A 732390-nucleotide genomic window follows, 5' to 3' on the forward strand; every position below is an offset into this window, starting at 1 on the left:
CCTTCCAAAATACCAAACCAACCTTGATTATGAGTCGGCTGTTATCATGCCGTATTACGACAATAAGTATGCCAAAAGCTCAAAATACATAACCGATTTTAAATGCAATGTTGACTTAGCTGAAAACAGCTACAAAGCAGTTGTGTATAAAGTTGAAAATAGTTTTGAAGATTTAGGATTCCACTTATACCAAGTAAAAATAAAAGGCCTTTTAGACAGAGAAAATGTTTATGGTTATGGAGATGATACTGAAAGATTTATTGCTTTTCAAAAAGTAGTATTAGATTGGATTCTTCAATTTATAAAAGCTCCGGAAGTTATTCACTGCCACGACCACCACACGGGGTTAATCCCTTTTATGCTTACTCAATGTACTAAGTATAAATCGATGCGTGGTATTCCTACAGTTTTTACCATTCACAATGCTGAATACCAAGGAGAGTTTTCATTTGAAAAACTATCATACTTACCAGAATACGATTTAGAATATTCTGGAATTTTAGAATGGGATTATGCCATTAACCCAATGGCAGCAGCCATTAAAGCATGTTGGAGATACACCACAGTTTCTCCAAACTACATGAACGAACTTCCACACGCCTCTACTGGATTAGATTGGTTGTTTGACACTGAAAGAGAAAAATCTGTAGGAATTTTAAATGGAATTGATGCAGATGTTTGGAACTCTTCTACAGATACCATGATTGCTAAAAACTATTCTGTTACTACTGTTGAAGCAGGAAAAAAAGCGAACAAATTAGCCCTTTGTGAAAAATTTGGTTTGAATCCAGACAAACCTTTAGTTGCTTTTATTGGACGATTGGTTTATCAAAAAGGAGCCGATATTATGGCTGGAATTTTTGATAGAGCTTTAGACGCTAATGATATCAATGGACTGGTACTTGGTTCTGGAGATCCTCATGCAGAATTTTTATTAAACGAACTAAAAGAAAAATACCCTGGTAGATATAATACCTTTATAGGTTATGACGAAGAACTATCTCATTTAATCTATGCTGGTGCAGACTTTTTAATCATGCCTTCACGTTTTGAACCTTGTGGTTTAAATCAATTATATGCATTACGCTATGGAACCATTCCTGTAGTAAGAACTACCGGAGGTTTAAAAGACACCGTAAAAGACATTGGGGAAAAAGGTGGATTTGGAATTCGTCATGAACACGTTACTGTTGATGATGTTGCCCTAGCTATTACTCGTGCTAACAAACTATATAATGACACTGATGAATTTAAGAGAATTCGAAAAGAAATTATGAAGATTGATAACTCGTGGGAGAATTCAGCAAAAGAGTACATTGAATTATATAACCTTATAGCAAAATAAAATTTTATGAAAAAAAAAGTCTTAGGAATTATTTTAGGAGGAGGACAAGGATCTAGATTAAAACCCCTAACATCTACCAGATCTAAACCAGCGGTTCCAATTGCAGGAAAATATAGATTGGTTGATATTCCTATTTCAAATTGTTTGCATTCAGGTATAGACAGAATATTTGTTCTTACACAATTTAATTCTGCCTCCTTAAACAAACACATCAAAAACACTTATTCTTTCGGTAATTTCTCTGGAGCATTTGTAGACATATTAGCAGCTGAACAAACTCCAGAAAACGACGGCTGGTTTCAAGGTACGGCTGATGCAGTAAGACAATCTATGCAACATTTTGTAGCTTATGACTGGGATTATGCTTTGATATTATCTGGAGACCAATTATATCAAATGGACTTTAACAAAATGGTTAAAGCCCATGAAAAAAGCAAAGCAGATATTTCTATTGCTACTTTACCCGTATGCGCAAAAGATGCTACTGGTTTTGGAATTCTTAAGACAAACGAAAATGAAGAAATTACTTCTTTTATAGAAAAACCCTCTTCAGATCAACTACCAGAATGGACTTCTGATGTGACGGATGAAATGAAATCACAAGGAAGAGAATATTTGGCTTCTATGGGTATTTACATTTTCAACAGAGAACTACTTGTTGAATTAATGAAAGACAAAGAAACTATGGATTTTGGAGGTGAAATCATTCCTCAGGCCATTAAAACCAATAAAGTAGCTAGTTATCAATACGAAGGTTATTGGACTGATATTGGAACTATTGGATCTTTCTTTGAAGCCAATTTAGGATTGACAGATGACATTCCTCAATTTGATTTATTTGGTAATGACACAAATGTATTAACAAGACCACGTTTTTTACCTCCAACCAAAATCTCTGGAACTACCTTAGAAAAAACATTGATTGCCGAAGGTGGAATAATCAATGCTAGCAGAATAGAAAGAACCATTATTGGTATTCGTGCAAGAATTGGAATTGGTACAACTATTTCTAATTGCTATGTAATGGGGAATGACAAATACGAAGGTGCTGCAGAAATTGAAGAAAAAAGAAACTCAAATACTCCTTTAAAAGGAATTGGTGATCGTTGTTATATTAATAATTGTATTATTGATAAAAACTCATCTATTGGAAACGATGTAAAAATTAACGGTGGAGACCACTTAAAAGACACCGAAACAGATTTATACACTGTTCGAAACGGTATAGTAGTCATTAAAAATGGGGTTACCGTACCTAGTGGAACTGTAATTATATAAATTACAAAACAACAAATCTACACGCCCAAGTAAATTTACTTGGGCGTGTTACTTAACAACATAATCATTCAGCTTATGAATCATGTACAAGTATTCAGTCTGTTTACAGACTTTGATATATATCTTTTTAAATCTGGGAAACACTTTAGACTTTACGAAAAGTTTGGAGCGCATCCAGCTACTGTAGATGGCGTAAATGGAATGTATTTTTCTGTATGGGCACCAACAGCCAACAGAGTATCTGTGGTTGGAGACTTTAATTTTTGGAACGATAGTGAACATGTTTTAAATGTTAGATGGGACAGTTCTGGTATTTGGGAAGGATTTATTCCACATGTAAAAGTTGGTGAAGTTTATAAATATAAAATACACTCAAACAACAACGGAATTGTTACTGAAAAATGTGATCCTTACGGATATCATACCGAACATCCTCCTAAAACAGCTTCTGTAACTTATGATATAGAAGGTTACGAATGGCAGGATAAAGATTGGATGACTTACCGTAAAGACAAAAATGATTTAGACAAACCTTATGCTGTTTACGAAGTACATTTTGAATCTTGGATGAAAAATGTAGATGAAAACAGACCTTTAAGTTATTGGGAAGCTTCTAAAAAACTTGTACAATATGTAAAAGAAATGAATTTTACACATGTAGAATTTATGCCTATTATGGAATATCCTTTTGATCAATCATGGGGATATCAATTAACAGGATATTTTGCTCCAAGTTGCCGCTTTGGTCATCCCAAAGAATTTATGAATTTGGTTGATGAATTCCATAAAAATGACATTGGTGTTATTTTAGACTGGGTTCCTTCTCACTTTCCTTCAGACGATCACGGTTTAGGATTCTTTGACGGTTCTCACTTATATGAACATCCTGATAAAAGAAGAGGTTATCACAAAGATTGGAAAAGTTTAATTTTTAACTATGGTAGAAACGAAGTTCGTTCTTTCTTAATTTCAAATGCATGTTTTTGGTTAGATAAATATCACATCGATGGATTAAGAGTAGATGCTGTTGCTTCTATGCTTTACTTAGATTATTCTAGAGAAGAAGGAGAATGGGAACCTAACAAATTTGGTGGAAATGAAAACTTAGAAGCTATAGAGTTCTTAAAAGATTTTAATACCGAAGTATATCATAGTTTTCCAGGAGTACAAACCATTGCTGAAGAATCTACAGCTTTTTCTGGGGTAACCAGAGATGTTGAACACGGTGGTTTAGGATTTGGAATGAAATGGATGATGGGTTGGATGCACGACACTTTAGGTTACTTTAAAAAAGACCCTATTCATAGAAGATATCATCACAATGAAATTACTTTTAGTATGGCTTATGCATTTACTGAAAGATACATGTTGCCTTTATCTCATGACGAGGTAGTATATGGTAAAGGATCTATTATAGGAAGAATGCCTGGAGATAAATGGCAAAAATTAGCCAATTTACGTTTGTTATACGGATATATGTATTCACACCCAGGAGGAAACTTATTGTTTATGGGAGCTGAATTTGGACAGGAAAACGAGTGGAACTATGCCAATAGTTTAGATTGGCATTTACTAGAGAATCCTGAACACAAAGCCATTCAAACTTACATGAAAGATTTAAATCAGTTCTTAAAAGTAACTCCTGCTTTATACGAAAAAGGATTCTCACAAGAAGGGTTCGAATGGATCAATCATGAAGATGGAGAAAAATCTGTTTTAAGTTATATTAGAAAAGGACACGAAGATAAAAATGATATTATTGTACTTTGTAATGCAACACCAATAGTTCAAGAAAATTATCTAATTGGAGTTCATAAAAAAGGAAAATTAAAGGAAATTTTCAACTCAGATTTGAAAAAATATGGAGGTAGTGGAGTCAAAAACAGCAAACAAATTGAAGTTTCTGACAAACCTTGGAACTGGAAAGACTACTCTGCAGAAGTTACCATTCCTCCGTTAGGAATTGTCATCTTTCAGGTAAAATAAAATTATATTTTTAAAATAGACTCAAATGCACTCTTTATTATGTAAAATAAAGAGTGTTTTTTTATTAAAAACTCAATTTATCAGCATTCATCACACAATATAAAAGCCCAGTGTTTATAAGGGTTTGTTAACAAACTGATTCATGATAAAAAACAGTTTATTAACGTATATTTCTTAACATTTTTTACTAAATTGGAATACTTACAATCAACAAAGAACTGTATACTATGATTTTAAACGAACGAATCGAACATAAAGGGAATGCTTTTCCTGCCAAAGTGATAGATTTCAAAAAAGACGTAGACACCCTTTACTTTCATTCTGAAAATGGTGTGATTCTACAAATGACTGTACTAAGAGATAGTATGTTACGTTTTAGATTTACAACTGATGCTAAATTTGAACCTGATTTTTCATACGCTATTTCTAAAGAAGCGGTTAAAGGATATAATAAATTAGAAATAACAGAAGACATAGAGAAATATATTGTCACCACCTCTAAATTGGTTTGTTATATTTCTAAAGAAGATTTAAGAACTCGTATTTATGATGCTGTAGACGAAACTTTAATTTCTGAAGATGAATTAGGTTTTCACTGGGAAGAAAGTTATGAACTTGGAGGAAACATCGTAAAAATGACTAAAAATTCTCCTACTGGAGAAAGTTTCTATGGATTAGGTGACAAACCAGAACACACAAACCTAAAAGGAAAACGTTTCCAAAATTGGGCTACTGATTCTTATGCTTTTGGTCGTCATACCGATCCTATTTATAAAGCAATTCCTTTTTACACCGCCATTCAAAACAAAAAAGCTTACGGAATTTTCTTTGACAACTCCTTTAGATCGCATTTTGATTTCTGTTCTGAAAGAAGAAATGTAACCAGTTTTTGGGCCGAAGGTGGAGAAATGAACTACTATTTTATTTACGGACCAAACATGCAAGATGTTGTGGCAAGCTACACCAATTTAACAGGAGCACCAGAGTTACCTCCTTTATGGGCCTTAGGTTACCACCAATGTAAATGGAGTTATTACCCTGAATCTAACGTAAAAGAAATCACTCAAAAATTTAGGGATTTACAAATTCCTTGTGATGCTATTTATTTAGACATCGATTATATGGAGGGTTTCCGTTGTTTTACTTGGAGTAAAGATTACTTTCCAGAACCTAAAAGAATGGTAAAAGAATTGTCTGATGACGGATTTAAAACCGTTGTTATTATTGATCCAGGAATTAAAATTGACATGGAATATGATGTTTTCCGTGAAGGTTTAGAAAAAGATTATTTCTGTAGAAGAGCCGATGGTCCATATATGAAAGGAAAAGTTTGGCCTGGAGAATGTTATTTTCCAGACTTTACTAGAAAAGAAGTAAGAGATTGGTGGGCTGGATTGTTTCAAGAATTAATAGAAGACATAGGCGTAAAAGGGGTGTGGAATGATATGAACGAACCTGCAGTTATGGATGTCCCTGGTAAATCTTTCCCAGATGATGTTCGTCATGATTATGATGGGAACCCTTGTTCTCACCGTAAAGCACACAATATTTACGGAATGCAAATGGCAAAAGCTACTTACAAAGGATTAAAAAAATACAATTATCCTTTAAGACCTTTTGTAATTACTCGTTCTGCATATTCTGGCACACAACGTTATACTTCAACTTGGTTAGGAGACAATGTGGCTTCATGGGAACATTTATGGATTGCCAATGTGCAAGCACAAAGAATGGCCATGTCTGGATTCTCTTTTGTAGGATCTGATATTGGTGGATTTGCACAACAACCTAATGGAGAATTATATGCCAGATGGATACAATTAGGTATTTTTCACCCATTCTGTAGAACACACTCTTCTGGAGACCATGGAGATCAAGAACCTTGGACTTTTGGCCAAGAAATTACAGATGTGGTTCGTAAATTCATCGAAATCCGTTACCAATTATTACCTTATTTATACACTACTTTTTACAAGTATATTGAGGAAGGAATTCCAATGTTAAAATCTTTAGTGTTGTTTGATCAAGAAGATGCACAAACTCACCACAGAACAGATGAATTTTTAGCTGGTGAACATATTTTGGCTTGTCCTATTGGAGAACCAAACGCCAAAGGAAGAAGAATGTACATTCCTAGAGGAAATTGGTACAACTTCTGGACACATGAAGTTATTGAAGGTGGTAAAGAAATGTGGGTAGATGCTGATATTGATAGTATGCCTATTTTTATCAAAGAAGGAGCTATTATTCCTAAATATCCTATTCAACAATATGTGGGAGAGAAAAAAATTGAGCAATTAACTCTTGATGTATATTTTAAACAAGGAAAAGAAGAATCTAGTGTTTATGAAGATGCTAATGATGGATACGATTACACCAAAGGACGTTTTAGTTTAAGACAATTTACCACAACTGGTAAGAAAACTAGTCTAACCATTAAACAACATAAAACAGGAACTTTTATTACTGAGTATGAGAATTTCAAGATTCACTTAATGGGATTGCCATTCCAAATTAAAACTGTTAGAGTTGATAACGAAGATATCAACCTAGATGATGTAGAAGTTGGACACAGAGTTTTAGAAATTACTAAAAACTTTAGTCAGTTAGAAATTTTAGCATAGTCCGCTTATCTTCATTATAAAAAAGTAAAGCCTCTCTAAATTATTTAGAGAGGCTTTACTTTTTTATATGCACCTCTCAACTCTTATTAAAAACCTAATAGTTTTTATATTCAGGCAAAGTCGAGAACTAATGATCAATTTATTTTTTCCATTTAATACCACAACCAACACTTGGTATTCCTCTATGCGTATAACGTTTGTTGTTGATCAAGTCTTCAAAAGCAGTTTTTATATCTTCTCCCGTAGGTGGAATTTTATTTCCTGGTCTAGAACCATCTAATTGACCATGATAGTACAACTTTAAATTAGCATCAAATAAATAAATATCTGGCGTACAAGCTGCATTGTATTCTTTTGCTACTTCCTGAGTTTCATCATATAAATAAGGAAAAGGATACTTATTTTCTATCGCATGTTTTTTCATTAAGTCTGGACTGTCTTGCGGATAATTTTCTACATCATTACTACTAATCGCTATAAAATTGATTCCCTGCGATTGATATTGATTGGCCAATTTGACCAATAATTTATTGATATGGATCACATAAGGACAATGGTTACAAATAAACAAGACCAATGTTCCTATTTCTCCCTGAATGGCTTCCAAAGGAATTTGAACTCCTGAAACGGTATCAGGCAACATAAAATCTGGAGCGAAGGTTCCAACTCGCATTACATTTGAAGGGGTTAATGCCATAATTTTCTTTTTTAACAAAGATAAAAAACTAATAAACTCTTGGACTAAAATCTGTAGATCGTTCTTGTTTTTTCAATATTACTCTTCTATCCACCTTTTTCTAGGATTGTATTTCAGTTTTATTTTTATATCAATATTTACATTTAAAATTTCCCACTCTGATTTTATAAAATCAGAATTAGGCTCGTCAATCTCAACTTTCCTAACAGCTATTCCATCCATATATTCCCAATCAGAACCAGTTCCGTCATTACTCGCATTTCCGTACACATCAATTAAAGCCCCGAAAGGATCTAGCAATTCATAAGCATCATCTCCATTCCCATCTAAGTTAGACGATTCTATATCTGCTGTTACCTCAAAATAAGTCGAAAATGCTGCTTTATCTCTCGTTACAATCACAAATCCTTTTGCTGGAATGGTCACATTTGTTAAAGAAATTGGTAAAGCAGCTAACTCTTTTGTGTTTTTAAAACTTGTGTAATTGTACCTAACCAAAATCCAATCTTTTAAACTTACCTCTTTATTCGTTGGATTGTATATTTCTACAAATCTAGCTTTGGTTACCTCTTTAGGATCGGCGACCTCTGTTATCATAATATTTGGTGTTACAATTTCTGGGCAATTGTCATAAGTTCCTATTTCAACTAAATCTTCTATTTGATTCAGCACCAAAATAGGTTCATTATTAAAACTGATATTATAAATAGCAGTTATATCTACTTGTGCATTTGGAATAAGATTGTCAGAAAAATCAGCAAAATTACTAGTCTCCAAAAGAATGGTGTCTCTTCTTTTTGTATTGCAAAATTCTAAAATTCTAAGACCATCATATTCATCAGTAGGCAAACTAGAAAAAGGCATTCCTATTTGATTTATATTAAAATGTAAATCTTCGATTTTTACCAAAGTATTTAAATCATGATTAGTCAAATCAGATAATTTTAAAATTTTTGGTATTACAATTCCTACTTCATCTGTCTTCAAAATATAATCACCCAATTCAAACTCCAAAATATCTTTGATGTATGTACCACTCGGTTTTCCTAATGTTATCAAGTCATCACTAGTGGTCCTTTTTAAACCTTCTAGATTGATGATTACTTTTCTTCCTTTGGCATATTTTGTACTAGTGTTGGTTAACCCCACACGAATTCTCATTCCCATTCTAGGATTATCTACTCCTAAATCTGCTATCCCTAAAGTATTTTGAACAAAAATTTCTTTGTAAAAATTCCCCTGCTGATCTGAAGAAACCACATACCCCGTAACAATAGTATCCTTTCCTATTTCATTATTATGTAAATTATAAAGTTGTTTAAACGTAATTTCTGTTTTTTGACTAATATCTGGATTGACAATTGTAGTATCAATAGTCTTGTGGTTTATATCTTCTACACAAGAAACTAGCAATATTATAAGAGAGAATAAAGTATGTTTTTTCATGAGTTTTTTTTTAGAATGAATAGTATAAACCTGTAAAAAAGGTTCTGCCATTTCCTACAAAATATCTACTTCCAAACAACGGTAATTCTCGGTTATATTCATTCAGTTGTTCGCTATAATTAGCAGCTCTACTATTTGAAAAACCACCTGTTCTATAATCAATATCTAGTATATTTTGAACATTCCAATAGACACTTAAATAACCCGTATTTAACCTCCATGATTTCCCTCCAGATAAATTGATAAGCGTGAAATTATTTAACTGTTCTTGTTGTCTGAACAGATCCAACAAATCTTCATTTACATTAGCTATCGGACTTCCATTAATCTCATTGGTAAAATTACTGATATATCGAATGGGAGCAATGTCTACATAATTGTTTCTAAAATGATTGACACTAACTCTTATTCTCCAATAATTAGGATCATTGTAAGCCAACATGATGGAAAATGCTTGTTGTGGACCCACAGATAGTTTTTTTCCTTGAATATTTGCAGTACCTAAATCTTTAGCTCCTTTTACAAAACCTAAATTTTGTGCACTTGCATCATCTTCGGTGTACAACAACAAATTAGGATTATTATCATAGGTATAATCTCCCACCCCAACAACTCCAGTTAGTTTGATGCTAGAGTTTATATCATAAGAAGTTCCCAACTCCAATCCCACATATTTTTTTTGAATATTATTTAACACTTCCTGAACAAACAAACTGTTTTCATCTAACAAATCATCCCTATTGGGATCATCATCTCCATCGGTTCCAAAACCTTCGGCAAAATAAAAACCTGTTTCAGTTACATTACGCTGCAAATTGTAATATCCTGTTAGTTTTATCTTAGCGTTTAATCCTCTATGAATATAACTCAACGCATTGCTAAATAAATTCTCAGTCTTTAAATTACTCAAAGTAGTATTACTCACCCGTGCATTCGGAAATACTTGTCTTACACTTGGTGATTTTTGTATATAAGCTGTTTTAAAATCGATTAAATTTCTCCCTGAAATTTTTAACAATACATTTGCTTTTGCTTGATGTGCGAATAAATCTATTTTTTTGCTTTTACCTTCTGCATCTGCATAATTTTCATAGTTATACAAACCTTCTCTTTGATGTTTGGTGTATGAAGTTCCTAAAGCTGTGGATCCCTCAATTCTTTTCCCTTTCCAACTTGTTTGTGCAAATCCACTTATACTTGAACTGTAAATGTTATAATTATATTTAAACCTCTCCCCTTCTTTCACTACTCTATTAGGATTGTTTAAATCACTTTGTGCTAAAGTAAAACTTGCCACATCTAAATATCCTGATCCTCCTAATAAATCTAAAACCTCTGCAAAATTCTCAGACTTAATATTTCTGTAATCTATACTTACATTAAAGTCCCAGTTTTCTTTAATCTTTTGTGTGATGTTGGAATTAAACTGAATTCTACGCTCTTCTCTTTTATCATCATATAATACATAAGCTGCATTTTGATTGATGGCTTTCATTTCCGCATTGGCTTGATATAAAAAATCCCAATTTAACTGACCATCCTCAATAAATGCTTGCTCATATCTATATACATTTTCATAGTCAACTGTATTTTTTGACAACCAATAACTCGGTAGTTTTTGATAATAAGCGGCATCGGGATTTGTACCTCCGTTATAATCTATTCTAGAATATCCAATACTACCGTTTTGTAATAACAATGAATTTTCCCAACGTGTTTTATTTTCATTTTCATAAGTATGGGTAAACAATAGCAAAGGCTCTTCTACAGTTCGCACTCTTGCATTTCTTTTATTTCCATTCTGAAAGCCCCAATTTCCATTGTAACTATTTCCTTTTAAACGAAACACCTCATCTGTATAAGCACCTGCAACTCCTCTCCTATTAGGAGTATATAAAAAACTTGTTGTTAAACTATTATGAGTATTGAGAAACTTTTCTACACTTAACATTAAAGAATTGGCATCGTAAAGTGTTCCTGATCGATACCCTTCATTTCCCCAACGTCTGCTGGTAGAAACCATATAATGCCATTGATTTGGCAAACTCCCCACATGACTTATAGAAGCTTTATTTTGATAAGATCTATCAGAACGTGCATAAGCAACTCTTGTTCCTGTTCTGTATTTTGAAGGTCTTGTTGTGAGTGATGTAACCCCCAAAGCTCTCCCAAATGTTTTTTCTGAAGCTCCCAAAGGTTCTGTTACTTCTTGACTTCTATAAATACCATCAACACCTCCCCAATTATTCCATGCAGGTCTATCATCATACAATCTATTCTGCTGTACTCCATTTAACAAAAAAGCTCTTTGATCGGATCCTAATCCTCTAGCACTATAAAATACTCCCTGAAACTCAAATCCGACTGTGTTTAAATAAATATCATCTGAAGCCGAAAATATTCCAGTAATATTAGTAACCTCTCCACTTTCATCCTCTAACTGGTCATCTGTTAAATTCAACAAACTAAATTCATCATGCACTTCATCTAAGGGTTTCAAAAAAACAAGCTTTGAATCTAGCTCCTCAACAGATGTCCATAAATTTTGATATCCTTCCGCAGTGAAGATTACTTGTTTTACCTCTTTAGAGATTTTTAAACTATAACTCCCTTGAGAATCTTTGAACAAATATTTTTGATTGGTATTGGGAATTTCAATCTTAAAAACGGTTAAAGGTTCATTTGTTATAAAATCTTTAACCACTCCTTTAATTTGTTTTTCTTGTTGAGCATACATCATAGCAGAGCATAAACAGCAACAATAAAAGTTGTGAATTGATCGCATTTTTTTCTTTTTCTTTTGTTTCTAATTTAAGTTATTTTTACCTTAAAAAAAACATGCTACTGAAAATCAATCAAATAACACTCATTATTTTATTACTCTCTTGTAATATTTTAAACGCTCAGAAATCCTACATTGTTCAAACCGTTGCTTTTTACAACCTGGAAAACCTATTTGATACCATTAACAATCCTGAAAAAATGGATGAGTTGAGCCCTATGATGGAAATAAAATCTAATCGTAAAGAAATTTACCTAGACAAACTTTCAAAACTTGCTCATGTGCTTTGCGACATTGGTAAAGAACAAAATAAACTACCTCCTACCATTATTGGCATTGCAGAAGTTGAAAACAAAAAAGTTTTAGAAGATTTAATTGCCACCTCACCTTTAAGTGATTACCCATATGGGATTATTCATTATGATTCTCCCGACCAAAGAGGGATTGATACCGCTTTACTTTACAACAAAGATATTTTTAAACCTATTTACAGTGAGGCCATTCCGGCCAACCTTTATAACGACAACGTTAAAATTCACACTCGAGATATTCTTTTAGTATCAGGATTTTTAATGAATGAAAAAATTCACGTGCTTGTAAATCACTGGCCTTCGAGACGAGGAGGAGTCAAAAAAAGCAGTATTTTACGAGAACGTGTCGCTCAAAAAAATTTAGATATTATTGCAAAAATCAGAAAAGAAGAGCCTAACGCTAAAATTATTGGTATGGGAGATTTTAACGACAATCCCAACGATAAAAGCTTTAAAAAAGTGTTAAACACCAAAGCATCAAAAAACAAATTAAAACCAGAAGATTTATACAATCCGTTTGAGAAAATGTTTAAAGAAGGGTTTAACACCTTGACTTATAAAAGCGATTTATTTTTGTTTGATCAGATATTTTTTAGTGATAATTTCATCACTTTAAACAAAGATTATCAACAATTTAAATTCTACAAAGCAGGCATCTTTAACCCTAGTTATATGACATTACAAAAAGGACAGTACAAAGGAAGTCCAAAAAGAAGTTTTTCAGGAAGTATTTATTTAGGTGGATATAGCGATCATTATCCTGTTTATTGCTATCTTTTAAAAGAAAACAAATCAAATTAACATTTAACTTTTAAGAATAGAAAGTATATTTGTTTCCTAAATTAGTAATATGGCATTGATCCTTAATATAGAAACCTCTACCAAAAACTGCTCAGTTGGTTTGGCTAAAGATGGTATATCTATTTATTTAAAAGAAGAAAACAAAGGTGATTATTCACATGCAGAAAAACTACATATTTTTATTGAAGAAGTATTAAAATCTCAAAACCTAAAGGCAAAAGATTTAGATGCAATTGCAGTAGGTAAAGGTCCAGGATCTTATACCGGATTAAGAATTGGTGTTTCTACTGCCAAAGGTTTGGCTTATGCTATTAACAAACCTTTAATAGCTATTGATACTTTAAAAGCTTTGGCTAAAACAATTCAAATTGAAAAAGGTATAATTGTTCCTATGATAGATGCAAGAAGATTAGAAGTTTACAGTGCTATTTTTAACCACAACTACGAATATACTAGAAGCCCGCAAGCAGAAATTATTGATGAGAGCTCTTATCAATCTTTATTGGTAGCGCATCCTGTTTATTTTTTAGGAGATGGTGCTTCTAAGTGTAAAGACATTATTAAACATAAAAATGCTATTTTTATTGAAGACAAATTTCCATCAGCAAATGAAATGGCTTTTTTAGCCGAAGAGAAATACCAAAACAAAAAATTTGAGGACACCGCCTATTTTGAACCTTTTTATTTAAAAGATTTTATGGTAACACCTCAAAAAAAATAAATTTTTAAATCTTTGATTCACCTTCTAAGTAGGGTGATTTCATAACATTTAATTAACATTCAAACTTGCTTTTTTTTTAGTAATTTTGAGCCCTAATTTAAATTTTCCCCATGGAAGACGTGTATTTTTTAATGATCATTGCACTGGCTGTATTAGCCACAATTGATTTGGTTGTGGGTGTTAGTAATGATGCCGTAAACTTTTTAAATTCAGCAATTGGTTCTAAAGCTATTACCCCAAAAAAAATAATGATTATTGCTAGTATAGGAGTTCTTATGGGAGCTGTTACCTCTAGCGGTATGATGGAAGTGGCTAGAAAAGGAATTTTTGTTCCTGGTCAATTTTATTTTGATGAAATCATGTACATTTTTATGGCTGTAATGATTACAGACATTCTATTACTTGACATCTTTAATACCTTGGGAATGCCTACTTCTACTACAGTCTCTATTGTATTTGAGTTGTTAGGAGCTGCAGTTGCGATGGCTTTAATTAAAATATCTGGAGATGACTCAAAAAACATCGCTGATATTTGGCAATACATCAATCATGAAAAAGCCTTGCTTATTATTTTTGGAATTTTGCTCTCTGTGGCTATTTCTTTTACTGTTGGAGCTTTGGTTCAGTTCTTATCTAGAATTGTATACTCTTTTAATTTAAACGATAAAAAACCATATATCAACGCTATCTTTGGAGGTTTGGCAATTACTGCCATTACTTACTTTATTTTTGTAAAAGGAATGAAAGGAACTCCATTTTACTCAAATGCAAAACACTTGATTGAAGGACAAACTTTTAACATTCTTGTTGTAGGGTTTTTAATTTGGACTGTAATTTCTCAATTATTAATAAGCCTATTTAAAATTGACATCTTAAAAGTTATTATTGGGATTGGAACCTTTTCTTTAGCTATGGCTTTCTCTGGAAATGACTTGGTAAACTTTGTTGGTGTACCAATTGCCGCTTGGAACTCATTCCAAGCATGGTCTGTTTCTGGTGTAGCAGCAAATGAATTCTCTATGGGAATTTTAGCTGAAAAAGTACCTTCTAATCCATATTTATTAATGTTGGCTGGTGCAGTAATGGTAGTTACTTTATGGTTTTCTAAAAAAGCTAAAACCGTTATTGAAACAGGAGTTAACTTGTCTAGACAAGGTGATGGTCATGAAAAATTTGAACCAAACCCAGCCTCTAGAGGAATTGTTAGATTGGGAATGTTAATTAACTCTGGATTAAATTTCTTTATTCCTCAAAAAACCAGAAAATATATAGACTCAAGATTTGAAAGACCTTCTATCGTAATTTCAAAGAATAAAAGTTATGAAGTTCCAGCTTTTGATATGGTAAGAGCTTCTATTAACTTAGTTGTTGCGGGTATTTTAATTTCTGTGGGTACTTCTTTAAAACTACCACTATCTACTACATATGTTACTTTTATGGTAGCTATGGGTACTTCTTTGGCAGATAGAGCTTGGGGTAGAGAAAGTGCAGTTTACAGAATAGCAGGAGTTTTAAGTGTTATTGGAGGATGGTTTTTAACAGCTTTGGTTGCCTTTACTTTTTCCGCAATTGTAGCATTCTTAATTTACTTGGGAGGACCTTTAATGGTTGCTATTTTACTTTTAACCGTTTTGTTCTTAATTGGTAGAAACTACTTAAAACATTCTCAAAAAGAAAAAGAAAAAGAAGCTAAAAAAGCCATCAAAAAAGAGACTATTGATACAATTAATGGAGTAATTAACGAAAGTTCTGATCACATTATTCAAGTATTGGGTAGAGTACAAAAACTATACTCTAATGTAGTAAATAACTTAGCCGATCAAAATTTAGACAAGCTGAAGAAAAATGACAAACACGTTAACAAGTTAAATCAAGAAATTGATGAGTTACGTAACGATGTTTTCTATTTTATTAAATCATTAGAAAAAAGTTCTGTAGAAGCTAGTAAGTTTTATATTTCTGTATTAGGATATTTAGAAGACATTTCTCAATCTATTAGTTATATCTCTAAAATTAGTTATAAGCACGTAAACAACAATCACAAACCTTTAAACAAAGAACAAGTAAGTGATTTAAAAGCTATCATGAAAGGATTGGATGCTGTTTTAACAGATATTTCAGTTGTTCTAAAAGAACAAAACTTTAAAGAGCTTTCTACTATTTTAGAAAAGAAACAAGCTTTATTAGAAAATGTTTCTGACTCTTTAGGAAAACAGATTGATAGAATTAGAACAGTAGAAACAAGTCCAAAAAACACCACTTTACACTTTGGTATTATTATGGAATCTAAAGATTTAATTATGGCATTGATTAATTTATCTGAATTAATTAATGAAATACAATCTAACGTGAAAAGATAATTAATCACATTTTCATTTATAAAAAAAGCCGTCTTCACTTTGTGAAGACGGCTTTTTTTATGACCTATTTGCATCAATCATACTACAGGAATAGATATCAATCAATATCTAAGATAAAACAGACACAAATACACTAACATTAAATTAACATAAAATTAACGTACATTTGCAGCTTTAATTATTTTAACAAAATGAACAAAGCTAAATTAAGACTTGTATTACTTATTCTAACTTTATCAATTACAAATCTAAATGCCCAAAAATTAAAACTTGACTCCTTTGGAAAAGGAATTTTTAATTCAGTTGCTAAAGACAGTACTTGGAGCATGAAATTTGGGTTAAGAATGCAATACCTAACCACAATTGGTTTAGATGCTGACGAAAATAGCCATTTTGACTTTGATCCTAATAATTTAAAAACAGATACTAAGGTTAGAAGATATCGTTTAAAATTTGATGGATTTGTACTTTCCCCTAAACTTAAGTACAAAATTGAGTTAGGCATGTCTAACAATGACACAGGCTCTGCAAACGAATACACCAAATTAGGACCTAAGTTAATTTTAGATGCGGTTTTAAAATGGAACTTTTACAAAAACTTAGAATTGTGGGCTGGTCAAACCAAATTACCTGGAAACCGTGAACGTGTTATTTCATCGGCAAACATGCAATTGGTAGACCGATCTTTATTAAACAAAGAATTTACTTTGGACAGAGATATGGGATTCCAATTAAGAAACCATCATACCATTGGTAAACAATTTTTAATTAGAGAAGTATTTGCCATTACTCAAGGAGAAGGACGAAACATTACTACAGGAAATGTAGGCGGACAACAATACACTTCTAGAGTTGAAGTCTTACCCTTTGGAGCATTTACAAGTAAAGGAGATTATTCTGGAGGAGACTTAAAAAGGGAACCTACACAAAAACTATCTATTGGTGCTACCTATAACCACAACGATAGAGCGTCAAGACAAAGGGGTAGTCAAGGAAGCATTATAGAAATTATTATAGATAATGACAAACCCGAAGATGATGTATTTGCTACAACAGATGTAAACACAAGCTTTGTAGACTTTATGTACAAATACAAAGGCTATTCAGCCATGGGAGAATTTGCTTACAGAAATGCAGATGATACTAAATTAGGAAGCAAACCTGTTAAAGTAGGAAAAGGATATAATTTAGCCACAGGTTATTTATTTAAGAACAACTATGAAATTGCTGCGAGATACACTCAAATAGACTATAAAGGAGTAGCAAACACTACTGAGCAATACACCGTTGGAGTTTCTAAATACATTGTTGGACATGCTTTAAAAATACAAACAGATTTAAGTTACACCACAGTTGATTATGCTTCTAAAGGACTACAATACAGAATTCAATTTGAAGTTCATTTTTAATAAACCAAAACATCATAAAAAAACCGCTTTTAAACAAAAGCGGTTTTTTTATTTGATATTAAATGTAATCTATTATGACAATACAGCTTTAATTCTTGCTACCGCTTCTCTTAATTGATCTTCAGATGCTGCATAAGAAATACGAATACAAGTAGGGGCTCCAAAATCTTCACCAGATACTGTTGCAACATTTCCTTCCTCTAACAACAACATTGAAAAATCTGCTGCTGAGTTGATTGCATGTCCTTTAATTGTTTTTCCTATAAAAGCAGATACATCAGGGAAAATATAAAAAGCTCCTTTAGGAACATTTAATTTAAATCCTTCAATTTCTCCTAACAACTCTAACATCATGTCTCTTCTTTTTTCAAACTCAACAACCATGTATTGAATTTTAGAAACAGGTTCTGTTAAAGCGGTAATCGCTGCTCTTTGAGCGATACAGTTAGTTCCAGAAGTAATTTGTCCTTGCATTTTAGTACAAGCCTTTGCAATCCACTCAGGAGCTCCAATATATCCAATTCTCCATCCTGTCATTGCAAAAGCTTTTGCCAATCCGTTTACAGTAATAGTTCTATCGTACATAGATGGAATACAAGCAATACTAAAGTTTGGAGTACCATAGTTAATGTGCTCATAAATTTCATCCGAAACAATGTAAATATCTGGATATTTCTCTAATACTGCAGCCAATGCTCTATAATCTTCCTCTGTGTAAACTGTTCCACTTGGATTGTTTGGAGAGTTAAAGAATATCAATTTGGTTTTAGGAGAAATTGCTTCTTCTAATTGTGCTGGTGTAATTTTAAAATCATTTTCAATGGTAGATGGAATTTCTTTAAAAGTTGCCCCACCTAAAATTCCCAATGCAGAATACGATACCCAATATGGTGCAGGTAATAAAACCTCATCTCCTGGATTTAACAAAACCTGAGTAATGTTAGCCAAAGATTGTTTTGCTCCAGTAGATACAACAATTTGACTTGGTTTGTAGTCTAAATTATTATCTCTTTTAAATTTTAAAGAAATTGCTTCTTTTAAATCAGCATAACCATCAACTGGACTATAAGAATTATAGTTATCGTTAATCGCTTGGATTGCTGCATCTTTAATATAATCTGGCGTATTAAAATCTGGCTCTCCTAAGCTTAAGCTAATGATGTCTTTTCCAGCTGATTTTAATTCTCTTGCCTTTGCAGCCATTGCTAATGTAGCAGATGCTGGTAAACTCGTAATTCTGTCTGATAAAACTTGTTTCATTGTAAAATTTACTTATTATATATTCTTTATCCCATTTGGGGTTGTTTTCCTAAAATAATTAATTGATTGATATGAGCCTTTAAAGCCTCTTTTACCGTTTCATATTCATGATATGGTAATTCAAATTCTTTAGCGGTTTTCTTTACAATTTTAGAAATGTCTTTATAATGAACATGCGATATTGTTGGAAATATATGATGTTCTATTTGATAGTTTAATCCACCTAAAAAGAAAGATACTACTTTGTTTTTCGTTGCAAAATTTGCTGTTTCTTGTAATTGGTGAGCTGCCCAGCTTCTCTTTTCACTTTCTAATTCTTCTGGAGAAATCACTTCTACAGCATCGGTTATATGTGCTAATTGAAATACCACACTTAACACCAAACCAGCTACATAATGCATCACCATAAAACCAATTAACCATTGATACCAAACAACATCAATTACCAATAAAGGCAAAGCCAACCAAAATAAATAATAGACTATTTTGGTCATAATTAACAAGGTCCATTCTTTGGCTGCATTCAACTCCCCTTCCGCACTTAATTTATGTTTGATGTATTTTGGAGTTTGTCTAAAATCTACCACCAAAGCCCATTGTATGGTTAACAAACCATATAAAAAGAAGGCATAAAATCTTTGATACTTATGAAAACGCTTCCATGGTTCGTGTTTAGATAATCTAATCACTCCTTGAATATCAATATCCTCATCAATTCCTTCAACATTTGTATAGGTATGATGTAATAAATTGTGTTGTACTTTCCAGTTATATACATTTCCTGCTAAAATATAAATGCTGTTTCCCATCAATTGGTTTACCCACCATTTGCTAGAAAAAGATCCGTGATTGCTATCATGCATCACATTCATTCCTACTCCTGCCATTCCTAATCCCATAACTACACACATTAATATGCGATATATATTAGCCATTGGAAAAAACATCAAGGCTATGTAAGGAACAAACAATAAAGAAAACATTAATACTGCTTTTAAATAAAGCACCCAATTCCCTGTACGTTTAAGGTTGTTATCCTTAAAGTATTTGTTAACTCTTTGATTAAGAGTTTTAAAAAATTGATTATTGCTTTCTCTCGAAAAACTTACTTGTAACATTTATAATATAATTCAGTCTACAAAAGTAACTAAATTTTATTCACTTTATTTCAATTAAGCACTAAGAAATTTAAGATTTACACATTTTCTTCATAAATGTAAAGAACATTTAACTAACTGTTTACTATTTATTTTCAGTGGAAATCAATTACTTTTGCACTACCATGATAACAGTAGACATAATTTTAAAATACTTTCCGGATTTAACGGAAACACAGATAGCCCAATTTACTCAATTAGAAAGCCTTTATAAGGAGTGGAATGCTCAAATAAATGTAGTCTCTAGAAAAGATATTGATGAGCTATACATTAGACACGTATTACATTCTTTAGGAATTGCTAAAGTTCAACCTTTTAAACCCGGTGCTAAAATTTTAGACGTTGGTACAGGAGGTGGATTCCCTGGAATTCCATTGGCTATTTTATTTCCCGAAACAGAATTTTTATTGGTAGATTCTATTGGTAAAAAAATTAAAGTAGTTAACGGAGTGGCTCAAGGAATTGGTCTGACTAATTTAACAGCCAAGCACATGAGAGCAGAAGAAGTTAAAGGTGAATTTGACTTTGTAGTTTCTAGAGCAGTTACTGCCATGCCTGATTTTGTTAAGTGGGTAAAAAATAAATGTGCTAAAAAAAACAATCACAAGCTTAAAAACGGAATTCTATACTTAAAAGGAGGAGATTTAACCGAAGAACTAAAAGACTTTGCTAGTTGTACGTTGTATGATTTACCTACTTTTTTTGAAGAAGATTTTTTTGAAACAAAAAAAGTGGTTCACTTACCTTTAAAGTTTAAACCCGTTAAATAATGAATTTAAAAGGCTTTATTTTAATGTTTATCATTTCATGTTCTCTTTTTGCTCAGCAAGAAGAAGATGACACTGAAGTTTATGTTGATGATCATTATCTTGAAGACCAATTTTATTTAGGCGTTCAGTATAATTTTCTTACAGGAACAAAAAACGGAATTAAAAATACTGGAGTTCCTTTTAGTATTGAAGCTGGATTTATCAAAGATATTCCCCTTAACAAACAAAGAAACAAAGCCATAGGAGTAGGTGCTGGTTATAATTTTGATGTACTTAGACCCAATATTGCCATCACTAAAAATGGAAATGATTTGATTTTTAATATTGATGACAATTATAACAGATATGATTATACTTCTCACAACTTAGAATTCCCATTAGAATATAGATGGAGAACTTCTACTGCCACCAATAATAGTTTTTGGAGAATTTATTCTGGAGTATCGTTTATTTACAACATACAAAACAGTGCCAGTTTTGATGATAATAATGGAAATACCACAAGTTTTAACAACCTTACTCAGTTAAATAAAACCAACTTTACCTTATACACTTCCATTGGTTTTGGTACATGGAATTTTCATGTAAAATACTACCTAAACTCACCTTTTAAGGATAGTTTAAGAACTGGAAATGGAGAGAAATTATACTTTAACCAATTAAAAATTGGGGTCATGTTTTATATTTTATAAAACAAAATTCAATAAAATAGGCAAAATTAAACCAAGACTGGTACCTATGATAATTTCTTTAAAATTATGAGCTTGTAATTTTAATCTGGCAGTAGCTAACAATCCTGTCATCACAAACAATAATGCAATCACAATTACTGGGTAATAATAGGCTGATCCATAAATAATAGTAAAACCTAACAGCCCCGCCATTCCTAACATATGAAGGCTAATTTTTATTCTTTTATATAAAAACAATATGGCTACTAACAAACCTATAGAAGTTGCATAAGCCAATATCGTCAATTCTCTTAATTGCCAAATACGACCTAACATTTGAGCTAAAAACAGGTAATTAACAATCATTAAAGCTACTGGTAATTTTCTTTCGTGGGCAGTAGTCACCTGAATACTTTTTATTTGTCCCATAAATTTTAGCAAAAAAATAGTTAGTAAAGGCACTAAAAAAGTAGCTCCTGCTACAATAAAAAAGATCAAATATATTTGCATTTTGGAAATAGGCAAAGGCAATACATTTAAATAAACCCAAGATCCAAACATTGGTAAAAATATGGGATGAAAAATAACTGAAATTGCCTTGTAAAATTTTTCCATATTTTATATTTCCTTTCTCAATCTCGCAACAGGAATATCCAATTGTTCTCTATATTTTGCTACGGTTCTACGAGCTATTAGATATCCTTTTGTTTTTAAATGAGCTGATAATTTATCGTCTGTTAATGGTTTCTTTTTATCCTCATCTTCTATTACCGTTTTTAAAATACTCTTAATTTCTCTGGTTGAAATATCTTCTCCTTGATCGTTTTTCATAGATTCTGAGAAAAATTCTTTCACCAACTTGGTTCCATAAGGTGTTGAGCAATATTTACTATTGGCAACCCTAGAAACTGTAGAAATATCCATGTCTATTTTCTCAGCAACATCTTTTAAAATCATGGGTTTTAATTTGCTTTCATCTCCTGTAAGCAAATACTCCTTTTGCATATCCATAATAGTACTCATGGTTACCATTAAAGTTTGCTGACGTTGTTTAATGGCATCGATAAACCACTTGGCAGAATCTAACTTTTGCTTAATAAACTGTACCGCATCTTTTTGAGACTTGGTTTTCACCTTAGCTTCTTGATAACCCTTTAACATGTTGTTATACTCTCTTGACACATGTAATTCTGGAGCATTTCTAGAATTCAATAACAATTCTAACTCACCATCAACAATTTTAATGGTAAAATCTGGCACTACTTGTTCAGCAATTTTAGAATTCCCTACAACGGCACCTCCAGGTTTAGGATTTAATTTTTCAACTTCTTTAATTGCTAATTTTAATTCCTCTTCGGTAATATCAAACTTGGTTAGTAACTTATCGTAATGTTTTTTCACAAAAGCATCAAAAGCAGTTTCTAACATTTTAATGGCTAACTCTACAGATCGAGTGGGTGCTTTGGCTTCTAATTGAATAACTAAACATTCCTTTAAATCTCTAGCTCCTACTCCTGTTGGTTCTAATTTCTGAACCACATCATATAAAACATCATCTACTTTATTTTCGTCTACAAAAATGTTTTGGGTAAATGCTAAGTCATCTACAATATCAATAGTATCTCTTCTTAAATATCCGTTATCATTTATACTTCCTACCAAAAACTCAGCAATGGCATATTCTTCATCATCTAAACTAAAAGTATTTAATTGATTGATTAATGATTGATGAAAACTTAAACCACCTTCATAAGGCACCTCTCTATCTTCATCATCTGCAGAATAATTATTTGCTTGTAATTTGTAACTAGGAATATCATCATCACTTAAATACTCATCAATGTTAATGTCATCTGCTGCAATAGATTCATTTCCTTCATCTGCATAATCATCATAATTTTCCTCGTAAGTTTCTTCTTGTTCTTTCCCAGATTCTAAAGCAGGATTCTCCTCTATCTCTTGTTTTAGTCTCTGCTCAAAAGCCTGTGTTGGCAATTGAATCATCTTCATCAACTGAATTTGTTGTGGAGATAACTTTTGAGATAATTTTAAATTTAAGCTTTGTTTTAACATAATTTTCTAGTCAGTTGAATGGACTGTTAAACTAAGATAGTAAAGTATTTCTTAGAAACAAGCGAATGCCTTATCAAATTTAATACCAAACTTTTAAAATGTATTTTTTTAACATAGTTTAAGAGATTAAAAACATTGCCAACCTATTGTTAAATCCTTATATTTAACTCAATCAACAAAGAAACAAACATCTTTATGAATATTGAAGAAATTGAGAATATTGAATTAAAATACTTAGATATTGAAGACTATCAAGACCTAAAAGAAACCATGATTGAAGCTTACAAAGCTTTAGATGATTCTTATTGGGAAAAATATCAAATACAATCTTTGATAGATAAATTTAAAGAAGGCCAAATAGTAATTAAAGTAAACGGACAATTGGCAGGTTGTGCATTGTCTATTATTGTTGACTACGATAAGTTTTCTGACAATCATACTTACGAAGAAGTCACAGCAAATTACACTTTTAATTCTCACTCAGACCAAGGAGACATGCTTTATGGAATTGATGTTTTTATCAAACCTGAGTTTAGAGGTCTTAGACTAGGAAGACGTTTGTATGATTACCGCAAAGAATTATGTGAAAACTTAAATTTAAAAGGAATTGTGTTTGGAGGTAGAATTCCGAATTATCACAAATACTCCCACAGAATTAAGCCCAAAACATATATTGAAAAAGTTAAACGTAAGGAAATTAACGATCCTGTGTTGAACTTTCAAATTTCTAATGATTTTCACCCTACCAAAATTTTAACCGGCTATTTAGAAGGAGATACTGCTTCTAATGATTTTGCTGTTTTGTTACGTTGGGATAATATTTATTATCAAAAACCAACTAAAATTGCAGCGCAAACTAAAGAAATAGTCCGTTTAGGGTTGGTTCAATGGCAAATGAGACCTTATAAAGACTTAGAAGACTTGTTACAGCAAGTAGAATTTTTTGTAGATGCTGTTTCTGGCTATAGATCAGACTTTGCTTTGTTTCCAGAATTTTTTAATGCTCCTTTAATGGCAGAAAACAATCATTTACCGGTTTCTGAAGCTATTAGAGAATTAGCCAAACACACACAAGATATTGTTCAAAAATTTTCTGAGCTATCTATCTCTTATAACATCAATATTATTGCAGGTAGTATGCCCGAAATGAAAGGAAACAAACTTTACAATGTTGGTTATTTGTGTAGACGTGATGGCTCTATAGAACGTTATGAAAAAATTCATGTAACACCAGACGAAGAAAAAATTTGGGGAATGCAAGGAGGATCAGAAATAAAAACTTTTGATACCGATTGTGGTAAAGTAGGAATTTTAATTTGCTACGATTCTGAATTCCCTGAGTTAAGTAGACTTTTAGCTGATGATGGAATGGACATTTTATTTGTTCCTTTCTTAACCGATACCCAAAACGGATACTCAAGGGTTAGAAATTGTGCACAAGCCAGAGCCATAGAAAATGAATGTTATGTAGCCATTGCGGGAAGTGTAGGAAATTTACCAAAAGTAGAAAACATGGATATTCAATATGCACAATCAATGGTATTTACACCTTGTGATTTCGCCTTTCCAACCAACGGAATTAAAGCCGAAGCTACTCCAAACACCGAGATGATTTTAATTGCTGATGTAGATTTAAGCTTATTAAAAGAATTGAATCAACACGGAAGCGTTAGAAACCTAAAAGACAGAAGAACAGATATATACCAGTTAATAAAAAAATAAGAAACTTCATTTAATTTGATTAATTTTAGATTGCTAAATCAAAAAAAACTTTAAAATGAAAAACAAAATTCTTTTTGTACTGTGCCTATTATTTGGTTTGATGTTTATAAACGCTGGTCTAAACAAATTCTTTAATTACATGCCCATGCCAGAGGAAATGCCTCAGGAATTATTAGATGCCATGACTGCTATGATGAGTTTAAAATGGCTAATGCCACTAATTGCTGTGGTAGAAATAATAGGAGGGGCTTTGTTTATTTTTAACAAAACAAGAGCTTTGGGTGCCATTATTATTTTACCTGTAATGGTGGGAATTGTGCTTTTTCATTTAACTACAGATCACGAAATAATTCTACCAGCTGTTTTTAGTGCTATTTTAATTTGGGCGATGTTTGAAAACAAAGAAAAATACATGCCATTACTTAAATAAATACACATTTTTAAAGTATTTATTTTTTATAAAACACCAAACCTCTCAAACAAAATTGTTTGAGAGGCTTCCTATTTTATTCACAAAAAAAAACGCTCTAACACTAAAAAAACAATTCTAATTTTTGAATTTTAGTTCTAATCAAAAACTACTACATTTGTCATCCATTAATAGTACTTTAAAGTTACTGAGCAACTTCATTAATCATGACGGACCTTTTATTATAAGTCTTTTTACCCTCTTCTTTAGCCATTATTATGTTAGGAATGGGGATGTCATTAACAATTCGTGATTTTACTAGGGTTTTTAGACAACCCAAAGCCATCATTATTGGACTTATAAATCAGATAATTATTTTACCTCTGGTTGCTTTTATTTTAGCTATCCTCTTTCATCTTAACACCACTATGGCTGTAGGTCTTATTATTCTAGCCTCATGTCCAGGAGGACCTACCAGTAATATTATTGCGCAAGTATGTAATGGAAACTTAGCTTTATCAGTTACTTTAACCGCTGTTGGTAGTTTTACTAGTGTTGTATCTACTCAAGTAATCACCTCTCTTGCATTAACTTATTTTCATACGCATACAGAAACTGTTATAGAACTTCCTGTTTTAGACACCATGATGCAAGTGATGATGATCACTATCCTACCAATTTGTATAGGAATGATGATTCATGCTTATAAAGAAGACTTTACACTGCGCATGATAAAACCGATGAAAATAGTCTCTACCATTATTTTCCTTTTAATTTTTATTGGAATTGTGGTCACTAATTTTAGCACCATAGGTCAAGCTTTAGAAAAAGTTGGAATTGTAACACTTATTTTAAACCTTAGTATTATTGGTTCTGGTTTTTTATTAGCTAAAATATTTAAGCTCGGAATTAAAAATGCTATTTCTATCGGTGTAGATGGAGGAGTTCAAAATGCAACCCTTGGAATTGTTGTAGCTACCTCTATTTTAAACAACATAGAAATGGCTGTTCCTACAGCTGCATATACCATTTGGATGTACACTACAGGTGGTTTTTTAATGTGGTACTTCGGAAAAAAAAATAAAAAAAACTCAGCAACCACAAATTAATTACTATACTGAAAAGCAAACAAATACAACCAACAAACCAAAACCTGTTGACTTTTTTCAGTTCTTTTTTTAATTTTTTTTCTCAAAAAACAAAACCGTCTTGATTTCTTTCTCGTAGATATGGGAAACAGAATCAAATGAAATTTTTTTGCTACTTTTTAACCATCTTACTTTGCACCTCATCTTTTGCAAATTCAATTGAATGGAAAGAATTGTCTGCTAAAACTTTTGATCAAGCTAAAAATGAAAACAAAATTATTTTGTTAAACTTAGAAGCTAATTGGTGTCATTGGTGCCATGTTATGGAAGATGAAACTTATGCAAATAAGCAAGTCATCAATTATTTAAACCAACATTTTATTACAGTAAAAGCCGATCAAGATGCCAATCCTGAATTATCTAATCGATACAAAGACTACGGATGGCCTGCCACTATCTTTATTAACAACCAAGGAATTGATATTGTCAAAAGAGCTGGATTTATAGCTCCATATAATTTTTTACGATTGCTAAAAGCCATTGTTAAAGATCCATCACCAGAAGAAAAACCTATTGATTTTACAAAAATCATTAATAGTAATAAAAACAAGAATCAATTAATATCAACCTTAGAAAGCAACTTTATCAATTCTTTAGATTTTGAAAAAGGAGGATTCAACCAATCTCAAAAATATATTGAATACGCCACCTTTGAAAAAGCACTTATTGATCGTAAAAATGCAAATATCAATACATGGATTTTAAAGAGTATTGAGGGAGCAAAAAAATTAAACGATCCTGTTTGGGGTGGAGTTTACCAATATTCTACTCACGGAGATTGGGAACATTTACACTTTGAAAAATTACTAAAAATTCAAGCCAGATACTTACATATTTTCTTGCTGAATTATGAATACAACAATGACAAAAGCTCTCTAAGTTATGCAAAAAAAATATTGGAATATACTGATGAATTTTTAGCCAACAAAAACGGATTGTACAGCAACGCACAAGATGCAGATTTAATTCAAGGTAAACATGCTGCTGATTATTTTAAGCTTAACAATACAGAGAGAAGAAAGCTTGGAATTCCAAAAATTGACACCAATACTTTTACAGATCACAATGCTGCTATGGGAAGTGCGCTATTAAGAATGTATCATGTAACTCAAGAAAAAAAGTATTTAAATAAAGTTGAAACTTTAGAAAACGCTCTATACAAACGCAAAAAAACATCAGGTTTATATGCGCATGGAAGCGAACATAACAACATTACCAGTTTAAGAGATCAAATAGCGATGGCTGATTTTTTAATTAACCTTGTTAAAAGTGACATTGGTAATAACAAAGCAAAACAAGAACTTTCATCACTTTGTAGACTTATTAAAAACAACTATTTGTTACAAAATGGAGCTTTTAAAAGTTTTGAGGGAAACAACGGATTGACTGCTCAACCTTTAAAAGAAGAAAACATTCAAATTGCTAGAATTTTTAACTGGTATGGATACTATTCTAAAGATCATAGCTATGTAGACATTGCTAAAAAAACATATGAGTTTTTAACCTCAAAAGCATTAACAAAAAATTATTATTCAGAAGCATCTTTACTGCTTTTAGCTAACGAATTAAAAGGAGAACCTACACAATATGTGTATTTAAATACAGGAAAAGGAAATCAATTTAATCATGTTTTACAAAGCATGTTGCCTTTTTACAGCATTATCTATAGTGGAAAAATTCATCAACTCCCTAAAGAAAAACAAGAACTCTTTGGAAGTTTTAACGAGAACGTACTTTTTAGCTGTACCTCAACTTATTGCTCAACCCCAATATACTCGGAGGAGACACTCAAAAAAGAATTAAATAAAAATAAATAATAATCATTAAAATCAATTATCATGAAAAATTTCACAAAAAACTCGTTGTTAACAGGATCATTAATCGCTGGAGCTTTAGTATCATCTACTGATGCAACTGCAACAAATTTATCTGTTGATTATTTAGGAACTGGATCACAAGTTCGTACACAATTATTAGCCAACACTACTAACCTTTTATCATCTGCTGTTGATGGATTAAAATCTATTCAAGGAGCATGTGGTGAAAAGAAAACTACTGATGCTAAGTGTGGTGAAGCAAAAGCGAAAGATGCTAAATGCGGTGAAGCGAAAGCGAAAGACGCTAAGTGTGGTGAGGCAAAAGCTAAAGATGCAAAATGTGGTGAAGCGAAAGCTAAGGATGCTAAATGCGGTGAGGCAAAAGCGAAAGATGCAAAATGCGGTGAAGCGAAAACGAAAGACGCTAAGTGTGGTGAGGCGAAAGCTAAGGATGCTAAATGTGGAGAAAAGAAATAATCATTATTTCTAAACAAAAGACGGATCAATCTCATATTTGATCCGTCTATTTTAAACAAAAAATTATGGTAGGAATTGGGTACAGAAAAGACTTTGCAGAAGATTTTGCAGACAACAACATTCTAAAACCTTCTTTTATAGAAGTGGCTCCAGAAAACTGGATGAACGTTGGCGGATATTACAAAAAGCTATTTGATAAAGCTTTGGAAAAACATCCTCTTTTTGCACACGGCCTATCTTTATCTGTTGGAAGTCCCGAAGGAATTAATATTAATTTTGTAAAGCAAGTAAAACAATTTTTAGACGACACCAATACCGTTGAATATTCAGAACACTTGAGTTTTTCTAAATGTAACAACGCTCATTTGTTTGATTTACTACCCATTCCTTTTACACAAGATGCTGTAAAACATGTAGCCAAAAACATTCGTTTGGCTCAAGATATTTTAGAAAGAAAAATAGCTATTGAAATTGTAAGTTATTATTCGCCAATTGCTGCAGAAATGACGGAGCTGGAATTTATTAACAACGTTATTCAAGAAGCTGACTGTAACTTATTGTTAGATGTAAACAACATTTACGTCAACAGTTTTAATCATCAATACAATGCTAAAGAATTTTTAGCAAACTTAGATTTAGACAGAGTAAAATACATACACATGGCAGGTCATACTCAAGTTTCAGATGACTTGATTATTGACACTCATGGAGAAAACATTATAGACCCCGTGTATGATTTGTTTGGTTTTGCCATGCAACAATTACAACGTGATGTACCTGTATTGTTAGAACGAGATTTTAACATTCCAGAATTGGACATTTTGCAATATGAAATGAATCAATTACAAAACATTAAAACCCATAGTTTAAAAAAACAACCTCATGTTATTAACTAAAACACATCATCATCAAAGTAGCTTGGCTACATACTGCCGAACAGGAAATACTGTTGAGATAGAAGGTGCTGTTCAAAAAAACTTAACCCACTACAGACGTTTGGTTTTTAACAATGTATTAGACACTTTAGAAACTGCTTATCCTATTACTAAAAATTTATTAGGAGATGAAAATTGGGAAACCATAGTGAATCGTTTTTTTAGTACTTATAACATACAAAGTCCACAAATCTGGATGATGCCTGAGGAATTTAAAAACTATCTTCTTGAACAAGAAAAAGAACTTTTAAGCACCTACCCTTTATTAGAAAACTTATTAGAGTTTGAATGGCTTGAAGTAGAAATATTTATGATGCCTGACATGCCTCATGAAAAACCAGAGGAAGGATTTTACATACTCAATCCAGAAATAGATATTTTAAAACTATCTTACCCTGTACACATTAAAAGTCCGCTTTTAATTACAAATGAAGATTTAGGAACTTATTTCGTGTCATTACACAGAAACCCTAATACAGGTTCTGTACAATTCACCAATTTATCTATTCCCTTTGTTGATGTTCTAGAACATTTATCTGCAAATCCATTGTCAGAAAAAGACATCAAACAAATTTTAAAAAAATACGCTTCAGAAAAAGAGGTCAATGTTGCTTATGATGAATTCATCAAACAATCTTTGGCAACACAATTATTATTTAAATAATAATCTTTAATACGTTGTTTCATATTTCTTGATTAACATCAACAAAATAAAACTTCTTATGGCATTCTTCTTGTCCCTTTCTTAAGTATAAAGGTTCTTGTTTTATACAAAAAAAAAGAAGCCTATTTTTAACCTTAAAAAGATATTGATGAAAATTTTAGTAATAGGAGCAAGTGGAAGAGTTGGGAAAATTTTAACAAAAAAATTGTTAGAAAAAAATCATGAAGTTATTGGAACCACAAGACAAAACGAATCTCTTTTTGGTAATTACAATTACACACAAATTTCTTTAGACTTGCTTGGAGAAATAGAAGACATGCAAGAAAAAATCCCTAATGATATTGATGCGATCTATTTTGTTTCTGGATCTAGGGCTAAAAATTTACTTGCTTTAGATTTACATGGAGCTATTAAAACCATGAAAATTGCAGAGAATAAAAACATAAAGCAATATATTATGCTTAGCTCTGTATTTTCATTAGAAACCCATAAATGGAAAGATGAAGGGTTTGACGAGTTAAAAGATTATTACATCGCTAAACATTATGCAGACGAATGGTTGGTTAGAAACACCCATTTAAATTATACCATATTACAACCAAGTGCCTTAAAAGAAACAGAGGGTACTGGAAAAATTGAAGTAAACATTAAACACCCTGGTGAAAATGCCATAGAAGATGTAGCAACAACTTTACTTGAAGTTTTAAACAATAAAGCGACCTTTAAAAAAGTAATTTCCATGCATAGCGGAACAACCCCTATTAAAAAAGCTATTGATACCTTAGGACATTAAACCAAAACTTGTCTTAAAATTACGAGTATCTTGAGTTTATAATTTTATTACATTGTAGCTAATTAAAGTTAGCTATGAAAAATATTGATGATTTATACAAAAAACTTGAGGTACTGGAACAGAAACAACTCTATTTCCAAAAAGAAATACAAGTTTTAAAACAGGAAATCCGACATTTTCACAAATCTGTTGAAGAGACTGTTCCTGTTCACCAAACAGACATACCTGTTCAAAAAATCAAAGTAAATAAAAAAGAAAAAACACCTGTATCTTTTAATTTTGAAAAATTAATTGGTGAAAATATTATTAACAAAATAGGAATTATTATCACCATTATAGGAGTTTCTATTGGTGCTAAATATTCTATTGAACACGATTTAATTTCCCCAACCACCAGAATTCTTTTAGGTTATTTAGTTGGATGTATCCTACTTGGTTTAGGATATAAATTAAAAACAAAATATTTAAACTACGCAGCTGTTTTAACTAGTGGAGCATACACAATTCTCTATTTTATTACATTAATCGCGTATAGTTTTTACCACCTATTACCTATGTGGTTTGCCTTTTTAACGATGTGTTCTTTAACTATTCTTACAGTTTTTACCGCTCTAAAACTTAACAAACAAGTTATTGCTCATATAGGTTTGGTTGGTGCTTATGCCGTTCCATTATTACTGAGCAGCAATAGTGGAAACATAAAGACTTTGTTTGTTTATATTGGAATAATCAATATTGGTATTTCATACATCGCCATTAAAAGATATTGGAAACCACTTTGCTATAATGCCTTTAGTGTTACTTGGATACTATTTATTTCTTGGTTTTTTAAAGACTATGAACATGAACAGCATTTTGGAATTGCTTTTGGTTTTTTAAATGTTATTTATCTTACATTCTATAGCATTTCTTTATCCTATAAATTGATTAAAAAAGAAACTTTTTTAGCCAGTGATGTTGTTTTAATTCTCTGCAATACATTCTTGTTTTTCTGTCTTGGCTACCTTGTTTTAAAAAATTATTTACCTACTAAAAACCTTACTGGATTATTCTCCATTTATATTGCTCTTCTGCATGGCTTGGTTGCTATGTTTTTATACAAGCAATCTGTTAAAGACAATAATCTTCAACAACTTATCATAGGTCTTTGTATTCTATTCATCACCTTAACTTTTCCAATACAATTTGACGGAAGTTGGATTTCTATTTTTTGGATTGGAGAAGCAGCTATCTTATTTTGGATTGGTAGAACGCAACAAAAAGGATTTTATGAAAAATTTTCATATCCATTAATTATCTTATCCTTTTACAGCCTACTTATGTATTGGTTTAAATTTTATGATGCTTCAGGTGCTGAAACAAAAATTAACTTGTTTTTAAATCCGTATTTCCTAAGCTCGGTATTGTTTATCTCTTGTATGTCTTTTATGAATTTAATCAACCTAAAACACAAAAATATACTCAATTACGAATCTAATTTGTACCGCATTTTTTCGCGTATTATACCCTCTGTTTTAATAATAAGCATCTATTTAGCTTTTTATTTTGAAATTGCAACCTATTGGGAGCAACTTCACCAAAAATCAATGCTTAAAGACGAGATGATGATAAATAGAAGTATTTTAAAATTTAAAGTTATATGGCTAATTAATTATAGTTTGATTTTTATGGCCATTCTAAACTACATTAATTACATAAAGATAAAAAACAATAGTTTAGCAAAGGTTGCAATGACTTTTTCCTCCTTATTTACTTTTATTTATTTAACCTTTGGACTGTTAAATTTAAGTGTTTTAAGAGACCTGTATCTAAATAATGTTCAACATGCTACTACTTATTTTATTGGCATTAGATACATTTCTCATCTATTTATGGGACTATTATTTTACACTGTATACCTAAATAGAAAAATATTTTCTAATGTTTTTTTTGATTGTTTTTCACACCTTGTTTTATTATGGATACTAAGTAGTGAACTTATCAATATTTTAGATTTATTTACCAACTTGCCTTCTTATAAATTAAGCTTAAGTATTTTATGGGCTCTTTATTCCTTAGGATTGATTTGCTTAGGAATTTGGAAACAAAAGCAATACATAAGGATTGCTGCTATCGTTCTATTTGGTGCTATTTTAGTAAAACTGTTCTTGTACGACATCTCTCATTTAGGAACCATTTCTAAAACCATTGTCTTTATTTCATTAGGAATTATTCTATTGGTTATTTCCTTTTTATATAACAAATACAAAAATATCATCGACAATAAAATTGACTAAAATCAAAACAGCCCGAGCAATTGCTCGGGCTGTTTTTTATATATTAAAACCGAATTACTTTGTAAGAAACTCCGTTACGTTTTTATCAATTCTCTCTAATACATTAGAAATATCTGCTTTCACAAAGTTCTCTCCTGTAATCTGTTCGTACAATTCAATATAACGATTAGAAATTTCTTCTATTTTTTCATCTGTTAATTCAGGAATTTGTTGTCCTTCCTTACCTTGGAATCCATTTTCTATCAACCACTGGCGAACAAACTCTTTAGATAATTGTTTTTGAGCCTCTCCTTTGTTTTGTCTTTCTTGATATCCTTCAGCATAAAAATAACGAGAAGAATCTGGCGTGTGAATTTCATCAATCACTACAATTTTCCCATCCGCTGTTTTTCCAAATTCATACTTGGTATCTACCAAAATCAATCCTCTTTCAGCAGCCAATTCCGTTCCTTTTTTAAACAAAGCCAAGGTATAAGCTTCTAATTGCTCATAATCTTCTTGAGAAACAATTCCTTTTGCTAAAATTTCTTCACGAGAAATATCTTCATCATGATCTCCTAAATCTGCCTTAGTAGTTGGAGTAATGATAGGTGTAAGAAATTTATCATTTTCCTTCAATCCTTCTGGCATGGTAATGCCACACAACACTCTTTCTCCACTTGCATAAGTTCTCCAAGCATGACCTGTACAGTAACCACGTACTACCATTTCTACTTTAAAAGGTTCACAAGCGTACCCAACAGTTACGTTAGGATCTGGCGTTCCCAATACCCAGTTTGGACAAATATCTTTTGTTGCTTCTAACATTTTAGCTGCAATTTGATTCAAAATCTGTCCTTTATAAGGAATTTGTTTTGGCATAATAACATCAAAAGCAGAAAGCCTATCTGATGCTACCATCACTAATTTTTCGTTTACCGTATATACTTCACGAACTTTTCCTTTATAAATAGCCGTTTGACCTGGGAAATTAAAATTGGTATCGTTAATTGTGTTACTCATCTCGGAATTTAATTTGATGCAAAAATAACTAAAGTTTATAAAGTTATCAGGTTACAAAGTTAAAAGTTTTAAAGACCTACCCTCCTATATCTTTACCAACTTTCAACTTGACAATTTTATAATTTATTCCGTTTCTATACTTTTATAAGCCGTAATTATTTCTTTGACCAAACGATGACGAATTACATCTTTTCCATCTAAATACACCTGTGCAATTCCTTTCACATCTTTTAAGGCTAACAACGCTTCTTTTAAACCCGACACTTGTTTTCTTGGTAAATCTATCTGACCTGGATCTCCTGTAATAACAAACTTGGCTCTTTTTCCCATACGGGTTAAGAACATTTTCATTTGACTGTGAGTGGTGTTTTGAGCTTCATCTAAAATCACAAAAGCATTGTCTAAGGTTCTACCACGCATAAACGCCAATGGAGCAATTTGAATGACCCCTTTTTCCATGTGAGATGCCAAGCGTTCTGCCGGAATCATGTCACGCAAAGCATCATATAAAGGCTGCATATAAGGATCTAACTTTTCTTTCATATCTCCGGGTAAAAAACCTAAGTTTTCTCCAGATTCTACAGCAGGTCTTGTTAGAATAATTCTTTTTACCTCTTTTTCTTTTAAAGCTCTTACAGCCATGGCAACAGCTGTATAGGTCTTACCTGTTCCCGCAGGTCCTACAGCAAACAACATATCGTTGGTTGCCATCGCCTTTACCATGTTTCTCTGATTTTCTGTTTGTGCTTTGATAAAAGTTCCTCCTACCCCATGCACCAAGACATCATCGTTTACACGTTTTTTTTGTAATTCTATTTGAGAAGCCAACAATAATTGTTCTATACTGGTTTCATCTAATTTGTTGTATTTGATTAAATAATTAACCAACACCTGAATTCGTTTTTCAAATTCATCTAACAAAATAGGTTCTCCATAGGCTTTGATGACATTTCCTCTAACCACCAACTTTAATTTAGGGTAGTAAGATTTGATCAAATTTAAATGCGAATTGTTAGATCCAAAAAAGTCTATTGGATTGATTTCTTCTAGGGTTATTAAGCGTTCGTTCAAGCTAAAAATCTGTTTATAAATTGCCCTTACAAAGTACACAAATATCATTTACAATTCTGTAAATTTGCTTAGAATAATTATCACAAAAAACTTTATTACCACTCCCTTTGTATGGCATTCATTACCCTAACTACTGATTTTGGAAGAAAAGATCATTTTGTATCTGCAGTAAAAGGAGCCATATACACCTTATTACCAGAGGCTAACATTGTTGATATTTCTCACGAAATCTCTCCTTTTAACATTACAGAAACAGCGTATATTTTAAAAAATGCATATAAAAGTTTCCCTAAAGGAACCATTCATATTATTGGCGTAGATTCTGAAATGACTCCTGAAAACAAGCATATTGCATTGTTATTAGATGGTCATTATTTTGTTTGTCCAGACAACGGAATTATGTCTATGATTGCTTCGGAAATCAATCCAACAAAAGTGGTAGAAATTAACATTCATGACAGAATTGAAACTAGTTTTTCTGTGTTAGATGTGTTTGTGAATGTGGCTTGTCATATTGCCAGAGGCGGAACTTTAGAAGTCATTGGAAAACCATTGCCTGAGATTACTAAAATGGTTGAATTACAACCTCAAATTGTTTCAGAAACTAAGATTATTGGCTCTGTAATTTATATTGATAATTATGGTAATGTCATTTCTAACATTACCAAAGAACTATTTAACCAAGTGGGAAAAGGAAGAAAATTCACTTTATCTGCTGGTAGGTATAACTTTAAAAAAGTACTAAGTAAATACAGTGACATTGTTGATTTTAACTTACCTGTAAACGAACGAAATTCTGCAGGTAGTAAACTCGCTTTGTTCAACTCGGGTTCTTATTTAGAAATTGCCATTTACAAAAGTAACTTACAAACCGTTGGAGGAGCTTCTAGTTTATTAGGATTAGATTACAGAAGCAGCGTAAGTATTGAATTTGAAAAAGAGACTTCTGCCTAATGAAAGCTATTTTTAACAAAGAAATACAGTCGTTTTTTAGCAATACAGTTGGCTATTTATTGGTCGCTTCTTTTCTAATTATTAACGGATTGTTGCTTTGGGTTTTTAAAGGATACAGCAATGTTATTTACAGTGGTTTTGCAAACATCAATGCTTTTTTTAACAACAGTACTTGGGTTTTGGCCTTCTTAATTCCGGCCATAACCATGAAAAGTTTTGCTGATGAATACAACAACGGAACTTTAGAAATTTTAAAAACTTTGCCCATTTCTCATTTCAACATTATTCTTGGAAAGTTTTGGGCTTATATAGGAATTCTTTGCATCACCTTAATTCCTTCGTTCATTTTTGTTTACAGCACTTATCAATTAGGAAATCCTATAGGGAATATAGATTTAGGAAGCACATTTGCTTCTTATTTAGGATTGATTTTACTATCCTCTACTTACATCGCAATTGGGGTTTTTAGCTCCATCATCATGAAAAACAACATCAGTGCTTTTATTTTAAGTATTCTTGTGAATATGGTGTTATATTTTGGATTTTCTGCTTTGGAAAATTTATCAGAAACTTCTACTTACGGTTGGAACAACTTAGGAATCCCATCTCATTTTGATAGTATTAGTCGTGGCGTAATAGACACTACAGATCTTGTTTATTTTACTTCTATCACCATTGCTTTTTTAGCTTTCACTAAATTAAAACTGGACAATGACTAAAAAGAAAAAACATATTCTTTTTATAGTTGTGTTGCTTGTATTGACCAACATTATTGCCAACTACAACCATTATCGATGGGATGTAACAAACGATCAACGTTATTCTATTTCTAACCCAACCCAAACTCTTTTAAAAGATTTAAAAAAAGAAGTCATCTTTTCTGTTTTTTTAACGGGTGATTTGCCTTTTGATTTTGAAAGATTAAGCAAAGAAACCGCTTACTTTTTAGACGAAATTAAATCCAAAAACAGCTTAATTACTTTTAGTTTTATTCCTACCCAAGGAAAAGAAGAAAGTTTGATTAAGCAAGGATTGACTCCAAGTAGGTTAACAGTTCAAGAAGATGGTAAAGTATCAGAAAGTGTTATTTTTCCTTATGCAATTGTGAGTAGTGGAAAGAAAAAAGCACTGGTCAACTTATTAAAAAGTTCTTATTTCGAAAATCAAGATAGTCAAATAGAAAACTCTATTCAGAATTTAGAATTTGCCTTTGCCGATGCCATACAGAAAGTAACGGCTATTAAAAAACAAAAAATTGCAGTTCTTAAAGGAAACGGGGAATTAGAAGATATTTACCAATATGATTGGCTAAAAACTTTAGGAGAAAATTATTACATGGCTCCTTTTACTTTAGATTCTATTGCCAAGAATCCTGAAAAAACACTACAAGAATTACAACAATTCGACTTGGCAATTATTAGCAAACCTACTGAAGCTTTTACTGAAGAAGAAAAATTTGCCTTGGATCAATTTACCGTTCATGGAGGAAAATCTATTTGGTTGTTAGATCTGGTTCACACGCCAAAAGACAGCTTAATGCAAAATGGAAAGGTACTGGCATACCAACGCGATTTAAACTTAACCGATTATTTGTTTAACTACGGAGTTCGTATCAAAAAACATTTGGTAAGAGATTTATATGCAGCTAGTATTCCTTTGGCTACTGGAAAAGTTGGAAACAACACTCAGTTTGATGAATTTTTATGGGATTATTATCCACTCATCAAAAGCAATAATAAACACGTAATCAGCAAAAATATTGGAGAAGTAAAATTAGAATTTGCTAATAGTATAGACACTTTAAATCCAAACATCAAAAAAACACCTTTGCTAGAAAGCTCTAATTTAACCAAAACACTTACCGTTCCTAGTTATGTAGATTTGGCTAGTATTACCGAAAATGCTGATATCAAAACCTATAAAGAAGGATCCAAAATTTTAGGAATTTTATTAGAGGGTGATTTTAAATCAGCCTACAGAAATAGAGTTAAACCTTTTAAAAACAATTTCATCAACCAAGGAACAAAAAATAAAATGATTGTGATTGCAGATGGGGACATCAGTACAAATCATATTAGTAAAGGACAGCCTTTAGAACTTGGATTAGACAAATGGAACAATCAATTTTACAGTAACAAAGAATTTTTAATGAATGCTGTAAACTACTTAATGAATGATAAGGGATTGATTCAACTACGTTCAAAAAAAGTAGTCATCAATACTATTAACAAACCAAAAGCTTATCAAGAAAAATTAAAATGGCAATTGATTAACTTAATTATTCCTATAGCAATTTTAACATTTTTTGGATTTATTAATTTTTATATCAGAAAGCGTAAATATTAATACAAGGTTATTAACACTTTACTGAATTATGTTCAAAACATTTCTTTGAATCAACGGGTTTTCAACCTATATTAGCTACTATATTTAAAGTATTATTCCATACAACATAACCATATGAAATTTATAGTCTCAAGCTCACAATTGTTAAAACAGTTGCAAGTTTTAAGCGGTGTTATTAGCGCAAGCAGCACCTTACCTATTTTAGATAATTTCTTATTTGAATTAAGCGAAAACGAACTAAAAATATCTGCTTCAGATTTAGAGACAACCATGTCTACTACTATCGAGGTACAGTCTGATAGTGAGGGATCTATTGCCGTTCCTTCAAGAATTTTATTAGACACTTTAAAAACACTTCCTAACCAACCATTGACTTTTAAAATTGAAGGAAATAGTGAAGTTGAAATTACTTCTGAACAAGGAAATTACGGAATGCCATTTTTTGAAGGAAGTGATTTTCCAAAAGCGGTTTCTTTAGAAAATCCTAGCACTACAGTTGTACCTGCAAATGTATTAGCAAACGCTATTTCTAAAACTATTTTTGCTGCTGGTAACGATGATTTAAGACCTGTAATGAGTGGAGTATTCTTTCAGTTTGGAACAGAAAACTTAACTTTTGTTGCTACAGATGCTCACAAATTGGTAAAATACACTCGTACAGATGTAAAAGCTGATGAGGTAGCAGAATTTATCATGCCTAAAAAACCTTTGAATATTTTAAAAGGAATTTTAGCGACTTCTGATGCAGAAGTTTCTATTTCATACAACGAATCTAACGCAAAGTTTACTTTTGACAATGTAACTTTAACATGTAGATTGATTGATGGAAAATACCCTAATTACAATGCGGTAATCCCTAAAGAAAACCCAAACAAATTAACCATTTCAAGAGGTTCTTTTTTAAACTCAACCAAACGTGTGTCTATTTTCTCTAGCAAAACAACACATCAAATTCGTTTAAAAATGGCAGGAACAGAATTAAATATTTCTGCAGAAGACATTGATTTTTCTAACAAAGCCAACGAACGTTTAAATTGTGATTATCAAGGAGACGATTTAGAAATTGGTTTCAATTCTCGTTTTTTAACAGAAATGTTAAACAACTTGGCATCAGACAACGTACAATTAGAAATGTCTTTACCAAACAGAGCTGGAATTTTAACTCCTGCTGATGGTACCGAAGAAGGAGAAGAAATTACCATGTTAGTAATGCCTGTAATGTTAAGCAACTAAACTATACTATCTATATTCAAAAGGCGTTTCCCATTCATGTGAAACGCCTTTTTTTATTAACTTCCCTATAAAAAATTTCCTTATGAATTTCCTTGCACATTTGTATTTAGCCAAGACTGATGAAGAAATCATCATCGGTAATTTTATAGCTGATACGATCAAAGGAAACCAATTTCAACACTATTCTGAGAAAATTCAATTTGGTATAAGAATGCATAGAGCCATTGATGTTTTTACCGATGAGCATCCCATTTTTAGACAAAGTAAAAGAAGACTTGATGAAAAATACCGATTGTATAAAGGAGTGATTATCGACATTATTTACGATCATTTTTTAGCCAAAAACTGGCAACAATATTCTACTACTCCACTAGATACTTTTAGTCAAGAAATTTACGCTTTGTTATTTAAAAACTTTGAAATTCTCCCAGACAGAGCCAAACATTTGCTTCCTTATATGTCTAACCAAAATTGGTTGTATAGTTACAGAACCATTCACGGAATTACGAGTATTCTTCATGATATGAATATAAGAACCAAAGGACAATCTAAAATGAATGAAGCCATTGTAGACCTTAAAGAGAATTACACTATTTTTGAGGAAGATTTTACTGCCTTTTTTAAAGAACTGGAAGTATTTTCATTATCATACCTAAAAAAATATGACAGCAAAAATAATTAGTAACGGACTTTTAAGAACCATTGGAATTCTTGCAGGAATAGCTGCTTTAATTTGGTTTTTTATACAAATACAGACCATTATTGTTTACATACTAATTTCAGCTGTATTGGCTTTAATTTCTAGACCTATTATTCGGTTTTTTAGACAAAAGCTAAAATTTAAAAACAGTCTAGCAGTAATTACTACCATTCTAATCTACTGTCTTTTTATTGGAGTTGTCATCAACCTATTTGCTCCGTTAATTAGTAAGCAAAGTGAAAACATTGCCCTATTAAACTCCGACACCTTCAAAAAGAACATCAGTCATATTAGCAACGAAGTCAATGAGTATTTATTAATTCATAATATTGATATTTTAGAAAAAACAAAAAATATTGATATTTTACCAGGAGTAACAAACATTCCTAATATTATTAATGTTGTGTTAGCCAAATTAGGTTCTTTTAGTATGGGCTTATTTTCCGTATTATTTATCACCTTTTTCTTTATGTTAGATGCTAAAATTCTATCAAGAGGAACTTTTATTTTTATCCCTAACAACCACCTAATTCATGCAGTAAGATCAATAGAAACCATTAAAGATTTATTGTCTCGTTACTTCATCGGATTGGTCATTCAAATTAGTGTATTGTTTTGTATATACACCCTGATACTTACTGTTTTTGATATTGAAAACCCTATTATTATTGCGTTTTTATGTGCATTATTTAATCTTATTCCTTACTTAGGACCTTTAATTGGAGCTGTTGTTATGTTTATTTTAGCTACCACAAATAATTTAGATTTAGATTTTCAATCAGAAATTTTACCAAACACGATGTATATTATGATTGGATATGGAATAGCACAATTGATAGACAATTTTATTAGTCAACCTATAATATTTTCAAAAAGTGTAAAATCACATCCTTTAGAAATTTTCTTAATCATTATGATTTTTGGAAGTCTGTTCGGAATTTTAGGAATGGTAATTTCTATTCCTGTTTACACCGCTTTAAAAGTTATTGCCAAAGAATTTTTTAACAAGTATAAAGCAGTAAAATTACTGACCAAAGATTTTTAGTTTGAACAAAGCTATTTTACAAAAAGAGGTTCAAGATTTTATAGCACAGAACCTACATGCAGACATCACTAAATTGGTGTTAAAAGGAAGTCCGTTTAAGGGAGTTTCTACTCCTGAACTTATTGAACAAATTGAGGCTAAAAAAAGATGTGATAAAAAACTACCTAGCTGGTTTAACACAACTAATATTTATTATCCAACCAAAATAAATATAGAACAAACCTCCTCAGAAGCTACTGCAATCTTTAAAAGCTCTTTAATTAAAGGAAGTAGTATTATTGATGTAACAGGTGGTTTTGGTGTTGATTGTTATGCTTTTTCCAAACATTTTAAATCGGTTACTCATTGTGAATTGAACAGTGATTTATCTGCAATTGTGAATCATAATCTTCAGCAACTTAAAGTTCAAAATATTAGTACTGTTGATGGAAATGGAATTGATTACATTATTAACAACAATAAAACTTACGATTGGATTTACATAGACCCTTCTAGAAGAAACGATGTAAAAGGAAAGGTATTTTTACTAGAAGATTGCTTGCCCAACGTTCCTTTGCACTTAAGTGATTTGTTAAAAAAGAGTTCTCAAATTTTAATCAAAAATTCTCCTTTAATGGACATTACAAGTTGTATCCAAGAGTTACAATTTGTAAAAGAAATTCACATCATAGCTTTGTTCAATGAAGTCAAAGAAGTCTTAGTTTTTATAGAAAAAGATTATACAGAAAAAATCACCATCAAAGCATCTAACTTAGGAAGAGAAGAACAAAGTTTTGAATTTATCTATCAACAAGATTACGATTACAAACTTTCTCTGCCATTAAAATATTTATACGAACCAAACAGTGCTATTTTAAAATCAGGCGGATTTTCGGTGGTTGCAAATCAATTTAACCTAGGAAAATTACATCAACATTCTCATTTGTATACTTCTGACGATCTTATTGATTTTCCTGGAAGACAATTTGAAATCTTAGAAGTTTTATCCTACAATAAAAAAGAACTTTTAAAAAAATTGCCTCAAAAAAAAGCAAATATTACCACAAGAAATTTTAAAGAAAGCGTAGCCAATATTCGTAAAAAAACAGGCATTAAAGACGGTGGAGATATTTATCTATTTTTTACTACCAATAAAAAAGAAGAACAAATTGTTCTTTTTTCTAAAAAAATATAAGTTTTATAAAATGTTATGGTTGATTAAATTTAGCTCCTATTTATCTTAAATTTTCAAAGTATAAAATTTCAGAGTAAACATCAACATCACAAGCCTTTGCAAGTCTTAACCACTTCACCTTGCTAATTATAATTATAGTAAAACAAATCTCGTATAATATAAAAACAAAAAACGCTACCTAAGTCTAGGTAGCGTTTTTTTATATTTTGATTAGATAAATTAATCTGCTAGAATGATAACTTTATTATCTTTCATTTCAATTGTTCCACTTTTGATTTGTAAAGTTAAAACTTTATCGTCATCAGCATGTGGCTCAATAATACCAGATAAATTATCTAACTCTAAGTGTTCTTGAGTATGAACGTGAATTTTCACAGTCCCTTTGTTCAATACAGAAACAATTGGTGCGTGATTATTCAACATTTGAAACTCTCCTTGAGTTCCAGGAACTGTTACTGAATCTACTCTTGAAGAGAACAACACAGCTTCTGGTGATACTATTTCTAAATACATATTTTTATAGTTTTCAGTTTACAGTATTCAGTACTCAGTAGCAAACTGCTAACGGCTTACTGGCAACTGATCACTTATTTATGCTTCTGCTAACATTTTCTCTCCAGCATCAATCGCATCTTGGATAGATCCTTTTAAGTTAAATGCTGCTTCAGGATATTTATCTAATTCACCATTCATAATCATGTTGAATCCTTTGATTGTATCTTTAATATCAACCAACACCCCAGGAATACCTGTAAACTGCTCCGCTACGTGGAAAGGCTGAGATAAGAAACGTTGTGCTCTACGAGCTCTGTGAACTACTAATTTATCGTCTTCAGATAATTCTTCCATCCCTAAAATAGCAATGATATCTTGTAATTCTTTATAACGCTGTAATAACTCTTTTACGTTTTGAGCACAGTCATAGTGTTCTTTTCCTAAAATATCTGCTGTTAAAATTCTAGAAGTAGAATCTAACGGGTCAACTGCTGGATAAATACCTAACTCAGCAATTTTACGAGACAATACTGTAGTTGCATCTAAGTGAGCAAACGTTGTTGCTGGTGCAGGGTCAGTTAAATCATCCGCAGGTACGTAAACCGCTTGCACAGATGTAATAGATCCTGTTTTTGTTGATGTAATACGCTCCTGCATAGCTCCCATTTCAGTTGCTAATGTTGGTTGGTATCCTACCGCTGATGGCATACGACCTAATAAGGCAGATACCTCAGAACCCGCTTGAGTAAAACGGAAAATATTATCTACGAAGAATAACACGTCTTTTCCATGTCCTTCACCTTGTCCAGCTCCGTCACGGAAATATTCAGCAATTGTTAAACCAGATAAGGCAACACGAGCACGTGCACCAGGTGGTTCATTCATTTGTCCGAATACAAATGTTACCTTAGATTCTTTCATTTTTTCTTGGTCGATCTTTTCAAGATCCCAACCACCTTGCTCCATTGAATGCTCAAATGCCTCTCCATAAGAGATAATTCCAGCCTCAATCATTTCACGCATTAAATCGTTTCCTTCACGAGTTCTTTCACCAACTCCTGCAAATACAGATAAACCTCCGTGTCCTTTTGCAATGTTGTTAATTAACTCCTGAATCAATACTGTTTTACCTACTCCAGCACCTCCGAATAAACCAATTTTACCTCCTTTTGCATAAGGCTCAATTAAGTCAATTACTTTAATACCTGTAAATAAAACTTCAGTAGAAACTGATAAGTCTTCAAATTTTGGTGCTGCACGGTGAATTGGCAAACCATTATCACCATCAGTTGGCAATGCTGGTAAACCATCAATAGGATCACCACTTACATTAAATAAACGTCCGTAGATGTTATCTCCAACAGGAACTTTAATAGGCACTCCAGTAACTATTACTTCTTGACCTCTTGATAATCCATCAGAAGAATCCATTGCAATACATCTTACAGTACCTTCACCTATGTGTTGTTCAACCTCTAAGACTAACGTACTACCATTAGCTCGATTAATTAATAAAGAATCGTAAATTTTTGGAAGCTCAGTCCCAGTTTCGAAAGCAACATCAATTACTGGTCCAATAATTTGAGCGATTTTTCCTGTTGTTTTAGACATTTTTGTACTATTAAAAGAATTTAATTTCTAGTTTTTCCTCAATTCAATCAGTCTGAATTAAGTGTTTGCAAAGATAATTTTTTTATCAATGCCTACAACTCATTTCATAAAAAAATAGAGCTGTTATTAATTATAATTTAAATTGCTAGAGTAATTTGCATTTTTATTTTAAAAAAGCTAGAAATTATAGGTCCAAGAACCATAAAACTGAGAACCAATTGTTCCTGCTCCTGGTGCAGCCTCATATTCATCTCCTAAAATATTCGCTCCTCCTATTTTTATTGCTGAATTCCACTTTTTGATATCATACGTTAGCTGTGCATCTAATAAAGCTCTAGCATCTATTTGACCATCAACAAAAGTTGACTCCCAATAGAAAGCATCTTGCCAACGTGCATTGATTCCAAATCCTAAACCTTTATATAAATTTGAATTCCCAAACGACACTTTTACTTTATGCTCTGGTGTATTAAAACTAGTTTCAAAATCTGGATCTTGTGATTGATCAAAGTCTTGCTTTGCATAGCTATAGTTAATTCCAAAATCATAATTCCCAAATACTTTTGCTTCAATACCAATATTCGCTCCATAAGAAGCAATATCTGCATCTGTGTTAGTGTATAAAGAAGTGGGTGTATATTCTCCTTCACCTATTGAATTTAGTAATAATTGAGTATTAACATCACCACTTACTTCAGCAGGACCTACAACCGCAGAAACATTCCCATACAAAGGAGAAACTGTAGTTACTATAGAAATAAAGTCTTTATACTTATTATAATATGCACTTAAATCTACCACCACATTCTTACCTAATTTACCTCTATACCCTAATTCATAAGAAGTTACTTGTTCTGGTTTTACATAGTTTACATTTGATTTCTTTAACAAACCTACGTTCTCAGCAGCAGCTTGTTTTTTTGCATCACTTGGAGAAACTGTTCCTCCAGAATTTACCACAATTTCTGTAGCCCTTTGCTGAACCGCTGCTCCAAAAGCTTCAACAGAAGATCTTGTAAAAGAATTATTATACCCCTGTAATCCATTAAAATTAACACTAGCCCCTCCAACAGCAGATTGACCTGCAGGGGAATCAACACTAAAAGTTTTATTGTACCTCATTGGGTTGTCTGGTGCAGAACCGATTAAAATAGTATTTCCTAAATTAAGCCCAACATATTGATCTTGAGTGGTTGGATTTCTAAATCCTGTTTGATAAGAAGCTCTAAAAATATGATTCTTCTCTTCATCTGGACTAAACGAAACAGATAATCTTGGAGAAAAATTACCATCAAAATTTTTGGCTTTGTCATAACGAATAGACCCGGTTAACTTTAATCTATCATCCATTGCCTTTTTTTGCAATTGGGTATAAATACCAAATTCATCATAAGTGATGGTTCCATCTGTTGGATCTGTAAAAATTGTTCCATTAGAATTTAACATGTATCTTCTAGCAGAACCTCCTATTTGCAATTCTGCAAATTCAATCAATTCATGAAAATTATAATTGATATCTGTATGGTATAATCTTGAGCTATCTACAAACTTTGCTCCTTGTGTTAAGTCAGGATTTTTAATTACTGAATTAAAAATAGATCTAAATTCTGCACTATTAGGATCTGTCCTAAAAGAAGCATCTGCCATGTTTCTTGCCGCTATTCTAGCTTCAGATTCCGAAGCTCCTCCTCCTAACGCATTTCCGTATACTTGCCCATAAGTTCCAAACCATAACTCATCAACAGTAAGATTTGTGTTGTTTGCCTGATTATAAGCCCTTGTTGCAGCATTTTCTGATCTAAGAGTATTAATTCCGGCAAAACGGATATCATAAGAATCTCCAGCATTTTCAATAGTTACATAACTGCGCAACATTAAGTGTTTAGATTGTAATTCTAATTTGTGTTGATGCATGATGAAATTACGCAACGCATACCTACTAGCTCCTTGATAAATTGTATTTCCTGTTCCAAACTTACTACTGTAAATAATTTCTGTATCATCATTATTCTTAAAGGGTTTCCAATGCATAGACAAGGCCGCTCTAAAACTATCGGTATCAGGGTTTATAACACTTTGTTCATCATATCCTGTTCTTGATACTTTTCCAAAGCCTAAGTCTGTAGGATTTGTAAATTCATCACCGTATACATTTATTCCATTATAATCATCATTAGTGCTATTGTATCTGGTTCCTTCTATAATCTTACCATCACCATCAATATTCCTTTTATCTGTTGCAAACCAATCTGTTGCTTTTAACAAAGAACTTGTAAACTTAACCGCAAATTGATCTGTTACTTTTTTAGCAACCCTAACTCCTACATCTACATATTCATTTACCCCAGCATTTCCTGAAGAAGTAACTCCAGTTTTTCCATACACACTAGTTCCCTCTTGCTTAAAAGGACTCTTACTACGCATGAATAAAATTCCATTAAAAGCATTTGCTCCGTATAAGGCAGAAGAAGCTCCAGGTAACAATTCAACCGATTGAACATCTAATTCATTTAAACCAATTAAGTTTCCTAAAGGAAAGTTTAATCCTGGAGATGAGTTATCCATTCCATCAACCAATTGCACAAAACGCGTGTTAGAAAAAGTAGCAAAACCACGGGTATTAATAGACTTAAAGGTTAAACTACTTGTATTTACATCAACTCCTTTTAAATTTTCTAATCCATCATAAAAAGTAGCAGATGTGGTATTCTCTATTTCTTTTGTTCCCATACGTTCTATAGAAACGGGAGATTCGAAAACACTTTCCGGTGTTCTTGATGCAGAAAGAACTATAGCATCTAAACTAGTTACTCCTTCTTTTAATTTTATAGTTATGTTTTCTTCTCTTTGAGTAATAATATACTTATAGTCATTAAAACCCAAAGCATTTACAATAATTTCTACAGGAAGTGATTGAGATAGTTCTAAAACAAATCCCCCTTTAGCATCTGTAATCGCTAGTTCGGAAGACCCCATAACCATTATTGTTGCTGTTGTTATTGGTTTTCCATTTTTCTCTTCAACAACCTTTCCTTTTATATGAATGGTCTGCTGAGCATAGAAATTAACACAAAACAACATCATTATAAAAAATAAATATATAGTTCTCATAGCTTTAGTTATAAAATAAAGTTTAACCTAAAATACAAAAAATAAACATATGCAAAGGCCTTAATTATTATCTCATAAAATAGATGTCGTTATTTATCTATTCATCGATATTGATTTTAAAATAGTATTCTTAAATTTGCTGTCAAATATTTTGAATTTGCAAGTAATTCACAACTATCATAATTTTCCAGAGAACATCAATACTGTAGTTACTATAGGAACTTTTGATGGCGTTCATGTAGGTCACAGAAAAATCTTAGACCAGCTTATTTCTGAGTCAAAAAAGAAAGGATTAAAATCTGTTTTACTTACTTTTTTTCCACATCCTAGAATGGTTATTCAGGCTAACAACTCTATAAAACTTATTAACACTATAGAAGAACGTATCGAAATTTTATCAAAAACTGATTTGGATTATTTAGTCATTCATCCTTTTGATAAAGAATTTTCTAACCTTGGTGCTTTTGATTTTGTAAGAGATGTTTTGGTCAATCAATTAAATGTAAAAGAATTGGTCGTTGGTTACGATCATCGTTTTGGAAAAAACAGAGAAGGTGATTTTGAACAGTTAAAAGAATATAGTCACACTTTTGATTTTAACATTAAAGAAATCAAAGCTCAAGATATTAACAATACTGCTGTTAGTTCTACTAAAATTAGAACAGCTTTACAATCTGGCGACATTAAAACCGCAAGCGAATTTTTAACCACTCCATTTTTTATTCATGGAATAGTGGTTAAAGGACAACAATTAGGAAACACCATCGGATTTCCTACAGCCAATATAGAAATTCCACAAGTATATAAGTTAACTCCTAAAAATGGAGCTTATATTGTAAGAGCTACACACAAAGAAAATATTTACTACGGAATGTTAAATATAGGTAATAGACCTACTGTAAGTGGAAAAAACAAAACTATTGAAGCTCATCTTTTTGATTTTAACACAGATATTTATGGTGATGAAATTAAAATTGAATTCTTACAATTCTTAAGAGATGAACAAAACTTTAAGTCTGTTGACGGCCTTAAAGAACAGCTGGAAAAAGACAAAAAAGACAGCTTAGATTACTTACAAACAATTACATCTAGCAACGCATCTTAAACAAAAGATTGTTTCTGTGTTTCAACGGAAAGTTTAACTTTGTTGCAAATATTATTATAGGTATGTTACAAGTCCCTTTTATTAGAGAAAATAAAGAACAGGTATTAATAGGTTTGGCCAAGCGAAATTTTAAAAATGCCGAAGCAATTATTGAAGAAGTAATTGCTACTGACGAATTAAAAAGAAGCACTCAAGCTAAACTTGATACAATTTTAGCAGAATCTAACTCTTTAAACAAAGAGATTGGAATACTATACAAATCTGGCGAAGCACAAAAAGCAAATATTTTAAAAGAAAAATCTGCTCAATTAAAAGTAAGCGCTAAAGAATTACAAGAAGCATTTAATAAAGCCGAGCAAGATTTATTAGACTTATTATATACCATTCCTAACATTCCGAACAGCATTGTTCCAGCAGGATCTTCCGAAGAAGATAACGAAACTGTTTTTGAAGAAGGTGATATTCCTAAACTTCATACCGAAGCATTACCTCATTGGGAATTGGCTAAAAAATACAATTTGATTGATTTTGAATTAGGAAACAAAATCACTGGAGCTGGTTTTCCAGTTTACAGAGGAAAAGGAGCCAGATTACAAAGAGCTTTAATCAACTACTTTTTAGACAAGAATACCGCTGCTGGTTATGAAGAAACTCAAGTTCCTCATTTGGTAAACGAAGCTTCTGGAATAGGAACAGGACAATTGCCAGACAAAGAAGGACAAATGTATCATGCCACCATAGATGATTTATATCTAATTCCTACTGGAGAAGTACCGATGACCAATATCTTTAGAGATGAACTTTTAAAAGAAGATGATTTCCCTATTTGTTTAACAGGTTATACTCCTTGTTTTAGACGTGAAGCTGGTTCTTACGGAGCACATGTACGCGGACTAAATAGATTACATCAATTTGACAAAGTAGAAATTATAAAAATTGAACATCCTGATAACTCTGCTGATGCTTTAAACGGAATGGTAGATCATGTAAAAGGAATTTTAAGAGAATTAAAATTACCTTATAGAATTTTAAATTTATGTGGAGGAGACTTAGGTTTTACCTCAACTTTAACATATGACTTTGAAGTCTTTTCTACAGGTCAAGACAGATGGTTAGAAATTAGTTCTGTTTCTAACTTTGAAACTTTCCAGGCTAACAGATTAAAATTACGTTTTAAAAATAGCGAAGGAAAAAGTCAATTAGCACATACTTTAAATGGTAGTTCTTTAGCATTACCAAGAGTATTGGCTGCTATTTTAGAAAACTATCAAACTCCAAATGGAATAAAAATACCTGAAGTACTGGTTCCTTACACAGGATTTGATTATATTGAGTAAAAAAATATATGTCTAAACAACGCAAAACAAGCCTTTCAAAAATCATAATAATGATAGGAATGGTGTTTTGCGTTGTTTTTGCTTCTACTTTAAAAGCTGCCATAGACAACCTTAACAATCCCAAAAAGACTTGTCAACTTGCGGAAGAAGAACAAGATGATGAGGATACCTGTAACGAAAAAGAACTTTTCTCAAAGTTTTTACACCCTGTAAATGCTATCCTTAATATTGCTTGTATCCCTTCTTTAAAAACCACTTATCAATGTGTATTCCACATTAATAAACCACGATTTAAAATACATACACCCCCTCCAGATTTTTTTGTCGTTTTTAGCTAACAGATTACTTTAACTAAAGCTATACAAACACAACACCCATTCTAAAATTGAGGGGTATTACTTGTTATGCTTAAAAACATAAAAAAATGAAACTATTTAACGTTAATTATTACTTATTTAAAAAAAATATAAAAAAAGACTTCTCTGCTAGTATAGTCGTTTTTTTAGTAGCACTTCCCTTGTGTTTGGGAATTGCACTGGCTTCTGGAGCTCCTTTATACTCAGGGATTATAAGTGGAATTATTGGAGGTATTGTTGTAGGAAGTATTTCCAATTCTGCCTTAGGAGTTAGTGGACCCGCAGCTGGTTTGGCAGTAATTGTACTACATGCTATATCAGATTTAGGAAGTTTTGAAATATTCCTAGTTTCTATCATTATTGCTGGACTTTTACAATTAATTATGGGGCTTTTAAAAGCTGGAATTATTGCTTATTATTTCCCTTCTTCTGTTATCAAAGGAATGCTTGCTGGAATTGGGATTTTAATTTTTTACAAACAAATTCCAAATGCTATAGGAATTACATCTCTTAATGAAATTAGCAATGGTATTCATTTAAATGTTACCATTATCACCTTAATTTCTTTAGGAATTTTATTGTTTTGGCAAACAAGATTCATTCAAAAAATTGGTTTTTTAGCAGCTATCCCTGGAGCTTTATTGGCTGTAATTGTTGGAATTTTACTTCAACTATTCAGCTTACCAATTGAAAACGATTTTTTAGTTAAAATTCCTATTGCTACTTCTCCTGCAGAGTTTTTCAACAACTTTACTTTCCCAGATTTTGGAACAGGATTAACAAACCCAAAAGTATATACTACAGCCATTGTAATTGCCGTGGTAGCAAGTTTAGAGACTTTGTTATGTGTAGAAGCATCAGACAAACAAGATCCTAAAAAAAGAACAACCTCTACCAATAAAGAATTAATTGCCCAAGGAATTGGAAACATGTGTGCTGGAATTGTTGGTGGTTTGCCAGTAACTCAAGTTATTGTTCGTAGTTCTGCTAACCAACAAGCAGGTGGACAAAGTAAAGCCTCTACTATTTTTCATGGAATTTTGTTATTTATTAGTATCCTATTAATTCCAACTCTTTTAAACAAAATACCTTTAGCTACTTTGGCTGCAATTTTACTTATTATAGGTTATAAATTGGCAAGTCCTTCAAATTTTAAAAAAATGTATAACCAAGGATGGGATCAATTTTTACCTTTTATTGTAACTATAGTAGGAATTGTAACTACCGATTTGTTAATAGGAATTGGACTGGGAATTACCGTGGCAATTTGTGTTGTTTTAAGAAATAATTACAAAATTCCATATTTATTAGAAAAAGATACAGATGGTTTAATTCATACATATTTCATTGAACTTTCAGAGGATGTAACCTTTTTAAACAAAGCATCTATCTTAAAAATGTTAGATAAAATTCCAGCAAAAAGCAAAGTAGAAATCAACGCAACCAAAACACAGTTTATCCATAATGATGTTATTGAAATCATTCAAGACTTTGTAATTAAAGCCTCTAACAAAGAAATCCAACTAACAGTAATTGACTTAGATTTACACAAACAAGGGAAGCCATTGCCTCACTATAAAATTATAAAAACCTAATATCTAACCTTATTAAAGAATAGATTTTATTAAATTTAACTTCTAAACATTTACAAATGGATATCAATAAAATATTTGACAACAATAAAGAATGGGTAAAGAATAAATTAGAATTAAACAATGATTATTTCAAAGATTTATCTAAAGGACAAAGCCCAGAGATTTTATATATAGGTTGTGCAGACAGTCGTGTAACTGCTGAAGAATTAATGGGAGTTGGTCCTGGAGAAGCATTTATCCACAGAAATATTGCTAACATGGTTCCTAATACCGATTTAAGTGCCATGTCTGTTATAGATTACGCACTAACTCATTTAAAAGTAAATCATGTTGTGGTTTGTGGTCATTATTATTGTGGTGGGGTAAAAGCTGCTATGCAGTCTGAAGATTTAGGCATTTTAAATCCTTGGTTGCGTAATATTAGAGATGTATACAGAATTCACAGAAAAGAATTAAACGCTATTGAAAACGAAGACGAAAAATACAATAGATTGGTTGAATTAAACGTTCAAGAGCAATGTGTAAATGTGATTAAAACTTCTCAGTACCAAAAAGCTTTTGCTGATAGAAATGTAACAGTTCACGGTTGGGTATTTGATATTCACTCAGGAAAACTAATAGACTTAAAAATTGATTTTGAAGATAAACTTCATGATATTCAAGAAATCTATAGAATTATTTCATAAAACAAAAAAGAGGCTGTTTCCACAGCCTCTTTTTTATCTTTAATATTTAATGTTTATCCAATAATATCTTTTACAAAAGCATCAATATTATCAACTCCATTTGCACCTATATACTTTACAAAAGCAGAACCAATAATAGCCCCGTTTACATGATTACAAACCGTGTCAAAAGTATCTTTACTAGAAATTCCAAAACCAGCAATCAAAGTACTTTTTAAGTTGTATGATTTAATTCTATTAAAATAATCTATCTGAGCATTAGAAATAGTTCCTTTGGCTCCAGTAATTGATGATGACGCCACTACATAAATAAATGCATCTGTCATTTCATCAATTTTACGAATTCGTTCTTCAGAAGTTTGAGGCGTGATTAAAAATACATTAGACAAACCATATTTTGCAAACATCGCTTTGTAAGTGTTCTCATATTCTATCATAGGCATATCTGGCAACACCAAAGTTTCTATACCAACAGATTGACATTTTTGACAAAATCTTTCAGCTCCATATCTCACCACTTGATTAAAATACCCCATGGCAATTAAAGGAATATTTACCTCATCTTTAATCTCTTCTAATTGATTAAAAATCACATCTAAATTAATTCCATTTTTTAAGGCGACAGAACTACTTTCTTGAATAGTAGGTCCGTCTGCCATAGGATCAGAATAAGGCAATCCTACTTCTAAAAAATCTACTCCTGCAGCTTCTAAACCTTTAATTACAGTAGTGGTATCATTTAAATTTGGATACCCAGATGTAAAATAAACAGAACACAATCTGTTAGGCTTTTCTTTAAATAGTTGATTGATCTTACTCATGATTTCTAGCTTCTCTTTTTTCTAATTCGTTGATATAAGTTTCCAAATCCTTATCTCCTCTACCCGATAAATTAATCACAATAACCTGATCTTTTTTCAAGTCCATTTTCCCTAAAACAGCCAAAGCATGAGAACTTTCTAAAGCTGGAATAATCCCTTCTAATTCTGTTAATTCAAAAGCAGCATCCAAAGCTTCTTGATCAGTAGCATTCATAAAAGTTCCTCTACCACTTTCAAACAAATGTGCATGTAAAGGTCCTACTCCAGGATAATCTAACCCTGCAGAAATTGAATATGGCTCCGTAATTTGTCCGTATTCATCTTGCATTAAAATGGTTTTTGATCCATGAATTACTCCTACTTGTCCTAACTGAGAGGTTGCTGCACTTTCTCCTGAATTAATTCCCAATCCAGCAGCTTCTACGGCTACTAAAGCCACTTCTTCATCATCCATATAATGATAAAATGCACCTGCTGCATTAGATCCTCCACCAACACAAGCAATAATTGTATCTGGATTTTCTTTTCCAGTTTGTTCTTTTAACTGCCATTTCATTTCTTCTGAAATAATAGCTTGTAAACGTGCTACCATATCAGGATAAGGATGTGGCCCCACTACAGAACCTATTAAATAATAAGTTTCTTCTGGGTGTTGAATCCAATCACGAATGGCTTCATTAGTAGCATCTTTTAAAGTTTTAGAACCACTAGTTGCCGCCACTACTTTTGCTCCTAACATTTTCATACGAGCCACGTTTGGAGCTTGGCGTTTGATATCCACTTCTCCCATAAACACAATACACTCCAAATTCATCAAAGCACAAACTGTAGCTGTTGCCACACCGTGCTGCCCCGCTCCTGTTTCGGCAATAATTCTTTTTTTACCTAAGTGCTTGGCAATTAAAATCTGTCCTATAGTATTGTTTACCTTGTGCGCTCCTGTATGATTTAAATCTTCTCTTTTTAAATAAATATGAGCTCCATATTTTTTAGACAAGTTAGGTGCCAAATACAAAGGCGTTGGCCTCCCAACATATTGTTTTAATAAATACAAATACTCTTTTTGAAAAGCCTCAGAATTGATAATCTCTAAATAATTATCTTCTAACTCTTTTACGTTTGGATACAACAATTCAGGAATATAAGCCCCTCCAAATTGTCCGTAATAACCATGCTCGTCTACTTGAAATTTTGACATCTCTTTATGTTTATTTGCTGAACTGTTTATTTGTTAAATCGATTTAACGATTACAACTAAAACAAATCAACTTTTTTAATCCTTAATTTCTAAACCGTTCTCGACTACGCTCGAACACCTTTTATTTCTCTAAAAAATTGTTGTAACAAATTCACATCTTTTTCCACTCCTTCAACTTCAAACTTACTGTTGATATCTAAAGCATAAATAGGTAAATCTGTTTTTAAAATTTCTTTTACTTTTTCTATTTCTTCTACTCCAATTCCACCACTTAAGATAAATGGTTTCTTGGATGGATAGTTTTTTAACACCGACCAATCAAAAGTATAACCGTTTCCTCCTTTGTCTTTTCCCTTGGTATCAAACAGAAAGTAATCTACAAAAGATTCGTAAGCTGCTAATACAGAAAAATCGAACTCGTCTTTAATTGAAAAGACTTTAAATAACTCAATATCTAAATCGTAACTATTTAATTCTTGACAATATTCTACAGATTCTGATCCGTGTAATTGCACCGCTTTAAATCCGTATTGATTTACTTTTTGAACCACATCTCCAATAGGAGCATTAACAAACACCCCTGTTTTTTTGATATTTTCATCAATTTCTGGAATCTCTCCTTCAAAATTTCTAGGTGATTTTGGATAAAATATAAAGCCCATGTAGTCTGGTTGTAGTCCAGCTACCGCTTTGATATTCTCCTTGTATTTCATTCCACAAACTTTGGTTTTCATGTTTCTTTAGAAATGAGTACAGAGTATTAAGTATTGAGTACAGTAGCTAGACTAGCTCTGTACTTTGTACTAACTACTTTGTACTAAAATTTACAATTGTCCTACAAACTCTTTACAAGCTTGACCCGGATTATCTGTTTTCATAAAGTTTTCTCCAATTAAAAACCCTTGAAAACCATATTGTTTTAATCCCATAATAATTTTAGGATCACTAATTCCACTCTCAGAAACCTTGATACAACTATCAGGAATTTTAGAAGCCAATTCTATAGAATGTTCTAAATCTACCTTAAACGTATTTAAGTTTCTGTTATTAATTCCTATGATTTTATCGTGAGCATCAATTTTATCCAACTCTTCTTGGGTATGGATTTCATACAATACATCCATTCCTAAATCAGTTGCTAATTGACCGTAGTTTTTTAACTCTTCTTTGGTTAAACAAGCAGCTATTAACAGAATTACATCTGCACCAATAGCTTTTGCTTCTACAATTTGAAAACCATCTACCACAAAATCTTTTCTTAGAATTGGTTTTACTTCGTTAATGCTACGTGCTTTCATCAAATCAACCATGGTCCCTCCAAAAAAGTGAGTATCAGTTAAAATGGATTGTGCTGCAACATTGGCATCTAAATAACCATTGGTTACTTCTAGAATATCAGCCTTATCGTTAATAATTCCTTTAGAAGGAGATTGTCTCTTAAACTCAGCTATAATTCCTGTAGAACCAACTTCTAATAAAGATTTTTTTAAAGAAAATGGCGTTCTTTTAAAATTAGGGCTCTCTACTAATTTTTGAACTGGTACCTCGCTTTTAATTTTGGCAACTTCCTTTTTTTTGTATGCTACTATTTTTTCTAAAATTGTCATGATATAATTAACAATTATGGTTATTGTTCTCGACTACGCTCGAACGCCTTTTTATAATTCAACTAAAGTTTTTAAACTCTGTTTTGCTTTTCCTGATATTAAACTTTCTTTGGCTTTTGCAAAAGATTCTTTAAACGACTTGCTATGATCAAAAGTCATTAAAGCATAAGCGGCATTTGTTAAAACTACATTGTTTTGTGCTTCAGTTCCATTTCCATCTAAAATAGAAGTAAAAATTTGTGCAGCTTCAGGAACACTATTTCCTCCAAAAATATCAGATGGTTTAACAACCTTCATTCCTATTTCATGAGGCTTAATAATTTGCTCTTTTTCTTTGGTATACATTTTAAAATTTCCTGTTAAAGAAATTTCATCATATCCATCTAAAGCATGTACTACTGCAAAATTATCAGACGTTTTGCTTAGCACTTCTTTATACAATCTTCCTACATATAAATTAAAAACTCCCACCATTTGGTTTTGAGGCATACTTGGATTGACCAAAGGCCCTAACATATTAAAAAAGGTTTTCATTCCTAATTCTTTTCTAACAGGCCCTACTGCTGCCATGGCAGGATGAAAAAGAGGTGCATGTAAAAAACAAATACTAGCTTTGTCTATTTGATTTTTTAGAATACTCTCATTATTGGTAAACTTGTATCCTAAATATTCTAACATATTTGAAGAACCCGATGCAGATGACACTCCGTAATTACCATGCTTGGCAACTTTGTGTCCCGTTCCTGCAACAATAAAAGAAGTTAAAGTTGAAATATTAAAAGTATTCTTTCCATCTCCACCCGTTCCACACAAATCAATAGTATTAAAATCTGATAAATTGATTTTCAAAGCCAATTCTAACAAAGCTTCTCTAAATCCAGAAAGTTCTGCTACCGTAATGGGTCTCATTAAAAAAACCGTTACAAATGATGCTATCTGAGAGTGATTACATCCTCCATTGGCAATTTGTATAAAAACTTCTTTGGCTTCTTGTTGAGTTAAATGTTCGTACTCAAATAATCTCGCTAATATTTTCTTCATTTTCTCAGTATTAGGCATCCCTCAATAGTTATCTACAACTACTTATTACTCATTTCTTTTTGTGCATTCTCTATAAACTCTCTCACCATAGCTTCACCATCTGGCGTTAATATAGACTCTGGATGAAATTGCACAGCACTAATATTATACTTTTCATGTTCAATAGCCATCACACCACCATCTTCATCTAAACAAGTAATTTTTAATTCTTTTGGCATGGTTTCCCCATCAGCAATCCAAGAGTGATAACGAGCTGCTGTAAAGAAAGTTGGAACTTGTTTAAAAATTAAAGCATCTTCATCTACTACTTTCATTTCTGTAGCAACTCCATGAAAAACATTGTCCATATTAATGATTTTTCCGCCAAACACTTCTGTAATAGCTTGTAAACCTAAACACACGCCAAAAATAGGTCTCTTTCCTGCATATTCAGCAATCACATCCTTTAAAATTCCTGCTTCATCAGGAACTCCTGGTCCTGGAGACAACATGATTAAATCATAATCTCCCACCACTTCTAACGGAATTTCATCATTTCTAAAAACATCTGGTGTTTCTCCAGTAATTTCCTCTACCATATGAACCAAGTTATAGGTAAAAGAATCGTAGTTATCTAATATTAATATTTTCATACTTTTTTAGCTTTTGGCTCTTGGCTCTTGGCTATTAGCTAATGACTAACAACTAAGGGCTAAAAGCTAATTTATATTTTCTCTGCCAGTACCAAAGCTTTCTTTAGTGCCGCTAACTTATTATTTACTTCTTGTAACTCTCCTTCTTCTGTAGAATCTGTAACAATTCCCGCTCCCGCTTGGTAATACAATGTGTTATTTTTACTCACAAAAGATCTAATGGCAATAGCTAAATTTACCTCTCCAGACAAACCAATTACCCCTACAGCTCCACCGTAAAAACCTCTACTTTGTGCCTCGTAGGTATCAATTAATTGCATGGCTTTATATTTTGGAGCACCACTTAAAGTTCCTGCAGGAAAGGTATCTCCAACAATTTTTAAAGGATTCCCTTTGATTTTACCTTCTACAGTAGAAACCAAGTGAATTACGTGACTAAAATATTGTACTTCTTTAAAAACCTCGACCGTTACATTCTTAGCATGTTTACTTAAGTCATTACGTGCTAAATCTACCAACATTACATGTTCTGCAGTTTCTTTTTTATCGTTCGATAATTTTTCTCCCAACAAATGATCTTCTCTTGCGTTTCCTGTTCTTCTAAACGTTCCTGCAATTGGATTGATGGTTGCAATTCCTTTTTGTACTTTAATTTGTGCTTCTGGTGATGAGCCCATCAAACGGAAACTACCATAATCAAAATAGAATAAATATGGAGATGGATTGATGGAACGTAAGGCTCTATACAAATTAAAATCATCTCCTTGATATTTTTGTTGAAATTGTCTAGACAAAACAATTTGAAAAACATCACCACGCTTACAATGTGCTTTTCCTTTTCTTACATATTCTTTAAACTCTTCATCTGTACAGCTTGATGTTTCGCTATCTGCATCATAAGAAAAACTTTGTGTTTGATAAGTTGGATTGTTAATAATTGAAATAATTTCATCAATATTTGATTCCTCTCCTTCTGGAACATTTTCAATCACAACCATTTCATCATTAAAATGATTGATGGCAATTATGTATCTGTAAAAACTATATTGTAAAAACGGAATGGCTGATTCTGCTTGCTTAGCACTTAACTTAATGTTTTCAAAATATTGAACTGCATCATATGTTGAATATCCATACAAACCATTATAGGCCTTGTGAGCTTCATCACAATCTGTTTGAATAAGATCACTGTAATATTGAAAAATTTCGTGAAAATTTCTCTGCAAAGGAGCACTTGTTAACAACTCTCCTTTATACACTAAATTTAAAGCCTCTTTTTCAACTTTAATATTTACCAAAGGATCTATAGCCATAAAAGAATAACTATCTTCTTTTGAATGATAGTCTGAACCTTCTAATAAAACGGTGTTTGCAAAACGATCTCTAAATCTTAAATAAAGCGACACAGGAGTAACTGTATCGGCCATTTGTTCTTTAATAACGGTCTTAAACTGTAATTTTTTCATACGTTATAAACTATAAAAAAAGGCTTATCGTGAGATAAGCCTTTATATATTTATTTTTTTAAAATACACATTGATACTCACGCTTAATTAATTAAGAGTGTACCACCACCAAGTATTTTTTCTATCTAATTTCATTGACACAAATTTAACATTCATTTTTAATAAACCAAATTATTTGAGTTCTAAATATTTTAAGTGTTTTTAAGAAGGAAAAGTTATTAAAATAACCTCTACACAAACTCTTTTTAAAAGATTTTTGGTACTTTAACTAAAATTATAAAACTATAAAAAAAATGAATTGGTTTATAAAAGTATTAAAACAATACGCAGATTTTAACGGGAGAGCAAGAAGAAAAGAGTATTGGATGTTTACATTGTTCTCCTCATTAATTAGTTATGCTATACAAGGAATATATTACGCTACAGAGATGGAACCTTTTAACTACTTAAACATGGCATTCTCAATAGCCATTTTAATTCCATCTTTAGCAGTGTCTGTAAGAAGACTCCATGACGTTAATAAAAGTGGTTGGTTTTTATTATTATACCTTTTACCAATTGTTGGTTGGATTTGGTTACTTATTCTACTCTGTAAAAACGGAGAGGAAGGTCCAAACCAATATGGTTCTGATCCAAAAAACCCTACTGATGAGTTAGATGAAATTGGTACCGCACAAGCTTAAAAATTATAACAATAAAAAAGCCTCTTTAAAATTAAAGAGGCTTTTTTTATATTACATATTCTGAGTGTAATAATTATAATCTTTAATTACCGTATCTAAAAACTGTTCTGTGGTTTGTTCTGGTAATGGTTCCTTATTCATAACTATCACTACTTTTTCTCTTAACTTTATTAACAAGTCTTGATCTTTTTTTGCTTTCGCTCTGATAAAATTTTCTTTGATAATTCTTACATCATTGTCCGACAACCTTACTACTGAAGGATAAGTAGGTTGATAGTTATTAGTTGAAATGGTTTCGTCTAAAATAGTGTGACTAATATCTACTTTATTTCTTAAACTCACTACGGCTGTTCCAGAAGCCATTCCTCCCAAACGTTGTCCTTTTTTAGAACTCCCTATAAAAATCAACGCAATAATTCCAGAAAACATATTTAAATCTACAATACGCATGATCCACCTGATGAAAAAATCTATAAAACCTGTTTGGTAACCATCAATTTTTAAAACCTTAAGTTTCATCACTTTTTTTCCTACGGTTTGTCCGTTAAAAAAAGCCTCCATAACAAGCGTATAAAAAATAACTGGTATCCCTAAAACAATTACAACCGCCATCATAGACCAGTTGTCTAATCCTTGAAAACTTTTTAAAAGATCTAAAAGCCCAAATAAAACATAGGCTACTATTGATATATAGGCTCCCTTAATTAAGAAATCTATAAACCACGCTAACATACGATGATTGAGCTCTGCAGACTTAAAATCTAAGTTTACATTTTGCGTAGTGGTTATTTGTATTTCTGCCATTTTATCAGGTTATTTGTTTTACTATGAGAGAGATTGCATTTATCAAACAAAATAAGGAAAAATGGTTGCAGTTTGAAAGCGCAATCAAAGAAAAAAACATATCGCATCCAGAAGAGTTATCAAAACTTTATTTACACTTAATTAACGACTTGGCTTTTGCGCAAACTTACTACAAAAAAAGCAAGTTGGTAGTGTACTTAAATCACTTAACTATTCTAGCATTTCAAAAAATTTACAAGTCTAAAAAGGAAGACAAAAACAGAGTTTTACAGTTTTTTTTATTAGATGTTCCCTTGCTTTTTTATACTTATAAAAAATACATTTACTATGCATTTATCATTTTTGGACTTTCAGTGGGAATAGGTTTACTATCTGCTATTTATGATGACAGCTTTGTTAGACTTATTTTGTCTGATGGATATGTCAACCAAACTCTGGAAAACATCAAAGAAGGAAACCCTACAGCCGTTTATAAATCGGGGACTAACTGGGGAAGTTTTATAGGGATTACTTTTAACAATTTATACGTGGGCTTAAAAGCATTTGTCTTTGGAATTACGGGTGGTATTGGTACTGCTTATGTAATGTTGTATAACGGTATAATGCTAGGATCTTTTCAATACTTTTTTGCCAAACACGGAGTTTTATTACAAAGTGTTAAAGGAATTTGGATTCACGGTGCCATGGAAATTTTTGCGATAGTAATGGAAGGAGCTATTGGATTGATGTTGGGGGCCAGTATTATTTTCCCTAAAACTTTTAAAAGATTAGATTCTTTTAAAAGAGGAATGAGAGATGGAATTAAAATGATGATTGCCACTTTTCCTTTTACCATTGCTGCCGGATTTTTAGAAGGATTTGTTTCAAGATACGGAAATGATATGCCAACAGCTCTTGCCTTTTTTATCATACTAAGTACATTGAGTCTGATTTCCTATTATTTTTTAATTTATCCGCATAAAGTGGTGGCTAAAATAACTTCTGATTCTTCTTTGGTATGATAGCAAAAAACTTAAAAAACATTTTTGCGATTGCAATGTTACTCCTCTGTAATATACTGTTGGCTGCGAATGATACCATTCAGAAAGCACAAAGAGCTATTCCCGAAAATTTTAAAGAAGCATATACTTCTAAAGATTACGTATACAATAGTGATCCTACTTTTATGGAATCTTTTAAATTATGGTTAAATCAATTAATCTATAATTTTTTTAAAAACTTTGGTATTACTAACAAAGGTATTTATTACACCAAACTTGGCTTTTATGCTCTAATTGCGGGTGCTGCTATTTATATTATTGCTAGGATGTTTTTTTATAAAGAAGGAGCATGGATTTTTAGAAAAAACAAATCACAAAACAATTTAACCTACCAAAACGAAGTAGAGATTATTGAAATGGCCAATTTTGAAGAGTTGATAAAAAAAGCTACTCAACAAGAAGATTATCGTTTGGCAGTGAAATATGGATATTTTTGGGTGCTTCAAAAATTTGCAGAAAAAGAAATTATTGAATTGAGTAATCTAAAAACAAATGCCGATTATCAATTAGAAACAGAAGACACGCCTTACCACAAAACATTTAAAAGCATTTCTTATTACTACAATTACATTTGGTATGGGGAATTTATCATAGACAAAACGGCTTATGATAAAGTAGAAACTATTTATAAAGAACTATTAAACAACATCAAATCATGAAAAAGAAAGGATTTATTATTCTTGGGATTGTAATTGTTGTAGTTATAGCTATTATTGATAGTATTACGCCCAAAAAAGTAGTTTGGACTCCTACTTATAACGAAAAAGAAACCAGTCCTTTTGATTTAAAAATATTTCACGATCAACTAAATGATATTTTTAAAGAGGAAAAAATCACAACCATCAAAAATACTTTTTACGAGTATTATCAGGAAAAACCTTTTATGGGGTTAACCGCTAACAGTACTTATATTAATATTGATGAACAATACCAACCTGACCCTAGTTCAGAAGAAAACTTGTTAGAATTTATTGGGAAAGGTAACATTGCTTTTATTAGTGCTAATAATTTTTCGACATCCCTTTTAGACAGTTTAAAACTCAATAACACCATTAAAAATCAATCTTTGCTAAATGTTGATCGTTTAAAACTCTCTTTAAAAAATAGTGCCGATGTTTTAAACTATAAAACCAAATTTAAATTTCAACAGTTTTATTTTAAAGACAGCACTAACTATAAAGCTTTGGGAATGGTCTCTTTTAAAGAAAATGACAGCATTACTATTCGTAAAAACAATTTCATCGAAGTAAAATATAAAAGAGGTTTATTTTATTTACATACCCAACCCGAAATTTTCACCAATTATTATTTATTAAAAGCAAATAATACAAAATACATCAATCAACTATTATCTAGCATTCCTAGTAAAATATCTAGCGATTTAGATGTCTATAAAACAAAAGATTTTGTACCTGTTCAACCAATCAAAAGCACCGTTTATTTTGAAAGTAATTTTAAATCAGATGATGCGCTTACCAATTCTCCTTTAAGATTTATCAAAAGTCAAAAGGAATTATATGCTGCTTGGATTCTTTTAATCATCGCCATAGGGATCTTCTTGCTAATTAACGCCAAAAGAAAACAAAGAATTATTCCTATCATTCCAAAGGTGAGAAATACCAGTATAGATTTTGTAGAAACTATTGCCATTCTTTATGAAGAGGCTGATAATTTTCAACCTATCATCCATCATAAAATCAATATTTTTTACAAAAACATCAGGAATGCCTATAATATTGTAACAGACAATACCAATCCAAAATTGGTTGCTCAATTGAGTTTAAAATCGGGATATGATCTTAAGAAAACAAAAGAATTGATTCGTTTTGTAAATGCTCTTAAAGTCAGAGAAACCTCCTCAATTACCCTTTTAAAAAAGCTAAATAAAGAAATAGAAGATTTTAATAAAAATACAAACACATGGAAGAATTAGAGTTTACAAACCGTATAGATTTAACCGAGTTGCACGAAGGAATTAACACCATAAAACAAGAGATATCTAAAGTAATTGTTGGACAAAAGAACATGGTTAATTTATTATTAACCGCTTTGTTGTGCGAAGGTCATGTGTTGATAGAAGGGGTTCCGGGTGTTGCCAAAACGGTGACTGCAAAATTATTGGCCAAGACTTTATCTATTGGTTACCAAAGAATTCAGTTCACCCCAGATTTAATGCCATCGGATGTATTGGGAACTTCTATTTTTGATTTAAAAAAATCAGAATTTGAGTTTAAAAAAGGGCCTATTTTCTCTAATCTTATTTTAATTGATGAGATTAACAGAGCACCTGCCAAAACCCAAGCTGCTTTGTTTGAGGTGATGGAAGAACAACAAATTACCATTGATGGACATCAGTTTAGTTTAGATTCTCCCTACATGGTCGTAGCGACTCAAAACCCAGTAGATCAAGAAGGAACTTATAGATTACCCGAAGCGCAATTAGACCGTTTTCTATTTAAAATTACTGTGGATTATCCAAATTTAATGGACGAGGTAGAAATCATCAACAGAGAACATTTGGCTACACAACCTAAATTAGATTTTGTAACAGCAAGCATTACCAAAGAACAAATATTGGCTTATCAGCAATTGACTAAACAAGTAATTGTTGAGCCTAATTTAATTAAATACATTGCAGATATTGTAGTGAGTACTCGTAGCAATTCGTTTTTATATTTAGGAGCTTCACCAAGAGCTTCTATCGCTTTATTAAAAGCATCAAAAGCGTTTGCAGCCATTAACGGAAGAGACTTTGTTACGCCAGAAGATATTAAGCAAGTAGCCATTCCTGTGCTACAACACAGAGTAATTGTAACGCCTGAAAGAGAAATGGAAGGAATTACAGCAGCACAAATTATTAACGACAGTATTCAATCTACAGAAATTCCTAGTTAAGAATATGTCAGAAACAAACATCTTCACTCCTTTTAAAAAAGCTTACCAAAGTATCTACATCAACAATTTGTTTTTTTACATTTTGTTTGCACACATATTTTTGTTTGTCTTAAGCTTTTTTATCAAAGAATTATTTGTGCTTGGTTTGTTGTTAACCGCAATTTTTACTTGTATTTTTTGTTTTGATCTTTTTGTGGTATTTAGACTTAAAAACGGAATTGAATCTACTAGAATTTTACCCGAAAAATTATCTAACGGAGACCATAATGATATTACTTTAGAAGTTAAAAACAATTATCCTTTAGAAGTTTTTATAGAAATTATTGATGAAATTCCAAGTCAATTTCAAATCAGAGATTTTAGTATCAAAGCCAAACTAAAAGCACAAAACGTTAAAATATTCCCGTATCAATTAAAACCTGCAGAAAGAGGAGAGTATCATTTTGGAAGCACCAATATCTACGTTCATTCAATTTTAAATCTTGTGACCAAAAGATATATTTTAGGAGATGATAAAATGGTAAAAACCTATCCATCTTTCTTAAAACTAAAACAGTTTGATTTAAAAACCATCAATAGTATGACCTCGGCTTACGGGGTAAAAAGAGTCCGTAGAATTGGAAATTCTTTTGAGTTTGAACAAATTAAAGAGTACGTTCAAGGAGATAATATTAGAGACATTAACTGGAAAGCCACTGCTAAGAAAAACCAATTGATGGTAAATCAATTTGTAGATGAAAAGGCTCAAAATGTTTATATGCTAATTGATAGAGGAAGAACCATGAAAATGCCTTTTGATGGATTAAGCTTGTTAGATTATGCCATCAATGCTTCTTTAATTGTGAGTAATGTGGTCATTCAAAAACAAGACAAAGTAGGTTTGTTTTCTTTTTCAAAAAACGTGAATGACTATGTGGCTGCCGAAAGAAGAAATCACCAAATGGGTATGATTCTTGAATCTCTTTACAATGTAAAAACAAATTTTGAGGAAACCGATTTTGGCGTTTTGTACAGTGCAGTAAAACACAACATCAAACAAAGAAGTTTACTATTATTATACACTAATTTTGACAGCATGGATGCGCTTGAAAGACAAATGAATTATCTTAGAGCCATCAATAAAAATCATTTGCTAATTGTCATCTTTTTTAAGAATAGTGAAATTGTAGAACTAGCCAACAAAAGCACCCATTCTGAACAAGAAATCATTAAAAAAACGGTTGCAGAAAAATTTATTTACGACAAAGAACAAATGGTTTTAGAATTAAGCAAATACGGAGTCAATTCTATTTTAACCACTCCAAAAAACTTAACCATAGATGCCATTAATAAGTATATAGAAATAAAATCAAAAGGTTTAATATAAAAAAGTCCCATCATAAAAAGATGGGACTTATATTTTTCAATTTAATTCAAATCTTAATCCTGCAGAAATATTAACTCTATGCAGACTTTGAATATTATCTTCATTTAACTCAACAACTGTAGTCTCTCCATTTTCTTCAACTTCTAACTCTCTTATATTCCCCGTTAAATAAGAAAGTTCTATGCTAAGTAAAATATTTTTATTTAACTTATAATTATATCCAAAGTCATAATTGACACCCAACGTCTCTCCTTTTGAATTTATAAATCTAGTTCCTGCTTGTTCTTTATTTTTATAGTTTACATAACCCAAACCAAGGCCCATAAATAGTTGATGTTTTTCTTTATCACCAAATTTAAACCTATTAGCAAAAGACAAACCAAGATAATTAACATAAATATCATTTTTTAAACCGACCTCTTGTACATTAGGATTATCATTAAATGTAGTAATAATATTTTCTTCTGCATTGCTACTAAAAAAACTGCTGTGCTTTAACCCTAAACCAATTGACTCACTCAAGAAATAATGAAAATCTGTGGTAAAATTTATTCCTGATTTAAGTGCCATATAGTGATCTCTTACGACCTTATCATAATCATTAGAAACTCTTCCAATCATGTAACCATAGCCCGCTTGAATTCCGAAACTGAATGGAGTATAATCTTTTTTAGTTTTTTTTATATATTCTTCGGGAATGTCTGAGGTTTTATAAAAACCTTTTTTTAACTCTTTAATATCGTATTTGGGCAACAATGTACTTCTTACCTCACCATCTTTAACAAATCGGAAATAAGTAAATTCCTTTTTAGTTTTTGTGATTTGTGCATTGATAGAATCATTCTTTTTGGTTACAATTAAATCTTGAGCAGACACATTTGTAAAGCCTATTATACAAATTATCAACAAACCGTTCATCAATCTCTTCTTCATATTAATCTTTTTTAGTCTCATCGTGTTTAGCTTCAAAAGATTCAAACTCACTTATTCCTGTTTTATAATCAACAAACTCCATATCAGGCCTACCTACAAAAGCTCCAACTTTAACAGAACATCTTAAAAAATAATGTTTACCAAATTCAACATCAATAGGCAATTCCTCTTTAGATTCTGTCTTTGCCCATATAGTATTTAAACCTTCTTTTGTGATTTTAATAGTATTCTTATAATTATTTTTTACTCTACAAATAGTAGAATCCCCTAACTTTAAATTATAAGATACCAAAGCACCAGTTCCTTTATATCTATAAATATGTAATAAAGCATAATCTACTCCTTCTAAAACAGGTTCTTTAACTTCTTTATTAGCTATTTTACTGATATCTTCTGTATGATAAAGTTTAATTTTTAAACGATGACATGAACTTCCAAAAGCTGATGGAAATTTATGCTCAGTAATTTTAATGATATTTGCTCCTACTTTTCTAGCTTCTAGCTTCGCTTTTTCCAACATCGTCTCATAATTACATTTAGTCGTAAAACCTGAATCTCCCATGGAAACTTCACCTATTTCTCTCAGTCCATCAGGTACAACCTGTTTTTCTGTAAAAACCAATATTTTAGCATCATAAGAAAGAGCAGATTGATTTGATATTATATCTGTTCTTATTTTTGGACTACAAGCCATTAAAACTCCTAGGCAAGCAATCAGCAAACATTTGTAAATCTTTTTCATCTTTAAATCATATAATTTTTACACAAAAAAACATATTTAAATTCAATTTATTCACTATTCCATCTTAAAAAGTATTGCCTCCCAAAGTTTTCTATTAATTTTGTTGGAACTAATATATTTAGAAAAAACATGAATCCTTTATTACAAGAATTTAACACTCCATATAACACTGCTCCTTTTGAACAAATTAAAAACGAGCATTACCAACCTGCGTTTGAACAAGCTATTAAAGAAGCTAGACAAGAAATTGATGATATTACCAACAATACAGAAGCTCCAACATTTGAAAACACTATTAAAACTTTAGATTTTTCTGGACATAAATTAAGTAGAATTTCTTCTATTTTCTTCAATTTAAATTCAGCAGAAACCAATGATGAAATGCAAAAAATTGCACAAGAAGTTTCTCCTGTTTTAACTGCTTTTTCTAACGATGTAAGTTTAAATGAGGAATTATTTAAACGTGTAAAAGAAGTTTACAACCAACGTGAATCTTTAGATTTAACGGCTGAAGAATTGATGTTGCTTGAAAAAAAATACAAAGGTTTTTCTCGTAACGGAGCCAATTTAAGTGATGACAAAAAAGAAGAACTAAGAAAAATTGATACGGAGTTATCAAAACTATCTTTAACTTTTGGAGAAAATGTTTTGGCTGAAACTCAAAATTATGAGTTACATATAACCAATGAAAAAGATTTGAGCGGATTACCAGAAGGTACTATTGAAGATGCTGCACAAACCGCAAAAGAAAAAAACAAAGAAGGTTGGGTTTTTACCTTAGATTTCCCTAGCTACATTCCGTTTTTAACCTATGCAGACAATAGAGAACTGCGTAAAGAAATGGCAATTGCTGCAGGTAAAAAAGGATTTCAAGACAACAAAAACAACAACGAAGAAATTGTTTTAAGAATTGTTCAACTACGTGCCAAACGTGCTCAATTATTAGGTTATAAAACCCACGCACATTTTGTATTGGAAGAACGCATGGCAGAGTCTGCTGATAAAGTAACAGAATTCTTAGAAGATTTTGTTCAAAAGGCAAAACCTAAAGCAACAGAGCAATTTAACCAACTAAAAGAATTTGCTCGCAAAAAAGATGGAATCACCGAATTACAAAAATGGGATGGTGCTTATTATAGCGAAAAGCTAAAACAAGAATTGTTCGATTTTGATGAGGAAATTCTAAAACCTTATTTTCAATTAGAAAACGTCATCAACGGTTCTTTTGAAATTGCCAAACGTTTATACGATTTGCATTTTGAAGAAGTAAACAATATTGAAAAATATCACAAAGACGTTAAAACATACAAAGTGACCAACGGAAATGGTGATTTTATTGCTGTGTATTACGCCGATTTTCATCCTAGACCAGGAAAAAGAAATGGAGCTTGGAAAACAGGATATAAAAGTCAATGGATTTTAGAGGGTGAGAATTCTAGACCTCATATTTCTATTGTTTGTAACTTTACCAAACCTACCGCTACCAAACCGAGTTTGTTAACGTTTAACGAGGTTACTACTTTGTTTCATGAATTTGGACATGCTTTACATGGAATGTTAGCCAACACAACTTTCCCTAGTTTATCGGGAACTTCGGTTTCTTGGGATTTTGTGGAGTTACCTAGTCAAGTAATGGAAAACTGGTGTTTTGAACAAGAGGCTTTAGAGCTGTTTGCGAAACATTATAAAACTGGTGAAGTCATTCCAAATGAATTGATTCAGAAAATTAAAAAAGCTTCTAACTTTTTAGAAGGTCTTCAAACATTAAGACAGTTAAGTTTCGGAATTCTAGACATGGCTTGGCACAGCCTTGGGCTGTTTAATAATGACAGCAACAATGTAATAAAAAGCGTAAAGGAATTTGAAACGGAAGCTTTTAAAAGTACTCAATTGTATCCTGACGTTTCAGAAAATTGCATGAGTACAGCTTTCTCTCACATTTTCCAAGGTGGATATTCTGCTGGATATTATTCGTACAAATGGGCAGAAGTCTTAGATGCAGATGCGTTTGAATATTTTAAAGAAACTGGAATCTTTAACAAAGAAACCGCAGCAAAATTTAAAGACTTTGTGCTAAGCCAAGGAGGAACTCAAAAACCTATGGAATTGTACAAAAAATTTAGAGGACATGAACCAACCCCTGATGCTTTATTAAAAAGAGCAGGATTGTTGTAAATTCATACAATTTTTCACTACTTATAAAGAGCTGTTTATCAAATGTATATTCAGCTCTTTTTTGTAAATTTAAGTAAACCTTGTTTCTATGAAATCTCTTTTATTAAAAACTTTATTAACCTTTATAGTAGTTGGTTCTATGATTCATTGTAGTTCCTATAAAAATAATGTTGTTGATAAAAACTTACATACAGAAACTGATACCATTAAAATTGTAAATGAAGAGGAAGAATATGAAGTGACTATTATAGATCCCGGATTTAATTCGTGGCTAGCAGGAAGGGCTAGACCAAGAAACTATTATTCATTACAATATTTAGAAAACAAAAACTACATCTATGTGATAGAATGGAATATTAGAGCTAATAATCCTAGCAGATATTCTTCAGAATTATACGGCATGAGAATTGATTATGACCCTAATATTAAATATGGTTATGAAGTCAATTATTTACTCTATAATTATTTTATTTATTTTCAACAAAAATATCATCAACGCTTAACGGGAGGCATTGTTCCTTGGTAATTTATGATTAAAACACTTCCAAAAAACAGTATAGAGTTTATCTTGTTTTTTATTTTGTATCCTATTTTTTTAGCCATTTCTAGTATTCCATTAAATTATAAACTTTACACTGTGCCATTTGTTTTTACTTATGTGGTATATGTTAGTTATTTAGATCGTAAAGCATTATTCTTTAAAAGAAATTTTATCAAACCTCCTTATTTTTGGAAAACAACTGGTTTTAGGCTGTTAATAGTTATCATTTCTTCCTTAACATATATGTTTTTCACCAACAAAGACTTATTGTTTATATCCATTTTAACCCAACCCATTTTATGGATAAAAATGATTTTTGTTTACACTTTATTTTCAGTCATTCCCCAAGAATACATTTATCGCGCACTCTATTTTCATCGTTACAAAGATTTATTTAAATCTTCTGGAACCTTCTTTTTAGTAAATGCACTTGTCTTTTCTTTAGGACATTTAATGTTTAAAAGTTCCTTGGTTTTAATCATCACTTTTATTGGCGGATTTCTTTTTGCTTATACCTATCAAAAAACAAAATCCATCTTTTGGGTAAGCGTGGAGCATGTTATTTATGGAGGATGGTTATTTACTGTAGGAATGGGAAAAATGTTAGGATTTCCTATCTAATTACGTATAAAAAAATCAACAAAAAGTAAAAAAACGTTATTTGGTGTTATTTGATTCAAACACTTGCTAGCTTTTATTTACTTTTGTTATACACAAGAAAAAAAAACTTTCATGAACAAGTACGATGTAACCGTTATCGGTTCTGGACCAGGAGGATATGTAGCAGCCATTCGTTGCGCACAATTAGGATTAAAAACTGCGATTATTGAAAAGTACAGCACTATGGGTGGTACTTGTTTAAATGTAGGATGTATTCCTTCTAAAGCATTGTTAGATTCTTCTCATCATTATCATGATGCCTTATCTCATTTTGAAAAACACGGAATTGGGGTAGAAAACATTACGCTAGATTTTCCTAAAATGATTGAGCGTAAAGCTGAAGTAGTTTCTCAAACTTCTTCTGGAATCAATTTTTTAATGGACAAAAATAAGATTGATGTTTATGAAGGTCGTGGAGAATTTTTTGACACCACTCACATCAACATTCATAAAAATGATGGTTCTGTAGAAAAAATTGAATCTGCAAAAACCATTATTGCCACAGGATCTAAACCAGGATCTTTACCTTTTATCAACATTGATAAGGAAAGAGTGATTACTTCTACCGAAGCTTTAAAATTAAAAGAAGTACCAAAACACTTAATTGTGATTGGTGGTGGAGTGATTGGATTGGAATTAGGACAAGTTTACAAGCGTTTAGGAGCAGAAGTTTCTGTAATTGAATACATGCCTAAAATTGTTCCTGGAATGGATGATATGTTGTCTAAAGAATTACAAAAATCTTTAAAGAAACAAGGTCTTAAATTCTTTGTAAGTCACAAAGTAACTTCTGTAACCAACACTGGTGATGGAGTAAAAGTTACTGCTGACAACAAAAAAGGAGAAGAAGTTATTTTTGAAGGAGATTATACATTAATTTCTGTGGGTCGTATTCCTTATACTACTGGATTAGGGTTGAACAACATAGGAATTAAAACTACTGAAAGAGGACAAATAGAAACTAACGACCACTTACAAACTAACATTGAAAACATTTATGCAATTGGAGATGTGGTAAAAGGTGCGATGTTGGCTCACAAAGCTGAAGAAGAAGGAACCATGGTTGCTGAATTGATTGCTGGTGAAAAACCACATATTAACTATAACTTAATTCCTGGAGTCGTATATACTTGGCCAGAAGTTGCTGCTGTTGGTAAAACAGAAGCACAATTAAAAGAAGAAGGTATTGCTTATAAAGCGGGTTCTTTTAACATGAGAGCTTTGGGTAGAGCAAGAGCAAGTATGGATACTGATGGACAGGTTAAAGTATTAGCAGATGCAACTACTGATGAAATTTTAGGAGTTCATATGATTGGAGCAAGAGCTGCGGATATGATTGCTGAAGCTGTGGTAGCTATGGAATTTAGAGCATCAGCAGAAGATGTTTCTAGAATGTCTCATGCACACCCAACATATACGGAAGCAATTAAAGAAGCTTGTTTGGCTGCTACTGCAGACAGAGCTATTCACGCTTAAAATATCATAATATTTAAATAAAAAACCCTCTTGAGTTTTCAAGAGGGTTTTTTATTTTTTATACTAAATTATCTTTTGTAATAGGCAATAATACTTGCTTTGGCTATAGTGTTGTTCCATAAATAATAACCAACAGTTGCAGGATTGGTATTTGCATCCAAACCTAATTTGTCTGTTTTTAAAGCATGAACCGTAATAATGTATTGATGTAAACCATGTCCTTCTGGTGGACAAGGACCTCCATAACCAGGTACTCCAAAAGTTGTAACGCTTTGAATCGCTTTTTCTGGAGCCAACTTTAAAGATACATTCCCAGCATTGCTAACCAACTCATTTACATCATCAGGAATATCAAATACCATCCAGTGCCACCATCCACTTCCTGTAGGTGCATCAGGATCATACATCGTTACTGCAAAACTTTTAGTTCCTTCCGGAGCGTTCTTCCAAGATAATTGCGGCGATTCGTTTTTACCCGTACATCCAAAACCATTAAATTCTTCGGTAATAGTGGCCTCTCCACCGAGTGTTTTACTTGTTAGTGTAAATGTTTTTTGAGCAAACAACGTAGTTCCTAAAAAGAACAACAGGGCACTCAATCGATAAAATTTAGCTTTCATATAATTTGATTTTTTTTAGTACACTAAAGTTAGTAAGCTTAATTCAATACTCATAAATTTGTACACCAATTTACATTATTTGTAACCAATATTAGTAATGAATAAACCCATTCCAACGCCTAGAGCTTGTTATTTACTTAAAAACAAAGCTTATGCTTACTGCACTTGTAACAATAGCAAGGACAAACCTTATTGTGATGGAACTCACAAAGGAACCGAGCAAAAACCTTTGTTATTTAAAGTTCCTGAAAATGAAAAAGCTTTTTTGTGTACTTGTGGTAGTACTAAAAATGCTCCTTATTGCGATGGGTCTCATTAATTTATATTCTATCTAAAGGGAATTCTAATTAATTTTATTCTTTAACTAAAAAGATAAAACATGCCTGTAATAGAACTAAAGAAAGGAAAAACATATAAATATTGTACTTGTGGACATTCAGAAGTAATGCCATTTTGTGATAGTGCCCATGCAACTAAAGGGGGAGGAAAACCAATTCTTTTTACTGCCGAAAAAGATGGAGATGTTGCACTTTGTGGTTGTGGTAACAGCAATAACAAACCCTATTGTGATGGTTCACATGCCAACTAATATTAGCCCCCAACTTATTTCTAAGTTGGGGGCTAACCTTCTTCCTCTTTTTCAATGAATCACTAATTAATCTTCTCTAAAATCTCTTTTATATTTGCCTTTAAGAAAGCACTACTTGCATTGTATAAACCATCAGCATATTTTTTACTATCTACTTTTATCCATGTGGCATTTTTAGAAAATCTATCTTCTACAGTAACCAAAGTAACTCCCCCTATTTGCTGATAATTATTAGAAAAAGAAGTTGGCACAACGGTTTGTTGTCTTTGGTAAGCTTTTATTTTTTCCTTTTTCATAACTCCGTTAATTTCAATAGATTTTTTTATAGTTCCATTGTATTGACCAATAGCACTTGCCGCTATTTTAGCTTTTCCATAAACAACATCTACAGAAGAGCTTATGTTTTCTGAGGTCATAGCTCCTTTAACACCAATACTTCCTAAGACTCCCAGTTTAGTTGGTTTTTTAGGTGATTGCACCGTATAACTATTAGCCAATCTTAAATTAGTATTTATTTTTACTTTTGCTACCTTATCTAAACTTCCTAAATTAAATCCTTTAGAAGCAATTTCAGAAAACATTATATACACGTTCACATCAATCACCAAAGCATCATCTAATTGTTTAGAAAGAACAGGTGTGTTAAGTCCTTTAAACACTTTATTTAATTTTGCAGCAACTTTAGACCTATCTTTGTACAAAGCGGTAAACCCTTCTGGAACACAAGACAAAACACCCGGTAATTTTTCAGCTTCATTAATAGAAGGACCTGTTACTTTTTTCCAACCTTCAAAAAATTCAACTTTACTCGCTTCTTCTGCAGTAATAATTTCGTATCCATTGGACATAAAATCATTAACAAACTCCTGATATAGTCTATTTGTTTTTTCTTGAATATCTTGAGACTGAACTCCATCTAAACCAACTGCTGCTCTAGCGGTTGCTGATCCTACTTTTTTTCCTCTAGTACCGTTGTAACCGTTTTTATAATCTACGGCTTCTTTATAAACTTCATAATAGATATTAAACGACTTAATAAATACTTTTTTAGGTCCTTTTTTTGCTTTTTTTAAACCAAATTGATTGGTTTTTAGTTTTACTTCTGATATTTGTTGCGCATTCGCTATATAAATAGTTAAGACAGCAGCTATAAAAAATAATTGTTTTTTCATTTTATTAGTTATTTAGTTTTAATTTTTATACACCAATTATTTGACCTGTAAACGTAGTTTCTGTACCGTCTTCTGCTTTCATCACTATATCTTCAAACTTTAGATCTATTTTAGAGGAATCACTAGCATTAACAGTAACCTCAACTGTTCCTGATTGAGCAAACCAATTCTTAGAATCATGACTATAAAACACCATGGTTAATTTTCCTACCCCTGGAACCACATTAATTCCTTCAGAAGCTAAAACATTATAGGTACCTGCATTGATAACTTTCATCAAATCAAAATAAAATGTTAAAGCGGCACTATTAGATTGACATGGATTTGAAATAATATGAACTGTAGAAACCAGTGGTTTTCCTTGTGAAATTGGTGTACACTCTATCTTATCATCTCCAAAAAAGTAATACGAATCTGTTTTATCTCCTCCATTATTACCACCTACAATTACTTCTTTTAGTGAAGCATAAAGAAGATTGGTTGATGTTTTAAGAACATTTATTTTATTGATAAAATTGTCTGCTTTTAAAGATAAAGCATAAGACAAATCGTTTTCTGCATCTTTCCAAACATACTCATCTCCATTGATTGTAAAAACAGGTAATTCTATTTCATCTCCATCATTTTTATCCGGATCTGTATCTATGAATAACATTCCCGAACTAGAAAATGTTAACGTTATTTTTTGATTCTCAACAAATGGTGCTCCCGATATAGCTGTATTAGTATTAAAAGAAACAGTTTGCGTTGGATAGTTAGCTGTAAAAACTGATATAAATTCTTTTTGTTCTGTGGTCAATTCTACCTCTTCTTTTATAGAATCATCACCAGATGAACAAGCATAAAAAAATGCAGTAAATAAAAAACTAACTGCAATAATATAATGTTTCATTTTTAGATAAGTTTAAGTTTAAACCAAAACTACATCTAGTCCTAAAATTAAAACACATATGTATAAAAAACTATGTCTCAAAAACAGCAATTGAGACATTTTTTAAGACAAAACCTACTGAATATATTGGGAAGGGCTAGTCTGTTTGATATTTTTAAAGACTCTATAAAAAGAGCTTCTACTCTTAAAACCTGCTTTTTCTGCAATAGCATCAATTGTTAATTTGTCTTTTTCAGACTTTAAAAGTATAATGGCTTCTTCAACTCGGAATTCATTAATTAACTGAATAAAACTTTTGTTTAATTCAGAGTTAATCACTTTAGAAACTGTTCTTGAAGATTCATTTAAATCTACACCTAACTGATGAATGGTATAATCTTTATTTAAATACGTTTTATTTTCTTGTAAAAAACTTAATATTTTATCAGAATTTAATTCCTCATCTTGTTCTTCTTCTTTTACAATAAACGTTGACTCTGATAATTGAACCTCTTTAGATTTTATTTCTTTTTTATTAAAAACATCTGTATCATATGCCATCTTATTTGCAAAACTCTTGTACACCATTATTGGATAAAAACAAGACGATGCCAAAGGTGTTGCCAAAAGATCGGAATATATTACATAACTTGGAAAAAAACTCATTTGAACCACATATATCAACAGTATTAAAATATTAAGATACAACAGACGAGTTACAAAAAATTTTAACCATTTATAATTGGTTTTATCTACAATAGACAAATAGGTTTTCGTTTTTATCAAATTCACCTTTTTAATACTCCAAGTAATATAAATAGCAAAATGAATTAACTGAGCTATATTAATGATGTTAATCATCAAATCTTCTCCTGAGGCTATTTGCAAGTAGTTTTTATAATTGATCTCATTTGGCTGAAGAGATATATAAATTCCATAAAAAATCACAAAAAAAACAGGAAAAAAATGAAAAAGATCTTTTGTTTTAAACTGATATTTATTGTCTTGAACCAAATGGATGTATAACAACAATAAAGGTCCAAATAAAAATGTGCTTGATAAACCTATAAAAATAAATACCAAATATTCAGAAAAATACTGTAAATAAAATAAAGGATTCATGACCAAAACAATACTTGGAATAAAAACCAATAGCCCTAATACTTTATTACTTTGGTTATTACTTTTCTTAAAAAACAAGATTAAAAAAAGTACCATTAAATTTGCTGCTGCAAGTAATGAGAATATGACCAATAATTTTAATTCTTCAGAACTACTCATAAATTTTAATAATTATTGGGAACTAAAATATTATTTTTTCTGATAAAAACCTTTTTGATACTCACAATAAGCATCATAAAATTAATCTAACTGATTTTAGTACCTAAACAAAAAGCCTCACTATTTCTAGCGAGGCTTTTTATCTTTTTTATAAAAAACTAATTTCCTAAAAATTAGCTTCCATTTTTTCTTTAATCAAATCTAATCTTAAATTTCCTACAGAACCAATATGAGTATGGTTTACATTTAAATCTGGTTTAAATTCTCCATTCTGAATTTTAGCTCCTACAATTTTATAAGCATCTCTAAAAGGCGTTCCTGCTTGTACCAAAGCATTTACTTCTTCTACACTAAAAATGTATTTATACTTATCGTCTTGTACAATATTTTCGGTGATGATGATATTTTCTAAAGAAAAAACCATCATATCCAAACAAGATTTTAAGGTAGATACCGATGGAATCAATCCTTCTTTTACCAATTGTAAGTCTCTGTGATATCCACTTGGTAAATTGTTTGTAATTAGGGTTAATTCGTATGGCAATGCTTGTAATTTGTTACATTTACCACGAATCAATTCAAATACATCTGGATTCTTTTTATGTGGCATAATACTAGAACCTGTAGTTAATTCATCAGGAAAAGTTACAAATCCAAAATTCTGAGACATGTACAAACAAATATCCATACTCATTTTTGCCAAGGTTGCAGACAAACTTGCAATGGCAAAAGAAATAGATTTTTCTAATTTTCCTCGTCCCATTTGAGCTGCTACAGAATTTACTTTTAAAGCAGAAAACCCTAATTCTTTAGTAGTCATTTCTCTATCAATAGGAAAAGAAGATCCATAACCTGCTGCAGAACCTAACGGATTTTGGTCTGCTACTTTGTAAGCAGCATCTAAAAAATATACATCATCAATCAAACTTTCCGCATAGGCAGAAAACCACATACCAAAAGAAGACGGCATGGCTACTTGTAAATGTGTATATCCTGGTAACAAGTGATTTTTATACTTTTCGGCCAATTCAATTAACAAATCAAATAATTTTTTAGCCCAATCTTTTAATTCTAAAATAGCATCTTTAGAATACAAATGCACATCTAACAAAACTTGATCGTTACGAGAACGTGCCGTATGAATTTTCTTTCCCGCATCTCCTAACTTTTCAGTTAACAACCACTCGACTTTAGAATGTACATCTTCAAAAGAATCTTCAATAGTAAAAGTTCCATCTTCAACCGTTTTTAAAATGTTATTTAACTCGGTAACCAAAGCTTCTAATTCTTCATCAGAAATAGTCCCAATAGCATTTAACATTCTCGTCTGAGCAATATTTCCAAGCACATCGTATTTAGCCAATTGCAAGTCTAATTCTCTGTCGTTCCCTACGGTAAAAATGTCAATTTTTTTGTCGGTTGCATAACCTTTGTCCCAAAGTTTCATACGGTTGTTTTTTAATCTGCAGGCAAAGATACTCTTTTTTTAACGTTTCTTATTTCTTACCAAACGTCAATGCAAGCATTTTTTTTATACCTCAACTTTGCAATATCTAAAATTAAAACATCATGAAAAACCAAAAAATTATTGGACTTCTTTATCTCTCTATTGCTATTATTGGAGGATTTAGTATGGGTTATGCTCCTATTGAACTAATTGATATTCATAACTTATCACTAACCTTTCATAACATTCAGGAAAACCTATTACTATTTAAACTTAGTATTCTTGGAGATGGAATTGTGATTGTTCTTGAATTATTCATCACAATTTTATTGTATCATTTTTTTAAACAAACCGATACTTTATGGAGTGAAATCGCAAAATATTCAAGATTAGCTATGGCCTTAATTATGGCAATCAATATTCTTTATTATATTATTCCATTGCATAACATGCGCATAACAAATACTTCTGTTGAATTCTTTAACTTTTGTATACAAGCGCATTTTTACACCGTGTATATTTGGCAGGTTTTCTTTGGAATTCACATGATTGCTTTATCGGTTTTAACTTGTAAACATCCTCAATTTTCTAAAATCTTATCCTTTTTATTATTGCTTGGAGGAATTGGTTATTTGTTAGATTGTATTGTTTATTTTGTTGGAATTGAAAACACTATTTTCACTACATCTGCCAATATTTTATTAGGAGTTGCAGCCGTTTCTGAATTGAGTTTTGCTGTGCTGTTATTGATTAAAAAAAGTAAAATCTAATGAATACACTCTTTTTCAGCAAACAGCAAAAGTTACTAAGTACACTTTGGATTTTTGTTACCTTTAATTACTTGTATTGTGATGTAATAGGCATTATGGATGCTGATTTTTTAAAACAATACTTAACCGGAAATGTAGATGGCTTAGAAATTACAAATAACTTTTTGTTAATGGCGGGTATTTTAATGGAACTACCAATAACTATGATTTTATTGTCAAAAATATTATCACCTTTATACAACTGTTGGACAAACATTGGAGTAGCTAGTATTAAAACTTTAGCGATGGTTACTACCTTATTTATTGGAACTCCCACAAATTATTATCTCTTTTTTGCAACTATAGAAATTTCAACAACCCTTTTTATCATAGGCTATTCATGGTATTGGATACAAAAACTAAAACAACAATATGTCTCTATATAACACTAAAAAATCCAAAGAAGAAATTTTAAATTTGTATGATCAAAAACTAAACTGTCTTCAAATTAATTATCAATACCTAACAGTTTCTACAAATTTTGGAAATACCAACATTATTACCTGTGGAGAAGACACAAATTCTCCTATAATTCTTCTGCATGGTTCTAATGCTTGTGCTCCTCTTGCTCTTGAAACTTATTATGAGTTAATTCCTCATTTTAAAATATATGCTATAGACATACTTGCCCAACCTAATAAAAGTGACGAAACAAGATTGAATATTAAAGATGATTCTTATGGAAAATGGATACATGAAATTATAAATTATCTACAAATTGAAAATGTGACCTTAGCTGGATTTTCATTTGGAGGATTGGTGATATTAAAAACGTTAGAGGTTGATGAAAATAAGATCAACAAAGTTTATCTATCAGCACCTGCATACATTGTTAATGGAAACCCATTTAAAGCTATATTTAAAGTTTTCATCCCCATGAAAAAATATATAAAAACTAAAAAGATTCAGTATCTAGAAAAGTTTTTAAAAGGAGTCTTTAGTGAAAAAGATCCGTTTGCATTAACGTTTTTATCTAAGGTATTACCAAATTTTAAGATGGACTTTACACCAGTACCTACCATAAATAAACAGAAAGCAGATTCCATAAAAACACCTATAGTATTATTTGCTGCTGAGAACGATATTATGTTTCCAGGTAAAAAAATGATACAAAAAGCTAAAAAAATATTCCCCAGTTTAAAAAGTTATCAATTATTTAAAAACTCTAATCACGTTTTCAATAAAATAAACAACAATATTGTTTGTGATATTATTATAAAAGACAAAACAAATCACTAATTCGATGAAAAGAAAATTACTACAAAAAAACACTCTTTACTTTATACTAACAACACTATCACTCCTATCTTGTTCTAATGACATAGATAACCCCGATAACTTAGACAGCAAATATGTTTTTATACCTGACAATTCTTTTGAGGAAATTTTAATTGAACAAAATATAGATTCTGATAATACTGTTGATGGAAAAATTTTGAGAAGTGATGCTGAAAAAGTCTACACACTAGACTTAAACAAAGAGCAACATTTTGGAAATATTAAAAATCTAACAGGTATAGAAGGTTTTAAAAACATAACAAAACTAACTGCCGTAAGTCATGAAATAACATCTATTGATTTAAGTCACAATCAACTTTTAGACACCTTATATTTAATAGGTAATTATCTTAAAGAAATCAACTTTACCCAAAACCCAAACTTGATATATATAGATATCCAATCAAACGAATTAGAAATTATAAAAGGGCTTTCTTCTGCTACAAAACTCAAAAAACTAAATGCTTCGTGGAACAATTTAGAAACTTTTAACATTCAGAACCCCTCTTTAGAAGTACTGCATATTAGTCAAAATTTTTTAACAGAACTAAATATTAATGAAGCTACAAACCTTAAAAACCTACTATTAACCAGCAATAAATTAGCCTCTTTAAATATAAGTTCTAACCATAAATTAGAAACTTTGTTAACCTCAGACAATCGTATCGAAAGTATCAATTTAGAAAACAATCGTAACTTAACACATCTTTACATTACTAGTAACAACCTAAATAGATTAGATGTAAGTAATAACTTAAAATTGATTGAGTTAAAAGTTGATAGAAATCCAAATCTAACATGTATTAAAAAACTATCTAATCAAAATATTCCAAGTATATCACTCTCTACTTATCAAACAATTAGCAGTAACTGTAATTAACTTGCTGCTAATTTTGTTCTTTTATTTTTTCAAAAACTCGTCTTTTAATTCTACTGTAAGATTCTGGAGTCACCCCAATATAACTAGCAATCAATACTTGGGGCACTCTATGAATTAAATTAGGTTGTGTATTTATTAAGGTGATAAAACGTTCTTCGGGAGTAGAAATCATGAAATTTGACATTCTATCTTGCATTTTTCCTGCTTCTTTCTCTACTTCTCTTCGGATAAGTTTTTCCAATCTAGGAACGCGTTCAATCATTTCATCTATTAAAGAATCATTCCCCACAGTTACAATAGAATCTTCTAAGCATTCAAAATATGATTTTGATGGACAACCGGTAACCTCACTAGAAAAAGAATTTACTGGATCACCTTCTACAAAAAAAGAGATTGTTTTTTCTACACCATCTTTTATTATAAATTCACGAATACAACCTTGAACAACTGCATAGCATTCTTTAGAAACCTCTCCTTCTCTTAACAAGTACTCTCCTTTCTTTGATTTTTTTAACACTGTATTATCTACAATGATATCAACTTCTTCAGGAGTAAGAAACTGAAAATTTTCAATAAATTGTTTTAGTGCTTCTTTCATAAAAAAATTGTGCTGTTCACAATTCTAAATTTAAACAATTCCTTTTAATAGCTCTACGTAAAAAGCAACTCCATCATAAACCTCTTGCACATAAATAAATTCATCTGCTGAATGAGAACGTAAAGAATCTCCAGGACCTATTTTTACAGACTGACAAGTCAACCTACATTGATCAGATAACGTTGGAGAACCGTATGTCTTTTTTCCTAAAGCAACTCCAGACTTTACAATATCATGATTTGGATCTATAGAAGATGAATTCAATCTTAAAGAACGAGGAATTACGTCACATTCTGTATTTTCAGCAATAATTTCTGCAATCTCTGCATTGGTGTATTGATCTGTAACCCTACAATCTACCACAAAAGTTAATTCTGAGGGCACTACATTGTGTTGATTTCCTGCATTAATTTGAGAAACCGTCATTTTTACCTCTCCTAAAAAAGGAGATACTTTTGGAAACTTATAAGAATTAATCCACTCTAAATCTTTTAAAGCTTTAAAAATTGGATTTTGATGATTTGGAATATGCGCTGCATGACCAGGAGTTCCGGTTACTTTTCCATCAAACACCACCAAACCTTTTTCTGCAATAGCCAAATCTAACAAAGTAGGTTCTCCCACAATAGCTACATCTATTCTAGGCATAATGTCTTGCATATAAGCAATTCCATTTTCACCCGAAATTTCTTCTTCGGCAGTAGCTGCCAAGACAAAATTGTATTTTAAATCTTTTTGAGGATAGAAATATACAAAAGCAGACATTAAACCTACCAAACAACCTCCAGCATCGTTAGACCCTAAACCATACAATTTATCTCCTTCTATTTTTGCTTCAAAAGGATCACGAGTATAGGCTTGATTTGGCTTTACGGTATCATGATGAGAATTTAATAAAATGGTCGGCTTGCTTTCATCAAAATATTGATTGGTTGCCCAAACATTATTCAAATCACGTTTTACCTCAACACCTCTATCAGTTAACCAATTTGCTAAAATTTCTGCAGTCGGTTCTTCTTCTTTAGAAAAGGATTGGGTTTGAATTAAAGATTGAAGTAATTCTAAAGCTTGTTTTTGTAGTTTTTCTATCATATCTCTTAGTTTGTAAAGTCCAAAAGTTTGTAAAGTTATCAAGTCACTTTAAAAACTAATTACAACGTTAATGTTGTAAACAATTGTTCTTTATTTTTTATCACCGTTGGATTTCCTATAATTACCTCAGAAACTCCTTGTTGCAAAGCATTAAAGCAGTTTTCCATTTTTGGTAACATTCCATCAGCAATAATTCCATCAGCTTTTAACTGACTATATTTTTCAGAATTGATATCTGTAATCACTGAATTGTCATCATCTACAGAAGTCAAAACTCCATTTTTTTCAAAAGTATACACCAAAGAAACATCATATAAATCTGACATTCCTACAGCAATCGTACTCGCAATGGTATCAGCATTGGTATTTAACAACTGTCCTTTTCCATCGTGCGTAATGGCACAAAAAACAGGCGTCATACCTCCTTTAATAAACGTAGCAATATTGGTTGCATTAATTCCATCTACATCACCTGCAAAACCATAATCCACATCTACCACTTTACGTTTGTGAGCTTGAATAGAATTTCCATCAGCACCAGACAAACCTAAAGCATTGCAGTTTTTACTTTGTAACGTAGCCACTATATTTTTGTTTAACAAACCAGCATATACCATGGTTACAATTTCAATCGTCGCTTCATCAGTAACTCTACGACCATTAATCATGGTTGCTTCAATTCCTAAATCGGCTGCCAATTGTGTAGCACGTTTTCCACCTCCGTGAACCAATATTTTATTCCCTTCTAAAACTGCAAAATCGGATAAAAAACTTTCCAATGCTCCTGCATTGTTGATTACATTTCCTCCTACTTTTACAATGGTTAGTTTTTGTTTCATTTTATAAGTACTAAGTAAAAAGTAAAAAGTAAAAAGTATGTGTTCTAAATGTAAATAATCGCATTCCTAAACTCAGTACTTTGTACTCTATACTAGATACTATTTTAAATTCTCTAATATTTTCTTTAACACAATCTGCGCTGAATAAGTTCTGTTATTTGCTTGTTTGATAACGATAGAATTTTCAGAATCTATCACTTCATCCGCTACAATTACATTTCTACGAACAGGTAAACAGTGCATAAATTTTGCATTGTCTGTTACCGCCATTTTATCTGCTGTAATCATCCAAGAACTATCTGTATTTGCTACTTTTCCGTAGTCTTTATACGATGACCAGTTTTTAGTGTAAATAAAATCTGCTCCTTCAAAGGCTTTCTTTTGATCATATTCAATTGTCGCACCTTTAGTTCTTTCAGGACTTAATTCATATCCTTCTGGATGCGTAATAACTACTTCAAAATCATCTTCATGAGCCAAAGCCATCTCTGCAAAAGAATTTCCTACTGCGTGTGGCAAAGCACGTGGATGTGGTGCCCAAGACAAGACTAATTTTAATTTCTTTTTTGCTGGTTTGTGTTCCTCAATGGTAATGGCATCTGCCAAAGCTTGTAAAGGATGTCCTACCGATGATTCCATGTTTAAAATAGGCACAGTGGCATATTTTACAAAAGCAGATAAGACTTCTTCTGCCTCATCTTTTTCTTTGTCTTCTAATCCTGCAAAAGCACGAATAGCAATGATATCACAATATTGAGAAATCACCTCGGCAGCTTCTTTTACATGTTCAGACTTTCCTTGATCCATAATGGTTCCATCTTCAAATTCCAACTGCCATCCTTCTGCACCAAAATTCATTACAATAGGCTCCATTCCTAAGTTCAACGCTGCTTTTTGAGTACTTAAACGCGTACGCAAACTATTGTTAAAAAATAACAAACCAATGATTTTGTTTTTTCCTAAAGCTTGGTCTTTTAATGGATTCTTTTTTAGCTCAATCGCTTCTTTTACCGTGTCTTTAATACTTGGTAAATCGTGAATGGATAAGTAGTGTTTCATATAAATATGGATTCTTTGAATCTTGTTCTAATTTATTTCTTCTTTTTACAAAAAAAGAGTTCTTGATTACTCAAGAACTCTGTAAAATTACTAATAATATTGTAGTTGTAATAACTTTTAAAAAGATGGTTTATTTTAATTAACTATAAAAAAAACGAAAAACCTATACTCGACACAAAACCATCTGTTATTGTTTCTGCATCATACCCTTGATTGTCTATTTTATTTTTAGTTGAACTATATCCTAAGAATAAATCAGTTGAAAAATACTTCGTTAAAAAAAATGAAAAACCACCTCCTAATTGATAAGACACTACGTTATAGACTTGTTCATTATTCTGTTCATTTAGAAAAGATAATTCATATTTTGTTTTTCCAAACCCAACGTCTCCCTCTAAGAACACACCCATATGGTTATTTGAATAAGCGTATATTCTTGTAAATGGTTTTATTTGAAAAGTTGTGTTTTTCTGATAAACCTCTGGAGAATCCTGATCACTTAACTGATTGCTATATGGAATGTTTACCCCTAAAGCTATATTATTAAGAAGAAAATAGGCGACTTTTACAGAAATATTAAAGTTTTTTGTTTCTACCTCTGTCTCTGAATTATTCATACTTACTGACGAATTCAATGAACTAAACCCCAAACTAGAACTGCTTGCTCCAATTAAAAACTTTCCTTTTTCTGTTTGTGCATTTATTTTTAATGTTGCAAATCCTATTAAAACAACTAACAAAACCTTTTTCATATATTTTTTTGGGACAAACTTAATATTAATCCACAAAAAAACCACCTTCTATAAAGGTGGTTTTAATTTTTTAAAATTCTATTTATAAATTATAGTAATTCTTTTAATGCTTTTATAAACACATCAATATCTGCTTTTGTAATATTTAAAGGCGGTAAAATACGCAACAAGTTTTTGTTGTTTGCTCCTCCTGTAAAAATCTTATAGTCATAGATTAATTTCTTGCGTAGCTCTCCTACTTCGTAGTTAAATTCCAACCCAAGCATCAATCCTTCTCCTTTTATTTGTTTTACTCCAGGTAAGTCTTTTACTTGCTCCTTAAAGTATGCATTTACCTCAGCAACATTTTGCATAATGTTTTCTTGCTTCATCACATCTAATACAGCTATTCCTGCAGCACATGCTAAATGAGAACCTCCAAAAGTAGTTCCTAACATTCCGTACCAAGGCTCAATATGATTTGCAATTAAAACTCCACCAATTGGAAAACCATTCCCCATTCCTTTTGCCATCGGAATGATATCTGCTTTTACTCCGTGATGTTGGTGTGCAAAGAACATTCCAGATCTTCCGTAACCAGATTGTACCTCATCGAAAATTAAGCACACGTTATTTTCTTGAGTAATTTTTCTTACTTCTTGTAAAAATTCTGTGGTTGGTTGATCTAATCCTCCAACTCCCTGAATAGGTTCTACAATTACAGAAGAAACATCTCCTTTAGCAATCTCTGTTTTCACCAATTCAATATCATTCAATGGTAAAATAGTTACAGGATTATGTGCGTTGATTGGAGCAATAATTTTTGGATTGTCTGTAATAGAAACGGCTCCAGAAGTACGTCCGTGGAATCCGTTTTTAAAAGCAATCACTCTAGATTTTTGATTGTAGAACGAGGCTACTTTAATAGCGTTTTCGTTTGCCTCAGCTCCTGATGAGCATAAAAACAAAGCATAGTCTTCTCCACATCCAGACAAGTCTCCTAATTTATCAGCCAATTCTTGCTGCAAAGGATTCTGAATCGCATTAGAATAAAATCCAACTTTACTCAATTGATTTTCTAATGCTGCTTTGTAATATGGATGTGTGTGACCAATAGAAATCACTCCGTGACCTCCATATAAGTCTAAATATTTCTCTCCTTTATCGTCCCAAACATAAACTCCTTCTGCTTTTACAGGAGTTACGTTGTATAATGGGTATACGTCAAATAATTTCATTTTAATTTAGTATTAAGTACTGAGTATTGAGTACAGAGTATTCTTACTACTTTGTACTTTATACTTTGTACTATTAAAAAGCACTTCCTTTTAAGTGCAATCCTTCAGTTTCCTCAAAGCCAAACATTAGGTTCATGTTCTGAACTGCCTGCCCTGAAGCCCCTTTTAACAGGTTGTCAATAGCTGAATAAATCAACAAATTGTCTCCGTGTTTAATTAAAGAAATAGCACACTTGTTTGTGTTCACCACTTGTTTCATATTCACAGGGGCATCCGTAACGTGAACAAACGGTGCCTCTGCATAAAACCGTGTAAAAATTTCTTTAGCTTCTTCTAAAGTTCCATCAAACTTGGTATAAATAGAAGCAAAAATTCCACGACTAAAGTTTCCTCTGTTAGGAATAAAAAACAACTCCCCTGTTTTACTTTCTTGTAAACCTTCTAACGTTTCTCCTATTTCTCCTAAATGTTGATGTGTAAAGGGTTTGTAAACAGAAAAATTATTATCTCTCCAAGGAAAATGAGACGTTGATGTTGGTGAAACACCCGCTCCAGTTGCTCCTGTAGTTGCGTTGATATGAATGTCGTTTCCTAATTTTTTAGCTTTTGCTAAAGGCAATAAGGCAAACTGAATACAAGTAGCAAAACATCCTGGATTGGCAATGTAATTTGCTTTTTTAATTTCTTCTCTTCTAACTTCAGGCAATCCGTAAATAAATTCCTTTCCTTCAAAAACCATATCAGCATTTAAACGGAAATCATTACTTAAATCTATAATTTTTGTACTGTCTGAAAACGTATTATTTTGCAAAAATGAAGTCGAATTTCCATGTCCTAAACACAAAAACAATACATCAACATTTTTATTAATAGTATCTGTAAAATCTTGCTCGGTATCTCCTAACAAATCAGCATGTACAGCGTATAGTTTATTTCCAGCATTAGAAGTACTGTACACAAAATCTAATTCCACCTGAGAATGATTTAATATAATTCTAATCAACTCTCCAGCAGTATACCCTGCTCCTCCTACTATTCCTGCTTTTATCATTTTTATTTAGTTTATAAAGTTGTAAAGTTACAGGCTGAAAAGTTGTTTATCTTTATTTAGATAACTTTTAAACTTTAAGAACTTGCAACTTGACAAACTAATTTTTATGCATCTAACAAATCTTTATTTACGTGGTAAAAGATTTTGTTTTGCATTCCGTATATTTTTATAAATCCTTTGGCATCTTGACTAGACCATGCATTATTTTCCTCTCCATAATCTGCAAACCCTGAAGCCATTAAATCATATTTAGAATCAATTCCTGTTACAATAAAGTGATAAGGTCTTAACGTTACATACACATCTCCTGATACTGTTTTTTGAGAATCTTCTAAAAACTTTTCTATGTTACGCATCAAAGGCTCTAAGTACTGACCATCATGGAAAAATGTTCCATAAGTAGTAGCCAAACCTTCTTTGGTAATTTGTTGTGCTTTAGACAATGTATGCTTTTCTAACAAGTGATGCGCTTTAATCGTTACCGTTGCAGCAGCAGCTTCAAATCCAACACGTCCTTTAATTCCAACAATCGTATCTCCTACGTGAATATCTCTACCAATAGCAAAAGCAGAAGCCACTTCTTCTAATTTTAAAATATTGTTTACTGGAGAATCTTGTACACCATTAAAAGCTACAAACTGACCTTTATCAAAAGTCAAAGTTACTTGCTCTTCATCTTCTCTTTTTAATTGACTTGGATATGCTTCACTTGGTAATGCTTTTTGAGATTTTAAGGTCTCTACTCCTCCTACAGAAGTTCCCCAAATTCCTTTATTCACAGAATACTTAGATTTTTCCCAGTTCATGTCTACTCCATGAGATTTTAAATAATCAATTTCTGTTTGACGAGATAATTTTAAATCACGAATTGGTGTAATGATTTCAATTTCTGGTGCTATGGTTTGGAATATCATATCAAAACGAACCTGATCGTTACCAGCTCCTGTAGAACCATGTGCAATATATTTAGCCCCAATAGATTTTGCATATTTAACTACTTCTATAGATTGGAATACACGTTCTGCAGATACAGATAACGGATAAGTATTGTTTTTTAACACATTTCCATACACCATGTATTTGATGGCTTTTTCGTAATAATGTTCTAAAATATCTTTGTTTTCATGAGAAGTCACGCCCATTTCGTAAGCTTTTTTCTCAACAACAGCTAATTCCTCTTTGGTAAAACCACCTGTGTTTACCAAAACAGAATGTACTTCTAATTTTAATTCGTTGATTAAATATTTTACACAATACGAAGTATCTAAACCTCCACTATATGCCAATACTACTTTATCCATGATATTATTTTAGTTTGTAAAGTTTTAAAGTTAAAAGTTCGTAAAGTTTTACTTCTCTTTTTAAACTTTTTTAAAACTTAATTTCCTTATTTCTATTTACTTGCTTCATTCTAAAGTTGATTTTTTTGATTAAAATTTTTACTTTTTAACCTTCAACTTTATAAACTAACAATTACAGTCCGCAAAAATACGGAATGTGAATGAAACATTAAAAATTAACCCATGAAAACACTAATCCTGAACAGAATTAGGTTTTTACACAAAAAATTAGTCTTTTTTATGAAAGAATTTATCCTTCAACTTTGCCAACTTTGCTTTAAACTCCCAACTAGGTTCTTTGGCTGCTTTTTTGCGCTCCACCTCTTTAGGATCGTGTAACATACCTGTACACAAGCACATTTTACGTTCGTTGCGTTCTAAAATATCAAAGTTTTTACAAGACTTACATCCATTCCAAAAAGCTTCATCTCTAGTAAGCTCTGAAAAAGTAACAGGCTTATATCCTAGCTCATAATTTATTTTCATGACAGCCAAACCGGTTGTGATTCCAAATATTTTAGCATCAGGATACTTTTCTTTAGAGTGATTAAATACTTTTGTTTTGATTTGTTTTGCCAATCCTTGATTTCTATAATCAGGATGTACAATTAAACCAGAATGCACTACATAAGATTTATTTTCCCAAGTTTCTATATAACAGAAACCCGCAAATTTTACACCGTCTAAAGCGATGACTGCATCTCCACTTTCTAATTTTTTCTTAATATACTCCGGGGTTCTCTTAGCAATACCTGTTCCTCTTACTCTTGCAGAAGTTTCAATGGTATCGCAGATGACATCGGCGTATTTAAAGTGTGATTTGTTTGCAGTTACAATTTTCATTGTTGATGATATATTTTATAAGTTGTTTTCATATTTTCTGATGTTGTCTATAATTGTGAATAGCACTTTTTAAAGTAACTACTCCCTACATCGTCGCCTACGAAAACATACAACAACAGTTTTGTAGATATACATATCTACAAAGTAAGAAGAAAATAATAATTCACCTGCTAACTGCATGATTTAAAATAAAAAAATAGGTGGCAAAAGTACAATTATAAAATCAAATAAAAGAAAAATATTTTCATTGATTCTGGAGAAACACAATTTCCTTTAACAAGAAATTATTAAGTATTTTATAATGAAGTCATCTGAATAAAACTCTTTATGCTTAAAGACGTAAACAAAAAACGCTGTCAAGTAACCAGCTTGACAGCGAAGAAATAATCAACATGAATATAATTAAATCAATTAATTATGAAACAATAAGTTCAACAAAACATTATTTATATTTATTTCAATATTCTCAAATATAAATATATTTTTTGTTAAAAATTAAAAAATAACAAACAATTTAAACACTACTTGAAATTTTTATCAATATTCTTTATGATATCGTTAATTTTATCTACCTCGGTATTGTAGGTCATATTCATATTTTTTTTCTCTGGAAACTCTTCAATCATCACTGTTTGAGAAGGGAAAGCAAAGTCTACTCCTAATGCTGCTGCCAAATTTAGAATGGCCATGTGCAATCTATGTTTTGAAGATTGTTCTACTCCCCATTCTAAAGACAAAAAATAGGTGTTTACTAAAATCTCTAAAGACGAATCTCCAAAACCTGTAAATTCTACATTATAAGACTTTGTTAAAGTTTCTGGATGAATTTCTATAATTCGTCTAACCCCCATCACAAAAGCCTCAATTAACTCTGGTGGAGTATCGTACCTAATTCCTAGTTTGGTTTGGTATCTTCTATATTGTCTTAATCCTTTATTATTAATGACTATTTCTGACAACTTACTGTTTGGGATTGAATAAATAGAAGTATCAACTGCTCTAATTCTTGTAGATCTAAACCCGACTTCTTCAACAGTTCCTTCAACTCCACCACCTTCAATCCAATCTCCAATTTGGAAAGGCTTGTCTAAAAAAATCATAAAAGTACCAATCAGATTCTTTACCGTGTCCTGTGATGCCAAGGCAACGGCCAAACCTCCAATAGATGCTCCGGCTATTACCGTTGTAGTATTCACTCCAAAAACCGTTAACATTTTTAAGATTCCTGCCAACACAACCAAAACTTTTAATAATCTACTTAAAATAGGAGCCAACTGGTCATCTAACTTACTTTCAGTTCTAGAAGTATAAGACACAAAAACTTCAATAAGCACACTTACAATTTCTAGAAACACATAAATCCATAAAACAATCTGACCAATTTCTAAACCTTTGATTAAAAAAGAATTGATATCAATTTGAAACTGTAACGTAGGAATATAAATTTCTACCAAATAAAACACAATTAATAATGCTGAAGGTCTTGATAACTTATCTAACGTTTTACTTAAAGAATTATGAGAAAACCTCATAAATGAAGATTCCAAGAGTTTTAATACATAGAAAATAATTTTATTGATAACCCATGTTAAAAACACTCCTATTAAAACAAAAATAATGATTCCTAAATATTGCCATAACTCAATACCAAACAATTCTATATGCCCAAAACCAGGTACCATACTTTTGATAAAATCCGTTCCTACAGGAAAAACATTATGGTATAATGCATAAATTTTTTCATTTGTTTCCTCACTATAATACCACTTCCCATTAATTTTTTCTAAATAAATTTCTGGCACCTTAGAAAACAACACATATTGATTTTTAATCTCCACCCCTGAAATAGAATCTTTATAGTTCGCTTCTAAAGGCACATTTTTAAAATCAACCCTTAAACCTTTTCCATCTAAAACTTGTTTTATTTTTAAAGCAATGTCTATAGATTTCTCAGCAGTTTCACCATAAATAGTTTTGGCAGCTTTTTCTTCATTATAGGTCTCTGGTTGCAAAAAGTGTAAATGCGTATAAATAGTTTTATACGGACTGGACAAATCTATCTTGGTCTCATCGGGGGTTTGAGCAAAAAGGCTTACAGAAATTAAACAGAGTAAAATGTATATTTTTTTCATGATGGATACTTTCATTTTTCACATCAAAAATAATGATTTATAACTCCTTTAAGTAAAAAGATGATGATGTTATTAAATAAAAAAAACTCCTAACACAAGGCTAGGAGTTCTTAAACTAACTTAAATACTAACTACGTAATATTACATAAACTAAAAAAATGTCTTTTTACTACTTGTAATCTATAGTATGACATTCTTCTTTTTAAAAGGTTTAATTTACAAAACAAAAAAGCCTTACATTTTTAATGCAAGGCTCTCTTTTTTATCTCTTTCTTCTTTTCGGCTTTCTTTTTCTTTCCGAAAATTTATCTTCTCTAGTTGCTCTATCTTTATCTAAAACGCTCACAAATCCATCTTGATTTCTTTTCCCTCTAGTAGGTTTAGATTTTTGATTGATGATTCCCTTAGGCACATCAACTGTATCATCAAAAGTGTTTTTAGCTTTAAAATCTTTTTTATAACCATTTCCTCCTTTAGGCAATAATTTATTTAACAAATCTTGTCTACCTATTTTGGTTAATGATTTACGAATCCAAGCTTGATTCTCTTTTTTATACCAAAAAAAGAATCGGTGTTGCTCTTCTTTTTCTTGAGCCGTTTTTGGCGTGTCCATTTTTTCTAAAGTATAAGGATGATATCCACTATAGTAAATAACAGTTGCCACGGTCATTGGCGTAGGTGTAAATCCTTGAACTTGCTCTAACTGGAATCCCATATCTTTGGTCTCTGCCGCCATGTTTGCCATGTCTTCTATATCAGACTGTGGGTGACTAGAAATAAAATAAGGAATCAACTGTAAGTTTAACTTCTTTCTTAAATTGATTTTATCAAAAATCTTTTTAAAATCGTGAAAATTAGAAAACGATGGTTTACGCATCAACCTTAATACTTTGTCTGAAGTATGTTCTGGAGCTACTTTTAAACGTCCAGAAACGTGATTGGTAATCACCTCTTCTGTATAAGCCTCTAACTCTTTTGGATCAGCATTTTTATTAAAATCTGGCACCAACATATCGTATCGAATTCCAGACCCAATAAATGATTTTTTGATTTTTGGATGCTTATCTACCGCTTGATACAAGTCCGTCATAGGAGCGTGAGAAGTATCTAAATTTGAACAAATTACAGGGTTGATACAAGAAGGAGCCACACATTTGTCACAAATTTCCTGCACCTTACCTTTCATTTGATACATGTTTGCCGATGGCCCTCCAATATCAGACAAATAGCCTTTAAAATCTGGCATATTTGCTACTTGATCTACTTCTTTTAAAATAGATTCTTTACTTCTACTCGCAATAAACTTTCCTTGATGTGCCGAAATAGTACAAAAACTACATCCTCCAAAACATCCACGATGTGTGTTGATAGAAAATTTAATCATTTCAAAAGCAGGAATAGGTCCTCTTTTGTTGTATTTAGGATGTGGTAAACGAGTATAAGGCAAATCAAAAGAAGCATCAATTTCTTTTTCCAACATGGTTGGATAAGGTGGATTGATGACCAAAACCTCATCACCAATATCTTGTAAAATTCTACCTCCGTATGTTTTATTAGATTCTTGCTCTACAATTTTAAAATTGGCTGCAAATGTCTTTTTATCCGCTAAACAATCTTCATGAGAACTTAATCTTTTATCAACCCAATTTTTATTTTTTTGAATTGCTTCGCTTTTCGGCTGTAAATAAGCTGTTTGCTTAATGGTTCTTAATGATGAAAATGGAACTCCTTTTTGCATTAAAGTCACAATCTCTTTAAGAGGTTGTTCTCCCATTCCATACACCAAAATATCAGCTCCAGATTCTGCCAAAATACTTGGTTTTAACTCATCAGACCAATAATCGTAATGAGTTACACGTCTTAATGAAGCTTCAATTCCCCCAATTAATATAGGCGTATCAGGAAATTTTTCTTTTAGTATTTTACTATAAACCGTAGTTGCATAATCTGGACGTAAACCTTTATCACCATTAGGCGTATAAGCATCTTTATCACGTTTACGCTTGCTAGCAGTGTAATTACTTACCATAGAATCCATCACTCCAGAAGTTACTCCAAAGAACAATCTTGGTTTCCCAAGTTTTTCAAAATCCTGTAAATTATCAGTCACACTAGGTTGTGGAACAATAGCAACTCTTAATCCGTAACTCTCTAACAAACGACCAATTACTGCAGGTCCAAATGATGGATGATCCACATAGGCATCTCCACTAAATAGAATTACATCTAATTCATCCCAACCTCTAATCTTACATTCTTTCTTAGTGGTTGGCAACCAGCTTGATAGTCTTAACTCTTGTTCCATTTTGCAAAGATACATGGAATAACACGAATAACAATATCTACTAATTAAAGATTCTTAACTTATAAGACTTACTAAAAAATTAAAGTCGATTAAATTCTCTATTTGGTAGTGATATTATGGGTATTCGTCTAGTTTTCATATTTCATCTTAAACCTTTTTGGAATTCCCCTGTCTTAACTACATAACCCCCTAAAATATAATATCATGAAAAAAATAAGTTTAGTAGTTGCATTATTTGTAGCAATCGGTGCTTTTGCACAAAAACAACATCCCCAAAAAGAAACCTTTACTGCTGAGCAAAAAACACAGTTAATGGTGAAAAAAATGAGTCTTGAATTAGATTTAAGTAAAAAACAAATTTCAAAAATCACTCCCATTGTAGCCGAAAAAGTAAACAAAATGGAAGCTAAAATAGCTGAATTTAAAGTAAAAAGAGAAGCTAAAACAAAACGAAAAGCCCTTACTAGCGATGAAAAATACAACATGGCTATTGCACAGTTAGACGAAAAAATTGCTTTACAAAACCAAATGAAAAGCATTTTAAACAAAGAGCAATACGCTACTTGGAAACAAATGCACAAAAAACATGAACAAAGAGGAAAAATGATGGCTCATCATAAAACGAAAGAGCGTTTTAAAAAAGACATAAAAAAACGCCATCATAAAGATGGTAGAAAACAAAAATTTGATAAAGCTACCCCTGAAGCATAATCAATAAAAAAGCGATTCTAAGTTTAGAATCGCTTTTTTTATATACAACTAATGATCAAACTCAACTCCTAAAACCTTAAACTGATAAGGAGTAATATCTAAAAGAAACTCTTTTATTACTGATAAATTTTCTAACTCTATTTGTACTATTTTCTTTTGAGAGGGAATTGATACATAAACAAAATTTTCACTAACATCAATATTACTTGTTACCGCACTATGTCCATCAGAAGCTGTATCCATTGTTACATTCAATTGCCCTTCATAAATCACTTGCTTACTATTAACATTTGTAACATTTATTTTTCCTGATTTTGTTACACACATTATATCATCACCATTATTAACAACCATACATTTAAACAAATCAGAAGTCTCATAAATTGGAGTGACTTCATCATTATTTATATTGATAAAATACACCCCTTTACTAGCGGTATACCCAACAAATAAATGATCAACACTAGTTCCTAATAAAGCCCCAAACCAAACATCATCTTCAAAATCTGAAGGATACTCAATAATTCTTTGCTCTCCTGTATTTTGAACTACTAAAATCCCTGTATTAGAACCAAAAATTGCTGTGTTATCATTACCTGCACTCCCATGAATTCCAGAAGTGACAATCTTATTTTCATGATTAGAAATAACCTCTCCTAACTGATTAATTAAATAAACTTCTTCTGGCAAAGAACTACCATTACCTAAATTGGTAACTGCAATGGTTCCATTTTTAAAAATCACCATAGCTCCATGATGAGCCGTTGTTCCTGTAGCTATTGTTCTTACCGGAGAAGATGCATTATGAATACTATTTTCATTAAACAAACTTAATGTTGCATCACCATCATTATAAACAGCTACAAAATTATGCTCTGATTTAAAATGAGTAGGTTTTTGACCATCAAAACTTATAGCCGCGAGTCCTGTTTCTCCTAAGTCATGACTATGATTTCCGTGGGCAATCTCTCCTCCTACATTAAAAGTTTCTGTAAAATTATCATCTCTATGGGTAATCACTCCATACCTCCCTGACTCTGTTGCATATACTGCTCCTTTACTATAACTAGCTTGATATTTTTCTATCACACCACTAAAAGGTTTCAAAAAATTTAAAGTAGTTGAATTTACGTCAGAAATTAATAACGACGTATGCTCATCTTCCTTCATAAATTGATTGTCATCTCCAATTTCATCACTAGTATCTGAACATGATACAAAAAATGAAAAAGCGAATACATAAGGTAAAAACTTAATGTTTTTCATAATCTATTTTTTATTTGTTTTTAAATATTACGCAAATATATAATAAAAACAATCAAACGCAACAATGTTGCATTTAAAAAATAAATAAAATAAAAACCACTTATTTTATTTGTAAAAAAAAGTGGTTTTAATAAAACTATTAGAATGTCTTAATCAACCTTTAATTCTTGACCAATAGACAAATCATTGCTCCTTAAATGATTCATTTTTTTTAACTCATCAACCGTTAAATCATATTTTTTAGCAATAGAATACAAGGTTTCTTTTTTCTCTACAATATGATAATCTTTACGTTCTGAATCACTTCTTAATTTTAATTCCTCTCCTTCGTGAATGATATTATCATGCAAGCCATTTAAAACTTTGATTTCATCAACTGGAATTCCGTATTTTTTAGAAATTGAATACAAGGTATCATCATCTTTTACAACATGAATTCCTTTTCTATTGATATTTCTTCTTCTTTTAGATTCTTCTTTATAATTTTTAATGGTCGATTTAATTTCTTCCTCACTAACAGATACATAATCAAGGCTTTTACCCTTTAAAACCATTTCATCATACTTGTACAACTCGTACTTTTCAATGTAATTTATTAGTTTATCTGGATATTTTGGATCGGTAGCATAACCCGCTTTTTTTAGGCCTTTTGCCCATCGTTTATAATCATCTTTATCTAAACCAAACAAACTCGCATATCTAAAACGAGTGGTTAAAAACAAGGAATGATCTTGATAAGAAGTTGCCGGATATTGATATTTTCTAAAACATTCTCCTTTTTCATCATCATCATGATACACTTTATCTCCTTTCCAACCTGTGTGACATTTGATTCCAAAATGGTTGTTAGATTTTAAAGCCAAATTACTTCTTCCACTTCCCGATTCTAAAATTCCTTGAGCCAAAGTAATACTTGCCGGAATTTTAAATTTTCGCATTTCTTCCATGGCAATCGGTGCATATTGCTCAATGTATGCCAACGTATAATCACTTAAATAAGCTTTAGCATCTTTCTTGGTTTCCTCTACAACTTTCTCTACTTCTTTTAAAGCCTCTTTACTTGCTACCACTTTTACCTCTTGATCGGTAGCTACATTTACAGCTTTGGTTCTTTTTCTGCTTGTTGTTTTTTTGCTAGAACTACAAGAAACAATGATGAATACTGAAAGAAAAACTAAAAATTTATTCATTGATAATTGTTTTATTTTTTTGCTTTAAAAGAAGGTTCATTCCTGCTATTCCTTGCAATCCGCCTGTGTGAATCGCTAAAATTTTACTTCCTTTTTTAAAGTGATTGTTTTTGATTAACTCTAAAATACCAAACAGCATTTTTCCTGTATAAATAGGATCTAATAAAATATTTGTCTGATTTTTAAATTGATTGATAAAAGTAATTAAATCTTCTGATACTTTTCCATAACCTCCAAAGTGATAATCAGCAATTACTTGCCAATTTTGTTTGTTTGGTTTTAGGCTATTAATTTCATCTACAATCCAATTTCCTTTTAACGATGGAAACACTAAAATATTCTGTTTAGCAGCACTACTATTAATAATTCCGGTAACCGTTCCACCAGTTCCCATGGCACAGCAAACATGTGTAAATTCTGTATCTTTTTCTGATAAAATTTCTTCACAGCCTTTGATGGCTAAACTATTAGTTCCTCCTTCTGGAAGGATATAAGTATTAGGATATTTTGTTAAAAGTAAAGTTAAAAAAGTAACATCATTTTTTTGTTGATATGCTGCACGAGAGACAAACAAAAACTCCATACCAAATTGATGAGCTTGTTTTAAAGTCGGATTTTGACTGAATGTTTTTTGCAAGTCGATCCCCAATTCTTCTCCACGAATCACTCCAACAGTTTTAAAACCATATTCTTTTCCAGCAGCAGCAGTTGCCAAAATGTGATTGGAATACGCTCCACCAAAAGTTAACAAACATTCCTTATTTTGACTTTTGGCTTCTTGTAAGTTGTATTTTAATTTTCTGAATTTATTTCCCGAAATAAAAGGATGTAACAAATCTTCTCTTTTTATATAAAGCGACACTTCTTTCTCTTTTAAAATAGGAAGGCTGATTTGTATGTTTTGGGAAATCATCAAAAGTTAATTACGAATTATAAGTGTAGAATTACGAATTGTATTTCCATCAATTTTATTTTAAACCCTAACAAAGTGATCAATACTTTTACCTCATTACAATCAATATTTGTTCAAATAGACAATTAAACAAATCAACGAATAAACATAGAATTATGCTTCTCTAGATGAAATCTCATCATCTAACTCAAAAAGTTCTTCGGTTAACATATCCAATTCATCCTTTTTAGCCTGATATTTCTCAAAGAAAGTTCCGTCAGCAGCATGTTTTTCATAATCTTCTGCCAACTGATCATCCATTTTTTTGATATCTTTTTCTAAGTCAGCAATGGTTCTTTCTATTTTACTAAACTTATTTTTCAACTTTTTAAGTTCTTTTTCTTCTTCTCTGCTTAATTTTCCACTTTTTGGTTCATTAGATTTTTCTGAAGCCACCACCGTTTTCATTTCCGCTTCACGCATATCTTCTAGTTTATGCTCAGCCAAGAAATAATCTAAATCTCCTAAATATTCTTTAATCTCTTTGTCCTTAAAATAAAATACTTTTTCTGTTAAACCTTGTAAAAAATCTCTATCGTGAGACACTAAAATCAATGTTCCTTCAAAATTTTCTAAGGCTTGTTTTAGCACGTTTTTAGAAGCAATATCTAAATGGTTCGTTGGCTCATCCATTACCAACACATTAAACGGATCTAACAACATTTTACACAATGCCAATCGGTTACGTTCTCCTCCAGATAGTACTTTTACTTTTTTCTCAACATCATCTCCACTAAACAAGAAAGAACCTAGCATCGTTCTTACTTTTGCTCGGTTACCATCATTGGCAGCATTCTCCATGGTTTCTAACAATGTAATTTCTCCATTTAAATGTTCTGCTTGGTTTTGAGCAAAATATCCTATTTCTACATTGTGTCCTAGTTTTAATCCTCCTTGATAATCAGTTTCTCCAACCATCATTTTTGCTAAGGTTGATTTTCCTTGTCCGTTTTGACCTACAAACGCAATTTTAGAACCACGTTCTATCATCATATTTACATTGGCCAATACGTGTTTGTCTCCGTAACTTTTAGAAACATTTTCTGCTTCTACCACAATTTTCCCAGGTTCTTTTGATATCGGAAAACGAACATTCATCACCGCATTGTCTTCTCCATCAACCTCAATACGCTGCACTTTATCTAATTGTTTGATTAACGACTGTGCTAAAGATGCTTTGGTTGCTTTGTATCGGAATCTTTCTATCAATTCCTCTTTGGCTTTGATTTCTTTTTCTTGATTTTTTTGAGCTTGGATTTGTTTTTCACGAATTTCATCACGCAACAACATAAACTGAGAATAGGACTTTTTATAATCATAAATCTGACCTAAAGAAATCTCAATAGTTCTGTTGGTTACATTGTCTAAAAACATTTTATCGTGAGATACCAAAACCACAGCTCCTGCATAATTTCTCAAGAAATTTTCTAACCAAATAATAGATTCAATATCTAAGTGGTTGGTAGGCTCATCTAATAATAAAATATCATTTTGTTGTAAAAGCAATTTTGCCAATTCAATACGCATTCTCCAACCACCGGAAAAAGTATCCGTTAGTTTGTTAAAATCTGCTCGTTGAAATCCTAATCCTTGAAGTATTTTTTCTGTTTCCCCTTGGTAATTGTATCCTCCTAAAAGTTCGTAACGAGTGGTATTTTCTTCTAAACTGTGCATCAAGTTCACGTAGTAATCACTTTCGTAATCTGTTCTTTCTGCCAATTCGTTGTTGATTTTTTCTAACTCAACTTCTATTTTTTTGATTTCTTCAAAAGCTTGATAAGCTTCTTCTAAAATAGTTCTACCCGGAATAAAATCAATATCCTGACGTAAAAAACCAATTTGAATGTCTTTATCAAAAGCCATGGTTCCGCCATCGCTTGGTAAATCTTTAGAAAGCACTTTTAATAAGGTAGATTTTCCCGCTCCGTTTTTCCCTACCAATCCTACTCTATCTCCTTTTTCTAACTTAAATGTAATCCCCGAAAAAAGATCTGTACCATTAAATGTAACTGTTAAATTATGTACGTTAACCATATGTAACTTTTGTTGCTTTTATCAAAAAAATAGGAACTATATTTGATGAATATTAAGAACCTCCTACTTTGTATTATGTCTTTTTGAACAATACAAAAGTACCATAATTATACAGACCATGTTTACAAAAGAAAGCAAACTCTACAGCATCTTTAAATCTAAATGCCCACAGTGTCATGAAGGTGATTTTTTTGAGAACAAATTTTCTTTTAACGTGCTAAAAACCACCGAAACAAAAACAAACTGTCCTAACTGTAATTTAAAGTACATGAGAGAACCTTCATTTTTTTACGGAGCCATGTATGTAGGTTATGGACTAAGCGTTGCCATGGCCATTGCCTTATACATTATAAGCGCTGTTTTTTTTGGATTGAGCATGAGACAAAGCTTATTTGTAATAGCTGGGGGACTTGTTTTATTGGCTCCGTGGAGTTTAAGAATTTCTAGAGTTATTTGGATTCACTTATTTATTAAGTATCAAAAAGACCCGGAAAAAAGAGTAAAATAAAAATTACTCTTTTATAATTTTTCCATCTTTCATTTTTACAACAAAAGCATCTTTTATTCCTAAATCAATCATGATTTTAAGGAGTTCCTTTGCTTCTTTTTCATTCGTAAAACTCCCCAATACATAATGACTTAAACCGTCTTTTTTAATATTTTTTATATCCGATGTAAATTCAACATCAAACATTTTGTAAGCTCCAATTTGCACTCCGTAAGAAATTACATTTACCGGCTTTACTATTTCTTGTTTCACTTCTTCCTTTTTTACAGGAGTAACTACTTCTTGTTTTACAGGAGCCTCTTCTTTTTTACCAGAACAAGCAACAAAAACAAACAAACCACAAATAATTAATGCTAGGTTAAATAAAACTTTTTTTCTTTCTAATTTCATATCATTACTTTTTAAAAATTCTTATTTATTTTCAAATCTTTCTATACTGATGTCTTTAGGCAAAGGTTGATTATTTTCTAAATAATCATATAATTGTTTAGAAACCGTTGGAGCAATCATTACCCCACGTGTTCCCATACCATTAAACACAATTAAATTTTGATGCTTTGGGTGTTTTCCAACCAAAGGTCTTCTATCTTTTACCGTTGGTCTTATTCCTCCAAACTGATTTACAATTTCATAAGGAACCTCAATCATAGTGTCTAATTTTTCTAACAATTCTTTCCTCCCTTTTTCTGTAGGATCTAAAGTTTTGTCCGTCCAATTAAATGTAGCACCAACCCAATACACATGACCGCCAGCAGGTAACACAAACAAACTAGATTTTATTTGTTCGGTTAATTGTAAGTCTGGAGCCTTAATAAACAGCATTTCTCCCTTAGTTCCTGTTAAAGGTAAGTAATTAAAAAATGGATTTTCTTTTAGACCATATCCCTCTGCAAAAATAATTCTACTTGCTTTTATGTCTTTATAAGTAACACTATCTTCTTGAATTTCCAATTCGTTATATACAAAAGGAATTTCCAAAAATTGTTCTTTCTCTTTTAAATATTCAATATAATCATCTAACACATTTGTTACCAACACACGTCCTGTTCCATTTACTTTTCCAAAACCTTCATAATGTGTAATTCCGCTCTTTTCTGTTTTGATGATTTTAGGATCCATGTATTTTTCTAACAAGGGATTGTCACAAGCCATAAACCAATTGTTTTGATCTTCTACCGATTTAAAAACTTTTAGTGTATCAAAAAAAGTAAGATAATCTCCTCCTAACCTTTTACTGATGTCTTTATAAAAAGGAAATAAATGCTCCAGTTGTTCATCTGCATTCCACACCGGAGTAAAACGTTTTAAAATAACAGGATTAAAAACGCCAGCCGCCACCCTAGAGGAAACTTGAGATGCATTATCTAACACTACAAAAGAGTGACCATGATCTTCTAACTCTTTGGAAATAGCCATCCCAGCCAACCCAAAACCAACTATTATATATTCTACTTGCATACAGCTAATTTACAATTTTAAGAAATCGTTGTATATTAATTTACAACTTATTAATTATGAGTATATTTGACATTGGAACGGAATAGATTGATTATTTTTTTTCACCAAACATGTAATATGAAAAAAAAGTTAACCATTAAAGACATTGCCAAGGAACTAAACGTTTCTATTTCAACTGTTTCTAAAGCTTTAAACGATAGCCATGAAATTGCTGAAGTAACCAAAAAACGTATCCAGGCTTATGCCAAAGAGTTTAAATACAAACCAAATTTTAATGCCCTTAGTTTAAAGAACAAAAAAACTAAGACCATAGCCGTGTTAATTCCTAACATGCTAAAATATATTTACGCCCAAGTTTTTAATGGCATAGAACAAGTTGCCAACGAAGCTGGTTATAAAATTATTACCTGTGTTTCTAACGAAAAAACAACCAAAGAAATTGAAATCTTAGAAATGCTATCCAATGGTAGTATTGATGGTTTTATTATTTCTCCTGCCTTAGAAACCAGTATTAACAAAGATTATATTCATTTTCAAAACGTCATTGATGAAGGTTTTCCTATTGTGATGTTTGATAGAGTTCCTAAAGAGTTAGAGTGTGACAAAGTGATGATTAAAGATCATAAAGCAACTTTTAATGCGGTGGAACATTTAAAAAACACCGGATGTAAAAACATTGCTTTTATTTCTACTCACCGAAAACTTGGCAGTACTAAAAAAAGAAAAAAAGGATATTTACAAGCTTTAGAAGAATACAAATTTCCTGTAAACGAAGAACTTATTATAGATTTATCTGAGTATAATTACAAAGAATACGAAAAATTACTAACGCCTATTTTAGAAAAAAACAAAATAGATGGAGTCATTACTACCAACGAAGCCACAGCTATTGCTGCTCAAAAAGTAGCTTTAAAATTAGGATATAATATTCCTGGTAATTTTTCTGTCATCGCTTTTTCAAATGGAATTTTAGCAAGACATGCTAGCCCACAAATGACGACTATTAGTCAACATGGAGAGAAAATGGGAGCAAAAGCTGCTAAATTATTAATTGACAGAATTGAATCCGAAGTTGATAACCTTCCTTATGTTACCAAAATCATTAAGACGGATTTGGTCATGAGAAGCTCTACCAAAAACTTTTTAAAGCTTAATTACAATTCATAGTTATTCATTATAACCTTATCAATTTTATCTAACCTACAAAATTGTTATTTCATATTGTGAAATGTACCTTTACACAAACATTTAAAACACATGAGATTTCACACAAGAAAATGGGTAAAACCCGAAGACTTAAACGCTAATGGAACTTTATTTGGAGGGAAATTATTAGCATGGATAGATGAAGAAGCTGCTTTGTATTCTATTATACAACTTGAAAATAGTAAAGTGGTAACTAAATACATGTCTGAAATTAACTTTTTAAGCTCTGCAAGACAAGGAGATATTGTTGAAATAGGAATGGAAGTAGAAAAATTTGGTAAATCTTCTTTAACTTTAAATTGTGAAGTTAGAAACAAAATGACGAGAGAAACTATTATCAAAGTAGACAACATCATTATGGTCAATTTAGGAGATGATGGAAAACCAAAACCACATGGTAAAACAGAAGTGGAATTTGTAAAAGACCGATTAAACAACGATAAATAATCTCATAAAAAAAGCGACTCACCTGAGTCGCTTTTTTTATCTTCTTAAATCTTTTTAAGACAATAACTGTTTAATTACTACAGAAATCGCTTTTCCATCAGCTTTTCCAGCAAATTGTTGAGAAGCAATCCCCATTAATTTTCCCATATCTTTGATTGATGAAGCTCCTGTTTCAGAAATTAATTTGGTCAATGCTGCTTTTAACTCCTCTTCACTCATTTGTTCTGGTAAAAACTGAGATATAATTTCCGCTTGTGCTATTTCTGGTTCAGCCAAATCAGTTCTTCCTTGTTCAGTATATAAAGTAGCGGAATCTTTACGCTGTTTTACCAATTTTTGCAACAATTTAATCTCAGCATCTTCAGTTAATTCTTCCTTAGCTCCATTTTCTGTTTGTGCTAGTAAAATTGCTGATTTTACAGCTCTTAATGCTTCTAATGCTACGGTATCTTTTGCTCTCATAGCATCTTTCATTTTTGCCATGACTTCTGTTGATAAACTCATTTTATTTGGATTTGATGATTGGATTACAAAAGTATTAAAAAAACCCAACCAATGGTCGGGTTTTAAAGCACTTGTTTTTATATATAACTAAGACTAATCTACATTGTCATGTAAAAAAGAATTATTTTTTCTAATCGTTACCTCATTGTCTTTGTCAACATCAATAGAAGTTCTTGATTTATTGTTTACATCTTGTTTACTGTGTAACTCCAAACCTAATCTTTTATAGGCCGGTTCTTTTTCAATATCATCAATTACATCTTCATTAAACGCAGAAGTTTTAAATCTGTGATTGTATTTTTTAAAGGTGTTCTTACGCTTTTCAGCGCTACGCTGTACTTCAGATATAGTTAAATTTAACGGAGAAACTTCTTCATGATCAATCACCTCCATTTGTTTTGGCTCTCTAACCTGAAATCTAATTTCCTCCACATCGTTCACCTCTATTTCTTCAATTTTCTTCTTCATTTCTAAAGAAGATGAATTCTTTATAGTTGGCTGTACATCAAACTGATCTAAAGTATATCTTTTAATTCCTGATAAACTTTCTTCTTGCTTTGCAATTGGTTTTGCAGATATTTCTTTGGCTTCTACAACTTCTATTTCATTTACATCCTCTTCCTCATCTTCTAAAACATAAACTGTTTTTTTAGGAGTTGCTATTTCTTTTCTTTCAAAAACAACTTCCTCAGCATCAATTACTGGTAAATCAAATACATTAAACACTTCTTCTTTGGCTTCGTATTTAATTTCCTCAGCATCTATAACAGGAATATCAAAAATGTTGATAGGCTCCTCTTTTTTAACCTCAACGACTGAATTTACCGGTAAATCAAAAACATTTACTTTGGCAACAGGTTCTTCGTCTAATTCTGAAAATAAATTTGGCGTGATGTCATTAATTACAAAATCATCTTCACTAACAAAATCATAGGATTCTTCTTCTTCAACTATCTCCTCTACTTCCTTTTTAACTTCATCAAAAACAACCTCTATATTTTCAACAGCAGATGTTGTTTCAATCAACTCATTCTCTATTTGTTTTTTGGGTGTAAAAACCACTTCTTCTGGTTCTTCTTCCAATAACTGATGCACAACCTTTTTCTCTTCAATAGGCTCTTCTATAATACGAGTGGTTCTTGGTCTTACTATCGTTTGTTCATCCTCAAAATTATAATGAGCTGTTTGTTCGTTGTTTAAAGTATGATATACTTTTTTAACTTCAGTGTTGGTAATATCTCTTTGTTGATCTATCGCAAAACCAGTAGCAACAACCGTTACTGCAATAGCATCACCTAAAGATTCATCTTCTCCAACCCCCATAATAATGTTGGCTTCGTAACCAGCTTCTTCTTGAATAAAATCGTTAATCTCTCCAATCTCATCCAAAGTAACTTCATCAGCTCCAGAAACAATTAGCAACAATACGTTTTTTGCTCCTCTAATTTTGTTATCATTTAACAATGGAGAATCTAAAGCTTTTTTAATTGCATTCTGAGCTCTGTTCTCTCCTGCTTCTTTTGATGACCCCATGATGGCTGTACCACTATTAGAAAGTACTGTTTTAGCATCATGTAAATCTATGTTTTGTTTGTAGTGATGTGTAATTACTTCTGCAATTCCTCTTGATGCAGTAGACAATACCTCATCTGCTTTTGAGAAACCTGCTTTGAATCCTAAATTACCATACACCTCTCTTAATTTGTTATTGTTAATAACAATTAAAGAATCTACATTTTCTCTAAGCTCGTCAATCCCTTTTTGAGCTTGTTTGGCACGCATTCTACCCTCAAACTGAAACGGCATGGTAACAATCCCAACTGTTAAAATGTCCATTTTTTTAGCAATACCCGCAATAATTGGTGCAGCACCTGTACCTGTACCACCTCCCATACCAGCAGTAATAAATACCATTTTAGTTTGCGAAGTCAACATTTTCTGAATCTCTTCAATGCTTTCTTGCGCTGCTTTTTCACCAACCTCAGGATTTGCACCTGCTCCTAATCCAGAAGTTAAACTAACTCCTAACTGAATTTTATTAGGTACAGGACTATTTTGTAAAGCTTGTGCATCTGTATTACAGATCACAAAATCTACTCCTTTTATGTCTTGGGTAAACATGTGGTTCACGGCATTGCTACCTCCACCACCAACTCCTATAACTTTTATAGAACTTGATTGTGATTTTGGCATATCGAATGCAACGTTGTTAAATGGTGTATCGCTCATAATAAATGGGATTTATGGGTGAATGTTATTCTGCTTCGTTTAAAAAATCTTTTAATCCAGAGGTAAACTTATCTAACCAAGATTTTTTATTTACTTTTTGCTTTGGTTGTTTTACAGTTTTAGGCTCTTCCATTATTTCTGGTTCTTCCTGATGCGCTGCAATTGTTTCTTCTTTTTTCTGTTCTATTTTTTCAAAAACGGGTTCTTCTGGAGCTGCTGGTTGTTGCTTTGGCATTTTTTCCAATCCTTCCATTAACAAACCTACAGCTGTTGCAAACACAGGACTTGATAATGATTCATCTGAACCACCAGCCAAATGCTCGTTAGGATATCCTATTCTGGTATCCATTCCTGTAATATACTCTACCAATTGCTTTAAATGTTTTACTTGTGCACCTCCACCAGTTAATACAATTCCAGCAATTAATTTTCCGTTCTGAGTATCGTGTCCATAGTTTTTAATCTCTAAATACACTTGCTCAATAATTTCTGTAATACGAGCATGGATTACTTGAGACAAACTTTTTAAAGTAATTTCTTTTGGTTCTCTTCCTCTTAATCCTGGAATAGAAACAATTTCATTGTCTTTATTTTCCCCAGGCCAAGCCGATCCAAATTTTACTTTTAGCAACTCTGCTTGTTTTTCTATAATTGAAAAACCTTCTTTAATATCTTCTGTGATGACATTTCCTCCAAAAGGAATGACTGCTGTATGGCGAATAATTCCATCTTTAAAAATAGCCAAATCTGTCGTTCCACCTCCTATATCAATCAATGCAACTCCAGCTTCTTTTTCCTCGTGACTCAATACAGCCTCTGCAGAAGCCAATGGTTCTAAGGTGATGGCTGACAATCCTAAACCTGAATTGGTCACACATCTCCCAATATTTTTTATTTGAGAAACCTGACCTACTACTACGTGAAAATTAGCTTCTAATCTCCCTCCATACATTCCGATAGGCTCAGAAACATCTGCTTGACTATCTACCTTAAATTCTTGAGGTAACACATGTATAATTTCTTCACCCGGCAACATCACCAACTTGTGAACTTGATTGATTAAGTTCTCTATATCTTTTTCATCAATTACCTCCTCGGCATCTTGTCTTGTAATATAATCACTATGGTGAATACTTCTGATATGATGTCCAGCAATCCCCACAGTAACCGTATCAATTTTTAATCCTGATACATTTTCCGCTTCTTCAACAGCTTGTTGAATAGATTGTATGGTTTGTGTAATATTATTTACAACCCCTCTTTTTACTCCTAGGCTTTTTGCTTTTCCTATCCCTAAAACTTCAATTTTACCATACTCGTTTTCACGACCAATCATGGCAACAATTTTAGTTGTTCCAATATCTAATCCAATAGCAATGCGGTTATTTTCCATCCTTACCTTATTTTGAGCACACAACTTGATTGTTGTACTGTAAATCTATTTTTTTGAAAGTGGCAGACAAACTATCTTTTTCCATATAGTTGTAAAACACTTTTAATTTCTTTAATTTATCAGAAGTATTATTCAATCCTCCTAACAATACTTGTTGATGATTGAATCTGGTTTGTAACCAATATCCTTCTTTATCTTTTTTAATAGCCACCACTAACTTGGTAAAAAACTCATCTTGATGAATTTTTTGAATTAATGGAAATACTTCTTCTGACTTTATAAAGCCATTTTTGTTGTTGATTATTGGAACTCTTGCCGAATAACTCTTAGACAAAGGCATTTTTAATCCCTTTGAGTCTATATAAAAAACACCGTTTTGACTGTACTCTCTAGCAAGTGGTTTACGTTGTATTACACTCACTTTCAAATCACCAACTACCCCTACAGATACCTGAGCGGTTTCCACCATAGGGTGTGATTGCACCATCTGTTCCAACTCTTGTAAATTTATCAAGGATTTTGCTTGGTTTCGTACTCCCTTCTTATTTTGTATTAACAAGTTATCAACCATTTGATGTGTTAAAAATAAATTGTCTTCATTGGCAAAAACAATATCTATATTTTCTATTTTACGCATCGAATTTCTTTTGGATGTGAATCCAAAAATAAATCCTATAAACAATAGAAAGAGTACTGTTTTTATGTAGACAAAATATTTTTTCATCTGTTAATATTCGTTACTTAATTATTTAATACCGTTGTTACTTCTTCTACCAAAACACCGATATCTCCGGCACCAATCATCACTACAACGGTAGCATCGGTATTTTTAATACTAATAATTGCGTTTTCTTTTGTTTGCAATGATTTATTTTGATTGTCAATTTTACCCAACAACCAACTTGATGTAACCCCTTCCATTGGTAACTCTCTAGCAGGGTAAATATCTAATAAAATTACTTCGTCAAATTTCGATAAACTTTTGGCAAAATCATCAATAAAATCTCTAGTTCTGCTAAATAAATGTGGCTGAAAAACCGCTAATATTTTTTGATTTGGATACATTTCTCTTACCGCATTTTCAACCGCCTCAATTTCAGTAGGATGATGTGCATAATCATCAATCAGCACAAAATCATCTTGCTTTATTTTATACGAAAATCTTCTTTTTACTCCTCTGTAAGAATTCAATGCTTCTTTTATGCCTTCTAAACTCAATCCATGTTTTTCTGCCATGGCTATAGACACCAAAGCATTGGAAACATTGTGTCTTCCTGGTAAATGAAAAATCACATCTTTCACAAATCCGTTCGGTGTTTTTACATCAAACACAAAAGAACCTTGTTCTATCTTTATATTCTGAGCAATATAATCTGCCTCTTCTTCCACTCCGTAAGTCAAACCCTCAACAGGCAATCCTTTTTTTACAATTAAAGTATCCGACACTTTGTTAGCAAACTCTCTAAACGAAGTTTCTAAAGCTTCTTTCTCTCCATAAATGTCTAGGTGATCTGCATCCATGTTAGTAATGCAAGCCACGTTTGGAGATAGTTGTAAAAACGAACGATCAAACTCATCTGCTTCTACTACTGATATTTTATCTTCTCCTAATATCAAATTAGAATTATAATTCTCTGTAATCCCTCCTAAAAACGAGGTTGCTCCAGTACCACAAACATGCATAATATGTCCTAAAATAGACGAGGTAGTCGTTTTTCCATGGGTTCCTGCCACTGCATAACAAATGGTGTTTTTGGTAATCAACCCTAAAAGTGCTGATCTTTTTAACACCTCAAAACCGTTCTGCTGAAAGTAGTTTAATATTTTACCATCCTTAGGAATGGCAGGCGTATAGACCACCAATGTTTTTTCTGGATTTAAAAATGATTCCTCAATCGTAGTAACTTCATCCACAAAAGAGATTTTAACTCCTTGTTCATTCAATGCTTTGGTCACTACCGATGGGGTTTTATCATAACCAGACACCAATTTTCCATTCGCCACAAAATAGCTAGCAATGGCACTCATTCCAATACCACCAATTCCTACAAAGTAGATGTTATGTATGTTGTTTAATTCCACTTGGCTATTTTTTCGATTTCTTCAACAATTCTTTTGGTTGCCTCTGGTCTTGCCAAAGCTTTCATATTATGACACATTTGATTTACATTGTCTTCATTTTGCAACAAATACTGCACTTTGGTCATCAAATATTCTTTCTCTGTTTCTTTTAACATAATGGCTGCATTTTTATTCACAATGGCCATTGCATTTTTAGTTTGATGGTCTTCTGCCACATTAGGTGATGGCATAAATATCACTGGTTTTCCTACAATACATAATTCAGACACAGAACTAGCTCCTGCTCTGGACACAATAATATCTGCAGCCGCATAAGCCAAATCCATTTTTGACAAATAAGCATGTGTTTGTACCCCCTCCAATTCACCAAACTTTTTATATTCTTTGATATAAAACTTACCCGTTTGCCATATGATTTGAATTTGTTGAGCAAGCAAACCTTTAACATTATTTTCAATCATTTGATTGATGGCTCTAGCTCCTAAACTTCCTCCTAAAACCAACAATGTTTTTTTATTAGGATCTAACTTAAAAAAAACTTGTGCTTCAGCTCTTTTTGAACTCACATTTAACAAATCTTGTCTTACAGGATTTCCGGTAAAGACAATTTTATCACTTGGAAAATAACGTTGCATGTTTTCATAAGCCACACAAACCTTATTTACTTTTTTTGATAATATTTTATTGGTAATTCCTGCATGAGAATTTTGTTCCTGAATTAAACACGGAACTCCTTTTTTACTAGCCACATGCAATACAGGCCCACTAGCAAAACCACCAGTTCCTATCACTACATCTGGTTTAAACTGACGTACAATTTTTTTAGATCTCCAAATACTGTTGATTAACTTTATAGGAAATAGCATGTTTTTAAATGTTAAACTGCGCTGTAAACCCGCAATCCACAATCCTTTAATTGGATAACCTGCATGAGGCACTTTTTCCATTTCCATTTTATCCTGAGCACCTACAAATAAAAACTCAGCATCGGCATAACGAAGTTTTAATTCGTTCGCAATGGCAATGGCAGGATAAATATGTCCTCCTGTACCTCCTCCGCTAATCAATATTTTTTTAATCTTGCTCATAATTATGCCTCCTCAATTTCTTCTGTGTGATATAATTTTTCTAACGGATCTTCACTCTCTGTGGCCAATTGTTCTTCGGTAACATTTGCACTTGCTGTAACACTCAACACCATTCCAACAGCCAAACAAGTCATCCAAATAGACGTTCCACCACTACTTATTAATGGTAAAGTTTGTCCCGTTACAGGTCCTAAATTGGTTGCCACCATCATATTAATTACTGCCTGAAAAACAATGGGGAACCCCACCCCAACAATCAATAATTTTCCAAATACAGTTCCTGCTTTTTTAGCTGCTACGTATAACCTAAAAGTCAATACAAAATAAACCAACAACACCAATCCTGCTCCAAACAATCCATATTCCTCCACAATAATGGCAAAAATAAAATCCGAAGAAGACTGTGGCAAAAAGTTTTTCTGTACACTTTTCCCAGGTCCTTTTCCTGTTAATCCTCCTGTAGCAATGGCTATTTTTGCATTTTCTACTTGATATCCTTCCTTAGAGTCGTCATCAGAAAAAGACTCTATTCTACTCATCCAAGTATCAACACGGTTAGGCATTAATCCCGGAAAAGCTTTTGCAGTTAACACAAATAATAATAAAATCACAATTCCTGCCCCAATAATTCCCGCTAAATATTTTATCGGATATCCTCCTACAAAACACAACATCAACACCATCATGAACACAATTGCTGTGGTAGAAAAATTGGCTGGTAAAATAAACATCAACACCAATGCTATGGGTGTCCAAAGTCTTAATAAGCTTTCTTTAAAATCGATGATATCATCTTTTCTTTTTGCCAAATATCTAGCTGTGTATACCATAATGACCAATCCAGCTAAAGTAGACGTTTGAAATCCTACTCCAATAATTGGAATACGAATCCAACGAGCTGCATTGGCACCACCAATAGTAGTTCCTTGGGCTAGTGTAACGATTAACAAGACAATTACAATTGGGATCATCACCACCGAAACCCCACTAAAATATCGGTACGGTGTTCTATGAATAAAAAACATAATGGTAAACCCCATTAAGAGTAACACCGCATGTTTGATTAAAATTCCAATAGTAGTTCCATTCCCTGCCACATATACCAAATTAGTACTAGCGCTATATACTGGCATAAAAGAAAACAATGCCAATAACGCGACCAGTGCCCAAATAAATAGGTCACCTTTGATGTATGATTTGATATTTTGTAACAGTGAACTCATGTTATAAATTTCTTACTGCATCTTTAAATTTTCTTCCTCTATCCTCGTAGTTTTCAAACAAATCAAAACTTGCACAAGCTGGAGATAACAAAACTGTTTCCCCTTTGTCTGCTAACTTATAAGCAATCTTTACTGCCTCATCAGCACTTGTGGTTTCTTCAATAAAATCAACAATACCACCAAAAGCATTTTTAATTTTAGCATTGTCTAATCCTAAACAAATAATTGCTTTTACTTTTTCTCTTACCAAAGGATATAATTCTGAATAATCATTTCCTTTATCAACTCCACCAACAATCCAAACGGTTTGGTGAGTCATACATTCCAAAGCGTAAAAAGTTGCATTTACATTGGTTGCTTTAGAATCATTAATATATTCTACTCCATTTACTTTTAACACATGTTCTAGCCTGTGTTCTGCTCCTTCAAAGTTTTCTAAAGACTCTAAAATGGTTTGTTTTCTTGCTTTAAGCAATTGTGCCGCTAATGATGCAGCCATGGCATTCTTGGTATTGTGTTTACCTTGTAACGATAATTTTGAAATGCTCATTCTAATTTCTTCTTTGTTAATGTTAATCACTATATCTTTTTGGTCAACATAGGCACCGTATTCCAAATTTTTTTCAATTGAAAAGGGTACTAATTGAGCCTTTGGGTTGTATTTTTTTACGCCCTCTACAACGGTGGCATCATCTGCATCATAAATCAAATAATCTGATGCTTTCTGATTTTTTGTGATACGAAATTTTGAAGCGATGTATTTGTCAAAATCGTAATCATATCTATCTAAATGATCTGGGGTAATATTGGTGATGATTGCAATATGTGGTGCAAACATTTCAATACCATCCAACTGAAAACTACTTAACTCTAAAACGTAATTCTCAAAATCATGATTCGCAACTTGTGCTGCATAACTTTCTCCTATATTCCCAGCAATCCCAACATTAAACCCACATTCTTTTAACAAATGATGCGTTAACATTGTAGTCGTGGTTTTACCATTAGAACCCGTAATTCCTATAATTCTTGCAGGGCTGTGATTGGCCGCAAATTCTATTTCAGAAATGACTGGAATCCCATGTTTTACTATATTCTTTATGAACGGAATATGATCTGGAATTCCTGGACTTTTCACTACTATATCTGCATTTAAAATCAATGCTTCGGTATGTTGTCCAGATTCAAAATCAATATTTTCTTCTTTTAATTGTTGTAAATATTTTTCTTGGATAACCGATTTATCAGACACAAAAACATCCATTCCTAGCTTTTTTGCTAAAATGGCTGCTCCTACTCCGCTTTCGCCTGCTCCTAAAACAACAATTCTTTTCATATTTTTTTAGTATCTGGTATCATGTATCAGGTAGTTAGTATTTTTAGCACAATGTCTTGATACTAACTACTACATACTTGATATTTTTTATCTCATCTTTAAAGTCACAATAGACAATACTGCTAACAGGATACCTACAATTAAAAATCTTGCAACAATTTTACTTTCGTGATATCCTTTCTTTTGATAATGGTGATGTAAAGGAGCCATTAAAAAAACACGCTTTCCTTCACCAAATTTTATTCTTGTGTACTTAAACCAAAAAACCTGAATAACTACCGATAAATTTTCTACCAAGAAAATCCCGGCCAATACTGGAATCAACAATTCTTTACGAACAGCAATGGCAATTACCGCAATGATTCCTCCAATGGTTAAACTCCCTGTATCTCCCATAAATACCTGTGCAGGAAAAGTGTTATACCATAAAAACCCAATCAATCCACCAGCAAAAGCACTGATATAAATGGTCATTTCTCCTGAATTTGGAATGTACATCACGTTTAGGTAATCCGAGAAAACAATGTTCCCTGACACCCAAGCAAAAACTCCTAAAACCGCCACAATAATAGTGGAAGTTCCCGCTGCCAAACCATCAATACCATCTGTTAAATTAGCTCCGTTAGAAACTCCCGTTACAATAAATATGACTACAGGGATAAAAATAAGCCAAGCATAATTCGCAGCATTTTCTCCCATCCAACTAATGACAGATGCATAATCAAACTCATTATTTTTTAAGAATGGAATGGTGGTTTTTACTGATTTTATTTCCTCGCCAAACAAATGTGTATTGGCTATTTTTTGAGAAAAAGGCAATTCTTTTTTCATAGTCACAGCAGGATGAAAATAAAACATGACTCCAACAAACAATCCTAAACCTACTTGACCTAAAACCTTGAATTTTCCTTTTAATCCTTCTTTGTCTTTTTTAAACACTTTGATATAATCATCTAAAAAACCGATGGCTCCCATCCACAAAGTAGTGATGATTAAAATGATTACATAAATATTATCTAATCTTGCGAATAAGAATACTGGAATTAGAGTCGCTAAAATGATAATCAACCCTCCCATAGTAGGAGTTCCTGCTTTTTGCACCTGACCATCCAGTCCTAAATCTCTAACTGTTTCTCCAATTTGTTGTTTACGTAAATAGTCTATCAACCTTTTTCCGTAAATGGTAGACAATAACAATGAAACCATAAATGCCAAAGCCGAACGGAACGTAATAAACTGAAACAAACTCGCTCCAATCAGTTGATATTCTTTTTCTAAAAAATCAAATAAGTAGTATAACATTATTATTTATTTAGTGTTTCAAAAGTTTCTATTAATATCTCTTTATCATCAAAATGAGTTCTTTGCCCATTTACTTCTTGATAGGTTTCGTGTCCTTTACCAGCCACCAAAACTACATCATCTTTTTTAGCCAATTTACAAGCTGTCTTAATCGCTTGTTTTCTATCAGAAATCGTTAATACTTTATGTGCTTTTTCCACTGTAATTCCCGCTTCCATATCTTCTAAAATCGAAGTTGGATCTTCAGTTCGTGGATTGTCAGAAGTTAAAATCACCTGAGTACTCAACTCAGCCGAAATAGCTGCCATTTTAGGTCTTTTGGTTTTATCTCTATCACCTCCGCAACCCACCACAGTAATGATGTTTACTGAAGTACTCACCATTTCTTTAATAGTACTCAATATATTTTTTAAGGCATCTGGCGTGTGTGCATAATCTACCACACTAACAATTCCCGTTTTGGAAACTTGGTATTGAAAACGACCATCTACACTTTTTAACTGACTCAAAGCAGTTAACAATTCCATTTCATCAACCCCTAATTCACAAGCCACTCCGTAAATAGCTCCTAAATTTGAGGCATTAAATCCTCCTACCAATTGCACCCAAACTTCGTGTTGATTGATTTGCAGTAACATTCCAGAAAAACTCTTTTCTAAAATCCTCACCTTATAATCGGCCAATGTTTTTTGAGAATAGCTCTTTTTGGTTGCCTTTGTATTTTGCAACATCACCATTCCGTTTTTATCATCCGTATTGGTTAATGCAAAAGCGGATTTTGATAGATTGTCAAAAAATGATTTTTTAACATCTCTATATTCACTAAAGGTTTTGTGATAATCTAGATGATCGTGGGTAATATTGGTAAACACTCCGCCGTTAAAATCTAACCCAAAAGTTCTTTCTTGATGAATTCCATGAGAACTCACCTCCATAAAACAATAATCAACCCCAGCTTTTACCATTGCTGACATATACATATTAATAGCCAAAGAATCTGGAGTAGTATGTGTCGCTGTAAATTCCTGTTTATCTACCACAACTTTTACGGTAGATAACAATCCTGTTTTATATCCTAACAACTGAAATAATTGATACAACAAACTAGCAACCGTCGTTTTTCCATTGGTACCAGTAACCCCAACTAATTTTAGTTTTTCTGATGGGTGATCATAAAAATTAGCAGCCAACATTGCCAAAGCCTCATTAGCATTTTTAACTTGTAAGTAAACCACTTCATCAACAATACTAGGAGGCATTTCTTCACAAACAATTACGTTCGTTCCTAAATCAATGGCTTTAGAAATGTATTGATGCCCATCTACATGTACCCCTTTTTGAGCTACAAATAAAGTTCCTTGTGTAACTTTTCTAGAATCAAAAGCAATAGCAGTCACCTCAACCTTTTCATTAAAGTTGATTTGATTTAAAACCGCTACTTTTTTTAATAAATCTTTTAATTCCATATTAATACAATACTACTTGTTGACCTCTTTTGATATCTACTCCTTTGGTGATGGATTGTTTTTTTACATACTCCAATCCACCTTGAACATCTACCAATAATCCTTTATTTTCTAAAACAGAAACCGCATCCATTAAAGCCATACCTCTTACATCGGGCATTTTACTTTTTAGATCTAAGTTTTCTTTTTGATATTCTTGATAATCACTTTCTAAGGATGCTAATTTTGGCAAATCCAATGTCACTTCTTTTTCTTGTAAAGAACTAGCATATATTTTTTGAGCAATAGCTTTAAACACAGGAGCTGCAACAGTTGCTCCATAATAACCTTTATGTTTGTTAGGTTTATTTACGACCACAACACAAGTATATTTAGGATTTTCTGCCGGAAAAAAACCAGTAAAAGAAGACACATACTGTGTGTTCCCTGTCCAATATTCTGTTTGACAAGTACCTGTTTTACCCGCCATAGAAAAACTAGGGGAATACAATTTTTCCCCAGTACCTCTTATGACCACATTTTTTAAAATTTCCTGAAGTTTATTGATGGTCTCTTCTGAAGCAATTTTATCATTTAACACTTCTGATTCAAATACTTTTTCCACCTCTCCTTGGTTACGTAATTCTTTGATGAATCTTGGTTTCACCATCACTCCATCATTCGCAATAGCATTGTAAAAAGTCAACAACTGTAATGGTGTTACCTTTACTCCATACCCCCATGCCATCCATGCCAAGGACAAACCATTCCAACTATTTGGATCTCCTCTTTTTACATATTTTGGATTTGGAATAAACGGTTGACCTTCTCCTTTAATAGGTACTCCAATTTTTTCACCAAAACCTAGCTTGTTAATTCCATCAACAAATTGCTGTGGATTGGACTTGTATGATTCCATCACCATTTTAGCAATTCCAACATTAGAAGAAACTTCAATGGCCCTGGCCAAAGATATTTTTCCATATCCACCTCTATGAGAATCTATGATGCTTCTTCCGTAGACTTTCATCACTCCTTTTTCAGTATCTACTACATCACCTGTATCTACTTTTTTATCTTCTAAGCCAACTAATAAGCTAGCCAATTTAAAAGTCGAACCCGGTTCTTGTGCTTCGTAAATAGCATAGTTCCTTTTTTCAAAATAATTACCATTAGGGTATTTCCCTAAATTCACAATCGCTCTTATTTCTCCCGTCTTGGTTTCCATGACCATGGCACAACCATGATCCGCTTCAAAAGTTTCTAACTGTTCTAACAAAGCAGCATGTACTACATCTTGAATATTAACATCAATGGTGGTTATGACATCACTCCCATCTTGAGGTTCTTTTTCGTTTTTATCATTAATAGGCTTCCATTGACCTTTTGCAATTCTTTGCTTTTGTCTCCAACCGTGATGTTCTTTTAAATAGTTGATATAAGCTCCTTCTACCCCAACATTACCTCTATAATCTGAATAACCAACAGTTCTCACTGCCAAATTACCTAAAGGCCTTGCTCTTACATTTCTTTGTTCCGTAATTAAACCACCTCTGTATTGACCTAATTTTAAAATTGGAAAAGTTTTTAACCTAGCATAGTCTATATACCCTAAATCCCTCGCTAGAAATAAGTATCTATTTCTACGTCTTTTTCCTGTTCTTAAGTAATTCCTATAATAAGAAGATGGCTTTTTAAATAAGACCGACAAAGAATCTGACAAAGCATTGATATTTTCTTCAAAAACCTTATTCTCTATCGTAACCATATCTAATCTAACCGTGTATTTAGACATGGTGGTAGCTAAAAGATTTCCTCCTGTAGCATATATATTCCCCCTGTTAGCAAAAATGGTGTCTGTTTTTATAGTTCTTTGAACGGATATCTTTCTATAATACTCTCCTTCAACAGATTGTATAAATCCCACTCGCACAATTAAAACAACAAAAAGCACAGCTAGCACTAACACTAACCAACCTAATTTGTCTACTATGCTTTTTTCCGTGGTACTCAACTTTTTCTATTTTGGTGTTTTAACTACTATTTTTATTGGGGGTTCAACAGATGATTTTAACCCTTCTTGTGCTACTTGATCTTTTACTGTGGATTCTAATTTTAAATGAACCACTTTGGTTGCGCTATCTATATATTCAGCTTTTAGCGCTCTTATTTCTTTATTAAGCACCGATATCTTAATATTTTTTTCATCGGTTTGGTGTGCACAAGTAATCATGATGATTGACATTCCTAAAACCACAAAAATGACTTTCCAGTTTTTTACAGAATCACTCTTTATTAAAAAGTCTCCTTTTAAAACTCCAGAAATAAATTCACCAACTCCTACCATTAGCTTTTTAATTTTGCAATTCTCAACTTGGCACTTCTCGCTCTATTGTTTATTTTGATTTCTTCTTTGCTTGGCAATATCAATCCTCCAACTTTTTGCATTGGTACACTAAAGTTTCCATAAAAGTCTTTTTCAGGCTCTCCTTCAAACATCCCTTTCTGAATGAATCTTTTTACCAATCTATCTTCTAACGAATGATAAGAAATCACACTCAACCTTCCTTCCTCATTTAATATATTTGGAATCTGAGTTAAGAATTCTTTTAAAACCTCTAACTCTTGATTCACCTCAATTCTTAACGCCTGAAAAATTTGTGCTAATATTTTATGCTCTTTTGCTTTTGGTAAAAAGGGAGCCAAGACTTCTTTTAACTGAAAACTAGTTTCTATTTTATTTTCTTCACGAGCTGCTACGATTACTTTCGCCATGGCTCTACCATTTCTCAACTCTCCGTATTGAAATAATATATTTGCGATATCATCTTGAGCATAATAATTGATAATATGTGCAGCACTAACTTCTGCTTTTTGATCCATACGCATATCTAACTGCGCATCAAAACGAGTAGAAAAACCTCTTTCTGCCTGATCAAACTGATGTGAAGAAACGCCAAAATCTCCTAAAACCCCATCTACTTTTCTCGCTCCATAAAACCTTAAAAATCTTTCTATATATCTAAAGTTTTGTGGAATCAAAGTAAAACGTTCATCATCTAAAGCATTTTCATGCGCATCAGGATCTTGGTCAAAAGCAAACAGCTTACCTTCTTCACCCAATCTTGATAGAATTTCTTTTGAATGACCTCCACCACCAAAAGTTACATCCACATAAACACCATCTGGTCTTATGTTTAATGCATCTACACTTTCTTTTAACAACACTGGATTATGATAACTCATCTTCTTCTGTATTTAAACCTCCCATTACTTGTTCTGCCAATTCAGCAAAATCATCCATTGCACCGTCAATTGCTTTTTCATACAATTCTTTATCCCATATTTCTATAATCGACACCGCTGATGACAACACTACTTCTTTTGATATTTTAGAATAAGCCAACAAATCTTTTGGCAACAATAATCTTCCAGAAGCATCTAATTCTATGTTTTTAACGCCAGCTGTGAACAATCTGATGAAATCATTGTTCTTTTTTACAAAGCGATTCAGCTTTCCGACTTGTTCCATTACCTTGTTCCACTCTGCCATTGGATACAATTCTAAACAAGGCTGAAACACAGAACGCTTTAACACAAACCCCTCATGCAGAACACCTTCCAACTGTTTTTTTAATCCAGATGAAAGCATCACACGACCTTTGGTGTCTGTTTTACATTCGTATGTTCCTATTAATGAATCCACTTTATGAGTTTACTTTTCAAAAATATAAAATATTTTACCACTTTCTACCACTTTACCCCACATTGTTGATAAGTTTTACCACAACACCACAAATTGCTTATATTTTAAATATCAATCAGTTAAGAAGTTAGCGTTCAAGCAATAGGCTATATTTATGAATAAGTGGTTTTTTATCAAAAAAAGTTTACATTTGCAGCTAAACCTAAGCCTAGATAATAAGCATGGAATATAACGTTAAAACGGAAGGAGAGTTTAAATACATTGAAGCAGGAGAAGGTAAAACTATTATTGTTTTACATGGTTTGATGGGAACTCTTGATGATTTTTCTGGTGTTGTAGAGCACTTTTCTAAGATTGGATACAAGGTTTTAGTACCTGAGTTACCTATTTACACCCTACCAATAATTAAAACAAACGTTAAGAATTTAGCAAAATTTGTTAAAAAGTTCATGGAATTTAAAAATGTTCCACATGCCACTTTATTAGGGAACTCACTTGGAGGTCACGTATCATTATACATTACCAAAGCATTTCCTTACTTGGTAGATTCTTTAGTTTTAACTGGAAGTTCTGGATTGTACGAAAAAGCCATGGGGGATACTTACCCAAAACGTGGTGATTACGAATACATAAAAACAAAAGCAGAAGCGGTATTTTATGACCCTGCAACGGCTACTAAAAAAATGGTTGACGACTTATTTAAAGTTGTAAACGATCGTAATTGTGCTATTAGAATTTTAGCTTTGGCTAAAAGTGCTATTAGACACAACATGGCTAACGATTTACCCGACATGAAAATTCCTACTTGTTTGGTTTGGGGAAAACAAGATGATGTAACACCTCCTGAAGTTGCTGATGAATTCAACAAACTAATGCCTAACTCTGAATTATTTTGGATTGACAAGTGTGGACATGCTCCTATGATGGAACATCCAAATGAATTTAACGAAGTAGTTGGTGCTTGGTTTGACAAAAACAGTATAAAGTAATGCAGATTAAATCTGCGGAGTTCATCGTAAGTAATTCAGAAGTTTCTAAATGTCCTTCTGAACATATTCCTGAATACGCTTTTATTGGAAGATCTAACGTAGGTAAATCTTCTTTAATCAATATGATTACAGGAAGAAATAAACTTGCAAAAACATCGGGAACTCCTGGAAAAACACAACTAATCAATCACTTTAAAATCAACAAAAATTGGTTTTTGGTTGATTTACCTGGTTATGGATACGCTAGAGTTTCTAAAAGCACCAAAAAGGAATTTCAAAGTTTTATCACCGATTATTTTAAGCAACGTAAAGCATTGGTTTGTACTTTTGTGTTGGTAGACTCTCGTCATACCCCACAAAAAATAGACGTTGAATTCATGGAGTTTTTAGCAGAAAACGAAATACCATTTGTTATTATTTTTACCAAAACAGACAAGCTAAAACCCAAAGCAATTACTCAAAATATTGCCAAGTATGAAGCTGAGATGTTAAAAGAGAAATTTGAATATTTCCCTACTTATTTTACTTCATCATCTGCCAATAAAAATGGGAAAGACGATATTTTAAATTTTATAGACAGCATTAACAAAGATTTTAATTCCCAAAATCTGTAAACTAAGTTTGCAATGCATTCTAACAAAAATAACTTACAAATTCTTTTTGAAGACAATCACATTATTGTGATTAACAAACGTTCTGGAGATATTACCCAAGGAGATAAAACTGGAGATAAACCTCTAAGCGATGTTGTTAAAGAATACATTAAGGATAAAGAGAACAAACCCGGTAATGTTTATTTAGGAGTTGTACACAGATTAGACAGACCTACTTCCGGAATCGTTATTTTTGCTAAAACATCAAAAGCTTTAGAGCGATTAAACAAAGCCTTAAGAGATAAAAAAATTCACAAAACCTATTGGGCCGTTGTGAATAAACAAGATATTCCTAAAAAACAAACATTATCTCATCACTTAGTTAAAAATCCTAAAAATAACAAATCTAACGTTTGCCAACCTACTACTCAAGGAGCAAAACATGCAATACTTCATTATGAATTAATAAAGGTATTAGATAATTTTCAGTTGTTAGAAATTGAACTAGAAACAGGGAGACATCACCAAATTAGGGTTCAACTTTCTACACTAGGCTGTATTATTAAAGGTGATTTAAAATACGGAGCAAAAAGAAGTAATAAAGATGGTAGCATTCATTTACACGCTCGTAAAATAACATTTATCCACCCTGTAAAAAAAGAACCTATTACATTAACAGCTCCGGTTCCTAATGATGTAATTTGGCAGGCTTGTGAAAACATGTAATTAAGGAATTCTCATCATGTTTTGCTGAGCTCTTTGTATCTGTTGTTGCATCACCTGATTTTGATGACTTTGTTGCTGATCAAACATATTTTTTTGAAATTGGCTCTGAAACCAAGAATTATCTTTCTTACTCTTCTTTTTTTTCTTTTTAGATGCTAAATAATCTGTACTCTTTTTTGATTCGGAATACTTTTTCAATTGTGCCGTAATACTATCAATTTTAAACTTTTCTGGTTCTAAAAACTCAATTTTTGAGAAAGCAGAATTTTTAACCACTAAAGAATCCTTTACTAAACTAGCGTTTAATACTGTTTTTTGAGTTCTGTTTTTTTTATGCTTTTTAGACTGACTATAGCCTGATAAGGATAATAAAACAAAAAGTAAGTAAATTATTTCTTTCATATTCTTTTTTCAACAAAAATAAAAAAGCCTGATCAAATCAGGCTTTTTATAAATTCTATTTTAAAAACTTATTAAGAACAATACTCATCATAAGCACCAGACAAGTTTGCTGCAATTGCTTCAGCAGAATGTCCTTCAATATGATGACGCTCTAACATGTGTACCAATTGTCCATCTTTAAACAACGCAACCGCTGGTGATGATGGAGGAAAAGGAATCATAAATTCACGTGCTTTTTGCACCGCTGGTCCATCAACTCCTGCAAACACAGTCCCTAAGCTAGTTGGTAATTTTGCATTTTGTAAAGAAGCAATCACTCCTGGTCTTGCTGTTCCTGCAGCACATCCACAAACTGAATTTACTACTACTAAAGCAGTTCCTTCTTTTGCAATGAATGATTCTACATCAGCTGGAGATTTTAATGCTGCTACTCCTGCCTGTACTAATTGTGCCTCCATTGGAGCCGTTAATTCTTGTGGATACATATGTATATACTTTTAAATTCAATAAATAATAATTCAAATCCTTTGAATCGTTATGCAAATTTAGACAATAAATATTCCAAAACCTTACAAGGTGACATTTTATCGGTATACAAACAAATACATATTATTTCATGAAAATTATACTGACAATTCTTCCGAATCCAATTAAGGCAAGATTCTTGTTTTTATTCTAAACCTAGAATTTGTTGATATCACATCAACCTAAAAGATAAATACATAATGAAGAAATTTGCAAATTGGATTGGAGCCGGAATAGGATGGGCTGCAGGTGGACCTATTGGAGCTGCTTTAGGATATTTAATAGGTTCTGCCCTTAAAGGAGCTACTTCTGATTATTCAGAATTCCAAACAGACAACAGCAGTTACACCAGTAAAACCACACAAGCAGGAGATTTTGAAATTAGTTTGCTGTTTTTATCTGCTGTTGTAATTAAAGCTGATGGTAAAATATTACAAAAAGAACTAGACTACGTTCGCAATTATTTTGTGCAGATGTACGGAAAAGATAGAGCCAATAATGCTTTTAAATTGTTTAAAGGAATTATTAATGATACCTCTTTATCTACCCAAGAAGTTTGTACACAAATTAGAAGTCATATGTCTGCCGAATCTCGTGCTCAACTAATTCATTTCTTGTTTGCCATTGCAAAATCTGACGGGCATGTAGCTGATATTGAAGTACAAACCATTCAGTCTATTTCCAATTATTTATACATCAATCAAGCTAGTTTTGATTCTATCAAAGCGATGTTTTATGACAATAGTGAATCCGCTTATCAAATTTTAGAAGTCTCAAAATCTGATGACAACGACACGATTAAAAAGGCATACAGAAGATTGGTAAAAGAACATCACCCAGACAAATTAGCCCACTTAGGTGAAGAACATTTAAAAGGAGCTCAAGAAAAATTCCAAAAAATTCAGGAAGCATACGAAACGATTAAAAAAGAAAGAGGATTGTAAGACAATCCTCTTTCTTTTTTAATCTTCATTTTTATGACCGAACAACTTTTTTTTAAAAACGCCAAAAGCTCCAACAGCTCCAACGGCAATAATTTTCCAAAATTTAAGCAACAAAGCAAACAGACCTGCTTTAGCCAATATTTTACCTGCTATTAAACCACCAATTCCATAAGCTGCAACTTCATCAATATCGGGGTTAAATTCTTTATATGTGTATCCTTTAGAAAAATGAACGCTGTTTAATATTTTGCTTATATCCTTATTAACAGTTTCTAACTGATCAATATCCCCAATTACATTTAGATTTAGATAACCTTTTCTTCCTAAAACTCTAACATTGTAATTCAACGTATGAATATCACTTCCATCAAATTTTAATTCCTTTGCCCAATGTAATTTTTTATGAACATCATCATAATACGGAGATGTTGCCCATCCTATCAATTCAATACTTGGATAACCATTTTTCAATCTATCCTTGTTCTCCAAATCTGCATCTGACTTCATTTGCTCTAACAAATCATCATAATCAATCTCCTTAGCATCCTCATCACTTACAAACCCATCTTCCGTATAAGTTATTTCAACTGCATATGAAAAAGTATCACTTGTTGCAGAAACACCATTTGGAAACATTAACCCAATAATATCTGAATGAGGATTTCCCCATAATTTTTCTAACACAAACTCTCCTTCTTTTTTATTTAAAAAAGTAAAACCTTCAGGCAAGTTTAAAACAGCTAAATCAGAATTTAACTTAAGTGAGCCTGTTTGATATTTAAAATGAGCCTGAACACTATCTAACATCTTTAAGTACTCTAGCTCTTCAGATGTTAAATCATCGTTTGCAAGGCAAACAATTGTACAGATCATTAACAATAATGTCGTAATTTTTCTCATAGTTTTTTAGTTTTTTGGTGCACAATATATGAATATTCATCAAACATTTCTAAAAACTGCCACTCTATTGTGATTCATCAATTAAAACCGTAATTTCGCAGACCAAATTGAATACCCAATAAAATGAGTGCAAATTTCAAAGAACATAAAGGATTAAGTTTAACCAACATTGCATCAGAAACGCTTAAGTTTTGGCAAGAAAACAACATCTTTCAAAAAAGTATTGATGCTAGAGAAGGAAAGGAGCCATACGTGTTTTTTGAAGGACCACCTTCTGCAAACGGATTGCCAGGAATTCATCACGTTTTAGGAAGAACCATCAAAGATGTTTATCCTCGTTTTAAAACCATGAAAGGTTTTAAAGTTCAGCGTAAAGCAGGATGGGATACGCATGGTTTACCTGTAGAATTGGGTGTTGAAAAAGAATTGGGAATTACCAAAGAAGATATTGGTACTAAAATTTCTATTGAAGAGTACAACATTGCTTGTAAAAAAGCAGTGATGAAATATACAGATATCTGGAACGATTTAACAGAACGTATTGGATATTGGGTAGATATGGAAGATCCATATATTACTTACAAACCAAAATACATGGAAACAGTTTGGTGGTTGTTAGGTCAGATTTACAAAAAGAATTTGATTTACAAAGGATACACCATTCAACCATATTCTCCAAAAGCAGGTACAGGATTAAGTTCTCACGAAATAAATCAACCTGGAGCCTACCAAGATGTAACTGACACAACTATTGTTGCTCAATTCAAAACCATTAAAGAAACACTTCCTGTTAATTTACAAAACTTAGCTGAAGTACATTTATTAGCATGGACTACTACTCCATGGACATTACCAAGTAACACCGCTTTAACCGTAGGTCCAAAAATTGAATATGTAGTTGTAAAATCATACAATCAATATACGTTTGAACCTATCAACGTTATTTTGGCTAAAAACTTAGTTGGAAAACAATTTGGAAAAAAGTTTGTTTCAGTTAACACACAAGACGAATTAGAAGCTTATACACAAGCTGATAAAAAGATTCCTTTCTTAGTTGGAGACACTTTTATTGGAAAAGATTTAGTCGGAATTAAATACGAGCAATTATTACCTTGGGCATTACCTTTTGAAAATGCAGAAAATGCATTTAGAGTAATTGCTGGTGATTTTGTGACTACAGAAGATGGTACTGGTATTGTACACACCGCTCCTACTTTTGGTGCAGATGATGCTTTTGTAGCTAAAAATGCAAGTCCAGAAGTACCACCAATGTTGGTGTTGGATGATAACGAAAATCCAGTTCCTTTGGTAGATTTACAAGGGAAATTCAGAGCACAAGTAGGTCCTCATGCGGGGAAATATGTGAAAAATGAATATTATAACGATGGTGAAGCTCCAGAAAAATCTGTAGATGTAGAAATTGCCATTCAGTTAAAAGAAGAGAACAAAGCCTTTAATGTAGAAAAGTACAAGCACAGTTACCCACATTGTTGGAGAACAGATAAGCCTATTTTGTATTATCCATTAGATTCTTGGTTTATAAAAGTTACGGAAGTAAAAGACCGTATGCACGAACTAAACGAAACCATTAACTGGAAGCCAGAATCTACTGGAACAGGACGTTTTGGAAACTGGTTAAAAAATGCGAACGATTGGAACTTATCTCGTTCTCGTTACTGGGGAATTCCTTTACCTATTTGGAGAACCGAAGACGGAACAGAGGAAATATTGATTAGTTCTGTAGCAGAATTAAAAGTTGAAATTGAAAAAGCTCGTACTGCTGGAATTGAAAACCCTACTAGTTTTGATGCTTTTGAAGTTGGAAACATGTCTGAGGAAAACTATGACACCATCGATTTACATAAAAATGTAGTGGATGCTATTACATTAATTTCTCCAAAAGGACAACCAATGAAACGTGAAGCAGACCTTATTGATGTTTGGTTTGATTCTGGTTCTATGCCATACGCACAACAGCACTATCCTTTTGAAAACAAAGAATTAATTGACAATCGTGAGTTCTATCCTGCTGATTTTATTGCAGAAGGAGTAGATCAAACTCGTGGATGGTTTTATACTTTACATGCGATTAGTACTATGGTTTTTGACAATGTTGCTTATAAGAATGTAGTATCAAACGGATTGGTTTTAGACAAACACGGTAAAAAAATGTCTAAACGTTTAGGAAATGGAATTGATCCTTTTGCAACCATGGATCAATATGGACCAGATGCTACTCGTTGGTACATGATTTCTAATGCAAATCCTTGGGACAACTTAAAGTTTGATTTAGAAGGAGTTGATGAAGTAAGACGTAAATTCTTCGGAACTTTATACAACACTTATTCTTTCTTTACTTTATACGCTAATATTGATGGATTTAAATATGCTGAAGCAGACATTAAATTTGAAGATAGACCAGAAATTGACCGTTGGATTTTATCAGAATTGAATAGCTTAATTCTAAAAACTGATAAATTTTATAACGAATACGAAGCAACCAAAGCAACTCGTGAAATTCAGAATTTTGTAACCGAAAACTTATCAAACTGGTTTGTACGTTTAAGTAGAAGAAGATTCTGGAAAGGCGATTATGGAACTGATAAAATATCAGCATACCAAACTCTTTATACCTGTATGTTAACAGTGGCTAAATTAGGAGCTCCTGTTGCTCCATTCTTTATGGATAATCTTTACAAAGATTTAACCTCAGCAACACATACAGAAGCTTATGAATCAGTACATTTGGCCGAGTTTCCAAAAGCAGATGTTTCTACGATTGACGAAAGCTTAGAACGTAAAATGCAAAAGGCTCAACAAATATCATCTATGGTATTGTCTTTACGTAAAAAGGAAATGATTAAAGTACGTCAACCGTTACAAAAAATCATGATTCCTGTACTAGACAACCAACAAAGAGAGGATATTTTAGCGGTGCAAGATTTAATATTATCAGAAGTAAACGTTAAAGAAATTGATTTATTAGACGATGCTTCAGGAGTGTTGGTAAAGAACATCAAACCTAATTTTAAAGTTTTAGGACCTCGTTTTGGTAAAGACATGAAGTTGGTAGGTGCTGAAATTCAAAAATTTACGCAAGATGACATTGCAAAATTAGAGCGAGAAGGTAAAATTTCTGTTAACATTGGAGAAAATTTAGTAGATTTAACGCAGGAAGAAGTTGAGATTAGCTCACAAGATATTGAAGGTTGGTTAGTAGTAAACCAAGGAGGATTAACAGTTGCTTTAGACGTTACCATTTCTGATGAATTGAAAAACGAAGGAGTCGCTAGAGAATTGGTTAACAGGGTACAAAACTTGAGAAAAGATTCAGGTTTAGAAGTTACAGATAAAATTAAATTATCTATTCTTGTAAACGAAGTTCTAGAGCAAGCAGTAAATACAAACCAGGCATATATCAAGAGCGAAACCTTGACCAATCAATTAGAATTTGTAAACGAACTAAGTGATGGTTTGGATATTGAATTCGACGAAATAAAAAGTAAAATATTCATTCATAAAATCTAAAGATTATGGCAACGGCAGATGAAAAAGTAGTATACAGCGATAAAGATTTAGCTGAATTTAAAGAAATCATCTTAAAGAAGATGGAAAGAGCTAAAGTTGATTTAGAAATCTTACAAAGCTCATATAAAAACGGAAGCTCTAACAATACAGACGACACATCTCCACAGTTTAAAGCTTTTGAAGAAGGTTCTGAAACCATGTCTAAAGAAGCAAACGTACAATTGGCTATTCGTCAAGAAAAGTTTATTCGCGATTTAAAAAACGCTTTGTTACGTATAGAGAATAAAACTTACGGAATTTGTCGTGCAACTGGTAAGTTAATCAGAAAAGAACGTTTAAGATTGGTGCCACATGCTACTTTAAGCATTGATGCTAAAAATGCAGAAAACAAATAATAAAAAGGAATTTTCCTTTTAAATTTGCCATATAAAAAGTTTGTGATTTCGGTTACAAACTTTTCTTTTTACTATTGATATGAATACTAAAAAATCTATTCTACTTATTATTGTTATTTTATTGATTGACCAAATCAGTAAAATATACATCAAAACAAATTTTCAATTACAAGAAGAAATCTATGTTTTTGATTGGTTTAGAATTCACTTTATAGAAAACAACGGAGCTGCTTGGGGAACCGAAATTGGCGGTAAAACAGGAAAGCTAATTTTAACCTTATTCCGTTTATGTGCTATTGTAGGGATTGGTTATTGGTTACGAAAAAGCATTAAAGAGAACGCACATAACTTATTAATTATTTCTATTTCTTTAATTTTTTGTGGAGCATTAGGAAATATTATAGACTCTGTTTTCTATGGAGTTTTATTTACAGACTCCTATGGTCAATTAGCTACTTTTAACCCTTCAGAAGCCACTGGAGCTATTTTTCACGGAAAAGTTGTTGACATGCTTTATTTCCCTATTTGGCAAGGAACACTTCCTGAATGGATTCCAAGTGTAGGAGGAAATTACTTTACTTTTTTCAATGCCATTTTTAATGTTGCCGATAGTGCCATTACTATTGGTGTGATGATTTTATTATTTTTTAATAAAGTAATTTTTCCAAAGAACTAGCCTATATAATTACACTTTTACTTTAAAAAACTCAACTCTATAGTTGTTGACTTAATTATTAATCGTAATATTGCAATATAAAAATATAAGAGATTATGGGATTGGTGAAAACAGAAATATTTACAGATGATCAAAATGAAATTGCTGTATTAGCAAAAGCATTGGGTCATCCTGCTAGAGTAGCCATTTTACAACATTTATTTAAAATTAACTCATGTGTTTGTGGTGACCTAGTCCATGAAATAGGATTGGCACAAGCTACCATTTCTCAACATCTTAAAGAATTAAAAAACTTAGGTTTGATTAAAGGAAATATAGAAGGAACTAGTGTTTGCTATTGTATAGACAATACAAATTGGTCTAAAATGAAAGAAGTTCTATTCTTATTCTTAAATCAAGATCTTTCTAAAGAAAATTGTTGTTAAAAAAATTTGAATCTATTAATCGTAAAATCGCAATATATAAATCATATGAAATTATCACAAATTAAATCAGAATTAGAAAAATTGGAAACTATTGCTTTTCAATTGCCAAATGGAGAATTAGTTCCTAATCATTTTCACGTAACAGAAGTAGGTAAAGTAAGCAAACACTTTATTGATTGTGGTGGAACCGTAAGAAAAGAAGAAGTCGTCAACTTTCAACTTTGGAATGCTAATGATTACGACCACAGATTACATCCTGAAAAATTATTGAACATTATTGAATTATCCGAAAAAGTATTAGGGATTGAGGACTTAGAAATTGAAGTAGAATACCAAGCAGACACCATTGGTAAATTTGGATTGGATTTTAATGGAAAAAACTTTTTATTAACCACAAAAAAAACAGATTGTTTGGCTAAAGATAATTGTGGAATTCCTGAACCAAAAATTGAAACCCCAAACGCTTGTGCACCAGGAAGCGGTTGTTGTTAATGAAAAAAATATAGAAAATGATAGCTATAAAATCTAACATATTTACTAAAATAAAAGAAACCATTAAAGGTTTACAGCCCGAAAACATTACCAATGAACGTAAAGAAACACTACAACCATTGATTGATTTTATTCAATATAAAGTAGAACAAAACCAAGAAATTAGTATCAACTTTATTTGTACTCATAACTCAAGAAGAAGTCACTTATCACAAGTTTGGGCTCAAGCTACCGCCGCTTATTTTAACATTAAAAATGTATTTTGTTACTCTGGAGGAACAGAGAATACGGCCTTATTTCCTAAAGTAGCAGAAACTTTAGAAAACAATGGTTTTCAAATTAAAAAAATATCAGAAACAGACAATCCTATCTATAGTATTAAGTATGCTGCCAATCAGCATCCTATTATTGGGTTTTCAAAAAAGTTAGATGATACTTTTAATCCAGAAGGAGCATTTGCTGCTGTAATGACTTGTTCTCAGGCAGATGGTGGTTGTCCTCTTATTGCTGGAGCAGAAAAACGTATTCCAATTACTTTTGAAGATCCTAAAGCTTTTGATAATACCCCACAGCAAGCAGAAAAGTACAACGAAAGAAGTTTACAAATAGCAACGGAAATGCTTTATGTATTCTCTCAAATAAAATCATCACATGGCACAAAATAAAAAACTAAGCTTTCTAGACAAAAACTTAACAATTTGGATCTTTATTGCCATGGCTATAGGTGTTGGTATTGGAAATTTATTTCCTAGTTTTCCAAACTTTATCAATTCAATGAGTAGCGGAACCACAAACATTCCCATTGCGATTGGTTTAATTTTAATGATGTATCCTCCTTTAGCAAAGGTTGACTATTCACTATTACCTAAAGTCTTTAGAAACACTAAAATACTTTCTATTTCCTTAATTCTAAACTGGATTATTGGACCTGTATTAATGTTTGTACTAGCTATTACTTTTTTACGTGATTATCCCGAATACATGGTAGGATTGATTTTAATAGGATTAGCTAGATGTATTGCCATGGTTTTGGTGTGGAATGATTTGGCTGATGGAAGTAGTGAATATGGAGCTGGATTGGTAGCTCTAAATAGTGTTTTCCAAGTATTTGCTTACAGTTTTTATGCCTGGTTGTTTATTACAGTACTTCCTCCTTATTTTGGTTTTGAGGGAGCTATTGTAGATATTTCTGTAGGAACCATTGCAGAAAGTGTAGCCATCTATTTAGGACTTCCTTTTCTTTTAGGAATTGCTAGTAGATATATTGGTGTAAAGTTAAAAGGAGAAGAGTGGTACACTACTAAATTTATTCCTACTGTTTCTCCACTGACATTAATTGCTTTGTTATTTACCATTATAGTGATGTTTTCTTTAAAAGGAGAGTTAATTGTTGAAATACCTATGGATGTTTTAATTATTGCGGTTCCATTACTAATTTACTTCACTTTAATGTTCATCATTGGTTTCTTTTTTACCAAAGCAACTGGTGCAGAATATGACAAAACAACTTCTGTTGCTTTTACTGCAGCAGGAAACAATTTTGAGTTAGCTATTGCTGTAGCCATTGCTGTATTTGGATTGAATTCAGGACAGGCTTTTGCAGGAGTGATAGGTCCTTTGGTAGAAGTACCTGCATTGATATTATTAGTGAAAGTGTCTTTTTGGTTAAGAAAAAAGTATTATCCAAAAATCACAGACTAAATAAATATGAGAAAGAAGAGAAAATAAAAAAGGTGAGCAAAATGCTCACCTTTTTTGTTAAATATAGTTTTATCTAAACCTATTTTGCTTTGTTTAACCAAATTCCCATGTTTACCTCTGCATCAATAATCGATTTTAAATCAGCAATAGCAACACGTTTTTGTTCCATAGTATCTCTGTGACGAATGGTGACCATATTGTCATCTTTTGTTTCGTAATCTACAGCAATACAGAATGGTGTTCCGTTTGCATCTTGACGACGGTAACGACGACCAATAGCATCTTTTTCATCGTAAGCAACGTTGAAATCAAATTTTAATTGATCAAAAATATCTTTGGCAATTTCTGGCAATCCATCTTTTTTAACCAATGGTAAAATAGCTGCTTTAAACGGTGCTACAACTGCTGGTAATTTTAATACAGTTCTTGTACTTCCATCCTCCAGTGTTTCTTCTTGTAAAGAATTAGAGAATACTGCTAAAAACAATCTATCTAATCCAACAGAAGTTTCTACCACATAAGGAACGTAGCTTTCGTTAATTTCATTATCAAAATACTGTAGCTTTTTACCAGAATATTCTTCGTGCGCTTTTAAATCGAAATCTGTTCTTGAGTGAATTCCTTCTAATTCTTTAAATCCGAATGGGAATTTAAATTCAATATCTGCAGCTGCATCCGCATAGTGAGCTAATTTATCATGATCGTGGAAACGGTAATTATCCATTCCTAATCCTAATGACAAATGCCACTTTAAACGAGATTCTTTCCATGTATCGTACCACTCTTTTTGAGTACCAGGACGCACAAAAAATTGCATTTCCATTTGTTCAAACTCACGTTGACGGAAAATAAACTGACGAGCTACAATCTCATTACGGAAAGCTTTACCTGTTTGTGCAATTCCAAAAGGAATTTTCATTCTTCCTGTTTTTTGCACATTTAAAAAGTTTACAAAAATACCTTGAGCCGTTTCTGGACGTAAGTATAAATCTGTAGAGTGTTCTGCAGAAGCCCCTATCTTGGTTCCAAACATCAAGTTAAATTGCTTTACTTCTGTCCAGTTTTTAGATCCAGACAAAGGACAAGCTATTTCCAATTCTTCTATCAAAGCTTTTACATCAGCCAAATCTTCATTTTCTAAAGATTTACCCATTCTAGCTAAAACAGCGACACCTTTTGCTTTGTAATCTAAAACTCTAGGATTGGTTTCTAGAAATTGAGCTTTATCAAAAGAATCACCAAAACGCTTTGCAGCCTTTTTAACTTCTTTTTCTATTTTATCATCGTACTTAGCAACGTAATCTTCTATTAAAACGTCCGCTCTGTATCTTTTCTTAGAATCTTTGTTATCTATTAAAGGATCATTAAAAGCATCTACATGGCCAGAAGCTTTCCAAGTGGTAGGATGCATAAATATTGCAGCATCTAATCCTACAATATTATCGTGCATTTGTACCATGGCTTTCCACCAGTACTCACGTAAATTTTTCTTTAACTCTACTCCGTTTTGTGCATAGTCATATACTGCACTCAACCCATCATAAATCTCACTAGATTGAAACACGTATCCGTATTCTTTGGCGTGAGAAATTACATTTTTAAATTGATCTTCTTGTTTTGCCATTGCGCAAAAATATAAAAGCTTTTGATATTATAATTATTCTATTCTAAAAACTGTTTGTTTTATTTAAAAAACACCTAAAAAACTGTTTTTTAAGACAAATGATTCACTTGCTAACAAACCGTCTAGACTGTAAAACTCTATGGTGTAAGTTCCTTTAGACAATTCTACATCTTGCAAAGAAATAATATCACTTACAGGCATGGTTTCTCCATTTAAAATCAAACGAGTACCATCTGTAAATTTTTTAAGCGCTCCTTTGTGTAAAAATTCTCCATTTGATGCCACTATTAAATCATCTGAATTTTTTAACACATAAAAAATATCACACTCTGTATTGGTTAATGCCTTGTTGTTTAAAACATTGTATTTAACCTGAATTCCGTTTACGTTTTTGTAACGATTGGTTTCTTTAATTTCTCCTGATTTTTTTTCTTCAATAGCAAAAACCTCCACTTTTGAAATTTGAACTTTCGTTGCCTCAGACAATTTTAAAGACAATTCTTCACTTTGTAGCTTTTCTGCATTTAATTCCGATTTGGTCACTGCAATGGTCACCATTAAACTATCATTTAAGGTTTTGATAGAATCTAAACTTTTAAATAAAAATTGATTATTGATTTTTACCCCTTCTAAAGATGCTCTTAAAGTTTGCAAAGCTTTAAAACTATTTTCTTCCGAGTTACTTAATTTGGTTTTTAACTTCTCTATTTCTTCTTTAGATTTATTTAGTTGATTTCTAATGCCTTTTAATTTCTCGTTGGCATTGTTAAAATCTTTTGTAATGGCAATGTTTTGTTCTTGATTGACATTTAAATCTTTTAAAGTGATGTCTAACTCTTTTGCCAAAGCCTCTTTTTCTTCTAGAATTGATTGTTTGTAGGCACTGTTTTCATTGGTGATTTTATAATTATAAACTATAAAACCAATGATAATGATTGCCAATATTGCAATTAATATATTTTTAGTATTTTTCATTTGATATAAATTTTAGTCAATAAGAAAGTAGTCTAAAAATATTGTTTATTTTTAACATAAAAGCTATGAATCTTCTGAAAGATTTAAGAGACTTATTTGTTCCTAACAGATGTTTACATTGTAAAACCATCATTCCGAAAAACACCTCTTTTTTATGTGTGGATTGTCATCATCAGTTAGAATTCACAGACTTCATCAACTACCAAAACAATCCATTAGAAAAACTATTTCTTGGAAAAGTTGAAATTATCGATGCTGGTGCTTTGTATTTTTATCAAAAAGACAGTCCCATACAAACGCTTTTAAAAGCATTAAAATATCATGGATTACAAGATTTTGGAAAACATTCTGCAGAAGCTATCGTTGATGAATTAAAAACAAGTTCACGATTTAAAAACATCGACATTGTAATTCCAGTTCCTTTACATCCCAAGAAACAAAAAAAGAGAGGTTACAATCAAGTAGATTTATTTGCTAAAAATATTGCAAAAAATATACAAGCCAAATATGTAAAAGATGGCTTGATTAAAACAGAAAACAACAAATCTCAAACCAAACAAAACAAGGAAGAACGTCACAAAAGTGTTCAAAATTTGTTTAAAGCAAATCCTAAATATCATTTTAATCAACAAAATATTTTATTAATTGATGATGTACTAACCACCGGAGCTACCTTAATTTCTTGTGTCAAAGCACTTAAAGAGTTAAACAATGTTAAAATATCAATTATTACCATTGCATGTGTGGTTTAGTTATCACAAAAATTCAGTTTCTTTGTAACATAATTTTATGAAGAATACACTCGCAATTTTAATAGTTATCCTTACTCTTTTTCAAGTAAGTTGTGCCAGAATGGGTAGCCCCACGGGAGGCCCTAAGGACAGTATTCCCCCTGTAATGGCTATTGCTAAGCCTGCAAACAAAACAACCTCTTTTAAAGCAGAAAAAATAGTGATTGTTTTTGATGAATATATCAAGTTTGAAAAGCTAAACTCTCAGCTAATCATTTCTCCTCCTATGGAGAAAAAACCGATTATAAAACCCGAAGTTGGTGTTTCTAAAAAAATTAGTATTGAATTTTTAGAGCCGTTAACGCCCAACACCACCTATACCATCAATTTTGGAAATGGTATTGTTGATAATAATGAAGGAAACAAACTAGGTAAATTTTCTTACGTCTTTAGTACAGGACCTCTTTTAGATTCTCTTAGTATTACAGGAAATGTTATAGATCCTTTAACCGATAAAAAGATTGAGAACATTAGTGTGATGGCTTATAAAAATGCCAATGATACTTTGGTTGGATATTATACTCCAAATTATTTATCAAACACCTTAGACAGCACAAACTATAGTTTAGAAAATTTATCTGAAGCCAATTATAAATTAATTGCTCTTGAAGACAAGAACAACAATTACAAATACGATAAAGGGTTAGAAAAAATAGCTTTTCTAAATCATGACATCGATTTAAAAGCAGCAGATACTATTGATGATTTTATTTTGTTTAAAGAACCAAGAGACAATAAAATTATGAGACCAACCCAAACAAACGGTCACGTAATTATTCTTGGTTATCAAGGAAAAGATATCCCTGAGGTTTCAGCTACAGGAATTGGACAAAATGATTATTTTATAAGTAAACCCTCTAGTAAAGATTCGCTTTATTTTTGGTTTAAAGAGATTCCTAAAGACACGCTTTACTTAAATATTAAACAAGACACCTTAGAACAAAACTTTTCTCTGACTCCTAGAGATTTAAAAATCGATTCTTTAATTGTTAAAAGTACTATTAAGGGAACTTTACACCCTAATGACTCTTTACTACTATCTAGTAATTTTCCAATAGATTTTATTAATAGAGATAGTATTCAGGTGTTAGAACAAGATTCAATTCCTATTGAATATAGTATTATTAACAATCCTTGGAAACAGAATATGTTGGTTGATTTTAAAAGACAACCTAACAAATACTATTCTTTGGTATTAAAAGAATTGGCTTTTACTGATATTTTAAGTCAATACACCGGAAAACAAATTATAAAGCTAAAAACAGTTGACCCGGAAGAATATGGTGAAATTATTTTAGACATTAAAAACCCAAATAGCACAAGATTACTGATAGAAATATCTAGTGATAGTTTTAAAACCAAAACAGTCCAAATTATTGATACCTCTCAAGAAGTCTCATTTAAACAATTACCTCCAGGAGAATATCAAATTAGAATTATACAAGATCTTAACAAAAACAACAAGTTTGACAACGGTAATTTTAAATTGAGAATTCAACCAGAACCCGTTTATAATTTCAATAAAAAAATCACGCTTAGAGCCAATTCTGAAGTCAATGAAATCATCACAATTAAATAACAAATGTTAGGTTTTTTTCATACTTTTGAAGCTAAACTTTTTAATAAAATCAACATGATAAAAAAGTTACTTTTATTTATACTATTCACCTTGTTACTTACAACCAAAAGTAATGCACAAAGGCGATTTATTTATCAACATGAATTTGGTGCTGAAGGTGGTATTTCAAACTTCCAGTCTGATTTTGTAGCCAAAGGACCTGCCGATGGAAAAGCAACTATTAACGGATTTTCTTTAAGTGGAACTCACTATTTACACATTCTTCCTAGAAGATATGGAGCAAGTAAAATATATAGACACACCATTTTAAAAACAAGCTTAGGAATTAACGCCACAACTTTTGATAACACTTCTTATGGGACAGGGACTAAACCTCTTAGCGACCCACCTAAGTACACTTACCAAAGCACTCCTAGTAAAATATTACTTGCAAGATTGAATTCAAAGACAACTATTATTAGTTTGGACAATGAGCTACAATTTTATTTCAAAGATATTATTAGATTTTTACACAAATACAATAGATACCGAAATAAAAGCAAAGTAAACCCATATGTTTCTGTTGGTTTAGGTATACATTACTTTAATGCTACCCCTAGCTATGATCAAGAAGCTATAGACAACCAAGCTGGTTGGAACCAAACACCAGGAGCAAGCAATGGAACAGGAGACCCAGGATATCCTGACAATTACAAAGCTAGTTATATAGCAAAAACAAATACCGTAACGGTTTCAGGAAACCTTGCTTTTGGAGCTAGATACAAAGCAAGTCCATATTACGATCTTGTAGCACAGATAAACGTCAAATACTATTTATCTGACTGGATGGATGGTGTTAACCCAGAATTATCATCAAACATGGCTAATGACTTTAACTCAGTAATTAGCGTAGGTTTTATATACCATGCGTTTTAAGAAAGTTGATTTACACCAACTTTCTTAATGCCAAAACTACTCCTAAATGTATTCCTTCATGATAGTTGTTAAAATCAATCGCTTTTTCAACACTATCCAAAGTAACATTTACACTTGTAGTATATTCGCTATACGATTTAAATAAATTATTATTATAATCTGTTAACAATTTTTCTGGTAACTCTGTAAAAAGTTTTAAAATTAAATCCCACTCTTGTTGGTTAATTACACAACCATTTGGAGCCGTTCCTTTTACATATCTACCTATCATTTCATCAGACAAAGCGGTTTTTAATCCTGAAAACTTATAGCACAATAATTGTTGAGTCACCACCAAATGCGCTACATTCCATCCTATATTATTATTAAAACCTTCTGGCGTTTTATTGATTTGCTCTAAAGAATAATCCCCGATTAATTTTAACATCAAGGCTCTTCCTTTAATTAAAACATCTACTTGTTTTGTAATATCCATCATTTATATTTTTATACTTTTGATGGTTGTAAAGATAGAAGAGACTTAAGACTTATGAAAAAAATATACCATTTAAAAACTTGCGATACTTGTAAAAGAATTCTAAATCAATTAAACCTAACTGGTTTTGAGGTTCAGGAAATAAAAAGCAATCCTGTAAATGCTGAACAACTACAAAAAATGTATGCCTTAACAAATTCTTACGAAGAATTATTTAACAAAAGAGCAAGACTTTATAAAGAGCAAGGTTTAAAAGATAAAAACCTAACTGAAGAAGATTACAAAAATTATATTTTAAGCGAATACACTTTTTTAAAAAGACCGGTAGCTATTATAGACAATGAGATTTTTGTAGGAAATAGCAAAAAAACTGTGGAAGCTTTGATTGCCAAAACACAATAAAAAAACCGAGACAATTGTCTCGGTTTTTTTATGCTTTATTTTTGTTTGTATAACATCGGATTTAATTCATCGTCATTATACATTTTCATTTGTTTGTATACTTTCATGTATTTGTCACCGCTTTCAATATCGGCAATCAAATCATTAATTGCTGTAGACAAATCAACTCTTTGCTCTAGTAAAATATCTAACTTTTTTTGACAAGCTTCTTTATGACTAGCTGAAGCAGATTCACGAGTAACCTCTTCATTCATATGATAAATCTTCAAAGCCAAAATAGACAATCTATCAATAGCCCAAGCTGGACTTTCTGAATTTATTTTTGCAGAAGGCTTGGTTTGTACATCCGCATATTTTTGTAGAAAATAACTATCCACATATTCTACCATATCTGTTCTATCTTGGTTAGATGCATCAATTCTTCTTTTTAAAGCCAAAGCCTCAATAGGATCAATATCTGGTAAACGAATAATATCTTCGTAGTGCCATTGCACGGTATCAATCCAACATTTTCTATATAACAAATGCTCTAAAGTACTAGCATCATATACATTCTCAAAAGGTTGATCTACATCATCAATCACGTGATATTTTGCTATCACAGCATCAAATATTTTGTTAAAATCTTCTACTTTTAAACTCATCTTTAATTAAATTTTCTTTCTATTAACAAAATCAACCTATCTTCATAGATTTCTTTTCCAGCCCAATTATACTCCTTTTTTACCATTTTTAAGAATGATAATGCTTCTTTTTCTGATGACATAGTATTTAGTTGAGAGACAACTCTGTTAAAATCTTCCTGACTATCATCAAACAAATGTTTTACAAAAGCAATTCTATCATTTAAATCAATTTGTAAATTCTTTTGTCCCATAGCCACATCATTCAAAGATTTTTTGGGAGCTACACGCGTTGCATTTTCAAACAAATCAGTAGCCACATCTAAGGAAACAGTACTTCCAAATTCTTTTGCCAAAGACGATTGTAAATTAGTTGATTTATCTTCCTTATTCTCTTCTGCCTTGGTAAACAAATCTAATGATGGTTCTTCTTTTGGTTCCTCAACATTCACAACAACCTCTTCTTTATCTTCTACCACTTCTAAAGTCTCTTCAACCAACTCAACATTTACAACTTTTGTTGGCTCTTCTGTTTCTTCAGTGAATTCTTCAACTTTTTCAACATCTACTTTTGGCGTTTCTTTAATTTCTTCCACTTCTTTTCTAGATTCCGAAAAAGTCTCTTCCACCAATTCTTCAACCGTTTTGGTGTTTTGAGGAGTTTCTTTAACAAAGTCTTCTATATAAGATAGCACTGCAATTTTCTCATATGTTTCATAAGCTTTTTGTTTCAAAGCTTTTAAATCATCTCTATTTTTCATTTGCAAAATGCTGTGAGCAATGCCCATCAATTCTGCCTCTAATTTTTTCTGCATAAATACTTTGATAAATTTAGGTTAGAGCGTAAGACTTTATTTGATAAATTTGTACACTTATCTTTTGCTATAATTAGCAATTTTAGATACATACTAACATCGATAAAAATACAAAATGTTTCTTGAAAACACCGTAAACCATAAAGAACAATTTGGATGGATTGAAGTCATCTGTGGATCTATGTTCTCCGGAAAAACCGAAGAATTGATTCGTAGATTAAGACGTGCCCAAATTGCCAAACAGCGTATCGAGATTTTTAAACCTTCGGTTGATACTCGCTACGATGAAGAAAATGTAGTTTCTCATGATGAAAGATACATTCGCTCTACTCCCGTTCCCGCAGCTGCAAATATTAGATTGTTAGCCAACGACGTAGATGTGGTTGGAATTGATGAAGCTCAGTTTTTTGATGATGAAATTGTAAGTGTTTGTAACGATTTGGCCAACAAAGGAATTAGAGTAATTGTGGCTGGATTGGATATGGATTTTAAAGGAAAACCTTTTGGACCCATGCCTAATTTAATGGCTACAGCAGAATACGTAACCAAAGTACACGCCATTTGTACCAAAACAGGAAATTTAGCACATTACAGTCACAGAAAAAATGACAATGAAAAATTAGTGATGTTAGGCGAAAATGAAAATTACGAACCTCTAAGTAGAGCGGCTTTTTACAAAGCCAATACCAAAAAAAATTAGCATGGAAAACCATCATGTTACAAAGTTAGAAATTAGCTTATCTGCCCTAAAGCACAATTATCACTATTTAAAAAACAAAACCAAGCCAGGGACCAAAACTTTAGCAGTGGTTAAAGCTTTTGCTTATGGTTTAGAACCTGTAAACATTGCTAAAACTTTAGAAAAAGAAGGCGTTGATTATTTTGGAGTTGCCTATGCTGATGAAGGAATTAAACTAAGAGAAAACGGAATTAAAACGCCTATTTTGATTTTACACGCTCAAGTGGAAAACTATTCTCTAATAATTCAACATAACTTAGAACCTAATATTTATTCGCTTTACACTTTAAAAAAATTTATTGCTTTTGCCAAAGAAAATAATTTAGAGGCCTATCCTATTCATTTAAAATTTAATTCAGGCTTAAACAGATTGGGCTTTAATATTGAGGAAGTTGAAAAGTTGATTCAATTAGTTCAACACAATAAAAACATTAAAGTTGTTTCTGCATTTTCTCACATTGCAGCCAGTGAAGATTTGAATGAAAAAGAATTTACAGAAAAACAAATTTCTACTTTTAATAGTATTGTTGCACAGCTACGCTCAAAATTAACCGACCGTTTTACGGTCCATATGAGTAATACTTCTGGCGTGATTAATTATCCAAATGCTCATTTTGATATGGTCAGGTTGGGAATTGGTTTATACGGTTTTGGAAACGATGCCAAAGAAACTGAGAAATTACAAAATGTAGCAAGTCTAAAATCTGTGATTTCTCAAATCAGAACCGTAAAAAAAGGAGATAGCATTAGTTATAATATGGCATTTACTGCTCAAAAAGATGAAAAAATCGCCATTATTCCAATTGGTCATGCAGATGGTTTTTCTAGACCTTTAGGTTGCGGAAATGGATATGTAACCATTCACGGAAAAAAAGCTTATACTTCTGGAAACATTTGCATGGACATGATTTTAGTCAACGTAACCAACATTGATTGTAAAGAAGGAGATGGAGTTGTTATTTTTAACAATCAACAAACTGTTGAAGAGTTTGCTACCATTTGTCACACTATTTCTTATGAAATATTGACCGCTATTTCTCAGCGAATTAAAAAAACATTTATATAAAATGAAAAAATCATTATCTTCCATAGGAATAACTAAAAATACAACTATGGGATTTTTAAAAGATTTTAAAACCTTTTTAATGAAAGGTGACATTGTAAGTCTAGCAACTGCAGTAATTATTGGTGGAGCATTTAAAACCATTGTAAGTTCATTAGCAAAAGACATCATTATGCCTTTTGTTGGTTTGTTTTTAGGTGGCAAAAATGTAAATGATTTATTTTTTGTATTAGGAAAAGGAAGTTACGAAACCTTAGCGGAAGCCAAAGAAGCTGGTGCTCCTATTATGACTTATGGGAATTTTGTACAAGCCATTATTGATTTTGTAATTATTGGATTTGTGATTTTTATGTTTTTAAAAGCATACGAAAAAACAAAGAAAAAAGAAGAACCTAAACCTGAAGCTCCAAAAGGACCGACTCAAGAAGAATTATTAATAGAAATAAGAGATTTATTGGCTAATAAATAAAATGCTACATAAATTAAAAATAAAAATCCACTTAGAATTCATAAGTGGATTTTCTGATTTTAAGGAGGATATACAAAGCTAATTTTACCTTTCAGACATCGAATTAAAAAAGTAACTTTGCACCTTTAAATTCAAGCACAATAACATGTACAGAAGTCACACCAACGGAGAATTAAGAATTGAAAATGCAAACCAAGAGGTTACTTTATCAGGATGGGTTCAAAAATCTAGAGATAAAGGATTTATGGTATGGGTAGATCTACGTGATAGATACGGAATTACTCAACTTATTTTTGATGAAGACAGAACTCCAAAAGAAATTCTAGACAAAGCCAAAAATTTGGGTAGAGAATTTGTGATTCAAGTACAAGGAATTGTTATTGAACGTGAAGCAAAAAACAAGAACATTGCTACCGGAGAAATTGAAGTATTGGTGAAAGAATTAACGCTGTTAAACGAAGCCAAACTTCCTCCTTTTACTATTGAAGATGATACGGATGGTGGAGAAGACATCCGCATGAAATACAGATACTTAGACATCAGAAGAAATCCAGTAAAAAACAACTTAATTTTTAGAAGCAAAGTAGCACAAGAAGTTCGTAACTATTTATCTAATCAAGATTTTATAGAGGTGGAAACGCCTTATTTGATTAAATCTACACCAGAAGGTGCTCGTGATTTTATTGTGCCTTCTAGAATGAACGAAGGGGAGTTTTATGCTTTACCACAATCTCCACAAACCTTTAAACAATTATTGATGGTAGGTGGAATGGATAAATATTTCCAGATTGTTAAATGTTTCCGTGATGAAGATTTACGTGCAGACAGACAACCAGAATTCACACAAATTGACTGTGAAATGGCATTTGTTGAGCAAGAAGATATTTTAAATATTTTTGAAGGAATGACTCGTCATTTACTTAAAAAAGTAAACAATGTGGAAATTGGTGATTTCCCTAGAATGACCTATGAACACGCCATGAAAACTTATGGTAACGACAAACCAGATATTCGTTTTGGAATGGAGTTTGGAGAATTAAACACCGTAGCGCAACACAAAGAATTTAAAGTATTTAACGATGCTGAATTGGTGGTTGGTATTGCTGTTCCGGGAGGAGAAAGTTATACTAGAAAAGAAATTGACAAATTAATCGAATGGGTAAAGCGTCCACAAGTAGGAGCTTTAGGAATGGTTTATGTAAAATGCAACCAAGATGGTACTTTTAAATCATCCGTAGATAAATTTTACAATCAAGAAGATTTAGCAGCTTGGGCAAAAGCAACCAATGCAAAACCAGGAGATTTAATTTGTGTATTATCAGGACCTGCTAACAAAACAAGAGCACAACTATCTGCTTTACGTATGGAATTGGCAGAACGTTTAGGGTTGCGTAAATCCAATGAATTTGCTCCTTTATGGGTGGTAGATTTTCCATTGTTAGAATGGGATGAAGAAACGGAAAGATTCCATGCAATGCACCATCCTTTTACCAGTCCTAAAAAAGAAGACATGTCTTTATTAGACACCGATCCAGGAAAAGTAAGAGCCAATGCCTACGATTTAGTTTTAAACGGAAATGAAATTGGAGGAGGATCTATTAGAATATACGATAGAACAACTCAAGAGTTAATGTTTAAACATTTAGGATTTACTCCTGAAGAAGCCAAAGAACAATTCGGTTTCTTAATGAATGCTTTTGAATATGGAGCACCACCACATGGAGGTTTGGCTTTTGGATTAGATAGATTAGTAGCCATTTTAGGAGGACAAGAAACCATTAGAGATTTTATTGCATTCCCTAAAAACAACTCAGGTAGAGACGTTATGATTAATGCTCCGGCAGCTGTATCTAAAGAAGTTTTATCTGAATTAAATATAAATATTACAGTTCCTAAGGAATAACTTGTAATAAGACTTGGAGTTCATTAAATTTACCATAGCTCTTTAAAAACAAACGGTCTCATCTATTTTTACTTGAGAACTTTATATTGTTTTTAAAGAGTTTTTTAATATCATTTTAAAAAAACGAAATATGTTATCAGAAACAATAGAAAAAGCATTAAATACCCAAATACATTTAGAAGCCAATGCCTCTATGAAATATTTAGCCATGGCTACTTGGGCAGAAGTAATAGGATATAATGGTGTAGCGGGATTCTTTTACAACCAAGCAGATGAAGAAAGAATTCACATGCTTAAATTGGTAAAATTTGTAAACGAACGTGGTGGAAAAGCAAACATTCCTAGCTTAGATGCTCCCAAAGATACTTTTAAAGATTTACACGAACTTTTTACTGTGTTTTTAGAAAGCGAAGAACAAGTTACAGAAAGCATCAATCATTTGGTTTTTCAAACTTTAGAAGAGAAAAACTACACAGTTCATAACTTTTTACAATGGTACGTGGCTGAACAAGCAGAAGAAGAATCTTTAGCTAGAACCATCTTAGATAAATTAAAAATTATTGGTAACGATAAAAGTGGTACTTATTTATTTGATAAAGATATTGAAGGAATTGTTGCTCAAACAGAAATTAATGCCAAAAACGAGTAGTTAATTTAGATTTATTTAAAATAAAGATTATATTTGCACTGATTTTTAGTGACTTAATCAGTGCAAATAATGTTAGAAAGAACCATTGAAGAGATTGTAACCCCAGAATATTCGGGATGTTGCTTTGCATATTTAGCGAAAGATAAAAAGAAAAAGTGCTGTAAAAAGTACAAAAAGAAAGGAAAAGATCATTGTAAAAAATGTCCTATCCAAGCCTAAAGTAGTTTAAGTATATTCTACTAATAAACACTATCTTAGCCATCCGAAAAAATCATAGGCATGCCTCAGAGAAAAAGGAGTTTATTAAATCAGTTTTTGATCTGGAAATACAAACATATTTCAGCAGAAAATTTTCTTTATATTTTAAGTGTACTTATCGGTTTGTTAGCAGGTATTTCTGCTGTAACACTTAAAAACTTAACGCATTATATTTTTATTGCTCTTGAAACTGGGTTTATTAAAGATGTACATAAAGGTTTTTATTTTATTTTTCCAATAATTGGTATCGGTTTAACCCTTTTGGTGATTAAATTTATTGTTAGAAAAAAAATGAGTCACGGAATTCCTTCCGTTTTATACTCTATTTCTAAAAGAGAAGCCATTATTGATAGATATCAAATGTGGGCTTCTTTAATTACCTCACCATTAACAGTAGGTTTTGGAGGTTCTGTTGGACTTGAAGGACCAACGGTAACTACAGGTGCTGCCATTGGATCTAACGTAGCAAGACTTTTTCACTTAGACCAACGATCTAGAACCGTATTGGTTGCTTGTGCAGCTGCAGGAGCAGTGTCTTGTATTTTTAAAGCACCAATAACCGCAATTGTATTTGCCGTAGAAATTTTTAGTTTAGAACTAACCATGATTTCTATGATTCCGTTGTTATTGGCTTCTATTTCTGCCGTATTGACCTCTTATTTCTTTTTAGGGAACGAAGTTCTTTTGCACTTTGAAATTAAAGACAAGTTTGAACTTGCTGATATTACGTTTTACATCATTTTAGGAATTGGGTGTTCTTTTGTTTCTATCTATTTTACCAAAGTCTATTTTTGGATGCAGGATTTTTTCAAAAAAATTGAAAACCCCATTTATAAATTATTACTTGGAGGTACTTTAATTGGTGTTATAGTATACTTTATTCCGCCATTGTTTGGAGAGGGTTTTGATACCATGAACAGTGTTTTAATGGGTGATGCATCTTCCATCTTAGAAAACAATATTTTTAATTCTGAAGCTGAAAATATCTGGATGATTGTTGGACTTCTAGTCGGATTAATTGTCTTTAAAGTAATTGCCATGGCTTTAACTTTTGGTGCTGGTGGTATTGGTGGTGTTTTTGCTCCTTCTTTATTTATTGGTAGTGTATCAGGTTATGTAGTAGCTACGGTTGTAAATCATTTAAAATTGGCATCTAGCAGTCTTTCTTTAAGTAATTTCGCCATGGTGGGAATGGCCGGATTGTTAGCCGGAGTGTTACAAGCACCATTAACGGCTATTTTCTTAATTGCTGAAATTACTGGTGGATATGAGTTGTTTTTACCTTTAATGACTGTTGCTTCTATCTCCTTTTTAATCACTAAACAATTTATTCCTCATAATATTTATACATCAGCATTGGCCAAAAAAGGTCAATTATTAACACACGATAAAGACAAAAGTGTTTTAATGTTGATGAATATTAACAAGGTTATTGAAAAAGATTTTATAGTAATTAAACCAGGAATGACTCTTGGTGAATTGGCTCATAATGTCATCGTAAAATCAAAAAGGAATAACTTTCCTGTGGTAAATAAAGACAAAGAATTGATAGGTTTATTACACATGGATGATATTAGATCTATTATGTTTAATACCGATTTACACGACACTACTTTTGTAAGAGATTTAATGATTGCTCCAGATGATATTATTGACTATACCAATGATTCTATGGAAGTAATTATGGAAAAATTTAAAACTACAGGAGCTTGGAATTTACCCGTAATTAGAGATGGAAAATATTATGGTTTTATTTCCAAATCTAGATTGTTAAATGCATACAGACGAAAACTAATTATGGCAAGTGATTCTATTTCTTAAAATAGCGAACTGCTAAGTCTGGAAAATCGGTAAAAACACCATCTAATTTTAAGTTTTCTTTGGCATTTTTTAACAAGTCATTAAAAGAAGTAAACGTTCCCAAATCATCTGCTCTATAAGTAAATGCATGTACTTTTAAATCTTTCTGATGTGCTAGTGTGACCAAGTTTTCAAAACCTTCAACATGATGATCACCTGCAATCATTTGTTTGTACCAAGGTCCAATTCCGTTAGCATATAATGCAATTTCATCAACCATTTGTCTGGGAGTCATATTTCTAAAAACCTCATCAGCATAACCAACTTCTAAGAGTTGTACCAAAAACAAATCAGATTGATATTCTTGTCTAATTTTTTTGAGTTCTATTGCATCAAAACATTGTAATATACAATTGTCTTTCAAAGTTTTGTATCCATAATTAGTAAGAACCTCCAAAACAATTTTAGCAATATCTTTCCCCTCATTTCTGTGAAATTTTGGTTCTTTAATTTCTACATAAATTCCCATATTTTTATTCATAGACTTATTTAACCCTTGAATCATTTCAATTTCTTGAGACAACGTATGTAGTTTAAAAATCGATTTATGAATTGGAAATCTATCAGCATACATTGCTTTTTGGGTATCAGCATTAAATCTTTCTGTAACATCTAATTGCTCTAACTCATTCCATGTAAAATCAATCACATAATATTTTCCATCAGCTCTTTTCTTATCAGGAAAAATATCAGCAACATTGGTCGTTGTTTCTAAATGGATGTCGTGAATTACCACAGGAACATCATCTTTGGTTAACACTACATCTTGCTCTAAAAAATCCGGATGTATTCCATAAGCCAAAGCTTTGGCTGGCAATGTATGTTCTGGCAAATAACCGGAGGCACCTCTGTGAGCAATCACTAACATTTTTGATTCATTTGATTTAGACTGACATGACATCAGTAAACATAAAAGAACAAAAAAAACAGCGGGAATCCTAATATTAAACTTCATGAGAACTATGATTATATTTCCATCCAAATTAGCTAATTTTGAAAGACTCATTAAAGAATGAATATGAAGATATTATTAAAAATTTTATTGTTACTGGTATTGGTTTTGTGGGCTATTGGAGGATATTTTTACGCTTTAAACGATCCTAAAAGTGCAAAATTCATGGGGTTCGGAGTCATTACCTTAACATTTGTATTGATGCCTTTATTTATATATCACAGATATAAAGGAAAAGATTTGACCAAATACTCTTTAAAACACAATGATCCTAATGTAAGTAAAATTGAGGATTAATTCAAGTCTCTTCTAGATAAAAAGAAATCTTTTAACAACTTACTACACTCCTCTTCTCTTATTCCAGAAATCACAGTTGTTTTTGGATGAAGTAAAGTATTTAGAGCTGAAAAACCTCTCTGATGGTCTGAAGCCCCATAAACAATTTTCCCTATTTGTGTCCAATAACTAGCCCCTGCACACATTTGACAAGGCTCCAAGGTTACATATAAAGTACAATCTTGTAAATATTTTCCTCCTAAAAAGTTAGCAGCAGCAGTAAAAGCTTGCATTTCAGCATGTGCTGTAACATCATTTAATTGCTCGGTTAAATTGTGTCCTCTTGCAATAATTTGATTGTTCATAACAATAACAGCACCCACAGGAACTTCGCCTTTATCAAAAGCTTCATGCGCTTCATCTAAAGCTTTTTTCATGTAATAATCGTCATCAAAAGGATCTATCATTATTCCGTAAATGTTTTAAAAAAACTAAAACTACTTTATTGAACGATAATTTGCAAGGACAAATCTCAAAATCGTAATTTTGTGCCGTGAAAAATATTCTTAATACCATTAACACTCCCAAAGACCTAAAAAATCTTTCCATTGATGAACTACAACAGCTAGCTCATGAATTAAGAGCGTTTATTATTAACATCGTAGCGACCAAAGAAGGTCATTTAGGAGCTAGCCTTGGTGTGGTAGAGTTAACCATTGCCATTCACTATATTTTTAACACGCCTAAAGATAAATTAATTTGGGATGTAGGTCATCAAGCCTACGGACATAAAATTTTAACCGGGAGACGAACTATTTTTGACACCAACAGAAGATTAAACGGAATTTCTGGATTTCCAAATATTTTTGAAAGTGAATATGATGCTTTTGGAACGGGACATTCCTCTACTTCTATTTCTGCAGCCTTAGGAATGGCCATGGCAGCAAAAATTCAAGGAGACACAAAACAGCAACACATTGCTGTTATTGGTGATGCTTCCATTGCCTCTGGGATGGCTTTTGAAGCGTTGAATCATGCTGGAGTAACCAATGCTAATTTACTAGTCATTTTAAACGATAACGCCATTGGAATAGACCCAAGTATTGGAGCGTTAAAAGATTATCTTACTCAAACCAAAAACGGAAAAGAACTTAACCGAGACAATATTTTTGAAGCCTTAAACTTTGATTATTCTGGTCCCATTGATGGACACGATTTACCAAAAGTTATTAGCGAATTAAAAAGATTACAAAACGTTGAAGGCCCTAAGTTTTTACATATTGTAACTACCAAAGGGAAAGGATTAAAAAAAGCAGAAGAAGATCAAATTACTTATCATGCTCCTGGAAAATTTAATGCTGAAACTGGAGATAGAATTAAATCTACAGATCATATTACACCTCCAAAATATCAAGATATTTTTGGACACACTATTATAGAACTTGCTAAAAAGAATCCTAAAATTGTTGGAATTACTCCGGCCATGCCTACAGGGAGTTCTTTAAAATATATGATTGCAGAAATGCCCGAAAGAGCTTTTGATGTAGGCATTGCAGAACAACATGCTGTAACCTTAGCGGCTGGAATGGCCAAACAAGGATTGGTTCCTTTCTGTAATATTTACTCTACCTTTTTACAAAGAGCCTATGATCAGGTTATTCATGATGTTGCCATTCAAAAACTTCCAGTTATTTTTTGTTTAGACAGAGCTGGATTGGTAGGAAACGACGGTGCTACACATCACGGAATATTTGATATTGCTTATTTACGTTGCATTCCAAACATGATTCTTTACGCTCCAATGAACGAGATAGATTTAAGAAACATTATGTACACCGCTCAAAAAGGATTAAGCACTCCTATTGCCATTCGCTATCCTAGAGGACTCAGTGAAAATGTTGATTGGAAACAGCCTTTTAATGATATTCTTATAGGTAAAGGACGTATGTTAAAAGAGGGAAATAGTACTGCGGTTTTAAGTATTGGTACTATAGGGAATATCGTTAACTTTGCCATCTGTCAATTTGATGAAGAAGGAAGAGATAAGGTTGGACATTACAATATGCAGTTTATTAAACCGTTAGATGATAAACTACTGCATAAAATTTTTTCAAGTTACAAAACCATTATTACTTACGAAGATGGAAGTATTCAAGGAGGTTTTGGTTCAGCCATTTTAGAGTTTGCAGCACAACATAATTATCATCAAAAAATAATGATCAAAGGAGTTCCAGACAACTTTATTGAACACGGAAAAACACAAGAATTAAAAGCAATTGTAAATATTGACGAAGCATCAATATTTAATACAATTTTATCAACTTTATAATGGCATATTTTTTGACACATTCATATGATAAAAAAAAATATATGGGTCGTTTATTAATGATTCTAATCTTCTGTATTTATAGTAATTACAGCCATGCTTCGGTAACTCACATGGACACTATTCCTACGCCAGAAAGTATCGCCAAACTAAAAGCTAAAATCAACAGGGTTTTTCATAAAACAGAAAGTGATACTATTTCCTATAAAAGTGCTATTAAAAAGGATAGTATCAATACTATTTTAAAAGAAAGTGTTAAACCTAATTATTGGACTTTTACCAACAAACCTGGACTTTTACTTACTCAAACATCATTTGTAAATTGGACCAAAGGAGGAAATAATAGCGTTGCAGGAATCACTTCTTTTAAAGGAGATTATGATTATAAAAAAGGAAGACTATATTGGTCCAACGATGTAACCCTAAAGTATGGTTTAAGCAAAGAGAACGGAAATGAACACTCTAGAAAAACCGATGATGTAATCGATTTAAAATCCTCATTCAGTTACAAGTCTAGTATTGAATCTAAGTGGTATTACTCAGGAGAATTTAACTTAACTACACAGTTCTTTAGAGGTTATAAAGGAAATGATAGAGAAAATGTAATTTCTAGCTTTTTTGCACCTGCGCGTATGCGTGTTGGGGTTGGGGGACTTTATACGGACAATGATAATCTTTTTAAACTCCACATTTCACCACTAACCAATCAGGTAACTTTTGTACTGAACCAAAAATTAGCTGACAAAGGAGCTTTTGGGGTTACTCCTGCTGTGAAAGATGCCGATGGAAATATTATTAAAAAAGGAGAAAACATATACTCTGAACTTGGTGCTTTGGTTCGTTTAGAATACAAAACCACCATTATGGAGAACATGAATTTTAACCTTAAAAGTTCTTTTTACTCTGATTATATTGATAAGTTTGGAAACGTGGATACTGAAATTGAACTGAATGTTGACATGAAAGTAAACCAATACATTCAAGCCAAAATAGGATCGCATCTTTTATATGATGATGATTCTAAAATCATAGAATCGGACGGAACACAAACAGGTCCAAAAGTACAGCTAAAACAAATTTTAGGAGTTGGGGTAACTTATGTTTTTTAATTAAGACATCATGACTCCGCTTATTTTTTTGTGAACCAAAATGGCATAACTGTCAGACATTCCTGCTACATAAGAACAAACACTCATAATACGTACGTACAAACTTTCTGATTGGTTTTTAAACTCCTGTGGCAACATCATTATAGTTAATTGATCGTAATTAGAAGCTTTTCCTAGGTAAGAATTGTTCACTGCATTGATGAAAACTTCTAACAAATCTGAAATAATTTTATATCCCGCCACTTCTTTTTCTATCACACTTCTGCTGTGATAAATTTTATCAACACTTAATTTGATAATGTCATTAATTTGAGCCTCGTATTTACATCTATCTAACAATGATTTCTCAAAAGTTCCGTTTAAAATACTCTCTTCATTTTCTATAAAAATTTTAACAGCTTCACCAATTAAACTATTTATAGCCAAAGCTCTTAAATAACTTACCCTATCTTTTTTAAGTTGTAAAGAATGATATTTTTTAATATCAATTTTGTCCTGTACCAACTTAATCATGTATTCTAAAGCAAACTCTTCATCAACCAACCCAAGATTAATTCCGTCTTCAAAATCAATAATGGTGTAACAAATATCATCTGCAGCTTCTACCAAATAAGCCAAAGGGTGACGATAATAAGCTACATCATTTCCTGTTCGCATGATTTTTAAACCTAAGGTCTCGGCAACATCCACAAACTTGTCTTTTTCAGACTGAAAGAATCCAAACTTTTTATCTACAATATGCTTGGTGGCTTTTTTAGGCAACGATTCTTTAGGATATTTCATAAAGGCTCCCAAAGTGGCGTATGACAATCTTAATCCGTCTTTTACCCCTAAACCGTCTTGAGTTAAAATTTTAAATCCGTTGGCATTTCCTTCAAAATCAATTAAATCTTGCCATTCTTTCTCTGATAATTCAGCTTTAAACTTTTGTCCGTTCCCTGAATTAAAATATTCTCCAATAGACTTTTCTCCACTGTGTCCAAAAGGCGGATTTCCAATATCGTGAGACAAGGCAGCAGCAGCTACAATGGCTCCAAAATCATTAAAAGTATAACCAAGTTCTTTTAAATACGGATGTTTTTCTAACAATTGTTTCCCTACAATTCTACCCAAAGAACGCCCTACTACAGAAACTTCCATACTGTGTGTTAATCTTGTATGTACAAAATCAGTATCAGACAAAGGAATTACTTGGGTTTTGTCTTGTAAACTTCTAAATGCTGATGAAAAAACAATTCTATCAAAATCTACTTCAAAACCTAATCTGGTTTCATCTTGATCTTTTCTAAAACGTCCATCTTTATCGCCTGCTCTTTTAAGAGATAATAATTGTTCCCAGTGCATATTTAAAATTTATATGAAAGTCCAACTACAGCCTGTACTCCCTGAACTCCATAATTTCTATATAGCTCATATTTATTGCTTAACATGTTATACAAATTAACATGTGCGTTCAATCTTTGGTTGATGATGTACCCCATTTTAAGATTCATATCTAAAAAACCGTCTAGTTTTTTGGGTTGATTTGTGGTAGACAACGAGTATCTTCCATCAACAATATTAATTCCTAACTGAGAGAAAAACTTGTTCTGATGATAGTTTAAATAAGTCTCCATTTCTATTTCAGATAAGTTCCATGCTTTTTCCTCATTTTTAGGATCAAAAGAATTAAAGATTACATTTCCACCTGCTTTTACATATTTAGAGAAATCTACTTCTACATTTGCTTTGGCCGACAAAACATTGATATCATCGTACACTACATTAAAACTGTTCCCCATAGTAAAAGCCTGATCGATAGTAAAAGGTTGATTATTGTGAACAAACAAAGCTTGATTCTTCATTGTTTTATAATTTCCTTCAATACCATATCTAATACTTTTTGACAAAGCTCCATCTAACCCTAAAAACACATCCACAGGAGTGTGACTGGTTTCGATATTTAACGTTGGTGAAACAAATGGATTTTCTGAAGCCAAACTAGCATAAGAATTTTGAGTCATTTTACTTCTAATTCCTCCATGTAAATTCATAATATCTTGGACCAAAATAACATCTGCTTGTACTTTTGGCAAAAACAAAAAGTCTGTTTTAGAAACTTCTTTATTGTTATTAATAAACAATCCTAACGCTGTAGTTAATCTAAAAACATCTGTTTTATAAGTATAAGATGGTGTTACCCCAATATTTAAAAAACTGTAGTTAATGTTATCTACACTTCCATAACTCTGATTAAAACTTCCGTTTAAATACTGAAAATCAACCTTAGCTTTGATGATGTCGCCAAATAAATTTGGATTCAATTCTGTTCCTAATTTTATGTTGACTTCTGAACTACTAAAATCATCAGAAAAAAACTGAAGCGATGGCGTTAAAGTCTTTACAAAGGTATCTTTATAATCAATAGTTCCGGAAAATTTTAAATCTTTATAAGATTGTTGCACATTTTGATCTTGATAAGATGACGATGGAATATTCGCATCTAAACCATACCAATGCACCAAATTGTTTTGATAATCTACATCCGCTCTCCAATCTAACTTTTTCCCTTTTTTGGTTAAAAACAAACCTAAATCTACTTTCCACTGACCGTTATCAACCTTTTTATTATCAATTCCGTTTTGTGAATTATAGCTCGTTAAACTTAAACCATATTCGTAATTCTTTTTGGTTTTTTGAGGTTGAATTAATAACTCAAACTCTCCGTTACCATAAAAACCTGCTGCACCATAAATATAATTGTAATAATTGGTCGGCTTAGAATCATCAATATTTACGTACACTACTTTTTTAGCAATGGGCACAAAATCCGATGGTACTCCTTTTGAATTTATTTGATAAGTTACTTGTTTTTTGGAAAAACTCTCCGCTTCATTTGGAGAAGTTTTTAGCTTAAAAACATCTGAAAGTGTTGGGTTAAATGAAAACTCCACCACTACATCTTCTTTTTTTATGTCTTCTTGTTCTTCTTGTGCATAAGTAGTTAACGCAGTTGCAAACAAGCTTAATAATATTAATTGTTTCTTCATCTTAAAATTCATTTACAGCTTCTAAAATCAATTCGTTTTCTTGTACTTTGTTTTTTTCAACTGCTGTTGTCGGTTCTTTTTCAGTAGCTTCTTCTCCTTTGTATTCTTTTAACAAGGTTTTGGCTTCTTGCAATACATCATTAAATTCTTTGGCGTTTTTAATCACATTGTTTAGAATAAAGTTTGCCTGAAAATCATCATTTAAAGCATGAAAATTTTTAGCCATTAACAACAATCCTTTTACTCCCCAATATTTATATCCTTGGAATTTACTAGCCAACAATTGTACTTGCTCATTAGATTTTACAAAAGATTTATCTTGATGTAACCACAGTGCTTTGTAATAATTTGCTTCTGCTTTTACGTTTCCTTTTCCAATAGTTTCTAATTTTTGGTAATAGGTTTTAGCTGTTGGATATTGTTTTAATTCTACCGAACTTCTTGCTCCGTATACATAAGCATCGGCTACTGCATCTTCAGAACTTTTATTGTTTTTTAAAACGACATCTGTATAAGCCAATGCTTGTTTATAATTTTCTTTTTGATAATAATACTTCATCAAATTACTTTGTGCATACACTTTACTTTGTGCATTTGTAGCCTCTTTTTCTATTCTTAACAACAACTCACTAGCCAAATCCCACTCTTCTTTCTCTAAATAAATTTGAGACAATTTGCTTAAAGCAACTTCGGTATATTCATTGGTATTTACCTTTAATAATTCTTTATATTCTGGAATGGCATTTTCTTTGGCATCGGTATTAAAATAAGCCTGAGCTAAATAAAAATGTGCCGTTAAAGCATGAATTCCATTTGGAAAATTGATTAAATATTTTTTACAACTAGAAATAGCTTCTTTTAATTCGTTGGCAAAATATTTACTCTCTGCAACCTCAAACATAGATTTGTCGATGTCTGCATCAGAAATATTCATAAACTCTAACTGAGTAGCCCATTTTGCATAAACCTCCACTTGATCCATATCTTTATAAACCTGTTCCGCCATCTTTACAGCCTGAACCGCTTCTGCAGTTCCAGGATAATCCGCTACCAATTGTCTTAACACTTTAACAGCTCCTTCGTTGTTGTTAGAGTTGAATAAAATAATTCCAGTTTTTAACTTGGCTTTACTTACTAAAGGACTTTTTGGAAACTTAAAAATTAAATCATCGTAAGCTGTCAAAGCCTCTTTATTCTGAGTCTTATTCGCAAATAAATTCCCTAATTCGTAATACGATTTATCTAAATAAGGAGAGATTTTAAACTGACCTTGTAAGGTCTTTAAGGTTTCTTTTTTCTGATCGTCTTTTCCTAAAAATCCGTAAGACAATGCTTTTTGATACATGGCATAATCCACTTGATTTTTATTCTCTTTAATAATCTTATTATAATTTTCTAAAGCACTCCAATAAGTTTTGTTCACAAAATGACAATCCGCAATACGCAATTCAGCATTTCTTTTCTTTGCATCATCATTGGCAACAGTAAGATATTTTTCAAAGTAGGTTAAAGCATTGTTGTACTTTTTTTGTTGAAATAAACTATAAGCCAAACCATACAATCCATCAGGATATTCTTTTATTGATTCTGATGCGGCATTCTTTACAAACATTTCATATTCATAAGCAGCATCTTTAAAATTGTACATTTCTGATAAACTTTCAGCCATCCAAAACAAAGCTCTTTGCTTGGTTTGTTTGTTGTTATACATATTGGCAGCTTTCCCAAAAACAGATAAAGCTTCTTTGTATTTACGAGCCGTAAACAATTCAAAACCTCTTTGTAACAATATTTCTTGATATTGCCCGTCTTTCACTAAACTTTGAGTATCATAATAATCAAGCGCTCCTTCATAGTCTTTAAACTGTAAATAAGCACTTACAATTAATCCTTCTATCAATTCAGAAGATGGTGCGTTTGGATATTGGTCTACAAACTCTTGTAAAACCTCAGAACTACTTTGATAAGGATTCCCGATTTCATAACTCAACTTGGCATAATTTAAAAAAGCATCTTGTTGAATTTCGGCATCAAATGTCATTTCTGATGCATTTTTAAAAGCATTTAAAGCTTGTGTTTTCTGATTTAATTTTAAATAACAATCTCCTAAATGATAATGTGCATTTTGCGAAACAGCACTTTTTTCATCGGTAATTTTGTTAAAATTTTCAATAGCTGAATGATAATCTTTTAGTTGATAATAAGCATATCCTAAAAAGTAATAATCAGCCTCAGACAATTTTCTATGTCTCCCTCTGTATTTAATTAAATAAGGAATGGCTTGTTTATAATTCTGTAAATAAAAATAACTTTCTCCTATAATTTTAGACAGTTCTGACTGCTCTAACAAACCATTTACTTCAGGATAATAAGCTTCTCCCAAATCAACCACTTGCTGATATTGTTTTTGATGATATAAAATCACCAATTCTTGATAAACAATTTCTTTTTGATATTTAGGACTGTCTTCAATAAAATTAAAATGATACAAAGCTGTGTCATAATCTTTGTTTTCCATGGCAATATTTCCCAAATAATAATGTGCTTCTTTTTGATAAGCCCCACTTTTAGAAATTGGAATTAAATATTGTTTTGCCTTGGTATAATTTTTCTGAGTGTAATTGGCAAACGCTAACTTGTAGTTATAATTATTTTCTTGTTCGTCTGTCAACAATTTAACATCCAATTTCTGAAACCAACCCAAAGCTTTTTGATGGTCTTTTCTTTGGAAATAATAATTAGACAAAGCCAAAATCAAATCTGTTTTCTGACTCGTAAACGGATTAGAAGCCAAATACTTTTCTGTTTCAGTTCCTGCATTAGGCTCATTCAACGCTAAATTGGTTAGCATTTGATATACTTGAACAGAAGATTCTTTATAATCTTCGAACACTACTTTCTGTAAATACTCTTTTGCTAAGGAGTATTCTTCTTTATCAAAAGCTAAGACTGCTTTGGAATACCACTTAACTGATGGGTTTTCTTTATAACTATTTTGAGCCATTAATGTCCCCGAGCTAAAGAGCACAACACTAACGATTCTCACAAATTGTTTCTTCATAAATTCTTTCTATTTATTCAAAGATTAAAATTAAATAATATACTTATCAATTAACGGAATTGAGTCTATTTTATTTGAAATCTTGTTTTTATTCTAGTGATTAACCGAGCCAAAAAACATAAATAAAACAACTAGTACACCCAAGTAAATCTACATTTCATAAACTCAATCAAGTTACTGATTTACAGTTTATTACGACACACTCCCACCTTATGAAAGAACAGGCATTTTAAAATGATGCTTTATAACTCTTAAAACTTATTATTTATGATTGATTTTTTAACAGTAAATACAGAAACAATAACTTATTTAATTAACAGTATCAGAGTAATTTGGGTAGTCATATCACTTGTCAAAAAAATTAAATTACTCATCACAAATAAAAACTTCAATAGATTAATATATGTTCTCATAAAGCATGTGTATATAATTTTAAGATTCATAGAATTTACATATGTTTGTATAAAACATCAACCCTATGTCTCAGCCTGTTTTATACTTAAAAAACGCCAATATTTTTCAAGACAATATTTTAATTCTTAAGAATTTAGACTTTGAAATTAACAAGGGGGAATTCTTCTATTTAATTGGAAAAACAGGAAGTGGAAAAAGTAGCTTGTTAAAAATACTTTATGGAGACTTGCCTTTAATTGACGGAGTTGGTGAAGTAGTTGAGTATGATTTACCTAGCTTAAAAGAAAAACAAATTCCTTTTTTAAGACGTAAAATTGGAATTGTTTTTCAGGATTTTAAATTATTAAATGACAGAAGTATTAACGACAACTTGCTATTTGTTTTAAAAGCCACAGGCTGGAAAGACAAAGACAAAATGCATAGTAAAATAAACGAAGTTTTAACCAAAGTTGGTTTGCAAGACAAAGGTTATAAAATGCCTTTTCAACTTTCTGGAGGAGAACAACAAAGAATTGCCATTGCTAGAGCATTGTTAAACGATCCGGAATTAATTATTGCCGATGAGCCAACAGGGAATTTAGATCCAAAAACTTCTATGGAGGTGATGGAATTGCTAAATCAGATTCACAAAAGTGGAAAAACCATTTTAATGGCAACTCACGATTATTCTTTAATTTTAAAATATCCTCAGCGTACTTTTAAGGTTGAAAACGGAGAAGTTTTTGAAGTAGTGCACCAGCAGTAACTAATCTAATAAATCAATTATTTTCTGAGCATTTAATTTTACATCGAAAGACTTAAGTAATTCTTTTCTCTTACTTCTATCCTCATCTGTAAATAGAGTATTCATTAATTCTTTTAATTGATGTTTAATCTCTTCTGTTGAATTTGCTATCACACATAATTCTTCTAAGCCTGTTCCATCTACCATCATCTCATTCGTTAATACTATACGGCTTTTCACCAAAGTATTGATTAATTTTAACTTGATTCCTGTAGGTTGATATGTAAATAATAAATTTACTTTGGCTTTTGTTAATAGTACTTCTAAATCATTCTCGTTTTCAAGAAAATCTATGGTAACATTCTCATATAACTCACAAGCTTTTATAATTAAATCACATTTATAACTAGCAGCAATAACCAGCCTATAAGCAGTATTTTTCACAACCTCAATAGCCTGTAAAGCTGATTTAACATTATCACTAACTCTTAAATCTCCATGCCAAAGAATAAAATTTTCTTCTGGAAGAAATTCAGTAAATTCCATGTTTGTAAAAACAGGTATATACACAGTTTTACTTCCATATAGCCTATAAAAATAATCTTGTTCTACCGGAGAAATACTTAAAATATAAGTTGTCTTTTTTAAAACAGATTGATATTTCTTTAACTTTAAAGACTCTAATTTAAAAAATGATTTTTTCCAGAAATTGGCTTCAGTCTTGACCAATCCACGATAATATTCATGCTCAATATTATGTGTTCTTACTAGTAAAAATCTATCATTTAGTTTATTGTTATAAATCAACTCAGTAGTATGCAACCCTTCAAAAAGGATAGGAAAATCATCTTGTAACAAACGTTTTTCTAACTGTTCATTACACCTAGTTTTAGTTATAAATGGCAACCTAGAAACCAATGCCCTTTTATGAACCTCTCTCTTATAATAAAATACCTGCTCACAATATTTTTTTAATTCTTCTTGCTCTCCCCTACCATATTCAAATAAGTGTAGAATAATATTTACTCCAATACTATGCAATGCTTTTATTTTATAAAAAACATCAATTACTCCTCCATAGTTTGGCGGATAAGGTACATCAAAAGATACTATGTGAATTTTTTTATGCATGTAATTTTACTCAATTCCTCATTAAAGTTAACATTTCCTCATACACTTTTCGCCAACATTTCCAAATATCTGTTTCTGACAAAGAAGAATTATGCCAAAGCGAAACAAACAAACCGTTAACATTATTTACCTCCTCTATTAAACTTTTTATTTCTTGAATTCCCTCTTTTGGGCTTAACTTTAAATACTGATTTAATGTTCCATCCATCACCTGAAAAGGCACTATCCACAAAGGCCTTTGCTCTTCTTTTTCTAAATTATAAAATGGAAAAACATTACAAACTCCAGCTCTAAAACCAACCTGAGAAGCAAAGCCCATAGTATAATCTACTTTAATTCCATTGTTGATTAAGTTTTCGTAAGTTAATGGAAAACTCATTTTTAAAAAATGTTGACGACTAAGTGTTACTTCATCATCTAGAATTTTCTCTAACCTCTTTATTTCCTTAGCTACTTTTTCTAGTTTTTGATTAGATTGATAAGAAGGATGAATTCCTATTTTGTGTTGTTTACTCAGTTTTAAAATCAACTTTTTTAATCCTTTTTTTGAAGGATGAATATTCTTATCAAATTCAGCATAATCTCCTAGCAAAAAGAAATACTGAGTGTTAATGTTTTCAGATTTTTTTGCAATAAAATCATAAGTATCAAAAGGATCTTTTTTAGAAGTTAAGTAACTCTTTCTCAAGCCTATTTCTTCTTTATTTCTTTGTATAATAGCTTTTGAAAAACCACCTATAAAACGAAAAGAACCTTTTGCCTTATAAGCATATGCAATATCAATATCTAAGGTATTTAAAAAGCTAGTTTTCTTTTTGGGAAAAGATAAATTAGGAGATATTTCTTGTAATTTATTTTGCAAAAAAATTGCCCATAAATTCACTACTGGCTTTTTTAAAAAGCCTTGTTTAAAAGCCAAACTTTTTTCAGCAGAAAAACGTCCATGAGCATCAGGCTTAAAAGACAAATATTCCTCATACCTCACAACCATGTAAAAAGTAGAAGCAAAAATATCATATGGAATCTCTCCATTTGTTTTAAAAAAAAATGGCAGTTCATCTACCCAGTCTACTTGAATGTTTTGCTCTTGAATACTTTTTTCAAACAGCAATTTTGAAGGAGCGATTTGTAAAGCATTATCAATATTTTTTTCAGAGTAATTTACTTTAGACTTGACTGATGCTTCAAAATCATGTTGATTACTTGTCAAATCATAATCAACCCCTATCACATACTTAAACAGTACGTTTAAAGTGTAAATCAATCTAGAAGATATAACTTCTGAATAAATTATCATCATAAAAACTTGCTATAAACCTGCTTAATAACTTCTGATTCTTTTTCCCAATTATATTTTTGAGCTGCTGCTTTTAAATTATTTTTCCAAACTTCATAATCAGGGGAATCCAACATCTCCATTACTTTTTTTGCCATTTTTTTGGGGTTATGATGTGAAATAACTTCTCCTATATTTTCATCATTCACCAACTTAGCTACCACCCTACGATTAGAAACCAACAAAGGTGTCTCTGCTTGAATATAATCAAATACCTTATTAGGCAGACTATACTCGTAATTTAAATTGGTATTTTTATCTAAAGACAAACCAATATCAGCAATTTTAGTATAAGTCATTAACTCATCATAAGGCCTTCTTCCCAGCAAAAAAACTTTGTTTTGTAATTGATATTTATCTACTATTTTTTGAAGTAATGGAAAAACATCTCCACTACCAATAATATACAAAACTGCTCCATCTACATAACGCATCATTTCTACAGCTTCCTCTCCACCTCTATCAATATTAATTCCTGCTCCTTGTAAAATCAGCATTTTAGAATCTCCTTTTACTTTTTGCACAAAATCTTCTTCAATACTTGTAAAATGATATCTTGGGGCAATATTTCTTAAGACCTTTATGGGCACTTTATATTTATTATAATAAATATCTGCAATCAGTTGATTAACCGTAAACACATCTTTTAACTTAGGAAAAATAAATTGTTCTATGGCTAACCAAACCTTTTGAACTTTTGGTCTATGAATTAATTCTGGAACCTCAGTAAACAATTCGTGACTATCATAAACAATAGGCTTGTTGGTTATTTTTGAAACTAAAAAATTAGACAATAATGTATCTAAATCATTCGAAAGCAGCACCTCTTTTTTAGTAAAAAGTAAGAACCAAAACAATCTAAAATTATATTCTGCATAAAACAACGGTCCTCTATTAAATAAAAGTTTTATTCTAGTTGTTCTATAATTTCTATCAATAGGTAAACTATTTTTTAGTTTTCTACCTATTAAATGAATACTAAAACCCATTTCTTGCAACGTGATACAAACTTTATGCACACGTTGATCTATAACTAAATCATTGGTAACAGAAACAACTATTGTTTTCAAAAAAATATTTTAGCGAAATATACTAAAATTAATATACTAGCAATTCAGTTTAAAGAACTAAAGAGATCCTTTTTTATCTTCTAAAATTTCAATCCCCTTTTGCATAATTAAAGAATTAGGAAACGTAATGGTTTCTCCTTTATCTGTCTCAATAAAAAAATAAAAACCAGTTATATCTTTTACCTCCCCTGTTAACTCAAAATCTTTGTCTAAAATTCTAATCCTACTTCCTATTCTTACTGGGTGATTAAAAAACAAAATAACACTAGCTGTTAAATTTGACAATAGAGACCATTGAGCAAAAAAACCAACACCTAAAACAGCTAAAGTAGAAGATACAAAGATGGAAAGTTGGTTAGAATCTACTCCCCAAATAATTGCGAAAATAGCTCCGAAAATCGCATAAATCACTAAATAACTTAAAACGACAATAATTTTTCGTCTGTTAGCATCTATTGATTTCACAAATGTAAATTTATGAATGGCATTTTTTATAAAAAAAATAACCGCCATCATTAAAACACCCGCTATAATACTTAATAATATCTCTTTCTTAAGAATAATATGAGAATCCATTTTTATATTTTTTACTACAGTAAAGATATACCAAAAAAGAAAAATTTAATTAGCTATTTTATAATTAATAAATTAGAGAACTCGATGTAATTTATCAAACAACAATGTCTTTAATTGAGTGTAATTCATCACATCTTGCAAAGCTTCTACTCTCTTTTCTTCATCAGCAACCTCCTGCATTAACTCCTTCACTTTCAACTCAATTAAAACCCTTCTTAAATTTAAAATTGCATCTTGAACCAATTTTTGTAGCACATCTGTTTTCTGGGCAACTTCAATTTCTTTTGATGCCCAATCACTTAATATATAACGCTCATCATCCATTAAAATATTTGTGACTTCACTAGCAATTTCTGAATCTTCGTGACTTGTTAATCGTTCTACTGCTAACTTTTCCTGTTGATTGATTTGATAACTAATTTCTTTATAAATCTTTAAGAATAAAGGATTGGTAAACTCAATTTCATCATCTTGTAACTGTAAATACAATTCATGGGCAACCGTATTGGTATACTCTTCTTTTACCATCACAACTTTTCCTCTGCTATCATGATCTTCAATCCAATCTATAAAATTTACCTCATGATTTCCATATAATAATAAAATCTGAATGATTTCACGTTCATATAAATCCAGAGTATTAATTCCTTTTGGAGCCAACAGAGCTCCTGGTTTAGATTTTCCACTTTGAACAGCATTAGTACTACTCTCTTGAGACATCATCATTTCCTGAAAAGCAGCATCATCTGGCATATCATTTCCAGAAGAAGTATTTTGAACAGGCTTAGCTCTATTCGAAGAAGAAGCAATGGTCATTCTAGGAGTTGTGCTAGGCTTTCTCTCTGTATCTCTAGCCTGCTTGTCTAACATTTGAGCCAACTCATTAAACAAAACCGTTTCTGAAATTTCCATCATTCTGGAACACTCCTGAATATAAACTTCTTGTTTAATACTATCTGGAATCTTAGAAATACTCATCACAATATCACGAATCAATCCTGCTTTTTTAATAGGATCGTTCTGCGCTTCTTCTAATAAAAGAGATACTTTAAAACTGATAAAATCTTGTTGATTGTTTTCTAAATACTCTTTTAATTCCGCCGTTGTTTTTTTCTTAGCAAAAGAATCGGGGTCATCTCCATCAGGAAACGTAACCACTTTTACATTCATTCCTTGCTCAAGAATTAAATCAATACCACGAACCGAAGCTCGTAATCCTGCAGCATCACCATCAAAAAGCACGGTCATATTTGGCGTTAACCTTTTTACCAAACGAATTTGATCTGGTGTTAAAGCGGTTCCTGAAGAAGCCACCACGTTGGTAATTCCACTTTGATACATGGAAATTACATCTGTATATCCTTCTACCAAATAACAATTATCTTCTTTCGATATTGTTTTCTTAGCTTGGTATATTCCATATAAGATTTTACTCTTATGATAAATTTCACTCTCTGGAGAGTTTAAATATTTAGCCGCTTTTTTATCATTGGTTAAAATTCTACCTCCAAACCCCAGCACACGACCACTCATGCTGTGAATTGGAAACATCACACGACCTTTAAATCGATCGAACTGTTTTCCTCCTTCTTTTACAATAGTTAGACCTGTGCTTTCCAAATATTGTAAATCGTATCCATCTTTTAAAGCCGAATCTGTAAAAGCCGTCCATTCATCTAAACAATATCCAAGCTGAAACGTCTCAATCATTTCATTGGTAAAACCACGTTCTTTAAAATAACTCAACCCAATAGCCTTTACTTTTTGGGTATTGAGCATGGTTTTATGAAAATAATCTTGCGCATATTTAGAAACCAAGTACATACTTTCACGTTCATCTGCCGCTTCTTTCTGTTCGTCAGATTGTTCAGTTTCTTCTATAATAATATTATACTTATTCGCTAAATAACGAATGGCTTCTGGATATGAATAATGCTCATGTTCCATAAGGAAGGAAATAGCATTTCCTCCTTTACCTGTACTAAAATCTTTCCAAATTCCTTTTACTGGAGACACCATAAAAGAAGGTGATTTTTCATCTACAAAGGGAGAAAGTCCTTTGTAGCTACTTCCAGATTTTTTTAAAGTCACAAATTCCCCTATCACCTCCTCTACTCGAGCAGTTTCAAAAACACGATCTATGGTTTCTCTTGAAATCAATTTACTTTCATTTTTATACAAATATAGGTATAGAATTCCATCATACACAAAAAACAAAATATGATGATTTGAAAGCATTATCACAGGACTCAAATAAAACAAACAACACACTAAAAACCAACTAACTAAACCCTAAAAAATCAATTGTTTTTGACAATAAAAAACTTATTTTTATCATTTAGTCAAACACTTTAAAAACATAACATACTTATTTCATAAACTTAAAACCTTATAAAATGGCAACAGTAAACACCTATTTAAATTTTAATGGAAATTGTGAAGAAGCTTTTAATTTTTATAAATCCATATTTGGCGGAGAATTCAACTACGTTGGAAGATTTAGCGAAATGCCTGAAGGCGGTGGTTTTGAAGTACCGGAATCTTTTAAAAACAAAATTATGCATATTGGTTTGTCTATTGGAAACACACTTTTAATGGGTAGTGACACTATTGAAGGTGATTGGGCTCCTCCTTTTGTTCAAGGAAATAATTTTTCTATTTCAATTCACACTGAAAGTAAAGAAGAAGCAGACAAATTATTTCAGAGTCTATCTGTTGGAGGTCAAATAACCATGCCTATGGATAATACTTTCTGGGGAGATTATTTTGGAATGTTTACTGATAAATTTGGAATCAATTGGATGGTAAATTTTGCTTTGAAAGAATAATCATCCTTTTAAAATAAAATGCCGTTAAATCAAAAAGCCTGATAAAATAATCTTTATCAGGCTTTTTATAAAATTCGTAATTGTTAATTAACTAAGACGCTTGCTTTAATTGTTTAAGCATCGTGCTACTTAATTTACTTTCAGCATATTCTCTGGTTACCTCAAAAGAAGTTTCATCGGTACTAGGCATGTCAAACATAGCATCAGTAAAAATAGCTTCACATAAAGATCTTAATCCTCTTGCTCCAAGTTTATACTCAATTGCTTTTTCTACAATATAATCTAAAGCTTCATCATCTACCGTAAATTCAATTCCATCCATTTGGAACAACTTCGTGTATTGCTTGATTAACGAGTTTTTAGGCTCTGTTAAAATAGCTCGCAAAGCTGTAGTATCTAATGGATTCATATAACTCAACACTGGCAAACGACCAATAATTTCAGGAATCAATCCAAAGTTTTTTAAATCTGTAGGAATGATGTATTGTAACAGGTTTTTATCATCAACCCTGTCTTCACTTAAAGAAGCACCAAAACCAACTGCTTGTCTATTCAAACGCTTACTAATATTACGTTGAATACCTGCAAAAGCACCACCTGCAATGAATAAAATGTTCTTAGTATCTACCTCAATAAACTTTTGATCTGGGTGTTTACGTCCTCCTTTTGGAGCTACATTCACTACCGTTCCTTCTAACAATTTTAACAAAGCTTGTTGCACTCCTTCACCAGAAACATCGCGAGTAATAGATGGATTGTCTCCTTTGCGAGCAATTTTATCAATTTCATCAATAAAAACAATTCCACGCTCAGCACTTTCTACATCGTAATCTGCTGCCTGCAACAAACGACTTAAAATACTTTCTACATCCTCACCTACATAACCTGCTTGTGTTAACACCGTAGCATCAACAATAGAAAAAGGCACATTTAACATTTTTGCAATGGTTTTTGCAATTAATGTTTTTCCTGTTCCAGTATCTCCTACCAAAACCATGTTACTTTTTTCTATCTCAACTTCTTCGTCTAAAGTATCTGGCTGCGTTAACCTTTTGTAATGATTATACACTGCAACCGCCATGGTTTTTTTAGTTTGATCTTGACCAATGATATATTGATCTAAAAACTCTTTAATTTCTCTTGGTTTTTTTACCACCAAATCGGTGTTTTTACCACCCGACTCATCTTCTATTTCTTCTGATAAAATTCCATAAGCTTGAGACACACAACTATCACAAATATGTGCATCAACCCCTGCAATTAACAGGTTTGTTTCTTCCTTCTTACGCCCACAAAACGAGCACTCCATTCCTTCTTTTGACATTTTTCCTGGTTTTTGGTTAATGGTTTGTAGTTTTTGGTTGCTAGGTTTTAATTACTTTACCAACAACCAACTCCTAAAAACGAATAACCAATTTATTTTCTTGTTAGAATTTCATCTACCATTCCGTAAGCTTTTGCTTCATCAGCTTTCATCCAGTAATCTCTATCAGAATCTTGAGAAACTTTATCAAAAGGTTGTCCCGAATGATTGGCAATAATGGTATATAATTCTTGCTTTAATTTGTTAATCTCTCTAACGGTAATTTCCATATCAGTAGCTTGTCCTTGTGCACCTCCTAATGGTTGGTGAATCATGACACGTGAATGCGGTAATGCAGAACGTTTTCCTGCTGCTCCTGCACACATCAACACAGCTCCCATACTTGCCGCCATACCGGTACAAATAGTTGCTACATCTGGTTTGATGAATTGCATGGTATCATATATACCTAAACCTGCATAAACACCTCCACCTGGAGAATTGATATAAATTGAAATGTCTTTAGAAGCATCTACAGATTCTAAAAACAACAATTGCGCTTGAATGATATTGGCTACCTGATCGTTAATTCCTGTTCCTAAAAAAATAATTCTATCCATCATTAAACGAGAGAAAACATCCATTTGTGTAATGTTTAACTGACGTTCTTCCATAATATATGGGGTTACTGAACTTACTATTTTATCGTAATGTGTACTACTAATACCGTGATGCTTAGTAGCGTATTTTTCAAATTCTTTTCCGAAATCCATATGTTCTTTTCTTAAGGGTTACAAAGGTAAATATACTAAAGTAAAGTTGAATTAAATAGTCTGGAAAATCCTTCATTATTTATTATAAACAATGATTTTAGTACTTTAGCGTTACATTAGCACTTGAATTAATATTTTTATGAAACATATAACTACCCTTTTTCTACTACTTACACTTACCACCAGCTTTGCAAAAGAGTATAAAATAGAGACTATCAGTAAAATAACGCAAACAAACACTCCACAACCTAAAAGCAACAAATTAGAGAATCCTTTTGAGGCAAAAGAAAATATTGGTCTTCAATTTGATTATTTATACAAAAAATCTACTACTTATCAAGAATACAAAGTGATTAGTATTTCTTTATACAATACTTTAAAAAGTAGTGTTTTGGATTCTATTCAGTCTCAAAAAAACATTATTGCTGAAAAAAATGGGGTTATCACAGACAACAAACAACAGATAACATCTTTACAAGAAAAATTAACTGACACTCAAAACAAATTAGAAACAGCAATCTCTCTTAAAGAAAGTAGATCTATTTTAGGAATGCCTACTAGCAAAACCATTTTTTCTACCGTAATTGCTGTTACCTATATTACCTTATTTATTTTACTAGGTTTCTTTATATTTAAATACAAGCAAAACCTTGGAATTACAAACAAAGCTGTTGATGATCTAAACAGTTTGGAAATTGAATTTGAAAAACACAAAAAGAATTCTTTAAAGCGTTTTCAAGAAGTAAGCCGTAAATTGCAAGACGAATTAAACAAAAATTGGAAGAAAGAAAAATAACCTCTTCTTTTTAAGCAATTTCCTTATTCTTGTTTGCCTATCTTTGCAGCTAGAAATTTAGGAATTATGTCTTTTGAAAATTTAAACCTTAACAACCAACTTCGCAACGCTATTAGCGACTTGGGATACACCGAACCTACAAAAATACAGGAAGATGCTTTTCCTTGTATCATGTCTGGTAGAGATGTTGTTGGTATTGCACAAACAGGAACTGGTAAAACTTTTGCTTACCTAATGCCTATTTTGCGCATGTTACCGTATTCTGAACAAAAGCACCCTAGAGTTTTAATTGTAGTTCCTACTCGTGAATTGGTTGTACAGGTAATTGATGCTTTAGATAAATTAACTCCTTACCTAAACGTTCGCTATGGTGGAATTTATGGTGGAGCAAACATCAACAAACAAAAAGAAATGATTCACAACGGCTTAGATATTTTGGTATCTACACCAAGACGTGTGATTGATTTAGGAATGGCTGGAGCTTTAAAACTTAAGTTTATTCAGAAATTAGTGATTGATGAAGTTGATGAAATTTTTAACCTTGGTTTTAGATTGCAATTGATTGATATTATTGATTTGGTTCCTAAAAAGAAACAAGCCATTTTGTTTTCTGCAACTATGACCGATGAAGTTTCTGAATTGATTGAAGATTTTTTTAACAATCCTATTAATGTAGAGTCTGCAGCATCGGGAACTCGTTTAGAAAACATAGATCAAATGGCCTTTGTAGTGCCAAACTTCTATACCAAAATAAATTTATTAAACCATTTATTACAAGATGATGAAGACATGACTCGTGTCTTGGTATTCATCAAACATAAATATTTAGCCGATCTGGTTTTTAACGAAATTCAGGGAATGGCAGAATATCCAGAAGATTCTTTTGCTTTAATTCACTCTAACAAAACACAAAATTATCGTTTGCGTTCTGTAGAAAACTTCAAAGCTGGAAAGCACCGAGTTTTAATTACTACCGATGTATTGTCTAGAGGAATGGACATTCCAGACGTAACACATGTAATCAATTTTGATTTACCAAAAGAACCTGAAGCTTATATGCACCGTATTGGTAGAACTGGTCGTGCTAGTAACGAAGGTTTTGCCTTGTCTTTTATTACTGAAAAAGACAATGAAATGGTTGAAGCTATCGAAGCTTTAATGGATTATGAAATTCCTAAATATAATTTACCCGAAGAGATTTTTATTGAAAGTAAATTATTAGAAGAGGAAGTAGAAATTGAAGACATTACTCCTTATCAAAAATTAGGATCTAAAGAATTTGCTCCTGGACCTGCTTTTCATGAGAAATCAGAAAAAAACAAAAAAGTGAATTTAGGAGGAAGTTACCGTAGAATGATTGCCAAAAAGTATAAAAAACCTCAACGTAGGAGACCTAAGAAATAGGAAATGGTTACTGATTAAAAAATCTATTCAACAATTAAACACATCAACAAGTAAATAGTTTTATTTAAAAACCGAGGTCATCGAGCGGAGTCGAGATGAAAAAACACTATTAAAAAACCTCATCTATTTTTAATTGTTTTCCGTTAAACACAAAACAATCATCTTTTTGTTTTCCTATCAATAATTGACCAATAGGAGAGTTGATGGAAATGACCATAAAGGTTTTTTCTTCATATTTTACTTGTCCAATACTTGAGGCTAAAAAATAATAAAATCCATTGGCTAAAACCAAGCTCCCAATTTGAGCTTTGGTTTTAGGAGATATTTCTATTTTTCGCAACATATTTTTTTGAGACAACACCGTTTGATATTGTTGTCCCAATTTTTCCATTTCTAACTGTAACATTGCCCTACCGGTTTCGTGTTTATCACCTGCAGAGCTTTTGGTTTCTGAATTTAAATCTTGCTGATAACCATTAATTGCTTGTTGAATATTTTCTAATTTATCGTCAATTAACTGAACACATCTCTTCAATAATTCCTCCTTATTCACTTTCATAAATCTAATTTTAGTTGAATGTATTGTTTTACCGTTTTAGGCTCTTCATTATTTAAATTATTGATAGAAATTCCTAACAACCTTACCGATTCTTTTAATTCTTCTTGATATAAAAGTTCTTTCACAACAGGAAAAATATCCGTTTTCAAATGGATAAATTCTTCTAACGTTTTGCTTCTTGTCGTTTGAGTAAAATCACTATATTTTATTTTTAATGTAATTGTCCTTCCTTTTACATTACTTTTTAACAACCTATTTTCTATTTCATTAGCTATAATTTCTAACTTTTCTAAAATAAAAATTTCTGAAGTTAAATTTTCTAAATAAGTATGTTCTGCCCCTACCGATTTTCTTGTTCTTGATGCACGAACAGGACTATTGTGAATACCCCTTACAATATTGTAATAATGCTGAGCAGCACTTTTAAAATGCTGCTCTAAAAACGCTAAACTTTTACTCTTTAAATCTGCTCCAGTAAAAATCCCTAATTGATACATTTTTTGAGTAGTTACTTTTCCTACCCCATAAAACTTACGAATCTGCAAAGTCTCTAAAAAGGGAACTACCTCATCAGGAGTAATGGTTTTTTGTCCATTAGGCTTATTTACATCCGAAGCAATTTTTGCTACAAATTTATTAGGAGCAATTCCTGCTGAGGCACATAAACCTGTTCTCTTAAAAATTTCATCTCTAATTTCTTGTGCAATCATTGTAGCCGATTGCATTCCTTTTTTATTAATGGTCACATCTAAATAAGCTTCATCTAAAGATAAAGGCTCTACCAAATCTGTATACTCATAAAAAATTTCTCTTACTTGATTCGACACCTCCTTATATCTTACAAAATCAGAACGAACAAAAATTAAATCAGGACACATTTTTTTAGCCAATGAACCTGCCATGGCAGATTTTACTCCAAATTTTCTAGCCTCGTAACTCGCAGCTGCAATCACCCCTCTTCTACCATCACCACCAACAGCAATTGCTTTTCCTCGCAACTCAGGATTGTCTAACTGAGCCACTGAAGCAAAAAAAGCATCCATATCCACATGAATAATTTTACGAACGATAAAAACTGATTCTTCCAATATGTACTAAAGTGAGTAAAACAAAAATAAACATCTTAAAACTAAAAAAGCCCTATCAAAAAATGACAGGGCTTTTCATTTTATTTTAAATTATTTAAATAACTCCTTGGGCAAGCATAGCATCTGCTACTTTTACAAACCCTGCAATATTCGCTCCTTTTACATAGTTTATATAACCATCTTCATCTGTCCCATATTGTACGCATGAAGCATGAATATCTTTCATAATATCTTTTAATTTTTCATCAACTTCTGTACGAGTCCATTTGTAACGTAAAGCATTTTGAGTCATTTCTAACCCAGAAGTTGCCACCCCACCAGCATTAGAAGCCTTCCCTGGGGCAAATAATATTTTTGCTTTGTGAAAAACAGCTACAGCCTCTATAGTACATGGCATATTAGCTCCTTCAGTTACACACATACAACCATTGTTTACTAAATTTTTAGCATCTTCTTCATGCAATTCGTTTTGAGTAGCACAAGGAAAAGCGATATCGCATTTTTCTGACCAAGGTGTTTTTCCTTTATAAAATACTGCGGATGGATAAGCATCTATATATTCTGATATCCTTCCTCTTTTTACATTTTTTAAATCTTTGATAAAGTCTAACTTAACCTGATCTATTCCATCTTTATCATAAATATACCCTGAAGAATCGGACATCGTAACCACCTTTCCTCCTAGTTGAATACATTTTTCGGCAGCATACTCTGCCACATTTCCTGAACCTGAGATTAAAATTGTTTTCCCTTTAATAGTTTGATCCTTTGTTTTTAACATAGAATCTGCAAAATAAACCGCTCCATATCCTGTAGCTTCTGGTCTAATTTGTGAACCTCCCCAAGACAATCCTTTACCAGTAAGAACTCCTGTAAATTCGTTTCTTAGTTTTTTATACATTCCAAACAAGAATCCAACTTCACGTGCTCCCACTCCAATATCTCCCGCTGGAACATCGGTATCATGACCAATATGTCTAAACAATTCAGACATAAAAGCGTGACAAAAACGCATAATTTCATCATCTGATTTTCCCTTAGGATCAAAGTCTGAACCTCCTTTACCACCACCCATTGGTAACGTAGTTAAAGAATTTTTAAATACTTGCTCAAACGCTAAAAACTTTAACACACTTTGGTTTACCGTAGGATGAAATCTCAATCCTCCTTTATAGGGTCCAATTGCAGAATTCATTTGCACTCTATATCCTCTATTTATTTGAACTTCTCCATCATCATCAACCCAACAAACTCTGAATGATATCAATCTTTCTGGCTCTACAATTCTTGATAATATTTTTTTCCCAGCATAAATATCATGCTCAGATATATATGGAACAACTGTTTCTGCAACTTCTTGAACTGCTTGCAAAAATTCGGGCTCATGAGCGTTACGAATTTTTATATCGTCCATAAATTCTTTTACTCTTTTATCCATTTTTTTCTTTTAAAATCTAGTTATCTGTTACAATCAAAAACAATAAACATACCAACTCGGTATTTTATTTTTTTGATTTTAAATTAAATATTCGGTTAATATTAAATCCAAAAAAGAAATCTCTTTTAGACCAGTCACCCGCTGCTTGTGTTATAAAAGCATTCTCGTACATTCCTTGAGCATTACTAAAGTGTAGCTGAAAAACATGTCCTCCGGTTTCTATTTCATAACCTATGGAAAAAACATTTTTATACGGACTTGTACTTGCTCTATTTAAATGCAAACCATAATCTACCACAATCCCCATTCTTTTGGTAAATAAATATCGTCCTCCAAAACCTAAAGCATATTGCAAATTATCTTGTTCTTCCAATTCAACCAAACCATCATGTAAAATAGTTGGCACAAATTCAACAGAAAGTTTATCGTTAATTTTACTTGCCATAATTAATTGATGAGTACTTCTTAGTCTGTTTGCAAATCTTATCCCTGGTAATAAATTCTCATCCAAAGAAGTGTCTATCCCTAATAAATGATGACCTGCTATGGTGAACGGAAATCCATTCTTTTTTTGATTGATGATATGATACTTTGCTCCAAAATCATACGTTCTTCTAAATTTACTCCTTGAAAAACTAAGGTTGATTTTATCAGATAAACCATACACAAATTGTAAACGAGTAGAGGCAATATCTAATCCAAATAAATCTTCTATTCCATTTTTAACGCTTCCAAATCTATGAGCTACAATAAAATTTAGATGATTTTTAGGAACTAATTTTGGAGTTTCAAAATTGACTAACTTATAACTTTTAAAAGTTGAACTAACTTCAGTTGATGCTTCATCTGTGTCATCATCAATCATGTCTAACAAATTACTTTGAGAGAATATAGAAACATTACATAATAGTAAAAAGACTAAAAAGAAATACTTATTCATTGAATATAAATTTAATTATGTGTAATTTAAGCTAGTATTAAACTACTAAATCTTAAATTTAAAATAACTAAATCATGAAGAAAATATTTTTAATAGGTTTTTTATCCATCTTTTTTGTCAATTGCGCTAATGATAGTGAATCTGATTTTACAGAAAAAGAAACAGATCCAACTGTAAAACTAACGTACACCAAAGACATCAAACCTATTATTGATAATAATTGTCTACAATGTCACAACAACCCTACAACCAATGCCGCTCCAACAAGCTATAACACTTATGAACTTGTAAGAGACCATGCAAGCTCTATGCAGTCTAGAATGAACAGTGCATCGGCTCCAATGCCGCAATCTGGTTTACTACCTGCAGCTACCAGAGCTAAATTTGACAAATGGATTACTGATGGAAAACTAGAATAATAATGAAAAATACATTTTTATACATATTAACATTTCTGTTAGGTACTACACTTTTTTATGGACAAAAAAATTTATACAAAACAGACATAGCCAACATTAAATTTGATGCAGGTAAAAACAAGATTGAACCCATTAATGCTGAGAATGAAAAGGTAAAAATCATATTAAACAGTGATACAGGTGAAATTGCTTGTAGCATGAACATGTCTGACTTTTCCTTTCCTAATAAATTAATGCAAGAGCATTTTAACGAAAATTATATAGAAAGTGATAAATATCCTAAGGCCACCTTCACCGGTAAAATAGATAATTTTAGCAAGACTGATTTTTCATCAGAAAAAACAGTATGGGTTAAAGGAACTTTTAAAATACATGGCAATACTCAAACCAAAACAACAAAAATCAAGCTTTTAAAGCAAAACAACAACTACGTTATTAAAAGTACTTTTATACTAGAACTTAAAGATTATAAAATAAAGATACCTAGTATTATGTTCTACAAAATTGCCGAAAAAGTGAATGTAAATTTAACGGCCGAATTAAAAGAATTATAATAGTTTTTACAACTTTGTAAAAGTCTTTACAAATATCACATTACTCCAAATAGTTTGTTAAATTTGCAATCTAATTTCTGAATAGCAATTATGTTAGATAAAGTTAAAGAACTGATTGGGGAAGTAAATGATTTTAAGGCCACTACTAAAGAGGAACTTGAAGCATTTAGAATTAAATACATGGGTAAAAAAGGAATATTAAACGACCTTTTTGCCGAATTTAAAAATGTAGCTAACGATCAGAAAAAAGAATTTGGACAAGCATTAAACACATTTAAAAATGCTGCTGAAGGAAAAGTAAATGAATTAAGAGCCAGTTTAGAAGAAGCAAATTTAAACACTAGTAGTTTAAACGATTTAACCAGACCTGCGGAGCCTATGTCTTTGGGTTCTCGTCATCCAATATCTATTGTTAAAAATCAAATTATTGATGTGTTTTCTAGAATTGGTTTTACGGTTTCTGAAGGTCCTGAAATTGAAGATGACTGGCACAACTTTACCGCTTTAAACTTACCAGAATATCATCCGGCAAGAGATATGCAAGACACGTTCTTTATTGAACAAAATCCAGATATTTTATTACGTACTCATACTTCATCTGTACAAACAAGATATATGGAAAATAATGAGCCACCAATTAGAACTTTATCTCCGGGTAGGGTTTTTAGAAATGAAGATATTTCTGCTCGTGCTCACTGTATTTTCCACCAAGTAGAAGGTTTGTATATTGACACTGATGTTTCTTTTGCCGATTTAAAACAAACACTTTTGTACTTTACTCAAGAAATGTTTGGAAAATCTAAAATACGTTTACGCCCTTCTTATTTCCCATTTACAGAGCCAAGTGCCGAAGTAGATATTTACTGGGGATTAGAAACGGAAACCGACTATAAAATTACCAAAGGAACAGGTTGGTTAGAAATTATGGGATGTGGAATGGTTGATCCTAATGTATTAAAAAATGCCAATATAGATCCTACAAAATATAGTGGTTACGCTTTTGGAATGGGTATAGAACGTATTGCGATGCTGTTATATCAAATTCCAGATATTAGAATGTTTTATGAAAACGATGTTCGTTTCTTAGAGCAATTTAAATCTATTAACTAAAATATTATTTTCTAAAAAGTTGTAAAGCTAAATCTTTACAACTTTTTACTTTATACCTTATTTACAACATGAAAAAAGACATCAATATTCCAGAAATCAAGGACGTTTTTATGGCCGTTGTAAAAGAATACAACGATGAGTTTCAATGTGAGGACTGGAACATTTATTTGGTGAACGATAAAGAAGAAGATTTAGAAATGGCCATTATTGTTTCTAAAGGATACGATGAAGACAAAATGATTGAAACTTCTGTAATGCGTAAAACCATTAATAAATTACCGGCCAAATCTTTTGCAAAAGTAGAATTGATACAACCAGATTTATTTAAGTTAACCAACTTTTTTAACACCACATTTTTTATAGGAAACACCATGTATGATAAAAAATATGTATTTGAAAAAAATACTATTAAAGAAGGGGCTTTACGAGTAATTAAGCAACTAAATAAAGAAGGTATTATTGCTAAATAAGCTTTACAAGTAACCTAAATAAAACAAAAACACCATCTTTAAAAAGATGGCGTTTTTGTTTTAGTCTAAATTTTCAGACAATATCTTAAAGTGTTTTCTAGGACTTTTCCCTTCGTAAATAACACTATAAACAGTATCAATGATCGGTGTTTTGGCTCCATTTACCTGATTGATTTCATAAGCAGATTTTACAGCATAATATCCTTCAGCAACCATTTTCATTTCCATCATGGCAGATTTTACGGTATAGCCTTTACCAATCATATTTCCAAACATTCTGTTCCTACTAAATGTTGAATATCCGGTAACCAACAAATCTCCTAAATAAGCAGAGTTATTAATATTACGTTTCATCTTGTGTACCTTTTTAATGTAACGCTTCATTTCTCTAATGGCATTAGACATTAACACTGCTTGGTAATTATCTCCATATCCTAAACCATGAGCAATACCCGCCGCAATGGCATAAATGTTTTTTAACATGGCAGCATATTCGGTTCCAATAATATCATCAGAGGTTTTACAAAAAATATAATCAGACGTTAAACAATCTGCCAAACATTTTGCTTTTTCTTCATCTTGACAAGCAATGGTTAAATAAGACAAGCGTTCTAAAGCAACCTCTTCAGCATGACACGGCCCTGCAATTACTCCTATGTTTTCAAAAGGAATTTCATAAGTCTCATTTAAATGCTCCCCTACAATCATTCCCGTTTCAGGAACAATTCCTTTAATAGCCGAAAACACCATTTTATCTTTTAAAGAAACGGTTAATTTTGAAAGTTCTGTATTTAAAAAAGCAGATGGAATAGCAAAAATGATGATTTCTGCATATTCAACAAGCTCATTAATATCATCAGATAATAAAAGTTGACTCGTTTTAAACTCAACAGAAGTTAAATAGTTAGGATTATGATTATGCTCCTTAATATACTCAATAGCAGCTGTATTACGCATATACCAACCTACCTGATCTACTTTTTCACACAACATTTTAACAATAGCTGTTGCCCAACTACCACCTCCTAAAACAACTACCTTTGTATCTTTCTTCATTAAAACATATCATTTTTAATTCACTCAAAAGTAAGATTTATCTACGTAATTAAAAGGTTAAATGAATATAAATCACAAATCAATCCTTATTTTTATGCTAGTTAAAACAAAATATATTTATGCATATCTCTAAATTACCAAAGCTATCAGAAAGTATTTTTTCTACCATGTCTGCTCTAGCAAATAAGCATAATGCTATTAATTTATCTCAGGGATTTCCTAATTTTAAAACCTCAGAAAAATTACAGCAATTGGTTACAGAGGCCATGCAAAAAGGATACAATCAATATGCTCCTATGCGTGGAGATTTAGAATTAAGAGAAGTGATTGCTCATAAAATATTTAAAAGCTATCAAACCAAATACGACGCTACAAACGAAATTACCATTACCGCCGGAGCTACTGAGGCTTTGTTTAATGCCATTACTGCATTTGTTCACAAAGATGATGAAGTGATTATTTTTAAACCTGCTTTTGATAGTTATGAACCTGTAGTAAGATTAAATGGCGGTGTGCCTATTTTCATTCAACTAAACTACCCTAATTACAAAGTCAATTGGGAAGAAGTAGCCGATAAAATCAGTACTAAAACAAGAATGATTATTATCAATACCCCTCTTAATCCAACAGGAACTCTGTTTGATAAAAGTGATATGCTGGCTTTACAGAACATCATAAAAAATACTGATATTATTGTGATAAGTGATGAGGTTTACGAACACATGACTTATGATGGACTTACACACCAAAGTGCTTGTAAATATCCTATTTTAAAAGAGCAGAGTTTTGTTATTGCCTCTTTTGGAAAAACCTTTCACAATACTGGATGGAAAATGGGCTATGCAGCGGCTCCAAAACATTTAATGGATGAATTTGTAAAAGTACACGAGTTTAATGTATTTAGTATCAATACGCCATATCAAAAAGCATTTGCTATCTTTATACAAGATGAAAATAACTACAATTACCTAAACCAATTTTATCAAAACAAAAGAGATTTGTTTTTAAAAGGAATTGAAAATAGTAATTTTAGCTACACTCCTTGTAAAGGAACTTATTTTCAACTATTAAAATACAATAAAATCACAGAAGAAAATGATGTTGAATTTGCTAAAAGATTGGTAAAAGAATTTAAAATTGCCACCATTCCTATATCCGTATTTAACACCAACCAACTAGACGAAAAAGTATTGCGTTTTTGTTTTGCCAAAACAGACGAAACCATTCACAAAGCAACAGAAATATTATGTCAGATTCATTAAACCTCACACTTGTTCAAACCGATAATATTTGGATGAACAACTTAACCAATCTTGAAAATTTAGACAAACAATTAAACAATATCAAAACTGATATTATTGTTTTACCGGAAATGTTTTCAACTGGTTTTTGCATGGAACCTTCTAAAATAGCAGAAACCATGGATGGCCTTTCAGTATTATGGATGTTAAAAACTTCTAAAAGATTAAATTGTGCTGTTTGTGGATCGTTAAGCATTCAAGAAAAAAACAAATATTACAATCGTTTTTTATTTGTAACTCCCAACGGAATTGAAGCTACTTATGACAAAAAGCACTTATTTACTTTTGGTAAAGAAGATGAAGTTTACACGCCCGGAAAAAAATTAACCACCATCCATTATAAAGGATGGAAAATAAAACCTTTTGTTTGTTACGATTTGCGTTTTCCTGTTTGGTCTCGTAATACTAATCATTATGATTTGGCTTTATATGTTGCCAACTGGCCTGCCAACAGATCCTTTGCATGGAACAGCCTATTAACAGCAAGAGCCATAGAAAACATGAGTTATGTGGTAGCTGTAAACAGAATTGGAGTTGATGGTAATGAAATAAAATACCACGGAGATTCAAAAGTAATAGACCCTTTAGGAGAAACTTTAATTGACTTAAAAGAATCTAAAACGGTTAGACAAATTAGCCTAAAAATAAATCATTTAGAAAAAGTAAGAGACAAGTTTAAATTCTTAGAAGATAAAGATGAGTTTAAGTTTAAAGATTAATCTTGCTCTTTACTTTTTGCTCAACCTCAGCAAACAACTCCTCAAAAGATTTGTCTGCTGCTTTTATGGGCTCGTGCGTTTGTATAGTCATTTTTACCCCAATATTCATGGGAAACTGCCCGTATTCCCATAATTTCCAGGAGTTATTAATACTTACTGGAATGACCACAGCATTTGGAGCAAACTTGGTTAAGATTTTTAACCCATTTTCAGAAAATCTTTTAGGTTGTCCATCTCTACTACGGGTTCCTTCTGGAAAAATAATTCCAGCTCTATTATTGGCTTTTAAATATTTGGCAAATTTCCCTATTTCGGACAATGCTTGTCTTGCATCTTTTCTATCAATTAAAGCAGACCCTCCATGCTTTAAATTAAAAGAAACACTTGGCAAACCTTTACCAAGCTCTTTTTTTGCAACAAATTTGGGATGTAATTTTCTGAAAAAATATCCTAGCGGAGGAATCTCATGCGTACTTTGATGATTAGACACAATGATATTTGGAACCGTATTATCAAAATTATATTGATTAATAAACTTTACCCTTGTCCCTAAAATATATAAAGAGGCTGTTAACAATCCATTTAAGACATCTACCACTTTTTTATGTGCAGTATACCCCCCCACCTTTAATGAAACCCATTGTATTGGATGAAAAACACATAATAAAAGTCCATAAACTAAATAAAACAATACCGATAAAGGATAAGCCAATAGGCTTTTACCTAAAGGCATTTTTTTATGCTTAGCCATAAGATGTAATTATTTAATTAAAACCAATGAGACCAAGGAATTCTAGCTAAAATTAAAATCAATCCTAACCCATAGAAAATAGCAAACGATTTAAATTTAGCTTTGTCATCAGTTAATTTTTTATGACGAGACCATCCAACAGTAATCAATGCAATGGCTATAATCATAGTTAATGGATGTTCAACACTCATCAATCTTAACTCTGCATTTTTCATGGCATTTCCCATACCAACATTTCTTAAAGTTTCATACCAAGGAGAAACATAATAAGTAATTAAACCTACTAAAAACTGTGTATGCGTTAAAATTAAAGCAATCAATCCTAATTTACGATCTCCTGCCTTAAATTTTTCTTCTCTTTTTAAACTCATTACTGCATTAAACACAACCATGGCAATGGCAATCAATGCAAATGCTGCTAAAATTGAATGTACTGTTCTCATCTATTTATTTTTTGATCTGACAAATTTAAGTATTTAGATTTATTATCTACCATTAAATATTCAGCTCTTGAAGGCACCAAACATTTTCTGTTTTCCCACAAACCATAATGTTCTTCTTTCGGAATAATCTGTCCTAAACTATCTATATATTGTCGGTTCTTTGTTTGATAGATCATTTTCATTTTTCCATCAATGACCGCTTGTCTTACTATTTCAATTCGCTCTCTTTTAGACAAGTCTTCTTTTTTATGTTCTTTATACAAAGTCAAACCAACACTGTTATTATATAAATCCATTTCAGAACTTATTTTATCTGGCAGCACTCCATCTTCTAGTTTGTGTTTTTTATAAAACTCATAATTCCCTTTTTCATGTTGTTTTCCTAAACTTCTTGCAGAGCGCCAACCAATTTCTTCAGCCAAACTCCACATCCAAAAAGCATGTTTAAAGGCATCTAACTGATTTCCTACATGATGATTTCCCATCACCCCTATATTTAAAATTGAATCTATGGTTTGTTCTACTTCCTTAGAAACTCTGTAAGCTCTTTTGGCTTTAAAAGGATGAAAAATAACCCAGCATTTTTCTGCAGAACTCAACTTTTTATATCCTTTAGCTGCTTGAGCATTAACAGTGTTAAAAGTATAAGCTCCTATAAAAAAAAGAAACACGAGCACTCGTTTTCTTATAATGATACTTTTCATAGTAATGTTCGGTTAATTATTTCTTTATTGATAGTCTCTTTTATTTACATCTACAAAAATAGAATATATTTGTGCTATATCTTATTTAATTTGAGCACACTTAAATCCTTTTTAAAAAACACCTTTATATACGGACTTGCAGCTGTTTTACCCAAAGCAGTAAATGTTTTTTTACTAGGGCTTCACACCAAAACGCTAGCAAGCACCCAGCAATTTAACGTAAACACAGAGTTTTATGTATGGGCTGCCTATTTTAATGTATTATTAACCTTTGGAATGGAAACTACCTTTTTTAGGTTTTTCAACTCCGAAAAAGACAGAAATAAAGTATTAAGCACTTCTTTTTGTACGGTAGCATTGGTTGCGTTTTTAACATTAATTCCATTATTCTTATTATCAAATCAAATAGCTCCTCTTTTGGGTTTTGAGGAAATCATCCACTTTAAAACACTTGTAGGAATTTTGTTATTTGACACGCTAACGGTAATTCCGTTTGCTTATCTAAGAGTAAAAAACAAAGCCATTAATTACGCATTATTTAGAGTTTTAAACATTTCTATTTATGCCATTCTTAATGTTTTATTTTTATTGATTTTATCACAAGAAAAAATCACAGCTATTTTTGGTTGGTATACAACCTCGTCAAAAGTGGGCTATATCTTTTTAGCCAATTTATTTGCTAGTGGATTTACTTTTTTGATGGTATTACCCATGTTTTTAAATTTTAAACTGAAGTTAGATTTTTCATTACTAAAAAAAATGCTAACCTACGGATGGCCTATCTTAGTTGCAGGTTTGGCTTATGTAACCAACGAAAATTTAGACAAGCTTATTTTACCAAGATTCTTAAACGAAAGCATTGCTGGAGCTTATGCAGGAGCTTATAAATTAGGCGTATTTATGTCTTTATTTATCATGGCATTTAAACTAGGGGCAGAACCTTTTTTCTTTAATGTATCGCACAAAGAAAATGCCCGTGAAACTTATGCTATTGTTTTAAAATGGTTTACCGTATTGGGAGCTTTTATTGTTTTAACCATTGTTGCTTATATCGATTTTTTTGCAAGTCTTTTACTTAAAAAACCTGAATATTTTGAAACTTTAGCCATCGTTCCAATCATATTATTAGCCAATCTTTTATTAGGGATTTACAACAACTTGTCTGTTTGGTATAAAAACACCAATCAAACCAAATACGGAATGTATTTTTCTATTTTAGGAGGAGTGTTAACCATTATAGGATTGCTAATTTTTGTGCCGATTTTTGGATATATGGGAGCTGCATGGGTTACCTTTTTTGTCTACGGTACCATGATGACTACTTCATATATTTACGGACAAAAACATTACAAAACACCTTATGAGGTTTCTAAAATATTAGGTTTATTTTTATTAATTACAGGACTTTGTTTTATATCCTTTTATGCACTCAGAGGACAATTTATTTTAAACTCTCTTTTATTACTAACTACATTGTTATTGGTTATTTTCATTGAACGAGATTTTATCAAACAAAGGTTTTTAAAGTCTAAATAAGGCCGTACTTTTGCCTTAAATTCTATTCTTTATGAAAGTACAAATCATCAACAAGTCTAAACACGACTTACCTCAATATGAAACTAGTGGAGCAGCTGGTTTAGATTTAAAAGCCAACATAGAGGAAAGTATTTTCTTAAAACCATTAGAACGTGCTATCATAAAAACAGGATTATTTATTGCTTTACCACAAGGATACGAAGCACAAGTAAGGCCTAGAAGTGGCTTGGCCGCAAAAAAAGGAATTACTGTATTAAATTCACCTGGAACAGTTGATGCAGATTATCGTGGAGAAATAGGAGTAATTTTAGTCAACTTATCAAATGATGTTTTTGAAGTGACCGATGGAGAGCGTATTGCTCAATTAGTAATTGCAAAACATGAACAAGCTGAATGGGTAGAAGTTGAAGAATTAGACAGTACCCAAAGAGGAACAGGTGGATTTGGTAGTACGGGAACTAAATAATTTAGATGAAAAATCAACTTAAAAACATTCTTGAGTTAAATTTAGCTTTACTAATTATAGCAACTGCTGCACCCTTTGGAAACTACATTTCGTTAGCTCCTGCCATTACTATTTGGTCAAGATGTTTGTTTGCATTTATTGCTCTTTTTATATTCATTAAGTTCAAAAAAATTAGCTTGCATTTTAATGTTGCTAAAGAAGGAGGCATTTTTACTTTATCTGCATTTTTACAAGCTGCCCATTGGATTACTTACTTTTATGCCTTACAATTGGCTGGAGCAGGGTTGGGAATTATTTCATTATTTACCTATCCTATCTTCACAACTTTATTAGAGCCTTTGATCCGAACAACAACCTTTAATCCAAAACATTTATTTTTAGGATTGATTGTTTTATTAGGTTTATACATTTTAACACCTGAATTTAGTATTGAAAACAATACGAGCTTGGGAATTGGCTTTGGTGTTGTTTCTGCCATTTTTTATGCTATCAGAAATATTTTAATGAAATCTTTAGTAGCCAATCACAATGCAACCAAATTGATGTTTTACCAAACAGGATTGATTGTTGTGATGTTATTACCTGTTTTTGCATTTGTTGATTTTAATATCCAAAACTATACTTCTCAATTACCTCATTTATTAATATTGGGAGCTTTTACCACAGCAGTAGGACATACTTACTTGGTAAGTAATTTTAAAAACTTTTCTGCCACCAGTGCCTCTTTGCTAAGCTGTGTACAACCTTTATACGGTAGTTTATTGGCATTTATATTTTTAAATGAAATCCCAACTATTTCAACCGTTACTGGAGGTATTATTATTGTATCAGCAGTAGTTTTAGAAAGTTTTATTACGAGTAAAGACTAAACTCTCTTAATCAGTTTTCCGGGTAATACCTGAATCAAGCCTTTCATTTCTAATTGAAAAATAAAGTTTGATACTTTGTAAATAGGAATATTACTGGTTCTAGCTATTTCATCAGCATGCATGGCATTTACAGCTAACAAATCATAAATTTCTTTTTCGCCCCCTTCCAATTCAACAAACAATTCGGGTTGTACTATTTTAGACTCTTTAATTATCAATTTTTTCCAACCCAACTGTTCAATTAAATCTTCCCCAGAAGTTATCATCGCTGCTTTGTGATTTTTAATCAATTCATTACAACCTTTACTGTAAACATCGGAAGTTCTTCCAGGCAAAGCAAACACATCTTTGTTATAAGAATTAGCAATATCTGCCGTAACCAAAGAACCGCCCTTTTTGGCAGATTCTATCACAATAGTCGCTTGACTCATCCCCGCCACAATTCTATTTCTTTTTAAAAAATTCTCCCTTAAAGGTTGTTCATCATAGGTGAATTCAGACAAAAAACCACCACTTTCTTTCACTTCTTGGTAAAATCTTTTATGTTCATTAGGATACACTTTTCCATAGCCATGTGCTAAAACAGCTGTGGTTGGTAAATTATTTTTTAAAGCTTCTAAATGTGCACAAATATCTACCCCAAAAGCAAATCCACTAACAATTAAAGGTTGATATTCTTTTACAGCAGCAATCAAATCTGTACAAAATCGACGACCATAACTAGACATATTTCTAGTTCCTACTATGCTAATAATTTTATTGTATTGATTAAAGTTACTCCCACCATCTTGAAACAGAATCAAAGGAGCATCGGCACAATGCAACAAATATGCAGGGTAATCTTTTTCTTTAAAATACAAGCATTTTAAACCATTAGAAATAGCCCTATTTAATTCCTTTTCTGCATTTAACAAAGAGGCTTTTGAAAACAACTGATGAAACAATTTTGCATTTACTTCATTTTCAATTCTGTTTTGTTGATGGGCTTCAAATAACTGAACAGCACTTCCATAAATAGTAATTAATTTTTTAGCCGTAACAGCCCCCACTCCTTTGGTTTCTTGCAAAGCCAAAGCATACATGAGTTCCTTAAAATTCATTTTCAATTTTTACAAAAAGATACAAAAATGTTTCTTTTAAAAAAGGCTTGCTAAGTATTGACACTGTTCATTTTTTTAATATTTTTGTTATATGCAGTTATCAAAATACATTAGCGATTTATTATACAGGTACGAATGTGTAATCGTTCCTAACTTTGGAGGGTTTGTAAGCAACACCATTCCTAGTAAGAGAAATATTGAAAATCATCAATTTACACCTCCTACCAAAACAATTTCTTTTAACATAAATCTTCAAAAAAATGATGGTTTATTAATTAATCACATCGCTAAATCATTGAATATTTCTTTTGATAATGCAGCTGCAATGGTGCAAAACACTGTAGAAAATTGGCTAAATAATCTACATGAAAGCCCTTTGTTATTAAACAATATTGGACAATTTACTTTAGATAATGGACAATTGGTTTTTGAACCACTAAACAAAATAAACTATTTAACAAGTTCTTTTGGGTTGAGTGATGTAAACGCTAATTACATTTTAAGAAACAACATTGTTACCCATAAAACCCAAGTAAAAAGATCTTACGGTAAATATTTTGCGACTGCTGCCGTTGTTGCAGGTTTGTTTTTTGCAAGTAGCATATATGTACAACAAAAAATAAATCAACAAGAAATTGTAGATCAACAAGCAGTTACCAATCAAATACAGCAAGCTTCCTTTAATATTTTAAAACCTTTGCCAGCAGTAACTTTAACTATTGAAAAAGAAGCTGCTGAAGAAATTTCTTATAAATACCACATTATAGCAGGAGCTTTTAAAGAACCTATAAATGCTATTAAAAAAGTAGATTTACTTAAAGAAAAAGGATTTAATGCAAGCATTATTGGACTAAACAAATGGGGATTGACACAAGTGAGTTATGCTTCTTTTAACGATAAAAGAGATGCTATTAACACTCTAAATTCTATTCGTAAAAAAGATAACAAACACGCTTGGCTATTTATAAATGAATAAACAATAAACCTTATCTTTAAACATAAGTTTTATTGAAATTTTATGAAAGCTAAAACATCATCGGCTTCTTTAGCCATTACCACTGATATTATTTTACCTAGTGACACCAATGCCCTTCACGGTTTGTTTGGAGGAGAATTATTAGCTCGTGTTGATAGAATTTGCTGTATTGCAGCACAAAGACATGCCAATGCCATTTGTGTAACCGTATCTGTTAACAATGTATCTTTTGGTAAAGTAATCCCTTTAGGAAGTATGATGACCATTGAAGCAAAAGTTTCACGTTCTTTTTCTTCATCTATGGAAGTTATTGCTGATGTTTATTTAGAAAACAGAGACTCAGGAGAAAAAACCAAAGTAAACGAAGCGATATACACTTTTGTAGCTGTAGACAATAACGGAAAACCTATACCTGTCCCAGAAATCATTCCTGAAACAGATTTAGAAAAACAACGCTATCAAAATGCATTACAACGCAGACAATTAAGCTTAGTAGTTGCAGGGAAACTAAAACCTAAAGATGCTACTGAATTAAAATCTTTGTTTGAATAAAACGCTATTTAAAACAATATTTTCTGATTTTTAGAACAATAAATCTTCTATACGCTTAATGGTGTCTTGTTTAGAAATAGAAAGTCTAACAATAGTATCGTTGGTACATAAAAGACCATGAGGAACATTAGCATCTAAAGAAATCATATCTCCTTTTTTCATTTTCACCTTTTCATCTTTTACACTAAACTCTATACTCCCATCAAAAATAGAAACAATAATAGGATGCTCGGTTTTATGTTTTTTAATCTCTTGACCTTTCTTCATTACAATTCTAATTTCTTTAGAAAATTCGGTTTCAAATAAAACCGTTAAAGAAGGTTTTGTCTTGTATTCTATATCTTTTAACAAAGAGATTACTTTCATGTTTTTTAATTTTAAGTTTCCATTAAAATAAAGATATTTTCCGAAAACAAAACATGATCTAGGTCATATTGTTTACATTCTTGCTAACCAATAAATAGGATTTTGTTTTTGAGAATCTTTCCAAATCTGAAATTTAAGCTCTGTATCTCCTGTTACTTTATCTGTAAACACCACACCTAAAGGTTGTTTTAAACTTACTTCTTGTCCTTTACTTACATATACTCTATCTAGGTTATTGTACAATGATATATAATTACCATGTTGCACATAAACAGCATAACGACCACTTACAGACTGTATAGCCAAAACCTTACCTTTAAAAACTGCTCTTGCAGTAGCATTCTTTTTTGTAGTAATATGAATCCCTTTACTATCAATAACAATCCCTTTTAGAGTAGGATGAGGTACTACTCCATAGTTTCTAGTAATAATTCCTTCAGCAACCGGCCAAGGTAACTTTCCTCTATTTTCTTCAAAACGATTTGCCAAAGCTTTTCCTTCTGGCGTTAAAGCAAACCCAGATGTTTTTGCATTGACGTCTACTTTTGTATTCGTCTTATTTTTTCCTGCTCTAGAAGCAGCAATAGCCTCTTTAATAACTCTTTCAATTTCAGCATCAATCTTTTTTTCTTCAGCTTGTTTTCTTCTAATTTCTGCTAGATATAACTTCTCTTTTGTTTTGATTTTTTTCATCAAAGCTACTTGAGCTTCTTTTTCTGATTTAATTTTATCTGCCTCTTGTCTATTACTTTTAGCTAAAGCATCTTTTTGCTTTTTCTGAAATTGAAGTTTTCTTGTTAAAGCTTCCACTTTTTCTGTTTTAGCCACAATAGTATCTCCTTGTTTTCTTCTAAAATCTGCATATTGCTGCATATAACGAAAACGCTTATATCCTTGAAAAAAATCTTCTGAAGACAATAAAAACATCAATTTGCTTTGTTCTGATTTGCTTTTATATGATTTTAAAATCATTTCGGCATAATCTTCTTTTAAAACCTTTAGTTCTTTTTCTAAGGCTTTTTTCTGTTTTTCGTTCTTATTAATTTCTCCTTTTAAAAAATTAGCTTCGGCAGTAATGGCTTTAATTAAATCAGATCGGACTTGAATTTTTTTGTTTAAATCATTCAAATACCCCAAAAGGTTTTCTTCTTTTTTTTGATTTTGAAACAAGAGTTTATTAACCCTAACAATTTCTTGCTGTAGTTCGGTACGTTTTTTTTCTAATTCTTTTTGTTTAGCTGTTTGTCCAAAGGAAACAGTAAACATTAAAAAAAATGCACAAAGAAATAAGAGCGATTTTTTACTCATTGCTTTCACTATTTTCTTTAGGTTTTAAAATCACTGGTTTGTCACAATCTTTTGGAACTTTGTATGGAAAACTTAAATTTTCATTAAATTTTACATCATCATATTTTATACTAATAATAAATTCTCCTCCCTTATTTTTACCTTTAAAATTAAACTCTTTAGGAAACTCAAAACCATCAACCTCTTGATAGTTTTTATAATAAGTTTCAAATTTAGCTCCTGTATATATTTTTTCAATTCGCTGAAATTTTGTTTTAAAATTTGAAGGGTAAATAGCTGATTCTAAATAATAATCTACATCACTACTATCATATATAAAATAAGCGTTATCAACTATTTGTACCTTAAAACGATTTTCTTCAACATCTAATACCAAATCTCCTACAAGTAATTTTTCTAACACTTCGTATGAAATATCTACTCCTACTAATTGTTTTATAAAATCAAAAGAGCCATCAAAATAGGTTTTATCAAATTTATTGTAATAGTGAACACTGTCTTTTTCAATTAACATTTTAACAACTGGAATTCCTAAAAAATCTCCACTAATCCAAATTTTTTCTCCTTTGGCAATTCTAAAATTCAGCCCTAATTTTTGAGAAGAATTCCCAATTTTATAAGACATTTTAGCATCTATTTTTACGGTATTAAAATCCGCCTCTTTAAAAGAGTTGACTTTGTATTCTTTTACAAGTTTTGAGTATTTAATATTTGGAATATTCAAATCAGCAACAATCTTCTTTTTTGAACTACACGAAACCATAAAAAACAGCATAAAAACTGCCAACAACCTAAATTGCATATACCTAAATTTTGATGCAATATACAATTTATTACTAGGAATCACAGTATCAAATCCCTTTAGGGATGGCGTGAATTAGTGCCTTTGTATAAGCTTTTTGAGGTTGATTATAAATGGCATCTGCATCTCCAATTTCCTCTATTTTTCCTTGATTTAATACAATTAGTTGATCGGACATAAACTTTACAATAGACAAATCATGCGAAATAAAAAGATAAGTAAACTCAAATTCCTTTTTAAGTTTATTCAATAAATTCAGTACCTGTGCTTGTACCGAAACATCTAAAGCAGAAACCGATTCATCACAAATAATTAATTTAGGTTGTAAAGCCAACGCTCTAGCAATTCCTATTCTTTGCCTTTGCCCCCCCGAAAACTCATGCGGATATCTATGATAATGTTCTTTTTCTAAGCCTACTTTCTCTAATAGTTGATAGATATATTCTTTACGTTCTTGGTTAGATGTAAACACTCCGTGCTTAATCATGGGCTCTAAAATAGCAGCCCCCACTTTCATACTTGGGTTTAATGAAGAATATGGGTCTTGAAAAATTAATTGAATTTCTTGTCGGTATTTTTTTCTTGCGGAGTTACTAAGTGTTAACAAATTTACACCATTGTACCATATTTCTCCAGCTGTCGCTTTTTCTAATCCTAAAATGGTTCTTCCTATGGTAGATTTCCCACTTCCAGATTCTCCTACCAAACCAACCGTTTCTCCTTCGTAAACCTTAAAAGAAACATCATCTACTCCTTTAACTACATTTGGTTTTTGAAACCAATTGTTTTTTGATGTGTAATATGTCTTAAGATTTTTAACTTCTAAAATAGGTTGTTTGCTATACAATTGTTGATGAAATTGATTTCTTTCAGCTTCATCATAAACCTGTTCAACAAAATCATCTTGTACATAACTTGCCACTGACGGCAATTCTTTTAACCTGATATTTAGTTTAGGTTTGGCATTGATTAATGCTTTGGTATATATTTCTTGTGGATGTAAAAAAACTTGTTCTACCGTTCCTTGTTCTACAATTTTTCCTTTTTGCATCACAATTACTTGTTGTGCTATTTCAGCAATCAAAGCTAAATCATGGGTGATAAACAAAATACTCATCCCTGTTTCTTGTTGTAATTCTTTTAACAACAAAATAATTTCATCTTGTACCCTAACATCTAAAGCCGTTGTAGGTTCATCGGCAATAAGCAATTTAGGTTTACAAGCAATAGCCATGGCAATCATGACTCTTTGTTTTTGACCACCCGACAACTCATGCGGATATTGAGTCATCATTTTTTTTGCTCTTGGTAGTTTTACTTTTTCAAACAGTTCCAAAACAGCTTGGTCTATTTCTTTCTTAGACAAATCGGTATGCAAATCCAACACCTCAGCAACTTGCTCTCCACAAGTTAAACTCGGGTTTAAAGAAGTCATAGGTTCTTGAAAAATCATACTAATTTCTTTTCCAACAATTTTTCTAAGCGCTTTGGGCTCTATATCTGTTAATGAAACATCGTTATACAAAACATGACCTGTAACACTAGAAATATTTTTAGGTAACAAACCCATCATCGCCATAGATATTACAGACTTACCACTTCCAGATTCTCCCACCACACCCACGATTTGATTGGTCATAATTTCAAAACTCACATCGTGAACCACCTTATTCTCTATGTGCTGATTTTGAAAGGAAATATTTAAATTTTGTACGCTAAGGATTGGCTTCATTTTTATGTGGAATTGAATTTTAAAATTAACAAAACTATGTTGATATTAGGTAGGTTTGAAACTTAAAGTTCTATATGGAAGCTCAGATTTATATCCTTGAGAATATTACTGATTGTCGAATAACTAACACTATTTACTTTATTTGTATATATTTGGTTTATTAGTCCTTTAAATTTTATATGAACAAAAAAAATAAATATTTTTTCATTTTTGGAACGCTTACTTTGTTTTACTTTTTCTGTTTAAATGTAGCTACTCGTCAAAAAGAAAGGATTGCTTCACCAAAACCTAAAGTTCCTGTTGAAGTTAAAAAGGAAACAAAACCTTTAAAAAAATCAGCTACTGGATACAGATATCGAAAATATGGTCATGTTGCAAAACTTTATCACCGTTTGGCATTGCCTGTAACAGAATTATGCATTAAACACAAAGTGCCACCAGGAGCCGTATTAAGTATTATTTCTTTAGAATCTGGTTGGGGACAAGGATACATTGGAAGAATTACAGGAAATTTTTTAAGCTTAAATGCTGCTGGTAACGATGCTGAATTGCCAGCTTTAAAAATGCCCAAAGACATTACCACACAAACCACCATTTTAGACAAACGTAAATTGGCTAAAATCCCCAAGGCTAATATTATTTGGGAAAACAGACCTCCATCCTTAAAAAAGGATTATCGACCAGATAGCATTGCTGGAACTACTACTCATTTAGATTTTTTAATCAATCATCCTGATGAAATGACCAAAGCAAACCTTCAAAATGTAGAAGATTTTGTGAGTAGATTTATTTCTCATACCAGCAGTATTAAAGCTTATAATGAAGCAAGAACTTTATTAGATGAACAAGTAGCAAAACATGGAATTGAAATTTTATTTGATGCCAAACTAAATGAAAAATTTATTTATACCATTGGTGGTAGACCTAACTCCTTTAATTTTAGAGAAACTTGGCCTAAAAAAGTGATGAACATTTATAAAAACACAGGAATTAACAAACTAACAAAAGATTTATATCTCAATAAAAAGACTTTTGAACAAGCTTGGTAACCATCTAAGATTTACTACATGGACTTACAAAAATTAAAATTCCCTATTGGGGTATATGAATCTAATAAAAAACCTAGTACTGATCTATTAGACAAATGGATTACTGACATTGAAGAACTTCCATCAAAATTAGAACTTATTACCAAAGATATTGAGCCTGAAAAATTAAATTGGAAATATAGACCTAATGGTTGGAATGTTAAACAGGTCATTCATCATTGTGCAGACAGTCACATGAATTGCATCATTCGTTTTAAACTGGCATTAACCGAAGAAACGCCTACCATCCGTCCATATTATGAAAACCGATGGGCTGAACTTATAGATTCCCAAGACAATAACATAGAAGATTCCATGAAAATACTGATAGGTCTACATAAAAAATGGGGCATTCTTTTAAGGAGTTTAACAAAGGAACAATTGACGTTAGAATTTATACATCCTGAACATAGGCAAACATTCAATTTAGCTGAAACTATTGGGAATTATGCTTGGCATTGCAATCATCATTTCGCTCATGTTAAAAATGGAATTGAATCTGGAGGAAAGTATAACTAAAATGAAGATGACACGTTAGTCGTCTGAATATCTTAAATAACAAATACAACTCTCGATTTAAACACCTACTTTTGCACAAAATATTTTTGTGTGAATTATTTATCTATTGAAAACGTTTCCAAGGCTTTTGGAGAACGTGTATTGTTTGAAAACTTATCATTTGGAATTAACAAAGACCAAAAAATTGCCTTTGTAGCCAAAAACGGAACGGGTAAAACACGTTTGTTAGAAATCATTGCAGGAAATGATGTTCCTGATACTGGGCAAGTAGTAACTCGTAAAGACTTACATGTTTCTTATCTTTCTCAGGAAGATGCTTTTGATGAAAATCAAACCGTAGAAGAAGTTATTTTTGATTCAGACAGTAAGGTCTTAAAAATTGTTCAGGAATACGAAAAAGCCATTGAAAACCCAGAGGATGCCGAAAGATATCAACTTGCGTTTGACATGATGGATCAATACAATGCTTGGGATTTTGAAACTCAATACAAACAAATTCTATCAAAATTAAAGTTAGACAACTTACAATTAAAAGTAAGTGGACTTTCTGGAGGGCAACGTAAACGTTTGGCATTGGCTACCGTTTTAATTAGCAAACCAGACTTGTTAATTTTAGATGAGCCTACCAACCACTTAGATTTAGAAATGATTGAGTGGTTAGAATCATTTTTTGCCAAAGAAAAAATAACCTTGTTCATGGTTACGCACGATCGTTACTTTTTAGAGCGTGTGTGTAACGAAATTATAGAAATGGACAACGGACAGTTGTACAGCTACAAAGGAAACTATTCTTACTATTTAGAAAAAAAAGAAGAACGTATTGAGCTAGAACAAACGGTACAAGCCAAAGCCAAAAACTTATTTAAAAAAGAATTAGATTGGATGAGACGTCAGCCAAAAGCACGTACCACCAAATCTAAATCTAGAATTGATGACTTTTTTGTGATCAAAGAAAAAGCAAGAGCCAGACGTGCCGAACACAAAGTTCAGTTAGAAATAAACATGGAACGTTTAGGAAACAAAATTGTGGAATTTCACAAAGTTTCTAAAGCTTGGGAAGACATGGTGATGTTAGATCAGTTTGATTATAATTTTGGTCGTGGAGAACGTATTGGAATTATCGGTAAAAACGGAACTGGAAAATCATCTTTCTTAAATGTTTTAACCGGAAACACTGAGGTTGATAGCGGAAAAGTAGTGGTTGGAGAAACCATTAAATTTGGATATTATCACCAATCTGGAATTCAAGTAAAAGAAGGACAGAAAGTTATTGAAGTGATTAAAGAATTTGGAGAATTTATTCCATTAGCCAAAGGACATAAAATATCGGCAAGTCAATTGTTAGAACGTTTTTTATTTGATAAAAAGAAACAATACGATTTTGTTGAAAAACTAAGTGGAGGAGAACGTAAACGTTTGTATTTATGTACCGTTTTAATTCAGAATCCTAACTTTTTAATTTTAGATGAGCCTACCAACGATTTAGATATTGTAACGCTAAACGTCTTAGAAAGCTTTATGTTAGATTATCCTGGAAACTTAGTTGTGGTCTCTCACGACCGTTATTTTATGGATAAAATTGTAGATTCTTTATTTGTATTTAGAGGAAATGGAGTCATTGAAAACTTCCCTGGAAACTATTCAGATTTTAGAGCGTACGAAAATTCTGACAACCAAGAAGAGCAAGAAATTGTGCCTACCAAAATAGAAACGGTTAAAGAAAAACAAAAAACGCCTGCCAAGTTAAGTTATGCCGAAAACAAGGAATACATCAACCTTGAAAGTGATATTGCTAAATTAAATCGTAAAAAAGAAGCCATTGAAGCTGAATTTGCAGAAGGCAAAATAGAAGGTGAGGCGATTGACAAAAAATCTATTGAACTTCAAAAAATTATTGATGATATCGAATTCAAAGAAATGCGTTGGTTTGAGTTGAGTGAAAAGTTGGAGGGGTAATCTAAATACAAAGTATATTGCATATCGACTCCGCTCGATGACCTTGAACAGAACTTCTCTCACAGAGCTTCGGGACGATCAATCTCTCTTATAGAAAAGAAAACTATATCTATGTCAGCATTAGGTGTTCGAGCGAAGTCGAGAACTATTATTTTAGACAAAATTCAATAAATTACAATATAAAAACCCCCAAACTGAGAGAATTCAGTTTGGGGGTTTTGTTTATCTAAAATGTAACTTTTTAGCTTACATCTATTACTTCTTGAATTTGAGGAGCGTGTTTTTTAATAGTGGCTTCCACTCCATTTTTTAACGTCATTTGGTTTACGTTACAACCTACACAAGCACCTTCTAATTTTACTTTTACAATATTATCATCAATAGAAATTAAAGAGATATTTCCACCATCAGACTCTAAAAACGGACGAATTTCATCCAAAGCCTTTTCTACATTTATTTGTAACTCTTCTGCGTTCATTTTTCTATATATTTTTTACTTTGCTAAAAATAACATTATTATTTGGTTGAACAACCACTCATGTTGGTAATTTTTACCGCTTCGGTTGGTGGTAAGTCAGTATTACGTTTTACCAACTCCCCAGCCATGTTTTTGGTAATTTCTTTAAAAGCCAATTCTTGTGGTGTTCCTTCTTGTAAAGCTACAGGGTGACCATAGTCTCCTGCTTCACGGATACTTTGTACCAAAGGAATTTCTCCTAAGAAAGCTGTTTCTAAATCTTCTGCTAAGTGTTTTGCACCATCTTGACCAAAAATATAGTATTTATTTTCTGGCAATTCAGCAGGAGTAAAATAACTCATATTCTCTACAATTCCCAAAACGGGTACATTGATGTTTTTTTGTTGGAACATGGCAACTCCTTTTTTGGCATCGGCCAAGGCAATGTTTTGTGGTGTACTTACCACTACTGCTCCTGTAATAGGCAATGCCTGTACTATAGATAAGTGAATATCTCCTGTTCCTGGAGGTAAATCAATTAGTAAAAAATCTAACTCTCCCCAGTCTGCATCAAAAATCATTTGATTTAATGCTTTTGAAGCCATGGGACCTCTCCAAATTACCGCTTCGTTAGGATTGGTAAAAAAACCTAAAGACAATAATTTAATTCCGTAATTTTCAACAGGTTTCATTTTAGAACGCCCATCTACATTTACAGAAATAGGTTTTGCTTTGGCAACATCAAACATAATATGCATAGATGGACCATACACATCGGCATCTAACACTCCGACTTTAAATCCCATTTTTTGTAAAGAAACTGCCATATTAGCCGTTACGGTAGATTTCCCTACACCTCCTTTACCAGAGGCTACAGCGATGATGTTTTGAATGCCAGGAATTTTTTCTCCCTTTATTTCATTTGGATTTGCTTTTGGAACTTCTTTTTTAGCAGCTACTGATAAATTTACCTTTACTTTTGCTGATGCAAATTGAGCAACAATAGCCTTTTCAATTTCAGCTTCCGTTTTCTTTTTGGCTTGTAAAGTAGGATTGCTGATTTGGACATCCACCACTACTTCATCTCCAAAAATATTGATATTGGTTACATTCTTATTTTCTATCAAACTTTTCCCTTCTCCAGGAGCTGTTATCGTCTCTAAAATTGCTGTTATCTCAGATTTTGTAATACTCATTATCGTGTATTTAAATTGGGTTACAAAGATACGTTATTCCATATAAATGTTTAACGTTACAGAACCATAGTCTTAACTAAATTAAAATCTTACACATATTTTTAATTCTTGTTAGTATGATTCACAATTTTATAAAAACAAACTTCCAAAGTTCACTATTTTATTAAGAATCAACATAATCATGTTCTAATTAGCTAAACTGCTTTTTTCTTATTATTTTTCAGCTTCAATTTCAGAATTCAGTTTATGGATGTAGATCATTTGGTTAAAAAATTCCAAGAAGAAAAAGATGTGCTAGCTTATGAAAAATTATACGAAATGTATAATAAAAGTATGCTTGGAGTAATTAATAATATTATTAGAGACGAAGATCTATCTAAAGATATTTTACAAGAAGTATTTCTAAAAGTATGGGACAATATAGAGAGTTATACCCCTAAAAAAGGTAGGTTTTTTACATGGTTGTTAAACATTTCTAGGAATGCAGCCATAGATAAAACAAGATCTAAAGATTATCGTATTCAAAAACAAAACCAAAGCCTAGATATTTTCGTAAATATATCAGAACAAGAGGAAAAAGAAGTAAGTGATGAGGAAAAATCATTATTTGCTAAAATTCAAAAAATGTCTGAAAAGTGTAAAAAAGTAATCGATTTGATCTTTTACAAAGGATATACTCAAAGAGAAACATCGGAAGAATTAGACATTCCTTTAGGTACGGTAAAAACAAGAAGCCGTAGTTGTTTAGAAAATTTAAGATTGAGTATAAATAGATAGGATTATGGAGAATGTACAAGAATATATCGAATCTGGAATACTAGAGCTTTATGTTGCTGGTACACTTAGTAGAGAAGAAAGCTACGAAGTGTATACCATGATACAAAAGCATCCAGAAGTAAAAGCATACATAAAAGAAATAGAACATACTGTTGTTAATATAGCGGAATTAAGTAACAAAAAAGGATTTGTAGCTTATCCGTTTAGCAAACTAATGTCAGCTATTAATGGTAAAGAAACCAAAGTGGTTCCAATTCGTTGGGTTAGTTACATGGGATGGGCAGCAAGTGTTCTGTTAACTGTAGGTATTATTAGTCTTTACACAAACAATAATGAGTTAAAGGAAAACTTAACCAAACAAATTGCATCGAACGAAATTTTAGATGATCAGCGAGCTAATCTACAAGGAGAAGTCATTGCTAAAAACATTGAAATTAACACCAAAAATGAAGTGATTGCTTTTATATCTTCTGAGACAACTGAAAAAGTAAACTTAAATGGACAAACAGTGTCTCCTGAAAGTTATGCATCAATTTATTGGGACAAAGAAACCAATGAAATGTATGTAGACTTGAGTGGTTTACCTGAAGCTCCTGAAGGAAAAGTATATCAATTGTGGTCTTTAACTTTAAATCCGCTGACCCCAACAAGTTTAGGAACTTTAGACGGATATAACAAAGGTGAAACTTTTATAAAAGTTAGCAACAACAACAAATCTGAAGCTTTTGGAATTACACTAGAACCTGCTGGTGGTAGTGCATCGCCAACTTTGGAACAATTATATACTTTAGGATTGACCAAAGTATCATAAACTAATTTTCAATGGGAATGATAATATCTATTATCGTTCCCTTGTTTAGTTTACTGTCCATAGTAAATGTTCCTTTAATTAATTCAACTCTATTCTTAACACTTTGTAATCCAAAAGTGGTTAACTCTAAATCTTTAATTACAAAGCCAATTCCGTTGTCTTTTACTATTAAATTAACCTTATTTCCCTCACTATTTAATTCAATTTCAACAATTGTACACTTTGCGTGTTTAATGCTATTGATGACCAACTCTGTAACTACTTTGTAAATTTCGTTACACACTACTGATGCAATAGGTAGTTTAGCATTTAAAGCACTATGAACATGAATGGTACAATTGCTGTTAATTTTATTTAGGTTGTTACAGTATTTGTGAATGTTCTTTTCTAAATTATTAAAATCGATATTTGGATTATAAAGGTGATTTAACAACATTCTATACTCTGTTCTAAAAGCTTTAATAACCTCTTGAGTATTTAACCTAGTGTTTTTATAATTTAAGCTCATGCTTAAAGTTTCTATATACGACCCAAATGTATCATGAATATCTCCTAATAATTTATTGCGATATTTATTTTCTGTAAGTGTAATGCTTTCTCTTAAATTTAATTTTAATTGTAAGTTTTCGTTTTCTATTTTGTTGAGTTTAAAATCCCTATTAAAAGATTCTTTTACAATAAAAATAACCACCAATACACATTCTATAACTTTAGAAAAATAAACCATATTATACATGGCATATTTATAAAAATTGGGAACATTTAAAGGTCTATAAGTATTGGTGTTAATAAATATAGCAGTAAACGGAAGTAAAAATGCAAACAGCAAATACAAAGGAATAGATCGGTAATAAAACAAGGAAATATGGATAAGTAAACACATCAATACCCCACCAATAATTATGTGTTGTAATATAAATTCAGTATTAAAAAAACTGTTAAAAAATAAATTATAAATGTTTACTACAAGACCAAAGAGAGTGATACAAATAAAAAAACCAATAACTTTTTTCTGATAGTATATTTTCAAAGGAAAATCATAAAAAAAGTAATAAAAACACAACATAGAGATTACCGAAATCATGGGAGCAAAAGCGTGAATATCATACCTTAAAACAAACTCTTTAGGAATACCTACCAAAGAAGTTAAACCCGTTGCTGTAAATATTCTTACAAATAAAAAAACAATGTTAACCCCAAAAAAAGCAACTGCTATATTTCTTTTTTGAAACGCTATAAAAAAAGCAAAAAAACCAAGCAGAACCAAACTGGCAACCAAACAACCAAAAATAAGGTTCTCTATCTGTGTATCTTTAAAAAATTGATTTTCACCTCTGAGTTTTAAATTTAAATACACTTTAAAACCTGCATTTTTTTCTTGAACTTTTAACAAAAAAATTTGTTCATTTCTATGAGATGATAAACTCCAAACAGGATGTCTATACATATAATTCACTCCAAATAACTGAGGCAAAGAATCTTGTATTTTGTACAGTTCTATAACATCAAACAAGGCATTCCCAACTGATAAATACTGAGTTTTTTCAGTCTCAGGAACCTTTATTAAAATCCAATTACATTCCTTTTTTTTAAGCTTTTGAAAGGATGTTTTGGGTAAAGGATAATTAAAACATCCTTTATGGTACATGGAAATTGCTTCTTGAACAGTACTTGCCTCGTAATGCTCATCTAACAAGAAAACATCTTGGTAAACAGCTGTATTTATTGCAAAACTATTACAAAAAAACAAAGTAAAAACGAGTAGCAACCACTTCTTTTTTAAAGTACTAAACAACAATAAGTCCTTTTTGTATGGCATACTTAATTAATTGAATGTTGTTAATACTATCCGATTTTTTATACAAATTTTGTTTATGAGTTTTAAAAGTATTTAGGGATATTTTTAAATATTCAGCAGCTTCATGATCATTGGTAAATTCGTATAAGGCATTTAAAACATCTAACTCTCTATTGGTAAAATCTACATCTTCAGGTCTTAATTTAAGAATCGGAATTTGTTTTCTTTCTTCTAGTAATTCTTTTAAAATTCTTGGAAAATCATCTAACCTATCATTTTTGTCATAAAAGAAATCAATTCCATTTTTAAACGCTTCCTTTTTAATATAAGACTGATTGTAAGAACTTAAACAAACGATTAAAAAGTTTTTATTGCTTTGTTTAATAATATCTAAATATTCAATAGACTTAATTCCGTTAAAATTAATATCCAGAATCAACAAATCAAAAAAAGATTGTTCAATCAAGGTAATTAAACGTTGTAAATTATCACAAGTAGCGACCACTTTAAAATCATCATATTGCTCTATAACAATTTTAAGAGCATCCATAAAAAAAGTGTGATCGTCTGCAATAATAACTTTATAGGTAGATGATTTCATAAAAAGTGTTTCAGCTAATTTATTAAAAATTAAAATTTTAATCTCACACAATTGTATGAACTCCCCAATGTTTACAGTCTTTAATTTTGAAAAAAACTTTAACAATGAAAACAACTATTTTAAAAACTCAGACATTTTTTCAGACAATTTTATTAATGGCTATTGCCATTATTTCCCTAACGGCATGTACATCTCAAGAAGATGATATTCCTGATTCTGAAAGCACAAACAAACTAACAGTAAACACTACAGAATTTAATATTTCTGTAGATGAAAACACAACTACTGACACTACTTTGGAAACCATTACAGCAAGTACAGAAAGTGGAACAATTACTTATACCCTAACATCCGTTACCCCCAATGGAGCTATTAAATTAGGTACAGGTGGAGAAATTTTAGTAGACGATGATACTTTATTTGATTTTGAAACTCATACTACTATATCTGCCTCCATAAATGTTAGCAATGGAACAGAAACCAAAGAAGTGACCATTACCATTAATATTAATGATGTTGATGAAAACACGCAAGTTAACTTAGATAAAAACAGTATTATTTCTATAAATAGTGATGATTTTAATTTAACGGCTACTAAAATTGTATTACAAAAAGTACGTTCATTTAAACCCGAACCTTACTTAGAATACATTTATACAATTAAGTTGATAGATGCCAATAACCACGGCCCATTAATTATGTGGATATCCGATTTACCGACGACTACCAAAACTTATACCCAAGCACAAACTAAATCTGATGCTGAATTGCAGACAGATGAATTTAATATTGAATACATAAGAACTCCTGAAAACAGTTATCTATATGGGCTTGGAGAAAACGCTCCTATTCACAACTTAGAAGCTGTACTAGAGAACAACGTAGTTACTTTTAACATTGCTGCTATTGAACTTTCCGGGAGTTCGGTTTTTGATATGAAAAGACAAAAAGTAAATATTAGTTTTTCCGTAGCCTTGGAAGACATTGAAAATCACCCTGGAATAGCAAGAACTTATGATCTTGTTCCTTAAGAAAAAAATATTTAAATAAACAAAAGTACCGTTTAACGATGTTGTATTTCATACAAACCTAAAAAATGTTAAATAATAAATAATTTCAAAAATGAATTCTTATGAAATCATTATTCAAATACCTAATCACTTTAATTTTCCTTTTTTTAGGAATTTCAAGTCCTATCAATGCACAAAAATCAATACAAGAATTGGCTGAATTGAAAGATAAAAAATGGGACAAATTAGTGAAATCTCATAAATCAGGATTAAATAATGTTTATGCAGTTGAAGGCTTAATAAGTATTGATTTATTAGATAAAGCTAATTTACCAAACCCAAAAACCGCTGGAGTTATTACCTTTCAACTTTGGGATGAATCTGTTACAAAGAGTAGTAAAGCTGGGAATTATACATACTACGAAAAAAACTTTTTAACCCCTTCAGGAAGTAATGTAATTTCAAATAAACTTATCGAAACTATACTACCAGAGATAAAAAATAATTTTAAACAAGCTAATATAAATTTGATGGAGCCTAAGGAATTTGCATCTTCTGAGGACAAGCAAAAAATCTATAACGAGGGAGGTGAAAGAGTTGAATTAAGTGGCCTTCTCAAAGCATTTTCTGGTGGACTTTTAGCTAGACTTCAAGGTAAAAGAGATGGTCAAGGAACATTAAGTGCTGATGGCTATGCATTTTATCCCATTACAGCTAGTATCATAGCGACAGATTTCAAAGCGCCTTCCACAATTGGATTAATAACAGAAGAGTTAGAATTGGATGCTTCATTAATCATAAGTGTAAAAGTTAGTATTGAAAAAGGCGGTAAGTCACTTATGTTTCGAGGAATGGAACTAGCTTTAATTGGCCCTATTAATGATAATAAATCTATAAACTACAGTGGTCGAATAGGAGCAAAGACAATGAATAAGTATAGAGATGGCGTTCTTTACTCAGTTGCCTATTTTGGTGTAGACGATATTCAGATTGCAAAAATTAATAAAAAAAGTGGTGAAATTAAGGAATGGTATTTGGATGGATTTGAAAAAATGTCAGGTAGACTTACTACTGATTTATTGTATGGATTAGAAAAATTTAAAAATCTGGATAAAAAGAAATAAAGTACAAAAACACAACACCATGTATATCAAAAAATTTGGGATGCTATGTATTAAACAATGCATCTAAAATAAAGCAAGGGCAGTTCTTTTGAACTGCCCTTACTTCTTACAACTATAATTAACTATAAATCCTAAAATTTATATGCGATGGTTCCTTTTACAAAAAATGGTGTTCCTGGAGTAAAGTGAATTTCTTCAACAGAGCTACCACTAGGTTCATTTGCTAAACGAGATTCTGTAGCAAACTGTGTTTCGTTCCACTCAACATCAAATAAGTTTTGAATTTGTACTCCCAACTCAAACTTTTCCCAAATGTAACCCATGTTTAAATTGGTTACGGTATATCCTTCTGCCACAATAGAATTGTCCTCATTGGCTGGTCTATCTTTTATATGCAAAGCATTAATTCCTGCATAAAATCCTAAATCTTTTTTATAAGAAACTCCTCCCTTTAAAGTAAAATATGGAGCTAAAGGCACATAATCTTGTCCACTTGGTTCATCTCTAAATCTTGCATGTGTATAATTGGCATCAAAGTTTACAAACAAGGCTTTTATAGGCTGATATCTTGTATTGAAAGAAACTCCTTGTCTTACAGATGCTCCATTAGGCTCTACAATTCCTGCATCTCCTACATATACAAATTCTTGCTCAGACAACATGGCCCATAAATCTAATCCTAATAATAATTTTGGAGTAGTTTTCCATACGAAACCTGCATCTGTACTATATGCCTTTGGAATAGCATTTGCCTGAGAAGTGATAATCAATCTACTATCATTAGTATGAAAACCTTGACCTACCTTAAAGTAAGACTGAAAAGAATTGTTTGGTGTATAACTAACACTTAATCTTGGACTTAGAATGGCTGCTGATTGTTCTTTTAATTTAAAACCTGTTGTATTATTATCTTCTAAAAAATCTTGATATCCAAAAAACACATAATCTAATCTTAATGATGGATTTACCGACCATTTATTAAATTGAAAAGCTGCACTAGCATATCCAAAATAATTGGTTTCGTTAACATCTCCGTATCGAAGTCTTTCTAAAATTTCTGATTTGTTTTTAGTTTCAGACAACTGATTATTTCCTACCATATCAGTTCTTAATCCAACTCCTCCGTTAATTACAACTTCAGTATTTCCCCATATGATTTCTTTTTGATAATCTGAATTGTATCCAAAAATATCTCTTCCTTCAGACTGGTAAATTTGATCTCCATCATCCTCATTATTTAAGAAGAAAGTAAAATTAGAATACAAATCAAAGTTGTATTTAGAGTAATATGCAAAATGTTTCATTTGCGAATTATCATCATATTTCTGGATCATTCTTAAAGAAACATTGGTTCTTGATGTTTCTCCACCTTCAGCATCATCAATAGCTCCAAAACGAGTAATACTTCCATTATCTACAGCTCTTTGTGGAATTTGACCCGAGGCATTCCAACTACTTACAAAATGAGAAAATGAGAATTCTAATTTTGTGTTGTTATAGGTTTTAAAATATTTACTATTGATATTAAATCTTTTAAAATTTTGTGGACTTTCAAAAGGACCATCGGAGTTTAAATTTTCAATAGCCACATAAGCACTCTCATCCGTTTTATCTAAAAAAGTATTCATAAAAAGCAATCGCTTGGTATTAAACTGTCCTCCTTCTAACTTAATTAAGTTATGATCTAAATTTTCTTTACTCTTTAAATTTACCGTCCCAGTTGTGGCAAAGTTTCCTTGACTAAAATGGTAAGGTCCAGCTTTAAAATCTATCTTATCAACCGTTTCTGGAATAACAAAATGTAAATCTGCATATCCTTGTCCGTGTGCATGAGAAACCATGTTTACTGGCATTCCATCAACATTTACTTGTAAATCTGTACCGTGATCAATATCAAAACCTCTATAAAATATTTGTTCTGCTTTTCCTCCTCCAGCGTGTTGACCTATAATTAAACCTGGTACTTTTGTTAATAATTCTTGAGATGATTTTACAGGATTGCGTTCTACATCTATACTTGTAATAATTTTGTCTTCATTTATTTCTGGAGACAACATTATCTGATCTAAATCAATTGTATTCGGCTTTACAGTAATATTTACCTTATTATTTTTATAAATAATTTGCTTTGTTTCAAATCCCATTTTATTAAAAACAAGGGTATCTCCAACTTTTAACCCTTCCATTTCAAAAACACCTTTAAAATTGGTATGTGCATGATTTTGTGTTCTTTGGTTAATCACATACATAAACTCTACAGGTCTGTTTTTTTCATCTGAAACAACACCTTTTAATGTTTGCGAAACCCCTGTTACAGAGATAAATAAAAATAACAACCAACTAAATTTTTTCATTTTTCTATACTTTTATAATTTTTCTATTTCAATAGCCTTTACAGGTCCTAATTCAAATTCAGCACCTAATAATTCTTGTTTCAAAGGTTTAATCAACTCTTTTTTATTATTTAATGCATACACTTTTGCTACTCTTAATAACACTTCTGGTTCATAAGATTTTAACACCTTATTTTTTTCAATAATTTCCATTCCTTTTGATGGATTTTCTACATGTGCTGCTGCTAAAGCTAATAATGAGTATGACTGTGCTGTGGGTCTATTTTGTACTTCTCTCAAAGCCAATTCATAAGCTTGATTATATTCTTTATTGGCCGTTAAAATATCAAAATTATATTTATTGTACATCTGCCCGTATCCTGCTTTAGAAACTTCAGACCAATATTGTTCAAAAGTTTGTTTGATGTAGTTGTTATCATACAAGGCTATTTCATATGCTAGTAAATCTAGATCTGCCCCTGCATAACGTTTCTTTACTTTTGAGATGATATATTTTGCTTGATCTATATTTTTATCGTGAGAAAAAGCAATCCATGCAATTTTTTTTAAGGCATATACATCAGCCGGATTTTTTTCTAATGTTTTTAAATAATATTGATATGATTTTTCAATATCTCCATGATGTCCATAATAATCAGCCAAATTGGTTTCACACCACGTAATCAATCCTTCATAACCTTTTTCTTTGGCTCCTTGTAAAGCTTCTTCCATGTAAGAAATAGTCGCGTCTAGATTTCCTTCATGATCTTGCCATTTTGCTATTCTAATTAAATAATCAAAAGACCTTTTATTTTCTATGTTTGATAAGTATTTCTTCGCTATTTCGTTGTTTCCCAATTCCAAATGAACGTCAAACAACATTTTAATGGTTTCTTGTTTTTTGTCTCCATTTGCTTCTGCGGTTTCTAATAAATCTAAAGCTTTTTTAAACTGGTGTTGTGAAATATAATTTCTGGCCAATGCTCTTAAATAACCCGATTGTTTAGAACCTGATCGTTCCACGGCATTTTTTAACAACATTTCTGCTTTCTTTAAATGTTCAATATTTCCTGTTTTAGAAAACAATTGATTTTCTATTCCTGCAATTTCTGCATTGTATGGAAACTGAGTAGGAGTAGCTGCTAACTTATCCTCCCAAAATTTTAAATTGGTTTGTAATTTTTTAAGCGATACATCTTCAGACAATTCTAAATACGGTTGAATATCTTGTAGTTGTACTACTTGCTTTTTTTCTTGGTTACAAGAAATAAGTAAAACCAGTAAAAGTGTACTACTAGTTATTTTTATTAAGTAATTTATAGTTTTCATAGTGTGAAGATTTTAGATTAAAAAATATTAAATGCTGGCTTAGCCAGCATTTAATAAGCTTATTTGGCTATTACCAAGGAGAAGCTAAATATGGGAAACTTGTTAAGAATTCTTTATCATTTGCATCTACATGGTCATCAGATAATGCTGGGTTTTCAGTAAAGTCTTCCCCACCAAAAATTAATAATAACTCTACAGTAATTACATCATCTGCTAAAGCTCTACCTGTTAACACATTGGTTCCATCGTAAAAAGTAGTTTTACCATCTAAAGAAACATTTAATACATCTGTAGCTAACAAATTAGTAAAAGCTGTTGATGTTTGCATTAATGCATTCTTATCTGTACTTACATTAAAAGCAGGACTTAAAGCCTCTAAATTTGTTTTAAACATACTTGCATAAGCAGCTCCTTGTTGTGAAGGAATGGTAGTGTTAAAATTATCTTTACTATTTGCAGATACAAATACGGTGTTTACTGCTGGTCTACCCATTTGATCTTCCAAAGCATAAGTTGCTGTCATTGGGGTTTCCATTTCTTTATCATCATCATTATTTGAACAGTTAAACGAAACTGCTGCTACTATTAACGATAATCCTATTGTTGTTATTTTGCGTATCATAATTTTTCAGTTTTAAATGTTATTGTTTTCTTTTTGTAGTTACCCAAGTATTGATAGTTCCTGTACCACCAATCATACTTTTTGGTACTTCTACTACTACTGATAATACATTTGTACCAGCAAAAGTATCTGCTCCTGGATTATTAAATCCTCCTGGTGCTGTACCTCCTACAATAGCAGTGTACTGAGCAAAATCCATAAAGAAAGGATCATCTCTTAATCCTGCAAAAGCTTTTACACCTGTAACAGCAGATGCATTTGTAGTTGTTGTGAATGCATCATTCTTGTAAGGCGTAATTTTCACACTACTCATATACATATCATCTAATATTGTACTCATACTACCTGTTTCATTAGGTACTGCTGGCCCATAAATACTCATGTTTGTTCCTGATGGAATAGCCTGAATGACATAATCTTCAATTTTGTCATCATTGGTATCAATGTTAAACTCAATCATTACATTAGGATCAAATTTTGCTGATGATGAATTTTCTGGAGTAATTAATCCTTGGACATTAGCAACAAAAACTAAATTGTCTGTGTTTTCTCCTTGGAAAGCATAAAAATCAGTAATATCGCTAGTACCTCCTTTTACTTCTGGAGCATCAATGTGGTCTGCCGCAATAATAGCTCCCGACACAAGAGCAATTGCTGCTAAGCCTAATAAAATTTTACGTGTTTTCATAATTGTACTTTTTTAGTTATTAAAACGTTTGTACAATTACTTACGAGAGAAAGTTCAATGCGGTTTTAAAAAGATTAACATTTTTTTATAAAAAAGAAAAAAAACGAACACAAACACTTCATTACAAGCATATTAAATAATAAAAAAATATTATTTATAATTCTTGACTGGGGTTCCAAAAAATTTCCTTAAAATTTTGAACCTGATTGTCTTTTACCATCACTCCTTCACTTTCTAAAAGTTGTTGCATCAAGTTGGTTCCATCAAAATGATGTTTACCACTTAACATTCCAATTCTATTGACTACTCTATGTGCAGGAATACTAATATCGCCATGAGAAGCATTCATAGCATAACCAACTATCCTAGCAGATTTTGCAGCTCCCAAGTATTTGGCAATAGCTCCATAGCTAGTAACTCTTCCTTCGGGAATTAACTTTGCAACTTGATGTACTCTTTTAAAAAAATCTTTTTTATCTGTTTTCAATAAATTGTTTTGGTATGTTTTGTGATAGCTCAAATTTAAAAAAATGAAACAGAAATTACTCTTGCTATGTTTATCATTGTCTCCAATAGTATTCTATGCTCAAAAATTAAACAAAGCAAAAAACAACTTGAAAAAAGATTCATCTTATAAAGTATCTTATGATAAGATAGAAATTGAAGATGATCAGAGTGATAAAACTTCTTCTTTTCAACACGATTTGGCTTATGAACTTATTGCAAAACCAATTCTATTTATAACAAGTTACGTTGGCTATGGACTTTTAGTAGAAACCGTCATGGAAAAAGAAGGGAAACATGCCTATATGGAACTTACTCCTTATCCATATATTAATCATTTAAAAGGAGATTATGCTTTTGAAGCAAATGAAGTAACTTTTACAAGATTTGACATTTCAAATCAATTTCTAACAGATCAGAATAATACTTATGGAAATAATTTAAATGTAAAATTTAGATTTTTAAAACGTGCTAGTGTTGAATATAATCAACTGTATTTATTAGAAACTCAAAAATATACCAGCCAATTCTTTACACATGATTTAACGGCTAATTATTACCGAGTAAGAACTCAACATTTAAGTTTACATTACGGTTTAGGGGTTAGCTATGCTTATTCTGGAGTGAATAAAGCCTATTTTACTTACAACACTGGTATCAGTTATTTTATGAATGTTCCATTAAGTATTAGTTTAGAACATAGGGGAACTCCTTTTTCTGTAAATGGTATCTATCAAACAAAATTAAATTTTAATTATCATATACATAACTATGTAATACAAGCAGGTTTTAACTTTTATAATATTGGAAATGTACATTATAAAATGTTTGGTTTAGGAGGGAAAATATATCTATAAAAAAAGCCTCTGTTAAAACAGAGGCTTTTTTTAATATTTTAATTTAAATTTTATGTAGGTAATTGCTTTGCCTACTTCAAGGTATTGGCTTTCGTAATACGTTTGTATCTGAGTTACTTCTTCTGGAGCTCCTTCTTGTATATATACATCATGATTTGCATAAATGACTTCGTGACCTTGTCCGTGTAACAATCCAAGCGTGTATCCATGCATAAACTCACTATCAGTTTTTAAATGCATAATTCCTTCTGAATTTAACACCTTATGGTATCTCTTTAAAAAGGCATCACCCGTCATACGGTGCTTGGTTCTTTTGTATTTTATTTGTGGATCTGGAAAAGTAATCCAAATTTCATTGACTTCATTTTCAGCAAAAATAAAATCAACCAATTCTATTTGAGTACGCACAAACGCAACATTGGATATATTCTCTTCAGTTGCTGTTTTGGCACCACGCCAAAAACGAGCTCCCTTAATATCTATACCAATATAATTTACGTTTGGATTTCTTTGTGCCAAAGCCACTGTATATTCTCCTTTACCACAACCCAATTCTAAAACGATAGGATTGTTGTTTCCAAAGAATTCATTCCACTTACCTTGATACTTAAAACCAGATGTTACTTCTTCTCTAGTTGGCTGTATAACGTTTTCAAACGTTTCGTTTTCATTAAAACGTTTTAACTTATTTTTACTTCCCAATCTAGTCTCTTATTTTGGTAAATCTTCAGTATCTGTATCTTTAAATTTCTTAGATTCTTTCATCCAATAAGCAAAGTATACCAATGCTACTATTACAAATACAAAGTTAATTGCGTTAGAACCCCACCAAGAACCACTAAAACGTAATGCTTTAAATGGTAAGAATAATCCTTTTGTAAATAAATCGTCTATTGCGTGAAAGATATTTAATGCGATCATAATGATAATATTTTTATGCAAAGCAAAAGTAATAAAAGTTATCGTTACTTAATTGCTTAAAAGCTATTTTTAAGAGGTATAAATTTCAATTAATTTCTTCCTTTCTCATTAGGATATAAACTTGGTAGTGGATCACTTTGCCAAAACTCCTTAGTACCAACATCCATAATTGTTAAAGCATTAGTGAAAGCGGCTCCTGTATCAACATTCCAAACATTAGCTGCTTGGAAAGGTATGTTGATATTTATTTTAGATAAAGCAGTATGACCTATAAAAATTTCTTTATATAACTTTAGTCTTTCTGGATAAAATTTATCTTCTAAAGACAAATCTCTACTTGCCAATGCAGTTTCCCATAAAGACCTATCCCAATAAAACATTTTAGTAAAATGTTCATCTTCTACTCCTCTTACATTGGTAAAACCAGCGTGAACAAATAATCTATTTTGATTGTCTAAATAATAGTTTTCTAAATTCTCTAGAAAATGAATATGAATTTTAATAAAATTATAAGGCCTATCCGCATAAGAGTTTATAGTAGCTTGACCACCATGAAATAGCCAATTAGGATTGTCTTTAGATTTTGTTAACCAATCATAAAACAACTCATCATGATTTCCTCTTAAGAAAATACAATCGTGTGAAGACTTAAGAGAGATTAGTTTATTAATTACTTCAAATGATTGTCCCCAACCATCTACATAATCTCCTAAAAAAATTAATAAATCATTAGGTGTTACTTGAGCTCTATCAAGAACCTGCTCTAAAGCTTTTAATCCACCGTGAATATCTCCTATAACTAATGTTCTACTCATAATTATTTTTGTGAATTTAAAGATAGGGATAAAACATAAAAAAACCGATAGTAGTCACTAACGGTTTTTGTGTATAAACTAAATTTTGTGCTTTATAATTCTTTTAAAAACAATATTATTTTTATTGGTTTTTTATTTTGTTATATAAATTAATCTCATCGTTAGACAAACATAATTTTTGTATAAACAAATTGTTTGTTACAAGGTAAAATAGTTTGTTATAAGCTAACGTAAGTTCTCCAAAGGAAGCTCTATATAAGTTTGCATCATAGGGAGATGATCTTAAACCACTTAAAAAAGTTTTGGTTTTATTAGTAACCTCAATCCCCATAAGATCTAAATAAACATCATAATTAGTAACAAACTGTAATATAATTTTATCTAATATGTTTTGGATTTTGTCTAACTCTTGAGACGATATACCTATGTTTTTTGGCGATTGTTTATCACATGAATTAGAAATAAAATTATAATTTTCCTTAGGCAATAAATTTTTGTAAACAGATAATATCATAATAGTAGAATTTACTACAAACTTCTGTTATCTTTTTTAAAATAAGCCTATACCATAGTACAAATCAACCTATACTTAAGTATAGGATGTCTATTTTTCTAGGCTCAGTTTAAATTGTAAAAACATCGGAGTAATTTCTGTTCGCTTTTTTACGTCTAATTTTCTAAAAATATTTGATATATGATATTTAACTGTTACCTCTTGAATAAAAAGTTTTTCAGAAATTTCTTTATTAGTTTTTCCTAAAAGGATATAATTTATAATTTCTTTTTCTCTTAGCGTTAGATCATACTTTTTTACAAAACTTTCAAAAATTTCTTCATTTGATTTTTTTTTGAATGTGTCGCTTTTTTTAATATTCTCAATCAAATTTTCTTTGATTACTCCGTTCCTATAAGAAATTGCGTATAAAAAAACAGTCATTTCAAATAAACTACTCATTTTAAGATACCTATTTGAAAAATCAAAATAATGTATTCCAAAATCAAAAGGAAGTATATACAAAATATTTGAAATAAAAAGAATAAGATATCCTATTACGGAAAACCTAGCATAAACATGTTTATTAAATAATAAAAACCCTATTAACAAGTAAGTTAGCAATATGGTTGTATTTAAAATTTTACCTAAAGAATACCATAACAAGTAACCACTTAAAGTATAAATGACATAGAAAATGGTATTCAAAATGATTAATAAAAAAATAAATTTTATTAACCTAGGATAAAACTTTTTTATACCAATTGCCTCATTTGTAAATAAAGATAAGGAGACAACCAATACTAGTTGTAGAAAAACATCTATAAATTTCACAAAGATTGTATTTGCAAAAAAACCATCTATCTCTGCTAATATTAATATTATGCTTAATAATAAAACACTGTAATACAAATAAAACTTATCTCTTGTATTAACATAAAAAAAGACATTAATTAATAAAATAATAAGAGAAATTCCGTAAAAAAAACCAAGTTCTAATTGATTTTGTATTTTGTAGTCAGAAAATTCATGTTTATCAAAAACTTTTAAGGGAAAATAGGTGCTTTTAGTAAAATCAACTTTAAAATAATACTCTACCAACTCGTTATCAGTTATTGAAGTAGAGATAGCAATATCCTTTTCCTTAAGATCTTTAATAGCATAAATTTCAAGAATTTGATGGTTTTCATGCCTATATATTGTAAGGTTGTTAAAACACTCTGCATTTATTGAAAACACAAGATCTTTTGTTTCCTTAGATACATTTTTAACTTTTAACCTATACCATATACTTAAATTTCTTTGCCCAAAAAAAGATTTTTTATTTATCTTAAATTCTGAATTATTAACTATGTCTTTAGGCTCTATTTTTTTTAAAGTATCTAGAACATAGTACAAGTCATGGGTGCAGACTCTTGATTTAAATGCATCATCAATTATTAACTTATCTTGTGAATAAATTGACTGGAATAATAAACAGAATAGTAAACTATATTTAATAGAAAAATTCAAAATTATTAGCTAATTAAACACAAAAATACAGTAATAATTCTTTACCAATAGTACTTTAACCCATATATAATAACTGCTGGGTTAGTCATGGCAGAAATGGCTATTTTTTTAGACAACCTATATTCCAAAGCAATTCCATAAGTTGGATTTAAATTTCCGGAATATAAAAATGTATTATTTAATGGAATGGCATCTACTTTTTGTAATCTTCCTTTATAACCATATAAAAATCCACCTCCATAATCTATAGAAAATTTTTTGGTGATTTTAATTTTTCTTAAATAAAAGAAAGACATGGAAAAATCATTATAAGAATTGTTAAAAACAGAAACTTCAAAAGACTTATAGTTTATAGCTGTATAAAAAGCCCCATGTATCAAAGGGTTTTCTGATTTCTGAAAATGTGTAGCGAACGGTAAAAATTTAAATCCATTCTCGGGAGATTCTCCCCAAATAGTAGTCCAAAAACCTCGCTTTTCGACTGGTTGTTCTAACATTTGTGCAGATAACAACTGAAAAAACAACAAACAAATAATAGGTAATATTTTCATAGCAATTCGACAAAACTTTTAGCATTAGAGCCTTATATTAAATCGGACGAGAAATTACAAAAACCTATTCATAAACAAAATGATTTTATCAGATTTATGCGTGCTAATTTCAATAGATTTTTAACATTCTTTAAAATGAAAAACCCCATAACTAAAGTTATGGGGTTTTTCATTTTTGTGAGTTATATGTTACTAATTGTTAAGTGCTTCAGCTCCTCCAACAATTTCTAAAATTTCTCCAGTAATTGCTGCCTGACGAGCTTTATTGTATGTTAACAATAAATCATCTCTTAAATCCTTAGCATTGTCAGTTGCTTTATGCATAGCAGTCATACGAGCACCATGTTCAGCAGCAAAAGAATCTCTAATTGCTTTGTATAATTGTGTTTTTAAAGATTTAGGAATCAAAGCCTCTACAATTTCTTCTTTTGATGGTTCAAAAATATAATCAGAAACAGCATTTCCTTCAATTTCTACAGGTTGAATTGGTAAAAATTGTTCTAAAGTAGCAATTTGAGTTGCTGCATTTTTAAACACATTGTATATCACTTCAATTTTATCAAACTTATTATCAGCATACATTTCCATTAATTGCTCAGCAATAACAGTAACGTTGTTAAATGTTAAATCATCAAAAACTTGAGTATTGTTTTCAACTACATTATATCTTTTCGATAAAATATCATTTGCCTTTTTACCAATAGTATATAAAGTAACTTCTTTACCTTGATATTTCTCTTTAATAACTTGCTCTGTTTTTTTAACTATAGAAGAGTTAAAACCACCACACAAACCTCTGTTTGAAGAAACAACAACTAATAAAACTTTAGAAACTTCTCTTTGTTCTGCATAAACACCTCCTGCTTCAGCATCTAAAGTAGCACTTAAATTTTGCAATAATTCAGTTAATTTATTGGCATATGGACGCATGGCAGTAATAGCGTCTTGTGCTTTTTTTAACTTTGCAGCAGATACCATCTTCATTGCGCTCGTAATTTTCATTGTAGAGCCAATAGAGGTAATTCTGTTTCTAATCTCTTTTAAGTTTGCCATTATTTTTAGTATTGAGTAATGAGTATAAAGCACTGAGAAAATGAGTTAACCTCATCTCTCAGTACTCAATGCTAATCACTAATTCATTAATATTTTGCAGATACTTCAGCTGCTACAGCTTCTAAAACGTCTAAAGAAGATTGCTCTAATTTACCAGACTTTAAAGAATCTAATACATCTCTGTGCTTAGTATTTAAGAACTGAATGTAATCAGCCTCAAATTCTTTTACCTTGTTTACTGGAACTGCTTTTAATAGGTTCTTAGATCCTGCATAAATAATTGCAATTTGATCTTCTACAGTATAAGGGTCATTTTGTGCTTGTTTTAAAATTTCTACGTTACGTTGTCCTTTTTCAATAACAGACAATGTAGCTGAATCTAAATCAGAACCAAACTTAGCAAACGCTTCTAATTCACGGAACTGAGCTTGATCTAATTTTAAAGTACCTGATACTTTTTTCATAGATTTAATCTGTGCGTTACCTCCTACACGTGATACAGAAATACCAACGTTAATAGCAGGACGAACTCCAGAGTTAAATAAATCTCCATCTAAGAAAATTTGCCCATCGGTAATAGAAATTACGTTTGTAGGAATATATGCAGAAACGTCTCCTGCTTGCGTTTCAATAATTGGCAATGCAGTTAAAGATCCTCCTCCTTTAATTTTTCCAGTTAAAGAAACTGGTGCATCATTCATTTTAGAAGCAATAGAATCATCATTAATTACTTTTGCGGCACGCTCTAATAATCTTGAGTGTAAGTAAAAAACATCTCCAGGGTAAGCCTCACGTCCTGGTGGTCTTCTTAATAATAAAGAAATTTCACGGTAGGCAACAGCTTGCTTAGATAAATCATCAAAAACAATTAAAGCTGGTCTTCCAGTATCACGGAAGTATTCACCAATAGCAGCACCTGCAAATGGAGCATATACCTGCATTGGAGCAGGATCAGAAGCATTAGCAGCAACAATAGTAGTATAAGCTAAAGCACCTTTTTCTTCTAATAAATTTACGATTCCAGCAACAGTAGACGCTTTTTGACCTACAGCTACATAAATACAGTAAACTGGTTTACCTGCATCGTAAAATTCTTTTTGATTAATAATAGTATCAATAGCAACAGTAGACTTACCTGTTTGACGGTCTCCAATAATTAACTCACGTTGTCCACGTCCAACAGGAATCATTGCATCAACAGACTTAATACCTGTTTGTAATGGTTCAGTTACCGGCTCACGGAAAATAACCCCAGGAGCTTTACGCTCTAATGGCATTTCAAAAGTTTCACCTGCAATTGGTCCTTTACCATCAATAGGATTTCCTAAAGTATCTACAACACGTCCTACAATTCCTTCACCTACATTGATAGAAGCGATTTTTTCAGTTCTTTTTACAGTTGAACCTTCAGATACTTCTGAAGAAGAACCTAATAATACAACACCTGCATTATCTTCTTCCAAGTTCAATACAATTCCTTGTAAACCTGATTCAAACTCTACTAATTCACCATACTGCACATTCGATAATCCGTATACACGTGCAATACCATCTCCAATTTGTAATACAGTACCAACTTCGTTCAAAGATCCTTTAGACTCAAAACTAGTTAGCTGCTCTTTTAAAATTGCTGATACTTCAGCTGGGTTTATTGCTGCCATCTTATTTTTATTATTTGATGTATTTTTTAATTTTTTGATATGAATTGACTGTTGTCAAAACTTCTTTCTAACAATGTTAAACTTCTTGAAACACTTGCATCGTACTGAATGTCTCCAATACGCAAAACAAAACCTCCTATAATTTCAGGGTTGATAATGTTTTCAATAGTTGTTGCACTTCCTGTTAACTGTTTAATTTTCTCAATAACTTTAGCTTCTAAAACTTTTGTTAAAGGAACTGCAGTAGTAACCTGTGCTACTTTAATTGATTTTAAGTGATTGTATATTGCTTGGTAACTTTTTGATACCAATGCCAAAATATCCAAACGTCTTTTCTCTCCTAAAAGCTTAATTAATTCTAAAGTGTAAGTGTTAATTTGAGATCCAAAAATAGCCTCCAAAGCATTCACTTTTTCAGATGTTTTTACAATCGGACTTTTTAACATTACCTCTAAGTCTTGACTTTCAGCAATAGTAGCGGCAATTAATTGCATATCTGCATTTACTGCATCTTCGCTTTTATTGTCTTCTGCAAGATTTAAGATCGCTTTTGCATATCGCAATGCTGCTCTTGTACTCATGCTCTTATTAGTTTAAAATAACTTCGTTCAAAGATTTCTCAACCAAAGCTAATTGGCTTTCTTCAGAAGCTAACTCACTTTTAATTATTTTTTTTGCAATATCTATAGAAATTCCTGCAACTTGAGTTTTTAACTCTGTTAATGCTGCTTGCTTTTCTAACTCAATAGCTGCTTTTGCATTGGTAATAATAGCTTCTGCCTCAGCATTCGCTTCACCTTTTGCTTCAGAAACAATTTTTTCTTTAATCTCACGAGCTTCTTTTAACATTACATCTCTTTCTGCTCTTGCTTCTTTTAAAATTCTTTCATTATCAGCATTTAATGCTTCCAATTCTTTTTTAGCGTTTTCTGCTGCTTTTAATGCATTTGAAATCCCCTCTTCTCTTGAGTTTAATGCCTCTAAAATTGGTTTCCAAGCAAATTTGCGCATCAAAATAATCAATACTACAAATATAATTGATACCCAGACAAATAGACCAAATGAAAAATCGTTAATTAACTTATCCATTGATGTTTGTTTTATATATAGTTTGTTTTAATTCTGTTTAATGTTTAAATACTATCTACAACCAACCGTTGTAGATAGTATTTGCTTTTTTTGGAAAGGAATTATTTCCCTAAGATTAATGCACCAAAAGCCAAACCTTCTAATAAGGCTCCGATGATAATCATTGCTGTTTGAATTTTGTTAGCAGCTTCTGGTTGTCTAGCGATTGCGTCCATTGCTGAACCACCAATTTTACCTAAACCTAAACCTGCACCGATAACGATTAAACCTGCTCCTACTAATCCTGGAATTGTTGTCATAATAATGATCTATAAATAATTAAACAAAAAAATTCTTAATGATGGTCGTGTTCTTCAACAGCCATACCAATAAACAATGATGATAACATTGTAAAAATGTATGCTTGTAAAAACGCAACTAATAATTCAATAACGTTGATAAACAAAGTTAAAAACAACGATACTCCTATACTTCCTCCTGTTCCTAACGTTTCTTTACCAATGTAAATAACTGCTAAGATTCCCATTACAACTGTGTGACCAGCAGTAATGTTAGCAAATAAACGAATTAATAATGAGAAAGGCTTGGTAAACATTCCTAATACCTCTATTGGAGCTAATACAATTTTCATTGGTACTGGTACTCCTGGCATCCAAAAAATATGTTTCCAATAATCTTTATTACCGCTAAACTGCACAATAATAAATGTAAACAATGCCAAACAAATAGTAACGGCAATGTTACCTGTTACGTTAATTCCTAATGGAGTTAACCCTAATAAGTTGGTAATCCATATAAAGAAGAATACCGTTAAAAGGAATCCCATAAATTTACGGTATTTCTTTTCTCCAATATTTGGTCTTGCAATTTCGTCTCTTACAAAAATTACCAAAGGCTCTAATACTCTTGCAAATCCTGTAGGAATTGGTCCATTTTTGTACCCTTTAGCCAAAGATCTAAACAATAAAAGCATGATAATTGAAATTACTAAAATTGAAAACACATTTTTAGTAATAGACAAATCTAAAGGCTTTGCATTGGTTGGATGATGATGTTCATCATACTGAATAGTTCCTTCAGCATCTGTTTTGTATATCTTTCCGTGATACAATCTATAATGTGTATCTCCTTTTTTAACTACTTTATCTCCATGATGAAATTCTGAAGACATAAAAACTTTTAAACCATTATCTACTAAAATAATTGGCAATGGAAAACCATAATGATGTCCTGCTGCTTCGTCAGAAAAGAATATAAAATCGTGTGTATCACCCAAGTGATGTTGAATATATTCTGCTACTTCTTCTTTAGAATTTACACCATCATTATAACCTTCTTCTTCAGAATGAGGAAGAGCTTCATGATCATGTTCATTATTCTCGTGATGTGTTGCTTCTTCGTGATGAGCATCTGATTGATGCTGGTCATCGTTTGCATTCATTGTAAACGACGGTACTAATGTTAGCATTAACACCACCAAAACTTTTAGGTTCAATTTTCCTATCATTCTCTCGTGAATATTGATTGTTTTCAAAATTTGTGCAAATGTAAACAATAATTTAAAAAAACTGTTAGTTTTCAACAGTGAATTGTTGAAAATTCAAAAACTTTATTATTTCTTTAATTCCTTAGCTAAATCACTAATTTTTAACAACTTTACTATAAAAATCTGTTCCATCACCAAATTCAACCCAAATGGAATAAACAAGGCTAAGGCATCAACCTTAGTTACACTCCCCATATCATTGGTAGGATTTATCAAAATAAATAGCAAAATCATTTTAACAACACTTAATCCTAAAAAAACAAAACCTATTTGTTCCTCGTATTTTTTCTTTAAAATTAAAATAGCAACACACAAGCTTAAAGATGCGATTGCATTTACCAAATAAGAAAATTTTATATTTACTACTGGTGTTGACTCTACTTGAATTGCAGGATTTATAAAATATTGATGTAATATAAATGCTAAAATATTTAACACTACTAAAACTGTAATGTTTTTGATATTATTTTTAACCATTAAATCTATTCGTTATTAAGTTTGTTTAACTGCCTCATAAGCACTAACACAAAAACAATTAGTGCAACTACTATAAACAATAATGTAAACCAAGGCTTTTCTAAAGAAAACTTTGTATCTAAATGATCTCCAATTAATGAAGCCAAATACATCATGACTCCCAATTGAACTCCAATTCCAGAAAATCTAAGAAATTTCTGAAATGTTTTGTTTTGTTTCTTTTGTGGTTTCAACTGCTTTTATATTTAATTCTTTAATAGAGCTTAGCATTTTACAATTTGCATTAAAAATTGCTCCTGGCTCAACAGTTAAACTTTCCATATAAACTTCTCCCGAAACCTTAGCACTTGGCTTTAAACACAATGAGTTTTTCACTTCTAAATGTCCATCAAAAAAACCCTCTATATCGGCATTTACACATTTAACTTTTCCAAAAACCCTACCCTCAGGCCCAATAATTACTTTACCTGTTGTTGCTAAATGTCCTTCAACAGTTCCGTCAATCCTAAAATCTCCTTGTGAAATAATATCTCCTTTAAAAGTCGATTTTTTAGAAATTCTATTTCTCTCCATAGCCAAATCATCTTGTTGTCCTGATGTTTTCTTTTTATCTGAATTAAACATAGACTGTTGTATTTAATAGTTATTTCTCAAAGTTACTTATTATTTAAGAACTCTTGTGCTTTTTTTGCTTCATCAGTATTGGGATACCTTAATTTTATTTCTTCCAATAACTTCCTAAAGGCTAATTTTCCTTCTATTTTAGCTACAATATATGCGTGTAATAATGCATATTTTGGAGCCAAATCTGTTTCAGCATACTTAATTTTAGCATCATTAACTTCTTCCAAAGCCGCATCAAATGAATTTAATAGATACAACTCATATATCGTTTCATAACATTTTATGTATTCATTCTCTTCTTCATCAACAGTTACTTCCTCTACATTATTTACCAATTTTGTAAATGATGATTTAGGAAACTCTTCTTGCAATTTTTGTTTGTAATTGTTTGAGTTTTGTTCGTCTCCAGTTTCCTTATAAATTTTATACAATCTATAATAAGCTCCCATTTTTAAATCGTCAGAAGGATTAAAAACTAAAAGTTGTTCTAATTTCTCAACCGCTAATTTTTTTTCTTTTAACTGATTATAATAAGCATTTCCTAACTCGTAATAATTTAAATTTCTGCTTTTGGCAATACTGTCTAAAAACTTAGGATCTCTATTTATTTGCGATGTATAATACGCAACATCATATTTGGTATTATTATTTGTCTGTACGCTATCTTTTATTTTTTCCTCTGTTTTTACACTTCCTACAGAGGTTAATAATGAAGAGACAAACCAATTCCCGTCTTTTCTTGGAGACTTCCACATTTTTTGAAATTCTGCCCTTCCTTCAGTTCTTAGTTTGCTATTATAAAAATACCAACTATTTGCTCCTTCTAAATTTGTAGCTCTATTCTGAGCTGCCAATGCTTTTAACTCTTTAATTCTTTCATTCTTTTCAGCTTGTTTTATTCCATCAATATGGTCTTGAAAAAAAGCATTTAAATCACCTTCACTAAGGCTTGCAACTTTTAACAAACTATCATTTTTATTTGCAGCATCAATAGTCGTTACTATTTTTTCTAGACTGTTAGATTTTCTTTTGATACGAATGACTCTAAGTGATTTTTCATTTTTAGAAACATCAATTAAACTATCATAATAAGATTTTGCTGATTTGTATTTTTTTTCATCGTAAGAAAGATCTCCCAACTGCTCATATGCAATCATTTTTTGATGAATATCTTGTTCTGATTTTTGAATGGATTGAACATAATAACTTTTAGCAAGCTGAATAGAATCAGCTTTTTCATAAATCAACCCTTTTTGAAAAAGCAATTTATTTATATAAGGTCTATTTTTTCTCACAAAAATTAAATGATCAACCTCTTCTAAAAATTCCTCAGTACTATAATCTTCAATATGGTTATTAATTTTTTCTAATTTGGATTGTAATTTATATTTATACAATCCTTTTTTGGTATTAATAACCCTATCAAAAGCTTCATCAGAAGACTCAATATCTCCTTGTTTTCGATACAATTGACCTAGAACAAAAGCAGCTCTTGAAGCCATTACGCCTTTATCAACAACTTCTAAGGAAGCCTCTAAATGTGCTATTCTTTGCTCTATACTATCTGGAGTTTGCTCATAAGCCATAACCACACCTAACTCGGCCTGTTGTCTTACTTTATCTGTTAATCGTGACGATGCTAAAAGTCTTAATAAAGCTTTTTTTCCAAAATTTACATTTCCTGTATGAATATTACTTTTAGCTCTCCAAACCACTGTTTCATATATCAAACTAGCACTTGGATAATTCTTAATAATATACTCAAAAGATTCTAAAGCAGGTGTAAATCTTTTGGTATAATACCTAGATTTACCTAACAGTAAATACGCTTCGTCAATTAGTGTGTTTTTTTCTTCTCCATCAATCAACATGGAGTGTTTTTGAATGGATTTTACTGCTTTTTCTTCAGCTTCTTCAAAATCAGATTGTCCAATAGGTTTTACATCATCATCTACACTTTCTTCTGCATAAAAACTAAAAGGCTCAATAGGTAAAACATTTGTAAAATCATCACTATAAGTGCTTTCTACTTTTTCTAATCCCTTCTCAAAAGCATTTTTACCATTATACAAAACATTGTATTTGGTAACCATTGCATGGAAACTTCTATTTAAAAGCTTATCCTTACGTGTACTACACGAAATTAAAAATAGTGTTGATATGAGTAAAATAAAGTGTTTCACAAAAAAAATCAGATAATTAGTTGCCCGTCTAAACACAAATATAACGTTCTGTGTTTAATAGCATTGTGCTTAAGCTACAAATCTATCTATAATTTTAGAAATAGGCTCTATTTTAGAAGTATACTGAATACTAGGACCTGCTACCCAAACATTTTTATAGGTTACTTTTTGTGCTGAATTCACCACATCTTGTGTCCCTTTAATATATCTTAATAGCTTAATCCACTTTTTTAAGAAAGTATATTTATGTAATTTTTTCTCTAACCACGTTTCATCTAAACCTACTTTTTGCACATAAGGAGTATTAATTACTGTACAGGGAGTTCCAGATATTTTTTTAGTCATTACAATATCATCGGCACCGTAATCTACGCAAGCTTGTTTATACTCTTTAGACACTGTTGATTCTTCAGAAGCAATAAAAGGACTGCCTATTGAAGCTCCTGCTGCTCCGTAGGACAACACCAAATCTAAATCTTCTTTGGTTCCAATTCCACCAGCAGAAATCACAGGTAATTTTGTGTTTTCTACCAATTCTTTAATCAATACTTCAGGAGGATATGCCCCTCTATGACCACCTGCTTTATTATTCACAGCAATTAATGCATCACAACCCAATTTTTCTGCTTTTAAGGCGTGATCTAAATTTACCACATCACAAAAAACTTTGATTCCAGCTCTACGAGCTTTTACAATTACTTCCCTAGGACTTCCTAAAGAAGTAATAATAAAATCTACTCCTTCATCGCAGCAAGTCTTAAGTTGCTCTCTATACTTTAAGTTTGATTGATTGACAATAATATTAATTCCAAAGGCTCCATTTGATGGTTTTACAGCTTTCATTTCTTTTATTGCCGCCTTTAGTTCTGATGTTTTTCTATAATTTAATGCCGGAATACAACCTGCTCCTCCTCTTTTCATGGCTGCAATAACCATTGCTGTATTAGAAACTAAAAACATAGGAGCTACCAAAAATGGTAAATCTATTCCTAGTAACTCTTGTAGTTTTTTAGATTGTGGCATATGTTTTTTTATATAAACCTTTAACGGTTATTGTTGTTTTACCCAAACATTATTTTTTCTATCAATATCCGCAGTATTATTCTGTACATCAATTTCTACTTTCTTCAATCCTTTTGTCACAGGAAATGTATATACAGGATTTGTCCAGCTCCAATCTTTCAACAATGTAGCATTAATTTTTTTCTCTCCTCTCATTCTTGCTAATGGAATGTAAAATAATTCTTGACTATCATCTTCATAAGTAATGGTTACCTCAACAGGCATTTCCATGGTTCCTTTATTATGTAGATTTACCTGATTTGTAATAGATGGAAACACCTCATAATCTATGGTTTTAGTGGTTTCTGTCCAATGATTAAAATACCAATCTAATTCTATACCTGATGCTTTCTCTGCAATTCTAATAAAACCCTCTGGTTTAGGATGTTTAAACACATATTCTTTATAGTAATTTTTTAACGTGTTTTTAAAAGCATCTTCGCCAATAATATATTTTAATTGGTACAAAAACAATGCCCCTTTATTATAAGTAGACACCCCATATCCATAGCTATAATCAAACTCATCTCCATTAGTGGTTAAAGGTTGTTCTATTCCGTAACCTACCAAGTTTTTATATGATTGATAAATATTTTCAAATCCATTTTCATCTTCAAAAATCTTGTTTTCTATCATGGTAGAAATATAAGTAGTAAAACCTTCATCTTGCCATGCGTGCTTGGTTTCGTTACTAGCTAATAAAAACTGGAACCAAGTATGTGCCAATTCGTGAGCAACCACCCCTACCAAACTTCTGTAATCTCTATCTCCAGTAATTAAAGTACACATAGCATATTCCATTCCACCATCACCTCCTTGAATAACACTGTATTGTTTGTATGGATATTCTCCAACATTCTCTTGATAAAAAGCAAACAATTGATCCATAATTTCTGGCAATTTTCTCCAAGATTCTTTTCTGTCATCAGCTAAAGAATTTTTATACAAAAAATGAACATTTGGACCATTTGCAACTTTGTGTTTTAAATGTTTAAAATCTGGATCTGCAGCCCAAGAAAAATCATGAACATTAGGGGCTTTAAATTGCCATGTTAACTTTCCATCTACTACTTTTTGATTTATTTTATCACTAGCATCTTCATATCCATGACCAACTTCATCAATATTTTGAAGATACCCTGTACCTCCAACAGTATAATTTTTATCAATGGTAATATTCACTTCATAATCTCCCCAATCTGCAAAAAATTCTGCTCCAATATATGGGTTTGCATGCCATCCTTCATCATCATAAGCAGCCAATTTAGGATACCACTGAGTCATAGATAAAGCTACTCCTTCTGCATTATCTCTACCAGATCTTCGAACTTGTAACGGAATCTGACCTTCAAATTCCATTTCTAACTCGGTCTTTTTACCAGGCTTTAAAGGTTTAGCCAACTCAACTTCTAAAATAGTTCCTTCAACAATATATTTTAAAATTTCCCCATCTTGCGTTAAAGACTTTACCTTGATATATCCTTGCTCATCTGGTGTTAATAATGAAATTTTACTCTTATTTACAGGAGCCTCTTTTGTTCCTGTATTTACAATCAATCGTCCATTGGGATCAGGAATATTTTGCACTCTCATATCCATTGCACTTCCAGGCTGAAAAGCATTGTTATATAAATGATAATAAACCTTAGTGAGCGTTTCTGGAGAATTGTTTCGGTATTCAATTTCCTGTTTCCCTGTGTATTGATGGGTTTTTACATCCATGTCAATATCCATTTTGTAATCTGTTTTTTGTTGCCAATACTGAGCGTTGGCTGTTAGGGACATTAACCCTAAAAGAATAAAGACCTTTTTCATATTTCTCAAAAAAAAGCCAGTTTGTAATTTATACAAACTGGCTGTGTTAATTATATTTTTATTTATTTTTTCTTGTCTACCATTTCTGCAGCCATCTTAACTGCATTGTATGCATTTACCAATCTACCACTTTTAGACAATTCTGTAAAAGGCACTAATTTACCTTCTCCATTAGGTAACAAAACCTCTAAATTTACCAAAGTACCAGAATTCATAATAATATGTTTTACCTGACTTGCTGATAATTCAGGAAAATAAGAACGAATTAAAGCAGCAACTCCTGCAGTAGCTGGTGACGCCATTGAAGTTCCACTTAAACTTTTATACTTATTATCTGGTACTGTATTGTAAATATCATGTCCAGGAGCAAAAACATCTACATTGCTTTTCCCGTAATTGGTAAAATCTGCTGGTAAATTTTCGTTATAAAAACGAGTAGCCGCCCCAACGGTTAAGAAATTATCAGAAATTTCTTTATTTTCCTCTGCAATATCTTTTGGATAACTTGCCTTTTCATCTATATTTTCTCCATCATTTCCTGCTGCATTAACAATTAATACATCCTTTTTTGCTGCGTATTTAATAGCTTCATACACCCATTCTGCATTAGGAGAATATCCTTTTCCAAAACTAGTATTGATTACTTTTGCCCCATTATCTACAGCATATCTAATTCCCAAAGCAACATCTTTGTCATATTCATCTCCATTAGGAACCACACGAACAGCCATTAACAAAGCATTATCAACCACTCCGTTTACTCCTAAATGATTGTTTCTATCTGCCAAGATAATTCCTGATACATGGGTACCGTGAATTTCATCATCACCTTGGTCTTTTACATTGTTATCTCCATAAACTTTAGTTTTCATAGAGTAACCATCGTCATTTAATTTAGCTCTTCCGTTAAATTCAAGATTGTAATATGAATTTACTTGAGAAGTATAATAATCAACTGCTGGCTCTAATTGCTCTAATTGCTCCTCAACAGAACTACCTGACTCTAAAATTTTAATAGCCATTTGTTTCTGAGAATTCACAAAATCAAAAGTAGAAGTAGCTGCTTTTAAATCTTCCAAAGTATACTCTTCTTTCCCAGTTAAATCTTGCATCGCAGCATCGGTTGCTTTTAACATGTCTTCATATTGCATGTATTGTGCTTGACCTTTTTTAACTCGTTCCAAATTGCTCTTAAAATCTTCTTCTAAAGCTTTAAAGTCTTGAAACTTTTTTAAATCTTTTTCCTTTTTAAAATCAGCTTCGGTCTTTCCTTCATATAAAGGTTTCTGCATACGATACATTCTGGTTAACTCCAAATTCTCATCATATGTTTGCCCCAAAAAGTTCCATCCATGAACATCATCAATAAATCCATTCTTATCATCATCAACTCCATTCCCAGCAATTTCTTTGGGATTGGTCCATACTTTAGACGCTAAATCTTCATGGGTAATATCACTTCCAGAATCCGTAACCGCCACAATAACTGGAACACTTTTTCTATTTTTTAAAAATTCGTAAGCCTCCGCTAAACTAATTCCTGGAATAGAATCTGTTGCCAAATCTGCATGAGACCAGGTTCTCACCTGCTCTTCCGTAAATACTTTTTTACTTGGAATAATTACAGAAGTATCTACTCCTTGCGGAACTGCAATTTTTTTAACAGAATTACAACTTACTAAAAAAGTTCCTATTGCTGTTGCTACTATTATTTTTGAAAATTTCATGAATTAAATATCTGGTTAAATGTATATGTTTCTTTTAATCTTACTCCTTTTTCTGTTTGCTGCACAGTACATAATTCGTTGTGAGCATCGTGTTGCAAAAATAAAATATATTCGTTTTTTGCAGCTTCGTTCAAAAATAGTTCTTTTTCTGATAAGGTCAACAATGGCCTTGTATCAAAACTCATTACATAAGGTAATGGAATATGGCCAATTGTTGGTAACAAATCGGCCATAAAAACAACTGTTTTCCCTTTGTATTGAATCATAGGAATCATTTGTTTTTCGGTGTGACCATCGGCAAAAAAGATGCCAAAACCTAAGTCTTCAACATGTGTTTTAGTATTTGCATTAATCGGAACAAATTTTAACTGTCCACTTTCTTGAATTGGCTGAATGTTTTCTGTTAAAAAAGAAGCTTTTTCTCTTGCGTTGGGTTCAGTAGCCCATTGCCAATGATTTACATTAGACCAAAAAGTAGCATTCTTAAATGCAGGTTCTAAAAAAGTTTTGTCTTTATTCCATTGAATAGCTCCTCCAACGTGATCAAAATGTAAATGTGTTAAGAAAACATCGGTAATATCATCTCTATGAAAACCATGTTTTGCCAAGGACAAATCTGTAGTAAAATCTCCCCAAGGACTAAAATGACTAAAGAATTTATCATCTTGTTTATTTCCCAGACCTGTATCTATTAATATTAACCTACCTCCATCTTCAATTAACAAACAGCGCATTCCAATATCAATTTTATTGGTTGCATCTGCTGGGTTGGTTCTTTGCCAAATAGCTTTAGGCACTACTCCAAACATAGCACCACCATCTAACTTAAAATTTCCAGATTCTATGGGGTATAAAGTCATCTCTAAAGAATTTATTTAAAGATATAAAAGACTTTAGATTGAGCCATTATTTTCTTAAATATTCTTTTTAGATAATAATTTTACAATGTTCCTTTTAACCACATCATTTGATAAGGTTTTAATGTAATAGAAGTACTTAACAAATCTACAACCGTAGAAGAAACCACTAAATCTCGTAAAGGTAATGACACATTTTTAGGTAATTCACAATCAACTTCTTCGTCAGAAAAATTATGAATAGCTATAATTCTCTCTCTATTATTTACACAATGTTGATCAACCGCAAAAAGATGATCTCCTAATTCTAGAAACTCAAACTTCCCAAAGGGATTAAATGCAGGCTCATTAATTCTAATAGAAATTAACCTTTTATAACTTGCCAACATTTTTTTAGGCAACGATCCGTGAATAGAAAGCTCTTTTTCTAACCAATCTATATTGTATTTCTCTCTGTTAATTGTTCTATTAACTCCTGTGTGTTTTACTCCATCTTTATAGTTTCTTGATCCTACCAAAGAATGAAAATAAATTCCTGGAACACCAGGCATTGCTAACACTGTTCCTTGTGCCAAAATCATTCTTTTATACCTAACATCATCTCTTTCATCAGGATGTGTTAAAGCATCAATATAACTACAGTTTAATTCGTAAGGACTTTGAGTTCCATCGGGATCTGTTTTATAAGAAACCAATCCTCCATGAGATTTTACGGTATTTCCTAAACTCTGAACTTCTTCTTCTGTTAAAATTCCTTTGATAGGCCTCAACCCAATTCCATCATGACTTGCAGTGAAATTAAAGAAACAAACTTTATCACTCGGCAAAGTCAATGTTTTTCCCCATGCGGTTAAAGTTTTGGTATTTCCAGTTAAAATGGAATGTACCAACAAAGGGGGCAAAGCAAAGTTATAAACCATTTGGGCTTCATCGTCTCCACTTCCAAAATAAGATACATTTTCGTGATGTGGCACATTGGTTTCTGTAATAATAATGACTTCTGGAGCAACTTCATGCAAGACTTCTCTCATCAACTGGATCAACTCATGGGTTTGTTCTAAATGCACACATTCTGTTCCTATTTCCTTCCAAATAAAAGCAATGGCATCAAGTCTTATTAAAGTAGCTCCTTTTTCTACATAATAAAAAAGAGCATCTAATACATTTCTTAAAACTCGATGACTTTTATAATTTAAATCAACCTGATCTTTACTAAAAGTAGTCCATACATGTCTGGTTCTTCCTGCATCATCTACAAACTCACTTAACAAAGGCAAAGCCCTTGGCCTCACTACTTTACTTAAATCTATAGATGGATCTACTTCAATAAAAAAATCTTGAAAGTAACTATCACCAGACAAATAAGCTTTAAACCAGTCTGAAAACTGAGAAATATGATTGATGACTCCATCAACCATTAATCTATATTCTCCACTAATTTGCTCTATTTCTCTCCATGATCCCATTTTTGGATCTACAGCTCCATAATTTACTACCGAAAATCCATCATCAGAAGAATATGGATAAAATGGTAAAATATGAACCGAATTGATAATTCCTTTTAAATGCTTATCCATAAACCCTTTTAAGGTTTGTAAAGAAGGTTCGTAATCTTTATTAACCTGATCTCCGTAGGTAATTAAAATCACATCTTTTTCACTTAAATGATAAGGTGTTGATTTTATTCTGGACTTGTATTTAAAGATTAAATCAATAATACTATCTACTGCTCTATCTGCTACTTCTGGCGGATACAGCTTATGCAATCTTTTGTTGATTGTGTGTTCTTTATCTGATATATGTCTCATAGCTATTCATTATCTAATTTAACGTATTCCACAAATTTTTCTGAAAATTCCGGCATTACTGATCTTACAGTAATCCATGAAGAAAGAGAATGAGTTCCCATTGGATCTTCGTAAAACTCCGTAGATGCTTCTTCAATCGCATTCTGAAAAGCTTCAACCGCTTTTATTTCTTTTTCTCTAGTATATTCTAAAGCATTTAACTTACTTAATGCATTATATTTAGAAATCTCAAATCTTGATTCTTGAAAATAAGTAGCGAGCAAAGTTTTAAAGGAGGCTCTTGAAAAAACAACTCCTTCTTGAGCCAATACTCTAAACAATGTCTTGGCAATATCTTTAGACATTTTATAAATTCCAGATCCCGAGAGTTGATCGCCCAACATTTGATGCTTGTGCTCATAACTTTCCATGATTTCGGTTTGGCAAATTCTTTTATTAGAAGTGTTTTTATACACTTCACTTAAAGTAGACACCTCTAATCCCCAAGTTGGAGATATTCCAATACCTCTTGCCAACGATCTGATAAAAGAAAATTCTCCAGACAAAGAATACCTAAAACTACCCATGTAATCTAAATACTTACTTTCTCCATACACTTTTGCCAAGGAATTCACCAACGGCGTATATAATAATCTCGTAGCTCTTCCGTGTAATTTATCAGTTACTCTTGAATAAAAACCTTTATTAAATTCAAAATCTAAAGCTGGATGCACAATAGGATAAAACAACCTTGCCGGAATTTCTCTAGTGTAGTTTACAATATCACAATCGTGTAAAGCAAAGGCATAAGCATCTTTATCTGCCAAAGCATAACCAATCATGGTCCAAACATTCCTTCCTTTTCCTGGTGTTTCTAACCCCGGAAAACCTTCAACAGTTAAATCATGATAAAGTTCTTTAATTCTTGGTCCATCATTCCACAATACATCTACTTTACAAGGCAAAACAGACATTAATTTTTTTACTTCTTCAAACTGTTCTTCTGTAGCCTGATCTAATCCTAAAATAACTTTATAAAGATATTTCACATGTTTCAATTCCTCTATAATATTGTGCATTGCTGGGGTCTCAAACTCAGAATAAAGGGCGGGTAACATCAACAACATTCCTCTTCTTTCACTAAACTCTTCTAATTCAGCTTCTAAATCTTCTAAAGATCTATCTCCTAAATTCTGCAACGTTGTAATTACTCCATTTTGAAAAAAATCTGCCATACTCTTCTTATTTTTTTAATACGATTATAAAATCCATCACGTTTGTTCCAGATATCCCCGTAACAAAATCACAACCTAAGGTTTTAAAAAACGTATTGCTATCGCTGTTTTCCAAATAGGTTTTTGGATTTATATTCTTGTTAGTTATTAATTCTTTTATCTGTTTATCTACAAAAGCACCTGTTGCCTCTGATCTTCCATCAATACCATCACTTCCTGCGCTTAGTATCGAAATATTTTCGGTTATACAATCAGTCATCAATAATCTTAAAGCTAATTCTTGATTTCTACCTCCGTAACCATTTCCTTGAACTACCGTAGTAGTTTCACCCCCAAACAACAAACAAAAACTAGAATACTGTTTGTCATATTTTTTAATTTCATCAGAAATAAATTGGGTAGCTTCTTCTGAACTCATTTCTAAAGTAGTGGTCACAATTTTGGCAAACTCAACATTTGGTTTTACATAGGCTTCTGCTTCTTGTAAAGCAATACCATTATTTCCAATAATATGATGTGGGAATTGTCCGTTATTCATAGGTGCAGAACCAATAATATGTAGGTCATCTCCAATCACATCACTTAATACCAAAACTTCTCCTTTGGCTTTTATGTGGTTCGCCAACTTTCCTCCTTTGATTTGAGAAATTGATTTTCTTACCGTATTTAACGCTTTGATATCAATTCCAGAAGTCAATAATGCAGATGATATTTTAGTGAAATCTTCTAATGTTAATCCGTCAATTGGTTTTTCTATCATAGCAGAAGCTCCGCCAGACAACAAAAACACAAACAAATCTTTTTCCGATAATTTAGACACCTCGTCTATTAAAAGACTTGCTGCTTCAACACTTTTTACTGAGACCAATGGATGTGTAGACGTATAATGTTTTGCATATTTTAAATCTCCCTCTGATGTAGAAATCACAAATCCTCCAGAAATTTTATTTCCTAAAATTACTTCACATTCTTTGGCCATGGCGTAAGCAGCTTTCCCAACGCCAAACACAAAAACATTTTCATAATTTTCGAGAGGATAATCCGTTCCAACAATGGTTAACACCTCTTCTTTAACAGAAATATTATCTTTTATTAAAGACGTTGCTTTTACTTTATTTAAAGCTTTGTAGTATATGTTCTCTAGTTCTTTTCTATACATTTTTTAATATCATTTCGTTCCACCCTTTTGCTCCTTTATAACTAGACCTTTGCAGTTTGTCGGTAGGTAGATTTACATAACTTCCTTCGTGATTTTTTATAGCAATAGGAATATCTACACTGGCCAATAAAGGAATGTCGTTTTCCCCATCTCCTAAGCCGATAGCAACCATTTTTTCTTGATACATTTTTTGAAAAAGCTCCACACACTTTTCCACAGCTTTTCCTTTGTCTTGATTTTCTCCTATTAAATGATAAAACCTTCCTCCTTTGGTAATTTTAAGATGGTATTCTTTGGCCAACCTATTCAACTCTTCTAACTTAAATTCATCTTTCATCAGAAAAGGCTCTGTAAAACCTCGTTCTTTAGATCTTTTTGCGCTTTCTAGCGGAAGTCCTGTATGTTCCATCACCTCTTCATTTGTCATATCACTAAAACCAAACATTTCAAACTCACTTTTATAAGCATTATAAAAAAGCATTATCTGGTCATAAGAAACTCCTAATTGAAGTATATAGTAATCTTCATTTTCTTTTAGAAAAGAAAAATCGAACCCTTTGTAATTTTTAGGCACAAAAAGAGCAGCTCCATTTTCTACAATAAAAGGCTCTTTTATTCCTACCTTTTTTTGAAGTAATTCTACCTCAATTTTTGTTTTACTTGTGGTAAAAACCAAAGGGATCTCCTTTTTAAAAATTACCTCTCGAGCTTCCTTTGATGCTTCGAAAGAATAATCATTATGGTTTAAAAAAGTTCCATCTAAATCTGTAAATATGATTGTATTCATACTGATTATTAATACATTAAAAAAAGTACTAGTCTTATAAAAATCAAACGACTAAACTTTACAAAAACAAGAAAATGTTTTTTGATATGACTTAAAGTCTAAAGTTAAGGTTTTATGAAACCATTTGGCCTGCTAAAAAACAGGTGATAAAATGAGATTTGTGTAAACCTTGTAGTACTAACTGATATTTTTAGGAAAAGAATCAACAATAAGAATCTGACTTTTAAACAATTAACTTAAGAAGACAACATTAGCAGCTACTGGATTTATAGACATAAAAAAACCCATCACTAAAAAGTGATGGGTTTGTTTTGGAGGCCTCGAGCGGATTCGAACCGCTGTAGACGGTTTTGCAGACCGCTGCCTAGCCACTCGGCCACAAGGCCAAAACGCGAGTGCAAATTTATATAAAATATTGTGTTTCGCAACAATCTTTTTAAGATTTTACAATTCTCTTCTTTTTTTCGTCATTTCAATCGTAACTGCTTCTACATCTCCACCAATCGGGGGATTTAGTTTAGAAAGTGCAACTTTTGCCTTTTTAATCATTGGAATTTCATCCATCATTCTTACTAAAATCCTCTCTACCACATGCTCTAATAACTCAGAACGCTGTAAAACTTCTTCCTCAACCACTTTGTTAATATGTACATAATCTACTGTATCTGCTAACTTATCAGAAAGAGCCGATTTTTTTAAATCTACCTTTACCTCAACATCTACTCGGTAATGAGAACCAATTCTAGCTTCTTCTTGTAAACATCCATGATTGCTGTAAATTCTAATATTTTGTACTCTAATAATTCCCATCCTTTATTTTGTTTAATCGTTGATTTGTTATCTGCTAATTACCGAAACAAGTTCTGCAAAACGCTGTGACTCATAAATACACATTCGTAACAAAATGCTAAAATAAACCTTTGTATTTAATTCCTAATTCATAACTCATAATTCGTAATTTTTAATTCGTAATTTTGCCGCTTATTATTGCGTGCACACAACTAAAGAACATGGCAGAAGACAAAAAATCATTGAACTTTATAGAACAAATTATTGAAGAAGATTTGGCAAATGGATTAGATCAAAAAAATCTTAGATTCCGTTTTCCTCCAGAACCTAATGGATATTTACACATTGGTCATGCTGCTTCTATTTGTTTAAACTTTGGATTGGGAGAAAAATACAACGCTCCTGTGAACTTGCGTTTTGACGATACCAACCCTGCTAAAGAAGAACAAGAATATGTAGATGCTATTAAGCGTGACGTAGCTTGGCTTGGTTTTAAATGGGACAAAGAGTTGTACTCTTCTGATTATTTTCAACAATTATACGATTGGACTATTGATATTATTAAAGCAGGAAATGCTTATGTTGATTTACAATCTTCTGAAGAAATTGCAGCACAAAAAGGAACTCCTACTTCTCCAGGAACTGATAGTCCTTATAGAAATACTTCTGTTGAGGAAAACTTAGCTTTGTTTGAAAAAATGAAAAACGGAGGATTTGAAGAAGGTGGAGCCATTTTACGTGCAAAAATTGATATGCAACACAATAATATGCACATGCGTGATCCTATTATGTATCGTGTGTTAAAAAAACATCACCACAGAACAGGAAATGATTGGGTAATTTACCCTATGTATGATTGGACTCATGGTGAATCTGATTATTTAGAATCTATCACTCATTCTTTATGTACTTTGGAATTTAAGAGTCATAGAGATTTATATGAATGGTATTTGGCTCAAGTAGCAGACCCAAACAAAATTCAACCAAAACAGCGTGAATTTGCCCGTAGAAACATCAGTTATACAGTTATGAGTAAACGTAAATTGTTGCAATTGGTACAAGAAAACTTGGTTGCTGGTTGGGATGATCCACGTATGCCTACTATTTCTGGTTTAAGACGTAGAGGATACACTCCAAATTCTATCAAAAGATTTAGTGAAATTGCAGGTATTTCTAAAAGAGACAATGTTACTGATGTAGCTTTGTTAGAATTTTGTATTAAGGATGAATTGAACAAAACAGCTCCCCGCGTGATGGCTGTTTTAGACCCTATTAAATTAGTGATTGACAATTATCCTGCTGAGAAAGAAGAAGTTTTAATTGCAGAAAACAATCCAGAAGATGAAGCTGCTGGAGAAAGAGAAGTTCCTTTTACAAAGGAATTATATATAGAAAGAGAAGATTTTAGAGAACAGGCCAACAAAAAATTCTTTAGATTAAAAATTGGTGGAGAAGTTCGTTTAAAAAACGCGTACATCATAAAAGCAGAGTCTGTTGAAAAAGATGAAAACGGAAATATTACAGTAGTGCATTGTACGGCAGACTTAGATTCCCGTTCAGGTTCTGGAACCGAAGCAAGTAAACGTAAAGTTAAAGGAACCATTCACTGGGTAAGTAGCAAACACGCCGTAAAATCTCAGGTAAATTTATACGATCGTTTGTTTAAAGATGAAGCTCCAGACAGTCATAAAGACATCGATTTTAAACAATTTATCAACCCAAATTCTTTAGAAGTTATCACTGCTTTGGTTGAGCCGAGTTTGTTGACTTCTAAACCGGGAGATAGATTCCAATTTCAACGTAAAGGATATTTTTGTGCAGATGTTGATAGTACTTCAAATCAATTAATTTTTAATCGTACGGTTGGACTGACAGATTCTTGGGCAAAAGAAGAAAAGAAAACTGCAGCCCCTGCAAATGATGTTTCTTATGATGCCATTGTTGCGTTGGCTGGTAAATATTTAAAAGCTCGTTCTAACGAAGAAAGAGATGCTTTGTTAACAGAAATTGAACCTTTAGCACAAAAGGTAAACAAAGATAGTTTAAGCGGTAAACTAAACGATGCCATCGCCAATAAAGATGTTTTAGCTGGTTTGTTAACACTTAAATATTTAGGAGTATCATCACCAGAAGAAAAAGCTTTTTTAGCAAAATCTTTAGGAATGAAGAATGCTTCTATTAAGCTTGAAGCCATTAACCTAAGTATTAGTAATACTGAACTACTTATTGAAAATAAAGGATTACTTGAAAACATTTTAGCCGAAGAAAAAAGTCCATTCATTAAAGAAATTATTGAAAAGGCAATTGCATAAACTTATTGATTTTAGTAAGTTTATGACATATTAAGAATCCAAAAGAGAAGTATTCTTTCGAATACTTCTCTTTTTTTTACCATAACCTACCTAGTAAAACTGGCTTATGTAATTTTTGTTACTGCCTTTCGACTCACTAATTAATAATTTTGAAACCATAAAACCTAAAACAACAACAAAATGGTACAAACAATAACCAAACAAGATTTTTTTGACAAAGTATTCAATTTTGAAAAATCTCAAGAATGGGATTTTGCTGGAGAAGTTCCTGCAATTATAGATTTTTATGCTGACTGGTGTGGACCTTGTAAGGCCTTAGCTCCATTATTAGAAGATTTACAAAAAGAATACAACGGAAAAATAAACATTTACAAAGTAGACACACAAGCTGAGCAAGAATTAGCAGGTGCTTTTGGAATTCGTTCTATTCCTTCTTTGTTATTTTGCCCTATTGGAGAAAAACCACAAATGGCCCAAGGAGCTTTACCAAAACAACAATTTGAAGAGTTGATTAGAGATATTTTAAAAGTAGAGAAATAAAATTTACTTTTTCATCTAAACCCTAAACCCTCATAAATATTTATGAGGGTTTTATTTTTTATTTACTTTAGACAATATTACGCAAACTGAAACCTAGCTTAAAACTAACATATGAATAATGAATTGGTTAAATATATTTCAAACCACATGCCTTTGTCTAAAGATCTTGAAGAGATTATTATACAAAGTTCACAAGTTAGAAATTACAAAAAAGGTACAATCATTTTAAACGAAAAAGACATCTCAAACGAAAGCTTCCTGGTTTTAAAAGGGTGTTTAAGAAGTTACATTATAAATGATGGAGAGGAAACAACGCTTGAAATTTATACCGAAGGTCAACCTATCACCCCTAAAAACTACAGCAAAAACATCCCTACTGGTCAATATTTGGAATGTATTGAAGCATGTGTTTTAAATGTTAATACTCCTGAACATGAAGCAGAAATGTTTTTAAAACATCCCCAATTTGAATCTATCTGTAGAATTATTGGAGAAGTTATCATTGCTCAACAAAACGAATCTTTTACAACTTACAAATTGGCAAAACCAGAAGATAGATATCTACATTTAATAAAAAACAGACCTAATTTAATACAAAGAGTTCCTCAATATATCATAGCAAGTTACCTGGGCATAGCTCCACAATCTTTAAGCAGAATTAGAAAAAGACTTTTAGAGAAATCTAAACAATCATAAATTCATCATTTATGAACTTAAGTGAATGAAAAATAAAGCACTCTGTATGTAGTTTTACAACAAAAACTTAATTAAAATGCATACCAAAAAAGTTGTCTTTATTTTTATGATATCCTATGTATTAGCATTTAAAATGCAAGCACAGTACGATAAAACCAATCCAAATTACAAAGAATGTTTTGTTGGGAGTACTTTTGCCATGCTAGGAAACTTGCTACCAACCGAAAAACCTGACTTTATACAATTAAACATTGGATACAGAATTACAGAAAAAGATGTAATTTCAATAGAATTCAAAACATGGAAATACTACAGATCATTAGGAATTCCATATGGAAAAGAATTCACGGCTCCTGAAGAAAAATTCCCAGGTCATATAAAAGAAAAAGGATTTGCCATTGTTTATCAACGTTTTTTCTGGAAAGGTCTATATACTGGTGTGCATGTAATGAGTGCATGGCAATCTTTCATCAATGAAGAAGGGAATAAGATAGATGATGGTTTCCAAGTTTTTAATACCTACAGACTAGGCTATCATTTTAAGCTATTTAAAAAAGCTTTTTTTATTGAACCTTCTATTGCTATAACTCATAGAGCCTACCACACAACAATGCCTGATTCTTTTAGAGTTTTAGACAATGGGCGTTCTAAATTCTTTTTTGGAGAGCCTGGGCTTCATTTTGGATATAATTTTTAAATTTAAAAATATGAATACAAGGGTAAAACTATCTACATTATGGATTGTGGTGATGATGAATATAATATTTGCTGATATTCTATCCATCATGATTGCTTTTACAGATAAAAATATTATTGATATTATAGATGAAGCAACCACAACCATGGCCATTGCAGCTATAATTACCAACATCCCTATACTAATGATTTATTTTTCTAGATTAGAAAATATTAAAACCAATAGAATATTAAACATTGTCTCTGCATTAATTACACTTATATATGTAATTGGCGGTGGTAGCTCTACTCCTCATTATATCATCTGTGCTTTTATAGAAGTAATGGTATTAATTACAATTATTTGGACAGCTTGGAAATGGAAACCGTCCAAATAATTATAACCTAGATTATTTTCCAAACAACCCTTTTAATATTTTTTTACCTGCCTCTTTGGCTTTTTCTCCTGCTGATTCTTGTTGTGTTCCAGTAGTATCTTTTTCAACCCCTAACAATTCATTAATCTTTTTAGAAGCCTCTTCTTTTACTTTATCTTTCACTTTTTCTTTTTGATTATCAACAACCTTCGCTGCCAAAGCACTCACAGCATCTTTCATACCAGGCAACACCGTTGGTTTAGTAACCGTTCCACCTACCTTAACAGACAAAGGAACCGTCGTGTTTTCTTGATCTGCACCACTTAACTTACTCACCAAACTTTGAGCTTCTGAACCTAAATACTTGGCTGGTAAATCAAATTTTAAATTATAATTAATTTCATTATCAAAACCATGGGTCCCACCAATAGTAACTGGAATTCCTTTTACTTTCATAGTAAACGGCTGTACATTTACTTTACTATCTTTAAACGTTACTTTGGTTTGTAAATCTTTTAAATCCATTTTATCAAAATCTAAGAAACTCATTTTACTTTCTGCCAAGCTCAAAAACTTATTCTTACTAGCATCTACTTTATCTACCTGTAAATTGGCAAAAGCATCACCTGTTAACCGAGATAAATCAGGCATAAAATCATTTCCTAAAACTCCTTTAACATCTAACTCGGTATCAAAACGACCATTAAACGCATTAATGATTGGAGCTATTTTTTGCAACATGCCCATACCATTAAAAGCACTTGCAATATCTAATTGCTTTAATTTCATTACAAAATCATATTGAGTAGTACTTGGTTTGGTATCTACAAAACCATCTAAAGCTATTCCACCTTGAAACATATTAGCCGTAGCATTTTTAAAAGTGATTTTCTGATCATTAATCAATGCTCCTCCTTTAAAGTTGGTCAATACAATATTATCATACATTACCTTTTTAGCATTTACTGTTGCGTTCACTTCCATGTTCTCTGGAATTTTAAACTGTTCGCTATTAATGGTATCTGTAGTTGCTACAACAGTAGTATCACTTTCATAAAAATCACCTACTTTAAAAAGGTTAGAAGTTGCCGATATATTTCCTTTTAAAGTTCCGTTTGAAAACGCATATCCATAAATATTATCTAAAGTTCCTTTTACTTGCACATCAGAATCTCCTGTAGTAATAGATGCTTCTTGTAAACTTACATTTTTGGTATTAAACAACATGGCTGCTTTTTTCACAAAAATTGGTTTAGGAGTGTAATCAGAACCTACTGTTACACCCTGCAATTCTACACTACCCTTGCTATCAATTTTATTGTACTGTTCTTTGTCTATGGCTTCCATATCAAAAGCTGTAGAAATATTGGCTTTTACCATTCCTTTTAAATCATACTCTAAAGGTGGAATTGGATACGCATTTTTTAAGTTTCCTAAATCTACTTGACCTTTTACGGCCGCTTTTACCGTTGGATTTGAAATTGGTTTGGTGACCAATGCGTTGGCCGTAAATACATCTTTGGCAATTTTAAATCCAAAGTTTTTTACCTCTACCTCTACATCATCCATAATTCCTGTAGTGTTGGTTACTTTAGCATCTACATTTATATTTTCTATACGGTTTGGTAAATCTGGATATTTTAAACTTGCGTTGTCTGTTTTTAAGACAATTTCCAAAGTAGGAATGGTATTTTCAGAATATTGTCCTTTTACTTTTCCGCTAAAATCTAACGCTCCTGTAGTCTCTACTTTAGGGAAATCAGCTGTGTAAGCATTCGGAATTAAAGACAATAAACTTTTAAATTCTGATTTGTCTGATTTAAACGTAAAATCTAAATCGTATGCTTCTTCTAACATTACAAAAACCCCATCAAAAGCCAAGTTTAAATCGTTGATTTGAGCCATGTTGTTTTTAAACGTCAACTTTAAATCGTTGGCATAATCAACATCTATTATTGCATCATAATTTAATTTTAAATCTTTTAAATAAGCAACATCATCCATCATAAAAGAAATGGCATCTGCTGTGGTGTGGGTATCTAAATCGACTTTGTTTTGCGATAAATCTCCGCTTCCTTTGTGATTAAAATTCACCACTTTTGCACTCATATTGCTCACCTCATCTAAATAATTTAGATTGATATTTTCCATGCTATATTCTTGAATAGCCAAAGAAAAAGGAGGCGATTCTTTAGTTTCCACCTTGATTTCTTCTGAAGGCAAAGCAATATCATAATTGGCAACACTATCTTTATTCACTTTTACATTAATATATGCATCTGCCAACTGAATGCTGTTGATTTGAGGTACATCCCCAAGTAAACTTTTTAAATTAATATTGATGTAGGTATGTCCCACAGCCGCTAAAGTATCTCCAGCAAATGGAGCTTTATTAATTACTGATAAGTTTTGTAAATCCACCGAAACATTTGGGAAACTCCTAATTAACGAAATGGATAAATCTTGAAAATCAACAGTGGCATTTACACTATTATTGATTTGTTCTTTGGCTATTTTGGTGATTTTTCCTTTAAATGCAAAAGGAATGATGAGCAGTAAAATAAAAACTAGCCCAATAAAAATGGCCAATCCTTTTAATATTTTTTTTAACATAATTATCTATTTTTTTTATAACTAAAGATACTCTAATCACACCTACAGGACAAATTAATATGATTGACCTTCATCAATTTTAACATTAATTGATATCAAAAAAAAGCCCTGCTATATAATATAGCAGGGCTTTGAATTATTTTATTATAGAAGTATTACACTTCTTGTAACACTACATTTTTAACATCTCCTTCAACCTCAACTTTAATTAAGTTGTGTTTGCTAAGACCTTTCATTCCTTTGTCCCAACCTTTACCACTTAAACCAGCAGCATTTTTTAATGCTGCAATATCCATTTTAGCTTCTTTTTGTAAAATGTCTAAAATTGCTTTTTCGTTATCGGTTAATTCTACTGCAATTTTCTTTTTCTCTGGTCTCATTTGAGGAAAGAACAATACTTCTTGAATAGATTGGTTGTTGGTTAAATACATGATTAAACGATCCATTCCAATTCCTAAACCAGACGTTGGTGGCATACCATACTCTAATGCACGTAAGAAATCTTCATCTATAAAGTTTGATGCTTCATCATCTCCTCTTTCTGCTAATTTTAATTGTGCTTCAAAACGCTCTCTTTGGTCAATAGGATCATTTAATTCAGAATAAGCATTGGCTACTTCTTTACCACAAATCATCAACTCAAAACGCTCTGTTAATTCAGGATTGTCTCTGTGTTCTTTACACAATGGAGACATTTCTTTAGGATAATCGGTAATAAATGTTGGCTGAATGTAATTTCCTTCACATTTCTCTCCAAACATTTCATCAATTAACTTTCCTTTCCCCATGGTGTCATCAACCTCAATTCCCATATCTTTAGCAGCAGCTCTTAACTCATCTTCATTTTTACCTGTAATATCAAAACCAGTAAAATGTTTGATAGAATCTGCCATGGTTACTCTTGCAAACGGTGCTTTAAAACTTACTTGGTGCTCACCAAAAACAATATCTGTAGTTCCGTTTACCGCCATTGCACAATGCTCTAGCAAGTTTTCGGTAAACGTCATCATCCAGTTGTAATCTTTATAAGCCACATAAATTTCCATGGCTGTAAACTCTGGGTTGTGAGTTCTATCCATTCCTTCGTTACGGAAGTTTTTAGAAAACTCGTACACTCCATCAAAACCACCCACGATTAAACGTTTTAAGTATAATTCATTTGCAATTCTCATATACAACGGAATGTCTAACGAATTGTGATGTGTAATAAATGGTCTTGCTGATGCACCTCCTGCAATAGGTTGTAAAACTGGTGTTTCTACTTCAAAATATCCTGCTTCGTTAAAGAAGTTACGCATGGCATTGAACAATTTTGTTCTTTTTACAAACACTTCTTTTACGTGTGGATTTACCACCAAATCTGCATAACGCTGACGGTAACGCAATTCTGGATCGTTAAACTCATCATAGGTTTTTCCTTCGGCATCCGTTTTTGGTAATGGCAAAGGTTTTAAAGCTTTACTTAACAATTTAAAATCGCGAACCATTACAGAAATTTCTCCAACTTGTGTTTTAAACAACTCTCCTTCAACTCCAATAAAGTCTCCTAAGTCTAATAATTTCTTAAAAACATCATTGTACAAAGTTTTGTCTTCTCCTGTACAAATTTCATCACGGTTAAAGTAAATCTGAATTCTTCCTTCTGCATCTTGTAACTCAGCAAACGAAGCTTTTCCCTGAATCTTCTTTCGCATTAAACGTCCAGCAATGACTACTTTTTTTCCTTCCTCGTAATTTTTCTTAATATCTTTTGAATAGATATCTACTGGAAATAAATCTGCAGGATAAGGGTTAATTCCTAAAGCTCTTAATTTGTCAAGCTTTTCTCTTCTTACAATTTCTTGTTCTGATAATTGCATGCTAGTACTTTTTAATATGTATAATGCGTTAATTCTTAGCTGGCAAAGATAAGTATTTAGTACCGAGTACTGAGTATTGACTCTTAAGAATTTGAGGTAGTGATCTTGAATTTCTCACAATCTCCTAAAAATAAACTACCTGCTATTATGTATAATCCATCAAAAAAACTAACTTTGTCGTGTTGTTGTAGAACTACGCAAGTAGTTTTAGGGTTTAATTACCAATGGAAAGCTTCCCTTTTACGGGTTGCTTTTTTTATTTACAGCAGTTTTTATTAAAAGAAAGCATCTTTGTTTTCTATTACTATTTTAATAAAATACACCAAGAATACAATACCTACTATTAGTTTAATTCCCGTAGAAAAAAAGAATCCGATTACAGAACCTATAGATGCTTTAATTGCCTTTTTCATGTTTTTATGATCGTGTATTAATTCTCCTACTAAAGCTCCTAAAAACAATCCTAGAATCATTCCAATAGGCGGAAAAAGCAAACCGATTATTAATCCAATAGCAGATCCCCAAATTCCATATTTACTTCCTCCGAACTTTTTAGCTCCTAAAGCCGGGATAATATAATCTGCGATGACCACCAAAATGGCCACAGCCAAAGTAATACCTATAAAAGTCCAATCGGTGATTACTTTAGAAGTTAAATTTAACAACAATATACCCAACCATCCTGTTGGTGGACCTGGAATAACGGGCAAAAAAGAACCAATGATACCACCAACCACCAGAAAAAAACCTAAAAACAACAATATATAATCCATAACAGCCTTTCTTTTAAAGCAATATACAGCAATCTTCTTAAAAAAATGTATTTTTGAACCAACTGAGAAGCTACACATGAACAAACTGATTGCCATTATTTTAGCATTGACTCTTTTCTCTTGCGAAAAGATTTGTTCGGTGACCTCTATTTTATGCAAAGGAAATACTAAAAAAGTAGAATATATAGATTTTACGCAAATAGATCAGTTTCCACAATTTAAAGACTGTGATGAGATGTTAAGTTTTGAAGAAAGTAAAACTTGCTTTGAACAAACAATCCACGATGAGATAAGTAATAAGATTCAGAATTTAAAATTAATAAGTAAAGAAACTATTACAGACACTTTACAAATTCAGTTTACCATAGACAAAAATGGTCAGTTTTTATGTAATAAAATTATTGCAAAAGATTCTCTAAATATCAAACTACCCAATTTGTCTTCAGAAATTCAGAAAATTATTCAGGCATTACCAGCTATTAATCCCGCTCAAAAAAGAGGAATTCCAGTAAGCTCTACTTACACCATTCCTTTGGTAATCAACACCAAGTAACTTTTTTCTTTTAAGACAACGTTTATCATTTTCGTGGTTCATAAATACGCAACCATTTGTAAAGTTTTACATCTATCATGTAGATTTTAAAAACAAAACTTTATGATTCGATTAATTTTTATGTTAACCCTCATTCACATTTTGTATTATTTAGATGTTTTTAACGCAACCTTTCACAAACTTAAACATCTAACTACTAATAACCCTAAATAAAAAAATTATGAAACTTATGAAACGTTTATTATTCATTTCAATTTTTGCACTTTTTTTAACATCTTGTTTAAAAGATGATGACAACCCTAATTATCATTTTGATACCATTCCAGTAGAATCTATAGAATTACCTGATTCTTTTGAACTAAATGAAGTTTACGACATCACTATTAACTACAATTTACCCGACAGTTCACATACTTTTTATCAGTTGTATTATGAATACAATGATAAAGAAAGAATTGTAGCCGTAATTACTTATGTAAATGAAGATGTAGCTGCAACAGGACCTGTAATTAACAAAGATCACACCTTTAGATTAACAGCTACCCAAGAAGATGAATATATCTTTAAAGTTTGGAAAGGTAAAGATGAAAACAATGAAGATATTTACGAAACCATTACAGTTCCAGTAGTAGATCCTAGTCAAAATTAAAACTATCTTAGTATAGTAATTTAATGTATGGATATTAAAAAACTCATTAAAGAATGTCAGCAAAACAAAACTCAATCGCAATCAAAGCTATATGAGTTGTTTGCTCCTAAACTTTATGCAGTTTGCTACAAATATTCACGCAATCAAGAAGAAGCTGAAGATACTTTACATGATGGATTTATTACTATTTTAAAAAAAATAGATCAATACCAACATAAAGGATCTTTTGAAGGCTGGATGAAAAGAATTGTAATTAACACCGCTCTTGAAAAATATAGAAAAGAAAAAGTTTTCCCTTTAATTTCTGAGGATATTAAAGATGAAGTAGAGGTTGAAATTGATGAAGAAAACACTAGTATTGATGAACTATTGGCTTGCATTCAAAAACTTCCAAACAGATACAGATTGGTTTTTAACCTTTATGTATTAGATGGATATTCTCATAAAGAAATTGCTAAAATGTTAGAAATTTCTGAAGGAACTTCAAAATCTAACTTGTCAAGAGCCAAAATGGTTTTAAAAAAATCATTAGAAAATAATCAGCAACAGAACTTGAATTCTATATAAATGAAAGAATCCAAAAACATAGAAAGATTATTTCAAGAAAAACTAAAGGATTTGGAAATGACTCCAAACCCTGCCGTTTGGAATAAAATTGAAAAATCTATGGCAACTCCAAAAAAATCTAAAAAAAGATTTATTTGGTGGTTCTCAGGTTCTGTTGCTGCATTATTACTCCTAGGTTTTTTGCTTTTTAATGATAACACTTATAAAACCAACGAAATAGCATCAAAAAAGAAAATTAAAACCTTAAAAAAGAATGATAGCACCTACACCAACAAAGACAATCTAGAAAAAGATTTGACCCCGATTATTACTAAAAATAATAAATCCGAAAAAGAAGAAAACACCAGAAACATTAACACTGTTGTTCCTAAAAAAAAGACCCCTGTTTATGTTGCTAACATAGATAAAAAAACAACAAACAAAAAGCTTAAAACCACCACTCCAAATAAAACCAATACACAACAAACCACTCCTGTAACTACAGATGATTTGGCAAAAAACATAAACCCTAACACCATCAAACAGGAAACAACATTAGATTCTTCAAAAAAACAAGATTTAGCAGTTGCGTTAAAAAACAAGACATCAAATATTAGAAGTCACAAAAAAAGCTGGAGTATTGCTCCTGTAGTTTCAGAGTTATTTTACAACTCACTATCAAATAAATCTCCTGTAGACAGTCGCTTAGACAATGCCACAAAAAGCGGAGAGAGCTCTACCTCTTTTGGATTAAAAATAGCTTATCAAGCTTCTAAAAAATGGAGAATACAAACAGGAATACATCAAATAAATTTAGCACAAACTACAGAAAATGTTGCCGTAGCAAGTATTAGCAAAAACTCTTCATTTGCAAATTCTAGTCAAGCTTTAAGAAGTCCAACAATTAGTAAAAATGATGAAATCACTTTAATTAACGCAACATCAAATAACGAGTTAAGACAAGAAGATAATAACAACAATCAACTAAGACAAAGTTTTGGATATATAGAAATTCCTGTTGAAATCAATTATCAATTGTTTGAGACTAACAAACTACAATTTCACTTAGTAGGAGGTGTAAGTAGCCTTTTCTTAACCACCAATAACTTACAAATTGAAAATCCAAATTATTCTTATTCAGATGGGGAAGCAACCAATTTAAATGATGTTAACTTTAGTTTTAATCTTGGAACTGCTGTAGAATATCATTTTTCTAACAGTTGGTTTTTTAACTTATCACCTATGTTAAAAATGCAAACACAAACTTTTAACAACACCAATAACAAACCTTATTTATTAGGAGTTTCTACAGGTCTTAACTATAAATTTTAGTCCGTCATTTTTTCTATAAAAAAAGGCAGTAACCTTTTTACGAATTTCTCGTAAGCCAAAGCTGACGGATGTAAACCGTCACTAGCCACCAACTCAGGATGCTCTAATCCTTGTTCTGTTATATCTGTAATATTCAAGAACGTAATTTCGTTATCTAAACAATAATCCTTGGCAAATTTATTGTAAACAGCTATTTCATCAGAGGCAGGGAAATTACTTCCATAAGGAGTATAGGTATAATCTGGAATAGACAATACTACTACATGATTCGCATTGTTATTTGCATAACTAATTGCTTTTGTAACCAACTCTGGAAATTCTCTTTCATAAACTTCAAAAGAAGCTCCCTGATATTGATTATTCACTCCAATTAACAGAGTAACAAAATTGTAATCTTCATCCACTTCTTGAGACTCTAAGGAGTTTATTAAACTAGTTGTTCTCCAACCTGTTTTGGCTACAATTTTTAAATCAATGGTTTTTATTTCAAAAAAATCATCAATCAGTTTTTGTTTTAATTGCTCAGGAAAGCTGCAAGTGTTACAAACACTTTGACCAATGGTATAACTATCTCCTAAAGCTAAAATTTTATAGTGACTATTTAAACCTAAACTATCACTTGTTACAACTTCCTCTACCGGGTCATAAACAACTTCATCTGTAATAGATTCACTGCTACACCCAATTACGCAAAACAAAATCCCTAAAAATAAAACCATTAACTTTCTCATACTTTACATACGATGAAAAATTAAAATGGTTTTATTAAGGTAAAGAAAAAGGCTAGTCAAAATTATTGACTAGCCTTTTTTATTGTTATTAAGAAACTATATATTAACTTTTTCTGTTAACTAATTTAGTTTGTCGTAAAGCTCCAAACTGGACCATTAGTCTTACCTCCTTTATCATCCATAACATCAACCTTCCAATAATATGTTGTTGCTGCTACCAATGTAGGTGTATCAACAAAAGTTGCTGCTTTAGCATCTTGTATTTTTTCAAGATTAGAAGCATCTGAACCAAAATAAACATCATAAGTTAAAAGTTCATCATTCGTATCTACATCTTTTCCATTCCACCTTAATCTATATGTTGACCCATCAACCATTGCTTCATCTTTTGGCGTAACAGCCTGTGCTACAAACGGTAAATAATTCGAAGTAGCAACTGCTTCCGTATAAAAACTATTTACTGATGAATATTCACTTGACTCATTGTTATTATCAATAGCCTTTACCCTCCAGTAATACGCAACTCCTTTACTAAGAGTTATTGCTTCACTTAAAGAAGAAGTAGACTCTGACTTCACAATACTAGTGCTCGTAAATTGATTGTCTTTTGCAACTTGTACCTGATAACTAATACCATCTCCTTCAGCATCAGTAGCCCTATTCCATTCAAAAGTTACTGTATTCCCAATGCACAATGTATTATCTGTTGGTGTTTTTAAAACAGGTACACTTGGTGCGGTGTTATCTGGCTCTTCAGGAATAATTTCTTCATTACCTCCACCTCCTCCACAAGAAGATAAAAGTAGACAACTTACAAAACTGAAATATATTATTTTTCTCATGATTATTTTTTTATGATTGTTAAAGTTAATGGGCTCTCTGCAGAAATTCTTGCCATATAAATACCCGGTGTTACTTTTTCAATATCTAGCTGCACTTTTTGGTTTTCAACAGGATAAACCCCTTCTAAAACTTGTTGCCCTTGTGCTGAATATAACTCAACAAACACCTCACTTTGTTTTGTTGGAACTGTTATTTCTGTTCCGTTAGTTGTTGGGTTTGGATAAGCAGAAACATAATCTGAAGGATTCCCTATATTCTCTATAAAAGTACCTTCACATGGCTTTGCAGTTTTAACCTCAACTATATCCCCTTGCTTTACAGACATTGTAAAGTTTTTAGAAGAAGTCTCAAGTTTAGAAACTCCATTAACATATACCTGATAAGGAGCCGTACCTTCCTTAATTTCCATAGCAAGTTCGTTAATAGAAACCTTAGACAAACCTAACAATCTTGTTGCTTCATCAATAGTTACTGTAAAACATTGTTCAAAGTTTTTCCCTTCTATAGTAATACAAACAGGATATGTACCTGGTGCCAAATCTGAAATTGTAAACTCATTGCCATTAAAACTATAATCAGTTTCGTTAATATTTACAACATAACTATGAGATTGAAGAGCATTTATCATCAACATTCCATTATCATGGTCTGCACAAGTTTCAGAAGATGTTCTAATAGTAAAATTATTATATGGTATTGATATTTCTGAAGCAGCTATAGAAACCTTTACTGGTGAACTATATGACATTCCATCAGTAACTCTATATGTAAAACTATCTGTTATGGCATTTGATGATCCATCATGAACATATGTAAATGTTCCATCAGCATTAAGCGTTAAAGTTCCATTAGTTACATCTGTAACCAATTCAGCTGTAAGATTATTTTTTTCAGGATCCGTATCATTTTCTAAAATACTACGAGCACCTCCAACCAAAGATGAAGTAGAACCTCCTTCGGCAACAGTAATTTCATCTGCCACTGCAGTAGGAGCTAGGTTTTCAGCTTTATTAACCTTAATATTATATTCTGGAACTCCTTCCATGTCATACCCTAAATAAAAACTAGGATGTGGTGGTTGATTATAATCATTATTTTGCCAAGCAATAGCTACTCTATATTGAGGATCATGCATTAAGGTTGGAATTCTATGCTCAGTAACATCTTCTGTGGTAAAAATCACTAAAGCTGTATTATTAAATTTTCTAAACATTACTTCTTCCCTCCAATCTCCAAAAAAATCTGCCGATAATGAAGCATTAGATTTACTTCCATTATTTGTTTCTACAGAAGCTTCGAGATACAATGTTTTTAACCTATCAACCCCCTGATTATTAGGATTCCATTTCTCAATCATCGTTCTATCTAATGTTTCACGCCCTAAGTCACCATCCCACCAAACAGCTGAATTAACACCACTGACATTTCCCGTTGGTTTATTGGTTCCTATTTCTCCATCTTGTACATTATAAAAAGTCCCTGAAGAAGACCACATTTCGAATCCTTTATGATTTGGATCTACATCAGCAGCCAAACCACGACCAACATCACCTGTTGTTTCAACTCCAAATATCGTCTCACCCGTAGCAGCATCTAAAAGTCTTATTCCTTGTCCGCCATAACAAGGCTCACATTCTAATGGCATCCATATTTCTTGTCCTGGGCGATCAGGATCCATATCTGACATATGTAAAGCATCTCCATGTCCATTACCATTAGCCCATAAAAGAGTACCATCATCATCAATAGCAGATGAACCATTAAATACTTCATCTTTTCCATCTCCATCAACATCCCCAATAGTCATTTGGTGATTTCCTTGTCCAGTAGCAGCGGAGTTTTCAGCACTACTAGTACTATCAAAAATCCAACGTAATGTAAGGTTTCCATCTCTCCAATCATAAGCAGCACGAACCAACTTTTCATAATATCCTCTACCGGTAACAATACTAGGTCTTTCTCCGTCTAAATATGCAACGGCCATTAACAAACGATCTTGACGGTTACCATAACCTTTTCCTCCTCTTGGTCTTCCCCAATCATCAGGCAAGCCTCTATTTGGTTCATAAGGCACACTTGCCATAGCCGCACCTGTAATACCATTGAAAATAGTTAACCAAGCTGGTCCAGACTGTACCCAACCTGACTCAAGTCGATAATCTGCATTTGGATCACCAATTACGTTTCCAACACCATCTACCGTTCCGTCAGCAGTTCTTAAAGCTACTTCTGCTTTTCCATCTCCATCAAAATCATATACCATAAACTGGTTCATATGAGGTCCTGAATTAACATTATTTCCAAGATTAATTCTCCACAACAATGTTCCATCCAATCTGTAACAATCAAATATTTGTTGACCATTAATCCCTCCTGAATTATGATTTAATAAGGTTGGATCCCATTTTAATACAATTTCATACTCACCATCACCATCCATATCTCCTATACTAGCATCATTTGCAGTATAAGTATAATCCCTCCCATTAGGATAATAATCACCTTCACTATATCCAGGTCCAGTTGTATTTCCTGGTGGAATTTGCAAAGGCACTACCAACTGGTTGTTTCCCCAAACAGATACTTCTTTAGAAGCTTCCCCTTCAACACCATCAACAACAGGTTTTATAGTATAGGTTCCATTTACTGTAGTATTATCTACAAAGTTTGTAGAATTTGTAATAGGGCTCGTATTAACTTTTGTCGATCCTCTATATACATTAAAAGCAATATTAGATGGGTCTAACCCCAATAGACGCCAACTTAAGAACACCTGACTACCAGACTTTCTTATAGCCACAAGTCCCCTATTTAAATACTCCATTTGTTTAGGAGCCGTAACTACCTCATTTGACATAGTGGTCTTAGAAAATTTTCTCCCCGCAGAACCGCCAACCGTCTCTTGAGCAAAAGCTCCTTGCTGTATCAGCATAAAAATTGTCAGTAATACAATTCTTTTTAAAATCATTTGCCCCAAGACAGAATGAATAAAATTAAATAATAGTTTTTTTCTCATCGGAATTATGTAATTGATTTAGATAAACTCTTTTATACAATAAAAAAATGTTTATTCAATTCAAAGTTAATAGACTCCTGCCTAAAAACCATCCTGTTGTTACCTGATGACTATCAACAAGTTATACTTCACTACGGTAAACTAAAAACAAACACAATGCATAAGACTAAAAAACAGACAGTTAATCAAAATTTAAGAATTGTACTTTTATCAAAAAAACATTAAAAAACCAACAATATAACTTAATATAGCCGCTGTTAATTGTTAATTCAAAAGAACTAAATCTTTCAATATAAATAAAGTCAATTTAAAATTTAAACTTTTTAAACAAATCCCAAAGCACTATACCAGTAGTTACAGAAATATTTAAAGAGTGCTTGGTTCCGTATTGAGGAATTTCAATGCAAAAATCAGAATAATTAATGACTTCTTGCTGCACCCCTTTTACCTCATTCCCCATCACAATGGCATATTTCTGATTAGGCAACACTGAAAAATCTTGAAGTTTTACACTATTTTCGGCCTGTTCAATGGCACAAACTTTTACGTTTTCTTTTTTTAATTTTTCAACTAAAGTTAAAGTATCCTCAACATATTCCCAATCCACAGAATCTGTTGCTCCCAAAGCCGTTTTATGAATTTCTTTGTTTGGAGGTGTGGCTGTAATTCCACATAAATAAATTTTTTCAATCACAAATGCATCACTGGTTCTAAATACAGAACCAATATTATTTAAACTTCTAATATTGTCTAAAACTACAATCAAGGGGGTTTTGTCTGTTGCCTTAAAAGCCTCTACATCTAACCTATTTAATTCCTTATTTTTTAGTTTACGCATTTGTATTTAATTTAAGAAGTATCAAAATTAGCGTATTTCTATCAAAACTGATGAAATTGTCAATAGAACCTTGATAACTTTTTGACTTATCTTTCCTCCTTTTCCTTAAAAAATTTAATTTCGCTAAGAATCTAAAAAAACAAACCAGTGGCTAAAACCAAAGCAAAAAAAGAAACTCCTTTAATGAAACAATACAATGGTATTAAGGCAAAGTATCCTGATGCGATGTTGTTGTTTAGAGTGGGAGATTTTTACGAAACTTTTGGTACAGATGCCATAAAAGCGGCTAAAGTTTTAAACATTACTTTAACCAAACGTGGTGCGGGTAGTGATTCTGAAACAGCTTTGGCAGGATTCCCACATCATTCTTTAAATACTTATTTACCTAAATTGGTAAAATCTGGATTACGTGTGGCTATTTGTGATCAGTTAGAAGATCCTAAAATGACCAAAACCATTGTAAAACGTGGTGTTACAGAATTGGTAACTCCTGGAGTTGCTTTAAATGATGAAGTACTACAATCTAAAAACAACAACTTTTTAGCTGCCGTACATTTTGGAAAGAAAAATTTAGGAGTTTCGTTTTTAGACATCTCAACTGGAGAGTTTTTAGCTGCTCAAGGAGATGCAGCTTATATAGATAAATTATTGCAAAACTTTTCACCAAGTGAAATTTTGGTAGAAAAGAAAAATAAGGTTTTGTTTAACGAAACTTTTGGAGAACGTTTCCACACTTTTTATTTAGATGATTGGGTTTTTCAAATAGAATTTGCCAAAGAAAGTTTGTTAAATCACTTTAAAGTAAATTCTTTAAAAGGATATGGAGTAGAAAATTTACCTGAAGGAATCATTTCATCTGGGGCTATTTTATATTATTTATCCGAAACGCAACACAATCAATTAACACATATTACCGCTATTCAACGTGTTCATGAAAATGAATATGTTTGGATGGACAGGTTTACGGTTCGTAACCTAGAACTGTATCATTCTACCAATGAAAATGCAATTACTTTACTAAGTACTATAGATCAAACCAACTCCCCAATGGGAAGTCGTTTGTTAAAACGATGGCTGGCTTTGCCTTTAAAAGAACCTAGCCAAATTATCAAAAGACATGAAGTAGTGAATTACTTTATGAATCATGATGATTTTTACAAAACGACTGAATATCAAATCAAACAAATTAGTGATATTGAGCGTTTGATTTCTAAAGTTGCTACAGGGAAAATAAACCCTAGAGAAGTAGTTTATTTAAAACAATCTTTAGATGCTATTATTCCCATTAAAAAAGCTGCCGAAGAGAGTGATAACATCACCTTAAAAGCCATTGGTGAACAATTGCAAGATTGTGCTTTATTAAGAGAAAAAATTGCTACTATTTTAGTAAGTGATGCTCCTGTAAGCATCAACAAAGGAAATGCAATTGCTTCTGGAGTATCAGAAGAATTAGACGACTTAAGAAATATTTCTAATTCAGGAAAAGAATACTTAGACAATCTTGTAAAAAGAGAAACTGAAAAAACAGGAATTTCTTCTTTAAAAATAGCCTTTAACAATGTTTTTGGATATTATATTGAAGTAAGAAACACTCATAAAGACAAAGTTCCCGAAGACTGGATTCGTAAGCAAACTTTGGTAAATGCAGAACGTTATATTACCGAAGAATTAAAAGAATACGAAACCAAAATTTTAGGTGCCGAAGAAAAAATTGCCTTATTAGAGCAACAAATTTTTAACCAATTAATTCAATTTTTAATTGATTATATACAACCTATTCAGCTAAACGCAAATTTAATTGCTCAACTAGATTGCTTGTGTGGTTTTGCTACTTTGGCTATGCAAAATAGTTACGTAAGACCCACCATTGATGAAAGCACCGAAATTGAAATCAAAAACGGTCGCCATCCTGTGATTGAAAAACAATTGGCTTTTGGTGAAGAATACATAGCCAACGACATCAATCTGAACAGAAATCAACAACAAATTATTATGATTACCGGACCTAACATGTCGGGTAAATCTGCCATTTTAAGACAAACTGCTTTGATTGTTTTATTAGCACAAATGGGTAGTTACGTACCTGCACAACAAGCAAGAATCGGGGTAGTTGATAAAATTTTCACCCGTGTTGGAGCCAGTGATAATATTTCTATGGGAGAATCTACTTTTATGGTAGAAATGAATGAAACCGCAAGTATTCTAAACAACGTATCAGAACGTAGTTTGATTTTATTAGATGAAATTGGTCGTGGAACCAGTACTTATGATGGAATTTCTATTGCTTGGGCCATTGCAGAATATTTACATGAACACCCAAGTCAGGCAAAAACCTTATTTGCTACACATTATCATGAATTGAATGATATGACCAGCACTTTTCCACGTGTTAAAAACTTTAACGTATCGGTAAAAGAGCTAAAAGATAAAGTAATCTTTTTACGCAAACTAACCGCCGGAGGAAGCGAACACAGTTTTGGTATACACGTAGCAAAATTAGCAGGAATGCCACAAGCCGTGATTCACAGAGCCAACAAAATGTTAACGCAGTTAGAAAAAAGTCACGGTTTAGAAAACAACAAAGCCAAAATTGAATCCGTAGGAAAAGAAGACGACTATCAGTTGAGCTTTTTTCAATTAGACGACCCTTTATTAGAAGGAATTAAGGATGAAATTTTAGCGACGAACATCGATAATCTTACTCCAGTAGAAGCGTTGATGAAATTAAATGAAATCAAAAGAATGTTAATGGGTAAATAAAATATGGATACAATTATAGAATACATTAACATTTCTGGTTCTTTTGTTTTTGCAGTTTCTGGTGCTTTAATTGCCATGAAAAAAAGATTAGATCCTTTTGGGGTTTTAATTGTTGCCTTTATTACAGCTGTAGGTGGTGGAACTCTTAGAGATATTTTAATAGATAGACAAGTCTTTTGGCTCTACAATACATCTATTATTTACACCGTACTGATTGGAGCAACCGTAGCAATGATTTTTAAATCTAAAATGAATTTTTTTACCAAACCCATCTTTTTTTATGATGCTTTGGGTCTTGGATTATTTTCCATTACAGGAGTTCAGATAGGATTAGAAGCAGGCTTAAGCTCTTCTATTTGTATCTTACTAGGAACTGTTACAGGTGTTTTTGGAGGAGTTATTAGAGATATTGTTGTGAACAGAATTCCAGTAGTATTTAAAAAAGAAATATATGCCACAGCTAGTATTTTAGGTGGATTTTTGTATTTAATTTTAATAAAGCTGAATGTACCAAATCCTTATTCACAAATTATCCCTATACTTTTTATCATTATTATACGTTTAACTGCTGTATTCTTCAATGTTTCACTACCATCAATTTATAAAAGACAATAATTTTCACTGCTATGAAAAAAATAAAATTGATAATACTTACGCTGCTAATTACTTTAACTGCTCACTCTAACAATGATCCTAGGATGTTTAAAAACCCATCATGGGTAAAAAAGACAACTTTTTCAGACAATTCCGATAAAGAAGTTGGTGGATTCAGATATCTATTATGTGACTCACAAGACAATATTGCAGAAGAAACTTATTACAGACATTATGCTATAAAAATTCTGAACACCGAAGGAATTCAAGAAATGTCTGATATCACAATTGTACATGACCCCTCCTATGAAAGATTAAAACTACACAGTGTTGTTATTATTAGAGAAGGGGAGGAAATTAATAAAATAACCGATTCTAAAATACAAACCCTTCAACGAGAAACAGATTCAGAAAGATCTTTATATGATGGTTCACTTTCAACAATTATAAACTTACACGATGTAAGAGTAGATGACATTATTGAGTATTCTTATTCAATTGTTGGAAACAATCCTGTTAACAAAGGACACTACAGTAATACTTTTTATATAGATTATACTTTTCCCGTTGAGAAGGTCAACTACAGAGTAATTACAGATAAAAAAAGAAAACTTATCTTCAAGACATACTTAAACTGTCCTAAACCAAACATTAAAAAAACTATTTATGGAACTGAATATAGTTTTACCAAAATAAAAGCTGAACAAATAACGTACGACAACAACGTACCTTACTGGTTTGAGGGGCAAAAAAAAGTATTATTTACAACTTTTTCAAACTGGGAAGAAGTCGTAAAATGGGCTATTCCTCTATTTGAATATGATAAAAATAAAAAATTAGATTTCCCAAGTATTCCTGAGAACAAAACAATTGAAGAAAAAATCGTTTATTTAGTTCAATTTATTCAAGACGAAATTAGATATCTAGGTTTTGAAGGTGGAATTAATGGCTTTAAACCTCACTCTCCTCAAAAAGTTTACAATCAAAGATATGGAGATTGTAAAGACAAGTCTCTTTTATTGGTAGCACTATTAAGACAAATTGATATTGAAGCATATCCTTTACTTCTCCACAGTGACAACAAACACATTACGGCAAACAAACCACCTTCTAATATTGTTTTTAACCATTGTGTTGTTAACTTCAAACTGAATGATAAAGATTACTTTATAGACCCAACCATCTCTAACCAAGGAGGTGACTTAAATAATATATCATTCCCAGATTACTGTTACGGCTTATTGGTAAAAAAAGGAGAAAAAGATTTAATCAAAATACCATCTCCGTTAAAGCCAACTGTAGATATTCAAGAAAAAATATACATAGATTCTATTGGTGGCAAATCAAGATTAGAAATCGTTTCAAAATACACTGGATCTAAAGCTGATTACATGAGAAGTTATTTTGACAACTATGCATTAGCAGACATTGAAAAAGAATACTTAGATTATTATAGTAACTTGTATAGCACTATTGAAAAACTTCAAAAAATAGAATTCATTGATACTACAAGAACCAGTGTCAATGAATTTATAGTAAAAGAAAAATACAATATTCCAGATTTTTGGTTAACTGTTGATAATGACTCTTTAAATATATATTGCGAAACATATCCTTTGGTCTTAGAGTCTTTAATAGACTATCCTAAGTCTTCAAAAAGAACAATGCCCTATTACATTAGCAGCCCTTATATTTACTCTCAAACATCTACATTATTCCTTCCTGAAATATGGAATGCAGAAAACTCATACACTGAAATTAAAAATAATATTTTTACTTATAAAAACACCGTAAAATCTCTTTTCAAAACTATTGAAGTTAAACATGAATATGAGGTACTGCAAGAATATATAGAAAAAGAAGAGGTAAATAATTTTTTGAAAAAAAATAGTGAAATTAACACTAATTTCAACTATCAACTTACATACAATCCTCACGAAAATGAATTTAAAATCAGCTGGTTAACTATTTTATTATCTTTAATATCAATTGTTTTTTCCGTAATCTTTTTATTAAAAATTCACAAAAAATTTAATCCGAAACCTATTGAAAATGCTTCAAATTCAAAAATTGGAGGGTGGATGATTTTACCTATCATTGGAATATCAATAACTCCAATAATACTAATTATTGACTTTATAGAACAAGGCTTTTTTAATGCTAATACCTGGAATTCTTTATTAGAATTTAAAAGTAAAAACACCTTTTCTTTAATTACACTTGTAGCATCCGAAATCATATACAATTGTTGTTTCTTTTGTTTTTCTATATTGGTAATCATACATTTGTATACTAAAAGATCTAGCGTTCCTGTTCTGATCTGTTTATTATATACATTATCTTTATTAGTTCCTATTCTTGATTCTTACTTGGCTAGCATATTAATAGACGATCAAACATTTGAACTATTTTCAAAAGAAACTATTATTAAGTTAATATCAATGTTGATTTGGATCCCATATTTCTTTTTATCTGAAAATTCACAAAATACATTTACAAAAATTTATAAAACTGCAAATGGTTAATAATTTAGAACAAGGCTATTTTGGTATTGGTATTTACAACGGAAAAACTCCTGAAAATTTAGGAGTTCTTTGGAGGTCTGCTCAAAACATGGGAGCTAGTTTTATTTACACCATTGGAAATCGATACGCTAAGCAAGCCTGTGACACTCATAAAGCCGTAGGAGCAATGCCCTATTTCCACTATGATAATTTTGAAGAGTTCTATAAACACCTACCTAAAAGCGCTGTATTGGTTGGCGTTGAATTAGATGACAAAGCAATGCCTTTAGAAACTTTTCAACATCCAAAAAGATGTGTATATTTATTAGGAGCAGAAGATCATGGTTTGTCAAATGAAGCTATTGAGAAATCTCACTTTTTAGTAAAATTTAAATCTACCCTAAGTTTAAACGTTGCTGTTGCAGGCAGCATTATTATGTATGATAGAGGTGCTAAAACACCTATAAACTTATAACTAAATGAATTCTATTCTCCGTTTTATTAGGGCTAAACAAATACTACTTTTAATTGCCATCGGGATTGTTAGTATTATTTTATGGAACACCTATCAGTTTTTTAAGGAATTCCAAAGACAAGAAATTGTTAAAATGGAAATTTTAGCAGATGCTTATTTTCAATTTAACAAAGCAAAACCAGAGGATGATATTAGCCTATTGGTAAAAATTATAGAGAACAACACCTCTATTCCGATGATTGTAACAGATGATCAAAAGAACATTCTTTTAGATCAAAACATCTATTACAAAACAGAGGAAAAAAATCAAGTTTTAAGAGAAAAACTGAAGGAGATGAAAGGTTTACATCTTCCTATAGAAATAAACATATCGGAGACTAAAAGTCAATACATTTACTACTCACATTCAGAAATACTAAATAAACTTAGGTTTTACCCATTGGCATTAATCCTTATTTTTATTGTGTTTTTATTTATTATTTATGCAGTTTTTAACGCTTCTTCCATTTCAGAAAAAAACAAATTATGGAGTGGTATGGCTAAGGAAACTGCTCATCAAATAGGAACTCCTTTGTCTTCTTTATTAGGCTGGGTAGAAATTTTACGAACAGAGAATGTTAACCCTAGCTACATTAACGAAATTGAAAAAGATATAGAACATCTAAACATTATTGCCAATCGTTTTTCTAAAATAGGATCAAAACCAATACTTGAGCTCCACAACCCATCAGAGATTATTGAAAAAACCATTGAATATTTTAAAATAAGAACTTCAAAAAGCATTGTGTTTAACTACAACAAACCCTTTGACGAAGTTAAAATAATGCTGAACAAAGATCTATTTGGGTGGGTTCTTGAAAACATTATAAAAAATGCTATTGATGCCATGCAGGGCAAAGGGAATATTGATATCCAACTAATCAATATTAATTCCGGAATTCAAATATTAATTACAGATACTGGTAAAGGAATTCCTAAAAACCTTCATAAAAAAATATTTGAACCTGGTTTTACTACAAAAACTAGAGGCTGGGGACTAGGACTTTCTTTAACAAAAAGAATTATTAACAAATACCACAATGGAAAAGTATTTGTAAAGCAGTCTCAGAAGCATACAGGAAGCACTTTTCAAATTAACATTCCAAAATAACTATTCAAGATTAAACAACTTATATAAACTATCTACAATCATCAGCTCAGTATCCACACAAGGTTCTTTTAAGTCTTTCAACAATCGTCTTAACTCTTTTTTTGAAAAATTTTTCTTCTTATCATTTAAAAAAGAAATTCCATATGTAGCTACTTTAAAAACATTTTGATATTGCTTTTTTAAACTCATCAAATTTGGATTCACCTCTAAATTAGAAAAATTTGCAAATCCTAATTGCCAAGATTTAAACTCCTTTATAATTTTGTTTTTATACCCCTCTGTTGGATTCTTTAAATAATCTTGAACCAAACAATTAAAGTAAACAGCCTTGCTAGCATCAGCTACACAAGCATCTGCAAACAGCATGAAAGGAGAAAAGGTTTTGTATTCTATTCCATCTTTATTTCTTGCATAAATCTTTAAAGGCTCACTTAAATCAGCCAACAGCTTTATTGATGTTATAGATTCACTCTTAGCAATATTTCTTAAAATAACATCTCTGTTTTTAATATGTGTCAATCCTAAATCTTCTAAGCCAACACTAATCTCTGAAAGTCTTTTTAACATAAAATCAACATCATTCACTTCTTTTGAAGACCATAACCTTTCAGCAATAGCGGCTGTTCTTGGCCATATTCTAGAATCTATAGTTGCTGGCGTTACCAATTCTGCCCACATAGTTGCCTCGCCACCTAAAATTCTAGCTCTTTCTTCAGGTGTTAAGACAGCTTTTCCAATGGGTTTAGTTTGATAATGTTTTACCACAGACTCCATTCTATCTATGTAAAAACCTGTAGACAAAACCGTTTGATACCCTGCTTTTGCTGCTTTAATTAATGCTCCTCCTTTTGGCAATCCTTCATTTACACCTCTCCAAGAATGAATCAAAGCAGATTTTGGTATTTGTGGAGTTAAAATCTCATCCCAACCCATTAACTTTTTACCATATTTTTCTAATATTTTTTCTAAACGTATATTAAAATAAGTTTGTAAATCGTGATTGGTTTTTAAATGATTTAACTTTTTAAAAGTTTGGATTTTTTGATTTTCATCCCAATGCTTTCCTTCATTTTCATCTCCACCAATATGAAAATAAACATCTTTAAATAATGGAGCAACTTCACTAATTAAAGTATCTAAAAAAACATAAGTTTGTTCATTTGTAGGATCTAAAGTAGGATCAAAAACTCCTGAAAATCTTTCAATCCTATAATCTTGTTTTTTACTTCCAATTTCAGGATAAGCAGCTAAAATTGAAGAAGCATGGCCAGGCACATCAATTTCTGGCAATACACGAATTCCTAAATCAGAAGCATATTGCACTACTTCTTTAATTTGCTCCTGTGTGTAATACAATCCATCAGAACCTAATTCATTTAATTTTGGTAATTTTTTAGATTCAATTCTAAATCCCTGATCATCGGTTAAATGCCAGTGAAAAACATTCATTTTCACCGCTGCCATAGCTCTTAAATTTCTTTTTAAGACCTCAACGGGCTGAAAATGACGAGCAGTATCAATCAATAAACCCCTCCATTTAAATCTTGGACTATCTTTAATCTCTACCGTAGGGAAATAAAAATACTCATTGTTAAAACTTAACAATTGTATTAAAGTTTCCAATCCATATGAGGCACCAACATCTGTTATAGCATGTATGATTATTTGATCTTCTTTTACCTCTAAAGAATAAGACTCATCATTAGATAACTCCAAATTAGAAATCTTATCAAAATTAACATGCAATTGCGCATCGTTATTATTCACTTCTGCAAAACCTTGCTCTATAAAAACACCCGATTTATTGGTAATTCTTCTAATAAAATTTGTGGTTGACTTTAAGATAATTCCTCTATCACTATTTACAGAAACTTTAAAGTTTTTATCAATAATAAATTTCTGATGTGTTACTTGAATATGTTTAGGCCAAGGCATTAATTTTAAATCTGATCGTTTTTGACTATAACCAGTCAAAAAAACCAAACAAAAAACAATTAATAATATTTTTTTCATCTTAAGTTCTTAATTATCTAATTAAAAATATATTTAACAACTTATCTGACTATTTTTTTTTCGATAAAGAACACCTAAACATGTATAAAAAACAAACCCCTTCTTGATTTTTATCTCAAGAAGGGGTTTATTTTTATATTTAAGTAATTTATTACAAATAACTTGCAATTTTCTTAGCCAAAGTTTTGAATTCTGACTCCGTTAATTTTTCTTTTTTTCCAAAAGTAGCATCAGCCATTTGGTTTAACGGAATTAAATGTACATGTACGTGTGGTACTTCTAAACCAATAACAGACATTCCTACCCTTTTACAAGGCACTGCTTTTTCTATGGCAGCCGCAATGGTTTTTGAATATTGAAACAATTTGGTATACAATTCATCCTCTAGATCAAAAACTTTGTCTACTTCTTTTTTAGGCACTACCAGTGTATGTCCTGCCGCATTAGGATTGATATCTAAAAAAACAAAAAAATCGTCGTTTTCTGCAATCTTATAACTTGGGATTTCTTCTTTAATTATTTTGGTAAAAATGCTCATTTTTAATAGTTAATTGTAAATAATTAATGACCAACTAAAACTCATTACTTTGTACTAGAAAAACTTATCTAGAAATCTCAACAATTTCAAATTTCATCACCCCGTTTGGAGCTTGAATTTCTGCAATTTCTCCTTGTTTATGCCCCAATAATCCTTTTCCTATTGGAGAATTTACAGACAGTTTTCCTTGCCTGATATCTGTTTCCGAATCAGCTACCAAAGTATAATTAAATTCCATTCCATTGGCTATGTTTTTTAATTTAACCTTAGAGTGGATTAATATTTTAGAAGTATCAATTTGTGACTCATCTAAAATACGAGCATTGGCTACAACATTTTTTAATTTTGCTATTTTTAGTTCTAATAAAGATTGTTCCTCCTTTGCAGCATGATATTCTGCATTTTCACTCAAATCTCCCTTATCTCTAGCTTCCGCAATTTCATTAGAAACTCTAGGGCGTTCTGTTTGCTCTAAAAACTCTAATTCTTGTTTTAATTTCTTAAATCCTTCTTCAGAATAGTATGATACTTCACTCATCGTCTTTATATTTTAACAAAAAAATCTCATTACCATTTGGAAATGAGACATACACAAATATATGGAATTAATTGGAAGCTAAAAAATTGCTGTATCTTTACTACATAATTATTTTAAAGATGATGTGCTCAGTTAAAAAAGCAGTTTTATTTGGTTTTTTTCTAATACTCGCCTCTTGTATTAAACAAGAAGACATTACTACATTTGTACCGGAAGACACTAGAGTAGATATTACTATTCCTCCTGCCTTTATACCTCAAGACGGAACTTTTTATGTAACAAACGGGCAAGGTTATAATGCTAATGGCATAGTCCTTTTTAATTATGGTAGAGGAAATTTTAGAGCTTTTGACCTTACTTGCCCTACAGAGTGTCTTGAAGCCATGAGTATTGACAATAGCGGAATTATGGCATGCAACACTTGTGAAAACAAAAAAATTAGTTTTACACAATATCAAATTACAATTAAAGAAAATGGAACAACCTACGGTTTAAGAGAATACTCTACAAAACTTGAAGGTGGGGTGGTGAGAATCACCAATTTTTAAACAGAATTTCCTTCATTATTCGTACTTTTGCCACCAAATATTATTTCATGGAAAATTATTTTTCTTCTGACTTTAAATTAGGAGTTCTTGGCGGAGGTCAATTAGGACGTATGCTTTTAGCAGAAACTCAAAAATTTGATGTTCATACCTGTATTTTAGACAGCTCTAAAGACGCTCCTTGCGCACCTTACTGTAACGAGTTTTTTATTGGTAACCTACTAGATTACAACGATGTGTATCGTTTCGGTAAAAAAGTAGATGTATTAACCATAGAAATAGAACACGTAAACATTCAAGCCTTATACAAACTTGAAGAAGAAGGGGTTAAAGTTTATCCGCAACCAAGCGTGATTGAGACCATTCAACACAAAGGAAAGCAAAAGGACTTTTACAAAGAAAAAAACATTCCTACTTCTCCTCATCAGCGTTTTGATTCTTTAGCAGAATTAAAAGCAGCTAACTTGACTGAATTTCCATTTGTATGGAAATCTGCTCAATTTGGATATGACGGAATGGGGGTTAAAATAGTTCGTTCAGTTGATGACATCAACAATTTACCAGATACAGAATGTATTACCGAAGATCTAATTCCTTTTAAAAATGAATTAGCGGTTATTGTTGCCAGAAATGCAGATGGAAAAGTTAAAACGTATCCTGTGGTAGAAATGGAATTTCATCCAGAAGCCAACCAAGTAGAATATGTTATTTGCCCTGCTCGTATTAGCGATGAAGTAGCCGCTAAAGCACGTAGAGTTGCTATGGATGTTGCCAATGCTTTTAAACACGTAGGCTTATTAGCCGTGGAAATGTTTCAAACAGAAAATGATGACATCATTATTAACGAAGTAGCTCCAAGAACTCACAACAGTGGACATTATAGTATTGAAGCATCACACACCAGTCAATTTGAACAACATTTACGTACCATCTTAAATTTGCCCCTAGGAAACACAGACAGTAAATTAGCCGGAATTATGGTTAACTTGGTAGGTGCTGAAGGTTACGAAGGAAATGTAGTATATGAAAACATTACCGATATTTTAAAAATAGACGGTGTTACACCTCATATTTATGGAAAAAAAATAACCAAACCTTTCCGTAAAATGGGACATGTAACCATTGTAAACAAAGACATCAATATTGCTCGTAAAACAGCAGAATTGGTTAAAAACACTGTAAAAGTAATATCAAAATAAGTAATAAAAGTTAGAAAGTTAAAAGTTTGTAAAGTTGTACAAAACTTACTTTCAGAACAAAATCAGCAATAGTTACTACAAGATTAAAAAGTTTTATATAAACAACTACTTTTTAACTTTATAAACTATTCAACTTTAAAAACTAAAAACAATGAAAGTAGCAATCGTAATGGGGTCTGATTCAGATTTACCAGTAATGCAAGAAGCCATTGATATTTTAAAAGAATTTGAAATAGAAACTGAAGTAGATATTGTTTCTGCACACAGAACTCCAGAAAAATTATTTGACTTTTCTTCCAATGCTCACAAAAGAGGCATTTCTGTAATTATTGCAGGAGCTGGTGGTGCTGCACATTTACCAGGAATGGTAGCTAGTATGAGTCCATTACCTGTGATTGGAGTTCCAGTAAAATCTAGCAATTCTATTGATGGTTGGGATTCTGTATTGTCTATTCTACAAATGCCAGGGGGAGTTCCTGTGGCAACCGTTGCCTTAAACGGAGCAAAAAATGCAGGAATTTTAGCAGCTCAAATTATTGGAGCAAGCAACAGTACTGTTTTAGACAGCATAGTCGCTTACAAAGAAGGACTAAAAACCAAAGTAATTGAAGCTGCTGAAAGAGTAAAATCTTCTCAACAAGAAAAATAAAACTTTTTCATAAGTTTATACCTTAATAACGCCTCCTCACGGAATGAAAATAACAGAACACATTCAACAACCTATTTATAAAGAAATGGCTGCCTTTGAAGATAAATTCAAAGAAGCCATGGCTACCAAAGTACCGTTGTTAAATCGTATTACCCACTACATTGTTCGTAGAAAAGGTAAACAAATGCGACCAATGTTTGTGTTTCTTGTTGCTAAAATGGTTTCTAACGGAAACTTTAACGAAAGAACTTACAGAGGAGCTGCTGTTATTGAATTAATTCACACCGCAACCTTAGTACACGATGATGTGGTTGATGACAGTAATAAACGTAGAGGTTTCTTTTCTATCAACGCTTTGTGGAAAAATAAAATCGCTGTTTTAGTGGGTGATTTTTTGCTCTCTAAAGGATTGTTACTAAGCATAGACAATGATGATTTTGACATTCTAAAACTGATTTCTATCGCGGTGCGAGAAATGAGTGAAGGAGAATTGTTACAAATAGAAAAAGCCAGACGTTTAGATATTACGGAAGATGTTTATTTTGAAATCATCAGACAAAAAACCGCCACTTTAATTGCTGCTTGTTGTGGAATTGGAGCAGCCTCTGTAGGAGCCAACAAAGAAGAGGTTGACAAAATGCGTTTGTTTGGTGAATACATCGGGATTGCTTTTCAAATAAAAGATGATTTGTTTGATTATTCTGAAGAACAAATCGGAAAACCTACTGGAATTGATATTAAAGAGCAAAAAATGACTTTGCCTTTAATTCACACCTTAAATAATTGTAGCGATAAAGACCGTAAATGGTTAATCAACTCTGTTAAAAATCATAATACAAATAAAAAGAGAGTGAAAGAGGTCATTCAATTTGTAAAAGACAATAATGGATTGGCTTACACCACTAAAAAAATGCACGATTATAAAAATAAAGCCTTAGATATTTTAAACACCTATCCAGATTCAGAATACAAAGAATCATTATTAACCATGATAGATTACGTGGTAGAACGTAAAAAATAAGGTGTTTTTTACTCCTTTATTCCTTACCATCGTTTTTTGACAAATAGTTCACTAAATTAGTTCTACAACGGTTTGTTAAATAATGAAAGTATTCAAATTTATTTTCTTCTATTTTATCTGCTATAGTTCTTTTGGACAAATAGTAAACAAAAACCGTGTGACCAAAAATCTTAATACTAGTCAAGACACCATTACACTAGAAAATGTTGCTATTAGCCCTATAAATTTTCAAGTTAAAGATGTTAATGGAAATATAATTTCAGCAGATCAATATTATTTTAATCCGCAAAAAGGACAGCTTTATTTTTATAGTAAAACACCTCAACAAATAACTGTTAGCTATTTTAATTATCCTCCTTTTTTAACACAGACTTACAGTCCGTTTGATAAAAAAATAATTATCCCTAAAGCTACTCCCTCAGCAAACACTTATTCTTTGGAAAAAAGTTATGATAAAAGTGATTTTTTTGGAGACTTAAATACTTACGGAAACATTACCAGAGGAATTACCGTAGGAAACAATCAAGGATCTGTATTAAACTCAGGATTAGATTTACAAATCACAGGAAATTTATCAGAAAACTTAAAAATTAGAGCCAGTATTAAAGATTCTAATTTACCCATTCAAGAAAACGGAGTATCACAAAGTATTAATGAATTTGACCGTGTTTTTATTGAATTATTTACAGACATCTGGAACATTAAAGCTGGAGATGTTGATTTATCAAATAAGGATAGTTACTTTTTAAATTTCACTAAAAAAATTAACGGAGCAAAGGTTGATGTTGTTTTAGATGATGGAGATCAAAAAACGTTTATCACCGCTTCTGGAGCTTTGGTAAAAGGAAAGTTTACGACACAAAACATTAGCGCTATAGAAGGAAATCAAGGAACTTATAAATTGTTTGGAATTAACGGAGAGCAAAATATTGTAGTAATTTCTGGTAGTGAAACCATTTATATAAATGGAATTACCCTAAAAAGAGGTGAACAACACGATTACACCATTGACTATAATACGGCCGAAATTACTTTTACTCCTACCTTCCCCATCAACGCTTCTCAAAGAATTATTATTGATTTTCAATACAGCGATAGAAATTATAATCGTTTTGTTACCCACGATGGAGCTACTTATCAAAATGAAAAATTTACAATTGGAACTTATTTTTACAACGAAAATGATGTTAAAAGCCAACCTGTTCAACAAAACTTAAGTGATGAACAAAAACTAGTTTTACAACAAGCCGGAAACGATCCATCGCAAATGATTGCTAATAGTGCTGTTGAAGCAAGTTTTGATGAAAACAGAATTCAATATATTAAAAACAATGATGGTAATTTTGAGTTTAGCAACGATGAAAATGCTAATTTATTCAACATACAGTTTAGTTATGTAGGGAATAACAATGGAGATTATATCATCAATAAAACCACTGCTACCGGAACTATTTATGAATATGTAGGAACTAATTTGGGTGATTATTCTCCCGTAACTTTACTAATTGCTCCTACTAAACTACAAATGGCAGTGGTAAAAGCAGGTTATCAAGTTAATGACAACTCCTTTATCAATTCAGAAGTTGCTTATAGTAATAACGATCGTAATTTATTTTCTACCATAGATGACAATCAAAATCAAGGGTTGGCCACTACCTTAACTTGGCAGCAACAAATAAGTAACGGTGATTGGAAAATCAATAATTTATTTGATTTGGATTTTGTACAACAACAATTTAATAATGTAGAGGGTTTGTACAATGCTGAATTTAATAGAGACTGGAATATTGATGTAAATTTAACCCCTAACTTTTTAGGAAATCAAACCTATATTAGAAATGCTTTGGTTACTGAAAACAACAATCAACATAAAATTACTTTCAATACTGATTACTTAAAACTAGGAGATATTTTTACAGGGTATAAAGCAGGATTAAACTCTTATGACCATTTTGGAAAAGTTATTTTAAACACACAAACCAGTTATTTAAAAAGTAACAACAATTCTGAAGAAGGATATTTTGCTAGAAACTTTTCTACATTAAAATATCAACTAAAAAAAGCTTGGATAAGTGGTTTGTTCAATTTTGAGGACAATCAACAAGAAAACATACAAACAAATACTTTAAATCTCAATAATCAAAAACTGATAAAAACGGGATTGGTTCTTGGTATTGGAGATTCTACCAAAGTGTATTCTAAATTTGGTTTTGACATTACACAAATAGACAGTGTTCGCAACAATCAATCTGTAAAAGTTCAAAAAGCAAATAATTACTCTATAGAGAGCCAACTAATTAAAACAGAAAAAACTTCATTAAAAACATTTGTCAACTACCGAAGAGTAAAACATTTTTACACTGATGACTTGGATGTTTTTAATGGGAGAGCTCAATACACACAACAATTTTTTAAAAATATTTTACGTTGGGCTACGGTTTACGAAACCACATCGGGAAGTACCCCACAACAAAACTTTACTTATATAGAGGTGGAACCTGGACAAGGATATTATACTTATTTAGGCGATTTAAACAACAACGAAATTAAAGATTTTGATGAGTTTGAAGTAGCACAGTTTTCCGATCAGGCCAATTACTTACGTATAGTATTGCCAAATATCAACAGAGTGGCAACGCAAAAAGCAAAATTAAGTCAATCTGTATTTATCAATTTTATTCAATTTAAGAACAACGCATCAAAATGGTTAAACACCCTTTCTCATTTTTCCAATCAGTCTAGTGTTCTCATCAATAAAGACCAATTAAAAGATGGAAAAAAATTCAACATCAATCCTTTTGACATTAAAAACGACCAAATAATTGGATTGCAACAAAACATAAGAACCAGCTTCTTTTTTAACAGGGGATTACAAAACTACAGCACTACTTATACTTTTCAGAACAACAAAAACACACAAAATATTAGTAGTGATTTTCAAACCTCAACCCAAAGAATGCACGAACTTAATTTTCAACACAATATTTTAAGTTCTTGGATTATTGCCACCACAGCAAATACAGCAATCAACAACAACACAAGTACAGGCTTTAGCAGTAGAAATTTTAATATTCTTTCTAAAGAAATCAACCCCTCTGTTAGCTTCTTAAAAGATGAATTTTCTAACATAGAAACCAAATATACTTATAGAGATGAGTATAATAATTTAGGATTAGAATCGTTAAAAAGTCATGATTTTGGTTTAGAATACAATTATAACAATGCCAATAAAGGATCTATAATAGCCACTGTTAATATCATTGAAAACAATTACAACGGACCTATTAACACCCCTGCATCGTATAGAATTTTAAAAGGATTACAACCCAACAGAAACTATACTTGGTCTTTAATTGTACAAAAAAAACTAACCCAATTGTTAGACCTTAGTATTAGCTACAATGGACGAAAAAATACCGCTAGTAATGCCATAAATACTGGGAGCATACAATTAAGAGCTAACTTTTAAAAGGAATTAGGCGACCTCATAAAAATGACCTATTTTTGAACTATAAAAATTTACCCATGAAAAAAGTATTATTTCTGTTTGTTTTGTTGTGTACACTAAATATTTCTGCACAAAACAGCGAAATTAAAGTTGACCTTTTAGATATTTTAGTCTTAAGAACTTTAGATGTTTCTTATGAGCATCAATTAAATGATGAAGCCTCTATGGGACTTTCTGTATTCATCAACTTTGAGCCTAAAAGTAATGATTTCAGGTATAATGAAGATTTTCAAATCACCCCGTATTTTCGTCAATTTTTAACTGATACAGGAGGGTTTGATGTTTTTGGTGAGCTATTTGGAACCTTTAATTTTGCAGAAACTGAAGAAGATGAATTTGGAGACACTAAAAATTACTCAGATTTTGCATTAGGCCTAGGAGCTGGAGCCAAACATATTTCTAGAAATGGCTATATTTTTGAAATCAATGCTGGAATTGGTAGAAATTTATTTAATTCTAGTGTTTCTAGACAATTTGTTCCAAGATTTGGAATTAGCGTAGGTAAACAATTCTAAAAAAATCATGAACCGATTTCGTAAACAATACACTATTTCTGATTATCCATCTATTACCAAAGAGTTTATCAAATGGTTAGGATTTTCTTTAGTGATTGGTACGTTGGTTGGTATTGCATCAGCAGCTTTATTAGTCTCTTTAAACTGGTCTACTCATTACCGTGAAGCACATAAAACAATTATTTGGCTATTGCCCATTGGAGGATTGTTTGTAGGACTTTTATATCATTATTATGGTCAATCTGTAGCCAAAGGAAATAATCAACTTTTAGAAGAACTTAATAGCCCTAAGGACATCATCCCTTTTAAAATGGCTCCGCTTATTTTTTTAGGAACCGTAGTTTCTCACTTATTGGGAGCCTCTGTAGGTCGAGAAGGTACCGCTGTACAAATTGGTGGGGCTATTGCCGATCAGTTTTCAGGTTGGTTTAAGATGAATAAACATAACAGAAGAATTATAATTCTAATGGGAATTAGTAGTGGTTTTGCTGGATTGTTTGGGACTCCCTTAGCAGGAGCTGTATTTGCCTTAGAGGTTTTATTGATTGGTAAAATAAAATACAATGCTATTCTACCTTGTTTATTAGTCGCTGTGGTTTCTAATTATGTTTCTAGAGAAGTTTCACATTATTTACACGTTCCTCATACCCATTATCATATTGATGTAGTCCCTAAACTAAATACCCTAAACTTTTTTTGGAGCATTTTTGCAGGTATTTTATTCGGAATTGTGAGTACTTTTTTTTCCAAAGGCGTTAAGTTCTTTGGTCAATTTTCAAAGCACATTAAATACCCTCCGCTACGACCTGTTTTGGGAGGAATAGCCATCGCTATTTTGGTTTATTTTATTGGTACAAAATATATTGGTTTGGGAATTCCTACTATTCTAGAAGCTTTTAACACCACGATGAATAGTTACGATTTTGCTATTAAAATTATCTTAACTACTTTTTGTATCGCCTTTGGTTTTAAAGGTGGAGAAGTAACTCCTTTATTTTTTATTGGAGCCACTTTGGGTAGCGCTCTTTCTATGTTTGTTCCTTTGCCTATTGGTTTGTTAGCAGGAATGGGATTTGTTGCTGTTTTTTCTGGAGCCACCAATACACCTATAGCTTGTACGTTAATGGGAATTGAATTGTTTGGAATGGAAGGTGGTGTTTATATAGCTATTGCCTGTGTAACTGCTTATATTTTTTCTGGACATACAGGAATATACACCTCTCAAATAGTTGGGGTTGCCAAAACTGATAAATATTCAAAAGAAGAAGGTGTTAAAATCAATCAAATTGACAGAAAATAACACCTCCACTTATTATATTTTTTCTAATACGATTTGCTCTTTGTTTTTAGCTATCATTTGAGAGTAAAGTTCTTTTAATTCAGGATATTGATTAGGCAAAATCATTCCTGTATTAAATTCTTTTACAGACATTAAAATAATTTTATCGCCCATTTGCTGAATTAAATACTTATAACTTCCTTTGTTATCAGTCATTTTTGCATGTAATCCTTTAGGTAAAGAAACCACTTTATAACCTTTAGGAATGGTTATATTAATAGACCTTGTTTCAGAGTAAGGAGCAACCAAATCAACAGGATATTTTCTAGTTTCTAACGTAAATGGATTTTCTGTTTCTTTGAAGAACAACATAGGATTGATATATTTTTTCCCATTAATGGTTTCACAAAATTCACTCCCCTCTACTTCGGCTTTAAACATAATAGGTTTAGACAAATTATATTTATTCTTAATTTCATACGACACCACATTCATATGATAATCACTTTTTAATTTCTCCTTAAATTTATCATCACTTAATTGATTGTATTTTTTTCTAAAACTAAAAGCTTCTCTATCTGTAATTTTACTTTGTAAACTACATTTTAGATTAAAATCTTCATCAAAAACAGCATTAAGAATAAAGTTTTCTTGAGATTTTTTTGCCTTGGTTAAAGGAACACTAAAAGTTTGGCCTCTTTTATACAAAAGTCTACCTTCCCAGTTCATAGCTCTTGAAGGCACAAAATTAATAGCATGATAGGGATCACTTGCATCTAATAAAATCCTAAATCCTTGCTTACTTTCAACCGCTGCCATTACATAATTTAAACCATCTAATGTAGGATACAATGGTGTTCCATGTCCCTTGGTGCTAGACAAAACAGGATTTGCATTTATTCCTGCCTCTCTTAACATAGCCACCAACATTAAATTAATATCCGCAACACTTCCTGTTCCCTTTTTATAAGCATCTACAACTCCTTCATGTGTAAAAATACCGGTGTATTTATCCCAGGTAACTTTTGATTTTACGAAATTGAAAACAGCAGCTACAATCTCCTGTTCTGTTTCTTTACCAGCTATTACTTTTTCTAAATCTTCTGAGAAATATGAATGCTTTTTTAACTGAGATCCAAAACTACTATAATCGTATAATTTTTCACAAACTGATTCCCAAGAGGTTGAGTAATGCTCTATTACAGAGTTAGGGAAATCTACATAAGAAAGTTCATAACCTATAGTCCCTACATAGTCTTTGTAACTTGCTGTAAAAGGTTCATCATCTTTAAGAGCCAATATATTTTCACCTTTAAAAATTGTTTCCTCTTCATTATAATCTACACTAGATATTTCTGCTCCTTTTCCAAATAAAATTCTATTGTATTTATTTTCAACCGTAGGAGATAATGACATGTATCCTTTAGAACTTTTCTTGAAACCAAAATATTCTGGAATTCTTGTACTATGGTAAATAAACTTAATAGGTATTTCCTCCTGAATTTTAAAATCATCAATATCCCAAAAAACAGATCTTAATTCATATGACAACTCAACAATACTTCCTTTTTTTACATTTGGAAAAGCAATTTTTTTATAATTGTAGTATTCATTGTTTTCATCTGTATACATTTCTTTTTTTTCTACATCAGTCTCTTCAATTTTACCATTCACTAAATTATAAGTAGTAGCTTTAATTCTACTCAATTTATCTTCAGTCCTATTGCTTTTTGCATAAAACCGAATGGATTGATTTCCATAATCAAAACCCTCTTCATTATATATTTTTATAATGTCGTGAACTTTTACAATTTTTTGAAATCCTTTTTCTTTATCATACTCAAAACTTACTTCTTTGGTTTTATACAAATAAGCAGCTTCGGCAATAGAGTCTATAGAACATACTTCTTCTTTTAACTCTTCTTTGGTAATTTTTCCAAATTTGCGGTCTTGAGCCTTCATATTGTTAAGGCCTAAAACCATAATTATTAGTAATACTAGTTTTTTCATTTTTCTCGTTTTAGTACAATTTTTAAATTATCGTGTTTTCTAATAGCTTCTATAAAATCACAATAAGCAGTATACTCTTCTTTGGGGTACCTTCCTTCTTTTAAATAAAAAGATCTTGTGTATTTTAAAGTATGTTCATCAACCTTTACAATAGATACTATATAGTTTCCAAACTTATTTTTAATAGTCTTTCTAGAAGGAATTCCATCTGCTATAAAGTTTTTGGGAAGGTTTACCAATGTGGTGTCAATATCAACAAAACCTGTATTAATTTGAAAAGGCTGTTTTCTGTTTTCATATTTTTTCGTAGTCCTTCTGTACATGTTAAAAATATTCATCCTTAACATCATCTCTTTCCCCATAAAGGGGGCAAATTTTTGAATATTAACCTTTAGTTTTTCAGTAAACTGAAGACTGTCTTTATTATTTAAAAATTCATAATTTTTAAGAGATAGATTGTTGTCATAACTCCACCTTGATGATTTATAATACTTATTTAAATCTCTTTCTGTTTCAGTATCAAAATGGTATTTATCACTATACTGAATTCCCTTAGAAACAATTTTTAAATCGGCATTTATGTTTCCTAAACTATCTAAGTTAACAACAATATTAGACACCTGAGAGTTCTTTTCATCTGCATATTTAGGAGTATGTTTAATTACGCCACCTTCTTTTTCTAACACAAGTACATCTCTATCATCTGTAAAATCACCCAAAAAACCAAAAGGAATGGTTTGACTAGTACATTCTAACCAAACATCTTTGCCATGATTTAATTTAGGGAGATTTAAAATCATATGATTTCCTTGAATACTGGTGAACTCCTCATCAAAATCTCTTTTATTTTTGGCATAAACCAATACCCAATTAGATTCTATTCCCACAACATTCAACAACGCTTTTGTATAGTTTGATAGTCCTTTACAATCTCCATAACCTAATCTATCCACATCACTAGCTGGTGTAGGCTGCCACCCTCCTACACCAATACCCACATAAACATATCTTGTTTTCTTTTGCATATATTCATAAATAAGTCTTGCTTTTTTAAGCGTATCTGGTTCGTTTAAAACTAAATCTTGAACTTCAGTTTTTGTAGCCTCATCTAACTCAATTTGAGAGTTGTATAAATTTTCTCTTAACCATTTTCCAAATTGATTCCAATTATGAATATCAGATGCTGTAAACCCTTTTAAAGAAAACGTTGACAAACCTAATTTTACACTTGGTAAAATTTCCTCTAAACTCAAGGCATAACTCTCCCTTTTGATAGCTTTCACATTTTCTAATAAATAGTGAATAACTCCATCTTCTGATAAATCTTGAACCTGACTATCTATGATGTTTCTTTCTTTTTTATGAAGTTTAAAATTCTCAGGATTATTTAATATAAATTCGCTTCTTTCTACACTTACATTATACCCTTCAATAGGAAACCAATCAGGTATAAATGCTGTTGTCTTGGTTTTAAACTCGTATTGAAACTCTAATGTATATGGATATCTTCTCGGAGTAAAATCTAAAAACTTAACTCTATCATCAGAATAAAATCCTGATACAGCACTTCTATCTTGAAATTGTTTTTTAGAATACTCTCGTGTCTCTATTCCAAAGGCGTTGTATTCCACAGCAGAAATATCAACTATCTTAGAATCATCATTATAAGTTTTATAATAATCTACATGTTTATTCCCATCAGCATTAAGAACGGTAACCACCTTTGTGTATAACACCACCATACTTTTTTCGTCTTTTATAAGAATGTCGTACTTAGAAAGACGTATAATAGCATCGGCATTCTCTTTTAAATCTTTAGGAATTGAAGCAATAGAATAATCTTTTTTTTGACCAAACAAAAGTATTGGCGAACACAATAATAGTGTCGCAAGTTTGCACATCAATTTCATAGCTTAGTTTTTTGCTACAAAATAAAAATTTTTAGGCTAATTAAAAATACAATTGAATTTTATTATCTTTTAAAGAATATTCTTGATTAATTATTCGTCTTTCTTTATTAACTCTAGATCTTTATCAAACGGGCTTTTTAATAAGTTTTTAAAATTATTACATTTTTCTTTATCCATATTAACATCTACTCCGTATACAATTTCAGAAGGTTCTTTTTTCATAAAAGTAGAAAAAATATGATCCCAAATACTTAGCACATCTCCGTAATTACTATCTGTATAAGGCAGTTCATAGTGATGATGTACTTGATGTGTATTAGGCGTAATAAATACTAATGACACTATATTATTCAATTTATTTGGAAGCTTTAAAGTAATGTGTGAAATTAAATTAATTGCACTCTGAATAAATTGCCTTACAATTAAAATAGCAGGAGATACACCAACAACTAAAATCATTAAAATAGTATAAACCAACCTTAAAATACTTTCTCCAGGATGTTCCCTAACTGTGGTTGTAATATCTAAATCTCTATCGCTATGATGTACCTGATGAAATCTCCAAAAAAATGGAACTTTGTGCATCATTCTATGGTACAGGTATTCAAAAAAATCTAGTACAATAAACGCTAAAACAAAGCTCGGAATAAAACTTAATTTAAACGGAAAAAGATGTAAAAGACCCCACCCTGAAACTTCGGTCCACTGGGCTGTCATAAATACTCCTAGAGAGAACACTATTTGTATAGGCAAAACAAACAGTAAAAACTTAATATTTAATAAACTATGTAATAACTTTTCTTTTACTTTTTGTTGACCTAGAACCAGTTCTAAAATCCAAAAACCAATTAATACAGAAGCATAAATTAAAAACTGATTTGAAAATATTTTATTCATAGATTAATTATTATGCAGGATCATCTGTTTGTAAAACAGTCAAAACAGAAGAGCAATACTTTTAAGTATTAAATTACAAAAAAGCTATAAAAGAGGTAAAAAACCTTATAAACATACATTGTTTAATACCTAAATACGTTATCACAAAAACCTTACCTATATTTGTTTTATAATACATTAATTATGATTTTTACAGATACCCATACACACTTAAACAGCGAACAATTTGATGAAGACAGAAATGAAATGATTCAACGTGCCATTAAAGCTGGTGTAAAACGTTTGTTTATTCCTTCTGTTGACTCAAATTACACACAAAGCATGTTTGATGTTGCAGAAGCTTTCCCAGAAAATGTTCATTTAATGATGGGCGTTCACCCCACCCATATTAAAGATAATTACAAAGAAGAATTGGCCATTGCTCGTGAGTGGTTAGAAACCGGAAAGTTTGTGGCTGTAGGAGAAATTGGAATTGATTTGTATTGGGATGATACTTATGTAAACCAGCAAAAAGAAGCCTTTAAAACCCAAATACAATGGGCAAAAGAATTAGAACTTCCAATCAATATTCATTGTAGAAATGCTTTTAAAGAAGTTTTTGAGGTTTTAGAAGAAGAAAAATCTGATAAGCTATTTGGAATCTTTCATTGTTTCACTGGAACACTAGAAGATGCTAAAAAAGCAATTGGATACAATTTAAAATTGGGAATTGGTGGAGTTGCTACCTTTAAAAATGGAAAAATAGATCAATTTTTAGCAGAAATTCCATTGGAGCATATTGTATTAGAAACCGATGCTCCTTATTTAGCTCCCACTCCTTTTAGAGGAAAAAGAAATGAATCTGTATATGTAGTTAATGTTGCTGAGAAGTTAGCTACTATCTATAACAAAAGTTTAGATGAAATTGCAGCCATTACCACACAAAATAGTTTGGATATTTTTGGTGTTTAATTTTACTTTAACACTTTTTCATAAGCTTCTCGTGGACTATTTCTAAAATAGACTTTGCCACAATAAGTATATCCTAATTTTTTAAAAATACTAAGCATAGCAGTATTATCAAAATTGGTATCTGCTTTTATGCTGTAGATATCATTCTCTAAAGCATACTCTTCTATAAATCGCATCATTTTTTTAGCCAAGCCTTTCCCTAAATGATTTTCAGAAATAGCAACTCTATGAAAAACCACATAATCTTTGTTGGTTTTCCAAGTTCCTTCTATATTTTCATATTCAGGTTCATCATTTATTAAAATAGCCACATAACCAGCAATTTCTCCTTGTTCAATTAACACAAAAGCAACCTCTTTTTCAACATCCTTTTTAATCACTTCAGGATTTGGATATCCATCTTGCCATTGATTACTCCCCTCTTGTTTTCTTCTTTCTATAGCTTGTTGTAAAATACTCCATATAGCATTCACATCAGATAACGTCGCTTTTCTAAATTGATTCTTCATTTACAATACAAAAGTTTTAGAGATGGCATTATATTTAGGAATAATAGTATACAAATCTTTCTCAACACAAAAATCTATATTCTCCTGTTTATTTAATTTTTTTAAACGAAAAGCATGTTCACAAGTGTCTAATTTATCTTTATAATTCAATGCATATTTTAAAAAATAACTCTTTGCAATATCTGCACTATCTGTGGAGCAATATTCTTCTGGCAAAGTTGCTATTACCGCTCCTGCAAACATCAAATCTTCGGTACTCATTTTGCCTTTCCAACCTGCGCAAACCATTAAAACATCTAAATCAGATTGAGCAATATATTCACACACAGCTGTAAGATTAGCAAAAGTTCCTATAATTATTTCATTGGCGTCTAATGACGTTTCAACTGCTTTGGTTCCATTCGTAGTAGAAATAGCAAACTTTTTATCGGCATATTTTCCATCTAAAAATGACAAAGGAGAATTGTCTACGTCCATTCCATCAACTTTAACACCATCTCTTTCACCCCCCACCAAATAACCTTGTTTTTTTAAAGCAATAGCCTCATCAACTTCTAAACAAGTTTTCACTTCCTTTACACCATTAGCCATGGCAGTAACAATGGTTGTTGTCGCCCTAAAAACATCAATAATCACTACCAACTTTCCTTTTGCTTGATAACATGATGTAAGTTCTGGAGCAACTACTACTTCTATATTTTTCATATAAATTTTTATCTATCAAAAATAAAAATCCCCTTTGATATTTTTCAAAGGGGATTATATATTTTAGGGTTTTAAATCTTAAATATTTGCTTTAAAGAATTCACGGTTCATGCGAGCAATGTTGTCTAAAGAAATTCCTTTAGGACATTCAACCTCACAAGCTCCAGTGTTTGTACAGTTACCAAAACCTTCAGCATCCATTTGCGCAACCATGTTACGTACACGGTCAGCAGCCTCTACTTGACCTTGAGGCAACAATGCATATTGAGATACTTTAGCTCCTACAAATAACATTGCAGATGAGTTTTTACAAGTAGCCACACAAGCACCACAACCAATACAAGTTGCAGCATCCATCGCTTCATCAGCAGCATGCTTAGAAATTGGTAATGAGTTTGCATCTTGAGTATTTCCTGAAGTATTTACAGAAATAAATCCTCCTTGGTGTTGAATTCTATCAAAAGCAGAACGGTCTACCACTAAATCTTTAATTACTGGAAATGCTTTTGCACGGAAAGGCTCTATATAAATAGTGTCTCCATCTTTAAACTTTCTCATGTGTAACTGACAAGTAGTAATTCCTCTATCTGGTCCATGTGCTTCTCCATTAATAAACAATGAACACATTCCACAAATTCCTTCTCTACAATCGTGATCAAAAGCTACAGGCTCACCACCTTCATTAATGATTTGTTCGTTTAATACATCTAACATTTCTAAGAAAGACATATCTGGTGAAACATCATTAATATTATAATCAACCATTTGACCCTTATCGTTAGCATCTTTTTGACGCCAAATTTTTAAAGTAAGTTTCATATTCTTTCTTATTTGTATGATCTCGTTTTCAACTCGATATCGTTAAACTCTAATTGTTCTTTATGTAACACTGCATCGGCAGGCTCTCCTTTATATTCCCAAGCTGAAACAAATGCAAAGTTTACATCATCACGTTTAGCTTCTCCTTCTTGTGGTCCTTCAGTTTCGGCAGATTCTTCACGGAAGTGACCTCCACATGATTCCTCTCTAACCAAAGCATCTTTTGCAAACAACTCTCCTAATTCTAAGAAATCTGCTACACGTCCAGCTTTTGCTAATTCTTCATTGTAAGTATCTGCAGCACCTGGAACTTTTACTTCTTTCCAGAACTCTTCACGTAAAGCTTTAATTTCAGCCATCGCTTCTGTTAAACCTTTTGCATTACGAGCCATACCTACTTTATCCCACATAATTTTACCTAAACGTTTGTGGAAATGGTCAACAGATTTTGTTCCGTTGTTATTAACAAAGAAGTTAATTTGATCTTTAACTGATTTTTCAGCTTCTTCAAATTCTGGTAAATCTGTTGGAATCTTACCTGTTCTAATATCTTTAGATAAATAATCCCCAATAGTATAAGGCAATACAAAATATCCATCAGCCAATCCTTGCATTAATGCAGATGCTCCTAAACGGTTCGCACCATGATCAGAGAAGTTTGCCTCTCCAATACAGTAACATCCAGGAATTGTGGTCATTAAATTATAATCAACCCATGTTCCACCCATGGTATAATGTACTGCAGGATAAATCATCATAGGAGTTTCGTAAGGATTCTCATCTACAATTTTATCATACATTTGGAATAAGTTACCATACTTAGCTTTTACAACCTCTTTTCCTAATTTGTCTATTTTTTCAGCAGTAGGGTTATGATCTCCATGAATTAAAGCTTGTTCTCTTCCGTAACGCTTAATAGCATCAGCAAAATCTAAATAAACAGCTTCTCCTGTTGCATTTACTCCAAAACCAGCATCACAACGTTCTTTTGCAGCTCTCGATGCAACATCACGTGGTACTAAGTTTCCAAATGCAGGATATCTTCTTTCTAAATAATAATCTCTTTCAGCTTCAGACAAATCAGTAGGTTTTTTCTTTCCTTCTCTAATTGCTTTAGCATCTTCTAATTTTGCAGGAACCCAAATACGTCCATCGTTACGTAAAGATTCAGACATCAATGTTAACTTAGACTGATGATCTCCAGAAACTGGAATACATGTTGGGTGAATTTGTGTGTAACATGGGTTTGCAAAGAAAGCTCCTTTTTTGTGGATTTTCCATGATGCAGAAACGTTAGATCCCATTGCATTTGTAGATAAGAAGAATACATTTCCGTAACCTCCTGATGCAATTACTACAGCGTGTGCCGAATGTCTTTCTATTTCTCCTGTAACCAAGTTACGAGTAATAATTCCTCTTGCTTTTCCATCAACCAAAACAACATCCATCATTTCATGACGGTTGTACATTTTAATTTTTCCACGTCCAATTTGACGGTTCATTGCAGAATAAGCTCCTAATAATAATTGTTGACCTGTTTGTCCTTTTGCGTAAAAAGTACGAGATACTAATACTCCCCCAAAAGAACGGTTGTCTAACAATCCTCCATAATCACGAGCAAAAGGCACTCCTTGAGCCACACATTGGTCAATAATATTTGCCGATACTTCTGCCAAACGATATACGTTTGCCTCACGAGCACGGTAATCTCCTCCTTTTACAGTATCGTAAAACAATCTGTAAGTAGAATCTCCATCTCCTTGATAATTTTTTGCTGCATTAATTCCCCCTTGAGCTGCAATTGAGTGGGCTCTACGAGGTGAATCTTGATAAGCAAATGCTTTTACATTATATCCTAACTCAGCCAAAGTTGCAGCGGCAGAACCTCCTGCCAAACCTGTTCCCACTACTATAACATCAATATTACGTTTGTTTGCTGGGTTTACTAAGTCGATATGATTTTTATAACTAGTCCATTTCTCTGCGATAGGACCTTTAGGTACTTTAGAATCTAAAACTGCCATAGTCTTTATATTTTATTGATTGAAATGGTGAAACAAAGCAATGATGATAAATCCTACAGGAATACCAATTGCATAAATTTTTGAAATCGTTTCTAATTTAGCGGCACGCTTAGCACTCATTCCGCTAGATTGGAATGCAGATTTAAATCCGTGTAATAAGTGTAATGCTAAAAATGCAAATGCTGCTACGTAAGCTCCAGTTCTTATTGGACTGTGAAACTTGTGTACCAACTCACCATAATATCTATTTGGATCTTCTGGTAACATCGCTATGTATTTGTGATTGATTTCAGGAAACCAAAAATCAATAAAGTGCAATACAATAAAAGCCAAAATTGCCAAACCAGAATAAATCATGTTTCTACTTACCCAAGTAGAATTGGCCGCACCATTGTTTTTCACATATTTAACACTACGAGCAGCTTTGTTTCTAGCCTCTAGAACAAACCCCATTACGAAGTGAAAAACAACTCCAAAAATTAAAATTGGTTGTAGCGCAAATTGAACTGCTGGGTTTGTTCCCATAAAATGAGACAACTCATTAAATACATCTGCACTAAAAATTGATGTTAAATTGATTGCAAAGTGTTGCAACAAGAAAAACATTAAAAAGAAAGCAGAAGCAGCCATTGCTACTTTCCTTCCTATCGAAGAAGATAAAACTCCACTCATTAGTTTTAAAATTAATTTGTTAATAACCGAAGACAAATTTAAACGATTTGATTTATTATTAGGTGCTATTCCCTTATTTCATTCTTTATTTAGATAGATTACAATCTAAAATTTAAAGAATTATCAAATCTGTGCTTTTGATTTAAATATTTAACAAGAAAAAAGAATATTTTAAGTATTAAATCTATCTTTTTTGCTCTTTTAAATAATTTGAAGGAGCAGAACCCGTAATTAACTTAAACTGCCTATTAAAGTTAGACAAATTGTTAAATCCGCATTCAAAACAAACATCAATAATGGCATACTTATTATCTAAAATTAATTTACAAGCGTAATTAATTCGTAGTTCATTTACATATTTAATAAAATTTTTTCCATGTGCTTTTTTAAAATATCTACTGAAAGCAGATGGATTCATGCAGGCCACTTCAGCCACTTTTTCCAAAGAAATATCTGTATTAAAATGATTGTAGATATATTCGTAAACAACCTCTAATTTTTTAAGTTTATTATCCGAAAAACTTTGCACAAAATTTTGACTAGATAACAAATCAATAGCCTCCCATTTAGCCAAAAGATTTAATATTTTTAATAGTTCTATAACTCTACTAAATCCTGAAAACTTTTTTAATGACTGAATTCTTTTATTAATGACTGAAGTATCTCCTTTGAAAACAATTCCTCTTCTGGCATTTATAAAAAGTGTTTTAATTTCTGCCATTTCTGGTTGTTTTAAAAACTCTTCTCCTAAAAACTCTTCAGTAAAATGGACCACACAAGCCTCAGCAAACAAATCATTTTCTTCAATAAAATACTCTTCGCTGTTTACCCACATATGTGGTAGGTTTTTTCCCAAAAGAACCAAATTTCCTTCTGAAAATTTTCCGATATAATCTCCTGCAAATAAAGTTCCTGAACTAGAACTAATTAAATCCAACTCTAATTCCTTATGGAAATGCCATACTTTTAAAAAATGGTTTTCTTTTTTTATTTGAACATTAAAACAACTATGTGATGGGGTTCTGTCGAGGTACTTTGGTTTCAAGGGAGTATTTTTTTAATAAATTTAACAAATTAGTTTTAACAAGCAAATAAAATGCAAAAATAGTATTAATAAATAATAAAAACATCAGATCAAAACTACTTACACAAAACTCTACAAAACAAACAGTTAACAATATAATATCGTTTAATTATCACGTGAAAGACTTAAATTAGATAAAAATTTAACAAATCGTGTATATTTTAACCATCGCACTATTTTACAACATACATTTTTATCATATTTGCAGTCTTAAAAATAAAAAAACTAGAAACTTAAAATTAATCATATGAAAGTAGCAGTAGTAGGAGCTACCGGAATGGTAGGTACGGTAATGTTAAAAGTATTAGCAGAAAGAAACTTTCCAGTAACAGAATTAATCCCTGTTGCATCGGCACGCTCTGCTGGTAAACAATTAGAATATAAAGGAAAAAATTACACAGTAGTTACTTTAGAAGATGCTGTAAAAATGGCTCCTGATGTAGCTTTATTTTCTGCAGGTGGAGACACTTCTTTAGAATGGGCTCCTAAATTTGCTGAAGTTGGAACCACTGTAGTTGATAACTCGTCTGCATGGAGAATGGATCCTACTAAAAAATTAGTAGTTCCTGAAATTAATGGTGATGTATTAACTGCTGAAGATAAAATTATTGCCAACCCAAACTGTTCTACCATTCAGTTAGTAATGGCTTTAGCTCCTTTACACAAAAAATATAAAATGAAACGTTTAATCATCTCTACTTACCAATCTGTTTCTGGTACAGGAGTAAAAGCGGTTCAACAGTTAGAAAACGAACAAAACGGAATCACTAACGGAGAAATGGCGTACAACTACCCAATTAACCGTAATGCAATTCCTCATTGTGATGTTTTTCTAGAAAATGGATACACTAAAGAAGAAATGAAATTGGTAAAAGAACCTAAGAAAATTTTAGGTGATGATTCTTTTGCTGTTACAGCAACTGCAGTTCGTATTCCTACAGCAGGTGGACATTCAGAAGCTGTAAATGTTGAGTTTGCTAATGATTTTGACTTGGCTGAAGTTCGCACTATTTTATCTGCAACTCCTGGAGTAATTGTACAAGATGATTTAGACAATAACGTATACCCAATGCCAATGTTTGCAAATGATAAAGATGAAGTTTTTGTTGGACGTATCCGTAGAGATGAATCTTTACCAAACACTTTAAACATGTGGATTGTTGCTGACAACTTACGTAAAGGTGCTGCAACTAACACAGTACAAATTGCCGAGTATTTAGTAGCTCAAGGATTATTAGGATAATCATGAATTTTGGTTAAAACCACCAAATATTTTTACATAAAAAAACCTCATCGACTGATGAGGTTTTTTGTTTTTTATATGATTTTGTATTTAAGCCATCATTTCTTTAATGGTTTTTACCAATTCTATAGAAGCATCAATTTCTGCTTTTCTAATGGCTACAGATTCTATATTAAAACCAATAGGCATATTTTTTTCTTGGGCAAACTTTATCAAATCATTGGCAATGTACTTACAAATTCCAATCGATGCATTTAAAATATCTGGAGATACTTTTAACTCATTTTCTAACCATTTCTGAATATCAATCCCCAACCATTTAGTAAACTCTAATGTTTTTAAAGATCCTATGGGAGTTAAAGTAAAAATAACAGGCATCGGTTTGATTCCTTTTTCTTGCGTGTAGAAGTAATAATCAGACAACATATCTTTAGCATTGTCTAAATTATACACACATTGAGACACAAAAAAAGTACATCCATTCGCTATTTTATTAGTCAAACGAATGTGTTCATCTCCTTTTACAAAGTGTCTTTCAGGAATGGTTACTCCTCCTAATTTTATGGTAGATGCCGATTCTTTTTTAATTCTATATGCATCTTGTAAAGACAAATTAGCTGGTTGATCTTTAGATGGGTTTCCAACAAATACCGTTAAGTCAATTTTATCTTCATTATCAATCAACCATTGTTTTAAAGATTCTTCTGTAAATTTCCCAACACTTTTGTAGATGATTTTAGGAACTTTTAAATCCTTTAAATACGTATTAGCATATTCATCTGGAGCCCAAGTGTACATAAAAGGAAATGGTCTTGGATTGTTATTTCTAGAAGATTCATCTTGTATGTCATACAAAATTAATCCATCAATATCTAATCCCTCTAATCGATCCATTTGTCGTTTAGCAATTCCTTCAATCTTATCTTTATCAGTAGAAGTTTTAGGAGGTGTTAAACCGTAAAATAAATACCCTCCTTCTTTATTCTCTATTTTTTTCTTTAATTCTTGTGAATTCATTGTCTTTCCTTATTATCAGAATTTTGTTCTTAACTATACTGAATTGAACAACTATATTTTTATGGTCATCGAGCGGAGTCGAGATATTATTTATAACTAAATCTTTTACTGTTTTAAACAAGCTCTCGACTCCACTCGAATACCTTTACTATACACCAAATTGTTTAAAATGATGATCTAAATGTTTTTGGAATAAATTGCTCCATTCTTTTGAAGTTAATTTCCCAAAAGATTCTGTAGGTCGTCCTTCAAAAAAAGTTTCTCCTTTGTTAAACACCCACTTCATATTTTCCAACAATTTCTTTTTTTCACCCTCAAAATCTCTTTCATCAACTACTAAAAAATAAGGAGCTGTTCTTCCATTTTTAGGATATGGTTTGTTTCCCACGACTCCTTTTTTAATAAAAGTCTTTAAAAAAAAACGCATCAACGGATTCATTTTAACTTTTGTTTTTCCTTGAGCAACATCATAAGAAACACTTAAGTGAGCTAACATTTGAGCCACATTCATTTTACCCCACAAAGGTTGAGTGTCTTTAGTTAAAGCATCTAAGCGAACCTTATTTTGCTCAAGTGTATCAGCATCAAAAATATATGGATAAGACATAAAAATTATTTTTTACTAAAATATAAACTTCTTTAAGACAACATCATGGTTGCTTTTTCTAACGCAGCTACCAAAACATCAATCTCTTCTTTAGTATTGTAAAAAGCAAAAGAAGCTCTAATGGTTCCAGGAACATTAAAACGAGCCATAATTGGCTGGGTACAATGATGACCTGTTCTTACCGCAATTCCTAATTTATCAACAATAGTTCCTACATCAAAAGGGTGAATTTCTCCTATATTAAAAGAAATAACACTTGCCTTATTTTTAGCAGTACCATAAATTTTAAGTCCTGGTATTTTACTTAATTGCTCTGTTCCATAAACTAACAATTCACGTTCAGCAGCTTCTATATTTTCTATTCCAATAGTATTGATATAATCTACAGCTGTTCCAAAAGCAATTACATCAGCAATGTTTGGGGTTCCCGCTTCAAACTTATGAGGCAATTCTGCATAAGTAGTTTTTTCAAACGTACAATCCTTAATCATTTCTCCTCCTCCATGGTAAGGTGGTAATTCATTTAAAATGGCTTCTTTACCATATAAAAATCCAATTCCTGTAGGTCCAAACATTTTATGAGCAGAACAAGTATAAAAATCACAATCTAGCGCTTGTAAATCTACCTTCATATGCGGAGTAGATTGTGCTCCATCTATCAATACCCATGCACCAACTTTATGTGCTTTTTCAATAATTTCTTCTACAGGATTAATAGTTCCTAAAGCATTCGAAATATGATTAACGGCTACTATTTTTGTGTTTTCAGAAAATAATTCATCATACACATCCATCAACAATTCTCCCTCATCATTCATAGGGATTACTTTTAACGTAGCTCCTGTTCGCTCGCATAACATTTGCCAAGGCACAATATTAGAGTGATGTTCTAAAGCAGAAATAATAATTTCATCTGTACTTTTTATCAATGAAGTTAAAGTAGTTGCTACCAAATTAATAGACTCAGTAGTCCCACGAGTAAATATAATTTCGTGCTCATGCTTAGGATTAAAATGAGCTTTTAATTTACGCCTTGTTGCTTCAAAAGCATCTGTAGCAACCTGACTTAAGGTATGAACTCCTCTGTGAACATTTGCATTTATAGTAGTGTAATAATTTGTAATTGCATCAATCACCACTTGTGGTTTCTGACTTGTGGCTGCATTGTCAAAATACACCAAGGGTTTTCCATTTACTTGTTCATCTAAAATGGGAAAATCTGCTCTTACTTTATCGATATGAATCATAGATATAAATCTTTGTTACAAAGGTACTTCTTTAAGCTTAAAATCTAAAAAGCTTAATCAAACTCTTTTCATTCTTTACAATCAAAAAATTAGTACCTTGTTATAAACAAATTTCACCTCATGAAACTCTTTAAAATGATAAGCTTCTCGCTACTTTTTATCATGATTGTATTGGTTGTTTTAAATGCTCCCAAACTAAAATTAATATCTGGTTTTGCAGCTAAAAACCTTGCCAGCAGCTATTTTATAGCACACAGATCCGTTGAAATGACTAATAAAACGGATAATCATGGTCCATTAACCAAACTTGCTAACAGCAATATTGATGAAAAAAGTAAAACCGCTTTTTCAACTGTTTTTGGTTTTGCCAAGGAAACAGCAGTGTATCGTGAAGGAGTTGGAGCTATTTTAATTAATAAAGATACCATTCTTGGTGATGATTATTTAAGACCCAAAAGAGATTTTACTCCCATTCAAGTTCAATACCCATACGGGAATTTAGCTCCGAAAGATTCGGTTTTTAACAATGTTAATTATCAATCAATAAAAGAAGTAATTAACAACTGTTTTACCGAAAACCACGATCATCATATCAAAAACACTCGTGCTGTTTTAGTACTTTACAAAGGAAAAATCATTGCAGAAAAATATGCAGATGGCTTTAACGAAAACTCACTATTACAAGGTTGGTCTATCACCAAAAGCTTACTAACAACCTGTTTCGGAATTTTAGAGAAAGAAAATAAATTTGATATTTACAAACCCATAAAAGCTTTTCCAGAATGGTTAAAAGATGACAGAAAAAACATCACCACCAATCATTTACTAAGAATGGAAAGTGGATTGGAATGGGAAGAAAACTATTCAACTATTTGCGATGCTACAAGAATGTTGTTTGAAGATAGTGACTTAACAAAAAGACCTTTATCTAAAAAGCAAACTCAACCTGCTGAAACCGAATTCAACTACTCTTCTGGAACTAGTAATATTTTATCAGCCTTGTTAAGAAAACAATTTAATACCCATCAAGAGTATTTAGACTTTCCTTATAGAGAATTTATTGATAAAATTGGAATGCACTCTATGATTATGGAAACTGATATTATGGGAAATTATGTAGCCTCCTCATATAGTTGGGCAACTACAAGAGACTGGGCTAAGTTTGGACAATTAATGCTAGACAACGGAAAATGGAATAACGAACAAATAGTTACTAAAAAATGGATTGACTACATTAAAACTCCTAATAAAACTTCTTTGGGAGAATATGGGGGACATTGGTGGTTAAACCAAGGTAATTATATGCCTAACGTTCCTAAAGATTGTTTTTATGCTGATGGCTTTCAAGGCCAACGAATTTTTGTCATTCCATCCAAAGATTTAGTTGTAGTTCGTTTTGGCGTTACAGAATTACAAAGAATAGGTTTTTATACTATGTTTGATCATTTATTAGGAACCATTTGCAAAAGCATTCAATAAAAATGATTACCTCATTAAACTCAAATACTTCTCTTAAAGAAACAGGCAATAACTTATTAGAAATAGGTTGTTTACTTATGACTTCTGGAGCAAGTACCAATAGAATTAGAGTAACTCTAGAACGCATAAGCGATGGTCTTGGTTATGATACCGAAATATTAATTACCCATAGAACCGTTTTTTTAGTTCTAAAAGACGAAAAGACCCAAGATGTATTTAACAGTTTTAAAAAAACACCCCCACATGGAGCTAATTTTACCTTGGTGTCTGGAATTAGTAAAATGAGCTGGCATGTTATTGAGAACAATTGGACTTTAAATCAAATAAAAGAAGAGGTTAACAGGTTAAAAAAATTACCTAGATATTCACTATTAACAACAATGATTTTTGTAAGTCTTGCTGATGCAGGTTTTTGTAGATTATTTGGAGGAGAATATATTGATATGTCCACCACTTTTGTAGCTACATTTATTGCTTTCTTGGTTAGACATAATGCTATCAAACTACAATTTAATATTTATTTAAGTATTTTATTTGCCTCCTTTACCGCTTGTATTATTGCTTGTTTTGCTAAAATATTCGGAATTGGAAACCACCCTGATTTAGCCCTAGCAACAGCTGTTTTATTTTTAGTTCCTGGAGTTCCGTTAATCAATTCCTTTTCTGATTTAATGGATGGCTATGTAATGAATGGAGTTGTAAGAGGTACGCACGCCATGTTGATTGCCTTTTCAATTGCCTTAGGAATGCTAATCAGTATGTTAATTTGTAATTTTTAAGAGATGAACATCATACACCAAATAGAAATGGCGTTATGGTTGGCAGTTGCAGCCATAGGATTTGCCATTTTATTCAACGTTCCAAAAAGAACACTTTTTACCATTGCCATTCTTGCTGCCTTGGGAGGTTCTTGCAAACTAATACTAATGCAATTTGGAATTCACATTATAGTGGGTTCTTTGGTTGGAGCCACTCTTATTGGATTGTTAAGCATTCCTGCTGCTCACGGAAAACATGCCCCTCCTTTGGTTTTTTCTATCCCAGCAGTTATTCCTATGATTCCTGGAGCTTTTGCCTATAAAGCCATGTTAGGCTTTATAAAACTAACAGGTAATATTTCTACGGAAGCTTATCAACTTGCATTAGAACAAACCGTAAACAATAGCTTAAAAGCAATATTTATTATTCTTGCCTTAACGGCAGGAGTATCATTTCCAATGCTAATGAGTAGAAAAGAATCTGCTAAAGAAATTAAAATATAATCTTATTTTTTAACCAAAAGTACTTGGTCTGCTTCTAGCAATAAATACCCTTCATCGTAGCAATAGTTGTATCTATTTCCTGTTTTGGTTTCATATATGTTTGTATAAAGATTAAAATTAAACCCTTTTTCTTCTAAAATACTTTTAGACACTTTAGTTTTTCCTGTAGTATTTAACTCGCACAAAATTTTATAATTCTTTTTTAAGGCATTATTAATGTTCCTTACCAAACTTTTATTCCCTACTTCTAACTTATTGTTAAAGGCATTTCTACATTGGTCATTACAAAACTTTTTATCAGATCTACCGACTACCTTTTCCCCACACTCTAAACAGAATTTTTCTTCCATAATTATTTTCTTTTCTTTTTCTAAAGATAATAAAAAACCGATTGTAAACGACTACAACCGTTTATATACGAAAGCAAATATTTAGCAACCGAGTAAAACTTTTAAAGTATTACATCTTTGCCTTGTCAAACAACGACAACAAAATAATTAATAAACTTTAAAAATTTACGTTATGAACAATTTAAGAAACAAAGTACAATTAATCGGACATTTAGGAGCAACTCCAATTGTTAAAGGATTTGGGAAAGACAAAAAGGTAGCTAATTTTTCTATTGCCACTACGGACACGTATTACAATAATGAAGGAGAAAAAGTTACAGATACTCAATGGCACAACTTAGTTTGCTGGAACAAGACAGCAGATATTGTAGAAAAATATTTAGACAAAGGAAGTCACATTGCTATTGAAGGAAAGTTAACCAACGATAGTTGGGAAGACAAAGAAGGGAAAAAACGTTACACTACCCGAATTGTAGTCAATGAATTAATGATGTTGGGAAGCAAATAAAACTCAACAATTAATTATAAATAAAAAAGCCTCAACAAATGCTGAGGCTTTTTTTGTATTTATTTTATCAAGTGTGGTTTAAATGCTCCTGTATGTTGACAACAGATTTGCTCCATTACTTGTTGTAATTCTCTTTTCATTAAAGAAATTGTATGATTTCCTCCTTCTTTTCCTAAAGCACCAACACCATACATAAAACTACGTCCCATAAAAGTGAATTCTGCTCCACTTGCCATGGCTCTAGCAATGTCTGGTCCTCCTCTCAATCCAGAGTCTACCATAATTTTAATTTGATCTCCATATTTTTCAGCCAAATTCGTCATTGGAACAATAGAAGATTGTCCCGCATCTAACTGACGACCTCCATGGTTAGATACAATTAATCCATCAACTCCTAGTTTGATTGCTTTTTCAGTATCTTCTTCACTTACCACTCCTTTAATCACCAATTTCCCTTTCCATTGTTCACGAATAGAAGCAATTCTTTCTTCATTTAATCTACCGCTAAAAGTAGCATCCATAAACTGAGCTAATTGCTGTAAATTCATTCCCTTAGGCATGTATTGAGCCATGGTTTCAAAATTTGGCTGACCATATTTTAAAGTTTGTAATGCCCAATGCGGATGTGTTAACACCTCCATGATGTTTTTAAATGTCATCCTAGGCGGCATTCCCAAACCATTACGAGTATCTCTAGGTCTTACTCCAAACGTCGGCACATCGGCCAAAATTACCAATACATCAGCTCCTGCTTTTGCAGCTCTATCAATTACATCTTTCTTAATAGCTTCATCAGATGGATGATATAATTGAAACCAAAAGTTTCCTTCAGTAATTTCAGAAATACGCTCTATACTAGTAGTGGTTACCGTACTTAAAATAAAAGGAATGTTATGATCTTTTGCTGCTTTCGCTAAGATTTCTGGAGCATTTGGCCACATCAATCCTTGTAAACCAACAGGTGCAATACCAAATGGAGCTGCATATGTTTTTCCAAACAACTCAGTTTCCATACTAGATTTATCAAACTTAGACAAATACTGAGGCATCAACTCTATCTTTTGAAGATCTGTTCTGTTTTTATCAAGATTGATATCTTCATTACATCCTCCATCTAAATACTCAAAAGCGAATTTTGGCATTTTTACCATCGCTCTTTTTCTTAAGTCATCCATAGAAGGATATTTGGTATTGATTTTTATTTCCATCTTAAATTAAAATTTTGCGATAAATATAATACTCTTTATTTTTTTGAGTATCCTTTACAAACCTGCTTAGAAGTTCCTAAACCTTCAATACCTAATTCCATTACATCTCCTGGTTTTAAATACTTTGGAGGATTGAATCCTAAACCAACTCCAGACGGTGTTCCTGTAGAGATAACATCTCCTGGCAACAATGTCATAAATTGGCTAATATAAGATACTACTTCTTGTACATTGAAAATAAAATCATTGGTAGATGAATGCTGTAAACGCTCTCCGTTTAACTCTAACCACAATTCTAAATCGTTAGGATTTTTAACTTCATCTTTGGTTGCAATAAAAGGTCCTAACGGAGCAAAAGTATCGCATCCTTTACCTTTACACCACTGTCCTCCTTTTTCTATTTGGAAAGCTCTTTCAGAAATATCGTTATGTAAAGCATATCCTGCAATATGATCATTTGCATCTTCTAACTCCACATAAGAAGCTTTTTTCCCGATGATTATTGCCAATTCTACTTCCCAATCTGTTTTTTCAGAATTTTTAGGAATCATTACTTCGTCATTAGGACCACACAAAGCTGTAGTACTCTTAAAGAATAATATTGGTTCCTCAGGAATAGCAGCTCCTGTTTCTTCGGCATGTTTGGCATAATTTAAACCTACACAAACAATTTTAGAAGGTCTTGTTAATGGTGCTCCTAAACGAACATCATCTCCAATTTCTGGACAAGATGCTTCATTTTTTTCTAACCAAGCTGATAATCTTTCTATTCCATCTCCTCCAAAAAAATCTTCATTATAATCTTGCCCAAAAGCAGACACATCAATCTTTTTTCCTGATGCAGTAATTATACCTGGTTGTTCAGCACCCTCTGCTCCAAATCTTATTAATTTCATCTTTTTATTTTTTAAATATTATCCGTTTAGTTTTATAAATCCTCCATCTATTGGGTAGTCTGTTCCTGTAATAAAAGAAGCCTCATCTGAAACCAGATACAAAGCTAAATTACCAATTTCTTCTGGTTTAGCCATTCTACCAATAGGTTGCGTTGCCGATAATTTCTCGAACATCTCTGCTTCTTTTCCAGGATAGTTTTTTGAAATAAAACCATCAACAAAAGGCGTATGTACTCTTGCAGGCGAAATGCAATTACAACGAATTCCATCTTTTACATAATCTTTTGCAATAGAATAAGTCATGGTTAATACCGCTCCTTTAGTCATGGAGTAAGCAAAACGATCATCAATTCCTACAGAAGAAGCAATAGAAGCCATATTAATAATAGCCCCACCTCCATTTTGTTTCATCAATGGAATGGTTGCATGCAATGCATTGTAAACTCCTTTTACATTAACGTTGTACAACTTATCTAAATCTTCAGGATTACAAGCTTCAATATTTCCTACATGTGCAATTCCTGCATTGTTTACTAAAATATTAATTGGTTGATTATCATTAATCGTTTTGATGGTATTTTTAATCCCTTCATGATCTACAACATTTGCTTGATGTACAATTGCTTTTCCTCCTTTGGCTATAATTTCATCGGCTACTCTTTGAGCACCTTCTACTGTTAAATCCAAAATATTTACCAATGCTCCTGCTCCAGCCAAAGCTTTAGAAATGGCTTCACCAATTCCGCTACCACCACCAGTAACCACAGCACATTTTCCTGTTAAATTAAATAATGACATATTTTTCTGTTTTTATAATGACATTCCTCTTTTCCAAGGAATAAAATCGTTTTGACCTAATTTCATGGCTTTGGTTTTTTCTCCACTAGCCACTTTAATTACATATTCTAATAATTCTTCTCCTTTGGATGATAAAGTATCTCCTTCAATTACTCCACCTGTATTAAAATCAATGATATCATTCATCTTATTAAAAAGCTTTGTATTACTAGATACTTTTATGACTGGAACTACAGGATTTCCTGTTGGAGTTCCCAACCCAGTTGTAAATAAAATAATATTACATCCAGACCCTGCTAATCCTGTGGTAGATTCTACATCATTTCCTGGTGTACACAACAAATTTAATCCTGTTTTGGTAATTTGTTCTGTATAATCTAGCACATCAGTTATAGGAGAACTTCCGCCTTTTTTTGCAGCCCCTGCAGATTTAATAGCATCGGTAATTAATCCATCTTTAATATTTCCTGGTGATGGATTGGCATGAAAACCTCCTCCTAATAATTCTGCCTTAGCATTATAGGTAGACATAATATTAGAAAATTTATTGGCATTTTCCTTAGAATTACATCTATTAATTAACTCTTGCTCCACTCCGTTTAGTTCAGGAAACTCAGCCAACACGGTAGTTCCTCCTAATCCCACAATTAAATCAGACACATAACCCAAAGTAGGGTTAGCAGAAATACCAGAAAATCCATCAGACCCTCCGCATTCTAACCCAATAGTTAGTTTACTTAAAGGAGCTGCTTGCCTTTCAAATTTATTAGCTTTTATTAAACCTACAAAGGTTTTTTTAATGGCTTCCTCTATAAAATCTCTTTCTGAGGTACTGTCTTGTTGAGTTAACACATACAAAGGCTTCTTGTTTTCTTTTGAAAAACTGTTTAAAGCATCTTCTAAAATTTTTGCCTGTGCATGTTGACATCCTAAACTTAATACCGTTGCTCCTGCTACGTTTGGATTGTTAATATACCCTGCTAATAAATGGCATAAAGTAACTGAATCGGGAGTAGATCCTCCACAACCTCCATCGTGTCTCAAGAAATGGATTCCATCTACATTTGGAAACAATTTATTGGTTTTAACTTCTTCTTTGCTTGTTTGGATAGAAGTACTTAAAACTTCTTCTTCAGAAGCTCCTTGTTTATAAACATTTACCAGTTTATCAACAGCAAAGCCTGATTCTTCTTTTTGATTAAAGCCTAATTGATCAACAATGGCTTTTTCTATGACCGTTACATTTCTATTTTCACAAAAAACCAATGGAATTACCAACCAATTGTTTTGTGTTCCCACCTTACCATCAGCTCTATGATAACCTTGAAATGTTTTGTCTTTAAATTTTGAAATATCTGGAGCTTTCCAAATTTCTTTGTCATTTTTTTGAACCGAATACTCCTCCGCTTTATGGATTACATTATGGGTATGAATAAGTTCTCCTTTTACAATGGTTTGTGTAGCCGCTCCAACCAACACTCCGTACATGTAAATTAAATCTCCTTCCTTTAAATCTTCTGAAGCAAACTTATGTTTTGCAGACACATCAGTTTTTAATTTATATTTATCTCCTTCATAATGAACAACATCTCCTTTGTTAAGATCTGTTAGTGCAACAATTACATTGTCTTTTGTGTGTATCCTTAACACTGAATTTTTTTGAGACATATTTAACGATTTAATATCACTACAAATTTAGGATAGCTTAGTAGTCTAAAAGTCAAATATTAAGTCCAAAACTTATACTTTTTTTGCAATAAAGTATCGAAAAAGCAAATATGATCTATTTTATGTATATAATTAAGATGATTCAACTGTACCTACAGAACCATTTTTAGTAGGTGTTAATTGATATACTTTATCAGGATGTAAACCTTGCAACATTCTATGAGAAACGTACAAAATAGCCGTATCTGTTTCTTGGTGAATTTTATTGATGAAGGCTGTTAACATAGAAGTGGCATAATCATCCAATTCATTAGTAGGTTCATCCAAAATAAGTAAAGGCGGGTGTTTTACCATGGCACGAATAATTAACACAATTCGCTGCATTTCTGCAGACAAACGAACAAAATACATTTGTTTTTTTTCTTTTAGACCAACCAAATCTAACCATTTATCAGCTTCGTGAATTTGATGACCTGTAGGATTTTCGTACAAACCAATAGAGTCATAAAAGCCTGACAACACCATGTGTTGCACAGTAAATAACTTCCCAAAAAACTGGGTTAAACTTGGAGAAAAATATCCAATCTTTTTTTTGAGTTCCCAAACCGTTTCACCACTCCCTTTTTTACGACCAAACAACATAATATCTTCTCCAAACGCTTTGGCATTATCACCCGTTATCATGGTTAACAAACTGGTTTTTCCAGCACCATTTGGTCCTTTTAAATGCCAGAATTCTCCTTTATTAATTGTCCAATTAATGTTATTTACAATTTGCCTTGTTTCTTCATAAAAAATATTGACATCCGTAAATTTCACAAGTGGATTCTCAACTTCTATTTTTTGCAAATTATCAGGAAGATTTCCTTTAAACTCATAGGGTTTTAACTGTTGGTAAAAAGCCTTATCATATTCTTCTGGAGTACCCGAAAACTCAATTTTATCATTATTGACCAAATAGATTTTTTTAACCAAAGGCAACACTTCATCTCTTATTTTAAATATTTGAACTAGTGTAATCTTTTTTCCGATCTCCATTAAATCTTTAGCCAAAGATTCTTGTTTTTCTATATCTAAACAATCATATGGCTTGTCTAAAATCAAAAAATCAATCCCTTCTTTTTCATTTTTATGTACCAAAAAATCTAATAACAGTTTTTTTTGCTGGCCACTAGAATAAGAAGTTAAACTTCTGATATTTCCATTTCCATCAATGCAATTTTTTGTTAATGTAAAATCATCATGGTTTAACTCCTCGGTGATATATTTTTCTAATACCGAAGTACTAAACAAGGCACCTTTTTTACCATTAAATTCAGGAAACAAATTGTGTTCATTTCCAGCCAACAAATGATTGATAAAATTATTTTGTGATGTTGATTTATTAAAAATGGCAATGTGATTCATATTAATTTCTTTTAACAAATTCTAAAATAGCCTGTTCTGCACCTTCTCTATCTTCAATCAAACTCATATGTCCGTTTTCTAATTCTACCACTTCTGTATTGGCATCTTTGGTCTGTGCTATTAAATCTTCATAATTTAAAACCGGATCTTTTTTTCCTAAAATCATTAGCGATGGATAAGGTCCAAAATGCAATAACACTTCTCTATCCAATCTAATTTTCATTCCTTCTAAAGCCGCAATAATTCCTTGTCTTGAGGTTTTTAAAGCTTCTTTTTTCACCTTCGCAATTTCATCAGCATATATCTTTCTGCACTTAGAACGGAACAACATAGGAATAGAAGTTCTAATAAAAGATTTATGATTTTCTTTTACTACAGCAATCGCTCGATCTCTTCCTATTTTTTTCTCTTCAGAATCTGGTCTAGCAGTTGAGTTTAGTAAGACCAAGCCTTTAACATTGTCTGGATATAAATCTGCAAAGGCCAAAGCTACATATCCTCCCATGGAATGTCCTACAAAAAAAGATCTACGAATATTTAATGCATCTAAAACTGCTTTTACAGCTTCAGCCATTTCTGTCATAGTATGCACATAGCCTAAACTTTCAGTTTGTCCGTGCCCTAACAAATCAATACAAACCACTCTAAATTTAGAATTTAATACTTTTTCTAAACTTTCCCACATGGTGGTATTTTCTAAAAAACCATGCAACAACACTATGGCAGTTCCTTTTCCAGATTCAGTATAATGAATTGGTGTATTTTTATAAGTAATAAATGCGCTCATGTTGCAAAAATAAGGAGTTGATGGGATGAGAGCAATTTATAATTTATGTTTATTTTATGATAAAATAGTAGCATAATTTTTAGGTTTTATAAAACAACGGATAACCCTACATTTGTAATAAAATATTTCGGTCTTGAAAATTCAATCACTTCTAGAAAAGTATCAAAACGCTAGTGCTACACAACAATTGGTAGCACAAGTTTCTCAAGAAAAAACACACGCTGTTTTAAGCAAATTTAACGGAGCTGCCTTATCCATTATTGTGGTAGAGACCTTTAAACAAACTGATAAAACTTTTTTACTCATTTTTGATGATAAAGAACAAGCTGCTTATCACTTAAACGATTTAGAAAGATTGTTAAATGATAAAGATGTGTTGTTTTACCCTGGTTCTTACCGAAGACCTTATGAAATTGAGGATGTAGACAATGCCAATGTTTTGATGCGTGCCGAGGTTTTAAACCGATTAAATTCAAGAAAAAAACCAGCCATAATTGTTACTTATCCAAACGCTTTATTTGAAAAAGTAGTTACTAAAAAAGACCTAAACAGCAATACTTTAAAAATTACCACAGGTGATGAATTTAGCCTAGATTTTATTAACGAAGTATTGTTTGAATATAAATTTAATCGTGTTGATTTTGTTACAGAACCTGGAGAATTTGCAGTCCGTGGTGGAATTGTAGATGTGTTTTCTTTTGCCAACGATGAACCTTACCGTTTAGAGTTTTTTGGAGATGAAGTAGATAGCATTAGAACTTTTGATGTGGAAACACAACTATCTACAGGAAAGCCTAACAAAATTCATATCATGCCCAATGTGGAAAACAAACAATTTTCCGAAAAAAGAGAATCTTTTTTAAAATTTATTCCCAACAATAGCGTAGTTTTTACCAAAAGCACGGACATTCTTCAAAACGATTTAAACACTTTGTTTGAAAAAGCAACTACTCGTTTTGAAACATTATCCGAAAATTTAAATCATACTTTACCTAGTGAATTGTTTTTAGATGGAATTCAAATCAAAGAGCAATTAAAGGGTTATAGTAGAGTTTCCGTAAACAACAGCACTTCTACAGACAGCATCAACGGAAATACAGAACCTCAACCTTCTTTTAACAAACATTTTGATTTGTTAATAGAAAATCTACAACAGAATTCTAAAAAAGGATATTCCAATTATTTATTCTGTGCTAACGAAAAACAAGCAAAACGCTTTCACGATATTTTTGATGAAAGTGAAGAAGAAATAATATATGAAACCATAGTTTTTCAAATTCACGAAGGATTTGTAGACCATGAACACAAAATTGTTTGTTATACCGATCATCAGATTTTTGAGCGATACAATAAATTTCAGCTAAAAAATGGATTCGCTAAAAAACAGGCCGTTACTTTAAAAGAAATCAACAATTTAGAAATTGGAGATTTTGTAACTCATATAGATCACGGAATTGGGAAATTTGGTGGATTGCAAAAAATTGATGTCAACGGTAAAAAACAAGAAGCCATCAAACTAATTTATGGAGATTCTGATGTGCTTTACATCAGCATTCACTCTTTACATAAAATATCCAAATTCAACGGAAAAGATGGAAAAGTTCCTAAAGTTCACAAACTAGGATCTCCAGCTTGGAAAAAAGCCAAACAAACTGCCAAAGCCAAAGTAAAACAAATTGCTTTTGATTTGATTCAGCTTTACGCAAAACGTAAAAATCAAAAAGGATTTGCTTTCGATCCGGATAGTTATTTACAACATGAGTTGGAAGCTAGTTTTATGTACGAAGATACACCAGACCAAAACACTGCTACACAAGATGTAAAAGCAGATATGGAAAGTGACAAACCTATGGACAGATTGGTTTGTGGGGATGTTGGTTTTGGAAAAACAGAAGTTGCCATTCGTGCTGCTTTTAAAGCCGTAGACAATGGAAAGCAAGTAGCAGTGCTTGTTCCTACTACTATTTTGGCTTTTCAGCATTTTAAATCTTTTAAAAAAAGGTTAGAAGATTTTCCTGTAAACATCAACTATCTTAACCGTTTTAAAACGGCTAAACAAAAGAAAATAGTGATGGATGATTTGGCCGAAGGAAGATTAGATATTGTCATCGGAACCCATCAATTAGTTTCTGATAAAATTAAATACAAAGACTTAGGATTATTAATTATTGATGAGGAACAAAAATTTGGAGTAGCTGCCAAAGACAAGTTAAAAACCATTAAAGAAAATGTAGATACTTTAACTTTAACCGCAACACCTATTCCTAGAACTTTACAATTTAGTTTAATGGCTGCTAGAGATTTGTCGGTCATTGCTACACCTCCACCTAACCGTCATCCTATAGAAAGTAATGTAATTGGTTTTAGCGAAGAAGCCATTAGAGATGCTGTGATGTATGAAATTTCTCGTGGTGGCCAAATATTCTTTATTCACAACCGTGTAGACAATATTAAAGAAGTAGCAGGAATGTTACAGCGTTTGGTTCCTGATGCTAGAATTGGAATTGGTCACGGTCAGCTAGAAGGAAGAAAACTAGAAGAGGTGATGGTGAATTTTATGGAAGGAAACTACGATATTTTAGTAGCCACTACCATTATTGAATCCGGTTTAGATGTACCAAATGCTAACACTATTTTTATCAATCATGCTAATAATTTTGGATTATCCGATTTACACCAGATGCGTGGACGTGTAGGTCGTTCTAACAAAAAAGCCTTCTGTTATTTTATTTGTCCTCCTTACCACATGATGACTGAAGAAGCTCGCAAACGTATTCAAGCACTTGAAATGTTTAGCGAATTGGGTAGCGGAATTAACATTGCCATGAAGGATTTAGAAATTCGTGGAGCGGGAGATTTATTAGGAGGAGAACAAAGCGGATTCATCACCGATATTGGTTTTGATACTTATCAAAAAATATTAGAAGAAGCTGTTAAGGAATTAAAAGAAAAAGAGTTTAAAGATTTATATGATGAGGAAGATGCAGAGAGCAAAGAGTATGTTTCAGACATTCAAATAGATACTGATTTTGAAATTTTATTTCCTGATGACTACATCAACGCCATTGCAGAGCGATTGAATTTATATAAAAAATTAGGAGAGCTAACCGAAGAAAAAGAATTACAAGAATTTGAACAACAATTGGTAGATAGATTTGGGGAATTGCCAACCCAAGTGATTGATTTATTAGATTCAGTCAGAATTAAATGGTTGGCTAAAAAATTAGGATTAGAAAAAATTGTCTTAAAACAAAAACGCATGATTGGTTACTTTGTTTCCGATCAGCAAAGTGGATATTATAACACGCAAGCGTTTACCAATGTTTTAAAATATGTACAACAAAATTCTAAAATGTGTGTAATGAAAGAAAAAGAGACCAAAAACGGATTGCGTTTATTAATCACTTTTATCAGAATTGACAGCATTCAAAAAGCCTTAGAAACATTGAGAAATATTTAAAAAACTGAGTGATGACACAGGCGTGTTTTTTATCTTTTTTAATTATGTTTGCAACTCAACTAAAAACATTATTATGAAAAAAATTGCAATGCTAAGCGGGGTTATAATTGCCTTGTTTTTAACAAGCTGTGCCAGTACTTACAAAAACTTAAATCCTGAAACGGCTAATTTTTCTTCTACAGAAAAAAATGAAAATGGAATTAATGTCTCATACGAGTACTTAACTCTAAAGAAAAAATATGCTAAAAAAGCAAACAAAAAAGATATTAGAACTGTTGCCATAAAAATTGAAAACACTACTGACAAAACAATTACTTATAATTCTGATTTTAAATTAGCAACAACTGGTAATGAATACTTATCAGTATTGCATCCTAATGATACATATGACAACATTAGACAAAAACCAGGAACACATTTTTGGTATTTACTGCTCTCATTTATTCAACTACAAAAAACCTCCACAAATTCTTATGGTTATACTGAAACAGAAAATATTTTCCCAATTGGACTAATAATAGGACCTGGAATTGCTTTAGGTAACTTTTTCACAGCAAAAAGTGCCAATACCAAATTTAAGAATGAAATTGATCAGTACAATATTTATAATACTCCTATTGCTCCTGGAGAAAGTAAAACTTTCCTAATTGCCATAAGACACTCTAACTACCCTAGTATTAAAGCCCAGGTTATTAATTAACTATAAACTAACCTCCTAGAGATTTTACTCCATTTGGAGGAAACATTGTAAAGTATTTTTCAAAAAAAAATAAAATCCAGACAATTTCAATAACCACAAAACCTCTTCCTCACCGAAGAGGTTTTTTTGTGTCTTTTTCATAACTTTATGTCCATGAAATACAACCCAATCAACCCACAATTATTTATAGAAAATAGAAAACGCTTTACCCAACAAATGGAACCAAATTCCATTGCGTTTTTCAATTCCAATGACATTTATTTAACTGGAGCAGACAGCACCTTACCTTTTCATCAGCACCGAGATATTTTTTATTTAAGTGGTGTAGATCAAGAAGAAGCTGTTTTGGTTTTGTTTCCAGATGCCAAAAATCCAAATCATAGAGAAATGTTGTTCACCAAAGAAACCAGTGAATTGATTGCTATTTGGGAAGGAGAAAAATTAAATAAAAAAACAGCAACAGAAACCTCTGGAATTCAAACCATTTATTGGTTAACCGAAATGGAATCCATTTTAAAAGAATTAATTTCTGAAGCCAAAAACATTTATGTAAATCAAAACCCCCACAAAAGAGCAGTTCGAGAAATGGAAACTCGCGAGGATCGTTTTATAAAAAAGCTAAAAGAAAAATATCCCAATCACAATTATTTAAAAGCTTCAGATATTCTTTTTCCACTAAGAGGGATCAAGTCTCAAATTGAAATTGATTTGATTCAAAACGCTTGCGACATCACCAAAAAAGGATTTAACAGAGTCCTAAATTTTGTAAAACCTGATGTATGGGAATATGAAATTGAAGCAGAATTGATGCATGAATTTTTAAGGAATAGATCTAAAGGTTTTGCCTATACCCCTATTGTAGCCTCTGGATATTCTGCTTGTGTGTTACATTATATAGAAAACAACAAACAGTGTAAATCTGGTGATTTAATTTTAATGGATACTGCAGCTGAATATGCTAATTATTCTAGTGATTTAACCAGAACGATTCCTGTAAATGGTAGGTATACCGAAAGACAAAAAGCTGTTTATCAATCTGTTTTACATGTAAAAAAAGAAGCCACCAAAATGCTTAAAGAAGGTACGCTTTGGAAAGAATACAACAAAGAAGTGGGTAAATTAATGACCTCTGAATTACTTTCTTTAAAACTATTAGACAAAGCTGATATTCAGAATGAAACGGAAGAAAAACCCGCTTATAAAAAGTATTTTATGCATGGAACTTCTCACCATTTAGGACTAGACACTCACGATTACGGAGATTTTGAAAATGAAATGAAAGCCAACATGGTATTAACCGTAGAACCTGGTATTTATATTCCAAAAGAAAATTTAGGAATTAGATTAGAAGATGATTTGGTGATTCAAAAAAATGCAGAACCAATCAATCTAATGAGAGATATTCCTATTGAAATAGAAGAAATTGAAAGTATAATGAATGCTTAGATTTATTTAGGTTCTCGACTCCGATGGAACACCAAAATGATCATCGAGGAGGTCGAGATGAAAATTTATCATAATTATACTCAATAAAAAAATCCCAGATTCCATAATTGGAATCTGGGATTTTAAACTTAACAACTAATTGCTACTTTTTCTCTTATCTGTTGTGTGGCATTCACCATCACTTCCAAAGCCTTTTTTGTTTCTGGCCATTTTCTTGTTTTTAAACCACAATCTGGATTGATCCAAATATTTTCTTTTGGAATATATTTTTCTGCTTTTTCAATCAAATCAATTACTTCTTGTGTAGATGGAACTCTAGGGGAATGAATATCATAAACTCCAGGTCCAATTTCATTTGGATAATTAAACTCCGCAAAAACATCTAACAATTCCATTTGAGAACGAGAACATTCAATGGTAATCACATCGGCATCCATATCTGCAATAGATTTGATAATATCATTAAATTCTGAATAGCACATGTGAGTATGAATTTGTGTTTCATCTTTCACACCACTTGCAGACAATTTAAACGCATTTACCGCCCAAGTTAAGTAATCATTCCATTGCTCTTTTTTTAATGGCAATCCTTCTCTAATAGCAGGTTCATCTATCTGAATAATTTTGATTCCCGCTGCTTCTAAATCTACCACCTCATCTCTAATGGCCAAAGCAATTTGATTACAAGTGGTTTTTCTTGGCTGATCATCTCTTACAAATGACCATTGTAAAATAGTTACAGGCCCTGTTAACATTCCTTTTACATATTTATTTGTTAAGGATTGCGCATATTTTATCCACTCTAAAGTCATCGGGTTTAAACGCTCTACATCCCCAAAAATAATAGGTGGCTTTACACAACGAGTTCCGTAACTCTGCACCCATCCAAATTGAGTAAAAGCAAAACCTTCTAACTGCTCACCAAAATATTCAACCATATCATTTCTTTCAAACTCTCCATGCACTAAAACATCCAGTCCCACGTTTTCTTGAAACTCGATAGATTCTTTGGTTTCTTGAGCTAGCAAAGCATTGTATTCCTCGTTGCTAATTAATCCTTTTTTATGCTTGGCTCTCCAACTTCTTACTTCTGGAGTTTGGGGAAAAGAACCTATGGTAGTGGTAGGATACAATGGTAATTGTAATACTGCTGTTTGAATGATTTTTCTTGTTCTAAAAGAACTTTTACGATGTAAATGCTTCTCTTTAATAAAACATTCACGATTTTTCACCTTGAATTTGTGAATTCTACCAGACTCTCTTCTTTCTTGAATGTCTTTTTTATTGTTTTCAAAAGACAATAAATCAGCATGAGTAGGATGGGTACTTAATTTTTGTAACAACACTACTTCTTCTAATTTTTGAGCAGCAAAACTTAACCATGATTTTAATTCCTCATCTAATTTTTCTTCGCTTTCTAAATCAACTGGAACGTGCAATAAAGAACTTGAAGTAGCTACCCAAACTCTATCGGCTCCTAAAACTTCTTTGGCTTTGTTGATTTTTGTAATAGATTTGGTAATATCATTCTTCCAAATATTACGTCCATCTACCAATCCTAAAGACAATATTTTTGATTGATTTTTAAAATCAGATTGTAATATTTTATCCAATTGAGTTTCATTTCCTCTGGTTAAATCAACATGTAATACAGCTCCTGGTAATTGATTAATCAATACTAAATTATCTAAAACATCATCAAAATAAGTAGCAGTAATGAACTTTACCTTGGGAAATTCCTTACTTAAAAACTGATGTGTTTTCTGAATGGTAAATTGTTCCTTATCAGTTAAATTTAATGCTAAAAAAGGTTCATCAATTTGGATATAAGTAGCTCCTAATTGCTCTAATTCAGTAATAACTTCTTTATAAACAACTAACAAGTCATTCAACAAATCCAGCTTATCAAACCCTGCTTCTTTTTCTTTACCCAACAATAAATACGATGCCGGACTAATTAATACTGGCTTTGCATTAATTCCTAGCGCAACGGCTTCTTTATATTCATTAATTATTTTTTTTGATAAAAACTGAAAAGTCTGATTTTTTACAAACTCTGGAACAATATAATGATAATTGGTATCGAACCACTTGGTCATCTCCATAGCCGTTATATCGTAATTTTCTGTTTGTAATCCTCTTGCCATGGCAAAATAGACCTCTAACTCAGAAAAATTTTTGTTATTCAATAATTCTTGATAACGTTCTGGCACCGCACCAACTAACAAGGTGGTATCTAGTACCTGATCGTAAAAAGAAAAATCGTTAACAGGAATTAAATCTATGCCTGCTTCTTGTTGTTTTTTCCAGTTTTCTTTTCTAATTTCATACGCAACAAACTCTAAAGTCTCTTGATTACTGTTTTTAGCCCAATAACTTTCTGTTGCTTTTTTTAATTCTCTTTTTGCTCCTACTCTAGGATATCCTAAAACATGATTTTTCATAGTATTTTAGATTAAAATTCTACCACAAAACTACAACACAACAAAATACATCTAAAAAAACAGTCTAAATACAGATAAAAAACCTTTTAAAAATAATTAAACAGAAAAATACACTATCTTAGTTTTTGAAAAAGCTAAAAAAAGAAAAAAATACTATTTATACACCAGACAAAACATACTTGACATTATTAAAACAGTTACAAAAAATGCTAGAATTACTATAAAAGAACTGGCTAACATTACCAACTTACCTAATACATCCATTCATGAAAGAATTAAAAAACTTGAAAAAAACGGTTATATTACCAAACACTTTGCTATATTAACATGTTAACAGCATTCTGGAAGACGAGTTTTATCTACACCAAACCTTTGATAGCTTGCAAAAAACAAAAAAAGCAAGTAAAAATACAATCAAATCATATAACTCTAAAAAATTACATTTATGTTTAAAATATAAAACACCTAATCACGTACACCAAAACGTAGCTTAACTTTAATCAATCATATGTAGATCTATTTTAGTACTAAAAAAAGAGATCCATCAAATCAACACATTGATACGATAAAAGAAAATTAAATTGATTATCAAAAACGAATTAACTGGATAGGTGCTTCGTTAAAAGTACAGTACGAGGAAATTTATTTTGTTTATTCTCCCCCACGCTATGAAGAGAGAAATCCAACTCTACAAACCAAATATTTAAATAAACTATTCTTTTTGAAGTCAGTACATCCAAACAATATATTTCAAATATCTTTGGATCAAAATAAAGTTTAATTAATGTTATATAAGTTTCATACAAAACGACAATTGCTTCATAATAAATACGACTCACAGCAATTACATAACTTATTAAAAAAAATATCACTCCTATTTGCGAGTTTTCTGTTTTGTGTGTCTTCTGCGTATACTCAAAACTTTGATGTCCGTTTTAATCACATAACCAGTGATAATGGTCTTTCACAAAATACAATCGAAGATATTCTTAAAGACAGTAGAGGTTTTGTTTGGTTCGCTACACGAAATGGACTAAATAGATATGATGGATATTCCTTTAAAGTTTATAAAGCAGGAAACTCCGAACATGATTTATCGAGTAATTTTATTCATTCTATTTGTGAAGATTTAGAAGGAAATTTATGGATTGGAACAGAAAATGGGTTGAATATATTTGACACCAAAACCAATACCTTCTCCGTTCTGTTTCAGAATCCTGAAGATACCAATAGCATTTCCGACAATAACATTTCCGATATTGTGTGTGATAAAAACGGCATTATTTGGGCAGGCACATACACTCAGGGTTTGATTCGTATTCAAAAAACTACGAACGCAAAATATATTTTCAAACGATATCAATACACACCAAACGAACCAACAGGTATATTAAGCAATACAATTCATACATTGTTTATCGACAAAGAAAACAACCTTTGGATAGGAACAGACAATGGTATTAATAAATTAGATAACAGCACCAATTCTTTTGAACCATACCGAAACATTTCAGATGAAATAAATCCTTTAAGCCATAATTCTGTTTCAGTCATTTTTGAAGATTCATTTGGATATATCTGGATTGGAACCTGGAATGGATTAAACCAGATGAATAAGGCAACTGGTGAAATTAAATATTTCTTGTTTGATACTAAAAACCAGTCAAATAGTTCAAATTCCGCAATAAATACGATTGACGAAGATATAGAAGGCAATCTGCTAATAGGTTCTATAAATGGTTTATACAAGTTTGTCAGGAAAGAAAGCAGATTCTATCAATTTTCTGTGAAAAGCAATAGTGACTATGCATTGAGCAATGAATTGATTTCATGTATTGAAACCGATAGTTTAGGTAATGTTTGGATCGGAACTCACATGGGAGGCGTTAATCACTATAATGTACATCAAAAAAAATTTAAGCACATTGTTATTGAACCATTGCCCGAAGAAACAAACAACAATAATATAATCAACTCAATATACACAGATCCAAAAACATTATGGATTGGCACAGCAGGAAGCGGCCTTTATTGTTTAGATAAGCTAACAGGTAAATACAATCATTTCAAAAACATACCTGGCGATTTGCAAAGCATAAACGGAAATTATGTTTCTGCAATTAAAAAAGATAACATTGGTAATTTATGGATTGGTACCTGGGAAAGCGGTTTAAATAGAGTCCATTTAAATTCAAAACCCATTCGTTTTGAAAGAATCTCAGAGAAAAACGGCTGGAACAGCATGCTAAACAAATCCATTACCAGTATCCATATTGATAGTAGTTTTGTGCTGATTGGAGGCGAATATGGATTAGACAAACTGATTACAGAGAACAAAAATATAACACCAGTTGCTAATAATCAGAACTGGACAAACAACATTAGTCAGGTACGCTGTATTCTTAAGGACAAGCAAGGCTTTTTCTGGATCGGAACAAGACTAGGACTGTATTGCTTTCATGAGTCAAAACTGAAAACCAGTTTGTCTGATGTTGATATAACCTATTATCGCTCAAATGCAGATCAGCCTAATTCATTGCCATGCAATTTTATTGAAACACTTTGCGAAGATCACATCGGGAACATCTGGGCAGGAACTTTTGGTCACGGAATCTGCCAGATCCAACGAAAAAATAATGACGAAGTTATATTTAGAAGCTTCAACGAAAAGGATGAACTATCGAACAATGTAATTTACAGCATACAAACAGATAAAAATGGTGACTTGTGGATAGGTACCGATTACGGATTGTCAAGGTTCGATATTACAACGAAGAAATTCAGCAACTATTATGCATCCGATGGTTTACAAAGTAACCAGTTTTTTTGGGGGGCAAGTACCAAAGGAGAAGATGGGACACTCTATTTTGGCGGAACAAATGGGGTTAACTATTTTGTGCCAATTGAAATAAAAGACATCGATCCTATGACGAATGTAACCTTCACCGACTTTAAACTATTCAATAAATCTGTTAATGTTGGCGAGGAGGAACACAAAAAAAACATCCTTAGTAAGGATATTTCTATGGCTTCTGAAGTCCGTTTAACTTACAAAGAAGACATATTCTCAATTGAATTTTCTGCGCTTACTTATTTTCAACCACAAAAAATCAACTATGCATACAAACTGGAAGGAGTTGATGATGAATGGATACATACTTCTTCGACCCAACGATTTGCAAATTACAGAAACCTTGATGGAGGAAAATATACCTTTCTTGTAAAAGCATCTAACAGTAATGGAGAATGGAGCCAGCATCCTACAAAACTTGATATTATTATTACACCTCCGTTTTGGGACACCCTGTTGTTTAAAATATTTGGTATTTCGTTACTGGCATTTTTTATTGCATTCTATTTCAGGTATCGAACAAGAATATTGATCATTCAAAAACAAAGTCTCGAGGAAATAGTAAAAAACAGAACCAATGAAATTGCACTACAAAAAGAACAACTTACCATTCAGAACAAAGAGATTACAGCACAACATAATGAATTAATGGATCTGAATAAAAAAGTTCAACATGTCAATCAATTAAAGCTTCGTTTTTTTACCAATATTTCACACGAATTCCGAACCCCGTTAACACTTATTGCCGGTCCGGTTAAAAAATTACTCACAACCAACCCTGAACCTGATGAAACAAAGAAATCGCTTCAAATCATTGATCGTAATGTACAACGATTAATTCATCTTATAAACCAATTACTAGACTTCAGAAAAGTGGAGACCAACAAGTTAGAGCTAAAAGTTTCGAGAGGAGACCTATTATCATTTATAAACGAGATATGCACTTCATTTGAACAGCTGGCACAAGAAAAACAAATCAATTTTACTTTTACGCACGAACAAATTAATGATGATCAATGGTTTGATTATGAAAAACTAGAAAATATTCTTTTCAACCTGCTTTCAAACGCTTTTAAGCATACTCCTGCAAATGGGGAAATTAGTATCTCTCTAAAGGTAAATTCGAAAATAGCAGATTTAAACCTGCAGGCCTCAACCGTAATCATAAAAGTTGTCGATACAGGTATCGGGATACCTGCCGAACATCTTGGCAATATCTTTAAACGTTTCTATCAAATAGACACGCCTGAGAATATAAAGAATAGGGGATCTGGTATTGGCTTATCGCTTACCAAGGACTTGGTAATTGCACATCATGGAACTATTCACGTTAAAAGTGAAGTAGGCAAAGGATCTACTTTTACTGTAATTATTCCTTTTCAAAAAGAATCATTCAGCTCCAATGAAATTTCGGATGAGACAATGATTTGGGATAACAGCGGTTTAAAACATAAAATGGATTCTAGTGAATTATCTGTTGAAACTAACACCAAAAAAAACACCTCCACAAAAAATACTTTAAAAAGTACCGATAAACCTACGATTCTAATCGTTGAAGATAATTTTGACCTAAGAGAATTTGTAATCAACAGTCTTGTATACAACTATAATATTCTGGAAGCAGAAAATGGAAAAACAGCATATGAAATTGCAAAAGTCCATAATCCTGAACTTATCATTAGCGACATAATGATGCCAGTTATGGATGGTTTAGAATTATGTACCCGTATTAAAAACAACCTGCTTACAAGCCATATTCCTGTTATACTTTTAACGGCACGTTCTTTAGTCGAAAATTGGATAGAAGGCCTAGAATCTGGTGCCGACGATTATGTTCCAAAACCATTCGACCTTGATTTACTTAAGGCTAAAATAAAGAACCTGCTTGAGTCCCGTGAAAAATTAAGGAAACATTTTAGTGGTGATGTTAGTATATCTTCTTCTGAAATTACTACAACGAAAGCCGATAGCGATTTTATTAATAAAGCCTTTGAAATTGTAGAAGAGAACTATACAAATCCTGAGTTTGGTGTCAAAGAATTGGTTGATAAAATGAATGTAAGCCATAGTCTGCTTCACAAAAAATTAAAGGTAATTGTGAACAAGTCGGCGGGTGATTTTATTACTATAATTCGTTTAAAAAGAGCCGCCGAGCTGCTGAACAATTCAGCTAAAAATATTAGTGAAGTTGCATACGAAGTAGGTTTCAATGACCCAAAATACTTTAGTCAAAAATTCAAGAGATATTTTGGAATACTCCCTTCTAACTATATAAAAAACAAATAACAGAAAAGTTTCAGCAATAATTTTTTTTTAATTGAGGTATAGTGCTCAATTGATAAACTTTCTTACACCTATTTGCGATACATATCTGATGATTGATTACAAATCAGACTCATTTTGTCATGATTAAAAGTTGTTTGAGTAGTTCATCTTCAATCTAAAGATAACAGCGTTAATGCATGTTTGATGGTCAATCATATGCCATTAATATTCCAAATTCTTCATCCTTTATTCCAGATTCATTAACCTCCAACTTATTCTTTATTAATAATATTACACCCTATTATTTAAAGAATCAAAAAAAATATACAATGAAACAACTACAAAATTACCTTTTAATCATTGTCTTTGCGTTGGCAAATTTGACATTACCAAATGTGGTTTCAGCACAGTCACTGGATTACGAACTTGAACCTATCCCCGATATTCAGGATCCATTAACTGAAAATTCTGTTGAAATGGATAACTCCAAAACATTTGAAGAGGTGAAACTGGATCTTCCTATTTCCTCCGGTCCTTTTGAACCCACATGGGAGTCGATTGAAGCTAATTATCCTGGAACCCCCGACTGGCTGAGGGAAGCCAAATTTGGAATTTGGATTCATTTTGGGCCACAAGCTGCAGGTGAAAGCGGCGACTGGTATGCTAGAAGACTTTATACACAAGGTACAACTGCTTATAATAACCACCTTAGTAACTACGGACATCCATCAGAAGTTGGTTATAAAGAGGTGCTTCGCGACTGGAATCCTGACAAACTAGATCCTGCGGGACTAGTTGAATTATTCAAAAATGCAGGAGTGAAATACCTAATAATCCAAGGAGTTCACCACGATCAGTTTGATATGTGGGATTCAAAATACCAGCCATGGAATTCAACAAATATGGGACCCAAACGCGATTTAGTTGGTGAGTGGGTAACTGCAGCTAAAAATGCAGATATGCGTTTCGGTATTACTTTTCATCATGAATATTCATGGTGGTGGTGGCAAACTGCCTTTCAGAGTGATGTAACCGGCGGTAAAGCGGGGGTACCATACGATGGTAATTTAACTCTTGCCGATGGTGTCGGACAATGGTGGGAAGGTATGGATCCACGATACTTATATGGCGTTAACTTACGCGAATACAAAGGAGTTGCAAGTGCTGCCAATAGTAATTGGTCCCCTCCTCCAGCAGGTATCTTTAGCAATCATTTAGAATTCAGTGAGTGGTATGCCAAATGGTGGGCACTGCGTATGATGGATGCTGTTGATAAATACAACCCTGACTTTATATATACTGATGGAACCGACCAACAACCTTTTAGTGGATTTGGTACCGGTACAGGATATAAGAGCGATGCTATGCAGCGTGTTATAGCTGACTTTTACAATAAAACATTGAATCGTCGTGGTGAAGTTGATGTGTTTAGTATTGTCAAATTCCGAAACAAAACCAATGGTACGGTTAATACTGAAGAAGGTAGTATTCCAGGAAATATAAAAACCGATCAGGCATGGATTGCAGAAACTCCAGTAGGTGATTGGTTTTATGCTCCAAACTTTACATATAGCTCTAATGCTGTGATTCGATACTTACTGGAACAAGTTGCCCGCGATGGTAATGTTGGCTTATGCGTTTCGCCCCTACCTGATGGATCGTTTGATGCAGGAAGCACAACAATGCTTACGCAAATTGGTGAGTGGTTATCAATTAACGGAGAAGGAATATATGGAAGTCATGCCTGGGAGGTGCTAGGAGAAGGTGCAGGCGGTAATCTAAATGTGCTTCCAGGTGGAAAAATTGGTAGTAATCAAGCAAATCACACTTTTTATACAACTGATTTCCGCTTTACTGTTGGTAAGAACGACAGCTTGTATGCATGGTGTATGAAAGTGCCTCAAGCAAATGAAGAACTTACAATAACTTCATTAGGTACATCAAGCGATCTGTTGGCAGCACCAATTAGCTCTGTAAAACTTTTAGGCTATGATGGAGTACTTACATGGAATCAGGATGCTGATGGTTTACATATAACCTGTCCTGCTTCGATGAATTATAAAACCGCTGTAGGCTTTAAAATTGGTCCAAGTATATATAATTATTCAAGTCTTTCTCAATTAATAAACGAAGCTCAGGCTGAAGTTACATCAGCTGAACAGAATATTGGTCTTAATACCGGACAGTATATTCAGGATTCTATTAATACATTAAATGATGCAATCATTGTTGCTCAGTCCATTGAACAAACCAGCAATGATTCTACTATTAAAACAGGCATCTTAACATTAAAGGAAGCGATAAACAACTTTAATGAATATGGTCAAAATAAAGGTGGAAAACTGTCTTTTGCAAACACTCAGAACATTACACGTGTAGCATTGCAGGAGGCTCGCAACTTTGACAGGTCGGATGAAGGTGTCTCCGGAACCGGACGATGGGGATTACTAGCAGAGCCCTGGAAGTATACCAGCAATATTGTGAATCAAGAAGGGAATTCCAGAGGAGGTTTCGATAATTATAGTAACAGTCGATCTGTGGGTATTCAAAAGTGGTTCTCGTCTGATCCAGTAATTGAGAATGGAATGATATATCAAACCACAACACTACCTGCTGGCAGTTATAAGCTTAAAATTAAGGTGCATGAACAATATGGTTTAAAAGCAGGAGAGATATACATGAATGTTGCTGCTGGTGATGTTTTGCCATTAACAACAGACGTGCCAACAAATGCATTGGCTTATTACGATATGCAAAATTCTTCAACAGGAAGTCAGATTTCAGCTTGTGCATTTTCATTGTCAGAAGAAACAAAAGTAAGCATTGGATGGACTACAACCATTGCATCAGAAGCTGCTACCAGAAGTATGAGGGTTAATGAAATATTACTTCTAGATGGAAATGATAATGATATTTCATCGACATACCTGGGTAATTACACAAGTATTCAACGTAAAGATGCTTCTTATAGCAGGTTCGGGACACCGAAAAACTGGACGGTAGAAAATTTTAACTGTCAGACAAGTTCAGAAGGGCTTAGAAATGGAATTGATAAATGGTCTGGCTATAATTCTTTAATGATGGGTTTTTGGGGAGATGTTGCAAATGCTGTTGGTGATCCATCGAATGCCAAATTGTACAAAAAAATTACACTACCTGCTGGAAAATACGTTTTTACAGCAGCTTACGATGCAAATTTCAATATGTCTGAAATGTATTTGTTTGTGTCAAAATCAGTTCCCAATCTTTCAAATATGAAGGAGACTGCTTTAGCCTTTTACCCCATTTCAGGGGCTCCTACAAATGGAGAGCATTATGGTTTAACATTTACAATCGAAGAAGAGTCTACAATTTATTTAGGATGGATTGGAGATTTAACTACGAGTTCTAACTTGGAATTTAGGGCAACAGAAATCAATCTATTACGAGTTATATCTGAAGAAGGCAATTATTTAAACGAAGGAGCCTTTGATGCAACTGTTGCTGATGAACTATACACTATTGGTTCCAGTGAATTTGATTTACTTACAAATTTAAGTTGGCACGTCTCAGCGGACAACTTTAGATATATTGAAGGAAATGCTAATGGAAGCATTATAATTGGCGATATCGATTTTGGGGCCAGCAGTCATAGAAAGTTTTCTATACATACTGCATTAAACGGCACTATTCCTAAAAACTCAATGTATGATTTCTACAAAGATGACGAAACGACTCCATTTGTTTCTCTATCGCCCATTTCCACATCAAGTTCATTGCTTTTTGATACTTCTGAATCCGATCCTTTTTTAATAGATGGAAATCATAAAATCACAGTAAAATACAATAATCATATATCAAATATTGAATCGATAGAAATTAAACCAAAAACTTCGTTGAGTATTAAAGATGTTAAAAACACAGAGAATGATATTAATCCTTATGATATTTACTCTGAAAAAAACACCATAATGATAAATGGTCTAAATGGTGAGTTGGTTCGTGTTTATACGTTAGATGGTAAATCTATTTATAAAGAAAAAGCTACTATGACTTCTCTGTCTATACCTGTTAAACAAGGATTATATTTTATCATTATTGATAGATATGCATATAAAATTGTTTGTCATTAATTGAGTTTGTGTATTTTTTAGTATTTAAGAAACCTAAATTTTCATATATAAGAGGTTGTTAGTCTCAAATAAATATTTAACAATCAAAAGCTCACTCTATTTGTAAGTATATTGGCAAGTCACACGAGCTACGCTCAGACCAAAACTTGCCAATATCTTACAAATGCCAACCCAAGTACCGCCTTTAAGGGCCGTCTAGGGTTTCCCTTCCATAAAAAAAAATGAATTCGTGCTTCATAGCTAGGTCAGTAGGAATTGATCAAGATATAAGATTAGATATGTAAAAAAAACCAAAAAACAATCTATATACAGAGTAAAAAACCTTTTAAAGATAGTTAAACAGAAAAAAACACTATCTTAGTTTTTGAAAAAGCTAAAAAAGAAAAAAACACCATGTATATACCCGACAAAACAGACTTAACACTTTTAAAACAGTTACAAAAAAATGCTAGAATTACTATAAAAGAACTGGCTAACATTACCAACTTATCTAACACACCCGTTCACGAAAGGATTAAAAAACTTGAAAAAAACGGTTATATTACCAAACACGTTGCCTTATTAGATAGAACTCTTTTAGGTAAAAAGTTAATTGTGTTTTGCAATATAAAACTGAAAGAACATACCATGGAAATTGGAAATCAGTTTGTAAAAGATATTACTGCTTTAAAACAAGTAACTGAATGTTATAACATTTCTGGAGATTATGACTTTTTATTAAAAGTAATGGTAAATGACATGGAAGGCTATCAGAACTTTGTTCTAAATCATTTAGGAAATGTAAAGAATATTGGAAGTACTCAAAGCACCTTTGTAATGGGAGAAATTAAAAACTCTACCGAAATCCCTATTTAACAAAACAAATAACAACAAAGCTATTGTTTTGATAAAAAATAAACACTATATTAGGTATTCAACTAAAAAATACTCAATATGGCTATCAAAAACTTTAGATCACCCGATACACGAGCAGGAACTGTAGTAGACAAAATATTAGTTTCGGATTATATGGTTCCTAGAAATAGGTTGATAACCTTTTCTCCCAAATTAAGTATTGGGGAAGCAATGCAAATACTGGTTACTAACAATATTGCTGGTGCATGTGTTTTGGATGAAAATGACATGATTTTAGGAATGATTTCCGAAGGAGACTGTATGAAAAAAATTGCTCATAGTAGATATTACAATATTCCTTTACACGACCAAACGGTTGAAGAATACATGGAAACCATTGTAGAAACTATTGTGGGAGATACCAATATTTTTGATGCAGCACATATGTTTTGTACCTCAAGAAGAAACCGTTTTCCTGTAACCGAGGGAGGTAAAATTATTGGTCAAATTAGTAGAAAAGATGTTTTAAAAGCTGCTTTGGAAATGAGATAAAAACTATACTAGCTAAACTACGAAGAGCGTTATTATATAAATATAATAACGCTCTTTATATTTAAAAAGGATATCCTATAGCAAAATTTAAAATAGTGTTGCTTAACTTAATTGTACTTAAAGAATTTGATATGGGTTGTTTAACGGGCGTTGCCAAATCAAACCTAATGACAAAGCTTTGAATATCTACTCTTACTCCAGCTCCTACACTTGCCGCTAATTCATTGATGAAATTAGAAGAGAACTGACCTCCTTCAAGCGACAAACTATTATCTTCTTCTAATGACGAGCTATTATTATATAACCAAACATTTCCTGCATCGGCAAATAAAGCTCCTTTTATTAAAGAATAAATAGGGAATCGATATTCTAAATTGGCCTCCAAACGAATATCTCCAGAGCTATCAAAATAAGTACTATTGGTTGTACTACCATTATATCTTCCTGGTCCAATTGACCTTGAAGCAAAACCTCTAACGCTATAAGGCCCCCCAGCAAAAAATTGTTTTGTAAATGGTAAAACAGATGAGTTTCCATAAGGAATTCCCAAACCACCATACAATCTTGTAATCAAAGTTTGTTCTTTTCCCAACCCTAAATAATATCTAAAATCTATATCTACCTTGGCATACTGTGCATATTCTAATCCTAAAAAAGTCTTCTTTCCAGCAGAAGTATTTTGACTCAATAGACTTAATGCTCCACCAGCAATGTCAAGATTAGAAGCGAAGAATATCTGATTTTTCTTGGAACTTCTTCCCAACTCACTATAAGTTAAATTATATGTAAATCCAGCAATAAATTGTTGATCAAAGCTACTTTGTAAAAAAGCATTTTTTTCTAAAATATCTTTAAAATCAGAAGTTGTATTAAACAACTTTACATAATTAATATTGATAGGGTTGATTTGATGACTTAAATATTTATTAGCATCCCAATGATATCCAAAACTACTAGTAAAAGAAGACAATCCGTACAAATTAGATCTACTTAAATATTCTGAATCAAAAGAAATTTTAGTTTTTGGAACACCATATTTAAAACGACCTGTTAAATCCCAAGGAAAAATTAATCTAGGAAACGTTAAACTTGCTCCCAACCCTACTTTTAAACCATTTAAATTCTGAGTATTGTTCCCAATTTGAGTTTCATAAGCAACGGTTCCAGTAAGACTTAACAATTCTCCTCCACTAAACAAATTTCTATTTCGGTAATTAATAGACAATCCTGGACCTGCAAAATTGTTGGATTTGGTAACCGCCTGCAATTCCAATCCTAAAGATCTTTTGTTCAAAGGAGACAAATAAATATTAGCTTCTAAGCTACCAAGACTATCATTTTCTTGATAACTTTTTTCATCAAATTGAATATTTACATATTTATACGTTCCAATTGAGGACAATCTTTTACTAGTAATTTTTGAATTTTGTGGGTTGTAAAAATCATCCTTGTTTAGTAACAAATAATTATGGAGTCTTTTTGGTTTAAAAAACACAGTGTCTTGTATAAAGTAAACTCCTTTATATTCTGTACTGTCTAAAACTTTATTTTTTTGATCTAAATTATGATTTGGATAAACAGTGATTTTATTTATTTGATAAGGAATCAATGCTTTTTTAGGGGTTTCTTTTTTTATTCTTAAATACAAATCAAAACGCTTGTTCTTGTATTGATTGGTATCTGCCTCAAAAATGATAAAATCTTGATTGAAATTGTAATATCCTCTGGCCTTTAAACTTTCATCAATTTTAATTCTTTCTTGCTTAAAAGATTCCAAACTATACCTAGTTCCTTTTTTTAATAAAGTGGTTTTTAATTCCTCTTTAATTTCTTTATAAAAAGGCAAGGTATCATTTTCTAACTGATACGTTTCTAACACATAAGGCTCTGTTAAATCTATAGTATAGACAATACTTTTAGTATACTTTTTTTCTTTAACCGAAGCCGTGACTTTACTATTAAAAAAACCTCGATTATCTAATCGGTTCTTAATTAAATTAATGACTTTATTTTGAGAAACGTTTGAATAATACATGGGGTTTTCTCCAAATTTTTTATTCATGTATTTGGTTAAAAACCCTTTTTTTCCTTGCTCTGTTTTATAGTGATAATACAAACCAATTCTAGATCCTAAAAATTTACTATTAGGTTCTGGTCTTAATAATTCTTGTAACTCCTCTTCTAAGCTGGAAAGTCCTTTAATTTTATTTATGTTGTTTATTTTAATAGTGGCTCCACTATATAATTTTTCATCTTTAGGTATAAAACGTTTTACACTACAAGCACTTAACACAGTAACAACTATGAACAATAAACAAACCTTTAAAAAAATTACCTGCTTCATTCCTTTGTCGTTTTTTCTGTATTCTCTTTCTGCCAAAGCTCTTTAAACTTATTAAACTCTCTGTTGAATAAAAAAGCTATTCCAGTTACAATTACCTGACCATCAATCACACTTTGATATTCATTTTTACGGAAACCTTTTAATCTATATCTTCTATTTTCCGTTAAAGCATATTCAATATTTACGTTCCCTATAATAGGCGTTTTATCATTTTGATCTTTAGATGTATTTTCAATTTCAAAACCACTACCTACTTGCACGGTTAATCTATCATTAAACAAACTTTTTTGAGCACTTACATTTAACTGTGTGTTATTTTGCTCTCCTTCATCAGTATAATCTGTATAACTATCTAATTCAAACCCTAGCTCTACTCCAGTTTTTCCAACCAATTTATTTGAATAATTATTTAATTGATTAGACAAAGCTTTGTTTACGTTATCTCTAGCCATAGAAAGAGATCCCCCATTACTACCATCACTTGTACTCGATGGAAAGAACTGATTTAACACTAATAAAGAAAATACCTGTTTGTTTAAATCTTCTTCTCTATTATTTAATTGTTGTACTTGCGTATAAACTTGTCCACCCAATTCTCCTCTGGATTCTTCAGGTACTTCTAAATTAAAACTGATTTCAGGTTTTAACAATTCTCCATTTAAATTTAAATACACCCAAAATGGCATCTTTTTTCTGTACTTATTAAGCTCTTCTGCATTCATTCCTGAAGTTACAGATGACATTAAACCACTTGCCGATGCTTTTACTTTGTATATAGCACTAATATCCATTTTGGCTTCTAAAGGATCTCCTTGCCAAAGTATGCTACTTCCTTTGGCAATTTCAAATTTACGATTCACCAAATTATACAAACTAGCTTCATAATGTCCGCTACTTACTTCGTATTTTCCAGAAAGTGTGGTTCTACCATTTGGAGTCATTCCAAAATTTAAATCTGCTTCTCCCGAAACCTGTAAATTATCTCCTGTTTTTTTATCGATGACAACATTTAAAATAGCCGATTTATCAACCTTTAAAATGGTTTTAATATCTAATCCTGTAACAACACCTGTAGATGTTTCTGAGTTCCCATCAGCTGTTAAAATATCATTGGTTTGTTTTTTATTTACAAAAACAACCACACCTTCTCTTTCTACCGCTTCTATTTCCGATTCTGGAATAACATAAGTAAAATCGGTATTATCATTAATTTTAATGGTTCCTGTTACTTTAGGAATATTTAAATCTCCTTCTATTTTTACATCTGTATCTAAAAATAATTGACCATAATACAAATCGTTATCTTCTTCGGTAGAGTTTAAAACTTGTAAATTTTCTGAATTTAATGTCAAATTAAATTTAGGATTCGAAAAATCGCTTGTGATTATTTCACCATCTAACACAAAAGAATTTTGTTCTTTATCTAAAATAGTAAACTTATTTAACAAAATGCTTGAGTTGTCTATTTTGATAGATTCTTCGGGAAAAGTAAAAGAAGTATTAAAACTATTTACCTCTAATTTGGCATTGTTAAAATTTAAATCACCATTATAAATGGGAGCATCCATTTTACCATTCATATTAAAATTGGCAGATATACTTCCCGATGCATTAGAAATATATTGTTTACCAAAAGCTTCTATTTTACTTAAACTTAGTTTGTTTAAATTCACTTTTAAATTTAATGGCGATTTACTTTCTTCGGTATTATAACTACCTTCTACCAACAAATCAATGTTGTTTTGTTCTTGTAAAGAAAGAGCTACATCGTAATTTTTATTGTTAATGGTTTTGGCATTTAATTTTAAAGTTCCTAAAGCATTTTCAAGTACATTTAATTCTTCAATTTTTACATCAGAAACAAGATTTTGTTCTTTGTTAAAACGATTTATTTCCACACTTCCACCAACAATTCCACTCGCTATATTTTGTTCTGGGTTTAAAAAAGCCATTAAATTTAACAAATCAAAACGCTGAAAATTGATTAACAAATTGTTGTTATTTTCTTCTTTTACCTGTGCCTCAAAACTTAAAGTTTGATTGTTTCTAGACAATTCAAAATCCGTAGAAGTAATATTTCCGTTAAACAGAATAGCATTACTCTCTGGTATTTTCCATAACTTACTATTCAAAATTAAATTCTTTGGATTGATATGAAATTTAACCAATGAGTCACTGGCTTTTATTTCTGAATTGATATTGATAATTTTTTCCGCTTCATCAGAAGTAGAAAAATCTAACATCACCACGCCATCAATTACCTTTCCTTGTAAATTGATATTTTGAATGTTAATAGGATCATATTTTACATTGTCTATTTTTAAATCTAAATCAAATTTATCAGCCAAACTGTTTAAATAAAACTGTCCGTTTTTAATACTACTTCCTTGGTATTCTATAAAAGGAATATTAAAAGATGAAACTAATTTCTTTTCTGATTCGTTAAAAGACAAAGCTAATTTTATCGGTTCAAATTCATTTAACCCTTTAAAAAACACTTGATCCAAAACAGGATCTTGACTAATGCTTAACTCCGCTTTTAAATTGGTATTACCCAACACAGTATCTAATTTCTTTTTTGAAAAATAAGCGCTAATATGTTTATTAATAGCAGCAGTAGTTTGCTCTGGATTGGCATTGGCGTTTAATTTTAAATTTAACAACCCGCTCGCTACACTTACACTTGTAGAGTCTTTAGCAATATTGCTTTTGATTATAAAATTACCTAATGGAAAAGACTCTTCGTTGTACACCAACAAACCATTTTCCGTTTGTGCATTTACAGAAAATTCATCTTGATTTGTTTTATAATTAACACGAACGCGAAGTCTTGCTTTTAAATTTTCTGAAGTTAAATTTAAAGCCTGAAGATTAATTCCTTTGATATTAATATCAGATTTTATACTAGAAATTAAAGAATCTAGTTTAATGTTTGTTTCTGTATCAAAATCTAAATTTTCATCTTTAAAAGTAGTATTTACAACTCCAGCTCCTTGTTTAATATTTGCATTTATTTGCAAAGGATTGTAATTGTAATTATCAAAAATTAAGTCTTTAAAGTTAGTGCTTAAACTTGCATTTAAAGTCTCTATTTCTTTCCAATCTGCCTGTACGTTTGTTTCAAAATCTAACAAACCTATTTGATCATTATTAATAATACTTCCTAGATTTATCTGGGTCACTTTTAACGTTCCTTTTACACTAGTAGTATTATTGTTTTTAAAACTTCCATCCACCGCAATTTTACCTTTCGGTAATTTTAGAACGGTGCTAGTTTTAATATCCTTTAAAGTTCCTCTGGTACTTGAATTTAATACTATTGTATTTGGAATTCGAACGCCAAATTCTTTCTCATTAACTAAACTTAAAACAGATTTTCTATCCGTTTTAAAACGGATATTTGGCAAGTCAAAACTCAGATTATTTTCTGATAAAACTTCTTTAATATTTCCAGATAAATTAACCGATGTTTTTGCTCCCCATTGTAAGTTTAAACTAGCAATATCAAGATTTTTTAAGTTTCCTTTGGCTTTAATATTTCCTGTAATTGATTGCTTAGAAAATTTATTTACATATTCGTTTTCTTTTAATTCCTCATTAAAATAATAAGCATCTTTTATGTTGATATTTAAGTCACTAACATCAATATTAAAAGAGGTGTTTTTAGGCTGATTGATAAAATCATCCATAGAACGATATCCAATCTTTCCATTAGTCTGTATAGCACTATGGTTGGTTGCTATTTTGAATGTTGAAAGATTAATTTGTTGATTGTTAACCGTCCCTTTTAAAGCCAATTCTTTTAAATGAAAACCGCTTTTCTCTATAAATGATATCTCTTTTAAATCTATAGACAAATCCTCTTTTAACAAGCTAAAATCATTCAATAAAATATTGGTCTTACTGATTTTAAAATTCTCTGGATTGAACACATTTTTTGGCGTAATGGTATTCCCTGTTTTTAAAGCAATGCTATTATTTTTAAAAGTTAATTCCTCAACATTTACTTGCCAATCTGGCCATTCAAATTTTGTGCTTTCAACTATTTGAGTGGTATTTTGATTCATAACTTTTTCATCGCTAACAAAAGACAAATCTGCAAGTGTATTGTTTAAACCGACCTTCTTAATTTTTATGTTTTGAGCTGCTAAATCAACCAAAGCATCTTTAATAGTAAACAAACCAAGATCTACATTGGCTAATTGATTCTCTACTTGATTATCATAAATCGCTTTTATGTTTTCTAAGTGCACTTCCTCTATTTCTATAATTGGAGAAGGTGATTCCTCTTGATTTTCTTCGGTTTCTGGTAAAGGTTTACTTTGTGTATAATTGACCTTGACATTTGCCAAAGCCAATTTTTCAATTGGAAAACGATAAGTATTGATGTTAAATTTATTTCCAAATTCTAGCCCTAAACTTCCTAGTTTTAAGTGTGTATTTATGCCTAAAACCTCATCATTAAAAAGCAAATCAAAATTAGTAAAATCAACAGTACCTACTTTTATATCTAGTGGAGATGAATTAGGCTCTTGCACAGGTTTTTCTGAGGCATTTGGATCTACAAAAGCATTGATGATGTAATCAAAATTATATTTCTTGGTTGTTTCTGGTTTATAGACCTTGGCTTTTAAACCTGTCCAATCCACCGATTTTATATTAATTTTATTTTGAGTAAAAATGGGCAAAAGAGCTACAGAAACTTCAAGTTCTTTACTGTATAATAAGGTATCCTTTTGCTGATCTTCTAAATAGAGTTCTTTAATAATTAAATTACCTGAAAAACTTAAATATAACTTTTCTATGTTAAACTTGGTTTCAATTTTTTCAGCAATAAATTCAGTTACTTTATTCTTAATAATATTTTGCCCCCAAGAACTACGGATTAACAAAACCACGGCAATAAACAAAACCAATAGCCCTAAAAACATCCATTTAAAAAAATGAATGGCCTTTTTTAAGAATTGTTGAATGGTTTTAAACATTGTTTTTCACAGCTTTATTTGTTTAATAGTCAATTCTGTATTTATTAACAAATATAATGCCTATGGAGGATTAAAATCAATAATCCTGACTTTTTAAATAATTGATCTCAATAAAAAAAATTACTCTTTTTATTTATTTTATTGTTTTTTAAAAAATATTACTATATTCGCAATCAAATCTATAATTTATTATAGATAAACTAACTAAACTATGTAACAAAAAAGGTCTGTATATTCTACAGACCTTTTTATTTATGATGTGTTTTTAAAGAAAAAAATCTTCTGAGTTTATTAACTCACAAACTCTCCGTTTGCTACATTGTCTTCAGAAGGAGCTATAAAAGATAATTTTCCGTCTTTAGTATCTGTCATTAAAATCATTCCATTGCTTTCTACCCCTCTTAATACTCTTGGAGCTAAGTTTACTAGAACCGATACTTTTTGTCCCACAATATCTTCTGGCTTGTAACTTTCTGCAATTCCAGAAACAATGGTTCTTACATCAATACCTGTATCAACCTTTAATACCAATAACTTTTTAGCCTTTGGCATTTTTGTAGCTTCAACAATGGTTCCTGTTCTGATATCTAATTTGGTAAAATCCTCAAAACCTATGGTTTCTTTTTCTGGCTCTACCACTTTAGCCTCTGCAGCATTGGCTAATTTGGTTGCTTCTAGTTTATCTATTTGAGCTTGGATTTCTGCATCTTCTATTTTTGCAAATAACAATTCTGCTGCTCCAATCACATGACCCGATGGCATTAATTCTTCTTTATTTTCAACATCATCCCAAATTAGTTCATCTAGCTTCTCTACTCCGCTCGAAGATCCTAATTTTAAAATTCCTTTTAACTTGTTTGAGCTAAACGGTAAAAATGGCTCTGATAAAACTGCCAAAGCAGAAGCTATTTGCAATGCAACATACATAATAGTTTTGGTACGTTCTTCATCTGTCTTTACCAATTTCCAAGGCTCTTCATCTGCCAAGTATTTATTTCCTAAACGAGCCAAATTCATCATTTCTGACAAACCTTCTCTAAAACGATAACGCTCTAAAGATTTAGAAATAATGTTTGGATATTCTTTTACTTGTGCTAAAGTGTCTTCATCTAATTCAGACAATACTCCAGGTGTTGGAACTTCTCCATTGTAGTATTTGTTTGTTAACACTACTACTCTATTGATAAAGTTTCCAAAAATAGCCACCAACTCATTATTATTTCTTGCTTGAAAATCTTTCCAAGTAAAGTCATTATCTTTGGTTTCTGGTGCATTGGCTGTTAAAGCATAACGTAATACATCTTGTTTCCCTGGAAAATCTTCTAAATATTCATGTAACCAAACTGCCCAGTTTTTAGAAGTTGATAATTTATTTCCTTCTAAATTTAAGAATTCATTTGCTGGTACATTGTCTGGCAAAATATAATCTCCATGTGCTTTTAACATGGCAGGGAAAATAATACAGTGGAATACAATATTGTCTTTTCCAATAAAATGTACCAATTTGGTGTCTTTATCTTTCCAATATAATTCCCAATCTTTTCCATTTTGAGCAGCCCATTCTTTGGTTGATGAAATGTATCCAATAGGAGCATCAAACCAAACATATAACACTTTTCCATCTGCTCCTTCTACAGGAACTGGAATTCCCCAATCCAAATCACGTGTTACGGCTCTAGGACGTAATCCGTCATCTATCCAAGATTTTACTTGTCCATATACATTTGGTTTCCAATCTTCTTTATGTCCTTCTAAAATCCATTCTTTTAAAAATGCTTCGTGTTTGTCTAAAGGTAAAAACCAGTGTTTGGTTTCTTTTACAGTAGGTATATTTCCTGTAATAGTAGATTTAGGATTGATTAAATCTGTAGCATTGTGAGAAGTTCCACATTTTTCACATTGATCTCCATAAGAATTTTCATCACCACATTTAGGACAAGTTCCTACTACAAATCTATCTGCCAAAAATTGATTGGCTTCCTCATCAAATAATTGAGATTCTACTTTTTCTATAAACTCTCCTTTTTCGTACAACTTGGTAAAAAAACCAGAAGCTGTATCGTGGTGTATAGGTGCAGATGTTCTTGAGTAGTTATCATAAGAAATTCCAAAATCTTCAAAAGATTTTTTAATAATTCCATGATATTTATCTACCACATCTTGCGGGGTTACTCCTTCTTTTTTTGCCTTAATGGTAATTGGCACCCCATGTTCATCAGAACCACCAACAAAAGCAACATCTTTTCCTTTGTTACGCAAGTAACGCACATAAATATCTGCAGGCACATAAACACCCGCCAAATGCCCAATATGTATAGGTCCGTTGGTATATGGCAAAGCCGTTGTAATGGTATATCTTTTAGGATTGTTCATCAGTTACATAAATTTAGACCGCAAAAATACAATTCTGTTGTCAAACATTATAACATTGATTTATAGAATATAAAATGATTCTTCATTCATTTACAACAGATTATGCAGAACGCCGTTTACTCTAAATATTAAATCCTTATTTTTGAATACCAAATCAACTTTATGAAATCCTTTTTTAGGCTCATTTTTTTCTTTGTGATTACTACCATGAACAGTCAAAACATCACTTTTACCCAACCCTCTTTTTTACAACAGGGAGATACTATTTTAATTGTGGCTCCGGCAGGAATTGTAAAACAACCTACCGCTATTGAAAAAGCCAAAGAAACTTTTGAAAACTGGGGATATACCGTTATTATTGGAGATGCTGTTTTTAACGAACATTATCATTTTGCAGGAACGGATGCACAACGTAAAAATGATATGCAATGGGCTTTGGATCACCCCACAGCCAAAGCTATTTGGTGTGCTCGTGGCGGATATGGTTCTGTAAGAATTGTAGATGATTTAGATTTTAGCAAATTTGCTAAACATCCTAAATGGGTGGTTGGTTATTCTGATATTACCGTTTTTCACAACAAATTACACAATTTAGGTTTTCAGAGTATTCATGCTCCAATGCCTATAAATTTTAAGGAACCTTGGCCTGCAATTGATGAAAGTATGCAGCAGTTAAATTATATTTTAAAGGGAGATTTACCCAACTATAGCATTCCTTCAAACCCATACAATCAGACAGGGAAAGTCTCTGGAATTGTAGTTGGTGGAAATTTAACCATACTAGAAAATATGATTGGAACCAGCACTTGTTTTTCTACAAAAGACAAAATCCTTTTTATAGAAGAAATTGGCGAATATAAATACCATATTGACAGATTGTTAAGAGCCCTTGAGAGAAAAGGATATTTTAAAGATTGTGCAGGATTAATTTTAGGTGATTTTACAGACACCAAACAAAATTATCCTGAATTTGGGCAAAGTATTGAAGAGATTGTATTGAGCATTGTAGAAAAATACAACATTCCAGTACTTTTTGATTTTCCTGCTGGACATGAAGACAAAAATATGGGATTGATTTTTGGTCATGAAATCCTTATGACTGTTGGCAATAACTCATCTTCCGTTAAATTTTCTAATTAAAAATTACGACTACCTACAACTAAGCAGTCGTAATTTTTAGCACTATTTATATAAACAGAATAGGCTCATCATCTCCCCCATTTTCTTTTTCCAAAAAATATGGTCTTGGATACAATCTTCTTGCAACTATTTCTGCATTGCTTATAAATCTGTTTTCTATAATTCCGTTGATTCTATTTATTATTTTGTTCATTTTATTTAAATTTTGCTCAATAAAAAAGACACTTTAAAAAGTGCCTTTATAAATATTGAATATGTTGATAATTAACTATCTGTTATCATTTTTATAAAGGACTACGGTTCTCGATTTGACCTGTTGTAAAGCCATCATAAACTTTACTGCTAAAGCCTGTTTTGATTTTAAAATGGAAATGTTAGAATGTGTGTTCATGATATTAAAATTTATGATTGGTATTAAACGAAAAAAACATCCCGAAATGGGATGCTTTTTATATATTTTGAAATTAATTTTTTCTTTTCTTAAAAATTACAAATACACAATAACATCCCGACATTATGGTTCTTGACCATCATGGCTTGAAATAACGACTTCTTAGAAGTGATTAATTGGGTGGTATGTAAATTGTTTTGTTTCATTTGTAATGCAAAATTGTGCTTTTTTTGGTTCATAACCAAATATTTATCTAAATAAAAACTATTTTAGAAAATAAAAATGGCATCACACAATGATTTAGGGAATTTAGGCGAGGCTTTGGCTACCGAATATTTAATAAAACAAGACTATACCATTCTTGATAAAAACTGGCGATACTTAAAAGCAGAGATTGATATTATTGCCATTAAAGGAAATACACTTGCTATTGTAGAAGTAAAAACCCGAAGCACTACTTTTTTTGGAAGTCCCGAAGAATTCATCACAAAATCTAAAATTAAATTATTGATTACTGCTGCAGATGCTTATGTGCAAAAAAAGAATTTAGATGTTGATGTTCGTTTTGATGTAATGGCCATTGTTAAAAATAAACATGAAACCACTATAGACCATATTAAAGAGGCTTTTTTGGCTTTTGAATAAATTTAAGATTCTAACCAAATTTTAAAATCTTTTACTCGCTCTCTCGCCACAATTATTTCTTGCAAATGATACGTATTAAGTGTAATTATTAAACGAGAGTTAGCATAATTTAGCATGTCTTTTATGGCATGAATATTCACAAAAAACTTACGATTAACTCGAAAAAAAGTTTGTGGTTCTAATTCCATTTCTAACTGATCTAAAGTGCTATCTAACAAATAATTTCTTCCATCATTTGTACATAAATAAGTTGCTTTATTTTCACTATAAAAACATTCAATTTCATCAGCATTAATCAATTTTATGTGCTGCCCAACTTTTATAGAAAAACGTTTTTTATACTCTCTGTCTATTGGATTTACAAGCAATCTTTTAATATCTTCAAAATCTATGTTTACTGCCTGTTTTTTTGGAATACGCTCTTTGTATTTTTTAACAGCCATTGCAAGTTCTTCATCATCAATAGGTTTTAACAAATAATCAATACTATTAAGTTTAAAAGCCTGCAAAGCGTATTCATCATAAGCAGTTGTAAAAATTACGGCACTTTTTATATCAATGGCTTCAAAAATTTCAAAAGACAGACCATCATTTAATTGTATATCCAAGAAAATTAAATCGGGATGTTCATTGTTTTTAAACCAAAAGATAGCTTCCTCAACAGAATGCAACAAAGTATCTACCTTAATATTAAGTGCAGATAACATACGCTGAAGATAACGCGCTGATGGTTTTTCGTCTTCAATAACAATCACTTTCATAGCATCCATTATTTAATCCCATTGTTTGTTTTCCTTATTCATAAATTCTTGAATTTTACGTGCTTCCCATTCTTTTGAAAATACAAGATTTTTTCCGAATACTGATAAGGCATGAACCCCCAAACCTATTCCCCAAAATACTGCGGTTGAATATGTATTAAAATGTAAAAGATTGTAATATTCACCATTTATAACAGCACTACTAATAATTATAAAAGCATTAACAATTAAATACCAGAACAAATGCCAATAAAAACCTTTTAACGATTTTAATCTTTTTTCTGCCAATAAATATACCTCTTCTCTTTCAAATCCATTTTGAAAGGAACTACTCTTTTTCTCTCTTTGATTATATTTTTCCATGATTTCTTTTATTTCCAATTCTTATCTTCTTCTGTACGCATAAACTCCTCCATTTTTCGTTTTTCCCAATTACTTCCAAAAACACCATTATTAACAAAAACTCTGTACGCCTGAAAAGCAAGACCCAAGCCCCAACCAAACGTTGGAAACCAAAACCATTGAATTCCCCATAAGATTTTATAATTAATAAAAATTAAAAAAGGAATTACTAGCACATAAGATACTAGACTGTAATAAAATCCTTTTAACTCTTCTACGTGTTTACGTGCTCTTACATAACTGTCATCTACTCTTGATTCTGTTGTTCTCATCACTGATATTTGTTTGGTTAGCATAGGTATTGACACAGCAAAACTGCTTGTCTCTTTATTGATATTAACTTTTTTGTGGGTTAACAATTTGTAACGTTGTAGAATATTATTTAAACCAATACCACTACTCTTTTTTACTATTTGTTTAGGTTGTAAATTGTTTTCTACTACTAAATAATCCTCTTTTTCATAAATAGTAATATGTAAGGGTTTTGTAGCTGTTACAATATTGTGTTTTACAGCATTTTCTAAAAGTAACTGTAACGATAATGGCACTATTTTACTTTCAGGATTGGTCGCCTTTTCTGGAATATTAAAAACAATACTATCTTCAAATCTCATTTTTAACAAAGACATATAAGTTTTTGCAAAAATTAATTCTTCATCAACCAACACCAATTCTTTGTTTTTTTGCTCTAAAACATATCTATACACTTTTGACAATGAAGTAGTAAACTTTTGAGCACTTTGTGGATTTTCTTCAATCAAACTAGTCAACACATTTAAGCTATTAAAAAGAAAATGAGGATCTAGCTGATTTTTTAAAGCATCAAACTTTGCACTAGCGGTACCTGCAATTACTTTTTGCTCTTTTATTCTATTTTGTTGATATCTATTATAAAAATATACTAGATGAAAAATAACTACTATGGTTAAAGAAATCCATAAACCAAATTGATAATTACTAAACGTCTCTCTGCTTATAAAAGATTGGAATGATTCTCCTTTATAAAAAATGGCTAAAAAAGTTCTGATGAAAAATAAACCTACTAAAGAAATGATTACAGAACCAAAAACACCTATTAAAATACGTTTTACAAAATCTTTCTTTTTCCAGTTTTGTTGATTTAAATAATCAAAAAAAGACAAGTTGGCATACCCTAAAACAAAAGAGTAAAATTGATATTGTAAAAAATTATTTAATACTTGAGTGATTGTATTAAATGAGAATCCAGTAAATAATGCATTTCCAATAACAAAAACTGCACATCCTATAATGAACGAAATAAATATGTTTTTTACTGATTTTTTCATGAGTTTTAATTTGTTCTTGTTAATGACCATTAAGATACAACCTTGATTTAAAGAAGCTTAATCTTATAAGTCTGATTTTATTTCTATTGATAAAACAAATATCTTACACTAAAACCTGTTATAAAAAATATGTTTACCGAACTGTTGTTTTTCTAGGATGAATTGTAAAACAACCGTTTTAAACAACAAAGAAGCTCTTATTTTATAGTTAAATAAGAGCTTCTTTGTTTAAATTTTATAACATTTAATTATTCTAATATTTCTTGTAAAACCTTGAAATTATTAGGTTTGGCTATAATACGTTTGTCCTTATTTAAAATGAAATAAGTAGGCGTTGCATTTACATCATAAGAAACAGCTTCTTTGCTCTCCCATTTTCCAAGTGCTATTACATTCTTCCAATCTTTCATGTGTTCTTCTACAATAGTATTCCAATTTTCTTTGGTTCCTTCATCTTCTAAACCAACGGCAACAACAGTAATATCAGAATTTAAGCTTATAATTTCTTTCACTTTTGGTAATTCTACTGAACAATGCGAACAGGTGCTACTCCAAAAAATAATTAAATATTTATTTGTTCCTTTTAAAGTATGTAAGGTTTCTGTAGCTGATATTTTAATATCTGGAGCAATGGCACCAATAATTGTTCTTGCTTTTTTATCGGTTTCTTCTAGTAGTTTTTTATCCTGAACTGTAATTGGCAATTGTTTATACATATCAACAACCGCAATTAACACTTTGTTATTTTCTTTTTTTATGAACTCAGGAATAAAAAAACGTAATACTTCTTCTTTAAAAACATCATCTGTGGTTTTTTCTAATATTTCTTTAATAGCCTGTATATATAACTCATTTTGCTGAACTACATCATCTGTTTGATGTAAATAAAAAACATAATCTTTTAACCTACTTTTAATAAACATTGAGTTTCTAAGTGTTGGATCTTGAAAATCTATATAATCAAAAAAATGGGTGATAATATTTTCTAAATATTCTTCGGGTAAGGTAAAAGGCAATGGAGCATTATATCTTCTTGTTGCTTTAATAATTCCTAAACAATAATCATTTTTAGCCAAATCTTCATAATAATTCTGAGCCCCGTCAATCTTTGATTTGATTTCTTGATACTTTGCTACATTAGTGGTAGGCTTACTAAAATAGGCTATTTGAACCGAATCTAACTTATATTGTAATTGACCAATATTATAATTGTAAGCCAACAACAATTGATTTTCTCTAGATTCTAAATAAGAAGCCGAAGGTTGTCCTTTTTTACTATCAACACTAAACTTTACATTTTCGTTGTTGTAAATAAAATCAACATATCCTGTTTTTATATTTTGATACAAAGCTCTATAATTTCCTGCTGGTAAACTATCCATAGAAAACACAAATTGTTTGTTTTCTACATCTGCATATTTTACATAATCTGCTTCACCTTTAATAATTCTATACAAAGCAACATCTTCTATATCGGTAACATTATCAGTGAAAACACCTGTTACTGTATACTGGGCATTTGTAAACTGAAATGCTAAGACTATTATAAATGTGATTAATTTTTTCATACAAATCTAATATACCAAAAAAAAGCCAAAGCTATTCGTCAAAATAACGCACAATAGCTTCTTTCATTAACAATGTTTGTTCTCCAGGTTTTAAATTAGGTAAAGCTTCTAATACATTGTAGTGTGGCCACCCATCTTCATCAAAATAATCAAATTCGTAATAACCATAAGGCTCTAACAACCTACAAATGGCAATATGCATTAAATTTAACTTTTCGTCTTTTTTAAAAACTTTATATCCCTGACCCAATTCTTGAACGCCAATTAAATATAAAATAGCATCAACATCTAGAGTATCGCCATCTGCAAACTTATCAGATAGATCTTTTACTACTTCATGCCAACGCAATTTTAGTTGCTCATCATTAACCATCTTTACTTTTTTTAACAAATATAAGAAGTCCCAAAGGCTAAAAACGAGAAAACTGTATCTTTGATTCAAAATTATTCCATGGAAGTTATTGATATTGTAATTGCAGTGGTTTTACTGTTTGGTTTTGTAAAAGGTTTAATTAAAGGGCTTTTTGTAGAAATTGCCTCATTGGTTGCTTTAATTGCTGGAATTTATGGAGCCATACATTTCTCTTTTTATGCTAAAGATATTTTAATTCAACATGTTCAATGGGAGCCTAAATACATCTCTTTAACTGCCTTTGCCATTACTTTTGTAATAATTGTAGTTGTTATTTCATTGGCAGGAAAACTATTAACAAAAATTGCCTCTTTGGCTGCCTTAGGATTGGTTAATAAAATTTTAGGCGGGGTTTTTGGATGCTTAAAACTAGCCTTGATAATGAGTATTTTGTTAGGATGGTTTGAAAGAATTAATGTGATGATTCCATTTATTGGTGAAAAAGAAATTAAGGATTCTATTCTCTATACCCCAACTAAAAATTTAGCCTCAGCTATATTTCCTGTTCTGTTAGATAAACTTGATGATTTTAAAGAAAAAGAAAATGATGATGACAAAAAAATCTATTAGTATTTTAGGTTGTGGATGGTTAGGTTTACCATTAGCAGAAGCCTTGGTAAATGATGGATTTACTGTAAAAGGAAGTACTACCACTACTGATAAATGTGAAGTTTTACTCACCAAAAACATTCAACCTTATGTGTTGAGTATTGACGAAGAAATTGATGGAAATTTAGATCATTTTTTACAATCAGAAATACTTTTTATCAACGTTCCTTTTAGGAAACAAAAGCCATTTTTAAACGCTTATAAAACCTTGGTAAAAGCCATAGAAAAATCAACAATAAAACATGTTATTTTTATTAGCTCTACTTCTGTTTACAGTGAAGTTAATGGTGAAGTTACCGAAGACATGGACACCCCTGTAAACCCAGCTAAAAAAGATTTAATTGTTTTTGAAGATTTGTTTAAAAACAACCCAAATTTTAACACTACCATTATTCGCTTTGCAGGATTGATTGGAGGTACCAGAAATCCTGGAAACTTTTTTAAAGAAGATAAAGTTGTTCAAAATGCTTTAACACCAGTGAATTTAATTCATTTAGAAGATTGTATAGGGATTGTAAAAACCATTATAAAAAAACAAAAATGGAACACAACTTATAATGCAGCAGCAACTACGCATCCAACAAAAGCAAATTACTACAAGCTTGCTACAGAACAAATGGGTAAAAAACCAGCGGAATTTATTGAGGAATTAAGCAGTTTTAAAATTGTTTCTAATCAAAAATTAATAGATGAATTAAATTATCAATTCATCTATCCTGATTTAATAGAAGGTTTAAAAGCTTTTAAAAATTAAAGTACATCCTTCAAAACACTTTCTAAACTATCATATTTAAACTCAAAACCTGTTGCTTTTATTTTGGTATTGTCTACAGCACTACCTTCTAAAATAATACTGGCCATTTCTCCAAAAAATAACCTCAACATAAAAGCAGGGACTTTTGGCATAAAAAGAGGTTTGTGTAAAATTTTTGCAACTTTTTGGGTTACTTCCTCGTTGGTATTATTTACAGCAACAGCGTTGTAAGCTCCTTGTAAATCAACATTATTTATGGCGTGTAAATACATATTACACAAATCTTGAATGTGAATTAAAGACATTACTTGTTTACCCGATCCTAAAGGAGAACCAAAACCTAATGCAATGGGTTTAATCATTTTTTGTAAAGCAGAATCTTTACTAGCACAAACCACTCCCGTTCTTAAACTAACTATTCTAATTCCTAAATGATTAAATTGGTTTGCTGCATTTTCCCATGCAACACAAACTTTTGCTAAAAAATCATCTCCAAAAGCAGCTGCTTCTTCGTAACAATTATTGGTAGTTTCTAAACCATAACAATCTGCTCCCGATGCAGATACAAATGTTTTTACTTGATGTTTATTTTCTTTTAAAGTTTTATAAATCAAATCTGCTGTTTTTACTCTACTGTCAATAATTAATTCTTTTTGTTTGTCTGTCCACCTTTTGTCACCAATATTAGCTCCTGCCAAATGAATGATATGATCTACACTACAAACTGCCTCAATATCTATGGTTTCCTTTGCTAAATTCCAAACAGCATAGCTCAATCCTTTTACTTGTGATTCTTTTTCTGAACGAGAAAGCACCATTACTTCAATATTATTAGACAATAACAAATCTGTTAAAAAACTACCGACCAATCCTGTTCCTCCTGTAATTAAAACCTTCATAAAATTTTATTTATATATCTGATAAAGCTAAGAAAAACAAGATCTTTAATTAACTTTCTAACGCAAGTTATTATTATTTAAAATAATTATATTTGAAAATATTAACCATCAAAAAAAACTAACCATTATGGATGTAAATAACATTTGGGAAACGGTAACCACTACAGGTTCTGAATATGTAACGGCCTACGGGTTTAAATTAGTATCAGCAATTCTTGTTTGGATTATTGGATCATACATTATCAAAACAATGAACAATGCATTTGGTAAAGCACTAGAGAAAAGTAAAACTGATGATTCTTTAAGACCTTTCCTAAAAAGTTTAATTGGAGCCTTATTAAAGGTTGTTTTGGTCATTACCGTATTATCTACCTTAGGAATTGAAATGACTTCTTTCATTGCTATTTTAGGAGCTGCTGGTTTGGCTATAGGAATGGCTATGTCTGGAACGTTACAAAACTTTGCTGGCGGAGTAATGATTTTAATTTTTAAACCTTACAAAGTTGGAGATTATATTGATGCACAAGGACATGCTGGAACCGTTAGAGAAATACAAATTTTTAATACCATTTTAAAAACCCCAGACAACAAAACCATTATTATACCAAATGGTGGATTATCTAACTCTTCTATGGTAAACTATTCTACAGAACCAACAAGACGTGTGGATTTTACATTCGGTATTGGATATGGCGATAGTATTGAACAAGCAAAAGAAGTGTTATTAAATATTTTAAAAAATGATGATAGAATTATTAACGAACCTGCAGAACCTTTTGTACAAGTATCTGCTTTGGCTGATAGTTCTGTAAATTTTACAGTAAGAGTTTGGGTAAATTCAGGTGACTATTGGGGAGTATTTTTTGACACCAACGCTAAAGTATATAACGAGTTTAATAAAGCGGGTATAAACATTCCTTTTCCACAAATGGATGTTCATGTTCATAAAGATTAATTCTTAGTAATACACATAAAAAAACCGGCTAAATTGCCGGTTTTTTTTATTCATCTATTTTAACAGATCCCCAATTTTCACCAGTTTTAATTCGGTGAATCTGCATGTCTGAGACCCCAAACTGTTTGGCAATCATTTTTAATCTTGTTTTGTTATTAGGATCTGCCAATTTTCTTTTTATAATTCTTACCCTACCCTCTGTTAACTTTGCATAAGTTCGCTTAGGCTTAGATTTTAAATACTCTTCATTTGCATATTGATGCAATTCCTTTTCTCTTTTTGTAGCCCAACGTAAATTATCTACGTGATTGTTTTTTTTATCATAGTCTAAGTGAATAACATAAATATCACCTTCTTTCTTTTCTAAAAAATGTTGTGCTACCAATTTGTGAACATAGCGACTTGTTTTTTTTCCATTAACTTCTTGAACTAAAGGAATAGTCGTATATCCGTTAATATCATAATGTTTTAAAATTTCTTCTTTTCCGTCTTTGCATTTTAAAACACGTCCATAGTTAGATATTTTATACTTTTCAAAAGACGCTATTACACTGTCAAATACAATGTCTTTCCACACTTCATTTCTAAAACCATTTATCATTTTTGTTAGATTTAAATCATTATACAATAACTAAATGTCAATAAAGACAAATAGTCACTCTTAATAATTCTTAATCATAGCGGTGATTTTTGTTGGAGTATTATGGTGTCAAATATACTAATTAAAAATTTATTATAACTTTTTAATTGTTTTCTTGTGAATCCAACCTACTTGACCATCAATAATTTTAATTTTATTCCAATCTCCAACAGCATCCATAATTTGCACTTTGGTTCCTTCATGCAACATAAAAGTTTCTGAAGCGCTTTCTCTTGGGGCATTTTTAACTTCTACTTGTGTAGCAAATACAATTGCAAAATGAATGTTTTGCGATCTCTCATATTGATGAGCGGTAATAACTAAGGTTGTTAAACACGCTGAACTTAGAATAATTCCTAAAGTAAAGTATAATTTTTTAACACTTGGCACCGTACTAAAAAAGAAAAACATCCAAATAAGTCCTGCCAATAAAGAACATGCTACTGCAATAATTGCCCAAGTATTATATGGAAAAATTGCTAAAACAGTATCATTAAATTTCTCAAAAGTAGATTTAGGAACCGATTTTATATTATCAATAATACTTCTGTTCGCATATTCTAAATTTACTTTGATATCATTATTGGTAGGATCTAAAACTAAAGCTTTTTCGTAATGATAAATAGCTTCTGCCATATTGTTGGTTTTATAATATGAGTTTCCCATATTATAATACAAATCAGCAGACTCAAAACCTTGATGAATCACTTTTTGGTAAGCTTTAATAGCTCCATTATATTCTTCCGACTGATATAATCTGTTCCCTTGATCAAACAGCTCTTGTGTTGTTTGTGCATTTACATAACCAATGGTTAGTAATAAGATTCCCAATACAAAATTTTTCATGTTATCGGTTTTTATAAATTCTTATCTAATTCTGTGATGGCCTGTTTCGCTTTGTCAAAATCTTCTTTCATCTTTTCATCAGAAGAAGGAGCATATCTAGCAAATTCACAAGCACTAAATACCTCAATAAATTGAGTAATGGCCTCATTAGAAACACCTTTTTTAGTTAACATTTCTGCAATGCTATCTTTACTAATATCGGTGGTTTCTACCTGTAATTTGGCTTTTAAATAATTATGTAATGCTTTTTCTAAAGAACTATAGAACGTGGTTTTGTTCCCCAATTCTTTTTTAGCACTTGCTAAATATTTTTTAGTCAATTTATCAGCCTTTCTTAACTTATTTCGACTGATGTCTCTACTTAACTCTCTTTGTTTTTTTGATGCAAAAACACCTAAAGGCAATATTACCAATGGCAATAGTAACAGAATATAAAACCATTTTGTTTTGTAAAACTCTGATTTTTCAATAGGCTGTAACGTTGTTGATGTGTGTACATATCTAAAATCGTTTCCAGTAGTCTTTACCGTTTGTTTAAGCGCTCCATTACTGTAATCAGCTCCTAGACTTGTTGCCAAATCTTTTCCTTCGGTAACATCTAATAAAATTTCATCAGAAGTAATGGTGTGATATTTTTTATCGGTAGGATTAAAGTAACTAAATGAAGTTGCCGGAACTTTAAATTTTCCTTTGTATTGTGGAACCACAGTATAAGCATTCTCAATACTACCTGTTAAACCGGTTGTAGTTACGGTAACTTGCTCTTTTCGTTCTGGATCATAAACTTCTAATTCCTTTGGCGTAACAATGTTTGGTAATTCAAATAATTTTAAATTTCCTTTACCTGAAACTTTTACTTTTATTTGAGCAGATTCATTGGCTTTAAAAACAGATCTACTTGTATTGACTTCATAATTATAATCACCCACTGCACCTGTAAAATCAAGTGGTTTTCCTTCTAATGGTAAAGATTTTACCTTGATGATTTTTTTATCAGAAACCAATCTTTGACTTACATTTCGGGTAATCATATTTCCAAAAAAATCTCCTCTTCCTGTAGGAACTCCAACCACCAAATCGGCAGACATTGGATTTACTGTTAACTCACCATTTCTTTGCGGAATTAAAACTACTTTGTGTAAAACCGCATATTTCCACATTTCTCCCTTATATTTCCCATCTTTAAATTGTGGATTTTTATTATCTAAAACTTGACTCCAAAATCCTTCATAATTTGGTGGTGTATCAACATCAAAACTATTGATGGCTAGTTGATTTACATACAGTCTATATTCTGCATAAATAGGCTCTCCCACATATGGGTTTTCATCAGAAATGGTTACTACCATTTTTATATTTTGACTTGCAATATAATTAGGATCATTAGGATCTTTTGGTAAATCAACTGCATCAACTACATTTATAGTAATGGTGTTAGATACAATTCTCTTTCCTTGGTATTCTATACTTGCAGGTTCTAAAGTAAACGTTCCTTTGCCTATAGGCTCTAAAATATAAGAATAGGTTTTAGAAAAAGTACTTTGTGCCTTTCCGTTTACATATGAATAAGAATTACTAACCGACTGACTTGGACCTTGAACTACTTTAAAATTTTTAAAATTTGGAAGTTTAAAATTGTCCGCCTCTTGGTTGTTAATGTTATATTCTAATCTAAATCTTTGATTTTCACCAAGTGTTTTTTTACTTGTTCTTGCTGTTAACTCTACTTGAGCAAATAGGCTTGTACTTATGAAAAGTAAGAACAAACAAACACTGTTTAATAAAAATGTATTACCAGTCTTTTTCATTATTGTTCTCTTTTGCATTTACCTTTTGAGCATTCACTTTTTTCTGTGTTTTTTGCTCTTCGTTATTCATAGACTCTAACAATTGTTGAATTTGCTCAGGCGATAATTTAGACTCATTGGGTTGAGCAGGTTGTTGATCTTGTTTTTCATCTTCCCCTTTATCTCCCTGATCCTTTTTATCTTCAGGATTTTCTCCATCCTTTTGATCATCTTCTTTTTTATCCTTGTCTCCTTTATCGTCCTTTTTATCTTGATCTTTATCTCCTTTATTATCCTTATTCTGATCTTTATTATCTCCCTTGTTATCTTTGTCTTTATTGTCGTCTTTGTTATCCTTGTTCTTATCCTTATTATCTTTATTCTGCTGGTCTTGTTTTTCTTTTTGTTTTTTAGCCGCTACAAATTTTTCGCGCAACACATCGTCTGTAGGTTTTTTTAACAAAGCTTGTTTGTAAGACTCCAATGCTTTTTCTAACTCATTTTGTTTTTTAAAAGTATCGCCAATCAACTCACTGGTTTTAGCTTTATCTTCTTTGGTTTTGGCCAATTTATTTGCCAATTGATATTGCTCACCAGCTTCTTTATATTTTTTTTGCTGAAAATAGGCATTCCCTAAATTATAGGCTCCTTTATAATAGGTACCATCTTCTGCCAAACTTTTTTGATAAGCAATGGCAGCATCATCAAGTTTGTTTTTTTTATATAATTCGTTTCCCTCTCTTAATTGTTTTTTAGCCTCGTATAACTTCTCTTTAGGAAGCCCCGTTTCTTCTTGTGCAAAAGATGAAAACGTAGTAATGGCAAAAAACAACATCCATAACTTCTTCATTTTATTCCTTATTTTCGTTAAACAAGTTTACACTTTTTACCCATTTGGTTTTCTTTTCAAACACAAACATATCTAACACCAACCATAAAATTCCTAAACCGATAAACCATTGGAACTGACTTTTGTATTCTGAGAATTGCTTAGATTCAAATTCTGTTTTTTTGGCTTTAGACAATACCTCCATAATTTTATTTACAGAGTTTGATGTTTTGTTTCCATCCACATAAAAACCATTGGCTGTTTGTGCAATTTCTTGTAATACTTTTACATGTCTTTGGGTGATGACCACTTCACCGTTTTTATCTTTTTTTAATCCTTTTTTATATCCATTAATCATGTCAGGAATAACATCACCTTTTTCAGTTCCAATACCAATGGTGATAACTTTAATTCCTTCTTCATCTAATTCTTTGGCCTTATCAACAGTGTTTTCTTCATGATCTTCTCCATCAGATAAAATGACCAAATATTTATTGGTTTGTTCATCATTATCATAATAAGTTTTAGCCAAATTTAAAGCATCATTAATAGCCGTTCCTTGACTAGAAACCATATCTGGAGAGGCATTTTTTAGAAATAACCTAGCTGCAGATTGGTCAGTAGTAATAGGCAATAGAGGGTAAGCGTTCCCTGCATAAATAATTACTCCAACTCTGTCACTCCCTAATTGATCTATGGTTTTAGAAATAATTTGTTTTGCTTTTTCTAATCTGTTTGGAGCAATATCCTCTGCTAACATACTTTTAGAAACGTCTAATGCAAAAACAATATCAACTCCTTCTCTTTTAACCGTTTCTAACTTGGTTCCGATCTTAGGATTGACCAAAGCAACAACTAAAAAGGTAATACTTAAAGCCAAAAACAACCACTTAATAGTGGCTTTAAAAGTTGAGTAATCTGGTGCTAATTTTTGAATTAAATAAACGTTTGCAAATGCTTTTTGAGTTCTTTTTTGCCACCAAAATTTATACAACAAAACAAGTAACAATAAAGGAATTATTGCCAATGCATAAAAATATATAGGTTCTTCTAATCTCTGCATAATTTATGTTTATAAAGTTTGAAAGACCAAAGTTTATAAAGTTGTTGATGTTATCAAAAACGCATTAAACAATCTAACATTTATCTCCATCTCTTAAACTTTCTTTTTATTTAACTTAATACTTTACGAACTTTTTAACTTGTTACTTTCTAACTTATTTTTATATAAAACTTTTAAACAATGTGTTTTTTAATAAATACTCTATGACCAACAAGAGTAAAGCAGCAATAACTAAATTTCTATACAACTCATCGTAATTATAGTATTTAATATCTTCAATCACTGTTTTTTCCAATTTATCAATCTCTTCATAAATGGTTTTTAACTTATTATTTGAAGTTGCTCTAAAATATCTCCCGCCAGTTTCCTCAGCAATGTAGGTTAATAACTTTTCATCAATCTCAACTTTCATTGGTTTGTATATTAAGTTACCATTGTAGTCTTGTGCATAAGGCATTTCTGCCATTCCATTGGTTCCAATACCAATGGTATATACCTTAATTCCTAAACCTTTGGCTAATTCTGTTGCCAACTTAGGATCTACAGAACCTGCAGTATTTACACCATCTGTAAGCAAAATAATTACTTTACTTTTTGCGGTACTTTCTTTTAATCTATTAACAGCTGAACCCAATCCCATTCCAATAGCTGTACCATCTTGAATACCTCCATATTCTATAGATTGAATGGTTCTTTTTACAATAGATTTATCAGTGGTAATAGGCGTTTTGGTATAGCTTTCTCCTGCATAAACCACAATTCCTATTCTATCATTTGGGCGTTTGTCTACAAAGTCTTCTGCTACTTCTTTTAGCGCTTCAAGTCTATTTGGCTTTAAATCTCTAGCCAACATAGATCCTGAAACATCAGTTGCCATCACAATATCAATTCCTCTGTTTTTTTTGCTTTTAGTAGTAACACCAACATTTCTAGGTCTTGCTAAAGCCACTATTAACAAAACCAAAGCCAACAACCTAAAAACCCATAAAGCCCTATAGAGATAAATATAAACACCTGGAGATTGCATTGCTTTTGTTGATGCAATAGAAAGTTTTGCTTGATTTCTATTTCTACTGATATACAACCAAAATCCTAAAATAGGAATGATGATTAATAGCCATAAAAAAGCGGGTTGGGTAAATTCAAAATTACTGTTGCTCATCATCTTTTACTTCTTGCTTTTTAGATTCTACTAATTGGTGTATGGTTTCTATAATTCTAGACGCATTGGATTGATGTCCTTTAATTTCCATTTCAACAGGTTTTTGTTTGGCAAACTTTACAAAATCTGCTTGAGATAATAAGTCTCTTAAATTTTCTAAAGTATCCTTATCTAAACCTAATTTTTGTTGTTTATTTTCATTAATCAACAAACTCATTAACTCGTCAGTCGTAGTTTCTAATGCCTGAACAAGTAATTCATTACCAATATATTTTCTAACAATATCGGTTAGTTCAGAATAATACTCCTTAACCTTGTTATTTTGCCATAATTGCTTTTTTTCTAAGTTTTTCAACTCTTTGGTTGCTTCTATGTAAGGAGGAATCACCACTTTTTTAACTTTAACAGGCTCTTTTTTATTGCGGAACAAAAAGTAAAGTCCAACCATAAAAGCAATCACTGCCAAACCTACGTATACATAATTTTTAATTCGGTACCACCATTCAGCCAACGTATAATCTTCATTCTCTAAATCTTTAACAGCATAATGCTTTGCTAACTTAACTGTATCAACAGAAATGGTTGCAACGTTTACCAATAAAGAATCGGTAAAATAAGCTTTGGCATCAATAAAAACTTGTTGTTTTTTAATATAAAAAGTACCACTATCAAAACCAGTAATTAAATACTTTTTATACAATTGATTTTGAATAGTGTCTACAGGAAGTTCTTCTGCAACCACTAAACTATCAAGATTTTCTATTTTAGGGAAGATTACTTTTTTATGGTTTGGAGCTGAAATTGTATAAGTAACTTGTTCTCCTATTTTAATATTTGTGGTATCTATTTTTACACTTATTGATGGATTTTTTTGTGCCATCATTGCAAAACCGATACATAAAAAAAGACTTGTAATGATATATTTCATTTTACCCTCGTTGTTTAAAATACGTCAATAATTTCTTTACGTAATTTTCTTCTACACGACTACTCAATACACCGGCTCCACTCTTTTTAAAAGCATTCTCAAAATTATGTTTCCAATGTAAAAATTGTTGCTGATACTGATTTCTAACTTTTTTAGAAGAAGTATTCACCAAAGTTGTTTGTCCAGATTCGGCATCTACCATAGGAACTAGTCCAATTTTTGGTAAGGCTTCATCAAACTGATCGTAAATTCTAATTCCAGTAACATCGTGTTTATTGGCTACAATTTTTAAAGTTTGTTCATATCCATCATCCATAAAATCCGATAGGATAAAAACAATAGCTTTTTTCCTTAATACATTAGACATGTATTTTAAGGCCGTGTTGATATTTGTTTTATGACTTTTAGGCTCAAATTCTATCATTTCTCTAATGATACGCAACACGTGACTTTTTCCTTTTTTTGGTGGAATGTATAATTCTACCTCATCAGAAAAAAGTAACAAACCTACTTTGTCATTATTTTGAATGGCCGAAAAAGCCATGGTAGCAGCAATTTCTGTAAGTGTTTCTCTTTTAAATTGCTCTTTAGTTCCAAAGTTTCCCGATCCACTAATATCTACCATTAACATCATGGTAAGCTCACGTTCTTCTTCAAAAACTTTTACATAAGGTTCGTTATAACGAGCTGTTACGTTCCAATCTATGCTACGGATATCATCACCAAATTGATATTGTTTTACCTCACTAAAAGTCATACCACGTCCTTTAAAAGAACTGTGATATTCTCCTGAAAAAATATGATCAGACAAACGACGTGTCTTGATCTCTATTTTTCTTACTTTTTTTAAGATTTCTTTGGTATCCATGTTTTAATAGTACTGAGTACTGAGTAATGAGTATTAAGCACTTTCTTTGTACTTAATACTTGATACTGAGTACTAGATTAAGGTACTTCTACTACGTTTACTATTTGGTTTACAATGTCTTCGGCAGTTACATTTTCTGCTTCTGCTTCATACGTAATTCCGATACGATGACGTAAAATATCTAAGACAACTGCTCTAACATCTTCTGGAATTACATATCCTCTACGTTTGATGAATGCATGACATTTAGCGGCTTTAGCTAATGAAATACTACCACGAGGAGAGGCTCCAAAAGAAATTAATCCTTTTAAGTTTTCTAATCCGTATTTTTCTGGATAACGCGTTGCAAAAATCAAATCAAGAATATATTTCTCAATTTTTTCATCCATATAAACCTCGTTTACTACTTCACGAGCTTTTCTAATTTGCTCTAAAGAAACCACTGGATTTACTTTTTCATAAGCTCCAGTTAAATTTGCTCTCATAATTAATTGCTCCTCTTCTAACTTAGGATAATCAATTACTACTTTAAGCATAAAACGGTCTACTTGTGCTTCTGGTAATGTATAAGTTCCTTCTTGATCTACTGGGTTTTGAGTAGCCATAACCAAGAATGGTTCATCTAATTTAAAGGTTTCATCACCAATGGTAATTTGACGTTCTTGCATGGCTTCTAACAATGCCGATTGTACTTTTGCTGGAGCACGGTTGATCTCATCTGCCAATACAAAATTTGCAAAAATAGGACCTTTCTTAATAGAAAAGTCATTTTCTTTCATGTTGTATATCATGGTTCCAACCACATCGGCAGGTAATAAATCTGGAGTAAACTGAATTCTGCTAAACGCTCCATCAACCGCTTTTGCAAGCGTATTAATAGCCAACGTTTTTGCCAAACCAGGAACTCCTTCTAATAAAATATGTCCGTTTCCTAATAAACCAATCAACAACCGGTCAACCATGTGTTTTTGACCAACAATAACTTTGTTCATTTCCATGGACAATAAATCCACAAATGCACTTTCTCTTTCGATTTTTTCGCTGATAGCTCTTACGTCTACTTCCATTATTTATAAGGTTTTATTCTTAATACAGTTGTTTGCAATCAATTTGTGTACCAAAATACAACATTGAAATCAATTAAGTAAATATGACAGATTTTAAAAAAACAAAAAAGTCAAGATAATTTCTTGACTTTTTTGTTAGTATTTATGCAATAATAAAAATTATTTTAAGAATTCTTTAATTTTAAACTCCCCATTTTCTAAAACACCATAAGTATTATAAGTAATCCAATCCCCAGTGTTTACATATTTTGAATTTTGTGGCAAATCAAAAATCATAGGTAAATGACGGTGACCAAACACAAAATAATCGTAATGTTTTTGTTCTAAAATTTCTTTACAGTGTAAGATTAAATACTCTTTATCTTCTCCTAAAAAGTGTACATCTTCTGCTCCTGAAACCGCTTTATTTTCTCTAGATAAATACATGGCAAATGACATTCCTACATCGGGATGTAACCAGCGAAACAACCAATTACAAACTGGGTTTGTAAATATTTTTTTGATGAATTTATATCCCTTGTCTCCAGGACCTAAACCATCTCCATGTCCCATTAAAAAAGTTTTTCCTTGTAATATAAATTCTTTAGGCTCGTGATATACTGGAATATTTAATTCTTTTTCAAAATAATCTTTCATCCACAAATCGTGGTTTCCCACAAAAAAATGAATATCAACTCCTGCATCTTTTAGTTCAGCTAACTTTCCTAAAACCCTTACAAAACCTTTAGGAACTACATATTTATATTCAAACCAAAAATCAAACAAATCTCCCAATAAAAAGAGCGTTTCTGCATCATTCTTAATGGAGTCTAACCAAGAAACAAATACCTTTTCTCTTGGTATACTTTTTTCAGAACTTTCTGCTCCAAAATGTTGATCGGAAGCAAAGTAGATTTTTTTATTACTCAAAATTATTGATTTTGTTCTAACGCTATAACTTTTAAAATATACGGATCTCTTTTTTGCACCAACTTATAATACACTTCGTCGTTTATTAAAGTGCTAGCAAAGTTTTCTTTTAACAAATCATCAACTAATTCTTGACTACTAAATTTATAGGGTGCTATATATTTATCAAACGCTTTTTTAATTTCTGATGTAATTTTAAAATCATTAATAAAATTACTTTCGTTGTATTTATTTAACTCTTTTCTGTGAGTATCAATATAACTAGACACAAATTTATTAATCATATTTAATTCAAAATAATTAACACCATTAAGCGTGTCTAAAGGAATGAAAACATCTGGCGTAATTCCACCACCTCCATAAACCACTTTTCCTTTTGGTGTAGTGTATTTAAGTGAGTCTATAATTTTAATACTGTCTTTACTATAAAGTTCACCACTTTTATATCTATTTAATACTTCATTTTCATAATTATTAGTATCATCATATGGTTTTTGGATAGAACGTCCAGTAGGAGTGTAGTACCTTGCAATGGTTAATCTCATTGCAGAACCATCGTTAAAATCTAATTCTTGTTGTACCAAACCTTTTCCAAAAGTTCTACGTCCAATAATAGTTCCTCTATCATTGTCTTGCAAAGCTCCTGAAACTATTTCACTTGCTGAAGCTGAGTTTTCATCAACCAATACGTAAATATGTCCTTTTTCAAAAGAACCTTTGCTAGTAGCCACATTGTTTTTTTGACGACCTTTTTTATTTTTAGTGTAAACAATTAATTGTCCATCGGCTAAAAATTCATCTGATATTTGATCAGCAATGTGCATAAATCCACCTGGATTTCCTCTTAAATCTAAGACCAAATCTTTAATTCCTTGTTCTTGTAATTTGTCTAAGGCTGACTTAAACTCATCATAAGAAGTCATGGCAAAACGAACTAATTTAATATATCCTAAACTATCTGTTAATTTATAAGCAACAGGTACACTTTTAATATCAACTTTTCCTCTGGTGATATTAAAATCAATAATTTTATTCGTTGTAGGTCTATAAACTTTTACTAAAACTTGACTATTTTCTTCACCTTTTAATTTACTAAGAACATCGTTGTTAGATATTTCTTTTCCATAAAGAGTGTCTTTATCAGCCATTAAAATTCTATCACCTGCTCTAAGTCCAGCTTTTAAACTTGGTCCATCTGGAATTACTTTTTCTACTAAAATAGTATCCTTTTCTAGTCTAAATTGTACTCCAATTCCTACAAAACTTCCGTTCATAGTTTCTTGAGTATATGCTTGAATTTCTTTTGGGATGTAAGTAGAGTGTGGGTCTAACCTATCTAAAAGATCAGAAATAACTTCATCCGTAATTTTTTCAGCATCTACGTCATCAACATATTCACTTTCAATAAATTTTAGAACCGTGTTTAACTTACTATTTCCTGTATTTGAACTTACAGGATAAAAAGTTCCTGTATTTTTTACATTAAAAAAACTACCTATAATAATTCCTAGAGCTACAGAAATTCCAATAAATAGTGGAAGATTATTATTTTGCTTCATCAATATCTAATTTCAATAATTCAACACCTGCTTTTCTTAAAAAATCTATTCCTGTGGTGTCTTTGTATTCTTTTGCGTAAACTACTCTATTAATTCCAGATTGGTGAATTAATTTACTACAATCTTTACAAGGAGATAAAGTAATGTACAAAGTAGCATCTTTGGTAGATTGGGTAGAGGAAGCTACTTTTAATATGGCATTTGCCTCGGCATGTAAAACTGTCCATTTGGTGTCATAATTATCATCTTCACAACAATTTTCAAAACCGGTTGGAGTTCCATTATATCCATCAGAAATAATCATTCTATCTTTTACAATAAGCGCACCTACTTGTTTTCTTTTACAATGAGATAATTTTGCCCATTCAAAAGCCATTTTTAAATATGCAGTGTCATATTTTAATTGTTTTTCATCCAACATAGAAATCATATAAACCTGTTTTTATAAGTATTTGGTACAAAAATAGTATCTTATTGATACAACTTAACAAAAAGTTAAATATAAATGGATAATATTGTAGTGTTAACAAAGCTATAAAATAAAAAACACTACATCTGTTTTTAGTTTATTAAAAACTACTTTCCTTTTGAAGTATTTAATTTTATTTATTACGCTAATTATATCCATGGTTTCTTGCAAACCAAAAGAAGAGAGTACTTATAAAAAAATAGATTCTAATGCTATTTTTACCAATACAGATAGCATTCCCAACAATCACTATGTTGGGAGTCAAAAATGTAAAGAGTGTCATCCAAATCAATTTAAAGATTGGGAAGGATCTCATCATAATAAGTCTATGCAAAAAGCCGATAGACAAACCATTATTGCCCCTTTTGATGGAGAAGTTTTTAAAAATCAGGGAGTCACGTCAACCTTTTTTCAAAACAAGGGAAAATTTTATGTGAATACCGAAGGACGTGATGGTAAAAATCATGATTATGAAATTATTTACACTTTTGGTTTTACCCCTTTACAACAATACATTGTTTTATTTCCCGATGGACAATATCAATGTTTAAGAACTGCTTTTGATACCCAAAAAAACAAATGGTTTGATTTATATCCAGACTTTAAAGTTGTACATAAAGAATGGTTGCATTGGAGTAGAGGAGGACTAAATTGGAATACCATGTGTGCAGATTGTCACAGCACCAACGTAAAGAAAAATTACAACGAAAAAGACCATAGTTATAATACTAATTATGCCATTATTAACGTGAGTTGTGAGGCTTGTCATGGACCAGGAAAAGATCATGTTAACCATGCTTTAAAAAGTGGGAATGATTATAAAAGCGATGGAACCATGCAAATGGTTGGCTTAAACTCTAAAGAATTGGTAGATACTTGTGCAAGATGCCATGCTAGAAGAGAAAACATTACTTTATTCCACACACCACAGGGAACTTTTTTAGATCATTATTTTCCACAATTAATTTCTGAGCCTATTTATCATGCTGATGGTCAAATTTTGGATGAAGATTATGTTTATGGATCATTCATCCAAAGTAAAATGTATCACAATGGAGTGAGTTGTAAAGATTGTCACAATCCACATTCTACCAAACGAAAATTTGATGATAACAGACTTTGTATGCAATGTCATGATGGTGCTACTTTTAATGTAGAAAGTCATCACAAGCATAAAATGGGAACCGAAGAAGCTATGTGTATCAACTGTCATATGCCTGGAAAATATTATATGGGAAATGATTTTAGACGTGACCACAGTTTTAGAATTCCAAGACCTGATTTAAGTTTAAAATATGGAACACCAAATGCATGTGTTGGATGTCATAAAGACAAAAATGATCAATGGGCTTATGAAAATTTTGTGAAACTTTATGGAGAGCCAAAAAAGAATCATTTTTCAGATAAATTAGCTCCAGGAATAAAAGGTGAAGTAGGAGGGAGAGATAGTTTAATGTTATTGGCTCACGATACTATTTATCCTAATATGGCTAGAGCCTCAGCTGTCTCCACCCTTAGAAATTATACTGGACAAATTAATGTATCTGAAGTCTTAAAATTTTTAAAAGATACATCCCCATTAGTAAAAGGAGCTACTGTAGATTTAATCTCTGATTTAAATTTAAGAACAGAGCATTACAAATCTGTTTTACCTTTATTAAAAGATGCCAAAAGAGCTGTACGTGTAAAAGCATTTTTTGCATTAAGCAGTGTTGATTATGCTAAAATACCTGAAGATTATAAAGATATTTATAACAAAGTTAAAATAGAATTTGCCAATCAATTAAAAGCTACGGCCGAGTTTAGTGGTGGAAGAATGAAACGTGCTCAATATTATTTAAACAATGGTAAAACACAAAGTGCTATTAAAACTTTAGAAGAAGCTTTGGTTTTAGATCCTATCAACAATATTGTAAGAACTACCTTGGCTAATTTATATTATCAAGTAAAAGATTATCAAAAATCTGAAAAAGCTTACAAAACCATTATAGAACAAGAACCTGGTTATGGATTAACCAATTACAATTATGGTTTGTTATTAAACGAATTAGGTAGGTCTAAAGAAGCAATTGTTCAGTTACAAAAAGCTATTAAATATATGCCAGAAAATGACAGGATAGCTTATAATTTAGCTTTGTTATATTTTAAAGATACTCAAACCCAAAAAGCTATTACTGTTATAGGTATCCAACTAAAAAGAAGTACTAATAATACTGATTTAATTTATTTGATGGCTTATATATACAATGAAACAAATCAAAAAGAAATGGCTAAAAAGTATGCTAAACAGCTTTTAGAGTTAGCACCAAATAATCAGCAATATCAAAACTTTTATCAAATTTTAAATCAATAATATGCTACTTGAACTTTTATTTACTTTTTTAATTTTAGGTATTGTATTTACTTCTACAAAAGCCTTTGTTTGGTTTGCTAGAAAACGAATGAATGCTATAAAATACATGAACAAAAACCAACACAATCCTTGGTTTAGAATTTTGAAAAAACATAAGTTTTAAAAAAAAAAAGCCTCTGAAAATTCAGAGGCTTTTTTATATATAATTTAAGCTAAAAATTAATATTTAATTATTTTTATGACGTAACTATTAATCCCATTATTTAGTTTTAGTATATAAACTCCTGCTAAAAGATTTTGACCTACTTCACATGAGGTTTTTGCTGCACCTGATTCTATTTTTTTTCCATCAAAGCCATAAATATCATAAGTAAAATCTCCATCCATTTCAACTAAAAAGAATGAATTACTTGGGTTAGGAGAAACTTTAAGACTTTTTGGAAACAATGCAACATCAGAAATACCTAATGAAAGATTTTTTAATTCTCCAAAGTATCCTTTTAAAGGAATCATATCTTTTGGAACATTAAGAGAAGACCATTCTAGCTTGGTTGTTACATTATTAGAAGAACTATAAGAACCCTCTACGCGAATATCATACTTATAGCTTGGATATAAATTTAATGTAGTTGTAAATTCTTGTTCTACAGATAAATCTCCTGTGTCTATTTTTAACTCATCATTAATATAAACTTGTACATTTCCATTTGATGTTAAATGAAGTGTATATTCTTCTGGTTGCTGAATTTCTAACTGTCCTGTCCATTTAATATTTATATTGTCTCCATAAGCCGAGTAATCCATATTATAAAGATCTATAGCATCTAATTCCTCAACTACAGGATGGTCTAAATTATTATAAACTACCTTTTGTAATCCATTACCATTTGGTTTTTTAGAACGTTCTAATAAATAATAAGGAACTATGATTTTACCATCTTTATCTGCATGTGTAAATACAAAAGATAATATATCATTTTCAAGTAATGCTTCTCTATCAATTAGTGGTTCATTTATAACAGTTCCAACTTCATTTACATCCATTTCAGTCCAATTTTGCCAATTATTTTCAGCTGAAGCAAAATAGACTCTATAATCAGAAGCTACTACATAAAGATTGTTATTTCCATCAACTGCTATTTCTGCTCTATTACGTTGAGAACGAGCAATTACGTCACTACGCCATGACCCAGATTGATCTTTGTAAATATGTCTAAGATATCCCTTATTAATTCTAAAATCCCAAAAATTATTACTATTAGAATCACTCTCCATGATATAAGATTGAAGTATATGAATTCCTCCATTACTATCAACTGCTTGAGATTCCTGATTGATTAATCCTCTATTAGTTCCTATATCCCAAATTTTTAATCCTGGTCTTGATTGTACCATAGGATCAGATCCTGCAGTCCCTACCTTTACTCCATCAGAATTATACCAAGTTCTACCATCATCATCACTATAAGCATAATACACATCATGATTGGTTTGAGCATCTGGAGTTCCTCGCCATATCCATGATACATGTAAACGTCCATTAGAATCATAGTGAATACCATTAATGTATGCATTTTCATTCACTGAAGTTCCGTTTAAGTATTCCCCTATATACGTCCATTTACCATTAGAACCGTTGTATTCCCATAAAAAACTATCACCATCTCCACTCCAACCAATACGACATTCATAAATCATATCTCCATTTGGTTTCGAAACAAAACGCGGATAGGTAATATTTGAAAGGTTAACATTATCAACTAAATTTTGTTGTACAGAACCAAAAGAGGACATTTTCCAACTAGTGTCATCACTATAAGCTAAATTAGCTATAGATTTTCTGTAATGAAGTACATCATTATGATGATCAAAAGCCAAATGAATAGTTCCATCATTCTCACAAATTCCCATAGAGATTGTATAATGATTATCTGCAACGCGATTTGGACTAATAGTATAATCCGTTAATTCTACTGTTTTCCAATCACCTTCTGGTAATTTTCTTCTTGCAATACATACTCTAGAAACTTTATTCCAAAAAGTAACATATTGATAATTATTAAATGTGATGATGGCATTTTGCTGAAAAGAAGCAAAATTAGATCCTTCAAAAGTACTCGCTGCATTGGTGGTAACTACCGAAGCAGGAAGCTTAACGCTATTACTAAAAATACTAGATTTTATTTCTAATTTTCCTGTAGATGCTGTTGAAGTTGGTGTTAATACTTGAGTATTTGTAGATTCTAAAGTAAAATTATTACAAGTTATATCTATAGAATTTCCTTCTGTAGCGCTGTTAGAAACATCCGCTGTTATCCAAAAAACATTTTTACCCTGACTTAATGTTTGATTACAATTTACCGAAAAAGATTCTGTTAAAGGGGATTGATTTAGTTCTCCACAAAGTTGAGTTGTACTAAATTTAGCATCAACACCCGTGTAATAAATTTTTACATTATTTAAATCTGAAAGTGAAGTAGTTCCTAAAGCTGATAAAGCTAAATTTTTAAGCGAAAAAGGTTCTGATGCGTTTTGTGTTTCTATTTCTAAAGAAAATACTACATTGTTTGTTGAGTTATTTTTAATGAAAGCTTCTTTTTCTTTGACTACTGAACTTGAATAAGTCATTGGGTTAAATACAGTAGAAACAACATAAGTTCCTCCGTTAATAATACCATCTAAATGATTACTAGTTTGATCAGTAGCAACATTTGCTTGATCATCAAAATTCCAATATCCATATAAACCTGTTTCTGAACCCGTTAATTTTTTATTTTTATTATCTACTATTTCTTGAGCTGTTCTTTCTGTGGTCCAAACCCTTACTTCATCAAAATATCCTTGAATTGTTCTATCATTTGTTGCTGCATCCCATCCTATATATAGTCCAGAATCAAAAGGCAACATTGCTGGTACCTCTTCGGATGTTGTTGGAATTCCATTTACATAAAGTATCATTCCTGTTGAAGTGACCACCCAAGCCACATGATTCCAATCATTAAAATTAATATTATTAGCAGCTACCGCATTAACTCCATCATTTGCTATTCCTCTGAAGGAATTTGGATTTGTCCATCTATCAAACTGAATTCCTCCATTAGTGTTTGTTCCTCTGTAATAAAACAATCCACCATAATTATTTTTTGCTATAGGATACACCCAAGCTTCTATGGTTACAGGATATGATGTAAGGTTTAATCCAGGCAAAGCAACATTACTAACATTACCGTCTGAACCTCCTGGTAAACTAATAGCGTAATTTGTTTGTGCATTTGTTATAGAAGTGAAAAACACTAATATTATTATAATAAGTTTAACAAAGTATTTTTTTTTCATTTTAATAAAGTTTAATAATTTCTATCATAATCCTTTAAATCAAAATTAATTAAGTAATAAACCTAAAAAGGTATCAAATTCATAAAAAAAAGGGTAATTAATAATAATTTTCTTCTTTTATAAAATAATTATTAATTTTTCATGATCTGCTTAATCATAAAAAAAGCCTCTGAAAATTCAGAGGCTTTTTTTATTTATGATCTTAATTATAATTAACAACCACAAGGAATTTTATCAATTCTGGTTTGGTGACGACCACCTTCAAATTCAGTATTTAAAAAAGTTTCTACCATTTCTAAAGCTTGAGGAATGGCAGTAAATCGAGCAGGAATACATAAAACATTTGCATTGTTATGTTGTCTTACCAACAATACAATTTCTTTAGACCAACACAAACCAGCTCTTACATTTTTATATTTATTAGCAGTCATAGCAACTCCGTTTGCAGAACCACAAATTAAAATTCCAAAATCTACTGCTTTGGTATCTACATCGTTTGCCACTTTATGAGCATGATCAGGATAATCAACACTATCTAAAGTATCAGTTCCATAATTTACAACTTCAATACCTTTTTGTTCTAATAATTTAACAATAGCTAATTTATAATCTGGACCAGCGTGATCGTTTCCTATGGCTATTTTCATTTTAATATATATTTAATTTTAGACAAATTTACGCAAAAAAAAGACTACAGCTCTGCGTTGGTTCTAATTCTACGTTTGGTAACACTATATCTACGTACAATTAATCTAGATCCTTTATTATAGTTAGTATAATTATATATCCAACTGATTAAAATCACCAATCGGTTTCTAAATCCTACTAAAGACATTAAATGAACAAACATCCATATAAACCAAGCAAAAAACCCACCGAATTGTAATTTTTTAATATCTGCCACAGCTTTATTTCTACCAATGGTTGCCATAGAACCTTTATCTTTATATACAAAAGGTTTTAAACTAGTTTCTCCTTTTAAAATTTTAGGAAAGTTTTTAGCTAGATTTTTAGCTTGTTGAATAGCAGGTTGAGCTACTTGTGGATGTCCTCTTGGATAATCATCAGATATCATTAAAGCTACATCACCTAAAGCAAAAACATCTTTAAAACCTTTGATTTGATTGAATTCGTTTACAAAATATCTTCTAGTTCTTGGTTCAGAACACTCTTCGTTAAAACCATCAATTCTATTAGCAATAACTCCAGCAGACCAAATTAAAGTACGTGTGGCAAATTCTTTTCCATCTTTGGTAGTTGCTAGTTTACCATCGTAAGAAGTTACAATGGTATTGGTGTGGATTTGAACACTTAATTCTTTTAAAAATTTAGTAGATTTTTTTGATGCATGTTCACTCATAGGAGGCAACACTCTATCAGCACCTTCTAATAAATTAATTTGCATTAAATTAGGATCTAAATCTGGAAAATCTAAAGGAAGTACACTCTTTTTAAATTCAGCAATTGCTCCAGCCAATTCAACTCCTGTAGGTCCAGCTCCAACAATCACAAAATTCAATAAAAACTTTTGAGTTTCTATGTCTTTTTCAACCGTTGCACGTTCAAAATTTTGTAATATTAAACTACGTAAATTCAATGCCTGAGGAATAGTTTTCATTGGCATTGCATGTTTTTTTATTTCTTTATTTCCAAAGTAATTGGTTTTTGTACCCGTATTAATAATTAAGTAATCATAAGATAAATCACCAATATCTGACTTAATTATTTTGTTATCTGGATCTATTTCTTTGACATCAGCCAATCTAAAATAAAAATTTTGTTGCTTTTTAATAAACATCCTTAGAGGATAAGCAATAGAATCAGACTCAATACCACTGGTAGAAATTTGATATAATAAAGGTTGAAAAGCATGATAATTATGCTTGTTAATCATGACCAATTGAATTGGTAGTTCTCTTAATTTTTTAACCAAATTAAGACCAGCAAATCCTCCTCCAATAACTACAACTCTTGGTAAATCTGATTTAGGTACATTCATATAAGGGTATTTTAAAAAAACGCTAAATTACAAAATGACCATGCTTGTTGATCTATCTATTTTGTTTTTTTAATCTAAACAACTCATATACAGTAAAATACAAATTATCATATATTTAATAAAAACCAATATTGTTTATAAAATATGCATTATTAACACTTATTAACAGCGTATATGATAACTTATACAAATTACCTTAGAAATCAAGTAATTACAAAAAACATCAAAATGTTAATAACATGTGGTTAAAAAAAGCAAACTAAATTTTGATTTTAAGGTTTAAAAAACAATACAAGAGACAGCTAATACAATGCAAATTTATTTACTAAAAAGTTATAAACGGTTATTAACAATTTATCCACGGTTTATTAATAATTAAGCATCTACTTTTTGTAATCAAAAGAATCTATTTAATAGATGTTAACAACTGTGAATAACTAGTCTTAAAATCTTATTTTTTAATAGATTATATATCTAACAACTTGTTGATAAAGTTAAATTGATGTTAAATCAAAATTAAATTAAATAAACTTATTGTATAAATGAACAGCTTATAATAACACATCATTTGTTTTATAAATTTTTAAAAAAAAAAAATTAGATATTATATAAGTGTTGATAAGGTTTACAGAAAATTTATTTACAGAGAACATTCTGTATTTTTAATTGCTGTACCTTTATCGTAGATATAAAGAAGAAGATATATGCCAAGAAATAATAAGAAAGGTGTTTTTAAGAAAAAAGGAGGAGTGATTAAAGATCTTACACGCAAGGTTTTTAAAGTGTTGAATGAAAACAGTGGCAATCCGTTAAATTATAAACAAATTGCAGCCAAGCTTGGTTTAGAAGATCATGCGGCTAAACAGCAATTATTATTAAAGTTAGAAGAGTTAAAAGCTCAGAAAAAAATTAAAGAAGAAGATAGAGGTAAATATATTTTAGATGCTTCTAAAAATTATCACATTGGTACTTTAGATGTGACCAGTTCTGGGAATGCTTATTTTATTTGTGATGATTTTGAAAGTGATGCATTTATCAATAAAAGCAGTGTAAATGGTGGTTTAAATGGTGATACCGTTAAAGCTTATGTTTACAAACGCAAACAACGTAACAAATTAGAAGCTGAAGTTGTAGAAGTTTTAGAAAGAAAAAAAACTGATTTTGTAGGAACGTTACAATTAAGTTCAAAATTTGGTTTTGTGGTGGCTGATGACAGATCTATGAACAACGATATTTTTATTCCAAAAGATAAGTTGATGGATGCTGTGGATGGCGATAAAGTTGTGGCAAGAATTACAGATTGGTCCGGTGAGGCTAAAAATCCTTTTGGAGAAATTACCAGAGTTTTAGGAAAAGCAGGAGAACACAACACAGAAATTCACGCCATTTTAGCCGAGTATGATTTGCCATATGAATTTCCTCCTGAAGTAGAAGCTGCTGCTCAAGAATTAGATTTAAGTATTTCTGAAGAAGAAATTGCCAAACGTAGAGATATGAGAGATGTGTTAACATTTACTATTGATCCTCGTGATGCCAAAGATTTTGATGATGCTTTGTCTTATCAAGTTTTAGAAAATGGAAATTATGAAATAGGAATTCATATTGCAGATGTTTCACATTATGTAAAAGAAGGAACTATTTTAGATGATGAAGCTTATAACCGTGCAACATCCGTTTATTTGGTAGATAGGGTAGTACCTATGTTACCAGAAATGTTATCTAATGGAGCTTGTTCTTTAAGACCTGAAGAAGAAAAATTAACTTTTTCTGCGGTTTTTGAATTGAATGAAAAAGCAGAAATTGAAAAAGAATGGTTTGGTAGAACGGTTACTTATTCTGACAAACGCTTTGCTTATGAAGAAGCTCAGGTAGTGATTGAACAACCAGAAGAAAAAAATCATACCATTCCTGCAGAAATTTCTATTACTGATGAAGCTTATGATGTGGATCCAAAAATATCTGAAGCGATTTTAAAAATGGATGTTTTGGCAAAAATTATGCGTGGTAAACGTATGAAATCTGGGGCTTTGGCTTTTGATAAAGTAGAGACTAAATTCAACTTAGATGAAAATGCCAATCCTATTGGAGTGTTCTTTAAAGAATCTAAAGATGCTAATAAATTGATTGAAGAATTTATGTTATTAGCCAATAGAAAAGTGGCTGAGTTTGTAGGGAAAACAAAAGTTGGTGCAGCTAAAAAAACATTTATTTATAGAACACATGATGAACCTAACGTTGATAAATTAGAAGCATTAGGAAATTTGGTTCAAAAATTTGGATATGGAATCAATACCAAATCTAGAATGACCACCACTGCTTCTTTAAATAAATTATTGAGTGATGTACATGGTAAAGCAGAATCTAACATGATTGAAACTTTAACCATTCGTACCATGAGTAAAGCTGAATATACTACAGAAAATATTGGTCACTACGGTTTGGCTTTTGATTATTATAGTCATTTTACCTCGCCAATTCGTCGTTATCCTGATGTAATGGCTCACAGATTATTACAGCATTATTTAGATAAAGGAAAATCAGTATCTTCAGAAGATTATGAAGAAAAGTGTAAACATTCTTCAGAAATGGAAATGTTAGCTTCTAAAGCAGAAAGAGATTCTATTAAATACATGCAAATTAAATACATGCAAAACTTTACTGGAATTGCTTTTAAAGGTGTGATTTCTGGAGTGACTGAATGGGGAATTTATGTAGAAGTAATAGAAAATAAATGTGAAGGAATGGTGCGTACCAGAGATATTACAAGTGATCATTTTGCTTTTGATCAAGAAGAATATGCTTTGGTTGGACGTAAATATGGAGAAATGTATCGTTTAGGGGATGAAGTTTGGATTAAAGTAAAAAATGCAGATTTAGAACGTAAACATTTAGATTTTTATTTGATAGAGGAATAATTTTTGAGAGTTACCGTTATCTATAAAATATAGAATTTAATTTATGAAGAAATTATTTTTATTTGCTTTGTTTATTAGTAACATAGCTTTTTCACAAGACTTATTACAAAATTTAAAAACTTTTAAATCTATTGATATCAGTAGTGCTATGGATGTTGAATTGGTAGCTGCTGACACTGCAAAAATTGAAGTAACCGGAAGTGATTTAGAAAAATTAACAATTAGTGATCAAGGTGGTGAATTAAGAATATCCACTTCTTTAGACAAAAAATTCAAAAGCGATTTGATAGTAAAAATTTATTATCAACCAGGTTTAAGATATTTAAAATTGGCAAATCTTGTAGAGATCAGCTCAAATGATACTATTAATGAGAAATTTTTAGAAATAGATGCCATCAACAACGTTAAAGTTAATTTAAGCTTAAAAACTGATGATTTTATAGCTAACCTTAGCTTAGGAAGTAATTTTGTCTTAAAAGGCATTACAGAAAGTCAAAAAATTAACGCATCTACCAAAAGTTTTTATGATGCTTTTAATTTTATAAGTAAAAAAGCTTATGTGGAAGCTAAGACTTCTCAAGTAGGAGTAAACGTAACTGAGTTTTTAGATGCGAATGCCAAATATAAAGCTGAGATTGTTTATACTGGAAATCCTTATTCTGTTAACGAAAAAACTTTCCTTGGAAAAGTTATAAGTAAAAAGGAATAGGATAAATATGTTTGATTATAATTTGTTGTATATTTGTCAACGATTTAAAATTTAATTAAAATGAATGTTTTAAATATATCCCTTGGAATAATGGGAATGAACGAATGGGTAATAATAGCAATCATTGTTTTGTTATTGTTTGGAGGTAGAAAAATTCCTGAGTTGATGAAAGGACTTGGTGGTGGAATTAAAGAATTTAAAAAAGCGACCAAAGAAGAAGAAGCTAAAAAAGAAGAAGAGAAACAATAAATTTAATTGTTTTATAAAAATATACCTGCTCATTTATTTGAGTAGGTTTTTTTGTTTGTATCTATGACTAATATTGATATTATAAAAAAATCTATTAAAGATTTAAGGGGGTATTGGAGCATGGCTTTATTAGCTTCTATACCCTTAAGTTTATTACCTGTTTCTATTCAGTATGATAAAAATATTGGAATGTTACTATTGTTACTTTTTTCCGGAGCATTTAGAGCAGGATTATCTAAAGTAACCCTAAATATAGCTACTAAACAACCTTTAAAAATGTATTTAATTTTTGATGGATTCACTTACTTTAAACATTCTTTAGGAGTGTTTTTACTATCCATGTTGTTTATTGGTTTAGGATTGATATGTTTTATTATTCCTGGAATTTTGATTGCTATTTGGTTGTCTCAGGCATTTTTTATTTTAGTAGAAAATCCATCTTTAGAACCTTTAGAAATTTTTAAAAAAAGTAGAGAATTAATGAAGGGGAATGAGATAAAATATTTATCATTATTTTTAATTTTTATTTTACTCTCAGTTGTTTTAATTATTTCAAATCTTGTATTGTTAACGTTGTTAATTACTCCAATACAGTATGTTGTTTTTGCTAATTTTTATAGAAGTATAAAGATAGATTAGTATTGTATTTTTCCTTGTTAACTATTTATTTAGTTATTTGGTCGATTTTTATAAAAGTTAAAATAATATTTCAGATATTTTTCATAGTTTTAAAACAACATGAAAAACAAATTTGTTTTTATACTCGTATTACTTTACGGAACAACATTTAGTCAAAGCTCGATAGGTTTTATAGATAATTACTCAGGTATTCAATCTGTTATATATAACCCTGCCAATATTTTAGATACCCCTTATAAGTTGGATGTTAATATAGTTTCATTAAGTGGAAATATTGGTAATCAATATATATCTGTAAATCCTTTTAAAATTATTAGTGATCTTAACTTTGGTTTAAATAATATTAAACCTACTTACAGTGCTTTTAAATACAATAGAAAACTTACTTCTCGTTTTGGTATTAAAAATTTAAATAGTTATACAATATCAAGTGAATCGTCTTCAAATAGAAATGCTTATGGGAATGTTACTGTTTTAGGTCCTTCATTTTTATGGACAATTAATAAATACAACGCAGTAGCCTTTACTAGTAGTATAAAAGCTTATGGACATGCTTTTAAGTTAAATAGTATATTATATAATAATGTTACCAATAAATCTTATTCAAATGTAAGTATTAATTCCATAGAAGAACTTCAAACATTAAAAGATAATTTAGGAATTACTCCAAGGAATTATTCACAGGTTTTTTCTTGGTTTGAAGCCGGTTTTTCTTATGCTGGAGTTATTAGTCACACGGCAAGTAATTTTCTAAAATTTGGTACCACTTTAAAATTATTAAGAGGTATTAGAACTGGAGCCATCTATTCTAGTGATTTAAATTTAGATTTTCAATTCAATCAAAACGACCCTCAAAATAGTACTTTAGATTTTACAGGAAATATTACCAATCTTTATTCTAGAGTAGGGGCTAATTTTGGAATGGGCTTAGATATTGGTTTTGTTTATGAAAAAAGAGATAAAACATTTCCAATAAATTTAAGAGATCGATATGGGAATATCTATTTTGCTAAAGCACCTTATTCATATAAAATAGGGGTTTCAATTACTAATTTAGGTTTTTTAAAATACAATAATGTTCATACAAATTTTGATCAACCTAACCAAATAAATATTGATTTAACTTCTCAAAACTATTCTTTTAGAATTAAAGATTATTTAGCAATTAATAATTTAGAGACGAATACAAAAAGATACTTTTTACCTAGCACTGCTAGTGTAAACTTTGATTACCATTTGTATCGTCGTTGGTTTTTAAATACCAATTTTGATGTATTTATGTTAGCATATGATCATAATAAAAATATCAAATACGTTTCAAATTTAGTGGTAAGTCCCCGTTATGAATCAAGACATTTTTCTGCTTTTTTACCTATGAGCATTAATAAATTTGGAGTTTTTACAGCAGGCATTGGTTTTAGAACGGGATATTTTTTTGCTGGTAGTTCTTCTATTTTTACCAACGTATCTAATTACTCAAAAGCAGGTAATTTTTTCTTAGGATTTAAAATTCCTATTTACAATAAAAAAGCAATCAAAGAATATAAGAATTCTTTAAATCATAAACTTATCTCCCCTCCAAAACTAAAGAGTAGGAGATAAGTGATGGATGAAATCTTTATTTATTTTTATCAGAACTTTCTTGAATTTTGTTAGCAGCAACCAAACTTGTAACCATATCATTTAACATGCTACTAGCTGCATTAGGGTTGTTAGGCAACAAAATTAAATTACTATTACTTTCTGATCCTATAGATTGTAAAGTGTCATAATGTTGTGTAATTACAATTAATGCAGATGCTTCTTGGCTGTTAATTCCAGCTTTGTTTAATACATCTACAGATTCTTCTAAACCACGAGCAATTTCTCTACGTTGATCTGCAATACCTTTTCCTTGTAGTCTTTTACTTTCTGCTTCACCTCGTGCTCTTTCTACAATTGAAATTCTTTGTGCATCTCCTTCAAACTGTGCAGCAATTTTTTCACGTTCTGCTGCATTAATTCTGTTCATGGCAGCTTTTACTTGTGCATCAGGATCTATGTCTGTTACTAAGGCTTTAACAATGTCGTATCCATAGCTTAGCATGGCTTCTTTTAATTCTCTTTGTATCGCTAAGGCAATGTCATCTTTTTTTTCAAAAACATCATCTAATTTCATTTTAGGCACTTCTGCACGAACCACATCAAAAATGTATGCAGTAATTTGATCATGTGGATTTTGTAATTTGTAAAAAGCATCTTCAACTTTTTCTCTTAAAATTTGAAATTGAACAGATATTTTCATCTGTACAAATACATCATCTTTTGTTTTGGTTTCTACCAATACATCTAATTGCTGAATTTTTAAACTTACTCTTCCAGCAATTTTATCTATTAAAGGAATTTTAAAATTTAAGCCGGCTTGTCTTGTTCCAACAAATTTTCCAAATCTTTCTACAATAGCAGTTGTTTGTTGTTGAACGGTAAATATTGCTAATACTAATAATATAATTATTGGTATTAAATAAGTTAAGTTACTTAGTAATGATTCTAACATGTTGTTTTTCTTTTAAAGATAGTCTTTTTTATATACAAAAAGCCCTGAGTAAAAACTCAGGGCTTTTAATTTTTTGAATAATAATTATCCTAATTTTTCAATGGCATTTTCAATTCTTTGCAAAGTATTTTCTTTACTAATCATTTCAATAATATCAAATAGGTGAGGACCTTTCATTTCTCCAACTATACACAATCTTAATGGAGGCATTACTTTTCCAAAACCTAATTCCTTTTCTGTTAAATAAGCTTTTACTTTATTTTCTATTTCAATACTTTTAAAATCTTCTATGTTTTTAATGATTTCTTTTACCTCTAACATAATGTCTTTGGTATCTGGTTTCCATTGTTTTTTAGAAGCTTTTTCATCGTAGCTAGTTGGATTTGTAAAATAGTAATCAGATAAATCCCATAGATCTTTTGTAAAAACAGCACGTTCTTTTACTTGCTCAATTACTTTAGTAATATATTCTTTGCTAAAATCTTTTACTTTTTCTTGATTCAATTTTATAAACAAATCTGCAATTTCTTCATTACTTTTTTGTTGCATGTATTGCTGATTAAACCAATTTGTTTTTTCAGGACTAAATTTTGCTCCAGATTTAGAAACTCTCTCAATGCTAAAAATATTAGCCAATTCTTCTAAAGAAAATATTTCTTGTTCTGTTCCAGGATTCCATCCAAGTAATGATAACATATTTATAAATGCATCATTAAAATATCCATCTTCTCTATATCCTCTAGATATTTCTCCAGTTTCCTCATTGGTATAATTTAATGGGAATACAGGAAATCCTAATTTATCACCATCACGTTTGCTAAGCTTACCTTTACCAACTGGTTTTAAAATTAATGGTAAATGTGCAAATTTTGGTGCTATCCAACCAAAAGCTTCATATAATAAACTGTGTAATGGTAAAGACGGCAACCATTCTTCTCCACGAATTACATGACTAATTTGCATTAAATGATCATCTACAATATTTGCCAAATGATAGGTTGGCATTCCATCAGATTTAAATAATATTTTATCATCTAAAGTATTTGTATCAATAGTAATTTCTCCACGAATCATATCATCTAAAATCAATTTTTGATCTTTTGGAGTCTTGAATCTTATTACATATTTTTCGCCAGCTGCTAATTTAGCTGTAACTTCTTCCTCTGATAAATTGATGGAGTTATTTAGTGTTTCACGTGAAACATTGTTGTAAACAAAAACAGTTTTTTCAGCCTCTGCTTTAGTACGCAATGCATCTAATTCTTCAGCAGTATCAAATGCATAATAAGCCTGTTTACTTGCTACTAAAGCGTCTGCATATTTTTTATATATATCTTTTCTTTCTGATTGTCTGTAAGGTCCAAATTTTTCATTTTTTCCTGGGCCTTCTTCAAAAGGAATTCCACACCATTCTAAAGCATCAATAATATATTTTTCAGCATTTGCTACATACCTTGTTTGATCTGTATCTTCAATTCTCAATACAAATGTTCCATTATTTTTTTTAGCAAATAAGTAATTAAATAATGCTGTTCTTACTCCTCCAATATGTAAAGGTCCTGTTGGACTTGGTGCAAAGCGTACACGTACATTTTCCATGATGGTGATTTTTAGAATTTATGGTTGTTTTATTCGTTTGCAAATATACTTTATCTGCCAAATTATTAATTATATATACTTTATTTTATTGTGTTTCAACGTATCATCCTTTTTACTACCTTTGCAAAACTAAATTTAGTATATGATTGCATTTAATTATGAAACTGATTTTGAATTGGTTAACGAAAAAAAATACAGTAATTGGATTTCTAATTCTATTGTAAATGAAGGTTTTGAAGAAGGAGAAATCAATTATATTTTTTGTGATGATGAATATCTTCATAAATTGAATGTAGAATTCTTAAATCACGATACTTTAACAGATGTAATTAGTTTTGATTATTGCATGGGTAAATTGATTTCAGGTGATATTTTCATATCTATCGAAAGGGTTCAAGATAATGCTAAAGATTTAGGAATTACTTTTGATGAAGAATTACCAAGGGTTATGATTCATGGTGTTTTACATTATTGTGGATTTAAAGATAAGTCTGATGATGATGCAAAGCAAATGAGAACTAAGGAAGAACAATATTTAACTGACTTAGTAAAATAATTTTATTGTTCCACGTGGAACAAAAACCATTTATAGGATAAATACCTATAATTTTAAACTTGAATTTTTTATGAGTTTATTTACTGATACTTATGATGTAATTGTTGTTGGAGCTGGTCATGCTGGTTCCGAAGCTGCTGCTGCTGCTGCTAACATGGGTTCTAAAACTTTGTTAGTTACTATGAGTTTGCAAAACATTGCACAAATGAGTTGTAATCCTGCTATGGGAGGAATTGCAAAAGGACAAATTGTAAGAGAAATTGATGCATTAGGAGGGTATAGTGGAATTGTAACAGATAAGACTGCTATACAATTTAAAATGCTAAATAAATCTAAAGGACCTGCAATGTGGAGTCCAAGAGCTCAATCTGATAGAATGCGTTTTGCTGAAGAGTGGCGTAATATGTTAGAACAAACAGATAATTTAGATTTTTATCAAGATATGATCAAAGGGTTGATTATTGAAGATGGAGAGATTAAAGGGGTAAATACAGGATTGGGTTTTGAAATAAAAGCTAAATCTGTAATTATTACTGCGGGTACTTTTTTAAATGGATTGATTCATATTGGTGAAAAATCTTTTGGAGGAGGAAGGTCTGGTGAAAGTGCTTCTACTGGAATTACCGAAGATTTAGTAAAAGTTGGTTTTGAAGCCGGAAGAATGAAAACAGGAACTCCACCAAGAGTGGATGCCCGTTCTTTAGATTTTTCTAAAATGATTGAACAACCTGGTGACGAAAACCCCGAAAAATTCTCTTATTTACCAACTACAAAACCGTTAATAGAGCAACGTTCTTGTTATATGAGTTATACTTCTCAAGAAGTTCATGATTTGTTGCGTTCTGGTTTTGATCGTTCTCCAATGTTTAATGGTAGAATTCAATCTACGGGACCAAGATATTGTCCTTCTATTGAAGATAAAATTGATCGTTTTGCAACCAAAGATAGACATCAAATTTTTGTAGAACCAGAAGGATGGAATACAGTTGAAATTTATGTGAATGGATTTTCTACTTCTTTACCAGAAGATGTACAGGATAAAGCTCTACGTAAAGTAGCTGGTTTTGAAAATGTAAAATTCTTACGTTATGGTTATGCTATAGAATATGATTATTTTCCACCAACACAGTTAACACATTCTTTAGAAACAAAATTGGTTAAGAATTTGTTTTTTGCTGGTCAAATTAATGGTACTACAGGATATGAAGAAGCAGCTTCTCAAGGTTTGATGGCTGGAATAAATGCTGCTTTAAAAGTACAAAAAAGACCTCCTTTTATTTTAAAAAGAGACGAAGCTTATATTGGTGTTTTAATTGATGATTTAATTACTAAAGGAACAGAAGAGCCATATAGAATGTTTACATCAAGAGCAGAATATAGAACTTTATTACGTCAAGATAATGCAGATATTCGTTTAACTCCAATTTCCCATGCTATTGGTTTGGCTTCTGATGAACGTTTAGAAAGAGTAAAACAAAAGGTAGAAAAATCTGATTTATTAGTTCAATTTTTACATGAAACAAGTATTAAACCAGAAGATATCAATCCTATTTTAGTAGCTAAAGAATCTGCTACTATTACACAATCTGTTAAAATGTTTAAAGTTGCTTCTCGTCCACAAATAGATTTTAAAGATGTGATTACTTTTCCTGGTGTAGCTCAATTTGTAGAAGAACATAATATAGATGCTGAGGCTATTGAACAAGCTGAAGTTAAAGTTAAGTATGCTGGTTATATTGAAAAGGAAAAGAATAACGCTGATAAATTACAACGTTTAGAAAATATTACAATTCCTAAAACATTTGATTATTACAAAGTAAAATCTTTATCGATTGAAGCTCAGCAAAAGTTAACAAAAATTCAACCTGTAACCATTTCACAAGCTAGTAGAATTAGTGGGGTATCGCCTTCTGATGTTTCTGTTTTGTTGGTTTACATGGGTAGATAATTAATAAAAGTTCCACGTGGAACCTTAAAATTTAAACCGATATTTTTATAATAAAGTATCGGTTTTTCGTTTATATTTAAGCCTTCTTTTGATAAAAAATAATGAAAAAAATACTTGTCATTTTATTAGTAATTTTTGGAATTTCTGTTTTTTTGCCAAATTATATTATCGAAAAAAAAACAGAAAAACTTGTATATGATCAAGTAGATAAAATACCAAAAAATAAAGTTGGATTGGTTTTAGGAACCTCTAAATGGAGTAGAGAAGGAGTGGTAAATTTGTTTTTTAAATACAGAATTGATGCTACGGTAGAACTTTATGAAAAAGGTAAAATTGAGTTTGTTTTGGTGAGTGGAGATAATGCATTAATTGAATATAATGAGCCTAGATTTTTTAAAAAAGAATTAATCAAAAGAGGAATTCCTGAAGAAAAAATATTTTTAGATTTTGCAGGTTTTAGAACTTTAGATTCGGTTATTAGAGCATATAAAGTTTTTGGTCAACAATCCTACACAGTTATTTCTCAAGAATTTCATAATAAAAGAGCTATCTTCATTGCTTCCTTAAACGATATAAATGTAATAGGATTTAATGCAAGTGATGTAAGTAGTAAGTATGGATTTAAAGTATATTTGCGTGAATATTTTGCAAGAACAAAAGTTTTTGTTGATGCATTATTTAATGTACAGCCTAAATTTTTAGGTCCTAAAATTGAAATAAAATAAATGGCATTAGAAAAGTATTTAAGAACTAAAGATTATTCCGTTTCAAAAGAAAATTTTGAACTATTATTGGATGATAGGATTGATTTATTAATTACAAATCCAAGACCAAAAAAAGAAAATTTAAGCAAGTATTATGAAACTGAAAATTACATCTCTCATACAGATCGTAAAAAATCTGTAACAGAAATTGTATATAGTTTGGTTAAAAAGTATACGCTAAATAAAAAATTAGAATTGTTAAATTCTTTTCCTGTAGAAGAAAAAAATGTTTTAGATATAGGATGTGGAACAGGTGATTTTTTAAATGTTTGCCAACAAGCAGGATGGAAGGTTACCGGAATAGAACCAAGTGAAAAAGCTAGAGAAAAAGGATTAGAAAAATTAGAAAAGGGAACTTATATCTATTCTGATATTCATGCTTTTTTTGAAGATGATTTTGCTGAAGAAGAAAAAGATTTAGATTATAAACAAAGTTATAAGCAAACCAAATTATATCATCATTCAGAACATGAAACTAAAAATATAGAAAATGAAGTTTTAAAGTTTGAAGATGATTATAAACCAGAAAATAAACCTTATCAATTTGATGTAATTACCATGTGGCATGTTTTAGAACATGTACATGATTTGGATATGTATATTTACAGATTAAAACAATTGTTAAAACCAGATGGTGTTTTAGTAATAGCTGTTCCAAATTATAAAAGTTACGATGCTGATTTTTATAAAGAGCATTGGGCTGCTTTTGATGTACCTAGACATTTATGGCATTTTTCTCAAACAGCAATTCATAGATTATTTGCAACTGAATTAATGAAAGTGGTAAAAACCATTCCAATGAAATTTGATGCTTTTTATGTTTCGTTATTAAGTGAAGAATACAAAACAGGAAAAAAGAATTTTATTAAAGCGGTAATAAGTGGAATTAAGTCTAATAAAGAAGCAAAACGTACTGGAGAGTATTCATCTTTAATTTATGTGTTAAAAAACATGAAAAACGAATAATTAAAGGGTTTTAAGTAATTATAAATTATAAAACCTAGTATTTACCTTAGAAAAAAAATAAACCCCTTTAAAATTGCTTTAAAGGGGTTTGTTTTTTTATTAATTATCTATTGTTATTTAAAAAACGATAATAAAAACTTATAATAGATTATTTATAATGTCTGGTCGCTCCTTTTTTACCAAGACTATTAAATTTCCAACTAAAGCTAAACATAAAATATCGTTGCAGCACGGTGCTTTGTCTGTTTGTTATTTTATTGTTATAAGCATATTGTCTGGCATTAATATTTTGGTTTAATAAATCGTATGCTTTAATACTTAAATTAGCCTTGTCTTTAAATAAGCTATAAGATATTGAGGTATTCCAAAACCAAGCACTTTTATCAAACCCATCAGAAATATTTGGATTATAACTGTAATTTATGTCATTACTAAATTCTATTTTCTTCATAAAATGATTGTTAGTATTTATACCAACATTATGACTTGTAAATTCTTGAAGATTATTGTTAATATAATTTTTGGTATAAGATGGTCTATACCTTACACTTAAACTGGCAATGTCTCTCCAGTTGAATCTTGTATAAATATTAGGTGATATACTTCTGGAAATACTAGGATTTTGTGTGTTGTTAATAAGATTTATAGATTTTCTAATATTAGAAGATCCTCCAATTCCAACTCTAATACTTTTTACGGTATCTATTTTTATTTCTTTACTATAATTTAAATAACCATATAAAGAGTATTGTCCATTAACATTTTCATATGTAGTATTTCTTAAATTTCCCTCACCAATTTCGGTTTTGCTTACAATTTCATCTTCAGTAATATATCCATATATATAGCTATAAAAATAGATTTTTTTCTGAAAATTATTTTGACTAAAGTCTACAGACATTGTATGACGTTTGCTTGGTGATAATAATGGATTTCCTTCTACAGTGTTTAATGGATTACTTATATTTTTAAAAGCTTGAATTTGGTTTATATAAGGGGCTACATTTTTCAAATCATAATTTAAACCTAAATTGGTTTTTGTACTTCTATAATTTAATCTATAACTAAATTGTGGTGCATTAAACCTTCTTTTAAGATTTAATTCAGGTCTTAAAAAATCTGAACTTTCTAGAGTTCTTAAAAGATATTCTGATGTAAAATTAGAAGACCATTTGTCTTTTGTATATTTTATTTTTATGCTAGGAGTTGTGGTAATGTTATCATATCTAAAGTCTGTGCTAAATTCGTCATTAATAAAAGACTCATATTCACCTGTAGTATCATTATAATCATAAGTGTTGTTTGTATTTTTTTGAACATTATTTCTATAACCTACTCCCAAGTCTAAGGATAGTTTTTTTTCTATAATTGATAATTGATATTTGGTCTCTAAAAAGAATGTATTGTTTTTGTTTTTACCCTCTCTTAATTGATTTGTAGTTCTGCTTTCAGAAGGATTATTTATTATTTCAACATTATTTTCTATGTTGTTTGTAGAGTTTCTAATGTTTATATCATTATTAATATTAAACTTTAAATAAGACCCTTTTTTACCAATACGTTTGGTAACACTTAAATTATTAGAGAAATTATTATTTGTGTTCTCATTTAAACTTTTTGAACTAGAGGTGTTTATAGTATCGTTATTTGAGTTTAATGAAATACTATTGTTATCATTTGTGTTTTTTGTTTTTGTTAGATTAAACTCTGGTCTAATTGTTATAAGAAGGGTGGAATCTAGTTCTATTTTAAATTTACTTTCAGAACTATGCTTTTCTGATTCATCATTAGATCTTGAGTTAGAATTTGTAAAAATATTACCGGTTTCTAGTGTCTCTTCTGTTTCAGATTTTGAAGTATTATTATTGTTTGTAGTAGAACCAAAATAATTGGTAGAGGCATCTATATTTTTACCCCAAGTATCTACATAATTTAACCCTTTATTATTAGACGTTATAATACCTTCTCTTCCCCAATTGTTAATTTGACTATTTATATTTCTTGAAGAAGAACCACCAAACATTTTACTAATTTCACCATAACTAAATCCTGGCGAATTAATGTTGTTTCCTCCGGCAAGTAAACTTAAACGTAGGTTGTTATTAAATCTGTTATACATTCCTGCATATTCATAACGTTTATCTGTTCCTGCACCAGCGGCTACACGACCAAAAACTCCTTTGTTATTTTCTTTTTTAATGACCAAGTTTACTGTTTTATTGGTTTGTGCTCCATCTTCCCCAGTAAAAGCTTCTTGATCAGTTTTTGTGTTAGATACTTGTATCTTTTCAATCATTTCTTTGCTTAAATTTTTGGTAGCAATGGTAGGATCGTTAGAGAAAAAAGGTTTTCCGTTTACTAGTATTTTGTTTACATCTTTTCCATTTATTTTTATTTTTCCATCTTCATCAACTTCTACACCTGGTAGTTTTTTTAGTAAATCTTCTACATTGGCATTATTTTTAGTTTTAAAAGATTTTACATTAAACTCCAGCGTGTCTTTTTTAACTGTTACTGGTGGAGCTTGCGCTCTAATCACAACTTCTTGTAAAGCATTAGCATTTTCTTGTAAAGCAATAGTTCCTAGGCTTGTTTTTTTATTCTCAATAGTAATTTTTTTTTGATAGGTTTTGTAACCTATATAAGATATAAAAAGGTTAGCTGTTTTGTCACTTGTTTTGTTTTCTAAAAGAAACTCACCTTTTTTATCAGAAATAGTATAAGTAATGATAGTACTATCTTTTACACGTTGTAAATAAATAGTGGCTGATTCGATTGGAATTTTGTCTTGTTTTGAAGTTAAAGTTCCAGAAATTTCAAAAGATTTTGTTTGGGAAAAGACAGTACTAGTCATAGCTATAACTAGTAGCATTAGTAATTTTTTCATGCAATTTTTTAAAAAAAAGGTTGTAAGAACCTTATTGTGGCAATTTTTTGATTGCTAAAATAGAAAAAATGTACAAAAATGATTGTTTAAACATATAAAAGGTAGATATTAATTAGTAAGAAGTTGTTTTTATTAAATATTTTACAATAAAACTAGTTTTATAGAACTTGTAAATACCATCCTAAAATGGTTAGTATTAAATAAATTCCTAGATTGGCAGCTCCTTGAAAATCTCCAGCTATTCTTTGACCAAAAAGTAAAATCAAAATATTTAAAACGCAAGTTTTATAAATAATGACTGGCGAGAATAAATAGAAATTAAACAGAGTAGAAAAAATTCCAATGATTAAAATTAGAGAAGTAAAAGTGTTGATGAAAACTAATAACCACCAAAACAGATTTGCATATTTTGTTTGTTTTAAATGATGGTTTAAAAAAGCTGTGTATCCTTTTTTGTCTTTTAATTTTTCGAACAAAGAATATCCAAATGAAATAAAAAGAAAACATAAAATAGAAAGGATCATAGATTGATTTTTTTCAAAGGTCAACAAAAATAAAAATCCCTGCAAAATATATTTCACAGGGATCTTTTCTTAAATAGGTTATTTATTATCTTCTTTTATTAGGTCTATTTGCTTTTATGTATTCTTCTAAAGCAATTTCATCAGCTATTTCTATAATATTTCCATCTTTATCTTCAATAGAAATAGGAAATTGAAAAGTTGGCTTTACACCTTCTTCTAAAGTTTCATGGTAAGCTTTAAAAGCATCATGGTCAGCAATTTCAGTAGTTGTTTCATCTGCGTTAATAACTGTTACAGGAAATACCAATTTAAATGGAGGTTGTTTAAGCTCTGGTCTGTCATCTTCTCTATTGTTTTTTAAATAAGTCATAAATGCTTCTTCATTTTCAATAGTAACAATGGTTCCATCTTTTTCTTGTATAGAAATAGGGAATTGAAAAGTTGGCTTTACACCTTCTTCTAAAGTTTCACGATAAGCTTTAAAAGTATCATGGTTAGCAATTTCGGTAGTAGTTTCATCTGCATTAATAACTGTTACAGGAAAAATTAATTTAAAAGGAGGATGAAAAGGTTTAGGTCTTTTTAATAAGGCTCTTAAATTATTAATTCCATCAATTGTGTAGGTTTCTCCATCAATAATAACATCAAAAGGAAATTCAATTTTTGGTCTAGTATTTCGGCTAATTATTTTTCCTAATTGCTCATCAGAGTTAATTTCTTCAGTAGAATTATCATCATTAACAGCCGTTACAGGATAATTAACAATAACTGTTTTTAAAGCAGTAGATAATTCTTCTTTTGATATTTCATCATTACCAGTTAAAGCTGTTTCTTCGTCAATATTTAATGAACTCTGAGAACAACTAACCGATAAAAATGTTGCAAGAATAATTACAAATGTTGTTTTAAATAATTTCATGATCTTTAAATTTTTTAAGGTTTATATAACTGAAACCGTTATTTTTACAATTACCCTACCTTTAAAATTAATTATTTTATTAAATGTCCAAAAAGATATCTGTTTGCGAAGCCAAAATATATGAATCGATCTATAAAAAATACAGCAAATCACTTTATAGTTTTATGTATTTTAAATGTGGTGATGCCGATAGAGCAAACGATTTGGTTCAGGAATCTTTTATAAAACTTTGGAACAATTGTGCTAAAGTTATTTTTGAAAAAGCAAAATCTTATTTATACACCATTGCAAACAATCAATTTTTAAATGAAGTTGCTCACTTTAAGGTAAAATTAAAATATGAGCAACATAATAACAAAGATGATAGCAATATTGAAAGTCCTGAATTTTTATTAGAAGAAAAAGAATTTATGGACAAACTTCAAATAGCTATTGATGAATTAACTCCTAGTGAAAGAGAGGTTTTTTTATTAAACAGAATAGAAAACAAAAAGTATAGAGAAATAGCAGAAATGTTAAATATTTCTGTAAAAGCTGTTGAAAAAAGAATGCATGGAGCTTTAATTAAGCTTAGAAAAAGTATTGGAAAAAATATTTAAACAGTTAAAAATCAAAAAATAAAGTAGGGTATATATTAAGTATTTGGTTATATATAAAAGGAACTAACATGAAACAAGATTACAATATAGATGATACTTTTTTAGCCAGATGGTTAAATAATGAGTTGACAGAGGAGGAGTTGTCTGATTTTAAAAAATCGGAAGATTATGTGTTGTTTAAAAAAATAGCAGATAAAAGTACTTTGTTTAGTGTTCCAGAATTTAATGAAGAGAAATCTTTTCAGAAAATTCAACAAAAATTAAAAAATCAGAAAACAAAAGTACGTAAGCTTGCTACTAATTGGGTTTATGGAGCTGCTGCTGCGATTTTAATTTTGTATGGACTGTCTTATTTTATAAATAACGGAACGGATGTAACTTGTAATACAGGAGAGCATTTGGCTTATGTGTTGCCAGATGGATCTGAAGTAAAGTTAAACGGAAGTTCTTCTCTTCATTTTAACAAAAAGCAATGGGAAAAAGGAAATAGAACTTTAGATTTAGAGGGAGAAGGATATTTTAAAGTAAAAAAAGGTTCTAAGTTTTCTGTAAATACAGATCAAGGAACAGTAACTGTTTTAGGAACACAATTTAATGTACAGACCATAGATAATTATTTAGCTGTAGAATGTTATGAAGGTAAAGTAAGTGTAAAAAACACCAAGCACGAATCTATATTAACACATGGAAAAGGAGTTAAATTTTTAGAGAATAAAAAAGAGAATTATCAAATAGAAAATTCAGAGCCTAATTGGCTTGCAAATAATTACCAGTACGATGCAGTTCCTTTAAGTATTGTTTTTAAAGATTTACAGAATGTATACAAAGTAAAAATTGAAAATAAAGGAGTTGATTTGTCTCAACTTTACACCGGAAAATTAGTAAAAAACAACTTAGAAAAAGCTTTAAAAGTCATTTGTAAACCTATGATGATTAAGTACACAATTCATAAAGATGTGATCACTATTTCTGAGTAATATGAAAAAGGTTTTATTGCTTTTTTATTTGTTTTCTTTCACTGTTTTTTCACAAGAAAATATCAGTTTAAAACAAGTATTAAGTCAATTATCTAAAACACATAAAATAGCGTTTTCTTACAATGAAAATCAAATTCAAAATTTTAATCAAATTTTGGTTGATTCGGAAAATGATTTAAATACTATTTTAATCAACTTATCACTACAAACCCAGTTGGTATTTGAGAAGATTGATGAAAAAAACTATATCATCAGAAATAAAAGTAGTGAAACAAAAAATATTTGTGCAGTAATTTACAGCGATAAAACCAAAGAAGAATTACCGTTTGCAAACGTTTATTTTGATGACAAAACAGTGCTTACAAATCAACAAGGAAAAGTTGAAATAAAAGATATTTTAAACGATGCTGTTATCAGTATAAAATTGATTGGATATAAAACAAAAAATATTCCTGTACATAGTTTTACCACTACTTGTAAAGAGATTTTTTTAAGCGAAGAAATTCATCAATTAAACGAAGTAGTTATTACCGATTATTTAACCACAGGTTTATCTAAAAAGAAAGATGGAAGCATTGTCTTAAATCCTAAAAAAACTGGGATTTTGCCTGGGGTTTTAGAGCCCGATGTTTTACAATCTTTACAATTAATTCCGGGAGTACAAAGTCCTGATGAAACTGCTTCTGGAATTCACATAAGAGGAAGCACTCCCGATCAAAATTTAGTGGTTTTTGATGGAATGAAAATGTATCATTTTTCTCATTATTTTGGATTGATATCTGCCTTTAATCCATACATCACAAACAATGTAAAATTATTCAGATCTGGTACCCACGCAAAGTATGGAAATATTGTTGGTGGTGTTTTAGATATTAGTATTGATAACAATGCTCCTGATAAATTTTCTGCCGGTTTTGGAAGTACTTTAACTCATGCTGATTTTTTTATAAAAGCTCCTTTATTAAATAATAAAATAGGGTTGGTTTTTTCTGCTCGTAGATCTATTACAGATTTTGCTAACACTATTACTAATCAAAAATATGCCGAGGTTGCTTTTCAAAACAGTAAAATTGCTGAAGGTTTAGATCAAGAAAATTTAAGAATAACCAATGCCAAAAATGATTTTTTTTACGAAGATTATTATTCAAAAATTTTGGTAGCTCCCAATGAAAAAAATCAATTGTCTTTCAGTTATTTATACAGCCTTAACGATTTAAATTTTACTGGAGAAAATCCAAGAACTCAAGAGGATTTTAGAGATGATATTGTTATAAAAAACAAAGGATTTCATACAGATTGGAAATTAGATTTGGCAGATAAGGGAAGTCATAAAATAGCATTTGCCAAAACAGATTTTTATAAAGATTATGATGGCTCAAGAATAAGAACTAGACCCAACGGAAACCAAGATAATGTGTTTTTTAACAAAACCAATACAGTACAAGAAACCAGTGCCGAATATTCTTTTAAAAAAGAAACCAAAAAACAGAATCATTGGGAAATAGGAACTCAGTTTAGCAATCATCAATTAACTTATAATTTTAAAAGAATAAGATCTGCTCTGAATGATTTTGTAGATGATAACATTAACGGTAAAATGTTTAGTTATGCATTGTTTTCAGAGTATCAAATCAACACAAATAACAAATGGTTGATTAATTTAGGATTAAGGTGGCAACATTTTAATGGAATAGCTAAAAATTTTGTAGAACCAAGGTTTAACATTAATTACAAAACAACTAAAAACTTAAATTTTAAATTTTCTACGGAACTTAAACATCAATCCGTTTCTCAGGTTTTAGATTTTAGAAACGATGGTTTGGGCGGATTGTTTAATCATTTTTGGGCTTTGGCAGATGAAAGAGAACTTCCTGTTTTACAAAGTTTTCAAACTACTATAGGAGCAGATTATCAAAAAAAGGGTTGGACTTTAGATTTAGAAATCTATCATAAAAACATTGATGGAATTTTGTTTTTGTTTGATCAGAATGTAAGAGCCCAAAAATATTATAGCGGAACCAATAGTGTTAATGGATTGGATTTGTTAATCAAAAAACAATGGTATAATTACAACACTTGGGTTAGTTATTCTTTGTCAAAAAGTATTTATCATTTTAATAATTTAAATGATGGAGATAATTTTAATGGTTCTTTTGATACGCCTCATAATTTTATTTGGTCCCATAATTATAATCTTAAAAAAGTGGAATTTTCTTTAGGATGGAGATTTCGTTCGGGAATTCCTTATACCGTTAAAACAGCTGAATTAAATAATAGCAATAGATTAAAAATTGTGTTTAATGATTTAAATACAGAAAGATTACCAAATTATAAAAGATTAGATTTTTCTGCCAGATATAAATTTTATTTCAAAAGAGATAAAAACATAAAAGGACAATTAGGATTCACTTTACAAAATATATTAAATAGAAGAAATATTTTAAGTAGAGACTATGAAATTCAGACAATTGTAAATGGGCAAGGGGCTAATAGAACAGAAAAAGAAGTGTTGGTAGAAACCGATAAAATATCATTAGGTTTTGTGCCTAATATATCTTTTAGAGTATATTTTTAAAAAAGCCCCAATCTAAACTTTTAAAGAATAACCTATTAAAGAAAACTATCAAAGTAAACCGATTGGGGCTAAAAATTTCTCTTTTTCAAATATCATCAATAACTTTTTTTAAGTATTTCAGAGTATAAGAATTGTTTTTACAATGTCTGTAGTTATATAAATCAAAAAACAATAAAAGTTTTAAAAACTCTTTTAAGAACTTTAATATCCTTTTTTGAATTAAGACATGAACATCAAAACCTACTGCAAATTAAAGGTTTCAAATTATCAGTATTAGATCAAATTTGCTCACAAAAGAATCAAATTACACTAACATATGTTGTTTTTTGTGTTTTTTTAATGTTAATTGTTATTATTTTTGAGTATTGCTTTGATTAATAAAAAAATGAATTTTAAAAACCTCCCATTTAATATTCCAGTTCCTAACTATAACAATTTATCTAAAACAGATAGAAAACGAGTTAGGCTAATGCAAGTATTTAGTACTATTTGGATAATTCAATCATTCATATCAATCATTATAGTACTATCAAAGAAAAATCTCTTAGAATTTTATGGTCATGTTTTTAATGTATTTGTGGTGTCATTAATATTTTTCCTTCTTTATAATAAAAAACATAATGGTGCTTTTGCATTGTTTTTAAGTTTAATATTAACTACAGTAATACTATTTACCATTTTTATTGATCCAGGAGCTTATGCTGAGTATTATTATTTATGTGTGGGGCCTTTGGCTTTGGTTTTATCAGATAATAAAACAATTATATTCACAAGTTTTTTTGCCTCTTACTTAGCTTTTATTTTACCAAACTATTTTTTAAATCTTTATCCAGCGGGTCAATATCAAAATAATTATGAAGCCTTTATTCTCTTTTTTGTAATCTTTATTTTAGTCTATTATTTTAAAACAATAAATAATAGAAATGAAGAATTATTAGAGTTAAAATCAAAAGAGTTACAAGAAATAAATCAATTTCAATCTCAGTTTTTTATTAATATTTCTCATGAAATAAAAACCCCACTAACTTTAATAAAGGGACAAGTTGATAAGTTTGATGTAAATAAAAATATTAGCAAAAACAAACATAAAATCAATAAACAAATCAATAATATTAAGAAAATTGTAGATGACGTAATTGATTTGTCTAAAATGAATGATGATACTTTTAATTTTAACAAAGGAGTCGTAGATCTTAAGAAACTAGGATGGAAAATTTATACTTCTTTTGATTCTTTATTTATTCAAAAAAACATCACTTTTACCTTTGAACACTCTGATGAAGATTTTTATGTTTTTGTAGATGCTTTGTATTTAGAAAGAGCCATCAACAATTTAATTTTAAACGCTTACAAATACACTGAAAAAAAAGGAAGTGTTGTTTTTAAATTAACCAAACAAAATGATAGTGTTTCTATCATTGTATCTGATACAGGTATAGGAATTGAAAAGGAAAACATTAATAAAATATTTAATAGGTTTTACCAAGTAAATAATGACTTTAATAAAACCGGTGGAAGTGGTGTAGGACTGGCATTTACCAAAGAAATTGTTTACAAGCTAGATGGTGAAATTTTAGTGGAAAGTAAACCAAATGTTGGTTCTGTGTTTAAAGTAATTTTTCCGTTTGTAAATGACTATAAAAATGAGGAAAGTCGTCAAATATTTAATCTTAATGAGGAAGATAAAAACTATAATACAGAGTCTGTTGTTTTAGACCATAATAAAACTATTTTAATTGTTGATGACTCTTATGATATGAGAGATTATCTAAAAGAACTATTGATAGATTATAATTGCTTAGAAGCAGAAAATGGTATAGAAGCTATTAAAATACTACAACATGAACAAATTGATTTTATTATTACAGATTACATGATGCCGAAAATGAATGGTCTTGAATTTGTTACTTATATTAAAAAAAATAATATTTCTATTCCTGTTTTAATGCTTACTGCACGTAGTGATTATCATAGTAAGTTGGAAGTATTAAGACTTGGAATAGATGATTATTTAAACAAGCCTTTTAATAAAAATGAATTACTGATTAGAATTCAAAATAGAATAAAAAATCAAGATAGTAGAAATAAATTTGTCAATGCTGAAAAGATAACCAATGATGAAATTAAACAAAATTCTGAATGGGTTATCAAGCTAAAAAAGTGCATTATTAAAAAATGCGATAATCCCAAGTTAAATCAAGTAGATATTGCCGAACATTTTAATGTTTCTAAAAGCACCTTTTATAGAAAAGTTAAAATGGAAACAGGTTTAACACCTAACGAATTTATTAATGAAGTAAAGTTGTTAGAAGCAAGAAAAATTGTGGAAAATAATAATGATATTTCTTTAAAAGAATTGTCTTTAAAAGTAGGTTTTTTACACACTACATATTTTGCAAATCAGTACAAAAAAAGATTTGGAGTACACCCTATAAAACAAGAAGTTTAAGAATTTAATTCTTGTTCTTTTGCATGTAATAATCTGGTTAGTTTTATAGAAGTATCTAATAAAATTAATTTAGCATTACCGTTTCTTTCAATATGGTAAATAGCATCGTTTAACTCATTGTTAATGGCTTCTATATTTGCACTATTTATAAAAGGAGCAAATTTTTCTATACTAAACCCTTTGGTTTGAGGTTCGTAAAAAACTAAGTCTTTAGCACCATAATTCCACAAAAGTGCTTGTCTAAAAAATTGTAAACAAAAGTTTAAAAACTGTTTTTGTTTTTCACGTCCCATAGCACCAATAGTATCAGACCAGGCAATTAAATCTTGAATTACACTAGCATTTCCTTTGGCTTTAAAAGCAGCACGAACCCAGGTAATAAAAAGTTGTTCAAATTCTAAATCATTTCCTTCACTTTTTAAAAGTTCTAAAGCTTTTTGATAATTCCCCTCAGCTCTGTGAGCTAATTTTTGTGCTTCGGCAGGAAAAGAATTTTCACGTGCTATTAAAGCTTCAGCAATATTTTCTTCACTTAATAGAGGGAAGTCTAAAATTTGGCAACGAGATAAAATAGTGTTTATCAATTGTTCAGGATGTTCCACGATCAATAAAAAAATGGTTTTTGCAGGTGGCTCCTCAATCAATTTTAACAATTTATTGGCAGCAGCATTGTTCATTTTTTCTGCCATCCAAATAATCATAATTTTATAACCTCCTTCGTAAGATTTTAATTTAAGAGCGCTTACAATTTCTTCAGCTTCATCTACTCCAATTTGTCCTTGTTTGTTCTCAATACCTAATTGTTGATACCATTGATACAAACTCCCGTAAGGTTGTTCTTTAATAAAAGTTCTCCAATCATTCAAAAACAGTTTACTTACTGGATGTTTTTTAACATTTTCATTTACCGCTGTAGGAAAAGCAAAATGTAAATCAGGATGTTGTAGTTTAGCAACTCTTGTATCACAAGCTTCATCATTTTTACATAGTATATATTGGGCATAGGCGATTGCTGCTAATAAAGTACCCACGCCATTAGCACCAACAAATAACTGTGCATGTGCAATTCTACCAGTATCAGCAGTTCTTTTTAGGTGATTAATAATGTGTTGTTGCCCAATAAGATTGTTAAATAACATAGAATTTGGATGAGTTAAAAGAAGTTCAAATTTACAATTTAAATAAACAGTGCTTATAAATTTATAATAATTAAAACGTTTTAGTTAATTTCATGCTCAACTAAATATTAAATAACTATCAACTACTATATTTGTAGCACATCAACTTAGATTTGACATATGAAAACAATCAATGATTTTAATTTTAAGGATAAAAAAGCCTTAATAAGAGTAGATTTTAATGTTCCTTTAGACGCTGAGTTTAATGTAACAGACACAACAAGATTAAAGGCTGCTAAGCCAACAATCATCAAAATTTTAGAAGATGGTGGTGCTGCTGTATTAATGTCTCACTTAGGTCGTCCAAAAGGAGTAGAAGACCAATTTTCTTTAAGACATATAGTAAAAACTGCTTCAGAAATTATTGGAGTTGAAGTTAAATTTGTTGCTGCTACTGTGGGTGCAGAAGCTGAAGCTGCTGTGGCTGCTTTACAACCAGGAGAAGTTTTATTATTAGAAAACTTACGTTTCTTTGCCGAAGAAACTAAAGGAGATTTAGCTTTTTCTGAGCAATTATCTAAATTAGGAGATGTATATGTAAACGATGCATTTGGAACTGCACACCGTGCTCACGCTTCAACTACAATTGTTGCACAATTTTTTAAAGATAAATTAGCTGGTTTGGTCATTGAAGCTGAATTGGTAAACGCTGATAAAGTTTTAAAAGGAGGAGTAAAGCCTGTTACTGCAATTATGGGTGGAGCTAAAGTATCTGATAAAATTTTAATTATAGAAAAATTATTAGATGTAGCTGATAACATTATTATTGGTGGAGGAATGTCTTACACTTTTGCAAAAGCAGAAGGAGGAAACATAGGTAAATCTCTTTGTCAAAATGATTTATTAGATTACGTTTTAGAATTAGAAGAAAAAGCAAAAGCAAAAGGAGTTAAATTAATATTCCCTATTGATAATTTATTGGGAGATGATTTTTCTAACAATGCAAACACTCAAGTAGTATTAAGAGGTCAAATTCCTGATGAATGGGAAGGATTTGATATTGGACCTCAAACAATTGAATTATTCTCTAAGATTATTAAAGAATCTAAAACGGTAATTTGGAATGGACCAATGGGAGTTTCAGAAATTCCTTTATACGCAACAGGTACTATAGAAGTAGCAAAAGCGGTAAAAGAAGCAACAGAAGGTGGAGCATTCTCTTTAATTGGAGGTGGAGATTCTGCTGCAGCCATTAACAATTTAGGGTTTGGAGATGATGTATCTTACGTTTCTACAGGAGGTGGAGCATTATTAGAATACATGGAAGGTAAAACTTTACCAGGTATTGCTGCATTACAAGAAGCTTAAAAAAGAAGTAAACACTTGTTTATAAAACCAAAGCGTCTCAAATTTTTGAGACGCTTTTTTTTATGTAATTTAATAGCCCAAATAAAAATCAATATGAAGTATACTAACATCCCCAAAACAGATATTAAAGTTTCTAAAATATGTTTAGGAACCATGACTTTTGGAGAACAAAACACCGAGGCAGAAGCTCATGAACAATTAAATTACGCGGTTTCTAAAGGAATAAATTTTATTGATACCGCAGAAATGTATTCGGTTCCTGGTAGAAAAGAAACCCAAGGAAGCACAGAAAGATTTATAGGTTCTTGGTTAAAAGATCAAAAAAGAGAAGATTTGGTCGTAGCTACTAAAGTAACAGGTCCCAACCCTGGATTGTCATATATAAGAGAACCTCAGCAGTTTTCTAAAGAAATGATTCACAGTGCCATTGAACAAAACCTTAAGCGTTTACAAACGGATTATGTAGATGTTTATCAATTGCATTGGCCAGATAGAAATACCAATTTCTTTGGAAAATTAAATTATAAACATAAATCTGAAAATGAGTGGTTTGATAACATCAATATTGCTGTTTCTGCTTTAGATGATTTGGTAAAACAAGGAAAAATTCGTCATTACGGATTGTCTAACGAAACGCCTTGGGGAGTGATGAGACATTTACAAGAATCAGATCAACATAATTTAACCAGATGTAAAACCATTCAAAATCCATATTCTTTGTTAAATAGAACTTATGAAATAGGTTTGGCTGAGGTTGGAATGAGAGAAGAAGTAGGTTTATTGGCTTATTCTCCATTAGCATTTGGAGTTTTATCAGGAAAGTATTTGGAAGGTGGAAATGCTACAGAAAATGATCGAGTGAATAAATTTCCACAATTTTCTAGATATAACAGTAAAGAGTCAGCTTTCTTAACGCAACAATATGCAGATTTAGCTAAAGAGTTAGGAATTAGTTTAGTTCATTTGGCTTTGGCATTTATCAATCATCAACCTTGGGTAACGGCCAATATTATTGGTGCTACCAAAATGGAGCAGTTAAAAGAAAATATCAGTTCTATTGATGTTGAATTATCAGAAGAGGTATTGACTAAAATTGATGAAATTCAAAAATTACAGCCAAATCCGGCACCTTAATTTTAAATAAAAAACAGCTGATTTTACTCAGCTGTTTTTTATTTAATTTCTACGGAATATCACTGATAGTACCAGTTACTTTTAACTCATCATCAATGTATAAAATTACTTTACCAAGGAGATTTTTTATCACTTTATGTTTGACTAAATCAATGGAGATAAGTTTATCTATTGTTCCACCACTTTCAATTAAATAATTATCACCATTTGCTAAGACTGCTTTAAAATAAGCTTTGTCAGATATAGTTTTAATTTTATCAAAATCTGGATTCCATCTGTTTTTTAAATTAATTAATTGAGCAGTTTGACCATCATCATTAGAATTTATGATTTCAGATTTTAATTTAATGGTAGGTAAATTAAAGGTATCAACCGCTACAAATATATCTTCTTGGTTGATACCACCAATGATAATTTTAAGGTCTTCTATTTCTTTATCATAATTATTATAAATTTCAAACCCAATGCCAATTTTAGTGCCATCTTCGTCACCAAAATCCCAACCCCCACAAGCTGTAAGTAAGCTTAGTGAGATAAATACTATTAGGTAATTATATTGTTTAATCATAATTTGAAACAGTTATAAAAACAGCTGAGTAAAATCAGCTGTTTTTTTATTTAATTTCTACGGAATATCACTGATAGTCCCCGTAAATTTTAAGTCTTTATCAATATATAATACTACTCTACCAAGGAGGTTTTTTACCACTTTATGTTTGACTAAATTGATTGATGAAAGTTCCTCTAGTGCAGAATCTTCTATCAAATGATTATCACCATTTGCTAAGACTGCTTTAAAATAAGCTTTGTCCGAAATAGTTTTAATTTTATCAAAATCTGGATTCCATCTGTTCTCAATGATGTTAATGTATTGTCGATCAACGCCGATATCATTAGAATTAGCAATTTCAGATTTTAACTTTATGGTAGGTAAATTAAAAGTATCAACCGCTATAAATATATCTTCTTGGTTAATACCTCCAATCACTATTTTAGTACCTTCTATATCAGCAGGGTAATTGTTAGAGACATCAAAAGAAATCCCAATTCTATCGGCATCTTCGTCACCAAAATCCCAACCCCCACAAGCTGTAAGTAAGCTTAGTGTGATAAATACTATTAGGTAATTATATTGTTTAATCATAATTTGAAACAGTTATAAAAACAGCTGAGTAAAATCAGCTGTTTTTTTATTTAATTTCTACGGAATATCACTGATAGTCCCCGTAAATTTTAAGTCTTTATCAATATAAAGTTTTACTTTACCAAGACTGTTTTTTATAACTGCATGTTTCACTAAATCTATGGATATAGGATGCTTTAAAGCATAACTTTCAATTAAATAATTATCACCATTTGCTAAGACTGCTTTAAAATATGCTTTGTCAGATATGGTTTTAATTTTATCAAAATCTGGATTCCATCTGTTCTCAATGATGTTAATGTATTGTCGATCAACACCGATATCATTAGAATTAGCAATTTCAGATTTTAACTTTATGATAGGTAAATTAAAAGTATCAACCGCTATAAATATATCTTCTTGGTTAATACCTCCAATCACTATTTTAGCACCTTCTATCTCGGTAGGATAATTATTAGAAATTTCAAAACCAATTCCAATTTTAGTGCCATCCTCGTCACCAAAATCCCAACCCCCACAAGCTGTTAGTAAGCATAGTGTGATGAATACTATTAGGTAATTATATTGTTTAATCATAATTGGTAGCATTTTAGAACCATCCTGTTAACACATGGAGCGTAGGTTGTTTGTGGTATAGTAATTGTTCCACCGCCACTGCCAAGCCAAGGAAGTGTTATTGTTGTATATGTTGTTGTAGAATATGGTAAATCTGCTGAGGTACAAGCAGAATAATCATATTCACTTGTTATTAAATATTCAGAGCTAGGAGCTATCGGTCCAATAAAATAAACAACTTTAGAGTTATCTATATTTTCTATTTTAGATTTTATGTAAGGTTCATCTTTATTATTAGCCTCGCTCACTAAGTATCTTTCAGGAAAAAACACTTCATCATATTCTTTAACAATAAAACAACTCTGGTTTTCTACACGGTTTTTAGCATCGGCAGCATAAGTGCTTGTTGGTGCTTCTGAAACACCATAAGGTATTCCCAACCAATTTCTTTTTATGCTTGTATGGTCCCAATAGATACCTCTTCCAATAGTATTGTTGTGTAAGTCCATTGCTTCTGAATCCAAGTCATTGTCCCCACATTCTTCATACGCATCGGCTACTCTTTTTGCAAAATCAGTTCTAGTACTTCTTGCAGTACTCATGGTAATATAATATTTAGCTAATAAAACATTCCACATTAAGTGCCTAAAGGCATCTCTTCGGTCGTTTGCTCCAGGTAAATTTGAATATTCTTGAGCAGCAAGGTCTCTAGCATCTTCACCAGCATCCCTAACACTAAGTGTATTTGCTAGGGTTCCTGATAGATCTAAAACACATGCCATGTGTGAAGGGCTTCCAGATTCATAACCAAGATTAGTTGTTTTTTGTGTTTTACTAGCTATTTTGGTTGTTAGTTCTTGTTTTTTTTCCTCAGCTGTTAACAAAATTTCATAGTTCATGTTTTTTTTGTAGTATTCATCAATCAGATCTATGTTTGTTTCTATTTGTTCATCAGACAGTCCTTCAAAATCGTCTCTAATCATTTCCCATTTTTTCTTTTCTTGTTTAATATGGAATGCTTCAACATTTTTTTCGTGTTCTACAAGTCTTAAAGAATCTTTTGAAAGGTCAATAAGATTGTTTGCTAATATATATTCTCTTATTTCTATAGACACAGTATCAAGAAATTTTTGTTCCTCACTTTTAATAAACATGGGTTCTCTTTCAAAGTTATAAGGAAATATATCGGTAACAAGTTTAGTAGCTTCTATAATTAAATCAGTATCAGGTAATTCTAATAAGTCTGTATTACCGCTAGTTTTAGAAAGTTGAAAATGTGGATTTTTAATTTTACTGTACATTTGTTTTAAACCAGTATCTGTCAATTCAATTTCTAAATCTTCAACAGGAGTTCTAAACCTATGTTTTACAGTTAAACCATTAAAATCAATAATTTTAGATGTTTCAGTTTCAATCTTAGCTTCTTTAGTATTTGAATCTAAATTGTTTTCAACATCTTGACAAGAAGTTAAAAACAAAAACAAACCAGATGCAATTGTTAAAAATTTAACAGGGGGGGTGTAAATGTTTTTTTTCATAGTATATTTTTTTAAAGAGCCTACTCCTTGTTTTAAGTCTTTTTTCAGCTTGTTCAGACCTAAGGTTTGAAATATAAAAAAATAATAAGATAGACTATAATTTTACAGTTTATATTATTGACTGTTTTATTGAGTGTATATAAAAAATACTCTATTGAATATAATCTAATTATAGTAGTTAAATAAATTCCCACAATTTTCTAGGAACAATAGTGAGCAGTTAGTTTTTTAACGCAACAATATGCGAATTTGGCTAAAGAATTAGGATTGAGTTTAACACATTTAGCTCTAGCTTTTGTCAATCATCAACCTTGGGTAACGGCCAATATTATTGGGATTACTAACATGGAGCAGTTAAAAGAAAATATGAGTTCTATTGATGTTGAATTGCCAGAAGAAGTTTTAAAAAAAATTGATGAAATTCAGAAATTACAGCCTAATCCAGCTCCGTAATTAGGAAATATAAAACATAAAAAAAAGCACCTTATTAGGGTGCTTTTTTTATTTAGTAACCAATTTTGGTTCTTACTCTTTGTAAAACTTCATTTGCAATGGCTCCAGCTTTTTTAGCTCCGATAGCTAAAGCTTTGTCAACTTCTTCTAAGTTTTCCATATAGTAGTTGTATTTGGCACGTTGCTCAGCAAATCTATCAACTAATAATTCGTAAAAAGCCTGTTTTGCGTGTCCGTATCCATAATTACCACCTTCATAATTGGCTCTCATTTGTGCAATTTGCTCTTCTGAAGCTAATAATTGGTACAAGGCAAATAAATTACAAGTATCAGGGTTTTTAGGTTCTTCTAAAGGAGTACTATCCGTTTCAATTTTCATGACTTGCTTACGTAGTTTTTTATCGTCTTGAAAAATATCAATAATATTTCCTTGAGATTTACTCATTTTACCTCCGTTGGTTCCTGGAACATACATACTGCTTTCTTGAATTTTAGCATCAGGCAATACAAAAGTTTCTCCCATTTGGTGGTTGAATCTACTAGCCACATCTCTAGTAATTTCTAAATGTTGTAATTGATCTTTTCCAACAGGGACAATTTCAGCATCGTATAATAAAATATCAGCAGCCATTAACATTGGGTAATCAAACAAACCAGCATTTACATCTTCTAATCTATCAGCTTTGTCTTTAAAAGAGTGTGCTAAGGTTAATCTTTGATATGGAAAATAACAATTTAAATACCAAGTTAACTCAGTAGTTTGAGGTACATCACTTTGTCTGTAAAACACAGTTTTGTTAATGTCTAACCCAAATGCTAACCATGCAGCTGCTACGCTGTATGTATTTTGTTTTAATGTTTTGCTATCTTTAATTTGAGTTAAAGAGTGTAAGTTAGCGATAAACAAAAAAGATTCATTTTCTGGATTGTTTGCTATTTCTATAGCTGGAATAATTGCTCCTAATAAATTCCCTAAATGAGGAGTTCCCGTACTCTGTACACCTGTTAAAATTCTTGCCATTTCCTCTAAAAAATAATGTTTTGCACAAAAGTACACTTTCGTAAAAAACTATATAAGAAAGCTTGTAATTTATTTACAAAATAGTTGACTTAACAATTGTTAATGATTGTGCTTTTTTGTAAATTATAAAGAAACTTATAGTAATGGAATTTAAGGTAACATATTATGAACCTGTAGAGGAAAAATGGAATGTGTGGACACATGCAATCGGTTTTTTTCTCAGTGTTTTGGTGTTTCCTTTACTGATGTATAAAGCAATTGTTTCGGGGAGTTTTAATGCTGTTTTAAGTTATGCGATTTACGGAATTAGTATGATGGTTTTGTATGCCTCATCAACTTTATATCATAGTGCTATCAATCAAAAAGTAAGATATTATCTTAATATTTTAGACCATTCTGCGGTGTATGTTTTAATTGCAGGATCTTATGCTCCCATTTGTTTGGTGGTATTAGAGGGAAAAGTAGGTTGGTTGGTGTTTATTATTTCTTGGATAGTGGCAATTTTAGGAATAGTATATAAGATTTATTTTATAGGTAGATATAAAGTAATTTCCGTTTTATCCTATGTTTTTATGGGATGGATTATTCTTTTTTTCTTAAAATCTTTAATTGAAAATTTACCACTTTGGGGACAAAGATGGTTGTTATGGGGAGGGATTTTTTATTCTATAGGAGCATATTTTTATGCAGCTAATAAAATAAAGTACAATCATGCTATTTTTCACATACTAGTTTTGTTAGGTAGTCTATGTCATTTTATTACTATATATTATCACACTATAAAGTAATTACCAGTTTTTGTATGGGTTTTTACTTAGTTGAGAATTGTAGTATTTTACCTCTCCTGTAACTTCTTTTCCTAACCATTCAGGTTTTTCAAAAGTTTCGTTTTCCGATGACAATTCTACTTCGGCAACAATTAATCCTTGGTTGTCACCATCAAAAACATCAACTTCAAAAGTATGTAGGTTGGCTTTTACTAAATATCTTGTTTTGCTGATCACACCTGGTTCACAAATGGCTATTAATTGTTTGGCTTCTGCTACAGGAATTTCTTTTTCCCATTCAAAACGTGTCGTTCCACTTTCATTAGAACTTCCTTTAATGGTTAAAAAACCGTGATTGTTTTTTATTCTTACTCTAACAGCTCTATTTTTGTTAGAGTTTAAGTACCCTTGTTCAATTCTGTTGTGGTCAAAACTCTCTTTTATAAAGTTTAAATTGTTGATTAAAAACTTGCGTTCTATTTCTTTATAATTCATAATGTTTATTCAATATTACTTTGTTTTTTATGTTTTACATTTGTTACATTACCAAATCCTTAGTAATTAAAAAATGAGATATTTACTTTCTTTCCTATTTTGTTTTACAAGCATAGTTTTTGCTCAAAAAGATTATTCAAATCAATGGCAAGATTTGTATTCTTACAACGATGTAAAAGATTTTACAATAGTAGGAAATAAATTATATTCAATATCTAACAATGCGATGTTCATTTATGACTTAGATACAGAAGAAATACATAAATTTTCATCAGTAAATGGACTTTCGGGAACAACTACTTCTAGTATTTCTTTTGATGAACTTTCCGAAAGCATTATTATAGGTTATGAAAGTGGTTTGGTAGAAATTATTGATGCAGAAAATAATGTAATTCCTGTAACCGGAATAAAAGACAATCTTATTTTGGTTGATAAAATTGTAAAGGGAGCTTATCGTTCTCAAAATCAATTGTATTTATATGGAGATTTTGGGATTATAGAATTAAATATAGAAAACTTTGAGTTTGGAGATACTTATAAATTAAGTACTACTAGTAGTTCTTATTTTGTAAATGATATTGTGGTAGAAAATAATATTCTTTATGCGGCTACAAATAATGGGTTGTATAATATTAATCTTTCATCTAACCCAGTTGATTTTATGAATTGGACCATGATTGCTAATGGTAATATAAGTAATTTGTTAAGCTTAAATGATGAAGTTTATTTTTCCAAAGGAGTTAATGTTTTTGAAATAAGTAATCCACAAACAAGTATTATTACCACCTCAAAAAATATTTTGGATTTAAGTATAGACCAATCTACAAGCGAGTTAATTGTTACGATGTCTAATTTGGTAGAATTATACGAAATATCAACTTATAGCAAAGCAGACGAAATTGACTTAAATGAGGCTTTAGATTACAGTTTTACAACTACAAAAGCAATTATTAACAATGACCAAGTTTTTGTTAATACAAGTGATTTTGGTGTTTTAAAAACATCTTTAACAGATAAGAAAAATTATATAGAATTGCATCCTGATGGACCTTCAGCAAATGATATTTTTAGTATTACTGTGACCGGAAATCAAAAATGGGTGGTTTATGGAGGTCATAACGCTTCATATAATCAATTAGAGAAAACTTCAAATATTGATTATTTTGTAAATAATAAATGGAATTATTTAACATACGATCAGTTTTCAAATACTAGAGATTGTGTAAAAGCAATTGTAGATCCTGTTGATAATACTAGGGTTTTGGTTGCTAGTGTTGAAGAAGGAATAGTTGAATTAAATAATTATAAATTCAAACAAAAATGGCTTAAATCAAATTCTATTTTACCTGGTAATGCTTTTGCAAATGAAACTTGGATAGGAAATATGATTGTTGATAAGAATGATATTATTTGGACGGCCAATTCACAAGCTAGTAATGATTATTTTTTTACTAGTTATAATGGACGAAAAGAAGGTGCAGATAGATGGGAGTCTAATATTGATTTTACAGATAAGGTTAGAGGTAAATTTATTAGAGGATTTAATAAAATGTACGTAGATCAAAATAATAACGTGTATGCTGCTTCTGCTAGAAGCGGTTTATTTGTTTTTAACGCCAACCCTATTGAGGACGATACTAAAAGAGATATTACTATTTTAAATGATTTGGCAAATAATGCTCAATTACCTTCAAACTACGTGTTTTCTGTTGTTGTTGATGAAAATGAAAGAATATGGATTGGAACAGGTTTAGGTTTGGTTGTTTTTAATGATTATGATAATTTGTTTTCAGCGACTAAAAGACCAGCGACTACTTTAATTATTGAGGAGAATGGTGCTCCTAGAGAGTTTTTAGCAGATACTCAGGTAAATGATATTATTATAGATTTAGCCGGAAACAAATGGTTTGCAACCCAAGGGGCTGGTGTTTTTCAAACATCTTCAGATGGTCAAACAACTCATAATATTTTTAATATTTCAAATTCTCCGTTACCAAGTGATAATGTGATTGATTTAGAGTTGGATGAAACTACAGGAGAAATTTATATGGTCACTGAAAAAGGAACATTAGCATATGATAGTAAAAATGAACCTTTTGGAACGAGTATTACTTCTGTAATTGCTTATCCTAATCCAGCTATTAGAAACCAGACTGGGCACGAAATTATAACCATTGTAGCCAAAGATGGAAATGGAATTCCTGATGGAACCAATGTAAAAATAATGGATGTATCAGGTAGGTTGGTTTATGAGACAAATGTTAATCAGTCAAATCAATCTTTTGGAGGTAAAGTTGTTTGGGATAAAACAAATTTAAGAGGAAATCCTGTCGTTTCTGGAGTGTATATTGTTTTATTATCTAGTCAAGATGGTTCTGAAACCACTACTGCTAAAATAGCCATTGTAAATTAATGCAAGTCAATACCAAAGCTATTGTTATTAGTGCCGTTAAATACGGCGATAGTAGTCTTATTGTAAAATGCTATACCCAACAAGAAGGACTAAAATCATATTTATTACAAGGTATTTTAAAGAGGAAAAAAGGAAAAGTAAACAAGTCTTTATTTTTTCCTTTGTCAATTCTTCAAATCAATGCTTCTCATAATAATAAAGGAAGCTTAAATAGTATTTCTGAGGCAAGAGTATTACATCCTTTTTTAACTCTTCATGTAGATTTAATTAAACAGTCTATAGTATTCTTTTTATCAGAATTTTTAAGTTCTATTTTAGGAGAAGAAGAAGGGGAGAACGAGGTTTTATTTGATTTCTTAGAAAATACCATTGTTTGGTTAGATCATCATGATCATGTAGCAAATTTTCATTTGGTCTTTTTAATTCAGCTTACTAAATGTTTAGGTTTTTATCCTGATACCACACATCAAGAAAAGGGATATTTTTTTGATTTAAGTGAGGGTAAATATGTGATTAGAAATGGAGCCAATGTTATTCAAGGAGAGATGTTAACTCTTTTTAATAATGCACTAAATTTAAAGTTTGATGATTTAGAAACTAAGAGGTTTAGTAAAAATCAACGAGGATTGGTTTTAGATGTTTTGCTAAAATATTATCAACTACATTTATCTTCTTTCAGAAAACCAAAGTCGCTAGATATACTTTCAAAAATTTTAGAGTAATGCAAAGATTGTTATTTATTTTATGTTGTTTTTCCATCAGTTCTTTTGCACAACAAATAAGAGTGGTAGATGCCTATACAAACAAAGAAATAGAAGGTGTTGAGGTGGAAAACATTAACTTAAAAAAGAAAAAAATAACCAATAAATTTGGATTGGTTATTTTTAAAAATCTTCAGTCAGAAACAGTTCTAAGTTTAGAACATCAAAATTATAACAATTTAGAAATTACTTATAGAGATTCTGATGGAATTATTTTTTTAGAACCAACATCAGAAGGTTTAGAAAGTGTGGTGCTTTCCGTATCAAGAGTTGCAGAGAAAAAACAAAGTATTCCAGAGCATATAGAAATTGTTGCTAGAAAAGAAATAGATTATATTTCTCCACAAACATCAGCAGATTTATTGGCAAATATTCCAGGAATTAGAGTGCAAAAATCTCAATTTGGAGGAGGTTCTCCAGTTATTAGAGGAATGGAGTCTAACAGAGTATTATTGGTTGTTGATGGTGTTAGAATGAACAATGCTATTTATAGAAACGGACATTTACAAAACTCAATATCTGTAAGTCCTTTTGTTTTAGAAAGAACCGAAGTCGTTTTTGGACCAGCCTCTGTAACTTATGGATCTGATGCATTGGGAGGAGTTGTCCATTATTATACTAAAAATATAAATTATACTAAAAAACTTAATTTAAAAAATCAAGTTTTTTATAGAAATAGTACTGTAAATAATGAGCATAGTACTAGTTTTAGTACTCAAGTTTCACATCAAAAATGGGCTTCATTGACCAACGTTTCTTATAGTAGTTTTGATGATTTAAAAATGGGAAAAAATAGAATTCATGGTTATGAAGATTGGGGAAAAGTTTATCAATATTCTCAGAATACAAGTAAAGATTACTATAGCTCAAGTACGATTAATCCAAATCCAAATATTCAAAAAAACACAGGTTATCATCAGCTAGATTTGATGCAAAAATTTATGATGCCTATTCATCAAAAAATAGATTTAATTCTAAACGGTCAGTTTAGCACAACCAATGATATTCCAAATTTTGGAAAACTAAACGATTATAAAAATAATGATTTAAAGTTTGCAGAGTGGTATTATGGACCCCAAGAAAGATTGTTCGTTTCTGCTCAAGCCAAGTTTAAAGATTATAAATCGGTATTAAAAAATGGAGCCATTACTTTAGCATATCAAAATATTCTTGAATCTAGAATTAATAGAAATTTTGGTTCTCTGGATAGAACTTCTCGTTTTGAAGAGGTTGATGTTTTTTCTTTAAATAGTGATTTTTTTATTCCTATGGGAGTATCAAAAAAGAATAAATTATTTTATGGATTAGAGTTGGTTCATAACAATGTAAATTCATCAGCTAAAGGAGAAACGTTGTCTTTTTCTGGAAATAAAATTACGGGGGTAACCAATAATTATATTGCAGACACTCGTTATCCAGATGGAGGTAGTACTTATAGTAGTGCAGCTATTTATACTTCTTATAGACAAGAATTAAGTAAAAAACACATTGTTAATGCAGGACTAAGATTAACATCAACGTTGTTAAGTGCAAATTGGAATCAAAATGTATCTATTAATATCCCAAATAATCAATTAAGATTAAATAATATGGCATTAACAGGTTCTTTAGGTTATATTTTTAAACCATATCCTACAGATAAAATAAGTGTGGTGTTGTCAAAAGGGTTTAGAGCACCTAATGTTGATGATGTTGGAAAAATTAGATCTAAATCAGGAAAATTAACAGTTCCAAATACCGGTTTACAACCAGAACATTTGTATAGTGCAGAAATTGGTTTTGCTAAGAACTTACTAGCTTATAAGTTTTATTTTGATAGTAATATTTACTATACCTTATTAGATAACTACATTGGTAGAGCTCAGTCCACAGAGTTTGGAACATCTATTAATTATGATGGAGATACTTTTGAAGATGAAAATATTTTAGCCAATACTAATATTGGTAAAGCGGCTATTTATGGAGCTACTGTAAGTTCAAATTGGGAATTTTTAAAAGATGTAAAAATCAATGGGGGAATTACTTATACCAAAGGAATTTCTTATGAAAATGAGGAACCTTTATCATCTATTCCTCCTTTATTTGGAAATATTTCTTTAGGTTTTTATAAAAAAATGTTTAATCTAGCCTTGAATTATCGTTTTTCAATGGCTAAAAAGTTAAAAGGATATAATTTAACAGAGGGAATTGATAATATTGATGAAACCCCAAATGAAGAAGGAACTCCTAATTGGAGTGTTCTGAATTTTAATAGTAATTATCATTTTAGTAAAAATTTAAGAATACAGTTTCAAATACAAAATATTTTAGATCTTCATTATAAGGAATTTGCTTCTTCTATAAGTGCTCCCGGAAGAAATTTATCAGTTGCCGTAGCATATTCATTTTAAAAGTAAGTTTATAAACACTTGTTTGCTTATTTTTGCATCCTATGAAATTCACTTTAGGTAAAAATCAAAAATTAAAAAGTAGAAAAGCAATTGCTCAATTGTTTATCGAGGGACAGTCTGCTAAAAGTTTTCCCATAAAAATGATTTATTTACCAGTGAATAAAGAAGAAAACCCTGAGGTTAAAGTTGCTTTTTCCGTTCCTAAGAGAAATTTTAAACATGCCGTTGATAGAAACAGAATTAAAAGATTGTTACGAGAAGCTTATCGATTACATCAGCATGAGTTTTTTGAAGGAAATGATAGCACGTACAACATTATGTTTATTTACATGAGTAATAAAATGCCTGATTATATTGAGGTTGAGTCTACCTTGAAAAAAGTCTTTTTAAAGTTTAAATCTTCACTCCCTACTTCAATATCTTAAGCAGAATTCTTATCTTCCATACCTATGGAACAAAAAGAAAGAATATTGGCTCAAAAGTCTAAAAGAGCCATAGAAACCATGTATATTACCATGTTACATTTGTTTAACAGAGGTCATTACAAACCTATGGGAATGTCTGGACAATCTTTAAGAAAAGCTTTATTGGAGCTAGAGCCAGAGATTTATGGATCTATATCAGACCCTAAAAAGTTTGAATTACAAGGGCTGTTATATGTTTTAGATCGTTTACCAGATGGAATTGAAAACTGTAGATTTATTAATTTAACGGCTACCGAAGGTTTAGATGAAGGTCACTTTACAAAAATAGTTCCTCCAAAAAGAAGACGAAATTGTTACAGAATTGATGGAGAACAAATGAATATTGAGATTACCCGCGGTAGATCTGATATTTATGATGTCTTAACACATTTAACATTTATGTATTTAGAATCGCATAAATTGTTGAATAGAATGTTTGTGGGGTATAGAAATGAAATTTCTCACGAATGGGAAAAATTACAAGAGCTTGTACTTTCAAATGATGAGATTATTCAAGAAGACAGAGAAGTACTTTTTGTTTATTTATCTAATCTGTTAGGAAGAAGTTTTGATGAGGTTAAAAGTGTTTATAAACAATTATCTACCAAAAAAAATCCGGATAGGTTTTTTCATATCATTTATGGTTTAGGAAGCCTTGCAGCCAAAGAAAAAATTGACAATCAATTCAGATTAATTCGTTTTAGCGATAGTTTAATCGATCAGGTTGGAAAGCATGTTTACGGAAATATTTGGGCTAGAAATATAAAAAAAGTTTTGTTTAATAAAGGAATGTTAAAGAGGCCAATTCACGTTATTAGTTCTAACATGCATTCGGTTTTAAATGTTTTGTATGCAAAAAAAGCACTTCAATTTAAAAGTGAAGATGTTTTTACTTTATATAAAGAATTAAGTGAAGTTAAAAGCAAAGAAGAGAGAGAAAAGGTGTTGCAATACGCTATAAAAAATGGATTGACGGAAGTAAATGATACCTCAGGAGCAAATATTGATGTTCAAATTATAGACACTTCATTCATCAATCAAGAACCAAAAGATAAAGCTCCTGTAATTATCGTGATGGATTATGCTTTTGGAGAACAAGCTTATGAAACCATGGATGAATTGCTAAAACCCTATAATCACGGACTAGAGGATGCCATTAAGTTAGATGTACAATCAGTTTCTATTATGGGAAAAGCCGGAATTTTATTTGGAGATAAGGGAGATGTCATGATTCCAACAGCACATATTTTAGAAGGAACAGCAGATAACTATTTTTTTATCAATGAATTGGATGAAAATCAATTCAAAAAATTAAATTTGAACACTTTTACAGGGAATATGGTAACGGTGTTGGGGACATCGTTACAAAACAAGTCTATTCTTAACTATTTTAAAAGCACTAGTTGGAATACAGTTGGGTTAGAAATGGAAGGAGCTCATTATCAAAAAGCCATTCAAATCGCCTCCCAAGTAAGAAATCATATTTCTAAAAAAGTAAAAGTAAGGTATGCTTATTATGCATCAGACAATCCTTTACACTCAGGAAGTACATTGGCTTCAGGAGGATTAGGAATGAAAGGTGTTAAACCAACATATGCTATTACAGAAGCTATTTTGGGGCAAATTTTTAATAACTAACACGTTTCATGTTTAAACGAATATTTGATATTCTATTTTCTTTTATTGTAGTAATAACTATTTTAATTTGGTTAATTCCTTTTGTAGCCTTGTTGATTTTTATCACTACAGGTGAAAAACCTTTCTTTTTTCAAAAAAGGATTGGGCAGCACGGAAGAGAGTTTCATATATTTAAACTGAGAACCATGAAGGGTTTTCCTCCCGTAAATGATCCTTTGTTATCTGCCGAAGAAACCGTTAGGATTACCAAAATGGGAAAAATACTGCGTAAATATAGAATTGATGAATTTCCACAGTTTATCAATGTGTTAATAGGTGATATGAGTATTGTAGGGCCAAGGCCAGAAAGACAGCAATTTTTAGATAATATCATTCGTGAAATCCCTAATTATGCAGAGCTACAATGCTTAAAACCAGGAATCACATCTCTGGGACAAATTCGTTTTGGGTATGCCGACACATTTGCACAAATGAAAATTAGAGCTAGGTACGATTTAGTTTATTTAGATAACCTATCTTTGTGGACTGATATTAAAATCATCTTATATACCATTATTGTGGTTATTAAAGGAAAAGGTAAATAAATTATGAATATTCTTATTTTAGGTTCTGGAGGTAGAGAACATGCGTTTGCAAAAAAATTAGTAGAAAGTAAAAAATTGTCTAAGTTATTTATAGCACCAGGAAATGCTGGTACTTCAAAAATAGCTAACAATATTGCAATAGATCCAACAGATTTTCCTGCAGTTAAAAAAGCAGTGTTAGAAAACAACATTAATATGGTAGTTGTTGGACCAGAAGCTCCTCTGGTAGCAGGTGTTCACGACTTTTTCTTGGCTGATGATGAATTAAAAAACATTCCAGTAATTGGACCTAAAAAAGATGGAGCAGAATTAGAAGGTTCTAAAGAATTTTCTAAAAAATTCATGTTCAAACATGGAGTTCCTACAGCAAAATATGAAGCTTTTACAAAAGATACGGTTGCTGAAGGTCAAGCATTTTTAGAAACTTTAAAACCACCATTTGTATTAAAAGCAGATGGATTAGCTGCAGGTAAAGGAGTGTTAATTATTAATGATTTACAAGAAGCCAAAGAGGAGTTAGCAGATATGTTAACCAACGAAAAATTTGGTGCAGCTTCTTCTAAAGTGGTGATTGAAGAATATTTAGACGGAATTGAATTGTCTGTTTTTGTATTAACAGACGGAAAAGGATATAAAGTTTTACCATCTGCTAAAGATTATAAAAGAATTGGAGAAGGAGATACCGGTTTAAATACTGGTGGTATGGGTGCAATTTCTCCAGTACCTTTTGCTGATGAAGCGTTTATCAAAAAAGTAGAAGATAGAGTAGTAAAACCAACGGTTGAAGGTTTACAAAAAGATGGTATTGATTACCGTGGATTTATCTTTATCGGATTGATGAATATTGGTGGAGATCCTTATGTAATTGAATATAATGTACGTATGGGGGATCCTGAAACAGAAGCTGTTTTACCGCGTATTACTTCTGATTTATTAGATTTATTTGAAGGAGTAGCAACACAAACTTTAGCATCTAAATCTTATGAAGTAGATTCTAGAACCGCAACAACAGTGGTAGTTGTTGCAGGTGGATATCCAGAAGCTTATGGAAAAGGAGATGTTATTATAGGTACAGAAAATGAAGAAGAATCTATAGTATTTCATGCAGGTACAGACCTAAAAGATGGAAAGATTGTTACTAATGGAGGACGTGTTTTAGCAGTGACTTCTTTTGGAGAGGATATTCCTTCTGCTTTGGCAAAATCTTATAGAACGATTGATAAAATTTCTTTTGACAAAATGAATTACAGAAAAGACATCGGGTTTGATTTGGTGTAATTTAACCTACATAATATTAAAAAATGGCTTTGTTTACAACGTAAACAAAGCCATTTTTTAATTATAAATAACAAAAGCTTTTATTAATCTTGATTGATTAATAATGGGGTTTTCCCATCAGTGATAATAACTTTACTATTAGGCGATTTTGATAATTCTTTAAACGCTTCTATTGTTTTAATTTGAATAATTTCATCTGTTAAACCTTCAGAGAATATTTTTTGTGAATCTCTTTCTCCTTTTGCATTAATTATTTTTCTTTCAGCTTCTAATTTTTCTTGTTGTAAAACAAACTCCATTCTCATGGCATCTTGCTCAGCTTGTAGTTTTCTTTCTATAGAACTAGCCAAACCATTAGGTAGTTGAACTCTTTTTAGCAATACAGCTATTAAGTCTATTCCTTCTGCTTGTTTTTCCATGTTTATTTTCATTTTTCTTAGGATTTCAGCTTCAATTTTTGCTCGCATTCCAGAGTGCATATCTTTTGCATAAAATTGAGCGCAAACATCAGCAGCAGCAGATTTAAAAATACTAGTCACTACAGATTCATAATTCCCCCCTAAGCTTTCAAGTACTGAAGTTAATTTTGAAGGTTCTAATCGGTATAATATTGATATTTCAGAACCAACACTTAATCCTTCTTTACTAGGTAGGCTTAAAATAAGTTTAATATTGCTTGTTTGGGTAGATTCTTTAATGACTCTGCTGACAAATGGATTGTAAAAAATAACGCCTTGCGTTTGTATTTTACTAGAAAATTTACCTAAAGTTTGTTTCACTCCTACTTCTCCGGGTCTAATTACCCTACAACTAGAGAGTGTAAAAACTGCAACTAATGTTAATCCTATTAATTTTTTCATAATATGTAATTTTAAATGGTTAATATTTAGTGCTTTATGATAAATATATGTATAAATATTCGTTTCTATGATATTTTTAAATTTTTCATTCTATTTAGAATAAATTTTAAAATCAGGTTTATATATTACAGGTAATTTTAATAATGGCTAATCTAAACTATAAGAATAAAATAATAGTTGCTCCTTTAAATTGGGGTTGGGGTCATGCATCTCGTTGTATTCCTATTATAAAAGAAATTATGGTTTTAGGATATATTCCTGTCATCGCTTGTGATGGTAGTGCTTTGGATTTTTTACAAAAAGAATTTCCAAATATGGAAACGTTAGAATTACCGACTTACGGAATAAAGTATCATCAATATTTTGTTTGGTCTATGTGTTTAAATATTCCAAAAATTGTCAATGGAATTATTAAGGAACAAGCTGTTATCAAAAAATATATCACAGAGCATAAAAAGGAGATAGTTGGGATTATTTCTGATAATAGGTTAGGAATCTACCATTCAGAAATACCATCTGTTTATATCACTCATCAGCTAAATATTAAAGCAGGGATTTTATCAAAAGGCATTAATAAAATTCATCATTATTTCATCAAAAAACACCAAGAATGTTGGGTGCCTGATGAAGAAAATAGTTTGTATTCAGGAGACTTATCTAAAAACACCTCAAACTTAAATATTCAATACATTGGGGTTTTATCTAGATTCAAAAAACAAGAGATTCCAACGAAGTACAATTTATTGGTATTGTTGTCTGGAGTAGAAGGACAAAGAAAGGCTTTGGAAGATTTAATGTTTAAGGAGTTAAAATACTTTAAAGGCAAAATATTATTGGTAAGAGGAACTTTAAACGCTTCTACAAAAGTTTTTCCATCAAATGTTGTGGTGGTAGATTATTTGTTATCGAAAGATTTAGAAAAGGCTATAAATGCATCTGATTTAGTGATCTCAAGATCAGGATATAGTACCATTATGGATTTGGTTATTTTAGAAAAACGGGCTTTTTATATTCCCACACCGGGACAAACAGAACAAGAGTATTTGGCTAGTTATTTACAGCGTAGTAACATAGCTAATTTTAGTACTCAAAAAGAGTTTACAATTGATTTGTTAAACAAAAAAAATGTTGAGGGATCTTTTAAAAAGACGTCTCAACATTGTATTTCTGAGTATTTAATTAAGGCTTTTAAGCTTTCTCCAATGTAAAATAGAACGTAGAACCAACACCAACACTACTTGTTACATCAATAGTTTGTTCATGTGCTTCTATAATGTGCTTTACAATTGACAATCCTAGACCAGAACCTCCTTGATCTCTAGACCTACTTTTATCTACTCTATAAAAACGTTCAAACAATCTAGGAACATCTACTTCGGCAATTCCTTCACCGTTATCGGTTACTTTAATCACTACTTTTTCTTCGTCTTCATAGTCTACAGAAACGATGGTTGTTCCACCAATTTTTCCGTATTTAATAGAATTCATCACAAGGTTGATTAACACTTGCTCAATTTTACTTTGATCTGCCAATACAAATTCAGGAATGTCATAAAACTTATCTAACGTAAGTTTTATATTTCTTTTTTTGGCTTGCATTTCTAGTAAATCAAAAACTTTTTGAATGACTTTTATGATGTTAAAAGTGTCAATTTTAAGTTTTAAATCGTTGGTTTCTAGTTTTGTAATTAAATCTAAATCTCCAACAATTTCACTAAGTCTTTCAATAGCAAGGTTGGCTCTTTTTAAATATTTTTCTCTAATTTCTCTGTTTTCAGCAGCTCCTTCAATTAAAGTTAACAAGTAACCTTGTACGGTAAACAAAGGTGTTTTTAACTCGTGAGCAACATTTCCTAAAAAATCACGTCTGTAATTTTCACGATAATTCAACTTTGTGATTTCTCTTTTCTTTTTATAGGAATACTTCAGAATGTCTCTGGCTAAAAAGTCAAACTCATCAGCATTTACATTAATTCTAGAAATTCTTCTCTTTTTTAAAGTGTTTACTTGATTGTATATTTTATCAATTCTATAATTAATGTAATTGTTAATTCCGCTATTTAGTACAATTGTTAGAAGTATAAATAAGACTCCAGATAAAATGAGTAGCGCATTAACATCTATCTCTTCTAATGTATTGAACATAAAAAAGATAATGGCTGCATTGATACAAGCAACAAGTATAAAAGAGAGGAGAATTGAAAAAAGTAAGAAGTTTTTAATTTTCATGTAAAATGAACTTATATCCTACTCCCTTAACGGTTTTAAAGTAATCATCACCAATTTTTTCACGAAGTTTTCTAATGTGTACATCAATAGTTCTATCTCCAACCACTACATCACTACCCCAAACTTTTTTCATGATAGATTCTCGGTTAAATACTTTACCTGGTTTAGAAGTTAACAAAGAAAAAAGTTCGAATTCTTTTCTAGGTAACACAATTTTATCACCGTCTTTAATAATTAAGTATTCGTCACGATCTATGGTAATTCCACCTAATTCGGTATTGTTGTTACTACCTTCTTCTTTAATTCTTCTTAATAAAGATTTAATCTTACTAATTAACAATTTTGGTTTAATTGGCTTGGTAATGTAGTCGTCAGCACCAGCATCGAACCCAGCTACTTGACTATAATCTTCACCTCTAGCAGTAAAAAAAGAAATAATTACATCTCCCATATCAGGAAGTTCTCTAATTTTTTCACAAGCTTCAACACCATCCATTTCAGGCATCATTACATCTAATAGAATTAAATGAGGTTGTACTTTTTTTGCTTGACTTACAGCTTCTAAGCCATTCTCTGCAGTATAAATATCGTATCCCTCTTTTTTAAGATTGTAACCAACAATTTCTAAGATATCTGGTTCATCGTCTACTAAAAGTATTTTAATCTGATTTGTTTCCATTATATGTGTTATTAATCACAGCAAAATTAATCTTTTACAAGATACAAAAGAGTTTGTTAACAATCATTTAACAGTAAGCCTAACTTAACGTAATCATGGACTGTAGTTAACAATATTTTAACATAAAGGTAATGATATATTGCGCTCTTTAAGGTATTATTTATAGACTTTTGCACCGCTTTTAACAAATATAGCATTGATAATGAGAAATTTATTAGTTACATTTTTTACTTTGATGAGTGTAGTTACGTTTGCACAGTCAAAAGGAACCATTTCAGGAAAAATACAAGATAAGGATATGGGGTTAGAACCTTTGCCTTTTGTAAGTATTTACGACAGTAAAGATAATACTGTAGGAACTACCTCTGATTTTGATGGAAATTACATTATAAAATTAAGTCCAGGTGTACACACTCTTGTTTTTGAGTTTGTAGGATACGAAACTGTTAAAAAACAAGTAACAGTAAAAGCTAATGCAACGCAAAATATTACGATTGTAATGTCTTCTGTAGCCGATGCTTTAGATGCAGTAGTATTAACTGCTGTTGTTAATAAAGAAAGTGAGGCTGCTTTAATGGAGGTTCAGAAAGAATCTGTAGTGGTGATTGAAAGTGTTGGAGCTGAGCAATTGTCTTCTCAGGGAGTTTCTGATGCTGCAGCAGCAACAACTAAAGTTACAGGAGTATCTAAACAACAAGGGTCTAGTGATGTTTATGTTCGTGGTTTAGGGGATAGATATAATAGTACTACCTTAAACGGATTACCATTGCCTTCTAATGATCCATCAAACAAAAACATTTCTTTAGATTTGTTTTCTACAGATGTATTACAGAATGTTGGAATTAGTAAAACATTTTCTTCAAGTGTAACAGGAGATTTAGGTGGAGCAAATATAAATGTAGAAACAAAACAAGCTTCTACAAAATCAAACTTTGCCATTGGAATTTCTACTGGAGCAAATTCACAAACTACTTTTAAAGATTTTAAGAATATTAATTCTGCTAATTACTTAGGGATTCAAACAAATACGGATCAACCAATAACAGATTTACAAAAATACAGTTTTACAGGTCAAATTTCACCTAGTACTTCATCAGCATTACCTAAAGTTGGAATTTCTTTAAATGGAGGAAGAAAAGTTAGATTTGATAACGGTTCTTCATTTTCATATTTCTTGGTTGGTTCTTTTGGGAATAGTTACAGATTTCAACAAGGAATTAATGTAGGAAATAGAACAGCAACTTCTCAAGGATCTAATTATTATGATGCAAAAGAATACAGTTATTCGGCTTCTAAATTAGCAATGGGGAATTTTGAGTATTCTTTTAATTCAGATCATAAAATCCTATTTAATTCAGTTTTTGTTCATTCTAATAGTCAAAAAATACAAGATTATTATGGTGATACTAATGATAATAATGATGTAAACCTTGTTTTACAAACAGAAAGTCAAGATAAATTATTAGTAAATCAATTGATTTCTAAAAACGGATTTGGCGAATATTTAGATCTAGATTTAGGGTTGGCCTATAATAATGTGGTTAATGATCAGCCAGATAGAAAAAAGAATGTTGTGATTTTAGACGATCCTTCTGGAAAAGCAAGGTTTTCTACTGGTACAGCAAGAGAAAATAGTAGATATTATCAAAATTTAACTGAAAATGATTTGGTAGGAAATATTGTTGCTAAAATTTATTTAGGTGAAAGAGGAGCTGAAGATACAAAAGGATCAATAGGAGTAGGGTACAGTTTTAGAAACACAAAACGAGATTTCAAAGCTTGGTATTTTGATCATAACGCTTTATCGAGTTCAAATTTATTTGATCCAAATAATTTGTCTGCAATATTAAATCAACAAGCATTGGATAATGGTGATTTTGATTTAAGAACTGGTTTCGGGTTTGGTAGAGGAGCTTTAGATCCTTTTACTTATGATGGAGATAAAATGGTAAATAGTGCGAATGTAAATTTAGATTATAACATCACTGATAAATTGTTTTTTAGTTTAGGAGGTCGTTTTGAAAACATTACAATGGATGTGAATTGGAAAACGAATTTGTCGGATGATAGTGCACAACTAAACAATACATATATTTTACCTTCTTTAAATTTAAAATATAGTTTAAATGATGAAAATCAATTTAGATTTTCTGCAAGTAAAACATACACATATCCTCAGTTTAAAGAAGTTGCAGAGTTTGTATACGAAGGGGCTAACTATACAGAGCAAGGAAATGGTGATTTAGAGCCTTCTGATAACTACAATTTAGATGTTAAATATGAGTTTTTCCCAGAGAATGGAGGATTAATTTCAGCAACGGTATTTGGTAAAATGATAAAAAATTCTATTAACAGAATAGAGTTAAATGCAGCATCAGACAATGCATATTCATATCAAAACACTGGAGATGCTAAAGTTTTAGGTTTAGAAATGGAATATAAAACAACTTTAGCAACTTTTGGAGATGATACTACAGAAGATTTTAGTAAAATTAAATTTGGAGCCAATGGTACCTATATGTATACAACTCAAGATTTAGAAACACGAGGATTGTTTAGACCAACTAATACAACTTCACAGTTACAGGGAGCTTCTCCAATTATTGTAAATGGAGATATTTCATATGTGTTAAATCATAAAGATCAAGAATCTATGGCTACTTTGGTGATAAATTATCAGGGTGATAAGTTATATAGTATTGGTACAAATTCAGGAACAATAGGTTTAGAGGATGTTGTACAAAAAGCCATTACGACTTTAGATTTTGTAGCAAAACATCAATTTAACAAAAACATGAGTTTAAAAGTTTCACTTAAAAATATTTTAAACCCATCAATTAAGAGAGTAAGAGATTTAGATACTCCATTAACAAATGTTTCATACAAAAGAGGAATTGATTTAGGTTTATCTTTAGGATATAAGTTCTAAAACTTAACTTTAAAATATAAAAAAGGTGTTTGGTTTTTTAAAATCAAACACCTTTTTTATTTGATATTAATAACAGAAGCATTAATGATTACACTTAACAATAAGTTTACAAAAACGCAAATAGACTTAACAAGAACTTAATAAGCTCTTAACTCAAACTAAGACATACCTGTTGTTACTTTGTATCAACAAAATTTGAAACAAAAACAAAACAAAATTTTATTTAAGATGAAAAAATCAATTTTATCAATGTTAGCTATTGCAGCATTAACTTTTTCAAGTTGTAGTGAAGACGATAATAATGACCCTGTAGACAATAGTGGAATTATTACTTCTAATGCAGATATCATAGCTGGAGATTTACATGGAACTATAGAAGGAAATGTAACTTTAAAGTCTAATGTAGAGTATTTATTAACAGGAGCTTTGTTGGTTAAAGATGGTTATACTTTAACTATTGAAGCAGGAACTACAGTAAAAGTAGAGGCTGGTCGTACAGATACTTATGTAGCTGTAGAACAAGGAGCAAAAATTATGGCTGCTGGTACAGCTGCTAAACCAATTACTTTTACTTCTAATGCAACAAATCCTGCAGCAGGAGACTGGGGAGGAATTGTAATTGCTGGTAAAACACAGACAAATAAAGGAGCTGCAGTTCAGTCTGAAGTTGCTGGTTTAACATACGGTATGCCGGCTGGTTCAGCTATTGCAGATGATAATTCTGGAGTGTTAACTTATGTAATTGCAGAGTATACTGGAGCTAAAATTAATGGAGATGCTGAGTTTAATGGATTCTCTTTTTACACAGTAGGTTCTGGAACTACATTAGAAAACTTAGTAGTAAAATATGGATTCGATGATGGTGTTGAGTTTTTTGGTGGAACTGTAGATTTAAAAAATATTTTATGTGTAAATATTGCTGATGATATGTTTGATTTTACTGGAGGATACACAGGAACAATTACAAATGCTTTTGGAGTAAGAGAGGCTGGTTTTTCAACAGCTAGTAAAGATCCAAGAGGTATTGAAGGAGATTCTAATGAAAGTGATGCTGATGCATTACCAAGATCTACACCTACCTTTGAGGGAGTAACTATTATGAATTTTAGTACTGAAACAGAATTGACTGCTGGTGCAGAAATTCGTAGAGGAACTGAAGCAACTATTAACAACATTGCTTTTATTGCTGTTGGTGATGCTATGTTTGGTAATTTAGTTGATACTAAAGATGATTCAGGAAATGGGTCAGTAACTTTTACAAACGCATACAAAATGGGTAATGTTGGTGAAAACAAAGTTGGAGGAACAATTACAGGTGATATAGTTGAAGATGCTAACTTATTTAATGGTACAGCTGTTGCTGCTGGAAAAGGTGCAAACTTCTCAGTTTTTGCTTGGTCAGGGTATACTATACCAACTGTTAACTAGTCTTAGTAGAAAATAATATTTTTTTTTAAAACCCACCTCGAAAGAGGTGGGTTTTTTTATGCGTTTTAGTTTTTTATCTTTAAAAGAAAAAAGCTAGCTATGAATTTTAAAACCCAAAAAGAAAACATTCTTTTTTTAGATATAGAAACTGTTCCCTTGTATAAAGAATTTTCTGAGGTTCCAGATATTGAAAAAGAATTGTTTGCTAATAAAACCGCTTACAAAAGAGGAGAGGAAATAAGCGTAGAAGATTTTTATAGCAATGCTGGAATTTGGGCTGAGTTTGGTAAAATTGTTTGTATTTCTGTGGGATATTTTGTCAATAATCAATTAAGAATAACATCCTTTGCTTCTAAAAATGAAAAAGAATTATTGTTAGCGTTTAAAAACGTACTAGTCACTCATTTTAATCAGGCAAAACATTTATTCTGTGGCCATAATGCCAAAGAGTTTGATTTTCCTTTTATCGCTCGTAGAATGATTGTTCATGGGGTAGATTTACCACAGCAATTAAACTTGTTTGGTAAAAAACCATGGGAAATTCCTCATATAGATACGCTAGATTTATGGAAGTTTGGAGATTATAAGCATTATACCTCTTTAAAATTATTAACTCATTTGTTGGGAGTGCCTAGTCCTAAAGGAGACATTGATGGAAGTCAGGTAGGTACTGTTTTTTATCAAGAAGATGATTTGCCACGTATTATTCGTTATTGTGAACAAGATGTTTTGGCTTTAGCCAGAGTGTATATGCGTTTTAATAACGAAGAAATTGTGAAAGATGAAAATGTGGTGTTTGTGTAGTTACATTTGTCGCCGCTGGAAGACCTTTACTAAAACACAAAAGTCCAAACTTAACTGCTTGGACTTTTATTATGATTAGGTGCTCCTGCGGAGTCGAGAACTGTAAAACTAAGATTCTGAATTCTTTTCTAATAAAGCATTCCATCCTTGAGCGGTTAAAGGAACGGATTGGTTGGCTCCACGGGTAATTAAGTTCATTCCACTTGCTTCATCGGTCATGTGACCAATTACTGTTAAATGAGGATTTCCTTTAATTTTATCAAAATCACTTTGAGCAATGGTAAACAACAATTCATAATCTTCACCACCACTTAAAGCAACAGTAGTGCTGTTTAAATCAAATTCTTCACAAGTAGAAATTACCTGAGGATCTAAAGGAAGTTTGTCTTCATAAATATTACATCCTACTTTAGATTGTTGACAAATATGAATGGTTTCCGAAGATAATCCATCAGAAATATCAATCATTGAAGTTGGGATTACATCCAAATCGCTTAAAATTCTAACAATATCTTTTCTAGCTTCAGGCTTTAATTGACGTTCAATTAAATAAGTATAAGCATCTAAATCAGGTTGGTTATTTGGGTCTACTTCAAAAACTTGCTTTTCACGTTCTAATACCTGAAAACCTAAATAAGCCGCTCCTAAATCACCAGTAACTACTAATAAATCATTTTCTTTAGCGGTATTACGGTAAGTAATTTTTTCTTCTTTGGCATGTCCAATAGCAGTTACACTGATCAACAATCCTTTGGTTGATGAGGTAGTATCTCCACCTACCAAATCCACATTATATTTTTCACAAGCCAATTGAATTCCGCTGTACAATTCTTCTACAGCTTCTAAGGGAAATCTGTTAGATAAAGCAATAGATACGGTTATTTGACTTGCATCAGCATTCATTGCATAGACATCCGATAAATTCACCATTACTGCTTTATACCCTAAATGTTTTAATGGCATATAAGATAAATTAAAGTGAACTCCTTCTACTAACAAGTCAGTAGTGACTAAGGTTTTTAAGCCTTTGGCATCTAACACAGCACAATCATCACCCACTCCTTTAATGGTTGAATTTTGAGTAATATTAAAATATTGGGTTAAGTGAGAAATTAAACCAAATTCTCCTAGACTCGCAATGTCTGTTTTTTGTGGTGTTTTATCTTCTAACATATGCTTTTAATTGAAAGGTTTGTGTATTTAAACTACTAATAATATATAAGAAATTACTAATAATTTGCAAAGATACATTTTACATTGAGGAAGTCTATTGTATAATAAATATTATTCATATGCCTTATGATAAAAATCAGTTTAAAAATGGTAAATTTGCAAACGTTTAGATTTAATCTATTTAAGTTATGATAAAAGTATCAGATATAGCTAAGAAAAAAGTAGTAGAACTAATGACCGATGATGGTTATGATGCTGCTAATGATTTTGTTAGAGTAGGAGTTAAGAGTGGAGGATGTTCAGGATTATCGTACGATTTAAAGTTTGATAAAGAACAACAAGAAGGTGATAAGGTTTTTGAAGATAATGGCGTTAAGATTATTGTAGATAAAAAAAGCTTTTTATACTTGGTTGGAACCACTTTAGAATATTCTGGCGGATTGAATGGAACTGGATTTGTTTTTAACAATCCAAATGCGAACAGAACTTGTGGTTGTGGAGAGAGTTTTTCTCTATAAAATTCAAAATAAGTTTTATTTAAAATTTAAGAAAAGAGAGAAGTAGTATGAATTCAAGCAATGATTTGAGTTTTACTATTCAATTTTTAATTACGAAGTAATGAGTAAATATACCGAAGACGACTTAAGGGAAGAATTAAAAACTAAAGAGTATGAATATGGATTTTATACTTATTTAGATGCAGAAACTTTTCCTAAAGGACTGAATGAAGATGTAATTAGAGCAATTTCTTTAAAAAAGGAAGAGCCAGAATGGATGACGGAATGGCGTTTGGATGCTTTCCGTAAATGGGAAGCTATGGCTGAGCCTGAGTGGGCGAATGTGCATTATGAAAAACCAGATTTTCAAAACATTAGTTATTATTCAGCACCTAAAAAAGCAGATCCTAACAAAAGCTTAGACGATGTAGATCCTGAGTTGTTAGAAATGTATAAGAAATTAGGAATTTCTGTTGATGAGCAAAAGAAATTACAAAACATTGCAGTAGATATTGTAGTGGATTCTGTTTCAGTTGCAACTACTTTTAAAAAGACCTTAAACGAAAAAGGAATTATATTTTGTCCAATATCTGAAGCTATTAAAGAGCACCCAGAATTGGTGAAAAAATACATGGGTTCTGTAGTTCCTAAAACAGATAACTTTTATGCAGCATTAAATTCAGCTGTGTTTACAGATGGTTCTTTTTGCTACATTCCAAAAGGAGTAACTTGTCCAATGGAATTGTCTACTTACTTCCGTATCAACGAGAGTGGTACCGGTCAGTTTGAACGTACTCTTGTCATTGCTGATGAAGGTTCTTTTGTAAGTTATTTAGAAGGATGTACTGCTCCAAGTAGAGATGAAAATCAATTACATGCCGCTGTGGTTGAATTAATAGCATTAGATGATGCTGAAATAAAATATTCAACTGTGCAAAACTGGTTCCCTGGTGATGCAAAAGGTAAAGGTGGAGTTTACAACTTTGTAACCAAAAGAGGATTGTGTGAAAAGAATTCTAAAATTTCATGGACTCAAGTAGAAACAGGTTCTGCAGTTACTTGGAAATACCCATCTTGTATTTTAAAAGGAGATAATTCAGTAGGAGAATTTTATTCTATAGCAGTAACTAATAATTATCAGCAAGCAGATACAGGTACAAAAATGATTCACTTAGGTAATAATACCAAAAGTACTATTATTTCTAAAGGGATTTCTGCAGGTCACTCTCATAACAGTTACCGTGGATTGGTAAAAGTAAATGCTAAAGCAGAAAATGCTCGTAACTTTTCACAATGTGATTCGTTATTAATGGGTGATTTATGTGGTGCGCATACTTTTCCTTATATAGAAGTTAAAAACAAATCGGCTCAAATAGAGCACGAAGCAACAACAAGTAAAATTGGTGAAGACCAATTGTTTTATTGTAACCAACGTGGTATAGATACTGAAAAAGCAATTGCATTAATTGTTAACGGATTTAGTAAAGATGTATTGAATAAATTACCAATGGAGTTTGCTGTAGAAGCACAAAAATTACTTGAAATCAGTTTAGAAGGTTCAGTAGGATAATCTACAAGTTTAGAAGTAACAATTAAGAATTAAACGGCTTCACGGCCAATAGCTAAAGCTAAAAGCATAATATAAGATGTTAAAAATAGAAAATTTACACGCAAAAGTAGAAGGTAACGATATCTTAAAAGGATTAAATATTGAAGTAAAACCAGGAGAGGTCCATGCAATCATGGGACCAAATGGTGCTGGTAAAAGTACTTTGGCTTCTGTAGTGGCAGGAAATGAAAATTATGAAGTAACTGATGGTAAAATTTCTTTAGATGGAGAAGATTTAGAAGACTTATCTCCAGATGAAAGAGCTCACAAAGGAATCTTTTTATCGTTCCAATATCCAGTAGAAATTCCAGGTGTAACGGTAACAAACTTTATCAAAACAGCTATCAACGCTAAAAGAAAATCACAAGGTTTAGAAGATATGCCTGCTGCTGAAATGTTAAAGAAAATTAGAGAAAAAGCAGCATTGTTAGAAATTGACAAAACATTCTTATCTCGTTCTTTAAACGAAGGATTTTCTGGAGGTGAAAAGAAACGTAACGAAATTTTCCAAATGGCAATGTTAGAGCCTAAATTGGCCATTTTGGATGAAACAGATTCTGGTTTGGATATTGATGCTTTGCGTATTGTTGCAAACGGAGTAAATAAATTAAAATCAAAAGACAACGCAGTAGTGGTAATTACGCATTACCAACGTTTGTTAGATTATATAGTGCCAGATTTTGTACACGTTTTAGCAGATGGTAAAATTGTAAAATCAGGAGGTAAAGAATTGGCTTTAGAATTAGAAGCTAAAGGATACGACTGGTTGAAGTAAATTGAGTTTTAAAGTTTAATAAAGTTATGTTTTTAGCATAACTACTTTCCAACTTTTAACTTTCCAACTTTATAAACTAAACAAAATGAGTTTACAAAATAAATTAGCAGAAGCATTTAAAGTAAATACTAAAAATGTAACTGTAGAAAATTATAAAAAAGAAGCTTTCGAAGCATTTTCTCAAAAAGGGTTTCCAACAACCAAAGATGAGGAATGGAAGTATACAAGCTTAAGAAGTATCTTAAAAAATGAATACGGAATTGAATCTGCCAAGGCAACTTCTGTAACAGCAGAAACCATTGCTCCATACTTGGTAGAGGGATTAGATTCTTATAAGTTGATTTTTTTAGACGGTGTTTTTCAAGCTTCATTGTCTGATACAATTGAGGAGGTTTCTGTAAAATTGTTATCAGAAGCTATTGAGGATGCTTCTTATGAAGACGTCTTTAAAAACAAATACAATAGCTTAGCAAAAGGACAAACTAGTTTAACTGACTTAAATACTGCTTTTACAAACGAAGGAGTGATTATTGAGGTAGCTAAAAGCAAAGTGGTTTCTAAGCCTGTAGAATTGGTTTATTTGGCTTCTGGAGAAACGGCAGCAATGTTGTTGCAACCGAGAAACTTAATTATAGTTGGAGAGAACGCACAGGTTAAATTCATAGAACGTCATCAATCTATTGCTGATGTGGCAACTTTTAACAATGTGGTTACTGAGGTTTTTGTAGGTCAAAATGGAATTTTTGATTTGTATAAAATTCAAAATGATAAAAACAATGCTTCTTTGGTAGATGCTACTTTTGTGTCTCAAGAAAGAGATACGGTTGCTTCTGTTTATACTTTTTCTTTTGGAGGAAATATTACTAGAAATAACTTATCATTTTCACAAAACGGACCAGGTTGTGATTCTATTTTAAATGGAGTAACTATTTTAGAAGGAGATCAATTGGTAGATAATCACACTTTGGTAGATCATAAATCGCCAGATTGTCAATCAAATGAAACTTATAAAGGAATTTACGGAGGAAAATCAACAGGAGTTTTTAACGGTAAAGTAATTGTAGATCAAGCGGCACAAAGAATCAATGCTTATCAACAAAATGATTCAGTATTGATTTCTGATTCAGCAACCATCAATTCTAAACCACAGTTAGAGATTTTTGCAGATGATGTAAAATGTTCTCATGGATGTACTATTGGTCAGTTAGATAAATCTGCTTTGTTTTATATGCAACAAAGAGGAATTCCTAAAGTTGAAGCAGAAGCATTGTTAATGTTTGCATTCTGTTCTGATGCTATTAAAGAGGTTAAAATTCCTGCTTTAAAACGTAAAATCAATCAATTAATGGCTGATAAATTGGGTGTAAATATCCGTTTTGACGAAATATAATTGATATAGAGATAAATAAAAAAGCGATCTAAAATTAGATCGCTTTTTTTTATGTTATTATGTTTGATTAAAATAAAAAACCCGAATACAAATAATTGCATTCGGGTTTTCTATAAGTTAATCTTGTTTTACTAAGCCTCTACAGGAATAATAGAAACATAAGATTTGTTGTTTCTTTTCTTTTGGAATTCTACAATTCCATCAACTTTTGCATGTAAAGTATGATCTTTACCCATGTAAACATTTTCACCTGGGTTGTGAGTAGTACCTCTTTGACGTACTAAGATGTTACCAGCTAATGCAGCTTGTCCACCAAAAATCTTTACACCTAATCGTTTCGATTCTGATTCTCTACCGTTCTTCGAACTTCCGACACCTTTCTTATGAGCCATAATATTGTGTTTTTATAAGGTTATTTTTTCTTTAATAATTTAGTTAGACACTCAAATTAAGCGTTGATCGCTTCAATTTGGATTTCAGTTAAATACTGACGGTGTCCGTTTTTCTTTTTGTAACCTTTTCTTCTTTTCTTTTTGAAGACGATTACTTTATCACCTTTTAAGTGACCTAAAACTTTAGCTTTTACTGAAGCTCCTTCTATAGCTGGGGCGCCAATAGTAACATCACCATTGTTGTCTACTAATAAAACGTTGTCAAAAGAAACTGAGTCTCCTTCTTCGTTTTGTAAACGGTGAACGTATACTTTTTGATCTTGCGCTACTTTAAATTGCTGCCCTGCTATCTCTACAATTGCGTACATACTTAAATATTTAAAATGCTTGTTAATAAAATGGACGCAAATATACATTTTATTTTTCAACAATGTACAACTAAAAAATATTTTTTTTAATCTTTATTATGCTGGTTTTTATATATTTACAGATAGCTATAAACCATTGTATTTGTTGAAAAGTATTTTTAAAATATTATTTTTAAGCTGTTGTTTCCCAGTTATGTTATCTGCACAAACCAGTGTGAAGGATATTGTTGATACTTATTTTAAGGCAATTGGTGGAATTGAACTGATCGATCAGGTGAATACTTTTTATTCAGTCTCAGAAACAGAAATCAATGGAGAAAAACTAACTATTTATAATAAGCAACAAAAACCTAATTTAAAATCTATTGTTATTAATAAGAATGGAAAGTTTTTATCTAAAAAAGTTTTTAATGGAGACACTGGTTATGAAATTATAGGAAAGGTTAAAAAGAATTATACCAAATCCGAAATTTATAGTAAAATAGATCAAGTGTCTATTTTTCCTGAATTTTACTATTTAAAAAAAGCTGTTTTTTTGGGAAAGAAAGAGGTGATGGGTAGAATTTGTAATGTGCTAGGAGTTGGTGAAAAGAGAATTTTCTATGATGTGATTTCTGGGTTAAAATTAAAAGGGAGTAATGTAAAATTGATAGATGGTCAAAAGATTTTACAAGAGACTTATTATATAGACTATAAAGAAATAAAAGGGATAAAATTTCCTGTGACTTACAGAAGTATTATCAAAAACAGAGAAATTATTTATAATGTAAGATCTATTTCTTTAAATAGAGATGTAACTATCTCAGATTTTGAATAGCTAAGGTTTGTAAACTTTTGTACCTTTGGTTTACTTTTATAAAGAAATTTCAAATGAAAATTATTTCAAAATACTTATGTATTGCTTTTTTGGCAATCCTAACATTGTTAGCATGTAAACCATCTGATCAAAAAAATACTGCAGAGCAAACTAATTTACCAGTAAAATTACAAATCTCTTCTTTAGATATTGAAGGAATGACTTGTGAAATAGGTTGTGCAAGAACCATTGAATCTAAAATTTCAAAAGTTGACGGAGTAACGGTTTCAAAAGTTGATTTTGAGGCTAAAAAAGGAACTTTTACCTATGATGCAAACAAAACATCAGAAGCAAAGATTATCAGTACTATTAATGGTTTGTTAGATGGTAAAACTTATAAAGCAACTGCAGGAAAAACATGTTGTACTACCAAAGAAAGCAAAACTTGTACGCAAGCTTGTGCAGATAAATGTGGTCATAAAGTTGGAGAGGTTTGTGTTAAGTGTAATTCTAAAGAAGAATCTTGTTGTGGTTTAGAGAAAGCAAAAGATTTTTCTAAAGCGTGTGCTGAAAAATGTAATCACAAAGAAGGAGAATCTTGTGGTCAATGTGCTACTAAAAGTGAAGCGTGTAAACCTGGTTGTGATAAGCCTTGTTGTTCAACAGAAAACAAATAATTTAATTCTATAAGTTTTTGTTCGTAAGGAATGATTTTTGCTATTATATAAAATCATAAAAATGAATATTAAATAATGAAGTTGAGTTTATCTAAAACATTAAATATAGCGATTGTATCCGTCTATTTAATTTTTCTAGCAGGTTCTGTTGTTAGAATGACAGGGTCTGGAATGGGATGTCCAGATTGGCCTAAATGTTTTGGACATTATATTCCGCCAACTTCAGAAGAACAATTAACTTGGAAACCTAACACACCTTTTAAGAAAGGGTATATTATAATTCATAATGATGCTCTTTTTGTGGCAAATAGTAGTTTAAAAACGGGTTCAGAATTTAATCCCGAAAATTGGACAGCGTATAAAAAACATGAATATGCACAATTTAATGTATATCATACTTATACTGAATATGTAAACAGATTGGCTTCTGTACTTGCTGGTTTTGTTTTCTTAATTCTTTTATGGAAAGTTACTTTTAATCCTTTAAAAAGAAGAGGGGTTGCTCCATTGGTGTATGTTGCTTTTTTAGGAATGTTGTTTGAAGCCTGGCTAGGTAAAGTTGTGGTAGATAGTTTTTTAACACCATATATTATAACGCTACACATGATTGGCGGTTTGTTAATTATAGGTCTTTTGTTAAGAGCTAAATTTTTGTTAAACGCAACACCATCATTTAGCAATAAGTACAGTAAAACTTTTCATAGGTTATTAATAATTTCTTTGTTAATGATGATTGGTCAAATTCTTTTAGGAACGCAGGTAAGGCAGTATGTTGATGAACAAGTAAAATTATTTGGTTTTGAACAAAAAGAATTCAGATTGCTAAATCCTAGTTTTAAATTTTATTTTCATAGATCATTTACCATTGCGGTTGTGTTGGTAAATGCCTTTTTGTATTGGGTAAATCAAAAATATAACTTAGGATTTAAAGGGGTAAAATATGTTATTATCCTATTGGTGTTTGAAGCGCTTTCAGGAATTTTAATGTATTACGTTCATTTCCCTTTTGGAACACAAGCGGTACATTTACTAACAGGAGCAATGTTGTTTGGTTTGTTACTTTATATGTTGTTTACTTCTTTTAGATTAAAAAGATTCTCTTCTTAATTTTTCCATTCTAAAGTCTCAATCAATTTTTCAATATCTTTTTTGATGTAATTAATGGCGGGTAGAATTGAGTCATAATTTGGAGATACATTAAAATATAAAGCTCCGCTAAGAAAGTGTTTGGTAGAATCTGTTGCTTGAAATTGAATACTAGAGGCTGCATCTCCGGAAACTTCAAACAATTTAGCATATATCTTTTTGTTCCGATTTTCGTAAGGATACATTTCAATATTATCGGCTTTTAAAGCATGTTTATATGTTAGTTTTTCGGCATCAGTGATTAATTCGGCTAAATTATTATCAACTTTTTGATACGTCATATTAATGTCTGCTTTTAATTTAGGGTAATGTAAATCTGACCATAAATTATTTTGAACATTTAAGATAGCCTGATCAGAATATTTAAAATGATATGGTAGTTGATTATAGCTGTCTTGATATTTTGCCTGAGGATAGTTTAGGTTTAAATAGGCGTTGGGTTTTGGGGTTACATCGCTATCACAACTTATAAAAAGAAAGGTAAAGCTTAAAAAAGTTGAAAATAATTTCATTTAATAGGTGCTTTTAGGCAATAGCTACTTTTATTTGCTTGATTCGTTTACGATCTATAGCCTCTACAGTAAAGGTAAGGTTTTGGTAGGCTATTTTTTCAAACTTTCTAGGGAATCTACCAGAGAGTTCTAATAGTAAACCAGCTAAAGTTTCTGATTCTCCTTTGTCTTTTTCAAAAGAAACCTCATCAAGTTCTAGCACTTTACAAAAATCTTTAAGGTTTATTTTACCATCAAACACATAGTTGTTTTCATCAATTTTAGAGTAAGACAAATCTACTTCATCAAACTCATCACTAATATCTCCAACAATCTCTTCAATTACGTCTTCTAAGGTAACCAATCCGCTGGTCCCTCCATATTCATCAACTACAATGGCTAAATGGTTTTTACGTTCTTGGAAATCAATCAGCAGGTCATCTAGTTTTTTGTTTTCCGGAACAAAAAAGGGTTCTCTAATTAATGGAATCCAATTGAATGTTTTTTTGTGTAGGTGAGGTAGTAAGTCTTTGGTGTAAAGAACTCCAATAATTTCATCAATATTATTATCGTATACGGGGTTTCTAGAGAATCCTTTATCTGCAATAATTTCTAAAACTTCTGCAAAAGTTGCTTTTTTAGAAATGGCACAAATATCCATTCTAGGATTCATAATTTGTACGGTTTCTGTATTTCCAAAATTTACAATTCCTTCAAGAATATTTTTTTGTTCAGCAGTAGTTTCTTCTTCTGATGTAAGTTCTAATGCTTGTGATAAATCATCTACGGAAAAATTGCTTTTACTGCTTCTTAATCTTTTTTCAATTAGATTAGAAAGTCCAGTTAAGGGACCGGTAATAAGAATAAAAACTTTGTCTAAAAACAATAAAACTGGACTCATTAAAAGTGCAAATTCTTTAGCGTTTCTAGTGGCGTAAATTTTAGGTAGTACCTCTCCAAAAATTAAAATGATGAAAGTAATTAGTACAACTTCTATTAGAAATCGGATGTTTACTTTAAAGAAAAATAAGTTTAGTTTAAAAGTTAAATCGCTAAAAAAAACTTCACCCAAACTGGCAAAAAGCAAAACAATTAAAATGTTAATGGCGTTATTGGCAACCAAAACATTTGCTAAAAGTCTTTTAGGTTTAGAAATTAATTTGGTTAATTTTTTTGCATTTCCAGTATCTAAACTTTCTAATTGGTCTAATTCTGATTTTGTAAGAGAGAAAAATGCAACTTCAGATCCTGAGATTAATGCAGAGCATATTAATAGGCCTAACGTAAAGAGGCAACTTATAATGGTGTCTAATGGTATTCCGGTATCGTATATGGGATCAGGCAATGTTTTGTGGTTTTTTAAAATGGTAAATCGTCAATAATATTTCCAGGATTATTTTTTTCTTGTGTGGAATTATCATGTTTGTTTTCGTTCTTTGAAGATAAAAAATTCATATCAACAACGTGAATTTCGGTGGTATATTTTTTTACACCTTCTAATTCCCATTCACGAGTTTTAATTTTCCCTTCGCAATAAACTTTATCTCCTTTGGTTAAAAATTTTTCACAAATTTCGGCTAATTTATTTCTAACTACAATATTATGCCATTCAGTTGTAGTAGTTTTTTCACCAGTAGTTTTATTGGTATAAGTTTCGTTGGTAGCAAGTGGAAATCTAGCAATACAACCTCCGCCATCAAAATAGTGGGTTTTCACATTGTCACCTAAGTGACCAATAAGCATTACTTTGTTTAAGGTACCAGCCATGATTATAATCTTTCTATCAAAATTAATGAAAATTTATTTGCTTTTGTACTCTTCTAAGAAATTGTGTATCAGTTTAGGAACTGCATAATCATCAATGTTTTTCCATGCTGTTAGTTCAAAGTTTTTAATATTATTAGTGTTGATGATCCAAAAATGAGTGTGTAAATGTTGATGTGTTAATTTATGAATCCATGGTTCAGAGTTAAATAGACTGATATCAACATTTTTAAATTCATTATTTTTAAAAAAATCATGCTGAAACAAGGTTTCTTGATTTACAGGTTCATTTGTTTCAATTAAGGGAAATTGATATAAATTTTTCCAAATTCCGTTCCCAGTTCTTTTTTCAATAATTGTAGATTCTCCATTATCAATCACTATAAAATTAAAAAACTTGTTTTTAACTTTTAGTTTTTTCTCTTTTACAGGTAATGAGTTGATTAAATTTTTAGCTTTTGCCATACATCCATCAGCCAAAACACAAGTCTCACAAGTTGGATTTTGAGGTTTACAAACCATAGAGCCAAAATCCATAATGGCTTGGTTGTAGTTTTTAGGATTTGCATTCTGAATTAGTTCTTGAGCCAATTCTTTAAAATATTTAATTCCTTTTGGAGAGTTGATTGGGATGTCTATATTAAAGTATCTAGATAATACTCTGTAAACATTCCCGTCTACCACTGCTGTTTTTTCGTTAAAACAAATAGAAGCAATGGCTGAAGCAGTATAATCACCTACTCCTTTTAGCTTTAATAACTCTTTATAGGTGGTAGGGAATTTTCCGTTAAGCTCATTACATATATATTGAGCAGAAAAATGTAAGTTCCTAGCTCTGGAGTAATATCCTAATCCTTGCCAATCTTTTAATACTTCGTCTTCACTTGCGTTTGCCAAATCTTGAACGGTTGGATAATGCTCTGTAAAGACCTTATAATAGTCTAAACCTTGCTGAATTCTGGTTTGTTGAAGTATAATTTCTGATAGCCAAATAAAATACGGATTAGAAGAATTTCGCCAGGGTAAATTTCTTTGATTATTTAAATACCACATTTCCAGTATCTTATAAAATTCCATATCTTTGTAGTTGGGATTGCAAACTTACATAAAACTTCTATTAAAAATAGATGGTTAATCTTTTTAGAATTAATTAATTATCATATATTTGCGTCCTCAATTTTTTTCTAGAAACAATAAATTTAATAAGAAATGACGAAAGCAGATTTAGTTACGACAATTGCAGATAAATCAGGAATTGAAAAGGCTGATGTTTTGGCAACTGTTGAAGCGTTTATGGATGAAGTAAAGAATGCTTTAGAAAACGGAGACAATGTTTACTTAAGAGGTTTCGGAAGTTTTGTAATCAAAACTAGAGCTGAAAAAACAGGAAGAAACATTTCTAAAAACACAACAATTAAGATTCCAGCACACAATATCCCAGCATTTAAACCTGCGAAGACATTTACTGAAGGAGTTAAAGCAAAAGTAGAAGTAAAGTAGTAGCTTTACCAAAAAATAGATTATTAACAATCTCTAAATAAGGAGACTTTAAATTATAACATTATGCCAAGCGGTAAAAAGAGAAAAAGAGCTAAGATCTCTACTCACAAACGTAAGAAAAGATCAAGAGCTAACAGACATAAGAAAAAGTAAGTTTTAAAACTTACTTTTTCTTGTTTTTTATGGTTTCGTAAAACCATAACACGTTCATTGACATTAAGACAAACGTCTTAATTATCAATACACTTATTTTTAATCGTGTTACGCAAGTAGCATATAATACAAAATCAGGATGAAATTAGAATTAATAATTCGTTCGAATTCTTCTGATATAGATTTTGCATTACTTAGAGATGGTAGATTAATTGAGTTAAATAATGAATCTAACGATAACAAAATATCGGTAGGTGATATTTTTTTAGCCAAAGCAGGAAAAGTTTTAAAAGGTTTAAACGCCTCTTTTGTTGATGTTGGTTATTCTAAAGATGGTTTTTTACATTACCATGATCTAGGAGCTCAAGTAAATTCTCTAAATAGTTTTTTAAAGAAAATAAGTACAGGTAATTACAAAGATTTTACGTTAAGCAAATTTCAATTTGAAAAAGATATTGATAAAGGAGGTAGCATTGACAAGGTTTTAAAACCAAAGCAAAACATTCTTGTTCAAATTGTAAAAGAACCCATATCTACCAAAGGACCACGAATTAGTTCTGAGTTGTCCATTGCAGGTAGGTATTTAGTTTTAGTTCCGTTTTCTAACAGAGTTTCTGTTTCCCAAAAGATTGAAGATCCAAAGGAAAAAGAAAGATTAAAAAAACTGGCAAAAAGTATCAAACCCAAAGGGTTTGGACTAATTCTGCGCACAGTAGCACAAGGAAAAAAGGTTGCAGAATTAGACAAAGATTTACAAAATTCACTTCAACGATGGGTGGACATGTGTAAACGTATTCCAAATACAAATACACCTACCAAAGTTTTAAGTGAGTTAAATAGAGCATCTTCTATATTAAGAGATGTTTTGAATGATTCTTTTACAAGTATTGTTGTTGATGACCCTGAGTTAGCAACAGAAATACGAGATTACATTCAGGAAATAGATCCTAAAAAAGTCGGAATAGTAAATGACTATGATGGCAATACTCCAATATTTGAAAAATACGGAATTGAAAGACAGATTAAAGCTGCTTTTGGTGAAACCGTATCAATGAGTAAAGGTGCTTATTTGGTGATAGAACATACCGAAGCATTGCACGTTATTGATGTAAATAGTGGAAATAGGTCTAACAAAGCCAATTCACAACAAGACACTGCGCTTGAAGTCAACTTAATTGCAGCAACAGAAATTGCACGTCAGCTAAGGTTAAGAGACATGGGTGGAATTATAGTGGTCGATTTTATTGATATGAATAGCAATGAAAACAGACAACAACTATATGAACATTTAAAAAATGAAATGGCTACTGATAGAACCAAACACAAAATTTTACCTCCAAGTAAGTTTGGTTTAGTGCAAATTACTCGTCAACGTGTTCGTCCAGAAACGAATATCAAAACACGAGAACCTAATCCGAATAAAAACGGAGAGGTAGAGGCACCTATAGTGCTGGTTAGTAAGATTGATGTTGAACTAAGAAAAATCTTATCGACTAATAAACGTAACGAAAAAATCTTTTTACATGTACATCCATTTGTAGCTGCATTTTTAAAAAGAAGACTAAACTCTCAACAAAGAGCTTGGTTTGCAGAACATAAAAAATGGATTCGTATTATTCCAAGAGATGCTTATATGTATTTACAATATAAGTTTTCTTTTAAAAAGTAAAATCATATCAAAAAAAGCCCATCAAATTAATTTGATGGGCTTTTTTATTTTATAGAATTTTAGAATTGTATTAAAACCAAAATCCAACGCTTATATAAATCGCATTATTTTTGTTTTCTGGAGACCAAGCATATCTAACGTCAATTGGGCCAAGAAAACTATCAGCACTATAACCAACAGAATATCCGGTTTTAGCATTTTTAAAGAAAGGTTCGTGCTTTAAAAAGTTAATAACATCGTCTGTAACAATAGCATAATTTGCGTAAAAATCAACGTAGTTTTTTTTGTAAAAACGATATCGAAGAGAAGCCGCTCCCTTGATGTATGAGTTACCAATAAGTTCAGAGAATGTGTATCCGTGAAAAGGCACATAGTTATTAATGAAATTGTTTCCATAACCCCCAATTCCATAATTTAAATTCTCTTGATTGTCGTTAGTAATAGACATTCCACCATCAGCTTGAAGAAATAAAGAAACTGTGTTTGAAATGGTTTTAATTCCTTCTAGTAAAATTCTTGCCTGAGAAATGGGAGCAAAGTTTTCATTGTAGTTACTAGAAGATAAATATGTTCTAAAAGTTGATTTGATTAGATAACCATTGTTAGGAAAGTTTTTCTTGTCATAGGTGTCAAGTTCTAATTTAGCTAAAAAATTAAAGTAATGTGATTTGTCAAAATAAGTTCTATCCTCATTGGGGTTTACTACAAATGTACGAGTATAAGAACGGATGAATTGATGTTCAAATCCTAAAGAGATGGCAAATCTGTTTCTAAAATTAATTTGAGAATACAAATAGTTGTAAACATTGCTAAACTCAAAGCTGATGTTTTTGCTATTTTCATTTTCAAAGTTCATGTTGGTTTCTAGTTGGTTAAAAATAGAATTAAAGCCATAACTTAAAAAGTGTCCGTTGTCTACAAAATAATTTAGTTCCGCTCTAATATTATCACCAAAAGCAAGATCAAAAGACAAAAGATCGTTTCTTAAAAAAAGGTGTTTGTCTGTAACATTTATAAGGCCTGAAAGTTTGTATGTGGTATCATAATGAGCTCCGACTCTTAAATATAAAGATTGAGGATTTTCATCAATTTTAAAATTTAAATTCACAATGCTATCTTGTTCATCAAAAGAATAGCGAATACTATTAAAGTTTTTTGTTTGGGTTAAATAATTAATTCGATTACTTAATTCTACATTAGATATTTTTTCATTTTTTTTTATATCAAGTTTTCCTCTAAGATATCTTCGGGTATAATTATCAGCACCGCTTATGTTTATTTCGTTGATAATGTATTTTTTTCTATCAGCTTTTAATTTTGTTTTTTTTTCGAGAACTAGATTTTGTTGTGTTGCTAATTTTTCAAAAATGTCAATAAACTTATTTGCGGACTTTTCTCCTTCAGCAATAATTTGTTTAGTCTTATCAAAATCTACCATTCCATAATTAAATACGTCTGGATGAATATAGATATCAACATCATCTGTTTTACCATGTTCCTCTCCATATAGCTGATAGTTGATAATTTGATCGATTACTTTTAAGGCAGAATCAATATTTTCAGGTTTTTGTAGCACACCTTGTACATCAACTCCTATAATAATATCTACGCCTTTTTTTTTCATAACATCAATTGGAAAATTATCTGCAATTCCACCATCAATCACTGTTACTATAGAGTCTATCTTATAGGGTGATAAGAGTGTGGGTAATGAAGCACTAGATCTTATGGCTTCTGGTAATGTTCCGCCATTTATTTCAATCCCTTTCCCGTTTTCAATGTTTGTTGCCATGCAGAAGAACGGAATAGGAAGTTTAGAAAAATCGTTAATGTGAGCTACAGGATAATAAAGTTCACTTAATTTATTATAAGTATTTTGCCCTTTGGATAAAGCTAAGGGTAATCCTATTTTCCAGTTCTTTACAGGAAGATTTAGTAAATATTTTTCACCGTGTTTTTTGTCAAAAAAAGAAGAGTATTTTCTATCAATCTTGTCACTTAACATTTCCATAAAATCAATAGAAGTAATAATAGAGTCTATCTGATTTGCAGTATAGCCAGTTGCATATAAGGCACCTACAGCAGCTCCCATACTAGTTCCACCAATATAATCTATTTTTAAACCTGCTTTCTCTATGGCTTTTATAACACCAATATGTGCAAATCCTTTAGCGCCACCACCACTTAATACCAGACCTATTTTGGGTCTAGTAAAAATAGAGTCAATTTTTAGTTCTTGACTATAGGAGAATTGACAAATAAGGATAAAAAGAAGCAGTAATTTTACTTTCATAATAGTATAAAGTTACTCTTTTTTATGATAGAAATTATGTAATTTTTCAGCCCTAGAATTGCCTAAAACACTACTTAGCTGCTCTATTGTTGCTGATTTTATTCTTTTAACGGATTTAAAATATTGCAATAATGCTTCTACACTTTGTTTTCCAATTCCTGGAATAGTTTCTAATTCTGAATTTAAAGCAGTGTTGCTACGTCTATTTCTATGATGTGTAATTCCAAATCTGTGTGCTTCGTTTCTTAATTGTTGTAAAATTTTTAGTGTTTCAGATTTTTTATCTAAATACAAAGGAATTGGATCGTCTGGAAAAAACAATTCCTCCAGTCTTTTGGCAATACCAATAATGGCAATTTTATTTCTTAAGCCTAGAAGATCTAAACTTTTTAAGGCAGAAGATAATTGCCCTTTTCCTCCATCAATTAAAATTAATTGTGGTAATGGTTGGTCTTCTTCTAATAGTCTTTTGTAGCGTCTGTAAACAGCTTCTTCCATTGATGCAAAATCATCAGGACCTTCTACTGTTTTAATGTTAAAATGTCTGTAATCTTTTTTGCTAGGTTTTCCATCTTTAAAAACCACGCAAGCAGCTACAGGATTTGTTCCTTGTATGTTGGAGTTGTCAAAACATTCAATATGTCTAGGCTCTGCACTTAAGTGTAAATCTGTTTTCATTTGAGCCATAATTCTTTTGGTATGGCGTTCCGGATCTACAATTTGTACTTGCTTAAATTGCTCTTGTCTGTAATATTTTGCATTTCTTAAAGAAAGTTCTACTACACGTAATTTGTCTCCTTGTTTAGGAACGGTCACTTTTATGTGCTCTCCAACATTTACTTTAAATGGGACTAAAATTTCTGGACTAATAGAATTAAATCTTTCTCTTAGTTCTACAATGGCTAGTTCTAGTAGTTCTTTATCGCTTTCATCTAATTTTTTCTTGATTTCTATGGTGTGAGATTGAATGATAGACCCATTAGAAATTTTAAAGAAATTTACATAACCTGCCGTTTCATCAGACAAAATAGAAAACACGTCAACATTGTTAATAGTTGGACTTATAATGGTTGATTTTGATTGATAGTTAGCCAACAAATCCATTTTTTCTTTTATTTTTTGAGCTTCTTCAAACTCCATTTTGCTAGCAAATTCATGCATCATGTTTTCAAAAGCAATAATAGAATCTTTAAAGTTTCCTTTAATAATGTTTCTAATGGCGGTAATTTGGTTGTTGTATGCAGTTTCAGTTTGCAGACCTTCGCACGGACCTTTGCATTTTTTAATATGATAATCTAAACAAACCTTAAACTTTCCTGTATTGATGTTTTCGTGACTTAAATCGAATATGCAACTACGGATTTGATAGAGCTCTTTGATTAAATCTAACAAAGCATAAGCAGTTTTTACACTGGTATATGGACCAAAATATTCCGATCCGTCTTTAATCATTTTTCTAGTGACAAAAATTCTAGGAAAACGTTCTTTTTTAATGCAAATCCAAGGATATGTTTTGTCGTCTTTTAACAATACATTGTACTTAGGTTTGTACTTTTTGATGAGATTGTTCTCTAGTAGAAGTGCATCAGTCTCGGTAGCCACCACAATATGTTTGATGTCTACAATTTTAGAAACCAAAATTCTGGTTTTAGCATCATCGTGAGTTTTGGTAAAATAACTGCTAACTCTTTTTTTTAGGTTGATGGCTTTACCTACATAAATAATTGTTCCCTCCTTGTTAAAGTATTGATATACTCCTGGGGTAGATGGTAAAACGGCTATTTTAAGTTTTAAATCGTCAATCACAAAACAAAATTACTGAATAATGTTGATTGATGAACCGAGATTAGTATTCATATTTATTAAAGAATTTTTCCACAAAATGTTTGATTAGAGGAAATATTATAAGAAAATAAATTAAGAGATTGAACTTTTACACTTTTTAAGTGTACTATTATTAAACCATTAAATTAAAAATAATGAAAACATTAAAATTATCTTTTTTCTTAATTATTTCTTTCTTAAGTTTTGAAAGTAATGCTCAACAAGCCAAAGAGATATTAGGAATTGCTAATGAACAAAAAGAGTTACAGTATTATCAAAACCAAAGTGAGTTGTGGAAAGAAAAGTTATCTATTAATTCAAAAGATCGAAAGGCTTGGGTTAATTATTATAAAGCAAAAAGGGCTATATATCAAAAGAAAGATTACAAGTTTTGGGTAGAAAATAGAGCTGAAATTTTTAAAAAATTAGAACCCATTCTTGATGACTTATATAAAGAACTTCCTGATAGTTTTGAGTATTACTGGTTAAAATCAGGAAACACAGTAAATAAAGAAGAGGCTTTTAAGTTGGCTTCCAAAGCATATAATATTTCTCCAGAAAGAAAAGAAACTTATGAAGAATTGTTTATTTATTATATGACCAGATGGCAAACAGAAAATGCAGCTACAATTGCTCAGAAAATTCTAAAATCAAACTTTTATGCAAACGCTCTGTATCAGTGGAATTTAAACTCATTAAATGTTGCGAATCCTCAATCAATTTTAATCACTCACGGTGATTTAGATACTTTACCAAGATGGGTTTTGCAGACAGGAAAATCAATACGAAATGATGTGTTAATCATAAATCCATGGTTGATGGTTTATAGTAAAGAATATTTAAAAGGTGTTTTTTTAAAGCTAAATATTCCTTCGTTTTATAAATCAGTTTTGGATTTTAAGAATAAGGAAATTTATAAAAATAAATTACTCAAATACATTATTGATCAAGTAGGAAAAACTAGAACCATTCATTTTGATTGTGGTACAGATGTTAAATTATTTGAAACGTTGAATATTAAAGAAAAAATGTATTTAACGGGTGTTTCTTTTACTTATAGTAATGAGGTGATTGATAATTTAAAGATTACAAAACATAATTTTGAAGAGGTATTGTATTTAGATTATTTGTTTTCAGATTTTCAAATGCATCCTCAGTCTGACATTGTTAAAAAAACTTTAAATATTAGCTATATTCCAGGTTTAATGAAAATGAAAAGCTATTACACAACTGCTAGTAATCAAAAAATGATTCAGAAGTATGATTCTTTAATTAATAAGATTCTTGAAGATAGTGGGCGTAAGGAAGAGATTTTGTCTTGGTATGAGTAAAAAGACTTCAAAATATGAAAGAAAAGATTTCTTGAGTTTTTCAGATGAAGAACTCATGAAGCTTTTTGCATTGGAAAATAATGAACTGGCATTTGAAGAAGTTTATAAAAGATATTTTAACTCTTTATCTAAATACATTGGTTGGATGGCTAAAGATATAGACATGGCTAAGGATATTGTTCAAGGAGTTTTTAGTAAATTATATAACAATCCTCAACTCTATAATTCAGATAAGAAATTTAAAACATGGGTATATGCTACGGCTAAAAATAAGTTAACCAATCAGTGGAGAGATATTAAGAATAGAGATCGTATTTTGAGTGAATCTCTATTTTTAACCGAAGATACCTCTTCTGGTGTAACTAGTGATTCTAAAATGATTCAGATAACAGAGGCGTTAGAGAATTTATCAGAGAGTCATAAGGATATATTTGTTTTAAAGTACTCTTCAAATTTAACAATTAAAGAAATTAGTGAAATATATAATTGTAGTGAGGGAACTGTAAAGTCTAGATTGTTTTATGCAATGAAAAAAATAAAGGAAATAATTAATGTGAAAAATCAGTAAGTACGATGAAAGAAATAGAGAGTGATAAGATTTTTGATTTACTAGCAATAAAGTCTTATGAAGAACTTGATAATGCAGAAAGAGAATTGGTTGACAAAGAACTAAGTCCTACAGAATATGAAAGTTTTAGAGATGTGATTAGAGACTTTAAAGAAGTAGATGAATCTATTGAATTGATAAAACCAGAAACAACATTTAAAAAGGCTCAAGAAAAAAAGAAGTGGTGGAACTATAGTATTCCTACATATCAAGTTGCTGCAGTTTTGGTAGTTGCTATGATGTCTACATTTATACTGACTAAAAATAGTATGAAGCAATCTACTGATATTGTGCAGGTTAATAGCCAATTAGATACGTTAAGAACTTCAAAGAAAAGTATAAATATGGAGGAGGAAAAATATCCTACTGCTTTTGTAATCTATTGGTAGTTTTGCGTTAAGGATTACAGTGACATCCTTTTGGTTATGGTGCTGGGGTGGGTTCTCGAAGCATAAAACCAAAAGATATAACGAAAAGCCTGACCTGAAAGGGAACGCCTTTTTAATTATAAGTTGTTTATAGGAATAAGATGTCTCCATGTGGTAATTGCCATTTGTACATTGCAAATTGTCATTTGAAAAAGTATCTTTGCTCAAAATTTTTAAAAATGGCTTACAACTTTGTTGAAGAATTGAAATGGAGAGGAATGATGCACGACATCATGCCGGGAACTGAAGAACAATTAGCAGAAGAAGTAACTGCAGGATATATTGGTTTTGATCCAACGGCAGATTCTTTACATATTGGAAGTTTAATTCCAATTATTGTATTAATGCATTTTCAAAAAGCAGGGCATAAACCAATTGCTTTAATTGGAGGTGCTACAGGAATGATTGGAGATCCATCTGGAAAATCTGCAGAGCGTAATATGTTAGATGAAGAATCATTAGCAAAAAACGTAGCGGGGATTAAAAGTCAGTTAGAACGTTTTTTAGATTTTAATTCTGATGGTGAAAATGCAGCCGAGTTGGTAAACAACTACGACTGGATGAAAGATTTTACTTTGTTAGATTTTGTTCGTGATATTGGTAAGCATTTAACGGTGAATTACATGATGGCCAAAGATTCTGTAAAAAAACGTTTTACAGGAGAAGATGGTGCTGATGGAATGAGTTTTACAGAGTTTACGTATCAGTTATTTCAAGGGTATGATTTCTTGCATTTGTACCAAAATAAGAATTGTAAATTACAAATGGGTGGTTCTGACCAGTGGGGAAATATTACCACAGGTACAGAATTGGTAAGACGTAAAGCGCAAGGAAAAGCTTATGCAATGACTTGCCCGTTAATTACCAAAGCAGATGGAACTAAGTTTGGGAAATCTGAAGGAGGAAATATTTGGTTAGATAAAGATAGAACATCGGCTTATAAATTTTACCAATATTGGTTAAATTCTTCGGATGAAGATTCTGAAAACTTTATTAAAAAGTTTACCTTTTTAACCAAAGAAGAAATTGAAACATTGATTGCTGAGCATAACGAAGCTCCACATTTACGTTTGTTACAAAAAAGATTGGCAGAGGAAGTAACTGTTATGGTACACTCTCAAGAAGATTTAGATAATGCGGTAAAAGCATCTTCTATTTTGTTTGGAAATTCTACAGCAAGTGATTTAAAATCTTTAGATGAACAAACTTTTTTAGATGTGTTTGATGGAGTTCCGCAAGCGGAATTAAGTAAGGAGGAGTTGGTAGAAGGACTGGATATGATTGGAGCTTTGGCTGCAAAAACAAACTTTTTAGGATCTAATTCTGATGCTAGACGTGCATTAAAAGAAAATGCAGTATCTGTAAATAAAGAAAAAGTAAAAGAAGATTACAAAATTACAGAGGCTGATTTAATAGCTAATAAATATGTATTATTACAGAGAGGTAAAAAGAATTACTACTTAGTAAACTTTGTATAAATAATCATAAACAAGATTAAAAGCCCTTTTAAAAATTTTTTAAAAGGGCTTTTTGTTATGGTAAATTGGACTTTTAGACATGTAAACACATCGTTGGTCGAATAAAACATGAATTAAAAGTCTTGTTGTAATAAATTTGAGTAGATACCTTAATTATTTAAAAAGTTATAATTCCATGAAAAAAACTTTATTAATATTCTTCGCTTTTTTTAGTGCTCAACTTTTTGCTCAAGAAGAAATCACTACTGAGGAAATTAAAAATCACATTCAGTTTTTAACTTCTGATATAAATGCAGGTAGAATTCCTGGTGGAAAAGAAAACAAAAGAGTGGTAAAATATATCATAAAGGAGTTTAAAAAAATGGGACTTGTTGCTTTTGATAAAAGTTATAAGCAAAAGTTTGAGGCAACTTTAAGAGTAGATAAAGATGTAAAGGAAAAGCCTATTGTAAAAACGTGTAATGTTATTGGTTTTTTAGAAGGAAATGATCCTGAATTAAAAAAAGAATATATTGTTTTAGGTGCTCATTATGATCATTTAGGATTGGGAGGACCTACAGCAAAATCTGACAAAAGAAATGTGGTGTATCATGGAGCAGATGACAACGCTAGTGGAACATCAGCTTTGTTAGAAATTGCAGAGAAATTATCGTTTCATAAAAAAGAATTAAAGCGCAGTGTTCTTTTTATTGCTTTTGGTGCAGAAGAACAAGGTTTGTTAGGAAGTAAATATTTTGTAGAACACCCATTGGTGCCATTAAATCAAATTAAGTTGATGATTAACATGGATATGGTAGGTAGGCTAAATGCTGAAAAACAAGTTTATATGGGCGGAGCAGGAACTTTTCCTAGAGGAGAGGTGTTTATGGCTAATTTAGGAAAATCATTAGGGTTGAATCCTGTAGTGCATGCTGGTTCTGTTGGAGGATCAGACCATGTCTCTTTTTATAAAAAAGGAATTTCAGTAATGGGAATGCATACAGGAGGTCATGCTCAATATCATACACCAGAAGATACCTTGGAGCTGATAAACTTAGAAGGAGAAAAACTGGTAGGAGAATATATTTATCAAACTATTTTGGCAAAGGCAACTTCTACAGAAAAGATGTACTTTATTAATCAAGATTAACTATAAAAAAACCTCTCTTATCTTCTAAAGATTTGAGAGGTTTTTAAATATTCAACTAAAATTAAACTACTATTCTTTATATTTTGACCAATTTAGATCTGCTTGTTTTTTTAGTTTTTCAGGATTTCCATCCTTCCATTTAGATAACGTATTTGTTCCCCAAGAATTGTAGAATAAGTATAATTTTCCGTCTCTAATTTCAAAAGTTTTAGGGTTGATGTCGTATTTTGTATTGTTAGCCCCAATAGCATAGGCACACCAACCCCCGTACTGAGGAACATATTTTTTTGGATCTTTTTTAAAAGTTTCTAGGTGTTGTTTACTTACAAACTTAAATTTAACACCATCATAAGTGGTGGTAAATTCTTTTTTCCCTTCTTCTGCTTTGTTATCAAAATAAGAAACCACATCATAGCCTTCGGCAACGTATCCTTTTTTAGTGTTGTAATCTTTTTCTTGTCCGTAAAAAACCGTACTTATTAATAAGGTGAGTAAAATGGCAATTTGTTTCATAACTATAAAATGTTTTATAGTTACGTAGTCGATCTAAAAATGAGGGAATTACAAATTTATATGAAGTTATTGAATTAGGAGATTACAACCTCTAATATCAGAATTGTCAAATCTACCTAAAACATCAAATTGTCCGTTGTTGTAAACTTTTCCTAAATCTTGTGTGGCAATAAAAGAACAAGAATTGATATTGGCCAAATCAATCACGTTAATTCCACCACTTTTTTCAATTGGTAATAAAGACAAAGCATCTTCGGTGTCACGAATCAAAATTTTCATCCAAGGTGGGCAGTTGAATTTTTGTGAATCATCAAAATAAGCTTGACTTAATAATTCTGTCATTCCATATTCTGAGTGAATATTTTGTACTCCAAAACCTTTTTTAAGTTCTTCGTGTAATTCTTCACGAATCATTTCTTTACGCTTTCCTTTCATTCCCCCAGTTTCCATTACAATGGTGTGTTTTAGGTTGCAAGGAAATTTTTCAATAAAATCTAACAAAGCAAAAGAAACACCTATTAAAATAGTTTTGGCTTGTTTGTTTTCTTGCTCTTGTAGTTGGTTAAATAATTCTTGATGATTGTGTAGATAAAATCCACTATTTGGATTTTGAGATTTGTGAATTAAATCTTCTACCATATAGATGAGTGAAGACCCGTTACGTTCTAAATAAGAAGGAAGTAATGCTAAAACGGTATATTCCCGAATGTCACCATAATATTGTTCAAAAGCTTTTAAATAGCTTTTTTCATAAATAGAAACATCCGTAACCAAATGTTGACTTTGACTCATTCCTGTAGTTCCGCTACTTAAAAAAGTTTCTTGAATAGGGTTATTGTTGCTTACAATACGATGACTCTTAAAAAATTGAATAGGAAGAAATGGAATTTCTTGTGTTGAGGTAATTTTTTTAGGGTTAACATTTAAGTAGCCTAAAAAATCTTTATAAACCTTACAGTGCTCGGCTTGATGTTGAAAAACAGCCAATGCTTGTTCTTCAAAGTTTTGCTGGGTGACTGATAAAAAATCGAACTGCTGCATGCTTATTAATATGGTACAAAAATAAGTAAATTAGTGGTGTAAGCATTGTTATTTCTGTTTGACTCACTTAAAAATCCATTTTCATGAAAAATATATCTTATTTGTTTCTTTTGATGTTTGCTACGGCTTGTGCACAAACAGTCCCAAAAACCAATATCACAAAAGAGTTTAAAGAATATTGGTATGCTGGCAAAGCAGAGATAACAAGTTATGATTTAGAGCAAGCGAGATATGGGGAAATAAGAAAAGGAAATGCGGTAAATATTTTTGTTACAGAACCATTTTCTAAAAAACACAACACCAAAGCTGATGAAAATAATGCAGATAATATAAGTGTGTTAAAATTGAATGCTACTAAAAAATTCAACACAGGTATTTATCCTTATTCTATAATGACTAGTAGTTTTTTACCAGTTAATCAGCCTAAAGCATCTTTAAAAATAAGTTCATCAACACAAGAATGGTGTGGACATGAATATATTGAATTGGTAAATGAAGATGATAAATTTGAGATGAGTAACTTCTCTTATTTCCAAGGAGAATCTTTTCAAGAAAAAGGAATAGATAAAGAGGTGGTTTTAGAAGATGATCTTTGGTCAAAAATAAGATTGACTCCAGAAAATTTGCCACAAGGAAATTTTAAAGCGTTGCCAAGTTTTGTGTATTTAAGGTTTTCTCATAACGAGGTAAAAGCATATCAAGCAGAAGGAAAAATAACCAAAGGAAAAATGAGTTCTGTTTATGAATTAAAATATCCAACATTAAACAGAACGTTAAAAATTACTTTTGAAAACAAGTTTCCATATCAAATTTTAGGATGGACGGATATTTACAAAAGTGGTTGGGGAGCTAAAGCAAAAACGTTAACAACAAAAGCTACTTTAAAAAAGAGTTTAAATATTGCTTATTGGCAAAAGAATAGTAATACAGATTTATATTTAAGAAAAGAGTTGGGGTTGGAGTAATTTAATTATGTTTGAAATGAAAAAGAGAAACATTTCTTGTTAAGCCAAAACAGAACCCTGTTTTTAATATAAATTATCAAACTCAATCAAATTTTACATTATGGGGTGTAGGTGGTATTTAATAGTTTTTTTCGGTTGTTTATGTTTTTATTCTTGTTCTTTTTTAAGCAATGGTAAATACGATGATTATGGAAGATGGGTGCCTAAACATCCTCGGTATCGTTTAAAGGATAAAAAAGGCTTTGTGTTCCCACAACAGTTAGATCCCACAAATATATATAAACTAGAGGCAATTTATGATAGCTCTTATGGGCTTGTTTACCCGAATGATACATTGAAATGGATTGGACATGGATTTATGAAAGAATATAATAAAGCGAATTATTATATTAAATTTTGTGGCAATAGAAAGCTTTATAAAATAGTTAAACCTAAAGATGGTCTGGAGTATGAAGAGGCTTTAACAGAAAAAGATTTAACTTTCAGAATAGCTAATGAGTATTATTATTATTGTAAGAATGGAAAGGATGTTTTTATAGAAAGTTTTGTTCATGATGATGGATGGGGGGGCTATATTATAAAGCAAAGTGGGAATTGTCTAAGTCTGGAGATACGCTAACACAAACTGATTTTAATACTCATGAAATATATGTAAAAGTAAATTTACCAGACAGCTTAAAAACAGTTAAGAACAATTTTTAATGACTTTACTTCCTTCCAAAATCTGCCGGAATTTCTCCCCAAACTTTGGTTTCCCATTTAATAATGGGGTTTTTAAAAGTATTTTCCTGTAACCATTTTTCCCCACGTTTAATCAAATCAAACAAAGTTTTGTTTTCAGGATTGGGCATTATTTTGGTTCGGCATTGTTTTGCTTTTACCCAAGCAATGGCCGTTCTAGAATCAGAATAAATAGGTAAGGTTGGTTGATTTATTTTTTGCAAATAAGCCAATCCGTGAACCAAAGCTAAAAACTCTCCTATATTATTAGTCCCTTCTTTAAAAGGACCTTGAATAAAAAGTTGTTGTTTGGTTTTGGTATTGACACCTCTGTATTCCATCAAACCAGGATTGCCACTACAAGCAGCATCTACACTAATAGAAGTTAAGTTGGGTTGTCCTATTTTGGCCAGTAACTCTTTGTCAATAACTGGTTTTTTGGTATCCTTTCCTTTGTATTCTTCATAGGTTTTGGTAAAAGCAAGTTCCGCCTCTTCTTTAGAGGTAAAAGATTTGTATTGTGCTCCTTGAAAACCATCAATGTTTTTTTTACAATCGTTCCAATTGTTAAAAACACCTTTGGTTTTTCCATTCCACACTACATAGTATTTCTTGTTTTTGGCCATTTTTTAACTATTAATTACTTCATCAATTACTCTAGGAAAATGTTCCTGTTCTAATAAATGAATTTTATCAGCAATGGTTTCTGGTGTATCGTCGGTTGTTAAAGCGGTTTTAGCCTGAAAGATAATAGCTCCTTCGTCATAATTTTCATTTACATAATGAATGGTAATTCCAGTTTCAGGTTCGTTATTTTCTTTTACAGCCCTGTGTACATGCATACCATACATTCCTTTTCCACCATAATTTGGTAATAAAGCAGGGTGTATGTTAATGATTCTATTAGGAAAAGCTTCAATAATATTTTCAGGTACTTTTAATAAAAATCCAGCAAGGATGATAAAATCAGCTTCAACTTTTAACAAGTTTAAGAGGTCAACTTGCTCTTTCATCTCTTTATTTGAGAAAACTTTGCTCTTAATTCCTAAATTTTTAGCTCTTTCTAGCACAAAAGCATCCTTTTTGTTGCTTAAAATATAGGTGATTTTAACATTTTTATGGGTCGAAAAGTACTGTGCAATGTTCTCTGCATTTGATCCAGATCCGGAAGCAAGAATGGCAATTTTAATCATGTTTTATTGACTTTAGAGCGAATTTTTAATTTCTTGACGTGTGTTAAGTGTTGAAAAACTTAGTACAAAGATGTGATAATTTTTTATATCTTAGTGAATATATTTTGTCCAAACATTGTTCGCAGAAACAAAAGTTTTTTATTTTTGTCCCGGTTTTAAACTTAATTAAATAATAATATTATGTCAGACATTGCATCAAGAGTAAAAGCAATTATCGTTGATAAGTTAGGAGTTGACGAAAACGAAGTAACTGCTGAGGCAAGCTTCACTAACGATTTAGGAGCAGATTCTTTAGACACTGTGGAATTAATTATGGAATTCGAAAAAGAATTTGATATCCAAATTCCAGACGATCAAGCTGAAAACATTGGAACAGTAGGTCAAGCTGTAAGCTTTATTGAAGCAGCAAAGTAATTAGAAAATTATCTATTTATGAAATTGAAACGAGTTGTAGTTACTGGACTTGGTGCATTGACACCAATCGGAAACAATATAGAAGAGTATTGGGATGGTTTAGTGAATGGGAAAAGCGGTGCTGCTCCTATAACACACTTTGATGCTGCCAAGTTCAAAACTCGTTTTGCATGCGAGGTTAAAAACTTTAATGTGGAAGATTTTATCCATAGAAAAGAAGCTCGTAAAATGGACAAATTTACGCAATTTGCCATGGTAGTTGCTGATGAGGCGATTATCAACTCAAAGTTAGATGTAGAAAATGTAGATCCAGATAGAGTAGGTGTTATTTGGGGATGTGGAATTGGAGGAATTGATACTTTTGAACAAGAAGTAGTGGCTTATGCTCTTGGAGATGGGACACCAAAATTTAATCCGTTCTTTATTCCAAAAATGATTGCTGATATCGCTCCGGGTCATATATCTATGAAATATGGTTTTAGAGGACCTAACTTTACAACAGTTTCTGCATGTGCATCTTCTGCAAATGCAATTATTGATGCCTTAAATTATATTCGTTTAGGTCATGCTGATGTAATTGTTACAGGTGGTTCTGAAGCATCAGTAACGGGAGCTGCAATGGGAGGATTTAACGCCTTGCATGCGTTATCTCAAAACAATGAAAATCCTAGTATGGCATCTCGTCCATTTGATAAAGACCGTGATGGTTTTGTGATGGGTGAAGGTGGTGGAGCACTTATTTTAGAAGAATATGAACATGCTGTAGCCAGAGGAGCAAAAATTTACTGTGAAGTAGCAGGAGGTGGTTTATCCGCTGATGCTTATCACTTAACTGCACCGCATCCAGAAGGTTTAGGAGCAACTAAAGTAATGCAGAATTGTTTAAAGAATGCAGGTTTAGTACCTGAAGATGTAGATGCAATTAATATGCATGGAACATCAACTCCGTTAGGAGATGTTGCTGAGTTAAAAGCGGTTCAAAAAGTATTTGGAGAACATGCTTATAACTTAAATATCAACTCAACAAAATCTATGACAGGTCACTTATTAGGAGCGGCTGGAGCTATTGAAGCAATTGCTTCTGTATTAGCAATGGAAAATGGTATGGTACCACCTACTATTAATCATACAGTTTTAGATGAGAATATAGATCCTAAGTTAAACTTAACCATAAATAAAGCTCAAAAGAGAGATATTAAGGTTGCTATGAGTAATACTTTTGGATTTGGAGGACACAATGCATGTGTGTTGTTTAAAAAATTAGAAGCTTAAGACTTTTGAAGTTCTTTAAAAATATAAAAAAATCTCGTTCGACATCGGACGAGATTTTTTATACCCAAATAAAAAAAATGATAGGTTTTACACCAAAAAATCTATCTATATATAAGCAGGCCTTTACTCATGCATCTTTACAATTAAAAGATGATAAGGGCTATCCTTTAAATTTTGAGAGATTAGAATATTTGGGGGATGCAATGTTGGGATCTATTGTGGCTTCTTATTTGTATAGTGAAGTGCCAGATGCTAATGAAGGATATTTAACCCAGATGCGTTCTAAAATTGTTAGTAGAGAGCATTTAAATGAGTTGGGTAAAGATTTAGATTTGTTACAATACTTAACAACAAGAACATCTAAATCTAAAATAGGAAATAATATTCATGGTAATTTGTTTGAGGCTTTAGTAGGGGCTATTTATCTTGATAGAGGTTTTAATTACTGCTCTAAGTTTATCAATAAAAAAGTATTGTCCATTTATGTTGATATTGAAAAGTTAGAGGGTAAAATTACCAGTTATAAAGGTTTGTTAATAGAGTGGTCTCAAAAAAACAAAAGGAATATAAATTTTGAAATCTATGAAGATACAGGCAATCAAAATGTAAAACATTTTAGTGTAAAGTTGTTTGTTGATAAGAAAGTAATCTCTAAAGGAAGAGCAACTTCTAAAAAAAGAGCCGAAGAAATGGCAGCAAAAAGAGCTTATTATGTATTTCAATCTGAGATAGAAATGTTACTATAACGTTTGCGTTTTATTCCAAGAATTTTAAATTTGATGTTAATTACTATTATTAACTTCGTTTCTGAGTTTTTACGTATAAATACGTAGGTTTTTATGGCTGCTAATTATTTAAGTTTTTGTGAGCTAGATGAGCAAGATTATCAAATAATCGCTGTACACACCGTATTGCAAGATTATAAGTTAGCATACTTGTTAAATAATGAATTAGGTTTTAAATTCAAGAGAGTTGTACCAGATTTAGATTATGTTATAGAAGGAAAAAAAGCCTTTTTTTCATCATTTGAGTATGAAGATTCAAAAAATTTAATAGACTGGTATTTAGTTAAAAATAAATATAAAGTCAAAAGTTTTACAAAGGAATCTTTAGGTTTGTTTCAAACAGAAGATGCATTTACAAGTTCTTATGTATATTTACAACCTGAAGTAAAAGAAGCCGATTTTATAGTAAAAGTTCAGGGTGATTTTTTAGCCTCAAAATTAAAAATGTTATTACAACAAATAAATAAAATAGAAGGTATTGTAACTGCTTATGCAGTAGATACTGTTAAATTAAATCATAAAGAATACTTAATTTTTTAAATATGTCACAAACTAAAAAGACAAAAATCGTTGCTACATTAGGTCCTGCTTTAACAGGTAATAAGGCTCTACTTAAAGAGTTAATGGTCTCTGGAGTAAACGTATTCAGAATTAACTTCTCACATGCTGATTATGAAGATGTATCTAATAATGTTAGAATTATTAGAGAGTTAAACGAAGAATTAGATTTTAACGTTGCTATTTTGGCTGATTTACAAGGTCCAAAATTACGTGTTGGGGTAATGGCTGAAGGTGTTGAATTAGCTCCAGGTGATATTTTCAGTTTTACAACTGTAAAATGTGAAGGAACTCAAGAAAAAGCTTTTATGACTTACAAGCAGTTCCCTAAAGACGTTAAAGTTGGAGAGAAAATTTTAGTTGATGACGGAAAATTAATGTTTGAAGTAACTGCTACAAACAATGAAGATTTAGTTACTACTAAGGTTTTAAGAGGAGGTCCTTTAAAATCTAAAAAAGGAGTAAACTTACCAAATACAAATGTTTCTTTACCTGCGTTAACAGAAAAAGACATTGAAGATGCTATTTTCGCTTTAAGCTTAGAGGTAGATTGGATGGCTTTATCTTTTGTACGTAACCCTAAAGATTTAGATGATATTCATAAATTAATTAGAGAGCATTCAGATACTTCGGTATATAGAACTAGAGTTATTTCTAAAATTGAAAAACCAGAAGCTTTAGAAAATATTGATGCTATTATTGCTAACACAGATGCAATTATGGTGGCTCGTGGAGATTTAGGTGTTGAAATTCCTATGTCTGAAGTACCATTGGCTCAAAAAATGCTAGTGACAAAATGTAAAGAAGCTAAGATTCCTGTTGTAATTGCTACACAAATGATGGAAACAATGATTGAAAACTCTGTACCAACACGTGCTGAGGTAAATGACGTTGCAAACTCTATTATGGACGGTGCTGATGCTGTTATGTTGTCTGGAGAAACTTCTGTTGGAGCATTTCCAAATGAAGTAATTAGAGTAATGAGACAAATTATTTTAGATGTTGAAAACTCAAGCTTAATTGAAGTACCAAGACAATCTCCTAAAATGGATCCTGATGCTGATAAAGCAATTTCTAATGCTATTTGTCATCAAGCTGCTTTGGTTGCAGAAGATGTAAATGCAAAAGTAATTTCTACCATTACTGATACAGGTTACACTGCTCAACAAATTTCTGCTTTAAGACCTAAATCACAAATATTAGCTTTTTGTTCTGATAGAAGAACATTAGGGATGATGAATATTATGTGGGGAGTAAAAGGAAGATTTTATGAGCCAAAAACTCACTTTTCTACAGATGTAATTAGAGATGTAAACAATATCGCTTTAGAAAGTGGATATTTAAAAGAGGGAGATATTGTAATTAACATCAATTCAACTCCAATTATGGAAAAAGGAGATGTAAATACATTACGTATTTCTAAAGTTGATTTAAGTAAAATGAAGTAATCACTTCACGATAGATATAAAAAAAGCCCTGTTCAAGTTATTGAACAGGGCTTTTTGTTTTATTCAACATAAAACTTAACAGGTAGCATGTATATTAAATTAACAGGTTTTCCGTTTTGTTTTGCAGGAATCATTTTAGGTAATTTTTTAATTACATCTTTAATTTCTTTAGCCAATTCTGGATGTGTTTTGGTGGTTTGTATATCAGGGCTAATATCACCATGTGAATCGATAATAAACTGACAGTTAATTCTTTGCATTCCAGATAAATTTAAATCCTCAGCAACACCTATATCAAAGTTTTTACCAAAGAACTTAGACATATTTTTGTTAAAACACTTTTTAGATTTTTCATTATCACGAATGTATTTTTCACAACCAGGGAATACGGGAATGTTATCTACACTTAAAAAAGGAACAGTTTCTGCTCCAATTTCTTCACTTACCTCAACATATTCAATATCACCAAAGTCTGTTGGAGCATTACTAGGGTCTTCTGTTGAATTTATTGGTTTTTCAATGATATCAGCATTATTTTCCGCTTTTTTAAACTTTGTCGGATCTATGGCGTCTATAGGCTTTGTTTGAGGTTCTTTAATAGGTTCTATAAGATCTTTAGGCTTTTCAATTTTGGGTTGTTTTTTCTCTTCTCTAATTACATTTACCATGTTTGGTAACGCATCCATTTTAATGGTGGCGGGATCATAAGTTACAGAAGGTTTTTCAGAAGCATAGGTTTTTTGTTCCATAAAAATTAAAGTGATAAAAAGAGAAAGTACCAATCCTAAAAGGGTAAAAACACTGCTGTAGTTTTCAAGATTTTGCTGTGGATTTTTTTTGATTTTCATGACGCGTAAGATTTAAGTTATAAATCTTAGCTATCAATATAAGTGCCAAAAAAAGCCTAACATTTGATTGTTAGGCTTTTATAAAATAAGTAATTCTTTTTTATTTTAAAAGTTTATTAGCCATTTCTTTTCCTAGTTCTACACCAAATTGGTCAAAACTAAAAATGTTCCAAATAATTCCTTGTACAAAAATCTTATGTTCATACATAGCAATAATTTTTCCTAGACTATTAGGGCTTAATTTATCTGCTGTGATACAGTTACTAGGTCTGTTACCAGTAAATATCTTAAATGGCAGTTCAATTGCGTTTGGAGCAACAGTTTCTAATACTTGCTCTTTTGTTTTACCAAAACACAAAGCGTCTTGTTGACCGTAGAAGTTTGCCATTAATTTTTTGTGATGATCAGCTTTACCGTAAAGAGATTCATTAAATCCAATAAAATCACATGGAATTAATTTGGTTCCTTGATGTACCAACTGCATAAAGGCATGTTGCATGTTGGTTCCTGCAGCTCCCCATATAATAGTTCCTGTTTGATAATCTACAGGATTTCCATCTCTATCTACAGATTTACCGTTACTTTCCATAAAAGCCTGTTGCAAGTAAGATGGTAAGGTGTTTAAATATTGTGTATATGGTAATACAGCTTCACTTTCTGCACCATAAAAGTTGTTATACCAAATACTTAACAAAGCTAAAATTACAGGAATGTTTTCTTCAAACTTAGCCGTTTTAAAATGGTTATCCATTTCATAAGCTCCGTTTAATAATTCAGCATAGTTGTCATATCCAATAGATAATGCAATAGATAAACCAACTGCAGACCATAAAGAAAAACGACCACCAACCCAGTTCCACATTGGGAATACATTTTCAGGAGCAATTCCAAAATTAGCAACAGCTTCTAAGTTGGTAGACACGGCTACAAAATGTTTAGCAACATCAGATGCTTGAGCAGATTGTAAAAACCATTCTTTAATGGTGATGGCATTTCCAATGGTTTCTTGAGTGGTAAATGTTTTAGAAACAACTACAAATAAAGTAGTTTCTGGATTTAATTTTTTTATGACTTCAGAAACATGGTCTCCATCAATATTAGAAACAAAGTGAGTGTTTAAGTGATTTTTGTAATACTGTAACCCATCAACTACCATGTTTGGTCCTAAATCAGACCCACCAATACCAATATTTACAATGTCTGTAATTGCTTTACCGGTATAGCCTTTCCAGTTTCCAGAAATTACTTTTTCAGTAAACGCTTTAATATTTTCTTTAGCAGCATTTACTTCTGGCATCACATCTTCTCCTTGAGAATATACAGCGTTTCCACTATTGTTTCTTAAAGCAGTATGTAATACAGCTCTTCTTTCAGTAGCATTGATGATTTCCCCACCAAAATATTGTTGAATAGCATCTTCTAATTCAGCTTCTTTTGCTAAATCAACCAATAAGCTTAATGTTTCTTTGTTGATTCTATTTTTAGCATAATTTAGTTTTAAATCACCTAATGAAATTTCGTAGTTTGAACTACGATTTTGATCATCAGCAAATAATTTTTGTAACTCTAAATTTTTAGCTTCTTGAAAATGTTCTGTTAACTTTTTCCAAGCATTGGTTTTGGTTGGGTTGATGTTTTTTAACATGATTCTGTTGATTTTAGTCTAGTTTAGTATGGAATAGCATCCAGCTCTTTTTTAATGGGAGCTATAAAACTTAAGTATTTTTCTTGTATTTCTTTTTTCATTGGTTTGGCTGCAGGTAGTTCTTCTTTTAAAGGATCAACTTGTTTACCATGTTTCCAAAAACGATAACAAACGTGAGGTCCAGAAGTGTTTCCTGTCATTCCTACCCAACCAATAATATCACCTTGTTTTACATATTGCCCTACTTTAACATTACGTTTTTTCATGTGTAAATATTGAGTTGTGTAAGTAGCGTTATGTCTAATTTTTACATAATTTCCATTTCCACCTCTGTATTCTGATGCAATCACTTGTCCGTTGGCAGTACTTAAAATAGGTGTTCCCACAGGGGCTGCAAAATCGGTTCCTAAATGTGGTTTAACTCTACCATAAAAAGCAATGTATCTTTTTAAATTATATCTAGAAGAAATTCTACTAAATTTTAGTGGAGCTTTTAAAAAGGCACGTCTTAAATTATTGGTGTTCTCGTCAAAATATTCTTGAATCCCAGTAATAGAATCTGGAACGTAATTAAAGGCATAGAAAGGTTTTCCTACATGTTCAAAATAAGCAGCTTTAATTTTTCCAATTCCCGCAGGAATGGTGTCGTTAATGTATTTTTGTTCGTATAAAACTTTAAATCTATCGTTTTTTTGAAGTCTAAAAAAGTCAATAGTCCAAGCGTAAATATCAGACAAATCGTTAGCAACTACAGGACTTACGTGTTGTTTGTCTAAAGATTGAGATAAAGAACTAGTAATAATTCCGGAAGCTTCTTCAATTTTAACAGTTACTTTCTTTTTTACATTTTTTGTGTAAATAGAATCTCTAAAATCAACAATAGAATAGTTGATTAAATCATGTTGATAGATAAATATTTGTGCTTGTTCTGTAGAGTCTTTGGCAGCCAAAATGGTGTAGTTTTTTCCTGCTCTTAATCTACGGACATCAAAGTCTGGTTTTACTGTATTGGCTATTTCGTAAATTTTTGGAGTCCAAACGTGATGTTGGTCTAAAATGGTTCCAAAAGTTTCTCCTTTTTTTATTTTCTTTTTTACAACTTTAAAAGTGTCTAAATTGTAACCAAATAATTTTTTAGGAACCTTAATAGTTTCTTTTTCAGGGGTGTTTTCTTTGTTTTCCTGTGTTTTAGAGTTCTTGTTATTACAAGAAAGTAAAGTAAAAATTAATATAACAAGTAGGGTGATTTTTTTCAACATCCTCAGATTTAAATTCAAGGTTCAAAAGTACAATTAATTTGTTAATCCATAATAATATTAAGCGGATGAGAAAGTCCCTTGTATTCTTCTATATCTGCCTTTAAAGCCCCAACAGCTAAGTCAGCCTGAATTCTAACAGGTATTTTGTTTTTATCGGCAGTAATCCAGAGTGTTAAGCTCTCTTTGGCTTTGAAAACTCTTCCAGATTGTACCAATGGTCTAAACTTGATACATTTTATTTTTCCGAATTTAGTTTTAATGGTTTCTTCCCCTAATTTTACAAGTTTAAAAGGAAACTTTTTACCATCAAAAAACATGTCAATTCCTACCGATTCTGCTATTTTTAAGGAGTCAGAAACATTGTTTCTTAAATAGTAAAATGCTGCAATCATATCTTGAACATCTTTTGCAGCTACTCGTTCTTGTTCTTTGTTTTTATGATCAATGGTTAAAACACTATCCTTTTCAAAAAATAGTTCAACGTTTTTAGTGTGTTTTCCTTCTTTAACTTTTCTAATGGCTCTAATAGGAAATCCTGTTTTAGGATCTATAAAAGATTCATACCTGTCTTTTACGGGAAACACCCAATCTAACATGCCAGTACTCCAGCCTTTTCCTATAACATGTTGTATTTTTTTATCATTTATTTTTTCTTCTTTTACTTCCATGCTTGCATAACCAGCATTAATAATTCCATAATGAACTCTAAACTGAATCCATTCTCCTTTTTTGTATGCGTTTTTGGTTTGAGCACTGACGTTATTGGTTAGAAAACCAAGTAAAAATATAAGTGAGTATAGTAGTTTTTTCATGTTAATTGGTGATTTTTTTAAAGGTAAATCAAACCTTGTTCCAAAATAAAAAAATAAAACAGAACAAAGGTATTCACCATTGTATTTTTTTAGCTTTGCGCTATGCGATTTTTATATAACATATTTGTTCATTTTACGGTTATAGTGCTAAAATTGGTTGCTGTTTTTAGCATTAAAATCAAATTGTTTGTCGTTGGAAGACAAGAAGTATTTCAGAAATTAAAAAATAAAATAAATCCCTTACAGAAAACGGTTTGGATTCATGCAGCTTCTTTAGGCGAGTTTGAACAAGGGAGACCTGTTATTGAAGAAATAAAAAAAGAATATCCAAAGCATCAAATTTTAGTTACTTTTTTTTCTCCATCAGGATATGAAGTGAGGAAAAATTATGAATTGGCAGATGTTGTTTGTTATTTGCCTTTAGATACCATTGCAAATGTTAAAAAGTTTATCAAACTAGTTCGGCCATCAATAGCTATTTTTATTAAGTACGAAATTTGGCCAAATTATTTAATTGAATTAAAAAAGCAAAATATTCCCACCTTATTAGTGTCGGGGATTTTTAGAGAAAATCAAATATTTTTTAAATCATATGGAAGTTGGATGCGAAAATCACTCAAGGCATTTACTTCGTTTTTTGTGCAAGATGAAACCTCAAAAAATCTTTTAAATAATATTGGTATTGATGAGGTAAATATTGCTGGAGATACTAGGTTTGATAGGGTTCAAAAATTGGTAGAAGCCAATGAGAAATTACCGTTTGTAAACGACTTTAAAAATGATTCTTATTTGTTGGTTGCAGGAAGTACTTGGTTAGAAGATGAAGAAAAATTGGTGAATTATATCAATAACATTGCTAAAGAAAATGAAAAATTTATTATTGCTCCGCACAATATTAAACCGGATGAAATTTTAAGATTAAAAAATAGTTTACAGAAAAAAACAATTTTATTTACAGAAAAAGAAGGAGAAAACTTGAGTGGTTATCAAGTGATGATTGTAGATACTGTTGGAATTTTATCTAAAATTTATGCTTATGCAGATGTTGCATATATTGGTGGCGGATACACAAAAAGTGGTGTACACAATACTTTGGAAGCAGCTACTTATGGATTGCCAATTGTAATAGGTCCTAATTTTAAAAAGTTTAAAGAAGTAAAAGATTTGATTTTTTTAAAAGGTTGTATAAGCGTTGATAATAGTGATGACTTGTCTAAGTTTTTAAAAATAATGTATCAAGATTCTGAAGCTAGAGCAGAAAAATCTAACATCACTAAAAATTATGTGATTCAAAATTTAGGAGCTACCCAAAAAATAATGCAAACAGTTAAAGACATTTTGTTAAATGAAAAAGAATAATATTATTGCTGTTTTATTAGCCTTATTTACGGTTTTGTTTTTATCGGAATTTAAGGTTTTGAAAACCATTTATTTAATACCAAATATCGTTTGGATTCTTCCGTTGTTTGGTTTCTATCTTTTAAGTGTTTTTTATTTTTCAAAAGCTTTTGAAACCAAATTAAAAATTTCTCAAAAAATATTCATCATTCTTTTTGGAGGAGTGGGAATGGTGTCACTTTTATATCTAGGTTTTTCTGCTTGGAAAGTCAATGTTGGGAATATCTTTTCAGAGCCACAAGAGTCTTTTCAAGTCAATTTAAAGAATGTCTTTTTTTGGGTGCTTTATCAATCTTATTTATTCTTGTTTTTCTTTTCTTCCTTTAAGCAATTAGTGACGATAGATCAAAAATAATAATGCGTGCATAATACAGAGTTCACATTAAAGTAATACTACAGTTGTAAACTTGCAAGTTACTAATAGAGGTGATTATGCGGTTTAGTTTTTTTTTCATTGTTTGTTTTTTTTCATTTGTTTCTTGGTCTCAAAACATCAAGTTTAAAAATTATACAACCAATCAAGGTCTTTCTAATAATTCTGTTATTGATATAGAAAATGACATTAATGGAGGTTTGTGGATTGCTACCTGGGACGGTTTAAATTATTTTGATGGACGAGAGTTTACCGTTTTTAAACATAAAATAGAGGAAAAAAATTCAATTGCAGGAAATTATATTGTTAACATAGAAAAAGATAAGAAAGGGACTATTTGGATTCTTACCAAAGAAGGAAAGTTAAGTCAATATATTGGTAATGGTAATTTTAAAAATTACGATTTTAAAGAAGCTGTAAATTCTCTTAAAACTTCTATAAATAAAAATCTTTTAATTACTACAAATAGCGCTGTTTTTGAATATGTTGATGGTGATTTTGTAGTTAGGGAATCGGAGGTAGAGTTACCTAATAATACTACAGTTTTTAAAAATATTTTATTAGCTAAATATCCTAAGTTAATTATTAATGACGTATTAAAAGATAAGCATGGAAATGTTTGGTTGGCAACCAGAAGAAATGGATTGTATATCATTCCAAACCGTTCTAATAATATAGAAAATACTCAAATAGATCATTATACTGTTGACAAATATTACAACTATAGTTTTAATAGTAACGAGATAGAAAAATTACATTTAGATAATTTTGATAATGTTTGGCTTGGACAAAAAGATGGTGGATTAAGTATGGCTTATAAAGGATCGGAGTTAATTTCACAAGTAAGTCCTCACCCAATAAAATATCCTCATTTGCCTTCAGAAACCATACGTGCAATTAGCAAAGATTTTCAAGGTCATCTTTGGTTAGGGTACTATAATCGAGGAATTTATTATTACAATAAAGAGACAAAATGTTACATAAAATACTTTGTTAAAGAAGCTACTCAGAATACAGATTGGGAAAGAGTAAGAACTCTTTTTACTGCTTCTGATGGAAGTTTATGGGTAGGGACTTATGCAGGATTGATAAGAATTGATAATAATGGTTATCAACTTTATGAAGCTAAGAACATTGATGAATTACCAAATAATAGATGTTATTCCATTTTTGAAGATGAACAAAAAGACTTATGGATTGCTTGTTGGGGAGGTGTTGCAAAATATAGTTTGGTGAAAAATAAGTTTCAATCTTTTAAAGGATATCAGCAATTATTAAACTATAATATTAGAAATGTAAAAAAATACAATTCAGAGTTAATTCTTAGTACAGAAAATTATGGTGTAGTTGTTTTTAATTTAGAGACAACTACTCAAAATAAAATAGATACTAGAAAGGGAATTTTGGGAAATAGTATTTACAGTACCTTTTATGATGAAGATTCTAAAAACTATTGGATAGCTTCACTTGGAGGTGTTAGTATTTATAACAAAACAAAAGGAGTTATAAAAAATATTACTGAGCAAAACGGTTTGTTAAGTCACATGGTTTATGGCTTAATTAATCAACAAGATAAAGTTTGGTTAAGTACTACAAAAGGATTGGCGGTAGTTGATAAAAATACATTTCATGTAAATGTTATAAACCCAGATGAGGGTTGGCAGGCTCCAGAATTTTCTGAAGGGGCATATTATAAAGATCCAAAAGGTATCTTATATTTTGGAGGCGTAAATGGCTTAAATTATTTTAGTCCAAATGCTGTGAATTTTAAAAAATATACTCCTAAAATTAAGTTGGTTGTTGATGGAAATGAAAATTATGTTAAGCAAATTACCAAAAGTCATACTCAAAATAATTTAACAGTAACAATTGAGTCTATTGTTTTTCCTGAGACAAAACAACAACAATTTAAAACATACTATAAGTTAGTAGGTGTAGATGAAACTTGGAGATTGTTAAAAGAAGATGAATATAGAGTAACATACGCTGGCCTTCCCTCGGGCAATTATAGCTTTTATGTTAAAACTTCAAGTACAGATTCGTTAGGTAAAAAATACTTTTCTATAATTGTTAAAAAAGCTTTTTATGAAACTGTTTGGTTTGGCGTATCGGCTCTTTTCTTATTTGCAATTTTGTTAATTTTTATCTTTTATATAAAAGAAAAGAAAGCAAAAAAACAAAAGGCAGTATTAGAAAAAAAAATAATTGAAAGAACTCAAATCATCGAAAGTCAGAAAGAAGATTTGTTACGTGTAAATCAGAAATTAGATGAGAAAAACAAAGAAATTAACAGTCAGCAAGAAAAGTTATTGGAGTTACACAGTAGTTTAAAAAATGAAGATTTTGAACTAGAAAAATTTAAGACATTTATTTTATCAGAATTTCAAGAACCTATTACTAAAATAATTCAGCAAACCAACAAAATTAAAGGAGACACAGTTGTACAAGAAAAACTGTTGAAAAATGCAGTTAAGTTGATTAATTTAATTTCGGAGTGGAATTATCTAGATCATGTAAAAGACATAGGAGCTCAAAAAAATAGTATTCTAGATTTATTACCTGTCTTGGTGGATATTATGGAGAAGGTTAAAAGCTCTCTACAAAAAAACAAAGTAAATTTTGTTACAGAAATAGATACTAATATTCATTGGGTTGAAGTTGATTTACTAAGGTTTAGATTGTTGTTGCAATATTTTTTTAATGATATTGTTAAATACTCAAATAAACAAAGTAGTTTAAGAATAGAGATTCGTCATCAACACGATTTATTTCAACTTACTCTTGTGTCTAATAGTGATTTACTTATTAGTAGTTGGGAAAAAATATATCACTTTAGCCCCTACTTTAAATCGGTAAAAGTGTTGTTAAATCATCTTAATGGTGTTTTAAATATCGGAGAAAACAATGGTTTTAAACTAGAAATGTTAATTCCTGTAAAAAACGTAGAATCTAATAATAATGATAGTATCAAAACTATTTCTTGGAAACATCTAGAGCAGGAAAAAGAGCTAAACAACAATAACTACAATGTTTTAATTTTTTCTGATAAAGAGAATATAGAAATTACAAAACACCTCTTGGTTGATGAACGTAGTAACTTAATTTTTGAAGATAATGTGTTTGATTTATCATCGGCATTACAGCAAATAAATATAGATGTTGTGGTTTTTTATCAAACAACATTTACCAAAGAATTGGTTTCGTTTTTTAATCAACACAAGCAAGAATCAAAACGCAATCATATTCCCTTTGTATATATCTCAGAAGAAATAAATTATACGCTAAACGAACAATCTTTAGAATTTGGAATAGATGTAGTAATACAATTACCAGCTAGCGATTCTTTCGTAAAAAAGAAAATTTACACTCTTTTAAAGCCTAAAAAAGAGATAGAAGAGAATAAGCTTCAAAAAGAAATTTATGAAATTCTTAGTAAAGAAAACACGCAACAAACTTCTAATGACAAACTCTTAAAAAAATCATTAGAAGTGATTAAAAAAGAATTGTCTAATCATAACTTTAATGTAGAAATGTTAATTGATGAGTTGGGCGTTTCTAGAGTTAAATGTTATAGGCTTTTTAAAGAAGCATTAAAACAATCACCTTCGGATGTTATTACATCACTTAGATTTCAAAAAGCAGAATATTTGTTAAAATATAAAAACTTAAACATTTCAGAAATAAGTTTTGAGTGTGGTTTTAATGATCCTAAGTATTTTGGAAAATCATTTAAAAAACAATTCGGGGTAAGTCCAAAAGTATACAAGGAACAAAATTCAATATTATAAGTATTACTGTAGGATTAACCCTGTGTTAATTGAACGTTAGTGTAACCAAAGCACTCCTTTTTTGATCTTTTTTTCAATTCAATTTGAAGCGATATTACCCCATCGGAATATAAAATCACCACCTTCTTTTTGGACTAGGATCTACATTTAAGGATCGAATTATTAAAACGATTTTTTAAATGAAAAAAGTGTATTTATTTTTATTGATGACCATAGGACTTGTATCCCTTTCTATGGCTCAAGTATCTGTAAGCGGAACAGTTGTTTCCAAAACAGATAGAACTCCTATACCAGGAGCATACGTTGTTCTTAAAGGACAATCAGTCATATCAACCATCACCGATTTTGATGGAAATTTTGTTCTTGAATTAAAACAGGACAAAGGAACTTTAGAAATCACCTATTTAGGGTATCAAACCCAAAGTATTGATTTTTCTGGAAATCAAAAATTAACAATTGCTCTTAAAGAAGAGTCTAATAGTTTAGAAGAAGTTGTCTTAATTGGTTATGGTTCTTCTAGTAAAAAGAGTGTTACAACTTCCATATCAAAAATTGAAGATGTAAAGTCTATTGCTACAAGGCCTGTAAATAATGTTTCTGATTTTTTACAAGGTAGAGCACCGGGTGTTACTGTTTTATCAGATGGTGGAGATCCAACAGCATCTCCTAAAATTGTGATTAGAGGAACTGGTTCTCTTTCTAACGAAACACCTTTAACTGTTGTTGATGGAGTTCCATATTATGGTCCTGCAATTAATCCTAATGATATTGCTTCTATTTCTATATTAAAAGATGCAGCTTCAGCTTCTATTTATGGAGCACAAGCGGCTTCAGGAGTTATTGTTATTGAAACTAAAAAAGGTAAAACAGGAAAACCTCAAATTAGTTTTGATGCTTATACTGCTTATCAAAGTGCAACAAATTTACCTACCCCTTTAAATGCCAAAGAACAAGCAGATGTTTATAATTTAGCGGCTGATAATGCTGGAGTTCCTAGACAAGCTTCTCATGATGCTTCTGTGAATCCTTGGGGACAAACTACTAGAACCAATTGGATTGATGAAGTTTTTAGAACTGCTCCAACTTATAATGCAAATTTAAGTATTAGTGGGGCTACAGATAAAATTAACTATTTAACTTCTTTTGGGTATAACAAAAAAGAAGGGGTGTTAATTGGGAATGATTTTGAAAGATATTCTTTTAGAGTAAAAACTGATATAGACTTGTCTGATAAAATTAAGGTAGGAGAAAATGTTTATTTTTCTAAATCTAACGCTAATGGTTTTGCAGAAACAGCAGGAAACACACAAGGTGTAATTACTAATGCTATGTGGATGCCTTCTGCTGCTCCAGTTTATGATTCTAATGGAAACTATAGCGGTACGGTGCCAAGTGATAGACCAGATTTACTTCCTTTTGCAGGAGCTTATGGAGATGTATACAATCCTGTTGCTTTATTAAAAAGACCAACTACAACACAGCTAAATTCTTTTGTAAATGCAAACACCTACATAGATTATGAGGTTGTCAAAGGATTAAACTTTAAGTCAACATATTCTTACAGCTTAAGAAATGATAATTATAAACGTTTTTCACCTAGAATACCAGAAATAGGTAGAACTAATACTAAAAATTCTTTAGAGCAATCTAATGCAATTACCAATAAGTGGATTTGGAGCAATCAATTATCTTATAAAAAATATTTTGGAGCGCACAGTCTAGATGCAACAGCTATTTATTCAGCACAAAAAACAGATTATGAGTATTTTGGAGCTATTGGATATGATTTTGACGATGAAAACGCATACAATCAATATTTAGGAAATGCTAAAAATTCTCCAAATAGAGCGGTACTTAAATCAGACGTTTTTGAAGATGCATTAAGTTCTGCCATAGGTAGGGTAATGTATAATTACAAAAACAAATATTTTGTTACAGGAAGTATTCGTAGAGATCAAACTTCAAGATTAGCTAAAGACAATCAAGTAGGATATTTTCCTTCAGGATCTGCTGGTTGGGCCATTTCAGAAGAAGATTTTTTTAATGTAGAAGCTATTGATAATTTAAAGCTTAGAGCTTCTTGGGGACAAATAGGAAACATTAATTCTGTAGGGTATTACTCATACAATGTTCCTTTATCATCCTACAATGTTATTGTTAACGGGAATGGTGATTTAAATGCTCAAGGTATTTCTTTAAATCAATTGTCTAATCCTAATTTAACCTGGGAGACTTCAGAATCTTATGACCTAGGTTTAGATGCTACTTTGTTTAATAGAAAGTTGTCATTAACCGTAGATTACTTTAAGAAAACCACAAAAGGAATGATTTTGCCAGGTTTATCAGACAGTCATCAAGGAGCGGATGCTGCTTATGTAAATGCAGGTAAAGTTGAGAACTCTGGTTTTGAATTTACCGTAACTTATAAAGATGCCATTGGTGATTTAGATTATTCTATTGGGGCAAATGCATCAACTCTTAGTAACAAGTTATTAAATCTAGATGGTTATAATAACAATGGTATTGATTATGTGGTACATGGCGATAATTATAAAAATATTTTAACACCCTTTAGGTCTTCTGTTGGAGAACAATTATTTTCTAATTTTTTAGTGCCTTATATGGGTGTTTTCCAATCGCAGTCTGAGATAGATGCCTACACAAAAGATGGGAGCTTAATTCAGCCTAACGCCGTTCCTGGAGATTTTAAATTTAAAGACAGTAATAATGATGGGAAAATAGATGCGAATGATAGGGTGTTTATGGGGAGTTATTTACCAAAAGTAACCTATAACTTTAATCTTAATTTAAATTACAAAGGCTTTGATTTAGCTTTAATACTTCAAGGAGTTGGAAAGGTAAACATATTTAATGCTCAAAAATATACAGCATATAACGCATCTTTAAATGGCTTTAATTTAGATAACCGAGTATTAAACGCATGGAGCCCTACAAATAAAAATACTAACATTCCTAGAGTTTCTACAAAAGATGAAAATCTTAATTATCAAACCAACTCTAGTTGGTATTTAGAAAACGGAGCTTATTTAAGGTTAAAGAATATCAACTTAGGTTATACCCTTCCTGAAGACATTATTTATGGTTCTAGCCTACGCTTGTTTATATCAGCTGAAAATGTGTTTACTTCTACAAAATATTCAGGAATAAATCCAGAAGTAGGTGGTAAAGGAATGGATTTAGGTAAGTACCCCGTTCCTAGAATTATTTCAGCAGGATTATCTCTAAAACTTTAAATAGAATCAATAATTATTGAAATCGATAAAAAAATGAACAGAAATATTTTTAAAATAACAAGTGTGTTATTATTAATGCTTGTTGGATTTTCGGTAACCTCTTGTAGTGAAGACTTTACTGATTTTCAACCTCATGGAAACACCTCTTCTGGTAACTTTTGGAAAACACAAGAAGATGCAGAAAAAGCTGCAAATGGCTTATATTTTTACATGAAAGATGAGGATATGTTTTCTAGAGGATTTATGTGGTATATAAATGCATCAGATGATATCATTACAGGACGTATCAAAGGTTTTGCAGACAACACTAAGAATTTTATTTTAGATGGTAATGAAGATGGATTAAAATGGATGTATCCTCAAAGTTTTAAAATCATTAGAAGAGCAAATGATATATTAGCCAATGTTCCTAATATGAATTTTGATGAGGCTACTAAAAACAGAATCTTAGGTGAAGCTTATTTTATGAGAGCTTTTCATTATCATCTTTTAGCATATCACTATGGTGATGATAAAAGTGGAGGAATTCCAATCATTACAGAAGAAAATATGAATGCAACAGCTGGTAGTTTTAAAAGACCTGCAAGTGTTGTTGATAATTACAAACAAATTGTAGAAGATTTACAAAAAGCTGCTGATTTATTGCCATTAATTAATGATTATAGCGATGCAGATAAAGGTAGAGCAAATAAGGATGCTGCTTTAGCTTACATGGCAAAAACCTATTTATACTGGGCACAATTTGATGCCACTAAATATGTAGATGCAGTTAAAGCTTGTGATGCGGTTACAAATTCAGGATCAGGAAGAGCCTTGTTTACTGTTGGAAATAATAACCCTAAAGAAGATTATAGAAAATTACATAGTCATTTAAGTAACTGGAGTTCAGAATACATTTGGAGTGTAAACTCAGGGGTGCAATCTGGAAGTAAATTGCCAGGTGTTATGTTAGAAAACAAAGGTTGGGGAGTATACAATGGTTGGGGATATTACCAACCAACAGAAGAGTTGTATCAAGAATTTGAAGAAGGAGATCCTAGAAGAGAAGTAACAATTCTTAAGTTTGGAGATGAGTTTCCATACTTTGGGGAAACAAAAAAATATCAATCATCAAATTCATTGTCAGGTTTTCAATTCAATAAATACATGTATGAATATGCTGAAAAAGATGCAATAGGAGTTGATTTAAATTCAAATGGGGATGATCCTTCGACCACTTATAATGTGCCTTTATTGCGTTATGCAGAAATTTTATTAATCAAAGCTGAAGCTTTGATTATGCAAGGTAAAAATGGAGATGTTCCTTTAAATTTAGTAAGAGAAAGAGTAGGTTTAGCTCCTAAGACAAATGCTACTATGGAGGATTTAAAGCATGAGCGAAGAGTAGAATTAGCTGCTGAATTTGCTGATCGACATTTTGATTTGGTTCGATGGGGTGATGCAAAATCGGTATATAGTAAACCACTTCATGGAAGAATTCATGAAGATGCCTCTAATCCAGATTCAGCTTATGAAGTAAAAGAAGTTTGGCCAGCAAGAAATTTTGACCCGACATATATGAATGTATGGATAATTCCTCAAAGTGTAATTAACTCTTCAGGAATTCCACAAAATAAAGGTTGGGATTAATTTGGGTTTATCTTAAAAAAAGGTGCTATGAAAATAGCACCTTTTTTATTGTTTAATCTTTTTTAACGGTTTAACAGTATAGTACTAAAACCAATGGATGTATGTTTTTTGCTTCTGCGTTTAACAAATAAATAGAATAGGGTTTTATAGAGGTATTAGAAATAATCTTAGGGTGTTTTAAGAATTTTAAATACAATCAAAAGTTTTTTAAAAGCAAGTCCAAAAGTATAAAAAGAACAAAATTTAATATTATAAGTATTACTGTAGGATTAACCCAGTGTTAATACAATGTTAGTGTAACAAAAATCCTCCTTTTTAGTGTTTTATGACCACTTTTTAGATCAAATTTTACCCCCTTTGGAATATAAAATTACCCCATTTAGCAAGGTCTTAAATCTACATTTGAGCACCGAATTATAAAACTAATTTTTTAAATGAAAAAAGCGTATTTATTTTTATTGATGACTATAGGATGTATATCCCTTTCTATGGCTCAAGTCTCTGTTAGCGGAACAGTAGTTTCCGAAGCAGATAAAACTCCTATACCAGGAGCATATGTGGTTCTAAAAGGACAAACAGGAACATCAACCATTACAGATTTTGATGGGAATTTTATATTAAACGTAAAAGAAAATAAAGGAATTTTAGAGATTTCTTATTTAGGATATTCCACTAAAAGTGTAAGTTTTGTAGGAAGTCAAAACTTAAAAATTACTTTAAAAGAAGAAGCTAGTGGTTTAGATGAGGTCGTATTGGTAGGATATGGTTCTCAAAAGAAATCAGATGTTACAGGTTCTATTGCTTCTGTAAAAAGTGAAGATTTTAACAAAGGAGTGGTAACCAATCCTGGTCAATTGTTACAAGGTAAAGTGGCGGGTGTTAATGTGTCTAGCGCTAGTGGTGAGCCAGGGTCTGGTCAAGATATTGTAGTTCGTGGAGTAGGTAGTTTACGCTCTGGTACAACACCTCTTTATGTGGTAGATGGTTTTGCAATTGATAATTCAGGAAACGGAGTTCCAACCAATCCACTAAACTTTATCAATCCCCAAGATATTGCTAGTATTGATGTGTTAAAAGATGCATCGGCAGCAGCAATCTATGGAGCGAGAGCAGCCAATGGAGTAATTGTAATTACTACTAAAAAAGGAAAGTCTGGAGTATCTCAAATCAATCTAACTTTATCTACAGCATTGTCTTCAATAGCTAATAAAGTTGACGTTTTTGGAGCAGATGAATTTCGTAAACAAGTAGTCGCTGTTGGTGGTGATCTTTCAGATGGTGGTTCAAATACAGATTGGCAAAACGAATTAACAAGAGCAGCAGTTTCTAACAAAACAAATTTATCTATGAGTGGAGGTTCAGACCAATCTTCATATTTTGGATCTGTAGGAGTAGAAGATATTCAAGGAATTTTAAATAATAACAATTTAAAAAGATATTCTGCAAAAGTAAACTTATCACAAAAAGCAATTGATAATCGTTTAAAAATAGATTTTAATTTAACAACTTCTAGAACGGAAAATCAAAGATCGGATGCAGGATCAATGGTGGTAAGCATGTTAGAGTTAAATCCTACAGTACCTGTTTATACAAATGGTGTTCCTACAGATTTAGGAGACAGAACAAACCCAAAAGTTACAGAATCTATTTACGGAGATTACTCTTATAACAACCGTATATTGGCTAATATTGCTCCTTCTTTTGAAATTATAAAAGGGTTAACGTACAAATTAAATTTAGGAGTAGATTATTCCACAACCAATAGAGATGTGCAAACGTTGCCTTATAAAGAGGCTGGAGTAACTCAAGGATTTTTGGATACTTATGTAAATACAAACAAGAATACACAAGTAGAAAATACTTTAACTTACACACTTAAGAAGAATGGACATGATTTTACCTTGTTAGTAGGACAATCATTTCAAGAAAACTTAAATACTTATAAAGGTTGGTCCTACGATGGCTATCCGGAAAACGGTGTGGAGCCAAGATATCAAATGAGTTTGGGTAATTTAACTGGAGATTCTTCTTCTGCAAATACCAATCAATTACAATCTTTTTTCGGAAGATTAAACTATGGTTATGATAACAAATATTTATTTACAGCTACTATGCGTGCTGATGGTTCTTCAAAGTTTGGAGAAAATAATAAGTACGGATACTTTCCTTCTGTAGCGGTAGGTTGGAATATTGCTAAGGAAGATTTTATGAAAGATAGTTCTATCAATAATTTAAAATTAAGATTTAGCTGGGGACAAACAGGTAATCAAGAAATTCCATCAAAAATTACCAAAGCAAGTTATGGTGAAAGCGGTGAGGATAATGACATTTATCCCTTAGATGGAAGTGTTGTTAATAAAAGTGATTACCCTTTAGGATTGGTATATAGTCGTACTGCTAATCCAAATCTTCAATGGGAGGTTTCTACACAAACCAACTTAGGGTTAGATTTTGGATTGATGAACAATAAGTTGTCGGGTACGTTAGATGTTTTTAATAAAATATCAGACAACATTATTTTAAATGCTATTACAACAGACCCAATCAACCCAACACCAACTTATTGGATTAACATTCCTAACATGGAAATCAAAAATACAGGGGTAGAATTGGCTTTAGATTATCAAAGTGATAGAAGAAAAGACTTTTCTTATAATGTTGGAGGAAATTTTTCGTACACAAAAAATGAAGTAAGCAATTCTCCTTATCAAGTGTTTGCAACAGGAGCTGCACAAGGATCTGGACAAAGTGGAGCAACTATTAATGGTTATATCAATGGAGAATCTATAGGAACATTTTATATGCGTGAATTTACTGGAATTGATGACCAAGGGTTTAGTGTATATAAAGATATGAATAACGATGGAACTATTGATGATAGAGATAGAGCTGCCGCAGGAAGTGCTTTACCTGACTATATGTATGCATTCTACCTAAATTTTGTATATAAAAGCTTTGATTTAGGGTTGAATTTTAATGGTGCAGGTGGTAATAAAATATACAACCACACAAGAATGTCTTCTTTTAATATTGGAAACATTCAAGGATCTTCAAATACAACTAATCAAGCAATAGAGTTCTTAAATGAATCTCCTCAAAATGCAAATTCAGTATCAACCCGTTATTTAGAAAATGGAGATTTCTTAAGATTAAACAATGCAACTTTAGGATATAATTTAAACCCTAAAACTATTGGGATTGGTCAATGGGTAAAAAACATTAGGCTTTCGTTAACAGGACAAAACTTATTTGTAATTACAGATTATAAAGGGTTTGATCCACAGGTAAATACAGGAAGTCAATCAGGAGGAATTAAAACATTTGGAATTGATTACTACTCATATCCAAAAGCCAGAACTTTTTTATTTGGATTAAACGTATCATTCTAATCAAAAAATATTTTAAAAATGAAAAATAAAATTATAGCAGCAATTTTCAGTGTAGGTTTGTTGATGAACTGGAGTTGTACCGATTTAGAAGAACAAGTATTAGATGAATCTTTAAAAGGAACTACAGGGGCAACACAGCCTGTCAGTGGAGCTTTGTCTGCGGCTTACGGTAATATGTCTCAAACATTTAGACATACAAGATATTTTGGTTTGGTTGAATTGGCTACAGATGAAGCCATTTTACCTCCTCGTAATGGTAAAAACGGAGCAGGGACACAATGGCAAGATGGAGATAGATATGTAGGGTTACACACACATAACTTTCCTACGGCTAACAGCTTGGTAACAGAGTCTTGGGATTATTTAACTACAAATATTTCTAGAACTGTAACAGCTATTGAATCATTAACTGCACTTGCTGAAGCAGGAGATAACGAAGCTCAAAAAGCAGTATATGAAATGAGGGCTTTAAGAGCGTATTTTAACATGCTTGTTTTAGATACTTGGGGAATTGCTTTTAAAAAAGAATTTTCAAGTGAAACCTCTCAAATTCTTCGTCGTCAAGAGGCTATAGATTATATAGAAAGTGAATTTTCTTCAGTGGTTACTTTGATGAGTGATAATATTGGGCCAGGAAGAATAACTCAATCAGCAGTTTATGGTTTTTTAGCGAAGTTACACTTAAATGCAGCGGTGTATCGTGATCCATATGGAACTCCAGATTTTAAAAAGGAGGACATGGATAAAGTTATAGAATACACAGATAATGTAATCAACACAGGAAAATTTTCTATTTCTCCAGAGTATTTTGATTTGTTTAATGATGACAATCATGATAATCCTGAAGTTATATTTGCTGTAGATCAAAGAGGAGTATTAAGAAACGATCAAAATCGTTGGGCTTATTGGTCTATGTCTGGTTCGTTATTTCCAAGACCTGATGATTTTTATATTGATATGGATGGTACAGATGGTCCTGCAATCACTTCAGATTTTTATCAAACTTGGGTAGAGGCTTATGGAAATGAAGATCCTGCCAGAGATGCAAGATTCTATCAAAAAAATGCAAATGTTCCTGCTGGTTTAGAAGATTTAACAGGTTTAAATCCAACAAATGATGCAGATCACTATTACTGTGTAGGTGATGAAGATGGTGATGGTGTGAATGATTTTGAAATGGATAGAGGTATTTTACGTGGTGCTATTTGGGCTCCTAGAAAAATAGATTTTAACAAATCTAATGGTGTTATGACTTGTGATGAAGGATATAGAATTTATCCTTTGGCAGAAATGAGAGAAAATGGTTCAGGCGGTGTTACTTATTATGTAAACCATACAGAAGAAATTAATTTTTCACCTACTATTGGATATGCAAGTGGATACCGTGTGGCTAAATGGCAGTTTAGTAAAACTTCTCAGAATGGGAATAACTACAGCAGTGTAGATCTTATTTTATTGCGTTATGCGGATATTTATTTGATGCGTGCCGAAGCAAAACTTAGAAATGGAGAAACGGCAAGTGCTCTTACAGATGTAAATTATGTAAGAAGTCAAAGAACAGCTCGTCCTGATCAAACTCCACCTGCATTATCTTCATTAGATTTAGAAATTCTTTATCGTGAACGTGGTTTTGAATTTTATTGGGAAATGGCCAGAAGAACAGACATGATTCGTTTTGGACATTACGAAGATACATGGACAGAAAAAACAAATACTGACCCTAAAAAGAGATTGTTTCCAATACCCCAAAATGCTGTGGATGGAGCTACAAATGTTCCTGGATACTTAGAACAAAATCCAGGTTATTAATCAACAGTCAACCCAAAGCTTGTAAAAAAGCCAAAGAGGTTTCCTTTTTGGCTTTTTAATTTAAAAGAATTATACAGAATGAATAAAATTATAAAATCAGCTTCTGCATTTTTAGGAATATTGGTGTTGGCATCATGTTCTAAAAATCAAGAACCTAAAAAAACATCAGAAGAGCCATTGAATATCATTTTTATGGTGGGAGATGGAATGGGAGTTCCACAAGTATCTAGTGCATTTTATTTTGGAGAAGAAATCCCAAATTTTAAACAATTTAAATCTATAGGTTTAAGTAGAACTTCTAGTGTCAGTCATTTAATTACCGATTCTGCTGCAGGAGCAACAGCTTTTTCTACTGGGGAAAAAACCTACAAAAGAGCTATTGGAGTTTCTAAAGACACTATTTCTTTACCTACTATTTTAGAGCAATTACAGGCCAAGGGATATCAAACAGGTTTAGCATGTTTAACATCTTTAACTCATGCAACCCCAGCAGCTTTTTATGCACATGTAAAAGATAGAGACATGCACGAAGAGATTGCAGATTATTTGGTGAATGCTCATGTTGATTTTTTAGCAGGTGGTGGAAAAAAGTTTTTATCTAAAAGAAAAGATGGACGTAACCTTTTTGATACGTTAATCAAACAAAATTATAAGTTAGATACTTTGGCGTTATCTGAAATTGATCCTACAAGACCCAATGCTTTTTTTCTAACAGAGAATGAATTGCCTAATAAGATTCAGGGTAGAAAAGATTTTTTACCTGAAGCAACTAAAAAAGGATTGGATTATTTTTCTGCCAACAAAAAACCATTCTTTTTTATGGTTGAGGGCTCTTTTATAGATTGGGGAGGTCATGCAAAAGATGATAAAATGATGATTGAAGAAGTTTTGGATTTTGATAAAACAATTGGAGTGGTCTTAGATTTTGTAAAAACACATCCAAATACCTTGTTGGTAGTTACTGCTGATCATGAAACAGGAGGAGTTAGTATTGGTAAGTTTTACGAAGAAGATGCACAAGGAAATAAAAAAGAAGTTCCTAATAAGGTACAAGTATATTTTAATACCGATCAGCATAGTACAGAATTAGTGCCTGTGTTTGCTAAAGGTAAGGGTGAAGAGTTGTTTAGAGGAATTTATGAAAACAATGAAATTTACCACAAACTGATAAAGGCTATTGGTAACTAAGTAGCCTTTTGTTTTTGTTAAAAGCAGATGCCACCTAATTTCTCAGGGTGGCATCTTTATAAATTATTTAAGATATGTTTTATATGTTACGCAAATTACTTATTTGTGTATTGTTCTGCAGTATTTCTGCGTTATATGCACAAACCCCAAAATTACATTCTCACAATGATTACATGCAAAAAGTTCCTTTTTGGAATGCTTTTTCTGCAGGATTAAATTCTATAGAAGTTGATGTTTTTCTTAAAAAAGGAAAATTATACGTAACCCATTCAGCAAACGAAATAGATAAAAACAAAACGTTAGAAAAGTTGTATTTAGAACCTATAATGGAGGTTATAAAGAACAACATAGCGTTTCAAGATTTACAATTGCTTGTTGATGTAAAATCAGATGCTATAAAAACCTTAGCTAAAATTGAACAGACTTTAAAGAAATATCCAAAAATTATAGAGCATCCAAATATTAAAATTGTGATTTCAGGAAATAGACCTAATGCCGAGGATTATTATAAATATCCAGAGTATATTTCTTTTGATTATCAAGAATTAGATAACGCATTGGCTCCTAAAAATCTAGCAAAAGTAGCAATGGTAAGTACTAGTTTTAAAGATTATTCTGTCTGGAATGGAAAAGGTAGGTTGACACATGATGATTTTGATAAGGTTTCTAATATCATTAAAAAATTAAAGACTTTTAAGAAGCCTATTCGTTTTTGGGCAACTCCAGATTCTAAATCTGCATGGAACACTTTTGTAAAATTAGGGTTAGACTTTATTAATACAGATCAACCATCAAAATGTGCAGAGTATGTAAATACTTTGAACCACAGAACGGCAAAAGCATTAATAAAATCAGAAGTTTATCAACCTACTTTTGAGTATGAAAAACAAGTCAATCAAAAAGTGAAAAATGTTATTCTTTTAATTGGCGATGGTAATGGTTTGTCACAAATTTCATCTGCAACACTGGCAAATAATAAACAGTTAACGGTTACTCAATTAAAAAACATTGGTTTTATCAAAACACAATCTACGGATGATTTTACAACAGATTCAGCAGCTGGAGGAACAGCTTTTGCTACGGGGCAAAAATCATATAACAGAGCCATTGGTGTAAATACAAATGGAAATAGTATTCCTAATATTACTGAAGTCTTACATCATTTAAATTACAAAACTGCCTGTATTACTACTGATGAAATTATAGGAGCAACTCCTGCAGCTTTCTATGCACACCAAAAAGATAGAGGTTTTGAAAAACAAATAGCAAAAGACTTATTAAGTAGTAAGTTAGATTTTTTTGCAGGTGGTGGTTCTCGTTTTTTTACAGATTTAAAAATAGATGAAGTTTTTACCATTGTATCTAACACAAATCAATTAAGTAATTTGGATAAAAGTGCAAGAGTTGGGATTTTCTTTTCAAAAGGAGGAGTTCTTTCTATTGCAGAAGGGAGAGGAAACTTATTGGCTAAAACAACCAAAGATGCCTTAGGGTTTTTGAGTGAAAAGGAACAGCCTTTTTTTATGATGATAGAAGCAGCGCAGATAGATACTTTTGGACATCATAATGATACAGAAGGGATTGTAAATGAGGGAATTGATTTTGATAGAGCTATTACGGAAGCCATTAAATTTGCTGATGCTGACGGTGAAACTTTGGTCATTATTACTGCTGACCACGAAACATCTGGGTTTAGTGTTTCTAGCGGAAATGTTGAAACTCATCAAATAGAAGGAGGGTTTATTACACACGACCACACAGCTACCATGGTGCCTATTTTTGCATATGGCCCTCAATCGGATAAATTCAGAGGAGTTTATGAAAACAATGAAGTGTTTCATAAAATTATGGAAGTAATCAATGCATTAAAAAAATAGTATAGATGAAAAACATAATCTTTTTTCTTTTAACATTTATTCATTTCTTTTTTGTTCATGCACAAACTGTTGTTTCTGGAAAAGTTTTCTTTGATAACAATAACAACACTCTTTTAGATAAGGGAGAAAAAGGGTTAAAAGGAGTATTGGTGTCTAATGGAAAAGATATTGTAAAAACGGACAAATATGGTAATTATAAAATAGTTACCATTCAAGGAAATAAGGTGTTTGTTATCAAACCTTCTCAATATATTTCTCCGCTGTTAGAAAATAGACCTCAGTTTTTCTTGTCTCAGAACGATATTAAAAATCAGGTTTATCATTTTCCTTTGCAAAAACATAAAGAGCCTAAAAATTTAAATATCACTCTTTTGGGAGATCCTCAAGTAGATATAATTGATGATGTGCATCATGTAGATAAATTGGTTACACAAGAGTTAAATAAAGAAGATGTCGATTTTATCATTCCCTTAGGAGATTTAACTTTTGATAATCATGATATGTTTGCTCCTTTATCAGCTAGTTTAGGACTGATTGGTGCTCCTGTTTTTAATGTGATGGGGAATCATGATCAAAATTATAATGCCAAACATTTTAACGATAGAGATGCCGATTTTGAAAAGTTTTTCGGGCCATCCTATTATGCTTATGAATTTGGTTCTGAGTTATGTTTGGTGTTAAATAATATTTATCCAAAAGGAGACAAAGGATATGTGGGGAAATTAGATGAAGATCAATATGTTTTTGTTGATGAGGTTCTAAATAAAATGAAACAAAAGCACCGATCTATTTATGTGTTTATGCATATTCCATTGGAAGAAATGGAAGATCATCAAAGAGTGTTAAATCTTTTTAAAGCCTTTCCAGAGGTAATGATTGTAGCGGGACATACACATACTCAGTATCAAAAAAGTTTTGCAAGAGAAAATTTACCAGCAGTAAAAGAGTTGGTTGCTGGGGCTGTTTGTGGTTCTTGGTGGCAAGGTCCACATGATAGTAATCACATTCCATTTGCTTTTATGTACGATGGTACCCCTAAAGGATACTGGTTTTTAAATACAGACAAAAATCATCTTACCTATAAAGTTTCAGGAAGGGCTAAGGATTTTCAAATAGAAATAACAGTTCCTGAAAGGAATGAATGGGATACGGCTTTAAATGATTTAAACGATGATTATATTTATGCAAATGTTTTTGCTGGATCAGAAAATACCACCGTGCAAATCAGTTATGATGGAGATAAATGGTTTGATATGGAAAAATATAACGGTGTTGCTCCAAAACTAAAACAGTTGTATAAGTTACAGCAAGAAGGTAGATTTAAAGGACAAAATATAAGTGCTATACCAATACCTAAAACAATTAGTGATCATTTGTGGAGAATTAAAATTCCTAAAAAATTGCAAAAAGTAACTTATTTAATATTAGCAAAAGCCAAAGATGATGAAACAGGTTTAGATGTTTTAGGGAAACGTGTTCTGAGAATTTCTGAGTAAATTTTAAAATTTAATGATTTGTGCTCATTTTTTCATTACATCATTTTCACTCATTAATCAAAAATGATGTATTATCTGCATAAAATTCATTGGTAGTACCAATCAATTTATATTAAAGTCAAAAATATTACAATAGGAGGGGCTTCTGAAAACAAATAGTATATTTGCTCTTATAATTAATGATTATGAGTTATACAAAAAAAGAACAAGAAGCTTTAGATTACCATGAGAAGCCACAACCAGGTAAAATTAAAGTGGTACCGACTAAAAAATATGCAACACAAAGAGATTTAGCATTGGCTTATTCTCCAGGAGTAGCCACTCCTTGTTTGGCAATTGAAAAAAATCCAGAAGATGCGTATAGATATACCTCTAAAGGAAATTTAGTTGCTGTAATTTCAAATGGTACTGCTGTTTTAGGATTGGGTAACATTGGTGCATTGGCAGGAAAACCTGTAATGGAAGGTAAAGGACTTTTGTTTAAAATCTTTGCTGATATTGATGTTTTTGATATTGAAGTAGATACTGAGGATGTTGACAAGTTTATTGAAACCGTAAAAGCTATTGCTCCAACTTTTGGAGGAATTAATTTAGAAGATATCAAAGCTCCAGAAGCTTTTGAAATTGAAAGAAGATTAAAAGAGGAATTAGACATTCCTGTAATGCACGATGACCAACACGGTACTGCTATTATTTCCGCTGCAGCCTTAAAAAATGCCATAGAAATTGCTGAAAAAGATATTGAAAAGGTAAGAATTGTGGTGAATGGAGCAGGAGCTGCAGCCATTTCATGTACAAAACTATACAAAGCTTTAGGGGCAGATCCTAAGAATATTTTAATGTGTGATAGTAAAGGAGTTATTAGCACTAAACGTGATGATTTAAATGAGCAAAAGAAAGAGTTTGCTATTGATACTGAGTTTACAACTTTAGAAGATGCAGTCAATGGAGCAGATGTTTTCATCGGTTTATCAGTGGCAGGTGCATTAACTCCGGAAATGTTAAAAACAATGGCTCCAGATCCAATTGTTTTAGCCATGGCAAATCCTACACCTGAGATCGACTATGATTTAGCTATAGAAACTCGTGATGATGTAATCATGGGAACAGGTCGTTCAGATTATCCTAACCAAGTAAATAATGTGCTAGGTTTTCCATTTATTTTTAGAGGAGCTTTAGATGTTAGAGCAACCGTTATTAATGAAGAAATGAAGATGGCAGCTGTGCATGCTTTGGCAGATTTAGCTAAGAAAAACGTACCAGAACAAGTAAATATTGTATACGGAGAAAAGAATTTACAATATGGTAGAGAGTATATTATTCCTAAACCATTTGATCCAAGATTGATTTATGAATTGCCACCAGCCATTGCTAAAGCAGCTATGGAGAGTGGAGTTGCAAAGAATCCAATTAAAGATTGGGATGCATATGTGCATGAATTGATGGAGCGTTCAGGGTCTGGAAGTAAGTTTGAGCGTATGTTGGTGAGTCGTTCTCAAAAAGATCCTAAGCGTGTGGTGTTCCCAGAAGCAGAGCATATGAATGTATTAAAGGCTGCTCAAATTGTATCTGATGAAGGAATAGCAAGACCAATTTTATTAGGGAATGTAGATTTAATTACAGCTTTAAAAGAAGAAATAGGTTTTGATACAGAGGTCGAAATTATTGATCCTAAGAGTGAAGAATATAAAGATCAGGTAAATGCTTATGCAGAAAAATATTGGGCAAAACGTAGCCGTAAAGGAATTCGTTTGTTAGATGCTCAAAAGCATATGATTACTCGTAATTATTTTGCTGCAATGATGGTAAATGAAGGACATGCAGATGCAATGGTATCTGGATATTCTAGAAATTACCCTTCTACAGTAAAACCAATTTTTGAGACCATTGGTAAAAGACCAGAAGCTTCAAGAATTGCAGCAGCAAATATTATGATTACTTCTAAAGGGCCGTTAATTTTTACAGATACCACAGTAAATATTGATCCTAGTTCAGAAGTTTTAGCAAACATTGCAGAATTAGCAAGTGGAATGGCTAAAATATTTGCTATTGAACCGCATATTGCTATGTTATCTTATACTAATTTTGGAGGTGTAGAAAGTGCAGGAGTTGCAAAAGTTCAAAAGGCAGTAGAAATGTTAAAAGAAAAAAGACCAGATTTAAGTGTAGATGGTCCTATTCAAGCTGATTTTGCATTGAATCATGATTTATTAGAAAAACAATTTTCTTTTTCTGATTTAGTAGGGAAGGAAACAAATACATTTGTTTTTCCTAGTTTAGATGCAGCAAACATTTCTTATAAAATGATTAAAGAGTTGACTGATGCTACATCAATTGGACCCGTGTTAATGGGACTTAATAAACCAGCACACGTAGTTCAGTTAGGAGCAAGCGTAGAAGAAATTGTAAATATTACTGCTGTTGCAGTAATTGATGCACAAAATCAATAGTAAATGATTACCCATTTAAAAGGTAAACTAATAGAGAAAAATCCAACCTACGCCATTGTGGAATGCAACGGCGTAGGTTATTTTTTAAATATATCTTTAAACACATTTTCTCAAATACCAGACAGTGAATTAGTGATGTTGTACACACAACTAATTGTTAGAGAAGATGCACATACTTTGTATGGATTTATTTCTATATTAGAGCGAGAAATTTTTAAATTGCTGATATCAGTTTCGGGAGTTGGACCTAGCATTGCTAGAACCATGTTGTCATCATTAACAACCGAAGAAATTCAAAAAGCATTGGCTACAGATAATGTGGCTGTAATTCAGTCGGTTAAGGGGATCGGAGCAAAAACAGCTCAGAAAGTAATCATTGAATTAAAAGATAAAATTGTCAAAACCTATGATATGGAAAATACTATTGCGTTGACGGACAATAGTATTAAAGAAGAAGCGTTATCTGCTTTAGAAGTATTAGGTTTTGTGAAACGTCAAGCAGAAAAAGCAGTCACAGCTATTTTAAAAGAGACGCCAGATGCAGATGTAGAAAAATTGATAAAACTAGCTTTGAAAAAACTATAAACTGAACTAAATTAAACATACATTGAAAAACTTTTCCCGAATAATAATTCTATTATTAGGTCTTGTTGTAACATACAATAGTTACGGACAAGAAAAGGAAAAAGATACAATAAACACAGAGAATAAAGCTCCTGTTTATTCTTTTGATAATTACTCTGAAGGGGTTTTGTACTTAAAAAACCCAACAGAAAAAGATGTTATTTACGATCCTAAAATTGGTCGATATATCGTTAGAGAAAAAATAGGAAACTCTAGTTTTACCACTCCAAAATATTTAACAGAAAAAGAATATCAAGACTATCGATTAAAAAAAGATATTCAAGATTACTTTAAAGCAAAATCTAGAGCTGTTGATGGAATTAGAGATGATTCTGAGGCAGATCAAAAAGATTTATTACCTACTTTTTATGTAAATAATGATTTTTTTGAAACGGTTTTCGGAGGTTCAGAAATAAAATTAATTCCTAGAGGATCTGTAACGCTTCGTTTTGGTCTTTTGTATCAAAATGTTGAAAATCCTTTGCTTTCAGAAGAAAATAGAAAAAGTTATACGCCAGAATTTGATCAACAAATTAGAGCAAGTTTAACAGCTAAAGTTGGAGAAAGATTAAATGCAGATATTAATTACGATACACAATCTACCTTTTCGTTCCAAAATCAAGTAAAATTAACATACGAACCTACTGAAGACGATATTATTAGAAGTATTGAAGTCGGGAATGTTTCTATGGATGTTAAGAATAATTTAATAAGTGGTGCGCAGAGTTTGTTTGGAGTAAAAACAAAATTACAATTTGGAGCTACTACAGTAACAGGAGTTATTTCTCAACAGCAATCACAGACTAAAAACGTAATTGCAGAAGGAGGTTCGGCCTTGTCTCAGTTTGAATTAAGAACTACCCAATACGATAATAACAGACACTTTTTTATAGCACAATATTTTAGAAATAGATATAACGATGCTTTAAAAGAATTACCTTTAATTAATTCTGCTGTTCAAATCACAAAAGTGGAGGTGTGGGTAACCAATAGAAATACCAATACCCAAGATGTTAGAAATATTGTTGGTTTGGTCGATTTGGCAGAATCAGGAACAGATAAGTATGATAATTCACAATCTAACATAACCAATACTACTCAAGTTTCACAGTCGCCAAATGCTTTGTTGATACCAAGAAACGAGGAGAACACTTTAAACCAATATATTGGTACTCAAAATAATCAATTAAGAAGTGTTCAAGATGTACCTGGAGTACTGTCTGGTTTTCAACAAGGAGCAGAATATGCTATTGTAGAAAATGCAAGAAAGTTAACTCCTAATGAATTTACCTATCACCCTCAATTGGGATATGTATCATTAAATTCTCGTTTAAATGATGGAGATGTCATGGCCATTGCTTATGAATATACTTATAACGGTCAAGCTTATAGAGTAGGAGAATTGTCTACTGATGGAATTGAAAGTGATAAAAATATTGTCGTAAAATTAATTAGACCACAATTAATAGATACTCAGGCTATTGTGTGGAATTTGATGATGAAGAATATTTATTCTTTAGGAGCTTACGATATGCAAAGAGATGGTTTCCGTATGGATTTATTGTATAGAAATGATGCTACAGGACAGGCGTCAAACAATTTACAAGATGCAGAAGAGGAAATAAAAAATAGAACGCTTTTAAACATTACTAATTTAGATAGATTAGATGCTAATAATAATTTAACCAGACCAAGTGGAGATAATTACAAAGGGGATGGCTTTTTTGATTATGTAGAAAATTTAACGGTAGATTCTAAAAATGGAAGTATTATTTTTCCAACAATTGAGCCTTTTGGTAGGGATTTAGAAGAAACATTAACAAGTCAAGAAGATAAAGATAAGTATGTATTTAACGAGTTGTATACTACAACAGCATCGGTAGCAGAAAACGATTATCAAAAGAAAGATAAGTTTTTAATTAAAGGACAATATAAAGCTAGTGCTTCTGATGGAATTTCTTTAGGTGCTTTTAATGTGCCAAGAGGGTCTGTTACGGTAACAGCAGGAGGAATTGTGTTGGTTGAAGGAATAGATTATACGGTTGATTATTTTGCAGGAAGGGTAAAAATTATCAATCCGTCTATAGAGGCTTCTGGTCAGGCAGTAAATGTATCTTTAGAAAATAATACTTTCTTTAATCAACAAAGAAAAACATTTATAGGGTTTGATGTAGAACATAAGTTTAGTGATAAGTTTGTGTTAGGGGCAACATACTTAAATATTAGTGAAAGACCTATGACTAATAAAGTTCAGTTTGGTCAAGATCCTATTAACAACTCTATGTATGGATTAAATTTTAATTATAGTACAGAAGCTCCTGTGTTAACAGATTTGGCTAATTATTTACCAAATATTGACACCGATGCTCCTTCTAATATTTCTGTAAGAGGAGATATCGCTTATTTAAGACCTAACACTCCGTCTAGTATAGATATTGGTGGAGAGGCTACTACTTATATTGATGATTTTGAAGGAGCTCAAATTCCGATTAATATTGGGTCTGCACAGAGTTGGTCTCTAGCAAGTGTTCCTGTTGGTTTTGATGGAGTAGATTTTGGAGAGGCAAATACCAATAGTCTTGATTATGGAAAAAAACGTGCAAAATTAGCATGGTATACCATTGATCAATTGTTTTATAGTAATACTTCTCTAAAACCAAGTAATATTGATCCTAATGAAGTTTCTAGAGCTGAGGTAAGACCAGTACAAAGTCAAGAATTGTTCCCGCAAAGAAACTTAGATATTACCCAAAGAACAAATCTTCAAACTTTTGATCTTACTTATTATCCTAATGAGCGTGGGCCTTACAATTACGAACAAATATCAAACACAAACCCAAAAGAATTAAGTAATCCAGAAGAACGCTGGGCTGGAATTTCTAGAGGTTTAACTACTACAGATTTTCAAAGATCAAATGTTCAGTATATAGAATTTTGGTTGCAAGATCCTTATGAAAATTATAGTATTACCAATAATGAGGGAATTATAACCAACCCAAATCCTACCAATCAAAACGGAACTTTATATATCAACTTAGGAAGTATTTCAGAAGATATTTTAAAAGACAACAGAAAAGGGTTTGAGAATGGTTTGCCAGAAAATGGTGATACTTCAATTGGGGTGGATCAAACTAATTTGGCTAATATCCCTACAGAAAAATCATTATTATATGCTTTTGACCAAGGTGATGAGACTAGGAGAAATCAAGATGTAGGTTTGGATGGAATGAATAATCAGGAAGAAAAAAATAGATTTCCAGATTTATCAACCTTAGAAGATCCATCATCAGATGATTATCATTTTTTTAGAGGAACAGACTTAGACAATCAAAATGCATCTATTTTAACACGTTATAAAAATTACAACAATACAGAAGGGAACTCGCCAACGGCTACATTGTCTCAAGAATCATATCCAACAGCGGCAACCAACAATCCTGATGTAGAAGATATTGATAGAGATCAAACCATGAATACATTAAATGCCTATTGGCAGTATAAAGTAGATTTGTCTCAAAACAATTTAAGCAAAAATACTAATCCATATATTTTTGATGAAAGAACCACTACCGTAACCTTAGAAAACGGAACCGATAAACAGTTTAAATGGTATTTGTTTAGAGTGCCAATTGCTAATGGTAGAGCTATTGGGGGTATCAATAGTTTTCAATCCATACGTTTTATGCGTATGTTTTTAACCGATTTTGAAATTCCTGTGGCTTTGCGTTTTGCTGAATTACAATTGGTAAGAGGAGATTGGCGTATTTATGATCAGATTATAGATGAAAATGATGTTTTAACACCTAGAGAATTAACCGCTACCGAAAATATTGTAGAAACAGGAACGGTAAATATTGAAGAGAATGAAAATAGAGTGCCAATTAATTATATTCTACCTCCAACAATTGTTAGGCAAAACTTACAAGGAACAGCTAATGTGTTACAACAAAATGAACAATCTTTAAGTGTAAAGGTTGAGAATCTTGAGCAGGACAATACCATTGGAGTATATAAAAATGTGAATGTAGATATGCGTATGTTTAAGCGTTTAAAAATGTTTATTCATGCCGAGGAATTAGCTGCAAACACCGTAAATGATGATGATTTAGTAGCGGTGATTCGTTTAGGAAGTGATACTAATGACAACTACTATCAAATAGAAATTCCATTAAAAACAACCGAAGTTCCAAATTTTGGGACTAGTAATGCTCTGGGAGCTTATGCTGTTTGGCCAGAGGCAAATAATTTAGATGTTTCTTTAACAGACTTAACCAGTTTAAAACTAAAAAGAGATGCAGAAAGTGAAAGTTCATTAAGTGTATACCCTGCTAATGTTGATAACTCTACGGTTGCTATAAGAGTAAAAGGAAACCCTAACTTATCTAATGTGAGAACTATTTTTATGGGGGTTAAAAATAAAGATGTTACTCAAAAATCTGCTGAGGTTTGGTTTAATGAATTAAGAATGTCTGGTTTTGATAATAAAGGAGGGTGGGCAACCAAAGTTTCTGCAGATGCTAATATTGCTGATTTTGCAAAAATTTCTTTAAATGGAGGGTATCAATCCATAGGTTTTGGTGGTATAGATCAGAGTGTGAATGAAAGAAGTCAAGAAGAAATAAAAAACTATAGTGTTAATACAAGTGTAAATGTTGGTCAATTATTGCCAAACGATTGGAATGTTAAAATTCCGGTAAACTATACAGTTTCAGAAGAAATTAGAACGCCTAAGTTTGATCCTAAATACGAAGATGTTTTGTCAAAAGACACTAAAGAGATCAATCCAAATAGTAGTAGTATAGATATCAAAAGCAAAAGAAGGAGCATTAGTTTAATCAATGTGAAAAAAGACAGGGCAGATGGGTCTGTTAAAAAGCCTCAAGTTTATGATATTGAAAACTTTAGCGTTTCTTATAGTTATAGTGACGCTGTAAACGAAAGTTATACCATAGAAAAAGACATCAAACAAAGTGTAAATGCATCGGCTAATTATGCTTTTAAGTTTAAACAAATAGAGGTAACGCCATTTAAAAACTCAGCATTATTTGATGATAAAAACCTAAAGTTGATCAAAGACTTTAACTTTAATTTATTACCATCCTCTATTGGGGTTAATAGTAATATCAAAAGAAATTATAGCGAGTATAAAACCAGAGACTTGTTATCAAACCCTAATAATCTTCCTATTCCAATATTAAAGCAACGTAATTTTATGTTTGATTGGAATTACAATATTGGATATCAGGTAACAAGTGCTATTAATGTGGCTTTTAATGCAAGTAATAACTATATCTACGATACTTATGAGCGTGATGGAACTCCAGAAGAGGAAATTGAAAATATGGACTTATATTCTAATTTCTTTAACATTGGTAGACCAAGCAATTATGCCCAAAGTATAACTGCTAGTTATAAAATTCCTATTGATAAAATTCCGTTGCTAAGTTTTGTAAATGCTGACTATTCTTATTCAGGAAATTTTAGTTGGCAGGCTGCTTCTCCATCATTTGTAGATAAAGTAGGGAACACTATTCAGAATGGGCAAACACATAATTTTACAAGTAATTTAAACTTTTCTAAATTTTACAAAGAAATAGGACTTAAAAAGTTGTTTTCACCATCTACTAAGAAATCAAGATTGCCAGTGGTTGGTAGAAAGAAAAGAGCTAGTGGAGCATCTGTAGGAGATTTTATATATGGTTTGTTAAGTTCTTTTAAAACAGCAAAATTAAGTTATAATAGAAATACAGGAAGTTCTTTAAATGGATATGCTCCAGAAATAGGTTTCTTAGGAAGAAATAAGTATAATGGAAGTTATGCACCAAGTTTGAGTTATGTTTTTGGTCAGCAAACAAATGTTCTTCAGAATGCAGTTACCAATGGGTGGTTATTGGGTAGGTCTGGAGAGGCAACAGATGTTATTTACAATAAAAATTATGCAAATAATTTAGTAACGAGTGCTAGTTATGATGTAACCATAAAACCAATGAATGATTTAAATATTCAGTTAACAGGAAACAGAACTTATGCTAGTAATTCTAGTCAGCAAATAGATTATATCACAGGGGGTAGCGATATTGAAGCATCAAAGGTTAATACCTACGGAAACTTTAATATTTCATATTCTTTAATAAAAACGGCTTTTGATGCTGATGCAGATGAATTGTTTAATACATTCATTAATAATAGGTCAAAAGTTGTTAGTCAGATACATCCTAATTATCAGGGAGAAATAAATGCAGGGAATGGTACATTAACTCAAGCATTAAATAGCCAAGAAGTTTTAATTTATTCTTTCTTATCAGCTTATAGTGGTAACGATGTAGTCGGTAGTGATAAAACAATTTTTAGGAGTTTACCAATACCAAACTGGCAATTAACTTACAGAGGGTTAATGCGAGTAGGGTTTATAAAAGAAAACTTTAGCAATTTTACACTTACACATGGTTATAATTCATCGTATACAATTAATAATTTTTCTAGTAATTTAAACTCAGATAATTCAAATCCATTTCAATCTAATTTAATTTATTCAGGAGTTACCTTGGTCGATGCTTTTTCACCATTGATTAAAGTAGATGTAAAATTAAAAAATTCATTGTCGTTTAGAGGTACTATTAATACCAGTAGAACTTTATCTTTAAACTTAAATAATACCACCTTATCCGAGGTTTTAGGAAATGAATATGTATTTGGAATCGGTTATCGTATTAAAGATGTATCTCTTAAAACAAGGTTCTTAAAACAAAGAAAAACCCTAAAAGGTGATATAAATATCAAAGCAGATGTTTCGTATAGAACTGATGTTACTAGCATTAGAAGTATTGATGCCTCAGCAAATCAACCAGTTGGAGGGCAAAATTTATTAGGAATTAAAGTTGCAGCAGATTATAATTTAAGTCGTAATTTTACGGCAAGTTTGTATTACGATCAAAATGTGTCTAGTTATGCAATTTCAACATTGTATCCAAGACAATCAATCAATACAGGACTAAGTATAGTATATAACCTAGGAAATTAAAAAATAAAGAAATGAACTTTCCACAAGAATTAAAGTACACAAAGGATCATGAATGGGTAAAAGTAGAAGGAGATCTAGTTGTGATCGGAATTACAGATTTTGCTCAAAGTGAGTTAGGAGACATTGTTTATGTTGATGTTGATACTTTAGACGAAACTATTGATGCTAATGAAGTTTTTGGGTCTGTAGAAGCTGTTAAAACAGTATCTGACTTGTTTATGCCTATAACAGGAGAAGTAATTGAGTTTAATGATGAGTTAGAAGATGAGCCAGAAGTAGTAAATGAAGATCCATACGGAAAAGGATGGATGATTAAAGTGAAACCAAATAATATTGAAGATATTCAAGACTTATTAGATGCTGAAGCATATAAAGAACTTATTGGAGCATAATAGCTTATTTTTTGCTATTAGTTCTAGTTTGTTGGTTTTAGTTTTAAGTTTGGTAAATATGGAAGGAATTCCAAATTTTACGATTTCATATACCGATAAATTTGAACATGTTTTTGCTTATGCAGTAATTTCATTCTTTTGGATGTTATCATGTAAACTAGGCAAAGTTCCTTTGAGTTTTTTGAGTTTATTTTTAATAATTATAGTATATGGTATAATTATTGAGTTATTACAGCTAAGTTTAACGAGTCATAGAACCGGTGATTTAATGGATGTTATAGCTAATTCTATAGGTGTAGCCATAGGTTATATTTTTTTAAAAATCCTTAACCGTATATATTTGCAAGTCTAATTCTAATTTCGTTATTTTAGCAATCTAAAATTCAATTCAACTGAATAAACAATGGAAGTTAAAAAGAATCCTAAATCTAATCTTGAAAATTTTAGCAAAGTTTTTACATTGCTAGGATTGGTTTTAGCTCTATATGTAGTCTATGTGGCTATTGAGAGTAAAACTTATGACAGAGTTGTAGAGGAACTACAATCAGTAACCCTACAGTCGGATGAGGTAGAGACGATGGTGATGACACAAATCAAACCACCATCTACACCACCGCCACCGCCACCGCCACCACCGCCACCATCTCCAGAACAATTTGAAAAAGTTGAAGATGATGTTGAAATAGAGGAAGTAGTTATTCAGACTACAGATGTTGAGTTAGAAGATGTCGTAGATATTGAGGCTGTTGAGTATAGCGATGAAGGTGAAATGGTAACTTATGAAGATGTACCATTTGCAGCAATTCAAAACCCAGCAATTTTCCCTGGATGTGAGAAAGCCAAAGACAAAAAAGCTTGCTTTAGTGAAATGGTTAGTAAGTATATCAGTAGAAACTTTGATATTGGTTTGGCTGAAGAGTTAGGACTTAGTGGGGTTCAAAGAATGGCGGCAATGTTTAAAATTGACATTAACGGTAAAGTTTCTGAGATTAAGGTAAGAGCCAGTAATCCAGAATTACAAAAAGAGTTTGAAAGAACTTTAAAAGGTTTGCCTCAAATGGTTCCTGCAAGCCAAAATGGTAGAAAAGTAAATTTATTATTCTCTCTACCTCTTGTGTTTAGAGTAGAGTAAAAATTTAAATTATATAAATAAAAAGCCTCGTGATTTTCTCACGAGGCTTTTTATTTATATAATTTTTACTAAAAAATCAACTGTGTTTTTTCGTAGTATTCAGATTTTGAGATTTTTAGGTGTTTTTTTATTTTTAATAAAAAATTTAAAATTGAAAGAAATGAAAAAGATTACATTAAGAATACTTACGTTAATAACGACTACTTTATTTGCTCAAAATCAAGGAGATATTGCTTTTGTGGGATATAATGGTGATGGTAATGATGATTTTGCTATCGTTACATTTGTAGATATTCCTGAGAACTCAATTATTTATTTTACTGATGGAGAACCTAATGCTAGTGGTAATGGTATTATAGATGATTCTGAAGGAGTAATTACTTGGAGTACAGGTGATGCAGTAATTCTGGCAGGAACTGTTGTGACTTTTACAGATATAGGGAATGATACCAATCCATTATATGGAGCCTCAATTGGAGTTATTGATAGAAGTGAGGCAGGTTTTGGTTTGTCTGTTGGAGCTGATGGTGATAATATATTTGCAACATTAGGTAATCCAACAACTAATAATATTACAATATGGTTAACAGGTATTGAGGTTCATGATAACGGTCGTCCATCAAACTTTTCACAGACGGGCTTAACAGTAGGAGAAAACTTTTTGGTTATTGATGATACTCAGAGTAAAGATGGTGGCCAGTATACAGGCTTGAGAACGGGAAAAACAATTAGTGAGTATAAGATACTAGTTAACAATGAAGAAAATTGGACAACGGATACAAGTAATGGTGAATTATTTGTTCCATTTGATTCAACGATGTTTGAAATGACAACATTGACCACGAATGTAAATGTTATTGAAGGTTTAATAGTGTCGGTAGAAGATCAAAAAATAATAACCAATTTAGGTGAGATTATACATGTACGTAATATGCTTGGGCAACAAGTTTTAAATCAAAATTTAGTTAAAGGTATTTATATTGTTACCGTTAAAAAAGGAAATAAGTTTTTTAATTATAAAATTGCTATATGATATTTAGATAGTTAAAAATAAACTTTTTTATTTTTCGGTTTTTGGCATAGCATTTGTGATCTACTAATTAGTTTAGAATATAATTTTCATAGTTTAGTTTAAGAATTGCCTTTAGAAATATTTCTAAAGGCAATTCTTTTTTGTTTAAGGTTAATTGGCACAGCATTTGTTATATATAATACTTAGTTTTTTATAGTTTTAGTTTTAAGAATTCCCTTTAAGAGATCCCAATCTTAAAGGGAATTCTTTTATGAGTTATCTGTGTTTAAATAGTTTCTCCTATCTTTGCCACAAATTTTAATGTTTAACTAAATTCATATAGCATGCAACTGTATAATAAGTTAAGCGCAGAAGAACGTGCGCAACTAATTGACCAAGCGGGTAAAGACCGCTTAACTATTTCTTTTTACCAATATCATCACATTGGAAATCCACAAGTTTTTAGAGATCATTTATTTATTACCTGGGATCAATTAGAAGTTTTGGGTAGGATTTATGTGGCTAAAGAGGGTATTAATGCTCAGTTGTCTGTACCTGCAGATAAATTTCATGAGTTTAAGGAACATTTAGATAGCATAGCGTTTTTAAAAGATATCAGATTAAATATAGCTATTGAGCAAGACAATAAATCATTCCTTAAATTAAAAGTAAAGGTTAGAGATAAAATTGTAGCGGATGGATTAAATGATGATTTGTTTGATGTAACAAATAAAGGAATTCATTTAGATGCTGAGGAGTTTAATAAATTACTTGCGGATCCAAATACAATTTGTGTGGATATGCGTAATCACTACGAAAGCGAAATAGGTCATTTTGATGGAGCTGTTACTCCTGATGTAGATACATTCAGAGATTCTTTAGATATTATTGAAGCAGATTTAAAAGATCATAAAGAAGATAAAAATTTATTGATGTATTGTACTGGAGGTATTCGTTGTGAAAAAGCGAGTGCTTATTACAAATACAAAGGTTTTAAAAATGTATTTCAACTAGAAGGTGGAATAATAGAATATACCCGTCAAGTAAACGAAAAAGGTCTTGAAAATAAATTCAAAGGGAAAAATTTTGTTTTCGACCATAGAAAATCAGAGAGAATATCTGAAGATGTAGTTTCAAATTGTCATCAATGTGGAGAACCATGTGATACCCATGTAAATTGTGCGAATGAAGCTTGTCATTTACTATTTATTCAGTGTGATTCTTGTAAAGAAAAAATGGATGAATGTTGTTCTGATGAATGCAAGGAAATTAATGCATTACCATACGAAGAGCAAAAGGAGTTAAGAAAAGGAAAATCAAACAGTAATAAGATTTTTAAAAAAGGACGTTCAGAAGTTTTAAAGTTTAAAAAGTAAGTGATGCAAAAAATAGAATTAATGGCTCCTGCCGGGAATTTTGAATCTTTGCAGGCTGCTTTAGATAATGGTTGTGACTCTATTTATTTTGGGGTAGAACAATTAAATATGCGAGCAAGAGCTTCAGTAAATTTTACGTTAGATGATTTAGAGGAAATTTCTAAACGATGTAGAGATAAAAATGTTCGTTCATATTTAACCCTAAACACTATTATTTACGATCATGATTTGTCTATCGTAAAAACATTAATAAAAAAAGCAAAACAAGCTGATATTACTGCGGTTATTTGTATGGATCAAGCGGTAATTGCTATTGCAAGAGCTGAAGGGATGGAAGTACATATTTCTACCCAAATAAATATCACAAATATAGAAACGGTTAAATTCTATGCTATGTTTGCTGATACAATTGTGTTGAGTAGAGAGTTAAGTTTACGTCAGGTTAAAAAAATTACTGAGCAAATAGACAAGGAGCAAATCAAAGGTCCTTCTGGACGATTGGTTGAAATAGAAATTTTTGGTCATGGTGCTTTGTGCATGGCAGTATCTGGTAAATGTTACATGAGTTTACATTCTGCAAATTCATCAGCAAACAGAGGGGCTTGTAAGCAAAATTGTAGAAAAAAATACACAGTTATAGATCAGGAAACTGGTTTTGAAATGGAGCTAGATAATGAATATATCATGTCTCCTAAAGATTTGTGTACCATTGATTTTTTAGATGACATTGCAGATGCTGGAATCAAAGTTTTAAAAATTGAGGGAAGAGGTAGGGCCCCAGAATATGTTGCCAAAGTAATTAAATGTTACCGTGAAGCTATTGATAGTTTAGAAGCTGGAACTTTTGATAAAGAAAAAGTAATTTCATGGATGCTAGAACTTGAAAAAGTTTATAACAGAGGTTTTTGGAGCGGATATTATTTGGGACAAAAATTAGGTGAATGGAGTAAAGGGTCTGGTTCTCATGCTACTCAGAAAAAAGTTTATTTAGGTAAAGGAATGCATTATTTTCCTAAAGCGAATGTAGGTGAGTTTAAAATTGAGGCTTACGATATTAGTGTTGGAGATACTATTTTAATTACAGGGCCAACTACAGGGGCTAAAGAAATGGAAGTAAAAGAATTATTTGTTGATGAAAAATATGCAGAAAAAGCAAGTAAAGGAGATTCTTGTACTTTAAAATTAGATTTTAGAATTAGACCATCAGATAAGCTGTATAAAATAGTAGAAAATATAGTAGAAGCATAATGGTAGTAATTACTTTACAGCGTAACAAATGTATTGGGTGTAACTATTGTGTGGAATTGGCTCCAGGTCAATTCCAAATGTCTAAAAAAGATGGTAAATCTGTGCTGTTACATGCTCAGGATAAAAAAGGTTTTTATACGCTAAAATCTCCTGATGAAACCATTTTTGAAGCTGCAATGGAGGCAAAAAAAGCATGTCCTGTTAAAATTATACAGGTAAAACAAATGTAGAATACGATAGTAGTAGATTAACTTTACTTTCTGTTAGAATAATTCTATCTTTAAAAATTGATAACAAAATGAACGTTGAAGTTGGTTTTGTTTTAATTATGAATCTTACACATAGTGTGAAATAATATATAAAATATATGAGCTGTACTAGTTGCTCAACTAAAGACGGTGGTGTACCAAATGGGTGCAAAAGTAACGGAAGTTGCGGTACTGGAAGTTGTGATAAGTTAACAGTTTTTGATTGGCTTTCTAATATGGAATTGCCTACAGGTCAAAAACCATTTGATATTGTTGAAGTTCGTTTTAAAAACGGACGTAAACACTTTTATAAAAACGAGAAAAATTTTCAGCTAACCATTGGTGAAGTAGTGGCGGTAGAAGGAAATCCGGGTCACGATATAGGAACAGTTTCTTTAACAGGAGAATTGGTTAAAATTCAAATGAAAAAGAAAAAAGTAGCTACAGATAGCGAAGAAGTAAAGAAAATTTATAGAAAAGCTACTTTAAAGGATATCGAAACTTGGGAAACAGCTAGAAATAGGGAAGTTGAAACTCAAAAAAGAGGAAGAGAAATCATTATTAGGTTAGGTCTTAAAATGAAACTTTCTGATGTTGAATATCAAGGAGATGGGAATAAAGCTACTTTTTACTACACTGCAGATGATCGTGTAGATTTCCGTCAGTTGATTAGAGAATTGGCTTCGGCATTTTCTATTCGAGTAGAAATGAAACAAGTAGGTTTACGTCAAGAAGCAGCTCGTTTAGGTGGTGTAGGTTCTTGCGGTAGAGAGCTTTGTTGTTCTACTTGGTTAACAGATTTTAGAAAAGTAAATACTGCGGCAGCTAGATATCAACAACTTTCTTTAAATCCTCAAAAACTTGCTGGTCAATGTGGTAAGTTAAAATGTTGTTTAAATTATGAGTTAGATACTTATTTGGATGCTTTAAAAGGGTTTCCATCTCAAAGTGTGATGCTAAAAACCGTAAAAGGATTGGCTACGTTTGTAAAAATGGACATTTTTAAAGAAACACTCTGGTATACTTATAAAGATGATAAATCTAAATGGTTTAAGCTTACTTTAGAGCAAGTTCAAGAAATTTTAGAAGAAAATAAGCAAGGAAATACTGTTGATGGTCTTGAGGAATATGATGCAGAAAACATTGAAGATACAAAAGTAGATTTTGAAAATGTTGTAGGACAAGATAGTTTAACTCGTTTTGATGAGCCTAAGCAAAAATCTAAACGTAGAAAAAACAATCGTTCTAGAAATAAACAGGGGAACAACCATCAGTCTAAGTCAAACACCCCAAATACAAATTCTACAGAAAGAAAACCAAATAAACCATCTGTAAGAAAATCAAATCAAAGACCAAAACAAAATGTTAATAATACTGTTGGTGGTCCAGAAGAAACAGCTAATAAACCTGTTTCAAAAAAGCCCAACAACCGTAGACGCAACAATGCTAACAAACCTCAAGGAGAAAAGCCCAATTCAGTTTCAAAAGTTGAAGGAAATACCAATACAGAAACCAATCAACCTAACAAACCAAGGCCTAAAAGAAAACCTCAGAGAAAGAAGCCACAAGCTGATGGAAGTGCTCCAAATCAGTCGGTAGATAATGCTGTAAAGTCAAATGAAGGGGCTCCAAATACCAATAAACCAAAACGTAGAAATAACAGAAAAAGACCTAATAAACCAAATAATGGGCCTGCAAAGAGTGAATAAAATTATTTATTTCATATTTGTTTTTCTTTGTATTTCTTGTGATTCTGATAAGAAATACGATACCTACCAAGCTATGGATAATAGTGTTTGGAGGTTGGAGGAACCTGTTGTTTTTGAAGTTGATATTGAAGATACCAATTCACAACAAAATGTGTTTTTAAACGTTCGTACAGATACTGACTATCCATATAGAAATTTATATGTTATTAGTAAAATGACATTGCCTAATGGAGCTATTTTACAAGATACCTTAGAGTATGAAATGGCTGATGCTTTTGGAAATTGGTTAGGAGATGGGATGACAGATGTAAAAGATAATAAGCTTTATTATTTAGAAAAATATAAGTTTACTAAAAAGGGAACTTATAGGTTTGAGTTCTATCAAGCGATGAGAAAAAGAGGTGAAATAGAAGGAGTTCAAGAGTTAAATGGGGTTACAGATGTTGGCCTTAGAATAGAAAAAATACAAGATTAATATTTATAGTAATGGATAAGAAAAAAGCAGCAAAACCGAATTACACTTTTTATTTAAAAGTATTTTGGGCCTTGTTTTCATTTTCTGTGCTAAGTGTATTTGCCATTTTTTTATTGGTAAGTATGGGAGCTTTTGGAAAATTGCCAACGTTTAAGGAATTAGAAAGTCCTGAAAAAAACTTTGCTTCAGAAATTATATCATCTGATGGAGTTACCCTAGGGAAATATTTTAGAGAAAACAGAACTCCAGTAAGTTATGATGAATTGCCACAAGAGTTGGTAGATGCTTTGGTAGCAACAGAAGATGAACGTTTTTATGAACATTCAGGTATTGATTTCTTTAGTTTGGCCAGAGCCATTGCTAAATTAGGGCAAGATGGAGGAGGAAGTACCATTACTCAACAACTAGCAAAACAACTTTTTACAGAAAATTACGGGACTAGAAATATTGTAAAACGTATTGCCCAAAAGTTAAAAGAATGGGTAATTGCAGTGAAGTTAGAAAAACAATACACTAAAGATGAGATTATTACGATGTACTTGAACAAGTATGATTTCTTGTATAATGCTATTGGAATTCGCTCTGCATCTAGAATATATTTTAACAAAGAGCCTATAGATTTAAATATTGAAGAATCTGCTATTTTGGTGGGGATGGCTAAAAATCCATCTTTATACAATCCTAAAAGATTTCCAGAAAATGCTCTTAGAAGAAGAGCTACTGTTTTTGGGCAATTAGAAAGAAATGGATTTATTACCGAAACTGAAAAAGATTCTTTAAACGCTCTGCCTATAGAAATAGACTATAATCCAGAAGGACACAGTGATGGACATGCAACATATTTTAGAGAATACTTAAGAGATTATTTAAAAACATGGATTAAAAATCACCCGAAACCAGATGGAACTCATTATGATTTATATTCAGATGGTTTAAAAATTTATGTGACTTTAGATTCAAGAATGCAAAAATATGCAGAGCAGGCTGTAGATGAACATATGTCTAATTTGCAACGTATTTTCTTTAAAGAACAAAAACGCAATAAAACGGCACCATTCTATGATTTAGATAAATCAGAAATAGACAGAACTATGTGGAATGCAGTTCGTACCACTGACAGATATAGAACTTTAAACACTAAAGGATTAAGTAAAAAAGAAATCCTACAGAATTTTAAGAAAAAGAGAAAGATGAATGTCTTTGATTGGAAAAAAGGAAGTAAAGACACCCTATTGTCTCCGTATGATTCTATCAAATATTATAAAACATTTTTACATTCTGGTTTATTGGCTTTAGAGCCTCAAACAGGTCATATTAAAGCTTGGGTAGGAGGAATTAATCACAAGTATTTTAAATACGATCATGTGAAGCAAGGAAAAAGACAAGTGGGGTCTACTTTTAAACCATTTGTTTATGCATCTGCTATCAATCAGTTTAGAATTTCTCCTTGTGAAAAATATCCAAATACACCTTTTACCATTCCACAAGGAAAATATGGTTTGTTAGAAGATTGGACACCTAAAAATGCAGGTGATGAATACGGTGGAGAATTAACCTTAAAACAAGCTTTGGCAAAATCTATCAACGTAATTACGGCAAGAATGATAGATAGAGTTGGACCATCTACCGTAGTGCAATTGGCAAAAAAATCTGGAATTACTTCTGATATTCCTGCTTACCCATCAATTGCTCTAGGAACTGTTGATGCAAGTTTGTATGATATGGTAGGTGCTTATGCCATGTTTGCTAACAAAGGATTTAGAGTACACCAAACCATGGTGATGAGAATTGAAGATAAAAACGGAAGTGTATTACAACGTTTTGTGCCAGAATCTGAAGAAGTAATGAGCGAAGAGGCTGCTTATGCGGTGTTAGATTTATTAAAAGGAGTGACTATGGAAGGTTCGGGAGTTCGTTTAAGAGGTAAATGGGGAAAATATCCAGAAAATGTTGCTACGGGATATCCATATGAATTTACCAACCCAATTGCGGGAAAAACAGGAACCACACAAAATCAATCTGATGGTTGGTTTATGGGAGTAGTCCCTAACTTGGCTGTGGGTGTTTGGACAGGAGCTGATGAAAGAGCTACGCACTTTAAAGGAATCACTTTTGGTCAAGGGGCTAGTATGTCTCTACCAACATGGGCATTGTTTATGAAAAAATGTTATGCTGATGAAACTTTAACAATTAGTCAAGAAGATTTTGAGCAGCCAGAGAATTTTGGCATCGCAATTGATTGTGGTTCTGATGACGATAAAGTTGATGAAACTTCTTTAATAGAAACCAATCCTGATTTTTAAAATAAGTATATGAAGATTATTTCTTACAATGTAAATGGTATTAGAGCAGCCATTAAAAAAGGTTTTTTAGAATGGTTAAAAGCTGCAAATCCAGATATTATTTGTTTGCAAGAAACCAAAGCTCATAAAGAACAATTAGATATTTCTGAGTTTGAAAAAATAGGATATAAATATAATTATTGGTTTTCTGCACAGAAAAAAGGATACAGTAGTGTGGCAGTCTTATGTAAAGAGGAGCCAAAACATGTTGAATACGGAACAGGGATTGAAAGCATGGATTTTGAAGGTAGAAATTTACGTGTAGATTATGATGCTTTTTCTGTAATGAGTCTGTACTTACCTTCTGGAACGAATGATGATCGTTTAGATTTTAAACTCAACTATATGGATGAGTTTTTAGATTATGTAACTGAACTTCGTAAAGAAATTCCGAATTTAATTATTTGTGGAGATTATAATATTTGTCACGAAGAAATAGATATTCATAATCCTAAACAAAATAAGAATACTTCAGGATTTTTACCAGTAGAACGTGAATGGTTAACCAAATTCATCAATACGGGGTTTATAGATAGTTTCAGGCATCTTAATAAAGATCCCCATCATTATTCTTGGTGGAGTTACAGAGCCAATGCTAGGAATAATAATAAGGGTTGGAGAATAGATTATCATATGGTAACAGCTGATATGAAAGATAGAATTGAAAGAGCTTATATTTTACCAGAAGCCAAACACTCAGATCATTGTCCAATAGTTGTAGAAATATCAAAATAAGAGAACAAATCACATGAAAAAATTAGTTTATTCAATATTTACGGTAGCATTATTAACCAGTTGTGTTACCAAACAAAGGTTTACAGAATTATCTGATAGGTATGATGAGTTAGCGGATACCAATGCTGATTTAATTGCTAAAAATGATAAATTAATTAAAGAAGAAAATTCTTTAAATAAGCAGTTAAAAGACCTACAAAATCTGAATTCAGACTATATTAATCAGGCTAAAATATTAAATAAAGAGATTGAGGCATCTTTAAGTAAATATAAAAAATTACAAGATTCATACGATGCTTTGGCTTCAAATAGTTCTTCTACTATTAACGCTAAAGCCAAAGAGAACCAAAAATTATTATCAGAGTTAGAAGAAAAAGAAACGGCATTGTTTGAGAAAGAAGCAAATTTGGCTAAGCTAACAGCTGCTTTAGATGCTCGATCTAAACGTATTCAAGATTTAGAAGCTTTAATAGCAAGTAAAGAAGCAGCAATGCAAGAATTAAAAAGTGCTATTAGTAATGCTTTAAAAGGATTTGAAGGAAAGGGACTAACAGTAGAGCAAAGAGATGGGAAAGTATATGTTTCTATGGAGAACAAATTGTTGTTTGGTTCTGGACAGTGGGCAGTAGGTGCTAATGGAAAATCTGCAGTAGTAGAATTGGCAAAAGTATTGGTTCAAAACCCTACCATTGATGTGTTAATTGAAGGTCATACAGACGATGATCCATATAGAACAGGTGGAGTTATTCAAGATAACTGGGATTTATCTGTAAAAAGAGCAACTGCTATTGTAAGAATTTTACAAGAAAACAGCGTGTCTCCAAAGCAAATTACTGCAGCAGGACACGGTGAATATGTTCCTGTAGCTCCAAATACAACTCCAGAAGGAAAGGCAAAAAATAGAAGAATTGAAATTATTTTGTCTCCAAATTTAGACGAAGTAACCAAATTATTGAATGAATAGCGTTTTGAATTATAAGAAGATTAGGTTAGGTGCGGTATTATTTTTTATAGGAATTTCTTTATACGCTCAAGAACAAAAAGATAGTATTCAGAGTCAAGTAAAATTAGAAATATCTACAGAAGATTTAAAACTTGAATCGGCTGTTTATGTAAATGATACTATTGATGCTAAGGAATTAGCTAAAATAGATAGTTTGTGGATAGAAAATGTATATAGATCATCAATAATAGATGAGGTATTTACAGATTTAAATCCAGAGGATGGAGAAGAGTTTGTTGTTTGGGATGATTTGCCTACGGATACTTTAAAAAAACGTTTGGCTGTAATCAATTCTAAAACTCCTTTTCATTTAGAATATAACCCCGAGCTAGAAAGGGTCATCAAAAGTTACTTAAAATATAGAAGAAAGTACTACCCTGATATGATGGCTAGAGCAGAATATTACTTTCCTTTATTTGAAGCTCAATTGGCTAAATATGAAATCCCCTTAGAAATTAAATACTTGGCAATTGTAGAATCAGCTTTAAAACCAAGAGCAAAATCTAGAGTAGGAGCAACAGGTTTGTGGCAGTTTATGTATCAAACAGGTAAAATGTACGATTTAAAGGTGAGTTCGTATGTTGACGAAAGGCAAGATCCTGTAAAAGCAACCAAAGCTGCTTGTAAATATTTAGAGCAATTATATCATAGTTTTAATGACTGGGATTTGGCTTTGGCAGCTTATAATTCTGGACCAGGAAATGTTTCAAAAGCTATTAGAAGATCTGGAAACAGAACCAATTATTGGAATATTAGACCTTATTTACCAAAGGAGACTTCAGACTATTTACCTGCTTTTTATGCAACCATGTATATTTTTGAATATGCAAAAGAACATCGCATACATAAAGAGGAGCCACGTATTCATCGTTTTGATATTGATAGTATTCAGGTAAAACAATTGTTGACTTTTCAGCAAATACATGATAAAGTCGGGACGGATATTGAGATGTTGGAGTTTTTAAATCCATCTTATAAATTAAATATTGTTCCTTATATAAAGGGAAGAAATTATAAACTGGTGCTACCATTAAAAGATGCTTTAGCTTTTGTAGATAAAGAAGGTGAGATTTATGAATACGCCACAGCGCAGGCAAATGAAAGAGAAAAACCGTTGCCTAAATATTTTGAAATGAGTCAACGTATTCGTTACAAAGTAAAATCAGGAGATTATTTAGGTTTAATTGCGGAAAGACATGGAGTGTATGTAAGAGACCTTAAAAAATGGAATAATTTAACATCTACCAATTTAAAAATAGGTCAGAGATTAACTATTTATCCAAAGAGAATCAACTAATACTTTACCCTTAACAAACTTGGAACAATCTTTGGGGGATTTACTTTAAAGCTTTATAAATATTAAAACAAACTATCATGAAAAAGATAATTACATTATTTACATTTTTATTTATTGTTGCTTGTGGAGATAATGGTAAAAAAACGAATAATGATTATATGAAACCTTCATCTACGGGTAGAATTAATCATGTAGTAGTAGTGGTAGAACCAGATGTTTGGAAAGGACCAGCAGGAAAAGCGCTTAGAGAAGTAATTCAAAAACCTATTGAAGGATTGCCGCAAGTAGAATATCAGTTTGGTGTTTCTACCATTCCGGAGAGTGCTTTTACTAAAATGTTTAAGAATAGTAGAAACTTGTTGTTTTTGCAGATTGCCGATCAAGAGGTGTTAGCAGCATCAACCAATAAATATGCACAGCCACAAACCATATTACAAGTAAAAGCTACTTCTGTAGAAAATTTGGTGAATTTAATTCATGCTAAAGCTAATGAGATTGTAAATACATTTAAGGATGGAGATTTAAAATCCATTCAAGAAGATATAGTTAAAAATAAATATACTCAAAAAATAAATGCCCTAAGTAAGTTAGGAGTAAAGATGAATATTCCTAATAAATATAGGATGGTGATGGATACTTTGGGTTCTTTTATGTGGATGAGAAGTCATATTGCAGGAGGAATTGCTTCAGGAGATCAAACCAATAATATTATTGTGTATCAAGCCCCACTTTTTGATGAAAACAAACCTGTTTTAGAACAAATTATTAAGAATAGAGATAGTATTGGGAAAGCCTATATTAGAGGGAATGATACTGATAAAATGTACATGATTACCGAAGCTGCTAGAACTCCAAGTATATCAATAACAACGATTGATGGTAAAAAAGCGTACGAAAGTAGAGGAACCTGGGATCTTTTTGGAGCATATAATGCTGGACCTTTTTTAAACTATTCTATTATTGATAAAAAAAATAACAGAGTTGTTGTGATAGAAGGGTTTAATTATGCTCCATCTGTAAATAAAAGAGACTTTGTTTTTGAATTAGAAGCTATTTTAAAAACGGCTAAAATCAATTAGATTTTAATAAATATTTCTTCGTTTTTAACATAAGGTTTTTTGCTTTTAATAATAATAGTATTGTTGTTTAAAATGGCTTCAACAAGGTAATGTGTACCTTTAAAGTAACTATTGTCAACAATAACCTTTATGTTTGATTTTTCTACAATGCTAATTTGTTCGGGATAGAGAATAGAAACTCCTTCTGTATTATTGCCTATATCTTTGTTTAGAATCTCACTCACTTCATTAAAAAATGAGGCTACATATTTATTTTTAGGATCGTTGTAAATTTCTTCAGGACTACCATTAGCAATTATTTTTGTATCTCTAATAATGTACAATCGGTCAGCAAAAGAAAGTGCATCGGTACTATCATGAGTTGCTACAATACAAGTAATTTTTTGTTTTTTTAAATAATTAAAAAGACTTCTTCTTAGGTTGTTTTTTCTAAAATTATCTATGTGGCTAAACGGTTCATCTAATAATAAAACTTCTGGTTCTTTAGCTAAAACACGCGCTATGGCAATTCGTTGTTTTTGTCCACCACTTAAATTTTTAACTTTTATATGAGCAAAATCAGTCATATCTACAACCTCTAAAAGCTCTTGAATTCTAGCATTCTTTTTATCCTTATAAATGTTTGATAGAAATTCACCAACATTTTCAGCAGCTGTAGTATAAGGCATTAAGCTAAAATCTTGAGCCAAATATTTCATAAATGGATGACCAGGGACTAAATGATATTTTGGGCCTAATAATTTTTGTCCATCGTATTGAATTTCTCCTTGTTCAAGATCCATTAGACCGTAAATAATTTCAAGCATGGTGCTCTTTCCACATCCACTTTCTCCTAAAAGAGCAATGTATTCCCCTTTTTTTACTTTAAAATCAATATTTTTTAAAACGGTTTTTTTTGCTGTATAAGCGTAAGAAACATTTTTAATTTCTAGCATAAATCTGAAGTTGAAAGGCAAAGATAATATTTATATTATGGAGTTCTTTACCATTGAAATTATCAAATGTCTTTGTTTATGTCAATTGTTTTTTAATTTTGACCTATGTTAATTTTAAAATTAAATACTATGAAAAAAACATTTAGAGTTTTATTGATGTTAATGATGTTTTCTCAAGTTACCTTTTCACAGGATGGATTTGAAAGTGCTTTTGAAAATGAGAATAATGTTTCTGCTAACCTAGGAGTAACTACTATTGGAGATCAGATATTTATAGGAATGAGAGTCCAACCAGAATTTTCTTTTGGAAAGTTTGGTTTAGGTTTAGATGTGCCTTTGTTGTTTAATGCCAGTAATGGAGAAATGAGAACAGAAGAGTTTAATAATGGAGTAGGTGTTTTACGTATGGTAAGATATCTAAGCTATGGTAAAAAAAAGCAAGATCCTGTTTATGTTAAATTAGGAGATATGACAGGTGAGCAATTAGGATATGGAGCTATGTTGGGTAATTACAGCAATTCAGTATCTTTTGAGCGAAGAAAAGTAGGAATTAGTGCAGATGTAACTTTTAAAGAGATTATTGGTTTAGAAGCTATATATAGTGATTTGAATTTTAATGGATCTCAAAAATTATTTGCTGTTAGACCATATTATAGACCTTTTGGTAAATCTAACCTTCCAATCATACAAACTATTGAATTTGGAGCTAGTTTTGCGAGTGATAAAGATGATTATGAGCAAAGTTCTATAGGAGGAACTATTTCATCAACTAAGTTTACAAGAGATGGTAATAGTGCTTTTGGTTTTGATGTTGGAGCAATTCTTTTAAAGAATATATTATTAAAATTAACTTGGGATATGCAATATACTAGGTTAAATAAAAATGAGGCATTGGCAAATGATATTCAAAACAACCCGGGAAATTACGCGACTTACTCAAATACTAATTATGGAGCGGGAAGTGGTTTTGCTACAGGTCTAGAAGCTCAATTTAGATTTGTTGCCAATATTTTTCATGTAAATGCCAGAATAGAAAGACAATGGTATGGAGATAACTACATTCCTCAATTTTTTAATTTTGCTTATGAAATTAATAAAGACACTAGGTTAATGGAGCTAATTGGAGCAGAAAAATCTCAAGGGATTTATGGTAAATTGGGAAGTGAAATTTTGAGTTTGGTTAAGATAGAAGGAGAGTTGCTGTTGCCAGATAATTTAGAAGATAGCAATAGAGGTGCTATTGTTGGTGTTAATTTGCAAACCAAAGAAATTGGGAAGTTTAGAGCAAGAGGTAAATATTTAAAAGCCCAGTTAAATGATTTAGGTGATGCGTTTAAGTTAGACCAACGTTCGTTAGCAAACTTATTAATAACCTATAGATTGAATAGGTTTATGGAAACAGGGGTTGATTATCAATGGACCTTTGCAGAAAAAGAAGATGGGTCGTTTAGAGCACTTCATCAAGTAAGGCCATACATAGGAGTAAGTATTAAATTCTAGAAATAAAAAAACGTCTTGTAAAAGCAAGACGTTTTTTTTATAATCTATTTTATGTTTTAAAATTGAAAGTACAGTGCAAGGTTATTTAACACTTATATTATTCTTTAATTATGAAAGGGATACTAGATAATATGTGTATTTTATACCATGCCTTAGTATTTTATGACATCTTTCTAAGTGTCTATAAGATATTGATTCAATATAATATATGAATGTTATATATCAGAACATTTTATAGGCATGGTTTAGGTTTCTTAGTTCATAAAGCTAGTATTGTACACAAAAAAACCTGCTAATTTATTAGCAGGTTTTTAATGTTGTTTTGTTTTATGTAAATTCTTCTCTACAAATTAGTTTGCAGCAGGAGTATCTAATAATTCAAAGAACTCATCTAACTTAGGCATGATGATAATTTTTGTTCTTCTGTTTTTAGATCTGTTTTCTGCAGTACTGTTGTCAGCAATCGGAGCGTATTGAGATCTACCAGCAGCAATTAATCTTTCTGGTAAAACATCATACTTAGATTGTAACTCACGAACTACAGCTGCAGAACGTTGTACTGATAAATCCCAGTTGTCTTTAACTGCAGCACCTTCAACAACTAACTTGTCATCAGTGTGTCCTTCAACCATAACATCCATGTTAGGGTATTCATTAACAACAGCTCCAACTTTCTTTAAGATTGCTTCAGCTCTCTTAGAAATTTTGTAAGATCCAGAGTTGAATAATAATTTGTCTGCGATAGAGATAAATACTTTAGTTCCTTCAATGTTAACAGAAATATCTTCGTCGTTTAAACCGTTAGGTAAGATTTTCTTTAAATTGAAAGCTACAGCTAAGTTGATAGAATCTTTCTTAGAGTTAGCTTCTTGAATGTACTTGATGTATTCGTCTTTTTGTTGTAACTGAGATAATGTAGATCTCATGTTCTCTGTAGCAGACTTAGACATTGCAATTAAATTGTCAACGTTTTCTAAGTATTTTTCATTTCCTTTTTCTAAAAACTTAATTCTGTCTTCTAAAGAAGCTACTTTGTTTTCAGCGGCACTTAAATCAGTTTTAGAATCAGCTAAAGCTTTTTCTGTGTTTGCTAATTTGTCTCCTAATTCTGTTTGTAAATCAGTATACTTTTTCTTAGATACACAAGAAGTAGCTAATAACGAAACTGACACGATTAATATCAAAACTTTTTTCATGGTCTATAAAATGTATTATTTTTGAACAAATATAAAAACTTTCTAATAAAAACCTACTCTTATGAAGCAAACAATTGTTAATAACTTGTTAAAAAGATTATTTCTTTTAAGTTTAATTATAATTTCAATTATTTCTTGCTCTAAAGAAGAGGTAAAGTATCAAAAGTTGCAAGGCAATGTGTTCGGCACCACCTTCCACGTTCAATACTCTGATACAGATAATATCAATTATAGTGCCGATATCACTTCTTTATTCGATAAAATGAATAAATCATTGTCTACTTATCATAGTAATTCTTTAATTAGTCAGTTAAATGATGGATTATCAGTTCTTAAGGTAGATTCAAATTTTGTGAATGTTTTTAAGTTATCGAAAAAAATATTTAAAGACACAGATGGGTATTTTGATCCTACTGTGGGTAAAATGGTAAATGCATGGGGGTTTGGCCCTCATAAGTCTAATAGAGACCCTTCAAAAAATGAAATTGATAGTTTGATGAGTTATGTTGGTTTTGATAAAGTATCACTAAAAGGAGATACTATTGTTAAACAAAGCCCTAACATCACTTTTGATTTTAATGCTACCGCTAAAGGTTATGGAGTAGATTTGGTTGGAGAGTTTTTAGAAAGTAAAGGCATTAAGAATTATTTGATAGAAATAGGAGGAGAGATTAGAGCTAGAGGAAAAAACGAACATGGTAAGTATTGGTCTATTGGAATTGAAGAGCCCAATTTTGATGGAACTAGAAGTTTACAGAAAGTAACAACTTTAGATAATGAAGCGATTGCAACTTCGGGTAACTACAGAAAATTTAGAATAGATAGTATTACAGGGCAAAAAATAGCACATACTTTTAATCCTAAGACAGGATCTCCTGCGCATACAGATTTGTTAAGTGCTTCTGTAATTGCTCCTGTTAGTTGTGGAGAGGTAGATGCTTATGCTACTGCTTTTATGGCTATGGGTTACGAAAAAGCTAAAACCTTAGCAAAAAAGCATAAAAATATGAAAGTGTACTTTATATATATAGAAAATGATCAGCTAAAAACATATGCAAGTGATCGTTTAGAATTTGTTGAGTAAAATTTACACACTCTTTACACAGATGGGTAAAATTTCATTTTTCATTAAAGCATATGTCTCTATTTCATTTTCTAAAAAATGATCTGTGACTTTAAACTGCTTTACATTAAAACCAGCTTTAGCTAATCTGTTAAAATAGTCTAGGCCGTAAATTCTAACATGGTCATATTGACCAAAGTGTTTTCTACGTTCTTCTGGAGATGTAATGTTAAAATCTTCGTAAGTATTGGTTTTGTTTACATCTTGTGGAATCTGAAATATTCCCCATCCACCAGGTTTTAATACTCGGTATAGTTCAGACATTGCTTTTGAATCATCTACAATATGTTCTAATACATGATTACAAAAAATAACATCATACGTATTATCTTTAAATGGTAAATCACAAATATCTGCTTTAACATCTGCCAACGGAGAAAATAAATCTGTGGTTGTGTAATCTAAGTTTGATTGTTTTTTAAAAAGTGGATAAAAGCATTGCTCTGGAGCCACATGTAAAACTTTTTTGGGACTTTTAAAAAAATCAGAATGATGATTAAGGTATAGCCATAACAATCTATGTCTTTCTAGAGATAAAGTTCCTGGGGCTAATACATTTTCTCTTTGATTTTCATATCCATAAGGAAGAAACTTACGATAAGATTTTCCATCAATAGGATCGGTATATTTATTTCCTTTATAATAAACAGCTAAAATAGGTTTGGCTATCAAACTTATTTTGATAAGCCAAGGTCTTGGAATGGTGTTTAATATGGTTTTAAAAAGACTCATTAATTAAGCACCATAAGGCTTTGCTCTAAATTTATCTTCCACATCTGTTACAATACCTAAGGCATCATTTACATATTTAAAAGTAGAAAGTATTTCTGGTTTTCCATTTACAATGGCTACATCGTGCTCAAAATGTGCAGAAGGTTTTCCATCTTTAGTTAAAATGGTCCAACCATCGTTTAACTGAACAATGTCTTTGGTTCCCATATTGGTCATAGGCTCAATAGCAACCACCATTCCATCTACAAATTTTTTCCCTCTACCACGTTTACCGTAGTTAGGCATTTGTGGATCTTCGTGCATTTCTCTACCCAATCCGTGACCAACTAATTCTCTTACAACACCATAACCATGGTCTTCTGTAAATTTTTGAATGGCATATCCAACATCTCCAACTCTATTTCCAGCTTTGAATTGTTCAATACCAACGTATAAACTTTGTTTGGTAATTTCTAATAGTTGTTTTATTTCTGGGGCTACTTCACCTACTTCAAAAGTATAGGCATGATCTCCATAAAATCCATTTTTGTATGCACCACAATCAATAGAAATAATATCACCTTCTATTAAAGGTTCTTTGTTAGGAATTCCATGTACCACTTGTGCATTAGGACTCATACAAAGAGAGTTTGGAAAATCGTACATTCCTAAAAAACCAGGTTCGGCACCGTGATCTCTAATAAATGTTTCAGCCATTTTATCTAACTCAAGAGTAGTAACTCCTGGTTTTACTTCTTTGGCAAGCATTCCTAAAGTTTTAGAAACTATTAGCGCACTTTCACGCATTAATTCAATTTCTTCAAGGGTTTTAATGGTAATCATATTCCTGTTTTATGGAGTGCAAAGATAATATTTATTTAAAGAATCCTAAGAAGCCTTTCTTTTTGTTTGTGATTATTTCTGGTTCATCATTAAAAAGGATTTGATGAATTTTTCCCCAACCTAAAAAGCCTCCTATGTTTCGGTCATCAATAAAAAGATCGGCATGAAGCTTTCTAATGGTTTTATCATCTACCGTTTCATCAGGGTAGTTTTTGTTAACCGCATAAAATTCAATACCGTGTTGCTTGCAAAAAGCAACAGCTTCATCTAATTTTCTCCCTTCTCTTAAAGTCCAAAGAATAAGTCTGTACCCGTTTTCTTCTAATTTTTTTAAGGTTTCAAAAGCAAATAAGTGAGGCGTACCAATTTTTGGGTACTCATCTTTTACAATGGTTCCATCAAAATCTACAGCAATAATTTTTTGGTGATGTGGAATTGGCACAATAAACTTTTTTGCAATATTACAATTATATTACTTTTGATTAAAATTTTAAGGATGATTATCAAAGAATTAAATGGAAATAAACCTCAGTTTGGACAAAATTGTTTTTTGGCTGAGAATTGTGTGGTGATAGGAGAGGTAGTTATGGGAGATGATTGTAGCGTATGGTATAATGCTGTAATTAGAGGAGATGTACATCGAATTACGATGGGAAACAAAGTAAATATTCAAGATGGAGCAGTAGTGCATGCTACTTATCAAAAATCGCCAACTACTATTGGGAACTCAGTTTCTGTAGGCCACAATGCAATTGTACATGGTTGTACTATTCACGATAATGTTTTGATTGGGATGGGAGCTATAGTGATGGATGATTGTGTATTAGAGTCTAATTGTATTATAGCAGCAGGAGCAGTGGTTACTAAAGGTACTATTGTAAAATCTGGCAGTGTGTATGCAGGAACTCCTGCTAAAAAAATAAAAGATTTAAGTGAAGAATTGTTAAAAGGCGAGGTAAATAGAATTGCAGATGCTTATGTAAAATATTCAGGTTGGTATAAAGATTAAAAATTTACTTGCTCAATGGTAGTATTGTCGATTTCTTTTACAAGATGATTTAAGGTATTGATATTACTGTTGCTCATTAAATAATGTTCTCCTGGAGTGATATTGTCGTTTAGCAATAGTTGCTCGGATAGTATTTTTTCTGTTTGTTTAGCTACAGCAAAACCAGAATCTATAATGGTTACTTTGTTCCCAATAATTTCTCTAATCTTTGGAATAAGATAAGGGTAATGAGAACAACCCAAAACCAAGTAATCTATGTTGTGACTTATCATTGGTTTTAAATATTTCTGTAAAAGTAATTCCATTTCAATAGAATCTACCAAATTGTTTTCTATTAAAGGAACCAATCCAGTTCCTTCTTGTTCTATAACCAAAATATTAGAGGCAAATTCTTTGGCTGTTTTATGAAATAAATCGCTGCTTAAAGTTCCTTTGGTTGCTAAAATACCAATGGCTTTAGTTAAGGTGGCAAGAGCAGCAGGTTTAATGGCTGGTTCTATACCAATAAAAGGGATGTCAAAAGTTTTTCTTAAAATGTCGATGGCATTAGTGGTAGCAGTATTGCAAGCAACTACAATTATTTTAGCCCCTTTGTTAATTAATATTTCTGAATTTTTAAGACAGATATCTATAATTTCCTGTTTGGATTTGTTTCCATACGGAGCATTTTTACTATCGGCTAAATAGAGCGTGTTTTCATTAGGTAATCTATGAATAATTTCTTTCCAAATAGAGGTGCCTCCTACTCCAGAATCAAAAACGCCAATAGGATTATCTTTCATATTTTTTAAGTGTATAATTGCAAATCTCGACAAAACAATGCATAAAAAAAAGCGCTATGAAAGAATAGCGCTTTTATGATTTTTTATAATAGTTTTAATTATTTAATACCTAATCTAGTTTTAATTGCTCCAGAAATGTCTTCACCTTCAGCGTAAATTAATGTTCTAGCATCTAAGATATATTGAATACCTTTTTCTTTAGCATAAGCTTTAATTGCGTCTTGAGCTTTTTTAACAATAGGCTCTAACATTTCGTTTTGCTTGTTTTGTAATTCTTGAGAAGCAGCTTGTTGTAATTGTTGAATTTTAGCTTGCTCTTGTTGAACTTCCATAGCTCTTTGTTGATTTTCTTCTGGAGTTTTTGATTTTTCTTCAGCAGTATATTTATCATACTTTGCTTTTAAGGCAGTAGATGCAGATTTGATTTCAGATTCATAGGTTTTTCCTAGTTTCTCCATATCAGCTTGCATTGCCTTAGCCTCTGGCATAGAAGCTACAACTTCGTCTAAATTAATGTGAGCAATTTTTTGTGCGTTAGCAAATTGTGTGAATCCTAAAGCTATAATTGCAATTAAAAATGTAGTTTTTACTTGTTTCATTTGGTTATTTGTTTAATCGTTTCGTTTTTTTCGTTCTTCTTCTCTTTTGAGTCTGTCTTCTTCTCGTTTCTTTCTTTGTTCTTCTATTCTTTTTTCTCTTGCTTTTCTGGCGATTTCTCTTTTAATAGCATCCTCTTCTTTCTCAATTTCTTTTTTAGATTTTTGGATGTATTTTAATACAAGCTCGCTAATATCGTAATTATTATTGGTATATAACATCACTATTGATGAAGATTTCTCAAAAATCATGTCATATTTTCGAAGTTGAGCAATTGTTTGTACTGCGTTATAAACCAAATCTTGGTATGGAGTTACCAATTGTTTTCTCAGCTCAAATAATTTTCCTTCGGTACCAAAATAAGTATTTTCTACTTTAGTAATTTCATCTTCATACATTTTTATTTCAAGTTCTCTTTCTTTTATTAAATCTTCGGTTAACAAAGGTTTTTCATTTAAGAACTCTTCTTTCATGGTGTTTAACTTAAGATACATTTTATCTAAGTTTTTTTTCCATGTAGTTGTTTCGTTATCTAATTTGTTTTGGGCTTCTGCATAAGAAGGTATTTTACTTAAAACATATTCGATGTCTACAAAACCAATTCTTTGTAATTGTTGTTGCGCATTGGCACTAAATCCAAAGAAAAGTGAAAATATAAATATTTTTTTAATGAACTTATATATATTGTTAGAAATAATCATGCCATTTTTAAAATTGTTGTCCGATGATGAAATGAGTTTGCCAACCAGACTTACCAACTTCACCAGGAACGTTATCAAATCCGTGTCCAAAGTCAATCCCTAATAATCCAAAGGCTGGCATAAATATACGAATTCCTAATCCAGCAGATTTCTTTACATCAAAAGGGTTAAATTTACTAAAGTTACTATATGCATTACCAGCTTCTACAAACCCTAAAGCATAAATAGATGCAGATGGATTTAATGTAATTGGATAACGAACTTCCATAGAAAATTTATCATATACTGTAGCTCCAACAAACTCAGAAGTTGTTGTTGTTTGACCTCCAAAGTTAGATAATGAACTGTTTGGGTATCCTCTCAATCCAATTACTTCTCTACCATCAAAACTGTTGGTGTTTAATCCATCACCTCCAACAAAATATCTTTCAAAAGGAACTTCTCCTAATTTACCATTGTAATTTCCTAGGTATCCGAATTGAGCATTGGTCATTAAAACAAATTTACCAACCAAAGCAGTGTACCATTTGGCTTTTAAATTGATTTTATAATATTCTAACCATTTAAATCTCTCGTTATTGGTGTCGTAATCTTTATTACTAAATAAAGAAAATGGAGGTGTGAATTTACCTTCAACAGAAAAAGTAGATCCGTATGAAGGGAATATCAAACTTGGTCCTGCAGAGTTACGTTGTAAAGTTACATTGTATGATAAGTTGTTAGAAACTCCTGTTCCGTCATCAAAACTTAAAGCACTACCAAAGTTAAATTGGTTTACAGTATATCTTCTATAGCTAATAGTGTTAGAAATAGAGAAGAAATCATCTGGCCATTTTAAACGCTCCCCAATTCCAATAGAAGCTCCAAAAATATTTAACTTTTGGCTTTTATCTACCTCGTAATATGATGAACCATATCCGTATTGTTTGGTATTGTAAATAGAAAAACTTAAAGATCTTGGTTTTTTACCTCCCAACCACGGTTCTGTAAACGATAAACTATTAGTGGTAGAGAATCTACTTGCTTGTAATCTTAAAGATAATTGTTGACCATCACCTAATGGTAAAGGTTTGTATTCTTCTTTTTTGAATACGTTACGTAGTGAGAAATTGTTGAAAGATAATCCTAAAGTACCGATAAAAGATCCACTACCATAACCTCCTTGTAGTTCTATTTGGCTAGATCCTTTTTCTGTAAGACTATATTCTATCCCAACGGTTTTATCTGCATAGTTAGGTTGTAAGTCAGGGCTAATGGCCTCGGCATCAAAGAATCCCATTTGTCCTAATTCTCTAATAGAACGAATAATATTATCTTTGCTGTATAAATCTCCTGGTCTGGTGCGTAATTCCCTATAAATCACATGGTCATTTGTTTTGTCGTTACCAACTACAGCAACATGGCTAATAGTTGCCTGGTCATCTTCATGTATTCTAATTTCAACTGTAATAGAGTCATTCTCAACTTTGGTTTCAACAAGATTTATTTGAGAGAATAAATATCCACTATTTTGATACATAGTGGTGATGTCGTCAGAATCTGGAGTTCCATCTCCTTTAACACGTTCTTCTAATGTTTTAGAATCATAAACATCTCCTTTTTCAATTCTTAAGATTCTTTGAAGATCTTCACTTTTGTAAGATTTATTTCCTAAGAATTTAATTTCTTTATAAAAGTATTTGTTACCTTCTTCAATATTTAAATGTAAATCAACTGTTTTTTTACCTTCGTTCCATGTAATACTATCGGCAACAATTCTCGCATCACGGAATCCTTTACGACGATATTTTTCAATTAATTTTTTCTTGTCTTCTTCGTAGTTGTCTTCTACATATTTTGAACGTTTCCAAAATCTACCCCAGAATTTTCTTTTGGTATCTTTAAGAGCCTTTCTAACGTCTTTATCGCTAAATTGGTCATTCCCCTCTATGTTAATGTCTTTTATTTTTACCAATTTACCTTTGTCTATATATACAATAGCATTTTTCTGATTGGCATTTTCCGGATTATCAACAGTAGAAATATTAACCTTTGCTTTTAAGTACCCTTTATCAATGTAAAATTGTCTGATGTAATTTTCAGTAGAAGTAATTAAGTTTTCAGTAAGCATTTTACCAGTGGTAAGACCAGTATCTTTTTTAAAGGTTTTTTCTTTAGAATTACTAACACCTACAAATTTAATTTCGTTTAGTTGAGGAAGTTCTTTGACAGCAATTTCTAGGTAAACAGTATTACCCTCCATTTTGGTAATAAATACTTCTACATCACTAAATCTATCAGATTTGTGTAGTTTTTTAATTGCACTGGTTAATTTATCTCCCGGTATTTTTATTTCTTGTCCTGTTTTAAGTCCAGAATAAGAAATAACAGATGCTTCAGAAAAAGCGTTTGTTCCAGTAACACTAATTCCTCCTAAAAGATAATTTTTTGGCGTACTAAAGTCTGGCTGATTTTGGTTAGAAAAAGTATTGTTTGTATTTACACTAACTTCACCGGAAGTATTATTTTCTTCATTTGATATTTCTTGTTTGTTTTCTTCTTGAGCACATACAAGATTTGTAATGAAAATGATTAATATAAATAAGTAATTTTTAAATAGTTTGTTCATGTTCTCCTTCTAATTGTTCACTGGTTTTTCCAAACCTTCTTTCTCTGTTTTGATATACTTCTACCGCTTTGAACAAATCCTCTCTTCTAAAATCAGGCCAAAGTGTTTCAGTAAAATATAATTCAGCATAAGCTAACTGCCATAATAGATAGTTACTTAGCCTTTGTTCTCCACTAGTACGGATCATTAAATCTACGTCTGGTAGGTTTTGTGTGTATAAGTTTTGTTGAATTACGTCTTCTGAAATATCTTCAGAATTTAAAATACCATTTTTTACATCTGTAGCAATTTTTTTGATGCAAGATGTAATTTCCTCTCTACTACCATAACTTAAACAAAAAGTTAAGGTGATTTTATCGTTGTTTTTGGTAGCTTCAAGAACATTGTTAAGTGTTGTTTGGGCTTTTTTAGGTAAATCGTGTAATCTACCAATAGCTTCAACTTTAACTTCTTTTCTTTGAAATTCGGGTAATTCTTTTTTTAAAGCACTAACTAATAAATTCATTAAGGCATCTACTTCAAGTTTTGGACGATTCCAGTTTTCTGTAGAAAAAGCATATAATGTAATAGCCTCAGTTCCCAAATCTTTAGCGGCTTCAACAGATTCTCTTACAGCGGTTAGTGCATTTCTATGACCAAAAATTCTGGCCATCCCTTTTTTCTTTGCCCAACGACCATTACCATCCATAATAATAGCGATGTGCTTAGGTACTTTATTTTGTTTTAGTTTTTCTAGTAAACTCATTAAAATCTTATTTGGTTTTTACTACCTCTAGGCCATCCAAATGTATAATAAATTGAAGTGCCAATATAGTAATAAGCATCCAAAGTGCTTTTGTTTGTTTTAATATTATCTAATACATCAGAAAAAGAAACTCTTGCTTTGGCTTCTAATGAAAAAACAATACGTTTTGTAAGTGCTTGTTTGTATCCTATTCCTATGGGTAGCGCAGCAGAAAATTTTGTTTTTCCACGGGTATTGTAAAATATAGTTGCAGCTTCAAAAATAAGATAACCTGTACTTTTTTTAATCTTTCCTGTTCTTATAAGGTTATATTTTGTGAAGTTAAAATCAATACCTCCTGAAAGTTCTGCTAATTGTGTATTGTAACTTTCCATTAAATTAACAGCTAGTCTATACGAAATTCTAGGATTCATGTTTTTTTTAATAACTACTCCCCAGTTTTTATTTGATGTTGTAATAGGAAAGGCATCGTTACGTTCGCCCACAACACTCCCGAGGTTGTACGTAAGACCAGCTTCGTAAACCTGAGAGAAGCCAATGTTGGCAATTAGAAAAGTAAGGATGTACACTAACTTTCTCATATTCATGATAAAAACAGGGCAAATATAATTAAACGTAGATAAAATGTTGAAGTAATAACCAATAATACTAGTTATTTATTGTTTAATAACAGATTTATTTCTTGTATCATACCCCCATAAAAGTTTATCTCTAAGGGTGTTGATAAATGTATGGTCTTTTAATAGGATGATTTTTGCAGTAAAATTAGCCTTAGTTACAACAATTTCAGTCTCCACATCAATGGTGCTAACTCTTGAGTCTAAAGAAGCTAAAAACTGATCTTCTCTTCTTAAAACTTTTAATTTAATTTCTGTATCATCAGAAATTACAATAGGTCTTGCATTCAAGTTGTGTGGGGCAACAGGGGTGATTAAAAAATTATTGGTGTTAGGCATAATTACGGGGCCTTGACAACTTAAAGAGTATCCTGTGGAACCTGTTGGGGTTGAGATGATTAAGCCATCTGCCCAATAAGTAGTTAAATATTCGTTGTTTAAATAGGCATCTACTCCAATCATCGAATTGGTGTCTTTTTTAGCAATGGTTAAATCGTTTAGAGCATAACCTAAAATAGAGAATTCAGGTTGATGTTCATTACTTGTTACTTTTAACATTACACGTTCATCAACAGTATAATCTCCTTTTAAGAATTCTTTAATGGCTTTGTTAATTTCATTTTTTTGCACAGTAGCTAAAAACCCTAATCTCCCTAAGTTGATTCCTAAGATAGGAATGTTTAAATCTTTAATTTGATTAAAAGCCCTAAGAATGGTTCCATCACCACCAAGGGTAATTAAGGCATCAAAAGAGGTGTCAAGCCCAGATTCTCCATCATAAGTATCTAAATGGTCTACAAACTTAAGTCCGGTGTTTTTAATAGAATCAGCAAAATCAGCGTTGATAAAAACAGCAGTGTTTGCTTTGTTTAGAGCGTTAATTAAGGTAGAAACATAAACTTCGTGCGAATCTTTATAGACTTGTCCAAAAATGGCTACTTTTTTCATAGTAAAACTTTTAGTAGTGCGAATTTAGATGTTTAAATATTTAATAAAGTATTCTGAACGTTTTTTTAAGCTTTCTAAATATGAATCTTCTGTTAAAGTGTTCAAAATGGCATAGTCATACCTTCTAAAAGATTGAATTAATTCATTAATACTTCCAGATTTTACTTTTAAGGTAATTTGTGTGTGTTCTTCATTTTGTTCAGAAATAAAAGAACCTAAGATTTGACTATTGTTAGATTCCACAATTTGACAAATCTCAGACATGGAATATTCAATACTATTTTTTTCAAGTAATAAGATGTTTCCTTCGGTACTTAAAAAATGAGTGTCTGCAAAACAATCTAAAGTATCGTTTAAGTCTAAATAACCAAAATATTCATTTTTTTTATCTACAATAGGTAGTAAATTGGTGTTGTTTACGGCAAAATTAGAGAAGACTTCTAATAAAGTATCTTCTTGCTTGGCAAAAAAGAATTCATACAAATATTCTAATTCAGCCAGTTTTTGATCCTTGTTTTCAATAGAGGTTAAATCTTCTTTAGCAATATTTCCAATAAGCTTTTCCCCATCAATCACGGGGATGTGTGAGTAGGATATTTTTGAAAAGACTTTTAAAATTTGCTTGATCGTTTTTTGATTACTTACCGCAATTTTGTCTTTAGATATGTAGTTAATAAGTTCCATAAATGTCAAATTAAGGAAAATTGTTAATTGTTCGTTCTATTTTGAATATTTTTGCACTCATAAAAATACAGAATATGGCGGTATTAAGCGTAAATGTTAATAAAATAGCTACATTAAGAAATTCAAGAGGAGGAGATGTGCCCAACTTGGTGCAAGTAGCAAAGGATATTGAAGAATTTGGAGGGCAAGGAATTACCATTCACCCAAGGCCAGATGAACGTCATATTCGTTATCAAGATGCTTTTGATTTAAAAGAAATAGTCACCACAGAACTAAATATTGAAGGAAACCCTATTCCAAAGTTTAAAAAATTGGTTTTAGATGTAAATCCAAAACAAGTGACCTTGGTGCCAGATGGTGATGATAATATTACTTCGGATGCCGGTTGGGATACCATTACACATCAATCTTTTTTAAAGGACGTTATTGCCGAATTTAAAGAAGCTGGGATTAGAACTTCTATTTTTATTGACACAGGAAATCCTGCTTTGATAGAAGCTGCTGCAACCACAGGTGCTGATAGGGTAGAATTGTATACTGAGAAATTTGCTGTAGAATACGGAAAAGGAAATATTGGGGTAATTACCGAATATGCTGAAGCAGCTAAATTGGCCAAACAATTAGGAATGGGCGTAAATGCAGGTCATGATTTAAGTTTAAAAAACATCAATTTTTTTGCGAAACACATTCCTGAGTTAGATGAGGTTTCTATTGGTCATGCATTAATATCAGAAGCATTGTACTACGGATTACAAAACGTGGTAAATATGTATTTATATAAATTACAAGACGTATTATAATGGAAGTATTACATTCAAACATAATAGGTTCAGGTTTTCCTTTGATTATTCTTCACGGATATTTTGGAATGGGAGATAATTGGAAATCACAGGCGAATAATTTGTCTGGGGATTTTGAAGTTCATTTGGTAGATCAACGTAATCATGGACGTAGTTTTCATTCAGAAGAATTTAGTTATGAATTAATGGTTCAGGATTTAAAACATTATTTTGAGGTAAAAAATATTGATAAAGCCATTGTTTTAGGACATTCTATGGGAGGAAAAACAGCGATGTTATTTGCAGTGGAATATCCTGAGTTGGTAGAAAAATTAGTGGTGGCAGATATTGCTCCAAAATATTATGCACCACATCATCATACCATTATTGATGCTTTAAATAGTGTAGATTTTTCTATTTTAAAATTAAGAACTGAAGTAGATGATATTTTAAAACAAAGCATTGCAGAAGAAGGAGTTCGACAGTTTTTGTTAAAAAATGTTTATAGAAAAACCAAAACAGAAATGGCTTTTCGTTTTAATTTAAAAAGTTTAACAGAGAACAATTCAGAAGTAGGAGAGGCCTTACCTGCTTATACTACCTATAATGGAGAAGTGTTGTTTTTAAGAGGTCAAAAATCAGATTATATTTTAGATGATGATTTTGCTTTGATTTCTGCTCATTTTGAAAATGCAAAAATAGAAACAGTATCTAATGCAGGGCATTGGTTGCACGCAGAAAATCCATCAGAATTTTATAATAAGTTGATTGCATTTATAAAATAAGTCTAATCAGAATTAAATCAATTGAGCATGAATTGATTATACCTTTTGTTGCTTAACAAAAAAATCGTATTTTTGCACCCAATTTTTTAGAGATTTTAAATAAAATAGTCAAATGAACATTACTAAAGAGAATATCGATGCATTAAATGCAGTAGTTAAAGTTGATATTACAGGAGAGGATTATCAAGATAAAGTTGCTTCTGTATTAAAAGATTATCGTAAAAAGGCAAATGTACCTGGGTTTAGACAAGGACAAGTGCCAATGGGATTGGTGAAGAAGCAGTACGGAAAATCAGTAATGGTAGACGAGGTTAACAAATTGTTACAAGAGTCTTTAAATAACTTTATAACTGAAGAAAAGTTAGATATTTTAGGAAATCCATTACCAAAAATGGATGGAGAATTTAACTGGGATGCTGAAAACTTCTCTTTTGAATTTGAATTAGGTTTGGCTCCTGAAATCAATGTTGATTTATCTAAAGGAAAAATTACAAAATACAACATCGTTGCTAACGATGAGTTGATTGATAAAGAAGTAGAAAACTTACAAAACCGTTTTGGAAATGTAGTTGCTCAAGAAGAAGTTGCTGAAAATTCAACTATTACTGGAGTATTTGCTAATGAAGAAGAAGGAATTGAAACAAAAGCTTCTTTAACTTTAGAAGACATCAAAGGAAAGTTAAACGTTAAGAAATTTGTAGGATCTAAAGTTGGTGATGTTTTAGAATTAAAATCTAAAAATTTATTTAACGAAGACACTAAATTAGCTGCATCTTTAGGTTTAAAAGTAGAAGAAGTTGCTGAATTGGCAATTCCTTTAACTTTTAAAATTGAAGAAATTAGTTTTACAGAGCCTTCTGAATTAGATCAAGAGTTTTTTGATAAGATTTTTGGAGAAGGTGTTGTTTCTTCTGTAACAGAATTAAGAGATAAAATTAAAGAAGATGCTGAAGGGCAATTTGCACAACAAGCAGATCAGTATTTATTAAACGCTATTACTGAAAACTTGATAGAGAATACTTCTTTTGATTTACCAAAAGAGTTTTTAATTAAGTGGTTAGGAACTGCAGGAGAAAAACCTTTAACTGATGAGGAGGCTGCTGCTGAATACGAAAAATCTGAAAAAGGTTTACGTTACCAATTAATTGAAGGTAAAGTAATGATGGACAACGATGTAAAAGTTGATTTCCAAGAGTTGAAAGATTATGCTATCGGATTCATCAGACAACAAATGGCTCAATTCGGTCAAATGAACCCTGAGGATAAGGAGTTAGAAGACATTGCAATGCGTGTGTTACAAAACCAAGATGAAGCTAAGAGATTACAAACACAATTAATTAGCAACAAATTGTTAGACTTATATAAAGAGAAAATTTCTTTTGATGAAAAAGAAGTTACTTATGAAGACTTTGTAAAAGAGGTTTACAAATAATCGTAAGAATATCATATAAAATAAAAAGCGTCCTAATTTTTAGGACGCTTTTTTTATGCTGTAGGTTTAGTTTTTTTAATCAAAGGCAAAATGTTCGTCTAGTTTATTTTCGACCAGTTTTTGAACCCTGTTTACATCTGCATCATCATGAATGTAAATGGTTAAATTCTCTTCTACCCGATCTCTACTGATGGATTTTTGAATTTCTATGGATTCTATTCCACTAATATTATTTAATAAATCTTTACATTCTTGATCGCAACTAGTGTCGTTAATATAAACTTTTAGGGTTTGACACTTTGGACTGTTTCTAATTTCGGTTCTAAATGGCAGCATAACTGTATATTTTAAGGTTTTTAAATCAACTTGGTTCTTTCTAAATTAAGAAAAAGGATTGGATTTGTCAATATGTAAAATAAGATACGACACTAATTCGTCGGCTTTTATATAAAGCTTAATTTTCTAAATCCATATAAGTTCTGTTTACGTTAGTTTTTTTAATACTACTTTTATGAGCGTTTAATTTAATCTAGAAAACCTTTTTATGAAAAGCTCAAAAGCCATTTTTTATATGATTCTTAGTGTTATTGCATTTTCACTAATGAACACAGTGGTAAAGTATTTAAACGATTTTAGTGCTTATCAAATTGTTTTTTTTAGATCTATAGGGACTTTGTGTTTTACCATTCCACTAATCCTAAAAAATAAAATTCCATTTTTTGGAAACAACAAAAAATGGTTATTGCTTAGAGGGGTAGCGGGTGTAATTTCTTTAACCTGTTTTTTTCAATCTTTAAATTATTTATCACTTGGAACTGCAGTTTCTTTAAGGTATACTTCTCCTATCTTTGCTGCCATTTTTGCCTTGATGTTTTTAAAAGAAAAAGTAAAACCTATACAGTGGTTTTTATTTTTAATAGCCTTTGTTGGGGTGTTAATTATTAAAGGATTTGGGGTAGATGTAAACTCTATCGGAATTATTTTTGCTATTTTATCTGCTCTTTTTTTAGGATTGATTTTTGTTCTGATTCGTAAAATTGGGGATTCAGAAAACTCATTGGTCATTATTAATTACTTTATGGTGATGGCTTTTGTTTTTGGAGGATTGATGTCAATCAATCACTGGACAAACCCTAATTTGTTAGAATGGTTGCTGTTGCTCAGTTTGGGAGTTTTTGGATATGTGGGGCAATTGTATTTAACAAAAGCATTCCAATCTTATGAAACCAATGTAATTGCTCCTTTAAAGTACCTAGAAGTGGTATTTATGATTTTAATTGGAACTTTTTGGTATCAAGAAACTTATAATATTTGGACTCTTTTGGGAGTTTTATTGATCATGGTTAGTTTGATTTATAATGTTTATTTAAAAAGGAAAAAAAGTTAACATTAAATCCAATGTTCTCTATCTAGGCTTCTGTATTGAATGGCTTCTGCAATATGTTGCGATTCAATATTTTCAGAATTGTCTAAATCAGCAATAGTTCTGCTTACTTTTAAGATTCTATCATAAGCTCTGGCAGATAAGTTTAAAGATTCCATGGCTTTTTTAAGTAAGTTTTTAGTGTCTTGATTCAGTTTGCAATATTTTTTCAGATGTTTAACATCCATTTGAGCATTGTAATGAATGTTGTTTTCTTGTTGATATCTTTCTGTCTGAATATTTCTGGCTTGTTGTACTCTTTCTTTAATGGATTTACTGGGTTCGGCAGGAATCTCATTACTCAATTTATCAAAAGGAACAGGATTGACCTCTATGTGTAAATCAATTCTGTCTAGCAGAGGACCTGATATTTTGTTGAGGTATTTTTTAACTTCTAAAGAAGAAGACTGGATTTTACTGTCATCATTGATAAAATCTCCACTAGGTGACGGGTTCATACTAGCAATAAGCATAAAACTACTAGGATAGGTAATGGTAAATTTAGCCCTAGAAATGGTTACTTCTCTGTCTTCTAAAGGTTGTCGCATTACTTCTAAAACACTTCTTTTAAATTCTGGTAATTCATCTAAAAACAAAACGCCATTGTGAGCTAAAGATATTTCTCCTGGTTGAGGATATTGACCACCACCGACCAAAGCAACATCAGAAACGGTATGATGTGGAGCTCTGAATGGACGTTCTAAAATAAGACCTTCTTTATTTTTAGTGTTTCCTGCTACGGAGTGAATTTTTGTGGTTTCAATTGCTTCATGTAAAGACATCGAAGGTAAAATACTTGGTAATCTTTTTGCTAACATGGTTTTCCCTGATCCTGGAGGACCAATAAGCAAAATATTATGTCCGCCAGAAGCAGCAATTTCTAACGCACGTTTTACAGATTCTTGACCTTTAACATCCATAAAATCAAAAGTGAATTGATTTTCTATTTCATTTAGATATTTTTGAGTATCAAATATTAAGGGTTCAAAAGTTATGTTGTTGTCTAAAAAATCAATGACCTCACTTAAGTTTTCTAAACCATAAACTTCAAAATCATCAATTAATGCAGCCTCTTTTGCATTTTCTGTAGGTAAGACCATTCCTTTAAAACCTTGATTTTTGGCTTCAATAGCAATAGGTAAAACTCCTTTTATGGGTTGTAAACTTCCATCTAGAGAAAGTTCTCCCATAATTATATAGTCTTTAAGCTTGGAGTTATTTATTTGTTTTGAAGCGGCTAAAATTCCTATGGCCAAAGAAATATCATAGGCAGTTCCTTCCTTTCTCATGTCAGCAGGAGCCATGTTGATGGTAATTTTTTTACCGGGAAAATGAAGGAGATTGTTCTTTAAGGCTGCGTGAATTCTAAAATTACTTTCTTTAACAGCATTGTCTGGTAAACCAACTAAATGATAACCTATTCCGCTATCTATATTTACCTCAATAGTAATAATAGTGGCATCAACTCCCAAGAAGGAAGCAGCATAAACTTTTTCTAACATAGCAAATCAATTTCTTTTTTGCTAAAGTTAAATAAAATATAGATTTAAAAAAGTCTTATTGAAAACCTAGTTCTTGAGCTTTCTTGGATAGTTCTACCAAATTTTTAACATCTAATTTTTTCATCAAGTTAAAACGATGTGTTTCTATGGTACGTTTACTTTTTCCAAGTTTGTCTGCAATTTCTAAATTGGTGAATCCATTTAAGATAAATTCTAAAATTTCAGATTCTTTTCTCGTCAACTTAGAGGCTTCGGAGTGGTTGTTAAATGGATTTGCTTTTGGAGCAGAAGTACCATTAATTAAACTTTTTACAATAGCATCTGTAGTATCTCCACTAAAATATTTTCCACCATTGTATACGCTAGTAATAGCTTTCACAAATTCATCTTTATTTGTGTCTTTTAATAAGTAACCACTAGCACCTGCAGAAATTGCTTTTAAAATATATTCTTCAGAGTCGTGCATAGAAAGAATAATAGACCTAGTACTTGTTTCTAATTCGGTAAGTTTGGCAACAGCATCAATTCCATTCATAATAGGCATACGAACGTCAATAATTAAAATATCAGGGTTTAATTTTATTGTCATATCAACTCCTTCTTGACCATTAGTTCCTTCACCAACAACAGTAAAGTTAGGTTCACTTTCTAATAGAGATCTTAAACCGTTTCTTACAAGTAAGTGGTCATCGACTAATAAAATATTTATTTGACTCATTTTGATGATAATTATTGGAAAATCAGATACTTAATTATATGGTACGTAAAATTACAACGAAAATACGTAATTACACAAGAAAACCTACGTAATTTTTAAAAATACGTATTATTACCTAGTACACTGCGATAATTGTACCATTTTCACGAACTTTGTAAAAAATTATATGATTAGCTTTACAATATAAAATATAATCAAATGAAATTTAATCAAGCAATTTCTTTAATAGATCAAGCCAATAAAAAAGATCCCAATACAGAAGTTTACCAGGGAGTTACCTATGCTAAAGAGTATATATACGGAGTTCGTATGTCTAATCGTTTAGATGTTTTTATGCCCGATGCTCCGGAATCTTTAAAGTTAGCTGCCAGATGTCAGCATATTTGCCGATGGGAAATTCCTAGAGATCGTTACCCAATGGATAGAGTAGGGTACTTAACGTGGCGAAACGATTTAAAAAAATTGCATGCTCAAAAAGCTTCAGATATTTTAACATCAGTTGGTTATGATGATGAGGTGGTTGAGGAAGTTCAATTTATGTTGTTAAAAAAGCAATTGAAAAAGAACGAGTTGACTCAAGCTTTAGAAGATGTGATTTGTCTGGTGTTTTTAGAGTTTTATTTTGATGAGTTTGCAGAAAAACATAGCGAAGAAAAAATAATAGATATTGTACAAAAAACTTGGGCTAAAATGTCAGAAAAAGGACATGAAGCAGCATTGCAATTGCCTTTTTCAGCATCAGGTTTGGCTTTGGTTCAAAAAGCACTAGCTTAATATGGGATTGTTAGATACGTATTTATCAGATAGGGAACGATCACTTTTACAAAAAAGAAGATCAAAAATATCGGGAGCATTCTTTTTGCTTTTTACCGTGGTTATTGTAATGAGTTATATTGTTCAAAACCAGCTATCTGAAGAGAATACTGTTCTAATGACCAAAGATGATATTAAGGACTTAAAAATTAGTTTAGGCTTAATATCGGTATTTGTTTTAGGATACTTAGGTTGGATTTTATTTAGGCTAATTAGACCTACTTATATTACTTATCTAGATTTAATTACAGATTTGTTAGCCATTAAAAACAATGTGCAAACGGATGATAGACCATTATCTTCTAGAGAAAACACTTTGTTAAGGTTTAGGGAATTGAATTTTGCGGTAAATAATGCTGTTTTATACGCCACTATTACTGATGAAAACAGAATTGCTTACATCAGTAAAAAGTTTGAAGAATATTTAGGACATAATGAAGATTTAACTTTTAGGAAGTTTGAGGAAGTTCTTACTTATAAACACAATCAACATCATAAAATTAGAAAAGTTTTAAGCTCTGCTACTGAGGAATTGGTAAATAAAGAACTAAGGTTAACCAATCATGCAGGTGATATTTTTTGGATTGAAATGTCTATTATTAACATGGACAATCTTAAAAACTCCCAACGAAGATTAATAGTTTGTCACGACATTACCAAGCGTAAACACGCTGGAATGGAAATGCAACGTGTAAATAGAAATAAGTTTGTGGCCGAGGTACAATCTCAAAAAGATTTATCTCAACAAATTATGACTGCTCAAGAAGATGAGCGTAAACGTATAGCCAAAGATATTCACGATGGAATTGGACAAATGCTAACCGCTTTGCGTTTTAATATTGATGGAATTGACTTTTCTAATAAGGAAAAAGCAGAAGAGAGTTTAAATTCTTTAAAAGAAGTTTTTGGTCAATTAATTAAAGATGTTAGAGCTGTTACTTTTAGTTTGGCTCCACCAGAATTAACAGATCATGGAGTGGCTTCTGCCATTCGTAAAATGAGTAATATGGTGGGTAATTTTACTGGCCATAAAGTTTTGTATGAAAATATTTCTGAGTTTGATAAACGTTTGGATAATAATGTTGAGGTAAATATATACAGGGTGGTGCAAGAAGCGGTTAACAATGCTTTAAAATACTCTGAATCTGAATATATTTTGGTTACTTTAAATCATACGGATTCCTATTTGAAAATTAAGGTTGAAGATGATGGAATTGGTTTTAATCCTAAAATCACAGATTCTTATAAAGGAACGGGTAACGGTTTAAGATTCATGAAGGAAAGAGTCAATTATATTGGGGGAGAATTAAGAATAACTTCAGAAGAAAATCAAGGAACTACAGTACACATTGTAGTACCAATTGAGAAATAATTTCAATTTTGGAGCGTTTTTTGTACAATCATTAATGTATTAACATAAAAACGAATATTATGAAATTGAAATTTTTAGTTGTTGCAATGCTATTTTCGGTAATTGCTTTTTCACAAGAGAACAAATCTTTTTTTGGTATTAAAGCTGGTTACAACCTTTCCTCGTTAAGAAATGGAGATGTTGATAATAGAAATGGATTTCACTTAGGAGTTTATGGAGAACATCAAATAAGTGAACATTTTTCTCTTCAACCCGAGTTGGTTTATTCTCAATTAGGCTTTAAAGATAGTGCTTCTAAAACTGTTAAAATGGACTATATACAAGTGCCCTTAATGTTTAAAGGATATATTTTTAAGCCTTTGTATGTAGAATTAGGTCCTCAAATAGGAGTGAATATTAACAAAAAAGAAGAAATAGATTTTGGAATAGGAACTGCAACAGAAACTTCTGAACCTAATACTTTTGATTGGGGAATTAATGGAGGTGTAGGTTTTGCTATTAATCCTGGAATTACTTTAGGAGTTAGATACTACCACGGGTTGAGTAGCGCTTATAAAGATGCAGATGAGTTTAATACCTTGTATCAAGTTTTTGTAGGGATTAATTTGTAATCTATAAAAAAACAAAAAAAGAGTCGATTTAGAAATATTTCTAAATCGACCCTTTTTTATTTTATAAAAAGATGCTTAAGCTTCTTTATTTAACATTTTCCAAAGCTCATCTTTCAACTCCATAATTCCAATGTTTGCTACAGAAGATATAAACATGGTTTTAATCCCTTCAGGAAGCTCTTGTTCCATTTCTGCTTTTAACTCATCATCTAGCATGTCTGATTTTGTGATGGCTAGCAACCTGTCTTTATGAAGCAATTCAGGATTGTGAAGTTCTAATTCGTTTAAAAGGATTTTATAATCCGTTCTAATGTCATCAGAGTCTGCAGGAATCATAAATAACAAAGTAGAGTTTCGTTCAATATGGCGTAAGAAATAATGTCCTAATCCTTTTCCTTCATTAGCTCCTTCAATAATTCCAGGAATATCAGCCATTACAAAACTTTGAAAGTTTCTATATTCTACAATTCCAACATTTGGTTTTAAGGTTGTAAAAGCATAATCGGCAATTTTAGGTTTTGCTGCACTTACTACAGATAACAAGGTTGATTTTCCCGCATTAGGAAAACCTACCAAACCGACATCGGCTAGTATTTTAAGTTCTATTTGAAACCATCCATCAACAGATGGCATTCCTGGTTGTGCGTATCTAGGAGTTTGGTTGGTAGCACTCCTAAAATGCCAGTTTCCCAAACCACCTTTACCACCTTCACACAAGATTACTTCTTCTTTGTCTTCAGTAATTTCAAATAAAATTTCTTGTGTATCAGCATCACGAACAATGGTTCCTAAAGGTACTTCCAAATACTTGTCTTCTCCATCAGCACCAGTACTTCTACTAGCGCTTCCAGCACCTCCATGTCCGGCTCTACTATGTTTCAAAAAACGTAAGTGATGCAAAGTCCACATTCCTTTATTTCCACGTAAAATTATGTGACCACCACGTCCACCATCACCACCATCAGGACCACCTTTTTCAATAAACTTCTCTCTGTGTAAGTGCATTGATCCTTGTCCTCCTTTTCCAGAAGCAGCGTATATTTTAATATAATCTATAAAATTCCCGTCAGTCATAATTGTAGCAATTGGCTATTGGCCTTGGCCGCTAGCAAATAAATAAGAAATAAAAAGCTATTAGCATTTACAAGTAAACACTAATAGCCATATGCTATTGGCTAAAAGCCTTAAATTTTTATAATGAATCTACTACATCTGAAATTAATCCAGTAATTCCTTCAATAGAACCCACTCCATTAATTCCGTAGTATTTATTTTGTCTTTCGTAGTAATCTTTTACAGGTGCTGTTTCAGCATTGTATGTGTCAATTCTTTTTTGAATAACAGCAGGGTCTGCATCATCTGCACGTCCACTAGTTTTTGCTCTTTCTGTTAAACGAGTTTTTAATTCATCTTCATTTACTTCTAAAGCAATCATTCCATTAATTCCAGCATCTTTTTTAGCTAAAAAAGTATCTAAAGCTTCTGCTTGAGATTCTGTTCTAGGAAAACCATCAAAAATAAATCCGTTTGCTTGTGGATTTTTTTCGACTTCAGCTTCTAACATGTTGATGGTTACTTCATCAGGAACTAATTGTCCTTTTTCGATATATGATTTGGCTAATATCCCTAACTCAGTATCATTTTTCATGTTAAAACGGAAAACATCTCCTGTAGAAATGTGAACCAAATTGTATTTATCTTTTAAAACTTCTGCTTGAGTTCCTTTTCCTGCTCCCGGAGGGCCAAATAAAACAATGTTTTTCATCTAGATTTGTTTAAATTCCTGTATATCAGAAAATAATAATAGTTTAATAAAGAAAGCAAATGTACGGATATCCGTTGAATTCTTGAAAAAAGAATAACGAAACTTCTAAGAGTCTTTTAAAACATAGACTTCTGATAGATTTCTTCCTAATCCATCATAATCCATTCCGTATCCTAAAATAAATTTATTAGGGATTTCTATACCTATATAATCTATTTTGATGTCTTTATTGTACACGGTTGGCTTTAGGAACAATGTTGCTATTTTAATTTTTTTTGCAGAGGTTTTTTTAAGCAATGCAACTATTTTTTCTAAAGTATTTCCAGTGTCGATAATATCTTCTACTACAATTACAGTTCTGTTGGTTAAATCTTCATTAATACCAATAAGTTCTTTTACCTGTCCTGTAGATTGTGTTTTTTCATAAGATGCTAATTTGATAAAGCTAATTTCACAAGGGTTTTGGTAGGCTTTTAACAAATCACTACAAAACATAAAAGAGCCGTTTAATACGCCTAGAAATAAAGGGATTTCGTTTTTACAATCAACAGCAATATCGTTGGTTAATTTTTTTACAGCCTCATTAAGTTTCTGTTCAGAAATATAAGGTTCAAATATTTTGTTGTGTATTTGTAACATCGTCATAGGGATTGATAAAAAAAACCGTTCTAAAAATAGAACGGTTTTAAATATTATAAAAATAAATGTCTTATTCTTTTTTAGAAGCTTTTTTGCTTACTGTATCATACATAATTGGTGAAGCAATAAATAAAGAAGAGTAAGTACCTACTACAACTCCAATAATTAAAGCAAACATAAATCCTTTAATGCTATCTCCTCCAAATAAGAAGATGGCGATTAATACAACCAATGTAGTAATAGAGGTGTTAATAGTACGCCCTAAAGTAGAACTTAATCCTCTGTTTACTACCTCTGAGAAAGCCCATTTAGTGTGCTCCGCAGTATATTCTCTAATCTTATCAAAAATAACCACAGTATCGTTTAATGAGTATCCTACTACTGTTAAGATAGCAGCAATAAATGCTTGGTCAATTTCCATGTCAAAAGGCATTAACTTATAAGTAATAGAGAATACTGATAATACAACCAATACATCGTGGAATACAGCTATTACTGCTCCTAATGAATATTCCCATTTCTTAAATCTTAGTAAGATGTATAAGAATACTACTAATAAAGATCCTATAATAGCCCATCCTGCAGCTTCTTTAATGTCATCAGCAATAGTTGGTTCTACCTTAGCGTAAGATAAAACACCAATTTTTTGTCCAATAAACCCACCTTTAAAATCTTGTAAAGTAGTTCCTTCTGGCAAGTAAGGTTTTAATCCGTTGAATAAAGCCGTTTCTACTTTTACATCAGTAGCAGCTCCTTCTTCATTAATTAAATATTTAGTAGTAATTTTTAATTGATTGTCATTACCATAAGTTTTTACCTCTGGAGCAGATTGAAATACTTCTTTTAAAGATGTGGCAACTTCGTTAGATTTTACTGCTTGGTCAAAACGCACTGTATAAGTTCTACCTCCAACAAAATCAACTCCGTAGTTTAATCCGTTTGTAAATAAAGAACCAATACCTATAAGAATGATGATTCCAGAAAAGATGTAAGCTTTTTTACGTTTTTGTAAAAACTCAATTTCAATTCCTGTAAACCAATTTTTTGTTGTAGGTGTGTTAAAAGCTAAAGTTTTTCCTTTACCTGTAGCAGCATCTAATAACAATCTAGTAATAAAGATAGCTGTAAATAAAGAAGTTAAAATACCTACAATTAATGTGAAAGCAAAACCTTGAATAGGTCCTGTTCCAAATACATATAAAATACCACCAGTTAATAAAGTAGTAATGTTTGCATCAATAATAGCAGATAAAGCTCCTTTAATACTAAATCCTCCATCAATAGCAGCGGTAATTCCTTTACCAGCTCTTAGATTTTCCTTAATACTTTCGAAAATAATTACGTTAGCATCTACAGACATACCGATGGTTAAAATGATACCTGCAATACCAGGTAATGTTAACACGGCTCCAAAAGAGGTTAAAATTCCGAAGATGAATAAAATGTTAACTAACAAAGCAACATCAGCATACCAACCTGCTTTTCCGTAGTATAAAATCATCCAACCTAATACTAATACAATGGCAATGGCAAATGAAATTAATGAAGCATTAATAGCTTCTTGTCCTAAAGATGGACCTACTACTTCAGATTGAATAATGTGAGCAGCAGCAGGTAATTTACCTGCTTTTAACACGTTTGCTAAATCCGTAGCCTCTTCAATAGTGAAGTTTCCAGAAATAGAAGTTCTACCTCCTGTAATTGCATCGTTAACTCTTGGGGCAGTGTACACGTAGTTGTCTAAAACTACGGCTACAAATTTACCAACATTTTCACCAGTCATTTTTGCCCATAACTTAGTTCCGTTCCCATTCATAGACATACTAACTTCTGGGTTGGCACCTAATTGGTCAAATTGTTGACTTGCATCAGAAATAACATCTCCTTCAATAGGGGCTTTGTCATTTCTGTTAGATTTAATAGCATATAAAGGTAAAATATCGTTTGTTGCTTTAGCATCCCATAAGAATTTAGCATACTTGTATTCACCAGTTAATAATGCTCTAACTTGTTTGTTGTTTAAGTATTCGTTTACTTTAGCAGTATCTTTTACAGCAGCATATCCTATGACAGATGAAGCTTGACCTGTTGGTTGTAAATAACTAAATAAACTTGTGTTGTTGTTTGAGATGGAATCGTTTTCAGTTTCAGCTTCTCCTAATAAAGCATCAATTGAGTCATCAGCAGTTTCTTCTTTTTTTACTTCTGTTTTCTCTTTTGGAGATTCAGTAGCAATAATTTCAGATACTTTTTGATTAGCAGCTACTAAGAATTGAACCAATTCCTGACCTGTATATACTTCCCAAAATTGTAATTCTGCAGTAGATTGTAATAATTTTTTAACACGCTCTACATCTTTAGCACCAGGTAATTCAATTAAAATTCTTCCTGAGTTTCCAATTCGTTGAATGTTAGGTTGCGTTACCCCAAACTTGTCAATACGAGAACGTAATACTTGGAATGCAGTTGATATTGAAGCATCAATTTCACCAGCTAAAATAGCTTTAGCTTCAGCATCAGTAGTGTTAAAAGTAATTTTTTCTCTTAAGTTTTTAGTTCCAAAAATAGATGGATCACTTAATTTGGTATCACCAGCAATTTTTTCAAACTCTTGGTAAAACAATTCAAAATAACTATCTGATGAATTCTTTTGAGCAACAGTCGCTGCATCTAAAGCTTGGTTAAAAATTGGATTTTTAGAATCGTTAGACAATCCAATTAAAATGTCTTTAACAGAAACTTGTAAAGTAGCGTTAATACCTCCTTTTAAATCAAGACCTAAGTTAATTTCTTTGTCCTTAATGTCATTGTAAGTAAAATCTCCAAAACCTAATACACCTGGTATATTAGCTACAGAATCAAGATATTTCTTCTCTAATTTAGCAATTTCTCTCCCGTCGTTTTCCTGTGCGTTTGCTGTTGCGTAAGTAAGTGCTTCTTTTTCTACTTTATTTGCGAAAAAAGTAAAAGATAAAGAGTACAAACTCACTAATCCAAAAAGGATGGCAAATAGTCTGATAAGTCCTTTGTTTTGCATTTTTTTATATGTGTTTTCTCTACGTATTTTTTATGTAAGTGTGCAAATATAATATTTCAACTTAATAAAGTCGAATTTTAAGATATTAATTCTTAGCATATTCGTAAATCTTAATGATTTAGGAATATGAATTTAATTTTTTAGGGTATTACATCTACTTTGGTATGATAATAGTAAAATAAAAATTTATTCATGCTGATTTAAGAGTATTGGTAGATAAGAACATTGTAAACCACGTAATAAGTTGTTTATATTTAATGTTTTAAGAGTTTTAAATTGTGTTGTAATTTCTATTATAATATTTGTTTCAATAATCTACTTTGTGTAATTTCGCCGTGAAATGAAGAAATTATTAATTAAATTTTTACTGCTAAGTATTGTCCTGTTAAGTGGATACGGTCAGTTATATGGTTATATAACTGAGGTAAATACTCCTAATAATTTCATTCAAGCAGAAAATACTAGTGCAAATGTTTATGGAAATCATCAAACATACGTAGCTAAATCTACTCTGGCACATTTCGAAAAATTTAATTGTGAAATTGAAATCACAGATAGTGAAGATGATGAAATTACATCATTAAAAAAGAATTTTACTGCAAGTCCTTATTTTGCAAATAAAAATTCTATTCCTACAAGTGATTATATTATTCACTACATTCAACAGGCTTCATTCTTTAAGAAGCTATCTCACTTAATATCTTGTAAAAGATATATCTTATTACGAGTAATCAGAATCTGATTCCCAAACATTCGCTAGGTATTGTTTCTACATTGTCTAGACTTCTTGCGTTTTGTCCATTGGTAAATTTAAAAATCCAATAGGGCTATGTGTGCTGTTGTACACACTTTTCAAAATAAAATATCAACAAATTATATTATTCAATTCAAAACAAATTAATCATGAAGAGAGTTCTTATGCTCGCGAGTTTGTGTGTGCTTTTGTTACATACAAGTTGCAAAAAAGAAAAAGAGAAGGAAGAAGTGGAAACTAAGTTTCCTGTAACTAATCCTATTAAAAAGGACACGGCTATTGTTAGAGATTATGTGTGTCAGGTTCATTCTATACAACACATTGAACTAAGAGCCCAAGAAAGAGGTTATTTAGAAAAGATTTTTGTAGATGAAGGTCAGTTTGTAAAAAAGGGAGAGCCTTTGTTTCAAATTATGCCAAAATTATACGAAGCAGAATATCAGAGTGCAAAAGCGGAAGTAAAGTTTGCAGATATTGAATACCAAAACACCAAAAAGTTAGCTGATCAAAATGTAGTGGCTCCAAATGAGTTAGCAATGGCAGAAGCTAAGTTGGCAAAGGCAAATGCCGAATTGGCTTTGGCTCAAGTGCATTTAGATTTTACTTTAATTAGAGCGCCTTTTGATGGAATTATTGATCGTTTTCACGTAAGACTTGGAAGTTTGGTTGATGAAGGAGAGTTGTTAACAAATCTTTCTGATAACAGTGAAATGTGGGTATATTATAATGTTCCTGAAGCGGAATATTTAGATATCAAAACTCAAATCAATAAAAAAGATCCTATTAAAGTAAATCTTTTAATGCCTAATAATAAGGTGTTTGGTCATTCTGGAGTTGTAGAAACTATTGAAGCAGACTTTAATAACGAAACAGGAAATATTTCTTTTAGAGCAACTTTTCCAAATCCTGAAGGGTTGTTAAGACATGGAGAAACTGGGAATATTTTATCCACCATTAAATTAGACAATGCTTTATTAATTCCTCAAAAAGCAACTTTTGAAGTGTTAGATAAAAAGTATGTGTATGTGGTAGATAAAAATAATGTAATCAAATCAAGAGAAATTATTATTGGAGAAGAAATGCCTCATTTATATGCAGTTGTAGGAGGATTATCTGAAAATGATAAAATCCTTATTGAAGGATTACGATTGGTAAGAGAAAACGAAAAAATACACTCTGAATATGTAAAACCAGATTACGTGATCTCGCATTTAAACTTATATGCAGAGTAAGCCACTTAAATTAAGAAGATATGTTTAATAAATTTATACATAGACCGGTTTTTGCCATTGTAATTTCGATTATTATCGTTTTTATAGGGACTTTGTCCATCAAGCAATTACCGATCTCACAATTTCCAAAAATAGCTCCCACAACAGTCAATATTTTTATAGCCTATCCTGGAGCAAGTGCCGATGTATTGGTAAAGTCAACCCTTGTTACTCTTGAAAATTCTATCAACGGAGTTCAAGGAATGAGATATATGGCAACCGATGCAACTAGTGCGGGGGAAGCTACCTTAAGAATTATTTTTGAACCAGGTACAGATCCTAACCAAGCTGTAATTAGAGTAAAAACTCGTGTCGATCAAGTAATGCCCCTCTTGCCAGAATTGGTGCAACGTGAAGGGGTGGTTATCACACCTATCCAGCCAAGTATGTTAATGTATGTTAACTTATACGCTAAGGATAAAAATATGGACGAAAAGTTTTTATATAACTATGCCAACGTAAAAATGATTCCTGAAATCAACAGGATTAAAGGAGTTGCAAGATCACAAATTTTGGGGAGCCGTAGATATGCGATGCGTATTTGGTTAAAACCAGATAGAATGAGAGCTTACAATATTTCTATTGATGAGGTGATGGAAGCTTTACAAGAACAAAGTATTGTAGGTCGTCCTGGTAGAATTGGTCGAAGTTCAGGGATTGAAGCACAATCTTTAGAATATGTACTTACCTATAAAGGTAGATATAACGAGCCAGAACAATATGGAAATGTGATTCTACGTGCCAATGCAGATGGAGAAAGTATACACTTAAAAGATGTTGCGAATGTTGAGTTAGGAAGTGAGTTTTTTGATATTTACTCAAACTTAGATGGTCATCCATCAGCAGCTATTGTATTAAAACAGAACTACGGAAGTAACGCAAGTGATGTTATTGAATCTGTAAAAGAAAAATTGGAGGAAATGAAAGCTACGTTCCCTCCAGGATTAGATTATAAAATTAGTTATGACGTTTCTAAATTCTTAGATGCTTCCATAGAGCAAGTAGTTCATACACTTAGAGATGCCTTTATTTTGGTAGCATTGGTGGTATTCATTTTCTTAGGAGATTGGCGTTCTACTTTAATTCCAATTTTAGCGGTACCAGTATCTTTGGTTGGAGCATTCTTTATCATACAAGCGTTTGGCTTGTCTATCAACCTAGTAACTTTGTTTGCGTTGGTGTTAGCCATTGGTATTGTGGTAGATGATGCTATTGTAGTGGTAGAAGCTGTACATGCTAAATTTGATGAAGAGCCAAATATTACTCCTTATAAAGCAGTGAAAAAGGTATTAGGAGAAATTAGTGGAGCTATTATCGCAATTACAGCCGTAATGGTGTCTGTGTTTTTACCAATTTCATTTATGTCAGGTCCGGTGGGTACGTTCTATAGACAGTTCTCTATCACCATGGCAAGTTCAATTGTAATTTCTGCATTAATAGCCTTGACATTAACACCAGTATTGTGTGCTATGTTGTTAAAAAATCACCATGGTCATGAAAAGAAATCGAATGTATTAACTAGGTCTCTAGATAAATTTAATGCAGGTTTTGATAAGTTAACAGGTCGATATGTTGCGGTTTTAAAAAGAATTGTAAGCAGACGTTGGTTAACTTTTGGAATTTTAGCAGCCTTTTGTGCTAGTATTTTCTTTGCAAATAAAATATTACCATCAGGATTTATTCCAAGTGAAGATCAAGGGACTATTTATGCCATCATCCAAACACCTCCAGGAGCTACTTTAGAAAGAACAAATGAAGTAGCAAGAAATCTTCAAAAAATATGTGAAGAAGTTGATGGAGTAGAATCTGTATCATCATTAGCAGGTTATGAAATCATGACAGAAGGTCGTGGTTCTAATGCAGGTACTTGTTTAATTAACTTAAAATCTTGGTCAGAACGTGAAGGAACTGTAAAAGATGTGATGGAAGAATTGGAAGAAAAATCTAAAGGTCTTGGAGCGGTGATCGAATTTTTTGAACCGCCAGCAATTCCAGGATTTGGTTCTTCAGGAGGTTTTTCTATGCGTTTGTTAGATAAAACAACCACTACAGATTACCAAGAGTTTGATAAGATCAATAAAAAATTCATGGATGATTTAAGTAAGCGTAAAGAGTTAACAGGTTTATTTACCTTCTTTGCCGCAAATTATCCTCAGTATGAATTAGAGATTAACAATGATCTTGCTATGCAAAAAGGAGTTTCTATTGGTAAAGCCATGGAAAACTTAAACATTTTAATTGGTAGTACTTATGAACAAGGATTTGTGAAATTTGGACGTTTCTTTAAAGTGTACGTTCAATCGGATCCAAAATATAGAAGATTACCATCGGATGTATTGAATTTATATGTTAAAAATGACCATGGAGAAATGGTGCCTTATTCAGCTTTTATGAAGTTGAAAAAAACACAAGGACCAAACGAGGTAACACGTTATAATATGTATAATTCAGCTGCTATTCGTGGACTTCCTGCAAAAGGATATAGTACTGCCGATGCCATTGAGGCTATTAAAGAAGTAGCGGCTGTAAGCTTGCCAAAAGATTATGATATTGCTTGGGAAGGACTTTCTTATGATGAATCTAATAGAGGGAATGAATCTCTTTATATTTTCTTAATTGTATTGGTGTTTGTATACTTTGTATTGGCAGCACAATATGAAAGTTTTATTATTCCTTTGGCAGTAATTTTATCATTACCGGTGGGTATTTTAGGTTCGTTTGTGCTTTTAAAAATAATGGGGCTTGAAAATGATATTTATGCTCAAATTGGACTAATCATGCTGGTTGGTCTGTTAGGTAAAAATGCGGTATTGATTGTTGAGTTTGCGGTATTAAAACGTCATCAAGGAGCAACTATTTTAGAGGCAGCTATTGAAGGTGCAAAAGTACGTTTTAGACCTATTTTAATGACATCGTTTGCATTTATTGCTGGGTTAATTCCTTTAATACTTGCTTCGGGAGCTGGAGCAATTGGTAACCGTACTATTGGAGCTTCTGCACTTGGAGGAATGTTATTTGGAACTGTTTTCGGAGTAGTAATTGTTCCAGGGCTGTACTTTATTTTTGGAAGCTTGGCAGATGGTAGAAAATTAATTAAAGATGAGGATGATACTTCTTTATCAGAAGATTTTGTACATCAAATAGATGATTTTAACGAAAAAGAAGAAAATCATGATAAATAAGATAAATAAATATGCAGGGGTAGTATTGATACTATTAAGTTTTACGGCTTGTAAAACCCCTGCTTTGGTTCAAAAAAATGAAGACACAATATTAGCTGAAACTTTTAATGGAGTAAAGGATACGGTAAATGTGGCAAAAGTTCAGTGGAAAGATTATTTCAAAGATCCTTATTTGGTAAAGTTGATAGATACAGCTTTGGTAAATAATCAAGAGTTGAATATTACACTTCAGGAAATTGAAATTGCAAGAAATGAAATACAAGCCAAAAAAGGGGAGTATTTGCCTTTTGTTGGTTTACAAGCTGGAGCAGGAGCAGAAAAGGTTGGTAGATATACCAGTCAAGGAGCGAATGATGCGACCACTCCATTTAAAGATGGAAAAGAGAATCCAGAGTTTTTGCCAGATTTTATGGTAGGAGCTTATGCTACTTGGGAAATAGATATTTGGAATAAATTGCATAACGCTAAAAAGGCAGCAGTAAGTAGATATTTAGCAACTGTTGAAGGAAAGAATTTTATGGTTACAAACTTGATTGCTGAAATAGCCAATTCATATTATGAATTATTGGCTTTAGACAATCAATTAGCAATTGTAAAGAGAAATATTACTTTACAAAGTAATGCACTTGAGATAGTAAAGTTGCAAAAACAATCTGCCAAAGTAACAGAATTGGCTGTAAAGAGATTCGAGGCACAAGTTTACAGTACAAAAAGTATTCAGTTTCAAATTCAGCAACAAGTCATAGAAGCAGAAAATAAAATTCGATTTTTAATTGGAGGTTATGCTGGTACTATTGAAAGAGATGATGAAGGTTTTGTTGATTTGACTCCTGATGTTGTTCATGCAGGAATACCATCAGAGTTATTGGCTAATAGACCAGATATTAAGCAAGCTGAGTTAGAATTGGCTGCGACTAAGTTAGATGTAAGAGTTGCAAAAGCTAGATTTTATCCTTCTTTGGGACTTTCTGCAGGTATAGGCTATCAGGCTTTTAATGCTAAATATTTATTAAGTACCCCAGAATCTTTGTTGTATTCTATTGGTGGAGATTTAACAGCTCCGTTAATCAATAGAAAAGCAATCAAAGCGGAATATTACAATGCCAATGCAAAGCAAATTCAAGCTGTTTATAATTATGAACGAACTATTCTAAATGCTTATGTAGAGGTAGTGAATAAACTTTCTAAAATATCTAACCTAGAAAGTAGCTTTGATTTAAAACATAAAGAGGTTGAAGCGCTTACGGAATCAATCAATATCTCAAATAATCTATTTAGATCTGCAAGAGCAGACTATATGGAGGTATTATTAACGCAACGTGATGCCTTAGAGTCTAAATTTGAATTAATTGAGACCAAAAAGAACCAAATGAATGCTTTTGTAAATATGTACAAAGCTTTAGGAGGTGGATGGAAATAAGAAGAATTGAGTAGTTTTTTTGTTTTTAATTGAAAATGCCGTATTGCGATAATGTAATACGGCATTTTCTATATCTATAGATTTATTTTCTTGTTAAGAAATAAGTTGTTTTACTTCTTCAAAGTCTAATCCACCATAATTTCCAGAACTCATTAATAAAGTTGCAGAATTTTCAAAATTTTGCTCAAATAAAAACTTTTTAAAATCATCTGGATTTGTATAAATAATTAAATCCTCTCTTTTAAAAGCTTCTTTTATTTGTTGTGCAGAAACTTCGTCAAGTTGTTTGATGGCTACAGCATCAGGAGAATAAAAAACGACTGCCTTGTCTGCTTGGTCTAGCGCTCCTTCGTATTCTTTCAAAAATTCAGCATTCAAACTACTATAGGTGTGTAGTTCTAAACAAGCCAATACGTTTCTATTTTTGTATTGATTTTTTACAGCCGTTGTGGTTGCTTGCACTTTGCTTGGAGAGTGAGCAAAATCTTTAAAAATAACAGCAGATTTTTTCTCAGCTATTTTTTCTAAACGTTTACTAGCTCCTTTAAAACTTTCAATGGCTTCATAAAACTCTTCTTCGCCAACCCCCATGTGTTGACAAATCCATTTGGCACCGGCTAAGTTTTGTAAGTTGTGTTTTCCAAAAATTTCTAAAGGTAAATCACCCTCTGGAGTATCCAAAAGAGTGGTTCCATCTTCAATAGTGTAGTTTGGAGTATGATATGGATATTTCTTTATTTGGTTTTCAGAGTTTTCAACCACGTTTTTTACTTGTTTATCTTCTTGGTTATACACCATAATTCCTCCTGGTGTTAGAGAATCGGTAAAAATTGAAAACTGTTCAACGTAATTCTCAAAAGTTGGAAAGACATTAATATGATCCCAAGCAATACCACTTAACAAAGCAATATTAGGTTTGTATAAATGGAATTTAGGTCTTCTATCAATAGGGCTAGATAAATATTCATCACCTTCTAAAACGATGAATTCATTTTCTTCGGTTAAATGTACCATGGTATCAAAACCTTCTAACTGTGCTCCTACCATATAATCAACATTGATGTTATGATAGTTTAATACATGGAGAATCATAGAAGTAATGGTTGTTTTTCCATGAGAACCCCCAATCACTACTCTGGTTTTTTGTTTTGATTGTTCATATAAAAACTCAGGATAAGAATATATTTTTAAGCCTAATTCTTGTGCTTTAAGTAATTCTGCATTATCAGGTTTAGCATGCATTCCTAAAATAATAGCATCTAAATCTTTGGTTATTTTTTCAGGATACCAACCAAAAGTTAAAGGTAAAATTCCTTTGTTGGATAATCTAGATTTAGAAGGTTCAAAGATTGCATCATCACTTCCTGTTACTCGATATCCTTTGTTGTGTAATGCAATGGCTAAGTTATGCATAGCACTACCTCCAATAGCAATAAAATGTATATTCATCTATCTTGTTGTTTCTAAATTCTTTAAGTAATTAAAAAGTAAATTTACTAAAAGCGAACAACTCATGGCCTTGTTTTTGTACATTTAATGCGAATAACAAATAATATTAAATAGAAATTTATGAAAAAATTAGTGGTTACATTTGGACTGTTATTAGTAGGTCTTGCTTCTCAAGCTCAAGATTTATCTAAGCATGCTATCGGTTTGCGTTTGGGTGATAATGATGGTTTAGGGTATGAAATTTCTTACCAACATGCATTGTCTAATTCAAATAGATTGCAATTTGATTTAGGTTTTAGAGATAGAAATGGAGTGAGTAATTACAAATTAACAGGGTTGTATCAATGGGTTTGGGATTTAAGTGCACTGGCTCCAGGTTTTAATTGGTTTGCAGGTGCAGGTGCTGGAGTTGGTTCTGAGGATAAAGCTGATGGTAGCGAAACATTTGTAAATGCTGATGGTAATGTTGGTATTGAATACAATTTTGATTTTCCATTACAATTGTCTTTAGATACAAGACCAGAAATAGGAATTATTAATGGTGATAGTGATTTAGGTTTAGAAATTGCCTTAGGAGTACGTTACAAATTCTAATTGAAAAAAGAATAAAAGAAAAGCCTCTGTATTTTTACAGGGGCTTTTCTGTTTTAATTTATTCATCAAAAAAATAATTGTGAAGCGCTTTTAAGAATACTTATCTTTGAGCCTCAGAAATACATTAAAAAATGGACTTAAACGTAATCCCAAAAATTAAACACGCAAATAGTGATAATTTCTTTTTATTGGCAGGGCCTTGTGCTATTGAAGGAGAAGAAATGGCATTGAGAATTGCAGAACAAGTAGTGAAAATTACAGATAAATTAAATATTCCTTATGTGTTTAAAGGGAGTTTTAAAAAAGCAAACCGTTCTAGAGTTGATAGTTTTACGGGAATAGGTGATGAAAAAGCCTTAAAAATTTTACGTAAAGTTTCTGAAACTTTTGATGTACCTACTGTAACAGATATTCACGAAATTTCTGATGCTGCCATGGCTGCAGAATATGTAGATGTATTGCAGATACCTGCTTTCTTAGTTCGTCAAACAGATTTAGTAGTAGCGGCTGCCGAAACAGGAAAAGTAGTAAACTTAAAGAAAGGACAATTTATGAGTCCCGGAGCGATGCAACATGCGGTACAAAAAGTAAAAGATACTGGTTCTGATAAAGCTTGGATTACCGATAGAGGAACTATGTTTGGTTATCAAGACATGATTGTAGACTTTAGAGGAATTCCAGAAATGAAAAAGTTTGCACCAACAGTGTTAGATGTAACACATTCTTTGCAACAGCCAAACCAAACAAGTGGTGTTACTGGAGGTAGACCAGATATGATTGGAACTATCGCTAGAGCTGGAATTGCGGCTGGAGTTGATGGCTTGTTTATAGAAACTCATTTTGATCCTGCTAACGCAAAATCTGATGGAGCCAATATGTTAAATATAGCATACTTAGAAAAATTGTTAACGGATTTAACAGCAATTAGAAAAGTGATTAATACTTTATAATTAGAAATGAGATTTAAGTAGTGAGAAATGAGGGGATCTAGTTTCTCACATCTCACTACTCTCTATCTTTTTAATTTTCGAATAATATCTTCTAATCCATTCAATTTTAATTCGTAAACTTCTGCCATCATTTTACCTAAAGTTCCAGCAGGGAATCCTTTGGTTTTGTACCAAACAATATAATGTTCTGGTAAATTAATCAAATCATAGCCTTTGTACTTTCCAAAAGGCATTTTAGTATTGGCTAGTTTGATTAAATATTCTTTGTCTGACAAATTGTGCATTATTTGTATAATTGGTATATGTTTTGAGCGTATAAATATATACATTTGCAATCTTCTTTGACAATTTGGGGACGACTGGTTTTGACAGCGAGGTCAATTAACTAGTAAGCATGCCGAGAGATAGAACTCATTCTCGTAAATCGAGGTTCTAAAACAATAAACGGTGAAGAATCTTTCGCCATGGCTGCCTAATTATCCGAATTAATAGTACGATAAGGCCTAGGCTCACAAGGTGAGCAAGCTATGCATCTCATGCCAGCGCTGATAGACCGCGTGCAATTTAGAGATGTCGTAAAAGTCTAGATAGGAAAAGTATTACTTAGCTGCTTTTCCGAAACTCAATAAGTTAAGCTTAGAGTAAGTTGTTTTTGACTAGCTTTTTGCCGACAATTTGATAAAAACTAAGCATGTAGAAAGCTACGCGATTGCTCGTTTGGACCCGAGTTCGATTCTCGGCGTCTCCACAAATAAAAAAGCCCTTACTGTTTTCAGTAAGGGCTTTTTTATTAGAATTTTATATTAAGCTACAAACAACTTAACTTTTACTGCTACTAAGCCTTTAGGCCCTTTTTCAGTTTCAAAAGAAACTTTGTTTCCTTCTTTAATAGTTCCTTCTATATTGTTAACGTGCACAAAAAAACTATCTCCTGTTTCTTTTTGGTCAATAAATCCATAACCTTTATCGGTGTTAAAATGATTTACAATTCCAATTTTAACAGGGTCTTCTTGTTCTAAATCTTCTTTTTTTGGAGTACTAACATGAATATCACTTAATGATATTTCTTCTCTTACATGTGAAGGATCTGGTTTTTCTGTTGTTAATTGTCCATCAGCTCCCATGTACATGAATTCAGCAGTCTTTTCTCCAGATTCTTTTAACTGCTCTTTGCGGATCGCTTTCTCTTTACGTTTTTTTGCCTTTTTCTTTTCACGTTCCTTTTTTTCAAAACTATCTGCCATCTGCGGTTTTTTAATTTAAATTATTTCGATTTTTGCTAAGATATTAAATAGTGAACGAATAAGCCGTTGAACTCCCGTCTATTTGTAAATTAAGACGATAAATAGCCCTTATTTAGATTTTAAATGGATTAATCTAGAAAATTAACCGATTTAAAACCCAATTAACATAAACCTAATTAGTTACCGTTTTTATGTTATTTCCACTCTTTAGGAATTTCACAAACAGGAATAGGTTGCATTTTATGTTGATTGGCAGTGTTTAATTTGCTGTAAATAGTAAAGACTTCTTTTTCTCTGTCTACAAAATTAGAAGCAGTTTTTCCAGCATCTTGTTGTTTCATAGCCCATTCCAATTCATCATAACTAGCTCCTAATTGATCTTCATCGGTACGGCTATCACCAAACAATCCATCTGTAGGTGCGGCGGTTTGAATGGCAGAAGGAACTTTTAAGTACTTACCTAAAGCAAAAACTTCACTTTTCATCAAATCTGCAATAGGACTTACATCTACACCACCATCACCGTATTTTGTGTAAAAACCTACACCAAAATCTTCAACTTTATTTCCTGTACCAGCAACCAAACTACTGTGTAATCCTGCAATATAATACAAGGTTGTCATTCTAAGTCTTGCTCTTGTATTGGCTAAAGTCAAATTTAAAATAGCTTCATTTTCTGTAGTAGGAACCGCTTTTTTAAAAGTCTCAAAACTTTCAGTCAAATCTACACGTTGTTCAGAAACATTGCTAAAACGTTTTGACAATTGTGCAATATGTTCTTGAGCTCTATTTACTTGGTCTGGGTGTTGGTGAATGGGCATTTCTACACAAATGGTAGGTAAGCCTGTGCTAGCGCATAAGGTTGAGGTAACAGCAGAATCAATTCCGCCAGATACACCAACAACAAATCCTTTTACACCTGCTTTGGTAGCATAATTTTTTAGCCAACCAATAATATGTTCTGAGATCTTTTGAGTTTCCATGTTGCTTATTTCTTATTTTTGTTGAGGTTACTACAAACTTAATCAAAATATACCATAGCATGAAAAAGTGGCTTTGCTTATCTTTTATATTTTTAATGTTAGTTGCTTGTACATCAACTAATAAAACAGAACAAGAAATTGCGAAGGTTAAAACCAATACTCAGTTTGCTTTGTTTCATAATGCGTTGTTTACCGCAAGTCCAAAGGATTTACCTGAATTAAAATCTGATTTTCCTTACATGTTTCCTAAACAAATGCCTGATGAATTGGTTTTAGAAAGGATGAAAGATACTAGTCAACAATTTTTATACAAACAAGTAAAAAAAGTTTACGGTGATTTTAATACTTATGAAACACAGATTGATGATTTGTTTAAGCATATTAAATATTATTTTAATGATTTTAAGATTCCAACCGTGGTAACAGATATCACAGGAGTTTTATATCAAGATAGAGTTTTGTATGCAGATACTTTATTGTTGGTTTCTTTAGATATGTTTTTAGGAAAAGACAATGAAGTATATGGTGGATATGCAAAATATTTATCAGAAACATTTACTCCAAAACACATGACCTCCGCTATTGCTCAAAAAATAATTGATACTAAATATCCTTTTGATAAAAACCGTACTTTCTTGGGACAAATGATTTTTGAAGGTAAAAAAGCATATTTACTAGATTTGTTTTTACCTACCATTACTGATGAAATAAAATTAGGATATACACCTAAAAAACTAGCATGGGCAAAAGTGAATGAAGCAACTGTTTGGGCCTTTTTCATTAAAAATGAATTGTTGTATAGTAATGATGTTAAACTAAAACAACGATTTTTAGAAGTAGCACCTTTTTCTAAATTCTATACTTCTATAGATAGAGATTCTCCTGGGGCTATTGGTAAATATACTGGATTACAAATTGTAAGAGCCTACATGAATAAACATGAAATTTCTCCACAAACATTAATTGATTTAGATGCGCAAACTATTTTAAGTCAATCAGGATATAAGCCTAAGAAATAATGAAAGAGTTATTAAGAGAAGTAAAATCAAAAGTTTTTAATGGTGTTGATGTAAAACTTACTGATGTTGTTGTAGAAGCTGAAAGTAAAGAATATAATGCATGTCGGTTTTCATTAAAGGGGAAGCGAATCATTAGTAGAACTTCTAAAATCACTCCAAAGAAAAAAGGTCAGTTTGTAACGTTTTATCAAAGAAATAATAACGGAGTTATTGAACCATTACATGAGCAGGATCATCTTGATTACTTTTTAGTAACCATTCAGAATAACAAAGGATTCTTTCTTTTACCTAAACAAGTATTAATAGAAAAAGGAATACTTTCTACGCTTGAAAAAGAAGGGAAAAGGGCTTTTAGAGTGTATATGCCTAGTGATGAACTTACAAGTAAACAAGCATTGGCGACACAAAAATGGCAATCAGATTATTTTTATGATGTTAAAAAGGAGATCGTGGAAAAATAATAAGATAAAAAGGAGGTGATCTTAAGAGCACCTCCTTTTTTAAGTTATTAAAAAATTCTTGTTATTACTTTACAATGAACTTGGTGGTCTTTTTAGCACCTGTCTTTATAGATGTAATTTTAGCTATATAAATACCTGAGTTAAGAGTAAAGTTAGTATCCTCAGAAGTTATAATTGATTTTACAATAGCTCCTGTTAAGTTGTATATAGTTATTGTTGTAGATTCATTAATATTTGTAACATAAACATGTCTATCAACGGTAGTTAAATTTGTTTGACTGATTTGATTGTCATCAATACTTAATTGTCCTTCTTGAGCTACACTAATAGCTTTTGTAATGGTATTGTCAAATGCGTCTGTAGCTGTAACGTTTACAACTATTTGTGTTGTTAAGTCAGTTCCTGCAGCTATATCTTGAGTAACGGTAATTGTTGCGTTAGCAGTAGTATCTCCTGAAGAATAATTAGGAAATAAGGTAGAGAAATCAGGAACAGTAAACATTGCTGTTTCAGAAGTAACTTCGTATGAAGAAGGTAAGGATATATCGACACTGCTTATTTGTAAAGCATCTGTAGTGTATGTTAATAATGAACCCTCAGCAGGAATAATTCCATGAAGATCTCCAAATGATTTAAGTATTGCTGCATCTGTATGGCTTACAATTCCTTCATTGCTTATTATAACACGGGCATTGTTAATAATAGCCCCTTCTTCGTTTTTATTTCTCCACGGTGCCATACCTTCTAAGGCAACAGTTCCTCCATTTGCATAGATTTTGGTATCATCTTCGTCCCAACGCCCCCAATTCCAGTTTTGTTTAGCGGAAAGAGAACCACCTTCTAGGACATGAATATTTCCACCCTGAAATCTACTCACACCTCTAACATTAACATCACCTCCGTTATTAATATAGATATCAGAGTTTTCACCAGCGGTACTGTGTAAGTTGTCAAAATAAATTTGAGCATTTACATTAAGTACACCACCTTGTTTCATATATATTACAAAGTGTCCACCAAGATTATTACGACCAGGTATGTCACAAGAATTTGTAGTTGCACCAATGTGATAATCACCTTCATATTGATCAAAAGTAGCTGGTTTACCTGCCCAGTTTGAATCATCTCCAAAATCTGATGAAGTTGCACCTGTCCAGTATATTTCTGAATCGTTCTCATCTGCAATTCCATCTTCATCGTAATCGGTGATTACCATCACGGTTCTTGTTACTTCTGTTGCTGCATTGCTGTCGCTATCTGTTACGTTATAAGTTATTGTATAGGTTCCTTTTATTGAGGTGTCTACAGTGTTAACAGTAACGATATTTGAAGTTAAATCACCGTCAGTCGAATCAAAAGCAGTAGCTCCTTCGTCAATGTATGTAGAACCAAGTAAAACCTGTACTGTTGCGTCTCCAGTTAAAGTAATAATTGGATTAACACCAGCTATAACATTTACGGTTCTAGTTACTTCAGTAGCAGCATTTCCATCGCTGTCAGACACGTTATAAGTTACTGTATAGGTTCCTTCTGTAGAGGTGTCTACTGTACTTACTGTGATGATATTAGCAGTTAAACTACCATCTGCTAAATCCAATGCAGAAGCACCTTTGTCATTATATACAGAACTAACATAAGCTTCAACTGGATTAGCACCAATAATACTAATTTTAGGAGTATTAGCTCCAATATTATCGATTCTGTATAATTCGAAGTTATCAATATGCACTTCTGAGGCAGTTGCATTTTGATCACAAGTGTTAAGTGTTATAAAACCTGAAGCAGCAATAGTTGTGGTAAACTCATGAGTAATAACTTGCCATTCACCTCCGGTATCAACAGATTCGTTTAAAGGGAAATTATCTCCATTTTTAACTACGAATCCTACGTTACCTCCAATGGTTTTTACGGCAACTTGAACCCTGTAAGTAGCAATTTCCCAATCCATATTAATGTCTAAGGCAGAGTCTTCACGTTGTTACCAGGATATACGCAGCCAGCTTGCCCGTTTGATACTATTTTAATGTATGTGTCTCCACAAAAAGCTGTGTTTGGATCGGTAATAACTTCTCTATGTGGACCCCATCCATTCCATAGTGATAAATCTGTTGCTTGTGGATCTGGGCATAAGTTTGTTGGGTTTTCAGGAAATGTAGTAAAACATTGCGCGTTCACATTATAGCTAATCAATGATAGAAAAGCAATGATAAAAAAACGAGTAATTTTTTTCATAAATATTTAGAATTTAATTAGTTAATAAAGTAGTTTTATTTTTGCTATAAATGTATTGAACTTAGTGAGTGAGTTCTATCCTGCACTATCCTGTTTGTTTGTTTTTTATTTATTATTTTTTGTTTTTATTCGAGTATTTATTAGTTTTTATTGTTTTTTGTTGATTATTTGATAATTTTAGGGTGAGAGGGGTTTTAGTACATGTAGATTAATGTATTTGTTTTAAGAATGATTTTCATCGTCATGCTATCGAAAACAAATTCTTTATCTTTGCCATTCAAAATTTAAGAAGATGGCAGTAGCGCATAAATCAAAAATAGAGTTCGAAATAGGACTTGACGAAAATAAAATTCCAGAAACCATTCATTGGTCAGCAACCGATGGGGGAGTAACGAAAGACTCATCAAAAGCAACGTTGATTTCTGTTTGGGATAGTAAAGAAAAAGAAACTTTGTATTTACCACTATGGACAAAAAAAATGCCTGTAGATGAAATGAAAGTGTTTTTTCATCAAACATTGGTGCAAATGGCTGATACTTTTGAAAGAGCTACCAATGATGAAAAAATGTCTGCAACCATGAGAGATTTTTGTGAATATTTTGCAGAAAAATTAGAGTTAGAAGATAAGACAAAAAAGAACTAAACAAGTTCGCATAAAAAAAAGACCGATAACATTGTTATCGGTCTTTTTTATTTTTATAAAATCTGTTAAAGATTAAGCTTCTTCAACAGGATTTTTAATAGCATCAATAATTTTTGCTTCTAGTTCTTCGGCCAATTCAGGGTTGTCTTTAATCAAACCTTTTACTGCATCTCTACCTTGACCTAATTTGGTTTCACCGTAGCTAAACCAAGAACCACTCTTTTTGATAATTCCGTAGTTTACTCCAATATCTAAAATCTCCCCAACTTTAGAAATACCTTCTCCATACATGATATCAAATTCTGCTTGTTGAAATGGTGGAGCAACTTTGTTTTTAACAATTTTTACTTTGGTTGCATTACCAATTACAGTGTCTCCATCTTTTAACTGAGTTTTTCTTCTAATATCTACTCTAATAGAAGCGTAGAATTTTAAGGCGTTACCTCCAGTAGTAGTTTCAGGATTTCCAAACATCACCCCAATTTTATCACGTAATTGGTTAATAAATATAACGGTACACTTGGTTTTACTAATAGTTCCTGTTAGTTTTCTTAATGCTTGAGACATCAAACGAGCATGTAACCCCATTTTAGAATCTCCCATTTCTCCTTCAATTTCACTTTTAGGAGTTAAAGCTGCAACCGAGTCAATAACTACAATGTCAATTGCTCCAGAGCGGATTAAGTTTTCAGCAATTTCTAAAGCTTGCTCTCCATGGTCTGGTTGTGAAATAATTAAGTTGTCTATATCAACTCCTAAGTTTTGAGCATAATAACGATCAAAAGCATGTTCCGCATCAATAAAAGCAGCAATACCACCAGCTTTTTGAGCTTCTGCAATGGCGTGTAAAGTTAAAGTTGTTTTACCAGAAGATTCAGGTCCGTAAATTTCAATAATACGTCCTCTAGGATAACCGCCTACTCCTAAGGCTAAGTCAACCCCTAAAGATCCAGAAGAAATTACTTCTACATCTTGCACAGCCATATCTCCCATTTTCATTACAGCTCCTTTACCATAAGTTTTGTCCAATTTATCTAAGGTAAGCTGTAGCGCTTTTAACTTCGCATCTTTTTCGTTCGTCTCTTTTGCCATTTTGACTCTCTTTTTGTTTGTTTTGATTGATAGCTAAAATACAAATTTATAGAGGATAAACATCTCTTGTTTCTTTTTTTGAATAGAATTGATTTTTAAGGTTTATCTATTTGTTTATTAGTGTTTTGTGTTTGGTTTTTTCTTTTTGAATTTATTTGATGAAAAGTGTGTGTGAAATCACCACACATATAAAAGCCTATTCTTATTAAAACAAGTTTATATTCCGAATTTTAGTCCTATAAAAAAGGTTTTTGGTCTTTGAGGTCCATAGATATAGGTAACATCTCTATCAACACCTTGGTCAAAGTCTTTTTGATATGCATTGAGGATATTTTGTATTCCAGCAGAAACTTCAAAATAAGTGTGTTTGTGATCATCTAAATAAAATTGATAAGATGATTTGCAATTAAGTTCTATAAAAGAAGGTGATTTTTCTAATTTGTCATTTGGAATATATCCTGCTAAATGTTGAACGTACATTGGTCCTGTAAAAACAGCAGAAATATTATTCTGAAAAGCTTTTGTAGGAGCATAAGTAATAATAGTATTTGCGTATATATTTGGAGTTTTGTTAAATTCTCTGGTTGCTTGATTAGAATCGGTATCAGACCATTCTATTTTGTTATTATACAATGTTCTTTGTAAAGTAGCTCCACTTTGTATTAACCACTCTTTGTTGGGAGCATATTTTAATTCCATATTTACACCGTACACTTTTGCTCCTGAAGAATTACTTCTAATCCATTCAAAAATTCCAGAATCTGGAGCTGTTTGGGTTCCTTGTTCTAATGCAAAAGCATCGTTTAGTTGTGTGTAGAATAGTTCTGTAACCAAAGAAAAATCGCCATTGGTTAATTCTTTTGTCCAATCTAAAGAGGTTAAAAAACTATGGGAGGTTTCTGATTTTAAATTGTCAGCATTTCTAATTCTACTAATTTCTCCTGCTGCTAATCCGGAATGTACATCTTCTCCATAAATTTGTGGGGCTCTAAAACCTTTGGCATAACTGGTTCTCCACCTTAAGTCGTTGTTAATATTGTATAAAATATTTATTCTTGGGTTTAAAACTAAAAACTCCTCAGCAAGGTTGTGTATATCTCCTCTTAAACCTCCTAAAATTTTAAGTTTATTGTTAACCATCCATTCTTGTTGTGCATAAATTCCTAGAATATGAGTGGTTTGTAGTATTGGGAAAAATGCGGGATTTTCTTTTCGGTCATCAATATTGTTGTATTTATATTCAATTCCACCAGTAAAGGTTCCTTTATTGTTTAAGAAGCTATCAAAGTTATGAGCGTATTGTGTTCCAGTAACAAACGTAATGTCTTTTGATTTTCCAAAACCTCTAATACTTTCTTTAATGTTTGTATCAGTTGGTTCGTTGCCTGCTAAACCTCCGTAAAAATTTTTGTTTTTAGAAAAAGAAGTTGAAGCATAAACGGAATAATTATCTTTTTTAGAAGGTGATAAATATTCGTAAGTCAATCCTCCGGAAAAAACGGTAGATTCAATTTGTTCTGTAACATCCGCTAAAAAAGGAAGGAAGTCTAAGTTATTACCTCCTCGTCTAAATTCGTTATTTGCATTAAATTCAGCTGTAATTTTTTTTCTATCATTAGGTCTAGTAAATGCTTTTAAACCAAAAGAAGTGTTTTCCATTTTAGTGATTTCTGAAAAACCATCATTGTCCGCATCGTAAGAGTCTCTTTGCCTTTTCATTCCAAAAAGTGCCATTCCTGTGTCGAAATCCTCATTAATAACGGTTCCATTAAACATCAATGTTTTGTCTTGAGCGGTTCCGTCTATCAAAGCTAAATTACTTCCTATGGTAAAACTATTTTCTGAAGGATCTTTGGTAATAATGTTAATGGTTCCTGCAATAGCATTAGAGCCGTATAAGGCGGAACCACCTCCACGAACTACTTCTATTTGTTTGATGATGTTTGCAGGAATTTGATCTAATCCATAAACACTGTTTAAAGCACTAAAAATAGGACGACTGTCTATTAATATTTGTGAATAAGAACCTCCTAGACCATTCATTTTTACTTCCGATGTTCCACAGTTTTGGCAATTGGTTTCCATTCTTAAACCTGGCTGAAAGTTTAAACCTTCAGATAGGCTTACGGCTTGTGTAGCTTCTAAAACTTTTGCATCTGTAACGGTCACAATTACAGGGGCTTTTTTTCTGTTTAAGTATCCTCTGGTAGCAGTAATTACTACTTTGTCTAGTCCTAAAACATCTTCTTTAAGTTCAATATTTAAGTTTTTAATATTTTCTTTATTTATAGTAATGTCAATTTCTTTTGGCTTGTAACCAATAGCACTGATATAAAGTGTGTGAATACCTTTAGTGGTTTTTAAAGTATAGTTTCCGTTTAAATCAGAATTAGTACCTGTGTTGCTTTCTTTTATAAGAATGTCTGCCAATACAGGACTGTCTTTACATGTAATTTTTCCTTGTAGTAGTACTTCTTGGGCATTTGTGATAAAAGAAATAAAGAGACAGATTTTAAGGGTTATAGTTTTCATTAAAAATAATTTTACGCAAATCTATATAAATTTTTAGATTTGTCTAAAAAATATTTTAAACTTGTATTTTAAAAATGTTTACCTTTGGCTTAATGGAAATAGAATTATCACAAGCAGAAGAAAATTACCTTAAAGCTATATATAGTTTGTTTGTTGTAGCTAACAAAGCGGTAAGCACTAATAAAATTGCAGAAAAATTAGAGACAAAAGCCTCATCAGTAACTGATATGGTTAAAAAGTTATCTGATAAAAACTTGGTAAATTATGTAAAATATCAAGGCGTTTCTTTAACAACTGAAGGGAAAGAATTTGCCATACACGTAATCAGAAAGCATAGACTTTGGGAAGTTTTTTTAGTACGTCATTTGGGATTTAAGTGGGATGAAGTTCACGAAGTAGCTGAACAATTAGAGCATGTAAAGTCTAGAAAATTAACAGATGGATTGGATGCTTTTTTAGATTTTCCAAGATATGATCCACACGGAGATCCCATTCCAGATAAAGAAGGGAATTTCATTAAAAGAAATATTACTGTTTTGTCTGCCTTAAAAATAAATGAAGAAAGTAAAATAGTAGGGGTAAAAGACAGTTCTAGCGCTTTTTTAAAGTATTTAGACAATGCTGAAATTAAATTGGGAGCAGAAATAAAAGTATTGCATAAAGAAAGTTTTGATAATTCTATGATGTTACTTATTGAAGGTCAAAAAATATCGATATCACAACAAATTTCTAGCAATTTGTACGTAAAACAAAACGATTAAAATGAGAAAGATTATAACGTTTTTTGTATTGTTTATAAGTTTAATAGCTTGTAAGCCATCGGCTAAAAAAGAAAACATAAAGTTTACTGTGGTAACCACTACCACAATGATTACTGATTTGGTAAAAGTTTTAGGAGGAGATGCCATTGAGGTAAAAGGAATTATGGGGGCTGGTGTAGATCCTCACTTGTACAAAGCATCAGAAGGAGATGTTACCAAATTAAGTCAGGCAGATTTAATTATTTATAATGGTTTGCATTTGGAAGGAAAATTGGTTGATGTGTTTGAGAAAATGAATCAGATGGGAAAACAGACCATTGCTTTGAGTGATTTTTTATCACACGATCAAATTATCAATTCTGAAATGTTTGCTAGTTCTCACGATCCACATATTTGGTTTTCTATTGAGAACTGGAAAACAATAACAAGTGGATTGGTAAAAGCTTTGTCAAAAGCAAATCCTGAAAATAAAGATGTTTATCAAAAAAATGGAGCTGCTTATTTAAAAGAATTAGAACAATTAAAAACTGAAATGACGGTTGTCATTGAAAGCTTACCTAGGAAAAAAAGAATTTTGGTTACCGCACATGATGCTTTCTCATATTTTGGAAAAGAGTTTGATTTTGAGGTAGTCGGTTTACAAGGATTGTCAACCGCAACCGAGGCAGGAGTAAAAGATGTACAACGCATTTCTGATTTTATTATAGAAAATAAAGTAAAGGCCATTTTTATAGAAAGTTCAGTGCCTAAAAGAACGGTGGAAGCTTTACAAGCTTCTGTGGAATCTAAAGGGCATGAGGTTAAAATTGGTGGTCAATTATTCTCAGATGCTTTGGGAAATCCAACCGAAGAAACTGGAAAATATATAGGAATGTATACATACAATGTAAATACCATTGTAAATGCATTAAAATAGTATAAAGGTTTTTGAGTATGATTATCGAGCGGAGTTGAGATAGCGTTGAGAACCGAGTGAATTAATTTTAAAAAGTATCTGATATTTGTTACCAGCTACTAGATTCTAAGTAATATTATGGAAGATAAAATTGCCATTGCTATTGATGATTTAACAGTAGCGTATAATTATAAACCAGTTTTATGGGATATTGATTTGCAAATTCCAGAAGGGGTATTGATGGCTATTGTTGGTCCTAACGGAGCTGGAAAGTCTACTTTGTTAAAATCTATTTTAGATATTATAAAACCTTTGGCGGGATCGGTAACGGTGTATGGAAAGCCCTACAAAAAACAACGTCATTTGGTTGCTTATGTACCTCAAAAAGGAAGTGTCGATTGGGATTTTCCCACTACGGCTTTAGATGTAGTAATGATGGGAACTTATGGTTCTTTGGGGTGGATTAAAAGACCTGGAAAAGCTGAAAAGAAATTGGCTTTAGAGGCTTTGGAAAAAGTAGGAATGTTGACCTTTCAAGATCGACAAATTTCTCAGTTGTCTGGAGGACAGCAACAACGAATTTTCTTAGCTAGGGCTTTGGTGCAAAATGCAGCTATTTATTTTATGGATGAACCTTTTCAAGGGGTTGATGCGACTACAGAAAAAGCCATTATTCAAATTTTAAAGGAGTTGAGAAAAGCCGGAAAAACAGTGGTGGTGGTGCATCATGATTTACAAACCGTTCCAGAATATTTTGATTGGGTTACCTTTTTAAATGTCAAAAAAATTGCCACAGGTCCTGTTGCACAGATTTTTAATGATGACAATTTAACCAAGACTTACGGAATTAATTACAAAACAAGTATTGTAGAAGAATAGGAGTATGAAACAATATTTTGATTTACTAATGGTGGATTACACTTTGCAAATTATTACACTAGGAACAGCGGTGTTGGGAGCTTTGTGTGGTATGTTGGGAAGTTTTGCCGTATTGCGAAAACAAAGTTTGTTGGGGGATGCTATTTCTCATGCTTCCCTACCCGGAATTGCTATTGTGTTTTTAGTTTTAGGTGTAAAAAATAATAACGGATTGCTATTAGGAGCTTTACTAAGTGGTTTGGTAAGCGCTGTTTTTATCAAGGGAATTATATCAAAAACTCATTTAAAATCTGACACTGCTTTGGGAGTGGTCTTATCTACTTTTTTTGGTTTTGGAATGTTATTGTTAACATACATTCAAAAATTACCCAATGCCAATCAATCAGGATTGGAAAAGTATTTATTTGGTCAGGCAGCTACTTTGTTAGCTAGTGATGTTTGGTTGATGTCTTCTATTGCTGGAATTGCATTGATGGTGGTTTTATTGTTTTGGAAAGAATTTAAAATGGTGTTGTTTGATGCTGATTATACCACAACTTTAGGCTTTCATGTAAAGTTTATAGATACTTTAATGACGTCATTTATTGTGATTGCGATTGTGATGGGATTACAAACCGTTGGAGTGGTTTTAATGAGTGCAATGTTGTTGGCTCCGGCAGCTGCTGCAAGACAATGGACGAACAAATTATCTACCATGGTTTTTTTAGCAGGAATTTTTGGAGCTACTTCTGGAGTGTTAGGAACTGCTATTAGTGCCAGTGCTAATAACTTATCTACAGGGCCTGTTATTGTCTTAATCGCAACTAGTTTTGTAATGATATCTTTTGTGTTTTCTCCTATAAGGGGTTTGTTGTTTAGGCAAATTAAATTATGGAACAATAGAAACGATTTAAAACTGATGAAAACGTTGTTATTTATGTATAACATCGCTAAAAATCATGAGAACATATCTCATCCTCATAAAATTCAGTTGTTGAATAATTTTCAAGGATATACTCGTAAAAGTTTAAAAAGTTTAGAATCTGAAGAATTAATCGTTTTAGAAAAAGGCGATTGGTCTTTAACGGAAAAAGGATTTCATACGGCTAAAAATTTATATACAAATCAGTCATGACAAATGCACAATTAGAAATACAAATCATTTTGAGTTTGGTGGCGGTAGCATGTGCTTTGCCTGGTGTTTTTTTGGTGCTAAGAAAAATGGCTTTGATTAGTGATGCTATTAGTCATTCCATTTTGCCAGGAATTGTCATCGGATTTTTTATAACTCAAGATTTAGCATCACCTTTATTGATATTGATGGCAACTTTAACAGGAGTATTAACCGTAGTATTGGTAGAGTACATTCAGAAAACGGGTTTGGTGAAAGAAGATACGGCTATTGGTTTGGTTTTTCCTGCTTTATTTAGTTTGGGGGTAATTCTGATTGCTAGAAATGCTGGAGATGTTCATTTAGATGTTGATGCTGTTTTGTTGGGAGAAGTAGCTTTTGCTCCTTTTGATAGATGGATGTACAATGGAATAGATATGGGACCAAGATCGCTTTGGATGATTGGAACTATTTTATCAGTTTCTATGATCATGTTAATATTATTCTATAAAGAATTAAAAATAGCCACTTTTGATGCAGGTTTGGCAGCTTCTTTAGGATTTACACCTATTGGAATTCACTATGGATTAATGACTGTTTCATCAGTTACAACTGTTGGTGCTTTTGATGCTATTGGTGCTATTTTAGTCGTGGCATTTATGATTGTTCCCGCAGCTTGCGTGTATTTGTTAACCACCAATTTAAAAAAGATGTTAGTAGGTTCTTCTTTGGTGGGAATTTTTGCATCTATTACAGGATATTGGTTGGCACATGCTTTAGATACTTCTATTGCAGGAACCATTGCTACGGTTTTAGGATTGTTGTTTTTTATGGTGTATTTATTTGCTCCCAACAAAGGATATATTTCTCAATGGTACAAAACCAAACAACAAAAAACAGAAGTAGCTATGTTGGTGTTTATGTTGCATCTGGCAAATCACGAAGATGAGCGTGAAAGAAATATCAATCATTTACAAGAACATATCAATTGGAGTAAACAACGTGCGAAAAAAGTACTAAGGTTAGCGTATCAAAATAACATGATTGAAGTTAAAGATGAGGTTATTAATCTAACAGAGAAAGGGTTAGCTTTTACAGAAAAAGCAATTTCTTATATATCGGACAACAAGAACTCAGAATTAGAGGGAATCAAACAAAATTTTTTCCTATTTAGGGGCTAGATTATTTTGGCTTAAATATTGTATTATTATCTATTAAATACTATTTTTAGTAGATAACCCTTAAATAAGTACAGAATATGTCAATTTTAAATATATTTTTGAGTGGAACTCAAAGAACCAACAGAGGTCATTTAGCAAGTATTGTTAAAATAGCAAGGTCAAATGATAAATTATCAAGAGAAGAAATTACTCTATTAAAGAAAATAAAAGCAGATTTAGGAATTAGTGATTTAGTGTTTAGAAGTATCATTCGTAAGCCTGAACAATATCCTTTAAATCCTCCTTTAAGTTATGAAGAGCGAATAGAAAGGTTGTATGCTTTGGCTAACATGTTACATGTAGATAAAGAATCTTATGATTTGTCTCTTAAATTATTGGAAAAATTAGCTGTTGGAATTGGGTTTCCAATAAAAACACATCAAGAAGTTGTGAAAACCGCTGTAGAGTTAGCAGCTTCTAATGCTGATTTAGAAACCTTTGCCAAAGCAGTTAGAAAAGCAAATGAAAGCAAAGAGTAATTCTTATTTTAACCTTATATTAAAAGAGATTGTTTAATTTAGACAATCTCTTTTTTTTATGCTATGATTTCAGAAAGCCCTTTTAAAGTTTACAATGCATCAGCTGGTAGTGGTAAAACATTTACCTTGGTAAAAGAATATTTAAAAATTCTTTTGGTGGCTAAAAATGAGTTTGAATTCCAGAAAATTCTTGCCATTACGTTTACCAACAAAGCAGCTGCTGAAATGAAACAGCGTGTGCTAAAAACTTTAAAAGATGCTTCACAAAATGTAGAGAATAATATTGTTGTTGATTTGTTAAAAGAAACTGGATTATCATCTAGTATAGTTCAAGAGAAGTCACAACGAATTTTAAAGAATATTCTATACAACTATGCTAGCTTTCATATCAATACCATTGATAGTTTTACTCATAAATTGATTAGAACTTTCTCTTTAGATTTAGGACTTCCGTTGGATTTTGAAGTAGAAATGGATACAGATCCGTTATTAGAAGAAACCATAGATTTGTTGATTTCTAAAATTGGAGAGGATAAAGACTTAACGGAAGTTTTGGTAAAATATACCTTGGATTTGGTGGAAGACGATAAATCTTGGAACATTACAGATTCATTGGTTTCTGTGGCCAAATTATTATTAAATGAGGAAAATGAAGTGGAGGTTTCTAAGTTAATCAACACCAATTTATCTGATTTTACCGCTTTAGAAAAAAAGCTAAGAACTTATTTAAATGATACCGAAAAAGCATTTAAAGATATTGGTGAACAAGCTTTGGCTGTGATTGATGAACAAGATATTGCTTATAATTCATTCACTTCTAGTGTTGTTCCAAACTATTTTAAAAAGTTTGTTTCTGGTTGGAATGATAAAGAAGAGGAAATTGCCACAAAGACTGTAGAAAAATGTTTTGACACTGGAAGTTTTTATGCAAAAGCAAAACCCAAAGATCCTAAAAAATTAGAGGACAGAGATAAAATAGATGCGATTCAAAATGATTTATATCCTTATTATGAATTGTCTAAACAGTTAATTGCTACTCAATTTGGACAATACTTTTTAGTTAAGAAAATATTAAAATCGTTAGTGCCTTTAGCGGTGTTGAGTCACATTAATAAAGAATATACACAGTTAAAAGAAGAAAATAATATTTGTGTAAATGCGGAGTTTAACCGTGTGATTAGTAAACAAATTAAAAACGAACCGGTTCCTTTTATTTATGAACGTTTGGGAGAAAAATTTCAGTATTTTTTTATTGATGAAATGCAAGATACTTCCGAATTGCAGTGGGAAAATTTAATTCCGTTAATTGCCAATACTTTGTCACAAGGAAATGGTCAATTGATGTTGGTGGGAGATGCTAAACAATCCATTTACAGATGGAGAGGAGGAAAAGCATCACAATTTGTAGCGCTTTCTGATGAAGCAAATCATGATTTATTTCATGTAGATAAAAAGGTTGTGACCTTGGGAACAAACTATAGAAGTTATAGTAATGTCATCAATTTTAATAATGATTTTTTTGCGTTTTTATCATCTTATATAAAAGAACCCGCTTATCAGGATATTTATGCTCAGGAAAAACATCAACAAACAAACTCGAAAGAGGGGGGGTATGTTCGTTTAGAAGTTTTTGAAAGAGATGAGGAGTTTGTGGCTCATGAAGTGTATCCGGAAAAAATACATCAAATGATTTTAGAAATAAAATCAAAAGGATTTTACTACGGAGATATTTGTGTGTTAACAAGAAAAAAGAATGATGGAATTGCTGTAGCGGATTATTTGGTGTCTAAAGGAATTGAAGTGATTTCTCCAGATAGTTTGTTGTTAAAAAATAATAAGGTTGTTCAGGTTTTTGTCTTTCTATTAAGATGGATAGAAAACCCTGAAGACAAAGAAGTTTTGATCCAGGTACTATATTATTTATACAATCATTTAAATATTGATATTCCTGAGCATGAGTTTTATGAAAACTGTTTGTCTAAAACCAATACAAAAGAGTTATTTGCGTATTTAGAATTGGAGTTTAGTTTAACCAATTTTTTCTCATTGTCTTTATATGATGGATTGGAATATTTAATTCGTGTTTTTCATTTTCAGGACATATCAGATGTTTTTGTACAAGCTTTTTTAGATGTTGTTTTGCAATATCAATTAAAAGAATCGGGTAGCTTACAAATGTTTTTATCTTATTGGGATAAAAAGAAAAAGAATTTAAAAGTAGAAGTAGCTCCAAGTGAAAATGCGGTACAAATTATGACCATTCATAAATCTAAAGGATTGGAGTTCCCGGTGGTAATTTTTCCTTTTGATTTAAATACTGAAGACATCAATAGAGAAAAAGTATGGTATCAAACTCATGATACAGATTTGTTTAATGACTTTGAAAGTTTTCAAATAAAAGCATCAAGCAAATTGTCTTTATATGGTAGTCAGGGAGAAAATCATTTAAACAAAATAAGTGCAGAAATTCAATTAGATAACTTTAATCTTTTATACGTTGCTTTAACAAGAGCAGAAGAACAATTATATATTCTGAGTGATACTAAAAAAAAGAAGGCCGATACACCAAAACTATTTTCTGACTATTTTCAAGAATATATGTCTCAAAAAAATGCAGAAGGAGTTTATGAAATTGGAAATAGTGAAAGGTTGTCAACTATCAAAAAATCTGAAGAGGATTATTTATTAAAATCTTTTTACAGTGTTGATAAAAAAGACAATCAAATTTTTATTGTTCAAAAAGAAAGTAATGAAGACGATGCAAGGCTGTATGGAAATTTAATCCACAATGCTTTTGAGAAAGTGATCTCAGTAAAAGATGTTGATTTAGCCATTACTTATATAGAACAACAAGGATTACCTACTGAGGTTTTTAGTAGTGCTAAAAAATTAATAAAAGATGTTGTTAACCATCCACAATTGTCAGAATACTATAAAGAAGGACTAGAGGTTTACACGGAAAGATCTTTTTTAACTCATAGTGGAGAAATTAATATTATGGATAGAGTTGTTTTTTATGACAATGAAGTTGTAATAATAGATTATAAAACAGGAGTTTTTAACAAATCACATGAGCTACAAATAGAGAATTATACCAATGTATTAGTAGGTTTAGGGTATACTGTGAAAGAAAAATTGTTGGTTTATTGTGATGATTTAGTGAAGGTGTTTAATATTTAAATATCTGTTTATTAGTAAGTTATTTTTTAAAAAGATTGTATTGTTTCTTTGTTGATATTAATTTTCACTACTTTTAAGAAAAAAATTATGAATAGACTAAAATTAACTTTATCGCTTATAGGAGTTTTTACGTTAACTTCTTTAAGTATGAAAGCTCAGGATGAAAAAAATCCATGGGCTATTGGAGTAGGTGTTAACTTTGTGGATCTAACATCTTATGGTATTTCTAATTTAGGAAATCAAATAGGAGATTATGTAGGGTTAAAAGATGTAAATGCATTACCGGTATTATCTAGACTTTATGTTGCAAAATATTTAGACAATGGTTTTACAGCAGATTTTACAGGAGCTATTAATTCTATTGATGAAATTCCCTCTGGAGAAGTATCAGAAAAATCATACTACTCTTTAGATTTAGGGTTAAGGTATGATTTAAATAAATTATTTGGTGAAACAGGTTGGTTTGATCCTTATGCCAAATTTGCCGTTGGAACTTTTTGGGTAGATGGTGATTTAGCAGGAGCAGTTTCTCCATCTTTTGGATTTAATACTTGGTTTAATGATTCAGTAGGTTTAAATTTTGAGACATCTTATAAAACAAATGCATTATTTGGAGATTCTAATTTAGGAAACACCATATATATTGCAGATTACCATTTTCAACATTCAGTCTCATTGGTATTAAGGTTTGGAGCTAAAGATTCCGATGGAGATGGTGTGTTAGATAAAGATGATTTGTGTCCTCAAATAGCAGGAAAACAAGAACTATTTGGGTGTCCTGATACTGATGGAGATGGTGTTGCTGACAAAGATGATGCATGTCCTGATTTAGCTGGTTCATTAAATGGTTGTCCAGATTCTGATGATGATGGAGTGATTGATTCAGAAGATAAATGTCCAAATTTAGCAGGTGATGCTAAAGATGGAGGTTGTCCAGATTCTGATAAAGACGGCTTGTCTGATAATAAAGATAAATGCCCAAATACATTTGGTCCTATCAAAAATAATGGATGTCCTTGGCCAGATACTGATGGAGATGGTGTAACAGATAATTTAGACAATTGTATTAACGAAAAAGGACCTAAAACAAATAATGGATGTCCAGTTCAATTAACTGAAGAGGCTAAAAAGACATTAGGAACTTATGCTAAAACCATTCAGTTTAATTCTGGTAAGGCAGAGTTTAAACCTGGTGTTACTGAAACTTTAGATATTATTGTAGGTATAATGAAAGAATTTGATGGAGTTCGTTTTGATATTGAAGGTCATTCAGATAGTTCTGGAGATGATGCAAGCAATTTAAAATTATCGCAAGAAAGAGCACAAGCGGTAGTAGATTATTTAACTTCTCATGGAATTGATAATTGGCGTTTACATGCAGTTGGTTATGGAGAGACAAAACCAATAGCTAGTAATAAAACGGCAACAGGTAGAGCTTTAAACAGACGTGTGGTTTTAAAAGCTATAGAAACAGAATAGTAAACAAAAGTTTTACGGAAATAAAAAACCTTTTTTGATATTAAATCAAAAAAGGTTTTTTTATGAATAGCGTTCAACTAAGATTCATATGCGACAATTCTTTTTATAGATGCAAAATATATTTGTTGTTAGAAACAAAAAAATAAAAATTATGAAAGCATTAAAATTACTTCTATTTACAGGTTTATTTGTTCTTATAAGTTATAGCACTCAAGCACAAAACGAAAAACATCCATGGGCAATAGGTATTGGTACAAATTTTATAGATGTTTCAGAAGCTGGAATTGGAAGATTTGGAACACAAGTAAAAGATTATTTTAGAATTGATAAAGATTTAAACAATGTGCCTCTTCCTACTCGTTTGTATGTGGCTAGGTATTTAAAAAATGGATTTACTGCTGATTTAACAGGATCCTTTAATAAAATTGATGAAGGAGCTTCTGGTTCAGTAGCAGAAGGAAATTATTATTCTGCAGATTTAGGTATTAGATATGATATTAACAAACTATGGGGGAAATCAGGTTGGTTTGATCCTTATGCCAAATTTAGTGTAGGAACCATATGGGTTGATAAAGATATGGGAGCTGTTCTATCACCCGCTTTAGGTTTTAATACTTGGTTTAATGAATCGGTAGGTTTAAACTTTGAAACATCATATCGCTCTAATGCTGCCTTTGGTAATTCAGAATTAGGTCGTGTAAAAAAGATTGGAGGATATCACTTTCAACACTCAATATCTTTAGTTTATAGATTTGGTGATAATGACTCAGATGGAGACGGTGTGTTAGATAAAGATGATTTGTGTCCTCAAATAGCAGGAAAACAAGAACTATTTGGGTGTCCTGATACTGATGGAGATGGTGTTGCTGACAAAGATGATGCATGTCCTGATTTAGCTGGTTCATTAAATGGTTGTCCAGATTCTGATGATGATGGAGTGATTGATTCAGAAGATAAATGTCCAAATTTAGCAGGTGATGCTAAAGATGGAGGTTGTCTAGATTCTGATAAAGACGGCTTGTCTGATAATAAAGATAAATGCCCAAATACATTTGGTCCTATCAAAAATAATGGATGTCCTTGGCCAGATACTGATGGAGATGGTGTAACAGATAATTTAGACAATTGTATTAACGAAAAAGGACCTAAAACAAATAATGGATGTCCAGTTCAATTAACTGAAGAGGCTAAAAAGACATTAGGAACTTATGCTAAAACCATTCAGTTTAATTCTGGTAAGGCAGAGTTTAAACCTGGTGTTACTAAAACTTTAGATATTATTGTAGGTGTAATGAAAGAATTTGACGGAGTTCGTTTTGATGTTGAAGGTCACTCCGATAGTTCTGGAGATGATGCTAGCAATTTAAAATTATCGCAAGAAAGAGCTCAAGCAGTAGTAGATTATTTAACTTCTCATGGAATTGATAACTGGCGTTTACATGCAGTTGGTTATGGAGAGACAAAACCAATAGCTAGTAATAAAACGGCAACAGGTAGAGCTTTAAACAGACGTGTAGTGTTGTCAGCAATAGAATCTGAAGAATAAAAACTTTTTATAATACTTTAAAAAGCCGTTCCTTTAAGGAACGGCTTTTTTGATTTTATTTTATGAAAACATTTTTACAAGAAACGGCTCTAGCCATTGTAAACACTACTCAGGATTATAAAAATACTATTTGTGTGGTTCCAAGTGAACGAGCGGGTATTTATTTAAAAAATGCTTTTAAAGAAGAGTTAAAAGGAAAGGTATCTTTTTTGCCAAAAATCATTAGTATAGAAAATTTTATCAAAGAAATTTCAGGATTGGAAACCATGGATCAGGTTTCTTTGTTGTTTGAGTTTTTTAAAATTTACAAGCAAGAAAATCAAAAAGCTGAGGCAGATACTTTTGAAAGATTTATAGGTTGGGCAACCATTGTTATTCAAGATTTTAATGAGATTGATAGACATTTGGTAAATGCCTCTGAAATTTTTTCATATTTAACAGATATTCAAAAAATAAAAGATTGGTCTCCGTCTAAAGATGAGGTTACGGATACTGTTAAAAATTATATGAGTTTTGTGGGAGATTTACATCTGTATTATCAAGAATTGAATAAAGTTTTGATTCATAAAAAAGCAGGTTATCAAGGATTGGTGTACAAACAAGCCTATAAAAATCATCAAAACTATTTAAAAGAGCATCAACAAAATGATTTTCATTTTATAGGTTTTAATGCGCTGAATAAAGCAGAGGAAGAAATTTTTAAAAGTTTTTTGTCTTTAGAACAAAATCATATTTATTGGGATGCTGATGACTATTATATCAATAGTGAACATGAGGCAGGAACTTTTATGAGAAAGTTTTTTAAGGAATGGGATTGTTTGCAAAAAGAGGATAGAAAAAACTGGGTAAATAACCATTTTGGAGAAAAAAAGAATATTCAGATTTTAGGAAGTCCTTTGAATGTTACAGGAATAAAATCGGTAACTACTTTTTTGGAAAAAGAATTGGTGCCAAAAGACACTGCTTTGGTGTTGGCAGAAGAAACTATTCTTCCAGTGGTGTTAAACTCAATTCCAACATCTGTAAACAAAGTAAATATTACCATGGGTTACCAGTTGAGTAATATTCCATTATCAGGTTTGTTTCAATCTGTTTTTGAATTACACCTCAATAAAGAAAAATTAGGGAAAAATGCCTTTTACTACAAAGATATTCTATCGTTTTTAAGACATCCTTATATTGCCAAAATCAGTAAAAACAATAGTGAAAAAGTAATTAAAACCATCACTCAGAATAATTTAGTATTTGTTACAAAAGAGCAAATTCAGACTTTTTTTAGGACTGCTGAGTTAGATGATAAGGTGACAGATTTGTTTGAGTCTGTACAAAACATTACTGTTTTTATTGATAAAATTATTCAATTCATCAATCACTTAAATGATGAACTAGAAGGAATTGAATTGTTGTATGTAGAAGGATTTAGAAAAGTTTTTCAGGAAATATCTACTTTAAATTTAGAATACAAATACATCAACAACATAAAAGTACTGTATAAGATTTTCAAGAAAATATTGCCTTTAGAAAGTATCGATTTTAGAGGAGAAGCGTTAGAAGGAATGCAGTTAATGGGAATGTTAGAAACCCGTTGTTTAGATTTTAAAAATGTCATCATCACCTCTGTAAACGAAGGGGTTTTGCCAACAGGAGGAAGCGAACGTTCTTTTATTTCTTTTGAAGTAAAAAAACAATTTAACATGCCAACTTATTTGGCTAAAGATGCTATTTTTTCTTATCACTTTTATAGATTGATTCAAAGAGCAGAAAATGTTTATTTGTTGTACAATACAAAGTCTGATGATTTTGGTGGTGGAGAAATGAGTAGATTCTTAACACAATTAATGATTGATAAGGAAGAAGATGTTACTCATAGAAACATTGTAGCGAATATTTCTAGTACCAATAACGATGCTGTTGAGGTTGAAAAAACACCAAAAGTAATAGATTTGTTACAGGCTTATTTTAAAAAAGGAGCATCGCCAAGTAGAATTACGGAGTACATGAACGATCCTTTGTCTTTTTACAATAAAATTGTTTTAAAAATTAGAGAAACAGATAAGGTAGAAGAAGAAGTTGCTAGTAATACGCTAGGAACTGTGGTGCATGATTCTTTAGAATTTTTGTACAAAGACTACATTGGAAAAGTATTAATTGCTGAGGATATAAAAAAAATGAAATCCGAAGCTAAAAACATGGTGCAGTCTAAGTTTAAGGAATATTTTAAAGATGGAGATATCAACACTGGTAAAAATAAGTTGATTAGTGAAGTGGCAGAACAGTTTGTATTGAATTTTTTAAACAAAGAATTGTCCGAGATCAAAGCGGGAAAAGAAATTATTGTTAAAGATTTAGAAAGGGAATATAATGTAGCAATTACCACTCCAAATGGACATCAAGTAAATTTAAAAGGAAAAATAGACAGGGTTGATGAAGTAGATGGTGTTCGTAGAATTGTAGATTATAAAACAGGAATGGTTAAATCTACAGATTTAAAATTGGGAGATTTAAGTTTAGCAACCACAGATTTTAAATATCATAAAATTGTTCAAGTAATGACCTATGTGTTATTGTATACTCAAGTTCAAAATTTTGACTTGGATACAAATGAACTTCAAACAGGAATTTATTCTTTTAAAAACTTTAAACAAGGATTTTTAAGCATGAACTTTTCTAGCAATAATTTTGGAAAAGACTACAGAGTTACCACAGCCTATTTAGAAGAGTTTAAGCAGAGTTTATTTGCTTTAATTGATGAAATTTTAGATAACAAACTTACTTTTGTAGAAAATTTAGAAAACCCCTATAAACTAGAAGCGTAATGGTTCAAAAGAATATCCAAATCTCAGGAAAACATCAAAAACCTATTTTAACTGATTTGCATTACACCAAAAATAAAGTGCAAAAGCCGGTGGTTATTTTTTGTCACGGATATAAAGGATATAAAGATTGGGGAGCTTGGAATTTAATGGCTACGGAATTTGCTAAGCAAGGTTTCTTTTTCGCAAAGTTTAGTTTTTCTCATAATGGAGGAACGGTAGAACAACCTATAGATTTTCCGGATTTAAAAGCTTTTGGACAAAATACTTTAACCAAAGAATTAGATGATTTACAATCAGTGTTGGATGAAATTACCAACAATCCATCTTTTTCTGATGAAATTGATTTTGATAATATTACTCTTATTGGACATTCTAGGGGGGGCGGAATTGTAACGTTAAAAGCCAATGAAGATCATCGAGTAAAAAATGTAATTTCTTGGGCAGGAGTTTCAGATTTCGAAATGAGATTTCCTACTGGAGCCAAATTGTTTTGGTGGAAGTTAAGAGGTGTTGCTTACATTAAAAATGCCAGAACCAAGCAAAAAATGCCTCATTACATTTCTTTTTATAACGATTTTATTCAGAACAAAGAAAGGTTGAATGTTAAAAACGCAGTCGAAAACTTAAAAGCCAATCATTTGTTGGTTCATGGTACTGCCGATGTGGTGGTAAAACCAATAGAGTCAAAAAATGTAAAAAAATGGAATCCAAAATGCGAATTGATTTGGATAGAAAACATGAATCATGCTTTGGGTTCTAGCCAACCATATACAGAAAAAGAAATGCCAAAAGATTTACAACAAGTGGTTCAGAAATCTATAGATTTTATCAATGAGCAATCGTAAATTTTCTTTTAAATATATAAACAGTATTGCGGTTCCAGCTATTATATCTGGAGTCATAGAGCCCATTTTATCTTTAACCGATACTGCTATTGTAGGAAATGTATCTATCAATGCCACAGAAGCTTTGGCAGCAGTAGGATTGGCGGGTTCTTTTATTGCTACATTAGGATGGATTTTTACTCAAAGTAAAGTGGCTATTGCTGCTTTGGTGGCAGAATATTTAGGAAAAAATCAGTTAGATAAAATTATAGGGTTACCTGCTCAAATGATTGGAATCAACATGATTTTAGGATTCCTAGTGTATGTAATCACCTATGCTTTAACAGTATCTATTTTTCAACTCTATAATGCCGATAATTTAGTGTTAGATTATACGGTTTCTTATTACAGAATTAGAGCTTTAGGTTTTCCGTTATTATTATTTATAGTCTCTGTCTTCTCTATTTTTAGAGGGCTTCAAAATACTTTTTGGCCTATGGTAGTTAGTGCAACAGGAGCCATTTTAAATATTGTGTTAGATGTGGTTTTGGTTTATGGAATTCAAGATGTTATTCCAGCCATGCATGTAGAAGGAGCGGCTTGGGCAAGTGTCATTTCTCAATTAGCCATGTTTGTTTTTGCTTTAATTTTATTGTTTGTAAAAACCCCTTTTAGATTAAAAATTATTTTTAATGTACATCCAGAGCTCAAAAGAACTATTGGTATTAGTTTAAATATGTTGGTAAGAACCATTGCGTTAAATACTAGTTTGGTCATGGCAAATGCTTACGCTACAAAATACGGATCTAATTATATAGCAGCATTTACCATTGCTTTCCAAATATGGTTGTTTTTTGCATTTTTTATGGATGGTTATGCAAGTGTATCCGCAATTGTATCAGGTAAGCTAAAAGGAGAAAACAATTATAAAGATTTATCTCTTTTGGTAAAAACCATTACCAAATATGCTTTGGGAGTTGCGCTGTTATTACTTATTATTTTTAGTTTTACTTATTCTTATATTGGATCGGTATTTACGAAAGATAAAGAAGTGATTGCGACTTTTAATTCCTTTTTTTGGATGGTGTTATTAATGCAGCCGCTAAATGCTGTTGCATTTGTATATGATGATGTTTTTAAAGGAATGGCAGAAGCAGTTACCTTAAGAAATACTTTGTTAAAGGCAACTTTTTTAGGATTTGTACCTACATTGATTATCTTAGATTATTTGGAGTTTAAAATGTTAGGTATTTGGATTGCTTTTTTGGTATGGATGTTACTAAGGGCGATAATTTTACGTGTTAAGTTTATAAAACTCCTTAAATTGAATCTTGAATAAAATTGTTGATATGGAAGCATATGTAAAGACTACTATAAAAGATAAAGTAGCAGAAATAGAATTTTTTAGTCCTGCTAGTAATTCTTTAGCAAGTGAACAATTAACTCAGTTGTCTGCTGCAATTAAAGGTTGGGGAGAAAATGACGGAATTAGTGTAATTCATTTAAAAAGTGCAGGAACTAAAGTGTTTTGTGCAGGGGCTTCTTTTGATGAATTATTAGCAATTGAGGATTTAGAAAGTGGAACTAATTTTTTTATGGGTTTTGCCAATGTCATCAATGCCATTAGAACTTGTGGGAAAATAGTAGTGACTTCAGTTCAAGGAAAAGTTGTAGGTGGTGGAGTAGGAATTGCTGCAGCCAGTGATTATGTGTTTGCTACTGAAGGAGCTTTTGTTAAACTATCAGAGTTAAGTATCGGTATTGGTCCTTTTGTGATAGAACCAGCAGTAACAAGAAAAATAGGGTTGACTAACATGGCAAAATTATCTTTAAATGCTACTACTTGGAGAACGGCAAAATGGGCTGCACAAGCTGGTTTGTATCATGAGGTAGAAACAACCTTGTCAGAATTAAATGATAGTTTAGATAAATTTTTAAAACAATTAGTGAGTTACAGTCCACAAGCTTTATCTGCCATGAAAAAAACTTTATGGGAAGGTACAGAGCAATGGGATGTTTTGTTAAAAGAAAGAGCAGGAGTTAGTGGGCAATTGGTATTGTCTGAGGAAACTAACAAGGCTTTAACTCAATTTAAAAGAAAATAAGATGAATAGAAAGATTAGGATTACAAAGAAGTTTGATTTTGAAACAGGTCATGCTTTGCATGGATATGATGGAAAATGTAGAAATGTACACGGGCATAGTTATAAATTATATGTAACAGTTATTGGTTCTCCTATTCAAGATCCTAATCATGTTAAAAATGGAATGGTGATTGATTTTACGGATTTAAAAGAAATAGTAAAATCAGAGGTAGAAGATGTCTTTGATCATGCAACTGTTTTTAACAAAAACACGCCTCATGTTGAGTTGGCAAAAGAGTTACAAGAGCGAGGTCATAATGTTATTCTGGTAGATTACCAGCCTACTAGTGAAATGATGATTTTAGATTTTGCAGAAAAAATAAAAAAGAGATTGCCTAATCATATACAATTACATTCGTTAAAATTACAAGAAACAAGTAGTTCCTTTGCAGAATGGTATGCTAGTGATCAAGAGTAATGGTTTTTAGTTGTTTGTTGTTGGAATTGTTTGTTAAAACTATCAACAAACAACTATCAACCAAAAAGCTATAGATCCTCAACTTGTTTTCCGTTGTATTGATTCATGGTGTTTCCAATACCAGCAGTTCCAAATGAAAGGATTAGTTTGGAGGCTTTATCTAAGAGTTCAGGAAAGTATCTCATCTCGTCTTTGTCCCACTCCCCAAGAACATAATCTACTTGTCTACCTTTTCCAAACATGGCACTAATTCCAAACCTAAAACGAGCATAATTTTGATTTCCCAGTTTTTCGTTAATGTCTTTTAAACCGTTGTGTCCACCGGCACTTCCTTTTGCTTTTAGTCTAAAGGTTCCGAAGTCAATATTTAAATCATCAGAAATAACTAATATATTTTCTTGAGCTATTTTTTCTTTATCCATCCAATATTTTACAGATTTACCGCTTAGGTTCATGTAGGTTGATGGTTTTAGTAAAATAAAAGTTCTTCCTTTAAATTTAAAAACAGCTACATCTCCTAGTTTATCGGTTGTAAAAGAAGTTTCTTGTTGTTTGGCTAATTCGTCTAATACTTTAAAACCGATGTTGTGTCTTGTGTTTTCATATTTTGGACCAATGTTACCTAGACCAACTATTAAGAATTTTTTCATGGGATCTTCGTTAGAAATTTGTTTGGGCTGAAACCATTTAGAAAATAATGTCATTATCTTTTTATGTCAAATATAAGATTCTATCGCATAAAAAAAGAGCGTTACTACTGTAACGCTCTTTAAATATTTTAAGTAAAGATTACTTAGCCTCTGCAGCAGCTTTAGCAGCATTACGAGACATTCTTACTTGAGCAACAACAGTGTTGTCGTTATGTAAGATTTGGTATTGATCGTTTCTTAATTTAGAAACATATAATTTGTTACCAATTTGTAATTCAGTAATGTTAGCTTCAACAAAATCAGGTAAGTTAGCAGGAATTGCTTTTACTTTGATTTTTCTTAAGTTTTGACGTAAAGCTCCACCGGCAATAACACCTTTAGAGTTACCAACTAATTTTACAGGCACGTTTAAAGAAATTTCTTTATCAGCTTGTAATTGGTAAAAATCTACGTGTAAAATTCTATCGTGAATCGGGTGAAACTGAATATCTTGTAACACAGCTTCGTAAGATGCACCTCCTACTTCAATCTTAGCAGTATATACATTTGGAGTATAAACTAAGTTTTTAAATTGTTTTTCATCTGCTGAAAAGTGTAAAACTTTGTCCCCTCCGTATATAACGCAAGGTACCTGTCCAGCATTACGTAAGGCTTTAGTCGATGACTTACCCACGCTTTCTCTTTGAGATCCTTTGATTGTAATTGATTTCATAATATATATTAAATGATAAATTTATCCGTAATTGACTTGAAGTTTTGAACTTTCTCCATTACCTCCGCAAATAAGGGAGCGCAAGATAACACTTTTATTTTAGAACTCTCCTTTTTTAATGGAATAGTATCAGAAGTAATAAATTCGCATAATTTTGAGTTCTCTATTTTCTCATATGCATCTCCAGATAAGATAGAGTGAGTTACAATGGCTCTAACACTTAAAGCTCCTCTTTCCATCATTAAATCTGCTGCTTTGGTTAAAGTTCCAGCAGTATCAGCCATATCATCTACTAATACAACATGTTGACCTTCTACCTGTCCAATTAATTCCATGTGAGAAACTTCATTGGCTTTAATTCTTTGTTTATAACAAATAACAACATTGCTATTTAAGTACTTTGCGTATGCATAAGCTCTTTTAGAACCTCCCATATCAGGAGAAGCGATAGTTAAGTTGTCTAATTTTAAGCTTTCTAGGTAAGGTAAGAAAATAGTAGAACCATATAAATGATCTACTGGTTTTTCGAAAAAACCTTGAATTTGTCCTGCGTGTAAATCCATAGTCATGACACGAGTAGCACCAGATGCTTCAAGTAGGTTCGCTACCATTTTTGCACCAATTGCAACACGGGGTTGGTCTTTTCTATCTTGGCGGGCATATCCAAAATAAGGGATTACGGCAGTAATGTGTTTAGCTGAAGCTCTTTTACAGGCATCTAAAATTAGTAACAATTCCATTAAGTTATCAGCATTGGGGAATGTAGAACCAATAATGAAAACTCGTCTTCCTCGAACAGTTTCATTAATTACTGGTTGAAATTCGCCGTCGCTAAATCTAGAAACGGTTAAATCACCTAGTTCAGTTCCGTAATGTTTAGCTATTGATTGTGCTAATTCAGTGCTTTGGGAACAAGCAAATACTTTTGGAGTTAATTGATTAACAGACATTTGTGTGATTGTTGTTGTTGTTGGTTTAGTTTGGTTGCAAAAGTAGAAATTTTTTTCGTTTGATTAGTGTGAATACATTGATATTTTTTTACATTTGCAGCACCAATAAAATGCCTAGGTGGCGGAATTGGTAGACGCGCTGGATTCAAAATCCAGTTTCTTCGGAAGTGCGGGTTCGATTCCCGCCCTAGGTACATAAGAAAACCCTTAGCTATTTGATTATAAATAGATTAAGGGTTTTTTGTTTTTTATAATCCCCACATGTTCCCCACATTTGCAAGACTAACTATCTATTATTTACAACGTGTGCATAAGTATTGCCTTAAATGATTTTACTTTTGTTTTATGGGATTGGATATAAAAATAGTGGGTTTAGAAGACGTGTATAATCAAGATGTTTATGATTATTATGATAGTTTAGCGGGTACTTTAAATCTAATTTATTCTAACGCATACCCTAAAGAAATAGATTATCACTATAAAAAATTAGATTTTACTTTGGTTGTAAGTGCTAATTTAAAAGGTAGATGTTTTGATTTTGTTAGAATAGATGGAGTTTACAATAAGCATAAACATATTGAAGCTATGCAAAACGATAAAGTAAGATTGTTTTTTAAAGCGGTATAATTAATATTTATAATAAGTGTTAAGTTTTGTGAAGTTTTAACTTTCTAAATTTATAACCTAAAATAACCTCAGCAACTTATTTTAGGTTTAACAGATAAAATGAATAGTTTTCAATGTCAGGTTTTAACAGGTTCTTTGTTGTTTACCCGCACGTTGTGACCCCTAAAAAATCTTTGACTTTATGTTTAAGTAATAAATTAGTTTTCTTACACTATAAAAAGGTTATATCTCTTTTTTTACCGTTTCTAAAACAATTAACATTCTTTTACTGGCTCGAAAACAATTGAGTGTTCTTTTTTACCGTGCGAAAAACAATTAAATATTTTCTCTTTTACCGTTTAAAAAACAATACTTTAAAATTGAAAAAATATTGATTATTCAATTTTGAATAGAAAACTAACTAATTAACTATTTTCCACAATGGCAATTTCTTCATCTGTTAGATTGTATAGTTGGTAAACCATAGTATCTATTTCTTTATCTGTTTGGTTAATTTGGTTTTGTAAATCTTGTGCCTTTTGTTTGTTTTCTTCAAACAGGTCTAGCCATTCAAATTCATCTTTTTTAGTTAAAACGGGTACTTCATATAACCCTGCTTTTAAAAGTTCTTTATTGTTGCTCTTAATAGCTTTGTTTAGTTCTTTTATAAAGTCTCCAAATTCTAACTCATGCCAGTTTTGCAGTTTTTTTGATGGTTTTTGTAAAAGAAATAATTTACATAGGTAGTTTTGAAATTTATTTAGATGTTTTGAATAGATGGTGTTGTGTTCTATTGAATTGTTTACTTCTTTTATTAATTCATTGTCTTTTTCAATGATTATAGGTATTTGACTAATGTAATCTGATTTGTATAGAAAGTAACCACCATTTATCATGCTACTTGTATTCTTCATGTAAAAATCAGTTAGTTTTGAGTTTAAAATACCTAATATTTGAATTTTTGAAATGTCTTTCTTTATTTCAATACCATATACATTTTGATTAAAATAATTAGCTTCTAGTGCTAAGGTAAATGATGGTGATATTGAGGTATGCGATGTAATAATTTTGTCTGCTTCTAAAAATCTCATATCTCTTGCTCTGTGAAAACCATACCATTCATTAATGTTGGTTTTGTACTTTTTTCTTAACTCAATTAAAAAAGTTCTGTATGTATTTAAATATTCATAAGCTAAAGGGAAGCGTTTGTTTAATTCATCTAGGTCTAAAATATTTTGTTCATGATTAACTAAATGATAAGGGTAAATTATTATATAATCATTCGTAGGCGGTGCATATCTTTTAATATTGTTTCCTTTTGTGATTTTTCTTGTTATTTCTTTCTCTATGTAAAATATTTTCCCTTCAAATTCACTCTTTACTAAGTAGCTGTTTGTTAATTCTTCAATAACTTCAAGATAGTAGATTTTATCACTTCCTGGAATTACTCCTTGAGATATGTTTAATGAAATATCTAATAGTTTTTTATGTTGCCTTAGTTTCTTTAATAATTTTAATTCATTTTCATTTTTAAACTCCCAATTATCAAGATTCTGATATTTTGTTTTTATAAAATCATTATCATCTAATATATTTAAATTCTCAGCTATATAGTGAGCTTTCTTGTTTTTGTATTCTTTATATAAAACATACTTTTGAGCTTTTTTTTCTATAAAAAATATCCCAGTATAAGTTGTAGCTCCTTCAAAAATATCAATATCAGAAAAAGATATTATTTTTTTCAAATACTGGTTAGTTTTAAAAAAAAGTCTTAATCCTTTTCCAAAATCAGTTATGATAAACCTATGAGGTTGTATATATGCCATCAAGCCTGATTGTTTTAATAGCTTTACTCCAAGTTCGTTAAACAAAACGTATAAGTCAAATTTTCCAGTGGATGAAACATAATTTTGTTCAAAATAATCAATATTGTTTTTTTCTAAATTTTGAACTCTAACATAAGGCGGATTCCCAATAATCACATCAAAACCACCCTTTGCAAATACTTTAGGAAATTGAGTTTCCCAGTTAAAAGCCTTATTACCTGCTACAGATTTGTTATCTATTAAGGAATTACCACATTTAATATTAGAACTTAAATCGTTTAACTTTCTGCGGGGTTGTGCGGTACGTAACCATAAAGATAGTTTTGCAATTTCTACAGATTCTTCGTTTAAATCTACTCCGTAAATATTGTTTTCTAGTATGGTAGTCTCTATATCGGGGAATATAAAACCACCTCCTAAAATTTTAGTCTTTAGTTCATCAATATAATTATGTTCTTTAATTAAAAAATCTAAAGCTTGGTTTAAAAACGCACCACTCCCACAGGCGGGGTCGCAAATGGTTAATTGTAGTAACCAATCTCTATAAATATCTAATATAGATACTAGGTTTTCAATCGTGCTTTTGTTTCTACCTTTACGACCTTTAAAATATTCATCTTCTTTAAAACCTAATTCGTTTTTCTTTTCGGTACATAGTTTACCAATGGTGTTTTCTACTATGTATTTGGTAATGTATTTGGGTGTGTAAAAAACACCGTCTTTTTTTCTCTTACTTTTTTGTTTGTCAAATTCACCTCCTTGAATTTCTGCGTTAACGCTTTCTATTTCGTTTAAAGAGTTTTCAAAAATATGCCCTAGTATGTTAACGTCTACTTGACTTTCAAAATCATAAGCGGCTAATTTTTTAGTGTGTTTAAAAAGTAGTTCGCTATCTATTTCTAAATTATCTAAAACAAGGTCTTGTTTAAATAAACCACCGTTATAAGCGTAAATTTCTGCCCTTGCGGTTGTACCCTTTCTACCAGTATCTAAAAAGTTAAAATATTGCTTAAAAAGGTCGTATAATGGTCTTTCGTCTCCAAAATCTATATCGGCTTTCCACTTGTCTAATATTTGTTGTGTACTGTTAGGGGGTAATAAACCCCTATCTTCTGCAAAAAATATAAATAGATACCTATCAATTAACTTTTGAGACTTTTGAAATAAAGTAAGTTTTACGTTTTTTTCTAGTTGTAAAAGTTCTGTTTTGGCTTCTATATCATTTTCATCAATAACAGGACTATTGCTTTTTAGTTGTTTGGCATTACGTTTTACTAAATCTCTGTATAGTTCACGTTTAAAGAGTGAATAATCTTTATAAAATTGATTGGTAATTTGTTCTTCTATTACTATGGAAGCTTCTTTTATTTGTAAAGGAACGTTGTTAAGTAAATTATCTTTGTGTAGGCATAAATACAATAATTCAAAACGGTCTTTGCTTAGTTCAAATAAATTAAATTCTTCAAACTCTGTGGCATCATTAATATAAAAACGTAGCTTTTCGTAGTTAGATGTAACCACATAAATACACTCTTTTTGGTTAACCTTATAATCAAAAGCCTGTTTACGTATGCTTTCTAAATCCTTAGTCTTTGTGCTTTTTAATTCTATAACTGCAATAGCATTGTTGTTGCTTAGTATTGCCCCGTCTGCCTTTCTTGAATTGTTTTGATTTTTATATTCAGCAACTAAATTAAAATCGGCATTAGGTTTTAGAGTATAGTCTAAAATATTAACAAACAAATCTGTTAAAAAGATCCCTTGATATTCTTCTTCTTTAGATTTTCTAATGTTATCTTGAATAGTAGGGTTTAAAAAGTGTTTAACGTACTTTTTATAAGCTTTTTCTACTTTAGACGTATCTAACTGGTTAATATGATTTTTAAGTACAGATTTTTGATATAGTGCCATTCTTTACAAAGTCCAATTTTATTAATGAACTATAAATATATAGAATTGTATAGCTAGTTTTAACTACTGATTGAGAATAAATTTTTAGTATTTTCTAGGAGTGATTTAAAGGTAAGGTTTAACTCTATATTAGAACTGTTAAATATTACCCTTTTTTTATTGTTAGGGGGTCGGTTAATGATTACCCCTTTTTTTAATAAATCGTTTCTTAATTGTAGATGTAAATTGTTAGAATTGTGAATGATAAAATCTTTTAATCTTTTTTTGTGTTCGTCTCTTTTATTGGGTTTTAAAGTATCTATCCAGTAAGTTATATTTGAATAATTGTTTAGGTTTTTTATTTGTGGTTTGCTTAGTCCTTTTTTGCTAATGGTTTTATCGTAGTACACCACCTCGTCAAAACGCATTATAAGTAGTTTTAAGGCTTTATTTAATGTTGAGGTGTTCACGTCTGCAAAAGTTACAATACCAGTTCTATTAAACTCTATTGATTTCTTAAAACCTGTTTCTATTCTTAATGTATGTTTTTCCATATTGTACTGATATGATTTGTTGTAAATTTTTATTCTGTAATTATTGTGTTCTACTTGTCCGTAATTTCTACTATATTTAAATTCAAAAGATTTTCCAGTATGATACAATAGTCCTTTTATGAATTGTTTAGGGCAAAATAAAGGATTCGTATTAATTCCAAATTCTATGTTTTGAAAAGTCATTTGTTGAGGTTCGCAAAATAATAACTCACATAAGTGTTTTCTTACTTCTAAAATGTTTTCTAAAGTAAACATATTACCATTATAGCCTTTGTAATTGTTGGGGTTATAGTTTGGTGCTTTTATTTCTTTTAAAGAGTTAAAAAGCTTGTGTATGCTACCTGTAAATAAAACTATTCCAGTATCATAAATAATAATATTACAGAAATGATGGATTGCTACTGTTTTGGGTGAGCAATCACCATTTTTTTCTGAAACCTCAACTCTAAAATCAAATAAAGAATTGTTTTTTATTTTGTCTATGTTGGGGTTGTTGATTAATATTTTAACGTAGTCAATCAAATATATAAGGTTGATAAAGAAATAATATACTAAGTGTATTTGTTTTATATTACTATTCTAAAACACCATAAAACAGTTGATTAAGCGTTGTTTATAAGTGTAAAGAATAGTAATGTTAAAACGTGTTTGTTTTCTCAGATATTAAAACAACTTTTTAAATAGGTTGTTTTATCTGTTTAAATACGGTTTGTTATAAGACGTTTTAAAAAACGTTGCTTATATCAATAAAATTTGGATGTATTAAGCCTAATTATTGAAGTTTAATAATAGATTTCATAATGTCCGAACGCTTATAGTAAACACGACCTTGAATACCAAAAGGAATTAATTTTCCTTGTTTCTGCCAATTATGTAAAGTTGAGAGGTTGACTTTTAGGAATTGAGAAGTTTCTTCTCTAGTCATTAGTTCTTCGGGTTCTTGTAATTGCTTTTTAAATTCTGAAAGGTGTTCTTTTACACCGTCTAAAATAGTTTGTTGTAACTGCTCTGGAGTTACTGAAATGAATTGGATTTGTTTCATGTAATTTTGTTCCATGTAATAAAAATTTAAATTATTATTATGGCAAATCCTTACGTCTGTTTCCTAAATTATTTTAACTTTGTGGTTCTCAAGACACAAGTTAAAGGGCATTAGATTTACTTAGGTAAAGATTTTGCCTTTTTTGATTTATACAAATTTAATACTATCTAAAATTCCCTAGATTATGAAACGTTTAAACTTATTAACAAATCCAATTTGTTGTTGATAAAACTTATAAATGTATGCAAAACGGTTTATTGCTATAGTTTGCTTTATTGATTTTCTACTTTTTTTAATACAGTCATTTTTGGTTTATCATTAGGTTTTAATTCTTCCTTTATTTTTAGCAATTGATTGTATTCGTTTCTCAATTTTTTAACCTGTGATAGTTTTCTACTTCTATCTTGATTTACATAAATATTTACAGTTTCTTCTTTGCTGTGTCCTGTAATGTGTTTTACTTTAGCTCCAAACACTTGGTAATAATGTGTCGTAGCTGTTTTTCTTAACGTGTGTGATGTTATTAATTGCCATTTAGGGTAAACTCCCTCTATGTTGCGTTTGCGTTTTTTACCGTCTATTTCTATCGTTTTAGAAATTGCTCCTTTTGTAGGTCTATCGATTTCAGCCATTTTACAAATTTCTTTTAGGTACTCGTTAAAGCGTTGGTCTGAAATAGGTGTAGGTAAACCGTCTTTTATTATTTCTTCAATAACCTCATCAATTGGTATTACTATTTCTTTTGTGTTTTGAGATTTTTTTTGAGTAAAAACAAAACATTTTGTTAAGTTATGGTCTAAATCAGGGTGATATTGTATATTATATTCAGTTAAAGGAAGTAAATCACTAATTCTTTGAGCTACTTGTAAGCCTAGTAAAAACCATTTACGAGTGTTTAAAAGTCTTTCGTTTGTGATTTCTAAGTTTTCAATTCTTAGTATTTCATCATGTTCCAGTACTATAGTTTTAGAGCTTCTTGTTTTAATTCTTTTAATATAGTCTAACTCTTGGGATACTGGTATTTTATAACGTCTTGCATGCCTGCCAATAGCAATTAAATCATCTGAATATTTTTTTGCTGTATTATGACCATATTTTTCTTTGTTTAATAACCAATGATTAAAATTATCATAAAAGAATTGGTCTATCTCAACAATTTTATAAACGTGGTTTTTTTGATATTTTTTAAAAACCTTGAATAAGGTGTTTAATTGTCTTATTCTGTTTATTGATAATCCTTTTTCACCTATGCTGTTTTCAAATAAATTTGGATTATCAATTATATATTTAATCCAGTACTCAATACTTGCATTTTGTTCTTTTTCTTCTTTGTTGGTAAACTTGTTGTATGTGGTTTCTAGCCATCTTTTAGACGGTTCTAGTCCATCTGTAGTAATGTTGTTGAGGTTTTCTTGAATATGGCTAACAATAGCGTCTAATATGTTTTTCAATTGTTTTAGTTCGGCTGTGGTTTCTTTGGGTCTTTTGGTTTTAATATTCCATTTTTTACCGTCTATTGTTAAGCCTGTAGAAATTGTATAATCATGTTTTCTACCACTTCTTAATCTAATGTAGATTGTTGAGGTTTGTCCTTTGGTTCTAATTATAGGTGAAATGCTAGCCATGATTATCTGTTTTAGAGTTGTAAAGATATAACTATCCCCACATTTTCCCCACATAATCCCCACATTTGTACAATTTCATTAAATGCTATTAAATTAAAAACACTCTGTATGTGTTGTATATATTGGGTTTTTCAGTTTTTTGGTTTTTTGAGATTGTTTAAAAATTAGTTTGGTGATTCCCGCCCTAGGTACAAAGCCCAACTCAAATGAGTTGGGCTTTTTTTATGCAACTTATTTATATGATTATTTATACCGTGTATCTTTTTGTATTTCTTAATTTAGGAGGTATAAAATAAATTTATCATAAAAACATACCAGTACATACTAGTTTTTGTTATATTTGTGTTATGAATCTTGAACCCGTAAAAAGACAGATAGGAATTCCTAAGTATAAGCAGATTATAAAGTCTGTAGAAAACGCCATTACTAAAAAAGAAATGGTAAAAGGAGATAAATTACCATCTATTAGTCATATTCAAAAAGTGAATAAGGTTTCTAGGGACACTGTACTAACTGCTTTAAATGAATTAAAAACAAGAGGTATTGTACAGTCTATTGCCGGTAAAGGATATTATGTTTTATCAGAAAATATAGAGGTAGAGAAAAAAGTCTTTTTGTTGTTTGATGAATTAAACGGATTTAAAGAGGAATTGTATAACTCGTTTTTAAGCAATTTAGAAGAGAATACAAATGTTGATATCTATTTCCACCATTTTAACCATACGGTTTTTAGTAAGTTGATTTATGACAATATTGGGAGTTATAATTCTTATATTATCATGCCAGCGAATTTAAAAAACACACTCCAAGTAATTGAAAAATTACCGAAAGAGAAGGTTTATATTTTAGATCAAATGCATCCGGAACTTTCTTCATATGCTGCTATTTATCAAAATTTTGAAAAAGATATTTATACTAACTTAATTAAAGGTTTGCCTCTGATTAAAAAGTATAAAAAGTTGATTTTATTGTTTGATGAAAAAATTCAGCCTTCAGGAATGTTAACTGGCTTTCAACTTTTTTGTAATGAAAAAAATATAAAAAGTGAAGTCATTAATTCTTTACAAGATAGAGTGCTGCAAAAAGGAGAGGCGTATATTATTCCTGATGATAAAAATTTAATCAGTATTATAAAAAAAAATAGAGAACAGGGATTAAAAATTTCTGAAGACATAGGGATAATATTATACAATGAAACGTTGCTTAAAGAAGTTGTAGAAGGTGGAATTACCACTATTTCTACGGATTTTAATGAAATGGGTAAACGTTTGGCTCAAATGATTAATTATAAAGAACAAACACAAGTAGAGAACACAAACCGTCTTATTCTAAGACAATCACTATAAAATTATTAACAGTGTATAAAATCAATAAATTACAAGAAAATGGACTTAACTATATAGAAATAGTTGAGGACGATTATATTTCTTCTGCAAAAATATGTTTAGACAGAGGAGGAGCTTTAGAAACGTTGACTTTAAATCGTCAGTCAGTTATTGTAGACTTACATCCGTTAGACTATAAAAACACTTATGCTTCTTCAATTTTATTTCCTTTTGCGAACAGAATTAAAGATGGAAAGTATACGTATAAAGATGTAAAGTATCAATTTGATTGTAATGAAGTAAATAACAACAATGCTTTACATGGTTTGGTGTATAATAAATCTTTTGTAGTAGTAGATTCTGAAATTTCTGACGAAGATGCTTCTGTTACGATGGTTTATACAGCATCAACTAGAAATAAAGCATTTCCATACTTATTTACCATCGCTTTAAAATTTACTTTAACAGATAATAGTCTTGATTTACATGTAGAAGTGGATAATAATGATATCAATTCTTTTCCATTCACCATTGGGTGGCATCCTTATTTTTTAAGTGATGACTTGTATAATAGTACATTAAACTTTACTGTAGCTAAAACAATTGAGTTTGATGAAAGAATGATTACAAAAAATGTAATTGAAGGAGAATTGGAAATGCCAATTGAAATTAAAGATCAGCAATTAGATAATTGTTATGCTTTGAGTGATGGTAAAGTAGTATTTAATACTCCTAAATATAAAATGACCATTGATACATCGGGGGATGAAAATTTCTTTCAAATGTACACGCCACCAAAAGAAAATGTAATTGCATTGGAGCCAGTAACTGGAGTTTCTGATAGCTTTAATAATAAGTTGGGATTACAAGAATTAAAAGCGGCTGATAAGTACGAAATCAATTGGACGGTTACTGTAGAATAGTTAAAATAAATCATACTTAACTTTTTAATCAATAGTTAAGTACTTAATAATGTTTAAATTCATAAAAACATGGATACTAAATTAGTAAAAAAAGTAACAGATAGCTTTGCTAAAAATTTCACATCAGAGCCTGTACTTATTTATTCACCAGGTCGTATTAACCTAATTGGAGAGCATACGGATTACAATGCAGGATTTGTTTTTCCAGCAGCTATTGATAAAGGAATTGTAGCGGCTATTCAAAAAAGTGATAAAAATGTTTCTACTGCTATTGCGATAGATATGAATGAAACTTATCAATTTGATACTGAGAATTTAGATACTTCTAACTTATCAGGATGGAATAGTTATGTAGTTGGTGTTGTTGCCGAAACTCAAAAATTAGGAAAAAAAGTAGGAAATTTTGATATCGTATTTGGTGGTAATATTCCTGATGGAGCTGGAATGTCATCGTCTGCAGCTTTAGAAAACAGTGTGGTTTTTGGAATTAATGAGCTGTTTAATTTAAACTTAACCAAATATCAAATGATTTTAATTTCTCAAGCTGCCGAACATAATTATGTTGGGGTAAAATGTGGAATTATGGATCAATACGCAAGTATGTTTGGTATTGAAAACAGTGCTTTGTTATTAGATTGTAGAACTGCTCAAGCAGAACCTTTTACTATTGATTTTAAAGATTATCAATTGTTGTTGTTTAACACCAATGTAAAACATAAATTATCTGATAGTGCTTATAATGACAGACGTGCTGTGTGTGAAAAAACGGCTGAAATGTTAGGAATAGAGGCGTTAAGAGATGCTACTATTGTTGATTTAGATAAGGTAAAAGAGCAATTGTCTGAAGAAGATTATCAAAAAGTATTATATGTAGTGCAAGAAAATGCAAGAGCTGAGGCTGCTGCGATTGCTATTAAAAGTGATGATTTAGTAAGTTTAGGGAAATTGATTTATGGTTCTCATAACGGATTACAACATCAATATAAAGTAAGTTGTGATGAGTTGGACTTTTTGGTAGACATGGCAAAAGAAAACTCAGATGTTCTTGGGGCAAGAATGATGGGTGGTGGTTTTGGTGGTTGTACCATTAATTTGATCAAAAAAACAGCTGTAGAAGATTTTAAGAAAACAGCTATTGAAGCATATACAAAAAAATTCGGTCATGAATGTTCTCCTTATGAGGTAGCATTATCCGATGGAACAAAATTAATCTAATCAAGAAAAACAATATATCATGGATAAGCATTTAGAAGATTATTCACATAAAAGATTTAATATTTTAACCGGAGAATGGGTGTTGGTCTCTCCGCACAGATCTAAACGTCCTTGGCAAGGTCAAAATGAAGCAGTAAATAACGAAAAGAGACCTGAATATGACGAGTCTTGTTATTTATGTGCAGGGAATACAAGAATTAGTGGTGATGTAAATCCTAAATATACAGGAACCTATGTTTTTACTAATGATTTTGCTGCTTTACAAAGTGATTCACCATCTTTTAAAGTAAACGATGGTTTGTTACAAGCAGAAAGTGAAACAGGTATTTGTAAAGTAATTTGTTTTAGTCCAGATCACTCAAAAAGTTTGGCTGATATGGATGTTCCAGGGATTACACAGGTTGTAAAAACTTGGCAAAAAGAGTACAAGGAAATTGGAGCAAATGATGCAATTAAATATGTACAAATTTTTGAAAACAAAGGAGCGGTAATGGGATGTAGTAATCCGCATCCACACGGGCAAATTTGGTCTCAATCTAGTTTGCCAAATGAGGTTTCTAAAAAAGATACTACTCAAAAAGCATACTTTGCTGATAAAAAATCTAGTTTGTTAGGAGATTATTTAAAGCAAGAATTGAACGGAGACAGAGAACGTATTATTTTTGAAAATGATGCATTTGTAGTCTTAATTCCTTTCTGGGCAGTTTGGCCTTTTGAAGCGATGATTGCACCAAAAAATAAACAAAATAGTATATTGGATATGACAGAAAAAGAAGCGGAATTATATGCTGAAGCAATTTCTGTTTTGACAAAAGTGTACGATAAATTATTCAATACTTCTTTTCCGTATTCTAGTGGAATTCATCAAGCTCCTACCGATGGAGGAGACAATGCTCATTGGCATTGGCACATGAGTTTTTATCCACCTTTATTAAGAAGTGCAACGGTTAAAAAATTTATGGTAGGTTACGAAATGTTTGGAACCCCACAACGTGATATTACTGCCGAAGGTGCTGCGCAAAGATTGAGAGATTTGTTGTAGATAAAAATATTTCAGTAAAATTAAAACCCACTCAAGATTTGTTTTGAGTGGTTTTTTTTTATAAATAGTGATATGTAGATTAATTATTTTATAAAGTATTTTTTTACTGACAAAGCTCCATTTTCATAAGTGTCTCTAATGATATATATACCTGTTTTTAGGTTTTGAATGTTCTTTCCTATATAAATGCCCAAAAAGTTATAAACATCTCTGTCAATTCTTTTTAAATTCTGTTGATTAAGTTGATCATCAATGCTTAAATCATTTGGATTTTCATGATCTAAAAATATAGGATTAATTCCTTTTTGACTTGGCGTAACTTGAACAATCGCACCATTTTCGTCAAAAGTTAATGGATCTATACAAACTTCTCGATGAGTCCCAGGGTCTGCATTGATATAGTTTTTGTTAATACGATGATATACGATATACCATTCATCTTTACCAGGGATTTTAATGGTTGAGTTGTGCCCTGTACCGTATAGTTTATTTGTAGAATCTTGATTAATTACAATAGGCTGGTTTGCAACGTTGATAGGGCCTGTAGGTGATGTTGAGGTTCCATAGGCTACATGATAATTTGCAGATCCTGTATCATCAACTGACCATAAAAAGTAATAAATTCCTTCTCTATAAAAAACATGTGCTCCTTCTCTATAGGCATGTGTGTTTAGATTTCCTCCAGAAGGAGTGATTACCTGAGTAGTGTTTGGTTTTATAGAAATCATATCATCATTAAGCTCAGAAACAGCCATAAATCCATTACCCCAATACAGATAATCTTTACCTGAAATAGGATCATTAAAAATATCTCCATCAATTATTTGTCCACCAGTACCGGAAGGTGTCTCAGATATTAAAGGAGTTCCAGAGTCAGTAAAAGGACCTAGTGGATCATCTGAAACTGCTACCCCAATTTTTTTATTACTTCCAGTATTACCACTATAGTAATAGTAGTATTTGTAAGTGTTGTTTACTTTCTTTTCAATAATTGATGGTGCCCAAGCATTTCCAAAAGCCCATGATACTTGGTTGGTACTTAAATCTAAGATGGTTCCTTCGTCTGTCCAATTTACTAAGTCTGGTGAAGAAAATACGTTAAAAGAACTGCTTCCCCAGCCTGGGAATCCATCAGTTGTTGGATATATATAAAAACGTCCAGTTTTTTCGGAATACATAATGTCTGGATCTGCATGGAAATCTGGTAAAACAGGATTGGCATGGATGTTTACATATACAGAATAGATGTTAGTATTACCGTTTTGTTTAAAAGTATAATTGATAGCTCCATTACTGAAATCTTGAGGTCCTTGAGGTAGTATTTCAGTTCCTGGAGAAGCATATAATTCAGGATCAAAATTGGCAATATCAATACCATAGCGCGTTGATATATTAATGGTTTTATTTGTGTTATTGACGTTAAATCCATCTTTTTTAATCATTGTATTTCTAGCTCCTTGAGGGGTAGAGGATAAAGCGTTACTAGGCCATTTTTGTGTAAGTCTTTTGGCTTCCTCATTTGAAATAGAGATGGTAGTTCCATGGCGAGCATTGATATTGTAGTTATCTTTTGCAAATGTAAAATCGTTAAGATTAGGAGAAGTACAGTATTGATAATGTCCACTAGTGTAACAATCGTACATTAGTACCCAGTCACTTGTGTTGATTAGTCTAAAAACTCCAGATCCTTCAACGGCTTTATTGGTTTGTTGTAGTCTTGGAGAGGGTTCGCTCCATTGAGATCCAGGCTCTTGACCAGAAGAAGAGGTTAATGTTGGTGAGGTTACTTTACTAATACCTCCTAGAGATTCATTTTTAAAAAACATATGATATAAACCATCTATTTCGTTGTAAACAATATCTCCATCAATAGTAGCTGTCCCTCTGTCAAAAAGAATCTTAGGTTCTCCTATTAAATCGGTAAAATCTTCATTTGCATAACAATAATATATCTTGTCGTAAGATGCATTTGGCCCATTGTCAAATAATGAAAAATAAACCATATATTTTTTTTCTATGGGGTCATAAATGGTTTGTGGAGCCCAAACACGCAACACATTTGACCATGTTGATGGAAATTTAGTAGGAAAGTGAACAGTTGAATGTGTCCAGTTAACTAAATCATTAGATCTTAACAAAACCATTCCTCTATTGCTACTCCAACCTTCACCAGACTTCATGTCTGTAACAACCATGTAAAATGTGTTTCCGTCTTCTCCTCTTAAGATATGAGGGTCACGAACTCCTTTTTTAATAGATATAGTATCTGAATTAATAATGGGTTGTCCGTTGTTTAAAGGAGTATAATCGTATCCATCGTTACTTACAGCAAAACGAATTTGTTCTCCATAAGCATCATTTCCAGTGAAATATGAAAATAAATAAGCAGATCTATTCTCTTTTTCAGCAATTGAAACATTAAAATTTTTGTTTGCTTTTTCATCTCCTTTGATGATTGTAGCAGTTAAAACCACGTCTTGTTTACCACTTTCCGTTTCTGATAGTTTTAATACTTTACCAGTATTGCTTATAAATTCAGGATGGCTTGATGTCCATACTATTTTTGTTCCTTCTTTTGTGGTAATAGGTAAGTAAATGTTACTTCGGATATTGTTGACATTACCTTTTATAGATAGCTCCTCTAGGTCTTTTTGAACACTTTCTGCATCGGAAAGCAGAGGTAATATAGTAACTTCTATTTGTTTTGTTTGTGTGTCATTGTTATATTCTAAAGTTGCAGTTAGTGTAGCCTTTATAGCATTAGAGCCAATCTCAGGTCTAGTAATTTGACCGTTGTTTGTTATTACGTTAGGGTTTGAAGAGATCCATGTGATCTTAATGTTTTCTCCAATTGTTGAGGGTAAAAATAGATTAGTATTTACTGAATTCGCATTGGGAATTTCTAAAGTATTTAAAGCTTCTGTTAATATTTCTTGATTTAATACCCCATTTAAAGGAGTTAATTCGTTTGTTAATGATAATATTTCAGAAGTTGTTAAAGCTCCCTGATAAATAATAAAGTTATCATATTTGGCTTTTTTTAAGTATTGGTCATTTTGGTAACAGGATTTTCCTAAAAAATTAAAACTAGTTGATCCTAATTCGTTAGGATTAATGGTTATTTCTCCTTCGGATTTAAGTTCTCCATTGATATAAATTTTACCAATTCCATTAAGTTGTGTGTACGTAAGATTAATCCATACTCCTTTTGGAAGTTGATTTTGAATGCTAACAGTAGATTCTGCCCTGTAATTGGTTTTAGAAATAGTATATCGTGAGTTTTTAGAACCAAAGAAAATATTTCCGTTTGATGTTAATGCCATGTTTGTAGAGTTGGCAAAGGTCCATACAAAATTACCATTACCATTAATATCATAATCGTTGGCTATCATCATGTTTGTGGAAACGCTAAAATTCTCTAATTGAGAAATAATAGAACCAAAGCTTGATCCAAAATCAAAATATCCATCATCATTTCCAAGGGATAAAACTCCTAGGTTATTATATGAGATTAAGGTTGCACCATTGTTTAAAGTTCCTTGATAGTTTCCTGAGGTATCTTGAGTAGTGTCAAAATCATATTTTGCTAATATTGATGCTGTTTGAGCATTTAATATTGATGTAAATAATAAAGCAGCTAATATAATTTTATTTAAAAGTCGTTTTTTCATTAATCCTACATAGTTATAAAATACTAAAATAAGACATAGTTAGAGACAGAAGAGTACTTAAATAGGATAAAAAAGGTAGTAAAACAATATTCTTTAAATAAAACTAACAAATGTTATGTTGAATGTTGTTTTTATTGAGTAAGTTATTGATATTATAAAAAACATAAAAAATCCCAACTCATTGAGTTGGGATTTTTTATGTTTTTTATAATACATTTTGTTTTATTTCTTCTACCACTTCAGGGTTTAATAATGTAGAAATATCTCCTAAGTTTTCAGCATCGTTAGAGGCTATTTTTCTTAAGATTCTTCTCATAATCTTTCCAGAACGTGTTTTTGGCAACCCACTTACAAATTGAATTTTGTCTAATTTGGCAATCGCTCCAATGGTTTTGGTAATTACTTGATTGATTTCTTTTCGTAATACATCTTCATCAGTCGCGATGTCATTGTATTTTGTTACATATGCGTATAATGCATTTCCTTTAATGTCATGAGGAAACCCTACAATAGCACATTCAACAATAGCTTCGTGTTCGTTAATTGCATTTTCAATAGGAGCAGTTCCTAAATTATGCCCAGAAACAATAATAACATCATCCATACGACCTGTAATTCTATAGTTCCCCATAGCATCACGATAAGCACCATCACCTGTAAAATATTTACCAGGGAAGGCTGAAAAATAAGTTTCTTTATATCTTTGATGATTTCCGTAAATGGTTCTAGCCATAGAGGGCCAAGCTCCTTTAATTGCTAAGCTTCCTTCTGCAGGAGATTCTGTAATTTCTTTTCCGTTTTCATCTAATAGTACAGGTTGTACTCCAGGTAAAGGTTGTGTTGCAAAAGTTGGTCTTAAAGGAGTAATTCCTGCTAAAGCTGAAATCATAATTCCTCCAGTTTCTGTTTGCCACCAAGTGTCTACAATTGGACAAGTTCCTTTTCCAATATTATCGTTATACCAATGCCAAGCTTCTTCGTTAATAGGTTCTCCAACGGATCCTAGTACTTTAAGACTATTTAAATTATGTTTTTCAACAAAATGGATAGGTTGTTTTTCTAAAGCTCTAATAGCGGTAGGTGCAGTGTAGAAATGAGTTACTTTTAGTTTTTCTATAATTTCCCAAAAACGACCATAATCTGGGTATGAAGGAACTCCTTCAAACATTACGGTAGTTGCTCCAGAAGCAAGAGGTCCGTATATAATATATGAATGTCCTGTAATCCACCCAATATCAGCAGTACACCAATATACATCATCTTTTTTAGCTTGGAATACGTTTTGGAAGGTATAGGTAGTCCCTACCATATATCCACCACAAGTGTGAACCATTCCTTTTGGTGTTCCGGTAGATCCAGAAGTGTATAAAATAAACAACATATCTTCAGAGTCCATGTCTACAGCAGGACAATAGTCATCTTGTATTTTTTGTAGTTCTTCAAACCAAAAAGTATCTCTACCCTCTTTCATTGCTGTTGGCTCAACAGTTCTGCGATATACAATCACATCTTTTATGCTAGGAGTTTTCTCAAGAGCTTCATCACAAACAGCTTTTAGATTAATAGGTTTTGTTCCTCTGTAAACTTCGTTAGCAGTAATTAATAATTTACATTCAGAATCGTTGATTCTACTTGCTAATGCCGAGGCAGAAAATCCAGCAAATACAATAGAATGTACAGCTCCAATTCTTGCACAAGCTAACATAGCGATGGCTAACTCAGGAATCATAGGCATGTACAAACAAACTCTATCTCCTTTTTCAATCCCTTTGTTTTTTAAAACATTGGCAAAAGCAGATACTTTATGATATAATTGTTTGTAGGTAATATGTCTTGATTCTTCTTTTGGGTTGTTAGGTTCCCATATAATAGCGGTTTTGTTCCCGTTTTTTTCTAAATGTCTGTCTAAACAGTTTTCGGTAATATTTAGTTTACCACCAACAAACCACTTTACTTCTGGTTTTGTAAAATCAGCTTCTAATACTTTGTCCCATTTTTTTCGCCATGTAAATTGTTTGGCTATGTCTGCCCAAAATACTTCAGGGTTTTGGATGCTTTCTTTGTAATCTTCTTTGTATTGTCTATAAGATTTTATCTTCATTCTGATACGATATTTTTGGAACCCTAATTTAAGAGTTTTTTTAATTTTATCCCCTTTTTTTATGTAAACTATATAGTATTGTGTGTTATCGTGATAATTTTATACATAATAAGTTAATTTGTTGGTAATATAACTAAGAGGAGATATGTTTTTTGGTGTTTATTTTTATCAAAAATTGTTTGAAGTACATAGTTCAGGAAAAAGATTAACATTGAATGCTTGTTCGAAAACCTTTTCTTTGTTTCTTAGTGATTTAGCCTTTGTTAATTAATGCTTCTCACTATATTTGTTTTTAGAATTAAAATTCAACTAAAATGAACAAAAAAGTAATCTTAATGATTCTTGATGGATGGGGAATTACTCAAGATCCTAAAGTATCAGCAGTATACAATGCAAACACTTCTTATATAGATTCTTTGTATGATAAATATCCAAATGCTTCTTTACGTACAGATGGTGAATATGTAGGTTTACCAGATGGACAAATGGGAAATTCCGAAGTGGGTCATATGAACTTAGGAGCTGGTAGAATTGTATATCAAAACTTAACTAAGATTAACATTGCGGTTAGAGAAAAAACTTTAGGGGAAGAAAAAGTATTGGTTGATACTTATAAATACGCTAAAGAAAATAATAAAAAAGTTCACTTATTAGGATTGGTTTCTAATGGGGGAATTCACGCACACATAGATCACATTAAAGGACTGTTAGATGTGGCAAAAGAGAATGAAGTAGATAACTTATTTTTGCATGCCTTTACCGATGGTAGAGATACAGATCCAAAATCTGGAGCACATTTCATCAACGAAATCCAAGAATATATGGCTGCTACTACAGGAGAGTTGGCTTCTATGACAGGACGTTATTATGCTATGGATAGAGATAACCGTTGGGAACGTGTTAAATTGGCATATGATGCAGTAGTAAAAGCAGAAGGAGTAAAATCTACCGATGCCATTGCAACCTTAAAAGAAAACTATGCAAATGATGTTACTGATGAGTTTATCAAGCCAGTAATTATGACAGATGCTGATGGAAATCCTAAAGCAAAAATAGAAGAGGGAGATGCTGTTATTTTCTTTAACTATAGAACCGATAGAGGTAGAGAGTTAACAAACATGTTATCTCAAAACGATTTCCCTGAACAAGACACTCAAAAGTTAGATTTATACTTCACAACCATTACTTTATATGATGAAACATTTAAAGGAATCAATGTAATTTATAATAACGATAACATTAAAAATACCATAGGTGAAGTTTTATCTAATGCGGGTAAAAAACAAATTCGTATTGCAGAAACAGAAAAATATCCACACGTAACTTTCTTTTTCTCAGGAGGTCAAGAAGATCCTTTTGAAGGAGAATCAAGAATTTTACGTAATTCACCAAAAGTAGCTACTTACGATTTAAAGCCAGAAATGAGTGCTTACGAGTTAAAAGATGCTTTGTGTGAAGATTTAAAGAAAGGAGAAGCAGATTTTGTTTGTTTAAACTTTGCAAATGGTGATATGGTAGGGCATACTGGAATGATGGATGCGGCTATTAAAGCTTGTGAAGCAGTTGATGAATGTGCTAAGGCAGTGATTGAAACTGGATTGGAAAATGGATATTCTACCTTGGTAATTGCAGATCACGGTAACTGTGAGGTGATGATGAATCCTGATGGGTCTCCAAATACAGCACATACTACAAATCCAGTGCCTTTAATTTTAGTTGATAATGATATCAAAGAAATTAAAGATGGTGTTTTAGGAGATGTAGCCCCAACTATTTTAAAAATGATTGGTGTAGCACAACCAGAAGAAATGACAAGATTCCCTTTGGTATAAGGAAATAAAAAATACATTTTAGTTAAAAAAGCTCAACAGAAAACCTGTTGAGCTTTTTTGGTTGTTAAACTTAATAACAATCTGTCAAAATTTGTCCGTTGGTTTTGTATGTCTCAAAAGAGGGTAAATCATATTTTTTACAGATTTTTTCTAATTGAATAAAAACATCATCTCTCATGATGATAGAGCCACAAATCATAATTGTTCCATTGTTTTGTAAAGTGTTTATAACATTTTTTTCATCCTTTTCTAGTAGCTCCTGAACGTAATTATATTGGGTAACTTCTTTAGAAAAAGTAGCTTCATATTTATTTAAAGTCCCTTTGTGTAAAGCTTCAGTAATTAGGTGTTTGTATAAGTTTTCTGATTGATAAGTACGAGTTCCCCAATACAAGCTAACGTTAGCTTTTGTTTGTTGATGTATCATTCCTAAAAATGGGGCAATTCCTGTTCCGTTAGCAATTAAAATAACGTGTTTTGCTTTTTTAGGAAAATGAAATTCTTTGTTTTGCTGAATGTTTCCTGTAAAAACATCATCTATATTTAGGTTGTTTAAATAATTAGAACAAACTCCGTGACTATGTTTTTTTATGCTCAGTAAAATATTCCCTTTTTGATGACTTCCTATAGAGTATAATCTTTCTGAATTCTCTTTTGGAGGTGTAATCCCTAATAAATCTCCCGAATTAAATTTTTTGTGTTTTACAGGACTAAGAGTTAGCGTAAAGGTTTCATCGTATTCATCAATAATATTTTGTTTGTCTGTAATTTTAAAAACAGTTTCTTTTTGTTTTTTTGTGGACAATTCTTTAGGAATGTCTAAGATGAATTTTAAGGAAGTACTCCATTCTAAAACCCAGTTTCTAAATTGTTCATAATTCTGATTATGAATTAATAAAGGTGATTTTTGAGATGTATTCATCTTATCTTTTGATAAAATTTGCTTGTGTATGTTTTTAGCAAATTCACAGAATTTAGGGTAAGACAAAGATCCTAAACCAATTACATGACAATCAAAAGGTCTCTCAATCTTGATTTGTTCTAGCTTTTTTAAAAACAAATGAGCATTACTAGGTGGTTGTCCTTGTCCGTAGGTTGAGGTAATAATAATTAATTGCTCTGCGTTAGGGTACTGCTGATAGTTGTTCAAATCATCTAAAAACACCTTTTGGTGTGCTTTCAATAAAGCTTGTTGTAGTACTTTTCCTAATCTTTTAGTGCCTCCATTTTCTGAACCAATGAGAATAATAAAATTGGCTTCATCTGCCTTGTATTTGTTTTTGGTTTTAGCACCTAATCTTTTAATGGTGATAACCGTTCCAGAATACATAAAGTATAAAATGGCTAGTGAGCTTATAAATAAAACTAAAGACCATAAAATACTTCCGTTTCCTGTATGTAAATTAAAGCTTAAAACAGATAGTATTTTAACAAAAGGGTAGTGGGTAGTTTGTACTATATCTCCTGTTTTTTGATGGATTTTAAGTTCCTTATCATGCAGATTTAAAATAAAATAATCTTCTTCATCTGTAGAAAAAGGAAATTCTAATTTTGTAATATCTTTAAGTCTAGTTTCTTTAAATATGGTAAACTTAGAAAAAGGGATAACTTTTTTATTTTGAGAAGTATTTGTTATTGAAGAAACCTTGTTCTTAGGTAGTAAAGACAATTTTTCCATAGATAAATAAGTTCCTGTAAAAGAAATAATGATAATAGGTATTAGCAAGAGTCTACCTAAAGTTACATGGCTATATTGTATCGATTTATCATTAATAATTTTAGAACACAATTTAATAAACCCTCCTTGTCTTTTAATCGCTAATAACAAACCTGTAATGGCTATTAAAAACAATAAAAAAGAGGTGATTCCAACAAAAATTCTTCCAGTTGTTTTTAAAAATAAAGACCTGTGAAAATTGATGATAGATTCAAAAAAAGTATTGGATTTTGGAATGTCTGCCAATTTACTTCCATCGAAAGGATTGATGTAGAATTGCCCACTTTCTTCTGAGCCAAAAACAGTTGCTTTTACAAAATAATTGGCATCTACTTCTAGGTCTAAAACTTCTTCGTACTTGTTTTTTAAAGTATCTATTACTTGCGATAGAGCGGTGTTTTCTGCGTTTTTAATATGATAAGGCTGTCGCTTTTCCTGAATAGGTTTAAAAGCTAAAATTGCACCTGTAGTAGCAGCTAGAAACAAAAATAAAGAAGAAGATACAGTCAAATAAAAATGACTGTACCTCCATATTTTATGAAGCATATATTTAATTAGTTTGGTAAAATTCTAACGTATCTTATATATCCAGTTCCTTCGTGTTTGTCTTTAAGATTGTTGTTATCTAAAGAAATTTCTAAATCTTTAAGGTGATAATCTTGTTGTTCTACGGCAGTTTCAAATCTAAGTTTGTAGCCTTTATTCAGATCTTTTTCGTTAAGTTGAAATACAAAAATGGAACGTTCACCGCCAGCAATTGTTGCTCCTGTAATAGCATCTGTGTTTGGTTGCTTTGCTTTTTCAAAAAAGCTCCACCATGTTGATAAGTCAGCATACCACTTTTTATCATCTCCTAAAATTTGAACGGTTTTAAGGTATTGATCGTTTTTGTCTACAACAGATACAACAACATAAGCACCTTCACCTTCGTAATTCTTTAGTTGAACCATGCACTTGTATTTTTTGGTTGGTTCTGTAATGTTACTTACTGTGGTAAAAGCAACTAGTAAGAAAAGGCTACACACATAAAAAATAGATTTATATATTTTCATAAGAGTTCAAATTAAGATTGTTTTAAAAAAGAGATATTTGTTTTGTTGCTTTTTAATAGTTCATTTTCCAAAGCCAAGTCAAAAGCACTTTCCTCAAAATCAGTCAATATATTTTTATCAGCACCTTTGGTTAATAATAGCTGCAATATTTTTTCATCTTTAGCTTTCATGGCAGCCAAATGTAATGGCGTTAATCCATCATTGTCTTTTTTGTTAATGTCTGCTCCTAATTCTAATGCTTTTAAAATTAAATTTTCATCTCCTTTTTCTATAGCAATATGTAAAGGAGTGGTGCTTTTAGATGCGTTTGCTAATGAGATATGATTTGCTTTTAAAACATCTGCTAGTTGATAAAAGTTTGTTTTGTTTCTTTGGTTGTAGGCTTTAAATAAATAATAGAATAAATTGTTTCCATCATTATCTATCACTTTTAAGTTTACTCCATTTTCTGTTAAAAAAGTAAATGTTTCAATATTTATACGTTGGGTTGCATAAGTAATGGCTGCAAGTCCTTGTTTGTTTTGTTGGTTGATGTTTTTGACTAAAGGAGTTAGTTTTTTTAACACGACAAGGTTGTTCCCTCTGGCTGCATTTAAAAAAGGGGTATTTCCATCATTGTCTTTTTGATGAACATCTGCTCCTTTATTGATGAAAAAATCTATAATAGTAACATCTTTGGTGTTACTAGCAATGTGGTGTAGGGCATTTTGATTGTTGTTGTTACTTAAATTCATGTTTAGACCCAAAGCCTCAAAATATTGAAAAACTTCTAAAGTATTACTAAAACCTCTTCCTCCACGACTTGCATAAAGTGCTATGTTTTCTCCATTGTTATTTAGTTGATCATAATTAAATCCTTTTTTGATGAGTTTTTTAATCAAATCTAAATTACCACGTTGTGCAGCATAAAATAAAACGTTGTTTCCATTGTTGTCCTTGATATTAATATCGACTCCTTTTTTTTGAAAATACTTGATAATTTTTCCGTCTTTTGAATGAGAAGCTAATAGTAAAATAGCATTTGCTCCATTCCTTGTGGTGGTTTTTAAATCTACACCATTAGCTAACATTAAATCATAAATTTTTGTGTTTTCATGACCAACATTGGCTGTAAAGGTTAACCAATTAAAACCATGACTTCCAGTGATATTAACATCAGCTCCTTTTTTTAGTAATAGTTTCATTGTTGCTAAGTCTCCGGTATAACCCGCCCACATTAAATAACTTCTACCGTCGTGAGTGGGTTTGTTGATGTTGTTTCCTGGTAAGGACAATAAATATTCAATAGTTTTTATAGGTGCTTTAGCCATAATTGCATAACAAACCGCATCAAAAGCTGCTCCGTTTGGAGTAACGGCATCGTTCCCTTCTTTTATTTTTTGTTGTACAGTAGCTACATCTGGATTTGTTTGCCAAAAAGATCTGTTGTGTAGTTCATTCTTGCTTTGTTGTCTTTGTGAAAAAAGCAAAGCAGGAGCTAATAGTAATGCTATTAATATTTTCTTCATTATGATTTTATTAGGAAAATCCCTTTTTGAAATAAATCAAAAAGGGAATTAAATGATTATTTATATCTGTTTACCAAGTTCCAATAAAGTGGCTTCCTTCAACATTTTTTAATTGAGCTCCTTTAGTTACAGCACCAGTTTCTGTGTCGATAGCATAAATGTTTCCATCTTTTCCTACAGGAGCTTGAGTTACAAAAATTTCATTTCCTTTAACAGCAAAACCTTGATATTGGAATAGATAAAAATCAGCTTCATAAGGGATTTCATTAATTGTAGTCGCTGTTTTTGCGTTTAAATCAACCAATGCAAAAAATCCTTGAGCACCTGCAACTCCTGTTTCAGATCCTTCATGACGATAAGCCAATACTGCTTTTCCATTTCCTGCTGGCCTCCATGCTAAAACATAAGCTCCTGTTACGCCTAAGGCAGTATCTAGGTTAAAATCATAAGAATTATCATATTGGTTGTTTGCTCCAATTTTTAAAATATGAGATCCTTCTGGATCACTTTGATTTGCTTGGTATACATCTCCATTATATTCAAAAGCATTAATACTACGGTATCCATTACTGTTACCGTGTCCTATAGCAGAAGTAATAATTGATGGATTGTCTAAAGATGGATAATCTAATACAATAGTTTTAGTTCCTAAAATATCATAATCGTTATCTCTTTCTAAAGTTGTTGGATCTTTTTTTCTTACCTGAGCTCCAATATATAATTTGTCTCCAGCAGCATTTAAAACAGGCATGTCAATTCTAGAGATATAATATCCTTTTACAGCATTAATATCATCTAAAGAAATAGTATGGTCTTTAAACTCAATGATTTCTTGATTAGCTAAGCTAATGGTTACCACAGCAATTTTAGATTCTGTTTTTACATATACATCATCAGTAACATCATCTATAGTTCCATTATCATTAATCACATCTTCTGTAGATACATATACGGCAGCTCCAGTATTATCTCCATCAAATAATTTAATCCATCTTGGAGCAGTACCTACATATTGGGCAACGGTTACTGGTAATCCAATTTGATTAAATTCTTGTCCGCCATCTACAGTATATTTAAAAAAACTTCCACCAGTATCACCTGCATAAGTAATGTTAAATAATGTGTTTCCATCTTCTGATGCTTGTAATCTTGCCGTTCTGTTGGAAGGAACCACGTAACCATAATCAAAAGGAGCAATTACTTTATTAGGGTCTTTAGCATTTTTGCTACTCACAGCATATACTAGAGTCCCTCCATTTCCATCTCCAGGGTTAGACCCCATTTTAGCTCCCGCAACTGTAATCCATCTATCAGATGCATCTTTTGTTTCAGTAGTAATTCCTTCTTTGTCTATATCATTATCTTCTTTACATCCTACAACGAGTAATAAAGAACTTAAAGCTAGTGTTAAGGTTTTTAAATTAAATAACTGTTTTTTCATATCTATTAAAATTTATTGATTGTGTAATTAAGTTTTATGTAAAAGCTTCTACCTGGTTTTTGTATGGATAAATTATCATAAGCAGTTTTGTCAAAAATATTTTTAGCATCAAAGCTTATGACAAAATGTTCTTTAGGAAATGCATAGCTGATTCCTAAATCTTGTACAAACTGTAAGGGAATATTTGAGAAATTGGAGTCATCTCTAACACCGCTTTCTTGAGATTTTATATATGAAAATTCATCTGTAAAGTATGCGCTATAAAATAGATTTAGACTCGATTTTTTTTGAAAAAAATCTTTAATCGAATAACGAACTCCTGCATTCATTGTAAAAGTAGGAGTGTTGGGGACAGCTACTTCTAGTCCATTAACTAAGGTTGTTAAATTAAAGTGAGACATGTTAAAATTAAGTCCCAAATTATTATTGTAACTATAATTTAAGTCTAGTTCTACACCTTTAGAAGTACTTCTTTTTTCTAGGTTTACGTAATATATAACTTGATCATCTTGATCTAGCTGATCTTTATCAATAGGAAGACTAATTAGGTCTTGTATGTTTCTTGAAAAAAGATTAGTAGTAAGAGTAAAACTATGCTTTTGGATGTTGAATTTTCCAAATCGGAATCCAAGGTTGTAATTGTTACTTATTTCTGGTTTAATGGTTACATTTTCTCTAACATTGTCTCCCGCATTACCAAAAACTTCTGTTTCGCTTGGCAGTCTAACAGCTTTTTCAGCGGAAGTTAACAAGGTGATGTTTGGTAGAATTGCATAAGAAAATGCAAAACCATATCCATTGTAATTTTTATTACTGTTGTAAACTTTTTCTACAACACTCTTAGAGCCATCAGGATTGTCAATAAATTCAGGTTTGTTGTTTAGAACTTTTTGACGGTAGTGCTTTCCAAACAGATTTGCTTTTAATTGATTATTAAAGGCATTTAATTCATAACTTAATGAGTAAATGTTTTTGTATAAGTCTTTGGTTTCTTTAAATGTGTTTTCTAAAGCAGATAAAAATTCATTATGATCTTCTCTATTAAGTCCACTGTACACATGGTTTACCAAAATTTTGTTTTGTTTGTTAATTTCATAAGACAAACCAGTTCTTATTGATGCCACGTTTCTAGAGATACGATTTAAGACGGGACCATATTGAGTTTTTTCTTGTTGTGATCCCCAGTTGTATTTGATGTCGTTCCCTTTTAAATCTTTTAACCTTTCTCCTTTCCAAGTATAAACCCAAGGAACGGTATCATTTACCACACGATTTCTTTTACCGTATAAACCGTTAATGTTTATATCTAATCCTTTTATAACAAGGTCCTTTTTTTGATAAGTTAGTGTGGTTAGTTTGGCATCAGATTCCATAAATCTTCCTTTGTATGGAAGTGTTGACATAAAGGCTCCGTTTGGAATTTCTTTATAGTCGTGAGAACCCGTAAATCCAATAAAAAACTGATCTGCCCATTTTACATCAGTAAATCCTATTTGTGTAATTCCGCCTATAGATTTATAAGCATTGTTAAACATTTTAGCAGTAATTTCAGTAGTTCTTCCGTTAGGAGCAATATCTACAATACCTCTTCCCCAAACTTTATAGTTGTTGGCAGAATAATTATAAAAAGTAGAAGCTTTAAGGGTAAGTCCAGATTTTTTAAAACGATATAACCCGTTTATATTAGATTGTAAAGTATTAAAAGAACCATAAGAAATAGAAGCATTAAAATTGCTTTTAGCTCCTTTTTTCATCACTATATTAATAGCTCCGCCTAAAGCATCATCTGCCAAATGACCTGGAACTACACCTTTGTAAACTTCAATGTTTTTAATCATTGAAGGAGGAATGCTATTTAGGCTAAAAGAAGAACCGTACATGGAAATTGGAATTCCATCAATAAAAATACGGACAGAGCTACCCGATAAGCCGTTTAATGAATATTGAACATTAGAACCTAATCCACCGTTTTGACGAATTTTTACACCAACAGTGGTGTTTAACAATTCGTTGGTTTGAATATTTCTTAAACTAGCTTCTTTGGTTTCCACAACATTTACAGCAAAACCTTTGGTCTCTGTTTTTGTTTTTTCCGATTTGCTTAATAAGCTAACCTGCTTTAAAGATTCTGTGTTTTCGTTAAGAAAAAAATCTAGCTTTAAATTTTCTTTATTCTTTACCGTTACTTCTTTTGTTTCGGTCTTGTAGCCTAAATATGAAACTTTTAAAAGGTGTTTTCCTTGAGGTATATTTTTGATGACATAATTTCCATTTTCATTTACAATTGAAGCCAGTAAGTTATTATCAACAAATATGGTTGCACCAAATAATGGTTCTCCTTTTTCATCAATCACTTTTCCAGAGATGATATTTTGCAAACCTTGTGAATAAGAGCTCGTGATGATTGCAAAAAAGATGAAAAACAATTTAAACTTCATTTCTATTTAGATTTGATAAAAATAATTACTTTTGCAAAAGTATGTTATGTAGAATGAGTTTAGATAACGCAAAGAGAATTTATAATAACGCAAAAGGAATTAATGAGAATCAATATAAATAACTCTGTTTTTGATGAAGAAGAGCCTAATGTTTTAGTAGAGGACGAAGGTACTATTGATTTAGAGGAACGTAATTGGTACTTAAATAATCAAAAAGCAGAAGGTATTGTAAAAGATATACGTTTAGATGGGGCATATTTTTTATCGTATAAGCTGGAGGTGCAAAATAAAAAAAAGCTTCTTATTTCTAGTGATGATCTAGTTTTTAAATTACATTTTGAGTTTGATGAAGATGTAAAATATCAGTTTTTACAAAATAAAGATCAATATATAGAAATAAATAAAGGAACATATGAATTGCTTTTTTTATCACAATACAACAAACAAATAGTTGATCATTTTAATAGTAAAAAATCTATTGAAATATTTTTTGAAGAATTTTTTTTAAAAGAAATAGCTGGACAAGAGTTTAATCAGTTGTTGTCTGATATACAACATAGAGAGGTTTTATTAGATAAAACAAACAATAGTTTACAAGAGGGAGTGTTTATTACAGATGAAATTAACGCTATAATTAATGAAATTAACAATTGTAATTATTTAGGTTTTAAAAGAAAAGTTTTTTTAAGACTGAAAATTAAAGAGTTGATTATTGTTGCGATGACAACATATGAGTCTAGTTATAAAAAAACTAATTTATTAGAGCAAGATGTAAAGTCTTTACAAGATGTTGAGGAATATATTAAGACAAATCTTAAAAAAGATTTAACTATTTCGGAATTGGCAATTCTTGCAGGATTAAATACTTCTAAGTTGAAAAAGAGTTTTAAAAAGGTTTATGGAACAACTATTTTTAAATACATTACTTCTATTAGAATAGAAAAAGCAAAGGAGTTAATTTTAAAAGAAAAATATACTATTTCTGAAGCATCTTATGAGGTGGGATATAAAAATCCGCAACATTTTACAGTAGCATTTAAAAAGAAATTAGGGTATTTGCCTAGTCAGTTAAAAAAATAACTTTTCTATTTTATAAATACAAAAGGGTGTTTGTTTAATTGTGTTTTTCAATTTCTGTTTCAATTTCTTGTTTGTTTAATGGCTTTTCAAAATATTTTAAAATCAATCCATTTTCAATTTTTGTTTCAATTTCAGGAGTGATCTGGAATCCAGATAACATGTAGTATTTTTTTAAAGGATGTGCTTCTTTGGCTTTTTCAATAAATTCAATTCCATTTAAACCAGGCATACTCATATCGCTTATAACTATTAAAATATCAGGATTTTCATCAAGAATATTTAGTCCTTCGTATCCATCAGAGGCGATGAATATATCATATTTACTAGCAAAAACAATTTCAAATATTGTTCTATTTATTTTTTCATCATCAACATATAGAATTTTATGTTTGTTATTCATGTTAATTTTGTTTTAATGGTAAGGTTACAGTTACTGTAGTTCCTATGTTTGGTTCTGAGTTAAACTTTAAAGTACCTTTGTGATCGTTAATAATAGAAGTTGATATAGATAAGCCCAATCCTGTTCCTTGTCCTGGAGGTTTTGTTGTAAAAAACGGATCTGATATTTTGTGTAAAATATCTTTCTCAATACCATGTCCGTTATCTTCAATCTCAATAATTACTTCCTTTTCTTTTAAAGTAGTGACTACTTTAATTTCCCCTTGTTCTTTTATAGATTGTATTGAGTTGGAAAGAATGTTAAGAAATACTTGATGTAGTTTACCCGAATTTCCTTTAACCATAAGCACTGTTTCTGAGTAGTTTTTAATAGTATCTATTTTATGTTTTGTTAAACTACTTAACATTTCAAAACAATTGTCTAAAATAGAATGTATGTCACAATCTTCATCCATGTTTTTGTTGTTGCGACTAAACTGGTTTAAACCATTCAGAATGTTTGAAATTCTTTTTACTCCAATATTGATGCTTTCTAGTAAAATATTGGTATTCTCGGCATCTAGACTTTTGTGATTTTCAAAATAATTAGACAAACCTATTTGAGCACCAATTATGTAATTAAGAGGATTGTTAATTTCATGAGCAACACCAGAAGTTAAAATACCAAGTGTGGCCATTTTTTCTGATTGAATTAATTGTATTTGCGCTTTTTGAAGGCTTTCTAGTGTTTTGGCAAGTTCTTGATTAGAAGATTCAAGTTCTTTGTTTTTTTGGTTCAGTTCCTTGGTTCGCTCGTCTACCTTAACCTCTAATTTTTTTTGATATTTTTCAAGAGAATCATAAAGTTTCATGTGTTCTAATTCTGCACTAGCTCTTGAAGCAAAAATCATTAAAATAGATTCGATAGCATAGGTGTCTTTAATTTCGTTCTTAAAAAGACATACTAAAATCCCAGTAGGTTCTTTTTTAGAATCGTATAAAGGTACACCTACATAAGCCTCAATCTCCATATCAATAAGTAATTGATCATTAGGGAATAACTCAGGAATGTTTTTTAAATATGAGCAAGGATTTTGACCAATAACATTTTGACAAGGTGTGTGTTTTAAATCGTATGTAATATTTTCAAGAACTCCTTCAGTATTAACTAAAGATAAGGTTTCAACAGAATTATGATTCTCGGATAATTTTCCAATAAATGTATAATCTGCATCAAGTGCTTTGTTTAGTTTAATAACAATTTTTTCAAAAAATTGTTCTCCAAGATTATATACATCATTAGAAACAGTCTCATTAATGAGTTGTAATTGTTTCTTTAATTTATATAGTTCTTTGTTACTCATGTTAATTACGTTAAGATAATAATCACTTTGTAATTATTAAGAAACTGAAAAAGGCATGGCCTTTACTCTCAATTCCTAAAAGTACTAATCTTTTTTTTGATTATGATTAAAAAAGAATGCCTACTAAATCTTCAATTTTACTTATTTTAACAATTTCAATATTGGTTTCTTTTTGCGAAACTTTGCAGAATTTTGAGATAAATATTTTTTCAAAACCAAGTTTTTCAGCTTCGGTTATTCTTTGTTCTACTCGGTTAATAGGTCTAATTTCTCCAGCCAAACCAACCTCTGCAGCAAAGGTGTAGTTTTGAGGAACGGGTTCATCTTCGTTGCTAGATAATACAGCAACTACTACAGCCAAATCAATTGCAGGATCGTCTACAGAAATTCCACCTGTAATGTTTAAGAATACATCTTTGGCTCCAAGTCTAAATCCAGCTCTTTTTTCTAAAACAGCTAAAATCATATTTAAACGTTTTAGATTGTATCCTGTTGAGGAGCGCTGAGGAGTTCCGTAAACAGCAGTACTAACTAAGGCTTGCACTTCAATCATTAAAGGTCTCATTCCTTCTAAAGTAGCAGCAATAGCGGTTCCGCTTAAATCACCATCTTTTTTAGAGATTAAAATTTCTGATGGATTTTTAACTTCTCTTAAACCACCTGCTCTCATTTCAAAAATTCCTAATTCTTGTGTAGATCCAAAACGGTTTTTTAAAGCTCTTAAAATTCTGTAAGTATGATTTCTGTCTCCTTCAAACTGTAAAACAACATCTACCATATGTTCTAAAATTTTAGGACCAGCAATACTTCCTTCTTTATTAATGTGTCCAATAACTAAAACAGGAGTTCCTGTTTCTTTGGCAAATTTTATCAACTCAGTGGTAGTTTCTTTAATTTGAGAAATAGAACCGGCAGAACTTTCTACATAATCAGTATGTAAAGTCTGAATAGAATCAATCACCAAAATTTCGGGTTGTTCTATTTGAATGGCTTTAAATATTTTTTGAGTATTGGTCTCAGTTAGGATCAAACAATCTTGGTTTAGATTTTGAACACGTTCTGCCCTTAATTTTATTTGTGTTTGACTTTCTTCACCAGAAACATATAAAACTTTATGTTTCATGCTTAAAGCTACTTGAAGCATTAAAGTAGATTTTCCTATTCCAGGTTCTCCTCCTAACAAAATAATAGATCCTGGAACAATTCCACCTCCTAAAACATTATTTAGTTCAGTGCTAACAGCATTGTATCTAACTTCATTCTGAATTTCAATATCCTTAACCTTTAAAGCAATATTTGCTTTTCTTGGAGTAGTATCTATTTTCCAATCTGCTTTTTCTTCTTTGGAAATAACTTCTTCTACAATGGTATTCCATTCTTTACAAGTGCTACATTGCCCCATCCATTTAGCATGTTGTGTACCACAGTTTTGACAAAAGTATGCTGTTTTTGTTTTAGCCATTATTAAGCAGTTTGTAAAGTTTAAAATAGGTAAAAGTGAAAGAGGTAAATGTAATAAATATTAAGTTTTCTCAGTACTTAATACTTTGTACTCATTACTTATTTTTATTTAAAATAGGCAAGAATAAAAAAGACAATCCTCCTAAAACAATGACCAGGATAGTTTGTGAACTCCACGCAATCCATCCAAAGCTAGCACCTATAGTTGGAGATATGGCATATAATAATAAGGCTTGTTGTATTACATAAGGATATGCACCAATTCCTCCGTTAGTAGTCGCAAAACTAAAAGTTCCTATAATAAAACATATTAAAATGGCATCTAATCCTAAGTGACTAGTTTCTGGAAGAGCAAAAATGACTACATATAGCATTAGTACATACAGAATCCAGATTAAAAAAGTGTAGAAAATATAAGTCCACTTTTTCTCCATGGTAAAAAGGGTTTGAATTCCTTCTACCAATCCAACAACAAAGGTTCTTATTTTTACAAAAAGAGGTTTTTCAGATTTTTTAATAGCACTGAAAGTTACGTAAGCAACCCCTAGAAGTGCCAATCCAATAAAAGCAAGTAAAATTGGGTTAGGCGGAATTCTGTCAATAATTAATTTTTTAATCAATTCATATTGAGCAAAAAAAGCCAAAACAATTAAAAGTAAATAGACCACCATATCTGCCAATCGTTCTGCTACAATAGTTCCAAAAGCTTTTTCAAAAGGAACATCTTCGTATTGATTAATGGTAGCTGCACGAGTAAATTCTCCGGCTCTAGGAATGCCTAAGTTTACCAAATAGGCTACAAAAACAGCCATGGCGTTGTTGTAAAATTTAGGTTGATAACCCAATGGTTTTAACATAAATTTCCAGCGATAGGCTCTACATATATGACTAAGAAAGCCTAAAAATAAAGAAAGACCTACCCACCAATAATTGGCGTTGTAAAAAGAAGTTTTAATTTCAGTTAATTCTTCTTGTGTAAATTTAGAAAGAGATAACCAAATTAAAAAAGCACCTAATAAAAGAGGTAATGCTGTTTTTAATGTTTTTTTGGTACTAGCTTTCAATCTTAGGTAAGGGAGTTAGTTTCTTCATTAGGAAAAACAATAGATGGACTAAATTTTTTAGCCTCTTCAAAATCCATCAATCCATAAGAAATAATAATAATAATATCACCTGGAGCAACACGTCTAGCGGCTGGACCGTTTAAGGTAATTTCTCCACTATTTCTTTCTCCCGGAATAATATAAGTATCTAAGCGTTCACCATTGTTTACGTTTACAATAGACACTTTTTCACCTTCAATCATGTTAGCAGCTTCCATTAAAGCTCTATCAATAGTAATACTACCAATATAGTTTAAGTCTGCTCCAGTAACTTTGATTCTGTGTATTTTAGATTTTACTACTTCAATTTGCATGGTGCAAAATTAATTATTTATATCTTAATTTACGTTATAACTTTTTATAATTAATTTACAACGCTATATTATCTATCAATCTTATTTCTCCTGCAAAAACCGCAATAAAAGCTCTGTGATTTTTGTTTTGATCAAAAACAGTTACCGTTTTTAAATTACTTTCATCAGCAATGGTAAAGTATTCTAACTCTAAATTAGGTTGATTTTTAAATTCATTTTCTACCCATTTTTCAATTTCAACAGGGCTAAAAGAAGTTATCATTTCTTTTGCTTTGGTAATGGTTTTGTAAATAAACGGAGCGCTAGCTCTGTGTTTGGTAGTTAAACGCATGTTTCTTGAGCTTCCTGCCAAACCATCATATTCTCTATCAATAGCACAACCTATAATATTTACTGGTTGTTTGGTAATGCTTACCAGCTTTTTGATGATTTGTAATTGCTGAAAATCTTTTTCTCCAAAATAAGCATTGTTTGGAGTAATAATGTTGAATAGTTTTTTAACAATAGTTCCCACACCATTAAAATGATTGTCTCTAAACTTTCCTTCCATTTCTTTGTCTAGACCTTCAAAATCAAAAATTTCTGCTACTTCATCTTTGTCATACATTTCACTCGCTTCTGGAGTAAAAACAATATCACAATCAACACGTTTTAATTTTTCCAAATCTTCTTCAAGAGTTCTAGGGTATTTTTCTAAATCAGCAGGATTGTTGAATTGAGTGGGGTTTACAAAAATACTAACAACCACAACATCGTTGTCTTTTTTAGCCTCATTAATCAATGATAAATGACCTTTGTGTAAAGCTCCCATGGTAGGAACCAAACCAACAGTTAGTCCTTTGGATTTTAGGTCTGTAATATAAGAACTAGCTAATTCTTTAACAGAGAATACTTTCATTCGTTATGTTTACTTTTAAGCAACTGCAAACTTACTATAAATACCTGTATATTGGGTATTTTTTCGTATTTTTGCAAAATTATATTCAATAATTGAATGATTTATGAAGAACAAGAGAGTTTTATACGTTTCTAGTGAGGTTACTCCATATACACCTTTAACAGAAATGTCAGAAATGTCTTTCGAGGCGGCAAAAAAAGCCCATCACAAGGGCGTACAAACAAGAATTTTTATGCCGAGATTCGGTTTGATTAATGAAAGAAGACATCAATTACACGAAGTAATAAGACTTTCAGGAATGAACTTAATAGTGAATGATATGGACATGCCTTTAATTATAAAGGTAGCCTCTATTCCTAAGGAAAGAATGCAAGTTTATTTTATTGACAATGAAGAATACTTCAAAAGAAAAGCAACTTTTACAGATGATAAAGATGTAATGTTTGCCGATAATGATGAAAGAGCTATCTTTTTTGCGAAAGGAGTTGTAGAAACCGTTAAGAAATTAAATTGGGCACCAGATATTATTCATGTACATGGTTGGATGGCATGTTTATTGCCGTTGTACCTTAAAGAATATTATAAAGACGATGCCTTGTTTGCCAATACAAAAATTGTAACTTCTGTTTACGATAATGAATTTGAAGGAACTTTGGATAATGGTTTAGCAAACAAAGTACGTTTTGACGAAATTTCTGATGAAAAATCAAAAGTGTTAGAAAATCCAACATTCGCAAATATTATTAAAAGTGCTATTGATAACTCTGATGCAGTGATCAAAGCAAGTAGATTTGTAAATGATGATTTAGAAGATTATTTAGACGATTTAGAAAAACCATTTTTAGATTATCAAACTGAGGATACCTTTGCAGAAGCATATTTAGAATTTTACACAGAAAAAGTTTTAAACTAAAAGCCATATATGAGACTTTTGAACATTAAAAATTTTAAAACCATAGCAGCTCTTGGTACTATGGTTTTTTTTATGAGTTGTACAAGTGATGTTGTCACTAATACGGGAGGATTAATTGATAATAATAACTTTTATAAGGATACTATTAATGTAGATCCTATATTAAGTACTGTTGAGATTGATACTGTAAGAACAAATTTATTAAGTACCTATCTTTTAGGAGAATATATAGATCCTAAATTAGGGACTTTAAAAGCCTCAATAGTTGGGCAAATTGTACCAGAAAGATATCCATTAAGAAGAACCTTAAATGATACTTTAAATGCTATTACTACAACAAGTGATGTAGCTACTGTGTTAGAGTTACCTTTGCCACTGGTTAATAAAGCAGGTTCTACAGACGAATTTGAAATAGCAAATTTAGTCGGAGATGTTACTTCTAGTATTGATATAACGGTTGCTACTTTCACTACTTATTTAGAGCAGGTAAATGCAGATGCTAAGCCAAGAATTTATTATTCAGACGGAACAAATAATGCTGGAACGAAAGAAAGTTTAGGAGATGAAACTGTTTTAGGATTTAAAAATGATATTGCAATTAAAGCTACTTATACAGAAGCTGATTCCTTGTTATATTCACTAAATATTAATTTAGATAATGATCATTTTAAAACTGAATTATTAGATAAGCTTGATGAAAAAACGATTGCTAATGATGATGATTTTAAATTACTTTTTAAAGGGTTAAAAATCACAGCTATAAAGGATGGAGTAGGGTATGCGATTCCTTTTGATTTGTCTAAAGCAAGATTGAGAATCAATTATAAAAATACAATTACAGCTACCGACACCGTAATCGAAAGAGATAAGGAGTTAACATTTAAATTCCAAGGAGCAGTTTATGATTTGTACGATCATGATCATGCAAATAGTAATGAACCTAATAAAGTATATGTTCAAGGGGCAGGTGGTTATGAAACTTCAATTGATATTTCAACTTTAATAGCAGATAATAGTGTTGTTTCTCAGTCTGAAAATTGGTTGATTAATCTAGCAAAAATAAAAATTTATTTAGATGAGATAGAAGAGCAGAATTTACAGAACTTCTATTTATATGGAATTAAAACAGATGGAAGTGTAAAGATTATTGATGATTATATCACTTTAGGAGTAGGTTCTGTTAATGGTATTGTTGCTTATGAGGATGTTGAAGACAAAAAAGATCCTTATATTCAATTCTTTATCACAGATTTTATCAAAAAATCACTGGCTAAAGGTGATATTGTTGAATTAAGAGTAAGGGCAAGAGAAGCTTCAGATGCAGGTAGCGTTATAAGTTATAAATCAACAACAGCGAAAGGAGCTATATTGTTAAATGATGTAACATCAGTAAAAGCACCTAAGTTAGAAGTTATTTATTCTAAAATAGTAGACTACTAATCTTTTTTAGATTTAAAGCATAAAAAACCCAACTCATAGTTGGGTTTTTTCTTTTATAAAAGATTGAATTTTACATCATTCCTGGCATTCCTCCGCCCATAGGAGGCATAGCTGGAGTATCTTCTTTAATGTCTATTAATGTGCATGCTGTTGTTAAAATCATACCAGCAACAGAAGCTGCGTTTTCTAAAGCGACACGAGTTACTTTAGTAGGGTCAATAATTCCAGCAGCAAACATTTGAACGTATTCTTCAGTTTTAGCATTGTATCCAAAGTCTCCAGAACCTTCAATTACTTTAGCTACTACTACAGAACCTTCTCCGCCAGCGTTGCTTACAATTTGTCTTAATGGTTCTTCAATGGCTCTATTTACAATAGCAACTCCAGTTTTTTCATCACCATTATCAGTTTCTATATTTGCTAAAGCAGCTTTTGCTCTAACAAGTGCAACACCTCCACCAGCAACAATACCTTCTTCTACAGCTGCTCTGGTTGCATGTAAAGCATCATCAACTCTATCTTTTTTCTCCTTCATTTCTACCTCAGAAGCAGCACCTACATATAATACAGCAACTCCACCAGCTAACTTAGCTAAACGTTCTTGTAATTTTTCTTTGTCGTAGTCAGAAGTAGTTGTTTCTATCTGAGCTTTGATTTGGTTTACTCTAGCTTCAATTGCTTCAGAAGTTCCAGCTCCATTAACAATAGTTGTGTTGTCTTTGTCAATAGTAATATTTTCAGCAGTTCCTAAAGATTCCAAAGTAGTGTTTTCTAAAGTCAATCCCATTTCTTCAGAAATAACAGTACCTCCTGTTAAAATAGCAATGTCTTCTAACATGGCTTTACGTCTGTCACCAAATCCAGGAGCTTTTACCGCAGCAATTTTTAAGGCACCACGTAATTTGTTCATTACCAAAGTAGCTAAGGCTTCACCATCAACATCTTCAGCAATAATTAATAAAGGTTTACCGCTTTGAGAAATTGGTTCTAAAATCGGCAATAACTCTTTAAGGTTAGAGATTTTTTTGTCGTATAATAAAATGTATGGATTGTCTAATTCAGCCAACATTTTTTCTGAATTGGTAACAAAGTAAGGAGATAAATATCCTCTGTCAAATTGCATTCCTTCAACAATATCTACATAAGTTTCAGTTCCTTTAGCTTCTTCAACAGTAATTACACCTTCTTTACCAACTTTTCCAAAAGCCTCAGCGATTAAATCACCAATTGAGTTATCGTTGTTTGCAGAAATGGCTGCTACTTGTTGAATTTGACTTGAATCAGATCCTACTTCTTTAGATTGCTCAGCAAGTCCTGTTATGATAGAAGCTACCGCTTTGTCTATTCCTTTTTTTAAGTCTAATGGATTTGCTCCGGCAGCCACGTTTTTTAATCCTTCTTGCACAATTGCTTGTGCTAATACAGTTGCAGTTGTAGTACCATCACCTGCTAAATCGTTGGTTTTAGAAGCTACTTCTTTTACCATTTGAGCTCCCATGTTCTCTAAAGGATCAGATAATTCAATTTCTTTAGCAACTGATACTCCATCTTTAGTAATGTGTGGTCCTCCAAAGGCTTTTCCAATAACAACGTTACGTCCTTTTGGTCCTAAAGTTACTTTTACTGCATTTGCCAATGCATCCACTCCACGTTTTAAACCGTCTCTTGCTTCAATATCAAAAATAATGTCTTTTGCCATTTTTTAAGTTTTTAATGTTAGATAATCGCGAAAATATCGCTCTCTCTCATGATTAAATAATCTTTTCCTTCGTAAGCTAATTCAGTTCCTGCATATTTACCGTATAAAACAGTATCTCCTACTTTTACAGTAATAGGATTTTCCTTTGTTCCGTTACCTGCAGCAACTACAGTTCCAGTTAAAGGTTTTTCTTTTGCAGAGTCTGGAATAATTAATCCAGAAGCAGTTTTTGTTTCCGCTGGAGCTGGCTCTACCAAAACTCTATCAGCTAATGGTTTAATGTTTATGCTCATATTATTTAATTTATAAAGTTATTACTGATTGTTTAATGGTCGAAAAGTGTGCCAATTGATTGAATGGCATAAGTCTAAAAAAAAATGTCATCATGTAGTGACATGATGACATTTTTATATGGTAAGAATAGTTGTTATTCTGCTTCTTTTGACTCTTCTGCAGGAGCATTATCATTAATGATATCTTCAATGTCAGCAGCTTCATCATTTACAGGAGCAACTTCATCTCTCTGTTGAATAGTGTTTTGTAATTCAGATTTGCTTGCTTCATCTCTAGGAATTGCTAAACTAGATAATAAAATCAATGCTAATAAAGTAATGGCTAAAGTCCAAGTTGCTTTGTCTAAAAAGTTGTTAGTGCTTTGAACACCTCCAATATTACCTCCAGAACCTCCAGTTAATGAAGAAGACAATCCTCCTCCTTTAGGGTTTTGAACTAATACAATTAGGATAAGTAGTATTGCCACTACCATGATTACTATTAACAATAGGTTGTAAGTCATAATTTATTATTTTGTAATATTTTGATTCTTTGTATTTGGTCTGCAAATAAACTACTTTTTTCTGGATATTTCAAACTTAAAATTTTGTAGGCTTGAATTGCATTTTCGTATTTTTTTTGAGCAAGATAAACTTTGGCTAAAGTTTCAGTCATCAGCTCGTTTGAAATATCAGTGTTTGTTGTGGCTACAGTAGCACTATCAATAGGAATATTTTTTTTGATAGGGCTTATTTTAGGATTGTTGTTTATGAATTGATTGATGATTTTTAGCTTTGGATTGCTAATGGTCTTCTTTGTTTCTGCAATTTTTGAGGCTTCGCGTTCAATAGGGTTAGGGGAAGAGATTTGCAACCACTGATTAAAACTGTGTTTTTCAGCCTTATTAAAAGCCAATGGTTTGGCAATTTGTTGCTCAATATTTTCTTCTAACGTATCTTCTTTTTTGATTGTATCTTGTTGAATAACACTAGGTATTTCTTTTTCAGTCTTTGTTTCTTCAATATGAGTGATAAAATCAAAAAGAATCTCTCTGTTAACCGTGTGAGCAGCTACATTCTTTAGTGCATTGTTATATTTAAAATGTTGTTGCTGATGGTATTTTTTTAATAAAAGTGTTTTGTTTAATTGAAAATAAGGGAATTTATCAGCAATATTTTCTAGAGTCTCTATACTTAGAGTCTTTATATTGTTGTTTTTTATTGCTTGTGTAAATTCTTGCATAGTTTTACCAGTTGGCTACAGAAGCGTTAAAAATATTTTGAGTAATTCTTTCAAAAATTTCCTCATATGCAGCTTCTAAAGTAGCTCCTTGTAATATGGTGTTGGCATCATAATCATAAAAGTGACTGAACCTTTTTTCAAAGTTTTTCTTTTCATCTGTTCTATTATAAAAACGAACATTTACTTCTACGGTTAACCTGTTTTGTGCTGCTGTTTGATCGGCAGTAGCAGTCATAGGAGTAATAGAATATCTGGTAATTTCTCCTTCAAATTGTAAGTCACCATTAGTTTTAACCAAATCTAAATTGGTTTGGGTGATGAAAAAATCTTGTAAAGCCAAGGTAAATGCTTGACTTAAACTTGGTTCTACCAAATTGGCATTGTTGTTAAAAAAATCAACCTGAATGGTTTTTGCATTCCCCGTATCACCTCCTGTAAAACTGTAAATACCACAACTAATTACTGTGAAAAGAGTAGCGAAAACTATAAATTTTGGTAAGAGTTTTTTTAACATAACAAATGGCTTATGAGCAAATATAACTTATAAATTATATTGTTTTATTTTTCGGTATAAGGTTCTTTCAGAAATTCCTAGTTCTTTGGCAGCTAACTTGCGTTTGTTGCTATTGCGTTCCAAAGATTTTTTAATCATTTCTATTTCTTTGTCTTGCAGAGATAAATTTTCATCTTCTTCAACGGTTTCTATGTAATATTCTTCATCATCATCTTGATGAATATCGTCATCGTTATTATGAAAAGAAACTAAACCTTCATTGTTGTTATTGATACTAGGACTTGGAGCAAGTGTTTTAGTAGTAGAGGTTTCTAAAAACGCCTCAGATTCTTTTATTTTGCTACCGTGCATAATATTTAAAGTTACTTTTTTAAGTTCGTTTAATTCCGTTCTTAAATCGTAAATCATTTTTAAAAGACTCGATTTCTCTTCTCCAAAAGAATGATTACTTTCATCAATAATCATAGGAAGGGATGAAGAACTTAAATTAGGTAAATATTGTTTTAATTTAAGAGCATCAATATTTCTGTTTTCTTCTATCACAGATATTTGTTCGGCAATGTTTCTTAACTGACGAATGTTTCCTGGAAAATGATACCTGATTAATAAAGCCACAGCATCATCAGTTAAACGAACTGTTGGCATTTTATATTTTTGAGCAAAATCTGAAGCAAATTTTCTAAACAATAAATGAATGTCTTCATTTCTGTTTCTTAAAGGAGGAAGTTCAATTTCTACAGTACTTAATCGGTAGTATAAATCTTCTCTAAATTTCCCTTTTTTAATAGCTTCAACCATTTTTACGTTGGTGGCTGCTACAATTCTAACGTCAGTTTTTTGAACTTCGGAAGAACCTACTTTAATGAATTCACCATTTTCTAAAACACGCAACAAACGTACTTGGGTAGTTAAAGGCAATTCACCAACTTCATCTAAAAAAATAGTTCCTCCATCGGCTACTTCAAAATATCCTTTACGAGTATTGGTAGCTCCAGTAAAAGCTCCTTTTTCGTGTCCAAATAATTCACTGTCAATAGTTCCTTCTGGAATAGCACCACAGTTTACAGCAATATAATTGTTGTGTTTTCTTTGAGATAAAGAATGAATAATTTTTGGAATATTTTCTTTACCCACACCGCTTTCTCCTGCAACCAATACAGAAATATCTGTGGGTGCCACACGAGTAGCTTTTTCTATAGATCTATTTAATTTGGGATCGTTTCCTATAATTCCAAAACGCTGTTTAATTACTTGAACAGATTCCATAATTGTTTTTTTAATAATACTATAAATTATGAGTGACTTACATATTCTCCTAGCAATGTTGCAGAAGTACAATCTGTAATTTTAACTTTTACAAAGTCTCCTACTTTTTGATTTCCTTTAGGGAAAACAATTGCATAGTTTTGAGAGTTTCTAGCCATCCAATGTTGATCAGATTTTTTAGAATTTCCTTCTATTAAAGCAACCACGGTTTTTCCTAAATAAGATTCGGTGTTGGCAAGGCTCATTTTCCTTTGTAAATCAATCACTTCTTGTAAACGTCTTTTCTTTACTTCAGCAGGAACATCATCTGGGAATTTTTTCTCTGCCAAAGTTCCTGGTCTTTCAGAATAAGCAAACATAAATCCGTAGTCGTAGTTTACGTATTCCATTAAAGATAAGGTGTCTTTGTGTTCTTCTTCTGTTTCTCCACAAAAACCAACAATCATATCTTGAGAAATAGCACAATCAGGTAATAAAGTTCTGATGTTGTCAATCAACTCCATATATTCTTCTCGGGTGTGCTGACGGTTCATTCTTTCTAATACAGTAGTACTTCCAGATTGAACAGGTAAATGTAAGTATCTACAAATATTTGGATATTTTACCATTGTGTGTAAAACATTAATATCCATATCCTGAGGATTATTGGTGAAGAATCGTACCCACATTTCAGGAAAAGTATCAGCAACCATTTTTAACAAATCAGCAAAACCAACAGCAGTTGCTTGCGCAATATCACTGGCTTTTTCAAAATCTTTTTTAAGTCCACCACCATACCAAAGGTAACTATCTACATTCTGACCTAATAAGGTAACTTCTTTATAACCTTTTTCTTGTAAATCTTTAATTTCAGAAATAATACTTTGTGGATCCCTACTACGTTCTCTACCACGAGTAAAAGGAACTACGCAAAACGTACACATGTTATCACAACCACGTGTAATGGTTACAAATGCAGAAACTCCGTTAGAGTTTAAACGAACCGGAGAAACATCAGCATAAGTTTCTTCTTTAGATAAAATTACGTTTACAGCATTTCTTCCTTCATTTACTTCCTCTAATAAATTAGGTAAATCTCTGTAAGCATCTGGTCCTACCACCAAATCCACTATTTTTTCTTCTTCTAAAAACTTAGATTTTAAACGCTCGGCCATACACCCTAAAACTCCAACCTTCATATTTGGGTTAATTTTTTTAATGGCGTTATATTTTTCTAAACGTTTACGAATGGTTTGTTCTGCCTTTTCACGAATAGAACAAGTATTTACCATCACCAAATCGGCTTCTTCTAAATTTAAAGTGGTGTTGTATCCTGTTTCTGATAAAATAGAAGCAACAATTTCACTGTCATTCATATTCATTTGGCAACCATAACTTTCTATATAAAGTTTTTTGGTATTACCTTCCTTAAAGTCAGTAGAAAGAGGATGCCCTTGCTTGTTTGCATCAATAATCTTTTCTTCTGTTGTAACTCTACTCATTTTTTGTGATTTTCTAAGGATGCAAATTTACAATAAATATTGCGATTTGTGACAAGATGTCATTATAGATATTATTAAGAAAATCTTAAAATAAGGAATTAAAATTTTCGTTTTAATTTTTCTCCCTACTTTTGTGTGAAATTAGAGATTTAAAAAGGGGTAATTTATTTATGGCGAATAATCTGGTAATAGTAGAGTCACCTGCAAAGGCAAAGACAATAGAGAAGTTTTTAGGAAAGGATTTTCAAGTGGAGTCTAGTTTTGGACACATTGCAGATTTACCGTCTAACGGATTGGGAATTGATGTTGATGGAGATTTTTCTCCAACATATTTAGTCTCTGACGATAAAAAATCGGTGGTTAAAAAATTAAAATCCTTAGCAAAAAAAGCAGAAACTGTTTGGCTAGCGAGTGATGAGGATCGTGAAGGAGAGGCAATTGCTTGGCATTTAAAAGAGCAACTTAAATTAAATGATGATAATACCAAACGTATTGTATTTCATGAAATTACCAAATCTGCAATTTTAAAAGCAGTAGAAAACCCAAGAAAAATTAACTATAATTTAGTTGATGCACAGCAAGCACGTAGGGTTTTAGATAGAATTGTAGGATACGAATTATCTCCTGTTTTATGGAGAAAAGTAAAAGCAGGATTATCTGCCGGTAGGGTACAATCTGTTGCTGTTAGATTAATTGTAGAAAGAGAACGAAGCATTTTAGAGTTTGTAAGTGAAGCTAGTTACAAAGTAGTAGCAGAATTTTACAATGATGAAGGAAAAAGTTTTAAAGCAACTTTACCTAAAGCTTTTGAAACAAGAGAAAAAGCAGAAGCCTTTTTAAAACAATGTATCGGAGCAGAATTTACCATTGCTGATTTAACTACAAAACCAGCAAAAAAGTCTCCAGCAGCACCTTTTACCACTTCAACATTACAACAAGAGGCAGCTAGGAAATTAGGTTTTTCAGTGTCAAAAACCATGACCGTTGCTCAGCGTTTATACGAAGCAGGGATTATTACCTACATGAGAACGGATAGTGTAAATTTATCTGATGAAGCAAAAAAAGCAGCTGCAGATGAAATTACCGTTTCTTATGGAGCAGAGTTTAGCAAGCCTAGAAATTATAATAACAAATCTAAAGGAGCACAAGAAGCGCATGAGGCGATTCGTCCTACTGATATGACTCGTCATGAAATCAATGAAGAATACGATCAAAATAGATTATATGATTTGATTTGGAAAAGAACTTTGGCTTCTCAAATGAGTGATGCACAATTAGAGCGTACCAACGTAAAAATTGAGAACAATAAAAACGCTAAAATTTTCACAGCAAATGGGGAAATGATCAAGTTTGAAGGGTTCTTAAAAGTATATTTAGAAGGAAACGATAACGAAGATGAAGAGCAAGATGGAATGTTACCTCGTTTAACCGTTGGTGATGTTTTAGAACATGAATACATAACAGCGACTCAACGTTTCACCAAAGCTCCATATAGATTTACAGAAGCGTCTTTGGTAAAACAATTAGAGGAGTTAGGAATTGGACGTCCGTCTACATATGCACCAACCATTTCTACTGTTTTGCGTAGAGGTTATGTAGAAAAAGGAACTGTTGAAGGAGAGGATAGAGCTTATGAGCAGTTTGTTTTAAAAAATGATAAAGTAGCTTCTAAAACCTTAACAGAAAAAGTAGGTTCAGATAAAGGAAAGTTAGTTCCAACAGATATTGGAAACATTGTAAATGACTTTTTAGTAGCGCATTTCGAAAAAATTCTTGATTACGGATTTACTGCAAAAGTAGAAGCGCAATTTGATGAGATTGCAGAAGGGAATGAGGAGTGGATTGGAATGATTAAAGAATTCTACCAAGGATTTCATACCAATGTAAAAGACGTTGCCGAAAATGCAGAAAGAGAAAGTGGAGAACGTATTTTAGGAACGCATCCAGAGTCTGGTAAAACGGTTTTAGTTCGTTTGGGTAAATTTGGTCCTTTGGCACAAATTGGAGGGCCAGATGATGAAGAAAAAGAATTTGCAAGTTTGTTAAAAGAGCAAAACTTGGGAACGGTAACTTTAGAAGAAGTTCTAGATTTATTCTTATTACCTAAAAATTTAGGAGAGTATAAAGGTGAAGAAGCGGTAGTTTCTAACGGTCGTTTTGGGCCTTATATCAAATATGGTGACATGTATGTTTCTTTAGACAGAGGAGAAGATCCTATGTCTGTAGATTTTGATAGAGCTGTTGAATTAATCGAAGCAAAAATAAAAGCCGATGCTCCAATTGCTGAGTATGAAAATTTACCAGTGCAAAAAGGAGTAGGTCGTTTTGGACCTTTTATTAAGTGGAACGGAATGTTTATCAACGTTAATAAAAAATACGATTTTGATAATTTATCAAACGATGATATTGTTCAGTTAATTGAAGATAAGAAGCGTAAAGAAATAGAAAAAGTAGTTCACAACTGGGAAGAAGAAGGAATTAGAGTAGAAAAAGCACGTTGGGGAAGACACAATATTATCAAAGGAAAAACAAAAATTGAACTTGCTAAGACAATAGATGCCCCTGCTCTTACGTTAGAAGAGGTAAAGGACATTATTGAAAAAAATGCTCCTAAAAAGAAAGCAAGAGCAAAAAAAGCACCTGCTAAAAAACCAGCAGCTAAAAAAACGACTAAGAAAAAATAGTATTTCATAAAGGTATGATTCAAGATTTTTTTACACCAATATCAGCAGAAGTACTTTCATATGAAGAAACTTCTAAAGAGATGTTGGGTCGTCAATTAGTTAAGCATACAGATGAATTAGGTTTCCCAGATTTGGAAAATGTAAATTTGGCTTTTTTTGATGTTAGAGAAGAAAGAGGAGCTGTAGGTAATCAAGGAACGGGGATTGGTGCTGATGAAATTCGCAAGCAGTTATATCAATTATACGGAGGGAATTGGGATCTCTCTATGGTAGATTTGGGTAGCATTCAGCCAGGAAATCAATTAAAGGATACTTATTTTGCAGTTCAAGAAACTGTTGATTTTTTATTGAAAAATAATGTGTTACCTATCATTATTGGAGGAGGTCAGGATTTAATTTATGCCAATTACAGAGGGTATAATCAATTAGATCAGGCAGTGAATTTAGCGGTTGCTAGCCCAAAGTTTAGTTTTGGAGATATTCAAGACGAGTTAAATTCAAATTCTTATCTAAGTAAAATCATTTTAGAGCAACCTTGTAATTTATTTAATTATGCCAATTTAGGATATCAAACTTATTACAATTCTCAAGAAGAGATTTCTCTTATAGAAAATTTGAGTTTTGAAGCTTACAGAGTGGGAGCGTTAAAAAATATTTCCATTGTGGAGCCTGTAATGAGAGATGCTGATATTGTAGCTATTGATATGGGAGTGGTAAGATGCGGAGAAGCACCAGCAAATGGAAATGCAAATCCAAATGGATTATATGGAGATGATCTTTGTGCTATTGCTAGGTATGCAGGGATTAGTGATAAAGTAACCTCCTTTGGAATATATGAGTACAACAAACTATTTGATGTCAACCATCAAACAAGTAAGTTGATTTCTCAGGTAATCTGGTATTTTATAGAGGGATATTCTTTAAGAACCAAAGATTATCCATACGGATCAAAAGATAGTTATTTAAAATATTTAGTCCCGTTTGAAAATGAGGTAATTAGCTTTTATCAAAGTGATAAAAGTCAAAGATGGTGGATGCAGGTAGATATACCTACACAATCAAAATATAAAAGACATGTTTTAGTACCCTGTTCGTACGATGATTATTTAAACACTATAGAGCAAAAAGTGCCAGAAAGATGGTTTAATGTACATAGAAAAATATCTTAATTTAATAATGAAAGAATATGGTATCCTCTTTCATTGCTCATTTAGATTTTTTTTCTAAGTTTACGCAATTCTATAAAAAAAGACACAACAAGATAATATGAAAAAAATACTGTTCTTATCCATAGTTTACATTACGCTAGTAAGCTGTAGCGGATTTGGAGATAAAGGAGAACTTGTAGGAGCAACATCTAAAAATACTTGGTTTGCTGAAAAGCCTTATGGAATGGTTTTAGTACCAGGAGGTTCTTTTACAATGGGGAAAACAGAAGAAAACAGATGGGGTGGTTTTGAAATGCCTCCTAGAAGTGTTACTGTAAAAGAGTTTTTTATGGATGATACTGAAATAACCAACAGTGAATATAAAGAATTTGTGTATTGGGTAAGAGATTCTATCGTAAGATCTGAATTAGCTAATTATGCAGAAGGTTTTTCTAGTTTAGATGATAAATCAAAATTTGGAATCTCAAATTATAAATATTTAAATGCTGAGGCAACTGCTGATCCTGAAAAATATACTCCATATGAGAATTATATGTTAAATACATATGGTATGATAAAACAAAATCACAAAGGAACTTTACCATTGAATTGGAAAGTGCCATTGTATTGGAAAACGGATGAGTATCCTGATGAAGGATATGCTGAGGTAATGGATCAATTATATTTGCCGCAGGAAGATGTTGGAGATATGAAAGTATTTGATGTTGGTTTATTAAAATACTCATATGTAGCAAATACTAAGCAAAATAGAACAAACATTGCAAAAAAGAACAGTTTTGCAGAGGTAGATATTAATGTTTATCCAGATACTACGGTATGGGCCAAAGATTTTGAGTATTCACATAACGATGCAATGGTTGATAATTATTTTTGGCACGCCGCATTTGAAGAGTATCCTGTTGTAGGAGTCTCTTGGAACCAGGCAAAAGCTTTTTGTAATTGGAGAACAAAAAAGAAAAACGATTTCTTAAGATCTAACGGTTCAGGGACTCAATTACCAGAATTTAGGTTGCCAACAGAAGCAGAATGGGAATTTGCTGCTCGAGGAGGTATTGAGAATGGAAAGTTTCCTTGGGGAGGGCCATATGTTACAGATAGAGATGGTTATTATTTAGCCAATTTTAAACCAAAGAGAAATGACTTTGCTGCAGATGGGTTTACTTATACTGTAGAGGCAAGATCTTTTCAAGCTAATGATTATGGTTTGTATAATATGGCTGGTAATGTTTCTGAATGGACATCTACAGCTTATAATACTACAGCTGCATATATTACAAATTCTTTAAATGCAGATATAGATGATCCGACAAATAAAAGAAAGGTCATCAGAGGTGGTTCTTGGAAAGACATAGCCTACTTTTTAGAGGTAAGTACAAGAGATTATGAATATGCAGATTCTGCAAAAAGTTATATTGGATTTAGAACTGTACAGGATTACTTAGGTGATGCTAAATGGGGAGGACTTCAATATTAATAACATATTAAATAAAAACTATTTTTTACACTTATGGATTTAAACTCAACAGGATTTAAGAAATTTATGGCAATGGCTTATGGTTTAGGAGGAGCCGTTGTTATTTTGGGAGCTTTATTTAAATTAATGCATTGGGATGGTGCTGATTTAATGCTACAATTAGGTTTGTTTACTGAAGCTATTATTTTTGTTATTTCTGCCTTTGAACCAATACCTAAAGAAGAATTAGATTGGTCTTTAGTTTATCCTGAGTTAGCGGGTAGTGGAAGTTCATCAAAAAAGAAAAAAGAAGAAACTCCAGAAGGAGTGTTGACCAAAAAAATAGATGAAATGTTGGCTGCTTCTAATTTAGATGCAAACGTAATTAACAAGTTAACAACAAGTATGAATAATCTTTCTGATGCTGCAAAGCAAATTGGAGAAAGTTCAGGTTCTGTGGCTGATACAAGTAAATACAATAAGGAAATAAGTGCTGCAGCAAATCATTTAGAAAAGATCAATGCAATGTATGCTACTCAAGAAGATAGCATGAACAAAGTACAATCTGCTCAAATGGAAGTATTAAATAATCAATCTAAATTGGTAAATTCTGTTTCTGAAAAATCAGAGGAGTTAACCAAGCAAATGGAAAGCCTGTCCAAAAACATCGCTTCATTAAACAGCGTTTATGGAGGAATGTTATCAGCAATGGGAAATAAATAAAGCTCTATCATAAATAAATCTAGTATTAAATTAAAAAAACTAAGTCTTTATGGCAGGAGCAAAATTAAGCCCTAGGCAGAAAATGATTAACTTAATGTATCTTGTATTGCTAGCACTTTTGGCAATGCAGGTTTCTGTTGAGGTAATGGAAGCATTTGCTAAAATGTACGAAAGATCAGAAGATGCCATAGAACAAGGGGTTGAAAAAAACAAAACAACTTTAGGAGATTTATATCAGTTGAGTAAAGAAAATTCTGCGCAATATGCTGAGATATATCAAATAGCAACTAAGATTGATAACTTATCTAAAGAATTTATCGCTGAGATTAAAGTTTTAAAGGATAAGATTAAAGAAGAGAATCCACTAGACCCAGAAACAGGTAAACTACCTGCAACAGAAATGGGAAAAGGAGATTTAATGGATGAGTTTTTATTTGTTGGAGATAAAAATAATAAGGCAGGAAATCAGTTCGTTTCAGCTGTTGATACTTACAGAGAAGAAATGTTAAAATTAATTTCTGGAAATCAAAATATTGTAAATCAAATCAATGCTAATTTTGAAACAAAACCTGTTGAAGTAAACTCAATAAAAAAATCTTGGTTAGATTATAACTTTAAAGGAATTCCCACCATTGGTACCATTGCTATTTTGTCTAGCATGGAGAATGCAGTGCTAAATATAGAAAATGAAGCGTTGACTTCTTTTTTATCAGGAAGATTAAAAAAAGCAACTTCAGCTAATAATCTAAAAGCATTGGTTATTCCTAGTAAAACTGCTTTTTTCGAAGGAGAAAAATTTGAAGGAGAAGTTTTATTAGCTAGTAGAGATGATTCTAAAGTACCAAATAAAGTTGTGATTAATGGTAATAAATTAGATTTAAATGATGCCAAAGTTTTTAACAATGGAGTAGTTTCTTTATCACTACCATCGGGTAAGGTTGGAGAAAATACGATTGTTGGAGAATTTACCTTTATAGAAAACGGAAAAGAAGTTAAAATTCCTGTTAATAGTAATTATGCAGTGGTGCCAAAACCTAGCGGAGCGGTTATTTCTGCAGATAAAATGAATGTGGTTTATAGAGGAATTGAAAACCCTATTACCATTTCTATGGCAGGAATTAATGCCAATAAAATAAATGCAAGTGCAACAGGATTAAGAAGAATTAATGGATCTAGTTATATACTAAGACCAGGAGGAGGAACTTCTGTTCAAATTAATGTAACTGGAATAACGGATTCGGGAGAAACAATAAAATCTGCACCGGTACCGTTTAGAATTAAAGACATTCCAGCACCACAAGCCAGTATTCGTGGAGAATATGGGTCTATTAGCATGCCAAAAACGAGTTTAGTAAAATCATCTATCTCTGCTGCTTTACCTGATTTTGTTTTTGATTTAAATTTAAATGTGTTAAGCTTTAAAGTAAAGGTACCAGGAAAAACAACAGTAATTGTAAATGGTAACAGAATGAATGCTCAAGCACAAAAAGCAATTGAATCTGCAAGTAGAGGCGATATTGTTACTATCTTTGGTATTAGAGCCGCAATAGTAGGGAACTCATCATATAAGCTTAAAGAGGTATTGCCAATCAGTGTAGAAATTTCTAATTAATAACTAGAATGAAAAATAATAAATTTATAAATAGCTTTTTATTTCTGTTTTTTGCAACAGTTTCTATAGCATTTTCACAGTCTAATTATGGATTGTTAAATGCTAAGAAGGTTTCAGAAATTGGAGTGAAATCAGAGGAACGTATAAAATTAGATCAAGACAAACCATTACCATATGAGTATGTTGATGAAAGAGATATATTATGGTCTAAAGTAGTTTGGGAAACCATTGATTTGTATCAAAAAGCAAATTTTCGATTGTATTATCCTGTAAACGATGATAATAACCCTGCTACTTCAAAATCCTTATTTGTTAATTTATTAGAGAATATCAAAAACGGAAATATTGTAGAAGTTTATGAAGACTCAAAGTTTATTAACAAATTACCTGTTTCTGAAATAGAAAAAAAATTAGTAAGAATTGATACGGCTAGTTATGGTTATGACATGTTAAATCAAGGAGAGACTAATATTGATGAGTATATCGATAAGAACTATATAAAGCCTGAGGATATTCAAGCTTATCAAATTAAAGGAATTTGGTACTTTAATAAGAGAACTAGTCAAATGAATTATCGTTTATTGGCAATTGCTCCCTTGGCTCCAGATGTACAAACTATTGGTAGAGATGATGTGGTTGATGATGATATTTATCCTTTGTTCTGGGTTTTTTATCCAGATGCTAGAAATGTATTGCATCATGCATATCCTATTAAAAATGGTTTTGCAGCTTATACAGAGTCTTTTGATTATTTGTTAAATATTAGAGATTTTGCTTCTGTAATTATTAGAGAAGAGAATATGTTTGGAAACAGAAGTATTAATGAATATATCCGAGGAAATTCATTATTCCAATTAAGAGAAGCACAAAATATTAAAGAAGAAATAAGAGATTTAGAGTCTGATATGTGGACCTATTAATCAAGTTATTTTATAATGCATATATAAGAAAAACTTTCACGATTTGTGAAAGTTTTTTTTTATTCTTGTAAGCTATGAATTAAAGTGTGATTATGCCGTTAGTAAGTTCTAAAGATTTTTCTACGTTACTAAAGCTAAACAAAATACCTATATTAGGTAATTTGGTTGGACGATTTTTTTTGTTTGTAACTCGACTAGATAAAGCCAATAAAGTTTATGATAAACATAAACATAAAGAAGGAATTCCTTTTTTAGATGGTTTGTTAAAGGAGTATGGAATTACCTACCATATTTCAGAAGCAGACTTAGCTAAAATTCCTAAGGAAGGAGCTTTTATTTCAATATCTAACCATCCACTTGGAGGAATAGATGGGGTTTTGCTGCTTAGGATTTTGTTAGAAGCCAGGTCTGACTATAAAATTATTGCTAATTTTTTATTACATAAAATAGATCCTTTAAAGCCTTTTGTAATGCCTGTAAATCCTTTTGAAGATAGAAAGGATGATATCTCAAGTGTAAAAGGAATTATATCAGCTTTAAAACATTTAAAAGAAGGAAATTCTTTAGGGATTTTTCCTGCAGGAGAAGTTTCTACCATTAAAGAAAGAAATATTTATGTTGATAATAAATGGGAAGAAGGAGCAATTAAGTTGATTAAAAAAGCGAATGTTCCCATTGTACCCATCTATTTTCATGCAAAGAATAGCCGTTGGTTTTACCGATTGGCTAAAATCAGTGGTGTGTTAAGAACTTTAAAATTGCCTTCAGAACTTAATAATAAAAGAAAACAGGTAATTCATATTAAAATAGGAACGCCAATTAAAGAAAGGGAGATCCAGCAAATTGATGAGATCACCACTTTAAATAGCTTTTTAAGAGGAAAAACTTATTTACTATCTAAATCCTTCTTAAGAAAAAGAAAACAAATCCTAGAGTATAGAAATCGCTTAATGAAAAAAGCAAAGGAGATTGCCTTGCCTAAAAATCATGAAGATATTTGTAGAGAAATAGAGACCATTAGGGAACATAAAAAAAGATTGTTTATTTCTAATGAGTATGAAGTCTTCTTAACCAAGGCTGATGAAATTCCTAATCTAATGGAGGAAATAGGAAGGTTAAGAGAAATGACTTTTAGGTTGATTGGAGAAGGGACTAATAAAAAAATAGACACAGATAAATACGATGATTATTACCATCATTTAATTTTGTGGAATAAGAATGATGAACGTTTTGTAGGTGCTTACAGAATGGGACTCGGTGAAGAGGTTTTTAAACGTAATGGATTTAAAAGTTTTTACGTGTCTACCTTTTTTAGATTTACCTCTGAAATGGATGAAAAACTCCCTAAAACCATAGAAATGGGTAGGGCTTTTATTGTTCCAGAATATCAACAAAAACCCATGTCTTTGTTCTTGTTGTGGAGAGGAATTGCTGCTGTTACTGTAAAATATCCTCAATATGAATATTTAATGGGAGGGGCTACCATTAGCAATCTGTTTACTAATTATTCAAAATCTGTAATGATGAGTTTTTTAGATACTTATTATAGAAATGATGAGGTGGCAGATTTTATAAGTTCTAAAAATCCATTTGAGATTGATTTAACACCAAATGAGTTTGATTATATGAAGAACTTTATTGATGGAGATGTTAAAAAATTAGATAACATTATTAAAGAAGTAGAAGGTGATAAGTTACGTTTACCTGTATTGATAAAACAGTACATCAAGCAAAATGCAAAGTTTGTGGCTTATAATGTTGACAATGATTTTAATGATGCTATTGATGCTTTAATTTTTATGAGAATTAAAGACATTCCAAAAGAAACTATAGAGCCTATTTTAAAAGATGTTACTTTAGAAAATTAAAATTACCTTCTAAGGTAAATTGTTTTATTTCTTCAATAAAAGACCTGTCGTTAAGCAGTCTTGGAACCTTGTGTTGTCCACCCAGTTTATTTTTGCTTTTTAACCAATGGTGAAATTGATTTTTATGAGCAATGGTAATGATAGGACTTACTAAAGTCATGTCTTTATATCGTTTTGCCTCGTAGTCAGAATTAATTTGTTTTAAAGCATTGTCTAAAGATGTTGTAAAGGTTTTTAAACAAGTAGGTTGTTCTTCAAACTCAATAAGCCATTCGTGACTTCCTTTTGTCTTAGCATCCATAAAAACGGGTGCTACGGTATATTCTTTAATGGTTGAATTTGTTTCTTTACAAGCAATTTTTAAAGCCTGTTCGGCATTTTCAATGATTAATTCTTCTCCAAAAGCATTGATAAAATGTTTGGTTCTTCCCGTAATTTTAATTCGATGTGGAAAAGTTGAAATAAACTTAATGGTATCTCCAATAATATATCTCCACAAACCAGCATTGGTCGTAATGACCAATGCATAATTTTTATTAATTTCTACTTCGGATAAAGGAATGGCTTTAGAGTTTACACTGTTGTATTCATCCATAGGAATAAACTCATAAAAAATGCCATAATCTAACATTAGTAATAATTCATCACTGTCATTTTGATCTTGAATGGCAAAAAATCCTTCGGAAGCATTATAAGTCTCATAGTATTTAAAAGTATCTGATGGGATTAACTTTTTATACTGTTCTTTGTATGGCGTAAAGTTTACACCACCATGGAAATAAACTTCTAAGTTAGGCCAAACTTCTAGAATATTATTTTTACCTGTATGTTTTAAAACTCTTTCTAACAATACCAACATCCAAGAGGGAACACCTGCTAAACTTGTAATATTTTCATCAACAGTTTCTTTAATAATAGCATCCATTTTGGCTTCCCACTCACTCATCAAAGCTACTTCCTGTTTGGGAGCGCTGCTCATATCCGCCCATAGAGGAAGGTTTTCTATAATAATGGCAGACAAATCACCAAAGTAAGATTCATTGTTTTCATATACTGCACTACTTCCACCTAAACGCAAGTTTTTTCCCGTAAAAAGTTTAGCATCTTCATTGTTATTGTAAAATAAAGTAAGCATGTCTTTTCCACCCTTAAAATGACATTGTTTAATAGCATCTTCGCTTACAGGAATAAACTTACTCTTAGCATTAGTGGTTCCGCTAGATTTTGCATACCATTTTATTTTATTATCCCAAAGTACACTTTTACCAGTATTGCGCTGTTCTTCTATATATGGGCTTAAAGCCTCGTAGTTCATTAACGGAACTTGATTTTGAAAATCTTGATACGTATTTATTTTTTTAAACTGATACTTTTTACCATAACTGGTTTTAGCAGCTGCGTCTAGCAACTTTAGTAGCTGTTCGTTTTGAACTTCTACAGGATATTTTAAAAAAAGCTCTACTTGATGTTTTCTTTTTTTAAGAAACCATGAAATAATTGAGTTTAATATAGGTAATGTCATATCCTTTAAGTGCCTAATACAAGTTAAAAATGAATATCTTTGAACAACTAAAATAACTTTTTTCCATGAGATTCCACGGTGTATTAACAAAAATGACCACAGAAAATAAGGATCAGGTTCAGTACTACTTATCTACAGATAGTCACGTATTGAATTTAAATCAATTGTTAAACAAATCAATCGCTATTACTTTTGAGGGGTATCAATGTTTAAGCTGTGGGAAAGAGAAGAAAATTTTTAGACAAGGACATTGTTATGAATGTTTTTATGAACAACCGGGTGTGGCTGATTGGGTGATGAAACCTGAATTAAGTACAGCGCATTTAGGAATTGAAGATAGAAACTTGGCTTATGAAGAAAAAGCACAATTGCAACCACATATAGTTTATTTGGCATTGTCTAGTAATGTAAAAGTAGGGGTAACAAGAAAAACGCAAATTCCAACACGTTGGATAGATCAAGGAGCGAACAAAGCTATTCCTTTTGTAGAAGTGCCTAACAGATATTTGGCGGGAATTACAGAAGTTGCTTTAAAAGATCATGTAAGTGATAAAACCAGTTGGCAAAAAATGTTAAAGAACGATGTTGCTGATGAAGATTTAATTAAAGTAAAACATGAATTAAAACAATATTTACCTGAAGAGACCAAAGAATATTATGTTCAGGAAGATGAAGTGTTAGAACTTAATTATCCTGTAGAAAATTATCCAACGAAAGTAGGAAGTTTAAATTTAGACAAGGAAAATTTTTACGAAGGAATTTTAAAAGGTGTAAAAGGGCAATATTTGATTTTTGAAGACGGTAAAGTTTTTAACATTAGATCTTACGAAGGTTATAAAGTAAGTTTAGATATAGCATAAAAAAAGCGACTCAAATTTGAGTCGCTTTTTATTTAGGATTTAAATTTTCTTATTGAAAACTTTTTGCATCTTCTAAAAACTTAGCCAATCCACTATCAGTTAAAGGATGTCTTAATAATCCTTCAATTGCAGATAAAGGTCCAGTCATTACATCAGCACCAATTTTAGCACAATCTACAATATGCATAGTGTGTCTTACAGAAGCTGCTAAAATTTCAGTTTCAAAACCGTAGTTATCGTATACTTCTCTAATTTCACTAATTAAGTGTAAACCATCTGTAGAAATATCATCTAAACGACCAATAAATGGAGATACATAAGTAGCTCCTGCTTTTGCAGCTAATAATGCTTGACCTACAGAAAACACCAAAGTAACATTGGTTTTAATTCCTTTAGCGCTAAAATATCTACAAGCCTTAATTCCATCTTTAATCATTGGTAGTTTTACCACGATTTGAGGGTGTAAAGCAGCCAAAGCTTCTCCTTCTCTAACCATTCCGTCAAAGTCAGTAGAAATTACCTCTGCACTTACATCTCCATCTACAATTTCGCAAATAGCTTTATAGTGATTGATGATATTAGCTTCTCCTTTAATTCCTTCTTTAGCCATTAATGAAGGGTTGGTTGTAACACCGTCTAAAACCCCTAATGCTTGTGCTTCTTCAATTTGCTTTAAATCAGCAGTATCGATAAAAAATTTCATCTGTTTTAATTTTTTTGTTAAATGTATAAATTAAGTTTAATATCACTTAGTTAATTAATGCTTTTAATTCTTTTACAGTTTCAATAGGATCTTCTGCTCCAAAAACAAAACTACCTGCAACCAATACATCAGCACCCACTTCAATTAAATTGTTTGCATTTTTGTTAGTTACGCCACCATCAATTTCAATTTTAGTATCGCAACCTTTAAAAGTGATTAAGTTTTTTAGTTGTTGAACTTTAGTATAAGTATTTTCTATAAATGATTGTCCTCCAAAACCAGGATTTACACTCATAATACAAACCAAGTCTAATTCTTGAATAATATCTTCTAAAACAGAAATTGGTGTGTGTGGATTTAAAGCTACACCAGCTTGCATTCCTTCTGCCTTAATGGCTTGTATGGTTCTGTGTAAATGTGTACAAGCTTCGTAGTGAACAGTTAAAATATCAGCTCCAATTTCTTTAAATGTTTTAATGTATTGATCTGGATTTACAATCATTAAATGTACATCTAAAGGTTTGGTTGCATGTTTTTTAATGGCTTGTACTACTGGCATTCCAAAAGAAATGTTAGGTACAAAAACACCATCCATAATATCAATATGAAACCAATCTGCTTCACTACTGTTAATCATTTCTACATCACGTTGGATGTTTGCAAAATCGGCAGCTAATACCGATGGAGCTACTAATTTACTCATCTTTGTTTTTGTATGGTAGGTTAGACTAACCTAAGTAAGTCATTAAAATTTTACTTCTTGAAGTATGTTTTAATCTACGGATTGCTTTTTCTTTAATTTGACGTACACGTTCACGAGTTAAATCAAAAGTCTCTCCAATTTCTTCTAAAGTCATAGGTTGGTGTTCTCCCAAACCAAAGTATAAACGAACTACATCAGCTTCTCTAGGAGTTAATGTTTCTAAAGCACGTTCAATTTCTACTTTTAAAGATTCGTGTAATAAAGTTCTATCAGGGTTTGGAGACTCTCCAGAGTTTAATACATCATATAAGTTAGAATCTTCACCTTCAATTAATGGAGCATCCATAGATACGTGACGACCAGAGTTTTTCATAGACTCTTTTACATCATTTACAGTCATGTCTAATTTCTTAGCAATTTCTTCTGCAGATGGTGGGCGTTCGTTTTCTTGCTCTAAGAAAGCGTACATTTTATTGATTTTGTTAATAGAACCAATTTTGTTTAACGGTAAACGTACAATACGAGATTGTTCTGCCAAAGCTTGTAAAATAGATTGACGAATCCACCATACAGCATAAGAGATAAATTTAAAACCACGAGTTTCATCAAAACGTTTTGCCGCTTTAATCAATCCTAAGTTTCCTTCGTTAATTAAATCGGGTAAAGTCAATCCTTGGTTTTGGTACTGTTTTGCAACAGATACTACGAAACGTAAGTTTGCTTTGGTTAAACGCTCTAAAGCAGCCTGGTCTCCAGCTTTAATTCTTTGTGCTAATTCTACCTCCATGTCGGCAGTAATTAAGTCTACTTTTCCAATTTCTTGTAAGTATTTATCTAAAGAAGCTGTTTCACGATTGGTAACCTGCTTGGTGATTTTAAGTTGTCTCATTGAATTTTACTTGTTAAACTTTAATATGTCTTTCTAAATACGAACATATCTTGTTTTTTGTTACAAAAAGAACGTTGTTATTTTAAATTTATTTTTGATAATTTGTTATTTTGCTGATTATCAGTTGTTTTAGATGATTTCCATTTTTTTAAGTAGAAAAGAAGCATTCATGTTTTTGCAGATTCCGTTTTTTAATAAATAATCAAAAACCAATTCGTTATTTATTACTTCTGAATCAAAGTAATAATTCTGAATTTCTGAATGTGTATCGGCAATACTACATAAACTAATATCGTGTGTTGCAATCATTCCCGTAGCTTTTGAGTCTATTAATTTTTCAATAAATTGATGAGAACCATTGGCTTTGTCAACACTGTTTGTTCCTTTTAAAATTTCATCTAAAAGAATAAAATAAGGTTCATTTTTAATGGTCTCTATCACAAATTTTAGTCGTTTTATTTCTGCAAAAAAGTATGAAGTATTGTCTGTTAAAGAATCAGCAGTTCTCATGCTTGTAACTAATTTAATAGGCTTGTATTTCATGTTATCAGCACAGACTGGTAAACCTATATTGGCCATCATTATGTTTAAAGCCACGGTTCTTAAAAAAGTACTTTTTCCAGCCATATTAGATCCTGTTATAATAAAAAATGAATGTGTGTCTATTAAACAGTTATTAGGAATTCTTTTGTGTTTATGAATTAATGGATGTCCTAAATTAGTTGCTTTAATAACGGTTTTAGTGTCTGAGATTTCAGGAAAAATAAAATTGGAATGATTGAATTTAAAATTGGCTAAACTATTTTGTGCATCAAAAAAAGCAATAAGATCAAACCATTCTCTAGTGATGTTTTTATGTTCAGCAATCCACGTTTCAATTTTGTTAGCTTGTTTCATGTCTGATAAAAACAAACCATTTCTTACAAGGGCAACAATGATGTTGTTACGCTGATCTAAAGCATCTAAAATTTTGGCAAATGCTTTAAAAATATCCGAGGCTTTTTGGTTTTTTTGATATAGTTTTTTTTGCTCATTTTTTAGCAGATTAGAATGGAATTGTTCCTTTTCTATCAGCTCTAAAATTTTATAATATTGATGAAAAGTAGTAGTGGTTTCTGTAGCTTTTTTATGAATGATATTCACTTTTTTTACATAAAGCCCAGAAATGATTACTCCTAAAAAGAACCATGCAAATAGGTAGTTGACGTTGAATAAATTAAAGGATGAGCCTATAATAAGAATAAAAGTTATTGTAGAAAATAGGTTAGAAATCAGAACGGTTTTTTTAGAAAATAAAGATTTGTGTTTTTCTATCCATTCTAATATAATATCAACAGGAGTGGTTATTTCTATAAGTTTTGCTGTTGCAGAGAACAACTGCCTCCAATCTGATTTTTCTGAAAGTTCATGAATAGCTTCTTGTTTTTTTGGGATATCGTTAATATTATTATCTGTTAATATTTTTGACAAATTAAGTTTCCCTTTTTTAGTAGCTGTTCGGTTGATGAACTGAAAAAAAGAACCTTTTCCAAACAAATCAATGTCATGGCTGTAAAAATGTGTAGGGTTTATAAATTCTTCACCCGTATCTAAATGTAAATAGTTACCTTTTATAATCTCAATTTCTGTAGTGTTGATGTCTATTAATTTTTGTAATAACTTTTTTTTACGAGTAAGATTTAGATACTTGTTTAAAAAAAAGACAAATAAGATTACTCCAAGTAGAAAGGATGTTACAATGATGATGTTTTTGTGATTCCAAAATAAATAAATGGAAATAATTGTTGAACAAAAAATAATAAAACGAAGGGAACTTAACCAGTTTAACTGATATTGAGTTTTTTGTAATTGTTCTTGATGTTTTAATTTTTTTGTTTTGTAATATTCAATCATCTTTTTTCTTTTTCTAGAGATTAAAGTTAAACATAAAAGTGTTTTATAAGAGTGTTTAAAACATTAAAAAAATCCCTTTCAAAATGAATTGAAAGGGATTTAGTTTTATATAAAAAGAATTTAAAAACTATTCAGCTTTTTTCTCTTCTCTTGGTTTTCTATCGTCTCTACGATTGTCTCTACCTCTGTTGTCACGTCCACCACGATCGTTGTTTTCTCTAGGAGCTCTTTCTTTAAAACCTTCTGGCTTTGGTAGTAAAGCTTTTCTAGATACTTTTTCTTTACGGGTTTTAGGATCTTTTCCAAAGTATTTTACTTCAAAAACATCTCCCATATTTACCACATCAGAAACGTTTTCAGTACGTTCCCAAGCCAATTCACTTACGTGTAATAAAACTTCATTTCCTGGTGCTTGAGTATATTCTACTACTGCTCCAAAATCTAACATTTTAATTACTTTAACTTCGTAAGATCCTCCAACTTCAGGTTTGAATAACATAGAATCAATATTAGCTAATACTGCATCAATTCCTTCTTGGTTGGTTCCTAAAATTTCAACGATACCTTCAGTAGTCTTAGGGTCTTCGTTAATAACAATAGTACATCCTGTAGTTTTTTGTAACTCTTGAATGTTTTTACCACCAGGTCCAATTAAAGCACCAATGTAATCGTTAGGAATTACTCTAGTGATCATTTTAGGAGAGTGAGCTTTTACATCTGCATTAGGAGTTTCAATTACTTCTGTAATTTTTCCTAAGATATGTAAACGTCCTTCACGTGCTTGTTTTAAAGCATTTACTAAAATCTCATAAGACAATCCTTTTACTTTAATGTCCATCTGACAAGCAGTAATACCATCAGCAGTACCTGTTACTTTAAAGTCCATATCTCCTAAGTGATCTTCATCACCTAAAATATCAGACAATACAGCGTAACGATCACCATCAGAAATTAATCCCATAGCAATACCAGAAACTGGTTTTGTAATTTGTACTCCGGCATCCATTAAAGCCATAGTACCAGCACAAACTGTTGCCATAGAAGAAGAACCGTTAGATTCTAATACTTCTGATACAACTCTTACTGTATAAGGACATTCCGCTGGAATAATTCCTTTTAAAGCTCTTTGGGCCAAGTTTCCGTGTCCAACTTCTCTACGTGAAGTACCTCTTAAAGGTCTAGCTTCTCCAGTACAGAAAGGAGGGAAGTTATAGTGTAAATAGAATTTTTCTTCTCCTTCGTGAGTAGGAGAGTCAATAATATTAGCATCTCTAGAAGTTCCTAAAGTAACTGTCGCTAAGGCTTGAGTTTCTCCACGAGTAAAAATAGAAGAACCATGTGTTGATGGTAAATAATCTACTTCTCCCCAAATAGGTCTAATTTCAGTTGTCTTACGACCATCTAAACGTAAACCTTCAGCTAGTGTTAATTCACGAACCGCTTCTTTTTGAGATTTGTTAAAGTATTTTCCAACTAAGTCTCCATATTCTTCTAATTCTTCTTCGGTAAAAGCTGCTTTTACTTCTTCTTTAACTTGTTCAAAAGCATCAGTTCTTTCAACTTTAGAAGTTCCTTTAGAAGCAATAGCATAACATTTGTCGTATGTTAATTCTTTAATACGGGCGGCTAATTCTTCGTTTTCTTCTGCTTGAGCGTATTCACGAGTTTCTTTCTTTCCAAATGCTTCTGCTAATTTTACTTGAGCAGCACATTGTAATTTAATCGCTTCGTGAGCAAACTTAATAGCATCAGCCATTTCTTCTTCAGAAATCTCATCCATTTCACCTTCTACCATCATTACAGAATCAGCAGAAGCACCGATCATCATATCGATGTCAGACTCTGCTAATTGAGCTCTTGTTGGGTTGATTACGAATTCTCCGTTAATTCTACCTACACGAGCTTCTGAAATTGGAGTTTCAAAAGGGATGTCAGATAATTGAATAGCTGCAGATGCACCTAAACCAGCCAAAGCATCTGGCATTACTTCTGGGTCATGAGACATTAACTGAATCATTACCTGAGTTTCTGCATGATAATCTTTAGGGAATAATGGACGTAATACACGGTCAATTAGACGCATGGTTAATACTTCGTCATCACTTGGTCTAGCTTCTCTTTTAAAGAAACCTCCAGGATATTTTCCTGCTGCAGCAAATTTTTCTCTATAATCTACTGTTAGTGGTAAAAAGTCTACATCTGATTGTTTGTAGTTAGAAACTACCGTACATAGTAACATAGCTTTACCCATTTGCACCACAACGCTACCGTGAGCTTGTTTTGCTAATTTTCCAGTTTCGATAGAAACGGTTCTTCCGTCTCCTAATTCGATAACTTCTTTAAATACCTTAGGTATCATAAATAAAATGTTTTAAATGTTGGATTAAATAAGAAATTCCAACGGTTATTGTGTAACAAAAATGTTGTGTTGTTGTAGGGTTTTTTGTTAACAATGGACTCAGAATCTACGTTCTGACCTCTTATTTTATATAACATTGAAATGAATTCCAGCGAAGTCTCTAATGTAAAAAAAAAGAGGCGATTAAGCCTCTTTTTATATCTTGAATTATTTTCTTAATCCTAATTCTGCGATAATTGCACGGTAACGTAAAATATCTGTTTTTACTAAGTAGTCTAATAAAGCTCTACGTTTACCAACTAACTTTACTAATGAACGTTGAGTGTTGTAGTCTTTTTTGTTAGCTTTTAAGTGACCAGTTAAATGTGCAATTCTGTAAGTGAATAATGCAATTTGTCCTTCTGTAGAACCTGTGTCAGTTGCTGACTTTCCGTGTTTTGCGAAAATTTCCGCTTTTTTTTCTGCTGATAAATACATGCTAATATTTTTGTAAATGATTATTATGCGCAATTACCTCTTTGATAATTGGTCGGCAAATATACAAATTTTATTTAATAAAACACATTGCATTATTCTTCTTTATACTCTTTGTTTAATATCAGTTTTAAAGAGATAAATCCTATGAATCCAGCAATTAAGGATGATAATAGAATAATGAACTTAGCCTTATTAATAATGTCATCATTATCAAAAGCAAGAAGGGTAATAAAAATAGACATGGTAAATCCTATTCCACCTAAAAAGCCAACCCCTATAATTGATTTCCAGCTTAAATCATCTGGAAGTTTACAGAAACCTATGGATACAGCAATAAAAGTTAAAAGAAAAATTCCTAGTGGTTTACCTACAATTAGTCCTAAGGCGATACCAATACTGTAGTTTTGAGATAGAGTTTCTCCAATATCACTGTTTAATATAATAGCGGTATTGGCCAAAGCGAAAACAGGTAGGATAATAAAAGCTACGGGTTTATGTAAAAAGTGTTGTAGTTTGTATGAGGCTGAATTCTCTCCTCCATCTCTATATGGAATAGCAAAAGCTAGTAAAACTCCTGTAATAGTTGCGTGTACGCCAGAGTTAAGCATAAAATACCACATAGCAATTCCTCCTATGATATAGATGATTAGGTTTTTTATTCGTAATTTATTTAGAATCAATAGGGTTCCAAAAATTCCTAATGCAATAAGTAAATTTACCCAAAAAATAGTTTTGGTATAAAAGGTGGCGATAATTAATATGGCACCTAAATCATCGATTACAGCTAGAGCAGTTAAAAATATTTTTAAAGAGGTAGGTACTTTGTTTCCTAAAAGAGATAAAATTCCAAGAGCAAAAGCAATATCTGTAGCCATAGGAATTCCCGCTCCAGATTGGGTGTCTGTACCAATGTTAAAATACATGAAAATTCCAGCAGGGATAATAATTCCTCCTAAAGCAGCAAAAATGGGTAATAAAGCATCTTTAATGTTAGAAAGCTCACCATGATATATTTCTCTCTCTAATTCTAATCCAATTAGCAGGAAGAAAATAGTCATCAATCCATCGTTAATCCAATGTACGATGCTGTGACCAGCAAATTGGGTTTGCCAGAAAGCATTGTAGTCTATTCCTGAGCTTGAGTTGGCAATTGTTAAAGATAAAATGGTGCAGACAATTAGTATAAGTCCACTTGTTTTTTCACTGTTAAAAAATTCTTTGTAAAGTTTGGTTATTCTCATTTGATATTCCTTGGGGTACGTTTTTTTATTTTCGAATGGTTCAAAAGTACTAAAGCAAATACGAGAAAACTATTTAATTTACTGGTGTTTAGTAAAAATAGGTGTTACTACGGATAATAAAGTGGTGATATTACTAATAAAAATTATTTTAGAATGTTTTTGTGTAGAATTAATCCACTAGCGGGAGCAATTTCTTTAAGTACCAATTCATCATTCCAATCACTTAATGTTTTTTCAAGAGTTTTTAAATCCATTTTTCCACTTCCTAATAAAAAGAGACTTCCCATCATCATTCTAATTTGATAATGCATAAATCCAGGCCCTGTAACTTTATATATATAACTTTCTTTTGGGAAAAAATTAGCTGTGTATAAATTGTTCTTAATAATTTCTGAGCTAAAAACTTCTCGCTCAAAGATAGTTTTTTTGCTAGTTTTTTTGGTGTATTTTTTAAAGTTGTGTTTTCCTTCAAACAACTTGGCTCCTTGTTGCATTAAATCAATATCTAAAGTGTTTGTTTTTCCTACCATCATAGGAGCAGCAAAAGGATGATTTCTTTCTCCGTGAGAAAATAAATAATGATATTCTTTAAGTTTCACGGCTCCAATCATATCAAAAGAAGCATTTACTTGTTTTATATTAATGATATTTATATCTCTAGGTAGATTTTTATTTAGTTCATTTGTTAGCCATTTAGTATCATAAAATTCTTTAGTAGTTACGTGGCAATAAGCATCATTGGCAGAAACCATGGCATCGGTTCTGCTTCCTCCAAGGGTTTTAAAATTTTGATGATTAAAAATAAAACGCAAGGTTTTTTCTAAATACTCCTGAACTGTTTTTACGTCTGGTTGTTTTTGCCAACCATGGAATCTAAATCCTAAGTATTGTAGTTGAATTAAATAATAATAGTCATCTATATACTTCAATGTCTAGCTTTTAATATTTTTTGTTTTACAATGTCTTCAACAGGAACACCTTTGATGTTGGATTCTAACCACGATAAAATATCTAGGTATAAGAATGAACGTTTTTCATAAGGATGATCTTCGTAAACTTTTAGTTCTTCGTATAATTCTTTAAAAGCTTTTCTTAATTCATGTGGATATAAGTTGCTTAAGTTTCTTAAGAATTTAATCATCTTTCTTTGTACCTCATATAAGTTGTTCATTTTTAATAAGAACTTATAGGTAGATTTGATTAATTCCTCAATGTATTCATCATCTCCAGATTCGTAGTGAGCAACTAAGTTTAATACGCGTGTGTAACAAAGTAAGTCTTCACGCATTTTTAAATCTTTGTTCTTAATAATTTTGTTCAAATAGAAAATACAATGCTCGTAATCTCCTGCACCAAAATACATACAGGCTATTTTGTAATAAAATAACATGACATGATGCGCATCTATTTTTTTATCCGTTTTGTTTAATTCAATCAAAACATCTTTTACAAATTCAGTTCCTTTGTTAAAATCACCTGTTAAATAAAAGGAGTTGATTTTGTGTTGATATAAGTATAAAAAACAAAGGTTTTGCGTGTTTTCCGATGAGAATATTTTTTCCTCGTTGATCTCTTTGGTTAATTCGTCTAGAATTTCTTTAAACTTGTCTTTCTTTTGCAAGTAAAATAAAGATTCTAATAAGTAATTTACCGCCTTTAAATAAAATACAGGATGCAATTTTTTCATGTCGGGTAAATCATGAAAAAGTTGTACTAGTTTTTGAGAGTTTCTATAACACGATAAAAAATCTTGGGTAATAAATCCTTGCCATAAATTGGCTTGATACAAATACATTTTACTAGTAAACCCTAGATCGGAAAATTTATATTTAGGAATTCTATCTGCATAATATTGTTCTACGGTTTGAGTGTCTTTGTCATTTCTAGCATATCCATGCTTTAAAAACCAGCTATATAGTTGTAAAGAAAGGTTAGATAATTTACTAGTGACCATATTTTTTTGATTGATGTTTTTTGCTTCAATCGCCAAAGTATCTGCACGGTCACTCATACTACGAGTAATGTATTGAGACTCGATTACTTTTTCTAGTTCAATAATTTCATAGGCTAAATTGTATTGTTCTTTTACAACAGCCACGCTTTTAGTTTTGTCTAACAAACGTAAACTTTGTTTGTATAAACCTTTGGTGTATAAAATAGTTGCAAAATCTATTTGTTCTCTAATTTGTGTAATGCTATTCTGGTGAATAGGGCTTAATCTTAAACTAATTAAAATTTGTCTGTATAAATGTGCTTTGGTGTTAGATATCTGTTGTTTTTTTATTCCAGTTCGGGCTAGAATTAATTTTTCATCATAAACATTTAGTTTGTCCATTAGAACAAATAGTGCCATAAAATTAGATTGGGTATTTCCTTCTAATCTACCAGCATATAACTTAAATTGTCTTTTTTCAGATTTGCTTAAGGATTTAATTAGCGAAAATAAAGGGTCTTTTTTTTTTTCTTTTTTCATGGTGGTGTTTACCGTGTTTAATACTTCAAAAATACAAAAATATTCAGATTTTTAATGTTGGGTGTCGTAAACTTATAAACGATATTCCCTTGTAATTGTTGAGGTTTGTGGTTTATTGCGTGTTTTGGCTAAGGGAAAGGTAATTTAATAAGGGTTTTGCCCGCTTTACTAGAACCTTATTTTTGTTTGCTTAAAGTAAAAAAGATAACTAAAATGGCTAAGGATCACGTACAGATTTTTGATACTACTCTTAGAGATGGGGAGCAAGTTCCAGGATGTAAACTAAACACAGAGCAAAAATTAATAATTGCAGAGCGTTTAGATTTATTAGGGGTAGATATCATTGAGGCAGGTTTTCCAGTTTCAAGTCCAGGAGACTTTAAATCTGTGGATGCGATTGCTAGATTGGTAAAAAATGCAACGGTCTGTGGATTGACTCGTTCTGTAGAAAATGATATCAAAGTTGCTGCAGAAGCTTTAAAACATGCCGTTAAACCAAGAATTCATACAGGTATTGGTACTTCTGATTCTCATATCAAATTCAAGTTCAATTCTAACAGAGATGCTATTATTGAAAGAGCAGTTGCAGCAGTTAAGTTTGCTAAAACTTTTGTAGAAGATGTTGAGTTTTATGCAGAAGATGCAGGACGTACTGATAATGAGTATTTAGCAAGAGTTTGCGAGGCAGTTATTAAAGCTGGAGCAACGGTGTTAAATATTCCAGATACTACTGGTTATTGTTTGCCACATGAATACGGAGCCAAAATTAAATATTTAAAAGAAAACGTTAAGGGAATTGAAAAGGCAGTATTGTCTTGTCACTGTCATAACGATTTAGGTTTGGCTACTGCAAATTCAATTGAAGGTGCAATTAATGGAGCTCGTCAAATAGAGTGTACTATTAATGGTATTGGAGAAAGAGCAGGAAATACATCATTAGAGGAAGTGGTGATGATTATGAAACAACATCCAGATTTAAATTTAGATACAGGTGTAAATACAAAATTATTATACAGTACTTCTCAAATGGTACAAGAACATATGGGAATGTTTGTGCAAGCAAACAAAGCTGTGGTAGGTTCTAATGCTTTTGCTCACTCATCAGGTATTCACCAAGATGGAGTGATTAAGAATAGAGAAACATATGAAATTATGGATCCTGCAGATGTTGGTGTTACAGAATCTGCTATTGTGTTAACAGCGCGTAGTGGTAGAGCTGCTTTGGCATACAGAGCTAAAAATGTTGGTTACGAATTAACTAAGTTAGAACTTGATGCTGTATATCCTAAGTTTTTAGATTATGCAGATACTAAAAAAGAAGTAGTTGATGAAGATATCCATATTTTAATGGAGCAAAATCAAATAAAATTAAACTAATTGTTTGTTAGTGATGTAAAAAGGTCTCATTTTTGAGACCTTTTTTTGTGGGCTTATAAATCCATAAAAAGTCATTTATTCCTACTATCTTTGTAACATAAAATTTGAACTATATGTTTTTATTTATTGGAGGACCAGAAGTTTTTATCATTTTACTACTTGTAGTGATGCTTTTTGGCGCAGATAAAATTCCTGAAATAGCTAGAGGATTGGCTAAAGGAATCAATCAGGTTAAGAGTGCTACTAATGATATTAAAAGAGAAATTAATACTTCAGCAGCTAAAAACGGATTGGATTTAGATGTAACCAAAGATGTAAAAGATGCAGTAGATGATGTAAAATCTAGTATTGATGACTTTACAGGGCCTATAAAACGAATGAAATAATGAGTTTTATAGACGCTATTATTCATGCTGATGAACAATTACTGATATACCTAAATAATTTTGGTAGTGAGCCTTATGATGTTTTCTGGTTGCAAATTACTAAACCATTAAATTGGTTACCTCTTTTTCTTTTTTGGCTTTTTTTATTAATTAAAAAATTCACTTGGAAACAAGGGATGTTTTTGTTCTTGTTTATTTGCATTATGGCTGGTTTGTCTGATGTTTTGGTAAATATTATCAAACATTCTTTTCAAAGACCAAGACCTTGTTGGCAAGTGGGAGTGATGGAACAAATTAGAAGTTTAAAATGTTCTAAAAGTTATAGCTTCGTGTCTGGACATGCAACAACTTCTATGGCTGTAACTACCTTTATTTATTTGCTGTTTAAAGATAAATTTAAATGGACTGTTCTATTTTACATTTATCCATTATTGTTTGCTTATAGTAGAATATACATGGGGAAACATTATCCTGCTGATATTTTATGTGGATATACTTTAGGGGTTATAGAAGCTATTTTATATTTAAAACTAGCCAAATATTTAATGAATAAATGGTTTGATAAAAACCTATTATAATAAAAAAGGGAAGCTAAAAGCTTCCCTTTTTGTTTTGTTATAAGTTATTGACTACTAATGTGGTTTATAAATATTTAGACCATCTAGCGTAGTTAAGATGTATTATTTTTTAGGAAAATAATTAATCTTAGTTTCAACAGTGGCAAACTGACGGAACATCTCCATCACACCACAATAAGTATCTACAGATAAAGTTACTGCCTTTTCTATTTTTTTCTCATTTAAGTTATCACCATAAAAGTTAAAGTTTACCCACACTTTATGGTAAAATTTAGGGTGTTCTTCTGTCAATTCAGCTTCTACATCAATATCAAAAGTATCTACTTCAATACGCATTTTTTTTATCAAAGAAGCAATGTCAATTCCTGAACAACCTGCTAAAGCTGATAACATTAGTGCTTTAGGCCTTAATCCCTTTCCTTGTCCACCTACTTCTTCAGAACCATCAATAGGAACCATTCCTCCAGGTCCTTCAGATTCAAAATGTACGCCTTCTTTCCAGTTTAAAGATATTTTTTGTGTTGCCATGTTTCCGTATTTTTATATAATCAAAAATAAGCAAAGTAATTCAATTCATCATTTACTTTACAACTCGTATATTTACTTTATGAATCAACCTTTAGCAGAACGAATTCGTCCTAAAACATTAGAAGATTATATCAGTCAGCAACACCTTGTTGGAAAAACTGGTGTGTTGACCAATCATATTAATAAGGGAATGATCCCTTCTTTAATTTTGTGGGGACCTCCGGGTATTGGTAAAACTACCTTGGCGAATATTATTGCGGAAACTTCTAAACGACCATTTTTTACTTTAAGTGCTATTAATGCTGGAGTAAAAGATGTAAGAGAGGTAATTGATAAAGCCAAGCAAAGTGGAGGTTTGTTTACTACCAAAAATCCTATTTTGTTTATTGATGAGATTCATAGATTTAGCAAATCTCAGCAAGATTCTTTGTTGGGAGCGGTAGAAAAAGGTTGGGTAACGTTGATTGGAGCTACTACAGAAAATCCAAGTTTTGAAGTAATTCCGGCTTTATTGTCTCGATGTCAGGTTTATATTTTAAATCCTTTTGATAAAGGAGATATGGAAGCGTTGTTGCAACGCGCTATGAAAGAAGATGATATTATTGCTAAGAAAAAAGTAGTATTAAAAGAAATTGATGCTTTGTTACAAGTTTCTAGTGGTGATGCTAGGAAATTGTTGAATGTTTTTGAATTGATTGTAGCTTCGGAAGAAGAAGGAGTTGTGATTACCAATGATTTGGTTTTAGAAAAAGTTCAACGAAATGTGGTGAGATACGATAAAACTGGTGAACAACATTATGATATTATTTCAGCTTTTATAAAATCTATTAGAGGATCTGATCCTAATGGAGCCGTGTATTGGTTAGCAAGAATGGTTGAGGGTGGAGAGGATGTAAAGTTTATTGCTCGTAGAATGTTAATTTCAGCATCAGAAGATATTGGAAATGCCAATCCAACAGCTTTAATCATGGCTACTAATACTTTTCAGGCAGTCACAACTATTGGATATCCTGAAGCTAGAATTCTGTTGAGTCAGTGTGCTATTTATTTGGCTAACTCAGCCAAAAGCAACACAAGTTACGAAGCCATTAATAAAGCCATTCAGGTGGTAAAACAAACGGGAGATTTATCCGTTCCTTTGCATTTAAGAAATGCTCCTACAAAATTAATGAAGGATTTAAATTATGGAAAGGAATATAAATATGCGCATGCTTATCCTGGGAATTTTATAGAGCAAGAATTTTTACCAGATGAAATTTCAGGAATGTCTTTTTATGAGCCTGGAGTGAATGCTCGTGAGAATGAGTTTAGAAAAGTAATGAAAGATAGGTGGGGAGATAAATATGAAAAAAAGTAGGTGATGGAAACTAGTATAAAAGTTACGTACTTAACCTCTAGTCATTGTGTCAATGATGATAGAATTTATTATCATATTAAAGAAACTTTAGAGCAGAAAGGATGTCAAGTGAGCATTTGCTCTTCTTACGGAGTTCCTGAACATAAAATAGAGAACGGATATACTGTTGATGGGGTCAAACTATCAAAAAAAGATAAAATTAATTGGTTTTATCAACAATTACTTTTGTTAAAACCAGAAGTAATTATTTGTGCGGAACCTTTGCCTATTTTAGCTACTAAAAAATATAAGAAAATACATTCTTGTAAAATTATTTATGATGTAACGGAATGGTATCCATCAAAAAAGAATCTAATAAACCTCTCCTTTGTAAACAAAGTCAGAAGGGGGATGGTTTTGTTTGTTTTTAATTTATATGCAACTTATTTTGTAGATGGTTTTACTATTGGAGAATATTATAAAAAACGATTATATGATTTTTTTTATCCCTTAAAACCAAAAGAAATCATTTCCTATTACCCTAAGAAAAAATATGTGACTTTAGAACCTAGAGAGCTAACAAAAGGAATTTTTAAGTTAGGTTACTCGGGTAGGTTTAGTCAAGAGAAAGGATTAGAAAGGGTTTTTAAAGTAGTAGATTATATAAGAATAAAGAATCCTTCAGTAAAAATTATATTGGTACTTGTTGGAAAGACTTACGATAAAAAAGATGATTTTTTTTTTAAGGATTTACAAGAAAAATATTCTGAGTTATCAATAGAAATATACGATATGGTTCCTTTTGAAAATTTTAGCACGGCTATTTCTGTTTTTGATGTAGCTTTAGATTTAAGAGATAATGATTTTGAAAACACTAGGTGTTTACCCATAAAAGTTTTTCATTACAATGCATGTGGAATACCAGTGGTTTATAGCAATTTAAAAGCGATTACTAAAGGCTATGTTCAGTCAGATTTTTGTATGTTATTATCTCCTGATGATATAGAAGGAATAAGTGTTCATCTTCAAAAGTTTATCAATCATTCAGAATTTTACAAACAGGTTTCAAAAGATGCGGTAAAAGAAATTGAAGAAGGCTATTTGTGGGAACATATAGAAGAAAAAATATTTGATTTTATCAAAAAGTAAATGTGTGAAAATAAGTAAAAACATATTTCAAACTTTAGTGGTTAGAGGAGGAGTTGCTGTAATGAATATGGCAATTGTTTTTTTAACATTAAATGTTTTAGGAGCTGATGGAAGAGGGAAAATAAGTCTTTTTTTAACGGATATTATGCTAATTTCAATGGTTACAAGTGTGTTGTCAAACAGTACAGTTTCTTATCATGTTCCTAAAACCAATATAAAACCTATAGTTAGAACAGGTCTATTGTGGGTTTTATTTGTTTCACTGGTATTAGGTGTTATATTAAGTTTTTTGCATAACGAGTATTTACAAAGACATTTGTTTCCTATATCAATGCTTTTAGGATTGATTACAATGAACCAAATGATTTTAATTGGGAAAGAAAAAATAAAAGAATATAATATTGTTTTTGTTTTAGATCCTCTGTTTAGATTGTTGGTGCTTGTAATTGGCTTTTATGCTTTCAAAATAGAATCATTAACTGTGTTTTTAATTGCTCTTTACGTTGCATTGGGGTTTAGCTTAATGATGTCTACTGTGTTTGTTTTTAAAATTATTTATTCCGATAAAAGAGAGATTGAAATAAAATCTAAAGAAATTTTTAAATATGGGATAGGGACAGAATTAAGTTCTTTTATTCAATTCTTTAATTATAGGTTACTCTTTTATGTTGTTTTTTATCAATTAGGATCTGTAGAACTTGGATGGTTTTCGGTAGCGGTTTCTGTTACAGAATCACTTTGGATTATATCGAGAAGTATTACAGTAAATCAGTATTCAAAAATTTTAAATACATCAGATAAATTAAAGCAAAGAATTATTACTAATAAAAGTGCAGGTCTATCATTTATATTAACCTTAGTAGCTGTTTTGTTGTTGATAGTTGTGCCAAAAGAATTTTTAAGTTTCATTATTAAAAAAGACCTTTCTAACATACAAGAAATTATATGGATTCTTTGTCCTGGTGTTTTAATGATTGCTGTATCTAATGTTTGGGGACATTATTTTTCAGGGAGAGGGAAATATCAAATAAATAATCTAAAATCTCTAATTGGTTTTATTTTGATGATTTCAGCTGCTTATTTTTTAACACCTTTATATGGAATATTAGGTGTTGTTTCAGCAATGCTTTTAGGTTATTTAGGGTCTTCTCTTACTTTACTTGGGTTTTACTTAGCAGATAAAAATAAGTAATTAAAACTTCCTAGCATATAAATAATACGTTTCTAACTCACTTCCAAAACTTTTAAAGAAAGAAGCAATTCCGGGATGCATGGAACCTTCAAAATCTAAAATGTAATTAGTGTTTGCGTACGATTGTATCATAGAATCTAAAATAGCAGTATTTCCTTGTACTTTATTTCCTTGTTGATTGTTGGCTGAAAAAACATAATAAATTCGCTTCTCATCTTTAAAAAATAAGGATCCAGAAATCAGATCTTGATTATCGTTATAAACTCCAAGTGTAATTGGGTTTAATTTTTTTTCTGATGTGAGTTTTTCAAGTTTTAAATAATCAGTTAAGTTGATGTTTAATTCTTCTTTATAGTTTTCCTTAAAGAGTGTAATAATATTTTTGATTGGGATGTTTTGTTCTATTTGAAATTCAAATTTTATGAATTTTTTTAACCTGTCTTTTCTGTCTTTTCTGTAGTTTTTATGAAGGTTTTCATAAGGCCTATCTAAGTTTAAAATAAAATTATTTTTAAGTGAAAATAGTTCAGAATTACACTTACTATTCAATTGAATAGTAGTTTTTAAAAACTTTTTTGGGATGGCTTTTATAAAAATATCTACTAAAGTTGAGTCAAAATTATGGATTGAAAAAACACCTAACTGTTGCGTCCAACAAGGAGGGTAAATGTATTTTATAAAATATTTACTTCTCCATGGTAATGGCATTACAGCTTTGTAATCATCTAAAATAAGTGCATCCCAATTGTCTGCTACAATATCTAGATAATAACTTAATGCGTAAATTCTTGAGTTTACAGCGTTTTGGATACAAGCATCGTATTTGTCAATGTTTATGTATTTCCTTTGGAGGTAACAAATCATGAATCTTTCACACATTTTAAAACATCTTCATAAAAATTTTCCCAATATTTCCACTCATCAAAATTAGATAAACAGTCGTTGTGAAAAATAGAGATTAAAGTTCCGTTGACTTGTTTCACCATGTTTGCAACGTGATTTATTCTCATCAAAGCTTGTTTAGGACTTAGTTGCATTTCAAAACGTAAAACAGTATCGTTAAAAGCATATGGAAAAACTTTTAGAGGTGTCTGAATTTCAAAATCTAAATCATAAAAATAAAAAGGAGTGCAGGTACTAGCTTTAAACCCCATGTGTTTTGGATAACCCATGGTGTAATCTTCCTGAATATCTAAATCAATTAATTTATGATAAGTATCGGGTAATTTATTTCTTCCATGATGTTGTCTAGATAGCTTTGTTGGAGTGTTGATGATTTTTTCTAATCGTCCAGTTTCTTTAATCAAACTATCTTCATCTTCCATGGTGAAATAAGAACTTAGTAACCCTACTTTTGCATGATCTGCGATAGATTTTATAAGCAAGTGATATTTTCTTTTGGTATATGCAATGTTGTTGTCGTAAGTGGTGTAGTTGCTTAAAAGGAAAAAGAAAATGGTTTTTACTTTATACTTTTTTTGTAGATAGATAATTTTATCAAAAGTATCATAAGGATCATTTTTAATGGTTAGCAACGTGGCAATTCTTACCCAAATAGCATACAGCTTAAAAGTAAATAAATCATATACTCCGCTAACAATAGTTCTAATAATTCCTTTTCCTTTAAATAAGAAGGTTTGATTAACACTAAAGGTAGAAATATATTCGTATTTGTTGGGTTTGTGTTCATATTCAGGATATTCTTCTTTTAAAGCTTTTAATAATTTGTAAGCCCAAACATCAATAATAGGCTTGTCTAAAAAATTATGTTTAAAAGCAATACTTTCTTCGGCAGGAAAGCAGTCTGTTTCGTCTAAAACAACTGGTAAATATTCTTCGTATCGACTTAATAAATAAAAGCTTGCCGCAAAAATATCAAACGGGAGACTAGATTTTTTTCCGGTGCTAAAAAAACAAGGAGTACTGTCCCATTGAGATACGTTGATTTCAATATCATTAATTCCTTGTTCAAACAATAAACCATGACTTTGAATAAAAAATTCACCTCCCAAAGGAGATTTTCCATAGCTCATTTTTAAATTATCATGAGCCACAAACTCTTCAATTTTAGAAGTAAATTTTATGGGGATATTAAGAATACGCACAAAAATATGCTTAAAAATATAGCTTACTCTTGGAGTTGTTTTTTGTGTGTATATTAATAATTCTTCTGTCATAATATTATAGAATTCCCTCGTCTGCAAAGCTAAAATAAGCTTTTTGAGTGACTATTAAATGATCTAGAACTTTTATATCTAAGGTAGTAGCTGCATTTTTAATTTTAGAGGTTAGCTGTTTGTCTGCTACACTAGGCTCAAGTTTTCCTGAAGGATGGTTGTGTCCCAAAATCATAGCGGTTGATAATAGTTCTAGACTCTTTTTAAAAACAATTCTTATATCAACTAAAGTCCCTGTAACTCCTCCTTTGCTAATCATTTGTTTTTCTATCACTTTATTATTGTTATTAAGATGTAAAACCCAAAATTCTTCATGATGAATGTCTCCAATAATAGGTTGAAAAATCTCATAAGCATCTTTGCTACAGGTAATTTTAGGAACAGATAAAGCTTGTGCTAAACGTCTTCTTTTTCCGAGTTCTAATGCTGTAACAATGCTAATCGCTTTTGCTTCTCCAATTCCATTAAAAGATTGTAGTTCGTTTAAACTTGCTTTTGCTAGTTGGTTTAAATTGTTGCTAAAGTGATTTAAAATTTGTTTAGATAATTCTACAGCAGACGCATTTCTGTTTCCAGATCCAATTAAAATGGCAATTAATTCTGCATCAGATAGGGAGTTAACGCCTTTTAAAATTAATTTTTCTCGAGGTCTATCTTCTTCATTCCATTCCTTAATTGTTAAAGATTTAGTACTGTTTTTCATAGCTTTACATTTATTAACAGATGCTAACTAAATATAATATATTTGTAGAGAACTAAACTAAAACTATGAGAATCATTATTGCTGGTGCAGGAGAGATCGGATACCATTTGGCAAAGCTATTGTCTATGGAGTCTCATGATATATATGTGATTGATCAGAATTCGCAAAGATTAAATCATTTAAACACACATATTGATGTTTTTACCAAAAAAGGAGATGCTGCTTCTATTGCTGTTCTAAAGGAGGTAGGAATTAGCGAGGCTGATTTATTGGTAGCAGTTACGGAATCTCAAAATACCAATTTAACCATTGCGGGAATTGGAAAAACGTTGGGAGTTAAAAAAACCATTGCAAGAATTTCTAATACAGAATATTTAAAAACCAAAGAAATTAATTTTTCGGATGTTGGAATTGATTATATGATTTCTCCCGAAGAATTAGCTGCTAAAGAGATTGAGGTTTTAATTAAAGAAACTTCTTTTAATGATAAGTTTGAATTTGAAAAAGGAGAATTAAGTGTTTTAGGAGCAAAACTAACTTCAGAATCTGCTATTGTAGGATTAACCGTACAAGAAATTAATTTAAAATATCCTTTTGATTTTGTGGTGATTGCCGTGAAAAGAGAACATTCCTCTAATATTATTATACCAAAAGGAGACACTTCTTTTGAAGCAAATGATCAAGTTTATTTTTCGGTTCCTAGAGAGAGTTTAGATAAAATTCACATATTGGTAGATACTCAAAAGATAGGGATTAAAGATGTTATGATTCTTGGAGGAGGCCGTATTGGTCAAAAAATGGCACGTAGACTTTGTCATAAAAATTTGCGTGTAAAAGTTATTGAGCAAGACAGAGAAAAATGTTTTGAGTTATCTGATGATTTAAAAAACACTTTAGTTATTAACGGTGATGGTAGAGATATTGAATTGCTTGAAGAAGAATCATTAAATAATATGGATGCTTTTATAGCGGTTACAGGAAATTCTGAAACCAATATTATGACAAGTTTGGTAGCCAAATCAAGAGGAGTAAAAAAAACTATTGCTTTGGTAGCAAATATGAATTATATGGATATTTCTCAAACCATTGGAGTAGATACTTTAATCAATAAAAAAATATTGGCTGCGAGTGTTATTTTTAGACATGTTCGTAAAGGTAGAGTTTTAGCTTTGGCAAATTTACACAACGTTGAAGCTGAGGTATTAGAGTTTTTTGTTAGAAGAAATACTAAAATTACAGAACATAAAATCAAAGATTTAAACTTACCAGAAAATATGGTTCTTGGAGGTGTGGTTAGAGGAGGAAAAGCTTTAATGACGTTCGGAGATTTTACCATTCAACCAGGAGATAAAGCTTTGGTGTTTTGTTTACCAGATGCCATTCCGCAAGTAGAAAAGTTTTTTAACAATTAAGCTATGAGAGGATTAAATTATAAAATCATTCTAAGTTTTTTGGGATTAACCTCTATGATGAATGGTTTTTTTATGTTGCTCTCAGAACCTTTTAGTTGGTATTACCATGAGGAGGCTAGTTATGGAATTTTATCAGCAGGAGTCATTACCATTTTATTTGGACTTGTTTTGTGGTTTTTTAACAGAAATGCAAACAAAGACATTCAGAAAAGAGAAGGATATTTAATTGTTACTCTGGGTTGGTTAATGTTAACTTTAACTGGAACGTTGCCTTATTTAATGACGGGAACTATTACTTCTTTTCCCAATGCTGTTTTTGAAACCATTTCAGGTTATTCAACCACAGGAGCTTCCATTTTAACCGATATAGAAAGTGTTTCTAAAGGAGTGTTGTTTTGGAGAAGTGCAACGCATTGGATTGGGGGAATGGGAATTATTGTACTTACCGTGGCAATTTTACCTTTGTTAGGAATTGGTGGAATGCAGCTTTTTGTAGCCGAAGCACCAGGGCCTTCTACTGATAAATTACATCCTAGAATTACTCAAACAGCCAAACGTTTGTGGTTGATTTATTTTAGTTTAACCATTTCAGAATTTTTACTGCTAAAAATAGCAGGAATGAGTTGGTTTGATGCGATCAATCACGCCATGGCAACGTTAAGCACAGGTGGTTTTTCTACCAAAAATGATAGTATTGCTTATTGGAATGATAATCCTTTTATTCAATACATCATTATTGGATTTATGTTTGTGTCTGGAGCAAATTTTGTATTGAGTTATTATGCTCTAAAAGGAAAGACTTTAAAGATTTTTAAGAATGAAGAATTCAGATATTATTTTGTGTTAACTATATTGGTAACAATTACTATTACTGGTTTAATCGTGTTTTTTCAAGATCCAACATTGGTTACAAGTGTTCATCATCCTATGGTTTTAGGAAAAGTAGAGAGTGCTTTTAGGCATGCTGCTTTTCAGGTGGTAAGTGTCTTAACTACTACAGGTTTTGTTACAGCAGATTATACTATGTGGAGTTCTTTGGCTACTGCCTTGATTTTTTCTCTATTTTTTATTGGTGGTTCAGCAGGTTCTACAAGTGGTGGAGTAAAAGTGGTTAGACATGTAATTATGATTAAAAACTCCATTTTAGAATTAAAAAAGCAATTACATCCAAAGGCCATTATTTCTGTAAGATATAATGGAAGTAGGGTTTCAAGAGTAATTATATTCAATATATTATCATTCTTTGTTATTTATATGCTGATTTTTATTCTGAGTACGATTGTATTAACCCTTTTTGGATTAGATTTTAATTCTGCCATAGGGGCTGCAGCATCTTGTTTGGGGAATATTGGTCCAGGTTTGGGGAAACTAGGTCCTGTAAATAATTATGCACATCTTTCGGATATGGCTAAATTGTTTTGTTCTTTTTTAATGTTAATAGGACGTTTAGAACTATTTACGGTACTAATTGTACTAACTCCTTATTTTTGGAAGAGTAATTAGAGAATTAAATAAATGGAGCATTTTTTTACTTGTCCCTATTGTTGAGAAAATATTAGTATGGTTTTAGAGTTTTCTGTAAGCGAGACTTATATTCAAGATTGTGAAGTCTGTTGCAATCCAATAGAAATAAAAACAGCATGGATGGTGAAGAACTTTTGGTGTTTGAAGCAAATCCTATTGGTCAATAAAACAAAAAAGCTCAACAGTTTGTTGGGCTTTTTTTGAGGGATTTTAATATTTAGGGTTGAATTTTGAGTTGCCTATAATTCAATAACATAAGAAGTCTTAGCTTTTATAGAAAAAGAAGTTTCTAAATTTATTTTCTGATTAGAAATAAAATCCACTCCGCTAGAATATCCTGATAAAATTTCTTTAAATCTATTACAATTTACTGTTTGTGTTTGGTTACTATTATTAATGACTACCATTACTTTTTTAGTATCATCATATCTAAAATATGTGTAGACATTGTTAATTGGTAAAAAATGTTTGGTTTTACCTGTGTGAATTACAGGAGTATTTTTTCTCCATTGCAAAAGTTTTTTGGTAAAGTTGTGATATTCATTTTGTTTAGGAGTTCTTCCGTTTTGTAAAAAAGCATTCTGAGAATCGTTTTTCCATCCACCCGGAAAATCTCTTCTAATATCACCATCTCCATGTTTGTTTTTGTCTCCTCGCATTCCAATTTCATCACCATAGTACAATTGTGGAATTCCTCTAATGGTTGATATTAGTGTAATGGCTAATTTATATTTGTTTACATCTCCATCTAAAATTTCATTAATTCTATTGGTGTCATGGTTGGCAGCAAATACTAGAATATTGTCGATGTTTGGATAAAGAAAATCATTTGCAAAATTCTCGTAGGCTCTCATCATTCCAGTGTTCCAATCTTGATTATCTTCGTTAAACATTTGAGTTATGGCATTGTGGAGCGTAAAATCCATCACACTTGGTAAGTAAGAATTGTAGTTTTTTATTTTTCCTATTTTACTGTCTTTTTGCCAAAAAGAAATTTGCGCTTGACTTTGCATCCATACTTCTCCAACAATATTAAAATTTGGATATTCACCCATAATGGTTTTGGTCCATTTGGCAATTCCGTCTTTGTCATTATAAGAATAAGTATCTACTCTTAATCCGTCTAAATTGGCATATTCAATCCACCAAATAGCATTCTGAATTAAATAATTTAAAACCAAAGGATTTTGTTGATTGATGTCAGGCATAGAAGAATCAAACCATCCATCCATACATTCTTTGCTGTCAATGTTAGATGCGTTTGTGTCAAACTGAGAGGTCATTCTATAATTACTTCTTTTAAATCCTTTGTCTCCATCAGCCCAAACATGAATCCAATCTGGTGTAGGTAAATCTTGAATCATCCAATGTTTGCTAGACCAGTGATTGGTTACATAGTCCATCACAAGTTTCATGTCTTTTTTATGTAATTCTTTAGATAAGGATAGGTACTCTTTATTGGTGCCAAATCTTGGATCAATTTTATACAAATCACTTTGTGCATAGGTATGATAAGTAGTTACCGGCTCGTTGTCTTCTAAAAGGGGAGTGCTCCAAAGGGTTGTAATTCCTAAATCTTTTAAATAATCTACATGATTTATAATTCCTTGAATATCTCCTCCATGACGTCCATCTTTATTTTTTCTATCTGCTTTTTCAGTTACAGATTTCATGGAATCATTGTCTGGATTTCCATTCGAAAACCTATCAGGCATAATTAAGTAGATCGCATCAGAACTATCAAATCCTTTTCTTTGACTAGAATTTATTCGTCTAGTCTTGATTTCAAAATTATAATGCTGAACAACTTTTTTATTTTTCTTAAATGTAATAGGGTAGGTTCCTGAAGTTAGGTTTTGGGTTTCTAGGGTTACAAATAAATAGTTTGGGTTTTGAGTTTTAGTGACCTCTAAAATTTCAATGTTTTTTGCGGATACAGAAAGATTAGCAATATTTTTACCATGTACCATAATCTGTACTTGGTGGTATTTCATTCCCTCCCACCAAAAACTAGGTTCAAGATGTTGAATTTGTGCATTAGCACCTAAATAACAAAAGAGAAAGGCAAATAGATAGAGCTGTTTTTTCATTTTTCTTAGAATAAAAGAGGTTGTTAAAAGTTACAAAAAGACAAGCTGTTTTTTCAGCTTGTCTTTTTGTTTTTTTATTTTTCTATAAGACTAATTGCATATCCACCACCTCTAGCAGATTTTAATTTTAAGGTACTTTTACTAGTAACTGTTTTTGTACTGATTTTATAAGCTTGAGGATTTGTTTTGTAATCTGCATCAGCAGCATCGGCATAAATAGTTGCTGTGTATTTTTTGCCTTTTTCTAAAAAGTCTAGTTTTATTTTAGAGTTTCTTTTTTCTAAACCGTTTACATTTCCAACAAACCAATTATTAGTTCCTTTTGCTTTACGAGCAACGGTAATGTAATCTCCTGGTTCTGCTTCTAAATATTTACTTTTACTCCAATCAATAGCAACATCTTTAATAAACTGAAAAGCATCTAAAAAACGGTTGTAATTTTCTGGTAAATCTGCAGCCATTTGTAGAGGACTGTACATGGTAACGTATAATGCCAATTGATTTGCAATGGTTGCATTTACATGAGAATGATTGTCTGGATTTAGTTTTTCAATATCCATTTCAAAAATTCCTGGAGTGTAATCCATTGGTCCTCCAATTAAACGAGTAAAAGGTAGTATTGTTACATGATTAGGTGCATTTCCTCCAAAAGCTTGGTATTCGGTTCCTCTTGCAGATTCGTTACCAATAAGATTTGGATAAGTTCTTGAAATTCCTGTAGGTCTAACAGCTTCGTGAGCATTCACCATAATTTGATAATCAGCAGCTTTTTCTAATGCATATTGATAATGATTGTTTGTCCACTGACTATAGTGATAATCACCTCTAGGTAAAATATCTCCTACATATCCACTTTTAACGGCATCATATCCATGGTCTTTCATAAATTGATAAGCTTTATCCATATGTCTTTCGTAGTTTCTGGTAGAACCCGAAGTTTCATGGTGCATCATCATTTTAATTCCTTTTGATTTTGCATAATTATGTATTGCCTCTACATCAAAATCAGGATAAGGAGTTACAAAATCAAAAACATAATCTTTAGAATGTCCAAACCAATCTTCCCATCCTTCGTTCCAACCTTCTACCAAAACAGCATCAAATCCATGTTTTGCTGCAAAGTCTATATATTCTTTTACATGTTTAGTATTGGCAGCATGTGTTTTGTTAGGAGTTGCGTTTTTATAATCGGTTACTCCTAATTGAACAGAAGGAAAATCGTTGGTGTATGACCAAGAGCTTTTCCCCGTAATCATTTCCCACCAAACACCTACATATTTTACAGGTTTAATCCAAGAAGTATCTTCAATTTTACAAGGCTCGTTTAGGTTTAGGGTTATTTTTGAGTTCAGAATTTCACGAGCATCATCACTTGCCATCACAGTTCTCCATGGCGAAGCACAAGGAGCTTGCATGTGTCCCTTGTCTCCATTGGCTCCTGGGGTTAACCAAGATTGAAAGACCATGTTTTTATCATCTAAATTTAAGTGCATACAAGCATAGTTAATCAATGCTGCTTCGTGAAGATTGATGTACAATCCATCTTCAGATTTCATCATTAATGATGTTTGTACTCCTGTATTTGAAAATTGTGTTTGAGAAGTATTAGGCGTGTAGGCAGATTCAAATATTCCTCTAATTTCAGATAATTTAGATTTTGTATAATCGTATTCTTGGGTGTCATAATCTCCCGGAATCCAAAAAGCAGTATGGTCTCCAGTCATGGCAAATTCAGTTCTTTCTTCTTTAATGGTAAAGTAAGTTAATTTGTCTTGCTCTGGAAATTCATAACGGAATCCTAAACCTGTGTTAAACAATCTAAAACGGATGATTATTTTTCTATTTGTTTCTTTTTGTTGTAAAGTAACAGCTAGTTCGTTATAATTGTTTCTGATGTTTTCAACTTCTCCCCAAACAGGTTTCCAAGTCTCATTAAAAGTAGTATTGTTTGTTTTTAGGATAGAAAAATCATTTAAAAAAGACGGTTCTTCTTTAAGTTCTAATCCAAGTTTACTTTGTTTAATAACCTCTTTTCCTTTGTAGTTTAAATGATAAGTTGGGGTTCCATCATCTAATAAAGAAAAAGACATGTTAAAATTTTTGTTGGGCGATTTTAATTCTTGTGCATTCCCTAACGAGGTTAGCGAAAACCAAATACTGATAGTTAATAATAAGTATTTCATAATTAAGATATTTTAAGAGTTGCTTTTGCTATGGTTTTTTTTCCGTTTAATAAGATGGTTACATCTTTGTCTCCATCTACCGTAAATGTGCTTTTTTCTGAAGTGATGTTTACGTGAATAATATGATTTCTAAAATTTATTTTAAAAGAATAGCCTTTCCATTCTTTTGGGATTCTTGGTTCAAAAGAAAGAAGGTTATTTTTAATTCTCATTCCTCCAAAACCTTTAATAATACTTGTCCATGTTCCTGCCATAGAGGTAATGTGTAAACCTTCGTGAACCTCTTTGTTGTAATCATCCAAATCCAAACGAGAAGTTCTTAGGTATAATTGATAAGCCTGATCCATTCTGTTTAACTTAGAAGCAATAATACTGTGAATACAAGGAGATAGTGAACTTTCGTGAACCGTAATAGGTTCGTAAAAATCAAAGTGTTTTTCTAGTTCTTTTGATGAAAAATGATCTTCAAAAAAATAAAACCCTTGTAATACATCTGCCTGCTTGATAAAAGGAGATCTTAAAATTTTATCCCAAGACCAATGTTGATTGATAGGTCTTTCATTTTGGTTGAGATCTTTTACCTTGATAAGTTCTTTGTCTAAAAAACCATCTTGTTGCAAGTACACTTGATGTTTTTCGCTATAAGGAAAATAGATATTATCAGCTACTTTTTTCCAGTCTGTTAATTCTTGCTCGGTTATTTTTGTTTTGTTAAGAATTCTTAAATAATCTTCGGTATATGTATCTTTTACTTTTTCTATATTTTCTAAGGCATAATTGATGGACCATTGAGCAAGGTAATTGGTATACCAGTTGTTGTTTACATTGTTTTCATATTCATTAGGACCTGTAACTCCCAGCATTACATATTTACCTCTTTCTTTGGAAAAATTGACTCTTTGTTGCCAAAAACGAGCAATACCAATTAACACTTCTAATCCTTTTTCAGGAATATATGAGTAGTCGTTTGTGTAGCGAGTATAATTAAAAATAGCATAAGCAATGGCTCCGTTTCTGTGAATTTCTTCAAAGGTAATTTCCCATTCATTATGACATTCTTCTCCGTTCATAGTAACCATAGGATATAAAGCTGCTCCGTTTGTAAATCCAAGTTTTTCAGCGTTTTCAATAGCTTTGTCTAGTTGATTGTACCTATAAGTTAATAAATTTCTGGCAACTTCTTGGTTTTTGGTAGCCATATAAAAAGGGATACAATAAGCTTCGGTGTCCCAATAGGTACTTCCTCCGTATTTTTCTCCAGTAAATCCTTTTGGTCCAACATTTAAACGAGAGTCGGTTCCTAAATAAGTTTGATTTAAATGAAAAATATTAAATCTAATTCCTTGTTGTGCTTTAACATCTCCTTGAATGGTAATGTCTGCGGATTTCCAAATGTTTTTCCACTCCTTTATTTGAAGTACTAACAATTCATCATACCCAATGTTTATTGATTTTTGTAAAGTTTCTTTAGCAGCATCAATAAGTTTGGTTTTGTTATGATATCTGTCAACGGTATACCCTCCAAATTTATGAATGGTAAAGTGTTGATTTTCCTTTATGTTTTCTTTATAAATAGAGCAAGCCGTTGTGCTTGTATGGCTGTTTTTAGGAACGGTGTTTAAAGGTTTATAATCTATAAACAATTTAGACTCCATATAAGTGCAAACATGAAAGTTTGTTTTTAAGGTATGGGTGTAAATAAATGATTGTTCTGAGTTTTGATTTATTTCTAAAATATTCCAAAATTGATCGTCCCAATTAGAGTCTTTGTTTACAATTCCAGCATCCAAAGATGGCTCGTATTGAATGGTCATTTCTTTGTTGATAGGAGTTACAGTATAAGCAATAGCTCCTACCTCATTATGAGTTAAACTAAGAAATCTTTTTGCGTAAACTTTTATTTTGCAATTGTTTTTAAGGGTAGCTTCAAATTCTCTAGACAACCACCCTTCTTTCATGTTTAGTTCTCTTCTAAAATTAGAAATCTTTTTACAGGTGTTTAAATCTAAAAGAACACCATCAATAGTTACTTTAATTCCAATCCAGTTAGGAGCATTTAAAACTTTTGCAAAATATTCAGGATATCCGTTTTTCCACCATCCTACTCTTGTTTTGTCTGGATAATATACTCCTGCAATGTAGTTTCCTTGAAAAGTTTTACCAGTGTAATCTTCTTCAAAATTTGCTCTTTGTCCCATTACTCCATTTCCTAAGCTAAAAAGACTTTCTGAGGCTTCATTACTATTTGGGTCAAAACCTTCTTCTATAATGGACCATTCGTTTAATATACGTTTGCTTTGATTCATTGTTTCGTTTTTTATTTTGATATAAAGTTGTTGAGGTATTCATTAGATATTTTTGTAAAATCAGTAAAAATATCATTTGCATTGTGTAGTATTTCGGGATGTCCAATTCCTATAGAAGTCATTTTTGCAGCGTTTGCTGCTTCTATTCCAGATTCGGCATCTTCAAACACTATACAGTTTTTGGGGAGTATGTTTAATCCTTTGGCAGCTGCTAGAAATACTTCGGGATTTGGTTTTGCTTTGGCAACAGAAGTACCGTCTATAATGACATCAAACATTTCTAAAAGATGTGTTTTTTTTAAAATGTGTTTTGCATTTTTGCTAGCAGATCCTAAAGCGATGGCTTGTTTGTTTTGTTTTAAAAAGTTTAAAACCCTAGGGATGTCTGGTAAAATATCTGAGGTGTCCATTTTTTCAATGTAACTTAAGTAAACCTTGTTTTTTTGATCCATCAGTTTATTAAATTCAGCTGTTGATACCTGTGTGTTTCCCCAGTTTAATATTTTTTCTAATGATTTTTCTCTACTAATTCCTTTGAGTTGTTCATTTTGTGTTTCTGTAAATTCAATATGTAAAGAGTCTGCAAGTTGTTTCCATGCTAAAAAGTGATACTTAGCAGTATCTACAATAACTCCGTCCAAATCGAATATAAATCCTTTAATCATTTGTTTTGTTTTTAGAGAAATAAGTACAGACTGATTTTTGTTGTTTTAGTTCAGTTCTGTTTAAATGGTTAAAAAAGTGTAATTATCTTGGTATAAAAGAGGTGTCTTTTATGCGTAGTGCTAAAACAGCAGCAATAATTAAGGAGACACCAGCTGTTGTAAGTGCATAAATGGCTTGGTTGTTGTAAAAATATTTTACAATAGGACCACCAATAATGGCATTGATAATTTGTGGAATGACAATAAAAAAGTTGAAAATTCCCATATAAACCCCCATCTTTTTAGGGTTGATGGCACTAGCTAACATTGCATATGGCATGGAGAGAATACTAGCCCAAGAAATTCCTATGGCAATGGCACTACCAATTAAAAAATATTTGTCGGTAGCAAAATAGAAAGACATTAATCCTAATCCTCCAATAGATAAGCAAAGTGCATGTGTTTCTTTTCTACCAATCTTTTTAGAAATATAAGGAAGGAAAAAAGCCATGAATGCTGAGGCTAAATTGTAAACTCCAAAGATAATTCCTACCCAATCACCTGCCTTACTATAAAGTTCAGATTGTGTATCGTTAATTTTGTATATATGTTGTGCAACGGCAGGAGTTGTAAAAACCCACATACCAAAAAGTCCAAACCAAGAAAAAAATTGTACCCAAGAAAGCTGTCTCATCACTTGGGGCATGTTTTTAAAATCTGTAAAAATAGATTGTATTCCTAGGGTTTGTTTTTTAGAAGATGTTGTTTTAATGCCGTCTTCTTTTGCTTTGCGCTCACTAAAATGATGTAACTCTTCTGGGGTGTATTCTTTTGTAGTGAAAACTGTTATTAATACCGAAATTATTAAGATAATGGCTCCTATAATAAAAGACCATATTAAGTTTTGAGGTACGCCATTGTTAGAAACATTAGAAATGCCAAACCAATTAGATAAAGCATAAGGCAGCCAAGAACCAATAACAGCTCCTAGACCAATTAATACAGTTTGAACACTAAATCCTAAAGTTTTTTGATCATCTCTTAAGTTGTCACCCACCAAAGCTCTAAAAGGCTCCATGGCAATATTAAAAGAAGCATCCATAATCATAAGCATACCAGCACCTACCCAAAGGGCTGGTAATATGGCAATGAATAAATTGGCTTGTGGCATTAAAATTAAACCGATAGAGGCTAAAATAGCTCCTATAAGAAAATAAGGTCTTCGTCTTCCTAACTTTGTCCAGGTTTTATCACTAAAATAACCAATAACAGGTTGTACTATCAATCCCATTAAAGGGGCTATAATCCAAAACCATGAAAGTTCGTGAAGGTCTGCTCCAAAAATCTGTAAAATTCTACTGGCATTTGCGTTTTGCAGTGCAAAACCCATTTGAATTCCAAGAAAACCAAAACTCATGTTCCAGATTTCTTGAAAACTTAGTGTACGTTTTTCCATTATTGCAATAGGATTATTGTACGATAAGTGCTAAAAGACTTATCAAAACTTAGTTAATAATTTTTATGGTTGAGAAATAAAAATATAAGTCCTGATATTTTACAAAGGTAGAATTAATTTATCAAACATTCAAAAAAAATTATTTAGTGGTCTGTCTTTCAATCAATGTTGCGTCCATTGTTTGGGTAATGTGAAACTCAGAATTGGTGATTTCTTCAATTTTGTCTATCAGTAGTTTAGCAGAGGCAACTCCCATTTCAAAAGCATGTTGGCTTACAGTAGTTAGGGCGGGAATTGAGTATTTAGATAAGACGCCATCGGTAAAAGCGATAATAGAAATGTCTTCGGGAACTTTATATCCCAAATCTAAAACAACCTTCATTACCGTGATGGCAGAAAGTTCGTTTACTGCAAAAAATGCATCTATATCTCTGTGTTGATGTAAAAGTTTTACAATGCTTTGTCCTAATAATGTAATTTCTTCGTCTTTATTTAATCCTTGGTCTTGAATTTTAATAACCAAGTTAGGATCATAGGCTATATTACTTTCTTCAAGAGCTTCTATGTAACCTTTGGTTCTAAGGCTCCCAACAGTCACATAGTCTTCAGTGGTGACCAATGCAATTTTCTTGCAGCCTGTATTTAATAGTTTATTTACGGCTTTTTTGGCTCCTTCTTTATCATCAATAATTACCTTGTCACAAGCAACTTCGTTTGTAATTCTATCAAACATTACAATTGGCATTCCTTGGTTAATGGTTTCTTTAAAGTGGTGATAATCTTTATTTAATAATGTTTCTTTTGCTACAGACAAAATAAATCCATCTACACTCCCATTCGCTAATGTTTCAATATTAACAACTTCTGTGTCAAAAGATTCGTTAGAAAGACTCACAACAACTCTGTATCCTTTCTTATTTGCTTCGCTGTCTATACCAGCAATTACATTCGAAAAAAAGTAATGGGTAATTTCAGGAATAATAACTCCTATAGTTTTAGATTTTCTGTTTCTTAGGTTTAAAGCAATGCTGTTAGGTTTATAATTATAAAACTTTGCAAAAGCCTGCACTAAATTTTTTGTATCGGTACTAATTTCACGACTGTTTCTAAGTGATTTTGAAACAGTTGAAACAGATAGATTAAGCTCTTTTGCAATTTGCTTTAAAGTAATCCTGTTTGACATATTGGTATATTTTGTGTGGTTAAATAAATGTAATGCTAAAAAAAGGTGTTTTTTATTATTAATCAGTCAAAAAAACAAGTTTTTCGTAAATAATAGTAAAAGTTATCAACACGAAAACGTGATAGTGACCATCGTGATTTGACAACGTTTACGAATTTGTATACGTTTACCTCGAGAAATAAAAATATTGTCAAAAAACTAAACTTAAAAGTATGAAAAAAACATTATTAATATTATTTGCGACGATTTTAATTCCGGTAGGAATGATGGCCCAAAAAACGGTCTCAGGAATTGTAAAAGACAAAGCTACAGATTTGCCAATTGGTGGTGTTTCTATTTTGATAGAAAATACAAATAAAGGAACAATTACTGATTTTGATGGGAATTACAATTTACAATTAGATGATAATGACCCAAAAAACATTGTGATTTCGTATTTAGGATACAAAACACAAATATTAGCCATTCCATTAAATGGAAGGTTGGATGTTGTGTTAGAGGAAGATGTAACTAGTTTAACTGCTGTGAATTTAACAGTAGGGTATGGGTCTATGAAAAAAGATGACATGACTGGCTCGGCAGATTTAGTTACAACTAAAGATTTTAATCCAGGTCCAGTACAATCACCACAACAATTAATTACAGGTAAAGTTGCAGGGGTAACAGTTACTTCAGGAAGTGGTGCGCCTGGAGATAAGCAGAACATTGTGATAAGAGGTGTAGGTTCTTTGTCTTTAAGTAGTGCTCCACTAATTGTACTTGATGGAATTCCGTTAAGCGATTCAACAGTAGGAGGTGCTAGAGATGTGTTGAATACAATCAATCCCAATGATGTAGAAAGTATGGTAGTGTTAAAAGATGCTTCAGCAACGTCTATCTACGGTTCTAGAGGTGCAAACGGAGTAATTTTAATTACAACCAAAAGAGGGAAAAATGGAGCATTTAAGTTTTCCTATAATACCATGACTTCGGTGGCAACTCCTTTTCAAAAAGCAGATGTTTTAGGAGCGGATGAATTTAGACAATTAGTTACCTCCTTAACCAAGTCAGCAGATATTGCTAAATTAGGAAGTGCAAATACAGATTGGCAAGACCAAATTTATCAAACTGCTTTTGGACAACAACACGACTTTAGTGCATTGGGAAGTTTTCTAAATACACCAATGAGATTTTCTGTTGGATATAGTGATCAAGATGGTATTTTAAAGACAGATAATTTTAAAAGAACCACCGCTTCATTAAACTTATCTCCTTCATTTTTTGAAGATCATTTAAAAATTGAGATCAATGGTAGAGGAAATTATACAGAAAACTTTTTTGCGAATAGAGGTGCAATTAGTTCAGCTAGTGATTTCGATCCGACACAATCAGTTTACGATCCTAATTCAATTTTTGATGGGTATTACGCATGGACAGGTACTAATGGTTACCAATTAAACTTAGTGCCAACAAACCCGGTTGCTTTATTAAATTTAGTGAGTGATTCTGCTGAAGTAAGAAGGTTTATTGGAAATACAAAAGTAGATTATAAATTACACTTCTTCCCTGATGTTACAGCTACGTTAAATGCAGGTGTAGATATGGCAAATAGTAATGGGAGAAAAGTAACTTCTGCAAGTATTCCAACTTCGGATACTAGTTTTGATGGTTCTAGAACTGAGTATATTAATGAATCTACAAACACATTGTTAGATTTTTATTTAACATATCAAAAAGATTTTGATAAGCACGGTATTAACTTAGTTGGTGGTTATTCATTTCAAAAGTTTGACGTAGATAACTATAATTATGATAGTGAAAAAGAACAAAATGGAAATGATTTTGAGTTTATCGATAAAAACAGAAACACCTTATTGTCTTACTTTGGAAGACTAAACTATGATTTTGATGGTAAGTATTTATTAACAGCAACTTTAAGAGCTGATGCCTCTTCAAAATTAAATCCAGATAACCGTTGGGGGCTTTTCTCTTCATTTGCTGCTGCATGGAATATTCATAAAGAAAGTTTCTTAGAAGGTAACCAGAATATTAATGAGTTAAAGTTAAGATTAGGATATGGAGAAGTAGGGAATGTAAATGGTTTGGGAGATTACTTATTCTTAACACGTTACTCAGGAAGTCAATCTACTGCTAACTATCAGTTTGGTTCTCAATATTACCAAACTTATCGTCCTAATCCAGTAAATACAAACTTGCGATGGGAAGTAGGTAGAACTTATAATGCAGGTATTGATTATGCGTTTTTTAACAGAAAAATTAGTGGTTCGTTAAATGTATATCTTAAAGAAACTCAAGATTTAATTGCCAATACAGTAGTGGATCCTTTTACCAATTTTGGGAATAGAATCGATGCAAATATTGGTGATATGGAAAACAAAGGAATTGAGTTTAGTATAAATTGGAAGACTGTTTCTACTGAAACCTTAAAAGTGAATTTAGGTTATAATATTGCTTATAATAACAATCAAGTAACAAGATTGCCAGATCAACAGTTTGTTGGAGGGATTAGTGGAGGTACAGGAAACAATGTACAAACACATATAGAAGGAGCTGCTCCTTTTAGTTATTTGGTTTATCAACAATTATATGATACTAATGGAAAACCAATTGAAGGTGCATATGTTGATAGAGATCATAATGGAGTCATCAACGACAAGGATAAGTATCTATACAAAAATCCATATGCAAATGTTACAATGGGGTTCAATACTAGCATTCAGTACAGAAGCATTGACTTTAATATGGTGACTAGAGCTAGTTTAGGAAATTATGTTTATAACAATGTTTCTTCTAGTAAAGGATATGCTAATAGACTGAATGAAACTTCTATTTTAAATAATATTAACAGAGGTTACTTTACAACAGAATTTAAAGAAATGACACAATCTAATTTATTGAGTGATCATTATGTAGAGAATGCTTCATTTTTCAAAATAGATAACATTACACTAGGCTATACCTTGCCAAAAGTATTTGAAAAAGTAAAGATTAGACTTTATAGTTCTGTTCAAAATGTACTAACCATTACTGACTACAGTGGTATAGATCCAGAAGTGAATTTAGGTATCGATAATAATTTATACCCAAGACCTAGAACATACGTCTTTGGTTTAAATGTTAATTTTTAAAAAATATTAAGATGAAAAATAACAAATATATATGGATTGCATCTATTGTCTCAATAATGACTTTTTCAAGTTGTACTAATGAGTTAGATCAGTCACCAATAGATCCAGATAGTTTTACAGAGAAAAATGTGTTCTCTAATGTAGAAAATGTAAAGAGTGCTTTGGCTAAAGTATATGCAAGTTTGGTTTTAACAGGCCAAAGTGGTCCAGCGGGAGATGCCGATATCCAAGGAATTGATGAAGGAACCTCTCAGTTTTCAAGAATGTTGTTTTATATGAATGAGTTAACTACTGACCACGCAGTGGTTGGGTGGGGAGATCCTGGTTTGCCAGATTTGCACGAAATGTCTTGGTCATCAAGCAATACATTAACAGAAGCTATGTATTACAGATTGGCTCAAGTAGTATCATTCAGTAATTCATTTATTGTTAATGCAACACCATTAAATGACGATGTTGAGGTTCAGTATTATATTGCAGAGGCAAGGTTTTTAAGAGCATATGCTTATTACAATTTACTAGATTTATATGGAGCAGTGCCTATTACTACAACCATTTCTACAGAGTTACCTTTGCAAATGACTAGAAAACAAGTGTTTGAGTTTGTTGAAGGGGAGCTTTTAGATGTTCAAAACTTATTAAAAGATAGTGGTGCTAACGAATATGGAAGGGTAGATAAAGTTGCTGCATGGGCGTTATTATCACGTTTGTATTTAAATGCTGAGGTATATATTAATGAAAATAAGTATAATGAATGTGTAACTTTTTCTGAAAAAGTTATTAATTCTTCATATATCATTAACACAATAGATGCTAACTCTAATGGAACTGCGTATGATGAGTTGTTCTTAGCAGATAATGATTCAAATGGGGCACAAAATGAATTTATTTTTGCTTTAAATTTTGATGGACTAAATTCTCAAACTTACGCTGGAACTACTTTTTTAATACACGCTTCTATTGGAGGAACTATGGATCCAGCTGATTTTGGTGTAAATGGAGGTTGGTTTGGTTTAAGAACAACTAAAACTTTGGTGCAAAAATTTTCTTCTTCGGTAACAGGAAGTGATTCAGGTGGAGATCCTATTGCATGGTCAGATACTAGAGCGATGTTTTATACAGATGGTCAAAATTTAGAAATCACAACTATTGCTAATGAATTTACAGATGGTTATGCTGTTACAAAATTTAAGAATGTAGATTCAAACGGAGCTCCGGGGAGTGATGCTACAGGAAATTTTACCGATACAGATTTACCCATGATACGTTTGGCCGAAATTTATTTAAACTATGCTGAAGCAACTGTTAGAGGTGGAGCAGGGAGTATAGGAACGGCGGTTGATTTAATGAACGAATTAAGAGAAAGAGCTTATGGTAATCAATCAGGAAATATTGTTTCAGGAGATTTAGATATTAGTTTTATTATGAATGAAAGATCCAGAGAATTGTACTGGGAAGGCTTTAGGAGAACAGATTTGATTAGAAATAATCAGTTTACAGAATCTAGTTATTTATGGCCTTTTAAAGGAGGTGTTGCTCAAGGTATAGGAGTTGGGAAATTTAGAGATAATTTTCCATTTCCTACAAATATCATCTTGACAAACCCAAATATTGAACAGAACAATAAATACTAAAATTTGGAGATTATGAAAAAAATAAATTTAAAATTAACAAGAATTATTGCGTTGATAATTCTTGTTGGGTTGAGTTCTTGTACAGATGATTCAGATATAATAATCGAGAATAACGCTACGGGACCAGTATTGTTAAATCCAAATAGTGGATCTAATTTAAAGCTGAAAATTGAAAATGAAACTAGTGTTGCCACAACTTTAGTTTGGGAAGAAAGTGATTATGGACAAAACGTATCGGTAAGCTATAAAATAGAGTTAGCATTGTCGGGAACCGATTTTGCAACACCTATAGCTGCAGGACAAACCAATCAAAATTACTATTCGTTGACAGTTGCAGAGTTAAATACATTTGCTTTAGCTGCAGGTTTATTACCTTTTACAGAAGGGGACTTAGATTTGAGAATTTTATCAACTATTGGTTCTCAAGCATCAGCAAAACAAGTTTCTGAGATAACAACTTTAACCATTACTCCTTATACAGCTCAGTTGCCTTCTTTGGCTGTTCCTGGAAACCATCAAGGATGGGCTCCTGCATCAGCACCTTTACTTTCTGCGTCAGCATTTGGAGAAACAGATTATGAGGGATATGTGTGGTTAAATGGAGAGTTTAAATTCATAGCTCCAGATGCTCAAGGTAATTATGCTTGGGGAAATATAGATTATGGAGATGATGGAACATTCTCTGGAGTTTTAATTGCAGATGACGAGTCTAACATTAATGCTAGCCCAGGATATTATTTTGTGGAAGTAGATACAGAAGCGTTGACTTATGCAATTACCAAATATGATTGGGGATTGATAGGTTCTGCTACTCCTGATGGATGGGATGCTGATCAAGATATGACGTATGATGCGGTAAATGATGTGTGGACAATTACGCTAGATTTGATTTCTGGAGAAATTAAATTTAGAGCGAATGATGCTTGGGATTGGAATTATGGAGATGCAGGTACAGATGGTATTCTAGATTTAAATGATGGAACTAATATACCTATTGCAGAGGCAGGTAATTATACAATTGTTCTAGACTTTGGAACACCAAGAGAGTATACTTATACCGTTACAAAAAACTAGATTTGATGAAATAAAGAAGTCTGTTTGAGTTCGTGTCAAACAGACTTTTTGTTTTTTAATTCATTAGAATTTTCTAACAAAGTTCATATGTTGGGTTGTAAAATTCTATGTTTAAAACAGATGAAATGAGAAAAAAATTACATTTATTAATAGGAATTCTTTGTAGTAGTTTTGGTTTTGGACAAGTGGTAATTACTCCTTTTCCTTATGAAATAGATCAAGAGACGTCTATTACAATTACGGTAGATCCTAATAGCAGTTTAACAGATAGCAATGGGTTTAACAATCCTGCTAAAGTATACCTGCACTCTGGTGTGGGAACCGATGCAAACCCGTGGATACATGCTGTTGGAAATTGGGGGCAAGATGATGGCGTTGGAGAAATGACCTTGATAAATGGCCTTTGGTCTATTACATTTGTACCTAAGGATTATTATGGTTTGTCTTCTTCAGCTTTTTCATCCATCACCAAAATGGGAATGGTTTTTAGAAACGAAGATGGAACTCAGCAATTTAAAGATAATGGAGGAATCGATTTTTTGTTTAAAGTAGGGTCTTTTCAATTGAATTTAACAAGTCCAGAAGAAGGAAGTACAACTATTATAAATTCAGGAGAAGAGGTAGCTGTTGCCGCTTCTAATACAGATGGAAATGCTACATATACCTTAAAGACTCAAAACGGAGATGTAGTAAATACGCAATCAAGTATTTCATCATATAATTACACCATCACAAATATTACGGAGAATGATATTTATACATTAGAGGTAACAAAAGATGGGAAAACCATTTCTAGGGACTTTAATGTAATTGTAGATCCGGGAACTATAAATGAGACCATGCCTTTAGGTTTAAAAAATGGAATTAACAGGGTTTCAGCTTCTGATGCAATTTTGGTTTTAGATGCACCAAACAAAGATTTTGTATATGTAGCCGGTAGTTTTAATGGGTATCATCCCAATACCACTTACGCCATGAAAAAAGATGCAGTTTCTGGTAAATTTTGGTTGTCGCTTACAGGTTTAAACGCTTCGGAAATATATAATTATCAATATTGGGTAGTTGATAAAACTCCTATTGCAAATTCACCAAGCATGGTAAAAACAGCAGATCCTTTTTCTACTTTGGTGCTTTCTCCTTTTGATGATCCATCTATTTCTGCAGCAACATATCCAAACATGCCAACGTATCCTAATGGTCAAGAAAGAGAAGTAACGGTATTGCAAACAGAAGGAGATGGCTATACTTGGCAAGTAAACAACTTTGTAAAACCTAAAAAGGAAGATTTAATAGTTTACGAAGTATTGGTTAGAGATTTTGATGCGGATAGAAACTATCAAGATTTAATTGATAAGATGGCTTATTTTAAAGGTTTAAATATCAATGCAATTGAATTGATGCCCGTAATGGAGTTTGAAGGGAATGAAAGTTGGGGATACAATACTTCTTTTCATATGGCTTTAGACAAAGCTTACGGTACAGCTGCTAAGTTTAAGGAACTGGTAGATGTATGTCATCAAAATGGGATAGCGGTAATTTTAGACATTGCTTTAAATCACGCTTTTGGAAGAAATCCTTTGGTACGTATGTGGATGAACGATGCGGATGGAGACGGATGGGGAGAGCCTAGTTCTGAGAATCCTTATTTTAATGAAGCTCCAAAGCATAGCTACAATGTGGGTTCAGATTTTAACCATCAACAGGTAAGAACCCAAGCTTATGTAAAGCAAGTAGTGGAGTACTGGATTGAAGAGTTTAAAATTGATGGATACCGTTGGGATTTAACCAAAGGATTTACACAGAATTGTACGGAGTCTGGAGAGTCTTGTACCAATGCTTATCAACAAGATCGAGTAGATATTTTAAAACAATATGCAGATTACCAATGGGATTTAGACCCAACACAATATGTGATTTTTGAACATTTAGGAACCAATAATGAAGAGCAACAGTGGGCAAATTATAGAGTTGATGGAGAATCTGATGGAGTTTCTAAAGGAATAATGATGTGGGGGAAAGTTACGGATGCTTACAATCAGTTAACCATGGGCTATTCTAATAACGCAGATATTTCTGCCATGGATTATAGAAACAAAGGATTTAGTAAACCAAGGTTGTTAGGATATGCAGAAAGTCATGATGAGGAGCGATTGATGTATCAGAATTTAACTTTTGGTAATTCAGCTTTGTCAAGTCACGATGTAAAAGACTTGGATGTTTCTTTGTCTAGAATGTCGGCACATGGAGCCTCTTTAATTACCATTCCTGGTCCTAAAATGATATGGCACTTTGCTGAGCTGGGAATGGAGAATTCAATTTATACCTGTAATAGCGGTGTGGTTAATACTCCTAGTGATTCTGTTTCTGGAGATTGTAAGTTAGACACAAAGCCTCAACCTCAATGGGTAAATAATTGGATGCAAACCACAGCGAGAAAAAATATATATGATGACTGGGCTAGACTTATAGAGTTAAAAATTGAGGAGCCTGTTTTTGAAGGAGATTTTAGTATTAGTCCAGATGGGAATAATATCAAACAAAGAATATACATATGGGATGATAATATTGCCAGTTCGGAATTGAAAAATGTAGTGGTATTGTCTAATTTTTCAGTGGCAAATTTATCTCTAAATCCTAATTTTCCTTATGCAGGTAGATGGTATGATTTGATGGATGTTACAGGTCAAACTTATATTGATGTTAACAATACAACAGATGAAATTGCAATTAATGCAGGTCAGTTTAAAATCTACGGAAATCAACCCTCTATTAAACTATTAAGTAACGATCGCGTTGAAAAAAACAGTTCTTCTGTTAACATTCAACCCAATCCAAATTCAGGTAAATTTCAATTGACAATAGATCGTGCAAGTACTGTTGTGGTTTATGATATGACTGGAAGATTGTTAAAGTCTTTTCAAGGTGATTTTAACTCAGAAACATTTTTTGATGTTAGTGAGTTAGAAAAAGGAATATATGTTTTAAAAATAAAGAAAGACAATATTTCTTTTGTAGAGAGATTAGTTAAGCAATAGATAAATATTGAAAGTTAATATTGGTATAAAACCTAAAACCCCCAGGGTTTTAGGTTTTATATGATTAGAGATAAATTAGATCTCTAACAATCCATTTGTTTTTCTAACAGCATCTGCAGAAGCTGCAAATTTTGTTGATTCAGCTTCGTTTAGTTCAATATCCACAATTTTTTCAATACCGTTTGCTCCTAATACACATGGTACTCCAATACAAATATCAGATTGTCCGTATTCTCCTTCTAAGTATGCAGAACAAGGGAATATTTTTTTAGAATCCGTAGCAATGGCTTGTACCATGGCAGATACGGCTGCTCCAGGAGCATACCAAGCAGATGTTCCTAACATTTTAGTTAAAGTAGCTCCGCCAACCATAGTTGCTTGTGCAACTTCTTCTAATTTTTCATCAGATAAGAACTGAGTTACTGGAATAGAGTTACGTGTAGCATAACGAGTTAATGGAATCATTCCTGTGTCTGAGTGACCACCAATTACCATTCCATCAATATCAGATAAAGGAGCTTCTAAAGCTTCAGCCAAACGATATTTAAAACGTCCAGAGTCTAAGGCTCCACCCATTCCAATAATTTTGTTTTTAGGTAATCCTGTAGCTTTATGAGCCAAGTAAGTCATAGTATCCATTGGGTTAGAAACTACAATAATAATTACGTTAGGAGAGTGCTTAATTAAGTTTTCTGAAACTTGTTTTACAATCCCTGCATTAATTCCAATTAATTCTTCTCTTGTCATTCCTGGTTTTCTAGGAATTCCAGAAGTAATCACTGCAACGTCAGACCCTGCGGATTTAGAATAATCATTGGTAGCTCCTATAATTTTGGTATCAAAATCATTCAAAGAGGCAGTTTGCATTAAATCCATTGCTTTCCCTTCGGCAAAATTTTCTTTAATGTCTACAATAACTACTTCCGATGCAAAATTCTTAATAGCAATATATTCTGCGCATGATGCACCAACGGCACCAGCTCCAACAACAGTTACTTTCATTTTTGTTTTATTTTAGAGTGATAATTCTTTTGATTACCTAAAAATAAGGATTTGTATTGATTCATAGTATGATTTAAGTCACTAAAAACCTAAAAATAAAAATAAATAATAATAAACGATGTTTTTAAATTCCTTGTAGGTTTGTATTATAACTAATTTTAAAGATATTTTTATTCAGAATCTTTTTTTAATGCTTCAATTCTGTTTTTAATTTTTTCTTGGAACTTAGGCATTTCATTTTGCATCATTTTTTCCATCAGTTCTTTGGTAATGGTAGGTGTTAGTTCAAGAAGTTTGCTTCCAGTCTTACTTTTGTAAAATTCTATCATGTAATCAATATCTTTAACACTAAAGTATTTAGCATAAATATCTACCATAGAGCCGTTAATGATATTGTTGGTGAATGTTTTAGCTTCTTCTAAAATGATAGTGTTTACTTGTTCTAGTTTTTGTTTTTCTTCTTCTGTTTTAAGATTCGATTTCATTTGTTGCTGCATCATTGGTATCATTTGATCCATCATTTGACCAATTATTTTATCTGCTTGCATCACCTCAATCAATTCTAAAACTTTTTCCTTAGGAGCTTGTGCATTAACGGTTAATGTTAAAAACATCAATAGTGTAAAAATCTTTTTCATTTTTTTAATATAGTTTTATAGTTGTGTTCTTAAAAGTAATTAAATATTACAAAAAAACGCACTGTGAAATAACACAGTGCGTTTTATATAAAATGTTTTATGCTGTTTATCTAAAGCTAAATGCTATACCTGCATTGATAGAATTATATTCTTGGATAGTGTAATCACCATAAATTTTAAAGAAAGCTAAATTGATGCTCATACCAGCGGTTGTTTTAAAACCACTAACATCATATTTTAAATGAGGTAAGTCTTCAGGGTCAAGTGTTTCGGTTTGACTTCCTGATACAATACCATTGTCATAGGTATAAGTAACTTCATAATCTCCTTCAACATCTAATTTTGCATTTCCTCCAGAGTATCCTAGTCCAACGTAAAAGTTTACAATTTTTAAATCTACAGATCCTAATAATTGAGCAGTTAAACTAGTTACTTGAAAATCTATATTTTGGTTTTTACCGGGGAAATAATGAGCATTCATTCTTGTATATCCTCCAAATACAGAAACATCAACCAATGGAATTCTTTTTGCTATTGGGAAATATTGTAAGATGTTGTGTTTGATTCCTACTCCAAATAAATCAGTTTTAAAAGAATCACTACCAACTTTAGGTACAAATCTAAAAGTTAGATCGGTTTTAAAAGGCAAACCGATTCCTGCTTGAACGATGGCCATTGGCACTTGGTCAAAACCAATTTCTCCACCAATTCCGTTTAAAGCATTAAACTTATATTCGGCATTATAGCTTACTCCTCCATTTGAAATGGTTCTAGTAGCAACCAATACCTCATTAGTATCTCCTCCAAAGGCAGTTGGTAGCTCTGTACTTGTTCCATTTTTTAATCGGATGTTTGTGTAATCAGAATTGTTAAAAGTAAAGTTTTTACCTGAGCTAGGAACAGTGGATAGAGAGGTGTTTATAGTAATGTCAAAACCTAGTAATCTGTGAGGTTTTGCGGTTCTGTACCAACCATTGTTTAGGTTGTAAATAGTTCCTTCGAAAGCAGGAGTTAAATAAGACTGCATTAAAGTTCCAGCATCTTTACCTGCTGCTAAGAACTGTTCAATTTCTTGTGCTTTGGCAGAAAATAATCCCGCAGATAAAGCCATTATTAATAGTATTCTTTTCATAAGTATGGTTTATTTATGTTATACACGAATGTACAAAAATACTGGTATATGTTTTTTGTAAATATTAAAGCAATAAAAAAGTAGATAACTAAAATAGTTATCTACTTTGATTTTTTATATATTAATGATGTTTGTTAAACATCAATATTTGCATATTTTGCATTCTTTTCAATAAAGTCTCTACGTGGTGGTACTTCATCTCCCATTAGCATAGAGAAAACTCGGTCGGCTTCTACTTCGCTATCAATTACAACTTTACGTAAAGTTCTAAATTCAGGGTTCATAGTAGTGTCCCATAATTGTTCAGCATTCATTTCTCCTAAACCTTTGTATCGTTGAATAGAAGCAGAACCTCCAAATTTTAAGTTAATCATATCACGTTGATCATCAGACCACGCATATTCTTTTTTAGCTCCTTTCTTAACTAAATATAAAGGTGGTGTAGCAATATAAATATATCCTTGCTCTACCATTTCTCTCATGTATCTAAAGAAGAAAGTTAAAATTAAAGTAGCAATGTGAGAACCATCCACATCGGCATCACACATAATTACTACTTTATGGTAACGTACTTTTGATAGGTTTAATGCTTTACTGTCTTCTTCGGTACCAATGGTAACTCCTAAAGCGGTAAACATGTTCTTGATTTCCTCATTTTCAAAAACTCTGTGAGTCATTGCTTTTTCTACGTTTAAGATTTTTCCTCTTAAAGGTAAAATAGCTTGGAATTCACGATCACGACCTTGTTTAGCCGTTCCACCTGCAGAATCTCCCTCGACCAAGAAAATTTCACATTTTTCAGGGTCAGTTTCCGAACAGTCAGATAATTTACCAGGCAAACCTCCAATAGACATTACGGTTTTACGTTGTACCATTTCACGAGCCTTGGTTGCTGCGTGACGTGCTTGTGCTGCCAAAATTACTTTCTGTACAATAATTTTAGCATCATCAGGATGTTCTTCTAAATAATCCGTTAACATTTCTGATACTGCTTGACTTACAGCAGCAGAAACTTCACGGTTTCCTAATTTTGTTTTGGTTTGTCCTTCAAATTGTGGTTCCTGAACTTTAACAGAAATAATAGCGGTTAATCCTTCACGAAAATCATCTCCTGCAATATCAAATTTTAATTTTGATAACATTCCAGAAGCATCAGCATACTTTTTTAAAGTAGTGGTTAATCCTCTACGGAAACCAGATAAATGAGTTCCTCCTTCATGAGTGTTGATGTTGTTTACATAAGAGTGTAGGTTTTCTGCATAAGAAGTGTTGTAAACCATGGCAACTTCTACAGGAATTCCATTTTTTTCACCTTCCATAGCAATCACACCAGCAGTTAACTGCTCACGAGTACCATCTAGGTATTTTACAAATTCAGATAATCCTTCTGAACTTGTAAAAGTTTCAGTGATGTCATTTCCTTCATCATCTTTATTTCTTTTGTCTGTCAAATGAATAACTATTCCTTTATTAAGGTATGATAATTCACGTAAACGAGCTGCTAAGGTATCGTAATTATATACTGTTGTTTGGGTAAAAATACTTTTATCTGGTGTGAAAGTTACTTCAGTTCCTCTTTTGTCAGTATCACCTATTAGTCTTACAGGGTATAAGGCTTTACCTCTAGAATATTCTTGTTCGTAAGTTTGGCCATTTCTAAAAACAGTTGCTTTTAAATGATCAGATAATGCGTTAACACAAGAAACTCCAACACCGTGTAGTCCTCCAGATACTTTATATGAATCTTTATCAAACTTACCTCCAGCACCAATTTTGGTCATTACTACTTCTAAAGCAGAAACTCCTTCTTTTTTGTGCATATCAACAGGAATACCACGTCCATCATCACTAACGGTAATTGAATTGTTCTCGTTAATAAAAACTTCAATATTGTTACAATGACCTGCTAATGCTTCATCAATAGAGTTGTCAATAACTTCATAAACCAAATGGTGTAAACCTCTCACACCAACATCTCCGATATACATCGAAGGACGCATTCTAACATGTTCCATTCCCTCAAGGGCCTGGATGCTATCTGCAGAATACTGTTGTTTGTCTTCTATATTACTCATTATATATTATGTTATTGTTTTTTTAATTCCAATGCTATCAAATATAATAAATAAGATAGATGTACGGTAAGATTGATTAAAAAATGTGTTTAGTTACCAAAAAATAAAAATCGCTTAAATCGCTTAAAAAGGGCTTTATTTTAAGTTTTTATAAAATCATCTTATTTTTTTTTAGCAGAAAAAAGTATAGTCCTTCTATGAACTTATTTTGTTTTTTTAAAATGTCAAATTTTTGATTTTTACTGATTTTTTTCATCGAAAAACTCCTTGCTAGAATCTTGCTTTTTTGATTTGTGAAAAATCTATGATTTTTTAATGAAAACCAATGCTTAAAACTATGATAATGGTCATGAAATCAAAGGATTTATAAGGGTAATTGCCTTAAAAAAGCACTTAAAACGTTTTCGGAAAAAATAATTTTATGGTAGGTCAAAATAAGGTTCTAAAGTAAATTTAAGTATACACTAAAATGAATCTATAAAAACTATTTAAAATGTCAGACTCAAGATCAGCCTCAATAAGGAAATATTCTAGAATACAACACATGGTTAATTTTCAAGGAAGAATTATTAACTTCTTAATTAGTATTATTTTAGCTTTTGGAGGGACTTATTTTTTACAATCTCCAGAATTAGACACACCGCAAATATATGTGTTATTCCTTTTAATTTTGTCGGTTTGTTTATGGGTAACAGAAGCTATTCCGCCATTTACTGTAGGGCTTTTTATTTTTGGTTTTTTAGTTTTTGCACTTGGAAAACATTATCATGATATTGATCCCACGACTTCAAATAAGATTGTTCAAAAATATGTGCAAACTTGGTCCAACTCTGTAATATGGCTAATGCTAGGAGGTTTTTTTATGGCAGAAGCTATGCAAAAGGTAGGACTTGATAAAACAATATTTAAACTTACCATTAAAAGATTTGGTACAAAACCAAGATATGTGCTTTTAGGAATTATGTTGGTAACTGCATTGTTTTCAATGATTATGAGTAATACTGCTACTACCGCAATGATGATTGCTGCTGTGTTACCTTTTTTAAAGACGTTACCTAAGGATGCTAAAATTACAAAAGCTTTGTTGATAGGAATTCCAGCAGCGGCTTCTTTAGGAGGGATGGGGACTATTATTGGTTCTCCACCAAATGCAGTTGCAGTAGATGGTTTATTGCAAAACGGAATTAAATTCGGTTTTTTAGAATGGATGATGATTGGATTTCCTGCTGCTATTATTTTAGTTGTTGTTTTTTGGTTTGTTTTAATTAGCAAATTTATACCTAAAGTTTCTACTATAGATTTAGGCTTTTTAAGCGAAGGTGAGCCAGAAGAAGGTTCTACAGAGGAAATTTTTGTAATGAAAAAGAAATTTGTTTTAGGAGTTTTAGTTGTTACTATGTTGTTGTGGTTAACAGGTAAAATCCATGGAATTTCTGCGGCTACAGTATCTATGTTGCCAATTATGTTACTTACCATGTTTAGAATTGTGAATTCAGAAGATGTAAGAAAATTACCATGGGATACATTAATGTTAGTAGCTGGAGGTTTGTCTTTAGGATTGGCTATTAAAGAAACGGGATTGGCAGAATATTATGTAGGGTTAATTAATCAATATAATTTAAATTTTGTTGTATTAATTGTTGTGTTTTCTTTAATAACAGTGATTTTGTCAAACTTTATGAGTAATACTGCAACAACCACAATTTTAATACCTATTGCTATTATTTTGGCTGCGGATAATCCAATTATATTGCCATTGGTTATTGGGTTTAGCGCTTCTACTGCTTTGTTTTTTCCTATTTCTACACCGCCAAATGCCATCGCATTTAGTACAGGTTTAATAGAACAGAAAGAGTTTAGGTTTGGTGGTTTAATTGCTGGTTTGTTGGGGCCTGCAGTAGTAGTGCTTATTATATTAGGATTTCAAATGTTTGGATTGATTTAATAGTGATAAATAGAAAAAATGAAAAATGATATAAAAATATTTCTTGTATTTATTTTATTAAGTATAAATGGAGTTTCTCAGGAAAAACCAAAAGTTAATTGGAGTCTTACGGCTCAAATTTGGGCTAGATATTCTGATTTAAATGAAGGGACAAAAATAAATGGAGAAACTACCAATTCTTATACGGATGTTTCTATTCGAAGATTAAGAATACCGGTGTCTTCTCAAATAACTCCTAAAATTTATGCAGCTGCTATGTTTGGAGGAAATAACTTTAATGAAGTGAATAAGAAATTTCCTTTAAATGTTTTAGACTTATATGTTGAGTATAAGTTTGATAAAGCTATAGAGGTAGGACTTGGTAAGTCAGGATGGATAGGTTTAAACAGATGGGCCTTGCGTTCTAGTAAAACGTTAATGGGCTTAGATTCTCCTTTGTTTACATTAAACACAGTTAATAAAAATGATGATTTGGCTCGTAATTTAGGAGTATGGTTTAAAGGACAAGTTGGTAAAATTGATTATCGATTGATTATAAGTAATCCTATTGTTGTTTCTAGTATTCCAAATTCAGGAAAAGTAGATTTTGCAAACAACAGACCAAGAGCTAAAATTTCTTCTTATGTAAAGTATCAATTTTGGGAGCACGAATCAAACAAATCTTCCTATCAAACAGGAACTTATATCAATTCAAAAAAAGTATGGAATATTGGAGGTGGGTTTGAGTATCAAAAAAAGGCAATGAGTGATGGAGATACTTCTTTATCAACCACAAATCTGTATGATATCAAACATTGGTCGGTTGATTCCTTTTTTAGTTTACCTATTAATGATGATCAAGGAATTACAGCTTATTTAGGGTATTCTCATTATGGATTTGGAAAGAATTATATTAGAAATTTAGGTGCTAATGGAGCTTTGTTTAGTGGTGGAACTGATTTTAATGGAGCTGGAGTTGCGTTTCCTTTAATGGGAACTGGTAATACTCTGTATACTCAATTTGGATATGCTTTTTCACAAACAAAAATTGTGAATCAGTCTGTTATATTTCAACCCAATATGTCTGTCCAATATTCTGATTGGGATGGACTAAACGATAAAATGATTTTGTATGATGCCACTTTAAATATGTTTTTATCAGGTCATGGGCATAGCAATAAATTAAGTTTAGGGTTTCAATACAGACCTATTTTTGATAAAATAAGTTTAAAACAAAAAGATTATAAAGGGATGTTGGTGTTACAGTACCAAATTTCCATTAGATAATGATGTTTTTTTATTAGTTGTTCGCTAAGGCAGCCAAGTTTCTGATAGGGAATTTGGCTGCCTTTTTTAGTGTTAAACTTTAAACTTTTAAACCTTCTTACTCCGCAAAAACTTTTGTAATTTCGCAAACTTGAAGTCTGACTTAAAATATAGAAGAAATGAGTAAAATAATGCCTGTAGACATCTTGTCTAGCATCAAAGGAGCAAAGTCTTCTGAGGCGGTGGATAAGTTGTTTGATGTAATTAAAAATGCGGAAATCAATCAAAATTCATCAAATCAAAATGCAAAGAATGCCGTGTCTATAGATGATTTACGTGCAGATGTTGTGGAAAATAGTTCAGAAATCACCAAACAAATCATTAGAGAAAACTTTCCGAAAGAGAAAGATGGGTATTTAGTGGTGTCTAAAGTAATTGAAGGTTAGATGGAGTCTCAAATTCAAAAAATACACAATCAATTAGTCGCAAAAGAATTTACTTGTACTGAATTAGTTAAAGAAAAATTAGCGTTACTAAAAGAAAATAAATACAATTCTGTTAACACCGTTTTAGAAGATTTGGCTTTAGAAGCTGCTGCAAAAGTAGATGCTAAAATTTCCAAAGGAGAAGAAATAGGGTTGTTAGAAGGAATTCCGTTTGGAATTAAAGATGTATATATGGTTCAAGGAACTTATACTTCTGCAAGTTCAGACTTGTTAAAAAAATACAAATCAGCCTATACGGCAACGGCTATCCAAAAATTGTTAGATGCAGGAGCCATTCCTATGGCAAAAGAAAATTGCGATAGTTTTGGACATGGATCTTCTTCTGAAAATACGGTTTTTGGAAGTGTAAAAAATGCCATTGATACAAGTTTGGTTGCAGGAGGTTCTTCAGGAGGTTCTGCAGTGAATGTAGCAGCAGATTATACTGTGTTTTCTATTGGTGGAGATACAGGAGGTTCTATCCGTCAACCAGCAGGTTACAATAAAATTTATGGATTAAAGCCAACTTATGGACGTGTGTCTCGTTATGGTTTAATGGCTTATGCTTCATCAACTGATACCGTTGGACCTTTGGCAAAATCTATTGAAGATGTTGCAATTGTAATGAATGTGATGAGTGGAAAAGATCCAAAAGATCAAACAACTATTTTATCAGAAGAAATAAAACAAAATATTGTTGCTTCAAAACCAGAAGGAATTAAAGTAGGATACTTTAAAAACTTTATAGAAAATGATGCTATCGATCCAAAGATAAAAGCAGACTTTATAGCGACTATAGAAAAAGTTAAAGCGGCAGGATACGAAGTTCAAGAATTAGACTTTTTTAATGCAGACACTTTGGTTTCTACCTATTATACTTTAGCGATGGCTGAAACGGCATCGAACTTATCAAGGTTAGATGGAACCAATTATGGAAATCGAATTGAAGATAAAAACCTGAAAGAAACCTACATGGTTACTCGTTCTGAAAATTTTACAGAAGAAACCAAACGTAGAATTGTAGGGGGGAATCAAGTATTGTCTCAAGGATTTTCTGATGCAATTTATTTAAAAGGTCAAGAATTAAGAAATGAAATAGAAGCAGCTTTTGAAGCTGATTTTAACAAAGTAGATATTATTTTATCACCTGTAACGCCAGGACCAGTTCCTAAAATAGGAGAGGTGTTAAGCAATCCACACGCCATGTATTTATCGGATGCTTATACGGTTGGGTTCAGTTTAGGACAATTACCAACTTTAACTTGTCCTTTTGGAACCGAAACCGGAATACAAGTAACAGGAGCTAAAAACAAAGAACAAACAATTTTACAGTTTGCAAACTTCTTAAACCAAGTGAAGTAATGGAATTAGATAGACTAAATTCTTTAATAGAGGAAAACGGAATAGAATTAGTAATTGGTTTAGAAACACACGTTCGATTGAATACCAAATCGAAGTTGTTCTGTTCTTGTGCAAATGAAGAGAGTGAGCAAGCAAACGTAAATATTTGTCCGGTTTGTACAGGTCAAATGGGAGTATTGCCAGCAATCAATAAAGAAGCAATTACCAAAGCTATTTATTTTGGTAAAGCCATCAACTCTACATTTTCTAACGAAATTACGTCATGGGATCGTAAACATTACGAGTACCCAGATAACCCTAAAAACATTCAGATCACACAATTCCACAACCCTATCATTCCCGATGGAGAAGTGGCGTGTTATCGTAATGATGGTTCTCAGTTTACTGTACAAATAGAGCAAGTGCATGTTGAAGAAGATGCTGCTAAATTAGTGCATGAGAAAAATATTTCTTTGGTAGATTTTAACAAAGCGGGAGTTCCGTTAATTGAAATAGTTACCAAACCTTGTATTCGTAACATAGAAGATGCTTCTACTTATGCGCAATATGTTCAACGTATTGTCCAAAATTTAGGAGTTTCTGAAGCGAATTTAGAAAAAGGACAATTCAAATCAGATGTTTCCGTGTCTTTAAGACTAAAGGGAACGGATGTTTTAAACCCTCGTACTGAAATTAAAAACTTAAACTCGTTTAAGTTTATGGTAGAGGCTTTAAAAGAAGAAATAGAAAAACAATTAAATTACTTTATAGAGCACAAAGAATTCAGACCAGATCAAACTACGGTTTTATGGGATGAAGCTTTAAAGCAAACTAAAGTAATGCGTAAGAAAGAATACGATGCAGATTATCGTTATATTTCTGAGCCAGATTTACCTTTTGTAGCCATCAAAAAAACAGTTGATGGAATTACAGTTGATAGTAGTATTTTGCCTTACGCAGTTGAAACTACTTTGATTGAAGGAGGTGTTTTACCACAAGATGCTAAGTTTTTTACAGCTGATGCATTGCGTTCTAAAACGGTGATGAAATTAATTGCTGAGGTAGGTGATGTTGCTTTTGTAGCTAAAACATTAGCCAATAACTTAAAAGCAGAGGATTACGACAAAATTCAAAATATTGAGGATTTAGTATTCATTTTTAAAGCTTTTAAAAGTGCTGAGGTAACTGTAGTATTGGTTCAAAAAGCGATTGAATCTTTGTTGGCAGATGCTACTTTTGATTACAAAAAATACTTTGCTGTTAATACTATTTCTACCGAAAAAATTCAAGAAGCAGTAAATGCTGCTATTACTGAAAACGAAGCAATCGCTAATGATATCAAAGCTGGTAATCAAGGAAAAGCAGGAGTTTTAGTAGGAAAGGTAATTGGAAAAATCGGAAAAGGAGCTCCAGGGAATGTAGTCCGTGAAATGATTTTAGCTTCGCTAGATGGTACAAAGTCACAAGTACAAAGTACAAAGTCTGATGGAGAGGAACTTAGTGCTCAGAACTTAGTGTTAAAGACTAAGGAAGAAGAGGTATTACCAACAATTCCTTTAATTATAAAAGAAGAGTACAGAACGCATATCATTACTCAAATTTCTGAAGAGACCATCAATCAAACAGTAACTTTGGCTGGATGGGTAAACTCTGTTCGTGACCACGGGGAGTTAATTTTTATTGATTTGCGTGATTCTTCTTATGAAATTATTCAAGTTCGTTTAAGTAGAGAATCCTTCCCTAACTTAAGTGAGTTGGTAAGGTTAAAACCAGAATCGGTCATTACTGTTACCGGTAAAATTGTACAACGTAATGAAGATGATTACAATGCTGGTTTAAAAACAGGTAAAATAGAATTAGAGGCATCAGATTTAGATACTTTAAATTTATCTAGAACTTTGCCTTTTGAAATTAAAAAAGCAACCAAAACTAACGAGGCAACCCGTTTTAAATACAAATTCTTAGATCACAGAAATCAAGAAGTTCGTAAAGCAGTAATCAACCGTCACAGAGTAATCAAATTACTTCGTGATATGTTAGATGAGCAAGAGTTTTTAGAAGTAGAAACACCTATTTTAACTGCTGGAACTGATGAAGGGGCAAGAGAATTTATAGTGCCTTCTCGTAAAGAACCAGGTAGTTTTTATACATTACCACAAGCACCACAACAGTTTAAGCAAATGTTGATGGTTGGTGGTTTTGAAAAGTATTTCCAAATTGCTCGTTGTTTCCGTGATGAGGATTCTCGTGGAGACCGTCAACCAGAATTTACACAATTGGATATTGAGATGGCTTATGCTTCTATGCAACAAATCATCGATTTGAATACAAATATGTTCAATACCATTGTAAAGAAAATTTATGGGAACAAATGGATTTTACATCCTTTTGAAGTTATTACCTATAAAGATGCTATGGATAAATATGGTTGTGATAGACCAGATTTACGTTTTGGATTACAAATGCAAGACATTACAAAAATTGTAAAAGGAACTACTTTCCAAGTGTTTTCTAAACCAATTGATGAAGGTGGAATTGTAAAGTGTATCAAAGTTTCTGCTGAAGAACAGGGAGGTAAACGTATGTCTAAAGGACAAATTGAAAAGTTAACCGCTATTGCACAACAACATGGATTAGGAGGTTTGGCATATATTATTGTAAACGAAAATGATTTACAATCTCCAATCATTAAATTTTTAGGAGAAGAAATTGCTCAAAATATCATTAATGTAACCAATGCACAAGTTGGCGATATTGTTTATTTCTCAGCAGCAGATTACGCTACAGCTAATAAGGCTTTAGATGCAGTTCGTCAGGAATTAGGAGCAATGTTAAAATTAATCAACCCTAAAGAGTTAAAGCCTGCATGGGTAGTTGATTTCCCGATGTTTGAAAAAACAGATGAAGGAAGTTGGACATTTACACACAACCCATTCTCTATGCCTGCTATTTATGACATAGAGAAGCATATGAATGGAAAAGAAGAAGAAATAGGAACCATTATTGCTCAACAATACGACTTAATCTTGAATGGTTATGAAATTGGAGGAGGATCTGTTCGTGCACATAAACCAGAAATTTTAGAAGCAACTTATAGAAATATGGGTTACAACAAAGAAGAAATGTTAAAGAGTGTTGGCACGATGTATGAAGCATTTCATTATGGAGCACCACCACATGGAGGAATTGCATGGGGAGTTGACAGATTGATGATGATTTTAGAGAAAAAAGCTTCTATTCGTGAAGTAATGGCTTTCCCTAAAACGGGAAGTTCAGAAGATTTATTGTTTGGATCTCCATCTCCTTTATCTACTAAAAAAGTAGAGGAAATGAATGTTAGAGTTATTGCTAAAAATTAAATTATTCATTGTGTTTTTTCACAGGTTTGTAATTTGAATGGTTGTAAAACACGAATAATGCGTATCTTTGTAGGATGAAAAAGTTGTTTGCTAGAATATTAAGAAAAGAAAAAATATCCTTTAACGAAAAAGGTATTTTTGTCACTTTATCGGATGATACAAATCTTCGGATAAAGTGGAATAGGGTAGAAAAAATTATATTATTGGATGTTTTTGAGGAATATAGTGGTTATTTCTTAACAGAAGATTATAAGTCTAAAGTTTTATATCATGATATTTCTATTGCTTGTAATCAAAATGTAGTGAGAATTCGTACAGGAGGAACTCCTAAAGTAAGAAAGAATACATCAAAATTATTCTCAAGAAAGTTTGGAACAACAAGCATCTATTTTCCGATTTTTGTTGAGTATATAGATGAATCGGGTAATAAAAATTTATATGCCAATCATTATGATGATAAAGCTAAATTAGAAACAATAGAAAAATTATCATCATTTATTCCAAAAGATAAAATTCATCAAAAAAATAAAATAGAAGGTTTTACTCCTTTATCAGAAATATAAAAAAAGCATCACTTTAGTGATGCTTTTTATTTTTATGAATGGGAGCAATAGATAGAACCATTGAGAGTTTTTATCGTATATAATTTAAATAAAATTTATTTAAGTTATGAAGTTGTTTTCTTTTCTTCGTAAGAAAGAGTATGTGTCTTACAATAAACAAGTGGTTTTGACCACCATTGCTAATAATGACCCTAAAGTTATTCCGTGGGGAAACATTACAAAAATTGTTCTAGTTAATGTCTTTGAAGAGTATAGTGGTTATTTTTTAACAGAAGAATATAAATCAAAAGTACTATATCATGATATTGCTATTAACTGTAGTCATAATATAGTCAGAATACGAACGGGTTCCTCTCCAACTACTAATAAAAATATTTCAAAACCCTTTTCGAGAAAATATGGATTGACAAGTGTTTATCATGTCATTTTTGTAGAGTATAATGATGATTTGGGAAATAAAAATTTATATGCATCTCATTATGCTAATGAGCAAAAAAATGAATTAGTAGTAGAATTTAAAGTGCATTTGAAGGAAGAAATTATTCATGTAAAGAAAATTATTGAAGGGTTTACTCCATTATCTCAATTATAGTTTTAACAATGTAAAGGCTAGGTGTTTTTTATTCCTCCTTTTAAAGAATATATTTTTAATCCTAAATCTTTAATCAATTGTTTACTTCTATTTCCAGTTTCGCAATACAAAACAACTTTTTTAGCAGCGTTTAAAAGAGTTGGGTTGTTTCTAATTGTAGATTCTGGAATATGAATTCCTCCAATGTTTTTAATTTCTCTTTCTAAATTAGTTCTAATATCAATTAATTCATACTCATCATTAAGCTCAGAGAAATTAATTTCATTGTCTAATGTTTCAATACCACAAAAGAAATTGTAATCAATTAATTCGGTTATTTTGATGTCTTTATTTTTTTCAAAGCCTAGAACAAAATTTTGATTGTAAAGTGTGTTGATGGTTAGTAGTTTTCCTGATAATACAGTACCAATTCCACAAATAATTTTAATGACTTCGTTTGCTTGATAGCTACCAATAATTCCTGGCAATACTCCTAACACACCTATTTCTGAACAAGAAGGAACTGAACCTTGTTTTGGTGGAGTAGGATATAGACATCTGTAAGTTGGACCGTTTTGATAATTAAAAACAGAAACTTGTCCTTCAAATTTAAAGATAGATCCAAATACTAAAGGTTTGTTGCTAATTACTGCAGCATCATTACATAAATACCTAGTTTGGAAATTATCGGAGCCATCTACAATAATATCATATTGCTTAAAAAGATCAATAGCATTTTCCTTATTTAAAAATTCAGTGATAATATTAAACTTTACATAAGGATTTAATTGCTTCATTCTGTTGGCTGCACAGCGAGCTTTTGATTTACCAATATCATCTACAGTAAACAATATCTGACGTTGTAAATTACTGACATCAACAGTGTCACCGTCCATAATTCCTATGGTACCAATACCAGCAGCAGTTAAATATTGAATAATAGGGCAGCCTAATCCACCAGCTCCAATCACTAAAACCTTGGCTGCTTTAATTTTTTCTTGTCCCTCAATTCCTATTTCGCTTAATAGTAAATGACGGCTGTATAACGTCTTTTCGTTTTGATTTAATTTCATGGTATTTGGTATCTGAAATTTGATATCAAAATATTTGATGTATGAATGTTTACTAACTAAAAGCTTCCCAATCTTTCCAAACAGGCTCTAATCCATTTTCTTGTAACATTGCTGCAATTTGCTCTGTAGGTCTTTCATCAGAAATTTCAAATTGTTCTAAAGATTGGGGTTCTACAACATAACCACCAGGATTTGTTTTAGATTCTGCGCTTAAAGATGTAATTCCCAAATGTACAATGTTATTCCTAAATACTTCACTTTCTCTAGTACTCATAGATAGTTCTACATCTTCATCTAACAATCTAAAGGCACAAATAGTTTGTACCAAATCTCTATCAGTCATTTCTACTTTTGGCTCTAGGCCACCACTATGAGGCCTTAATCTAGGAAAGGAGATGGAGTATTTAGTTTTCCAATAGGTCTTTTGTAAATATTTTAAATGTAAAGCAGTAAAAAAACTATCAGCTCTCCAATCTTCTAAACCAAACAGAGCACCAATTCCAATTTTATGAACTCCAGCTTTACCTAACCTATCAGCAGTATCCAATCTGTAGTCAAAATTAGATTTTTTTCCTTTTGGATGATGTTTTTTATACTCGGCTCTATGGTAGGTTTCTTGATACACCAATACAGCATATAAATTGGCCTCAATCAACTCTTCGTATTCATGTTGATCTAAAGGTTGCACTTCAATAGTGATGTTAGCAAACTTATCTTTGATCAATTCCATGGCGTGTTTGATGTACGGAACACCAACGGTTTTATTTGCTTCACCGGTGACCAATAAAATATGATCATATCCTTTGGATTTTAAAAAAGCAACCTCTTTTAAAATTTCAGCATCGGTTAAAGTTCTTCTCGGAATTTTATTCGTCATGCTAAATCCACAATAAGTACAAATGTTTTGACACTCATTAGACAAATACATCGGAACATACATCTGAATGGTGTTTCCAAAACGCTTTTTGGTAGTCATTTTACTCAAATAAGCCATTTGCTCCAAATAAGGCTTTGCTGCAGGGGATACCATAGCTTTAAAATCTTCTAAATCTCTTTTGGTTTTAGATAAAGCGTATTCTACATCTTGAGTTGTTTTATTATTGATACTCGCTAAAGTATCATCCCAGTTGTAAGTGTCAAATATATTTTGAAATGTTTTGTTCATGTTTTTAAGAATGTAGAATATAAAAGTTAGGGGTTTGGTTAAATTCTAGTTTTATTATTCTTGGTTCTAAATTCTAGTTCAAAAAACTGGTTAATGGACTACTAGCTTCTGCATGTTTTTTAACACTCGCTAATTTTGCATTGTAAGCCATTCTTCCCGCTTCAACAGCCATTTTAAATGCTTTGGCCATTTGCACAGGATTTTGAGAAACCGCAATAGCAGTGTTTACAAGCACAGCATCCGCACCTAATTCCATAGCATAAGCAGCGTGAGATGGACTTCCAATTCCAGCATCAACAATAACAGGAACATTACTTTGTTCTATAATAATTTCTAGAAAGTCGCTTGTTTTTAATCCTTTATTCGTTCCAATAGGAGCTCCCAATGGCATTACGCATTGTACGCCTACTTCTTCTAATCTTTTGCATAAAACAGGGTCTGCGTGAATGTATGGCATCACTACAAATCCTAGTTTTACTAATTCTTCTGCAGCTTTTAAAGTTTCAATAGGATCGGGTAATAAATATTTAGGATCTGGGTGAATTTCTAATTTAATCCAATTGGTTCCTAAGGCTTCTCTAGCTAATTGAGCTGCAAATACAGCTTCTTTAGCATCTCTTACTCCAGAAGTATTAGGAAGTAGATTTACATGAGGTTTGCTAATACTTTGCAACATTTTATCTTGTTCATTCTCTACATCAACTCTTTTTAAAGCAACAGTTACTAGTTCACTTTCTGATGCTAAAATAGCTTCAGACATTAATTTATTTGAGCTAAATTTTCCTGTTCCAGTAAAAAGCCTTGAGTTGAATTCTTTACCTGCTATATTTAGTATATCGTTCATTTTTAATTCTTAAATGTTGTTGATATCATATTTTTGTTCCTCGCTGTTTCCTGCTTGTAACAGTTTATTTAGGCTTCTGATTTTATTAAAATCACGAGTAATTTCTCCTGACATGGCTATACCCGAAACACCTGTTTTTAAAAGTTCTGGAATGTCATTTTCTGTAATACCACCAATGGCAATAATTGGGGTTTCTGTCTTTAGTTCTTCTATAATTAAAGAGTATCCATCTAGGCCTAAAACAGGACTTAAATTTTCCTTGGTAGTGGTAAACCTAAAAGGTCCTAAACCAATATAGTCAACTTCTTTGTTTATTAATGTTTTACAATCTTCTAGAGTATTTGCCGTACCACCAATAATTTGCCAAGAGTATAAATGTTTCCTTACTTCAGTTGGGCATCCATCCGATTTCCCAAGGTGTACACCATCCGCTTTTACTTCTTTTGCAATTTTATAATGATCGTTTATAATTAAGCGGGTTTGAAAATGATTGGTAATTTCTCTGGCTTCTAAAGCTGTTTTTAAAATCTTTTTATCGGATAGATTTTTTAAGCGTAATTGAACTAGTTCAGCACCTGAATGACAAGCATTTTGAATATTTTCTAAATGCTCTTTTGGAGTTGCTCCTTGTGATATATAATGTAGTTTGTTGATAGTCATTTTTAATGAATTTTAGGAGTTAAGAATTAGAGTAGTTTAGAATACTACGACAGTATGAGTTTAACATTTTACTTACCTCATTTATTAAATTATTCAATTTTTGAAATTGATCGGTGTATTCTAAATCTCGAGCTAGAATTAAAAAATATTTACATTCTTCTAATGATGCTTGAGCGATGTTATAAAAACGTAATTTTTCTTTATTACTTATTCTTTTATATTCTTCGGCTATGTTTGCTGTGATTGAAACTGCTGCTCTTCTAAACTGTGATGTTAGCCCATAGATTTCTTCTTTAGGGAATTGTTTTGTGATTGTGTAAACCTCTAACACAAATTGATGTCCTTTTTTCCAAACCAATAAATCTTCAAAATTTTTGCTTTTCTCCATAATTACTCTGGCTTTTTACTACTGAACTCCTCTAATTCTTGAATTCCATATTTATGCACTCCCAACAATCCTTCACTACTATTTAAAAATTGTTCTGTGTAATGTTTTGAAGATCTAGCAGCATCTTCTAATTCTTGACCCAAAGCAATATTACAAGCCAATGAAGAGGATAAAACGCAACCACTTCCGTGTTTTTCAAATACCTTTTCAGTATTTGGTTGTATGTTTACCATAACGATTCCACTGTGATATAATTCATCCCATCCTTTTTTATCTGTTCTGTGACCTCCTTTTAAGTAGATATTTGTTTTACTAGAAATATGCTCTAAGGTTTCTTCAATATCTAAGTGTGGATAGAGAAGCTGAATTTCATCATAATTTGGAGTGATAATGTAACATTGTTTCCAAATTTCATCTAATAAATCTTGACTTTCTTGTGAGTGAAAATCAAAACCGGCACTTGCTTTTATGATTGGATCTAATACAATTTTAACCTCTGAATTCAGCGCGTGTAATTTATTTAAAATAAGCAACAGTGTTGTCCAGTTTTCTACAATACCAATTTTAACAATATTGACTTCAAATCTTTCGAACAACGTTTCTATTTGTTCTAGGATGATACTTGTTGGAACCCAATGACAGTTTTTAAAATCCATATCATTTTGAACGGTAACCGCAGTACAAACAGATAAACCATAAAAATGATGAGCTTCAAAAGTTTTGATGTCTGAAGTAAGCCCGGCACCAGAACTTGGGTCAAACCCTGCAACGCTTAATATGTGTTTTTTCTTATCCATTTACGAATCAAAATAATCATTCATTAATTTAAAATCTTCAACTGGGTTTTCACTATTCCAAATGCCTCCTAAAACACCAACTCCTTTAAAACCTAATTGGGTAAAATTTTCTAAATTATCAGGAGTTACTCCTCCCATTCCAATAATGGTTTTGTCAATATGGTTTACATCAAATCCTCTTCCTTCATATCCTTGTTTAGAGATAGAAGAAAATACTGGACTCAATAAATGATAATCAAACTCAAAAGAACAGTTTTCTAGTTCTTCGGGTTCATGGAAAGAACTACTGATGGTTTTTCCAAACATGTTGTTCAACTTCACAAAATAATCTGATGGAGTATCCAAACAATCTCTTCTTTTTTGTTCCTGAAAATGAATGCCTTTTAAATTATATTCATTGGTAAGTTCATGAAAATAATGAACCACAATTCTGTTGTGATATTGTTCCTCAATCTGATTTAAATACTCGCAATGCTCTTGATAATTCTTATTTGGCTTTCTAAAATGATAATATGATAATCCGTTTTGAAATAGGTGATGTAGTATTTCAATTTCGTTAGGAAAGTCATTTTCAGGAGCTATTAAAATTATCATATTGGTTGTGTTTTTTGATCCTTTAAAATTACTCGAATTAATTTTAATGAGTTAGGGATTGAGGTTTTGTTTGAGCTCTTTTAAGAAAGGTGAAATTTTGAGAAGATATGTTCTCGATTCCGCTTGAACACCTTTTTAAAAAGCGAGTACCGAAAGCCCGACCAAAAACGGTAATTGAGGTTCTCTAAATTACCGTTTTTGGGAACTTCCTAACTATATTTATAGATAAATTTCAGAACCTTTTTCTTTAAATTCTTCAGATTTTTCTTCCATTCCTTTTTTCAGGACTTCGTTATTGTCATCAATATCATTTTCAGCAGCAAAGTCACGAACTTCTTGAGAAATTTTCATAGAACAGAATTTTGGTCCGCACATAGAACAGAAATGAGCCACTTTTGCCCCATCGGCAGGTAAAGTTTCATCGTGATATTCTAATGCACGTTCAGGATCTAAACCAAGATTGAATTGATCTTCCCAACGGAATTCAAAACGAGCCATACTTAAAGCATTATCTCTGTGTTGTGCACCTGGGTGTCCTTTGGCTAAATCTGCAGCATGAGCCGCTAATTTATAGGTAACTACTCCTACACGAACGTCTTCTTTGTTTGGTAATCCTAAATGTTCTTTTGGTGTTACATAACACAACATAGCACAACCGTACCAACCGATCATGGCAGCACCAATACCAGAAGTAATGTGATCGTAACCTGGAGCGATATCTGTTGTTAAAGGTCCTAAAGTATAAAAAGGAGCTTCATCACAAACTTCAATTTGCTTTTCCATATTTTCTTTAATCATGTGCATTGGCACGTGACCTGGTCCTTCTATAAAACATTGTACTTCGTGCTTACGAGCAATTTGAGTTAATTCACCCAAAGTTTCTAATTCAGCAAATTGCGCTTCATCATTGGCATCGGCCACAGAACCTGGACGTAATCCATCTCCTAAAGAAAAAGCAACATCATATTGTTTTAAGATTTCACAAATATCTTCAAAATGGGTATATAAGAAACTTTCTTTATGATGAGCCAAACACCATTTTGCCATGATAGATCCTCCACGAGAGACAATTCCTGTAACACGTTTAGCAGTCATAGGAACGTAACGTAATAACACCCCAGCATGGATAGTGAAATAATCAACTCCTTGTTCTGCTTGTTCAATTAAAGTATCACGGAAAATTTCCCAAGTTAAATCTTCAGCGACTCCATTTACTTTTTCTAAAGCCTGATAAATAGGAACTGTACCGATTGGTACTGGAGAGTTACGAACAATCCACTCACGAGTTTCATGAATGTTTTGCCCTGTAGATAAATCCATGATATTATCTGCTCCCCAACGACAAGCCCAAACTGCTTTTTCTACTTCTTCTTCAATAGAAGATGTAGTGGCAGAGTTTCCAATATTTGCGTTTATTTTTACCAAGAAATTTCTTCCTAAAATCATAGGTTCTGCTTCTGGGTGGTTGATGTTAGAAGGGATAACAGCGCGACCTCTAGCAACTTCTTCTCTCACAAATTCAGGAGTAATTTTTGCTGGAATGGCAGCTCCAAAATGTTCTCCTTTGTGTTGTTTTCTAATTTCGGTCATTTCATCAATTCGTTGGTTTTCACGAATGGCGATGTATTCCATTTCTGGAGTAATAATTCCTTTTTTTGCGTAGTGTAACTGTGTTACGTTTTCTCCTTTTTTGGCACGTAAAGGTTTTCTTAAATGAGAAAAACGCATGTGATCTAAACTTTTGTCGTTTAAACGTTCGTTACAATATTCCGACGAAAACTCTTCTAATTGCTCTACATTTCCTCTGTCTAAAATCCATTGTTCTCTAATTCTTTCAATTCCGTTATGTACGTTGATTTCTTTATTAGGATCTGTATAAGGTCCAGAAGTGTCATAAACCGTTACAGGTTCATTAGGTGTTAATTTACCAGTTAAAGAATCTTTGGTATCGCTTAAAGAAATTTCACGCATAGCCACTTTAATTTGTGGATGGATTTTTCCTGATACGTAAATCTTTTTAGAATTTGGAAAAGGTTGTCTTGTGATTTGTCCTTGTTTTGGAGCGGTGTCTTTGTTTTTCATTTTTATTGTGGTATTTGGTAGTAGGTAGAAAGTATAAAGACTTATCGTAGCTACGTATAATTCGTAATTGATTGCTAATAGAGTTTATCCTCCTTGTGTAGCTTGTATAATTAAAACATCATCTCCTTGGTTAAGAAAATGTTGGTTCCAATTAGATTTTGAAATAATTTGTTGATTGATTGCTACAGCAATTCCATGTTCTGGTTGAGATAATTGTTGTAACAATTGTTCTACAGAACTATTTTCTGAAATTTCTTTAGAAAGGTTGTTTACTTTTACGGTTATCATTATAAAAAATATTTTGGCGATAACCTTTGCAGAAAGACTCTGCTTGAACTTGATTAAGATAGTATGCGAAGAATTACACTGCTAAAATCATAATAAAAGAGGTCTGCGACCTCACTTTTCCCTACGTAAGTCTTAACTTATTCAGGTTCAAAGGGTAACTCTCAGCCTTTTTTGTTAAAAAAGACACCCCTAAAGTTTATCTATTGCGAATGTATAAAAATATTTTTACAACACAATTCATACAGCTGTAAATAAACTGATGGAGAGAAAATGTGTGATTTCTAAAATATTTGAATATTTTAGAAATCTAAAAAATAAAAAAAGATGAAAAAGAAAGTTTTAAAATTTAGTGTATCATTTTTATGGATGTTGTCTGTTGTTTTTACATGTAATACACTAGTAGCTCAAAATAATACAACACCTTTAATTGATTCGATTTTGGTTAAGAAACATTTATATACTTTGGCTTCTGATGAAATGAAAGGAAGAAAAGTTGGTACTGAAGGTATAGAAAAAGCGGCTCAATACATAGAGAATGAGTTTTCGAAATTAGAATTAAATACTTTTGAAGGTGCTGCAGATTATCGTCAACGATTTAAGAAAAAAGGGATTAAATTGTTTAATATCATTGGCGTTTTAGAGGGAACTACAAAGAAGGAGGAATATGTTGTTATTTCTGCACATTATGATCATTTAGGTATTTTAAAAGCTGTAAACGGGGATGCAATAGCCAATGGGGCAGATGATGATGCTTCTGGAGTAACAGCTGTTTTGTCATTAGCAAAATATTGGAAAGAACGAAGTGATAATGAAAGAACAATTATTTTTATAGCTTTTACAGCAGAGGAAAAAGGATTATGGGGCTCTAATTATTTTGGAAAAAAAGTTAATCCTAAAAAGTATGTAGCGGGAATTAATATTGAAATGATTGGTAAAGAATCAAAATTTGGTCCAAAATCTGCTTTTTTAACAGGGTTTGATAAATCAACCTTTGGGAAAATTATTCAGCAAAATTTAAAAAATACAGACTTTAAATTGTATCCAGATCCTTATACTAAATTTAGATTGTTTTATAGATCTGATAATGCATCTTTAGCAAGACTAGGAATACCTGCGCATACTTTTTCTACAGATCCTATCGATACTGATAAATATTATCACACTGTTGATGATGAGGTAGAAACTTTAAATATTGGAACTATTACAAATACTATTAGAGCGATCTCAATTGGTACAGAATCTATTATAAAAGGAATAGATACACCAAGTAGAGTGGTAGACTAAGAAATATTAGTAATTAAAAAAAGCGATTCATTGTCAATGAATCGCTTTTTTTATGATTTATTCGCTAACTGTCCACAAGCGGCATCAATATCTTTACCTCTAGATCTACGGACATTAACTACAATTCCGTTTTTCTCTAAAGTATAAACATAATCATCAATAGCTTTATTACTTGCTTGTTGATATTCTCCATCATCAATAGGGTTGTATTCTATGAGGTTGACTTTACATGGAATGTATGAGCAGAATTGTACTAAAGCATTGATGTCTTCTTGTTTGTCGTTGATGTCTCGCCAAACCACATATTCGTAGGTAACTCTACTTTGTGTTTTTTCATACCAATATTCTAATGATTCTCGTAAATCAGTTAAAGGGAAATTTTTAGAAAACGGCATGATTTTATTTCGAGTGTCCTCAATAGCTGAATGTAAAGAAACCGCTAAGTTGAACTTTACTTCATCGTCAGCTAGTTTTTTAATCATTTTTGGTAATCCAGAAGTAGAAACCGTAATTCGTTTAGGGGACATTCCCAAACCTTCTTCACTCGTAATCATTTCAATGGATTTCATCACATTGTTATAGTTCATCAATGGCTCACCCATTCCCATGTACACAATGTTAGAAAGTTTGTGATTGTAGTAATGTAAACTTTCTTGATTGATAGCTGCTACTTGATCGTAAATTTCATCTGCGTTTAAGTTTCTCATTCTTTTTAAACGAGCCGTAGCACAAAATTCGCAATCTAAACTACAACCTACTTGACTGGAGACACAAGCTGTGGTTCTAGATTCGGTTGGAATTAGTACAGATTCTACAATCAATCCATCGTGAAGTTTTACAGCATTTTTTACAGTACCATCTTTACTGCGTTGCATGTTATCTACCTTAATATGGTTGATCACAAAATTTTCTTCTAACTGATCTCTGGTTTGTTTAGAGATGTTTGTCATGTCAGCAAAAGAATGAGCAGATTTACTCCATAACCACTCATAAACCTGATTTCCTCTAAAGGCTTTATCTCCTTGAGAGACAAAAAAGTCTCTTAATTGGTCTTTGGTAAGTGCTCGGATATCTTTTTTAGACATGGTGTATGATGTAAAACTATTTTGCAAAGGTACATAACTCTTGTAAAAGAAAAATCCTGAAGTATAAAACTTCAGGATTTTTAATTATTTGTTTGGAAATGGATTAGATAATCAACATTGCATCTCCATAAGTGCTAAACTTGTATCCTTCTTTAATCGCTTCTTTGTATGCTTTCATTAAGAAATCGTAACCAGCAAAAGCGGCAACTTGCATCATTAAAGTAGATTTTGATGGATGAAAGTTCGTGATCATTGCATTTGCAATACTAAAGTCATATGGAGGGAAAATAAATTTATTGGTCCATCCATCATAAGGATTTAATCGTCCGTTTGAAGAAACTGTAGACTCAATTGCACGCATTACAGTAGTACCAACAGCACAAACTCTACGTTTATTATCAATAGCATTGTTTACTTCTTCACAAGTTGCTTCTGAAACCATCATTTGTTCAGAATCCATTTTGTGTTTAGATAAATCTTCTACTTCTACAGGATTAAAAGTTCCCAATCCAATGTGTAAAGTGATTTCAGAAAAATCTACTCCTTTAATTTCTAAACGTTTCATTAAATGTTTAGAAAAATGCAATCCAGCGGTTGGAGCTGCTACTGCACCTTCTTCCTTAGCATAAATAGTTTGGAAACGCTCTGCATCTTCTTCTTCAACATCTCTTTCTAAATGTTTAGGAATTGGTGTTTCTCCTAAATCTTCTAATTTTTGTCTGAATTCTTCGTAAGATCCATCATATAAAAAACGTAAAGTACGCCCTCTAGAAGTGGTGTTGTCAATTACTTCTGCTACTAATGAGTCGTCCTCACCAAAGAATAATTTATTACCAATTCTAATTTTACGAGCAGGATCTACTAAAACATCCCACAAACGGTTTTCAGCATTTAATTCACGTAACAAGAAAACTTCAATTCTAGCACCAGTTTTTTCTTTGTTTCCGTACATACGAGCAGGAAAAACTTTGGTGTTGTTTAAAATCATCAAATCACCATCATCAAAGTAGTCAATAACATCTTTAAATTGTTTGTGCTCTATGGTTTGTTCTTTTCTGTTCAAAACCATTAAACGAGATTCATCTCTGTACTCCGCTGGGTGTTTAGCGATAAGTTCATCAGGTAAATCAAAATGAAATGCAGATAACTTCATGTATATGTTGTTTTTAGATAAGGGTGCAAATATACAATCCTGAGATAGGCGTTGTCAAGCATATTGAGGTTTATTTTTGTTTTTAAAGTAATGAGTACAACGTATTAAGTACTGAGGGCGAGTGTTTATATAGGAGGATAGCTATTTTTAATTTTATTTTTTTAAATATAAAAGCTCATAAATTCATTGAATTTATGAGCTTTTAGAAAAATGTAGACTGAATACTCAGTACTTTATACTTTTAGTTACTGAAATCTTCCAAAATCATCCCAGAAACTAGGATAAGATTTAGAAACGACTCCCGCATCATCAATATTAATGTTGGTTTTTAATAACAAGGTAGCAAAAGCCATGGCCATACGGTGATCGTTATAAGTAGCAATGTGTACATCGTTATTAATCGTTCCATTAAAAGCTTTTACGGTTAAAGTTTCATTTGTATATTCAATAGTAGCTCCAAGTTTTGATAACTCGTTGTACAGCGCAATAATTCTATCGGTTTCTTTAATTTTTAAAGTATGTAAACCCGTCATGTGACATTCTACTCCTAATCCAAAAGCAGTAACTGCAATGGTTTGAGCAATGTCTGGAGCTTGTACCAAATCAAACTCAACTCGTTTTGGAAGTGTAAAGTTTGGTGTTTTTTCTATGGTAATGGTGTGTCCGTTAAAAGTAGTGTTTACACCAAATTCCTTATAAATTTCTTGCAATACAGAATCTCCCTGTAAACTATTTTCTTTATATGATGAAATGTCTAGTTTTCCGTTTTCTGATAACGCAACCAATCCATAAGAATAAGAAGCAGAACTCCAATCAGACTCAACTGTAAACTCAGTATTTTTAATGTTTTGGGTTGGCTGAACTGTAATAAATTGTCCTTCAAAATTTGTAGAAACTCCTAAATCATTCAATAAACTTAAAGTCATTTGAATGTATGGAATAGAAGTAATTTTTCCTTCAAACTCAATAGTTAATCCATCAGGTAAAGTGGGAGCGATTAACAATAAAGAAGAAATATATTGACTGCTTACACTACCATCAATTTTAACTTTGTTAGCAGTTAAATTAGTCCCTGTAATTTTTAAAGGAGGAAATCCGTCATTTTTAACATATTCAATATTTGCACCTAAAGAACGCAAAGCATCCACTAAAATTTTAATAGGACGTTCTTGCATTCTTGCAGATCCTGTTAAAATAATTTCTGAATTTGGTTTTACAGCAAAATAGCTAGTTAAAAAACGCATGGTGGTTCCTGCGTGTCCAATATTGATTTCTTTTTCTGTTGATTTTAATGCGTTTTGCATTAAGTTAGTGTCATCAGAATTAGATAAGTTACTAATATTGATGCTTGGGTACAACGCTTGTAAAATTAACAAACGGTTACTTTCACTTTTAGAACCAGTAATTTGAAATTCATCGTTTACCGTTCCATTGTATTTTTTAAGGAATTTTGTTCCTATATCTGCATGTGCCATTATAAAATATTTTTAGCCTTGCTTTTAGTTAAAAAAGCCATTACAAATCCATAACCAATAATAATTGCAACTCTTGTTGCTACAAAAGGAACCCAAGTACCATCTTCAAAACTTTCAGAAATAGCATTTAAGTTTCCGTTTTTAAATAATTCTGCTGCTGTAAAAACAATGGCTAAAATAAATCCGAAAGAAATCATGAACCTAATAGCTAATTTCCACAAAGGGGTAGTTGCTATTTTTTTTACTTTTTGATTGGCCATTATTGTAGTTTTTTATTGTTGTGATGACGATCGTGATCACGTTTTGTTTTTAAATCTAATTTAGCATCAAAAGCTGCTTGCAAATCTACTCCTGTTTGATTTGCCAAACACAAAAGCACAAATAAAACATCAGATAATTCTTCTCCTAAATCTTTGTTTTTATCGCTTTCTTTTTCTGATTGCTCTCCATATCTACGAGCAATAATTCTAGCAACTTCTCCAACTTCTTCGGTTAATTGAGCCATGTTGGTTAGTTCGTTAAAATAACGAACTCCATGTTCTTTTATCCAGTTGTCAACATCTAATTGTGCGTTTTTAATATCCATTTTTGATGGTTTAATTTAAGATGACCCTTTTGGGTTAAAACGGCTCAAAGATAAGAGTTTGTTCATCAAGTAAAAAAGATAAAAGTTGGAAAGTGTTAAAGCTTCTTTTTTGTTAAAATATCTAAAAATTCTTGTCTAGGAATTTCATAGGCTCCTAAACTTTCTAAATGCTCATTGTGTACTTGGCAATCTAACAAATCATAGTTGTTTTCAACTAAATAATTATTCAACCAGGCAAAAGCAATTTTAGAGGCGTTACTTACTTTGCTAAACATGCTTTCTCCACAAAAAACATGTTGTTGATCTATACCATACAAACCACCAACCAATTCATCATTGTGCCAAACTTCTATGGATTTTGCAACTCCTAATTCGTGAAGTTTAATATAAGCTTGCTGCATGTCATCGGTAATCCATGTACCCAAACCATCGTCCCTATTAATGGTTTTACAGTTATAAATCACTTCTTTAAAATGTTGATTAAAAGTAACCGTAAAGGTATTTTTTTTGAGGAGTTGTTTTAAGCTTTTTGAGGGTTTGTAATGTCTTGGATCTAAAACCATTCTCCATGCCGGACTGTACCAAATAATAGGTTCACCATCGGAATACCAAGGAAAAATTCCTTTTTGATAAGCTGCCAATAAACGTTCTGTAGATAAATCTCCGCCAATGGCAAGAACATCATCTTCGTTGGCCAGAGTTGGATTTGGAAACTCTATTGAATTTGGATCTAATAAATACATGAAATTGGTTTAATGCAAAAACGCTTTCAAGTTTATTGAAAGCGTTTTAAATATTGTTGGGATGATTTTCTTAGAAAGGTAAATCATCTGGTTCTTCGTTTTGAGCAATTGAAGTTGTTTCAAAAGTTGCTGGCGCTTCTCCTCCTTGTGCAGCAGGTGCAGTTGCTTCAATTCTCCAACCTGTAATAGAGTTAAAGTATTTAGCTTCTCCTTGTGGGTTAATCCACTCACGACCTCTTAAATTAATAGAAATTGTTACATCTTGTCCTACTTTGTAAGCATCTAAAATATCTACTTTATCTTGTACAAACTCAATCATTAACATTTGTGGATACTGCTCATCAGTAGTAATAACTACTTCTCTTTTTCTAAATCCGCTCGCTCCAAATGTTTGCGTGTCGTTAATCAATTTAATTTTTCCTGATACTTGCATGTTCTTCATTTATTTATTGAAAATCAAAAATAAATAGATTGTTAAGAAACTAGAATAGAAACCGTTTAAACTTATTAACAAATCTAAATAATTGTTGATAACACTTTGTAGGTGATGGCTTTAGGACTAATGGTTTCCATGACGTTTTCGTAGCCTGGAATTATTTTATTTCCGTAGACGGAAGTAGGGAGTAGTGGGAATTTTTTTCGGTCTGCTGTTAAACAATTGATTTCTTGATGAAAAGGAGCAAAACCAGCATAAGGATGAGTTGCTCCCCATATGGTGATGGTGGGAACGCCATACATGGCAGAAAAATGCCCATTACCACTATCCATACTTATCATTGCAGATAGGTTGCTAATAATGGCAAGCTCTTGTTTTAATTTAATTTTTCCAGCTACAGAAAATGTATTGCTGTGTTTTTTGGTAAGCTGATCTAAGGCTATAATTTCTTGTTGACCACCTCCAAATAATAAAATTTTATGTTGTTTACTCAAATATTCTATCACTTGTTCCATCAATTCTAATGGGTATTTTTTTCCCTCGTGAGCCGCAAAAGGAGCAATTCCAATTATTTTTTCATCAGGTTGATAATTGAATAAAGTTTTTAAATCATCTGTTAAAACTTCTTTTGTTTTTAACGATGGTTTTTCTAAATCAACAGAAATACCCAAAAGAGCAAACACGTCTGCATAACGTTGATGGGTAGTTGTTAAAGGTTTAAAAACTTTGTTTTTTAAAGAGGTTAGGGCTTTTTTTTCTGCTCTTCCTTTGTTAATAAATGCTACCTTGGTTCCGTCTAGCTTAAGTAGAGTTCTTAAAATTTTAGAACGTAATACATTGTGTAAATCTGCAACGGCATCAAATTTTAAGAGTTTTAATTCTTTGTAAAGTTTGTAAATTCCTTTAAATCCCCTGTGTTTTCCTTTTACATCGGCTGTAAAAAAAGTTACTTGTTCAAGATCATCAAAAAGAGGTTTTAAAAATCCTTTAGAAACTAAGGTGATTTTAATATTTGGATGTTGAGCAATTAGGGTTTTAATCACAGGCACCGTCATGGCAACATCTCCCATCGCAGACATTCTAATGACTAAAATATGTTTTTGATCCATAGCGTATAAATGGTAACTTTTTAGTTGAAGATAGTAAATTAAATTTTTTATAAAATCAATAAGGTCATCCCTACGTTAATTTTGTCAGAGGTTAAATTGTTAATTTCTTTAATACTATTCACAGTGGTGTTATGGTTTTTAGCAATTAGAGATAAAGAATCTCCTCTTTTTACAATGTAAGATAATGGAATATCATCTATAATTTTAGTGGCTATTTTTAAAACCATTCCTATTTTAAGGTTGTCGGAAGTTAATTGGTTTGTTGTTTTAATTTCTGTAACTGTTTTGTTGTAATGTTGGGCAATATTGTATAGGTTGTCTCCCTTTTTTACAATGTAGGTGATTTCTGATTTAATAGCATGAGACTCATTGTTTAAAATACTATCACTCAGAACAACAGGAGTCGAAATAATATTTTTGTCAAAAAATTTAAGATCAGATATTTCATCAATAATTCTAGAACCACTTACATAAGCTTTGTTCCAATATTTTTCATTAATAGAAGAAATAATCACTCCTTCTGATGAGGAATGAATAAATTGAAGATCATTTATAGTTTTATCAACCACAATTCCTACATGACTTACTCGGTTTAATCCCATGGTTCTAAAAAAAACAAGGTCTCCTTTTGCTAAATTTTCAAAGGTAATTTGTTTACCCACTTTGGATTGTTGAAAAGAACTTCTAGGGAGGATTATATTATTTTCTTTAAAAGTAGTGAGTACAAAACCAGAACAATCCATACCATAAATGTCTGTTCCTCCTGGTCTATATTTGATGCCTTTATATTTTAAGGCTGTTTGAATAATTTTATCCGCAATTTTTTCATTTTTATAAATGGCTCCTATTTCAGAAGTTACGTTCTTTGTTTCTTCATGATTCTCTTTTTTACCTTGAATGTAATAAAGAGAATCACAAGAAATTAAGAGTAAAAATGTAGGTCCTAAAAAAAAGGATAAATTATTTTTTTTCATGACTGCTAAAATAGATATTCTACGGATATTTGAATGATAAAAAAATAACACAATGAGCAAAAGAAATTTAGCTTTATTAGCCGTTTTTAGTACAGCTGTTTTTTATGGAATTAATTACACGTTGGTAAAAAGGGTAATGCCAAATTATTTAAGTCCTTATGCTTTGGTTTGGGTAAGGATTTGTGGAGCTACGATATTGTTTTGGATTACATCCTTTATGATAAAATCATCAGAATTAGAAAAAAAAGATTTTCCAAAAGTAGCATTGCTTTCTATTGTTGCCATTGTTATTAATATTTTGTCTTTTTTTAAAGGTCTTAGTTTAACAACTCCTATTAATGCATCTGTTATTATGGTAACCACACCTATTTTGGTGTTTGTGTTTTCCTTAATTATTTTAAAAGAAAAATTAGAGTTAAAACGTGGTTTAGGAATTATTATTGGATTGTTGGGAGCTTTTTTGTTAACTACTGCTGATAAAAAAGTGGCAGAGAATGCCGTAAATATTCCATTGGGAAATTTATTGGTATTTGTAAATGCATCTGGCTATGCTTTGTACTTAATTTTAACAAAACAAATGATTGAAAAATATCATCCTATTACTTTTATAAAATGGTTGTATACTTTTGGTTTGTTGTTTATGACTCCTTTTATTTTTAATGAAGTGTTGGTGGTAGAGTGGCAAAAAATACCTTTCAATATTTATTTAATTATTGCTTATGTAGTGGTGTTTGCAACTTATTGCAATTTCTTATTTAATCTTTATGGTTTAAAACAATTAAAACCAACCACGGTAAGCGCTTTTATTTATACCCAACCTGTAATAGCAAGTTTGTTTGCTTTATTAGTTGGGAGTGATGAGCTTTCTTGGGTAAAAATAGCTTCTACTTTGCTTATTTTTATAGGGGTTTATTTGGTAACCTTAAAGCCTAATGAGGTTAAGAATAAAGTTACTGCTAACTAGAGAAGTCTATCCAATGTAAAATCCGTATTTTTACAGCCAAATTTTTTGGATACATGATACAGTCAATGACAGGATATGGGAAAGCAATTGTTCAATTGCCTACCAAAAAGGTTACTATAGAAATTAAATCTTTAAACAGTAAACTGTTAGATTTAAACGTTCGTATACCTCAATACTACAAAGAAAAAGAAATTGATGTTCGTAAAACCATTGCCAATACAGTGGTTAGAGGGAAAGTTGATTTTTCTATTTATGTAGAAATGACTGCCGAGGTTTCTCAAACCAAAGTAAATGTAAATGTAGTGGCTGATTATATGAATCAGTTAAAACAAATTGCTACAGGTACGGATGTTGAGTTGTTAGATATGGCGATGAGATTACCAGATACTTTAAAAACAGAACGTGAAGAGTTAGATCCTGCAGAATGGGCTTTGATAGAAAAAGGTGTAGATGAAGCCATTGCTGCTTTGGTGCAATTCCGTAAAGACGAAGCCAAATCTTTAGAAGTAGATTTTAGAGAACGCATTCAAAATATTCAAGATTTATCTAAAGAAGTAGATCAGCATGATGATGATAGGATGGTAGCAGTAAAAGAAAAATTACGCAAGGCTATTGATGATTTAGAAGTAAAAGTAGATGAAAATAGATTTGAACAAGAATTAATTTATTATCTAGAAAAATTAGATATCAATGAAGAAAAAGTTCGTTTGGCCAATCACTTAGAATATTTCTTAAAAGAATTAAACAATGAAGTTTCTGATGGTAAAAAATTAGGATTTATTGTTCAAGAAATAGGAAGGGAAATCAATACTACAGGTTCAAAATCTAATTATGCACCTATGCAACAAGTAGTGGTGCAAATGAAGAACGAATTAGAAAAAATTAAAGAACAAATATTAAACGTTTTGTAACATGGCCTCAGGAAAATTAATTGTGTTTTCTGCACCATCGGGTTCTGGAAAAACCACCATTGTTAGACATTTGTTGTCAGAAACAGATTTGCCTTTAGACTTTTCTATTTCGGCAGCTTCTCGTGAACCTAGAGTTGGAGAAATAAACGGAAAAGATTATTATTTTTTATCTGCCGAGGAGTTTAAAAATAAAGTGGATCAAGATGCGTTTTTGGAGTGGGAAGAGGTTTATAAAGACAACTTTTACGGAACTTTAAAATCTGAAATTACTCGTATTTGGGCAGAAGGGAAACACGTAATTTTTGATATTGATGTGGTTGGAGGGTTAAATATTAAAAAACAATTCCCAGAGGAAACTTTGGCTATTTTTGTACAACCCCCTTCTATTGAAGAAATGGAACGAAGATTGCGAGGTAGAGCTACAGAAACCGAAGAAAAAATTAAAATGCGTGTGGCCAAGGCAGAACAAGAAATGGATTTTGCTAAAAAGTTTGATACGGTTTTAATTAATAATGATTTATCAGTAGCAAAAGAAGATGCTTATCAAATAGTGTCATCATTTATAAATAAGAAATAGAAAGATGAAGATTGAAGATGTTCAAGAAAGAATACATTCAGCAATTAATAAGCTGAATTCTCATGATTTATATAAAGACTTAAATAGTATTCAAGACATCAAACAATTTATGGAAAGCCATGTGTTTGCTGTGTGGGATTTTATGTCTTTGTTAAAGAACTTACAGATACAATTAACCTGTGTTTCTAAAGTTTGGATTCCTGTAGAAAATCCTGTAACTGCTAGATTTATCAATGAAATTGTGCATGGAGAAGAAACAGATGTAAATGAGTTGGGAGTGCCTATGAGTCATTTTGAAATGTACTTAGAGGCTATGAAAGAGGTTGGAGCTAGTACAGCAAAAATCGATTTGTTTATCAACTTAATCAAACAAGGAGTTCCAGTTTTAGATGCTTTAAAAGAAGTTGAGGTTTCTGAAGCTGTATATGATTTTGTGTCTTATACTTTTGAGATTATCGACAGAGGAAATGTACATGAAATTGCTGCTGCGTTTACCTTTGGTAGAGAAGATGTAATTCCTGAAATGTTTTTAGAAATTGTAAAAGAGACAAAAAAACAAAATCAAGACAAAGCCTATACTAAATTATTGTATTATTTAGAAAGACATATTGAGTTGGATGGTGATGAACACGGTCCTTTATCATTAAGAATGATAGAAGAGTTGTGTGGAGCAGATGAACAAAAATGGCAAGAAGTGTTAGCGGTTTCTGAGCAAGCTATTGAAAAAAGAATAGGACTTTGGTCTGGAATTCAATTAGAGTTGGTTTAGCATGAAAGTAGGTTTGTATTTTGGAACTTTTAATCCTGTACATGTGGGGCATGTTATTTTAGCCAATCATATGTTGCATTATACAAACATGGATGAGGTTTGGATGGTGGTTACGCCACACAATCCTCATAAGAAAAAAAGCACACTTTTAGAAAATCACCATCGATTAGAAATGGTGTATAAAGCTACTGAAGATTATGATCATGTTCATCCAAGTGATATTGAATTTAAGCTGAAACAGCCTAACTATACAATTGATACTCTGGTGCATATTTCAGAAAAATTTCCAACGCATGAATTTGCGATTATTATGGGAGAAGACAATTTAAAATCTTTTCATAAGTGGAAAAATTATGAAGTAATTTTAGAAGATTACGAAGTATTTGTGTATCCTAGAATTACCCAGAAGAAGCAAGAAAATAATTTAGAAAATCATCCAAAAATACATTTTGTAGAAGCTCCTATTGTAGAAATTTCATCTACATTTATAAGAGATGCTATTAAAAATCAAAAAAGTGTTCAGCATTTATTAACACCTAAGGTTTGGGAGTATATAGATTTAATGAATTTTTATAAATAGAAAGTAAACAATACATTTGTTAGTTGTGGTTTGGTTTTTGACCAATCATATAGCATTAAAAAATAAATGGCAGAAAAAAGCAGACGTATTAAAAAGAAATGGGTTAAGAAATACCGTTTGGTGGTTTTAACTGAAGAATCTTTTGAAGAAAAGTTCTCTTTTAAATTAACACGTTTAAATGTTTTTGTTTTTGGTGGGTTGTTTAGTGTGTTTTTAATTGCTTTTACAGCAGGATTAATTATTTACACACCTTTAAAAGAATACATTCCAGGCTTTGAATCTCCCGATTTAAAAAAGAATGCCATCAGTTTAAATTTTCAGTTAGATTCTTTAGAGCAACAGATGCATGCTTTAGAATTGTATACAGAATCTATGAAACCTACTTTGTTGGGAGATAAAGCTATTGAAATGGATGTGTTGCCATTTGTAACTAAAGAAGGAGAATCGGTCTATCAATCTGGAATTATGAATAATGACTCCATTCATCATAAGCTAGAAAAATTATATGGGTTGTTACAAGAAAAAAACAACACTATTGAAGCGCTTAGAACAAAGTACAAAGGAGTTAATTTTTCAGAAGATTCTCTTCATGATCATGAAGTAGTGCTTCAAGAAAATCATTTAACGGAAGAAGAATTAGAATCTTTGGAATCTTCTATGTTAGATTCTGTGTTTAGAGAAAAAGTAGAAAGAGAGGAACGTTTCAGTATTTTTGGATATGAGTATAACAAAGCTGACCAAGTTTTTGTAACACCAATACAAGGAAACATTACAGACGAATATAATGCTGTAGCGCATCATTTTGCTATAGATATTGCAGCAACAAAAGAAGCTCCTGTAAAATCAATTGCTGATGGAACAGTGGTTTTTGCAGAATGTTCTATAGAAACAGGTTTTGTGGTGATTATTGTGCATCAAGACAATTATGTATCGATATATAAACACAATTGTAGATTAAATGTGTCACAAGGTTCGTTGGTAAAAGCGGGTCAAGTAATTGCAAACGTTGGTTCAACAGGAGAGTTTAGTACAGGACCACATCTTCATTTTGAAATGTGGAAAGATGGGTATCCAGTAGATCCAACTAATTTTATGAAATTTTAAGAATGAGTATAAAATCAACATTAGCCTTGCCTTTTGCTAAGGTTATTCGCAAGCAAGTATATAAATGGGCAAATAATCCTGTTGAGACACAGGAAAAAGTGTTTCAATATTTAATTAAAAATGCTAAAAATACGGCTTTTGGAAAAGATCATAATTTTGAGAAGATTAAAAATTATGAAGATTTTAAAAAGTTAGTTCCTGTAAATGATTATGAGGGAATAAGAGCTTATGTAGATAGAATAGTTGAGGGAGAATCTGATGTTTTATGGAAAGGTCGTCCTTTGTATTACGCAAAAACATCAGGAACTACTTCCGGGGCAAAATATATTCCTATCACCAAAGAATCCATGCCTACGCACGTAAAAGCAGCTCGTAATGCTTTATTGTTTTATATTACAGAAACAGGAGATGCGTCTTTTGTAGATGGTAAAATGATGTTTTTACAAGGAAGTCCAATTTTAAAAGATTTAAAAGGAGTAAAACTTGGTAGACTAAGTGGTATTGCTGCACATTATGTACCGGGTTATTTACAAAAAAATAGGTTGCCAAGTTGGGAAACCAATTGTATTGAAGATTGGGAAACTAAGGTTGATGCTGTAGTTGAAGAAACTGTAAAAGAAGATATGTCCGTAATTAGCGGAATACCATCTTGGGTACAAATGTACTTTGAAAAACTACAAGAAAAGACAGGGAAAACAGTATCTGAGTTATTTCCTAAATTTAATTTCTTTGTATACGGAGGAGTTAATTTTGAGCCTTATAAGCATAAGTTTGAAAGTTTAATAGGTAAAAAAATTGATTACGTAGAATTATACCCTGCTTCCGAAGGTTTTATTGCTTATCAAGATTCTCAAACTGAAAAGGGAATGTTGTTGCAGTTAAACAGCGGTATTTTTTATGAGTTTATTCCTGCTGATAAATTTTACGAAGAGAATCCACCACGTTTGTCCATTGGAGAAGTAAAATTAGGTGTAAATTATGTTATTATATTAAATACCACTGCTGGACTTTGGGGATATAATATTGGAGATACAGTTGAATTTACTACCCTAGCACCTTATAGAATTAAAGTTACAGGAAGAATTAAACATTTTATTTCTGCTTTTGGAGAACATGTAATTGCTAAAGAGGTAGAAAAAGCTTTAAACGATGCCATGGTAGGAACAAATGTGACAGTGAGCGAGTTTACGGTTGCACCACAAGTAACACCAGAAAGTGGATTGCCATATCATGAGTGGTTTATAGAATTTGTAGAAGAACCAGAAAATTTAGAAGCTTTTGCTGCTAAGATTGATAAATCCATGCAAGAGCAAAATATATATTATTTAGATTTAATCACTGGTAGTGTGTTAAGACCATTGGTAATTACTAAGGTTAAAAAAGGTGGTTTTCACGAATATATGAAGTCTATTGGTAAATTTGGAGGACAAAATAAAATTCCTCAACTATCTGATAACCGTAAAATTGCAGATGTATTACAAAATTTTAAAGCATAAAACAATTAGCAAAAGCTGTCTAAAAAAAAAACTAGAAAAACATGAAATTACACATGAATAAACAAAAGGTAGCTTTTAAAATTAGTTTGTTATTTGCTTTTTTTTGTGGAACAGTAGTGTTTTCTCAAAAAAAATCTAAAGGTTTTAAACTTACAGAGGCAAATGTAAGAGCAATGCAAGCCACTGGTTTTGTAAGATGTGCTACTGTTGAGTATGAAAAAAAATTATCAGAAGAGAATTCTAATAAGGTTTCAGAAGAAGTTTTTGAATCATGGATGTCTACCAAAGTTGCCCAACTAAAAAAAAGTAGAGCTAATGGGAGAATAGCTGCTCAGGTTTATACCATTCCTGTAGTTATTCATATTGTTCACAATGGTGATGAAATAAATACTCTAGGAAATGCAAAGGGAGAAAATATATCAGATGCTCAAGCAAGATCTCAAATAGATATTTTAAATCAAGATTATCGAAGAGTGGCAGGGACTCCAGGAGGAGTAAATTCTACGGGCAAGGCTGTAGATATTGAAATAAATTTTGTGTTAGCAAAACAAGATCCTGATGGTTTAGAAACAACAGGGATTATTAGACATGAAATTATACCCTATACCGATGAGGTATCTAATCCACCTGCAGGACTTGGAAGTTTAGGGGATGGAGGAGCTGATTGGGAATCTTATGCAGATGTTCAAAAAATGAAAAGAGAGACCCAGTGGGATCCTACAAAATACTTAAATATTTGGACCATTAGAATGGGAGGAGAAACTTTAGAAGATGATGGTTTGTCTGATTTGTTAGGTTTTGCACAATTCCCTAGTAATTCAGGTTTACAGGGTATAGATGTGATTGGAGGAAGTGCTGCTACCGATGGTGTTGTGATTTCTTTTCACGCTTTTGGAGCTTGGTCAAAACGAGAAATAAATCCAGAAAATAAACATTCATTTATAATGAATAATCGCTATAACGAAGGAAGAACAACTACACATGAAATAGGACATTGGTTGGGTTTAAGACATATTTGGGGAGATACAGATACTTGTGGAAATGATGATTATTGTTTAGATACCCCTAATGCAACAGAGGAACATTATAGTTGTGATCAAACATATGATACTTGTACGAATGATGGATTAGGAAATGATATGGTTGAAAATTACATGGATTATACCATCGATGGTTGTATGGATACTTTTACTCAAAATCAAAAAGATAGAATGTTAACGGTGTTAAATAATTCTCCAAGAAGAGTAGACTTATTAAATTCATCAGCATTGAATATGCCTTTGTATGGAAGTGATCAGCTAAAAGATTTTGTAGTTGATCCTAATCCTTTTACGGATGTAGTAAAAGTAATTGGAATGGCAGAAGGCTTGGTAAAGTTATCAGTATATGATGCATATGGAAAAGAGATGTATACTGAGAATTTTTATGATGTAAAAAAGGTTTTCTCAAAAGAGTTGGATTTTAATCAACTAGCTTCAGGAATTTATATTGTATTGATTCAGAATGAGGAGAAAAGAATTGTGAAAAAAATAATTAAGCAATAAAAAACTTGTTTGTTATTAATGATGTCATCAATAACCTAATATCAAATAATATGAAATTATATTTAGTTCCTACACCTATTGGAAATTTAGAAGATATGACTTTTAGGGCTATTAAAGTTTTAAAAGAAGTAGATTTGGTATTGGCAGAAGATACCCGTACAAGCGGAAAGTTGATGAAGCATTATGAAATCAACACTCATATGCAAAGTCATCATATGCATAATGAGCATAAAACAGTAGAACAAATCGTTCAAAAAATAAAAGGAGGAACTACAGTTGCATTAATTTCAGATGCAGGAACTCCTGCTATTTCTGATCCGGGATTTTTGTTAACTAGAGCTTGTATCCAAAATGGTATTGAGGTAGATTGTTTGCCCGGAGCAACAGCTTTTGTACCCGCTTTGGTCAATTCAGGATTGCCTAATGAGAAGTTTGTGTTCGAAGGTTTTTTACCTGTTAAAAAAGGACGTCAAACACGTTTGCAAATTTTAGCTGAAGAAGTAAGAACCATTATTTTATATGAATCTCCACATAAATTAGTGAAAACATTAACACATTTGTCAGAATATTTAGGTGCTGATAGGCAAGCTTCTGTTTCTAGAGAATTGACTAAAATGTTTGAGGAAACCCAGCGAGGAACTTTAACTGAGTTAGTAGCACATTACACTAACAAACCACCCAAAGGAGAAATTGTTTTAGTGGTTGCTGGGAAAGGTTAGCAGTTATCTAACATCAAAAGAGTTAATTAGTCTATCTGTAATTAATTCATAGTCTTCATTTTTTCCTACCCATAAAGCAACTAAGTGAACTACTTTTGTATTATTTTTTGAACAAGTAATACTTTTAAAATAGATGTCATTTCCATCACTCTTAAAATTTCCTTTTTTAATAAGAGCAGGGTATTGATTGATAAAAGTATCAGAATCTGAATAATATAAATCTGTTCCGTTAACTTTATTTAATACTTCAGAAATAGAACCATCAGAACCTGCTTTTAAACTCATGTTTTCTATTGCTTGATTATAATGAACAGCAGTAAGTACAATACTATAATTAGGATTTTCTGTATAACTATAATTGTTCATTTTTAAAACAAGTTTTTTTACTTCATCAGGTAGTTGAATTTCAGCAGTTTCTTTTTCTAAAAGATAAGGTGATTCTAAAGAGACCTCTTTGTTAGAAAAATATTGTCTTTTCCAATCTTGCTTTAATAATTCAGAAGCTGGGTAAGCCAATTCATGGAAAAAAGAGTATAATTTAGACCCCTGTTGTTTTCCAAAATAAGCACCAATTAAAGAGCAAATCACAATAAATGTAATCTGTAATATTTTTTTTAGACTTATCTTTTTTGATTTGGGTTTTGTAGTTTGTTTAGTTACGCCTACTGTGTTTTTATAGTCCTCAAGATTTTTATTAGGATATTTTTGTTGCCAAGCCTTAAAGTTGTTTGGTATTTTTTTACCACAAGCATCACAAAATATCTGATATTCAGATTTTATAGGATTAAAATGATGGCAACTTTCACATTTAATAAATTTCATGAGTTTGGTTTGGGTATGATAAAGATAAGCATTGCAATTTTATGATAAAAAAGAATTTTAGAGTTCAGAAAAAAATAATCAATCAGCCCAGTAAAACAAGTGTTTCTTCTGATTTTATTATAAATTGTTGCTTTTGTTATAGAGTGTTTAAACTTTCGATTTGTTTATTTTGGGTATCGTAATAATTTAGAGGGAGTCTAATTGGTTATCCTTGCTTTTTTTGTAAATTTGCCGACCTGTAATTCATTGAATTGCAACCATAACAGAAAACAATAAATAAGTCGAAAACAATATGGCAACAACATTATTTGACAAAGTTTGGGATTCACATGTCGTACGTCACGTACAAGACGGACCGGATGTGTTTTTTATCGACCGTCATTTTATCCATGAAGTTACGAGTCCAGTAGCATTTTTAGGATTAGAAAGTAGAGGAAACAGTGTATTGTACCCAGAGCGTACTTTTGCTACTGCAGATCACAACACACCAACAATTAACCAACACTTACCTGTTGAAGATGCATTATCTGCAAACCAGTTAGATGCTTTAGAAAGAAATGCAAAAAAGCATGGAATTTCTCACTGGGGATTAGGAGATATTAACAATGGTATTGTTCACGTTGTAGGACCTGAAAACGGAATTACATTGCCTGGAGCAACTATTGTTTGTGGAGATTCACATACTTCTACTCACGGTGCATTTGGAGCCATTGCTTTTGGTATTGGTACTTCTGAAGTAGAAATGGTATTGTCTACTCAATGTATTATGCAATCTAAGCCTAAGAAAATGCGTATCAACGTAAACGGAAAATTAGGTTTAGGAGTAACACCTAAAGATGTTGCTTTGTATATTATTTCTAAGCAAACTACTTCTGGTGCTACAGGTTACTTTGTAGAATATGCAGGAGATGTATTTGAAGATATGACTATGGAAGGTCGTATGACTGTGTGTAACTTATCTATTGAGATGGGTGCTCGTGGTGGTATGATTGCTCCAGATCAAAAAACATATGACTATATAGCTGGTCGTGCTCAGACTCCTAAAGGAGCTGATTGGGATAAAGCTATGGAATACTGGAAAACATTAAAGACTGATGAAGGTGCAACTTTTGATGCAGAATTTAACTACGATGCAGCAGATATTGAACCAATGATTACTTACGGAACAAACCCAGGAATGGGAATGGGAGTAACTAAAGATATTCCTACTGCTGAATCTGTAAAAGGTGGAGTAGAAACTTATAGAAAATCTTTAGGTTATATGGATTTCCATGAAGGAGATTCTATGATTGGTAAAAAGATTGATTTTGTATTCTTAGGATCTTGTACTAACGGACGTATAGAAGACTTTAGAGCTTTCTGTTCAGTAGTAAAAGGACGTAAAAAAGCAGATCATGTTACTGCTTGGTTGGTTCCAGGATCTCACAAAGTAGTAGATCAAATTAAAGAAGAAGGATTAGATAAAATAATTACTGAAGCAGGTTTTGTGTTAAGAGAGCCAGGATGTTCAGCTTGTTTAGCAATGAACGATGATAAAATTCCAGCTGGGAAATTATCAGTTTCTACTTCTAACCGTAACTTCGAAGGACGTCAAGGACCAGGATCTAGAACTTTATTAGCTTCTCCATTAGTAGCTGCAGCTTCTGCTGTTGAAGGTGTGGTGACTGACCCAAGAACAATCTTAACTGCTAACGCTAACGCTTAAAAAATAGAATACAATGGCTTACGATAAATTTGAAGTATTAACAAGTACAGCTTATCCACTACCAATTGAGAACGTGGATACAGATCAAATCATTCCTGCTCGTTTCTTAAAAGCAACTGAGCGTGTAGATTTTGATATTAACTTTTTCCGTGATTGGAGATTTAACGCAGATGGAACTCCTAAAGTAGATTTTCCATTAAACAAAGATATTTATGCAGGATCTAAAATTTTAGTAGGAGGACGTAACTTCGGTTCAGGTTCTTCTAGAGAGCATGCAGCTTGGTCTGTATACGATTTTGGATTACGTTGTGTAATTTCATCTGAGTTTGCAGATATCTTTAAAAACAACTGTTTAAATGTAGGGGTATTGCCTGTACAAGTATCAGCTGAATTTGCAGATAAGTTATTTGCAGCAATTGAGGCAGATCCTAAAACAGAAATTAAAGTAGATTTACCAAATCAAACAGTTACTTTGTTAGCAACTGGAGAGTCTGAATCTTTTGACATCAATCTTTACAAAAAAGATAACATGTTAAACGGTTTTGATGATATCGATTATTTAAAAAACATTGAAGGAGAAATTACTGAATTTGCAAGTAAAAGACCTTTCTAGATAGATGTTTCTTTAAAAAGAGAACATTCTTTATAATTTTAAAAGCGTTTCACTTAATTGTGAAACGCTTTTTTTATCTTTGCCTTCCGTGTTTTTTAGGGAGCTTTTTAAATAAACTGATTGTAAATCAGACTTTAAAAAATAAAAGCCTTAAAAATTAGCTTTAGATCATGAGCAGAAAGAAAATAGAAATAATGGATACTACACTTCGTGATGGTGAACAAACCTCAGGAGTGTCTTTTGCAGCAAATGAAAAACTTACAATTGCTCAATTATTATTAGAAGAATTAAAAGTAGATCGTATTGAAATTGCCTCGGCACGTGTGTCTCAAGGAGAATTTAATGCGGTTAAAAATATTACAGATTGGGCACGTGAAAACGGTCACATCAATAAAATTGAAGTGTTGACTTTTGTTGACAAAGGAACATCTATTCAGTGGATGATTGAAGCTGGTGCAAAAGTGCAAAACTTGTTAACTAAAGGTTCTATGAATCATTTAGAACATCAGTTAAGAAAAACACCTGAGCAGCATTTTTCTGAAATTGCCGAATCTGTAAAACAAGCTTACGAGAAAGGGATTGAAACCAATGTGTATTTAGAAGATTGGTCTAATGGAATGCGTAATTCTAGAGAGTATGTCTATCAATATTTAGATTTTATAGTTACACAACCTGTAAAAAGAGTAATGTTGCCAGATACTTTAGGAATTTTAACGCCTCAAGAATCTTTTGATTATATCAAAGAAATTAAAGATAAATATCCAACCTTACATGTAGATTTTCACTGTCATAACGATTATGATTTAAGTGTTGCCAATGCCATGGAAGCTATTAAAGGAGGAACAGATGGCTTGCATTTAACATTAAACGGAATGGGAGAGCGTGCAGGAAATGCACCTTTGGCCAGTGTGGTTGCAGTAGTGAATGATTTTATGCCAGATTATTTGGTTGAGGTAAATGAGAAAGCTTTATACAAAGTAAGTAAAATGGTAGAAGCTTTTTCTGGATTTAAAATTCCGGAAAGTAAACCTATTGTGGGGGAAAATGTATTTACCCAAACAGCAGGAATTCATGCTGATGGAGATAATAAAAAGAATTTATATTACAATGATTTGTTGCCTAAGCGTTTTGGACGTAAGCGTAAATATGCTTTAGGGAAAACATCAGGGAAAGCCAATATTCAAAAAAACTTACAAGATTTAGGATTGAGTCTAAATGATGAAGAGTTAAAGTTGGTAACACAAAGAGTAATTGAATTAGGAGATAAAAAAGAATTGGTGACTCAAAATGATTTGCCATATATTATTTCTGATGTACTAAATTCAAATACCATTGCAGAAAAAGTTAAGGTAGAAGCTTACGTATTAACACATGCAAAAGGACTAAAACCATCTACAACTGTTTCTGTTTCTTTTGAAGGAGAAATTGTTGAAGAAAGTGCAAGTGGAGATGGTCAATATGATGCATTTATCAGAGCATTACGCAAAATTTATGATAAAAAAGGATTAGTTTTGCCAACGCTAACAGATTATGCTGTACGTATTCCACCAGGTTCTAATTCAGATGCATTGTGTGAAACAGTTATTACTTGGAGCTTAAACGGAAAAGAATATAAAACGCGTGGTTTAGATTCAGATCAAACAGTATCTGCAATTATGGCTACTGAAAAAATGTTGAACATTATATAATCAAATGTCATGTGTATCATGACGACATAAATATTACAAAATGAAATTAAACATTGCATTATTAGCTGGTGACGGAATTGGACCAGAAGTAATTGATCAGGCAGTAAAAGTTTCTGATGCAGTTGCAGCAAAATTTGGACATGAAATAACTTGGAAACCAGCCTTAACAGGGGCTGCTGCTATTGATGCAGTTGGAGAGCCTTATCCAGATGAAACTCACGAGATTTGTGCTGCTTCTGATGCTGTTTTATTTGGTGCTATTGGTCACCCAAAATATGACAATGATCCTTCTGCACCAGTTCGTCCGGAGCAAGGATTGTTAAAAATGAGAAAAAAATTAGGATTGTTTGCTAACGTACGTCCTACTTTTACTTTTCCATCTTTATTAGATAAATCTCCTTTAAAAAGAGAGCGTATTGAAGGAACTGATTTGGTTTTCTTACGTGAATTAACTGGAGGAATTTACTTTGGTGAAAAAGGAAGAAGAGATGGTGGAGACACTGCTTTTGACAACTGTGTATACACAAGAGAAGAAGTACAACGTTTGGCTAAAAAAGGTTTTGAATTAGCAATGACTCGTTCTAAAAAATTATGTTGTGTGGATAAAGCCAACGTATTAGAAACGTCTCGTTTATGGAGAGAAACTGTACAAGCGATGGAAAAAGATTATCCAGAAGTAACTGTTGCTTATGAGTTTGTTGATGCAGTAGCAATGCGTTTGGTACAATGGCCTAACTCTTACGATGTATTAATTACTGAAAACTTATTTGGAGATATTTTAACTGATGAGGCTTCTGTAATTTCAGGATCTATGGGATTAATGCCATCTGCTTCTATGGGAGCTGATATTGCTTTATTCGAGCCTATTCATGGTTCTTATCCACAAGCTACTGGATTAAACATTGCAAACCCAATGGCAACTATTTTATCTGCTGCTATGATGTTTGAAAACTTTGGATTGCAAGAAGAAGGTGCTGCTATTAGAGCTGCAGTTAACAAAGCTTTAGAAGAAGGTTATGTTACTGAGGATTTAGCTAATGGAGGTAAATCTTACGGAACTAAAGAAGTTGGAGATTGGTTAGCTGCTCAAATCTAATCACATTTCTATAGAAATATAAAAAAGGCCATCTTGTACAAGATGGTCTTTTTTTATAGTTATTTATTGGTTTCTAAGGCTAATTCTGTAATCTTTTTATATAAGATTTCATATTCTAACAACAATGATGTTGTGTATCCATCACACCTTGTTCGGAGACCTAAAAAATGAGAGATTTTGTATTTCTGCATTTTCCTAGCCCATAGTTTTGGAATCATTAATGGAATGGATGTGTAAAAATAGTTTGTGTTATTAAGCACATCTTTTAATTGATAGCGAAGTTTTCGATTTGGCTTTATTCCTAAATTTAATAAAGAGGTATGATAGAATACTTCATCAATAAAAGATTGAGGTTTTTTAAGAATGGTTTTGATATCATCAATTAAAATAATTCTTAAAATAGATAACAAATGATGCTTATCTGTTGTCTTAATCAACCTACTGTAGTGATAGCAAATTTGTGCCGTTGTAGGGTAACAAGGAGATATTAAATAAGGGTAATTTACATAATCTTTAGAGGTAACCGTTCTTAATAGATAACTAATAGAATCTTTATCTTGTTTACAAACTTTAAGTTTGTTTTTAGAGGACCATAAAAGGATATTTGTTAATACACAAGCATCTGTTTCAATGGGCATTTTTTTTCCAAAATAAACAGCATAAGTTCTTAAATTCTTGTATTGGGTTCTTTTATGAAAATTCCATTGTAAAGTTCCATTAGCATGTTTAATTAGTTTTTCTTTTAACCATTCATGTTTTTTTTTCTTAGGATCGGTTAAGTAAATGTACACGGTGTCATCAGCATCATCGGCAAGTTTAAAAAAGTTAAAATGCTGCATTACTTTTCCATTTGGAAAAAAATCCATCGGATCGGTTTTAAAAAAATTATAGGTTTTTCCACCTTTAAAATTTTTAAAATAAGGGTAACAGTTAATTACTTGTTCAGTAATATCATCAACAATAGGTTTTAAGTTATTTGGTATTGATGGATATAGTTCTTTTAAGGTAAAAATAATAGCACTAGAGAAAAAGATGTTTTCATCTTCTCTAGAATAAGGAACCAAAGAGTGGAGTCTTTGTGAGGCAAAAATTCCTTTAAGATAACCTTTGGCTATTCCTTCTTTTTGTTGTTGTGCTAAATTTTTTAAAAGATTACTAATCAAATTTATTCCGTTTGTATTAAAAGTACACTATTTTTTAAAAATAGCATAGACCGGAAAATGATCACTAAAGCCTCCTCTATAAAATTTACCAATATAAGTTCTTAAAGGTTCTCCTTTGTTTCTACCTGTCCAATCTGTTAAAAAGTCTTCGTTATATATGGCAGCTTTTTGAAATTGATTTTTTTGTTCTTTCTCAAAAGTACTACTGTAAAGAATTTGGTCAAACAAATGCCAAACGCCATTGTGAATTAAAGTACCTTCTTTAGGAGTTAATAGTTTTTCCATTGGGTTTTTAATACGATTGGATACTAAATGTTTGGCAATACTCTCAGAGGTTGGATCATCGTTAAAATCTCCCATAATAATAATTTTAGCTTCAGGGTCTTCTGCTAAAATTTGGTCAATTCTATAGTTTAGAATATTGGCCAAAGCAATTCTTTTAAAATGTGTTTTGTCTATTCCTTTTCTTCTAGAAGGCCAGTGGTTTACAAAAACATGAGTCAGTTCTCCGTATAAATTTCCCTGTACATAAAGAATATCTCTAGTATCATCTTTTACGCCATTGGTTTCAAAAACTTGAACAGGAATGGCTTCTGAGGATGTCAATTCAAAAAAATCTTTGTGATATAAGAGTGCAACATCAATTCCTCTTTCGTCTGGAGAATCGTAGTGAACACAATCGTAATTTAAGTACCTTAAAACTTCTGAATGAATAATATCAAGGGCAACTTGTTTGGTTTCTACTTCTGCCAAACCTACCAAAACAGGAGGGAACATACAATCGGTAGTTCCTATTTTAGAGATGACTTTAGCTATTTTATTTACTTTATGCTGATATCTGTAATGTCCCCATTTTTTACGACCACTAGGGGTGTAATCATTGTCCAACGTGTGGACATCGTCCTTATAATCAAATAAGTTTTCTGTATTGTAAAAAGCAATTGAGAATAAATTTTCCTTGGTCACTTGGAGTATTTTTTTGAGTGGTAAAGATATCTTTATTCAATAAAAATGTCAAAGAAAGCTTGTTTAATATCACTATAAAAAGGCAGCATTTTCCGTAAAATCTCTTTGTGTTGAAACTGTGGGAATTATGTACATTTGTAGCATGATAGAAGAAAAGAAAGTAACCTCAGAAAAAACAGTATTGGTGGGTGTCATTACACAACATCAAGATGAGGCAAAGTCTACGGAATATTTAGATGAATTAGAATTTTTGGTAACCACAGCTGGTGGTACAGCCGTAAAAAGATTTGTCCAAAAATTAGAAAAACCTCACCCTAAGACTTTTATAGGGACTGGTAAGTTAGAAGATGTAAAAGCATATATTGATTCGCACGATATAGGAACCGTTATTTTTGATGATGAGTTGTCTCCCGCGCAATTAAGAAACATAGAAAAGATTTTAGATACTAAGATTTTAGATAGAACTACCTTGATCTTAGATATTTTTGCGCAACGTGCAGAAACTAGTTATGCAAGAACGCAAGTTGCCTTGGCTCAATGTCAATATATGTTACCAAGATTAACAAAACTTTGGTCTCACTTAGATAAGCAAAAAGGGGGGATTGGAATGCGTGGTCCTGGAGAAACAGAAATTGAAACAGATAGACGTATTGTAAGAGATCAAATTGCTTTGTTAAAAAAGAAGTTAGAGACGATTGACAGACAAATGGCTGTACAGCGTAAGAACCGTGGTAAAATGGTTCGTGTAGCTTTGGTAGGATATACCAACGTTGGAAAATCTACCTTGATGAACGTGATTAGTAAAAGTGAAGTGTTTGCAGAAGATAAATTGTTTGCAACTTTAGATACGACAGTTCGTAAAGTGGTGATTAAAAACATTCCTTTTTTAATGACAGATACCGTTGGGTTTATTAGAAAGTTGCCTACACAATTGGTAGAGTCTTTTAAATCTACCTTAGATGAGGTTCGTGAAGCAGATTTATTGCTACACGTAGTTGATATTTCACATCCTACCTTTGAAGATCATATTAATTCTGTAAATCTTATTTTAGAAGAAATTGAGAGCGCTAACAAGCCAACGTTAATGGTGTTTAACAAAATTGATAGTTATACACATGAAACTATTGATGAAGATGATTTGGTGACTGAAAAAACTGAAAAACACTATACACTTGATGAGTTAAAGAATTCTTGGATGTCTAAAATAGAAGATGAATGTGTGTTTATTTCAGCATTAAATAAAGACAATATGGAAGATTTTAAAGAAAAGGTTTTTGATATGGTTCGTGACATACATACCAAACGCTTTCCGTATAATAATTATCTGTATTCAGAATATGATGAAGAAGGTAATAAGCTTTAATAACAAAAAATCCCGAGTATTTCACTCGGGATTTTTTGTTATAACATTTGTATGTAATCTTTCATTCCGCTCAAAATACTTTGTACGGCATAAGAGGCAAGTATTAATCCCATTATTTTACTGATGACGGTAATTCCATAATCGCCAATTCTTTTTTGTACTACGTTTGCCACAAGCAATAACAAAGCAGTTAGCCCAATTACTAGCATGACTAAAAAAGTAGTAATGGCTTGTTGTTGTAAGGTATATATATGATTGTCTGTCATTAAAACCACAGCCATAATAGCTCCAGGGGAAGCAATAGAAGGAATGGCTACAGGGAAAATAGTTACATGTTTATAATCATTAATTAATTCTTTTTCTGAAGCTGGTTTTCCGCTTCCAAAAATCATAGAGAGTGCAAAAAGAAAAAGAATCAATCCTCCAGAAACTTGAAAAGCATAAAGTTTAATATTCATCCCTTCAAGAATTACTTGACCAATAATAATAAAAAACAATAAAATAGCAAATGCAACTAAAGAAGCTCTAATAGCTATTTTTCGTTTGTGTTTTTCATCAAAATGTTTGGTGGCTTCTAAATATACAGGAACAGAACCAATGGGATCTATTACAGCAATCATAAAGAAAATAGAAGTAATAATTTCTTTCATAAATTAATGAACTTTAACTCCTGTAGTGGTAAAAGACAATCCTTGCTGTCCAGATGTTGAAATCATTACGGCTTCAAATAAAGGTTGATTACTTTCTTGTTTTATAATCCAGTCAAACATAAAGTTTCCTCCAGTGCCTCCCTCTTTATCTGTTTCATCAATTACAATCTCTACAGTTTCCATAGGAGCTAAATAAATAGGATGATTAAAATAAGATCTGATTAGTTTTCCATGGGTATCATAATAATCTGCCTTTTTAATGTAAATAGTATCTTGTCTATCCGTATTTCTCATGCTTACGGTAACAGTTAAACTATGTTTTTTATGTTCTGTATAACTATATACTTGTGAGTAAACAGATAGATGTGTTGCTCCAGAAATAAAATTTTCATCAGTTATTTTGGAAATTCTTTTTTCCCAGTTCACAGGATTTATAGAGCTAATTTCTTTTTCTTCTTTACAAGAGATTAGTAATATAGTAGAGAAAATAATTAAAAATATATTTTTCATAATGCGGATTCTAGAGGATCAATTACTTGTGTTAAATTACTTAATTACTTGCAGGTGATGAAATTTAATTAGGAAGAACTCATAAAAAAACCTCTAGTAGAACTAGAGGTTTTAAATTATATATAAAATGTGTTTCTTTAGAATTTATAGTTAAATCCTAAACCGAATACTTCACGAACCTGAACGGCTCTTACAGCATTGTCATCATAAATGGCTTGCAATGCAATGTTTGCAGATAAAAAGTCATTTACTTTCATGGCTACGTTTAAAGTGTAATCAATGTCTATATTTCCTGGGTTCTCTAAATAGTTGGCATACATGTTTAAAATGTTTTCAAAACTTACGTTTTTAAAAGCATCAAACTTGTAATAAGCAGCAATGTTAGCACCTAATTCAAAACGAGAAGTTTTTCCTTCTTCTACACCAAAAGCACTTTGTCCATTAGTAAATTCACTATTTACAAAAATAGCTCTAGCAGAAGCAGGAGTAATGTTCACTTTTAAGTTATCTGATTTTTTCCACAAGGCACCAGGACCTGCTTGTAAGTAGGCTGGAGAAAAGAATGTAGAAATTTTATCAGTTTGGGCAGCCGTTTTATAACCGTCTGCAAATTGAGTTTTAAAGTTTAAATAAGCAGAGTAGTACCAAAACTCACTTGCTTTTTTACCATATAAAGATGAAAGCTCAATACGGTCATCTGTTTTTTGAAAATTGCTATTTCCTGCAGTTTTAGTTAAACCATAGGCAAGAATAATTTTGTTATCCCAAACATCATTGTCTTTTTTGTAGTTAAAACCATAGTTGATGTTTGCATTGGTAGCAATGTTGTTTACTCCACCTCCTTGCCAATCTTTGTTATAGGCAGATTGGTTAAACAATAAAGTAAATACTCCTCCTTTTTTCCAGTTACTTTCTTTTTCTTGAGCAAAAGTGATAGTTGAGATCAATAATAGAGCTAATGCTGAAATTCTTTTCATAATAATTTTTATTTATTTTTCGATTTTTTAAACAGTGGTACTGTAGAGCAAGCTTCACCATACATGATGTTTTTGGCTACAGGAAGTAATTTACTAATTAATAAAGTATAGGCAGACTCTGGAATAGGTTTGTTAGCACACCCTTTAATAATTACAGGTTTGTTTTCAAACGGGTTGACATCAAATTTAGAAATGATTTCAGTGTACAGAACAGTTTCTAAAAGGTTTAAATCACCTACTACACATTTTTTAGCGTAAAGACTAGCATTACTAGCTAATAAAAGATATGCCCATGAAGGAATAATAGCATCGGCACTACAAGTAAATGCAATGTATTTGTCTTTCAAACTAGTCCAATCATATTCGGCAACTTTTTCTCTAAAGTCTTTTTCTCTTAGAATAATTCCTTCGTATAACCAGTCTTTAATATCAAACAGAATACGTTCTCCTGAAGGATAAAAATCTTCTAAATCTATATTTTTTAAAGAGCTATTGGCTACTCTGTTTACAATTTCATCCATAATTAATTAGTATTTAGCACACAGTTGTTAGTGAATAGTTTTATGATGACCAACAACCAAACATTATCTATGTACTTTGTACTGATCACTCAGTACTAATTATAGAAATCCTAATTCTAGTTTTGCTTCTTCACTCATCATGTCTTGTGTCCAAGTAGGATCAAAAGTCAATTCAACTTCAGCACTTTCAATTTCTTCTAAGGCACAAACTTTTTCTTCAACCTCTTTTGGCAAAGTTTCAGCAACAGGACAGTTAGGAGAAGTTAAGGTCATTAATATTTTAGCTTGCTTTTGGTCGTTTACAAGCACATCGTATATCAAACCTAATTCGTAAATATCTACAGGGATCTCTGGATCGTAAATAGTTTTTAACACATTTACAATTTTATCTCCTATTTCTACAGTTTCTTCGTGGTTCATTATTTCTTGTTTTTAGCAGTTAGGCATTTAATTTACTTTGCATTCCTAATGCGTATAGTTTTATTTGTTTAATCATAGAGACCAAACCATTGGCTCTGGTTGGTGATAAATGTTCTTTTAAACCAATTTCATCAATAAAATCCATTTCGGCATCTAGAATGTCTTTAGGAGATTGGTCGTTAAAAACGCGTAACAATACAGCAACAATTCCTTTGGTAATAATGGCATCACTATCTGCTGTAAAGTGTATTTTATCTCCTTTAAGCTCAGAATGTAACCAAACTTTAGATTGACATCCTTTAATAAGATTGTTGTCTGTTTTGTATTGATCTTCAATCACAGGTACAGATTTTCCTAATTCTATCATATACTCATAACGTTGCATCCAATCCTCAAACATTGTAAACTCATCTACAATTTCCTCTTGTATTTCTTTGATAGTCATATTTTAAACTTATTTTTGCAGCCACAAAGATACTGAGTATAAAGGTAGGATACAACTGCAATTAGGATTGATTCTAACTTATGTAATTATTGAAATAAAAATAAATGAGTAAATTATTGGTTATAGGAACGGTAGCTTTTGATGCTATTGAAACTCCTTTTGGAAAAACAGATAAAATTTTAGGGGGTGCAGGAACTTATATAGGTTTGTCTGCAAGTAATTTTAAAAATGTAGATACTGGATTGGTGTCTGTTGTTGGTGATGATTTTCCTCAAGAGTATTTTGATTTATTACACAGTAAAAACATCAATACAGAAGGAATAGAAGTTGTAAAAGACGGAAAAACGTTTTTTTGGAGTGGTAAGTATCACAACAATATGAACCAGAGAGATACTTTAATTACAGACTTAAATGTATTAGAACATTTTAATCCTGTAGTGCCAGAAAAGTATAAAGATGCAGAAATCGTTATGTTAGGAAATTTACATCCTTTGGTACAAAATGCAGGTTTAGAGCAAATGAATAAAAAACCAAAAATGGTGGTGTTAGATACTATGAATTTTTGGATGGATATTGCTTTAGATGATTTAAAAATGTTGTTGAAAAAGGTAGATGTGATTACTATTAATGATGAAGAAGCTCAACAATTAAGTGGAGAACATTCATTGGTAAAAGCAGCAGCCATTATCCACCAAATGGGACCAGAATATGTGGTGATTAAAAAAGGTGAGCATGGAGCGTTGTTGTTCCATAAAGATAAAATGTTCTTTGCACCAGCATTGCCTTTGGCAGATGTTTTTGATCCAACAGGAGCAGGAGATACTTTTGCGGGAGGATTTACAGGATATTTAGCACAACAAGGAGATTTATCGTTCGAAAACATTAAGAATGCAGTTATTTGGGGATCTAATTTAGCCTCATTTACGGTAGAAAAATTTGGTGTAGAACGCATTGCAGGCGTTACTTATACTGAGGTAGAAGAGCGTTTGGCGAAATTTAAGGAGTTAACGAAATTTTCTTTGTAATTTTGCAAAAAATTTACGGTTTTACGACTGATGTAAAACTTAATCAATAAAAGATACAATATGTGTGGTATTGCAATGGTGAGGTTGCTAAAACCTTTAGAGTATTATAAGGAAAAATATGGTACAGCTTTTTATGGTGTAAACAAGATGTACTTACTAATGGAAAAGCAACACAACCGTGGTCAAGACGGAGCTGGGTTTGCGAGCATTAAATTTAATGTGAATCCTGGAAGCAGATACATTAGTAGAATACGTTCTAACAAACAGCAACCTATTCAACATATTTTTAAAAAAATAAACCAGCGTATTAGCGAGACTGTAGAGGCAAATCCTGAAAAAAAGGATGATGTAGCTTGGTTAGAAGAAAATACGCCTTTTATTGGTAATTTATTTTTAGGTCATGCCAGATACGGAACTTTTGGAGGAAACTCTATAGAAAATGTACATCCGTTTTTACGTCAAAGTAACTGGAGACATAAAAACTTAATTGTAGCAGGAAATTTTAACATGACCAATTCTAAGCAATTGCTTGATGAGTTGATTGAGTTAGGACAACATCCAAAAGAAAGTACTGATACTGTTACGGTAATGGAAAAAATAGGTCATTTTTTAGATGACCAAGTAGAGTCTATTTATCAAGATATTAAAGCAGACTATACTAAAAAAGAAGCTTCCCCTGTGATTGCAGAAAAGGTAGATATCGTTAGAATTTTAAAAAGAGCTACTCGTAGCTTTGATGGTGGATACGCTTTGGCAGGGTTGTTAGGACATGGAGATGCTTTTGTAATGAGAGATCCAGCAGGAATTCGTCCAGCTTTTTATTACAAAGATGATGAAGTTTTAGTGGTGGCATCAGAAAGACCCGTAATTCAAACTGCTTTTAACTTAAAAATGGAAAAAGTTAAAGAATTAGAGCCAGGTCATGCTATTATTGCTAAAAAGAATGGAAAAGTATCTGTAGAAAAAATATTAGAGCCTTTAGAGAAAAAAGCATGTTCTTTTGAACGTATTTATTTTTCAAGAGGAGGAGATGCAGATATTTATCAAGAAAGAAAAGATTTAGGAGTTCGTGTGTTCCCTCAAATTATTGAAAGTATTGATGGTGATATAGAAAACACAGTTTTTTCATATATTCCTAACACAGCAGAAACTTCTTATTACGGAATGTGTGAAGCAGCAGAAGATTTCTTAAATACTCAGAAGACTGAAAAAATATTAGCTGGTGGTAAAAATTTAAGCGCTCAAGAAGTGAGTGATATTTTATCTATCAGACCTCGTTTTGAAAAATTAGCTATTAAAGATGCTAAATTAAGAACATTTATTACTTCTGATGACAGTCGTGATGATTTGGTAGCTCATGTATACGATGTGACTTATGGAGTGGTTAAAAAGGATGATAATATTGTTATTATTGATGATAGTATTGTTCGTGGAACAACTTTAAAAAAGAGTATCATTAAGATTTTAGATAGAACAGAGCCAAAGAAAATAGTGGTTGTTTCTTCTGCACCGCAAATACGTTATCCTGATTGTTACGGAATTGACATGGCTAAATTAGGGGATTTTATAGCCTTTAGAGCCGCTATTGAATTGTTAAAAGAAACAGGACAATATCAAATTGTAACTGATGTTTATAACAAATGTATTAAGCAACGTAGTACACAAGATTCAGGAATTAAAAACTTTGTAAAAGAAATTTATAAGCCTTTTACTCCAGAACAAATTTCTGCTAAAATTTCAGAGATGTTAAAAACATCTGAAATTAATGCCGATGTTCAAATTATTTTCCAAAGAATAGAAGGTTTACATGCAGCGTGTCCTAACCATAAAGGAGACTGGTATTTTACTGGTGATTATCCTACAGATGGAGGAAAGCGTGTAGTTAACGAAGCTTTTATTAATTTTTACGAAGGAAATAATAAGAGAGCTTACTAAGCTTAAGAGTATAATATTAAAAGCCGATGTTTAAAATCATCGGCTTTTTTGTTTTGAACTTTTTGTATAAAAAAAATAGCCGTTTCAAATATTTGAAACAGCTATTTAATTGTTTTAAAAATCTATTATGCAGAGTTTCTACTCGCATTCGTGTTACCAAATAATGATCTAGTAACAATTTTTTCAAAGGTTTCTAATCTCTTTTGATCAGGGTTTGCACCAGGCTTGCTCATTAATTGAACTTCTCTTAATGCATATTGTTGAATAGTTAAAAGAGGTAGTACAATAGAATCACGCACTGCTATCGAAGCTTTTCCGTCAGGAAAGTTTTGCATTAATTCTTTGTGACCTGCCAATTCTAATAATAACTTTTTAGTTAATAAGTATTCATCGTGAATAATGTTCCAGAAAGTTCCAAATTCTTCATCTTTAGCCATGTAATTGGTTAAAGCAAAGTTTGATTTTTCCATAGACATCACACTGTTTTCTAATAACGTTTTAAAGAAGTTGGAGTTGTTGTATAAATCTTGAATTTTGTCAAATTCTCCAGCGTCTTTATATTTCTTAAAAGCAGTACCAACTCCAAAGAATCCAGGTACGTTTTGCTTTAATTGAGACCAAGATCCTACAAAAGGAATAGCTCTTAAATCACTAAAGTTTAAAGAGTCTGATTTAGCACGTTTTGATGGACGAGATCCAATATTTGCTTTACCATAATACTTTAACGTACTCATTCTTTCTAAGTAAGGAATGAACATTTCGTGGTTTTTAAAGTCAGAATAAGCTTTAAAACTTAATCCAGCTAAATCTTCCATTAACTCCTTTTGTTCATCTGTTAAAGATGCATTCATAGGGTCGTTAAAAATTCTGTTGGTGATTCCGGCACCTAATAATTGTTCTATATTATATTGAGATGAATCTAAGTTACCAAAATTAGAACTAATGGTTTGTCCTTGAATAGTTAACTGAATTTCTTTGTGTTCAATGTTTTCTCCTAAAGAAGCATAGAATTTAGAAGTTTTTCCTCCTCCACGAGCAGGTGGTCCACCACGTCCGTCAAAGAATATTACTTTAATTCCGAATTCACGAGATACTTTAGACAATTCTTCTTTTGCTTTGTAAATTCCCCAGTTAGCCATTAAATAACCACCGTCTTTGGTACCATCAGAAAAACCTAACATAATGTTTTGTTTGTTATCTCTACTGGCAATATGTGCACGATATTCAGGAATAGAATATAATTGTCTCATTACTTGAGGAGCAATTTGTAAATCATCTACCGTTTCAAATAAAGGAGCAACATCTACTTTTAAACCTTCATCAAACCCAGAAATGTTTAACATTGCAAAAGTTTCCATTACGTTTAAAGCAGTTTGGTTGTTACTAATAATGTATCTATTAGCACCTCTTTCTCCGTTTTCTTTTTGAATGGTTGCAATGGCTCTCATAGAACCTAAAGTTCTAACGACCATTTCTTCAGAGAATTGATCAGGGTCAACATCTCCTTTTACTTTTGCTAAAACTTGAATTTGTTCATCTGGAGATAATTCTAAATAATTACTTGGGAAAATAGTGTTTCCTTTTTCTTGTAATTCTTTAATAATTCCAGTAAATACATCATGGTGAACACGGCTATCTTGACGAATGTCCATGGTAGCAAAGTGGAAACCAAATATTTTTACTTTATTGATAAAAGTATCTACTTCATCAACAAATAAATTACTGTGCTCTTCCTTTAAAGTAGTTTTAATAGAAATCATTTTACTTAATAATGATTGTACAGAAATTCTAATAGGAGAATTTTCAGTAATACAGCTATCGTATAAAGCAGATTCTATTTCGTTCATAATTTCGTAAACACCAGGGAAAGTAAGTCTACGTTTTAATTGACGAATGTCTCTAAAGTAATTTTTTAAGATGGTTTGTCTTAATTTTCTAGCTACTCTTAATGTAGTTTCTGTTGTTACAAATGGATTTCCATCTCTATCTCCACAAGGCCAGAATCCTAAGTTGATAATTTCGTTTTTGATGTCTTCACCATCAAATAAATTGTAGTGAATGTAATCGTAAATTTTACTAATAGAATGATAGAATACATTTTCTAAATACCAGATTAAACTAATTGCCTCATCATAAGGTGTTGGTTTTTTATCGGCAAAGAAAGTAGTTCTACCTAATTGAGCTAGTAGTTTTTTAATTAAGCTTAAGTCATCCTTCTTAATAGCTTCTTGTAAGTCTGTTAAAATAGTTAAAACAGTTCCAGGATAAAATTGTGTAGGGTGAGCTGTTAATACCAATCGGGTTTTAAATTCCTCTAGGTAATGCTTAAGTTCATTTCTAACTCTTTTAGCACTTGCTTCTTCTTTTATATTTCTTAAAGTACCTACTCCCGCCATGTTGTTTACAATAGGGAAAGCGGCATCTTCTATAGCGTCGAATAATACAACTTGACGTTCTATGTATTGAATAAACTTGAAAAGGAAACTAATTTTGTCTTCTTCTGTGGAATCAGATTTGTATTTAGTAAAGAACTCATCTACAATCTCTGTTGGAGTTTTTCCGTTTTTAAAACCTTCTATACAGCTCTCGTTAAATAAAGGTAGCAATGTTCCTGTTTTTTCTACACTGTCAAAGGGTAAAGTAGCAAAAACACTATTGTAAACCTGATATTTAGCAAGAACGCTATCGTTAAATCTTGATAATTTGGTTTGTTTAGACATGTGATATTAAATTTGTTTCAGGCAAGATACAACATGGCTAAGTATTGAAAAAAAAAATAGCCAAAAAAATACAGCTTTTAAGCAAAAAGTTATAAGATTAACAGGAGTTTTGCTAATGTTTTATTGAAATATAAACTAAATTCTTCTTTTCAGGTTTGCTGGTTAACATTCTGTCTGCTCTATGGCCAATAACCCATATAATTTGTTGTTGATTGTTACAAAGTAGCCAAGTAGTTTCTTTCTCTCTTAATGATAATTTTTCATCTTTAAAATACTTGCTTATTTTCTTTTTCCCTCTCATCCCAGTAGGATAAAAATAATCTCCATCTTTCCATTTTCTAATCAGCAAAGGAAAAGTGGTGTTCTCCATGTTTAGAGCGATACAGTCTTTGGAGATTTCCTTGCTAGCAAAAGAAAAATTTAAGGAAATTGGCAGGTGATGAATATCTTGCATGTGTTCTATTTTATAGATTTCATCACTATTGTTTACTTCGGAATTTACAGATAATATTAAATTCTCTCTATTGTTTAAAAGGGTATGAGTGTCGGAGTGAATTTGTTTACCTGTTTGTGTATAAATAAGTTTTATGATTTCTTGAGTGGCTTTAAATCCATAAGGTTTAAAAAGTTCATAAAGCTCAAAATCCGATAGGTTTTTAATTGTGTTTTGATTTATTAAAAAATCATCTCCTTCGGGAACAAAAAATTCTTTGTGTAGAGCGGCTATTTTTTGTTTGATGAAATTTTTGCTTTCATGAATCTTTAACACAGTGTTTAAAAAATTCTCTTCAAAATTAGGATGTAGTTTGTAAAGCTCAGGTGTAATGTTGTGTCTAATTTTATTTCTTATGTATTTGGTTTCTGCATTACTTTGGTCTTCTCTCCATTTGATGTTAAATTCTGTTGCATAAGTTTCAATATCATTTCTAGAAACAATTAACAAAGGTCTTATGATATTGTTGTTAATGGGGGGAATGCTTGCCAATCCATCTAAACCAGTACCTCTAGAAAGGTTGATGAAAAAAGTTTCCATCACATCATTTAGATGATGGGCTGTTAAAATATAATCATATTCGTATTCTGTGTATAATTTCTGAAACCAATCGTATCTTAATTCACGAGCTCCAATTTGAGTATTGACCTTATTTTTTTTACAATATTCTTTCGTTAAAAATTGAACACTATGAAATTGACAATTAAATTCTTTGGCAATTTTTTCTACAAACTGTTCATCCAAATCACTTTCGATGCCTCTAAGTTGAAAGTTACAATGTGCAATTCCAATATTAAACTTTAAAGTGTGAAATGCATGAGCTAAAACCACACTATCAATTCCTCCAGAAACGGTAAGTAATAGTTTTTTTCCTTTTAAAAAAGGAAAGTTTTTTTCTAGGTGTTTTTCTAGTTTTTGCAGCACAATTTTTTTTGTTAAAAATACAAATTAGTTAAAAGTTATAGAGTTAAAATATGAAAACAATTGTTAAATGTGTTTTAACACAGTTGATATTAGCAGAGTTTATATGTATTTTTGTTCAAAAATATTGTTGAAATGAGAAAGTATTATTTAGTACCTTTTAAAAAAATGTTCGATTTTAAAGGAACATCAACTTTAAATGAATTCTGGGTTTTTTACGGAATTAATTTGTTGATTTATGTAGCTATCGTTTTTTTAAGAAAACCATTAGGCATACCAATGTATACTAATAAAGTGTTTTTAGGAATGGTTGCTATTCCTCATATAGCAATTGGGTTTAGAAGGTTAAGAGATGCAGGAATCAATAGTTGGCTTTTTTTAATTCCATCTGTGAATCTTATTTTGGCAGGACTTCCATCAATAAAAAAAGTGCAATAAATAAGTTTTTTAAACGATTTAAATAGTATACATAATTGCTGTAAAGATTGAATGAAAATGAAAACATTACCAATAAAAGCCATATTTATTTTCCCCTTAGCTTGTTTAATATCAAATACATTACTAGTATTAAGTTTGACTGATTTATTTACTGAAAGTTTTTTTCAGAAGAAATATTTTATTGTTTATTTAATTATGATTATTTCAGTATTCCCTACTGTTAAAATTTGTGTAGAATACTATAGATCTAAGGAGTAGGATTTATTGTTGAGGTGTAGAGAGTACTTCTCTCATGGCTTTTGCTTTTAACAAACATTCATCGTATTCTTGTTCTGGGTTGGCCTTGGCAGTAATGGCACTTCCTACAGAAAAGGAAACGTATTTTTTTGTTTGATTGTACACAATACTTCTGATCACCACATTAAAATCAAAATTTTGGTCGGGTGTAAAATAACCTACGGCACCAGAGTAAATTCCTCTTTTGCTTGCTTCTAAATCTTCAATAAATTTCATGGCTGCAATTTTTGGTGCTCCTGTCATGCTTCCCATTGGGTAGCAAGCTTTAATAGCATCTACTATATGAATATTGGGTTTTATTTTACAAGTAATGGTAGAAATCATTTGATGCACTTGCTTAAAAGTATAAATTTTGCAAAGTTCACTTACTTTAACAGTTCCTTTTTGAGCGATGTGAGATAAATCGTTTCTTACCAAATCCACAATCATAATATTCTCTGCAATTTCTTTCGTGTTATTTTGTAACAACTCAATTTGCGAGGCATCTTTTTCGGGTAAGGTTCTTCTTCTGGCGGTTCCTTTAATAGGTTCGGAAACCAAAGTGTCTTGTTTTTTTTGTAAAAATCTTTCTGGAGATGCAGATAGCAAAAACAAATCATTTAGTTTTAAAAAAGTAGCAAAAGGAGCTTGAGAAATGGTATTTAAATCTAGATAAGTATTCACTGGATGAATGTTGGCGTTTTTTGCATAAAATTCTTGACAAAAATTTAATTCATACACCTCTCCTTTGTGAATTTCATTCAGCGCTTTTTCAACTTGTTTGATGTATGTTTTTTTATCAATTCTGTGTTGAATGTCAAGAGGTGTTTTTGTGACTTCTTCTTTTTTAGATGTTAAAATAGCGTTCCAATCTTTTTCAATGTCATCAACCAAATCTTCAGGATATCTAAACAGCACTCCATCTTTTTGGACTTCAATCAGTTTTTTAGGTTGAAAAAAATAGAGATCAGGAAAACCTGTTTCATCAATGTTATCAGAACTTAATTTTTCAACATCATTTTTTAAATCATATCCTAAATAACCAAAAGCATAATCTTGAATTTTATCAATATAAAGTTTTAATTGTTCAAAAGCGTTTTGGTAATCAGTGGTAATAAAACTAATTTGGTCAACAGCCAGAAAACCTTCAATATTGGTCTTGTTATTGCTGTTAGAATCTAACCAAGCAACTGTATTGTATTGTGCTCCCCAAATTAAAAGTTTATCTTTTATTTTAGAGACGTTATCAACCTTAAAAAGCTTTTGTATGCGTTGCATAGGTGTGAATTGAATTTGCAAATTTAATAATCTTACCAAAGTATAAAGAGTTAATGTGTAAGAAGTGTAATTTTTAATAGATTTATAGACAGAAAAGAAAAAGATTTAAATAGCCTATGTGTACAGTAACCTATGTTCCTAGCGAAAGAGGATTTGTTTTTACCTCTAATAGAGATGAGCAAAAGTGTAGAAAAACCATTGCTCCAGATAGTTATGAAGAAGATGGAGTGAATTTGTTTTATCCTAAAGATGAAGTAGCAGGTGGGACTTGGATTGGAGTAGCAGAACATAAAAGATTGGTTTGTTTGTTAAATGGTGGTTTTGTGTATCATGATCCTACCATAAAATTTCCCAAAAGCAGAGGTGTAGTGGTAAAATCTATCTTAACTTCCAAAAATTTACTAAATACTTTAAATACGATTGATTTAAATGGAGTGGCTCCTTTTACTTTAATTGTGGTAGATTGGAGTGATGATGATAAAATTTATGAATTAGTTTGGTGTAGAGAGGAGAAAAATATTACTGAATTAAATACAATACAACCTTATATTTGGTCATCATCAACATTATATACAGAGGAAGTTAAGATACAGCGAGAAGAATGGTTTAAAAATAACTTACTTTCTTCATCGGATGATATCAAACAAAAAGTTTTAAAATTTCATCAAAATGAAAATTTAGGAAATCAAGAAATTGCTCCTAAAATGAAACGAAGTGTAGTAGAAACTGTGAGTACAACTATGGTTATAAATGAAAATGATATTTTGTCTATGGAGTATCATGATTATATTCAGCAAGAGTTTATACAATATGATAATTTGTTTAGTTCTGTAAAAGCGTAGTTTTATGATGTATGATGGTGTTATAGTGGTGTTGTCTTATCCTGATACTGTGGTTCGCCCGGCACATTCGGAATTTTCAAGTAAAGTTTGGCCTAAATTAGGGATTGGTAGTGAAAATGCTATTCAAGCTGGTCATGCAGCTATGTTGTTAATAGATAAAAAATCAAACGAGGTAAATTATTTCGATTTTGGTAGGTATATTACTTCTTATGGAAATGGACGAGTAAGAAGTAAAGAAACAGATCCTGAATTGGCAGTTCCTTTTACGGCTGATTTTAAAGATGATGTTTTGGTAAACTTAAACGAAATGTTACTTTGGTTAGATGCAAATCCTGAAAAAACTCATGGTGATGGAAGATTGGTAGCAAGTGTAAATGCCGAAATTGATTATAATAAGGCAATCAATTATGTGAGTAATTTAATTGCAAAAAAGGAAATTCCATATGGAGCGTTTGTAAAAAATGGAAGCAATTGTGCAAGGTTTATTACGGATACTATTTTAAACTCATGTGGAAATACGTCTATTGTATTAAAATTAAAAACATCAAATTTATTAACGCCTAGCCCTATAGGAAATGCTATCAAAGGAACTACGGAAGATGATATTTATGTAGTTGAAGACCAAAAAATAGATCATTATACCAATCGATCAGTAATTAAAGAATATGGAGCTTGTTTTTTTAAAAAGTTCAATAGAGAATTGAATTTAATTGGAACAGAATTACCAAACAAAGCACTTTTTAATATAAAAAATGCTACTTGGTTAGGAGGAATTGGTAGTGGAGCTTGGTTTAAAATTGAAGAGAAAGAAGATGTAAATCTTTATAGAATTGCAAGGTATAATGTAAAAGGTGAAAAAGATTTTGAAGGAGTTTTTAAAATAAAAGACTTTAGTTTTAATGTTGATGAACCTTATGAATTTGTTCATCCATCTAATTGCATAGAGGTTTATATAGAACAGAATACCAAAGAATTTATTTTGTCTAAAATCTAGTTCATAATAGAATTTGTCTGTAATTGAAAAGATGGAACAGTAACTCTAAATGTTTTTTTCTCGTCAAGGTTTAACATAGTGTAATAACCTTTCATAGAGCCACAGTTAGAAAGTAGGATGCAGTGAGATTTGTATGAATGTTTTTCTCCAGACTTAAGAATGGGCTGAATGCCAACAACTCCATCTCCTTCAACAATTTCGGTGTGATTTAAGGAATCATATATTTCCCAATGTCTAGAAAATAATTGAACAGTGTAGGGAGATAAATTTTCAATACTAATATAATAGTCATATAAATAATGTTTTTGTTGGTTGCGCTCTTGCACACCACAAAAAACAGTATTTACTGATATTTTTATTCCTTGAGTAGTTGCCTCAGTCATTTTAGTATTGTTTGTTTAAATATAAATAAGAAATCTCTAGAAAACAACTAATTTTCAATTTGCTGTTTACTGTTTCCAATTCCATAGCCTACAACTTCGTAATAAATTGAGTTTGTGGGTTGGAAATAAACCAAAGCTTCGTAGTTGTTTTCGGTTTCAAAATAAGATCCACTAATGGTTTTTTTATCAATTTTTTGATTGTCTAAAACCACAAAATCATAATTATAGAACCCTTGTTTTAAAAAGATGCTACAGGTTAAATATTTGCCCGAAGCATCTGGACTTAACTTGTTTTCGTGGCTAAGTTGGTAGTTGTTAAAACCACCATAAACATAGATGTCTTTATTTTTAAATTCTTCTTTGTTTGCCAAAGAAAATAATACATTACTATACTCTGCTTCGGTAGCTGGTGTGTTAGATCTAAAATTTCTAATCACATAACTTCCGTTGATATCAGGATTGTATGTGTAAGTATTATTTGCTCTACTTTTTTGAGTAAATAAAATAGTATTAAAAGAATTGTCTTCTCTGTAAGAGGTAGAAATGTATCGCGTGTTTCTTAAGATTTCGTTATTGTCAAAATTCAGGAATTCGTTTCCTGCAATAAACTCAGTTTCTTTGCTAGGCCTGTAGGTATAAGTATTTCTTTCTGTAAATGTTGGTTTTAAAAAAGGGGTTCTTGTTTGTTGATCTCCATTTTGAAAAATGAAGGTTTTAATCTCTGAATTGGGATAATTAATAGGGAGTTCTTTGTTGTTAATTATCATAGAAACTGCTTGCTTTTCGTTGAATAAAGACAAATCTCTACTTTCAGAAATATTAATACTTACAGATACTTTGTTTTCGTATAACACAATTTTTCTTTCGCAAACCACCTCGTTATCTACATTTAAAATTTGGAATAAATAATTTCCTGATTTTGTAATTTTTGTGTCTTCATTGGGTATGGAAAACTCATAATGAGTATAATTATGTAGTGTTCCAAAAGAATTTTCCATGTTGTTAATTTGCATATTGTTAAATCCATCAATATAGTACGAAGTTGGAATTTTAGATGGAGTCCAATCAATTTCGCAAAGGGTAATTAAATAGTAATATTCATCTTGATTTCCCTCAATATCATCAAAGCTAAAAGTAAAAGAGCTATTAAGAGGTTGTGTTGTTTCAGAAAATTCTTTTTGACCGTTTTTGATAATCACACTTTTTATTTGTTGATTATCAAAAATTTGAGCCTGTAAAATGAATGGGAAGGAGATAAGAAAGATAATTTTTTTTAAAAACATGTTATATAAGTGTTGTTTTGCTAATATATTGTTTTGTAGTGATTTGTTCTTTGTATTTTATGAAAACGTTTTCGAGAAAATAAAATTATTTAGAAGTGTTATAAATAAAATGTGAGGTCAAAATTAAAGGTCTATTTGTAGCTTTAAGAATACACATTTTAATTAAATTTGTTCCATATTTTATACGTACAAAATAAATTAAATTTATAAATATGTCACAAGACATTAGGGTAAAAAAAGGCTTAAATATTAAGCTTAAAGGACAAGCAGCTATGACTACAGCTGCTGTTTCTCGTTCCGATTTCTACGCTATTAAACCTACAGATTTTCATGGTATTACACCAAAGCTTACAGTAAAAGCAGGTGATGAAGTTGTTGTTGGTGATGTAGTTTTCTTTTCTAAAGGAAATGACAGGATTAAGTTTACATCTCCTGTAAGTGGAACGGTTAAAGAGATTAAGAGAGGTGCTAAGCGTAAAGTTTTAGCAGTTATTGTTGAATCTAAACCAGAAGATCAATTTAAGGATTTTGGTGCAGCAAACCCTTTATCGTTAGAAAAAGAAGCTGTGTTAGAAAAGATTTTAGAAAGTGGAAGTTTTGCTTACGTAAAACAGCGTCCATATGATATTATCGCAAATCCTAAAGATAGTCCAAAAGCTATTTTTGTTTCTTCTTTTGACACAGCCCCTTTAGGACCTAACTATGCTTTTGCATTAAAGGGAAAAGAGGAAGCTTTTCAAGCAGGAATCAATGCGTTATCAAAATTAACTGAAGGAGCAGTAAACTTATCTGTTGATGCCAACGAAGCAAGTTTTTTTAGCAAAATTGAAAATGCTAACATTCTTAATGTTTCGGGTAAACACCCTGCAGGGAATGTTGGGACTCAAATTGCTGCGGTGAATCCTGTAAATCAAGGAGAACGTGTTTGGACGGTTAGTGCTCAAGGAGTGGCTACTATTGGAGAGTTGTTCTTAACAGGAAAGTACAATCCAATTAAATTGGTTGCTTTGGCAGGTTCTCAGGTTAAAAATCCACAATATTATGCACTGTCTGCTGGTCAAAATATAAAATCATTAATTGAAGAAAATGTAAATGTTAAAGGTTCTAGAATTATTTCTGGAAATGTTTTAACAGGTACAAAAATTCAATTAGATGACTTTTTAGGTTTTTACGACAATGTGATTACAGTAATTCCAGAGGGTGATAAACACCGTTTCTTTGGATGGTTGCCATTTGTTGGTAGTGGTACTATTCATAGTTTTTCTAAAACTTCTTTTGCTTGGTTAAATTCTGGAAAAGAATATGACTTAAACACAAGTTTAAATGGAGAAGAAAGAGCATTGGTTGTAACTGGTGAAATGGAGAAGGTTGTGCCTTTAGATATTTACCCATTACAATTACTAAAAGCTTGTATAGCAAATGATATTGAGAAAATGGAAAATTTAGGGATTTACGAAGTAGCTCCTGAAGATTTTGCTTTGGTTGATTATATCAACACTTCAAAAATTGAAGCTCAAGAAATCATCAGAGAAGGATTAGACTTAATGATTAAAGAAGTAGGATAATGGATTTTTTAAGAAAGAAATTTGACGAAATAAGAAAACCTTTCAACCCGGGAGGTAAATTCGAAAAATTTGCTCCAGCAATAAACTCTATAGATACTCTGATGTTTGTGCCTAAGCACAATACTCACAAAGGAGCTCATATTAGAGATGGAGTAGATTTAAAAAGAGTAATGGTAACGGTAATATTTGCCTTGTTACCTGCAATGTTCTTTGGTATGTACAACCTAGGATATCAGCACTTTTCTCAGTTAGGAGAGAGTACTGCCTTTTTAGATTGTATGATCTTTGGAGCATGGAAATTTTTACCAATGTTATTAGTCTCTTACGGTGTAGGTTTGGCTATTGAAATTGGTTTTGCAATTTATAACAAACATGAAGTAAACGAAGGATACTTGGTTTCAGGGATGTTAATTCCTTTAATTATGCCCGTTGATTTTCCTTTATGGATGTTAGCGGTATCTGTAGTTTTTGCTGTGTTTATTGGTAAAGAAGCTTTTGGAGGAACAGGGATGAATATTTTTAACCCAGCTTTAATCGCTCGTGCTTTTGCATTCTTCTCATACGCTCCACAAATGTCTGGAGATAAAGTTTGGGTTGCTGATGCAAGTACTATTGATGCAGTTTCTGGTGAAACTATTTTAGGTCAATTGGCAGCAGGTGCTCATAGTAGTTGGTCTGTGTTAGATATGTTCTTAGGTTATGTTCCTGGTTCCGTTGGTGAAACTTCAGTATTGGCTATTTTAATTGGAGCAGCTATATTAATTGCAACAGGAGTAGGATCATGGAAAATAATGACAGGAGTTGTTATTGGAGGTGCTGCAATGGGATTAATATTTAATGCTCTAGGATTAAATGCTTTAATGGAATTTCCTTGGTGGCAACACTTATTAGTAGGAGGTTTTGCTTTTGGAGCAGTATTTATGGCAACAGATCCAGTATCTGGTGCACAAACTGAAAAAGGAAAATGGATTTACGGAATTTTAATTGGTTTCTTTGCAATTATGATTCGTGTATTTAACGGAGCATATCCAGAAGGAATGATGATGGCCATTTTATTAATGAACGTTTTTGCTCCAACTGTAGATCACTATGTGATTGCAGGGAATATTAAAAAGCGTAAAAAACGTTTAAAAGCTGCATAATTATGAATAAGAATAGTAACGCATACACGTTTATCTTTGCAATCATTATTGTAACAATTATTGCAGGATTATTAGCATTTACTGCTACAAGTTTAAAACCTTTACAGGACACAAACGTAAAAGCAGAAAAAATGCAAAATATATTAGGAACCATTGGGGTTACTGATGTATCGAGAGAAAAAGCAGAAGTTGAGTTTAACAAATACATCAAAGAGCAATTAGCTTTAAAAAATGATGGACAGGTTGATGCAACTACCGATGCTTTTAAAATTGGTTTGAAGAATGAAGTAAAAAAGGACGATGAAAATCAACGTTATCCCTTATATATAGCTGAAAAAGATGGTGAAACTTTTTACATTGTTCCTTTATATGGAGCAGGTCTTTGGGATGCTATATGGGGATATATAGCTTTGGCTTCTGATAAAAACACAATTGTAGGTGCTAACTTTGATCACAAAGGTGAAACTCCAGGTTTGGGAGCAGAAATTACTACAGATTGGTTTCAGGCACAATTCAAAGGAAAGAAAATTTTAGATGAATCAAATAATTTTGTTTCAGTAACAGCGGTAAAAGGTGGGGCTAAATCAGGAGATACTCATGGCGTAGATGCTATTTCAGGAGGAACAATTACTTCTGATGGAGTTTCTAAAATGATCAGTGAACGTTTGTCACATTATTTACCTTATTTTAAAAATAACTAGTCATGGCAGAAGGAAAAGAAGCATTATTTTCAAAGCAAAATAAAGCGTTATTATCAGATCCATTAAATGATAATAACCCAATTTCAGTTCAAGTATTAGGTATATGTTCAGCGTTGGCAATTACTGTGCAGTTAAAACCAGCAGTTGTAATGTCTTTAGCCGTATTATTTGTGGTTATAGCCTCTAACGTCATCGTATCTTTAATACGTAATTTAATTCCTGGGCGTATTCGTATTATCGTTCAATTATTAATTGTTGCCTCTTTGGTAATTTTAGTTGACCAAGTATTAAAAGCTTATGCATATGATGTAAGTAAAGAATTATCAGTATTCGTAGGATTAATTATTACCAACTGTATTGTAATGGGACGTTTAGAAGCATTCGCTTTGGCTAACGGACCTTGGAAATCTTTCTTAGATGGAGTAGGAAACGGTGCGGGTTATGCATTAATATTGGTATTGGTAGCTGTATTTAGAGAATTGTTAGGGTCTGGTAAATTATTCGGAATTGAGATTTTAGGACATAAGGCGAAAACATTAGCAGAGTCTACAGGTTTATATTCTTTAGGGTATGAAAACAACGGATTTATGTTATTGTCTCCAATGGCATTAATTACAGTTGGAATTATCATTTGGGTACAGCGTTCTAAGAACAGAAAATTAATTGAACAACACTAAAATCTATAGTTACGATGGAATATATTAACATCTTTGTAAAAAGTATATTTATTGATAACATGGTATTTGCATATTTCTTAGGAATGTGTTCATACTTAGCAGTATCAAAAACAGTAAATACAGCTGTAGGTTTAGGAGCGGCAGTAGTATTTGTATTGTCTATTACAGTTCCTGTAAACTTTTTAATAGACTCATATTTATTAAAACCAGGAGCTTTATCTTGGCTAGGAGAAGAGTACGCTAGTATTGATTTATCATTCTTAAGTTTTATCATGTTTATTGCAGTAATTGCATCTATGGTACAGTTGGTAGAAATGATTGTTGAGCGTTTTGCTCCTGCATTATACGGAGCATTAGGTATTTTCTTACCATTAATTGCGGTAAACTGTGCAATTTTAGGAGGTTCTTTATTTATGCAACAAAAAGATTTTGCCAATGTTGGTGAATCTGCAGTATATGGTTTAGGATCAGGAATTGGATGGTTATTAGCTATTGTAGCTATTGCTGCTATTAGAGAAAAAATCGCATATTCTCATATTCCAGGACCTTTAAAAGGTTTAGGAATTACTTTCATCATTACTGGTTTAATGGCGATTGGGTTTATGAGTTTCTCAGGAATCAAATTATAATAATAAAGAACAGATATAATTATGAATGTAATTGCAATTAGTATCGTTGTTTTCTTGATTATTGTTTTAATCTTAGTAAGTATTTTATTAGGAGCTAAAGCAAAACTATTACCATCAGGAAAAGTAAAAGTTACGATCAACGGAGAAAAAACAATTGAAGTAGATACAGGAAGTTCTTTATTAGCAACTTTAGGTAACGAAAAAATATTTTTACCATCAGCTTGTGGTGGAGGTGGAACTTGTTTACAGTGTGAATGTCACGTTCACTCTGGTGGTGGTGAGGCTTTGCCTACAGAAACACCTCACTTTACTCGTAAAGAGTTAGCAAAAGGTGCTCGTTTAGGATGTCAGGTAAAAGTTAAAAATGATATGGAAATTTCTATTCCAGAAGAAATTTTCGGAATTAAGAAATGGGAAGCTACTGTGGTTCGTAACTATAACGTAGCATCATTTATTAAGGAATTTGTAGTAGAAATTCCAGAAGATATGGATTACAAAGCAGGAGGATATATTCAAATTGAAATTCCACCTTGTGAAGTAAAATATTCGGACATGGACATTACAGCTCACCCAACGGATCACCCAGGGGAGCCTGATAAATTCCAAACAGAATGGGAAAAGTTTGGTTTATGGCCATTGGTAATGAAAAATCCAGAAACAGTAGAGCGTGCTTATTCTATGGCTTCTTACCCTGCCGAAGGAAGAGAGATTATGTTGAATGTACGTGTGGCATGTCCTCCTTTCGATAGAGTAAAAGGTGGATGGATGGATGTAAATCCAGGAATTGCTTCTTCTTATGTATTTAACCAAAAGCCAGGAGATAAAGTAACTATTTCAGGACCTTACGGAGAATTCTTTATCAATGAAGAGTCTGATGCAGAAATGATTTATATTGGTGGTGGAGCTGGTATGGCACCAATGAGATCTCACTTATATGAATTATTCCATACGATGAAAACAGGTCGTAAAGTATCTTATTGGTATGGAGGTCGTTCTAAACGTGAGTTATTCTATATTCACTATTTTGAAGACTTAATGAAGAAATTCCCTAACTTCCAATTATATTTAGTATTGTCAGAACCATTAGAGGAAGATAATTGGAAAGTAAAGAAAGATATTCATGATAAAGAAGGTGATGGATTTGTAGGATTTGTTCACCAATCATTAATAGATAATTACTTAAATGATCATGAGGCTCCAGAAGATGTAGAATTTTACTTCTGTGGACCACCAATGATGAACCAAGCAGTAGTTAAAATGTGTGATGATTTTGGAGTGCCAAAAGAAAACGTACGTTTTGATGACTTTGGGGGGTAATTTACCTTTTACATATAAAAAAAGCTTTTTAGATTTTCTAAAAAGCTTTTTTTATTTTTAGTCACTAATCATTTTTAATAAAGATATACCTATTAATTTAATTGCATGAATAAATCAAACCTAATATTTTTTATAGTTAGTTTATATACTGTTATTACAGTATCACAAAAAAAGGACATCACCTTAAATGATATTTGGAGTGGTGAGTTTAGAACAAAAAGTATAGATGAAATTCGTTGGTTAAATAATGATAAAGAATATACCGTACTAAATTGGGATCCTATAACAAAATCAAGTACAGTAGATTTATATGATTATAATTCGAATATCAAAAAGAAAACAATTGTTAGGTCTTCGTTTTTAAATATTAAGCCTTTTTCAGATTATTCATTCAATAAAAATGAAGATAAATTGGTGTTAACCACAGAAATGGAATCTATTTATAGAAGATCGTCTTTAGCAAAATATTATATATATGATTTAAATACTTTAGAATCTACTTTGGTCGATGATAGAAAAATTCAAGAACCTACATTTTCTCCTTCTGGAGATGCTTTGGCTTATGTATGTGAAAATAATATCTACATCAAAAACCTGAATACAAATGTTACTATTCAGATTACTTCGGATGGAGAAAAGAACAAAATCATTAACGGAATTACAGATTGGGTGTATGAAGAGGAGTTTGAATTTGTTCGTGCTTTTGAATGGAATAAAACAGGAACCCAATTGGCCTATATAAAGTTTGATGAAACCAATGTGCCAGAATTTTCTATGGATGTTTACGGCCAAGATTTGTATCCAAAACAACAAGTGTTTAAATATCCAAAAGCAGGCGAAAACAATTCAATAGTGTCTCTTTATAATTATCATATTTCATCAAAAGAAACTTCAAAAATTAATTTTCCTGAGAGTCCATATTATATTCCCAGAATTAAGTTTACTGAAAAAGAGAATGTATTAAGTGTTCAAACGCTTAATAGGCATCAAAATAATTTGAACTTATATTTTTGTGATGTTGAGAAGAATCAAGTCAATCTTGTGTTGAATGAAAAAGATGATGCTTATATTGATATCACTAATAACCTTACATTTTTAAACGATAATAGTTTTTTGTGGACAAGTGAAAAGGATGGATACAATCATATTTACCATTATTCAAAATCAGTAGCTTTAAAAAAACAAATCACCAAGGGCAATTGGGAGGTTACAGATTTTTATGGTTATAATTCAAAAAATGAAACGCTCTATTATCAATCTACAGAAAATGGAAATATCAATAGAAATGTTTACGCCATCAATTTAAAAGGTAAAAATAAAATAAGATTAACTAAAAAAACTGGAACCAATTCAGCAACCTTTAGTGCGGGATACACTTATTTCATCAATAAATTTTCTAACGCTACAACTCCTTATATATATACACTAAATAATACAAGTAAAGCAGAACAAATAAAAGAGTTGATTAATAATAATCAATTACTAAGAAAACTAGAAAGTTATCATATTTCTAATAAAGAGTTTTCTACCATAAATGTCAATGGGAATGATTTAAATATGTGGATGTTAAAACCTGTAGATTTTAATGAACAAAAACAATATCCTGTATTAATGTATCAATATAGTGGACCAGGTTCTCAAGAAGTAGTGAATAGGTGGCATAGTGCAAATGATTATTGGTATCAGCTTTTAGCAGCTAAAGGATATATTATCGTTTGTGTAGATGGTAGAGGAACTGGTTTTAAAGGTGCCGATTTTAAAAAAGTTACTTATAAAGAATTAGGTAAGTACGAAGTAGAAGATCAAATTCAAGCAGCCAAACAATTAGGGATGCTTTCATATGTAGATAAAAATAGAATAGGTATTTGGGGATGGAGCTTTGGAGGTTTTATGAGTAGTAATTGTATTTTAAAAGGAAACGATATTTTTAAAATGGCTATAGCGGTTGCCCCGGTAACAAGTTGGAGGTTTTATGATACTATATATACTGAAAGATATATGCAAACACCACAAGAAAATCCTACAGGTTATGACTTAAATTCTCCTTTAAACTATGCAGATCAATTAAAAGGGAAGTTTTTATTAGTTCATGGTTCTGCTGATGATAATGTACATGTGCAAAACTCAATGCGATTAATCAATCAATTAGTCAATCATAACAAACAATTTGATTGGGCTATTTATCCAGATAAGAACCATGGAATATACGGAGGAAACACAAGATTGCAGTTGTATACTAAGATGACAAATTTTATTGAGCAGTCTTTGTAAGTATAATTTAAGAGATGTAATAAGAAGAATGAATAAAAAAGAGACTTCTATAATAGGTCTCTTTTTTTGTTTTAGGGATGTTTTTATAAGAAAGATGGTAGTTTTCATTTAGTAAGTGATATAGTTTTTAGGTACTGATTAAATGTCTTCAGAGGAGGTTATGGATTACTAAGAGAAGTTTGAGTATGATATATAGGAGTTATTAAAGGGTTTTAACTCCTAAAATGATGCTAATAATAAAAATAATTTAGGATGTAATAATCGATAAATAAGGCTGTTAAGATGCTTGGTTAAAAAAAGTCAAAAAATAGTTAAAGATATATTAGGAAATAAAGTTAAAAGGTGCGTATCTTTGCACCCGCAACGGCGATCAGGTAACTGTTTAAAGGAGCGAAAAAGTTCAGATACATTAGGGGTTTTATTGGTAATTAAGTTTACTATTTAAGGCAAAAAAAGATTTAAAAAAAATTTTAAATTTTATTTGTTTTAGAAGAAATAAAGTTCTTATATTTGCATCCGCTTAGCGAAGCAGCTAGGTTGTTAACTCATAACTGAGTTAGTGAAAACAAGACACGCGATGCGTGAAGT

The 732390-nt window shown here is 31.5% G+C and carries 633 protein-coding genes, 2 tRNA genes, 1 other RNA gene, 3 pseudogenes and 1 riboswitch (1 of these 640 cut by a window edge); of the genes and pseudogenes, 315 read left to right on the plus strand and 324 right to left on the minus strand.

The genetic code is table 11. The features are described from left to right. The 4 genes from BUB70_RS00915 to BUB70_RS00930 form a co-directional block, all read left to right on the plus strand. Positions 1–1345, plus strand: partial view of a glycogen synthase gene (locus tag BUB70_RS00915; RefSeq protein WP_073117806.1) — the 3' portion only. The gene continues 74 nt to the left of window position 1, outside the view; 1345 of the gene's 1419 nt are visible here — the last part of the coding sequence; its start codon lies beyond the left edge, outside the window; the stop codon is at positions 1343–1345. Between the two features lie 6 nt (positions 1346–1351). Beyond that, a complete protein-coding gene (locus tag BUB70_RS00920; RefSeq protein WP_073117807.1) occupies positions 1352–2623 on the plus strand; it encodes a glucose-1-phosphate adenylyltransferase in 1272 nt (423 codons plus the stop codon). Positions 2624–2698: 75 nt separating this feature from the next. Next, the gene (gene glgB, locus BUB70_RS00925; RefSeq protein WP_073117808.1) at positions 2699–4609 is read left to right on the plus strand and encodes a 1,4-alpha-glucan branching protein GlgB; all 1911 of its coding nucleotides are present in this window, start codon (positions 2699–2701) and stop codon (positions 4607–4609) included. Positions 4610–4836: 227 nt separating this feature from the next. Further along, positions 4837–7233: a glycoside hydrolase family 31 protein gene (locus tag BUB70_RS00930; RefSeq protein ID WP_073117809.1), complete on the plus strand. Its 2397-nt coding sequence runs from the start codon at positions 4837–4839 to the stop codon at positions 7231–7233. A gap of 139 nt (positions 7234–7372) precedes the next feature. Here the strand turns inward: BUB70_RS00930 and BUB70_RS00935 are convergent, their stop codons facing one another. From BUB70_RS00935 to BUB70_RS00945, 3 genes are all read right to left on the minus strand, one after another. Continuing rightward, on the minus strand, positions 7373–7930 hold the full coding sequence (locus BUB70_RS00935) for a thioredoxin family protein (protein WP_073117810.1): 558 nt from the start codon (positions 7928–7930) through the stop codon (positions 7373–7375). A gap of 78 nt (positions 7931–8008) precedes the next feature. After that, entirely contained in the window at positions 8009–9376 is a 1368-nt protein-coding gene (locus tag BUB70_RS00940) for a DUF5689 domain-containing protein (RefSeq protein ID WP_159431401.1), read from the minus strand. Between the two features lie 10 nt (positions 9377–9386). Beyond that, positions 9387–12161 carry a TonB-dependent receptor gene (locus BUB70_RS00945; protein ID WP_143155214.1) on the minus strand — a complete coding sequence of 925 codons (2775 nt, stop codon included), beginning with the start codon at positions 12159–12161 and terminating at the stop codon, positions 9387–9389. A 53-nt stretch (positions 12162–12214) separates the two neighbouring features. Here BUB70_RS00945 and BUB70_RS00950 point away from each other — a divergent pair, with 53 nt between their 5' ends. The 4 genes from BUB70_RS00950 (at position 12215) to BUB70_RS00965 (ending at position 17760) form a co-directional block, all read left to right on the plus strand. Next, positions 12215–13270: an endonuclease/exonuclease/phosphatase family protein gene (locus BUB70_RS00950; RefSeq protein ID WP_073117813.1), complete on the plus strand. Its 1056-nt coding sequence runs from the start codon at positions 12215–12217 to the stop codon at positions 13268–13270. A gap of 49 nt (positions 13271–13319) precedes the next feature. Further along, on the plus strand, positions 13320–13991 hold the full coding sequence (tsaB, locus tag BUB70_RS00955; protein WP_073117814.1) for a tRNA (adenosine(37)-N6)-threonylcarbamoyltransferase complex dimerization subunit type 1 TsaB: 672 nt from the start codon (positions 13320–13322) through the stop codon (positions 13989–13991). A 110-nt stretch (positions 13992–14101) separates the two neighbouring features. Then, the gene (locus tag BUB70_RS00960) at positions 14102–16351 is read left to right on the plus strand and encodes an inorganic phosphate transporter (protein WP_073117815.1); all 2250 of its coding nucleotides are present in this window, start codon (positions 14102–14104) and stop codon (positions 16349–16351) included. 191 nt (positions 16352–16542) lie between these two features. Then, entirely contained in the window at positions 16543–17760 is a 1218-nt protein-coding gene (locus BUB70_RS00965; RefSeq protein WP_073117816.1) for a porin, read from the plus strand. 72 nt (positions 17761–17832) lie between these two features. Here the strand turns inward: BUB70_RS00965 and BUB70_RS00970 are convergent, their stop codons facing one another. Continuing rightward, a complete protein-coding gene (locus BUB70_RS00970; RefSeq protein WP_188351935.1) occupies positions 17833–19020 on the minus strand; it encodes a pyridoxal phosphate-dependent aminotransferase in 1188 nt (395 codons plus the stop codon). A gap of 26 nt (positions 19021–19046) precedes the next feature. Next, positions 19047–20138: a fatty acid desaturase family protein gene (locus BUB70_RS00975; protein WP_073117817.1), complete on the minus strand. Its 1092-nt coding sequence runs from the start codon at positions 20136–20138 to the stop codon at positions 19047–19049. A 164-nt stretch (positions 20139–20302) separates the two neighbouring features. Here BUB70_RS00975 and rsmG point away from each other — a divergent pair, with 164 nt between their 5' ends. Both rsmG and BUB70_RS00985 read left to right on the plus strand, forming a co-directional pair. Then, positions 20303–20947, plus strand: a complete 645-nt coding sequence (rsmG, locus tag BUB70_RS00980) for a 16S rRNA (guanine(527)-N(7))-methyltransferase RsmG (RefSeq protein WP_073117818.1) — start codon at positions 20303–20305, stop codon at positions 20945–20947. Beyond that, positions 20947–21639 (plus strand): outer membrane beta-barrel protein, encoded by a 693-nt coding sequence (locus BUB70_RS00985; RefSeq protein WP_073117819.1) that lies wholly within the window; start codon positions 20947–20949, stop codon positions 21637–21639. The genes rsmG and BUB70_RS00985 overlap by 1 nt, the downstream gene beginning before the upstream one ends. Here BUB70_RS00985 and BUB70_RS00990 read toward each other — a convergent pair. Together BUB70_RS00990 and rpoN are read right to left on the minus strand one after the other, a co-directional pair. Beyond that, on the minus strand, positions 21634–22233 hold the full coding sequence (locus BUB70_RS00990; RefSeq protein WP_073117820.1) for a hypothetical protein: 600 nt from the start codon (positions 22231–22233) through the stop codon (positions 21634–21636). The genes BUB70_RS00985 and BUB70_RS00990 overlap by 6 nt on opposite strands. Positions 22234–22236: 3 nt before the next feature. Next, a complete protein-coding gene (gene rpoN, locus BUB70_RS00995) occupies positions 22237–23691 on the minus strand; it encodes an RNA polymerase factor sigma-54 (RefSeq protein WP_073117821.1) in 1455 nt (484 codons plus the stop codon). Positions 23692–23886: 195 nt separating this feature from the next. On the opposite strand from rpoN, the gene BUB70_RS01000 reads away from it, so the two are divergent. The 9 genes from BUB70_RS01000 to BUB70_RS01040 all read left to right on the plus strand — a co-directional run bounded on the left by BUB70_RS01000 (position 23887) and on the right by BUB70_RS01040 (position 33932). Then, positions 23887–25413 (plus strand): bifunctional GNAT family N-acetyltransferase/carbon-nitrogen hydrolase family protein, encoded by a 1527-nt coding sequence (locus BUB70_RS01000; RefSeq protein ID WP_073117822.1) that lies wholly within the window; start codon positions 23887–23889, stop codon positions 25411–25413. 55 nt (positions 25414–25468) lie between these two features. Next, positions 25469–25843, plus strand: a complete 375-nt coding sequence (locus tag BUB70_RS01005; RefSeq protein ID WP_073117823.1) for a DoxX family protein — start codon at positions 25469–25471, stop codon at positions 25841–25843. Positions 25844–26100: 257 nt separating this feature from the next. Beyond that, the gene (locus BUB70_RS01010; RefSeq protein WP_073117824.1) at positions 26101–26931 is read left to right on the plus strand and encodes a bile acid:sodium symporter family protein; all 831 of its coding nucleotides are present in this window, start codon (positions 26101–26103) and stop codon (positions 26929–26931) included. A gap of 137 nt (positions 26932–27068) precedes the next feature. Beyond that, complete coding sequence (locus BUB70_RS01015) at positions 27069–28787, plus strand: DUF255 domain-containing protein (RefSeq protein ID WP_073117825.1); 1719 nt, start codon at positions 27069–27071, stop codon at positions 28785–28787. 21 nt (positions 28788–28808) lie between these two features. Next, positions 28809–29264: a hypothetical protein gene (locus BUB70_RS01020; RefSeq protein ID WP_073117826.1), complete on the plus strand. Its 456-nt coding sequence runs from the start codon at positions 28809–28811 to the stop codon at positions 29262–29264. Positions 29265–29329: 65 nt separating this feature from the next. After that, complete coding sequence (locus BUB70_RS01025) at positions 29330–30160, plus strand: HvfB family MNIO-type RiPP peptide maturase (protein WP_073117827.1); 831 nt, start codon at positions 29330–29332, stop codon at positions 30158–30160. Next, the gene (locus BUB70_RS01030) at positions 30147–30863 is read left to right on the plus strand and encodes an HvfC/BufC N-terminal domain-containing protein (RefSeq protein ID WP_073117828.1); all 717 of its coding nucleotides are present in this window, start codon (positions 30147–30149) and stop codon (positions 30861–30863) included. The genes BUB70_RS01025 and BUB70_RS01030 overlap by 14 nt, the downstream gene beginning before the upstream one ends. A gap of 148 nt (positions 30864–31011) precedes the next feature. Continuing rightward, on the plus strand, positions 31012–31656 hold the full coding sequence (locus tag BUB70_RS01035) for an NAD(P)H-binding protein (RefSeq protein ID WP_073117829.1): 645 nt from the start codon (positions 31012–31014) through the stop codon (positions 31654–31656). Positions 31657–31730: 74 nt separating this feature from the next. Continuing rightward, on the plus strand, positions 31731–33932 hold the full coding sequence (locus BUB70_RS01040) for a DUF2339 domain-containing protein (RefSeq protein WP_073117830.1): 2202 nt from the start codon (positions 31731–31733) through the stop codon (positions 33930–33932). A 54-nt stretch (positions 33933–33986) separates the two neighbouring features. Here BUB70_RS01040 and BUB70_RS01045 read toward each other — a convergent pair whose 3' ends face one another. Next, a complete protein-coding gene (locus tag BUB70_RS01045) occupies positions 33987–34934 on the minus strand; it encodes a phosphoribosylaminoimidazolesuccinocarboxamide synthase (RefSeq protein WP_073117831.1) in 948 nt (315 codons plus the stop codon). 123 nt (positions 34935–35057) lie between these two features. Then, positions 35058–36005: a PhoH family protein gene (locus BUB70_RS01050; RefSeq protein ID WP_073118554.1), complete on the minus strand. Its 948-nt coding sequence runs from the start codon at positions 36003–36005 to the stop codon at positions 35058–35060. Positions 36006–36116: 111 nt separating this feature from the next. On the opposite strand from BUB70_RS01050, the gene BUB70_RS01055 reads away from it, so the two are divergent. The 7 genes from BUB70_RS01055 to BUB70_RS01085 all read left to right on the plus strand — a co-directional run bounded on the left by BUB70_RS01055 (position 36117) and on the right by BUB70_RS01085 (position 43457). Beyond that, on the plus strand, positions 36117–36959 hold the full coding sequence (locus BUB70_RS01055) for an SAM hydrolase/SAM-dependent halogenase family protein (RefSeq protein ID WP_073117832.1): 843 nt from the start codon (positions 36117–36119) through the stop codon (positions 36957–36959). After that, positions 36959–37678 carry an ABC transporter permease subunit gene (locus BUB70_RS01060; protein ID WP_073117833.1) on the plus strand — a complete coding sequence of 240 codons (720 nt, stop codon included), beginning with the start codon at positions 36959–36961 and terminating at the stop codon, positions 37676–37678. Before BUB70_RS01055 ends, BUB70_RS01060 begins: the two co-directional genes overlap by 1 nt. After that, a complete protein-coding gene (gene gldG, locus BUB70_RS01065; RefSeq protein ID WP_073117834.1) occupies positions 37671–39305 on the plus strand; it encodes a gliding motility-associated ABC transporter substrate-binding protein GldG in 1635 nt (544 codons plus the stop codon). Before BUB70_RS01060 ends, gldG begins: the two co-directional genes overlap by 8 nt. A gap of 114 nt (positions 39306–39419) precedes the next feature. Beyond that, positions 39420–40538, plus strand: coding sequence for a DNA polymerase III subunit beta (gene dnaN / locus BUB70_RS01070; RefSeq protein ID WP_073117835.1), 1119 nt, complete (start codon positions 39420–39422; stop codon positions 40536–40538). Between the two features lie 82 nt (positions 40539–40620). Next, entirely contained in the window at positions 40621–41220 is a 600-nt protein-coding gene (locus tag BUB70_RS01075; protein ID WP_073117836.1) for an acyl carrier protein phosphodiesterase, read from the plus strand. Further along, a complete protein-coding gene (locus BUB70_RS01080) occupies positions 41201–42283 on the plus strand; it encodes an AI-2E family transporter (RefSeq protein ID WP_073117837.1) in 1083 nt (360 codons plus the stop codon). Before BUB70_RS01075 ends, BUB70_RS01080 begins: the two co-directional genes overlap by 20 nt. Before the next feature lies 1 nt (position 42284). Continuing rightward, complete coding sequence (locus tag BUB70_RS01085) at positions 42285–43457, plus strand: THUMP-like domain-containing protein (RefSeq protein WP_073117838.1); 1173 nt, start codon at positions 42285–42287, stop codon at positions 43455–43457. A 219-nt stretch (positions 43458–43676) separates the two neighbouring features. On the opposite strand, the gene BUB70_RS01090 is transcribed toward BUB70_RS01085, so the two are convergent. From BUB70_RS01090 to BUB70_RS01100, 3 genes are all read right to left on the minus strand, one after another. Continuing rightward, positions 43677–43970 carry a F0F1 ATP synthase subunit delta/epsilon gene (locus BUB70_RS01090; protein ID WP_073117839.1) on the minus strand — a complete coding sequence of 98 codons (294 nt, stop codon included), beginning with the start codon at positions 43968–43970 and terminating at the stop codon, positions 43677–43679. 78 nt (positions 43971–44048) lie between these two features. After that, positions 44049–45563 carry a F0F1 ATP synthase subunit beta gene (gene atpD, locus BUB70_RS01095; protein ID WP_073117840.1) on the minus strand — a complete coding sequence of 505 codons (1515 nt, stop codon included), beginning with the start codon at positions 45561–45563 and terminating at the stop codon, positions 44049–44051. A 177-nt stretch (positions 45564–45740) separates the two neighbouring features. Next, positions 45741–48674 carry a TonB-dependent receptor gene (locus tag BUB70_RS01100; protein WP_073117841.1) on the minus strand — a complete coding sequence of 978 codons (2934 nt, stop codon included), beginning with the start codon at positions 48672–48674 and terminating at the stop codon, positions 45741–45743. Positions 48675–48831: 157 nt separating this feature from the next. On the opposite strand from BUB70_RS01100, the gene BUB70_RS01105 reads away from it, so the two are divergent. From BUB70_RS01105 to BUB70_RS01125, 5 genes are all read left to right on the plus strand, one after another. Further along, on the plus strand, positions 48832–49779 hold the full coding sequence (locus tag BUB70_RS01105; protein WP_073117842.1) for a bifunctional riboflavin kinase/FAD synthetase: 948 nt from the start codon (positions 48832–48834) through the stop codon (positions 49777–49779). A 62-nt stretch (positions 49780–49841) separates the two neighbouring features. Beyond that, positions 49842–51116, plus strand: coding sequence for a serine--tRNA ligase (gene serS / locus BUB70_RS01110; RefSeq protein ID WP_073117843.1), 1275 nt, complete (start codon positions 49842–49844; stop codon positions 51114–51116). An 8-nt stretch (positions 51117–51124) separates the two neighbouring features. After that, positions 51125–51454, plus strand: coding sequence for a hypothetical protein (locus tag BUB70_RS01115; RefSeq protein ID WP_073117844.1), 330 nt, complete (start codon positions 51125–51127; stop codon positions 51452–51454). A gap of 86 nt (positions 51455–51540) precedes the next feature. Next, on the plus strand, positions 51541–53067 hold the full coding sequence (locus tag BUB70_RS01120) for a SulP family inorganic anion transporter (protein ID WP_073117845.1): 1527 nt from the start codon (positions 51541–51543) through the stop codon (positions 53065–53067). 56 nt (positions 53068–53123) lie between these two features. Further along, complete coding sequence (locus BUB70_RS01125; protein ID WP_073117846.1) at positions 53124–53753, plus strand: carbonic anhydrase; 630 nt, start codon at positions 53124–53126, stop codon at positions 53751–53753. A gap of 53 nt (positions 53754–53806) precedes the next feature. Here the strand turns inward: BUB70_RS01125 and trpA are convergent, their stop codons facing one another. The 7 genes from trpA to BUB70_RS01160 all read right to left on the minus strand — a co-directional run bounded on the left by trpA (position 53807) and on the right by BUB70_RS01160 (position 60518). Further along, complete coding sequence (gene trpA / locus BUB70_RS01130; RefSeq protein ID WP_073117847.1) at positions 53807–54574, minus strand: tryptophan synthase subunit alpha; 768 nt, start codon at positions 54572–54574, stop codon at positions 53807–53809. Then, positions 54567–55772: a tryptophan synthase subunit beta gene (gene trpB, locus BUB70_RS01135; protein WP_073117848.1), complete on the minus strand. Its 1206-nt coding sequence runs from the start codon at positions 55770–55772 to the stop codon at positions 54567–54569. Before trpB ends, trpA begins: the two co-directional genes overlap by 8 nt. A gap of 104 nt (positions 55773–55876) precedes the next feature. After that, the gene (locus BUB70_RS01140; protein ID WP_073117849.1) at positions 55877–56506 is read right to left on the minus strand and encodes a phosphoribosylanthranilate isomerase; all 630 of its coding nucleotides are present in this window, start codon (positions 56504–56506) and stop codon (positions 55877–55879) included. A gap of 90 nt (positions 56507–56596) precedes the next feature. Further along, positions 56597–57379: an indole-3-glycerol phosphate synthase TrpC gene (gene trpC, locus BUB70_RS01145; protein WP_073117850.1), complete on the minus strand. Its 783-nt coding sequence runs from the start codon at positions 57377–57379 to the stop codon at positions 56597–56599. Between the two features lie 51 nt (positions 57380–57430). Further along, positions 57431–58420, minus strand: coding sequence for an anthranilate phosphoribosyltransferase (trpD, locus tag BUB70_RS01150; RefSeq protein ID WP_073118556.1), 990 nt, complete (start codon positions 58418–58420; stop codon positions 57431–57433). A 38-nt stretch (positions 58421–58458) separates the two neighbouring features. Then, positions 58459–59052 carry an anthranilate synthase component II gene (locus tag BUB70_RS01155; protein ID WP_073117851.1) on the minus strand — a complete coding sequence of 198 codons (594 nt, stop codon included), beginning with the start codon at positions 59050–59052 and terminating at the stop codon, positions 58459–58461. 71 nt (positions 59053–59123) lie between these two features. After that, a complete protein-coding gene (locus BUB70_RS01160) occupies positions 59124–60518 on the minus strand; it encodes an anthranilate synthase component I family protein (RefSeq protein ID WP_073117852.1) in 1395 nt (464 codons plus the stop codon). Positions 60519–60811: 293 nt separating this feature from the next. Here BUB70_RS01160 and BUB70_RS01165 point away from each other — a divergent pair, with 293 nt between their 5' ends. After that, the gene (locus tag BUB70_RS01165) at positions 60812–61201 is read left to right on the plus strand and encodes a DUF805 domain-containing protein (RefSeq protein ID WP_073117853.1); all 390 of its coding nucleotides are present in this window, start codon (positions 60812–60814) and stop codon (positions 61199–61201) included. A gap of 51 nt (positions 61202–61252) precedes the next feature. Here BUB70_RS01165 and BUB70_RS01170 read toward each other — a convergent pair whose 3' ends face one another. Beyond that, on the minus strand, positions 61253–62005 hold the full coding sequence (locus BUB70_RS01170) for an RDD family protein (RefSeq protein ID WP_073117854.1): 753 nt from the start codon (positions 62003–62005) through the stop codon (positions 61253–61255). 23 nt (positions 62006–62028) lie between these two features. Here BUB70_RS01170 and BUB70_RS01175 point away from each other — a divergent pair, with 23 nt between their 5' ends. Genes BUB70_RS01175 through BUB70_RS01195 form a run of 5 tightly spaced genes read left to right on the plus strand, consistent with a single transcriptional unit; the run spans position 62029 to position 67306 of the window. After that, entirely contained in the window at positions 62029–63006 is a 978-nt protein-coding gene (locus tag BUB70_RS01175) for a stage II sporulation protein M (RefSeq protein ID WP_073117855.1), read from the plus strand. Next, entirely contained in the window at positions 63003–63704 is a 702-nt protein-coding gene (locus BUB70_RS01180) for a hypothetical protein (RefSeq protein WP_143155215.1), read from the plus strand. The genes BUB70_RS01175 and BUB70_RS01180 overlap by 4 nt, the downstream gene beginning before the upstream one ends. Continuing rightward, a complete protein-coding gene (locus BUB70_RS01185; protein ID WP_073117857.1) occupies positions 63701–64978 on the plus strand; it encodes a DUF4350 domain-containing protein in 1278 nt (425 codons plus the stop codon). Before BUB70_RS01180 ends, BUB70_RS01185 begins: the two co-directional genes overlap by 4 nt. Then, complete coding sequence (locus tag BUB70_RS01190; RefSeq protein ID WP_073117858.1) at positions 64966–65940, plus strand: AAA family ATPase; 975 nt, start codon at positions 64966–64968, stop codon at positions 65938–65940. Before BUB70_RS01185 ends, BUB70_RS01190 begins: the two co-directional genes overlap by 13 nt. Before the next feature lie 4 nt (positions 65941–65944). Beyond that, on the plus strand, positions 65945–67306 hold the full coding sequence (locus BUB70_RS01195; RefSeq protein ID WP_073117859.1) for a DUF58 domain-containing protein: 1362 nt from the start codon (positions 65945–65947) through the stop codon (positions 67304–67306). A 36-nt stretch (positions 67307–67342) separates the two neighbouring features. On the opposite strand, the gene BUB70_RS01200 is transcribed toward BUB70_RS01195, so the two are convergent. Next, positions 67343–68239, minus strand: a complete 897-nt coding sequence (locus BUB70_RS01200) for a TonB-dependent receptor (protein ID WP_159431402.1) — start codon at positions 68237–68239, stop codon at positions 67343–67345. A gap of 1 nt (position 68240) precedes the next feature. Further along, positions 68241–68981 carry a hypothetical protein gene (locus tag BUB70_RS01205; RefSeq protein ID WP_073117861.1) on the minus strand — a complete coding sequence of 247 codons (741 nt, stop codon included), beginning with the start codon at positions 68979–68981 and terminating at the stop codon, positions 68241–68243. A gap of 129 nt (positions 68982–69110) precedes the next feature. On the opposite strand from BUB70_RS01205, the gene BUB70_RS01210 reads away from it, so the two are divergent. The 4 genes from BUB70_RS01210 to lpdA all read left to right on the plus strand — a co-directional run bounded on the left by BUB70_RS01210 (position 69111) and on the right by lpdA (position 73833). After that, on the plus strand, positions 69111–71156 hold the full coding sequence (locus BUB70_RS01210) for a M3 family metallopeptidase (RefSeq protein WP_073117862.1): 2046 nt from the start codon (positions 69111–69113) through the stop codon (positions 71154–71156). An 88-nt stretch (positions 71157–71244) separates the two neighbouring features. Then, entirely contained in the window at positions 71245–71682 is a 438-nt protein-coding gene (locus tag BUB70_RS01215) for a DUF6146 family protein (RefSeq protein WP_073117863.1), read from the plus strand. A gap of 3 nt (positions 71683–71685) precedes the next feature. Beyond that, positions 71686–72318: a CPBP family intramembrane glutamic endopeptidase gene (locus BUB70_RS01220; protein ID WP_073117864.1), complete on the plus strand. Its 633-nt coding sequence runs from the start codon at positions 71686–71688 to the stop codon at positions 72316–72318. A gap of 111 nt (positions 72319–72429) precedes the next feature. After that, positions 72430–73833, plus strand: coding sequence for a dihydrolipoyl dehydrogenase (gene lpdA / locus BUB70_RS01225; RefSeq protein WP_073117865.1), 1404 nt, complete (start codon positions 72430–72432; stop codon positions 73831–73833). A 68-nt stretch (positions 73834–73901) separates the two neighbouring features. Here the strand turns inward: lpdA and BUB70_RS01230 are convergent, their stop codons facing one another. Next, entirely contained in the window at positions 73902–74453 is a 552-nt protein-coding gene (locus BUB70_RS01230; RefSeq protein ID WP_073117866.1) for a YbhB/YbcL family Raf kinase inhibitor-like protein, read from the minus strand. Positions 74454–74550: 97 nt separating this feature from the next. On the opposite strand from BUB70_RS01230, the gene BUB70_RS01235 reads away from it, so the two are divergent. Both BUB70_RS01235 and BUB70_RS01240 read left to right on the plus strand, forming a co-directional pair. After that, a complete protein-coding gene (locus BUB70_RS01235) occupies positions 74551–74772 on the plus strand; it encodes a CDGSH iron-sulfur domain-containing protein (RefSeq protein WP_073117867.1) in 222 nt (73 codons plus the stop codon). Positions 74773–74832: 60 nt separating this feature from the next. Further along, positions 74833–75042, plus strand: coding sequence for a CDGSH iron-sulfur domain-containing protein (locus tag BUB70_RS01240; protein ID WP_073117868.1), 210 nt, complete (start codon positions 74833–74835; stop codon positions 75040–75042). Between the two features lie 62 nt (positions 75043–75104). On the opposite strand, the gene BUB70_RS01245 is transcribed toward BUB70_RS01240, so the two are convergent. The 4 genes from BUB70_RS01245 to argH form a co-directional block, all read right to left on the minus strand. Next, entirely contained in the window at positions 75105–76214 is a 1110-nt protein-coding gene (locus BUB70_RS01245) for a hypothetical protein (RefSeq protein WP_073117869.1), read from the minus strand. Positions 76215–76239: 25 nt separating this feature from the next. Beyond that, entirely contained in the window at positions 76240–77106 is an 867-nt protein-coding gene (locus BUB70_RS01250) for a hypothetical protein (protein WP_073117870.1), read from the minus strand. A 114-nt stretch (positions 77107–77220) separates the two neighbouring features. Further along, on the minus strand, positions 77221–78366 hold the full coding sequence (locus BUB70_RS01255; RefSeq protein ID WP_073117871.1) for a helix-turn-helix domain-containing protein: 1146 nt from the start codon (positions 78364–78366) through the stop codon (positions 77221–77223). A gap of 166 nt (positions 78367–78532) precedes the next feature. Then, the gene (gene argH / locus BUB70_RS01260; RefSeq protein WP_073117872.1) at positions 78533–79813 is read right to left on the minus strand and encodes an argininosuccinate lyase; all 1281 of its coding nucleotides are present in this window, start codon (positions 79811–79813) and stop codon (positions 78533–78535) included. A 122-nt stretch (positions 79814–79935) separates the two neighbouring features. Here argH and BUB70_RS01265 point away from each other — a divergent pair, with 122 nt between their 5' ends. From BUB70_RS01265 to BUB70_RS01280, 4 genes are read left to right on the plus strand one after another with little or no spacing between them, the layout of a single operon-like run. After that, positions 79936–80583: a DUF4386 domain-containing protein gene (locus tag BUB70_RS01265; protein WP_073117873.1), complete on the plus strand. Its 648-nt coding sequence runs from the start codon at positions 79936–79938 to the stop codon at positions 80581–80583. After that, positions 80583–81008: a DUF6326 family protein gene (locus BUB70_RS01270; protein ID WP_073117874.1), complete on the plus strand. Its 426-nt coding sequence runs from the start codon at positions 80583–80585 to the stop codon at positions 81006–81008. The genes BUB70_RS01265 and BUB70_RS01270 overlap by 1 nt, the downstream gene beginning before the upstream one ends. Further along, positions 80995–81861: an alpha/beta fold hydrolase gene (locus BUB70_RS01275; RefSeq protein WP_073117875.1), complete on the plus strand. Its 867-nt coding sequence runs from the start codon at positions 80995–80997 to the stop codon at positions 81859–81861. The genes BUB70_RS01270 and BUB70_RS01275 overlap by 14 nt, the downstream gene beginning before the upstream one ends. 4 nt (positions 81862–81865) lie before the next feature. Beyond that, complete coding sequence (locus BUB70_RS01280; protein ID WP_073117876.1) at positions 81866–82780, plus strand: leucine-rich repeat domain-containing protein; 915 nt, start codon at positions 81866–81868, stop codon at positions 82778–82780. 7 nt (positions 82781–82787) lie between these two features. On the opposite strand, the gene BUB70_RS01285 is transcribed toward BUB70_RS01280, so the two are convergent. From BUB70_RS01285 to BUB70_RS01335, 11 genes are all read right to left on the minus strand, one after another. Next, on the minus strand, positions 82788–83378 hold the full coding sequence (locus BUB70_RS01285) for a Crp/Fnr family transcriptional regulator (protein ID WP_073117877.1): 591 nt from the start codon (positions 83376–83378) through the stop codon (positions 82788–82790). Between the two features lie 30 nt (positions 83379–83408). Next, on the minus strand, positions 83409–84470 hold the full coding sequence (locus BUB70_RS01290) for a M20 family metallo-hydrolase (protein ID WP_073118558.1): 1062 nt from the start codon (positions 84468–84470) through the stop codon (positions 83409–83411). A gap of 59 nt (positions 84471–84529) precedes the next feature. Beyond that, positions 84530–85309, minus strand: coding sequence for an acetylglutamate kinase (argB, locus tag BUB70_RS01295; protein WP_073117878.1), 780 nt, complete (start codon positions 85307–85309; stop codon positions 84530–84532). A gap of 99 nt (positions 85310–85408) precedes the next feature. Further along, entirely contained in the window at positions 85409–86368 is a 960-nt protein-coding gene (locus BUB70_RS01300; RefSeq protein ID WP_073117879.1) for an N-acetylornithine carbamoyltransferase, read from the minus strand. A gap of 143 nt (positions 86369–86511) precedes the next feature. After that, positions 86512–87120: an outer membrane beta-barrel protein gene (locus BUB70_RS01305; protein WP_073117880.1), complete on the minus strand. Its 609-nt coding sequence runs from the start codon at positions 87118–87120 to the stop codon at positions 86512–86514. Positions 87121–87209: 89 nt separating this feature from the next. Continuing rightward, entirely contained in the window at positions 87210–88337 is a 1128-nt protein-coding gene (locus tag BUB70_RS01310; protein ID WP_073117881.1) for an aspartate aminotransferase family protein, read from the minus strand. 73 nt (positions 88338–88410) lie between these two features. Then, on the minus strand, positions 88411–89388 hold the full coding sequence (gene argC / locus BUB70_RS01315) for an N-acetyl-gamma-glutamyl-phosphate reductase (RefSeq protein ID WP_073117882.1): 978 nt from the start codon (positions 89386–89388) through the stop codon (positions 88411–88413). 104 nt (positions 89389–89492) lie between these two features. Beyond that, positions 89493–90689 (minus strand): argininosuccinate synthase, encoded by a 1197-nt coding sequence (locus tag BUB70_RS01320; protein WP_073117883.1) that lies wholly within the window; start codon positions 90687–90689, stop codon positions 89493–89495. Between the two features lie 267 nt (positions 90690–90956). Beyond that, positions 90957–91571 (minus strand): GNAT family N-acetyltransferase, encoded by a 615-nt coding sequence (locus BUB70_RS01325; protein WP_073117884.1) that lies wholly within the window; start codon positions 91569–91571, stop codon positions 90957–90959. Positions 91572–92092: 521 nt separating this feature from the next. After that, positions 92093–93703: a mechanosensitive ion channel family protein gene (locus BUB70_RS01330; protein WP_229742947.1), complete on the minus strand. Its 1611-nt coding sequence runs from the start codon at positions 93701–93703 to the stop codon at positions 92093–92095. Positions 93704–93965: 262 nt separating this feature from the next. Further along, entirely contained in the window at positions 93966–96008 is a 2043-nt protein-coding gene (locus BUB70_RS01335) for a YgiQ family radical SAM protein (protein WP_073117885.1), read from the minus strand. Positions 96009–96212: 204 nt separating this feature from the next. Between BUB70_RS01335 and BUB70_RS01340 the strand changes: the two genes are divergently transcribed. Next, positions 96213–96719, plus strand: a complete 507-nt coding sequence (locus BUB70_RS01340; protein WP_073117886.1) for a hypothetical protein — start codon at positions 96213–96215, stop codon at positions 96717–96719. Between the two features lie 48 nt (positions 96720–96767). Here BUB70_RS01340 and BUB70_RS01345 read toward each other — a convergent pair whose 3' ends face one another. From BUB70_RS01345 to BUB70_RS01360, 4 genes are all read right to left on the minus strand, one after another. Then, positions 96768–97985 carry a hypothetical protein gene (locus BUB70_RS01345; protein WP_073117887.1) on the minus strand — a complete coding sequence of 406 codons (1218 nt, stop codon included), beginning with the start codon at positions 97983–97985 and terminating at the stop codon, positions 96768–96770. A 149-nt stretch (positions 97986–98134) separates the two neighbouring features. Continuing rightward, entirely contained in the window at positions 98135–99175 is a 1041-nt protein-coding gene (locus BUB70_RS01350) for a glucosaminidase domain-containing protein (protein WP_073117888.1), read from the minus strand. Continuing rightward, a complete protein-coding gene (locus BUB70_RS01355) occupies positions 99168–100088 on the minus strand; it encodes a 1-aminocyclopropane-1-carboxylate deaminase/D-cysteine desulfhydrase (protein WP_073117889.1) in 921 nt (306 codons plus the stop codon). Before BUB70_RS01355 ends, BUB70_RS01350 begins: the two co-directional genes overlap by 8 nt. 153 nt (positions 100089–100241) lie before the next feature. Then, the gene (locus tag BUB70_RS01360; protein WP_073117890.1) at positions 100242–102161 is read right to left on the minus strand and encodes an ABC-F family ATP-binding cassette domain-containing protein; all 1920 of its coding nucleotides are present in this window, start codon (positions 102159–102161) and stop codon (positions 100242–100244) included. Between the two features lie 118 nt (positions 102162–102279). On the opposite strand from BUB70_RS01360, the gene BUB70_RS01365 reads away from it, so the two are divergent. Further along, positions 102280–102669, plus strand: coding sequence for a DUF983 domain-containing protein (locus BUB70_RS01365; protein WP_073117891.1), 390 nt, complete (start codon positions 102280–102282; stop codon positions 102667–102669). Positions 102670–102672: 3 nt separating this feature from the next. Here the strand turns inward: BUB70_RS01365 and BUB70_RS01370 are convergent, their stop codons facing one another. Both BUB70_RS01370 and BUB70_RS01375 read right to left on the minus strand, forming a co-directional pair. After that, positions 102673–103059, minus strand: coding sequence for an SPOR domain-containing protein (locus BUB70_RS01370; RefSeq protein WP_073117892.1), 387 nt, complete (start codon positions 103057–103059; stop codon positions 102673–102675). Positions 103060–103080: 21 nt separating this feature from the next. Further along, a complete protein-coding gene (locus BUB70_RS01375; protein ID WP_073117893.1) occupies positions 103081–104127 on the minus strand; it encodes an NAD(P)/FAD-dependent oxidoreductase in 1047 nt (348 codons plus the stop codon). A 117-nt stretch (positions 104128–104244) separates the two neighbouring features. On the opposite strand from BUB70_RS01375, the gene BUB70_RS01380 reads away from it, so the two are divergent. Beyond that, the gene (locus BUB70_RS01380) at positions 104245–105294 is read left to right on the plus strand and encodes a LacI family DNA-binding transcriptional regulator (RefSeq protein ID WP_073117894.1); all 1050 of its coding nucleotides are present in this window, start codon (positions 104245–104247) and stop codon (positions 105292–105294) included. A gap of 90 nt (positions 105295–105384) precedes the next feature. Further along, positions 105385–105780: an acyl-CoA thioesterase gene (locus BUB70_RS01385; protein ID WP_073117895.1), complete on the plus strand. Its 396-nt coding sequence runs from the start codon at positions 105385–105387 to the stop codon at positions 105778–105780. 54 nt (positions 105781–105834) lie between these two features. Here BUB70_RS01385 and BUB70_RS01390 read toward each other — a convergent pair whose 3' ends face one another. The 14 genes from BUB70_RS01390 to mraZ form a co-directional block, all read right to left on the minus strand. After that, on the minus strand, positions 105835–106284 hold the full coding sequence (locus tag BUB70_RS01390; protein ID WP_073117896.1) for a GatB/YqeY domain-containing protein: 450 nt from the start codon (positions 106282–106284) through the stop codon (positions 105835–105837). A 93-nt stretch (positions 106285–106377) separates the two neighbouring features. Then, a complete protein-coding gene (ftsZ, locus tag BUB70_RS01395) occupies positions 106378–108513 on the minus strand; it encodes a cell division protein FtsZ (RefSeq protein WP_073117897.1) in 2136 nt (711 codons plus the stop codon). 25 nt (positions 108514–108538) lie between these two features. Beyond that, positions 108539–109906 carry a cell division protein FtsA gene (gene ftsA / locus BUB70_RS01400; protein ID WP_073117898.1) on the minus strand — a complete coding sequence of 456 codons (1368 nt, stop codon included), beginning with the start codon at positions 109904–109906 and terminating at the stop codon, positions 108539–108541. 7 nt (positions 109907–109913) lie between these two features. Then, complete coding sequence (locus tag BUB70_RS01405) at positions 109914–110543, minus strand: cell division protein FtsQ/DivIB (protein WP_084730128.1); 630 nt, start codon at positions 110541–110543, stop codon at positions 109914–109916. Positions 110544–110647: 104 nt separating this feature from the next. Next, a complete protein-coding gene (gene murC, locus BUB70_RS01410; RefSeq protein ID WP_073117900.1) occupies positions 110648–111988 on the minus strand; it encodes a UDP-N-acetylmuramate--L-alanine ligase in 1341 nt (446 codons plus the stop codon). After that, positions 111979–113076 (minus strand): undecaprenyldiphospho-muramoylpentapeptide beta-N-acetylglucosaminyltransferase, encoded by a 1098-nt coding sequence (gene murG / locus BUB70_RS01415; protein ID WP_073117901.1) that lies wholly within the window; start codon positions 113074–113076, stop codon positions 111979–111981. The genes murC and murG overlap by 10 nt, the downstream gene beginning before the upstream one ends. A gap of 2 nt (positions 113077–113078) precedes the next feature. Next, positions 113079–114299: an FtsW/RodA/SpoVE family cell cycle protein gene (locus BUB70_RS01420; protein WP_073117902.1), complete on the minus strand. Its 1221-nt coding sequence runs from the start codon at positions 114297–114299 to the stop codon at positions 113079–113081. Position 114300: 1 nt separating this feature from the next. After that, complete coding sequence (gene murD / locus BUB70_RS01425; RefSeq protein WP_073117903.1) at positions 114301–115635, minus strand: UDP-N-acetylmuramoyl-L-alanine--D-glutamate ligase; 1335 nt, start codon at positions 115633–115635, stop codon at positions 114301–114303. An 87-nt stretch (positions 115636–115722) separates the two neighbouring features. Next, positions 115723–116937, minus strand: a complete 1215-nt coding sequence (mraY, locus tag BUB70_RS01430) for a phospho-N-acetylmuramoyl-pentapeptide-transferase (RefSeq protein ID WP_073117904.1) — start codon at positions 116935–116937, stop codon at positions 115723–115725. Between the two features lie 2 nt (positions 116938–116939). Then, on the minus strand, positions 116940–118403 hold the full coding sequence (locus BUB70_RS01435) for a UDP-N-acetylmuramoyl-L-alanyl-D-glutamate--2,6-diaminopimelate ligase (protein ID WP_073117905.1): 1464 nt from the start codon (positions 118401–118403) through the stop codon (positions 116940–116942). 1 nt (position 118404) lies between these two features. After that, on the minus strand, positions 118405–120396 hold the full coding sequence (locus tag BUB70_RS01440) for a penicillin-binding protein (protein ID WP_084730129.1): 1992 nt from the start codon (positions 120394–120396) through the stop codon (positions 118405–118407). A 6-nt stretch (positions 120397–120402) separates the two neighbouring features. After that, positions 120403–120729, minus strand: coding sequence for an FtsL-like putative cell division protein (locus tag BUB70_RS01445; RefSeq protein WP_073117906.1), 327 nt, complete (start codon positions 120727–120729; stop codon positions 120403–120405). After that, positions 120729–121628, minus strand: a complete 900-nt coding sequence (gene rsmH, locus BUB70_RS01450; protein WP_073117907.1) for a 16S rRNA (cytosine(1402)-N(4))-methyltransferase RsmH — start codon at positions 121626–121628, stop codon at positions 120729–120731. The genes BUB70_RS01445 and rsmH overlap by 1 nt, the downstream gene beginning before the upstream one ends. Continuing rightward, entirely contained in the window at positions 121615–122088 is a 474-nt protein-coding gene (mraZ, locus tag BUB70_RS01455) for a division/cell wall cluster transcriptional repressor MraZ (protein WP_073117908.1), read from the minus strand. The genes rsmH and mraZ overlap by 14 nt, the downstream gene beginning before the upstream one ends. A gap of 221 nt (positions 122089–122309) precedes the next feature. On the opposite strand from mraZ, the gene BUB70_RS01460 reads away from it, so the two are divergent. The 3 genes from BUB70_RS01460 to BUB70_RS01470 are packed head-to-tail and all read left to right on the plus strand — an operon-like array spanning position 122310 to position 124396. Continuing rightward, the gene (locus BUB70_RS01460) at positions 122310–123077 is read left to right on the plus strand and encodes an alpha/beta fold hydrolase (RefSeq protein WP_073117909.1); all 768 of its coding nucleotides are present in this window, start codon (positions 122310–122312) and stop codon (positions 123075–123077) included. After that, a complete protein-coding gene (yihA, locus tag BUB70_RS01465) occupies positions 123077–123691 on the plus strand; it encodes a ribosome biogenesis GTP-binding protein YihA/YsxC (protein WP_073117910.1) in 615 nt (204 codons plus the stop codon). Before BUB70_RS01460 ends, yihA begins: the two co-directional genes overlap by 1 nt. A gap of 12 nt (positions 123692–123703) precedes the next feature. Continuing rightward, positions 123704–124396: an RluA family pseudouridine synthase gene (locus BUB70_RS01470; RefSeq protein ID WP_073117911.1), complete on the plus strand. Its 693-nt coding sequence runs from the start codon at positions 123704–123706 to the stop codon at positions 124394–124396. On the opposite strand, the gene BUB70_RS01475 is transcribed toward BUB70_RS01470, so the two are convergent. Further along, positions 124397–124798: a hypothetical protein gene (locus BUB70_RS01475; protein ID WP_073117912.1), complete on the minus strand. Its 402-nt coding sequence runs from the start codon at positions 124796–124798 to the stop codon at positions 124397–124399. A gap of 71 nt (positions 124799–124869) precedes the next feature. Next, positions 124870–125283, minus strand: a complete 414-nt coding sequence (locus BUB70_RS01480; protein WP_073117913.1) for a BrxA/BrxB family bacilliredoxin — start codon at positions 125281–125283, stop codon at positions 124870–124872. Positions 125284–125523: 240 nt separating this feature from the next. On the opposite strand from BUB70_RS01480, the gene BUB70_RS01485 reads away from it, so the two are divergent. Further along, the gene (locus BUB70_RS01485) at positions 125524–126267 is read left to right on the plus strand and encodes a TerB family tellurite resistance protein (RefSeq protein ID WP_073117914.1); all 744 of its coding nucleotides are present in this window, start codon (positions 125524–125526) and stop codon (positions 126265–126267) included. Between the two features lie 18 nt (positions 126268–126285). On the opposite strand, the gene BUB70_RS01490 is transcribed toward BUB70_RS01485, so the two are convergent. Continuing rightward, positions 126286–127167 carry a DUF2167 domain-containing protein gene (locus tag BUB70_RS01490; RefSeq protein WP_073117915.1) on the minus strand — a complete coding sequence of 294 codons (882 nt, stop codon included), beginning with the start codon at positions 127165–127167 and terminating at the stop codon, positions 126286–126288. A 123-nt stretch (positions 127168–127290) separates the two neighbouring features. Between BUB70_RS01490 and ileS the strand changes: the two genes are divergently transcribed. The 7 genes from ileS to arsB all read left to right on the plus strand — a co-directional run bounded on the left by ileS (position 127291) and on the right by arsB (position 134384). Then, the gene (gene ileS / locus BUB70_RS01495) at positions 127291–130695 is read left to right on the plus strand and encodes an isoleucine--tRNA ligase (RefSeq protein WP_073117916.1); all 3405 of its coding nucleotides are present in this window, start codon (positions 127291–127293) and stop codon (positions 130693–130695) included. Between the two features lie 5 nt (positions 130696–130700). Further along, a complete protein-coding gene (locus tag BUB70_RS01500; protein WP_073117917.1) occupies positions 130701–131090 on the plus strand; it encodes a TraR/DksA family transcriptional regulator in 390 nt (129 codons plus the stop codon). A 79-nt stretch (positions 131091–131169) separates the two neighbouring features. Next, complete coding sequence (locus BUB70_RS01505) at positions 131170–131766, plus strand: lipoprotein signal peptidase (RefSeq protein WP_073117918.1); 597 nt, start codon at positions 131170–131172, stop codon at positions 131764–131766. A gap of 95 nt (positions 131767–131861) precedes the next feature. Beyond that, complete coding sequence (locus BUB70_RS01510) at positions 131862–132191, plus strand: ArsR/SmtB family transcription factor (protein ID WP_073117919.1); 330 nt, start codon at positions 131862–131864, stop codon at positions 132189–132191. 45 nt (positions 132192–132236) lie between these two features. Further along, a complete protein-coding gene (locus BUB70_RS01515) occupies positions 132237–132683 on the plus strand; it encodes a DUF6428 family protein (RefSeq protein WP_073117920.1) in 447 nt (148 codons plus the stop codon). A gap of 17 nt (positions 132684–132700) precedes the next feature. Next, a complete protein-coding gene (locus BUB70_RS01520) occupies positions 132701–133348 on the plus strand; it encodes an arsenate-mycothiol transferase ArsC (RefSeq protein ID WP_073117921.1) in 648 nt (215 codons plus the stop codon). Continuing rightward, complete coding sequence (gene arsB / locus BUB70_RS01525; protein WP_073117922.1) at positions 133335–134384, plus strand: ACR3 family arsenite efflux transporter; 1050 nt, start codon at positions 133335–133337, stop codon at positions 134382–134384. Before BUB70_RS01520 ends, arsB begins: the two co-directional genes overlap by 14 nt. A 79-nt stretch (positions 134385–134463) precedes the next feature. Here arsB and BUB70_RS01530 read toward each other — a convergent pair whose 3' ends face one another. Both BUB70_RS01530 and BUB70_RS01535 read right to left on the minus strand, forming a co-directional pair. Beyond that, complete coding sequence (locus BUB70_RS01530) at positions 134464–136008, minus strand: glycine--tRNA ligase (RefSeq protein ID WP_073117923.1); 1545 nt, start codon at positions 136006–136008, stop codon at positions 134464–134466. Positions 136009–136071: 63 nt separating this feature from the next. Beyond that, complete coding sequence (locus BUB70_RS01535) at positions 136072–136983, minus strand: hypothetical protein (RefSeq protein ID WP_073117924.1); 912 nt, start codon at positions 136981–136983, stop codon at positions 136072–136074. Positions 136984–137048: 65 nt separating this feature from the next. Here BUB70_RS01535 and BUB70_RS01540 point away from each other — a divergent pair, with 65 nt between their 5' ends. The 3 genes from BUB70_RS01540 to BUB70_RS01550 are packed head-to-tail and all read left to right on the plus strand — an operon-like array spanning position 137049 to position 140268. Continuing rightward, positions 137049–137735 carry a ComF family protein gene (locus BUB70_RS01540; RefSeq protein ID WP_073117925.1) on the plus strand — a complete coding sequence of 229 codons (687 nt, stop codon included), beginning with the start codon at positions 137049–137051 and terminating at the stop codon, positions 137733–137735. Positions 137736–137772: 37 nt separating this feature from the next. Further along, positions 137773–139353 (plus strand): Ig-like domain-containing protein, encoded by a 1581-nt coding sequence (locus BUB70_RS01545; RefSeq protein WP_084730130.1) that lies wholly within the window; start codon positions 137773–137775, stop codon positions 139351–139353. A 54-nt stretch (positions 139354–139407) separates the two neighbouring features. After that, the gene (locus BUB70_RS01550; RefSeq protein ID WP_143155216.1) at positions 139408–140268 is read left to right on the plus strand and encodes a hypothetical protein; all 861 of its coding nucleotides are present in this window, start codon (positions 139408–139410) and stop codon (positions 140266–140268) included. Between the two features lie 10 nt (positions 140269–140278). Here the strand turns inward: BUB70_RS01550 and BUB70_RS01555 are convergent, their stop codons facing one another. Next, positions 140279–140743 carry a DinB family protein gene (locus tag BUB70_RS01555; protein ID WP_073117928.1) on the minus strand — a complete coding sequence of 155 codons (465 nt, stop codon included), beginning with the start codon at positions 140741–140743 and terminating at the stop codon, positions 140279–140281. 54 nt (positions 140744–140797) lie between these two features. On the opposite strand from BUB70_RS01555, the gene BUB70_RS01560 reads away from it, so the two are divergent. Beyond that, positions 140798–141145 (plus strand): arsenate reductase family protein, encoded by a 348-nt coding sequence (locus tag BUB70_RS01560; RefSeq protein ID WP_073117929.1) that lies wholly within the window; start codon positions 140798–140800, stop codon positions 141143–141145. A gap of 35 nt (positions 141146–141180) precedes the next feature. Here the strand turns inward: BUB70_RS01560 and BUB70_RS01565 are convergent, their stop codons facing one another. Together BUB70_RS01565 and BUB70_RS01570 are read right to left on the minus strand one after the other, a co-directional pair. Continuing rightward, positions 141181–141789: a DUF4254 domain-containing protein gene (locus BUB70_RS01565; protein WP_073117930.1), complete on the minus strand. Its 609-nt coding sequence runs from the start codon at positions 141787–141789 to the stop codon at positions 141181–141183. 2 nt (positions 141790–141791) lie between these two features. Then, positions 141792–142583: a hypothetical protein gene (locus BUB70_RS01570; protein WP_073117931.1), complete on the minus strand. Its 792-nt coding sequence runs from the start codon at positions 142581–142583 to the stop codon at positions 141792–141794. A 115-nt stretch (positions 142584–142698) separates the two neighbouring features. Here BUB70_RS01570 and BUB70_RS01575 point away from each other — a divergent pair, with 115 nt between their 5' ends. The 6 genes from BUB70_RS01575 to BUB70_RS01600 all read left to right on the plus strand — a co-directional run bounded on the left by BUB70_RS01575 (position 142699) and on the right by BUB70_RS01600 (position 149485). Further along, positions 142699–143283, plus strand: coding sequence for a thymidine kinase (locus BUB70_RS01575; RefSeq protein ID WP_073117932.1), 585 nt, complete (start codon positions 142699–142701; stop codon positions 143281–143283). Position 143284: 1 nt separating this feature from the next. Continuing rightward, a complete protein-coding gene (gene alr / locus BUB70_RS01580) occupies positions 143285–144388 on the plus strand; it encodes an alanine racemase (RefSeq protein WP_073117933.1) in 1104 nt (367 codons plus the stop codon). 46 nt (positions 144389–144434) lie between these two features. Next, positions 144435–144854 (plus strand): large conductance mechanosensitive channel protein MscL, encoded by a 420-nt coding sequence (gene mscL / locus BUB70_RS01585; RefSeq protein WP_073118564.1) that lies wholly within the window; start codon positions 144435–144437, stop codon positions 144852–144854. Positions 144855–144999: 145 nt separating this feature from the next. Further along, positions 145000–146757 carry an aspartate--tRNA ligase gene (gene aspS / locus BUB70_RS01590; protein WP_073117934.1) on the plus strand — a complete coding sequence of 586 codons (1758 nt, stop codon included), beginning with the start codon at positions 145000–145002 and terminating at the stop codon, positions 146755–146757. A gap of 130 nt (positions 146758–146887) precedes the next feature. Then, a complete protein-coding gene (locus BUB70_RS01595) occupies positions 146888–147406 on the plus strand; it encodes a ferritin (protein WP_073117935.1) in 519 nt (172 codons plus the stop codon). Between the two features lie 279 nt (positions 147407–147685). Beyond that, on the plus strand, positions 147686–149485 hold the full coding sequence (locus tag BUB70_RS01600) for a chloride channel protein (RefSeq protein ID WP_073117936.1): 1800 nt from the start codon (positions 147686–147688) through the stop codon (positions 149483–149485). Here the strand turns inward: BUB70_RS01600 and glpQ are convergent. Then, positions 149475–150479: a glycerophosphodiester phosphodiesterase gene (gene glpQ / locus BUB70_RS01605; protein ID WP_073117937.1), complete on the minus strand. Its 1005-nt coding sequence runs from the start codon at positions 150477–150479 to the stop codon at positions 149475–149477. The genes BUB70_RS01600 and glpQ overlap by 11 nt on opposite strands. A 63-nt stretch (positions 150480–150542) precedes the next feature. Between glpQ and BUB70_RS01610 the strand changes: the two genes are divergently transcribed. Then, entirely contained in the window at positions 150543–150773 is a 231-nt protein-coding gene (locus tag BUB70_RS01610) for a hypothetical protein (protein WP_073117938.1), read from the plus strand. On the opposite strand, the gene BUB70_RS01615 is transcribed toward BUB70_RS01610, so the two are convergent. Continuing rightward, positions 150770–151219, minus strand: a complete 450-nt coding sequence (locus BUB70_RS01615; protein WP_073117939.1) for a nucleoside deaminase — start codon at positions 151217–151219, stop codon at positions 150770–150772. The genes BUB70_RS01610 and BUB70_RS01615 overlap by 4 nt on opposite strands. An 86-nt stretch (positions 151220–151305) precedes the next feature. On the opposite strand from BUB70_RS01615, the gene BUB70_RS01620 reads away from it, so the two are divergent. Next, entirely contained in the window at positions 151306–153081 is a 1776-nt protein-coding gene (locus BUB70_RS01620; protein WP_073117940.1) for a 1-deoxy-D-xylulose-5-phosphate synthase, read from the plus strand. Positions 153082–153122: 41 nt separating this feature from the next. Beyond that, complete coding sequence (locus BUB70_RS01625; RefSeq protein WP_159431403.1) at positions 153123–154187, plus strand: DUF3078 domain-containing protein; 1065 nt, start codon at positions 153123–153125, stop codon at positions 154185–154187. Here BUB70_RS01625 and BUB70_RS01630 read toward each other — a convergent pair whose 3' ends face one another. The 3 genes from BUB70_RS01630 to BUB70_RS01640 are packed head-to-tail and all read right to left on the minus strand — an operon-like array spanning position 154188 to position 160277. Further along, the gene (locus BUB70_RS01630; protein WP_073117941.1) at positions 154188–155531 is read right to left on the minus strand and encodes a deoxyguanosinetriphosphate triphosphohydrolase; all 1344 of its coding nucleotides are present in this window, start codon (positions 155529–155531) and stop codon (positions 154188–154190) included. 2 nt (positions 155532–155533) lie between these two features. Next, positions 155534–157216 (minus strand): TonB-dependent receptor, encoded by a 1683-nt coding sequence (locus BUB70_RS01635; protein ID WP_143155217.1) that lies wholly within the window; start codon positions 157214–157216, stop codon positions 155534–155536. Between the two features lies 1 nt (position 157217). Next, a complete protein-coding gene (locus BUB70_RS01640; RefSeq protein ID WP_084730133.1) occupies positions 157218–160277 on the minus strand; it encodes a tetratricopeptide repeat protein in 3060 nt (1019 codons plus the stop codon). A gap of 478 nt (positions 160278–160755) precedes the next feature. Here BUB70_RS01640 and BUB70_RS01645 point away from each other — a divergent pair, with 478 nt between their 5' ends. After that, positions 160756–161436, plus strand: coding sequence for a cell division ATP-binding protein FtsE (locus BUB70_RS01645; protein ID WP_073117944.1), 681 nt, complete (start codon positions 160756–160758; stop codon positions 161434–161436). On the opposite strand, the gene BUB70_RS01650 is transcribed toward BUB70_RS01645, so the two are convergent. The 5 genes from BUB70_RS01650 to dnaG all read right to left on the minus strand — a co-directional run bounded on the left by BUB70_RS01650 (position 161437) and on the right by dnaG (position 167688). Then, entirely contained in the window at positions 161437–162546 is a 1110-nt protein-coding gene (locus tag BUB70_RS01650; RefSeq protein ID WP_073117945.1) for a glycosyltransferase, read from the minus strand. Positions 162547–162556: 10 nt separating this feature from the next. After that, positions 162557–163843 carry a polysaccharide deacetylase family protein gene (locus tag BUB70_RS01655; protein ID WP_084730134.1) on the minus strand — a complete coding sequence of 429 codons (1287 nt, stop codon included), beginning with the start codon at positions 163841–163843 and terminating at the stop codon, positions 162557–162559. Further along, a complete protein-coding gene (locus BUB70_RS01660) occupies positions 163843–164952 on the minus strand; it encodes a glycosyltransferase (protein ID WP_084730135.1) in 1110 nt (369 codons plus the stop codon). The genes BUB70_RS01655 and BUB70_RS01660 overlap by 1 nt, the downstream gene beginning before the upstream one ends. A gap of 57 nt (positions 164953–165009) precedes the next feature. After that, positions 165010–165528 carry a mechanosensitive ion channel domain-containing protein gene (locus tag BUB70_RS01665; RefSeq protein ID WP_073117948.1) on the minus strand — a complete coding sequence of 173 codons (519 nt, stop codon included), beginning with the start codon at positions 165526–165528 and terminating at the stop codon, positions 165010–165012. Between the two features lie 72 nt (positions 165529–165600). Beyond that, on the minus strand, positions 165601–167688 hold the full coding sequence (gene dnaG, locus BUB70_RS01670) for a DNA primase (protein WP_073118568.1): 2088 nt from the start codon (positions 167686–167688) through the stop codon (positions 165601–165603). A 236-nt stretch (positions 167689–167924) separates the two neighbouring features. Between dnaG and BUB70_RS01675 the strand changes: the two genes are divergently transcribed. Then, positions 167925–168356: a VOC family protein gene (locus tag BUB70_RS01675; RefSeq protein WP_073117949.1), complete on the plus strand. Its 432-nt coding sequence runs from the start codon at positions 167925–167927 to the stop codon at positions 168354–168356. Between the two features lie 91 nt (positions 168357–168447). Here the strand turns inward: BUB70_RS01675 and clpX are convergent, their stop codons facing one another. After that, positions 168448–169680 (minus strand): ATP-dependent Clp protease ATP-binding subunit ClpX, encoded by a 1233-nt coding sequence (gene clpX / locus BUB70_RS01680; RefSeq protein WP_073117950.1) that lies wholly within the window; start codon positions 169678–169680, stop codon positions 168448–168450. A 92-nt stretch (positions 169681–169772) separates the two neighbouring features. Then, entirely contained in the window at positions 169773–170432 is a 660-nt protein-coding gene (clpP, locus tag BUB70_RS01685) for an ATP-dependent Clp endopeptidase proteolytic subunit ClpP (RefSeq protein WP_073117951.1), read from the minus strand. 139 nt (positions 170433–170571) lie between these two features. Here clpP and BUB70_RS01690 point away from each other — a divergent pair, with 139 nt between their 5' ends. Further along, a complete protein-coding gene (locus tag BUB70_RS01690) occupies positions 170572–171228 on the plus strand; it encodes a hypothetical protein (protein WP_073117952.1) in 657 nt (218 codons plus the stop codon). 66 nt (positions 171229–171294) lie between these two features. Continuing rightward, positions 171295–172632 carry a DEAD/DEAH box helicase gene (locus BUB70_RS01695; RefSeq protein WP_073118570.1) on the plus strand — a complete coding sequence of 446 codons (1338 nt, stop codon included), beginning with the start codon at positions 171295–171297 and terminating at the stop codon, positions 172630–172632. Positions 172633–172741: 109 nt separating this feature from the next. Here BUB70_RS01695 and BUB70_RS01700 read toward each other — a convergent pair whose 3' ends face one another. The 4 genes from BUB70_RS01700 to BUB70_RS01715 all read right to left on the minus strand — a co-directional run bounded on the left by BUB70_RS01700 (position 172742) and on the right by BUB70_RS01715 (position 176657). Then, positions 172742–173191 (minus strand): hypothetical protein, encoded by a 450-nt coding sequence (locus BUB70_RS01700; RefSeq protein ID WP_073117953.1) that lies wholly within the window; start codon positions 173189–173191, stop codon positions 172742–172744. After that, entirely contained in the window at positions 173188–174279 is a 1092-nt protein-coding gene (dinB, locus tag BUB70_RS01705) for a DNA polymerase IV (RefSeq protein ID WP_073117954.1), read from the minus strand. Before dinB ends, BUB70_RS01700 begins: the two co-directional genes overlap by 4 nt. 94 nt (positions 174280–174373) lie before the next feature. After that, complete coding sequence (gene gdhA / locus BUB70_RS01710; protein ID WP_073117955.1) at positions 174374–175717, minus strand: NADP-specific glutamate dehydrogenase; 1344 nt, start codon at positions 175715–175717, stop codon at positions 174374–174376. A gap of 64 nt (positions 175718–175781) precedes the next feature. After that, complete coding sequence (locus BUB70_RS01715) at positions 175782–176657, minus strand: DUF5777 family beta-barrel protein (protein ID WP_073117956.1); 876 nt, start codon at positions 176655–176657, stop codon at positions 175782–175784. 74 nt (positions 176658–176731) lie between these two features. Here BUB70_RS01715 and BUB70_RS01720 point away from each other — a divergent pair, with 74 nt between their 5' ends. From BUB70_RS01720 to BUB70_RS01735, 4 genes are all read left to right on the plus strand, one after another. Continuing rightward, the gene (locus BUB70_RS01720; RefSeq protein WP_073117957.1) at positions 176732–177076 is read left to right on the plus strand and encodes a hypothetical protein; all 345 of its coding nucleotides are present in this window, start codon (positions 176732–176734) and stop codon (positions 177074–177076) included. Between the two features lie 2 nt (positions 177077–177078). After that, positions 177079–177630, plus strand: coding sequence for a YceI family protein (locus BUB70_RS01725; protein WP_073117958.1), 552 nt, complete (start codon positions 177079–177081; stop codon positions 177628–177630). 90 nt (positions 177631–177720) lie between these two features. Then, on the plus strand, positions 177721–178740 hold the full coding sequence (gene pheS, locus BUB70_RS01730) for a phenylalanine--tRNA ligase subunit alpha (RefSeq protein WP_073117959.1): 1020 nt from the start codon (positions 177721–177723) through the stop codon (positions 178738–178740). A gap of 68 nt (positions 178741–178808) precedes the next feature. Next, positions 178809–179210, plus strand: coding sequence for a hypothetical protein (locus BUB70_RS01735; protein WP_073117960.1), 402 nt, complete (start codon positions 178809–178811; stop codon positions 179208–179210). Positions 179211–179270: 60 nt separating this feature from the next. Here the strand turns inward: BUB70_RS01735 and BUB70_RS01740 are convergent, their stop codons facing one another. Further along, positions 179271–180266 carry an NAD(P)H-dependent glycerol-3-phosphate dehydrogenase gene (locus BUB70_RS01740; protein ID WP_073117961.1) on the minus strand — a complete coding sequence of 332 codons (996 nt, stop codon included), beginning with the start codon at positions 180264–180266 and terminating at the stop codon, positions 179271–179273. A 119-nt stretch (positions 180267–180385) separates the two neighbouring features. Here BUB70_RS01740 and BUB70_RS01745 point away from each other — a divergent pair, with 119 nt between their 5' ends. Both BUB70_RS01745 and BUB70_RS01750 read left to right on the plus strand, forming a co-directional pair. Then, positions 180386–181528: a methionine aminotransferase gene (locus BUB70_RS01745; protein ID WP_073117962.1), complete on the plus strand. Its 1143-nt coding sequence runs from the start codon at positions 180386–180388 to the stop codon at positions 181526–181528. Further along, positions 181513–182286, plus strand: coding sequence for an amidohydrolase (locus BUB70_RS01750; protein WP_073117963.1), 774 nt, complete (start codon positions 181513–181515; stop codon positions 182284–182286). The genes BUB70_RS01745 and BUB70_RS01750 overlap by 16 nt, the downstream gene beginning before the upstream one ends. On the opposite strand, the gene BUB70_RS01755 is transcribed toward BUB70_RS01750, so the two are convergent. From BUB70_RS01755 to BUB70_RS01765, 3 genes are read right to left on the minus strand one after another with little or no spacing between them, the layout of a single operon-like run. Then, on the minus strand, positions 182276–183037 hold the full coding sequence (locus tag BUB70_RS01755; RefSeq protein ID WP_084730136.1) for a lysophospholipid acyltransferase family protein: 762 nt from the start codon (positions 183035–183037) through the stop codon (positions 182276–182278). The two genes, BUB70_RS01750 and BUB70_RS01755, sit on opposite strands and share 11 nt — an antisense overlap. Positions 183038–183054: 17 nt before the next feature. After that, positions 183055–183480 (minus strand): hypothetical protein, encoded by a 426-nt coding sequence (locus BUB70_RS01760; protein WP_073117964.1) that lies wholly within the window; start codon positions 183478–183480, stop codon positions 183055–183057. Further along, positions 183477–184184 carry a DUF6973 domain-containing protein gene (locus BUB70_RS01765; protein WP_159431404.1) on the minus strand — a complete coding sequence of 236 codons (708 nt, stop codon included), beginning with the start codon at positions 184182–184184 and terminating at the stop codon, positions 183477–183479. Before BUB70_RS01765 ends, BUB70_RS01760 begins: the two co-directional genes overlap by 4 nt. Before the next feature lie 90 nt (positions 184185–184274). On the opposite strand from BUB70_RS01765, the gene BUB70_RS01770 reads away from it, so the two are divergent. From BUB70_RS01770 to BUB70_RS01780, 3 genes are read left to right on the plus strand one after another with little or no spacing between them, the layout of a single operon-like run. After that, positions 184275–185720, plus strand: a complete 1446-nt coding sequence (locus tag BUB70_RS01770) for a lipopolysaccharide biosynthesis protein (protein WP_073117966.1) — start codon at positions 184275–184277, stop codon at positions 185718–185720. 31 nt (positions 185721–185751) lie between these two features. After that, positions 185752–186186 carry a dUTP diphosphatase gene (gene dut / locus BUB70_RS01775; RefSeq protein ID WP_073117967.1) on the plus strand — a complete coding sequence of 145 codons (435 nt, stop codon included), beginning with the start codon at positions 185752–185754 and terminating at the stop codon, positions 186184–186186. 5 nt (positions 186187–186191) lie between these two features. After that, positions 186192–187055 carry a DMT family transporter gene (locus BUB70_RS01780; protein ID WP_073117968.1) on the plus strand — a complete coding sequence of 288 codons (864 nt, stop codon included), beginning with the start codon at positions 186192–186194 and terminating at the stop codon, positions 187053–187055. Here BUB70_RS01780 and dprA read toward each other — a convergent pair. Further along, entirely contained in the window at positions 187052–188155 is a 1104-nt protein-coding gene (gene dprA, locus BUB70_RS01785) for a DNA-processing protein DprA (RefSeq protein ID WP_073117969.1), read from the minus strand. The two genes, BUB70_RS01780 and dprA, sit on opposite strands and share 4 nt — an antisense overlap. 91 nt (positions 188156–188246) lie before the next feature. Here dprA and BUB70_RS01790 point away from each other — a divergent pair, with 91 nt between their 5' ends. Then, on the plus strand, positions 188247–189131 hold the full coding sequence (locus tag BUB70_RS01790) for an HU domain-containing protein (protein ID WP_073117970.1): 885 nt from the start codon (positions 188247–188249) through the stop codon (positions 189129–189131). A gap of 42 nt (positions 189132–189173) precedes the next feature. Further along, positions 189174–189683, plus strand: a complete 510-nt coding sequence (locus BUB70_RS01795) for an acyl-CoA thioesterase (protein WP_073117971.1) — start codon at positions 189174–189176, stop codon at positions 189681–189683. 30 nt (positions 189684–189713) lie between these two features. On the opposite strand, the gene BUB70_RS01800 is transcribed toward BUB70_RS01795, so the two are convergent. From BUB70_RS01800 to BUB70_RS01815, 4 genes are all read right to left on the minus strand, one after another. After that, a complete protein-coding gene (locus tag BUB70_RS01800; protein ID WP_073117972.1) occupies positions 189714–190049 on the minus strand; it encodes a cupin domain-containing protein in 336 nt (111 codons plus the stop codon). A gap of 72 nt (positions 190050–190121) precedes the next feature. Continuing rightward, on the minus strand, positions 190122–191315 hold the full coding sequence (locus tag BUB70_RS01805; protein WP_073117973.1) for a murein hydrolase activator EnvC family protein: 1194 nt from the start codon (positions 191313–191315) through the stop codon (positions 190122–190124). 34 nt (positions 191316–191349) lie between these two features. After that, positions 191350–192159, minus strand: a complete 810-nt coding sequence (locus BUB70_RS01810) for a lipoprotein insertase outer membrane protein LolB1 (protein WP_073117974.1) — start codon at positions 192157–192159, stop codon at positions 191350–191352. A 49-nt stretch (positions 192160–192208) separates the two neighbouring features. After that, the gene (locus BUB70_RS01815; RefSeq protein WP_073117975.1) at positions 192209–193891 is read right to left on the minus strand and encodes an ABC transporter ATP-binding protein; all 1683 of its coding nucleotides are present in this window, start codon (positions 193889–193891) and stop codon (positions 192209–192211) included. A 179-nt stretch (positions 193892–194070) separates the two neighbouring features. Between BUB70_RS01815 and BUB70_RS01820 the strand changes: the two genes are divergently transcribed. From BUB70_RS01820 to BUB70_RS01830, 3 genes are all read left to right on the plus strand, one after another. Further along, positions 194071–194940, plus strand: coding sequence for a hypothetical protein (locus BUB70_RS01820; protein ID WP_073117976.1), 870 nt, complete (start codon positions 194071–194073; stop codon positions 194938–194940). Positions 194941–194958: 18 nt separating this feature from the next. Then, complete coding sequence (locus tag BUB70_RS01825; RefSeq protein ID WP_073117977.1) at positions 194959–195498, plus strand: YfiT family bacillithiol transferase; 540 nt, start codon at positions 194959–194961, stop codon at positions 195496–195498. Between the two features lie 90 nt (positions 195499–195588). After that, entirely contained in the window at positions 195589–197454 is a 1866-nt protein-coding gene (locus BUB70_RS01830; protein ID WP_073117978.1) for an ABC-F family ATP-binding cassette domain-containing protein, read from the plus strand. 241 nt (positions 197455–197695) lie between these two features. On the opposite strand, the gene BUB70_RS01835 is transcribed toward BUB70_RS01830, so the two are convergent. Beyond that, complete coding sequence (locus BUB70_RS01835) at positions 197696–197932, minus strand: NifU family protein (RefSeq protein ID WP_073117979.1); 237 nt, start codon at positions 197930–197932, stop codon at positions 197696–197698. 38 nt (positions 197933–197970) lie between these two features. Further along, positions 197971–199107 carry an Mrp/NBP35 family ATP-binding protein gene (locus tag BUB70_RS01840; RefSeq protein WP_073117980.1) on the minus strand — a complete coding sequence of 379 codons (1137 nt, stop codon included), beginning with the start codon at positions 199105–199107 and terminating at the stop codon, positions 197971–197973. 246 nt (positions 199108–199353) lie between these two features. Here BUB70_RS01840 and BUB70_RS01845 point away from each other — a divergent pair, with 246 nt between their 5' ends. Beyond that, positions 199354–199884: an RNA polymerase sigma factor gene (locus BUB70_RS01845; RefSeq protein ID WP_073117981.1), complete on the plus strand. Its 531-nt coding sequence runs from the start codon at positions 199354–199356 to the stop codon at positions 199882–199884. Between the two features lie 4 nt (positions 199885–199888). Beyond that, entirely contained in the window at positions 199889–200695 is an 807-nt protein-coding gene (locus BUB70_RS01850; protein ID WP_073117982.1) for an anti-sigma factor, read from the plus strand. Between the two features lies 1 nt (position 200696). On the opposite strand, the gene BUB70_RS01855 is transcribed toward BUB70_RS01850, so the two are convergent. Continuing rightward, positions 200697–202514, minus strand: a complete 1818-nt coding sequence (locus BUB70_RS01855) for a sensor histidine kinase (protein ID WP_073117983.1) — start codon at positions 202512–202514, stop codon at positions 200697–200699. Further along, positions 202483–203094, minus strand: coding sequence for a response regulator transcription factor (locus BUB70_RS01860; RefSeq protein WP_143155218.1), 612 nt, complete (start codon positions 203092–203094; stop codon positions 202483–202485). The genes BUB70_RS01855 and BUB70_RS01860 overlap by 32 nt, the downstream gene beginning before the upstream one ends. Positions 203095–203198: 104 nt before the next feature. On the opposite strand from BUB70_RS01860, the gene BUB70_RS01865 reads away from it, so the two are divergent. Continuing rightward, entirely contained in the window at positions 203199–204125 is a 927-nt protein-coding gene (locus tag BUB70_RS01865) for a hypothetical protein (protein WP_073117985.1), read from the plus strand. Positions 204126–204226: 101 nt separating this feature from the next. Continuing rightward, positions 204227–205228 (plus strand): hypothetical protein, encoded by a 1002-nt coding sequence (locus BUB70_RS01870; protein WP_073117986.1) that lies wholly within the window; start codon positions 204227–204229, stop codon positions 205226–205228. A gap of 131 nt (positions 205229–205359) precedes the next feature. On the opposite strand, the gene BUB70_RS01875 is transcribed toward BUB70_RS01870, so the two are convergent. From BUB70_RS01875 to BUB70_RS01895, 5 genes are all read right to left on the minus strand, one after another. Next, positions 205360–207582: a TonB-dependent receptor gene (locus BUB70_RS01875; protein ID WP_073117987.1), complete on the minus strand. Its 2223-nt coding sequence runs from the start codon at positions 207580–207582 to the stop codon at positions 205360–205362. 12 nt (positions 207583–207594) lie between these two features. Next, entirely contained in the window at positions 207595–208890 is a 1296-nt protein-coding gene (locus BUB70_RS01880; RefSeq protein WP_073117988.1) for a tetratricopeptide repeat protein, read from the minus strand. Positions 208891–208960: 70 nt separating this feature from the next. Further along, positions 208961–209512: a DUF4331 family protein gene (locus tag BUB70_RS14290; protein ID WP_073117989.1), complete on the minus strand. Its 552-nt coding sequence runs from the start codon at positions 209510–209512 to the stop codon at positions 208961–208963. A 19-nt stretch (positions 209513–209531) separates the two neighbouring features. Further along, complete coding sequence (locus tag BUB70_RS14295; RefSeq protein WP_073117990.1) at positions 209532–210200, minus strand: DUF4331 family protein; 669 nt, start codon at positions 210198–210200, stop codon at positions 209532–209534. A 154-nt stretch (positions 210201–210354) separates the two neighbouring features. Then, the gene (locus BUB70_RS01895; RefSeq protein ID WP_073117991.1) at positions 210355–210687 is read right to left on the minus strand and encodes an MGMT family protein; all 333 of its coding nucleotides are present in this window, start codon (positions 210685–210687) and stop codon (positions 210355–210357) included. Positions 210688–210730: 43 nt separating this feature from the next. Here BUB70_RS01895 and BUB70_RS01900 point away from each other — a divergent pair, with 43 nt between their 5' ends. Then, positions 210731–211561 (plus strand): hypothetical protein, encoded by an 831-nt coding sequence (locus tag BUB70_RS01900; protein ID WP_073117992.1) that lies wholly within the window; start codon positions 210731–210733, stop codon positions 211559–211561. A gap of 30 nt (positions 211562–211591) precedes the next feature. Here BUB70_RS01900 and trmB read toward each other — a convergent pair whose 3' ends face one another. The 26 genes from trmB to folB all read right to left on the minus strand — a co-directional run bounded on the left by trmB (position 211592) and on the right by folB (position 235725). Further along, positions 211592–212263 carry a tRNA (guanosine(46)-N7)-methyltransferase TrmB gene (gene trmB / locus BUB70_RS01905; protein WP_073117993.1) on the minus strand — a complete coding sequence of 224 codons (672 nt, stop codon included), beginning with the start codon at positions 212261–212263 and terminating at the stop codon, positions 211592–211594. 9 nt (positions 212264–212272) lie between these two features. After that, the gene (locus tag BUB70_RS01910) at positions 212273–212482 is read right to left on the minus strand and encodes a DUF6341 family protein (RefSeq protein ID WP_073117994.1); all 210 of its coding nucleotides are present in this window, start codon (positions 212480–212482) and stop codon (positions 212273–212275) included. A gap of 89 nt (positions 212483–212571) precedes the next feature. After that, entirely contained in the window at positions 212572–213297 is a 726-nt protein-coding gene (locus BUB70_RS01915) for a metallophosphoesterase family protein (protein WP_073117995.1), read from the minus strand. Between the two features lie 121 nt (positions 213298–213418). Beyond that, on the minus strand, positions 213419–213811 hold the full coding sequence (locus tag BUB70_RS01920; RefSeq protein WP_073117996.1) for a hypothetical protein: 393 nt from the start codon (positions 213809–213811) through the stop codon (positions 213419–213421). A 90-nt stretch (positions 213812–213901) separates the two neighbouring features. Next, the gene (locus tag BUB70_RS01925; RefSeq protein WP_084730138.1) at positions 213902–215302 is read right to left on the minus strand and encodes a LuxR C-terminal-related transcriptional regulator; all 1401 of its coding nucleotides are present in this window, start codon (positions 215300–215302) and stop codon (positions 213902–213904) included. 41 nt (positions 215303–215343) lie between these two features. Continuing rightward, positions 215344–215853 carry a hypothetical protein gene (locus BUB70_RS01930; RefSeq protein WP_073117998.1) on the minus strand — a complete coding sequence of 170 codons (510 nt, stop codon included), beginning with the start codon at positions 215851–215853 and terminating at the stop codon, positions 215344–215346. Between the two features lie 192 nt (positions 215854–216045). Continuing rightward, entirely contained in the window at positions 216046–216906 is an 861-nt protein-coding gene (gene atpG / locus BUB70_RS01935; protein WP_073117999.1) for an ATP synthase F1 subunit gamma, read from the minus strand. Positions 216907–216992: 86 nt separating this feature from the next. After that, a complete protein-coding gene (gene atpA, locus BUB70_RS01940) occupies positions 216993–218567 on the minus strand; it encodes a F0F1 ATP synthase subunit alpha (protein WP_073118000.1) in 1575 nt (524 codons plus the stop codon). 26 nt (positions 218568–218593) lie between these two features. Beyond that, positions 218594–219148: an ATP synthase F1 subunit delta gene (gene atpH / locus BUB70_RS01945; protein WP_073118001.1), complete on the minus strand. Its 555-nt coding sequence runs from the start codon at positions 219146–219148 to the stop codon at positions 218594–218596. A 7-nt stretch (positions 219149–219155) separates the two neighbouring features. After that, positions 219156–219656: a F0F1 ATP synthase subunit B gene (locus tag BUB70_RS01950; RefSeq protein ID WP_073118002.1), complete on the minus strand. Its 501-nt coding sequence runs from the start codon at positions 219654–219656 to the stop codon at positions 219156–219158. Positions 219657–219757: 101 nt separating this feature from the next. Further along, positions 219758–219955 (minus strand): ATP synthase F0 subunit C, encoded by a 198-nt coding sequence (locus BUB70_RS01955; RefSeq protein WP_073118003.1) that lies wholly within the window; start codon positions 219953–219955, stop codon positions 219758–219760. A 35-nt stretch (positions 219956–219990) separates the two neighbouring features. Then, a complete protein-coding gene (atpB, locus tag BUB70_RS01960) occupies positions 219991–221163 on the minus strand; it encodes a F0F1 ATP synthase subunit A (RefSeq protein WP_073118004.1) in 1173 nt (390 codons plus the stop codon). A gap of 105 nt (positions 221164–221268) precedes the next feature. Further along, positions 221269–221679: a DUF6168 family protein gene (locus BUB70_RS01965; RefSeq protein ID WP_073118005.1), complete on the minus strand. Its 411-nt coding sequence runs from the start codon at positions 221677–221679 to the stop codon at positions 221269–221271. A gap of 5 nt (positions 221680–221684) precedes the next feature. After that, a complete protein-coding gene (locus BUB70_RS01970) occupies positions 221685–221912 on the minus strand; it encodes an AtpZ/AtpI family protein (protein ID WP_073118006.1) in 228 nt (75 codons plus the stop codon). Next, complete coding sequence (locus BUB70_RS01975) at positions 221866–222303, minus strand: bactofilin family protein (RefSeq protein ID WP_073118007.1); 438 nt, start codon at positions 222301–222303, stop codon at positions 221866–221868. The genes BUB70_RS01970 and BUB70_RS01975 overlap by 47 nt, the downstream gene beginning before the upstream one ends. A gap of 32 nt (positions 222304–222335) precedes the next feature. Next, complete coding sequence (porW, locus tag BUB70_RS01980) at positions 222336–224522, minus strand: type IX secretion system periplasmic lipoprotein PorW/SprE (RefSeq protein WP_449441470.1); 2187 nt, start codon at positions 224520–224522, stop codon at positions 222336–222338. Between the two features lie 33 nt (positions 224523–224555). Then, positions 224556–225509 (minus strand): NAD(P)H-dependent flavin oxidoreductase, encoded by a 954-nt coding sequence (locus tag BUB70_RS01985; RefSeq protein ID WP_073118009.1) that lies wholly within the window; start codon positions 225507–225509, stop codon positions 224556–224558. Positions 225510–225536: 27 nt separating this feature from the next. Next, positions 225537–227363 carry a M1 family metallopeptidase gene (locus tag BUB70_RS01990; protein ID WP_073118010.1) on the minus strand — a complete coding sequence of 609 codons (1827 nt, stop codon included), beginning with the start codon at positions 227361–227363 and terminating at the stop codon, positions 225537–225539. Positions 227364–227425: 62 nt separating this feature from the next. Continuing rightward, positions 227426–229090 carry a S8 family peptidase gene (locus BUB70_RS01995; RefSeq protein ID WP_073118011.1) on the minus strand — a complete coding sequence of 555 codons (1665 nt, stop codon included), beginning with the start codon at positions 229088–229090 and terminating at the stop codon, positions 227426–227428. Next, positions 229087–229950, minus strand: a complete 864-nt coding sequence (locus tag BUB70_RS02000) for an MBL fold metallo-hydrolase (RefSeq protein WP_073118012.1) — start codon at positions 229948–229950, stop codon at positions 229087–229089. Before BUB70_RS02000 ends, BUB70_RS01995 begins: the two co-directional genes overlap by 4 nt. A gap of 80 nt (positions 229951–230030) precedes the next feature. After that, positions 230031–231755, minus strand: coding sequence for a sugar phosphorylase (locus BUB70_RS02005; RefSeq protein ID WP_073118013.1), 1725 nt, complete (start codon positions 231753–231755; stop codon positions 230031–230033). Positions 231756–231757: 2 nt separating this feature from the next. After that, positions 231758–232969 carry a glycosyltransferase family protein gene (locus tag BUB70_RS02010; RefSeq protein ID WP_073118014.1) on the minus strand — a complete coding sequence of 404 codons (1212 nt, stop codon included), beginning with the start codon at positions 232967–232969 and terminating at the stop codon, positions 231758–231760. Positions 232970–232976: 7 nt separating this feature from the next. Next, entirely contained in the window at positions 232977–234128 is a 1152-nt protein-coding gene (locus BUB70_RS02015; RefSeq protein ID WP_073118015.1) for a glycerate kinase type-2 family protein, read from the minus strand. After that, positions 234121–234915, minus strand: coding sequence for an HAD-IIB family hydrolase (locus BUB70_RS02020; protein ID WP_073118016.1), 795 nt, complete (start codon positions 234913–234915; stop codon positions 234121–234123). Before BUB70_RS02020 ends, BUB70_RS02015 begins: the two co-directional genes overlap by 8 nt. Positions 234916–235227: 312 nt before the next feature. After that, positions 235228–235301: transfer RNA gene (locus BUB70_RS02025), tRNA-Cys, on the minus strand. A gap of 58 nt (positions 235302–235359) precedes the next feature. Then, positions 235360–235725 carry a dihydroneopterin aldolase gene (gene folB, locus BUB70_RS02030; RefSeq protein WP_073118017.1) on the minus strand — a complete coding sequence of 122 codons (366 nt, stop codon included), beginning with the start codon at positions 235723–235725 and terminating at the stop codon, positions 235360–235362. Between the two features lie 200 nt (positions 235726–235925). Here folB and BUB70_RS02035 point away from each other — a divergent pair, with 200 nt between their 5' ends. From BUB70_RS02035 to BUB70_RS02055, 5 genes are all read left to right on the plus strand, one after another. Continuing rightward, complete coding sequence (locus tag BUB70_RS02035) at positions 235926–238016, plus strand: glutamine--tRNA ligase/YqeY domain fusion protein (protein ID WP_073118018.1); 2091 nt, start codon at positions 235926–235928, stop codon at positions 238014–238016. 180 nt (positions 238017–238196) lie between these two features. Next, complete coding sequence (trxA, locus tag BUB70_RS02040; RefSeq protein ID WP_073118019.1) at positions 238197–238556, plus strand: thioredoxin; 360 nt, start codon at positions 238197–238199, stop codon at positions 238554–238556. Positions 238557–238667: 111 nt separating this feature from the next. After that, the gene (locus BUB70_RS02045) at positions 238668–239252 is read left to right on the plus strand and encodes a Crp/Fnr family transcriptional regulator (protein ID WP_073118020.1); all 585 of its coding nucleotides are present in this window, start codon (positions 238668–238670) and stop codon (positions 239250–239252) included. Between the two features lie 76 nt (positions 239253–239328). Continuing rightward, complete coding sequence (locus tag BUB70_RS02050; RefSeq protein WP_073118021.1) at positions 239329–239949, plus strand: hypothetical protein; 621 nt, start codon at positions 239329–239331, stop codon at positions 239947–239949. A 10-nt stretch (positions 239950–239959) separates the two neighbouring features. Continuing rightward, positions 239960–240325, plus strand: a complete 366-nt coding sequence (locus tag BUB70_RS02055) for a DUF6326 family protein (protein ID WP_143155219.1) — start codon at positions 239960–239962, stop codon at positions 240323–240325. A gap of 12 nt (positions 240326–240337) precedes the next feature. Here the strand turns inward: BUB70_RS02055 and BUB70_RS02060 are convergent, their stop codons facing one another. The 3 genes from BUB70_RS02060 to BUB70_RS02070 form a co-directional block, all read right to left on the minus strand. Then, complete coding sequence (locus BUB70_RS02060) at positions 240338–242917, minus strand: AsmA family protein (RefSeq protein WP_073118023.1); 2580 nt, start codon at positions 242915–242917, stop codon at positions 240338–240340. Positions 242918–243072: 155 nt separating this feature from the next. Next, positions 243073–244776, minus strand: coding sequence for a lysine--tRNA ligase (lysS, locus tag BUB70_RS02065; RefSeq protein ID WP_073118024.1), 1704 nt, complete (start codon positions 244774–244776; stop codon positions 243073–243075). Between the two features lie 275 nt (positions 244777–245051). Beyond that, entirely contained in the window at positions 245052–245549 is a 498-nt protein-coding gene (locus BUB70_RS02070; protein ID WP_073118575.1) for a DUF456 domain-containing protein, read from the minus strand. Between the two features lie 76 nt (positions 245550–245625). On the opposite strand from BUB70_RS02070, the gene BUB70_RS02075 reads away from it, so the two are divergent. The 4 genes from BUB70_RS02075 to BUB70_RS02090 all read left to right on the plus strand — a co-directional run bounded on the left by BUB70_RS02075 (position 245626) and on the right by BUB70_RS02090 (position 248629). Continuing rightward, the gene (locus tag BUB70_RS02075; RefSeq protein WP_073118025.1) at positions 245626–246102 is read left to right on the plus strand and encodes a hypothetical protein; all 477 of its coding nucleotides are present in this window, start codon (positions 245626–245628) and stop codon (positions 246100–246102) included. Positions 246103–246331: 229 nt separating this feature from the next. Next, positions 246332–246751: a hypothetical protein gene (locus BUB70_RS02080; protein ID WP_073118577.1), complete on the plus strand. Its 420-nt coding sequence runs from the start codon at positions 246332–246334 to the stop codon at positions 246749–246751. Between the two features lie 27 nt (positions 246752–246778). Next, positions 246779–247318 carry an RNA polymerase sigma factor gene (locus tag BUB70_RS02085; RefSeq protein ID WP_073118026.1) on the plus strand — a complete coding sequence of 180 codons (540 nt, stop codon included), beginning with the start codon at positions 246779–246781 and terminating at the stop codon, positions 247316–247318. Next, positions 247319–248629, plus strand: coding sequence for a porin family protein (locus BUB70_RS02090; RefSeq protein ID WP_073118027.1), 1311 nt, complete (start codon positions 247319–247321; stop codon positions 248627–248629). On the opposite strand, the gene BUB70_RS02095 is transcribed toward BUB70_RS02090, so the two are convergent. From BUB70_RS02095 to BUB70_RS02110, 4 genes are all read right to left on the minus strand, one after another. Further along, on the minus strand, positions 248626–249360 hold the full coding sequence (locus BUB70_RS02095) for an SGNH/GDSL hydrolase family protein (protein ID WP_073118028.1): 735 nt from the start codon (positions 249358–249360) through the stop codon (positions 248626–248628). The two genes, BUB70_RS02090 and BUB70_RS02095, sit on opposite strands and share 4 nt — an antisense overlap. A 125-nt stretch (positions 249361–249485) precedes the next feature. Further along, a complete protein-coding gene (locus BUB70_RS02100; protein ID WP_073118029.1) occupies positions 249486–250202 on the minus strand; it encodes a glycoside hydrolase family 78 protein in 717 nt (238 codons plus the stop codon). A 2-nt stretch (positions 250203–250204) separates the two neighbouring features. Further along, the gene (locus BUB70_RS02105) at positions 250205–253219 is read right to left on the minus strand and encodes a rhamnogalacturonan lyase family protein (protein ID WP_073118030.1); all 3015 of its coding nucleotides are present in this window, start codon (positions 253217–253219) and stop codon (positions 250205–250207) included. A 307-nt stretch (positions 253220–253526) separates the two neighbouring features. Beyond that, positions 253527–254057 (minus strand): RNA methyltransferase, encoded by a 531-nt coding sequence (locus BUB70_RS02110; protein WP_073118031.1) that lies wholly within the window; start codon positions 254055–254057, stop codon positions 253527–253529. A 183-nt stretch (positions 254058–254240) separates the two neighbouring features. Here BUB70_RS02110 and mutS point away from each other — a divergent pair, with 183 nt between their 5' ends. The 5 genes from mutS to BUB70_RS02135 are packed head-to-tail and all read left to right on the plus strand — an operon-like array spanning position 254241 to position 261540. Continuing rightward, entirely contained in the window at positions 254241–256817 is a 2577-nt protein-coding gene (gene mutS / locus BUB70_RS02115) for a DNA mismatch repair protein MutS (RefSeq protein ID WP_188351940.1), read from the plus strand. A 3-nt stretch (positions 256818–256820) separates the two neighbouring features. Beyond that, complete coding sequence (locus tag BUB70_RS02120) at positions 256821–257432, plus strand: trimeric intracellular cation channel family protein (RefSeq protein ID WP_073118033.1); 612 nt, start codon at positions 256821–256823, stop codon at positions 257430–257432. A gap of 11 nt (positions 257433–257443) precedes the next feature. Beyond that, positions 257444–259936, plus strand: a complete 2493-nt coding sequence (locus BUB70_RS02125; RefSeq protein WP_073118034.1) for a DUF3857 domain-containing protein — start codon at positions 257444–257446, stop codon at positions 259934–259936. Further along, positions 259929–260390, plus strand: coding sequence for an RNA methyltransferase (locus tag BUB70_RS02130; protein ID WP_073118035.1), 462 nt, complete (start codon positions 259929–259931; stop codon positions 260388–260390). Before BUB70_RS02125 ends, BUB70_RS02130 begins: the two co-directional genes overlap by 8 nt. A gap of 4 nt (positions 260391–260394) precedes the next feature. Next, the gene (locus BUB70_RS02135; protein WP_073118036.1) at positions 260395–261540 is read left to right on the plus strand and encodes a sensor histidine kinase; all 1146 of its coding nucleotides are present in this window, start codon (positions 260395–260397) and stop codon (positions 261538–261540) included. Here BUB70_RS02135 and BUB70_RS02140 read toward each other — a convergent pair whose 3' ends face one another. From BUB70_RS02140 to greA, 3 genes are all read right to left on the minus strand, one after another. Continuing rightward, on the minus strand, positions 261541–263553 hold the full coding sequence (locus BUB70_RS02140) for a beta-N-acetylhexosaminidase (protein WP_073118037.1): 2013 nt from the start codon (positions 263551–263553) through the stop codon (positions 261541–261543). A gap of 151 nt (positions 263554–263704) precedes the next feature. Then, a complete protein-coding gene (locus tag BUB70_RS02145) occupies positions 263705–264091 on the minus strand; it encodes an HIT family protein (RefSeq protein WP_073118038.1) in 387 nt (128 codons plus the stop codon). A gap of 64 nt (positions 264092–264155) precedes the next feature. Further along, positions 264156–264629, minus strand: a complete 474-nt coding sequence (gene greA / locus BUB70_RS02150; RefSeq protein ID WP_073118039.1) for a transcription elongation factor GreA — start codon at positions 264627–264629, stop codon at positions 264156–264158. 122 nt (positions 264630–264751) lie between these two features. Between greA and BUB70_RS02155 the strand changes: the two genes are divergently transcribed. The 7 genes from BUB70_RS02155 to BUB70_RS02185 all read left to right on the plus strand — a co-directional run bounded on the left by BUB70_RS02155 (position 264752) and on the right by BUB70_RS02185 (position 273366). Next, a complete protein-coding gene (locus tag BUB70_RS02155; RefSeq protein ID WP_143155220.1) occupies positions 264752–265177 on the plus strand; it encodes a hypothetical protein in 426 nt (141 codons plus the stop codon). A gap of 47 nt (positions 265178–265224) precedes the next feature. Further along, positions 265225–266373 (plus strand): 5-(carboxyamino)imidazole ribonucleotide synthase, encoded by a 1149-nt coding sequence (locus tag BUB70_RS02160; protein WP_073118041.1) that lies wholly within the window; start codon positions 265225–265227, stop codon positions 266371–266373. Between the two features lie 151 nt (positions 266374–266524). Further along, on the plus strand, positions 266525–267022 hold the full coding sequence (gene purE / locus BUB70_RS02165) for a 5-(carboxyamino)imidazole ribonucleotide mutase (RefSeq protein WP_073118042.1): 498 nt from the start codon (positions 266525–266527) through the stop codon (positions 267020–267022). Between the two features lie 43 nt (positions 267023–267065). Further along, positions 267066–268043 (plus strand): polyprenyl synthetase family protein, encoded by a 978-nt coding sequence (locus BUB70_RS02170; protein ID WP_073118043.1) that lies wholly within the window; start codon positions 267066–267068, stop codon positions 268041–268043. A gap of 82 nt (positions 268044–268125) precedes the next feature. Next, positions 268126–271512 carry a hypothetical protein gene (locus BUB70_RS02175; RefSeq protein WP_073118044.1) on the plus strand — a complete coding sequence of 1129 codons (3387 nt, stop codon included), beginning with the start codon at positions 268126–268128 and terminating at the stop codon, positions 271510–271512. Between the two features lie 56 nt (positions 271513–271568). Beyond that, entirely contained in the window at positions 271569–272066 is a 498-nt protein-coding gene (locus tag BUB70_RS02180) for a DUF3575 domain-containing protein (RefSeq protein WP_073118045.1), read from the plus strand. A gap of 7 nt (positions 272067–272073) precedes the next feature. Next, on the plus strand, positions 272074–273366 hold the full coding sequence (locus BUB70_RS02185) for a voltage-gated chloride channel family protein (RefSeq protein ID WP_073118046.1): 1293 nt from the start codon (positions 272074–272076) through the stop codon (positions 273364–273366). 12 nt (positions 273367–273378) lie between these two features. Here BUB70_RS02185 and BUB70_RS02190 read toward each other — a convergent pair whose 3' ends face one another. From BUB70_RS02190 to BUB70_RS02200, 3 genes are all read right to left on the minus strand, one after another. Beyond that, positions 273379–275355, minus strand: a complete 1977-nt coding sequence (locus BUB70_RS02190; RefSeq protein ID WP_073118047.1) for a DUF3857 domain-containing protein — start codon at positions 275353–275355, stop codon at positions 273379–273381. After that, entirely contained in the window at positions 275352–277265 is a 1914-nt protein-coding gene (locus BUB70_RS02195) for a DUF3857 domain-containing protein (RefSeq protein WP_073118048.1), read from the minus strand. Before BUB70_RS02195 ends, BUB70_RS02190 begins: the two co-directional genes overlap by 4 nt. A 90-nt stretch (positions 277266–277355) precedes the next feature. After that, positions 277356–278162, minus strand: coding sequence for a sterol desaturase family protein (locus BUB70_RS02200; RefSeq protein ID WP_073118049.1), 807 nt, complete (start codon positions 278160–278162; stop codon positions 277356–277358). Positions 278163–278345: 183 nt separating this feature from the next. Here BUB70_RS02200 and BUB70_RS02205 point away from each other — a divergent pair, with 183 nt between their 5' ends. After that, positions 278346–279113, plus strand: a complete 768-nt coding sequence (locus BUB70_RS02205) for a TatD family hydrolase (protein ID WP_073118050.1) — start codon at positions 278346–278348, stop codon at positions 279111–279113. 2 nt (positions 279114–279115) lie between these two features. Here the strand turns inward: BUB70_RS02205 and BUB70_RS02210 are convergent, their stop codons facing one another. From BUB70_RS02210 to BUB70_RS02235, 6 genes are all read right to left on the minus strand, one after another. Then, positions 279116–279622, minus strand: a complete 507-nt coding sequence (locus BUB70_RS02210; protein ID WP_073118051.1) for a GNAT family N-acetyltransferase — start codon at positions 279620–279622, stop codon at positions 279116–279118. Then, positions 279623–280327, minus strand: a complete 705-nt coding sequence (locus BUB70_RS02215; protein ID WP_073118052.1) for a 2-phosphosulfolactate phosphatase — start codon at positions 280325–280327, stop codon at positions 279623–279625. Between the two features lie 78 nt (positions 280328–280405). Beyond that, complete coding sequence (locus BUB70_RS02220) at positions 280406–281146, minus strand: succinate dehydrogenase/fumarate reductase iron-sulfur subunit (protein ID WP_073118053.1); 741 nt, start codon at positions 281144–281146, stop codon at positions 280406–280408. Positions 281147–281154: 8 nt separating this feature from the next. Beyond that, positions 281155–283170 (minus strand): fumarate reductase/succinate dehydrogenase flavoprotein subunit, encoded by a 2016-nt coding sequence (locus BUB70_RS02225; protein ID WP_073118054.1) that lies wholly within the window; start codon positions 283168–283170, stop codon positions 281155–281157. A 12-nt stretch (positions 283171–283182) separates the two neighbouring features. Beyond that, entirely contained in the window at positions 283183–283842 is a 660-nt protein-coding gene (locus BUB70_RS02230; RefSeq protein WP_073118055.1) for a succinate dehydrogenase cytochrome b subunit, read from the minus strand. Between the two features lie 184 nt (positions 283843–284026). Then, a complete protein-coding gene (locus BUB70_RS02235; protein WP_073118056.1) occupies positions 284027–284887 on the minus strand; it encodes an AraC family transcriptional regulator in 861 nt (286 codons plus the stop codon). A gap of 286 nt (positions 284888–285173) precedes the next feature. Here BUB70_RS02235 and BUB70_RS02240 point away from each other — a divergent pair, with 286 nt between their 5' ends. Continuing rightward, a complete protein-coding gene (locus BUB70_RS02240) occupies positions 285174–286169 on the plus strand; it encodes an aspartate-semialdehyde dehydrogenase (protein ID WP_073118057.1) in 996 nt (331 codons plus the stop codon). 90 nt (positions 286170–286259) lie between these two features. On the opposite strand, the gene BUB70_RS02245 is transcribed toward BUB70_RS02240, so the two are convergent. The 3 genes from BUB70_RS02245 to BUB70_RS02255 all read right to left on the minus strand — a co-directional run bounded on the left by BUB70_RS02245 (position 286260) and on the right by BUB70_RS02255 (position 289040). Continuing rightward, a complete protein-coding gene (locus BUB70_RS02245) occupies positions 286260–287186 on the minus strand; it encodes a methylenetetrahydrofolate reductase (protein ID WP_073118058.1) in 927 nt (308 codons plus the stop codon). Between the two features lie 148 nt (positions 287187–287334). Further along, positions 287335–287793, minus strand: coding sequence for a DUF1569 domain-containing protein (locus tag BUB70_RS02250; RefSeq protein ID WP_073118059.1), 459 nt, complete (start codon positions 287791–287793; stop codon positions 287335–287337). Between the two features lie 32 nt (positions 287794–287825). Then, positions 287826–289040 carry an aminotransferase class V-fold PLP-dependent enzyme gene (locus BUB70_RS02255; RefSeq protein ID WP_073118060.1) on the minus strand — a complete coding sequence of 405 codons (1215 nt, stop codon included), beginning with the start codon at positions 289038–289040 and terminating at the stop codon, positions 287826–287828. Between the two features lie 120 nt (positions 289041–289160). Between BUB70_RS02255 and BUB70_RS02260 the strand changes: the two genes are divergently transcribed. From BUB70_RS02260 to BUB70_RS02270, 3 genes are read left to right on the plus strand one after another with little or no spacing between them, the layout of a single operon-like run. Further along, a complete protein-coding gene (locus tag BUB70_RS02260; protein ID WP_073118061.1) occupies positions 289161–290519 on the plus strand; it encodes a serine hydrolase domain-containing protein in 1359 nt (452 codons plus the stop codon). A gap of 2 nt (positions 290520–290521) precedes the next feature. Continuing rightward, positions 290522–291298, plus strand: coding sequence for a threonine/serine exporter family protein (locus BUB70_RS02265; protein WP_073118062.1), 777 nt, complete (start codon positions 290522–290524; stop codon positions 291296–291298). A 3-nt stretch (positions 291299–291301) separates the two neighbouring features. Then, positions 291302–291781, plus strand: a complete 480-nt coding sequence (locus BUB70_RS02270; protein WP_073118063.1) for a threonine/serine exporter family protein — start codon at positions 291302–291304, stop codon at positions 291779–291781. 2 nt (positions 291782–291783) lie between these two features. Here the strand turns inward: BUB70_RS02270 and BUB70_RS02275 are convergent, their stop codons facing one another. Next, complete coding sequence (locus BUB70_RS02275) at positions 291784–292131, minus strand: hypothetical protein (RefSeq protein WP_073118064.1); 348 nt, start codon at positions 292129–292131, stop codon at positions 291784–291786. A gap of 172 nt (positions 292132–292303) precedes the next feature. Between BUB70_RS02275 and BUB70_RS02280 the strand changes: the two genes are divergently transcribed. After that, positions 292304–292639, plus strand: a complete 336-nt coding sequence (locus tag BUB70_RS02280; protein WP_073118065.1) for a single-stranded DNA-binding protein — start codon at positions 292304–292306, stop codon at positions 292637–292639. Between the two features lie 59 nt (positions 292640–292698). Here BUB70_RS02280 and BUB70_RS02285 read toward each other — a convergent pair whose 3' ends face one another. The 6 genes from BUB70_RS02285 to BUB70_RS02310 form a co-directional block, all read right to left on the minus strand. Then, entirely contained in the window at positions 292699–293847 is a 1149-nt protein-coding gene (locus BUB70_RS02285; RefSeq protein WP_073118066.1) for an alpha-hydroxy acid oxidase, read from the minus strand. A gap of 35 nt (positions 293848–293882) precedes the next feature. After that, a complete protein-coding gene (locus tag BUB70_RS02290; RefSeq protein ID WP_073118067.1) occupies positions 293883–294743 on the minus strand; it encodes a fumarylacetoacetate hydrolase family protein in 861 nt (286 codons plus the stop codon). A gap of 18 nt (positions 294744–294761) precedes the next feature. Next, positions 294762–295541 carry an SDR family NAD(P)-dependent oxidoreductase gene (locus tag BUB70_RS02295; RefSeq protein WP_073118068.1) on the minus strand — a complete coding sequence of 260 codons (780 nt, stop codon included), beginning with the start codon at positions 295539–295541 and terminating at the stop codon, positions 294762–294764. A gap of 12 nt (positions 295542–295553) precedes the next feature. Then, positions 295554–297209 carry a UxaA family hydrolase gene (locus BUB70_RS02300; protein WP_073118069.1) on the minus strand — a complete coding sequence of 552 codons (1656 nt, stop codon included), beginning with the start codon at positions 297207–297209 and terminating at the stop codon, positions 295554–295556. Positions 297210–297341: 132 nt separating this feature from the next. Further along, positions 297342–298616 carry an ATP-binding cassette domain-containing protein gene (locus BUB70_RS02305; protein WP_073118070.1) on the minus strand — a complete coding sequence of 425 codons (1275 nt, stop codon included), beginning with the start codon at positions 298614–298616 and terminating at the stop codon, positions 297342–297344. Between the two features lies 1 nt (position 298617). Beyond that, complete coding sequence (locus BUB70_RS02310) at positions 298618–299403, minus strand: alpha/beta fold hydrolase (RefSeq protein ID WP_073118071.1); 786 nt, start codon at positions 299401–299403, stop codon at positions 298618–298620. 133 nt (positions 299404–299536) lie between these two features. Between BUB70_RS02310 and mfd the strand changes: the two genes are divergently transcribed. The 3 genes from mfd to BUB70_RS02325 all read left to right on the plus strand — a co-directional run bounded on the left by mfd (position 299537) and on the right by BUB70_RS02325 (position 305009). Beyond that, complete coding sequence (mfd, locus tag BUB70_RS02315; protein ID WP_073118072.1) at positions 299537–302863, plus strand: transcription-repair coupling factor; 3327 nt, start codon at positions 299537–299539, stop codon at positions 302861–302863. Positions 302864–302936: 73 nt separating this feature from the next. Next, positions 302937–303563 carry a hypothetical protein gene (locus tag BUB70_RS02320; RefSeq protein ID WP_073118073.1) on the plus strand — a complete coding sequence of 209 codons (627 nt, stop codon included), beginning with the start codon at positions 302937–302939 and terminating at the stop codon, positions 303561–303563. 153 nt (positions 303564–303716) lie between these two features. Further along, a complete protein-coding gene (locus BUB70_RS02325; protein ID WP_073118074.1) occupies positions 303717–305009 on the plus strand; it encodes an aminopeptidase P family protein in 1293 nt (430 codons plus the stop codon). Between the two features lie 128 nt (positions 305010–305137). Here BUB70_RS02325 and metE read toward each other — a convergent pair whose 3' ends face one another. Further along, positions 305138–307453 (minus strand): 5-methyltetrahydropteroyltriglutamate--homocysteine S-methyltransferase, encoded by a 2316-nt coding sequence (gene metE / locus BUB70_RS02330; protein ID WP_073118075.1) that lies wholly within the window; start codon positions 307451–307453, stop codon positions 305138–305140. A gap of 229 nt (positions 307454–307682) precedes the next feature. Here metE and BUB70_RS14205 point away from each other — a divergent pair, with 229 nt between their 5' ends. From BUB70_RS14205 to BUB70_RS02360, 6 genes are all read left to right on the plus strand, one after another. Continuing rightward, positions 307683–307787, plus strand: coding sequence for a winged helix-turn-helix transcriptional regulator (locus BUB70_RS14205; RefSeq protein WP_229742954.1), 105 nt, complete (start codon positions 307683–307685; stop codon positions 307785–307787). A 7-nt stretch (positions 307788–307794) separates the two neighbouring features. Then, positions 307795–307947, plus strand: a complete 153-nt coding sequence (locus BUB70_RS14345) for an IS3 family transposase (protein WP_369009010.1) — start codon at positions 307795–307797, stop codon at positions 307945–307947. A gap of 290 nt (positions 307948–308237) precedes the next feature. Further along, positions 308238–312590 carry a hybrid sensor histidine kinase/response regulator transcription factor gene (locus BUB70_RS02345; protein ID WP_084730142.1) on the plus strand — a complete coding sequence of 1451 codons (4353 nt, stop codon included), beginning with the start codon at positions 308238–308240 and terminating at the stop codon, positions 312588–312590. 176 nt (positions 312591–312766) lie between these two features. Next, complete coding sequence (locus BUB70_RS02350) at positions 312767–316681, plus strand: alpha-L-fucosidase (RefSeq protein WP_143155221.1); 3915 nt, start codon at positions 312767–312769, stop codon at positions 316679–316681. Between the two features lie 393 nt (positions 316682–317074). Beyond that, positions 317075–317536, plus strand: coding sequence for an Lrp/AsnC family transcriptional regulator (locus BUB70_RS02355; protein ID WP_073118077.1), 462 nt, complete (start codon positions 317075–317077; stop codon positions 317534–317536). A 78-nt stretch (positions 317537–317614) separates the two neighbouring features. Continuing rightward, positions 317615–318067, plus strand: a complete 453-nt coding sequence (locus tag BUB70_RS02360; RefSeq protein WP_073118078.1) for a CBS domain-containing protein — start codon at positions 317615–317617, stop codon at positions 318065–318067. Between the two features lie 61 nt (positions 318068–318128). Here the strand turns inward: BUB70_RS02360 and tamL are convergent, their stop codons facing one another. From tamL to metG, 3 genes are all read right to left on the minus strand, one after another. Continuing rightward, a complete protein-coding gene (gene tamL / locus BUB70_RS02365; protein ID WP_234950292.1) occupies positions 318129–320447 on the minus strand; it encodes a translocation and assembly module lipoprotein TamL in 2319 nt (772 codons plus the stop codon). Continuing rightward, positions 320408–325396 carry a translocation/assembly module TamB domain-containing protein gene (locus BUB70_RS02370; RefSeq protein ID WP_073118079.1) on the minus strand — a complete coding sequence of 1663 codons (4989 nt, stop codon included), beginning with the start codon at positions 325394–325396 and terminating at the stop codon, positions 320408–320410. The genes tamL and BUB70_RS02370 overlap by 40 nt, the downstream gene beginning before the upstream one ends. A 291-nt stretch (positions 325397–325687) precedes the next feature. Next, a complete protein-coding gene (gene metG / locus BUB70_RS02375; RefSeq protein WP_073118080.1) occupies positions 325688–327769 on the minus strand; it encodes a methionine--tRNA ligase in 2082 nt (693 codons plus the stop codon). 162 nt (positions 327770–327931) lie between these two features. Here metG and BUB70_RS02380 point away from each other — a divergent pair, with 162 nt between their 5' ends. Continuing rightward, positions 327932–328909: a S66 peptidase family protein gene (locus BUB70_RS02380; RefSeq protein WP_188351937.1), complete on the plus strand. Its 978-nt coding sequence runs from the start codon at positions 327932–327934 to the stop codon at positions 328907–328909. Between the two features lie 46 nt (positions 328910–328955). Here the strand turns inward: BUB70_RS02380 and BUB70_RS14080 are convergent, their stop codons facing one another. Beyond that, the gene (locus BUB70_RS14080) at positions 328956–329102 is read right to left on the minus strand and encodes a hypothetical protein (RefSeq protein ID WP_159431405.1); all 147 of its coding nucleotides are present in this window, start codon (positions 329100–329102) and stop codon (positions 328956–328958) included. 480 nt (positions 329103–329582) lie between these two features. Here BUB70_RS14080 and BUB70_RS02385 point away from each other — a divergent pair, with 480 nt between their 5' ends. Beyond that, a complete protein-coding gene (locus tag BUB70_RS02385) occupies positions 329583–329945 on the plus strand; it encodes a YraN family protein (protein WP_073118081.1) in 363 nt (120 codons plus the stop codon). A 2-nt stretch (positions 329946–329947) separates the two neighbouring features. Here BUB70_RS02385 and BUB70_RS02390 read toward each other — a convergent pair whose 3' ends face one another. The 5 genes from BUB70_RS02390 to BUB70_RS02410 form a co-directional block, all read right to left on the minus strand. Then, positions 329948–330706 carry a LytR/AlgR family response regulator transcription factor gene (locus tag BUB70_RS02390; RefSeq protein ID WP_073118586.1) on the minus strand — a complete coding sequence of 253 codons (759 nt, stop codon included), beginning with the start codon at positions 330704–330706 and terminating at the stop codon, positions 329948–329950. Positions 330707–330718: 12 nt separating this feature from the next. Further along, complete coding sequence (locus BUB70_RS02395; protein WP_073118588.1) at positions 330719–331069, minus strand: 2TM domain-containing protein; 351 nt, start codon at positions 331067–331069, stop codon at positions 330719–330721. A gap of 8 nt (positions 331070–331077) precedes the next feature. Then, positions 331078–332415: a histidine kinase gene (locus BUB70_RS02400; protein ID WP_073118082.1), complete on the minus strand. Its 1338-nt coding sequence runs from the start codon at positions 332413–332415 to the stop codon at positions 331078–331080. 248 nt (positions 332416–332663) lie between these two features. Beyond that, complete coding sequence (locus tag BUB70_RS02405; RefSeq protein ID WP_073118083.1) at positions 332664–333983, minus strand: TlpA family protein disulfide reductase; 1320 nt, start codon at positions 333981–333983, stop codon at positions 332664–332666. Between the two features lie 31 nt (positions 333984–334014). Then, positions 334015–334356, minus strand: coding sequence for a hypothetical protein (locus BUB70_RS02410; RefSeq protein WP_073118084.1), 342 nt, complete (start codon positions 334354–334356; stop codon positions 334015–334017). A gap of 78 nt (positions 334357–334434) precedes the next feature. On the opposite strand from BUB70_RS02410, the gene BUB70_RS02415 reads away from it, so the two are divergent. Beyond that, entirely contained in the window at positions 334435–334965 is a 531-nt protein-coding gene (locus BUB70_RS02415; protein WP_073118085.1) for a CvpA family protein, read from the plus strand. Beyond that, complete coding sequence (locus BUB70_RS02420) at positions 334946–335758, plus strand: NAD(P)H-binding protein (RefSeq protein ID WP_073118590.1); 813 nt, start codon at positions 334946–334948, stop codon at positions 335756–335758. The genes BUB70_RS02415 and BUB70_RS02420 overlap by 20 nt, the downstream gene beginning before the upstream one ends. Here BUB70_RS02420 and BUB70_RS02425 read toward each other — a convergent pair. After that, complete coding sequence (locus BUB70_RS02425) at positions 335755–336657, minus strand: TIGR01777 family oxidoreductase (RefSeq protein ID WP_073118086.1); 903 nt, start codon at positions 336655–336657, stop codon at positions 335755–335757. The two genes, BUB70_RS02420 and BUB70_RS02425, sit on opposite strands and share 4 nt — an antisense overlap. A 127-nt stretch (positions 336658–336784) precedes the next feature. Here BUB70_RS02425 and BUB70_RS02430 point away from each other — a divergent pair, with 127 nt between their 5' ends. Continuing rightward, the gene (locus BUB70_RS02430) at positions 336785–337612 is read left to right on the plus strand and encodes a mechanosensitive ion channel family protein (RefSeq protein WP_073118087.1); all 828 of its coding nucleotides are present in this window, start codon (positions 336785–336787) and stop codon (positions 337610–337612) included. 46 nt (positions 337613–337658) lie between these two features. On the opposite strand, the gene BUB70_RS02435 is transcribed toward BUB70_RS02430, so the two are convergent. The 12 genes from BUB70_RS02435 to BUB70_RS02490 form a co-directional block, all read right to left on the minus strand. Next, on the minus strand, positions 337659–338213 hold the full coding sequence (locus BUB70_RS02435; RefSeq protein ID WP_073118088.1) for an NUMOD4 domain-containing protein: 555 nt from the start codon (positions 338211–338213) through the stop codon (positions 337659–337661). A 132-nt stretch (positions 338214–338345) separates the two neighbouring features. After that, positions 338346–339098 (minus strand): tetratricopeptide repeat protein, encoded by a 753-nt coding sequence (locus BUB70_RS02440; RefSeq protein ID WP_073118089.1) that lies wholly within the window; start codon positions 339096–339098, stop codon positions 338346–338348. Positions 339099–339109: 11 nt separating this feature from the next. Beyond that, positions 339110–340906, minus strand: coding sequence for a BatD family protein (locus tag BUB70_RS02445; protein WP_073118090.1), 1797 nt, complete (start codon positions 340904–340906; stop codon positions 339110–339112). Beyond that, a complete protein-coding gene (locus BUB70_RS02450) occupies positions 340890–341735 on the minus strand; it encodes a tetratricopeptide repeat protein (protein WP_073118091.1) in 846 nt (281 codons plus the stop codon). Before BUB70_RS02450 ends, BUB70_RS02445 begins: the two co-directional genes overlap by 17 nt. Before the next feature lies 1 nt (position 341736). Next, complete coding sequence (locus tag BUB70_RS02455) at positions 341737–342777, minus strand: vWA domain-containing protein (protein WP_073118092.1); 1041 nt, start codon at positions 342775–342777, stop codon at positions 341737–341739. 160 nt (positions 342778–342937) lie between these two features. After that, a complete protein-coding gene (locus tag BUB70_RS02460; RefSeq protein WP_073118093.1) occupies positions 342938–343939 on the minus strand; it encodes a vWA domain-containing protein in 1002 nt (333 codons plus the stop codon). Then, a complete protein-coding gene (locus tag BUB70_RS02465) occupies positions 343926–344867 on the minus strand; it encodes a hypothetical protein (protein ID WP_073118094.1) in 942 nt (313 codons plus the stop codon). The genes BUB70_RS02460 and BUB70_RS02465 overlap by 14 nt, the downstream gene beginning before the upstream one ends. A gap of 1 nt (position 344868) precedes the next feature. Next, on the minus strand, positions 344869–345735 hold the full coding sequence (locus BUB70_RS02470; RefSeq protein ID WP_073118095.1) for a DUF58 domain-containing protein: 867 nt from the start codon (positions 345733–345735) through the stop codon (positions 344869–344871). Positions 345736–345812: 77 nt separating this feature from the next. After that, positions 345813–346802: an AAA family ATPase gene (locus BUB70_RS02475; protein ID WP_073118096.1), complete on the minus strand. Its 990-nt coding sequence runs from the start codon at positions 346800–346802 to the stop codon at positions 345813–345815. Between the two features lie 159 nt (positions 346803–346961). Continuing rightward, entirely contained in the window at positions 346962–347714 is a 753-nt protein-coding gene (locus tag BUB70_RS02480) for a UDP-2,3-diacylglucosamine diphosphatase (protein ID WP_073118097.1), read from the minus strand. Then, positions 347714–349270, minus strand: coding sequence for a S41 family peptidase (locus BUB70_RS02485; RefSeq protein WP_073118098.1), 1557 nt, complete (start codon positions 349268–349270; stop codon positions 347714–347716). The genes BUB70_RS02480 and BUB70_RS02485 overlap by 1 nt, the downstream gene beginning before the upstream one ends. Continuing rightward, positions 349257–349691, minus strand: a complete 435-nt coding sequence (locus BUB70_RS02490) for a deoxycytidylate deaminase (RefSeq protein WP_073118592.1) — start codon at positions 349689–349691, stop codon at positions 349257–349259. Before BUB70_RS02490 ends, BUB70_RS02485 begins: the two co-directional genes overlap by 14 nt. Before the next feature lie 166 nt (positions 349692–349857). On the opposite strand from BUB70_RS02490, the gene BUB70_RS02495 reads away from it, so the two are divergent. Beyond that, positions 349858–352092 carry a multiheme c-type cytochrome gene (locus BUB70_RS02495; protein ID WP_073118099.1) on the plus strand — a complete coding sequence of 745 codons (2235 nt, stop codon included), beginning with the start codon at positions 349858–349860 and terminating at the stop codon, positions 352090–352092. Between the two features lie 219 nt (positions 352093–352311). On the opposite strand, the gene BUB70_RS02500 is transcribed toward BUB70_RS02495, so the two are convergent. From BUB70_RS02500 to BUB70_RS02510, 3 genes are all read right to left on the minus strand, one after another. Further along, positions 352312–355428, minus strand: coding sequence for a BNR-4 repeat-containing protein (locus BUB70_RS02500; protein WP_073118100.1), 3117 nt, complete (start codon positions 355426–355428; stop codon positions 352312–352314). A 212-nt stretch (positions 355429–355640) separates the two neighbouring features. Continuing rightward, on the minus strand, positions 355641–356075 hold the full coding sequence (gene rpiB, locus BUB70_RS02505; protein WP_073118101.1) for a ribose 5-phosphate isomerase B: 435 nt from the start codon (positions 356073–356075) through the stop codon (positions 355641–355643). Positions 356076–356119: 44 nt separating this feature from the next. Next, positions 356120–357427, minus strand: coding sequence for an NAD(P)/FAD-dependent oxidoreductase (locus tag BUB70_RS02510; RefSeq protein ID WP_073118102.1), 1308 nt, complete (start codon positions 357425–357427; stop codon positions 356120–356122). A 704-nt stretch (positions 357428–358131) separates the two neighbouring features. On the opposite strand from BUB70_RS02510, the gene rnr reads away from it, so the two are divergent. The 5 genes from rnr (at position 358132) to BUB70_RS02535 (ending at position 363541) form a co-directional block, all read left to right on the plus strand. After that, positions 358132–360342 (plus strand): ribonuclease R, encoded by a 2211-nt coding sequence (rnr, locus tag BUB70_RS02515; RefSeq protein WP_073118103.1) that lies wholly within the window; start codon positions 358132–358134, stop codon positions 360340–360342. Positions 360343–360385: 43 nt separating this feature from the next. Continuing rightward, positions 360386–361051, plus strand: a complete 666-nt coding sequence (locus BUB70_RS02520; protein ID WP_073118104.1) for a GIN domain-containing protein — start codon at positions 360386–360388, stop codon at positions 361049–361051. 60 nt (positions 361052–361111) lie between these two features. Next, positions 361112–361300, plus strand: coding sequence for a Sec-independent protein translocase subunit TatA/TatB (locus BUB70_RS02525; protein WP_073118105.1), 189 nt, complete (start codon positions 361112–361114; stop codon positions 361298–361300). A gap of 63 nt (positions 361301–361363) precedes the next feature. Further along, positions 361364–361939: a DUF975 family protein gene (locus tag BUB70_RS02530; protein WP_073118106.1), complete on the plus strand. Its 576-nt coding sequence runs from the start codon at positions 361364–361366 to the stop codon at positions 361937–361939. A 99-nt stretch (positions 361940–362038) separates the two neighbouring features. Continuing rightward, positions 362039–363541, plus strand: coding sequence for a DUF5723 family protein (locus tag BUB70_RS02535; RefSeq protein ID WP_073118107.1), 1503 nt, complete (start codon positions 362039–362041; stop codon positions 363539–363541). A gap of 16 nt (positions 363542–363557) precedes the next feature. Here the strand turns inward: BUB70_RS02535 and BUB70_RS02540 are convergent, their stop codons facing one another. Both BUB70_RS02540 and gltX read right to left on the minus strand, forming a co-directional pair. Then, positions 363558–364475, minus strand: coding sequence for an SPFH domain-containing protein (locus BUB70_RS02540; protein ID WP_073118108.1), 918 nt, complete (start codon positions 364473–364475; stop codon positions 363558–363560). Positions 364476–364559: 84 nt separating this feature from the next. Then, positions 364560–366074, minus strand: coding sequence for a glutamate--tRNA ligase (gltX, locus tag BUB70_RS02545; RefSeq protein ID WP_073118109.1), 1515 nt, complete (start codon positions 366072–366074; stop codon positions 364560–364562). Between the two features lie 142 nt (positions 366075–366216). Here gltX and ybeY point away from each other — a divergent pair. The 4 genes and pseudogenes from ybeY to BUB70_RS02565 all read left to right on the plus strand — a co-directional run bounded on the left by ybeY (position 366217) and on the right by BUB70_RS02565 (position 370308). Beyond that, positions 366217–366671: pseudogene (gene ybeY / locus BUB70_RS02550) on the plus strand (rRNA maturation RNase YbeY). 29 nt (positions 366672–366700) lie between these two features. Next, positions 366701–368578 (plus strand): tRNA uridine-5-carboxymethylaminomethyl(34) synthesis enzyme MnmG, encoded by a 1878-nt coding sequence (gene mnmG / locus BUB70_RS02555; protein WP_073118111.1) that lies wholly within the window; start codon positions 366701–366703, stop codon positions 368576–368578. Between the two features lie 101 nt (positions 368579–368679). Further along, a complete protein-coding gene (locus BUB70_RS02560; protein WP_073118112.1) occupies positions 368680–369303 on the plus strand; it encodes a SanA/YdcF family protein in 624 nt (207 codons plus the stop codon). Further along, positions 369304–370308 (plus strand): class I SAM-dependent methyltransferase, encoded by a 1005-nt coding sequence (locus BUB70_RS02565; protein WP_073118113.1) that lies wholly within the window; start codon positions 369304–369306, stop codon positions 370306–370308. Positions 370309–370456: 148 nt separating this feature from the next. Here BUB70_RS02565 and BUB70_RS02570 read toward each other — a convergent pair whose 3' ends face one another. The 3 genes from BUB70_RS02570 to BUB70_RS02580 all read right to left on the minus strand — a co-directional run bounded on the left by BUB70_RS02570 (position 370457) and on the right by BUB70_RS02580 (position 374638). Beyond that, positions 370457–373195, minus strand: a complete 2739-nt coding sequence (locus BUB70_RS02570) for a TonB-dependent receptor (RefSeq protein WP_073118114.1) — start codon at positions 373193–373195, stop codon at positions 370457–370459. Between the two features lie 158 nt (positions 373196–373353). After that, positions 373354–373719 carry a hypothetical protein gene (locus BUB70_RS02575; RefSeq protein ID WP_143155224.1) on the minus strand — a complete coding sequence of 122 codons (366 nt, stop codon included), beginning with the start codon at positions 373717–373719 and terminating at the stop codon, positions 373354–373356. A gap of 85 nt (positions 373720–373804) precedes the next feature. Beyond that, entirely contained in the window at positions 373805–374638 is an 834-nt protein-coding gene (locus BUB70_RS02580; protein ID WP_073118116.1) for a hypothetical protein, read from the minus strand. An 83-nt stretch (positions 374639–374721) separates the two neighbouring features. Here BUB70_RS02580 and BUB70_RS02585 point away from each other — a divergent pair, with 83 nt between their 5' ends. The 4 genes from BUB70_RS02585 to BUB70_RS02600 all read left to right on the plus strand — a co-directional run bounded on the left by BUB70_RS02585 (position 374722) and on the right by BUB70_RS02600 (position 381238). After that, positions 374722–375237 (plus strand): RNA polymerase sigma factor, encoded by a 516-nt coding sequence (locus BUB70_RS02585; RefSeq protein WP_073118117.1) that lies wholly within the window; start codon positions 374722–374724, stop codon positions 375235–375237. Positions 375238–375305: 68 nt separating this feature from the next. Next, positions 375306–376214, plus strand: a complete 909-nt coding sequence (locus tag BUB70_RS02590; protein ID WP_073118118.1) for a FecR family protein — start codon at positions 375306–375308, stop codon at positions 376212–376214. Between the two features lies 1 nt (position 376215). Continuing rightward, entirely contained in the window at positions 376216–378789 is a 2574-nt protein-coding gene (locus BUB70_RS02595) for a TonB-dependent receptor (RefSeq protein WP_073118119.1), read from the plus strand. A gap of 385 nt (positions 378790–379174) precedes the next feature. Further along, on the plus strand, positions 379175–381238 hold the full coding sequence (locus BUB70_RS02600; protein ID WP_143155225.1) for a hybrid sensor histidine kinase/response regulator transcription factor: 2064 nt from the start codon (positions 379175–379177) through the stop codon (positions 381236–381238). Here the strand turns inward: BUB70_RS02600 and BUB70_RS02605 are convergent. Next, complete coding sequence (locus tag BUB70_RS02605; protein ID WP_073118121.1) at positions 381235–382377, minus strand: DNA polymerase III subunit; 1143 nt, start codon at positions 382375–382377, stop codon at positions 381235–381237. The genes BUB70_RS02600 and BUB70_RS02605 overlap by 4 nt on opposite strands. Before the next feature lie 159 nt (positions 382378–382536). Between BUB70_RS02605 and BUB70_RS02610 the strand changes: the two genes are divergently transcribed. Next, positions 382537–383724 (plus strand): phosphoglycerate kinase, encoded by a 1188-nt coding sequence (locus BUB70_RS02610; RefSeq protein WP_073118122.1) that lies wholly within the window; start codon positions 382537–382539, stop codon positions 383722–383724. Between the two features lie 93 nt (positions 383725–383817). After that, positions 383818–384858 carry an aldo/keto reductase gene (locus BUB70_RS02615; protein WP_073118123.1) on the plus strand — a complete coding sequence of 347 codons (1041 nt, stop codon included), beginning with the start codon at positions 383818–383820 and terminating at the stop codon, positions 384856–384858. Positions 384859–384907: 49 nt separating this feature from the next. Here BUB70_RS02615 and BUB70_RS02620 read toward each other — a convergent pair whose 3' ends face one another. Genes BUB70_RS02620 through BUB70_RS02635 form a run of 4 tightly spaced genes read right to left on the minus strand, consistent with a single transcriptional unit; the run spans position 384908 to position 388095 of the window. Next, on the minus strand, positions 384908–385426 hold the full coding sequence (locus tag BUB70_RS02620) for a hypothetical protein (protein WP_073118124.1): 519 nt from the start codon (positions 385424–385426) through the stop codon (positions 384908–384910). Positions 385427–385483: 57 nt separating this feature from the next. After that, on the minus strand, positions 385484–386002 hold the full coding sequence (locus BUB70_RS02625; protein ID WP_073118125.1) for a hypothetical protein: 519 nt from the start codon (positions 386000–386002) through the stop codon (positions 385484–385486). 57 nt (positions 386003–386059) lie between these two features. Continuing rightward, positions 386060–386578: a hypothetical protein gene (locus tag BUB70_RS02630; RefSeq protein WP_143155226.1), complete on the minus strand. Its 519-nt coding sequence runs from the start codon at positions 386576–386578 to the stop codon at positions 386060–386062. Next, positions 386575–388095 (minus strand): DUF6973 domain-containing protein, encoded by a 1521-nt coding sequence (locus BUB70_RS02635; protein WP_073118127.1) that lies wholly within the window; start codon positions 388093–388095, stop codon positions 386575–386577. Before BUB70_RS02635 ends, BUB70_RS02630 begins: the two co-directional genes overlap by 4 nt. A 243-nt stretch (positions 388096–388338) precedes the next feature. Between BUB70_RS02635 and BUB70_RS02640 the strand changes: the two are divergent. Next, positions 388339–388548, plus strand: a pseudogene (locus BUB70_RS02640) (aldo/keto reductase); the annotation flags it as partial. Between the two features lie 52 nt (positions 388549–388600). Here BUB70_RS02640 and trpS read toward each other — a convergent pair. After that, entirely contained in the window at positions 388601–389569 is a 969-nt protein-coding gene (trpS, locus tag BUB70_RS02645; RefSeq protein WP_073118129.1) for a tryptophan--tRNA ligase, read from the minus strand. A gap of 143 nt (positions 389570–389712) precedes the next feature. Here trpS and trhA point away from each other — a divergent pair, with 143 nt between their 5' ends. Continuing rightward, positions 389713–390357 (plus strand): PAQR family membrane homeostasis protein TrhA, encoded by a 645-nt coding sequence (gene trhA, locus BUB70_RS02650; protein ID WP_073118130.1) that lies wholly within the window; start codon positions 389713–389715, stop codon positions 390355–390357. Here the strand turns inward: trhA and BUB70_RS02655 are convergent, their stop codons facing one another. Beyond that, positions 390358–390831 carry a CYTH domain-containing protein gene (locus BUB70_RS02655; protein ID WP_073118131.1) on the minus strand — a complete coding sequence of 158 codons (474 nt, stop codon included), beginning with the start codon at positions 390829–390831 and terminating at the stop codon, positions 390358–390360. It abuts the gene before it with no gap. A gap of 73 nt (positions 390832–390904) precedes the next feature. On the opposite strand from BUB70_RS02655, the gene porZ reads away from it, so the two are divergent. Genes porZ through purD form a run of 7 tightly spaced genes read left to right on the plus strand, consistent with a single transcriptional unit; the run spans position 390905 to position 400359 of the window. Continuing rightward, positions 390905–393244, plus strand: a complete 2340-nt coding sequence (porZ, locus tag BUB70_RS02660) for a type IX secretion system anionic LPS delivery protein PorZ (RefSeq protein ID WP_073118132.1) — start codon at positions 390905–390907, stop codon at positions 393242–393244. After that, positions 393244–393966: a DNA repair protein RecO gene (gene recO, locus BUB70_RS02665; protein WP_073118133.1), complete on the plus strand. Its 723-nt coding sequence runs from the start codon at positions 393244–393246 to the stop codon at positions 393964–393966. The genes porZ and recO overlap by 1 nt, the downstream gene beginning before the upstream one ends. Further along, positions 393966–396395 carry a TonB-dependent receptor plug domain-containing protein gene (locus BUB70_RS02670; RefSeq protein ID WP_073118134.1) on the plus strand — a complete coding sequence of 810 codons (2430 nt, stop codon included), beginning with the start codon at positions 393966–393968 and terminating at the stop codon, positions 396393–396395. Before recO ends, BUB70_RS02670 begins: the two co-directional genes overlap by 1 nt. A gap of 41 nt (positions 396396–396436) precedes the next feature. Further along, positions 396437–396820 carry a ribonuclease P protein component gene (rnpA, locus tag BUB70_RS02675; protein WP_073118135.1) on the plus strand — a complete coding sequence of 128 codons (384 nt, stop codon included), beginning with the start codon at positions 396437–396439 and terminating at the stop codon, positions 396818–396820. 24 nt (positions 396821–396844) lie between these two features. After that, the gene (locus BUB70_RS02680; RefSeq protein ID WP_073118136.1) at positions 396845–398497 is read left to right on the plus strand and encodes a DUF6909 family protein; all 1653 of its coding nucleotides are present in this window, start codon (positions 396845–396847) and stop codon (positions 398495–398497) included. Positions 398498–398505: 8 nt separating this feature from the next. Continuing rightward, a complete protein-coding gene (locus BUB70_RS02685; protein WP_073118137.1) occupies positions 398506–399081 on the plus strand; it encodes a sugar transferase in 576 nt (191 codons plus the stop codon). A 3-nt stretch (positions 399082–399084) separates the two neighbouring features. Next, entirely contained in the window at positions 399085–400359 is a 1275-nt protein-coding gene (gene purD, locus BUB70_RS02690) for a phosphoribosylamine--glycine ligase (RefSeq protein ID WP_073118138.1), read from the plus strand. Between the two features lie 83 nt (positions 400360–400442). Here purD and BUB70_RS02695 read toward each other — a convergent pair whose 3' ends face one another. Continuing rightward, complete coding sequence (locus BUB70_RS02695; protein ID WP_073118139.1) at positions 400443–401219, minus strand: prohibitin family protein; 777 nt, start codon at positions 401217–401219, stop codon at positions 400443–400445. Between the two features lie 143 nt (positions 401220–401362). Between BUB70_RS02695 and BUB70_RS02700 the strand changes: the two genes are divergently transcribed. Continuing rightward, positions 401363–402427 carry a glycosyltransferase gene (locus BUB70_RS02700; RefSeq protein WP_073118140.1) on the plus strand — a complete coding sequence of 355 codons (1065 nt, stop codon included), beginning with the start codon at positions 401363–401365 and terminating at the stop codon, positions 402425–402427. On the opposite strand, the gene BUB70_RS02705 is transcribed toward BUB70_RS02700, so the two are convergent. Continuing rightward, on the minus strand, positions 402408–403448 hold the full coding sequence (locus BUB70_RS02705; protein ID WP_073118141.1) for a sensor histidine kinase: 1041 nt from the start codon (positions 403446–403448) through the stop codon (positions 402408–402410). The genes BUB70_RS02700 and BUB70_RS02705 overlap by 20 nt on opposite strands. Then, entirely contained in the window at positions 403438–404127 is a 690-nt protein-coding gene (locus BUB70_RS02710; protein ID WP_073118142.1) for a response regulator transcription factor, read from the minus strand. Before BUB70_RS02710 ends, BUB70_RS02705 begins: the two co-directional genes overlap by 11 nt. Positions 404128–404329: 202 nt before the next feature. On the opposite strand from BUB70_RS02710, the gene BUB70_RS02715 reads away from it, so the two are divergent. The 3 genes from BUB70_RS02715 (at position 404330) to BUB70_RS02725 (ending at position 409288) form a co-directional block, all read left to right on the plus strand. Further along, positions 404330–407056, plus strand: coding sequence for a TonB-dependent receptor (locus BUB70_RS02715; protein WP_073118143.1), 2727 nt, complete (start codon positions 404330–404332; stop codon positions 407054–407056). A gap of 228 nt (positions 407057–407284) precedes the next feature. Beyond that, positions 407285–408484 carry a hypothetical protein gene (locus tag BUB70_RS02720; protein ID WP_073118594.1) on the plus strand — a complete coding sequence of 400 codons (1200 nt, stop codon included), beginning with the start codon at positions 407285–407287 and terminating at the stop codon, positions 408482–408484. A gap of 99 nt (positions 408485–408583) precedes the next feature. Further along, the gene (locus tag BUB70_RS02725) at positions 408584–409288 is read left to right on the plus strand and encodes a 3'-5' exonuclease (RefSeq protein WP_073118144.1); all 705 of its coding nucleotides are present in this window, start codon (positions 408584–408586) and stop codon (positions 409286–409288) included. Between the two features lie 108 nt (positions 409289–409396). On the opposite strand, the gene thiL is transcribed toward BUB70_RS02725, so the two are convergent. Continuing rightward, positions 409397–410461 carry a thiamine-phosphate kinase gene (gene thiL, locus BUB70_RS02730; protein WP_073118145.1) on the minus strand — a complete coding sequence of 355 codons (1065 nt, stop codon included), beginning with the start codon at positions 410459–410461 and terminating at the stop codon, positions 409397–409399. A 188-nt stretch (positions 410462–410649) separates the two neighbouring features. Here thiL and BUB70_RS02735 point away from each other — a divergent pair, with 188 nt between their 5' ends. The 4 genes from BUB70_RS02735 (at position 410650) to sufD (ending at position 414732) form a co-directional block, all read left to right on the plus strand. Next, complete coding sequence (locus tag BUB70_RS02735) at positions 410650–410979, plus strand: HesB/IscA family protein (RefSeq protein WP_073118146.1); 330 nt, start codon at positions 410650–410652, stop codon at positions 410977–410979. Between the two features lie 100 nt (positions 410980–411079). Beyond that, positions 411080–412528, plus strand: coding sequence for a Fe-S cluster assembly protein SufB (gene sufB, locus BUB70_RS02740; RefSeq protein ID WP_073118147.1), 1449 nt, complete (start codon positions 411080–411082; stop codon positions 412526–412528). A gap of 76 nt (positions 412529–412604) precedes the next feature. Continuing rightward, positions 412605–413342, plus strand: coding sequence for a Fe-S cluster assembly ATPase SufC (gene sufC, locus BUB70_RS02745; RefSeq protein WP_073118148.1), 738 nt, complete (start codon positions 412605–412607; stop codon positions 413340–413342). An 85-nt stretch (positions 413343–413427) separates the two neighbouring features. Continuing rightward, positions 413428–414732 (plus strand): Fe-S cluster assembly protein SufD, encoded by a 1305-nt coding sequence (gene sufD, locus BUB70_RS02750; RefSeq protein ID WP_073118149.1) that lies wholly within the window; start codon positions 413428–413430, stop codon positions 414730–414732. Positions 414733–414863: 131 nt separating this feature from the next. Here sufD and rpmA read toward each other — a convergent pair whose 3' ends face one another. Together rpmA and rplU are read right to left on the minus strand one after the other, a co-directional pair. Further along, positions 414864–415124, minus strand: coding sequence for a 50S ribosomal protein L27 (rpmA, locus tag BUB70_RS02755; protein ID WP_073118150.1), 261 nt, complete (start codon positions 415122–415124; stop codon positions 414864–414866). A 56-nt stretch (positions 415125–415180) separates the two neighbouring features. Further along, positions 415181–415492, minus strand: coding sequence for a 50S ribosomal protein L21 (rplU, locus tag BUB70_RS02760; RefSeq protein ID WP_073118151.1), 312 nt, complete (start codon positions 415490–415492; stop codon positions 415181–415183). Between the two features lie 193 nt (positions 415493–415685). On the opposite strand from rplU, the gene BUB70_RS02765 reads away from it, so the two are divergent. The 3 genes from BUB70_RS02765 to BUB70_RS02775 all read left to right on the plus strand — a co-directional run bounded on the left by BUB70_RS02765 (position 415686) and on the right by BUB70_RS02775 (position 418072). Next, entirely contained in the window at positions 415686–416309 is a 624-nt protein-coding gene (locus tag BUB70_RS02765) for a hypothetical protein (protein ID WP_073118152.1), read from the plus strand. A gap of 53 nt (positions 416310–416362) precedes the next feature. After that, positions 416363–416965: a heavy-metal-associated domain-containing protein gene (locus BUB70_RS02770; RefSeq protein WP_073118153.1), complete on the plus strand. Its 603-nt coding sequence runs from the start codon at positions 416363–416365 to the stop codon at positions 416963–416965. A gap of 75 nt (positions 416966–417040) precedes the next feature. Next, complete coding sequence (locus BUB70_RS02775; protein ID WP_073118154.1) at positions 417041–418072, plus strand: COX15/CtaA family protein; 1032 nt, start codon at positions 417041–417043, stop codon at positions 418070–418072. Here BUB70_RS02775 and gldD read toward each other — a convergent pair. Genes gldD through mutY form a run of 4 tightly spaced genes read right to left on the minus strand, consistent with a single transcriptional unit; the run spans position 418069 to position 421443 of the window. Continuing rightward, positions 418069–418623 carry a gliding motility lipoprotein GldD gene (gene gldD, locus BUB70_RS02780; protein ID WP_073118155.1) on the minus strand — a complete coding sequence of 185 codons (555 nt, stop codon included), beginning with the start codon at positions 418621–418623 and terminating at the stop codon, positions 418069–418071. The two genes, BUB70_RS02775 and gldD, sit on opposite strands and share 4 nt — an antisense overlap. 13 nt (positions 418624–418636) lie before the next feature. Continuing rightward, the gene (gene gldE, locus BUB70_RS02785) at positions 418637–419947 is read right to left on the minus strand and encodes a gliding motility-associated protein GldE (RefSeq protein WP_084730145.1); all 1311 of its coding nucleotides are present in this window, start codon (positions 419945–419947) and stop codon (positions 418637–418639) included. Between the two features lie 14 nt (positions 419948–419961). Continuing rightward, positions 419962–420369 (minus strand): single-stranded DNA-binding protein, encoded by a 408-nt coding sequence (locus tag BUB70_RS02790; protein ID WP_073118157.1) that lies wholly within the window; start codon positions 420367–420369, stop codon positions 419962–419964. Between the two features lie 33 nt (positions 420370–420402). Beyond that, on the minus strand, positions 420403–421443 hold the full coding sequence (gene mutY / locus BUB70_RS02795; protein ID WP_073118158.1) for an A/G-specific adenine glycosylase: 1041 nt from the start codon (positions 421441–421443) through the stop codon (positions 420403–420405). A 132-nt stretch (positions 421444–421575) separates the two neighbouring features. On the opposite strand from mutY, the gene BUB70_RS02800 reads away from it, so the two are divergent. Together BUB70_RS02800 and BUB70_RS02805 are read left to right on the plus strand one after the other, a co-directional pair. Continuing rightward, positions 421576–421866, plus strand: a complete 291-nt coding sequence (locus tag BUB70_RS02800; RefSeq protein WP_010136136.1) for an HU family DNA-binding protein — start codon at positions 421576–421578, stop codon at positions 421864–421866. Between the two features lie 292 nt (positions 421867–422158). Further along, positions 422159–423688, plus strand: a complete 1530-nt coding sequence (locus BUB70_RS02805) for an Rne/Rng family ribonuclease (RefSeq protein WP_073118159.1) — start codon at positions 422159–422161, stop codon at positions 423686–423688. Positions 423689–423758: 70 nt separating this feature from the next. Here BUB70_RS02805 and BUB70_RS02810 read toward each other — a convergent pair whose 3' ends face one another. Both BUB70_RS02810 and uvrC read right to left on the minus strand, forming a co-directional pair. After that, entirely contained in the window at positions 423759–425981 is a 2223-nt protein-coding gene (locus tag BUB70_RS02810) for a patatin-like phospholipase family protein (protein WP_073118160.1), read from the minus strand. Between the two features lie 12 nt (positions 425982–425993). Beyond that, positions 425994–427787: an excinuclease ABC subunit UvrC gene (gene uvrC, locus BUB70_RS02815; RefSeq protein ID WP_073118161.1), complete on the minus strand. Its 1794-nt coding sequence runs from the start codon at positions 427785–427787 to the stop codon at positions 425994–425996. 173 nt (positions 427788–427960) lie between these two features. Here uvrC and BUB70_RS02820 point away from each other — a divergent pair, with 173 nt between their 5' ends. The 5 genes from BUB70_RS02820 to BUB70_RS02840 all read left to right on the plus strand — a co-directional run bounded on the left by BUB70_RS02820 (position 427961) and on the right by BUB70_RS02840 (position 432778). Further along, the gene (locus tag BUB70_RS02820) at positions 427961–429136 is read left to right on the plus strand and encodes a hypothetical protein (protein WP_073118162.1); all 1176 of its coding nucleotides are present in this window, start codon (positions 427961–427963) and stop codon (positions 429134–429136) included. Beyond that, entirely contained in the window at positions 429129–429704 is a 576-nt protein-coding gene (locus BUB70_RS02825; protein WP_073118163.1) for an RNA polymerase sigma factor, read from the plus strand. The genes BUB70_RS02820 and BUB70_RS02825 overlap by 8 nt, the downstream gene beginning before the upstream one ends. A 5-nt stretch (positions 429705–429709) precedes the next feature. Further along, positions 429710–430132: a hypothetical protein gene (locus BUB70_RS02830; protein WP_073118164.1), complete on the plus strand. Its 423-nt coding sequence runs from the start codon at positions 429710–429712 to the stop codon at positions 430130–430132. A 218-nt stretch (positions 430133–430350) separates the two neighbouring features. Continuing rightward, complete coding sequence (gene tyrS / locus BUB70_RS02835) at positions 430351–431649, plus strand: tyrosine--tRNA ligase (RefSeq protein WP_073118165.1); 1299 nt, start codon at positions 430351–430353, stop codon at positions 431647–431649. Positions 431650–431824: 175 nt separating this feature from the next. Then, positions 431825–432778, plus strand: coding sequence for a M20/M25/M40 family metallo-hydrolase (locus BUB70_RS02840; RefSeq protein WP_073118166.1), 954 nt, complete (start codon positions 431825–431827; stop codon positions 432776–432778). Between the two features lie 69 nt (positions 432779–432847). On the opposite strand, the gene BUB70_RS02845 is transcribed toward BUB70_RS02840, so the two are convergent. Further along, on the minus strand, positions 432848–433291 hold the full coding sequence (locus BUB70_RS02845) for a YHS domain-containing (seleno)protein (RefSeq protein WP_073118167.1): 444 nt from the start codon (positions 433289–433291) through the stop codon (positions 432848–432850). A gap of 66 nt (positions 433292–433357) precedes the next feature. Next, entirely contained in the window at positions 433358–434332 is a 975-nt protein-coding gene (locus BUB70_RS02850) for a LuxE/PaaK family acyltransferase (protein WP_073118168.1), read from the minus strand. An 83-nt stretch (positions 434333–434415) separates the two neighbouring features. Here BUB70_RS02850 and BUB70_RS02855 point away from each other — a divergent pair, with 83 nt between their 5' ends. After that, positions 434416–435297 (plus strand): septum formation inhibitor Maf, encoded by an 882-nt coding sequence (locus BUB70_RS02855; protein ID WP_073118169.1) that lies wholly within the window; start codon positions 434416–434418, stop codon positions 435295–435297. 100 nt (positions 435298–435397) lie between these two features. Continuing rightward, positions 435398–435916, plus strand: a complete 519-nt coding sequence (locus BUB70_RS02860) for a hypothetical protein (RefSeq protein WP_073118170.1) — start codon at positions 435398–435400, stop codon at positions 435914–435916. A gap of 88 nt (positions 435917–436004) precedes the next feature. On the opposite strand, the gene BUB70_RS02865 is transcribed toward BUB70_RS02860, so the two are convergent. Together BUB70_RS02865 and purN are read right to left on the minus strand one after the other, a co-directional pair. After that, positions 436005–436643: a ribonuclease H1 domain-containing protein gene (locus BUB70_RS02865; RefSeq protein WP_073118171.1), complete on the minus strand. Its 639-nt coding sequence runs from the start codon at positions 436641–436643 to the stop codon at positions 436005–436007. A 3-nt stretch (positions 436644–436646) separates the two neighbouring features. Further along, positions 436647–437210, minus strand: a complete 564-nt coding sequence (gene purN / locus BUB70_RS02870) for a phosphoribosylglycinamide formyltransferase (RefSeq protein WP_073118172.1) — start codon at positions 437208–437210, stop codon at positions 436647–436649. 180 nt (positions 437211–437390) lie between these two features. On the opposite strand from purN, the gene BUB70_RS02875 reads away from it, so the two are divergent. From BUB70_RS02875 to pyk, 5 genes are all read left to right on the plus strand, one after another. Then, positions 437391–437624 carry an acyl carrier protein gene (locus BUB70_RS02875; RefSeq protein ID WP_068828135.1) on the plus strand — a complete coding sequence of 78 codons (234 nt, stop codon included), beginning with the start codon at positions 437391–437393 and terminating at the stop codon, positions 437622–437624. Positions 437625–437642: 18 nt separating this feature from the next. Then, positions 437643–438896 carry a beta-ketoacyl-ACP synthase II gene (gene fabF, locus BUB70_RS02880; protein ID WP_073118173.1) on the plus strand — a complete coding sequence of 418 codons (1254 nt, stop codon included), beginning with the start codon at positions 437643–437645 and terminating at the stop codon, positions 438894–438896. Positions 438897–438901: 5 nt separating this feature from the next. Then, positions 438902–439642 (plus strand): ribonuclease III, encoded by a 741-nt coding sequence (gene rnc, locus BUB70_RS02885; RefSeq protein WP_073118174.1) that lies wholly within the window; start codon positions 438902–438904, stop codon positions 439640–439642. Positions 439643–439735: 93 nt separating this feature from the next. Next, the gene (locus tag BUB70_RS02890) at positions 439736–440221 is read left to right on the plus strand and encodes an IPExxxVDY family protein (RefSeq protein WP_073118175.1); all 486 of its coding nucleotides are present in this window, start codon (positions 439736–439738) and stop codon (positions 440219–440221) included. Between the two features lie 2 nt (positions 440222–440223). After that, on the plus strand, positions 440224–441687 hold the full coding sequence (gene pyk, locus BUB70_RS02895; RefSeq protein ID WP_073118176.1) for a pyruvate kinase: 1464 nt from the start codon (positions 440224–440226) through the stop codon (positions 441685–441687). Between the two features lie 59 nt (positions 441688–441746). On the opposite strand, the gene BUB70_RS02900 is transcribed toward pyk, so the two are convergent. The 4 genes from BUB70_RS02900 to BUB70_RS02915 form a co-directional block, all read right to left on the minus strand. Beyond that, positions 441747–442535, minus strand: coding sequence for an energy transducer TonB (locus tag BUB70_RS02900; RefSeq protein WP_073118177.1), 789 nt, complete (start codon positions 442533–442535; stop codon positions 441747–441749). Positions 442536–442635: 100 nt separating this feature from the next. Continuing rightward, positions 442636–444180, minus strand: a complete 1545-nt coding sequence (pgi, locus tag BUB70_RS02905) for a glucose-6-phosphate isomerase (RefSeq protein WP_084730146.1) — start codon at positions 444178–444180, stop codon at positions 442636–442638. Between the two features lie 23 nt (positions 444181–444203). Then, entirely contained in the window at positions 444204–445439 is a 1236-nt protein-coding gene (locus BUB70_RS02910) for a peptidoglycan DD-metalloendopeptidase family protein (RefSeq protein ID WP_229742948.1), read from the minus strand. Positions 445440–445480: 41 nt separating this feature from the next. Next, on the minus strand, positions 445481–446251 hold the full coding sequence (locus tag BUB70_RS02915) for a DUF3108 domain-containing protein (protein WP_073118179.1): 771 nt from the start codon (positions 446249–446251) through the stop codon (positions 445481–445483). Between the two features lie 102 nt (positions 446252–446353). Between BUB70_RS02915 and BUB70_RS02920 the strand changes: the two genes are divergently transcribed. The 27 genes from BUB70_RS02920 (at position 446354) to BUB70_RS03050 (ending at position 490595) form a co-directional block, all read left to right on the plus strand. Beyond that, entirely contained in the window at positions 446354–447610 is a 1257-nt protein-coding gene (locus BUB70_RS02920) for a 3-deoxy-D-manno-octulosonic acid transferase (RefSeq protein WP_073118180.1), read from the plus strand. Next, positions 447597–448004 carry a hypothetical protein gene (locus BUB70_RS02925; RefSeq protein ID WP_073118181.1) on the plus strand — a complete coding sequence of 136 codons (408 nt, stop codon included), beginning with the start codon at positions 447597–447599 and terminating at the stop codon, positions 448002–448004. The genes BUB70_RS02920 and BUB70_RS02925 overlap by 14 nt, the downstream gene beginning before the upstream one ends. Positions 448005–448081: 77 nt before the next feature. Then, positions 448082–451810 (plus strand): two-component regulator propeller domain-containing protein, encoded by a 3729-nt coding sequence (locus BUB70_RS02930; protein WP_073118182.1) that lies wholly within the window; start codon positions 448082–448084, stop codon positions 451808–451810. Between the two features lie 179 nt (positions 451811–451989). After that, on the plus strand, positions 451990–455064 hold the full coding sequence (locus BUB70_RS02935) for a SusC/RagA family TonB-linked outer membrane protein (RefSeq protein ID WP_073118183.1): 3075 nt from the start codon (positions 451990–451992) through the stop codon (positions 455062–455064). Between the two features lie 33 nt (positions 455065–455097). Beyond that, a complete protein-coding gene (locus BUB70_RS02940; RefSeq protein WP_073118184.1) occupies positions 455098–456693 on the plus strand; it encodes a RagB/SusD family nutrient uptake outer membrane protein in 1596 nt (531 codons plus the stop codon). Positions 456694–457127: 434 nt separating this feature from the next. Further along, the gene (locus tag BUB70_RS02945) at positions 457128–460082 is read left to right on the plus strand and encodes a SusC/RagA family TonB-linked outer membrane protein (protein ID WP_073118185.1); all 2955 of its coding nucleotides are present in this window, start codon (positions 457128–457130) and stop codon (positions 460080–460082) included. Positions 460083–460100: 18 nt separating this feature from the next. Next, complete coding sequence (locus BUB70_RS02950) at positions 460101–461891, plus strand: RagB/SusD family nutrient uptake outer membrane protein (RefSeq protein ID WP_073118186.1); 1791 nt, start codon at positions 460101–460103, stop codon at positions 461889–461891. Between the two features lie 78 nt (positions 461892–461969). Beyond that, positions 461970–463079 (plus strand): alkaline phosphatase, encoded by a 1110-nt coding sequence (locus BUB70_RS02955; RefSeq protein WP_073118187.1) that lies wholly within the window; start codon positions 461970–461972, stop codon positions 463077–463079. 83 nt (positions 463080–463162) lie between these two features. Beyond that, positions 463163–464956, plus strand: a complete 1794-nt coding sequence (locus BUB70_RS02960) for an alkaline phosphatase (protein ID WP_229742949.1) — start codon at positions 463163–463165, stop codon at positions 464954–464956. A gap of 5 nt (positions 464957–464961) precedes the next feature. Then, complete coding sequence (locus BUB70_RS02965; RefSeq protein ID WP_073118188.1) at positions 464962–466452, plus strand: calcineurin-like phosphoesterase C-terminal domain-containing protein; 1491 nt, start codon at positions 464962–464964, stop codon at positions 466450–466452. 185 nt (positions 466453–466637) lie between these two features. Beyond that, positions 466638–468902 carry an NADP-dependent malic enzyme gene (locus tag BUB70_RS02970; protein WP_073118189.1) on the plus strand — a complete coding sequence of 755 codons (2265 nt, stop codon included), beginning with the start codon at positions 466638–466640 and terminating at the stop codon, positions 468900–468902. Positions 468903–468905: 3 nt separating this feature from the next. Then, on the plus strand, positions 468906–469487 hold the full coding sequence (gene ruvA, locus BUB70_RS02975) for a Holliday junction branch migration protein RuvA (protein WP_073118190.1): 582 nt from the start codon (positions 468906–468908) through the stop codon (positions 469485–469487). A 22-nt stretch (positions 469488–469509) separates the two neighbouring features. Beyond that, complete coding sequence (gene sov / locus BUB70_RS02980) at positions 469510–476547, plus strand: T9SS outer membrane translocon Sov/SprA (RefSeq protein ID WP_159431406.1); 7038 nt, start codon at positions 469510–469512, stop codon at positions 476545–476547. An 11-nt stretch (positions 476548–476558) separates the two neighbouring features. Beyond that, positions 476559–476939 (plus strand): glycine cleavage system protein GcvH, encoded by a 381-nt coding sequence (gcvH, locus tag BUB70_RS02985; protein WP_073118191.1) that lies wholly within the window; start codon positions 476559–476561, stop codon positions 476937–476939. 58 nt (positions 476940–476997) lie between these two features. Beyond that, complete coding sequence (locus tag BUB70_RS02990) at positions 476998–477291, plus strand: VanZ family protein (RefSeq protein WP_073118602.1); 294 nt, start codon at positions 476998–477000, stop codon at positions 477289–477291. Between the two features lie 51 nt (positions 477292–477342). After that, the gene (locus BUB70_RS02995) at positions 477343–478071 is read left to right on the plus strand and encodes an energy transducer TonB (RefSeq protein WP_073118192.1); all 729 of its coding nucleotides are present in this window, start codon (positions 477343–477345) and stop codon (positions 478069–478071) included. A 160-nt stretch (positions 478072–478231) separates the two neighbouring features. Then, complete coding sequence (locus tag BUB70_RS03000; protein WP_143155227.1) at positions 478232–479104, plus strand: hypothetical protein; 873 nt, start codon at positions 478232–478234, stop codon at positions 479102–479104. Between the two features lie 323 nt (positions 479105–479427). Beyond that, entirely contained in the window at positions 479428–480459 is a 1032-nt protein-coding gene (trhO, locus tag BUB70_RS03005) for an oxygen-dependent tRNA uridine(34) hydroxylase TrhO (RefSeq protein ID WP_073118194.1), read from the plus strand. A gap of 3 nt (positions 480460–480462) precedes the next feature. Next, entirely contained in the window at positions 480463–481707 is a 1245-nt protein-coding gene (locus BUB70_RS03010; protein WP_073118195.1) for a peptidase U32 family protein, read from the plus strand. Further along, complete coding sequence (locus tag BUB70_RS03015) at positions 481707–481937, plus strand: ferredoxin (RefSeq protein WP_073118196.1); 231 nt, start codon at positions 481707–481709, stop codon at positions 481935–481937. The genes BUB70_RS03010 and BUB70_RS03015 overlap by 1 nt, the downstream gene beginning before the upstream one ends. A gap of 137 nt (positions 481938–482074) precedes the next feature. Further along, positions 482075–483664 (plus strand): regulatory iron-sulfur-containing complex subunit RicT, encoded by a 1590-nt coding sequence (gene ricT / locus BUB70_RS03020; protein WP_073118197.1) that lies wholly within the window; start codon positions 482075–482077, stop codon positions 483662–483664. After that, the gene (locus BUB70_RS03025; protein ID WP_159431407.1) at positions 483657–484139 is read left to right on the plus strand and encodes a gliding motility lipoprotein GldH; all 483 of its coding nucleotides are present in this window, start codon (positions 483657–483659) and stop codon (positions 484137–484139) included. The genes ricT and BUB70_RS03025 overlap by 8 nt, the downstream gene beginning before the upstream one ends. Positions 484140–484150: 11 nt before the next feature. Continuing rightward, the gene (locus tag BUB70_RS03030) at positions 484151–486442 is read left to right on the plus strand and encodes a penicillin-binding protein 1A (protein ID WP_073118199.1); all 2292 of its coding nucleotides are present in this window, start codon (positions 484151–484153) and stop codon (positions 486440–486442) included. Between the two features lie 9 nt (positions 486443–486451). Further along, positions 486452–487216, plus strand: coding sequence for an exodeoxyribonuclease III (locus BUB70_RS03035; RefSeq protein ID WP_073118200.1), 765 nt, complete (start codon positions 486452–486454; stop codon positions 487214–487216). A 13-nt stretch (positions 487217–487229) separates the two neighbouring features. Then, positions 487230–488180 carry an OmpA family protein gene (locus BUB70_RS03040; protein WP_073118201.1) on the plus strand — a complete coding sequence of 317 codons (951 nt, stop codon included), beginning with the start codon at positions 487230–487232 and terminating at the stop codon, positions 488178–488180. After that, entirely contained in the window at positions 488173–489516 is a 1344-nt protein-coding gene (locus tag BUB70_RS03045; RefSeq protein ID WP_084730150.1) for a lytic transglycosylase domain-containing protein, read from the plus strand. The genes BUB70_RS03040 and BUB70_RS03045 overlap by 8 nt, the downstream gene beginning before the upstream one ends. Before the next feature lie 77 nt (positions 489517–489593). After that, positions 489594–490595, plus strand: coding sequence for a DUF4837 family protein (locus BUB70_RS03050; protein ID WP_084730151.1), 1002 nt, complete (start codon positions 489594–489596; stop codon positions 490593–490595). Here BUB70_RS03050 and BUB70_RS03055 read toward each other — a convergent pair. Next, a complete protein-coding gene (locus BUB70_RS03055) occupies positions 490592–491530 on the minus strand; it encodes an ABC transporter ATP-binding protein (protein WP_073118202.1) in 939 nt (312 codons plus the stop codon). The two genes, BUB70_RS03050 and BUB70_RS03055, sit on opposite strands and share 4 nt — an antisense overlap. A 129-nt stretch (positions 491531–491659) precedes the next feature. Between BUB70_RS03055 and BUB70_RS03060 the strand changes: the two genes are divergently transcribed. Beyond that, complete coding sequence (locus BUB70_RS03060) at positions 491660–493030, plus strand: hypothetical protein (RefSeq protein ID WP_143155228.1); 1371 nt, start codon at positions 491660–491662, stop codon at positions 493028–493030. 350 nt (positions 493031–493380) lie between these two features. On the opposite strand, the gene BUB70_RS03065 is transcribed toward BUB70_RS03060, so the two are convergent. Further along, positions 493381–494226, minus strand: coding sequence for an OmpA/MotB family protein (locus tag BUB70_RS03065; protein WP_073118204.1), 846 nt, complete (start codon positions 494224–494226; stop codon positions 493381–493383). Between the two features lie 61 nt (positions 494227–494287). Here BUB70_RS03065 and BUB70_RS03070 point away from each other — a divergent pair, with 61 nt between their 5' ends. Beyond that, complete coding sequence (locus tag BUB70_RS03070; RefSeq protein WP_073118205.1) at positions 494288–495310, plus strand: FAD:protein FMN transferase; 1023 nt, start codon at positions 494288–494290, stop codon at positions 495308–495310. Between the two features lie 3 nt (positions 495311–495313). Here BUB70_RS03070 and BUB70_RS03075 read toward each other — a convergent pair whose 3' ends face one another. The 3 genes from BUB70_RS03075 to BUB70_RS03085 are packed head-to-tail and all read right to left on the minus strand — an operon-like array spanning position 495314 to position 497345. Beyond that, entirely contained in the window at positions 495314–496081 is a 768-nt protein-coding gene (locus tag BUB70_RS03075) for a class I SAM-dependent methyltransferase (RefSeq protein ID WP_073118206.1), read from the minus strand. A 3-nt stretch (positions 496082–496084) separates the two neighbouring features. Next, positions 496085–496903, minus strand: coding sequence for a type I methionyl aminopeptidase (gene map, locus BUB70_RS03080; RefSeq protein WP_073118207.1), 819 nt, complete (start codon positions 496901–496903; stop codon positions 496085–496087). A 31-nt stretch (positions 496904–496934) separates the two neighbouring features. Next, positions 496935–497345: a BT0820 family HAD-type phosphatase gene (locus BUB70_RS03085; RefSeq protein ID WP_370456738.1), complete on the minus strand. Its 411-nt coding sequence runs from the start codon at positions 497343–497345 to the stop codon at positions 496935–496937. A gap of 54 nt (positions 497346–497399) precedes the next feature. On the opposite strand from BUB70_RS03085, the gene BUB70_RS03090 reads away from it, so the two are divergent. Beyond that, the gene (locus BUB70_RS03090; protein ID WP_073118208.1) at positions 497400–497912 is read left to right on the plus strand and encodes a gamma carbonic anhydrase family protein; all 513 of its coding nucleotides are present in this window, start codon (positions 497400–497402) and stop codon (positions 497910–497912) included. Here the strand turns inward: BUB70_RS03090 and murI are convergent. From murI to BUB70_RS03130, 8 genes are all read right to left on the minus strand, one after another. After that, the gene (murI, locus tag BUB70_RS03095) at positions 497909–498694 is read right to left on the minus strand and encodes a glutamate racemase (RefSeq protein WP_073118209.1); all 786 of its coding nucleotides are present in this window, start codon (positions 498692–498694) and stop codon (positions 497909–497911) included. The two genes, BUB70_RS03090 and murI, sit on opposite strands and share 4 nt — an antisense overlap. A 98-nt stretch (positions 498695–498792) precedes the next feature. Next, on the minus strand, positions 498793–499293 hold the full coding sequence (locus tag BUB70_RS03100) for an OmpH/Skp family outer membrane protein (RefSeq protein ID WP_073118210.1): 501 nt from the start codon (positions 499291–499293) through the stop codon (positions 498793–498795). Positions 499294–499305: 12 nt separating this feature from the next. Beyond that, positions 499306–499992: an OmpH/Skp family outer membrane protein gene (locus tag BUB70_RS03105; protein ID WP_229742950.1), complete on the minus strand. Its 687-nt coding sequence runs from the start codon at positions 499990–499992 to the stop codon at positions 499306–499308. A 7-nt stretch (positions 499993–499999) separates the two neighbouring features. Further along, entirely contained in the window at positions 500000–502600 is a 2601-nt protein-coding gene (gene bamA, locus BUB70_RS03110; protein ID WP_084730152.1) for an outer membrane protein assembly factor BamA, read from the minus strand. After that, positions 502584–503345: an isoprenyl transferase gene (locus BUB70_RS03115; RefSeq protein WP_073118211.1), complete on the minus strand. Its 762-nt coding sequence runs from the start codon at positions 503343–503345 to the stop codon at positions 502584–502586. Before BUB70_RS03115 ends, bamA begins: the two co-directional genes overlap by 17 nt. Continuing rightward, complete coding sequence (locus BUB70_RS03120; RefSeq protein ID WP_073118212.1) at positions 503345–503926, minus strand: DUF6089 family protein; 582 nt, start codon at positions 503924–503926, stop codon at positions 503345–503347. The genes BUB70_RS03115 and BUB70_RS03120 overlap by 1 nt, the downstream gene beginning before the upstream one ends. Before the next feature lie 75 nt (positions 503927–504001). Further along, complete coding sequence (locus BUB70_RS03125; RefSeq protein WP_073118213.1) at positions 504002–504910, minus strand: NAD kinase; 909 nt, start codon at positions 504908–504910, stop codon at positions 504002–504004. Between the two features lie 24 nt (positions 504911–504934). Then, complete coding sequence (locus tag BUB70_RS03130; RefSeq protein ID WP_073118214.1) at positions 504935–505594, minus strand: CBS domain-containing protein; 660 nt, start codon at positions 505592–505594, stop codon at positions 504935–504937. Positions 505595–505668: 74 nt separating this feature from the next. Between BUB70_RS03130 and BUB70_RS03135 the strand changes: the two genes are divergently transcribed. From BUB70_RS03135 to tig, 3 genes are all read left to right on the plus strand, one after another. Continuing rightward, on the plus strand, positions 505669–506394 hold the full coding sequence (locus BUB70_RS03135) for a pyridoxine 5'-phosphate synthase (RefSeq protein WP_073118215.1): 726 nt from the start codon (positions 505669–505671) through the stop codon (positions 506392–506394). After that, entirely contained in the window at positions 506394–507158 is a 765-nt protein-coding gene (locus BUB70_RS03140; protein ID WP_143155229.1) for an alpha/beta fold hydrolase, read from the plus strand. The genes BUB70_RS03135 and BUB70_RS03140 overlap by 1 nt, the downstream gene beginning before the upstream one ends. A gap of 112 nt (positions 507159–507270) precedes the next feature. Further along, positions 507271–508590, plus strand: a complete 1320-nt coding sequence (gene tig / locus BUB70_RS03145) for a trigger factor (protein WP_073118217.1) — start codon at positions 507271–507273, stop codon at positions 508588–508590. Positions 508591–508665: 75 nt separating this feature from the next. On the opposite strand, the gene BUB70_RS03150 is transcribed toward tig, so the two are convergent. After that, positions 508666–508926: a hypothetical protein gene (locus BUB70_RS03150; protein WP_073118218.1), complete on the minus strand. Its 261-nt coding sequence runs from the start codon at positions 508924–508926 to the stop codon at positions 508666–508668. A 208-nt stretch (positions 508927–509134) separates the two neighbouring features. Between BUB70_RS03150 and BUB70_RS03155 the strand changes: the two genes are divergently transcribed. Beyond that, positions 509135–509977, plus strand: a complete 843-nt coding sequence (locus BUB70_RS03155; protein ID WP_229742951.1) for a DMT family transporter — start codon at positions 509135–509137, stop codon at positions 509975–509977. A gap of 2 nt (positions 509978–509979) precedes the next feature. Here BUB70_RS03155 and BUB70_RS03160 read toward each other — a convergent pair whose 3' ends face one another. Both BUB70_RS03160 and BUB70_RS03165 read right to left on the minus strand, forming a co-directional pair. Next, complete coding sequence (locus BUB70_RS03160) at positions 509980–511515, minus strand: YifB family Mg chelatase-like AAA ATPase (RefSeq protein WP_073118219.1); 1536 nt, start codon at positions 511513–511515, stop codon at positions 509980–509982. A gap of 55 nt (positions 511516–511570) precedes the next feature. Next, a complete protein-coding gene (locus tag BUB70_RS03165) occupies positions 511571–512233 on the minus strand; it encodes a response regulator transcription factor (protein WP_073118220.1) in 663 nt (220 codons plus the stop codon). A gap of 198 nt (positions 512234–512431) precedes the next feature. Between BUB70_RS03165 and BUB70_RS03170 the strand changes: the two genes are divergently transcribed. Genes BUB70_RS03170 through BUB70_RS03180 form a run of 3 tightly spaced genes read left to right on the plus strand, consistent with a single transcriptional unit; the run spans position 512432 to position 515029 of the window. Beyond that, a complete protein-coding gene (locus BUB70_RS03170) occupies positions 512432–513007 on the plus strand; it encodes a DUF4202 domain-containing protein (protein ID WP_073118221.1) in 576 nt (191 codons plus the stop codon). Position 513008: 1 nt separating this feature from the next. Next, the gene (locus BUB70_RS03175; protein ID WP_073118222.1) at positions 513009–514418 is read left to right on the plus strand and encodes a PAS domain-containing sensor histidine kinase; all 1410 of its coding nucleotides are present in this window, start codon (positions 513009–513011) and stop codon (positions 514416–514418) included. A 59-nt stretch (positions 514419–514477) separates the two neighbouring features. Further along, positions 514478–515029, plus strand: a complete 552-nt coding sequence (locus BUB70_RS03180) for a porin family protein (protein WP_073118223.1) — start codon at positions 514478–514480, stop codon at positions 515027–515029. A 75-nt stretch (positions 515030–515104) separates the two neighbouring features. Here BUB70_RS03180 and obgE read toward each other — a convergent pair whose 3' ends face one another. The 4 genes from obgE to secDF form a co-directional block, all read right to left on the minus strand. Then, positions 515105–516103 carry a GTPase ObgE gene (gene obgE / locus BUB70_RS03185; RefSeq protein ID WP_073118224.1) on the minus strand — a complete coding sequence of 333 codons (999 nt, stop codon included), beginning with the start codon at positions 516101–516103 and terminating at the stop codon, positions 515105–515107. Positions 516104–516221: 118 nt separating this feature from the next. Next, a complete protein-coding gene (locus BUB70_RS14210) occupies positions 516222–516794 on the minus strand; it encodes an adenylate kinase (protein WP_073118225.1) in 573 nt (190 codons plus the stop codon). Positions 516795–516899: 105 nt separating this feature from the next. Next, on the minus strand, positions 516900–517433 hold the full coding sequence (gene hpt / locus BUB70_RS14215; protein ID WP_073118226.1) for a hypoxanthine phosphoribosyltransferase: 534 nt from the start codon (positions 517431–517433) through the stop codon (positions 516900–516902). A 70-nt stretch (positions 517434–517503) separates the two neighbouring features. After that, on the minus strand, positions 517504–520470 hold the full coding sequence (gene secDF / locus BUB70_RS03200) for a protein translocase subunit SecDF (protein WP_073118227.1): 2967 nt from the start codon (positions 520468–520470) through the stop codon (positions 517504–517506). 340 nt (positions 520471–520810) lie between these two features. Here secDF and BUB70_RS03205 point away from each other — a divergent pair, with 340 nt between their 5' ends. From BUB70_RS03205 to BUB70_RS03220, 4 genes are all read left to right on the plus strand, one after another. Beyond that, entirely contained in the window at positions 520811–521212 is a 402-nt protein-coding gene (locus tag BUB70_RS03205) for a hypothetical protein (RefSeq protein ID WP_073118228.1), read from the plus strand. Between the two features lie 161 nt (positions 521213–521373). Next, positions 521374–522456, plus strand: a complete 1083-nt coding sequence (locus BUB70_RS03210) for an efflux RND transporter periplasmic adaptor subunit (protein ID WP_073118229.1) — start codon at positions 521374–521376, stop codon at positions 522454–522456. A 20-nt stretch (positions 522457–522476) separates the two neighbouring features. Further along, the gene (locus BUB70_RS03215) at positions 522477–525677 is read left to right on the plus strand and encodes an efflux RND transporter permease subunit (protein ID WP_073118230.1); all 3201 of its coding nucleotides are present in this window, start codon (positions 522477–522479) and stop codon (positions 525675–525677) included. Continuing rightward, positions 525667–527097, plus strand: a complete 1431-nt coding sequence (locus tag BUB70_RS03220) for a TolC family protein (protein ID WP_073118617.1) — start codon at positions 525667–525669, stop codon at positions 527095–527097. Before BUB70_RS03215 ends, BUB70_RS03220 begins: the two co-directional genes overlap by 11 nt. 93 nt (positions 527098–527190) lie before the next feature. Here the strand turns inward: BUB70_RS03220 and BUB70_RS03225 are convergent, their stop codons facing one another. After that, positions 527191–528546, minus strand: a complete 1356-nt coding sequence (locus BUB70_RS03225) for a UDP-N-acetylmuramate--L-alanine ligase (RefSeq protein WP_073118231.1) — start codon at positions 528544–528546, stop codon at positions 527191–527193. Positions 528547–528666: 120 nt separating this feature from the next. On the opposite strand from BUB70_RS03225, the gene BUB70_RS03230 reads away from it, so the two are divergent. Together BUB70_RS03230 and kdsA are read left to right on the plus strand one after the other, a co-directional pair. Continuing rightward, complete coding sequence (locus BUB70_RS03230; protein ID WP_073118232.1) at positions 528667–529140, plus strand: hypothetical protein; 474 nt, start codon at positions 528667–528669, stop codon at positions 529138–529140. Positions 529141–529271: 131 nt separating this feature from the next. Further along, entirely contained in the window at positions 529272–530090 is an 819-nt protein-coding gene (kdsA, locus tag BUB70_RS03235; protein WP_073118233.1) for a 3-deoxy-8-phosphooctulonate synthase, read from the plus strand. Positions 530091–530152: 62 nt separating this feature from the next. Here the strand turns inward: kdsA and BUB70_RS03240 are convergent, their stop codons facing one another. Then, positions 530153–530374, minus strand: coding sequence for a DUF3820 family protein (locus BUB70_RS03240; protein WP_073118234.1), 222 nt, complete (start codon positions 530372–530374; stop codon positions 530153–530155). A 67-nt stretch (positions 530375–530441) separates the two neighbouring features. On the opposite strand from BUB70_RS03240, the gene ssrA reads away from it, so the two are divergent. Continuing rightward, positions 530442–530841: a transfer-messenger RNA gene (ssrA, locus tag BUB70_RS03245) on the plus strand. Positions 530842–530893: 52 nt separating this feature from the next. On the opposite strand, the gene BUB70_RS03250 is transcribed toward ssrA, so the two are convergent. Then, positions 530894–531334 (minus strand): cold-shock protein, encoded by a 441-nt coding sequence (locus BUB70_RS03250; RefSeq protein WP_073118235.1) that lies wholly within the window; start codon positions 531332–531334, stop codon positions 530894–530896. 194 nt (positions 531335–531528) lie between these two features. Next, positions 531529–532317, minus strand: coding sequence for an NAD(+) synthase (gene nadE / locus BUB70_RS03255; protein ID WP_073118236.1), 789 nt, complete (start codon positions 532315–532317; stop codon positions 531529–531531). A gap of 59 nt (positions 532318–532376) precedes the next feature. On the opposite strand from nadE, the gene gldB reads away from it, so the two are divergent. Next, the gene (gene gldB, locus BUB70_RS03260) at positions 532377–533336 is read left to right on the plus strand and encodes a gliding motility lipoprotein GldB (RefSeq protein ID WP_073118237.1); all 960 of its coding nucleotides are present in this window, start codon (positions 532377–532379) and stop codon (positions 533334–533336) included. Then, the gene (locus BUB70_RS03265) at positions 533336–533797 is read left to right on the plus strand and encodes a MepB family protein (RefSeq protein ID WP_073118238.1); all 462 of its coding nucleotides are present in this window, start codon (positions 533336–533338) and stop codon (positions 533795–533797) included. Before gldB ends, BUB70_RS03265 begins: the two co-directional genes overlap by 1 nt. A gap of 64 nt (positions 533798–533861) precedes the next feature. Here the strand turns inward: BUB70_RS03265 and BUB70_RS03270 are convergent, their stop codons facing one another. Together BUB70_RS03270 and BUB70_RS03275 are read right to left on the minus strand one after the other, a co-directional pair. Further along, a complete protein-coding gene (locus BUB70_RS03270; protein ID WP_073118239.1) occupies positions 533862–535745 on the minus strand; it encodes an immunoglobulin-like domain-containing protein in 1884 nt (627 codons plus the stop codon). An 8-nt stretch (positions 535746–535753) separates the two neighbouring features. Next, positions 535754–535972, minus strand: coding sequence for a hypothetical protein (locus BUB70_RS03275; RefSeq protein ID WP_143155230.1), 219 nt, complete (start codon positions 535970–535972; stop codon positions 535754–535756). Between the two features lie 349 nt (positions 535973–536321). Here BUB70_RS03275 and gldC point away from each other — a divergent pair, with 349 nt between their 5' ends. Continuing rightward, complete coding sequence (gene gldC / locus BUB70_RS03280; RefSeq protein WP_073118241.1) at positions 536322–536672, plus strand: gliding motility protein GldC; 351 nt, start codon at positions 536322–536324, stop codon at positions 536670–536672. Positions 536673–536744: 72 nt separating this feature from the next. On the opposite strand, the gene recA is transcribed toward gldC, so the two are convergent. Then, a complete protein-coding gene (recA, locus tag BUB70_RS03285) occupies positions 536745–537764 on the minus strand; it encodes a recombinase RecA (RefSeq protein WP_073118242.1) in 1020 nt (339 codons plus the stop codon). 216 nt (positions 537765–537980) lie between these two features. Next, a complete protein-coding gene (locus BUB70_RS03290; RefSeq protein WP_073118243.1) occupies positions 537981–540296 on the minus strand; it encodes a TonB-dependent receptor in 2316 nt (771 codons plus the stop codon). Between the two features lie 92 nt (positions 540297–540388). On the opposite strand from BUB70_RS03290, the gene BUB70_RS03295 reads away from it, so the two are divergent. The 14 genes from BUB70_RS03295 (at position 540389) to BUB70_RS03360 (ending at position 558027) form a co-directional block, all read left to right on the plus strand. Beyond that, entirely contained in the window at positions 540389–541057 is a 669-nt protein-coding gene (locus BUB70_RS03295; protein WP_073118619.1) for a metal-dependent transcriptional regulator, read from the plus strand. 1 nt (position 541058) lies between these two features. After that, positions 541059–541973, plus strand: coding sequence for a metal ABC transporter solute-binding protein, Zn/Mn family (locus BUB70_RS03300; RefSeq protein WP_073118244.1), 915 nt, complete (start codon positions 541059–541061; stop codon positions 541971–541973). A gap of 117 nt (positions 541974–542090) precedes the next feature. Further along, a complete protein-coding gene (locus BUB70_RS03305) occupies positions 542091–542831 on the plus strand; it encodes a metal ABC transporter ATP-binding protein (RefSeq protein WP_073118245.1) in 741 nt (246 codons plus the stop codon). 4 nt (positions 542832–542835) lie between these two features. Continuing rightward, a complete protein-coding gene (locus tag BUB70_RS03310) occupies positions 542836–543945 on the plus strand; it encodes a metal ABC transporter permease (protein ID WP_073118246.1) in 1110 nt (369 codons plus the stop codon). Further along, entirely contained in the window at positions 543942–545102 is a 1161-nt protein-coding gene (locus BUB70_RS03315; protein ID WP_073118247.1) for a metal ABC transporter permease, read from the plus strand. Before BUB70_RS03310 ends, BUB70_RS03315 begins: the two co-directional genes overlap by 4 nt. A 77-nt stretch (positions 545103–545179) precedes the next feature. Next, positions 545180–545620, plus strand: coding sequence for a hypothetical protein (locus BUB70_RS03320; protein ID WP_073118248.1), 441 nt, complete (start codon positions 545180–545182; stop codon positions 545618–545620). Between the two features lie 63 nt (positions 545621–545683). Next, positions 545684–548800 (plus strand): UvrD-helicase domain-containing protein, encoded by a 3117-nt coding sequence (locus BUB70_RS03325; RefSeq protein ID WP_073118249.1) that lies wholly within the window; start codon positions 545684–545686, stop codon positions 548798–548800. Between the two features lie 87 nt (positions 548801–548887). Beyond that, positions 548888–550279 (plus strand): OmpA family protein, encoded by a 1392-nt coding sequence (locus BUB70_RS03330; RefSeq protein ID WP_073118250.1) that lies wholly within the window; start codon positions 548888–548890, stop codon positions 550277–550279. Between the two features lie 151 nt (positions 550280–550430). After that, entirely contained in the window at positions 550431–551825 is a 1395-nt protein-coding gene (locus BUB70_RS03335) for an OmpA family protein (RefSeq protein ID WP_073118621.1), read from the plus strand. Between the two features lie 62 nt (positions 551826–551887). Then, complete coding sequence (locus tag BUB70_RS03340; RefSeq protein ID WP_073118251.1) at positions 551888–554641, plus strand: PD-(D/E)XK nuclease family protein; 2754 nt, start codon at positions 551888–551890, stop codon at positions 554639–554641. Further along, the gene (locus tag BUB70_RS03345; protein WP_073118252.1) at positions 554641–555486 is read left to right on the plus strand and encodes an alpha/beta hydrolase family protein; all 846 of its coding nucleotides are present in this window, start codon (positions 554641–554643) and stop codon (positions 555484–555486) included. Before BUB70_RS03340 ends, BUB70_RS03345 begins: the two co-directional genes overlap by 1 nt. Then, a complete protein-coding gene (locus BUB70_RS03350; protein WP_073118253.1) occupies positions 555473–556804 on the plus strand; it encodes an MATE family efflux transporter in 1332 nt (443 codons plus the stop codon). The genes BUB70_RS03345 and BUB70_RS03350 overlap by 14 nt, the downstream gene beginning before the upstream one ends. A gap of 10 nt (positions 556805–556814) precedes the next feature. Further along, on the plus strand, positions 556815–557570 hold the full coding sequence (locus tag BUB70_RS03355; protein WP_143155232.1) for an enoyl-CoA hydratase/isomerase family protein: 756 nt from the start codon (positions 556815–556817) through the stop codon (positions 557568–557570). A gap of 1 nt (position 557571) precedes the next feature. Beyond that, positions 557572–558027: a 6-pyruvoyl trahydropterin synthase family protein gene (locus BUB70_RS03360; protein ID WP_073118255.1), complete on the plus strand. Its 456-nt coding sequence runs from the start codon at positions 557572–557574 to the stop codon at positions 558025–558027. Positions 558028–558095: 68 nt separating this feature from the next. Here BUB70_RS03360 and pth read toward each other — a convergent pair whose 3' ends face one another. From pth to BUB70_RS03375, 3 genes are all read right to left on the minus strand, one after another. Continuing rightward, the gene (gene pth, locus BUB70_RS03365; RefSeq protein WP_073118256.1) at positions 558096–558731 is read right to left on the minus strand and encodes an aminoacyl-tRNA hydrolase; all 636 of its coding nucleotides are present in this window, start codon (positions 558729–558731) and stop codon (positions 558096–558098) included. A gap of 85 nt (positions 558732–558816) precedes the next feature. Then, the gene (locus BUB70_RS03370; protein ID WP_073118257.1) at positions 558817–559389 is read right to left on the minus strand and encodes a 50S ribosomal protein L25/general stress protein Ctc; all 573 of its coding nucleotides are present in this window, start codon (positions 559387–559389) and stop codon (positions 558817–558819) included. An 8-nt stretch (positions 559390–559397) separates the two neighbouring features. Further along, positions 559398–560339 carry a ribose-phosphate pyrophosphokinase gene (locus BUB70_RS03375; RefSeq protein ID WP_073118258.1) on the minus strand — a complete coding sequence of 314 codons (942 nt, stop codon included), beginning with the start codon at positions 560337–560339 and terminating at the stop codon, positions 559398–559400. A 112-nt stretch (positions 560340–560451) separates the two neighbouring features. On the opposite strand from BUB70_RS03375, the gene BUB70_RS03380 reads away from it, so the two are divergent. Beyond that, positions 560452–560533, plus strand: a tRNA-Leu gene (locus BUB70_RS03380). Between the two features lie 151 nt (positions 560534–560684). Continuing rightward, the gene (locus tag BUB70_RS03385) at positions 560685–560966 is read left to right on the plus strand and encodes a hypothetical protein (protein ID WP_073118259.1); all 282 of its coding nucleotides are present in this window, start codon (positions 560685–560687) and stop codon (positions 560964–560966) included. Positions 560967–561370: 404 nt separating this feature from the next. Here the strand turns inward: BUB70_RS03385 and BUB70_RS03390 are convergent, their stop codons facing one another. The 4 genes from BUB70_RS03390 to BUB70_RS03405 form a co-directional block, all read right to left on the minus strand. After that, complete coding sequence (locus BUB70_RS03390; protein WP_073118260.1) at positions 561371–564682, minus strand: Eco57I restriction-modification methylase domain-containing protein; 3312 nt, start codon at positions 564680–564682, stop codon at positions 561371–561373. 59 nt (positions 564683–564741) lie between these two features. Next, complete coding sequence (locus BUB70_RS03395) at positions 564742–565737, minus strand: hypothetical protein (protein WP_073118261.1); 996 nt, start codon at positions 565735–565737, stop codon at positions 564742–564744. A gap of 250 nt (positions 565738–565987) precedes the next feature. Beyond that, positions 565988–566272 carry a helix-turn-helix domain-containing protein gene (locus BUB70_RS03400; protein WP_084730155.1) on the minus strand — a complete coding sequence of 95 codons (285 nt, stop codon included), beginning with the start codon at positions 566270–566272 and terminating at the stop codon, positions 565988–565990. Between the two features lie 257 nt (positions 566273–566529). Continuing rightward, positions 566530–567882, minus strand: a complete 1353-nt coding sequence (locus BUB70_RS03405; protein ID WP_073118262.1) for a phage integrase SAM-like domain-containing protein — start codon at positions 567880–567882, stop codon at positions 566530–566532. Positions 567883–568229: 347 nt separating this feature from the next. On the opposite strand from BUB70_RS03405, the gene BUB70_RS03410 reads away from it, so the two are divergent. The 4 genes from BUB70_RS03410 (at position 568230) to BUB70_RS03425 (ending at position 572387) form a co-directional block, all read left to right on the plus strand. Continuing rightward, positions 568230–569228 (plus strand): GntR family transcriptional regulator, encoded by a 999-nt coding sequence (locus tag BUB70_RS03410; protein ID WP_073118263.1) that lies wholly within the window; start codon positions 568230–568232, stop codon positions 569226–569228. An 11-nt stretch (positions 569229–569239) separates the two neighbouring features. Next, positions 569240–570130, plus strand: coding sequence for an aldose 1-epimerase (locus tag BUB70_RS03415; protein WP_073118264.1), 891 nt, complete (start codon positions 569240–569242; stop codon positions 570128–570130). A gap of 69 nt (positions 570131–570199) precedes the next feature. Beyond that, a complete protein-coding gene (galK, locus tag BUB70_RS03420; RefSeq protein ID WP_073118265.1) occupies positions 570200–571345 on the plus strand; it encodes a galactokinase in 1146 nt (381 codons plus the stop codon). Positions 571346–571364: 19 nt separating this feature from the next. Next, entirely contained in the window at positions 571365–572387 is a 1023-nt protein-coding gene (locus BUB70_RS03425) for a UDP-glucose--hexose-1-phosphate uridylyltransferase (protein ID WP_073118266.1), read from the plus strand. A gap of 83 nt (positions 572388–572470) precedes the next feature. Here the strand turns inward: BUB70_RS03425 and BUB70_RS03430 are convergent, their stop codons facing one another. Then, a complete protein-coding gene (locus BUB70_RS03430) occupies positions 572471–576058 on the minus strand; it encodes a family 43 glycosylhydrolase (protein WP_073118267.1) in 3588 nt (1195 codons plus the stop codon). A gap of 205 nt (positions 576059–576263) precedes the next feature. After that, positions 576264–578159: an acetate--CoA ligase gene (gene acs, locus BUB70_RS03435; RefSeq protein WP_073118268.1), complete on the minus strand. Its 1896-nt coding sequence runs from the start codon at positions 578157–578159 to the stop codon at positions 576264–576266. Between the two features lie 314 nt (positions 578160–578473). On the opposite strand from acs, the gene gpmI reads away from it, so the two are divergent. After that, positions 578474–579991 carry a 2,3-bisphosphoglycerate-independent phosphoglycerate mutase gene (gpmI, locus tag BUB70_RS03440; RefSeq protein ID WP_073118269.1) on the plus strand — a complete coding sequence of 506 codons (1518 nt, stop codon included), beginning with the start codon at positions 578474–578476 and terminating at the stop codon, positions 579989–579991. A 70-nt stretch (positions 579992–580061) separates the two neighbouring features. On the opposite strand, the gene BUB70_RS03445 is transcribed toward gpmI, so the two are convergent. From BUB70_RS03445 to BUB70_RS03465, 5 genes are all read right to left on the minus strand, one after another. Beyond that, positions 580062–582254, minus strand: a complete 2193-nt coding sequence (locus BUB70_RS03445; protein WP_073118270.1) for a PepSY domain-containing protein — start codon at positions 582252–582254, stop codon at positions 580062–580064. Positions 582255–582262: 8 nt separating this feature from the next. Further along, positions 582263–582760: a DUF2271 domain-containing protein gene (locus BUB70_RS03450; RefSeq protein WP_073118271.1), complete on the minus strand. Its 498-nt coding sequence runs from the start codon at positions 582758–582760 to the stop codon at positions 582263–582265. 11 nt (positions 582761–582771) lie between these two features. Continuing rightward, positions 582772–584268: an ankyrin repeat domain-containing protein gene (locus BUB70_RS03455; RefSeq protein WP_073118272.1), complete on the minus strand. Its 1497-nt coding sequence runs from the start codon at positions 584266–584268 to the stop codon at positions 582772–582774. Positions 584269–584338: 70 nt separating this feature from the next. Beyond that, positions 584339–585709: a hypothetical protein gene (locus tag BUB70_RS03460; protein WP_073118273.1), complete on the minus strand. Its 1371-nt coding sequence runs from the start codon at positions 585707–585709 to the stop codon at positions 584339–584341. 5 nt (positions 585710–585714) lie between these two features. Then, positions 585715–588147 (minus strand): TonB-dependent receptor, encoded by a 2433-nt coding sequence (locus BUB70_RS03465; protein ID WP_073118274.1) that lies wholly within the window; start codon positions 588145–588147, stop codon positions 585715–585717. A gap of 102 nt (positions 588148–588249) precedes the next feature. Between BUB70_RS03465 and BUB70_RS03470 the strand changes: the two genes are divergently transcribed. Beyond that, the gene (locus BUB70_RS03470) at positions 588250–589227 is read left to right on the plus strand and encodes a helix-turn-helix domain-containing protein (RefSeq protein ID WP_073118275.1); all 978 of its coding nucleotides are present in this window, start codon (positions 588250–588252) and stop codon (positions 589225–589227) included. A gap of 34 nt (positions 589228–589261) precedes the next feature. Here the strand turns inward: BUB70_RS03470 and BUB70_RS03475 are convergent, their stop codons facing one another. From BUB70_RS03475 to panC, 6 genes are all read right to left on the minus strand, one after another. Next, positions 589262–589627 carry a response regulator gene (locus BUB70_RS03475; RefSeq protein ID WP_073118276.1) on the minus strand — a complete coding sequence of 122 codons (366 nt, stop codon included), beginning with the start codon at positions 589625–589627 and terminating at the stop codon, positions 589262–589264. 1 nt (position 589628) lies between these two features. Continuing rightward, the gene (locus BUB70_RS03480) at positions 589629–590969 is read right to left on the minus strand and encodes a sensor histidine kinase (RefSeq protein WP_073118278.1); all 1341 of its coding nucleotides are present in this window, start codon (positions 590967–590969) and stop codon (positions 589629–589631) included. A gap of 106 nt (positions 590970–591075) precedes the next feature. Then, the gene (gene radA / locus BUB70_RS03485; RefSeq protein WP_073118280.1) at positions 591076–592431 is read right to left on the minus strand and encodes a DNA repair protein RadA; all 1356 of its coding nucleotides are present in this window, start codon (positions 592429–592431) and stop codon (positions 591076–591078) included. Positions 592432–592525: 94 nt separating this feature from the next. Beyond that, positions 592526–593494 (minus strand): lysylphosphatidylglycerol synthase transmembrane domain-containing protein, encoded by a 969-nt coding sequence (locus BUB70_RS03490; protein WP_073118282.1) that lies wholly within the window; start codon positions 593492–593494, stop codon positions 592526–592528. Positions 593495–593496: 2 nt separating this feature from the next. Continuing rightward, complete coding sequence (gene panD / locus BUB70_RS03495; RefSeq protein WP_073118284.1) at positions 593497–593847, minus strand: aspartate 1-decarboxylase; 351 nt, start codon at positions 593845–593847, stop codon at positions 593497–593499. 55 nt (positions 593848–593902) lie between these two features. Further along, the gene (gene panC / locus BUB70_RS03500) at positions 593903–594745 is read right to left on the minus strand and encodes a pantoate--beta-alanine ligase (protein ID WP_073118286.1); all 843 of its coding nucleotides are present in this window, start codon (positions 594743–594745) and stop codon (positions 593903–593905) included. Positions 594746–594848: 103 nt separating this feature from the next. On the opposite strand from panC, the gene BUB70_RS03505 reads away from it, so the two are divergent. Then, the gene (locus BUB70_RS03505) at positions 594849–595658 is read left to right on the plus strand and encodes a glycogen/starch synthase (protein WP_073118288.1); all 810 of its coding nucleotides are present in this window, start codon (positions 594849–594851) and stop codon (positions 595656–595658) included. Positions 595659–595667: 9 nt separating this feature from the next. After that, positions 595668–597098 carry a DUF4270 family protein gene (locus BUB70_RS03510; RefSeq protein ID WP_073118290.1) on the plus strand — a complete coding sequence of 477 codons (1431 nt, stop codon included), beginning with the start codon at positions 595668–595670 and terminating at the stop codon, positions 597096–597098. 70 nt (positions 597099–597168) lie between these two features. On the opposite strand, the gene groL is transcribed toward BUB70_RS03510, so the two are convergent. The 7 genes from groL to miaB all read right to left on the minus strand — a co-directional run bounded on the left by groL (position 597169) and on the right by miaB (position 603573). After that, a complete protein-coding gene (gene groL / locus BUB70_RS03515) occupies positions 597169–598797 on the minus strand; it encodes a chaperonin GroEL (protein WP_073118292.1) in 1629 nt (542 codons plus the stop codon). A gap of 17 nt (positions 598798–598814) precedes the next feature. Then, the gene (locus tag BUB70_RS03520; protein ID WP_073118294.1) at positions 598815–599090 is read right to left on the minus strand and encodes a co-chaperone GroES; all 276 of its coding nucleotides are present in this window, start codon (positions 599088–599090) and stop codon (positions 598815–598817) included. 134 nt (positions 599091–599224) lie between these two features. Beyond that, positions 599225–599593, minus strand: coding sequence for a preprotein translocase subunit SecG (secG, locus tag BUB70_RS03525; RefSeq protein ID WP_084730157.1), 369 nt, complete (start codon positions 599591–599593; stop codon positions 599225–599227). Continuing rightward, positions 599590–600312: a hypothetical protein gene (locus tag BUB70_RS03530; RefSeq protein WP_073118298.1), complete on the minus strand. Its 723-nt coding sequence runs from the start codon at positions 600310–600312 to the stop codon at positions 599590–599592. The genes secG and BUB70_RS03530 overlap by 4 nt, the downstream gene beginning before the upstream one ends. 4 nt (positions 600313–600316) lie before the next feature. Continuing rightward, entirely contained in the window at positions 600317–600826 is a 510-nt protein-coding gene (locus BUB70_RS03535; RefSeq protein WP_073118300.1) for an LptE family protein, read from the minus strand. Between the two features lie 27 nt (positions 600827–600853). Then, complete coding sequence (locus BUB70_RS03540; RefSeq protein WP_073118303.1) at positions 600854–602092, minus strand: sigma-54 interaction domain-containing protein; 1239 nt, start codon at positions 602090–602092, stop codon at positions 600854–600856. A gap of 26 nt (positions 602093–602118) precedes the next feature. Continuing rightward, complete coding sequence (miaB, locus tag BUB70_RS03545) at positions 602119–603573, minus strand: tRNA (N6-isopentenyl adenosine(37)-C2)-methylthiotransferase MiaB (RefSeq protein ID WP_073118305.1); 1455 nt, start codon at positions 603571–603573, stop codon at positions 602119–602121. Between the two features lie 170 nt (positions 603574–603743). Between miaB and topA the strand changes: the two genes are divergently transcribed. The 7 genes from topA to BUB70_RS03580 all read left to right on the plus strand — a co-directional run bounded on the left by topA (position 603744) and on the right by BUB70_RS03580 (position 614002). After that, positions 603744–606257 (plus strand): type I DNA topoisomerase, encoded by a 2514-nt coding sequence (gene topA, locus BUB70_RS03550; protein WP_073118307.1) that lies wholly within the window; start codon positions 603744–603746, stop codon positions 606255–606257. Between the two features lie 14 nt (positions 606258–606271). After that, entirely contained in the window at positions 606272–607426 is a 1155-nt protein-coding gene (locus BUB70_RS03555) for a formimidoylglutamase (protein WP_073118309.1), read from the plus strand. Between the two features lie 97 nt (positions 607427–607523). Beyond that, positions 607524–608900 carry a T9SS ring complex lipoprotein PorK/GldK gene (porK, locus tag BUB70_RS03560; RefSeq protein WP_073118311.1) on the plus strand — a complete coding sequence of 459 codons (1377 nt, stop codon included), beginning with the start codon at positions 607524–607526 and terminating at the stop codon, positions 608898–608900. A 33-nt stretch (positions 608901–608933) separates the two neighbouring features. Further along, entirely contained in the window at positions 608934–609602 is a 669-nt protein-coding gene (gene porL, locus BUB70_RS03565) for a type IX secretion system motor protein PorL/GldL (protein ID WP_073118313.1), read from the plus strand. A gap of 49 nt (positions 609603–609651) precedes the next feature. Next, positions 609652–611214: a type IX secretion system motor protein PorM/GldM gene (gene porM, locus BUB70_RS03570; RefSeq protein ID WP_073118315.1), complete on the plus strand. Its 1563-nt coding sequence runs from the start codon at positions 609652–609654 to the stop codon at positions 611212–611214. A gap of 8 nt (positions 611215–611222) precedes the next feature. Further along, positions 611223–612134, plus strand: coding sequence for a type IX secretion system ring subunit PorN/GldN (gene porN, locus BUB70_RS03575; protein WP_073118317.1), 912 nt, complete (start codon positions 611223–611225; stop codon positions 612132–612134). A gap of 92 nt (positions 612135–612226) precedes the next feature. Next, positions 612227–614002, plus strand: coding sequence for a GNAT family N-acyltransferase (locus tag BUB70_RS03580; RefSeq protein WP_073118319.1), 1776 nt, complete (start codon positions 612227–612229; stop codon positions 614000–614002). On the opposite strand, the gene BUB70_RS03585 is transcribed toward BUB70_RS03580, so the two are convergent. Further along, a complete protein-coding gene (locus BUB70_RS03585; RefSeq protein WP_073118321.1) occupies positions 613986–615524 on the minus strand; it encodes a GH3 auxin-responsive promoter family protein in 1539 nt (512 codons plus the stop codon). The genes BUB70_RS03580 and BUB70_RS03585 overlap by 17 nt on opposite strands. 65 nt (positions 615525–615589) lie before the next feature. Between BUB70_RS03585 and BUB70_RS03590 the strand changes: the two genes are divergently transcribed. Continuing rightward, positions 615590–616384, plus strand: a complete 795-nt coding sequence (locus BUB70_RS03590; protein ID WP_073118324.1) for a DUF2797 domain-containing protein — start codon at positions 615590–615592, stop codon at positions 616382–616384. 49 nt (positions 616385–616433) lie between these two features. Here BUB70_RS03590 and fsa read toward each other — a convergent pair whose 3' ends face one another. The 9 genes from fsa to BUB70_RS03635 all read right to left on the minus strand — a co-directional run bounded on the left by fsa (position 616434) and on the right by BUB70_RS03635 (position 627122). Then, the gene (gene fsa / locus BUB70_RS03595) at positions 616434–617087 is read right to left on the minus strand and encodes a fructose-6-phosphate aldolase (protein WP_073118327.1); all 654 of its coding nucleotides are present in this window, start codon (positions 617085–617087) and stop codon (positions 616434–616436) included. A 46-nt stretch (positions 617088–617133) separates the two neighbouring features. Beyond that, on the minus strand, positions 617134–617790 hold the full coding sequence (rpe, locus tag BUB70_RS03600) for a ribulose-phosphate 3-epimerase (protein ID WP_073118329.1): 657 nt from the start codon (positions 617788–617790) through the stop codon (positions 617134–617136). 25 nt (positions 617791–617815) lie between these two features. Beyond that, a complete protein-coding gene (locus tag BUB70_RS03605) occupies positions 617816–618679 on the minus strand; it encodes a sigma-70 family RNA polymerase sigma factor (RefSeq protein WP_068827853.1) in 864 nt (287 codons plus the stop codon). Between the two features lie 129 nt (positions 618680–618808). Further along, complete coding sequence (locus tag BUB70_RS03610) at positions 618809–620572, minus strand: MutS-related protein (protein WP_073118331.1); 1764 nt, start codon at positions 620570–620572, stop codon at positions 618809–618811. A gap of 127 nt (positions 620573–620699) precedes the next feature. Beyond that, positions 620700–622931 carry a polyribonucleotide nucleotidyltransferase gene (locus BUB70_RS03615; protein ID WP_073118333.1) on the minus strand — a complete coding sequence of 744 codons (2232 nt, stop codon included), beginning with the start codon at positions 622929–622931 and terminating at the stop codon, positions 620700–620702. A 207-nt stretch (positions 622932–623138) separates the two neighbouring features. Continuing rightward, entirely contained in the window at positions 623139–623408 is a 270-nt protein-coding gene (rpsO, locus tag BUB70_RS03620; protein WP_073118335.1) for a 30S ribosomal protein S15, read from the minus strand. Between the two features lie 92 nt (positions 623409–623500). Next, positions 623501–624649 carry a Na+/H+ antiporter NhaA gene (gene nhaA, locus BUB70_RS03625; protein ID WP_073118337.1) on the minus strand — a complete coding sequence of 383 codons (1149 nt, stop codon included), beginning with the start codon at positions 624647–624649 and terminating at the stop codon, positions 623501–623503. A gap of 143 nt (positions 624650–624792) precedes the next feature. Beyond that, positions 624793–625578: a tRNA pseudouridine synthase A gene (locus BUB70_RS03630; RefSeq protein WP_073118339.1), complete on the minus strand. Its 786-nt coding sequence runs from the start codon at positions 625576–625578 to the stop codon at positions 624793–624795. After that, entirely contained in the window at positions 625575–627122 is a 1548-nt protein-coding gene (locus tag BUB70_RS03635; protein ID WP_073118341.1) for a hypothetical protein, read from the minus strand. The genes BUB70_RS03630 and BUB70_RS03635 overlap by 4 nt, the downstream gene beginning before the upstream one ends. A gap of 213 nt (positions 627123–627335) precedes the next feature. On the opposite strand from BUB70_RS03635, the gene BUB70_RS03640 reads away from it, so the two are divergent. The 3 genes from BUB70_RS03640 to BUB70_RS03650 all read left to right on the plus strand — a co-directional run bounded on the left by BUB70_RS03640 (position 627336) and on the right by BUB70_RS03650 (position 629463). Further along, positions 627336–628499 (plus strand): 2-isopropylmalate synthase, encoded by a 1164-nt coding sequence (locus BUB70_RS03640; protein WP_073118343.1) that lies wholly within the window; start codon positions 627336–627338, stop codon positions 628497–628499. A gap of 113 nt (positions 628500–628612) precedes the next feature. Continuing rightward, the gene (locus BUB70_RS03645) at positions 628613–628885 is read left to right on the plus strand and encodes a Sec-independent protein translocase subunit TatA/TatB (protein ID WP_073118345.1); all 273 of its coding nucleotides are present in this window, start codon (positions 628613–628615) and stop codon (positions 628883–628885) included. Next, positions 628885–629463 (plus strand): phosphatase PAP2 family protein, encoded by a 579-nt coding sequence (locus tag BUB70_RS03650; protein WP_073118347.1) that lies wholly within the window; start codon positions 628885–628887, stop codon positions 629461–629463. Before BUB70_RS03645 ends, BUB70_RS03650 begins: the two co-directional genes overlap by 1 nt. A 102-nt stretch (positions 629464–629565) precedes the next feature. Here the strand turns inward: BUB70_RS03650 and BUB70_RS03655 are convergent, their stop codons facing one another. Next, a complete protein-coding gene (locus BUB70_RS03655) occupies positions 629566–629991 on the minus strand; it encodes an OsmC family protein (protein WP_073118349.1) in 426 nt (141 codons plus the stop codon). 79 nt (positions 629992–630070) lie between these two features. Between BUB70_RS03655 and BUB70_RS03660 the strand changes: the two genes are divergently transcribed. The 3 genes from BUB70_RS03660 to BUB70_RS03670 are packed head-to-tail and all read left to right on the plus strand — an operon-like array spanning position 630071 to position 633668. Beyond that, positions 630071–631348: a replication-associated recombination protein A gene (locus tag BUB70_RS03660; protein WP_073118351.1), complete on the plus strand. Its 1278-nt coding sequence runs from the start codon at positions 630071–630073 to the stop codon at positions 631346–631348. Positions 631349–631351: 3 nt separating this feature from the next. After that, a complete protein-coding gene (locus BUB70_RS03665; protein WP_073118353.1) occupies positions 631352–632476 on the plus strand; it encodes a glycosyltransferase in 1125 nt (374 codons plus the stop codon). Between the two features lie 4 nt (positions 632477–632480). Next, entirely contained in the window at positions 632481–633668 is a 1188-nt protein-coding gene (locus tag BUB70_RS03670) for a lipopolysaccharide biosynthesis protein (RefSeq protein WP_143155234.1), read from the plus strand. Here BUB70_RS03670 and BUB70_RS03675 read toward each other — a convergent pair whose 3' ends face one another. Genes BUB70_RS03675 through radC form a run of 3 tightly spaced genes read right to left on the minus strand, consistent with a single transcriptional unit; the run spans position 633669 to position 636548 of the window. Next, complete coding sequence (locus BUB70_RS03675; RefSeq protein ID WP_073118357.1) at positions 633669–634532, minus strand: hypothetical protein; 864 nt, start codon at positions 634530–634532, stop codon at positions 633669–633671. It lies immediately after the preceding gene. Then, complete coding sequence (locus BUB70_RS03680) at positions 634529–635845, minus strand: polysaccharide deacetylase family protein (protein ID WP_073118360.1); 1317 nt, start codon at positions 635843–635845, stop codon at positions 634529–634531. The genes BUB70_RS03675 and BUB70_RS03680 overlap by 4 nt, the downstream gene beginning before the upstream one ends. A 4-nt stretch (positions 635846–635849) precedes the next feature. Then, positions 635850–636548: a RadC family protein gene (gene radC, locus BUB70_RS03685; protein ID WP_073118365.1), complete on the minus strand. Its 699-nt coding sequence runs from the start codon at positions 636546–636548 to the stop codon at positions 635850–635852. A 65-nt stretch (positions 636549–636613) separates the two neighbouring features. Here radC and trkA point away from each other — a divergent pair, with 65 nt between their 5' ends. The 3 genes and pseudogenes from trkA to BUB70_RS14325 all read left to right on the plus strand — a co-directional run bounded on the left by trkA (position 636614) and on the right by BUB70_RS14325 (position 639651). Further along, positions 636614–637960, plus strand: coding sequence for a Trk system potassium transporter TrkA (trkA, locus tag BUB70_RS03690; protein WP_073118369.1), 1347 nt, complete (start codon positions 636614–636616; stop codon positions 637958–637960). 3 nt (positions 637961–637963) lie between these two features. Further along, positions 637964–639463, plus strand: coding sequence for a TrkH family potassium uptake protein (locus tag BUB70_RS03695; protein ID WP_073118371.1), 1500 nt, complete (start codon positions 637964–637966; stop codon positions 639461–639463). A 51-nt stretch (positions 639464–639514) separates the two neighbouring features. Further along, positions 639515–639651 (plus strand): annotated as a pseudogene (locus tag BUB70_RS14325) (CPXCG motif-containing cysteine-rich protein). 72 nt (positions 639652–639723) lie between these two features. Here BUB70_RS14325 and BUB70_RS03705 read toward each other — a convergent pair. From BUB70_RS03705 to BUB70_RS03730, 6 genes are all read right to left on the minus strand, one after another. Further along, on the minus strand, positions 639724–641574 hold the full coding sequence (locus tag BUB70_RS03705; protein ID WP_073118373.1) for a glycoside hydrolase family 13 protein: 1851 nt from the start codon (positions 641572–641574) through the stop codon (positions 639724–639726). A gap of 74 nt (positions 641575–641648) precedes the next feature. Then, entirely contained in the window at positions 641649–643757 is a 2109-nt protein-coding gene (locus tag BUB70_RS03710) for a glycoside hydrolase family 97 protein (protein WP_073118375.1), read from the minus strand. A 2-nt stretch (positions 643758–643759) separates the two neighbouring features. Further along, positions 643760–646063, minus strand: coding sequence for a family 65 glycosyl hydrolase domain-containing protein (locus tag BUB70_RS03715; protein ID WP_073118377.1), 2304 nt, complete (start codon positions 646061–646063; stop codon positions 643760–643762). A gap of 11 nt (positions 646064–646074) precedes the next feature. Beyond that, on the minus strand, positions 646075–646728 hold the full coding sequence (gene pgmB, locus BUB70_RS03720; RefSeq protein WP_073118380.1) for a beta-phosphoglucomutase: 654 nt from the start codon (positions 646726–646728) through the stop codon (positions 646075–646077). A gap of 82 nt (positions 646729–646810) precedes the next feature. After that, positions 646811–648163 (minus strand): MFS transporter, encoded by a 1353-nt coding sequence (locus tag BUB70_RS03725; RefSeq protein ID WP_073118382.1) that lies wholly within the window; start codon positions 648161–648163, stop codon positions 646811–646813. Positions 648164–648302: 139 nt separating this feature from the next. Further along, on the minus strand, positions 648303–649346 hold the full coding sequence (locus tag BUB70_RS03730; protein ID WP_073118384.1) for a LacI family DNA-binding transcriptional regulator: 1044 nt from the start codon (positions 649344–649346) through the stop codon (positions 648303–648305). A 212-nt stretch (positions 649347–649558) separates the two neighbouring features. Between BUB70_RS03730 and BUB70_RS03735 the strand changes: the two genes are divergently transcribed. The 4 genes from BUB70_RS03735 to BUB70_RS03750 all read left to right on the plus strand — a co-directional run bounded on the left by BUB70_RS03735 (position 649559) and on the right by BUB70_RS03750 (position 658217). After that, entirely contained in the window at positions 649559–652474 is a 2916-nt protein-coding gene (locus tag BUB70_RS03735) for a SusC/RagA family TonB-linked outer membrane protein (protein ID WP_073118386.1), read from the plus strand. 11 nt (positions 652475–652485) lie between these two features. After that, positions 652486–654108 (plus strand): RagB/SusD family nutrient uptake outer membrane protein, encoded by a 1623-nt coding sequence (locus tag BUB70_RS03740; protein WP_073118388.1) that lies wholly within the window; start codon positions 652486–652488, stop codon positions 654106–654108. 12 nt (positions 654109–654120) lie between these two features. Beyond that, a complete protein-coding gene (locus BUB70_RS03745; RefSeq protein ID WP_073118390.1) occupies positions 654121–655182 on the plus strand; it encodes a SusE domain-containing protein in 1062 nt (353 codons plus the stop codon). Positions 655183–655307: 125 nt separating this feature from the next. Beyond that, entirely contained in the window at positions 655308–658217 is a 2910-nt protein-coding gene (locus BUB70_RS03750; RefSeq protein ID WP_073118625.1) for an alpha-amylase family glycosyl hydrolase, read from the plus strand. A gap of 75 nt (positions 658218–658292) precedes the next feature. Here BUB70_RS03750 and BUB70_RS03755 read toward each other — a convergent pair whose 3' ends face one another. The 4 genes from BUB70_RS03755 to gyrB form a co-directional block, all read right to left on the minus strand. Then, entirely contained in the window at positions 658293–659219 is a 927-nt protein-coding gene (locus tag BUB70_RS03755; RefSeq protein WP_073118392.1) for a malate dehydrogenase, read from the minus strand. 170 nt (positions 659220–659389) lie between these two features. Further along, positions 659390–659857, minus strand: a complete 468-nt coding sequence (locus BUB70_RS03760) for a DUF2059 domain-containing protein (protein ID WP_084730158.1) — start codon at positions 659855–659857, stop codon at positions 659390–659392. 106 nt (positions 659858–659963) lie between these two features. Beyond that, positions 659964–660989, minus strand: a complete 1026-nt coding sequence (locus BUB70_RS03765) for a DUF6588 family protein (RefSeq protein WP_073118397.1) — start codon at positions 660987–660989, stop codon at positions 659964–659966. 134 nt (positions 660990–661123) lie between these two features. Then, the gene (gene gyrB, locus BUB70_RS03770) at positions 661124–663064 is read right to left on the minus strand and encodes a DNA topoisomerase (ATP-hydrolyzing) subunit B (protein ID WP_073118399.1); all 1941 of its coding nucleotides are present in this window, start codon (positions 663062–663064) and stop codon (positions 661124–661126) included. Between the two features lie 493 nt (positions 663065–663557). Here gyrB and BUB70_RS03775 point away from each other — a divergent pair, with 493 nt between their 5' ends. The 7 genes from BUB70_RS03775 (at position 663558) to BUB70_RS03805 (ending at position 672594) form a co-directional block, all read left to right on the plus strand. After that, a complete protein-coding gene (locus tag BUB70_RS03775) occupies positions 663558–665009 on the plus strand; it encodes an SLC13 family permease (protein WP_073118401.1) in 1452 nt (483 codons plus the stop codon). Positions 665010–665027: 18 nt separating this feature from the next. Then, positions 665028–666275: a hypothetical protein gene (locus tag BUB70_RS03780; RefSeq protein ID WP_073118403.1), complete on the plus strand. Its 1248-nt coding sequence runs from the start codon at positions 665028–665030 to the stop codon at positions 666273–666275. Between the two features lie 158 nt (positions 666276–666433). Then, the gene (locus BUB70_RS03785; RefSeq protein WP_073118405.1) at positions 666434–666700 is read left to right on the plus strand and encodes a hypothetical protein; all 267 of its coding nucleotides are present in this window, start codon (positions 666434–666436) and stop codon (positions 666698–666700) included. Further along, positions 666701–668101, plus strand: coding sequence for an amidase (locus BUB70_RS03790; protein WP_073118407.1), 1401 nt, complete (start codon positions 666701–666703; stop codon positions 668099–668101). Further along, positions 668101–671439, plus strand: a complete 3339-nt coding sequence (gene gatB/aspS / locus BUB70_RS03795; RefSeq protein ID WP_073118409.1) for a bifunctional amidotransferase subunit GatB/aspartate--tRNA ligase AspS — start codon at positions 668101–668103, stop codon at positions 671437–671439. The genes BUB70_RS03790 and gatB/aspS overlap by 1 nt, the downstream gene beginning before the upstream one ends. Positions 671440–671513: 74 nt before the next feature. Beyond that, a complete protein-coding gene (locus BUB70_RS03800) occupies positions 671514–672002 on the plus strand; it encodes a hypothetical protein (protein WP_073118412.1) in 489 nt (162 codons plus the stop codon). A gap of 106 nt (positions 672003–672108) precedes the next feature. Next, positions 672109–672594, plus strand: coding sequence for a hypothetical protein (locus BUB70_RS03805; RefSeq protein ID WP_073118414.1), 486 nt, complete (start codon positions 672109–672111; stop codon positions 672592–672594). 17 nt (positions 672595–672611) lie between these two features. Here BUB70_RS03805 and moeB read toward each other — a convergent pair whose 3' ends face one another. From moeB to thiS, 9 genes are all read right to left on the minus strand, one after another. Then, complete coding sequence (gene moeB / locus BUB70_RS03810; RefSeq protein WP_073118416.1) at positions 672612–673646, minus strand: HesA/MoeB/ThiF family protein; 1035 nt, start codon at positions 673644–673646, stop codon at positions 672612–672614. 52 nt (positions 673647–673698) lie between these two features. Further along, positions 673699–674811 (minus strand): 2-iminoacetate synthase ThiH, encoded by a 1113-nt coding sequence (gene thiH / locus BUB70_RS03815; protein WP_084730159.1) that lies wholly within the window; start codon positions 674809–674811, stop codon positions 673699–673701. Positions 674812–674884: 73 nt separating this feature from the next. Beyond that, positions 674885–675655 carry a thiazole synthase gene (locus BUB70_RS03820; RefSeq protein ID WP_073118421.1) on the minus strand — a complete coding sequence of 257 codons (771 nt, stop codon included), beginning with the start codon at positions 675653–675655 and terminating at the stop codon, positions 674885–674887. Between the two features lie 9 nt (positions 675656–675664). Then, positions 675665–676315, minus strand: coding sequence for a thiamine phosphate synthase (gene thiE, locus BUB70_RS03825; protein ID WP_073118423.1), 651 nt, complete (start codon positions 676313–676315; stop codon positions 675665–675667). A gap of 19 nt (positions 676316–676334) precedes the next feature. Next, complete coding sequence (locus BUB70_RS03830; RefSeq protein ID WP_073118425.1) at positions 676335–676703, minus strand: four helix bundle protein; 369 nt, start codon at positions 676701–676703, stop codon at positions 676335–676337. A gap of 2 nt (positions 676704–676705) precedes the next feature. Further along, positions 676706–677500, minus strand: a complete 795-nt coding sequence (locus BUB70_RS03835; protein ID WP_073118427.1) for a hydroxymethylpyrimidine/phosphomethylpyrimidine kinase — start codon at positions 677498–677500, stop codon at positions 676706–676708. Continuing rightward, positions 677501–678094 (minus strand): thiamine phosphate synthase, encoded by a 594-nt coding sequence (locus BUB70_RS03840; protein ID WP_073118429.1) that lies wholly within the window; start codon positions 678092–678094, stop codon positions 677501–677503. Positions 678095–678313: 219 nt separating this feature from the next. Beyond that, entirely contained in the window at positions 678314–680176 is a 1863-nt protein-coding gene (gene thiC, locus BUB70_RS03845) for a phosphomethylpyrimidine synthase ThiC (protein ID WP_073118431.1), read from the minus strand. Positions 680177–680260: 84 nt separating this feature from the next. Continuing rightward, positions 680261–680464 (minus strand): sulfur carrier protein ThiS, encoded by a 204-nt coding sequence (gene thiS / locus BUB70_RS03850; RefSeq protein WP_073118433.1) that lies wholly within the window; start codon positions 680462–680464, stop codon positions 680261–680263. 101 nt (positions 680465–680565) lie between these two features. Continuing rightward, positions 680566–680665, minus strand: a riboswitch (TPP riboswitch). Positions 680666–680788: 123 nt separating this feature from the next. On the opposite strand from thiS, the gene BUB70_RS03855 reads away from it, so the two are divergent. Beyond that, entirely contained in the window at positions 680789–681748 is a 960-nt protein-coding gene (locus BUB70_RS03855) for a M20/M25/M40 family metallo-hydrolase (RefSeq protein ID WP_073118435.1), read from the plus strand. A gap of 50 nt (positions 681749–681798) precedes the next feature. On the opposite strand, the gene rlmN is transcribed toward BUB70_RS03855, so the two are convergent. The 9 genes from rlmN to BUB70_RS03900 form a co-directional block, all read right to left on the minus strand. Continuing rightward, positions 681799–682833, minus strand: coding sequence for a dual-specificity RNA methyltransferase RlmN (gene rlmN / locus BUB70_RS03860; protein WP_073118437.1), 1035 nt, complete (start codon positions 682831–682833; stop codon positions 681799–681801). A gap of 103 nt (positions 682834–682936) precedes the next feature. Next, a complete protein-coding gene (gene queA / locus BUB70_RS03865; protein WP_073118440.1) occupies positions 682937–683986 on the minus strand; it encodes a tRNA preQ1(34) S-adenosylmethionine ribosyltransferase-isomerase QueA in 1050 nt (349 codons plus the stop codon). Between the two features lie 245 nt (positions 683987–684231). Then, positions 684232–685461: a 3-phosphoshikimate 1-carboxyvinyltransferase gene (gene aroA / locus BUB70_RS03870; protein WP_073118442.1), complete on the minus strand. Its 1230-nt coding sequence runs from the start codon at positions 685459–685461 to the stop codon at positions 684232–684234. Then, positions 685461–685721, minus strand: coding sequence for a hypothetical protein (locus BUB70_RS03875; RefSeq protein WP_073118444.1), 261 nt, complete (start codon positions 685719–685721; stop codon positions 685461–685463). The genes aroA and BUB70_RS03875 overlap by 1 nt, the downstream gene beginning before the upstream one ends. Further along, positions 685721–686047 (minus strand): nucleotide pyrophosphohydrolase, encoded by a 327-nt coding sequence (locus tag BUB70_RS03880; protein WP_073118446.1) that lies wholly within the window; start codon positions 686045–686047, stop codon positions 685721–685723. Before BUB70_RS03880 ends, BUB70_RS03875 begins: the two co-directional genes overlap by 1 nt. Positions 686048–686142: 95 nt before the next feature. Then, positions 686143–686790 (minus strand): leucyl/phenylalanyl-tRNA--protein transferase, encoded by a 648-nt coding sequence (aat, locus tag BUB70_RS03885; RefSeq protein WP_073118448.1) that lies wholly within the window; start codon positions 686788–686790, stop codon positions 686143–686145. 70 nt (positions 686791–686860) lie between these two features. Continuing rightward, complete coding sequence (locus BUB70_RS03890; RefSeq protein ID WP_073118450.1) at positions 686861–687223, minus strand: DUF3127 domain-containing protein; 363 nt, start codon at positions 687221–687223, stop codon at positions 686861–686863. A gap of 83 nt (positions 687224–687306) precedes the next feature. Continuing rightward, positions 687307–688335 (minus strand): glycosyltransferase family 9 protein, encoded by a 1029-nt coding sequence (locus BUB70_RS03895; protein ID WP_073118453.1) that lies wholly within the window; start codon positions 688333–688335, stop codon positions 687307–687309. Positions 688336–688382: 47 nt separating this feature from the next. Next, complete coding sequence (locus BUB70_RS03900) at positions 688383–689309, minus strand: C40 family peptidase (RefSeq protein ID WP_073118456.1); 927 nt, start codon at positions 689307–689309, stop codon at positions 688383–688385. A 52-nt stretch (positions 689310–689361) separates the two neighbouring features. On the opposite strand from BUB70_RS03900, the gene BUB70_RS03905 reads away from it, so the two are divergent. From BUB70_RS03905 to rsmI, 9 genes are all read left to right on the plus strand, one after another. Beyond that, positions 689362–690273, plus strand: coding sequence for a DMT family transporter (locus BUB70_RS03905; protein WP_073118458.1), 912 nt, complete (start codon positions 689362–689364; stop codon positions 690271–690273). Between the two features lie 53 nt (positions 690274–690326). Next, the gene (locus tag BUB70_RS03910; protein ID WP_188351938.1) at positions 690327–691184 is read left to right on the plus strand and encodes a YicC/YloC family endoribonuclease; all 858 of its coding nucleotides are present in this window, start codon (positions 690327–690329) and stop codon (positions 691182–691184) included. A 1-nt stretch (position 691185) separates the two neighbouring features. After that, positions 691186–691761, plus strand: coding sequence for a guanylate kinase (gmk, locus tag BUB70_RS03915; protein WP_073118463.1), 576 nt, complete (start codon positions 691186–691188; stop codon positions 691759–691761). Between the two features lie 4 nt (positions 691762–691765). Continuing rightward, a complete protein-coding gene (locus tag BUB70_RS03920) occupies positions 691766–692530 on the plus strand; it encodes a DUF3050 domain-containing protein (protein WP_073118465.1) in 765 nt (254 codons plus the stop codon). 1 nt (position 692531) lies between these two features. Beyond that, entirely contained in the window at positions 692532–693110 is a 579-nt protein-coding gene (nadD, locus tag BUB70_RS03925; RefSeq protein WP_073118467.1) for a nicotinate (nicotinamide) nucleotide adenylyltransferase, read from the plus strand. Between the two features lie 66 nt (positions 693111–693176). After that, positions 693177–694214 carry a M23 family metallopeptidase gene (locus BUB70_RS03930; RefSeq protein ID WP_073118469.1) on the plus strand — a complete coding sequence of 346 codons (1038 nt, stop codon included), beginning with the start codon at positions 693177–693179 and terminating at the stop codon, positions 694212–694214. A gap of 2 nt (positions 694215–694216) precedes the next feature. Then, a complete protein-coding gene (locus BUB70_RS03935) occupies positions 694217–695710 on the plus strand; it encodes a GH3 auxin-responsive promoter family protein (protein ID WP_073118472.1) in 1494 nt (497 codons plus the stop codon). 41 nt (positions 695711–695751) lie between these two features. After that, a complete protein-coding gene (locus BUB70_RS03940; RefSeq protein ID WP_073118473.1) occupies positions 695752–697254 on the plus strand; it encodes a M43 family zinc metalloprotease in 1503 nt (500 codons plus the stop codon). Positions 697255–697304: 50 nt separating this feature from the next. Then, on the plus strand, positions 697305–697973 hold the full coding sequence (gene rsmI / locus BUB70_RS03945; RefSeq protein ID WP_073118475.1) for a 16S rRNA (cytidine(1402)-2'-O)-methyltransferase: 669 nt from the start codon (positions 697305–697307) through the stop codon (positions 697971–697973). A gap of 3 nt (positions 697974–697976) precedes the next feature. Here the strand turns inward: rsmI and BUB70_RS03950 are convergent, their stop codons facing one another. After that, a complete protein-coding gene (locus BUB70_RS03950; RefSeq protein ID WP_073118477.1) occupies positions 697977–698795 on the minus strand; it encodes a hypothetical protein in 819 nt (272 codons plus the stop codon). A gap of 292 nt (positions 698796–699087) precedes the next feature. Between BUB70_RS03950 and leuC the strand changes: the two genes are divergently transcribed. The 4 genes from leuC (at position 699088) to leuB (ending at position 703897) form a co-directional block, all read left to right on the plus strand. Beyond that, on the plus strand, positions 699088–700500 hold the full coding sequence (leuC, locus tag BUB70_RS03955) for a 3-isopropylmalate dehydratase large subunit (protein WP_073118479.1): 1413 nt from the start codon (positions 699088–699090) through the stop codon (positions 700498–700500). Between the two features lie 13 nt (positions 700501–700513). Next, on the plus strand, positions 700514–701113 hold the full coding sequence (gene leuD, locus BUB70_RS03960) for a 3-isopropylmalate dehydratase small subunit (protein ID WP_073118481.1): 600 nt from the start codon (positions 700514–700516) through the stop codon (positions 701111–701113). 170 nt (positions 701114–701283) lie between these two features. After that, a complete protein-coding gene (locus BUB70_RS03965) occupies positions 701284–702801 on the plus strand; it encodes an alpha-isopropylmalate synthase regulatory domain-containing protein (RefSeq protein WP_073118483.1) in 1518 nt (505 codons plus the stop codon). 40 nt (positions 702802–702841) lie between these two features. Beyond that, on the plus strand, positions 702842–703897 hold the full coding sequence (leuB, locus tag BUB70_RS03970) for a 3-isopropylmalate dehydrogenase (RefSeq protein ID WP_073118485.1): 1056 nt from the start codon (positions 702842–702844) through the stop codon (positions 703895–703897). A 59-nt stretch (positions 703898–703956) separates the two neighbouring features. Here the strand turns inward: leuB and BUB70_RS03975 are convergent, their stop codons facing one another. Further along, the gene (locus tag BUB70_RS03975; RefSeq protein WP_073118487.1) at positions 703957–705060 is read right to left on the minus strand and encodes a hypothetical protein; all 1104 of its coding nucleotides are present in this window, start codon (positions 705058–705060) and stop codon (positions 703957–703959) included. Positions 705061–705087: 27 nt separating this feature from the next. Continuing rightward, a complete protein-coding gene (locus BUB70_RS03980; protein ID WP_073118489.1) occupies positions 705088–706026 on the minus strand; it encodes an endonuclease/exonuclease/phosphatase family protein in 939 nt (312 codons plus the stop codon). Between the two features lie 142 nt (positions 706027–706168). Between BUB70_RS03980 and hflX the strand changes: the two genes are divergently transcribed. Beyond that, complete coding sequence (gene hflX, locus BUB70_RS03985; RefSeq protein ID WP_073118491.1) at positions 706169–707389, plus strand: GTPase HflX; 1221 nt, start codon at positions 706169–706171, stop codon at positions 707387–707389. A 38-nt stretch (positions 707390–707427) separates the two neighbouring features. On the opposite strand, the gene BUB70_RS03990 is transcribed toward hflX, so the two are convergent. The 6 genes from BUB70_RS03990 to BUB70_RS04015 all read right to left on the minus strand — a co-directional run bounded on the left by BUB70_RS03990 (position 707428) and on the right by BUB70_RS04015 (position 710912). Next, positions 707428–708039 (minus strand): MarC family protein, encoded by a 612-nt coding sequence (locus BUB70_RS03990; RefSeq protein WP_073118493.1) that lies wholly within the window; start codon positions 708037–708039, stop codon positions 707428–707430. A 3-nt stretch (positions 708040–708042) separates the two neighbouring features. Continuing rightward, positions 708043–708549, minus strand: a complete 507-nt coding sequence (locus BUB70_RS03995; protein ID WP_073118495.1) for a DUF3124 domain-containing protein — start codon at positions 708547–708549, stop codon at positions 708043–708045. A 137-nt stretch (positions 708550–708686) separates the two neighbouring features. Then, the gene (locus BUB70_RS04000; RefSeq protein WP_073118497.1) at positions 708687–709526 is read right to left on the minus strand and encodes a DUF3078 domain-containing protein; all 840 of its coding nucleotides are present in this window, start codon (positions 709524–709526) and stop codon (positions 708687–708689) included. An 8-nt stretch (positions 709527–709534) separates the two neighbouring features. Further along, positions 709535–710050, minus strand: a complete 516-nt coding sequence (locus tag BUB70_RS04005; protein WP_143155235.1) for a DUF2480 family protein — start codon at positions 710048–710050, stop codon at positions 709535–709537. A 96-nt stretch (positions 710051–710146) separates the two neighbouring features. Further along, positions 710147–710467 carry a DUF59 domain-containing protein gene (locus BUB70_RS04010; RefSeq protein ID WP_073118501.1) on the minus strand — a complete coding sequence of 107 codons (321 nt, stop codon included), beginning with the start codon at positions 710465–710467 and terminating at the stop codon, positions 710147–710149. 19 nt (positions 710468–710486) lie between these two features. After that, the gene (locus tag BUB70_RS04015) at positions 710487–710912 is read right to left on the minus strand and encodes a SufE family protein (protein ID WP_073118503.1); all 426 of its coding nucleotides are present in this window, start codon (positions 710910–710912) and stop codon (positions 710487–710489) included. 104 nt (positions 710913–711016) lie between these two features. On the opposite strand from BUB70_RS04015, the gene BUB70_RS04020 reads away from it, so the two are divergent. Both BUB70_RS04020 and BUB70_RS04025 read left to right on the plus strand, forming a co-directional pair. Next, positions 711017–711937, plus strand: coding sequence for a PfkB family carbohydrate kinase (locus BUB70_RS04020; RefSeq protein WP_073118505.1), 921 nt, complete (start codon positions 711017–711019; stop codon positions 711935–711937). Positions 711938–711997: 60 nt separating this feature from the next. Next, complete coding sequence (locus BUB70_RS04025; protein ID WP_073118506.1) at positions 711998–713872, plus strand: amidophosphoribosyltransferase; 1875 nt, start codon at positions 711998–712000, stop codon at positions 713870–713872. A gap of 125 nt (positions 713873–713997) precedes the next feature. Here BUB70_RS04025 and BUB70_RS04030 read toward each other — a convergent pair whose 3' ends face one another. Together BUB70_RS04030 and tilS are read right to left on the minus strand one after the other, a co-directional pair. After that, positions 713998–716592, minus strand: coding sequence for a phosphoenolpyruvate carboxylase (locus tag BUB70_RS04030; RefSeq protein WP_073118507.1), 2595 nt, complete (start codon positions 716590–716592; stop codon positions 713998–714000). 112 nt (positions 716593–716704) lie between these two features. Beyond that, entirely contained in the window at positions 716705–718009 is a 1305-nt protein-coding gene (gene tilS / locus BUB70_RS04035; protein ID WP_073118509.1) for a tRNA lysidine(34) synthetase TilS, read from the minus strand. A 132-nt stretch (positions 718010–718141) separates the two neighbouring features. Here tilS and BUB70_RS04040 point away from each other — a divergent pair, with 132 nt between their 5' ends. After that, a complete protein-coding gene (locus BUB70_RS04040) occupies positions 718142–718444 on the plus strand; it encodes a DUF805 domain-containing protein (protein ID WP_073118510.1) in 303 nt (100 codons plus the stop codon). 261 nt (positions 718445–718705) lie between these two features. Here BUB70_RS04040 and BUB70_RS04045 read toward each other — a convergent pair whose 3' ends face one another. Continuing rightward, positions 718706–719998 carry an anthranilate synthase component I family protein gene (locus tag BUB70_RS04045; RefSeq protein WP_073118512.1) on the minus strand — a complete coding sequence of 431 codons (1293 nt, stop codon included), beginning with the start codon at positions 719996–719998 and terminating at the stop codon, positions 718706–718708. Positions 719999–720114: 116 nt separating this feature from the next. Between BUB70_RS04045 and BUB70_RS04050 the strand changes: the two genes are divergently transcribed. Together BUB70_RS04050 and BUB70_RS04055 are read left to right on the plus strand one after the other, a co-directional pair. Further along, entirely contained in the window at positions 720115–720840 is a 726-nt protein-coding gene (locus BUB70_RS04050; protein WP_073118513.1) for an NRDE family protein, read from the plus strand. A gap of 4 nt (positions 720841–720844) precedes the next feature. Beyond that, positions 720845–721834 (plus strand): DUF6695 family protein, encoded by a 990-nt coding sequence (locus BUB70_RS04055; protein ID WP_073118515.1) that lies wholly within the window; start codon positions 720845–720847, stop codon positions 721832–721834. Here the strand turns inward: BUB70_RS04055 and apaG are convergent. Next, positions 721831–722217: a Co2+/Mg2+ efflux protein ApaG gene (gene apaG / locus BUB70_RS04060; protein ID WP_073118517.1), complete on the minus strand. Its 387-nt coding sequence runs from the start codon at positions 722215–722217 to the stop codon at positions 721831–721833. The genes BUB70_RS04055 and apaG overlap by 4 nt on opposite strands. Positions 722218–722264: 47 nt before the next feature. Next, entirely contained in the window at positions 722265–723500 is a 1236-nt protein-coding gene (locus BUB70_RS04065; RefSeq protein ID WP_073118518.1) for a type IX secretion system plug protein, read from the minus strand. 212 nt (positions 723501–723712) lie between these two features. Here BUB70_RS04065 and BUB70_RS04070 point away from each other — a divergent pair, with 212 nt between their 5' ends. The 7 genes from BUB70_RS04070 to BUB70_RS04100 all read left to right on the plus strand — a co-directional run bounded on the left by BUB70_RS04070 (position 723713) and on the right by BUB70_RS04100 (position 731802). Beyond that, the gene (locus BUB70_RS04070) at positions 723713–725065 is read left to right on the plus strand and encodes a Na(+)-translocating NADH-quinone reductase subunit A (RefSeq protein ID WP_073118520.1); all 1353 of its coding nucleotides are present in this window, start codon (positions 723713–723715) and stop codon (positions 725063–725065) included. Next, positions 725065–726207, plus strand: coding sequence for an NADH:ubiquinone reductase (Na(+)-transporting) subunit B (locus tag BUB70_RS04075; protein ID WP_073118521.1), 1143 nt, complete (start codon positions 725065–725067; stop codon positions 726205–726207). The genes BUB70_RS04070 and BUB70_RS04075 overlap by 1 nt, the downstream gene beginning before the upstream one ends. 2 nt (positions 726208–726209) lie before the next feature. Further along, positions 726210–726908 carry an NADH:ubiquinone reductase (Na(+)-transporting) subunit C gene (gene nqrC, locus BUB70_RS04080; RefSeq protein ID WP_073118523.1) on the plus strand — a complete coding sequence of 233 codons (699 nt, stop codon included), beginning with the start codon at positions 726210–726212 and terminating at the stop codon, positions 726906–726908. Between the two features lie 2 nt (positions 726909–726910). Next, on the plus strand, positions 726911–727585 hold the full coding sequence (locus tag BUB70_RS04085; protein ID WP_073118524.1) for an NADH:ubiquinone reductase (Na(+)-transporting) subunit D: 675 nt from the start codon (positions 726911–726913) through the stop codon (positions 727583–727585). Between the two features lie 14 nt (positions 727586–727599). Continuing rightward, positions 727600–728214 carry an NADH:ubiquinone reductase (Na(+)-transporting) subunit E gene (gene nqrE / locus BUB70_RS04090; RefSeq protein WP_073118526.1) on the plus strand — a complete coding sequence of 205 codons (615 nt, stop codon included), beginning with the start codon at positions 727600–727602 and terminating at the stop codon, positions 728212–728214. A gap of 21 nt (positions 728215–728235) precedes the next feature. Next, on the plus strand, positions 728236–729531 hold the full coding sequence (gene nqrF, locus BUB70_RS04095; protein WP_073118527.1) for an NADH:ubiquinone reductase (Na(+)-transporting) subunit F: 1296 nt from the start codon (positions 728236–728238) through the stop codon (positions 729529–729531). 105 nt (positions 729532–729636) lie between these two features. Continuing rightward, positions 729637–731802, plus strand: a complete 2166-nt coding sequence (locus BUB70_RS04100) for a S9 family peptidase (protein ID WP_073118528.1) — start codon at positions 729637–729639, stop codon at positions 731800–731802. Positions 731803–732390: the final 588 nt, after the last annotated feature.

Origin of the sequence: Wenyingzhuangia marina (assembly GCF_900130035.1) — a bacterium.
Lineage (GTDB): Bacteria > Bacteroidota > Bacteroidia > Flavobacteriales > Flavobacteriaceae > Wenyingzhuangia > Wenyingzhuangia marina.

Excerpts from the sequence above, each read along its gene's own strand:
- BUB70_RS03750 (WP_073118625.1), top strand. The coding sequence starts at position 655,308 with ATGAGAAAAAAATTACATTTATTAATAGGAATTCTTTGTAGTAGTTTT.
- BUB70_RS02875 (WP_068828135.1), top strand. The coding sequence starts at position 437,391 with ATGTCAGACATTGCATCAAGAGTAAAAGCAATTATCGTTGATAAGTTA.
- porK (WP_073118311.1), top strand. The coding sequence starts at position 607,524 with ATGAAAAAAATACTGTTCTTATCCATAGTTTACATTACGCTAGTAAGC.
- BUB70_RS02185 (WP_073118046.1), top strand. The coding sequence starts at position 272,074 with ATGAACCGATTTCGTAAACAATACACTATTTCTGATTATCCATCTATT.
- gpmI (WP_073118269.1), top strand. The coding sequence starts at position 578,474 with ATGAACAAAAAAGTAATCTTAATGATTCTTGATGGATGGGGAATTACT.
- BUB70_RS02600 (WP_143155225.1), top strand. The coding sequence starts at position 379,175 with ATGAATTTTAAAAACCTCCCATTTAATATTCCAGTTCCTAACTATAAC.
- BUB70_RS01570 (WP_073117931.1), bottom strand. The coding sequence starts at position 142,583 with ATGCAGAAAAAATTAGAGGCAGAATTGATGGGCATTGCTCACAGCATT.
- atpD (WP_073117840.1), bottom strand. The coding sequence starts at position 45,563 with ATGTCTAAAACAACAGGAAAAATCGCTCAAATTATTGGACCAGTAATT.
- BUB70_RS04075 (WP_073118521.1), top strand. The coding sequence starts at position 725,065 with ATGGATTTTTTAAGAAAGAAATTTGACGAAATAAGAAAACCTTTCAAC.
- BUB70_RS03535 (WP_073118300.1), bottom strand. The coding sequence starts at position 600,826 with ATGTTAAAAAAACTCTTACCAAAATTTATAGTTTTCGCTACTCTTTTC.
- argH (WP_073117872.1), bottom strand. The coding sequence starts at position 79,813 with ATGAAACTTTGGGACAAAGGTTATGCAACCGACAAAAAAATTGACATT.
- lysS (WP_073118024.1), bottom strand. The coding sequence starts at position 244,776 with ATGCAATTATCAGAACAAGAAATTGTAAGAAGAGAAAAGCTTGACAAA.
- rsmH (WP_073117907.1), bottom strand. The coding sequence starts at position 121,628 with ATGAGTTATCATAATCCAGTGTTGTTAAAAGAAAGTGTAGATGCATTA.
- BUB70_RS03055 (WP_073118202.1), bottom strand. The coding sequence starts at position 491,530 with ATGCTAGAAATTAAAAATGTTTCTTACGCTTATACAGCAAAAAAAACC.
- BUB70_RS01505 (WP_073117918.1), top strand. The coding sequence starts at position 131,170 with ATGAATACTAAAAAATCTATTCTACTTATTATTGTTATTTTATTGATT.
- BUB70_RS00990 (WP_073117820.1), bottom strand. The coding sequence starts at position 22,233 with ATGGAAAAATTTTACAAGGCAATTTCAGTTATTTTTCATCCCATATTT.
- BUB70_RS02425 (WP_073118086.1), bottom strand. The coding sequence starts at position 336,657 with ATGAAGGTTTTAATTACAGGAGGAACAGGATTGGTCGGTAGTTTTTTA.
- BUB70_RS03475 (WP_073118276.1), bottom strand. The coding sequence starts at position 589,627 with ATGAATAACAAACATAAAATTCTATATGTTGATGATGAAAAAATAAAT.
- BUB70_RS04040 (WP_073118510.1), top strand. The coding sequence starts at position 718,142 with ATGAGAAAGTATTATTTAGTACCTTTTAAAAAAATGTTCGATTTTAAA.
- BUB70_RS03040 (WP_073118201.1), top strand. The coding sequence starts at position 487,230 with ATGAAAAAATTAGTTTATTCAATATTTACGGTAGCATTATTAACCAGT.
- BUB70_RS01720 (WP_073117957.1), top strand. The coding sequence starts at position 176,732 with ATGAAGAAAATATTTTTAATAGGTTTTTTATCCATCTTTTTTGTCAAT.
- BUB70_RS03130 (WP_073118214.1), bottom strand. The coding sequence starts at position 505,594 with ATGGAACTTATTAACTACATATCTAAAGACAAAATTGCGGTAAGTAAT.
- BUB70_RS01485 (WP_073117914.1), top strand. The coding sequence starts at position 125,524 with ATGAAGAAATTTGCAAATTGGATTGGAGCCGGAATAGGATGGGCTGCA.
- BUB70_RS02670 (WP_073118134.1), top strand. The coding sequence starts at position 393,966 with ATGCAAAGATTGTTATTTATTTTATGTTGTTTTTCCATCAGTTCTTTT.
- BUB70_RS01015 (WP_073117825.1), top strand. The coding sequence starts at position 27,069 with ATGAAATTTTTTTGCTACTTTTTAACCATCTTACTTTGCACCTCATCT.
- BUB70_RS01250 (WP_073117870.1), bottom strand. The coding sequence starts at position 77,106 with ATGAAACATTATATTATTGCAGTTAGTTTTTTATTTACTGCATTTTTT.
- BUB70_RS01245 (WP_073117869.1), bottom strand. The coding sequence starts at position 76,214 with ATGAAAAAACAATTATTTTTTATAGCTGCTGTCTTAACTATTTATATA.
- BUB70_RS02270 (WP_073118063.1), top strand. The coding sequence starts at position 291,302 with ATGAACATCATACACCAAATAGAAATGGCGTTATGGTTGGCAGTTGCA.
- murG (WP_073117901.1), bottom strand. The coding sequence starts at position 113,076 with ATGAGCAAGATTAAAAAAATATTGATTAGCGGAGGAGGTACAGGAGGA.
- BUB70_RS02820 (WP_073118162.1), top strand. The coding sequence starts at position 427,961 with ATGAAAACATTAAAATTATCTTTTTTCTTAATTATTTCTTTCTTAAGT.
- BUB70_RS02130 (WP_073118035.1), top strand. The coding sequence starts at position 259,929 with ATGGTTAATAATTTAGAACAAGGCTATTTTGGTATTGGTATTTACAAC.
- BUB70_RS03320 (WP_073118248.1), top strand. The coding sequence starts at position 545,180 with ATGTCAATTTTAAATATATTTTTGAGTGGAACTCAAAGAACCAACAGA.
- BUB70_RS02055 (WP_143155219.1), top strand. The coding sequence starts at position 239,960 with ATGAATACAAGGGTAAAACTATCTACATTATGGATTGTGGTGATGATG.
- BUB70_RS03315 (WP_073118247.1), top strand. The coding sequence starts at position 543,942 with ATGACAAATGCACAATTAGAAATACAAATCATTTTGAGTTTGGTGGCG.
- BUB70_RS02090 (WP_073118027.1), top strand. The coding sequence starts at position 247,319 with ATGAAAGAATCCAAAAACATAGAAAGATTATTTCAAGAAAAACTAAAG.
- nadD (WP_073118467.1), top strand. The coding sequence starts at position 692,532 with ATGAAAGTAGGTTTGTATTTTGGAACTTTTAATCCTGTACATGTGGGG.
- fsa (WP_073118327.1), bottom strand. The coding sequence starts at position 617,087 with ATGAAATTTTTTATCGATACTGCTGATTTAAAGCAAATTGAAGAAGCA.
- BUB70_RS01610 (WP_073117938.1), top strand. The coding sequence starts at position 150,543 with ATGAAGATATTATTAAAAATTTTATTGTTACTGGTATTGGTTTTGTGG.
- BUB70_RS03590 (WP_073118324.1), top strand. The coding sequence starts at position 615,590 with ATGAGATTCCACGGTGTATTAACAAAAATGACCACAGAAAATAAGGAT.
- greA (WP_073118039.1), bottom strand. The coding sequence starts at position 264,629 with ATGAGTGAAGTATCATACTATTCTGAAGAAGGATTTAAGAAATTAAAA.
- BUB70_RS03340 (WP_073118251.1), top strand. The coding sequence starts at position 551,888 with ATGAAAACATTTTTACAAGAAACGGCTCTAGCCATTGTAAACACTACT.
- BUB70_RS01205 (WP_073117861.1), bottom strand. The coding sequence starts at position 68,981 with ATGAAAAAGATTTACAAATGTTTGCTGATTGCTTGCCTAGGAGTTTTA.
- fabF (WP_073118173.1), top strand. The coding sequence starts at position 437,643 with ATGAAATTGAAACGAGTTGTAGTTACTGGACTTGGTGCATTGACACCA.
- BUB70_RS01180 (WP_143155215.1), top strand. The coding sequence starts at position 63,003 with ATGATAGCAAAAAACTTAAAAAACATTTTTGCGATTGCAATGTTACTC.
- BUB70_RS03460 (WP_073118273.1), bottom strand. The coding sequence starts at position 585,709 with ATGAAAAAACAGTTATTTAATTTAAAAACCTTAACACTAGCTTTAAGT.
- BUB70_RS02925 (WP_073118181.1), top strand. The coding sequence starts at position 447,597 with ATGAAAAAGAATAATATTATTGCTGTTTTATTAGCCTTATTTACGGTT.
- BUB70_RS00950 (WP_073117813.1), top strand. The coding sequence starts at position 12,215 with ATGCTACTGAAAATCAATCAAATAACACTCATTATTTTATTACTCTCT.
- BUB70_RS03035 (WP_073118200.1), top strand. The coding sequence starts at position 486,452 with ATGAAGATTATTTCTTACAATGTAAATGGTATTAGAGCAGCCATTAAA.
- panC (WP_073118286.1), bottom strand. The coding sequence starts at position 594,745 with ATGAAAGTATTCTCTGTTAAAGAATTAGCTAGTTCTTATATTACAGAC.
- BUB70_RS02920 (WP_073118180.1), top strand. The coding sequence starts at position 446,354 with ATGCGATTTTTATATAACATATTTGTTCATTTTACGGTTATAGTGCTA.
- BUB70_RS03300 (WP_073118244.1), top strand. The coding sequence starts at position 541,059 with ATGAGAAAGATTATAACGTTTTTTGTATTGTTTATAAGTTTAATAGCT.
- BUB70_RS03290 (WP_073118243.1), bottom strand. The coding sequence starts at position 540,296 with ATGAAAACTATAACCCTTAAAATCTGTCTCTTTATTTCTTTTATCACA.
- BUB70_RS02725 (WP_073118144.1), top strand. The coding sequence starts at position 408,584 with ATGAATTTTAAAACCCAAAAAGAAAACATTCTTTTTTTAGATATAGAA.
- BUB70_RS02310 (WP_073118071.1), bottom strand. The coding sequence starts at position 299,403 with ATGAGCGCATTTATTACTTATAAAAATACACCAATTCATTATACTGAA.
- BUB70_RS03135 (WP_073118215.1), top strand. The coding sequence starts at position 505,669 with ATGGCGGTATTAAGCGTAAATGTTAATAAAATAGCTACATTAAGAAAT.
- BUB70_RS02475 (WP_073118096.1), bottom strand. The coding sequence starts at position 346,802 with ATGGAAGTAGACGTAAGAGCTATCAGCGAAAAAATCGAAAGAGAAAGT.
- rpe (WP_073118329.1), bottom strand. The coding sequence starts at position 617,790 with ATGAGTAAATTAGTAGCTCCATCGGTATTAGCTGCCGATTTTGCAAAC.
- BUB70_RS03160 (WP_073118219.1), bottom strand. The coding sequence starts at position 511,515 with ATGTTAGAAAAAGTTTATGCTGCTTCCTTCTTGGGAGTTGATGCCACT.
- BUB70_RS02180 (WP_073118045.1), top strand. The coding sequence starts at position 271,569 with ATGAAAAAAGTATTATTTCTGTTTGTTTTGTTGTGTACACTAAATATT.
- BUB70_RS03800 (WP_073118412.1), top strand. The coding sequence starts at position 671,514 with ATGAAAAAGTTGTTTGCTAGAATATTAAGAAAAGAAAAAATATCCTTT.
- BUB70_RS02970 (WP_073118189.1), top strand. The coding sequence starts at position 466,638 with ATGAGTTATACAAAAAAAGAACAAGAAGCTTTAGATTACCATGAGAAG.
- BUB70_RS02865 (WP_073118171.1), bottom strand. The coding sequence starts at position 436,643 with ATGGCCAAAAACAAGAAATACTATGTAGTGTGGAATGGAAAAACCAAA.
- nqrC (WP_073118523.1), top strand. The coding sequence starts at position 726,210 with ATGAATAAGAATAGTAACGCATACACGTTTATCTTTGCAATCATTATT.
- BUB70_RS01760 (WP_073117964.1), bottom strand. The coding sequence starts at position 183,480 with ATGAGAACAGTACATTCAATTTTAGCAGCATTTGCATTGATTGCCATT.
- BUB70_RS02020 (WP_073118016.1), bottom strand. The coding sequence starts at position 234,915 with ATGAATACAATCATATTTACAGATTTAGATGGAACTTTTTTAAACCAT.
- BUB70_RS01995 (WP_073118011.1), bottom strand. The coding sequence starts at position 229,090 with ATGAAATTTTCAAAAATAATAGTAGCAACAGCAATAGGAACTTTTTTA.
- BUB70_RS03900 (WP_073118456.1), bottom strand. The coding sequence starts at position 689,309 with ATGAAAAAAAATAATTTATCCTTTTTTTTAGGACCTACATTTTTACTC.
- BUB70_RS00975 (WP_073117817.1), bottom strand. The coding sequence starts at position 20,138 with ATGTTACAAGTAAGTTTTTCGAGAGAAAGCAATAATCAATTTTTTAAA.
- BUB70_RS03370 (WP_073118257.1), bottom strand. The coding sequence starts at position 559,389 with ATGAAATCAATTACAATCAAAGGATCTCAAAGAGAAAGCGTGGGTAAG.
- BUB70_RS03730 (WP_073118384.1), bottom strand. The coding sequence starts at position 649,346 with ATGTCAAACAGGATTACTTTAAAGCAAATTGCAAAAGAGCTTAATCTA.
- BUB70_RS01860 (WP_143155218.1), bottom strand. The coding sequence starts at position 203,094 with ATGAAATCATCTACCTATAAAGTTATTATTGCAGACGATCACACTTTT.
- BUB70_RS03775 (WP_073118401.1), top strand. The coding sequence starts at position 663,558 with ATGTCAGACTCAAGATCAGCCTCAATAAGGAAATATTCTAGAATACAA.
- BUB70_RS01855 (WP_073117983.1), bottom strand. The coding sequence starts at position 202,514 with ATGCCATACAAAAAGGACTTATTGTTGTTTAGTACTTTAAAAAAGAAG.
- hflX (WP_073118491.1), top strand. The coding sequence starts at position 706,169 with ATGATAGAAGAAAAGAAAGTAACCTCAGAAAAAACAGTATTGGTGGGT.
- leuC (WP_073118479.1), top strand. The coding sequence starts at position 699,088 with ATGGCAACAACATTATTTGACAAAGTTTGGGATTCACATGTCGTACGT.
- BUB70_RS01035 (WP_073117829.1), top strand. The coding sequence starts at position 31,012 with ATGAAAATTTTAGTAATAGGAGCAAGTGGAAGAGTTGGGAAAATTTTA.
- trkA (WP_073118369.1), top strand. The coding sequence starts at position 636,614 with ATGAGAATCATTATTGCTGGTGCAGGAGAGATCGGATACCATTTGGCA.
- BUB70_RS01565 (WP_073117930.1), bottom strand. The coding sequence starts at position 141,789 with ATGAGTTTAAAAGTAGAAGATTTTAACAAAATATTTGATGCTGTGATA.
- BUB70_RS02220 (WP_073118053.1), bottom strand. The coding sequence starts at position 281,146 with ATGAAACTTACTTTAAAAATTTGGCGTCAAAAAGATGCTAACGATAAG.
- BUB70_RS02265 (WP_073118062.1), top strand. The coding sequence starts at position 290,522 with ATGATTACCTCATTAAACTCAAATACTTCTCTTAAAGAAACAGGCAAT.
- BUB70_RS02390 (WP_073118586.1), bottom strand. The coding sequence starts at position 330,706 with ATGAAAGTGATTGTTATTGAAGACGAAAAACCATCAGCGCGTTATCTT.
- BUB70_RS01840 (WP_073117980.1), bottom strand. The coding sequence starts at position 199,107 with ATGAGTATTACAAAATCTGAGATAACAGCAATTTTAGAGACGATAACA.
- BUB70_RS02685 (WP_073118137.1), top strand. The coding sequence starts at position 398,506 with ATGTTTAAACGAATATTTGATATTCTATTTTCTTTTATTGTAGTAATA.
- BUB70_RS02360 (WP_073118078.1), top strand. The coding sequence starts at position 317,615 with ATGGCTATCAAAAACTTTAGATCACCCGATACACGAGCAGGAACTGTA.
- BUB70_RS02990 (WP_073118602.1), top strand. The coding sequence starts at position 476,998 with ATGGAAGGAATTCCAAATTTTACGATTTCATATACCGATAAATTTGAA.
- atpA (WP_073118000.1), bottom strand. The coding sequence starts at position 218,567 with ATGGCAGCAATAAACCCAGCTGAAGTATCAGCAATTTTAAAAGAGCAG.
- BUB70_RS02045 (WP_073118020.1), top strand. The coding sequence starts at position 238,668 with ATGAATAATGAATTGGTTAAATATATTTCAAACCACATGCCTTTGTCT.
- BUB70_RS01755 (WP_084730136.1), bottom strand. The coding sequence starts at position 183,037 with ATGGCTAAGCATAAAAAAATGCCTTTAGGTAAAAGCCTATTGGCTTAT.
- BUB70_RS01165 (WP_073117853.1), top strand. The coding sequence starts at position 60,812 with ATGAATTGGTTTATAAAAGTATTAAAACAATACGCAGATTTTAACGGG.
- BUB70_RS02440 (WP_073118089.1), bottom strand. The coding sequence starts at position 339,098 with ATGAAAAATTTTGTATTGGGAATCTTATTACTAACCATTGGTTATGTA.
- BUB70_RS03895 (WP_073118453.1), bottom strand. The coding sequence starts at position 688,335 with ATGGATCAAAAACATATTTTAGTCATTAGAATGTCTGCGATGGGAGAT.
- BUB70_RS02285 (WP_073118066.1), bottom strand. The coding sequence starts at position 293,847 with ATGGAAATAAAAATCAATACCAAATATCCTTCTATGGATGACTTAAGA.
- BUB70_RS03580 (WP_073118319.1), top strand. The coding sequence starts at position 612,227 with ATGCCGTTAGTAAGTTCTAAAGATTTTTCTACGTTACTAAAGCTAAAC.
- BUB70_RS03075 (WP_073118206.1), bottom strand. The coding sequence starts at position 496,081 with ATGAGTCTTTTTAAAACCATATTAAACACCATTCCAAGACCTTGGCTT.
- arsB (WP_073117922.1), top strand. The coding sequence starts at position 133,335 with ATGGCACAAAATAAAAAACTAAGCTTTCTAGACAAAAACTTAACAATT.
- aat (WP_073118448.1), bottom strand. The coding sequence starts at position 686,790 with ATGTATTTATTAGATCCAAATTCAATAGAGTTTCCAAATCCAACTCTG.
- BUB70_RS03930 (WP_073118469.1), top strand. The coding sequence starts at position 693,177 with ATGGCAGAAAAAAGCAGACGTATTAAAAAGAAATGGGTTAAGAAATAC.
- nqrF (WP_073118527.1), top strand. The coding sequence starts at position 728,236 with ATGAATGTAATTGCAATTAGTATCGTTGTTTTCTTGATTATTGTTTTA.
- BUB70_RS01765 (WP_159431404.1), bottom strand. The coding sequence starts at position 184,184 with ATGAAAAGTATCATTATAAGAAAACGAGTGCTCGTGTTTCTTTTTTTT.
- mscL (WP_073118564.1), top strand. The coding sequence starts at position 144,435 with ATGGGATTTTTAAAAGATTTTAAAACCTTTTTAATGAAAGGTGACATT.
- BUB70_RS03755 (WP_073118392.1), bottom strand. The coding sequence starts at position 659,219 with ATGAAAGTAACTGTTGTTGGAGCTGGTGCCGTTGGTGCATCATGCGCA.
- BUB70_RS02160 (WP_073118041.1), top strand. The coding sequence starts at position 265,225 with ATGGAAAATTATTTTTCTTCTGACTTTAAATTAGGAGTTCTTGGCGGA.
- BUB70_RS01490 (WP_073117915.1), bottom strand. The coding sequence starts at position 127,167 with ATGAGAAAAATTACGACATTATTGTTAATGATCTGTACAATTGTTTGC.
- BUB70_RS03675 (WP_073118357.1), bottom strand. The coding sequence starts at position 634,532 with ATGATTTGTTACCTCCAAAGGAAATACATAAACATTGACAAATACGAT.
- gldG (WP_073117834.1), top strand. The coding sequence starts at position 37,671 with ATGACTAAAAAGAAAAAACATATTCTTTTTATAGTTGTGTTGCTTGTA.
- BUB70_RS02095 (WP_073118028.1), bottom strand. The coding sequence starts at position 249,360 with ATGAGAAAGTTAATGGTTTTATTTTTAGGGATTTTGTTTTGCGTAATT.
- ruvA (WP_073118190.1), top strand. The coding sequence starts at position 468,906 with ATGATTACCCATTTAAAAGGTAAACTAATAGAGAAAAATCCAACCTAC.
- BUB70_RS02800 (WP_010136136.1), top strand. The coding sequence starts at position 421,576 with ATGACGAAAGCAGATTTAGTTACGACAATTGCAGATAAATCAGGAATT.
- BUB70_RS01715 (WP_073117956.1), bottom strand. The coding sequence starts at position 176,657 with ATGAATAAGTATTTCTTTTTAGTCTTTTTACTATTATGTAATGTTTCT.
- BUB70_RS03400 (WP_084730155.1), bottom strand. The coding sequence starts at position 566,272 with ATGGAACAAAATTACATGAAACAAATCCAATTCATTTCAGTAACTCCA.
- BUB70_RS01345 (WP_073117887.1), bottom strand. The coding sequence starts at position 97,985 with ATGAAAAACATTAAGTTTTTACCTTATGTATTCGCTTTTTCATTTTTT.
- BUB70_RS01365 (WP_073117891.1), top strand. The coding sequence starts at position 102,280 with ATGTTTACAAAAGAAAGCAAACTCTACAGCATCTTTAAATCTAAATGC.
- BUB70_RS02595 (WP_073118119.1), top strand. The coding sequence starts at position 376,216 with ATGAAAAAGGTTTTATTGCTTTTTTATTTGTTTTCTTTCACTGTTTTT.
- BUB70_RS02735 (WP_073118146.1), top strand. The coding sequence starts at position 410,650 with ATGATAAAAGTATCAGATATAGCTAAGAAAAAAGTAGTAGAACTAATG.
- purD (WP_073118138.1), top strand. The coding sequence starts at position 399,085 with ATGAATATTCTTATTTTAGGTTCTGGAGGTAGAGAACATGCGTTTGCA.
- BUB70_RS03965 (WP_073118483.1), top strand. The coding sequence starts at position 701,284 with ATGAGCAGAAAGAAAATAGAAATAATGGATACTACACTTCGTGATGGT.
- BUB70_RS01540 (WP_073117925.1), top strand. The coding sequence starts at position 137,049 with ATGAATCTTCTGAAAGATTTAAGAGACTTATTTGTTCCTAACAGATGT.
- BUB70_RS03705 (WP_073118373.1), bottom strand. The coding sequence starts at position 641,574 with ATGAAAAAACAGCTCTATCTATTTGCCTTTCTCTTTTGTTATTTAGGT.
- BUB70_RS02960 (WP_229742949.1), top strand. The coding sequence starts at position 463,163 with ATGTTACGCAAATTACTTATTTGTGTATTGTTCTGCAGTATTTCTGCG.
- BUB70_RS01170 (WP_073117854.1), bottom strand. The coding sequence starts at position 62,005 with ATGGCAGAAATACAAATAACCACTACGCAAAATGTAAACTTAGATTTT.
- BUB70_RS01375 (WP_073117893.1), bottom strand. The coding sequence starts at position 104,127 with ATGCAAGTAGAATATATAATAGTTGGTTTTGGGTTGGCTGGGATGGCT.
- BUB70_RS01690 (WP_073117952.1), top strand. The coding sequence starts at position 170,572 with ATGAAACATATAACTACCCTTTTTCTACTACTTACACTTACCACCAGC.
- BUB70_RS01075 (WP_073117836.1), top strand. The coding sequence starts at position 40,621 with ATGAATTTCCTTGCACATTTGTATTTAGCCAAGACTGATGAAGAAATC.
- BUB70_RS01305 (WP_073117880.1), bottom strand. The coding sequence starts at position 87,120 with ATGAAAAAGGTTTTGTTAGTTGTTTTAATAGGATTTGCAACATTAAAA.
- BUB70_RS01545 (WP_084730130.1), top strand. The coding sequence starts at position 137,773 with ATGAAGAATACACTCGCAATTTTAATAGTTATCCTTACTCTTTTTCAA.
- BUB70_RS03555 (WP_073118309.1), top strand. The coding sequence starts at position 606,272 with ATGATTCAAGATTTTTTTACACCAATATCAGCAGAAGTACTTTCATAT.
- nqrE (WP_073118526.1), top strand. The coding sequence starts at position 727,600 with ATGGAATATATTAACATCTTTGTAAAAAGTATATTTATTGATAACATG.
- BUB70_RS01725 (WP_073117958.1), top strand. The coding sequence starts at position 177,079 with ATGAAAAATACATTTTTATACATATTAACATTTCTGTTAGGTACTACA.
- BUB70_RS01195 (WP_073117859.1), top strand. The coding sequence starts at position 65,945 with ATGTCAGAAACAAACATCTTCACTCCTTTTAAAAAAGCTTACCAAAGT.
- BUB70_RS02940 (WP_073118184.1), top strand. The coding sequence starts at position 455,098 with ATGAACAGAAATATTTTTAAAATAACAAGTGTGTTATTATTAATGCTT.
- BUB70_RS01825 (WP_073117977.1), top strand. The coding sequence starts at position 194,959 with ATGGACTTACAAAAATTAAAATTCCCTATTGGGGTATATGAATCTAAT.
- BUB70_RS03000 (WP_143155227.1), top strand. The coding sequence starts at position 478,232 with ATGAAAAAGATTACATTAAGAATACTTACGTTAATAACGACTACTTTA.
- BUB70_RS01380 (WP_073117894.1), top strand. The coding sequence starts at position 104,245 with ATGAAAAAAAAGTTAACCATTAAAGACATTGCCAAGGAACTAAACGTT.
- BUB70_RS03855 (WP_073118435.1), top strand. The coding sequence starts at position 680,789 with ATGAAAAAGAAAGTTTTAAAATTTAGTGTATCATTTTTATGGATGTTG.
- BUB70_RS00920 (WP_073117807.1), top strand. The coding sequence starts at position 1,352 with ATGAAAAAAAAAGTCTTAGGAATTATTTTAGGAGGAGGACAAGGATCT.
- folB (WP_073118017.1), bottom strand. The coding sequence starts at position 235,725 with ATGGGAATTATTAGAGTACAAAATATTAGAATTTACAGCAATCATGGA.
- gdhA (WP_073117955.1), bottom strand. The coding sequence starts at position 175,717 with ATGGATAAAAGAGTAAAAGAATTTATGGACGATATAAAAATTCGTAAC.
- trhA (WP_073118130.1), top strand. The coding sequence starts at position 389,713 with ATGGAATTTAAGGTAACATATTATGAACCTGTAGAGGAAAAATGGAAT.
- BUB70_RS02590 (WP_073118118.1), top strand. The coding sequence starts at position 375,306 with ATGAAACAAGATTACAATATAGATGATACTTTTTTAGCCAGATGGTTA.
- BUB70_RS01800 (WP_073117972.1), bottom strand. The coding sequence starts at position 190,049 with ATGAAAGTAATCTCTTTGTTAAAAGATATAGAATACAAGACAAAACCT.
- BUB70_RS02955 (WP_073118187.1), top strand. The coding sequence starts at position 461,970 with ATGAATAAAATTATAAAATCAGCTTCTGCATTTTTAGGAATATTGGTG.
- BUB70_RS01270 (WP_073117874.1), top strand. The coding sequence starts at position 80,583 with ATGAATACACTCTTTTTCAGCAAACAGCAAAAGTTACTAAGTACACTT.
- BUB70_RS02950 (WP_073118186.1), top strand. The coding sequence starts at position 460,101 with ATGAAAAATAAAATTATAGCAGCAATTTTCAGTGTAGGTTTGTTGATG.
- alr (WP_073117933.1), top strand. The coding sequence starts at position 143,285 with ATGGAAAACCATCATGTTACAAAGTTAGAAATTAGCTTATCTGCCCTA.
- BUB70_RS01875 (WP_073117987.1), bottom strand. The coding sequence starts at position 207,582 with ATGAAAAAATTTAGTTGGTTGTTATTTTTATTTATCTCTGTAACAGGG.
- BUB70_RS04000 (WP_073118497.1), bottom strand. The coding sequence starts at position 709,526 with ATGAAAAGAATTTCAGCATTAGCTCTATTATTGATCTCAACTATCACT.
- BUB70_RS03335 (WP_073118621.1), top strand. The coding sequence starts at position 550,431 with ATGAAAGCATTAAAATTACTTCTATTTACAGGTTTATTTGTTCTTATA.
- BUB70_RS02380 (WP_188351937.1), top strand. The coding sequence starts at position 327,932 with ATGAAATCCTTTTTTAGGCTCATTTTTTTCTTTGTGATTACTACCATG.
- BUB70_RS03390 (WP_073118260.1), bottom strand. The coding sequence starts at position 564,682 with ATGGCACTATATCAAAAATCTGTACTTAAAAATCATATTAACCAGTTA.
- BUB70_RS01815 (WP_073117975.1), bottom strand. The coding sequence starts at position 193,891 with ATGAAGCCAATCCTTAGCGTACAAAATTTAAATATTTCCTTTCAAAAT.
- BUB70_RS02035 (WP_073118018.1), top strand. The coding sequence starts at position 235,926 with ATGGCAGAAGACAAAAAATCATTGAACTTTATAGAACAAATTATTGAA.
- BUB70_RS02565 (WP_073118113.1), top strand. The coding sequence starts at position 369,304 with ATGGCATTAGAAAAGTATTTAAGAACTAAAGATTATTCCGTTTCAAAA.
- BUB70_RS03530 (WP_073118298.1), bottom strand. The coding sequence starts at position 600,312 with ATGCAAGAATTTACACAAGCAATAAAAAACAACAATATAAAGACTCTA.
- BUB70_RS02605 (WP_073118121.1), bottom strand. The coding sequence starts at position 382,377 with ATGTTATTTAACAATCTTATTGGGCAACAACACATTATTAATCACCTA.
- BUB70_RS02630 (WP_143155226.1), bottom strand. The coding sequence starts at position 386,578 with ATGATTAAACAATATAATTACCTAATAGTATTCATCACACTATGCTTA.
- BUB70_RS01850 (WP_073117982.1), top strand. The coding sequence starts at position 199,889 with ATGGAGAATGTACAAGAATATATCGAATCTGGAATACTAGAGCTTTAT.
- BUB70_RS03805 (WP_073118414.1), top strand. The coding sequence starts at position 672,109 with ATGAAGTTGTTTTCTTTTCTTCGTAAGAAAGAGTATGTGTCTTACAAT.
- BUB70_RS02575 (WP_143155224.1), bottom strand. The coding sequence starts at position 373,719 with ATGATCCTTTCTATTTTATGTTTTCTTTTTATTTCATTTGGATATTCT.
- thiE (WP_073118423.1), bottom strand. The coding sequence starts at position 676,315 with ATGACTATCAACAAACTACATTATATATCACAAGGAGCAACTCCAAAA.
- porL (WP_073118313.1), top strand. The coding sequence starts at position 608,934 with ATGGATTTAAACTCAACAGGATTTAAGAAATTTATGGCAATGGCTTAT.
- glgB (WP_073117808.1), top strand. The coding sequence starts at position 2,699 with ATGAATCATGTACAAGTATTCAGTCTGTTTACAGACTTTGATATATAT.
- BUB70_RS01695 (WP_073118570.1), top strand. The coding sequence starts at position 171,295 with ATGTCTTTTGAAAATTTAAACCTTAACAACCAACTTCGCAACGCTATT.
- murI (WP_073118209.1), bottom strand. The coding sequence starts at position 498,694 with ATGAAAGATAATCCTATTGGCGTTTTTGATTCTGGAGTAGGAGGCACC.
- BUB70_RS03880 (WP_073118446.1), bottom strand. The coding sequence starts at position 686,047 with ATGGATATTAAAAACGCACAATTAGATGTTGACAACTGGATAAAAGAA.
- BUB70_RS02625 (WP_073118125.1), bottom strand. The coding sequence starts at position 386,002 with ATGATTAAACAATATAATTACCTAATAGTATTTATCACACTAAGCTTA.
- BUB70_RS02500 (WP_073118100.1), bottom strand. The coding sequence starts at position 355,428 with ATGAAAAAAAAATACTTTGTTAAACTTATTATAATAATATTAGTGTTT.
- rnpA (WP_073118135.1), top strand. The coding sequence starts at position 396,437 with ATGAAATTCACTTTAGGTAAAAATCAAAAATTAAAAAGTAGAAAAGCA.
- BUB70_RS01360 (WP_073117890.1), bottom strand. The coding sequence starts at position 102,161 with ATGGTTAACGTACATAATTTAACAGTTACATTTAATGGTACAGATCTT.
- BUB70_RS02320 (WP_073118073.1), top strand. The coding sequence starts at position 302,937 with ATGAAAAAAATTGCAATGCTAAGCGGGGTTATAATTGCCTTGTTTTTA.
- BUB70_RS02615 (WP_073118123.1), top strand. The coding sequence starts at position 383,818 with ATGAAGTATACTAACATCCCCAAAACAGATATTAAAGTTTCTAAAATA.
- BUB70_RS01040 (WP_073117830.1), top strand. The coding sequence starts at position 31,731 with ATGAAAAATATTGATGATTTATACAAAAAACTTGAGGTACTGGAACAG.
- clpX (WP_073117950.1), bottom strand. The coding sequence starts at position 169,680 with ATGTCAAAAGAAGGAATGGAGTGCTCGTTTTGTGGGCGTAAGAAGGAA.
- BUB70_RS03445 (WP_073118270.1), bottom strand. The coding sequence starts at position 582,254 with ATGCTTCATAAAATATGGAGGTACAGTCATTTTTATTTGACTGTATCT.
- BUB70_RS02105 (WP_073118030.1), bottom strand. The coding sequence starts at position 253,219 with ATGAGAAAAAAACTATTATTTAATTTTATTCATTCTGTCTTGGGGCAA.
- BUB70_RS01475 (WP_073117912.1), bottom strand. The coding sequence starts at position 124,798 with ATGAAAGAAATAATTTACTTACTTTTTGTTTTATTATCCTTATCAGGC.
- BUB70_RS01975 (WP_073118007.1), bottom strand. The coding sequence starts at position 222,303 with ATGTTTAATTCAGATAAAAAGAAAACATCAGGACAACAAGATGATTTG.
- BUB70_RS03505 (WP_073118288.1), top strand. The coding sequence starts at position 594,849 with ATGAAGAACAAGAGAGTTTTATACGTTTCTAGTGAGGTTACTCCATAT.
- BUB70_RS01265 (WP_073117873.1), top strand. The coding sequence starts at position 79,936 with ATGAAAAACCAAAAAATTATTGGACTTCTTTATCTCTCTATTGCTATT.
- BUB70_RS03725 (WP_073118382.1), bottom strand. The coding sequence starts at position 648,163 with ATGGAAAAACGTACACTAAGTTTTCAAGAAATCTGGAACATGAGTTTT.
- BUB70_RS01790 (WP_073117970.1), top strand. The coding sequence starts at position 188,247 with ATGCAGTTATCAAAATACATTAGCGATTTATTATACAGGTACGAATGT.
- BUB70_RS02805 (WP_073118159.1), top strand. The coding sequence starts at position 422,159 with ATGAAATTAGAATTAATAATTCGTTCGAATTCTTCTGATATAGATTTT.
- pgi (WP_084730146.1), bottom strand. The coding sequence starts at position 444,180 with ATGTTAAAAAACATCAACCCAACCAAAACCAATGCTTGGAAAAAGTTA.
- BUB70_RS03125 (WP_073118213.1), bottom strand. The coding sequence starts at position 504,910 with ATGAAAAAAGTAGCCATTTTTGGACAAGTCTATAAAGATTCGCACGAA.
- BUB70_RS02300 (WP_073118069.1), bottom strand. The coding sequence starts at position 297,209 with ATGTCTCAAAAAAATTCAGTGTTAAGGATACACACAAAAGACAATGTA.
- BUB70_RS02520 (WP_073118104.1), top strand. The coding sequence starts at position 360,386 with ATGAAGAAATTATTTTTATTTGCTTTGTTTATTAGTAACATAGCTTTT.
- rlmN (WP_073118437.1), bottom strand. The coding sequence starts at position 682,833 with ATGTCTAAAAAAGATATCCGAGCACTTACCAAAGACCAATTAAGAGAC.
- miaB (WP_073118305.1), bottom strand. The coding sequence starts at position 603,573 with ATGAGTAGAGTTACAACAGAAGAAAAGATTATTGATGCAAACAAGCAA.
- BUB70_RS02215 (WP_073118052.1), bottom strand. The coding sequence starts at position 280,327 with ATGAAAAATATAGAAGTAGTAGTTGCTCCAGAACTTACATCATGTTAT.
- BUB70_RS03220 (WP_073118617.1), top strand. The coding sequence starts at position 525,667 with ATGATAAATAAGATAAATAAATATGCAGGGGTAGTATTGATACTATTA.
- BUB70_RS01255 (WP_073117871.1), bottom strand. The coding sequence starts at position 78,366 with ATGAGTAGTTCTGAAGAATTAAAATTATTGGTCATATTCTCATTACTT.
- BUB70_RS02175 (WP_073118044.1), top strand. The coding sequence starts at position 268,126 with ATGAAAGTATTCAAATTTATTTTCTTCTATTTTATCTGCTATAGTTCT.
- BUB70_RS01515 (WP_073117920.1), top strand. The coding sequence starts at position 132,237 with ATGAAATTATCACAAATTAAATCAGAATTAGAAAAATTGGAAACTATT.
- BUB70_RS03170 (WP_073118221.1), top strand. The coding sequence starts at position 512,432 with ATGAAATTTAATCAAGCAATTTCTTTAATAGATCAAGCCAATAAAAAA.
- purN (WP_073118172.1), bottom strand. The coding sequence starts at position 437,210 with ATGATTAAAATTGCCATTCTTGCTTCCGGATCTGGATCAAATGCAGAG.
- tsaB (WP_073117814.1), top strand. The coding sequence starts at position 13,320 with ATGGCATTGATCCTTAATATAGAAACCTCTACCAAAAACTGCTCAGTT.
- BUB70_RS01310 (WP_073117881.1), bottom strand. The coding sequence starts at position 88,337 with ATGAAATTATTTGACGTATACCCATTATACAACGTAACTCCTGTAAAA.
- BUB70_RS03990 (WP_073118493.1), bottom strand. The coding sequence starts at position 708,039 with ATGAAAGAAATTATTACTTCTATTTTCTTTATGATTGCTGTAATAGAT.
- BUB70_RS03905 (WP_073118458.1), top strand. The coding sequence starts at position 689,362 with ATGAGCAAAAGAAATTTAGCTTTATTAGCCGTTTTTAGTACAGCTGTT.
- BUB70_RS03090 (WP_073118208.1), top strand. The coding sequence starts at position 497,400 with ATGATTATCAAAGAATTAAATGGAAATAAACCTCAGTTTGGACAAAAT.
- BUB70_RS02445 (WP_073118090.1), bottom strand. The coding sequence starts at position 340,906 with ATGAAAAAGACTGGTAATACATTTTTATTAAACAGTGTTTGTTTGTTC.
- BUB70_RS02775 (WP_073118154.1), top strand. The coding sequence starts at position 417,041 with ATGAAGTTGAGTTTATCTAAAACATTAAATATAGCGATTGTATCCGTC.
- BUB70_RS03250 (WP_073118235.1), bottom strand. The coding sequence starts at position 531,334 with ATGGCAGATAGTTTTGAAAAAAAGGAACGTGAAAAGAAAAAGGCAAAA.
- BUB70_RS01090 (WP_073117839.1), bottom strand. The coding sequence starts at position 43,970 with ATGTATTTAGAAATAGTATCACCAGAAGCTGTGTTGTTCTCTTCAAGA.
- BUB70_RS03385 (WP_073118259.1), top strand. The coding sequence starts at position 560,685 with ATGGGATTGGATATAAAAATAGTGGGTTTAGAAGACGTGTATAATCAA.
- BUB70_RS01300 (WP_073117879.1), bottom strand. The coding sequence starts at position 86,368 with ATGAAACACTACTTATCCATTCACGATTTACCAAGTATTAAAGACACG.
- BUB70_RS01510 (WP_073117919.1), top strand. The coding sequence starts at position 131,862 with ATGGGATTGGTGAAAACAGAAATATTTACAGATGATCAAAATGAAATT.
- BUB70_RS03665 (WP_073118353.1), top strand. The coding sequence starts at position 631,352 with ATGGAAACTAGTATAAAAGTTACGTACTTAACCTCTAGTCATTGTGTC.
- BUB70_RS01330 (WP_229742947.1), bottom strand. The coding sequence starts at position 93,703 with ATGAAAAAAATATACATTTTACTCTGTTTAATTTCTGTAAGCCTTTTT.
- BUB70_RS02530 (WP_073118106.1), top strand. The coding sequence starts at position 361,364 with ATGACTAATATTGATATTATAAAAAAATCTATTAAAGATTTAAGGGGG.
- BUB70_RS01100 (WP_073117841.1), bottom strand. The coding sequence starts at position 48,674 with ATGAGAACTATATATTTATTTTTTATAATGATGTTGTTTTGTGTTAAT.
- BUB70_RS02075 (WP_073118025.1), top strand. The coding sequence starts at position 245,626 with ATGAACAAACTGATTGCCATTATTTTAGCATTGACTCTTTTCTCTTGC.
- BUB70_RS01645 (WP_073117944.1), top strand. The coding sequence starts at position 160,756 with ATGTCTCAGCCTGTTTTATACTTAAAAAACGCCAATATTTTTCAAGAC.
- BUB70_RS02260 (WP_073118061.1), top strand. The coding sequence starts at position 289,161 with ATGAAACTCTTTAAAATGATAAGCTTCTCGCTACTTTTTATCATGATT.
- BUB70_RS03030 (WP_073118199.1), top strand. The coding sequence starts at position 484,151 with ATGGATAAGAAAAAAGCAGCAAAACCGAATTACACTTTTTATTTAAAA.
- queA (WP_073118440.1), bottom strand. The coding sequence starts at position 683,986 with ATGAAGTTATCTGCATTTCATTTTGATTTACCTGATGAACTTATCGCT.
- BUB70_RS04055 (WP_073118515.1), top strand. The coding sequence starts at position 720,845 with ATGATGTATGATGGTGTTATAGTGGTGTTGTCTTATCCTGATACTGTG.
- dprA (WP_073117969.1), bottom strand. The coding sequence starts at position 188,155 with ATGAATTTTAAGGAACTCATGTATGCTTTGGCTTTGCAAGAAACCAAA.
- BUB70_RS01055 (WP_073117832.1), top strand. The coding sequence starts at position 36,117 with ATGGCATTCATTACCCTAACTACTGATTTTGGAAGAAAAGATCATTTT.
- BUB70_RS01185 (WP_073117857.1), top strand. The coding sequence starts at position 63,701 with ATGAAAAAGAAAGGATTTATTATTCTTGGGATTGTAATTGTTGTAGTT.
- BUB70_RS02770 (WP_073118153.1), top strand. The coding sequence starts at position 416,363 with ATGAAAATTATTTCAAAATACTTATGTATTGCTTTTTTGGCAATCCTA.
- BUB70_RS02995 (WP_073118192.1), top strand. The coding sequence starts at position 477,343 with ATGGAAGTTAAAAAGAATCCTAAATCTAATCTTGAAAATTTTAGCAAA.
- ileS (WP_073117916.1), top strand. The coding sequence starts at position 127,291 with ATGAGTGCAAATTTCAAAGAACATAAAGGATTAAGTTTAACCAACATT.
- BUB70_RS03105 (WP_229742950.1), bottom strand. The coding sequence starts at position 499,992 with ATGATTATTTCTAACAATATATATAAGTTCATTAAAAAAATATTTATA.
- BUB70_RS02890 (WP_073118175.1), top strand. The coding sequence starts at position 439,736 with ATGGCTGCTAATTATTTAAGTTTTTGTGAGCTAGATGAGCAAGATTAT.
- BUB70_RS01950 (WP_073118002.1), bottom strand. The coding sequence starts at position 219,656 with ATGGATAAGTTAATTAACGATTTTTCATTTGGTCTATTTGTCTGGGTA.
- trpA (WP_073117847.1), bottom strand. The coding sequence starts at position 54,574 with ATGAGTAAGATCAATCAACTATTTAAAGAAAAGCCTAACAGATTGTGT.
- gatB/aspS (WP_073118409.1), top strand. The coding sequence starts at position 668,101 with ATGGAATTAGATAGACTAAATTCTTTAATAGAGGAAAACGGAATAGAA.
- pheS (WP_073117959.1), top strand. The coding sequence starts at position 177,721 with ATGTTAGATAAAGTTAAAGAACTGATTGGGGAAGTAAATGATTTTAAG.
- BUB70_RS03610 (WP_073118331.1), bottom strand. The coding sequence starts at position 620,572 with ATGATTGAATATTACAAAACAAAAAAATTAAAACATCAAGAACAATTA.
- BUB70_RS01595 (WP_073117935.1), top strand. The coding sequence starts at position 146,888 with ATGTTATCAGAAACAATAGAAAAAGCATTAAATACCCAAATACATTTA.
- rsmG (WP_073117818.1), top strand. The coding sequence starts at position 20,303 with ATGATAACAGTAGACATAATTTTAAAATACTTTCCGGATTTAACGGAA.
- BUB70_RS03065 (WP_073118204.1), bottom strand. The coding sequence starts at position 494,226 with ATGAAAAAAGTTTTGATATTAATCGTGTCAGTTTCGTTATTAGCTACT.
- rsmI (WP_073118475.1), top strand. The coding sequence starts at position 697,305 with ATGAAATTATATTTAGTTCCTACACCTATTGGAAATTTAGAAGATATG.
- BUB70_RS02405 (WP_073118083.1), bottom strand. The coding sequence starts at position 333,983 with ATGAAAAAATTAATCACATTTATAATAGTCTTAGCATTTCAGTTTACA.
- BUB70_RS01600 (WP_073117936.1), top strand. The coding sequence starts at position 147,686 with ATGCCTCAGAGAAAAAGGAGTTTATTAAATCAGTTTTTGATCTGGAAA.
- BUB70_RS02680 (WP_073118136.1), top strand. The coding sequence starts at position 396,845 with ATGGAACAAAAAGAAAGAATATTGGCTCAAAAGTCTAAAAGAGCCATA.
- BUB70_RS03140 (WP_143155229.1), top strand. The coding sequence starts at position 506,394 with ATGGAAGTATTACATTCAAACATAATAGGTTCAGGTTTTCCTTTGATT.
- BUB70_RS03465 (WP_073118274.1), bottom strand. The coding sequence starts at position 588,147 with ATGAAGTTTAAATTGTTTTTCATCTTTTTTGCAATCATCACGAGCTCT.
- BUB70_RS02385 (WP_073118081.1), top strand. The coding sequence starts at position 329,583 with ATGGCATCACACAATGATTTAGGGAATTTAGGCGAGGCTTTGGCTACC.
- porN (WP_073118317.1), top strand. The coding sequence starts at position 611,223 with ATGAAAAATAATAAATTTATAAATAGCTTTTTATTTCTGTTTTTTGCA.
- BUB70_RS02790 (WP_073118157.1), bottom strand. The coding sequence starts at position 420,369 with ATGGCTGGTACCTTAAACAAAGTAATGCTTATTGGTCACTTAGGTGAC.
- BUB70_RS03270 (WP_073118239.1), bottom strand. The coding sequence starts at position 535,745 with ATGGATTGGGAAATTGCTACTTACAGGGTTCAAGTTGCCGTAAAAACC.
- BUB70_RS02935 (WP_073118183.1), top strand. The coding sequence starts at position 451,990 with ATGAAAAAAGTGTATTTATTTTTATTGATGACCATAGGACTTGTATCC.
- BUB70_RS01930 (WP_073117998.1), bottom strand. The coding sequence starts at position 215,853 with ATGAAAATATTACCTATTATTTGTTTGTTGTTTTTTCAGTTGTTATCT.
- radA (WP_073118280.1), bottom strand. The coding sequence starts at position 592,431 with ATGGCTAAAACAAAAACAGCATACTTTTGTCAAAACTGTGGTACACAA.
- argB (WP_073117878.1), bottom strand. The coding sequence starts at position 85,309 with ATGAAACAAAAACTAACCATTGTAAAAGTAGGAGGAAATGTAATCAAC.
- BUB70_RS03325 (WP_073118249.1), top strand. The coding sequence starts at position 545,684 with ATGATTTCAGAAAGCCCTTTTAAAGTTTACAATGCATCAGCTGGTAGT.
- BUB70_RS03780 (WP_073118403.1), top strand. The coding sequence starts at position 665,028 with ATGAAAAATGATATAAAAATATTTCTTGTATTTATTTTATTAAGTATA.
- BUB70_RS03760 (WP_084730158.1), bottom strand. The coding sequence starts at position 659,857 with ATGAAAAAGATTTTTACACTATTGATGTTTTTAACATTAACCGTTAAT.
- BUB70_RS04030 (WP_073118507.1), bottom strand. The coding sequence starts at position 716,592 with ATGTCTAAACAAACCAAATTATCAAGATTTAACGATAGCGTTCTTGCT.
- BUB70_RS01155 (WP_073117851.1), bottom strand. The coding sequence starts at position 59,052 with ATGAAAATATTAATATTAGATAACTACGATTCTTTTACCTATAACTTG.
- BUB70_RS03070 (WP_073118205.1), top strand. The coding sequence starts at position 494,288 with ATGAAGCAAACAATTGTTAATAACTTGTTAAAAAGATTATTTCTTTTA.
- BUB70_RS03360 (WP_073118255.1), top strand. The coding sequence starts at position 557,572 with ATGAATAGAAAGATTAGGATTACAAAGAAGTTTGATTTTGAAACAGGT.
- leuD (WP_073118481.1), top strand. The coding sequence starts at position 700,514 with ATGGCTTACGATAAATTTGAAGTATTAACAAGTACAGCTTATCCACTA.
- BUB70_RS03425 (WP_073118266.1), top strand. The coding sequence starts at position 571,365 with ATGGATAAGCATTTAGAAGATTATTCACATAAAAGATTTAATATTTTA.
- BUB70_RS02210 (WP_073118051.1), bottom strand. The coding sequence starts at position 279,622 with ATGAAGAATCAATTTAGAAAAGCGACGTTATCTGATGTGAATGCTATA.
- mraY (WP_073117904.1), bottom strand. The coding sequence starts at position 116,937 with ATGTTATACTACTTATTTGATTTTTTAGAAAAAGAATATCAACTGATT.
- BUB70_RS01575 (WP_073117932.1), top strand. The coding sequence starts at position 142,699 with ATGTTTCTTGAAAACACCGTAAACCATAAAGAACAATTTGGATGGATT.
- BUB70_RS01700 (WP_073117953.1), bottom strand. The coding sequence starts at position 173,191 with ATGAAAGTGAATAAGGAGGAATTATTGAAGAGATGTGTTCAGTTAATT.
- moeB (WP_073118416.1), bottom strand. The coding sequence starts at position 673,646 with ATGAAATTAAATCAAAACGAAAAGACGTTATACAGCCGTCATTTACTA.
- BUB70_RS02325 (WP_073118074.1), top strand. The coding sequence starts at position 303,717 with ATGAAATACAACCCAATCAACCCACAATTATTTATAGAAAATAGAAAA.
- BUB70_RS01805 (WP_073117973.1), bottom strand. The coding sequence starts at position 191,315 with ATGTTTACTGTTTCCTTTGGACAAACAGCTAAACAAAAAGAATTAGAA.
- pyk (WP_073118176.1), top strand. The coding sequence starts at position 440,224 with ATGTCACAAACTAAAAAGACAAAAATCGTTGCTACATTAGGTCCTGCT.
- BUB70_RS01535 (WP_073117924.1), bottom strand. The coding sequence starts at position 136,983 with ATGAAAAATACTAAAAATATATTAATTGCAATATTGGCAATCATTATC.
- BUB70_RS03820 (WP_073118421.1), bottom strand. The coding sequence starts at position 675,655 with ATGAACGATATACTAAATATAGCAGGTAAAGAATTCAACTCAAGGCTT.
- leuB (WP_073118485.1), top strand. The coding sequence starts at position 702,842 with ATGAAATTAAACATTGCATTATTAGCTGGTGACGGAATTGGACCAGAA.
- BUB70_RS01220 (WP_073117864.1), top strand. The coding sequence starts at position 71,686 with ATGATTAAAACACTTCCAAAAAACAGTATAGAGTTTATCTTGTTTTTT.
- BUB70_RS02190 (WP_073118047.1), bottom strand. The coding sequence starts at position 275,355 with ATGAAAAAACTAGTATTACTAATAATTATGGTTTTAGGCCTTAACAAT.
- metE (WP_073118075.1), bottom strand. The coding sequence starts at position 307,453 with ATGAAAAATCATGTTTTAGGATATCCTAGAGTAGGAGCAAAAAGAGAA.
- BUB70_RS01655 (WP_084730134.1), bottom strand. The coding sequence starts at position 163,843 with ATGATAATTTATTCAGAAGTTATATCTTCTAGATTGATTTACACTTTA.
- thiH (WP_084730159.1), bottom strand. The coding sequence starts at position 674,811 with ATGAACAAAACATTTCAAAATATATTTGACACTTACAACTGGGATGAT.
- BUB70_RS04045 (WP_073118512.1), bottom strand. The coding sequence starts at position 719,998 with ATGCAACGCATACAAAAGCTTTTTAAGGTTGATAACGTCTCTAAAATA.
- BUB70_RS01500 (WP_073117917.1), top strand. The coding sequence starts at position 130,701 with ATGGCAACGGCAGATGAAAAAGTAGTATACAGCGATAAAGATTTAGCT.
- BUB70_RS02470 (WP_073118095.1), bottom strand. The coding sequence starts at position 345,735 with ATGGATACCAAAGAAATCTTAAAAAAAGTAAGAAAAATAGAGATCAAG.
- BUB70_RS01530 (WP_073117923.1), bottom strand. The coding sequence starts at position 136,008 with ATGGCAAAACAAGAAGATCAATTTAAAAATGTAATTTCTCACGCCAAA.
- BUB70_RS01920 (WP_073117996.1), bottom strand. The coding sequence starts at position 213,811 with ATGATATTATCTGTTTACAAAAATTTATTGCCTAAGGAAAATTATAAT.
- BUB70_RS01385 (WP_073117895.1), top strand. The coding sequence starts at position 105,385 with ATGAGATTTCACACAAGAAAATGGGTAAAACCCGAAGACTTAAACGCT.
- BUB70_RS03230 (WP_073118232.1), top strand. The coding sequence starts at position 528,667 with ATGAAAAAATTAGTGGTTACATTTGGACTGTTATTAGTAGGTCTTGCT.
- BUB70_RS01480 (WP_073117913.1), bottom strand. The coding sequence starts at position 125,283 with ATGTATCCACAAGAATTAACGGCTCCAATGGAGGCACAATTAGTACAG.
- BUB70_RS01235 (WP_073117867.1), top strand. The coding sequence starts at position 74,551 with ATGAATAAACCCATTCCAACGCCTAGAGCTTGTTATTTACTTAAAAAC.
- BUB70_RS01160 (WP_073117852.1), bottom strand. The coding sequence starts at position 60,518 with ATGAAAAAATTACAGTTTAAGACCGTTATTAAAGAACAAATGGCCGAT.
- BUB70_RS03585 (WP_073118321.1), bottom strand. The coding sequence starts at position 615,524 with ATGACATTACCTATATTAAACTCAATTATTTCATGGTTTCTTAAAAAA.
- BUB70_RS01080 (WP_073117837.1), top strand. The coding sequence starts at position 41,201 with ATGACAGCAAAAATAATTAGTAACGGACTTTTAAGAACCATTGGAATT.
- BUB70_RS03210 (WP_073118229.1), top strand. The coding sequence starts at position 521,374 with ATGAAGAGAGTTCTTATGCTCGCGAGTTTGTGTGTGCTTTTGTTACAT.
- rpoN (WP_073117821.1), bottom strand. The coding sequence starts at position 23,691 with ATGTTAAAACAAAGCTTAAATTTAAAATTATCTCAAAAGTTATCTCCA.
- obgE (WP_073118224.1), bottom strand. The coding sequence starts at position 516,103 with ATGACTGACGGGAATTTTATAGATTATATTAAAATATACGCTGCTTCT.
- metG (WP_073118080.1), bottom strand. The coding sequence starts at position 327,769 with ATGAACAATCCTAAAAGATATACCATTACAACGGCTTTGCCATATACC.
- BUB70_RS02125 (WP_073118034.1), top strand. The coding sequence starts at position 257,444 with ATGAAAAAAATAAAATTGATAATACTTACGCTGCTAATTACTTTAACT.
- BUB70_RS02200 (WP_073118049.1), bottom strand. The coding sequence starts at position 278,162 with ATGAATAAAATATTTTCAAATCAGTTTTTAATTTATGCTTCTGTATTA.
- mnmG (WP_073118111.1), top strand. The coding sequence starts at position 366,701 with ATGAGTTTATTTACTGATACTTATGATGTAATTGTTGTTGGAGCTGGT.
- BUB70_RS01045 (WP_073117831.1), bottom strand. The coding sequence starts at position 34,934 with ATGAGTAACACAATTAACGATACCAATTTTAATTTCCCAGGTCAAACG.
- BUB70_RS03355 (WP_143155232.1), top strand. The coding sequence starts at position 556,815 with ATGGAAGCATATGTAAAGACTACTATAAAAGATAAAGTAGCAGAAATA.
- BUB70_RS03470 (WP_073118275.1), top strand. The coding sequence starts at position 588,250 with ATGAGAATCAATATAAATAACTCTGTTTTTGATGAAGAAGAGCCTAAT.
- BUB70_RS02370 (WP_073118079.1), bottom strand. The coding sequence starts at position 325,396 with ATGTTTAAAACCATTCAACAATTCTTAAAAAAGGCCATTCATTTTTTT.
- BUB70_RS04015 (WP_073118503.1), bottom strand. The coding sequence starts at position 710,912 with ATGACTATCAAAGAAATACAAGAGGAAATTGTAGATGAGTTTACAATG.
- aroA (WP_073118442.1), bottom strand. The coding sequence starts at position 685,461 with ATGGCACATGCAGATATAGGAACAAAATTCCTTAAAAAATACAATGGA.
- tyrS (WP_073118165.1), top strand. The coding sequence starts at position 430,351 with ATGGCTTACAACTTTGTTGAAGAATTGAAATGGAGAGGAATGATGCAC.
- BUB70_RS02305 (WP_073118070.1), bottom strand. The coding sequence starts at position 298,616 with ATGAATCACATTGCCATTTTTAATAAATCAACATCACAAAATAATTTT.
- BUB70_RS02635 (WP_073118127.1), bottom strand. The coding sequence starts at position 388,095 with ATGAAAAAAAACATTTACACCCCCCCTGTTAAATTTTTAACAATTGCA.
- BUB70_RS03785 (WP_073118405.1), top strand. The coding sequence starts at position 666,434 with ATGAGTAAAATAATGCCTGTAGACATCTTGTCTAGCATCAAAGGAGCA.
- BUB70_RS01275 (WP_073117875.1), top strand. The coding sequence starts at position 80,995 with ATGTCTCTATATAACACTAAAAAATCCAAAGAAGAAATTTTAAATTTG.
- BUB70_RS01025 (WP_073117827.1), top strand. The coding sequence starts at position 29,330 with ATGGTAGGAATTGGGTACAGAAAAGACTTTGCAGAAGATTTTGCAGAC.
- BUB70_RS03740 (WP_073118388.1), top strand. The coding sequence starts at position 652,486 with ATGAAAAATAACAAATATATATGGATTGCATCTATTGTCTCAATAATG.
- BUB70_RS01210 (WP_073117862.1), top strand. The coding sequence starts at position 69,111 with ATGAATCCTTTATTACAAGAATTTAACACTCCATATAACACTGCTCCT.
- BUB70_RS14210 (WP_073118225.1), bottom strand. The coding sequence starts at position 516,794 with ATGAAAAACATTGTTTTATTTGGCCCTCCGGGAGCAGGAAAAGGAACT.
- atpH (WP_073118001.1), bottom strand. The coding sequence starts at position 219,148 with ATGAGTACAAGAGCAGCATTGCGATATGCAAAAGCGATCTTAAATCTT.
- topA (WP_073118307.1), top strand. The coding sequence starts at position 603,744 with ATGGCGAATAATCTGGTAATAGTAGAGTCACCTGCAAAGGCAAAGACA.
- BUB70_RS01405 (WP_084730128.1), bottom strand. The coding sequence starts at position 110,543 with ATGCGTAAAATAGAAAATATAGATATTGTTTTTGCCAATGAAGACAAT.
- BUB70_RS03640 (WP_073118343.1), top strand. The coding sequence starts at position 627,336 with ATGGCTAAGGATCACGTACAGATTTTTGATACTACTCTTAGAGATGGG.
- BUB70_RS02460 (WP_073118093.1), bottom strand. The coding sequence starts at position 343,939 with ATGAGCAACAGTAATTTTGAATTTACCCAACCCGCTTTTTTATGGCTA.
- BUB70_RS02145 (WP_073118038.1), bottom strand. The coding sequence starts at position 264,091 with ATGAGCATTTTTACCAAAATAATTAAAGAAGAAATCCCAAGTTATAAG.
- sufC (WP_073118148.1), top strand. The coding sequence starts at position 412,605 with ATGTTAAAAATAGAAAATTTACACGCAAAAGTAGAAGGTAACGATATC.
- rpsO (WP_073118335.1), bottom strand. The coding sequence starts at position 623,408 with ATGTATTTATCAGCAGAAAAAAAAGCGGAAATTTTCGCAAAACACGGA.
- BUB70_RS01550 (WP_143155216.1), top strand. The coding sequence starts at position 139,408 with ATGATAAAAAAGTTACTTTTATTTATACTATTCACCTTGTTACTTACA.
- BUB70_RS02050 (WP_073118021.1), top strand. The coding sequence starts at position 239,329 with ATGCATACCAAAAAAGTTGTCTTTATTTTTATGATATCCTATGTATTA.
- BUB70_RS03735 (WP_073118386.1), top strand. The coding sequence starts at position 649,559 with ATGAAAAAAACATTATTAATATTATTTGCGACGATTTTAATTCCGGTA.
- BUB70_RS02400 (WP_073118082.1), bottom strand. The coding sequence starts at position 332,415 with ATGAAAAAATCAGTAAAAAACATATTTATTTCGTTCATTATAGGATGT.
- BUB70_RS03995 (WP_073118495.1), bottom strand. The coding sequence starts at position 708,549 with ATGAAAAATATATTTTTAATTATTTTCTCTACTATATTACTAATCTCT.
- BUB70_RS02120 (WP_073118033.1), top strand. The coding sequence starts at position 256,821 with ATGGATACAATTATAGAATACATTAACATTTCTGGTTCTTTTGTTTTT.
- BUB70_RS01200 (WP_159431402.1), bottom strand. The coding sequence starts at position 68,239 with ATGAAGAAGAGATTGATGAACGGTTTGTTGATAATTTGTATAATAGGC.
- BUB70_RS01285 (WP_073117877.1), bottom strand. The coding sequence starts at position 83,378 with ATGAAAGAAGCACTAAAACAATTTATTGAAAATTTTCAGTTTCTTACT.
- BUB70_RS03165 (WP_073118220.1), bottom strand. The coding sequence starts at position 512,233 with ATGAGTCAAATAAATATTTTATTAGTCGATGACCACTTACTTGTAAGA.
- BUB70_RS02000 (WP_073118012.1), bottom strand. The coding sequence starts at position 229,950 with ATGACTTTATACCCCATAGAATCTGGAAATTTTAAGTTAGATGGTGGT.
- BUB70_RS00935 (WP_073117810.1), bottom strand. The coding sequence starts at position 7,930 with ATGGCATTAACCCCTTCAAATGTAATGCGAGTTGGAACCTTCGCTCCA.
- porM (WP_073118315.1), top strand. The coding sequence starts at position 609,652 with ATGGCAGGAGCAAAATTAAGCCCTAGGCAGAAAATGATTAACTTAATG.
- BUB70_RS02225 (WP_073118054.1), bottom strand. The coding sequence starts at position 283,170 with ATGGCAGTTTTAGATTCTAAAGTACCTAAAGGTCCTATCGCAGAGAAA.
- BUB70_RS02100 (WP_073118029.1), bottom strand. The coding sequence starts at position 250,202 with ATGAGAAAAATAATATATTTCAGTTTTGTAAGTTGTCTACTTTTATCT.
- BUB70_RS01835 (WP_073117979.1), bottom strand. The coding sequence starts at position 197,932 with ATGAACGCAGAAGAGTTACAAATAAATGTAGAAAAGGCTTTGGATGAA.
- nadE (WP_073118236.1), bottom strand. The coding sequence starts at position 532,317 with ATGGAAACTCAAAAGATCTCAGAACATATTATTGGTTGGCTAAAAAAT.
- BUB70_RS02155 (WP_143155220.1), top strand. The coding sequence starts at position 264,752 with ATGTGCTCAGTTAAAAAAGCAGTTTTATTTGGTTTTTTTCTAATACTC.
- BUB70_RS01115 (WP_073117844.1), top strand. The coding sequence starts at position 51,125 with ATGTCTAAACAACGCAAAACAAGCCTTTCAAAAATCATAATAATGATA.
- BUB70_RS01735 (WP_073117960.1), top strand. The coding sequence starts at position 178,809 with ATGAAAAAAGACATCAATATTCCAGAAATCAAGGACGTTTTTATGGCC.
- BUB70_RS03305 (WP_073118245.1), top strand. The coding sequence starts at position 542,091 with ATGGAAGATAAAATTGCCATTGCTATTGATGATTTAACAGTAGCGTAT.
- recA (WP_073118242.1), bottom strand. The coding sequence starts at position 537,764 with ATGGCAAAAGAGACGAACGAAAAAGATGCGAAGTTAAAAGCGCTACAG.
- BUB70_RS01240 (WP_073117868.1), top strand. The coding sequence starts at position 74,833 with ATGCCTGTAATAGAACTAAAGAAAGGAAAAACATATAAATATTGTACT.
- BUB70_RS02810 (WP_073118160.1), bottom strand. The coding sequence starts at position 425,981 with ATGAAAGTAAAATTACTGCTTCTTTTTATCCTTATTTGTCAATTCTCC.
- purE (WP_073118042.1), top strand. The coding sequence starts at position 266,525 with ATGAAAGTAGCAATCGTAATGGGGTCTGATTCAGATTTACCAGTAATG.
- BUB70_RS01175 (WP_073117855.1), top strand. The coding sequence starts at position 62,029 with ATGAGAGAGATTGCATTTATCAAACAAAATAAGGAAAAATGGTTGCAG.
- BUB70_RS01140 (WP_073117849.1), bottom strand. The coding sequence starts at position 56,506 with ATGAAAACCAAAGTTTGTGGAATGAAATACAAGGAGAATATCAAAGCG.
- BUB70_RS02620 (WP_073118124.1), bottom strand. The coding sequence starts at position 385,426 with ATGATTAAACAATATAATTACCTAATAGTATTTATCTCACTAAGCTTA.
- BUB70_RS01520 (WP_073117921.1), top strand. The coding sequence starts at position 132,701 with ATGATAGCTATAAAATCTAACATATTTACTAAAATAAAAGAAACCATT.
- BUB70_RS02135 (WP_073118036.1), top strand. The coding sequence starts at position 260,395 with ATGAATTCTATTCTCCGTTTTATTAGGGCTAAACAAATACTACTTTTA.
- BUB70_RS04085 (WP_073118524.1), top strand. The coding sequence starts at position 726,911 with ATGGCAGAAGGAAAAGAAGCATTATTTTCAAAGCAAAATAAAGCGTTA.
- glpQ (WP_073117937.1), bottom strand. The coding sequence starts at position 150,479 with ATGAAGTTTAATATTAGGATTCCCGCTGTTTTTTTTGTTCTTTTATGT.
- BUB70_RS03660 (WP_073118351.1), top strand. The coding sequence starts at position 630,071 with ATGAATCAACCTTTAGCAGAACGAATTCGTCCTAAAACATTAGAAGAT.
- BUB70_RS03045 (WP_084730150.1), top strand. The coding sequence starts at position 488,173 with ATGAATAGCGTTTTGAATTATAAGAAGATTAGGTTAGGTGCGGTATTA.
- BUB70_RS02110 (WP_073118031.1), bottom strand. The coding sequence starts at position 254,057 with ATGCGTAAACTAAAAAATAAGGAATTAAATAGGTTAGATGTAGAGGCT.
- BUB70_RS04050 (WP_073118513.1), top strand. The coding sequence starts at position 720,115 with ATGTGTACAGTAACCTATGTTCCTAGCGAAAGAGGATTTGTTTTTACC.
- BUB70_RS02830 (WP_073118164.1), top strand. The coding sequence starts at position 429,710 with ATGAAAGAAATAGAGAGTGATAAGATTTTTGATTTACTAGCAATAAAG.
- BUB70_RS03405 (WP_073118262.1), bottom strand. The coding sequence starts at position 567,882 with ATGGCTAGCATTTCACCTATAATTAGAACCAAAGGACAAACCTCAACA.
- mutS (WP_188351940.1), top strand. The coding sequence starts at position 254,241 with ATGAAACAATACAATGGTATTAAGGCAAAGTATCCTGATGCGATGTTG.
- BUB70_RS03830 (WP_073118425.1), bottom strand. The coding sequence starts at position 676,703 with ATGGAGAAAAGCAAAAATTTTGAAGATTTATTGGTTTGGAAAAAAGGA.
- BUB70_RS02245 (WP_073118058.1), bottom strand. The coding sequence starts at position 287,186 with ATGAATTCACAAGAATTAAAGAAAAAAATAGAGAATAAAGAAGGAGGG.
- BUB70_RS03615 (WP_073118333.1), bottom strand. The coding sequence starts at position 622,931 with ATGATACCTAAGGTATTTAAAGAAGTTATCGAATTAGGAGACGGAAGA.
- BUB70_RS01340 (WP_073117886.1), top strand. The coding sequence starts at position 96,213 with ATGAAAAAAATAAGTTTAGTAGTTGCATTATTTGTAGCAATCGGTGCT.
- BUB70_RS02710 (WP_073118142.1), bottom strand. The coding sequence starts at position 404,127 with ATGGAAACAAATCAGATTAAAATACTTTTAGTAGACGATGAACCAGAT.
- BUB70_RS02610 (WP_073118122.1), top strand. The coding sequence starts at position 382,537 with ATGAAAACAATCAATGATTTTAATTTTAAGGATAAAAAAGCCTTAATA.
- BUB70_RS02900 (WP_073118177.1), bottom strand. The coding sequence starts at position 442,535 with ATGAAAATCAAAAAAAATCCACAGCAAAATCTTGAAAACTACAGCAGT.
- tig (WP_073118217.1), top strand. The coding sequence starts at position 507,271 with ATGAACATTACTAAAGAGAATATCGATGCATTAAATGCAGTAGTTAAA.
- BUB70_RS02540 (WP_073118108.1), bottom strand. The coding sequence starts at position 364,475 with ATGTTAGAATCATTACTAAGTAACTTAACTTATTTAATACCAATAATT.
- BUB70_RS03015 (WP_073118196.1), top strand. The coding sequence starts at position 481,707 with ATGGTAGTAATTACTTTACAGCGTAACAAATGTATTGGGTGTAACTAT.
- BUB70_RS03310 (WP_073118246.1), top strand. The coding sequence starts at position 542,836 with ATGAAACAATATTTTGATTTACTAATGGTGGATTACACTTTGCAAATT.
- BUB70_RS02860 (WP_073118170.1), top strand. The coding sequence starts at position 435,398 with ATGGGGTGTAGGTGGTATTTAATAGTTTTTTTCGGTTGTTTATGTTTT.
- BUB70_RS03480 (WP_073118278.1), bottom strand. The coding sequence starts at position 590,969 with ATGAGTAACAAAGAACTATATAAATTAAAGAAACAATTACAACTCATT.
- dnaN (WP_073117835.1), top strand. The coding sequence starts at position 39,420 with ATGAAATTTATAGTCTCAAGCTCACAATTGTTAAAACAGTTGCAAGTT.
- BUB70_RS03950 (WP_073118477.1), bottom strand. The coding sequence starts at position 698,795 with ATGAAATTTATTAAATGTGAAAGTTGCCATCATTTTAATCCTATAAAA.
- ricT (WP_073118197.1), top strand. The coding sequence starts at position 482,075 with ATGAGCTGTACTAGTTGCTCAACTAAAGACGGTGGTGTACCAAATGGG.
- BUB70_RS03790 (WP_073118407.1), top strand. The coding sequence starts at position 666,701 with ATGGAGTCTCAAATTCAAAAAATACACAATCAATTAGTCGCAAAAGAA.
- BUB70_RS01560 (WP_073117929.1), top strand. The coding sequence starts at position 140,798 with ATGAAAAAAATATACCATTTAAAAACTTGCGATACTTGTAAAAGAATT.
- BUB70_RS01910 (WP_073117994.1), bottom strand. The coding sequence starts at position 212,482 with ATGATCGCATTAAATATCTTTCACGCAATAGACGATTTATTTACAAAA.
- BUB70_RS02560 (WP_073118112.1), top strand. The coding sequence starts at position 368,680 with ATGAAAAAAATACTTGTCATTTTATTAGTAATTTTTGGAATTTCTGTT.
- rnr (WP_073118103.1), top strand. The coding sequence starts at position 358,132 with ATGCCAAGAAATAATAAGAAAGGTGTTTTTAAGAAAAAAGGAGGAGTG.
- BUB70_RS01350 (WP_073117888.1), bottom strand. The coding sequence starts at position 99,175 with ATGAATAAATTTTTAGTTTTTCTTTCAGTATTCATCATTGTTTCTTGT.
- BUB70_RS03150 (WP_073118218.1), bottom strand. The coding sequence starts at position 508,926 with ATGCTGCCATTTAGAACCGAAATTAGAAACAGTCCAAAGTGTCAAACC.
- murD (WP_073117903.1), bottom strand. The coding sequence starts at position 115,635 with ATGAAAAGAATTGTTGTTTTAGGAGCAGGCGAAAGCGGAGTAGGAGCA.
- BUB70_RS01820 (WP_073117976.1), top strand. The coding sequence starts at position 194,071 with ATGAACAAAAAAAATAAATATTTTTTCATTTTTGGAACGCTTACTTTG.
- BUB70_RS03645 (WP_073118345.1), top strand. The coding sequence starts at position 628,613 with ATGTTTTTATTTATTGGAGGACCAGAAGTTTTTATCATTTTACTACTT.
- BUB70_RS03935 (WP_073118472.1), top strand. The coding sequence starts at position 694,217 with ATGAGTATAAAATCAACATTAGCCTTGCCTTTTGCTAAGGTTATTCGC.
- BUB70_RS14295 (WP_073117990.1), bottom strand. The coding sequence starts at position 210,200 with ATGAAAACACGTAAAATTTTATTAGGCTTAGCAGCAATTGCTCTTGTG.
- BUB70_RS02715 (WP_073118143.1), top strand. The coding sequence starts at position 404,330 with ATGAGAAATTTATTAGTTACATTTTTTACTTTGATGAGTGTAGTTACG.
- acs (WP_073118268.1), bottom strand. The coding sequence starts at position 578,159 with ATGAAGATAAAATCTTATAGACAATACAAAGAAGATTACAAAGAAAGC.
- trpB (WP_073117848.1), bottom strand. The coding sequence starts at position 55,772 with ATGTCAAAATTTCAAGTAGACGAGCATGGTTATTACGGACAATTTGGA.
- pgmB (WP_073118380.1), bottom strand. The coding sequence starts at position 646,728 with ATGATTAAAGGATTTATATTCGATTTGGACGGAGTTATTGTAGATACT.
- BUB70_RS04020 (WP_073118505.1), top strand. The coding sequence starts at position 711,017 with ATGAGTAAATTATTGGTTATAGGAACGGTAGCTTTTGATGCTATTGAA.
- BUB70_RS03650 (WP_073118347.1), top strand. The coding sequence starts at position 628,885 with ATGAGTTTTATAGACGCTATTATTCATGCTGATGAACAATTACTGATA.
- BUB70_RS01750 (WP_073117963.1), top strand. The coding sequence starts at position 181,513 with ATGTCAGATTCATTAAACCTCACACTTGTTCAAACCGATAATATTTGG.
- BUB70_RS03330 (WP_073118250.1), top strand. The coding sequence starts at position 548,888 with ATGAATAGACTAAAATTAACTTTATCGCTTATAGGAGTTTTTACGTTA.
- mutY (WP_073118158.1), bottom strand. The coding sequence starts at position 421,443 with ATGGAATTTTATAAGATACTGGAAATGTGGTATTTAAATAATCAAAGA.
- BUB70_RS00960 (WP_073117815.1), top strand. The coding sequence starts at position 14,102 with ATGGAAGACGTGTATTTTTTAATGATCATTGCACTGGCTGTATTAGCC.
- BUB70_RS03350 (WP_073118253.1), top strand. The coding sequence starts at position 555,473 with ATGAGCAATCGTAAATTTTCTTTTAAATATATAAACAGTATTGCGGTT.
- BUB70_RS02170 (WP_073118043.1), top strand. The coding sequence starts at position 267,066 with ATGAAAATAACAGAACACATTCAACAACCTATTTATAAAGAAATGGCT.
- trpD (WP_073118556.1), bottom strand. The coding sequence starts at position 58,420 with ATGAAGAAAATATTAGCGAGATTATTTGAGTACGAACATTTAACTCAA.
- BUB70_RS04100 (WP_073118528.1), top strand. The coding sequence starts at position 729,637 with ATGAATAAATCAAACCTAATATTTTTTATAGTTAGTTTATATACTGTT.
- nhaA (WP_073118337.1), bottom strand. The coding sequence starts at position 624,649 with ATGAGAATAACCAAACTTTACAAAGAATTTTTTAACAGTGAAAAAACA.
- BUB70_RS02765 (WP_073118152.1), top strand. The coding sequence starts at position 415,686 with ATGTTATCTGCACAAACCAGTGTGAAGGATATTGTTGATACTTATTTT.
- BUB70_RS02910 (WP_229742948.1), bottom strand. The coding sequence starts at position 445,439 with ATGTTGAAAAAAATCACCCTACTTGTTATATTAATTTTTACTTTACTT.
- BUB70_RS01445 (WP_073117906.1), bottom strand. The coding sequence starts at position 120,729 with ATGGTAGGAGTTGGTGAATTTATTTCTGGAGTTTTAAAAGGAGACTTT.
- BUB70_RS03115 (WP_073118211.1), bottom strand. The coding sequence starts at position 503,345 with ATGAGTTTACTAGAAAAACTAAAACAAAATAAAGTACCTAAGCACATC.
- BUB70_RS01810 (WP_073117974.1), bottom strand. The coding sequence starts at position 192,159 with ATGCAATTTAGGTTGTTGGCAGTTTTTATGCTGTTTTTTATGGTTTCG.
- hpt (WP_073118226.1), bottom strand. The coding sequence starts at position 517,433 with ATGTTACAAATACACAACAAAATATTTGAACCTTATATTTCTGAACAG.
- BUB70_RS03450 (WP_073118271.1), bottom strand. The coding sequence starts at position 582,760 with ATGAAAATATATAAATCTATTTTTTATGTGTGTAGCCTTTTCTTACTA.
- BUB70_RS03840 (WP_073118429.1), bottom strand. The coding sequence starts at position 678,094 with ATGATAATTTTAATAGCTCCTGAAAATGACTTTCCTAACGAAATTGAA.
- BUB70_RS02915 (WP_073118179.1), bottom strand. The coding sequence starts at position 446,251 with ATGAAAAAACTACTATACTCACTTATATTTTTACTTGGTTTTCTAACC.
- BUB70_RS02230 (WP_073118055.1), bottom strand. The coding sequence starts at position 283,842 with ATGAGTGGAGTTTTATCTTCTTCGATAGGAAGGAAAGTAGCAATGGCT.
- BUB70_RS03745 (WP_073118390.1), top strand. The coding sequence starts at position 654,121 with ATGAAAAAAATAAATTTAAAATTAACAAGAATTATTGCGTTGATAATT.
- BUB70_RS02355 (WP_073118077.1), top strand. The coding sequence starts at position 317,075 with ATGTATATACCCGACAAAACAGACTTAACACTTTTAAAACAGTTACAA.
- lpdA (WP_073117865.1), top strand. The coding sequence starts at position 72,430 with ATGAACAAGTACGATGTAACCGTTATCGGTTCTGGACCAGGAGGATAT.
- BUB70_RS03050 (WP_084730151.1), top strand. The coding sequence starts at position 489,594 with ATGAAAAAGATAATTACATTATTTACATTTTTATTTATTGTTGCTTGT.
- BUB70_RS01420 (WP_073117902.1), bottom strand. The coding sequence starts at position 114,299 with ATGAGTTCACTGTTACAAAATATCAAATCATACATCAAAGGTGACCTA.
- BUB70_RS01230 (WP_073117866.1), bottom strand. The coding sequence starts at position 74,453 with ATGAAAGCTAAATTTTATCGATTGAGTGCCCTGTTGTTCTTTTTAGGA.
- BUB70_RS02010 (WP_073118014.1), bottom strand. The coding sequence starts at position 232,969 with ATGGCAGATTTTTTTCAAAATGGAGTAATTACAACGTTGCAGAATTTA.
- BUB70_RS03295 (WP_073118619.1), top strand. The coding sequence starts at position 540,389 with ATGGAAATAGAATTATCACAAGCAGAAGAAAATTACCTTAAAGCTATA.
- BUB70_RS02255 (WP_073118060.1), bottom strand. The coding sequence starts at position 289,040 with ATGATTCATATCGATAAAGTAAGAGCAGATTTTCCCATTTTAGATGAA.
- BUB70_RS03695 (WP_073118371.1), top strand. The coding sequence starts at position 637,964 with ATGAGAGGATTAAATTATAAAATCATTCTAAGTTTTTTGGGATTAACC.
- BUB70_RS02945 (WP_073118185.1), top strand. The coding sequence starts at position 457,128 with ATGAAAAAAGCGTATTTATTTTTATTGATGACTATAGGATGTATATCC.
- recO (WP_073118133.1), top strand. The coding sequence starts at position 393,244 with ATGCAAGTCAATACCAAAGCTATTGTTATTAGTGCCGTTAAATACGGC.
- BUB70_RS03510 (WP_073118290.1), top strand. The coding sequence starts at position 595,668 with ATGAGACTTTTGAACATTAAAAATTTTAAAACCATAGCAGCTCTTGGT.
- BUB70_RS01615 (WP_073117939.1), bottom strand. The coding sequence starts at position 151,219 with ATGATAGATCCTTTTGATGACGATTATTACATGAAAAAAGCTTTAGAT.
- BUB70_RS01630 (WP_073117941.1), bottom strand. The coding sequence starts at position 155,531 with ATGCACTGGGAACAATTATTATCTCTTAAAAGAGCAGGCGATAAAGAT.
- BUB70_RS02450 (WP_073118091.1), bottom strand. The coding sequence starts at position 341,735 with ATGAAGAAGTTATGGATGTTGTTTTTTGCCATTACTACGTTTTCATCT.
- BUB70_RS01020 (WP_073117826.1), top strand. The coding sequence starts at position 28,809 with ATGAAAAATTTCACAAAAAACTCGTTGTTAACAGGATCATTAATCGCT.
- BUB70_RS01060 (WP_073117833.1), top strand. The coding sequence starts at position 36,959 with ATGAAAGCTATTTTTAACAAAGAAATACAGTCGTTTTTTAGCAATACA.
- BUB70_RS03520 (WP_073118294.1), bottom strand. The coding sequence starts at position 599,090 with ATGAGCATAAACATTAAACCATTAGCTGATAGAGTTTTGGTAGAGCCA.
- clpP (WP_073117951.1), bottom strand. The coding sequence starts at position 170,432 with ATGGATTTCGGAAAAGAATTTGAAAAATACGCTACTAAGCATCACGGT.
- BUB70_RS02655 (WP_073118131.1), bottom strand. The coding sequence starts at position 390,831 with ATGAATTATAAAGAAATAGAACGCAAGTTTTTAATCAACAATTTAAAC.
- BUB70_RS01880 (WP_073117988.1), bottom strand. The coding sequence starts at position 208,890 with ATGAAAACTATAAATTACTTAATAAAAATAACTAGTAGTACACTTTTA.
- BUB70_RS01625 (WP_159431403.1), top strand. The coding sequence starts at position 153,123 with ATGGGTCGTTTATTAATGATTCTAATCTTCTGTATTTATAGTAATTAC.
- BUB70_RS02720 (WP_073118594.1), top strand. The coding sequence starts at position 407,285 with ATGAAAAAATCAATTTTATCAATGTTAGCTATTGCAGCATTAACTTTT.
- BUB70_RS02240 (WP_073118057.1), top strand. The coding sequence starts at position 285,174 with ATGAAAGTAGCAGTAGTAGGAGCTACCGGAATGGTAGGTACGGTAATG.
- porZ (WP_073118132.1), top strand. The coding sequence starts at position 390,905 with ATGAGATATTTACTTTCTTTCCTATTTTGTTTTACAAGCATAGTTTTT.
- BUB70_RS03655 (WP_073118349.1), bottom strand. The coding sequence starts at position 629,991 with ATGGCAACACAAAAAATATCTTTAAACTGGAAAGAAGGCGTACATTTT.
- BUB70_RS03205 (WP_073118228.1), top strand. The coding sequence starts at position 520,811 with ATGAAGAAATTATTAATTAAATTTTTACTGCTAAGTATTGTCCTGTTA.
- BUB70_RS02580 (WP_073118116.1), bottom strand. The coding sequence starts at position 374,638 with ATGAAATTATTTAAAACAACATTTGTAATTATTCTTGCAACATTTTTA.
- BUB70_RS03430 (WP_073118267.1), bottom strand. The coding sequence starts at position 576,058 with ATGAAAAAACGACTTTTAAATAAAATTATATTAGCTGCTTTATTATTT.
- BUB70_RS01795 (WP_073117971.1), top strand. The coding sequence starts at position 189,174 with ATGAAAGCTAAAACATCATCGGCTTCTTTAGCCATTACCACTGATATT.
- argC (WP_073117882.1), bottom strand. The coding sequence starts at position 89,388 with ATGATAAAAGCAGGAATAGTAGGAGGAGCAGGGTATACTGCTGGAGAG.
- BUB70_RS00970 (WP_188351935.1), bottom strand. The coding sequence starts at position 19,020 with ATGAAACAAGTTTTATCAGACAGAATTACGAGTTTACCAGCATCTGCT.
- BUB70_RS01290 (WP_073118558.1), bottom strand. The coding sequence starts at position 84,470 with ATGATAGAAAAACTACAAAAACAAGCTTTAGAATTACTTCAATCTTTA.
- BUB70_RS00940 (WP_159431401.1), bottom strand. The coding sequence starts at position 9,376 with ATGAAAAAACATACTTTATTCTCTCTTATAATATTGCTAGTTTCTTGT.
- BUB70_RS01355 (WP_073117889.1), bottom strand. The coding sequence starts at position 100,088 with ATGATTTCCCAAAACATACAAATCAGCCTTCCTATTTTAAAAGAGAAA.
- BUB70_RS01845 (WP_073117981.1), top strand. The coding sequence starts at position 199,354 with ATGGATGTAGATCATTTGGTTAAAAAATTCCAAGAAGAAAAAGATGTG.
- BUB70_RS01990 (WP_073118010.1), bottom strand. The coding sequence starts at position 227,363 with ATGAAAAAGGTCTTTATTCTTTTAGGGTTAATGTCCCTAACAGCCAAC.
- BUB70_RS01740 (WP_073117961.1), bottom strand. The coding sequence starts at position 180,266 with ATGAAGAAAGATACAAAGGTAGTTGTTTTAGGAGGTGGTAGTTGGGCA.
- BUB70_RS02290 (WP_073118067.1), bottom strand. The coding sequence starts at position 294,743 with ATGAAATTAATAAGATTTGGAGCAGAGGGTGCTGAACAACCAGGTATA.
- BUB70_RS03835 (WP_073118427.1), bottom strand. The coding sequence starts at position 677,500 with ATGGATAAGAAAAAACACATATTAAGCGTTGCAGGGTTTGACCCAAGT.
- BUB70_RS00930 (WP_073117809.1), top strand. The coding sequence starts at position 4,837 with ATGATTTTAAACGAACGAATCGAACATAAAGGGAATGCTTTTCCTGCC.
- BUB70_RS02455 (WP_073118092.1), bottom strand. The coding sequence starts at position 342,777 with ATGCAGAGATTAGAAGAACCTATATATTTTTATGCATTGGCAATAATT.
- BUB70_RS03265 (WP_073118238.1), top strand. The coding sequence starts at position 533,336 with ATGAAAGAGTTATTAAGAGAAGTAAAATCAAAAGTTTTTAATGGTGTT.
- dut (WP_073117967.1), top strand. The coding sequence starts at position 185,752 with ATGAAAGTACAAATCATCAACAAGTCTAAACACGACTTACCTCAATAT.
- BUB70_RS01125 (WP_073117846.1), top strand. The coding sequence starts at position 53,124 with ATGGATATCAATAAAATATTTGACAACAATAAAGAATGGGTAAAGAAT.
- rplU (WP_073118151.1), bottom strand. The coding sequence starts at position 415,492 with ATGTACGCAATTGTAGAGATAGCAGGGCAGCAATTTAAAGTAGCGCAA.
- BUB70_RS02060 (WP_073118023.1), bottom strand. The coding sequence starts at position 242,917 with ATGTTAAAAAAAATATTAAAAGGATTGGCCATTTTTATTGGGCTAGTT.
- BUB70_RS03920 (WP_073118465.1), top strand. The coding sequence starts at position 691,766 with ATGAAGATTGAAGATGTTCAAGAAAGAATACATTCAGCAATTAATAAG.
- gltX (WP_073118109.1), bottom strand. The coding sequence starts at position 366,074 with ATGGAAAATGTACGTGTACGCTTTGCACCAAGTCCAACAGGACCTTTA.
- BUB70_RS02250 (WP_073118059.1), bottom strand. The coding sequence starts at position 287,793 with ATGTCTTATCCATATATTTTTGATGCTGATACACTTGAGCAAAATAAG.
- BUB70_RS02840 (WP_073118166.1), top strand. The coding sequence starts at position 431,825 with ATGAAAAAAACTTTATTAATATTCTTCGCTTTTTTTAGTGCTCAACTT.
- radC (WP_073118365.1), bottom strand. The coding sequence starts at position 636,548 with ATGAAAAACAGTACTAAATCTTTAACAATTAAGGAATGGAATGAAGAA.
- BUB70_RS02855 (WP_073118169.1), top strand. The coding sequence starts at position 434,416 with ATGAAAAATATATCTTATTTGTTTCTTTTGATGTTTGCTACGGCTTGT.
- BUB70_RS03940 (WP_073118473.1), top strand. The coding sequence starts at position 695,752 with ATGAAATTACACATGAATAAACAAAAGGTAGCTTTTAAAATTAGTTTG.
- BUB70_RS03215 (WP_073118230.1), top strand. The coding sequence starts at position 522,477 with ATGTTTAATAAATTTATACATAGACCGGTTTTTGCCATTGTAATTTCG.
- BUB70_RS02850 (WP_073118168.1), bottom strand. The coding sequence starts at position 434,332 with ATGCAGCAGTTCGATTTTTTATCAGTCACCCAGCAAAACTTTGAAGAA.
- BUB70_RS03180 (WP_073118223.1), top strand. The coding sequence starts at position 514,478 with ATGAAATTGAAATTTTTAGTTGTTGCAATGCTATTTTCGGTAATTGCT.
- BUB70_RS01870 (WP_073117986.1), top strand. The coding sequence starts at position 204,227 with ATGAAATCATTATTCAAATACCTAATCACTTTAATTTTCCTTTTTTTA.
- BUB70_RS01915 (WP_073117995.1), bottom strand. The coding sequence starts at position 213,297 with ATGAGTAGAACATTAGTTATAGGAGATATTCACGGTGGATTAAAAGCT.
- BUB70_RS03240 (WP_073118234.1), bottom strand. The coding sequence starts at position 530,374 with ATGCACAATTTGTCAGACAAAGAATATTTAATCAAACTAGCCAATACT.
- BUB70_RS02205 (WP_073118050.1), top strand. The coding sequence starts at position 278,346 with ATGATTTTTACAGATACCCATACACACTTAAACAGCGAACAATTTGAT.
- BUB70_RS02430 (WP_073118087.1), top strand. The coding sequence starts at position 336,785 with ATGGATGTAAATAACATTTGGGAAACGGTAACCACTACAGGTTCTGAA.
- panD (WP_073118284.1), bottom strand. The coding sequence starts at position 593,847 with ATGCAAATTGAAGTAGTAAAATCTAAAATACACAGAATCAAAGTTACT.
- BUB70_RS02395 (WP_073118588.1), bottom strand. The coding sequence starts at position 331,069 with ATGGAAAAATATAATCAAAGAGAGAAAAAGAGTAGTTCCTTTCAAAAT.
- thiL (WP_073118145.1), bottom strand. The coding sequence starts at position 410,461 with ATGTTAGAAGATAAAACACCACAAAAAACAGACATTGCGAGTCTAGGA.
- gldD (WP_073118155.1), bottom strand. The coding sequence starts at position 418,623 with ATGAAATTATTTTCAACTTTTTTAAGCTTTACCTTTCTTTTTATAAGT.
- BUB70_RS04025 (WP_073118506.1), top strand. The coding sequence starts at position 711,998 with ATGTGTGGTATTGCAATGGTGAGGTTGCTAAAACCTTTAGAGTATTAT.
- rpmA (WP_073118150.1), bottom strand. The coding sequence starts at position 415,124 with ATGGCTCATAAGAAAGGTGTCGGAAGTTCGAAGAACGGTAGAGAATCA.
- BUB70_RS01325 (WP_073117884.1), bottom strand. The coding sequence starts at position 91,571 with ATGAAAATTGTAACTGCAAACAAATCACACTTTAAATACGCCGATGTC.
- BUB70_RS02825 (WP_073118163.1), top strand. The coding sequence starts at position 429,129 with ATGAGTAAAAAGACTTCAAAATATGAAAGAAAAGATTTCTTGAGTTTT.
- BUB70_RS02410 (WP_073118084.1), bottom strand. The coding sequence starts at position 334,356 with ATGGTTAATGATGAGCAACTAAAATTGCGTTGGCATGAAGTAGTAAAA.
- BUB70_RS02140 (WP_073118037.1), bottom strand. The coding sequence starts at position 263,553 with ATGAAAAAAATATTATTAATTGTTTTTTGTTTGGTTTTTTTGACTGGT.
- BUB70_RS02195 (WP_073118048.1), bottom strand. The coding sequence starts at position 277,265 with ATGAAATTGATGTGCAAACTTGCGACACTATTATTGTGTTCGCCAATA.
- secG (WP_084730157.1), bottom strand. The coding sequence starts at position 599,593 with ATGACTTACAACCTATTGTTAATAGTAATCATGGTAGTGGCAATACTA.
- yihA (WP_073117910.1), top strand. The coding sequence starts at position 123,077 with ATGCAGATTAAATCTGCGGAGTTCATCGTAAGTAATTCAGAAGTTTCT.
- trpC (WP_073117850.1), bottom strand. The coding sequence starts at position 57,379 with ATGACAATTTTAGAAAAAATAGTAGCATACAAAAAAAAGGAAGTTGCC.
- BUB70_RS01435 (WP_073117905.1), bottom strand. The coding sequence starts at position 118,403 with ATGGAATTAAAAGATTTATTAAAAAAAGTAGCGGTTTTAAATCAAATC.
- thiC (WP_073118431.1), bottom strand. The coding sequence starts at position 680,176 with ATGAAAAACAAAGACACCGCTCCAAAACAAGGACAAATCACAAGACAA.
- gyrB (WP_073118399.1), bottom strand. The coding sequence starts at position 663,064 with ATGAGTAATATAGAAGACAAACAACAGTATTCTGCAGATAGCATCCAG.
- atpB (WP_073118004.1), bottom strand. The coding sequence starts at position 221,163 with ATGATAGGAAAATTGAACCTAAAAGTTTTGGTGGTGTTAATGCTAACA.
- BUB70_RS02295 (WP_073118068.1), bottom strand. The coding sequence starts at position 295,541 with ATGTCATTATTTAATTTAACAGGAAAATGTGCTGTGGTTACTGGTGGT.
- BUB70_RS01470 (WP_073117911.1), top strand. The coding sequence starts at position 123,704 with ATGCATTCTAACAAAAATAACTTACAAATTCTTTTTGAAGACAATCAC.
- BUB70_RS02005 (WP_073118013.1), bottom strand. The coding sequence starts at position 231,755 with ATGAGACATATATCAGATAAAGAACACACAATCAACAAAAGATTGCAT.
- BUB70_RS03120 (WP_073118212.1), bottom strand. The coding sequence starts at position 503,926 with ATGAGAAAGTTAGTGTACATCCTTACTTTTCTAATTGCCAACATTGGC.
- ftsA (WP_073117898.1), bottom strand. The coding sequence starts at position 109,906 with ATGGAAAATAACCGCATTGCTATTGGATTAGATATTGGAACAACTAAA.
- BUB70_RS01120 (WP_073117845.1), top strand. The coding sequence starts at position 51,541 with ATGAAACTATTTAACGTTAATTATTACTTATTTAAAAAAAATATAAAA.
- BUB70_RS01555 (WP_073117928.1), bottom strand. The coding sequence starts at position 140,743 with ATGGATATTACAAAACAAGTAGATGTTTTAATTAAAGGAAGAGCCTTG.
- BUB70_RS02570 (WP_073118114.1), bottom strand. The coding sequence starts at position 373,195 with ATGAAAAAATTACTAATGCTACTAGTTATAGCTATGACTAGTACTGTC.
- BUB70_RS02525 (WP_073118105.1), top strand. The coding sequence starts at position 361,112 with ATGAATGTTTTAAATATATCCCTTGGAATAATGGGAATGAACGAATGG.
- BUB70_RS04010 (WP_073118501.1), bottom strand. The coding sequence starts at position 710,467 with ATGAACCACGAAGAAACTGTAGAAATAGGAGATAAAATTGTAAATGTG.
- bamA (WP_084730152.1), bottom strand. The coding sequence starts at position 502,600 with ATGAACAAACTATTTAAAAATTACTTATTTATATTAATCATTTTCATT.
- BUB70_RS01335 (WP_073117885.1), bottom strand. The coding sequence starts at position 96,008 with ATGGAACAAGAGTTAAGACTATCAAGCTGGTTGCCAACCACTAAGAAA.
- BUB70_RS01190 (WP_073117858.1), top strand. The coding sequence starts at position 64,966 with ATGGAAGAATTAGAGTTTACAAACCGTATAGATTTAACCGAGTTGCAC.
- BUB70_RS01000 (WP_073117822.1), top strand. The coding sequence starts at position 23,887 with ATGAATATTGAAGAAATTGAGAATATTGAATTAAAATACTTAGATATT.
- BUB70_RS14290 (WP_073117989.1), bottom strand. The coding sequence starts at position 209,512 with ATGATACGCAAAATAACAACAATAGGATTATCGTTAATAGTAGCAGCA.
- trhO (WP_073118194.1), top strand. The coding sequence starts at position 479,428 with ATGCAACTGTATAATAAGTTAAGCGCAGAAGAACGTGCGCAACTAATT.
- BUB70_RS02280 (WP_073118065.1), top strand. The coding sequence starts at position 292,304 with ATGAACAATTTAAGAAACAAAGTACAATTAATCGGACATTTAGGAGCA.
- BUB70_RS01640 (WP_084730133.1), bottom strand. The coding sequence starts at position 160,277 with ATGAAGAAACAATTTGTGAGAATCGTTAGTGTTGTGCTCTTTAGCTCG.
- galK (WP_073118265.1), top strand. The coding sequence starts at position 570,200 with ATGGATACTAAATTAGTAAAAAAAGTAACAGATAGCTTTGCTAAAAAT.
- BUB70_RS02490 (WP_073118592.1), bottom strand. The coding sequence starts at position 349,691 with ATGTTGGATGAAAAACAATTAAAATATGACACTGCATATTTAAAAATG.
- BUB70_RS02085 (WP_073118026.1), top strand. The coding sequence starts at position 246,779 with ATGGATATTAAAAAACTCATTAAAGAATGTCAGCAAAACAAAACTCAA.
- thiS (WP_073118433.1), bottom strand. The coding sequence starts at position 680,464 with ATGATAACCGTAAAAGTAAACAACCTTTCTAAAGAAATTTCAGAAAAT.
- ftsZ (WP_073117897.1), bottom strand. The coding sequence starts at position 108,513 with ATGAGCGATACACCATTTAACAACGTTGCATTCGATATGCCAAAATCA.
- BUB70_RS02420 (WP_073118590.1), top strand. The coding sequence starts at position 334,946 with ATGACAAAAAAATCTATTAGTATTTTAGGTTGTGGATGGTTAGGTTTA.
- BUB70_RS02585 (WP_073118117.1), top strand. The coding sequence starts at position 374,722 with ATGTCCAAAAAGATATCTGTTTGCGAAGCCAAAATATATGAATCGATC.
- BUB70_RS01370 (WP_073117892.1), bottom strand. The coding sequence starts at position 103,059 with ATGAAATTAGAAAGAAAAAAAGTTTTATTTAACCTAGCATTAATTATT.
- BUB70_RS14080 (WP_159431405.1), bottom strand. The coding sequence starts at position 329,102 with ATGAACAAAATAATAAATAGAATCAACGGAATTATAGAAAACAGATTT.
- BUB70_RS03175 (WP_073118222.1), top strand. The coding sequence starts at position 513,009 with ATGGGATTGTTAGATACGTATTTATCAGATAGGGAACGATCACTTTTA.
- BUB70_RS01985 (WP_073118009.1), bottom strand. The coding sequence starts at position 225,509 with ATGCCACAATCTAAAAAACTACAAGAGTTACTAGGAATAGATTTACCA.
- serS (WP_073117843.1), top strand. The coding sequence starts at position 49,842 with ATGTTACAAGTCCCTTTTATTAGAGAAAATAAAGAACAGGTATTAATA.
- BUB70_RS01865 (WP_073117985.1), top strand. The coding sequence starts at position 203,199 with ATGAAAACAACTATTTTAAAAACTCAGACATTTTTTCAGACAATTTTA.
- BUB70_RS02485 (WP_073118098.1), bottom strand. The coding sequence starts at position 349,270 with ATGAAGCAAAATAATAATCTTCCACTATTTATTGGAATTTCTGTAGCT.
- atpG (WP_073117999.1), bottom strand. The coding sequence starts at position 216,906 with ATGGCAAACTTAAAAGAGATTAGAAACAGAATTACCTCTATTGGCTCT.
- BUB70_RS03375 (WP_073118258.1), bottom strand. The coding sequence starts at position 560,339 with ATGTCTGTTAATCAATTAACTCCAAAAGTATTTGCTTGTTCCCAAAGC.
- BUB70_RS03710 (WP_073118375.1), bottom strand. The coding sequence starts at position 643,757 with ATGAAATACTTATTATTAACTATCAGTATTTGGTTTTCGCTAACCTCG.
- trxA (WP_073118019.1), top strand. The coding sequence starts at position 238,197 with ATGGTACAAACAATAACCAAACAAGATTTTTTTGACAAAGTATTCAAT.
- groL (WP_073118292.1), bottom strand. The coding sequence starts at position 598,797 with ATGGCAAAAGACATTATTTTTGATATTGAAGCAAGAGACGGTTTAAAA.
- gldB (WP_073118237.1), top strand. The coding sequence starts at position 532,377 with ATGAAAAAGTGGCTTTGCTTATCTTTTATATTTTTAATGTTAGTTGCT.
- BUB70_RS01460 (WP_073117909.1), top strand. The coding sequence starts at position 122,310 with ATGGAATATAACGTTAAAACGGAAGGAGAGTTTAAATACATTGAAGCA.
- BUB70_RS03635 (WP_073118341.1), bottom strand. The coding sequence starts at position 627,122 with ATGAAAAAAGAAAAAAAAAAAGACCCTTTATTTTCGCTAATTAAATCC.
- BUB70_RS00965 (WP_073117816.1), top strand. The coding sequence starts at position 16,543 with ATGAACAAAGCTAAATTAAGACTTGTATTACTTATTCTAACTTTATCA.
- secDF (WP_073118227.1), bottom strand. The coding sequence starts at position 520,470 with ATGCAAAACAAAGGACTTATCAGACTATTTGCCATCCTTTTTGGATTA.
- BUB70_RS01030 (WP_073117828.1), top strand. The coding sequence starts at position 30,147 with ATGTTATTAACTAAAACACATCATCATCAAAGTAGCTTGGCTACATAC.
- BUB70_RS03715 (WP_073118377.1), bottom strand. The coding sequence starts at position 646,063 with ATGAATCAAAGCAAACGTATATTAAACGAATGGTCCATTATAGAAGAA.
- BUB70_RS03410 (WP_073118263.1), top strand. The coding sequence starts at position 568,230 with ATGAATCTTGAACCCGTAAAAAGACAGATAGGAATTCCTAAGTATAAG.
- BUB70_RS02015 (WP_073118015.1), bottom strand. The coding sequence starts at position 234,128 with ATGTATAGAAAAGAACTAGAGAACATATACTACAAAGCTTTAAATAAA.
- BUB70_RS02695 (WP_073118139.1), bottom strand. The coding sequence starts at position 401,219 with ATGAAAAAATTAATAGGATTAACATTAGTTGCAGTTTTTACACTCTCT.
- BUB70_RS04070 (WP_073118520.1), top strand. The coding sequence starts at position 723,713 with ATGTCACAAGACATTAGGGTAAAAAAAGGCTTAAATATTAAGCTTAAA.
- BUB70_RS00985 (WP_073117819.1), top strand. The coding sequence starts at position 20,947 with ATGAATTTAAAAGGCTTTATTTTAATGTTTATCATTTCATGTTCTCTT.
- gldC (WP_073118241.1), top strand. The coding sequence starts at position 536,322 with ATGGCAGTAGCGCATAAATCAAAAATAGAGTTCGAAATAGGACTTGAC.
- BUB70_RS02345 (WP_084730142.1), top strand. The coding sequence starts at position 308,238 with ATGTTATATAAGTTTCATACAAAACGACAATTGCTTCATAATAAATAC.
- BUB70_RS02535 (WP_073118107.1), top strand. The coding sequence starts at position 362,039 with ATGAAAAACAAATTTGTTTTTATACTCGTATTACTTTACGGAACAACA.
- BUB70_RS01650 (WP_073117945.1), bottom strand. The coding sequence starts at position 162,546 with ATGCATAAAAAAATTCACATAGTATCTTTTGATGTACCTTATCCGCCA.
- BUB70_RS02845 (WP_073118167.1), bottom strand. The coding sequence starts at position 433,291 with ATGAAACAAATTGCCATTTTACTCACCTTATTAATAAGTACGGTTTTT.
- BUB70_RS01780 (WP_073117968.1), top strand. The coding sequence starts at position 186,192 with ATGAAAAATCAACTTAAAAACATTCTTGAGTTAAATTTAGCTTTACTA.
- BUB70_RS01010 (WP_073117824.1), top strand. The coding sequence starts at position 26,101 with ATGTTAGGAATGGGGATGTCATTAACAATTCGTGATTTTACTAGGGTT.
- BUB70_RS01675 (WP_073117949.1), top strand. The coding sequence starts at position 167,925 with ATGGCAACAGTAAACACCTATTTAAATTTTAATGGAAATTGTGAAGAA.
- sufB (WP_073118147.1), top strand. The coding sequence starts at position 411,080 with ATGAGTAAATATACCGAAGACGACTTAAGGGAAGAATTAAAAACTAAA.
- BUB70_RS01005 (WP_073117823.1), top strand. The coding sequence starts at position 25,469 with ATGAAAAACAAAATTCTTTTTGTACTGTGCCTATTATTTGGTTTGATG.
- BUB70_RS02465 (WP_073118094.1), bottom strand. The coding sequence starts at position 344,867 with ATGAAATATATCATTACAAGTCTTTTTTTATGTATCGGTTTTGCAATG.
- map (WP_073118207.1), bottom strand. The coding sequence starts at position 496,903 with ATGATTACCATTAAAACCCTTGAAGAAATTGAATTAATGCGTGAAAGT.
- BUB70_RS03890 (WP_073118450.1), bottom strand. The coding sequence starts at position 687,223 with ATGCAAGTATCAGGAAAAATTAAATTGATTAACGACACGCAAACATTT.
- BUB70_RS02415 (WP_073118085.1), top strand. The coding sequence starts at position 334,435 with ATGGAAGTTATTGATATTGTAATTGCAGTGGTTTTACTGTTTGGTTTT.
- BUB70_RS01635 (WP_143155217.1), bottom strand. The coding sequence starts at position 157,216 with ATGAAGAAACAATTAATATTATTAAGCTTGTTTGCAACTGCGTTAACT.
- BUB70_RS01745 (WP_073117962.1), top strand. The coding sequence starts at position 180,386 with ATGCATATCTCTAAATTACCAAAGCTATCAGAAAGTATTTTTTCTACC.
- BUB70_RS01900 (WP_073117992.1), top strand. The coding sequence starts at position 210,731 with ATGAAACAGAAATTACTCTTGCTATGTTTATCATTGTCTCCAATAGTA.
- BUB70_RS01215 (WP_073117863.1), top strand. The coding sequence starts at position 71,245 with ATGAAATCTCTTTTATTAAAAACTTTATTAACCTTTATAGTAGTTGGT.
- BUB70_RS04065 (WP_073118518.1), bottom strand. The coding sequence starts at position 723,500 with ATGTTTTTAAAAAAAATTATCTTTCTTATCTCCTTCCCATTCATTTTA.
- trpS (WP_073118129.1), bottom strand. The coding sequence starts at position 389,569 with ATGGCAAGAATTTTAACAGGTGTACAGAGTACGGGAACTCCTCATTTA.
- BUB70_RS02965 (WP_073118188.1), top strand. The coding sequence starts at position 464,962 with ATGAAAAACATAATCTTTTTTCTTTTAACATTTATTCATTTCTTTTTT.
- BUB70_RS03910 (WP_188351938.1), top strand. The coding sequence starts at position 690,327 with ATGATACAGTCAATGACAGGATATGGGAAAGCAATTGTTCAATTGCCT.
- BUB70_RS03875 (WP_073118444.1), bottom strand. The coding sequence starts at position 685,721 with ATGGCCAATCAAAAAGTAAAAAAAATAGCAACTACCCCTTTGTGGAAA.
- BUB70_RS03060 (WP_143155228.1), top strand. The coding sequence starts at position 491,660 with ATGAAAAAAACATTTAGAGTTTTATTGATGTTAATGATGTTTTCTCAA.
- kdsA (WP_073118233.1), top strand. The coding sequence starts at position 529,272 with ATGGACTTAAACGTAATCCCAAAAATTAAACACGCAAATAGTGATAAT.
- BUB70_RS02080 (WP_073118577.1), top strand. The coding sequence starts at position 246,332 with ATGAAACGTTTATTATTCATTTCAATTTTTGCACTTTTTTTAACATCT.
- BUB70_RS03605 (WP_068827853.1), bottom strand. The coding sequence starts at position 618,679 with ATGAGACAACTTAAAATCACCAAGCAGGTTACCAATCGTGAAACAGCT.
- BUB70_RS03100 (WP_073118210.1), bottom strand. The coding sequence starts at position 499,293 with ATGAAACAAGTAAAAACTACATTTTTAATTGCAATTATAGCTTTAGGA.
- BUB70_RS01955 (WP_073118003.1), bottom strand. The coding sequence starts at position 219,955 with ATGACAACAATTCCAGGATTAGTAGGAGCAGGTTTAATCGTTATCGGT.
- BUB70_RS02700 (WP_073118140.1), top strand. The coding sequence starts at position 401,363 with ATGGCTAATCTAAACTATAAGAATAAAATAATAGTTGCTCCTTTAAAT.
- BUB70_RS02070 (WP_073118575.1), bottom strand. The coding sequence starts at position 245,549 with ATGGATTATATATTGTTGTTTTTAGGTTTTTTTCTGGTGGTTGGTGGT.
- sufD (WP_073118149.1), top strand. The coding sequence starts at position 413,428 with ATGAGTTTACAAAATAAATTAGCAGAAGCATTTAAAGTAAATACTAAA.
- rpiB (WP_073118101.1), bottom strand. The coding sequence starts at position 356,075 with ATGAAAATAGCCATAGGAAACGATCACGCTGGTCCAGATTATAAATTA.
- BUB70_RS03345 (WP_073118252.1), top strand. The coding sequence starts at position 554,641 with ATGGTTCAAAAGAATATCCAAATCTCAGGAAAACATCAAAAACCTATT.
- BUB70_RS01280 (WP_073117876.1), top strand. The coding sequence starts at position 81,866 with ATGAAAAGAAAATTACTACAAAAAAACACTCTTTACTTTATACTAACA.
- BUB70_RS03540 (WP_073118303.1), bottom strand. The coding sequence starts at position 602,092 with ATGGAATCTGTTCAAGTAATTAAACAGCGTTTTGGAATTATAGGAAAC.
- BUB70_RS03765 (WP_073118397.1), bottom strand. The coding sequence starts at position 660,989 with ATGAAAAGAATACTATTAATAATGGCTTTATCTGCGGGATTATTTTCT.
- pth (WP_073118256.1), bottom strand. The coding sequence starts at position 558,731 with ATGACATTATTTTCTAAATGGTTTCAGCCCAAACAAATTTCTAACGAA.
- BUB70_RS01390 (WP_073117896.1), bottom strand. The coding sequence starts at position 106,284 with ATGAGTTTATCAACAGAAGTCATGGCAAAAATGAAAGATGCTATGAGA.
- aspS (WP_073117934.1), top strand. The coding sequence starts at position 145,000 with ATGTACAGAAGTCACACCAACGGAGAATTAAGAATTGAAAATGCAAAC.
- BUB70_RS02510 (WP_073118102.1), bottom strand. The coding sequence starts at position 357,427 with ATGAATGTACCTAAATCAGATTTACCAAGAGTTGTAGTTATTGGAGGA.
- BUB70_RS00945 (WP_143155214.1), bottom strand. The coding sequence starts at position 12,161 with ATGCGATCAATTCACAACTTTTATTGTTGCTGTTTATGCTCTGCTATG.
- BUB70_RS03155 (WP_229742951.1), top strand. The coding sequence starts at position 509,135 with ATGAAAAGCTCAAAAGCCATTTTTTATATGATTCTTAGTGTTATTGCA.
- BUB70_RS02705 (WP_073118141.1), bottom strand. The coding sequence starts at position 403,448 with ATGAAAATTAAAAACTTCTTACTTTTTTCAATTCTCCTCTCTTTTATA.
- gcvH (WP_073118191.1), top strand. The coding sequence starts at position 476,559 with ATGAACTTTCCACAAGAATTAAAGTACACAAAGGATCATGAATGGGTA.
- BUB70_RS03455 (WP_073118272.1), bottom strand. The coding sequence starts at position 584,268 with ATGAAGAAAATATTAATAGCATTACTATTAGCTCCTGCTTTGCTTTTT.
- BUB70_RS03010 (WP_073118195.1), top strand. The coding sequence starts at position 480,463 with ATGCAAAAAATAGAATTAATGGCTCCTGCCGGGAATTTTGAATCTTTG.
- BUB70_RS01320 (WP_073117883.1), bottom strand. The coding sequence starts at position 90,689 with ATGGATAAAGTAGTATTGGCATATAGTGGAGGTTTAGATACTTCGTAT.
- BUB70_RS02435 (WP_073118088.1), bottom strand. The coding sequence starts at position 338,213 with ATGATAAATGGTTTTAGAAATGAAGTGTGGAAAGACATTGTATTTGAC.
- BUB70_RS03680 (WP_073118360.1), bottom strand. The coding sequence starts at position 635,845 with ATGACAGAAGAATTATTAATATACACACAAAAAACAACTCCAAGAGTA.
- apaG (WP_073118517.1), bottom strand. The coding sequence starts at position 722,217 with ATGACTGAGGCAACTACTCAAGGAATAAAAATATCAGTAAATACTGTT.
- BUB70_RS02275 (WP_073118064.1), bottom strand. The coding sequence starts at position 292,131 with ATGGAAGAAAAATTCTGTTTAGAGTGTGGGGAAAAGGTAGTCGGTAGA.
- BUB70_RS01665 (WP_073117948.1), bottom strand. The coding sequence starts at position 165,528 with ATGGATTCTCATATTATTCTTAAGAAAGAGATATTATTAAGTATTATA.
- BUB70_RS01965 (WP_073118005.1), bottom strand. The coding sequence starts at position 221,679 with ATGGTTAAAAATAATATCAAAAACATTACAGTTTTAGTAGTGTTAAAT.
- BUB70_RS02930 (WP_073118182.1), top strand. The coding sequence starts at position 448,082 with ATGCGGTTTAGTTTTTTTTTCATTGTTTGTTTTTTTTCATTTGTTTCT.
- BUB70_RS03225 (WP_073118231.1), bottom strand. The coding sequence starts at position 528,546 with ATGAATATACATTTTATTGCTATTGGAGGTAGTGCTATGCATAACTTA.
- gmk (WP_073118463.1), top strand. The coding sequence starts at position 691,186 with ATGGCCTCAGGAAAATTAATTGTGTTTTCTGCACCATCGGGTTCTGGA.
- BUB70_RS02350 (WP_143155221.1), top strand. The coding sequence starts at position 312,767 with ATGTTTGATGGTCAATCATATGCCATTAATATTCCAAATTCTTCATCC.